This is a genomic window from Paenibacillus agaridevorans (assembly GCF_018604145.1).
In the GTDB taxonomy this organism is placed as follows: Bacteria; Bacillota; Bacilli; order Paenibacillales; family Paenibacillaceae; genus Pristimantibacillus; species Pristimantibacillus agaridevorans.
On the sequence record NZ_CP075889.1, the window covers coordinates 899727 to 1822472 of the forward strand.

At 51.8% G+C, this 922746-nt stretch carries 738 protein-coding genes, 7 tRNA genes, 11 pseudogenes, 1 riboswitch and 1 other annotated feature (2 of these 758 running past the window's edge); of the genes and pseudogenes, 623 read left to right on the plus strand and 133 right to left on the minus strand.

Features of this window, described 5'->3' with window-relative positions:
- The 31 genes from KJW29_RS03565 to yajC all read left to right on the plus strand — a co-directional run.
- Nucleotides 1–100: the end of a DUF4321 domain-containing protein gene (locus KJW29_RS03565; protein ID WP_087566522.1), read on the plus strand. 143 nt of this gene lie to the left of the window's left edge; only the last 100 of its 243 coding nucleotides appear in the window; its start codon lies beyond the left edge, outside the window; the stop codon is at nt 98–100.
- Nucleotides 101–143: 43 nt separating this feature from the next.
- The gene (locus tag KJW29_RS03570; RefSeq protein WP_214628784.1) at nt 144–776 is read left to right on the plus strand and encodes a Maf family protein; all 633 of its coding nucleotides are present in this window, start codon (nt 144–146) and stop codon (nt 774–776) included.
- Between the two features lie 26 nt (nt 777–802).
- Entirely contained in the window at nt 803–1492 is a 690-nt protein-coding gene (radC, locus tag KJW29_RS03575; RefSeq protein ID WP_214628785.1) for a RadC family protein, read from the plus strand.
- A 66-nt stretch (nt 1493–1558) separates the two neighbouring features.
- Entirely contained in the window at nt 1559–2590 is a 1032-nt protein-coding gene (locus KJW29_RS03580; protein ID WP_087566519.1) for a rod shape-determining protein, read from the plus strand.
- Between the two features lie 58 nt (nt 2591–2648).
- Complete coding sequence (mreC, locus tag KJW29_RS03585; RefSeq protein ID WP_187104829.1) at nt 2649–3512, plus strand: rod shape-determining protein MreC; 864 nt, start codon at nt 2649–2651, stop codon at nt 3510–3512.
- Complete coding sequence (gene mreD, locus KJW29_RS03590) at nt 3509–4033, plus strand: rod shape-determining protein MreD (RefSeq protein WP_187104830.1); 525 nt, start codon at nt 3509–3511, stop codon at nt 4031–4033. The genes mreC and mreD overlap by 4 nt, the downstream gene beginning before the upstream one ends.
- Before the next feature lie 88 nt (nt 4034–4121).
- On the plus strand, nt 4122–4766 hold the full coding sequence (locus KJW29_RS03595; protein WP_087566903.1) for a septum site-determining protein MinC: 645 nt from the start codon (nt 4122–4124) through the stop codon (nt 4764–4766).
- A 3-nt stretch (nt 4767–4769) separates the two neighbouring features.
- Nucleotides 4770–5561, plus strand: coding sequence for a septum site-determining protein MinD (gene minD, locus KJW29_RS03600; protein WP_087566517.1), 792 nt, complete (start codon nt 4770–4772; stop codon nt 5559–5561).
- 7 nt (nt 5562–5568) lie between these two features.
- Nucleotides 5569–6717, plus strand: coding sequence for an FtsW/RodA/SpoVE family cell cycle protein (locus KJW29_RS03605; RefSeq protein ID WP_087566516.1), 1149 nt, complete (start codon nt 5569–5571; stop codon nt 6715–6717).
- Between the two features lie 678 nt (nt 6718–7395).
- A complete protein-coding gene (locus KJW29_RS03610; protein ID WP_214628786.1) occupies nt 7396–8619 on the plus strand; it encodes a M23 family metallopeptidase in 1224 nt (407 codons plus the stop codon).
- Complete coding sequence (locus tag KJW29_RS03615) at nt 8612–9496, plus strand: M50 family metallopeptidase (protein ID WP_214628787.1); 885 nt, start codon at nt 8612–8614, stop codon at nt 9494–9496. The genes KJW29_RS03610 and KJW29_RS03615 overlap by 8 nt, the downstream gene beginning before the upstream one ends.
- 35 nt (nt 9497–9531) lie before the next feature.
- A complete protein-coding gene (locus KJW29_RS03620; protein ID WP_246608560.1) occupies nt 9532–10737 on the plus strand; it encodes an Rne/Rng family ribonuclease in 1206 nt (401 codons plus the stop codon).
- A 218-nt stretch (nt 10738–10955) separates the two neighbouring features.
- Nucleotides 10956–11267, plus strand: coding sequence for a 50S ribosomal protein L21 (rplU, locus tag KJW29_RS03625; protein ID WP_087566513.1), 312 nt, complete (start codon nt 10956–10958; stop codon nt 11265–11267).
- Nucleotides 11268–11284: 17 nt separating this feature from the next.
- Nucleotides 11285–11620, plus strand: a complete 336-nt coding sequence (locus KJW29_RS03630; RefSeq protein WP_087566512.1) for a ribosomal-processing cysteine protease Prp — start codon at nt 11285–11287, stop codon at nt 11618–11620.
- A gap of 45 nt (nt 11621–11665) precedes the next feature.
- The gene (rpmA, locus tag KJW29_RS03635; RefSeq protein WP_087566511.1) at nt 11666–11977 is read left to right on the plus strand and encodes a 50S ribosomal protein L27; all 312 of its coding nucleotides are present in this window, start codon (nt 11666–11668) and stop codon (nt 11975–11977) included.
- A 277-nt stretch (nt 11978–12254) separates the two neighbouring features.
- Nucleotides 12255–13001 carry a Spo0B domain-containing protein gene (locus KJW29_RS03640; protein WP_214628788.1) on the plus strand — a complete coding sequence of 249 codons (747 nt, stop codon included), beginning with the start codon at nt 12255–12257 and terminating at the stop codon, nt 12999–13001.
- A gap of 13 nt (nt 13002–13014) precedes the next feature.
- Nucleotides 13015–14340 (plus strand): GTPase ObgE, encoded by a 1326-nt coding sequence (gene obgE, locus KJW29_RS03645; RefSeq protein ID WP_108993616.1) that lies wholly within the window; start codon nt 13015–13017, stop codon nt 14338–14340.
- 164 nt (nt 14341–14504) lie between these two features.
- A complete protein-coding gene (locus KJW29_RS03650; RefSeq protein WP_087566508.1) occupies nt 14505–14942 on the plus strand; it encodes an ACT domain-containing protein in 438 nt (145 codons plus the stop codon).
- 22 nt (nt 14943–14964) lie between these two features.
- Nucleotides 14965–16254 (plus strand): homoserine dehydrogenase, encoded by a 1290-nt coding sequence (locus KJW29_RS03655; RefSeq protein WP_214628789.1) that lies wholly within the window; start codon nt 14965–14967, stop codon nt 16252–16254.
- Between the two features lie 34 nt (nt 16255–16288).
- Nucleotides 16289–17305: a homoserine kinase gene (thrB, locus tag KJW29_RS03660; protein ID WP_214630974.1), complete on the plus strand. Its 1017-nt coding sequence runs from the start codon at nt 16289–16291 to the stop codon at nt 17303–17305.
- A complete protein-coding gene (gene pheA, locus KJW29_RS03665) occupies nt 17305–18177 on the plus strand; it encodes a prephenate dehydratase (protein ID WP_214630975.1) in 873 nt (290 codons plus the stop codon). The genes thrB and pheA overlap by 1 nt, the downstream gene beginning before the upstream one ends.
- A gap of 98 nt (nt 18178–18275) precedes the next feature.
- On the plus strand, nt 18276–19157 hold the full coding sequence (ilvE, locus tag KJW29_RS03670; RefSeq protein ID WP_087566505.1) for a branched-chain-amino-acid transaminase: 882 nt from the start codon (nt 18276–18278) through the stop codon (nt 19155–19157).
- A 170-nt stretch (nt 19158–19327) separates the two neighbouring features.
- Complete coding sequence (locus KJW29_RS03675) at nt 19328–21490, plus strand: LysM peptidoglycan-binding domain-containing protein (protein ID WP_214628790.1); 2163 nt, start codon at nt 19328–19330, stop codon at nt 21488–21490.
- 156 nt (nt 21491–21646) lie between these two features.
- Nucleotides 21647–22273: a BofC C-terminal domain-containing protein gene (locus tag KJW29_RS03680; RefSeq protein ID WP_087566503.1), complete on the plus strand. Its 627-nt coding sequence runs from the start codon at nt 21647–21649 to the stop codon at nt 22271–22273.
- 348 nt (nt 22274–22621) lie between these two features.
- A complete protein-coding gene (ruvC, locus tag KJW29_RS03685; RefSeq protein ID WP_087566900.1) occupies nt 22622–23125 on the plus strand; it encodes a crossover junction endodeoxyribonuclease RuvC in 504 nt (167 codons plus the stop codon).
- Nucleotides 23122–23757, plus strand: coding sequence for a Holliday junction branch migration protein RuvA (gene ruvA / locus KJW29_RS03690; RefSeq protein ID WP_108993613.1), 636 nt, complete (start codon nt 23122–23124; stop codon nt 23755–23757). Before ruvC ends, ruvA begins: the two co-directional genes overlap by 4 nt.
- Before the next feature lie 21 nt (nt 23758–23778).
- On the plus strand, nt 23779–24783 hold the full coding sequence (gene ruvB, locus KJW29_RS03695; protein ID WP_087566501.1) for a Holliday junction branch migration DNA helicase RuvB: 1005 nt from the start codon (nt 23779–23781) through the stop codon (nt 24781–24783).
- 91 nt (nt 24784–24874) lie between these two features.
- Nucleotides 24875–27049, plus strand: a complete 2175-nt coding sequence (locus tag KJW29_RS03700) for a SpoIID/LytB domain-containing protein (RefSeq protein WP_246608561.1) — start codon at nt 24875–24877, stop codon at nt 27047–27049.
- Between the two features lie 10 nt (nt 27050–27059).
- The gene (gene queA / locus KJW29_RS03705; RefSeq protein WP_214628791.1) at nt 27060–28106 is read left to right on the plus strand and encodes a tRNA preQ1(34) S-adenosylmethionine ribosyltransferase-isomerase QueA; all 1047 of its coding nucleotides are present in this window, start codon (nt 27060–27062) and stop codon (nt 28104–28106) included.
- Nucleotides 28107–28346: 240 nt separating this feature from the next.
- Nucleotides 28347–29480: a tRNA guanosine(34) transglycosylase Tgt gene (gene tgt, locus KJW29_RS03710; protein ID WP_108993610.1), complete on the plus strand. Its 1134-nt coding sequence runs from the start codon at nt 28347–28349 to the stop codon at nt 29478–29480.
- 14 nt (nt 29481–29494) lie between these two features.
- A complete protein-coding gene (gene yajC, locus KJW29_RS03715) occupies nt 29495–29812 on the plus strand; it encodes a preprotein translocase subunit YajC (RefSeq protein ID WP_214628792.1) in 318 nt (105 codons plus the stop codon).
- A 98-nt stretch (nt 29813–29910) separates the two neighbouring features.
- Here yajC and KJW29_RS03720 read toward each other — a convergent pair whose 3' ends face one another.
- On the minus strand, nt 29911–30303 hold the full coding sequence (locus tag KJW29_RS03720) for a TIGR04086 family membrane protein (protein WP_087566497.1): 393 nt from the start codon (nt 30301–30303) through the stop codon (nt 29911–29913).
- A gap of 248 nt (nt 30304–30551) precedes the next feature.
- Here KJW29_RS03720 and KJW29_RS03725 point away from each other — a divergent pair, with 248 nt between their 5' ends.
- Complete coding sequence (locus KJW29_RS03725) at nt 30552–31334, plus strand: YetF domain-containing protein (RefSeq protein ID WP_214628793.1); 783 nt, start codon at nt 30552–30554, stop codon at nt 31332–31334.
- Here the strand turns inward: KJW29_RS03725 and spoVB are convergent.
- On the minus strand, nt 31327–32883 hold the full coding sequence (gene spoVB / locus KJW29_RS03730) for a stage V sporulation protein B (protein ID WP_214628794.1): 1557 nt from the start codon (nt 32881–32883) through the stop codon (nt 31327–31329). The two genes, KJW29_RS03725 and spoVB, sit on opposite strands and share 8 nt — an antisense overlap.
- Before the next feature lie 222 nt (nt 32884–33105).
- On the opposite strand from spoVB, the gene KJW29_RS03735 reads away from it, so the two are divergent.
- From KJW29_RS03735 to KJW29_RS03890, 33 genes are all read left to right on the plus strand, one after another.
- A complete protein-coding gene (locus KJW29_RS03735; protein WP_087566494.1) occupies nt 33106–33345 on the plus strand; it encodes a post-transcriptional regulator in 240 nt (79 codons plus the stop codon).
- An 81-nt stretch (nt 33346–33426) separates the two neighbouring features.
- Entirely contained in the window at nt 33427–34662 is a 1236-nt protein-coding gene (gene secD / locus KJW29_RS35930; RefSeq protein WP_087566493.1) for a protein translocase subunit SecD, read from the plus strand.
- Nucleotides 34652–35572 carry a protein translocase subunit SecF gene (secF, locus tag KJW29_RS35935; RefSeq protein ID WP_246608562.1) on the plus strand — a complete coding sequence of 307 codons (921 nt, stop codon included), beginning with the start codon at nt 34652–34654 and terminating at the stop codon, nt 35570–35572. Before secD ends, secF begins: the two co-directional genes overlap by 11 nt.
- 51 nt (nt 35573–35623) lie before the next feature.
- On the plus strand, nt 35624–36040 hold the full coding sequence (locus tag KJW29_RS03745; protein ID WP_087566491.1) for a cation transporter dimerization domain-containing protein: 417 nt from the start codon (nt 35624–35626) through the stop codon (nt 36038–36040).
- A gap of 33 nt (nt 36041–36073) precedes the next feature.
- Entirely contained in the window at nt 36074–38098 is a 2025-nt protein-coding gene (gene recJ, locus KJW29_RS03750; RefSeq protein WP_214628795.1) for a single-stranded-DNA-specific exonuclease RecJ, read from the plus strand.
- 41 nt (nt 38099–38139) lie between these two features.
- Entirely contained in the window at nt 38140–38670 is a 531-nt protein-coding gene (locus KJW29_RS03755; protein WP_108993605.1) for an adenine phosphoribosyltransferase, read from the plus strand.
- Nucleotides 38671–38941: 271 nt separating this feature from the next.
- Nucleotides 38942–41125 (plus strand): RelA/SpoT family protein, encoded by a 2184-nt coding sequence (locus tag KJW29_RS03760; protein WP_087566488.1) that lies wholly within the window; start codon nt 38942–38944, stop codon nt 41123–41125.
- 20 nt (nt 41126–41145) lie between these two features.
- Nucleotides 41146–41589 (plus strand): D-aminoacyl-tRNA deacylase, encoded by a 444-nt coding sequence (gene dtd / locus KJW29_RS03765; protein WP_214628796.1) that lies wholly within the window; start codon nt 41146–41148, stop codon nt 41587–41589.
- 98 nt (nt 41590–41687) lie between these two features.
- Nucleotides 41688–41858 (plus strand): hypothetical protein, encoded by a 171-nt coding sequence (locus KJW29_RS03770; protein WP_179215355.1) that lies wholly within the window; start codon nt 41688–41690, stop codon nt 41856–41858.
- 277 nt (nt 41859–42135) lie between these two features.
- Nucleotides 42136–43773, plus strand: a complete 1638-nt coding sequence (locus KJW29_RS03775; RefSeq protein ID WP_214628797.1) for a response regulator transcription factor — start codon at nt 42136–42138, stop codon at nt 43771–43773.
- The gene (locus KJW29_RS03780) at nt 43773–44399 is read left to right on the plus strand and encodes an SGNH/GDSL hydrolase family protein (RefSeq protein ID WP_214628798.1); all 627 of its coding nucleotides are present in this window, start codon (nt 43773–43775) and stop codon (nt 44397–44399) included. The genes KJW29_RS03775 and KJW29_RS03780 overlap by 1 nt, the downstream gene beginning before the upstream one ends.
- Nucleotides 44400–44428: 29 nt before the next feature.
- On the plus strand, nt 44429–46237 hold the full coding sequence (locus tag KJW29_RS03785; RefSeq protein WP_214628799.1) for a cache domain-containing sensor histidine kinase: 1809 nt from the start codon (nt 44429–44431) through the stop codon (nt 46235–46237).
- 189 nt (nt 46238–46426) lie between these two features.
- Nucleotides 46427–47341: an ABC transporter permease gene (locus KJW29_RS03790; protein WP_214628800.1), complete on the plus strand. Its 915-nt coding sequence runs from the start codon at nt 46427–46429 to the stop codon at nt 47339–47341.
- 16 nt (nt 47342–47357) lie between these two features.
- Nucleotides 47358–48248: a carbohydrate ABC transporter permease gene (locus KJW29_RS03795; protein ID WP_214628801.1), complete on the plus strand. Its 891-nt coding sequence runs from the start codon at nt 47358–47360 to the stop codon at nt 48246–48248.
- A 104-nt stretch (nt 48249–48352) separates the two neighbouring features.
- Nucleotides 48353–49879 (plus strand): extracellular solute-binding protein, encoded by a 1527-nt coding sequence (locus KJW29_RS03800; RefSeq protein WP_214628802.1) that lies wholly within the window; start codon nt 48353–48355, stop codon nt 49877–49879.
- 76 nt (nt 49880–49955) lie between these two features.
- Nucleotides 49956–50978, plus strand: coding sequence for a glycoside hydrolase family 130 protein (locus KJW29_RS03805; RefSeq protein WP_214628803.1), 1023 nt, complete (start codon nt 49956–49958; stop codon nt 50976–50978).
- 20 nt (nt 50979–50998) lie between these two features.
- The gene (locus tag KJW29_RS03810) at nt 50999–52486 is read left to right on the plus strand and encodes an FAD-dependent oxidoreductase (RefSeq protein WP_214628804.1); all 1488 of its coding nucleotides are present in this window, start codon (nt 50999–51001) and stop codon (nt 52484–52486) included.
- Nucleotides 52487–52913: 427 nt separating this feature from the next.
- Nucleotides 52914–54161 carry a histidine--tRNA ligase gene (gene hisS, locus KJW29_RS03815; RefSeq protein WP_087566478.1) on the plus strand — a complete coding sequence of 416 codons (1248 nt, stop codon included), beginning with the start codon at nt 52914–52916 and terminating at the stop codon, nt 54159–54161.
- A gap of 65 nt (nt 54162–54226) precedes the next feature.
- Nucleotides 54227–56044, plus strand: a complete 1818-nt coding sequence (gene aspS / locus KJW29_RS03820) for an aspartate--tRNA ligase (RefSeq protein ID WP_087566898.1) — start codon at nt 54227–54229, stop codon at nt 56042–56044.
- A gap of 34 nt (nt 56045–56078) precedes the next feature.
- Entirely contained in the window at nt 56079–56828 is a 750-nt protein-coding gene (locus KJW29_RS03825) for a tRNA threonylcarbamoyladenosine dehydratase (RefSeq protein ID WP_087566477.1), read from the plus strand.
- Between the two features lie 2 nt (nt 56829–56830).
- On the plus strand, nt 56831–57544 hold the full coding sequence (locus tag KJW29_RS03830; RefSeq protein WP_214628805.1) for a YdeI/OmpD-associated family protein: 714 nt from the start codon (nt 56831–56833) through the stop codon (nt 57542–57544).
- 1322 nt (nt 57545–58866) lie between these two features.
- Nucleotides 58867–59295, plus strand: a complete 429-nt coding sequence (locus KJW29_RS03835) for a VOC family protein (RefSeq protein ID WP_214628806.1) — start codon at nt 58867–58869, stop codon at nt 59293–59295.
- Nucleotides 59279–60043 carry a class I SAM-dependent methyltransferase gene (locus tag KJW29_RS03840; protein ID WP_214628807.1) on the plus strand — a complete coding sequence of 255 codons (765 nt, stop codon included), beginning with the start codon at nt 59279–59281 and terminating at the stop codon, nt 60041–60043. The genes KJW29_RS03835 and KJW29_RS03840 overlap by 17 nt, the downstream gene beginning before the upstream one ends.
- A 76-nt stretch (nt 60044–60119) precedes the next feature.
- The gene (locus KJW29_RS03845) at nt 60120–61424 is read left to right on the plus strand and encodes a replication-associated recombination protein A (RefSeq protein ID WP_214628808.1); all 1305 of its coding nucleotides are present in this window, start codon (nt 60120–60122) and stop codon (nt 61422–61424) included.
- 74 nt (nt 61425–61498) lie between these two features.
- On the plus strand, nt 61499–61990 hold the full coding sequence (locus tag KJW29_RS03850) for an NUDIX hydrolase (protein ID WP_214628809.1): 492 nt from the start codon (nt 61499–61501) through the stop codon (nt 61988–61990).
- 208 nt (nt 61991–62198) lie between these two features.
- Nucleotides 62199–65258 (plus strand): ATP-binding protein, encoded by a 3060-nt coding sequence (locus tag KJW29_RS03855; protein WP_214628810.1) that lies wholly within the window; start codon nt 62199–62201, stop codon nt 65256–65258.
- An 18-nt stretch (nt 65259–65276) separates the two neighbouring features.
- Nucleotides 65277–67097 (plus strand): cache domain-containing sensor histidine kinase, encoded by a 1821-nt coding sequence (locus tag KJW29_RS03860; protein ID WP_214628811.1) that lies wholly within the window; start codon nt 65277–65279, stop codon nt 67095–67097.
- Nucleotides 67072–68670, plus strand: coding sequence for a response regulator (locus tag KJW29_RS03865; protein WP_214628812.1), 1599 nt, complete (start codon nt 67072–67074; stop codon nt 68668–68670). The genes KJW29_RS03860 and KJW29_RS03865 overlap by 26 nt, the downstream gene beginning before the upstream one ends.
- Before the next feature lie 82 nt (nt 68671–68752).
- On the plus strand, nt 68753–69667 hold the full coding sequence (locus KJW29_RS03870) for a carbohydrate ABC transporter permease (RefSeq protein WP_087566468.1): 915 nt from the start codon (nt 68753–68755) through the stop codon (nt 69665–69667).
- Nucleotides 69668–69674: 7 nt separating this feature from the next.
- Entirely contained in the window at nt 69675–70526 is an 852-nt protein-coding gene (locus tag KJW29_RS03875) for a carbohydrate ABC transporter permease (protein ID WP_246608563.1), read from the plus strand.
- A gap of 132 nt (nt 70527–70658) precedes the next feature.
- Nucleotides 70659–72002 (plus strand): ABC transporter substrate-binding protein, encoded by a 1344-nt coding sequence (locus KJW29_RS03880; protein WP_214628813.1) that lies wholly within the window; start codon nt 70659–70661, stop codon nt 72000–72002.
- Between the two features lie 19 nt (nt 72003–72021).
- Nucleotides 72022–73680, plus strand: coding sequence for an MGH1-like glycoside hydrolase domain-containing protein (locus KJW29_RS03885; RefSeq protein WP_214628814.1), 1659 nt, complete (start codon nt 72022–72024; stop codon nt 73678–73680).
- Nucleotides 73681–73695: 15 nt separating this feature from the next.
- Nucleotides 73696–74598, plus strand: coding sequence for a glycoside hydrolase family 43 protein (locus KJW29_RS03890; protein ID WP_214628815.1), 903 nt, complete (start codon nt 73696–73698; stop codon nt 74596–74598).
- 545 nt (nt 74599–75143) lie between these two features.
- Here KJW29_RS03890 and KJW29_RS03895 read toward each other — a convergent pair.
- Nucleotides 75144–76229, minus strand: a complete 1086-nt coding sequence (locus KJW29_RS03895; RefSeq protein WP_214628816.1) for a copper resistance D family protein — start codon at nt 76227–76229, stop codon at nt 75144–75146.
- Nucleotides 76226–76837, minus strand: a complete 612-nt coding sequence (locus KJW29_RS03900; RefSeq protein ID WP_214628817.1) for a copper resistance CopC family protein — start codon at nt 76835–76837, stop codon at nt 76226–76228. The genes KJW29_RS03895 and KJW29_RS03900 overlap by 4 nt, the downstream gene beginning before the upstream one ends.
- Nucleotides 76838–77110: 273 nt before the next feature.
- Between KJW29_RS03900 and KJW29_RS03905 the strand changes: the two genes are divergently transcribed.
- Nucleotides 77111–78463, plus strand: a complete 1353-nt coding sequence (locus KJW29_RS03905; RefSeq protein WP_214628818.1) for a hemolysin family protein — start codon at nt 77111–77113, stop codon at nt 78461–78463.
- Nucleotides 78464–78597: 134 nt separating this feature from the next.
- Here the strand turns inward: KJW29_RS03905 and mnmA are convergent, their stop codons facing one another.
- The gene (gene mnmA, locus KJW29_RS03910) at nt 78598–79734 is read right to left on the minus strand and encodes a tRNA 2-thiouridine(34) synthase MnmA (RefSeq protein WP_214628819.1); all 1137 of its coding nucleotides are present in this window, start codon (nt 79732–79734) and stop codon (nt 78598–78600) included.
- Between the two features lie 157 nt (nt 79735–79891).
- Between mnmA and cymR the strand changes: the two genes are divergently transcribed.
- The 16 genes from cymR (at nt 79892) to KJW29_RS03990 (ending at nt 98456) form a co-directional block, all read left to right on the plus strand.
- Nucleotides 79892–80311, plus strand: coding sequence for a cysteine metabolism transcriptional regulator CymR (gene cymR / locus KJW29_RS03915; RefSeq protein ID WP_087566460.1), 420 nt, complete (start codon nt 79892–79894; stop codon nt 80309–80311).
- A 10-nt stretch (nt 80312–80321) separates the two neighbouring features.
- Nucleotides 80322–81485, plus strand: a complete 1164-nt coding sequence (locus KJW29_RS03920) for a cysteine desulfurase family protein (RefSeq protein ID WP_214628820.1) — start codon at nt 80322–80324, stop codon at nt 81483–81485.
- A 16-nt stretch (nt 81486–81501) separates the two neighbouring features.
- Nucleotides 81502–82038: a PRC-barrel domain-containing protein gene (locus KJW29_RS03925; RefSeq protein WP_214628821.1), complete on the plus strand. Its 537-nt coding sequence runs from the start codon at nt 81502–81504 to the stop codon at nt 82036–82038.
- Between the two features lie 12 nt (nt 82039–82050).
- Complete coding sequence (locus KJW29_RS03930; RefSeq protein WP_087566457.1) at nt 82051–82263, plus strand: hypothetical protein; 213 nt, start codon at nt 82051–82053, stop codon at nt 82261–82263.
- Between the two features lie 251 nt (nt 82264–82514).
- The gene (locus tag KJW29_RS03935; RefSeq protein ID WP_214628822.1) at nt 82515–83585 is read left to right on the plus strand and encodes an AI-2E family transporter; all 1071 of its coding nucleotides are present in this window, start codon (nt 82515–82517) and stop codon (nt 83583–83585) included.
- Between the two features lie 439 nt (nt 83586–84024).
- Nucleotides 84025–86658 carry an alanine--tRNA ligase gene (gene alaS, locus KJW29_RS03940; RefSeq protein ID WP_214628823.1) on the plus strand — a complete coding sequence of 878 codons (2634 nt, stop codon included), beginning with the start codon at nt 84025–84027 and terminating at the stop codon, nt 86656–86658.
- A gap of 55 nt (nt 86659–86713) precedes the next feature.
- Nucleotides 86714–86977, plus strand: a complete 264-nt coding sequence (locus KJW29_RS03945) for an IreB family regulatory phosphoprotein (RefSeq protein WP_087566452.1) — start codon at nt 86714–86716, stop codon at nt 86975–86977.
- On the plus strand, nt 86974–87390 hold the full coding sequence (ruvX, locus tag KJW29_RS03950; protein WP_087566451.1) for a Holliday junction resolvase RuvX: 417 nt from the start codon (nt 86974–86976) through the stop codon (nt 87388–87390). Before KJW29_RS03945 ends, ruvX begins: the two co-directional genes overlap by 4 nt.
- A gap of 8 nt (nt 87391–87398) precedes the next feature.
- The gene (locus KJW29_RS03955; protein ID WP_087566450.1) at nt 87399–87695 is read left to right on the plus strand and encodes a DUF1292 domain-containing protein; all 297 of its coding nucleotides are present in this window, start codon (nt 87399–87401) and stop codon (nt 87693–87695) included.
- Entirely contained in the window at nt 87695–88003 is a 309-nt protein-coding gene (locus KJW29_RS03960; RefSeq protein ID WP_214628824.1) for a DUF1292 domain-containing protein, read from the plus strand. The genes KJW29_RS03955 and KJW29_RS03960 overlap by 1 nt, the downstream gene beginning before the upstream one ends.
- A 79-nt stretch (nt 88004–88082) precedes the next feature.
- Nucleotides 88083–89243: an endolytic transglycosylase MltG gene (gene mltG / locus KJW29_RS03965; protein WP_214628825.1), complete on the plus strand. Its 1161-nt coding sequence runs from the start codon at nt 88083–88085 to the stop codon at nt 89241–89243.
- A gap of 34 nt (nt 89244–89277) precedes the next feature.
- The gene (locus tag KJW29_RS03970; RefSeq protein WP_214628826.1) at nt 89278–90210 is read left to right on the plus strand and encodes a peptidase U32 family protein; all 933 of its coding nucleotides are present in this window, start codon (nt 89278–89280) and stop codon (nt 90208–90210) included.
- A 47-nt stretch (nt 90211–90257) separates the two neighbouring features.
- Nucleotides 90258–91517, plus strand: coding sequence for a peptidase U32 family protein (locus KJW29_RS03975; RefSeq protein ID WP_214630977.1), 1260 nt, complete (start codon nt 90258–90260; stop codon nt 91515–91517).
- Nucleotides 91518–91700: 183 nt separating this feature from the next.
- Nucleotides 91701–93911 carry a methyl-accepting chemotaxis protein gene (locus KJW29_RS03980; protein WP_246608564.1) on the plus strand — a complete coding sequence of 737 codons (2211 nt, stop codon included), beginning with the start codon at nt 91701–91703 and terminating at the stop codon, nt 93909–93911.
- 413 nt (nt 93912–94324) lie between these two features.
- Nucleotides 94325–96502: a methyl-accepting chemotaxis protein gene (locus KJW29_RS03985; RefSeq protein ID WP_246608565.1), complete on the plus strand. Its 2178-nt coding sequence runs from the start codon at nt 94325–94327 to the stop codon at nt 96500–96502.
- Nucleotides 96503–96617: 115 nt separating this feature from the next.
- Nucleotides 96618–98456 carry a peptidoglycan D,D-transpeptidase FtsI family protein gene (locus tag KJW29_RS03990; protein ID WP_246608566.1) on the plus strand — a complete coding sequence of 613 codons (1839 nt, stop codon included), beginning with the start codon at nt 96618–96620 and terminating at the stop codon, nt 98454–98456.
- A gap of 32 nt (nt 98457–98488) precedes the next feature.
- Here the strand turns inward: KJW29_RS03990 and ytvI are convergent, their stop codons facing one another.
- Nucleotides 98489–99670: a sporulation integral membrane protein YtvI gene (gene ytvI / locus KJW29_RS03995; RefSeq protein WP_087566446.1), complete on the minus strand. Its 1182-nt coding sequence runs from the start codon at nt 99668–99670 to the stop codon at nt 98489–98491.
- A gap of 181 nt (nt 99671–99851) precedes the next feature.
- Between ytvI and KJW29_RS04000 the strand changes: the two genes are divergently transcribed.
- Nucleotides 99852–101249, plus strand: a complete 1398-nt coding sequence (locus KJW29_RS04000) for a polysaccharide deacetylase family protein (protein ID WP_214628827.1) — start codon at nt 99852–99854, stop codon at nt 101247–101249.
- Nucleotides 101250–101408: 159 nt separating this feature from the next.
- Here the strand turns inward: KJW29_RS04000 and ilvD are convergent, their stop codons facing one another.
- The gene (ilvD, locus tag KJW29_RS04005; protein ID WP_087566444.1) at nt 101409–103094 is read right to left on the minus strand and encodes a dihydroxy-acid dehydratase; all 1686 of its coding nucleotides are present in this window, start codon (nt 103092–103094) and stop codon (nt 101409–101411) included.
- A gap of 260 nt (nt 103095–103354) precedes the next feature.
- On the opposite strand from ilvD, the gene KJW29_RS04010 reads away from it, so the two are divergent.
- The 14 genes from KJW29_RS04010 (at nt 103355) to melA (KJW29_RS04075) (ending at nt 116531) form a co-directional block, all read left to right on the plus strand.
- A complete protein-coding gene (locus KJW29_RS04010) occupies nt 103355–104068 on the plus strand; it encodes a response regulator transcription factor (RefSeq protein WP_485020614.1) in 714 nt (237 codons plus the stop codon).
- The gene (locus KJW29_RS04015; protein ID WP_246608567.1) at nt 104058–105158 is read left to right on the plus strand and encodes a sensor histidine kinase; all 1101 of its coding nucleotides are present in this window, start codon (nt 104058–104060) and stop codon (nt 105156–105158) included. The genes KJW29_RS04010 and KJW29_RS04015 overlap by 11 nt, the downstream gene beginning before the upstream one ends.
- Before the next feature lie 101 nt (nt 105159–105259).
- Nucleotides 105260–106204, plus strand: a complete 945-nt coding sequence (locus KJW29_RS04020) for a D-alanyl-D-alanine carboxypeptidase family protein (protein WP_214628829.1) — start codon at nt 105260–105262, stop codon at nt 106202–106204.
- 164 nt (nt 106205–106368) lie between these two features.
- Nucleotides 106369–106674, plus strand: a complete 306-nt coding sequence (locus tag KJW29_RS04025; protein ID WP_087566441.1) for an urease subunit gamma — start codon at nt 106369–106371, stop codon at nt 106672–106674.
- Between the two features lie 57 nt (nt 106675–106731).
- Nucleotides 106732–107100: an urease subunit beta gene (locus tag KJW29_RS04030; protein ID WP_214628830.1), complete on the plus strand. Its 369-nt coding sequence runs from the start codon at nt 106732–106734 to the stop codon at nt 107098–107100.
- 5 nt (nt 107101–107105) lie between these two features.
- On the plus strand, nt 107106–108812 hold the full coding sequence (gene ureC, locus KJW29_RS04035) for an urease subunit alpha (RefSeq protein WP_425517550.1): 1707 nt from the start codon (nt 107106–107108) through the stop codon (nt 108810–108812).
- A 28-nt stretch (nt 108813–108840) separates the two neighbouring features.
- Nucleotides 108841–109533, plus strand: coding sequence for an urease accessory protein UreF (locus KJW29_RS04040; protein WP_246608568.1), 693 nt, complete (start codon nt 108841–108843; stop codon nt 109531–109533).
- 61 nt (nt 109534–109594) lie between these two features.
- Complete coding sequence (gene ureG / locus KJW29_RS04045) at nt 109595–110323, plus strand: urease accessory protein UreG (RefSeq protein WP_214628832.1); 729 nt, start codon at nt 109595–109597, stop codon at nt 110321–110323.
- On the plus strand, nt 110253–111173 hold the full coding sequence (locus KJW29_RS04050; RefSeq protein WP_246608569.1) for an urease accessory protein UreD: 921 nt from the start codon (nt 110253–110255) through the stop codon (nt 111171–111173). The genes ureG and KJW29_RS04050 overlap by 71 nt, the downstream gene beginning before the upstream one ends.
- Before the next feature lie 199 nt (nt 111174–111372).
- On the plus strand, nt 111373–112281 hold the full coding sequence (locus tag KJW29_RS04055) for an NAD(P)/FAD-dependent oxidoreductase (protein WP_214628833.1): 909 nt from the start codon (nt 111373–111375) through the stop codon (nt 112279–112281).
- Nucleotides 112282–112452: 171 nt separating this feature from the next.
- The gene (locus KJW29_RS04060) at nt 112453–112905 is read left to right on the plus strand and encodes a MarR family winged helix-turn-helix transcriptional regulator (RefSeq protein WP_087566436.1); all 453 of its coding nucleotides are present in this window, start codon (nt 112453–112455) and stop codon (nt 112903–112905) included.
- 352 nt (nt 112906–113257) lie between these two features.
- Nucleotides 113258–113929, plus strand: coding sequence for a sulfite oxidase-like oxidoreductase (locus tag KJW29_RS04065; RefSeq protein WP_214628834.1), 672 nt, complete (start codon nt 113258–113260; stop codon nt 113927–113929).
- A gap of 36 nt (nt 113930–113965) precedes the next feature.
- The gene (locus KJW29_RS04070) at nt 113966–114883 is read left to right on the plus strand and encodes an AraC family transcriptional regulator (protein ID WP_343222739.1); all 918 of its coding nucleotides are present in this window, start codon (nt 113966–113968) and stop codon (nt 114881–114883) included.
- 127 nt (nt 114884–115010) lie between these two features.
- Nucleotides 115011–116531, plus strand: coding sequence for an alpha-glucosidase/alpha-galactosidase (gene melA, locus KJW29_RS04075; protein ID WP_214628835.1), 1521 nt, complete (start codon nt 115011–115013; stop codon nt 116529–116531).
- A 130-nt stretch (nt 116532–116661) separates the two neighbouring features.
- Here melA (KJW29_RS04075) and KJW29_RS04080 read toward each other — a convergent pair whose 3' ends face one another.
- Complete coding sequence (locus tag KJW29_RS04080) at nt 116662–117300, minus strand: 3'-5' exonuclease (RefSeq protein WP_246608570.1); 639 nt, start codon at nt 117298–117300, stop codon at nt 116662–116664.
- Nucleotides 117301–117545: 245 nt separating this feature from the next.
- Here KJW29_RS04080 and KJW29_RS04085 point away from each other — a divergent pair, with 245 nt between their 5' ends.
- On the plus strand, nt 117546–118811 hold the full coding sequence (locus tag KJW29_RS04085) for an MFS transporter (RefSeq protein ID WP_214628836.1): 1266 nt from the start codon (nt 117546–117548) through the stop codon (nt 118809–118811).
- Between the two features lie 6 nt (nt 118812–118817).
- Here KJW29_RS04085 and KJW29_RS04090 read toward each other — a convergent pair whose 3' ends face one another.
- On the minus strand, nt 118818–119681 hold the full coding sequence (locus tag KJW29_RS04090; RefSeq protein ID WP_214628837.1) for a helix-turn-helix domain-containing protein: 864 nt from the start codon (nt 119679–119681) through the stop codon (nt 118818–118820).
- A 148-nt stretch (nt 119682–119829) separates the two neighbouring features.
- Here KJW29_RS04090 and KJW29_RS04095 point away from each other — a divergent pair, with 148 nt between their 5' ends.
- From KJW29_RS04095 to KJW29_RS04120, 6 genes are all read left to right on the plus strand, one after another.
- The gene (locus KJW29_RS04095; RefSeq protein WP_214628838.1) at nt 119830–122523 is read left to right on the plus strand and encodes a glycoside hydrolase family 78 protein; all 2694 of its coding nucleotides are present in this window, start codon (nt 119830–119832) and stop codon (nt 122521–122523) included.
- Between the two features lie 571 nt (nt 122524–123094).
- Nucleotides 123095–124225 (plus strand): peptidoglycan-binding domain-containing protein, encoded by a 1131-nt coding sequence (locus KJW29_RS04100; protein WP_246608571.1) that lies wholly within the window; start codon nt 123095–123097, stop codon nt 124223–124225.
- 185 nt (nt 124226–124410) lie between these two features.
- Nucleotides 124411–125709, plus strand: coding sequence for a DUF445 domain-containing protein (locus tag KJW29_RS04105; protein ID WP_214628839.1), 1299 nt, complete (start codon nt 124411–124413; stop codon nt 125707–125709).
- On the plus strand, nt 125706–127046 hold the full coding sequence (locus KJW29_RS04110; protein ID WP_214628840.1) for a DUF445 domain-containing protein: 1341 nt from the start codon (nt 125706–125708) through the stop codon (nt 127044–127046). The genes KJW29_RS04105 and KJW29_RS04110 overlap by 4 nt, the downstream gene beginning before the upstream one ends.
- Before the next feature lie 159 nt (nt 127047–127205).
- Nucleotides 127206–129440, plus strand: a complete 2235-nt coding sequence (locus KJW29_RS04115) for a right-handed parallel beta-helix repeat-containing protein (RefSeq protein ID WP_214628841.1) — start codon at nt 127206–127208, stop codon at nt 129438–129440.
- Nucleotides 129441–129521: 81 nt separating this feature from the next.
- A complete protein-coding gene (locus KJW29_RS04120) occupies nt 129522–130460 on the plus strand; it encodes a VanW family protein (RefSeq protein WP_214628842.1) in 939 nt (312 codons plus the stop codon).
- Here the strand turns inward: KJW29_RS04120 and KJW29_RS04125 are convergent.
- A complete protein-coding gene (locus KJW29_RS04125; RefSeq protein WP_214628843.1) occupies nt 130457–131587 on the minus strand; it encodes a stalk domain-containing protein in 1131 nt (376 codons plus the stop codon). The genes KJW29_RS04120 and KJW29_RS04125 overlap by 4 nt on opposite strands.
- A 259-nt stretch (nt 131588–131846) precedes the next feature.
- Here KJW29_RS04125 and rbsK point away from each other — a divergent pair, with 259 nt between their 5' ends.
- On the plus strand, nt 131847–132809 hold the full coding sequence (gene rbsK, locus KJW29_RS04130; RefSeq protein WP_214628844.1) for a ribokinase: 963 nt from the start codon (nt 131847–131849) through the stop codon (nt 132807–132809).
- A 117-nt stretch (nt 132810–132926) separates the two neighbouring features.
- The gene (locus KJW29_RS04135; RefSeq protein ID WP_214628845.1) at nt 132927–134030 is read left to right on the plus strand and encodes a Gfo/Idh/MocA family protein; all 1104 of its coding nucleotides are present in this window, start codon (nt 132927–132929) and stop codon (nt 134028–134030) included.
- A gap of 278 nt (nt 134031–134308) precedes the next feature.
- Here KJW29_RS04135 and KJW29_RS04140 read toward each other — a convergent pair whose 3' ends face one another.
- Together KJW29_RS04140 and ppdK are read right to left on the minus strand one after the other, a co-directional pair.
- Nucleotides 134309–135979 (minus strand): transposase, encoded by a 1671-nt coding sequence (locus KJW29_RS04140; RefSeq protein ID WP_246608572.1) that lies wholly within the window; start codon nt 135977–135979, stop codon nt 134309–134311.
- Between the two features lie 326 nt (nt 135980–136305).
- Nucleotides 136306–138954, minus strand: a complete 2649-nt coding sequence (gene ppdK, locus KJW29_RS04145) for a pyruvate, phosphate dikinase (RefSeq protein ID WP_214630987.1) — start codon at nt 138952–138954, stop codon at nt 136306–136308.
- Between the two features lie 505 nt (nt 138955–139459).
- Between ppdK and KJW29_RS04150 the strand changes: the two genes are divergently transcribed.
- The 16 genes from KJW29_RS04150 to KJW29_RS04225 all read left to right on the plus strand — a co-directional run bounded on the left by KJW29_RS04150 (nt 139460) and on the right by KJW29_RS04225 (nt 158041).
- Nucleotides 139460–140149: a GntR family transcriptional regulator gene (locus tag KJW29_RS04150; RefSeq protein WP_246608801.1), complete on the plus strand. Its 690-nt coding sequence runs from the start codon at nt 139460–139462 to the stop codon at nt 140147–140149.
- 22 nt (nt 140150–140171) lie between these two features.
- Nucleotides 140172–142406 (plus strand): hypothetical protein, encoded by a 2235-nt coding sequence (locus tag KJW29_RS04155; protein WP_214628847.1) that lies wholly within the window; start codon nt 140172–140174, stop codon nt 142404–142406.
- Nucleotides 142407–142732: 326 nt separating this feature from the next.
- A complete protein-coding gene (locus tag KJW29_RS04160) occupies nt 142733–144382 on the plus strand; it encodes an extracellular solute-binding protein (RefSeq protein ID WP_214628848.1) in 1650 nt (549 codons plus the stop codon).
- A gap of 107 nt (nt 144383–144489) precedes the next feature.
- The gene (locus KJW29_RS04165) at nt 144490–145386 is read left to right on the plus strand and encodes an ABC transporter permease (protein WP_214628849.1); all 897 of its coding nucleotides are present in this window, start codon (nt 144490–144492) and stop codon (nt 145384–145386) included.
- A gap of 12 nt (nt 145387–145398) precedes the next feature.
- Nucleotides 145399–146280, plus strand: a complete 882-nt coding sequence (locus KJW29_RS04170; protein ID WP_087566394.1) for a carbohydrate ABC transporter permease — start codon at nt 145399–145401, stop codon at nt 146278–146280.
- Nucleotides 146277–147485 (plus strand): M20 family metallopeptidase, encoded by a 1209-nt coding sequence (locus KJW29_RS04175; protein WP_214628850.1) that lies wholly within the window; start codon nt 146277–146279, stop codon nt 147483–147485. The genes KJW29_RS04170 and KJW29_RS04175 overlap by 4 nt, the downstream gene beginning before the upstream one ends.
- Nucleotides 147486–147507: 22 nt before the next feature.
- The gene (locus tag KJW29_RS04180; RefSeq protein ID WP_087566392.1) at nt 147508–147912 is read left to right on the plus strand and encodes a RidA family protein; all 405 of its coding nucleotides are present in this window, start codon (nt 147508–147510) and stop codon (nt 147910–147912) included.
- A complete protein-coding gene (locus tag KJW29_RS04185; protein WP_214628851.1) occupies nt 147909–148646 on the plus strand; it encodes an MBL fold metallo-hydrolase in 738 nt (245 codons plus the stop codon). Before KJW29_RS04180 ends, KJW29_RS04185 begins: the two co-directional genes overlap by 4 nt.
- A 30-nt stretch (nt 148647–148676) precedes the next feature.
- Nucleotides 148677–149816: an aminotransferase class V-fold PLP-dependent enzyme gene (locus KJW29_RS04190; RefSeq protein WP_214628852.1), complete on the plus strand. Its 1140-nt coding sequence runs from the start codon at nt 148677–148679 to the stop codon at nt 149814–149816.
- Complete coding sequence (locus KJW29_RS04195) at nt 149813–150856, plus strand: zinc-dependent alcohol dehydrogenase (protein WP_246608573.1); 1044 nt, start codon at nt 149813–149815, stop codon at nt 150854–150856. Before KJW29_RS04190 ends, KJW29_RS04195 begins: the two co-directional genes overlap by 4 nt.
- A complete protein-coding gene (locus KJW29_RS04200; protein ID WP_214628853.1) occupies nt 150853–151887 on the plus strand; it encodes a Gfo/Idh/MocA family protein in 1035 nt (344 codons plus the stop codon). The genes KJW29_RS04195 and KJW29_RS04200 overlap by 4 nt, the downstream gene beginning before the upstream one ends.
- A 3-nt stretch (nt 151888–151890) precedes the next feature.
- Entirely contained in the window at nt 151891–152994 is a 1104-nt protein-coding gene (locus KJW29_RS04205) for a Gfo/Idh/MocA family protein (protein ID WP_246608574.1), read from the plus strand.
- Nucleotides 152991–155099, plus strand: a complete 2109-nt coding sequence (locus KJW29_RS04210) for an alpha-amylase family protein (RefSeq protein WP_214628854.1) — start codon at nt 152991–152993, stop codon at nt 155097–155099. The genes KJW29_RS04205 and KJW29_RS04210 overlap by 4 nt, the downstream gene beginning before the upstream one ends.
- On the plus strand, nt 155096–155923 hold the full coding sequence (locus tag KJW29_RS04215) for a sugar phosphate isomerase/epimerase family protein (RefSeq protein ID WP_214628855.1): 828 nt from the start codon (nt 155096–155098) through the stop codon (nt 155921–155923). Before KJW29_RS04210 ends, KJW29_RS04215 begins: the two co-directional genes overlap by 4 nt.
- Nucleotides 155924–155977: 54 nt before the next feature.
- On the plus strand, nt 155978–156877 hold the full coding sequence (locus tag KJW29_RS04220; RefSeq protein WP_214628856.1) for a fumarylacetoacetate hydrolase family protein: 900 nt from the start codon (nt 155978–155980) through the stop codon (nt 156875–156877).
- Between the two features lie 213 nt (nt 156878–157090).
- The gene (locus tag KJW29_RS04225; protein WP_214628857.1) at nt 157091–158041 is read left to right on the plus strand and encodes a sugar phosphate isomerase family; all 951 of its coding nucleotides are present in this window, start codon (nt 157091–157093) and stop codon (nt 158039–158041) included.
- A gap of 98 nt (nt 158042–158139) precedes the next feature.
- Here KJW29_RS04225 and KJW29_RS04230 read toward each other — a convergent pair whose 3' ends face one another.
- A complete protein-coding gene (locus KJW29_RS04230; RefSeq protein ID WP_087566383.1) occupies nt 158140–159039 on the minus strand; it encodes an AraC family transcriptional regulator in 900 nt (299 codons plus the stop codon).
- A 174-nt stretch (nt 159040–159213) separates the two neighbouring features.
- Here KJW29_RS04230 and KJW29_RS04235 point away from each other — a divergent pair, with 174 nt between their 5' ends.
- Nucleotides 159214–159924 carry a PIG-L deacetylase family protein gene (locus KJW29_RS04235; protein ID WP_214628858.1) on the plus strand — a complete coding sequence of 237 codons (711 nt, stop codon included), beginning with the start codon at nt 159214–159216 and terminating at the stop codon, nt 159922–159924.
- Nucleotides 159925–160428: 504 nt separating this feature from the next.
- Here KJW29_RS04235 and KJW29_RS04240 read toward each other — a convergent pair.
- Entirely contained in the window at nt 160429–161175 is a 747-nt protein-coding gene (locus tag KJW29_RS04240; RefSeq protein ID WP_214628859.1) for a glycoside hydrolase family 16 protein, read from the minus strand.
- Between the two features lie 147 nt (nt 161176–161322).
- Between KJW29_RS04240 and KJW29_RS04245 the strand changes: the two genes are divergently transcribed.
- From KJW29_RS04245 to KJW29_RS04265, 5 genes are all read left to right on the plus strand, one after another.
- Nucleotides 161323–162243, plus strand: a complete 921-nt coding sequence (locus KJW29_RS04245; RefSeq protein WP_214628860.1) for an ABC transporter permease — start codon at nt 161323–161325, stop codon at nt 162241–162243.
- Nucleotides 162244–162458: 215 nt separating this feature from the next.
- On the plus strand, nt 162459–163340 hold the full coding sequence (locus KJW29_RS04250) for a carbohydrate ABC transporter permease (RefSeq protein WP_214628861.1): 882 nt from the start codon (nt 162459–162461) through the stop codon (nt 163338–163340).
- Nucleotides 163341–163426: 86 nt separating this feature from the next.
- The gene (locus tag KJW29_RS04255; protein WP_214628862.1) at nt 163427–165091 is read left to right on the plus strand and encodes an extracellular solute-binding protein; all 1665 of its coding nucleotides are present in this window, start codon (nt 163427–163429) and stop codon (nt 165089–165091) included.
- Nucleotides 165092–165182: 91 nt separating this feature from the next.
- Complete coding sequence (locus KJW29_RS04260) at nt 165183–167021, plus strand: sensor histidine kinase (protein WP_214628863.1); 1839 nt, start codon at nt 165183–165185, stop codon at nt 167019–167021.
- Nucleotides 167022–167024: 3 nt separating this feature from the next.
- Complete coding sequence (locus KJW29_RS04265) at nt 167025–168599, plus strand: response regulator (RefSeq protein ID WP_214628864.1); 1575 nt, start codon at nt 167025–167027, stop codon at nt 168597–168599.
- An 87-nt stretch (nt 168600–168686) separates the two neighbouring features.
- Here KJW29_RS04265 and KJW29_RS04270 read toward each other — a convergent pair whose 3' ends face one another.
- The gene (locus tag KJW29_RS04270) at nt 168687–169277 is read right to left on the minus strand and encodes a Uma2 family endonuclease (RefSeq protein WP_108993534.1); all 591 of its coding nucleotides are present in this window, start codon (nt 169275–169277) and stop codon (nt 168687–168689) included.
- Nucleotides 169278–169705: 428 nt separating this feature from the next.
- On the opposite strand from KJW29_RS04270, the gene KJW29_RS04275 reads away from it, so the two are divergent.
- The 8 genes from KJW29_RS04275 to KJW29_RS04310 all read left to right on the plus strand — a co-directional run bounded on the left by KJW29_RS04275 (nt 169706) and on the right by KJW29_RS04310 (nt 182781).
- Nucleotides 169706–172327 (plus strand): family 16 glycosylhydrolase, encoded by a 2622-nt coding sequence (locus KJW29_RS04275; protein ID WP_214628865.1) that lies wholly within the window; start codon nt 169706–169708, stop codon nt 172325–172327.
- 274 nt (nt 172328–172601) lie between these two features.
- Nucleotides 172602–173621, plus strand: a complete 1020-nt coding sequence (locus KJW29_RS04280; RefSeq protein ID WP_214628866.1) for a glycoside hydrolase family 130 protein — start codon at nt 172602–172604, stop codon at nt 173619–173621.
- Nucleotides 173622–173766: 145 nt separating this feature from the next.
- On the plus strand, nt 173767–175080 hold the full coding sequence (locus tag KJW29_RS04285) for an ABC transporter substrate-binding protein (RefSeq protein WP_246608575.1): 1314 nt from the start codon (nt 173767–173769) through the stop codon (nt 175078–175080).
- Nucleotides 175081–175253: 173 nt separating this feature from the next.
- Nucleotides 175254–176126, plus strand: coding sequence for a carbohydrate ABC transporter permease (locus KJW29_RS04290; RefSeq protein WP_087566371.1), 873 nt, complete (start codon nt 175254–175256; stop codon nt 176124–176126).
- Nucleotides 176127–176141: 15 nt separating this feature from the next.
- Entirely contained in the window at nt 176142–176972 is an 831-nt protein-coding gene (locus KJW29_RS04295; protein WP_087566370.1) for a carbohydrate ABC transporter permease, read from the plus strand.
- Between the two features lie 104 nt (nt 176973–177076).
- Nucleotides 177077–178858: a cache domain-containing sensor histidine kinase gene (locus KJW29_RS04300; RefSeq protein ID WP_246608576.1), complete on the plus strand. Its 1782-nt coding sequence runs from the start codon at nt 177077–177079 to the stop codon at nt 178856–178858.
- 13 nt (nt 178859–178871) lie between these two features.
- The gene (locus tag KJW29_RS04305; protein WP_214628869.1) at nt 178872–180467 is read left to right on the plus strand and encodes a response regulator transcription factor; all 1596 of its coding nucleotides are present in this window, start codon (nt 178872–178874) and stop codon (nt 180465–180467) included.
- A gap of 7 nt (nt 180468–180474) precedes the next feature.
- Nucleotides 180475–182781 (plus strand): glycoside hydrolase family 3 N-terminal domain-containing protein, encoded by a 2307-nt coding sequence (locus KJW29_RS04310; RefSeq protein ID WP_214628870.1) that lies wholly within the window; start codon nt 180475–180477, stop codon nt 182779–182781.
- A 693-nt stretch (nt 182782–183474) separates the two neighbouring features.
- Here the strand turns inward: KJW29_RS04310 and KJW29_RS04315 are convergent.
- The 3 genes from KJW29_RS04315 to KJW29_RS04325 all read right to left on the minus strand — a co-directional run bounded on the left by KJW29_RS04315 (nt 183475) and on the right by KJW29_RS04325 (nt 186539).
- Entirely contained in the window at nt 183475–184707 is a 1233-nt protein-coding gene (locus tag KJW29_RS04315; protein WP_214628871.1) for a CynX/NimT family MFS transporter, read from the minus strand.
- Between the two features lie 219 nt (nt 184708–184926).
- The gene (locus KJW29_RS04320) at nt 184927–185487 is read right to left on the minus strand and encodes a helix-turn-helix domain-containing protein (protein ID WP_214628872.1); all 561 of its coding nucleotides are present in this window, start codon (nt 185485–185487) and stop codon (nt 184927–184929) included.
- A gap of 146 nt (nt 185488–185633) precedes the next feature.
- On the minus strand, nt 185634–186539 hold the full coding sequence (locus tag KJW29_RS04325) for a helix-turn-helix domain-containing protein (RefSeq protein WP_214628873.1): 906 nt from the start codon (nt 186537–186539) through the stop codon (nt 185634–185636).
- Between the two features lie 207 nt (nt 186540–186746).
- On the opposite strand from KJW29_RS04325, the gene KJW29_RS04330 reads away from it, so the two are divergent.
- The 8 genes from KJW29_RS04330 to KJW29_RS04365 all read left to right on the plus strand — a co-directional run bounded on the left by KJW29_RS04330 (nt 186747) and on the right by KJW29_RS04365 (nt 197757).
- Nucleotides 186747–188513 (plus strand): cache domain-containing sensor histidine kinase, encoded by a 1767-nt coding sequence (locus tag KJW29_RS04330; protein WP_214628874.1) that lies wholly within the window; start codon nt 186747–186749, stop codon nt 188511–188513.
- Nucleotides 188488–190071, plus strand: a complete 1584-nt coding sequence (locus KJW29_RS04335) for a response regulator transcription factor (RefSeq protein ID WP_214628875.1) — start codon at nt 188488–188490, stop codon at nt 190069–190071. Before KJW29_RS04330 ends, KJW29_RS04335 begins: the two co-directional genes overlap by 26 nt.
- A gap of 162 nt (nt 190072–190233) precedes the next feature.
- Nucleotides 190234–191835 (plus strand): extracellular solute-binding protein, encoded by a 1602-nt coding sequence (locus KJW29_RS04340; protein WP_214628876.1) that lies wholly within the window; start codon nt 190234–190236, stop codon nt 191833–191835.
- A gap of 72 nt (nt 191836–191907) precedes the next feature.
- Nucleotides 191908–192870, plus strand: a complete 963-nt coding sequence (locus KJW29_RS04345; protein WP_214628877.1) for an ABC transporter permease — start codon at nt 191908–191910, stop codon at nt 192868–192870.
- Between the two features lie 15 nt (nt 192871–192885).
- On the plus strand, nt 192886–193782 hold the full coding sequence (locus tag KJW29_RS04350) for a carbohydrate ABC transporter permease (protein ID WP_087566359.1): 897 nt from the start codon (nt 192886–192888) through the stop codon (nt 193780–193782).
- A gap of 28 nt (nt 193783–193810) precedes the next feature.
- Entirely contained in the window at nt 193811–195334 is a 1524-nt protein-coding gene (locus tag KJW29_RS04355; RefSeq protein ID WP_214628878.1) for a sulfatase family protein, read from the plus strand.
- An 81-nt stretch (nt 195335–195415) separates the two neighbouring features.
- Nucleotides 195416–196297: an AraC family transcriptional regulator gene (locus KJW29_RS04360; RefSeq protein WP_214628879.1), complete on the plus strand. Its 882-nt coding sequence runs from the start codon at nt 195416–195418 to the stop codon at nt 196295–196297.
- A gap of 68 nt (nt 196298–196365) precedes the next feature.
- Nucleotides 196366–197757 (plus strand): ADP-ribosylglycohydrolase family protein, encoded by a 1392-nt coding sequence (locus KJW29_RS04365; RefSeq protein ID WP_214628880.1) that lies wholly within the window; start codon nt 196366–196368, stop codon nt 197755–197757.
- A 136-nt stretch (nt 197758–197893) separates the two neighbouring features.
- Here KJW29_RS04365 and KJW29_RS04370 read toward each other — a convergent pair whose 3' ends face one another.
- Nucleotides 197894–198307: a helix-turn-helix domain-containing protein gene (locus KJW29_RS04370; RefSeq protein ID WP_214628881.1), complete on the minus strand. Its 414-nt coding sequence runs from the start codon at nt 198305–198307 to the stop codon at nt 197894–197896.
- Between KJW29_RS04370 and KJW29_RS04375 the strand changes: the two genes are divergently transcribed.
- The 6 genes from KJW29_RS04375 (at nt 198306) to KJW29_RS04400 (ending at nt 203380) form a co-directional block, all read left to right on the plus strand.
- Entirely contained in the window at nt 198306–198461 is a 156-nt protein-coding gene (locus KJW29_RS04375) for a hypothetical protein (protein ID WP_214628882.1), read from the plus strand. The two genes, KJW29_RS04370 and KJW29_RS04375, sit on opposite strands and share 2 nt — an antisense overlap.
- A 607-nt stretch (nt 198462–199068) precedes the next feature.
- A complete protein-coding gene (locus KJW29_RS04380) occupies nt 199069–200166 on the plus strand; it encodes a fatty acid desaturase family protein (protein ID WP_214628883.1) in 1098 nt (365 codons plus the stop codon).
- Nucleotides 200163–200480 carry a MocE family 2Fe-2S type ferredoxin gene (locus tag KJW29_RS04385; RefSeq protein WP_246608577.1) on the plus strand — a complete coding sequence of 106 codons (318 nt, stop codon included), beginning with the start codon at nt 200163–200165 and terminating at the stop codon, nt 200478–200480. Before KJW29_RS04380 ends, KJW29_RS04385 begins: the two co-directional genes overlap by 4 nt.
- 16 nt (nt 200481–200496) lie before the next feature.
- Nucleotides 200497–201732 carry an NAD(P)/FAD-dependent oxidoreductase gene (locus KJW29_RS04390; RefSeq protein WP_214628884.1) on the plus strand — a complete coding sequence of 412 codons (1236 nt, stop codon included), beginning with the start codon at nt 200497–200499 and terminating at the stop codon, nt 201730–201732.
- A gap of 77 nt (nt 201733–201809) precedes the next feature.
- Nucleotides 201810–202829, plus strand: coding sequence for a LacI family DNA-binding transcriptional regulator (locus KJW29_RS04395; RefSeq protein ID WP_214628885.1), 1020 nt, complete (start codon nt 201810–201812; stop codon nt 202827–202829).
- Nucleotides 202830–202855: 26 nt separating this feature from the next.
- A complete protein-coding gene (locus KJW29_RS04400) occupies nt 202856–203380 on the plus strand; it encodes an aldose epimerase family protein (RefSeq protein WP_281426328.1) in 525 nt (174 codons plus the stop codon).
- Nucleotides 203381–203590: 210 nt separating this feature from the next.
- Here the strand turns inward: KJW29_RS04400 and KJW29_RS04405 are convergent, their stop codons facing one another.
- Complete coding sequence (locus KJW29_RS04405) at nt 203591–204499, minus strand: helix-turn-helix domain-containing protein (protein ID WP_214628886.1); 909 nt, start codon at nt 204497–204499, stop codon at nt 203591–203593.
- A 125-nt stretch (nt 204500–204624) separates the two neighbouring features.
- Here KJW29_RS04405 and KJW29_RS04410 point away from each other — a divergent pair, with 125 nt between their 5' ends.
- Nucleotides 204625–205461 (plus strand): phytanoyl-CoA dioxygenase family protein, encoded by an 837-nt coding sequence (locus tag KJW29_RS04410; protein ID WP_214628887.1) that lies wholly within the window; start codon nt 204625–204627, stop codon nt 205459–205461.
- A 389-nt stretch (nt 205462–205850) separates the two neighbouring features.
- Here the strand turns inward: KJW29_RS04410 and KJW29_RS04415 are convergent, their stop codons facing one another.
- Nucleotides 205851–206684, minus strand: coding sequence for an AraC family transcriptional regulator (locus KJW29_RS04415; protein ID WP_214628888.1), 834 nt, complete (start codon nt 206682–206684; stop codon nt 205851–205853).
- Between the two features lie 164 nt (nt 206685–206848).
- On the opposite strand from KJW29_RS04415, the gene KJW29_RS04420 reads away from it, so the two are divergent.
- The 4 genes and pseudogenes from KJW29_RS04420 to KJW29_RS04435 all read left to right on the plus strand — a co-directional run.
- Entirely contained in the window at nt 206849–207592 is a 744-nt protein-coding gene (locus KJW29_RS04420) for a phytanoyl-CoA dioxygenase family protein (protein WP_214628889.1), read from the plus strand.
- A gap of 192 nt (nt 207593–207784) precedes the next feature.
- Nucleotides 207785–208483 carry an RNA polymerase sporulation sigma factor SigK gene (gene sigK / locus KJW29_RS04425; RefSeq protein WP_087566344.1) on the plus strand — a complete coding sequence of 233 codons (699 nt, stop codon included), beginning with the start codon at nt 207785–207787 and terminating at the stop codon, nt 208481–208483.
- Nucleotides 208484–208728: 245 nt separating this feature from the next.
- Nucleotides 208729–209706, plus strand: coding sequence for a tRNA dihydrouridine synthase (locus KJW29_RS04430; RefSeq protein ID WP_214630992.1), 978 nt, complete (start codon nt 208729–208731; stop codon nt 209704–209706).
- 63 nt (nt 209707–209769) lie between these two features.
- A pseudogene (locus KJW29_RS04435) lies at nt 209770–210108 on the plus strand (sigma factor-like helix-turn-helix DNA-binding protein); the annotation flags it as partial.
- Nucleotides 210109–210144: 36 nt separating this feature from the next.
- On the opposite strand, the gene KJW29_RS04440 reads toward KJW29_RS04435, so the two are convergent.
- Together KJW29_RS04440 and KJW29_RS04445 are read right to left on the minus strand one after the other, a co-directional pair.
- Nucleotides 210145–210798, minus strand: a complete 654-nt coding sequence (locus tag KJW29_RS04440) for a DUF6036 family nucleotidyltransferase (protein WP_214628890.1) — start codon at nt 210796–210798, stop codon at nt 210145–210147.
- Nucleotides 210780–210998, minus strand: coding sequence for a hypothetical protein (locus KJW29_RS04445; protein ID WP_214628891.1), 219 nt, complete (start codon nt 210996–210998; stop codon nt 210780–210782). The genes KJW29_RS04440 and KJW29_RS04445 overlap by 19 nt, the downstream gene beginning before the upstream one ends.
- Nucleotides 210999–211156: 158 nt before the next feature.
- Between KJW29_RS04445 and KJW29_RS04450 the strand changes: the two are divergent.
- Nucleotides 211157–211585, plus strand: a pseudogene (locus tag KJW29_RS04450) (sigma-70 family RNA polymerase sigma factor); the annotation flags it as partial.
- Here KJW29_RS04450 and KJW29_RS36700 read toward each other — a convergent pair.
- The gene (locus KJW29_RS36700) at nt 211542–212003 is read right to left on the minus strand and encodes a helix-turn-helix domain-containing protein (protein WP_425517551.1); all 462 of its coding nucleotides are present in this window, start codon (nt 212001–212003) and stop codon (nt 211542–211544) included. The pseudogene KJW29_RS04450 and the gene KJW29_RS36700 overlap by 44 nt on opposite strands.
- A 72-nt stretch (nt 212004–212075) precedes the next feature.
- Here KJW29_RS36700 and KJW29_RS04460 point away from each other — a divergent pair, with 72 nt between their 5' ends.
- From KJW29_RS04460 to KJW29_RS04560, 26 genes and pseudogenes are all read left to right on the plus strand, one after another.
- Nucleotides 212076–213740 carry a glycoside hydrolase family 31 protein gene (locus KJW29_RS04460; protein WP_281426329.1) on the plus strand — a complete coding sequence of 555 codons (1665 nt, stop codon included), beginning with the start codon at nt 212076–212078 and terminating at the stop codon, nt 213738–213740.
- Nucleotides 213629–213862 (plus strand): hypothetical protein, encoded by a 234-nt coding sequence (locus KJW29_RS36420; RefSeq protein ID WP_281426330.1) that lies wholly within the window; start codon nt 213629–213631, stop codon nt 213860–213862. The genes KJW29_RS04460 and KJW29_RS36420 overlap by 112 nt, the downstream gene beginning before the upstream one ends.
- Nucleotides 213817–214161, plus strand: coding sequence for a DUF5110 domain-containing protein (locus tag KJW29_RS35945; RefSeq protein WP_246608579.1), 345 nt, complete (start codon nt 213817–213819; stop codon nt 214159–214161). Before KJW29_RS36420 ends, KJW29_RS35945 begins: the two co-directional genes overlap by 46 nt.
- Nucleotides 214162–214506: 345 nt before the next feature.
- Nucleotides 214507–215946, plus strand: coding sequence for a glycosyl hydrolase family 28 protein (locus tag KJW29_RS04465; protein WP_214628893.1), 1440 nt, complete (start codon nt 214507–214509; stop codon nt 215944–215946).
- Nucleotides 215947–216038: 92 nt separating this feature from the next.
- Nucleotides 216039–218342, plus strand: coding sequence for a helix-turn-helix domain-containing protein (locus KJW29_RS04470; protein WP_214628894.1), 2304 nt, complete (start codon nt 216039–216041; stop codon nt 218340–218342).
- Nucleotides 218343–218617: 275 nt separating this feature from the next.
- On the plus strand, nt 218618–219598 hold the full coding sequence (locus tag KJW29_RS04475; protein WP_214628895.1) for an ABC transporter permease: 981 nt from the start codon (nt 218618–218620) through the stop codon (nt 219596–219598).
- A gap of 16 nt (nt 219599–219614) precedes the next feature.
- Nucleotides 219615–220496, plus strand: coding sequence for a carbohydrate ABC transporter permease (locus KJW29_RS04480; RefSeq protein WP_214628896.1), 882 nt, complete (start codon nt 219615–219617; stop codon nt 220494–220496).
- Nucleotides 220497–220551: 55 nt separating this feature from the next.
- Nucleotides 220552–222174, plus strand: a complete 1623-nt coding sequence (locus KJW29_RS04485; protein WP_214628897.1) for an ABC transporter substrate-binding protein — start codon at nt 220552–220554, stop codon at nt 222172–222174.
- Between the two features lie 4365 nt (nt 222175–226539).
- Nucleotides 226540–228165: pseudogene (locus KJW29_RS37005) on the plus strand (putative Ig domain-containing protein); the annotation flags it as partial.
- A 999-nt stretch (nt 228166–229164) separates the two neighbouring features.
- Nucleotides 229165–229761: pseudogene (locus KJW29_RS37010) on the plus strand (chitinase N-terminal domain-containing protein); the annotation flags it as partial.
- Nucleotides 229762–229920: 159 nt separating this feature from the next.
- A complete protein-coding gene (locus KJW29_RS04495; protein ID WP_214628899.1) occupies nt 229921–234072 on the plus strand; it encodes a LamG-like jellyroll fold domain-containing protein in 4152 nt (1383 codons plus the stop codon).
- 202 nt (nt 234073–234274) lie between these two features.
- Nucleotides 234275–235831, plus strand: coding sequence for a glycoside hydrolase family 43 protein (locus KJW29_RS04500; protein WP_214628900.1), 1557 nt, complete (start codon nt 234275–234277; stop codon nt 235829–235831).
- A gap of 46 nt (nt 235832–235877) precedes the next feature.
- Nucleotides 235878–236795 carry a glycoside hydrolase family protein gene (locus tag KJW29_RS04505; RefSeq protein ID WP_214628901.1) on the plus strand — a complete coding sequence of 306 codons (918 nt, stop codon included), beginning with the start codon at nt 235878–235880 and terminating at the stop codon, nt 236793–236795.
- A 41-nt stretch (nt 236796–236836) separates the two neighbouring features.
- Entirely contained in the window at nt 236837–237283 is a 447-nt protein-coding gene (locus tag KJW29_RS35950; RefSeq protein WP_246608580.1) for a glycoside hydrolase N-terminal domain-containing protein, read from the plus strand.
- Nucleotides 237280–237459, plus strand: a complete 180-nt coding sequence (locus KJW29_RS35955; protein ID WP_246608581.1) for a hypothetical protein — start codon at nt 237280–237282, stop codon at nt 237457–237459. The genes KJW29_RS35950 and KJW29_RS35955 overlap by 4 nt, the downstream gene beginning before the upstream one ends.
- A gap of 60 nt (nt 237460–237519) precedes the next feature.
- Nucleotides 237520–237723, plus strand: coding sequence for a hypothetical protein (locus KJW29_RS35960; RefSeq protein ID WP_246608582.1), 204 nt, complete (start codon nt 237520–237522; stop codon nt 237721–237723).
- Nucleotides 237707–240484 carry a glycosyl hydrolase family 95 catalytic domain-containing protein gene (locus tag KJW29_RS04515; protein WP_246608583.1) on the plus strand — a complete coding sequence of 926 codons (2778 nt, stop codon included), beginning with the start codon at nt 237707–237709 and terminating at the stop codon, nt 240482–240484. Before KJW29_RS35960 ends, KJW29_RS04515 begins: the two co-directional genes overlap by 17 nt.
- 106 nt (nt 240485–240590) lie before the next feature.
- Nucleotides 240591–241616 carry a dienelactone hydrolase family protein gene (locus KJW29_RS04520; RefSeq protein WP_214628902.1) on the plus strand — a complete coding sequence of 342 codons (1026 nt, stop codon included), beginning with the start codon at nt 240591–240593 and terminating at the stop codon, nt 241614–241616.
- Between the two features lie 205 nt (nt 241617–241821).
- Nucleotides 241822–245010 (plus strand): heparinase II/III domain-containing protein, encoded by a 3189-nt coding sequence (locus KJW29_RS04525; protein WP_214628903.1) that lies wholly within the window; start codon nt 241822–241824, stop codon nt 245008–245010.
- A complete protein-coding gene (locus KJW29_RS04530) occupies nt 245007–248417 on the plus strand; it encodes a COG1470 family protein (RefSeq protein WP_214628904.1) in 3411 nt (1136 codons plus the stop codon). Before KJW29_RS04525 ends, KJW29_RS04530 begins: the two co-directional genes overlap by 4 nt.
- Before the next feature lie 191 nt (nt 248418–248608).
- A complete protein-coding gene (locus tag KJW29_RS04535; RefSeq protein ID WP_214628905.1) occupies nt 248609–250933 on the plus strand; it encodes an AraC family transcriptional regulator in 2325 nt (774 codons plus the stop codon).
- Between the two features lie 247 nt (nt 250934–251180).
- The gene (locus KJW29_RS04540; RefSeq protein WP_214628906.1) at nt 251181–252158 is read left to right on the plus strand and encodes an ABC transporter permease; all 978 of its coding nucleotides are present in this window, start codon (nt 251181–251183) and stop codon (nt 252156–252158) included.
- A 21-nt stretch (nt 252159–252179) separates the two neighbouring features.
- On the plus strand, nt 252180–253061 hold the full coding sequence (locus tag KJW29_RS04545) for a carbohydrate ABC transporter permease (protein WP_087568881.1): 882 nt from the start codon (nt 252180–252182) through the stop codon (nt 253059–253061).
- A gap of 66 nt (nt 253062–253127) precedes the next feature.
- Nucleotides 253128–254741, plus strand: coding sequence for an ABC transporter substrate-binding protein (locus KJW29_RS04550; RefSeq protein WP_214628907.1), 1614 nt, complete (start codon nt 253128–253130; stop codon nt 254739–254741).
- Between the two features lie 386 nt (nt 254742–255127).
- Nucleotides 255128–255337 (plus strand): annotated as a pseudogene (locus KJW29_RS04555) (sigma factor); the annotation flags it as partial.
- Nucleotides 255338–255599: 262 nt separating this feature from the next.
- A complete protein-coding gene (locus tag KJW29_RS04560; RefSeq protein WP_214628909.1) occupies nt 255600–258179 on the plus strand; it encodes a Spaf_1101 family AAA-like ATPase in 2580 nt (859 codons plus the stop codon).
- A 116-nt stretch (nt 258180–258295) separates the two neighbouring features.
- Here the strand turns inward: KJW29_RS04560 and KJW29_RS04565 are convergent, their stop codons facing one another.
- The 3 genes from KJW29_RS04565 to cls all read right to left on the minus strand — a co-directional run bounded on the left by KJW29_RS04565 (nt 258296) and on the right by cls (nt 260651).
- Nucleotides 258296–258478, minus strand: coding sequence for a hypothetical protein (locus KJW29_RS04565; protein WP_214628910.1), 183 nt, complete (start codon nt 258476–258478; stop codon nt 258296–258298).
- Nucleotides 258479–258492: 14 nt separating this feature from the next.
- Nucleotides 258493–258981, minus strand: coding sequence for a hypothetical protein (locus KJW29_RS04570; RefSeq protein WP_214628911.1), 489 nt, complete (start codon nt 258979–258981; stop codon nt 258493–258495).
- Between the two features lie 224 nt (nt 258982–259205).
- Nucleotides 259206–260651 carry a cardiolipin synthase gene (gene cls / locus KJW29_RS04575; protein ID WP_214630994.1) on the minus strand — a complete coding sequence of 482 codons (1446 nt, stop codon included), beginning with the start codon at nt 260649–260651 and terminating at the stop codon, nt 259206–259208.
- A gap of 455 nt (nt 260652–261106) precedes the next feature.
- Between cls and KJW29_RS04580 the strand changes: the two genes are divergently transcribed.
- From KJW29_RS04580 to KJW29_RS04640, 14 genes are all read left to right on the plus strand, one after another.
- Entirely contained in the window at nt 261107–262213 is a 1107-nt protein-coding gene (locus KJW29_RS04580; protein ID WP_214628912.1) for an aminotransferase class V-fold PLP-dependent enzyme, read from the plus strand.
- Nucleotides 262214–262554: 341 nt separating this feature from the next.
- The gene (locus KJW29_RS04585) at nt 262555–263406 is read left to right on the plus strand and encodes a M14 family zinc carboxypeptidase (RefSeq protein WP_214628913.1); all 852 of its coding nucleotides are present in this window, start codon (nt 262555–262557) and stop codon (nt 263404–263406) included.
- 218 nt (nt 263407–263624) lie between these two features.
- Complete coding sequence (locus KJW29_RS04590) at nt 263625–264659, plus strand: efflux RND transporter periplasmic adaptor subunit (protein WP_214628914.1); 1035 nt, start codon at nt 263625–263627, stop codon at nt 264657–264659.
- A 32-nt stretch (nt 264660–264691) separates the two neighbouring features.
- Nucleotides 264692–267544: an ABC transporter permease gene (locus KJW29_RS04595; protein ID WP_246608584.1), complete on the plus strand. Its 2853-nt coding sequence runs from the start codon at nt 264692–264694 to the stop codon at nt 267542–267544.
- Between the two features lie 4 nt (nt 267545–267548).
- Complete coding sequence (locus KJW29_RS04600) at nt 267549–268592, plus strand: efflux RND transporter periplasmic adaptor subunit (protein ID WP_214628915.1); 1044 nt, start codon at nt 267549–267551, stop codon at nt 268590–268592.
- A 125-nt stretch (nt 268593–268717) separates the two neighbouring features.
- The gene (locus KJW29_RS36425; protein WP_281426331.1) at nt 268718–268849 is read left to right on the plus strand and encodes a hypothetical protein; all 132 of its coding nucleotides are present in this window, start codon (nt 268718–268720) and stop codon (nt 268847–268849) included.
- 148 nt (nt 268850–268997) lie between these two features.
- Entirely contained in the window at nt 268998–271100 is a 2103-nt protein-coding gene (locus KJW29_RS04605) for a hypothetical protein (protein ID WP_214628916.1), read from the plus strand.
- A 15-nt stretch (nt 271101–271115) separates the two neighbouring features.
- Nucleotides 271116–272729, plus strand: a complete 1614-nt coding sequence (locus KJW29_RS04610; RefSeq protein WP_214628917.1) for an Ig-like domain-containing protein — start codon at nt 271116–271118, stop codon at nt 272727–272729.
- Between the two features lie 229 nt (nt 272730–272958).
- The gene (locus KJW29_RS04615) at nt 272959–274071 is read left to right on the plus strand and encodes a hypothetical protein (RefSeq protein ID WP_246608585.1); all 1113 of its coding nucleotides are present in this window, start codon (nt 272959–272961) and stop codon (nt 274069–274071) included.
- 36 nt (nt 274072–274107) lie between these two features.
- Nucleotides 274108–276357, plus strand: coding sequence for a hypothetical protein (locus tag KJW29_RS04620; RefSeq protein WP_214628919.1), 2250 nt, complete (start codon nt 274108–274110; stop codon nt 276355–276357).
- A complete protein-coding gene (locus tag KJW29_RS04625; RefSeq protein WP_281426332.1) occupies nt 276357–277112 on the plus strand; it encodes a glycerophosphodiester phosphodiesterase in 756 nt (251 codons plus the stop codon). The genes KJW29_RS04620 and KJW29_RS04625 overlap by 1 nt, the downstream gene beginning before the upstream one ends.
- Before the next feature lie 5 nt (nt 277113–277117).
- Nucleotides 277118–279421: an FAD-dependent oxidoreductase gene (locus KJW29_RS04630; protein ID WP_214628921.1), complete on the plus strand. Its 2304-nt coding sequence runs from the start codon at nt 277118–277120 to the stop codon at nt 279419–279421.
- Nucleotides 279418–280191: an SDR family NAD(P)-dependent oxidoreductase gene (locus KJW29_RS04635; protein ID WP_214628922.1), complete on the plus strand. Its 774-nt coding sequence runs from the start codon at nt 279418–279420 to the stop codon at nt 280189–280191. The genes KJW29_RS04630 and KJW29_RS04635 overlap by 4 nt, the downstream gene beginning before the upstream one ends.
- The gene (locus KJW29_RS04640) at nt 280188–280952 is read left to right on the plus strand and encodes a creatininase family protein (protein ID WP_214628923.1); all 765 of its coding nucleotides are present in this window, start codon (nt 280188–280190) and stop codon (nt 280950–280952) included. Before KJW29_RS04635 ends, KJW29_RS04640 begins: the two co-directional genes overlap by 4 nt.
- A gap of 84 nt (nt 280953–281036) precedes the next feature.
- Here KJW29_RS04640 and KJW29_RS04645 read toward each other — a convergent pair whose 3' ends face one another.
- Together KJW29_RS04645 and KJW29_RS04650 are read right to left on the minus strand one after the other, a co-directional pair.
- The gene (locus KJW29_RS04645; RefSeq protein ID WP_214628924.1) at nt 281037–281414 is read right to left on the minus strand and encodes a RidA family protein; all 378 of its coding nucleotides are present in this window, start codon (nt 281412–281414) and stop codon (nt 281037–281039) included.
- A 94-nt stretch (nt 281415–281508) separates the two neighbouring features.
- Nucleotides 281509–282879, minus strand: a complete 1371-nt coding sequence (locus tag KJW29_RS04650; protein WP_214628925.1) for an ABC transporter substrate-binding protein — start codon at nt 282877–282879, stop codon at nt 281509–281511.
- 414 nt (nt 282880–283293) lie between these two features.
- Between KJW29_RS04650 and KJW29_RS04655 the strand changes: the two genes are divergently transcribed.
- Genes KJW29_RS04655 through KJW29_RS04690 form a run of 8 tightly spaced genes read left to right on the plus strand, consistent with a single transcriptional unit; the run spans nt 283294 to nt 295480 of the window.
- Nucleotides 283294–284424: an ABC transporter ATP-binding protein gene (locus KJW29_RS04655; protein ID WP_214628926.1), complete on the plus strand. Its 1131-nt coding sequence runs from the start codon at nt 283294–283296 to the stop codon at nt 284422–284424.
- Nucleotides 284421–287414, plus strand: coding sequence for an extracellular solute-binding protein (locus KJW29_RS04660; protein WP_214628927.1), 2994 nt, complete (start codon nt 284421–284423; stop codon nt 287412–287414). The genes KJW29_RS04655 and KJW29_RS04660 overlap by 4 nt, the downstream gene beginning before the upstream one ends.
- A gap of 3 nt (nt 287415–287417) precedes the next feature.
- The gene (locus KJW29_RS04665) at nt 287418–288407 is read left to right on the plus strand and encodes a carbohydrate ABC transporter permease (RefSeq protein WP_214628928.1); all 990 of its coding nucleotides are present in this window, start codon (nt 287418–287420) and stop codon (nt 288405–288407) included.
- Nucleotides 288408–289274 carry a carbohydrate ABC transporter permease gene (locus tag KJW29_RS04670; RefSeq protein WP_246608586.1) on the plus strand — a complete coding sequence of 289 codons (867 nt, stop codon included), beginning with the start codon at nt 288408–288410 and terminating at the stop codon, nt 289272–289274.
- A 30-nt stretch (nt 289275–289304) separates the two neighbouring features.
- Nucleotides 289305–291362, plus strand: coding sequence for a YIP1 family protein (locus tag KJW29_RS04675; RefSeq protein WP_214628929.1), 2058 nt, complete (start codon nt 289305–289307; stop codon nt 291360–291362).
- Complete coding sequence (locus KJW29_RS04680; protein WP_214628930.1) at nt 291355–293604, plus strand: DUF5696 domain-containing protein; 2250 nt, start codon at nt 291355–291357, stop codon at nt 293602–293604. Before KJW29_RS04675 ends, KJW29_RS04680 begins: the two co-directional genes overlap by 8 nt.
- Nucleotide 293605: 1 nt before the next feature.
- Complete coding sequence (locus tag KJW29_RS04685; RefSeq protein ID WP_187105015.1) at nt 293606–294490, plus strand: carbohydrate ABC transporter permease; 885 nt, start codon at nt 293606–293608, stop codon at nt 294488–294490.
- 9 nt (nt 294491–294499) lie between these two features.
- Nucleotides 294500–295480 (plus strand): carbohydrate ABC transporter permease, encoded by a 981-nt coding sequence (locus KJW29_RS04690; protein ID WP_214628931.1) that lies wholly within the window; start codon nt 294500–294502, stop codon nt 295478–295480.
- A gap of 185 nt (nt 295481–295665) precedes the next feature.
- Here KJW29_RS04690 and KJW29_RS04695 read toward each other — a convergent pair whose 3' ends face one another.
- The gene (locus KJW29_RS04695) at nt 295666–296436 is read right to left on the minus strand and encodes an IclR family transcriptional regulator (RefSeq protein ID WP_246608587.1); all 771 of its coding nucleotides are present in this window, start codon (nt 296434–296436) and stop codon (nt 295666–295668) included.
- Between the two features lie 865 nt (nt 296437–297301).
- On the opposite strand from KJW29_RS04695, the gene KJW29_RS04700 reads away from it, so the two are divergent.
- From KJW29_RS04700 to KJW29_RS04775, 16 genes are all read left to right on the plus strand, one after another.
- A complete protein-coding gene (locus KJW29_RS04700; RefSeq protein WP_214628933.1) occupies nt 297302–297886 on the plus strand; it encodes an SGNH/GDSL hydrolase family protein in 585 nt (194 codons plus the stop codon).
- A 143-nt stretch (nt 297887–298029) separates the two neighbouring features.
- Nucleotides 298030–299784 carry a sensor histidine kinase gene (locus KJW29_RS04705; protein WP_214628934.1) on the plus strand — a complete coding sequence of 585 codons (1755 nt, stop codon included), beginning with the start codon at nt 298030–298032 and terminating at the stop codon, nt 299782–299784.
- Between the two features lies 1 nt (nt 299785).
- Nucleotides 299786–301174, plus strand: coding sequence for a response regulator transcription factor (locus KJW29_RS04710; RefSeq protein ID WP_214628935.1), 1389 nt, complete (start codon nt 299786–299788; stop codon nt 301172–301174).
- A gap of 62 nt (nt 301175–301236) precedes the next feature.
- Nucleotides 301237–302913 (plus strand): extracellular solute-binding protein, encoded by a 1677-nt coding sequence (locus KJW29_RS04715; RefSeq protein WP_214628936.1) that lies wholly within the window; start codon nt 301237–301239, stop codon nt 302911–302913.
- 95 nt (nt 302914–303008) lie between these two features.
- Entirely contained in the window at nt 303009–304046 is a 1038-nt protein-coding gene (locus tag KJW29_RS04720) for a phosphotriesterase family protein (protein ID WP_246608802.1), read from the plus strand.
- 56 nt (nt 304047–304102) lie between these two features.
- A complete protein-coding gene (locus tag KJW29_RS04725) occupies nt 304103–305320 on the plus strand; it encodes a M24 family metallopeptidase (protein ID WP_214628938.1) in 1218 nt (405 codons plus the stop codon).
- Nucleotides 305317–306216 carry an ABC transporter permease gene (locus KJW29_RS04730; protein ID WP_214628939.1) on the plus strand — a complete coding sequence of 300 codons (900 nt, stop codon included), beginning with the start codon at nt 305317–305319 and terminating at the stop codon, nt 306214–306216. Before KJW29_RS04725 ends, KJW29_RS04730 begins: the two co-directional genes overlap by 4 nt.
- A gap of 17 nt (nt 306217–306233) precedes the next feature.
- Nucleotides 306234–307118, plus strand: a complete 885-nt coding sequence (locus KJW29_RS04735; protein ID WP_214630997.1) for a carbohydrate ABC transporter permease — start codon at nt 306234–306236, stop codon at nt 307116–307118.
- Entirely contained in the window at nt 307115–309202 is a 2088-nt protein-coding gene (locus KJW29_RS04740; protein WP_214628940.1) for a hypothetical protein, read from the plus strand. Before KJW29_RS04735 ends, KJW29_RS04740 begins: the two co-directional genes overlap by 4 nt.
- Before the next feature lie 101 nt (nt 309203–309303).
- Nucleotides 309304–314583: a DUF4838 domain-containing protein gene (locus KJW29_RS04745; protein WP_214628941.1), complete on the plus strand. Its 5280-nt coding sequence runs from the start codon at nt 309304–309306 to the stop codon at nt 314581–314583.
- A 722-nt stretch (nt 314584–315305) separates the two neighbouring features.
- Entirely contained in the window at nt 315306–316187 is an 882-nt protein-coding gene (locus tag KJW29_RS04750) for a carbohydrate ABC transporter permease (protein ID WP_246608803.1), read from the plus strand.
- A gap of 1 nt (nt 316188) precedes the next feature.
- Complete coding sequence (locus tag KJW29_RS04755; RefSeq protein ID WP_108993450.1) at nt 316189–317019, plus strand: carbohydrate ABC transporter permease; 831 nt, start codon at nt 316189–316191, stop codon at nt 317017–317019.
- 21 nt (nt 317020–317040) lie between these two features.
- The gene (locus KJW29_RS04760; RefSeq protein WP_214628943.1) at nt 317041–318813 is read left to right on the plus strand and encodes a cache domain-containing sensor histidine kinase; all 1773 of its coding nucleotides are present in this window, start codon (nt 317041–317043) and stop codon (nt 318811–318813) included.
- Between the two features lie 13 nt (nt 318814–318826).
- Nucleotides 318827–320353, plus strand: coding sequence for a response regulator (locus tag KJW29_RS04765; RefSeq protein WP_214628944.1), 1527 nt, complete (start codon nt 318827–318829; stop codon nt 320351–320353).
- Nucleotides 320354–320537: 184 nt separating this feature from the next.
- Nucleotides 320538–321878: an ABC transporter substrate-binding protein gene (locus KJW29_RS04770; RefSeq protein ID WP_214628945.1), complete on the plus strand. Its 1341-nt coding sequence runs from the start codon at nt 320538–320540 to the stop codon at nt 321876–321878.
- Nucleotides 321879–321922: 44 nt separating this feature from the next.
- On the plus strand, nt 321923–329890 hold the full coding sequence (locus KJW29_RS04775; protein ID WP_214628946.1) for an immunoglobulin-like domain-containing protein: 7968 nt from the start codon (nt 321923–321925) through the stop codon (nt 329888–329890).
- Nucleotides 329891–330212: 322 nt separating this feature from the next.
- Here the strand turns inward: KJW29_RS04775 and KJW29_RS04780 are convergent, their stop codons facing one another.
- Nucleotides 330213–331883, minus strand: coding sequence for a transposase (locus tag KJW29_RS04780; protein ID WP_246608572.1), 1671 nt, complete (start codon nt 331881–331883; stop codon nt 330213–330215).
- A gap of 692 nt (nt 331884–332575) precedes the next feature.
- Between KJW29_RS04780 and ltrA the strand changes: the two genes are divergently transcribed.
- The 14 genes from ltrA to KJW29_RS04850 all read left to right on the plus strand — a co-directional run bounded on the left by ltrA (nt 332576) and on the right by KJW29_RS04850 (nt 356046).
- Nucleotides 332576–333904 (plus strand): group II intron reverse transcriptase/maturase, encoded by a 1329-nt coding sequence (gene ltrA / locus KJW29_RS04785; protein ID WP_214625909.1) that lies wholly within the window; start codon nt 332576–332578, stop codon nt 333902–333904.
- A 219-nt stretch (nt 333905–334123) separates the two neighbouring features.
- Nucleotides 334124–334792, plus strand: coding sequence for a response regulator transcription factor (locus KJW29_RS04790; protein WP_214628947.1), 669 nt, complete (start codon nt 334124–334126; stop codon nt 334790–334792).
- The gene (locus tag KJW29_RS04795; protein ID WP_214628948.1) at nt 334789–336201 is read left to right on the plus strand and encodes a sensor histidine kinase; all 1413 of its coding nucleotides are present in this window, start codon (nt 334789–334791) and stop codon (nt 336199–336201) included. Before KJW29_RS04790 ends, KJW29_RS04795 begins: the two co-directional genes overlap by 4 nt.
- A gap of 50 nt (nt 336202–336251) precedes the next feature.
- Entirely contained in the window at nt 336252–336644 is a 393-nt protein-coding gene (locus KJW29_RS04800) for a hypothetical protein (RefSeq protein WP_087568823.1), read from the plus strand.
- A 3-nt stretch (nt 336645–336647) separates the two neighbouring features.
- Complete coding sequence (locus tag KJW29_RS04805) at nt 336648–338738, plus strand: MMPL family transporter (protein WP_214628949.1); 2091 nt, start codon at nt 336648–336650, stop codon at nt 338736–338738.
- Nucleotides 338739–338985: 247 nt separating this feature from the next.
- Nucleotides 338986–340758, plus strand: coding sequence for a sensor histidine kinase (locus KJW29_RS04810; RefSeq protein WP_214628950.1), 1773 nt, complete (start codon nt 338986–338988; stop codon nt 340756–340758).
- The gene (locus KJW29_RS04815) at nt 340733–342370 is read left to right on the plus strand and encodes a response regulator (protein ID WP_087568820.1); all 1638 of its coding nucleotides are present in this window, start codon (nt 340733–340735) and stop codon (nt 342368–342370) included. Before KJW29_RS04810 ends, KJW29_RS04815 begins: the two co-directional genes overlap by 26 nt.
- A 136-nt stretch (nt 342371–342506) precedes the next feature.
- Nucleotides 342507–344204: an extracellular solute-binding protein gene (locus KJW29_RS04820; protein WP_214628951.1), complete on the plus strand. Its 1698-nt coding sequence runs from the start codon at nt 342507–342509 to the stop codon at nt 344202–344204.
- 118 nt (nt 344205–344322) lie between these two features.
- Complete coding sequence (locus KJW29_RS04825; RefSeq protein WP_214630998.1) at nt 344323–345177, plus strand: ABC transporter permease; 855 nt, start codon at nt 344323–344325, stop codon at nt 345175–345177.
- Nucleotides 345178–345193: 16 nt separating this feature from the next.
- The gene (locus KJW29_RS04830; RefSeq protein ID WP_214628952.1) at nt 345194–346081 is read left to right on the plus strand and encodes a carbohydrate ABC transporter permease; all 888 of its coding nucleotides are present in this window, start codon (nt 345194–345196) and stop codon (nt 346079–346081) included.
- 29 nt (nt 346082–346110) lie between these two features.
- Nucleotides 346111–349680 carry a DUF5722 domain-containing protein gene (locus KJW29_RS04835; protein WP_214628953.1) on the plus strand — a complete coding sequence of 1190 codons (3570 nt, stop codon included), beginning with the start codon at nt 346111–346113 and terminating at the stop codon, nt 349678–349680.
- 28 nt (nt 349681–349708) lie between these two features.
- A complete protein-coding gene (locus KJW29_RS04840) occupies nt 349709–350704 on the plus strand; it encodes a sugar phosphate isomerase/epimerase family protein (protein ID WP_214628954.1) in 996 nt (331 codons plus the stop codon).
- A 16-nt stretch (nt 350705–350720) separates the two neighbouring features.
- Nucleotides 350721–353936, plus strand: a complete 3216-nt coding sequence (locus KJW29_RS04845; RefSeq protein WP_214628955.1) for an alpha-L-rhamnosidase — start codon at nt 350721–350723, stop codon at nt 353934–353936.
- A 31-nt stretch (nt 353937–353967) separates the two neighbouring features.
- Nucleotides 353968–356046, plus strand: a complete 2079-nt coding sequence (locus tag KJW29_RS04850) for a family 78 glycoside hydrolase catalytic domain (RefSeq protein WP_214628956.1) — start codon at nt 353968–353970, stop codon at nt 356044–356046.
- Between the two features lie 116 nt (nt 356047–356162).
- Here KJW29_RS04850 and KJW29_RS04855 read toward each other — a convergent pair whose 3' ends face one another.
- Nucleotides 356163–357020 carry an AraC family transcriptional regulator gene (locus tag KJW29_RS04855; RefSeq protein ID WP_246608589.1) on the minus strand — a complete coding sequence of 286 codons (858 nt, stop codon included), beginning with the start codon at nt 357018–357020 and terminating at the stop codon, nt 356163–356165.
- A gap of 177 nt (nt 357021–357197) precedes the next feature.
- Here KJW29_RS04855 and KJW29_RS04860 point away from each other — a divergent pair, with 177 nt between their 5' ends.
- On the plus strand, nt 357198–358949 hold the full coding sequence (locus KJW29_RS04860; RefSeq protein WP_214628958.1) for a glycoside hydrolase family 35 protein: 1752 nt from the start codon (nt 357198–357200) through the stop codon (nt 358947–358949).
- A 95-nt stretch (nt 358950–359044) separates the two neighbouring features.
- Here the strand turns inward: KJW29_RS04860 and KJW29_RS04865 are convergent, their stop codons facing one another.
- Together KJW29_RS04865 and KJW29_RS04870 are read right to left on the minus strand one after the other, a co-directional pair.
- A complete protein-coding gene (locus KJW29_RS04865) occupies nt 359045–360811 on the minus strand; it encodes a sensor histidine kinase (RefSeq protein ID WP_214628959.1) in 1767 nt (588 codons plus the stop codon).
- Nucleotides 360808–362235 carry a response regulator transcription factor gene (locus KJW29_RS04870; RefSeq protein WP_214628960.1) on the minus strand — a complete coding sequence of 476 codons (1428 nt, stop codon included), beginning with the start codon at nt 362233–362235 and terminating at the stop codon, nt 360808–360810. Before KJW29_RS04870 ends, KJW29_RS04865 begins: the two co-directional genes overlap by 4 nt.
- Before the next feature lie 278 nt (nt 362236–362513).
- Here KJW29_RS04870 and KJW29_RS04875 point away from each other — a divergent pair, with 278 nt between their 5' ends.
- The 4 genes from KJW29_RS04875 (at nt 362514) to KJW29_RS04890 (ending at nt 367728) form a co-directional block, all read left to right on the plus strand.
- Nucleotides 362514–363905 (plus strand): sulfatase family protein, encoded by a 1392-nt coding sequence (locus KJW29_RS04875; RefSeq protein ID WP_214628961.1) that lies wholly within the window; start codon nt 362514–362516, stop codon nt 363903–363905.
- Between the two features lie 230 nt (nt 363906–364135).
- Nucleotides 364136–365077: an ABC transporter permease gene (locus KJW29_RS04880; protein WP_187105050.1), complete on the plus strand. Its 942-nt coding sequence runs from the start codon at nt 364136–364138 to the stop codon at nt 365075–365077.
- 44 nt (nt 365078–365121) lie between these two features.
- The gene (locus KJW29_RS04885) at nt 365122–366024 is read left to right on the plus strand and encodes a carbohydrate ABC transporter permease (RefSeq protein ID WP_214628962.1); all 903 of its coding nucleotides are present in this window, start codon (nt 365122–365124) and stop codon (nt 366022–366024) included.
- Nucleotides 366025–366093: 69 nt separating this feature from the next.
- Nucleotides 366094–367728, plus strand: coding sequence for an extracellular solute-binding protein (locus KJW29_RS04890; RefSeq protein WP_214628963.1), 1635 nt, complete (start codon nt 366094–366096; stop codon nt 367726–367728).
- A gap of 154 nt (nt 367729–367882) precedes the next feature.
- On the opposite strand, the gene KJW29_RS04895 is transcribed toward KJW29_RS04890, so the two are convergent.
- The 7 genes from KJW29_RS04895 to KJW29_RS04925 all read right to left on the minus strand — a co-directional run bounded on the left by KJW29_RS04895 (nt 367883) and on the right by KJW29_RS04925 (nt 376038).
- Nucleotides 367883–369301, minus strand: a complete 1419-nt coding sequence (locus KJW29_RS04895) for a sulfatase family protein (protein ID WP_214628964.1) — start codon at nt 369299–369301, stop codon at nt 367883–367885.
- A 13-nt stretch (nt 369302–369314) separates the two neighbouring features.
- Nucleotides 369315–370037, minus strand: a complete 723-nt coding sequence (locus tag KJW29_RS04900; protein WP_187105053.1) for a response regulator — start codon at nt 370035–370037, stop codon at nt 369315–369317.
- The gene (locus KJW29_RS04905; protein WP_214628965.1) at nt 370003–371535 is read right to left on the minus strand and encodes a sensor histidine kinase; all 1533 of its coding nucleotides are present in this window, start codon (nt 371533–371535) and stop codon (nt 370003–370005) included. Before KJW29_RS04905 ends, KJW29_RS04900 begins: the two co-directional genes overlap by 35 nt.
- 72 nt (nt 371536–371607) lie before the next feature.
- On the minus strand, nt 371608–372681 hold the full coding sequence (locus KJW29_RS04910) for an ABC transporter substrate-binding protein (RefSeq protein WP_214628966.1): 1074 nt from the start codon (nt 372679–372681) through the stop codon (nt 371608–371610).
- A gap of 21 nt (nt 372682–372702) precedes the next feature.
- A complete protein-coding gene (locus KJW29_RS04915; RefSeq protein ID WP_246608590.1) occupies nt 372703–373527 on the minus strand; it encodes an ABC transporter ATP-binding protein in 825 nt (274 codons plus the stop codon).
- Nucleotides 373503–374297 (minus strand): ABC transporter permease, encoded by a 795-nt coding sequence (locus tag KJW29_RS04920; protein WP_187105056.1) that lies wholly within the window; start codon nt 374295–374297, stop codon nt 373503–373505. Before KJW29_RS04920 ends, KJW29_RS04915 begins: the two co-directional genes overlap by 25 nt.
- A 274-nt stretch (nt 374298–374571) precedes the next feature.
- Nucleotides 374572–376038, minus strand: coding sequence for an arylsulfatase (locus tag KJW29_RS04925; RefSeq protein ID WP_214628967.1), 1467 nt, complete (start codon nt 376036–376038; stop codon nt 374572–374574).
- Nucleotides 376039–376269: 231 nt separating this feature from the next.
- Between KJW29_RS04925 and KJW29_RS04930 the strand changes: the two genes are divergently transcribed.
- From KJW29_RS04930 to KJW29_RS04985, 12 genes are all read left to right on the plus strand, one after another.
- Nucleotides 376270–376992, plus strand: coding sequence for a metallophosphoesterase (locus KJW29_RS04930; protein WP_214628968.1), 723 nt, complete (start codon nt 376270–376272; stop codon nt 376990–376992).
- A gap of 12 nt (nt 376993–377004) precedes the next feature.
- The gene (locus KJW29_RS04935; protein WP_214628969.1) at nt 377005–377586 is read left to right on the plus strand and encodes a P-loop nucleotide/nucleoside kinase family protein; all 582 of its coding nucleotides are present in this window, start codon (nt 377005–377007) and stop codon (nt 377584–377586) included.
- 630 nt (nt 377587–378216) lie between these two features.
- Nucleotides 378217–380490: an AraC family transcriptional regulator gene (locus KJW29_RS04940; protein ID WP_214628970.1), complete on the plus strand. Its 2274-nt coding sequence runs from the start codon at nt 378217–378219 to the stop codon at nt 380488–380490.
- 264 nt (nt 380491–380754) lie between these two features.
- Entirely contained in the window at nt 380755–381723 is a 969-nt protein-coding gene (locus KJW29_RS04945) for an ABC transporter permease (protein ID WP_087568807.1), read from the plus strand.
- Between the two features lie 74 nt (nt 381724–381797).
- Nucleotides 381798–382697: a carbohydrate ABC transporter permease gene (locus KJW29_RS04950; protein ID WP_087568806.1), complete on the plus strand. Its 900-nt coding sequence runs from the start codon at nt 381798–381800 to the stop codon at nt 382695–382697.
- Between the two features lie 54 nt (nt 382698–382751).
- Nucleotides 382752–384401 carry an extracellular solute-binding protein gene (locus tag KJW29_RS04955; protein ID WP_214628971.1) on the plus strand — a complete coding sequence of 550 codons (1650 nt, stop codon included), beginning with the start codon at nt 382752–382754 and terminating at the stop codon, nt 384399–384401.
- Nucleotides 384402–384597: 196 nt separating this feature from the next.
- Nucleotides 384598–390564 (plus strand): rhamnogalacturonan lyase family protein, encoded by a 5967-nt coding sequence (locus KJW29_RS04960; protein ID WP_214628972.1) that lies wholly within the window; start codon nt 384598–384600, stop codon nt 390562–390564.
- A gap of 71 nt (nt 390565–390635) precedes the next feature.
- Nucleotides 390636–391634, plus strand: coding sequence for an S-layer homology domain-containing protein (locus tag KJW29_RS04965; protein ID WP_214628973.1), 999 nt, complete (start codon nt 390636–390638; stop codon nt 391632–391634).
- 457 nt (nt 391635–392091) lie between these two features.
- The gene (locus KJW29_RS04970) at nt 392092–392412 is read left to right on the plus strand and encodes a helix-turn-helix domain-containing protein (protein WP_214626307.1); all 321 of its coding nucleotides are present in this window, start codon (nt 392092–392094) and stop codon (nt 392410–392412) included.
- Nucleotides 392413–392435: 23 nt separating this feature from the next.
- Entirely contained in the window at nt 392436–393341 is a 906-nt protein-coding gene (locus tag KJW29_RS04975) for an IS3 family transposase (RefSeq protein WP_281426281.1), read from the plus strand.
- Nucleotides 393342–393722: 381 nt separating this feature from the next.
- Nucleotides 393723–395135 carry an alpha-galactosidase gene (melA, locus tag KJW29_RS04980; protein ID WP_214628974.1) on the plus strand — a complete coding sequence of 471 codons (1413 nt, stop codon included), beginning with the start codon at nt 393723–393725 and terminating at the stop codon, nt 395133–395135.
- A 155-nt stretch (nt 395136–395290) separates the two neighbouring features.
- Nucleotides 395291–395692 (plus strand): ribbon-helix-helix protein, CopG family, encoded by a 402-nt coding sequence (locus KJW29_RS04985; RefSeq protein WP_214628975.1) that lies wholly within the window; start codon nt 395291–395293, stop codon nt 395690–395692.
- Between the two features lie 135 nt (nt 395693–395827).
- Here KJW29_RS04985 and KJW29_RS04990 read toward each other — a convergent pair whose 3' ends face one another.
- Nucleotides 395828–396766, minus strand: coding sequence for an ArsR/SmtB family transcription factor (locus tag KJW29_RS04990; protein WP_214628976.1), 939 nt, complete (start codon nt 396764–396766; stop codon nt 395828–395830).
- 187 nt (nt 396767–396953) lie between these two features.
- Here KJW29_RS04990 and KJW29_RS04995 point away from each other — a divergent pair, with 187 nt between their 5' ends.
- Entirely contained in the window at nt 396954–399740 is a 2787-nt protein-coding gene (locus KJW29_RS04995) for a glycoside hydrolase family 2 protein (RefSeq protein WP_425517488.1), read from the plus strand.
- 1113 nt (nt 399741–400853) lie between these two features.
- Here KJW29_RS04995 and KJW29_RS05000 read toward each other — a convergent pair.
- Nucleotides 400854–401477 (minus strand): hypothetical protein, encoded by a 624-nt coding sequence (locus tag KJW29_RS05000; protein WP_214628977.1) that lies wholly within the window; start codon nt 401475–401477, stop codon nt 400854–400856.
- Nucleotides 401478–401698: 221 nt separating this feature from the next.
- Nucleotides 401699–402538 carry an AraC family transcriptional regulator gene (locus KJW29_RS05005; protein ID WP_214628978.1) on the minus strand — a complete coding sequence of 280 codons (840 nt, stop codon included), beginning with the start codon at nt 402536–402538 and terminating at the stop codon, nt 401699–401701.
- Nucleotides 402539–402657: 119 nt separating this feature from the next.
- Between KJW29_RS05005 and KJW29_RS05010 the strand changes: the two genes are divergently transcribed.
- The 5 genes from KJW29_RS05010 (at nt 402658) to KJW29_RS05030 (ending at nt 408923) form a co-directional block, all read left to right on the plus strand.
- Nucleotides 402658–404709: a beta-galactosidase gene (locus KJW29_RS05010; RefSeq protein ID WP_214628979.1), complete on the plus strand. Its 2052-nt coding sequence runs from the start codon at nt 402658–402660 to the stop codon at nt 404707–404709.
- Nucleotides 404710–404753: 44 nt separating this feature from the next.
- Nucleotides 404754–405797, plus strand: coding sequence for a glycoside hydrolase family 88/105 protein (locus KJW29_RS05015; RefSeq protein WP_214628980.1), 1044 nt, complete (start codon nt 404754–404756; stop codon nt 405795–405797).
- Between the two features lie 975 nt (nt 405798–406772).
- Nucleotides 406773–407240, plus strand: a complete 468-nt coding sequence (locus tag KJW29_RS05020) for a coagulation factor 5/8 type-like protein (RefSeq protein WP_214628981.1) — start codon at nt 406773–406775, stop codon at nt 407238–407240.
- A 74-nt stretch (nt 407241–407314) separates the two neighbouring features.
- On the plus strand, nt 407315–408070 hold the full coding sequence (locus KJW29_RS35965; RefSeq protein WP_246608592.1) for a UPF0158 family protein: 756 nt from the start codon (nt 407315–407317) through the stop codon (nt 408068–408070).
- 256 nt (nt 408071–408326) lie between these two features.
- The gene (locus KJW29_RS05030; protein ID WP_214628982.1) at nt 408327–408923 is read left to right on the plus strand and encodes a hypothetical protein; all 597 of its coding nucleotides are present in this window, start codon (nt 408327–408329) and stop codon (nt 408921–408923) included.
- A 107-nt stretch (nt 408924–409030) separates the two neighbouring features.
- Here the strand turns inward: KJW29_RS05030 and KJW29_RS05035 are convergent, their stop codons facing one another.
- Nucleotides 409031–410023 (minus strand): Gfo/Idh/MocA family protein, encoded by a 993-nt coding sequence (locus KJW29_RS05035; protein WP_214628983.1) that lies wholly within the window; start codon nt 410021–410023, stop codon nt 409031–409033.
- The gene (locus KJW29_RS05040) at nt 410020–411006 is read right to left on the minus strand and encodes a Gfo/Idh/MocA family protein (RefSeq protein WP_214628984.1); all 987 of its coding nucleotides are present in this window, start codon (nt 411004–411006) and stop codon (nt 410020–410022) included. Before KJW29_RS05040 ends, KJW29_RS05035 begins: the two co-directional genes overlap by 4 nt.
- 139 nt (nt 411007–411145) lie before the next feature.
- On the opposite strand from KJW29_RS05040, the gene KJW29_RS05045 reads away from it, so the two are divergent.
- From KJW29_RS05045 to KJW29_RS05140, 21 genes are all read left to right on the plus strand, one after another.
- Complete coding sequence (locus tag KJW29_RS05045) at nt 411146–412042, plus strand: helix-turn-helix domain-containing protein (RefSeq protein ID WP_214628985.1); 897 nt, start codon at nt 411146–411148, stop codon at nt 412040–412042.
- 133 nt (nt 412043–412175) lie between these two features.
- Nucleotides 412176–414431: a helix-turn-helix domain-containing protein gene (locus tag KJW29_RS05050; protein ID WP_214628986.1), complete on the plus strand. Its 2256-nt coding sequence runs from the start codon at nt 412176–412178 to the stop codon at nt 414429–414431.
- Nucleotides 414432–414650: 219 nt separating this feature from the next.
- Nucleotides 414651–416348: an extracellular solute-binding protein gene (locus KJW29_RS05055; protein ID WP_246608593.1), complete on the plus strand. Its 1698-nt coding sequence runs from the start codon at nt 414651–414653 to the stop codon at nt 416346–416348.
- 41 nt (nt 416349–416389) lie between these two features.
- Nucleotides 416390–417298 carry an ABC transporter permease gene (locus KJW29_RS05060; protein WP_214628987.1) on the plus strand — a complete coding sequence of 303 codons (909 nt, stop codon included), beginning with the start codon at nt 416390–416392 and terminating at the stop codon, nt 417296–417298.
- A gap of 17 nt (nt 417299–417315) precedes the next feature.
- Nucleotides 417316–418194, plus strand: coding sequence for a carbohydrate ABC transporter permease (locus tag KJW29_RS05065; protein WP_214628988.1), 879 nt, complete (start codon nt 417316–417318; stop codon nt 418192–418194).
- A 265-nt stretch (nt 418195–418459) separates the two neighbouring features.
- The gene (locus KJW29_RS05070) at nt 418460–419332 is read left to right on the plus strand and encodes a nicotianamine synthase family protein (RefSeq protein ID WP_214628989.1); all 873 of its coding nucleotides are present in this window, start codon (nt 418460–418462) and stop codon (nt 419330–419332) included.
- Nucleotides 419333–419588: 256 nt separating this feature from the next.
- A complete protein-coding gene (locus KJW29_RS05075; protein ID WP_214628990.1) occupies nt 419589–420038 on the plus strand; it encodes a hypothetical protein in 450 nt (149 codons plus the stop codon).
- Between the two features lie 190 nt (nt 420039–420228).
- Nucleotides 420229–420750: a DUF6886 family protein gene (locus tag KJW29_RS05080; protein ID WP_214628991.1), complete on the plus strand. Its 522-nt coding sequence runs from the start codon at nt 420229–420231 to the stop codon at nt 420748–420750.
- Nucleotides 420751–421565: 815 nt separating this feature from the next.
- Entirely contained in the window at nt 421566–422564 is a 999-nt protein-coding gene (locus KJW29_RS05085; protein WP_214628992.1) for a site-specific integrase, read from the plus strand.
- Nucleotides 422565–422762: 198 nt separating this feature from the next.
- Nucleotides 422763–423044, plus strand: coding sequence for a hypothetical protein (locus tag KJW29_RS05090; protein ID WP_214628993.1), 282 nt, complete (start codon nt 422763–422765; stop codon nt 423042–423044).
- Between the two features lie 367 nt (nt 423045–423411).
- The gene (locus KJW29_RS05095; protein WP_214628994.1) at nt 423412–424242 is read left to right on the plus strand and encodes a hypothetical protein; all 831 of its coding nucleotides are present in this window, start codon (nt 423412–423414) and stop codon (nt 424240–424242) included.
- 160 nt (nt 424243–424402) lie between these two features.
- Nucleotides 424403–424981 carry a hypothetical protein gene (locus KJW29_RS05100; RefSeq protein ID WP_214628995.1) on the plus strand — a complete coding sequence of 193 codons (579 nt, stop codon included), beginning with the start codon at nt 424403–424405 and terminating at the stop codon, nt 424979–424981.
- A 221-nt stretch (nt 424982–425202) separates the two neighbouring features.
- On the plus strand, nt 425203–425442 hold the full coding sequence (locus KJW29_RS05105; protein ID WP_214628996.1) for a hypothetical protein: 240 nt from the start codon (nt 425203–425205) through the stop codon (nt 425440–425442).
- Nucleotides 425443–425749: 307 nt separating this feature from the next.
- The gene (locus KJW29_RS05110) at nt 425750–426286 is read left to right on the plus strand and encodes a hypothetical protein (RefSeq protein ID WP_214628997.1); all 537 of its coding nucleotides are present in this window, start codon (nt 425750–425752) and stop codon (nt 426284–426286) included.
- Nucleotides 426287–426553: 267 nt separating this feature from the next.
- The gene (comI, locus tag KJW29_RS35970; RefSeq protein ID WP_219930283.1) at nt 426554–426649 is read left to right on the plus strand and encodes a competence inhibitor ComI; all 96 of its coding nucleotides are present in this window, start codon (nt 426554–426556) and stop codon (nt 426647–426649) included.
- A gap of 224 nt (nt 426650–426873) precedes the next feature.
- Nucleotides 426874–427206, plus strand: coding sequence for a DUF3024 domain-containing protein (locus tag KJW29_RS05115; protein WP_087568774.1), 333 nt, complete (start codon nt 426874–426876; stop codon nt 427204–427206).
- Between the two features lie 93 nt (nt 427207–427299).
- Nucleotides 427300–428220 (plus strand): hypothetical protein, encoded by a 921-nt coding sequence (locus tag KJW29_RS05120; RefSeq protein WP_214628998.1) that lies wholly within the window; start codon nt 427300–427302, stop codon nt 428218–428220.
- 313 nt (nt 428221–428533) lie between these two features.
- Nucleotides 428534–432430 (plus strand): WG repeat-containing protein, encoded by a 3897-nt coding sequence (locus KJW29_RS05125; RefSeq protein WP_214628999.1) that lies wholly within the window; start codon nt 428534–428536, stop codon nt 432428–432430.
- Between the two features lie 193 nt (nt 432431–432623).
- Nucleotides 432624–436532 (plus strand): lamin tail domain-containing protein, encoded by a 3909-nt coding sequence (locus tag KJW29_RS05130; protein ID WP_214629000.1) that lies wholly within the window; start codon nt 432624–432626, stop codon nt 436530–436532.
- A 156-nt stretch (nt 436533–436688) separates the two neighbouring features.
- Nucleotides 436689–439649 carry a leucine-rich repeat protein gene (locus KJW29_RS05135; RefSeq protein ID WP_214629001.1) on the plus strand — a complete coding sequence of 987 codons (2961 nt, stop codon included), beginning with the start codon at nt 436689–436691 and terminating at the stop codon, nt 439647–439649.
- A 220-nt stretch (nt 439650–439869) separates the two neighbouring features.
- Complete coding sequence (locus tag KJW29_RS05140) at nt 439870–440790, plus strand: F510_1955 family glycosylhydrolase (RefSeq protein WP_343222826.1); 921 nt, start codon at nt 439870–439872, stop codon at nt 440788–440790.
- Nucleotides 440791–440826: 36 nt separating this feature from the next.
- Here KJW29_RS05140 and KJW29_RS05145 read toward each other — a convergent pair whose 3' ends face one another.
- Nucleotides 440827–441792 (minus strand): cation diffusion facilitator family transporter, encoded by a 966-nt coding sequence (locus KJW29_RS05145; protein WP_187105103.1) that lies wholly within the window; start codon nt 441790–441792, stop codon nt 440827–440829.
- Between the two features lie 271 nt (nt 441793–442063).
- Here KJW29_RS05145 and KJW29_RS05150 point away from each other — a divergent pair, with 271 nt between their 5' ends.
- From KJW29_RS05150 to KJW29_RS05185, 8 genes are all read left to right on the plus strand, one after another.
- Complete coding sequence (locus tag KJW29_RS05150) at nt 442064–442264, plus strand: copper ion binding protein (RefSeq protein ID WP_214629003.1); 201 nt, start codon at nt 442064–442066, stop codon at nt 442262–442264.
- Between the two features lie 25 nt (nt 442265–442289).
- Complete coding sequence (locus tag KJW29_RS05155; RefSeq protein ID WP_425517489.1) at nt 442290–444722, plus strand: heavy metal translocating P-type ATPase; 2433 nt, start codon at nt 442290–442292, stop codon at nt 444720–444722.
- Between the two features lie 30 nt (nt 444723–444752).
- A complete protein-coding gene (locus KJW29_RS05160) occupies nt 444753–445628 on the plus strand; it encodes a DUF8832 domain-containing protein (RefSeq protein ID WP_214629005.1) in 876 nt (291 codons plus the stop codon).
- 18 nt (nt 445629–445646) lie between these two features.
- Nucleotides 445647–446273, plus strand: coding sequence for an NAD(P)/FAD-dependent oxidoreductase (locus KJW29_RS05165; protein WP_214629006.1), 627 nt, complete (start codon nt 445647–445649; stop codon nt 446271–446273).
- A gap of 38 nt (nt 446274–446311) precedes the next feature.
- A complete protein-coding gene (locus KJW29_RS05170; RefSeq protein ID WP_214629007.1) occupies nt 446312–446557 on the plus strand; it encodes a glutaredoxin family protein in 246 nt (81 codons plus the stop codon).
- A 70-nt stretch (nt 446558–446627) separates the two neighbouring features.
- On the plus strand, nt 446628–446957 hold the full coding sequence (locus KJW29_RS05175; RefSeq protein WP_179215608.1) for a metal-sensitive transcriptional regulator: 330 nt from the start codon (nt 446628–446630) through the stop codon (nt 446955–446957).
- A 182-nt stretch (nt 446958–447139) separates the two neighbouring features.
- Complete coding sequence (locus tag KJW29_RS05180; RefSeq protein ID WP_214629008.1) at nt 447140–447283, plus strand: hypothetical protein; 144 nt, start codon at nt 447140–447142, stop codon at nt 447281–447283.
- Nucleotides 447280–447420, plus strand: a complete 141-nt coding sequence (locus tag KJW29_RS05185) for a hypothetical protein (protein WP_187105109.1) — start codon at nt 447280–447282, stop codon at nt 447418–447420. The genes KJW29_RS05180 and KJW29_RS05185 overlap by 4 nt, the downstream gene beginning before the upstream one ends.
- 32 nt (nt 447421–447452) lie before the next feature.
- On the opposite strand, the gene pdxR (KJW29_RS05190) is transcribed toward KJW29_RS05185, so the two are convergent.
- Nucleotides 447453–448886 carry a MocR-like pyridoxine biosynthesis transcription factor PdxR gene (gene pdxR, locus KJW29_RS05190; protein WP_214629009.1) on the minus strand — a complete coding sequence of 478 codons (1434 nt, stop codon included), beginning with the start codon at nt 448884–448886 and terminating at the stop codon, nt 447453–447455.
- A gap of 144 nt (nt 448887–449030) precedes the next feature.
- On the opposite strand from pdxR (KJW29_RS05190), the gene KJW29_RS05195 reads away from it, so the two are divergent.
- Complete coding sequence (locus KJW29_RS05195; RefSeq protein ID WP_214629010.1) at nt 449031–450224, plus strand: benzoate/H(+) symporter BenE family transporter; 1194 nt, start codon at nt 449031–449033, stop codon at nt 450222–450224.
- Between the two features lie 18 nt (nt 450225–450242).
- Here the strand turns inward: KJW29_RS05195 and KJW29_RS05200 are convergent, their stop codons facing one another.
- From KJW29_RS05200 to KJW29_RS05225, 6 genes are all read right to left on the minus strand, one after another.
- Nucleotides 450243–450863 carry a hypothetical protein gene (locus tag KJW29_RS05200; protein WP_214629011.1) on the minus strand — a complete coding sequence of 207 codons (621 nt, stop codon included), beginning with the start codon at nt 450861–450863 and terminating at the stop codon, nt 450243–450245.
- Nucleotides 450856–451710 carry an alpha/beta fold hydrolase gene (locus KJW29_RS05205; protein WP_214629012.1) on the minus strand — a complete coding sequence of 285 codons (855 nt, stop codon included), beginning with the start codon at nt 451708–451710 and terminating at the stop codon, nt 450856–450858. Before KJW29_RS05205 ends, KJW29_RS05200 begins: the two co-directional genes overlap by 8 nt.
- A 324-nt stretch (nt 451711–452034) precedes the next feature.
- Nucleotides 452035–452997 (minus strand): alginate lyase family protein, encoded by a 963-nt coding sequence (locus KJW29_RS05210; protein WP_214629013.1) that lies wholly within the window; start codon nt 452995–452997, stop codon nt 452035–452037.
- Between the two features lie 138 nt (nt 452998–453135).
- Nucleotides 453136–454044: an aldo/keto reductase gene (locus KJW29_RS05215; protein ID WP_214629014.1), complete on the minus strand. Its 909-nt coding sequence runs from the start codon at nt 454042–454044 to the stop codon at nt 453136–453138.
- Nucleotides 454045–454334: 290 nt separating this feature from the next.
- Complete coding sequence (locus KJW29_RS05220; RefSeq protein ID WP_087568749.1) at nt 454335–454634, minus strand: hypothetical protein; 300 nt, start codon at nt 454632–454634, stop codon at nt 454335–454337.
- A gap of 106 nt (nt 454635–454740) precedes the next feature.
- Nucleotides 454741–457077, minus strand: a complete 2337-nt coding sequence (locus KJW29_RS05225) for a helix-turn-helix domain-containing protein (RefSeq protein ID WP_214629015.1) — start codon at nt 457075–457077, stop codon at nt 454741–454743.
- A 493-nt stretch (nt 457078–457570) separates the two neighbouring features.
- Here KJW29_RS05225 and KJW29_RS05230 point away from each other — a divergent pair, with 493 nt between their 5' ends.
- From KJW29_RS05230 to KJW29_RS05245, 4 genes are all read left to right on the plus strand, one after another.
- Nucleotides 457571–459154: an extracellular solute-binding protein gene (locus KJW29_RS05230; protein WP_214629016.1), complete on the plus strand. Its 1584-nt coding sequence runs from the start codon at nt 457571–457573 to the stop codon at nt 459152–459154.
- 95 nt (nt 459155–459249) lie between these two features.
- Nucleotides 459250–460149, plus strand: a complete 900-nt coding sequence (locus KJW29_RS05235; RefSeq protein ID WP_087568746.1) for an ABC transporter permease — start codon at nt 459250–459252, stop codon at nt 460147–460149.
- Between the two features lie 19 nt (nt 460150–460168).
- Entirely contained in the window at nt 460169–461038 is an 870-nt protein-coding gene (locus KJW29_RS05240; protein ID WP_214629017.1) for a carbohydrate ABC transporter permease, read from the plus strand.
- 65 nt (nt 461039–461103) lie between these two features.
- On the plus strand, nt 461104–465630 hold the full coding sequence (locus tag KJW29_RS05245; RefSeq protein WP_214629018.1) for an Ig-like domain-containing protein: 4527 nt from the start codon (nt 461104–461106) through the stop codon (nt 465628–465630).
- A 679-nt stretch (nt 465631–466309) separates the two neighbouring features.
- Here the strand turns inward: KJW29_RS05245 and KJW29_RS05250 are convergent.
- The 4 genes from KJW29_RS05250 to KJW29_RS05265 all read right to left on the minus strand — a co-directional run bounded on the left by KJW29_RS05250 (nt 466310) and on the right by KJW29_RS05265 (nt 471797).
- Entirely contained in the window at nt 466310–468730 is a 2421-nt protein-coding gene (locus KJW29_RS05250) for an FtsX-like permease family protein (protein ID WP_246608594.1), read from the minus strand.
- Nucleotides 468727–469494: an ABC transporter ATP-binding protein gene (locus KJW29_RS05255; RefSeq protein ID WP_214629019.1), complete on the minus strand. Its 768-nt coding sequence runs from the start codon at nt 469492–469494 to the stop codon at nt 468727–468729. Before KJW29_RS05255 ends, KJW29_RS05250 begins: the two co-directional genes overlap by 4 nt.
- 122 nt (nt 469495–469616) lie before the next feature.
- The gene (locus tag KJW29_RS05260; protein ID WP_214629020.1) at nt 469617–471059 is read right to left on the minus strand and encodes a sensor histidine kinase; all 1443 of its coding nucleotides are present in this window, start codon (nt 471057–471059) and stop codon (nt 469617–469619) included.
- Nucleotides 471060–471086: 27 nt separating this feature from the next.
- A complete protein-coding gene (locus KJW29_RS05265) occupies nt 471087–471797 on the minus strand; it encodes a response regulator transcription factor (protein ID WP_214629021.1) in 711 nt (236 codons plus the stop codon).
- Between the two features lie 186 nt (nt 471798–471983).
- On the opposite strand from KJW29_RS05265, the gene KJW29_RS05270 reads away from it, so the two are divergent.
- The 5 genes from KJW29_RS05270 (at nt 471984) to KJW29_RS05290 (ending at nt 476479) form a co-directional block, all read left to right on the plus strand.
- Nucleotides 471984–472328, plus strand: coding sequence for a hypothetical protein (locus KJW29_RS05270; RefSeq protein ID WP_214629022.1), 345 nt, complete (start codon nt 471984–471986; stop codon nt 472326–472328).
- Nucleotides 472329–472426: 98 nt separating this feature from the next.
- Nucleotides 472427–473149, plus strand: coding sequence for an HIT family protein (locus KJW29_RS05275; RefSeq protein ID WP_246608595.1), 723 nt, complete (start codon nt 472427–472429; stop codon nt 473147–473149).
- Between the two features lie 200 nt (nt 473150–473349).
- Complete coding sequence (locus KJW29_RS05280; RefSeq protein WP_246608596.1) at nt 473350–473961, plus strand: FHA domain-containing protein; 612 nt, start codon at nt 473350–473352, stop codon at nt 473959–473961.
- A 19-nt stretch (nt 473962–473980) separates the two neighbouring features.
- Nucleotides 473981–475273, plus strand: coding sequence for a UDP-N-acetylglucosamine 1-carboxyvinyltransferase (murA, locus tag KJW29_RS05285; protein ID WP_214629023.1), 1293 nt, complete (start codon nt 473981–473983; stop codon nt 475271–475273).
- Nucleotides 475274–475459: 186 nt separating this feature from the next.
- Nucleotides 475460–476479, plus strand: a complete 1020-nt coding sequence (locus KJW29_RS05290) for a leucine-rich repeat domain-containing protein (RefSeq protein ID WP_214629024.1) — start codon at nt 475460–475462, stop codon at nt 476477–476479.
- 101 nt (nt 476480–476580) lie between these two features.
- Here the strand turns inward: KJW29_RS05290 and KJW29_RS05295 are convergent, their stop codons facing one another.
- The 3 genes from KJW29_RS05295 to KJW29_RS05305 all read right to left on the minus strand — a co-directional run bounded on the left by KJW29_RS05295 (nt 476581) and on the right by KJW29_RS05305 (nt 479146).
- Nucleotides 476581–477012, minus strand: coding sequence for an NUDIX hydrolase (locus tag KJW29_RS05295; protein WP_087570995.1), 432 nt, complete (start codon nt 477010–477012; stop codon nt 476581–476583).
- 145 nt (nt 477013–477157) lie between these two features.
- On the minus strand, nt 477158–478039 hold the full coding sequence (locus KJW29_RS05300) for a putative RNA methyltransferase (protein ID WP_246608597.1): 882 nt from the start codon (nt 478037–478039) through the stop codon (nt 477158–477160).
- Nucleotides 478040–478276: 237 nt separating this feature from the next.
- Nucleotides 478277–479146 carry an AraC family transcriptional regulator gene (locus KJW29_RS05305; protein ID WP_214629025.1) on the minus strand — a complete coding sequence of 290 codons (870 nt, stop codon included), beginning with the start codon at nt 479144–479146 and terminating at the stop codon, nt 478277–478279.
- 163 nt (nt 479147–479309) lie between these two features.
- Between KJW29_RS05305 and KJW29_RS05310 the strand changes: the two genes are divergently transcribed.
- Both KJW29_RS05310 and KJW29_RS05315 read left to right on the plus strand, forming a co-directional pair.
- The gene (locus tag KJW29_RS05310) at nt 479310–481286 is read left to right on the plus strand and encodes an alpha-amylase family protein (RefSeq protein ID WP_214629026.1); all 1977 of its coding nucleotides are present in this window, start codon (nt 479310–479312) and stop codon (nt 481284–481286) included.
- A gap of 44 nt (nt 481287–481330) precedes the next feature.
- A complete protein-coding gene (locus KJW29_RS05315; RefSeq protein ID WP_214629027.1) occupies nt 481331–482464 on the plus strand; it encodes a serine hydrolase domain-containing protein in 1134 nt (377 codons plus the stop codon).
- A 95-nt stretch (nt 482465–482559) separates the two neighbouring features.
- On the opposite strand, the gene KJW29_RS05320 is transcribed toward KJW29_RS05315, so the two are convergent.
- Genes KJW29_RS05320 through KJW29_RS05330 form a run of 3 tightly spaced genes read right to left on the minus strand, consistent with a single transcriptional unit; the run spans nt 482560 to nt 485323 of the window.
- Nucleotides 482560–484149, minus strand: coding sequence for a methyl-accepting chemotaxis protein (locus KJW29_RS05320; protein WP_214629028.1), 1590 nt, complete (start codon nt 484147–484149; stop codon nt 482560–482562).
- A gap of 56 nt (nt 484150–484205) precedes the next feature.
- The gene (locus tag KJW29_RS05325) at nt 484206–484631 is read right to left on the minus strand and encodes a chemotaxis protein CheW (RefSeq protein WP_214629029.1); all 426 of its coding nucleotides are present in this window, start codon (nt 484629–484631) and stop codon (nt 484206–484208) included.
- A 56-nt stretch (nt 484632–484687) separates the two neighbouring features.
- Entirely contained in the window at nt 484688–485323 is a 636-nt protein-coding gene (locus KJW29_RS05330; RefSeq protein WP_087571001.1) for an HD-GYP domain-containing protein, read from the minus strand.
- Nucleotides 485324–485802: 479 nt separating this feature from the next.
- On the opposite strand from KJW29_RS05330, the gene KJW29_RS05335 reads away from it, so the two are divergent.
- The 10 genes from KJW29_RS05335 to KJW29_RS05380 all read left to right on the plus strand — a co-directional run bounded on the left by KJW29_RS05335 (nt 485803) and on the right by KJW29_RS05380 (nt 494880).
- On the plus strand, nt 485803–486285 hold the full coding sequence (locus KJW29_RS05335) for a helix-turn-helix domain-containing protein (RefSeq protein ID WP_214629030.1): 483 nt from the start codon (nt 485803–485805) through the stop codon (nt 486283–486285).
- 220 nt (nt 486286–486505) lie between these two features.
- Complete coding sequence (locus KJW29_RS05340; protein ID WP_214629031.1) at nt 486506–487123, plus strand: uracil-DNA glycosylase family protein; 618 nt, start codon at nt 486506–486508, stop codon at nt 487121–487123.
- A gap of 56 nt (nt 487124–487179) precedes the next feature.
- Nucleotides 487180–487671, plus strand: coding sequence for an SRPBCC domain-containing protein (locus tag KJW29_RS05345; protein WP_214629032.1), 492 nt, complete (start codon nt 487180–487182; stop codon nt 487669–487671).
- Nucleotides 487672–487872: 201 nt separating this feature from the next.
- Nucleotides 487873–488220, plus strand: a complete 348-nt coding sequence (locus KJW29_RS36705) for a DUF2569 domain-containing protein (RefSeq protein WP_214629033.1) — start codon at nt 487873–487875, stop codon at nt 488218–488220.
- A gap of 229 nt (nt 488221–488449) precedes the next feature.
- Nucleotides 488450–488728 carry a hypothetical protein gene (locus tag KJW29_RS05355; RefSeq protein ID WP_214629034.1) on the plus strand — a complete coding sequence of 93 codons (279 nt, stop codon included), beginning with the start codon at nt 488450–488452 and terminating at the stop codon, nt 488726–488728.
- A 144-nt stretch (nt 488729–488872) separates the two neighbouring features.
- Complete coding sequence (locus tag KJW29_RS05360; protein ID WP_214629035.1) at nt 488873–490678, plus strand: sensor histidine kinase; 1806 nt, start codon at nt 488873–488875, stop codon at nt 490676–490678.
- Nucleotides 490679–490687: 9 nt separating this feature from the next.
- Nucleotides 490688–491476 (plus strand): response regulator transcription factor, encoded by a 789-nt coding sequence (locus KJW29_RS05365; RefSeq protein ID WP_214629036.1) that lies wholly within the window; start codon nt 490688–490690, stop codon nt 491474–491476.
- A gap of 154 nt (nt 491477–491630) precedes the next feature.
- Nucleotides 491631–492971, plus strand: coding sequence for an ABC transporter substrate-binding protein (locus KJW29_RS05370; RefSeq protein ID WP_246608598.1), 1341 nt, complete (start codon nt 491631–491633; stop codon nt 492969–492971).
- Nucleotides 492972–493125: 154 nt separating this feature from the next.
- On the plus strand, nt 493126–494007 hold the full coding sequence (locus KJW29_RS05375; protein WP_087571009.1) for a carbohydrate ABC transporter permease: 882 nt from the start codon (nt 493126–493128) through the stop codon (nt 494005–494007).
- 24 nt (nt 494008–494031) lie between these two features.
- Complete coding sequence (locus KJW29_RS05380) at nt 494032–494880, plus strand: carbohydrate ABC transporter permease (RefSeq protein WP_179215844.1); 849 nt, start codon at nt 494032–494034, stop codon at nt 494878–494880.
- Between the two features lie 226 nt (nt 494881–495106).
- On the opposite strand, the gene KJW29_RS05385 is transcribed toward KJW29_RS05380, so the two are convergent.
- Entirely contained in the window at nt 495107–495985 is an 879-nt protein-coding gene (locus tag KJW29_RS05385; RefSeq protein ID WP_087571073.1) for a LysR family transcriptional regulator, read from the minus strand.
- Nucleotides 495986–496104: 119 nt separating this feature from the next.
- Here KJW29_RS05385 and uxuA point away from each other — a divergent pair, with 119 nt between their 5' ends.
- From uxuA to KJW29_RS05410, 5 genes are all read left to right on the plus strand, one after another.
- Nucleotides 496105–497190 (plus strand): mannonate dehydratase, encoded by a 1086-nt coding sequence (gene uxuA, locus KJW29_RS05390; RefSeq protein ID WP_214629037.1) that lies wholly within the window; start codon nt 496105–496107, stop codon nt 497188–497190.
- Nucleotides 497187–498047 (plus strand): SDR family oxidoreductase, encoded by an 861-nt coding sequence (locus KJW29_RS05395; RefSeq protein ID WP_425517490.1) that lies wholly within the window; start codon nt 497187–497189, stop codon nt 498045–498047. Before uxuA ends, KJW29_RS05395 begins: the two co-directional genes overlap by 4 nt.
- A 242-nt stretch (nt 498048–498289) precedes the next feature.
- Complete coding sequence (tkt, locus tag KJW29_RS05400) at nt 498290–500272, plus strand: transketolase (protein WP_214631008.1); 1983 nt, start codon at nt 498290–498292, stop codon at nt 500270–500272.
- 79 nt (nt 500273–500351) lie between these two features.
- The gene (gene fsa / locus KJW29_RS05405) at nt 500352–501020 is read left to right on the plus strand and encodes a fructose-6-phosphate aldolase (RefSeq protein WP_087571011.1); all 669 of its coding nucleotides are present in this window, start codon (nt 500352–500354) and stop codon (nt 501018–501020) included.
- 54 nt (nt 501021–501074) lie between these two features.
- Entirely contained in the window at nt 501075–502433 is a 1359-nt protein-coding gene (locus tag KJW29_RS05410) for a glucose-6-phosphate isomerase (protein ID WP_214629038.1), read from the plus strand.
- Nucleotides 502434–502801: 368 nt separating this feature from the next.
- On the opposite strand, the gene KJW29_RS05415 is transcribed toward KJW29_RS05410, so the two are convergent.
- Complete coding sequence (locus KJW29_RS05415; RefSeq protein ID WP_246608599.1) at nt 502802–504181, minus strand: MFS transporter; 1380 nt, start codon at nt 504179–504181, stop codon at nt 502802–502804.
- Nucleotides 504182–504296: 115 nt separating this feature from the next.
- Here KJW29_RS05415 and KJW29_RS05420 point away from each other — a divergent pair, with 115 nt between their 5' ends.
- The 10 genes from KJW29_RS05420 (at nt 504297) to KJW29_RS05465 (ending at nt 520412) form a co-directional block, all read left to right on the plus strand.
- A complete protein-coding gene (locus KJW29_RS05420; protein ID WP_087571013.1) occupies nt 504297–504602 on the plus strand; it encodes an ArsR/SmtB family transcription factor in 306 nt (101 codons plus the stop codon).
- A 222-nt stretch (nt 504603–504824) separates the two neighbouring features.
- Complete coding sequence (locus tag KJW29_RS05425) at nt 504825–506495, plus strand: sulfatase family protein (protein ID WP_246608600.1); 1671 nt, start codon at nt 504825–504827, stop codon at nt 506493–506495.
- A gap of 106 nt (nt 506496–506601) precedes the next feature.
- Nucleotides 506602–508383 (plus strand): sensor histidine kinase, encoded by a 1782-nt coding sequence (locus tag KJW29_RS05430; protein WP_214629040.1) that lies wholly within the window; start codon nt 506602–506604, stop codon nt 508381–508383.
- Complete coding sequence (locus KJW29_RS05435; RefSeq protein ID WP_214629041.1) at nt 508361–509953, plus strand: response regulator; 1593 nt, start codon at nt 508361–508363, stop codon at nt 509951–509953. The genes KJW29_RS05430 and KJW29_RS05435 overlap by 23 nt, the downstream gene beginning before the upstream one ends.
- Before the next feature lie 111 nt (nt 509954–510064).
- The gene (locus KJW29_RS05440) at nt 510065–511606 is read left to right on the plus strand and encodes an ABC transporter substrate-binding protein (protein ID WP_214629042.1); all 1542 of its coding nucleotides are present in this window, start codon (nt 510065–510067) and stop codon (nt 511604–511606) included.
- Between the two features lie 105 nt (nt 511607–511711).
- Complete coding sequence (locus KJW29_RS05445) at nt 511712–512635, plus strand: ABC transporter permease (protein ID WP_087571078.1); 924 nt, start codon at nt 511712–511714, stop codon at nt 512633–512635.
- A gap of 15 nt (nt 512636–512650) precedes the next feature.
- Complete coding sequence (locus KJW29_RS05450) at nt 512651–513535, plus strand: carbohydrate ABC transporter permease (RefSeq protein WP_214629043.1); 885 nt, start codon at nt 512651–512653, stop codon at nt 513533–513535.
- A 29-nt stretch (nt 513536–513564) separates the two neighbouring features.
- Entirely contained in the window at nt 513565–516099 is a 2535-nt protein-coding gene (locus tag KJW29_RS05455; RefSeq protein WP_214629044.1) for a glycoside hydrolase family 3 N-terminal domain-containing protein, read from the plus strand.
- 70 nt (nt 516100–516169) lie between these two features.
- Nucleotides 516170–518395: a beta-glucosidase family protein gene (locus KJW29_RS05460; protein ID WP_246608806.1), complete on the plus strand. Its 2226-nt coding sequence runs from the start codon at nt 516170–516172 to the stop codon at nt 518393–518395.
- A gap of 43 nt (nt 518396–518438) precedes the next feature.
- The gene (locus tag KJW29_RS05465; protein WP_214629046.1) at nt 518439–520412 is read left to right on the plus strand and encodes a beta-N-acetylhexosaminidase; all 1974 of its coding nucleotides are present in this window, start codon (nt 518439–518441) and stop codon (nt 520410–520412) included.
- On the opposite strand, the gene KJW29_RS05470 is transcribed toward KJW29_RS05465, so the two are convergent.
- Both KJW29_RS05470 and KJW29_RS05475 read right to left on the minus strand, forming a co-directional pair.
- Complete coding sequence (locus KJW29_RS05470) at nt 520366–521292, minus strand: aldo/keto reductase (RefSeq protein WP_214629047.1); 927 nt, start codon at nt 521290–521292, stop codon at nt 520366–520368. The genes KJW29_RS05465 and KJW29_RS05470 overlap by 47 nt on opposite strands.
- A 108-nt stretch (nt 521293–521400) precedes the next feature.
- Nucleotides 521401–522276 (minus strand): deoxyribonuclease IV, encoded by an 876-nt coding sequence (locus KJW29_RS05475; protein WP_214629048.1) that lies wholly within the window; start codon nt 522274–522276, stop codon nt 521401–521403.
- A gap of 463 nt (nt 522277–522739) precedes the next feature.
- Here KJW29_RS05475 and KJW29_RS05480 point away from each other — a divergent pair, with 463 nt between their 5' ends.
- Nucleotides 522740–524494 (plus strand): glycoside hydrolase family 2 protein, encoded by a 1755-nt coding sequence (locus KJW29_RS05480; protein ID WP_214629049.1) that lies wholly within the window; start codon nt 522740–522742, stop codon nt 524492–524494.
- A 91-nt stretch (nt 524495–524585) separates the two neighbouring features.
- Here KJW29_RS05480 and KJW29_RS05485 read toward each other — a convergent pair whose 3' ends face one another.
- Both KJW29_RS05485 and KJW29_RS05490 read right to left on the minus strand, forming a co-directional pair.
- On the minus strand, nt 524586–525311 hold the full coding sequence (locus KJW29_RS05485) for a bacterial transcriptional activator domain-containing protein (RefSeq protein WP_214629050.1): 726 nt from the start codon (nt 525309–525311) through the stop codon (nt 524586–524588).
- Nucleotides 525312–525351: 40 nt separating this feature from the next.
- Complete coding sequence (locus tag KJW29_RS05490; protein ID WP_087571024.1) at nt 525352–526272, minus strand: ArsR/SmtB family transcription factor; 921 nt, start codon at nt 526270–526272, stop codon at nt 525352–525354.
- A gap of 197 nt (nt 526273–526469) precedes the next feature.
- Here KJW29_RS05490 and KJW29_RS05495 point away from each other — a divergent pair, with 197 nt between their 5' ends.
- The 15 genes from KJW29_RS05495 to KJW29_RS05565 all read left to right on the plus strand — a co-directional run bounded on the left by KJW29_RS05495 (nt 526470) and on the right by KJW29_RS05565 (nt 540234).
- Entirely contained in the window at nt 526470–527402 is a 933-nt protein-coding gene (locus KJW29_RS05495) for a hypothetical protein (protein WP_214629051.1), read from the plus strand.
- Between the two features lie 124 nt (nt 527403–527526).
- A complete protein-coding gene (locus KJW29_RS05500) occupies nt 527527–527748 on the plus strand; it encodes a hypothetical protein (RefSeq protein WP_087571026.1) in 222 nt (73 codons plus the stop codon).
- Nucleotides 527749–528290: 542 nt separating this feature from the next.
- Nucleotides 528291–529271, plus strand: a complete 981-nt coding sequence (locus KJW29_RS05505; RefSeq protein WP_246608601.1) for an ABC transporter ATP-binding protein — start codon at nt 528291–528293, stop codon at nt 529269–529271.
- Nucleotides 529264–530022, plus strand: coding sequence for an ABC transporter permease (locus tag KJW29_RS05510; protein ID WP_214629052.1), 759 nt, complete (start codon nt 529264–529266; stop codon nt 530020–530022). Before KJW29_RS05505 ends, KJW29_RS05510 begins: the two co-directional genes overlap by 8 nt.
- 44 nt (nt 530023–530066) lie before the next feature.
- Complete coding sequence (locus tag KJW29_RS05515; RefSeq protein WP_087571028.1) at nt 530067–530453, plus strand: GntR family transcriptional regulator; 387 nt, start codon at nt 530067–530069, stop codon at nt 530451–530453.
- A gap of 6 nt (nt 530454–530459) precedes the next feature.
- Entirely contained in the window at nt 530460–531158 is a 699-nt protein-coding gene (locus KJW29_RS05520) for an ABC transporter ATP-binding protein (protein ID WP_108991443.1), read from the plus strand.
- Nucleotides 531155–531925 carry a hypothetical protein gene (locus KJW29_RS05525; RefSeq protein ID WP_214629053.1) on the plus strand — a complete coding sequence of 257 codons (771 nt, stop codon included), beginning with the start codon at nt 531155–531157 and terminating at the stop codon, nt 531923–531925. The genes KJW29_RS05520 and KJW29_RS05525 overlap by 4 nt, the downstream gene beginning before the upstream one ends.
- A gap of 146 nt (nt 531926–532071) precedes the next feature.
- Nucleotides 532072–532578, plus strand: coding sequence for a nickel-responsive transcriptional regulator NikR (gene nikR, locus KJW29_RS05530; RefSeq protein WP_214629054.1), 507 nt, complete (start codon nt 532072–532074; stop codon nt 532576–532578).
- A 72-nt stretch (nt 532579–532650) separates the two neighbouring features.
- Nucleotides 532651–534456, plus strand: a complete 1806-nt coding sequence (locus KJW29_RS05535; RefSeq protein WP_214629055.1) for a hypothetical protein — start codon at nt 532651–532653, stop codon at nt 534454–534456.
- 39 nt (nt 534457–534495) lie between these two features.
- Nucleotides 534496–535014 (plus strand): YbjN domain-containing protein, encoded by a 519-nt coding sequence (locus KJW29_RS05540; protein WP_187099745.1) that lies wholly within the window; start codon nt 534496–534498, stop codon nt 535012–535014.
- Nucleotides 535015–535206: 192 nt separating this feature from the next.
- On the plus strand, nt 535207–536832 hold the full coding sequence (locus KJW29_RS05545) for an ABC transporter substrate-binding protein (protein ID WP_246608602.1): 1626 nt from the start codon (nt 535207–535209) through the stop codon (nt 536830–536832).
- 58 nt (nt 536833–536890) lie between these two features.
- On the plus strand, nt 536891–537928 hold the full coding sequence (locus tag KJW29_RS05550) for an ABC transporter permease (RefSeq protein WP_214629056.1): 1038 nt from the start codon (nt 536891–536893) through the stop codon (nt 537926–537928).
- Nucleotides 537925–538782 carry an ABC transporter permease gene (locus KJW29_RS05555; RefSeq protein WP_214629057.1) on the plus strand — a complete coding sequence of 286 codons (858 nt, stop codon included), beginning with the start codon at nt 537925–537927 and terminating at the stop codon, nt 538780–538782. The genes KJW29_RS05550 and KJW29_RS05555 overlap by 4 nt, the downstream gene beginning before the upstream one ends.
- Nucleotides 538783–538799: 17 nt before the next feature.
- The gene (locus KJW29_RS05560) at nt 538800–539612 is read left to right on the plus strand and encodes an ATP-binding cassette domain-containing protein (protein ID WP_214629058.1); all 813 of its coding nucleotides are present in this window, start codon (nt 538800–538802) and stop codon (nt 539610–539612) included.
- The gene (locus tag KJW29_RS05565) at nt 539599–540234 is read left to right on the plus strand and encodes an ABC transporter ATP-binding protein (RefSeq protein WP_246608603.1); all 636 of its coding nucleotides are present in this window, start codon (nt 539599–539601) and stop codon (nt 540232–540234) included. Before KJW29_RS05560 ends, KJW29_RS05565 begins: the two co-directional genes overlap by 14 nt.
- Before the next feature lie 240 nt (nt 540235–540474).
- Here KJW29_RS05565 and KJW29_RS05570 read toward each other — a convergent pair whose 3' ends face one another.
- Nucleotides 540475–541350 (minus strand): helix-turn-helix domain-containing protein, encoded by an 876-nt coding sequence (locus KJW29_RS05570; protein WP_214629060.1) that lies wholly within the window; start codon nt 541348–541350, stop codon nt 540475–540477.
- Nucleotides 541351–541503: 153 nt separating this feature from the next.
- Between KJW29_RS05570 and KJW29_RS05575 the strand changes: the two genes are divergently transcribed.
- The 18 genes from KJW29_RS05575 to KJW29_RS05660 all read left to right on the plus strand — a co-directional run bounded on the left by KJW29_RS05575 (nt 541504) and on the right by KJW29_RS05660 (nt 558910).
- On the plus strand, nt 541504–542574 hold the full coding sequence (locus KJW29_RS05575) for a Gfo/Idh/MocA family protein (protein ID WP_214629061.1): 1071 nt from the start codon (nt 541504–541506) through the stop codon (nt 542572–542574).
- Nucleotides 542575–542602: 28 nt separating this feature from the next.
- Nucleotides 542603–543439, plus strand: coding sequence for a sugar phosphate isomerase/epimerase family protein (locus KJW29_RS05580; protein ID WP_214629062.1), 837 nt, complete (start codon nt 542603–542605; stop codon nt 543437–543439).
- Between the two features lie 1269 nt (nt 543440–544708).
- Nucleotides 544709–545749 carry a transposase gene (locus tag KJW29_RS05585; RefSeq protein WP_214629063.1) on the plus strand — a complete coding sequence of 347 codons (1041 nt, stop codon included), beginning with the start codon at nt 544709–544711 and terminating at the stop codon, nt 545747–545749.
- 276 nt (nt 545750–546025) lie between these two features.
- Nucleotides 546026–546478: a stage V sporulation protein AC gene (gene spoVAC / locus KJW29_RS05590; RefSeq protein ID WP_087571082.1), complete on the plus strand. Its 453-nt coding sequence runs from the start codon at nt 546026–546028 to the stop codon at nt 546476–546478.
- 1 nt (nt 546479) lies between these two features.
- On the plus strand, nt 546480–547505 hold the full coding sequence (spoVAD, locus tag KJW29_RS05595; protein ID WP_087571043.1) for a stage V sporulation protein AD: 1026 nt from the start codon (nt 546480–546482) through the stop codon (nt 547503–547505).
- On the plus strand, nt 547502–547852 hold the full coding sequence (gene spoVAE, locus KJW29_RS05600) for a stage V sporulation protein AE (protein WP_087571044.1): 351 nt from the start codon (nt 547502–547504) through the stop codon (nt 547850–547852). Before spoVAD ends, spoVAE begins: the two co-directional genes overlap by 4 nt.
- A 194-nt stretch (nt 547853–548046) precedes the next feature.
- Nucleotides 548047–548982: an AAA family ATPase gene (locus KJW29_RS05605; protein ID WP_397374711.1), complete on the plus strand. Its 936-nt coding sequence runs from the start codon at nt 548047–548049 to the stop codon at nt 548980–548982.
- 3 nt (nt 548983–548985) lie between these two features.
- Nucleotides 548986–550230, plus strand: coding sequence for a DUF58 domain-containing protein (locus KJW29_RS05610; protein WP_087571045.1), 1245 nt, complete (start codon nt 548986–548988; stop codon nt 550228–550230).
- Nucleotides 550227–552467, plus strand: a complete 2241-nt coding sequence (locus tag KJW29_RS05615; RefSeq protein WP_214629064.1) for a DUF4129 domain-containing transglutaminase family protein — start codon at nt 550227–550229, stop codon at nt 552465–552467. Before KJW29_RS05610 ends, KJW29_RS05615 begins: the two co-directional genes overlap by 4 nt.
- Nucleotides 552468–552600: 133 nt before the next feature.
- The gene (locus tag KJW29_RS05620; RefSeq protein ID WP_087571047.1) at nt 552601–553125 is read left to right on the plus strand and encodes a YqeG family HAD IIIA-type phosphatase; all 525 of its coding nucleotides are present in this window, start codon (nt 552601–552603) and stop codon (nt 553123–553125) included.
- Nucleotides 553122–554249, plus strand: coding sequence for a ribosome biogenesis GTPase YqeH (gene yqeH / locus KJW29_RS05625; protein WP_214629065.1), 1128 nt, complete (start codon nt 553122–553124; stop codon nt 554247–554249). The genes KJW29_RS05620 and yqeH overlap by 4 nt, the downstream gene beginning before the upstream one ends.
- A 51-nt stretch (nt 554250–554300) precedes the next feature.
- Complete coding sequence (gene aroE, locus KJW29_RS05630) at nt 554301–555179, plus strand: shikimate dehydrogenase (protein ID WP_246608604.1); 879 nt, start codon at nt 554301–554303, stop codon at nt 555177–555179.
- Nucleotides 555180–555260: 81 nt separating this feature from the next.
- Nucleotides 555261–555557 carry a ribosome assembly RNA-binding protein YhbY gene (yhbY, locus tag KJW29_RS05635; RefSeq protein WP_214629066.1) on the plus strand — a complete coding sequence of 99 codons (297 nt, stop codon included), beginning with the start codon at nt 555261–555263 and terminating at the stop codon, nt 555555–555557.
- A 48-nt stretch (nt 555558–555605) separates the two neighbouring features.
- Complete coding sequence (gene nadD, locus KJW29_RS05640; protein ID WP_214631012.1) at nt 555606–556208, plus strand: nicotinate-nucleotide adenylyltransferase; 603 nt, start codon at nt 555606–555608, stop codon at nt 556206–556208.
- Nucleotides 556183–556758 carry a bis(5'-nucleosyl)-tetraphosphatase (symmetrical) YqeK gene (gene yqeK / locus KJW29_RS05645; RefSeq protein WP_214629067.1) on the plus strand — a complete coding sequence of 192 codons (576 nt, stop codon included), beginning with the start codon at nt 556183–556185 and terminating at the stop codon, nt 556756–556758. Before nadD ends, yqeK begins: the two co-directional genes overlap by 26 nt.
- Before the next feature lie 99 nt (nt 556759–556857).
- A complete protein-coding gene (gene rsfS / locus KJW29_RS05650) occupies nt 556858–557205 on the plus strand; it encodes a ribosome silencing factor (RefSeq protein ID WP_108991458.1) in 348 nt (115 codons plus the stop codon).
- The gene (locus KJW29_RS05655; protein WP_108991459.1) at nt 557202–558140 is read left to right on the plus strand and encodes a CvfB family protein; all 939 of its coding nucleotides are present in this window, start codon (nt 557202–557204) and stop codon (nt 558138–558140) included. The genes rsfS and KJW29_RS05655 overlap by 4 nt, the downstream gene beginning before the upstream one ends.
- A 2-nt stretch (nt 558141–558142) precedes the next feature.
- Nucleotides 558143–558910, plus strand: a complete 768-nt coding sequence (locus KJW29_RS05660; RefSeq protein WP_087571053.1) for a class I SAM-dependent DNA methyltransferase — start codon at nt 558143–558145, stop codon at nt 558908–558910.
- 204 nt (nt 558911–559114) lie between these two features.
- Here the strand turns inward: KJW29_RS05660 and KJW29_RS05665 are convergent, their stop codons facing one another.
- On the minus strand, nt 559115–559333 hold the full coding sequence (locus tag KJW29_RS05665) for a hypothetical protein (protein WP_087571054.1): 219 nt from the start codon (nt 559331–559333) through the stop codon (nt 559115–559117).
- Nucleotides 559334–559614: 281 nt separating this feature from the next.
- On the opposite strand from KJW29_RS05665, the gene nrdI reads away from it, so the two are divergent.
- The 6 genes from nrdI to KJW29_RS05695 all read left to right on the plus strand — a co-directional run bounded on the left by nrdI (nt 559615) and on the right by KJW29_RS05695 (nt 566001).
- Nucleotides 559615–559974, plus strand: coding sequence for a class Ib ribonucleoside-diphosphate reductase assembly flavoprotein NrdI (gene nrdI, locus KJW29_RS05670; RefSeq protein WP_087571055.1), 360 nt, complete (start codon nt 559615–559617; stop codon nt 559972–559974).
- 91 nt (nt 559975–560065) lie between these two features.
- Nucleotides 560066–562150, plus strand: coding sequence for a class 1b ribonucleoside-diphosphate reductase subunit alpha (gene nrdE, locus KJW29_RS05675; protein ID WP_214631013.1), 2085 nt, complete (start codon nt 560066–560068; stop codon nt 562148–562150).
- 120 nt (nt 562151–562270) lie between these two features.
- Nucleotides 562271–563227 carry a class 1b ribonucleoside-diphosphate reductase subunit beta gene (gene nrdF / locus KJW29_RS05680; RefSeq protein ID WP_108991461.1) on the plus strand — a complete coding sequence of 319 codons (957 nt, stop codon included), beginning with the start codon at nt 562271–562273 and terminating at the stop codon, nt 563225–563227.
- A gap of 340 nt (nt 563228–563567) precedes the next feature.
- Nucleotides 563568–564482: an HPr(Ser) kinase/phosphatase gene (gene hprK, locus KJW29_RS05685; protein ID WP_087571057.1), complete on the plus strand. Its 915-nt coding sequence runs from the start codon at nt 563568–563570 to the stop codon at nt 564480–564482.
- 161 nt (nt 564483–564643) lie between these two features.
- Nucleotides 564644–565105 (plus strand): GyrI-like domain-containing protein, encoded by a 462-nt coding sequence (locus KJW29_RS05690; RefSeq protein WP_214629068.1) that lies wholly within the window; start codon nt 564644–564646, stop codon nt 565103–565105.
- Between the two features lie 77 nt (nt 565106–565182).
- Nucleotides 565183–566001, plus strand: coding sequence for a PhzF family phenazine biosynthesis protein (locus tag KJW29_RS05695; protein ID WP_214629069.1), 819 nt, complete (start codon nt 565183–565185; stop codon nt 565999–566001).
- A 142-nt stretch (nt 566002–566143) separates the two neighbouring features.
- On the opposite strand, the gene KJW29_RS05700 is transcribed toward KJW29_RS05695, so the two are convergent.
- A complete protein-coding gene (locus KJW29_RS05700; RefSeq protein ID WP_214629070.1) occupies nt 566144–567316 on the minus strand; it encodes a GGDEF domain-containing protein in 1173 nt (390 codons plus the stop codon).
- Between the two features lie 180 nt (nt 567317–567496).
- On the opposite strand from KJW29_RS05700, the gene KJW29_RS05705 reads away from it, so the two are divergent.
- From KJW29_RS05705 to KJW29_RS05715, 3 genes are all read left to right on the plus strand, one after another.
- Nucleotides 567497–568636: a glycosyltransferase family 4 protein gene (locus KJW29_RS05705; protein WP_214629071.1), complete on the plus strand. Its 1140-nt coding sequence runs from the start codon at nt 567497–567499 to the stop codon at nt 568634–568636.
- Between the two features lie 61 nt (nt 568637–568697).
- Nucleotides 568698–569978: a metallophosphoesterase family protein gene (locus tag KJW29_RS05710; RefSeq protein WP_214629072.1), complete on the plus strand. Its 1281-nt coding sequence runs from the start codon at nt 568698–568700 to the stop codon at nt 569976–569978.
- Entirely contained in the window at nt 569975–573352 is a 3378-nt protein-coding gene (locus KJW29_RS05715) for an AAA family ATPase (protein WP_214629073.1), read from the plus strand. The genes KJW29_RS05710 and KJW29_RS05715 overlap by 4 nt, the downstream gene beginning before the upstream one ends.
- Here the strand turns inward: KJW29_RS05715 and KJW29_RS05720 are convergent.
- Together KJW29_RS05720 and KJW29_RS05725 are read right to left on the minus strand one after the other, a co-directional pair.
- Nucleotides 573315–574361 (minus strand): YkvI family membrane protein, encoded by a 1047-nt coding sequence (locus KJW29_RS05720; protein ID WP_246608605.1) that lies wholly within the window; start codon nt 574359–574361, stop codon nt 573315–573317. The two genes, KJW29_RS05715 and KJW29_RS05720, sit on opposite strands and share 38 nt — an antisense overlap.
- Nucleotides 574362–574481: 120 nt before the next feature.
- Nucleotides 574482–575195 (minus strand): hypothetical protein, encoded by a 714-nt coding sequence (locus tag KJW29_RS05725; RefSeq protein WP_214629074.1) that lies wholly within the window; start codon nt 575193–575195, stop codon nt 574482–574484.
- A 213-nt stretch (nt 575196–575408) separates the two neighbouring features.
- Between KJW29_RS05725 and KJW29_RS05730 the strand changes: the two genes are divergently transcribed.
- From KJW29_RS05730 to KJW29_RS36710, 4 genes are all read left to right on the plus strand, one after another.
- Nucleotides 575409–575978 carry a xanthine phosphoribosyltransferase gene (locus KJW29_RS05730; RefSeq protein WP_214631015.1) on the plus strand — a complete coding sequence of 190 codons (570 nt, stop codon included), beginning with the start codon at nt 575409–575411 and terminating at the stop codon, nt 575976–575978.
- An 82-nt stretch (nt 575979–576060) separates the two neighbouring features.
- Nucleotides 576061–576381: a hypothetical protein gene (locus KJW29_RS05735; RefSeq protein ID WP_187099769.1), complete on the plus strand. Its 321-nt coding sequence runs from the start codon at nt 576061–576063 to the stop codon at nt 576379–576381.
- Between the two features lie 141 nt (nt 576382–576522).
- Complete coding sequence (locus KJW29_RS05740) at nt 576523–576738, plus strand: hypothetical protein (protein WP_187099770.1); 216 nt, start codon at nt 576523–576525, stop codon at nt 576736–576738.
- A 34-nt stretch (nt 576739–576772) separates the two neighbouring features.
- Nucleotides 576773–577342 (plus strand): TFIIB-type zinc ribbon-containing protein, encoded by a 570-nt coding sequence (locus KJW29_RS36710; protein ID WP_214629075.1) that lies wholly within the window; start codon nt 576773–576775, stop codon nt 577340–577342.
- Nucleotides 577343–578013: 671 nt separating this feature from the next.
- Here the strand turns inward: KJW29_RS36710 and KJW29_RS05750 are convergent.
- Nucleotides 578014–578100: transfer RNA gene (locus KJW29_RS05750), tRNA-Leu, on the minus strand.
- A gap of 218 nt (nt 578101–578318) precedes the next feature.
- Here KJW29_RS05750 and KJW29_RS05755 point away from each other — a divergent pair.
- The 29 genes from KJW29_RS05755 to KJW29_RS05895 all read left to right on the plus strand — a co-directional run bounded on the left by KJW29_RS05755 (nt 578319) and on the right by KJW29_RS05895 (nt 620662).
- A complete protein-coding gene (locus KJW29_RS05755) occupies nt 578319–578501 on the plus strand; it encodes a tautomerase family protein (protein ID WP_214629076.1) in 183 nt (60 codons plus the stop codon).
- Between the two features lie 6 nt (nt 578502–578507).
- Nucleotides 578508–579479: an ABC transporter permease gene (locus tag KJW29_RS05760; protein ID WP_214629077.1), complete on the plus strand. Its 972-nt coding sequence runs from the start codon at nt 578508–578510 to the stop codon at nt 579477–579479.
- 18 nt (nt 579480–579497) lie between these two features.
- A complete protein-coding gene (locus KJW29_RS05765; protein ID WP_087567607.1) occupies nt 579498–580370 on the plus strand; it encodes a carbohydrate ABC transporter permease in 873 nt (290 codons plus the stop codon).
- A 123-nt stretch (nt 580371–580493) separates the two neighbouring features.
- A complete protein-coding gene (locus KJW29_RS05770) occupies nt 580494–582089 on the plus strand; it encodes an extracellular solute-binding protein (RefSeq protein WP_214629078.1) in 1596 nt (531 codons plus the stop codon).
- Nucleotides 582090–582217: 128 nt separating this feature from the next.
- Entirely contained in the window at nt 582218–583258 is a 1041-nt protein-coding gene (locus KJW29_RS05775; protein ID WP_214629079.1) for a response regulator transcription factor, read from the plus strand.
- Nucleotides 583258–585093, plus strand: a complete 1836-nt coding sequence (locus KJW29_RS05780; protein ID WP_214629080.1) for a sensor histidine kinase — start codon at nt 583258–583260, stop codon at nt 585091–585093. The genes KJW29_RS05775 and KJW29_RS05780 overlap by 1 nt, the downstream gene beginning before the upstream one ends.
- A 17-nt stretch (nt 585094–585110) precedes the next feature.
- Complete coding sequence (locus tag KJW29_RS05785; protein WP_214629081.1) at nt 585111–585878, plus strand: SDR family NAD(P)-dependent oxidoreductase; 768 nt, start codon at nt 585111–585113, stop codon at nt 585876–585878.
- On the plus strand, nt 585875–588016 hold the full coding sequence (locus KJW29_RS05790) for a heparinase II/III domain-containing protein (RefSeq protein WP_214629082.1): 2142 nt from the start codon (nt 585875–585877) through the stop codon (nt 588014–588016). Before KJW29_RS05785 ends, KJW29_RS05790 begins: the two co-directional genes overlap by 4 nt.
- A 2-nt stretch (nt 588017–588018) precedes the next feature.
- A complete protein-coding gene (locus tag KJW29_RS05795) occupies nt 588019–590328 on the plus strand; it encodes a DUF4962 domain-containing protein (RefSeq protein WP_246608807.1) in 2310 nt (769 codons plus the stop codon).
- Between the two features lie 235 nt (nt 590329–590563).
- Nucleotides 590564–592903, plus strand: a complete 2340-nt coding sequence (locus KJW29_RS05800) for a helix-turn-helix domain-containing protein (protein WP_214629083.1) — start codon at nt 590564–590566, stop codon at nt 592901–592903.
- Between the two features lie 148 nt (nt 592904–593051).
- Nucleotides 593052–594707 (plus strand): extracellular solute-binding protein, encoded by a 1656-nt coding sequence (locus KJW29_RS05805; protein ID WP_214629084.1) that lies wholly within the window; start codon nt 593052–593054, stop codon nt 594705–594707.
- Between the two features lie 20 nt (nt 594708–594727).
- Nucleotides 594728–595660 (plus strand): ABC transporter permease, encoded by a 933-nt coding sequence (locus KJW29_RS05810; RefSeq protein WP_214629085.1) that lies wholly within the window; start codon nt 594728–594730, stop codon nt 595658–595660.
- Nucleotides 595661–595695: 35 nt separating this feature from the next.
- Entirely contained in the window at nt 595696–596568 is an 873-nt protein-coding gene (locus KJW29_RS05815; RefSeq protein WP_087567614.1) for a carbohydrate ABC transporter permease, read from the plus strand.
- Nucleotides 596569–596694: 126 nt separating this feature from the next.
- Complete coding sequence (locus KJW29_RS05820; RefSeq protein ID WP_214629086.1) at nt 596695–597336, plus strand: D-sedoheptulose-7-phosphate isomerase; 642 nt, start codon at nt 596695–596697, stop codon at nt 597334–597336.
- A gap of 26 nt (nt 597337–597362) precedes the next feature.
- The gene (locus KJW29_RS05825) at nt 597363–598373 is read left to right on the plus strand and encodes a Gfo/Idh/MocA family protein (protein WP_343222744.1); all 1011 of its coding nucleotides are present in this window, start codon (nt 597363–597365) and stop codon (nt 598371–598373) included.
- A gap of 13 nt (nt 598374–598386) precedes the next feature.
- Nucleotides 598387–600825 carry an alpha-mannosidase gene (locus KJW29_RS05830; protein ID WP_214629088.1) on the plus strand — a complete coding sequence of 813 codons (2439 nt, stop codon included), beginning with the start codon at nt 598387–598389 and terminating at the stop codon, nt 600823–600825.
- A gap of 30 nt (nt 600826–600855) precedes the next feature.
- Nucleotides 600856–601833, plus strand: coding sequence for an ROK family protein (locus KJW29_RS05835; RefSeq protein WP_214629089.1), 978 nt, complete (start codon nt 600856–600858; stop codon nt 601831–601833).
- A gap of 234 nt (nt 601834–602067) precedes the next feature.
- Entirely contained in the window at nt 602068–602988 is a 921-nt protein-coding gene (locus tag KJW29_RS05840) for an ABC transporter permease (protein ID WP_246608606.1), read from the plus strand.
- Between the two features lie 5 nt (nt 602989–602993).
- On the plus strand, nt 602994–603872 hold the full coding sequence (locus tag KJW29_RS05845) for a carbohydrate ABC transporter permease (RefSeq protein WP_214631017.1): 879 nt from the start codon (nt 602994–602996) through the stop codon (nt 603870–603872).
- Between the two features lie 76 nt (nt 603873–603948).
- Nucleotides 603949–605514: an extracellular solute-binding protein gene (locus tag KJW29_RS05850; protein WP_214629090.1), complete on the plus strand. Its 1566-nt coding sequence runs from the start codon at nt 603949–603951 to the stop codon at nt 605512–605514.
- Between the two features lie 65 nt (nt 605515–605579).
- A complete protein-coding gene (locus KJW29_RS05855) occupies nt 605580–607874 on the plus strand; it encodes a helix-turn-helix domain-containing protein (protein WP_214629091.1) in 2295 nt (764 codons plus the stop codon).
- On the plus strand, nt 607871–608923 hold the full coding sequence (locus tag KJW29_RS05860; RefSeq protein WP_214629092.1) for an oligogalacturonate lyase family protein: 1053 nt from the start codon (nt 607871–607873) through the stop codon (nt 608921–608923). The genes KJW29_RS05855 and KJW29_RS05860 overlap by 4 nt, the downstream gene beginning before the upstream one ends.
- A gap of 27 nt (nt 608924–608950) precedes the next feature.
- A complete protein-coding gene (locus KJW29_RS05865) occupies nt 608951–611434 on the plus strand; it encodes an alpha-mannosidase (RefSeq protein ID WP_246608808.1) in 2484 nt (827 codons plus the stop codon).
- 139 nt (nt 611435–611573) lie between these two features.
- Entirely contained in the window at nt 611574–612053 is a 480-nt protein-coding gene (larC2, locus tag KJW29_RS05870; protein WP_214629094.1) for a nickel pincer cofactor biosynthesis protein LarC2, read from the plus strand.
- A gap of 77 nt (nt 612054–612130) precedes the next feature.
- On the plus strand, nt 612131–612916 hold the full coding sequence (locus KJW29_RS05875; RefSeq protein WP_214629095.1) for an HAD family hydrolase: 786 nt from the start codon (nt 612131–612133) through the stop codon (nt 612914–612916).
- A gap of 57 nt (nt 612917–612973) precedes the next feature.
- The gene (locus tag KJW29_RS05880; protein WP_214629096.1) at nt 612974–614968 is read left to right on the plus strand and encodes a GSU2086 family protein; all 1995 of its coding nucleotides are present in this window, start codon (nt 612974–612976) and stop codon (nt 614966–614968) included.
- Complete coding sequence (locus tag KJW29_RS05885) at nt 614969–616060, plus strand: bifunctional heptose 7-phosphate kinase/heptose 1-phosphate adenyltransferase (protein WP_214629097.1); 1092 nt, start codon at nt 614969–614971, stop codon at nt 616058–616060. It begins immediately after the preceding gene.
- A 127-nt stretch (nt 616061–616187) separates the two neighbouring features.
- A complete protein-coding gene (locus KJW29_RS05890) occupies nt 616188–617366 on the plus strand; it encodes an ROK family transcriptional regulator (RefSeq protein WP_214629098.1) in 1179 nt (392 codons plus the stop codon).
- A gap of 95 nt (nt 617367–617461) precedes the next feature.
- A complete protein-coding gene (locus KJW29_RS05895; RefSeq protein ID WP_214629099.1) occupies nt 617462–620662 on the plus strand; it encodes an alpha-mannosidase in 3201 nt (1066 codons plus the stop codon).
- A gap of 95 nt (nt 620663–620757) precedes the next feature.
- Here the strand turns inward: KJW29_RS05895 and KJW29_RS05900 are convergent, their stop codons facing one another.
- The 4 genes from KJW29_RS05900 to larE are packed head-to-tail and all read right to left on the minus strand — an operon-like array spanning nt 620758 to nt 624237.
- The gene (locus tag KJW29_RS05900) at nt 620758–621672 is read right to left on the minus strand and encodes a dihydrodipicolinate synthase family protein (RefSeq protein ID WP_214629100.1); all 915 of its coding nucleotides are present in this window, start codon (nt 621670–621672) and stop codon (nt 620758–620760) included.
- Nucleotides 621669–622568: a nickel pincer cofactor biosynthesis protein LarC gene (gene larC / locus KJW29_RS05905; RefSeq protein WP_214629101.1), complete on the minus strand. Its 900-nt coding sequence runs from the start codon at nt 622566–622568 to the stop codon at nt 621669–621671. Before larC ends, KJW29_RS05900 begins: the two co-directional genes overlap by 4 nt.
- On the minus strand, nt 622562–623365 hold the full coding sequence (larB, locus tag KJW29_RS05910) for a nickel pincer cofactor biosynthesis protein LarB (protein WP_214629102.1): 804 nt from the start codon (nt 623363–623365) through the stop codon (nt 622562–622564). Before larB ends, larC begins: the two co-directional genes overlap by 7 nt.
- Entirely contained in the window at nt 623362–624237 is an 876-nt protein-coding gene (larE, locus tag KJW29_RS05915) for an ATP-dependent sacrificial sulfur transferase LarE (protein ID WP_214629103.1), read from the minus strand. The genes larB and larE overlap by 4 nt, the downstream gene beginning before the upstream one ends.
- 133 nt (nt 624238–624370) lie before the next feature.
- On the opposite strand from larE, the gene KJW29_RS05920 reads away from it, so the two are divergent.
- Together KJW29_RS05920 and KJW29_RS05925 are read left to right on the plus strand one after the other, a co-directional pair.
- Nucleotides 624371–625360, plus strand: coding sequence for an aldose epimerase family protein (locus tag KJW29_RS05920; RefSeq protein ID WP_214629104.1), 990 nt, complete (start codon nt 624371–624373; stop codon nt 625358–625360).
- Between the two features lie 57 nt (nt 625361–625417).
- Complete coding sequence (locus tag KJW29_RS05925) at nt 625418–626056, plus strand: GyrI-like domain-containing protein (protein WP_425517494.1); 639 nt, start codon at nt 625418–625420, stop codon at nt 626054–626056.
- Nucleotides 626057–626201: 145 nt separating this feature from the next.
- On the opposite strand, the gene KJW29_RS05930 is transcribed toward KJW29_RS05925, so the two are convergent.
- Nucleotides 626202–626285, minus strand: a tRNA-Leu gene (locus KJW29_RS05930).
- Between the two features lie 197 nt (nt 626286–626482).
- Between KJW29_RS05930 and KJW29_RS05935 the strand changes: the two genes are divergently transcribed.
- Nucleotides 626483–627370, plus strand: a complete 888-nt coding sequence (locus KJW29_RS05935) for a divergent polysaccharide deacetylase family protein (RefSeq protein ID WP_246608607.1) — start codon at nt 626483–626485, stop codon at nt 627368–627370.
- On the opposite strand, the gene KJW29_RS05940 is transcribed toward KJW29_RS05935, so the two are convergent.
- Nucleotides 627335–628024: an N-acetylmuramoyl-L-alanine amidase family protein gene (locus KJW29_RS05940; protein WP_214629105.1), complete on the minus strand. Its 690-nt coding sequence runs from the start codon at nt 628022–628024 to the stop codon at nt 627335–627337. The two genes, KJW29_RS05935 and KJW29_RS05940, sit on opposite strands and share 36 nt — an antisense overlap.
- Nucleotides 628025–628175: 151 nt before the next feature.
- Here KJW29_RS05940 and KJW29_RS05945 point away from each other — a divergent pair, with 151 nt between their 5' ends.
- Nucleotides 628176–628370 carry a YqzE family protein gene (locus KJW29_RS05945; RefSeq protein ID WP_087567634.1) on the plus strand — a complete coding sequence of 65 codons (195 nt, stop codon included), beginning with the start codon at nt 628176–628178 and terminating at the stop codon, nt 628368–628370.
- On the opposite strand, the gene KJW29_RS05950 is transcribed toward KJW29_RS05945, so the two are convergent.
- From KJW29_RS05950 to KJW29_RS05960, 3 genes are all read right to left on the minus strand, one after another.
- Nucleotides 628361–629293 carry a hypothetical protein gene (locus tag KJW29_RS05950; protein WP_214629106.1) on the minus strand — a complete coding sequence of 311 codons (933 nt, stop codon included), beginning with the start codon at nt 629291–629293 and terminating at the stop codon, nt 628361–628363. The genes KJW29_RS05945 and KJW29_RS05950 overlap by 10 nt on opposite strands.
- 125 nt (nt 629294–629418) lie before the next feature.
- Nucleotides 629419–630366, minus strand: a complete 948-nt coding sequence (locus KJW29_RS05955) for a YqhG family protein (protein ID WP_214629107.1) — start codon at nt 630364–630366, stop codon at nt 629419–629421.
- On the minus strand, nt 630363–632192 hold the full coding sequence (locus KJW29_RS05960; protein ID WP_214629108.1) for a DEAD/DEAH box helicase: 1830 nt from the start codon (nt 632190–632192) through the stop codon (nt 630363–630365). The genes KJW29_RS05955 and KJW29_RS05960 overlap by 4 nt, the downstream gene beginning before the upstream one ends.
- 204 nt (nt 632193–632396) lie before the next feature.
- Here KJW29_RS05960 and KJW29_RS05965 point away from each other — a divergent pair, with 204 nt between their 5' ends.
- The 4 genes from KJW29_RS05965 (at nt 632397) to KJW29_RS05980 (ending at nt 639015) form a co-directional block, all read left to right on the plus strand.
- A complete protein-coding gene (locus KJW29_RS05965) occupies nt 632397–635051 on the plus strand; it encodes an adenosylcobalamin-dependent ribonucleoside-diphosphate reductase (RefSeq protein WP_214629109.1) in 2655 nt (884 codons plus the stop codon).
- Between the two features lie 88 nt (nt 635052–635139).
- Nucleotides 635140–635712, plus strand: coding sequence for an NAD(P)/FAD-dependent oxidoreductase (locus KJW29_RS05970; RefSeq protein WP_214629110.1), 573 nt, complete (start codon nt 635140–635142; stop codon nt 635710–635712).
- 175 nt (nt 635713–635887) lie between these two features.
- Nucleotides 635888–637612: a hypothetical protein gene (locus KJW29_RS05975; RefSeq protein ID WP_214629111.1), complete on the plus strand. Its 1725-nt coding sequence runs from the start codon at nt 635888–635890 to the stop codon at nt 637610–637612.
- Between the two features lie 317 nt (nt 637613–637929).
- On the plus strand, nt 637930–639015 hold the full coding sequence (locus tag KJW29_RS05980; RefSeq protein WP_214629112.1) for a stage II sporulation protein P: 1086 nt from the start codon (nt 637930–637932) through the stop codon (nt 639013–639015).
- Here KJW29_RS05980 and KJW29_RS05985 read toward each other — a convergent pair.
- The 4 genes from KJW29_RS05985 to KJW29_RS06000 all read right to left on the minus strand — a co-directional run bounded on the left by KJW29_RS05985 (nt 639012) and on the right by KJW29_RS06000 (nt 643717).
- Nucleotides 639012–640088 (minus strand): Ger(x)C family spore germination protein, encoded by a 1077-nt coding sequence (locus KJW29_RS05985; RefSeq protein ID WP_214629113.1) that lies wholly within the window; start codon nt 640086–640088, stop codon nt 639012–639014. The two genes, KJW29_RS05980 and KJW29_RS05985, sit on opposite strands and share 4 nt — an antisense overlap.
- Nucleotides 640081–641166: a GerAB/ArcD/ProY family transporter gene (locus KJW29_RS05990; RefSeq protein WP_214629114.1), complete on the minus strand. Its 1086-nt coding sequence runs from the start codon at nt 641164–641166 to the stop codon at nt 640081–640083. Before KJW29_RS05990 ends, KJW29_RS05985 begins: the two co-directional genes overlap by 8 nt.
- Nucleotides 641159–642490, minus strand: coding sequence for a spore germination protein (locus KJW29_RS05995; RefSeq protein ID WP_214629115.1), 1332 nt, complete (start codon nt 642488–642490; stop codon nt 641159–641161). The genes KJW29_RS05990 and KJW29_RS05995 overlap by 8 nt, the downstream gene beginning before the upstream one ends.
- A gap of 111 nt (nt 642491–642601) precedes the next feature.
- On the minus strand, nt 642602–643717 hold the full coding sequence (locus KJW29_RS06000) for a glycoside hydrolase family 88 protein (RefSeq protein WP_214629116.1): 1116 nt from the start codon (nt 643715–643717) through the stop codon (nt 642602–642604).
- 127 nt (nt 643718–643844) lie between these two features.
- Between KJW29_RS06000 and KJW29_RS06005 the strand changes: the two genes are divergently transcribed.
- The gene (locus KJW29_RS06005; protein ID WP_214629117.1) at nt 643845–644708 is read left to right on the plus strand and encodes an AraC family transcriptional regulator; all 864 of its coding nucleotides are present in this window, start codon (nt 643845–643847) and stop codon (nt 644706–644708) included.
- 305 nt (nt 644709–645013) lie between these two features.
- On the opposite strand, the gene KJW29_RS06010 is transcribed toward KJW29_RS06005, so the two are convergent.
- Complete coding sequence (locus KJW29_RS06010; protein WP_214629118.1) at nt 645014–645223, minus strand: DUF2536 family protein; 210 nt, start codon at nt 645221–645223, stop codon at nt 645014–645016.
- 139 nt (nt 645224–645362) lie between these two features.
- Between KJW29_RS06010 and KJW29_RS36430 the strand changes: the two genes are divergently transcribed.
- The gene (locus KJW29_RS36430) at nt 645363–645485 is read left to right on the plus strand and encodes a hypothetical protein (RefSeq protein WP_256975597.1); all 123 of its coding nucleotides are present in this window, start codon (nt 645363–645365) and stop codon (nt 645483–645485) included.
- 594 nt (nt 645486–646079) lie between these two features.
- On the opposite strand, the gene KJW29_RS06015 is transcribed toward KJW29_RS36430, so the two are convergent.
- Both KJW29_RS06015 and pdxR (KJW29_RS06020) read right to left on the minus strand, forming a co-directional pair.
- Nucleotides 646080–646155, minus strand: a tRNA-Thr gene (locus KJW29_RS06015).
- Nucleotides 646156–646327: 172 nt separating this feature from the next.
- Nucleotides 646328–647785 carry a MocR-like pyridoxine biosynthesis transcription factor PdxR gene (gene pdxR, locus KJW29_RS06020; RefSeq protein WP_214629119.1) on the minus strand — a complete coding sequence of 486 codons (1458 nt, stop codon included), beginning with the start codon at nt 647783–647785 and terminating at the stop codon, nt 646328–646330.
- A gap of 111 nt (nt 647786–647896) precedes the next feature.
- On the opposite strand from pdxR (KJW29_RS06020), the gene KJW29_RS06025 reads away from it, so the two are divergent.
- Complete coding sequence (locus tag KJW29_RS06025; protein ID WP_214629120.1) at nt 647897–648403, plus strand: pyridoxamine 5'-phosphate oxidase family protein; 507 nt, start codon at nt 647897–647899, stop codon at nt 648401–648403.
- Between the two features lie 92 nt (nt 648404–648495).
- Here the strand turns inward: KJW29_RS06025 and KJW29_RS06030 are convergent, their stop codons facing one another.
- Nucleotides 648496–649785, minus strand: a complete 1290-nt coding sequence (locus KJW29_RS06030) for a hemolysin family protein (protein ID WP_246608608.1) — start codon at nt 649783–649785, stop codon at nt 648496–648498.
- Nucleotides 649786–650076: 291 nt separating this feature from the next.
- On the opposite strand from KJW29_RS06030, the gene KJW29_RS06035 reads away from it, so the two are divergent.
- The 10 genes from KJW29_RS06035 to thiI all read left to right on the plus strand — a co-directional run bounded on the left by KJW29_RS06035 (nt 650077) and on the right by thiI (nt 660878).
- On the plus strand, nt 650077–650820 hold the full coding sequence (locus KJW29_RS06035; RefSeq protein WP_179215502.1) for a DUF1836 domain-containing protein: 744 nt from the start codon (nt 650077–650079) through the stop codon (nt 650818–650820).
- A gap of 5 nt (nt 650821–650825) precedes the next feature.
- Complete coding sequence (locus KJW29_RS06040) at nt 650826–651752, plus strand: prenyltransferase (protein ID WP_214629122.1); 927 nt, start codon at nt 650826–650828, stop codon at nt 651750–651752.
- A 54-nt stretch (nt 651753–651806) separates the two neighbouring features.
- Entirely contained in the window at nt 651807–652544 is a 738-nt protein-coding gene (locus tag KJW29_RS06045; protein WP_214629123.1) for a DUF6081 family protein, read from the plus strand.
- 54 nt (nt 652545–652598) lie between these two features.
- Nucleotides 652599–653972: a sensor histidine kinase gene (locus KJW29_RS06050; protein ID WP_214629124.1), complete on the plus strand. Its 1374-nt coding sequence runs from the start codon at nt 652599–652601 to the stop codon at nt 653970–653972.
- A gap of 43 nt (nt 653973–654015) precedes the next feature.
- On the plus strand, nt 654016–654714 hold the full coding sequence (locus tag KJW29_RS06055; protein WP_108991493.1) for a LuxR C-terminal-related transcriptional regulator: 699 nt from the start codon (nt 654016–654018) through the stop codon (nt 654712–654714).
- Between the two features lie 373 nt (nt 654715–655087).
- The gene (locus KJW29_RS06060; RefSeq protein WP_246608809.1) at nt 655088–655774 is read left to right on the plus strand and encodes a YwaF family protein; all 687 of its coding nucleotides are present in this window, start codon (nt 655088–655090) and stop codon (nt 655772–655774) included.
- Nucleotides 655771–657474: a DUF2339 domain-containing protein gene (locus tag KJW29_RS06065; protein ID WP_214629125.1), complete on the plus strand. Its 1704-nt coding sequence runs from the start codon at nt 655771–655773 to the stop codon at nt 657472–657474. The genes KJW29_RS06060 and KJW29_RS06065 overlap by 4 nt, the downstream gene beginning before the upstream one ends.
- Before the next feature lie 157 nt (nt 657475–657631).
- A complete protein-coding gene (locus tag KJW29_RS36435; protein WP_281426333.1) occupies nt 657632–658351 on the plus strand; it encodes a lytic transglycosylase domain-containing protein in 720 nt (239 codons plus the stop codon).
- 144 nt (nt 658352–658495) lie between these two features.
- Nucleotides 658496–659650 carry a cysteine desulfurase family protein gene (locus KJW29_RS06075; protein ID WP_214629126.1) on the plus strand — a complete coding sequence of 385 codons (1155 nt, stop codon included), beginning with the start codon at nt 658496–658498 and terminating at the stop codon, nt 659648–659650.
- A 1-nt stretch (nt 659651) separates the two neighbouring features.
- A complete protein-coding gene (gene thiI / locus KJW29_RS06080) occupies nt 659652–660878 on the plus strand; it encodes a tRNA uracil 4-sulfurtransferase ThiI (protein WP_214629127.1) in 1227 nt (408 codons plus the stop codon).
- A 29-nt stretch (nt 660879–660907) separates the two neighbouring features.
- Here thiI and KJW29_RS06085 read toward each other — a convergent pair whose 3' ends face one another.
- A complete protein-coding gene (locus tag KJW29_RS06085) occupies nt 660908–661630 on the minus strand; it encodes a TerC family protein (protein WP_214629128.1) in 723 nt (240 codons plus the stop codon).
- 142 nt (nt 661631–661772) lie between these two features.
- Between KJW29_RS06085 and KJW29_RS06090 the strand changes: the two genes are divergently transcribed.
- The 7 genes from KJW29_RS06090 (at nt 661773) to KJW29_RS06120 (ending at nt 667259) form a co-directional block, all read left to right on the plus strand.
- Entirely contained in the window at nt 661773–662432 is a 660-nt protein-coding gene (locus KJW29_RS06090) for a TerC family protein (RefSeq protein WP_214629129.1), read from the plus strand.
- 196 nt (nt 662433–662628) lie between these two features.
- Nucleotides 662629–663111 (plus strand): hypothetical protein, encoded by a 483-nt coding sequence (locus KJW29_RS06095; RefSeq protein WP_187099830.1) that lies wholly within the window; start codon nt 662629–662631, stop codon nt 663109–663111.
- A 333-nt stretch (nt 663112–663444) separates the two neighbouring features.
- The gene (gene typA / locus KJW29_RS06100; protein ID WP_214629130.1) at nt 663445–665286 is read left to right on the plus strand and encodes a translational GTPase TypA; all 1842 of its coding nucleotides are present in this window, start codon (nt 663445–663447) and stop codon (nt 665284–665286) included.
- 87 nt (nt 665287–665373) lie between these two features.
- Entirely contained in the window at nt 665374–665685 is a 312-nt protein-coding gene (locus KJW29_RS06105; RefSeq protein ID WP_214629131.1) for a YlaH-like family protein, read from the plus strand.
- On the plus strand, nt 665682–665954 hold the full coding sequence (locus KJW29_RS06110; RefSeq protein ID WP_214629132.1) for a hypothetical protein: 273 nt from the start codon (nt 665682–665684) through the stop codon (nt 665952–665954). The genes KJW29_RS06105 and KJW29_RS06110 overlap by 4 nt, the downstream gene beginning before the upstream one ends.
- A gap of 16 nt (nt 665955–665970) precedes the next feature.
- On the plus strand, nt 665971–667035 hold the full coding sequence (locus tag KJW29_RS06115; protein WP_087567667.1) for an LCP family protein: 1065 nt from the start codon (nt 665971–665973) through the stop codon (nt 667033–667035).
- Between the two features lie 86 nt (nt 667036–667121).
- Nucleotides 667122–667259, plus strand: a complete 138-nt coding sequence (locus KJW29_RS06120) for a hypothetical protein (RefSeq protein WP_214629133.1) — start codon at nt 667122–667124, stop codon at nt 667257–667259.
- Nucleotides 667260–667313: 54 nt separating this feature from the next.
- On the opposite strand, the gene KJW29_RS06125 is transcribed toward KJW29_RS06120, so the two are convergent.
- On the minus strand, nt 667314–667871 hold the full coding sequence (locus tag KJW29_RS06125; protein ID WP_108991499.1) for a YhcN/YlaJ family sporulation lipoprotein: 558 nt from the start codon (nt 667869–667871) through the stop codon (nt 667314–667316).
- A 125-nt stretch (nt 667872–667996) separates the two neighbouring features.
- Here KJW29_RS06125 and KJW29_RS06130 point away from each other — a divergent pair, with 125 nt between their 5' ends.
- Together KJW29_RS06130 and KJW29_RS06135 are read left to right on the plus strand one after the other, a co-directional pair.
- Entirely contained in the window at nt 667997–669334 is a 1338-nt protein-coding gene (locus tag KJW29_RS06130) for a PhoH family protein (RefSeq protein WP_087567669.1), read from the plus strand.
- Between the two features lie 133 nt (nt 669335–669467).
- Nucleotides 669468–670850, plus strand: coding sequence for an extracellular solute-binding protein (locus KJW29_RS06135; protein WP_214629134.1), 1383 nt, complete (start codon nt 669468–669470; stop codon nt 670848–670850).
- Between the two features lie 52 nt (nt 670851–670902).
- On the opposite strand, the gene KJW29_RS06140 is transcribed toward KJW29_RS06135, so the two are convergent.
- Nucleotides 670903–672006 carry a coiled-coil domain-containing protein gene (locus tag KJW29_RS06140; RefSeq protein ID WP_214629135.1) on the minus strand — a complete coding sequence of 368 codons (1104 nt, stop codon included), beginning with the start codon at nt 672004–672006 and terminating at the stop codon, nt 670903–670905.
- A gap of 126 nt (nt 672007–672132) precedes the next feature.
- On the opposite strand from KJW29_RS06140, the gene KJW29_RS06145 reads away from it, so the two are divergent.
- Nucleotides 672133–673317 carry a class I SAM-dependent methyltransferase gene (locus tag KJW29_RS06145; protein ID WP_214629136.1) on the plus strand — a complete coding sequence of 395 codons (1185 nt, stop codon included), beginning with the start codon at nt 672133–672135 and terminating at the stop codon, nt 673315–673317.
- Nucleotides 673318–673380: 63 nt separating this feature from the next.
- Here the strand turns inward: KJW29_RS06145 and KJW29_RS06150 are convergent, their stop codons facing one another.
- Nucleotides 673381–673617, minus strand: coding sequence for a DUF2626 domain-containing protein (locus KJW29_RS06150; protein WP_087567673.1), 237 nt, complete (start codon nt 673615–673617; stop codon nt 673381–673383).
- Nucleotides 673618–673883: 266 nt separating this feature from the next.
- Between KJW29_RS06150 and KJW29_RS06155 the strand changes: the two genes are divergently transcribed.
- From KJW29_RS06155 to KJW29_RS06315, 33 genes are all read left to right on the plus strand, one after another.
- Nucleotides 673884–674546: an RsfA family transcriptional regulator gene (locus KJW29_RS06155; protein WP_214629137.1), complete on the plus strand. Its 663-nt coding sequence runs from the start codon at nt 673884–673886 to the stop codon at nt 674544–674546.
- Nucleotides 674547–674635: 89 nt separating this feature from the next.
- Nucleotides 674636–675622, plus strand: coding sequence for a 2-dehydropantoate 2-reductase (locus KJW29_RS06160; protein WP_214629138.1), 987 nt, complete (start codon nt 674636–674638; stop codon nt 675620–675622).
- Nucleotides 675623–675649: 27 nt separating this feature from the next.
- Nucleotides 675650–676048: a DUF3397 domain-containing protein gene (locus tag KJW29_RS06165; RefSeq protein ID WP_214629139.1), complete on the plus strand. Its 399-nt coding sequence runs from the start codon at nt 675650–675652 to the stop codon at nt 676046–676048.
- Between the two features lie 156 nt (nt 676049–676204).
- Complete coding sequence (gene bshC, locus KJW29_RS06170) at nt 676205–677845, plus strand: bacillithiol biosynthesis cysteine-adding enzyme BshC (protein ID WP_214629140.1); 1641 nt, start codon at nt 676205–676207, stop codon at nt 677843–677845.
- A 19-nt stretch (nt 677846–677864) separates the two neighbouring features.
- The gene (locus KJW29_RS06175; protein WP_214629141.1) at nt 677865–679130 is read left to right on the plus strand and encodes an adenosylhomocysteinase; all 1266 of its coding nucleotides are present in this window, start codon (nt 677865–677867) and stop codon (nt 679128–679130) included.
- A gap of 618 nt (nt 679131–679748) precedes the next feature.
- The gene (locus tag KJW29_RS06180; protein ID WP_214629142.1) at nt 679749–680804 is read left to right on the plus strand and encodes a DUF4349 domain-containing protein; all 1056 of its coding nucleotides are present in this window, start codon (nt 679749–679751) and stop codon (nt 680802–680804) included.
- Between the two features lie 136 nt (nt 680805–680940).
- On the plus strand, nt 680941–681378 hold the full coding sequence (mraZ, locus tag KJW29_RS06185) for a division/cell wall cluster transcriptional repressor MraZ (RefSeq protein ID WP_087567680.1): 438 nt from the start codon (nt 680941–680943) through the stop codon (nt 681376–681378).
- A 36-nt stretch (nt 681379–681414) separates the two neighbouring features.
- Nucleotides 681415–682365, plus strand: a complete 951-nt coding sequence (gene rsmH, locus KJW29_RS06190) for a 16S rRNA (cytosine(1402)-N(4))-methyltransferase RsmH (RefSeq protein ID WP_214629143.1) — start codon at nt 681415–681417, stop codon at nt 682363–682365.
- 43 nt (nt 682366–682408) lie between these two features.
- A complete protein-coding gene (gene ftsL / locus KJW29_RS06195; protein ID WP_087567682.1) occupies nt 682409–682810 on the plus strand; it encodes a cell division protein FtsL in 402 nt (133 codons plus the stop codon).
- A gap of 55 nt (nt 682811–682865) precedes the next feature.
- The gene (locus tag KJW29_RS06200) at nt 682866–685160 is read left to right on the plus strand and encodes a penicillin-binding transpeptidase domain-containing protein (RefSeq protein ID WP_246608610.1); all 2295 of its coding nucleotides are present in this window, start codon (nt 682866–682868) and stop codon (nt 685158–685160) included.
- 549 nt (nt 685161–685709) lie between these two features.
- Nucleotides 685710–687650 carry a stage V sporulation protein D gene (locus KJW29_RS06205; RefSeq protein WP_187099848.1) on the plus strand — a complete coding sequence of 647 codons (1941 nt, stop codon included), beginning with the start codon at nt 685710–685712 and terminating at the stop codon, nt 687648–687650.
- Between the two features lie 68 nt (nt 687651–687718).
- Entirely contained in the window at nt 687719–689206 is a 1488-nt protein-coding gene (locus tag KJW29_RS06210; protein WP_214629145.1) for a UDP-N-acetylmuramoyl-L-alanyl-D-glutamate--2,6-diaminopimelate ligase, read from the plus strand.
- A complete protein-coding gene (locus KJW29_RS06215; RefSeq protein WP_214629146.1) occupies nt 689203–690621 on the plus strand; it encodes a UDP-N-acetylmuramoyl-tripeptide--D-alanyl-D-alanine ligase in 1419 nt (472 codons plus the stop codon). Before KJW29_RS06210 ends, KJW29_RS06215 begins: the two co-directional genes overlap by 4 nt.
- Before the next feature lie 4 nt (nt 690622–690625).
- Entirely contained in the window at nt 690626–691582 is a 957-nt protein-coding gene (gene mraY / locus KJW29_RS06220; protein WP_187099851.1) for a phospho-N-acetylmuramoyl-pentapeptide-transferase, read from the plus strand.
- Between the two features lie 110 nt (nt 691583–691692).
- A complete protein-coding gene (gene murD / locus KJW29_RS06225; RefSeq protein ID WP_214629147.1) occupies nt 691693–693141 on the plus strand; it encodes a UDP-N-acetylmuramoyl-L-alanine--D-glutamate ligase in 1449 nt (482 codons plus the stop codon).
- A 46-nt stretch (nt 693142–693187) separates the two neighbouring features.
- Complete coding sequence (gene spoVE / locus KJW29_RS06230; protein ID WP_087567688.1) at nt 693188–694285, plus strand: stage V sporulation protein E; 1098 nt, start codon at nt 693188–693190, stop codon at nt 694283–694285.
- A gap of 212 nt (nt 694286–694497) precedes the next feature.
- A complete protein-coding gene (gene murB / locus KJW29_RS06235) occupies nt 694498–695409 on the plus strand; it encodes a UDP-N-acetylmuramate dehydrogenase (protein ID WP_214629148.1) in 912 nt (303 codons plus the stop codon).
- A 15-nt stretch (nt 695410–695424) separates the two neighbouring features.
- Nucleotides 695425–696705, plus strand: coding sequence for a UDP-N-acetylglucosamine 1-carboxyvinyltransferase (murA, locus tag KJW29_RS06240; protein ID WP_187099855.1), 1281 nt, complete (start codon nt 695425–695427; stop codon nt 696703–696705).
- 86 nt (nt 696706–696791) lie between these two features.
- Complete coding sequence (locus KJW29_RS06245; RefSeq protein WP_087567691.1) at nt 696792–697550, plus strand: cell division protein FtsQ/DivIB; 759 nt, start codon at nt 696792–696794, stop codon at nt 697548–697550.
- A gap of 417 nt (nt 697551–697967) precedes the next feature.
- Nucleotides 697968–699209, plus strand: coding sequence for a cell division protein FtsA (gene ftsA / locus KJW29_RS06250; RefSeq protein WP_087567692.1), 1242 nt, complete (start codon nt 697968–697970; stop codon nt 699207–699209).
- A 23-nt stretch (nt 699210–699232) separates the two neighbouring features.
- The gene (ftsZ, locus tag KJW29_RS06255; protein WP_108991514.1) at nt 699233–700348 is read left to right on the plus strand and encodes a cell division protein FtsZ; all 1116 of its coding nucleotides are present in this window, start codon (nt 699233–699235) and stop codon (nt 700346–700348) included.
- Nucleotides 700349–700545: 197 nt separating this feature from the next.
- A complete protein-coding gene (spoIIGA, locus tag KJW29_RS06260) occupies nt 700546–701481 on the plus strand; it encodes a sigma-E processing peptidase SpoIIGA (protein WP_214629149.1) in 936 nt (311 codons plus the stop codon).
- A 24-nt stretch (nt 701482–701505) separates the two neighbouring features.
- A complete protein-coding gene (sigE, locus tag KJW29_RS06265) occupies nt 701506–702228 on the plus strand; it encodes an RNA polymerase sporulation sigma factor SigE (protein ID WP_087567695.1) in 723 nt (240 codons plus the stop codon).
- A gap of 296 nt (nt 702229–702524) precedes the next feature.
- The gene (gene sigG / locus KJW29_RS06270; RefSeq protein WP_087567858.1) at nt 702525–703307 is read left to right on the plus strand and encodes an RNA polymerase sporulation sigma factor SigG; all 783 of its coding nucleotides are present in this window, start codon (nt 702525–702527) and stop codon (nt 703305–703307) included.
- Nucleotides 703308–704242: 935 nt separating this feature from the next.
- Nucleotides 704243–704524 (plus strand): YlmC/YmxH family sporulation protein, encoded by a 282-nt coding sequence (locus KJW29_RS06275; protein WP_214629150.1) that lies wholly within the window; start codon nt 704243–704245, stop codon nt 704522–704524.
- A gap of 77 nt (nt 704525–704601) precedes the next feature.
- Nucleotides 704602–705456 (plus strand): peptidoglycan editing factor PgeF, encoded by an 855-nt coding sequence (gene pgeF / locus KJW29_RS06280; protein WP_214629151.1) that lies wholly within the window; start codon nt 704602–704604, stop codon nt 705454–705456.
- Between the two features lie 9 nt (nt 705457–705465).
- Complete coding sequence (locus KJW29_RS06285; RefSeq protein ID WP_214629152.1) at nt 705466–706179, plus strand: YggS family pyridoxal phosphate-dependent enzyme; 714 nt, start codon at nt 705466–705468, stop codon at nt 706177–706179.
- Nucleotides 706176–706649, plus strand: coding sequence for a cell division protein SepF (locus KJW29_RS06290; RefSeq protein WP_214629153.1), 474 nt, complete (start codon nt 706176–706178; stop codon nt 706647–706649). Before KJW29_RS06285 ends, KJW29_RS06290 begins: the two co-directional genes overlap by 4 nt.
- A gap of 7 nt (nt 706650–706656) precedes the next feature.
- Nucleotides 706657–706938: a YggT family protein gene (locus tag KJW29_RS06295; RefSeq protein WP_187099863.1), complete on the plus strand. Its 282-nt coding sequence runs from the start codon at nt 706657–706659 to the stop codon at nt 706936–706938.
- A 10-nt stretch (nt 706939–706948) separates the two neighbouring features.
- Nucleotides 706949–707731 carry a YlmH family RNA-binding protein gene (locus tag KJW29_RS06300; protein WP_214629154.1) on the plus strand — a complete coding sequence of 261 codons (783 nt, stop codon included), beginning with the start codon at nt 706949–706951 and terminating at the stop codon, nt 707729–707731.
- Between the two features lie 162 nt (nt 707732–707893).
- The gene (locus tag KJW29_RS06305; protein ID WP_087567704.1) at nt 707894–708391 is read left to right on the plus strand and encodes a DivIVA domain-containing protein; all 498 of its coding nucleotides are present in this window, start codon (nt 707894–707896) and stop codon (nt 708389–708391) included.
- A 113-nt stretch (nt 708392–708504) separates the two neighbouring features.
- Nucleotides 708505–708808, plus strand: a binding site (T-box leader).
- A 58-nt stretch (nt 708809–708866) separates the two neighbouring features.
- Nucleotides 708867–711959, plus strand: a complete 3093-nt coding sequence (ileS, locus tag KJW29_RS06310; protein WP_214629155.1) for an isoleucine--tRNA ligase — start codon at nt 708867–708869, stop codon at nt 711957–711959.
- An 87-nt stretch (nt 711960–712046) separates the two neighbouring features.
- The gene (locus KJW29_RS06315; RefSeq protein WP_343222749.1) at nt 712047–712460 is read left to right on the plus strand and encodes a DUF5665 domain-containing protein; all 414 of its coding nucleotides are present in this window, start codon (nt 712047–712049) and stop codon (nt 712458–712460) included.
- A gap of 248 nt (nt 712461–712708) precedes the next feature.
- On the opposite strand, the gene KJW29_RS06320 is transcribed toward KJW29_RS06315, so the two are convergent.
- Nucleotides 712709–713437 carry a TraR/DksA C4-type zinc finger protein gene (locus KJW29_RS06320; RefSeq protein ID WP_214629156.1) on the minus strand — a complete coding sequence of 243 codons (729 nt, stop codon included), beginning with the start codon at nt 713435–713437 and terminating at the stop codon, nt 712709–712711.
- 229 nt (nt 713438–713666) lie between these two features.
- Between KJW29_RS06320 and lspA the strand changes: the two genes are divergently transcribed.
- The 16 genes from lspA (at nt 713667) to KJW29_RS06400 (ending at nt 734797) form a co-directional block, all read left to right on the plus strand.
- On the plus strand, nt 713667–714194 hold the full coding sequence (lspA, locus tag KJW29_RS06325; protein WP_087567706.1) for a signal peptidase II: 528 nt from the start codon (nt 713667–713669) through the stop codon (nt 714192–714194).
- Nucleotides 714172–715128, plus strand: a complete 957-nt coding sequence (locus KJW29_RS06330) for an RluA family pseudouridine synthase (protein ID WP_214629157.1) — start codon at nt 714172–714174, stop codon at nt 715126–715128. Before lspA ends, KJW29_RS06330 begins: the two co-directional genes overlap by 23 nt.
- Nucleotides 715129–715224: 96 nt before the next feature.
- A complete protein-coding gene (locus KJW29_RS06335; RefSeq protein WP_246608611.1) occupies nt 715225–716466 on the plus strand; it encodes an LL-diaminopimelate aminotransferase in 1242 nt (413 codons plus the stop codon).
- A gap of 435 nt (nt 716467–716901) precedes the next feature.
- On the plus strand, nt 716902–717474 hold the full coding sequence (gene pyrR / locus KJW29_RS06340) for a bifunctional pyr operon transcriptional regulator/uracil phosphoribosyltransferase PyrR (protein WP_087567708.1): 573 nt from the start codon (nt 716902–716904) through the stop codon (nt 717472–717474).
- A 5-nt stretch (nt 717475–717479) separates the two neighbouring features.
- On the plus strand, nt 717480–718382 hold the full coding sequence (locus tag KJW29_RS06345; RefSeq protein ID WP_214629159.1) for an aspartate carbamoyltransferase catalytic subunit: 903 nt from the start codon (nt 717480–717482) through the stop codon (nt 718380–718382).
- A gap of 95 nt (nt 718383–718477) precedes the next feature.
- Entirely contained in the window at nt 718478–719764 is a 1287-nt protein-coding gene (locus KJW29_RS06350) for a dihydroorotase (protein ID WP_214629160.1), read from the plus strand.
- Nucleotides 719765–719816: 52 nt separating this feature from the next.
- Nucleotides 719817–720962 (plus strand): carbamoyl phosphate synthase small subunit, encoded by a 1146-nt coding sequence (locus KJW29_RS06355; RefSeq protein WP_087567711.1) that lies wholly within the window; start codon nt 719817–719819, stop codon nt 720960–720962.
- Nucleotides 720949–724176, plus strand: a complete 3228-nt coding sequence (gene carB / locus KJW29_RS06360) for a carbamoyl-phosphate synthase large subunit (RefSeq protein WP_214629161.1) — start codon at nt 720949–720951, stop codon at nt 724174–724176. Before KJW29_RS06355 ends, carB begins: the two co-directional genes overlap by 14 nt.
- A 23-nt stretch (nt 724177–724199) precedes the next feature.
- A complete protein-coding gene (gene pyrF / locus KJW29_RS06365) occupies nt 724200–724934 on the plus strand; it encodes an orotidine-5'-phosphate decarboxylase (RefSeq protein ID WP_214629162.1) in 735 nt (244 codons plus the stop codon).
- Complete coding sequence (gene pyrE, locus KJW29_RS06370; protein ID WP_281426334.1) at nt 724927–725574, plus strand: orotate phosphoribosyltransferase; 648 nt, start codon at nt 724927–724929, stop codon at nt 725572–725574. Before pyrF ends, pyrE begins: the two co-directional genes overlap by 8 nt.
- Nucleotides 725575–725744: 170 nt before the next feature.
- Nucleotides 725745–727475, plus strand: a complete 1731-nt coding sequence (locus KJW29_RS06375) for a methyl-accepting chemotaxis protein (protein WP_214629163.1) — start codon at nt 725745–725747, stop codon at nt 727473–727475.
- A gap of 144 nt (nt 727476–727619) precedes the next feature.
- Nucleotides 727620–728408 (plus strand): ABC transporter ATP-binding protein, encoded by a 789-nt coding sequence (locus KJW29_RS06380; protein ID WP_246608612.1) that lies wholly within the window; start codon nt 727620–727622, stop codon nt 728406–728408.
- A complete protein-coding gene (locus KJW29_RS06385) occupies nt 728374–729441 on the plus strand; it encodes an efflux RND transporter periplasmic adaptor subunit (protein ID WP_108991530.1) in 1068 nt (355 codons plus the stop codon). The genes KJW29_RS06380 and KJW29_RS06385 overlap by 35 nt, the downstream gene beginning before the upstream one ends.
- Nucleotides 729442–729444: 3 nt before the next feature.
- A complete protein-coding gene (locus KJW29_RS06390; protein WP_214629164.1) occupies nt 729445–732351 on the plus strand; it encodes an ABC transporter permease in 2907 nt (968 codons plus the stop codon).
- A gap of 6 nt (nt 732352–732357) precedes the next feature.
- Nucleotides 732358–733263, plus strand: coding sequence for an ABC transporter ATP-binding protein (locus KJW29_RS06395; protein ID WP_087567718.1), 906 nt, complete (start codon nt 732358–732360; stop codon nt 733261–733263).
- On the plus strand, nt 733250–734797 hold the full coding sequence (locus tag KJW29_RS06400; protein ID WP_214629165.1) for an ABC transporter substrate-binding protein: 1548 nt from the start codon (nt 733250–733252) through the stop codon (nt 734795–734797). Before KJW29_RS06395 ends, KJW29_RS06400 begins: the two co-directional genes overlap by 14 nt.
- 73 nt (nt 734798–734870) lie before the next feature.
- Here KJW29_RS06400 and KJW29_RS06405 read toward each other — a convergent pair whose 3' ends face one another.
- Entirely contained in the window at nt 734871–735386 is a 516-nt protein-coding gene (locus tag KJW29_RS06405) for a 2'-5' RNA ligase family protein (RefSeq protein WP_214629166.1), read from the minus strand.
- A 163-nt stretch (nt 735387–735549) separates the two neighbouring features.
- Here KJW29_RS06405 and KJW29_RS06410 point away from each other — a divergent pair, with 163 nt between their 5' ends.
- The 4 genes from KJW29_RS06410 to KJW29_RS06425 all read left to right on the plus strand — a co-directional run bounded on the left by KJW29_RS06410 (nt 735550) and on the right by KJW29_RS06425 (nt 736115).
- Entirely contained in the window at nt 735550–735723 is a 174-nt protein-coding gene (locus tag KJW29_RS06410) for a hypothetical protein (protein ID WP_214631461.1), read from the plus strand.
- Nucleotides 735724–735817: 94 nt separating this feature from the next.
- Nucleotides 735818–735894 (plus strand) — tRNA-Met (locus KJW29_RS06415).
- A 33-nt stretch (nt 735895–735927) separates the two neighbouring features.
- Nucleotides 735928–736004 (plus strand) — tRNA-Ile (locus tag KJW29_RS06420).
- 25 nt (nt 736005–736029) lie between these two features.
- Nucleotides 736030–736115, plus strand: a tRNA-Leu gene (locus KJW29_RS06425).
- 223 nt (nt 736116–736338) lie between these two features.
- Here KJW29_RS06425 and KJW29_RS36605 read toward each other — a convergent pair.
- The 3 genes and pseudogenes from KJW29_RS36605 to KJW29_RS06435 all read right to left on the minus strand — a co-directional run bounded on the left by KJW29_RS36605 (nt 736339) and on the right by KJW29_RS06435 (nt 738083).
- On the minus strand, nt 736339–736545 hold the full coding sequence (locus KJW29_RS36605) for an excalibur calcium-binding domain-containing protein (RefSeq protein ID WP_246608811.1): 207 nt from the start codon (nt 736543–736545) through the stop codon (nt 736339–736341).
- Nucleotides 736531–736980: pseudogene (locus KJW29_RS36610) on the minus strand (NucA/NucB deoxyribonuclease domain-containing protein); the annotation flags it as partial. The pseudogene KJW29_RS36610 and the gene KJW29_RS36605, both read right to left, overlap by 15 nt.
- A 134-nt stretch (nt 736981–737114) precedes the next feature.
- Nucleotides 737115–738083 (minus strand): S-layer homology domain-containing protein, encoded by a 969-nt coding sequence (locus tag KJW29_RS06435; protein ID WP_246608613.1) that lies wholly within the window; start codon nt 738081–738083, stop codon nt 737115–737117.
- A 162-nt stretch (nt 738084–738245) separates the two neighbouring features.
- Here KJW29_RS06435 and KJW29_RS06440 point away from each other — a divergent pair.
- Nucleotides 738246–738318 (plus strand) — tRNA-Val (locus KJW29_RS06440).
- A 143-nt stretch (nt 738319–738461) separates the two neighbouring features.
- A complete protein-coding gene (locus tag KJW29_RS06445; protein ID WP_214629168.1) occupies nt 738462–738710 on the plus strand; it encodes a YolD-like family protein in 249 nt (82 codons plus the stop codon).
- Between the two features lie 104 nt (nt 738711–738814).
- On the opposite strand, the gene KJW29_RS06450 is transcribed toward KJW29_RS06445, so the two are convergent.
- Nucleotides 738815–739153 carry a L,D-transpeptidase gene (locus KJW29_RS06450; RefSeq protein ID WP_087567723.1) on the minus strand — a complete coding sequence of 113 codons (339 nt, stop codon included), beginning with the start codon at nt 739151–739153 and terminating at the stop codon, nt 738815–738817.
- 175 nt (nt 739154–739328) lie between these two features.
- On the opposite strand from KJW29_RS06450, the gene KJW29_RS06455 reads away from it, so the two are divergent.
- From KJW29_RS06455 to KJW29_RS06470, 4 genes are all read left to right on the plus strand, one after another.
- Nucleotides 739329–739676 carry a hypothetical protein gene (locus KJW29_RS06455; protein WP_214629169.1) on the plus strand — a complete coding sequence of 116 codons (348 nt, stop codon included), beginning with the start codon at nt 739329–739331 and terminating at the stop codon, nt 739674–739676.
- Nucleotides 739677–739702: 26 nt separating this feature from the next.
- On the plus strand, nt 739703–740176 hold the full coding sequence (locus KJW29_RS06460) for an RDD family protein (RefSeq protein WP_281426336.1): 474 nt from the start codon (nt 739703–739705) through the stop codon (nt 740174–740176).
- A gap of 141 nt (nt 740177–740317) precedes the next feature.
- A complete protein-coding gene (locus KJW29_RS06465) occupies nt 740318–740557 on the plus strand; it encodes a hypothetical protein (protein WP_214629171.1) in 240 nt (79 codons plus the stop codon).
- Nucleotides 740558–740661: 104 nt separating this feature from the next.
- Entirely contained in the window at nt 740662–740913 is a 252-nt protein-coding gene (locus KJW29_RS06470; protein WP_087567726.1) for a DUF3892 domain-containing protein, read from the plus strand.
- A gap of 123 nt (nt 740914–741036) precedes the next feature.
- On the opposite strand, the gene KJW29_RS06475 is transcribed toward KJW29_RS06470, so the two are convergent.
- Entirely contained in the window at nt 741037–741762 is a 726-nt protein-coding gene (locus KJW29_RS06475) for an MBL fold metallo-hydrolase (RefSeq protein WP_214629172.1), read from the minus strand.
- A 150-nt stretch (nt 741763–741912) separates the two neighbouring features.
- Here KJW29_RS06475 and KJW29_RS06480 point away from each other — a divergent pair, with 150 nt between their 5' ends.
- The 3 genes from KJW29_RS06480 (at nt 741913) to KJW29_RS06490 (ending at nt 743284) form a co-directional block, all read left to right on the plus strand.
- Nucleotides 741913–742119: a hypothetical protein gene (locus KJW29_RS06480; RefSeq protein WP_214629173.1), complete on the plus strand. Its 207-nt coding sequence runs from the start codon at nt 741913–741915 to the stop codon at nt 742117–742119.
- A gap of 165 nt (nt 742120–742284) precedes the next feature.
- Nucleotides 742285–742857: a stalk domain-containing protein gene (locus tag KJW29_RS06485; RefSeq protein WP_214629174.1), complete on the plus strand. Its 573-nt coding sequence runs from the start codon at nt 742285–742287 to the stop codon at nt 742855–742857.
- 115 nt (nt 742858–742972) lie between these two features.
- Nucleotides 742973–743284 (plus strand): DUF1292 domain-containing protein, encoded by a 312-nt coding sequence (locus KJW29_RS06490; RefSeq protein WP_087567730.1) that lies wholly within the window; start codon nt 742973–742975, stop codon nt 743282–743284.
- Nucleotides 743285–743352: 68 nt separating this feature from the next.
- Here KJW29_RS06490 and KJW29_RS06495 read toward each other — a convergent pair whose 3' ends face one another.
- Both KJW29_RS06495 and KJW29_RS06500 read right to left on the minus strand, forming a co-directional pair.
- A complete protein-coding gene (locus tag KJW29_RS06495) occupies nt 743353–743769 on the minus strand; it encodes a DUF1885 family protein (RefSeq protein WP_214629175.1) in 417 nt (138 codons plus the stop codon).
- Nucleotides 743770–743831: 62 nt separating this feature from the next.
- A complete protein-coding gene (locus tag KJW29_RS06500; RefSeq protein WP_087567865.1) occupies nt 743832–745301 on the minus strand; it encodes an aminotransferase class I/II-fold pyridoxal phosphate-dependent enzyme in 1470 nt (489 codons plus the stop codon).
- A gap of 187 nt (nt 745302–745488) precedes the next feature.
- On the opposite strand from KJW29_RS06500, the gene KJW29_RS06505 reads away from it, so the two are divergent.
- Together KJW29_RS06505 and KJW29_RS06510 are read left to right on the plus strand one after the other, a co-directional pair.
- Nucleotides 745489–746673, plus strand: a complete 1185-nt coding sequence (locus tag KJW29_RS06505; protein WP_214629176.1) for an MFS transporter — start codon at nt 745489–745491, stop codon at nt 746671–746673.
- A 334-nt stretch (nt 746674–747007) separates the two neighbouring features.
- Nucleotides 747008–750034: an efflux RND transporter permease subunit gene (locus KJW29_RS06510; RefSeq protein WP_214629177.1), complete on the plus strand. Its 3027-nt coding sequence runs from the start codon at nt 747008–747010 to the stop codon at nt 750032–750034.
- A gap of 134 nt (nt 750035–750168) precedes the next feature.
- On the opposite strand, the gene KJW29_RS06515 is transcribed toward KJW29_RS06510, so the two are convergent.
- Nucleotides 750169–750843, minus strand: a complete 675-nt coding sequence (locus KJW29_RS06515; protein WP_214629178.1) for a DUF1054 domain-containing protein — start codon at nt 750841–750843, stop codon at nt 750169–750171.
- A gap of 279 nt (nt 750844–751122) precedes the next feature.
- On the opposite strand from KJW29_RS06515, the gene KJW29_RS06520 reads away from it, so the two are divergent.
- Both KJW29_RS06520 and gndA read left to right on the plus strand, forming a co-directional pair.
- Complete coding sequence (locus KJW29_RS06520; protein WP_087567735.1) at nt 751123–751719, plus strand: hypothetical protein; 597 nt, start codon at nt 751123–751125, stop codon at nt 751717–751719.
- 229 nt (nt 751720–751948) lie between these two features.
- Nucleotides 751949–753361, plus strand: coding sequence for an NADP-dependent phosphogluconate dehydrogenase (gene gndA / locus KJW29_RS06525; RefSeq protein ID WP_087567736.1), 1413 nt, complete (start codon nt 751949–751951; stop codon nt 753359–753361).
- Between the two features lie 12 nt (nt 753362–753373).
- Here gndA and KJW29_RS06530 read toward each other — a convergent pair whose 3' ends face one another.
- Complete coding sequence (locus tag KJW29_RS06530; protein WP_425517497.1) at nt 753374–753667, minus strand: hypothetical protein; 294 nt, start codon at nt 753665–753667, stop codon at nt 753374–753376.
- Between the two features lie 141 nt (nt 753668–753808).
- Between KJW29_RS06530 and KJW29_RS06535 the strand changes: the two genes are divergently transcribed.
- The 5 genes from KJW29_RS06535 to ptsP all read left to right on the plus strand — a co-directional run bounded on the left by KJW29_RS06535 (nt 753809) and on the right by ptsP (nt 759997).
- Nucleotides 753809–754363, plus strand: coding sequence for a shikimate kinase (locus KJW29_RS06535; RefSeq protein WP_214629179.1), 555 nt, complete (start codon nt 753809–753811; stop codon nt 754361–754363).
- A gap of 25 nt (nt 754364–754388) precedes the next feature.
- Nucleotides 754389–755681: a 3-phosphoshikimate 1-carboxyvinyltransferase gene (gene aroA / locus KJW29_RS06540; RefSeq protein WP_214629180.1), complete on the plus strand. Its 1293-nt coding sequence runs from the start codon at nt 754389–754391 to the stop codon at nt 755679–755681.
- A gap of 64 nt (nt 755682–755745) precedes the next feature.
- Nucleotides 755746–756183: a CoA-binding protein gene (locus KJW29_RS06545; protein WP_087567740.1), complete on the plus strand. Its 438-nt coding sequence runs from the start codon at nt 755746–755748 to the stop codon at nt 756181–756183.
- A 188-nt stretch (nt 756184–756371) separates the two neighbouring features.
- Nucleotides 756372–758258, plus strand: coding sequence for a glucose PTS transporter subunit IIA (locus KJW29_RS06550; RefSeq protein ID WP_087567741.1), 1887 nt, complete (start codon nt 756372–756374; stop codon nt 758256–758258).
- Nucleotides 758255–759997, plus strand: coding sequence for a phosphoenolpyruvate--protein phosphotransferase (ptsP, locus tag KJW29_RS06555; RefSeq protein ID WP_214629181.1), 1743 nt, complete (start codon nt 758255–758257; stop codon nt 759995–759997). The genes KJW29_RS06550 and ptsP overlap by 4 nt, the downstream gene beginning before the upstream one ends.
- On the opposite strand, the gene KJW29_RS06560 is transcribed toward ptsP, so the two are convergent.
- The gene (locus tag KJW29_RS06560) at nt 759994–760524 is read right to left on the minus strand and encodes a type 1 glutamine amidotransferase domain-containing protein (protein WP_214629182.1); all 531 of its coding nucleotides are present in this window, start codon (nt 760522–760524) and stop codon (nt 759994–759996) included. The two genes, ptsP and KJW29_RS06560, sit on opposite strands and share 4 nt — an antisense overlap.
- A 74-nt stretch (nt 760525–760598) precedes the next feature.
- Between KJW29_RS06560 and KJW29_RS06565 the strand changes: the two genes are divergently transcribed.
- From KJW29_RS06565 to KJW29_RS06580, 4 genes are all read left to right on the plus strand, one after another.
- Nucleotides 760599–761060, plus strand: a complete 462-nt coding sequence (locus tag KJW29_RS06565) for a VanZ family protein (protein ID WP_246608614.1) — start codon at nt 760599–760601, stop codon at nt 761058–761060.
- Between the two features lie 286 nt (nt 761061–761346).
- Nucleotides 761347–761760 carry a hypothetical protein gene (locus KJW29_RS06570; RefSeq protein WP_087567745.1) on the plus strand — a complete coding sequence of 138 codons (414 nt, stop codon included), beginning with the start codon at nt 761347–761349 and terminating at the stop codon, nt 761758–761760.
- A 229-nt stretch (nt 761761–761989) separates the two neighbouring features.
- Complete coding sequence (ccpA, locus tag KJW29_RS06575) at nt 761990–762994, plus strand: catabolite control protein A (RefSeq protein ID WP_087567746.1); 1005 nt, start codon at nt 761990–761992, stop codon at nt 762992–762994.
- A gap of 5 nt (nt 762995–762999) precedes the next feature.
- Complete coding sequence (locus KJW29_RS06580; RefSeq protein ID WP_214629183.1) at nt 763000–763698, plus strand: 5'-methylthioadenosine/adenosylhomocysteine nucleosidase; 699 nt, start codon at nt 763000–763002, stop codon at nt 763696–763698.
- A gap of 97 nt (nt 763699–763795) precedes the next feature.
- Here KJW29_RS06580 and KJW29_RS06585 read toward each other — a convergent pair whose 3' ends face one another.
- Both KJW29_RS06585 and KJW29_RS06590 read right to left on the minus strand, forming a co-directional pair.
- Nucleotides 763796–764974, minus strand: coding sequence for an acetoin utilization protein AcuC (locus KJW29_RS06585; RefSeq protein ID WP_214629184.1), 1179 nt, complete (start codon nt 764972–764974; stop codon nt 763796–763798).
- A 41-nt stretch (nt 764975–765015) separates the two neighbouring features.
- A complete protein-coding gene (locus tag KJW29_RS06590; RefSeq protein ID WP_087567749.1) occupies nt 765016–765651 on the minus strand; it encodes a GNAT family N-acetyltransferase in 636 nt (211 codons plus the stop codon).
- A gap of 204 nt (nt 765652–765855) precedes the next feature.
- Between KJW29_RS06590 and acsA the strand changes: the two genes are divergently transcribed.
- Nucleotides 765856–767580: an acetate--CoA ligase gene (acsA, locus tag KJW29_RS06595; protein ID WP_087567750.1), complete on the plus strand. Its 1725-nt coding sequence runs from the start codon at nt 765856–765858 to the stop codon at nt 767578–767580.
- A gap of 86 nt (nt 767581–767666) precedes the next feature.
- Here acsA and KJW29_RS06600 read toward each other — a convergent pair whose 3' ends face one another.
- Entirely contained in the window at nt 767667–770762 is a 3096-nt protein-coding gene (locus KJW29_RS06600) for a transglycosylase domain-containing protein (RefSeq protein WP_214629185.1), read from the minus strand.
- 329 nt (nt 770763–771091) lie between these two features.
- Here KJW29_RS06600 and KJW29_RS06605 point away from each other — a divergent pair, with 329 nt between their 5' ends.
- Both KJW29_RS06605 and floT read left to right on the plus strand, forming a co-directional pair.
- Nucleotides 771092–771625: an NfeD family membrane protein gene (locus KJW29_RS06605; RefSeq protein WP_087567752.1), complete on the plus strand. Its 534-nt coding sequence runs from the start codon at nt 771092–771094 to the stop codon at nt 771623–771625.
- A 48-nt stretch (nt 771626–771673) separates the two neighbouring features.
- The gene (gene floT / locus KJW29_RS06610) at nt 771674–773233 is read left to right on the plus strand and encodes a flotillin lipid rafts scaffold protein FloT (protein WP_246608615.1); all 1560 of its coding nucleotides are present in this window, start codon (nt 771674–771676) and stop codon (nt 773231–773233) included.
- Between the two features lie 199 nt (nt 773234–773432).
- Here floT and rpsD read toward each other — a convergent pair whose 3' ends face one another.
- On the minus strand, nt 773433–774032 hold the full coding sequence (gene rpsD / locus KJW29_RS06615; protein WP_087567753.1) for a 30S ribosomal protein S4: 600 nt from the start codon (nt 774030–774032) through the stop codon (nt 773433–773435).
- A 387-nt stretch (nt 774033–774419) separates the two neighbouring features.
- Here rpsD and KJW29_RS06620 point away from each other — a divergent pair, with 387 nt between their 5' ends.
- From KJW29_RS06620 to KJW29_RS06645, 6 genes are all read left to right on the plus strand, one after another.
- Nucleotides 774420–776327 carry a sensor domain-containing diguanylate cyclase gene (locus KJW29_RS06620; protein WP_214629186.1) on the plus strand — a complete coding sequence of 636 codons (1908 nt, stop codon included), beginning with the start codon at nt 774420–774422 and terminating at the stop codon, nt 776325–776327.
- A 142-nt stretch (nt 776328–776469) separates the two neighbouring features.
- Entirely contained in the window at nt 776470–777219 is a 750-nt protein-coding gene (locus tag KJW29_RS06625) for a hypothetical protein (RefSeq protein WP_214629187.1), read from the plus strand.
- 88 nt (nt 777220–777307) lie between these two features.
- Nucleotides 777308–778423: an aminopeptidase gene (locus KJW29_RS06630; protein WP_214629188.1), complete on the plus strand. Its 1116-nt coding sequence runs from the start codon at nt 777308–777310 to the stop codon at nt 778421–778423.
- Nucleotides 778424–778528: 105 nt separating this feature from the next.
- Complete coding sequence (locus KJW29_RS06635) at nt 778529–778771, plus strand: HPr family phosphocarrier protein (RefSeq protein WP_087567757.1); 243 nt, start codon at nt 778529–778531, stop codon at nt 778769–778771.
- A 136-nt stretch (nt 778772–778907) separates the two neighbouring features.
- Nucleotides 778908–779201, plus strand: a complete 294-nt coding sequence (locus tag KJW29_RS06640) for an Fpa/YlaN family protein (RefSeq protein ID WP_087567758.1) — start codon at nt 778908–778910, stop codon at nt 779199–779201.
- A gap of 138 nt (nt 779202–779339) precedes the next feature.
- Nucleotides 779340–779720: an Asp23/Gls24 family envelope stress response protein gene (locus tag KJW29_RS06645; RefSeq protein ID WP_087567759.1), complete on the plus strand. Its 381-nt coding sequence runs from the start codon at nt 779340–779342 to the stop codon at nt 779718–779720.
- A 75-nt stretch (nt 779721–779795) separates the two neighbouring features.
- On the opposite strand, the gene ftsW is transcribed toward KJW29_RS06645, so the two are convergent.
- Together ftsW and KJW29_RS06655 are read right to left on the minus strand one after the other, a co-directional pair.
- Nucleotides 779796–780983 carry a putative lipid II flippase FtsW gene (gene ftsW, locus KJW29_RS06650; RefSeq protein WP_087567760.1) on the minus strand — a complete coding sequence of 396 codons (1188 nt, stop codon included), beginning with the start codon at nt 780981–780983 and terminating at the stop codon, nt 779796–779798.
- An 11-nt stretch (nt 780984–780994) separates the two neighbouring features.
- Complete coding sequence (locus KJW29_RS06655) at nt 780995–781339, minus strand: YugN family protein (RefSeq protein WP_187099963.1); 345 nt, start codon at nt 781337–781339, stop codon at nt 780995–780997.
- 254 nt (nt 781340–781593) lie between these two features.
- Here KJW29_RS06655 and KJW29_RS06660 point away from each other — a divergent pair, with 254 nt between their 5' ends.
- Nucleotides 781594–782784, plus strand: coding sequence for an amidohydrolase (locus tag KJW29_RS06660; RefSeq protein ID WP_214629189.1), 1191 nt, complete (start codon nt 781594–781596; stop codon nt 782782–782784).
- Between the two features lie 27 nt (nt 782785–782811).
- Here the strand turns inward: KJW29_RS06660 and KJW29_RS06665 are convergent, their stop codons facing one another.
- Nucleotides 782812–783663: a thermonuclease family protein gene (locus tag KJW29_RS06665; RefSeq protein WP_214629190.1), complete on the minus strand. Its 852-nt coding sequence runs from the start codon at nt 783661–783663 to the stop codon at nt 782812–782814.
- Nucleotides 783664–783829: 166 nt separating this feature from the next.
- On the opposite strand from KJW29_RS06665, the gene KJW29_RS06670 reads away from it, so the two are divergent.
- The 7 genes from KJW29_RS06670 (at nt 783830) to KJW29_RS06700 (ending at nt 791107) form a co-directional block, all read left to right on the plus strand.
- Entirely contained in the window at nt 783830–785551 is a 1722-nt protein-coding gene (locus KJW29_RS06670) for a DNA repair helicase XPB (RefSeq protein WP_214629191.1), read from the plus strand.
- Nucleotides 785545–787605 (plus strand): helicase-associated domain-containing protein, encoded by a 2061-nt coding sequence (locus KJW29_RS06675; RefSeq protein ID WP_214629192.1) that lies wholly within the window; start codon nt 785545–785547, stop codon nt 787603–787605. Before KJW29_RS06670 ends, KJW29_RS06675 begins: the two co-directional genes overlap by 7 nt.
- A gap of 140 nt (nt 787606–787745) precedes the next feature.
- Nucleotides 787746–788240: a YlbF/YmcA family competence regulator gene (locus KJW29_RS06680; protein ID WP_246608616.1), complete on the plus strand. Its 495-nt coding sequence runs from the start codon at nt 787746–787748 to the stop codon at nt 788238–788240.
- 44 nt (nt 788241–788284) lie between these two features.
- Nucleotides 788285–788548, plus strand: coding sequence for a YlbG family protein (locus KJW29_RS06685; protein ID WP_087567766.1), 264 nt, complete (start codon nt 788285–788287; stop codon nt 788546–788548).
- A gap of 184 nt (nt 788549–788732) precedes the next feature.
- Nucleotides 788733–789170 (plus strand): hypothetical protein, encoded by a 438-nt coding sequence (locus KJW29_RS06690; protein ID WP_087567767.1) that lies wholly within the window; start codon nt 788733–788735, stop codon nt 789168–789170.
- A 126-nt stretch (nt 789171–789296) separates the two neighbouring features.
- Nucleotides 789297–790208 (plus strand): selenium metabolism-associated LysR family transcriptional regulator, encoded by a 912-nt coding sequence (locus tag KJW29_RS06695; RefSeq protein WP_087567768.1) that lies wholly within the window; start codon nt 789297–789299, stop codon nt 790206–790208.
- Nucleotides 790199–791107, plus strand: a complete 909-nt coding sequence (locus tag KJW29_RS06700) for a PHP domain-containing protein (RefSeq protein ID WP_214629193.1) — start codon at nt 790199–790201, stop codon at nt 791105–791107. Before KJW29_RS06695 ends, KJW29_RS06700 begins: the two co-directional genes overlap by 10 nt.
- Nucleotides 791108–791172: 65 nt before the next feature.
- Here KJW29_RS06700 and KJW29_RS06705 read toward each other — a convergent pair whose 3' ends face one another.
- Nucleotides 791173–792921, minus strand: coding sequence for an Rqc2 family fibronectin-binding protein (locus tag KJW29_RS06705; protein WP_214629194.1), 1749 nt, complete (start codon nt 792919–792921; stop codon nt 791173–791175).
- Nucleotides 792922–793159: 238 nt separating this feature from the next.
- Here KJW29_RS06705 and KJW29_RS06710 point away from each other — a divergent pair, with 238 nt between their 5' ends.
- The 20 genes from KJW29_RS06710 (at nt 793160) to spoVM (ending at nt 814685) form a co-directional block, all read left to right on the plus strand.
- Nucleotides 793160–795946: a calcium-translocating P-type ATPase, SERCA-type gene (locus KJW29_RS06710; protein ID WP_214629195.1), complete on the plus strand. Its 2787-nt coding sequence runs from the start codon at nt 793160–793162 to the stop codon at nt 795944–795946.
- Nucleotides 795947–796081: 135 nt separating this feature from the next.
- The gene (gene dapF / locus KJW29_RS06715) at nt 796082–796924 is read left to right on the plus strand and encodes a diaminopimelate epimerase (RefSeq protein WP_214629196.1); all 843 of its coding nucleotides are present in this window, start codon (nt 796082–796084) and stop codon (nt 796922–796924) included.
- The gene (locus tag KJW29_RS06720; RefSeq protein ID WP_214629197.1) at nt 796921–798801 is read left to right on the plus strand and encodes a bifunctional homocysteine S-methyltransferase/methylenetetrahydrofolate reductase; all 1881 of its coding nucleotides are present in this window, start codon (nt 796921–796923) and stop codon (nt 798799–798801) included. The genes dapF and KJW29_RS06720 overlap by 4 nt, the downstream gene beginning before the upstream one ends.
- A gap of 205 nt (nt 798802–799006) precedes the next feature.
- Nucleotides 799007–799267: an extracellular matrix/biofilm regulator RemA gene (gene remA / locus KJW29_RS06725; RefSeq protein WP_005548256.1), complete on the plus strand. Its 261-nt coding sequence runs from the start codon at nt 799007–799009 to the stop codon at nt 799265–799267.
- 21 nt (nt 799268–799288) lie between these two features.
- A complete protein-coding gene (gmk, locus tag KJW29_RS06730) occupies nt 799289–799900 on the plus strand; it encodes a guanylate kinase (RefSeq protein ID WP_087567775.1) in 612 nt (203 codons plus the stop codon).
- 16 nt (nt 799901–799916) lie between these two features.
- Entirely contained in the window at nt 799917–800126 is a 210-nt protein-coding gene (gene rpoZ / locus KJW29_RS06735; RefSeq protein WP_214629198.1) for a DNA-directed RNA polymerase subunit omega, read from the plus strand.
- 393 nt (nt 800127–800519) lie between these two features.
- Nucleotides 800520–800954: a DUF6157 family protein gene (locus KJW29_RS06740; protein ID WP_187099985.1), complete on the plus strand. Its 435-nt coding sequence runs from the start codon at nt 800520–800522 to the stop codon at nt 800952–800954.
- 176 nt (nt 800955–801130) lie between these two features.
- The gene (locus tag KJW29_RS06745; protein WP_087567777.1) at nt 801131–801655 is read left to right on the plus strand and encodes a YfiT family bacillithiol transferase; all 525 of its coding nucleotides are present in this window, start codon (nt 801131–801133) and stop codon (nt 801653–801655) included.
- 70 nt (nt 801656–801725) lie between these two features.
- On the plus strand, nt 801726–802943 hold the full coding sequence (gene coaBC / locus KJW29_RS06750) for a bifunctional phosphopantothenoylcysteine decarboxylase/phosphopantothenate--cysteine ligase CoaBC (protein WP_108991635.1): 1218 nt from the start codon (nt 801726–801728) through the stop codon (nt 802941–802943).
- Complete coding sequence (priA, locus tag KJW29_RS06755) at nt 802940–805453, plus strand: primosomal protein N' (RefSeq protein ID WP_214629199.1); 2514 nt, start codon at nt 802940–802942, stop codon at nt 805451–805453. Before coaBC ends, priA begins: the two co-directional genes overlap by 4 nt.
- 41 nt (nt 805454–805494) lie before the next feature.
- The gene (gene def / locus KJW29_RS06760; RefSeq protein ID WP_214629200.1) at nt 805495–805980 is read left to right on the plus strand and encodes a peptide deformylase; all 486 of its coding nucleotides are present in this window, start codon (nt 805495–805497) and stop codon (nt 805978–805980) included.
- Between the two features lie 3 nt (nt 805981–805983).
- Nucleotides 805984–806946, plus strand: coding sequence for a methionyl-tRNA formyltransferase (gene fmt, locus KJW29_RS06765; RefSeq protein WP_214629201.1), 963 nt, complete (start codon nt 805984–805986; stop codon nt 806944–806946).
- The gene (rsmB, locus tag KJW29_RS06770; protein WP_214629202.1) at nt 806943–808508 is read left to right on the plus strand and encodes a 16S rRNA (cytosine(967)-C(5))-methyltransferase RsmB; all 1566 of its coding nucleotides are present in this window, start codon (nt 806943–806945) and stop codon (nt 808506–808508) included. Before fmt ends, rsmB begins: the two co-directional genes overlap by 4 nt.
- Nucleotides 808509–808618: 110 nt before the next feature.
- Nucleotides 808619–809665: a dual-specificity RNA methyltransferase RlmN gene (gene rlmN / locus KJW29_RS06775; protein WP_214629203.1), complete on the plus strand. Its 1047-nt coding sequence runs from the start codon at nt 808619–808621 to the stop codon at nt 809663–809665.
- A gap of 6 nt (nt 809666–809671) precedes the next feature.
- Nucleotides 809672–810442: a Stp1/IreP family PP2C-type Ser/Thr phosphatase gene (locus KJW29_RS06780; RefSeq protein WP_087567784.1), complete on the plus strand. Its 771-nt coding sequence runs from the start codon at nt 809672–809674 to the stop codon at nt 810440–810442.
- A complete protein-coding gene (gene pknB / locus KJW29_RS06785) occupies nt 810439–812571 on the plus strand; it encodes a Stk1 family PASTA domain-containing Ser/Thr kinase (RefSeq protein ID WP_214629204.1) in 2133 nt (710 codons plus the stop codon). Before KJW29_RS06780 ends, pknB begins: the two co-directional genes overlap by 4 nt.
- Entirely contained in the window at nt 812534–813502 is a 969-nt protein-coding gene (gene rsgA / locus KJW29_RS06790) for a ribosome small subunit-dependent GTPase A (RefSeq protein ID WP_214631026.1), read from the plus strand. The genes pknB and rsgA overlap by 38 nt, the downstream gene beginning before the upstream one ends.
- 5 nt (nt 813503–813507) lie before the next feature.
- Nucleotides 813508–814152: a ribulose-phosphate 3-epimerase gene (gene rpe, locus KJW29_RS06795; protein WP_214629205.1), complete on the plus strand. Its 645-nt coding sequence runs from the start codon at nt 813508–813510 to the stop codon at nt 814150–814152.
- 12 nt (nt 814153–814164) lie between these two features.
- Nucleotides 814165–814431: a hypothetical protein gene (locus KJW29_RS06800; RefSeq protein WP_246608618.1), complete on the plus strand. Its 267-nt coding sequence runs from the start codon at nt 814165–814167 to the stop codon at nt 814429–814431.
- A gap of 173 nt (nt 814432–814604) precedes the next feature.
- Entirely contained in the window at nt 814605–814685 is an 81-nt protein-coding gene (gene spoVM / locus KJW29_RS06805; protein ID WP_040711006.1) for a stage V sporulation protein SpoVM, read from the plus strand.
- 107 nt (nt 814686–814792) lie between these two features.
- On the opposite strand, the gene rpmB is transcribed toward spoVM, so the two are convergent.
- Nucleotides 814793–814981 carry a 50S ribosomal protein L28 gene (rpmB, locus tag KJW29_RS06810; RefSeq protein ID WP_068683988.1) on the minus strand — a complete coding sequence of 63 codons (189 nt, stop codon included), beginning with the start codon at nt 814979–814981 and terminating at the stop codon, nt 814793–814795.
- A gap of 213 nt (nt 814982–815194) precedes the next feature.
- On the opposite strand from rpmB, the gene KJW29_RS06815 reads away from it, so the two are divergent.
- The 5 genes from KJW29_RS06815 (at nt 815195) to KJW29_RS06835 (ending at nt 820741) form a co-directional block, all read left to right on the plus strand.
- Nucleotides 815195–815554, plus strand: a complete 360-nt coding sequence (locus KJW29_RS06815; RefSeq protein ID WP_214629206.1) for an Asp23/Gls24 family envelope stress response protein — start codon at nt 815195–815197, stop codon at nt 815552–815554.
- A 57-nt stretch (nt 815555–815611) separates the two neighbouring features.
- A complete protein-coding gene (locus KJW29_RS06820) occupies nt 815612–817354 on the plus strand; it encodes a DAK2 domain-containing protein (protein WP_214631027.1) in 1743 nt (580 codons plus the stop codon).
- Between the two features lie 31 nt (nt 817355–817385).
- Nucleotides 817386–818240, plus strand: a complete 855-nt coding sequence (locus tag KJW29_RS06825) for a DegV family protein (RefSeq protein ID WP_214629207.1) — start codon at nt 817386–817388, stop codon at nt 818238–818240.
- An 8-nt stretch (nt 818241–818248) separates the two neighbouring features.
- Nucleotides 818249–820303: an ATP-dependent DNA helicase RecG gene (recG, locus tag KJW29_RS06830; RefSeq protein ID WP_214629208.1), complete on the plus strand. Its 2055-nt coding sequence runs from the start codon at nt 818249–818251 to the stop codon at nt 820301–820303.
- A gap of 150 nt (nt 820304–820453) precedes the next feature.
- Nucleotides 820454–820741, plus strand: coding sequence for a stage VI sporulation protein F (locus tag KJW29_RS06835; protein ID WP_087567790.1), 288 nt, complete (start codon nt 820454–820456; stop codon nt 820739–820741).
- Between the two features lie 55 nt (nt 820742–820796).
- Here KJW29_RS06835 and KJW29_RS06840 read toward each other — a convergent pair whose 3' ends face one another.
- Nucleotides 820797–821498, minus strand: coding sequence for an SOS response-associated peptidase (locus tag KJW29_RS06840; protein ID WP_214629209.1), 702 nt, complete (start codon nt 821496–821498; stop codon nt 820797–820799).
- A 185-nt stretch (nt 821499–821683) separates the two neighbouring features.
- Between KJW29_RS06840 and KJW29_RS06845 the strand changes: the two genes are divergently transcribed.
- Nucleotides 821684–822997 carry a DUF2515 domain-containing protein gene (locus KJW29_RS06845; RefSeq protein WP_246608619.1) on the plus strand — a complete coding sequence of 438 codons (1314 nt, stop codon included), beginning with the start codon at nt 821684–821686 and terminating at the stop codon, nt 822995–822997.
- Between the two features lie 55 nt (nt 822998–823052).
- On the opposite strand, the gene KJW29_RS06850 is transcribed toward KJW29_RS06845, so the two are convergent.
- Entirely contained in the window at nt 823053–824129 is a 1077-nt protein-coding gene (locus KJW29_RS06850; protein ID WP_214629210.1) for a glycosyltransferase, read from the minus strand.
- A 128-nt stretch (nt 824130–824257) separates the two neighbouring features.
- Here KJW29_RS06850 and KJW29_RS06855 point away from each other — a divergent pair, with 128 nt between their 5' ends.
- The 15 genes from KJW29_RS06855 (at nt 824258) to KJW29_RS06925 (ending at nt 838024) form a co-directional block, all read left to right on the plus strand.
- Nucleotides 824258–825805 carry a spore germination protein gene (locus KJW29_RS06855; protein ID WP_214629211.1) on the plus strand — a complete coding sequence of 516 codons (1548 nt, stop codon included), beginning with the start codon at nt 824258–824260 and terminating at the stop codon, nt 825803–825805.
- A gap of 12 nt (nt 825806–825817) precedes the next feature.
- Nucleotides 825818–827026 carry a Ger(x)C family spore germination protein gene (locus KJW29_RS06860; RefSeq protein WP_214629212.1) on the plus strand — a complete coding sequence of 403 codons (1209 nt, stop codon included), beginning with the start codon at nt 825818–825820 and terminating at the stop codon, nt 827024–827026.
- Between the two features lie 35 nt (nt 827027–827061).
- On the plus strand, nt 827062–828156 hold the full coding sequence (locus KJW29_RS06865) for a GerAB/ArcD/ProY family transporter (protein ID WP_214629213.1): 1095 nt from the start codon (nt 827062–827064) through the stop codon (nt 828154–828156).
- 75 nt (nt 828157–828231) lie between these two features.
- Nucleotides 828232–828340, plus strand: a riboswitch (TPP riboswitch).
- 169 nt (nt 828341–828509) lie between these two features.
- Nucleotides 828510–829535 (plus strand): ABC transporter substrate-binding protein, encoded by a 1026-nt coding sequence (locus tag KJW29_RS06870; RefSeq protein WP_214629214.1) that lies wholly within the window; start codon nt 828510–828512, stop codon nt 829533–829535.
- A 96-nt stretch (nt 829536–829631) separates the two neighbouring features.
- A complete protein-coding gene (locus KJW29_RS06875) occupies nt 829632–829934 on the plus strand; it encodes a thiamine-binding protein (protein ID WP_214629215.1) in 303 nt (100 codons plus the stop codon).
- Nucleotides 829924–830727, plus strand: a complete 804-nt coding sequence (locus tag KJW29_RS06880) for an ABC transporter permease (RefSeq protein ID WP_214629216.1) — start codon at nt 829924–829926, stop codon at nt 830725–830727. Before KJW29_RS06875 ends, KJW29_RS06880 begins: the two co-directional genes overlap by 11 nt.
- On the plus strand, nt 830717–831490 hold the full coding sequence (locus KJW29_RS06885; protein WP_214629217.1) for an ABC transporter ATP-binding protein: 774 nt from the start codon (nt 830717–830719) through the stop codon (nt 831488–831490). Before KJW29_RS06880 ends, KJW29_RS06885 begins: the two co-directional genes overlap by 11 nt.
- Entirely contained in the window at nt 831474–832286 is an 813-nt protein-coding gene (locus KJW29_RS06890; protein ID WP_343222755.1) for a TatD family hydrolase, read from the plus strand. Before KJW29_RS06885 ends, KJW29_RS06890 begins: the two co-directional genes overlap by 17 nt.
- 332 nt (nt 832287–832618) lie before the next feature.
- Nucleotides 832619–833389: a glucosaminidase domain-containing protein gene (locus tag KJW29_RS06895; protein WP_214629218.1), complete on the plus strand. Its 771-nt coding sequence runs from the start codon at nt 832619–832621 to the stop codon at nt 833387–833389.
- 73 nt (nt 833390–833462) lie between these two features.
- Nucleotides 833463–834119 carry a peptidoglycan recognition protein family protein gene (locus tag KJW29_RS06900; protein WP_214629219.1) on the plus strand — a complete coding sequence of 219 codons (657 nt, stop codon included), beginning with the start codon at nt 833463–833465 and terminating at the stop codon, nt 834117–834119.
- A gap of 185 nt (nt 834120–834304) precedes the next feature.
- Nucleotides 834305–834772, plus strand: coding sequence for a hypothetical protein (locus KJW29_RS06905; protein WP_214629220.1), 468 nt, complete (start codon nt 834305–834307; stop codon nt 834770–834772).
- A 76-nt stretch (nt 834773–834848) separates the two neighbouring features.
- Entirely contained in the window at nt 834849–835238 is a 390-nt protein-coding gene (locus KJW29_RS06910; RefSeq protein ID WP_246608813.1) for a zinc ribbon domain-containing protein, read from the plus strand.
- 63 nt (nt 835239–835301) lie between these two features.
- Nucleotides 835302–836177: a nucleotidyltransferase domain-containing protein gene (locus KJW29_RS06915; protein ID WP_246608620.1), complete on the plus strand. Its 876-nt coding sequence runs from the start codon at nt 835302–835304 to the stop codon at nt 836175–836177.
- Nucleotides 836174–837214: an FUSC family protein gene (locus KJW29_RS06920; protein WP_214629221.1), complete on the plus strand. Its 1041-nt coding sequence runs from the start codon at nt 836174–836176 to the stop codon at nt 837212–837214. Before KJW29_RS06915 ends, KJW29_RS06920 begins: the two co-directional genes overlap by 4 nt.
- A gap of 96 nt (nt 837215–837310) precedes the next feature.
- Nucleotides 837311–838024: a hypothetical protein gene (locus KJW29_RS06925; protein ID WP_214629222.1), complete on the plus strand. Its 714-nt coding sequence runs from the start codon at nt 837311–837313 to the stop codon at nt 838022–838024.
- 23 nt (nt 838025–838047) lie between these two features.
- On the opposite strand, the gene KJW29_RS06930 is transcribed toward KJW29_RS06925, so the two are convergent.
- Nucleotides 838048–838794: an EcsC family protein gene (locus KJW29_RS06930; RefSeq protein WP_214629223.1), complete on the minus strand. Its 747-nt coding sequence runs from the start codon at nt 838792–838794 to the stop codon at nt 838048–838050.
- Nucleotides 838795–839020: 226 nt separating this feature from the next.
- Here KJW29_RS06930 and KJW29_RS06935 point away from each other — a divergent pair, with 226 nt between their 5' ends.
- From KJW29_RS06935 to KJW29_RS06980, 10 genes are all read left to right on the plus strand, one after another.
- On the plus strand, nt 839021–839329 hold the full coding sequence (locus KJW29_RS06935; protein ID WP_281426337.1) for a PadR family transcriptional regulator: 309 nt from the start codon (nt 839021–839023) through the stop codon (nt 839327–839329).
- A complete protein-coding gene (locus KJW29_RS06940; RefSeq protein WP_214629224.1) occupies nt 839326–839673 on the plus strand; it encodes a DUF1048 domain-containing protein in 348 nt (115 codons plus the stop codon). The genes KJW29_RS06935 and KJW29_RS06940 overlap by 4 nt, the downstream gene beginning before the upstream one ends.
- 9 nt (nt 839674–839682) lie before the next feature.
- On the plus strand, nt 839683–840030 hold the full coding sequence (locus KJW29_RS06945) for a DUF1048 domain-containing protein (protein WP_214629225.1): 348 nt from the start codon (nt 839683–839685) through the stop codon (nt 840028–840030).
- A 13-nt stretch (nt 840031–840043) separates the two neighbouring features.
- Complete coding sequence (locus KJW29_RS06950) at nt 840044–840802, plus strand: ABC transporter ATP-binding protein (RefSeq protein ID WP_214629226.1); 759 nt, start codon at nt 840044–840046, stop codon at nt 840800–840802.
- Nucleotide 840803: 1 nt separating this feature from the next.
- The gene (locus KJW29_RS06955) at nt 840804–841562 is read left to right on the plus strand and encodes an ABC transporter permease (protein WP_214629227.1); all 759 of its coding nucleotides are present in this window, start codon (nt 840804–840806) and stop codon (nt 841560–841562) included.
- Nucleotides 841563–841819: 257 nt separating this feature from the next.
- Nucleotides 841820–842251, plus strand: coding sequence for a hypothetical protein (locus KJW29_RS06960; RefSeq protein ID WP_246608621.1), 432 nt, complete (start codon nt 841820–841822; stop codon nt 842249–842251).
- A 359-nt stretch (nt 842252–842610) separates the two neighbouring features.
- The gene (locus tag KJW29_RS06965; RefSeq protein WP_214629228.1) at nt 842611–843831 is read left to right on the plus strand and encodes a leucine-rich repeat domain-containing protein; all 1221 of its coding nucleotides are present in this window, start codon (nt 842611–842613) and stop codon (nt 843829–843831) included.
- Nucleotides 843832–844025: 194 nt separating this feature from the next.
- Entirely contained in the window at nt 844026–844448 is a 423-nt protein-coding gene (locus KJW29_RS06970; protein WP_214629229.1) for a VOC family protein, read from the plus strand.
- 187 nt (nt 844449–844635) lie between these two features.
- Entirely contained in the window at nt 844636–845178 is a 543-nt protein-coding gene (locus tag KJW29_RS06975) for a hypothetical protein (RefSeq protein ID WP_214629230.1), read from the plus strand.
- A gap of 55 nt (nt 845179–845233) precedes the next feature.
- A complete protein-coding gene (locus KJW29_RS06980; protein WP_425517552.1) occupies nt 845234–845383 on the plus strand; it encodes a DUF2199 domain-containing protein in 150 nt (49 codons plus the stop codon).
- Nucleotides 845384–845566: 183 nt separating this feature from the next.
- Here the strand turns inward: KJW29_RS06980 and KJW29_RS06985 are convergent, their stop codons facing one another.
- Both KJW29_RS06985 and KJW29_RS36445 read right to left on the minus strand, forming a co-directional pair.
- Nucleotides 845567–845956 (minus strand): YkvA family protein, encoded by a 390-nt coding sequence (locus KJW29_RS06985; RefSeq protein ID WP_214629231.1) that lies wholly within the window; start codon nt 845954–845956, stop codon nt 845567–845569.
- A 426-nt stretch (nt 845957–846382) separates the two neighbouring features.
- Entirely contained in the window at nt 846383–846517 is a 135-nt protein-coding gene (locus KJW29_RS36445) for a hypothetical protein (protein WP_256975607.1), read from the minus strand.
- 360 nt (nt 846518–846877) lie between these two features.
- Here KJW29_RS36445 and KJW29_RS06990 point away from each other — a divergent pair, with 360 nt between their 5' ends.
- The 31 genes and pseudogenes from KJW29_RS06990 to KJW29_RS07135 all read left to right on the plus strand — a co-directional run bounded on the left by KJW29_RS06990 (nt 846878) and on the right by KJW29_RS07135 (nt 889915).
- On the plus strand, nt 846878–847507 hold the full coding sequence (locus KJW29_RS06990) for a TetR/AcrR family transcriptional regulator (RefSeq protein WP_214629232.1): 630 nt from the start codon (nt 846878–846880) through the stop codon (nt 847505–847507).
- Nucleotides 847508–847995: 488 nt separating this feature from the next.
- Nucleotides 847996–848418, plus strand: coding sequence for a GNAT family N-acetyltransferase (locus KJW29_RS06995; protein ID WP_214629233.1), 423 nt, complete (start codon nt 847996–847998; stop codon nt 848416–848418).
- A 463-nt stretch (nt 848419–848881) separates the two neighbouring features.
- A complete protein-coding gene (locus KJW29_RS07000) occupies nt 848882–849334 on the plus strand; it encodes a GNAT family N-acetyltransferase (protein WP_214629234.1) in 453 nt (150 codons plus the stop codon).
- A 143-nt stretch (nt 849335–849477) separates the two neighbouring features.
- Complete coding sequence (locus tag KJW29_RS07005; RefSeq protein ID WP_214629235.1) at nt 849478–849939, plus strand: GNAT family N-acetyltransferase; 462 nt, start codon at nt 849478–849480, stop codon at nt 849937–849939.
- A gap of 278 nt (nt 849940–850217) precedes the next feature.
- Nucleotides 850218–851243, plus strand: coding sequence for an aminoglycoside phosphotransferase family protein (locus KJW29_RS07010; RefSeq protein ID WP_214629236.1), 1026 nt, complete (start codon nt 850218–850220; stop codon nt 851241–851243).
- Between the two features lie 484 nt (nt 851244–851727).
- On the plus strand, nt 851728–852423 hold the full coding sequence (locus KJW29_RS07015) for a hypothetical protein (protein ID WP_214629237.1): 696 nt from the start codon (nt 851728–851730) through the stop codon (nt 852421–852423).
- A gap of 319 nt (nt 852424–852742) precedes the next feature.
- A complete protein-coding gene (locus tag KJW29_RS07020; protein WP_214629238.1) occupies nt 852743–855940 on the plus strand; it encodes a fibronectin type III domain-containing protein in 3198 nt (1065 codons plus the stop codon).
- Between the two features lie 54 nt (nt 855941–855994).
- Nucleotides 855995–856138: a hypothetical protein gene (locus KJW29_RS07025; RefSeq protein WP_214629239.1), complete on the plus strand. Its 144-nt coding sequence runs from the start codon at nt 855995–855997 to the stop codon at nt 856136–856138.
- Between the two features lie 177 nt (nt 856139–856315).
- Nucleotides 856316–857905 (plus strand): class I adenylate-forming enzyme family protein, encoded by a 1590-nt coding sequence (locus tag KJW29_RS07030; protein ID WP_214629240.1) that lies wholly within the window; start codon nt 856316–856318, stop codon nt 857903–857905.
- A gap of 761 nt (nt 857906–858666) precedes the next feature.
- Nucleotides 858667–860061, plus strand: coding sequence for an ABC transporter substrate-binding protein (locus KJW29_RS07035; RefSeq protein ID WP_214629241.1), 1395 nt, complete (start codon nt 858667–858669; stop codon nt 860059–860061).
- Nucleotides 860062–860082: 21 nt separating this feature from the next.
- Nucleotides 860083–860976, plus strand: coding sequence for a carbohydrate ABC transporter permease (locus KJW29_RS07040; RefSeq protein ID WP_425517499.1), 894 nt, complete (start codon nt 860083–860085; stop codon nt 860974–860976).
- Nucleotides 860977–861001: 25 nt separating this feature from the next.
- On the plus strand, nt 861002–861832 hold the full coding sequence (locus tag KJW29_RS07045) for a carbohydrate ABC transporter permease (protein ID WP_214629242.1): 831 nt from the start codon (nt 861002–861004) through the stop codon (nt 861830–861832).
- Nucleotides 861833–862012: 180 nt separating this feature from the next.
- A complete protein-coding gene (locus KJW29_RS07050) occupies nt 862013–863740 on the plus strand; it encodes a cache domain-containing sensor histidine kinase (protein ID WP_214629243.1) in 1728 nt (575 codons plus the stop codon).
- Entirely contained in the window at nt 863721–865352 is a 1632-nt protein-coding gene (locus tag KJW29_RS07055; RefSeq protein WP_214629244.1) for a response regulator, read from the plus strand. The genes KJW29_RS07050 and KJW29_RS07055 overlap by 20 nt, the downstream gene beginning before the upstream one ends.
- A gap of 108 nt (nt 865353–865460) precedes the next feature.
- Nucleotides 865461–870251 carry a CBM96 family carbohydrate-binding protein gene (locus KJW29_RS07060; RefSeq protein ID WP_214629245.1) on the plus strand — a complete coding sequence of 1597 codons (4791 nt, stop codon included), beginning with the start codon at nt 865461–865463 and terminating at the stop codon, nt 870249–870251.
- 198 nt (nt 870252–870449) lie between these two features.
- Nucleotides 870450–870614 carry a hypothetical protein gene (locus KJW29_RS07065; protein WP_214629246.1) on the plus strand — a complete coding sequence of 55 codons (165 nt, stop codon included), beginning with the start codon at nt 870450–870452 and terminating at the stop codon, nt 870612–870614.
- A 49-nt stretch (nt 870615–870663) separates the two neighbouring features.
- Nucleotides 870664–873255: a GH116 family glycosyl-hydrolase gene (locus tag KJW29_RS07070; protein WP_214629247.1), complete on the plus strand. Its 2592-nt coding sequence runs from the start codon at nt 870664–870666 to the stop codon at nt 873253–873255.
- A gap of 542 nt (nt 873256–873797) precedes the next feature.
- Nucleotides 873798–874411: pseudogene (locus tag KJW29_RS07075) on the plus strand (group II intron maturase-specific domain-containing protein); the annotation flags it as partial.
- Nucleotides 874412–874486: 75 nt separating this feature from the next.
- Nucleotides 874487–876061, plus strand: a complete 1575-nt coding sequence (locus KJW29_RS07080; RefSeq protein WP_214629248.1) for an FAD-dependent oxidoreductase — start codon at nt 874487–874489, stop codon at nt 876059–876061.
- Between the two features lie 29 nt (nt 876062–876090).
- The gene (locus KJW29_RS07085) at nt 876091–877155 is read left to right on the plus strand and encodes a Gfo/Idh/MocA family protein (protein WP_214629249.1); all 1065 of its coding nucleotides are present in this window, start codon (nt 876091–876093) and stop codon (nt 877153–877155) included.
- Nucleotides 877156–877171: 16 nt separating this feature from the next.
- Nucleotides 877172–878053, plus strand: coding sequence for a sugar phosphate isomerase/epimerase family protein (locus KJW29_RS07090; RefSeq protein WP_214629250.1), 882 nt, complete (start codon nt 877172–877174; stop codon nt 878051–878053).
- Nucleotides 878054–878245: 192 nt separating this feature from the next.
- On the plus strand, nt 878246–878539 hold the full coding sequence (locus KJW29_RS36000) for a hypothetical protein (protein ID WP_246608622.1): 294 nt from the start codon (nt 878246–878248) through the stop codon (nt 878537–878539).
- A 21-nt stretch (nt 878540–878560) separates the two neighbouring features.
- Nucleotides 878561–878761: pseudogene (locus KJW29_RS36615) on the plus strand (SGNH/GDSL hydrolase N-terminal domain-containing protein); the annotation flags it as partial.
- A gap of 57 nt (nt 878762–878818) precedes the next feature.
- Complete coding sequence (locus KJW29_RS36620) at nt 878819–879097, plus strand: SGNH/GDSL hydrolase family protein (RefSeq protein WP_343222827.1); 279 nt, start codon at nt 878819–878821, stop codon at nt 879095–879097.
- A gap of 107 nt (nt 879098–879204) precedes the next feature.
- On the plus strand, nt 879205–880716 hold the full coding sequence (locus KJW29_RS07105; protein WP_214629253.1) for an extracellular solute-binding protein: 1512 nt from the start codon (nt 879205–879207) through the stop codon (nt 880714–880716).
- Nucleotides 880713–882587, plus strand: coding sequence for a sensor histidine kinase (locus KJW29_RS07110; RefSeq protein WP_214629254.1), 1875 nt, complete (start codon nt 880713–880715; stop codon nt 882585–882587). The genes KJW29_RS07105 and KJW29_RS07110 overlap by 4 nt, the downstream gene beginning before the upstream one ends.
- Nucleotides 882584–884191: a response regulator transcription factor gene (locus tag KJW29_RS07115; protein ID WP_214629255.1), complete on the plus strand. Its 1608-nt coding sequence runs from the start codon at nt 882584–882586 to the stop codon at nt 884189–884191. The genes KJW29_RS07110 and KJW29_RS07115 overlap by 4 nt, the downstream gene beginning before the upstream one ends.
- A gap of 225 nt (nt 884192–884416) precedes the next feature.
- The gene (locus tag KJW29_RS07120) at nt 884417–885373 is read left to right on the plus strand and encodes an ABC transporter permease (RefSeq protein ID WP_214629256.1); all 957 of its coding nucleotides are present in this window, start codon (nt 884417–884419) and stop codon (nt 885371–885373) included.
- A 19-nt stretch (nt 885374–885392) separates the two neighbouring features.
- Entirely contained in the window at nt 885393–886268 is an 876-nt protein-coding gene (locus KJW29_RS07125; RefSeq protein ID WP_214629257.1) for a carbohydrate ABC transporter permease, read from the plus strand.
- Nucleotides 886269–886377: 109 nt separating this feature from the next.
- Nucleotides 886378–887889: an extracellular solute-binding protein gene (locus tag KJW29_RS07130; protein WP_214629258.1), complete on the plus strand. Its 1512-nt coding sequence runs from the start codon at nt 886378–886380 to the stop codon at nt 887887–887889.
- Between the two features lie 103 nt (nt 887890–887992).
- The gene (locus tag KJW29_RS07135; RefSeq protein ID WP_214629259.1) at nt 887993–889915 is read left to right on the plus strand and encodes a family 10 glycosylhydrolase; all 1923 of its coding nucleotides are present in this window, start codon (nt 887993–887995) and stop codon (nt 889913–889915) included.
- Here KJW29_RS07135 and KJW29_RS07140 read toward each other — a convergent pair.
- Both KJW29_RS07140 and KJW29_RS07145 read right to left on the minus strand, forming a co-directional pair.
- Nucleotides 889890–890165: an EcsC family protein gene (locus KJW29_RS07140; RefSeq protein ID WP_246608624.1), complete on the minus strand. Its 276-nt coding sequence runs from the start codon at nt 890163–890165 to the stop codon at nt 889890–889892. The genes KJW29_RS07135 and KJW29_RS07140 overlap by 26 nt on opposite strands.
- Before the next feature lie 82 nt (nt 890166–890247).
- Nucleotides 890248–890688: pseudogene (locus KJW29_RS07145) on the minus strand (manganese catalase family protein); the annotation flags it as partial.
- 176 nt (nt 890689–890864) lie between these two features.
- Between KJW29_RS07145 and KJW29_RS07150 the strand changes: the two are divergent.
- Together KJW29_RS07150 and KJW29_RS07155 are read left to right on the plus strand one after the other, a co-directional pair.
- On the plus strand, nt 890865–891563 hold the full coding sequence (locus KJW29_RS07150; protein ID WP_214629260.1) for a hypothetical protein: 699 nt from the start codon (nt 890865–890867) through the stop codon (nt 891561–891563).
- 105 nt (nt 891564–891668) lie between these two features.
- Nucleotides 891669–892280, plus strand: coding sequence for a DUF4304 domain-containing protein (locus KJW29_RS07155; protein ID WP_214629261.1), 612 nt, complete (start codon nt 891669–891671; stop codon nt 892278–892280).
- Nucleotides 892281–892935: 655 nt separating this feature from the next.
- On the opposite strand, the pseudogene KJW29_RS07160 reads toward KJW29_RS07155, so the two are convergent.
- Nucleotides 892936–893325 (minus strand): annotated as a pseudogene (locus tag KJW29_RS07160) (manganese catalase family protein); the annotation flags it as partial.
- A 194-nt stretch (nt 893326–893519) separates the two neighbouring features.
- Here KJW29_RS07160 and KJW29_RS07165 point away from each other — a divergent pair.
- The 9 genes from KJW29_RS07165 (at nt 893520) to KJW29_RS07195 (ending at nt 905909) form a co-directional block, all read left to right on the plus strand.
- A complete protein-coding gene (locus KJW29_RS07165) occupies nt 893520–894059 on the plus strand; it encodes a chloramphenicol phosphotransferase CPT family protein (RefSeq protein ID WP_425517500.1) in 540 nt (179 codons plus the stop codon).
- A gap of 438 nt (nt 894060–894497) precedes the next feature.
- Nucleotides 894498–894629, plus strand: a complete 132-nt coding sequence (locus KJW29_RS36450; RefSeq protein WP_281426338.1) for a hypothetical protein — start codon at nt 894498–894500, stop codon at nt 894627–894629.
- Between the two features lies 1 nt (nt 894630).
- Entirely contained in the window at nt 894631–894810 is a 180-nt protein-coding gene (locus tag KJW29_RS07170; RefSeq protein WP_214631034.1) for an NlpC/P60 family protein, read from the plus strand.
- A gap of 507 nt (nt 894811–895317) precedes the next feature.
- Entirely contained in the window at nt 895318–896211 is an 894-nt protein-coding gene (locus KJW29_RS07175) for an ABC transporter permease (RefSeq protein WP_246608626.1), read from the plus strand.
- A 13-nt stretch (nt 896212–896224) separates the two neighbouring features.
- Nucleotides 896225–897103 (plus strand): carbohydrate ABC transporter permease, encoded by an 879-nt coding sequence (locus KJW29_RS07180; protein ID WP_214629262.1) that lies wholly within the window; start codon nt 896225–896227, stop codon nt 897101–897103.
- Nucleotides 897104–897218: 115 nt separating this feature from the next.
- Complete coding sequence (locus tag KJW29_RS07185; protein ID WP_214629263.1) at nt 897219–898811, plus strand: type 2 periplasmic-binding domain-containing protein; 1593 nt, start codon at nt 897219–897221, stop codon at nt 898809–898811.
- Between the two features lie 80 nt (nt 898812–898891).
- Nucleotides 898892–904351, plus strand: a complete 5460-nt coding sequence (locus KJW29_RS07190) for a fibronectin type III domain-containing protein (protein WP_214629264.1) — start codon at nt 898892–898894, stop codon at nt 904349–904351.
- Nucleotides 904352–904470: 119 nt separating this feature from the next.
- Nucleotides 904471–904605, plus strand: coding sequence for a hypothetical protein (locus KJW29_RS36455; RefSeq protein ID WP_281426339.1), 135 nt, complete (start codon nt 904471–904473; stop codon nt 904603–904605).
- A gap of 20 nt (nt 904606–904625) precedes the next feature.
- On the plus strand, nt 904626–905909 hold the full coding sequence (locus KJW29_RS07195; RefSeq protein ID WP_214629265.1) for a glycosyltransferase family 2 protein: 1284 nt from the start codon (nt 904626–904628) through the stop codon (nt 905907–905909).
- 114 nt (nt 905910–906023) lie between these two features.
- On the opposite strand, the gene KJW29_RS07200 is transcribed toward KJW29_RS07195, so the two are convergent.
- Nucleotides 906024–908357 (minus strand): AraC family transcriptional regulator, encoded by a 2334-nt coding sequence (locus KJW29_RS07200; RefSeq protein WP_214629266.1) that lies wholly within the window; start codon nt 908355–908357, stop codon nt 906024–906026.
- 269 nt (nt 908358–908626) lie between these two features.
- On the opposite strand from KJW29_RS07200, the gene KJW29_RS07205 reads away from it, so the two are divergent.
- The 7 genes from KJW29_RS07205 to KJW29_RS36625 all read left to right on the plus strand — a co-directional run bounded on the left by KJW29_RS07205 (nt 908627) and on the right by KJW29_RS36625 (nt 914923).
- Nucleotides 908627–910570 carry a DUF8769 domain-containing protein gene (locus tag KJW29_RS07205; RefSeq protein ID WP_214629267.1) on the plus strand — a complete coding sequence of 648 codons (1944 nt, stop codon included), beginning with the start codon at nt 908627–908629 and terminating at the stop codon, nt 910568–910570.
- Nucleotides 910571–910575: 5 nt separating this feature from the next.
- Nucleotides 910576–911391 (plus strand): sugar phosphate isomerase/epimerase family protein, encoded by an 816-nt coding sequence (locus KJW29_RS07210; protein WP_214629268.1) that lies wholly within the window; start codon nt 910576–910578, stop codon nt 911389–911391.
- 17 nt (nt 911392–911408) lie between these two features.
- On the plus strand, nt 911409–912419 hold the full coding sequence (locus tag KJW29_RS07215) for a Gfo/Idh/MocA family protein (RefSeq protein ID WP_214629269.1): 1011 nt from the start codon (nt 911409–911411) through the stop codon (nt 912417–912419).
- Nucleotide 912420: 1 nt separating this feature from the next.
- Nucleotides 912421–912906, plus strand: coding sequence for a hypothetical protein (locus tag KJW29_RS36005; RefSeq protein ID WP_246608627.1), 486 nt, complete (start codon nt 912421–912423; stop codon nt 912904–912906).
- Nucleotides 912891–913379 carry a DUF4091 domain-containing protein gene (locus KJW29_RS36010; protein WP_485020615.1) on the plus strand — a complete coding sequence of 163 codons (489 nt, stop codon included), beginning with the start codon at nt 912891–912893 and terminating at the stop codon, nt 913377–913379. The genes KJW29_RS36005 and KJW29_RS36010 overlap by 16 nt, the downstream gene beginning before the upstream one ends.
- A gap of 41 nt (nt 913380–913420) precedes the next feature.
- Nucleotides 913421–914440 (plus strand): glycoside hydrolase family 88/105 protein, encoded by a 1020-nt coding sequence (locus KJW29_RS07225; RefSeq protein ID WP_214629270.1) that lies wholly within the window; start codon nt 913421–913423, stop codon nt 914438–914440.
- A 360-nt stretch (nt 914441–914800) separates the two neighbouring features.
- Nucleotides 914801–914923, plus strand: a complete 123-nt coding sequence (locus KJW29_RS36625) for a conjugal transfer protein (protein ID WP_485020617.1) — start codon at nt 914801–914803, stop codon at nt 914921–914923.
- Between the two features lie 1105 nt (nt 914924–916028).
- Here KJW29_RS36625 and KJW29_RS07230 read toward each other — a convergent pair.
- The 5 genes and pseudogenes from KJW29_RS07230 to KJW29_RS07250 all read right to left on the minus strand — a co-directional run bounded on the left by KJW29_RS07230 (nt 916029) and on the right by KJW29_RS07250 (nt 920372).
- On the minus strand, nt 916029–917027 hold the full coding sequence (locus tag KJW29_RS07230) for a hypothetical protein (protein WP_214629271.1): 999 nt from the start codon (nt 917025–917027) through the stop codon (nt 916029–916031).
- 1725 nt (nt 917028–918752) lie between these two features.
- Nucleotides 918753–919322 (minus strand): manganese catalase family protein, encoded by a 570-nt coding sequence (locus tag KJW29_RS07235; RefSeq protein WP_214629272.1) that lies wholly within the window; start codon nt 919320–919322, stop codon nt 918753–918755.
- A gap of 231 nt (nt 919323–919553) precedes the next feature.
- Nucleotides 919554–919754, minus strand: a pseudogene (locus KJW29_RS07240) (manganese catalase family protein); the annotation flags it as partial.
- Nucleotides 919755–919865: 111 nt separating this feature from the next.
- Nucleotides 919866–920132 (minus strand): spore coat protein CotJB, encoded by a 267-nt coding sequence (locus KJW29_RS07245; protein ID WP_214629273.1) that lies wholly within the window; start codon nt 920130–920132, stop codon nt 919866–919868.
- Nucleotides 920133–920372 carry a spore coat associated protein CotJA gene (locus KJW29_RS07250; RefSeq protein WP_214629274.1) on the minus strand — a complete coding sequence of 80 codons (240 nt, stop codon included), beginning with the start codon at nt 920370–920372 and terminating at the stop codon, nt 920133–920135.
- Between the two features lie 196 nt (nt 920373–920568).
- Between KJW29_RS07250 and spoIIP the strand changes: the two genes are divergently transcribed.
- Complete coding sequence (gene spoIIP, locus KJW29_RS07255) at nt 920569–921783, plus strand: stage II sporulation protein P (protein ID WP_214629275.1); 1215 nt, start codon at nt 920569–920571, stop codon at nt 921781–921783.
- Between the two features lie 388 nt (nt 921784–922171).
- On the opposite strand, the gene KJW29_RS07260 is transcribed toward spoIIP, so the two are convergent.
- A protein-coding gene (locus KJW29_RS07260) for a tyrosine-type recombinase/integrase (RefSeq protein ID WP_087567836.1) crosses the window boundary here: on the minus strand, nt 922172–922746 show its 3' portion. 388 nt of this gene lie beyond the right edge of the window; the window shows 575 of its 963 coding nt (coding positions 389–963); the start codon falls outside the window, past its right edge — the gene reads right to left on this strand; its stop codon occupies nt 922172–922174.

Consider the following 922746-nt stretch of genomic DNA (forward strand, 5'->3'; position numbering starts at 1 on the left):
TCTTTATGTCCTAAGCTTCAACTTGTCGCTCTCGCTTCAGATTAGTCTGCTGAGCATCGCGGGTGCCGCCGTCGCCATCTGGCTATATCGCAAAATGTAAGCTGCGAAGCCGGGATTATGGCACGCATAAGGAGTATGAACCTATGATCGAAAACCAACTCAACCAAGCAACGATAAGCCGGATTGTGCTGGCTTCATCGTCTCCGCGCCGGAAGGAACTGGTCGCATCTTTGGCCCTTTCCTTGCCGGTTTCTATTTTGTCTACGGACACTGACGAGACTTACGAAAAGGATTGGACGCCGGCGGAAGTCGTGGAGCGATTGAGCCTTCGCAAAGGCATCGCTGCGGAAGCCATGCTGGCGAAGCAAGAAATGCCTCTCGAGGGCACGCTGATATTGGCCGCGGACACGATCGTTGTGTTGGATGGGGCAGTGCTGGGCAAGCCTGCAAACAGTGATGAGGCGGCTGCCATGTTAACCTCCCTGCAGGGCCGCTTGCACGATGTGTATAGCGGCATCGCGCTTTTGGAGGCAGGATCGGGCAATCGGATCGTGGCGAGTCGGAGAACCCGAGTGGCGATGAAATCTCTCTCCGAGGAAAGGATCCGTCGTTATGTCGCTTCCGGAGAACCGATGGACAAGGCCGGGGCATATGGCATTCAAGGTCTTGGAGCGGCTCTGGTAGAAGGGATTGAGGGATGCTACTTCAATGTTGTTGGCCTGCCGATCTCGCTGCTGACGGACAAGCTTGAGCTATTCGGAGTTCGAACGTATTAATTCGGAAATTAGAGGATGGGATATTTATGGAAATACATGGAAATGTATTGCGTGATGTCCCCCATGAAGAACGTCCAAGAGAGCGCATGATGCGATATGGGGCAGAGGCGCTCAGCCATGCTGAGCTGCTTGCAATCTTGTTAAGAACGGGTACGAAGAAACAGTCTGCGGTACATCTGGCAGGCTCCATTCTTAAGCAATGCGGCAGCTTGCGAGGGCTGCTCGACATGAGCGTGGAGGAGATGACCGCCATTAACGGCATCGGTCCCGCGAAGGCGCTTCAGCTGCGTGCCGGCATAGAGCTTGGCAGGCGGATGATTCGAACACGGCATGAAGACATCATTACGATTCGGAAGCCCAAGGATGCGGCGGATCAGGTTATGGAGGAACTTCGTTATTTGGACAAGGAGCACTTCGTTTGTCTTTTCCTGAATACGAAGAACGGCATTATTGCCCGGGAAACTTTGTCCGTCGGAACGCTTAATGCCTCGCTGGTCCATCCCCGGGAAGTATTCCGAGCCGCAATCAAGAGGAACAGCGCATCGGTCATCTGCGCCCATAATCATCCCAGCGGCGATCCTGCGCCCAGTCCCGAGGATATCTCGCTGACCAAGCGGCTTGCGGAAGCCGGGCGGCTTGTCGGTATAGAAGTACTGGATCATATCGTCGTTGGCGATGGCCGCTTCGTAAGTTTGAAGGAGCTTGGTCATCTGTAATATAATAATAAATACGTGGAAACACATCTGCGGCATCGCGTTGTAATGGAGAAGGGAGCAGTAACAATGTTTGGTAGATTGAACAAGGATTTAGGAATCGATCTTGGTACGGCGAATACGCTTGTATTCGTTAAGGGAAAAGGAATTGTCGTGAGGGAGCCTTCCGTGGTGGCCTTGCGTACCGATACAAAAACGATCGAAGCAGTCGGCGAGGCAGCCAAAAAGATGATCGGCAGAACGCCTGGCAATATTCGCGCCGTACGTCCTATGAAGGATGGAGTAATCGCCGACTTCGAGACGACGGCAACGATGATCAAATATTTTATCCGCTCCGCTCAGAAGCAGCGGTCTCTCTTTCCGCGCCATCCCAACGTTATGGTATGCGTGCCTTCCGGCATTACGGCTGTCGAGCAGCGCGCCGTCGAGGACGCAGCGAAGCAAGCCGGCGCCAGAGAGGCTTTTACGATCGAAGAGCCGTTTGCGGCCGCGATCGGCGCCGACCTGCCGGTATGGGAGCCGACGGGCTCCATGGTCGTTGATATTGGGGGCGGAACGACGGAGGTGGCCGTCATCTCTCTTGGCGGCATCGTGACGAGCCGTTCGATCCGGGTAGCCGGCGACGATATGGACGAGGCGATCATCCAATATATCAAGAGACTCTATAATCTGATGATCGGCGAGCGAACGTCGGAGCAGCTGAAGATGGAGATCGGTTCCGCCTTGCAGCTCGACAAGCCGGAGACATTGGAAATTCGCGGCCGAGACCTTGTGTCGGGACTGCCGAAGACGCTGGCGATTACATCGGACGAAATTACGGATGCGCTTATGGATACGGTCAATTCCATAGTGGAAGCCGTCAAGGTTACGCTGGAGAAGTGTCCTCCGGAGCTGTCCGCCGACATTATGGATCGCGGCATCGTATTGACGGGCGGCGGGGCGCTGCTTCGTAATATGGACAAGCTTCTGCAGCGCGAGACGGGCATGCCGGTCATCGTGGCAGACAATCCGCTTGACTGCGTAGCGATCGGAACGGGCCGTTCGTTGGATAACATCCATTTGTTCAAGAGCAGAGGCACTTCGAATCGTTCGAAGCGCTAGGCGCTCGAGATAGAATGTACGGATATGAGACAGGCAGGTGATCGGGCTGTTTAATTTCATGAGAAATAAGCGTGTTTTTATGCTTATGATCGGATTTATTTTGTTTATCGCGATCATCGGCTTCTCGCTCAGCGATCGCAAAGAGCTCACGTGGCCGGAGAAGTTCCTTAAGGACACCTCCGGTTTCGTGCAGCAGTGGTTCTACAAGCCCGCTGGTTATATAGCGGGTTTCTTTGAGGATATCCGCGATTTCCGGATGATCTACGAAGAGAACGAGCGGCTTAAGAGTACCGTTGCCGCATACGCGCGGGATAAGGTGGAATACAACTTTATTTTAAAGGACAATGAGCGCTATAAGGAACAGCTCAAATTCACGGAGCAGCAGAAGCAGATGAATGATTACAACTATCTGATTGCCCAAGTCATCTCCATCAGCAATGACGCGAACAACCGGACGATGACGATTAATTTGGGGTCGAAACATGGCATCGAAAAAAATATGGCTGTGACGACCGTCGACGGTTTGGTCGGGCTGGTGAGTTCCGTGACGCCTTTTACGGCGGCGATCACTCCGATCACGGAGCTTAATGAAACGTCGCCGACTTTTAATTCCATCTCCGCGACGATCGAAGGCCGCGAGAACGAATCCTTCGGCATTCTGAGCAGCTTCAACAAAGAGACGAACCGGATTTTGATGACGCGAATCGGAGAAAACGACAAGATGGAGATTGGCGATACCGTTATCACTTCCGGCCTTGGCGGCGTTTATCCAAGAGGGCTCCGAATCGGCACGGTAGAGACCAAGCAGGTCGGCGACTTTGGCTTGACCTACACGGCAAGCGTCAAGCTTGCGACCAACTTCGACCATCTGGCCGAGGTGTTCGTCGTTCAGGCTGCGAGCGCTGAGGAGAATGCTCCATGAGCATGAACCGAATCGTTGCGATTATGCTGCTGCTATTCGTTATCGAGGGCTCGCTCATGCCATGGATTATCCCGGAGGGATACGGGAGCCGGATTATACCGCACTTTATATTCGTATTCGTCTTATTTTCGGCCTTGTACGGCAATCGCCATATGGCGCTGCTGCTGGGAGCGGGCTTCGGCCTGCTGCAGGACGTCGTCTATTTCGGCCAGTTGCTCGGACTTAACTTTTTTGCGATGGGGATTATTGGCTATTTTACGGGCGTGCTGCTGGAGAGAAAGCGGGCGACGGTCATGATGGCGATTACGGTCATCGGCTTCGCGTGTATTTTATACGACACGGCCCTCTTTTTTATTTACCAGGTATTCCGGATTACGAGCGCATCCTATGCGTGGGCGCTGCTCAATCATATATTGCCGAGCTTGTTCCTTCAGCTGGCCTTCGCGCTGGTTTGTTATGTGCCGGTCAGACGTATGTTCGAGTCGCGCAAGGAAACGGGAGAAAACGGAGAAGAAGAATAAAGCGGGACGGAAGCAGCAGGAATTCGGGACCAGCATCCAGAATTGAATAGGTTGGGGAGGGACAAACGTGACCGAAAAACAGCATATTATGATTAAAGGCGTTAAGGAAGGTCTTCTGTTCCTTCTCGACGATCAATGCGTGTTCGATGCGCTGGTTGCCGAACTCAGGCACAAGCTGGAGAAAACGCACCAGCAGTTGCTGACGGGACCGCTCGTTCATATACATGTCAAGCTGGGCTCCAGAATCATAACGGACGAACAAAGGGAGCAGCTTGCAAGCATCATCGGCGCACAGGGTAACTTGATGATTCAGTCGATGGAATCCGATCCTCCGGCGAAGCCGGAGAGCGGCGGGGGAGCGGCGAACATGCACGTTTTGTCATCCATCGTTCGCTCCGGGCAGACGCTGCAGCACGAAGGCGACCTGCTTTTAATCGGGGACGTCAATCCGGGGGGCTCCATCCTGTGCACCGGCGATATCTATGTATTGGGAGCGCTTAGGGGGATGGCGCATGCGGGCTTCGCGGGACGCACCGATGCCATCATCGCGACTTCGCTCATGCGGCCGACGCAGCTGCGAATTGCCGATGTCGTCAGCAGGCCGCCTGAGGAATGGCTGACTTTCGATTCCGCGATGGAATTCGCGTATCTTAATGAAGGTCAGATGCAGATTGACAAGCTGTCGCAGCTATTCCGCATCAGGCAGAATCCTATCCTATTTAGAGGGGTGTAGAGTATGGGAGAAGCGATCGTAATTACATCAGGCAAAGGCGGCGTCGGCAAGACGACGACCTCTGCGAACATCGGAACAGCTCTTGCGTTGCTTGGCAAAAAAGTGTGTATGGTGGACACGGATATCGGTCTGCGCAATCTGGATGTCGTTATGGGGCTTGAAAATCGCATTATATACGATCTGGTCGATGTGGCGGAAGGACGCTGCCGCCTGAACCAGGCGTTAGTCAAGGACAAACGTTTCGACGAGCTGTACATGCTTCCGGCCGCACAGACGAAAGATAAAGACTCCGTTAAGCCGGAGCAGATTCGAGACATCGTGCTGGAGCTCAAGCAGGGTCATGATTATATCATTATCGATTGCCCGGCCGGTATCGAACACGGCTTCCGCAACGCTATTGCCGGCGCGGACCGCGCAATTGTCGTCACAACGCCGGAGAATGCGGCCGTGCGGGATGCCGATCGTGTCATCGGATTGCTGGAAGGAAACAAAATTCCGTCCAAGCTGGTGATTAACCGGATTCGGCCTTCAATGGTAAAGAGCGGAGAAATGCTGGATATCGACGAAATCTGCCAGGTTCTTGCCATAGATCTGCTGGGTATTGTTCCTGATGACGAAAAGGTCATTACGGCGGCCAACAATGGGGAGCCGACGGTTATGAACCCTGCATCCCGTGCTGCCATCGCGTACCGCAATATTAGCCGCCGAATATTGGGCGATATGGTGCCGTTAATGGTGCTCGACGAGAAGGCAGGCGCGTTCAAGCGGTTCCGCAAGTTTCTGGGAATAGGATGATTGACCTGTGCTTAATAAAATAAAGAAACTGGATTGGGGCATAATCCTTATTCTCGGATGTCTCGCGGCGATCAGCGTTATCGCCATACATAGCGCGACTGCGAATCATCCGGGATATGCCAATTACGAAATCAAACAGCTGGCGTTTTACGGTCTTGGATTTGTTGTGGCTATTGCCGCGGTGTTGTTCGATTACCGGATCATCCTGAAGTTGTGGCATGTGTTGTATGGCATCGGCGTTGTATTGCTGATATTGGTTTATTTCATTGGAGTGGAAATAAACGGTGCAAAGGGATGGTTTAAGCTTCCGGGCGATTTTTTGTTTCAGCCGGCAGAAATGGTCAAGATCATACTGATCATAGGCATTGCGTATTTGTTAGGTCGACGTCAAGGAGATCGATTGCATTTTTCCAGCGATATTTTGATGATTGGCGCATTCTCATTCCTGCCCTTCTTGTTGGTCATGATTCAGCCCGACCTCGGAAATGCGATTATTTATATCGTAATCGTGATCGGGATGCTTTGGATCGGCAATGTCAAGTATTCGCATGTAGCGATCGGACTGGCTGTCGTAGTAGCAGGCATCATCTTGTTTATGTTCCTCTTTAATGCCTTTAACGAAGAAATCAAAACCTATCTCGTCGACAATTCCAAAGGGCACTGGTATGAACGAATAAATACGTTCATCAATCCCGAGTTGGCTTCTTCCGATAATAAACATCAGTCCATGTATGCTCAGATGGCGATCGGGTCAGGCGGATTAAACGGGGAAGGATTTCTGGAAGGCAATCTCAAGAACGGCGGGTATATCCCTTATGCCTATTCGGATTCCATCTTCGTCGTCATCGGCGAGGAATTCGGATTCCAGGGCGCCGCGATTCTGCTGCTGCTTTATTTCCTGCTCATCTATCGAATGATTATGGTCGCCTTCAAGTGTTACGACAGGCGGGCCTCGTACATGGTCATCGGAATCGTCTCCATGTTCGTCTTTCAGGTGTTCCAGAACATCGGCATGATGATAGGGCTCATGCCCATTACAGGCATTACGCTGCCGTTCGTCAGTTATGGCGGCACTTCGCTGCTGCTCAACATGATCTCGATTGGTCTTGTGTTCAGCATCAAAGCCCATCAAGAGGTGTATGAGCTCGCCGAGTAACGGGAGCTGGGCGCAGGACCGTTTAAGAATCTAGAGTAATAAAATGGCTTCAAACGACAGGCAGGCCGCTGCGGACGATTCCGCGGCGGCCTGCCTGTTGTGCGCTCCGATTTGGGTGGCAAAGGGTTATGAGGTTCCGATCGGCTTATTGGCTTATTTGCTTAGGACGACTGGTGTTCATCGGACTTTGCGTCCTTTCGTTTCGCTTAATGTGGGAATTCAATAAAGGGAAAAAGTCCCTTTATTTTTTGGGTTTCGGGTAGTTCTGAGGAAGTAAAGGGAAATTGTCCAACTAAACGTCTGGGTGGCGTTAGGGAAAGTTGATTTGTTCGGAAATAGAGGGCTTTTTTCCAACTAATTCGCCCTGTGAAGGGGGAAACCGGAAAAATAAAGGGTGGATTTCCCTTTATCACTGACTTCAGACCAGTTAACTCAGCTGCCGGCCCGTTCAATTCTGCTTTCAACCTCCATTAGAGCAACATGTTTATTGTTCAAATATAGGAAAGTATATGATTTTTTCATACCTTTTCTATATTTCTCGTAATGAAACGCGCCGCTCCGCCAAAGGATGGCGTAGCCGTTTCACCTTGTCCCAACGGTTGCAGGCTTGTTCGCATACTTGTCCTTGGAGCTTCATAAATATGAAGATAGGACAAGGCAGCGGGGAGGATGGTCCATATGGGACTGAGGGATGACGTAAGGCATCGAAGGCATGAGAAAATAAAGTTACTGCTCGAGGAATATGCGGCTTCTGAACGGCAGGAGAATAAGGTGGATATGCTGCAGAGGCAGCAAGAGCAGCGACGTCAAGGAGAACGCGTGTCGCATCCGCGACTCGGCAATGAACGCGGGGAGTCCGCGCATGAGTCGCACTCGTGGCCTGGCCACGAACGCGAGGCGTCCATACATAAGTCGCCCTCGTGGCCGGGCAACGAAGACAAGAAGTTCGTGCATGGATCGCCCCCATGGCCTGAACACGAACGCGAGGCGTCTGTGCATGAGTCGCATCCATGGCAAGACAAAAAACGCAAGCAGGTTGCGGTGGAGCCTAAGACATTAGGTTCGCAGAGACAGGAAGAGATGCATTTAATGTTCCCGGAAGGGCCGTCAGCGAACAGCGAACGTGGAGGGGACCGCGAGGAAATATCGGGTGATCCTCATGATCCAGAGGTTGCCTGGAAGCGTAATCCTAACCCTTGGGTCTCCTGGGAGGAGGAAACGGTCATTCCGGGAGGCAAGCAGAGTTATGTCAGGCAGACGCGCACATACGACGATTCCTCCCCGCCCCGCAGCGGCTGGAGGCGTTTTCTGCACAGCCTGCGCTGGAAGACGATTGTTGCGCTTCTCGCGTTTGGCGTTATTTACGCCATGTTTCAAACCAGCAACGATTTGGCGCTGCGAGGTCAGCAATACGTAAAGCAGGCGCTGACGCAAGAAATCGATTTTGCGGCGGCAGCGGTGTGGTACAAGCAAGCGTTCGCGGGAGCGCCATCCTTCATACCGATGTTTCGCGGCGAGGATCAAGGCGCCGTCGGGGTAAACGGAGTTGTGAGGAAGGCGACCGTCGTGCCGATCGAAGATGCTTCTCTAATTCGTACCTTTGCGGAGACGCTTAATGGAATTGAACTGTCCGGTTCGTCAGAGGCACCCGTTGCCGCAGCGGAGACGGGCAGAGTGATTATGGTGACGGAGGAAAGCATTCTCATTCAGCATGCCAACAACCGCATAACCATCTACGGCAAGCTTGGCCGAGCGGATGTAGCGGTAAACGACTGGGTAGAGGCTGGCGATATTATCGGGAAGCTGCAGGAGGGAGATGCGAGCGGGCAAAGCTTGTTCTACTTCTCTGTGAAGCAAGGCGACCGTTATATGGACCCGCTGGATGTGATCACGCTTGATTAAGTGGCGCGGGATCGCGTGGTCTATTCATCCTCTCTTCGTAATGATCATGATGGCTTCCGCCATTACGGGATATTTTGCCGAATTAACGGTGTTATTTCTCATCGTCATCGTACACGAGCTTGGACATGTATTCGCGGCCAAAAGCTTCGGATGGCGGATCAAGGAGGTTAAACTGCTTCCATTCGGGGGAGTGGCAGAGGTCGAGGCGGGAGGCGCAGGCGCAAGGGAAGAAGCCCTCGTGGCACTTGCAGGACCTCTTCAGAACGTATGGATGGGGCTGCTGGCTTGGACCTGCGGCGTGACGGGATTGTGGAGCGAACCATGGGCGGACTATGTTGTACAGGCTAATATGATGATTGCTTTATTTAACCTGCTTCCGATTCATCCGCTCGACGGAGGCAAGCTATCCCATTCGATGATCAGCGTATTCCTGAACTATTATCAAACGTTGCTTTGGTCGGCTAGACTCAGCCTTGGCTTTAGCATGATTATGATCGTGGCCGCCGCGGCGCCTCTATGGATTCCTGGTTACGGAGACGGCGTACAGCTGAATCTTCTGGTCGTTGGCGTATTCCTGCTGCTCAGCAACTGGACATACTATCGAAATGTGCCTTATTTGTTCGTGCGATTTCTGACCCATCGGCGCCGCTCCTCCCTGACTGCACTGGATAACGGGAAAAAGGCGACGCCGATCATCGTTAACGGCTATCAATCGATATTGTCCGTTGCCAAGAGTCTTAATCGGGAACGTTATCATCTGATCTATGTGCTGGATCCGTCCGGCAAGGAGCTGCGCGTGCTGGCGGAAGACCAGATTGTGGAGAGCTGCTTGTCCGGTTTGAATCCAAACCGTGCAGTCCGAGAGCTTTTGGGCTAGAATAGAGGAAAAGCGACAGAAGGAATGGTTGTTTAATGAAGCAGATGCTTATGCACGTGGATGGCGATACGCTGCAGACGGCCGTTCTGGAGAACGGGCAGCTGACGGATTTTTTAATGGAACGTTCGAGTGGCGCGAGTCTGGTGGGCAACATTTACAAGGGGAAAATCGTGAACGTGCTGCCGGGGATGGATGCGGCCTTCGTCGATATCGGCATCGGCAAAAACGCCTTCTTGTACATTGACGATATGCTTCATCCCCATGCGGACAAGCAGCCTAAAAACAAACCTCCTATCCGGGAACTGGCGCAGCCGGGACAGGATATCATCGTGCAGGTTGTCAAAGATCCGCTTGGCGGAAAGGGAGCGCGCGTGACGACGCACTTCAATTTGCCTGGACGCTGGCTTGTCTATCTGCCGTTCGCCGATTACGTCGGCGTATCCAAGAAGGTGGCCAGCGAGACGGAGCGAGAGCGCCTTCGCATAGCCGGCGAGCGGTTGAAGCTCGACGAAGAAGGCATTATTATGCGAACCGCAGCCGAAGGCGAGGAGCTGGAGTCGCTGCAGGCCGATGTGTCCAAGCTGAGGGAGCGCTGGCGCTCGATCGGTGACAAGGCGATACACGCGGTCGCGCCGGCCATATTGCATTGCGAAGAAGGGTTGCTGCACCGAGTAATCCGCGATACGTTTTCCTCCGATATGGACGAGCTCTGGATCGACCATTCGGCCCGTTTCGGCGAAGCGACGGAGCTGCTCAAAGACATCTCGCCTGCGTTCGACGGGCGGGTCAAGCTGTACAGAGGCGGCGGCGGCCGCGGCCTATTTCAGGAGTTCCGGGTCGCGGAGCAGATCGAGACGGCGTTCTCGAGACGAATACCTATGGGGAGCGGGAGCTACCTCATCTGGGAGGAGACGGAGGCGCTGACCGTCATTGACGTGAATACGGGCAAGTTTACCGGCTCGGACAATTTGGAGGATACGGTGTTCCGTACCAACTTGGAGGCGGCTTCGCTTATTGGCAGGCTGCTGCGAGTACGCGATGTCGGCGGCATTGTCATCATCGATTTTATAGATATGGAACGCGAAGAGAGCCGGTCCAAAGTGCTTGCAAGGCTGGTGGAGGAGGCACTCCGTGACGGTACGAAGACGTCCATTGTGGGCTGGACTCGACTGGGACTGATGGAGTTGACGCGCAAAAAAGCGCGTATGGGCGCAAGCCACCATTTGGCTCAGCGCTCATAATGGAGAAGATGTGATCAAAAGCGAATTTTTTGAACAACCTTTTGTACAACCTCTTGAAACCGTATAGTGTAATGTGATAAACTGTTTTGGTGTATGTTACGTGTCATTATTGAAACTGACGTACAGGTACCGCTCCGAACAGGTTACATAAGCGCAGCGCATCAGCGATTTGCCACCTGACTCAGGCGAGTCTTCGAAAATAAGGAGGTGCACCTACTATGTTCGCAATTATCGAAACTGGCGGCAAGCAATACAAAGTTCAGGAAGGCGATGTGATCTACATCGAGAAACTGAACGGCAGCGAAGGCGAAAGCGTAACGTTCGATCGCGTTCTGGCCGTATCCGGCAAGGACGGTCTTGTAACGGGAGCTCCGGTGGTTTCCGGCGCAAGCGTTACTGGCAAAGTCGAGAAACACGGCAAAGGCCAAAAGATCATCGTTTACAAATTCAAAGCCAAAAAGAACTACCGTCGCAAGCAAGGCCATCGTCAACCTTACACGAAAGTAACGATCGAGAAAATCCAAGCGTAAGCATGAGGATTTGAGCTATGATTACAGTTACTCTCGTAAGGAATGAGAAGGATAGGCGCATCGTATCGTTTGCGGTCGAAGGACATGCCAAATATGCGAAGCCCGGCAAGGACATCGTCTGCGCCGGCGTGTCGGCGGTATCGGTCGGCACGGTTAACGCGATTGAGACTTTAGCGGGGATCGAGCTGCCTGCCACGGTTAAGAACGGCTGGCTGTCCTCGGATGTTCCGGTTCTGCCCGATGCGGAGTCGGACAGCCGCATGCAGCTGCTGCTCGAAGGCATGGTTGTCATGCTCGAGACGATCGCTACATCATACGGCAAGCACGTCGTTATCCAGGAGCAGCTCCGATAAGGCTGTCCTGCGAGACGTTATCAATTCAAGAAGGAGGGGTACTCCATGTTGAAACTGAATCTTCAGTTGTTCGCATCCAAGAAGGGCGTAGGTTCCACGAAGAACGGACGCGACTCGCAATCCAAGCGCCTTGGCGCTAAACGTGCGGACGGTCAAATCGTATCCGGCGGCAGCATCCTGTTCCGTCAACGCGGAACGAAGATCCACCCGGGAACGAACGTAGGCATCGGCAAGGACGATACGTTGTTCGCGAAAGTAGACGGCGTTGTCAAGTTCGAGCGTCTGGGTCGCGATCGTAAGAAAGTGAGCGTATACCCTGTTGATCAAGCTCCTGTTGCAGCTGCAGTAGAAGCTTAATTTGCAACCACCAGCCCCGGCCAGCATGTCTTGGTCCGGGGCTTTTGTCATTGTCGGGAAAGCCCTCTAATAGACGATGTCGTGGCCGCCTTCGCGCGCTTTTCGAAATTATGGGAAAGCATTCGGCATACGTTTTCTATACTTCTCGTTATGAAACGTATTGCGCTCCAAAAGAACGGCGCGGCAGTTTCACCTTTGCTAATGACCGCTTTGGACGAGCGTGTTATACTGGGAAAGCTAGCAGCTAGCAATTCCCTTAAGAAGGCAGGTTCTGGGCATGATAGCCATGACAACGGCAAAGTATTATGTCGCGGCGACGGCGATCGCGCCGGCAGCCGCGCTTCTGGTCTGGCCAGGCAGCCGCTTGCTTATAATCGGTTGTTTGATCTGGATTGGGGCCGCTGCGGTCTATTGGATTCGCAGCGAACGAATGGAGCATCGGGCTCGAATTACGGCTACGATTACCGCCATGCAGTCAGCCAGCGTCCGTACTTTAAATCATCATCGGCATGACTGGATGAACGATCTTCAAGTGCTTTATGGATACATTCGACTCGGCAAGCTGGATAAGACGGTGGGATGCGTGGAGAAAATAAGGGATAGAATGAATGCCGAAAGCGCAATCTCCCGGCTTGGCGTTCCTTCGCTCATCAGCTATATTCAGTCATTTCGCACGCTGACGAATTCTCTTGCGCTGGAGGTCGAGATCGATAACGGTATTAATTTGCAGGAAATGGTACAGGATGCAGACCGTGTAGCGGAGACGCTTATACATACAATCAACGTTTATCGGTTGTCCGCGAAGCCTGGCACAGGGGAACTGGCGCTGCTCCGGTTGCGGCTGGCGACGGAGAGCGGCATGCTGTACGCCTCCTTCTATTATGACGGCGAATTGATCAACGAACGGCAATGGCAGCACAAAATGAAAGAGCAGTTGAAAGGCGCATCGCTCTCTCCAATATCCGAGGAACAGTCGTACAATGAGATGGTTCTAAAGACGGAGCTGCGCGAGATAGGCGCTTGAACGGAGGCATGGCATGTTTGTCGACAAGGCAAAAATATTCGTAAAAGGCGGAAACGGCGGGGACGGCATCGTTTCCTTCCGCCGCGAAAAATATGTAGAGAATGGCGGTCCCGCAGGCGGCGACGGCGGCAACGGAGGAGATCTGATCTTTCGCGTAGACGAAGGACTTCGAACGTTGATGGACTTCCGTTACCAAAAGCACTTCAAGGCCGAGCGCGGCGAGCGCGGCAAGGTTAAGAGCATGCACGGCGCGAGTGCCGACGACACGATCGTACGCATTCCCCCGGGAACGGTCATAATTGACGACGACACAAACGAAATCATCGCGGATTTGACGCGTCACGGTCAACAGGTTGTTGTCGCAAAAGGCGGACGGGGAGGACGCGGCAATACCAGATTCGCAACGCCGACGAATCCGGCTCCTTATATTTCGGAGAATGGCGAAGAAGGCCAGGAGCGCTGGGTCGTTCTCGAGCTCAAAGTGATGGCGGATGTTGGTCTGGTCGGTTTCCCAAGCGTCGGAAAGTCTACGCTGTTATCGGTCGTATCCGGTGCCAAGCCGAAGATCGGCGCCTATCACTTTACTACCATAACGCCGAATTTGGGCGTCGTCGACGTCGGCGACGGACGGAGCTTCGTTATGGCGGATCTGCCGGGTCTGATCGAAGGCGCTCATGAAGGCGTTGGTCTTGGCCACGAGTTCCTTCGTCACGTGGAGAGAACGCGGGTTATTATTCACGTCATCGATATGGCGGCGTCGGAAGGGCGCGATCCGTTCGACGACTGGCAGAAAATCAACGCAGAGCTGACTCACTATAACGAGAAGCTGGCGGATCGTCCGCAGATCATTGCGGCCAACAAGATGGACATGCCGGAAGCGGAGGAGCAGCTGGCCCTCTTCAAGGAGCAACTGGATGAGGTCAAGGGCGATAAGGATTACGTCGTTATGCCGATCTCCTCTCTTACGAAGGAAGGCATTCAGGAGCTGCTGTACAAGGCGGCGGATGTACTGGATACCGTGGAGGCGTCGATCGAGGTCGAGGAAGTGAAGGACATCGAGGAACGCAAGGTGTACACGTACGAGAAACGCGACGAAATTACGTTCACGGTTCATCGCGAGGACGAGGTATTCGTCGTCGAGAGCGAAGGCATCGAACGGATGATGAAGCGGATGAACCTGAATTCCTACGATGCCGTCATGCGATTTGCCCGTACGATGCGTAAGCTGGGCGTCGACGAGAAGCTGCGCAAGGAAGGCGCCAAGGACGGAGATATGGTGCGGATCGGCGATTTCGCATTCGAATTTTTTGAAGGCACCGATTACGACCCTTACAACTAAATTTCGTGTTGGACTGTCCCGGCGTTTTGCGACCGGGAAGTTTAGCCTCTCATGGAGAAAGACGACGGTAGTCGTCTTTTTTTTATCGGCCTATTGCCGCGCCACCTGGATTTCGATATAATGTCCACTATAGGTGTACAATTGTCTTTATGAGGAGGACGGATGTGGCTGAACGCTATTATGTCGTCCGGGAGGAACTATTGCCCGAAGCGATTCTGAAGACGATTCAGGTGAAGGAGCTGCTTAGCAGCGGCGCGGTGGCAACTGTTCATGAAGCTGTGGAGCGGGCGGGACTCAGCCGCAGCGCCTTTTACAAGTACAAGGATGGCGTGTTCGCGCTGAACGATATTGCCCGCGAACGGATCGTGACGATCTCGATGGAGCTGGAGCATAGGGCAGGCGTTCTCTCCTGCGTGCTGGGACTGATCGCAGGTCAGGAAGGCAACGTGCTGACTATGAATCAGAGCATCCCGCTGCAAGGATTCGCAAATGTTGTGTTGTCTGTGGACATCGCGGGACTTGCAGGAGAACTGTCCGATCTATTGGAACTGCTGAAGCGGCAATCCGGCGTGAGGAAAGCAGCGGTCATCGGTCAAGGTTAAATCATGGAGCGGAGGAATATAGATGAAGCCGATTAAGGTAGGATTGCTCGGACTGGGTACGGTGGGAACGGGCGTCGTACGTATTGTGGAAGGGCATCAGGAGGATCTTCAAAGCCAGGTTGGTTTGCCGATCGTCATTGAGAAGGTGCTGGTACAGAATAAGACGAAGTCTCGTTCGATCTCCATTGATCCGGATAAGCTGACGGAGGATCCGTGGGATATTATCCGCCATCCCGATATCGATGTCGTCGTAGAAGTCATGGGCGGCATTGCGGGAACAAAGGAATACATTATCGAGGCGTTGTCGCGGGGCAAACATGTCGTGACGGCCAACAAAGACTTGATGGCGCTCCACGGACCGGAGATTGTGGCCAAAGCCAAGGAGAATGGCTGCGACATCTTGTACGAAGCCAGCGTGGCTGGCGGTATTCCCATTTTGCGTACGTTGGTCGACGGCTTTTCTTCCGATCGGATTACGAAGATCATGGGCATTGTTAACGGTACGACGAACTATATTCTGACGAAGATGAGCCAGGAAGGAGCCTCCTATAGCGACGTGCTGAAGGAAGCGCAGGAACTTGGTTACGCCGAAGCGGATCCCACCTCCGACGTGGAGGGTTTGGACGCGGCACGCAAGATGACGATTCTGGCGACGCTTGGCTTCCGGACGAACGTATCGCTCGCGAACGTATCGGCAAAGGGAATCTCGCAGGTCAGCAAGGAAGATATTCTGTATGCCAAACGTCTCGGCTATGAGCTGAAGCTGCTTGGCATTGCGGAGAGGCAGGACGATCTCGTCAGCATAAGCGTACAGCCGACCATGGTGAAGCACACGCATCCCATCGCATCCGTAAACGGCGTGTTTAACGCGGTATATGTTTACGGCGATGCGGTTGGAGAGACCATGTTCTACGGAGCGGGCGCCGGAGAGCTGCCAACGGCTACTTCCATCGTCGCGGATCTGGTTGCCGTCGTAAAGAACCTGAAACTCGGCGTGAGCGGCAAGCAGAACGGCGTCGCGGACTATAAGGAGACGAAGCTGAAGTCGGATGACCAGATTTCGTCCAAATATTTTCTCCTGCTGCATGTTGCCGACCGTGCAGGCGTTCTTGCGCGCATCACTCAGGTTTTCGCCGAATTCGAGGTCAGCCTGGAGTCGGTACTGCAACAGCCGAACCCGAACAATCCCGACGCCGAGATCATCATCATTACGCATGATGCGAGCAAGGCGGCCATCCAGAAGGTCATCGACACGTTCGGATCGCTGGATGTGGTCTACAAGGTGAAGAGCGTCTATCGCGTTGAGGGGTAATACAATGAACGGAGCGGGGAGCATGGAGAGCATAATGGCAGTAAAAGAAGCATATACAGACAACCGCCGCGTCACCGTTAAGGTGCCGGCAAGCACGGCTAATTTGGGCCCGGGCTTCGATTCTCTCGGCATGGCGCTCTCGATGTACGCATGGATCGAAATGTCGGCATCCCAGACTGGAGAGACGGTCTTCCGGCTGCACGGGGATGGCATGGATGGACTGCCCACGGACAAAAGCAATCTGCTCTACAAGGTTGCTCAGCTCGTATTCGACGAAGCGGGCGTCAGCGTGCCGGAGCTTACAATTGAAATGTACAGCGATATTCCGCTGGCACGCGGTCTTGGGAGCAGCGCGACCGCCATTATCGCCGCGCTCGTCGCGGCAAACGCGCTGATCGGCAGTCCGTTGGACGATCTCAAGCTGTTCGAGCTCGCTACAAAGCTGGAGGGGCATCCGGATAACGTCGGCGCATCGCTGTTCGGCGGCATCATCGTCGCTGCATGGGATGGCGAGACCGTGCAGCATGCACGCATTGAGCCGCCTGCAAGGCTTGAGACGCTGGTAGCCATACCGGCGTTCGAGCTGGCTACGGAGAAGGCTAGGCATGCATTGCCTTCTGGGCTGGCGATGGCCGACGCCGTCTTTAACGTCGGCTGCAGCTCGCTGCTCGTCGCGGCTCTTGCCAGCGGCGAGCTTGGGCTTATCCGTCATGCCATGAAGGATCGGCTGCACCAGCCTTATCGTGCGCCTCTTATTCCCGGCATGACGGAGATTCTGGAGCGCGCGACGGACTTCGGCGCGCTTGGAGCTGCGCTCAGCGGAGCGGGGCCGACAATGATCGCGTTCGTGGACGCGGAGTCGGAGTCCGGTTCCAAGGCTGAGCTGGAGAGTTTCCTGCAGGAGACGCTGCGCAAGGAAGGCATCCAGGCGGAGACCCTCTGGCTCGCGCCGTGCGTCTCCGGTCCAGTTGTTACGGTAGAGACTCTGAGTGCAGATGCCGACCAAGGTGGGGAGACCTTCCTGGAACGGATTAAAGGAGAACGGGCATGATGAAAACGATAGCTTTATTACCTGCTGGCTCCGTGTCCGACGAAGCGGCAAAACAACTGTTCGCGGGAGAGACGCTGAATTGGAAGCACCATCGGCTTATATCCGACGTCTTCCTGTCCACGGTGAACGGGGTTAGCGACTACAGCGTTATTCCGATGGAGAACACGATCGACGGGTCCGTCAGTCTGCATTTGGATTGGCTGGTCCATGAGGTCGATCTTCCCATGCAGGCGGAATGGGTATATCCCTCCATTCAGAATCTGATCGGAAGACGGGAGGAGTTCTCCGGACAATCCGGCGAACTTGACTTGACAACGATCAAGAAGGTGATCAGCCATCCAGTGGCAATGGCGCAATGTACGCAATTTCTTCGCGAGCATATGCCGCAGGCGGATAAGGAGCATGTGGGCAGCACGGCCGAAGCCGTGCGTATCGTACGCGATCATGCCGGCGAAGGAATTGCCGCGATTGGCACCCGCAGCGCGGCGGCGAACAACGGCCTTGACCTGCTCGCGACCGAGGTAACGGATCACGATAACAACTATACGAGATTTATGCTGGTAGGGGCGGAGCCGTATACCGCCAGGCAGTCGGACCGCGTGAAGACAAGCATCCTTATCACTTTGCCGGAGGATTATCCGGGAGCGCTGCATCAGGTGCTGTCGGCATTCGCCTGGCGCCGCATCAATCTGACGCGCATCGAGTCTAGGCCGACGAAGAAGAAGCTGGGCAGTTATTATTTTTATATCGAGATTGAGATGTCGCTGGATACGGTGCTGCTGCCGGCCGCGCTTCAAGAGATCGAAGCCATAGGATGCCAGATTCGCATATTGGGCTGTTATCCGAGCTTTACTTACGAGCAACTGCTGTAACTTCTTGCCACGAATGTGTAACAAAAGGCGATTCCCAAGGCTTCAAGGAACCAACACAAATACAAGATGAACAATTTCGCGGAGGTGCAAGGGCAGAGATGGCACAGCAATGGATTTACCTAAACGGCGATTACGTAACAAAAGAGGATGCGAAAGTATCCGTGTACGATCACGGATTTTTATACGGAGATGGCATCTTCGAAGGAATTCGCATCTATGACGGCAACATCTTTAAGTGCAAGGAACATCTGGACAGGCTGTACGACTCTGCGAAATCGATTATGCTCGATATCCCGCTCTCCCTGGAGGAGATGCAGGGCGCGCTCGTGGAGACGATTCGCCGCAACGAGCTGCGCGACGGATATATTCGTCTCATCGTATCCCGCGGTCCCGGCAATCTGGGGCTTGATCCGCGCCGCTGCCCGTCCGCATTCGTCATTATTATCGTGGAGCAGCTTTCGATTTACCCGGAGGAAGCTTACAAAAACGGCCTGGTATCCGTATCCGTGTCGCAGCGACGCAATATCCCGGATGCGCTTAACCCGAAGATCAAGTCGCTTAATTACCTGAACAACATCCTGGTCAAAATCCAGGCGAATCTTGCCGGAGTAGGCGAAGCGATTATGCTGAACTCCCAAGGCTACGTGGCGGAAGGATCCAGCGATAATATCTTTATTATCAAAAATAACGTCGTCTACACGCCTCCTTGTTACGTTGGAGCACTGGAAGGCATTACCCGCGCGGCGATTATGGAGCTTTGCGCCAAACACGGCTACAAGCTCAAGGAAGAGCCGTTCACGCTGCACGACGTATATGTAGCCGACGAAGTGTTCTTTACGGGCACGGCGGCCGAGGTTATCGCGGTGCGCGAAGTCGACGGACGCAAGATCGGCTCCGGACAAGCCGGTCCGATCACGACGCATTTGCTGGAACAATTCCGCGCGATTGTTTCGGTAGACGGCGTCAAAGTATACGAATAACGAGATTTTATTAAGCGGCAACCTGCCCGGAAGACATGGAGACATGTTCCGGGCAGGTTTTTTTGCGCGAAGATGGCGACACTTGCCTATTTGCTGCATAGGATGTAGAGATTGATAACAGGCATTAGCCGTGCCAAGTTATCCAGAACGTGACAGGAGGTCATCGGCGAGTGAAAATCCATATCGTGAAAAAAGGCGATACCCTGTATTTCATCGGCAAAAAATACAATGTATCGATCGAGGAAATTTTAAGCTTGAACCCTGGCATTACGAATCCAGATGTGCTGGAAGTCGGGATGAAGCTGAAAATTCCAAGTGCTCAAGGACAAAATGGCATCGGAGGCGTGGAAGTCATGCATCAGCACGTCGTCAAGCAAGGAGATACGCTTTGGAAGCTGTCCAAAGCTTGGGGCGTGCCGCTGGCGGCGATGGTATACGCGAATCCGCATTTGAAGAACCCCAACGTCCTGCTGACGGGCGAGATCGTCAACATTCCGAAGGCGGACACCGTGGTTCCTCCAACGGCCATGCCGGGTAAAACGAATACTGCGGTTAAGCAGACCGGAGGCGTTCATCCGCTGCATCCGACTTCGATTATGCAGGGCGTGCAGGGCATGGTCGGCAAGTTGTCAACTGCCCCGGTTATCGGCAAGAAGAATACGGCCCCCGTGCAGGAAAAAGCACCTACAGCACCGATTTCGCCGGTACCTGCCCCCGCACCTAAGCAGAAGGAGAAGGAAGCGAAGGTCGAGCCGCTGGAAAAAGGCAAGGTAGAGCCTCTGGCAACGAAGGTCGAGCCGCTGGAAAAAGGCAAAGTAGAGCCTCTGGCAACGAAGGTCGAGCCGCTGGAAACGGGCAAAGTAGAGCCTCTGGCCACAAAGGTCGAACCGCTGGAAACGGGCAAAGTAGAGCCTTTGGCAACAAAGGTTGAGCCGCTGGAAATGGGTAAAGTAGAGCCTCTGGCAACGAAGGTTGAGCCGATGGCTATGGGGAAAGTCGAACCGCTCTCGACGAAGGTTGAGCCGCTTTCGGGTCATAAAGTCGAGCCTTTGTCCTCCAATGTCGCCCCGCTCTCGACAGGCAAGACATTGCCTAACGCAGTAGCACCGCTTTCGACTGGCAAAACGCTGCCGAACGAATCAATTATGCCGCTCTCGACAGGCAAGACATTGCCGAATGCAGTAACGCCTCTTTCGACTGGCAAAACGCTGCCGAACGCGTACGTCGCTCCGATGGCGGCGAACAATTATGCGCCACTGTCGACGAATGTATCGCCCATGAGCATGAACAACGTTGCACCGATGTCAACGAACGTATCGCCGCTGAACACGAACAACGTTGCACCGATGTCGACGAACGTATCGCCGCTGAACACGAACAACGTTGCACCGATGTCGACGAACGTATCGCCGCTGAACACGAACAACGTTGCGCCACTGTCGACGAACGTATCGCCCATGAGCATGAACAATTATGCGCCACTGTCGACGAACGTATCTCCCATGAGCATGAACAACTATGCGCCGTTGTCGTCGAACGTATCTCCCATGAGCATGAACAATTATGCGCCAATGACGAACGTAGCTCAGAAGGCATTGCCGATTCAGAAGATGGCGGAGCAAAAGGTTACTCCGGCACAATCGGAATACATGCAGTATATGGACATGGACTTGTTCCAACAATACAACATGCCTGCTACGGAAGCTATGTATATGGGGAACCAGCCGAATGTTGCTCCGGTGTTGCCGAATGCGGGTATGATGCCTTACAGTGAGATGCCTTACGGTGAGAAGCCTTCCATGTATCCTTACGATTGCCCGCCAGGCGCAGGCATGATGGGATATCCCGCACCTTCCATGATGCCATACGGCGGCGCGGGGGGCTGGGGATACCCCGGTGGCGGTTATGCAGGAGTCAGCGAGAATAATATGATGATGCCATTGTCCAATATGCCGAACCATGCTGGAATGGTATCGCCATTGTCAGGCATGCCTACCAAAGGTTTGCCGCAAACGATGTCCACCATGTCGGCGCCGGTTTACGGAGGAGCCGGTTATCCCATGACTTACCCACCATATGCTCCATCGCCGTTATGGCAGCAAAATGCTAATGTCTCGTCCGGGCCGACTGTCCAATCGACGGCTAACGATGATTGCGGCTGCGGCGGCAAGCGGGAGGATGAGCTGGAGCTTCAGCAAGAAAAGAAGTCGTCGTTGTCCAAATCCGCCACTTCAAAACCGCGCAAAAAAGCCAAAAAAGCCGTTATCCGGACAGTGGCGCCGCGACCCAAAAAAAGTACGTCTAGCGGCAGCCGCCCTTGGCTGAACCGTTAAAACAAAGGCAAATGCAGTTCCCTCATAATGCTGAACGCAGGCAAGCTCCGATAAGGGGCTTGTTTTGTTGTTCATGTATTTCCGGAGTCTGAATAATTAACCATTTCTGGCGCACACTATGGGCAAATATCATCACCAGCCAAAGGGGGCTTCCTCATGATGACGTTCAGCCTGTGGAAGCAAGTCAAAAAGCGTATACGAAGAAATCGCCGTCCGATCTGGAAGTTAGGCGGACTAGTCTTGTTCGTCTCGCTGGCAGTCATGCCGCAGCATGCATCGGCGAGTTTCGCGAGCGAAGCAACCCTCGACGAACCTTCCGTCAGCCGCATGCTGCAAGACAGAAATGCTCCGGTTCAAGTTATGCTGCATCGTTTGTACGTTTGCGGCGAGGAGACAGAGCCGCTCGGGTTGATGAAACCCGAGACGATTATCAAGCTGCTTAGCCAGCATCCGGAATGGCGTACCAGTCTCGATGAGGATGGGCAGACGCTCCGCGTGATGCAGCAGATAGACGATTTGTCGGCCGAATGCAAGTCCAATGCTTACTTCGGCGTGGACCGCAATGGGAATTTCTCGTTGTTTGACGGAGAGCCCAGCAACGAAAAAGTGATGCGGACATTTTTCCAGCTTGATGTCCGGTTTATGGAGAGCAGCTTGCCGAAGGACCAACTGGATCAGCTATCGGATGGCATTCGGGTTAGCGACATCGACGAATATAACAGCGTATTGTCGACCTACAGCGATTATGCGATGGAAACAGGCGAAGCGAAGCAAGGTTATTAAACGCTCGAGTTTTATACAGATATGTTATTGGCCGCTGCCACAATGGAACGGCAAAACAACACTCATCGATATTGAACCGATGAGTGTTTTTTGTGCTTGCTTCAGCAAGAGCACCGGACTAACCGACAAGACTTGCTGCCGCAGTTCTACCAAGGCAGCGGTGAAATATACGACAATGCCCTCCCCCCGCTCAATCGGGAAACACTTGAGCGCGAATGAACAAACGTTCGTTCTCATTTCGGGTATCTTTTGTTATAATGAAGGGCGGGCAACATGGGAAGGCTGCGAGGGCAGCTTGCAACCGTAGCACTCATATTTTCGTTATTACATAAGTTAGGGGTTGGCGGCTTGCGCGTATTAGGCATTGACCCCGGCATAGCCATTGCGGGATTCGGATTCGTGGACAAGAACGGGCATAAGCTGACGCCCGTGCAATATGGCGCAATTACAACGGAGGCTCATACGCCTCAGGAGACCAGGCTTGTGCAGATTTATGAATCGGCAGGCGCCCTGATGGATCGGTACAAGCCCGATTCCGTCGCGGTGGAGAAACTGTTCTTCAACCGCAACGTGACGACGGCATTCGCCGTTGGACAGGCTCGCGGCGTTATTATTCTGGCGGCGGCCCAGCGGGGACTTCCCGTTGCGGAATATACGCCGCTGCAAGTGAAGCAGGCTGTCGTCGGCTATGGCAAGGCGGAGAAGAGGCAGGTGCAGGAGATGGTTAAGATGTTCCTTAAGCTGTCTGCGGTTCCCAAGCCGGACGACGTAGCGGACGCGCTTGCCATAGCGATCTGCCATGCCCATTCGGCCGTACTGACGAACAAAATCAACGAGGTGAATCGTTCATGATCGATTATTTGAGAGGTCCGGTCGTACATATAGAAACGGAGTACATCGTTATGGACGTCAGAGATACGGGATATCGCGTGTTTATGCCGAATCCGTATGCGTTCGCAGGCAAGAATGAGCCGGTAGTCGTCTATATCCACCATCATGTCCGGGAGGATGCGATCCATCTGTTCGGTTTCGAGTCGAGAGAGCAGCAGACGATGTTCCGCAAGCTGCTTGATGTATCCGGCATCGGCCCGCGAGTAGCGCTTGGCATTTTATCGGCCGGCCGGCCGGAAGCGATCGCGGGCGCGATTCAACAAGAAAATTTGTCTTTCCTGACGAAACTCCCTGGCATCGGAAAAAAGACGGCTCAGCGCATGGTGCTGGATCTGAAGGACAAGCTGACGGGTTACGGCGACGAAGGTCTGCTTAGCGCAGCGGGCTTCGGCGCAGAGCCAGGCTTGGCCGGTACGGGTAATGGGCAAGGAGCCGGAACGGCATGGGAAGAGGCGCGCGACGCGCTGGCAGCGCTTGGTTATACGTCTGCCGAGCTGGACCGCGCCTGGAATGGTTTGCAGAGCAGCGTGACGCCGGAGGAAACGGTCGACTCGCTAATGAAGCGGGCGCTGCAGCAACTGTTCAAGGGGTAACGGAAAGGAGCGAAGCCGGACATGGACGATAGAATTATCTCCGCGAACCTTATGATGGAAGACCAGGCGGTCGAGCTGAGTCTCAGACCCCGTTATTTGGCCGAATACATCGGACAGAATCAGGCAAAAGAAAATCTCAAAATCTATATCGAAGCGGCCAAGATGCGCAAGGAAGCGCTGGATCATGTGCTTCTCTATGGTCCGCCTGGACTGGGCAAAACGACATTGTCCAATATTATTGCTAACGAACTGGGCGTCAACTTGCGTACGACGTCAGGTCCGGCGATCGAACGGCCTGGCGATCTGGCGGCGCTGCTTACGAATCTGCAGGAAGGCGATGTCTTGTTTATCGACGAGATACACCGGCTGCATCGGACGGTGGAGGAAGTGCTCTATCCCGCGATGGAGGACTTCGCTCTGGATATTATGATCGGCAAAGGCCCAAGCGCCCGCTCGGTCAGGCTGGATCTGCCGCCGTTTACGCTGATTGGCGCCACGACGCGTGCCGGGCTGCTGTCCGCCCCGTTGCGTGACCGGTTCGGCGTCGTGAGCCGTTTGGAGTTCTACACGGTAGACGAGCTCGCCTTTATCGTTTCGCGCGCGTCGGAAATTTTAAACGTATCGATTGTCGGGGAGTCCGCGACCGAGATCGCGATGCGTTCGCGCGGAACGCCGCGTATCGCGAACAGGCTGCTCAAGCGCGTTCGCGACTTTGCACAGGTGCGGGGCGACGGCGTCATTACCCATGAAATCGCGAGATCCGCACTGGAGCTGCTGCAGGTGGATCCCATGGGACTCGATCATATCGACCACAAGATGCTGCATGCTATGATGACGACGTTCTCGGGAAGACCGGTCGGGCTGGATACGATCGCAGCGACGATCGGCGAGGAGAGCCAGACGATCGAAGACGTCTACGAGCCGTATCTGATGCAGATCGGTTTCCTTCAACGTACGCCTAGAGGCAGAATCGCGACGGATAACGCCTACCGGCATCTTGGGTTGCCGATTCCGGGCAGATCCTAAGCCGTGCTTGCACGTATGGCATAAGGCAAGGGGCAACACAGAACAGGATTCAAAAGCTGCAACATGATATGCATAAGAAGGGAGAGTAATCATGAAAAATACGGCAATTAAGGCAAGGCAGCCGCAGCAAGCGGAGAAACCTTATCGAACTGGGATGAGAGCCTGGCGTCGCACACTGCTGTTGACGCTGGCAATGGCTCTGCTGTTTTCCACCTGGACGGCATCAACCTCCAGCGCGGCAGTACCTTCCCTAGATAAGATAAGGGTGGCGCTTTTCCTGAGTCTTCCAGGCAAATACGATTCGACGACTCCCGCCGCCACCTTTTCGTCTGCAGGGGGGCTAAACGTAGGCGTAAGGGAACCGGATGGAGAACAGACCTGGTTCGGCATACCGGCCGGCGTCAGCGCCAGATTCGGAAGCGACGATTACAAGGCGAAATTGTTTGAATCCGCAACATTCGGGCAGGCGCTTGCGATTTATCAACAGGTTAAGGCAAGCGGAGGCGCAGCCTTTCTGACCTCCGTCGCAACGACTGGCGCCGCTCGTTATCAAGTGACGGAAGGCGTCTACAGAAACGAAGCGGAAGCCGCTGCCGCAGCGGCGAAGTGGAAGGCAGACGCCAAGCTGGCTGGTTTGCTCGGGGCTTACAAACCGGGGGTACAAGGTCCATTCCATCTGGAGACGGCGCCGCTGGCCAGCAAGAAGGATGCGCAGGACGCTGCAGCCGCATTCGGCAGCAAGGGACTAGATGCGTTCGTCGCCGTACGGAGCGTCGCGGGCAAGGAGACATATTCCGTCATGGTGGGAAGCGAGCCGTCCCAGGACAAGCTGGCTGCCGTACAGGCAGCTGCAGCGTCTGTACCGAACGGCTCGGCGCTTAAGGCTGTAGCGCCCCAATCGCGGCATTTGATCATTCGCAGAGACCATACCGTCAGCGCCGTCGCGAACGTCAGCCACGAGCTGTATCAATTCCCTGTTACAGGCGACATGAAAACATGGATCGCTCCGGCAGGCGAAGCATTTATTACGCTTGCGGAACGCAGCAACCGTACTTATCGGGGCAGCTTCGAGCTGAGCTCCGTCAACGGCAAGATGGCCGTTGTCAACGAATTGCCGTTCGAGCAATATTTGTATTCCGTCGTCGCGGTAGAGATGTACACTTCCTGGCCGCTTGAAGCGCTAAAGGCGCAGGCTGTAGCAGCCAGATCCTATGCGCTTAACAAGGGTTACGGCTTCCAGATCGCCCATGTTGTCGATACAACGCTGAGTCAGGTCTACAACGGAGCAAGCGTGGAGGCTCAATCTTCCACCGAAGCAGTCGAGGCGACAGCAGGCGTAGTTGCTTTGCATAACGGAAAGGTCATCGAAGCGATCTATTCCTCGAGCGCGGGCGGCATGACGGCGGACGCCACGGAGGCTTGGAGCAACTCCGTTCCTTATTTGCAGCCGGTTGAGAGCCCGGATTCCATATCCGAAACCGGACTGAAGAGCTGGTATCAAGTAGCGCTGCCAAGCGGTGCCGTAGGCTACATTCGCGAGGATCTCGTGCGCGACACGGGACGGAAGACGGAGGCGGGCAGCGTCATTCTGGAATCGACGACGGATGCAACTAATATTCGCCGGCATCCTCTCATCCAGGAAACCGTGCCTGTCGTTGCCCAAATTCAAAGCGGAACGAGTCTGATTGCAATTGACAAAGTCATCGAATCGAATCCCATGAATTGGCAGAGAGGACCGTTCACAAGCGACGAGCTGCTGACGGTCATGAACACATATGCGAACCCAAAGATTACGGGGCCGATCACATCGGTCGAAGTCACGAAGCGAGGACCTTCGGGACGAGCGACGGAAATTTCGGTCAATGGGACAAAACTTGGCGTATCATCGCCAACCGCTCTGCGTACCGCGCTGGGCTACGGAGGTTCCTTGCCAAGCACGAGTTTTGAAGTGGAGCAGACCGGAAAGGTAGTCGTACTAGGCGGGAGCGGCGCTTCGGTGACCCGGTCGGATGATTCCAAAAAGCTTTATGTTATGGGAGCAGAAGGCAAATCCGCCGCTTACGCGGGAGACTACATGTACGTAATGGACGGAGAAGGAGACTTAAGGGCAGCTACCCGAAACCCGGGTTTCGCTATCTCGGGAACGGGCTACGGACACGGTGTCGGACTCTCTCAATATGGGGCATACAGCCTCGCGGCGCAAGGGTATGACTATGAATATATTTTGCAATACTACTATAAAGGCATAACGTTAGCTAAGGAATGATGACTTCGATATGAACGCGGATTGGTTTGACTTCGAATTACCGGAGGCGCTTATCGCCCAGACGCCGCTCCAAGAGCGGACCGCTTCCAGACTGCTTATGCTGGGCAAATCTACAGGAGAGATTCGGCACGGAAGCTTTACCGATCTGGCGGAGCGGCTTGGACCCGGAGACGTTCTGGTGCTCAACAACACGAGAGTGCTTCCTGCAAGGCTTGTAGGGGCTAAGATGGACACCGGAGCTAAGGCGGAGCTGCTGTTATTGAAGCAGCTGGGAGAAGATCGTTGGGAAACGCTGGCAAAGCCGGCCAAGCGTCTGAAGGTCGGAACCGTTATCGGTTTCGGCGACAATGGCGGAGGCGAGCCTCTGCTGTTGGCGGAAGTGGTATCCGAAGGAGAGATGGGGGCTCGAGTCGTTCAATTCCGATATTCGGGCATCTTTCAGGAACTTCTCGATAAACTCGGAGACATGCCTCTGCCCCCGTACATTAAGGAACGGCTGGAGGAGAGGGAACGTTACCAGACCGTCTACTCCAAACATCAGGGATCGGCAGCCGCTCCGACGGCCGGCTTACACTTTACGGAGTCCTTCCTGGAGCAACTGCAGGCTAAAGGCGTAGAGCTCGCCTACGTAACGCTCCATGTGGGCCTCGGAACCTTCCGGCCCATGACGGCAGAGCGTGTGGAAGATCATGAGATGCACTCGGAATATTATGAGCTGGACGATGAAAATGCGGCCATAATTCGTACTGCCAAGCTTCAGGGGAGACGAATCGTAGCGGTCGGCACAACCTCCGCCCGAACGCTGGAGACGGTAGCCGACAGATTCCCCGTAGGGGAACTTGAAGCTTGCAGCGGCTGGACCTCCATCTTCATCTATCCCGGCTATGAGTTCAAGCTGGTCGACGCCCTGCTCACCAACTTCCACCTGCCGAAGTCTACGCTTGTTATGCTCGTGAGCGCTTTGGCGGGAAGAGATCACATTATGCGCGCATACGGCGAGGCAGTGGAGCGAGAATACCGATTCTTCAGCTTCGGAGACGCGATGTTTATCGAATAACATGCTTAAAGTGCGTGTTCAAAAAGTTCGGTTTTCAGCACCGAGAAGATGGAACGAAAGTAGAAACTGAGGAGCGGAGCGTAGTGGAAGCTACGTGAGCACCGGAAGTTTCGCTTGCGTTCCATATTCGATGTCGAGTACGCTTCATGGCCTACTTCGTGATCAAAAGCGGACTTTTTGAACTACCTTTTAATTAACGGACGAACCAATTAACGTCCGCAAGAATAGGAAGCGAGAAGAGTGGCGGTTAAATACGAATTTATTAAAGAATGCAAGCAATCCGGCGCCAGGCTGGGACGCGTTCATACTCCCCATGGCATTATCGATACGCCTACCTTTATGCCGGTCGGCACGCAAGCGACCGTAAAGACGATGAGCCCCGAAGAGCTCAAGGATATGGACGCCCATATTATTTTGAGCAACACGTATCATCTGTTCCTGCGTCCTGGGCATGGCATCGTTAAGCAAGCAGGAGGACTGCACAAGTTCATGAATTGGGATCGCCCCATCTTGACGGATAGCGGCGGCTTCCAAGTGTTCAGCTTAAGCGAGATGAGGAAAATTACCGAAGAGGGCGTACACTTTCGTTCCCATCTAAACGGCGACAAGCTGTTCATTTCTCCGGAGGTCGCCATGGAAATCCAGAACGCTCTGGGCTCCGATATTATGATGGCCTTCGACGAATGTCCGCCTTACCCGGCGGAATACGAATACGTGAAGCAATCCACGGAGCGGACGTCCCGTTGGGCCGAGCGTTGCCTTGCCGCGCATGCCAGACCGCAGGATCAAGCCCTGTTTGCTATCGTACAAGGCGGCATGCACAAAGATTTGCGCATTCAGAGCGCCAAAGATTTGACTTCCATGGATTTCCCGGGGTATGCTATTGGTGGACTGAGCGTAGGCGAGCCGAAGCACTTGATGTACGAGGTGCTGGATTACACCGTTCCCGAGCTGCCTGCCGACAAACCTCGTTATTTGATGGGTGTCGGATCGCCGGACGCATTATTGGAAGGCTCCATCCGCGGAATCGACATGTTTGATTGCGTCCTGCCTACACGCATTGCGCGCAACGGGACAACCATGACAAGCAGCGGAAGACTGGTCATCAAGAACGCGAAGTTCACGGAGGACTTCGGCCCGCTGGATCCGAATTGCTCCTGCTATACTTGCAGGAATTATTCGCGCGCCTACATCCGACACTTGCTTAAGGCGGACGAGACCTTCGGCATTCGACTTACGACCTATCATAATCTGCATTTCTTGCTGCAATTGATGCGCGATGTCCGTCAAGCCATCATGGAGGATCGTCTGTTGGATTTCCGCGATTCCTTCTTCGAGGCTTACGGACTGAACGATAATGACAAAGGATTCTGAAAGGGGTGAATAACATGTCTCAATTATTGGCAGAAGGCGCAGGCGGTACCCAGAACATTTGGGGGCTAATCATGCCTTTCGTACTGATGTTCGCAGTTTTCTACTTCTTGCTTATTCGACCGCAACAGAAGAAATCGAAAGCTCGCAATTCCATGTTGAGCCAGATCAAGAAGGGCGACAAGATTACGACGATCGGCGGTCTTCACGGTACAATCGTGGAACTAACCGACGATACGGTCGTCTTGCGCGTCAACGACACGACAAAGATGACTTTCGAGCGCAGCGCTATTAACGGCGTTGTCAGCGCGGCACCTGCTGTTGCATCAGAGTAGTAGAACAAAACAAAAACGGCTTGCAGAGATTATTTCTCCGCAGGCCGTTTTTTTGTGTCAAACGATTTCACTTTACGGCCGGAGGCATCCGCTCTTCGTTAACGTTTTAGGTTGACGCCAACCATGCCGCCTAGCGCTCCAGCTACAAGCACGGCGCCTAGCATTAACAAACTGCTCCAAGAGATGGACGCATTGGAGGCAAGGAAGCTGACGATGATGACGAGGATTCCGTAGATGCCGCCAAGCAGTCCGCCATTATACCAGCCTCTTCGCTCCGATCTTTTGCCCGAAGAGAATCCCCCGGCTAATGCCGAGGCGGCGTGAACGAGCAATGCGTATGTGCCAAGCTCGTTTTCCCGCATGTTGCCGAAATGAAGCATAAAGGACAGCAGCAAGGCGCCTGCTGCCAGCCAAATCAAGGAGAATACGACTCCCGCGAGTAATGGTGGTCCGATTACGGGCGTTTTGGGGGCTTGCTTGACGGAACTCATCCTATTCCTCCTCCAGTTCAAAGGTATTAGTACACCATATGGCCAAGCTGGAGGAAATAGTACAAGTTGCTGTTCAAAAAGTCCGCTTTTGATCACGAAGCATGCAAAGAAGCAATTGCCATATATTCGTGTCGGATTTGCCGTATGACGGAATGTCGTCAAGGTCAGAATAGCTGTACGAGCTTGAACGCCTTCCACTTGCACGGTGGCAGGCCGCTTGGCGAAACTATCGGAGGAGGCGCTAATCAATGGAGTTGTGGAGCCTGTTGATCCGGACGACCGTCATCTATTTCGTCGTATTCGTCATCATGAGACTGATGGGGAAGCGGGAGATCGGCAAGCTGTCGGTGTTAGACTTGATCATTTCGGTCATGATCGCGGAGATTGCGGTCATTGTTATAGAAGACGTCAACCGGTCCATGTGGGACGGCATCATACCTATGGCTGCATTGCTCGTCATCCAGGTGACGATGGCGCTGTTATCGATGAGCAATCGCAAAATCCGTCTATTCTTCGACGGCAAGCCGAGTGTGGTTATTGCAAAAGGGAAAATAAATCGCGATGTGATGAAGAAGCAGCGTTACAATCTGGATGATCTCATGCTTCAGCTGCGCGAAAATAAAATTACGTCCGTTGCAGACGTTGAATTCGCTATTCTGGAGACGAGCGGCAAGCTGTCCGTTATTCCGAGGGATGATGCAGATCACGGGGAGGAAGTCGCCAAAGAGCAAACAGCAATTTCCGTACCCCAAAGTTTGGCCAAAAACAGTCGGCAAGGCAGCGGTGAGCGAATCAGTAACGCTGGTAACGGGGTCATTCCGCCAAGTTACCGTTTTGAAATATTGCCAATTCCGCTAATTATGGATGGAAAAGTACAGGATGAGAATTTGTCGAAGATCGAAAAAACACGATTCTGGCTAAAAAACGCGCTGCAAGAGGAAAATGTCCACGACTTCAAGGAGGTTTTCCTCTGCACGATTGACCATAAGGGCAAATTATTCGTGGATGTGCATCATAAAAGATTTACCTGAACCATGCACCGATCCAGGGAATACGCGAAATATCATGCCTGTCTATAATTTTCATCCAGATCATGAGCACAATGTAAAGGATAACGCTAAAAAAACAAGCTGACACAAGCGCGATCCATTCCAGCGAGATCGGCATCCGATGCATGAGCCACTGGGCGGCTGCCCCCATAATGACCATTGCCGCACCGACTTTAATGAAGTCGGCGAATTGCATGCGGAAGCCGATATATTTAAGAACGCTGATGCCATGAAGTACGGTGACGAGAACAATGTTAACGTTGATGGCGATAAGCGCGCCGTAAATACCGAGCTCGGGCTTGGAAGCGAGCTGTACAATAAGGACCAGCTTGATCCCGGCTGCCAGAAACGTATTCGTTAAGGCGGCACCTGGTCTGTCTAGCGCTTGAAGCGCGGCTTGCAAGGGAGCCTGCAGATAAATAAAAAGTCCGACGGGTGCAATTAGCCGGAGCATGGGCGCATATTCCTCATGAGCATAGATAATGCGACATAGCGGCTCTGCAAACAAAGTCATGACAACTACAAACGGAGCGCCTGAGACGAGCGCGATCCGCATGGATTGATGCATGCGCTTCTGAATTAATGCTTTATCGCCTCGCGCTGCCGCCTCCGAAAGGGACGGGACAAGCGAAACGGCCAGCGAATACGTCAGAGCCGTCGGCAGGAGGATCAGCGGGATAATCATGCCTTGCAAAGCGCCGTATTGTGCCGTGGCAATGCCCGTCGCGATACCCGCCACAGCAAGGCTCTTCGCCGTAAAGATGGATTCGAGCAGGTAGGATAAGGAGCCGACAAGCTTGCTGCCTGTCACGGGCATGGAAAGTCCGATCAGCCGTTTCAAAATAGGCGAATTGTCGTTTGGCGCAAGCGTCCCGCGATGAGCCTTTTTCCCCCTGTCTCCCCGTTTCGTGCGATAATGCCAAAGCAAAGCCGCCAGTCCGCCGACCTCTCCGGCAACGACCCCCAGCATGGCCCCGGCCGCAGCCCATTCCAGCCCGTATGGCAACAGCAAATAGGCGAAGACAAGCGACGCAACAATGCGGATAATCGTCTCGATCGTCTGAGACAGGGCGCCGGGAATCATGTTTTGTTTGCCCTGGAAGTAGCCTCGGTATACAGACGATACGCCGATTATGACCAGCAGCGGCGACATCACCATAAAGGTCTGGTAAACGCGGGTATCGGGCAGCAGATAACGAATAATAGAAGGAGCGAACAACAGCATCCCGAGGGTAAGCACAACGGATACGGCTACAGTGAGCAGCATCGCGGTGCGGAATATATAACGCACGCGGTCGGTATCGCCGGCGGATTCCGCTTCGGCAATCCACTTGGCGATGGCAAGCGGGATGCCTCCCGTTATTAACGTTAGCATAACGATGAGGAACGGATAGGAGAGCTGATAGAGGCCGACGCCTTCCGCTCCGATGATACGAGGCAGCGTAATTCGCGGCACAAAGCCCAACAGGCGATTTACGATGCCGGCTGCAAGCAGAATCATGGCTCCTTTGATAAACGTTTGTTTCGTCATGTCGAACACGTCAACTCCTTCAGCTTAGACCTTTGCCGCAGCAGCCCGGCCCGTTCCGCTCCGCTTGTCGGCTTGTACCGTCTATCTCTTATCTGTATGCGCGGCATGTCCCCTTAGATGTCTGCCATTTTCTTCTGACCGAAGCCCGGCAGGAGAATGGCTTTCGAGGTCGAATACATAGAAGGTGCAGAGCGTGCAGGAACGCGAACGGGAGGGTTAGCCATGGCGGATAATGAGCTTAGTGTGATGATCGAAGAGCTATGTATCAGCAAAGCGGAAGAATTCCGGCTCATCGGCTACGAGCATGTGACGGGCAAGGATGTATGGGAATGCGTTAGCGCGGGTTACGCCAAAAACGGACAGCCGGAGCTGCATCGATTGGTGAACGATATTTTGTCGCTGAAGGTCACTCAGTTCATGAACCATCTGACGATCAGCGCATACAAGGGAACCTCGTTCTAAAGATGAGGTTCTTTCTTTTTGACTCGTTTTTGCGGCATCTGTATAATGGGAATATTGAGATCATAAGGAGGATTCAGACGTATGTTCGGGAAGAGAATAGTAGCCTTCCTCGCGATCGTGGTCGTGGCGTTCGCCGTCATGGCCGGTACAAGCCCTTGGCTGCTGAAAGGCGTCAAGTTAGGCCTCGATTTAAAGGGCGGCTTCGAGGTGCTTTACGAAGCGGTACCTTATGAAGGGGGAGTAGCCGTCACGCCGGAGAGCTTGAAGCAGACGGCGAACAGCTTGCAGAAGCGTGTGGACGAATCCGGATTGGTAGAGCCTGAGATTACGACAGAAGGCGCCAACCGCATTCGTGTCAAGCTGCCAGGCGTAGAGAACGAAGAGGAAGTAAGAAATTTGCTCGCCAAGCCGATCAACCTGACTTTCCGCGCGCCGGACGGCGAAATTATGCTGACGGGAACGGACTTCGTGGAAAACGCGGCTGGACTTGAGTTCAATGAGCTTAACCGTCCTGTCGTCACGATCAAGCTAAAAAACGCGAAGAAATTCGAGGAAGTGACATCCAAGCTTGTTGGACAGACGATGTCGATTTATCTGGATGAACAAGAGATTTCGAGTCCGCGAGTCAATCAGGTTATTGCCAGCGACAGCGCAGTAATCGAAATGGGCAACTCCTCGACGCAAGAAGCAAGAGAACTGCGCGACCTGATCAACATGGGCTCGCTGCCGCTTAAGCTTGAAGAGAAGTACACGAATAGCATCGGGGCAAAGCTCGGCATGGAGTCGCTTAAGGATACCGTAACGGCTGGCATCCTGGGCTCGGTGATCGTCCTTGTCTTCATGATCATTATTTTTCGTTTGCCGGGCTTCGTTGCGGCGATCACGATCATCACTTATGCATGGATGCTTATTCTGGTTCAGAATTTGATGAACGCGACGCTGACGCTTCCCGGTATCGCGGCATTCGTCCTCGGCGTCGGGATGGCCGTGGACGCCAATATAATTACGGCGGAGCGCATCAAAGAAGAAATCCGGTCGGGCAAGAGCATGCTCTCTTCCCTGAAGGCGGGCTCCAAAAGCTCGTTCCGCACCATCATGGACGCTAACATTACGGGTATTATCTCCAGCGCCGTTCTGTACTTTATCGGCGACGGAGCGATTAAAGGTTTTGCGCTCACGATGATCTTTAGCATTCTGGTCAGCATCGTTACGAATATTTATTTCGCGCGTTTCCTTCTGGATATGCTCGTACGAAGCAACCGGTTCATGAAACCCGGCTACTACGGCGTGAAGGAGAGTGAAATCCGTGAACTTTGATACGAAAATTAGATACGATTTCGTCAAAAACCGGAACAAATATTTTATATTCTCGATCGGGCTCACTCTTGTGGGCATCATCTCGCTTATTCTGTTCCAGCTCAACTTGGGGGTCGACTTCAAGGCTGGAACGAACATCGACGTCTCCATCGGACAAAGCGTGACGCAGCAAGACATTAAGACAACGCTGGATGAAGCGGGTTTCCCGGACGAAACGCCGACGATCGGCGGGGCCAACAACGACCGCGCCACGATCCGTTTCAATGATATCCTGGATCAGGAGCAGTCGGCCAAGGTGCTTGAGGCGCTGAAGGCGAAATACGGGGAAGACGTTTCCTCCGAGGTAAACGTCGTGTCACCGGATCTGGCGCGGGAGCTGGGCATCAAGACGATCTGGGCGATACTGATCGCGAGCCTGGGCATCATGCTTTACGTCATGATCCGATTCGAGTGGCGTTTCGCGCTGGCCTCGAATATTTCTATCCTGTATGACAGCTTTGTCGTTATCGCGATCTTTTCCATCTTCCGCTTCGAGGTGGATCTGCCGTTTATCGCGGCCGTGCTCACGACGCTGGGATATTCCATTAACGATAAAATCGTCATATTCGATAGAATCAGGGAAAATCTGAGGTTCTCGCAGCACAAAAACGAAGAGCAGCTGGCTCATCTCGTTAATGCTAGTATTTGGCAAACGATGGCAAGGAACCTGTATACGGTATTAACGGTCGTTATCGTCACCGTATGTATATTCTTCCTGGGCAGCCCTTCCATCAAGATGTTCTCGCTTGCTCTGCTTGTCGGACTGGTCAGCGGTGCGTATTCTACGATATTTATCGCTAGCCCGCTGTGGTTCCTGTTAAAGCGCAAGGAGAAGCAGAAACCGAAGGCGGCAGCAAAGCCGACACCTTAATCTACAAGAATAAGCGATTGACGCTTGCGATCCAGGAGGTATTTGGCACATATGTCAACCAGAGAGCGAGAGGGCGGCAGACAGCCCGTTTACAAGAGACGCTTATGGGATTACGTGGCGAACATTCTGTTTCGTGGCAAAGGAAAAGTCGGCCATGATCGGAAGCAGGAGGAATCAGCGGAGGAGCTGATGGCGGTTGTTCAACGCGTAGAGGGCGTTGTTACGGTCCAGTCGATCCGGGCAAGAGAGCAGGGCCATTACGTTGTGGCGGAGATTGTCATCAGCGTCAACCCCCGTATTACGGTGCTGGAGGGACAGGACATTGCAAAACGGGTCAAGCTCCTCCTCATGCACCGATTCCTCCATCTCTCCGAGGTCATGATTTATGTGGAGCCTTATGATCCGGGTTATCCATACAAATCCAACCACGACCCTAATCAGGAGCAGATGCCCACACTGCTGCAATAGGGCCTCAGGGGCAGCAGGAAGGAGAGTAACCTGATGATTACAAGAAAGACCCGCTGGTTATTGGCGGAATGGACCGAAAGCAGCGAAAATAAGGCACGCCGGCTCTGCGAGGAGCTAGGCGTGCCTCCTCTTGTCGGCAAGCTGCTCGTCCAGCGCGGCTACGAGGACATAACCAGCGCGAGCCGCTTCCTTAATGGAGGCATGGAGGATCTGCATGATCCTTACTTGCTTCTTGGGATGGACGCCGCGGTAAACCGGATTAGATCTGCGCTGGAGCAAGGAGAGAAGGTGCGCATCTATGGCGATTATGACGCAGACGGCGTGTCCAGTACTTCCTTGTTGTGTCATGCTTTTCAGACATTAGGTCTTGATTACGATTATTATATTCCGCATCGCGCGCTGGAAGGTTACGGACTAAACAATGCCGCAATCCAGCTTGCGGCCGATCAAGGAGTAACGCTGATCGTAACCGTCGATACGGGCATCAGCGCTTACGAAGAGGTCGAATATGCCAAAACTTGCGGCGTTGACATCGTAGTTACGGATCACCACGAGCCTCCCGAGCGCATTCCGCATGCGGCGGCCGTCGTTAATCCGAAGCAGGAGCAATGCCCATATCCATTTAAGGGACTGGCCGGCGTTGGCGTAGCCTTTAAGCTTGCAACCGCGCTGCTGGAGCGCCCTCCAATGGAGTGGACGGATATTGTCAGCCTGGGTACCGTCGCGGACCTGATGCCGCTTAAGGATGAGAACCGGATCTTCGTCCGCAGCGGGCTTGAGCGCATGCGGCTGGAGCCATCCATCGGATTCCGTGCGCTTGCAGAGGCCGCTGGCCTTGAGCTGGAGGGAATCACTTCCACCGGTATCGCGTTTGGCATGGCGCCCCGCATTAATGCCGCAGGCCGTCTGGATCATGCCAAACGTGCGGTGGAGCTGCTTACGGCTGCCGATTACGACTCCGCCATTCTGGGAGCGATCGGACTGGACAGCCTTAACAAGGAACGTCAGCGAATCGTCGACGAGATGGTAAAGGAAGCGGACATGCAATGGCTCGGCAAACGCGGGGCTGCCGAAGCTGCAGGGACCGAGGAGCCCTCCGTCATTCTGGTCGCCGGCGTCGGCTGGAACGTGGGCGTAATCGGAATCGTCGCCTCCAAGCTGCTGGAGCGTTATTACAAGCCGGTCGTCGTGCTGGGCATTGACCCGGAGAGCGGCATGAGCAAAGGCTCGGCGCGTTCCATCGAGGGCTTTGACCTCCACGCGGCATTGACGGCATGCGAGTCTCTGCTGGATCATTACGGCGGACATCAGGCCGCGGCAGGGATGAGCCTTCATCGCGACAAGTTGGACGATCTGGAGGAGCGGTTGTCCTCGCTGGCGAAGACCTGGCTGTCCGAGGAAGATTGGATTCCGAGATCGCTTATCGATCTCCGCAGCAGCTTGCAGGACGCCACGCTGGAGACGATCTCCCAGCTGGCGCTGCTGGAGCCGTTCGGAGTCGGCAATCCGTCTCCGCGCCTGCTGTTCGAAGGGACCCGCGTCGCGGAACGTCGGGCGATCGGCAAGGAGTCCAAACATCTCAAGATGTCTCTTGGCAGCGGCAGAACAGGCCTGGATGTTATCGGTTTTGGCATGGGGGCCATGTCGGGAACGCTTGAGCCCGGTTGCCTTATCGACCTGATCGGCGAGCTGTCGATTAATGAATGGAACGGCCAGCGCAAGCCGCAGCTTATGCTGCAGGATCTCCATTACGAAAGGGAGCTGCCGGACGTGTTCCCCGCCCGCGAGCAATTTGGAGCCGTGTACCAGCAGCTCCGCAAAATTTCACGCGCGCAGGAGCGCGGGCTTGCCGAGAAGCTGGCAGCTCTCTGCAGCTTGACGGTGCCTTCGGTACGGCTTATGCTTGACGTATTCGAGGAGCTGGGCTTTATCGAGATAGGGGGAGGAACCGTCAACGTAGCCGTTTCTCCCGTAAAGCGGGAGCTGTCCTCCTCCAGCCGCTATCAGGCAGCGCTGAGCCGCTATCAAGGCGCGAGCGGCGCCAACTCGCCGGCCTGATCCTGAGCCTGACCTATTCAAGTAAGAAAGGAAGTTCCACCATGACAAGTTCAACTTATAACTTCAAAGACTACATTCGGGTCATTTCCGACTTCCCTCAGCCCGGCATCCGCTTTAAGGATATTACGACGCTGCTCAAAGACGGAGACGTCTATCGCGCAGCTATCGAACAGATGCGCGCGGCTGTCGAACATCTCAAGATCGACGTAGTGGCCGGTCCGGAGGCGCGCGGCTTCGTCGTAGGCGCGCCGCTCGCGCTGGCATTAGGCGTCGGCTTCGCGCCGATCCGCAAGAGCGGCAAGCTGCCTGGCGCGACGATCACGGCTAGCTACGATCTGGAATACGGCAAGGATCAACTGGCCATGCACACGGACTCTATCTCGCCGGGACAACGTGTTCTCATCGCAGATGATCTGCTTGCGACGGGCGGAACGATCGCGACCTCCATCAACCTCATCAAGCAGCTCGGCGGCGAGGTTGCAGGCGCGGCCTTTCTGATCGAGCTTGCGTACCTTACCGGCCGTTCCAAGCTGGACGGGGTCGATATTTTCTCGTTAATGACATACGAATAAGGGCAGCAACGGTTCAATTCCGCCTTGAAGCGGGACCCGGTCAAACGGCCTGGTACCCCTTCAAGGCGCTTTTTTTGTTGCGGGATGAGAGGTATCGTCGTTTTTTCTTCCTTGGAAGTTGACGCGGCGGGACAGTTACAGGCATAATATGAGAAAACCTTTAATGAGGCTTGTCGCCGGCGATTGACCGATCGGCTACCACTTATTCGAGGAACGGCCGGGACATCCAGAAGGGATGGGTTCGCCGTTTCTATTTGGGAAGGGACGTTTCATGGGCATAGAGCAATTACTTGAGAAGGCATCCGCATATATGAAAGAGCAGGATCTCGTGCGCATCAAGGAAGCCTACGACTTTGCGGAGCAGGCCCACCATGGACAAGTGCGGAAGTCGGGAGAGCCGTATATTCTGCACCCGGTAACGGTGGCGGATATACTCGTCGATATGGGGATGGATGTACTGTCGATCATTGCGGCGCTGCTTCATGATGTAGTCGAAGATACGACAGTAGACCTGCAGACGGTCCGCGCGAAATTTGGCGAAACCTGCGCCATGCTTGTCGATGGATTAACGAAGCTGGAGAAAATCCGCTTCCAGTCCAAAGAAGAGCAGCAAAACGAGAACTATCGCAAAATGTTCGTCGCCATGGCCCAGGATATTCGAGTCATTCTGATTAAACTGGCTGACCGCCTTCATAATATGCGAACGCTGAAGTTTCAATCGGAAGAATCGCAGAGGCGAATCGCTTACGAGACGCTGGAAATTTTTTGTCCCATCGCGCACAGGCTGGGCATCTCTGCCATCAAGTGGGAGATGGAGGACATTGCGCTTAGATACCTTAATCCACAGCAGTATTACCGCATCGCGAACCTTATGAAAAAGAAGCGCGCGGAACGCGAGCAATTTATCGACGACGTGATCTCGCGCATTCGCGAAAAGCTTGAGGAGATGGGGATCGAAGGGGATATTTCCGGACGTCCCAAACATCTGTACAGCATTTACAAAAAAATGACGGCGCGAAACAAGCAGTTCAATGAAATTTACGACCTGCTGGCGATTCGTATTATCGTTGAGAATATTAAAGATTGTTACGCGACACTAGGGATTATTCATACACTCTGGAAGCCGATGCCCGGCCGGTTCAAGGATTACGTGGCCATGCCGAAGGCGAATATGTACCAGTCGCTGCATACGACCGTCATCGGTCCTAATGGGGAGCCGACCGAGGTGCAGATTCGTACATGGGAGATGCATCGTACATCAGAATATGGAATCGCGGCTCACTGGGCTTACAAGGAAGGCATGATTGTTCCGGACGGCAACTTTGAGGACAAAATGTCATGGTTCCGCGAGATTCTGGAGCTGCAGCAGGAAACCAGGGACGCGGCGGAGTTCATGGAATCGCTCAAAATGGATTTTTTCGCCGATCTCGTCTTCGTATTTACGCCAAGCGGGGAAGTCATCGAGCTGCCCGCAGGCTCCGTGCCGCTGGATTTTGCCTATCGGATTCATACGGAAGTCGGCAATCGCACCATCGGCGCGAAGGTCAACGGGCGAATCGTGCCGCTGGATCATAAGCTAAAGACCGGCGACATCGTCGAAATTTTGACGTCGAAACACTCATACGGACCGAGTCAGGACTGGGTGAAGATCGCTCAATCTTCCCATGCCCGCAGCAAGATTCGGCAATGGTTCAAGAAAGAGAAGCGGGAAGAAAACGTGGCGAAGGGCCGCGAGATGCTGGAGCGTGAGCTAAAGCGTCTAGGACTGGAGCCTTCCGCTTGGATGGTCGACGACAAGCTGCAGGAAGCGGCGGCCAAATATACGTTTAACGACATCGAGGACATGATGTCCGCGATCGGCTTCGGCGGCATTACGGCCGCGCAGATCTGCACCAAAATGACGGAGAAGATGCGCAAGGAAGCGGAAGAGGCCAATCAGATCGAACTCACCGGCGAGATGAAGGAAATCAAAGCATCGGCGCCGAGCAAAAAAAGCAGGCCGAATCACGGCGTTACCGTCAAAGGCGTCGACAACTTGCTTGTCCGATTTGCCAGATGCTGCAATCCCGTTCCCGGCGACGCCATCGTGGGCTACATTACGCGCGGGCGCGGCGTATCCGTGCATCGCATGGACTGCACGAATATTCCGTTTGGGGAGGATGGCGAGGAAGCGGACCGCGTCATCGAAGTGGAGTGGGAGGATTCCGTCGAAGCGAATTATAGCGTCGACATCGAAATTACCGGCCACGATCGCAGAGGATTGCTGAACGAAGTATTGCAAGCCGTCTCCGAGAGCAAGACGAATATTAGCGCGGTGACGGGACGTTCCGTCAAGAATAAGATGGCGCTTATTCATATGACGGTGCTGATCCGCAATATTGATCACCTGTCATCTGTCGTTGAGAAGATCAAGCGGGTGCAGGACATTTACTCCGTACAGCGAATTATGCAGTAGCATTGAGGAGATTGAAACAGATGAGGGTTGTCGTGCAACGCAGCAAGGAAGCCAGCGTGTCGGTTGAGGGCGAGACCGTCGGAGCGATTCGGCACGGTCTCGTTCTACTTGTCGGACTTACGCATGAGGACGACAAGGAAGAAGTTCGCTGGATGGCGGACAAGGTGGCGGGACTGAGGATCTTCGAGGATGAAGGCGGGAAAATGAATCATTCCGTGCTCGACGTCGGAGGAGACATTTTATCGGTGTCGCAGTTTACGCTGTACGGGGATTGCCGGAAGGGAAGAAGACCGAACTTCATGGCTGCGGCAAAGCCGGAGCAGGCCGAAGAGCTGTACGATTACTTTAACGGGCTGTTGCGGGAAATCGGGCTGAAGGTCGAGACGGGCCGATTCGGCGCGATGATGGATGTTTCCCTTGTCAATGACGGCCCCGTCACGTTAATTTTGGAGAGCGGCGCTTAAAACAAGGGCATGTGTGGCAACAATAAGGGTTAGACGGCTTGTGCAGATTGGACGCCTTCGGGCTTCCGCGCCGCAATTCTTATTCGGGGGGACCGCGCATGCATCAATCTCGTAAGGAACAAGGGCTGGAGCGAACAAGCAGAGGACTGCTGCTGCCGGAGCGGAGAGAAGCTTTCGTTATGGCGGAGCTGGAGACCGACATCGCGAACGAAGATCAGCAGCGAGGCGGCCGTTCGCCGCTTGTAAGGAGGCCAGGGCTCGGTTTCTGAGCCTTTCCAGCCTACACTAAAAACGCTTTCGAAATTGTAATATTTCTGTAACGAAATTCTAACTTTCGCTTAACATCGTTAACCTATAATAGAACTCGACCCCCTTTTTTAAAATATAAATTACTTTGGACCTGCATGGTGTATGCAGGTTTTTTTCTGTCTTCCGAGGCGTTGCGCTTGCTGTATTACATAACATTCGACCATCATTCCATAAACTTGACCTAGTCGGTTCAATATATAATAAAGACAAAAGCTTATCTGTACCGGGGAGGAAACCATGTATAAGCTGATCATTGTCGATGACGAATATTCGACCCGAAACGGGCTGAAATTGTGCATCAACTGGTTCGAATACGGGATCGAAGTTGCCGGAGAAGCCGAAAATGGGATCAAAGGCATGGAACTGGCAGGCCGGATTCAGCCGGACATCGTGCTGACCGATGTGAAGATGCCTGGCATGGACGGGATCGAGATGGTAAATCGACTGAAGGGCCAACATCCCGATACGAAATTTGTATTCATCAGCGGCTATGACGATATCGAATATTTGAAATCCGCAATGAAGATGGATGCGGTGGATTATATTCTAAAGCCTGTCAATCTGGAGGAACTGAACGCGGTTATCGAGAAAATCATGGCGATGACGAAGCGGGAAGAAAACCGCAAGGACATGCTGCAGCAAATGAACGCCCGGCTGAACCAAAGTATTCCGCTCCTGCGGGAGAAGTTCTTCATTCAACTAATCCGCGACGGGCATGCGGACCGGATATCGATGGAGAAGCGCATAGATTTCCTTGATCTCAAGCTGTCGTACGATGCTCCCTACTGCGCGCTGATCATACGCATCAACAATCCAAGAACCGTATTCGCTACGATGACCGAGCAGAATACGCAGTTGATTTCATTCGCGATCCAGAACATCTGTCAGGAAATCGTAGACGCGCGCGTCTCCGGCAACGTGTTCGAGCATCAACGGGGCGAATACGTACTTCTCGTCGCGCTGCCGGAGGCGGAAGGGGAAGATATCATATTCCCGCTGGTGAGCGAATTGATGGGGAGCCTCAACGGATTCCTGAGCCGAATGACGGAGGCGATTAGCTTAACGATCGGCGTCGGCGGTACGGTGGAGCATATGGGATTGTTGGCCGACAGTTACAAGATGGCGGCAGAAGCGATCGAGCGCAAATTGTTCCTCGGCAAAAACCAAGTGATTACGTTCGACGTAATGGCCGCGCAGAAGGATGTCGATTACCGGCTCATCAATGAGCGCATGGCCGTCTTCGCGTCAGTCCTGAAGACAGGCGACATCGGCGAGGTGTCGCTGCAGCTTGATAAGTTGTTCGCGGAATTGCGCACAAGCGCGGGCATCGGCTTTATCGATTGCCAGCGTATCTGTCTGCAGCTGCTGCTCGTTACATCCCAATTTCTGTCCGAGTTCGGCATGCGCATGGGCGATCTCGGCGAGCGGGAATCCGATGCCTGGTCTCAGCTGATGAAGCTGGAGACGATTGACGATATGTGTCTCCATCTGAAGAACTACCTGACGGCAGTGTGCGAACGGATCGGGAGCCGTCAAGAGAAACCGATCCCGGAAGTCATCACGGCCATCATGCGAATCATTCATGAAAGATATTCGGACAACCTGACGATCGCGGATATTGCCTCGCAAGTGTATTTGGCCAAAACGTACATCTGTCTCTTGTTCAAGCAGGAAACCGGGGAAACGATCAACGAATATATCACAAGGGTGCGCATGGAGAAAGCCAAAGAAAGACTCACCGACAGCGACCAGAAGCTGTCGGAAATATGCTCGTCGATCGGATATGCCGAACCGAGCTACTTTACCAAACAATTCCGCAAGTATACGGGGATGAATCCAAGCGATTACCGGGACTTGCACAGGAGGATGAATTAATGGGCAACAACAGATGGCAAGGCGCAAGCTGGGCAACGCTGGGCGACAGCATTACCGCGGCCGGCGGGTACCAGCCGCTTGTTCAAGCGGAGCTAGGGTTCGCGAAGGTCGACAATTTCGGCCGAGGAGGGTGCCCGATGACGGCCGGCAGCGATCGGGACGACGGGGCAACCGTCTATATGGGCCGTAGCCTGGAACAAGCATACGATTGTTTGACCATCTTCGCCGGGACCAACGATTACCGGCTGAATATGCCGCTCGGCGCATTGCGGCCGATCGGTTCCGCGTTCGATATTCACACGTTCTTCGGCGCATACCAGTCGCTGATCGAGGAGCTGCTGACCCGTTATCCGCTCTGCAGGATGAATCTGTGGACACCGCTGCAACGGGACAAAGACGGGTACGATAGCGAGAAGCGCAACGACAAAGGCTGCTTGTTAGCGGATTACGCGGCTGCCGTTCAATCGATCGGACAGGCATATGCATTGCCGGTGCTGGACTTATATGCGGTTAGCGGCTTCAACAAGTTAACGCTGGATAGCTTCACGAATGATCGGCTTCATCCGAATCAGGAGGGATACCGGCGAATCGCCCAGACGGCGGCTTCGTTTCTGGCAGCGATCTAAATGACGGGATATGGAGGTGCAGCCGGTTCATGAGCATGCTGCTGCGCAGATTTCAACTGATGTGGCACACCTATCGCAAAATGCTGCTGCTCTACCTGCTTGTTCTACTGCTGCCTGCAGGATGTCTTCTCTATTATTACTTCGAGAAATCGGCAGACATTCTGGAGCGTCAGGTGACCCAATCGATGCTCAAGTCCGTGCAGCAGGTGAAAATTAATCTGGATTATCGGCTCGCCAAGGTGCAGGAGATTTCCGACGCCCTTATTCTGAATACGGATTTGTATGAAATTCTGGCTCGTGATCCGCAAAGCGGTACCAGGTTCAGCCAAGTGGAGGAAGAGAAGAAGCTTGGCAATATGCTGCGCAGCTTGCAAGGCAGCGATATTTTGAAGATCAAGCTGTACGTCAATGCCGACAAGATGTATGCGGGCGAACATGTCAATTTCTTCAGCCTGGACCAGGCGGCCCGTATGCCCTGGTATGACGAGGTGGTCGGGCGCAATGGCGCTGTGCAATGGATTCCGACGCATATGGAGCGTTACATCAGTACGCCAAGCGAAGCTCGCGTATTCTCCTCCGCCCGCATTATCCGGGATCCGAATGCGTATAGCCGCATTATTGGCATTCTTATGCTGGATGTCGCGGAAGCCAATCTGGCCGCCATTCTGAACCAGGCGGAACTGGACGTCCATAGCCATAACATGTATGTAGCGGATGCGACCGGGATGATCGTGTCCCATGGTCAACCGGAGAAACTGAATCATCCGCTGCTGCCGCCCGAAACGTTCAAGCTTATCGCCGATCAACCATTCGGCATCGAGAAAATCACGATGGATACGCAAACGTACTTCGTCATATTCGATACGCTTAGCGAAGGAGGATGGAAAGTCGTTTCTCTGCTGCCAGCAGGCCAGATCAGCCGGATGAGCAATCAATTTAATGTCGGGTTCTCGCTAGTGTTGGCCCTGTCATTGGCCTTGCTGTTTATCGTCGGCGCTTTCCTCGTGTTCGCGCATTTGACGCGAGGCACGATCAACCGAGTTCGCGATATTACCGAACAGCTAAGAGTGCGCGGCGCCGCCATGATCGAGGAAGGCATACCTCACCCGAACGGCGTCGTCATCCGGCTTGAGAAGAGCGTGACGCATATGCTGTCGACGTTCCAGCATCTGATGGAAGACAATTATCGCGCCAAGGAACGGGAGAAAGAGGCGAGGCTGCGAGCGTTGCAAGCGCAAATTAACCCTCATTTCCTTTACAATGCGCTAGATACGATCAATTGGATGGCGCTTACCAAGGGAGCGCACGACATCAGCCGGATGTTGAACATGCTGGCGCAATATTTCCGCTTGACGCTGAATAAAGGCAAGGACATCGTGCCGCTGGAAGATGAGATGAACTTATCGAAGGCTTATCTGGAAATTCAGAAGCAGCGGTTTCACAATTTCGATTATTCGGTAGAATTCCCTGTAGTGCTGTCTGGCCGGTCTATTCCGAAGCTGTCGATTCAACCGATCATCGAGAACGCCATTATGCACGGCGTTCATAATAGAGAAGGTCATCATGGGAGTATCAGCGTAGAGGCTGAGGCGGAAGGCCAGGCATTCGTCATTCGCGTGACTGATGACGGCATCGGCATGACGGAGGAACAAATCGCGCAATTGTATGCCAGTCTAAACGCTTCTTCGTCTTCGTCCAGTTACGGCTTGTATAACGTATGGGAGCGAGTGCGCTTGTTCACTGGCGGCGCCGGCCGCTTGGTCATCGAATCGCAGCCGGGACGGGGCACGACTGTCAGCATATGGTTTCCGGCGGAAGAATATGAGCGAAATGAATAACAAGATGCCAAGCTGTCCCGCAAAGGTCTCAAGATGACCTGGCGGGGCAGCTTTTTCATGCCGTCCATCCCCCCACCGACCTGACGTTTGTACTATTCCCTCTTAAATCTGTACCTCACGCTCCCTGCATCCCGACATGTATCATGAATCTATGATCAAGCATGACTAACGCCGGATTGGAGGGACAGCATGAACAGAGGTAATCACTGGATATCGCAAATCAAGCGCAATTACGATTTGTACCTGCTCTTGATTCCGGGACTCGTCTTTTTGGCCATATTCAAATACACGCCGATTTACGGCCTGGTCATCGCGTTTCAGGATTTCAACATTTTCAAAGGAATTGGCGATAGCCCGTGGGTAGGGTTTAAGCAGTTCGAGAGACTGTTCGCCTCGGATGAATTCGGAAACATCATGACGAACACGCTGCTCATCAGTCTATATAAGATCGTCATCCTGTTTCCAATTCCGATTATCATTGCGATTTTGCTGAATGAAGTCGGCCGCATGTGGTTCAAACGTACGATTCAGACAATTATTTATTTGCCTCATTTTCTGTCGTGGGTCATCATCGCCGGTTTGTTCGTCAACATCATGTCTCCGCAAACCGGCATTGTCAATGGAATCATCTCCTACTTCGGCGGAGAACCGATCAATTTTTTTATGGACAACAGCTACTTCCGCAGCATAATCGTAGCCACGGCCGGATGGAAGGAAGCGGGATGGAACGCAATCATCTTTATCGCTGCGATCGCAGGGCTCGATCCGGAATTGTACGAGGCGTCCAAGCTTGATGGCGCAAGCCGCATTCAGCAGGTCTTTACGATCACGCTGCCCGGGATTGCTTCGACGATCGTGCTCATGCTCATATTGCGGATAGGCAGCGTGCTGGAAGCGGGAACCGAACAGATTCTGCTCCTGTACAACCCAACCGTTTATGAGACAGGCGATGTCATTGGAACTTACATTTACCGAATGGGCCTAACCTCAATGGAATACAGCTTCTCCACCGCTGTCGGGCTGTTCGAGTCGGTGATCGGATTTATCCTCGTCATCGGCGGCAACGCACTGGCCAAGCGGGTTACGGGCAAGAGCATATGGTAGAAAGGGGCAGACGAAATTGGGAAAGACAATGAAAATAAAGCAGTCATTATCCGAACGGGTTTACATCTGGCTCGTATACATCATCCTGATCGGCTCGGCCATTCTCTGCCTGTTTCCGTTTCTGAACGTGCTCGCCAAGTCCCTCAGCTCCAACTGGGCGATTATATCCGGCAAAGTCGGGCTGATGCCGATAGCCTTCACGATGGAAAATATGATATTCGTCATACGAGATCAATTATTCCAGAAAGCGTTCCTGGTTTCGATCTATGTTACAGTCGTCGGCACGCTCGGATCGGTCCTATTTACTGCCGTTACCGCATATCCGCTATCGAAGAAGCATTTGCCCGGCATCAAATTCATCTTGTTGCTCTATATTTTCACGATGTTGTTCAACGGCGGCTTGGTACCTTCCTACTTGCTCATTAAAAATCTAAATCTGATGGACAATCTGGGTTCGCTCATATTGCCCGCGCTTATCAACGTATTCAACATGCTCCTGATGAAAAACTATTACGAGAATCTGCCGGAGAGCCTGGAAGAATCGGCCAAGCTTGATGGAGCGAGCAATCTGAGAATCGTGTTTAGCATCATCATTCCGATTTCGGCGCCCGTGTTTGCTACGATCAGCTTATTCTATGCGGTCGCCTATTGGAGCAACTGGTTCTCTCCGATGCTGTACTTAAACGATCCGGCGCTGAAGCCGCTGCAGCTGTACTTGCGAGACATCGTGTTACAAGCCTCGGACGAGAATCTGCTCAATCAGGACATCGATTCGTTGCTCAACTTGTCTCCCGAAGGCATACGCAATGCGACGATCATCGTCTCGACGATTCCGATCCTGCTCGTCTATCCGCTGCTGCAGAAGTATTTCATCAAGGGAATTCTGATCGGATCCGTTAAAGGTTGACCACGGCGGCAGCACAGGCGCCGGTCCAAGCGGAATAACCTCTTGTGCTTTCTATAGTGAAGCGCTTAGGGATTATTTATAATGAAACTCATGGAGGGGTTCACATGTCAAGGAAACAATGGCTGGTGGCAACGATCGTATTGATGTTATCCTTCACGACTGTACTGGCAGCTTGCGGCGGAAAAAATGAAAATGCCGGAAACAAGCCAAGCGCCAGCGCACCGCCTGCCGGTTCGGAGGCGGCTCCGGAAGTGAAGCCGACGCTCAAAGGATTACGCAACTACATGCAGGAAGATTACAACACGTACCCGGTAAATCAGTACGTGGAAGAGAAGACAGGCTACAAAGTCAAGAACGACATGCTGCCGCAGGAGAAGCCTAGCGATAAGCTGAATCTGATCATGGCTTCCGGCACGGATTACGACTTCATCGACGCGATGAATAAGCAGGATTTCTTTAACTTTGCACAGAACGGCGCATTGACGGATCTCACGCCGCTGATCGAACAGTTCGGGCCTAATATTAAGCAGGCGATCTCCCCCGAGTCTCTTGCCGGCGCAACCGTGGATGGGAAAATTTACGGGATCCCGACGCTGAATGTCAGCTACGTGAGCAGCGGATTGCTTATCCGCACCGACTGGCTGGAGAAGGTCGGCAAGGAGATGCCGACAACGCTGGATGAATTTATGGATGTACTGAAAGCATTCAAGGAGAAGGATCCGGGGGGCAACGGGAAAAACAACATCCCCTTTACGATGGACAGCTCCGGCCTGATCGACAATATCATGGGCGCTTTCGGGATCTATGGACATTGGAATGAGATAGATGGAAAAATCGAGAACGTTTCCAGCCATCCCGAACTAAAAAATTATACGGTATTCATACGCTCGCTATACGAACAGGGATTGCTTGATAAAGAATTCGCGACCAATAAATCCGCGACTTCAGCCGAAAAATTCACCAGCGGACGCGCAGGCGTGCTGTGGACGCGCTGGTCTTCGATCCCGGGCTACGACGAAGCGTTGAAAAAAAATGTGCCTGATGCAGCGTATCAGTTCATTCCCCCGATGAAGGGTCCTAACGGACTTAGCGGATTCACCATAGTAGGAGGATTCAACAAAATCACCTTCGTGCCGAAGTCGTCCAAACATGCCGAAGACGTGGTGAAGATGATCAATGCGCTGCTGGAGCCGGAAGTATTCAAAGGACTCTTTATCGGTGAAGAAGGCGTGGACTACAAGGTGGAGAACGGCAATTATATTCCGATTGAGCCGTCTTTCGCCAATACGAGAGGACAAGCGAGCAACTTCGTCATCGGCATGGATGAAGCGAACTTCGTAACCTACTGGCAAGCGCGCCTGCAGAAGAACAAGCCGATGTTCGACAATTTCCAGATCGTCAACAATATTCCGAAGGAACAGGCTCACCAAGATCCGCTGGCGTTCTCGCCATTTCTGCCGAAGTACTCGGCGTCCAGCGCCAAACTGGGCACCACGGTTAACGACTCTCTGATCAAGATGATCGTTGACGGAGTAACGGATGACGGCATCGCAAGCCTGCAGAAAGCATGGAACAGCGCTGGCGGCGAAGAAGTCGTTCAAGAAATCAATGCCTGGTACGTGAACAAATAAGGTACGTGTACAAATAAGCAAGAGTTCGGGGCTCCGGCGCTGTCGGGGTCCTCGAGACAAGAAGGGAGCGTCCCCCATGAATATTCATTCTTCAAGAGAATCTCTGATCGGACAACTTAAGTCTGCTCCGGTCATCCATCGGCATGCCCATAATCCTGTGTTGTCACCCCGTCAGGTGCCTTACGGTCCGGCAATGGTGTTTAATGCCGGCGTGGCGAAATACGAAGGCAAATATGTCATGGTGTTCCGCAACGATTATGGCAACGAGGAGACAGAAGAGGTGTACCCTGGACGGACGACAAATCTGGGGCTGGCGACAAGCGACGACGGCGTTAACTGGCAGGTGCATTCCGCGCCGATCTGGCAATGGAGCGATGAGGAAGTGTATCGGGTATACGACCCGCGGTTGACCGTAATGGACGGCAAAGTCTATATGTGCTTCGCCATGGATACGAGGCATGGGCTGCGCGGCGGCATAGCCGTGACGGAAGATTTTGCGAAATTCGACGTATTGAGTTTGAGCGTGCCGGACAATCGGAACATGGTGCTGTTCCCGGAGCGGGTAGGCGGCCGTTATATGCGGCTGGAGAGGCCGATGCCCGTGTACGGCCGGGGCGGCCGCGACCGGTTCGATCTGTGGCTGTCCGAGTCGCCAGATCTTATCTATTGGGGTCGTTCGTCGCTGGTGCTGGGTGTCGAGGACGTTGAGTACGCCAACGACAAGGTTGGTCCAGGCGCGCCGCCGGTACGCACGAAGCATGGGTGGCTGACAACGTTCCATGCGGTAGACATCGATCCGTCGCGCGGCAAAAACGGCTGGGAGTCTGCTTGGAAGAAACGGTATTGCGCCGGCCTTATGCTGCTTGACCTGGACGATCCGCGCAAGGTGATCGGGCAGTATCGCGGGCCGTTGCTCGCGCCCGAGGCTTCATACGAGGTGGAGGGCGGATTCCGCAACAATGTCATTTTTCCGGGCGGCATGATTCTTGAAGAATACGGTGAAGTTAAAATTTATTATGGCGCCGCCGACACCGTCGAGTGTCTGGCTACGGCGCATGTGGACGATCTGATCGCATTGTGTCTGGAAGGCGTTAAATAAAGAGCGGAAGGCGGGAGGAAATGACGACTTACGATTTGGTCATCTATGGCGGGACATCCGCAGGGCTTGCTGCCGCCGTGCAGGCAGGCAAGATGGGGCTGCGCGCAGTCGTGCTGGAGCCGACTAATCGGCTTGGCGGGCTTAGCAGCGGCGGATTAGGCGACACCGACTTCGGCGACAAGAGCGCGATCGGCGGGCTTTCGCTCGACTTCTACAGGCGGCTCGGACGCAGGTATGGCTCCGAGCATGCGGCATGGTTGTTCGAGCCGAAGGAAGCGCTGGCCGTATTCCAGGAATGGGTCGAGGAATATGGCATCGACGTAAGGTTAGGCGAGCGGCTTGATCCGGCCGATCCGGTTGTGAAGAAAGGCAATCGTTTGATCTCGATCCGCATGGAATCCGGTCGCATCTACAATGGCCGGATGTTCATGGATACCGGGTATGAAGGCGACCTTATGAAGGCGGCGGGCGTGTCGTATGCGACTGGCCGGGAATCCAATAAGGTATATGGGGAGTTATATAACGGCATTCAATCGGGAATAGCCGTTAAGAACCAACTTCCGCGAGGGATTGACCCTTACGTCGTGAAGGGCAACCCCGCAAGCGGCTTGCTGCCAGGCGTCAACCCGGATGCCGGCGGCGATGACGGCCAAGGCGATCATCGCATCCAGGCCTATTGCTATCGGATGTGTCTGACCGATGATCCGCTCAATCGTGTCTTTGTCGAACAACCGGAAGGTTACGATGAACGGAATTACGAGCTGTTGTTCCGGGCCATCGAGCAAGGCGAGAAGATTTTCTTTAAGTTGAACAGCGTGCCTAATCGCAAGACGGACTCGAATAATGACAAAGGTTTCTCGACGGATTTCATCGGATACAATGACGAATATCCCGAAGCCTCTTATGCGGAGCGGGAGGCGATCGCCGCCGCGCACGAGCGCCATCAGCGCGGCTTGATATGGACGCTGCAGCATCATGAGCGCGTGCCGCAGGAGATTCGTTCGTTCTATGCGCCTTGGGGGCTGCCCCTCGACGAATTCGTGGAGAATGACCATTGGTCGCCACAGCTGTATATCCGGGAATCCAGGCGGATGATCGGCGAATTTGTTATGAACGAGAATCATATTTTCCTGCGGCAGGCCGTATCGGACCCCATCGGGAAAGGCTCCTACACGATGGATTCGCACAACACGCAGCGGCATGTGAGCGCGGAAGGGGACGTCGTAAACGAAGGCGATGTGCAGATCAAGCTGAGCGGTCCTTATCCGATCAGCTACCGCTCGATCGTGCCGAAGGAAGAACAATGCGCGAACCTGCTTGTGCCCGTATGCCTGTCCGCTTCCCACATCGCATACGGTTCGATTCGCATGGAGCCGGTATTCATGGTATTGGGCCAATCGGCGGCAACGGCCGCGGCGCTGGCGCTGGAAGCAGATGCGTCCGTTCAGGCAGTGGATTACGGGAAGCTGCGCGAACGATTGCAGAAAGATGGACAAGTGTTGATGTAATGCGTCTTTATTCGATCTCTTGACTTATGTCCTGCGGGAAGGTAAAATTACAACTATTATTGTCATATGGATTCGATGACGGGACAAAGTAATTCCTCTTTGGAGTACGCAGAGAGGGACGCCATGGCTGCAAGCGTCCTTATTCCGGTGGTATGAAGAACCTCCCCGAGAACATTCGGCGAACGGACACCCACGACATGCGGCATTGCCGCTAGCTCCGTACATGGTGCCTCAATAGCCGTACATGCGTTTGACGGTCGTTACCCGTCCTGGAGAGAATCATGGCAGGCGGTTACTTGCGCGAAGACATGGTTCGGAATGTGGGTGGTACCACGGGAGCTACAACTCTCGTCCCTTGCGGCAGCTTATGCCGGGAGGGGCGGGAGTTTTTTGATTTTCAGATGGACAGAGAATGGAGGAGTACGGGATGAAATTTCAGAAATCGCCGGGCACGCAGGATATCCTGCCGGGCGCGGTCGAGAGATGGCAATTCGTTGAGGGCAAAGCTCGCGAGCTGTGCCGACGTTACAATTTCCGAGAAATCCGGACGCCAATGTTCGAATCGACGGAGCTGTTCCAGCGGGGAGTCGGGGAGACGACGGATATCGTCGAAAAAGAAATGTACACCTTCATCGACCGCGGCGACCGCAGTCTGACGCTCCGGCCGGAGGGAACGGCGGGAGTCGTTCGCGGCTACGTGGAGAACAAGCTGTTCGGCGAGCCGGATTTGTCGAAGCTGTACTATATCGGTCCGATGTTTCGGTACGAGCGGGCACAGGCGGGACGTTACCGCCAGTTCCACCAGTTCGGCGTAGAGGCGATCGGAGCAGTAGACGCCGCGCTGGATGCGGAGGTTATCGCTTTGGGTTACAGCTTCTATACGGAGGTTGGCTTAAAGGGCGTTCGCGTCGAAGTGAATTCCGTGGGTACTCCGGAGATTCGCGCGGCGTTCCGCGAACGGCTGCTGGCGTTTCTGGAGCCCATGCGCGAAATTCTCTGCAAGGATTGTCAATCCCGGATGGATCGTAATCCGCTCCGGGTGCTGGACTGCAAGACGGATCAGAAACATTTTACGGATGCGCCTTCCATACTGGACAGTCTCGACGACGAATGTCGGACGCACTTCGAGAAAGTGCAGCAATGTCTAACAGATATGGACATTCCGTTCGAGATCAATCACCGTTTGGTTCGGGGACTGGACTATTACACCCACACGGCGTTCGAGTTCAAAGCGGAAGGCATCGGCGCCATCGATACGGTCGGCGGCGGCGGACGTTATAACGGTCTGGTCGCGGACATCGGCGGTCCCGATCAGCCGGGCGTAGGCTTCGGCATCGGCCTGGAGCGTACGGTGTTGCTGCTGGAACACCAGAATACGGAGCTGCCGGAGCTTAACGGCATCGACGTTTACGTTGTCGCCCTTGGGGAAGCCGCCGAACGCGAAGTATCGAAGACGGTCTACCAGCTTCGCGCGCGGGGCATTCGAGCCGAGCGGGATTACCAGGGACGCAAGATGAAGGCGCAGATGAAGTCGGCGGACCGTCTGGGCGCAAGGTTCACGGCTATTCTGGGAGACGATGAGCTTGTCCGCGGCGAGATCATGCTTAAGGAGATGGCGACGGGAGATCAGCGGCCGGTTGCCTTGTCGGCTCTGGCCGACGAGCTCTTGAGATAGTGCAAGCTATTTGGAAGACATTTGGCAAGACCCTAATTTAGTCCAATAAGAGGAGTTTGATGAACATGATGTTGAAGACGCATAGCTGCGGAACATTGACGAAAAAGGACGTAGGCCAGACGGTTACTTTGAACGGCTGGGTGCAGCGTCGCCGCGACCTTGGCGGAGTATTATTTATCGACCTTCGCGACCGCACGGGCATCGTGCAAACGGTATTCAACCCCGATTTCTCCGGAGATGCCTTGGCTATCGCCGACCGCGCCCGCAACGAATACGTGCTCGCGGTAACCGGCAAAGTAGTCGAGCGCGATCCGGAAACGTACAACGCGAACCTGGCTACCGGCGAAATCGAAATTCGCGTAACCGAAATCGAAGTGATGAACGCCGCCAAGACGCCTCCGTTCCCAATCGAGGACGGTGTGGAAGTCGACGAGTCGCTCCGATTGAAATATCGTTACCTGGATCTTCGCCGTCCGGAAATGCAGAAGACGCTTCTGCTTCGTTCCAAGTCCGCAAAGATTTTCCGCGACTTCCTGGACAACGAAGGATTTATCGAAGTCGAGACGCCGATCCTGACCAAGAGCACGCCGGAGGGCGCTCGCGATTACCTCGTGCCTAGCCGCGTGCACGAAGGCGAATTTTTTGCTCTTCCGCAATCGCCGCAAATTTTCAAGCAGCTGCTTATGGTCGGCGGCCTGGAGCGCTACTATCAAATCGCGCGCTGCTTCCGCGACGAGGATCTTCGCGCGGACCGTCAGCCCGAGTTCACGCAGGTCGACATCGAGACTTCTTTCCTCTCCCAAGACCAGCTGCTCGGCATGATGGAGCAATTGTCCGCAAGGCTGCTTCGCGAGACGGTCGGCGTAGAGCTGGAGCTTCCGTTCCAACGCATCACTTATGCGGACGCCATGAACAAATACGGCTCCGACAAGCCGGATCTGCGCTTCGGTCTGGAGATCGAAGACATAACGGACATCGTCTCCGGCAGCGACGTGAAGGTATTCGCTAGCGTGGCCGCTGGAGGCGGCGTCGTGAAGGCGCTCAACGCCAAGGGCTGCGCGAGCTGGAGCCGCAAGGAGCTTGACGACCTGCAGCCGTTTGCAGCGCGCTACGGCGGCAAAGGCCTTGCCTGGATTACGGTAAAGGACGGCGAATGGCGCGGTCCTATCGTGAAGTTCCTGAAGGAAGAGGAAATCGCGGCTTTGACGGAACGTCTTGGCGTTGAGGAAGGCGACCTACTCACGTTCTCCGCCGACAAACCGAAGGTTGTGGCGGACGTGCTGGGCAACCTGCGTCTGAAGCTCGGACGCGATCTCGGACTGATCGACGATTCCAAGTTCAAGTTTGCCTGGGTTGTAGACTTCCCGCTGCTTGGCTGGGATGAAGAAGCGAAACGTTACGTGGCGGAGCATCATCCGTTTACGCGTCCGAAGGAAGAGGATCTCCATTACTTCGACACCGATCCGGGCAAGATCCGCGCTCAGGCGTACGATCTCGTGCTGAACGGCTACGAAGTAGGCGGCGGCTCCATGCGGATCTACAAACGCGAGGTGCAGGAGCAAATGTTCAAGGCGCTTGGCTTTACCATGGAAGAAGCGCACGAGAAGTTCGGCTTCCTGCTGGACGCGTTCGACTACGGCACGCCTCCGCACGGCGGCATCGCGTTCGGCTTCGACCGTCTGGTCATGCTGCTTGCGGGCCGTACGAACCTTAGAGAGACGATCGCCTTCCCTAAGACGGCAAGCGCGACAGACCTTCTCTGCGATGCTCCGTCCGAGGTCGAGCTTTCGCAGCTCGAGCAGCTGCATATCCGCACGGTTCTGAAGCCGAAGCCCGTAGCCGCGGCGGCAGCAGGCGCGCCGGCCGGCGAATCCAACCAGTAGTCCGGACTTTAGACGGAAGAAGGAGGCGGCGAACATGCTGCATCAATTCTCGCGAACGGAGCTTGCGATCGGCCCCGAGGGGCTCGATATTATGAAAGGCAGCACGGTGGCCGTGCTCGGCATCGGCGGCGTTGGAGCTATTGCCGCCGAAGCGCTGGCACGCACCGGCGTGGGCCGGATTATTTTGATCGACAAGGACGTTGTCGACATTACGAACATCAACCGCCAGATTCACGCGCTGACGACGACGGTCGGCCAGCCCAAGGCGGATCTGATGAAGGACCGCATCAAGCTGATCAATCCGGAATGCGACGTGATTTCCCTTCGCATGTTCTATACGGAGGAGACGTACGAGAAGCTGTTCGAATACGAGCTGGATTACGTCGTCGACGCATCCGACACGATCATCTACAAAGTGCATCTGATCAAGCAGTGCCTGGAGCGGGGCATCCCCGTCATCTCCAGCATGGGCGCGGCGAACAAGATGGACCCGTCTCGCTTTAAGGTGGCGGACATCTCCAAGACGCACACGGATCCGATCGCGCGGGTCGTACGGACGAAGCTGCGCAAGGACGGCATCAAACGCGGCGTCAAGGTCGTCTTCTCGGACGAGGATCCTATCAAGCCGCGCGAGGACGTGACGCAAAAAATCGTGCCGGAGAACGCGCCTGAAATTCGGAAGGCCAAGCAGCCTCCGTCGAGCAATTCGTTCGTTCCGCCCGTGGCGGGACTCATCATGGTGAGCGTCGTGGTGAAGGATCTGCTCGAAAGCGGGGGCAACTAAACATGAACGCCGAGCTAGTCCGCAAACTTCGCCTGACGGATGGCGCCAAGGCCATCGTTTTGTTCCCTCCGGCAGGTTACGATGTGTTAGGAGAGCTTGGCCTCCCGACAACGGCGGGCTTAAGTCCGGATGCGGATGTCAAGCTGGATTCGGCAAGCTACGATTATGTGCATCTGTTCATATCGTCCATGGCCGAATTGGCGGAGAGGGCTCCGGCGGCGATCGGCGCCGTCCGGTGGGACGGGCTGCTTTGGATCAGCTATCCCAAGGGCTCTTCCGGCATCAAGACGGACGTCAACAGGGACAGCGGCTGGCAGTTTATGAAGGCGCTCGACATGGATGCCGTCTCCAATATAGCCATGAACGAGACTTGGTCGGCCCTTCGGTTCCGTCCGGCGGGAGTCGGCGATTCCGGCAAGACGCGAGCCAAGCGGGAGCGGGAGCAGAACCAGGGGCAGAAGCAGGAAACCGCAGGTAATCGTTCCAAGGTTATTCGTGATGCTGACGCGGCTTTGCCCGAAATGCCGGCCGATCTGACCGAAGCTCTGCAAGCCTCTCCCGCCGCGGCGGACTTCTTCGCAACGTTGACCGACTCCATGAAACGCGATTATTTGCGCTGGATTCTGGACGCGAAACGCGAAGACACGCGAACGAAGCGAGTCGCGGCAACGATCGAGAAGCTCGAGCAGGGGCGGAAGCGTCCGACTGACAAGTAAGTCGTGGACGGGGCTGTCGTCCGGCTGGTTGGCTGGCTGGGTCAACGACGAAATCGTTGACAGACAAGTAGGGTTTAACCTACGAAACCGTCGATAGGCCAGCAGGTTTAACTACGAAACCAGACAGGCTACTAGGGTAAATGATTATAACGTCGACAGACTGCGGGGACAACGACAACTTTGATGTCGGGTTCATGTTACAGGCAAAACGTCGACATATGTATCAGGTATATAGAAACCGCCGTCGGATGAGTGAAGCACTCGTCCGGCGGCGGTTGTTTTTGTAAGAGGCAAACTACTTCCCGAGCCAATCACGTCCCGACTTTGGTCGGAAAGTCAACTATATGGTGCCCGCACACAGCCTATGTACTCAGACGCCAAACCGCGAACCGAAGCATAAAAGAATGCTTCGATGGGGGGACTGATGTGGATGCGCTGAATATAGCTGAAAAGTCAGATATGTGCATGAAAAACCGAGCTCAACGCGACGTTGGTGGGGGGACAAGGACAAATGTGTATGAAAAACCGAGCACAATGCAACGTTGGCGGGTGGGGGACGAGTGAATGTGTATGAAAAAGCGAGTACAAAGGGGTGCTGAGGGGCAGGGACGAGCGAATGTGTATGAAAAAGCGAGTACAATGGGGCGCTGGCAGGCGGTGATGAGCGAATGTGTATGAAAAAGCGAGTACAATGAGGCACTGGCAGGCGGTGACGCACGAATGTGTATGAAAAAGCGAGTACAATGGGGTGCTGGCAGGCGGTGATGAGCGAATGTGTATGAAAAAGCGAGTATAGTGGGGCGCTGGCAGGCGGTGACGAGCGAATGTGTATGAAAAACCGAGCACCGTAACGAGCCTTCGCCTGTGTGAAGCCGCCTGATATAGCTGAGAAATCAGCTATAATGAGCCCTCGAAGGTGTGGATTCGCCGGATATAGCAGAAAAATCAGCTATAATGAGGCCTCGCTGGTGTGGATTCGCCGGATATAGCAGAAAAATCAGCTATAATGAGGCCTCGCTGGTGTGGATCCGCCGGATATAGCTGAAAAATCAGCTATAATGAGCCCTCGCCGGTGCTGAAGAATTAGTTTAAAAAATAGATCCGTTAAGCGATTGTGCGAATATCGAAAGTGGGATAAAATATGTCACATAAAGAAACAAAACACGGTTTCACCATGCGAAACTCCAACGTGCAATCTGTTGAGTATTCGTTTACTGTTGATGGATATACCTGCGTTTGTCTCGGATCAAAAGTAAACATGTATAAGGGACCGGTCGACGAAGAACCGATCGACGTTCGAACCTCAAAAGGAGGTAATGCGGATGACCATTCGTTTCACGGGCATCGACCATGTGCAACTTGCTGCCCCAGCGGGATGCGAAGCCGAAGCGAGACGTTTCTACGGCGGCGTTTTGGGATGGGAGGAGCTGCCCAAGCCGGCGAGCCTGCAGGCGCGCGGCGGAGCTTGGTTTCGATGCGGAATGCACGAGGTTCATATCGGCGTTCAGGCAGATTTTCGACCTGCGAAGAAGGCGCATCCTGGCTTCGCGATGATCGGTTTGGATGAGCTTCGTAACAGACTGGTCGAGGCAGGAGTTCCTGTCACTGACGATGCGCTGAGGGAAGATGAAGGACTGCAACGATTGTTCGCGGAGGATCCGTTCGGCAATCGGCTGGAATTTCTGCAATACGATAGCGACGGAGTAACGACCATGTCGAAGGAGGAAAAAAGAGATGAGCAGCCTGAATAGCAAGGAACGATTTACGGAACGCGTGGATTCTTATGTGAAGTATCGACCAAGTTACCCGGCCGCGGCGATGGACTTTCTGTATTCAAAGGTCGGCTTCTCCAAGGAAAGCATCATTGCCGATGTTGGAGCGGGCACTGGCATCTTCTCCGGTCTGTTGCTGGACCGCGGCAGCAGAGTCGTGGCCATCGAGCCTAATGAAGCCATGAGGGGAGCGGCGGAAAAAAGACATGCGGATAATTCGCGTTACACGTCCGTCGCGGCTTCCGCGGAAGTGACTGAACTGGAAGATGAGTCGGTAAATCATATCGTCTGCGCGCAGTCGTTTCACTGGTTCGACAGAGCTGCTGCCCGAGAAGAATTCCGCCGCATTCTGAAGCCGGATGGGCAGGTCGCGCTCATCTGGAATTCCAGGCGAACAAAAGGAACGCCATTCTTGGACCAATTCGAGCAGTTGCTCCTCGATTACGGAACGGATTACGAGAAGGTGGCGCATAAATATATAACGCCCGCTACTATCGCTTCGTTTTTCCGAGATGGAGGACCCGCTCTTGATGTATTTGCGTCGGAGCAGCGGTTGGATGCCGAAGGCGTAAAGGGAAGACTGCTCTCTTCCTCTTATTGCCCGCTGCCGGGGCATCCCAATCATGAGCCTATGATGGAGAAACTTGCTTCGATCTTCGAAGCCAACCAGGAGAAGGGATTCGTGACGATTGTTTACGATACGGAGCTGTACTGGGGCCGCGTATAGGTGGCGAACGTTTGTACGGATATGCTATGATTGATTTATCATTACATCATTTTCGTATGAAGGATTGAGCTGTGCCATGGATTTGTTTACGTACCAGGAAGAAGAGTCGCCGCGAGCCAAGCTGCTGGCGGACCGGATGAGACCCCGGACGCTGGACGAATATATCGGACAAGAACATATCGTGGGCGAGGGCAAGCTGCTCAGACGAGCCATCCAAGGCGATCAAGTATCGTCGATTCTGCTGTACGGCCCCCCCGGCTGCGGCAAAACGACGTTAGCCCATATCATCTCCCTGACAACGAAGGGAGACTTTGTTAAGCTGAACGCCGTTGACGCTTCCGTCAAGGATGTTCGCGACGTTATCGACCGCGCTCGCAGCAACAAGACGTTGTACGGCAAGAAAACGATTTTGTTCCTCGATGAGGTCCATCGTTTCAATACGTCGAGACAGGACGCGCTGCTGCCGGCTGTGGAGCAAGGCATCATCGTATTTATCGGAGCAACGACCGAAAATCCGTTCCATCATGTTAACGGAGCCTTGTTGTCGCGCTCGACATTGTTCCAGCTGCAGGCGCTGGAAGAGCGTCACGCGCTGGAAGCGATGAGGCGTGCGCTTGCAGATGCGGAGCGGGGGCTGGGCTTTATGCAGCTGCAGGCGGACGAGGATGCGCTGAGCCACATCGCGGCGATGGCCGGAGGCGATATCAGGCGTGCGCTCAACGCGCTTGAGCTGGCGGCGGTGACGACGCCCTCGCAACCGGATGGGACCGTCCAGCTGACGCTGGAGGTGGCGCAGGAGTCCATACGCAAGCCGACCATCCGGGCGGATCTGTCCACGCAATACGACGTGCTCTCTGCGTTTCACAAGAGCGTGCGCGGCTCCAGCGACGCTGCGTTGTTCTGGTTTCTCTACGCGGTGGAGAGGCTCGGCATGGATCCCATGACGTTTATTCGCAGACTTATCGTCGCATGCAGCGAGGACATCGGACTTGCGAATCCGCAAGCAATGATACAAGCCGTAACGGCGATGGACGCTTATCACAAGATCGGCTGGCCCGAGGCCAAATACAACATCGCCCAAGCGATTCTATTTGCCGTGGAGAGTCCCAAGTCCAACGCGACAGCCATTGCGATCGGCAATGTAATGAGCGCGATCGAGCGGGCGGGCAATGCCGAAGTTCCGCTGCATCTGCGCGATACCCATTATAAGGGCTCCGCGGAGCTCGGCCACGAGGGGTACAAATATCCGCATGATTATCCTGGCCATTACGTCAAGCAGCAGTACTTGCCGGATCCAATCGCGGGCAAGACGTTCTATCATGCCTCGGAGCAGGGGACGGAGGATCGAATCAAACAAAACCAGCAGCGGCGGTCCACTTAAAGCTGTTTGTTCTTTTTGACGGTTTTTATTGCCGGGTTGGCGAAGAAACGAATGGAGAAGGGGAAACGAGCAGCATGGCGGAAGTTGTTGTTAAAAGAACGCCTGTATTTTACGGAGCGGTGCATCTCCTTTTTTTCCGTGAAGATGAAGTGTTGTTGCTAAAGCGGAAAAATACGGGCTTCGAGGATGGCAAGTGGAGCGTGGTGGCGGGACGGATCGATGGCAATGAAGAAGTGAAGGCGGCCGCGATTAGAGAGGCTAAAGAAGAGGCCGGCGTCGATATTGACCCGTCCGAGCTGGAGGTGACCGGCGTAACCCATCGCAGGAATCCTAACGGATCCGGTTCGGAGTGGATCGATTTTTATCTAACCGTAAGGGCCTGGAAAGGCGAGATCATGAACATGGAGCCGCATAAATGCGAGGAACTGAGATGGTTCCCGCTGAGCGGGCTGCCTTCGAATATGATCGAATACGTCAAGGTCGCCCTGTTCGAAAATCAGGACAAGCTCTGGTTCCGCAGCATAGGCTGGGATGCCGTTGTCAGTCAGGCTGCCAGTCCCAAATAAACAAAGGGCTGTCGAAAAGCTCTGGAGCCCACGCCAGTCGTGAACAAGCAATCCGGGTATTTGTGACCCAGTACCGCCTAAGGTACTGGGTTTTGCTGTACGTATTTGCCTGAACCGGGATTGTTGTCGAACGGGAGGAGGATCGTGTCGATTCATGCAGAATGTTATGTAGAGGATGGAGCTAGAGGATTGGAGCAGGATGGCATACATGTACAGCAAACATATTGTTTTGTTCGGGATGATCGTCATATTCGGTCTTGTTAATATATTTAGCGTATACCAGTGGCTTTCTCCTTCCGATCGGAAGATCGAGGCCGTCGACGGCCTCCTGGACGCGAGGGGCTGGAGTTTTGCGGACGATGGCGTACTGGAGCTGCGAGGCGAGTGGGAGCTGTACGAGAACATGCTGCTCGGGCCGGATGACTTCCGGGCGGACGCAGCGCGGCTTGAATCATCGAGAGAGGTTGTTCAAGTGCCGGGCAGCTTGAAGAAGATGTTCACTTCCGGTTACAATAACGGTCACGGCGCCGCCACCTATCGATTGCTGTTGCATGTGAACGAGACGGGAATCTATAGTTTGCGCGCCAATAAAATCCGGTTGTCCAGCCGTATTTATATAAATGGCTTCGATATTGGAGGAAACGGGAATCCGTCCATAGCGGCTGAACAATTTGTCCCAAGCAACGCTCCCTTCTTCGGATCGGTTATGCTGGAGCAAGGCGTGGCGGAAATCATCATTCAAGTAGCCAGCTACGACTATTTGGGAGGAGGAGTCGTTCAGGCTCCGGATTTCGGGTTTACGAACGATGTAAAGGCTCAACTCGATGCCGCGCGACTGGCCGACATGACATTGATCACCATCATGCTGGCATTCGGATTATATTATGCGGGCATGTTTAGACAATGGGGCAAGGAAAGGTATTTATTGCATTTCTGCTTTTTTTGTTTGTCGATCGGTTTGTTTTTCAGCATCGACAATGAAATATTGGCGATGATTCTATTTCCGGGACTCCCTTTTTCGTTGCTGCAAAAGCTGATTTTTATTTTATCTCTGCTCGCGTTTTATTTTTTTGCCAGCTATGTACACAACTACCTCGGTCAACAAAAAAATGTCGTATTTATTTGGTTATGCAGATTCGCGTATGCGTTTTTGGCGCTTATTATCGTATTGCCCAACCGCTATTTGCCATCGACGCTTTGGCTGGCCATACCGGTTCAATTCGCCGTATTCGCGACGATCGTGTACAGCGTGTTCCGCAGTCGCAGCAGGGGCGTACATGGCAGTTATTATACGCTGCTAGGCGTCTTCTTCCTGATCGTGACCTGGCTCTTTGCGCAATTGCGTTATCAGCTCGCATTGGATAACCCTTTCTACATGATCGTTACTCCGCTGCTGCTCGTCTTGTCCCAGGCCTTGCTTATGTCGGAGCGGCTTCAGGAGAATTTTCGCAAGAGTACGCAGCTGGCCGAGCAGCTACTGATCTATGACCGCCAGAAAGACGATTTTTTGGTCAAAACATCGCATGAATTGCGAACGCCGTTGCATGGCATCATTAACTTGTCCCAGTCGTTGCTTGACAACCGGGATCGCCCTCTGCAAGACGACCATCGCGACAACATCCGCCTGCTTCATCTGATGGGGCGGCGTCTCGCCGGAATCGTACACGATATACTGGACATGAACCGGATCAAGCATGGTCAGCTATTGATTCATCCTACTTCGGTCAATCTCGGAAATTCCGTTCAATTCGTTATGGAGACGTTGTCAATTGCACCTGTCAATAAGGAAGTGAGGCTCGTCAACGGGCTGCCAAGCGAGCTGCCTCTGGTCATCGCCGATGAAAACCGGTTAAAGCAGATTTTGCACAACTTGCTGGAGAACGGATTGAATTTTACGGAAAGCGGAACGGTAAGTATAGCAGCCGAGCGGAAGGATGATCTCCTGGTCGTAACCGTGACCGATACCGGGATTGGCATTCCGGCCCAAGCGCTCGCCGAAATTTTTCAGCCTTTTGTAAAGTATGAGGACGAAGGCAAGGATCCTGTCCGCAGAAGTTTTGGCATCGGTATTGGTATGGGGCTTGGCATTACGAAGCAATTGGTAGAGCTCCACGGAGGCAAGCTCCATGTGGAGTCAACGGTAGGCCGCGGCTCTACATTTTCCTTTACGCTGCCGATCGACAAACAATCGGAAGAAGCAGCTGCAGCGATGGAGGGTGAGCCGTCTGCGATCGATATGATGTCCGGTGTTTCGCAAGGGGATCTCGAGGCGCAATTTCATGTTCTTATCGTAGATGACGAACCTTCTAATATTAAAGTGTTAATCGATGCTGTCACTTCCTTGCGTTATGGATACACGGCGGTAAACAGCGGGGAAGAGGCGCTTGAGGCATTGCGGGGATCCTCCAATCCCGACTTGATATTGCTCGACTTGATGCTGACGGGAATATCGGGTCGGGAGGTATGTCGAGCCATCCGGTCCACGCAAGGACTTGCGGAGCTGCCTGTGCTGATGCTGACAGCCTCGGGGCAGACAGGCGACATTGTAGCCTCCTTCGCGGCAGGGGCTAATGATATCGTGCAGAAGCCGTTCGAGCTAGCGGAATTGAAAGCAAGGATGCAGTCGCTGCTCGCGATGAAAAGCTCTTCGGAAAACGCGATACGCAGGGAAATGGACTTTCTCCAGGCGCAAATTACGCCGCATTTTTTGTATAACACCTTAAACAGTTTGGTAGGACTAAGCTATAAGGATACGGATAAGCTTCGCGAAACGATCAATCATCTAACGACCTACTTGCGCTCCAAATTTACGTTTGTATTCGATAGCGAAATGGTTGCTTTGAGCCGCGAGCTTGAACTGGTCAAAGCATACACGGCTATCGAGCAGCTGCGTTTCGGGCAAAGGCTGCAGATCCATTATGAAGCGGACGAAAAATTGCATTGCATGATACCGCCCCTGACGCTTCAGCCGATAGTCGAGAACGCTGTGCGGCACGGAATCGGACAAAAGCCGTCCGGGGGGACTGTACAAATTGCCGTGCGGCGAATCGGGGCGACGATCGAAATCGTGGTTGAGGACGACGGCGTCGGTATGAGCGAGGACAAGCTGCATATGCTGGAGCAGGGGAAGTCTGGAGGGATCGGCATAAGCAACGTCAACCGTCGGCTTCAGATGCTGTACGGACACAGGCTGGACATCAGCAGCAGCGAAGGCCATGGAACCCGAGTCAAGCTGGAAATTCCGTGTTCGGCGATTTCTGATGAGTAACAGGCTGGGAGGAAGGTTATGTTCTACTCGCTCAAAAGCAGGCTGATCGCAATCTTTATTTTATTGTTCGTGTTGTCCTTCGGCGCGTTGTCGGCCGTCTTGTTTAACGAATCGCGGTCGATCATCCTCTCTCAACTGGAGTCCTCCGCGCTGGAGAAGATGGAGGAGTACGGCTCCTATGTAGACATGGTTCAGATGGGAGTATACGATGTCGCTTCGCTCGTGTTCAACAATGAGACGACACGCGACTGGGACGATCGGCTCGGGGAGGAGGGCTTGCCTACGGGAGAGAAAATCCTTTCCAACCTGGAGATGAGCACCTTCCTTACCCAAGCGACCAACAGCTATACGAGCGTGCAGCGCGTAACGGTGTACCGGGATGACGGTTTGTGGGTCAGCGGCGAAAATCAATTCGGGGAAGATGCGACGTTTCTCGGAGAGAGCTGGTATCGGGATTTCAAGGGAAAGGGGGAACGCTGGGTGGCCGGGCATGTCGACCTTGTCGAGCGGCGTTTTAATAATGACAATCCCGTCGTCAGCATGATTATGCCTATCGCCGAGTTCGAGCCCAGACATGCAAACGCCTTCATGAAAATCAATGTAAGCACCGACTATTTCCTGGAGCCGCTGGACCGGATTCACCTGGGAGTTACGGGCTCCATCCATCTGCTTGGCTCCAACGGGCTGCCGATGCTCGGCCAAGAAGGCTTCGAGCCGACGGAGGAGAGGACGGAGCTGGTGCGAACGCTTAAGCTGGACTCACGCAAGCAAGGCGTCATCCATTCGGACAATTCAAGCGGTCAGAGGGAGATCATCGTCTTTAAAAAGCTGAAGCGGACGAACTGGATGCTGGTCGGCATCGTGCCGGAGAGCGATCTGTACGCGGAGCTGTTCGACCTCCGCCAAAGCATGATCGCGATCGCCACGCTGGTGCTCCTGTTATCCGTCGGGCTCGCGATATGGCTGTCCCACAGCATCTCCAAACCGCTGTCCCGCCTCGTCGCAGCCATGCGGCACGTCCAGCGCGGCGACTTCGCCCAGGCGGAGCTTCGAATGCCGCCGGAAGTGGGGCTTCGCAATGAGGTCGGTTTTGCAACATCGACGTTCCGGAAGATGGTCGTCCAGCTTCGTCAGCACATCAAGACGGAATTTGAGCTGAAGCTGCTCCGTCAGCAGGCGGAATACAAGGCGCTGCTTATGCAGATCAATCCGCACTTTCTGTTCAACACGCTGGAGCTGATGAGCAGTCTGGCCATGCAGAAGCGAACGGATGACAATGTGGACGTTATCGAATCGCTAGGAAGGATGATGCGCTTTTCCTTGCGCATGAGCGACGATATTGTGAGCCTGGGGGATGAACTCAAATACGCAGGCGATTACGCCTCTATCCTTCGCGTGCGCTTCGGCGACCGCCTCCACCTTTCCATCGACAAGACGGAAGGATTGGAACGGCACACCGTCATCAAGTTCATACTCCAGCCTCTGATCGAAAACGCCGTGAAATACGGATTCAGGCACGGCACGGAAGTCTACGTGGATGTATGGGCGGAGCGGGCAGAAGGCCATATCCGACTAGTCGTGGAAGACAATGGTCCAGGCATTCCCGAGGAGACAATCAACGAGCTGCGGGACAAAACGCTGAGTGCCCGAATGGAGGATGTGCTCGTGAGCAAGAGCAAGCAGATCGGGCTCGGCAACGTGCTTGCAAGGTGCGGTCTCTATTACGGGGACTTGTTCCGGTTCCATATCGGAACAAGCGAACTCGGCGGCGCCTCCATTGCGCTGCTCATTCCGATACAGGAGGAACTAAGCGATGTACAACGTGATGATCGTGGATGACGAGCAGGAGATCCGGCAAGGCATCCGGCTCAAGGTGGATTGGGAGGCGCTTGGACTGCGAATCGCGGGGGAAGCCTCCAACGGCAAGGAAGCGCTGGAGCTGCTGGAGCAGGAGCCCTGCGACATCGTTATAACGGATATGAATATGCCGGTCATGGACGGCTTGTCGTTTCTGGAGGCTTGCAGGAGGCTGGATCCCGGCATTTGTCTCATCGTGGTGACCGGCTACGAGGATTTCCAATACGCCCATGCGGCTGTTCGTCACCAAGCGAGACATTATTTGCTCAAGCCAGTCGCGCGCGACGAGCTGACGGATGCGCTCGTAAAAGTCAAGACGGAACTCGATAAGGAAGTAGAGGACGCGCGGCGCGCCAAAGATATGGAGTGGCAGCTCTCCCGGTACTATAAGGAGCTGAGGGACGGATTCCTCTTGCAATTGGCGAGGGGAGGCGCGGAGGAGCCCGGCGGACGTCTGGAGCGGGCGAAGCGATTCGGACTGGAAGCGTGGAACGAAGGCGCCGTGTGGTTCGTAAGCGCAGGACTGCTGGAGCGCTCCGAAGGAGAAGAGAGCCGTCCCGCGCGTCAATTTCGGCTTCCCTTCGAGCTGCTCTGCCGCGAGCTGGCCGAGCGCAGGGAGGATGCCGTGCTAATATTCAGGGACGAGCATTATCCCGGTCTCGTACATGCCATCGTCCGCGGCGACAAAGGTCAAGCCCATGCCTATATGGACGAGCTAAGGGGAGCCGTACGCAGCCATCTCGGCTTCGAGCCGACGATAGGCATCGGGGAAGCCGTAACGGGATTTGCCCAGTGGAGGGAAGGATATTCCACCGCTTTGCTGTCCTGGCATCTGTCGGAAGGCAACGGCCGCCAAACGGATCGCCCCTCGGAGGAGTCGGCATTTCTACCGGAAGAGAAGGTTCAGCTGCTTCACCGCGTGCTGAAGAAGGGAGAGCTGGAAACGTTCGGACGGCTCGTCATGGAGTCGTTGGTGGAGGCGCAGCAATATTCCAGAACGATGCTGGTGAAGACGATCTTCCGGCTTCATCTCGCGATAGAATCGTTTGCGGAGCAAGCAGGAGCTCCCTTCGACGGCAAAGACTCCTTATGGCTGCGTCCGGATATCGCTTTGCAACTTCGGACGCCGGAGCTGGCGGCCGACCATCTCCGCAAGCTGGCGGGTTCCGTCGTCGACCGGTTGGGCGAACGCGGAGAAGACGCGGAGATTTCCGCCATCGAAGCTTCCCGGGCCTACATCGACGAAAATTACATGTACGAGCTGAACCTGACCTCGCTAGCCGAGAAATTCAACTACAACCCGTCTTACTTCTCGGAATTGTTCAAGGCGAAGACGGGGAAGACGTTCATTGGGTATGTATCGGATGTGCGAATGGGACATGCGGCCAAGCTTCTGACGGAGACGTCCCTCGGGCTGTGGGACATATCCGAGCTGACGGGTTTCTCCAATCCGAGCTACTTCAGCTCCCGGTTCAAACGGATGTACGGCTTGTCTCCGTCCGAATATCGCCAGCGCCCATCTGAAAAAAACGATAGCGAACTCCCGAAGAAATAAGATGTTAACGAAAAGCCTCCTTGCTTATGATGAATGTACAGCACGTTTGATCGTGCATTCATCACTCGAAGGGGGCTTTGCCATGGGAACTTCACGCAAATCCTTGGCTCGCGATCAGAATCGGACGGCGTATCTGTTTCTGCTGCCGTGGCTGCTCGGATTTTTCCTGTTGACGGCCGGACCGATGGCCGGCTCGCTGTACTTGTCGCTTACGAAATACACGCTGCTGTCCCCGCCGACCTGGATCGGAGTCGAGAACTACGCGCGCATCTTTGCTGAGGACGACACGTTTAGAGGCTCCTTGTGGCTGACGTTTAAATATGTGTTCCTCTCCGTGCCGCTCAAACTGGCGTTCGCGCTAATGATCGCCATGGTGCTGAATAAAGGGCTGCGCGCGATCGGCTTGTATCGGACGGTGTATTACATTCCATCCCTGCTTGGAGGAAGCGTGGCGATCGCGATCGTCTGGCGCCAGATTTTCGACGGAACCGGCGCGGTCAACCGCGCTCTGGCCTGGCTTGGCATCGAAGGGCCGTCCTGGATTGCCCATCCCGACTATATTATTCACACGATCGTGACGTTATCCGTGTGGCAGTTCGGTTCGGCAATGGTTATCTTCCTTGCCGGTCTCAAGCAGATTCCCGCCGATCTATACGAAGCGGCGCAAGTGGATGGCGCCAATGGCTGGAGACGGTTCAGCCGCATTACGCTGCCCATGCTGACGCCCGTCATTTTCTTTAATCTTGTTATGGGCGTCATCAATTCGTTCCAGGCATTCACGCCTGCATTCGTCATCGGCGACGGCCGCGGCGGCCCGCTTGACGCAACAATGTTCTACACCCTGTACCTGTATCTGAAAGGGTTCTCGTTCTTCGAAATGGGGTATGCATCGGCGCTCGCCTGGATCATGCTGCTGATTATCGGATTGTTGACGGCCGTCATTTTCGTCACTTCGAAATATTGGGTATTCTATGGCGATAATAAGGAAGGGAGGTAAGGAGGGCATGACTACCGCAACTACTATGAAAACCAGACTTGCCGGGCCGCTCAAGCATCTGCCCGTCATCGCTTTGGGACTGCTGATGATTTATCCCGTGTTATGGCTGATCGCCAGCTCCTTCAAGCCGAATCAGCTCATCTTCTCCGACCCTTCCTTATGGCCCGCTACGTTTACGCTGGACAATTACAAGAACGGCTGGGCTGGTTTTCAGGGGATTTCGTTCGGCCGATTTTTCGCGAATTCGTTTGTCATCTCCATCCTTAGCGTGCTTGGCAACGTTATAACTTGCTCGCTTGCGGCGTTCGCGTTCGCCAGGCTAAAGTTTTCGTTCGGCAAGCTTTGGTTCGCCCTTATGCTTGTGACGATCATGCTGCCTTACCATGTAACGCTGGTGCCGCAATACGTCATCTTTAACGAGCTGCACTGGATCAATACGTATTACCCGCTCGTCCTGCCGAAGTGGCTGGCGACCGACTCGTTTTTTATTCTGCTTATGGTGCAGTTTATTCGGGGGATACCGAAGGACCTCGACGAAAGCGCGACGATCGACGGCTGCAACTACAAACAAATTTATTTCCGCATCATGCTGCCATTGCTGACGCCGGCGCTTATTACAACCGCGATCTTTACATTCATCTGGACCTGGGACGACTTCTTTAGCCAAATGATATATCTGAGCGATATTCGTCTGTTTACCGTGCAGCTCGGGATTCGGGCGTTGTTCGACCCAAGCGGTTCCTCGGACTGGGGAGCGCTGCTGGCCATGTCGGCCTTGTCCCTGCTTCCGATAACGGCCGTATTCCTCGTCTTCCAGCGTTACTTCCTGGAAGGCATCGCGACGACGGGATTAAAGTAAAGCGGGCGAAGGCACCCGAAAAAATGATAAGTCAAGTGCCGAAGGAATGGTATGCCGCTTCCTTCGGTCATTCGGTAAGATGACGTTGTAAGGCGAATTCAAATCACATTTACGATATTGGGGGAGATCAACATGTCCAAACGTCAATTAGCAGTAGGTGCGGTTGTCGCGATCAGCATGCTGGCTACGGCTTGCTCGGGAGGAACGGGAGCGGGAGGCGCGGCAAGCAGTTCGCCAAGCCCCGACAGTACAGGCGGCAGCAACGCCGGCGGAGGAGAGCAGGTAGAGCTGCGCGTCATGTGGTGGGGAGATCAGGCGCGTGCCGATATTACGAACCAGGTCCTGAAGCTGTTCATGGACAAAAATCCGAACATCAAGGTCATCGGGGAATTCGCTCCTTCATCCGGATACTTCGACAAGCTGAATACGCAGCTTGCATCCGGAACGGCAGCGGACGTCTTTTTCCTGGGAGGCAACGTTGTCGATTACGCGAACAAGGATGTGCTGCTGGACCTGACGCCGTACGTCGGCAATGAACTGGATCTCTCCGACATGGATCCCGCGATGATTCAATATGGCACGCTCGCCGACAAGCTGGTCCATGTATCGGCAGGCGCGAATGCAAGGGGCATCGTCGTAAATACGAAGTTGTTCGAGCAAGCGGGCATTCCCGTGCCGCAGGACGGCTGGAACTGGGACGATTACGCCAGAATCAGCAACGAGATCGCGGCCAAGCTTGGCGATGGCTACTACGGCACGTATAACTTCACGTTCGAGGGCATGGACATCGCCTACAAGCAGAACGGCGCCCAGCTCTACGACATGGCGGCCGGCAAGCTCGGTTTCGAGGAGAAAAACGCGCTGGACTGGTTCGGCTACTGGTCGAAGACGTCGGAAGGCGGCGGGGTTGTAACGCCGGAGCTTGCGGTATCGCATCCAATCGATGATCCCAGCAAATCGTTGATCACTTCCGGCAAAGCCGCGATGAACCTCATTCCTTCCAATCAGCTCGGAGCTTATCAAGGACTGACGGAAGACCCTCTGACGATGGTGCAGCTGCCGAGAGGACCGAAGGGAACCGGGGTCGTGTTCGAATCCAGCCAAGGTTTGTCGGGTTATGCGAAGACGGAGCATCCAAAGGAAGTCGGTATGCTGATCAGTTTCTTTATTAATGATCCGGAAGCGGCGAAGATTCTCGGCAACAACCGCGGCGTGCCCGTAACGTCGAAGAACCGCAGTCTGCTGGAAGCGGAAGCGAGCGACGTAGACAAAATCGTATACGATTACACAAGCCGGGTATCCGACGCTACGAAAACCGAGCCGTTCGCGGTCAGCTACAATCCTCCGGGCAACGCCGAATTCGAGAAGATGGGCAAAACAACGGTGCAGGAAATCGGTTTCGGACGCAAGACGGTAGAGCAGGCGGTCAAGGATTTCTACCAGAACGCGGTCAAAATTTTAAATAGCAACCAATAATGGCAGGTGATCTCTCATCATGAATGAACAATTGCTGGAAAAATTACGAAACCGTAATATCCGCGAAAGGTTCGGTTCGGCGAACGGTCTAAGTCCCGAGCACGAAGCGGTCGCGGCAGAATGGGTGGCAGGGGGCGTCGCGTTTGCGGCGTCCTCCGGCCAGTTGGAGGAGACGCACGGCAACGCGATGAGATCGCTGCTGAGCTGCATCGTGCCTACCGGCGCAAGCGGGACGCCTATCCTGCACGAGGGAGGCGTGTACCGGGGCTGCTGGCTGGAGAGCACGGGCACGATCAATGCGGAGCTGCTGTCGCGGTTCGTGCCTTCCGTCGCGGAAGCGACCTTCGCCTCGTTTGCCGAGCATCAGCGGAAAGACGGGTTAATGCCCTACAAGGTTACGGAGCATGGTCCGGCCTTCCGGCAAATTCAGCTGGTGACGCCGCTTGCGAGATCCGTATGGAATCATTACCGTCTTAATGGCGGCGGCGAAGCCTTTCTTAACCGCATGTACAGCGCCATGGAGCGCTACGATGACTGGCTGATGCAGTACCGCAATACTCGCGGAACCGGCTGCATCGAGGCGTTTAGCACATTTGACACGGGGCATGATCTATCGCCGAGGTTTTGGCATGTTCCGGATACGCCGCACGGAGGAGATCCTGCCTCTGTCGATCCTAATTCGCCCGTTCTCCCGTTTCTCGCGCCGGATCTGACGGCCAACGTCTATTGCCAGCGTTTGTATCTGGCCAAGATGGCGGAGACGCTCGGTCTTCCGGATTCGGGATGGGGCGTCAAAGCAGAGCAGACATTGGAGGCTCTTTTCGGTTATTGCTTCGACGAGCGGGATCGGTTCTTTTATGACCGCGACCGTCATGAGCGATTCGTGCGTATTCAGTCCGACGTATTGCTGCGGGTAATGGCTTGCGAGGTTGGAGACCGCGGCTTCTTCGACGAGATGCTTGGGCGGTATTTGCTCAATACGCGCAAGTTTTTCGCCAAATATCCTTTTACGTCTATCGCCATGGATGATCCCAGATTCGACCCGTCCTCCGCTTACAACACCTGGGGGGGCACATCGAACTTCCTAAGCATCATCAGGGCGCCTCATGCGTTCGAGCTACACGGCCGCCATGTGGAGCTGACCTGGGTTATTCAGCCGATTCTGTCCGCCGCCGCTCGGATGAAGAGATTCGGGCAGACAATAAGTCCATGGACGGGGGAAGAAGGGTACACGGAAGCTTATTCGCCTTCGATCCTATGCGTGCTGGACTTCGTCGAAAGGCTGTGCGGCATTCGTCCTACGCCGGACGGCGAGTTATGGTTTACGGCCTTAAGACCGTACCCATTGGACCACGGCGAAGAAATCGCCGAAGAGACGGCATACAGCAGAACGGTAGACGGCATTCGGTTTGAGCTGGTAAACGGCAAAGAAGGCTCCGTGCTGTATCGGGACAACGCGATATGGATGACGTTCCCGGGCGGCATTAGGGTGAGGACGAACCGCAAGGGAGAGCTGCTCGGTTTAACAGGGATGTCCGTACAGAAGGTCCGCGGGGAAGTCGAGTGGAACGGGGCTCGGACTACTTTCGAAGTCAATGGCAATGAAGTGCTGGCTTACAGGGATGGAACGTTCGTCAGTGTTCAGGATATTGGCATCGTCTATCCAACGTACGAATAAGAGGAGGCACGATGCATGAAAACGCTGGAGGACATTCAAATTCGCGACCCTTTTGTCGTTCCGCTGGAGCGGGAGGGCCGATATTATATGTACGGCAGCACGGACAGCAACATTTGGGGAAAGGGAACGGGCTTCGATGCGTACGTTAGCGAGGACCTGGCAACGTGGGATGGACCGCTGCCGGTGTTCCGCCCGGATGAGAACTTTTATTCCGACACAAACTTCTGGGCGCCGGAGGTGTACCAGGTCGGCGAACGATGGTATATGTTCGCGACGTTCCGCCGCAAGGATAATGATTTGCTTGGCACGGCCGTACTGGTCGCCGAAAGTCCGCTTGGTCCCTTCGTACCGCACAGCGACGGTCCTGTAACGCCAGTGGAATGGAGCTCGTTGGACGGCAGTCTGCATCTGGATTCGGAGGGAAATCCCTGGATGGTGTTCTGCCACGAATGGCAGCAGACTGGGGACGGAGAGGTGCGGGCGGTTCGACTGTCTGCCGACTTGAAGCGGGCCGAGGGCGAGCCTATTCTGCTGTTCAAGGCTTCGGAGGCTCCGTGGACGACGCCATTCCTTCATAAACGTTATCCCGGGCGGAACAATTATGTAACGGATGGTCCCTATCTGTTCCATGGGGAGGACGGTGTGCTGAACATGTTATGGGCGAGCTTTATCGACAATCGGTACGCGCTGGGCCTTGCCCGTTCCCGTTCCGGGGACGTGATGGGGCCCTGGGAGCAAGCGCCGGATCCTTTGTATCGCGACGATGGCGGTCACGGGATGGTGTTCCGCACCTTCGGCGGCGAACGGCTGCTGGCCGTTCATGCTCCGAACCAAACACCGGACGAGCGGCCCATTTTTCTACGTCTCGAGGAAGCGGATGGCGGCATCCGGACAAACGGAAGGTATGCGCCGGAATGATTAAGTCGAACCAAAAGCAGGATGTATACTCGTGAGCCTCTAAGCCGCTATTGGGAGATCAATGTGTATGACATTTCATACACGCGAGCCCTGATAAGGTGAGTCTGGTGCCTTTGTGTATGAAAATTCATACTCGCGGGCTCTGAAAAGACGAGTTCGGTGCTATTGTGTATGAAATTTCATACTCGCGAGCCTCGAAGCCGCCAGTCGGAGCTCATTTGGTAAGCGTCAAGCTCTTCGAATATTGCAATCGTAAAGAGGATACTCCGCCTCCTCCTTGATATCAATTTCGCGAAGGTCTTTTCATTGAACATAGATGTGATTCGAATGAAATGAGAATCTCGAGTCCAGGTACTTTGAGCAAGTGGCGAAATGACGATGTATTGGCGCAAAGGCAAACCAATAAACCGCCGTCAATTTTGCGCAGGTTGAAGAAAATGAATGAGTCATCGGTGTCCTCTCCAAAAGAAATAGCCCTCAATCTTGGAATTCAAGATGAGGGCTATTTCGTATGTACTCGGGGTCAAAACTTAGGGGCGAAAATGTCAAGCCATAGAGAACATGGCGCCAAGATAGGCGAATACAGCCGCGAAAATGCCCATCGCCAACGCGAAGGCCGGGCGTCTGGCACGATACATCGCGATGATGCCGCCAAGCATAATAAGCGCTGCGGCAAATAGCATGAGACCGCTGCCCGTCCAGTTAAACGTAAAATCCATGTCCGGACTGTAAGGGGCTTGGAAGATGCGCGTGAACAACGGAGACGGAGATTCCACCTGCAGCGTCTCCTGCACGTTGTGCGGAGGCGCTTGCTGACCGAGAACAGCAGTAGCTGCAAGGACAAGCAGGGCAACTACGCCTTCTGCCTTGAGCCAAACCCTCGGGCTGAACGACTCGTTGTTCAGAGACATTTTTCGGTAGAGAAAGCCATTGGTAAACGCAAAGACGAGCAAAGGCAAAATTAGCGCATGCTTAAGCAAAAGCGCCTGACCGTACGGCAAGATCCAGGACTTGACATAGTCCTGCGTCGTAAAGGTCATGAGCGTAAAACCGGCTGCAAGTGTTAAAATAACGGCTCCTATGGCGACAGGGGAGAACCAGCCAAGGAACGCCGGCCAATTCCGGTCATCCTTGGCGAACCAGCCCGCAACGAACAGGATGCCAATCCATACCGTGAAGCCTAAGAAATGCGCCGTATGTATAATCAAACCTTTGGTGGGGCTCAACGATGAAGCATGGCTGGCATAACCTAACCAGACGATTAACAAAAGCGTTACGAACAATGCGATTTTGGGCATATGGCGGTCCTTGCGGAACGACTTGACGCCAAGCAGTACTATAAGTCCGGCAGAGCCGACGACTGTCCATACCCATGCTTTGCCGGAATTAACGTCGATCAGAATGCTGCGCATCATCTCTCCGTACGAAATCTCGAATTGGGTGGAGAACAACATGGCAAGATTATGAAGCGGAACAAAAGAAAGCACGGGAATCGCGGCAACGCATGCCAGCAATACGCCATCCGGCACATGTATGGATGGCCGAAGCCGCTCCGGTATGAGCCGGAGCAGCAGCGAGCCCGTCAAAATGGCAAAGCAGATGTAAAGTAAACCTTCGCTAATATAGATCATGGCTTCCTTCTTTTAAGGAGTACCGCCGCAACCGCTACGATAACGATAATACCGCCAATCGCGATCAAAGGCGACATGCCGGATTTGTCCTCGTTATTGCCGGTTTCCCCCGAATCCGGCGGCGTGGATGGCGATGGGGAAGGTGCCGATTCATTATCTTCCGTCGCAGCAGGCTCCTGGGTTGCGACAGGCTCTTCCGTCGCTTCCCCTTCAGTAGGAGCTACAGTGGCCGTTGGCTCAGGTGTCGCCGTTGCTGCCGGAGCAGCTATCGAGAAACCGTATTGGCCTTCGATGGCGTGTCCGTCTGCGCCGACAATCGTCCATTTGACGGTATAATCTCCGTTGCCGAGCGGAGCGTTCGGCCGATTGGACATCGTGTCGCCCTCCACCAGCGTCTCGCCAAGCGCAACCTCCGCGCCGCTTGCATCAAACAATTTGAAATTGCTGATTTTCTCGATTTGCGTGTCGTAAGTAAGCCGGATTTCCTGAGGCGCCGCTTCCGATGTGGAATCCTTCTCCGGTACGCTTTCCGTCAGCTTGGAGTGGGCAAGCGCCGCTTGCGGAAGCAGCCAGATAAGAGCCAGACAGATCAACAATATACGTTTCATAATCATTTTCCTCCTCTTTGCTATGTGGTGGTAATTATTGGCGTTCTGCGGGCAAGGCTCCTATCATTATACCAAAACAAAATCGCCGCTGACGAAACGTCCCCCATGAATTCGTTGCAGAGTCGTGAACTTTCTATGCTTCGTTTCGTTTACGACGTTCATAAAGGAAAAGCCGCCATGAATATATATCAATTATGATATCCAGTCGTCTGCAAGGGAGGTGGGCCTGCCGTCAGCCATGCTACCGGCATGCAGCGTCGGGCGGGACAACGTTTGAGTGAACCCTTATCATTAGGCTGGTTGTTTGTCGTCGTATTGGCCATCATTGGAATGTACGCTTTTTTTGTTGCGGCTCATGCGGCAATCACCTTTGCCCGAATGAACCGGGTTGAAGAGCTCGGGAAGGAGGATGGATTCCCTCGTCATCCGCTTGCGGGCGCAATATTGGAAAGTCGCGGGCTCTACGCAGCGGCATGTCGGCTGGGCAAGGCTATTGCCGTGATCGGATTAGGTTTGTTGTCGTATTGGGCAGCAGAAGGACGCGTCTCCCCATGGCTGGAAGAGTTAGGTGCAGGCTCTCCGGATACGTCATGGGTGTTGTCTTGTATCATCGTTTATACGATCAGCGTCACCTTGTTGTTCGTATTTGGGGAGTTGATTCCGCTAAGAGCCGTCGAGCGCAATGCGGAAGCTGCATTGCTTCGCATGGCCCGCCCGATCAGACTGACGTATATCCTGCTCCTGCCCGTGTTGCGCCTGCAATTGCGAATTGCGAACGTCTTTATGCCGATGTTGGGTATCGATCCGTCGAATGGTTATGGAGACGCACATACGGAAGCGGACTTGCGGACTCTTATGAAGGAAAGCCATCAGAGAGGTTATATCGACCAGACCGAGCTTACGCTTGTCGATAATATCTTCGAGTTCACCGACACAACCGCCCGCGAAATAATGATACCCCGCATCGACATGATTTGTTTGCGAGCAGGCCTCTCTCTCTCGGCGAACAAGGCTATCGCCATTGGGCACATGCGTACCCGATATCCCGTCTGCGAACATGATAAAGACAATATAACAGGTTTCGTTCATATTAAAGACCTACTCAAGGACGATCAGCGGCAATCCAGCGATCTGTCTTCGTTGATCCGTCCTGTAACGACGGTTCCGGAGAATATCCCCATTAGCGTTCTGCTCAAGCTGATGCAGAAGAAACGAAGCCAGATCGCCATTTTGATCGACGAATACGGAGGGACCTCCGGGCTTGTCACGCTGGAGGATATTATGGAACAGATCGTAGGAGATATTCAGGACGAATTCGATACCGAAACCCCAGGGATTATAAAGCGGGAGGATGGCTCGCATTCGATCAGCGGGCTTATGTTGATCGAAGAGGTAAACAGCTACTTCGGCACGGCGATCGAGACGGATGAGTTCGACACGATTGGCGGATGGATGTACGCAAGGGTCGACTTCCCGCCAAAGATCGGGCAGCATGTCGCCGTCGACGGACACTATGAAATGCTTGTTGAGGAGACATTGCATTTGCGCGTTTCTCGTCTTACTGTTCGCAGCTTGGAGGCTGGAGCCAGGCAGGGACAGTCCGACATTGTTTCGCTTGGCGATTAGCGATAAGCCAAACAGGACGAACCGATACTGCGGCTAATAACCACAGTTGGGTTCGTCCTATTAGAGGTAGTTCAAAAAGTCCGCTTTTGATCACGAAGTATACCAAGAAGCGTACTCGACATCGAATCTTGAATTCAAGCGAACTCCGGCAAGTCGGCGGGTACTTTGTTTACGACGTCGATCGTGCCGCCGCCCAAGCATTGTTCTCCGTCGTAGAAGACGACGGCTTGTCCCGGAGTTACGGCCTTTTGGGGCGTGTCGAAGTTAACGAGTGCTGATCCGTCGTTGCGGAGAGTCACCGTAACGCCTTGATCGGGCTGGCGATAGCGGAACTTCGCGGTGCACCGTAGCGGTCCTTCGCTCCCCCCGCGCGGCACAATCCAGTTGATGTCCGTTGCGATCAGACTCTCCGAATAAAGGCTGACATGTTTCTCCCCTTGAACGACGTACAGAATGTTACGCTCCAGATCCTTCTCCGCAACGAACCAAGGCTCGCCGGAGCCTGTCCCCGAACCGCCGATGCCAAGTCCTTGGCGCTGTCCGAGCGTATAATACATGAGACCGTCATGACGGCCCTTTTTCTCGCCGGTGCGGATATCGATCATATCGCCGGACTTGGCCGGCAAGTACCCGCTAAGGAACTCCTTGAAGTTCCGCTCGCCGATAAAGCAGACGCCGGTGCTGTCCTTCTTCTTGGCCGTGTACAAGCCGGCTTCTTCCGCGATTCTGCGCACTTCGGGCTTGGGCAGATGTCCGATGGGGAACATCGCCTTCGCAAGCTGATTCTGATTCAGCGCGCTCAGGAAGTAAGTCTGGTCCTTGTTGCCGTCCACGCCCCGCAGCAGGCGAGTCGTGCCGTCCGCATCGCGTTCGACGCGGGCGTAATGGCCTGTCGCGAGGTAGTCGGCGTTAAGCTCCAGCGCTTTGTTAAGAAAGTCGCCGAATTTGATCTCCCGATTGCACATTACGTCGGGATTGGGCGTACGTCCGCGCTTGTATTCGTCGAGGAAATAAGAGAATACTTTATCGTAATACTGCCGCTCGAAATTGACTGTATAATAAGGAATGCCGATCTGATCGCATACGCGGCGTACATCTTCGGAATCTTCTTCCGCCGTGCAATGACCGAACTCGTCGGTATCGTCCCAATTTTTCATGAATATGCCGATGACGTCGTAGCCTTGCTGCTTGAGCAGAAGAGCAGTCACGGAAGAGTCGACGCCGCCCGACATGCCAACGACGACGCGCGTATTCGCATTGTTCTTGACCAAAATAATCACCGCCTAATGGATTAAAGCATGCTCCATTGTACCATATCGACAAAAGTTTTTCATGAAAGAATAAAGCTTTTTGCACACGATTGGCAATCGATATGTTAACATATAAGGATGATGGGAATACAGTGTTTTATAGAGAGAGGTGCTATCAATGAAAATATCGACAAAAGGCCGTTACGGACTCACCATAATGATGGAGCTTGCAGCCAAATTCGGCGAAGGCCCTATCTCCTTGAAAAGCATTGCAGAGCGCAATGGATTATCCGAGCATTACCTGGAGCAGCTGGTCGCCCCGCTTCGAAACGCGGGGTTAGTCAAGAGTATTCGAGGCGCATACGGCGGATACATATTGTCCAAGGACCCCGCCGACATTACTTCAGGGGATATCATCCGCATTCTCGAGGGACCGATCTCGCCGGTAGACTTTACGGAAGAGGACGACCCTGCCAAGCGCAACCTGTGGCTGCGGATCCGCGACAGCATTGCGGAGGTGCTCGATTCCACGACGCTCGAGAACTTGATTAATTATCAAGACGCCGACAAAAAAGACTCCTATATGTTCTACATTTAAGGTGACGAATATGAACAACCATTATTTCGACCATGCCTCCACAACGCCCATGCATCCAGAAGCCGTGAGAACGATGGTAGAGCTGATGCAAGGCCCTGGCGGCAACGGTTCCAGCGTTCACGCGTACGGACGGGCTGCCAAAAGCCGAATCAGCCGTGCGCGTGATTCTATTTCTGCGGCAATCGGCTGTAAGCCAGGCGAGCTGATGTTCACCTCCGGCGGTACGGAGAGCAACAATGCCGCCCTGATCGGAGCGGCAACAGCTCAGCGCAAAAAGGGCAGAAGCCATATTGTGACATCGGCTGCGGAGCATCATGCCGTGCTCCATACCTGCGAATGGCTAAGAGACGAAGAAAATTTCGAACTTACGATATTGCCCGTGGACGAGTTTGGCAGCGTCGACCCGAATCAGGTTGCAGATGCGCTTCGGCCGGATACGGCGCTTGTCAGCATCATGCATGGCAATAACGAAGTAGGCACGCTTCAACGTATTGGGGATATCGGCGAAGCGGTCCAGGCTATCGGCGCGGTCTTTCATGTGGACGCCGTCCAGACACTTGGATTGATCCGCTACGAGCTTTCCCGGATGCCTGTCGATCTGATGAGCTTTTCCGCCCACAAGATAGGCGGGCCTCAAGGCGTTGGCGCATTGTACATAGCTGCCGGAACGCCTTTCGAGCCATTAATCCACGGTGGTTCGCAGGAGCGGAAGCGCCGCGCCGGAACGGAAAATGTTGCCGGAATCGCGGGATTCGCCGCCGCGCTTGACATTTGTGTGAACGAACGAGAAAAAAAGCAACCTTATTTGGACAAGCTTCGTAAGAAATGGGTAGAGCTTTTGCAGGCAGGCATTGGCAGCGAGTTAATTGTTATTAACGGCCATCCTGACCCGGCCTTTCAATTGCCGCATATTGTCAATATCAGCTTCTTGGGCTTGCAGACAGAGAGCATGCTTATGAATCTGGATATGGCCGGCATTGCAGCCGCAAGCGGTTCGGCATGCACATCGGGATCTCTGGAGAAGTCACATGTGCTCAAAGCGATGAACTTACCTCCGGAGCGGCTGGACTCGGCCGTAAGATTTAGCTTCGGATTGGGGAATACTTTGGAGGAACTGGAGGATGCGGCCCGGGCTGTCGTGGCGATCGCGGACCGTATCCGAAACAAAGGATAGGAGGATTCCTTCCAAAGTGATCAAACTCCAAAGGCTGATCGGGCTGCCGGTCATCGTAATCCATTCCGGGAAACTCGTCGGCACCGTCAAGGATGCTTGGTTCGACGAACATTGGCGTCTCAAAGGTTTAATCCTGGAGTTCGCCAAGTGGTTCGCCGCAACGGCGCGCGCGGTTTCATGGGACGATGTATTGACGTGCGGGGAAGATGCCGTTATCATCTCCAAAGAAGATGCGGTCATTGCCATGAAACCGAAAGAAGTGGGCCGGGCGTTTCACGCCGGCATTATCAAGTTGAAGGATCTGCCCGTCGTTACGGTGCATGGCGTTCAGCTCGGACGGGTGTCGGATGTTTATTTTTTCCCGTTTCAGGGTACACAGATAGTAGGCTATGAGCTTACAGACGGTTTTGTTTCGGATCTGATGGAAGGGCGTAAATGGCTGAAAGCGCCGAGTGATCCGGATGAGGTATTGCTCGGGGAAGACGCGATTATCGTTCCTGCTGTCAGTGAAGCGGAATTGGAGCCTGTCGCAGCTTCCAATTTCAGAGAATAGGGAGAAATGTTTATGATGAGATGTCCGAATTGCAATTCGAAAGATATCGGGAAGATAGGTTCCCACCAGTTTTATTGTTGGGGCTGTTTTATTGAATTGACGGTCAACGGCGAAAAGATGTCGGTTTACCAGGTCGAAGAGGACGGCACGCTTAGCTCGCTCGACGATTTGTTTTTTGAAGACGAGGCTGCTCACAATCACGTCCATGAACAGCTAAACGGATAATGAAGTAAAGGTCTTGGACTGCCATTATTTCCATGACTATACTCGAGGCGGCCGAAAGGCCGTCATTTAGTGTTTGTTCATAAAATGAAAAAACTCCCTCCCCCGTTCGGACATCCGGCTCGGATTATAAAGAGGATGATTCCCCCAACTTGTACATATACTGAACTAGATGCACGCACGATTGATGTCCGGGGCTTAAAGCAGCCTGTCTGACCAAAGATCGCGCTGCTGCAAGTTCGGGGGGTGCAGGGGTGGAACGGTTCACTAACAACAAGCTGTTCGTGTGGCTTGTCTACTTGATTCTCGGTCTTATCGCGATTTATTTCCTGCTGCAGTTGAAGCCGTTGTTCGCCACGATCTACGTCTTCCTCAAGGCGGTGCTGGGACCGTTTATTATCGCGATGATTATCTCCTACGTGCTTAATCCTATCGTGACCATGCTTCACGAACGCAAAGTGCCAAGAACGATCGCGGTGCTGCTCATCTATGCCGTATTCTGCGCGGCCATAGCGGTGCTGCTCGTCAATCTGATTCCCATGTTTGTGGGGCAAGTGCAGGAGCTCAATCATCATATTCCGGAATTGACGATGCGCGCGCAAAGCATCGTGACGGATCTCAATAATACATCGTTCTTACCGGAGAGTTTCCGCGATGGCGTGGACAAGGCATTGCTAAGTATCGAAAAGCGGATCTCGGAGTCGCTGCTCCATCTGGTCAACAATATCGGCTCCATGCTGAGCGCGGTGTTCGTAGTGTTCATAATCCCTTTTCTTGCGTTTTACATCCTCAAGGATTTTGATGTGTTCGAGCGCACCATCATTACGTATGTGCCGAAGTCCCATCGGAAGAACACGGTTCGCCTTATGAAGGACATCGACCAGGCACTTGGAAGCTATATACGAGGACAGTTCCTTGTCTGCGTCATCGTAGGCACGCTGGCTTACGGAGGGTATCTCCTGATCGGCATGCCGTACGCGCTCCTGCTCGCCAGCGTAGTGGCGATCACCAATGTCATTCCGTATTTAGGACCGTTCTTCGGCGCGGCGCCCGCGCTTCTCATGGCGTCCACCATCTCTCTCAAAATGATGATTTACGTGGCCATCGTGAATACGCTGTGTCAAATTCTGGAGGGCAACGTCGTCTCGCCGCAAGTCGTCGGGCGCACGCTGCATTTGCATCCGCTGCTGATCATATTTGCCTTGCTTGCGGGAGGCCAGATCGCCGGCATCGCCGGCATGATACTCGCCGTCCCGATCTTTGCGGCCTGCAAAGTGATTGTTCAGCATATGTTTGCCTATTATGTTAGGCGAAAGATCATTTGACAGCGATTCGAGGGACCGCTATAATTTGTGCAAGCATATATACAAATAAAGGTTCTAAAATCCGGTTTCAATATCTTGGATTTTTGAACGTCCTTAAAGCTATGATGAAAATAAGTAGGCTATTCAGAACCCGCCTGCCAGAGAGAGCGCTTCTTCGTTTCCATTGCCGCAAGGCGGAAAACGTCGGTTGAGAGAGCGCTTCTGCGGAGAATGGCCGAAAGCTGTTTTCGGAGCGTGAACGAACTTCACCGGATGGACCCGTTATCGTCCACGAAGGCGATCGCGCTTATGCAGCGCGATAACCAGGGTGGTACCGCGATAATCATTCGTCCCTGTCATTGACAGGGGCGTTTTTTATTTGTCACAACAGAGGAAGTTTTTTGAACACGAATTTATCGCGAGCGGGCAGCCGCATCGACAAACAGGGAGGAACGAAATCATGAAAGCTAGCGAAATCAGATCCAAGTGGCTTGCATTCTTCGAAAGCAAAGGCCATAACATCGAGCCGAGCGCGTCGCTCGTGCCGCATAACGACCCGTCCCTGCTCTGGATTAATGCGGGAATGGCGCCGCTCAAGCCGTATTTTGACGGCCGCATCATTCCGGACAATCCGCGGATCGCGAACTCGCAGAAATGCATTCGCACAAACGATATCGAGAACGTAGGCAAGACGCGCCGTCACCACACGTTTTTCGAGATGCTGGGCAACTTCTCCATCGGCGACTACTTCAAGGAAGAAGTCATTACGTGGGCATGGGAATTCCTGACCGACAAGAAGTGGATCGGTTTCGACCCGAACCGTCTGTCGGTTACCGTGTACCCGGAGGACGAAGAAGCGTTCCGCTTCTGGAATGAGAAAATCGGTCTGCCTGCAGAACGCATCTACAAGCTGGAAGAGAATTTCTGGGACATCGGAGAAGGTCCTTGCGGACCGTGTACCGAAATCTTCTACGACCGCGGCGACAAATACGGCGACCTGTCCGATCCGGAATGCTGGCCCGGCGGCGAGAACGAACGGTTTCTGGAAGTGTGGAATCTCGTATTCTCGCAGTTCAACCATAACAAGGACGGCAGCTACACGCCGCTTCCGAACAAAAACATCGATACAGGCGCCGGACTGGAGCGGTTCGCTTCCATCCTGCAGGACGTGGACTCCAACTTCGACACGGACCTGTTTCGTCCCATCATCGACCGGACTTGCGACATTGCCGGCGTGAAGTATAAAGTCAACGAAGATCAGGATGTAGCGCTAAAGGTCATCGCGGATCATGTCCGCACGGTAGTCTTCTCCGTAGGCGATGGCGTTATGCCGTCGAACGAAGGACGCGGCTACATTATTCGCCGTTTGCTGCGCCGCGCGGTCCGTTATGGGAAATCGCTCGGCGTAGACCGTCCGTTCCTGTTCGAACTGACGCCGATCGTAGGCGAAGTGATGGGCGTATACTACCCGGAAGTGGTCGAGAAACGCGAGTTCATCGAGCGCGTCATCCGCACGGAGGAAGAGCGGTTCCACGAGACGCTGTCGGACGGCCTCGTCTTGCTGGAAGCGCTCGTAAAGGGTGCTAAGGAAGCGGGAGCCGGCGCGATCGGCGGCACCGACGCCTTCAAGCTGTACGACACGTACGGATTCCCGTTCGACCTGACGGAAGACTTCGCGATGGAGCACGGATTGTCCGTCGACCGCGAAGGCTTCGACGCCGCGATGGAAGCGCAGCGGGAGCGCGCTCGCGCCGCTCGCCAGGATACCGGCAGCATGAAGGTGCAGGGCGGACCGCTTGCCGACTTTACGGATAAAAGCTTGTTTGTTGGCTATAATGACTTGGTAACGAAAGCCCAAATTACGGCAATTATTCTGGATGATTCGTTAGTCGACTTGGCAGGCGAAGGCAGCCGCGTAGCGGTGCTGCTCGACCATACGCCGTTCTATGCCGAGAGCGGCGGACAAATCGGCGACAAAGGCACGATCCAGGGCGGCGGCTTCACGCTGCAAGTCGAAGACGTGACGAAAGCTCCGCATGGCCAGAACGTGCATCATGCCGTTGTCGTCTCCGGCACGGTTCGCTCCGGTGAAACCGTAACAGCGGCCGTCGCCAGATCCTCGCGCGAGGATATTATTAAGAATCATACGGCTACGCATCTGCTGCACAAGGCGCTGAAGGAAGTGCTGGGCGACCATGTCAATCAAGCGGGATCGCTTGTAGAAGAGGAGCGTCTCCGGTTCGACTTCTCCCATTTCGGCAGCATTACCGCCGAGGAGCTTGCGCTTATCGAGCGCAAAGTAAACGAGCAGATCTGGATCGGAACAAATGTTGACATCTCCAATAGATCGCTTAACGAAGCCAAGGCGATGGGCGCGATGGCGCTCTTCGGCGAGAAGTACGGCGATGTCGTCCGCGTCGTGCAGGTCGGGCAGTACAGCCTGGAGCTGTGCGGCGGCTGCCATGTGGGCAATACGTCGCAGATCGGCCTCTTCAAGCTGCTTGGCGAGAGCGGCATCGGTTCCGGCGTGCGCCGGATCGAGGCGGTAACGGGCAGACATGCTTATGCTTACTACGAGGAGCAGCTGGAGCTGCTTAAGCAATCCTCCGGGCTGCTTAAGTCGAACATTGCGGACGTTCCGAAGCGGATCGAAGGTCTGTTCGGCCAAGTAAAAGAACTCTCCCGCGAGAACGAGTCGCTTCAGGCGAAACTGAGCCGCATCGAAGCGGGGTCGTTGGAAACGCAGGCCGTCAAGGTTGGCGACATCCAGGTGTTGTGCGCGAAAGTGAGCGCGCCGTCGATGGACGCGCTGCGCGGCATCGTCGACGAACTTAAGCTCAAGCTGCCGTCGAGCGTGATCGTGCTTGGCGCCGTGCAGGAGGATAAGGTTAATCTTGCGGCGGCCGTCTCCGCCGATCTCGTGAAGCAAGGCTACCATGCCGGCAAAATCATCAAGGAAGCCGCTATCGTATGCGGCGGCAACGGCGGAGGACGCCCGGATATGGCGCAAGCAGGCGGCAAGGACGTCTCCAAGTTGGATGAAGCGCTCAAAATTGCCGAGGAACTGGTTGTCGGCAGGGCGAATGTGATATGATAGAATCAGGCAATGTCCCTAGGCGGATGCTGTTCCCGAAAGCGAGGTGCTGTTGGTGAGTTCCATGGACCAAACAATGAAGTTTAACGTGAAGGCGGAGGGGGTGGAAACTTCTTCCGGGGATATTCTTCTCAGCGTCCACGAAGCGTTGATGGAGAAGGAATACAATCCGATTAACCAGATCGTTGGGTACTTGCTGTCCGGAGATCCCGCGTATATCCCGCGGCACAACAACGCCCGAAGCTTGATCCGCAAGAAGGAGCGGGACGAGCTGATCGAAGAGCTGGTCCGGTTCTACTTGCAGCACAAGAAGCAATGAGAGTCATGGGATTGGATTATGGCGACCGCAATATCGGCGTGGCCGTCAGCGACGCGTTCCGCTGGACCGCGCAGGGATTAACGGTCGTGGAGCGCAGGAGAGACGGCGGAGAACTGGACGTTCTGGCCGGTCTTGCCAAGGAACACGAAGTGTCGGAAGTTGTAGTCGGTCTGCCCAAAAACATGAACGGCTCCGTAGGTCCGCGCGGTGAGATCAGCATCGCGTTTGCCGAACAGCTTGGGCAGAAGCTAGGTATACCTGTTCACCTTTGGGATGAAAGGCTGACGACGGTAGCTGCCGAGCGTACGCTTCTCGAAGCGGACGTCAGCCGGAGGAAACGGAAGCAAGTGATCGACAAGATGGCGGCGACGCTAATCTTGCAAAATTTTCTCGACTCTAAAACGAAAAGGTGAGGGTAACCATGACAAAAGAAGAGATGCAGTACGAAGAGCCGGAAATTATTTATATCCCGGACGAAGAAGGCAACGAGGAAGAATTCGAAGTCATCATGAAATTCGAGGTTGATGGTTCGGATCAAAAATATATGATGGTTGTTCCTTTGATCGGCAACGACGAGGAAGAGGATGAGGTGTACGCCTTCCGCTACGAAGAGGACGGCGACGATCTCAAGCTGTATACGATCGAGGACGAAGAAGAATGGAATATGGTCGAAGAGACGTTTAACACGCTTCTGGGCGAGCTGGAGGAGCAAGACTAATGTCCGATTACAATCAAACGCCTGTTCGGATTAACGGCCTTAAAGAAGTATTCGGCGATCATGTCGAGCTGATCGCCGAGGACGGTCATGCGGAAGTCTACCGGATCAAGGCCGAGTTCAAGCTGGGAGACGCCGTGTATGCGGCGCTCCAAAGCGATGAGATGGAAGCCGAAGACGAAGTCGAGTTTCTGCGCGTTCGTCAGGATGGCAAAGAACCCCAGCTCGAAAGCATCGAAGACGACGAAGAGTGGGAAGCAGCCTCCGAAGCGTACGACGATCTGCAATTCGCTAGCGACGACAGGCCCTAGCATCTCCTATATCGTTGACACGAAGGGCGGCTGACAACCGCTCTTTTTCACGGAAACTGACAGAAGAGGGTGTAGCAGGTTGGATAAGCCGGAAGAAAAGCAGGCAGCGGGAAATGAACCGAATGCTGTGAAGTCTACGAAGACGACAACAAAGAAAAAACGGAAGAAGGTTCGCAACCGTCCCAAAACCTGGGTTATTTCGTTATGGGTCGTATTAAGTTTGCTCACGATCATGTTATTAGGCGCCGGCGGCGTGTTGTATTATGTGTGGAGCAATCTGCAGCCGATGCCCGCAGGAGCTGTAAAGCAAGTTGCGATTTCGCGCGGGATGTCCGCCAATAGCGTTGCGGACACGCTTGAGGAGAACGGCATCATTAAGAACAGCTTTGTGTTCGGTTATTATTTGCAGCTCAAGGATGAAGGCTCCCGGTTCCAGGCGGGCTTGTACGAGATGTCTCCCGGCATGGACAATGCGGCGATTATCGCCAAGCTTAATGCAGGCGACACCATCGCGGAAGAGACGATCCGGTTCACCATTCCCGAAGGCTACACAGTGCTTCAGATCGCCGACAAGCTGGCGGCAGACGGCTTGATTAACAAGGAAAAATTTCTGGATGTTGCGGAGAACGGCCGCTCGTGGGCTAATGCCGAGTCGGCGCAAGCCATTCCGGATGACGATAAATTGCACAAGCGTCTTGAGGGTTACTTGTTCCCGGAGACTTACGAGCTGAAGAAGGACAGTACGGAGGAGCAGATCATTACCCGAATGCTGCAGGAGACGGACCGCAAGCTTGCGGCGTTGCCTGAAGATTGGCAAGACGCTATGGAAGCTTCGGGAAGAACGCTGCACGAGATTATGACGATCGCTTCGTTGATCGAGCGCGAGGTTGTTGTGGACGAGGAGCGCGCGCTTGTTTCCAGCGTCATCTACAACAGGCTGGCCAAGCCTATGAGACTGCAGATTGACGCGGCTGTGCAATATGCGCTCGACGAGCCCAAAGAACGGCTGCTCACGAAGGATCTGGAGATCGACAGTCCTTACAATACGTACAAAAACGACGGTTTGCCGCCCGGACCCATTGCAAGTCCAAGTCTTGCATCCATCGAAGCGGCGATCTATCCCTCGCAATCGGATTATTTGTTCTATGTCACGAAGAAAGACGGCTCGCAGAGTCACCTATTCGCGAAGACGTACAACGAACATCTCCGCAACATCGACAAGAGCGAGCGAGGCAGTTAATTGACAGCAGGCCAGGGAGAAGGGGAACAAACATATGACATACAAACCGGAGCTGCTGGCGACAGCATCGTCGATGGAGGAGCTGGAGCTGCTGATCGACGCAGGCGCCGATGCATTTGTCATCGGCGAGGGTAAATACGGCATGAGGCTGGCTGGCGAGTTCACTTTGGACATGATTGGCGAAGCCGTGAAATCGGCGAAGCCCAAGGGCGTTCGCATCTATGTATCTATGAATACTTTGATCGACAACGATACGCTGAAAACGATGCCGGACTATATTCGCGGCATCTATAGTCTGGGCATCGATGGAATCGTGTTCGGAGATCCCGCGGTGCTCGTGGCGGCGCGGGAGCTGGCTCCAGGGCTGCCCCTGCATTGGAATGCGGAGATGACCTCGACGAATATCGTTACGGCACAATATTGGGCGCGCCGCGGAGCGACCAGATACGTGCTGGCTCGCGAGCTCAATATGGAGCAGATCGAGGATACAAAAGCCAAATCCAGTCTGGAAATTCAAGTACAAGTTCACGGAATGACCAATATTTATCATTCCAAACGTTCCCTGGTGAACAGCTATCTGGACTATCACGGCGATCGGGAACGGCTGGGCAATGTTGAGCGGGAACGCGGCTTGTATTTGACGGAAGCCGAGCGTCCCGGAGAACGGTATCCCATTTACGAGGATGATGGCGGCACCCATATTATGAGCTCGGACGACATTTGCATGCTGGAGAATCTTCATGAGCTGTTGAACGCCGGTGTTGACAGCCTCAAGATCGAGGGCATGATGAAATCGATGGCCTATAACGCGGTCGTGGTCCGGGCATACCGTCAGGCGATCGACGCGTACGTCGCCGACCCGGAAGGTTACTCCTTTCAAGAGAAATGGCTGGATGCCATCCGGGAAGCGCAGGATCCCAATCGGGAATTGAGCTACGGATTCTTCTATAAGGAGCAAGTGTACTGATGACGACCGGGCTCATCGGAGCAGTGAACAACCAGGAGGTGCGGGAGATGGGGACAACAAGCGCGGCTGCGCCGAAATACAAAGGGAAGCGGAACCGGCTGGACAGACCGGAGCTTCTGGCGCCGGCAGGCAATCTGGAGAAGCTGAAGTTCGCCGTTCATTATGGCGCGGATGCAGTCTATATCGGCGGACAGAAGTACGGCCTTCGCTCTAACGCCGACAACTTCAGCTTCGAGGAGATGAAGGAAGGCGTAGAGTTCGCCAGCCGATATGGAGCCAAGGTGTTCGTCGCGACGAATATTTATGCCCATAACGAAGATATCGAAGGACTTGAGTCATATTTGCGCAGTCTGGAGGAGGCTGGTATCGCGGCCATTATCGCAGCCGATCCCGTTATTATCGAGACGGCGCAGCGCGTTGCGCCCAAGCTGGAGGTGCACCTTAGCACGCAGCAGTCGACGATGAACTGGCAGGCGGTCAAGTTCTGGAAGGACGAGGGGTTGCCGCGGGTAGTTCTTGCCAGAGAAACGAGCTTTAAGGAAATCGCGGAGATCAAGAGCCATGTCGATATCGAAATCGAAGCGTTTATCCACGGAGCCATGTGCTCTTCGTATTCGGGGCGCTGCGTGCTGTCCAACCACTTTACGGACCGCGATTCCAACCGGGGAGGCTGCTGCCAATCCTGCCGCTGGAAATACGATCTGTTCGTTGACGATGAACCGATGTACGAGGAAGGGCTAGAGCAGTTCACGATGGGATCGAAGGATCTGTGCATGATCGAATATTTGCCTGAGCTTATCGAGGTTGGCGTGGACAGCTTTAAAATCGAAGGCCGGATGAAAAGCATTCATTACGTTGCGACGGTCGTCAACGTGTATCGTCAAGCCATTAACGCGTATTTCGAGGATCCGGAAAACTTCCAGGTGAAGCAGGAATGGATCGACGAAATGAACAAGGCTGCAAACCGTCCGCTGAACACGGGCTTCTTCCTGGATACGCCGGGCGCGGAGGATCATATCTATGGTCCGGAGGAGAAGGCGGCCCCTTACGACTTTGCGGCGATCGTCCTGGATTACGATGATCGCACGGGCTTCGCTACGCTCCAGCAGCGCAATCACTTCAAGCCGGGACTGGAAGTCGAATTCGTAGGACCGGGCGGCACGTTTTTCCGGCAGACGATAACGGAGCTGACGGACGTCGAAGGACAACCCCTGGATGCGGCGAGACATCCCATGCAGCATGTAAGGGTCCGCACGTTAAAGCCGGTCAAGCCGATGGACATGATGCGTAAAAAAATTAGAAAATGAGACGTTGAGACTACCCGTTCGGGTAGTCTTTATATTATGCTTCGTTATTTTTTGTTCAGGCAATTGACAAGGCCCGGTCAATAACAAATAATAGATCTTATATACCATACATAATGTTTCAAGGTTCGCCAGATGCTTCCTTAAATCGACGAATCAACCAACTTGAAAGAGGGGTCTTCGACAATGGCCGGTAACACGAAGGAGAAGAATGCGACTTCAAGCCAGAAGGACAGTCCTAAACCTAATAAGGATGTAAACGCTTCCGGCGAAATGTCAGGCGCCAAGGCAGCTAAGGGCCTTGCCGCAGCTGCGGCCAAAACGAAATCCGTTAAGGAAATGATGAAGGAAACGAAGTTATCCAATCCCGTTAAATCCGTAGGGATGAAGCTATTCCTGATCATTTTTATCAGCATTATTGCATGCGTGCTGACGGTAGGACTCATAGCCTATAACGAAGCGCGTTCCATCGTCGAAAAGAAGGTATCCGACGCCAGCCTTCAGACGGTGAATCAGGTGGCCGAAAATCTCGACATCATCTACAAAACTTACGAGGACTTGACGCTGCAAATTTTGGTGGACAAGGACTTCCATACCATTGTAGGCACGATCGCATCGAATCAAGACGATTATTCGCGCTTCGAAGCGACGCGCAAGCTTAGCGAAAAGTTGCAGGCTTTTACCATCGGGAACAACACCATTAAGGGCATTATGCTGCTTCCGCTGAGGGACAAGCTTCAAGCCGTCACTTCCGGCGCCTCTCAGACTAGCCGTGCAGAGATCATTATGGCGCAAAGCTGGTTCCAGGAGACGATTGAGCTTAATGGCCGCGTCAACTGGATTGAGCCCAATGCCGAAGGATTATCAATGGGAACGGACCAGAGCACGTTTGGCATCGCCCGTCTGCTTAAGGACAGCACTTCCAGCGAAGCCTCTTATGTTTTGATGCTGGAGATGGATGTCAACACGATCAGCAACCGTTATAAGGACGTGTCGCTTGGCGACGGCAGCGAGATTTCCATTATCGACGTCAACGGCAAATATGTCATCGCAAATGATCTGGCTTTAATTGGACAAGATTCCAAAGTTCAGCTTCCATCCGGCGAGGCCGGGGCTAACGGAGCACGGAAGTTGACGACAACGGACGGGCTGGAAGTGCTGGCCGTGTACAAGTCATTCCAGGCAATGGACTGGAGGCTGGTAGGAAGCATTCCTGTCGAAATGCTCGTGAAGGATGCAAAAGCCATTCGTACGCTGACCTGGATTACGGTAGGCGCAGCCGCTATTATCGCTATTGCTATCGGCATTCTTGTCCTTTATTCGATCGCGACCCCGCTTGTGCGGCTCCGCAATCTGATGGTGGAGGGCGCGGGCGGCAATCTGACGGTACGCTCGACGATAAAGGGGCGGCGGGATGAGATCGGCGGCTTAAGCGACAGCTTCAACAGCATGATGGCTCAGATTACGGATCTTGCTCTCCAGACGACGGCATCCGCGGAACAAGTGCTGTCAACGGCTTCGGACTTGACCGGAGCGTCTAAAAAAACATCAATATCTGCCCGCGAGATAGCTGTCGCTACGGAAGAGATCGCAGGCGGAGCAACCAGCTTGGCCGTAGAAGCGGAGCGAGGCAACGATCTGACGAGCAACATGAACGAACAGGTGCAGAAGGTGATCGAGGCCAATCAGGAGATGTCGGCATCTGCAGCGCTGGTGGAGAAGGCCAGCGGACAAGGGACGGCCTATATGGGAATGTTGATCGAGAAGACGGGACTAACGGAAGAAATGACCCGTTCGATGGTGGAGAAGGTCGACAAGCTGAAGGAAAGCACAGGTTCCATCGTCAAGATTCTGGACGTGCTCAACAATTTAACGAAACAAACGAATATCTTATCGTTGAACGCGACAATCGAGGCAGCTCGAGCAGGAGCGGCGGGGAAAGGTTTTATGGTCGTCGCGGACGAAATCCGCAAGCTGGCGGATCAATCTCGTCAATCGATCGATGTGGTTGCCCAGATCACGGCCAAAATTTCCGGAGAAATTGAAGAGACCGTCCTGGTGTTATCGGATGCATACCCGCTTTTCCAGGAGCAAATCAGTTCCGTTAAGGAAGCCAATGAAATCTTCCTCACTGTACAATCGCAAATGGGCAACTTCGTCCATCGATTAGATGGCGTGACGTCATCCATCGAAGAACTGAACCAGTCGCAGTCGGTATTGGCCATTGCGATGACCAATGTCAGCGCCGTTGCGGAGGAAGCCTCGGCAACATCAGAAGAAGTTGCTTCTCTCAGCAGCGAACAGCTATCCATCAGCGAAGGACTTGTCCAATTGTCCGAGAAGCTGGATTCCGTGTCCAGAGGCTTAAAGGAATCGCTCAACAAATTTAAAATTTAACAGGATCGACTCACCGGTTTCCCGCAAATTGCGGGAAACTTTTTTTTAACTTCGAAAAGCAATCGTTTAACTTCGCTTTCGTTCCATCTTCGATGTCGAATAGGCTCCATGGCCTACTCATGATCAAAAGCGGACTTTTTGAACCTGCTCTATTATTTATTAGGCTGCAGTGGTCGATAAGTAATAGATAGGAATAAGATGCTGGGTACATATCACTAGGTCGTGTCTGAAAACCCGCTCAGGGGCGTCTTTCACCGCCTTTCCGCCCCTGCTTCGTCACTTTTGCTTGACGTACCCCCGGTACGCCTACACAAAAGTTCCTTGCATGGAACGAAAATTCGGCAAAATCTGCTCCCCTCGGAGTATTCAGACACGCCCTGGAATCAAAACTAACAAAGGCGGTGCAAAGCTTCATGTCAGACTTGAACAAAAATCATTCGGGCAAACAAAAAAAAGATAATGAGCGGTTAAAGGACGTATCCGGGAAAGACACTCCCGGCGGTTCTCTTGCTGGAATGGCAAAATCATGGGGGGCCGGCTTAAAGGATGTAAAGCTAAAAAATCCGGTTAAATCCGTAGGACTCAAACTTCTCTTGATTATTTCCGCAAGCATTATAGCTTGCGTAGCCATTGTCGGCATGTTGTCATATAACCAAGCGAAGAAGCTTGTAGAGCAGAACGTCTCCGAAGCGAGCCTGCAGACGATTAAGCAGGTTTCGAATAACTTGAACACGGTACTGCAGAACTACTCCGAATTGTCTATGCAAATTTTGATCGATAAGGAAATTAAGGATGACTTGCAGGCATACTCGTCTAAGGGCGACGATTTCGAATCGTTAATGGCCGGCCGCGAGGCCGCAGACCGGGTGACTGCTCTCATTATGGGCAACAATACGATTTCCGGCGCGGCTCTTGTTCCGGCCAATGCGGGCCTGAACCCGATCACGGCGGGCCTTGCGGATAGCGTGCTGCTTGGAAGCGCCCGAGATAAGGAATGGTTCCAGCAAGTCATTGAACTCGATGGGCGCGATATGTGGATTGCTCCGCAAGCAACTGGCATTGCTGCAGCTAAGGATGCATCGTCGATAGCTTTGGCGCGCCTTATTAAAAATGTTGGCCAGGCCAGCGAAATGTTCGTGCTTGTCATTGAAATTCCAATAGAAAATATTGTAAACCGATATCAAGACGTCGACCTGGGCAACGGAAGCCAGCTGTTTATTGTGAGCAATGACAACGAATATATCGCACATAGCGATAAATCGTTAATCGGTCAACCTGCAGCCGTTACGCTGCCTGCCGATTCCGAGTCCGGCCGTCCAACGCTCAAGAGCTCGGAAGGCGATCAGTTGCTGGCCGCCTACCAAACTTTCAATAACGTGAATTGGAAGCTCGTCGGTACGATTCCGGTAGAGGAGCTTGCCAAGCAAGCAGGCGGAATCCGAACCCTGACAATCTGGATGGTCGTGTTGGGCGCGTTTATCGCGGTAGCGATCGGTCTGGTAGTTATTGCGACAGTCGCCAAACCGCTCGTTCGCTTGCGCAACTTAATGGTTGAAGGCGCTAGAGGCAACCTGACCGTACGTTCGAAAACAGGCAATCGTCAAGACGAAATCGGTGAGCTGTCGAACAGCTTTAACGATATGATGACGCAGATTCAAGCCTTGGCGCTGCAAACGACGAGGTCGGCCGCAGAAGTGTTGACGACCGCTTCGGAGTTGACGGAAGCCTCGAAACAAACCTCGATCGCCGCCAAGGAGATTGCGGTTGCCACAGAAGAGATTGCAAACGGTGCGACGAGCCTGGCAGTGGAAGCGGAGAAGGGCAGCGATCTGACGATTCATATGAACGGACAGATGAAGGAAGTCATTACCGCCAATGAAGAGATGTCCAGCTCGGCGCTCGAAGTAGAGAAAGCGAGTCAACAAGGGACCACTTATATGGGCGTACTGATCGAGAAAACCGGTACAACGGAAGAGATGACGCGTTCCATGGTCGAGAAGGTGGACGCGCTTAAGGAAAGTACAGGCTCGATCGTGAAAATTTTGGATGTGCTAAACAATTTGACGAAGCAGACGAATATCTTGTCCCTTAACGCAACGATTGAAGCTGCGAGAGCCGGAGCGGCGGGCAAAGGTTTTATGGTTGTAGCGGACGAAATTCGTAAACTTGCGGATCAATCCCGTCAATCGATCGATGTCGTAGCGCAAATCACAGCCAAAATTCAAGGCGAGATTGAAGAGACGGTCTCCGTATTGTCCGAAGCATACCCACTGTTTCAAGAGCAGATTTCATCCGTTAAGGAAGCCAATGCGATTTTCCTGCAAGTAGAGGCGCAGATGGGAGAATTCTCCGGGAAGCTGGAGCAGGCCACAAATGCGGTAAGCGAGCTGGAGAAATCGCAGGACATCATGTCGGATGCGATGACAAGCGTCAGCGCCGTAGCGGAGCAGTCGTCCGCAACTTCGGAGGAAGTAGCATCGCTGAGCAGCGAGCAACTGTCGATCAGCGAAAGCCTGGTCCGTCTGTCGGACAAGCTGGATTCTGTATCGCGAGAGCTCAAGGAATCCTTGTCGAAGTTCAAGATGGATTGAGAAATCCATTCATAAAATGGATTCAGGTACCCCCGAGCAGCCGCTCGGGGGTATTGTTATCATGCGAGGTTTGAGAGGTTGGCCGGGGTGGAACACTGTCAGCTAGGAGGTGCTGATGTTGCACTTGAAGCGGCTTGTTCTTACGGGACTCTGTATGAGCGTCTTGTTTATCGTTTTGTTAGGCCGATTGGCATGGCTGCAGTTAATGCCTGGGCAGCACGGAAACGCGCCTGTTCACGGGATGATGCATCGGGACAGCTGGAAACGGATGGCTGTCGTCCAACGGCAGAGAAACTTAATTCTGGATACGGGACGAGGCGACTTTGTTGATCGGTACGGGACCCCGATTACAGGCGAAACGTATGAAACGGTTGCTTTATTTCCCGTCCAGCCGCAAGCAAGAGGAGAAGAAGCGGAGCTTTCGAAATTGGCGGAAGTTCTTGGCGTCGAGCTGAACGAATTGATCGCTCGATGGGATGCCATGACCGAACCGGATTTCTGGCGTCAGGCTAAGAACTCGGCTCCTTACCGGCTTACAGAGAAACAAAGCAAGGAGATAGGCGCGCTCCAGACGAACGGCGTAAGGGTGCTGCCCTACCGGAATCGTTATCTCGACAGCTTCGACGCCAAACATATTATCGGCTTCACGAGCCAGCATCCGGAGTGGCTGATGCGGGCGCATCCCAACGATTTGAAGGCGGGCAAAAGAACCTTGACGGAGCAAGTGGGCGGCTCCGGTCTGGAGAAATCGCTGGACTCGTTCCTCCATGGTGTCGGCGAGACGTCCGTTTCTTATTTCATCGATGGTAGAAATTCGCCGCTGCATGGACTTGATCTGCGTATGCACGGACCAAAGAACAGCTATTATCCGCTCAAAGCTGTAACAACGATCGATCTGGACCTTCAAAATGAGCTGGAGGCTTACGCCGATGCATCAGGCTTGAAGGAAGGAGCAATCGTCGTGCTGGATGCAGGCAACGCGGATATTGTGGCGATGGTATCCAGACCCAAGCTTCCCGACCGGTTCCAGAGTGCCGATGGGTCAGAATGGATCAATCACGCGTTGAAGGCTGTAGAGCCCGGTTCTATCTACAAGCTTGTAACGGCCGCAGCTGCCCTCGAGAATGGCGTTGTCCGCAAAGGGGAGATATTTCATTGCGATGGCGAATATGGTAAATATGGCTTGTCATGCTGGAAACACGGCGGTCATGGCGATATTACGCTTGAGGAAGGACTGGCGCAATCCTGCAACATCGTGTTCGCTACGCTGGCAGAACGGCTTCGAGCTGAGCAGTTGGATCGTACGGCTGCGGCGCTGGGCGTGAAGGAGCGCATAGGCTGGCATAATGAAAAGAGCCAAGGCATGTTGTCGGCTGCATTCCGCTTGCTTCAAGAGGAGGAGAAGGGGAGATTGTTTGCAGGCGAGCTGAATAGGGTGGACGGAGGCATCATGGCACAGAGCGGGATTGGACAGAGGGATGTGAGGGTGACGCCGCTCCAGGCGGCCAACTTGATCGTAACGTTGCTTCACGGGGGAGAAGTGCTGGAGCCAAGACTAGTAAGCGAAATCGATTACGCCGATGGCGGCCGAATGATCGAATTTTCTTCGCGCAGGGATCGGGATTTAGGCGGCGCACGGATTCATCCATCGACCGCAAGAAAGCTGCTGCAAGGCATGGAGTCGGTCGTGGAGCATGGCACGGCTGCGTCCATCAAGGGGGGACGATGGAAAGTAGCGGGGAAAACCGGCTCCGCGGAGACGGTGAAGAACGGCGTACAGCTTAATCATCAATGGTTCGCGGGGTATGGACCGGTAGAGTCGCCGAAGTATGCGATTGCCGTCTTGGCTTCGAATCGGGCTGTGGGCAGCCGACATCTCGCAACGCAATTATTCGGCGGAGCCATGAATATCGCAGCCCGCCATTTGGAAAAACCAAGTGGCGGGCTGCGATGAGAAAGATAAATGCCGAATGAATCGAACGAAGCCTATTTGTCGAGCTTCTTTAATCTGTCTACGAAAGGTTCCTTGCTTTTCGCGCGGCTAATGCTCGGTTCTATGTCTTGTACAGCGGTATCGTCGTCGTATTCGTCCACTGGCGTATGAATCCAGCGATGGAAGTAACCCTGGTCATACAATGACTTGACCAGTATAACAAGAATCGGGGATAAGATGACGCCTGCAAAGCCAAACAGCGAGAGCGAAATAATCATGAACGCCAGCATCGTGAACGCGGATACGCCCAGAGAGTCGCCAGTGATTTTTGGCTCCAGTATTTGCCTCGTCAGAATGACGACAAGCAGCAATACCGTCAGCCAGATGGCAAGCGATGTCTGCCCCACGATGAACAAGTAGATGATCCATGGGATAAACAAGGTGCTTACGCCAAGCAGCGGCAGCACGTCGAAGATTGCCGATACGATTGCGATGACGAACGCGTTTTTGACGCCTAAGGCGATCAAAGCAATCAGAATGACAATAAAGGTGATCGAGATCATTTTGGCCTGTGCCTTTATGTACGATGCAATTCCTTTGAACACATTGTCGCGCAAGAAAAAGAAGGCGTTTTTAAACGTCTTGGGCGTCTTGTCGGAAGCGGTTCTCTTCCATGATTTAATCTCGATGCTCAGGAAGTAGGCTAAAATGATTCCGACAACGAAATTAAAGATAAAGGACGAGAAGGAAGAAACATAGCCGATAAGGCCTCCCAGAAAAGCCGTGCCGAAGTTTTTCAGCATGTCCGACGCGCCTTGGATAAGATCCTTGGAGCTCTCCTCAATGTTGAAATCAGCAGGCAGCTTATCCAACTGGCCTTCCAATTGAGCCGACAGCTTGCCGATCTGCTCGGTCAAAATTTTCTGGTAGCGGGGGAAGTCCTCAATAAGCGCAGTGCCTTGCTTCGTAATCAGGTATGCGGCGCCCGTAAAAGCGGCCAGGATAAGCAGGGAGAACAGCATGATGGATATGCCCGATGCAATTGATTTGGGCATTCCCCACTTGTTCAGCTTGCGGGCGAGAGGTTCGATCATCAGGAAGATAATGAACGCGAAGATGATCGGGGTTGCGATCGAGTAGAAAAAACTGAACGCGTACATGGTCAGGAAGACGGTTAAGGCGATAAGACCGATGTCGAAGGCGGTTCTCCAATATTTTTTGTAAAAAGGCAGCACAGTATTCCCCACTTTCTTTTGAACGAATTAGGATTTGGCAGTCATTCCATAAAGATTGTACTATAGATTTCTTGAATTGTGCCTATTTTTTGACGAGGTATGATACAATTAGAGGTATTGTTATTGTTCTGAACCGCTACGCACTCATTGACAATTTCATCCAAACGGTGGGGATAACACAATGGAAAACTTATTCTTATGGGGATTCTACGTAATGACGTTCTATGCGTTTCTCCCTGGCCTCATTAGCCGCACATTCGGGTTCCGGGTGTTCAAACGCGGGAGGACGGAGCGAGAGATCGCTCTTACTTTTGACGACGGTCCCGACCCGCAATATACGCCCCAGTTGCTTGATCTTCTAGCGCGATTCGATGCGAAGGCCACCTTTTTCGTCGTAGGTTCGCATGCGGAGCAACACCCCGAACTTCTGCGCAGAATGGAAGCGGAAGGACATATCATCGGCATTCATAATTATGTCCATAAGTCGAATTGGGTTATGCGGCCGCGAACCGTGAAGCGTCAGATCGAACGCACCAACGATATCATCGAGCAGGCAACGGGCAAACGAGCCATCTATTACCGCCCGCCTTGGGGAATCGTGAACGTGTTCGATTATTCCAATCTCGGTTACTTGCATATCATTCTGTGGTCGGCATTGTTCGGGGATTGGCGTAAACGGCTTGGTGCCGAAAGGCTGAAGAAACGTATGATGAAAAAGCTTCGCCCCGGCGAGGTTCTGCTGCTCCACGATTGCGGAAGAACGTTGGGAGCCGACCAGGATGCGCCTCGTAATATGTTAATCGCGCTTGAATCGTATCTGGAGGAAGCCAAAGCGAGAGGTTTTCAATTCGTGGGCATCGACCGCATGATTAAGCTTACGGATGTACAACGCTCCAGGCATCGCTCCATCGTCAAACGTTTCATCATATCGTTATGGCTGATGTGGGAGCAGGCCTTTCATGCGGTGTTCCGGCTTAAGAAGGTTGGCGAAAGCGAAATTCCCGCCTTCCATTACCGAGTGACTAAATATACCGGAGAGCCGGTGACCTTCGCGAATGGCAAAGGGGTGAATAAAGGCGACGATATTGCGGAGATTCATTTTGACAACAAGCTGTTGTCCAGTATTGCCGCAACCTCCAAATCACCGCTTGCGACAGGTCTAAGGCTTATCAGGGAAGTGGAGAACGCCCTGCCTGCGCTAGCGAATCAGCTGGCCGAAGACGCGGCCGCGCAGTCGATCAAAGCCGTATATGGCGTGACGATGATCCATCGTGGCGCAGATCGGTTGGGCTTCGAGGTGTTCCAGCTTCCGGAGGGGTGGTTCAAACGATCCACACAGGTCTATTTGCGACTGCTGATGAAGGTGCTCACCAATACGAAACAATACAAGGCAGGCCGGATCAAAGCGGCGAAAACGGAGATGGTTACGCCTCGCATGTTGTTTATGCCGCTCGAGCGCGTACAGGCTTATGCAACGGTTAGCATAGGCAAGCTGCATGAGGAAGCGGGACGATTGTCAGAGGCTGTGGAGCGCTCTATCGTCAGTGCGGCGGATGATGCCGCATCGCTGGGAACATAGCGGTATCAAGGACTAAAGGCTGTTATTCGAGAAGCTTTCTTCTTGGGTAGCAGCTTTTTGTGTTGTTTGGAGTCGGGCAATAGGAACGACAAAAAAGCCTCCACGCATGTTTTAAACAATGCATGGAGGCTGTCTGCGATATTATGATTGCCAAGCAGCTTACATTTTCATTACGCCGCCCGTGCTGGCGGATGTAACGAGGTGAGCGTAACGCGCGAGGTAGCCGCGTTTGATTTTGAGCTCGAAGCCCGGCCATGCTGCACGGCGCTGCTCGAATTCTTCGTCGCTGATCAGCAGGTCCATCGTCCGGTTGTTCATGTCGATCTCGACGATATCGCCGTCTTGTACGAAAGCGATCGGTCCGCCCTCAGCTGCTTCCGGAGAAGCGTGGCCGATACTGATGCCGCGGGATGCTCCGGAGAAACGGCCGTCCGTAACCAAAGCAACTTTGGCGCCGAGTCCCATGCCGACGATCTGCGAAGTAGGAGCAAGCATCTCCGGCATGCCAGGACCGCCCTTCGGTCCTTCGTAACGGATGATAACGACATGGCCTTCTTTGATTTTGCCGCCAGCGATACCGGCAAGCGCATCGTCCTGGGAGTCGAAGCAGATGGCAGGGCCTTTGTGATAGCCGCCAACCGACTTGTCGACCGCGCCTGTTTTGATGATTGCGCCGTTCGGAGCCAGGTTGCCGAACAATACGGCCAGACCGCCGCGTTCGGTATGCGGATTATCGATGGGACGGATTACGTCGTGATTCTGAATGTCGCAGCCCTCTACGTTTTCGCGAAGCGTTTTGCCCGTCACGGTCATGCAATCGCCGTGAAGCGCGCCTTCCTTTTTGAGCAGCTCGTTCAGAACGGCGCTCACGCCGCCAGCATTGTGCACGTCCTCGATGTGCCAGTCGGAAGCTGGCGCGATCTTGGCCAGATGCGGCACACGCTCGGCAACTTCGTTAATGCGCTCGATCGGGTATTCGATGCCGGCCTCGTGCGCGATCGCCAACGTATGAAGCACGGTATTCGTAGAGCCTCCCATCGCCATGTCCACAGCGAACATGTTGTCGATCGCTTCCTTCGTGACGATGTCGCGAGGCTTAAGGTTCATCTCGATCAGCTTCATGAGCTGGCGAGCGGATTCCTTGACGAATTCTTTGCGCTCAGGCGATACGGCAAGAATCGTGCCGTTGCCCGGCATTGCAAGACCCATTGCTTCTGCAAGGCAGTTCATGGAGTTGGCCGTGAACATGCCGGAGCAGGAACCGCAAGTCGGACAGCCGTATTGCTCAAGCTCGAGCAATTGATCGTCGTTGATCTTGCCCGCTTGGTGCGCGCCTACGCCCTCGAATACGCTGGAGAGGGAGATGGAACGGCCATCGGACGTCTTGCCGGCCTTCATGGGACCGCCGCTGACCATAACCGTCGGGATATTGACGCGGAGAGCGCCCAGCATCATGCCTGGAGTAATCTTGTCGCAGTTCGGGATGCACACCATGCCGTCGAACCAGTGTGCGTTTACGACCGTCTCGACGGAATCCGCGATGATCTCGCGGCTTGCGAGGGAGTAACGCATGCCGATATGGCCCATTGCGATGCCGTCGTCGACGCCGATCGTATTAAATTCGAACGGAACGCCGCCGGCTTCGCGGATCGCTTCCTTGACCAGCTTGCCGAATTCCTGCAAGTGGACATGGCCTGGAACGATGTCGATATAGGAGTTGCACACCGCGATGAACGGTTTGCCGAAATCTTCGTCTTTAACGCCTGCAGCGCGGAGCAGGCTGCGGTGAGGTGCGCGGTCGAAGCCTTTTGTAATCATGTCAGAACGCATTCTTTTGGCCGCCATAATAATGAGTACCCCCTTTAATATTGGCGAGGACGCTGCTCGCGCCTCGAAATAAAACGATAACCTTTATAAAATATCAATAGCTACTATTTTATCATAACGGACAAGCATTGGCTACAAGCATGGCAGAATGCCCAAGGTTCATAATAAAACATTAAGAATGGCTTAAACTTGCTGAAGTTTCGCTGAGGCCGATAGTTTTCCGCCGAGGCATGCGGTATAGTGAATGGCAAAGGGACTACTCGTATGGAACAAGGAGGATGAATCTGGTGGAAAGACGCGTATTAATCGTAGACGATGAACGCGAGATCGCGGAGTTGATCGAAATTTATCTTCGTAATGAGGGCTTTCAGACTGCTATCGCATGCGATGGCGAACAGGCGCTGGAGATGTACGAGCGCGACCCGTTCGATCTCGTCGTGTTGGATATTATGATGCCTAGAATGGACGGACTCGAATTATGCCGCAAGCTGCGCAAGGATCAGAACGTACCCATCCTTATGGTGAGCGCGAAGACGCAGGATATGGACAAAATCATGGGGCTGATGACAGGGGCGGACGACTACATGGCGAAACCGTTTAACCCCATGGAACTCATTGCCCGCGTACGCTCGCTCCTGCGCCGCTCGTACCAATACAGCAAGCCCGAGGGAGCAGGATCTGGCCGCGATGTCAGCAAGGAGCTTCGCCTGGGACAGCTCAGAATCGATAAGCTAAGCCATACCGCGGATGTGGACGGCAGGTCGCTGCAGTTGACCTCGACCGAGTTCGGCATCCTTTATCTACTCGCCAGCCAACCGGGCAGAGTGTTCAGCGCGGAGGATATTTTCCAGCAAGTATGGAAGGAAAAGTATTTCGAGTCCAATAACACCGTGATGGTTCATATCAGCAAGCTGAGGGATAAGCTGGAGAAGGAGCTCGGCGAAAAGCTGATTGTGACGGTATGGGGGGTCGGCTACAAAATTGAAGGATAATTTCGCTGCGCGCCTGATGTGGCGCTCTGTGCTCAATCTCATAGCGAGCGCGGTGCTCGCATTGATCTGCTTGTCGCTTCTTTTCGCCGTCACGTTGTTCTTAACCAACACATTGCCCGGCCTGGGTTTCGTAAGGGCCGTGGGAGAAGCTTTTGTCAACGGTACGGGATCGATTGGCATGATTTTTTTGTGGGGCGTATTATTCCTGATCTGGTTCTTGACGCTGCAATGGTTCCTGTTCGCGCCGCTGGGAAAGGTGAACGATGCCATTACGAGAGTGGCGGACGGACAGCTCGATCTTAATCACCAAATTCCGGTTCGATCCGGGGTGTTCGGAATATTGGCGGGGAACGTCAATCGATTGTCGCATCGGCTGCAGCTTGCCCTGGACGAGGAACGCCGCGCGGAGCAGACGAAAAACGAGCTTATCACGAATGTATCCCATGACCTGCGCACGCCGCTCACCTCCGTGGTCGGCTATCTGGGTCTGATCGAGCAGGATGGTTACAGGGACGAAGTGGAGCTTCGGCATTATGTCAGCATCGCGTACGACAAGTCGCAGCGGCTGCACGAGCTGATTAACGATTTGTTCGAATACACGCGTATGCGGCACGACACGATCGCCCTCAAGACGTCCCCAATCAATCTTGTCGAGATGCTCGGCGAATTGCTCGTACAGTACCGCGTTCCGCTGCAGGAAGCGGGCATGGAGAGCGGGATGAAAAGCGCCGAGACGACGATCATGGTTCAGGCGGACGCGGCCAAATTGGTGCGCGTCTTTGAGAACCTGATCTCCAACGCCATGACGTACGGCAAGGAGGGGAAACGCGTGGACGTCGTCGTGCGATCCGGGCAGGGCCAGTCGGTCGTTGCCGAGGTGGTGAACTACGGAGAAGCGATTCCGGCCGTGGATCTGCCTTATCTGTTCGAACGGTTCTACCGGGGCGACAAGTCGCGTACGCAATGGTCCGGCGGCTCGGGGCTTGGACTGGCGATCTCGAAAAGCATTATAGAGAAACACGGCGGGATGATTGATGTCGTGAGCAATTCCGAATATACTTCATTCCGGGTTACTTTACCCAAAATTTAAACAGGATTTAAGAATTTTTTATGATTCGCTTTCGGTCTCTTTAAGTTTGTCGGTCTATACTTCTATCTATAGACAAGTTCGAAGGGAGAACGATGACCGACATGAGATATGAAACGAGACGCAGGCGCGGCGGCGGAATATGGCAGATTGCAGTGATGGCCGCTATCGCTGCAGCCATATATATGGGTTATCAGAAATTGCAAGGCGGGGTTAGCGCGGATCAGCTGAATGTAAACGCCGCTTCGGCGATCCTGATCGACGCTACGACAGGAGAAGTGATGTATGCCAAAAACGCCGATACGCCGATGGCGCCCGCGAGCATGTCCAAGATGATGACGGAAATCCTCGTTCTGGACGGCATTCATGGAGGAACGCTCAAATGGCAGGATCCCGTCACGGCAAGCCTTTATGCAGCGCAGGTGCCCGGGGCGAGATTGGGGCTCAATCATGGCGACGTCACAACCGTTCGGGAGCTGTTCGACGCGATGACGATCTATTCGGCAAATGACGCCGCTGTCGCCCTCGCTGAGCATGTCGGAGGTTCGGAAACGGCGTTTGCGGAGCTGATGAACGATCGGGCCGCGCGAATCGGCTTGTCCGAAGAAGCTGTATTTGGCAACGCCTCCGGCCTTAGCCTATCCGATATTTCGCATTTGGAGGGGGCTGCGGCTGAGAGGGATACGCTGCTTACGGCACACGATACCGCAAAACTTGCAGGATATTTGATCGGCAAATATCCGGAGGTGCTTGAGGTGACAAGTCGCCGGAGCGTCAAGGTGCCGACGAAGGGACAGACATTCGCCGCAACGAATTGGATGCTGGAGGATCAGCCTTACGCTTATCCCGGCAATGACGGTCTAAAGACGGGTTATACGCCTGTCGCGGGTTATTGCTTTACAGGGACTGCGAAACGGGATGGCAAGAGGCTCATTTCCGTCGTTATGGGAGCCTCGAGCAAAGAGGAACGATTTACGGAAACGATTGCGTTGTACGATTTGGGCTTCGGTTCTTCGGGTAGAGGAATCCAGGCGGCTAGTGGGAGATAATGGTTGTAAGGTATTTGTCGATCCGAGTCTATCTTTTAAGAGAGGACTCGGATTTTTGTTATTTTGCAGAAAAACATGTTATGTATTCTAACATAAAATGATTTACTTCCTTCCGATTGCACACTATAATTAAGGTAATTTTAGGGTAAGAGGTGATAGCTCGCATGCAACTGACAGACAGGGAGAAGGAGAAACTATTAATATCGATTGCAGCGGATCTGGCCAGACGCCGGCTGAACCGCGGAGTCAAGCTGAATTACCCCGAAAGCGTAGCACTCATAACATCCGAGGTACTGGAAGGAGCGCGGGACGGCATGACGGTCGCGCAGCTTATGAATTACGGCACAAAGGTGCTGCGCAAGGAACAGGTGATGAACGGTATCGCGGAAATGCTTCACGAGGTGCAGGTGGAAGCGACGTTCCCGGATGGAACGAAGCTTGTTACGATTCACCATCCTATAACGGGATAGCCGGGCAGTGGTCGTTCGTTCATAGTAGGGACGGATTGTCGATAAGGGGGTTCGCTGTTGATACCAGGAGAATATAGAACGGCGGAAGGCGACATTGAGCTCAATGCAGGGCGCCGGAAGGCGTCGCTTATTGTCGTGAATAAGGGGGATCGGCCCGTGCAGGTGGGATCCCACTATCATTTTTTTGAATGCAACCGGGCATTGTCGTTTAATCGGGAGGAAGCTTTCGGTATGCGGCTCGATATAGCGGCTGGTACGGCTGTCCGGTTCGAACCGGGCGAAGAGAATCCGGTCGCGCTGGTAGAGCTGGGCGGAGCCAGGTTGTCGTATGGGTTGAACGGACTTAGCGACGGTCCCGCGATCGCAGGCGATATGCCCCGGGAAGTGAAGGAACGGCTTGCCGCATGGGAGGGGAAAAAGCCGTGAGCAGAATGAATCGCAAGAGCTACGCGGCCATGTTCGGCCCTACGACGGGCGATGCCGTTAGATTGGCTGACACAGAACTATGGGCAGTCGTCGAGCGAGACTATACCGTATACGGCGACGAGTGCAAGTTCGGCGGCGGCAAGGTCATTCGCGACGGAATGGGCCAGTCCAGCGGGGCGCTGCGTGATGAAGGCGTGTTGGATACGATTATTACGAATGCGCTCATTATTGATCATTGGGGTATCGTCAAGGCCGATATCGGCCTCAGGGACGGCATGATTGTCGGTATCGGCAAAGGGGGCAATCCCGATATTATGGATGGCGTGGATCCCGGCATGATTGTCGGGGCCAGCACGGAAGTCATCGCAGGCGAAGGCAAAATCATTACGGCCGGCGGGATAGACGCGCATATTCATTTTATATGTCCGCAGCAGATTGAGACGGCGCTTTCGTCGGGAGTGACGACGATGATCGGAGGCGGAACGGGACCCGCGACAGGGACGAATGCCACGACGGTGACGCCGGGCGCTTGGCACATGCGCCGCATGCTGGAGGCGGCGGAGGCGTTCCCGATGAACATCGGGTTCACGGGCAAAGGCAACGCTTCGATGCCTGGGCCTCTCGTGGAACAGATCGAAGCGGGCGCGATCGGTCTCAAGCTTCACGAGGACTGGGGAACGACGCCGGCGGCCATAGAAGCTTGCCTGCAGGCCGCGGACATGTACGATATCCAGGTTGCCATTCATACCGACACGCTGAACGAAGCCGGCTTCGTGGAAGATACGCTGGCTGCGATCGGCGGCAGAACGATTCATACGTATCATACCGAAGGCGCCGGCGGGGGGCATGCGCCCGATATTATCGTTGCCGCCGGTCATCCCAACGTCTTGCCTTCCTCGACCAATCCGACGCGGCCATTTACTATCAATACGATCGAAGAGCATCTGGACATGCTGATGGTATGCCATCATCTCGACAGCAGCATTCCCGAGGATGTAGCGTTCGCGGACTCCCGGATCCGGCCGGAGACGATCGCGGCCGAAGACATTCTGCACGACATGGGCGTCTTCAGCATGATCAGCTCCGACTCGCAGGCGATGGGGCGTGTGGGCGAGGTGGTCATCCGAACGTGGCAGACGGCTCACAAGATGAAGGAACAGCGCGGACCGCTAGCTCCGGATATCGAAGGCGCGGACAACTTCCGGATCAAACGTTATATCGCCAAATACACCATCAATCCAGCCATTACGCACGGCATCTCCCATCTTGTCGGCTCCGTCGAAGTCGGCAAGCTGGCGGATCTCGTCTTCTGGCAGCCGATGTTCTTCGGAGTGAAACCGGATCTGGTGCTCAAGGGCGGCTCGATCGCCTACGCGCAGATGGGGGATCCGAACGCGTCGATCCCGACGCCGCAGCCCGTATTCGGCAGGCCGATGTTCGCGGCCTTCGGCAAAGCGGTTCACGCCAGCTGCGTAACCTTCGTGTCGCAAGCCGCTTACGATCGTGGCATTGCCGGGGAGTTGGGACTCCAGAAGCGGGTGGAGCCGGTGAAAGGCTGCCGGTCCATCGGTAAGAAGGACATGATCCATAATGACGGAACGCCGGAACTTGCCGTGGATCCGGAGACGTATCGGGTTACGGTTGACGGCGAGCATGTGACGTGCGAGCCGGCGACGGTGCTGCCGATGGCTCAGCGATACTTCTTGTTCTAGAGCCGAAGGCTGCGGGAAGGGGAGTTATATGAACGATTCAACTCGTCTGATGGCGATGCAGCAGCTGCTGGATTCAGCACTTCCGATCGGCGGCTTCTCCCATTCCTTCGGTCTGGAGACGCTGGTGCAGAATGGACGGATCCGAACATCCGCCGAGCTGTTCGACTTCGCTTCCGCGATGCTTATGCAAAGCTGGGCAACGAGCGATGTTCTTCTTGTAAAAGCCGTTTATCGAGATGTCTCTGATGGTCAGTGGGATAGGCTCTGGGCTGCGGAGCGAAGGATTCATGCGCAGAGATTGTCCTCCGAGACGCGGAGCGGCATCGAGAAGATGGGGCGCCGGCTCCTGCAGCTTGGGGGAAAGCTGTTTCCCTCCTTCGATTGGACGCCGCTCCATGCGGCTGTGGCAGACGGCCGATGCTGCGGCAGTCATCCGCTCGTCTTCGGGTACGCCTGCTGCCGGCTGGATATTCGCTGCGATGCGGCGATGAGCGGTTTCCTGTACACGAGCATCGTTCATTGCGTCAATAGCGCGCTCAGACTGATGTCGATCGGGCAGACGGAGGGGCAAGTGCTAATCGCGCGCCTGACGCCATTAATCGAAGACGCGCTCGATCTTGCACAAGGTCTCGAACCGGAGGATGCCTACAATAATATGCCTATGGCAGAGCTCGGCATGATGGGACACGAGCGTCTCTACTCCAGATTGTTTATGTCTTGACGGCGGCATTATGTCGGAACGCGAACGTATGCAAGCAACTTTAACCAAGGGGGAATCTGCAATGTGCCAGGGACAAGGACATACGCATGCGCATGGAGGGTGGGAAAGTCCGGAGATCGAACCGGGGAGGCCGATTCGGATCGGAATCGGCGGACCGGTAGGCTCCGGCAAGACGGCGCTGGTGGAAAGACTGACAAGAGAGCTTCACGAGAAATATAGCGTTGCGGTCATTACGAACGATATTTATACCAAGGAAGACGCGCGTATTCTGTTCCACAATGGCGTACTTCCCGAGGACCGGATTATCGGCGTGGAGACGGGCGGCTGTCCGCATACGGCCATTCGCGAGGACGCCTCGATGAATTTCGAAGCGATCGAAGAGCTCGCGCGCAGATTTGATCCGCTGGAGCTGATCTTTATCGAGAGCGGCGGCGACAATTTGGCGGCGGCATTTAGCCCCGAGCTTGTGGACCGGTTCATCTATATTATCGACGTAGCCCAAGGGGAGAAGATTCCGCGCAAAGGCGGTCCCGGCATTATGCGCTCCGATCTGCTGATTATTAACAAAATCGATCTTGCGCCGTATGTCGGGGCAAGCCTCAAAGTGATGGAAGAGGATTCCTTGCGCATGCGCGGCGATCGGCCGTTCGTGTTTTCCAACCTTAGGGGAGAAGACGGATTGAACGAAATCGTTGCATGGCTGGAGCACGAGATCGCCCATGCCCGCGGCCATGATCATTCGCATATCATTCGCATCGACTCCCTCTCTTCCTCCCATTCGCATGGCTGATGCGGCGAAACCTCAAGAGGCGGGGCAACGTTCCGTATTGCGAGCCACCTTCAGGCATAACGGCGCCGGTACGGAGCTGCTAGAGAAGTACCATACGGCGCCGGTCAAAATCGCAAAAGCTTTCCCCGTCCAGAACCAGCTGGCGGTGATCGTCATGGACGTGTCTCCAGGCATGCTGGAGGGAGATGTCTACGAGATGGAGTGGACCGCGGGCTCCCGGACGCACACAATGATAACGAATCAGTCCTTCATGAAGATCCATCCTTGCTACGGAGGCGGCACCGCTTCGCTTACGCAGACCTTTGACCTGGAAGCGGGAGCCGTCATGGAAAACATGCCGGAGCCCGTCATGCTGTACAAGGAGGCGTCATTGCTGAGCGATACAACGATTCGGCTATCCGCCGGCTCCGTCTGGATGGGAGCCGATGTGCTTTGTCCCGGCCGCGGGCTGCGGGGGGAACGTTTCGTCTATCGCGACTACGATAATCGATTGTCTGTCTATCTGGGCGAGGAGTTGATCTTTGCCCAGCGACAATGGATCAACCCTGCGCGGCAGCGGCTGCAAGCGAAGGGGAGCTGGGAGAATGCGACGCATTTGGCGTATTTTTACGTATTCTCGGATGAGGTTGGGGGCGAGCTTGTCAATAAGCTTCAAGCAACCATCGACGGATACGAATCCCCCGCAGCTCATAACGTGACTGCTGCAGCATCCTTGACCTACAAGCATGGCGCTGTCGTGTCCGCCTGCTCTACGGCAGCTTGGCCGCTGCAGGAGCTGATGCGCCTGCTGTGGGACACGACCCGGGACGCTCTCTTCGGGATGCCTCCGCTCAGGCTGCTGCAAGGTTAAAGGAACTCGACTTGCTTTTGTCGTCGAATCCGAAAAAATTCGCAGTTGCATAATGGGATGATAAAAGTTATTATGGAGTCATTAAGTCCGCGATACAAAAAACGGCATCAACCTTCCTTGTAATAAGGTTGATGTATCGTTTTTGGTCAATTAACGGATATTAAAGCTCTGCAATAGATCTTATGAGGAGGAGAAACGAATGTATTATGATGTTGCGATTATCGGAGGAGGACCTGCGGGGCTTAACGCCGCTCTGGTGTTGGGCAGAGCCAGAAGGAACGTCGCGCTTATCGACAACGACAAACCAAGGAACGCCGTGACTCATTCTTCCCACGGCTTTATTACCAGAGACGGCATCAAGCCTGCAGAGTTCAGGCGGATTGCTTACGAAGAGGTGCTCCGTTACCCATCGGTTCAACATTGGAAGGACGAAGCGGTCGATATTAAAAGAACGACGGATGGTTTCGACGTTCGTACGGTTACGGGCGAAACCTTGCAGGCGCGCAGAATCATACTTGCGTTGGGACTTAGAGAGGAGCTTCCCGCGATCGAAGGGGTAAAGGAGTTGTATGGAAAAAGCTTGTTCGTATGTCCGTTCTGCGACGGCTGGGAGCTGAGAGATACTCCGCTTGTCCTACTGTCGGATCTGCCCGCAGCGTTCCATGCGGCCAAGCTGCTGCTGAATTGGAGCAAGGATATCGTTGTCTGCACGAACGGGGGCGACAATCTGTCGGAGGAGCAGCGTCGCGTTCTCGTTTCTCGGGGCATCCGGATCGTGGACACGCCGGTAAGCCGTTTGGAAGGGCATGAAGGTAAGCTGGAGCGTGTTTATTTCGCCGACGGCACGTTTGTCGAGAGGAGCGGCGGCTTTATCGGTCCGGCCCAACTGCCCAATGCGCGGTTCGAGGAGGCGTTAGGCTACGAGATGAATTCGGCGGGAGCCATTCGGACAGACGAGATGGGAAGGACGGCTGCTCCAGGCGTATATGCGGCCGGCGATTCAGCCTACGTTATGCCTTCTCAATTGATTTTGGCCGCAGCTTCGGGGAGCAAGGCTGCCATGGCCGTCATGTCGGATTGGCTGGAAGAAGAATGGCGGGAAGCGTAATCGCGTCGGCTGATCTTAACACTGCGCCAATTCCGCAGAGACATGATCGTTTTTCGACATTCGACACTCCCTTGGAATAATTGCCCGCGAAAACGTTGACGCTATAGGGAGGCCAGTCTATACTGATTTCAAGATGAATACAGGTATAGATCCGGATGGGAGTGGCGTTCGTTGAACGAAAGCAATGGAAGACGTTATGCTCTGATGAAGGAGCTGGACGATATATTCCGCGAGGTGCGGAAGCTCATTATCGCGGAATGGAATCGGCACAACGTGCATGGGCTTAATATGACGCATGGCCGGATGCTCATTATTTTGTCCGAGACGGGAGCGATTCGTTCTTCCGAGCTTGCCGAGAGACTATCCATCACCAACGGAGGCGTGACGGGAATCGCGGACAGACTCATCGATCTCGGGTTCGTAAAGCGCGAACGGAGTGAGCGGGACAGGCGTGCAGTGCAGCTTATGCTGACCGAGCAAGGCAAGGCGGTCGTCGGCGAGATGATGAAAACTCGGGAGCGGGTTATGATGAAGTTGTTCCATAATTTGAGCGAAGAGTCGATGACCGCGGGCATCGAACTGTTTCGACAGATGAGCGTGAACATGGCGGAAGCGCAAGAGTAAGTGGACGCCGAATGTTATCAAATTTAAGTCGGGCAAAATCAAAGCATTTAAACGGTTAGCGCAATAGTACAGGAATGATCGTTTACGTAACCGGCTGCCACTCGCAGCTGGTTTGCTTGTTGTATAGGAAATTATGCGACTCCCAGACTTGTGAACATAAGATTAAAGAATCTAACAGACACCAGCGACGCTATTTGTCCGATTTTTACCTCAAACAAAATCTAACAGACAGGAAAGACGCTATTCGGTCGAAATGGAGCTAATTTGCGCTATGATGATGCCAATAATGTCGTCTATGTCCGTTAGCGAGCGGAAGCTCGGGGTGATTACCCTCTAGGAGTGTGAGTAGAAGATGAATAACAAAGCGGAAAGACTGAAGAAGGTATCCCCCAAGCTGCCTCAGGCGCCTGCGGAAATCGCCCATCGCGTGCCGCCGGGCCAGACGGTGACGGAACGGTTCCCAATCCTGCACGAAGGAGACGTGCCGGAATACGATCTTGCGTCCTGGAAGCTTCGCGTGTTCGGCGAAGTGAAACAGGAGAAGACGTTCTCCTTCGACGAACTCCTCGCTTTGCCGCAGACCAAAGTGCATTGCGACATCCATTGCGTCACACGTTGGTCGAAGCTGGATACGGACTGGGAAGGGATCAAGTTCTCCGAATTGCTGCCGCTGCTGGGAGCGAAGCCGGAAGCCCGCTACGTCATGATCCATGCGGACGAAGATTACGAGACGAATATTCCGCTTGCGGATCTGCTTCGCGAAGACGTTATTCTGGCGCATCGCTTCGACGGCGAGCCGCTGACGGACAAACATGGCTGGCCGATGCGGCTCGTCGTACCTCATCTCTACTTCTGGAAAAGCGCCAAGTGGATTACCGGCATCGAATTTATGAAGGAAGACCGTCCCGGCTTCTGGGAGCAGAACGGCTTCCATAATTATGCCGATCCCTTTAAGGAGGAGCGGTTCTCCAGCGAAGAATTTCACATGCCAGAGGATGAATGGCTGAAGGAGGAGTTTGATTAATATGTATTTGCCGATGTACGAGGCGGTGCAAGCTTTATGAGCAATGATCCGGCGCCAAGCTTCGGCCTGTTCAAGCGCGAATGGATGAACAGCGAGCTGCATCCGCTAGTTTATGCGTACTACTACAAGCAATGGTCGGACTACTCGATGGATTATCATACGCATGACTCCATCGAGATCATGTACGTCATTACTGGCGAGTGCCGAATCGAGACGGATTCGGCGCCCGCGTATTCTTCATCTTCCCACGCGCTTAGAAGAAGCGACTTCATCGTATTGGATGCCAACGTTCCTCACCGACTCATCGTGGACGATCGCGGGCCGTGCCGGATGCTCAACATCGAGTTTACGATGCAGGAGAAAGCTACAAGTCTGCCATCGCTTCGAGCGCTGGCTAACGAGGATCCTCTCGTGGCGGAGCTGACGGAAGAGAAGTCGCCGGTGCTCGTGCTGCGGGACAATGACGAGCTGTATCCGCTGCTCAAAAGTCTTGTGCTGGAGTTGGATGCCGGCGAGCGGAGGCGGGAGATGCGGACGGGGCTGCTGTTCGCTCAGTTGTTCGTAACCTTGGCCCACATTCGCAAGGAATCGCTTAAGGTCGAAGAAAATCCGATCCATCATTATGTGAAAGCGGCCGTTCATTTCATTCATCATAATTACGATCGCGATATACAAGTAAAAGACATCGCCGCTTCCGTCAATCTGCATCCCGGATACTTGCACCGCATTTTTCGGGAAGGCACGGGCGAGACGGTGACCGCTTACCTCAATGAAGTCCGAATGGCCAAAGCGAAAATGCTTCTGGGTCAGACGGATATTCCCGTCGCCGATATTTGCGATTATGTCGGGGTGGGGAGCCGGCCATACTTCCATGCCATGTTCAAAAAACATACCGGCATGACGCCGATCGCTTATCGGAATTCCTTGCAAACCCATAAGTATTCCATCGAATAAGTGACGATTTCTAACACCTCTTCCGCGAGCTCGTCAGGATATTGATAACGGTTTCTTCTTTGTGTTGCTACAATAGGGATGAGAAACACATACCCAGTTGTCAACCATTAGAGAAGGAGTTGATTTTATGTCTTCTTTCAAAATTACATTCATCGGTGCGGGTTCGATCGGATTTACGAGAGGGTTGTTGCGCGACCTGCTGTCGGTGCCGGAGTTCGCGAATACGGAAGTAGCGTTTACGGACATTAACGAACATAACTTGCGCATGGTGACGGAATTATGCCAGCGCGATATCGACGAAAACGGTCTGTCCATCCGAATTCAGGCGACCACGGATCGCCGGGAAGCGCTGCAAGGAGCCAAATACGTGATCTGTACGATTCGCGCCGGCGGTTTGGAGGCATTCGCGACGGATATCGATATCCCGCTAAAGTATGGCGTCGATCAATGTGTCGGAGATACGTTAAGCGCGGGAGGCATCATGTACGGTCAACGCGGCATTGCCGCGATGATGGACATCTGCCGTGATATTCGGGAATGCGCGTCAGAGGACGTACTTCTGCTCAATTACGCCAACCCTATGGCGATGCTGACTTGGGCATGCAACAAGTACGGCGGCGTTCGCACGATCGGCCTGTGCCACGGCGTGCAGGGCGGACACTGGCAAATCGCGACGGCTTTCGGGCTCCAGAAGAAGGAAGTGGATATTATCTGCGCCGGCATTAACCATCAGACCTGGTACATCTCCATCAAGCACAAGGGGGAGGACTTGACCGGCAGGCTGCTGGAAGCATTCGAGAACCACGAGGATTTCAGCCGAACGGAAAAGGTGCGTATCGACATGCTGCGCCGCTTCGGGTACTACAGTACGGAATCCAATGGACATCTAAGCGAGTACGTGCCATGGTATCGGAAACGTCCGGAGGAGATCGGAGATTGGATCGACCTCGGTTCGTGGATCAACGGGGAGACCGGCGGTTACTTGCGAGTAAGCACGGAAGGACGCAACTGGTTCGAGACGGACTTCCCGAACTGGATGAAGGAGCCCGCGTACGAGTACAAAGGCGAGAAACGCGGCGAGGAGCACGGCAGCTACATCATCGAAAGCCTGGAGACGGGGCGGGTGTATCGAGGCCACTTCAACGTCGTCAACAACGGCGTCATCTCCAATCTGCCGGATGACGCCATTATCGAGGCGCCGGGTTACGTGGATCGCAACGGCATCTCCATGCCGCATGTCGGCGAGCTGCCGCTAGGCCCTGCAGCGGTTTGCAACGTAAGCATCTCCGTGCAGCGATTAGCTGTGGAGGCGGCGGTGAGCGGCGACGATCAATTGCTGCGCCAGGCGTTTATGATGGACCCTCTGGTAGGAGCGGTATGCAACCCCAAGGAAATCTGGCAGATGGTCGACGAGATGCTGGTGGCGGGAGAACAGTGGCTGCCGCAATACGGCGATGCCATCCATGCGGCACGAGAGCGGCTGGAGAAGGGACCGCTGCTGCCTACCCGTGATTACAAGGGAGCTGCCCGTCTGAAGGTCAAGACAGTGGAGGAGATGCAGCAGGATCGGGAATCCGCCAATCGCAATGCGGGCGAGTCGGACAAAGGCAAAGATCGGGAAAAGACGGCAACGTCTTCGAATGGCTGATAGATATAATGCCGCTTACATTGCGGCTGCATGAACGCTAAGAGAAAGACCCGGATACGGCATCCGGGTCTTTGCTGCGCCGCCAAAGGACGGCGACAGCCGTTTCGCCTTGGTTGTTATGCATGGCGAATTAAGCTTCGCGAGGCGCGTATTTCAGCTCGATCGGCACAAGTTTGGCGTTTGGGGGACTCCACTTGGGAGGGCCGTATTTTCTCATATATCCGAGCACGTTCAGCGAATCCATTGCCGGCTGTTCTTCATGCATTGTCCGGAACAGCTCCCAGCAAGCGATGACGTCGTTTAAAGCGCGATGGCCGCCGATCAGCGGAATGCCGTAGCGGTCGCACATATCCTTAAGGGTATGCGGGTATACATGTCTTGCTCTGCTGATGGTCAACGTATCGATAAAATCGTTCCGGAACGACCTTCCCGCGATTCTCATCAAGGAATGATGAAGAAAGCTGAGGTCGAACTGGGCGTTATGGGCGATAAGAATATGATCGCCAAGCATCCGGTTCAGGATGCGGAACGCGGTATCCTCGTCCATGCCGCATGCCGTCATGTCGTCCGTAATGCCGGTAAGCTCCGTAATTTTGGGAGACAGCTTGCCGTCGTACTGCACCAGCGTGCTAAACTCTCCAGCGACGACTCCGTTTACGACACGGATCGCCGCCATCTCGATGACGCGGTCGTTTTTGGGGTCGAGCCCGCTCGTCTCGAAGTCGAATACCGTAAAGCTAAGTTGTTGTATTGCTTTTATTGGAATCACCGCCTTCTCGGTACTGAGAACCGAACTTTTTGAACACGTACTTTATGTATTCTACATCAGGCAGGAATTCCCTCCCTCAGGAGCGGATTCCTGCAAGGGAAGCTTTGTGGCGAGCGTAGAATCAGAGTTAGGCGGAATTCTGTTTTTGGATAGAATTGGACTTCCCATCCCGACCCGATATGATAAACTAATCGTATTGGCAACAACAACGGAGATACGTGTTGAGCGACGAGGGGGAACGTCAGATGGCATTGCGGCATTTGTGGCATACGTTGAAAGACATGGCGAAGGGAGAGGGCATACCGCCGGAGAGAAGGCTTGGCAAGGATGCCGTAACCGCTCTGCTGATTCATAGCTGCTTTCAGTTCGGGGCTTCTATGTCGGGTTTATTTTTGAACTTGTATCTGTGGCGGTTGACCCAGGATCTCAAAGTTAATGCGCTGTACAACCTCATTGTGTTCGCGATTACCCCCATTGCTTTTGCGGCGGGCGGCTTGATCGCGAAAAAACGCGATCGGATGGTGACGTATCGAGTCGGCATCGTGATGATCGCGTTGTTTTATTTGATGGTTATTCTGGCGCAGGAGCAAGTCCCGCAATATTACGTCTGGTTCGCATTGTTCAACGGGATCGCTTCGGGTTTCTATTGGACGGGTTATCTCGTTCTTCAATACGATGTGTCGACGGAGGCGAACCGGATTCGGTTTTTGGCGATGAACATGGTCATGTTCAATGGCGCGGGGCTGCTGGGACCGGCGCTTGCGGGATTCGTCATTCAGCGGAACGACGGACTGCAAGGGTATATAACGATCTTTACGATCGCATTTGTCATGTTCGTCATAGCCGCCGTTGTCAGCTTTCGAATCCCCATGGTGGAAACCCATCACAAGGTTTATTATCTAAAATTAATGGGGCTCGTCATGCACCGTAACCGACGCTGGCTGAAGGCGCTGTACAGCTTCTTTATACTGGGCCTGTTCCAGGGGCTGATGCTGTTCTTGCCCAATATTATGTTGTTCCAGGCGGTGGGACGGGAGGACTGGGTCGGATATCTCGGGGTTTTCTTCTCCTCGCTGACTGTCGCTACGGGGTATGTTATCTCGCGCAAGGCGCAGAAGGAGAACGTCAGACAATACGTATTCCTGTCCACGACAGGCGTAGTGGCAGGTTCCGGGCTGCTCCTCTTCGGCGTGGAATTGTGGTCCGTCGTCCTGTTTATGATCCTGTTCTCGATCTGCAATCCGCTTGCTATCAATACGCTAACTTCTTATTACTACAGGCTGATCGGCACGCTTCCGCTCAAAGGACAGCTGCGAATCGAATCCGTCGTTATGCGGGAGTTGTTCCTGAATGTAGGCAGGGTGCTGTCGATCGCGCTGCTGGTGCTGTGGGCCACCGATCTGGAGTCTGCGATTATGCCCGTCATCTTGTTCATCATGGCCGTCCTGCAATATATATTGGTGTTCCTAATCAGGGAAAAAGGGCAGGACATGGAGAAAACGGAGCAATAAAGGAAATTAATCGCGCTTCCGGTATTGGCTCGGAGTAAGACCGGTCAGCCGCTTGAACACCGCGTTAAAGGAATGAATGTCCTTGTAGCCGACAGCTTCGGCAATATGCTGAATCTTGTCGGACGTTCGCAGCAAAAGCTCCGAGCTTCGGCGAACCCGGACGGACTGCCAATATTTGAACCAGCTTTGGCCGGTGTGTTGGTGGAATAACCGCTGCAAGTGTCGCTCGCTGAAGCCGCTTAAGTGAGCGAGATGCGATAAAGTCAGCTCCTGCTCGCAATTATTGCGAAGATAATGCAGAAGATCCTGGAAAGCCGCTTCCTTGGGCAGCGACTGGTCCGTATTCTCGCTCTCCCTCATGGAACGGTGCAGCTCGACCATGAGCTGGAATAGCAGCGCATGCAGCATATCTTCACAGCCTGGCGCACGTGTCGAATACTGCTCGAACATAGACTGGAACAGGCGCTCGAAGCGGTCGTTCCGATCCCGGACGCTGTAATTGCTTAGGAGGCCATCTCTCATTCGCCACAGGAAATCGACTGTCGGCTTCTCCGAGGCAAATGCGATAAGCTTGGGCAACAAGTTGGGGGAGAAAAGGCAATTGATGACAACCAGCTTCTGTCCCGAGGTGGATTTTGGACGGAAGACATGGGAGATGCCGATGGGCAAGTAAAACAGCTCCCCCTTGCGGACCTTCTGCACCGATTCTCCGATATGGTGGAAGCCTTCGCCCTCCACGATATACGCGATTTCGAGAAAATCATGATCATGGAACGGACCAACAAAGTTTTCGTCGTTCCGATTTACATAAATCAGCTCGTCTTGCTTAAAGAAGTAGTTGCCCCGTAACGTTTCTGTCGTTTTTTTCATGAAAACTCCCTCCAACTTCCTGCAAAAAAATGTCCGTTTTACCCATGCATTATGTCCATTATACCTATAATCGAATGTAATTGCTCTCTTATAATAAGAACTATATTACGCGCAGCTCTTAGGAGCCGTTATTATAGGAGGGTTAACGATGATCCAAGTTACAAGTGTCCAATGCGAATACCAGCACAATCCGATCGGCATCGGGGAGAGGCAGCCTCTGCTCAGTTGGAAGCTGGAAGCGACTTCTGGCCAACGCAAAGTCAATCAATCAGCTTACGAGCTCGAAGTCGCATCGGATGCGGGCTTCCACGACATTCTGTGGCAATCCGGCATCATTTACACGGAGCAATCGACCTTCGTCGAAGCGGCAGGTCTAATCTCCGAATCGTGCAAACGTTATTATTGGCGCGTTCGCGTATGGGATGGGGACGGAGTCGTATCGGACTGGTCTCCTGCCGCATTTTGGGAGACGGGCAAGCTTAAGGGAGAGGCGTGGTCGGGCCAGTGGATATCGGCGCCTTTGGCGCAATTGCCAGCGGATGCCGAGCAAGTACCGCTGCTTCGCAAAACATTTACCCTGCGCGGTCAGGTTAAGCAAGCTCGAATCTATGCAACTGCGCTGGGCCTGTACGAACTGGAGCTGAACGGAAAGCGGGTTGGCGATACGTATTTCGCGCCGGGCTGGACGAGCTACAACAATGTGCTGCAGACGCAGACGTACGACGTAACGGATCATTTGACGGCTGGCAACAATGCCATTGGCGCTTGGCTCGGCAACGGTTGGTATAAAGGGAATCTGGCTTGGAGTCATCAGAAGGCGATTTATGGCAATCGGTTGGCGCTTCTAGCGGAGCTTCACGTCCAGTATGAGGATGGCGGCGAAGAGGTTATTGCCACGGATGGAAGCTGGACTTCGGCCCCGGGCCCGATCCGGATGTCGGAAATCTATCATGGGGAAACCTACGATGCTTCGCTGGAACACCCCGGCTGGAGCACGACTGCATTTTCCGAATCGTCCGCTTGGCAGTCTGTTGAGGCGATTTCGCAAACCTACGAAGTGCTGACGCCGCAGATTAACGTGCCGGTACGGAAAAAGGAGACGCTGAAGCCCGTAGAATGGCTGACGACGCCGAGGGGCGAGACCGTTATCGATTTCGGCCAAAACATGGTCGGATGGGTGAAATTCAGCGTACGGGGAACGGCGGGTGACGAGGTATCTTTGAAACATGCCGAAGTGCTTGATGCCGAAGGTAATTTCTATACAGACAATCTGCGATCGGCGAAGCAAAATATCCGTTATACGTTGAAGGGTGAAAGCATCGAAACGTTCGAGCCGAGATTTACGTTCCAGGGATTCCGTTTTGTCAAGCTGGAAGGGGCGGTGTCAGCGTTCGAGCGGGATGCGTTCGAAGCTGTCGTTATCCATTCGGACATGGAGGAGACAGGGAAGTTCTCTTGCTCGAATCCGCTAATTAACCAGCTTCAGAGCAATATTCGTTGGGGGCTGAAGGGGAACTTCGTCGATGTGCCGACGGATTGTCCGCAGCGCGACGAACGTCTGGGCTGGACGGGAGATGCCCAAATGTTTATAGGAACGGCCGTCTACTTGAACAATGTGGCGCCATTTTTCGCGAAGTGGTTAGGCGATCTCGCAGCGGATCAACGAAGCGACGGAGCAGTTCCGTTCGTCGTGCCGCATGTGCTGGCCGACGACTCTTACGGATCGGCGGCATGGGGCGATGCGGCCGTCATTATTCCGTGGACGTTGTATGCCAGCTATGGCGACAAACGTATTTTGGAGCGGCAATATGACAGCATGAAGGGCTGGGTATCGTACGTCGAGGCGCAGGGAGATAATCCTTACCTGTGGAATACGGGCTTCCACTTCGGCGATTGGCTGGGGCTCGACGCCAAGTCCGGCGATTATATCGGAGCGACGGATCGCGATATCATCGCATCGGCCTTCTACGCTTATTCCGTTAAGCTTGTACGGAAGTCGGCGGAGGTGCTTGGCCGGGAAGAGGATGCGGCGCACTATGCGGAGCTGGAGCGTCAAGTCGCGGATGCGTTCCGCAAGGAATTCGTGACGCCGGGCGGACGTCTCTCTTCGTCGACGCAGACGGGACATGTGCTGGCGCTTATGTTCGAGCTGCTCGACGAACCTTCCGAGCGTCGTTCGGCGCTGCGATTGAAGGAACTGCTGGAAGCCAGCAAACATCATCTGACGACGGGTTTCGTAGGCACGCCTTATATCAGCCACGTGCTAAGCAAACATGGCATGCTGGACGAGGCGTATACGCTGCTGCTGCAACAGGACTACCCGTCCTGGCTCTATCCCGTAACAAAAGGAGCAACGACGATCTGGGAGCATTGGGACGGCATCAAGGAGGATGGCAGCTTCTGGAGCGCGGATATGAACTCGTTCAATCACTATGCCTACGGCGCCGTGGGAGACTGGCTCTACCGCACGGTCGCGGGAATACAGCCCGAGGAGTCCGCGCCAGGATACAAGCGCTTCGTCGTCGCGCCGCAGCCGGGAGGCGGACTGACATTCGCCGAGGGCGAGCTGGAGACGATGTACGGCAGAATCCGCTCGGCTTGGAAGCTCGGCGATAACGGCGTCATCGAGCTGGAGGTTACCGTGCCGCCGAATACGAGCGCGGAGATCCGGCTGCCGGGAGCGGCCGGCTCCGACGTCGTCGCGGAGAGCGGACAGCCGCTGGAAAGCTCGGCAGGTTTAACGCTGCTGAAGTCTGGTGATGGCGTAATCGTGGAGGCAGGCTCCGGCACGTACAAGTTTGCGTACGACTTCAACGGCCAGCCGGCTGTTGCGATTAGCTAAGAGTTCAACTTGGCATGAATACCGTGAGCGTAGGAAAGATAGCGAAGATAGAGAAAACAACCGTATAAACCCAAACGTACAACAGCTTCTTCGGATTATGACCGGAGGAGCTGTTTCTTTATAATGCGACATACCAGACTGTGGGTAATAAGCTTCAGCTGTAATGGGAAAGCGCCCATAGGCGTTAGTAACGCTTATGGCTCCAAAAAGTAGGTGAACGAGCAGCTGTAGGCGTTAAAAACGCCGATGGAGCGTAAAGTAACTCAGATTAGTGTCTATAGGCGTTAGTAACGCTTATGGCTTCGAAAAGTAGGCGATCGAGCAACTGTAGGCGTTAAAAAAAGCGTTGCCAAGAGCAGCCGATTGTGCTTGCTGTTAGTAAAAGGGGGGTATAGACAAAGATTTTTTTGGATGGCGCGTAATGAATTCCGAAAAATGGGGATAGTAAGCAAGGAAATAAAAACCCCTATTTAGAGAGGCTGTGTGCGATCCAGTGAAAAATCAAGTCAGAGATGCTTCAGGAAAAAAAAGAAGGCAACACCCTGCAATTCGTGCAGCTAAATATGTAAGTGTGGCTGTTATTACGTTAGCGCTTATGTTCAGTCTGCCACAAACGACTCAGGCAGTTGGCAAAAAGGCGAAGGGTCCCGACGTATACGTCATTCAAGGCATGCTGAAGTCGATCGGCAGCTACGCAGGACCAATTGATGGTTATTACGGACCTCAAACCGTAAAAGGCGTAAAGTATTATCAAAAAATGCACGGATTGCAGGTAACAGGCTCAGTGGATGCAAAAACGTTACAATCGATTACCTATTCCTATTCCGCTGCTAAAGCTGGCACGAAAGCGCAAGCCAAATGGAAAGGAAAAGCAAGTGGCAAAGGTGCAGGCGGCGGAGCTGGTGGTGCAGGCGGCGGTGCAGGCGGCGGAGCAGGTGGCGCAGGCGGCGGAGCAGGTGGCGCAGGCGGCGGTGCAGGCGGTGCAGGCGGCGGAGCAGGTGGCGCAGGCGGCGGTGCAGGCGGTGCAGGCGGCGGAGCTGGTGGTGCAGGCGGCGGTGCAGGCGGCGCAGGCAGCGGTGCAGGTGGCGTAGGCGGCGGAGCTGGTGGCGCAGGCGGCGGAGCAGGTGGCGCAGGCGGCGGTGCAGGCGCAGGCGGTGGTGCAGGAACCGGTATCGAAGGAGGTGCCGGCGGCACAGGAACAGGCGGCGGCAAAGGCAACATCGGCGGCGGAACTGGCGGCACAGGAACAGGCGGCGGCAAAGGCAACATCGGCGGCGGCACTGGCGGTACAGGAACAGGCGGCGGCAAAAGCAACATCGGCGGTGGTACTGGCGGCGAGAAAGGCAACATCGGTGGCGGTAAAGGCAACATCGGCGGAGGTACTGGCGGCGAGAAAGGCAACATCGGTGGCGGCAAAGGCAACATGGGCGGCGGCACTGGCGGAGCCGGAACAGGCGGCGGCAAAGGCAACATGGGCGGCGGTACTGGCGGAGCCGGAACAGGCGGCGGCAAAGGCAACATGGGCGGCGGCACTGGCGGAGCCGGAACAGGCGGCGGCAAAGGCAACATGGGCGGCGGTACTGGCGGAGCCGGAACAGGCGGCGGCAAAGGCAACATGGGCGGCGGTACTGGCGGAGCCGGAACAGGCGGCGGCAAAGGCAACATGGGCGGCGTGGACAGCAAGTCCAAAAGCCAGCAATAACGCGGCTCCGCGCTAAGCGGAAAGGAAGGACCTGACGATTGGCGTCAGGTCCTTCTCTGGTTCCATTGGGGGATACGACTGACGCATGAGAGCTATTCGACTAAGGCAGGTGGTTGACGGAACTAAAAAAGGGTAAACTAGCAGTAGAAGATTCTAGCAATTATAACAAAGTTGGTGATGGGAGCATGCGTAAGAACAACATCAAATCCCAAGCGAATGCATTGCTTGCTCTATCGGCGGCAGGCATATTGGCCACGTTCCCGTTCCAGCATACGTTCGGCGGAGGGTTGCTGTTCGCGGCTTTCAGCGCGGCGACAATCGGCGGGTTGGCGGATTCGTTTGCGATCAGCGCCTTGTTCGGCAATCCGCTGCGAGTAGCGTGGCCGTCGTGGATGGGTACGCGTATTATCGCAAAAAATCGGGAGCGGCTTATTGGCGAATTATCGGATATGGTAGAGAAAGAACTGCTTACCGTCGACGCCATCAAAGAAACGTTGGAGGAGTTGAACTTGGCCGATGTCGTCGTTCGTTATTTGCATGAACACGGCGGGGAAGAGAATGCGAAGGAGCTTGCCGTCAAGCTGGTCGCTGACTTGCTGGGCAAGGTGGATGCCGAACAGCTTGCGCTAGGTATCGAAGCGTTTACCAAGGAACGGGCGGGTACGATCCAGATTGCCGATCTTATTGCGGATGTAGCAGAGTGGAGCGTAAAGAACGGATACGATGATCGAATCATCACGTTCGGCGCCGAGCAATTGGCCAGATTGGCGGGTACGCCGCAATTTGGCGAGCTGATCGAGAAGTTTGCTGCCGCTGCCATCAAATCCTACGAAGGAGAGAAGTTCAGAAGACGTCTGGTCGACTTTACGGCCGGCATGAACGCGCATGCCATCAGTTCCAAGGTTCAAGCCTGGATCGTTCAATTTCTCTCGGAGCTCGGTCAAGCCGATCATCCGCAAAGAGTGGTGCTGCGCGGTAAAATGATCGATCTCGTAAAAAGGCTTCGCGAAGACGAGGCATTACGGCAGAAGGTCGAGGCTGGCAAACATCAGCTGCTGCAAGCCGCCAACGGAAAGCTGAAGCTGGACGAATTTCTGGCAGTCCGCTTGGAGAGAATTCGAGAGAAGCTTACCGAAGCGCAAGGTATGTCTAACGACGATTCTGTCTCACAGCCGCTTATGTGGCTGCGCGCGCAATTGAATAAAGGGATGGACCGGTTGGCGTCGGATGGAAGCCTTCAAACCTCTCTCGACGTTATGATGAAACGTGGATTGTTGTCCTGGATTACGCAGAAGCATGCCATGATCGGCTTGCTCGTAAGAGAGAAGCTCGGCGCATTCTCGGAGAAGGATCTGATCGAGCTCGTCCAAGATAAGGCGGGCAAGGACCTCCAGTATATCCGGTTAAACGGGATGCTCGTGGGGTCGTTCGTCGGAATCGTGCTTTATTGCGCAACCTTCTGGATAGGGGGTGGCGGTTCATGACGATGAAACAAAAGGCAAATGCCAGCCTGCTGTTGCTTGCCTTGCTGTTTATCGGCGCGGCGATCGGTCATTACTATTATCCCGCTGCCTGGTGGTCACGGCTTTTGCTCTATACGGCCGAAGCCGGCCTTGTCGGAGCGCTGGCGGATTTGTTTGCGATAACGGTATTGTTCCGCCATCCGTTCGGCTGGAGCTGGATACCTCATACGGCGATTATCCCAAGGAACCGCGACAAACTGGTGGACGGCGTCGCTTATATGGTCGAAGAGCAATTGCTCAACAAGGAGCTCATCCGTGACAAAATCAAACAGTTCCGAATTGTGGAAGCGCTGATCTCGTGGGCGGACAGTCGCCCGGATGGCAAACGGATATCCGATTTGGGCTGGACGTTGGCAAGCAACCTGATTAAGAGGATGGATACGTCCGCTACATCTCAAACTTTGGATCATCATACGAGGAATGCGCTGCGGGGAGTCAATCTGTCATCGTATGCCGGCAAAGGGCTGAAATGGATTCTTCGGAGCGGAAACGTTCAGAGCTGGCTAGGGTACATTGTCGATTATGCTGCAAAGCTGACAGCAGGCGATGCAGTCAAAGAAGCTATACGCGAGATGCTGTCCCGGGAGAAAAACAAGTTCGTGAACGAAGGCGGTTCTATCGCAAGATGGTTCAAACAAAAAATCGTCGAGTTCGCGGAATCCGCGGACGCGCTTAATCTTGACGATGCGGCCCAGACACTCCATCGCGATCTGCTCACGTTTATGGAAGAGCTGAAACGTCCGGACCATGAAATGCGCGTCTTGCTGGAGACGCAGCTCCATGTATTGGCGGATAAGTTGTCCGACAGCAAGGACATTGCCGCGTCTATCGAAACGTGGAAGCTGGAGATGCTGGAGCAAATTTCTTTGCAGCCTACAATTGAGGCTCTGCTTAAGACTGTTCAAGGATTGCTGGCTGAAGGAGCAGAGGTAAAGTATGTGGTCACGGACGAAGGCGCTTTGCGCCAAGCGGATGTGAAGGCTTGGTTTGCAGGACTGTTAGAATCGTATTGGGAATGGTTCAAAAATGACGAAGAAACCAAGGCGCAATTGGAAGAGTACGCTCAGCAATTCGTCAGACAGGTAATCGAGACGGAGCATGCCGTGATCGGAAAAATTGTGCGCAAGACGCTCGGCGGTTTCACGAAAGAGCGACTCGTCTCTTTTATCGAGAGCAAGGTTGATGTCGACCTTCAGCGTATTCGACTTAATGGCGCTTTTATCGGTGCCGGTGTAGGCGTCTTGATCTATGGTTTCTTGCACGGAATTTATGCGCCGTTGCTGAATTGGATATTTTGAACAACCTCTTAGGGCTATATGCCCGAGCAGGAGCCCCGAATGGATGCCGCGTACCCGCGATCGTTCGGGGCTCCCTTCATAAATTAGGACTATCTGTTCTGTATACCGCACAATTGCGGTGGTATAGTTGGAAGGTAGTGGAATTTAAGGGGGGATATCATGAAATTAATCATAATTAGTGCACTCCTTGCATGCCAAGTGGCAATGACGATGGCGTCGTTATCAGGCTTTCAGCGAACGGTTGAGCCTGCCGCAGCGAACGTAATAGCAGGCATTTCGCATAGTGTGAGTCGAAGCGCTGCCGTAAGCTTGCAGGAGGCAGAATTGCCTGACGGGGCAGATCCCACGGCCTACCAAACAAAGCTGCATACCATCGATCTCAAACGATGGGGCATTCGCAACGATGGCAGCAAGCCGGTTGAAACGACACGGGGAATAAACAGAGCGCTTGTTTGGGCGCATAACTCGGGCATTACGGCAGTCACACTTCCAGCAGGCACGTATACGATCGACAAAAACAGCAGCATCGAGATGGTCGCCAATATGCTGTTCGAGCTTAGCGACAAGGTGACGATTCAGAAGGAGCCAAACGCGAAGGAAAGTTATTTTTTGCTTCAAGTGAGGTACGGCGACAATAATGTTACGCTCAGAGGCGGAATCTATAAAGGCGACAAGGACCAGCATGATTACTCCAAGAAGGAAAGTCCGTATACGCCCGGCACGCATGAAGGCGGATACGGCATCAGCGTCATCGGCGCGGAAAACGTGACGATCGATGGAGTGAAAGCGACACATTTTACGGGAGATGGATTAGTGCTGGGCGGGCATGGGACGATGGTGCGGGATCTGTACGAGAACAGCTTCGAGTCGGGAGGCATAGACGCCAAAGGCAAACGGGTCGCCGATCCGGCGAAAATTAGAACATCCATCCCATTGAAGTTCGACCATGAGATTTTTAAAGATCGGCGCGAATTCGAAATGGCAAATAACCTCAAGCTGCCCCGCAGCTTCGATATCTTCTTCTATTCCAGCAAAAACACGTTAATCAGCAGTCGCAAAAGCGTCAATGCCCGCGACATCATCGCATTGCCAGACGGAGCGAGCTATGCCCATCTCGTGTTCTCGCAGAAGGGCTTCAAAGGCGCCTATATCGAGCAATGGAACCGAGTAGTCAGCTCTAACGTCGTCGTTCGAAATTCGGAATTCGCCTACAACAGGAGACAGGGGATTACGGTGGGCGGCGCGGATCGCGTGCTGATCGTAGATAATGAGCTTCATCATATGAAAGGCACGATGCCGCAATCCGGGATCGATGTGGAAGGCGGCTTCGGCGAGAACGGCAATCGAAACAGCAATATTATGATCAAGGACAATAAGTTCCATAATAACGCCTCCTATGACGTTATCCTGTATGACGGAAGAGACGCCATCGTGGAAGGGAATCATTTGGCCTCCAAAGGAGCTATCGGATTAGCCGTATCGCCTCCGTTTACAGGGGCGCTTGTAAGAGGGAATCATTTTGACGGAACGCGTATTATCGCTTACCACGACGTCACGTTCCAGGACAATCGGCTTAACAACTCGTACACGACGCTGGAGGGACCTCGTATTACGATCGACGGCATGGAAGTAACGGACGGCATTTTGGGCATCAGCCCGAAGGAAGCATATGGGGTTACGGCAAAAAACGTCACGATCACTAGCAAAAACAAATCGGCTGAGGCCGGCCTGTCCTTATTCGGCAAGAAGGTAAAGCTGTCCAACATTACGATTATCGGCGAATCCAAACTTCGTACCTTTACCGGCGGCGTTGAGCCCGGAAGCATCATCGACAACTTGCAGGTGTTGAATTACAATTCCACCTATGGATTATCTCTGCCGCCGGCCACCTACACCAATTGCCGTTTCGAGGGCGCGGAAGGTGCCAAGACGGGAGCAATCGGTTTATCCTTGGGCGGGAAATATGTGTTCGACGGCTGTTCGTTCCGAATCGGCTCTACCGCGATGAACGGACTGATCGCAGACAATGCCAAGCTGGATCTGACTATAAGGAACTCAACCTTGGAGGGACTCGGCGATGCGTCCCTGATATCCGTGCAGTCGGCAGCTAACGTGCTGATAGAAAATAATACCTTAAACGCGAATCGATTGACTCGGGAAAATGTAGAGTTGATCAAGCTTAACGATTTTTGGAAGCGGAACGATAAACACGATATTTTAAAAGCGGTCATCCAAGGCAACGACATTTCATCTAACCTGTATGCCATCGGGATCTCTACCTTATACGCTGGAACGGATGCGCCTCCCTATACAATCAAAAATAACAAGCTGAAGCATGCAGCGTTGTCCATCAAGGACAATGACGTATCGGAAGGAAACGAGCTAAATAATTGAAGAAGGCCTCCAATCATGGATAAGTCTGCTTTCACTGCCGCATACTAATCCGATTACTACGGAAGCGGGGCTGAGTGACAGATGAGCTTGACTTGGATATTGGCAGCGATGATGCTGATCGGAACGCGGGAGACGGCGCAAGAGCCGATCAACATCGTTCACCAAGGCGATACGTTATCGCAAATCCAACAATCGGATTATATACACGATCTTCCTGTAGGACCGTTGATTGACGAGCGCAAGCTCGAGGCGCTGATCAAGGATGTGGCCGAGCGGGTGGAGACCGAACCTCGCAACGCGGTGCTTGACGGGGCCGGTCGAATCGTGCCGGAGAAGCCGGGCATGAAACTGCACGGCGCAGAGTTTAGACGTCGATTATATGGGAGCATGTTCGAGAAAGGCGGGGTCGAGCTTGAGGTGCCTATGCGCCCTGTCTTTCCTCGCGTAGACAGCGAAGTTCTCTCTGCGATCAAAGTCAACGCGATTGGCTCGTATTCGACGTACTTCAACAGCCGGAATCGCAATCGTTCCTCTAATATCGTGTTATCTGCACAAGCGATTAATAATACGGTTATTTTCCCGGGCGAAAAATTTTCCTTTAATGGCACAGTTGGAATGCGGACGGGGGAGAAAGGATATCTTCGGGCGCCAGTTATCGTTCGGGGAGAGCTTTACGAAGATATTGGCGGCGGCATCTGTCAGGTATCCTCTACGTTGTACAACGCGGCGGATCGGGCAGGGCTCACGATCGTCGAACGATACTCTCACAGCCGTAATGTCCACTACGTGCCCCCGGGCCGCGACGCCACGGTGAGCTGGTATGGCCCCGACTTCGTATTCGTCAATCCATACAATCATCCCGTACTTATTCGCGCATACGCGGGACCGGGTTCTGTGAGCGTCACGATCTTCTCCTCTGACATGCTCGAAACGCGGCCGCGCGAGGTGCCCGGAGCATCGCGCACGCTCCCCGAGGAAGTGGACCTCGAGGAACGCGGCGTAAACGGAACGAGCGATTAATCGGTCAGCTTTACTTCAATGCCAAGGTAATAGTCGCCTTCCGCGCTTTCCTGGAACTGCGGTGTGACAGCTCCTTCGTAGAGTTCGTCGCTGCTCGAAAGGCGCAGTTGCAGAGGAACGGGAATGGCTCCGTTCGGCATGTAATGGGCGGTCACCTCATAGTTCCCGATGGGCAGCAGGGGTACGCCGATCCCGCCTGTCAACTCGGAAGCGCGCTTTACGATGGTTTCGCTTTCCGTGCCGTCTAACAGCGGACCCTTCGACGACAAAGTGATGACGATATCGGAGGGATTCCAGAGGGACTGACCTGATGCGTCAACTTCCATTAACAAGGTTCCGGTAATGGGAGCTGCCGTCAATGTGCGGATGCCGCCTTCTAGGGAATCGACAGGCTCGGACAGATCGGCATGGAGATCACCGATGTAACTTTTGCCATGATATTGAATCTCGTACGTAGGAGATAACGTCCAGTTGTCTCCTTTTGTGCTTAATGGAAGCTCGATGGAATAATAGCCGAATTCGCTGGATAGTCCGCTGGCTTCCGTGTCAGGAGAACCTGTGTTAACAGCGATGACCGGAATGCCAGGCTCAGCCGTGCCGCTCTCGTCCGTCACGCGTCCCGCGATCTGCCGTGGCTCCGCCCGCAGGGGAATGGGATCCATATCATATTGATCATAAATGCCAATTGCAAAGGTATCCTGCGTTGACATATAAACGACGTCATATCCGCTATGTTCCGATACGAACCGCAGGGGGACTAACGTATTGCCGCCTATCATTTTTGCCGGAGCGTCAAGCGCGGTTTCCTCGCTCCCGACTCTAGCGATAAAGCTGTTTATCGTCAATTCAATTTTGAAGCCGTCCTTTTCCCCGCTGGCTATTTGTTCCTCGCCATCCCATGTTACCGTGTAACCCAGCGCCTCGAAGATCGCCCGGAAGGGGACAAATGTCCTGCCGTCCTGAATGATAGGGGATGCATCCCCAAACGTTAATGATTTTCCGTTCACGTATACCTCGACCGTTCTTTCTGCCGAAAAGGCTGCACCCGGGAACAACATGGCCGAGATCCATAACAAGGCGAAAATTAATGTAATCGTTTTCCTTCGTTTAAGCAGCGTCTCCTTCATACTTCTCGTCACTCCTTGTCGGGAAGTCGGTATGCTTGCATGAAGTCATTATAACGGAAATTGAATGTCGAATACTGTCGAATTTGTCCGTCGATCTACAAATAAGTCGCTCGATGCAGACGAAATCTGTGTGCGCCTATCTTTGTTAGCCAATTGTTGCAACAGAATAGCCAGATTATGCAAGACGGTGACGCCCCTGATCGGTTAAACTACTAGAAAACAAACATATGATCAGTAATCGAAAGGGATGAATGGAACGATGAAAGAACAACCCGCAATTGCCGTCTTGGGCAGTATAAATATGGATATCGTAGTCAGCGTAAAGCAGCATCCGCTGCCGGGAGAGACGATACACGGCTCGGAGCCGATGTACAGCCCGGGAGGAAAAGGAGCCAATCAGGCTGTAGCGGCGGCAAAATCCGGCATTAAAGTCAGGATGGCCGGAGCGGTAGGAACGGATGGGCATGGACGAGATCTGATGGCGTCACTAGATGGCTACGGGGTGGATACCGGCTCCGTTGCCGGGAAGGAAGGCTCGTCAGGGCTTGCGTTTATTACGGTAGACGAGGCTGGAGAGAACTGCATTATTTTGTCGCCAGGCGCCAACGGCAAGATGTACCCCGAGGAATTGGAGCAGGTGTGGCCGGCTATCGAAGGCTGTTCCGCCGTGCTGCTGCAGAACGAAATTCCGCTTAAGACGACTTTGGCGGCAATGCAAGAAGCAGCGAAGAGGGGGCAACGTGTCTATTTTAATCCTGCACCGGCTGTCGAGCTGCCCGAGAATACTTATGCGGCAATCCATTGTTTGATTTTGAACGAAACGGAAGCTGATACGCTGATTGGCGGGAGGTTAACGGCAGAAGAAGGAGACGAGGCCGCCGCCGAAATCCGGTCTGCGCGGGCGCTGGTTGAAGCTGGCGTAGAGAGCGTAGTGCTCACGCTGGGAGCCAAGGGAGCCATTTACGCGGACAAATTCGGGGAGACGATTCGCGTCAAAGCGTTTGCCGTAGAGGCGGTCGATACTACTGCCGCCGGCGACACATTTATTGGCGCGTTCGCTGCGATGCGGGAGAGCGGCGAGACAGTGGAGAATTCTCTGCGCTTTGCTTCGGCTGCGGCCGCACTGGCAGTAATGAAAGCCGGAGCGCAGCAATCGATCCCGTCCAGGGAGGAGATCGAATTGTTTCTGTCGCGGCAGCCAGTTGCCAGGCAGCTGAATTAAAGGCTGAGGGCGGAAGTCCCAGTAGCGGAACGTTTGGATAAGGGATATGTAACGTTGCCGATTCGTGATAAACTGATACAAGTGTATTTGTTGTCATATTGAAGGAGGCGGACAGCGTTGGATAAGTTGAAAGTCGGAATTATCGGTACGGGCAATATTAGCGGTATTTACTTTCAGAATGGCAAACGATTCGAGTCCATGGAGATTGTTGCCTGCGCGGATCTCAATGCGGAACTCGCCGCTGCCAAGGCGGCCGAATACGGCGTTCGGGCATGTACGGTTGAGGACTTGCTTGCGGACCCGGATATTGGGATGGTCATCAACCTGACGGTTCCCAAAGTGCATGCGGCCGTCTCGATTCAGGCGCTGGAGGCAGGCAAACATGTGTATTCGGAGAAACCTCTGGCGGCAACTCGCGAAGAAGGTAAACGCGTGCTTGAGGTTGCCCAAAGCAGAGGGCTGCTCGTTGGATGCGCGCCGGATACTTTTCTGGGCGGCGGGCTCCAAACCTGCATCAAATTGATCGAAGACGGTTGGATCGGCACGCCAATCGGCGTCACTGCGTTTATGCTGGGAGGAGGGCCGGAAGGATGGCACCCGAACCCGGATTTCTTCTACCAGCCCGGAGGCGGTCCGCTCTTTGATATGGGACCCTATTACTTAACGGCGCTTGTGGCAATGCTCGGCCCGATCACGCAGGTGACTGGCATGGCCCAGATTTCGTTTCCCGAACGGATTGCGACAAGCAAAGAACTGTTCGGGAAAAAAATTAAAGTCGAAACGCCAACCCATATCGCAAGTACGCTTAAATTCGCCTCCGGCCCGATCGCTACGCTGCTGACAAGCTTTGATGTCAAGGCCGGCAGCACGCTGCCCAGAATCGAGTTGTACGGCAGTGAAGGTACTCTGGAAGTGCCGGATCCCAACACATTCGGCGGCAAGATCCTTATCCGGCGCGCAGGCGCGCAGGAGTGGTCCGACATTCCTTTGGCTTACGGCAAAGCGGAGAATGCGAGGGGAGTCGGCGCGGCGGACATGGCAACAGCGATTTTGACCGGCCGCGCTCACCGCGCGAACGGAGAGATGGCGTATCATGTGCTTGAAGCGATGTTCGGCATCCTTGACTCCTCGGAGCAAGGCGTTCATTACACAATGGAGAGTACATGCCAGCGTCCTGAGCAGTTCCCGCTCGGTCTTGCGGATCACAGCTTAGGCGAGTAACGTTGGAGCTGCGGCGGAGCCGGGCAATAAATGGGACAATCTTGTACGGAGAAAGGGAAGGACGGGGGCTCAGAGGCCACCGTCCTTTCTATTTTTTCATTATACAGGAATTGATGCAACTCCAAGACTTGTGAACAACAGGTTTAAAAATCTAACAGACACCAGGAGGCTGTCTATTCACTGTAGATAAGAACGAGTTGCGTGCTGGAATGGGGAAATTTTGTGCTGGAGGGAGCCGCTGAGTGGGATGATCGGAGGGCTGGGGAGTCGGATTCTACTTAGTAACTAATGGCATTTCGACGTCGAATAAACCCAGGTCTTTGAGGAAATAGCTTCCTCAACGTGAGTTTCAAATTAACGACCATGGCAGCCAAGTAACCTTTAAGCTGCAACGCTTTTCGGCTTTTCGTTAAGGGTCTCTCTAAACCACAGTCATTCTTCAATTCTTGGTTCTTTCGTTCAACCAGCATGCGCTGTTTGCGATCTAATTTGCCGCTAATCGTAGCGTTGTAATCCTTGGCAGCCTCGTACACTTCATAATAGTCACTGTGAAATACCCGGCGCTCTGCTTTTCCTGTTGTACATGCCGAGCGTAAGGGGCAACTTTCACAGTCTGTCTTTTCAAAATAGTATTGCCAACCGCTGCTTTGAGGAATATGACGCTTTTTTACGGTATCCTTTTCGTTCGGACAAGTGTAGCAGTCCTTTTCCTTGTCATAGCTAAATCGGGTGAGGTCGTATCCCTTTGAGGGGTTACTTCCCAGGATGACAGGGGCTACTACAGGGATGCCAATAGTGGCAAGCATAGTGCGCTGCAACCCGTGGCCGTAGGCGGTGTCACCTAACATGGCGCGTGGCGAAATTTCGAAAAAGCTTTGTACTTCTTTGGCCATTGCGTACATAGCTTCTCTGTCATGTTCATTCGCAGGTACGGCGTTCACATTCAGCACAACGGAGCTGGTCCCACACAAATTTTGTAGTTTGTAGCCACATGTGACGGTGGATGTATTCTTTCTCCCGACTCGAGCGTGCGGGTCAACAGCGCTCATAAGACGATCCTTTGCTCTTTCATGGCTCGGGATTTTTTCAAACACAATCTCTTGTTCGGTTTGGTTCCGCGCAGAGTCAATCGGGTCGCCATCAGTCGGCGGTACAGGTCGGCTGTTCTGCTCTAAAATGTCCTGCAGAATGCGTTGCAAATGCTGAGAAGTCTCGCGCTCTTTTTCCGTGAGTTCTTTTTGCAACAAAGCAGACACATCCTCGAGTTGAAACCATTGAAGCAAACCATAAGCTTGTGCCACCAACTTGCTGAAAGCGAGCATGTGACCAGCAGTAGATGGTTGTACGGAGGTGCGAGCGTAGAGTCCATCGGTCTCAACCGAAGCGAGTGCGAGTTGGTATATCGCACGATGGCTACGTTTTAAATGTTGAAGGACCCGGATCATAGCATGTTGAATCAAGCGATAGGTGCGCGGCTTCGAGAGTGCGGGATTTGAGGCAAACGAGTCGATGATCCATTTCTCCGAGTGATCGCCCCAAAGGCCATGGCTGTACATTTGGGCAAGAATGTAGAAGTGGCAGGCTTTAAACATGGCGGTTCCCATACGTGAGCGGTCCAAGCCAATCGTACTGTGATCAAACCCAAAGAAGTCGACGGGCAAGCCTAAGAAACGCTTGATGAACAAGTCGCTAATTATGCGCTCTTCCACCTGGCGGTCGGAAAGACCGTAGTATATCTGAATAAGATGGACTTTAAGCTTCAGTGAAGGCGCATACGGGTGCTGTCCGCGCCCCGAGTAGAGCACGGAGCACAGTGAATCTGCAAAAGAAAAGTCTATCTTCTTCTCTAAGTGACTCCAAAAAGGATGCTCAGGAAGCTTGGAGTATACCATCATATCTGCAAAAGACATTTGATCGAACTCTTTGTAACGCACACGTCTATTCAACACAGCACAAACCCCCGGCCCAAGTATATCTTCCATTATACCTGGGTTCAGGGGAGATGGACTATGGAATTTCAGTTTTTCACAATGAATAGACAGCCTCACCAGCGACGTTATTTGTCCGATTTTTAACCTCGAACAAATTTAACAGACAGGAAAGACACTATTTGGTCGTAATGGAGTCAATTTGCGTTATGATGATGCCAATAGAGTCGTGTAAGTCCGTTAGATTTTCGAAAACCTAATAAATCGAAGAATAGCGTCATTTATGTCCGATAGGCAGTGAGTGACTGGACGTTTTGGTTTTTGAATCACCTTCAGGTGATTTTTGTTTAATCGATTGTTAAGAGAGCTTGAGCCGCCGCAATTCTAGCCATAGGAACACGGTATGGCGAGCAGCTGATATAGTCCAATCCGGCCGAATGGCAGAAACGAATGGAACGCGGATCGCCGCCGTGTTCGCCGCAGACGCCCGTCTTTAGAGCTGGATTGGCTTTACGTCCCTTATGGAGCGCGATCTCGATTAGCTGACCTACGCCTTCCGCGTCCAGAACCTGAAACGGATTGTCAGGCAAGATTTGTTGATCCACATAACAGGATAGGAACTTTCCTTCCGCATCGTCTCTGCTGTAACCGAAGGTCATTTGCGTCAAATCATTGGTTCCAAAGGAAAAAAAGTCGGCCTCCTTCGCAATTTGATCAGCTGTGAGCGCGGCTCTCGGCACTTCTATCATGGTACCGACCTTATAATCCACATGATGATCTTCGCCAAGGATATCGGCTGCGACGCGATCTGCCAATTCGCGGACCCTCTTTAGTTCGTTGACATGCCCGACCAATGGAATCATAATTTCAGGCCGGACTTTCATCCCTTTCTCCTTGCAAGCCAAGATGGCTTTAAAGATGGCTTTGAGCTGCATCTCGTATATTTCCGGAACAACAATGCCTAAACGGCAACCCCGCTGTCCCAGCATCGGATTGACTTCATGGAGCGATTGAACTTTACGAATGAGCTTGTTCGTTTCTTCGTCTTTATTTGCCGATTCCCGTTGCCGTTGTTGCAATAGTTCAAGCTTTGGCAGAAATTCGTGCAATGGCGGGTCAAGCAACCGTATATTAACGGGGAGTCCCTCCATGGCGGCGAATATTCCTTCAAAATCCTCTTGTTGCATAGGCAACAGCTGATCCAGCGAATGTTGACGTTCTGCCTGGTGTTCGGCGAGGATCATCGACTGAACGACAGGCAGCCGTGCCGATGACATAAACATATGTTCCGTCCGGCATAATCCGATTCCTTCCGCGCCGAATTGTCTGGCTTTCCGTGCATCTTCCGGATTGTCCGCATTCGCCAGCACCTTTAGACGGCGAATTCCATCCGCAAATTGCAACAATCTTGTCAGCTCTCCCGTCATCTCCGGTTCCTTAAGCGTTACCGTTCCCAGAATGACCCGTCCGGTGGAGCCGTCCAATGTGATCCAATCTCCCTCATCTACCTTCCTGCAATTCTCTTCCAGACCGCCAGGGCCGGCTACATAGAAATGACGGTTCGTCTTGTCGATCCTTATTTCCTCGCACCCGCAGACACACGGCTTGCCCATTCCTCTGGCAACGACAGCCGCGTGGCTTGTCATTCCGCCTCTGCTTGTCAGTACGCCTTCCGAAGCGATCACTCCATGAATATCGTCCGGGCTGGTCTCGGCGCATACAAGAATGACTTTATGGCCTGCGAGCTTCCAATCCACTGCCGTGTCGGCATCGAACACTGCCCGGCCGGATGCCGCTCCAGGGGAGGCGTTAAGACCCTTGGCAATGGTATCCAGCTGTTGCTCGGAATCGATAGCCCGGTGCAGCAGCTGATCCAAGTGCTCCATCTCAATGCGTATCAAGGCCTCTTCTGCGAGAATAATCCCCTCGTCGACCAAGTCAACGGCAATTTTTATCGCCGCTTGAGCCGTACGTTTGCCGTTGCGTGTCTGCAAAATAAACAATTTATTCTGTTCGACCGTAAATTCAATATCCTGAACATCCTTGTTAAGCAGCTCGAGCTGTTTGGCTATATCGGTTAATTGAGAATAGATGTGCGGCATTTCTCTATTCATTTCGTTTATAGGCAGAGGTGTTCGAATACCCGCTACTACATCTTCGCCTTGCGCGTTGATGAGATATTCCCCGTACAGCCTCTTTTCGCCCGTTGACGGATTTCGTGTAAATAGTACCCCGGTGCCGCAATCGTCGCCCTTGTTGCCAAATACCATCGATTGAATGGTTACCGCAGTTCCCTGCTCGTCGGGAATACGATAGGCATTGCGATATGTAATAGCCCTTGGATTATTCCATGAGCGAAACACCGCCTCGACGGCCAGTTGCAGTTGGATGTAAACATCTTGGGGGAATACGTTGCCGGTATGGTTTTTAATCAACATTTTGTATGATTCGATCAGTTCCGTCCAAGCCTCCGCAGCAACGTCCCGGTCGTGTTGATAGCCGTATTTCTGTTTCAATTTATGGAGGAGCAGTTCGAAGTGAATCGATTCCACGCCGAATACCACATTGCCGAACATCTGAATAAAACGGCGGTAACAGTCAAAAGCAAACCTGGCATTTTTTGTTTCGCCGGAGAGTCCAAGCACGGTTGCATCATTTAAGCCAAGATTGAGGATCGTATCCATCATGCCCGGCATCGAAGTGACTGAACCGGATCTGACCGAAAACAGCAGCGGATTTCTCTCATCGCCGAACCTTTGAGATTTAAGCTGCTCGATGCGCAATATCGCGTTTCGTATATCCGGCATTAAACCTTCCGGAAGTTGATTGCCGTTCTCGTAAAAAGCTCTGCATACATTCGTCGTGACGGTAAATCCGGGCGGGACGGGGAGGCCCGCGCGGGTCATCTCGGCAAGGCTCGCGCCTTTTCCGCCAAGCCATTGCTTCATTCCGGCATGGCCTTCGTGGAAATGTACAATTGAACTAACATTCGTCATAAACTGCTCCTTCGGGTTCGCGACTGGCCCTGCACTCCAACCGATCGCATTCCGTATAGTAGGTGATTGCGCCTCCATTAGTGGAACCTCCTGATTCTTTTTTGGCATTAAACGAAATATTGAACTCATATATCTTTTATCACATTCTTATATAATACGCAATATATAAAATAAGAACACTATAATTGAGTCATATATAAATAGCAAACCCTATATATGATGTATTATATGTGGGACGAGTATAATAGCGAGCAATACATTACAATTAGAAGCTTCATAACGTGGACCACACATCCGAGTTCATGCGAGGGAATATGACATCGTGCAAACGCTTCAAAAAAATGATCGCGCTTACCTTCAATATGAAATCGCTTTAAATTCTGATGCGTTTGTATCGTGTGAATTATTTTCACAAAAAAGAAAAAAAGATATTTACTTTTGATTAATCATTATATATTATACATTATATATAATCCTACTTTGAGAGGGGGCTAACGGCTTGAAGATGACGAAGCAAAACATTATGGAAAAACAGAATATAAGCGAAGACCTTGTGCAATTGATCAAGCAGCAAATCATTGAGGGAGAGCTTAATCCAGGAGATCGTATCGTGGAGACGAAGTTTGCCAAAGACCTCGGGATCAGCCAGACGCCCGTGCGCGAGGCGATCAGGCAGTTGTCGGGGGAAGGCGTTGTCGTCATTGTTCCCAATAAAGGGCCGATGGTGCGCGAGCTTAATATGCAGGATGTGTTCGAAATTTATTCGTTAAGGGCGGTTTACGAAGGACTGGCGATTCGCCTGGCCATCCGCAATGCTTCGGATCGGGACATCCAAGAGCTTGAAAGCGTGTACGAAGATATGAAGAGGAAGATGAACGACGATGATGTTCCTTCGTTGCTTGAGGAATCGCTGTACATCCACCAATCGATCATTCGCCTGTCCAAGCATGATCGTCTGATTCGCATGTATAAAACGATCTCGTTTCAGATTGCGCTTGTCAATCGGATTCTCGGAAGGGCCTCGACCAAACAGAAGGAAGTCGAGCAGCACTGGGAGCTGATCGATGCCATGAGAAGGCGCGATCCCGACCATGCTGAAAAGGTCATGCGCGAGCACATTCATCGGTCCTATCAAGAATTCGCGGATATGAAGGAAGTTGACGGTACTTTGTTCGACGAACATTCGTGGTTTTAACCCAGAGGGAGGATCATTTATTATGATGCACAATTCATTGCTCATTGCCGACCGGCTCCTTCGTGCGAATCAGGATGAAATCGCGATAGAGCGGCGAGCTCCTCACCGGTCGATTAGACGTTTGGCCGCAGTCGATAGCGACAGGCCGAACGTAGTCGGGCTTGGCGGCAGTTGGCTAGTTACGCGGGAGGCTTCGTTTACTGGCGCAACGGAGGCTGCCGAGGATTTATCCGATTATCTGGCACGCGCCGGCATTGAAGCGAGCGATCATGCGGAGCAGAGGTTTGTTATTCGCGAAAACGCCAGCATCGGCAAAGGATGCTTTAAAAGAGAGGTTCGGTCCGGTGAAGTTGTTATAGAGGCATCGGAAGCCAAGGGACTTTGGGCAGGCATCGTCTGGACGGAGAGAGAGTTGTCGGCCAGCGGAGTCGCTTGCCTGGAAGCAGGGATCGTCGAACGTTCTCCGCAATGGCAGGTACAGATCAGTCAGGCGCCATACCTCTCCAACTATCTCGTGCCTGATCTTGATGAAGCCTATCTCTCCGACGAAGCCTTCGGATTGCTTGCGCACTATGGAATTAACGGAATGACGTTATACGGCGATTGGCTGTTGTACGTTGAGAGTCGTATCTTTCCCGAACTCAATCATCCGAAGAGCAAAGAAAACCTGGAGAAGCTGCAAGATGCGGCCAGGCGTGCGGCGAAGTACGGCATTTCATTATACTACGTACCTGTCAGCCCGAAGCTGGACGGCAATCATCCCTTATTCCAAAGAGTACCTTCCGCGCGGGGAGCCCGCATCAATCCGGGGCTAGTCCAGAACGGCAAGGAAATATACAATTTATGCTCGTCGGATCCGGATTGTCTGGACTTCCACGGGGAGACGATGGCGAATTTGTTCCGGGAAGTACCCGAATTAGGCGGCTTGATTTTGATCATCGGCGGCGAGTCTTACTATCATTGCTTTATGAGACCCGATTTGAGAGATTTGCCGGAAGAAGCTCGAACGAATTGTCCGAATTGCAGGGACAAACAACCGGAAGATGCAGTAAACGGCCTTCTTCGGGCGACGGCGGATGCCGTGCATGCCGTGAAGCCGGATGCGCCGATAATGGCATGGCCATACAGCGCGTTCGTGTGGTCGAGCGACCCTGCGCAGTTAGCTTTGATCGACGGCATGTCGAGCGGCGTATCCCTTCTCAGCACAATCGAGAAGGACGAATGGGCGGTCAAGGAAGGGTACGACAAAAAAATCTGGGATTATTCCGTCGACTATACAGGTCCTGCCACTACTCTGCTCCAACAAGCGGAAGCCGTTAATGGCAAGCATATCCCGCTGTACATCAAGACGGAAACGGCGATTGGTCTCGAGTGCATCCATATTCCCTATATGCCCGCGCTGGGCCGACTGGAAGAGAAATGGCGGAATACGGCAGCCATGTCGCCGGCCGGAGTGCTTCAATCATGGATGTTTTTCGGAATGTGGGGATCGCGCGCAGAGGAACTGGGGTGGTGGGCATCATGGCGTCCCGAACTGCCGGCAGGAGAAGCGGCAGCCATCATGGCCAAACGGGATTTCGGACCGGCCGCCGAAGCGTTTATAAACGCTTGGAGAGAACTGGATCAGGCCGTCGCGCATTTGCCATATATCCCGATTTATTTTACGGGACCTGAATTTATCGGCCCGGCTCACCCGTTAGCATTCGGGGACTTGCCCGATGAACCCGAGTTGTATGAAGCGCTTCTCTATTACTTGCAAGAGAATGAGGAAACTTTCTCCAACGCTACAAACGAAGTAAAGCATTCGCTTGTATTGACTTCCCTGCCGCATTCGCATATGAAGTTCACCATCAGGCCCCGAAACGGCAGCGAGCCGGCAGACGTCTTGATCCGGGAATACGAAATTGCATGCAGGCATGCGTTGCAAGCTTATCAGGCAGTCGCGTCGGCTCCCGCATCCGAGGATTCGCTGCAAGTCAAGATGGCGGCCGAAGAATGCGCATTAATTGAATATGTGTACAGGACGCTCCTGACGACGCTAAATACTTACAAGTTCCTATTGGCCAAAGAGAGCGGAAACAAAAATCTGATGCTGGAGATCGCGGCAAAGGAAAAAGAAAACGCGGAAGCGGCGGTCCCGCTGCTTGCACGGGCGCCATGGCTGGAGCTGTCGCGCCGTACCGATGGAGAGTTTCCGTCCACGGCTACCATGCTGGAAGCCAAGTTGAGAAGCCTGGCTAATGTGTTGGGCCGTTAATGGAAACGGTCGAAACCGATTTAAGCTTCCCGCACGTCAGCGAGCAAAAGGCGGCGTCGAAAGAGAAGTTTAAATAGATTATATCGATGTAGAGGGGGATCGGAACAGACTTTCGGCGAGAAAGAGGGGTGAAGAAAACAAAACACGATACCAACCGAAAGCAGCAAGCGGAGCAACCTGGAAGGCTGCGCTTGATGAACGAGTTCGATAACACGCGAACAATGGGCAAGAGTTGGGCGGAGATGCCAGCACGAATGCGAATAGCTTGCAGAGCTACCCGGCAAATTGAGTGAATAGGCTGTTAATTCAAAGGAGAGTGACTTTTCTTGAAAAGAAAGTTTACAGGTATTCTCATTGGCGCCATTATCGCCACATTATCGCTAGCAGCATGTGCCAATAACTCGAATGACAAGGCATCTCCGTCCCCATCCCAAACCTCGGACGCGCCGGCTTCCCCGACAGGAAGCACGGGCGGCAAGTATGATCCGCCGATCACGCTTACTACAGTAAACCAATCGCATCCAACCGTCAAGTATGCAGATGGAGATACGGTCGACAACAATCCCTGGACGCGAGAATACGAGGACCGGTATGGCATCAAGATCAAGTCTTTGTGGAGCGTGGATGCTACGCAGTGGGAGCAGAAAACGAATCTCATGATCGCGACAGGCGATATTCCGGACTTCTTCCAGGCTACGCCAGTTCAGTTCAAGCAATTAGCCGAAGCAGATCTGCTTCACGATTTGTCCGCCGCTTATGACAGCGCGCCTGAACGAGTCAAATCCTTGCTTAATGAAGGCGGCAGCGCAGCGCTGGATTCGGCGAAAATTGACGGCAAGCTGCTGGCTATTCCTTTTACCGGAACACCCAAGGAAGGCGCCCAGATGGTATGGATTCGTACCGATTGGCTTAAAAAAGTGAACCTCTCAGAGCCAAAAACGATGGACGATTTGTTGAAGATTTCCGAAGCATTTACTACGCAGGATCCGGACGGCAACAATAAAAACGATACGTTCGGGCTCGCGGTAGACAACGCCTTCTCGACTTTGACGGGCTTCTTCAATGGCTTTCATGCGTATAACAATATCTGGATCAAGGGGCAAGACGGCAAGCTGGCATACAGCAGCATTCAACCTGAGATGAAGACGGCACTCGGCGCCTTGCAGGAAATGTTCAAAAACAAAGAAATTGATCCGGAATTCGGCTCCAAGGACTTCTCCAAAGTCATAGAATCGATCGTTAGCGGCAAGATAGGCATGTTTTTTAACAGTCCGTTCTCCGGACTGTATCCGCTGCAGCAGAACATCGACCAGGATCCGAATGCGGAATGGAAAGCGTTTCCCATCGTCTCCAACGATGCGGAGCCTGCCCAGAATCAGGCTGCGCTCGGCACGATCGGCTATTGGGTCGTCAAGAAAGGAACGAAGAATCCCGAGGCTTTATTCTCTATGCTCGATATGTGGACGGAAATCTTCTACGAGAATAAAGATCCGGAAATCAATTCGAAGTTCGTCAACGACGGCAATACCGAGATCTGGCAAATGAACAAAATTGCCGCATATCGCGCGTTTAAAAATACGGACCAGCGCATTAAAGTCATAAAAGCGCTCGATTCCGGAGATACCTCGGATTTAACGGGCGACGACCTGGGCGTTTATGACAAGATCCAAAAGTTCGAAGCGGGCGATCGTTCCCTGTGGGGGTGGAACGCCATCTTCGGCAAGGAAGGCTCGATGGGCGTTACCGATCAATACCGTCAGTCTAATGCCTACCTGTCCGACGAGTTTATTACATCGCCTTTGACCTTGATGTCCGAGAGAAGCGCAGACATGAACAAGATTCAATTGGAAACGTTTACAAAGATTATTTTTAATGCCGCGCCGATCGACGAATTCGACAAGTTCGTCACGGAATGGAAGAAACGCGGGGGCGACGCTGTAACGGAAGAAGTCAATGAATGGTACGCCAATCGGTAACAAAATGGCGCGTCATCCGGTAACAGAGGTTTCCGGCCGCAGTCGGAGAAGAGCGGCTTCGGCCGTCTCTTCCCGACAACGGGAGGAACGGAAGGAAGGTTGAACTCATGAAGCGATCCGCATTATCCAATTGGCCGCTGCATCTGCTGTTGCTCCCGGCTGTGATCCTGCTTCTTGTCTATTGTTATGGTCCAATGTTCGGAATTGTCATCGCGTTTCAGAAGTTTATACCGGCCAAAGGATTTCTTGGCTCGGACTGGATCGGTTTTGATAACTTCCGCTATATTTTGAGTCTTTCGGACATGCGAGAGATTATGTGGAATACGGTGTACATCTCCGTCATGAAAATTATCGCCGGCGTTATCGTTCCGTTGACCGTATCCCTGCTTCTGAACGAAATCCGTCACCGGTTATTCAAGCGCGGCGTGCAGACGCTTATATATTTGCCTCACTTTTTGTCATGGGTTATTTTGGGCGGCATACTGGTCGATATCCTGTCTCCCTCCACCGGGATTGTTAATGCGTTTCTGGGTTTGTTCGGTATCAATCCGGTCTATTTCCTGGGGGAAAACAGCTGGTTTCCTTATGTGCTTGTCATCTCCGACATTTGGAAGGAATTCGGATTCAGCACCATTATTTATTTGGCGGCGTTAACCGGCATTAACCCATCGCTGTATGAAGCCGCGGTGATGGATGGAGCGAGCCGAATAAAGCAAATATGGCATATCACGTTGCCCGGTATCCGTACAATCGTCGTCCTGCTAATGACGCTTAGTCTGGGCAATGTGCTTAACGCCGGTTTTGAGCAGGTATTTAATCTCTATAGTCCGCAAGTATACGACAGCGGCGATATTATCGATACGTACGTGTACCGGATGGGTTTAATCTCCGCTCAATATGGCCCGGCGACCGCAATCGGACTATTTAAGTCGGTCATCTCGCTCGTTCTTATTTCGACAACCTACTATCTGGCCTACAAATTCGCCAAGTATAGAATTTTCTAGGGAGGATTCGGCATGCATTACACTACAAGACCTATGCGGGTGTTCCAATGGTTCAACGCGTTCTTGCTTGGTCTGCTCGCATTGCTGTGCGTACTTCCCATTATTCATATTCTGGCCGTATCCTTCAGTTCAAGCGCCGCAGCCACAGCGGGCCTTGTTCGATTTTGGCCGATAGATTTCAATGTGAAGTCTTATGAATTCGTGCTCAGCTCGGGACTATTTTTGAAGTCGTTGCTTGTTACTCTGGAACGGGTGGGCATCGGCGTTGCCGTCAATATGCTTCTGACGCTTATTACGGCATATCCGCTCTCCAAAGACAGCGAACGTTTCAAGCAACGCACGATATACACCTGGTTCATGTTGGTGACCATTCTGTTTAGCGGCGGAATCGTCCCCTTGTTTATGATTGTCCGGGAAACGGGAATCATGGGTTCGATATGGGCGCTTATTTTGCCGGGAGCGGTGCCCGTATTCAATGTCATTTTGCTGCTTAATTTTTTCCGCAATCTTCCGAAGGAGCTGGAGGAAGCAGCTTTTATCGACGGAGCGGGCCATATGTCCACTTTGTTTCGGATATTCGTACCGCTATCTCTTCCGGCGTTGGCGACCATTGGTCTGCTAACGGTTGTAAACCACTGGAACGCTTGGTTCGACGGACTGATCTTTATGAACTCGCCGGATCGTTACCCGCTGCAAAGCTATCTGCAGACGATTATTATCCAGCGCGATTATTCGAACATGACGGAGCAGGATCTCAAGACGATGCAGCTTATATCCGACCGTACGATCAAGTCGGCGCAGATCTTTCTCGGCGCGTTGCCCATATTGCTTCTCTATCCTTTCCTGCAAAAGTACTTCGTGACCGGCATCACGCTGGGGAGCGTGAAGGAATGACGAACAACGACATAGAGGCGGTTGGCGGAGCGGAGGCTGTAGCTGGTTTTAGGGGAAATCATCCGGTGCTGGAAATACTGGAGGATTTGGTCCGCATTAACAGTGTCAATCCCTACTACGAAGAGGGAGCTCCCGGCGAGTCGGACGTTGCATGTTATGTGGAAGAACGCATGAGGAGAGCAGGAATACCCGTACGTCGGCAGCAGGTATTCGCGGGACGCTGGAATGTAGTCGCCGAGCTGAGCGTCGGCAAGCCGGAACGCGCCCTGCTGTTCGAATCCCATATGGATACCGTTCCGGCCGGTTCGATGGAAAATGCGTTCGAGCCGCAGATTCGGGACGGTCGCCTGTATGGTAGAGGCGCTTGCGACACAAAGGCGACGCTCGCAGGGATGATATGGGCGATGGAATATTGGGCGGCAAGACGAGATTCGTTGCCGCGCGATCTGGTGTTATGCGCGGCTGTAGACGAAGAAGCTGCATTTCGCGGCGTATTGCGATTTCTGGAGGAGGATCGGGAGCATCGATTGGCAGGCGCGGTTGTCGGCGAACCGACCGAACTTCGCGTAGTATCGGCAACAAAAGGCTGCGCACGCTTCGCGGTCGAGACCAGAGGCAAAGCCGCCCACAGCTCGATGCCCGAGGAAGGAGACAACGCCATATACCGGATGTTGGCGGTATTATCCTATATCCGTGATCGGGAGGCGCCGCGGCTTGAGGGGTTAACGCATCCTCTATGCGGTCGGGCATCGATCTCGGTCGGCACCATCGAGAGCGGCGGCCAGATCAATATCGTGCCCGAACGTTGCGAGATTCAAGTCGACCGGCGAATATTGCCCGGCGAGCAGCCGGACGTCGTGCGGGAGCAATTTAAGCAGGCGCTCGGCGCCGAGCTTCCTTCCGACACCGTATTCGAGGTTCGCGAGCTGCTGTCGGATTGGGCGCTTGATACGGACCCGCAGGCCGCGATCGTGAGGGAAGCCCTTCATGTTGCCGGGAAGCTTGGACTCGCCACGGAAGCCGTCGGCGTACCTTACGGCACGGATGCAAGCAAGCTCCAGCAGCTTGGAGGCATACCAAGCATCGTCTTCGGACCCGGTTCGATTGCGCAAGCGCATTCCAAGCACGAATGGGTCGATCTTGAAGAAGTGGTCCAGGCAGCAGCATTTTACGCCACGCTGGCAGGCGTTCAATCCGCCGAATGACAAAAAAGGAGTGAAATCGAACATGCGCAAGCAAATCATCGTCACGGATAAGGCGCCGAAGCCAAGCGGCGCGTACGCGCAAGCCGTGAAGCTGGGGAATATGGTATATGTCTCGGGAACGTGCCCGTTCGATCTGGAGACGGGTTCGGTCCTGGCACCCGGCGATGTGGCCAAGCAGACGGCCATTGTCCTTGATTATATGAAGGAAATCCTTGAGGAAGCAGGCTCTTCGCTGGAACATGTTGTCAAAGTGACGGCCTTCCTGGACGATCTGGACGGATTCAAAGCCTACAACGAAGTTTATTCCGGTTATTTCGAGCACGAACCGCCGGCCAGAAGCACCGTCGAAATCGTCAAGTTCCCGCCTGGCATGACCGTCGAGATCGAGTGCATCGCCTACATGGACGAGGAGGAGACAGGACATTGAAGCTGAGGGAAGGTCTATGGCTGGTTGGCAGCGGACAATTCGGCTTCGAGATGACGCATAGACTGGACTGCAACATCTACCTGATCGGCGACGGCGACGAATATGCGCTGATCGATGCCGGCGCCGGCGTGGATACGGAGCTGCTGTTGAGTTCCATAGCATCGACCGGCGTTCCCGCCTCCCGTATCCGCAAGCTGTTGTTGACTCACGCGCATGCCGATCATGCCGCGGGAGCGGCGGCTCTCCGGCAACGGCTCGATCTTTGGACGATCGCGGCGAAAGATGCCGGACCGTGGATCGAATCCGCCGACATCGACAGAACGAGTATCGGGGCAGCGGTGTTTGCGGGCGTCTACCCTCCGGATTATTTATACCCGCCTTGTCCGATCGACGAAACTGTAAGCGACGGGGATATCATTGAGGTTGGCGCGCTTTCGCTGAAGGTGATAGAGACGCCGGGACATGCCCGGGGACATATCAGCTTTGCTTTGAACGAAGGCGACGGCATGTCCTTGTTCGCGGGAGACGCCATATTTGCGGGCGGCAAAATCGTACTGCAGCAAATTTGGGATTGCGAGATTGACGCTTATGCCCGAACGATAGCCAGGCTTAACGATCTGCGAATCAAACGATTGTACCCGGGCCACGGTCCATTTCTGTTATCGGCGGCTGACCGGCATATCGCCAAAGCATACGACTGCTTCGAGAAGCTCGAGCTTCCCCCGAATTTATAATCCAGAATGAAATGCTAGGAGCGAGAGCAGATGGAATCATTAATAAGCAAACAAATGTTCGAAAATATCGGCGATCGTGTGTGGTTCTACAACGGGGCGGAATCGCCGCCTCTCAAAGGGAGCGTTGACGCAATCAGGCGCTATATGGAGCACCGAAGCTACGGTCCGGGCGGCAGAAGCTCGAATGCGGAGGTTGAGGATTCTTGCAAGTCGAATCTGGCGAAGATGCTTGGAGGCCAGCCCAATCAAATCGCGCTGCTGTCCAATTCGTCCGATGTCATCTCCATGATTGCAGGAGCTTTAGGTCTCAAGGCCGGCGACAACGTAGTTGTCAACAAGCTGGAGTTTCCTTCCGGCATTTTGCCTTGGCTGGTGCTTCGGGAGGCGGGCGTCGAGGTGAGGTTCGTAGATCATGTCAATTGGCGCGTGTCGCCGGAGGACATTCTGTCGCGCGTTGACGCAAGGACGCGAATTGTCGTCTCCAGCCATGTCAGCTATCTCTCGGGGGCGAAGCTGGACTATAAGGAACTGTATCGCGCGCTCAAACAGACGGATACGCTGCTGATGCTCGATGCGACCCAGTCGCTCGGCATTACGGCTGTCGATATCAATGAGACGGACTTTGTGGTCTGCAGCTCCTATAAGTGGCTGCTTGGCATACACGGTCTGGGCATTCTCGGCATTAATCCGGCACGGACGAGCGATTTTATGCCAAGAGCGGTCGGCTGGAGAGGCGTGACGGACATGTTCAGCCCCCTTCGCGACGGAAGCTATCGCTTCCAGCCGGATGCCAGACGATTCGAGACGGGATATCCGAGTTATCCTTGCGTATATGCGCTTGACTACTCGACCCGGCTGCTGCTTGACACGGGCATCCCGCTTATCGAAGATCATGTGCTCGGTCTTGGCACCGAGCTGATAAGCAAGCTGGAAGCGGCAGGCTACGAACTGATGACGCCGCGGGAACCCGAATTCCGCGCGGGCAATATATGCGTCGTCAGCGACCAGGGGGAGGAGATTTCCGCGGAGCTGGAGCGGCAAGGCATCTATCTGTGGGGCGGGGACGGCCGGTTCAGGGCGTCGGTCCATGCCTTTAACGACAGCGGCGATGTGGAGCGGCTCATAGCCGGCTTGTCGGCGATCCATTCGAAAGGGGAGGCAATCTTATGATGAAAACGGCGGTATGGACGGCCCCCGAGAGTATCGTCATCGAAGATAAACCCATTCCCGAGCCTGGAACGGGAGAAGTGCGGCTGCGGGTAGAAGCGGTAGGAATTTGCGGCTCGGAGCTGGAAGGATATTTGGGCCATAACAGCTTGCGCGTGCCCCCGCTCGTTATGGGGCATGAAGCAAGCGGCGTTGTGGAAGCGGTTGGCCCGGGAGCTGGACGGTATTCTGTCGGCCAGCGCGCGGTTATTAATCCGTTGCTGTTCTGCGGCAGCTGCCGCAGTTGCTTGAGCGGCTTGACGCAGCTTTGCGCCAAGCGGCAGATCATCGGCATTCACAGACCCGGCGCCTTCGCCGAATACGTTGTTGTGCCCGAATCGGCAATCGTGCCGATATCGGACGGATTATCCGCCGAACGCGCCAGTTTGGCCGAACCGCTTGCTTGTTCGCTGCGCGCGGCGAGACGCGCGATGGAAAGGCATCCTTTCGCGGCCGTTGCCGTGCTTGGCGCGGGAGGGATCGGTATCCTGAGCGCGATGGTTGCTCGCATTTTGGGCGCTTCCGACGTTCTTGTCGCCGATACGAACGAGGAGCGGCTCGCGATGGTGCGAGGCCTTGGCTTTAACCTGACTGCGAATCCGAAGACGGAATCGCTCGAAGATGCGGTGCGCCGCCATTTCGCCGAGAAGGGCATCGATGCGGTTATCGATGCCGCCGGATTCCAGCCGACGCGGGAAAGTGCCCTGCGATCCGTTAACCCGGGCGGGACGTTTATGAATATCGGTCTCGGCATCGATGAGACGCGACTGCCAATCAATCACTTGATCCGCAGTGAAATCGCCATTCTCGGTTCCTTCTGCTATACCGCCAGAGACTTTACGGATGCGGTCGATTTGCTTGAGCAGGGCAAGATCACGGAGGAAGGCTGGACCGAGATCTGCCGGCTCGAGGATGCGGACCGGGCGTTTAAGATGCTGGTCGGCGGCAAGGTAAGCAGCGGCAAAATTACGATGAAGCTTAACGAAAAGGGGGGGCTGGCATGAATAAGCTGCGCGTGGGCGTGATCGGTTTGGGCAGCTGGGGGATGTGCCACCTCGAAGCTTTCCGGTGTCTGCCGCAAGTCGAGATTGTCGCCGTATGCGACAATCGTCCAGAGAGACGGGAACTGGCGGAGCAGCGTTTCCCTCAGGCGGCTGTATACGCTTCGTACGAAGAGCTGCTGTCGAGAGACGACTTGGACCTCGTGAGCGTCGTTACCTATGAGAAAGAGCATCTGGCACCGACTCTGGCGGCGCTTGCATCCGGCAAACACGTCATCGTCGAGAAACCCGTCTCCACATTGCCGGAGGAGGCGCGGCGCATGTTCGATGCCGCGCGCGTCGCAGGGAGATATGTGCTGCCGGGACATCTGCTGCGCTTCGATCCAAGGTACGCGGAGATTAAGCGCCGGATAACAGATGGCGGGCTTGGCAAGCCGGTCAGCATGTTCTTTAAGCGATCGCGGGAGCATTCGCTCTTCGAAACCTATAAGCGGACGCATACGGTTTACGAGCTATCGATCCACGACCTGGATTTGGCTATCTGGTATGCGGGAAGCCGCGTCGCTTCCGTTCGTGCGCAAGGATGCTACATTGAAGGGGGCGAGGCGCCGGAGGTGTTGTGGTCGACGCTTGTCTTCGAAAACGGCGCGATAGCGGTTCTCCACAGCAATTGGATGACTCCGGATGCTGCGGGAATAGCGATTGTCGATCAGGTGGAGGTCATCGGAACAGAAGGCGTGGCGCATTTCGAGACGTCGGGATCAGGATTGCAGGTTTGGAACGACGGCGGAAGACGCACGACCGAGTTTGCCATCCATCACGAGTTCAACGGCAAAGTATATGGCGCCCTCCGCGATCAGCTCGGTTATATCGCCGACGGATTGCTCGCGGGCGGACAGGGATTGGACTACCTGTCGTTCGACGATGCGATTCATGGCTCGGAAGTTGCCGCCGCTATCGTCGAAGCTTGCGCGACCGGACGGGAAGTTAGCGTTGCGGGATCGCCATCCGACTCCCAGCATAGGAGGATATAGACCATGACCAACGGGCAAAGCTTGCCGGAGAACGGCAAGGATCATACCGCATCCGCGACGGATGCGGCCGGGACGAAGATATGGAAGGGGGCTCTGATCGGAATCGGGTTTATGGGCCGCGTTCACCTGGCGCAATACCAACGCCTGGAGCGCGAGGGCGCCCCGGTGCGTTTGCAAGCGATCTGCGATATCGATGCCCGCAAGTTCGACAATGTGTTTGTCGAAGGCAACCTGAATGAATCGTTCGAGCGCATCGACTTTTCGCCTTATCGCCTCTACACGGATATAGGCGAGCTGCTGGAGCGCGAGGAGCTTGATTTTGTGGATATCGCGCTGCCGACCGATTTGCATGCCGCAACGGCGATCCGGGCTATGGAGCGCGGTCTGCACGTGCTGTGCGAAAAACCGATGGCGCTAGGCGCGGACGAGGCGTCCGCCATGGCTCAGACGTCGGCGAGAACGGGCACGACGCTGATGGTTGCGCAGGTGCTGAGATTCTGGCCCGCTTACGAGTATTTGAAAAATTGTACGGAGCAGCGCCGTTATGGAGATACGCTGGCAGCGACGTTTTTCCGCGGCGGAGATACTCCTGTCTGGTCGCATGATAACTGGATGCTTCGCGAAGCCCGCAGCGGCGGCAGCCTGCTCGACCAGCACGTGCACGACGTAGATTTGATCAATTGGCTGTACGGACAGCCGGAGAGCGTATCCTGCGTGGGCCGCAATGTGCTGCCGGGCAGCGGGTACGACATCGTCTCGACGCATTATCGTTACGCGGACGGCAAGGTTGTGCTTGCGCAGGATGACTGGACGTTAAAGGGGGCCTTCGGTTTCGAGATGAGCTACAGAGTCAATTTCGAACGGGGCTGCCTCGTTTTCGAGCATGGCGTTCTTACCGATTATCCGGCCGAAGGAGAGGCGATCAAGCCCGAGCTGGATGAGGATGCCGGCTTTTACCGCGAGCTTCGTTATTTCGTCGAAATATTGTCTGCCGGAGACGAGCCCGAGCGCTGCATGCCTGCGGATACTCTCGGCACGATCCGCATTGCCGAGGCGGAGCTTGCCTCCGCCAGAAAACAGGGAGAATGGGTGGCCGTATCAATATGAAGGAGCCCTGGTACCGAAGCAGTTATCGTCGCAACTTGATCGATATGCACATACCGGACGACGACATTCGTTTCATGGCGGATTTTGACGCCGGGCGTTATGTCGAGCTGTTAAAGACGGCTCGCGTCGATACGGCGATGGTGTACGCCTCTTCTTGTCTCGGACTGTGCTATTGGCCGACGCCGCGCGGCAGGATGCATGCCGGCCTCGGCGAGATCGATCTTATCGGAGAGGTCACGGCAGCTTGCCGGGAAGCGGGAATCCGCACGGTGGTCTACATGAATTACTGGAATAAATGGGCCTACGACAACCATCCCGACTGGCGCTTTGTTTCGGCGGACGGCCTGAACACGGCGGAATATTTGTGGGACAGCGGACGCTTTGGCGTCTGCTGCTTCAATACGCCGTATGGCGAGCATCTCCGTTCGCAGATCGAAGCTTTATGCCGTAATTATTCGTTCGACGGGCTGTGGATCGATATGATCCACTGGCCGTATTCTCCCTGCCATTGCGGAGCGTGCAAGGCAAGATATATGGCGGAGACGCAGCGCGAGATTCCGCGCACGGTTGATTGGAGCGACCCGGATTGGGTCGCATGGCAGCGTACGCGCGAGAGCTGGCTGGCCGATTATGCGGGCAGCCTGACGGAGCTCGCCAAGCGGGTTAAACCGGGAGTGACGGTGGGCCAACAGAGCTCATCCTGGTCGGTTGGCTGGCAGAACGGGCTCACCGAAGCTTTCTTTCGACATACGGACTACTGCAGCGGCGATTTCTATGGAGACGCGCTGCTGCAAACCTTCACCTGCAAGGCGCTCGACAATCTGTCGGAGAACCGGCCTTTCGAGTTCATGACGTCTCGTTGTCCCGATCTGACCGAACATACAACGACCAAATCGAAAGCACTGCTTCGCGCCCAAACCTTCTCCGCCATTTTAAACGGAGGCGCATTTTTGTTTATAGATGCGATCGACCCGACAGGCACGCTCGACGAACGCGTATATGAGACGATGGGCGAAATATACGGCGAGCTCGAGGCTTATGAGCCGTATCTGAATCCCGATGCTGAGCCAATCGCCGACGTGGCGCTTTACTTCAATTTCGAGTCGCTGTACGATCCGGCCGACAACGGCAAGTCCGTGCTTGACGGGTCGATGGACAAACCGCTTATGAAGGCGGCGAAAAACGCGGCCCGGACCTTGATGAACGCCAACATTCCGTATACGGTCATCACGCGGCGCAACCTCGGTGAATTGGACCGTTTCGCCGTCGTCGTCTTGTGTGATCTGCCGGTTGCGGATGATGAAGAGATCGAGGCGTTTGCCGCTTATGTTCATGGCGGGGGAGGGCTTTATGCGAGCGGAGCCGGCACGCTGCGCCGCAAGGATGGAACCCTGCGCCCGGACTTCGGACTTGCCGCCGTCTTGGGAGTGTCGGATGAAGGTCAAACGGAGGAATCTATCACCTATATGGCTCCAGCGCCGGCATTCGAACACTGGATGCCCCGAAACGATGCAGCCCATCCCATGATGATTGCAGGACCGCAGCGTTTTGTACGGGTGACGACAGGGGAGATTGCGGCGACTTTGACGCTGGCGTATACGAACCCCAAGGACCCGAGCCGCTTTGCATCGGCTATCAGCAATCCGCCGGGCATCGCTACGGAACGTCCGTCGCTGGTGCTGAACGAATATGGCGCAGGCAGAGCCGCCTATTGCGCCGGAGGACTGGAGCAGATGACCTCCGATGATCATCGGCAGCTGTTTACGCAAGTACTGCGCCGTCTTGCCAACCGGGCATGGACCGCTTCTTCGGACGCCCCGCGGCCAGTCGAAGCCGTCTGGTACCGATGTGGAGACTCTAATAGCCATACACTGCGAGTGCTTAATTATCAGGAATCTCTGCCGAATATCCCGGTCCGCAATATCGAATTCCGATTAAAATGGGAAGAATCGGCGGGGGCGCGAGTCCTTCTATTGCCGGGGGGCGAACGGCTGCCGTCGTCGTATCGGGACGGCGAGCTTGTATTTACGCTGCCGGAACTGGAGACGTTCGCCATGGTGGCGATCGAAGAAGAGAACATGCTTAAGGAGGAATCGGCACCATGAATATCGGTGTAATTAATCAAATTCGCAATGGAGGCGATTGCTTCCGCCATGTAAAGGAATTCGGGCTTGACGTGTGCCAGTTGATGAGCTGGAATCCGAACGAAGCGACGCCGGAGCTGGCGAAGAGCGTCATCCGACACGCCGGCGAGGCCGGCGTACGCATCTGCGCGGTATGGGCGGGCGTATCGGGACCAAGCGAGTGGAATTTCACCGGAGGACCGACGACGCTTGGACTTGTTCCGCCGCAATATCGCGACATGCGCGTCAACGAATTGAAGCGTTGGGCCGACTTTGCCGCCATGATCGGCGCGCCTGCCATTATTACGCACTGCGGATTCATTCCGGAAAATATGACCGATCCGGAATATGAGCCGGTCGTTGGCGCGATTCGCGAGGTGGCGGAATATTGCCGGACGCTTGGACTGGAGTTCTGGTTCGAGACGGGTCAAGAGACGCCCGTCGTCCTGCTTCGAACCATTAAGCGGGTAGGGACCGACAATCTGGGCATTAATTTCGATCCGGCGAATCTGGTCTTGTACGGCAAGGGCAACCCGCTTGATGCGCTTGACGTGATCGGCCCCTATGTACGCAATGTGCATGTTAAGGACGGCTTCTATCCAACCGACGGCGAAGCGCTCGGACGCGAGGTTCGCCCGGGCCAGGGCAAAGTGCGATTTCCCGAATTCGTCGCCAAGCTGGCGAGGAGCGGATTCGCAGGCGAATGGATTATTGAACGGGAGATCGAGGGCGAAGAGCAGGAGCGGGACATTCGCCAAACGATCGGCGATCTGAGGGCATGGCATGGTTCGGCCCCATACTTATGAGCCAATCGCAAGTTAACGAAGGCCGATCAACATGAGAAAGAGGGGAAATGCGTCATGAAACTGTTGAATTACAACATCGACGGAGGTCTGAAACTCGGCATATCGACCCACGGGGGCGTGCTGGATGTCGCAGCAGCCGCAGAGGCACTGTTACCTGGAACAACGGTACCGGATACGGCGTTCGAGGTTATTGAGGGCGGTACCCAAACAAGAGCCCTATTGGAATCGCTGTTATCCAAGGCGTCTGCCGAAGATCGTCCCGAATGGTGGCTTAACGAAAAGGAACTGCTCCTTGGACCTTGCGTCGATTCGCCGGGCAAAATCATCTGCGTCGGTCTTAATTATCGGCAGCACGCAATCGAGACGAATATGGACATCCCCGCGCACCCGGTCCTGTTTAACAAATTCGCCAACGCGCTGGCAGGCTGCGGGGAAGATATCCCTATGCCCCCGGACAGCAAGATGATCGATTATGAGGCTGAATTGGCGATTGTGATCGGCAAGCGCGCCAAGAATGTATCCCGCGAGGACGCATTGGCTTACGTTTACGGATATTGTAATGCAAACGATCTTTCGGCAAGGGATTTTCAGCTTCGCACCTCCCAGTGGATGCTCGGCAAGAGCTGCGACAAGTTTGCGCCGCTTGGCCCCTATTTGGTTACGTCCGACGAAGTGGGAGATCCTCAAACATTGACTATCAAGTGCATCGTCAACGGAGAAATCCGCCAATCGTCGAATACGTCGGACATGATTTTCCGTTGCGACGAGATCGTCAGTTATATATCCCGCCACATGACACTTATGCCAGGCGATGTTATATTGACCGGAACGCCCGAGGGCGTCATGATGGGATATCCGGAGGACCGCAGAATCTATCTGCAAGACGGCGACGTGGTCCAGGTGGAGATTGCCAAGCTGGGATCGATAACCAATCGTTTGATTGCGCAAGCCTGACAAGGATTCATTTAAAACAGGCCAATCGAAGTGTTGTGCAAGTCGAAAAGGTACAGTCTCTCGTCTTTCGGAGAGCTGTACCTTTTATCCGAAATGCGGACTATTTGCAACGATTAACGGTCCTTTTGCTAAAGAATAATAGAGTTGCAGGGGGTACACTGGAGAGGCATGTTGGCAATCTAAAAATCATTTATAAACGGGAGAGTGCTGAAAATGAATTTCATGCGGACGGTCAAAGGCTCGATGCTGGACGGTTTCTACCCTGCGGGATGGGACATGGATAAAATCGACAGTTGTTGTTCGAACCCTCCAGAATCGATTGTTGAGCGGCAGCCCTTCTGGAATGAGAAATTTGTGCCGTTTTCTTGTTCCGACGTCGGCGAGCTTGATGTAAAAATGGGGCATGAGATTGCGGTTCAAATTCGCAAGAGCAAGGATCAGGGACGCAAAATCGCTTTTATTTTACCGGTTGGCCCAATGGGGATGTACAAATGGGCGGTCTACTTCCTAAAAGAATGGCAAGTAGATTGCAAGCATGTTTACGGGTTTAATATGGACGAATGGAGCGACGAAGAGGGAAGGACATTGCCGTCCGACAATCGGGGCTCTTTTCAATACGCAATGGAGCAAGCGTTCTACGGACCATTAGGCGAATACACCGTGCCTGAGGATCAGAGACATTTTGCGACTGCCGACATGCTGCCGACTTACGCGGAGAGAATTGCCGCATTAAAGGCGGAAGGCGCTGAGCTCGTCACCGTATTCGGAATTGGCCGAATGATGCATATTGCCTTCTGGGAGCCGCATTTCGGCGGAGAGTTCAGCAATGATGCGGATTGGAGCCAAGCAACGCATAGAATTGCCGCACAGCTCCATCCCCTGACGATAGAACAAAATGCGATAACGAGCTTTAAAAGCCGGACAACGCTGGTGCCATGTCGGGCCAACACGATCGGACCGGGTTTGTTCCTGCAATCCGACTATATCATTGGCGGCTGCGACGGGGCGCTGGGCCGAGGCATGCAATGGCAAGGGTTATCCTTGTGGACAACATTGCGCCATGGTCCGGACCGCTGGCTGCCATCGACATTTATGCCGACTTTACCGGGCAAGCTGTTTTTCTTAAAGGAGCTCGCCGGACCGCTTGAGGCCGATGTGAACTGAAAAAATCGAAGCAGGTCCTTGAACAACCCATAGATGACACGGATTTCAAGGGCCTGCTATACGTACACCATTCGCAATGCGTTAATGTGGTTCTTGGATCACATCTTGGCGATAACCGTTTTCGCATATTCCGATGGGGACATGCCCGTGAATAGCTTGAAATGTCTCGAAAAGGTATGGACGCTGCTGTAATGGAGGAGCTCGGATATTTCTGTGAAATTGTGGCGCTGCTCGCGAATCATTTGTTTGGCTTGATCGATCTTAAGTTTACGATAATGTTTCATGATGCTTTGTCCGGTTTGCGCTTTAAAGATCGTAAGCGCGTGACTCTTGCTTAAGTTAAACGTTTTATAAACTTGTTCAAGCCGAATTTCATCGAACACATGCCGCTCCATATAGTCGCACATTCGCTGTGCCAGCTCGGCTTCGCTTCGTTGTTTTGTCGTTCCCGACAACCGCTGCTCCTGTTTGGTCCGATCGTCATGCTCCCGCAAGCTGATCAGCAACATCTCCAAATAGAGTTTAATCAACTGCTCTGAACCGATCGGCGCATTTGGCCGTCTGTTCAGCGTATGATTTCGCGGATCGTCGAACGGGGGATAAAAAGCGGCAAAGCCGTTTTTAATAATTTGCGCCAGCATTTCCCGCTGACGGGTGTCCAGATTAAAGATTTTATTTTCAAAAAAAGCGATTTCCTTCGAGTGGCATACAAACGAAATAATAATGACGTTTGGCGCTATCTTTCTGTTGGCCCAAACGCCATGAAATTCGTTCGGTTTATGGAAGATGACATCACCCTGCTGCAGGCAGTATCCCTCCATATCGGCAAACACGTCGATCTCGCCCTTGTCTACATACACAAACTCCCAAAAGTCATGTTTCTCTCCTTCGAATTTAAAATTCTTTGAGAATTCGAAATAATGCAGAGATATAATGTCTTTCACTGTAAAAGACTCTTGAAGCCTGGTTCGCACGAAAGGGTCAGTTGCAGCTGACATGGGATTATGACCTCCGTTGACGTTCAATCTATCGTTCTATTATAACATGTCTAAGAGAGGACTTATTGCAACTTTTCATGGTCTTTTTGCTAAAGAATAATAGATTTGCGGGGAGTACACTGGAGTAGGAGTTGCTGAAGCAGCATTTAGAATCAATCTACGGGAGGGAATAAGATGAACGTTTTGGCAGTAGGTTGTCATCCGGATGATCTGGAGATCGGCTGCGGAGGGACATTGGCGAAGTTGTCGGCACTGGGCCACAAGGTGACGATGGTGCATGTGGCCAATGGGGATAAGGGACATAAGGTCATTCCCCAGGACGAGTTAATTGCCATTCGAAAATTGGAAGCGCAAGCGGCAGGTTCCTTGATCGGAGCCGAAGTGATTAGCTTGAATGTGCCGGATCTGTTGGTCAAGGCGGATCATGACGAGCTGATTTTGAAGTTGGTCAAAGTGATTCGCGAGACGAAGCCGGATTATATCATTACGCATCCGCCCGAGGACTATATGAAGGATCATATGGAGGTTTCCAAAGCGGTGTTCGATGCCAGCTTTTCGGCGACGGTTCCTCATTACAATAACGAAGAAGGACATGATATCCATCATAAAGTAGCGCCCATTTTTTATATGGACACATTGGCCGGAGTCGGCTTTCTGCCGACAGAATATGTGGATATCTCCGATCATATCGACGTTAAGATCGAGATGAACAACAAACATGAGAGCCAGATCAAATGGCTGTACGAACATGACGGGATCGATTTTTTGGATTTTGTAAGAACCGTATCCAAGTTTCGCGGACTACAATGCGGCAAGGCTTATGCGGAAGGCTTCACGAAGTGTCAGGCTTGGCCAAGATTGTCCGCTGAAAGGCTTCTGCCGTGAGGGAATCTTTAAAGGAGATGTTACAGCCGTTCCAATGTGCTGTACGGAAGTCACCGCGTTTTCACTGCGGCTCGTTAGAGCCGCATGGAAATGGTCAAAACGTTAGATGAAACAGGCAAAAACGGCTGGATGTAAAGCGGGACAACCATTTCGAGGTCCATAGACGTTGAAAACGCCTATGGACTGTTTTTGTATCCATTTTGGGGTCCATAGACGTTGAAAACGCCTATGGACTGTTTTTACATCCGTTTCGGGGTCCATAGACGTTGAAAACGCCTATGGACTGCTTTTGCATCCTTTTCGAGGTCCATAGACGTTGAAAACGCCTAAGGACTGTTTTTGCATCCATTTCGGGGTCCATAGACGTTGAAAACGCCTAAGGACTGTTTTTGCTGCCATGTCCTAAGAGGAGCTTATCAGAAGCAGCCAGGTTACATCAAAGAAAGCCTACTTTCTACAGAGATACGCAGAGCATGAACATAAATGAGCAATGCCGGCATCTCCTCATTGGTATACCCAAATCCCCGCCACCGTCATAACCGCAGGCAACGCGCCTTCGTCCACCTCAACATTGTCGTACCACCCGCCCACAGCAAGGTTCAGCACGGGATAGAAGGGTTGGTCGAACGGCATGACGCCCGCCTCCATGGCGCGTTCGGCATAACAATGGCCGTCTACGAGCCAGCGGATAGAACGTTCATCCCACTCCAAAACGTAGTCGTGGAACTCCGCGATCGAACCCTTGTCGAATGTATAAGAAAATTCGTCGAGACGCTTGTGATCCCAGTCCTTGCCGTAATGAAGTGTGCCTGACACTTGATGGGGCAGCCGGCCCCTGGCTTCCATAATGTCGATCTCGCCGGAAGCCGGCCAAGGACCGTAGGCCTGATCTTGCGGCAGAAGCCAGATGGCGGGCCATAGCCCTTGTCCGACCGGCAGCCTGGCACGCGCGACGAGTTTGCCGTAACGGAAGGAGAAGTGATCCTTCGTATCGATTCGGGCAGAAGAATAAGCAAAGCTTCGACCGTCCGAACTCTCGATCGTCTCGCGGCGCGCGCACAAATTCAGCCCCTCTTCGTCGAAGTACAGATTCCCGGCTTGCCCCGTGTAGTATTGCCCTTCCCCGTTGCCCCACCCCGGCATTACGGCGTTGCCCTCATTGTCCAGCAGGTCGTTGCCGAGGCGAATATTCCAATCGCTCAGATCCGGGCTTCCCCCCGCAAAATCCTGCTGCCATATCAGCGTGTTCATCGTAAGAAATCCTCCCCTCGAATATTCTCAGCATACTCCATTACCGCGCAAGATCAACGGAACCTAAAAAAATGGGATAGGGTCAAAAACGGTGGTCTTTTTTTTGCATGCCGAAATGCTTACGATGAAATGGAAGGGGGCAGCAATGTGATCCAATCCAAAACCGGTCAAATGAAAACGTTTTTAAAGCAGTGGCAGCTGCAAAGCATGGTTATCCCGGGCATCGTCTGGATGTTGATCTTCTGTTACATCCCCATGTTCTGGCTTATTATCGGATTTATGGACTACAGTATCGCTAAGCCCATGCTCCAGTCGCCGTTCGTAGGTCTCAAGCATTTCGAGGATTTCGTGACGGACGAGAGATTCTGGCGTTCCATCCGCAATACGCTTGGCATGAGCAGCATCAAGCTGGTGCTCGGCTTCTCGATTCCGATCGTATTTGCCTTGCTGCTCAATGAAATTCGGAGCCTTCGATTTAAACGAACGGTCCAAACGATCTCCTACTTGCCGCATTTTATCGCATGGACGATATTCGGCGGCATTATGCTGAACTGGCTGGGCGAAGGCGGCGTCGTCAATCAACTGTTTATGGGCCTCGGCATTCAGGAACGAGAGATTTTGTATAACAGCGACCCGAGGTACTTCTGGTGGATTACCTTTTTCTCCGATACGCTGAAGGAAACCGGCTGGAGCGCCATTATCTACATTGCGGCCATTGCGGGCATCGACCCTGCGCTGTACGAAGCTGCGGAGCTGGACGGAGCGAACCGATGGCAGCGAATGTGGCATATTACGATCCAGAGTATACGGCCGACCATCGCGATCCTGTTTATTCTCGCCGTTGCGGGCATTCTCGGCAGCAACTTCGATCAGATCTTTATGCTAAAAAACAATATGAACATGAAGATGGCGGAAAGTCTGGATTTGTACATCTACAACATGGGACTGGTATCAGGACGACATTCCTTTTCGACGGCCGTCTTGTTCGCCCGCTCCATCGTGGCGCTGGGGCTGCTGTTCCTGGCCAACTACTCGTCCAAAAAACTAACAGGCGACAGCATCTTTTAGAAAGGTAGTTCAAAAAGTCCGCTTCCCATTACGAAGTAATTCTAGAAGCTTACTCGACTTCGAATCTTGAATTCAAGCGAAACTTCCGGTGCTCACGTAGCTTCCACTACGCTCCGCTCCTCAGTTTCTACTTTCATTCAATCTTCTCGGTACTGAGAACCGAACTTTTTGAACTCATATTCTTTTAACACGCTTTTTAAATAGGGGGCAGAACCATGAACACTAGAAGAATACGACGCATTGGCCTGTTCGAGGTCGTTAATACCGTGCTGATGATAGCGGTATGTTTCATTACGCTGTATCCCATGTGGTTCGTGTTCGCCAACTCGCTGAATGCGCCCGAGCACGCCACGCTGGGCACGGTCAACTGGATTCCGAAAGCGATATCGTTCGACAGCTACCGCGTCGTATTCAGCAATGAAAATATGATGAACGGCTTTTATATCACGACCATGCGGACCATCATAGGGACAGCCGCCCATGTGCTCTTTACCGCTATCGTCGCGTATGGCCTAAGCAAGACCAACTTGATTGGCCGCAAGATTTATATGAAAATCGCTCTGATCACCATGCTGTTCTCGGGCGGACTGATTCCGACCTTCATTTTGATGACGAAGCTGGGCTTGTACGACAACTTCTGGGTATTTATCATTCCCGCGATGTACACGTTCTTTAACATGGTTATCTTCATGAGCTTCTTCCGCACGATTCCCGACAGTTTGGAGGAATCCGCGAAGGTGGACGGCGCTTCCGATTACGGCGTATTGTTCCGCATCGTGATGCCGAACAGCATGGCGGTTATAGCGACCATCTCGCTGTTCTCCGCAGTCTATCACTGGAACGACTATTATCAGGGCGTCATCTATATTCGAACGCAAGAGCTTCTGCCGCTGCAGACCATGTTGTTCAAAATCATCGCGGAAAACTCCATGTCCTTCATGCAGCAGCAAGCGATGGCGCAATTCGGCGCCAGGCTGCCGGGCAATTCGATCAAGTTCGCTTCGATGATGGTGGCCACTTTGCCGATTCTATTGTTTTATCCGTTCATCCAGCGCTATCTGGTCAAGGGCGTCATGATCGGAGCTATCAAAGGGTAAGTGCCGTGCGTCTGTCCAAGCTTGGATTCAGGGGGCGTATGGATCAAATAAAATATACAGATGACAGAAGAAGGGATGATCAGAAAATGAACAAAAGCACCATAAGAAAAAGCACGGCCCTGGTATTGTCCGCGCTTATGCTGGGCCTGGCAGCCTGCACGAACTCCGGGAACGATCCCGCGCCTACTTCACAGCCGGATTCCAGCACGCAGCCGGAGGCTACTCCCGCGGAGACGGCGCTGAACCCCGACGAACCCGCATGGAGGCTGGACACGAGCCCGGTCGAAATAAGTTGGTTCGTAGGCGCATCCTGGTATCCGCATAGCTGGGGAGAGAGCTTGAATTCCAAGTATATTACGGAGAAAACAGGCGTTAAAGTCAATATCGAGGTTCCGTCGGGCGATGCAAACGAACATATTACGCTCATGATGACTTCCGGCAAGCTGCCTGACCTCATCAGCATGGGATCATGGGAAACTGCCGTCAAAAAGCTGTGGGAAGGCGATCATGTTTATGCTTTAAACGAGCTGGCGGATCAGTACGACCCTTACTTCTTTAAGGTGGCCGGCGATGGCACGCTCAAGTGGTACCGTCAAGCGAACGGCAACACGTATGGCATTCCGAATGATTCCTACAGCCCTAATCTGATGCACGAGACCGGCATGACGGCTGCGAACCAAACGTTCCTAGTGCGCAAAGATCTCTATGAGGAAATGGGCAAGCCGGATCTGTCTACGCCCGATGGGTTCCTTGGCGCGCTTCAGACGATCAAGGATCAATACTCCGAGTATAAAGGCCAAACTATCAGTCCTTTCTTTGCGCAAGGCAACGTTCCTTATGGCATGACGGAATATTTGCAGAACCTGCTGGCCGTTCCGCATGAGAAGGATGGCAAAGTCTACGATCGGATTACCGATCCCGATTACGTGAACTGGCTTAAAACGTTCCGCACCGCTTACGAGCGCGGTCTCATCAACGTCGATTTCCTCGTGGACTCCGATACGCAGGTGGAGGAGAAAACGAACAACGCCCGTTATTTTATGATGGTTCGCGAATGGAACGGCATGGCGGCCGTTAACCCGATGCTGGCCGCAAGCGCCAACCCGGATTCTTATTATATTGCCGTAGACGGACCGCAGAACAGCAAAGGCGACAGCGCGAAGCTGTTCCCCGGCAATATGGACGGCTGGATGGTTACGATGATCAGCAAATCCGTCAAAAATCCGGAGCGCGCTATTCGCTTTTTGACTTACCTAGCCAGCGAAGAAGGACAATTGGACCTGTTCCTCGGCAAAGAAGGCGAAACATGGGATTCCACAAGCGGCAAGCCGCAATTAAAGCCGGAGCTGGTCGAGCTGCTTAGCTCCGATATCGAGAAGCTGGAGAAGGAATACGGCGTGATGGATACGTACTGGATGATGCGCAACCCCGTCATTATTAACCAATGGAGACCGGAGAAGTCGCCCGTCATTAAGCAAATGGAGGACTTCGCCAACGCCCAGGCCGATATTGACAGCGGTATCTACAAGGGGCTGGACCCGCTCGGCGATTCTGAAGTTGCGGTGGCTTGGTCTCGCATCGCCCAAAACTGGGAGGAGGTCCTTCCTGAGCTGATTACGGCCAAGGACAATACCGCCTTCGATAAAATATTCGAAAGCTTCCTGTCCCGCCGCGACAGCTACGGCTTCGCGCAGGTCATGGAGCATCGCCAAGCGGAGCTGGATGCGAGAAAAGCGAAGATGGCGGAATAAGGGTTCCTGTTTATTGCCGGCTGCCGGGGAGGCAGCCGGTATTCCCCGCTTTCCAACTATGATATATTACTGAAGTGGGGAGGACATCCAAATGAAGGCCGTAAGCATAAAAATAAGGAAAATCTATCGAAATTCCAGCATCTCGCAAAAGCTGTTTCTGGCGTTCAGCGTCATGATCGCGATACCGGCGATTGTCGTATCTTTTTTATTTATCCGCGTGCAGGAATCGCAGCTATACAAGGAAGCGATGTCCGCCGGGAACAGCCATGTCTCACGGATGAGCGAACAGCTGCGGTCCAGAATGGGCATACTTGAAAACGCTTCCTCTACCGCGCTTACGCAGAAGTCATTTATCGATTTTATCCATTCCAACATGCTCGGGGACGGACTGCGTCTTGTGAAATTCAGGCAGAATCAGTTCGAGCAGATGCATAATATTATCCAGAGCAACGAAATGATCAGCGAGCTCAGCTTTTATGTCGACAATCCGAACGTGCATGAAATTTGGCCGGAAATCTATCATTACGACAAGTTCTGGCCGCAGCAATATTGGACCCGGCTTCGTGATGAGGGAGGATCGTCTTACCAATTGTTTGCCTTTAAGGACGGCGAGCACACATTATCCTATTATCGCCTTGTTCGTCTGCAAGGTCAGGGCGGAAAACGTCCTACAATAATGGAAATTCGGTCGGAGCATCGTGTTTTTTTCGAAGGGATGTTAGAGGAGACGGGGGGAGACTTCTTTTCCGTAGTCATGGACGGAAGGGATCCCGGTCGCTTCGTCTACAATCCTCAGCATAAATTTTCGCTCCAAGCCGGTGATGAGCTGGACGACATCCTTGGCGGTATTCATCGGCAGCTGGATGTTCTGCAGAGTCAGGAGCCCATCAAGGTTTATGTCGGCGACCATGCCTATTACGCCTTATATCGTTATATCGCACCGCTCAATGCCTATGTCGTGGATATTGCCTCGCATCAGGATCTGATGAAAGGACCTCGCAACTGGTATTTCCTTGTGGTGGCGGTAACGCTGCTCGTCCTGCTGCTCATGCTGCTGCTCGTATCGCATACGACGCGGCGCATTTTCCGCCGGATGGACCGGGTGCTGATCTCCATGCGCAAGGTTCGCAGGGGACAGTTGGACGCGAAGATCGATCTCGGTCTCGCTGCCGGAGATACCGGCGACGAGATCGACGAGATGGCCATCAGCTATAATAATATGCTGGACGAGATCAAGCAGTTGATGACCCAGGTCGTCGACAAGCAGCTGATTGCCAAAAACGCGCAGCTTCACTCCTTGCATTCGCAGATCAACTCGCATTTTTTGTACAACGCGTTGGAGTCCATTCGGATGCTGGCAGAGGTGCGGCGGGAACCCGCGATCGCAGACGCCCTAGTATCATTGGGATCGCTCATGCGTTACAGCATGATGTGGCGCAATGATACGGTAGCCTTAAGCGAGGAGCTTGCCAATATCCAAAGCTACGTTGGGTTTATCAACTTCATGGAGGGTGGAAGCATCGCGCTGTTATCCGACATTCCAAATGAGCTGACGCGGTATGCCATTCCCAAGATGTGCATGCAGCCTATCGTCGAAAACGCCGTGCATCATGGAGCTCCGAGAGGGGGCAGCTTGACCATCGAGATCAGCGCCCGGGTGGAGAACGACAGCATGCTGGTCATTCGGATTCGTGATGAAGGAGACGGAGTCGACCCGGACATACTGGCGGGCTTGCAGGCTGTACTGGAGGGCGAATCGGATACGCCTATCGTCGCAAGCAAGAATGGTCTTGGTCTCGAGAACGTGCACAAACGGCTGCAGCTTCATTACGGCCGGGGCAGCGGCCTCCGGATCGACAGCGAGCAAGGGGCTTACACCTGCGTCACGATTACATTGCCTTGGGCAAACGCCAATCTTGGAGGGTGGTAACCGATGATCTCTATTTTGATCGTGGATGATCAAAAGCATATACGCGACGGTCTGCAAGCCATGCTGAGCCAATTCCCTCTTGGCCTGGAGCAAATTTTTACCGCTGGCAACGGATTGGAGGCGTTGCAGTTGCTGCGCGAACACAGCATTGGGCTCGTCATTACGGATATCCGGATGCCGGATATGGACGGTCTTACGCTGATGGAGCAATGCAAGGAGGAACGGATTCGGGCCGATTTCCTCATCATTAGCGGATATAGCGACTTCGCCTATGCGCAGAAAGCAATCGGGCTGGGTGCCAAAGGATATCTGCTGAAGCCCGTGAAACGGGAGGATCTGCAGAAGTCGGTAGAGCATGTGCTGCAGGAGGTTTCGACAAGGCAAGCTCTCTCCCGCAATATGAGGCAAGTATCCAGACGGGCCAGAGAGACGGATCGCAAGGAGCTGTATATGTTCATGCAAGGGGCGGTCTATGATGACAGCTGGATAGCCGAGACGGAGGAGCAGAGCTCGGAGCTCTGGCGGCAATACCGGCTGTGTCTGCTGCGAGAGGAGCTATGGATAAACCAGCCGGGAGCCGTCAGCGCCCATGGTATGGAGTCCATTGCGTACGGCGTATATGGCAAGCGAGGGTGTTTGCCTTTGCAGCATCGCCCGCATCTGATTCTCGCGGTCGACGCGGGCGTCGAACCCGGAGCGTTGGCAGCTGCGCTTAAGGGCGGAGGCATCGATGCCGTTGCCGTAATGACGGGACCGCGGCAAGGGTTGAAGGAGCTGCCGGATAGTTATTCGGCGCTTATGGAGCTGTATCGCCACAGCTATCTGTTCCCGGACAAACGTTGTCTGACGCCGGCTCATATCGAGGGATTGGAGCAGCATTGGCAGCTGCCGTACGAAGAGATTTATGCCTTGTTCCAACTTGTCGGCACAAAAAACAGCGGCCAAATCGCCGACGGCATATCCGGATTATTCCACAAGAGCGTCTTGCAGCGTTACCACATTCGTTACACGCAGCAGCTATGCCGCGCCATGGTGGAGATGCTGGACGAATACGAGCGCGTCATCCGTCCCTACCTGGGGGAGGAGGCGCTGGATATCGATTGTCTGCGCAATCTGTTCGACTATCCCGGCATCCGCGATTATATCGGGGCGCTCCAGCAGCAGTTGCTCCGGCTCAACCAGTTTTATTACGAATTCAAGTGCAGCTACCGCAATACGCAGGATCTTAACGAAGCTATTCGTTACATTCACGAGAACTACCATAAGCCGTTGGATCTCGCGATGGTATCCAATCACGTGTCCTTGAATTACGCTTATTTTTCGAATCTGTTCAAGAAAAACGTGGGCAAAGGGTTCGCGGAGTATCTCCGCGACGTTCGTCTGGATAAAGCGCGGCGGCTGCTCGCCGATACCGAACTCAAAATCGTCGAGGTGGCCGACATGGTGGGCTACGAAAGCTATAAAAGCTTTACAAGGACGTTCCGGGACGTGATGGGCATGCAGCCAACGGAATACCGGCAGCAGATCCGGCGGAAGCAGGGAAAGGAAGAAGAGGCATTCCGGGATACGGCGCTTTGACGAGCCACGAAGGAGGCGCAATCGGCTAATGAATAAATAACAGATCGGTCAAACAGCGACATGTCGGGTCATGTCGCTGTATTGGTCTTATTTCAACACGTCCGGCAAGCTATCCATAATGTCCTGCATCGAGAATGAAAGACAAGACAGAGTAGGGGAACTGACAGGATCGTCTTGGGCGAATACATTGGCGAGCGAATAAGCGCGTGTATCCCGATCCAGAAGGTATTGCTCCAGGAAGCAACTCGAGTGGTTCACGATCCAGTATTCCGGTATGCCGTGCCTTGCGTAGCTGATCATCTTGAACAGCTTGTCCCGCTTCGCCGTAGACGGCGACAAAATTTCCACGACGATATCCGGAGGACCTTCGATGCCCTTAGGCACCAGCTTATGCAGATTGCTCCGCAGCAAAATGACCAAATCAGGCTGGCGCACTTCCTGTTCGGAGAGGATAACGTCGAGCGGTGCACACAGTATAATAGCCTCATTGTCGCATGTGCGGGATATTCGCTTCTGAATCTCAAAGCTCACCAACTGATGAATACTGCCCGGCCCCGGGCTCATTAAATCCAGGCGGCCGTCGACAAGCTCATAGCGGTTGCCGTCATCGAAACCGGCGTAATCGTCATAGGTTACGTTGTCTTCGCGCAGCAAATCCCTGTTTTTATTGCGGCTCATATTGTGCCCTCCAATCTCGCGGCGAATGTTTGTTCCTATTATAACACGGATTCTCCAAGTTCTAAATATCGACTGCTCTTCTCCAGATGAAACCGCACAATGATCAAGGTTTTCCAAAATGCCAAAAAATTGGGTTATAACAAAAACAATTGTACCTTTAAGCCCAATTGGCGATTCGATAGAATGAAGATACATCGAAATTGAAAGCGGTTTCCGAACTCAACCCCCAGCTTTTTCCACCCACGTCCCAGGAGCCGCAAGCCTCAAGAGAGCGAGCTTGCTCTATCCAACAGCCGAACCGAATAGCGGTCGCACGGGAGGTGTTCCATCGATTAGACAGAGCTTGGTCCCATTAAAGATTGTTCAAAAGTCCGCAATAAGGCCAACTGGCAGAACGGAGAAATGACTAATTTATTGAGGAGGCAATTATGAAATTATTCCGCAATTCGGAGAATCGGTATATGCAAAGGGCCCTGAGCCTTATACTCGCAATCGTGATGATCGCTGGCATGAGCCTTATGCCGGTATCGAAGGTAGAAGCCGCGACGACGGTAAGCTCCATGGCTTACTTTTCGTCTGCGGATGGTCCGGTTATTACAAAATCGGGAGTCGGGCAAGCCAGCTTCGGCTTCGTCATGCCGATCTTTAACGGCGGCGCCGCAACATGGAACGATGTATCCGCGGACGTAGGCGTTAAGGTGAAGGTGGGCGGCAACTGGGTCGATATCGACAGCGTAAGCGGATTTGTTTACAACCAGAACTGGGGACATTGGAGCGACGGCGGGGCAAACGGCTATTGGTTCACGCTTTCTCAGACGACAGAGATTCAGCTGCATTCCAAAGCAAACAGCGGAGTTACGCTGGGTTATACCCTTCAATTCCAGAACGTCAACACGACGGCCATTACCTCCATGACGCCAACGCAAGGTCCGCAATTAACCGCAGGGTTCACGGGCGGAGCGGGATTTACGTACCCGGTTTTTAACAATGATCCCGGGATCATCTATCAGGCCGTAGCCGACGATCTTAAGGTATACGTCAAACCGGTTAACAGCGGCACTTGGATCGACATCGACAACAATGCGGCCAGCGGATGGATCTACGACAGCAACTTCGGACAGTTCACCGAAGGAGGGGGCGGATACTGGTTCACGGTGACGGAATCCATCAACGTGAAGCTGGAATCCGTCAGTACATCGGCCAGTCTGATCTACACGATCACCTTTAATCAGCCTGTCCGGAATTCGTACGTCATCTCCGCTTATGATGGCACAACCTATACGGCAGACAACAATGGCTCCATCGGGATCCCGCTGCCCAAAATCGACGGCGGCGCGCCTATCGGCACCGAAATTGGCAAGTTCGTTTACCAGATCAACATAGGAGGCCAGTGGGTCGATATGTCGAACTCCGGTCAAAGCGGATTCGTCTATTCCGGCAACGGCTACAATAATATGTCGGACGCCAATCAGTGGGGATATTGGGCCGACTACATCTACGGTCTGTGGTTCCAGCCGATCCAAACCGATATGCAGATTCGAATCGGCTATCCGTTAAATGGACAGACGGGCGGCAGCGTCGGCAGCAACTTCGTCTACTATACGTTAATCGGCAATCCTAACGCACCGCGTCCGGACGTCTCCGATCATGATGATGTAGCTATCGGAACGCCAACCGATCCGGCTATCAGCGGAATGAACTTGATCTGGCAGGATGAATTCAGCGGAACGGCGCTCGACACGAACAAGTGGAATTACGAAACCGGTTATTACATCACAAACGATCCGAACAGCTGGGGCTGGGGCAACGCGGAACTGCAGCATTACACGAACAGCACGCAAAACGTATTCGTGCAGGACGGAAAGCTGAATATTCGCGCTTTAAACGATGTCAGATCATTCCCGCAGGATCCGAACAGATACGCGCAATATTCCTCCGGCAAAATCAATACAAAGGATCATATGTCGCTGCAATACGGCCGGGTCGACATTCGCGCGAAACTGCCAACCGGCAACGGCCTGTGGCCGGCTCTCTGGATGCTTCCGGAGGATTCCGTCTACGGCGCATGGGCCGCGTCAGGCGAGCTTGACATTATGGAAGCGAAGGGCCGCCTGCCGGGTACGACGAGCGGTGCCGTTCACTTCGGCGGTCAATGGCCGGTGAACCGGTATATTGCCGGCGAATATCATTTCCCGCAAGGCCAGACGTTCGCCAGCGATTACCATGTCTATACGATGATCTGGGAAGAAGACAACGTAAAGTGGTATGTGAACGGCGAGTTTTTCTTTAAGGTGTCCAGGGAGCAATGGTATTCCGTGGCAGCCCCGAACAATCCGAACGCGCCGTTCGACCAGCCGTTCTATCTTATTATGAATCTGGCAGTCGGTGGTCACTTCGACGGCGGTCTGACGCCATCTCCGTCCGACATACCGGCGACGATGCAAGTGGATTACGTACGCGTTTACAAGGAAGGCAACGGCGGCGGCAATCCCGGCAACGTAGCCGCAACCGGCGTCACCGTTACTCCGTCCTCGGCGCAAGTGCAAACGGGACAGACGGTGCAGTTGAGTGCGGCCGTCGCGCCATCCAACGCAACGAATAAGGCCGTCAACTGGTCCGTTGCCAACCCAGCGGTCGCTACCGTAAACGGGAGCGGCATTGTGACGGGTGTCGCTCCGGGCACAACGACCGTAACGGCGACGACAGTCGACGGCAATAAAACGTCGGTGTCGGCCATTACGGTAGTAGCGCCGCCGCCAACGACCTACATCATCGGCGATGCCGTTCGCGGGATCAAAAAGACGGGCAACAACCTGCTGTTCTACGTCAACGGAGCCACATTCGCAGACCTGCACTACAAAGTGAACAACGGCGTTCAGCTCAACGTGGCGATGACCTCTATTGGCAACGGCAACTATACGTATGCGGTCAATAACCTGCAGCAGGGGGACGTCGTGGAATACTTCTTTACCTACAATCCCGGGCAAGGCGCGCTGGATACGCCATGGCAAACCTATGTGCACGGCGTGACGCAGGGTACGCCGGAGTAAGGGAGATGATCAAGCCCGATATCGGCGCCGAATCTGAATCGAAGCTGGCCTGCAAACATGCGGGCAATGGAACTGGTAGAAAGTTGAACATGATCAGGCCGCTCATCGCGTGCGGCTGAAGGTAAACGGCATCCTCTTGCCATGCAGGAGGGGCCGTTTATTTTTTTATTGATAGATTTCGGATGTTTTCTAAATTCGGTGGGATATAAGTGTGCAACGGGGAGGGCTATAATAACAACTATATTACGAAATCATGAAGCTGGAGGGGACATCATTGAACATTACCAGACATGCCGAAAACCCGATTGTCGTACCGGGTCTGTACGATTGGAGATTGGCAACCGTATTCAATCCTGCCGTTATTAAAGATAATGGAAAAACCTACATGATCGAAAGAACGGCAGGTTCGCTTACGCCTTGCAAAAACTATTTGGGCCTGCTTGAAAGCACGGACGGCGTCCACTTTACCCACGTCGTCGATACGCCGGTGTTAACGCCGGACGAGCTCGGATTCCCATACGGCAGCGTACAGGATCCGCGCATGGTCAAGATCGAGGATACGTTTTACATGACGATTGCGCTTCGTCCTTGCGCTATGAACTACTATCCGACGGGAACGGGCATTCCGGAGCGTTCCATCCCAACGTACCCGGACGGCTGGGGAGAAGAGGAAGGCCATTGGCTGACTCGTTCGATCCTGTTGTCCTCCAAGGATCTGATCCATTGGGATTATGTGTCCACAACGACGCCGCTTGAGATCAACGACCGAAACAACATCCTGTTCCCGGAGAAAATCAACGGCAAATACGCGCTGCTCCGCAGACCGGAAGAATATATCGGAGAAGAGTACGGCACCGAGCAGGCGGCAATCTGGATTTCGTATTCCGACGACCTGAAAACGTGGGAGGATCCGGTGTTGTTCGCGAAAGCGGAGCAAGAATGGGAAATGAAAAAGATTGGCAGCTCGACGCCGCCAATTCGCACGGAGCAGGGATGGCTTCTGTTCTATCATGGAGTCGATCAGCAAACGGTATATCGGCTTGGCGCGATGCTGCTTGATCTGGAGGATCCGACGAAAATTTTGGCTCGTACTTCGAACTTTATTATGGAGCCGGAGACGTATTACGAGAAATTCGGATACCAAATTCCGAATGTCATCTTCCCGACCGGATGTGTGCTGGATGAAGGGATTCTGCACATTTATTATGGCGTCACGGATACGGCCATTGCGCTTGCGACCGTACCTCTCGATGAGATGCTTGAACATCTGCTTGAACCATCGAATCGAAAGTAACTGACATAATACAGGATAAAATCGAAGAATTTTGGGATATTTCCGATTATTAAGATTTTTTATAATGGAAGTATAGATCAATTGGGCGCCCCGATTACTGATCTTCACAAATAAAGCGATTACAAATATGGAAAGAGGGTTAAAAATGGCTTATTCAAACTTCAAAAAAAGAACTCTTCTTGTTTCGCTGGCAGGATTAATGGCTGTGTCGACTGCGGCATGCGGCAATTCCGAAGAAAACAACGCAAGCGGCGGCTCTAAACCGGAAACGGTTACGTTAACGATGATGCATCCATGGACAACGCCTAACATCGACAACGATGTGTATAAGGCGCGAATCGAACAGTTCCAGAAAGATCATCCGGAAATCGTGATCAAAACGGATGAAGTCCCTTCCGCTCAATATAAAACCAAGCTTCGCACGCTCGCGGCAGCCAATAACCTGGCGGATATTAACGTTGTGTGGCCCGGAGCAGATTTGGCGCCGCTTGTAGAAGGCAGTTTGCTTGAGCCGATCAACGGTCTGATGGATAACTGGAAAGAAATTTTGCCGGAGAGCGCGCTCTCGCCATTTAACGTAGCCGATCAGCAATACGCAGTTCCGACGAAGCAAACATTTGTTGATATCGTTTATTACAACAAAGAGATGCTGGCAAGCGTAGGTTACGACGCATTCCCTACCACTTATGCCGATTTCATCGAGCTGGTGAAAAAGCTGAAAGCGGCTGGCTTGACGCCGATCTCGCTCGGCAACAAAGAACAATGGCCATTGCAGTCCTCGATTCTGTCTATCGTCGGCGACCGTTTTACGGGCAGCGATTTCCTGGAGAAGGTCATGAAAGGCGAAGCGAAATTCACAGATCCTGAATTTGTCAGCGCCATCTCCGTTATCGATGAGCTTAGCAAGCTGGATGCTTTTAATACGGATGCGAATAATATGGACTCGGTACAAAGCCAGGACTATCTGATCCAGGGCAAAGCGGCTTTGCATATCACGTCCTCGACTGTGGATGCGCGCGTGCGCATCAATAATGAACAAGGCGACAAATTCGGCATCGCGCTGTTCCCGAGCGTAGAGGGCGGCAAAGGCGATCCGGCCAAAAGCGCCGGCGTCGTCCAGTACGGCATCGCCATCAAAAGCAAGCTGGACGAGCGTAAAAAAGCGGCTGCCGAAGAATTTATGAAATATTTCGTAAGCGAAGATTTATACAAAGACTTGATCAGCAACGGCGTTGTAGTTCCCGCTAAGGTCGACGTTCCGGAGGATGCAAGCCCGTATCTTAAAGAAATGCTTGAATTGACGGGTAAAGGAACAGCGCCTGTATTCGACAGCATCATTCCGACTCAGGTTGTCAGCGTCATTCAGAACGGCTTGCAGGCTCTGACCGTAGGTCGCGGAACGCCGCAGGAAGTCGCGCAGGATACGCAAGCGGCAATGGATGAGTACAACAAGAAATAAGCTTCGATTTGTCAGGTTTGAGGCAATGACAGAGAAAACCCGGGTTCCGGGTTTTCTCTGTCTAGAGCCCAAGAAAATTTTAAAATGAAAGTTCAAAAAGTTCGGTTCTCAGTTTGGCATACTTCGTAATGGGAAGCGGACTTTTTGAACTACCTTAGAAGGGAGAATGATGGATGCATACGCTTAAACGGAGCAAGCTGGCCATCTTTATCGGATTGTTTCCAGCCCTCCTTATCTACCTGGGAATTGCCATCGTTCCAATCGGAATTTCCTTTTATTATTCGCTTATGGATTGGAACGGAATCGGCGCCAAAGAATTTGCCGGATTCGACAACTACGTGAGAATGTTCAATAGCGATACGTTCTGGCTTTCGGTTAAAAATAATATCGTCATTATGATTACGGGCCTGGTCGGCCAACTGCCGTTAGGCCTTCTGATGGCATTGCTGCTCAACAAAGGCCTTAAAGGTTCGGGTTTTTTCCGTACGGTTGGCTTTATGCCGGTCGTAATCTCTTCGGTTATGGTCTCGCTCATTTGGGGGATGATCTACAACACGGAGTTCGGTTTGCTTAATAATTTCTTGAAGTTCGTGGGGCTCGAGAGCTGGCAGCAGAATTGGCTTAGCGATCCCAAGTGGTCGATTCTGTCCATCAGCATCGCCTACATTTGGCAGAACGTCGGCCTATATATGGTCATGTTCCTTGCCGCTCTTCAAAATATACCCGACGAAGTCAACGAAGCGTCGGAACTGGACGGAGCGACGGGGCTTAAGCGGACCTGGTTCATTACGCTTCCCATGATTCGAGCCACCCTGATGGTCACGATCGTGTACAGCATCAGCAACTCCTTCCGCGTGTTCGACCTCATCCAGGTTTTGACCGGAGGCGGTCCGGCGCATCAAACCGAGGTTATGACGATCCATATGTATTCCAGCGCTTTCGTCAATTTGGAGTACGGGTATGGAAGCGCGGTATCGATTATGATTCTGTTGTTCAGCTTGGTCGTGATTACGATTGCAAACCGGCTCGGCAAGGAAAAGGCATAGGAGGGAGGAGCAATCGTGAAACAGAGATCTCCATTATTCAAAATATTCGCTTACGTATTTTTAGGTTTGTTCGCTATTATGAATCTGGTCCCTATCTTCTGGATGATCATCAACTCATTTAAGACGGAGCAGGAATATGCAGCGGATCCGTTTTCCTTCCCGACGGGTATCGAGCTTTCGAACTATGTGAAGGCTTGGGATATCGCCAATATGGACACTTATTTTATTAACAGCTTCCTGATTACGTTTATTTCGCTTATCGTGACCGTGTTTTTGGGCGCGCTCGCGGCGTTTTTCTTATCCCGATTCGAATTTAAGCTGCGCGGATTTACGTATGCCTTGTTCTTGCTCGGCATGTTGGTTCCGATCCATGCAACCTTGATTCCGATCTTCCTTATCATGCAAAAACTGAGCTTGATCGATACCTATTTCTCGCTCATTCTACCTTATACGGCTTTTCACTTGTCGCTCACCGTCTTTATTCTGGAAGGTTTTATGCGCGGCTTTCCGAAGGACATGGAGGAGTCCGGCATCATGGACGGCGCGGGCATCTTCCGGATCTTCTGGTCCATCATTTTGCCGCTTACGCGTCCCGCGATGGCAACCGTCGTTATCTTGAACTTCATCTATAACTGGAACGAATATCTATTCGCTTTGGTTTTGATCACGTCCAACAGCCTCAAGACGCTGCCGCTCGGCCTATCCAACTTCGTTGGCTTGGAAACAGCGAATTATACGCTTCAGATGGCTGCGTTAACGATTGCATTTATCCCGATCGTCGTTTTCTATCTCCTGTTGCAGAAGCAATTGGTTACGGGCATGACGGCCGGCGCGGTAAAAGGTTGATTCGTTATTCCACATAGATGTACAATATGTCCCACAAGGTTAAACGCTAGGGCGTGTATGCATATACGCCCTAGCACCGGCAGCTAAGGAGGCGCATCATGACAATGGGCAGAAGAAGTTGGGCAAGGCTGAGCTTGAGGAAAAAAGCGCTCATCATCTTTCTGTTGTTCGTGATTTTGCCTACTGTCGGGGTCGGCGTTATTGTCCAATACAACTACCAGCTCGTGTTGCGAGAACAATATATAAGCGCCATCCAACGTAATTTGGACAATGTCACGAGCCAACTGTCCGAACAGACGAAGATGGTGACGGATATGGCCGACTACCTGATTTTAAGTCCCGATATGCGGCAATATTTGCGGACCTCTCCGCCTCTCGGCGATCAACAGAAAGCAGATTTGAAAAACGATATCGAAAACTTCCTGACCTTCCAGTTGATGTCCAAAAGTTATATCCGATCCATTGAGATCGTCGGAAACAACGGCAATTCCATCGGGATGGGCGAGCCGTTTACCGGCGATGAAAGCGGTTGGCAGGTTCAAGCCATAGACAAGAAGGGCGGCTTGTTCTGGACGCAAGGTTATGCTTTGGAAAGCGCCTGGTACGGTCAGGTTAACGTGTTTTCCTTGATAAGAGTGCTTAACTCTTATGTCGATATTACTCAGCCGCTAGGCTTGCTGACGATCCGGCTGGACGAGCAAAGCATAGTATCCGAGCTGGAGAAGGGCATCCTGAATGATTCATCCGGCCAGGTTTATCTATTGGGTGCGGAGGGTGAGCTGCTTCTCGCTTCGAATGATCAGACGCCTCAAGATTACAAGCCTTATGCCGAACAAATTAACGAGTTAGCCCGGGGAAAGCGAAGCTTTAGCACGGTCGAAGTAAACGGCGAGCCTCACATGACGCTTTATCATCGAATGCCCATAACGGATTGGACGATCGTCGCGATGATCCCCGAGTCGCATATCTCCGAACAATTCCGAAGCGCGGAATGGATGATGACAGCGATATTGGCGGCTATTATCGTATTGGCTTTGGCCGCTTTTTACGGCTTTAATTATATGATCATACGGCCCATATTAAGGTTGAAGAAGGAAACGGTTCGCGTAGCAGGAGGCGACTTCAGCGTAAGGGTTCCGGTGGAATCGCAGGATGAGATCGCGGACTTGAATCGGAAGTTTAACGCGATGGTCGGTACGATCGAAGAGCTGATCGAGCATAAGTACAAGCTGGAGCTGAACGAAAGAGAGTCTGAGCTCAAGCTGCTCCAGAATCAGATCGATCCTCATTTTCTGTATAATACGCTGGATATGATCCGCTGGACGGCAAGATTGGAGAAAGCGGACAAGTCGAGCCGTCTGATCGAAATGTTGTCCAAATTTTTCCGGGCTCGGGTAGGGAATAATCAACATCAGACTACGCTCGCCAAAGAAATGGAGTTTGTGCAGGCCTACTTATTCTTGCAGCAGTACCGATTGGGCGACAAGCTGGCGTACAAGCTGCATTTGGAAGCCGAGATCGAGGAAGCGCCAACGCTAAGGGCCTCGATCCAACCGTTGGTCGAGAACTTTTTCAAACATGGGGTGGACAAGTCAAAGCCTGTCCATATCGTCGAAGTTATAGCCTATCGGCATGAAGAAGATATCTGGGTGGACGTCTCGGATAACGGGAAGGGAATGACCCCTGAACGCAAAAAAGAAATCATAGAGGCTATACAAGGAAGTCATTCGCTTGAACCGATGATGGGCAAGCGCGGCGCTTTGCACAATATCCATGAGCGGATGACGATTTCCTTTGGGCAGCAGTATGGCTTGCAAATCGTCGAATCATCACCCGAGGGAACCGTGATCAGGCTGCGGCTGCCTCTACCGAATGCAGAAAGCTAAGGCGGTGCACATCATGGACAACCAGGTTGAAGAGAAGCGGCAGCTTATCAAATTGATCATCGTAGACGATGAACCCGTCATATGTCAGGGACTGCGTTATACAATTGACTGGAAGGAACTGGGCGTCGAAGTGATTGGGGAGGCTTATGACGGCGAGGAAGCTCTTCGATTAATGGAGCGGGAGCAAGCGGATATCGTGCTGACGGATATTCGCATGGATGGCATGGACGGCTTGGAACTCTCCAGACAGCTCGCGCGGCGTTATCCGGATGTCCGAATCATCATCATAAGCGGTTACGAGGACTTTTATTATGCAAGGCAAGCTATGCGGATCGGCGTTCATGATTATTTGCTCAAGCCCGTCGAAATCGACGAACTAAGCAAGGCCGTTACCCGGATGGTGGAGGAGATGCGCAACCGCAGCCAACTGGACGGGATGCAGGAGATCAAGCTTTGGCTCACCAACGTTGCCAGAAATGGAATCGCGTACAGCAAAGAAGCGCCTTCGTCCTTGCAGGGCTCCCAATATCGTATTGTTGCCAGTCAGCTGGATCGCTATCAGGAGCGATACGGGGAGCTGGCGCAGGAGCAGCTCGATGATCTGCGGGAGCAGTGGTCGGACAATATTTTGCAAATGACGGACGGTCGGCCAGAGCTCCGTTCTTTCTCTATCTTTGATCACGAGAATTTGTTGGTCACCTTGATTGTGGCCGATCACAAGCTGCCAGCGATGGAGTGGGAAGCGATATGGGATCAAATGGCCCGCGCGTGCAAGCAACCGCCTGCCGTCTACTGTGGGGTGTCGCAGCTTTACGAGGATTTAAACGAAACCTCCCTGCGCTGCGCGGAAGCGGCGAACCTGTTGAATTACTATGCGTTAGAGCAGGCAACGGTGCTCGACTCCCGGACAGAGCTTGTGTGGAGCGAAAGAAGGCGGCCGGCGGCGCTCGACTTGGCCCAGTCGGTACAGCTGCTATCGACGGCCTTGTTTAAGCAGAGCCAAAATGAAATGAAAGAAGCGGTTGCGAGCCTGTTCGCCTTCTTTAGGGAGCAGCTCTACTTTCTGTGCGAAATCGAGTCCGCGTACGAGGAGCTGCTTACGTTGCTGAGACAGCGTCTGCGCAAAAGCGGCATTACGGGGCTGGATTCGGGTGTGGGCGGCAGCGCCATCGATACAAACCTCTTTAATACGTATGAGTCGCTCGAACAAGCGATACTTCGGGACATGCAAAAGCTCTTCGAGATGATCGAGCAAAGCGGCGGCGACCGCTCGTACTGGATTGTCGAGAAGTCCAAGCGGTATATCGACGAGCATTACACCCAGGAGCTTAAAGCTTCCGAGGTTGCGGCTTGGCTTAAGATTACGCCCAGTTATTTCAGCTACATTTTCAAACAAAGCACGGGCAAGGGGTTTACCGAATATTTGAACGAGTTGAGAATGGAACGGGCCAAACGTTTATTGGCCACCACGCATGACAAAGTGTTCGAAATTGCGGCTCAGGTCGGCTATAAGGAATACAAGTATTTTGTTTCCGTGTTCAAGACATACATGGGGATGACTCCCAAGAAATACAGAAGCATGCAGGCAGGAAACATGGATCCGGGGTGAAGCATCTATGGAAAAATACAAGCAGTCCGGCTTGCCGATTAATGAGCGCGTAGACGATTTGATGTCAAAAATGACGCTCAGGGAAAAAGTCGGGCAATTAAATCAACGGATGTACGGCTGGCATGCATACGAGAAGCAGGAAGGCGGAGCCTATGCGCTAACGGATGCGTTTAAGCAAGAGACAGCCGCATTCGGCGGGATGGGCGCACTGTACGGATTATTCCGTAGCGATCCATGGTCGGGCGTCGATTATTACAACGGCATTGCGGCCGGGGACAGCGCCGTCGTGGCGAATCAAATTCAACGATATATGCTGGAGCATACCCGGCTGGGCATTCCCGTTATGTTTAGCGAAGAGAGTCCGCATGGCCATCAGGCGCTGGACGGGACGATGCTGCCGGTTAATCTTAATGTGGGATCGACTTGGAATCCCGCGTTAATGGAACGTGCTTATCGCTTGACCGCGGCGGAAATCCGAAGCCGGGGCGCGCATCTTGCTTTGGTATCCGTGTTGGATATTTTGCAGGATCCAAGGTGGGGACGTTCGGAGGAATGTTACGGAGAGGATCCCTATCTGGCGTCGGCGTTTACGGAAGCCGTTGTGCGGGGCATGCAAGGGGAGCGGTCGAAGCTCGCGGAGGCGGATAAAGTCGCCGTCGTTTTAAAACATCTTAGCGCGCAGGGAGCCGGGATTGGCGGCAAAAACGCCGGACCGGCCAGCATCGGCGAGCGGGAGCTGCGGGAAATTCATCTGCCGGCCGCGATGGCCGGAGCGAAGGCGGGGGCGGCTGGATTTATGGCCGCTTATAATGAAATCGACGGCATTCCATGCCATGCCAACAGCAAGCTGCTGACGGGAATTTTGCGTGAGGAATGGGGCTTCGAAGGGATCGTGATGGCCGACGGCCAGGCGATTGACCGGTTGCTGGCGCTCACGGGCGGACATGAAGCAGCTGCTGCTCTTGCTTTATCCGCGGGAGTCGACTTAAGTCTGTGGGACAAATCGTTTACGACGCTGGAGGCGGCTGTTTTGTCCGGGCTCGTCGACGAGTCGTATATCGACAGGGCGGTTGCCCGCGTCCTTCGCTTGAAGTTCGAGCTGGGTTTGTTCGACCGTCCTTATACGGACGAAACCAAGGCGGCATCCGTCGTGGGCAGCGAGGACATACGCCGTATCAATTTGGCTATTGCTCGCGAGTCCGTCATTTTGCTCAAAAATGACAACATGAGACTGCCGTTTGATGCAAACGTTAAGCGTATCGCGGTGATCGGGCCCAATGCCGATCGAATCTACAATCAGCTGGGGGACTATACGAGCGTCCAGCGTCCTAAGACCGGATCGACCGTGCTGCAAGGGATTCGGATGGCGGCAACGGAAGGCGTCGAAGTCGTCTATGCGCACGGCTGCGGAATCCGCGACGCATCGACAGGAGGAATCGCCGAGGCGGTTGAGATCGCCAAGGCTGCGGATGTCGCCGTGCTTGTTCTGGGCGGCAGCAGTACGAGACAATTCGGCGATCTGTTCGACGGCAACGGCGAAGCGGTCATTGCGGGCGAGCGACCCGCCGAGATGGATTGCGGCGAAGGGGTAGATTTGGCGGATTTGCGGATTGGTGCAGCTCAAATTCAGCTGGCGGAGGCAGTGGCGGCAACCGGCACGCCGGTTGTCGTTGTATTGATTCAAGGTCGTCCCCATGCCATCGGCGAGGTGGACGAGCTGGCGGACGCCGTCTTGTGCGCCTGGTATCCGGGCAAGGAAGGCGGGCAGGCAATCGGAGAAATCCTGTTCGGACAAGTTAATCCGAGCGGCAAGCTCCCGGTATCCCTGCCGCGTTCGACGGCGCAGCTGCCGGTGTATTACAACCAGAAGGATCCAGGCAGGCCGCGTGTTTACGTCGATATGACGCCGGCGCCTTTGTATGCGTTCGGGCATGGGCTCAGCTATACGAGCTTCGAGTACAGGGAGCTGGGCTTGTCTGCCGCGACGATTGCCGCAGGCGATCTCGCAAACGGAGAGCGCGTCAAGGTTGCCGTCAAGGTTAAAAATACGGGCGATGTCGCAGGTTCGGAAACGGTGCAGTTGTACATTAAAGCCCGGGAGTCCATGGTGACCAGACGTATCGCCGAGCTGAAGGGTTTCGTCAAGGTTGCTCTGGAGCCGGGCGAAGAACGGGAGGTCACGCTGGAGCTGGGAGCTGAAGAGCTGGGCATCTGGGACAGCTCCATGGCCTTTGCGGTCAAGCCGTGCAAGGTGGAAGTTAAAGTAGGCGGCAATTTGCAGCATACTTTGAGTGCGGAGCTGGCGATAGTATAGGAGAATATATTACCGGATGTAGTATCTTGCCTTTAATTGAATCAGCACTGCGATCTCGACTAGGAGAAACGCAGTGCTTTTTTAATCGTTTAGGAAATAATGCGACATACCAGACTGTGGATCATGAGCCTGCGGTTGTCATGCGAAAAATAGATTGACGGTCTTTGCGACTATTAGGGCGGAAACAGGATAAATTTCAAATTGTAATGGGCTTAATAGTAACGAAAGCGCCGATAGACGGGAAAGTAACTCTGTTTAGCGTCCATAGACGATAATAACGTCTATGAAGCCAAAATGTAGGCGAACGAGCAACTATAGGCGTTAAAAACGCCGATGGCCCGAAAAGTAACTCTGTTCAGCATTCATAGGCGATAATAACGTCTATGAAGCCAAAATGTAGGCGAACGAGCAACTGTAGGCGTTAAAAACGCCGATGGCCCGGAAAGTAACTCTGTTTAGCGTCCATAGACGATAATAACGTCTATGAAGCCAAAATGTAGGCGAACGAGCAACTATAGGCGTTAAAAACGCCGATGGCCCCGAAAAGTAACTCTGATTAGCGTCCATAGTCGATAATAGTTTTTGGCTCCCCGAAGTACAAGTTTTGCAACCACTGTGCTGGCAAAGCCAGTGAAACGACAAACGAATTGTGGAGTACTCCCAATAATAATGAGTTGCTGTTCGGTATCCCCTTCATGCTTTCCGCGGCAGCTCATAACTATTTCGGCTACCTACAAAACGGTTTCTTGCTGCTCCTATACCGACTAAAAAAAGCAAGACCGAAGCGCCAAGCAGAATGAATAGTGGCAGGTTCCAACTATTTGTCGCATCATGCAGATATCCTATAAGAGCAGGACCGACTGCGGCAAAAAGATATCCGATCGATTGCGCCATGCCAGACAGTTTCGCTGCTTGATGCGCATTTTCAGTACGTAACCCGAAAAACATCATGGCCAAACTAAAGGCGAAGCCTCCACCAATTCCGAGCATGATGATCCACAACAGAATCATATTGGAGCTTCCGTAAAGAAGTCCAATCGTTCCCGTCAATAGCAAAATGGTTGTAATGACCACTAAAAACCGTTGGCTAGACATGCGCCCAGCAATAACGGGGACAATAAAGGCAAATGGAAGCATAACTAACTGCATGATCGAGAGATACCATCCTGATTGGTTTGGATCAATTCCTTGCTGCTTTAAAATTTCAGGCAACCATGCGATCAAAACGTAGAAAACCATGGACTGTATACCCATAAACAAGGTTACTTGCCAGGCAATAAGGGATTTCCAAACATTCACATCGTTGCTGGCCATTTGTTGACTCGTCGTGGTTGTTTGCTTCGTTTGATTTCTTAATTGGGGTAACCAACAGAGGATCGATACAAAGCTTAGAATCCCCCATATTCCCAATGCTCCCTGCCATTTTAGACCTGCGTTTACGGCTAGAGGCACACTGATTCCCGATGCGATTGCTCCACATAAATTCATTGAAATGGAGTAAATACCTGTCATGGAGCCAATTTTATTTGGGAAATCCCTTTTGATTATACTTGGCAATAATACATTACAGACGGCAATTGCGAATCCAAGAATTGCTGTCCCGATAAACAGATTAGCTGCGCCAGATAAAGAACGTATTACAATACCTACAGTCAGAAAGAGTAAGGCGATCATTATGATGCGTTCAACCCCATACCTTTGTCCTAATTTTGGTACTAGGGGCGATAATAAAGCAAATGCAAGCAAGGGTACCGTTGTGATCAGGCCTGCTGATGTATTTGAAATATGAAGGTCATCCCTTATCAGACTCACTAAAGGACTGACGGATGTTAAGGGCGTACGTAAATTAGCTGCAATAACAATAATGCCGAGAATGATCAGCCCAATAGAGGATGGTACGGCTTTATTATTTAGTTTGTTCGGCATTCTTAATTTCTCCTTCCTGAATTCTTGCGTATTATTTGCTTCCTGCTGATTTTCAAAAAAACGATACACGCGCGCGAATAAATAAAGTATATTATAATATATTTTAATTATCAATAAGTAATTTATAATATACTTTTCGTTCATCTGAAAACAAAAATACAACTCTGAAATTCCCGTCATGGAATTCAGAGTTGTATCTAATAAGTGGAGTTTTCGACTTTAGTAATCGTACTTTAAGGATATATGGAGCACTGTTTCGCTATCCGTATGATTGGTATAAGAATGAGGACAATCCGCACGAAAACTGATAGTATCATATTGATTCAATGTGAAAATCTCTCCATTGACTTGAATTTCAATGGAGCCAGTCATGACTGTCGCAATTTCAGTTGTATTGACATGATGACCTTCAGGCTGATACGAGCTATTTGGCTGTAAGTAAGCCCGACACATTTCAATATCGTTACTTTTAAAGATTGGTTCAATGCTCCAATTTTTTTGATCATTAGAAAACCGCAGTCCTTCGCCTGCTCGATACAAACTAGCAGAGTCTTCTGATTTGAACAAAGCCAATAGCGGTAAAGAGATACCTTTTGAAATTTTCCATATAATCGCCAGAGTTGGATTTGTCTCGCCGCGTTCGATATTCCCCAGAGTAAGTTTGCTTACGCCCGTTAGTTCCGATAAGTCGTCCAAGCTCATGTTTTTTTCTTTTCTGTACTTTTTCAAGGCAACACCGATTTGTAATACAATTTCTTTTGATTCATTGATTTCATCCATTAGATTCACCTCAACAAAAAACAGTTATAGCTAGTATATTATTTATCCAGATTCTTTTCCAGATCGCATATTTGAGCTTGCCAATCTCCCGTATTAAGGAGTGCGAAAGTCACCCGAATGGGGTAAATAGAGGCATGTGGCTCCCCCTACCCCTGAGTGATGCCATAATAACGTTTGCGGTATTCGGTGGCCGGAATGGATTCGTTCGACCTGAACATCCGGCTGAAGTGATTCAGCGTCTGAAAGCCGGAAAGCTCCGCAATTTCACTAAGCGAGTATGTTGTATTGACGAGCAGGTCCTTCGCACGCTGAAGGCGGAGCTGCCGCAAATACTCCGAAGGCGAGAAGCCCATTGTTTTGCGAAACAAAAGACGAAGATGGCTTTCGCTTATAAATAAATATTCGGCCAAATCGGGCAGCGCAAGCTTCTTTTCCAGATTCATCTGCATATAGTTGCATAGCCTGCTGATACGGGGGTCAATCTCCTGGGCCTTGTCAGGCATATAACCTCTCATTATGTCGAAGAAGCGCGCCACCCAGACGTTGAAAGAGGCGTTAACGGCGAGCAGCGCAACCGTTTCGTCGGTATTGACCTTGCTAATGATCAACTGGGGCTGATCCAGTGCATGCAGTGATTTGATCACATCCAAGGATTGCTCCAGAAGCTTGGCGGTCAATCGAGTGAGCTCTTGAAAGGCGGATGTATCCTCGATTCGAGCTATTAAGGGGAGGTTATACAGCTCCACGAAGTTTAAAGAACCGATCTTGATATCGCAGCCGACTGTATAGTAGTGAAACGGACTGGCAGATGCGTCGCTTGCCAGAACAATTCTAGGCGTTTGAGGCGGAATGACGACAATATCTCCTGCCTGTACTTCGCGAAGGTTACCGTTTACTTCGATCGTTCTCGTCCCGTCCAGGACTATCCATATAATCGTTTTTGGGTAACTCGCCCGAGGGAACTCCGTCTCGGCATCCACCACATTCTCGATCAGCCATGCCATCCGTACAAAGAGGTCCTCCACAAATCTGATTCTGCTTAGAACGGCCATCCTTGCAAGCTCCCTCCTGAATCTGTAACAACATAATCGAAAATGCATAATGGTTAATCGACAGCTCAACAATATCCTGTGCTACTATTTGATTGTAGCACATTCGCTGAGCGAAAACCTGGCAGCGTTTTCAAAGAGCCGCCTTGCCGAATGAGAATTCGGCAGGTGGCTTTTTATGGTCATTACGATAGACGAGGGGAAGATGACATGCGCACCATTCAAGGAAAAATGTTTATGGCTTTCAGCATCATGATTTGTCTGGCTATTATTCCGATTTCCTACATTACGTACCAAAATGCGTCAAGCGTCATTGAGGAAAACGCGACGACCTTTATCTCCGACAGCATCCGCAGAGCGGATGAAAAACTCCGTTCGACGATGGAGGAAGCGGATCAGGTGGCCAAGGTAATCGTCACGCGGGATATGGTTGCGCAAAGCCTGCTAAGCGACACGGCCGCTCCCTCGTACGAATGGTTCCAGGAGAAGAAACAGGTCGAGGATTATATCGCATCCATGGCGGCCTATAAAACCTATATTCAGAGAATATCCGTCATGGGCTTTAACGGAAAGCTGTTCCAGAACGGCTTTGCGCGAATCAACCAGACGAAGCTGCAAGGTCTGATCGAGAAGGGCGAGCTGCGGGAAAATCGAAGGCATGTGTTATTCGACGCTTCCACGGAGAACTCCATGCTTCTTGTTAGGCCGTTATTAACGGGCGGAAAAAGCATCGGGCTTGGCGTAATCGAATTTCATCCCGATTTCATGAAGCGGGTCTTCGAAATCCAGCCGTTAAAAGGGAGCGTCATCGGCGTGGTGGACGGTCGCGGCCAGATTATCTATCACAGCGGCTCGAATGAGAACGTGATCTCCGATCTATCCGCGGTAATGACGGACATGAACAAGGGGATAGGCTCGGAAGCAGCAGGCAGACTAAAGGAAATAAACGGCGAGACGTACTTAACCGTACAGATTGCATCCGATCTCACCGGCTGGACAACCATAGGCATGGTCCCTACAAGCGAGCTGCTGCGGGAAGTGGAGCAAATTCGGAAACAATTGATTTTGATTACCGTACTGGTGCTGTTGGCCGTGCATGTCATCTCTATCGTGCTCTCAAAGCAGATTACAAAAAATCTGAAACGGCTGCATAACACGATGAAGCGGGTCGGAGAAGGACAGCTGAAGGCACGCCCGCGCATTGACGCCCAAGACGAAGTTGGACAGCTAAGCGAGATGTTCACCACCATGATGACGAATGTGCAGGAGCTGATGGAGGAGACGGAGGAGAGGGGCAGACAAAAGCGGGAAGCCGAATATCGGGCGCTGCAATCCCAAATCAATCCCCATTTTCTCTATAATACGCTGAATACGATCAACTATTTGTCCAAAATTCAACAGGTGCCCAATATCGGCGAAATATCGGCGGCACTTGTGGAGCTTATGCGATTCGCGGTTGATCAGAAGCGGGATTTGATTCCGATTCGGGAGGAGCTGGAGCTGCTTAAGCGATATTTGAGCATTCAAAGATACCGATTTATGGACCGGATAACCGTAAGCATCGATGCGGAGGAGGCTACGCTGGATTGCCTGATTCCGAAATTCGTGCTCCAGCCGATCGTGGAGAACGCGCTTCTGCATGGGTTCGGCGCTTCATCGGAGAGGGCAGGAAGAATTACCGTCAAAAGCTATTGCAGAGAGGGCTCAGATATGACTATCGACGTAACGGATAACGGAGCGGGGATATCGGAGGAGCAGCTTGAGGCTCTCCATAAGCACGAATCCGAGCGGCATGCACGGGAAGGAACCGGTATCGGCATTAGCAATGTAAAAGACCGCATCAGGCTGGCTTTCGGCGAACAATACGGATTATCTATTGTCAGCGTGCCGGGGATATTGACTACGGTAGAGCTGCGGCTCCCGCAATGCAAAGAGAAAGGCGTGGTGACCCATGAACTGGAAAATCGCTTTCGTTGATGATGAACCGCTGGTACGCAATCACCTTCGTTCCCTGCTGGAATGGGAGAAGGAGGGGTTCGTGCTTTGCGGAGAAGCAGGGGACGGACGGCAAGCGCTGGAGCTGGTCAAATCGCAGCAGCCGGATGCGGTAATCGTCGATATGAGCATGCCCGGGATGAACGGTCTGGAGCTGACCCGTCAATTGCTTGGGGCTAATCCCCGCCTTAAGGTTATCGTGCTGAGCAGCTATGATTCCTTCGAATATGTTCGTGGATCCCTTAGTTATGGCGCAGTCGATTATTTGTTGAAGCACCGGCTTTCCGCCGACACGCTCAGCGTTGTGATCCGAAGTGTCCGCAAGCAGCTTGAAGAGCGGGCAGCCCAATTGCGTGTAAAGGAGCTGGCGGATATTGCGCTCTCCAGATCCGTCCTTCATGACCATCTTCTGGGCATGGAAGTAGACATGCAGCCCCTGGAGCAATATTTCTCGGAGAGCGGCTCAAGCAGAGACAAACCCCGCTTTGTTCTTATGCTCGTACAGCTCGCTCACTACGATGTGCTCGCAGCGCGGCTGCGGGAAGAGGAATTAATTCCTTATCTTCGGTCGGTAACGGATCTGTGCGATCAGGCAGGAGGCGGATACCCTTGGAGCTGTACCGTGGCTTTGGATCGCGGAAGGTGGGCGATGCTGATTACTTGCGGCACGGAGCGCAGCGAACTTGCGGTAGCCCAATGGATTGCCGCGAAGGGCGCCCGCTTGGAGGCTTCGCTGAAGCTGTACATGAATTTGGCGGCCACGCTATTGATCAGCCCGCTCGTTCCTTCCCTTGGCAAAAGCCGGGAGGCTTATCGAAAGCTGGTCCAGGAATTAGAAGGACAGACACGCCAGCCAGTCCATGCCGGACTTTCCGCGAATGAGCCTTATGTGACTATCGGGCAAGAGAAGCGGCTGCTCGCCGCGATGGAGGCAGCTGATGGAGAAGAAGCGGTGGCGATTATTGGGGAGATCATGGGGTCTGACAAGCAGGGGCAAGGGAAGGCGCCGATACTGGAACGAGTGTCTGCGGAGCTGGTGCAGATTGCCGCCAAAATAGCCCGGAAAGCAGACATTCCGGCGGAGTGGATGGTACAGGAGCTATCGATCTTCCAGCGCCCGGGATTGTCGAGCGACCAGGCGCAGGCAACTGTATGCGGCATCTATACAACGCTTGCCCAGGAACTTCAAAGATTGAACCTAACCTCCGGCCATTCGCGCCACGTGAGGCAAGCGCTGCAGATGATTGCGGGTCGATACCGGGAAGGACTCACGCTGGACGAGACCTCGGAGCGGCTGGGCATCACCCCTTCGTACTTAAGCAGGCTCGTCAAGGAAGAGACCGGACGCACGTTCACGGAGCTGCTAACGGAGCATCGCATCGAACGGAGCAAGCAGCTGCTGCTGGAAGGGGATACGCCGCTCAAGGAGCTTCATGCCAAGCTGGGATTCAGCAGCAACAGCTATTTCATCCGCGTGTTCAAGGACGCGACGGGAGAAACGCCGCTTGCCTATATGCAACGAATCAAGGGACGCTCCTAGACGCTCCAACAAGCGGCTGCTGCATAAATTTAATATGAAAGTACAAAAATGTGAAACGTTTTCAGATTCCCATCCGATTTATAATCAGTGCAAGTTCCTGAATGTAAGCCTTTGCATGCAGCGCTAAGGAGCCTAACAATAAGAAAAGGGGATGGACCGTAAATGTTGGTAAAAACAAGAAAGCGAATGATGTTGATGCTCGCGGCCGCCTTAACGGCGACGACGCTGACTTCGGCCTGCAGCAATTCGAAGGAGGAGCCGGTCACTAGCCCAGGGAATGCGGATGCGACGAGCAACCTTACGGAAGCAGGCTTCCCGATCGTCAATGAGCCCGTCACCCTGAAGGTTTTCGGCTGCAAGGATCCGAACCATGCGGAGTGGGGAGACGTCCTCATCTTTAAGGAATATGAGAAAATGACCAATGTCAAGCTGCAATTCGATGAGCTTCCTGCGAATGCGCAAGGCTGCGACGAGAAGCGGAATCTGTTGTTTGCCGCGAATGAGCTGCCGGATATTTTCCTGAGGGCCAATCTGACCAATACGGACATTGCCCGCTACGGTCAGCAGGAGCAAATGCTCATCCCGCTGGAGGGATTGATCGATGAGCATGCGCCGAATCTGAAGAGCATCTTCGAGCAATATCCCGAGGTCAAAAAGTCGGTGACGGCTGCGGACGGTCATATCTATTCGCTGCCCACCGTGCGTCTGCAGAGCTCCGGACGATCGGAGAAGATCTGGATCAACAAGGAATGGCTCGCCAAGCTGGATCTGAAAGCGCCTACGAATGTGGACGAGCTGTTTACGGTGCTGCGCGCGTTCCGCGACAACGATCCCAACGGCAACGGCAAGCAGGACGAGATTCCGCTCGGCTTACGGGATATCGGGATGGTCTATTCCACCTTCTCGGGGTCCTTCGGCCTGGAGCAGCAAATGGGTTATCAAATCAATATCAAGGATGATCAGGTCAACATTTGGCTGAAAGACGAACGCTTCAAGGAGCTGTTGCAATTCCTGAATCAGTTGTATAGCGAGAAGCTGCTGTGGCAGGACTTTTACGCGGGCGATATACCGAATTGGAGAAGCAATCTGTCCCAAGCTCTGATCGGCATGTTCTTTATTCAGGCTTCCGATCCTTTCTTGCAGGTGGAGAATCAATTTACGGGCATGACGCCGATCGTAGGTCCTCAAGGGGATCAGACCCATTCGGCTACCGGACCAATTGCAGCGCCGATCGGAACGTTCGCCATCTCCAAAGTAAATAAAAATCCGGAGGCCGCCATTCGCTGGGTCGATTATTTCTTTAGCGAAGAGGGTTCGAAATTTTTCCAATACGGCGTGGAAGGCGAGACGTATACGATGAAGGACGGCAAGCCGGTCATCCATGATTCCATCAAAAATGACTCCCGCGGCTTTATGGCGGCGCTTGGCCAGGTAAATCTGGTGCCGGGAGGCAGCTTCCCGCATGTGGTAACGGACACCTTCGGCAACATTGTAGAGAACGACAAGGTGTTGGAGGCTAACCAATTTATTGAAGATTATTTGCCGGAAACCGTCCTTGGCGCTCCGATCTTCGACAAGGCGACTTCGGACCAAATCATCCCGATCAAAGCGGACATTGATAAATATGTAAGAGAATCGGTCGCGAAGTTCATCATCGGAGAGCTCAGCTTCGATAAATGGGGGGAATACGCGGCTACCCTCGAGAAGATGAAGATTGACGTGTTGCAGAAGGCGTATCAAGACGCCTATGACGCGAAGAAATAAAGATGATTTGCTGCGGGCGGCGGATATGCAACGCCGCCCCTGGCTTTTCCTGACCTGCGATAGGAGTGTGAAATGATGCAAGCCGAGGCTGCGAAATCGACTACATCTACAAATAGCGAGTGGAAGCCGAAGCATGTACTGCGGAAACGGATACTCGTTCGGTATGAGCTCTACTTGATGTTATTTATCCCGATCATTTGGTATATTCTGTTCAAATATGTTCCGATGTACGGGATCACCATTGCCTTTAAGGACTTCTCCGCGACGAAGGGAATTTTGGGCAGTCCTTGGGCGGGCCTGTCTCATTTTGAACGTTTCTTTTCTTCAGTGTACTTCTGGGAGCTGCTATGGAATACGATCTGCTTAAGCTTGTTCCAGCTGCTTGTCGGCTTTCCGATTCCTATACTGCTGGCACTTTTGCTTAATGAAATCCGGCTCCGCTGGCTGCAAAAGCTGCTGCAGAATGTGTCCTATATCCCTCACTTTCTATCGATCATCGTACTGGTGGGGATGCTGAACATCTTTCTTGATCCGGAAACGGGGAAGATCAATCAAATTTTGATGATGCTGGGCATGGATCCCGTTCATTTTATGCAAAAAGCGGAGTGGTTCCAAACCATTTTCGTGTCTTCGGGGATCTGGCAGCATATGGGCTGGGGCTCGATCATCTATCTTGCAGCGCTCAGCGGCATCGACCCTACCTTGTACGAGGCGGCCAAAATCGACGGAGCCACCAGGCTCCAGCGCATCAAACACGTATCGATACCGGGCATACTGCCGACCATTATTATTTTGTTCATCCTGCAGATCGGTCAGCTGATGGATGTCGGCTTCGAGAAGGCGCTGCTGATGCAGAATCCGATTAATGCCAGCAAAAGCGATATTTTGCCGACATTCGTGTACAAAAACGGAATTATGGGCGGCCAGTTCAGCTATACGGCGGCGGCGGGTTTGTTTAATGCCGTAATCGACTTTACCCTCCTCGTGTTGGTGAACTGGTTTGCAAAGAAAAAGGCCGATTCGAGTCTATGGTAGAGAGGAGCAAAGAGCATGCAATCATCCAATGAAAACAAGCTGCGGTCCAGAGATGACAAAATTTTCGATGCCGTTCTGTATGTCATCACTGCCTTGCTCCTAATCCTCGTGGGTTATCCGCTGCTGTTCGTGGTCAGCGCCTCGTTCAGCAATCCGATTGATGTCGTTGAAGGCAGGGTCTGGTTGCTGCCGCAAGGCTTTACGCTGGAGCCTTACAAGCTGGTATTCGAGAATGAGAAAATATGGAGCGGTTACGCGAACACCGTATTTTATGCGATAGCTGGCACCTTCATCAATCTGGTTTTGACCGTGCTGGCGGCTTATCCGCTATCCCGCAGGGATTTGCCTGGTCAACAATTTCTTATGTTTTTTGTTACGTTCACGATGTTTTTCAGCGGGGGGCTGATTCCGACCTACCTTTTGGTCAAAAACCTTGGCATGAATAATACGATCTGGGCGATGCTGATTCCCGGCGCCATCGCGACCTATAATCTCATCGTGATGCGGAGCTTTTTCCAGAACAGCATTCCGAACGAGCTGCAGGAGTCGGCATGGATGGACGGCTGTAATTTCTTCCGGATGTTATGGAGCATCATCTTGCCGCTGTCCAAGCCGATATTGGCCGTTATGGTGCTGTTCTATGGCGTAGGTCATTGGAACGCGTATTTCAACGCGCTGATTTATCTCAAGGATAGGGAATTATTCCCGCTCCAGCTGATTCTGCGGGAAATCCTCATTCTGAATCAGGACGACATGGGCGGCGGCGATGTCGGCATGACGGAGCGCGTCATGCTGGCCGAGAGTATCAAGTATTCCGTCATCATCATTTCGAGCGTGCCCGTCCTGCTGCTGTATCCGTTCATTCAACGTTATTTCGTTAAAGGCGTGATGATCGGTTCGATCAAAGGTTGAGATGCGGGTGCCAGAAGGAGGAAACAAGATGGATAAACGGCCTAATTTATTGCTTATTCAGACGGACCAGCAATCGGCGGAAACGCTCGGTTTGTACGGCAACCCGGCATTAGAAACTCCAATACTCGAAAGCCTGGCCGAACGCGGCGTTGTATTTGACTTCGCCTTCTGCAATTATCCCGCCTGTTCCCCGTCAAGATCATCGATGTTTACGGGCAGGTATGCCTCCTCCATCGGAGTTCATGCGAACCACATGATGATTAATCCTGCGGAGACAACGCTGCCGCAAGTGCTCAAGGAGCATGGTTATCAGACGGCGATTATCGGGAAAAATCATGCTTTCATGGAGAATACCAAGACCTACTATCCCGCCGAAGTCGCGGATCGCGAGAAAGCCAGCGTGCTGAGACAAGTATTCGATTACGTCCGGCTGGCCGATCACGGGCATCTGGTTGACGGCTACAGAGACGATCCCGAAACCATGGCGGCGCATGAGTGGTCCCATACTTGCTGGGTAAGCCCTTTGGGCCATGGAACCAACCCTGCCCGTCCGGAGAAATGCGGAACCTACCTGCTTGGGGAAACGATGATGGATTATCTCGAAAATGAACGTGATCCCGAGAAGCCGTTTTTCGCCTGGCTGTCCTTTCCGGATCCGCATACGCCTTATCAAGCGCCGGAGCCTTACGCCAGCATGATTGATCCCGCCAAGGTGCCGCTTCCGCCAAAGGACATGATGGAAGGAAAACCGGAGCGACAGCAGGTGGCCTATCTGATGGATGCGATGGATACGGCGGACGATAAGCTGATTCGCAAGGTACGGGCGATCCATTACGGCATGATCCGATTTATCGACGATACGCTCGCCCGCGTGTTCGCGAAGATGGAGGAGCTCGGCTTGACGGACAATACCGTCGTCGTCTTTACGTCCGATCATGGCGACTCGATGGGGGCTCACGGGCTCATTCAGAAGCACAACATGTTCTACGATTCCTTTACCCATGTGCCGTTTATTGTGGCGGCTCCGGAATATCAGGGACCGCGACGAACCAAACATCCGGTCGAGCTGGTCGATATTATGCCGACGTTCCTGGACATGGCCGGCATTTCGATCCCGCCCGGCGTTCAGGGCAAGAGCCTGGCTCCTTATCTGAAGGGCGAGGACTATTCGCCGCGCGAATATGTCGTCATCGAGAGCGGCGAAGAAGGGGAGCCGATGCGCGTCTCCGATATTACCGTGCGCCCGGAGCATCCGTTCGACGATCGTTATTTCGTCTGGTGCGCCTATCGCGAGGCATGGGTGGGGAAGGGCAAAAGCATTCGCACGCTGGAGTGGAAGCTGAACATCTACGCCAGCGGTGAAGGCGAGCTCTATGACCTGGTTAACGACCGCGACGAGCTGCACAATCGCTTCGAGGACCCGGCCTTCGCGAGCATTCGTTCGGCGCTCGAGCGCAAGCTGCTGCTTTGGACGATGGAAAAGGAAGACCGTCTTCCTCTGAATACGACGGTGAAGTTGAATTATGCGGAAGTGAAGGCGAAACATGCGTAGGCGGGGGTTGATTCGTTTTGATCTTTTGGCATGTTGACAGCGCTACAGTGTCCCTCTACGATGAAGTCAGAGGTGAGAAGCATGGTCAAAAGCATGCGTCTGAACATTGAATACGAGCATGATATCGCGATCAACGCCTTTTATTGGACGCCGCGTTCGTATAGAGAACCGCTGCACTATCATGCGAGCCTGGAGATCGGCTGCTGCGTGTCGGGCGAGGGCGAGTTTTATTTCGGCTCCAAAAAATACGTTGTCGCTCCAGGAGATATATTTATTGTCAATCATACGGAAAGGCATATCGCCTGCTCGGCGGAGCATAACCCAAGCTCCTATTTGTTCCTGAATTTCGATCCTGGTCTGTTGCTGGAGGAGGACGAACGATTGCTGCTTCCCTTCTCCATTCCTTCGGAACGGTTTCAGAACCTGATTCCTTCGGACTCGGCATTGGCAACAGCGATTTGGCCATTGATGCAATCCATATGGATGGAGCTGGACCGAAAGCTGGAGGGATATCAAATGATGGCCAAAGGCTTGCTGCTGCAAATCGTTTCCCATCTGCTGCGTAGCTGCAGCACCGATATTCCGCCATCCGAATGGAGGGAAATAACCGATTCCTTTTCGAACTTCCGCATCATATCCGCTTATATGCAGGAGCACTTCAATGAGCCGCTGGATCTTGAACAGCTTGCCCGTATGCTCCATCTGAGCTCCTCCAGAGTGTCGAGAATGTTTCAGGAGGTACTCGGACGAGGTTTTAAAGATTATTTGCTATTACTTCGGCTCGCGGAGGCGCGCCGTCTTTTGGTACGGACGGATATGCCGGTGACTGAGGTTTGTTTTGCAAGCGGATTCCAGAGCGTTTCTTCCTTCTATCGTTTATTTGCCGGAGCGGAAGGCATCTCTCCTATGGCCTATCGGAATAAATATTCGGGAATTGCAATTTTTGAGAATGAGCTGCCTTGATCTGGGAAGCGCTGAGACTAGTCTTCTTATATAATCAGTCCTAAATAAGCGGAAGGGATTGAAAACTTATGGCTGGTTGGGATCCATTGAAAGCGCTCGTAAGAGAAGAGGTTGTCCAAAGAACGGAAGAGGGGTGCGACACGCGGGGCTTCGCTCAAAGAGCGGAGGAAGCGGGCGACGATGAAGGAAAGCTTATGAGTCTGTATGAGGAACTGTCCAAGCTGCAAGCGAGAACGGACTTCCCTTATGAGGAGCCGTCAGAGCTGGAGAGCATTCGCAAGCTGCGTCCGGAAGGACCGCGCAGTCTGAAGGCCGGATGGTCGGAGCCGCAATGGCGCAACAAATTTTATGGAGCGTGGCTGGGACGGAGCGTCGGTTGCGCCCTTGGCAAGCCGCTTGAGCACGGGCCGTACATGGCTGGAGCAAATGGCAATCCCGGCTGGAGAAACGTTCAGCTCTGGTTTGAAGGCGCCAACGCCTGGCCGATTCAGGGTTACACGCCGATCGAATCGCCGGGAGCAAAGGAATTGGGTCTTGCTCATTTCGGCTTGAAGAGCACGCGCGAGCGGATTGCATTTATGGAAACCGACGACGATATTCGTTATACGGTGCTTGGATTGATCATGCTCGAAGAGAAAGGACTGGATTGGGATTCATGGGATATCGGCAAGCTATGGCATAATCGCCTCACTTATGCGCAAGTTTGTACGGCCGAGACGCAAGCGTATTTGAATTTTTCTCAAGTTACCTCTCATATGAAGCCTGACAGACCGGAGAACTGGAAAGAAAAGCTGGAATGGGTTCGCACGCATTTGAATCCCTATCGAGAGTGGATAGGCGCCCAAATTCGCGCAGACGGCTTTGCGTACGGGGCAGCCGCACAGCCCGAGCTGGCTGCCGAACTGGCATGGCGCGATGCCTCCTTCTCGCATATCAAGAACGGGATTTACGGTGAAATGTTCGTAGCCGCGATGATTGCCGCCGCGTTCGCCGAGAAGGACCCGCGCCGGATCGTCGAGATCGGCCTTAGCGAAATTCCGGCGACGTCCAGGCTTGCGGCGGATATCCGTAAGGCAGTGGATATCGCATCCGCGGCCAGGGATCAAATCTCGCTGGTCGATCAAATCTGGGAATCGTTCAAACATTACCATCCGGTTCATACGAATAATAATGCGGCGCTGGTCGCGGCTTCCCTGATCTTTGGCGGCGGGGACTTTGAGAAGGCGGTCACCACTTCCGTACTGGGCGGTTGGGACACCGATTGCAACGGGGCGACGGTAGGATCCATTATGGGCGCGGCATTGGGAGCAGATGCGCTTCCTTCCCCATGGACGGCTCCACTAAACGATACGTTATATGCGGATCTGCCTGGCTTTCATCCCATTGCCATTTCGGAATGCGCGGAGCGCAGCTACAACGTTTTCCGCAAGCTGTCTGGACAATTGGCAGGTAACAGCTAGCTGCTTGGGAATCCGGTACTCGGGGCTATATGCCGACAAGCCGTTATCGAATTTGAGCGGGCAAGCGGTATCGGGCTTTCATTCCGATGCCGCTTTTGATGATGTTCAGGCTCAGAATGAGCGTTACCCGTTCAAGTTAGTCATTTGCGTGCAAAGCGCCCCGCCGTCCCGCCTTCGAAGGGCTGTAGCCTCTAACTTTCTTGAATTGCTTGCTAAAATAATAGGTGTTCTGATAGCCAAGCGCTTCCGCTACCTCTCCTACCATCATGCCGTGCTGGTTTAGCAGTAGCTCCGCGCGTTCGATCCTTTTCTCGATGATATAGCTCTCGATCGTCTGGCCCATCGTTTCCCTAAACTTCATGGAAAAGTAGCGCGGCGACAAATACGCCTGCTTCGCCAGTTCCGCGATCGAGCCGGCCTGAGCCGGATTTTCCCGAATCGTTGCGGCGATCTTCGTCATGGCTTCGAGATGCGGGCTTCGTCTTCTAGAAGCCTCATTGCTAGACAAGCTCTCCCGTTCCAATCCCATAAGAAGGAGGCGAAGCAGCATGCAGGCTTCTTCTTTATGGCGGTACTCCCTTAAGGTGGTGTTAACCGGAACGAATAAGGACTTTTTTAAAACCGAAAATGCCGAAAATCAACAAAAAACGGACGGAAAAACACTATTGGGTCGTAACGGAACCAATTTGCGTGATGAGCAGTAATGGGAAAATAGGTTGGCGGTCATTTTTGCGACTATAAGCAGGCGAACGAGCAGCTGTAGGCGTTAAAAACGCCGATGGACGGGAAAGTAACTCTGAATAGCAGCCATAGTCGTTAGTAACGCTTATGGCTCCAAAAAGTAGGTGAACGAGCAGCTGTAGGCGTTAAAAACGCCGATGGACCGTTAAAGTAACTCTGAATAGCAGCCATAGTCGTTAGTAACGCTTATGGCTCCAAAAAGTAGGTGAACGAGCAGCTGTAGGCGTTAAGAACGCCGATGGACCGTTAAAGTAACTCTGAATAGCAGCATAGACGATAATAGGTCTTTGGCTAACGCAAACGAATGGTGAGAAAAAAAGGAAGAAAGGAAGCGAGTTTGACGACAGATCGCATATTTGAGCTTGACAGTCATCCTTCAGGTGATTTTATTCTTCTCAGGAACATGAGTGCCCGATCGATAAATTGTATATTGCCGATCGGGGCAAATCGGAATATAATAATGTTGTGCCCGGGCACGGAATAGGCCGAAGCCGATTTCGTGCTTTTTCTTTCCTCATAAATGTGCCCGGGCACGGAAATTGTTTTTTTAATCATAAAGGAGGTAGGCTCATGGCAATCGTCGTGCAGAAAAGAGATTACAGCTTGACCGGTCCGGAGGGCAAACGAGCCGAGGAGCGGGGGCTGGCCGCGGCGGAATGGTATGCAACCCCAATCCCGCGCGCCAAGATGAAGGAACTGATGAAACGAAAGGACGGACCCGCGATCCGTGATACGCTCATTTGGTTTGCTACGCTTATTGTATTGGGTTATCTCGCTTATTTGTCCTGGGGCACATGGTGGTCCATTCTCGCTTTTTTTGCATACGGCACCTTTTACGCTTCGCCCGGCGATTCCCGCTGGCATGAATGCGGACACGGCACAGCCTTCAAGACGCAATGGATGAACGATGTTGTCTACCAGATCGCTTCCTTTATGGTATTGCGCTCTGCGACGCCATGGCGCTGGAGTCATGCCCGCCATCATACGGATACGATTATCGTCGGGCGCGATCCGGAAATTTTGACCGAAAGACCGCCAATTTGGAAAATTATTGTGATGCAAATTTTTCATCTGTATGGCGGACCGATTGAGATCAAACGTTTTTTCCTTCACACGGTCGGCAGGATGGAGGTACAGGAGAAGGAATATATCCCTCCAACCGAACATCATAAAGTGTTTCGCGAGGCCCGGGTATACTTGCTCATTTTTGCGGCCGTTATTGCCGCGTGTATATATACCGGCAGCATTTTACCGGCGATGTTTATTGTGCTGCCTTCGTTCTACGGCAACTTGATGGTGCTGCTGTTCGGCATGACGCAGCATCTCGGATTGTATGAGGATGTGCTGGACCATCGCTTGAATAGCCGAACGGTCTATATGAATCGCGTATTCCGGTTCTTGTACTGGAATATGAACTATCACGTCGAACATCATATGTTCCCGATGGTTCCGTATCATGCGTTGCCCAAGCTGCATCAGGAGATGAAAGGTGATTGCCCGGAGGCGCGTCCCGGACTTTGGGCGGCGCTCAAAGAAGTCATTGGCGCATTGCGCAAGCAAAAAGAGAATCCGGCTTACGTCGTCGTCAAACCGCTGCCGCCTACGGCACAGCCGTATATGCACGATTTCGACAAACAAACCGAACAAAGGAGCCAGATGCCATTATGAGCGGAGAATGGATTGAAGTATGCGCAGTCGATGAGATTGAAGAGGAGGATGTCATTCGATTCGACCATGGAGAGCGCACTTTTGCTGTATATCGTACGGTCAAGGGACATTTCTACGCCAGCGACGGCTATTGCACGCATGAAAAATTTCATCTGTCTAACGGATTGGTCATGGGAAACGTCATTGAATGCCCGAAGCATAACGGCCGATTTGACATTCCGACCGGAGCTGCCAAGCGCGCGCCCGTATGCGTCGACCTTCGAACATATCCGGTTAAGGTGGAGTCGGACAGCGTGTTTATTAAGATCGATTAGACAGGAGCGGCAGAGGATGAATGAGAGTGGAATGGTTGTCGTCGGAGCCGGCGAAGCCGGGGTCAGGGCCGCGCTGGAATTAAGAAGCTTGGGATGGGACGGCGAAATTACGTTAATCGGGAACGAAGGTTTATTGCCGTACGAGCGGCCCAAGCTGTCCAAGGAGTTGCTGATAGCGGTGGAGGAGCCGTCTCCGGCAGCGGTAGTAAGCGAGGCGCAGCTTGCAGAGGAGCGCATCGACTGGGTCAGCGGCGTTGCCGTGCGCCGCATTGACCGAGAGGGGCATCGCGTGGAACTGGCCAGCGGGAGAGAAATTCCTTACAGGCGGCTGCTGCTGGCAACAGGAGCCAAGCCGAGAAAGCTGGAGATAGCCGGGGATGGAGCGGGTGATCTGATCTATCTGCGCCGCTACGAGGACGCGGTTCGTCTCCGCGAATCGCTCCGGAATGGCTCGCGCGTCGTCGTTATCGGAGGCGGGTTTATCGGTCTTGAGGTTGCGGCAAGCGCTATACAGCGAGGCTGTTCCGTTACATTGCTGGAAGCGGGGCGCCGTCTGCTGGCCCGGGGCGTGCCCGAAGCTATAGCGAAAGTTGTGGAGCAGGAACATCGGAAACAAGGCGTTCGCATTGTTACGGGCGCTTCCCTGGAGCGAATCGACAAGGGAGCAGGCGAATTCAAGCTGCGTCTTGCCGACGGAACGGTCATTCCTTGCGATGCCGTCATTGCCGGTATCGGAGCAGTGCCGGAGACTGCGCTGGCGGAGGAATGCGGACTGGCGATGGATAATGGCATACGCGTCAACGAGAAGCTTCAGACCAGCGATCCAAATATTTTTGCCGCCGGCGATTGTTGTTCCTTCCCGCATGTCTTGTTCGGCAATCATCGGATCCGGTTGGAAGCTTGGCGCAATGCGGTGGATCAGGGGATGCATGCGGCAGGTAATATGCTAGGTTCGGAGAAGCCGTACGGGGTCGTGCCTTGGTTCTGGTCCGACCAATACGATCTGACGCTGCAGGTAGCCGGGTTGACCGATCGCGCCGTTACGATTGTGGAGCGGAATATGGGCGAGGAGGGGCAACTATATTTCCATTTAAATGAAGAAGGAACTGTTGTGGCCGTTAGCGGAATTGGCTCAGGCGGCTCGTTAGCCAAACATATCCGGATCGGCGAAATGCTGGTGGAGAAGCAGGCCAAACCGGCAGTGGAAGCTCTTGCCGACCATACGGTAAGGCTTAAGCAACTGATGAGTTGACGCTGTCTTGATAACGTTCTTCCATTCTTTCATAATAGAATCCAAAGACATACTCAGGACAGGATGGGAGAATGCGCATGAGCGTAACGATTCGGCAAATAGCGGTAAAAGCGGGCGTATCCAGAGGAACGGTTGACCGGGTCTTAAACGACAGGCCAGGCGTGAAGCCGCACGTCCGGGAAAAGGTGATGGCTATCGCCGAAGAATTGAATTATGTACCTAATGCCGCGGCCAAAGCGCTTGCATTCAGCAAAAAACCGTTGCATGTCGGCATCATTATGCCGCCTCGGGAGATCGAATTTTTTCAGGAAATACGAGACGGTATCGAGGAAGCCGCCGATGAGCTGAAGGGCTTCGGCATCCGGCTTGAATATTGTTATGTCAGCAATCAAAATCCGGAGGAGGGCGCTGCCGTCATACGCAAGCTTGTGGAAGACGGCGTAAACGGCATTATGTTTTCGGTTATGGATGATGACCTCATTCGGCTAAGCATTAATCAAGCGGTCGACAGCGGCGTGCCGGTGATCACCTTCAATTCGGATGTCGAGCAGTCCAAACGCATATGTTTTGTGGGACAGAATCTTCCCCAAAGCGGCCGCATTGCGGCGGGTCTAATGGCGCGAGTGCTTCGTTCTCCGAGCAAGGTGTTGGTGGTGGCGGGGCATTTGAGCATTTATGCGCATCGTGCCAGAGTAAAGGGATTTGGCGATCATTTATCGGACAGCGGCATTGACATCGCCCAAGTGATTGAAGGTTATGATCGTTTTGAAGTTACCTACGAGAAGCTCAAGGAGGCGTTGACCAGATACCCGGAGATCGAGGGGATCTATATGGCTACGGGCCATATAGGCGCATGTATGGATGTGGTCAAGGGGATGAACAGACCAAATCGATACCGCATTATAGCGAATGATTTGATGCCCGAGGTGGAGCAGGGGATGCGAGAAGGATTAATCGACTTTACCATTGTCCAGAATCCTGCCCAGCAAGGTTATCGTTCGCTTCGCATGCTGTATGAGCTAATCCTGAACGGGAAAATGCCGGAGCAGCAATACTATTATACGGAAACGAGTATTGTCATTCCCGAGAGCTTGTAGGAGCAGGCTTGGAAAGGACGAATTCTATGCTTCAAAGCCAATATGAAGTCAGACAGCACGAACGGGACGGCGCGATCGTGTACGAACTGAGCGATGCCAGACATACGGCGGTCGCGGAGATTATGCCCGAAGCAGGCAACAATGCCATATCATACAGCTGGCGAGACATTCAGGTACTGTCGCCTCCGCCGAATGCGGCGGCGTTTAAAGCTGATCTCGGCGCGAGGACGCTGTACGGGACGCCGATTTTGTTTCCGACCAACCGTATAAAGGGAGGAACATACATCTTTAACGGCAACAGGTACCAGTTGCCGATCAACGAACCGCCTCATCATCATTTGCATGGGGAACTGTTGCAAAGAGCCTGGAGCGTTACCGATTATAGTGCATCTAACGAACATGGGGCATACGTGACAGGCAGATTCGAGCCAGCGGCGCATGCCGACATCATGGATTATTTTCCCCATAAGCTCACATTCGACGTGACTCATCGGCTATATGAAGGGCGACTGTTGATTGGAGCCGTACACGTATGTGACCGATGCGTTTAACTTGCCATACGATGCCGGCCTGACAGGCAGCAGGGGGATCGAACCCGGCGAGGTCGTGCAGCTGCGAACCGCGATGTGGGTGGAGTTGTTGGGTAAGTGAGACTGACGACGCAACGTCAATTATAGAGTAAGGCTCCCGTTTATGACTTGAGGAATAGTTCCGCAGAAGATCATGATGGCGACAGGAACAAGACAGCATGGGATGATCAGCTAGCCGCGGCTTCTCGAAGAGTTATCCCTCGCTGAGCCGGAAATGCGCCATTGAGACGGCGTGCAGCCGATAAAACGTTTGAACACGGTCGCAAAATGCTGGCTGGACGCATAACCCAGCCGATACGCAATATCCGTTACGGAATGCTCCGTATCGGTCAGCTGCCGACAAGCTTCCTTTACGCGGAGCCGCTCGGAGAATGCCGTCGGAGCTTCTCCCGTATAGGCTTGGAAAGTGCGGTAGAAGTGGGAGCTGCTGACGCCGGCCGTCATGGCAAGTTCGTCGACGGTGGGCCGCCACTCCGGTTCACGCTCCATTCGGGCGATCAACGCGTCATAATGGTGAAGCAAATCGTGAGCGATCGTATCCGTTCTTGCGCCCGATTGTATCAAGGCGAGCAAGGTATCGAGAAGCGCGCTGCGCACAGCGACACTGCGGAGAGGGCTTTCCAAAGATATCGCATCTTTTAACTTCTGGAACGATTGCACTGCAAACAATCCAATCTGCTTCACGCGCTGCAATCGTTCAATCGCATCGCTGATGAGACGGGTTTCTTCCGGCGGGAGTCCAAGCCAGGCATGCCGATGAGGCGCTTCGATGATCAGCCACCAAAATTTGCAGGGTTCGATCGCGTTGAATCCGCCGCTGTGCTTCTCGCCTGGTCTGGAGTGGAACAAATCGCCGGCATAGGTTTCGAAGAGGCTGCCCTCAAGCTCCCAACTCGCTTTGCCTCTCTCTATAAACACAAATTCAAAACAACCGGGATGTTGATGCTCATATAACGGAGCAGCTTTGCGGAGCTCATCGCTTCCAAGCATGACAAGTTCCGGTACACGCTGCACGGGCGGGTCGATTTCAGTGTTAAACGTCCAGCGGGCTTTAGACTTATCGGCATCAGTTTTTCCCATGAGTCACCGTCCTGATTGTTTCTATAACTATTCCGTGTTTCTAATCCTACTCAATACCGGCGTGAACGTCAAACGAATCGCTCTAGTAGTATGCTTAGGACATCCAATAGTAGGAGGGTGTTTCGATGCAAATAAAAGCCGAGAGAAGCTACAAAATTACGCAAGCGGATAAGGAGATTTTCGCCCGCGACGGGTACTGGATCAGCCCCAAGCTGATTGACGACGAGCAGATCGCACGATTGCGCCAAGCGCATGAACGCATTTGGAGCGGGGATTACGACGGCGACGGTTATCCGATGAACCACTTCCGATTAAGCGACAACCCGGATGCGCTCCGCAAGCTGGACAACGGCTGGTGGGTTAACGACGAGATTCGAACTGTCGTCACGGATCCGCTGATTGGAGAGTTGTCTGCCGACTTGCTGGAGACGGACGAAATTCGATTGTGGCACGATCAAGTCATCTACAAGCCTGGAATCGGAGACAAAGCAACGAAGGCCGGCAATGTCGGCTGGCATCAGGACTATGGCTATTGGCAATGTTCGGATACCTCCGATATGATTACCGTCTGGATCGCTCTGCAGGATACGGACTTAACCAATGGAGGCATGATGACGATTGCCGGATCTCATAAGTGGGGATTGGTGCCGGAGAGCGATTCGTTCTTCAATCAAAATATGGAAGAGCTGCAACGCAAATATGCGGATGGCCGCGACTGGGTGGAGGAGCCTTGTATCCTGAAAGCAGGGCAAGCAAGCTTCCATCACGGGCTTACGTTCCATGGCTCGGGACAGAACCGGACAAACGATCCGCGCCTGTCGGTCGTCGCCCATGTGATGAAAGGCGGTACCGGTTATCGTGCGGGAATCCAGCGCCACGACAACATTCGGCTGCTAGGACCTAGACCGGTGCAGGGGCAAACGTTCTCTAATGAGTATTTTCCGGTTATTTATAAGCGGTAAGAGGCACTGGAAAGGGGCTGTCCAATAAGTCTCAAAAATAAAAAGTTGGGCGGACGCTTCCGTCCAACTTTTTTGTTTACCTGCTTTTTCAGGAAAATGCCGAGGTGGATGCCTGCCAATTAACATTCAACCAAAACGGGGCGTCCAGCATTCCGTTTTCACTGATTTATTGGATAGCCAAATGGCCAGGTGCTAGCCTATTTGGCGGATTGTGTATGAATTTTCATACACGTTTGGCCAGTTGCCGGCCTATTTGGCGGATTGTGTATGAATTTTCATACACGTTTGGCCAGTTGCCGGCCTATTTGGTGGATTGTGTATGAATTTTCATACACGTTTGGCCAGTTGCCGGCCTATCTGGTGAATTATGTATGAATTTTCATACACACTTAACTACGTATAAGATTTGTACCTAGGCCTTTCCACGAGTTCCGGCGAACTTGCGTTGCGGTAAGACCTGTCTTTTGTTTTATTTGTCTAGCCAAATGATGAGTCGTTTGATATCCGCAGCGTTCGGCTATCTCCGTAACGGTTAATCCCGTATGGACGAGCAGATCAATCGCCTTGTTTACGCGAAGCTTCCATAAATAATGGATAGGCGTATCGTTTTCATAATGCCGAAACAAACGAACGAGATGCTCCGAAGATACGCCGGCCTTGGATGCCAGGTCGGATAATGAAATATCCTCCATGAGATGTTCTTTCATCCATGATTTGGCTGTATACACAGACGCATGCTTCTCCCGTTCCGTTACGCGCTTCGACTCCAACGGTAATAATTGCAGCGCTGCCAAACCTAACGTGCGAAGCAATGGATCGCCCGGGTATGTTCGGTGTTGGATGGACAATAGAAGATCGGTCATACGGTTCAATTCTTCGGTCAACGGAAGAACGACAGGAAGCTCTGTCATAAACGTTAACGTTTCGTCCGTCAGCTCCCCGACATGCACGGCAATCCACCGATGCCACGTCTCCTCTTCCTCGGCAAATGCAAATCGTTCTTCGTAACCGGGCATCAGCTTTACGACATGACCCGGCTGCACTTGCATCATTTGACCCTCTATTGAAATGCTCATCGCGCCTGAATGCAGCAATACCAATTGTATGTCCTGCTGGATACGGGGACCGAAACGTCCGCCCGGCGGGTAAACAATCGAGCCGGCAGTGACCGATTGTACATGGTCAAGGCGAATGGGATGCGATAACGATGGATCCGGCATCATCTTGTCTTCCTTTCGTCGATGTTATTGTCATCATTGTATTTCATGATAATCAGTAATGTCAATTTCAGATACATATCCGATAATTGTATCCATTGTGGAGAAGAGGCGTTCGCTGTATTCTGACTCTATCAAGAGAAACATTATAATCATGGAGGGAATAACAAATGACTAATAAGTATACAGAGCCAATTCAACCGTTAAGCCAAGAGAATGTCGACTTTTTTATGGAGCAGGGGTATTATCTCTTCAAAAAGGGAATGAGCGAGGATCTAATCGATGCCTTTAACGGACACATCTACGATATTCGCAACCAATCCCCGATGCCGGAGTGGGCCGCCGTCGAAGAAAGCAAAAAATATTCGCTGCGCCTGTTCAATCCGCATAAACATGACAGCTTCTCCAGGCAGCTCATGAAAAAAAATATCGTACGCGGAGCATTGGCGCAGTTGATGGGCAAGGAAGCCGTATGCGTGCAGAGCATGTATTTTTACAAAGAACCCGGCTCTCCCGGCCAAGCGGCGCATCAGGATTATTATTACATTAAGAACGACCCGATGACGATGATTGTTGCTTGGACGGCAATGGAGGAATCCGTAGATGAGGAAAACGGCTGTTTGTGGGTCATGCCGGGTACGCACAAGCTGGGACTGCTGCCGCATGGCGCGGTCAAAAATATCGAAGAACACGAATCGTGGACCGAGGAGACGGAAGGCGTCGATACAAGCCGGCAAATCCCGGTTGTCATGGAGAAGGGAGATATCCTGTTCTTCAGCGAGCTTCTTATCCATTCCTCGAACAAAAACCGAAGCAAAGATCGCTGGCGCCGCTCATACGTTTGCCACTATATTCGAGAGGATTCCAATGTTCTTCACCGCGAGGACTTGCGTCAGAAATATCCTTTATACTAGTTAGCGCAAATTTGATGTTTGTCGATATTGCCGTTTACAAGATGGATTCCTTGCGTACAGGCACACATGGGCCCTTGCCTACATACAATGTACAACTGACGTTCTAGTGGGCATGGGCCGGAAACGCGAAACGAAGATTCGGCTTTCGTTTCATCCGCGGTTCTGCCAATACAGCATGGGGGTGTACGAAGGATGGGATTGTTCTCGGCAATTGCTTTGTTTATTAAACAGCTGACTCTGCTGGTCTCGTATGTCAAAAACAACGCGTTCCCTCAACCGCTCAAGGAAGAAGAAGAAGCCAAACATCTCGCGCTTATGGCAGAAGGCAACGGAGACTCGCGCAACATCCTGATCGAACATAATTTGCGTCTTGTCGCCCATATTGTTAAAAAATTCGACAACACCGGCGAAGACCTCGAAGATTTGATCTCCATCGGCACGATCGGCCTGATCAAAGCGATCGAAAGCTTCCAAACGGGCAAAGGCACGAAGCTCGCGACCTTCGCCGCTCGCTGTATCGAAAACGAAATACTTATGCATCTTCGCAGCTTGAAGAAGACGCGCAAGGACGTATCCTTGCATGATCCGATCGGCACGGACAAAGAGGGGAACGAGATTACTTTGATCGACATCCTCGGAACGGAGTCCGACGACGTGGCGGATAAAGTGCAGCTCAAGATCGAGAAGAGCAAGATTTACAAGAACCTAGACATATTGGATGACCGGGAGAAGGAAGTCGTCATTGGCCGCTTCGGGCTGGTGCATGGCGGGGATGAGAGGACGCAGCGGGAGATTGCGAAGGAATTGGGCATTAGTCGGAGTTATGTTTCGAGGATTGAGAAGAGGGCGCTTATGAAGCTGTATCATGAGTTTTATAAGGTGAAGAAGTGATATTAGCTCCAACACACAGAATACCGTTAGTAATATATGTACCAGTTGATGTAGCTTCAAAAAATGAAACCAAATGGCAGAGATGTCGTTTGGTTTTTTCATGTTACATACTAGACACATGTAGAGAGTGTTTTGGTTGGCTGATGAATAGTATAGTGCTCAGGCCATTGGCTGCCGGCAAACTTAATAGTTGCATGATCAAAATATGTTATAATGGTGTTTATTTTAGCGGTTATCGTATGCTGATGAGAGGAATGGAATTAAAGTTGATTGAAAATTTTTGGGGGGAATTACCTAAACCGTTTTTTGTACTTGCTCCTATGGAAGATGTAACTAATGTTGTGTTTCGTCATGTTGTGAGTAAAGCGGGTAGACCTGATGTTTTTTTCACTGAGTTTACAAGTACGGAAGGTTACTGTAATCCAGATGCTATATATAGTGAACGTGGGAGATTATACTTTACAGAAGATGAACAGCCTATAGTTGCACATATTTGGGGAAATAACCCTGATTATTATAGGGAAATGAGCATAGGTTTAGCTAAGCTTGCATTTAAAGGCATTGATATTAATATGGGCTGTCCTGCTCATAACGTCGCAGCTAAAGCTAAGGGTAGCGGACTTATTCTACAACCTAAGCTTGCAGCAGATATTATACAAGCTACTAAAGCAGGTGGATTACCTGTAAGTGTAAAAACTAGACTTGGCTATACACATGTTGATGAGTGGCGTGAGTGGTTATCACATATATTGCGACAAGATATTGCAAATCTTTCTATTCATCTACGAACCAAGAAAGAAATGAGCAAGGTGGCTGCTCATTGGGAGCTTATTCCTGAAATTAAACAGCTTCGTGATCAGATTGCATCCCATACATTATTAACGATTAATGGAGATATAGCTGATCGAAAAACAGGCTTAATGCTGGCAGAACAATATGGAATTGATGGAATTATGATCGGTAGAGGTATATTTAAAGATCCATTTGCTTTTGAGAAAACACCTAGAGAGCATAACAGAGACGAAAAAATTGAGTTATTAAACTACCATATTGATTTATATGATAAATATGCAACAGAACTAGAACCGAGACCATTTGTTCATTTACTTCGTTTTTTCAAGATATATATGAATGATGATAAGGCAGATGAGTTGAAAAATGAGCTCATGCAAACGAAGTCAACAGATGAAGTACGTCAAGTGCTACAAAACTTTACTAAATGATAGTGTTAAATAATCGCGAGGGCGCTCACCATGTCGGATGACGAGCCGTTGTACGTAGCGGCGATCGGTACGGACAAAGAGGGGAACGAGATCACATTGATCGACATCCTCGGGACGGAGTCCGATGACGTGGCCAAGCTTATCCTTACGAAGTAAGTTTTCTGGGAAAACCTTGTAAGTACAGCTCAAGATCGAGAAGAGCAAGATTTATAAGAATTTGGACATATTGGATGACCGCAAGAAGGAAGTTGTGATTGGTAGGTTCGGGCTGGTGCATGGCGGGGATGAGCGGACACAGCGGGGATTGCGAAGGAGCTGGGGATTAGCAGGAGTTATTATTCGAGGATTGAGAAGCGGGCTTTGATGAAGCTGTATCATGAGTTTTATAAGGCGAAGAAGTGATATAAAAAATGAAGAACCTTGCGGCAGCAAGGTTCTTCATTTTCTTCTGCGTGCCTTCAATTGCTCATTGACTTTGTTCATCATTTTTTCGTAGTCTTCTTTGTAACGTTTAACGGAATGCTGAATATCTTCAAACTCTTGATTAATTTTACGTTCTTTTGCTTGCGAATGACAGTAGGACCAGTCTATATGATCATACATAACGCCTATCATTTTTGTGGCCCACTCCAAGGAGCGTTGGTCACGAGTTGATGCGAATGCCTCTATTCGGTCTAGAATGATGTCTTCCATCCCCTGAACATGAACGACAAGTCCGGTTTCCTCCACTTCATATTCCAGAACACGATCGTACGAGCCCGAATATCTTCCGGAAGGGAATTCAACGATAGAATTCATATCAGGATTAAAGCAATCTTTTGAATCAACTTTTACGTAGCCAAGCCGTTCCATTACGCGGTAAGGGAAATCGGAATTAACGGCAATCAAATCAATATCTCGGGTCTTATAAAGTCCTTGTGTATAGGTTGCAACTACCAGCCCGCCTACGACAATAGGTACCGTTACATCGTTATCTTCAAAAACCTTGGAGATAATGCTGGCGACAGCGAGATCTTGACGCCAAGGGTCAGAAATTGTTTTGACTGTTTCAAATAATTCTAATAGCCCAGGGGCTACAAATATTTCTTCCATGCCGCCACCAACTCTTGTTTAGGTTTTGAGAACTTGCTTATATCGAACCGTTGTTCAATCATTTGCATTTCCACTGCGATGACTCGATTCCGCTGTTCGCTATCTCTGGACCGCGTTTCCGGCATTTCTGGAACGACATGCGAAAAGTATGTTACATGACCTTTCGTGCTTTCGAGTATGGAATTGAGCTTACGTTTCAAATGGAACTCCCCCCTAATCCTCATTTAGTTCAAGCATAGACGATAAGTGAAAATTTATACTTTGATGTTATTGTATCATCATTAATAAGACGATTGTACCTGGCATTTATTCTCGTATGAACTGCTTCAATTAATTTGACTCTTTAGTATATATAAAAATGTGGGTGACATCAGGTCGTGTCCACAACCCCAACAAATTCGACAACACCGGCGAAGACCTCGAAGATTTGATCTCCATCGGCACGATCGGCCTAATCAAAGCCATCGAAAGCTTCCAAACGGGCAAAGGCACGAAGCTCGCGACCTTCGCCGCTCGTTGCATCGAAAACGAAATACTTATGCATCTTCGCAGCTTGAAGAAGACGCGCAAGGACGTATCCTTGCATGATCCGATTGGCACGGACAAAGAGGGAAACGAGATCACCTTGATCGACATCCTCGGTACAGAGTCCGATGACGTGGCGGATAAAGTGCAGCTCAAGATCGAGAAGAGCAAGATTTACAAGAACCTAGACATATTGGATGACCGGGAGAAGGAAGTCGTTATCGGCCGGTTCGGGCTGGTGCATGGCGGGGATGAGCGGACGCACGAGTAGAATGTATGATTTGGTGCTGACCATCACGTTTGTACTCCGATGGCGTGCATTGCATGTATTTTTTGAATGTATTCGTGAAATGGCTCAGGTTGTCAAAACCCGTCTGCAGCGCAGCGTCAATGACCTTGCAACCGTCTGTCTGCAACAGGTCAGCTGCTTTGTTAACGCGGTAAAAGTTCAGGTAATCCATCGGCGTGACCCCCGTAAAGTCTTTGAAAACCCGACAAAAGTGGGACCGGCTGTGGGACAGCAATGATGCGAGTTCATCGATATAGATTTCGCGGGAGTAGTGTTCTTCGATATATTGCAGCACTCGGCTGTGCAAGAAGTTCAGATGAAACACAATGGCTATATATTCGCAGCCTTCCCTGGAGTAGCTGAACCCGGAATGGAGTTGGCCGGACCCCACCAATAAGCTGTCGCCGTCTTCGAGATCGAAAGTGAAGTCTGCAATCAAATTTCGCCTTATTCAGCCGCAAGCTTGCGGGTTCAGTATACGCAGGCGGAGAAGTTCAGCAGCAAGCCGAGCTTGATGATTCAGGCTGCACCTGCTTCGAGCGTTTTCTTCGAAGTGGAGGAGCAGGAAGAACGGCTCATCTTCACGACCTCTCATCTCCGATTGGAGATTAATAAGGCGACTTCCGCGTTCACTTACAAGGATAAAGATGGAAACGTTTTAACGAAAGAACCCAGACACGGCGGGAAAACGCTGGTGTCCATTGATGTGGAGAAGGCTGTAATCAACAACGCAACTTCGCGGCAAACGTCTCAAGGCGCCGACGGGGTCAGGGTTAGAATGAATGGGATAGAGCGCGTCGTGGACCGTAAGGCCTACCATACCAAGCTTGAGTTCGAATGGATGGAAGACGAAGCTCTCTATGGACTCGGGTCGCATGAAGAAGGAGTCATGAATCTGCGCGGGAGCCATCAATGCCTGTATCAACAGAATATGAAGGCTGTCGTTCCGATGTTGGTCTCGACGCGCGGCTATGGGATTTTAATGGACAGCTATTCACTTATGACGTTCCATGACGATGCTTTCGGCTCTTATTTGTGGACAGACGTAGACGACGAGATGGATTTCTATTTCATTTACGGCCCGGAATGGGATCGGATCGTAAGCGAATATAGGCATTTGACCGGTAAAGCTCCGATGCTGCCGAAGTGGGCATTCGGGTACGTGCAGTCAAAGGAACGCTATAAATCGCAAGAGGAATTGATCGACATCGTGGAAGAATACAGGAGACGTCGAATCCCGTTAGATTTGATCGTGCTCGATTGGCGTTCCTGGACCGGAGAGCTATGGGGGCAGAAGTCTTTCGATCCGGAACGGTTCCCTGATCCGGCGGCAATGATGGACCGCATTCACGAGCTCAAAGCGAAACTAATGGTATCGATATGGCCTATCATGAGCAACGATGGACCCAACCATGTGGAGATGAAGTCGAAGGGACTTCTCTTGGGCAACCAGGCAACGTACGACGCCTTCAACGAGGAAGCTCGCAAGTTGTACTGGAAGCAGGCAAACGAAGGATTGTTTTCTTACGGCATCGATGCCTGGTGGTGCGACTGCACGGAACCGTTCGAGGCAGACTGGACTGGGGAGGTGAAGCCCGAACCGGAAGAAAGAATGCAAATCAATACGAACGAAGCCAAGAAGTACTTGGACCCCGAATATATTAATGCCTTTTCTCTCCTGCATTCGAAAGGGATCTACGAAGGGCAGCGCGATGTAACGGAGAATAAACGGGTCGTCAACCTGACCCGATCCTCCTATGCCGGACAACAAAGGTATGGAACCATTACCTGGTCGGGAGATACGGCGGCGAATTGGGACACGCTGCGAAGTCAGATTCCGGCAGGTTTACACTTTAGTGTAACGGGCTGTCCGTACTGGACAACGGATATAGGGGCTTCTTTGTTGCCCGAAAAGAGGAACTTTGGTTCTGGAATGCCGACTATGATGCCGGCTGCGAGGATTTGGGGTATCGGGAACTTTATGTGCGTTGGTTTCAGGTTGGCACCTTCCTGCCCATGTTCCGGTCACATGGAACGGATACGCCAAGAGAAGTATGGCGCTTCGGCGAACCGGGCTCCATCTGGTACGATACGCTCGTACGTTTTATCCGACTGCGTTATCGTTTAGGGGAGGACAAACCATTCAAGCTCAGGCTACGCTCGATAAGATGCCGTTATTCGTTCGTGCCGGAGCTATTGTACCTATGGGGCCGGAAATTCAAAGCACGGAAGAAGAAACAGATAGCCTAATCGAACTTCTGATTTACCCAGGGAAGGATGGCAGCTTTATCTATTATGAGGACGCAGGTGACGGTTACGAATACGAAAAAGGCGCTTTCGCCACGGTTCCGATCCACTGGAATGATCAGTCTCGGCAGTTGGTGTTCGGTAAACGGGATGGCTCCTATCCGGGAATGAAAGAGAAACTTGATTTCTCCATCATCCTAGTGGGGGGAGGGCTAGGCTACGGGTTGACGGAAGCCGGGGAGCAGGCAGTCATCGTCGAATACGACGGTAACGAACAAGAAGTATCGGTGCGGGTAGATTAGGGTAACCAAAGCAAGTGCCAACTATACTCACTCTCAAATTGAGGTGTCCGATGTGATTACCAATTTTCGCCTGGATAAAGTGACGGTTACCGACCATGACTTTGCTTCTATCCGCCTGCTCGAAATTGGCGTTTGCCGATCGCGATGAACGGTTGAAGTCGAAAGCCGAAGAAGCATTTTTTGAACAAGTTTAAAAACCATCAAATCGGCATTTTGATAAAACGAGAACTTGAACACTCGTAAATATGATATTAAAGTGATAGGGAAGAGGCTTTCAGTGTTACCGTTACGACAAGGTTACGAAGACGGTATTTGGAATGATTGCTTTCAAGGAGGAGAACTTCGTTGAGCTATTTAAAGATTTGGGATGCGCCTGCAGGTGCGGTTGGCCGGGATGATTTTATCGTAAGCGTCCGTGCTGCCGGGGAAAACTGGCAGCCGCTTTTCGTATATGAAGCGAAGGTGGACATGCATAACGTGAGACGTGCCTCCATGGCCTATTTCGACATGGAAGGAAGCGTGGAGGTAAGGGTCGAGAGCCGGAAGGAAATCGTACGGCAAGTCGTTATCCGGCCTCTCTCGAAACAAATTCCTTTCAAGGTAGAAGGAGCGGCAATAACCTTCCTTTTGAATGAACCGTGCAAGCTGTCCATTGAAGTGAACGGTGACCGCTTCGGCAATCTTCATCTATTCGCGAATGCTCCGGAGGAGAATCCGCCGGAAGCGGACGCTCCGAATGTACTGTTTCTGAAACCTGCCATCCATCGGATGGAGGATGTTTATCAGTTGGCCGGCAGTCCGAAGGAGTCCGGGGGCGCGGCGCCGGAAGTGATCTATTTCGGGCCCGGGATGCACTATCTGGAGGAGACGATCTTCCGCATCCCGTCCGGGAAAACCGTCTATATCGCCGGCGGCGCCATTGTCGTCGGCTCGCTTGTCTGCGACCATGTGCAGGATGTAACGATTCGTGGCAGAGGCGTGTTGTATTTATCCGATTTCCACCGGTTCTCCGCGTTCCGGGGTGTGCGGATCACTTATTCGAACCATATTAGCGTGGAAGGAATCGTGCTGCTGGACCCGCCGCACTACAGCATCTACATCGGCAAGTCCGAGCATATCCGGATTCGCAACTTCAAGTCCTTCAGCACGCGGGGGTGGTGCGACGGCATCGACATGATGTCCAGCTCGCATATCGAGATCGAAGATGTATTCCTTCGGACGTCCGACGATTGTATAGCCGTATACGGAAGCCGTTGGGATTATAAAGGGGATTCGCGCTGCGTAAGCGTCAAGAACTCCGTCCTTTGGGCTGACGTAGCCCATGCGATGAATATCGGCGGACATGGGGACTACCGCCGGGGAGGCGACTTGATCGAGGATATCGAGTTCAGCAACATCGATATATTGGAGCATCATGAGCCCCAGCCCGGTTATTGGGGCGCCATGAACATTAACGCCGGAGATAATAACACGGTACGGAACGTCGCCTTCGACAACATCCGAGTGGAGGATTTTGAATTAGGCCAGCTGCTGGACATCCGTGTCGTGTGGAATGAGAAATACAACCCTGTGTCCGGCAAACGGATTGAGAACATTCATTTCCGGAACGTGACCTATAATGGAAGAAATGAAAACAAAAACCGAATTTACGGATTCGACCGGGAAAGGACTGTGGAGGGTGTCACCTTCACAAATCTGCATATAAATGGTGAATTGATCTTGAATGCGGAGCAAGGACATTTCGACATCAATGAGCACGCCGATGGCATTCAGTTTCGTAGATGACTAAATAACGGTTCTGAACGAACTGGGGGACTACATACAAGATCAGTCTCCCAGTTCGTTCTCCCAATAGAGATATCGAGGGGGATAGCCAGATGAAGGAAGAACGTGCAGGGGGAAGGCTAAAACGTCTCTTTAGGAAAAATCCTTTATTGATCAAAATCTTATCCTCCTATTTAGTTATTGTTATCGTTCTGTTGACCGTTTTTTCTTTTGTACTATTTCGTACTTACAGCAATAAAAGTATAGAGCAAGTCAGTCATACTTCTGAAAATTTTATATCGCAATCCTATTATATTGCGGATTTAATGCTCATAAATGTCTATTATAACTTTTATCAGTTATTTATTAACGGTGTGGATAGCGATTTTAATTATGGTTTGTATGTTGATCAATCAGACGCATTCGCCGATCAAGACGTATTGCGGAAATTAAGGCAATATGTGAAGTCAAATCCGCTTATTCGATCCATTTATCTTTATAATTCAAAGACGGACAGGGTCATTTTCAATATATCCGAGGTAGGAGAAGGGATTCAGTCCACAGCAGATTTCTTGGATCAAGACATAATTAATATTTTCAGTAACAAAGAGCAAACTGTATCGGGTAAATATTTCACAAGAAAAGTGGATTATGTAATAAACAACAAAACGATAAGCGAAAATTTCTTGACTTTGGTTCTAACCAATACTTCAAGTCAGGGTGAAGTCGAATCGTCATTAGTCATTAATTTAAATGAAAGAATTCTGCAGGAGATGGTTACCAGCGGGAGTGCCGGGGATCTCAATCAAGTATTGATCATGTATAAAGACGGTAATGTATTGTCACATGATGACACTTCAATGATCAATAAAAATCTTTCCGATGAAAGCTTTGCCAAACAAATCATGTTGTCAAACGATGAAAAAGGCAGCTTTATAACGAAGATCAATGACAGGGAATCCCTTGTCAGCTATGTGAAAGCAAAACATTTAGGCTTGATATTTATAGGCATAGGCGATTATAGCAAGCTGTTGATGTCGGCCTATTCGATGCAAAGAACTTTATTGATATTAACGATTATTTTCATCCTTGCTGGAATCGTTCTGGCTGTATTTTTTACTTCGAGTATATATAATCCGTTTCGAAAACTGCTTCATAAATATAGACTGGACTCAAATAGGCTAATGAATGATAAGAAGAAGGCATTGTTGGGCAAATTGCTTGATGGGGAAATCGACGATAAAATCCGCGACCACGATTATAGGACGGAATGCGGGGTAAGCTTCGACGATCCAAACTACGTAACCCTCGTGCTTAAGATGGATTCGCTTGAAAAAGTTCTATCGGGTAAATGGTCGAAAGATGTAAGATTGGTTAAATTTGCAATTCTTAATATTGCCAGCGAATTTTTCAGGGAAAAACGATTGAAGGTAGAGGGCATCGATAACGGATACGATTATGTAAGTATGATTATAAATGTAAAGGATAGAAGCGACGAGATTGTGAGTCATATCATCGATTCGACAATGGAAATACAAGATCAGGTAGAAAAGTATTTGAAGATTTCGGTATCTGCGGGAATAGGCGATATGGTAGAAGGGGTTGAAGGAATCGGACAATCCTTCCAGCATGCGCTGGCAGCCTCGAGTTATCGCATTATTTACGGCAGAAAAGCAGTCATAGAATATCGCGATATAGCCGAACGAAACAATAAGGGTATCCATGACTATCCTTATGAGATTGAGAAGAGAATAATCGAAGCGATAAAGGAACGCAATATGAGAAAAATGGACACAAGCCTTAACGAGTTTTTTGAAAGGCTTGTCTTATCCAGCGCGGATGAAATCCAAATCACGGTGCTTCAGTTAGCCGTCTTGCTCACAAGGACACTAAGCGGTATAGCCAAGACTAGCATAGAAAATGGAGAGTACAGCATAAAGGTGCTTATCGCCGAAATTCAGACCTGCGAAACGTTGGAGGAAATCAAGACGTATCTGTATTCCATTTGCTCCAGAGTTATAGAGACAAAAGGCAATGACGCAAAAGAAAATGTAAAATCGATCATTGCGAATAAAATAAAGGATTATGTCGGAAAGCATTATAATAGCATAAATATTTCGACGGAATCGGTAGCGAAGCATGTAGAGCTGTCCCCTAATTATGTCAGGTCTATATTCAAAGAGATAACAGGTATATCATTATCCGATTATATTACACAATGCAGGATGTCGGAGGCGCAGAGACTTCTTCTTGAAACGGATGATTCTGTCAGCAGGATCGCGGAAGCGGTTGGGTATCCGGAGAATAGCAAGCACTTCTTTACCATATTCAAAAAATACTTTGGCAAAACCCCGGAGAATTATAGAATGAGTATCCAAGACAACGGGAGTCCAAGCAAGCGAACTTCGAATGAGTAAAGGGAATGGACAAAGAACCGATAGCGGTATGGCTATGTCGATGTAGTCATCCAAGCTGTCGGTTCTTTTTTTTGTAATCCGCCGGAGTTCAAATAGCATCTGGATACGTTAAGGCGTGTTTTCGAACAGGTTCAAATACAATCAAACGTCATGATTGATAAAACGCGAACTTGAACGAGCATAAATGTACCATTAGAGTCAAAGGGGAAAGGGCTTTCAGTGTGACCACGACGCGAGCCATGAGATTTGCTTAGCATATAGGGAGGATGATCAGTATGAGTGTAGCATTGAGCAGTAACAAAGCGGACCGCGTAGTGATGAAGAAGAAAAAAAAGAGCTTCCTATCGGATGTGAAACAAAATTTCTATTTGTACTTATTGGTTTTACCAGGCGTTTTATTTTTTGTGATTTTCTCATACCTGCCGATGGTAGGAATCATCTTGGCTTTTCAAGACTTTAATGTGATGAAAGGACTTTTTGGAAGTGAATTTGTAGGTCTGAAAAATTTCGAGTATTTCTTCTCCTCAAAGGATTGGCTGGTCGTAACCTGGAACACCGTGTATTTAAACATATTGTTTCTTTTTTCCGGTTTGTTTTTTGCGATCCTGATCGCCATTGTTTTATCCGAAATCAGATCCAAACATTATAAGAAAGTGACACAATCTGTTGTCATTCTGCCGCATTTTATTTCCTGGACCTTGGTGTCGATGTTTGTTTTTGCATTATTGTCGACGGATGTAGGTTTTATTAATGCCATTTTAAAAACGTTTGGTTTTATTCAGGAAGGAGAGGAAATCAATTTTTATTCCAATCCGAATTTATGGGTTGGCATACTGGTTGTTCTAAAAATATGGAAAGATGCGGGTTTCGGCTCCGTTATCTATTTGGCAGCTATAGCAGGCATGGACCAGAGTATGTATGAAGCTGCCAAAATTGATGGAGCAAGCCGGTTGCAGTGTATGACAAAGATTACGTTGCCGCAGCTCAGATCAACAGCCGTTCTATTGACCTTATTTGGCATCGGAGGCATATTTCACGGAGATCTGGGAATGATTTATGCGATTGTAGGGGACAACCCTAGCTTGTATGAGGCGACCGATGTCATTGATACTTATGTATTCAGAATGCTCAGGCAAATGAATGAAATGAGCATGACTGCCGCGATCGGATTTTATCAATCCATTGTAGGTTTAGTCATCGTATTTGTAGCGAATTATTTGGCCAGGAAGTATGATTCGGATTCTGCCATTTTTTAAAGGAAGGAGATTGAAAATGAAAAGCAGCTTGGAGAATAAAGCAATAGATCTATTTTCTTATGTTTTCATGGCCATATTTTCAATATTCTGCATTGTGCCTTTTATCCTTATTATATCAAGCTCCCTATCAGGCGAAAAAGCTGTACAATTAACCGGTTTTTCTCTTATTCCAAAAGATTTCTCGTTATTTGCTTACGAGGTCATATTTCAGGATAACACCATATTCACCGCTTACAGGACAACGATCATTATAACAGTTGCGGGTACATTCCTTTGCCTGATCCTTACCAGCGCTATGGCATATGCTCTTTCCGTCAAAACGTTTACCCACAGAAACAAATTTGCTTTTTTCGTCTTTTTTACGATGTTGTTTAACGGAGGTTTGATACCTTCGTACCTCCTCATCTCCAAATATTTAGGTTTAAGCGATAATATCCTGGTTTATATTATTCCGGCGCTGATTAATCCGTTTAATATGTTTCTGTTAAGAAATTTCTTCAATCAAATACCGGATTCGCTGGCGGAGTCCGCCAAAATAGACGGAGCGAATGACATCTATATTTTGTTTAAAATCATCCTTCCATTGGCAAAACCCGCACTGGCAACAATCGGATTGTTTTATGGACTCGGTTTCTGGAACAAATGGTTTGAAGCTACCCTTTATATTAACGATAAAGATCTGTACTCCTTGCAATATCTGATCATGAAGGTACTGAGAGAAGTGGACTTTATGTATCAAATGGATTACATGCAAGGAGCTGTGATTAATTATGTCGCCCCAAAAAATACGGTTAAAATGGCTACAGCCGTAGTCACTACAGGCCCTATTATATTTGTTTATCCATTTGTGCAAAAGTACTTTGTTAAGGGGCTAGTAGTTGGAGCTGTTAAGGGCTAAACCCGCAAAAAGCGGTTTAGTATAGATGATTGAATAATAAAAGGGAGGAAGTAACATGAAGAAAAAGTTTTTTGTAGTGATGCTTGCGGTCACGATGCTTACTGCTTTATTCGCAGCATGCAGCAAGCAAACAAACGAGCCTTCTGGAAGCACGGCGCCAACCGGCAGTCCGACAGAAGGTACGGATCCTGCAGCAAAGAAGGATCCGGTTACGCTTAATATTCGTTTCTTCGGGAATGAGAACGGGCATTATCGCGATGTCGATCCCGCTTTCAGAGAGTTCGAGAAACGGACGCAAGACACGCTTAATACGAAATTGAATGTGGTATGGACACCGACTGCCGACTATGGAACAAAACATCAATTATGGATGACATCGGGAGAAGACGTCGACCTGTTTGTCCCGTGGGAATTGACTAAATTCGCCAAAGACGGCGTATTGGCGGATTTAAGCGAATACTTTAACAACCCCAAATATCCAGGACTTCAAAAGGCTTTCTCCGAAGAGTATATCAACGATAACATGCTCTTCGGCAAAACCTATGCCATTCCGATTACCAACTCTTTCATGGATATGGAGGGCGTATGGTACAGAAAAGATTTGTTAACGAAGTATGGAATGGACGAGATCGGCAGTTATGACGATTTGTATAACTTCCTTGAAAAAGTGAAAGAAAACGAAAAAGACATGATCCCGTTTGGGAACTATGGAAATACTGCTTTCTTTAAATTATTCACCGATATCAATGCACAACAGCTGGAGGGGAAAGTATTTCCGTTCACCGGCCAAGGAAATCCGAAGAAAAATTTTGTTTACGTTCAAATCGCCGATGACGGGAAATCCGTTGCGGGTGTGGCGGCTTATGGCGACCCGGCATCCGAATGGGCTAACTTTCATCCCGAATACGGTCTGAATTATTTGATGAACCAGTTTAATCAAGCGAAGCGGTTTAACCAATTTATTCCCGTAGACACCTTGACGAACACGACTGGAACAGGTAAGCCTGAAGCTGCAGGATACATGACTGTGGGCGGTTTCAAGGGGAAAGAAGCCGAGCAAAAGGCAAAAGATCCGAATGCGGAGATCGGTTTCTGGCCGATCATGAAGAACAATCAGGAAATGACGCCTGGAACGCAAGCCACGGACGGCAAGGCGTGGAATTTCGTGGCAGTACCTGCTAATTCCAAGAAAATTGACAGAACCATGGAATTCCTGGATTGGCTGTTCTCTAGCCAGGAGAACAACGACTTATTCACTTACGGTATCGAAGGCGAAAACTGGGAGGCTGTTGGAGAGAAACAGTGGAAAGTTCCGGACGGTGTCGATCCCGCGAAAAATTACTCGTTCCCTGGTTACCAATTGACATGGAATCCGACATTGATCAGAATTCCAGCCGGACTGCCGGAGCAGATTCAACAATATACGGAATATCAATACAAGCCGGACACGTATCAGAAACATGTATTGGCAGGATTTACATTTGACCCGGAGCCTGTGAAAAATGAAATCGCCAAATGCAACACCGTCATGGATAAGTATCTTCCTTTCTTATTGTCCGGTTTTGGCGAAGTTGAAGATAATTTGACAAAGATGAATAAGGATTTGAAGGATTCGGGCGTGGAAAAAATCAAAGAGGAATTAAAAAATCAAATCAACGCCTTCCTCGCCCAGAAGTAAAATTTAAATCAATGATTAGGAACACCTTAGATTTCAGGATATCGAATCTTTTGGTGTTCCTAATGATAGAAACAGAAGTACCAATGGGAGGTGAGAGAAAACGAGAACATACGAAACAAGCTTGGGGTTGGCGAAAGAAGCAGCAAGCAAAAAAAATGATGTAAGGAGAGGGTATCACTTATGATTTTGCAAAACATGAAAACAACCTGGGCGGCGCGCGCCCTGGCACTCTGTCTGGCGACAGCCATGCTGTTGCAATTGCTTGTCCCCGCGCCGAATAGTCGCGTATTCGCGGCCAATGAAGATTCGCAGACTGAACCCGCTCAGTCTGAACCCGCTCAATCTGAACTTGCTAACGGCATTCTGGATAAGATCGACTTCGGCGATCCCAATTCTGAAAACGCTCACAATTTCAAAGGGGAGCTCACCAGTGTGATTACCGGTTTTAAGGGGGAAAATGCCAGAGTATCCGAGCCGCGTAATCCTGCTTCAGAAACAGGAGGTTTTTTAACCTTCTCGATGAAGGTGGATCCGTATTTGCAAAATTACTTTACGGTTAAATTTGCTGGAGATGAGACGATGTCTTCTCGAGCGCAAATTGTGATCAATGGCGAACAGGTCGGGTATTTCAAAGGGGGAGATTATTCACCTTTGTTAGGCGGCGAACGAGCGCCGAATCAATTTATATACAGCACCATTGTTCTACCTCTGGAGTCAACGAGAGGGAAGGAAATTGTGGAAATTACAATTAATACAACGATTCCTTGGGGGAAGGTCGAACACCCATCAAGAGGGTACTACACCGGTTATACCCATACCCAGGCCTATATTGATGTAGATGATGAAGTGCAGGGGTATAAATTCAAAGAAAATCAGGGACCGGAGACTGTGGTGCTTCCTGAAGAAACGGCTGAACAGATTGAAGCGAAAATTGATCAGTTGGAACAAGAACCCATTAACACCTTTATGAATCATTATAACCATCTTGGTCAAAGTCCGAATAATACGTTAAATATCGCGAAATACACAAATGCTCTTCGGTTTTATGCCATGGTCTTGAAATCGGACATATCTCCCATGCAGACCCCGGAAGCGAAACGCGAAGCGTTAATGCGCATGTTCCAGGCCATTGATGTTCATACGAAAAACTATTATGGAAATACAAGACTGGTGCTTCGCGGAGGACACCAGGGGGATTGGGGCGGCTTTTATGGAGAATTAGGAGAGGCTTTATATCTTGCTGAAAACCTGATCATTGATGAAGATGTGTTAGGAGAAGAAGAATATAATGCCTTCTTGGATCAACCCTTTGATACAGGAACGGTGGAAGGCGAATTTTCCCTTGCCAGCGCAGGGTGGAATGGTGAACCATTAACCCGCCGCATGGCATGGGAACGAGTACTGAAAGCTAACTTTGATTTCGCCCGTTCCAGACAATCGTATATTACGAATCAGGTGTTCTATACGTACGAAGGCGCATGGAAAGCTCATGAAGGGCTCAGGATGGTAGGGTCCGAATTTTATGAAGGGAAAGAGCGCAGTCATAACATTCTATATGAAATATTCGGGATAAGTCCATGGTTAGGAGAAGAAGTATTGGTTGGTCCCAACGGGGAAGAATTGGACCTTTATCATTCTTTGTTTGCTCATGATGGTTCGGCCGTCTTTACGGATGATTATACACACATTGTCGGAAAAGGACTTGCCAAAAGCAAATTGGATGAAGAAGGCCATGTCGTTCGACGCAAGCCTTATGGAGAACATCATACAAATCTAACCAAAGGCGGATTGGGAAGAGAAAATCACTATGTAGGTATTTATGGGGAAGTAACCAATTATATATTGGAATACTTCTATAGAACCCTGGATCAGCCTGGGGATGAAGAACTCAATGATGAACTTCTGAAACAAGCTCTGAACAGTTTTTATGGTCGTTTATGGACCCGAATCCAAGACCTGGATGATGAGGGCAAACGACTCATAGCGATGAATGCCCCTTTAGATGAACGGAATGGAGGCATGCCTTCCAGAACTCCCGCTTATGGCGCGAGAATGCTCGGATATAGTACGTCCTATGCTTATTTGGAAAAACATATGGCGGATCATGAGGAACGTTATAGCGGTCCGGAATGGGAGCGGTATTGGGAATACGCTAAATATACGGTAGGTGCCGTACAGCAGATGAAGATGGATAATCGATTGCTGATGGATTTGTCTTCGAAGGATTTCCATCTGCGTGATACCTATGACTATATATTTAATACCAGAAAGGACTATGCCAGATTTAACGAGGTAAAAGCCGGGGTTGTCATTCCTCAGACCGATTTTGATTATTATACAGAAGAAGAGATCGCTGCATTAGGTGTCAATCCGGAGGATTATGAACAGTTTGCATGGATTGACGTAGATAATAATTTCGTCTCCATGCGAGATGGGGACTTTAGATTGTTCGGGTCTCTATCAAGGAATAATATGGCATTCCCAGGAACGGGAAATCTTCATATTGTCACACCTGAATATGTACGACTGGTACAAGTTGCTACCAATAATCAACTGCAATATGAAGATTATTACATCAGACCGCATGATGTGGATATCTATTTCCAGCGAGTAGATCCGCCAATCAAAGGTTTTGCGCCTCAATCCTTGGCAGGCGAAATATTGCCTATTGCTTATCAGCCAGGGGTTGGTACAGTGGTGCGGGACAATCTAGAAGTCGATCACCCCTATTCACCTTTGACGGATTTAATGGCTGCAAGATATGGGGAGTATTTCATCCTCGTGAATACTACTCGTGCTGAGTACGGGAATGAAAGTTCTTTTGAGGTGGAGCTGCCTTCCGATTATACAGGCAATGAGATCTTCGATTTTGTTTTAAAATCCAATATTTCGGTAACCAATGGAAAGGTGACGATTGGACCTGAAAGTGGAATGGTTCTAAAATTATCATCCGAATTTGATCCAGCGCCAAAACCAAATCACGTGGATTTTGTCAAAGCGAATGAAGGAAATGGATTCGTGGACGTGATATGGAAAACGACTGCCGGAGGACAAACGTATACCCTCAAACGTTCAGAATCCGAACAGGGTCCGTATGCCGTAATTGCAGATGGGTTAACGGGCAATCACTATAAAGACACCGCCGTGGTCGATGGGAACGTATATTACTATAAGGTGGAAGCCGTTAACGAACACGGATCAGGTTGGGAGTCGTGGCGCGCAAAAGCCGATCTGGGCGATGCCGCATCCAAAAATCTGGATGCCCCTTGGCAGCAGGATCTCATTGGCACCACCCAAGGCAGCGCAACGGTTAACGGTGACGGAATTACAATTCAGAATGTGGATGGTAACGGTCTTGGTGAAGGGGACGATTTTAATATCTATAAAAGAGATATTCAGGACTCCTTCCATTATGTCCATCAGGTCGCGGTTGGAAATAGCTCTATTAGTGCCAGAATTGATCAGAATAGCGGGGCTCTCGGCGGTATCATGTTAAGAGAAAAGCTTTCTGAAAATTCCCGTTATCTTTATTTTGGCGCGGATGACGAAGGAAACCTGGTACTGCAAGATCGTAATCGAATATCCTTTGTGCAATGGAGCGGTAAAGTTGTAAGTCCGTTCAATCATGGCATGAAAGGGTATCATGTCGACGACTATCCTTATATCAAGCTGTTGTGGCATCATAATTCGCAGATCGCCTATGCTTTCGTATCGAAAGATGGAGTCGAATGGGAATACGTCGCGAAGTCGGAAAGTTTATTTCCATATGCCTATTATACAGGACTCGTTTCGACTCAAGAGGCGGCATTCAGCGAAGTAACCGTATCGGCTATGCCGAGAGAGAGTCTAATGCCGTTTGTGGAGAAGGAAAAAGATCAAATCACTTTGCATTGGAATAAACCAAAGCAAGCCTCATGGTTCAACGTATACCGCACATACGATGAGGAGGCGAGTTTGACCGATCCGGTATTCAAGCCTGGTACGACCGAGCTGGAAGACGGCTCCCCTTGGGAGGAGGTCCTCACGAGTGCAAGAGCGATGCCATTCCGGGACAACCTGCGGTATGGAAGCGTGTACTATAAGGTGCTGCCCGTTCATGACGACGGCTCCCCGCAGCCGTTCTCGGCCACGGTTTCCGCTGATGCGGATTCCATTACGACGGTGATGGAGGATGCGAAGAGCTTGCCGGCCTACGACTATACGAAGGCGAGCTTCTATCTGTACCATAAGCAGTTGGACCGTATTGCAGCGGAGATGATGGAGAACGAATATGACGAGGCGCGGCTAATTGACGAAATCTACGAGGCGAAGGAGCTGCTCGTTTCGGTTCGGACATTGCTGTCGAACATTAAGATGGAGCCATCCATGGCCAGAGCCTCCGAGAAGTTCTGGCAGAATAATAACATCTCCGAGGAACAGAACGCATGGTATTTATTTGACGGAAATCCCGACACGATTGCCCACAACAGGTCAGCCGTGAGCTGGGTTGACGTGGACTTTGGCGCAGGGAACGAAAAAGCGGTGGATACGTTCCGCTACCTGCCGAGAAGAACGCATGTAAACCGAGTTAACGGAACCGTCTTCAAGGGCTCGAATGACGGCGTGAATTGGACCGATCTGTACAAGATTCCGAATACGTCGGTGTATCAGTGGTATTCTGCCCTTAATCCGGATAAGACGCCTTATCGTTATATCCGCATCTATGACGATCATAACGGCTTCGTGAACTTCGAGGAAATCGAGTTCCAGGAAATCGGCTTGGACAAGACGTTACTCGAGCAATTGCTGGAGGATGCGGCTGAGATCGTAGCCGAATATTACACAGCCGAAAGCTATGAGGCTTTCCAAACGGCGCATGCGGGCGCAGCTTCGGTGACAGGCAATGCCGATGCGTCTCAGGAAGAGATCGATGCGTCTGCGGCAGGCCTGCTGCAAGCGCTCGAAGAGCTGGAGTATATCGAAGGGCTGCCGGTGCTTGCTCCGGTAGGTGACAAATTCGTCATTGCGGAGCAGAAGATAACATTTACAGTTGAAGAAAGGAACGGCATGGAAGGCGTCCAATTCGACGCAGTCAATCTGCCCGCAGGAGCTTCCTTCAACACCGGGACGCGAACATTCGACTGGACGCCGGCCAAAGAACAAGGCGGCGTGTATCCGGTAACCTTTACCGTCAAATCCGGAGCATTGTCCACCTCCAGAACCATTAAGATTACGGTGAAAGGAAAGCCTGTAGTCACGGCTGAGCCGGTTGTGGAAGCGATGGCGAAGATGCCGCTCGCCTATCAGCTGCAGGCATCCGATCCTTCGGGGGCGGAACTGACTTACCGAGCTGAGAATCTGCCAGCGGGTGCATCCATCAACGCAGCGTCCGGCATGCTCTCCTGGACCCCGGGCCAGGCCGATTACGGCAGCCATCCGGTGGTCTTTACGGTCAGCAACGGAAGCTTCGAGGCCAGCCAATCCGTAGAGTTCAAGGTGAAGCTGAATGTAATTCCGTCTATTGGCTTTACGCAGGGCAGCCACTACCTGTACCTGAAGGAAGTGGCGCGGATCGAAGCGGAGATGGCGAAGCCGGAGGCCGATAAAGCGCAGTTGGCTGCGGAGCTTGAGCAGGCGGAAGGCTCGTTAGTGCCGTCCGAGCTTCTGGCGGAGAAAGTGCAAGTGACGCAAGCGATGGTCGTCGCTTCTTCTATCTCCTGGGATAACCAATATGACGCGGCAGCGAACGGATGGCGGGCTTTTGACGGCAATACGACGACGTCTCCCGATACGAAAACAGGAGCGGGCTGGGTCCGCGTCGATCTGGGTGAAGGCATGGGGCAGAAGCTCGGCTCCGTCAAATTTATTCCGAGAGTGTCTAATCTGGCCCGCATGAATAACGCGCTCATTCAGGGCTCCAACGATGGAACAAACTTCGTTACCTTGCATACCATTAGCGGCGTCACCGAGCTCAAATGGTATTCGGCGGCTATCGACAGCGATACTTCTTACCGGTATCTTCGTTATTTCACGCCGAACGGATTTGCCAATGTGGGCGAGCTCGAATTCTACAAGGTGATAACGGATGCGACACTGCTTGAGGTTCTTTTGAATGAAGCGGCTGCCATTCAAGCCGAACATTATATGGAAGATAGCGTAGCGGCGCTTCAAATGGCGATTTCGGCCGCGAATACGGTTTATGAGAATGGTGATGCAAGCCAAGGGGAAATTGATGCGGCGGCTGCAAGCCTGCTGCAAGCGCTGGAGTCACTCGTGATCAAGATTACGGCGTCGCTCGATCCCTCCGAACCAAACGGCCTGAACGGGTGGTACACGGCGCCGGTAACGGTGACGCTGTCGGCTCACGGGAATGTGCAGTACAGTATGGACGCCGGCGCCAACTGGTTCGTCTATGACGCGCCAGTTACGCTGAGCCAGGAAGGCATACACCAAATACTGTATCGTCCGGCAACGGGAACAGATGCGGTTCCTCCGAATACGGTGGATGCGAAGATCGATCTGACTGCGCCTCAAGTCACGATTGCCGGCGAAGCGTCGTATACCATTGATCAGACGATCAGCATCTCGTGCAGCGCGGTTGACGCCGTATCCGGCGTCACGTCTACGTCGTGCGAAGCGCCGCTTGTAGAGGTCAAGGCGTATACGCTTGAGCCGGGCGTTCATACCGTAACGGCGGATGCGGTGGATGCCGCCGGTCATCGCGGATCTGCTGAGCATACGTATAGCGTGGCCGCGACGTTCGAGAGCCTGTCCGCGCTGACTGTTACCTTTGCGGCAGAGACCGGAGCTTCGGGATGGCAAGGCATTGCGACATCCCTTCAGCAGAAGCTGGCGAGCGCGCAAGCGAAGGCTGCCGAAGGCAAAGGTCAAGAAGCTAGGAACCAGCTTCAGGCATTTATTCATGAAGCGAATGCTCAGAGCGGGAAGAAGCTGACGCAAGAGCAGGCGGCCGCGCTGGTCCGCTGGGCGCAGTGGCTGCACGATGAGACGCCGCTCGCGGGAGGGGTACCGGGGAAACCGGTCCTCTCCGACAACAACGGTCACGATGGACTGAAGGACGGCAGCTATACCGTCACCATGAACCTGTGGTGGGGGAACAACGGCACCGAGTTCAAGCTGTACGAGAACGGCGTGCCCATGGATACGCGGATGCTGACGGACAACTCGCCGAGTGCGCAAACCGTGAGGACCGATATTTCGGGCAAGGCGAACGGAACGTATACGTACACCTGCGAGCTGACAAATGCCTTCGGCACGACTGCATGCGACCCGCTTGTCGTCACCGTTACCGATGCCGCGCCGGGCAAACCGGAAGTGTCCCATGACAACTGGGATGGTGACGGGAATTACAAGGTTACGATGAATATGTGGTGGGGAACGAACGGTTCCGAATATCGTCTGTTCGAGAATGGGGAGTTGATCGACTCGCAGACGCTGACCGCAGCGACCCCGGGCGCCCAGAAGGCGACAACGGGCATCTCCGGCAGAGCTCCGGGCATATACGAATACCGCGCCGTATTGGTCAATGCGGCGGGAGAGACGTCCAGCGGGACGATTACGATTACCGTCAAGGAGCAAGAAGCTTAATCAATGAATTAACCTTCCTTAATCATGAAGCCTCCAATCGAATCTTCGTTCTGAATTGGGGGCTTCGCTTCTTGGAAATGAATAGAGAAAGAGTGGGGATAAACACTGACTGGCTGCAGCGGCAGTAACGAAGAACAAGAATAAGAGGGAGGGATAAGAATGAATATTAAACCATTAAGAAAGCGCTACCAACATGTTTTTGTCTATCTTCTTTGTTTTACGCTAGCGATGACCATTACAAGCCTTGGAGGGAAGGAAACGGCGAATGCGGCTGTTTCTCCGCTGATTACTTCTTACAAGCCGCAGGCGGTAAGTGCCAATGTATTTGCCTCCTATACGGATGCAAACGGAAACACGGTGTCGGCAACGATCCATCACCCGGGCATTGCCATGTCGCTCGCCGATCTGGACAATATGCGCGACCATGTAAGAGCAGGGGACGAGCCTTGGAATACGGCGTTCGAGGCGTTTGCCGCCGATCCGCAATCCAGACCGAATCCAAGGATCCTATATGAAGCCGGGAATGATCTGTTCGTTAATATCCGCGGACCGTGGGCCTTTACCGATGCGAACGGCAAATATTGGGCGGACCCAAGCGATTATGTGGGGACGCGCGCGAATACGGATGCTTTGGTCGCTTTCAAGCAAGCGATTATGTGGTATATAACCGGCGACGAGACGTACCGTTCCAGCGCGATGTATATCATTAGAGCATATTCCGGCATCCAGTCCGTTGCTCCTCATACGAGCTTTCGATTTGCGACGATGACATATTTGCTCGCGGCGGCTGCCGAGATTATGCGCTATTCCGATACCCAGACGGCCAGTCTGAAATGGACGGCAACCGATACTCAGAATTTGACAAACATGATGGAGCTTTGCTCGGTCACCTATAACCCTCATTCTTTCTTCATGAACCAGCATCAGTTTACGGTTATGGGAACGATGGCGCGGGCGATCTTTACCAATGACCTGGAGCTGTACGCGGAGGCAGTCGAAGCGACAATGGTGAACGCTGCGGGCGATGATGGGGGAAGGAACGGCTCGATCAAACATGAAATGCGCTGGATGAAGACGAATGAAATGACGGGAGAGCCGCTCGACCCGTCGGATTATCATGTGCAGTTAATGGAGATGGGCCGCGATGTGGGACATGCTTACGCCAATATCGCCGGACTGTCAACATTGGCGCAGACCATCTACGCTCAGGGGACAAGGGTTGACCCGGTAAATGGAACCATTTCCACTGCCGCCAATGCGGTGAATCCATTCAACTTCCTCGATGATCGACTGTTGGAAGGGACTTCGTATGCGCTGAAGTATCATCAGGGATATGATGTGCCATGGACGCCAGCAGTTGCCAACCAAAGCTATGCCGGTCAAATTTTTGAGGGGATCAATCCGGACCAAAGAGGCAGAATCGATGGGTTCAACAGCGTTCTATACAACTATTATAAATATATCGAAGGACAGGATATGACCCGGGAAAAATTCAAATACCTGGCCTATGCCTATGAAACCAGAATGCCGGAGGTGGCGGGAAAGGATTATCCGCTGGCGTCGCTGCTGTATACGCCCGATGCAGCCAAGACTGATGGGATGAGCAATCGGATCATTCTGGGGAATATAACAGGACTGACGGCAACGGCGGCTGGCTCGAATGCAATCAACATCAGGTGGACGGCCGTACCGGAAGCGCTCGGTTACAACATCTACAGATCCACGGAAGAAAACGGAACATATACCCAGATGAACAGCGCGCCGGTTACATCAACGTCTTATAGCGATACAAGCTTGACCCCCAATACGACTTACTTTTATAAGGTCCGCGTATCCGGGGGATCAACGTTTGCCAATGTATCGGCGACAACGGGGGGAGACGGCATTCCGGATTTCGATGTAATCCGTTATTCTCTTCCTGTCCATCATAAGCATCAATCCGTATTAAGGGTCATTCACCCGGACCGAAGCATTCAGGTTCTTAACAGCCAAGCGAGCTTTGCTTCTTCCGATCCGGCTGTGGCAACCGTCAATTCGGCAGGCTTGGTGACAGGAATAAGCGTGGGTACGGCTACGATTACCGCGACCTATAACGGTCAAGCTTATCAGGCAACCGTACAAGTCATCGCCGACGCCGCGTTAAAAGCCTGGTACAAATTGGACGCTACGAGCGGAGCTTCAGCCGCAGACGCATCTGGATATGGCAATCACGGGACGATGAATGGCGGTACGGCCTGGACGGCAGGCAAATTCGGCAACGCCGCGGATCTTGCGGGAAGCAGCGGCTATATCGCGCTTCCCGGCGGAGTCTCCGATGCCGACACGATCACTGTCGCGGCTTGGGTCAATTTGGATACGGCGAGCAACTGGTCACGCATTTTCGATTTTGGTTCGGGAACTTCCACTTACATGTATCTTTCGCCGAAAAACGGGGCCAATAGCAAAATCCGATTTGCGATCAAAAACAATAATTCGAGCGAGCAAATCATTGAAGGGCAGTCGGCTCTGCCTACGGGAGGCTGGCATCATGTGGCCGTCACGTTGAACGGCTCGACCGGCGCGCTCTATGTTGACGGCGTTCAAGCGGGAAGCCATGCGTCCATGACGATCAAACCGTCCGATCTGGGCGCTACGACGCAGAACTGGATCGGACGCTCCCAATTCGCCGACCCGTATCTCGATGGACGAGTGGATGATTTCAGAATCTATAACCGCGCGATAAGTTCATCGGAAGTGACGAGCGTGATGAACGGACAAACTTTGGGAACCGTAACGGCAGCACCGACAGATGTGACGGCTGCGGCTGCAGACCATAGATCGATTCACATAAGCTGGCCGGCCGTAACGGGAGCAACGGGTTACAACGTGTACATCTCCGACTCTTTGGCGGAGAATGCCGTCTATACCAAGGCGAATAATCAAGTGATTACTGGAACAACGTATACCAGCCAGGGATTGAAGCCGATAACTGCCTATCATTTCAAGGTAAAGGCAGTGAATGCAATAGGAGAATCGGACATGTCGGCCATTGCCTCCGCAACAACCGATGGCATGCCGGTCGCAGGCCTCCTATCATGGTATAAGCTTGACGAAACAACCGGAGCTTCAGCTGCAGATGCATCCGGAAGCGGGAAGCATGGGACGATGAATGGCGGTACAGCCTGGACGACGGGTAAAATCGGAGGCGCTGCGGATCTGGCAGGATCGAACGGCTATATTGCTCTTCCTGGCGGTATTGTCTCCGAGACCGACACGCTTACTATTGCCGCATGGGTGAATCTGGACGCGGCGAGCAACTGGACGCGCATATTCGATTTCGGTTCCGGAACTTCGACCAGCATGTTCCTCACGCCGAAAAACGGAGCCAATGGAAAAATTCGATTCGCGATCAAGAACAATGGTTCAAGCGAACAAATAATTGAAGGGCAATCGGCGCTGCCGACGGGAAGCTGGCATCATGTGGCCGTCACGTTAAACGGTTCGACCGGCATTCTCTATGTGGACGGCTCCCAGGTGGGAACCAATACGTCGATGACCCATAAACCGTCCGACCTGGGCGCTACCACTCAGAATTGGATCGGCCGCTCCCAGTACCCGGATCCCTATCTCGACGGACGGGTGGATGACTTCCGTATTTATGACCAAGCGCTTCCTGCCGATGAGATCGCTGCGCTTGCCGCACCCGGCATGATCGCCTGGTATAAATTCGATCAATCCAGCGGGAATACAGCGGCAGACGCTTCAGGAAATTTCAAACATGGAACGATGAATGGCGGCGCAGCCTGGACGACAGGCAAGGCTGGCAATGCAGCGGAGCTAAACGGAACAAACGGTTATATGGCCCTTCCTTCCGCTATTGTCTCCGGCGCAGACGCCATCACCATAGCGGCCTGGGCGAATCTGGATAGCATTAACAACTGGTCGCGCATTTTCGATTTCGGGTCCGGGACCGCGACCAATATGTTCCTCACGCCGAAGAACGGAGCAAACGGTAAAATCCGCTTTGCGATCAAGAAGAACGGTTCGAGCGAACAAATCATGGACGGACAGTCGGCGCTGCCTACGGGCGGCTGGCATCATGTGGCCGTCGCCTTAAGTGGCACAACGGGTACTCTCTACGTGGACGGCGTTCAAGTCGGGCAAAATACCGCGATGACTCTTAAACCGTCCGATCTGGGAGCCACCGCTCAAAACTGGATCGGACGCTCCCAGTACTCGACTAACCCTTACCTCGACGGGCGGGTGGATGACTTCCGGGTGTATAACCAAGCCCTTTCTGCCGGCGAGATTGCTGCCCTTGCAGGAAATTGATGCGGCCGTTCTTTCGTGTATGAAGCGAAGGTATGGAAAAACAACCTTTTCAGTGATATTTTGAACAGGTTCAAAAACCATCAATCGGCATTTAGACAAAACGAGAACTTGAACACTACAAAACTTGGTATTAAAGTCGAAAGGGGAAAGTCGGTTATCGTATCTGTGGGATTCAATTGTACCTGGGAAGGATGAAGCGGTTATGAATGATCATTACCATGTATTATCGAAGAAGGGAGCTTGGGGAGATCAAGGAGACGGCACCTATGTCAATCCTATCTTGCCGGGCGATTATAGCGATCCGGATGCCATTCGGGTCGGGGATAATTATTACGCCATCTCCTCTACCTTGCATTGCTCTCCCGGGATGGCGGTGCTGCATTCTACAGATCTGGTGAATTGGAGCATGATCGGACATGTTGTTCAGGATTTGACAAGCATCGGCCCGGAATATAATTACGATCGCATGAATCGTTACGGCAGAGGCGTTTGGGCCGGCGCCATTCGGTTCCACAACGATAAATATTGGGTGTATTTCTTCACGCCCGACGAAGGCTTGTTTATGAGCACGGCAGCCGATCCTGCTGGACCTTGGGAGCCGCTTCATCGGGTTTGGGAGGTGGCCGGATGGGATGACTGCTGTCCATTCTGGGACGATGACGGGCAAGGTTACCTGGTTGCCACCCATTTCGCCGATAACTACAATATTCATTTGATTAAGCTTAGCGAAGACGGCAAAGAGCTGCTGCATGACAGCGATAGAATTATCCATCAATACAAAGGGAGCGAAGCCAATAAGCTCTACAAAATAAACGGAACCTACTATTTCTTCCACAGCGAGGTGCGCGCTCGGGAAGGCGTTGAAGCCCGGGATGTCATGATGTTAAGGTCAGAGCATATTTATGGTCCTTATGAGGAGAAGGAAATTATTCATACGCACGGCAAGGAAATAGACCGGGAACCGAATCAGGGCGGACTTGTCCAGACGGTCTCCGGGGATTGGTACTTCATTAGCCATCAAGGTTCGGGCGCACACGAAGGCAGGCCGCTGCACTTGCTGCCCGTAACATGGGTGGACGGTTGGCCGATCATCGGAGAAGATACGGACGGCGATGGAGTCGGAGAGATGGTATGGGGGGGCAGGAAGCCGATTAACGGGCATCCCGCTACGGTGCTTTCCACATCCGACGATTTTGACAGAGACGATCTTAAACCTTATTGGGAATGGAACCATCAGCCAAGAGCCGATAAGTGGTCGTTAACGGAACGGCCCGGCTATTTGCGCCTGCATGCATGCGAACCAATCGACAAAGACAATTTTTTCGCCATATGCAACGTCCTTTCGCAAAGAACGTTCAGAACCGTTCATAACGAAGCAACGGCAAAACTAGAGATGGGCGGCATGGCGGACGGGCAAGAAGCGGGCCTTTGCCATTTTGCGAAAACCTATTGTACGATCGGCGTTCAACAACTGAACGGGATAAGGATTCTGAAGTTCAACAACTCGGGAACCGTCATGTGGGGCCCGAAATTAACAGGAACCGACCTTTGGTTAAGGTCGATATGGAACATGGAAGGAATCAGCCGGTTCGAATACAGCGTCGACGGGATGCAGTTCGAGAGCTTTGGAGACGCCTATCAGCTGAGTTGGGGCCATTACAGGGGAGACCGGGTCGGGGTATACAGCTTTAACACCGAGAGCGAGCAGGGTTATATCGATGTAGATCAGTTTTGTTATGACATTGGAGGAGCAAGATGAGGGCGCAAGACGCTCGAACAACATGATATGAAGGAGTGGGTAAGGAATGAGATCGCCATTATTCAGGGATCCCATCTATGACGGTGCGGCGGATCCTGTAGTCATATGGAATCGGCAGGCCAAGGAATGGTGGATGATCTATACGAACCGCCGCGCAACGCGGGATGGGCCGAGATTCGGATGGGTGCATGGCACCGATCTCGGCGTTGCTTCTTCATCGGATGGCGGATCGTCCTGGTTATATCGGGGAATTCTGGAAGGACTCGAAACGGAATGGGGCAGAAATACGTTCTGGGCGCCGGAGATCATCTGGCATGACGGGCTGTACCATATGTATGTTACTTACGTCCACGGCGTGCCCGTTGATTGGACAGGCAAGGCTCGTATCCGGCATTATACAAGCCCTGACCTGATTCGTTGGGAGTTCCGGTCCACACTTGGGATCAGCGAGGATAACGTGATCGATGCCTGCGTGTACCAGCTGCCGAACGGCATGTTCCGAATGTGGTTTAAGCAGCGGAATCATACCTATGCGGCCGAGAGCAAGGATCTGTATGAATGGCAGCCGATTGGTCCGGTGATCACCGAAAGAGGCCATGAAGGACCGAATGTTTTCCGCCTGGGCGGCTATTATTGGATGATCGTGGACGAGTGGAGAGGACAAGGCGTGTTCCGTTCCGATGATCTTACGACATGGGAGCGAAACGGTCTCATTCTCGATCAGCCTGGGAAACGCGAGGATGACGGGACGATTGGCCTTCACGCGGATGTGGTCGTGCAGGGAGAAGAAGGGTATATCTTTTATTTCACTCATCCCGGCCGAGTGAACGGGCATCATGAAGAGTCGAACAACTATGAATGGCGCCGCTCCTCCCTTCAGGCGGCCAGGCTGGAGGTTGTGGACGGAGTGCTGATCTGCGATCGCGACATGGAGTTTGAGTTGCATCTTGGAGCGGATGAGTAATAGAAGTACATTCCAATAATAGAGAAGAGGATGAGAGCCCTATGCATATTCAGTTTCAGTCCCCAGCCGTCCATTGGGTAAAGGCGCTTCCAGTTGGCAACGGAAGGTTAGGCGCGATGGTCTTCGGAGGTATTGAGAAGGAACGGATCGCTTTGAATGAAGATACGTTATGGTCGGGTTTCCCCGGGCATTGGAATAATCCGGGGGCGAAGGCGGCGCTGCCGAAAGTGCGAGAGCTCATCGCGCAAGCAAAGTATGAGGAAGCGGGACGGCTTTGCAAGGAAATGATGGGACCTGCGATTGTAGTACGATTAACGGCGGACAGGGAAGGATTCCTGAGCTTTCGTGCCAAGCTGGACAGTCCGCTTCGTTATACGTCGGCGATCACTACACGATTTCCGGCGTGGCTCCGGAGCATGTCGAACCCAATTACCGCGATGCGGAACATCCCTTGCGTTATGGCGATTATGGGACGTCGAAAGGCTTGAAGTTCCACGGGCGTCTGGCGGCCGTACATGAAGGCGGGACGATGAGGGTGGATGCGGACGGCCTGCATGTCACCGGCGCTACAGCCGCTACCTTGTTTTCTGCGCGGCGACAAGCTTTGACCACGGGCTCGGGGCGAGCAACCCCGATCGCGATCCGGGCCAAGCAACCGCATTAGGGAGTCAGGTTATATGCGAAATGGATTATACGGATATTCGAAACCGTCATGTGGACAATCATGGCAAGCTGTTCAACAGGGTATTTCCGGGTTGGCGGCGGGTATCAAGCCGTAGGCGCCGCGGCGACCATGGATCTTTCACTGATCGGCGAATTGTTCGATAACTGCATCATGGCGGCGGAACGGCTCCAGGTGGAAAGCGGCAAGCGATACGTCCTGTTAGCAGAGCTATCCAAGGCGTCGTTCGGTGATCGGAAAGGCTAACATCGCCCATAATGGAGGCGTCAAAGCGATTATAATGAGAGAGGAGAGCAATAGAATGGTTTTGTCGGAGAATGCTGAACGATTGTACAGGAAAGGGAATTATGCCCGAACCTACACAGAGGTACCGGCTACAGATCCAGGACAGGCGTGGCGGGAAGGGATGGTTAGCGGAAACGGCGAGAACGGTTATATTCTGTCGGGGTCGCCGTATTCGGAATGCATTATTTTTCAATATATGTGGTTCAACTTTCCAACCCCGGATCCGAGAGAGATACCGGAAGAATTAACGGGACAGCTTGATGATGCGAGACGGAATGTCTTCCAGCTGAACGATCAATGGAAGATTACCCATGCGGACGGAAGAACCAGAAAACGAACCTTCTTCTACGCCTATCATCCGGGACACCAGCTCAGACTGAACATGGCGAATAGAGGGACGGTTACCGAATATAAGCGATGGACGAATTATGAGACAGCCGAAACCGGCGTGCGTTATGCCGACGAATTCGGCGAGTGGATTCGGACATCGTTCACTTCCAGAGAAGATAATGTCTCGGTTACGAAAATTGAACGTTCCTCCGCCGGCGCAAAGATCAACATGACGATCTCTATCGATGACATTTCGGGCATGTACAAAGCCGGGAACGGGATGAATGAACTCCAATACAAAAAGCTGGCGGACCCGAATGCCGATTATATCGCACAGATTGCCCATTATCCATCTTATCCGGGCAGCGAGCTGAAGGACGGAGGATACGCGGGCCTTACGCGGGTTATTGTCGTGAATGGGAGCAAGAAGCGGGTGCAGCTGGCCAACACGAATGACCCTCTGAACGTAGGGGAAGTTCAAAATCCGGCTATTCAGGTAACCAGCGCCGACGCCGTCTATCTCATCACGCAATCGAACAGATCATTCGATATGGGGAATATCGAAGATTTTGCCGGAAGCATTCATTACCCTATTGTCGATGGATTGCTCCATCATACGAATGCCATAGCCGCGAAATATCAAGATTGTTCCGGTCATTTCGATTATGAGGCCGCCCTCGCGCCGCATGCCGCGAAACATGCCGAAGAATTTAATGCCGTACGATTTACGCTTGAGGGCGACGATGATTGCAAGGAAGCGGACAACGAGACGCTTATCAACGCGCAGAAGGAATCGAAATCCAGAATTAATCACGCCTTCATGGAGCAGGTTTACAACCAGGGGCGTTATGCCTTGATCTGCTGCAGCGGTTCAAGCGCGCCGCGGCTGTACGGGATGTGGACGGGGGAGTGGAACCCTGGCTGGCGTGCGATCTATACGCTTGATGCCAACGTGAATTTGCAGATTTCTCCCATGAACACGGGCCATTTCACATTCGCTCAGCTTGGATTTATCGCATTCTTCCTACGCAACACTTCGGATTTCGAATACAATGCGCGAATGTCTTATGGAATGCATGATGCGATTCAAGTGTCGGTCAACTCCGACGGCGACCGCGCGATGCAAGTGGAGTACGACAACGACTATCCCTTCCAATATTGGAATGCCGGCGCAAGCTGGTGCCTGCTTCCAATCTTCGAATATTGGCAATGTTATGGCAACCGGCAGATTTCGATCCAACCCGCTATGAGGATTCATGATCTGAAGAAGCTTCTCGGCGTAAGGGACGGGGGACTGACGAATGAGGAATTCACGCAGCTGGTCCGCAAAGGTTATCTGGATTTGGAGCAAGATATCTTGCTGCCGCTGCTTACGAAGCAGGCCAATTTCTGGGAACAGCTTTGTACGCCGGAGTACTATACGGATCCAAGCGGCAATGCTTGCTATGAGAGGGGCAAGACGCAGTTGAATCCAGGCGAAAAATATTTGTTGATCCCTACCTATTCGCCGGAGAATCACCCGATCGGCTACAACAGTACGATAACGGCCAATGCCACCATGGATATATCGGCGGCTCGGGATGGACTGAAGATGACCATCGCGATTGAAAAGGCGATTAAGCGCGAAGGATATGAAGCAGCCGTCGGCAAATGGGAGGCTCTGCTGGAGCTGCTGCCGGAATATAAGCTGGACAAGGACGGCGCGCTGCGCGAATGGGCGATGAATGAGTATGCGGAGAACAACAATCACCGCCATTTGAGCCATCTCTATCCGGCATGGCCTGCGTATGAAACGCAGAACAATATGGAATTGAGGAAGGCTGCCATTATCGCTGTAGAGAACAGGAATCAATACAATACGTCGGACGCGACAGCGGGTCACGGCTGGATGCATAAGGCCCTGGTCTGCGCCAGATTAAAGGACGGCGACGGCGTTGTCTCTTCCCTCCTGCCGATGATGACGGATTCCGGTTATTACACATCCTTGATGACAGACCATGACACAAACAGAAGAAATGACTGCTATTGTACGGATACCTTATTCGGTACGCTTGGAGCCGTGAACGAAGCATTGCTATATTCGAATACCGGGGAAATCGAAGTTCTTCCGGCACTGCCTTCCGAATGGAGATCGGGGGCGATAACTGGACTTATGGCAAGAGCCGGGGTAGAGGTTAAAGAGTTATCTTGGGACTTCAACGTCATCACCTTTACTTTGCAATCCGTGTCGGTTCATAACGGGATTAAAGTGAGAGCCGGCCTGTCCTGGATAAAAGGAATGGTCAACGGCAAGGAAGCAGAGGTTCACGGCGATGAACTTGGCAGCTATCTCCGTATTCCGCTAAGTGCAGGTAATGAGGTTAGAGTGGTATTGATTCTACCCAATAGATAACTTGCATCGAGTTATAATTAATACCTATCGTAAAATATCGTCATTTCGGCGAATAGAGTGAGGAGATAAACTAGACGGAGTAATAATGACATGGGGTGAGTTGAAGATGTATTCATGGAATGGAGATAGTCTGCTGGAGCAGTTGTACAATGAGGCTATCGAACAACATCAGAATCATAAAGCAACGGTGGGCTCGGACGAACGCAGCAGAATGTTGAAGGAAGCCTTGCAGGAGCTGATAGGCTCCTTTGCGCCAAATGCGACATTCAGGCCTAAGCTTCTGGAGCGTGTGGAGCTGGATGATTATATTCGGGAAAGGATTGAGCTTTCCGCGACGCCGGGCTTAAGCTTTGGCGCCTATATTCTTCTGCCAAAACATGCAGAAGGGGCTCTTCCTGGCGTATTGGCGTTGCATGGACACGGCTATGGCAGCCGCGAAATTGTAGGCCTCTTGCCAGATGGTTCGCCCGATAGCGGGGTGCCGGGCATCCACCAGCATTTTGCTTTGGAGCTTGCGCGTCGAGGGATGGCGGTCATTGCACCCGATGTGATCGGCTTCGGCGAGCGTCGGCTGCATGCGGATTTGGCGGTCAATCCCAATGCGCCGAGCTCTTGTTACAGATTATCGACTGAGCTTATGATGCTAGGCAAGACGTTGACGGGACTTCGAGTTGCAGAATCGCTTAGAGCTTATGCGTATCTAGCAGGTAGACCGGAAGTAGATAAAGAACGAATCGGCGTGATGGGTTTCTCCGGTGGAGGATTAATTGCTTTCATCACGTCTATTCTTAGACCAAGCATTCGTGCGACTGTGTTGACGGGCTTTACTAACACGTTTAAAGACAGTATTTTGGCTGTGCATCATTGTATTGATAATTATACGCCGGGCATTCTTCGTCATGCAGAGCTTCCTGAGCTCATCGGATTAATCGCCCCCCGTCCGTTGTTTTTGGAGTCCGGTGAGAGGGATCCGATCTTTCCTGTTGAGGGCTTTAGACGCGCAGCATCTGCCATTCACGAAATTTATGAGTCAAAAGGAGCCAGTGATCGCTTGGCTGCAGACGTTTTCCCGGGCGTTCATGAAATTAGCGGAAGGCAAGCCTACGATTGGTTAAAAGAGACACTTACCTAATAAATATCCAACGTAACATGGTCTCGTGCGCAGACCAAACCGCGATTTCTTAAGATTGTGAAATTTTAAGCTTTTGAGCGGGATGAACATGCAATATTGAGGTTTTCGTTACGATTTGGTGCTAGTCATTATTCGCGATATCTGTCATCCTTTGCAGGAAATCTATCATCCACTTAAACGATGAGAAACGAAGGCAGGGGAAGAGATGACGCAAATAATGGAGGACAAAAGACGGCTCCAAGCCTTGATAGAGCGGGCGGAAGCTATAGTAGATGCAAGAGGATGTTATTATACGGACGGTGCCAAGCTGGCAATCGACGATCTGATGCATGCGGCACGTGAAGCGTTGAAGGGCGAGAACGGCTTGCCGTTTAAACGCAATCGTGAGTTCTATGTTCCTCGTGAGGAAGAAGCAGTATTGTTCGCAACCAAGCGGTATACGATGGTGCCGCCTTTCGCCAAAGAGAGCAACGTATATACTTCGTATGGAATGGAGCCCGCTCTGGAGTGGTTCGAGGAGCAGGATCTGCTTCGCGGAGGCAAGGAGCGGCTAATTTATAAAGCGGACTTGGCATTATCGAAAGCGAATGAGCTGCTGCATAATGCCCGAATTGGCGAGGAGGTCGGTTGCCTGGACGATGAAGCTGTTCGTAAGCTTCGAGCATCCGCGGTAACCGTGGAACAACTCAAGCCATCATCGGATGACGCATTGAGCGATCATTCCAGCGAGGAGCTTGCGCTAGCCGTCGTGGACTGTTTTAATCGAATTCGCGAATGCCGCTACTCCCGCGTGCTTCGAACGGATGTGGATCCATACGCTGCACTCTATTTGACTGGCGAAGGACTCCAGCAGGTGAAAGCCGTGATCGAGTCGGATCCGTTAGTTCGAGAGCAGTATGAACGTATTGCAGGGATTGCGGGACATTTTAGCCTGGATGATCTCGAAAAAGCAGTTGTGAACATCAAGGACGGAGAATCGGATTATGACGAGCTGAACCAGCATTTTTACTTGTGGAGCTCGACGGACAAAATCGTCAATTTCCAGGCTCCGGAACATGCGGCGAAGGCGAGCATTTCATTTGTGCTTCCATCCGAGGAGAATGAAGAAGATGGTCTCGGACATGTATGGATCGATCAATTGGAAATTTTATCAGCAAGCGGGGGCAGTCTTAAGATCCGGAATGCCGGTTTCGACGAGGGCTCAGACAGTCCCGACTTCTGGATTCCGGAAGCGCGCAAGGGAAATCCTCGCATGCGATGGGAAAGCGAATATCCATATTGCGGCGGTGGCGATCGGAAACGGCTGGAGCCGGCTAATCCATCATCGCAGGTTGCGACGAAACGCAAAGAAGGCGTTCGTAACCATTCGCTCTATCTCTGCAATCCAACCCGTGAGGACGAGGCAGCCTGGACCTGCATCGAACCGTTTGATGTCGAAAGCGGAGTCGGGTACACGCTAACCTTCCAAGCCAAATTGGATGGCAAGCTGAAAGCGGGTTTAAAGACGGTTGTTACGTACTATAACGAATCTGGAGCGCCGATCGGAGAATATACGTATCTGTTTAATCGTAAATCGTCTATCCCGGGAGGACGCTTCCAGCTTGCGATGCAGTGCGACGCCATTCAATATGTCCTGACGGGCGAGATCGAGTATGCCATGAAAGTCAAATATGCGCTACTATACATTCTTCATGATTTCAGCCAAGGAGCAGAGCATTGGATGGTCACCAATCTGCGTCCCGAAGGCAGCGACAGCTACGGTGCGGTACAAGGCGGAAGGTTGCTCAGCAGTGCCGCTATCAGCTACTCGATGATTAAGCAGGCGCAAGTATTTTCGGGCGAGGAGAAGCGACAATTTTACGCACTGGTCGAATATTTGCTCCGATACATGCTGGATTTGAGGGATCGAACAGAGTGGACGCCGAGAGAGGCGCAGGAAGGCTGCAGCAATTGGCAAACAGACATGTGCGCGGGTACCGGCCTTATGATGATGGCGCTGACCGATTTCCCGAATCGCCATACCTGGCTGTATAATGCGGACGCTATTCTAAGGGCGCAGCTGGAGTTGAACGTGAATCCGGATTCATCTTGGCCAGAGTCGATTCGTTACCATCATGCGGCATTGGAGCGGTTCGCTGGATATGCGAAGGCGGCGCACAATGTGCTCGGAGATGATTGGTTCGAGACAACGCCGCTCGCACGTATGTTCGGATTTAGTATCGAGATGCAAACGCCGGGCTACGAATACTTCGGCGGAAGGATCGGCACGCCGCCATTCGGCGATCATGCGCTGGGGGGTGGCAGCGAATTTGGCAGCTTTGCTACTTATTTGTCGGATGTCGCCAAGGTCGATCGCAAGCTGGCGGATCGGATGTACCATACGTGGACGGCAGCCGGCAAGCCGTTTAAGAAGCTATGGGGAGAAGGCATCGTGCTGGAAAACCTGCTTGGCCAAGGCGATAATTATGTGCCTACAACGCCGCTAGAGCTGAGCTCGACAGCTAGCTTTCCGGATGCCGGCATTTATATTTTCCGCAATGAAACCGGAGATTCGAAGCAAAGCTACTTTGGGATCATGTCCAGTCCCGGTCCGATCGCGCACGGGCATCTGGATCAAGGTGCCTTTGTCATCTACAAAAACAATATCCCGCTAGTCATGGATTCGGGAATCGAAGGTTACTTCGACAGCGGCACAAGCTGGCATATTAGCTCCTACTCCCATGCCTGTCTGCAATTTGCGACCCGTCAAACCGTTATCCCAAGCCATAACTCTGGCGCGATAAATCTGTCGGCGGGAACGTACAGTTTGGAGCGAGGCTGGGTTGATGTACCGAGAACGAGTAAAGTGCTGGAAGTGCAATTAGGCGAGGATCTGGAAAGGATTACGATCGAAATAGCTAATCCCGAAGGACAGGGCCGGCATATTCGTCATGTCACGTACGTGAAGCAAGCGGATCTGTACGTCATCCGGGATACGGTCGAGGATTTCACGGGATTGGTTCAATTTACGATTCCTGTTGCATCCAAACAAACCAAAGTGGAGGGCAGCGCCTTGCTTTCGGAAGGCGTATACGGAGTTGATCTCGAAACGGTGTTTATTCGCCCGTTGCAGTCGATCAAGGTGGAGAAGGGGCGGTCAACGCCGTTCTTTGACAGCGGAGACGATGGTGTCACCATGATGGAGTATATTCGTGCCGTTGCGGATGCGGGCGAGGGATTTTTGACGGTGCTGTATCCTAAGGAACGCGGACAACAAAAGCTGCGGACGAAGACGGATCAAGACGGAACGATCATTCTGCATGCCGGGAAGTTGAGTTACGAGCTGAAAGCCGCACCAGAACAATACGGTGTCGTAGTAAGCCAAACTGAACGCGAAGGAGCGGAACAACGATGAATGCACAGATTGATTTGCTCAAGGAATGGAAGCTATCGGGAAGACCGGCGGATGAAAAATATAGCTTGACACAAAAACTCGTCATCTCTTATCCTGCCGCGGGCGATGCGGGAGGGTGGTATCCGATCGGGTTCGAACGGGGGCATCATGCGGCGCAGGATGCGATGGGCTGGCACGGCTTAATTCTGAAGCTTTATTGCGTTGACGATTCGACCGAAGTGAGTGTTCAAGCCAATTTTGCGGATCATATTCCCGTGAAAGCCGGAATCGCAGTCGCCGGAGCTGGCATACACGAGGCGAGGGTAAGATTGGAGGACTTCGAAATCGAGACCGCAAAGGCTAACATCTGGCGGTTTCTGCAAAGCTTCGAGCTGCAAGGCAATGCCGAGCTTCTTACCGCGAAGCTCGTACGGGGAGAGAGACTGTATGTACACGCCGACGTGAGGGGCAAGTCCGGCGAAGCCGGAGAGGTGGTTTCCTACACGATGTCGGTGTACAACTGCACGGACAGTCGGCAGCGCGTGTCGGTAAAGCAGCGGTTTGAAGGCTGGGAGTCGCTCTTAGCGGAGCTGTCGCCGAAGGAATTCGACCTCGCGCCGTACGCCAGTCAGGAGGTAACGGCCGTCTTTAAGATGCATGAATCCGTGGTGCCTGGAGGTCACGAAAGTACCTTGCTGCGTTTTATAGGCAACGGGGACGGTACCAGCGCTGCCGAGATCGAGCTTAAGACGCTTCGAAGACTTGCTCATCCGTATATTTACTGGTCGAAGGAGCAGTGGGCGGAGCGCAAGAGGCTGATCGATCGTCACGATTGCTTCCAGCCTGGATATGAGCGCCTCCTTCAAGATGCGGCGGCATGGGAAGTTAAGCCGCCAGTGCCAGTCGATGAGCGGGACTATTGCTATGACACGCAAGAAGAGCATTTCATCATGTCCGCTGCTTACGCTTACGCGCTGACCGGCGAGAAACATTATGCGGAGAAAGTGGCGCAATTTTTCCGTTACTTCATCAACGAAGAAAACGGATATCCGAAGAAAAAAAAGGGCTGCAGCCAAAGCTATGTCCAGGAAGGACATTTTTTTCAGCATCTCGCGATTCCGTATGACATCATCTTCGATGCTGGCGTGTTGACGCCGGGGGAGCACCAAGGGATCGAGAAATGCTTCCGGATTTATATGGATATTCTAGACCATCATATCCATAGCGGTCATATATCCAACTGGCTGCTATCCGAAATAACCGGCGCGTTTTATTGCGCATTAGCCATTCAGGACATGGAGAGAGCGCTTCGCTTTGTATTCGGGCCCGGAGGATCAATCGAGCAGCTGCGATATGGTCTGTTCAATGATGGCTGGTGGCATGAGTGCTCGGTCAGCTACAATACCTGGGTATCGTCGATGTATATCCATACGGCCCATGCGCTCCTGCCGTTTGGCATCAATATCGTCCATACGCATTTCCCTGCGCCGTTTAACGACGAGGTGAACAGCACGTACAACGGAGAGGATGCCCGTTTCCGTTTTGGGATGTACAACAAACGTTGGGGCGGCAATAGTAAAAGTTATATCCGCATTAAGGATATGTTCGATGCTACGATCCCGTTTTTGGACTACCGGGGAGTACTGTTCGGCATCAGCGATTCGGAGGAGCGGAAGCTGGAGGGCGTACATTTTGGGTCAACCTACGATTTGGCTTATTTCTATTACAAAGATCCCGAATACGTACCGGTTATCAAAATGAATAACGTAGTCGACCCCATCTTTGGCCATGCGGAATTGCCCGACGTTCGTTCTTCTTATGTGACAAGCAACGCCTATTCCGATAATGTAGGCGTCGCAATGCTGCGAAGCCAGACTGAGGGAAGGGAGCAGCAGGAGCGAATCCAAGCGGTGCTCCGATACGGCTCCCATGGCTACGCGCACGGTCATTTTGACCGGACAGGGCTGTTATCCGTCATGCGTTACGGCCGAAGCTTCTTTAATCCTGAGCATGTATGGTGGGGTTATCATCATTTCATGTACAAATTTTACGTGCAAAACTCGATGACCAAAAACATGGTCGTCGTCGACGGGAAAGTGCAGGTGCCAGCCGATTCCAGACGTACGTTGTTCTATAGCGGAAACGCTATACAAGCAGTGGGGGTGGAGACGACCGCAAAGTGGGCATATCCTCCATATGGCGGCATGATCTATCGAGACGACGAGACGCTGGAGGAGCGCTGCGCGATGAATGCCAGCATATTGCCCGAAGCGCCGGCCGGGGCGATATACGGGGAACTGTCGGATTATACGGAGCCTGTTCGTCAGAAGCGGGTGATGGGGATAACGGATGATTTTATCGTTATGTTCGATTATGTGGAAGGAGAGCGTGAGCATCAGTTCGATTGCCTGTTCCAAATCAAAGGTTTCCAAGCTCTGCGGGCCGAGAGCTTAACTAAAACGAAACATACGAGCCAGCTGACGGATAATCCCATGTCGGATGCGCAGTTTATTACGGATTGCCATTGGTATGAGGTCGATGGAGCAAGCTTTGCCAGCTTCAAGACCCTATACGGCGAAGGTGAGGATCTGCGGGGAACAAGAACGTCTTACAATCGTCCCGGCCTGCTCAAAATGGATGTTCATGCGGCATGGCCACAGCATACCGAACAATTTATTGGGCGGGCGGCGGAGTATCACGGCATTACGATACCAATGGCGTACAAGGTCGAGGCGGACGGAGAAGTCCTTTCGGAAGGCGCTTTTGGTGCATGGCTGTTAGGAGAAGGCAAGGTCGATCTGGCAATCGCCGAAGGCGTCCAAACCTTGACCTTACGTGTGAAAAATGATCCGATTTATACCGAGCAAAAATATCCGCTGCGGACAAAGCAAGGTTTGTTCTGGGGCGAGGCTTACATCGTAACAGCGGATGGAAAGAGACTGACACTGAGTGAATTGTCGCCTGTATATAACAATGTGGACAGTGGCTTCGGCATCGGCAAGGATTACGAGAATGGACGTGTAACGATCGTGGGCAACGAATATCCGGGAGCGATACCGACAAGCCCGATCGATCATGATCAAGAAGCGGTAATAAGCGTCAATTTGGAAGGTCTGCAGGCCGTTCGCTTCATAGGATTGATCGGAGCGGATGCGTTCCCGGGCGATGAAGCCCAGAGACGTATGACATACGGTATTCGGACGCAAGGCATGGTTGGACGGTTCGTTACAATCGTAGAGCCTTACGAGGGAGATCGCGTGATCCGCTCCGTGCAAGCTTTGGACGCGAATACGGTTCGAGTCGAGCTCATAGATGGCAGACTGCAAGAAATAGTTGTGAACGACATCGATTCCGATAGCGCGTCATTATGCTTACGCGAATATCGCAACGGCAGCTTCATTCGTGAGGAACGGGCTGCAAATTCATAATACAAAGGCAAGCAAAGAGGTATGAATATCCGTTTCATGCCTTTTTTGCTGTCATGTAAATGACTTCTTAAAAAAGCGTACTTAAAACTTAAAAAAGCGCATACCAAGCCGTTAGAGTCTATCCCTATAATTTAAGTTACAAACTCACATAGACAACAGTAGATTACAACTTTGAAATGAGGAAAGGTCAAATGAGCACGCTGCGTTATTTTGTGTTGAAAAAGAGTCTGCTGATCCGAATTATTTTATCTTATTTAATCGTAGGCATTTTAATCATTGCGGCGTTAACGCTTGCGATTACATCCAAAGTATCTGAAAGCTTGAAGAATGAATGGACGGAATCAACGGATCGTTCGTTGGAGCAATCCTACAATACCGCAAACATATTATTGAATTCGACTTACCAACAATTTGGAAACGCTTTCGATTCCGCGGACATTCAAGCCGGCTTTTACGCTAACGAGTTCGATACGGGATTGATGGGGCGAATCGGGAACAAATTGACTGAACTGGCTAATACCAATCCGATGGTGCATTCGGTATATGTGGTTAATACGCGGCATGAGCTGGTGTTTTCTTCTCTCACGACGGTAAGAACTTTTGACGAATTTTATGACCGGCAAATCCTGCAACTGCTTGAAAATTCCGGTGCTATGCGCGGAAGCATTTTCATCCCGCGGCATACTTCCTTTGTCTCGGATACGAAATCATTTAGCGGGAATTTAATTAGCGTCGCTTATTCAAGCGCGAGAGACGAAAAAGCGACAAATGGGGCAATGATTCTGAATTTGGATCAGCAAGTGCTGCAGCATATGATGATGAACGGCGCGGGAAGCAACTCGTTCCAATCGATGATTCTCAACAGGCAAGGAGTCGTCATCTCCCATTCGGACCTCTCGAAGATCAACTCGAATTTGTCAGAGCTGGATGTCGTTCAGCGGATTTTGCAATCCGAATCGCCGCGAGGCGTCGTCGAGACGGAGTTGGACGGCACCGAACATCGGCTGTTCTATATCAAATCCGAAAGTCTGGGCTGGGTATTCATCGGCGATATTAACTATCAGTCCTTGCTAAGCAAGGTGAATACTATGAGACAGTACATCCTTGCCGTTACGGCCGTGATCTTGATTGTCGTGGGGATAAGCGGATTTTTTTTCACTCGCATGATCTACGGTCCGATTCATCGACTCATCAAAAATGTTGCGGGAATGCGGGGCTCTGAAGCGAACAACGAGCCGATCAGCGAATTCGACATGCTTACAGGAGCTTTCCGTCACTTGGAACGAGAGATTCAAGACTTACAGAGCAGCATGACGGCTTACAGGCATACGGAGCAAAGGGAAGTTTTGCGGTTATTAACGACAGGAGGCTGGATCAGCGATTCGGATATAGAGAGGAGGCTGTCAAAGATCGGCATGTCACTTCCAGCCGAGGGCTTCCAGGTGTGTATGCTGCGTCTGGATGCTTTCGGGGAGCTTGAAGAGACATACAGTCCTAACGATTTATCCTTGTTAAAATACGCTATTTCTAACGTTGCCGATGAAATTTGCTCTGCACATTTTCCAGCTTTCAGCTTTGATGGAGAGGAAGATCGGATCGTCATTTTGATCTTGAAGCCACAAGGCTCGGAGGAGCTGGTCAAACAGATTCTTATGGATATACAAGACAATACGGAAAAATTTTTGAAGATGTCTGTTTCCGCTTTTATAGGCTCACATGGGGGCGATCTGCGAAGCATACCCCTATCCTGGCAGTCGGCTTATAATGTGTCGCGATATCGCCTGGCATTTGGTCCCGGATGTTTAATCGCCACTGAAATCGAGTATAGCCGTGAGCCGATCTCCGATACTCTGTCCGCCACGATGGAGAAGCAAGTGTCCGAAAGCATGAAGGTTGGAGACTTATCGAAAACCATCTATTCTCTCCAGGAGTATTTTGCACTGCTACGCAAGGCACCTTTTGATGAAATGATGATTTTGTTGAACCAGCTGTTGTTTACCGTGACCCGTACCGCTAAAGCGATGGCAACTGGAGACCGCAGCGGCCTTAGTACGGATATCGGCGCTTTGGGACAGCAATTGTACAAGTGCGAGACGCTCGATCAAGCGGAGGAATGGTTCGTTGGACTCAGTGAAATGGCGATCAGCATGCGAGATAAGCAGTCCTCGCAAAAAAACGTCATGATCGTGGAGAAGCTAAGAGAACACATTCATCAATCGTATATGGATCCGAATCTGACGATCGAGAAGCTAACGGAAGTGGCAGGTCTATCCGTCAACTATACAAGAAAGATTTTTAAAGATATCGCATGTGTTTCTTTAAACCAATACCTGAGCGATTATCGATTCGAGAAAGCGAAAGCGCTGTTGCTGACAACGGATTTACCGGCAAACCGAATAGGGGAGATGGTCGGGATCGACAATACAAAGTATTTTTACATCTCGTTTAAAAAGTACAGTGGAAAAACACCGGATCACTTCCGAAAAAGCAGTGATGATCGGGATGTTCTGAACTAAATAGAGAATGAACAAGCCCCCTTCTTCATCTGAAAGGGGGTTGTTTGTTCAATTATAGGAAAGTATAAAGGACGGCGACAGCCGTTTCAGCTTGTCATTCTGGCATTTTTTAAACGGATCATCGTATTTTAAACCCTATCCTTTCTTTGATTTTAGGCTTTTTCATCGATTTTTGAGGTTTAGCGAATGACTAAGACAAGATAGAGTGATGACATGACAACAGCAAAGAGATTGAAGGAGGATCTACATGAGCCACACCACTGCAAGCCTAACCGAGCAGCCTTTCCCGAAAAGCAGGAATCGAGGGAAGCTCGGAGCATTCTTTTTTGAACTATTAAAAAACAAATTTTTATATCTTCTCGCATTGCCGGCAATGATTTGGTTTTTTGTTTTTGCTTACTTGCCAATGGGCGGGATTGTCATCGCGTTCCAAGATTTTAAGGCAATGAAGGGAATCACCGGCAGTGAATTCATCGGACTCAAAAACTTTCAGTTTTTCTTCCGATCGAGCGACTGGATTCAAATTGTGACCAATACGCTGTTTTTGAACATTTTATTTATCGTTTTTAATACGCTTGCAGCCGTGGTCATTGCCATAATGGTTACGGAAATGGGTGGCAAGTGGTACAAGAAGATTACTCAATCCGTCATGATCTTTCCGCATTTTCTGTCCTGGACAGTCGTAGCGATGTTCGTGATGGCATTCGTTGCAACGGATGGCGGCTTTATCAATCAGATCTTGTCCGTGTTCGGAAGCGGCCCTATTCAATTTTTGTCGTCGCCGGGCTATTGGCCTCTTATTCTTGTATTGCTTAAGATATGGCATGGAGCTGGCTTTGGCTCAATTATTTATATGGCTACGATCTCGGGAATTAATCCGGATATTTACGAATCTGCTTCGATGGATGGAGCTAGCCGCTTCCAAAAGATTCGTTATATTACATTGCCTCTGATCAAGCCTACTGTTATTTTGCTAACGATACTGGCGGTTGGCGGCATCTTTAACGGGGACTTCGGTATGATTTATGCGATTATCGGACGCAATCCATTGCTCTATCCAACGACGGATGTCATCGATACGTATCTATTTCGTGCAATGATGGATCTTGGCGATATGAGCATGTCGGCTGCGATCGGCTTCATGCAATCGTTGATTGGATTTATCCTCGTATTGACCGTCAACTATATCGCCAAAAAAACCGCACCAGAATCTGCTATTTTCTAGATAAGGAGTCGATATGAAACCATGATAAAGGAAAGCTTCCCGGATCGACTGCTCAAAGGATTATTTTATGTCTTGATGGGACTATTCTCACTTTATTGTTTATTGCCCTTCTGGTCCGTCGTGGCCAGTTCCTTTACCTCGGAAGCATCCATCTTGAAGAACGGATATATGTTTTGGCCAACAGATTTTAGCTTGGAAGCCTACAAAATGATTTTCAGGGACAATACGATTTATCGCTCTTACGGCGTCACGACCTTCGTTACAGTGGTCGGAACGGCGATGTCCATGATTTTGACCAGTGCAATGGCGTATACGCTTTCGGTAAAATCCGTGAAATATCGTAATCATATGGCTTTTTATATTTACTTTACGATGCTTTTCCATGGCGGCCTAGTCGCCTCGTATCTACTGATTTCAAAATATCTGGACATGAAAGATACGATTTGGGTACTTATCATTCCCAGCATGCTGAGTGCATGGAATATGTTTCTGCTTCGCAATTTCTTCGCCTCTATTGACGATTCGATTGCCGAATCTGCCAAAATTGACGGAGCAAACGATGCCTACATTTTGTTCCGCATCATTTTGCCAATATCGCTGCCGGCTTTGGCGACAATCGGACTATTTTATGCCTTAGGATATTGGAACAAATGGTTTGACGCTGTCCTGTACATTAATGATAAAAATTTGTATCCGCTTCAATATTTAATTCAACGTATCATGAACAATTTGGACTATGTCAATCAAATCTCTGCGGATATCAGCATTCCGAACTTTATTCCGCCAGCTATGACAGTGCGCCTTGCTACAACGGTCGTAACCATTGGCCCCATTATTTTCCTGTATCCGTTCTTGCAGAAGTATTTTGTCAAAGGCCTTATGGTAGGCGCCGTAAAAGGCTAGATCCGCCCTTTGGCGGTTTAGTATAAAGCTATAACATGTAAGTAGAAAAAGGGAGGAATTAGCAACATGAAGAGGAAAGTTTTGACGGTTTCATTATTATCCGTTGCGCTTGTCGTTTCTGCGGCAGCTTGCAGCAGCAACAAGGTTGAACAAGGTACGCCTTCCACAGGAACAAATGCGGTGTCTACACCGCAGCCGCCTAAGGCAGTGACGCTAAAAGGCATGCTTTTTGGCGACGAGCCAAAGGACTTGCCTATAGTTTTGGAGGAGTTCGAAAGCCGGACAAAGGATACGCTGAATACAAAGCTGGTGATTCAATGGAATCCGCCATCGGATCATAAGCAGAAGGTTAAGCTGATGATGGCCGCAGGCGAAGAAGTCGATTTTGTGTTTGATGCAGACTTTCAAAATTTGAGAGAGCTTATTCCTCAAGGCGCTTACGCTCAATTGGATAAATATTTTAACAATGATGAGTACCCGGGCTTGAAAGCGGCGTTTTCTCCAGAGTTCATCGAGATGAACAAACGTTATGACGATCATTTGTATACGATTCCATTCACGCAATATTTCTTTGATATTCCGGTTGTATATATTCGCAAGGATCTGCGAGAGAAGCTTGGCTTTAGCGAGCCGATCTCCAGCTACGAAGAGCTTCAACAATATTATGAAAAAGTTCTCGAATCCGAAAAGGGTATCACTCCGTTGGCTGTTAGAGGCAATGGCGGCTTCCAGGAAATGCTTGCTCCGGAGAGAGAGGAACTTGATACGGTCCGTCCTCTGAATCTAGGCGGAGTTATCTATTATGTTCATCTGTCCGATGACTTGAAGCAAGTACAGGATGTTGTCGCATTTGGCGATGATGCCTCCGCATGGGCGAAACTGCCTGCTCCGCTTGATACGATGAAAACAGCATTCGCACAATACGACAAATGGGCGGAGTGGAGCAAATATTTGGAGAAGGACGTACTCAGCCAGAAGGATCACAAGGCTTACTTCATGTCCGGTAAAGCAGCATCTTATTATGGTACGATTTCGTCGTATGCTGCGGATAAGAAAAAACTGCAGGAAACGATTGCAGATGCAGACCTGGAGTTTTTTGTCTTGAAGGATAAGATTCGCAACATGGAGCCGCAAGCCATCTCGACCTCTTACAAATCGAATAACTCAATCGCGATTCCGGTGTCCTCCAAAAACATCGACAGAACGATGAAGTTTTTTGACTGGTTGTTCCAAAGCCGCGAAAATCATGACTTATTCGAATATGGAATTGAGGGCAAGCATTGGGAGCCTGTCGGAGAAAACCAACTGAAGCTTCTGGACGAATCTGATAATTATGTGTTCCCTGGCTACGAATTCAGCTGGAACCCCAATATGATCCGCCTGCCAGCGGATTTGGATGAAACGGCGAAAAGTTACTTCGAATATTCGGCCAAAGAGGACACGTATTATGCCCCGGTGCTCGCTAAGTTCACATTTGACACCTCTAATGTAAAAGGCGAATTTGCCAACGTTCAATCGAAGGCAGATCCGTTTGTCCAAACGCTGAAGGCCGGCCAAGTGAAGGATTGGGAAGCCGAAGCAGTGGCGCTTAACAAGGAACTGAAGGCGCTTGGTTTGGATACGATTCGTGAAGAGATCAAAACGCAAGTTCAGACCTATCTGGATGCTGGCGGCAAATAAATTCATGGAGAAGAGCCGGGCTGTGGAGTAAGTTCCGCACCCGGTTCTCTGCTGTAAGATGACGATTCGAACAGTTCCAATAGCTCGGGAGCTACATATACTTCTTCCATGCCGTCACCAACTTTTGATTGGGTTTCGAAAACTTGCTTAGATCAAGCCGTTGCTCAATCAATCGCATTTCGACCGCAATTACGCGATTTCGTTGTTCGATATCTCGTGGTTTCGTTCTGGCATTTCAGGTACGGTATGCGCGAAGTAGGTTACAGGAGCTTTCATGCTGTCGAGTAAAGAATTGAGCCTTCGTTTCAACTCTGAATTCCCTCCTTAGACTGCTCTAAATCAAGCTTAGACAAAAAACCGAATGTTATTCGTTAGTTCTATTGTACATCAATATCGGCGATTTGGAAATTATTGTTGGATTGACATCAAGTTGTGTCTACAACGTCAATAAATTCGACAACACCGGAGAAGATTTAGAGGACGTGATCTCCCTCGGCACGATTGGCCTTATCAAAGCGATCCAAAGCTTCCAAACGGGTAAAGGCACGAAGCTCGTCACATTTGCGTCTCGTTGTATCGAAAACGAGATACTAATGTCAGGAGTGGTGCTGTCCAATTTATTGGTACAATGTTTTTCGAAACCGTGATGTGAAGTTTGTTAAAAACAGCAGGGTCTCGATTTGCGATTTCACACGCTAGAGCTATCAAAAAACGTACTTCCTTAATTGATTTATTTTGTCATGAGAGGGATTCGGATAGTGTCTATCTACCCCTAAATTCTTTTGTTTTGAGAATAAACAACCATTTATGATATGCTGTAATTAACCGTTATAGTATGTAAAAAGGGGATGTCAACTCTTGGAGGTCGAAAATCTAACAATAAATAAAATTTACAAATTAGTCAAGAACACTAGAAGGAAATACGGTTCTCTCAAAAAATGTGAACTTCATATCCATACACCCGCATCTTACGATTATCGCCTCATTGAAGAGAACGAGTATCGAAACTTAACTGACAAAGAAATCCTTTCTTTCGCAGAGAAGGAAGGATTATTTCAAAAAGATTTGGCTGATCATTTACTTGAGAATTTAGCTGAATATAATGACAGGACGTATAAGATCTCACTACAGGAGAAAGACATTCCTTTCGAAAGCTTTAAAGAATACATCGCCTACATGCTTATAGCTCGTAAACTTTATCTGAGTGATATTGAAGTTGCTGTAATATCTGATCATAATACGATTAATGGATATTATAAATTAAAATATGTGCTAGAAGAATTTTTCAAGCAAAAACTTAAGGGCAAGCAGGAATTCGAACATCGAAAAGCCATCACATTGTTTCTTGGTGTCGAAATCTCGTGCTCTGAAAAGAATCATTTGATAGCAATTGTTGACCAAAATAAATACGATGATCTGAATACTCTCCTGTCTGAGATAATCATTAATGAGGAAGACGGAACATATTTAACAAGCTTGCAAGTAATGGAGGAAATAAGGGCCATAGGTGGAGTAACTTATTTAGCTCACATGAACACGTCTGATTTTATTGGTAATAAAGCGTACCTTTCGAAACTATTTAATCATCCTCATACCAATATAATTGGCTTAACTGATTTGTCCGCAAAATCTAAAGATAGAGTGCTAAATATAGCTAGCGAACATAATAAAAATGCGAAGAAGAGTGTAGGGTTTGTATATGAGGGAGACGCACACAGCGTTGAAGCTTTAGGTAAGAAAAACACATGGATTAAGTTCAATAATGTCGATTTCTCTTCATTAAAAAAGGCGATAAACAATCACAAAATAAGTATTTATACAGAGAAGCCTAATAAATTAGAAAAATACATTAAGGGAATGGTTGTAGAATCTGGGGAGCTTGGATTTTTAAAGTCAAGCCCTGCTAACATAGACAATTATTCTTCGCAATTTATGGTAGTAGACTTTTCCCGAGACTTAAATTGTATAATTGGTGGTCGTGGCACTGGTAAAAGCACCATCATTAACACATTGGAAATTGCCACATCCTTAGAAACTGATGATTTAAACAAGCTGAAATTTGTTTGCCAACATAAATTGATATATGTCGTGTTCTATTTCGAAGAGCATGATTATGTCCTTCGTTTTATTCCTCAAACAAAAGACATCACGAAGCATTATCATGATGATGGAGAGATTAATAAACAAACATACTTTGAATCGGAATCCAAATATACGTTACTAAGTAATCACTGGGTAGAGATGTATAAACAAATTAAACCGAATACATTTGAAAAAATACCAGACAAAGATGTGCTACCGATCTTGCAGGGATTGTTTAGGAAAGGATATTCAATTAATAATATAGTCAATCAAATTAATAGCGGTCATATCGGGGATTTCCTGAAGGAAACAATTCTATACGGTTTTGATTATAAGAAAAAATCAAATGTTTTGCAAACATTGAGTACCATCTCAGATAACAGTCTCAATAAATACTTGCGAGAGAATGTAGATAGAATCCTTCAAGAGTCAGAACAGTATGAAATGGAAGTTAACACCAAAATTAACCACTTTAACAGTTTTAAAGATAATTCTATACGAATCGTTCATTCTCCAAAGAACAAAAGCATAGATTACTACTTAAATGATGTTTTAATGAAATTAAACACTAAGGGAAGTGTAGCCGGAACGAAACTAAGATGGCTCGACGTAGAAAGGTATATATCCCATATCTCAAAAAAGATTGGATACATCAATTTCTTGGGTTTGATTCTCAATAAAAAGTTTACTAAAATCGAATCTACTTTAAGCATTATAAACTATGTGAACCAAGATGCAAGTTACTCTTCAGTTGAAGATGATTTGAAGCCTGTCGACCAAATTACAATTCATTCCGTATACACAGATATATATAACAGGTTAATGTACATGAAAATTGAGGTTAGGAAAAGCATACTAAAATGGTTTGAAATTGTAGATGATTTCTCTCTGGAATTTAACGTGAATTTAAAAGAAAGTGTTAAAACAGAGCCAGCCATCTTCAAAGGCATTGAACAATTGTCTCTCGGTCAGAAGGTTGTAGCCATTCTAACCTTCCTGTTTAATTTTGGCCTTCATATGAATGACACTACTCCATTAATCATTGATCAACCGGAAGACAATCTTGACAACAAGTACATCTATAAAAACTTAGTGAACAGCTTAAAGAATATCAAAAATAATCGACAAGTCATCATAGTCACTCATAGCTCTACGATTGTAACCAATGCCGATGCCGAACAAGTGATCGTTATGGATTCTGACTATAAGAACGCATGGATCGAAGCCAAAGGATATCCATCAGAAAAAACAATCATAAGGCATGTTTTGAACTATATGGAAGGCGGTTCGGAGTCATTTAAACATAAAATGGCAACGTATATGTTATACGAAGACGATTTAATGGTTAAATCGTAACTCGAGAGTAGAGTTGGTATTTCAATGTATTCCGCGATCTCTAAAACGTCATAAACCAATAATTCTATAAGCGCAAGCCCGCACTTGAAGTGCGGGCTTGCAATTTAGGTTTAAATTTATTTCGTGAATTGCGCTTTTTCTTTAGAGCGCCGTATAAATTCGCGCATTTCTTCATGAGCTTCGGCTCGTTCATCTGGAGGTATCGGAATCGCCATAATTCCATCATCTAGGGGTCTAATAACAGGGCGACGACCGATTGCGGAAACTCGACCAGCGACGACTGTTTTGACTTTACGCATAATCATCAACTCCTTTAGATTAAGTATAATTCAATAAGCCGGTTGGCTTCAACTGTAGGAATAGCTAAAAGTCTCTTTTTGCTGTTAACAACTTCCATTCCGTAATGGTCAATGTAATGCTCTAACAACCCTGTTTTTGCTTGTAGTAGTACATAACCCTCGCCACTATTATCAAAACTTGTTTGACATGCCAAGCAGAATAGCACTTCTCCAACATTGATAAATTCATTTCTCGGCTTGCGGTTAAAAGGCGCTTTTTCAATCAAATCAACTTCAACAAAGCCATCTTTGATCGCAATGGCGATTAATCCTTGTATAATAGGATTTCCAGTAATGTGCAGTTTATAAGCGGTGAACTCATGATTTGACGCTAAATATGTTGACCAATTCAAACCCCGTGACCATCCATCACTTTTCTTTAACTGGACTAAATCAGACTTCGATAATAAGCTGAAATCAGCTTGGTAAGTCTCCCCACTTTGATGGATTAGTTTCCAATTCATCTTTGTGCCTCCCTACTTGTCCACTGTCTTATTATACATTAATTTCCTTTGACCTTATAGCAACACTCCTGACATTAGAACTGAAATACTTATCTCCGATTCTTGAAGAAAACACGCAAGGACGTATCCTTGCTTGATGCCATGAGTTTTATAAGGCGAAGGGATAAAGAGCATGAAAAAGAAAGAAAGCACCTTGTCACGGTGGTACAAGGTGCTTGAAACCATCATAAAATCGGCGAGAGCAGCCTCGCAACTGCCTGTTTGAATTTCGCCACGTTCGAGCGCTCGCCGTAGCGCTCCTTCGTCAATTCCGTGCAAGATTCACTATCTTGTAGAAACAACTCATGCAATTCCTTGGCGACGTTGGCGTCATAGACAAGCGCGTTCACTTCAAAGTTCAAACGGAAGCTGCGCGGATCAATGTTCATCGTGCCGACAGAAGCGACCTCTTCATCTACGACGATCGTTTTGGCGTGCATGAAGCCTTTTTCGTATTGCAAAATCTTTACCCCGTACGGCAGCAGTTCTCCAACGTGCACCAGCGTCGCCGAATACACAAAAGGATGATCCGGTTTGTTCGGAATCATGATACGTACATCCACACCGGACAACAACGCCATTTTGCAGGCGTCCATGAAGCTTGCGTCCGGGATAAAATACGGCGATTGAATGAAAATGCTGCGCTTCGCTTTCGTAATTAGCTTCAAATACATGATCTTCAGATGCTCCGTTTGGGAATTCGGCCCGCTCGATATAATCTGGATGGCGCTGTTGCCGGGATGATGATCTGGACGGAAGGAGAAATGTTTTTCAATATTTTGGCGCTCATAATTGGTTGCTTTGCTCCAGTCCATGATGAAACGGCCTTGAATCAAGGCAACCGCCCCGCCTTTAATCCGAAAATGCGTATCCCGCCAATAACCCATCCGTTCGGATAATCCCAAGTATTCATCTCCGACATTAAAACCTCCTACATATCCCACTTCACCGTCAATAATGCACAGTTTGCGGTGATTGCGATTGTTGATTCGAAGATTGATCAGACGGGACCAGGACGGGAAAAATGCAGCGACTTCCCCCCCGTGAACGATCAAGTCGCGGAAGAACGAGCGCGACATGCGTCTCGAACCGACCTCATCGTAGAGCACGCGGACTTTAACGCCTTCTTTTGCCTTCTCGGTTAATAGATCGCGCAGCTTTTTGCCCAGGTTGTCCGGTTTGATAATGTAATATTCAATGTTGATTTCGTCGGTCGCTTTGCGAATATCTGCAAATAACGCATCAAATTTAGCCCGTCCGTCATGGTAAATCTTCACTTCGTTATCGGTCGTCACAAGCGCGTTGGACGATTTCAAATTCATTTTTACGAGATTCGAATACTTTTGAAGAAGCCCGCCGTGCTTATGTATGTCTTGAAATTGTTTGTCCGCCGTATCATGGAAAAACGCAAGCTCCTCTGCCGTAAGTTGAAAAAAGTTATTTTGTTTTAATTGGCGGCCCAAGAAAACGTAAACCAAGAATCCCAGAACCGGTATAAAAAATAAGATCATCAACCAAGCCCACGTTGAGCCGATATCCCTACGTTCGATAAAGACCACGATACAAGCAAAAATAATGTTGATAACGGTTACGAAGGATAGGATAAGTGTAGTGATGCTCCCGAGTTCCAAGACGTTCCACCTCTTCATGTATGTCTCCAACCATCTTAGCAATCCAGATGTTCATTTTCAATGAAAATGTCGCCGAACGGGACCGCGAGAAGAAAGTTGTGATAGGCCGCTTTAAACAAAAAATAATTATAAAAGGATAACTTCGGCTGAAATTAATGAACCATGACCACAAATTCCACCAACAAACGCTCAGGAGCTTATAGCGCCAAAATTGTCGGAAGAACTCAATTGTTTAGCAGCCCTTCTCAAGATGTCGCATCTATATTAAAATCAAATAACCGAGGGATGTACCATTTGTCTGGTTGGTTGAATACAAATTGGAAATCAAATAATAGCATCGAATGGACCCAAAACTCTGACACGCTGAACATCACATGGACAGGTGAATTAACATCAGCGATCTTGTTTGTTCAGGCTAAACCTTTTTAACAAGCTGATGCGTAGGTGATTATGAGATGGCGGATATCTATGATCGGATGGGAATAACTAAGATCATTAATGCTTGCGGCACGATAACGAAGATAGGCGGCTCTAAGATGGCTGCAGAGGTGCTTGCGGCAATGAACGAGGCTGCAGGTGCTTTTGTGGACATTCATAAGTTTCATGCCAAATCAGGGGAGAGAATAGCCGAATTGTTTGGAGTTGAAGCTGCATGCATTACTTCAGGTGCCTCCGCGGGAATCGCCATATCGGCCGCAGCTTGTATGACTAGGGGAAATGCTAAGAAGATTATCCAGCTGCCTGATACAACAGGCATTCCTGATGAAGCTTTGATGCTCAAAAGCCACAGGATTCTTTATGATCAGGCACTAAGGGTATCCGGTGCTAAGATAAGAGAGATCGGTGAAATATCTAAAGTTTCTATCCGACAGATTGAAGAAGCCGTCTCTGATAATACTGCTCTATTTTTTTACATAGCAGCTGCAGAACAGGTAAAAGGCTCCTTGTCTCTCGCTGATATTATTCGTGTTATGAGGATAAATCAAATCCCCATTGTAGTAGACGCAGCTGCAGAACTGCCTCCGGTTAACAATGTGTCGAAGTATCTAGAGCAGGGAGCAGACCTTGTCATTATTAGCGGTGGTAAAGAAATTCGCGGTCCGCAATCTTCGGGTCTTATTCTAGGTAGAAGAGATCTAATAGAAGCTTGCATAGCGAACAGCAGTCCCAACTTTAGTATTGGTCGTTCTATGAAAACAGATAAAGAAACCATTGCGGGCCTTGTTAAGGCAGTGGAGTTATTCATAAGGAAAGATTACGTTCAAGAAATGAGACGCTGGGAAGCCATGGTATCCAATATCGTAGAGTCACTATCTCCAATACTGGGTACACACGTGCGACGAGGGTTTTCGAAGGAGCCTGGCGTGCAGCCAGCACATATACCTAGAGTATTCCTTAAACCTACCGCATCCACTGCGCAAGAGCTTCAAAATCGATTGATGATGATGGTACCGATTATCTATACTAATATACAAGAGGATGAGCTTGTCATTAATCCGCAATGTCTGGAAGATGATGAAGTAGCTCAAGTGATCGAGGCAATTATGGCGTTATTAGAGTAACTGAAGGAAACCATATTTGGATAAGAAGTAGTTTAACTAGAGCAGGCGTTCGAATAAGAGCGTCTGTTTTTTCATTTAGCTACGTTTATCGAAGCTCGACTGATGGGCATCGGAAAACTTAAATTTGTTATATTCAAATCAAACCATTGTGATAAAGTGGGAGTGATAGACATTGACAGACTCAACAACAACTGTTGCGGCTAGGCGTATTTCTTCCCGGGATTCGCAACATTCAACTATCAATTGATGTTGGATGCGGCTGAGAAGAGCCTGAAGGAATTGGATATTATCAAATAATAGGATCTGCGTTATACGTTGGAATAGGGTATGGAGGATGATAGATGGCGAACATCCGTATTAGCAGCCGTTATGCCGGTGGAAATATTCGTCTATTGGATAATATGGGAAATGAAATCCAGCTTGAACAGGAGCTGCGAGATACGGCGCAATGGTGGTTTTATTGGAGCTTTCGCGCTGACTCCAGCCTTGCGGAGACGATCGAATTTGTTTTTCATAATGGCGAAGTCATTGGGCCGTGGGGACCGGCCGTCAGCCGAGACGGAATTTCGTGGCGCTGGTTAGGAAGCGTGGCGGTTATTGCACCCAATCGATTTCGATATACGTTCGCAGCGGATGAGACTTGCTATTTTTGTTTCAGCATTCCCTATCAAATGCATCATTTCGAGTCTTTTTATGCAACAATCGATAACCATCCGCTTGTCAAACGAGAGGTTTTAACCTTATCCGAACAGCTGAGGCCGATACCCAAGCTTCTGTTGGGAAACCCGCAAGCTTCCGAGCATCTTTATTTAACTGCCAGGCATCATGCTTGCGAATCGACGTCGTCGTATGTGCTGGAAGGTCTGTTGGAGGCATTGCTCGAACCGTCTTCCTCCCTTCTTTTTAACGATTATTGCATACACGTAATTCCAATGGTGGATATTGACGGCGTGGAAAACGGAGACCAGGGCAAAGCCAGGGCGCCCCATGATCACAATCGGGACTATATCGAATCCCCCATCTATCGGGCGAGCGATGCGATTATCCGAGAGATAACTGCTTTAGGGGCCATTAAGGCAGGAATTGATTTTCACTGTCCCTACAAATGGGGGGGAAGAAACGATGTTCCCTTTATCGTCAAGAAAGGGCCGCCTGTCAAACAAGAAATCTTGAAATCCCTTATTTCGGGTTAGAAGAATCGATGGTTTCACCTGTCAATTGCAAGAAGTTTGGGGCAGCCATTGCAAAATCGCTTGAATTATATTTGTTAAGTCACGAATAAGGAAGCGACTTTTCGCTTCCTATTTTTCATAGGTGAATTATTTTTATAAATATGTTATACATAAATAACAGGAAACTTTTGGTATAGCATTGGCCACAGAACGGCAAGCCCGGAAAGGAGCGCTGGGGAGTGAATGAATGGTCAGACCGTCGAAACGTAAATAAGGCAATGTTGCTGTGTATCGCATGCTTGCTGCTGTTTCTATCCGGCTGCACCTTGCTTCCGAAGGAGGAGGAGGTGCTGAAGCCGCCTCTCCTTGTACCAAAGCAAGAGAGCTACAATTTGCTTGAGGTTAAGCGCGGAAGCGCTGTCAAGCAAGTAAAGGGAACGGGAACTTTTGAATCGACCAACACCGTCTACCAGGCGTTCGAAGGGGCCGCGGGGAAGATTGCGATAATTTCCGCAAAGGTTGGCGATGTGGTCAGGCGGGGCGACCCGCTCATGGAACTTAACACCGAAGGGCTTGAAATCGTTTTATTGGAGAGAGAGAGGGACTTCGAATTAGCGAAGCTGGCGCTGGAGCAATCTAAGGAAACGCGCGATCCGCAGATGATGAAGATTCGGCTGCTGGAGCTTGACATCGCGCGGAAAAAATTGGACGAAGCGCGTAAACAGCAAGAAGGCAAGGCCATGGTGGCGCAAATCGATGGAATCGTTACCTTTATGGAGGAGGTGGAGATTGGCGATACGATCGAATTGGGAAAGGTATACGTTGTGATCGCCGACCCGGCTCAAATACGTCTTGCTTATTCGGGAGCGCCGTCCGCCGAGCTTGAAGAGGTGGAGGTCGGAATGGAGGCTGAAATTGCATACGGCGGGCAGACGCTCCATGGGATTGTTACCCAATGTCCATCTTCGGCTCCCGAGACGGATGATGAGCAGCTGGCCGAGAAATACGCCAGAACGATTTACTTTGAGCTGGCAGATACGGGGATTAAACCAGAGCTCCATACAACTGCGGACATCGTCATTATTCTCCTGGAAAAAGAAAATGTGATCCTGATTCCAAGAAGCGCCGTACTTACGCTGATCGGCCGCAATTATGTCAAAATATTGGATGGCGATAGCGTGAAGGAGATCGATGTCGAGCTAGGTATCAACACCTTGTCCGGCGTTGAGATCATCGAGGGTCTGGAAGAGGGTCAAATGGTTATCCTCCAATAGCATAGGGGGAATTTCGCGGGAAGGAGGATCGAATGATGGCTCTTCTCTTGATGATTATGCGCAAGATGGTCAAAAACAGATGGTTGGAGCTCAGCTTGTTGAGTGGACTTATCCTCTCTGTCGCACTCATTAGCAGCATTCCGATTTATACGGAAGCGATCCTGCAGCGGGTTCTCCTGAAGGATCTGGAGAACCTTCAGGCTTCGTCCGGCAGGTATCCGGGGACGGTATATGCCAAGGTTTTTATGGGATCGACTTCATATTGGGATTCCGGCGATTATGAGCCCGAGCAAAGGCCGCGGGTGCTAAAAGATACAAATGCGTTTATGCAAGAGGATGCGGCTGAACGCTTTGGACTTCCAGTGAAACATCTAGTGATGGAAGCCGCAACAGAGTTGTATTCCTTTATCCCGACGGATAAAACCAAAGTCGAATCAGAGACGGAGCGTTTAGCCGAAATTGCGGCAAGATCAGATCTTTATGATCATATTACCTTGATCGATGGGCGGCTTCCGGCAAGTGAGCCCGTGGACGGCATCTATGAAGCGTTGGTCGTTCAGCAATCCCTTAAAGCATTGAACATGGTGCTCGGTCATGTTTTCGAGATTGAGAACGGGGATGCAAAGACGAAAATTAAGGTGAAGCCCGTAGGTGTTATGGATAAGCTCGATTATTCCGATCCCTATTGGCACAATCATCTCGACGAATACAGAAAGACGTTTTTTATTGATTATGATCTGTTTGAGACTCATATCTCATCGAACAAGGCGCTTCCCGCCGCTAGCGCAAGCTGGCTGTTTGTGCTTGATTATTCGGGTATGGATTTGAATTCGGTACATCAATATATGCAAACGACCGAACGAATCGATACGCATCTCATGAATCGGTTTAGTACCTATACTCTTGATTCGCCTGCCGTACAAACGGTTGAGACTTACTTTCAAAGAGAAGCGGATTTGAGACTGCTGGTCTGGTCCATGTACGTGCCTTTAATCATTCTTTTGGCTTTTTATTTATACATGGTTTCAAATCTCATTACCGAGCGGCAGAAAACGGAAATTTCCGTGCTGCGCAGTCGAGGCGCAAGCCGACTCCAAGTTTTAACCGGTTATTTAATAGAAGGGATGCTTCTCGGCGTCATTGCTTATGCGGCAGGCCCCCCGATCGGCATGCTGCTGGCCAAATCGCTTGGCGCCTCAAGCGGTTTTCTGGCGTTTGTCGATCGTACGGCGCTTCCTGTAAAGGTTACCGATGATTCGTATCTGTATGGTCTGTACGCTGTTATCAGTTCCATCCTTATGATGCTTTTTCCGGTATTCCAGGCGACTCGTTTATCGATTGTGAGCCAAAAGCAGCAGATGGGACGACGTACGAACCGTTTGTTCTGGCACCGGTACTTTTTTGACATAATAGCGGTTGCCGTAGCCATATATGGGCTCTCTGCGTTTAACAGGCAGCGGGAGGATATGCTGCAGGTAGGCGTGGACGCTTCGGCTTTTTCTGTCGATCCGCTGCTATTTCTCGTGCCCGCTCTTTTTATACTTGGTTTTGGTTTGCTGGCGCTGAGGCTGTATCCATTAATCATCCGGTTCATATTCCGGGTCGGAAGAGAGTTCTGGCCGCCATATCTTTATTCTACGCTCATCCAGGTCGGGAGATCCGGCACGCAGTACCAAATGGTCATGATGTTTCTCATCCTAACGATTGCAACGGGATTATTTAGCGCTAGCGCGGCACGGACGTTGAATGACAATTTAGAACAAAAAATCAGGTATAAGAACGGAGCGGACATCGTACTGAAATCGCACTGGCTTAGTGAATCCTCTCTGGCTTCTTCTGGCGGAACACAGCGCATTCAATATGTCGAACCGCCGTATCAAGCGTTCACTGAGCTTCCTGGCGTTAAGTCGGCAGCAAAGGTATTCGTCCAGAACAATGCCTACACCTTGGTTGGCAATGAGCGCGGCTTGACTAAGGTGATGGGGATTCATACGGCGGATTTTGGCCGCACCGCATGGATTCGAGACGGTCTGCTGGGCAATCATTTTTATGAATATTTGAATTTAATCGCATTGGATCCGAAGGCGGTTTTGATCTCTCGTTCCCTTTCGGACAAAGGCATCCGTCCGGGCGATGTGATTAACGTCGGTTGGAGCGGCGTAGAGCCCAAAACTTTTACGGTGTATGGCATTATTGATTATTGGCCGACGTTCAATCCAAATACGATGAGCACGACCGAAGAACAAACGAATGCCAGCCGGCCCTCTTTGGTCGTAGGCCATCTTGAGTATATGCAGAAGGCGATGGCGCTCGAGCCTTACGAAGTGTGGATTAAGCTGGATGAGAATGCGCCCAGACAGCCCTTATACGATGCGATAGCGGAGAAAAAGCTAAGCTTGGCGTTCATGACGGATACACGGGAAGAACTGCAACGTATGGGCACCGATCCGTTTCAATTGGCGCTTAACGGAGTGATGACGTTAGGCTTTTTGATCTCGGTCATCATCAGCTTTTTTGGCTTTCTGCTGTACTGGCTGCTGTCCCTTACGGGTAGAGTGCTGCAATTCGGGATTTTTCGAGCAATGGGCATGTCCTTTGCGCAAATAATTGGCATGCTGATCACGGAGCAGATTCTGATTTCAGGGGCAGCGGTCCTGATCGGCGGGTTGGTAGGCAGCGTAACGAGCACATGGTTTGTAAGCTTGTTTCAGATTTCTTTTAACCCATCCGCACAGGTGCCGCCTTTTCAAGTCATGTTTGATTCAAGCGATACGACGCGGATGTACTTCGTTGTGATGGTCATGATCGTTATGGGCCTGCTTATTTTGGGCTGGCGTCTGTCGAGGATCAAAATTCATCAGGCGCTCAAGCTGGGGGAGGATTGACTCCATGAACAGGTGCGATAAAAATGCGTATTTTTGCATCCTTATTTTGATATTCCATCTTACGCTCCTCTCGGGCTGTACACGGGCTCTAGAACGCAAAGCGGCAGTTCCGGAGCTCATAGAGCCGGCCAGCGTCGAGCTGGATTTGTTCGAGGTCAAACGGGGTACGCTTGCTTTAGAAATGAGAGGGACCGGGATCATCGTTCCTTCCGCAACGGACTATTATTCCTTCGAGATTGATGGGGAACTGGGGCAATGGTTGGTCCGGCCCGGAGATATTGTCCATAAAGGCGATGTTCTCGTTCGACTGGATTCCGGCAATTTCGACATGCAACTCGTTCAGCAGCAGTTGGCGGTCGAAAATAGGCAAAGAGCACTAAATCAAGAGCTTGAAGCAGGATTAGACGAGGTGAATACGGACAATCTTTGGCTGCTTCGAACGAATCTGAGGATCGAGCAGATGAAGCTCGACTTGCTGCTGGACCGTCAAAGCAAGCGGGAATTAAGGGCGTTAACGGATGGGATCGTGACGTTTGCGGACAGTATCAGAGCGGGTGATCCAGTCACGTCCTATCAGCCGGTGGCAGGCATTGCCCGGACGGATAAGCTGCAGCTTCGATATATCGGCGACCTGTCGTCCCGCTTATCCCATTTGAAGCTGGGGATGTCGGCAGTGCTTACCGATCCAGATAGCTCTCAGAAGATTAAAGGGATTGTAGCTTCATTGCCGACGGGATCCGCCAATGCTTCTAACTCCTCGCGGGCCGCCATCCTTGAGAGAACGTTACTATTCGATTTCGAAAATGAACTTCCCGACTCTATCCGGCTTGGAGATAACCTCGAATTTGCTTTGGAGCTTGTGCGCAAGGAGAATGCCTTGATCATCCCGCGCGGTGCGCTGCGCAATTATCAAGGCAGAGATTTTGTGCTGGTTGTCGACGGGGAAACAAGTCGCGAATTGGACGTGGAGCGGGGGCTCGTAACGCCGACAGAGGTTGAAATCGTAGCGGGCCTTGCGGAAGGTCAACAGATCGTTGTCACTAATTGATTGATCGCAAGAGAGTTTATATTTGTGAATACATTTCAAAATAACGTCCGAAAAATCAGCTAAAATCCGATGTTATTTTATTAAATTTAAAAAACTATTTACATACATAAAATATGATTTATAATATGGATGCAGGCACAAAACAATACGGGTATTTCCTGCACTGCGGCGAACGATTGGGATGGCCGCTCAAGCTTATTGTCGCAATGAAGGAAATAAAAGAAGGAGTGATCCAGAAGGCCATCGTGAACGTCTGATAGAAAAGAAGCCCTATCAATCACAAAATGTATGCGTTTACATACTGGGGTTTCGGCAAGGAAAGGGACAAGTCCACCTCTATCATAAGACGGCCAGTTCCGGCATCAAGCCGAGCGGAAATTCGATGAAAACAGGAGGGATTATGAAATGCGAAAACGACTAATCATTGCCGCCATCACGGTCTGCATGCTTTTGCTGTTAAATACAACGCCCGGGATGGCGCCGTCGGCGATATACGCTTCCGACGAAACATGGACCGAGAACGAGTTGAACGAGCAATTAAACGAACTCAACTCCGTCATTGCTGCGACAAGCCGACCGCAGCTGGTGCCGTTTCTTGAAACCGTGAGGGATGAAGCAACCGCGGTAGTGGGATCCTCGGACATTTCGTTTAAAGAAGGCTTGAAGACGAAGAAGGCAATGAAGTATGCACTTAAGCTGGCGAAGGATGCCACGACGGGCAGCGCTTCCGAATTATGGACGAACACGCCGTTTATCGTGTATGAAGCCGCAGCGCTCAGCCCGGAAAAACGTCTGCCAAACACGCTTCCGACAGATGGAGCCATTACGGATCAGCTAAACGTTATTTCGGCGCAAGACGAATATGAAGCGGCTTCGTTCGTACTCGCTCCGCTTAGCGACGTAGACTCCGTAACGTTTGCAATATCCGATTTGCAAGGAACGGATAGCGTCATTCCTGCCAGCGCCATTGATATGCACGTCATCAAAACATGGTACCAAGGCGGAACGGCTTGGCAGAGCTATTTTTTTGACGGCTCAAAAAATGTCCTTGTGCCCGAGCTGCTGCTGCATGACGAAAACCTGGTGCGCGTGGATCATGAACTGGAGAAAAACTACATTCGCGTTGATTATCCTGAAGGCTCGCAGTATGTAGACGTCTTTACGAAGCCAAATAAAAAATTCGATCATTTGGCCGAACCGGTTGAGGACAGTCCAGTGCTGCTGCCAATCGAGCTGAAGCAAGGCGAGTCGAAGCAGATGTGGATAACAACGAAAGTGGATGCGGGAACTCCGGAGGGCTTCTACACCGGAACGATTGATATTACCGCAGACGGCGTCCCTGCCGGACAAATCACTTTAAAGATCCGAGTGCTGCCGTTTGATCTGCCTGACCCGAAGACGTACTACGATGTGGATAAGGACTTCTATGTCATGTTGTATCACGAGAGTCGCGTGCGGGAGTATATGAAGGAGTCGGGCGGAAACGCGGCACTCGTTGACGAGAAGCTGGCGAACGAATATCGGAATATGGCGGAGCACAACGCGGTAAATATTCCGGCGCCGATCTATAACGCATCAGACAGTCAATACTTCTTCCGCCAACTGGAGTTAATGGAGGGGGCCGGACTTGAACTGAATCCGTTGTTTGGCGCGAAACAAACCTTTCCCGAGTATACGATTTTTACCCACTACAGCAACTATCTCAATTGGAAAGCGAAATATGAAGCCGATCCAACGCCGGAGAATCAAGCCAAGATGGATCAATTTTACACATTATGGCGCCAAGGGGTAGAGGATTTTAAACCGGTCCTCGATGAAGCTTTTGCGACCATTAGCAACTATGTCGGGCATACGAACATTTATTTCGACGGTTGGGACGAAGCGGGCTGGTCGATGCTGCAATTCCAGCAAGAGCTTTGGAAGTATATCCAGGATGAGCTTGGCGGAAAGGTATTCGCGTCAGGACATGGCTCTCACTTGGAGCTGGAAACGAAGGAGCAATTTTTAAACTGGGCAGGAGAAATGACGAGGGAACAGGCCGCTAATTGGCATGCTTTGGGCGAAGATAAATTGATTACCAGCTACGCGTATCCGCATACTGGCCCGGAAAACCCGGATTTGATGCGTCAACGCCACGGCATGTGGCTGTACAAAGCGAATTATGACGCTACTTATAACTATATCTATTACGAGAACTTCCTTAACACCTGGAACGATGATGTGGATGCTACGTACCGCCAGCTCGCCTTGGTTTATCCGACGCAAACCGATATCATTGACACGCTCGCATGGGAAGGGTTCCGCGAAGGCATCGACGATATTCGTTATGCGACGAAGCTGCAGCAGGTTGCGCAGGATGCAATCGCCTCCGGTCAGGCGGATCGTGTCGAAGCCGCAAATAAAGCGCTGAATTGGCTGGAAGTCAGCGATGAGCGCTCGATGTCCGCCGATTTGATCAGGCTTGAAATGATCTACCATATCCTTCGCATGCTTGAGCTTGCGGAATAAGGAGGGGGGATATCCATGAGGAGAAAAACGAAAAGAAGCGTTCTGCTGATGTTCGCGCTTGTTCTGCTGCTGAGCCTGCCGCAAGGGATGGCAGCTGCCGGGGAAACCAAAAATGTTTATGAGGTTACCTATTCTTCGGAGGATCTATCAACGCCGATGGATTGGTACAACAGCGATTACTTCGACAATCCATTGTACAAGGAGAACCGATTCGTCCAGTACTGGGTGCAAACGCCAATTGCACCCGGCGGCCCGCGGGATACAGGCTTCTATATGGTTTATAACGAGGAAGGGCTAAATATCTTCTTCCAGTCAAACGAGTCGGAGAGAACCGAGGACGGTGTACTAAAGAGCAGCGCGATCGAGCTCTTTATGCAGACCGGTCAAGGAGACCTTCCTTATCATCAGATGATCATCCATATGGATGGCAGCTCTCATGAGTATTACGAATGGCAGACCGAAAATCGCGACAATCGTCCTTTTAAGGATTTCGTTTCCGTGACAAACGAAGAAATTCCTACAGGATGGGGAACCGTGTTGTTTATTCCGTGGGAAGCCGTCTACGATTATGTGCCGCTGGATGGCGAAAAGTGGGAGTTCAGCATGATCCGCTGGTCCCCCTCTAACTCACCGACATGGGGAGGCAACGTGCATCAGCCGGGCAGGTTCCATGAGCTGAAATTCGCGGTACCAACGGCGGAACAACGTACTTTGATCCAGAAAAATATGATTGTGAAGGCGTGGGAGAAGTTCGGCTCGACTGCAGCAGAAGTGACCGCTGTATGGCAAACGAACGGAGATGCGGCTGACCGGCAATTTTTTAATACGCATGTTCAACCGCTGATTGCGGCGGGCGAGGCGAACGGAAGCCCCATTCCGAATTTGGACAGCTTGAGCCCTTCGGAAATTGATGAGCTGTGGGATCATGTCGAATCGTTGACGGAGCTCCGCTACGACGTTGAGGATGAACGGAAAGTATATTTGAAGAAGCTGTTGATGAGCGAGAACGAGGCGCCAACAGTAGAGAATTCGACGCACACCACTTACGTGAATACGCCAGTAAGCGGAATCGTTGCCGCAACGGACGCGGACGGAGATGCTTTAACGTATGCGCTCGGAGCCGCTCCTGCTCAAGGTACGACAACGGTGGACACGGATGGCAATTGGACGTATACGCCGAATGAGGACTATATAGGCAGCGACAAATTCACGGTCATCGTAACGGATCCATCCGGCGATACGGCGACGTCGACGATTGATCTGGTCGTTAAGGCTGCTCCGGTAATCGGTGTTGTATTGAACAAAACGGAATTGTCGCCGCCTAATCATAAGATGGTGCCGATCGAAGCGACGATTACGCACAGTGATGGCCATTCTGCCATTGCCTCATTCGAGCTAGTATCGATTACCAGCAACGAGGAGGATAATGGTTCAGGCGATGGGAATACCTCGGATGATATACAGGATGCCGATTTTGGAACGGCCGATACTTCATTTAGCTTGCGGGCCGAGCGATCTGGAAACGGAAATGGCCGTATATATACGATCATTTATTCCGTAGTCGATCACGAGGGTTTTACGACGACGGTTACTGCTCAGGTAACGGTGCCGAAGGGGAAAGGTAAATAATTAGGAACGGAATTTACGAAATCGTCGGTTTTAAGATGAAATGAATCGAAGTTAATCATGACGGTTGTCGCAGGATCGGCCACGTTTGTGGTCAATCTTGCGACAATTTGGTTTGAGGCATCGTTTTTTATCTAAAACATGAAAAAAGATTCACAATGGTGAAAATAATGATTGACTACCCCTAGCTGCAGATATAAAATTTTGGTATATGGAAAAAGGAGGGGGAAGGATGAAAGACAACGCGAAGAAGAAGAAGGTGGCGGCTATCGTTACAGAATACCGCTACAATTCCCATGCGGAGGTCATTTTGGGGCGGCTTTTGGGCAGCTTTCAATATGAGCCGCAGATCGAGGTTGTCTCCATCTATACCGATCAAGTTCCGAAAGGGGATATGAGCAGGGAAGAGGCAAAAAAACATCGTATACCGATTTGCGCTACAATCGGCGAAGCCATTCGTGCCGCCCACTCTGAGGGGCCAGTCGATGGCGTCGTTATTATTGGGGAGCATGGAGACTATCCGTTCAACGAGAAGGGAATGCATATGTACCCGAGGCGACGCTTTCTGGAGGAAACGATTGCGGCCCTCGACGAGCTCGGGCTGGCGGTTCCTATTTTTTCCGATAAGCACTTGGCGTACGATTATAACGATGCTTTATGGATGTATAATCAGATGAAAACGCGAAACATTCCGTTTTTGGGCGGTTCCTCGATTCCGCATACCGACGCGGTACCTGCATTCGATCCGGATAACCTGAAAACATTATCCGAAATATTGATGATTAGTAATGGAGGGCTTGAAGCTTACGGCTTTCACGCCATGGATATTATGCAATCGCTTGCAGAACGAAGAACGGGCGGCGAAACAGGGGTTCGCTCTGTACAGCTGATCGATGGAGTCGGCGGAGAAGCTTGGGCGATGATGGATCGGGGGGAGTGGCCCGAAGAGCTGCTTTTGCATGCGCTGCAGGCATATCCTGATTTGCCGAATGCGATTCCAAGAGAGAGTGAGCCGGAGCCGGCCCTATTTATAATCGAATATAAGGATGGGACGAAGGGCTATATTATTCAGTTCAAGAGACTGACGGAGCTGTGGGGTTATGCCTATCGCTATGGGGAGAATCAAGTGGCGGCTGCCGTGTGCGACAGCGATCTCGATCGGCCCTTCAAGCATTTTGAACGGTTAACGCAAATCATCGAAGCATTCATCATGACAGGAGAGCCGCCGTTCCCGATGGAACGGACGCTGCTTTCGACAGGCATGATCTGTCTTGCAATGGAGTCCCTTTATAATAGAAGAAAGATGGATACGCCAGAGCTTTCTATTACATATTCACCGTCTTAAGCTTATCGATGAAGAACATTTCTGGAGGGGAATTTTATGAAGCATCATTTAAATGCGGCTATCCCGGAGCAGTATACATCATTTGTTCAACTGCCCAATAGCGAAGGGCATAATGCAGTTTGGGATTTTGTGCGATCGCCTGAAGGGCGATTTTTTGTAAGCGTATGCGGTGAAAACGAGAAGCCTTTGACGGCCTTGCTTTACGAATATTATCCGGAATCGGGAGAGCTGCGGCTCATGTTCGATGTTGCAAAAATATGGGTCGTCGACAATCAGCAAATGCCGCCAAGCAAGATCCATACGAGTATTGACTTTCTGCCTGACGGAAAGCTCATTATGGCTACGCACAACACGGCGCCGGCTCCGGGCCATAAGCAATGGATGTTCGAGCAGTTTTACGAGCATCCGTGGGAAGGTTACCCGGGCTCGATCCTGATGATCGTCGATCCCGACACGAATGAGGTTCAAGTCAAAGGCATACCGGTGCCGAGAGAAAGCATTTATGGCGGAATGCTTGGCAACAATGCTCGCTATTATTATTTTTTGGGTTATATGAGAGGACATTTCTACAGGATCGACTTGGAGACGAACGAGGTCACGGATTACGGCAAGGTGTCCGAATTTTCCTCCTGCAGGCTGGTTAAGGATGAAAGGGGGCGCTTCTATGGCAGCTCCTATACGGGAGGCATCTGGCGATATGATCCTGAACGGGATGAAATCGAAGATTTGAAAATACAATTCCAATCCCCGAACGGAACGAAACATCGCAGACAGTTTATATTTGCGCTCCATACCCCGCGCAACACGCTGCTGATGGTCGACAACGTGGACAGCGAAATTATCGAGCTCCATCCGGAGACGCTCGAGGTGACAAGGCACGGTTATATCCATCTCCCCGGCGAAGTGCCGAACAATCCTTATGGAATTGGCGGATTTGCCGCCGACGAAAATTTTGTCCTTTACTACGGATTGAAAGCAAATGACGGCTATTGTCCGATCCGATTGGTCAGATGGGATCTATTGAACGGAGGCCAGCCCGAAAATTTAGGACTTGTCGTTCCTAATGGGCTGGATTCGCAATATATTTGCGAAATGATTTTTGATGATCGCGGCATTCTTCATATGGTGGATGTATGCGGCGAGTTCTCTCCCTATATATTGGCGGTAGACGTAAAGCAGCTGCATCCGCCAGGAGAGGATTCGGCTGCGGCGGAGCTCCACCCTTATTGGGAGCCCGCTTACAACGGCGTTGGCAGCCCGGCATTTATGCATATCGTTGCAGATAGAACCGTAACCTTGCCGCTTCATCAGCATATGGATTGGAAGCATACCGTTGTGAGTCATGTGCGGACTGCGGCAGGGAACGTGTATACCGTTAGCGGCCAAGGATGCATCTATCTAACCGAGTCCGACTATACCGCTCATGCACCGCGGCGAATCGAGCGCGTATATGATGGCGGAGCCCCTGTTTCCTGTATCGATATGGATGATCGATCGGTTGCCGTACTGACTGCGAACGGCTTTATCGTCCAAATCGATCTGGAATCCGGCAGTTGCAGGGAAGCTTTAGCCGTACCGCGCGAGCTTGAACTCGTCAAGCTGCAAGGCAGGCTAGGGAAAGACAATTTGCTTGCGAGCGATCGGGAAGGCGGCGTCCATATTTGCGATTTGGGCGGCGGTATCATGCGCAGATTAAACGGTTTACGAGTCGAGACGGAGCTCGCTTGTTTCATTAAGCTGGATGACAATCATCTCTTGCTGTCCGGTCCGAATGACGAGCTGCTGATCTATGCTGTTGCAGAAGAGAGAGCCGACAAGCTGAACGTTCGAACCCCTTCGATTCGGGGCAGATCGTTTAAAGCGACCGTGACGGGTGGCGCCGTGCTTGCCGATGGTACTGTAGTGGCGGGTACGGAGGATGGCATATTATTTACATTATCGCCGGATCACGGGGCTTCGACGACCTATGGAAGACTGTATTCCAGCGGGGAGCTTCGCCAGTTCATCAAGGTAAACGATGATGAGGTCATCGGCGTTTACGGCGGCGTCAGGGATGCGGGGCATGTCTTTCATTTCTCGAAGGCCGGCGGATTTGTTGATCTGGGAAGAGCAAGGGTGATCAAGGATAATAATGAGGTCGCCGAGCAGGATACGGAATGGGCCGATATTCATTATATTTCTGACCTGGCTTATTCGTCCGAGGACGACTTGCTGTGTGTCGCTTCCGGCGAAAAGCAATACGGATGTGTTGTCCGCTATCAAGGTGTTCAATTCGGTAACGCTTAATGCGAACCTTGCAGTTGCAAGCACATAGAGGCTACTCGGACTGTTTCCCGGAAAATACGATGCTCGCATTTCGAGAAGCGATCAAGGCAGGTGCTGACGGCATCGAGATGGACGTCCACAAGTCTGCCGATGGCGAGTACGTGATGATGCATGATCCTACAGTAGATCGAACGACCAATGGAACAGGGTTTATAGAGCAATTAAGTTATGCCGGATATTTAAATACGCTTGATGCGGGATATCGGAATGAACCTGCATTCGCAGGCAGGAAAGAGACAAGAATTCCGACGCTGAGACAAGTGCTGGATGAATTTCAGCAATGCGGGGTTGTTCTAATCTTGCATGTCAAACAATTGCCGGCATCGGATTGCTTGGCACTGTTACGGCAAATCGAAAGCCGGAGCATGCTGGATCAGGTTGTGTTTTTCGGGAGGCCTGCCGTGATCAATCAAGTGAAGCAGACTCAGCCCTTGGCGTTTACGCAAAATGACGGAGCTCCGGGACCTGAAGGTTATGGTCCGATCCTGCGCAATGCGGTCGAATACGGACATCCGGCGGTTAGCGTCAGTGCCGAAGCTGTGACGCAAGAGATGGTTAACGAAATAAAAAATTGCGGCAAACTAGTCCATTGCTCTTTTTTATCAGAGGATTATGAAAGAAATATGAAGCGATTGCTGGGCCGCGGGGTTGATTTTATCTTAGGTAATGATATCGGACGAATGGCGAAGGCAGTTGATTTTGAAAAAAGAGGGTGATTCGAATGAGCGGTTACCGCGCAGTGGAGGAAAATTACGATGTCGTTGTTTGCGGAGGCGGGCTGGCAGGATTCAGCGCCGCCGTCGCTGCGGCAAGGCAAGGAGCAACCGTATGCCTCGTACAGGACCGGCCCGTGTTCGGAGGCAACAGTTCGTCGGAAATTCGCGTCCCCCCTCAAGGGGCGGCCAGTTTTCATGCCTATGCGAGAGAGACGGGCGTCATCTCGGAGCTGCTGATCGAGGAGCGGGCGCACAATCATGAGAATCCGACATTTGATAACGGCTATATCAACAGTGTCTGGGATTTAATCATGTACGATATGGCGGTTAAGACGCCGGGCCTCACGTTCCATCTAAACTCCAGCGTTACGCAGGTGCGGATGCGGGATGATCGGACAGTGGAAGCCGTCATTGTGCGCGTCAACCATGCAGAAACCGAGTTGACGCTTCGAGCGAACACGTTTATCGATTGTACAGGTGATGGCATAGTGGCATCGCTTGCCGGCTGCGAGTGGCGGTTTGGAACAGAGAGCCGCGATGAATTCGGCGAACCGCATGCTCCCGAGCAAGCGAGCGATGCGGTTATGGGCAACTCGATTCATTTCAAGGCGAAGGACATGGGCTACCCCGTGCCCTTCTCGGCGCCGGATTGGGCAGTGCGTTATGATGATCCCGATTTCTTTTACAAGCAAGGAAGATGGCCATCCGACCAGCGAAGCGGCTTCTGGTGGATCGAATTATCCGTGCCTTGGCATACGATTTATGACAATGAGACACTGCGGCACGAGCTGACCCGGCATGTTCTTGGGATTTGGGATTGGATCAAAAATCGGGATCCGCGACTAAAGGACGAAGCACAGAACTATGCTCTTGATTGGGTCGGCCAGGTGCCGGGCAAGCGCGAGAGCCGTCGAATTATCGGCGAATATTTGATGACCGAACATGATCCGCTGCAAAAAACGGTATTTCCTGACGAAGTCGCTTATGGCGGATGGTTTATCGATCTGCATGAGCCGGGAGGCCTGCTTGCGGAATTTAGCGAAAAAGCTGCCGTCGAGTCGCAGACGGGCGGAAATTACATGGCCAAAAGCTATGTTGGTCCTTACGGCATCCCTCTTCGCATTCTGATTGCCAAGGGCATGGACAATCTGATGATGGCCGGTCGCAATGTCAGTGTTACGCATGCCGCGCTTGGGACGGTTCGCGTGATGGGAACGACTGCGATCATGGGGCAAGCCGCGGGTACTGCTGCCGCTGTCGCCGTCCGCAACGGGATCGCGGTACGCGGTGTGCCGGAGCAGGCGATTCACGAGGTGCAGCAAGCGCTGCTTCGGGCAGGCTGCTTTCTTCCGAATGTCCAAACGGCGGATGAGCATGACTTGGCGCGGCAGGCGGTTATTAAGGCGAGCAGCGAAGCTATGCTCTCGGGCTGCGGTCCGGCGTCGAATGACGCAAGCGCGGGACTTGCTTCAGGAGATGTACTGGAGCGAAGACGCGGACAATGGATTGCCGTCGGATCGGATCGAATCGAACGGATATCGGTATGGCTCGACAATCTGTCGGATACGACCAGTCAATTCGTCGAGGCTCGCTTGTATGCGGTCGAGCATTTGTGGGATTATCGGGTTGATCCCGGGGCGCCGCTTGCCACCGCCGTATTGACCGTTCAACCTGGCGGGGAAGGATGGGTCGAGTGGGCGGTAGGTCTTGACTCGTCTGCTCTGCGAGGCGGATATGTGCGGCTGGATTTAATGGAGAATCCGCTCGTTCGCTGGCCTTCGGCGGCAACGATCGAGCCCGGACATGTCAGCGCATATGAGCTTGGAAACGGAATCATGAGAAGGTACGGCAGCGGGGCAATGATGAGCTTCCAGATTGAACCGCCGCAGGCATGTTATGGGGCCGATCATGTGGTGAGCGGTGTAACTCGTCCCTACCGCAGCACCAATCTATGGCGCTCTGACCCTGCTTCGCCGCTGCCGCAGCAGTTGGAGCTTGTCTGGGAGCAGCCGATCGCGCTTGGCCGCGTCGAGCTGACATTTCCCGGCCATCTCATTCGTGATTATCGGCAATATCCGGGGCTGTATCGGGATCCTCAGTGTCCGAAGGACATGATTGCGGAGGCGCTTATCGAAGGAGTGTGGACGGAGGTTGGAGCCATGCGCGGCAATTACCAGCGCCAGCAGGCGCTTGTGCTTGAGAAGTCTGTCCGGACAGAACGGCTGCGACTGAGCGTTCTGTCTACTAATGGAGATCCGTCTGCGGCAATTTACGAGGTTCGTTGTTATTCGAAAGGGGAGAAGCCATGATGGATCAAGTAAGAATCGGCAAGACATTGCAAAATAAAGTCGTGCTGATAACCGGAAGCTTGGGCGCATTGGGGCGATCGGCAATATCGATGTTTCTGGAGCGGGGAGCAGTTTTGTTTTGCTGCGATCGAACGCCAATTACCCAGTTTCCCGAGATGGAGCGGATTCGCGATGAATATGGCGTTAAACGAATCGTATTTCACCAGGCGGATGCTAGCTCGGAGGATCAGACGATCGACATGATCGCCGAGATTGAGCGATGTTTCGGCAGGCTGGATGGCATTTATCATAATGTATATACGAGCGTATGGAAGCGTGCGACCGAGTTATCGCTGCAGGAATGGGAGGACACGATTAAAGGAACCATGACAAGCACGTTTCTGGTAAGCAAGTATGGGCTGCCGTTAATGATAAGGTCCGGCGGCGGCTCGATCGTCAACACTTCTTCCATTCTGGGACAAATTCCGTCGCCGGAATGCTCCCCTTACGGAACGGCCAAGGCGGGCCTCAATCACTTCACTCGCGTGCTGGCACAAGATTATGCGCGTGACGGCATTAGGGCCAACGTGCTTGTCCCCGGCGACTTCAGTTCGGACGAAGGGCTGGCCAAACAATCGGAGAAGGAGAAGGAGGCGATTGTCCGCAATGTCTGGCTCGGCCGAAGCGCCAGAGCGGACGAGGTAAACGAGGTTGCCGCCTTCCTGCTGTCTGACGCCGCCTCTTACGTAACAGGCTCTCTGTATGCGGTAGATGGGGGGTTCCATCAATGAAACGAGTATCGTTTAGCGATTATACGCGCGAAGAAATCACAAAGATGGCGCGGCAAGGTTATGCGGTCGTCGTCCCTCTTGCCGCTACGGAGCAGCATGGTCCGCATCTCCCCGTATTTACGGACAGCATAATTGGCGAATATATCGCTGTAAAAGCGGCGGAGCAAGCATTAAACTCCGTACCGCTTCTTCTTGCTCCGCTACTTCCGATCGGCTGCTCCCAGCATCATCTGGCATTTGGCGGCACTCTGTCTTTTACATCAACGACGTATATGCATGTCCTGCGCGATATCGGGGAAAGTCTGGTAAAAGACGGCTTCAGCAAAATTATTTTTCTAAACGGGCATGGAGGAAACGAGCCGATTATGCATCAAACCGCCAATGATCTTGCCGTGCAATATCCCATCTGGACGGCTTCGGCTTCCTATTGGAGCGTGGCGCGCGAGGCGCTTCATGCCGTAAATGCAAGCGAAGTCGGCATGGTGCCCGGTCATGCCGGAGGGTTCGAGACTTCGGCTGTGATGGCAATCAGGCCGGACTTGGTGCGCACGGATTGCATCGCGTCAGAGCATACTGGCCGTCCATGGATCAATTCAGGACCCCCTGGTGCGTTTATAGGCAGACATCAGGAGCTGACAGGCGTTGATGGTTATACCGATGCAGCCATACACGCAACCGAAGACAAGGGGAGGATTTACCTCGATGCCATTATTGACAGCGTTTCGTTATGGTTGATTCGCACGATTCAATCTATGGAATGATAATGACCGTCGCGGCTCCCTTTGGAGTTTCGACGGTCATAGGACGGAAGTGATTATGAATTCGGGGAACGGGATTACATCTTCTCATACAGGTTTGAGCTTGGCTATCACATCAATCTCGACAAGCAGGTCAAAATTCAAGTCGCAATAGACGAGTGTGCGCGCAGGATAGGGTCGTGGAAATAGAAGCGAGTATATTTGATTAAATTGTTCATAATGCAGGCGATTAGTCAAGAATATATTGACCTTCACCACATCCTTCAGCGTTAAACCACGCTGCCCAAGAATGATCTCGATATTTTTTACAGTATTGATGGTCTGGCTTTCAAGGTCGCCGATTTTAATTTCGCCTGTTAACGGGTCGTTTCCGCCTTGTCCGGATACAAATAGATGAGAATCCGACTCGGAGAATGGCGAAAAGGGGATCTCTTCTGTTCCATAGCTTTGTCTCTTTATGTTCAATGTTATGTTCCTCTCTGCCGTTCGCCAGTCTTTACAGTCAGGGGGAGGCTGAAGAGTTAAGCTCTGCCAGCCTCACAGGCATCTCCGTCATCGTTTACCAGGCAAGTCTACCGCGGGTTTCAATTGCTTTTGTATTATAGGCCTCGATCTTAGGTATCATTTCACTCAAATTGCCGCCATTTAACAGCATGGTGGAGATTTCGTTATTGATTCCGGCCAGCGAGCCGAGATCTACCGTATTCGGATCGCTGGAGAAGCAGCACATATCCGCGGACAGTTTAATCGCTTCAACATTTTTTCCCTGCCAGATTGGCACTTCATCATAGTAATTATCGAGTGCAGGGTCTTTGACGAAAGCGGCGGAACCCGTTTCGATAAATTTTTTCTGGGCTTCAATATCAAACAAGAAGCTGATAAACAGGAAAGCTTCCTCGATATGCTCGGAGTTTGATGGAATCGAGATCGAACCGGATTGATGAACGGTAGCTTGCTTTACGGTGCCTTTCGGCATTGGAAGCACATCCCATTCGAAGGAAGCTTGCTTCAAGCCTTCCAGCTCCCAATCGGCGCCGACGAAAAACAGGATATTGCCGTTCAAGAACGCTTCTGCCGGATTTGCTGATATGCCAAGCGAAGCCATTTCTTCGGCATTTGGCTGGATATGCCACTTGGTTGTCAGCTCTTGAATCCATTGCAGGTCCGCCATCACGCCCGGCGTATGAGCCACGCTCTGAGTAGAATCTTCATTCATATAACGCCAGCCGGCGGCATTGCCGTTAGCCATCGCTCTGAATTCGGCCAATTGCTGAAGTCCATGCCCGCCCCAGTCGCCATTGGCGGAATTCGTAGCTTGTTTAGCCACTTCGAGGAATTCGTCATAAGTCCAGTCATTGCTTGGCATCGTAATGCCGTATTTCGTCATCAGCTCTTTGTTGACAACAATCCACATCGGAATATCGGAATAAGGCATGGCATACTGCTTGCCGCCGGTTTCGAATGATTTCAGCAAATTGTCTACCGTCTTTGCGCTTTGGATGCGTTGATCCTTATCTACAAATGGTTTCATATCGACCAGCAGATCGCCGGCCATCCATTCGGACAAACCGTTGTCGACAAGGATAAGATCAACCTTCTCGCCAGCTATAACGTTTTTGATAATATAGCCGTTGATCTTGTTTGTCGTTTCAATCGTGATCCATGGATACATTTCCTCGAACTTTTCAATGACAGGCCCGAAGGTGCCGATATTCCAGCCCATCATCGTTAAGGTTACCGGATCCTTCGGCGGCTCTGGCGCCGGCGTTTGCTCGGCTGCTTGAGTCGGCGCTTGTGTTGCCGACGTAGTTGGAGCCGGATTGTTGTTTCCGTTATTCGTGCAAGCAGATAAAATTGGAAGTATGAGGATGATTAATGATAGTCCAAGCAGGGTGTTTCTGTTGCGGAACTGCTTCCATAATTCTTTCATTGACATCGCCTCCATTTTTTTATTGCCAAACTGACACTGCTGCCGCTTCTAGAAGTAGCTTGCAGTCTCCCCCCTTTATATGATAACGCTTACGTCTTCCGATCAAGGCGAAACGGCTACGCCGTCCTTTGGCGGCGGGGCGCGTTTCGTTCCGAGAAATATAGAGAAAGTGCGTCGAAATCAAATACTTTCCTATATTTTAAGAAAAGTTTGGAAGCCGTTTATGTTTTGATTTTAACATGAACGAATTTCATGTCAAGGAATTTTATTCATAAACATAATTGTCGATTGGATCTTGTGCAACGATGATCAAGCAAAGAGCAAAATTATTGTTTACGAGATGGAAGCCATTTGTTATTATTGATTTATGTATTTGAAAAAGATTCATAAATTAGAAATTGGGGGTGACCTAGTATGGGGAGCGTAACCTTTAATCATGTTTACAAATACTACAAGGGGGAGCCGGAACCATCGGTCAACGATTTTCATTTGGAGGTGGCTGACGGAGAATTCCTGGTAATGGTCGGTCCTTCTGGCTGCGGCAAGTCTACCACTCTCAGAATGCTTGCCGGCTTGGAGGAGGTTTCCCAGGGCGATATCTATATAGATGATAAATATATGAATTATGTTTCTCCCAAAAATCGGGATATTGCCATGGTGTTTCAAAACTATGCCCTTTATCCGAACTTGTCCGTTTACGAGAATATGGCGCTTGGCTTGCAGCTTCATAAAGTGGCGAAGAGCGATATTGATCTGCGTGTAAATCGGGCAGCCAAAATGCTGGAAATTTCGCACTTTCTCACAAAGAAACCAAGCCAATTATCCGGCGGCCAGAAGCAACGTGTTGCGCTGGGACGCGCTCTTGTTCGCGAACCTCAAGTCTTTCTAATGGATGAGCCATTGTCGAATCTGGATGCCAAGTTGCGGACACAGACACGGATGGAGATAAGCAAGCTGCACAATCAATTAAAAACGACGATGGTATACGTTACGCATGACCAGACGGAAGCGATGACGATGGGAACCCGAATCGTCGTTATGAAGGATGGAAAGATCCAACAGGTTGCCGCCCCGCAGACGCTTTATGACTATCCGAATAACTTATTTGTTGCCGGGTTTATTGGAACGCCGCAGATGAATTTTATGAATGGATCGATCGTGTCCATCGATGATGAGTATTATTTCGACTCCAAGCGGGTTAGATTAAAAATTCCACCATTTTATTACCCTCATATTCGGTCGGCAAAGGCAAACCTGCGCCAGATTGTAATGGGAATTCGACCGGAATACATTTTTTGCGAAGAGTGGGCGCTAGAAAACTATTCGGATTGGAAAGCGTCCGCAGTTGTCGATATGCGCGAGCCAATGGGTTCAAATACGTTCTTATATACATCGTTCGGAAAGGATACGTTGATTGTTCGCACGGAAGCGCATACAGCCGTTCAAGTGGGAGATGCAATTACCATTGCGCTGCGTATGGACAAAGCTCATTTCTTTGATCAGGAAAGCGGAGTATCGCTCACGGCGAAGGGGGAATATGCATGAGGGTCCGTGGGTTGCCGCGCAGGATCGTCATGATCGCGGTTATCGCTCTATGTATTCTATTATTCATCGCATGGCGTGCGTTGGAGGGGAAGCCGGAAGTATATCCCGTGCTTTCGGGGGAAGAGATTCAATTGACGAATAAAGGAGCGGAGCAAGGCGATCAAGGGCTGGTACCTTATGTCCAACAATTGCTCAGCGACACCTATAAGTCGCAGCAGCCCTCTAACCATGCAAGTATAACCGTGCTGGCGACCGAATACAGCTCATCATCGGAGGAGGCAAAGCTTTCGCGGCGAAGGGACGACGAGAAGCTCGAGAACGTAATCGATTGGCGTAATGGGAAAGGCTGGATCGAATGGATCGTGGATGTTCCTCAGGACGATATATATAATCTTGTCATTGATTATGCGCCGACCGATGAAAGTTTCGCACGGATCATTCGCGGGATCCAGATAGACGGGACATATCCATTTCTTGAAGCAAAGAGTATCGGATTGTCCCGCTACTGGAAGGATGGACAGTTTCCTTATGAACGAAACTCGATCGGCAATGAAATTCGCCCGGTATCCGAGGAGCTGATGGGCTGGAACGCCGGGAAAGCAACGGACTATTCGGTATCCTCTGAACCGCTGCGTTTTGCGCTGACCAAAGGCGAACATACGATACGCATGGTCGGTGTAGCCGGAATGGTATCCTTGTATTCGCTTACATTAACAACGCCGGAAGAAATACCTTCCTATGAGTCGTATATCAGCGAAGGACCTCCCCTAACAGAATCGGTTAAGTGGTTTCAGTTGTTCGAAGCGGAGCGATTTAATCGGAAATCGGCGATAAACGTCCGAACGCTAAGTGTTTCGCAATCCTTTACTTCACCGGATCCAAAAGGAAAGCTTATTTATAACGGAGTTGGCGGAGAGACCTGGAAAACGGCCGGCGAAGAGCTGGAATGGGAAATATCGGTGCCCGAATCGGGTCATTATGTAATCGATCTGAAGTATTTTCAAGGTTATGTCGGGGACGCCGTCGTGTATCGGACGATTATGATCGACGGGAAGGTGCCTTTCCAGGAAATGCTGCACTACCCGTTCAGTCCCAATCGAGCCTACGAGATCAAATCGCTTGCGGACGAAAACGAAGAACCTTATTTGTTCTACTTAACGGAAGGAAAACATCGTTTGTCGATGATTGCGGATAACTCGCCCATCTACCCTGTCGTGGCAGCGCTTGGCGAAATTAATGCAAGTCTGACTGCGATAGAGCGAGATATACGTCTGATCTCGGGAAATTACGGATTCGGGGCGGATCAGAATCTCGATACGGCGCGGGTCTGGGAAGTAACGAGGTATGATCCGGAGATGGAATCGAAGCTGCGATCGGTGCAGCAAGATATAGGCCGTGTTCGAGACTATTTGCTAGGTTTAAACCAGGCGGCAACCGATCCGTCGTCAGCGCTTGACGCGGCGGTTAATCGGATTGAAAAGCTTGTTGAAGACATTGACAATATTCCGAATCAAATCAGTGCATTTGCAGAAATAAAAACGAGCATAAACACCTGGATCACAACGATCGAGAATCAGTCGCTTAGGTTGGATTATATCGTCGTGCGCAATCCTCGGACAGACCCGAAATTAAAGGTGCCGAATACATGGGACAATATCAAATATACTGCCTCCAATTTCATGCGGACGTTTGTTCAGCAGTATGACACAAATGAGGTCAATGATGAGGATGCGCTAACGATTTGGGTCATGCGCGGAAGGGATTACGTGGATTTGCTGGAGGTTATGATTGAGCGCGAGTTTACTCCGAATACCGGCATTGAGGTTAATGTTAATCTGATCCCGAATCAGAACGTGCTCATGATGAGCACTGCGGCAGGCGATCAGCCGGATTTGGCATTGGGCATAGCGATGGAAACGCCTGTAGAATTCGCCATGCGCGGAGCGGCAGAAGACTTGTCGAAGTATCCGGGCTTCGACGACGTCAAAAATCGATTTAATTCCGGACTTATGCGCTCGTATCAATATGATGGAGGCGTATACGGCTTGCCGGAAACGCAGATGTACAACATGCTGTTTTATCGAACCGATATTTTTGACCAGCTGAAGCTTGAGCCGCCGAATACGTGGGAAGACGTCGAGGCGATATTGCCGACGCTTCAGGAGAACGGCATGAACTTTATGTACCCCAAAATCACTTTGATGCAAGACAATGTTCTTACTTCCAAGCCGGATTTTGTCATGCCGTATTATCAGCAAGGAACCGAGTTTTTTACGGCTGACGGCATGCAGCCGCAGTTAACGAGCGAGGAAGGTCTGACAGCTTTCAAGCAATGGACGGCGTGGTTCAGCAAATATAATCTGCCGAAGGATGTACCTGTATTTTTTAATCACTTCCGTGATGGAGATATACCTGTCGGTGTAGGCGATCTTACGATGTATGTTCAGTTGATGACTGCGGCACCGGAGTTAACCGGCCGTTGGGGCATGCTGCCTTTGCCAGGAATGCTGCAGGAGGACGGAACGGTAGAGCGTTGGGCGTCCCAATTAACGACCTCGGCGTTTATGATGGAGGCCAGCGATAAAAAAGAAGAGGCCTGGAAGTTTCTGGAGTGGTGGACTTCTGACGAAGCCCAAGTCCAATATGGATTGGATATCGAGTCGTTTGCCGGCATCGCCTATCGGTGGAACACGGCTAACTCGAACGCGCTTCAAAATTTGTTATGGACGGAAGAAGAGCTAAACAGGTTGAATGAGCAAAACCGGTGGGTAAAAAATCTTCCGTACGTCCCGGGTTATTACTACTTGGCAAGAGCGATGGATTTTGCATGGAACGATACGATCGTCAGCGGCGATCCGCCAAGAGAGGCGCTGGAGAGAGCTCAGCTTTCCCTGCTGCGAGAGATGGAGAGGAAACAGAAAGAATTCGGGATGCTTGATGACTACGATTTGCACATTACGCCATATGACGAGCCATATAGGAGGGAGTAAGCGATGGAGTCCGCACAACATACCGAATTGGTTAAGTCGCCAGCAGCCGGCCCCAAAAAGACTTCCCCCCTATATACGCGCCGAGTCAAAACGTTTATGCGGGAAGTTTGGCGTGATCGGATGTCCTATTTGTTTTTGGCGCCCTTTATGCTTTGCTTTGCTTGTTTTATTATTATTCCGGTCTTTATTGCAGCCCTGCTCAGTGTAACAAATTTTAACGGGATCGAATTTCCGAGGTTTGTTGGCTTCAGTCAGTTTATTTACATGCTGACGCAAGATGTTGTGTTTATGAAATACACGCTGCCTAATACGTTGAAATTCGCGATTATTGTGGGGCCGGGAGGATATTTGCTGGCATTTGTGTTCGCTTGGCTGATTCATCAATTGCCCAAATCGATTCGCGATTATTTTACGCTTGCCTTATATGCGCCAGCCATGGTGGGCGGAGTAGCCCTATCCGTTGTATGGGCGGCCACCTTTAGCGGCGATCAGGTCGGTTACTTAAACAATTTATTGCTGCGGTTTGGCATGATCGAGTCCCCGCAATTATGGCTGCAGGATCCGAAATATTTGATGATCGTTATGATTATCGTGACCTTGTGGACCAGTATGGGGGTCGGTTTTCTGGCGATGCTCGGCGGTCTGCAAACCGTTAATACGGAGCTGTATGAAGCGGGTCGAATCGATGGAATTAAAAACAGTCTGCAGGAAGTTTATTACATTACCATCCCTTCCATGAAGCCGCAGATGCTGTTTAGCGCCGTGATGGCTATTGTCGGCACTCTTAAGGCGGGGGCCATTTCCACGCAATTGACGGGAGTCACAATTACGCCGAACTATGCCGGCCATCTCATCACGAACCATATCGATGATTATGCTTTTATCCGGTACGAATGGGGTTATGCATCCGCTTTATCCGTTGTATTGCTTCTAATGAGCTACGTATTATGGAGGATTTGTTTTGTCCTATTCGGTTCGAAGGGGGAGCAGTAGATGTTAAATGCGATGCGAAAGCTGCGGAAGCAAATATCGTTCTCTCGAATTGTACTGATCGTATTTCTCACAGCGGTAGGGATATTTATGCTAATCCCCATCATCTTTTTATTTAATCATGCATTTAAGCCGCTTAATGAATTATTTGCATATCCGCCGACGATTTTGGTAAAGCAGCCTACGTGGCGGAACTTCGAGCAGCTTCTGCTGAGTTCTACGGCGGGGTTGGTGCCATTTACGCGTTATTTGTTCAATAGCGCGGTTATTTCGGCCATCGCCACGGGGGCCGTCATCCTGGTGAGCACAATGGCCGGGTATGTGCTGTCCAAGCATCGCTTCCACTTTAAAACGATGATTATGGGGCTCATTCTAATCTCGCTTATGTTTGCTCCCGAGACGGTAGCGATTCCCCGCTATCTGGTCATTAGCGGTTTAGGGCTTAAGGACACTTATTTCGCTCATATATTGCCGTTTCTAGCTTCACCGCTTGCGGTTTTTTTAATGAGGCAATTCATCGACCAAATCCCCGCCTCTCTAACGGAAGCGGCCAAGCTCGACGGAGCGTCCGATATGTACATCTTTACCAAAATCATTATTCCGTTAACGGCTCCGGCAGTAGCTACCGTGTCCATTATTACGTTCCAGGCCGTCTATCTGGATGTGGAAACCTCCACGTTTTTTATGACAAAGGAAACGATGAAGACGCTCGCCTATTACGCTACGGCGCTCGTGGTAAACGTGCCGGGCGTTGCCGCGACAAGCCTTGCCGCCGCCATAGGTCTGATCATGTTTTTGCCTAACTTGATTATGTTTCTATTATTCCAGCGAAAAATGATTCAAACGATGCTGCACTCAGGCGTGAAATAAGATGGGGCTACAGAGGGGGGGCTGTCGACAATGAGCCTTATGCGAAATGGTTTTAGACCTTTAAAAGTAAAAGTGATTGCCTTATTGTGCCTGCTTTGTTTGCTCTTTCCGTCCCTTATTTCCGCCGGTCCGCCTTATAGAACGGTGTATATCGACCATTCCGTTGGCGGGATGCAGTATTATGTTCAACCGATCTATCTCCCGGAGAAGGTGATAGACGGCAATGATATGGCAGTGCCGCTTAGCAAGCCGAGCGACTTGTTTGTCACAGGCAATGGGGATGTTTATGTTGCAGATACAGGAAATAATCGGATCGTCCAATTTAATGAGCAGGGCCAATACATTCGGAGTATTGGCGATGAGGAAGGCCTGGTCACGCTTAATCAGCCGGAAGGGGTGTTTGTTGCCGAAGACGGCGCGATCTATGCGGCGAATACGGCTGCAGGGAACATCGTCAAATTTAATGCGGCTGGCCAGGTAGAGCAAACCTATGACAAGCCGGCGTCGAACGTTTTGGGCGGCGACTATCACTTTCTGCCTACAAAGGTGGTTGTGGATGCTCGCGGAGTGATGTATGTCGTCGTTAAAGATACGCATCAAGGCTTGCTTCGCATGAATCCGGAAGGCGAGTTTACCGGATTTTTCGGGGCGAACAAAACGAAGCTGACGTGGCTTGATCAGTTGAAAAGGTCGATCCTCTCGAAGGAAATGCTGGCTAAAGAAATAGCCAAACGGCCAAATTCGATTCAAAATGTGACTCTCACGGGGGACGGGTTCCTATTTACGACAAGCACGGGCAAAACCAACGATGGGCAAATCAAGAAACTGAATGCCGGCGGGTTTGACGCTTTTCAGAATAAACCGTTTTTCGAATATGATTTGGTTGATACCGCTTACGACTCCCAAGGCTTTTTGTATGGGATGGATCGGGTCAGCGGAAATATAGCCATCTATGATCCAACGGGCGATCTTTTATTTTATCTGGGCGGAGCGGATAAAAACGCTCGTCAGCTTGGGATGGTCAGCTTTGCTTCGAGTCTTGCCGTCAATGCCAATAATGACATATGGGTAGCGGACAGCGGCACGAATCTGATTCATATCTTTAAGCGAACGAGCTTCGGCGACACGTTTCTAACCGCAGCCCATTATTATTACGAAGGCGATTATGCCAAGAGCAAGCCCTATTGGGAAGAAGTTATTCGGCATAATGGCATGCTAAATATTTCGTTTAACGGGCTTGGCAAAATTGCGCTTCAAGATCGAGACTATGAGCTTGCGATTGATTATTTTAAGCAGTCTTATGATGCGGAAGGTTACTCGGATGCTTTCTGGAGTCTTCGATACGACTGGCTCCAGCGATATTTCTTCGTTTCTCTAGTTTCATTGCTCGTTTTGACAGCGGCGCTTGTCTTCTTGTTTAAACGAGCGAAAGCATTCGTTCGCAGTCGGACATGGCATCCTAAAGTAAAGCAATACGGAAGTGAATTAGGGGATGCATTTTATTTAATCTTTCATCCTTATAATGGATTTTACCGGCTGAAAGAAAGAAATATATCGTGGTTCGTCCTTATTTTAATCGTATTGCTTGCAATCGGGGTTCATATCTGGTCGATATTTGGCTCCGGATTTATCGCCCATCCTTTCAATTTAGCCTGGTTCAATGTAAGACTCTCTCTCCTTATGCTGATTGCGCCTTGGTTAACCTGGATCATCGCCAATTATTTGGTCAGCTCCGTTAAGGGCGGCGAGGGCCGTTTCCGGGAAGTGCTTCAAGCAAGCACCTTTGCGATCGTTCCATTTATCGTGATGACGATTCCGGCTACACTCCTTTCCAATGCGTTGGTACTTGAAGAATGGATCGTCATTGATCTCATCCATCAACTCAAGTGGCTGTGGATCGTTTTATTGCTTTTTGTGATGACGCAGGTCATCCATAACTTCGATTTTCTCGAATCCTTTAAAAATGCGGGAATTACATTGTTCACCATTGGAGTTATGTGGATCTTTATCATTATTTTTGTTGCGCTTAGCGGCAACCTGCTTGATTTCTTTAACCAAGTGTATCGGGAGGTGATTAACTATGGCTAGAAGGCTATGGCCAACCAGCAAACGATGGCAACGCATTGCAGCAGCCTCTTCCGCAGTGGTCATCCTTGCTGCCGCCATCATTATTTTGGGGTGGGATCGGCAGCCGTCCCTGCAGTCCATGGGCATTCGTCCGCATTCCATTGACTTAATGGCGGTTGTGGAGGGTGAACAGTGGCAGGCTCCCGCTGCCGGGGGGAATGGCTTTGTTGATGTGGCGGACAATGGCTCGTTTGCACTGAAGATCGACCCTGGCACAAGCCAAATTACGGTGCTCGACAAGCAGAGCGGCTACTTGTGGCGAAGCAATCCGTCCAAAGAGCAGCTTGGCAAAGAAACCGTTCAAGGAGCCCTGCTGGCCAATCTCGAATCTCCCTATATATTGGAATACGTATCTGGCAGTCAACCGAGACGCTTGGTGAAAAATTCGATAGATTCGAAAATCGAGATCAGTTATACGTTAATGGGAGACAAAGGGATTCAAGCCAGCTATACCTATCCGGAGCTGCATCTGTCCTTTGTTATCCAATATGTCTTGACCGAGCACGGGCTGGAAGCGCGCATACCAAGCGAGGGCATTGCAGAATCGGGCGACAATAAAATTTTTGCCATTAATCTGTTGCCTTTTTTTGGCGGGGTGTCAAAGGCGGAGGAGCCGGGATACTTGTTCGTGCCGGACGGGCCGGGCGGGTTGATCTATTATGATCGCAAGCGGCCAGCCAATATAAATAGCTACGAATTTCCTATCTATGGAAACGATATGGCAAGCTTGAAGGTAAGCAATGAAAATAGGGGAAGACGCGAAGAAATCGGCTATCCCGTGTTTGGCCTAAAACGGGGAGAGCATGCATTTGCCGCCATCGTAAAGGACGGACAATTCTCAGCTTCGATCAAAGCTGCGCTTCCCGGCCAAGTATCCAGCTATCATACGGCGAGCGCAAACTTCAGCTATCGCGAAGAATATGGTCGGAGAGTAAGCGGAGTTACGGATCAACTCGTCATAACCATTCAAAAGGAAAGGACGCAGCACGACCGCAGCGTGGAGTATCGATTGTTGTCCGGAGAGGCCGCGGATTACGTCGGCATGGCGCATAGCTATCGCGAATATCTGGAGGAAAACGGCATGCTGGGCAGCCCGTTGCCGCAGACAGACAATGTTCCGATCCAATTGTCTTTTTTAGGGGGAGGGACAAAGCCGAAATTCGGCGGCAGCGATTATGAGCCGGCAACCACTTTCGACCAAGCGGAACAAATCGTCGAAGAATTGATGCAGCAGGGCGTGACCAATATGAGGCTGAGTTATCAAGGCTGGCAGAACAGCGGCCGATATGATACGGATGAGCGATTTCCTGTTGTCAGCGAGCTAGGCGGCAACGAAGGCGCGAAGCGATTTATTCAGTCCATGCATGAGAAAGGTTTTACGGTTTATTTCGAAGATTACGCGGCATGGAGAAATTCGAAAGCTTCTTCCTTCGATATCAAATCAGATGGCATTCGCTCGATCGACTCGACAGTACTGCAATTTAAACAGGGAGGCATACGACCATACACTGAATTCATTGTCAATCCGATCAAAATCGTCCAAGCGCAAAAAGAAGTGATCGATCAACTGAAGGAGCTTGGGGTGGACGGCATCCATTATATCGACGGGCCAGGCGATGAATTGTTTAGCGATCACAACGAAGATGCTCCGCTTACAAGAAAGGAGACGGCCTACTATTACGAGGCGCTGCTCGATTACACCCGCAAGGAGCTGGGTGGAGCCGGCGTATATAAAGGCTTCAGCTATTCGCTCCAGCATGTCGATTTCGTCCAATCGCTGCCATACGATTGGAGTTACGATATGATCATCGATGAGATGGTTCCTTTTTATCCAATCGTCGTTCACGGAATGATTGAATATACGGCGGCGCCTGCCAATGAACGCAACGTTTATGATAAGGAGCTTCTGAGAGCGATTGAATACGGCGCTATCCCGTTTTTCGGGCTTACGTACGAGGAGAATCGGGTGCTGAAGGATACGGATTATGTATTTATTTTTAGCAGCGAATATGACATCTGGAAGGATCGGATCATAGAAGAGTATGAGAAGTTCAACCAGCTCGCCTCCGTTTATCATCAACGAATCCTCGATCATGAGAAGCTGGCGGAAGGGATATACGCAACGACTTACGAGGACGGCACAACCGTACAAGTGGATTACAACAGGAACCAATTCGAAGTGACGAAGGGGGGAGCGAAATAAGATGAACAGCGAGAAAGCACGGCGCAAAGGGCTTTTCGTTTTCCGCATGCAAGAATACGGAGTCGGATACTTGTTTATGCTTCCCTGGATGATCGGATTTGCGGCATTTGTCGCCTTTCCTGTTGGCTGGTCATTGTACAACAGCTTTAATACGCTTTATTTTCGGGCCGGGGGGTTCTCCTACACATGGGTAGGTCTTGAAAACTATAAACGGGTATGGTTTGAGAATAGCAATTATCGCATTGAGCTGATAACGTTATTGCAGGAATTGGTCATCATCATCCCTCTAATCCTGATTTTCTCTTTCTTCGTAGCTCTGTTGCTCAATCAAAGGTTTCCCGGCCGCGGAGCGATGCGCGCCATCTTTTTCCTGCCAGTCATTTTTGCCACAGGGCAAGTGGTGATGGAGCTATTTACGCAGGGAGCAGGCGAGCTGCCCTTTATCGAGCAATATAATATTGAGGCCATCATCCATAAAAATTTTGATGAACGGACAGCGGCATCGCTTGTTGGCATTCTTAGTCAAGCCGTTATTATTTTGTGGTATTCCGGCGTGCAGATCTTAATCTTTATCGCCGGATTCCAGACGATACCGAAAACGATCTATGAAGCCATTCGCGTAGACGGCGCGTCTCCCTGGGAGAGCTTTTGGAAAATCACCTTTCCCGCCATGGTCCCCTTTATAGGGTTGAACGCCGTCTACACCATTGTCGATTTGTTCACCTTTCCGTTTAACAGCATCTTGGGCATTATTACGAGCAATATGTTTTCTCCAACGACAGGCTACGGTTATGCAAGCGCAATGGCATGGTTGTATTTCGCCTTAGTCTTACTGTTGCTGTCGGTAACGTTGGGCTTGACCTACCGTGCGACAAAAGGAAGGTGAGTGTGCGCGATGAAAATGGAAGACTCCATTAAGCAGATCAGGCTGGAAGTGACAAAAACTTTATCGAGCCGCAGATCGCAGCAGGTTAAGCGGGTTTTGCTCGGTCAAAATGTAAATGATGGACTGGTCGCGAAATTGATCATTTTTGTATTGCTGACGGTCATTGCGTTCCTCTATTTACAGCCTATTCTCGAAATGATATCAACCAGCCTCAAGAGCGTTCCCGATCTTATCGACCCGCTCGTACAACTAATACCGCGAGAGCTGTATTGGCAAAATTATGTCGATGCTTGGGATGGGTTGCGATATGTCGAAGCCTTTTTGGATACGATCTTTATTTCCTCCGTGGGATCGCTGCTGCAGGTGCTGTCCTGCTCGATTACCGGATATGCGCTAGCACGGCTGCGGTTTCCGGGGAAAAATATATTTTTTATTCTCATTATTGTTACTTTTCTCGTTCCGCCGCAAATAACCGTTATCCCTCTCTATATGATTTATGATCAGCTTAACTGGCTAGACACGCCGCTTGTTGTTTTTATCCCTGCGTTGTTTGGCCAGGGTTTGCGCGGCGCTTTGTTTATTATTATTTTCAGGCAATTTTTCCTGGCTCAGCCGAAAGCGCTGGAGGAAGCGGCCAAGATGGATGGAGCATCGATCTTCCGCCTGTTCTTCCGCATTATGCTGCCGCTTGCCGGCGCGGCAAGCCTTGTTGTGTTCTTATTTTCGTTCGTCTGGTATTGGAATATGAACAGCGATGCGGCTATGTTTCTTAGCAATGACTTCACCCCGTTGTCGATGAGATTGAACTCGCTCACAGCGGAGTTGATGGGCAATGAAGTGGTTAACGTCGGCGCTTACGGCAAGGATCCCATCTCTGAAGGGCCGAAGATGGCAGCCGCGTTTCTCATCATTATGCCGCCGCTAATTGTGTACTTGATTGCCCAACGCTGGTTTACAGAAGGTATTGAACGTACGGGGCTTGTAGAATAGCAGAAATCCGTTTTCGAGAACCGAAAACGTATACTTTTCGAGCGCCGCGTTAAGTCGGATTTTTTCGAGAAAAAGGACCTCATCCCACTTTACAGTGGAAATCGAGGTCCTTTCGCGTATCGATTGGAACGTTCCCTTATCATTCGAACACTTTTGGATAGCTCTTTTTGCTAGTTCAATCGGCGTTAGTGCTGTTGATACACTTTGCTGCTAAGTTCTTCGCACGATCGTTTGATCCAATCATGCACCCTGCCCCACAACTCGCCAGTAATACGAACGACTGGTATAGAGATGCTGATGGAAGCAGCCACCTTGCCCTCTGCATCCAAGACAGCGCCTGCAATGCAATGTACGCCGTCGACCGTTTCCCCCATGTTATAGCCAAACCCCTGGGTTCTTACTTTCTCCAGCTCCTTCAAGAGGTCGGGAAAGGTGGAGATCGTCTTGTCTGTAACCTTCTCCAGTTGATCGGTCGGATACAAGTCCCGCAGCTCCTCCATGGACAGATCGGCAAGTAAAATTTTTCCGGATGCCGTAGCATGGAGAGGCAATGTTGTTCCCAAGCTATGATTAAAGCGAAGCGCATGCGAGCTTACTTTCTCGCCAATGTATTGAATTTGATTCCCCACCCGTATGGCCAAGCTGACGGTTTCGTTTACATCATCGATAATTCGTTCCGCGATCTGATAGTATTCTCCGGTTAAGCTCGTATTTCGCATGTAGCCGGATCGAATGGTAAACAGCTTGTAGCCGATGCGGAACTGTTTTTTCGACCGATCCGTCTCCAGATACCCTCTGTTTAACATGTTTTGAAGAATGAGATACGTGCTGCTTGGCGGCATATTCAAGCTTTTGGCGATTTCAGTCAGATTATAAGATTCCTGTTCACCTGTAAAAAGCTCAAGTATGTCAAGCACACGATCTGCTGATTTAACCTTTGGTGCCTGTTGACTCATATTTCCAACTCCACCCTTCATAGAAAAGATTTCATAAATATGAAACCTAATATGATTCTACCTTATTTGCCGCGAAATGTCGATATGCCTGCTTCGAATACAGGCGGTAAGGCGATTTTTCCGCAAGCGTCTCTTAAGGCGAAAAGCGTCCATAGGCGTTAATAACGCCTATGGCTCCAAAAAATAGGCGAACGAGCGATTGTAGGCGTTAATAACGCCGATGGACCGGAAAGTAACTCAGATTAGCGCCCATAAGCGTTAGTAACGCCTATGGGTCCAAAAAGTAGGCGAACGAGCTGCTGTAGGCGTTAAAAACGCCGATGGACCGTAAAGTAACTCAGATTAGCGTCCATAGGCGTTAATAACGCCTATGGCTCCAAAAAATAGGCGAACGAGCGATTGTAGGCGTTAAAAACGCCGATGGATCGTAAAGTAACTGAGATTAGCGTCCATAGGCGTTAGTAACGCCTATGGGTCCAAAAAGTAGGCGAACGAGCGATTGTAGGCGTTAAAAACGCCGATGGATCGTAAAGTAACTGAGATTAGCGTCCATAGGCGTTAGTAACGCCTATGGGTCCAAAAAGTAGGCGAACGAGCAATTGTAGGCGTTAAAAACGCCGATGGACCGGAAAGTAACTCAGATTAGCGCCCATAAGCGTTAGTAACGCCTATGGCTCCAAAAAGTAGGCGAACGAGCAGTTGTAGGCGTTAAAAACGCCGATGGAAGACATGCCAAAGAGTGGACTTTTTGACACGATTCATGGTCTTTTTGATAAATAATATTCATATGAGCGAGAGTACACTGAAGAGGAGTTAGATTAATCGCGTTGACCTTGCAGGTCAGCTAGATGCGGAGGAGAGTTCAATGAAAAAGGTTCTCTTATTAGGTGATTCCATTCGTATGGGATATGACGAATATGTCAGGGATCTTTTGAAAGATAAATGCGAGGTTTATTACGACGCTAAAGACAATGGCCGTTTTGCGGCGTATACGCTCTGGCAAGCCAATCAGCTTTTTAGAAAGCATGGCAAATTTGATGTGGTCCACTGGAATAACGGTTATTGGGATATGAACATCGAAGCGCCCATGACGGAAGCGATTCATCCAATCGATGAATATATTCATTTTTTAAAAAGAATTATTGGCGAAATTCGCCGCAATGGCGCGGCGATTATATTCGCGACAACCACCCCGGTGCTCAGTAGCGGCTATTCGCTGGATAACACTGGGACAGCCGTACATATCAAATTCAACAATGATTGGGTTGTCCGCTATAATGAAACGGCTAAACGGGTGGCGGCCGAAGAAGGTATAACGGTCAACGATTTATATTCGTTAATGCTGCAAGATAAAAACTATTACAAGTGCGAAGATGGCCTTCACCTCACAGAAGAAGGTTATAGGTTATGCGCCGAGCAAGCAGCAAAACTGATTCTGGAGAAGCTGTAGAGGGAGTGGCATCGGTCGAGCGGAATTCGAGTGTTCTTGTCTTTGTGGCCAAAGATAAGGGCACTTTTTTTAATTTTTATGAGGTGCTACTGCAGCCATTCAAGTTAAAATAGGTAGGATATATAAATCGGGGAGTTGATAAAGTGTGGTCAAAGCTTAAATTTGATAACATACCTATTTTCACCAAAATTATTGTTACCTTTATGATTATCGTCTTGCCTTTGTTTACATTAAGCCTCGTGTTAAACGAGCTTGGCAAACGAGAGGTGAAAAGCCAAATCTCGCATTCGATCTCGACAACGATTCATTATTATTTCGCCAATCTGGAGAAGGAGCTGGAACGTGTTATCCGGGCACAGCAAACTTTCGTAAATGATGAAGATCTGCTGAAGCTGAGCAGTGCCAGTTCCATTCTGTCCGCTTATCAGCGAAGCAAAGCGATTAATGATTTGACGGACAAGCTTGTTGCCCTCAAGGACTCTAGCAGCTACATCAAGGATATTACCGTATACATCGATTCGATGGGGGGCGTCGTATCCACTTCTCACCTGATGGACCAACCGGGCATCAAGGAAGAGATGGAGGCAGTAGCGCTTGCTACCTATACCAATGGCGTCCCTATAACCGCCTGGGATCATCGACTGCATCTAAATTTAACTTATCCTACCTTTTTGTTGAACAAGGATAACGATTGGAAGCCGCCGGCGTTTATTCACAATATTGAGCTATCGCAAGAAGCATTGGCAGGCGCGTTGGCGTCTTTCCCTCAAGAAGGGGGAGCCTTGCTTTTTAACTCGAATTGGAGCCTTTCTAATGATCATTATCCGGAAGCGATTGAAACGGTGAGGGCTTATGTAGAACAGCGCGAAGGGCTGTCCTTTTCGACGGAGCAAGTGAAGGTCGGCAAAGAAAATTATGTGGTTGTTATTGATTCCTCCGCTTTTCTCGATGCGACTCTGGTCTTTTATTTTCCCGAGAATCTATTAGTAGGGCAGCTTAAAACTTACGGTACCTGGTTTTGGCTGCTTGTAGGCAGTTCCTTGATTATCGTTGTCCTGTTTTCGTATGGGATCTATCTTTTGATTCAACGACCTTTGCAAATGCTGGTTCGCCGGTTTAGAAGCGTGGAGGAAGGCAATTTAAATACAATCCAGATGCCTTTGCGCGCGGATGAGTTCGGTTACTTGTTTAATCGCTTTGACCATGCCGTGAAGCGGCTGCGAACGTTGATCGATGAGCTTTATGTACAGAAGATCAGACTTCAGCAATCGGAGCTCAAGCAATTGCAGATGCAGATTACGCCGCATTTTCTGTACAATAGCTTTTATATTTTGCATCGGTTGATTAAACACAGCGACAATCAAACGGCCGAATTGGTTTCCAAAAACTTAGGCGATTATTTTCAATTCATTACGAGAAACGGCTTGGAAGAAGTCGCGCTTAAGGATGAAGTGAACCACGTTCGTTCCTATGTAGAGATTCAAAATGTGCGTTTTTCGAATCGAATCGAAGTCGCGTTCGGCGACTTGCCTCCGGATTGCGAAGACATAAAGGTCCCGCGCTTAATCCTGCAGCCGTTGGTCGAGAACGTTTACGAACATGGGCTTGGCGACACGATTGCGGGCGGGAGTTTGCAAATCTGGTTCCGGCATGAGGCCGGTCAACTTTGGTTTTTCGTTCAGGATAACGGAGCCGGCATGACAGAGACGGAATTCGAGCTGCTATCCCGCCAGTTGGAGGGCCTGGAAGAAGGAGAAACGACCGGGCTCGTTAATATCCAGCGCCGCTTGAAGCTGCGATACGGCGACCGCGGCGGGCTGGAAGTGTCGCCTGGAGAAGAGAAGGGGCTTATTGTCCGAATCTATATCCCCGCCGATCCCAATCACAAAGGAGACTAATATGTACCGTATACTGATCGTCGATGATGAGCCGTTTATTGTAAACAATATTTTTCAGTTGCTTGCCGAAGGTTCGCAAAGGGAGCTGGAGGCATACCGTGCCTTTAATGTTTATGAAGCGCTAGACTGCTTGGCCCATAATCGAATCGATGTTGTTATTTCGGATATTCGAATGCCCGGCATGAGCGGCATTGAATTGCATGAGCGGATTATTCACAGCTGGCCAATGTGCAAAGTGATTTTTCTTACGGGTTTCAACGAATTTGACTATGCCCGCAAGGCCATTCGCATGGGAGGGGTAGTCGACTATGTGCTCAAAAACGAAGATGACCATGTGTTGCTCGAGGCGGTTGAGAAAGCCTTTGCCGAATTGGACAAGCTTGAGGAACAGATGAATCAGGATTTGCATGCAAAAACAAAGCTGCAGCTGGCGATCCCTGCGTTGCAAAAAAACACCTTGCTGGAAATGATAGCGGAACCCGTTCCTGCTCCCAAAGTACGCGCGAGGAAGTTTGCCGAATCCGATATGCCTATTTTGCCGGATAAACCCGTGTTCCTTGTTGTAGGAAGCATGGACGGCTGGGAAGAAGGAATGAGCGAATCCGAGAGAACGCTGCTTCTTTACGCTTGTCAAAATATTGCCGCCGAATATTTAATGCCGACTTGCATTCAACTCTCCTTTACCCTGGAAGCTTATAAAATCGTATGGTTTATTCAACCTGGAGCATGGATGGCCGGGGCAGCGGGAGATGACGAGCAGGAGCAGCGCGCGTGGAAGCATTTGAAAACAAGAGTTTATTCGATTATGGAAACCGTCCAGCAAACCTGTACGAAGCTGTTAAAGCATCCCGTATCTTTTGTTATCGCGCGCGAGCCTTACGGCTGGGAACAAATCGGGTCCCGGATGAAAGCATTGACGGATTTGCTGGGCCGGTATGCAGGCAACGGACAGGAAATGCTGATCCAGGATTCGGACAAACCGTCTTCGTCCTACGAACCGGCCGACGGGGAACATGCCGAGCAGCTCATCCTGTTTATACAGCATTATGTCACAGACCATCTGGGCGGGGATTTAAGTTTAACCGCGCTAGCCACCTTGGTCCATCATAGCCCGACCTATCTGTCCCGATTGTACAGGCGGACGACCGGCATGATGTTATCGGACTATATTACGCAGGAACGGATGAAGAAGGCGAGGATGCTATTGGAGGAAACAGGGATGAAGATTCAGGAGATAGCCGCAACGGCAGGTTATGAAGGCGCGTCCCAGTTCAACCGTTCGTTCAAGCGGCTCAACGGAATGACACCGCAAGAGTATCGGGAGCGCTCGATCATGGAGAAGGATTTCAAGAAGGCAACAAAGGTCAAGAAAGACAAGGATCGTCGATAGAACGGGGGAGAGGCGTATTTTATAATTGGAGATGCAAGCAAATAGGAACAGGGGGCTGGGATATGAAAGGCAAGACGGCAAATTTATTACTGCGATCCACATTAGTTAGCGTGCTCGTGTTGACCGCGGCCTGTACCAATCAAGGCAATGGAAACAGTACGAAGCCTGAGAACACCGAAGTCGCGGGGAACGGCGGGGCGGGAGAAGCCGTGAGCATGGAACCGCTTGGCAAGATCGATCCTCCGATTGAAGTGACTGCCATCCGAACGGTCAATTCCAATTTGAAGTTCGAAAACGGAGAAACCATCGAGAATAATGCATGGACAAAGCTGTATGAAGAGGAGTTTGGCATTAAAATCAAATATTTGTGGGTGTCCGATCCGTCCCAGTACGACCAAAAATTCAACATCGCGATGGCTTCCAACAAACTGGCGGACATAATGCCGGTCAACGGCATTCAATTCAATCAATTGGTGGAAGCCGGGCAGTTAGAGGATTTGACGGAAGCATTGGAAAATTACGGGACGCCGAAAATGAAAGAGCTGCTTATGAAGGACGGCGGGCTCGGCATCGAATCGGCGACCTTCGACGGGAAGCTGCTGGGGCTGCCGGTCAACCCGGGCTCGTTCGATACCGCGCCGCTCCTGTGGGTACGTACGGACTGGCTGGAAAAAGTGGGTTTGCCTGAACCGAAAACGATGGACGACGTGTTCAAAATCGCGGAAGCGTTCGTCACTCAGGACCCGGATGGCAACGATAAAAACGATACGCACGGGCTGGGGGCGGCCAAAGATTTTTATGGTCTGGAGCCAGGGCTCGAAGGGTTCTTTAATGGCTATCATGCCTATCCGAAAAGCTGGGTGGAGGATGAATCCGGACAGCTTGTCTACGGCAGCATCCAGCCGGAAATGAAGCAGGCGCTTGCCAAGCTGCAAGAGATGTATGCCAATGGCTATATCGACCGCGAGTTCGGCGTGAAGGATAAAGAAAAATTTATTCAAACCGTAAATGCCGGAAAGTTAGGCATGTTCTACGGCGCCGATTGGTCGCCGCTGTTGTTCCTGGATGGCAAGACGCTTGATCCCGAGATGGAATGGAAACCGTTTCATTTGCCCTCCATCGACGCTACGGCTGCCCGGCCGCAAACGGAATACAATATCGACCAATATTATGTAGTGCGCAAAGGCATGAAAAATCCCGAAGCGGCGGTCAAGCTGCTGAACGCGGCTAGCCACGACTGGGATCGGGAGAAGTATCCGCTAACGGATATGAACATGAACGGCGATGTGGAGAAATGGCAATACGCGTTGTTGCAAGCGGCTAATCCGATTCAGAACGTGGAGACCTACGAAGATGTTTCCAAAGCTGTGAAGCAACAAGATGAGTCGCTGCTTAATTTGACAAGCAATCCGGGGCAGGCGAATTTCTACAAGGGTATTAATGAATTCAATAATGGCGATTTGAACGGTTGGGGTTTTACGAGATTTTTTGACGCGATTACCGTCTTGTACGACTACCATACGAAGGATCAATTTAAGATGACGTCCTTTATCTCTGGACCGACGCAGACCATGGTGGAGAAAGAAGCGACCTTGTTGAAAATGGAGCTGGAAACGTTCACAAAAATCGTTATGGGCGAATCCTCTATCGACGCCTTCGATGAATTCGTCGTCAATTGGAAAAATCTTGGCGGGGATACGATTACTTCGGAAGTCGCTAATTGGAAGGCAAGCAAGTAGGGAACAGATTGGATGGAGACTCGGGGGGGGGGCAGGCGCGTATCCGCCTGCTTCTCCCGAGAATCCTACGCTAGGAGATGAATCGATTGTCGATTATGACGGTAACGGGAAAGGTGGGCAAGGATGCTCTCGGATGGGTTCTGCCCCATGAGCATGCTTTCATTGATCTAAGGCGATTGGTGCCGTCGCCCGTCGGCATCGCCCAGCAGAAGCTGGCTGGGGAACAAGTGGAGCTGCGCAATTTCGGAAAGCTGATGCGCAATCCGTATGCCGTGCTGGATAATGCGGTTATTGACGAAGAAGACGTCGTCCGCGACGAGCTGTTGCAGTTTAAGAAAGCGGGAGGGAAGACGTTCGTCGACCTTACCCTTCGCGATATCGGGAGAGATCCGGTTCTATTGGCAGGATTGGCCAGAGAGTTGGATTTGCACATAATCGCAGGCTGTGGCTACTATGTGCGGGGATCGCATCTGCCGGATATGGATGACAGAACGGTCGAAAGCATAACGGAAGAGCTGCTGCGGGAAATTACCGTCGGAATAGACGGAACCGCCATTAAAGCAGGGGTCATCGGAGAAATCGGAACGAGCGAAATCATCTATCCAAATGAACGAAAAACGCTTATTGCCGCCGCTCTTGCCCAGAAGGAAACGGGACTCGGCTTGCATGTGCATACCGATCTGTATACGGAAAACGGCTACGAAATCGTGGATCTATTAACCAAACATGGAGCCGCAGCCGAAAAAATATGCATCAACCATATCGATGTCGATATCCGAATGCCCTATATCAAAGATTTGTGTAACCTCGGCGTATATGTAGAATTTGATAATTTCGGCAAGGAGTTTTATGCGGACAAACGGGACCGAAGCGTGCTTCGCGGCTTATTCGCCCGGGATATCGAGCGGGTGAAGGCGATCAAGCAATTGATCGATTGGGGATTCCTGTCGCAAATCCTTGTCTCGACCGATGTTTGCCTGAAAACTTGCTTGCATCGTTACGGCGGCTGGGGCTTCGACCATATGCTGACCAATATTATACCGATGATGGAGGATGCGGGAATAACCCCCCGGCAGATCGAAACGCTGATGTGCCATAATCCTGCGCAATTTATGGATAATGGGGAGTCTTAATATCGTTCATTTAAAGGGCGACTGAACTGAAATGCAAGAAGGAGGATATTGAAAATATGGCAGTCATACCACAAGAAGAATATGCGCAAAGAGTCGAAAGGCTGCGGGCATTAATGCGCGAGCAAGGCTTGCAGGCCTGCCTCGTTTACGGGGATGAGTACAGAAAAGAAAACTTGCGTTATGTCGGCAACTACTGGCCGCTGTTCGAGCGCGGGGCGGCGATTGTGCCGCTCGAAGGCGATCCGTTTATTATCGCGGCGCCCGAGGGAGAGATGTTCTGCCGCGAGATGAGCGCTTGGCCGGATGTGCGGCTGTTGCCTGAATTCAACTGCGTCACGGTGCCGGATCAAATTGAATATCCGCATGCGAATTATACAAGTCTGGCCGCGATCAACAAGGAGCTTCAAGCCGGTACGGCATTGCGAAGGTTGGGCATAGTCGGGCTGGATGCGATACCGGTCCCGCTTATGCAAGCGATCGAGCGCGGCTTCGACGGGATTGAAATCGTCGATGCGTCAGACTTGCTGTTCCGGCTGCGGATGGCCAAATCGCCTCATGAGGTGGCTTGCCTGCAAGAGGCGGCGCGCATTGCCGATGCCGGCTATCGGCTGATGATCGAGCAGGTTCGGCCAGGCATGACCGAGCTGGAGCTTGCCGCGCTTGCCTATGGGGAATGTACTCGCCAAGGGGCCGAGAGCATCCCGTTCTGCTTGCTGACGAGCGGAGAGCGCGTCAACACGATTATCGGACGGGCATCGCGCAAGGTGATCGAAGACGGGGATATGATTATGGCAGCCATCGCCGTTCAGGTCGAGGGTTATGTCGCCACGCTGAACTTCCCGTTTGTCGCCGGCACGATCAGCGAGGAACAGAAGGCTTTTATCGACATTCTTGTTGAAGCGGAGGATATTGCTCTGTCCAAGATCAAGGCCGGGGAGAAGCAAGGCGAAGTCGTACGGGCTGTTAAAGGCTACTTCCGGGAACAAGGGGTGACGCCATACGACCTGTACCCGCCGATGCATGGCTGCGGATTGGCGGAAGCGGAATCGCCGTATCCGGACGAACATGCCGAGGCGCTATTCGAAGCCGGGATGACCGTCAACACGGATGTCAGCCTGTTCGGGCATCCGCATGGCTCCAACCGCATCGAGGAAAGTCTTCTCGTGACGGAGGATGGCTACGAATCGATGTCGCCGCTTGTCCGGCATCTGAGCAAAACGTGGAAAGAACAACGGATCATCTCAACCGGCATGATGGGATATGCGGAAGCATGAGCATGCAGAAGCTGAAGCAGCAGGTTCCTCTCCATCTGATGCTGGTTCCGGGCATCCTTGTCTTGCTTGTGTTCTGCTACTATCCGATGGCGGGGATCGGAATCGCCTTTCAAAAATTTATTCCGATCAAAGGGCTGTTCGGATCGGATTGGATCGGTTTCGGCAATTTTCGTTATGTCTTGAAGATGCCCGATATTTGGCAGGTTCTTTATAATACGGTTTTTATCGCATCGATGAAAATCGTCCTGGGCATGATCGTCCCGATTATTATTGCCATCCTGCTCAATGAATTGAAAGTCATGTTTATCAAACGCGGTGTGCAGACATTGATTTATTTGCCGCATTTTATGTCCTGGGTCATTCTTGGCGGGATACTGGTTGATGTTCTATCTCCTTCGGAGGGGATCGTGAACCAACTGATGCAGGCATTGGGATTGGACACCGTCTTTTTCCTGGGGAGCAACAATTGGTTTCCTTCCGTTCTGATTGTTTCGGATGTATGGAAGGAGTTCGGCTTCAGCACCATCGTCTTCCTCGCGGCGATAACCGGGATTAATCCCGCCTTGTACGAAGCGGCCATTGTCGACGGAGCGAACCATATGCGTCAAATGTGGCATGTCACGCTTCCCGGCATGGTCCCGATTATCGTCCTTATGGCAACGCTAAGTCTCGGCAACGTGCTGAACGCCGGCTTCGATCAAGTGTTTAATCTGTATAGTCCGAGCGTCTATCAGAGCGGAGATATCCTCGACACGCTGATCTATCGGATCGGGCTGCTGGATGCCCAGTTCGGGGTAGCCACGGCAATCGGCCTGTTCAAGTCGGTCGTATCGTTCGTTTTAATCGCGTTGTCGTATTTTCTGGCTTACCGGCTCGTCAACTACAGAATTTTTTGATGAAGGGAAGAACCGTGATGCTGCACCAAGCTTCTTTCGCAAGAAAAGCGTTTATTGTGGGAAACTATCTCTTCCTCATCTCGCTTTCGCTGCTATGCCTGCTTCCTTTAGTGCAAGTGTTATCCATTTCGTTCAGCTCCAGCGCGGCGGCATCGGCAGGCTTGGTCCAATTGCTTCCGGTCGATTTCGCGTTATCCTCATATGCCTACATTATGCAAAAAAAGGAGTTTATCGCTTCTTTTCTAGTGACGCTGCAACGATTCGGACTTGGCTTCCTGATCAGTATGAGCTTGGCCGTAGTATCCGCTTATCCATTGTCCAAGGAACAAAAGGATTTAAAGGGACGCAGCGTGTACGCCTGGTTTTTCGTATTTACGATTTTGTTTAGCGGCGGACTGATTCCGACTTATATGGCAGTCAGTCAAACCGGGTTGATCGATACGATCTGGGCGTTGGTCATTCCTAGCGCGGTTTCCGTATTTAATGTGATCTTGCTACTGAATTTTTTTCGGGGTTTGCCCAAGGAAGTGGAAGAATCGGCGTTTATGGACGGAGCCGGTCATTGGACGGTATTGTGCAAAATGATTCTTCCGATGTCCATGCCGGTTCTGGCGACCGTCGCCCTGTTTACGATGGTTTTTCATTGGAATAGCTGGTTTGACGGTTTGATCTATATGAACTTTCCAGAGAACTATCCTCTGTCTACTTATTTGCAGTTAATGGTTATTAATAGCAACCCGATGAAGACGGATCCCAATCATTTGAGCGGCATCTTGGAAATATCCGAGCGGACGACCCGTTCCGCCCAAATTTTTCTCGGCGCGCTGCCGATTTTGATTGTGTACCCGTTTCTGCAACGATTTTTTGTCAAAGGCATTGTACTTGGCAGTGTGAAGGGATGAGCAAAATGGGCGGAGAGAGCAAGACGCATGCAAGCAACGGCGAAATTAGCGGTGCCGGTGCAGTTCCTTATGAGCGCTGGGTTTGGATCGAACTCATCGGCTTCGACAACGGGCAGCCGGATTATGCCGTTCAGGCCTATCTGGACAGGACGGGATTTATACCGGATAGCGTCTCCCTGTTGTTCTACACGCCTGATTTTGTCCATGCGCATAAGGGGATGGAGGCGGAGTGGCGGCTGCCGATGGAGATCTGCTCCTATGGCGCGCGTCCTTATAGCAGGGATAGGGCCAGGCAGGCTTGGACCAATTATGAACTGAGGGGTCTCGTGCAAGAGCTGCAGAAGCATGGGATCGAGGTATACTGCGCGTTTTTTGATATTTTTCAGTTCGACGGCGAGGACGGCAGCGTGGAGCTGGCCAAAAGCGTTTGGTGCGCCGACCATCCCGAGCTGTACGAAATGCGCAAGACGGGCGAGCCTTTCCCGGGCATTAATCCGCTGAGGCGCATGAAGGACGGCAGCTATTACGAGGATCGGTTTGTTCCTGAATTAATGCAGGTGCTGGAAGACTATGGATTCGATGGCTATCATGGCGCGGACGGTTATACCAGCCCCAGGCTGAGCCTCGCGGAAACCGACTATTCAGATGATATGGTCGGGCAGTTTCTCCAATGGAGCGGCGCGGCGCTGCCCGGCGATTTGACGGCCGTCTGCGATCGCAACCCCGGCGCCATGGAACGGCGCGCGGACTGGATCTGGAGCAACCAGCGGTTGCAATGGATCGAATTCCATGGCAGCAGGTGGGCTCAGCTTTGGCGCAAAATTATGGCAGGGATACGTCAAGCCGGGAAAAAGGCGTTCGTGAATACGGCGTGGACGAGAGAACCGTTCGAAGCTCTGTATCGTTACGGCGTCGATTACAAGATGCTCGCGGAAACGGGGATTGACGGCTTTATCGTCGAGACCGTGGGCGCATCGCTGTCGGCGGGGGCCGGCGAAACCGAATATGAACCGGGTACCGAGTTTATGTCCATGCTGCTGATGATCAAAGCGTATGTACCCCATACGAAGCTGATATGCCTGAATGCGCTGGCGGATACGCACGAGCAGTGGGATGCGATCAGCCATGCGCCAACCGTGCTGGAGCGGGATATCCATACGTTAACGAGCATGTATGTCATCGCGAACGGCGAACCGGCACGATGCGCGGCAGGATTTATGGCTTGCCTCGGGGACGGCATCAGCCGGGAAGGCTGGAAGTGGATTACCGCCCGCTGGAATTTGGGGTTCGCGGCGCGGCCGCAGCGTATCGTGGGAGCCGCTTTGGTCTGGTCGGACGCCATGCTGCAAGCTTCCTTGCAGGAGTATGCGGAGCTGCGGACATGGCCTGCGCATAAGTATGCGAATGAGCTCCTGTCTCGCGGCGCGCCGGTGCATTCAGCCATCGGCATCGCAAGTGTACCGGCCTTCGATGGTCCGATTCTCGTTACGAATTTGCATTTGCTGCCCGAAAGGGAACTGCAAACCGTACTCGCTTATCGAGGCGGGGCGGCTATTCTGATCGGTCGCCTGACGGAGCGCGTCGCCGGGGCGTTAAGGCAATTCGATATTCATGAAGGGCATGACGCTGGCAAGCAGATTTGCATCGTTCGTCCTGTCGGCATGGATACCGGCAGCATTTACTTTATGGAAGAACATCATCCGGAAGCGCAGGAATGGACGCCGGGGTTGGCGCCGGTTGTCGATGCGATCGCCTGGACCAAAAGCTTGGACTACCGTCCGGTATCGGAGTCGTTTCTTGCCCGGGCAGCGTCAGAAATAATTGCAGTCGTTAAAGCGCCCAAAGTGTGCAAGAACGAAGCTTTTATTGGCGTTGCCGCTCTTGAGGCGACGGATGGCCGCCAACGGCTTCTGCTTACCAATACGCATATTAATTATAAATCCGCGCATGTAGATATGGGAAAGCCTATTCAGCGGATTGAAGTGTTGACGGAATTTCCCGGCGTTCCCGTTAAGCCGCGAGGTTCAGCATTTAGTCTGTATGTACCGGGAAGAGGCGCGGTTATTGTAGACGTTAGCCTGTAGAATAGCCGGTCAAGGGAGGAGGTGATGAATGCGACCCTAACAGATTACGAGGAAACAAGGGGCTGAAGTGAAAAAACATGATCAATAAAGGAGCGGGTACGATGAATGGGGACAAGCGCAATCGTTGGATATCAATCGTTTTAATTGTCTGCATGATGATTATATTGTTGCCGCCGCAGCAGGCTGGAGCGGCAAGCGAAGCGGTGCAAGCTGTGCAAGCAGTGAAAGCTGAGCAAGCCTTGCAAGTCTCGCAAGCTGGGCAGCCAACCTCCGACCTCTCGCAACATTGGGCGAAGGAGGTTATGGAGTCATGGATTGAAAGCGCTTTATTAAATGGCTTTGGCGATCAAACGTATCGTCCGGACAGTCCCGTCACAAGAGCCGAATTTGCGGCGTTTATCAATCGGGTCTTTTATTTTCCCGATACAACCGGCAAGGGGCATTCCTTTTCCGATGTAGCGGAAAATGCCTGGTATGCGCGGGACGTGGCCAAATTGGACGCATTCGGAATTGTCCAAGGGACGGGCAACGGCAAATTCTCTCCCGGCAACGCGATATCCCGCCAGGACGCCGCGGTTATTATGGCCCGCGCTTTTCACGTCAGCGCAGAGGGTAAAACAGTTGCAACCTTCGAGGATCGCGAGAGCATAGCGGATTACGCCGTGGCGGCAGTGGCTGCTTTGCAAGCGCAGCAATACGTGCGGGGGAATGGAGGAAATCTGTTTCAGCCGCGGAAATCCACGACTCGCGCCGAAGTCGTGCAAATGATTCAAAATGTAATGGGTACGTTAATCCAGCAGCCGGGGACTTATTCGTCCGACGTGGCCGGAAACCTGGTCATCAATCGCTCAGGGGTGAAATTAAGCCAGCTGACAATAGCCGGGGATTTGTATATTACGCAGGGGGTCAATGACGGCGAAGTCACGCTTGAAGGCGTCACTGTATTGGGTTCGACATATATACTTGGCGGGGGCGACCCTGGCATCACGTTATTGAATTCGACTTTGGCAGGACCGGTCAGAGCCGACAAATGGAATGGGCAAATCAACATTCATGTCGGCGAAGGTTCCGAAATTCGAGAACTGCAAATGAATGCGGCCGGGAATGTACAGCTGGCAGCATCGGCCAAGATAGGCAAGCTGATCATTCATGCTCCGGCGATTGTGACCGGAGAGGGAACCATCGCATCGGCTCTCTTCCTGGTTAGTGGCGCGAAATTGGAAAAATGGCCAGTCGAAGTCGAATTTGCCGCCGATAGTACGGCTACGATCGAAGACGAGCTTGTTGCCGGCGATACACGCAAAAAACCAACGGTCGTATCCAATTCCGGCAACGGAAACGGGGGAACGACTCCCCCGGATCCCGATACGATCCCGGCAATCGTCAGTGCAGGGACAGCGAACGCGGATATTGCAATCGGCGCGGAAGCGGATGACATGATGCTTTACGCGGCGCAGGAATTGCAGGAGACGATTAAACGGGTCAGCGGTGCCGAGCTGCCGATCTTCAAACGGGATTTGTCGGCGACAGTAAGCGTCTTGTTTGCCAATCGCGAATTAACGTTGACCAAAAGCGGACACTACCCGCTTGAAGTGCACGTCGTCAATAATCAGGCCAGCCCGGCAACAATAGCCTTGACGCCAATCGGCGGCAACGCCATTCCCGTTAACTTGCCGACACAGGTAAGCGTAGGCGCAAATGAACGAAAGATCATTCGAGGTTCGTTCGAAATTACAGACGCGTTGGCCGACGGCAGTTATGACGTCGAGGTGCAAGCAAGCATGAGCGGCACGGCACTCCATACAGCCGAGCTTGCCGTTCAGTATGCATCGAATCTGTTGATCAATCCGGGGTTCGAGCAGTTAAGCGGCACGCTGCCGCAAGGCTGGCATTCGCCAGCCGGCGCCAGAGATGCCGCGGAAACAAAATCCGGCGAACATTCGATGCGGGTCGATCTGGATGGCAATCCGTATATGTTTGCCAGAAGCGAACAGGAGCTGCATTTGACGCCGGGCAAAACCTACAAGCTGACCGCTTGGGTAAAGGCGACTGGCGCCGGAACGATGAATATGGAAATCCACGAGCGGCATGCCAGCGGCGGCAGCAATCCGGTAACTGCCCGGGCCGAAAGTGCTTTAACGACGGATTGGACATTGGTGGAGCTGGACTACGCTCCTGACTCGGCTGCCGTGTACAATTTCAATAATGTCTATTTCTTCATGTCCGGTACGGACTCGATGTGGGTGGATGAAGTCAGGTTGATCGAAGTGGATGCCGAGCAAGGACCGGCTCCGGAGATTACGACGATCTCCTCGGGCAATGCCGGCGGCAAAGCGGAGATCGTGCTTGCCACGCCGGAGACCGAGCCGCAGCTTGCCAGCCAGTACGCGGACGATTACAGCTTTGTTGCCGGCTCCGACGGTTTCGCCGTTCGCGCCGCAGGCAATCGTATTTATATCCTTGGCGATGATTCGCGAGGCGTATTAAATGGCGTGTATGATTTTCTCGAAGAGAACGCGGATATTCTATGGACTCGCTCCGTTGATTTCGGCATGTTATATGAGCCCCAATCCACCATTCTGGCAAACAAAGTGAATTATGCCGAGAAATCGCCCTTCCTGCTGCGCGGTTGGCACACGACCGGTTCTGGCAAATACGGGGAGTTCCACTCGGATCTGGATACGGAGAAGATGCTCGCCCGCAACAAACTAAACGTCAAGTTGGCGGAAATGGGCAATGTGCAGTATTGGAATCGTCATAACGGCGTCGGCATTACGCCGCTCCTGCTTGGCCATAATCTGGATTCCTGGCTGCCGAATGACAAATATTTTGCCACGCATCCCGAGTACTATAACGAGATTAACGGGCAATACGTCCCAGTGTCGAATGACTCCCAAATTAATTTCTATCACCCGGATGTTCCGGGCGTAGTCGCCAGCGAGATTCGAGCGCTGCTTGCGGTCCAGCCACTGGAATATGTCGGCGTAGGCATTATGGATAATCAGGTATTTGTTCAAGGGGAGCTAAGCACCTTGCCGTTCACGACTCCCGACGGACTTGTCGTCCAGCCGGAGGACCCTGCTTATAAATCGACGGTCTTCTTCACGTTTCTCAATAAAGTAGCGGCCGACCTGAAACTGACGCATCCGGATGTGAAAGTAACGACCTTTGCGTATTTCTTTACGGATACCCCGCCCAAGGTGGAGCTGGAAGACAATATCGTTATCGTAATGGCACCTGCCGCGGAGGATGCAAGGGAGCCGTTTAACACAACGGATCAAAGCAACGCCAACTACGGCTATAAGCTGAAGCTTGAGGCTTGGGCGGACGCAACGGAAAATATTCTGATGTATAACTACTATGGCTGCTGCGCGACCCATGTTTATGAACGTCCCATCGCCGACAAGGTGCAAGCCGATATGCAATATTATCGCGATCTGGGCATTATCGGCGTGATGCCCGAGGGCCAAGTGGACAACGGGGATGTATGGGGGATTAACGCCTTGCAATACTGGCTTATCCATCAATTGTATTGGAATCCCGATGCTGATCTCGAAGCGTTGACCGACAAGTTTTTGACCAAGGCTTATGGTGCGGCTGCCGAAGCGATGGAAACTTATTATGATCTGATCAAACAAGGCTACAACTATGACCAGCAATCCGTCAACGTCTATTCGCGCGAAAGCCAATACATCGGACGTTATGTGATCCAAGCGGGTATAGCGGATGCCGCTCAAGCTGCTTTGGATGAGGCGTGGGATTTGGCGAATGCGGAAGAGAAGCAGCGGATTGCACCGATCAAATCGACGTTCGAGACGATGGTATTCACAGTAGGGCAACTGCCGAATTTGTCGGCGAAGGCCATTAAAACTTCCTCCAGCCAAGCCGAAATCATGAACGCAACCGATTTTCAATCCGGACCTTGGGCGGATGCGGTAGCGATGAGCGACTTCAGGGAAATGGGCACGAAGCAGCAGGTGCCGGAAGAAACCAGTGTCTACCTGTTATGGGACGATGAAAACCTGTACGTCGGCTATGAAAATATGGACAATGATCTCGCAAGCATGGTGGTCAGCGAAAGCGCGCCGGGCGAATGGTGGAGCAGCGGCGCGGATGACTCGGTAGAAACATATGTGACCGGCAATCGGGATGGCACCTATTACGGCTTTTTCTCCAACCCGCTTGCAGTAAAATTCGAGTACAAATCATTTCAGGACCCGACCTATAATGGCGAGTGGTACGCCGAGGCCCATGTAGGCACAGACCGCTGGAACGCGATTCAAGCAATACCGTTCGCCAGCATTGGCGTTGATCCGGCGCAAACCAGCACGTTGTACGGCTTCTTCTTCCGTAATTTCCATGGGAAGGAACGTTTTATCACTTGGGGCGGAGGCATGGTCTGGAATCCGGGGGATTTCTACCCGATCCATCTGGAGCAGCCTGGCAATCAGGCTAATTTGGTAGACAATCCAGGCTTTGAGCGCGGCGACGAAGGCAGCTTCGCGGATGGTTGGATATCAACCTCGGCAGCATGGGATCATGCGGAGTATTACAGCGGTAATTACTCGCTCAGGCTGGACCTGGACGGCGCTCCGTATGTATTTGCCCGTGCTGACCAGAATATCGGGCTGGAAGCCGGCAACCGTTACAAACTGAGCGCTCGGGTTAAAGGCGCGTCGACGGGCTCGATCAGCATGTCACTATATGGAGTCGCCGCGGACGGCGGAGTGACCATGGTGGCGAATGCGGATGCCGCCGCCAATCATCAGTGGCAGTCGATGGAAGTGGAGTATGAGCCCGCCGCCAATGCGGCATATGAACATTATTGGGTCTACATCTTTATGTCCGGAACCGATAAGCTGTGGATCGATGACGCGGCGCTTGTGGATTTGACGGCAACGCCAGGAACGCCTGAAGCCGCTAATTTGCTTAATAATCCCGGATTTGAAATAGCTACGCCGGACAGCTTCCCGGACCGATGGTTTTCGCCGACGGGAGTATGGGACCACGAGGTCGCGCACGGCGGCGGGCGTTCTCTGCGGATAGAGCGGCAAGGAGGCGAATATGCCTTGGCGAGGTCGCTGCAGGATTTCCAGCTCGAACCCGGCAAGCGCTACAAGCTGAGTGCCTGGGTCAAGAGCCTTACAGCCGGAACCGCCAGCGTTTCTATCCACGAGATGCTGGCAGGCGGTGGCAACAATCCGGTCACGGCTAACGCGGACATCACGCTGAACGGCGAATGGCAGCTGCTCGAACTGGAATATTCGCCCGACATCAATGCCGTCTATGATCATAACTGGATCTACTTCTTTATGTCCGGAACGGATGCGATGTGGCTGGATGATGTGTCGTTGACGGAGCTTCCGGATGTAGAACTCTAAGTAGAGCGGTTGATCGTGCTCGGAAAGTATAACGAGACAGCTAATGCACACAGTTAGACACGAAAATGATCGGTCAGGATACCTATCCTTGACCAACCCACTGAAACAACAACATCCCATAGGCGTTATTAACGACTATGGGGCTCGTAACAGCAACAAATCCATCTCATAGGCGTTATTAACGTCTATGGGGCTCGTAGCAGCAACAAATCCATCCCATAGGCGTTATTAACGTCTATGGGGAACGTAGCAGCAACAAATCCATCCCATAGGCGCTATTAACGTCTATGGGGCTCGTAGCAGCAACAATAACGACGTTTCTGTTCCGAGGCTGCCGAAGGTAAGCCTCGAGGTCGGGTGACTTTCGTTCGCTCACAAATTGCTCACTGAGACGGCAATAGACCAAAAGCCAGAAATGGCGGTGCAGGGGTAACGCCCTAGCACCGCCATTTCTTCGTTTTTGACGTTTCATTCAACAAGTGAGCTATTTCATCAATCGAGCGATCATACTTTTGAGACAGCTCCTTTTATTTTTGTAGAGGAAATGAAAGGTTGAAATATCTAACAGACCCCAGCGACGTTATTTGTCCGATGAAGATGCCAATAAGGTCGTGTAAACATCCGAAAAAAAGAGATTAAACATGAATTCTAGGCAATATAATCGGAGGCCCATATTCGATAGGATTAAGGTATACGGAGGGGGATGAGAGAAGTTGCTGAAGATGACGATGAGTCGCAAGGAACATTTTATATTGGCGGGTTTCCTTGCACCTGCCATTATCGTGTATACGACATTTTTATTGGGTCCCGTGTTGGGCAGTTTTTTCTACAGCTTAACGAATTGGAACGGCCTGTATCAAACGATGGATTTTGTAGGTTTGCGCAACTTTGTTCATTTGATGGAAGACGGCGTATTCGCCAAAGCGATTCGCAACACCATGATATTTACGGTGTTTGTCGTATTGATTCAAAATGCGATAGGGGTGCCGCTCGCACTCGCGATGGATTCCAGAATCCGCAGCAAGCAGGTTTTGAAAACGCTGTTTTTTGTGCCGGCTATTTTGAGCCCGCTTGTGGTTGGTTATACGTGGACGTACATCTATGAGCCGCAAAACGGCGTGTTGAATACGATCTTGCGCACTGTCGGCTTAACCGGATGGGAGCAAAGCTGGCTCGGCGATCCGCAGTTCGCGTTATACAGCATCGTGGTTATGGCGGTATGGCAGTTTTCAGGCTATTCGATGGTTATCTATTTGGCCAATCTGCAGACGATTCCGGGAGACTTATATGAAGCAGCCGATATCGACGGCGCAGGCAGATGGCAGCAGTTCAAGTCGATTACCTTTCCGCTGCTGGCGCCGTCCATCACCATTAATATCGTGCTTTCCAGCATCGGCACTCTGAAGGCGTTTGATATTATTTATGTCACGACCAAGGGCGGCCCCTACTACGCAACGGAAACGATGACAACGCTGCTGTTTTCCACCGCGTTTACGAAAAGCAGTTTCGGTTACGGAACGGCCATGGGCGTTGTCATGTTCTTTTTTGTCTTTATCATCTCGTTAGCACAAATATTGCTGTTGCGTCGAAGAGAGGTGCATTAAAATGTTATCAACGAATAAAAAAATGATATGGATTTTAGAAATAAAGATGATTATACTTGCCTTAATTGCATTATATCCTCTGTTATTTATCGTATCCATGACATTTAAATCATCGCAAGAAATGGCTTTATCGCCGCTATCCTTGCCAAGCTCCATAAATTTCTCTAACTATGCGGCTACTTGGCTGCAAATGAGATTTCCGCTTGTGCTCGGCAATACCGTGCTTATTACCGCGGGATCCGTGACGTTGCTCGTACTGCTGGGCTCCATGGCGGCATATCCGCTTGCCAGACGCGCCGAGAAGGCGTATTCCATCATCTATATGTACTTTTTGGCGGGCATCATGCTGCCGTTCCAACTCGCCATGGTTCCCTTGTATAAACTCATTAATTCGATGGGCATGGTGAACACCTACTACGGCGCGATGCTGATTTATACGGCGTTGAACCTGCCGCTTGCCATTTTTTTGTATGCGGGATTTCTGCGAACGTCGCCCAAGGAGCTGGAGGAAGCGGCCAAAATAGACGGCTGTTCCTTGTTCCGTGCCTTCTGGCTTGCCGTATTTCCGATTATTAAGCCGGTAACCGCGACTGTAGTCGTATTATGTTCGTTAAATACCTGGAACGACTTTATCGTTCCGTTGTTATTTTTGCAAGACCAAAGCTACCGTACCATTACGATTGAGCTGTATATGTTTGTCGGAGAGCATGTGACCAATTGGGCGTTGTTATTTCCCGGCATGGTGTTGTCCGTGCTTCCACTGCTGCTCGTTTATGTATTTTTGCAAAAATATATTATTAAAGGAATTGCAGCGGGATCATTAAAAGGATAACGGGATTCGGGGGCTGCGGACATGAGACACTGGAGGGACGTAATACAATTCAGAGACTGGAATCTGGACAAAAAATTGTTTTCTGTTTATGCGCTGATGATTATCATTCCGGTCATTGTGGTCACTATGTTGGGATTCCAGCGTTATCATGAAAATTTGACGGAGCGGGTAGGCGAATACGGCCTGAACCTGACGGATCAGATCGGCCTCAATCTGGACAACTATATTCGCCAAATCGATCGGCTCTCCATGACCTTTTACTTGGACGGCATAGACGGATTGACGGAAAATAAAGATCCCATGCATGTTTATACAGAAAAAATAGCGGTCGACAAGGCGCTGCGAAATATGATGCTGATTATCCCCTTTCAGGATATCGAAGGCATTTATTGGATTCGGGACAAAGAGGTGCAGTATTCGCAATACGGCTCCGGCCAACAAGTCAATCATGATGATTTTGCGGCCGACGGCTGGTTCGATCGTGTAATTGCAGCGGATGGAGGCGGGGTTATTATCCCGCCTTATCGGCCGTTAACGGGGAAAAAAGAAAAAGGAGATTACATTTTTTCCTACGCGCGCAGTATCGTCAACGTATCGACACGAAATCCGCATGGCATTTTGTTGATTGACGTGTCGATGGAATTTTTGCATGAGCTGCTGACGGAAACGCGAATGCCGTCCTCCCCGAATCTGTTTATCGTCGATCAGAACGGCGAAATTATTTATCATGAGGACGAGGACCAAATGAATCAACCGTTCGAGCCGCAGCTCACAGGACCATACGGACGATTTGTCGACTATATACATGGGGAAGAAACGATGGTGCAGTTCGTGCGTTCGGACACGACGGGCTGGTCCGTCGTCAATACGGTTCCCGTCAAACAATTGTCGGATGAGCTGCGTTTGATGCGCAATCTGCTGTGGACGTTTACGGTGGTGGCGGTGCTGCTCGCGCTGTCGTTGTCATCCGTATTAACCCGATGGATTATCGAGCCTTTGAAACGCATGAAACGTTCCATGCTGCGCGTGGAGCTTGGCGATTACGACGTGCGCGTGCAGGTCAAGGCGCAAGATGAGATCGGGCAACTGGGCAGAAGTTTTAACATGATGGTGGAGCAAATCCACACCCTGGTAAACCGGGAGCTGGCTATGCGGATCTACAAGCAGCAGGCGGAATTTAAATTGCTTCGAAGTCAGGTCAATCCGCATTTTCTGTTCAATACGCTGGAGTCCATTAACATGAAGGCCGAGCTGAATGAGGATTACGAGGTGGCCGACATGGTTACGAAGCTGGGCAAACTGTTTCGTCTTTCCTTGCAGCAAAATGAAGAATTAACATCGGTTTCCCGGGAGCTCGAATATACCCGCGTTTATATGCAGCTGCAGCAGATTCGTTTCCCGAAAATGGCGTTTGTGATCGACTTCCCCGAGGAATTATTGGATGCGTTTACATTGCCTTGGATGCTTCAGCCGTTGGTGGAGAATGCCATCATTCATGCCATTGCGCCGTTAGGCGGCGTAGGAAAGGTCACCGTGCAAGGAAGGCAAGAAGCCGGGCAGTTGGTCATTGAAGTTTTGGATACCGGGGAGGGGATCAGCGAGCGGCGTTTGGCGGAAATACGAGAATTGCTGTATGACGGCACGCAGGAAAACAGTCACGAAAGGGAGCAGCATATCGGCCTGCAAAACGTACATCGAAGAATCGAAGCGTATTGGGGCAGGGAGTATGGTCTTCATATTAGAAAGGGAGATTCCGGCGGAACGGTTGTCACTTTAAAAATGAAGGTTTGGTAACGGGGGGATCAATATGTCAGAACTGCAAATGATCATCATCGACGACGAAGAGATGATCCGGAACGGGTTGTCCCAAATGATTCGTCGCTTATTGCCGGAGTGGAAGGTGGTGGACACTTGCGAAGATGCGCAGGCCGCATTGTTCGCATCCAGACAGTATGCATTGGATTTGGCGATTATCGATATACAAATGCCCGGGATGAATGGTCTGGAGCTTGCCAAGGAGCTGGATGCCCGCTACCCGCAAATGCACAAAATTATTTTGACCGGCTACGAGAAATTCCATATGATCCAAACCGCGATGCGATACGGGGTATCGGATTATTTGCTAAAGCCGGTGCAACGCGACGAGCTTGTACAGGCCGTGCGAAGAACGGAGCTCCGCATTAAGGAAAGAGACGTGCAGACCACGATGCAGCTCGAGAAGCTGCTGTTGGAATGGTTCGTTACGCAAAATACGGACCGTTTGAAAGAGCTGCAATTCGCCTTGGGCGAAGGGGAGCGCGAAGTCGGCAAAGCGCGGCAATTTTCCGTCATTTTTCTGCTTTGGGAGGATGGATATACGAATATCGACCGCCTGCACGTCGAACTGGTAGCCGGTCATTTGCGCACCATGGCTGACGGTATCGAGCAGGTAATCGGCATCGTGGCCGCGCAATCCTGTACGTTGTTTGTCATTGTAGGCAATGATATGCCCTCCCAGGGAGAATGGAAGAGTCGTTTGACTAAACTGGGTTGGGATCGAAGAGGCAGTTACCAGCAGGGGGTAAGGCTGCAGGCGCTCGGCTGCTCTGATTCCTTTGCCCATATAGAGCAGCTGCAGGATGCCTATCAGCTTGCGCTGAATCATATGTTTGCCGATAGCGGCGGGGATTTTGCCCAGCAGGCGGAGGAAGACAGGCAGCGCATAGTCGCTTTGGCGCAGGCGCTGGAAACCAACGAAGGCGACAAAGCGTTGGCGCTCCTTAGGCAATGGAAGGAAGATATTGTTCGAATGAGCTTTACGCATCCGTCGCAAATTACCGCTCGTTGCTTCTTGTTTTTGTCCCATATGTCATCGCCGTTAATTAGCGCGATCCAGTCCCGGCTGGCCGGAACTTTGCGCACCTCCATCACGCAACTTGTGCAACGACTGCCTGTCGCGCTTACTCCATCCGTTGTTTTGCGAGCCATCTCGGAGTTTGTCGAAGGACTGAGCTTCGAGGAACATCAAGGGCAGCGGAAAATCATCGCGCGGGTGCAGGATATGATACGCGAGCAATATGCCAATGCGGACTTGAATCTGGAGCTGTTGGCCCAGCATGTCTATTTGCACCCTACCTATTTGAGCGAGCTGTTTAAGGAATCTACCGGCCAGAAGTTTATCGACTATTTGACGGAAGTCCGCATGAAAGAGGCCAAACGTATTCTGAGAGAAACCGATATGAAGGTCTATGAGGTATCGGAGGCGGTCGGCTACACCAGCCCCAAATATTTCAGCACGTTATTCCGCAAGCATTACAAGCTGACGCCGATGAGCTACAGAGAGAAAGCTCAATAATGATCCGGGGAAGCGCTTGCCGCGCTTCTTCTTTTTTTTTCGTGCGAGACGGCCGATTCGCGAACCAACATCCGAATAAAACGGACTAAATAATGATTTTACGCAATGTTCATATTTGTGACGATCTTATACGCTTAATGTGTGATAAAACACCATATTCAAAACAAATAGGGAGGCATCAACAATGAACAGAAAATCAAGAGGGTTGGCAGGGCTATTGGCCATGTTGGCTATGTTGCTCGTAATCGCGGCTTGTTCGGGCAATAACGGAGGCAACGGAAGCAACAACGGCGGCAATCAGCCGCAGACCGATGGAAACGATTCCAATAAGCCGACTCCTGCGGCGTCGGTGGTCGAACTCAAAGTGACCGGATTCAAGTCAGGCGCGGAGCTTGGCGCTCTTCCCGACCTGAACGAAAAATTCATGCAAGAAAACCAGGATATTAAAGTCGTTTACGAGGGCATGCCGGGTTCGCAATTCAAAGAGTTTCTGAAAGCGCGTTTCTCCGCCAACGACGCTTCCGACGTCATTATGATTCATCCGGGTTTGTCCGATGTTATCGCGTATGGCAAAGCGGGATATTTGATGGACTTGTCGGGCGAGTCGTGGATTAAGAACTTTACGGAAGCTTCGCTTAAGGCGACTTCCAATGATGGACAGATTTATGCGATTCCCAATGATATGAACGTGCTTGGCGTCTATTACAACAAACAAATTTTTACGGACTTGTCGATCGAGATCCCGACAAACTGGACTCAGTTCCTGGCGGCGGCCGAAAAAATCAAACAAGCCGGGATCCTGCCCATCTCCATCGGCAACAACGACGGCTGGATGACGCTTGCCGCGCTTTATACGATGGCTCCGGGTACTGTATATGCCCAAAATCCGAACTTCGACGCGCAGCTTAATGCCGGAGAAACCACTTTCCTGGAAGGCTGGAAGGATATGAACGCGCAATGGTACAGTCTCGACGAGAAGGGTTATTTGACCGAAAAAAGCACCGGCGTCAGTCTGGATCAAGCGCAGCAAGCCTTTGCTACCGGCAAAGCGGCAATGTACATTGACGGCAACTGGTCGTTGCCGGGCATTAAAGCGGCGAATCCGGAGCTGGAGGTGGGCATGATTCCTATGCCTTCCAATGCCGATGGGCAACCCGTAATCGCCTCTGCCGCTGTCGGAACCACCTTTGCCATCAACAAAAATTCCAAAGTGGTCGACGCTGCCAAACGTTATCTGGAGTTCTGGAGCAAAACGGAGACTCAAAAGGAGTGGGCGAAGAGCCAACAGGCGTTTATGACGATCAATGGCGAAACGGGAGACGTGGATCCTTCTCTGCAACATATTGCGGAAGTGGTGGCAAGCGGCAACAGCTATCCGTTCCTGGATCAAGGTTGGGAGTTCGGCGGCGCCGGAACCGCGGAATTGATGACGTCCGCGCAAGGAGTGTACCTGAAAGCGATTAATTCCGACGAGATGCTTAAAAACATGGATAAAGCCTGGGAAGCTGCAGTTAAAAATCGTTGATGCAGCCAGTCCATCAAATCATGTCAAGAGGAGGCGGTATTCGCGTGGGAATCAAGTCCAGACGTATATATTTGGCGTATCTGCTAATTGCGAGTTTAATCGTAAGCCTGTTGCCGACAGCTCAGATTGTTCAAGCCGCGGAAGGCGAACGCGTAAATGTAGCTTTAGGCAAAACGGTAACTTCCTCCAGCAGCTATGAAAATTCGGGAGAAGGCTGGACAAGGAGTAATTTAGTAGACGGGGCCAAAAGCGGCCCCCGTCTTCCAGGCGCGATGGAAAACGGTTTCACGACATTGCCGACGCAAACCCAGGCTTCCGAAAGCAATCCGGCGTGGGTTCAGATCGACCTTGGCATGGCGTATCCGATCGGCGAGATTGCTTTGTGGCCGAGGAATGACAATGGCACGGTGAACATCGGGGCCGGCTTCCCGATCGATTTTAAGCTGAAAATATCCGCGGACAATACGATATGGACTACGGTTGCCGAGGAAACCGGATTTGAGCTGCCTACGACCGTAACGCCGCATACGGCAACGGTGCCGATGCTGGAGGGGCGTTACGTCCGACTGGAAGCCACCAAGCTGCGCCCGGACGATCGGGGAGCCTTGACCCTGCAGTTCAGGGAGATAGAAGTGTTGCGGGCTTCCCTCAACATTAGCGACGAGGATGCGGTGAACAACGATTACGGCCGACTGTTTCCGGAAGGTTTGAACGAGTTGTACGCCAGCTTGCCGTTACCGGCAATGGGGCTGTATGAATCGAACATCACTTGGCAGAGCACCGAACCGTCCGTCATCTCCCCTGCCGGCAAAGTTCAGCGTCCGGCCGCGGGCGGGCCGGATGTGCCGGTGACACTGACGGCGACAGTCCACAAGGGAAGCGTGCAGCGCGAAAAGGTGTTTGACGTTATCGTCAAAGCGCATAGGGAGCGTATAGAAAGCGGCGAGGATCAATTCCAGATCGGCATCTTCTGGCCGCCGACCTGGGAGCATACCAATCTGGAGCAATACCAGGCGATCAGAGACGCGCACGTAGACGTGGTGCAGAACGTATTGGGCTCCGGCCTCGATACCGAAGAGAAAAATATGAAGATTCTGGAACTCGCCGAAAAAACGGATCTGAAGGTTAATGTAGCGGATCCCAGAATTCGGGGAACGGATGCGGATATCGCGCAGGTCGTGGCCACGTACAAGGATTATTGGGGTGCGGGCGGTTATTACATTCGGGATGAACCCGGCATGGGAGAGCTGGCTCGCGAGGCGCATATATACCGCGAAGTGCTCAAGCATGACGATCAAAAAAATCCTTATGTGAATCTGCTGCCCAATATTTATGGCGGAACGTACGAAAAGGATTATGTACGCGCCTGGATGGAAGCCGTCGGTAAAGACGACGCGGGTCAATCGAATTTGCGTTATCTCATGTACGATCATTATCCGTTCCGTACCAATTCCTTCGACAACAGCTATTACGATACGATGAACCTCTATCGTCAGGTGGGATTGGATTATGGGGTCAAAACGGGAGCATACCTGCAGTCGATTGGATTCGGCAGCAGCGCGCAAAGCTTGAACAATCGCAGGCCAAATAGCCGCGAGCTGGCGTTTAGCGCATACTCCTATCTGGCGTATGGCTTCAAATACGTCACATGGTTCACGTATTGGACGCCAAGCGAGCGTTCCGAGTTTTTTACAAATGCTATTATCGATCCTGCCGGCAACAAAACGGATCTGTACGATCCCTTCCAACGAATCAACGGCCAAATGAGCCAATTGGGCAAAACGTTGATCAAGCTGGACGCCCATGAGGTGTATCATTCCGGCGCGACGATGCCTACGGGCAGCACGAAGTCCGTACCGTCCGATTTCCTGTTGCGTCCCGTACAATCGAACGACGAATTGATCGTATCCTATATGAAGCACAAGGAAACGGGACAATCGTACGTGATGGTGGTCAACAAAGCGTTTGGCAGCACGCAGAGCCAGACGTTTACCCTGCAGGCGGATGATCGCGTGTTGTCCGTTCAGGAAATATCGCGAGAAACGGGCACGTTGGCGGCGACCAACTTTGATGCTGCCACAGGGCGCATGACAACGACTCTGCCTCCGGGCGAAGGTAGACTGTTCGCCCTGCAAGGCGATTTCCCGAGCTATACGGGACCGCAGACGCCAACCGTTTTACCGGCGCCCGCAGAGCCTCAGCATCCCGATCTCAATTTGGCGCTGAACAAAAGCGTCGACGTTTCCAGCGATATCGGCAATTGGGGCTGGGCCAAAAACTATGCAGTAGACGGCGTTCGCGGTGTAAATGACGGCAGCAACGGATGGAGCAGCTACCCGTCCAAGACCGTCCCGACTTCGCCGGCTTGGTTCAAAGTGGATCTGGGAGCGGCTTATCCCGTTAAACGTATTGTGCTCTGGCCAAGAAATGACGGAGCCTCCGCCGGCTTCGGCATTCCGGAGCAGATCGAAGTCAAAACGTCGATGGACGGCGTGGTCTGGAATAGCGCATTGATACGCAGCGGGATCGCTCGTCCAACGGTTGACCAAACGGTGGAGCTGGTGTTGCCTGTTGCCGAATTGGCGAAATACGTTCGGGTAGAAACAAGCTCGATGAGACCGGACAACAATGCAGAATATGCGTTCCAGTTTTCGGAGCTTGAGATTTACCAGGGGGAAGCGGCCTCGCTGCTGGAAGTCCGCGCAGATGCGGAAAACCTGCTGGTCGGTCAGACGACGCAAATCCAGGCAGGACTATGGCAGGAAGATGGGTCCTTGCTGCCCGTGCCGCAGCCTGACTTAACGACTAGCGATGATCAAGTTATTGAAATCGAAGGGACGACCGTGACAGCCTTGGCGCCGGGAACGGCTACGATCCATGTATCGTCAGGCGCCGAGTCCAAGGACATTGTGATTGAAGTGCGCGCCTTGCCCGAACCATGGGTATACGACTTTGCAGGGGCGGCGAGCGGAGAGATCATTCCCGATCAGCAAGGGCTGACGGCAGGCGTTGCCGCGAAAGGGATTGCTGCAGGAAGCAACGATTATGCTTTCGTTTATCAGCCAGTTAGCGGACATCAGCAGCAACTGTCCGTTGATATAACCGAGCACGCGATTCCAGCAAACGGACAGAGCGGCCGGGCGGGCTTGCTGATTCGCGCGGCGGGAGACACAGATACGGCCGCCCATGTCTCGCTCGCGATATCGCCTGAGGGCAGAATGGAATTGCAAGCGCGCGATCTGAACGGGCAAATGCTCAGCGCAGTGCAGGGCAATTATGCGCCTTTGCCGGTCTCGCTGAAATTGGTGCAGAACGGAGAGACGTTTACCGGATTTTACGGCCATAGCGGGCAGTGGTATCCGATAGCCGGCAAGGAGCAGCAATCCCGCATTGTTTTGTCGGGCGTCAGTCCGGCAGGCTGGGAAGCGGGTCTGGTCTCTTATTCCGGCGTCGCGAACCGCCGCAATCATGTGGCGTTTGCCGACCTCCAGCTTATTGCCAATAATCAAGCGCATGCGGCTGCAGCAGCTTTGGAAGTCGATGGCTTGTCCGCCATTGTCGCCAATATTACGCTGCCTACAGCAGGGCCGTTAGGCAGTACGGTGTCCTGGTCGAGCGGCAATGAGGAATATTTGCTGGGCAGCGGCGAGGTATTGAAAAGGCCTTCCGCGGGAACCGGCAACGTCCTAATTCCGCTGGTAGCGACCGTGCAAGTCGGCCAGGATGCCGCCGAGAGGACGTTTACGGCGGTATTGATGGCGGACCGGCCGGAATCGGCCGAAAGGAAAAACCTGGCTAGATCCAAGACGGTAACGGTATCGAGCGAATATGCGCAGGACGGCTGGGGCAAAGAAAAAGCCGTGGACGGGCTGACGATTGGCCAAGCGGGCGCGTTGGGATTTACGACGCTTCCAACCCCGAATGCTGCCGGAACGGGTTCCATCATGGTCGATCTGGGCTCGTTGTTTACCGTCGACCAAGTGGTGTTGTGGCCGCGCAACGATTCGGGTCTGAACAAGGGAGTTGGTTTTCCGGTCGACTTTGCTATCAGCGTATCCACGGATAAAGCGAACTGGACAACGGTTCATGACAAACAAAGCTTTACCAATCCCGCCAGCGGATCGGCGCAAAAGTTCGATGTAGGTCCGTTGCAGGATATTCGTTATGTGAGGGTCGAAGGAAACAAGCTGCATCAGGACAATAATGGAAGCTATGCGATGCAGCTTGCCGAGATCGAAGTATTCGGGCATACGCCGGCGAGTCAGGACAACGATTACGATCCCGTGTTCCGTTACCTGAATTATCGCGAGGACTTTGAAATGTCGGAGCTCGGAGATAAATGGACCGTAGAAGATGCTGCCGACAGCTCGATCGTGGACGACGATTTTCGTTTGAAGAACGGAATGGCCTACTATTCGGGCCGTACGTTCGATGATTTTAAATATACGACCGAAGTGACGATCGATAGCGGCAGCGATACAAGCTTGATTTTCCGCGCGCAAGATGCCAACAACTTCTATCAGACGAATGTGAGCACGGACGGCTGGAACAATGGCCAGATCCGATTATACAAAAACGTCAACGGCAACTACACTCCGATTGGCGAGCCCGTAGCCTTTACGGCGCAAGTCGGCGTCAAGATGAATATGACGTTGGTGGCGGAAGGGGATCAGCTGCGGTTCTCGGTCGACGATGGCGATGGGCCATTAACGATTACGGCAAAAGACGCGACGTTCTCCAGCGGCTATGTCGGCATCAAAGCCTTTAACTCCGACATTAAGGCGGAATACGTGAAAGTGTACGAGAAGGAGGCCTTGCCGGATCGAGACAAAGAAAATATTCAGATCGGCGTGTTCTGGCCGCCAACCAAAGATTTTGTCAATGAAGAGCAATACGATTACTTGCAGCAAGCGCATGTGGATTTGATCCTTAATGTCAATTCGGGCGACTTGCTGGATATCGAAACGAACAAGGAAATGCTTCGTCTTGCCGCGGCAAGAGATATGAGGGTGCAGGTATCCGACACTCGCTTCGCGCCATCGACTGCCGGATTTACGGATAAGCTCGTACAGGAAATTGTACGAGACTATGACGGCAGGCCGGGCTTGTACGGCTATTATGTCAAAGATGAGCCAACGGATGCGGAAATGACGGATTTTGCGGCCGTCTATCAGAAATTCCTGAAATACGATCCCGATGCCGTACCATATGTGAGCTTGGCCGGCGGGGCTAATGCAAACCACTGGGTAAGCACGGTTGGCGCGGATCAGCTTAAGTATTTAAATTATGCGGATTATCCTTTTTATGGGCCTTCCGGTTACAGAGCGGTATATTTCCCCGTGCTGGACAATTTCCGTAAGGTAGGCGAGGCAAACGACGTGCCGGTATCCCGGTTCCTGCAATCGATCGGGTGGAACGTCGGACAGCCGAACGAATATCGCAAGCCGACCGAAAACGACATGCGTCTGGATGCTTTCGCGACGCTAGCTTACGACTACAAGGCGATGCATTGGTTTACCTGGTGGACGCCTACGGGCCGTAGCGAAAGCTTTTTCGAAGCCATCATCGATGCGGAGGGCAAAAAAACGGAGGCTTACGGCTGGATCCAAAAGATTAATGCCGAAGTGAAGGCTATCGGCCGGACGCTGATCAATCTGAAGGCCAAAGAAATTTATCACAATGGCACCATTCCGGCAAATGCCAGCAGGGTTCCGGCGGACTTTATCTGGAAGCCGACCAAGTCGACGGATGATGTGCTGCTCACATTGTTTGCTGATGAGCGAAACGGCAGATCGTATATGATGGTCGTCAACAAGTCGCTAACGAATAGCGGCAGCTTTACCTTTGATATTAATGCGGATGTTTCGAACGTGCTGGAGGTATCCAAACAAAGCGGTCTGGAGGTAGCCGCCAATTATGATGCCGCAGCCGGACAATTGACGACTGAACTGGAGCCGGGTGAAGGAAGATTGTTTGCATTCCCGGCCGATTTCAAGATGTACTCGCCGTTTTTCGTCGAGCTGGAGGAAGCGGGAGCGAACGGTGAGCTTATCCGGGCAAGCTGGAAATCACCGGAAGACCCTGCCGGCAACGGCGTAGATTCCTACCGCGTCATCATTGCGCAGGACAAGGAGCTTCAGCATGTAGTGCACGAAGAAGTCATTACAGGCATGGATTATGTATTGCCAAAAGAGACATTTAAACATTACCACGTGCAAGTGCTGGCGCAATTGCCGAACGGACGGGAGCTGGCCAGCCAAAGCGGCATTTTGCCGGCCGTGGCGCGCGAGTCCAAAAACCGCGTCTATACGGAAGATTTTGCGGACGGCACGACAACAGGCTGGAGCAATCCGGAAGGCGCGATGAGCGTGGAAAATGGCGAGCTTAAGCTGGCTGCCCCATCCGGCAACGGCATCGCGTATTACAACGAAACTCTGACGGATTTTATCTATGAAAGTACCGCAACGATCAAAAGCGGTTCGGACACCAGCATGTTGTTCCGATTGCAAGATACAAACAATTTCTATCAAACGAATATTAGTACGCATCATACTGCGGCTAAGATCAGCCTGTACAAAAAAGTAAACGGAAATTTCGTGAGGATAGGTACTGAGCTGCCTTATCAAGTGACGATGAATCAACCTGTCAAACAAACCTTGATCGTCAAGGGCAACCAAATTACGTTTTCCCTTGATGACGGCAAACAAGTACGAACGGTTACGGCTACGGACAATACGTTCAGCCAGGGCCGCGTCGGCGTAAGGGTGTTCCACTCAACCGCCGCATTCGATAACATTACGATCGATGTCATGCCGAAGGGTGAAGCGGAAGCGCAATTGGCCGCTAATGCCTTGGTACTCACGGCGATTAATGCCGTGGAGAATGATCTGATTTTGCCGACAACGGGATTGCATGACTCCGAGATCGGTTGGGCGAGCTCTAACCCGGCTATTGTCGGACATGACGGTACGCTGATTGCCAGACCGAGCAAGGAAACCGGCGATGTTACGGTTGTGTTGACCGCGACGGTGACCAAGGAAGAGGGTAGCACGAGCAAGTCCTTTGCCGTTACGGTCAAAGCGCAAACGTCAAGCGGAGGTCCAGGCGACGGTTCGGGCCATGTATGGATTAATCCCGATATCGCGTTTGTGAAACAAGCCAAGGATGCATTGGACTTGGGTAGTACGTCATCCGTTATATCGGATCTGAAGTTGCCGACAGCCGGTCTCAACGGAACGACAATTGCCTGGAAGAGCTCCAATACCCACTATATTGGAGATAACGGACGGTTGGTTGCGAGGCCTGCAGCCGGCGAGGCGGACGTGACGGTCAGCATGACCGCAACGATCAGTAAAGGCATCGTCAAGGAGACCAAAACGTTTACCATCATCGTCAAAGCGGAAGAACCATTGCCAAGCGAAGAGGGGGAAGAGGAGCAGCCGCCACTCCCGTCCAACTTGTCGGATATTGCGGGACACTGGGCAGAGGATTTGGTAAAGAAAGCTGTCGCGAAAGGGATCGTGTTGGGCTTCGAGGATGACACGTTCAGACCCAATGCCATTGTCACGCGCGCAGAATTGGCGGTTATGTTAAGCAGAGCGTTGAAATTGAACGTAACAGAGTCAGGCGAAGAAACCCTATTCGCAGACGACGCGAAAATTCCGCAATGGGCTCGCGGATCTATTCGGGCATTAGTGGAATTGGGATTGCTTCAAGGTTATTCCGACGGAAGATTCGGGGCCGAGGACGGAGCCAGTCGCGTTCAGGTCGCGAACTTGATTGTTCGTGCCTTGCAGCTCAAAGTGGATCCGAATGCACAACCGGAATTCGCGGATGCCGATCAGATTCCGCAATGGGGCAGAGCGCATGTGGCTGTCGGCGTGCAGGCCGGATTGTTCCAGGGCAAAGGGAACCATACATTCGATCCTATGGCGCCAACCACAAGAGCGGAAGCCGTCAAATTCATAATGACGATGCTGGAGCATTCCGACAATGACACAGAGGTTGAATAAGTAAAATCAAAGGGATATCCCCTGAGCACGAGCTCGTGACAGGGGGTATCCCTTTTTCACATGCAGCCTATAAAGGTGAAAATCTAACAGACATCAGCGACGCTATTTGTCCGTTTATTGACTTCTAGCGAATCTAACGGACATGAAAAACACTAAATGGTCGTAATGGAGCCAATTGGCGTGCAGATGAGGCATATAATGTCGTATATGAGGCTGTCTATTCACTGTAGATAAGAACGAGTTGCGTGCTGGAATGGGGAAATTTTGTGCTGGAGGGAGCCGCTGAGTGGGATGATCGGAGGGCTGGGGAGTCGGATTCTACTTAGTAACTAATGGCATTTCGACGTCGAATAAACCCAGGTCTTTGAGGAAATAGCTTCCTCAACGTGAGTTTCAAATTAACGACCATGGCAGCCAAGTAACCTTTAAGCTGCAACGCTTTTCGGCTTTTCGTTAAGGGTCTCTCTAAACCACAGTCATTCTTCAATTCTTGGTTCTTTCGTTCAACCAGCATGCGCTGTTTGCGATCTAATTTGCCGCTAATCGTAGCGTTGTAATCCTTGGCAGCCTCGTACACTTCATAATAGTCACTGTGAAATACCCGGCGCTCTGCTTTTCCTGTTGTACATGCCGAGCGTAAGGGGCAACTTTCACAGTCTGTCTTTTCAAAATAGTATTGCCAACCGCTGCTTTGAGGAATATGACGCTTTTTTACGGTATCCTTTTCGTTCGGACAAGTGTAGCAGTCCTTTTCCTTGTCATAGCTAAATCGGGTGAGGTCGTATCCCTTTGAGGGGTTACTTCCCAGGATGACAGGGGCTACTACAGGGATGCCAATAGTGGCAAGCATAGTGCGCTGCAACCCGTGGCCGTAGGCGGTGTCACCTAACATGGCGCGTGGCGAAATTTCGAAAAAGCTTTGTACTTCTTTGGCCATTGCGTACATAGCTTCTCTGTCATGTTCATTCGCAGGTACGGCGTTCACATTCAGCACAACGGAGCTGGTCCCACACAAATTTTGTAGTTTGTAGCCACATGTGACGGTGGATGTATTCTTTCTCCCGACTCGAGCGTGCGGGTCAACAGCGCTCATAAGACGATCCTTTGCTCTTTCATGGCTCGGGATTTTTTCAAACACAATCTCTTGTTCGGTTTGGTTCCGCGCAGAGTCAATCGGGTCGCCATCAGTCGGCGGTACAGGTCGGCTGTTCTGCTCTAAAATGTCCTGCAAAATGCGTTGCAAATGCTGAGAAGTCTCGCGCTCTTTTTCCGTGAGTTCTTTTTGCAACAAAGCAGACACATCCTCGAGTTGAAACCATTGAAGCAAACCATAAGCTTGTGCCACCAACTTGCTGAAAGCGAGCATGTGACCAGCAGTAGATGGTTGTACGGAGGTGCGAGCGTAGAGTCCATCGGTCTCAACCGAAGCGAGTGCGAGTTGGTATATCGCACGATGGCTACGTTTTAAATGTTGAAGGACCCGGATCATAGCATGTTGAATCAAGCGATAGGTGCGCGGCTTCGAGAGTGCGGGATTTGAGGCAAACGAGTCGATGATCCATTTCTCCGAGTGATCGCCCCAAAGGCCATGGCTGTACATTTGGGCAAGAATGTAGAAGTGGCAGGCTTTAAACATGGCGGTTCCCATACGTGAGCGGTCCAAGCCAATCGTACTGTGATCAAACCCAAAGAAGTCGACGGGCAAGCCTAAGAAACGCTTGATGAACAAGTCGCTAATTATGCGCTCTTCCACCTGGCGGTCGGAAAGACCGTAGTATATCTGAATAAGATGGACTTTAAGCTTCAGTGAAGGCGCATACGGGTGCTGTCCGCGCCCCGAGTAGAGCACGGAGCACAGTGAATCTGCAAAAGAAAAGTCTATCTTCTTCTCTAAGTGACTCCAAAAAGGATGCTCAGGAAGCTTGGAGTATACCATCATATCTGCAAAAGACATTTGATCGAACTCTTTGTAACGCACACGTCTATTCAACACAGCACAAACCCCCGGCCCAAGTATATCTTCCATTATACCTGGGTTCAGGGGAGATGGACTATGGAAGATCAGTTATTCACAATGAATCGACAGCCTCTATATGTCCCTTAGATATTAGAAATTTCACAAAATTGAAGATTAGCGTCATTTGTGTCCGTTGTGCGCCTAGCCAAGCTGGGCATAACTAGCTGATGAAAGTTCAGCCGGGGTAAAGGCCAAGCTGCCCCGTAGCTAGTAGGCAGGTCATGGAGAAATTCATGGGTTGAAGCCCTACGAAAAGCATGAAAAAAAAATCATGCGAAGCAAGCCCTCAGGCCGTAACATCCGAGTGAATCCTGCCGCATCGTCAAAAGGAACCCGCAAGGGACAAGAGGGAGCCGAGCCTTGAGCGGACGGGCGAAGGCCATGGAACGTGCACAGAACTTGGAGCAGCACGGAAGAACCCTCCGGTGTATGGGGATCGGCATGTGGAGACAGTTATGTTCGGAACTAGGGAGACCCTCCCCCACACGGCAGCAAGGGGCCGTAACGAGCAAACCTATAAGCCTTGAAAGGTGAAGTGGCTAGCGGTGGGAAGGGAGTCGGAGGGGGCCGTAGTACCGAGGAAGCAAGGACAACATAACCTTGTGGAGGGAAGGGCGTCGAAAGACAATACCCCACTTCGTTCATGGGAACCAAGGAGGTAAGAGTGAGTGAATGCCGCAAAGGCTAACAACGCCAAAGAAAAAGCTCGAGAACTTCAAAGAACCCTCTACCTTGCAGCTAAGGAAAAGCCAGGACGGCGGTTCCATGCTCTGTATGACAAGATCAGTCGCGAGGACATCATGACCTATGCGTGGATGCGAGTAAAGGCCAATAAAGGGAGTGCCGGGGTCGACAAAATCACGATCCAGTCGATCAACGAAGACTATGGCGAGAAGCGGTTTATCGCGGAGACATGCGGTCAACTGAGAAACGGTACCTATCGACCAACGCCGGTACGCCGAGTAGATATTCCAAAAGATGATGGAAAGACAAGACCACTCGGCATTCCGACGGTGAGAGACCGACTGGTACAGATGGCGACAAAGCTCGTACTGGAAGGCATCTTCGAGGCCGACTTCAAAGACTTCTCCTATGGGTTTCGTCCGAAACGCAGCGCGCACGATGCGCTGCAAAAGATCCTGACAACGGCGAACGAGGGGAGAGTATATTGGGTCGTGGATGTCGACATTCGGGGCTACTTTGACAACATCTCACATGAGAAGCTGATGGCACTCGTCGAACAACGAGTCAACGACCGGAAAGTACTGAAACTTCTCCGCGGATGGCTGACGGCAGGCGTGATGAAAGAAGGCGAGTTCTATGCTTCGGACATCGGAAGCCCGCAAGGAGGCGTCATTTCTCCGCTATTGGCTAACATTTACTTGAACTACCTGGACACGATCTGGGAGAGGAACTACACGCAGCTCGGAACGCTGGTCCGTTACGCTGACGATCTGGTCATCCTATGTCATCGAAAAGCAGAAGCGCTGGAAGCGATACAGGTATTGAAAGCTGTATTCGCAAAACTGGAGCTGAGCATGAATACGGAGAAAAGCAAGCTGGTGAATGTGTGGGAGGACGATCAAGGCTTCGACTTTCTCGGCCATCATTTTCGTCGACTGCCGGTCATGCGCAAAGGGGGAAAAGTGGCACGAATTCTCCGGTGCTTCCCGTCGCAGAAAGCGATGAAGAAGATGAAGACGAAAGTAAAGGCATGCACGTCGTCGCGAACGCTACTGAAGCAAATGACCAGCGAGATCATCGCAGTACTCAACCCGAAAATAGTGGGGTGGAGAAACTATTATGCCAAAGCGGACAAAGGCCTAGCCAATGGCTTTTTGGCCAAGATCGACTGGTATATCCGTAAGAGGCTGATGATCTTCTGCCGGAAGAAGTTTAAAAGGTGGAGGCTGCGTCAATCCGGATTCTTCAAGATGCTAAAGGAAGCAGGGTTACAATCCGTCACAACCTGGAAGAGTACGTACTGCGCAAGGTGAAGAACGTCGGAAAGCCGTATGCGGGAAAACCGCACGTACGGTTTGATGAGGAGGGGCTGGTAGTCCCAGCCCTTTACTCTACAGGGGATAAGTTTCCGAGCGTGCCTTGGATCCAAATTTACTTCATTGAACTCAATCGGGCGGGCAAGAAAGAAGTTCGATTATAAATCAGCTATAATGAACAAGAAGTAGATGTTTCTTTTTGGAATGAGGGAGATCATGCGAACGATATTGGTGGCAGATGATGACCTGCACATACTTGAGCTCGTGCGGCTGCATTTAGTCTCGTGGCGCTATCAGGTTCGGACTGCGATTTCGGGAGATGCGGCCTTGGCGCTGATGGATGATAAAGTGGATTTGGCTATCGTAGATGTGATGATGCCGGGACTGGACGGCCTGGCTCTAACCGACAAGCTGAAAAAAGAATGGGACTTGCCGGTACTTATGCTGACGGCCAGGGGCGAGCTGGAGGATAAACGCGAAGGGTATATGGCTGGAGTCGACGATTATTTGGTGAAACCCTTTGAGCCCGAAGAACTTCTCTTTCGCATACAGGCTATATTAAGGAGATACGACAAGCCGACGGATACGACGATTGCATTAGGGGATTTGGAGATACGCCGGCAGACGCTCCAGGTCGTTCAAGGACAAAAAAAGCTGCTGCTTCCTCTCAAGGAGTTCGAGCTGCTGGCCATTCTCGCATCGAGGCCTGGACAAGTGTTCGAACGGGAATATTTGATGGAGCAGGTGTGGGGACTGGAATACGAAAGCGATCATACGCTCAATACCCATATGAACAGGGTTCGGGAACGGCTCGCCTCGCTGGGCTCATGCGTACGCATCCATACGGTTCGCGGCGTTGGATATCGAATAGAGGTATCGCCATGAAAGTGCAATCGTCTCTATATGTAAAATATCTCATTGTTGCGCTGTGTATCATGCTTCTCAGCACCGTGCTGGCTTTTCTCGCTACGAATATGTATTATCATCAAGTGCTTAAGGAGCAGAACGACGCCAAAAATACGATGATCGCGAGTCGTATGGCAGCGTACATATCCGAGCATGCGGAGCTTGATTTGCAGGAACACTTCGCGATGCTTGGCGAAATCGGGTACCAGTTTTATGTGGTGAACGAAAATGGAGCTTCCGGATACTATGGCGGAGAATACCGGCTTAAGGAGCTCGACAACTCGATTATTGAAGATGTCATTGCCGGGGACATCTACCATGGTATGCGCGACTTTCCGAAACAGCTGTTTGTGACCGGTTTTTTCGCCAATGACATTCGGAATTCGATCGGCGTTCCATTCGTGCACGAAGGGCAGCGCTATGCGATGTTCGTTCGTCCGGATATTCGGATGCTGTTCAGCGAGGTTCATTCCATCATGGGCGGGATGGCGCTACTGATGCTTGTTATTAGTTTGCTGGCCATCATCGTCTCGGCTTGGTACCTGGTTCATCCGATCAAAGCGCTGACGGCGGCCACGAAACAAATAGCCGCGGAAAATTTCGAGATCAGCTTGCAGGTTAACCGTTCGGACGAGCTTGGCACGCTGGCAGCCAGCTTTAACCGGATGGCCAAGCAGCTCCTTGCCAACGAAGAGGAACGGAAAAGCTTTATTCGCAACGTGTCGCATGATTTCCAGTCCCCGCTGCTCAATATTGGCGGGTATGCCGCCCTCTTGAAGCAAGCGGAGCTTGACCAAGAGCCACGTCTGCAATATGCGTCGGTGATCGAAAGCGAGGCCATGCGGCTATCGAATTTAACGAAGCAGTTATTGGTGTTGACCTCTCTGGATCAGCGAAACAAGGCCGTTGCCATGCAAACCTATCCCTTGCATGAGCAAATCGAAAGGACCGTTATGAAATATCGCTGGCTTCTCGAAAAAGAAGGGATCTCGATCAGCCTGGACGCAGCTCCTCTACTCCTGACAGGCAATGAGGCCTTGTTGGACAATGTATGGGAGAACCTGCTGACGAATGCGATCAAATACAATAAACCCGGGGGAGAGATTCGGATCCGAACAGAAACGGAGAAGGATCATGTGAGCGTGATCTTCGAGGATACCGGCATTGGAATAGCCGAGGATGATTTGCTGCATGTATTTGAGCGGTTTTACCGTGCGGATGCCTCTCGGTCGACGAAGGGGACGGGTCTCGGTCTGGCCATCGTCAAGGAAACGATCGCCCTGCATCAAGGCGACATCCGAATCTCGAGTGAAACGGGCGAAGGCACAAACATCACGGTAACGTTGCCCATTCGTTCGTGTTCCAAAAGCAGTTTAGATACAGTTTAGAATCAGCTTATATACTACCTCTGTACAAATAAAAGTATGGAGGTTTTTTTATGGAGAAAATATGGAGCTTGCGTCTTATACGTTTGGCAGCCGTTTTTGGTCTGGTCGGCGCGATCCTTGGGGCCGATATGGCGGGGAGCGGAAATTATCAGCTGCGCGCCGTTCATGCGCACATACTTGTAGTAGGCTGGCTGTCGGTGTTCGTCTGGGGGTTGTTCTATCAGGTTTTCAAGGTGAAAGCGAAGAAGCTCGTATCCCTGCATGGGTGGCTGTCCGTCATCGGATCGATCGGCTTGTCGGTCGGCATGCTTTTCTACAACGTCAACCCTTTTAATATGAACGAAACGATCACGCTTATTACGTTTATTGTCGGCGGTACAGTGTTATTGTTTAGTTTTATTCTGTTCATAGCGGTCACCTTCTCGATACAGAAGGAGGACTAAAACATGCGTTGGTGGAGTGCGAACCGGGTATGGCTGTTGATCGTAATGGCTTGGCTGCTGCTAGCCGGTCTATTGTCTGTCGTGGCGGATTCCTCCAAGGAGCAAACCTCTCCGATTACGAACCATGGATTGCCGGAGCTTAGACAATCCGTTCAGGCCCAGAAGCTGGTCGATCGGTATTTTCCGTCGGATGAGGGTATCCCCTTGTTTGTTGTATTGTCCAGGGACACAGCATTTACGGAACAAGAGATGATGGATTATTCGGTCTTCGTAGAAAAAGTTCTGGAATCGCGGGAATTCAAGGCCATACAAGTTGCCGAGTTGCCGGCAAGCGCGCGTCAATCGTTCGTAGCGGAGGACGCCAAAACGTTTTTTGTGCCCGGCTTTTTGACAGCCGAACTGGAAAACGACGCAGTGATGGAGCTTCTTGATGTCATGAAAGAGGAGACGTTGGCGGGGCTTCCCTCCGATGTGCAGCTCGATTACACGGGTCCGGCCGGAATCATGGCGGATACCACCAGGGTTTTCTCAAGCGCGGATGTCGTACTGATCTTATCGACCGTTGCGATTATTTTTTTGATCCTCATCGTTATCTATCGTTCCTTATTGCTCGCCATTCTTCCGCTGATCGGAGCAGGCATCGCGTATGCCATCGTTGATCGTCTGCTTGGCTTGGCGGGACAGTTAGACCTATTTGTAATCGAGAAACAAGCCTTGTCCATTATGATGGTTTTGTTGTTCGCGGTTATTACGGATTATTCGTTGTTATTATTCTCGCGGTTCAAAGAAAATCTGCTGGAAGGTTTTTCTGTCCAGGATGCGATGAAGCTGGCTGTCAGAAACGTGACGGAGCCGATATTGTTCAGCGGCGGCACCGTGCTTATGAGCATGTTGACGTTATTTTTGGCGAGCTTCGAATCGTATCGTAATTTCGCTCCCGTCTTTGCCGTGGCGGTTGCGGTGATGATTGCTGCGGGGCTGACCTTAATGCCGGCTTTGTTTGCGCTGGCAGGTACCAAGGCCTTCTGGCCTTTCCGAATCGACAAGCGTCGCGTGAAACCGGTGGAGCAAACCTATTGGGGCCGATTTAGCCTCTTCGTAACATCCAATCCGAAGAAATCGCTCGCGGCGGTTATGCTCGTGCTCGCGATCGGCATCGCTATGATATCGCCCATCAAATATACGTTTAATCTGCTGGACTCGTTCCCGCAAGAGATGTCTTCCGTCAAAGGCTATCAAAAATTGAGCGATGCGTTTTCGGCTGGCGATGTGTCGCCCAGCACGATCATCGTGGAGAGCTCCGAGAACCTTTCGGCGGAGCAGATTCGCCGGCTGGCGGAAGTTTTGAAAGATAGGGAAGGCGTTGCTTCCGTTCATACCGCGCAGCTATCGGATCAATCGGAAAAGGTGGCCAAGCTTACCCTTGTGCCTGTTCATAATCCATTTACCGATAAAGCGTTTTTGACGACCGATACCATTCTGGCCGATCAAAGTTCGCTGCTTCAGGATAGCGGCATCGAGGACGCGAAGTTATGGATTGCAGGAGACACGGCTGTCAACTCGGATATAAAAGCGGTTAACGCATTCGACGAACAAATCGTTATGATCATAGTCGCTTTGCTTATTCTGTTTATGCTGCTGCTGCAAACACGATCCTGGATCATGCCGATCTATATGCTGGTTACCATTCTTTTATCCTATAGCGCGGCGCTGGGAATAACCGTTTTCGTATTCCAGAATATGCTCGGATACGAGGGGCTAAGCTACCGCATTCCGTTATATACGTTTTTATTTATCGTGGCGCTCGGCGTCGATTATTCGATCATGCTGGTCGCGCGGATCCGCGAGGAGCAGAAGACGCGTTCCTATACAGAAGCGGTAAGAATGGGACTCGCGAAAACCGGCGGCGTTATTTCCTCAGCTGGATTTATTTTGGCGGCAACGTTTGCCGTATTAATGACGCAGCCGGTCGTGGAATTGCGGGCCTTCGGATTTGCTGTAGCAATAGGCGTATTGCTTGATACCTTTCTTGTTCGGCCAATCGCCTTGCCGGCGTTGATGATGTTAATACGTCAACGGGAAAAGCGCCTTTAGATAAATAGGGTTTGCTACACTCAAGAGATGATTCCTGATACGAAACAGGGGTCATCTTTTTTTCGTCTCCCGACAATTCCGTCAGCGCAGATCAAAAAAGTATAATAAAAAGTAAAATGATTACAACATTTAAAGGGGAAGCGGACTTGTTACAATGAGATCAGGGGCCGGTATGCCCATTTCGTCGCGGAACTGCTTCATTAATCGCCCGGAGGCAGCTATTTTACAATAAGGGAAGTGAATAGTTATGAGCATTCGGCGCAATCTGCTCTCGATCGGATTGTACCCTAAAATCGTTATGATTTTTATGGCGGCCATCATCCCGATTCTGTTCATCGGCTCGCTCATCGTCATCAAAGGGGAAGCGGCGATCCGCCGGGAAATAACCAATTCGTTGTCATCCAGAGTTCACTTCTATGTAAACGAACTGAATTCGGCGCTGGAGCATATCATCAGCCTGAAGCGGGAATATGTGTTCGACCCGGATATTCAGAGATTCAGCACGATGTCTCCGATCATGACCGATTACGAACGGCGGTTGGAAGTGCTCTTGATGCAGAAAAAGATGAAGACGCTGAAGTCGTCCAGCCCCTACATTCACGATGTGGGATTATTTATGGTTTCCGAGCACAAAATTATTTATCCGAATCGAATAACGTATAGCATTGATGAAGAAAAGACATCGGTCCATGAACTTCTGAACCGCAGCTCGTTGCCGCTTTTCGTTTGGCAAAACCAATTGATGTTGGCGGAACGTTTCCCTACCGGGACTTACGAAAATAGTTTGCCTGCTTATTGGATCGAGATTTCGCTGAATCGGGGGAAAATTCAGTCCATACTATCGCAAATGCTGACGGAAAGCGGCGGAAACGCCATATTATCCGATTTGGAAGGAAATTGGCTTATTTCCGGGGATGACAGCAATGATCCGCTTCAACGTCAGATGGCCCAGCTTAATCAATCGTATGCCGAGGTATCCGGACAGCAGATAATGACTGCTGCTGACAATCGCCAATATATGGCGGCATATGAACGATTGCCGGAGCTTGGTATCGCTTTGACGCTTTATATGCCCGAGGAAGTGGTTCTGAAACCGTTGGCGGGTTACCAAATGTGGTTTCGCATTCTCATTGCGACGGCCATCGTCATTATTCTGCTTTATGCCTATTGGATCTATCTATTTTTGCAACGGCCGCTGCAAAGACTTGTCAGGGCATTTCGCAAAGTGAGCGAAGGATCGTTTGATGTGCAGCTGCAATCAAAAAGCCGGGATGAGATCGATTATTTCTACGAGCAGTTCAATCAAATGGTGGGTACGATTCAATCGCTTATCCATGATGTATACGAGCAGGATATCCGTTCGCAGAGAGCCGAGCTAAAACATCTTCAGGCTCAAATCAATCCCCACTTTTTGTATAACGCTTATTATCGGCTGCACCGGATGGCTCAAGACGAGGATACGGTTAATATCAAGCCGTATACTCGACTGCTCGGCGATTATTTGAAGTACATTACGCGCAATGCCCAAGAAGAGGCGATTCTCCGGATGGAAGTCGACCATGCCAGAACATACGCCGATATTTTGAAGATGCGGTTCGGCGACAAACTTACGATCCACTGGGAGGAGCTGCCTGCCGAATGGGAAAACCGCCTCGTTCCAAGACTCATTGTGCAACCCATTGTCGAGAACGCGTTTATTCATGGAGTGGAAGAATTGGATGAAGGCGGAATACTGAAGTTTTCCGTAATGGCGTCCGCGCACATGATCTCGCTTATCATCGAGGATAACGGCGATCGGTTGACCGATGAACGACTGGAAGAGTTAAATCGGCCAGGGAATTCGTTGTCGGACGATATCGAGACGACCGGTATGCTCAACGTGCACAGACGCCTTATCCTGAAGTTCGGGCCGTCATACGGTTTGCGCATTTCCCGCAGCGAGCTTGGGGGTATGCGCGTAGAAATCAATCTGCCTGACGCAGAGGAGGAAGAACATGAATCGATTGCTGATCGTCGATAATGAGGATTATGTGGTAAACGGTTTAATCGAGGTGATCTCTCAGCTGTCCCATCTCGAATTGGAGGTCATTGGCGCCTATTCGGCGAGAGAAGCGCTGGATTGGCTTAAGAGGACCAAAATCGATATCGTCGTATCCGACATTCGAATGCCCGGCATGGACGGGATTACGCTTCAACAGGAAATCATGAGGTACTGGCCGAAATGCAAAGTGATTTTTTTATCCGGCTTCAACGACTTCGATTACGTTCAGAACGCGATTAGAGGAGGGGCGCTGGACTACGTATTAAAGACGGACGGCGACGAACGTCTGATCGAAGCGGTAGAGAAGGCTGTCGCCAAGCTTCGGGACGAAATCGAAATCGAATCCTTGATCGTCAAATCGAAAAATCAAATGAGAATGGCGTTTGAAACGCTGCAGCAGGACTTTATTCGCCAGCTACTACAAGGGGAGCGCCTGGAGGAGCGGGAGCTCTCCAAACAGTTCGCCGACTTGCACATTCCGCTGCAACCTTCGATGCCCGTGCTTGCGATAATCGGACGCGTGGACGAATGGATGGAAAATGTGTCCCATTATGACCGTTATTTGCTCCTGTATTCCATTCGAAACATTGCAGGAGAATATCTGGACACAATGGTCACGCAAATATCGCTCCCGATCGACAGGTTCAATATCGTATGGATGATTCAGCCCAAAAGTCTTCAACCCAGCAGCTCGGTCCGGGTGCAGGAAGATACGTGGAGCATGATCATCCGGTTCGTGCAAGGAACGTTCGAAATGATTCAGGCGGCATGCAAGGATCTGATCAAGCTCGACCTGTCGGTATTGATTGCCGATACGCCTGTAGGCTGGTCCGAGGTTAGCGGCAAATTCGCTTTGCTCCGAGGCAACCTGGCGCGGGGGCTCGGTTCGGGAAGAAAAGTGCTGATGATCGATCAACAGTTTGCAGGCAACGGCATAACAGAGAATCCCTTGCCCATGGATGCTGCTTCTTTTATCGGCAATCTCGCCTCGATGCTCGAAAACAATCGTCGGGAGTTGTTTTTCAATCTGTTGGACGAGCTGCTGTTGCAACGGGATTCTGAGAATCAGGAGAAATATTATTTTATGGCCGCTTCGGTTATTTTGTCTTTTCATACAAAGGAATTAAAGCTTCGCAGCTCTGATGAGCGATGGGACATCGGCCGTCTTATTTTTCCCGACTTGAAGACGGCACCTTACGAAGCCGCCGATTATTTGCGCAAATGCGCGGAATCGATATTCGACTTCAGGGAGCGTTCCCGCGGCGAGAGCGAAAACGAACTGATGATGAAAGTGAAAACGTATATTGCCGATCATCTGACGAATGACCTGTCCCTGACGATTATCGCGGAGACTGTCAGCCACAATTCGTCTTATTTGTCCCGTCTGTTCAAGCAGAACAACGGTGTGGGCATTGCCGAATATATTACGGATTGCCGGATTCGGCTAGCCAAGGAATTGTTGGAGGACCCCGGCAACCGCATCCAGGATATCCCCGCGGCGATAGGCTTTACTTCCGTCCAATACTTCTACCGCGTGTTTAAGAAAGTAACGGGGAAGACGCCGCAGGAGTGGAGAGAAGCGAGCGTTTAGCCGGATCTCGAAAAAGTGCAAACAAAAAGATGCAACGGAAAGTAAAATCATTGGAATAGAGCTGCACTCGCGGGCGTTGTTATAATCGGTTTGCGCAATGAAATCGTTTGTCAAATCCAATCGAGGGGGTAAACAAATGTTCGGTAAAAAAGGATGGATGTCATTGCTGGCCGTAGTGCTCGCGTCGAGCTTGTTAAGCGCTTGCAGCGACAACAATGGCGGCAATGAAGGCAAGAAGCCGGTTGTGACAGGCGGCAATGAAAGTCCGATCGGGGAGCAGGGAGACGGCAATCCGTTCGGCAAGTTCGATCCGCCGATTACGGTTAAGTCCGTGCTTAGCACGGAAGGATGGGCGACATTCCCGGAAGGGGAAACGTGGGACAACGATAATCGCTGGACGAAGCTGTACCGGGAAGCGCTTGGGATCAATCTGAAGTGGGATTGGATGGTGGATTCCACGCAATACGAGAACAAGATGAATGTATCGATCGCTTCGGGCGACATTCCGGATATTATGCGCGTGACCAAGAAACAGCTGACTCAGCTCGTGGAAGCGGATATGGTGGAAGATTTGACGGGAGTGTTCGATCAATATGCCATGCCTTATCTAAAGGAGCAAGTTCAGGAGGCGCTGGCGTCCGCTCAGAAGATGGCGACCTATGACGGCAAGCTGATGGCGATTCCGCATTACGGCGGCGATCCGCGCGATTCGCTGGTCACCTTGTACATCCGCGCCGATTGGCTCAAGAAGCTGAACTTGAAGGAGCCGACAACGATCGATGAGTTGATTCAGGTAGCGGAAGCGTTCGTAAAGCAGGATCCCGACGAGAACGGAAAGGCGGATACGCTTGGTCTCGGCATTTTGAGCGCTACGATGGGCGGAGGCGCGATGGGCGGTTTCCTGAACGGCTATCATGCGTATCCCGACATTTGGATCGAGAACGGAAATGAAGGTTTGATTTACGGCAGTACGACGCCGGAGATGAAGTCGGCGCTCGGCAAACTGCAGCAAATGTACAAGGACGGGTTGATCGATCGGGAATTCGGTACAAAAGATTACAATCGGTTAAAAGAAGATGTCGTATCCGGCAAGCTCGGCATGTTCTACGGCACGATATCGGAATCGGCGCTGATTGCAGCCGACTTGATCAAAAACGATCCCGACGCGTCATGGAAGGCGCTTCCGCTCCCTTCCGTTGACGGCAATCCGGCCAAACCGAACGTAGGCGTAACCGTAGGCGGCTTCTATGTCGTAAAAAAAGGTTTCTCTAATCCGGAAGCGGCCGTAAAGATGATGAACTTGTTCCTTCAAAAGGTGTATGGCGAAGACAAGGAAGGAACCAACAACGACTTGCAAGTCTATGCTTGGGCGGAAAACGCCAAATACGCGATGCATGTGCTGTCGCCCGTTCAAGGCTACATCAAGGACTACAACTATAATTTGGTGCGCGACGCTTTGGCGGCGGGAGATCCCTCCGGATTAAACGAAGCGCTTAAGAAAACGTATGACGTGGTCTCGGGAACCGATGGAAGCGATCCTGATACATGGCAGCAATGGTGGATCCATCAACCGGAAGTGAGCCCGTTCGAGATTCGCGTCAAGTACCAGGAGCAGCCGGACGGAGTCGTCATTGACAAATATTTTGGCGGCGCGACCAAAACGATGGAAGAGAAGATGTCGACACTGCTCACGATGCAGAATGAAACATTCGTCAAAATCATAATGGGCGCGGCTCCGATCGACGAGTTCGACAACTATGTGTCCAATTGGAAAAAGCTTGGCGGGGATCAAATTACGCAAGAAGTCAATGAATGGTACGAGGCGAATCGCTAAGGAAGGCTGATGCCGGAAGCGGGGAACGGACGTATACGCGTTCGATCCCTTGCGGCGGCGGGAGGTGAAGGCAACCGTGTTCAAACAAAAATGGAGACAGGAACGCTCCAACCATATCATGCTGCTTCCGGGAGTGGTGTTTCTCTTCTTGTTCAGCTATGTTCCAATGTTTGGCATTATCATTTCCTTCCAGAAGTATTATCCGACAAAAGGGTTCTTCGACTCCGAATGGGTCGGACTGGAAAACTTTCAGTACATCTTCGACTTGCCCGATTTCAGCCGGGTGCTGTGGAATACCGTTTTTATAGCGACGATGAAAATCATTTTGCATCTAATTGTTCCGATTGTAACGGCTCTGCTGTTAAACGAAATTCGCAGCGCTTTGTTTAAACGTTCGGTGCAGACGCTCATTTATTTGCCCTATTTTCTGTCGTGGGTCATTCTTGCTGGCATCTTAATGGATATTTTATCCTTAAAAGGGATTGTTAATCAAATGATCAAGGCGCTCGGCATGCAGTCCGTCTTTTTCCTCGGCGACAATAACTGGTTCCCGTGGACGTTGATTATATCCGATACGTGGAAGCAGTTCGGGTTCGATACGATCATTTATTTAGCCGCTCTCACGGGCATCAATCCGACGTTGTATGAGGCAGCAGTCATCGACGGAGCGAACCGATGGAAACAGACGCTTCATATTACGCTTCCCGGCATGGCTCCGATCATCGTGCTGATGATGACGTTAAGTCTCGGCAACGTGCTGAACGCCGGCTTCGATCAAGTGTTTAATCTGTACAGCGCTCCGGTGCTTGAGAGCGGGGATATCCTCGATACGATGATCTATCGGATCGGGCTTCAAGACTATCAATTCAGCGTGTCCGCCGCGCTGGGATTATTTAAATCACTCGTTTCCTTTGTTCTAGTGTCCGTATCGTACGGACTGGCGTATCGATTCGCCAACTACAGAATTTTCTGATTGGGGTTGCTGTCGGATGATAACGAGAACGTCCTGGAGCAGAAGAAGCTTCAATCTGGTCAATTACGCTATTTTGATCTTGTTGTCTGCGCTTTGTTTTCTGCCTATCGTGCATGTGTTGGCGCTGTCTCTTAGTTCCAAAATCCAGGTGACGGCAGGCAATGTATTATTCTGGCCGCGCGAGTTTACTTGGGCTTCTTACGAATATGTCGCCTCTCAAGGGCAATTTTTTCGGTCGATGGGCATTACGCTGCAGCGGGTCGTGCTGGGCACCGTTATTAATCTCGCCTTGACGCTGCTGTGCGCATACCCTCTATCGAAGGAACGCGGGGATTTCCGATTGCGATCGGTATACGTCTGGTATTTCGTGATCACGATCCTGTTCGGAGGAGGGCTGATTCCCTGGTATTTAACGATCAAAAATCTTGATTTGCTTAATTCGATCTGGGCGCTCGTGCTTCCTGGCGCCGTACCGGTGTTCAATATCATTTTGCTGCTTAATTTCTTTCGCCGCCTGCCGAAGGAGATGAACGAGTCGGCGCGAATCGACGGCGCGGGCGACTGGCGGATTCTGCTTGGCATTTACATCCCCTTGTCAACGCCTGCGCTAGCGACGATTACGCTGTTTACGGTCGTTGGACATTGGAACTCGTGGTTTGACGGCCTGCTGCTGATGAATAGTCCGGACCGTTATCCGTTGTCCAGCTACTTGCAGACGGTCATTACGATGCCGGACCTGTCCAAGTTCACCGATCCGGAGATGGCGCGGGTATACAATCTAATATCCGATCGGACGACACGCGCCGCGCAGGTATTCGTCGGCATGCTGCCGATTTTGCTCGTGTACCCGTTTTTGCAGCGTTACTTTATCCATGGCATCGTACTTGGCAGCGTTAAGGAATAATCCTTTACTTCTACTGGAGGTTAGATTGGATGAGAACTTGGAAGAAGCTATTGGCCTTCTGCTTGGCTCTGATTCTGCTCCTGTCGGTCAACGCGGGAACCCGTACGACTGCGGTACATGCATTGGACGCGTCTGTGTCTCCTACTTCGAATATGAGAACGGTCGGACAGTTTGCTCCATATACGGTCATTGACGATTTCGAGTCGGACGAATCGCTGGCGAGCTGGCAAACGGGGGACAACGTGTCCGAAGCCAGCCTGGCCGCTCAAGCGTGGAATGTGTTTTTTCCTTACGAGGGCAGCCGATTTCTGGCATTAAAAAGCGAACCGAACTTGCAGAACAATGTTTGGAGAACGGCTAGCCGAACGTTCGACCAACCGCTTGATCTTTCGAATTCGCGCTACCTGATGATGGCTTACAATCATTTTGGCTATTTGCCGAATGATGAACCTTATTACGCTCGCCTTGTCGCATACAGCGGCGACGCTTCGGTAGAGGGCATCGTAAGGGTCTACAACAACAATTGGAATAAGATCGGCATCGATCTTAGCGGATGGGCCGGACGAAGTGCGATCGATAAGCTGGAGGTCGGCTTTCAGCATGACTTCGATCGCGCCGAACATCCCGATGACCCTTTGCCCTATTGGCCGAATACGGAGTTTTATATCGATTACGTACATGCGGCGAACATGCTCGACTGGCAATTTTCGTATGAAGGGGACACCGAAGGATGGTCGTTCAATGATTCGATTGTGTCTCCATCGGTGTCGGACGGCAGGCTGTCGCTGGGCTTGGCGGGAGGGAATTCCGCGATGACGTCGGCTCCGCTCAAGCTGGACCCGGCCGTTTACAACTTAGTGCGGCTCAAGCTCGGCAACGGCGCCGAAATTGCTTCCGGCCGATTGTATTGGACGACGGAGACAGACCCTGAATTTGACGAAGCCAAGTCGCAGGCGCTGGAGTCCGCGGATGCGATTGACGGAGAGAACGTCTACTCGGCCAGGCTTATCGGGCATCCGAGGTGGACGGGGCAAGTGACCGGCCTGCGGCTTCAATTGGCGGGAGTCGGATCAGGGACGAATACGATTGCCATAGACGGCATTGACTTCGCCAAGCAGGATCGCCCGATCTACGATTATATCGGGGAGGTATCGGAGATTCGCGTCGATGCAAACGCCGTGACGGTGACCGGAAGGATCGGTGACGATGCGAATATCGGTAATGGCGTTGGCGTTGGCAATACGTCGACAGCCCAATTGCAGCTTTACGAGCTGGCTCCTTACCAGTACGAGCCGGATATTGATGCTCTGACTCCGATATCGACGAGCGCGGTTCCAAGCGGCAACGATACGTTTTTGCTTCATCTGGATCGGTTCGACGGGTACAGAGATCGCTATTACTCCAAATTTCTGGTCGTTGTTCGAGAGGCGGGAGAAGACGGCCCTGCTCGCTACGTCGACGCTCCGAAGTCCGTGACCGATATTGCGTTTCCGGCGAAACATTCCTTTGCGTACCCGGACGCGCTATCCAAGAAAGGCCTGAATGTGCAGATGACGGACGATGCCGAGGAGCTAGGCGTCAGCCACGCAACGTTGACCGTCGTCGTAAACGGCCTTATGTATAAGGACGATACGGATCCGAACAATGCGATCGCATTCGATTCGGAAGGCACGGCCTACCACTTTCATAAGGACGCCGTCGAAGAGCTGGATCGCGAGATAAAGGCGATGTCCGACAACGGCACAATCGTGAACCTGGTTCTTATCCTGTATGACGCGGACGACCCGGACGGATCGACGAATGTGCTGATTCACCCAGATGCCGCACGCGGCCTGGGGACCGTCTATGCATTCAACACTACGAACGCCGAAGGCGTCCGCTACTACAAGGCCGCCATGGAGTTTCTTGCCGATCGATATACGAGAGAGGATCAGCGATATGGTAGAGCGATGGGCTACATCGTGGGCAACGAGGTCGATTCCGCCTGGATCTGGCAGAACATGGGAGACAAGTCCGTCGATCAATTCATGGAGCATTATGAAAGATCCGTTCGGCTCGCCTATCAGGCCGTCCGCAAACATTCCGACAGCGCAAGGGTCTATATCTCGGTCGATAATGCTTGGAACGAACCCTACATGCCCAATCAGCCGACCCGTTTCTACGGGAGCAAAGATGTCGTCGACAAGATGAACGTTCTATCCAAGTTGGGCGGCGATTACCCTTGGCATCTCGCGCATCATCCGTATCCGGAGAACATGCTGGATCCGCGAACGTGGGAAGATCAGGAATATGTGAGCGACAGCTTCGATTCTCCCAAAATTACGTTCAAAAACCTCCAGGTTATCAACCGATACATGGGGCAGGAAACGCTGAAATATGGAAATGAGCGCAGACGGATTATTTTATCCGAACAGGGCTTCCATACGGAAAACGATACGCCGGAAGCACAGCGGCTCCAAGCCGCGGCTTACGTTTATGCCTATTACAAGTCGCGATTCCTGGACGGCATCGACGCTTTCATTATGTTTAATCAGCTCGATATTCCGGCAGCGGGTCTCAATATGGGGTTATGGACGGCGAACACGGAGCTGCCGGGATTCGTGGCGAAGGACCGCAAATTTATTTACGACGTGTTCAAATATATCGATACGGATCGTTCGCTTGAAGTCGCCGAATTCGCCAAGCCGATCATCGGTATCGAGAACTGGAGCGAGGTTGTTCCAAACTTCGACGCAGCCAAGCTTGCCCAGCGCATGCCGCCGCAGCTTGTTCCCGTATCGATTAACAAGCAAGCACCGCATATCGTCGGCGGCGATAAGTTCGAAACGGGCATAGACGGATGGGAGTTTGCGGATCATTCTTACGGGGTCAGCAGAACGACCGCAGATGCTTATGGAGGCTCCGGTTCGTTGAAAGTCGACTTCGTGGACCTGGTAAGAATGACCTTTGTAGGACTCGAACGGCTGTGGAAGGGCGCGGAGAAAAAATTTGCCGAACCGATCGACGCAACCGGCAAGCCTCACCTCAATCTGGCCGTCAAGCTGACCGAGCTGTCGGAATCCCATACCTATTACGCGAAAGTGAAAGTGTACAGCGGGGATCTTGCGGCAGAAGGCTTGGCAAGAATCGACGCTAGCAAAGGCTGGCATGCCTTGTCTCTTGATCTTAACGGCTGGGAAGGTCTTGATGCGATCGATAGAATCAAGGTTTGGACGCGCAAGACGACCAACGAAAGCTGGAGCGGGTCGCTATTGATCGACGAGGTTGGCTTTTCGAGCAAAAACACTGCGATCGGCAGGTTGCCCAATATCGATATGGTCGCGACGTCTGATCTTGACGAGCTGGCCCCGGGCTCAACCATTACGGTAAAAGTGACCAATTACGATGACAAAAAACTGTCAGGTCAGATTCGAATCGAACCGATCGGCAATCTGTCGTTCCATCCCAAGATGCTGAAACTGAACGGATTGGAAACCGGGGAAACCCAGTCGATGACGCTGCAGATATCCGATTATGATCCAAGCGCGGGCGGCGATGTCGGCATTCGATTCAAATATAGGAGCATGGTGCAGGAAACGATTCTCGTCAGCGACGAATGACACTTTAACATGTTAGGAGGTATCGGCAATGAGTCATCATTATTCCGTTATATTATCGAACGTAGGGAGCTGCTCGGACCGATATGTGACAGGGGGATACGCGGAGCCGTTCTCCATTGCCGAGCTGTTCGGGCGCGTCGCTCAAATTCCTCAAGTTACCGGCGTGGAGCTGGTCGGCACATGGCATGTCACCGATAAAAATGTCAAAGAACTGAAAGGGCATCTGGAGGAGCACGGACTTAAGCTTGTATCCATTATTCCCGATCACTTCGGACAGATGAAGTGGAAGTACGGCAGCTTCGCGGCCAAAGATCCGGCTATTCGCAACGAAGCGGTTGCCCATACAAAAGAAATGATCGACGCGGCTATCGAGCTGGGAGGCGATCTCATTTCGTTGTGGCCAGGTCAGGACGGCTACGATTATTTGTTTCAGGCGGATTACATGCAAGAGCGCGACTGGTTCGCGGAAGGATTGCGGGAGGTGTGCCGCTATCGCCCCGATGTAAGGATTAGTCTGGAATACAAGCCGAAGGAGCCCCGAACGCATAGCTACCTGAGCACGGCGGCCATGTCCGTCTTAATGGCGCAGGAGACCGGCGCGGACAATATCGGAGTGACGATCGACTTCGGACACGCGCTTAACGCTTACGAGACGCCGGCCGAATCAGTCGCCTTGCTCAAGAGATACGGCAATCGGTTGTTTCATGTGCATATGAACGATAATTTCCGCCACTGGGACGACGATATGATCGTGGGCAGCGTGCATACGATCGAAACGCTGGAATTTTTCTACTGGCTTAAGCGGACGGGATATAACGGCTGGTTGTCCATCGATCAATACCCTTATCGGGAAGATGGGCTTGAAGCGGTGAGGGAAGGGGTTAACGCGATGGAGACTTTCGCAGCCCTTGTCGATTCCATGGACCAAGCCGAAGTCGAAGCGTTGATCAGGAACGGCCGTTCGCCGGAAATTGCGGCTTATCTTCGCCGATTGCTGTTATCCGTTCCGAATACGGCTCGATAAGGAGGATTAACGGCGCATGCTTACAATTGATGGATTAACGGTAGATTACGCCGACCGGCCGCTCGGGACGGATAACTTGCGTCCCGCGTTCGGCTGGCGGCTCGCAGCCGCTCGGCTTGAGGATGGCTCGGATGCGGAACGCGGAATCGAACAATCCGCTTACAGGCTCGTCGTTGCGGAAGATTCGGAAGCGCTGGATCGCGTCGATGGTTTGATCTGGGACACGGGTACAGTGGAGAGCGGTTTGTCGCAGCATATTACGTACGGCGGTCCGCCGCTGCAAGCCCGTCGAATTTACTATTGGAAAGTCAAAGTATGGAACAAGGCGGGCGAGGACTGCGGGTGGAGCGGGGCAAGCCTGTTCGAGACGGGCTATCTGGCCCAAGAGGAATGGACGGCGGATTGGATCGCCGATCCGGAGCGGGTTGCGCCCGAGCCCGAGCCGGATCGTCTGCGCGGCGTAGCAGTGCTGTGGGATCCAGTGGACCAAATGAATCAGGCGGATCAGGCGGATCAGGCGAATCAGTCGGATCGGGCAATGCCTGAGGAGTCGGCTAGACGATACTTTCGTCTCAGCGTGACGCTGCCGGAGGAAGAGCCGTTGTCGGCGAAGCTGGAAATATTTGCGGCAGACGCGCTGCACATCTATGTGGACGGTCAAGACGAAGGGCTGTATTACCCTTACATGCAGTCGGTCACGTTGGACGTCACGGCTCTGCTAGGCCCGGGCCGCCGGATTATAGCCGGCTGCTCGGACGGGGAGCGGAAGGGATTTGTCGCCGTTCTCGCCGTCATCTATGCGGACGGACGAACCATAACGTATGGAACGGACGCAGGATGGAAAACAACGGGCATGGAAGAACCGGGCTGGATGCTGCCCGAATACAACGACGGCGCGTGGAGGCCCGCAAGTCCGATCGGCGTATTCGGCGAAGGCGACTGGGAGGTCTATAAACGAATTTTGTACCCGGTAAACGCGGGATACGGAATCTGCCCGCAATTCGGCAGAACCTTTCATGTGGCTAAGCAGGTGAAACAAGCTCGCCTCTACGCATCCGCATTGGGCGTGTACCGCGCGGCATTAAACGATCGCCCGGTATCAACGGATGCGCTGGCTCCCGGTTGGACGGATTACCGTATCCGCATACCGTATCAAACGTACGATGTCACCTCATTATTGCAAGCGGGAGACAACCGGATCGAAGCCATCGTCGGCCCGGGCTGGTATGCCGGGCATCTCGGCATTTGCGGTCCGTATCATTACGGCCATTCCGTGGCGTTCCGTGCGGAGCTTCATGTTCTATTCGCCGACGGCACGACGGAAATTGTCCGAACGGACCCGAATTGGCGAGTAACGGACAGTCCTGTCGTGTCCTCGGATTTCTATATGGGAGAAACTTGCGATGCGCGTAACGGACTGCTGGAGTCCCCGTGGAGAAAAGCCATCCGATCCGACCATGTGCCAAGCGGCCGCATGGCCGCGAGTGAAGGACCGCCCATACGTCCCATGCTTGAGATCGAGCCGCAATCGGTCAGGCGCGCGGACGAGTCGACCTTTCTCATCGACATGGGCCAAAATATAACCGGATGGATACGCCTGCGGTTAAAAGGAACGGAAGGCGCCCGCATTCGCATTCGCTACGCGGAACGGCTTGGAACGGATGGACGTTTGTACCGGGCTAACCTGAGGACGGCCAAACAAACGGATGTCTATATTGCCAGGGGGGACAGAGAAGAAAGCTATGAACCGTTGTTCACCTATCACGGATTTCAATATATCGAGATCGAAGGGTATCCGGGCGAACTGGAGCTGTCCGCGATTACTGGCATCGTTGTTCACTCCGAGCTTCGCGACGCGGGCGAACTGACGACGTCGCATCCGCTTGTAAACCGATTGATGGACAACATTCGCTGGAGTCAAAGAGGCAACTTCATTGGCATTCCGCTGGATTGTCCGCAGCGGGATGAGCGGCTTGGCTGGATGGGAGACGCTCATATGTTTGCGAGAACGGCGACATTCAACATGAACAGCGCGGCTTTTTACCGCAAGTGGCTGACGGATATTCGGGACGCGCAAGGAGCGGATGGCGCGTTCCCCGATGTCGCCCCGTTCGTAGAGCATTTCGGCAGAGGACATGTGTTTTTTGCCGACGGAGGCGTTATTCTTCCTTGGACCATGTACAAAGTATACGGCGATCGAAGATTTATCGAAGACAATTACGAGGCGATGCAGCGTTATATGGATTATCTGGTGCAAGACAGCGACGAGCGGCTCGTCAGACGGACGGAAAGCTTCGGCGACCATCTGGCTTACGGCGCGGAGACGCCGAGACCGTTAATGAATGTATTGTTGTTCGCATACAGCGTCTCCCTGATGGCCGACATGGCGCGAGTAGTCGGGGACGAGACGGGGGAAGCGCGCTATAGGGAGATGTTCGCCAGACTGCGAATCACATTCGAAACATTGCATGTGGATGAGGATGGGCGCATAGAGGGAGAATCTCAGACGGCTTATGTGCTTGCGTTGAAGATCGGCCTGTTGACAAACGAGGGCAGACAAGCCGCCATGCGCCACTTGCTCCGGGATATCGAAGAGCGGGGATGGCATTTGACAACCGGTTTCATGGGAGCCAGTTATGTATTGCCGGTACTGTCCGACAATGGCGAGCATGACGCGGCGTCCCGACTGCTGCTTCAAGAATCGTTTCCCTCTTGGTTATACCCGGTACTGCAAGGAGCGACGACGATCTGGGAGCGATGGGACGGCTGGACGGAGGAAAAGGGATTTCAGGATCCGGAGATGAATTCGTTCAATCATTTCGCGCTTGGTTCCGTCGGCGAATGGCTGTACCGCTATCTTGCCGGCATCCAGATTCCCGAAGGGGAATACGGCAGTCAAAGATTTATCATCAGCCCGCTCCCGGCTCCAGGATTCGAATGGCTGCGGTGCAAGCACGACACGTTGTACGGGATGATCGGAGTCGAATGGGAAGCGGACGAACGCGGTTTAACGTTAGCCGCAACCATCCCTGCCAATACGACGGCGGAAATTGCGGTTCCGGCATCGCCCGGCATGATGATCCAGGTGGATGGCGAACATGTCGGTGAAGACGCGTTAAAAAGGGATGGAGACGGATGGAGCTTCGTTAGTCGGAACGAACAAACTGCCCGCTTTACGGCAGGCTCGGGCCGCTACGTCTTCCGTGTAAGCGGGCAAGCGGTGACCACATGATGATTCAAGCTTTATCGAGGAGGAATTCGCAATGACCGAACATTCGCAATGGATATGGTATCCAGGCGATTATGAGATATGGCTTCATCAGAAGGCGTCCGTATTAAGGCAATATCGCGGCTATATTTGTCCGCCTTCGTGGCGATTGGATGCTGCCTATACGAGCGTAAAATTCCGCAGAAAGTACGTGTTGGCCGATCCCGCCGAGCTGATCTTGTCCGCTCAAGGGGAATTCGTGGCGTTGCTGGACAGCGATATGACGCCGATTCCGTACAAACGCAACACGGTTACGTCGATCCGGTTGCCGGCGGGCGAGCATACTTTGTCCATCAACGTTTACAACGACCGGGAAATTCCTGCATTGTACACAGCCGGTGCCGGCATCGACTCAGGTAACGGCTGGGAAGTGACGGCTCTTAACGGTTCGTGGCTGCCTGCCGCCCATTGGAATTTTGACGAAATCGAACAACCTCCGCAAGCCTTCCCGTTTTCCTATCAAGAGCGCGATCCGGTGTCCGCCGAGCAACGGGATGGGGGAGAATTGATCGACTTTGGCCGTGAAACGTTCGGCTATGTGGAATTTCATGACGTCAAGGGGAATGGCGGTATTCAACTGTATTACGGCGAATCGCGGGAAGAAGCGCTTGCCGGGCAGCTGGCGGAGACGTTCGATGTGCTCGATGTGGACGGCAGTGTTGAGCAAGTATGGCGAACGCCAGTTACCAGAGCTTTCCGATATATACACATCAAAACCAACGATGACGTTGAATGGGGCAGCGTGAAACATCGCTACGAGTTTTTGCCCATGGACCAAAGAGGCAGCTTCCACTCATCCGATGGAAGGTTAAACGACATCTGGGAGCTGTCCGCGCATACGCTGCAGCTGAATATGCGGGAGTTTTTATACGACGGGATGAAGCGCGACCGATGGGTATGGAGCGGGGATGCCAATCTCGGCTTTCTGATCAACAATTACGTTTTTTTCGAGCAGGACGTAACCAAACGAACGCTTATCGCTTTGCGGGGCAAAAATCCGGTCGACATTCATATCAATACCATCATGGATTACACGTTTTACTGGTTCCTCAGTTGTTACGATTATTATTTGTATACGGGCGACTTGACCTTTATCCGCACCAACTATGCGAACATGCTGAGCTTGATGGAGTTTTGCCTGAATCGCCGCAACGAAAAAGGGATGATGGAGGGTTATCCCGAGGATTGGGTATTCGTCGATTGGGCGGCGATGGAGCGTCGCGGAGCCCTAACCGCTGAACAACTGCTGCTTTGCAGAAGCATCGAGACGGTCGTTTATTTCGCCGGGGAGCTGGAAGACGACCGGAATGAACGGAAGTTTGCCGCCCTGGCGGGAGAGCTGCGGGAGCGTATCTTTCAAACGTTCTGGGACGAGGAGCGCGGCGCATTCCTGCATGGCGAATGGAACGAAGAGCTGCAACGGGATATTCTCAAATATCCGAGCATGTTCGGCGTACGCTTCGGTTATTTGAATGCGGCGCAGCGGGAAGCGGTCAAAACGGGTGTCCTGATGAACGAATCCGTTCAGAAGATCATCACGCCGTTTATGCGTTTCTTCGAGTTGGAAGCTTTATGCGAGCTTGGGGAAGAAGAGCATGTGTTGAGCGAAATACGCAATTATTGGGGCGGAATGATCGATCTGGGCGCAACATCCTTTTGGGAGGAGTACGACCCGAACCTGCCGCCCGAGCTTCAGTACGACATGTACGGGGATAAGTACCGCAAGAGTCTGGCCCACGCTTGGGGCGCCGCTCCGATCTATTTGATCGGAAAGTACATTCTCGGCGTGCAGCCGGTCGAGGCTGGCTACAGCCGATACAAAGTTGAGCCGAAGCAAGGCGTCCTGGAATGGATGGAAGGAAAGGTGCCTACGCCGAGAGGAGATATTGCCCTCTATATGGATAACGACCGAATTGTCATGACGACCTGTGCGTCGGGTGTCGGTACGTTAGTATTCGGCAGCGAAGGGCTGCCCGAAGCTAGCGAAGGCAAGCTGACGCCGCTGGGAGACAACCGATACGAGCTTCTGCTGGAGAAGCCGGATTATACGTACGAAATTAAGCTGAACCATTAAAGCCGAACCACTTAAGCCGAACCACTTAAGCCGAACAAATAAGCGGATCAGGCCGGCAATCCTTGGAGATAGCCGGCTTTGTCTTTAACGATGCTAAAGTTCGCTCGATGTATCCGTTAATGCTTAGGCCTGAACGCAGTTGGAGAAAGGCCGGTCCAGCGCCGGAACTGCCGGGAGAAGTGGCTGGCCGACTGAAATCCGAGCCGCTCGGCGATTTCGGAGATGGGCATATACGATGCGACAAGCAATTCTTTGGCCAACATCAGTTTGCGTCGGCTAACATATTGCCGAGGCGATAAGCCATATGTTTTAATGAACAGCTTGGTGCATTGGCTGCGGCTCATGTTGAGTTCTTTCGCAACGCTTGCGATCGAGAGGTTATCGAAAAGGCCGTGCGAAAGCTTCTCCTCGATCGCATGAGCCGCATCGACGGCGAACGGAGTCACGGAGCCCGCATCTGTCTTCTTCTCTCCCTGTTCTCGAATGAGCGACAGCATCTCACGGATAATGAGCAGGATGTTCGCTTGCAGCAGCAGCTTGTCTTCCAGTCGAGTCCGTGTATTGTCGTCTTTCTCTGAGTCGCCAAGCTCCTTCATTTCCCGAAGCTCCATGACGTATCTGCTTAGTCTGCCCGATCGTGCGGCTTCATCGGCGGATACAAGACGGTAAGGGGCTGTGCCGAGCAGGCTGCGAATGTCCAGATCATCCAGGTCGAAATGAATATTAAAAAACTCGTAATCCATGGGGGAAACATTCGTCGTTTTGTGTCTCTCCCCGGCTTTAATCAGCAGCCAATTTCCCGGTCGAAGCGTAATCGTTTTTCGATTAATCTCTTGCTTGACCTCACCGCCGAGGCAGCAAAGAAGCTCGAATGAATGATGATGATGCCGGGGGTATTCCCAACCGGAAGGAAAACTGCCGATTTGAAAGCCGGTTAACTGCAACGTAGAGGTCATGTTTGGAAATTCGATCATGTTTTGCATGGCGCCTCGCTTTTTTTGCTAGAGTGTTGCCATTATAGTATCACATGTTACTTCCGTATGGTTGTGCAGGTTGTGGCAAATGGTATAGAAAATGCACCATTTGGCGATTGAGGATGAAGCCGCTAACTCGGATAATGGAGACAACATGATCTGTTTGGAGGGGTTTTTGTGGCTAAGCTTGAAGTAAAAGACTCGCAATTTTTGTTGGATGGGGAATCGATCCGGATTTTATCCGGCGCCATTCATTATTTCCGTGTCGTTCCCGAGTATTGGGAGGATCGACTGTTAAAGCTTAAGGCCTGCGGTTTCAATACTGTGGAAACGTACATTCCGTGGAATTTGCACGAACCAAAGGAAGGTGTATTCAACTTCGACGGATTGGCTGACGTTGAACGATTTATCGCTCTCGCAGGAGAGCTCGGTCTGCACGTTATCGTAAGGCCAAGCCCGTACATTTGCGCGGAATGGGAATTCGGAGGATTGCCCGCCTGGCTGCTGAGCGATACGGATATTCGGCTGCGCTGCCTGGACGAACGTTACTTGCGGAAGGTAGACGCGTATTACGATGTCCTTATACCGAAGCTTGCGCCGCTGCTTAATACAAACGGCGGACCGATTATTGCCGTGCAGATCGAAAATGAATATGGAAGCTACGGCAATGATCAGGACTATTTGCTGTATCTGAAAAACGGACTGCAGGTAAGAGGAATCGATGTACTGCTCTTTACCTCGGATGGTCCGACGGATCAAATGCTGCAGGGCGGAACGCTGCCAGGCGTTCTGGCCACTGTGAATTTTGGTTCCCGTCCCGAGGAGGAGTTCAAGAAATTCAGGGAATATCGCCCCGAAGAGCCGCTGTTCTGCATGGAATATTGGAATGGCTGGTTTGATCATTGGCTAAAGCCGCATCATACACGGGACGGGGACGACGTTGCGGATGTGCTAGACCGCATGCTTGCCGCTGGCGCTTCCGTGAACTTCTATATGTTCCATGGCGGAACCAACTTCGGTTTCTATAATGGGGCGAACTATCAGGACAAATATGAGCCTACCGTTACTAGCTACGACTACGATGCGCCGTTATCGGAATGCGGAGATATTACAGCAAAGTATAAGGCGGTTCGCGAGGTGATGCGCAAGCACGGCGCCGAGGTTCTGGAAGAGCTTCCGGAGCCGTCTCGCAAAAAAAGTTACGGAACAGTTGTGATGAAGGAAGCGGCAAGCCTATTTGCCAATCTCGATACGCTGTCTGTCCCTGTACGTCGGCGCTGTCCCGAGCCGATGGAGAAGCTCGGTCAAAACTACGGTTTTATTGTGTACCGCACGCGGATATCGGGTCCCCGCAAGGCGCAGGAGCTCCACTTGCAGGATGTGCACGACCGTGCGCAAGTATTCCTCGATGGCCGCTGGATCGGTACGGTCGAACGTTGGGCGCCGAAGCCGCTTGTCGTGGATATTCCGGAGCAAGGCGCAACGCTTGAGATTCTCGTCGAAAACATGGGGAGGATTAACTACGGGCCGCGTCTAAAGGATGCCAAAGGCATTACCGAAGGCGTGCGCCTCGACAATCAATTTCTGTTCGATTGGGAAATTTATCCGCTGCCGCTTGCCGACTTGAGCGCCTTGTCGTACGCGCCTTTCCAAACGCAGTCGAAGACTGCCGAGAATCCGATGTTCTTTAGAGGGGAGCTGCTCGTCGACGATATTGCGGATACATTTATACGCCTCGATGGTTGGACGAAAGGAGTCGTCTGGATCAATGGCTTCAATATTGGCCGCTATTGGGAGCAGGGTCCGCAAAAGACGTTGTATGTGCCGGGTCCGCTGCTTCGCCAAGGCGCCAACGAAATCGTTGTTTTGGAGCTGCATGGTACGGACAAGCCGGATATCGCATTGGTAGATTTACCAGATCTCGGATAGAGATATACGGCGATATTACCGGCAGCCAGATAGGAGATTTGGCTATCGTGGCAGCCCATTGCGGCAGCATGGAAGAGGCCGAGGTTAACGGCGGTTCAGGCAGGCGGTAACGGCAGTCGTACTCTGACAACGGTGCCGCTTCCCAGCCAGCTGTTGATCTCGATGCCATAATTGTCCCCGTAATGGAGGCGAATCCGGTCGTTCACGTTTTTAATGCCGATATGTTCATTGGCGTTACGATCTCTGGAACGAAGAGTGCCTCGAAGTTGGGTCAGACGTTCAGGCTCCATGCCAACGCCGTTATCCGTTACGGTTATTTCCATATGATGGTCTTCATGAAGCTCCGCCAGAATCACAACTTTGCCGCCGCTGGCATGCGGCTCAAGGCCGTGAGTCATCGCATTCTCGACAAGAGGCTGGATGATCATCTTCGGGATAAGAACGCCTAGCAGCTCATCCGAGGTATGTTGCTCGAACTGGATTCTTCCCGGGAATCTTCCCTGATGAATCGTAATGTAGGAGCTGACGATCTTCAGTTCGTCCTCCAGCCTGACTTCATTCGCTCCCTTAATGCTGTAGCGCAGCATCCGGCTTAAGGCAGCGGTCATTTGGTAGATATCCTGATTGCCCTTCACGATGGCAATGCCCTTGATCGCATCGAGCGTATTGCTGAGAAAATGGGGATTGATCTGACTCTGCAGGAACGCCAGCTCCGCGCGCTGCCGCTCGATATCGGCTTGGTAGAGATCGCCTGTCGTCTCCAGCAACTGCCGCGTCAGATCATTGATCCGGTTCAGCATCGTGTTGAACTGCGTCGAGATCACCTCGATTTCGGCGTAGCCTTCCAGCTCTACCTTGGTATGCAATACCTCCAAATTGCCGCTCTTCAGCCTCTTCATGAACGCAATCAGCTTTCCTAGCGGCCTTAAAATATTCATCATAAGAACCGAATACGGAATCGTGACGAGCGCGAGCATAACGATCAGCATCAGATAGCTGGTCCTCTTTAGCCCCTCGAGTTCTTTAATAAGAATGCCGATCGGAACGGCCGATGTAATATCGCCGTTAATTTCCGGCAAGGCGAACGATTGAATCGCATAGGATTTCCCGCCGATCTTCTCGATGACGGCCCTTTCTCCATAATTGGAGTACAGGTCTAATTGTTTCTCGTCCAGATCGGGGGCAAATCCTCCTTCGTTCGTGAAAGCCAGCTCGCCGTTTGTCCTAAGATAGATGCTTGTGCCAGACAGCCTTGGGAACTTCTCGATCTCCGACTGAATGGATTCAGTGTCCAAGACGATCGTAATAAAGCCGATTTTTTCGCCATACCGGTAGGTGTCCCTCGATGCGAACAGATTCATGCCGAAGAGAAACATATTATTGATTAGCAATGGATCGTCATGGATGAATCCGCCGTAATGGACTCTGGCATCCCGTTCGCTAACCTCGTACATCATCCCTTGCGCCATTCTGATTTTGCCGGTCAGAGAGGTGTGTTTGCCCATGGCGTTCACAATAATAATGTCGATAATATCAGGATTGGTGCTTTTGATAACGCCCATTAAGCTATTTACTTTCTGGGCCAGTTCATAGGTTCGCAAATAATCGCTTTCCGCCAGAAAGTCCTGCACGGTTGTGTCGTAGCCGAGATTGATCATAATGCTCGAAATTTTGGCATAGTTGTCGGATACCCGGTGTTTCAGATTGGATACGAGCTCCATATTGTATTGCGTGTTCTGATTCACAATCACTTCGCTGGAATGCCGGAATGCCATAATGCTGACAAGCGGGATGACGGCAAGAAGAATCGCTCCGATCGCCAGCACCTGGGTCCGTATGGACAGCTTATTAAACGCTCTCATCTTGCTTCCCTGTACTGTGTGGGCGTCATGCCGTTAAGTCTTTTGAAGATGCGGGTAAAGTAAAAGTAGTCGTTGAAGCCGCATTGCTCTCCAATTTGACTCACGGTCATATCCGTCTCGGCGAGTAGCTTGCAAGCATACTGGATTCGTTGACGGGACAGGTATTCCACAAAGTTCTCCCCGACCTCTTTCTTGAACAGCTGAGACAAGTACGTTGGGCTTAGATAAAACTTCTCGGACAAGCTTCGAATCGACATTTCCTGATTAAAATGATGGTGGATATAGGTAAGCACTTCCTTGATGCGATTATGACTTACGCCTGCAAGCCGGGAGGACAACTCGTCGGATAGAGACTGAAGCGTATGCTTAACCAGATAGTCAACCATTGCATTGGCATGCCCATAGTCGTAATAAAGCTGGTCATAACCTTCCAGAAATCGGGCGCGTTCCTTCACGCCTTCTCTTGTGAAGAGATACATGACGGTATTATAGATCAAATAGGCGTCCTTGATTGTTAACGTAAAGTTGTGAAACAACGGCTTGGCCGACTCCATGACGGAGACAAACCGCATCCGGTCCTTCTGCGCGAGTGCGCCAGCCAGCTCGGACAGCAGATTGTCAATGGTCGAATCGGGGTTCTGGACCGGTCGATAGACGCCGCCATTCCCGGTTGAGAAGCTGCCGTAAGCCGCCACAGATGCCGCTTCAAGCGATGAATCCAGTTCGGCAGGACTGGTTGTCGGAAGTCCAATGCCGATACAGTACTCGATCTCGTTGCCCGACAGATCCAATGAGCCGAGGAAACGCTCGGTCAGATGACTGTGGATGAGAATAGCTACCCTCCTCTTGTTCATGCGGAATCGAATATGCGGAATGGCCTCCAGATATCGCTTGGACAGATAGCCTTGTATCACGATCGGCGTAATGGGCATGTCAGCGCTTACCGGCATGCCGACGGACAACAGCTTCTCTGCCAGCAAATGTTCGTTCCCCGAGCATATGACCTCGTACAGATCCTGGGCGTCGCGCTCCGGCTCAGGTTCCTTGCGCTGCTTTAGCGTTTCCGAAAGCTTGGCCAGCATACTCTCAATCTCTTCGATCTCGAAAGGCTTCAGACAATAGCCGAAGGTTCCGTAGTTCAGCGCCTTCTGGGCGTATGCAAATTCCGCGTGCCCGCTCAGTACGGCGAATAGGGTGTGCGGGGATATTTCCTTGCCCCGCTTGATCAGCTCAAGGCCGTTAACAAGCGGCATCTTAATATCGGTCAGCACGAAGTCTGGCCGCAGCAGCTCGATCAACTCCAGCCCTTCCTTCCCGTTCTCCGCTGTCCCTGTAACTTGAAATCCGAATTTCTCCCAGCGTACGCCGGCTTTAATGCCTTCTACTATCCAACGTTCATCATCGACGATCACCGCTTTGAACACAGCAACGCCCCCTTATCAGCAATCGTACCCGAGCATCCTGGCGAAATCGTATAGAAAAAAATAAGATAAATATGGACAAAATCAGGAATCGTTAAATCGTAAGCACTTTCATAATAAATAGCAGGTATAATAACGCTTTTATCTATACTGCACGATTCTAAATGTTCATTATAATATGGATGAATACATGATGGAAATATACAATCAGGCATTTCTGGGCTTGCGGGCATCTAACGAACATCCAGCTATTATCCATAAGCGAAGGAGAGCGAAACCATATGAGAATACTTTATCTGGATCTGGATTCACTTCGTCCCGACCATCTAGGCTGCTACGGCTATCCTCGTCAAACGTCCCCTAACATTGATCGCATAGCGGAAGAGGGCGTCGTCTTCACCAACTATTATTGCTCCGACGCGCCATGCTTGCCGTCACGAACGGCGCTCATGTCAGGTCGATTCGGCATTCATACCGGTGTCGCAGGCCATGGAGGCACGGCTGCAGACATGCGGCGGGATGGACCGAGTCGAAGCTTCGAGGACCGGCTGAAGCGGGAGAGCCTTCCCTTCGTACTACGGGAAGCGGGCTACAAGACGGCAACGATCAGCACGTTCGCCGACCGGCATTCCGCATGGACCTTCAATGCCGGCTTCCACGAGGTGCACAATATCGGGGAGAACGGCCTGGAGTCGGCGCATCAGGTGCTGCCGACCGCATTGAAGTGGCTGCAAGATAACGGACAGTCGGATCAATGGTTTCTGCATCTGAATTTCTGGGATCCTCATACGCCTTACCGGGTACCGGATCCATACGGCCATCCCTTCTCGGAGGATGCGCTGCCGGAATGGCTCACGGAGGAGGTGTTCCAGTCCCATCTGCAGAAGGAGGGACAGCATAGTATCGCGAATATGAACGCGCTGGCGAATTCGCATTACAACAAGTGGAGCAGGCATGGTCGGCAGATCGAGTCCCATGAAGACATCCGCCAGATTATCGACAATTATGACTGCGCGATTCGTTACATGGATGAGCATATAGGACAAGTATTGTCGCAGCTGGGTCAGCTCGGCGTCTTGGAGGAGACGGCGATTCTGATCAGCGCGGACCATGGAGAGAACTTGGGCGAGCTTGGCATCTATTCCGAGCACGGCACGGCCGATCAGGGAACCTGCCGCATCCCGATGATTTTCCGATGGCCCGGCGGTACGCGCGGCGTGAAGAACGAGGGATTGCATTACCATCTGGATCTGGCGCCGACGCTGGCCGATCTCGTTGGCGCGAAACTTCCGGAGCGCTGGGATGGCGTCAGCTATGCGGACGCCATATCCGGCACATCCCAATCCGGCAGAGACTATCTCGTACTGACGCAATGCGCCCATGTCTGTCAGCGAAGCGTTCGATTTCAAGATTGGCTCTACATTCGGTCCTATCACGACGGTTATCACGGATTTCCGAAGGAAATGCTGTTCCATCTGAAGGACGATCCTTATGAGCAGCGAAATCTGTCGGAGAAGCGGCGTGACGTATGCAAGGATGCCGTCTATTTGCTTAACGAATGGCATGACGACATGATGGCGTCCATGGATTGCGATACCGATCCGTTATGGACGGTCATGAAGGAAGGCGGACCGCTGCATGCCGAGGAATATCGAAGCTGGAAGGACCAATAGCGGAGCGGAAGGTCGGCGCATGAGCGCCGGCTTTTTTTGTACGAGTATGGATTTATGTATGTCCGCTATGTCGGATTATGTGATTGAAAATGCTTGAAAGCACTTTCATAGCGGAGTCCACATAGAACGTTGGTTATGTCCATACCCCGCGTTCGCCGTCCCTTCTATACTGAAAAAGCGGAAAGGGTTTACCGGGTTAATAAAACTAGAATAGTAAGGAGTGACTTCTAATGCGCAGCGGGGCGAGCGTTGGAACAACGAAGAAGCAGCTTTGGAAGACGATGCTTCAGCACAAATACTTTTATCTGATGGTTATACCTGTTCTCGCATGGTACGCGCTGTTCGCCTACGCACCGATGTACGGCGTGACGCTGGCGTTCAAGACGTTCGATTACAGCGGCGGCATATTGGGCAGTCCCTGGATCGGCTTCGAGCATTTCCAGAAAATCTGGAGCGACGCTGATTTCCAGACGGCATTCAAAAATACGATCATCATCAGCTTAATGAAGATGCTTATCAACTTCCCGATGCCCATCGTGTTAGCCATACTATTAAACGAATTTTCGAGGAATACAGCCAAACGATTTTTTCAGACGGTGCTTACGTTTCCTCATTTCATCTCCTGGGTCGTATTGGCGGGCATTATTACGAGCATTCTAAGCCGCGACGGCGTCTTCAACCAGATCATAATGGCTTTCGGATTCGATTCCATCGCTCCCTTGACCGATAAGGAGACCTTCAGGCCTCTCCTCTATATTACGCATATGTGGCGGGAAGTCGGCTGGGATTCCATTATTTATTTGGCCGCGCTGGCAGGCATTAACCCCGAGCTGTACGAAGCGGCCGAGATGGACGGAGCGAACCGGTTCAAGCGCCTGCTGCATATCGCATGGCCGGGCATTAAAAGTACGGTCGCGATCCTGCTTATTCTTCATGTAGGCCAGCTGCTCACGCAAGGCGCGAGCTTCGAGCAAATCTTCAATCTGTACAGCTCGCCGGTCTATGAGGTGGCTGATGTCGTCGATACGTATATCTACAGGACATCCTTCCAGATTGGCGGAGATTTCGGCTATATGACGGCGGCAGGACTTATCAAATCCGTTATCAGCTTGGTGCTTCTAGTCCTGGCCAATACGATTGTCAAGCGCATGGGCGAAGAAGGTCTTTATTAAAGAATTTGAACACGCAATTAAATTACAGCTTGGGGGGTTGGACAGTGAAGCTATCACATACGCATGCGCTGAAGAGAAAGAGGATGAGCCCATTTGACCTTACCGTTTACGTCCTGCTGGGACTGCTGTCTCTCATCACGTTTTTCCCATTCTACAACGTGATTATCATTTCTTTCGCGAAATTTGAGGTCATCAGCCAGCATAATCTTTATTTGCTGCCCTTGTCCTTCGATCTAACGGCATACAAGGTCATCATGTCCGATGCGAAGTTCTGGTCCTCGGTGTTCAATACGGTTCTCGTAACCGTCTTCGGCGTATTGTTCAGCATGACGATATCGGTTGCGGGCGCCTACGCGCTCTCCAAGAAAGGGATGCCGGGCAGGAACGGGATGCTGACGCTGATCCTGTTTACGATGTTTTTCAACGGAGGACTCATTCCGTTCTACCTTATTGTCAAGGATCTGGGGCTTGTCAACAATATCCTCGTTATGATCATTCCTGCAGGTCTCAATACGTTTTACTTAATCATTATGAAAAACTACTTTGGCACGATTCCGGAAAGTCTCGAAGAATCAGCGAAGCTCGACGGAGCGAACGACTTGTACATTTTGCTCAAGATCATTCTGCCTATTTCGGCCCCGTTCATCGCAACCTTCGGCTTGTTCTACGCGGTGGAGCGTTGGAACGAATGGTGGTATGCGCTTATCTTCATCAGCGATTCGTCCAAGACGCCGCTGCAGATCTACTTGCGAGAAACGCTCATTACAAGCAACCAGTTGCTGAACACGCTGGCCCAACAAGCGGCAGATAGCAACTCCAGCAAGGTGTACACGCCGGCCTTGCAGATGGCTACGATCGTCATCTCAAGTTTGCCTATTCTCATGGTATATCCTTTCTTGCAGAAACATTTTGCCAAAGGAATACTGGTGGGCTCCATTAAAGGATAAGGGAATTCACATAGATGCTTGTCCTATCCTAAAAAAAGCTTCACAATAACGAAAAGGGAGGATTCAAGAATGAAAGGATTTAAAAAGGTTGGCATCATTCTAGCTTGTATGAGCATGTTCGCAGGAGTTCTCGCGGCTTGTAGCGGCAACGGGAACGAGAAGCCTGCTGCGAGCCAGAAGCCCGCGGCGACGAATGCGGAGACGGCGGGAGAGGATAATCCATACAAGGACCCGATGGAAATTTCCGTAGCTTTCTGGGATGTAGAAGCGGAGATGGCAAAGGTCAAAAATGATCCGATCGTCCAAGAAATTTTGGCAAAGTTCAACATTACCATTAAGCCGGTCAATACGACCTGGGATGACTACGGTCAGAAGATTCAAATGTGGGCAGCGTCTGGACAACTGCCGGATGTATTCGCCATCGACGCGATCGGTACGCAATACCAACGCAAGTGGGTGGATCAAGGCGTCGTCTCTCCGCTGCCGGATCTAGCAAAGTTTCCGAATCTGGAGGCGTATTTCCAGACGTCGGACATTGCGGGACTTGCGGTTGACGGCGAGCATTACACGATTCCAAGAAGGATGTTTCCAAGCGTGGACTGGAGCGCGCTCGACCGCGTCGTCTACTATCGTTGGGATTTGGCGCAAGCCGCCGGCATTACGAAAGAGCCGGAAACCTGGGGGGAGTTCCAGGCCATGCTTGACGCGATCGTCAAGGCTGATCCGGAAGGCAAGAAAACGACTGGGCTGACAGCGGCTCAAGTGAAGATGCTCGGCGGATTCTTCTGGCTGTACGGCAACCCGGTCGCCACAAGCGACGGCAGCGGCGCGGATTTCAAATGGATCAAGGAAGACGGAAAGTTCATTCCGGCCGTATTCTCCCAAAACGCATTGCCTGCCCTTCAGAACATGAAGGATATGTATGACAATAATCTGATTGACCCCGACATCGCCCTTACAAGTCCGGATATCGCATACGACAAGTTTGCTTCGGGTAAAGCGGCGGCGATGTTGTCCGGCGGCGGATTCATTAACCTGGACTTGAACATCAATACGAAGCGTTGGGCTGCCAGCTACCCGGATAAGGATATCTCGGAAGTGGTTAAAGTGTTGAAACCGCTGGAAGGACCTGATGGAGAGCGACATCACGCCATCTTCAAAACGTATTGGTCCGAAAGCTACTTCAGCGGCAAGATTGCTCCGGAGAAGCTGGATCGTATCCTGGCTTTGTACGATTACGTGTTGTCCCCGGAAGGCAAAGCACTCATCACGTATGGCAAAGAGGGCGTAGACTACAAAGTCGAGGGCGACCAGAAGGTTATGTTGACGGATATCCCTCATGTCGAGAAATATCCGGCCACCGGCTTCCTGAGAGACTTGGTTGCATACGAAACATCGGATCGTTATGATATTAGCCATCCGGCTATTGCCGATGAAGGTCTTAGACAAGATGCGGTCGATTACATTGACTGGATTCTGGCCAACACGAAAGTGCCGGACTACGATATTCGCCTGACCTACATGTCAACTCCGACCAAGGACAGCTTTACGGTGTTCGATCATGATGATTTGTTGAATGTCATGTTGGCGAAGGAGCCGGTGGAGCAAGCGTGGCAGAAGATTGTTGACGGCTACAAGTCCAAGGGTCTTGACAAAATGATCGAAGAAGTGAATGCGAAGGCGAAAGAGGAAGGTATCGAATAATTTCAGTCAGCAGGCCATTCAAGGAGGGATACCTTCATGAATGGCCTGTATTCCATTAACTGCTGCTTGGCCAGGAAATACTTCGCAATTAGAAATGGCGGTGCTGGAGAGGCTCTCCTGCACCGCCATTGTCTGTTGGTTCCTGATTCAGTCGTTAAATTTCTTCAACGGGTTCATCCTGCACAGCGAGCTGCAGGCTGCTGAGCTCCTGCTTGAGCGCCTTAACGATATCCGCGTATTCTTCTTGACGATAAACATTATTCAGCTCGTACGGGTCCAGCTCCAGATCGAACAGCTCCCATTCCGGCGGGCGGCTCTCTTCGATCGAACCCGACGTTCCCAACGCTTCGCCGTAATAATAAATGAGCTTATAGCGATCCGTCCGGATTCCGTAATGCGAATAGACATTATGATGCTCATCCAGATGCATCCAATACCGGTAGTACATCGAAGTACGCCAATTCTCCGGCGTTCCCGCTCCTTCCCAGATGGGGCGGAGGCTGCTGCCTTGCATCTCTTCGGGAACCTCAATGCCGGCGTAATCCAGGAATGTCGCCGGGAAGTCAATGTTGAGCGTCATAGCGTCCGTTCTCGATCCAGCTCGAATCTCGCGCGGATAGCGGACGATAAACGGCATCCGAAGTGATTCCTCATACATGAACCGTTTGTCGTACCAGCCATGATCGCCTAAGAAGAAACCTTGATCGGAGGTATAAATCACGATGGTATCTTCGGCTATGCCGTCCTCTTCCAGATAATCGAGCAGACGTCCGACGCTTTCGTCGATGGAGGCGATGCAGCGCAAATAGTCCTTGATATACCGTTGGTATCTCCATTGCTTGGCCTCCAGGGAGGAAAGACCTTCCGGAAGGGAGCCTTTGAGATCAACCATGTCGTTCAAGTGGCTGTCGATCCGCATTTTGGCTTCGACTGCGGCTTGAGAGCGCGTGGAATAATCGTCGTAGAAGGTTTCCGGTTCCGGAATATCCACATCCTCGTATAACGTTGCATATTTTGCCGCAGGCACCCACGGTCGATGCGGGGCCTTATGATGGCACATGAGTAGAAAAGGGCGATCCTTGTCGCGTTTGTCCATCCAGTCGATGGAGAAGTCCGTAATCAGATCGGTAGCGTAACCTTCGAATTGTTTCAGCTCGCCCATCTCGTAGAAGTGGGGATCGTTGTACTCTCCTTGTCCAGGGACGACGCTCCAATAATCGAAGCCTGTAGGGTCGGCATTGCCGCCGTGACCGAGATGCCACTTCCCGATCATCGCAGTCTGATAGCCGCCTTCCTGAAGCAGCTTAGGGAACGTCATTTGTCTGCCATCCAGCTCGTCCTCGATGGACCGGACGCCGTTCAGATGATTGTATTTGCCCGTCAGGATGGCAGCCCGGCTGGGGGAGCAGATCGAATTCGTGCAGAAGCAATTGTCGAACAGGATGCCTTCGTTCGCGATCCGGTCGAGCTGGGGCGTCTCATTGATACGACTGCCATAACAGCTCATGGCGTGTGAAGCGTGATCGTCCGACATAATAAATAGAATGTTTGGTTGACGTTTATTTTGCGTCATAGTCGTTTCACCTCTACTCGAATATAAAAGCGACATTCAATTCATGAATTAATCCTACAATTTCTCTGGTACGTTTCATCCCGAACTTTTTGAGCAGCGTATTGATCTGGGATTTGATCGTAACGGTTTCCACCATTCGAATCCTTGCGATATGCTCTACCTTGTTCTCCGCGAGCAGAAGCTTGATGATTTCCCGTTCGGCCTGCGTAAGCTGGGACAAGATGCCCATGAAGCGGATCAGCTTGCTCTCCGTCTGCTTTAGTCTTGAGAATTCGCTCTTCAGCTTGGAGGACATGGAGGAGGAACCATGCTGCTGCTCGGTATAAGCGGATTCAATGCATCGAATGATTTCGTCGTGTTCGGCCGACTTCACCAAGTAATCCCTTGCATTGCTTAATGTGTAAGCCTTGTAGATCGTTTCCTCGTCTTCGTGCACGGTCAAGAAGATGATCCCGATGTTCGGCCTCAGCAGTGACAATCGATTCGCGGCTTCAATGCCGTCCTGATGGGTCTCCATCTCGATATCCATCAACATAATATCCGGCTCTTGCCGTTGCGCAAGCTCGACAGCCTCGTTGCCGGTAGCGGCGGCGCCTACCCATTCCAGTCCAGGCTGGTTCTCGATCATCTCCGAGAAATCCTGTCTGAGAATGTCGTGGTCTTCGGCTACGGCGACCTTAATGGGACGCAAAGGCCCGCGGTTACTCATTGGATCTGTAGATGGGTAAGTAAACATAGAATGTCGTACCCTCCCCGGGTTTGCTGTCGAACCGGACATATCCGAAGTGGGCCTTCACTGTTTGCTGAACATATGATAAGCCCAGTCCCCAGTTCGTATCCGAATTTTTGCGGGTGTAGAACGGATCGAATATTTGGTGGCGCTGACTCTTGTCTATGCCGATCCCGTTATCTGTAATCTGCATAATGACATAATTGCCGGCCGAATAACTGTTGAAGCTGACATAAGGTTCGCGTCCAACGCTATAATTGTCCTGAACCGCATCAAAGGCATTGGATAACAGATTATAGACAGCCTGCGCGAGGTAAGGGAGGTCGGCCAAAATCAGATGTTTTTTGAACGGTTTGGCATGGAGCAGGGCGCGCTGCTCGGGATCCAGCTTCGGCAGAATATGCTCATAGATCAAATGAATGCCCGTCGGACGGAGACGTAGCCGATTCGTCTTGAAAGCGCCGTATAACTCGTCCATTCGCTGCAGAATCTGGTCATTGCCGGAAGCCAGCTTCTCCAAAATATCGTTCATCTGAACCAGATGCTGGGATGGAACGTCTTCATGATGATCGGCTTCGGTCGCTTCAGCCATTCGTTTCTTCAGATTGCGAATCAGCACGCGCTGGGCAAGAATTTGATTTTTAATCCCGTGGGTAAAGACGCGTACGCCCATATCGCTCTGGCGAATTTTTTTCTCTACTAGCATCTCCGGTTTGCCGATCTTACCAATCAGCTTATTATATCTCCATAGGGAGAGGGCGCCAAAGATCGTTATGATGAAACTTATGCCGATAAGTAAGTACCACTGAAAGACAGCAAACATGCTGTTGTAATAGAGTGAGCCCATATAAAAATAAGTGGTCGAAATGGCATGGCTGACTTGCAGCGGGGAAAACACGCCGAACAGTAAAAAGATGACAGCCAGGTTGACGACAGTAACGAATACGATCATAAATTTGTTGCGAAGCCATGGCGTCCTCATTCTTCCGAGCTCGCGGACGAGCATGGCCAGCAGCAGCAGCTCGTAAATCAAATACGCGGCCCGCACAATAAATGCCGTTCGACTATGGAAAGCGTCGGTTGTAAGCTCCGTTAAACGCGCGTAAATGGCGGGTTCATAAAGCAGGTAGCTGGCAAGCGCGAACAGAAAGGCAACGACGTAAGCGATCATTGTGCTTCTTGGACGCAAGAAGGAGCTGACGTTGAGGACGAATCCCGCCAAAAAAAATAAAAAGACGGCGCGTCCGATCGAAAGAAGACGACTCATCTCGTCGATTGTAATGGTAGAGTACTGAAAAAAACGGTGAATATCCGGATGCAGAAAAAAAATAAATTCCATTCGATAGGGTAACCCGCCGCTCTTGGCAAAATAATACATAAAGCCGACGATCAGCAAGACGCTGCCGGCGAAGCAACCCGTCAACCAGGTGGAAGAGGATTTCATGTTGGTTGATACAAGGAGTATGCCGGTTACGGTCATAACGGCCAGAATAAACAAAATCATGCAATCCAGCCCCTATAGAGAATAGTAACGACGAAGAGCCGCCGTTACTATTCTATCACAAGTAAAATGGAGTTATTCGACAACCTTGGCCATCAGGTCGAAGGTGACGTAACTTTCGACGGGCGCGCCTTTCTCAAGCTTATCGGTAGACAGGAACAGCTCTTGCTGTTGCTCATACCATTTTTTAGCAGTTCCATCCGCGAACAGCTCCCGGACCTCCGTACCGGTCATCCAAACGCCGCTTTCGACTTCTTCCTGAACCGACTCGATCGGCGTTGCATTTAATTCGGCAACGTACTCGACAACCTCGTCCAGATGCTCGGCGCGATAATCCATCGCTTGGTGCAGCCCCTTCAGAAAACGTACGACCTTGTCTTCGTTTTTGCTCAGGTAATCCGGAGTGACGATCCAACTGGACGGGAAAACGAATTCGTCGCTGAAGCTGGCGCTGTTCGCGAGTACGGTAATGTTGTCTTTGCCGACTGTCTTTTTGATTTCTGTAGAGTAAGGGGCCCAGACAATAGTGGCATCCACCTTATCGGCTATAAAGGCGGAGACGGCTCCGGCCATGTCCATATTGATCAGCTTCACGTCGTCGCGGGTCATGCCTTCCTTCTCCAAAGCCAGATCCAGCACGATTTCTCCCGAGGTGCCGAGCTGCGTCGCAATCGTCTTGCCCTTCAAATCCTTAGCCGTCGCGATACCGGAATCCGTACGGACGATAAGCTCTTCCGCTTTGCTCAGCACATCCAGCGAGACGATTTTCACTTTGCCTTCCACCGCAAGGAAGTGGGCGCCGTGTCCGACATATCCCAGATCAATGTCTCCGGAGAGCATAGCGGCAACCTCTGTTGGTCCGCTCGTAAATTTAACGAGATCGATCTCCAGGTTCTGTTCTTTGAAGAAATCTTTTTTGATCCCGGTAATAATCGCAGAGGAACCGCCCATATTGGGATGATAGGCAATACGAAGCTTATCCGGCTTCGGGGCAGCGGTAGGCTTTGCGCTAGCAGTAGAGGTTCCAGCTTCGCTTGTATTCGGCGAAGCGCTTGAGCCGGCGTTTCCGTTATTGCCATTTGAATTGCCGCAAGCTGCTACTGCGAATGTAAGAACGATGGCCGTTGCAATCGTCAACCATTTTTTCATGTTCGATCCCCTCATTTTCGTTTATTTTTTGGCTTCCAGATATTCTTGGTAAACCAAGCCCCAAATCTCGTTTTTAAGATCGTTAAACTCCTTGGACATGCGAGTTTCCTGCGTTCGAGGATGTGGAAGGTCGATCGGGACAATCGATTTGATCCTCCCGGGTCTGGCGCTCATGACGACGACGCGGCTGGCGAGCAGAACGGCTTCTTCGACATCGTGAGTAATGAAGAAACAGGTTTTCTGCTCTTGCTCCCATGTGTTCAGCAATTCCACCTGCAGCTGTGTTCTCGTCTGCGCATCCAGTGCGCCGAAGGGCTCGTCAAGCAGCAGCAGCTGCGGATTGACGGCATAGGCGCGGGCAATTGCGACACGCTGCTTCATGCCGCCGGACAGTTCTTTCGGGTAAGCGTTCGCAAAATCCTTTAAGCCGACCGATTCGATATACTTTTCCGCAATAGACTTTCGTTCGACTTTCCCGATCCCCTTGAGCTTGAGACCGAATTCTACGTTTTGTCTCACAGTGAGCCATGGAAACAGCGCATACTGCTGGAAGACGACACCTCGTTCGCTGCTGGGACCATGAATAGATTTGCCGTCAATGCGGACTTCGCCGCTGGTAGGTACGTCCAGCCCGGCCAAAATATTCAATAAAGTTGTTTTGCCGCAACCGGAAGGACCGACGACGCATATGAATTCGTTGTTCGAGATCGTTAAGCTTGTGTTATTCAGCGCGACTACTTCTCCTCGCGAGGTCGGAAACACTTTCCGAATCGCATCGATCTCAACTTTGGCTGTGCCCGAGCTTGTTCGTTCCGGCATCCTTAGACGCTGCGCACTTCCTGCCATCCCGCCAGCCTCCTCTCGAGGAATAATAAAGCTTTATCAAGTAGAAATCCAATGATTCCAATCATTACAATCCCCATAATCAGAACTTCCATCCGGAAATACAAGCTTGCTTCCTGAATCATCTGGCCGAGTCCGACTTGAGCTCCGGTCAGTTCTGCGGCGATCAGCGTTGTTAGGGAAGCGCTTAATCCAAGTCGCAGCGCGACTAGAATAAACGGGAAGGAGGCCGGAATAATGACGTGGAAGAAGATATCGCGATCTCTTGCGCCAAGCACGCGCGATGCCTTGATCAATGTTACGTCTACATTCCGTACGCCTTGGTAGATCGAGACGACCATGACAAGAAAGGCGGCAACGAATATAACGGTAATTTTGGCGCCTTCACCAACTCCTTGCGCTACAACGACGAGCGGAATGTAAGCGATAGGGGGAATCGTTCTTAAGAATTGGATCCACGGCTCCACCAGCATCCTGCAAGTCCGATACCATCCCATCAGGAAGGCGACCGGTATGGCGATAACCAGCGCCAGCAAGAACCCTCCCAATACGCGGAACAAGCTTGCGTATATATGTTCCAGCAGTCTGCCGCTCGCCGCTTCCTTGATAAAGGCGTCGAACGTATCGGCTGGTCCGGCGAATACGGCGCCAGCCTTCGTCATCGATATCAGCTGCCAGACGAGAATTCCGAGCAGAAGGGAGATGACTAAAAATATTTTTCCATCCAAACGGTTAAGCATCTGTCCGAGTCTAGTTGCGGGTTTGTTGTCCATGCCACTCCACCTTTTGATATGTTGTTGGGTCTTTCTAGCTAAATTGTACGTGAGACATCAAATGTTAATAAAGTATGAACTTTTTTATAACCTAGCAATAATTCTCGTCGAGTGCCGTCGTTCACAAAAAAAACGCCAATACCGCTGGGGGTATTGGCGTTTCCCTATTATTCATAAAGAATCAGCAGCACTGTGCCGCTGCCTGGAAACCGGTAACGGGATAAAGCGACGCCCGTTAACACAGCAACGACGAATGCTTAACACATTTACGCCATTATAATGCGTGGCTTAGAACATCTCGGGGCGACTGACCGACAAGAAGCCTTTCGCCGTCGGTATAACCTTCCTCGCGACCTGTCAATTCCTCGACAACCCGGTTGCGCCAGACGGCAATTTCATCCGCATATTCGACTTCCCCAATCAAATTTTGCAGCTCGTTTGGATCTTGCTCCAAATCAAAAAATTGTTCGTCTCCCGATTGGGAGTACCAAATATACTTCCGTTTCCCATCGGTCGTGTAGTGGAAAGACATTGCCCCATGGGCATGCTCGCCGTGTATATATTCACGCCATTGCGCTTCCTGCTTATCTCCGCTTATTTTGCCCAGCGGCAGCACGCTGCTTCCATCCACGCTGTCAGGAATCGCAAGATCGGCAATATCCAGCAGAGTAGGCATAATATCGCGCATCTCGACGACTTGCGTTACTTTCTTGCCGCCTTCGAGTCCCAGCCTTCCGGTAGGATCGCACAGGATAAACGGCACTTTGGCGCTTCCTTCATAGGCTAACCGCTTCTGGTACAAATTGTGGTCGCCCATCAGATCGCCGTGATCGGACGTGAACATAATGACGGTATTATCGCTGACTCCGAATTCGAACAACGCATTTAGCAGTCTTCCGATTTGATTGTCGATATGGGTAATGAGCGCGTAATAGGCCGCAAGCGCATCCTGGCGCATACGGTCATGCACAAGGCCTCTTCCGGTCGTCGGATTAAAGCCGGCTCCGTCCGCATCCTTATCATCTGCCCAATCTCCGATCGGAGGTTTCGGCAATTCCATGTTTTTGTACAGATTCAGATAAGCCTCCGGCGGATCAAGGGGCGAATGCGGACGAACAAAGGAGGTCCACAAGAAAAACGGCTTGCCGGGATCTCTTCTTCGCAAAAAGTCGATCGACCTCGTCACGGCCCAATTGGTCGGATGGTATTTCTCTTCCAGATGCCATGGTCTGGAAACAACGGATGCGTTGCAGTCCAGTCCATGATCCATAATATCCTGATCATAGCCGGCGCGCTCTCGCAGCCAAGGCAAATAGTCGTCGGTATAGTCCCACCATTCCAGGGCGGAGGAACGCGCGCGATTGCGATTGTAGTGCATATAGCCGTCATGCAGTTCGATATGATGGAACCCGCACAGATTGCGAGTAGGGTAGACATGCATTTTCCCGATGCATTGCGTATGATATCCCGCCCGGGCCAGCTCGCCGGGAAGGGTGTGCTCGTAATTCCAGACGACCTTGTCCTGATAACCGACCCGCCCATGGCTCCGTTGGCTCATGCCCGTCAGAATAGAGGCTCTGGCGGGAACGCATGACGGTGTCGCGGAGTAAGCGCTCGTGAAGGTAACGCCCCTCTTTGCCAGATGGTCCAGATTCGGAGTCTGAATGACCGGGTGATTCAAATAATGAAGACAATCATATCTCATCTGGTCGACGGTAATCAATAAAAGATTCGGTTTCATGGCGTGCTCCTTTTTCCATGTTTTTCACATCGTAAAAATTATACCTTTTTGCACAGCCTGATTGCTGCAAATTAATCTTTTTTTTCATTCCAACGTTCATATTGTTCGAAACTTGTTCAGAATAAGCGGGCAGGATTAAACCGATATGTTGTCGAAATGGTTGCGAACGAATTGACTATTTGGGATCTAAGTTGGAACAGCACTACTGGTGAAGGGCAGGGATAAATCGGTATGAGAAGAACCATCGTCATATCTGATATACATGGCTATTATGAGACGTTCCTGGCGCTTCTGAATCAAATTCAGTATAACGCGATTCATGACCGGCTTGTGCTGCTTGGAGACTACGTGGACGGAGGGCCGTCCTCGCTCAAGGTCGTCCAGCACGTCAAAGCGTTGTCCAATCTGAACGGGGTGAAGGTCATTGGCGGAAATCACGACGATATGTTCCTGAATTGGCTGGATAACCAGGATTATATTCTTTCGCCTTATACGACAGCCCGCAACGGCGGCACCCAAACCATACGTTCCTTCTGTCCATGGTATATAGACGAAGATGACGATGAGAAAGCGCGAGTCTTCATTAAGCGGAATTATGCACCGGAGATCCATTTCCTCAGAAATTTGAAGTATTTCTTAGAAGACGAACATCATATCTTCGTACACGCGGGCATTAACCCCCAGATCAGGCATTGGCGTCAAACGTCCACGAAGGACTTTCGGTGGATAAGAGGGGTGTTCCATGCTTATGACGGAATTCTGCCTATCTCCAAAAAAATCGTGTTCGGTCATGAAGTGACGGCGAGGCTTCATGGGGAGAAGGTGTTCCATCCCTGGTTCGGGAAACAAATGATCGGCATCGACGGCGGCATTAAATTCGGCTACCAGCTTAACGCCTTGATCATTAGCGATGGATTGGACTACACGTACGCAAGCCTAAAAAGCGTGGATTAAGGAGGAGACTGGATGCGCAAGCTTGTTTTTTTCCTGGGAGGGGCGGGAGCGGGCAAGACGACGTTGGCGAAGGAGTTGGCCAAAAGAAGCCGTACCGCGCTGTTCGACATGGATACGCTGCTACGGCCGGCGGCCGAAGCCATCATGACGCAAGCGGGACTGGACCCGAACGACCGCGATTCCGAGCACTACAAATCGAGATGCAGACACCTGGGTTATCGGCTGACAATGGATGCCGCCCTCGAGAACGTGGAGCTTGGCAACGATGCGTTCGTCGTCGGTCCGTTTACCAGAGAGACGGAGGCCCCCGACTGGCTGGCTAGCGAGCTGTCGCGGATAGGCGCTTCGTTAAGCGACGTGGAAGTGAAGGTCATTTTTGTCTGCCTCCCCGACGACAGCCATTACCGAGCACGCATCCTGCAAAGAGGATCCATGCTCGATGCTTGGAAGCTGGACAATTGGGAAGCATTCAGCAAGTCGCTCGTTCCGCGAGCCATACGATGGCCGCTGCCAGAGTCGTCGATCCTCTATTTCGATAACTCCGGCGAGCTGACGGTAGAGAAGCTGGAGTTGGCGGAGCGTTTTATCGGTTAGGTCTTTTTTATGAAACTGCGCTGCCTCTAGAAGGTGGCTTCGATCGTCCCAAGTGGCAAAAGAGGCCATTTTGTTCTTACTTAAGCATTTATGAAGCTGCCCTATCATCGCCAACTTGTTAACGGAAATGAGGGCCCTTATATGGACCGTTTGGCGTGATATTAAAATCTAACGGAACTCTGCGACGTTATTCGTAAGAAATCCAGGCAAACCGCGGACTTTTGCCTAACATAAGGGCTGTCAGTTCCATTAGATTTGCGAAGGGCTGCTTTTTGCTGAAATAACGCTTTTCATTTCCGATACAACCTTTAATATGAAGATACTGTTTCTCATGTCCGTTAGGTTAGAGGCTGACGCCGGATAACGATCCAGCCTCATGAATGGGAGCGGGACGGTTTATTTTGCATGCCTGTATTCGCAAAAATCAGCGATATTATTATATGATTGGGCACTAATCTTATATTGTCCGAATCAAAGCAAAGGTTGTAAGATAATGGTAGCCATGAATCGAGGGAGACCGAAAGAGAGTGAGATAGGGAGCGTTCTTTTTTTCAAAAGAGAAAGGATTATACGGACAAATGTAAGCGTTTACCTCACAGGGCATTGACAAGATTTCATGGGGGGGTCTATATGAAACGTACACCTATGATGTTGCAGCTCATTGTCATCTTATTTTGCATTATGGCCGTGCCGACGGCGATCTTGACCTGGTACAGCGGGGAACAGATTTTGCGAAATTCCGAACAGGCCATCGCGGAGTCGACCCTGGAGGGTCTGGATGCGAGCCGCAAGCTGAACGAAAACGCGCTGAACAACCTGGCCCAGAACACGGTGCGTCTGACGGCCACCCATATCTTCGACCGCATCCGGCCGTACGAGACGTTCGAGGAGCTGAACTCCAGCTTCGATACGGTCACCAACGCGAGAGCCGTGCTGCAGCAATTGCTGAACTTGAACCGGCATGGCGAAGGCGTGCACTCTTCCTTCTTCCATCTGGGGGATGCCGACTATGTCGTCTCGACGGACAAGGGGATCAAGGAGCTGGAGTCGTTCGAATCCATCGACTGGCTGGAGGACGCGCTGAAAGGCCAAAGGGGAATCAGCGGCGTGTGGTATCCGCGGAGATTGGATTCCGGCGAGTACGTCATCTCTTACGTGCTTCCGCTTAATCGGCTATCGACGACGACGCGGGGAACGATCGTCGTTAACATGAAGGAGAACCAGATCGACAACGTATTCCGCTCCTCCGGCACCGCGCAGCGCGGTTTCATATTGCTGAACGGGGACGGTACGGTCATCTCGCACAGCGACAAGGGCATGCTGCTTTGGAATGTAGGCGAAAATCCCGTCATCTCCGGCATACTCGCGCAGAGCGAGAGGGAAGGTTATGCCTTCCGCGAAAACGCCGGCGGCGAGCGGCTTCTGTATACATGGTCCAAATCGAGCCGGTACGGCTGGACCAGCCTGAACATTCACTCCGTCGAAGAATTGATGGTCAGCTCGCATGGGATGCAGCGCAATATTATGCTGCTGACCGCCGTCATCATTTTGGCGGGTACCGTATTCAGCGTCTTGCTGGCTACCTGGGTATCCAAGCCGGCGAGAGAGCTGGTCCGTTCAATGCGGTCGCGCGACGACGTCGTGGTCAAGGGGCGGAACGAACTGGCGTTTCTGGATGCCGCTTTCAAGCGGATGAGAGAAGAAGAGGCAGGGCTTAACGAGCTGTTGCAGATGCGAGAGCAGGATGCCCGCAGCATGGCGGTGCAGCGTTTGATCCGGGGAGAGCCGACGCCGCAGGCTGCGGAGTTGTTCCCTTCCCCTTATTATCTGGCGGCCGTCGTCTCCATCGACCGGTATCGGGTGTACGTCGGCAAGACGAATCCCGAGACGAGGAGCTACCACCGCTATCTGCTGACAACGCACTGCGACAGCCTGTTCCAGGAAGGCATTCGGGCACGCAGCGTCTATCGGGGAGACGGCTGCTTCGTCATCGTGATCAACTACGGGGAATCGGAGCGAAACAGCGTCAGCGCGGACATCAATGACGCGCTCTCCGCGATCCGCGACAAGGCGGCCGAGCTGCTGGATCATTCCGTCACGATCGGCGTGAGCAGTCCGGCGGAGGAGAGCCGCGAAGTGATGGACCGCGTCGCGGAGGCGTCGGAGGCCATCAAGCAGCGCATGCTTGTCGGAAGCGGAAGCATCCAGTATTGGCAGGAGGAGAGCGGACGCGACAAAAAGTATATTTACCCTTCCAACAGCGAGAGGCGCATGCTCAATTATTTGGACCAGGGAGACCTTGACAGCATTGCGAAGGAATTAAAAGCGATCGGCGACGAAATTCGATCCGCCGAATACGTCTCCTACGATAATATTCTCTTCGTTTATCATCAATTGACGGGCGTCACGATCAAACATTTGAGAGAGAACAACGTCAGCACGGCCAAAATTTTTGCGGGCAGGGGCAACATTTACGCGGCGCTCGCCTCCATCGACACGCTTGACGAGCTCGAAGAGTACGTCTACGATTTTTGCAGGGAAATCGTGCAGTATCTGGCGCGCACGCCGGGAGAAACCAATCAGCACGGCGAGCGGATCATCAATTATCTCCAGGAACGCTATCGCGAGGATATCGTCTTCCAGGAGATGGCGAAGGAGATCGGCATCAGCTATTCCTATATGCGCAAGATCGTCTACGAGATGACGGGCCAGAGCCTGATCGACTACCTCAATCAGCTCCGTATCGAGAAGGCGAAGGAGCTGCTGCTGGATCCCGGGCTTACGATCGCGGGCATCGCCGCCGAGGTCGGTTATTATAACGTGCAGAGCTTCAACCGATTTTTCCGAAAGTTCGAGGGCATGCCGCCGAGCGGCTACAAGGCTTCGAAGTGCCGGACTTCCTAAAGCCCATCCTTAAGCCCATCCGAAGCTGCCTCCTAAGCCGTCATGGCCAGGGAAGGCAGCTTAACTTTTGCTCATGGCCTATCAGAATTGATCATAAGGCACCCCAAGAAGCTCGCAGAATCAAGGAAAAGATCAAAAGTGAAGGGCGATAATCAAACCTCATGATTTACCGCCGCGAAATGTAAGCGCTATGATTAGGGCAATCCCGAAGCGGACCACAGTCGGAATGCGAGCGGATAAGTCGGGTCAAAAGGAGGTGAAACTTTGAAAGCTGGAGGAACTGCGGAGGTGGAACCAACAACCGCTTCCATACGGTACGCAGGCACAAAACGGGGTCTTTTCTATTATCTTCGCCGGGATTGGCAGCTCTATGCGTTATTGCTGATTCCGCTGTCGTTCGTCCTTCTCTTCAAGTATGCGCCGATGTCGGGACTGATGCTGGCATTTAAAGAGTACAAAATCGCAAAAGGGTTTTGGGGAAGCGAGTGGGTCGGGCTCGAAGTGTTCCAGGAGCTGTTCGCCAAGCCCGAGTTTTTCAAGGCCGTGCGCAACACCCTGCTGCTCAACGTGCTGGATTTGCTCTTTAGCTTCACGATGCCGATCGTGCTTGCGTTATTGCTCAACGAGATCAGGGGCACGCTTTTTAAGCGCGTGAACCAGACGCTGCTCTACCTGCCGCACTTCCTGTCCTGGGTCATTATCGGCGCCATCGCCTACCAACTGCTCGGAGAAGGCAGCGGCATGATCAATAATCTGATCGAGCAGATGGGCGGGGACCGGATTCCGTTCTTGCAGAAGGATACCAACTGGCTGTTCAGTTATCTGGCGATCGGCGTGTGGTACAGCATGGGCTGGGGCACGATTATTTATCTCGCGGCCATTACCGGCGTCAATCCCGAGCTTTACGAGGCGGCGACGATGGACGGAGCGGGGCGGCTTCGCAAAATGTGGAACGTAACGATTCCATCCATCCGCATGACGATCATCACGCTTCTTATCCTGAGTCTCGGCAACGTCATGGGCGGCTCGTTCGAGAGAATCATCGGTCTGGCGAACAAAGCGACGACCGAGTTCACCACAACGATCCCGGTGTTGGTCTACCGCTGGGGCATCGAAGGCGGCGACTTCAGCCGCGCGACGGCGCTTGGCTTGTTCCAGGCGGTCATCGGACTTATCCTCGTCGTCATCGCCGACCGGATCGCCAAGAAGCTTGGCGAAGACGGACTGTTCTAGGAAAAGGATGTTCTACTGGTAACCGAACATTTAGAACTTGTATTTGTATCTTGTATACAGAAAGGAGGAAAAGCATGAAAGCAAGGGGGAAACCGGCCGCGGCATCCCGGCGCCATCGCATCGACGTCTGGGAATGGCTGATTCGCCTTTTCGTGCTGATGGCATCGCTGGCTTGCCTGCTGCCGTTCGTTCACGTTGTTGCCAAGTCGCTTAGCGACGATGCCTATGTCATCGCCCAGAAGGTATTTCTCGTTCCGCAAGGCTTTACGCTGGAGGCATACGGCAAAATTTTTGCGGATGCGAGCATTTTGCGTTCGCTATATGTAAGCGTTCTCGTGACCGTCTTGTTTACGATACTCGGCATGATCGTCACGATTTGCGCGGCTTACCCGCTGTCCCGTCCGCAGCTCAAGGGACGCGCGGTGCTGACCTTCCTTTGCGTGTTCACCCTGCTGTTCAGCGGAGGCATCATACCCGACTACATGCTGATCAACAGCTTGGGGATGCTGGACACCATCTGGTCGTTGGTGCTGCCGCTGTCGTTCAGCGCCTTTAATCTCTTGATTCTAAGGAGCTCCATCGCCAGCAACATTCCCGTCAGCCTGGAGGAATCGGCGAGAATCGACGGCGCGGGACACTTCCGTATTCTGTTCAGCGTCGTGCTGCCGCTCTCCAAGCCGATTTTGGCGACCTTGTCCCTTTTCTACGCGGTGGGACGCTGGAACGCCTATCAGGATGCCTTGTTCTACATCAAGTACAATATCGATCTGCGTCCCTTGCAGCTGAAGCTGTATTATCTCGTTATCCAAGCGAGCGAGAGCTTCCAATTGGAGGCGACGACCGTGCAGCTCAGCAATCCGGAAGTGCTTAAGGCGTCCGTCGTGGTATTCGCGACGCTGCCGATTGTATGCGTGTATCCGTTTATCCAGAAATATTTTGTGCAAGGCGTCATGCTGGGGTCCGTCAAGGGTTAAAAGGTTAATCTGCCGTCCCGAGCTTCGCGAATACGACAATATGGGGGTATTACGATGAGCAAAAAAAGATTGCTGGCCATGTCCATGGCCGTTATCATGAGCACGGGGCTGCTGGCCGCCTGCTCCAACAATAACAACGGAGGCGGCGCGGCGACGAGCAGCCCGGCTCCGACCGCGACAAGCGGCAGCACGGAGCAGCCAAGCGAAGGTTTCCCGGATTATTCGAAAGGCTTCCCGCAGAAGGTTAATCTGGAAATCCCGGTCTACGAGCGTGCCTTCGAAGGGTGGAACGTTACCGATAATTACTACACGCGCTGGGTTCAGAAGGAATTCGGGGACAAATACAACATAAACGTCAAGTTCGTGCCGATTACGCGCAACAACGAAGTAACGGATTTCGAGCAGCTTCTGGCCGCTCAAAAGGCGCCTGATATCATTTTCCATTACGATATGCCGCAGGCGCTTGCGTATTACGGAGAAGACGTCATGCAGGAGCTCGATTGGGAAGAGATCGCCAACTATGCGCCTACTTATTGGGGCAATTTGAGCGAGACCATCCAGCAATACGGCGTTGTCGACGGCAAAAATACTTTTTTCTTCGCGGCCCGTCCGGATACGGACAACTACGTCTCCCTTATCCGCAAAGACTGGGTAGAAAAGGTCGGCATGAAGGTGGAGGATCTGACATCGCTGGAGAAATACAACGACATGCTCGTGAAGTGGAAGGAAGCGGGACTCGGCGTGCTTGGCGGCTCGCTCACGCGCAACAACTACAATTATAGCTATGCTTTCCGCGACTGGCCGGTTGATCCGAAATACCGCGCGCTCTACTCCGACCTCGCCGCAGCGGACTTGACGACGAAGGATTCCGAGGAATGGCTGCGCAATCTCAACTACCAATTCAACAATGGCCTCATTGACAAGGAATTTTATCTTCGTGATGACGACAACAAGATCAAGTCCGAGTTCGTAGCAGGCAGAACAGGCACGTACGGGCTTTATCTCGCCAGCAATACTGACGTTTTCGAAGCGACGTTAAAAAACAATCCGGGCGCCGAATTCGCCGTCGTGCCGCCGTTCGCGGGCATACCGGAAGGCGGAGTGCCGCAAGCCAGGGCATACTGGCCGTTCGGTTTCATTATGGGCATCAACTACTTGTCTACGCCGGAGGAGCGGGCGGCCGTCTGGATGTACCTCGAATGGATGAGCCAGCCGGAGAACCTGTTCGTGTTCCAGAATGGCGTGGAAGGCCAGAACTACACGCTCGACGCGGACGGTCTGCCGGTGAAGACGCCGGATTTCAAGGGCGAATCCGTGCTTTCGCAGAATAACAACAAGGACTACTGGGCGCTGGTGACGGAAACGCCGGTTTACGCGACACCGGAGCTGACGCGCAAGGCGAACCTGCGGAACTGGGCGCCGGTAGGCTACGAGTATCTGGCCGAGGATTTGCTCAGATACCGCGACGAGACGGCGCAATACCGGACGCCTGATGCCTTGTTCACCGTCGTGCTGGAGAAGGTAAACGAATACAAGGCCGATCTGAACGCGCTCTTTCAAGAGCTTTACCTGAATATCGTACTCGCTCCGGAAGCCGAATTCGACGCGAAATACGAGGCGGCCAAGAAACGTTACCTCGAAGCCGGCTACCAGGAAATTCTGGACGAAAAACAGAAAGCGATCGACGCCGGTCAATTCCGGTAAGAACCGACTTGGCCGACCGAAGGGCCCTGCCTTGGGCAAGGCTCTCCGGCCGAACGCTAGGCAAGATGCGCGGAAGAACGACCGGCTCCGCTCCGGAGCCGGTATATCGACATTATGACGGATACATAATGTATCGGTTTTTCGATGATGCAGATTGAGCAAGCAGGCAACGGACAAACAATAAGGAGTTGAGTTCATGTCAAAGGGTATGAAACGCGCCTCTCTTCCGAGGTCGCTGACAGCCTTGCTGCTGTCCTGCATGATGGTTTTCTCGCTGACCTCCCTGCCGGCTCCCGCGCAGGCTTCGTCGGCCCCTGGCGCGCCGGCGCGTCAGGGCGATTATTTGGGCCGAGGGTTAGTTGCCGTGCTGGTCGACGGCGGCGTCTTCCTGAGCTGGCGTTACCTGGTTACGGATCCGGAGGACATCGCCTTTAACGTCTACAAGAACGGCAACAAGGTCAATGCGTCCCCGATTCTCGACGTAACGAACTACGTGGACGCCACGGGCGCGGATAGTTCCCGCTATCAAATTTCGACCGTCGTCGGCGGCAAAGAAGAGATGCAGGCGGGGACGGTGCCGGTATGGCACAACGAATATTTGCCGATCCAGCTCGACAAGCCGGCCGACGGGCGGACGAAGGACGGCGGCAGCTATTCCTACATCGCCAGCGATGCCTCCGTCGGCGACCTGGACGGCGACGGCGAATACGAAATCGTTCACTTATGGAATCCGACGAACCAGAAGGATAATTCCCATTCCGGCTACACGGGCAACGTCTACATGGACGCCGTCAAGCTGGACGGAAGCAGGCTGTGGCGAATCGACCTTGGCGTCAATATCCGTGCCGGCGCGCACTATTCGCCTTTCATGGTCTATGACCTAGATGGGGACGGCAAAGCGGAAGTCGTCGTAAAAACGGCGGATGGCACGAAGGACGGCCAAGGAACCATTATCGGCGACGGCTCCAAGGATTATCGCAATGATGGCGGATATATTTTGTCCGGTCCCGAATATCTCACTCTGTTCGATGGTGAGAGCGGATCAGCCGTTTCCACCGTCGATTACGACCCGCCGAGAGGCAATGTCAGCGATTGGGGCGACAACTACGGCAACCGCGTGGACCGGTTCCTCGCTGCAATCGCCTACCTGGACGGCTCGACGCCCAGCGTCGTTATGACTCGCGGCTATTACACTCGGACGGTGCTGGCGGCTTATGATTATGTCGGCGGCGAGCTGGTGAAGCGGTGGACCTTCGACTCCAAGGTAGCGGGCAGCCAGTACGAGGGGCAAGGCAATCATGGCATCAGCGTGCTGGATGTAGACTCCGACGGCAAGGACGAAATTATATATGGCGCATTGGTCATTGACGACGACGGTTCGGTATTATACAGCACGGGGCTTGGCCATGGCGACGCCATGCATGCCGGCAAGCTGGATCCCGGCCGCGACGGCTATCAAATTATGAGCGTGCATGAGCATACTTCCTCGCCTTACGGCATCGAGATGAGGGATGCCGCCACGGGAGAAATTTTGTGGGGCCAGTACACGGGCAAAGACACCGGACGCGGCATGTCTGCGGACATTGACCCGACTTATCCCGGCTACGAATCTTGGGGCTCCGGCATTACGGACGGGCAAGTAATGCCGGAGACAAGCGGCTATTCGGCATCCGGCGAGGCGATCTACGCGCCGAACGAAACGCCGAAAAGCGTCAACTTCGGGATCTGGTGGGACGGCGATCTGGGTCGCGAGCTGTTCGATCACGTATGGGACAACAGCTCAGCCAAGGGCATTCCCGTTATCTATAAGTGGGACTACGAGAACAAGAAGCTGAACGAGATCTTCCGGGCGACCGGCGCGCTCACGAACAACCATACCAAGGGCAATCCCGCGCTGCAAGCCGATATTCTGGGCGACTGGCGCGAGGAGCTGCTGCTGCCGAACGGAGACAGCACGGAATACAGACTGTACACGACGACGATTCCAACGGGTCACCGGGTCCCCGCGCTGATGCAGGATCCTGTCTACCGCTTGGGCGTGGCCTGGCAAAATGTAGGCTACAACCAGCCTCCGCATACCAGCTTCTATTTGGGGTACGGCGCGACGGACTTCCCGCAGGCGGAGCTCGCGCTCGCAGGAGGCCCCGAGGCGCTTACGCGCATTCGGCACTTTGACTTCGGCGCTTCGACCAGCCCGGATGCCATCGGCGTGGGGAATACAACCTATGCTCCGGGCACGGGATACGGATTCGCCAGCAGCGGCGGGATCGGGGTAGAAGCCGGTCACGTGGCCTTGCCGGAGAACGCCAAGTTCATCGTCGACCTGCCGAACGCGAATTACAAGGTGACGCTTAAGCTGGGCTCGGCGGACCGCGCCGGAAACGTCGGCGTGAAGTCCGAATTCGTGCAGAAGCTGGCGGCGACGAACGTGGCCGCGGGCGAATCGCTGGTCTATTCCTATGACATCGCGCTGGTAGACGGCCAGTTGGACTTCGACTTTACCGGAACGGCGATCGACCTCCAGGAGATTGCGATTGACCAGTATCCGGCCAAGACAGCCGGCGCCGCGACTACCGTCTATATGGCTGGAGACTCCACGATGCAGTCATACAGCGCGATGCAGGCTCCGCAAGAGGGCTGGGGGCAGCAATTCGGGCGCTACTTCGCAAGCGGCGTCGTAGTCGACAACCACTCCATCGGCGGCAGAAGCAGCAAATCCTTTATGGTGGACGGTCGATTGGATACGATATTGCGTGCGATCAAGCCGGGGGATTACTTTTTTATCTCCTTCGGCCACAACGATGCCAGCGCCGGCATTCCGGAGCGGTACGCTTCTCCTGCGGATTATAAAACATACTTGGGCCGATATATCGATGGCGCCAAGCAGCGCGGAGCGAATCCTGTCCTTCTTACGCCTGTAGGACGCAGAGACTTTAATACGATGACCCAGGAATTTAATGTAAGCTTCCCGGAATACGTTAATGCGGCCAAGGAAGTGGCGGCGGAGAAACAAGTTCCGCTCATTGATCTTAGCGCGTTAAGCATAGCGCGTTATAACCAGATCGGACTTGCGGCATCGGAGAAGCTGTTCCTTTACGCTTATCCGGGTCAATATCCGAAATATCCGAATGGCGTAAACGATAATACACATTTTAGTGGCTACGGAGCGACCGTCATAGCGGGGCTGGTGGCGAAAGCGGTCAAGGAGCAGGAGCTCGGCGGCCTCGCGCCGTTTGTCATCGATCCGGATGTTGTCGAGCCGGAGCCCGAACCCGAAAACCAGGTCTACAGCGAGGACTTCGAGGGCGATCCAGGGGCGATTCAATACGCGATGGTTAACGCTACCGGCATTGGAGGTACGATGACGGGCACCGTCGTGGAGCAGAACGGCAACAAGGTGCTTAACGTCGTCGGCTCCGGATCGGGACATCGCTCCAAGGTGTTCCGCTTGTTCGACGCCGTCGGCGGCGACATTGTCGACGTGAATTTTGACTGGCACACTGGCAACGTAGGGGCTTTCCCTTCGGAAGGACATCTTACTCTGCAGGACGCCAATGAGAATATGATTCTCACTCTGTATACAACGAGCAGTTCGAACTCGACGATCGGTTATTTCGCCGGCCAGTACCCGGCGGATTACGGAACCGGCACTACCGCCATTCCGGAGGGCGGCGCCTTCACGACCATTGCGAAAAACCAGTGGGTGAACGTAAACGCCAAGATCAACTTCGCAGACAAAACGATCGATCTGACGCTGACCAGCCTGGCGAACGGCAGCACACAGACGATTAGCGATATTGAGATGAGCGCCGGAACCGCCTATACGGACAACGTAAGGGCGATGCGTTTCCTGGGAACGAGGAAAGGCGGCGGCGGCACTTTAAGCTGGACGACTGGGATCGACAATGTCCGGATCGAAGGGATAAAGCTTCCTCCGGCTGCAGGAGATCAGACCGCGCTAATCGCGCTGCACGAGGAAGTTAAGGCGCTGGATCTGTCCGCCTACACGGAAGCTTCTATATCGGTCTTGAATAAAGCGCTGGCAGCAGCCGAAACCATTATCGGCGCGGAAGCGACGCAAGCGCAAGTCGACCATATCTTTAACATGCTGGCGGTGGCCAAGGCATCTCTGACGACTCAGCCTGCGTTGCCCGTGAGCGATTACCGGTTCGACTTTGGCCCGGGCGCCGCGGCGGAAGGCTACGCGCAAGTCGACGCCAAGTGGGCCTACGTGGAAGGCAACGGCTACGGTTTTGCCGATACGGCTCTGACTCAAAACGAGAACCGAAATACAGGCAATGCGTTATCGGAAGATTTCGTCCGCTTGAACGGCACTTCTTTCCTTGTAGAGATGGAGCCTGCCAACTACCGAGTGACCATGACCATGGGCGATTCGGCGGAGTCGACCCATGCAGGAATTACGGTTGAACAAATGGGCAAAGTGCCTGACGCAACGATACCGGCAGGCGAGCATCGGGAAATCGTCTATGACATCGCGCTTATCGACGGCGTATTCAACTTCGGATTCTCGGGCAACACGCCAAAGATCAACGCCTTGAAGATCGAACGACTGCCCGACAACTCTACCGGCGACAAGCCGGTCATCTATCTGGCAAGCGACTCTACCGTGGCTAATTACGCGGAAGGCTACCGTCCGCAGGCGGGATGGGGCGAGACGCTGGGAGGTTATTTCGATTCCGGCAAAGTAATCATCGACAACCGGGCCATCGGCGGGCTAAGCAGCAAGACGTTTCTGGTCGGCGGACATCTCAATGAGCTGCTGCTGGACATCCGCGAGGGAGATTATCTGTTTATGCAGTGGTCCCATAACGATTCGACGCCTTCGCGTCCGGAGCGTTATCTCACGCCGGAACAGTTCAAAGAGTATCTGAAAACCTATATCGAAGGCGCGGAGCAACGTGGCGCGATTCCGGTATTGGTCACGCCTGTAAACAGGCGCGATTACACTGGCGAAACGCTGAACAAGAGTTTCCCTGAGTACGTACAGGCAATGAAAGTGGTTGCGCAAGAAACCGGCACGTTGCTGGTTGATCTGAACCAAGCCAGCTGGGAGCACTTCCAGGAGCTTGGCCCGGAAGGGACTAAAGGCATTTTCTTGTGGGTAGACGGCAAGGAAGACAATACGCATTTGCAAATGAACGGCGCCATGGTCGTATCCAAGCTGGTGGCAGGGCTGGTGAAGGAGCTAAACATCCCGCTCTCCGCATTCGTGACATTGGAGGATACCGAGGTTCCGCCCGGCGAAGTCTGGGCCAAGGCGTATCTGACGGGACCATCCAGCGCTTATGCCGGTCAATCGGTTGATTTCAAGATCGGCGTATCCGAAGTGGAAGCAGGCTTCACCGCCATGGACGTTATCGTCCAATACGATCCGGGGAAAGTGTCGTTTGAGACGATCGCAGGAGAAGATGGCGAGCTAGCCCTGGCAGATGGCGCCATCTCGCAAAGCCGGGAGCATGTGCATATTCTTGCGACGGCCGTTCGACCGGAAGAAGGTTTGATTCGCGTCATTCTGCTGAGCGGCGGAGAATCGCATGCCGTCTCGGAAGGCGGAGAGTTGTTCAACCTTCGAGGGAAGGTAAAGCCAGGCCTCGCGGCCGGCAATGTCAGCACCTCTGTGACGAAGTTCGAGGTGTCCCGCAATGGCTCGGCCGGAGTAGCCGATATCGCCGAGGCATACCACTCGTTTAGCATCGGGCAGGAGCCTCCGATCGATTCTGACAAGTCGGTTTTGATCGCAGCAATCGCGGCTGCGCAGAATCATCTCTCGAAAGCGGTGGAAGGCACAAAAATCGGGCAATACGAAGTTGGCGCGAAAACGTTGCTTCAAGGAGCCATCGATGCGGCCTCTGCGGTTCGCGGCAATGCGTGGGCGACGCAAGGTCAAGTCGATGCGGCAACTGGCGCCCTTAACGGCGCGGTGCAGCAGTTCCAAGCGAAGTTTATCAGCCTGGTGGACGGTCAGACTCAAATTACGATTCGCGATCTGTCCATGATCGCCAAGTACTTCGGAGTGACCTCCGAAGACGACAACTGGAACGAGATCGAGAAAGCGGATCTGCTGGGCGAAGGCAAGATCAACATTCGCGTACTGGCGGCCGTTGCGCAGATGATTCTGTCGGGCTGGAGTGCGAAAGAGTAATTTATGTAAAGGAAAGTGGGGAAGGGGATGCAGGCCCCTTCCTCTTCCTACATGGGAAGGAAGAGACAGCGATGAAGCACAAATGGGCGAAAACGGGGATTATCCTCTTAACTGCGCTAATGTTGTTGTCGTTTTGGTCTCCCGGGTTGGTGGGAGCGGCTGACGATCCCGTCATAAGCATGAAGGCAAGCAGCCGGGAGTCCAAGGTGACGGTTGAAGTAACGGGAAGCAGACTGAAGGACCTGTACGCCTACCAGTTCAGTCTCGAATACGACCCCAAGCTGGTGCGTTTCGTCGGGGCTTCAAGTCCGATAACCGGCTTTACAGTAGAACCCATCGTCAAGGGCGGGAACATTCTGTTCGCGCATTCCAAGGTGGGCAAGGTAAAAGGAACAGAGGGCGAGGCTGCGCTGGCTACCTTCACGTTCGAGCGGATCGCTGGAGGAGGAGCGAGCTTTACTCTGCATGACATTAAGCTTGTTGATTCCGGGCTGGAGATGGCCGAGCTGGAAGCAAAGGTAAGGCTGGTCTCGGCTTGGGCGCAGTTCAAGGACATTGCCGGACACTGGGCGGAGAAGTCCATTCTGCAAGCAACCGAGCTGGGCTGGGTAGCCGGTTACAGCGACGGTACGTTCCGCCCGCAGAAACAAGTAACGCGCGCGGAGTTCGTTACGATGCTTGCGCGAGCCTTGGAACTCGACATTCCGGATGTGCCGGAGCTCACTTTTGCGGATATAGACGGAATTCCGGTATGGGCGCGGGGATATATATCCGCTGCTGTAGAAGCGGGAATGATCCAAGGCTATGGGGATGGCACTTTCGGGGCCGGCAAGCTTATCTCGCGCGCCGAAATGGCGGCTATCATCGTCAGATCCCAGGGCATCGTGCCCGAGGAAGATGCGCGTCCGAACTTTACCGATACAGGCGATGCTCCTGTCTGGGCACAACCTTACATCGCCGTTGCGGCAGAACGCGGATGGATCAAGGGCGTTGGCGACAATCGGTTCGCGCCGCTCAAAAATGCGACCCGCTCCGAATCGGCGCATTTGATTCTTGCTATTTTTAACTAGAGAGGATTCCGCTACAATCACGTGGAAGAGGCTGTGCTTAGGCGCAGCCTCTTTTTTTAGCGTCCTAATTGCGACGGCTTGTTTACGGCGCTCCCAGAGCAGATTTGTTTTGCGCAGTTTACGCCAATCCAACGGCTACCTGCTGGGCGCGAAATGGAGGCGAATGGTGGTGCTGGAGTGAGGGCTGATGCGTTGTTGATGTTGATGCTAATGCTGGTGCAGGTGCTGGTGTGCGACGCTTTTTACAAACTGTACAACAATTGGGCGAAAATACACAATTAAGATGAGGTAATAGCCATTCAATCGTACATTTGTACATATATACATAAATTTTGGCTCAGAGAGGTCACGAATGACGATGTGAAGCGAGAATTTGTGTATTTTCTCCTAGGCCCCCTAATTAAACTGGAGTCCTCCCACCCAATAATTTAATATTGAGATAAGGGAGTGATTCGGTGTGGGGAAAAGAATGAACAGGGACGCACAGATTAAAGTAGTTAAAGAAGCGATGGCTGGTGTTAAGGTCGGGGTTTTAGCGCGTATGTACGACCTACATCCTGAAACGATACGAAACTGGATACGGGATCTTCGGGATACCATACCCGTCGAGGAGATTCCCGTTGCCGATGAACATTTGCAAGAATTACAGAGATTGCAGGATGTTGAACAGCAGTTTGAGAAAGCCGTCAAAATGATTGGCGAAAAAGAGCTCGAAATCGAAATGCTGCGTGAGTTGCTAAAAAAGAGAGACCCCGCTTATCTGAAAAAATTGAAGTAGCAGAGCCATTTATTAAGCGGGGAGTGCCAGTGGCCACAGTTCTGCGTATTCTGGGCATTTCAGAATCTACTTATTACGACCGAAAGAGAAGAGTAACCACTCCATCTACGAGCCCCGCGGCAGGCCGACCAGGCCGTCCTGTACCTGGTTACTCCTATACGTTTGACGGCGAGTCTGTAAGCGACGAGCAAATCAAGGAATGGCTCCTCGAACTCATTGAGGGCGAAGAGACTGTCTATGGCTACAAGCTTTTAGCACAATGCATCCGTGATCAGCACAACGTGAGACTGGACAAGAAGAAGTCATACCGCCTGTGTACCGAGCTAGGTATCCTTCAAAAGCCGCGCCAGCGTGTACATACGCATCCACGGAGGCTACCCAAAAACCGCGTCGTGACGGGCGTTAACCAGCTGTGGCAAATGGATATTAAGTATGGTTACGTTACAAAGCTAAACCGTTTCTTTTTCATTCTCAGCATCATCGATGTGTTTGATCGTGTCGTCGTCAAACAATACCGAGGACCCGTGTGCGAGTCCAAGCATGCCGTTCAGACCCTTTGTTATGCCTTACAGGATCGTGTAAGACTAGGAGAGGCCATGCCTGTTATTCGTACCGACAATGGTCCGCAATTCGTCAGCCAGCTATTCGGGGACATGTGTGAGTGCCTCGAGGTTGAGCATGAGCGAATTCCACCTCGCACACCAGATATGAATGCCTACATCGAGTCATTCCATAGCATTCTGGAGCGCAATTTGTTGAGGCAAAGAGAATTTACGACCTTTCATGAAGCTTATGAAGCACTCGATACTTACATGGACTTCTATAATAACCGCAGGATGCATGGTAGCTTAAAGAGGATGCCTCCTGCCGTTTTTTCAGAGTGGGTGCAGACGTTAGAGGATACTTCTGCATTCCATAAAGCAATGTAAAGACATGAAAAAGAGAGAGACTCTACGAAAACAGCATTTTTGGTGGACAAGACTCCGGAATTAGGGGGCCTAGCCGTTTTCGTACAAATCGCTGTGCAGTGGGCCCATTTGATTAAGAAATTGGGGAGAAATGCACAAATGTGCAGAAAGAGAAAGAGAGCCGTTTTCGGCCCATGACACGAGCAAGCCCGTCAACAGGTTTCTCCACGGGAGATGGCGAACCTAATAAATTTGTTTAGATAACGTAGCTACCAACACTCTTCTCCAAATATCCTAAACGCGGAGCTTAACCGAATATGCAGGAAGAAGTAATTGCATCCCAACTCTATCATAGGCATGCTATACTGATCCAAGACATTTACAAAGGAGGCAGATAGGAAGATGAGAAGAGTTGCAATTATCGGGGCGGGAAGCGTCGTTTTCTGCAAAACGCTAATCATGGATATCATGGCAACGGATGGGCTGGAGGAAACGGAATTCGTGTTAATGGCTCCATCATCGACTAATACTTCTCGCGTGAAAAATTATCTCGATCGCGTCGTCGCGGATAACGGACTTCATTCGAAGATAACGATCACGACCGACCGCAGGGAAGCGTTGGCTGGCGCCAATTACGTGATCTGCTCCTTTCAGATCGGGGGCCTCGGAGCGTTCGAGCTCGATTATAAAATCCCGCTGAAATACGGCGTCGATCAATGTATAGGCGATACGCTCGGCCCTGGCGGCGTATTCCGCGCGCTGCGCAGCATACCCGTCATGCTGGACGTGGCAAAGGACATGGAGGAGCTATGTCCGAAAGCGATTCTCCTCAATTACGTCAATCCCATGGCGATGATCTGTTGGGCGCTCGGAGAGACAAATATCCAATACGTCGGCTTGTGCCACGGCGTGCAGACGACGCTTGACCTGATCGCGGGTTATACGGGCGTTCCGAAGGAAGAGATCGACTTCACCACAGGCGGCATCAATCATATGGGCTGGTTCTTGAAAATCGAGCATAGGGGAAAAGATCTATACCCCTTGTTGCGAGAGAAGTTCGAGCTGCCGGAGTATTACGTCAACGAGAAAGTACGCGGCGAGGTGTTTCGTCACTTCGGCTACTTTATGACGGAATCCACGGGTCACTTGTCGGAGTACGTGCCTTGGTTCCGCCATAGCGCGAAGGCGCTGGAACTGTATTGCGATGAGCCGGCGTTTGGAGGCGAGTCCGGCGCGGCTTATAAGTGGAGCGCTTACGTGGCTGATAAATTCCAGCGGACGGATACGCTCGCGGAAGAGTCGACGGATCTTCCGCCAAGAAGCATCGAATATTGCGCTTATATTATCGAAGCGCTAGAGACAGGCAAGCCGTTCAAGTTCAGCGGCAACCTTCGCAACAATGGCATGATCGCAAACCTGCCGGAGGATTGCTGCGCAGAAGGTCCGGTCTTCGCCGACCGGACCGGCATCCACCGCACGATCGTCGGCGAGCTGCCTCCGCAATGCGCGGCGCTTAACATGACGAACATTAATGTACAGCGGCTAACCGTGTTAGCAGCGAAGAGCGGAGATCCCGAGACGGTCGTGCAGGCTATCGCGATGGATCCGCTTACGTCTTCCGTGCTCACGCTAAAGGAAATCCGCGAGATGGTGACGGAGATGCTGGACGCGGAGAGCGAATGGCTGCCTCAATTCGGGAACAGGCGCCCTCGCCCGACTCCGACGATTCCTATTCCGGAGAATGTCGAAAGGGCGGAGGTGCCCATCGACCCCGCGCTGGCGATTTTCTCGCGATTCGGAGAGCTGGCGAAGTAACCGGCACAATGCCGAAACAGAGCAAGGAATTATACCATTCAAAAATAAGAGCCAATTCTGGACCTCAGGATTGGCTCTTTTGTAATTACGTTGTATTGACAATGTAATTACTTAGCTATTACAATAAACATAACAAACAAAGGAGGGAACGCACCATGGATACAAATCTGCAAATTCGCATAACAAAGGATCTCAAAGAAACGTTTCAACAAATCGCGAAGGAAAACAATAAGGATACTTCGTCTCTTGTACGCGACTGGATCTCGAACTATATTGCCGAACATCGTCGGACGGACGAGGAGCTTGCGGCTGATCTATATAGAGCGGGTTATGGGTTGCAGCAATCGCTGGGCGGGAGAGAGTACGTCGACAAAGAGTTCGCCAAACAATTGCAGGAGCTTTCCTTAACGGATCAAAAGGAATTTACGCAGCGGATTCTAGCTGTCTACATCGAACATGATCTAACGATACCGGCGTGCGTGTCCCGTACGTACAAGGGTTACGCCTACTCTCAAATGTTTTTGCTTGGGTTGATTGGAGACAAGCCGAAGGATTGAGAAGACCTCAAACGTCTGTTTTGTCTGCGAATCCTGCCAACCATCTGCCAATAGCCAGCAGGTCATAAAAAAAGTCGCCCAATTGGCGACTTTTTTGCATGGAAGCAACCCTCTTAATAGAACTGTGCCCAGGCTTTATTCTGCCGGAGCTGTATATCGGACGAACGAAAGCACGATATCCTGGGGATGATCGCCGAACGTGGAGCCGAACAGGTTCATCCCGCGCTGGTTCACCGCGCTGTCGCTGACCTCGAGCCTTACGATAATGGGCTCGTTGTATTGCAGGCCAAGCGTAGCCAGCATCGTATCCGACAGCCTTTCGCCATTAACAAATCCGCCGTTCCCGGTCACGCTCCATTCTGTCAATCGGCCGTACTCCGTTCCGCTTCTCCACCGATCAGTGGTTAATTTGCCTTTGCGATCGCCGAAGTCGCTGGGGCTAATCCATGTTCCTACTGTTTTGCCGTTAATCAACAAGGTGATATCGGAACGGCAGTCCATTGCGAAAGACGGCGCTTCCGAGCAAAGCTCCGCGCTAAGCTTCAATTCGTCAATCGCCACGCCAGGAGGCATGGGATTGGGGAAGTAGTATTCGACAAATCCGGTTCCCGAAAACCATAGCAAAGCAGCCTCTATCCGATCGGGCATGTAAAACACGCGCGGATCATCCGTCGAGCCGATAAGGGTGCCTTCCTTATTGGCCATTCCGCAAGTCGGTTGCACGGAGCAACTGGAATACATGCCGATCGGCATATGGATTTCTTCGGCCTTGTGCAAACCGTCGCCAGGCTTCTCGGGAAGCTCAAGCAGAATCGAGCGGCCGGAGACGGAGCATAACTTTTCGCGGTTGGAGCCTTGCGAGGTAACGATCAGCCCGGCTTGCTCCAGAATTTGAATATTAATGGATACGGTCGGCTGAGCGACGCCTAAAGTTTGGGCCAGTTGCGTCACGCTCATCTGATCGGATCCTATGGCTTCGAGAATGCGAACGCGCAAATCTCCGGATAATGCTTTCGCAACATCCGTAATCCTCGAGGCGGGAAACCGCAAAACCTCCTGCCTTATATCTACCATATCGATCTCCCCTCCCGACAACCGTTTAGCTCATGTGATCTCGGCTCTTCTAAAAGATTGTACAAGGATAATAAACGATTGCACATGATGTTTGCAAGTATTATGTTATTGCAATGTATATTGCGATTGTGCTATATTGATGCTTATAGGATTGACGAGAGCGCCTCCAATAAACCAATGAAAGGTTGTGTGCCGTTTGTCTACGTCACTAGCAACTACGAAAAATGCAGCTATGCCTCGTCCGGAGTATCCCCGTCCCGACTGGCAGCGCCAAGACTGGTTGAATTTGAACGGAGCCTGGCAGTTTCAATTCGATCGGGAAAATGCCGGCAAGACCGAGCAATGGTATGGCTGGGCTGCCGTTCCCTATGCATCGACGATCACGGTACCTTTCTCCTGGGCAAGTCCGCTCTCCGGCATTGGCAGCGAGGAGAAGGGAATTGGCTGGTATTGCCGAGACGTAAGCTGGTCGCCGGCCCATGCCAACGACCGTGTGTTTCTTCGTTTCGGCGCGGTGGATTATTCCTGCGATGTATGGGTCAACGAGTCGTTGGTCGGCTCGCACGAAGGAGGATACGGCACCTTCGAATTCGATGTAACGGATGTCTGGAAGCGGGATGCGGCAAACCGAATCGTCGTAAGGGCGGAGGATAACGACCGCGATTATCAAGCGCGGGGGAAGCAGGGCTACGGAGAAATTCGAGGAATCTGGCAGCCGGTCTGGCTGGAGGCCCGTCCGTCGGACTTTATTCATCACGCCAGGTTCGCAACGGGGATTGACGGAACCATCGATGTGTCGGCAACTATTCAGGCGCGGCAAGACGGTCCTGCGACGTTATCTTTTTCATTTGCCGAAGGCGAAGTCCGACATGTCATCCCCTTGCAATTGGTCGAAGGCGTAAACGAGATTGTGACATCCTTCAACGTCGATCAGCCAAGATTGTGGTCGCCGGAAGAACCGAATCTGTACGAGGGCGAGATTGTGTTGGAGGCTGGTTCTGGCGGTCGTGATATCGTAAGCACGTACTTCGGCATTCGGGAGATCGGTACGGCGCTTGTCGGCGAGCGGCAATATCGCTGGATCACGCTCAACGGCAAGCCCATCTATTTAAACGGGACTTTGGATCAATCATACCACCCGACGGGTTATTTTACGTATCCCACCGACGAAGAGATGGAGAACGAGATTTATATGATGAAGCGTCTCGGTCTTAATTTCGTACGCATTCATATTAAGCCGGAGGAGCCGCGCAAGCTGTACTGGGCCGACAAGCTCGGTATTCTAGTGATGGAGGATATGCCTTGCTTCTGGGGGAATCCGGATGAGAGTGCTCGCGCGTCCTATTTAAGCGAAGCAAGGGAGGTCATCGAGCGGGATTACAATCACCCATCGATCTTCTCCTGGGTTATGTTTAACGAAACATGGGGGCTCAAGACCAATAGCGATCAAGTCGGTCTGTCCAGCGATCAGTTGCATCCAAGCAACTACCTGCCGGAGACGCAGGACTGGGTTCGGGAAATCTACCATTGGGCGAAAAAGCTTGACCCAACCCGCATTATCGAGGACAATTCGGCGACGCTCTTTGACCATGTGGAGTCGGATATTAATACTTGGCACTTCTATATTAATGGTTACAAGGAATTGCGAGAACATCTTCAGGACGTTGTGGACAAGACATTCCCCGGTTCCCCATTCAATTATATTGGCGGCAATGTGCAGACCGACGCACCATTAATGAACAGCGAATGCGGTAATGTGTGGGGGATCGAAGGAGGAGCGGGTGACAGCGACCTGGCTTGGCATTATCGATATATGATGAATGAATTCCGCAGGCATGACAAACTTTGCGGCTTCGTATTTACGGAATTCCGGGATGTAACCAACGAATTCAACGGCTACTACCGGCTGGACGGAACGGACAAAAAATTCGGCTACGAATGGTTCGTGCCCGGCATGACGATCGCCGACCTGCATGCCCCGGATTTCATCGTCATCGATGCGCCGCCTTGCCAAACCGTCAATGCCGGAGCAACCGTCGCAGTTCCTTTGCTTCGCTCCAGTTACTCCGATCGGTATTTCGGACAGGAGCTGCAGTTGAATTGGGAGCTCTGGTACGACCAATTGGGAACCAGAGTCGTTGCGGATCAAGGAAAAATGTTGCTGGAATGGAACGGCTACGGCGTGTCTCCACTGCAATCGTTGCAGCTCACGCTTCCTAAGCAGGATGCGGTTGCGGTGCTTGCCTTCCGGCTTCAAACCGCGAGCGGTGAGACTGTTATGCGCAACTTTACGACGTTCGACGTTCGAAGCGGCAGCGCTGACGGGCAAACGCACGGCTTGGATGGCGGGATTGTAAACGTACCGGTTCCTGCATTTACAGAGCATGACTGGGCTTATCAATGGAACGCGATTCAAGGACAGAAGGCAAATGGCGGTCCGACAGGACGTTTCGTCTATAACGTTCAGTTGCCCGACCATAACGAGCAGTCCGTCATCGGCCACATGGAGATCCTGTTCGAAGCCAGTGCAAAGCGATTGTTGGCACGGAATATCGAAGGCGGTGAGTACAAACGCCCCGACCTGTCCTTTATGCTTGGTGCGGATGCCAATACGGAGCGCAACCCCAATACGGAGCGCAACCCCAATACGTATTACATGACGGATGCGGTAAGGCACGACTCAACGGTCAACGTTATCATAGACGGAGTGAAAGTAGACAGCATCTACTTGCCTGACGATCCTGCGGACAGCAGAGGCGTATTATCGTGGCATTATCAGTCGGAATCGAACAAGCTGGACGAAGCAGGGTCTTATGGTTATTTGTGTAAAATAGAAGTGCCGAGTGCCCTGGCCGCAAAGCTGAACCGGAGCCGCAGCTTTACTTTGGAGCTGGAGGCGAAGGAAGGCGGGCTTGCGCTGTACGGCAGGAATGCCGGTCGTTATCCAATCGATATACTGGTTACTTATCGTTAACGCAGCAGGACTGCCCCGAGGCTATTATTATGCCTCTTGGGCAGTTTTGTTTTTGTTTAGGCCGAGCGTATTTGCCGGCCAAATGCATCCCTCTGAACGGTATCCCCTCTACTCAGGTAAATCCCTTAGCCATGCTGGTACTCGAGTTGAAGCAGTCGTCCTCAATTCCCTTGAAACGGTATCCCCTTTATTCAGGGAAACTCTCAAACGTTGCTGATACCCGAGTTGAAGTAGTCATCCTGGCTTTCCTTTGAACGGTATCCCACCTACTCAGGGAAAGTCCCCTAACTTTGCAGGTGCCCGAATTAAAGCGAACGTCCGCATTTCCCTTAGAACGATATCCCATCTACTCAGGAAATTCTTCTAACTGTGCTGGTACCCGATTTAAATTGATGGTTTGCACTTCCCTCTGAACGGTATCCCCTCTATTCAGAATAGATTGCGTACTAACTTATCCTGAATAGAGGGGATATTGATTAAAGGTGGATCGCCGATAGTTAGCTCTAGAACGAATCTTCTGAGTATGGGGGATATTCATCAGAGGAGGAGCCCGATAGTTAGCTCTTGAACGAATCTTCTGAGTAATGGAGATAAGGATCCAAACATGCGATGCAATGTTTGTTGGAGGGACACGACTGAAAAAGTGGTCATGCATGCAGGTAGGTGGGCGATAAGGAATGTTTTTCGGTGCGGACATACATGACTGTACCGACATCTGCGAAACACTATACTGCATGATTTCCACTAAAATAGCTTCGCTGATGAGACTGTCGATCCAATGTGTGCAAAGCTGGAGATGGAGCTACAATTGAACATCGCCAGCCTGCAAACGGAAGTGAGAGCTCTTATTTTGATTGTTTGGCGTGATTTTAAAATCTAACGGAACCCTACGACTTTATTCGTGAGAAATCTAGGCAAAACGCGGACTTTGGCCCATCATAAGGGCCGTCAGTTCCATTAGAATCGCGAAACGGTGCTTTTTGCTGAAATAACGCCTTTTATTTCCTTTAAGTAGAAGTATCTCCAGTTCATTTCTTAACGGACATTTGCCAGCAGTTTCACCTATGCACTGTTAATCGACAGCATCCTGACGTCTGTAAGATTGTTCAACCGTTACATTTTTACATCGGAGAGAGGGGCGATATAAATAGGCTGCAAATCTTTGAATGAATAAACCTCTATTCTTGAGCTTCCATCCTCATTTTCGAAACCGGCTTGTAAATCTTTAAGATATTCGCGTTTGACATTACCCACGCCGTTTAAGCTGGATGACCAATTGCTCCCCAGTACCTCATTAACATCAATATACGATATCTTTCCATCTACAAGATCGTATATTCTTGCAGACATGAGCGGCCCCGGCATAAGAGCGACTAGCTCTGTTATGCCATCCTCATCCAAATCAATTTCATCGATATTTCTTGCGTATAGCTCAAGTAGTATTTCTTCGTCACCTGCTTCGTCTGTATACAAATAGGTAAAATGGGCCCCTTTTGGCGAACTTTCGTTAGTTTCCTTTAACACGCCCGTTTGTCCTAGAATGTTATCGCGATTTAAATCCTGACTCGGCATGTCATTAATCCCTTTTGCAACCTCAGACTTGACGATGTCTTTCTCATTCCCACTATTATCAGTCATTTCAACGGCCTGTTCTTGAACGTTATCTTGTACCGTACAGGCTGTGACACTCACAAGGACGATGATTGCAGCCATGAGCGAATAAATAGGTCTGATCAATGAAGCAGTCTCCCTCCTATAGAAAAAAATTCCACCCGCAATACTAATAACGTGTGGAAGCCGGTAATGTTGCGGTGGCGGATTTTATTTCTGGCCAACAAAGGGGGCAGCTTCGTTGGCTGCTTTAAAGCAGCGTTGGAGACTAATCTTACTCACGTCACCGTTCAAATTTCGCTGAGCCTACATTGCTCACGTCACGAGCCAATTAGAGTCTGCTTTGCTCACGTCACCGGCCAAGTGCCATACAGCCTGCGGTAAGTTTCCGGCGTCATGCCTTCCTTCCTGCGAAACGTCGCCACGAAGTGGCTTGCGTCTCGGAAGCCGACAGCTTCCCCGATTCTGCGAATGGTCCAGTCCGTTCGGGAGGGCAGCCATTCCTTCGCTTTACGAATCCGCAATTGAATCAGATAAGCATACGCCGTCTGGCCGAACAGCTCCCGGAACTTCTCGTTCAGCTGCCGCTCGCCGATATCCAGCATGGCTGCCATCTCCGTCAATCCGATGCCGGGATCCGGGAATTCCGTCTCGAGCCAGTCCAGCAGCAGCTGGATTCGCTCCAGCCGCTTTGTGATGGATGGACGGTTATCGGTACGCGCATCCGTCTTGAGCAGCGTGAGAAATCGGTACAAATCCGAAGACAGCTGCAAGCCGGAGGGATCGCCCCCTGTTTCGGCTAGGGCCAGCATATCCGCCAAAAACTGCGAGATCCGGTCGTCGCCGTCATCCCATTGAAAACGTTCCGCGCTGCTCCATCCGAACGATTGAATGAAGCTTGCCGCCATGCTTCCATGAAAGGTGACGAAGCTCGAATGCCAGGCCCCGTTTTTCGCTTCGTACCGATGTGGCGTTCCGGGAGTCATCAGCACGCCGGTGCGCCGCGTCATTTTCCACGTGTGACCGTTCACCGAAAGCTCTCCTTCTCCCTCAATCGTCAGCAGCCAGTGGAAATAGGGATAGCCGTTCGGCCTGTCAATGGCCTCTTGCTCGGGGCTAGCTCCAATGGATTCAATCTGCAGAGGCAGCAATTCCGCCGGAGATGCGGGAACGATGCGTCGTTTCATGATCAAACCTCCATATTCTTATATGAATATTCGATTTTTTTATATGGGATCATAAATATGAAAGTTTTACAATGGAGATGTATACTGCGGTTTTATCATATATTTCGAGGAGTGACAAGATGATCAGCGCGAAAAAACCGAAAATTTGGTATGGCGGCGATTATAATCCCGATCAATGGGAAAAAGAAGTTTGGGACGAGGACTTGCGTCTGTTCAAACTTGCAGGCATAGATGTTGCGACTCTTAACGTATTCGCTTGGGCGAAAAATCAGCCCGATGAAGATACTTACGATTTCGGCTGGCTAGACGAAATGATGGACAAACTCCATGCGGATGGAGTAGGCGTCTGCCTCGCAACGAGCACAGCCGCGCATCCCGCGTGGATGGCGCGCAAATATCCGGATGTGCTGCAAGTCGACTTCAACGGCAACAAGCGGAAGTTCGGCGGCCGCCATAACTCTTGCCCGAACAGTCCGACCTTCCGCAAATATTCGGCTCGCATGGCGGAGAAGCTGGCGGAGCGCTACAAGGATCATCCCGCACTTCTGATTTGGCATATAAACAACGAATACGGCGGCGCCGGCAATTGTTATTGCGATAACTGCGAAGCGGCCTTCCGCGAATGGGCGAAGGCGCGCTACGGCACGCTTGAAGCATTAAATGGCGCTTGGAATACAGGCTTCTGGGGCCATACTTTCCACGATTGGGAAGATATCGTCCTGCCTAGCGGACGCAGCGAGGAATGGCAAGGGGCGAACGGACGGACGGAAACGAATTTCCAAGGCATCTCGCTGGATTATATCCGCTTCCATTCCGACAGCCTGCTGGATTGCTACAAGCTGGAGTACGAAGCCGTCAAGAAACATACGCCGGATATCCCCGTCACGACCAACCTGATGGGCGCGTTCAAAAAGCTCGATTATCACAAATGGGCGAAGCATATGGACGTGGTGTCATGGGACAACTATCCAAGGTTTGATACGCCGCACAGCTACACGGGCATGATGCATGATCTCATGCGCGGTCTTAAGGACGGCCAGCCGTTTATGCTGATGGAGCAGACGCCAAGCCAGCAGAACTGGCAGCCTTACAACTCGCTCAAGCGTCCGGGCGTCATGCGTCTGTGGAGCTATCAAGCGGTAGCGAGAGGCGCGGATACGATTTTGTTCTTCCAGCTTCGCCGTTCCATCGGCGCCTGCGAGAAGTATCACGGTGCCGTCATCGAACATGTCGGCCATGAGCATACACGCGTATTCCGCGAATGCGCGCAGCTTGGCGCGGAGCTTGGGGAGCTCGGCGAAACTTTGCTGGATGCCCGCGTGGAAGCAAAAGTCGCCATTCTGTTCGATTGGGAGAACTGGTGGGCAATTGAGATGTCCAGCGGTCCGACGATCGCGCTGCGTTATGTAGATGAAGCGCATAAATTCTACGATGCGTTGTACCGCGCCGGAATCGCAGTGGATGTTGTCAGCGTGGAAGCCGATTTGAGCGGATACGATCTGGTCATTGCCCCTGTCATGTACATGGTGAAGCAAGGCGTAGCCGCCAAGCTGGAGCAATATACGCATAATGGCGGCGCGTTAATCACGACCTTTTTCAGCGGCATTGTCGATGAAAACGACCGGGTGAAGACGGGAGGTTACCCGGGCGAATTGAGAAAGCTGATGGGCATCTGGGCCGAAGAGATAGACGCGTTGCTGCCAAGTCAGAGCAACCGGATAATACCAGCGGACGGCGCTGCTGGCTTGAAGCAGGAATACGAATGCGCTATGATCTGCGACCTCATTCACTCCGAAGGTGCGGAGGTGAAGGCTGTCTATGGCGATGACTTCTATGCAGGCATGCCTGCGCTTACGGTCAACAAGTTCGGAGCGGGCGAAGCCTGGTATATGGCAACAAGCCCGGAGGCTTTGTTCCTGCAGGATTGGTTGACCCAGTTGTGCGCAGACCGCGGTATCGCGCCGCTTATCCCATCCGTACCGGATGGGGTGGAGACGACGGTACGTTCCAAAGAAGGGCAGTCCTATCTGTTTGTGCTGAACCATAACGCTGATGCGGCTCAAGTGAATCTGGGCAATCGTTCCGGCGTCGAGCTGTTGTCTGGTCGCGAGCTGAGCGGCTCGGCCGAGCTTGGAGGAAGAGATGTCTGGATCATAAAGCTTCAAGGATAACGGACGTCATGTGGCAATGTTATTATTTGAGGGGGATGACGGAGATGAGAATTAACGCCAAAGAAAGCGAATTAAAGCCAATCGCCGCAAAGGTTGCGGAGTATACGTTTAATATGGACCTCACTTGGGATTGGCCGGGCGGCGTCGCCTACTATGGCGTCAGCCGTCTCTACGAGGTGACGGGCGACCAGGCTTATCTGGACCGGATGATCGCTTGGGTGGACGAATACATCGAAGCGGGTCTTCCCGTCTGGACGGTCAATTCTTGCGCGATCGGACATATGCTGCTCACGCTATACGAGCAGACGAAGGACGAACGATACTTGGAGCTTATTAACAGCAAGCTGGATTACCTGGAGAACAAGGCGCTTCGTTTCGGCGACCGGGTCTTACAGCACACCGTATCGGCCAACAACGATTTTCCAGAGCAATGTTGGGCAGACACGTTGTTTATGGCGGCGTACTTTATGCTGCGCGCGGGAATCATGTTCGACAAAAAACATCTGGTAGACGACGCGCTGCACCAGTTCTATTGGCACATCAACTACTTGCAAGACGAGAACGACGCCCTCTGGTATCACGGGTACAACAATATCAAGCAGGACCATATGTCCGGCATCTATTGGGCGCGGGCGAATGCATGGGCGGCCTACACGATGTCCAGAGCGGCGAAAATATTGCCGGAGGCCTATCTCTATCCTCCGATGATGCATATCTGGAGCGCGCTCCGCGATCAGCTGGCGGCAATCAAGAAGCTGCAGAAGGATGACGGTCTCTGGGGCACCGTTTTAGACTATCCGGAAGCCTACGGCGAAGTATCGGCTACGGCGGGAATTGCGGCGGCAATGATTACGCAGGGCAATACGCTGCATGGCAAATACGTTCAGAAGGCGCTGGAAGGCGTTCTAGACAACATCTCTGACAACGGCCGCGTTCGCAACGTATCCGGCGGCACTGCCGTCATGAACGACATTGCCGGCTACCTCGGCATCGACCGTAAGTGGGCCCAGGGCTGGGGGCAAGGCCTCGCTCTCGCGTTTCTGGCTTCGGCGATTGAGAAGATTAAGCGGGAGCCAGCGGATAACTGACGATCGATTGTTACGGAAGAAGATTTGATCGACTGTAACTCTGTTGCTTGAAGCGGGGACGCTTGATGGATAATTTGTGTGAAACTAGAAATGGCGGTGCGGGAGATTATCCCTGCGCCGCCATTGTCGTTAATCATAGACGTTAAAAACGTCTATGGGGAGTTTTTGTTGCCTTTCCGAGCGCCATAGACGTTAAGAACGTCTATGAGGAGATTTTGTTGCCCTTTTGAGGGCCATAGACGTAAAATACGTCTATGAGATGATTTTGTTGCTCTTTCGGGTGGCATAGACGTTAAAAACGTCTATGGGGAGTTTTTGCTGCCCTTTCGAGCGCCATAGACGTTAAAAACGTCTATGAGGAGATATTGTTGCCCTTTTGAAGGCCATAGACGTTAAAAACGTCCATGAGGAGATTTTGTCTGCCTTTCGAGCGCCATAGACGTTAAAAACGTCTATGGGGAGTTTTAGCTGTCTTTTTAGGCAGGGTTACCTGCAATTAAGCTGCGTTAAGCTGTGCAATCTCCCTTGAGACAGCCCCTATTTCTTCAATTCGCCCGGTTTCTTAGCTTCTTCGATTCGATCTCGATGCTCGTTAATGACAATCTTGGTTGCAACCGGAGCAGCAGCTCAATCAAACGCCTTCACCCGTCGCAGACCGAATCAAATTGCCTGCAATACATGCAACAGATGATCGATATGGTCCGAATCGGGGGATATTCAATGACCGTAACTAGGTCCAAACGTACCTCCAAAAGTTTCTCCAACATAAAAGCGCATTCACTTTATCAGAAACCAGAAAAGCAACGTTTGAACGAATATCGGTTCAAGATCGAATGAAAGTTTCGGGAAATGAAACAATCGATCGGTGGTAGACTGGATGCAAGAATTAAGCTAACGAGCAGGGTAGTTGAAATGTGTGGTAATATAATTTCTGTAAGACCAGTAAATTAACACGGGCTAACCCAGGTGATTTGTATGAGTTTGACACACGAGTTTTTCCTTCTTAGCGGCGTTTTTGATATGAATGACAGATATGAATGGTACCGAGCTAATCGTTATACATGGGCCGAGAAGTCTGTAGTGTCAGATGAGATTATTCAATACTTATCGGACTTTTTGAATTGGTTGCCTTCATATAACCCCGAAACAAAAGAAAACCACAAAGGGTTAAATTACTATGGATTAACCGTTATTAACAAGCCCGGAGCAGAGAAGCTTATAAGGATATTAGATAAATGGCTTAAACTAATCGAAGAGGCACCTGACACATTCAGTTTAAGAGGAGATACCGTTTGGAAAGAAAAAGAGAATGAAAATGGACACTGGGAACAATCGAAAAATTGGTTGAAGCGAGAAACTTTGCAGATTGAAATAAAATCCTTAATTGATTCAGCAGTCAAAGCTTTAGACAATAACCAATTGATTGTTCATTTCGGCATATAAGTACACCTATCAGGTGGAAAACTATGAGCTCATAGCCGAAACAAATTTACCCATAACAAAGGGAGGCAGGGAACTTGTCGAACAGTGACAATGAGAAACAGGCTCTTGAAAAATCGAAAACGGTTTATGAAACTGGCGAGATCATAACGACGAAAGTTTACAAGGTTAGCCCGGAGCAGAAAGTTGAACTCGATCGCTTGTCAACTGAGAGGCTCGAACAGTTACGCCAAGAGGCAATACCGAATATCCGCGAGCGATATGAGCAAAAGGTCAAGCTTCGGCAGCAACAGCCGAAGGCAGGCGATGATGGCAAGTCTATAGAAGTGATTTCAATGAATGGGCAGGTGTGTGAAATGAAGAAGAAATTAGCGGTGAAACTTGAGGATCTAATTAATGAGATTGAATTTCAGATGGTTGAAACTGTTACATATATAAACACCCAGACAGGCGAAGTTATAACATTATCTAAAGAAGATATGAGAGCTGCAGAAGATGAAGAGCCACTTGAAAAATATCCAGATTGGCAAAAAGAGAACATTGAACAGGCAATAAAAATTATCGAAGATGAAGAAGAGGTTTACCTCTTTTTCACATTAAGAAACGAGTACCATGAGTATGAAATAATAGAGGAATTTATCGGAACATTAAGCGAAGATGAGGTTCGAGAAGATTTATTTGGAGCTATTCAAGGAAGAGGGGCATTTAGAAGATTTAAAGACGGAATCAGCGAACATGACATAGAAAAACAATGGTATGAATTCAAAGAAAAAAAGATAAGGAAATTAGTTATTGAATGGTGTAAAGTGATGGATCTTGAAATAAAGGAATGAAGTATTATTGCTAGCGAGAAAGAGTGTTTTCTTATGGGAATTGGGATCTAGGAGTAGTTTGCCATCGCGGCAACTGTAAAGAAAAAATATTGAGTGAACTGAAGAACAACAGCTCAACAAGTCATTACGGCAGCCAGCCTTCATGAGCGGATGGGGTTGTGCGTGGAAGAACTGGCAGAATTACGCAACAATCCTAGGCTTGACTTCGTCTATTTGCATGTGTAAATTCCACCATTCATTCCAATGAGGTGATCACATGTGGAAAAGAACCGTAATAGCCCTGCTGAGTTTTTTGATCTTATTCGGTATGTGGTTCGTGATCGAACCTGTAGCTGTCAACGCATGCTCTTGTGCCGAACTCCCAAGCATAGAAGAGCAGTTGGAACGGAAAACCGCAATTTTTACGGGTAAAATATTGAGTGTGACTAAACCTGTTAAAGGGAAGATCTGGTCTTCCGCTGATCCTGTAAAAGTTCTTTTTGAAGTTAAAACGGTATGGAAAGGAGAACTGGGTTCTCAAACGACTGTTCAAACAGCATTGAGATCTGAAAGTTGTGGATATGAGGGTTTCGAAGTGAATAAAGAATACATCGTTTTTGCTTACGGTGACCCAGATCGCCTTGAAACCGGACGTTGTGAAGGAAACAAGACTCTTGCATCGGCACAAGAAGAACTGAAAGCATTGGGAGCAGGATATGAACCTTCCAAGATAATACCCCAAGAGATTCCGTTGGAAATATCTTCAATCAATAAGGAAGCAGATAATGGGTACATTACAATTGTTTTTGTTTCTGTAATTATTCTAACAACTTTTATCTTGCTGATCCTATTTTTAAGAAGACGTCGCCGATGATTCAAAGCGTCAGCGAACGAGATGAGCGGTCAGGGAGAATGCCGTTTCCTAACAACATGGAGCCATGCAACTTGTGCATGGCTCCATGTTGTTAGTCCGTAAGTCGATTAGACTCGAAGCTTAACAGGCTGGCCCGTTTCGATCGATTGATAACCGGCCAAAGCGACTGCTGCCGAACGCATTCCGTCTTCGCCGCTTATCGGGACTTGATCTCCTTGCTTAATGGCTTGAACAAACGCCTTCACCAGATAAAGATCCATGTTGTCGCCCCAATAGTTCCATTGGCCGGTGCCGGCTTCCTGGCTATATAGCTCGTTTACTTGTCCGAGGGAGTCAACGGATAACACGCCGTTGGTGCCGATAATTTCCATTGTGACATCACCCCATGTAGGGAACGGAGCCCTCCTGGACCAGCTGGTATCCACGACGCCGAACGTCCCGTTCTCGAATTTAACGTGAATCATGCCGGCATCGTCGACGTCTAACTTTTCATCGAACAGGGTGGCCGCATAGGCGTAAACTTCCTCGGGTTCGGAGCCTGTGATCCAGCACATCAAGTCCATGACATGAACCGTATGATCGAGGAGAGCGCCTCCGCCGGATAACGTCCGATCGACGAACCAGCCGCTAGGTGCCGTGCCGCGGTTGGTTCCCTTAATGGCAACGATATCCCCGATTTCGCCGCGTTCCACCGCTTGTTTAGCTTGTATTACGGCTGGCAGGTATCGACATGGAAAGGCGGTCATTAATTGGACGTTATTATTGTTGCAGGCTTCGATCATGGCGTTCATCTCGTCGGCGCCCACACCAAGGGGCTTCTCGCATAATACGTGAATGCCCTTATTTGCCGCGGCAATCGTTAATTCCGCATGGAAAACATTCTCCGAGCAGATGACGACGGCGTCCATCGATTGCTCCAGGAGGCTGCGATAGTCGTCGTAATAAGCGATGCCGTGCTTGCTTATAACGTCAGCAACCCTTCCGCGTTCAGGGTCGGCGATGCCGATGATCTCCACCTCCGGAATGGAGAGCAGGGAGTTTAGATAGGAGAAGGCATGTCCGTGCGCAAAACTAATCATGCCGATTTTTAATGGATTCATTGGTTGCGTCCTCCTTGCATGTAAACGACTTTGCCAGACCGAATGCTCTCCTTGGCGGCGAGCGCCACTTCAAGCGCTTTGAGAGCGTCATCGGCCGTTACGATCGGGTTGCCGCCGTCACTGATACAGGACAGGAAGTGCTCCAGCTGCAACTCGTAAGGACTGCGGAATCCCGGACTGCCCGGAATGACGACGGAAGCGCTTGGATCGTTGGACGATCCTTGCTTCGTGATCTGCAAAGAGCTGCTTTTTAAACTATTGGCTCTAATGATGCCCTTGCTTCCCGCAATCTCCGCTTTCGTATGGAATGGTCCCGGATATCCCCAATTCGACTCTACGTTCGCAATAGTCCCGTTATCGAAATGCAGCGTTACGAGCGCGTAATCCAAAGTATCCTTCTTGGCGTTCAGCGCATATACGCTGCTGACTTCGCCGAAGCAAGACCGGAGGAAATCAAGATCATGAATCATAAGATCCAATATTACGCCGCCGCTGAGGGAGTCATCCGCGAACCAGCCGCCGGGATGCCCTCCGATCCGGCTGGCATGCGCGACGCCGGGTCTACCCAGCTTCCCGCTGTCCAGCGCCGCTTTCATATTGGCATAGTCCGGGAAGAATCGGACCACATGGCCGACAAACAAACGGACTCCGTTCTCTTCGCACACGGCGATCATCTCTTTGGCGTCTTCGGCAGTCAGCGCGATCGGCTTCTCGCAAATAATATGCTTTTTTGCTTTTGCCGCTTTAATCGCAAATTCTTTGTGCAAATAGGTAGGGAGCGCAATACTGATTACATCAAAATCGGCTTCCTCCAGCATCCGGTCAAAGGAGCTGTAAGCTGTTGCTCCGGTAAGAGCAGCCAACTTTTCGGCCTGCTCAATTCGCACGTCGCAAACGCCGGTCAGGCGGACATTTTCGAGCTTTGCGTAAACATCGGCATGAACGCCTCCCATGCCCCCGCTGCCCAATACTGCTACTTTCATCCCATATCGTCCCTTCTGTTCTGAATTGATGAATTGTCCTAATCATACATGGATTAAAGTGGGGCGTATATGCGATAATTTAGTTGAAATGTATCCAAATTCAACATCGACATCTATTTTTACATTGCGAGGCGACGACATGGAGATCTTTAAGGAACCGATTCACTATCAAAATCCGCAGCTTTGTTTGAAGGTGTGGACATTTACGCAACAGAAAAGCGAGCGGAAGCAGGCAGAATCGGTCAATCCACTCTGGCATTACCATAAGGAAGTAGAGTTTATATTGGTTCTTGAAGGCGTTCACGAGATGCATACGGTTGACGAATCGTTTAGTCTAGAGCCAGGCGAGGTTATGGTTGTGGGCTCCAATCAGCTTCATCGCGGCTATTCGCATGTGGGCATGAATGTCTCCTATATCGTGCTTCATGTTGATTTCGAGCCTTATTTCGATCCCGCGACCATGCATTTTTCCAGCTCCTTTATCGAAGTGCTGCACCCGCTCGACGCGCTGAACGGGATGTTCCGCCGCAACTCGACCGCTAGCAACGAAGTTGGGAATGCCATCAGGCAAATCCATGATGAGGTGATGCAACGAAGGCATGGTTACGAAATAGCGGTTAGCATGCAAATCAAAGCGTTAATGCTGGTGCTGATTCGGCATGACGAAGAAGGCATTTTATCTTCGCACGACAAGACGGACGCCCAGGTGCTTAGACCCGTCATCGCCCACGTTGAAGAGAATCTGGGCGAACAGATCAGCATGACGGAGGCCAGCCGTATAGCAGGGATGAGCTACGTTTATTTCTCCAAATATTTTAAGAGCAGAATGGGACTTTCCTTTACGGAATACGTGAACCGAAAACGAATCGCCAAAGCGTCCCGCATGCTCGCGATGAGCGACCGAAAAGCAACGGATATTGCCGCAGCGGTCGGTCTTGAAAATATGGCGCATTTCTACGAGATGTTCCGGCGCTTTAACGGCTGTACCCCCAAACAATTTAAAAGCAGAATGCGAGGGAATGGCCATGTCGATTAATGGACATCAATGGGAGCGGGTGGCCTGGCCATGAATCAACCGAAGCGTACGCTGACCGTGGAGCGATTCATTCCGTCCATGTTATAATACTTAATCATATGGAAGCGTTATAGGCCAAAGGGGAGCTTCGAGGGTGAAGAAGTCTTGGTTTTATCGGTTGCTGTTTTCTTATTTTCCGATCTTTTTTGTGTTTTCTTCCGTGTTGATTCTATTAGCCTATTTGATGCTGAGCGAAATGTCGAGAAGGGAAACGATACATGCCAATGGGACCTTCGTCCAGCATGTGATCCAACTGATCGATCACAAGCTTAGGGAAATCGACGGCATGCTCATCGAAGAGATGGAAACGGATGAACGCATCAGGCAATATTTCCACCCTCGTCCGACCAATGAGGACGGCTCTCATTATACCGTATACGAAATTTCGAAGAAGATTAACCAAATGGTTTCTTTTAATACGTTTATCGATTCGGTCTATCTCTATCGTTATAGCGACGATATGGTCATGAGCGCCAATACGCTTATCAAGCTGGATCAGTTTGGCGACCGCGCCTTCATCGAAGAGAGCAGCGAGTCAATCCAGCTCTTCGAGCTGTCCGACAAACGAACCTACCGGGAATTCCGCCATCAAGAGCTGTTTCCTTCTTCGGTCGTCTCGCTCGTTCGGGAGTATCCGATGCTGGAGGGCGGGCAAGGGCTTGTCGTTGTCAATATTAGCCTCGCCGCGGTGGAGAGGCTGTTAACCGAGCTGTCCGGCGGCAATATCAGCTTCGTGGACATCAAGGATCGGCAGGGCAATGCGATTACGGCTGGGGGCCAGGAAAGCGAACTGCCCGGTACGGTGCTGTCGGAGTTTACGTCGGATTACACCGGTTGGAGCTACAAGGGAGGCGTTCGCGATATTCAGTTGTTCCGGTTCGCCTCGCTGCTTTCCTATATCTGGGTAGCAGGCGGGATATTAACCGCGATTGCGGGCGGCATCTGGCTGACCTACGTCACGCGGCGCAATTATAGGCCGATCGAAGCGCTCATGAGCCGCATGAACATGTACATGAATCAGAGGAACAACGAGCCCGGTCCGGGCGGCTCCGATGAATTCGGCTTTATCGAGCAGGCGCTGGACAAGCTGGTGAAGGAGTCGGATACCTACCAGAAGATGCAGCAGGAGGATGCGCTGTTTCGCAGGCGGCACTTCTTCATGGATCTGCTGGAGGGCAGCCGGCCGATCACCGCCGAAGAATGGGAGAGCGAGCTGGAACGGTTCGGCATGGCTCGCGACTTTCATCAGCTTGGAGTCGTCGTGTACGAGATCGATCAATATACCCAGTTGACGGGGCAATTCTCGTATCGCGACTTTAACCTGCTCAAATTCGTGCTGGGCAGCGTGATTCAGGAAGTAGCCGAAGCTTATCCGGTTCATATATGGACGGAGTGGACCGAACAGCACCGGCTTGTTGCGTTGTACAGGACATTGGATGACGACGGGGGATGGGATGATCGGTTGACCGAGCAAGCAGAGCAAATCAGAGCCTGGGTGGAAAATAACGTGGCATATACGGTTACGGTCGGCGTAGGGGAAGTGCAAGAACAGCTGGGGGATATATCCATCTCATACGCGCAAGCGCTCCATGCGCTGGCTTATAAGTCCAGCCTGGGCCTGAATCGCGTCTTGCGCCACGATGAGCATAACGGCGAGCTGGCCGGCAGCGGCAAGACGGGGGGCGTTTCCTCCGATCCGCTGCGCGTCATACGCGAGCTGGCTGCCGCATTCCGTACGGGCGAGAGCAATTGGGAAATCATGTACGCGTCTCTTTTCGAAGAGCTGGGCCACAACCGCTTGACGCGAGAGGAATATGCGCAGCTGTTTAATATGATCGCGCAGCAAATCCAACGCGAACTGGCGGCTCTGCCGGAGAAGGCGCTAGAGTTATGGCAGGCGGACGCATTGCCGAAGCTGAGCCGGGTGCGGGATACGTTCGATCTGGCCGGAGACGCCCAGGCGGAATATAAGGCGGTTCTCGCCGAATTCCAGAACCGTCTGGAGGAGATTCGCAGCAGCAACAGCCATCATGCGCTCATCGTCCAAGTGAAGAACTATATCGGCAAGGAATTCGCCAATCCGGATATTTCGCTGAACCATCTGTGCGACGAGTTTGGCCTCAACGGCAAATATCTTAGCCGGCTGTTCAAAGAAACGTTCGGCGAAAAGCTCGTCGATCATTTGGTCCGGGTCCGCATCGAGGAAAGCCAGAGACTGCTTCGAACGACCGGTCTGTCGCTTCAGGAAATCGCGAATACGGTCGGATACGTGCATGATATTTCCTTCATCCGCGCTTTCAAGAAGCTGGTCGGAACGACGCCCGGCGAATATCGGAAACATCCATCATAAGTGCCGCGAAGCCTTGCCACGCAAGGCTTTTTTCCTTTTGGCTAGTCGCCGGATTCTGGCTAGTCGGCCTGTTTTTCCTTTTGGCTAACGTTAAGAAACATGTAAATTGCGCAGTATCCGGCGTGGCGGTTATCGTTTAATTGTGCCCGGCAGCCCGTACCGTTCGGAAGCGGATGACCAAGGCACATCCATACATCTAACAAGGGGGAGTTAACGTTCATGGCAACGCAACAGAGGAAACAAAGGATTGGCAAGGGGATGTTGCTGACCGTCGCCGCGGCAATGCTGCTTGCAGGCTGCAGCGACGGAGGCAATGGCGCAACTACTAATAAGGGCTCGCAATCTGGAGGAGAACCGTCGCAGAAGACGCAAACCTCCGATCCTACCGCAACGCCGGAGACGCGGGGCGATATTACGGTAACCGTTTATGACCGCAACAATATTCCGCCGGAGGAAGGAAACTGGGACAAAAACCGGTGGACGGAATGGATTAACGAAGAGGGGCCGGCGAATGTCAAATTCGTGCCTGTTCCACGATGGGAATCGCTGCAGAAGCTCAACGTGCTGTTCGCAAGCAAGTCTGCGCCGGATCTGATCCTGGAATACGATACCGGCTACCGCAATCAATGGTACGCCCAGAAGCTGCTGCAGCCGATCGACGAGATGGTGGAGCAGCACAGCACCACCTACAAGGCTCTGATGGAGCAGTTCCCGCAATTGCGCAAGCTCGGCACGAAGGATGACGGCAAACTGTACGAGGTTGGCCGCGTCTCGCCTCTTGGCGCCGGACATCAGCTGTTTATCCGTCAGGATTGGCTGGATGAATTGAAGCTGGAGACGCCGGGAACGGCTGATGAGCTGCGCGAGGTGGCGAAAGCCTTTGCTTCGCAGGATCCGGACCGCAACGGAGCTGCCGATACGTTCGGTTTGAATTTGAGCGGCAACGGCTTCTCGATTCTGTCGCATATGTTCGGTTATGGAGAGGTAATGTGGCGATTCGAAGGCGAAGAATTTATTCACGAGTGGGATCGCCTGCGCGCATCCGTTGCCTTCCAGAAGGAGCTGTTCGACGCCGGCGTTGTAGACAAGGATTTCCTGGCGGACAAAAACGGCGAGAAGGCCAAACAAGATTTCCTGACCGGCAAACTCGGCATTTACCTCCACCAGTCGCTTAACGCGAACGACTACGATACGTTCAAGCAGAACAATCCGGATGGCAAACTCGCGATTCTGCAGCTGCCGTCGTCGACTTTCGGGCAATTCAGCCCGGTCATCGGCAGCCCGATCCAGATGGTGGGCGCGGTCAACGCCGCGGCGAAGGATACGAAGGCGGTTATGGAGTACATCGATTTCATGATCGAGCCGAGCAACGCCCGTACGATCATTAGCGGCCAGGAGGGCGTTCACTGGCAGAAAAACGCGCAGGGCTGCCCGGCGCCGATCGACGCGGAGAAAAACAAGATCGAAGCTTCTTATACGGGCGACCTAAGCATGTTGGCTTCCCAGCTGCTGTTCGGCAAGTGCGCGTTCAATGAGCAGATGCCTCAAGACACGGACACGCAGAAGGCGCTGCGCGAGCTGCAATTGGCGGCTAATGCGGCTTATGTCTCCAGAGACCGCCAGATCCCGACCCTCAAGCCGGAATATTTGCCCGTCTTGCCTCAGGAGCTGTCGACCATCGTCAAAAACGTGGAAACGCAGATCAAGGATCTGTGGCTGAAAGCGATCGCGAGCGGCAAGTCCTATAATGCCGACCAGGCGTTGGCCGACGCCAAGAACATTTGGGATAGCGCAGGCGGCTTGCTGGTGGATGCGTATTACTCCGATTGGTACAAGGAAAATAAAAACAACGCTTTTTTGCTTGAGGATCTGTACAAGTTCGGCGAAGACGCCGTCAAGCTGTACGGGGACAAATAAGGGAGAGAGAATGCAAGCTTGGGAAGGGAGGGGGGGGAGCCATGCGCAACGTTAAACTAAGACTGCGATTCAGGCGCACTCTGCCGCTGATGTTGATGTTTGCTCCGGTAGTGGCTTTTTTTATCATCTTTCGCTACGTCCCGATGCTGGGCAACGTCATCGCTTTTAAACAATACAATTTGCTGGAGGGCGTATGGGGCAGCCCGTGGGTGGGGCTGGACAATTTCCGTATGATGTTCCAGAATCCCCAGACGCTTCAAATAATTCGCAATACTTTCGTGCTTAGTCTGCTAAGCATCCTGCTGGGATTTCCGTTTCCGATTCTGCTGGCTGTCATGCTGAACGAGATGAGGAAGATGTGGCTGAAAAAAACGGTGCAGACGCTGCTTTATTTGCCCCATTTTTTCTCCTGGGTCATCGTTGGCGGTCTTGTCATTACGTTATTCGGCACGCAAGCAGGTATGATCAACAATTGGATTGCCTCCATGGGCGGAGAACCGATCTCCTTTCTGTACAAAGTGGAGACGTGGCTGCCGATCTTCTTCGGCTCGGCGATCTGGAAGGAGGCCGGCTTCTCGGCCATTATTTACCTGGCTGCCGTCAGCTCCATCGACCCGCATCTGTACGAATCCGCAAGCATAGACGGGGCGGGCAAGTTCAAGCAAATTCGGCATGTGACGCTGCCGGGCATCTTCCCGGTGATCAGCATCATGTTTATTCTGGCGATGGGCAGGGTGATGGAGGTCGGCTTCGACCAGGTCTACAATCTGCAGAATGCCGTCGTGTCCAGCGTATCGAGCGTCATTAGCACGTACATCTTCACGGTCGGCATTCAAGGCGGACTGTACAGCATAACGACGGCAATGGGATTGTTCGAAGCGATGATCGGGCTCGTGCTCGTTGTCCTGGCGAATCGGATTGCCAAAACATTCAATCAGTCTTTGTGGTGAGAGGAGAAATACGGAAGGTGCGATTATCCCGGGGAGAAAAAACATTCTATCTGTTCAATAATCTGCTGCTGATCATCGCGGGATTAAGCTGCTTGCTTCCGCTGATCAATATCGCGGCGATATCCTTCAGCGACGACGGCGCGATCGCGTCGGGCTTCGTCGGACTGTGGCCGGTCGGCTTTAATTTCGATTCTTACCGCGCATTGATTGAAGGAACGCCGATATTGCGAAGCTTCGGGAACAGTCTGGTCATCACGGGCTTCGGCATTCTGTTCAGCATGGTGTTTACCATTCTGGCGGCCTATCCGCTGTCCAAAAAAATATTCGGCGGGCGCAAGTTTTTTACGCTGGCCATCGTGTTCACCATGCTTTTCGGCGTACCGACGATTCCTGCTTTCCTGGTCAACCGCGAGCTCAATATTCTGGATACGTATTGGGCGCTATGGCTGCCGGGATTGATCAGCGCGTATAACATGCTTGTGCTGAAATCCTTTTTCGAGAATATTCCGGCGGAGATGGAAGAGGCGGCCCAGCTTGACGGATGCGGCGAATGGAAGCTGCTGCGGAGCATCGTGCTCCCGCTGTCGCTGCCCGTACTGGCCACGTTGTCCCTGTTCTACGGGGTAGGCTACTGGAACGGATTCCAGAGCTTGTTGATCAATATCATCAGCACGGATAAATACAATCTGGCCGTGCTGGTGCAAGGCATGATCGCGAACCAGTCCCTGCTGCAAAACATGAACAATCTGCAGCCCCACGAGCTGGAGCAGCTCATTACGCCGGAGTCGATCCGCTCGGCCGGAGTCGTCGTGATGCTTGTGCCGCTTCTAATCGTCTACCCGTTCGTGCAGAAGTTTTTTGTAAAGGGCGTCATGATCGGCGCTGTGAAAGGTTAACGCAAGAGGACGGCGGCTTTGGCTGCCCTCCATCTATTAAAAGTTGAACAACGCTGAACGAGTCTGCAGGAATATCGAACGCTCGGACTTTACCCGCATTGGAAGACGGGGATACGGATCTGGTATTGTTCGGTACTTCTTCGGACAATGTGCTCCTGCTCGAACAAGCGCCCAGCATAACCTGAAAAGCTCGTCTAGATTGCTGCCCGGACGAATATACTTCATAAGGCGAACTTGTCGAGGAGTTGAAGGAGGGGCAGCGTGAATGGATGCTTATGCAACGGAAACGATAATGAACGCAGACTTGAACCCGAGGGAGAGTGCGATTGAAGACTTTATTCGTCTCTTCAAGGACACGAATGAACAGCTCCAGCTCGAACAAGATCTGTCTCCCGACAATGCGAGAGTGACCGAGGTCATCGACCGCCTCATGAACCGCTTGCGCTCACGCTACTTGCCGGAGGAAATTCAGACAGTGCTTGGCGACGAATATATTAAAAGCAACCAACGAAAGTTGCAAGATAAACTATCCGAAGCCGAGTTCCTGGCGGAATTAAACGATGCCCGGCAACTTGCACATGGCGTTTCTCCACTGGACAAGCTTGCCGCGATGCCGATATGGAGGATCTACAACGCCTTGGTAGGCGAGGAGTTATCCGTCTTGCGTTCGCTGCTGCACAATCGTGGCAAGACGGAGCAAGCACCGATCGTATTCGTCGGTAGCGGCCCGCTGCCTCTAAGTCCCGTCATGCTTCATTTGTTCGGGAATACGGGAGTTGTCGCTCTGGAGAAAGATCCCAAAGCCTGCGAGGCATCCCGCACCTTGTTGGAGCGAATGGGTTTGGAGTCGGAGGTAATCATCAAGCTGATGGAAGGAGCGGACTTCGATTATAGTGCCTATGATGTAATCTTCGTGGCAAGTCTTGTGCGCAACAAGAGGGAGGTGCTGGAGCAAATAAGCCGCACCTCCCCTCAGGCGCTAATGGCAGTTCGCACCGCAGAGGGCATTCGTCAAATCATGTACGAAGCCATCGACGAGTCGCTGCTCTATCATTTAGGCTGGGATATTATAGGCAGAACTTCCCCGGACGGGAGGCAGGTGATTAATTCGACTTTGTTTTTGGGTCGGAGGAACTAGATTTGTGAGATGGACAGAGGGGAATTGCTTGAACCGTGATGTATTGCGGTTCTTTTTGTGTTTGTTAGTGTGGTTTTCTTTGGCTGTTTAACAAGACATCTAAGTGCTTTTGACCGCGTACAGTACACGGTGGAAGGCGCTGATCTTGTATACTTAGGTCAAATGACATGGTATAGTCAATTAGAAGGTATTGGAATTTTATCCAATGGGATTTGCGTAATACGTAAATAAGAAGTTATACGAAAGGACGAAGTGAATGATATTTAATAAGCCAATTGGCCAATTTGATTTTGTTCTTCAATCAAAAGATAGAAAATCAAATATTGTATTTACATTAATAGATTTCGAGTTGAATCGTCTCCCATCTATAAATTATCTGGTTAGCATAAAGGATCGTGAGTTTTCAGGAGAAGTAAATATCTGGATCGATAACGAAGTGTTTATTGATTTTTATGAAAGACTGAAAGAAGCTAATTTGAAGAGAACTGGAAATTTTAACATAAGATCAATGACTCCAGAAGAATTAGAAATGAATTTGATTAGTCAAAGAAAAGGGAGTTATGAAATAGAATACTCAATCAAGAAGAATAGTTATTTAGATAATAGATTAATTGAAACAGTATTAAAGGGAGCATTTGAATATGATACAGAATTTTTAAATCAGTTAGAAGAGAAATTAAAAGATATTAAAAAATTTATGATATAAGAATTTGTAAGTAGCTCAAGGGCCCCTTCGTATAACACCATATTCACGCATCGGGCTGAAGCCCTCGGTCCGGTAAGAAGATACTGGCAGGGAAGCGGAATCAGCCGGACACACCCGGCATTCGCCAGGCGTCGTGAATATACGAAACGTTATACGCAATTGCTAAGATCAATATGAATGGGGGAACTCTATGAAGCTATATCATTTTAGCGAAGAAGATGACATATCAATCTTCAAGCCGAGAATTAAAGATAATAGAAGAAATATGCCTCCCGTTGTTTGGGCTATAGATGAAGAACATCAATTTACTTTTTTCTTTCCGCGAGGCTGTCCACGAATCGTGTATTCCAAACATGACAATATCAATGAACAAGATTTTATTAGATTCTTTGGTACGACGAAGGCTGATATTGTCATAACCGTAGAAACTAACTGGTACAAGTCAATAATGAATACAACACTATTTAGATATGAGTTGCCGAACGACTCATTTTCATTATTCGATGAAACAGCAGGCTACTATATTTCTTACGAAGAAGTTAAACCTAAATGCATGACAACGATTAATAATGGAATTGAAAGACTAATGGAAATGAATATTGAAGTGCGTTTCACACCTGAACTAAACACTTTAAAAAATGAACTATTGAAATCTACAATAAAGGACTTTGGAATACATAAATTTGATAATGCAATAAGAACGATTAGGTAATTCGAAGAAGAAGCAACGGCGTATAACACCATATTCCCGCATCGGGCTACGCCCTCGGTCCCAGAAGCGGCTTCAAAGAAGCGGTTGCTGTGGACACACTCGACTTCGTCGAGCGTCGTGAATATACGAAACGTTATATGACATACTCGAAGACCAATTTTTGAATTCGGTTCATTCACCGGAATTGCATTTTCTAACTTTAGCAACCGGATTGATGAGGCTGTAATAAAATAGTGTGTTTGAATGCCGGTTCGATGAAGTAGGGTTAGAAGAGCATATTTTGCAAGCCGATTCGAAGAGGTTGGTTAGAAGAGCATATTTTGCAAGCCGATTCGAAGAGGTTGGTTAGAAGAGCATATTTGCAAGCCGATTCGAAGAGGTTGGTTAGAAGAGCATATTTGCAAGCCGATTCGAAGAGGTTGGTTAGAAGAGCATATTTGCAAGCCGATTCGAAGAGGTTGGTTTAGAAAAGCATATTTTGTAAGCCGACTCGATGATGTTGGTTAGAAGAGCATAATTTGCAAGTGTTCTCAAAGAAGCCGTTGTGAAAGTAGCTCAAGGAGACAAGTACGTCATATAACACCGTATTCACACTGCGTCGCTATCGCTCCTTGGTCCGGACCGAAGTTGAAAGATGAGGTTTCGAAGTAGTTGATTCAGTAGCAGAGAAGCATAGTCAGCCGGACAACCTTGCACTGCCTAACCGCGTCGCGGCCGTTCCCTCCGGTCACTTAAGGCAGTGAAGGTTCGTGAATACACAAACGTTAGGCGAAATAATCAAAACTGAAAACAAAAATTTAAAGGAGATATCGCAGATGTCTGAAAAACTTTTGATTACTTGGAAACAAGAATACCTTGATCGTGATGATACTTATTCGAATCATGTTACTAAATTTGTAGATTACCTGGATATTGTTGTAGATAAAGCAAATGAACCCAAGAACATTTCTCGCCAAGATATCGAGGGTAGTATCGAGCATTATAATAGTAAAGGTTTAATTAAGACGAGATCAAGTATGGAAAATCACTTAGAGGCTATTAAGGATTTTTATAAATACTTAGTATCTAAACATTATACGGATGATATTTTTAATAATCTTGCTTCATATCAAGATTATAAGGATATGATTGCGCTTAAATACAATTTACCTGAGTACCAGTCGCGAGGATTCAGGGAAGTTGGAGATATGATACGGTTAGTTGAACAACTTGATTTATATTTTGAGTCAATTACTTATGGCAACCATAAGGGTATTAATGAAAAGAAACGTTATATTAAATTTATGATCCTCCGGATTTTCATTAAGTTGACTTTAGTGGCGCCTGCAAAGAAGTCTGTAGTTTGTGCAATAAAAAGAAGCGATTTTAATGATGATTTTAGATCAGTGCTTATTAATTCAGTTAATATACGAATTCCAAATGGTCTCCGTAGAGATATAAAGGAAGCGATTATTTTTATTTCCAAAGAAAGAAATAAAGAAATGTTAGAGGATGAAGTGCTATTTGAATTTCTTTATTCACCTAAGAAATTTAGGGTGGAATATTTAAATGAATTTTTCTCATTATTTTTAAAGCGAACTGAAGCGATTGATATTGATACAGATTCTTCTTCGTTTCAATTAGAAGTAATAATGAATTCAGCTTTATATTGTATGGTGAAGAATGGTGCAAATCCAGCATTATTATCCATTATAAGCGGGGTTAAAATCTCACGCCTTGAAGAGAAATTTTATGATAATGGAATTGTTATTGATTTTGCTGAATCATTAATAAATGATGAAATTAGTAAAACACAATATTTTAACTATATTTAAATTAAGCCTGTTCATAGAAGCTGATTACTTCGCCTAACACCATATTCACGCATCGGGGCATTCGCCCCTCGGTCCGGCAGAAGTAGTTGGCAGGGAAGCAACTGCAGCCGGACACATCCGACTACGTCGGACGTCGTGAATATACGAAACGTTATATGAAATAACCAGATTTCAAACTTAAAAGAGCGGTGATGTTGTTTGTCTTCTTTAGAATGTAAGGTCGAAGAGGTATTCAAAATTACTGGTAGAGGTTACGTTCTCACACTTATTCTCAATGATTCTGATGTCTCTTTAAAGATCGGAGATACTTTAAGATATCAATCAAATGAAAAAACGAAAATTGCTATTAAAGGCATCGAAATTCTTAATTATGGAAGCAACATAAAGAACATTAGAAAAGATATTATAGGAATACTTGTTGACCTTTCCGAAGAGCAAGCGCTTAACACAAAAGGAAAGATATTAATAAAGCATATTTAAGAACGAATATAATTGTGAAAGATGTTCGAGAAGTTGGTTACTTCATATAACACCATATTCACGCATCGGGCGTTCGCCCTCGGTCCCAGAAGCGGCTTCAAAGAAGCGGTTGCTGTTGACACACTCGACTTCGTCGAGCGTCGTGAATATACGAAACGTTATAGGAAATTACCGAAATTCAAAATAGAAGGGAAATTTAAAATGGAAATATTATTTCATGCTTCTGATAGACAAGGCTTAGAAATTATAGATCCAAGGCAAGGTAGTCATGAGCTAATCAGCCGGACAAACTCGACTTCGTCGAGCGTCGTGAATATACTAAACGTTAGACGAAATCAACTAATAATATAAAAAAGAGGTAATTAAGTTGTTCAATCCTAGGGAACAAGCTTTGATAATTTGGCTTATTGTGTTTGTTATTTTTGCCCTATCTATAAAAGGAGTGAGGGCATCAATTCCAAACATAATAAAGTCACTTTTTAGTTTAATAAAACACCCCATTTTCGTTATTACAAACTCTTATATTGTGTTTATATTTTGTATAATGTATTACTTTAGAATACTAGAACTTGGAGTGATTAAGGATTATATTTTGTGGATATTCATGGCGTTATATCCATTGATCTTCCGAATATCTTCAAAGTATGTCGATATGAACGTCAATCACCTAATTGTCGAATCATTCAAATTTAGTATTATTCCACTATTTATAATAAATGAATATACTTTATCTATTTGGGCTGAATTAGTCATCGTTCCATTAATCGCGCTCATTGGCGGGCTTATGGCCGTTGCAGAAAAGGATGAGAAGTACCTTCAAGTTAAGATGCTAATGAATTTCATGTTAATGATTTTTGGATTCATCTTTATTATAGCTGCTATTCGAGGATTCATTTCTAGCATTTACGATACAACAAAAATAGAATTTTGGGAAAAGATGTTTATCGATATTATTGGTATATTATTGCATACTCCTCTGTTATTTTTGCTACAATATATGTGTTTTTATGAGCATATTATTATAAGAACAAATATTAAGAAGCGTTCTATGAAGATAATAGCTTTGGTTGTAGTTTTTCTTGAATGCAGATTTAATAAGAAAACCCTACAAAATAATATAAAGAATTACAAGCTAAGGGATGTAGAAACGATTAAAGAATTAAGATATATGTTGAAAGCGCAATCAGAGAAGAATTGACTTCTCCTAACACCATATTCAAGCATCGGGCTGTCGCCCTCGGACCGGCAGAAGATTTTAGCAAGGTAGTTGTAGCAGCCGGACACACTCGACTTTGTCGAACGTCGTGAATATACGAAACGTTATATGAAAGAACACAAAAAAAAGGTGGGTTATGTTTATGGATTTATTATCAAAAATATTTAACTATGCCATTATCTCGACTGCTTTAATAACCTTTATAAGAGCGATTGCATTACTAAGAGTATCAAAGATTGAGAGAGCATTATCAAATGATGAGAAGAAAATACTAATTCACATTGTAAAATTTGTGGGTTTAACTCTTCTTTTTTCTGTATTTTCATTTGCAATTTTTGTGCAGATTTTCAATGAAGGAACAGATCTAGGTTATGAAAGTTTACTTGAAAACATTATGGCTGCATTAATAATAGGCTTCATGATTACAATGGTGATATATATGTATACGCCAATTATCATTTTGATAAAGGGTAGAGAAAAGTTTTACTATATTGATCATAAAGATTATGGGCAGTTATACTTACTTCGATTTAATAGTAATGAACAAATTATTTTAAGTAATAAACGAGATCTGGACATTGATGACGCAATAATTATTCTTTTAAAGAAGGAGGATATATTGTCAATACCAATTAAGTGTGAAGTTAAGAAAAACGATATTGTAAAAGAGGTGAGAGATGCTATTGAAAAGAAAAAGAATCGCAAAAATTTGAAAGGATAATCAGAGAAGGGGGTTCCTTCATATAACAGCATATTCACGCTGCGGTCTTCGCCCTCGGTCCGGTCAGAAGTTATTGGCAGGGAACCTGAATCAACCGATGACATCCGACTTTCGTCGGACGTCATGAAAATACGAAACGTTATACGCTCCCCCTCCTTAATTAACTAGTAACTTTTAAAATATAAATCAATATAAACACTATCTATAAGGAGAGTTTACTTATGACAAGACAAAAATTAATTGAAAAAGTTGTAGAAGCTATTAAGACAAATGGGAATAAAGCAAATATAGTTCAAGTAAGCAAATATATATGGGACAACTACGAACAAGATCTGAGGAAAGGCGGAGATATATTTTATACATGGCAATATGAAATAAGATGGGCGGCAAAAAAATTGAGAGATGAAGGAATTATGAAGCCCGTGGATCAGAGCCCAAGAGGACTTTGGGAGCTTATATAAAGAGAGTGCATCAGTAGGTTTCTTCGATTGATTTTGTTTAGAACGGATTAATTTAAATTGTAATGCCCGGGGCAGCGTATAGCACCATGTTCACGCATCGTCGCATCCGCTCCTTGGTCCTGCAGAAGTTGAGAAGCCAGTAAGTGGATTCAGCCGGACAACCCTGCAAGGCTAAGTGGCGGAGCCACCCAGCAAGAGTTAATCGCTGCGCATGATTGATCGGCAACTTAAGCCTTTCGGGCTCATGAACACAACACGTTATGTGAAATAATCGAAAAGCAGAGAAAAGTCGAAATGAGGTCTAAAAGTGAAGACTTATTCTTCTATACTTGATGATCAACAAATTCAAATCCTTAAAGGATGTATTGGCAAGAATATTCAAATCATTAATTCGCCTGGTGCTGAATTAAAGTATGGATCCAATTACATCAGTTCATATGATAACTTCAGTATTTTACTTAATTCAGATTCTTTTTTGATTATAAAGAATTTCTGGCTAGAGACAGAAGAGTATAATGATTATTGGAAACTAACATTTGAAACTTCGGATACACCTGAAGGATTGAATTACAACGTTGAGGATAGATGTTTTGTAGGCCCCTTTTTTTCATTTAATTTACCAAGAGCTTTAGTTATTAATAGAATTGAGGTTCATGTTAAATCTGAACAAATTGGAGAAGAGCAAATTCAATTCGACTATGGGGTCATTTTTTATTTAGAAGATGAAATTTCTTTAGCATTTTTCCCAATGGAGAGTATTGCTGATGGAATTGAAATGAATTTAGAGAAAGATCAAATAAAACAAGCAATAAGAAATTGTTCAATCAGATTAGAGATTAGTTAGTGTTTCAACGAAGTCGATTACATCACATAACACATATTCACGCATCGGGCTGACGCCCTTGGTCGCAGTAGAGGGTTCGAGGAAGTGGATGCAGAGACAACTCCCTACGGGAGTTCGTGAATCTGAGAGATATTAGACGAAATTAACGAGTTCGATATCAATAATAACGAACAAATGTTCTTCACTAAATTGGTACATGGTGGTACAATAGGGAAAGACAATTGAATCTTGGGTGGGCATGGTTTCCCTTCGAAAGGAGGTGAGGCCATGGAGGTTAAGGATGCCCTAACGATCATGTTTCTGTTTGGATCGTTTATCCTTGCACTATTAACATACATCAACTCAAACAACAAGAGAAAGTAAAAACCCACCCTAAGGTTAGCGCTCAGGTGGGTTTTTAATCCTATTCAACTAAGAAGGGATACCCCATCCAAGCCGATTGTTCGCCGAGTGTTTGCCGCACTCGGCTTCTTTATAGGTATGATAACACAATTGGAAAAAGAAGTGAACCAGGAAAAGCTATTAAAGAATATAACAAGGATATTAAAGGCGATAAAAACTGAGAATATTATCGGTGAGGTGTATGCATGTTAGACTCATTCACAAAAAAGAGACTTGAAAAGTTAATGACAGATTATATAGAACAGAAAATCCCAAAGCACATTAGAAATCAAATCAGACTTAATTACAAAATCAGAGGAAATAACATTACTCTTATCGAAGAACGACCCGCTTTTATGAGTGATGAATGGGTGGAATTAGATGTAGCACAATTTCGATTAGATCAAAATAAATGGAAAGTATACTGGAGAGATAGTAAGAATAAGTGGCATTTTGTTGATGACATCGTCCCAGATGAAGATTTTGAAAAACAATTGAAAATCGTAGATACAGATAACAGAGGATTATTTTGGGGCTAATTAGATGAAGCGTTATAGGATACAGCCCAAATCATAAATGAAATATTTATGGCCTATTATTTAAGAATATAAAATACAATGAGGGTGGTGTCCATGAGTACAATCTTAAACAGGATTTTGAACCAAATAGGCGACCCGGAAATAGTAGATAAACTCCTCTCTCTGTCAAAGGCAGACTTAAACTCGCTGCTTTTAGAGCTGTTTAAAAAACAAACGGATGGGATTACCCCGGCGGATGTCCTTAAGACGTATCAATCCAACCGTTTCCCTATCCCAAGCGATGCTGACCCAGCTAAATTTCACGCTTTAGAAACACAGCTATTAACCGCTGCGCAGAACATGGAGATCAAAACTGTTCTGCTTTCACCGTCTGCGCCTCTTGGCAGTTGCAGCGCTTTTGGATGCGTAGACCAATACAATGTAGTAAGCGCATTGCGTGGGACGGAAACCCTGTCTGACCCCTCTAATATGCTAGCTATTATTATCGCTGACAAATTAAAGAGAAGAATCGAGAGCAATATTATCCCCTTGCATTACGCTGCAACTGCAAGAGTTGTCCGGGCGCAGGCGTTTTCCGGAAAAGGCTTTTTCGCTCATTTCGGTCTTTATTGTATGGTATCTTCGGGCAAAGATAGTGGTTCGTATACCTGTGAAAAAGATCTGTTGGAAAAGCATTTGATTTTTTATAAAGAGTTATTCCAAGAACAATACAACGCAAGACTATCTATCGTTCTGCGAAAAAGAGGCGGCTATACAGACGGTGACGGTTTTTTTGACAGAATGACCGAAGTTATAAAAACTACGCTTCCCAATACGCCGCTTTCATTTGACTATGACGATGTGGATAACAAGTATTACCAAGGAGTTAATTTCAAGATATATATGGAAAGAGATGGCGAAAAGATAGAGTTTGGTGATGGCGGTTTTGTTGACTGGATTTATCAAATGCTCGGAAACAAAAAGGAACGATGTTTGATAAGCGGCATCGGACTAGATCGGTTTCTTCTACTGTAGCCTTGCTAAGCAGGGCTTTTTTCTTTTTATATTTACAAGTGGAAAACGGGTACGATTGTTCGTCTGACAACGGAAACGGACTTCTGACGCAATCTATTAGTACTACTTTTCTCAAAAATGGTACAGAAAATTCATGAAATAGTGATTCTATCACTGGGATTTGATAGAATAGAATTCAGAAAATAGTTCCACAGCAGGATAAAAAATCAATATGCGATTGGAGCGACCCTTAACGAGCCATCATGCTTTACGGGCATTTTGTTTTTGGGTAGCTTTGCAGTAGCGAAAAAAATGAAAAGCAGGTGGCTTTGTGTTGATTCGGAAATGGATAATGGCATTAACAATGGCAGCGATGATTGGCGGTCTTATGCCCGGCATCGTTCAGGCAGAGGCGATCTCGTATCAAATCTCCCCCCAATATGACTCCGGTTCGCCTTTTATGGAAGGACTGGCATCAGTCAAAAAGGATGGCAAATCAGGTTATATTGATAGCGAAGGGAATCCGATTACGGCATTCAAATATGATTTTGCCCATAACTTCAAGGATGGGCTGGCTGTCGTAGGCGTGAAAAGCGGTTCGGCCGCCAAATTCGGCATTATTAATCGCCAGGGCAAGGAATTAACCGAATTGATCTACGATGATGCGATTGCGGTCGGCAACGGGTACGGCGTCGTTCGGGTGCTGGGCAAGTCCGATAATGTGTGGGTGGATGGCAAGGCCGGGCTGGTCGGTCCGCAAGGGATTATTGCTCCGCCCATCTATGATGAAATCAATCCCCCCAGTGACGGTGCCATCCTGGTCAAAAAGGACGGCAAATACGGATATCTCGATGCCGCAGGCAAGAAGCTGACCGATCTGATTTTCAATCATGCCTACGTATTTTCGGACGGTTACGGCCTGGTTTATACGGACAAGGAAATTGGATTTGTCGACACACAGGGTAAACTGGTGTATGCTCGCCCATCGGGCACTTCCTCGTATAGCGATTTTTCGGAAGGGCTGGCCAAAGTATCAGTCGATGGAAAATACGGTTATATAGATACATATGGGACGATGGTCATTGCCCCCAAATACGATGAAGCCTGGTTTTTCAATCAAGGCTTGTCCTATGTCACGCTTAACGGCAAATCCGGCTATATTGACCGTGCAGGGAAAGAGGTCGTGCCGCTGAAGTATGATGAAGTGAGTACCAGCTTCAGAAACGGACTTGCTCTTGTGGCAAACGGCGAAGATTATATCCCCCAATCCTCGGAAGGCGAATATTTCGGGAATGAAGGGAATAAGGATTATGTCGTGCTTTCGAATAAAAAGTTCGGCTTTGTCAATGGAGCGGGCAAAGAGGTAGTTTCCTTGCAGTACGATTATGCAGAGGAATTCATCCGCGGCTACGCACGCGTGTCCAAAGGGGGCACCGGTGCGGGAAGCTATTATCATGGAGGGAAATTTGGCTACATTGATACTGCCGGCCGAGAGGTTGTTCCGTTACGGTATGATTATGTCGGTGGCGACATGTTCGATAGCTTCAGAGGCTTTACGGAAGGACTCTCGCCTGTGTCGAACGGCGGGACGGGGACCGTATTTGATTATAGTGGCGGCCTCTGGGGATATGTAAATGCGCAAGGCGTGGAAGTTACACCGCTGAAATATACGTACGTCTGGTCGTTCAACGAAGGCATGGGGCGCGTGGAGCAGAACGGGAAGTATGGTTTTGTAAACGCAAGCGGCCAAGAAGTAATACCGCCGATTTATGATGATGCCGGCGATTTCTATAATGGGTTTGCCGAAGTATCCAAAGGTGGGAAGCGGGGATATGTTGACGTGCAGGGGAACGAAGTGACGGGGATGATTTATTTAGATAGCAGGCGTTTCCTCGAAGGGACGGCGCTTGTACAGGAAAGCTCATCCCGAAAACTGGGTTTTCTGCATAATCCCTTGCCTCAGGTTGAGCCCGTTGTCATCCGGGTTGCATCCCAGGGAGCCGGAAAGCCTTCCACTGTAACCTTGTCGAGCGGCACAGCGAATGCAGTTATCTATTATACGCTAAATGGCGGCGACCCGCTGTCCAACTTGTCCAATTCGGATACCCAACAATACACAGCGCCGTTTGCCGTAGGCAAATCCGTTAAGATACAAGCGATTGCTGTCGCCAAGGGCATGCAGATGAGCCCGCTCGCGGCGATGGACTATAAGCAAACCTATGTCAAGGGCAACGCTGCTGTTACACCGGCCCCGGGTTCAGGTGGCGATGGCGAATCACAATCGGGCGGAAACGGCAGCACGCCTCCGAATACGGGTACCGGATTTACCGATACTCAGACACATTGGGCGAAGCTGACGATTCAATGGGCAGTGGATCAAAAGATAGTCAGCGGCTACCCGGATGCAACCTTCCGCCCCAACAAGAGCGTAAGCGAGCCGGAATTTCTTAAAATGCTGCTCGGCGCATTCCCGGATATTAAAATGGAAGCAGCTCAGAACGGATCCGCTTGGCATACACCGTATTTTAAGGCAGCAGCGCAATACAACTGGCCTCTGCTGCAAAAAGCGGACGCAAAGGGCTTTAATCGAGGACAGGTTGCCCGCCTGCTTGCCGGGACACAAGGTTTCAGCTTTGAGCAGACGAAAGATGCCGTACAGTATGTACTGGACTTAAGCATTGCGGGCGGAAAAACGTCCCGAACAGTCGAGGGTTTCGCCGTCAACGACCCGCTTACCCGCGCGGAGGCGATCACGCTGATCCAGAATATGAAGGAACGCGCCTTCAAGCTGTCCAAGGCTGATATTGCCGTCAAGACGGCTGCGGCCGAATTCCAGGTGCGGGGACTCATTATTGGCGATACTGAACAGACGCTGTTGGCGAAGCTAGGGCAACCTACGCGGAAGGACGTCAGCGAATATGGATTCCAGTGGTATATTTACAATCAGGATTACGCCAATTATGTGCAGGTCGGCATCAAGTCCGGCAGAATTGTCGGCTTCTACACCACGTCGGACAACTGGTCGTCGGCAAGAGGAATCAAGCTCGGCTCCGGACCGGAGGATGTGGCGAAGCGGTATGGCACAGGTACTAGCAGCATTTATAAGGAAGAGTATGGTTTGAGCGTGAATTTTGCCAAAATTTTCGAGCAAGACGAAAGCTACGTGACGCTGTTTATGGACAAGTTTAACAACAATAGGGTGACCTCGCTCCAAATTATCGCCAAGCCTGTAGAGGACGGAATGAAAGAATTGTATGCCCCTGAGACGGCGGCGCTCAAAAAGGCTTTTGCGCTGCAATCGCTCGATCTCGTCAATGCGACGCGTACCCGGTACGGCCTGCCGGTCTTGCAATGGGACGAAGCAGCCGCCCGGGTGGCGGAGAAACATAGTGAGGATATGAGGGAGCAGAAGTATTTTGCACATACCAGTCCGCAGGGCCAGGAGCCGGATGGTCGATTTGATGACGCTGGTATAGCCTATGGTACCGTGGGTGAAAATATTGCCGCCGATCAACGCAGCATCATCTATGCCCATGAGGGCTGGATGAATTCCGAAGGACACCGCAGAGCGATTCTCGGCCCTTGGGAGCGATTAGGCGTCGGAATTGCCTTTAATGCCGGAAATGCCATGCATCCTATGGATAAGGCGATGAATATGTATTATACGCAAAACTTCTACAGCCGGGAGGGCGTTGTCATTACCGATCGATATGAGGAGCTTCTGCAGAAGGATAAAGCCAGCCAAGCGGCAAAGGAGCTGGAAAAGCAGTATCCTTTTCATGATCAAATGTTCGAGTTGTACGTCCTTCGCAAAAGTCAGGATTCAAACGGGCAAAACGTAAACTATTACGGCGTAAGGAATAGCGAGGCGATTACTTTGCCTCCATACAGTGCCATCTATATAACAGCAGGCACATCTATGGTCCGTTTCGAGGACGACTACTATAATTATCAGTTTGGCGGAAAGCTGGTCGTTGCGAACCATTCCAGCCAGCCCCGAAAGATACAGGCGGGAGAGCTCGACTATACGAATTTGGACCAAATCTACAGAAGCAGCATGGGAACCGTTACAGGAGCGGATGGCACCAGTACAACGCTGACGCCGACAGGTCCGTATGTTCGGTTGATCCAGTTCAGCGGCGACTTCGATGAAACAATCGAATACAAAACCTATGTGGAGCAAAAAGAAATCGTTTCGATCCGTCCGTGGGTAACCGTAAAGGAAAAATAAGTAGGTGAATAGAGCAACCAAAAGAAAAACAAGATGCAGGCGATTAGCTTCCGGCATCTTGTTTTTTCGTCTGCGCGCATATGAGATGGAATAAAGCGATGGTTTGCAAAATTAATAAACTTATTACATAAAGAACATTTGAATTTTACAATGATGTCTCATTATTAAAGAAAACGAGTAGGGAGCAGTGATAATGAAAAACAGGAAAAAAGTAATGAGTATGCTAAACATGTTTATTATTGGATTCATGGTAGTATCTCCAATGCGGTATGTAGAAGCATCAGAAGTAGAAAATACAGTTTTTATTAATGAAATCGAATCTAATGATACAGTGACAGATATAGATTGGATTGAAATAATGAATACTGGCAATGAAGATATAGATATCAGCGGATGGTTTGTTACAGATGATAAAGATTTAGAGCGAGTAGAAGAAAATAAGGAATGGCGTATAGCAGATGGTACTGTATTAAAAGCTGGCGAAATTTTTGTCGTTGGACATGATGTTGTGTTAAATAATCTGTCTTTGGGAAAAGATGATACCGTTTCTTTGTATGATAGTAGCAATACTTTATTGGATTCGTATACTTACTCAGGCCATGCAATTGGCACATATTCAAGGGTGCCAGACGGTACAGGAGAAATTGTCGATCTGAAACCAACCAAAGGCGAGTTAAATATTGTAGAAGAAGAAGAGTTGCCTAAACATAGATTACTAATAAATGAGATTAATTCTGCGCCGGATGATTGGGTAGAGTTTATTCATATAGGAACAGAAGAGATGGATCTTTCCGGCTATGAAATTCGTGACAATTCGAATGACCATCGTTGGAAATTTCCGGAAGGAACAACTCTGCAAGCAGGTGAATTGTTTGTAGTTGATGCAAATACGGATGGTCAAGTATATGATGATCAGACAGGTGTTTATGGTGCAGGCGAATTCCAAGCAGCAATTGGTATTGGTTCAGGAGATTCTATCCGATTATATGACGAAGAAGGGAATTTACTGGACGAATACTCATGGACCGTGCATGCTAGTTATGAAAATAACGATGCATTGGCGTCTTACGGAAGATATCCGGATGGGACTGGTTCGTTTGGATTAATGAAAGAAACTAAGGGACTAAACAACGAATGGTATAAACCTCAGATAGTAATCAATGAAGTAGAGTCCGACGGTGATGCTACTGATTGGGTTGAAATTTATAATGTAGGAACAACAGCCGTAGATCTATCCGGTTGGCATTTATATGATGATGATCCGGTAGGACATGCTGCAGATATAACACCCGTAGTAGAGGGAACAGTTCTTAATCCAGGCGGATTTTATGTTTTTGATCAAAATAAGGATTTTACATTTGGTTTAGGAAAGGCTGATAAAGTTACTATTTTTAATAAAGATGGTGTGTCCATTGCAGAATATTCGTGGGAAGCACATGCAAATGGTGTATACGCACGTATTCCGGATGGAACAGGAGAATTAAAAGAGTTTCCCACTTCGACTAAAGGAAGAGCAAATGTTGTAACAAATCCTGTTGCATTAAATGAAGTGCAGTCAAATGACTCGAATGGGGGACCTGATTGGATAGAACTTGCTAATCCAACAGGAGAAGTTTTAGATATTTCGGGAATCGTCATTAAAGACAATGATGATACGCATCAATATGTTATCCCTGAAGGCACAACCATTCCGGCATCTGGATTTTTGGTATTGTCAGAAGAAACATTTGGTTTTGGACTAGGAAAAAATGGTTCTGTACGTTTGTTTGAAAATGATAGGTTAATAGCCGGCACAACATGGGCAGATCATACAAATCCTACTTGGGGATTATATCCGGATGTTACTGGACGCGAGTATAGAAGTACAAAAGAAGCAACGCCTGGTGAAGCAAATAAATTTGAAGGTATCCCTGAAATGATTGCATGGCCAGGTAATGATGAAGTTGTCATTTTTGACACTAAAGAAACATTTTTAGAAGATTCTTCAGGTTTGGATTTCTTTAATGGCCAATTATATGCTGTTGATAACGGTACAGGTAAGTTCTGGATTTTAGACGTTTCAAAAGATGGAAAGTTGAGTTTTGCAAAAGGTTTTGAAAACGGCAAACGTGTTCGATTCCAAAAGGATGCAGACAATGCAAGCGCAGCTGGTCCGGATGCAGAAGGAATTACAGTAGATAAAGATGGTTTTGTTTATATTGCTTCTGAACGTGATAATAGTGTTAAAGGCGTTAACTTTAATATGATTTTGAAAGTTGATCCACGTAAAGAAGACAACGATTTGGTTGCATTACAGCAGTGGGATTTAACGGCTTCATTGCCACAGGTTTCTGCCAATATGGGTATTGAAGCTGTAGAATGGGTATCAAACGCAAATGTTGATGGTAAGCTTTATGACCAAAATACGAATACAGTTTTTGATGCAACGAAGTATCCAGATGCCATTTCAAACGGTGTGTTCTTTGTGGCATTAGAAGATAACGGTCATGTATACGCATATGTTTTGAATGAAAATGGAAGCTCTGTTCAAATTGCTGATATGGACGGAAAGATTGGCGGAGCAATGGCTCTTGACTACGATACTTATGAACATGTATTGTGGGTCGTTGCGGATGATGGATATGGTAACCGTGCAGCAAAAATAACACTCAATGGAGAGAGCGATCCAGAGGTTATTCACATCATGCCTGCAAGTGGTGTCGACATTAGTGCCAATAATGAAGGATTTGCAATTGCAGAGGCAAGTTACACCAAAGATGGTCAAAGACCGGTGTATCGATTTAAAGATGGAGATAAATTGGGCGCTTTATCTATAGGTTCCATTGCATCTGATTATAAAGAAAGTGACGGAAGTACTGGCGGCCCAGGAGGCGGCAACAATGGAGCAGTAACCCCAACACCGGACGCGCCAACAGTAGAACAGAACAGAATCAGCGTTACTTCCAAGTTAACACAAACTGCTGAAGGCAGCATAGCTACAGCAGCTCTGACAGAACAAGCATTAGCAGATGCAATTGCTTTCGCGGAAGCTGAGAACGGTACAGCATCCACTGTTGAAATCAATGTAGAAGCTGTTGCAAATGCCAAGACAGTTGAACTGTTGATTCCAAACAAATCTATTGGAGCATTAGCCGGAGCCAAAATAGAGGCACTTGTCATTTCATCGCCAATTGCAACCTTCACTATTGACGATATAGCTCTAAAAACAATTGCCGATGCGACTAAGGCCGATGTAAAGATATCAGCAACTGTTGTTGATTCGAGCACACTTTCAGTGTCCACAGTTACTAAAGAGCGGATTGCGGACAGACCGGTATTCGATTTTACAGTAACAAGCGGTGATGAGGAGATAGCTGATTTCAATGGCGGTTTAGTGAGCGTATCCGTTCCGTACTCCTTACAACAAGGCGAGAACCCAGACGCCATTGTAGTATACTATCTGGACAAGAACGGAAAGCTTGAACTTGTCCATGGAATATATGATGCTGAAGCTGGTACAGTAAAGATGACGGTTAACCACTTCTCCAGCTATGTGATTGGCTACAATAAAGTGGAGTTTGCGGATGTCTTAAGCACACAATGGTATGCAGATGCAGTAAACTTTGTAGCCGCTCGCCAGTTCTTTTATGGGGTAAGCGAGAATGAGTTTGCGCCGAATAAAGAGATGACAAGAGCTATGTTTGCTAAGGTTATTGCGAATATTGAGGGAGCAGACCTTTCTGGCTACAACACATCAGTATTTGTGGATGTAGATAAGGATGCTTGGTATGGCGCTGCAATTGCCTGGGCATCTGATAAAAAGATTGTGTCAGGTGTAGGGAATGAAAGATTTAATCCAGGTGCACCGATCACCCGCGAGCAAATGGCAGTGATGCTTCATAACTATATGGAGTTCAAGGGCATTAAATTAACAGGCACAAACAAGCCGGCCTTTGCAGATGCAAACGCAGTGAGCGATTGGGCGAAGGATGCAGTGACAACTATTCAAAGTTATGGCATTATAAGCGGAATTGGCGGAAACACCTTCGCGCCAAAGGCAACTGCAGACAGAGCGGCAGTGGCCACCGTATTCAAAAATTTAGTGACAGAGTTTATGAAGTAAATGAAATGGAAAATCTCCCTTTGGAATTAACCGAAGGGAGATTTTTTGTGATGCGCCCAGAATGGATCAGGCTCAGTGCGTCAAGCCTTTCATTATTCTTTCATAAGGGTTTGTTAAGATGGTTCTATACAATCGTAAATGGAAAGGTGGAAGAAGATGTTACAGGAAGAAGGTAACAAATGGAGAGGTTATATTCGTAAAGCCGGGATGATTGGACTCATGCTGTTGCTCATTTTGCCGCATATGCTAATGAACCCAGTATCGGAAGTTTTTGCGGATGAGGCGGATTACGATATTTTGGATGTTGGTGGAACGATAACGATCGTAAAGTATTTGGGAACGGATACGGATGTGAATATTCCGGAACAGATTCAGGGAAAAGATGTTACAGCGATTGCAGATCAGGCATTTATGGGATTAAAGTTGGATAAAGTAACGATTCCCGGGACTGTCACGACCATAGGAATGGGGGCATTTATGGGATGTGAATTGGACTCCGTTATTTTAAATGATGGATTAATGGCAATAGGTTTGATGGCATTTGCAGGAAATGAAATGGAGAATGTCGATATCCCTAGGACAGTGACTACAATTGCTGAGGGAGCGTTCAGTCAGGGAAGTCTGAAGACGGTAACATTAAAAGAAGGTTTGAAGACAATAAAAGATAAAGCATTTTGGGATAATGAAATACAAGCAGTGCATATTCCGGAAGGCGTGGAGGTAATTGGCGAGGAGGCATTTATTGATAACAAGCTGGAGGAAGCGACGCTGCCTGGTACAATTATTTCTATTGGAAAGAAGGCATTTTTAGGTGAAGATGGTAAAAATAATATTCGTACGTTAACCTTGCAAGAAGGATTAAGCTCAATAGGAGAAAGTGCCTTTAAAGATAACTTGCTGGAGTCGGTTCGCATTCCTGGCAGCGTGTCTGTAATTGAAAAAGAAGCGTTCATGGGAAATGTGCTGGAAGCGGTTATCTTAGACGAAGGCGTGGAGGAAATTGGCGAGCACGCTTTTGAACGGAATAAGCTGGAGGAAGTGGTGATCCCGGGTACTGTGAACCTTATCGCGACGAGTGCATTTTTTCAGAACGAGATTCATACATTAACGCTGCCAAATAGTGTGAGAACGATTGGCGATGCTTCATTTGCCTTTAATCCCTTAACAGAAGTAAAGGTATATAATGACGAACTGGAATTTGGGATGTTTCCTTTTTTTCAAGCTCCGCCTGCGACACCAGGGGATATAACGCTATTTGGTCATAGTGGATCGACAACAGAGCAATACGCGATAGCAATCGGCTACACCTTTCAAATGTTGGAGGAGAGCGGTTCAGCGGTTTGTGGAGAAAATACAGTTTTTGAATGCGTAGTTAATGATGATGATACTGTAACGATCACAGGGTACAAGGGAACTGATACAAGTATAGAAATCCCGAATACACTGGACGGGAGGACTGTTGCGACTATCGGGGATTACTCCTTTATTGAAAAGAATTTAGAGAGTGTGATTGTACCGGAATCTGTTAGGTCTATTGGTGAGGGTGCTTTTATGCAAAATCGGATCAAGGAATTTACAGTATTAAACAATGAGGTAATACTTAATCAAAATACTTTTCATGATTCGAACCCAACAAACCCTGAGGGAATAAAGATTTTTGGTTATTGTGGATCGACAGCAAATGAACTTGCGATTCATTGGGGGTATTCTTTCGAGCAGCTCGAAGCGGATGAATGTTTAATGATTACACTAGCCCCAAGCGAAACTGAACCGACGAATGAGGATGTAACGGTCTTGATTGATGTGGTAAGCGATATAGCGAATGTGGTGGAGTTGAAATGGGCAGAAGGAAGTAAAGACCTTGCCGATTTCCGGGCTGGAGATGGTGACGATGTGACGGACAATCGATTTATTGTTTCAGTTAATGGAACATACACCGTATATGTAAAAGATAAGACGGGGAATGAAAAAGTCGAGAGGATAGCGATCAACAATATTGATAAATCCCTACTAATCATTCATGTGCAAATAGGAGATGGGGAGACAATTACCCTTCACGCATATGGCAGCGACTCTATTCAGCAGCTGAAACAAAAAATTCAAGATGCTGCAGGGATTGCAACGGAAAAGCAAAAAATATCTTTTGGAGGCAATGCGTTAGAGGATGGTCGCACATTAGCAGACTATAATATTCTTAATCAAACTACACTGCAACTGGTCGTTTTATCAACTGATGCAAGTCCAGACCCGTTATGGGGAGTTTATATTCCTTCCAGTGACACAAGTTTGGACAGATTAGAAGCTATCGTCGATGGGGTAAATATATTGCCTTTTGATCGGGTCCAACTCGAATATGATTTGGGTAATACGGAAGCAGAAACCTTAGAAATTATCGTGGAGACGCATCATCCCAAGGCGAAGATCACTTTAGATGGCGAAGCGTTTGTAGATAAGAAAACATGGCTATTAAACGAAGGTAAAAACATGATCGATATCGTTATTTTCGCTGAAAACGGGGAAGAACAGGCCTATACCATTACAGTGAATCGATTGGAGAAGGTTCCATTCGCCGATATTGCAGGTCATTGGGCGGAAAGCTATATCAAGAAGACCTATTGGGAGAGATTGTTTTATGGTTATTCAGATCAATCATTCCGACCGGATGACCAGATAAGCCGTATGGAAGTAACAAGTCTCTTTGTACGATTATTGGAGTTGGATGAACCAAAGCAAGTGCCATTTACAGATGTCCAATCGATCGGGAAAGATGTAATGGAGGAACTTGAGAAGGCATATGCAATTGGTATGGTTAAAGGTTATCCAGACCAGACATTCAACCCCTTTGCCGATGTGTCACGTGCTCACCTTGCTTTAATTTTTTACCGTACCTATGAGGAGGTAAACGGAACACCATACGAACCGAGACAGTTGGCATATTTCTCGGATACCGCAGGATATGATCAAGAAACACAAAACGCCATTGCGATGCTTGTTGAAATAAAAATTGCAGAGGGGTCTGACGAAAACTTTAGTCCTGACGATCAAGCAACAAGGGCGCAGGCAGCCAAAATGTTTGTGAAATTTAAAGAGGTGTTAGGCCGTCTGGAAAATAAGTAGTTGCTGAATTAATCGCCAGACTCAAGTTCGAGGTTGCACTGAGTATCGTAAAAGAAAGAGCCCAAACCATTGCGGTTTAGGCTCTTTTTGGCTCTTTTTGGCTCTCCAACTGCCCAATGATTTTTTACCGCTCTACACAAGTTCTTCAAAAGTGTGGGGTATATTTATTTAACTAGGGACTAGGAGAAAGTTGAATCAAGAGGGGATTTGAAAAGTGCATATGTTTCAATCGAGTGCTAATTCTGTTAAACGCAAGTGGTCGTTCCTCGTCGTACTTATTGCCATTTTTTTAACCGGATGTTCCATGCAAGGGAAGGAGAGCGAGCCTGTTATTCTAACTCACATTCACGGTTTAGGCTATACTTCCGACGGACAAAACATTTATATTCCGGCTCATGACGGATTGAGAAAGTTTTCTCAGGGAAAATGGGGTGAAGTTTCCGGATACAAACATGATTACATGGGTTTCTCGATGGTCGATGGCGGATTTTACAGCAGCGGGCATCCGTCCTTGGATTCGGATTTAAAAAATCCGCTTGGTATCGTTAAGAGTGCAGACAGTGGGAAAAGCTTGGAGCATCTAGATTTATACGGGCAGATTGACTTCCACTTGTTAAGCGCTTCGTATACGGGCCAAACGATTTATGCATTCAACCCGGAACCGAATGCAAGGCTGAAAACGGTCGGCATCTATTATACACTGGATGAGGCGAAAAATTGGCAGCAAAGTGAAATGATTGGCATAACGGAGGAAGTGGTTGCCATGTCCGCCCATCCGTATGAGGATGCGATTGTGGCGGTGGGGACGGAGAAGGCGTTATATGTGTCCACGGATTATGGCAACCGTTTTGAAAAATTAGCGGATATCCCAGTGACAGCCGTCGCGTATAGTTTGGAAGGCCAATTGTACGTCGGAGGTTATCAAGACAAAGGCGTTATGTTCAAGATGGGGGCTGAAAATACGCTTAATGAATTAAAGCTTCCTGAATTAATCAACGATGCGCCATCCTATATTGCCATCAATCCCGTTGATGAACAGGAGCTGGTGTTTACGACAGTTAATAAAGATGTTTACTTCTCCGACGATCAAGGGGTTACATGGATAAAGATAGCCAATCAAGGTGAAGCTTTGGATCGTTAAAAAGAGCAGTTGGACAACATCCAACTGCTCTTTGCATTAATGATTATGATGAGCATGCGCATCGGGCAGACTTGCTTTAATGGTGCATAAAAGGTTGTCCTCATGCGTGTGATTTTCCGATTCCACTTGCAAGGTTACGTGGCGAATGTCTTTATGCTCCAGCATATGTTCGACTTTGTGCAATAAGGCTTCCGTTTCGTACACCGTCTTATTCCCATCCACTACAATATGGGCAGTCAGAGCATGCATATTGCTCGTAATCGACCAAATATGCAAATCATGTACACCTTTGACGCCGTCGACCTCCCGTATGGCTTGCGCGATGTCTTCTACCTTCATATTGCGCGGAGTTCCTTCCATTAATACATGCAAGGACGACTTGCTCACGATATAGCCGCTGCGGAGTACGAGTACGGCAACGATGACGCTGGCCAACGGGTCGGCCCAGCCCCAGCCAAAGAACATCATGAGCAGAGCGGCCGCAATGGCGCCTACCGAACCCAGCATGTCGCTGATCACGTGCAAGAAAGCGCCGCGCATGTTCAAATTATGCTCCGTATCGCCGCCGCGCATCATAATCCAGGCAACCAGAATGTTGATCAGCAGCCCGATGGTACTGATGATAAGCATGCCAACCGTAGCGACTTCCGGCGGATTGGCAAAACGTTCGATCGCTTCATAAAAGATGTAAAGGGAAACGCCGATCAGAGTCAGTCCATTGAGCGTGGCAGCCAGTATTTCGAAACGTCTGTATCCGTATGTTTTTCCAGTGCTGACCGCTTTTTCGCCGAATTTGAAGGCGAGTAAGGCAATCGCTAATGCCAAAGAGTCCGAAAGCATATGGCCCGCATCCGATAACAAGGCCAAGCTGTTGGTCATAAATCCGCCCACGGCTTCGATGACCATATACGCCGTAATGATAATAAATGAAATCAATAAAATCTTTTTGTTGTTGTTGGTTTGCCCATGGTCATGGCCATGATCGTGGTGATGTCCCGCCATTAAAATCCCTCCATCATTAATATATGAACACTTGCTCATATGTTGTGTTGGTATTATTATAAGTGTATCAAAAATTACATGTCAAGAAAAATGTTAACTGAAAAACGTTAAATTGCTATTGCCAAGAATAAGCTCGTCAATCAAGGGGAATGTAAAAGAGACAAAAAAAGAGTTGACGTTTATAGGGTACGGGGGTATACTAAGTTTACGAAAGCGACAGTTTCCTATTTGAAAATAACCACTATCAATACTTGAAGGGACGGATGAAAATATGAAAAACATAACATTGAATGTACAAGGTATGAGCTGCCAGCATTGCGTGAACTCCATTGAAGGCGCGCTGAAAGAAATCGGCGCAAGCGGAAAAGTGAATTTAAAGGGCGAGTCGGTCGATGTGTCGTTCGACGAACAGAAGGTTTCTCTGGATCAAATCAAGGAAGTTATTGAAGAACAGGGCTATGACGTGGCCTGAGCTAAACGAAAAAGGAGTGAACATAGTGGAAACGACAGCAACGAAGGCGAAACAGTCGTCATTTCAAATAACGGGCATGACCTGCGCCGCCTGCGCCAACAGGATTGAAAAGGGGCTTAATAAATTAGATGGCGTGGCCATTGCAAATGTCAACTTTGCACTGGAAAAAGCAAATGTCACCTACGATCCGAATAAAGTGGACGTAAAAAACCTGGAGGATACGATCAAGAAGCTCGGATACGGAACGGTGACGGAAGTGGCACAATTTAATCTGGAAGGCATGACCTGCGCCGCCTGCGCCAACAAAATTGAAAAAGGGCTTGGCAAGCTGCCAGGCGTAACCAGCGCTACCGTAAACTTTGCAATGGAAACGGCCCGCGTCGAATATTCGGCTGGTGAAATCACGATCGAAGAGATGCAGGAGAAAGTTAAGAAGCTGGGCTACAAAGCACTCGTCAAACAGGAAAACCGGAATTCGGCTGACCATCGCGTCCGCGAGATTCGCCAGCAGAAGCTGAAATTGCTCATCTCGGCCATTCTCTCTTTTCCGCTATTGTGGACGATGGTAGGTCACTTCTCCTTTACGTCATGGATTTACATGCCGGATTTCCTGATGAATCCTTGGGTTCAGCTCTTGTTGGCTACACCGGTACAGTTTTATATCGGGAAGCAGTTTTATGTCGGCGCGTATAAGGCGCTGCGAAATCGCAGCGCAAACATGGATGTTCTAATTGCACTTGGAACATCGGCCGCGTATTTTTACAGCCTGTATCTCACGATTGACTGGTTCGCCGCCGGGGATCAGATGCATCATGGTCCTGCGCTTTATTACGAAACCAGCGCGGTGCTGATTACACTGGTTATTATGGGGAAATTGTTCGAGTCGCTGGCAAAGGGACGTACTTCGGAAGCAATCAAGTCGCTCATGGGGCTGCAAGCCAAAACGGCTTTGGTCGTTCGGGATGGCCAGGAAATAACGATCCCGGTGGAAGACGTTATCGTAGGGGATGTCGTGCTGGTTCGCCCTGGCGATAAAGTGCCGGTGGACGGTCAAGTGCTGGAAGGCGTTTCATCGGTGGATGAATCCATGCTGACAGGCGAAAGCTTGCCGGTCGAAAAGAAGGCTGGCGATTCCGTTATCGGGGCTACCATCAACAAAAACGGCATCCTGCGCATCAAAGCGACCAAAGTCGGCAAAGAAACGGCTCTTGCGCAAATCATTAAAGTCGTAGAAGAAGCGCAAGGCTCCAAAGCGCAGATTCAGCGGGTAGCCGATGTCATCTCTGGCATATTCGTTCCGATTGTCGTAGGGATTGCCATTGTAATGTTCCTGGTATGGTACTTTTTCATTACGCCAGGCGATTTTGCCCACGCACTAGAAATTGCCATTGCGATTCTTGTTATTGCTTGCCCTTGTGCTCTCGGTTTGGCAACGCCGACTTCGATTATGGCCGGTTCCGGCCGCTCGGCTGAGATGGGCATTCTGTTTAAGGGCGGCGAGCATCTGGAGCAGACGCACAAGATCAATACGATCATTCTGGACAAAACCGGCACCGTTACAAAAGGCAAGCCGGAGCTGACCGATGTGATCACGAAAGACAACGAAGCGGAGTTTCTTCGACTTGTCGGCGCGGCCGAAAAAAATTCGGAGCATCCACTGGCAGAAGCGATAGTGGCCGGTATTGTGGCCAAACAAATAGAGCTGCCGGGAACCGAATCGTTCGAAGCTATTCCAGGCTACGGCATTAAAGCCGTGGTAGATGGCCGGGAGCTGCTTGTCGGCACACGCCGCTTAATGGAGAAATACGATGTGGACGCTAAGGCTGCCTATGAGCCGATGTCCCGTCTGGAGGAAGCAGGCAAAACCGCCATGCTGGTTGCCATCGATAATCGTTACGCCGGTATGGTCGCGGTAGCCGATACGATCAAGGAAACGTCGAAAGCGGCGGTGAGCCGTCTGAAGCAAATGGGCATCGAGGTCATCATGATTACAGGCGACAACGAACGGACCGCCAAAGCGATTGCAGCTCAAGTCGGCATTGACCAAGTCCGGGCTGAGGTACTTCCAGAAGGCAAGGCCGAGGAAGTTAAGAAATTGCAGGCCCAAGGCAAAAAAGTGGCGATGGTTGGCGATGGCATCAATGATGCGCCAGCGCTGGCGACAGCGGACATCGGCATGGCCATTGGCACCGGGACGGATGTGGCGATGGAAGCAGCGGATGTGACTCTGATGCGCGGCGATCTGTCGAGCATTCCCGATGCGATCTATTTGAGCCGCAAGACAATGGCCAATATCAAACAAAACCTGTTCTGGGCACTGGGCTATAACACGCTCGGCATCCCGATTGCCGCGATTGGCTTGTTGGCCCCATGGGTGGCAGGCGCAGCGATGGCGTTAAGTTCGGTATCGGTTGTCCTTAATGCGCTTCGCTTGCAGCGTGTGAAAGCACGCCACTAATCAGGAAGTCAGAATGGAGAAGAGCCTAAAATGAAAAAAAGAATGATGCTCATTTTATCCGGAGTGTTGACTATTGGATTGCTGACCGCTTGCGGTACGCCAAAGGAGAGTGCCGATGGGCACGGCGGCTCCCATCAAAACGGAGCCGCAAACCCAGCCATAAACAGTAACGGCTCTGGAGCGCACGATGGTCACGATACAGAGGAACATTCGGCAGACAACTATAAAGCTTCCTTTTCGTTTGCATCAGGAACGGCTAAAGCATCCGAGAACACAAAGCTGAACGTTCAGGTGACTGACAGCAACGACCAAACCGTCGAGGATTTTGAAATGAACCATGAAAAACTGATGCACATCATCATCGTAAATAAGGACCTTTCTTACTTCAACCACATTCATCCCGAGTGGGACGGAAAGGGGACGTTTACGGTAGACACCTCATTTCCGAACGGAGGAGAGTACAAAGTTTTTGCGGATTTTGTTCCAAAGGGCGGATCCGGCACAACGCTTAGCGAGTGGGTAACGGTAGACGGAGAAACCAAACCGCAGGAAAGCGTCACAGCGGATGCGGAGCTGGTAAAAGTTGTTGATGGCAAAGAAGTCACACTGGCCCTTGGCAGCACAAAAGCAAAAGCTGAAGCCAAGCTGTCGTTTACCGTCAAGGACGATAAAACGAAAGAAGGCATCAGCAATCTGGAGCAATACCTCGGCGCTGTCGGACACGTCGTCATTCTTTCGGAGGATGCGGAGCAATACCTCCATGTGCACCCTGTTGACGAAAAAGCATCCGGGCCGGAAGCGGAATTTATGACGGCTTTCCCGAATCCCGGTACGTATAAAATTTGGGGACAATTCCAGCATGAAGGCAAAGTATTTACGGTCCCTTATGTCGTGGAAATTCAATAAAACAAGGGGCGAATGGGAATGGGAGAGATCGTAAAAATTGCAATCAGCCCCGCTCTGCAGCTTGGCGGCAGCCTGTTTACATCCAAACAGCTCGGCATCATCGGTGATCTGCTAGGACCGGATGCCAAATTGGAAATGACGCCCTTTAAACAGTTGTATGCGGATGTGCCGGTAGAGAAGCGCGATAGGATCCAAGCCGAACTGGAGCAAAGCGGACTGGAAGTCTACCCGGCTGGTTTTGTCACCAAAAGCCTGATCGCCTGCAATTTTTGCAAGGGCGCGGAAGAAGCCGGGTTGGCGGTAGCCCAAGCCTTAAACGGAGCGATTGCCGGCATTCCGACACCGATGCCGCTTAAAATCGGATATGCCGGCTGTGCGTTAGGGACAAGCGAGCCGCTCATTAAAGACATTAGCGTGATTAAAATGCGAGATACGTTCGATCTATACGTTGGCGGCGAATCCAAAGGACTAAAAACCACGTTTGCCAAGCGGCTGCATTCCGGATTAAAAGAAGAACGATTGATTCCTGCGGTTATGGCCATCATTGACTTCTATAAGGAACATGCCAAAAGCAAAGAGAAATTCAGCAAGTTTGTGGATCGCGTGACGTTGGAGCAGCTGCAACAAATTACGGCATCCACGTAATATGGCCGTCGAAGGCCACCTAATAAGGAGGAACGCAGATGGATGAAACAGTAAAAATCTATACGATTCCGACATGCAGTGATTGCAACTTTGCCAAACGTTATTTTAAGGAAAACGATATTCCGTATGCGGATTATAACTGCGAAGAAGACACAAAATATCCAGAGGAAGTTTGGAATCTTACCGGGAAGCAGATCGTGCCGACGATTGTTATTGGCGACAAAGTGTTTGTCGGCTTTGCGGAAAACCTGAATGAAATAAGCGGCTTGCTGCAAAAATCGTAATGTGCCATGGGGTAGCTTTACTTTGGATGGGGGAGCATGATAAGGTAAGAATAATAAGGAGGGGGTACACATCGATCACCATGTACAAGAGGATGCCTCGTGCAGCCATCAATCGTCTACCGAGCGAAAAAGCCATCATTCCGATAAAACGAAACAAAATTTAATTAGCCGACTCAACCGAATCGAAGGGCAGGTCCGTGGAGTCAAAGGGATGATCGAAAGGGATGTGTATTGTGATGATATCCTTCATCAAATCTCCTCGATTCAATCCGCCCTCAATGGAGTTGGCAAGCAGTTGTTGGAAGACCATCTAAAGAGCTGCGTGGTGGAGCGCATCGAAGAAGGCGATCGTGACGTATTGGATGAGTTGTTGACCACCGTCGCCAAATTAATGAAATAAAAAAGGGGGAGGCGATCGTGGCCCTCCCCATTTCTGAGAATCATCGCACCTTGTCACTGGCAAGGTGCTTTTTACATTGGATGGTCCAATAAACCGTCAATTGGCTGGTTACATCTCAGCCAATCCCGCTTACGATAGATTCACAAGACATTTTAACTCAACCAATAAGGGGGAATCGTTCCATGTTAGTAACGAGCAGCTTTATTATTCTAAGTGCCGCATTCGTAGGGGCACCGTTGGTTCTATATTTCGCAGGTGTCCATATTATCCGAGAAGATGATCGGCAAGTTGCGGCAGCGATCGGCAAGGAGGAGATCCAGTCATGAATGTTCCTACGAGCATTTGGATTGCTTCGGCGATTATTATAATCGTGTTGTCCTGGATGACCTTTTGGATTACGAACAAAGCCTACTCCAGAAGATGGGATGAAATCGAAGTTGACAAAAAGGATGAACTGCAATAGTCGCGCCCCACGGCAGACACCCAATGTCCGGCTTAGATCAAGCTCCGTAGAGCCCGGGCGAAACCGGCAACGCCCGGAGCAATTTCTTCTTCCTTTGGCCTGGCGAACGTAAATCGCGCATAACCCTTGTCCGAACCGTAGACGCTCCCGGGGACGAACACGGTTCCGGCGGCTATGGACTCTTCCAGCAGCTTGCCTTCCGGGACCTCGGGAAGCAGCTTGCACCAGAGATGCAAGCCCCCGCTCGGAGCTTCGAATTCTACCAGGCCGCGTAGTTCTTTGTCCATGGCTTCGATGAGCAGATCTCTTTTAAATTGAAGCGATGTCCGAAGTCGGTCCAGATGGGGGGCGAAATGCTCCGAGCGCAAGAACTGTCCCGCCACCAGCTGAGGCAGAATGCTTAGGCCGAAATCCATCTGCTGTCTGGCGTCCGCCAGACGTTCGACGATGGTATGGGGGGCGACCATCCAACCGACCCGCAAGCCGGAAGCGGCGATCTTGGAAAAAGAGCCGATATAGAGGACGGTGCCCGTCTGGTCTATGGACTTAAGCGGACTCGGCGGCATATCGCCGTATGAGGTCAGGCTAAACGGATCGTCCTCGATAATGGGGAGTCCAAGTTCGCCAGCCACCTCCAGCACCCGCTTTCGTCGTTCGTCGCTCAGTACCGTGCCCGTAGGATTCTGGTAATTGGGATTGAGAAATACAGCCTTAATCCGATGTTTCCGGTATAATTCCAGTATATCTTCGGGATTGACGCCGCCCTCGTCCACCGGCAGTCGAAATAGCCGGAGCCCCGCCGATTGGAACAAAGGCAGCGAATAACAATAGGACGGATCTTCTATCGCAACGGCTTCGCCCGGAGACAAAAGACATTGCGTGATGAGATATAGGGATTGCTGCGAACCCGATGTTATCAGAATCGAAGATTCCGTTGTCCGAATGCCGCGGTGCCTCAGCAAATATTCCGCAACGGCCTGACGAAGAGGGAGCGAACCTTGCGGGTTGTCGTAGCCCAGATAGGCTGTATAATCATGCTCCTTCAATAAAGTCGCGATCTCCTCGGTCGGGGCAAGATCTCCGGCCAACTCGCCGCTAGCCATATCGATCAGCCCCGGCCGTTCGGCTAATGCTTCCCGAATGCGTCTCATGAAAGGCAGATTAGGCAAAAATTGCCCTCCCTCGGCGTACCGGCTCCAGTTAGGCGTATGCCTCGGTGCAGCGCCCCATTTCATCATGCTGACCCGCGTACCCCTCCCAACGTGGCTCTCGACGATTCCCATCGCGCGAAGCTCCCCGAATGCTGCAATGACGGTGCTTCGGTTGACCTGAAGCTGTACCGCCAACTTCCGTTCGGAAGGAAGAACGCTGCCTGGAGGGAAATCGCCATAAGCGATTCGCCGCTCCAGATAATCGGCAATTTGTACGTAGAGCGGGCGGGCGTCATCTCGATCGGGCTTCCACATATCAGAGCCTCCTTCGAATCTATTATGCCCGGATAATCCGGTAGTAGGACCTGTCTGAGTATTATCATATCATGATCGGGCACCTTTAATCGGACCCGCAATCGTAATCTTGGAATAATTTTGTGAACGCGGACGGTGTTAATTATGGCAAGGATAAAAGGAGGAGCGGCGACAAGGGCGCAATGGCTGTTGACCGGCTGCGTGTCCGCTCTGCTGGCATGTACAGGAGGCGCCATCATGATCGTGCAAGCCGCAGGGGCGGCAGGACTCGGCAAGGCCGAGCTTATATCCTGGTTCACCTCGGCCTACGTTGCAGGCGGTTTCTTGAACATTTTGTTAACCTTGCGTTACAAAATACCGTTTGCCGGAGCGCATTCCATCACGGCTACTGCCTTTCTGGGAACGGCGGCTGTTGGCATGTCTTATCCGCAGCTGGCAGGCGCGTATGTAATGTCAGGACTGCTTCTGATGCTTCTCGGTGTCACAGGCTGGTTTGGAAAGTTTTTGTCGCTGCTTCCAAAGCCATTAATTGATGCATTGTTAGCCGGGCTTTTGTTAACGTACGTCGCTGCAATGGTCCCGGCGACCGTGGAGTTGCCGATTGCCGGTTTGTTAGCGGGAGCCGGCTACTTTTTTGGACCTCGTTTGATCAAGTCGCTGCCACCCGCTTTGTGGGCCTTATTGCTTGGGGGAGCGGGAGTATGGCTGCAAAACGGTCTGCCTGATCTGCCGTCATCGACCTACATCGCTCCCTTTATCGTCGTGCCTGTTTTTTCATGGGATGGACTGTTGTCGCTTGCTTTTCCGCTTGCCTTGTTGATCTTGACCAATGATCTTGCGGTAGCCAGCACCTCGCTTCGAAGTCATGATTTTCGGCCTCCGGTCAATCGCATGATTACAGGATCGGGAGTCGCCAGCGTCGTCGCGGGCATGTTTGGCGGAAGCTCGGCGAATGTAGGGGGCTTGATGAGTGCTCTATGCAGCAGCCCGGAGTCCGGAGCGCATGGCGAGCGGTATAAGGCCGCGCTAGTCTCAAGCTTGATCGTTGTTGGATTCGGCGCCGCAGCTTGGAAGGTTGTTGATGTCATTGGGGCCTTGCCGGAAGCGTTTGTCGTTATTTTGACGGGCTTTTCTTTGCTGGGGTTGTTTATAAGAGGCGTAAAGAACGCTTTTGTGGACAAAGAGCAGCGGATTCCTGCCTTCATCACCTTCGTGATTGCCGTGCTCCATGTCCATGTTCTGGGGATTGCTACGCCGGTATGGGCATTGCTTGGCGGGTTGGCCGCGATGTGGGTGATAAAGAAAATGAGGACCAGGGCACATATCCATATGAAATGACGTAGGAGCGCGAATCCCTTATTCGCGCTCCTTAAACGTTATGGGTATCGTGATATATTCCGCGCCCATCACGTCGTATCCATTTTTGTTGTAGCCGCCAATGCTGATGCCGATAGGGAAGGAATCGGGAATCGGCATATCGGGAACCGATACCATCTCGATCAGCACGGAGCCTTTGCCGCCGCGGGTGGAGTGATGACCGCGATCTCTGCCAATTTCGATAAACGTTTTGTACTCCTGCTCGGTATCTGTGGAAATCCAGGTTGCCGGCCAACCGGCAATCTCATCAAGCGTTCCATCCTCGGGGTAGCTGCTGGTCAATTGTTTGACGGTAAGATGACCCGGCATGCTGAATGAAACGCCGCCCCAGTCCTCGGGATCGATCTCGAGCTGCGATACAATTCGGATAATGCAGCTGCCATCATCGGCAACTTCTACGAAGACCGTGCCCGAGGCAAATGAATGCAAACCGACAGATTCAGCTGCGACTGCAAAAGGATGAATTTCGATGATACCCTGATTGGCTATGGCGTGAGATGCGGTGCTTGTTCCTTTAAAAAGGTTGGAGTAGAAAAAGTAGTATGCCGCTACAGCTAGAAGAATCATCGCAACTAACATTAATCTTTTTCGTCTATTCATGCAAATACCGGTTGATCTCGTCGACAATGACGTCGGGATCGGTGAAGTTGATCATATGACCGGAATGTGGAGCCTCAACCCAGCGACCATTATCCAGCGACTGAACGGTACGCTGATGGGCTGCAATAATGGCCGGCCTCATCTTGCGCTCGGCACGGGCGATTAAGGTTCCGGAGATCACGCTGACCGGCAGCGGTCCGAGCGTCGGCGGTTCCGTTCGCATTCGTGCTAAATCGTCGATAAAGGTGAGCGATTCCGCGTTGGACGTGCGCGCGGCCTGCACCGTAAAGTCTTCGCGAAGATGATCCTCCACGACGTCGGAAGGCTGCACTTGGCCTAGCTTACCGTTGGTCAGCTTGTATAATCCTATGCGGGCCATAAAAGGCAAAATGGCCCGCATGACGGCGAACGACTTGGCCGTAGATGGAGCGAAATAAATGCCGCAATTCTCGTCGGACGGATCGACAAGAACCAGCGCCCGAATACGCGAAGGGTCGCTTGCGGCGACGGTACGAATGACGGGGCCGCCCCAGCTGTGGCCGACGAGAATGAAAGGGCCCGGTCCGAGATGATCCAGCAAACTGCCGAGATCGCCCGCCAGCCGTGCTAATGTTCTCGGCTCGCGATCTTGCTGGCTCCTTCCCGCGCCAGCACGGTCGTAGACGACCGCTTGGGTCTGTTCGCCGATTAGGGGCTGTACGAGACCCCATTGCGAGCGCGAGCATCCCATACCGGATTCGAAGACGACGGTGGGGGAGCCTGTTCCTTTGCTCATGTAATGAAGCTTGCGGCCGTCTTGTAATGTAACGTAAGAGCTGGTGCCATAAGTATGGGACTGCGACATCATGTATGGATCCTCCAGTCATGGGATGAAAACGGTTATCGCAGGGTTAGTGTAGCAGATGCGCCAAATTCGGGCAAGAGAGGCGGCGACTTTTAAAGAAAAAACGCCAAAGCCGAATGGATCGGTTTGACGTTTGGGTAAGCACTTTAACTATGAACGCATGCTGCCGTCAGGATTCGGTCATGGTGCCGCCATTGACATGCAGCACTTGTCCCGTCACGTAGGACGAATCGTCCGAGGCTACTTGTCATATAAGTGCCTGGTTGGTGAGAACAGCGGCAGAGATTCTCTTAGAGGTGATGTCTGTTAGAGACTCAACAATAAAACTTATTTATCCAACTCCGGGAAACACCAGGCGTAGGACTGAAAGTAGCCGCTGTTGGCATTGATGTGACTCGCGACGGGGCGATGCGGAGCAACGAATCTCTCGTAGGCGGGATCCCCATATAAATGTGTTAAGCCCTCGTACATGTCGAGCGGCCAAGTATGGGCTGACAGCGGCTTGGGCACATTTTGATCCTTCTCGAAAGGCCACTCATCCGCGCGGTCGTCTATGTAATAAAGCAAAGTATCGAGCGCTTTTTTTAGACTTTTGCCAGAGGGGGAAACCCAGCGGAATAAATCCTCGCCGGTCTCTTCCAGCACGATTTTGGCGGCCGCCGTCAGCGGGGCAAGAGAGAAGTAATGATACCACATGCCGTTAGTTCCACGTACCGTCTCCTCCGGGATGAAGCCCGACAAGTCCAGCGATTCGTCGATATGCGTCTTGAGGTGGATGGTTTCCGACTGTATCGCATCGCTGTCATTGATAAAACGATAAGCGCATAACTGGGCGTACAAGCTCCAGCTCCACCAATTATTGCGTCCGGGGATCCCGTCCCAGGCTGGCAGACAGACGGTTGTAATCCATTGGATGAAACGATCTCTGCGCTCTGCGCTCCAGCCCTCGTAATGATGGATTCGCTGGGCTGCCAAAATGAGGCCGGTGCCAAGATAAGCCGATACGAGCGGGCCGTCGTTGTCGGCAAAACCTACATTGACGGATGACCAGCCGTCGATTAGCTCGGCTGCCTTGTCCGCGTAGACGGATTCTCCGGTCAATCGGTAAGCCGTTGCCGTCGCAAAGGCGGATTGGGCATCCGCTTCCATGAGCCGTTTGGCGGTTTGATGGCCTTCCTTGTCGTAGTAGAAACCTGGAATATGCCAGATTGCAACGGCGTGGCTGGATACGGAAAGACTTTCGTTCGCAAGCTCGATCAGCCTTTCTGCCGCGGTAGTATTAGCCTTCATCGCAATGTCATCCTTTCGGAGAGCCCCAAGGGATCGTCTTTATGTGAATCATAACGACTTTATTATAGTTCGAAGCGCTAATCTCCGGTTGCGATAAACTATCGTTGCATTGCGGTTATGGAAGCGGATGTATTCCGATTAACGATGATCGCGATACGTATTCGGCTTCGTCGCCGAACGCAGCGCCTTTAGCTCCGCATCGTTTAATGGTCGGCAGGCTGCCGCGGAGACGTTGAGGCGAAGCTGTTGGACGCTGCTGGCGCCTGTCAGTGCGACAGCGACAGAGGGAGCGGAGAGAGCATAACGAATCGCGGTTTGCCCCAGCGTTCTTGCTTCGTTGGTCAGTCCGAGCAGCGTTTCGCGAACCCCGGCCAATTCCTCCGGCGAATAGTCCAGATAGCCGCGCTCCGCCTTCGTGCTGCCATTGTCCGTGAGAATGCCGCTTGCAAGCGGGCCGCGCGCGATCAAGCTGATTCCGCTGTCCGCGAGCAGCGGCAGCGTCGTTTCCTCCGGACGGCGATCCAGCAGGCTGTACTGGCTCATCAAGCTGACTATGCCGGAACGCGACGCATATTCTCTTATGACGTTAGGTCGTATGGATGAGATGCCATAATGGCGAATAAGGCCCGCTTGCTTCAGCTCCTCGAACGCTTCGATCGTTTCGCCGATGGGATCGTCGATGGTCCCGCCATGAAGCTGATACAGATCGATATAGTCTGTGCCAAGCCTTCTCAAACTGTCTTTGACCGCCGAGAGGATGTAGGCTTTGGATGCATCCCAGGTCCAGCCGTCCTTGCCGGGAACCCGGCGATTGCCGACTTTTGTTCCAATAATGACTTCCGAACGGCGGTTCTTGATCGCCTTTCCGACAATCTCTTCGTTTCTTCCGGAATCGTAGAGGTCGGCCGTGTCCAGGAAGTTGATGCCGAGCTCGACCGCTTCGTCTATAATAGCCGTTGCCTGCTTCTCGTCCGTTCCGAGAGACATGCAGCCAAGTCCGATCTCGCTAACCAGCAGGTCCGATGACCCAAGTCGATTCTGTTTCATTGTTATCGTCCTCCTTGAGAGTTTGTTTTCGCATGAAATACCTCGGTCGACATGGTCATCCGCTCCACGATTTGCTCCGCCATGTATAACGGAGTGAAAGGGGAGTCCTCTATAAGTATCGTAGAAGGAAGGGGGCAATGCAACATCCGGTATACAAGTTCGTCCGATTAGTACATTAACGTACAACTCGCCGGAACTGCGGTGATTGCGTTTACGTAAAACGAAAGAAGACATCGAACCCTAATATTCAAGGATCGATGTCTTCTTTATAATTCTGCGGCAACAAACCGTCAATGCTTAATAAGGTGATTCAAAATCGCGCGAAGCTCGCCGTCGTGCGCGACGTCCTCGTGCTCTTGACCTTTGAGCTCAATCTTCGTTATGTCCAGCTTATACGGCTTGTCGCCGCCCAGCGAATGGAAGATCAATTCACGTTCGTTCTCCAGTTCAACCGTATAGCCGAGCTGCTTGAACGAGTGTATAAAGTCGGAGATATCCGGCGTCTTGCCGTCGGGAACCATCGCGACGGTACGGTATTCTTTGGTTTGCCCATCCTGAATGAACTTAAAGTAAAACAAACATTCGCGCATGCGAAACCATCCTTTCCATCCTGTCCTGTTATCTAGGTATATATCTACTCTAGACCACTATAACACAAATTGCTGTGACGCATATCACAGGAGAATGAAATCCGCTTTAATTGGCCTCATCGTTGCCGCCGGCAAGCCGTTTGTCCGTCGAGTGTCGCTGGCGGTATTGCCCGGGCGTCAGTCCCGTTCGCGTTTTGAATATTTTATTGAAATAGCTGACATTGGCATATCCGATCTCTCCGCAAATCTCTTCGATGGAGTGCTGTTGGCTCTCCAATAGCTCCGTAGCTCGTTTGATTCGAAGCTGGATCAGATAATCCCCGACGGTCATCCCCGTCGCTTCCTTAAAGACGCGGCTGAGATAGGAGGAGCTTCGCTGCACGTGTTCGGCCACTGTATCCACGGATATATTATTGTTATAATTGGCATCCATATATTTGGTGGCAAGCTGAAGCGTGATATCCGTCATGCGGGAGCGCTTCTCCTTATGATAATCGATAATGCGTTGACACATTTCAAGCAGGCATGCTTCCATATCCGGGAGCGTTTCCGAACGGGCGAGCGCATCCGCATAAGCGGGCCGCTCTCCAAATACGGCCGCCATATCGCCCCGCGTCTGGATCAACGTCTTGACAAGCTCGCCGCTTAGTTGAAAATATAATTGCTGAATGTTCGACTTGCTCAGCTTCTTGTCGATCGCGGTGCGGGTAATCTGGCGAATCGCTTCGAAGCTGGCTTCCTTGTCCGTCTGAAGCAGTGACTGCTGCAGCTTTGCCTCCAACTCGTAAGGATAATAGTAGACTTCGTCCTTCGTCTTCCAATCCCCGACAATACTGTAAGGCAACACTTCGCCCTTGCCGATGTACATCTTTAGATGCAGCGCCTCCAATGTCTCCTCGTACGCGACTCTAGCCTCAGATTCGCCGGAGTATACTCGGCTGACGCCGATGGATACCGTTACGCCGAAGCTTTCTTGCAACGAGCGCTTTAGCTTGTTCGCTTGTTCCACCGGATAAGTATCTCCGTCAGACGGAACGGACAACAGAATGACCGTGCGCTTATCGTCTCTGGCGAATATTTCGCCGTCGAGACTGGATGCAAGCTCTTCCATCATGCCATAACGGAACAGGTGGAACTGGAAGTGGGCGTCAGGTCCGCTCAAATGAGGCGTTTCTTCCAGCTCCAGCGTCAATACGGCGAAACGTCGCCAGTCCAGCCGGAGCCCAAGCAGCGCGGCAGCCTCGTCCGCCCCTCCTCCTTGAAGCAAATCGTTTAAATATTTCTCCTTAATAGCGGTCCGATTGTCCGTGAGCAGCGTATCGACTTGACGCTTCTCGGTCATGAGCGTCTCCCAGCTCCGAACCATCTGGTCGAACCGATGGCGGATGAAGCCGGCCTCATCGCGAGTATTTTGTTGACCGAAGCTCGCGAGCTGCTTCGAATCGGGCTCCGCGCTTCCAATATAGGAGATGACGCTTTGCAGAGGACGGTACAGACGTCGCGACATGTAGTAGGAAAGGGCGATTGCGGCCGTCAGGTAGACGATGGAGACAAAAAAGACGATGATTTTTATTCGATTCATGCCGTGCAGCAGGGCCGACCGCTCGGTCATATCGACAAAGCGCCAGCCGGTCAGCTCCGAAGTCGTATACGAGACGATTCGGTCCGATTCTTTGTCGATATAGGAGTCGCTGCCACTTGTCAATTGGGTCAGGTCGATGCTGCGCAGCAGCGATTCTCCCTCATCGCGATCCGCATCCGAATACAAAAGCTCGGAGTTCGGTCCCAGGACGAGCGTCGTGCCTTTTTTGTTATGGTAATGGCTCAAATAGTCGTCGAATAGCAGATCCAGCTTCAGATTGACGACGATTGCCCCGTTTACAGGGCCGATTAGCGGCATCTTCTGCAGCAAGCTGGAAGCGGGACTCTCGGCGTTAAAGCCGTTTTCGCGGCCCGTCAGCCAAAGCGTTCGGTTTGCCGTAGGCTGCTTCCAATAATCAAACCAGGAACGATCCGCGAACGTGTCGATCGGCGATGTTTTGATCTCGTTACGCGAAGTAAGGACCAGGCTGATCGGATCGTAATAAAGATAAACGGAATCTACGTAAGGACTCATCGATTTCTGCTGTACGACAAAGCTGGACAGATCGATTAGCGATCCGACCGTCAGTTGATTATTCGTTTTTGTCTGATACAGATAGGACTGGGTTGCGATCATACCGGCTGCAGCGTATTTGATGGCGGTCAATTCCTTATGAATCAACTGCTGCTGCTGCGCCAGGATGGAGCTGTTGTAGGAGATGGCATTCTGCACGTTGTTGTCGGCGGATATATGGTAGGTCACCGTGGAGATAAGCACGACAGTGACGACCGCTATGGCGGTCAATGACAGCAGCAGCTTGACGAACATCGTATGATGTCTGAGAGACACGTTCTTAAGCATCTTGAATGGCCCCCTTATCTATATGTTTGCGCTTTCAAATATCTCTGGGTTTGAACACTATAATGTGTGTTCAAAAAGTTCGCTTTTCAGCACCGAGAAGATTGAATGAAAGTAGAAACTGAGGAGCGGAGCGTAGTGGAGGCTACGTGAGCACCGGAAGTTTCGCTTGCGTTCAATATTCGATGTCGAATACACTGCTTGGGATGCTTCGTGATCAAAAGCGGACTTTTTGAACAACCATTAATAGAGGGATTATATCACAGAGGCGAGACGGGGCAAGGCATATAGCGAAAAACGTATAAAAAATCGAATAACATAATCGAGCGAAAGGACGGCAAAAAGCAAAAAACATAAAAAGAATCGAAAGAGAGGATTGTGTCTTTGGCCGGAGAAGTCTATCGTAAATGTTGTAACCGCTCCCATAACCCGGCCGGGTGCCACAAGCAGGATGCGGGTCCACAACCGACATATGAAGGGGAGAATCTTCATGCTCATGAAACATAAGAAAGCAACCGCTGCCATTCTGGCGGCGACCGTGGCGGCGGGCTTGCTTGCCGGCTGCAGCGCTAATTCAAACAATACGAATACAAAAGCAAGCGAGAGCCCGAACGTTAATGCAAGCGCAACCCCCAACGAAACTGAGAAACCGGCGGAACCGATCGAGATTACATGGGGCATTCACTTCCAGGCGGCAGGCGTAGTTGAGAATACGAAGGTCGAGAAGTGGCTGGAGGAGAAATATAACGTCAAGATCAAGCCGGTCAAGGTGACCGACGCCAGCATCGCTTCCGGAGAAGTGCCTGACATCTTTATGTTGGGAGATCCCGCTAACGTGTCGGCCTACCAGAATCAAGGCGTGCTGTCGAGCATCGATCCTGCCATGCTTAAGGAGAAAATGCCGGAGTATTCGGCGGATATCGAAAAAAACGCCAAGCTGTTCCAGACGGTAACATTCGATGAGCAATTATGGGCCATTCCCATGTTCATTGATCTCAAGCCTTATGATCTGGCGATGTTATGGCGCAAAGATTGGCTGGACAAAGTCGGCATCACAAAGACGCCGGAGACGCTCGAGGAATTCGAGAAAGCCGTTTACGCTTTTGCGCAAGATGATCCGGACGGCAACAACAAGAAGGATACGTATGGTCTGACAGGTACGGCAACATCCACCTGGTCATCCGGCTTCTATTCCCTCTTTGGCGCATTCGGCGTAGAACCGACGATGTGGCATGAGAAAAATGGAGAGATTATCAACGGCTCCGTTGCTCCCGAGACAAAGGAAGCGCTCGCGAAGCTGCGTCAATGGTTCGCGGACGGCGTCATCGACCCTGAATTTATTACCGATACGCAGGACTCATATCGCAAAAAGCTTTATAACGGCCGAATCGGCGTTATCGAAGAACAGATTGCCAAAGGCGCGTTGCCGGAATCTGGCACGGTGACGGAGATGAAATCCCTGAATCCGGACTCGGAGCTTGTATTCGCCAAGAATCCCGTCGGGCCTGGCGGACACGGCTCCTGGGATTGGGGCGTAAAGAGCAACTTCATCGTCTTCGGCAACAAGGTGCAAGAGCAGCCGGAGAAGCTGGAGAAGCTGTTCGAAATTCTTCGCGCCCAAAGCAGCGACGAAGAAACGATCAATATGACGACGCTCGGAGAAAAGGGCGTTCACTGGGACTTCGCGACAGCCGGCGCGACCTCGGGAGCGACCAAATTTCTGACAGGCTTCGAGAAGCAGGAAGCGCGCGACCAAGACGGCGTCCGCCTGTTCTCGATGGGCAATATCACGACGCAGGCGTATCGCGAGAAGTATTCCAACCCGGCGCTTAACGAAGCCATCAAAACGTATTCCTCCGCGCCGAATCTGACGGATGCTCTGCTTTTCTCCGCGCTGCCGTCGGATGGTAAATATAAGGCCGATCTTACGTCACTTATGCAGAAGTATTTCGCCCAAATCATCAGCGGCGAAATTCCGCTGGAGGACTTTGACAAGTTCGTGGCGGAGTGGAAGGCGAGAGGCGGCGATGAGCTGACCAAAGAAGCAAACGAGATGTACAAGGCGCAATTCCAAAAATAAACCTGGATTTACGGCTCCGCAGCGAAAGCATGCTTAAACAACCTCTATGGGTAAGTTCTGCGGAGCCGAAGGTCCAGCCATCAAGGAAGTGGAGCATGAAAACCATACGTAAACACGGCGAGCTGTTCGCGTTGTTTCTGTTCGCCTTCGCATTTTTTTTCGTATTCAAGTATGGCCCGCTCTACGGCGTGTTGATCGCTTTCAAGGATTTCCGCGTTGTGGAAGGCATATGGGGGAGCCCATGGGTGGGGTTTCATCACTTCGCCGAGCTGTTTCAGAACAGCGACTTCTATCGTCTGCTCAAAAATACACTGCTGCTCAATTTGTATCTGCTTCTCTTTGCGTTTCCGGCGCCGATCGTGCTGGCGCTGATGTTAAACGAGGTGAGATCGCGCTACTTTCAGCGGTTCATCCAGACGACGATGTATTTGCCACACTTCGTTTCGTGGGTCATTATGTCGGGGCTCGTCATTTATTTCTTGTCGCCGACCTCGGGCGTCGTTGCCGAGATCGCAGGCTGGTTCGGTCAAGAACCCGTCTTCTATATGGGCAAGAAGGAATATTTCCGCCCTATAGTCGTCGTTTCCGCCATCCTGAAGGATCTGGGCTGGGGCTCCATTATTTATTTCGCGGCGCTCGCGGGCATCAATCCCGAGCTGCAGGAGTCGGCCGTCATCGACGGCGCGAACCGCTGGCAGCGGATATGGAAGATCAACATTCCGTCCATTATGCCAACGATCGCAATTATGTTCATTTTAAGCCTCGGCGGTTTTCTGAGCGCGAACTTCGAGCAGATCATTAACCTGCTGAACCCGGTTGTGGTCGATACGGGCGACGTCATAGACACGTATGTCTATCGGGTCGGACTTCAGCAATTCCAGTACAGCTATACGGCGGCGATCGGCTTGTTCAAGTCGCTGGTTGGGTTGCTGCTTATTCTCGGCGCAAATCTGACGATTCGAAAGTTGAGCAAGGGAGAGAACGGATTATGGTAGAAGCGGGAGGCGCAGCATCATGATTTCATCCAAATGGCAGGACCGCATCGGTCCCATTCTCATCTATGCCTCGTTGTCCGCGCTTGCGCTGGTCGTCGTATATCCCTTCATTCACGTGATCGCGGTATCCTTTAGCGGACGGGGCGAAGCGCTGCGAAGCGGCTTTCACTTCTATCCGCGCGATTTCGAATGGCAGGCGTACAAGGAATTGCTGGATTATCCCTTCATCTGGTCGGGCTACGGCAATACGTTGTTCCGGATGGCGGTTGGCACGTTACTGACGCTGCTCGTTACGATTTGCGCCGCCTACCCGCTGTCCCGTCCCGACTTTCCGATGAAGCGCGTGCTCGTGCTGCTGCTGCTCTTTACGATGATTTTTGACGGCGGCATTGTGCCTAACTATCTGTTAATGAAAGAATTGCATCTTTTGAATTCATTGTGGGTGTACGTACTGCCGTCGGCGGCCAGCGCCTTCCAGGTGCTCGTCATGCTGAGCTTCTTCCGCTCCATCCCGGATGCGCTGATCGAAGCGGCGAAGATCGACGGAGCGCGGGATATGCGTATTCTGTTCCGCATCGTGCTGCCGTTGTCCGCTCCCGTCATGGTGACGATCGGACTCTGGTCGCTCGTGCATCATATTAACGCGTTCATGGATAATTTGCTGTATGTCACCGATCAGACCAAGTTCGTGCTGCAACAGGTCGTTAGGCAAATTTTGATCGAGAACAAGCTGGATCCGTTTACTACGGCAACGAATTTGACGCCGCCAGCTCCGGAAAGTTTAAAGATGGCGTCCGTTATCGTATGCTCCTTACCGGTGCTCGTCCTTTATCCGTTCCTGTTGAAATACTTCGAAAAGGGGACGATGATCGGATCGGTAAAAGGCTAGAAACCGAGAGCGGGAGCCCCTGCGGTTCCCCTCGGATACGATTGATAGGGAGGCGTAATGAAAAAATGAGAAGAAAAACGATGCTGATTTTGCTGGCTATCTTTGTTATGGCGAGTTGTTTCCCGATGATGGCTGCCACGGCCAATAAGCTGGAAGCAACGGGAGCCGCCTTTTATGTATCGACAGATGGAAGCGATTCCAATACGGGGACGGAGGCGGAGCCGTTCCTCACGCTGGAGAAGGCGCGGGACGCGATTCGGGCATTGAAGCAAGGCTCCGGGCTGCCGGAAGGCGGCGTGACCGTGTATTTGCGCGGAGGGAGCTACAATCGGACGGGCACGTTTCTGCTTGAGCAAGCAGATTCGGGGACTGCGGACAAACCGATTACGTACAAAGCTTACCCCGGGGAGTCGGTGCGCCTGACCGGTGGCAGTTCTTTGCAAAAGAGCTGGTTCACGCCGGTAACGAACGAAGAGGTGTTGGGACGCATCATCAGTACAGAAGCGAGGAGCAAGGTGCTGCAGGTGGATCTGTCGGCGCACGGCATTACGGACTACGGCCTAATGAGCCGGCACGGCTATTATCTGGCCAATGACATGAGTTTGACGCCTCCCATGGAGCTGTACGTAGAAGGGGAGGGCATGACGCTGGCGAGATGGCCAAATGCCGGTACAGTGCAGATGGGCAATATCATCGATCCCGGACCGATGCGCCGCGACCCCGATCTCCAGACGAGAGGCGGCACGTTCCAATATACATACGAGCGGCCGGATCTGTGGACAGAGGCGGACGATATTTGGCTGGACGGCATCTTCGGCTATAGCTGGGAGTGGTCGTACAACCGAATTGCATCCATCGACACGACAAACAAAACGATTACGCTTGCTTACGGCGAGATGAGCGGTTTGTTCAAGAACTGGTACCCGGACTTCCACTTCGCGCAGAACCTGCTGGAAGAGATCGATATGCCTGGCGAATATTATATCGACCGAAGCACGGGCATTTTGTATTTTATGCCGACGGCGGCTTTCCAGGCCAAGACTTCGCCTGAGCTTACGGTAACGATGCTGAAAACGCCGATGATCAATACGGTTAACGCATCAAACATCAACTTCGAGGATCTCATTTTGGAAAACGGTCGGGATTCTGCGGCGGTCATTATGGGCGGCAGCAACGTCCGGATCATCCATTGCGAGATTCGCAACTTTACCGAAGGCGGCGTCCGCATCAATACGCAAAGCCGCTGGCTGTACAACGACTTCGCGACAGCGACAGGCAAAAACCATGCCGTCGTGAACACGCAAATCCGCCACGTCGGCGGCACGGGCGTCATACTGAACGGCGGCGACCGACTCACCCTGGAGCCAGGCAACAATGTCGTCGAGAACAGCCACATCCATGACTTCGCCTACTACCACAAAGCGTATAACCCCGCCGTCATTTTGACCGGCGCCGGAAACCGCGTCTCCCACAGCGAGATCCACGACGCTCCTCATCCGGGCATTCTCATCTTCGGCAACGACCATACCGTGGAATACAACAATATATACGACGTGTGCAAAACGTTTTCCGATCTCGGGGCGATCTATATGAACCTGGGAGCCGCGCCGCAGGAGCGGGGATCCGTCATTCGACGGAATTACTTCCACCACATCGGCGAGGGCAAAGCCGGCGTGCAAGGCGTCTACCCGGATAACTTTACGATGGGCATTACGATCGAGGAAAATATTTTTTACCGGATGGGCAACTCCGCTATTCTTAACAACGGCGGCGCCCACATCAAGACGCGCAACAATCTCTTTATCGACGCCAAAGTGCCTTATGAATATGCCGATTTGTATCTCGGCGACGCGCCGGAGAAACAAATTCCGAAGAACTACATGGGGCCGTGGCACGCGTTGTTCGACCGGTACAACAACTTCGTCGACATGCCGCATTTGGCCAAATACCCCGAGCTTGCGGATTTCTTTACGGAGAATCGCTATTATCCCGACACGAATACATTCCAGAGCAACGTCATCTACAATCCGACGAAGACGAGGAGCAGCTTAACGAACGCGAACGGCGCGCACGACAACCTGAATCTCGTCCAATACGATAACAATTGGGTGACGACGCAGGATCCGGGCTTCGTCAATCTTGCCGGAGGAGATCTGAATCTGAAGGCAGACGCGGCCGTGTTCAGCCAGCTCCCGGGATTCCCGAACATTCCATTCGGAGAGATGGGCATCGTTGGCAAAGCCGGAACGTATCTGTCGCCTGACGATATACCGGTCGAGGATGTCGTACTGTACGACGACAGCGTGACGATCGGGATCGGCAAGTCGCATTCGTTGTATGGAGCCGTGCTTCCATGGAACGCTACCAATAGCGGGCTGATCTACGAATCCAGCGATCCAACTATCGTCAAGGTGGATGCAGCCGGCAAGCTGAAGGGCGTCAATCTGGGCACCGCGACCGTGACGGCAACTTCGGCCGACAACCCGCTGCTGCTGGATACCGTTGTCGTTACGGTAGAAGTCGGCGATGGCATTATGGACTTCACGACCTTCGAGAACGGCAGGAACAGCTGGCCGAGCGATCCCAACAGGAGCATCGTGGAGACGGACGGCGGCAATCATATGTATAAACTGCTGAAAGGCGCGACGGCGTTAAATGAAAACGACTACAGCAATTACGAGCTGACCTTCAAGCTCCAGACGCCGCCGGTCATTCCCGAGCTTGCCACCTTCTACGTGTTCGACCGGCTAAACAAAAGCGGCAGCGGCGGCCGGATCGGCTACCGGAAGTTCGCCGACGGGACATCCTCGTGGATCCTATATAACGGGGCATGGGGGACAGTGAAGCAGAACGTGCTTCCGACCGCCGATCTGCAGCCGAACACCGTCTACGAGATCAAGATTATCGTCAAAGGCGGGGAAATCAGCGTCTATCGGGACGGCGCGCTAAAGCTCAAGGCAACTGATGCGACCTTCAATGCTTCCGGCCAAGTGGGCTTTTACGCGGGGGGCTTCGATTATCTGTTGTTCGATGATATCAAGTTCAAGGTTCCGACGATGGACGTGGCCGGTATCCTTTTCGATCGAAGCAGCCTTAATATGGTTGTTGACGAAGAGTTGACGCTGCCTGTTGTGTTCGATCCTTCCGATGCCGCCGAACGCGGTCTGACATGGCAATCGTCGAACCCGACCATTGCGGCAGTGGATGAAAATGGCAAGATAACTGCTTTGGCAAAGGGGGAGACGACCATTATCGCGACATCCGTCGCCAACCCGGCGGCATCGGCATCCATTCTGGTTATGGTATCGGACATTTTGCACTTCACGGATTTCGATTCCGGGGCGAACGGCTGGCCGGTTGACCCCAACCGAAGCATTGTCACGATGGATGGCAACAAAAAGTATCGTATTGTAAAAGGAGCGAACGCGCTCCATCCGAAGCCTTTTACATCCTACGATTTGACTTTCAAGCTTAAGATGCCGGCTTCGACGCCATCGAATGGAACATTTTATATTTATGATCGCTCCGCTTCCGGCACGTCCGGCAAAGTAGGATATCGCAAGCTGGCGGACGGCATGTCGCAATGGATACTGTACGATCCCGCCTGGAAGGTGCTTGGGACCAGCGATGTGCCGCATGAGGACCTGGAGCCAGGAAAAACGTATCAGGTTCGTATGATTGTTGACGGAGCCAGCATACGAGTATATGTCGACGGCGAGCTGAAGCTGAGCGGCAGCGATCCGAACCATCATCCGTCGGGAGTGGTAGGCTTCTATGTAGGCGGCTTCGACGAAATGTGGTTCGACGACGTAACGTTTACGCTGATCGACCGGATCGCTCCGGAAACATCGGCCGCATTGACGCCTGCCCAGCCTGATGGGGCGGACGGTTGGTACAAGACGCCGGTGACGCTTGCGCTACAAGCTGCCGATGCTAGCGCAGGGGTTGCGACCACGGAATACAGTCTGGACGGCGGCACGACCTGGCAGCCCTATCAAGGCATGTTGACCTTCGATCAAGACGGGGTATATTCCGTCCTCTATAGGTCTATCGATAGGATGGGAAATCTTGAAGAAGCGGGAACCGTAACGTTTAAAGTAGATACTACGGCACCGTCTATTGCGGTAACGGGAGTAACCGGGCAGTCATACGGGAATGCGGAGACGCTTACGATATCCTGGTCTGCGGAAGATGCGGCGTCCGGCGCCGCGTTAGAAAATCTGTCTGCGTCGCTGAACGGCGAGCCGCTTCAGCAGAACGTATCCATTCCGCTCTACACGCTTCCGCTTGGGAGCCATACGCTTGTCGTGTCGGGAATCGACATTGCCGGTCACGCGGCAGAGAACACGATCACCTTCTCGACGACTACGGACCTGGAGCAGTTGGGATTGCTAGTCTCCTTGTTCCGCAGCATGGGGTGGGTCGATAATCACGGCATAGCGAATGCGTTATCCAAGAAGCTGGAGCATGGGCAACTGCAAGCTTTTATCAATCAAGTCGAAGCCCAGAGCGGCAATCACATTACGCCGGAGGCAGCCGCGTATCTGCTGCGGGATGCCAATGCAATTCTGCAGGAAGGGCTGTACCATTAGATTTAAAAATGATAGCGTGACAGCTAATGCACACAGTTAGACAAGAAAATGGTCGGTCAGGATACCAATCCTTGACCGACCCACTGCAACTATAACATGCCATAGGCGTTGTTAACGACTATGGGGTACGTAACAGCAACAAATCCATCCCATAGGCGTTGTTAACGACTATGGAGCTCATAACAGCGACAAATCCATCCCATAGGCGTTAATAACGACTATGGAGCTCATAACAGCAACAAATCCATCCCATAGGCGTTGTTAACGACTATGGAGCACGTAACAGCAACAACTCCATCCCATAGGCGTTAATAACGACTATGGGACTCGAAACAGCAACAAACACATCCCATAATCGTTAAAAACGACTATGGAGCTCATAACAGCGACAAATCCATCCCATAAGCGTTAATAACGCCTATGGAGCTCGAAACAGCAACAAACACATCCCATAGACGTTGTTAACGACATTCCTGCTTCGAGGCCTGCCGAAGGTAAGCCTTGAGGTCGGATGGCTTCGCCCACAATTTGCTCAATAATGCGGCAATAGACCAAAAACGAAGAAATGGCGGTGCATTCAACCCTAGCACCGCCATTTCTTCGTTTTTGACGTTTCATTCAACAAGTGAGCTATTTCATCAAGCGAGCGATCATACTTTTGAGACAGCTCGTTTCTGCATTAATCGATGGTTAGAATGCGAGGCGAAGTATCCCGGATGACCTTGGACGAAGCCCATGAGCCGAGAAAAGCCGCCGCGATGCTGATAATAGCTGCTCCGGCAATACTTCCTCCATTAAGAATGACCGGCAAACTCACGATGCCGTAGCCGGACAGTACCATCTCCAAGAGAACAGGGAGGACGAAGATGCCGAGAATGATGCCGGGGATCGTGCCTATGAACGCCAAAGCGACGATGCCAAGCCCGATCGCTCCGCGAATCCGACCGGAAGTCATGCCAATCGATTTGTAGATGCCGTAGGTTTTGCTTGCCAACCGAATGTTGATGCGGCAGGTGCTGTATATAATGAGGAAAGTCGCTAGCAGGAACAGCAGACCCATGAGACTCATGGGATAGACCAGTATGGCGGAAGCTTGATTGTATACGGAATCCAGCAGCGTACCTTGCGTGACGATGGAAGCCGTTTCCTTAAAGCGGTCGTTCAGATCGCTGACGACAGCCTTTGCTTCCTTCGGATTAAAGACATTAATAAATGCGACGTCACGATTATTGAAGTCGGGATAAACCGCAAGCGCGCCTTCCATCGTTATACGCGCCGAGTTGGACATATTCGCAATGGCTTGATAAATGCCGGTTACGATCATCGTTACCCTTTGGCCGGCAATATACACGTCGATGGTGTCGCCCGGCTGCTTGTTCAGGTTTCTTGCCACTTGAACGCCGATGGAGATCTCGTTCCGCAGAACAGGGTGATCCCCCTCCAGATTCGCGAAGCCCAGCTCCTCGTAGCTGCCATCCAGAATACTGAGAGAGATGCCTGAAGCAGGGGCGGAAGCCGAGTTTTGCTGATCGCTCGCAAGGCTTCCGGACTGGACGGTTGCCGTCATGTTGCCTTGCCAGCCAAACCCCGAGATACGGGAGTCCGATGCGAGCGTTTGCTCGAATTCGTCGATAGGAAAAGCGGATTTGTTCACGACCATGGCGGCTGCGTTAGCCGAATCATATCCCCACTGCGCGGCCGTGCCCTGAATGCCGCCAATGCTGCTCAACACCACGGAACCTAACGTCAATACGGAGGAGGCCAGCATCGTCAGAATGAGCATAATAACGGCGCCCTTCCGGTTAATCAACAGGTTCCTAAGCCCGATGGCGGCGCTGACGGGAAGATGGCCGAACCTGATTCCGGTTGAGCCCGCCGCATTCGATCTGCTTAACAGACGTTTGCTGTCGCCCTCCGACATCCCGTAACGAATGGCTTGGGCCGGCATGACGGCACGCGCTCGCCTCGCATAGACGACGACGAAAAGCAGCACAAGCGCAAAAACCATGATGGCCACGATGACCGCAGCTCCTAAACCTTGAACGGCCGACCCGGAGCCAGGTGTACGCAACGACGACGCGCTCAGATCGATGATCATCTTGGCAAGCACGGTGCTTAGCGCGAAAGCAGGCAGGATGGCGGAGGCCGACAATAAGCCGTATTGCATGAGATAAGGCAGGATCGTCGCGCGGGAAGTCATCCCGAGTGACTTATAGACGCCAATCGTCCTGTAGTTGGCCAGAATGCCATCGGAGATCGTAAAGCCAATCGTCAATAAGGCGATGATCAGCATGACGGCGCCCAAAAAAATCATAATGAAACCAACGATCTGATTAATGATGAGATAGAAGGCGGAAATTTCTTCGAACTCCATCTTGCTTTCCAGGAAAGGCGTGCCCATGGCGCTCGAGAAGGAATGCCAATAAGCAAGATTATCTCCGTAGTTGTCGAACCGAAGTCCCAGCAAATAATTGCTGCCTCCGTCCAAGCCATCTATTCGGGTCTCATAGTCCTCATGGTTCATCCAGACGCGGGCCGTGTTCGAGAAAGGAGCGCCGTACGGAACATCGACAACGATAGCGGATACCTCAAGCTCTAGCTTGGTCCCGTCTACGGGAATAGAGATTTCGTCTCCCAAAGAAATGCCGACCGGATAAGCCATCGAGGTGGGAATCCAAATGGTGCCGGGCGCGGGCTCCACTCCCGTTTTTCCTTCGGTAACGATGAGCTGATCGACGGACGGGGAGCTCTTTGGTGTTTCCATCATGAACATATAGAGATTGGGAATATCTTTGCCTTTATGAGCGATGCCGGACAGTGTATGGTATCGCATGAGATCCGTCGTTTGAACGCCTTGTTGCGATTGCCACCAATGTTGTACGGCCTCTGGATCGTGCAGCTTCTTCTCGAAAGTCAGAATTTGATGGGAGCCGTTAGTAAGCATGTGCATTTCGTCGAAGCGGTCGCCGGTATTGGACACGATAATGGTCGCCGTACATACAAGCAAAGCGGATAACAGAACGAGCAGGGCAACGAAAGCGTTTTGTACTTTGTTCTTAACGAGATACGATTTGCCAAGCTTCCAGATGGCCGTTATCATACTTTCACCTTCTGGGACACGAATGAGAAAATCAAAGCCTCCCGATCGTGTGCATTCATGTCTCCTTGCTTGCCGAATTCGAGAATGCCTCCGATCTTGCCGTCTCGGATGTAGATAAGCCTGTCGGCTCTGCATGCCGCTTTTATGTCATGGGTGACCATTACGACGGTCTGGCCGTCCTTATTCATCCCGCTGAGCAAATCCAGCACGGCTACGCCTTGGTCGTAATTCAGGCTGCCGGTCGGTTCGTCAGCAAATATGACGTCTGGCGAGTTAATAAGAGCTCTGGCTATGGCGGCTCGCTGCTGCTGTCCGCCGGAGGTTTGCGAGGGCAGACGGCCCAGTTGGCCTTCAATGCCCATCGTATGAGCGAGCTCTCGCGCTCGGGTGGCTATGGTTTCCTTCTTTTGTCCCGCGATGTAGCCTGGCAGCGTAACATTGTCCCATATCGTCAGGTCGGGGACCAGATTTATGCTCTGATAGATATAACCGATATTTTTTGCGCGGAAGTCCGAAAGTTCTCGCTCGCCAAATTGATCGATGCGCCGATCGCGAAAGTAAACTTCGCCGGCCGTTACGTTATCCAGTCCGCTAAGCAGATAGAGCAAGCTGGACTTGCCGGAGCCCGAATTGCCCATGATGACGGTAAATTCGCCTTCGCGAATGTCCAGGTCCACGTTCCGAACGGCATGATATTGTTCGTTGCCGGCGCTGTAGGTTTTGCAGAGATTTCTTGCGGCAATAATAGCTCGTCTCTCCAACATGATCACTCCCTGTATCTATTAGGTAAGCAACAGTATAGGGGCTCGATCTTGCAATCCGCTTATCAAATTATAAATAAATCCTTACAGGGATGTTCAAAAAGTCCGCTTTCCATAACGAAGGTTCAACAGAGAGGCAGAGTAAAATAAAACTCCGTGCCCTGACCCTCCCGGCTCTTGAAGGAAATGACGCCACCATGGGCTTCGACGATGTTTTTGCAGATGGATAAACCTAAGCCGTTGCCCTCGGTCGCAATAGCTTGGCCAGGCACGCCGGATTGTCCGCGATAATAGCGCTCGAACAGGAACGGCATGTCCTGCGGCCTGATGCCTCTGCCCGTATCCGCAACGGTGAATACAAGATGGTTCTCTTCCAGATCAGCGGATATATGGATCGTATCGCCCGGCGACGTATGTTTAAGCGCGTTCGTTACGAGATTCGTCAGCACCTGCTCGACTCGCGCGGCATCGACAGGGAGCAGGACGTTCGGCATGATCAACGATTCGCGATAAACAATGCCTTGCGTTCGCGCATAATGACCTAACGTGGACAAAATCGGAGGGAACACTTCCATGCTATAACGCTCCTTTGGCTCCACCGATATTTGACCGAGCTCTTCCATGGCGTGGAGGAACAGATCTTCTACCTGTCTGGACATCTTGTCCGTATGATTGCGCATAATGCCGACATACTCCAGCATCGTCTTGCGGTCGGAGCACACGCCTTCGAGTATGGCTTCCATATAAGCTTTGACGGTTGTAATCGGCGTTCGAATCTCATGCGAAATGTTGGTGATGAGCTCCTTCTGCGCCTTCTCCTGTCTGTCCCGCCGCTTGCGCTGCTCCTTAAGCTCCAGGGTAATCTGATCCATCATGGCATAAAGGCCGCCGAGCTCTTCCATGCGAGCAAACTGTGTCCCGATGTGGGACGGAGTTTCATAGTTGCCTCTAAGAATGGCATCGGCACGACCTTGTAACGTCCGGACAGGGGAGAGAATACGGGAATGAAAGCTTATTCGCATAACCAGCAGCAGCGCGACTGATCCCAGGAAAAGAAGGAACGACACGATCAACATTGTTAGCGGAAAGGCAGAAGAGGAGTCGCTCCCGAGCCTCTCCTTGGCGATATGAAAAATCGCGTTAGCTACATGCGAGTCTGTATCAGCATCCAGAACGGGAAAGGTAATACGATAACTTTCGTCATTCTGCGTTGCTTCGTGCAAGTCATAGTGAAGAGAGGGGCGCAGATTGAGGCGATCCCCTTGCTTGTAAGGAGAGGTCGAAAACAAGATTTCCCCGCTCAGCCCGGCGTAGGTAAGCGCCACGCCCTGCTCCTCCGTCAATGCGCGAAGCGTTGCTTGCACATGCTGGTCGCGGATGTTTTCGTAATGCTGCTCCATAAAGAGCAGGAGTGGATTTACCGCAAGGCGGACTTCATTAATGACGTAATCCGACTCATGATTCCGTTCTTGGTTCGTCACGTAAAGGAACCAGCAGCCGCCTAATACCGTCATCAGGAAAAAAAGCGCCATAAAGGCGCCGATCCAGCTTTTTAGCCAAACGTTCATATGGATCCGCCAACTCCGCTTCTCTGTTTAGTCCAAGCTGAATTTATAACCCACGCCCCATACCGTTTTGAGATAGGCGGGCTTGGAGGGATCGACTTCGAGCTTCTCCCGCAATCTGCGTATGTAGACCGTGACGGTATTCTCGTCGCCATAAGCGGCGTAGCCCCATACCGCATCGAGGAGCTGGGCTTTGGAGAACACCTGGTTCTTGTTGCTGGCCAGATAGTGGAGAAGCTCGAACTCCTTGGCGGAGAGGGAGACCTCCAAGCCGTTAGCCATAACCTTGTAGCCCTTCTTGTCGATGACGAGATGTCCCAGGTTAAGCGTGCCCTCGTTCTCCGGAATCTGTTTCTTGGCTGCTTTCATGCCGTCGTATCGACGGAAGTGGGCGTTGATTCGGGCTAGCAGCTCCGTCAAGGAGAAAGGTTTTGTCATGTAGTCGTCCGCGCCGAAGCCCAGTCCGACCACTTTGTCCGTATCGCTGCCTCTGGCGCTTAGAATCAGGATGGGAACGTCGCTGCTCTCGCGAATGGCTCCGCAAAGCTGGATGCCGTCCATATCGGGCAGCGTGAGATCCAGTATGACAAAGTCGGGTTTCAGCAGTTCCATCATGCGCAAGGCGTCTTTCCCAGAGGAGGCGGCAGCGGCTTCGTATCCGTTTTTGGTCAAATAATCCCGCAGTACGCGAGCGATATCATATTCGTCGTCAATAATGAGTATTTTCTTTTGTATGCCCATCGCGCGCTCACCATTCCGTGTACCAATTTCCTTTTATTCTACTTCATCTTCCAATGGATTGATAGGTTTGGCATGTTGTGCGAGTTGGATGGAGGATTATAAATATCCCAAAAAGAGGGATGTGCGCAGCGTTTGTCGAAATGGGGGTTAATGCGGTTATTCCCGTATGTTTAGGGGGGACGAATATTGAAAAGAAAACGAAGTCGTCTGGAGTGGGTGACGATAGGAGTCGTCGTTATCGCAAGCTTAATGTTTGCGACGGTACCATCTGAGGAAAGATTCGATAGATTCATTGCGAAGAGGCATGGAATCGTATGCAAACCCGACTTTGAGTTTGGCCATAAATGTTATGCTGAAGAAAAAGTCATTCAATCGAAATCCGGCCATTTTCGGAGATCTTATTTACATGCCTCCTCCGAAAGAAACTACAAATTTGAAAATGGCGAAATTATAACGACGCGAACGCTTGGCGTGTTTGGCCTATTATTTGAGATGCGCGACGGATTCTGGTGGGAGCATGTCTTTAATTGATGCTCGAATACGGAGTTTCTGCAAAATAAGGGCTGTAGTGTCCGATAGCGTCCTTTTGACCTAGCAATGCGATCTTGAGAAAAAAAGAGGTGATGGTTTTGAAGCTGAGAGTAGGATTTTTTATTGCATGGATTATTCCTTACGTTTTTTTGGTTTGCTATAATATAGGTTTTTTTACGTACATCATAACGAACGCCAAAGGTCTCAATGAGATTAATAGAATGGGGATATTTGTATTCATGTGGTTTGTTTTCAGTCTTGTACTGGTATTCGGGGCCATACGAATTATACAGTGGTATAAACAAGGGAAGTTTCATATCGCGCCTCCATCGCCAAATCAGGATACTGAATCTGTAGAGCCGGAAGACGCGGGGAAAAGATGGAGCTCTGTGCCCGAAGTCCCGTCTTGCTTAGGCTGCCGCCTTGCCAACGGATTGGAGGAAGCGCATGTCGTATTCGAAAACGATTATGTCACTTGCCTGCTGGATATCGACCCGCTTAATGAAGGACATACCTTGATTCTGCCCAAGCTTCATTTTGTAGAATTGGCGGACACGGATATAAGCGCGAGACATGCCATTATGAACGCTTCCGTACGAATCTCCAATGCCCTTAAAACGATTTATAAACCTGACGGAATATCCATTATGCAGAATGGCGGCAGCTTTAACGATTTGGGACATTACCACATGCATGTGTTCCCAAGATACAACAACGATGGTTTCGGTTGGAAGGAGCCGGACGTTAAATCACAGCATTCTTTAGACGCGGTGAAACAACGGATAGCGGAGCAGCTAAAAGACGGTATGCCCCAATTGTGACCCTGACGTCAGGGAAATGAGCTTTCCTTCCTCTCCCGAATGGGGTACGATCAATAGCAGAATGGCTAGATTATTAAATATGGCAGCTTGCCATCGCGAACGGAGAGGTCAACTTGGAAAACTTTGCATGCCTTTACGTCATACGAGGCGAACCATTTCCCTCAGGCACCTGCGTAAATTTAAACGAGGAAGAGACGATAGTGGGACGAGCATCCCATCAAGCGACGCCGGACGTAGCGTTTACGAACGCATTTGTATCCCGCCAGCATTTCTCCATTCGCCGGGAGCGGAATCAGGCGGTGTTGTATGATCTGGGCAGTCTTCACGGAACCGAAGTTAACGGAGAGCGGGTCAAACCCAATCAGCCGTATGTTCTCAACAACTTCGATATAATCAAGCTGGCCAAAGGGATGACGGTGCTTCACTTTTCTTATTTGTCCGCGGATCAGACGCTGGATATTGAACCGCTTAGCATAACCAAACGGCTGCAGGCCGTACATCTGTCCTTAACCATTCATTGGGAGAAACGTGAATGCGTGGTAGACGGTAAAAGAATTCCGATGTCTGAGAAGGAATATTCCCTCATTCGACTGCTTCACGATAATGCGAACCGGCTGGTGCCGCTGGATGTCATTAAGACCACGGTTTGGCCGGAACGCACGGTAGAGGGAGATGGCATACCCGACGTGTCTCTGGATGAGCTCAACACGCTTGTCTACCGGCTTCGGAAAAAATTCGGCAAAGACACGTTTATGATCAGCTCCGTGCGGGGCAGCGGCTACGTATTGGAATCCGAAGTGAAATCGTATTAACGAAAGGCGGAATTTCGCCATGAAAGTTATCCAAACGGAATATTCGGGGCCGTTGTACGGCTCTGTTCATATACCGGGGGCGAAAAACAGCGCCCTCGCCATTCTTGCGGCTGCTTGCTTGGCAGACGATATTGTAACGCTGGAGGGCATTCCTCCAATCGATGATGTGCGCGTCATTGCGACGATCGGCCGGGACATAGGCCTGGACCTCAAGCGGGTAGACGGCCGCATCGTTATCGATCCGCGCTGGATCCATCAAGCAGTGATCGATCCCGGCAAAGCTTCCAGCTATCGCGCCTCCTATTATTTTGCAGGCGCGCTGCTGGCCAAATTCGGCAAAGTGACGATCGGTTATCCAGGGGGCGACGACTTTGTATCCCGGCCGATCGACCAACATATCAAGATGTTCCGGGCGCTTGGAGCAAGGGTAAACCTGCAGGACGATCATTATGTCGTGGAAGCTGCGGAATTAAAGGGATCCCCCATTTATTTTGACACGATCACATCGGGAGCTACAATAAACGCGATGCTTGCCGCCGTGCGAGCCCGTGGCCGGACATGGCTGCATAATGCGGCAAAGGATCCGGAGGTTGTGGATACGGCGGCTTTTCTTAACAGGCTCGGCGCCAGAATCTACGGAGCAGGCACGGAGCATATTCGAATCGAAGGGGTTCCTTATTTAAATGGAGGGAGCTATGCCATCATTCCGGATCGGCTGCTTGCTGGCGCGTTTCTGATGTCGGCTGGACTTCGCGGTGGACAAGTGACGGTGCAAGACGTCATTCCCGAGCATCTGGGCGCTTGCCTGGCGAAGCTGGGGGAGATTGGCTTGGAGATCGAATGCGGAGACAACGAAATCACCGCGTACGGTACGGGAGCGCTTCGGGCGACTCGTGTGCGTACCGGCATGTATCCCGGCTTCGCGACGGATCTGCAGCAGCCCATGACCGCGTTGCTGCTTCAAGCGAGGGGCAAAAGCATCGTAACGGACCGCGTTTATCCGAAACGTTTCGCGCATGTGCCGCAGCTTCGCAGACTCGGCGCGGAGATTGAGCTCCGCAAGGAGAGTGCGTACATACGCGGAGGAGTACAGTTGCAAGGCGGCTGGGTTCACGCTACGGATGTTCGCGCCGGCACAAGTCTGATTTTGGCGGGCCTTACGGCCGAAGGCAGCACCTACATTACGGGAGTCGAGCATCTGGAACGCGGTTACGAAGATGTTATCGGAAGCTTCCGATCCGTCGGAGCGAAGCTGGATATGCGTGAGATAGAGGCCGGCGAAGCCTCGGGACAATGGATGTTGCCGGGATAATGGAAGAAGGCTGCCTGGATTCGTTGAAGACGGGTGGTCGACGGATGTATTTCGCAAAGCGTTCGAAGCATCCCTTGGAGTTACGATCTTGTTGATGCTTTTGTATCCCGTTTTACTTGCTATGGAGACGAGGCGGAAGAAAACAACCAAACATGTCATTAGACATGTCAGATCGGAGAAGATTCATTGAGACTATACATGCCGCCGACAGGCGAAGCTTACAAGCGGGTTATCGATTTGGCGATCCGAAATTCGGATCGTTTTGTGCTTAAACAACCGTTGGAAATTCACCCCGTCTGGGATACAACCGGATATATGCTTGCTTTGGAGGCGCTGGAGCCATACCTGATTCATACTCGTAAGATTCCGGCTGGCAATATGGAGGATGTCATCGAGGCGCAAGAAAGCTATAGAAGCAGCGCTTTTTATACGGCTGGCATCTACCGGTTCTATCGTTGCTGCGAGGAAAGCGGCAAGGTGCTGAAGGAGCTGGCCGATGGTTTGTCCGATTGGAAGTTTCCCAACCTTCCCGAGGATTTGTGTTTCTTGATAGATGGGGGCGGCGATTACTTGTATTCCATCGTACACGAGAACATGTATGGTCTGGAGGTATCCGAAGAAGAGGCGACTATGTTGATGGATCAAAATCCGGGCCTGTTTCTGGAGCTCGAGGACCATCACAATTTGGATCGTCTGCTGGAGGATGCCCTCAAGCAAAAAGGGACCCGTCTCTCGATCAGCGGGCATGGATTGAAGACGTTGCCCGATGACATTCGTTATTGCACGGAACTGGTCGAATTGGACATTTTCGAGCAGGATCTCTATGAGCTGCCCGAAACTTTGTTCGAGCTGAGCAAGCTGGAGATTTTATCGATTATGACGGCCGATCTGGCTTGTATTTCTTCTTCCATCGGCAAACTTGAAAATTTGCGGGAGCTGCGTATCGTATGCGCCAGTTCGGACCGGCCCGCACCAGGCTGGACTCCCAAGCCCCTCCATAAGATAAGCTTGAACCGCATCCCGCCGGAAATCGGCGAGCTGCGGCGGCTAGAGGTTCTTGCGATTCAATATTCGTCTATCGAAGAACTCCCCCAAGAGATAGAGAAGTTGAAGAATCTCCGTCATTTGATGATTGCTCCTAGCATGCTTCGCGCTAAACCCGACTTTCTCTCCCGCATGAAGGATCTGAGCTTTATCTACAATTAGAAATTGGAACAGCGACAGCCAAGGACGAGAAAAGACCTGGGCCGTCGCTGTTTTTTTGCTAACGATCTCCGATTGCTAAAAGGTCTATGCATTAAAGTCGATTATTCAAACCATTGTCTCGGTCCAATCAAATGGAATAGTCGGTTACCATCCATATTCAACGCATCCTGAATACGTGCGATTGTAAAGTCACTAATAGGCTTGGGCAAATGATCTATAGCCCAATATTTACAATCAGTTACTTCTTTCTCATCCGGCTGTGGCGGTTGGTTGCCGTCCAGCTTACATGTGAAAACAAAGTGGTGCATATCATGAACAGCTTCATAATAAACGCCAGTCAAGCGCTCAACCGAAACTTCAAGCCCGGTTTCTTCCAGCACTTCTCTTTTTGCCGTATTTTCGGCAGATTCATTTTGCTCAGATAAGCCGCCAGGTAGTTCCCAATTATATTTTCCGTAGTTATGTTTTACTAAAAGAACTCGCCCTTCCGAATCCATGATAACTGCCGCCGCTCCAACTGGCTTTCGTGACATTCCTGCATTCCTCCTGGTCGATTAAATTGAAAGAGTTAATTAACATATATTAACATATGAACAGACGTTAATTAGATTAAAAAGTTGCACTGAAATTAACGCAGTAAAGCTGCCGATCATCGTCGGCAGCTTCATTCCTGTTCGGTTATTTTTTACCAATCAAAATCGTAAAGTCCATCGTGACTTGTTTCAGATTCATCTGAAGCACTTTTTCTATACGCTCGTTAGAAGCACCCCAGGATAATGGCGTCATGCCGAGCAAAGGTTCGATTAAGGATTCACCCAGGTTTACTTGATACCGAATGTTTTGAACATCCACTAACTTGATCTGCTCGTTAAAGTGGCTGGTGGTAAGGAAATTCGAATAATCCTGTTTATCTGAACCGCTGTAAAAGATTTCTCTTAATTCCGACAGATAATCCCGATTAGGCACGACTTTAATGACCAAACCATGATCGCTAAGCAATCTCTGGAATTCCGAATAATTTGCCGGAGAAAGAATATTTAAAATGAATTTGAATTGCCGATTTGCAAATGGACAGTTTGCAATGTCCGCGACACACCAGATCGCATCGGAATATTCGGATGCAGCCATACGAATGCCCTCTTTTGAAATATCGATTCCTACAGCCAATGTAGCGATATTTTTATTCTGACTTATTTCTAATCGTATGTTATTTAAGTGAGACCCTTCTCCACATCCCGCGTCCAGTATGCTTATAAGATCATTACTCGAGTGCTGATTCCTTATAATTTGACTTACCGCGACATGTAAGGGATTAAACAAACCTCCGTTGCCGATTAATCTTCTGTGCTCGAATACCTGTTTATCATATTTAGTGTGATTACCTTGAGACGACAGGTTTACATATCCATGTTTTGCTATATCAAAGCAGTGCCGATTGCTGCAAATCAAACTTTGCAAATTGACCCCTCGCATCGATTTCTTGCATAATGGGCATCTAAATAGCTCTTGATTCTTTTCGATTTTTTCTGCACTAATCCACTTTTTACTTTTTTGGAACACAAAAAAGCACCCTTTCATTCGTAGTAGGACAATGAAAAAAGGCGCAGTCAAATAAACCCTGGCATTTCTGTTCAAAATGCGGGTTAAGCGATCTGCACCTTACATTACCTTAAACGAATGAATTTGATGATCATGAATTAGCTCTCCCTTTTGTAATACAGGATTAAACACTCTTATATTAGCATGTTTCGCTTACAGGAGGAAACATTGCTCGACAGCATGCGGCCTTTACATATACTACGCCCGTCCCTGCCTGGCGGAACGATATTGTCCCGGGGTTATGCCGGTTTCCTTGCGGAACAGCCGGATAAAATAGTTCACGTTGTCGATGCCGACTCTCTCGCCGACCTCTGCAACGGAGAGGTCGGCATTCGCCAGCAGCGAACGCGCCTCCGATATTTGCAGGCCGTGTTTGAATTGCAGCGGGCTCTTGCCCGTGTACAATTTGAGGCATCTAGCGATGTAGTCGAACCGGTAATGCAAGGCCTTCTCCATATGGTCGGCGCTGAACGGATCCGTTGCATGTCGCTGCAAATAAGCAATGGCGAGATCGCACAGCTTACGCGACCGGGGAGCATAACGTCTTTGCGCGGCTTCTTGCAGCTTCACCAACAAGGAGGCCAGTTCGGCTTGAAGCAACAGCGAGCCGGAGGCCGTCGCGCGATGATGCAGCTCCAACATGCGGTTCAAAACGGGCAGGAGATCCGGACCGTTGAAGTCGGCGAATTTGGGAAGGTACATCGTCTGTCTGTGAGGAGCCAGGTCGAGATCCGTGCCTTTGGCATAAGGGAATGACCAAGGAATACTGGCGCTGTCAAGCGTCCGGACAGGCGCATCGTGGACGAAATGAACCCAGTAGATCTCCGTTGCTTCGGAGCTTGCTTGATGGCCGATATGATGTTTGCCTGGCTCCAGCACTAACATATTGCCTTCGGTAATTTCATAAGACTTATTGTCTTCGGTCATATATAGGACGCCATTGTTAACAAAGAGCATGTCATATACGTCGAAAACGCGGGAGAGATGCTTGATCCCGGGCGGCCAGACAGCATGTCCGATCGTGACCAGCTGAGGCAACGGGGGGATCGCAAGCTCGAGACAAATCATGGCGTGCCATCTCCTTTGCAAGAAGTGCTGGTTGCCATTCATTGTAGCATGCTTCGGCATCGAAAGGTAGAAATCGTGCTATTACAAGTCGTTTCCGAATCTGTCCAATCCGCTCCGTGCTTCCTATACTTAAGGCATATGAACAGGAAGGGAAGAGTGAATCATGCGATTTCGTCAGGTCCATCTAGATTTCCATACTTCCGAGGCCATTACGCCGATCGGAGAACGATTCGACAAAGGGCAATTTCAGGAGATGCTTCAATTAGGCAGCGTGGATTCCATTACGGTATTTTCCAAATGTCATCACGGCTGGGCTTACCATCCGTCCGAAGCCAACGAGATTCATCCCGGACTAAGCTTTGATCTGCTCGGCGCTCAAATCGAAGCCGCGCATGAAATCGGCGTCAAGACGCCCGTCTATTTGTCGGCGGGGCTCGACGAGAAACTGGCAATACGGCATCCCGAATGGCTGATCCGCGACAAGGAAGACGCGACAAATTGGGTCAAAGGTTTTATGGATCCGGGCTATCATGTTATCTGCTTTAACACGCCGTATCTTGACATTTTGTTGTCGCAGATCGCGGAGACGTTGTCCCGCTACGATGCGGACGGGCTGTTCCTCGACATCGTCGGCGTCAAATCCTGTTATTGCCACAGCTGCGTGGCAACGGCTAGACGGGAAGGGATCGATCTTCGGAACGCCGAAGACATGCAGCCGCTATGGGAGAGAACCTATGCGAATTATACGGCCAAGGTCAAAGAGACCGTGGAATCCGTAAAGCCGGGACTTCCGATCTTTCATAACGGCGGCCATATCAAGCGCGGGCGCCGGGACCTGGCATGGATGAACACGCATCTGGAGCTGGAATCGCTGCCTACTGGCGGCTGGGGCTACGACCACTTCCCGTTGTCGGCACGATATGCTCAGACCCTTGGCATGGAGTTTCTTGGCATGACGGGCAAGTTCCATACGACATGGGGAGAATTCGGCGGCTATAAGCATCCCAATGCGCTCCGTTACGAAGCGGCGCTCAGCATTGCGAACGGGGCCAAATGCTCCATTGGCGATCAGTTGCCTCCGAACGGCCAAATGGACAAAGCGACCTATGCCTTGATCGGGGCTGCATATCGGGAGGTTGAGAGCAAGGAAGCGTGGTGTACGGGGACGACGAATGTTGCGGATGTCGCGATTCTGTCGCTGGAGGCGACGGGCGTACATCCAAAGGTTAAAGAGGAAGGCGTAAAGTCGGAATCCGATGTCGGCGCGATCCGCATGCTGCTGGAGGGCAATATCTTGTTCGACGTCATCGATTCGGAGCAGGATTTCTCGGCGTACCGGGTCTTGATTCTGCCGGATTACGTAGCAGTGGAGGGCTCCCTGCAAAAGAAGCTGGAGGCTTATCTGGAACAAGGCGGCAAGCTGCTTGCGACGGGCTGGTCCGGACTGGACGCCGAAGCGGAGAGCTTCGTCATCGACTTTGGCGCTAGATTGATTGGGCGCAATCCGTATCGTCCTGATTATTGCCGTCCGTTGTTTAAGCCGGGAAGCCTGGAGGAAGCGGCGTTTATTTTCTACTCGCAGGGGCAGAAGATCGAGCTGCAGGGCGGAACGGAGCTAGGACGTCGCGAGGATCCTTACTTCAATCGGGATGTTTACACATTCTGCTCCCATCAGCATACGCCTAACAGCGAGACCTACGGAGGGCCGGGCATCGTTAAGAACGAGAATGGCATTTATATAGCCTGGAACGTGTTCGACGAATATGCCGAAAAGGGCAGCCTGATCCTGAAGGAAACGGTCGTGCACGCGCTGAAGCAGCTTCTTCCCGATATCACGCTCGATACCACTCTCCCGGCGCAAGGCGTCGTTACGCTGCAGGAACAGAAGGCGGAGAAACGTCTCGTTAACCATCTTTTGTACGCAACGCCGATCCGTCGCGGTAAAAACATCGAGGTTATTGAGGACATCATCCCGCTTCACAACGTTGAGGTGTCCGTTAGGACTGACGCTGACGTTAAGGGCGTATATCTGGCGCCTCAGCTCACTCCGCTTCCATATCATTTCGAGAATGGCGTCGTTTCGTATACGGTACCCGAATTGGATTGCCACCAGATGGTCGTTATCGATTATAATGAATAGGTTGATAGATTAACGACTAATTTATAATTAAAGGATGGCGAACCATGGATTTCAAACCATTAGCCCTATTCCTCGACCGTATTACCGCTTGGCGCATTCCGTGGGCGGAGGTGCTGGTCATGCATCGCAACGAGACCGTATTCCGCTACCGGAGCGGAATGCTGGATCTGGAGGCGGGAACGCCGATTGACGAAGACCGGATTATCAATATTTATTCCATGACGAAGATCATGACCTGCGTCGCGGCATTGCAGCTTGTCGAGCGGGGAGCGATGTTGCTTAATGACCCAATCTCCCTGTACTTGCCGGAATACGCGGAGATGAGCGTGAAGCAGCGGGGAGAAGACGGGGAAGTGACGCTGGCAAAGGCGGAGCGTCCTATTACGGTGCGGGATCTGTTTACGATGACGGCCGGCTTCTCGTACGATCTGTCCGTGCCGTCTATTCGCGAGGTGATCGAGACCACGGCAGGCAAAGTGCCTACCAGAGCGTTCGCAGAAGCGCTGGCGAAGGAACCGCTCCAGTTTGAACCCGGCACGCATTGGAATTACAGCCTCTGTCATGATGTGCTGGCAGCGCTGGTGGAAGTCGTAGACGGACGTCGCTTCGGCGTATACATCCAGGAGGAAATTACGGGTCCTCTGGAAATGAGAGATACCGGCTTCGACTTGTCTGCAGAGCAGCGCGGAAAAATGGCTCCGCAATATTTTTACGATGATGCTCTGGGCAAGGCAATAAGACATGACAATAACGGCTACCGGATTGGGACGGAATACGAAAGCGGCGGCGCCGGTCTCTTATCGACCGTAAGCGATTATGCATTGTTCCTTAACGCGCTAACGAACCGGGGAACGAGCCCGGCTGGCGTACGAATTTTAGCTCCCGCTACTGTAGGGCTGATGCTTGCGGATCATCTCACTCCGGCTACGCGTCCCGATTATAATTGGGAGCATATGAAGGGCTACGGCTATGGACTTGGCGTCAGAACCCATATTTCCAAGGAAGAGAGCGGTTCGTTAAGCCCCGTCGGCGAGTTCGGATGGGCAGGCGCAGCGGGCTGCATGGCCATTATCGATCCTGCAAACGAGCTTACGGTCATGTATGGCCAGCATATGCTGAACAACCAAGAGCCATACGTGCATACACGCCTGAGAAATATCGTCTACGCTTGTATCTAAGCAATCGGCGAATAACAAGAAAGAGCCGTCCCCGGCATGTACCGGGAACGGCTCTTGTTCTTGCGGCAACCATTTGCGTTATTACAAGACTGGCTTTATCTAACCCGGAACACCGCGATCGCCTGTTGCAGCTCTTGGGCGAGCACGGCCAGGGACTGCGCAGTGGCGGCGGATTCTTCGCTCGCGGCCGCGGCTTCCTGCGTCGTGGCGGAGATGCTCTCTACCGCGGTCAATACCGTCGTCGTCTGGGCTGCCTGCTCCTCGCTGGCCGCCGCGATTTCCGACACTTTCATGCCCGCGTTGTTGACGAAGGACACAATGTGCTGGAACGATTCCGACGTCTTGTTGGACATGGCGACGCTTTGATGGACGGCCGTCGAGCTTTGTCTCGTATTTTCTTGCATGCCTTTAATAATGCCCGTAATTTGTTTCGTCGCTTCGCTGCTTCGTTCAGCCAATCGGCGAACCTCGTCGGCGACGACGGCAAATCCTCTGCCTTGTTCGCCGGCACGGGCGGCCTCGATCGCGGCATTTAAAGCCAGCAGGTTCGTCTGATCGGCAATATCTTCGATGACTTCGATAATATCGCCGATTCTGGAGGAATCCTCTTCGAGTCGCGACATAGAGCTCTGCAGGGAATGCATGCTTTCCATGGAAGATTGAACGACCTCGTTGCCTTGACCCGCCATCTCCATCGTTTTGTCCGACAGCTCGGACGCGATTTCCGTGTTTTCCGCTACGGAATGAATGGCGGACGAGAGCTCCTTGAACAGCTCGCTGATCGTTTGAGCCGCTTCGGCCTGATTGGCATTGCCTCCGGCAAGCTCCTCGCTGCTGGCGGACAGCTGCTCGGCGGATGCGGCCACGTTTTGCGAATGCTCGGAGATCCGGCCAACAACAACTCTAAGCTTGTCGATCATGGCATTGATGCCGTCCCCGAGCTTGCCGATTTCATCGCGCGTGCCGATCTCGACCTTCTCGCGCAGATCGCCATCCGCTACTTTTGAAAGCAAGGCGACAACTCGATTTAATGGGCCTGAAATAATGCGAGAGATGAAATATCCGAATGCAATGCTTGCGAGTACGGCTGCGACTAATACGGCAATCGTAATGTTCCGAGACGATTCATACAATGCTGCGCCTTCGTCTCTGGCAACATCGGCTTCCTTCATGTTGATATCAATTAATTCGTTAAGAGGCTTCTGAAGCTCGCCAACAAGAAGGACATATTCTCCGTCGATAAACGCCAGCAAATCTTCAAGATTATTGCTGTCCCTAAAGGCAATGGCACGGCTCACCGCATCTTTGTATTTGGGCCATTGGGTCTGAAATTGGCTGAGCGCCGTTTCGGATTCCGTTGACAGCTTCGTTTGGCTGAAGGCTTGAACTGCGGTTTCCACCACTTTCATGTCGGTTTCCAAGGTCGTTTTCGTTTCGTTAATCATTGTGGAGGTTTGAGACATATATAATTTGCGGACGAACGTACGCATTTCGCCAAGAGCGATTTTAGCATTCTGTATTTCGGCAACTGCCCTAAGCTGGTTCGTGTACATATCGTTTAAGCTGCTATTGGTTTTGCCCAAATTGCTTAAGCCGTACAAACCAATGAAAGTCATCATGATTGAAATAAGAAGGAACGCGGCAATCAGCTTAACCATCGTTTTGAGATTATAGAACCATTTCATGTTAGGTAACTCTCCTTGTCGCGTATGTAAGATGTTCCGCAGGGCGCGGCTATTCGTTATTGCATAAGCACTTCTTTCAGCTTAAGAATACCAGTCAAATCGCCCTCCGTAATGCCTATTCCGGCAAGCAGCGAGGAGGAGATGCCGCCGAATTGATCAGGCGGAAGCTGAATATCCTTGAAGCGGAGCACCTTGTTCACTTTATCGACAATAATACCGGCCGTCGTATCCCGATTGCGAACGACAATAATGCGAGTGGATTTGGATACAGTCTCCTCCGACATGCCGAGCAGCAGTCTAAGACTGAAGACGGGGACGATTTTTCCTCTCAGATTTACGACGCCTTTTACATACATGGGCGTGTCCGGCATCCCCGTAATTTCGAGCATTTGAATAATTTCGTGTACTTCAGAAATAATGACGGCATATTTGTCCGTACCGATGTTGAATTCAACAAATTGCTCGGATAAATTGAGTTCCATGGTATTTTTCCTCCTGGGCTGGTGTAAAGCGCGGCATGGCGATAGGGCGCTCCTTGCTAACTGTCGTTGGGGGCCATGGCGTTTGGCCAACCATACATGTACAGTGCGCCAGGCTTGCGAACCATTTTAATGAACAACTCCACGAGTCCAGGATCCAGTCGGTTGCCCGCCAATCGTCTCAATTCTTTTACGCCTCCTGCTATGGTTCTGTGGGAATAATGGCCTCCAGGCATTACCCAACCATCAAAAATATCGAGAATCGCACAGATTCTTGCATATTGCGGAATATGTTCCCCTGTAAGCCCGTCTGGTGTGCCACCGCCATCCCAGCGCTCATTCTGATGACGAACCGCGGCAAGTATTCGGGAATTCATGACCGGCTCCAGTAATCGGACTCCGATAGCCGGATGCCTCTCCAGCGCGCCCGGACGTGATCCGAAATACTTCCTCTCATGATCAAGAATCGAGTTGTCGATCAACAGCTTGCCAATGTCATGCATGAGACAGCTTTGAACTAACTCTCTCGATTCACGTTTGTCCAATTCAAGTCCTGCCGCGAACTTCTCAGCTAACAATGAGGTTCGAATGCAATGATAGTACGTGTCGGGGTGCTTGCGCCGAAGCGCCTCCATGGCATCGTACAACGGATAGCCGCCGCCGTGTCCTTTTTCCGATAATGCGATCACTCTCACCGTCGCCCACCTCTTTTCGCAAGCTGCTTCTCCGGATAGTCAATTTGGTGCGGCAACTTGAGCAAAATTCGATAACGCTGTAATTCGACAACATTCCTATGACGATTTAACTAGTTGAAGCGTTGTTCGAACGTAGTATAGTATGTTTATACTGTTTTTACAACCTTCATTTAAGCCCAAAGTCCTGAATGAAATATAAGAATAAAATGGAAAGAAATTAATAATAATAAATGTGCACTAAACAAAAAGCTGTTAATATGTGAGATAATAAGTGAAATAAATAATCGTAAGACTGAATTGATGAAATATTCATTAGATTCAAACGAATTTATTGAAAAAAAATTCGAAACAATATGTTAAAATCAATTTATTTCCTTATGATAAAAAATTAATATTTTTAATAAGAATATGTCGATTTAAAATACATATTATTACTTATTTGAACTATTGTTTTTCCAAAATAGCTTAGGGGAATCTGTATGTTTTTGTCGAATGAGAGAGATAGGGCAACAGGTGAAACGGGAAGCTTGGAGTCGGTCGAACACGCCATGAAGCGAGTCAAGGATCGACGAATGTATGAACGGTACCAGGCGCTGTATTTGCACCTGAAAGGATATTCGCCGGAACACATTTCCGATATCCAGAACCGTCACGTCAAAACGATAAAATCGCATATCAAAGCCTTTGAGGAAGGTGGGCTTGATGCCTTGAAGATGGATTTTTCGCCTGGCGCGCCGCCTAGATTAACGGAAGTTCAGCTGGAAACGCTGGTGCAAATTATTAACAACAGATCTCCGAAGCGCGGCGGGTATTCCAGTGGTCGGAAGTGGACGTTGCAGGCTATTGCGACCTGTATTGAAAGGGAATTTGGATACCGATACTCTCTTAGAGGTGTATCGAAGCTCGTGGAACGGCATGCTATTCTTAAAGACTCCAGATCAAGCAGGAAAACGAAGTATTAGTCTACTTTTTGAATAACCTCTAAAGGGAAAAACATTAGTTCAAGTAAGGGTTTGTTCAGTTCGGAAGCATCAAATTAGGAAAAAGGAGGAAATCGCGATTAACATTTATCCGAAATTGGAAAATTTTTCAGCCTATATTCATTCTTTGTCCGGCGAGAGACTGACTCGGGAGCAGTTGATTGTACCTGAGCTCCTGATAGAAGAAGAGCAAAGGATAAAAATGTATTATGTGCCCTACGATTACATAAATGTTGATGCAAAGCTGATGCTCGTAGGTATTACGCCAGGTTTTACCCAAATGGAAATAGCTATTCGAACAGCGCGAGACGCACTGCACAGCAAGGTTCCGTTGCAAGACATCCACCGACGGGCAAAACTCGCCGCAAGCTTTGCCGGCACGATGAGAACGAATCTGATCGCCATGTTGGACTTAATTGGCATCCCGGCCCTTCTTGGCATAGCGGGAAGCGGAGAATTGTTTGGCGTTCGGCGCGAGTTCATCCACACGACCTCGGCTGTCCGTTATCCCGCATTCGTCGAAGGGCGCAATTATACAGGACACGCTCCTTCTATTATGCAGTCGCCTATGTTGTCCTCCTATGCCCGGTCGATCCTGCTGAAGGAGTTGGAGTTAGCTGGCAATGCTTTAGTTATTCCGCTTGGGAAAGCGGTGGCGGACGTGCTTCGTATTTTTGTTCAGGAGGGGCTGCTGCGGGCGGAACGATGCCTGTTCGACTTCCCTCATCCTTCCGGCGCGAATGGCCATCGGTGGAAGCAGCTCGAGATGCATCGGGAGAACTTGTCAGCGCAGGTTGCCGATTGGTTGAGTCGACGGTAAACTGGACTCAAAGAGGCAAGACGAAAATCTCTATAAAAAAGGAGGTTCATTATACGATGAGTCATGGGCAACGTATCGACAAAGCCTCTATTATGATCTCTGCTACTCAGCGTGAGGTATACGAGGCGTTCATTAATCCAAAGGCCTACGAGTCGTGGCTGCCGCCACAGGATATGACGGGGCAATTGCTGGAGTTCGACCCCCAACCAGGGGGAGCTTTCCGCATGAAGTTAACGTATAACGACCAGGGTTACGCTCATGCAGGCAAGACGACCGAGGAAGCCGATATCGCGAAGGGATACTTTCGGGAGTTGACGCCCTATGAGCTTATTGTGCAGGCTGTCACATTCGAATCCGACGATCAGCGATTTGCGGGCGAGATGACGATGACGTGGAAAATTTATCCCAATAACGGAGGCACTATGGTTTCCGTCGAATGCAGCGATGTTCCTGAAGGCATTGGCCAAGAGGATCATGAGATGGGTCTGAACGCCAGCCTTCGGAATTTGGAACTTTATTGCGAGATGCAAGCAGGCCGAATGGCTTAATACCGCAAAAATCGCCGATTCAATCCGGCTGCAAATGCTACTCGGACATAGTCCGCACAAGCGATATTCATACTGACCATAAAAATCGTAATCCCTTCCGCAATTGGCAGGGATTGCGATTTTTTGTTGCCGTCCGACCGTAGCACCCTCCAGGATTTATGGTCTACACGACATTGGGATAAGATGGTACAATAGGAAAAGTTGTGTTGGAGTAACTGTAGAGGACGTGCCGGCATTGGAGACGGAGAAAACGGAGCGCAATTACGAGGAGTTACCGCCGCTTGGAATTTCAGGATTTTATTTTCGTTATATGCGATTGTAAGCTTTTATCAGAAAAAAGCAATCGTACCGCGGCTTATGATTATATTCTACGGAATTAGCTTTTTGATCGGTGCAATAGATACGCTTCTCGTGTATCAGATTCCGGCAGCCAAGGAACTGGACAGCGGCGATTCTGTAATGGATATTGTCCGCTCGTTTATCACATGTTTAATATGGATCCCGTACTTCTTGAAGTCGGAACGGGTCAAAAATACGTTTATACGATAGGGCGGGAGTATTTCCGCTTATAGTGGTTAAATGGATAGGAGGTGTTTTTCATTGTCCAAATCTCGAACCGAACGTTATGGCTTAGACTCCGCAGGGGCTGGGTTTTGGACGGGTATATAGTCGATGCCGAACAACTGCCGGAGCTTGAGAACCTGCTGAAGCAAGTAGCAGAACAGCATGGCATTAAATTAAGAAGGTACTAGCTTTTTGGTGAAAAGAGGGAAGTATAATGAAGGCTAAACTGATGAGAGTGATGATTACCTTCGGTACAACGCTGCTTATTTTCGGAATCATCGTCACGTTGTCCAAAGAAACGATTATGCAGGAACACGCCACGCTCGTCCAGAAAAAACCAAACTCCATTACAATCGAAAATAACAAGGGGCGGAAGACGATACTTTCCAATACCGTTGATATTAGCCACGTAACCGAGATGGGACAGGAGTATTGGATCGAATACAAGAAAAAGAAATTGCAGCCGCTAAAGCTGGTGTCCATTAAGCAATAAAACATGTTTCGCAACCCCGCAATAGAACATTTTGATGTTTTCTTCCGCCGAAATCCCACAAAATGATGCATTTCGATACGCTCCGCTTCTCCCCAAAAAAATGATGCTATAATGATAGCACCATAGATAAAGGGGATTTTGCTCATGCGTACGCGGCTCGGAAAGCTCGTTCCCCATAAGCTCAAATACCGGCTGTTTACCGTTTTCGTGCTCGTCATATTGCTGCCGTTCGGCGTACTGAACATCTACAATTATCAGAGGATCGAGACATTGGTGCAGAATAAAATCAGCGAGCAGAGTCACGAGCAGCTCGACAATCTGCATCGTTCATTGGAGGATCAGCTCAGCATCGCGTTTAAGACGCTGATTTTCCTGGAGAAGGACTCCGACGTGCGGGATATTTTGCAGCATCCGGATAAACGCAATATACTTGAAAACGCAAAGTTAATGGAAAGCAAGTTCAAAAATTTAAACAACAGCTTTTTCCTATATAATCCATCGGTGTATTTCACCTTGCTGGACGATGATGGACACTTCTATACCTCATACTCGCCTCGCTACACGTTAAAATACGAGGATTTCGCCGCCAATTCGTCCATTGTCGAGATGAGGGAAACGGGCGCTTCGTACTTTTGGGTGTCCGATGACCAAAATTACGTGTCGCCGGACATATCCAAAAGCCCGACGCTGTTATCTCTGTACGCCAGTCTCAAGGATAATCGAAACCGCGTTTACGGCTGGGCCCGCATCAGCATCGACTTCTCCTTTTGGTTCCAATCGGTGCTGCAGAGATCGGAGAGCAATCAAGCTTATTTTATCGTCTCGCGGAAAGGGGAGATTATTTCCCGGTCGGCGCCCGAGTCTCTTCTCACTGCGAAAGCCATTACGCATGTGACGGCCGAGCCGGTTAACGGCTATTGGAAAGACGGGGACAACAGCGCGCTTGTCAATTACAGCTATTTGCCTTCGCTGGATTGGTATTTGGTTAACCAAATTCCGCTAAACATCTTGTTCCAGGAGATTGAAAGCTTGAAAAAACAGTATTTTGTTTCCTTCTTCCTTATTACGGCGGCATTTATCGCGGTAGCTTTCATGATTGCGTACACGTTTACAAGACCGTTATCCCATATGCAGGCCAAGATGAAGGATGCCGTGCGCAAGGATCTTCGTATTCGGCTGCCGGAACATAATTACAAAGGCGAAGTATTGGAGCTGACGCGCACGTTCAACGAAATGATGGTGGACATGAACGCCCTCATTCAGCGTCTAAAGGCGGAGGAGCGGCAGCGTGACGCCGTTCACTTCCAAATGCTGCTTGCCCAGGTTAATCCGCATTTCCTCCTCAATACGCTCAACACGATGAAGTGGATCGGGCTGCGAAGCCGCAATGAAGAAATTGTGGAGATATGTCTTTCGCTCGGCAAGCTGCTGGAAACCAGCCTCAACTCCGACGTCGATCTTATTCATTTGCGGGAGGAAATCGAGCTTACGAAAGCTTTTATCTATATCCAGCAGGTTCGGTACAGCAACAGCTTCGAGGTGGAGTTCAGCTACGAAGAGGAGATTCAGTACGCGCTTGTGCCCAAACTGAGTCTGCAGCCGCTCGTGGACAACGCGATCAAACACGGGATTGCTAGCCTTGCGGGAGGCGGCAAAATCTATATCCGCATGGGTTTGTTAGAGAAAGATGAAACGAAGCTCGTGCTGGAGGTGGAGGATAACGGCATCGGCATGGATGGGGCTCTGCTTAACGGAGAAGCCGGGCGGAAACGTCCGGGCATCGGTCTCGACAACGTGCGTGAACGGCTGCGCTTATTATTCAAGGAGGACGGTTCGCTCGAGCACGTGCCGATCCCGCAAGGCACGCTGTTCCGGCTTAACATGCCCTTCCTGTTGTCCGAGCCCTATGAGCTGCAACGAATCGAGCCGAACGACGGGGAAGAAAGGTAGGGATGGACCATGTGGAAGGTATTGCTTGTTGAGGACGAGACGTTCGTGCGCGAATCCGTCAAGGAGATCATTCGCTGGGAGGACATGGGCTTCACGTTGACCGGCGAAGCGAGCAATGGCGAGGAAGCGCTGGAGATGATTCGGCAGGAACCGCCGGACCTTGTTCTATGCGATATCGTGATGCCCAAGATGGACGGGCTTGCGCTGCTGAAGGAAACGAGACGAGCGGGCATACCGTCCAAATTCGTTATGTTGACCTGTATAGGCGACTTTGAATCCATGCGGCAGGCGATGGAATACGGGGCGTCCAACTATATTCTGAAGCTGTCGATGAGCGTCAAGGATCTCCGGGAGACGCTGGCGAAGATCAGCGCGGAGCTGTCTTCGTCGAGACCATCGGGAGTGCATGGGAATACGGGCGCTCCGCCGGACGCGGCGAGCAGCAGTCGGCCAAAGCCTGTTAATCCCCTGGACAAAATTACGCATCCCGAAGTCAAGAAGATCATTCAATTCATCGACAGACATTATGCGGAGGAGATTTCGCTGTCTTCGTTGTCCAAGTACGTCATGATGGGAGAGAACTACGTCAGCGCCTTGTTCAAGAAGAAGACAGGGGAGACGTTGATTCATTACCTGCATCGGATCCGCATCGAGAAGGCCATCGAACTGCTAATGTCGACGGAACTCCCCGTTAATCAGATCGGGCAGAACGTAGGTTTCATGAACGACAACTATTTCATCAAAATTTTCAAGCGAATGACCGGAACGACGCCAAGCCAATATCGGCAGTCCCAATAGAACGATTCCGTTCGCGAAGACGAGGAGAGCGCTTGCAAATTGCAAAGTTATGTTCCATCGGATTCGTGATTTTGTTACTTATAACGTTCCCATCCGTCTTGCTATCCTTGATGTGCACCACCCAATTCAAGACATTCAAGGAGGTCGAAAGCTTGTGACTAAAAAAACATGGTTGACCGGCATGGCATCGCTCGTTATCGTTTCGGGCGTTCTGGCAGGTTGCTCGGGTAATGGAAACACCGTCAATACAAATACGGATCCGGGGGGTTCTCCTTCAGCGAGTACGCCGGCTGCAAACGGCGAGAAGGTCAAGCTTAAGATGTGGGGCGGCGTGCCGCCGGAATCGGGACCGCAAGCGGTGATTGATGCCTGGAACAAAGAGAATCCGAATATTCAGGTGGAATACGTGCGGTACGTAAACGACGACGAAGGCAACCTGAAGCTGGATACGGCTATGATGACGGGCCAAGACGTGGACTTGTTCGTCAACTATACGATCTCTCATACCGCGAAACGGGTGGAGTCGGGCCTTGCGCTGGATCTAAGCGGCTTCGCCGACTACAATATCGAAGAGAAGATGGGCACGGATTCCGCAAGCTGGAAGATCGGCGGCAAGTTCTATGGCGTGCCAACAACGAAAAGCCCGTTTTTCGTCGCTTTGAACAAGGATGCGCTGGATGCGGCAGGACTTGAAGTACCGAAGGACTGGACTTGGAACGAGCTGCGCGAATATGCGACGAAGCTGAAGTCCGGCGATGGATACGGCTTCATTCAGCACACGGAGCCGTATGTTGACCCCATTGACTCCGTCCTGTCGCAAGAAGGTTACACGAAGGCGGATGGCACCTCCAACCTTGATCACCCGCTTGTGAAGACCTGGCTGGAGACGCTGAACGGCATGATGACGGCAGATAAGTCCACGCCTCCGCTCGGCGAGCAGTTGACGTCCAAGATGCCTGTAGAGCAAGAATTCCTAAGCGGCAACGTACCGATGCTGAACATCGGCGCTTGGTTGCTTCGTAGCTCCAACAACTTCACGGATTTTCCGCGCGACTTCAAAATCGCATTCGCCCCGGTTCCGCGTTTGACCGAGAACGCTGCTGATTATACGACGCGCGGCGGATTGGGAGATTACATCTCCATTAATGCCAAGTCCAAAAATCAGGCCGCAGCATGGGAATTCTTGAAGTGGTATGCGGATGGCGGAATGGCGCCCATGGCTTCCGGCGGCAGGCTGCCGGCTTCCAAGGATGCCGATCAAGCTACGGCGCTCGACAACTTGCTTGGCGACAAAGCCGACACGTACGATCTGGACTCGCTTATGTATGTCATGTTCGATAACGAGGTTCCAACCTACGTCAGAAGCTTGCCGCAAGAAGTGATGGATATGCGTGCGCAGGAATACGAGAAATATTTCCTTGGCACGCAATCGGCCGATGCCACCATCGCCAAGATGATGGAGCGTCACAACGAATATTTGAAGCAAAACAAATGATAGAACGATTTGATGAATAGCGCAAGCGAAACCGCCTTCCGAGGCGGTTTTTTTGTGTGAAATCGTGGGATCAATCCGGTAGATATGTTCATTACCGACAGGACGGACGGTTGATAAACTTGACGTATTCCATGAAGAAACGAGGATCAGACGCATGACTAATAACTGGATGAAAAAGCAACGGCTGCTCGGCTACATCTTTATCGGGCCCAGCATGCTTGGCGTACTGCTGTTTTTCCTGATTCCGGCGGTGTATTCGTTCGGTCTCATGTTCACGAACTACAAGTTCATGAATCCGAACGTCGATTTCGTGGGCTTCGATAATATCGCAAGGCTCGTGAAGGACCCCATGTTCTACTTGTCGCTCAAAAATACGGTCATCTTCCTGGCGGCCGTGCCGGTCTCCATTGCGCTCGGCTTCGTCGTTGCGGTGGCGCTCAACCAGAAGATTTACTTGAAGAAGCTTCTGCGGGGCATGTACTTCATGCCGTACATTACGAGCGGCGTCGCCGTCGCGTTCGTCTGGATGCTGTTGTTCCATCCCAAGCAAGGCCCGATCAACGGTCTTCTTCGCAGCATCGGCATCGACAATCCGCCGGGCTGGCTGTCGACGACGACCTCCTCGATGTTCGCGATCGATATCATTTGGATTTGGTTCCTGCTGGGTTACAACATGATCATCTACCTGGCCGCGCTTCAGGAAGTGTCGCAGGAGCTGCTGGAAGCCGCCAAAATCGACGGAGCGAAGCGGGGACAGATTCTATGGAAAATCATTTGGCCGCTCGTCAGCCCGACAACGTTCCTGCTGCTCATTACCGGTCTCATCATGACGATCAAGACGTTTGGCATTATCCAAGCCATCACGCAGGGCGGTCCCGGCAACAGTACGACGATCCTCTCCTTGTATGTGTATCAGAATGCCTTTCGATACTATGATATGGGGTATGCTTCGACGCTCTCCTGGGCATTGTTCGTTGTCATCTTGCTCATCACGCTCGTCCAATGGATCGGGCAGAAGAGATGGGTTCACTACTAAGCTCAATAGGGGGAGACAAATCAGATGGAAACGTCCAAAAACTACCTGTCGTCCAGCTTGGTCAAACGCTGGGGCCTGACTTTCATTCTGCTCTTCCTGGCCATCGTTATGATCGTCCCGTTCCTGTGGATGATCAGCACGTCGCTCAAGACGCCGGCTCAAGTCTTCGAGTATCCTATCAAGTGGATTCCGTCCAATCCGACCTGGGAGCATCACGTGAAGGTATGGACGGGAGCCAAGAGCTTCGGTACCTACTACTGGAACTCGCTCAAAATATCCATCATCGGCATGTTCGGCGCGACGTTCCTGTCCGCTTTCGCCGCGTATGGCTTCGCCCGGATCCAATTCAAAGGGCGCGATCCGCTGTTTATGGTGTATCTGTCCATGATGATGGTGCCGCCTCAAGTGCTGTTCGTGCCCAAGTTCATCATGTTCGAATGGGCGGGCATCTATAACACGCATTTGGCGCTTATTCTGCCGGGGTTGTTCACGATATTCGGGGTGTTCATGCTCCGCCAGTTCTTCCTCTCGATCCCGAATGAAATTACGGAGTCCGCGTTCATCGACGGGGCGGGACACTTCCGTATTTTCTTCCAGCTCATCCTGCCTCTGGCGAAGCCCGCGCTTGCGACGCTTGCGATTATCGATTTCTCCTGGCAGTGGAACGATTACGAGAACGCGCTTGTGTTCCTGATCGACGAACGTTTGTATACGGTGCCGCTTGGACTTCAGAACTTCATTTTGGAGAACACGGTCGACTACAACGGCATGATGGCCGCCGCGTCGGCAGGCATTCTGCCCATGATCGCGGTATTCGTTATCGGTCAACGCTACATTATTCAAGGGTTAACCAACTCTGCTGTCAAAGGATAATCAACCATGCGTAACAAAGAAAAAATTTATTTTGGACTCATGGTGTGTACTGGAATGGTCGTGTTTATGACATTCTACAATCTGGCGAATTAAAAAGGAATGGGAGAACGGATCAAACGTTCTTCCGTTCCTTTTTTCTCGTATGGAACCGCAATAGAACGTTATTTTTCACACAAGAGAGAAGGACATTACAGCTATTTATTCGGATAAGATGATAGGGGAAGCGTCAATGAACCATATCGATGAACTGTTGAGCGGAGCGGGACAACGGCATATTGCGCATGGTCATTAGACCGACATGGGTCGGCGGGAGCTGCACGTCGAGCTTGATCTCGAAGAGGGATCCTTCCTGCAGCTCATTGGCGACAAATTCCTTGGTGACATAAGAGATGCCAAGCCCCTTGCGAGCGAACTCGATAAGCAGGTCAACGCTGCCGACCTCGATTTCGGGTTTAATGGTATAGCCATAATGCTGGAATAACTCGTTAATCGTCATCCGGGCCCGGCTGTTGCGCGAAAACAGAATGATGGGATGCTGAAGCAGCTGCTCCAGCGACATCACTTGATCCTTCAGCTCCGAATAACCGGCGCCTGCTACGAAGCAATCCTGAAGCCTGATGCTCTCGCGCACCTCCAGCTGAGAGTCGCCGATCGGCATGCGCACGACGCCAAGATCGATGCGGCCTTCCTTCAGGAACGTGATAACCTCGGGAGTCGTGCCATGGTTGAGATGGAGCTTGATCCCGGGGTAACGGCGATGGAAGTCCTCCAGATACGGCAGTAAATAATGTTTGAACAACGAATCGCTTCCGCCTACGCGGAGCTCGCCGCTATCGAGATTTTTGAGCGCGGCCATTTTCTCTTCGGCCAAAGTGATCAGAATTTGGGATTGCTCGATGTACGAATATAGGATGGAGCCTTCCTGGGTCAGCGTTACGCCCTTGGAGGTCCGGTAGAACAAGGCCATGCCGAACCGATCCTCCAGCTGCTTTACCGCATGGCTGACGCTGGGCTGGGTCAAATATAATGCTGCTGCGGCCTTCGACAGGCTGCCGGTTTTCGCTGCCCAGTAGAATACTTTATACAACTCGTGGTTGTTCGATATAGACATGGACGATGGCTCCCGTGACTTGTATTCACCATATTTATAAAGGTTACTAGCATTATATCGAAATGGTTCATGCGATTCAATTGCAGATTAACAGGAAGCCGAGGGATTAAAATATGCGCATGACATTTCGCTGGTTCGGGGAGGGCAATGATACGGTCCCTCTTCGTTATATTAAACAAATACCAGGCACGGACGGCGTCGTCTGGTCGCTTCATGATCTGGCGGCGGGGGAAGAATGGCCGATGAACCGCATTCTGGAGATGAAGTCGCTTGCGGAGAAGGAAGGCCTGCACATCGACGTGGTCGAGAGCGTAAACGTTCATGAGGATATCAAGCGGGGACTGCCTTCGCGCGATATCTACATCGAACAGTATATCAACACGATTCGCAAGCTGGGACAGGTTGGCGTGAAGGTGATCTGCTATAACTTCATGCCGGTCTTCGACTGGCTGAGGACGGATCTTCACTGGCGAATGGAGGACGGCTCGACGGCGATGTTTTACGAGAAGTCCGTGATTGAAGGAGTTGATCCGCGGCAGCTGGCGGCCACGATCAACGCCAATCCGGCGTTTACCATGCCGGGCTGGGAACCGGAGCGTTTGCTCCATATGGAGGGATTGATTCGGTCTTATCAAGGCGTCTCGGAAGAACGGCTATGGGGAAATTTGGCTTACTTCCTGGAGGCGGTTGTTCCTGTTGCGGCGGAGAATGGCATCCGGATGGCCATTCATCCCGATGATCCGCCATGGCCCGTCTTCGGGCTGCCGAGACTGATGACCTCGCAGGCCAATTTGCGCAAACTGCTGAAGCTTTACGATCATCCCTCCAATGGCATTACGCTGTGCAGCGGATCGCTTGGCGCCAATCCGGACAACGATATCATCTCCATGATTCATGAATTCGGAGATCGAATTCCGTTCGCGCATATTCGCAACGTTCGCCGTCTCGGCAATGGCGACTTCGTCGAGAGCTCGCATCGGACCTCGGACGGATCCGTCGATATAGCGGGCATCGTCAAGGCGTATCATGATATCGGATACACGGGATACGTCCGTCCCGATCATGGGCGTCAAATCTGGGACGAATCATGCAGGCCGGGCTACGGCTTGTATGACAGAGCATTGGGCATTATGCATCTATTAGGGTTATGGGACGGCTACCAATATGCGAAGAGCACGGGGGGGAGACAGAGGACATGACGATTAAATTGCAGCCCATTCACGAATCGTTAAATGGCAAAATTGCAGTTGTTACGGGAGGCGCGGGCGTTTTATGCAGAGCGATGGCGCTCGAGCTTGCCAGGCAAGGAGCTAAAGTTGCCATCCTTGGCCGGACGGCGGAGAAAAACGAAGCTGTCGTAAACGCGATTGCCGCTAACGGCGGAATCGCAATCGGCGTCGTTTGCGACGTGACGGATATCGACAGCGTGCGGGAAGCAGGACGGGTCGTCCTGGAAAAGCTGGGTCCCTGCGACATTCTCGTTAATGGCGCGGGAGGCAATCATCCCAGCGCGAATACGACAAACGAGACTTATGCGCCGGAAGATCATACGGCCGAAGGCGTAACGAGCTTCTTCGATCTTAGCATTCCGGCCTTCCGGAACGTGCTCGATCTCAATTTCGTGGGCACGCTGATCCCGTCCCAGGTGTTCGCGGAGCAGATGCTGGACCGTCCATGTCCGGTTATTATCAATATTTCGTCCATGAGCGCGCCGTCTCCGATGACGAAGGTGCCGGCCTACAGCGCGGCCAAGGCGGCCGTCGACAACTTTACGCAATGGCTGGCCGTCCATATGGCGGAATCGGGCATTCGCGTCAATGCGATCGCGCCCGGTTTTTTCCTGACAGAGCAAAATCGCAAGCTGCTTGTGCAGGAGGACGGCTCCTTGACGCCTCGCTCCGGCAAGATCGTTGCCCATACTCCGATGCGCCGCTTCGGCAAGCCGGAGGATCTGCTTGGCGTGCTGCTATGGCTCGTCGACGATACGACATCGGGCTTCGTCACCGGAACGACCATACCGGTAGACGGGGGATTTATGGCGTATTCCGGCGTATAGCCGATTTTGTTCGAATAACCTCTGCACGCGTTCATTCGCGGCAGGGGTTATTTGGCGAGAACGGAAACCGGATATGAAGCTTTCATTTAGCTATAGATCATATGTATGGCTACTGTGAAATATATCAATTACTTGTATGGCGAAGAAACGTATTATAGTGGAATTACGAAATCGATTGGCAAGATTTATTTAAAGCGAGAGAACAACCTCTCAAGGAAAGGAAGTACGAACAAAATATGACGATAACAAAAACGATTGAACAACTGGCTATCGACACGATCCGTACGCTGTCCATCGACGCGATCAACGCGGCGAATTCCGGACACCCGGGCCTGCCGATGGGAGCGGCGCCGATGGCGTACGCTCTGTGGGCTCAGAAGCTTAAGCATAATCCGGGCCACTCGAAGTGGTTCAACCGCGACCGCTTCGTGCTGTCCGCCGGTCACGGGTCGGCGCTGTTGTACAGCCTGCTCCATCTGAGCGGATATGCAGTATCGCTCGACGACGTGAAAGGTTTCCGCAAGCTTAACAGCTTGACGCCGGGACATCCCGAATTCGGCCATACGGACGGCGTTGACGCTACGACGGGGCCTCTGGGTCAAGGCGTCGCGATGGCGGTTGGCATGGCGATGGCGGAAGCGCATCTGGCAGCCAAGTTCAACAAGGATGGTTTCCCTGTCGTTGACCACTATACGTATGCGCTCGTCGGCGACGGCTGCCTGATGGAGGGGATCTCCTACGAAGCAATGTCGATGGCGGGGCACATGAAGCTGGACAAACTAATCGTGTTGTATGATTCGAATGACATCTCCCTTGACGGCGAGCTGGCTCTTTCCTTCGGGGAAGGCATTCAGAAGCGCGCGGAATCCGCTCACTGGCATTACATCCGGGTCGAAGACGGCAATGATATCGAAGCCATCGCCGGCGCGATCGAATCGGCCCAGAGCGCGGGCAAACCATCGTTGATCGAGGTTCGCACGGTAATCGGGTACGGCAGCAAAGTCGCCGGCACGAACAAGGCGCACGGCAACCCGCTCGGCAAGGAAGAAGCGAAAGCAACCAAGAAGGTATATGGCTGGGAGCATGAGGAAGACTTCTATGTACCGGAGGAAGTGAAGGCGCATTTCGCGGCTTTGAAGGAGCAAGGCGCAGCGGCGGAAGCGGAATGGAACGAGCTTGTCTCTTCTTATGGCAGTCAATATCCGGAGCTGGGTCAAGAGCTGGCGCAAGCCATCGAAGGCAAAGCGCTGATCGATGCTTCCGACATTCTGACGTTCGATACATCCAAGTCGATCTCGACTCGCGTGGCAAGCGGCGAAGCGATCAACCACTACGTGAAGCTGGTTCCTTCCATCTTCGGAGGAAGCGCCGACTTGTCCCACTCGACGATGACGGACATTAAAGGCGAAGGCAAATTCGCGGTTGATTCTTACGCGGGACGCAATGTCTACTTCGGCGTTCGCGAGCACGCGATGGGCGCTGCCGGCAACGGCATGGCGCTGCATGGCGGCGTGAAACCGTTCGTCAGCACGTTTTTCGTTTTCAGCGATTATCTGCGTCCTTCCATTCGTCTGGCGGCGCTGCAGAAGCTGCCTGTGACGTACGTATTCACGCATGATTCCATCGCCGTAGGCGAAGACGGCCCGACTCACGAGCCTGTCGAGCATCTGGCGGCACTGCGCACCATTCCTGGTCTGACGGTCATTCGTCCATCCGATGCGAACGAAACGGCCAGCGCTTGGGCATACTCACTAGTGCAGAATGACGGTCCTGTCGCGCTTATTCTGAGCCGTCAAAACCTGCCTATCTTCGAAGAGACGAAAGGCAACATCGAAAACGTGGCGAAAGGCGGCTATGTGCTGTCTCAAACCAACGATCAGCCGGACATCATTTTGATCGCCACGGGCTCCGAAGTATCCCTTGCCGCAAGCGCGAAGGCGGCTCTCGAGCAGGAAAACGTATCCGTCCGCGTCGTAGCGATGCCGAGCCGCGAGTTGTTCGACCGCGCGCCGCAGGACTACAAAGAAAGCGTGCTCCCGAGCTCGGTGACCAAGCGCGTCGCGATCGAAGCCGGCATTTCGCTTGGCTGGGACCGATTTACGGGACCTGCAGGCAAGGTCGTCTCCATCGATACGTTCGGCGCTTCCGGCCCTGGCGGCGAGGTGCTTGCCTACTTCGGGTTCACGACAGATAACGTCGTGCGCGTGGCCAAAGAGCTTTTGTAGAAGTTGTTAAACATGAAGTTATAGTATACGCTACTATTGACATAACTAACCAAAAAAACTTTTAGGGGAGGCAACAACAATGAAATTTTTTATCGATACGGCTAATGTGGAGCAAATCAAAAAAGCGTACAAAGTCGGCGTCTTGTCCGGCGTAACGACAAATCCTTCGCTCGTGGCGAAAGAAGGCGTGAAGTTCGAGGATCGCATCGCGGAAATTTTGCGCGAGGTGCCGGGCGTAGAATCCGTATCCGCCGAAGTGACGCCGGACGCCGAGACGGCGGAAGAGATGATTGCGCAAGCGAACGAGCTGATCAAGATCAACGACAACGATCCTAACATTACGATCAAACTCCCGATGACGCTTGCCGGCCTCGAAGCATGCCGCTACCTGGCGGACAAAGGCGTTAAAACAAACGTTACGCTGATCTTTACCGTTAACCAGGCTTTGCTGGCAGCTCGCGCAGGCGCAACTTACGTGTCGCCGTTCCTGGGACGCCTCGACGATATTTCCGAAGATGGCGTGCAATTGATCGTAAAAGTTGCCGAGCTGTTCCGCATTCACAATCTGGATGCTCAAATCATCGCGGCATCCGTTCGCCATCCGGATCATGTGACGCGCGTTGCCATGGCAGGCGCTCATATCGCGACGATTCCGTTCTCCGTTATCGAACAAATCTCCAAGCATCCGCTTACGGACCAAGGACTCGCGAAGTTTGCGGCTGACTGGAAAAATACTGTACTCGCATGAGAAACACGGCTTTCATTATAGAGAAGACGGTTGGTTTAGGAGGGAATAGACAATATGGCTATACGTTTTGATTATTCCAGCGCGCTATCGTTCATTGGCCAGCATGAGGTCGATTATTTCGCGCCGTTCGTGGGCGCCGCCCATGACATGCTGCACAAGGGTCAAGGCCCCGGCTCCGATTATCTTGGCTGGGTGGATCTCCCGAACAGCTACGACCTTCAAGAATTCGCCCGGATCAAGGCATCCGCGGAGCGCATCCGCGGAAATTCCCAAGCGCTTGTCGTCATCGGCATCGGCGGCTCTTACTTGGGTGCCAGATCCGCAATCGAGTCGCTGTCCCATACGTTTCACAATCAGATGGCGGGGAATACGCAGGTTTATTTTGCCGGCCAAAATATCAGCTCCACTTACATGTCCCACTTGTTGGAGCTGCTAGAGGGCAAGGATGTCTCCGTCAATGTGATCTCCAAGTCGGGCACGACAACGGAGCCGGCAATCGCGTTCAGGATTTTGCGCGATTACCTGGAGAAGAAATACGGCAAGGAAGAGGCGCGGAGCCGCATATTCGCGACGACCGACGCTTCCAAGGGAGCGCTTAAGAAGCTGGCCGACGAAGAAGGTTACGAGACGTTCGTCATTCCGGACGATGTCGGAGGACGTTATTCCGTACTGACTGCCGTAGGACTGCTGCCGATCGCCGTCGCCGGCCTCGACATCGACAAGATGATGGAAGGCGCCGCTGCGGCCGCGAAGAAATACGGCAATCCGAACCTGGCGGAGAACGAAGCTTACCAGTATGCAGCGGTGCGCAATGCTTTATACCGCAAAGGCAAAAGCATTGAGCTGCTGGCAAACTTCGAGCCGTCGCTGCATTATGTGGCGGAGTGGTGGAAGCAGCTGTTCGGCGAAAGCGAAGGCAAGGACGGCAAGGGCTTGTATCCGGCTTCCGTCGACTTCACGACCGATCTGCACTCCATGGGTCAATACGTGCAGGAGGGCCGCCGCGACCTGATCGAGACGGTATTGTCGGTAAAGAAGCCGCGCGTGGAATGGACGATAGAAGCGGATTCCGGCAATCTCGACGGACTCAACTTCCTTGCCGGAATGACCATGGACGAGGTCAACCGGAAAGCAGCCGACGGAACCCGGCTTGCGCACGTGGACGGCGGTGTGCCGAACCTCGTCGTGGAGCTGGACGAGCTGAACGAATACACATACGGCGAGATGGTCTACTTCTTCGAGAAGGCTTGCGGCATCAGCGGCCACTTGCTGGGCGTTAATCCATTCGACCAGCCGGGCGTCGAAGCTTACAAGACAAACATGTTCGCGCTTCTTGGCAAACCAGGCTTCGAGGCGCAAAAGGCCGAGCTGGAAGCTCGACTGGCCACAGAAAAAGATCGCGTTCACGCGTAAATGCTGCTTCATGCGATAAAAAAAGCCCAACGAACCGCAAAAATGGCTCGTTGGGGCTTTTTTCGTTGAATGAAAAGCAAAAAATAACGATATTGATACGAGGCCACCGTGGTCCCGGTTACAAAATAGGCAAAGTGTTCAACGAAGACAAAATAAGTGGAAAAAGTCCATTTAATTTTATGACTTTCTTTGTTTCTTTAACTTTAGTGGGAAATGTGCCCACTAATTATCGATGAATTTACGGGAATTTCCGAAATTTCATGATTTAGTGGGTGGATATCCCTTTATTTATCTGAAACGGACCACGTTCATTGGATTAGAGGGAGGTTTTCCTCTTAGACAATTCGAAATATGATTCTGCTTGATGATTAACGTACATGCATGGCACGACCGCTGCTCTTCGTGTACAGGAACGAGCAGAGTATCGCGAGAAGAACGATCGTGGACAGCCCCCAATAGATGTTGCTGTAAGCATGAGTAAGCGAGAGCTGCTCTTGCCAGGATAATGCAGCAGCCGACATAGCTACCCCGAAGGCGCCGCTGAAAAACTGCAGCAACTGGTACAAGCCGAGACCGGACCCGATCTGTGCAGGTTCCAGAATACGCGACAGCTCGTTGGAAACGCTGCTCTGCAAGATCGTAAAGCTTATGCTTAGCAAGATGTAAATGAACAGCAGCGCCCAGAAGGAGATGCCTTCAAACAATGCGAACAGCACGACGGAAGCCAGCAGGAACAACGGAACGTATCGAATGATAGAGCTGTTGCCCTTCGTGTCGATGTATTGACCGACGCGTCTGGAGACGAGCATTGCCAGAATCGAGCCGGGGAAAATAATCAGGCCGGCTTCGATAGCGCTGAGCTCGTATTGTTTCACTAATATTTGCGGCATAAGGAATAAGGTGGAAAAGCTGCATAAGTATCCGGCTATGCCAACCGCGCCTAAGATGAGGTAGGGGCGGTTGCGGAAGAGCGAAGGAAGCACGAACGGCTCCCTCGCTATCCGGATGCGTAGGGTGAACAATACCAGCGACAACACGCCGGCAGCCAACGCGAACCACGAGCCGCCCGTCAGGAACAGCAGCAATCCGGTCGTTCCGACGCCGATCAGCAGCGCTCCTAGCCCGTCGAATGAGCCTTCCTTCATGCTTTCTTTGGGTAAGTAGAGCGAGAATAAGGGAAGGAGCAGAACGGTTAACGCCGTCAGCGCGAAGAGGAAATGCCAGCCCATAAATTCCACTACCGCGCCGCCAACAACGGGACCAAGTCCAAGTCCAAGCGACACGGAGGACATAATAAGCGCCATCGCTTTGCCGCGGCGCTCGACAGGAATGTATCTCGAGATGAATACGAGCGATAAGGAAGGGATCGCTCCCGCTCCGGAAGCTTGCACGATGCGAACGGCAAGCAGCATCAGGAAGCTGTTGCTGAACATTCCCGCGATAGCGGCGAAGCTCAGCGAGATTATGCCGATCACAAATAATCTGCGGATCGGAACGAAATCGGCCAGCCTGCTGTAAGTTATGGACGAAATCGCGAATACGATGGAATACCCCGTGACGATCCAGGATGTCGAGGAGGGGGATAACGCGTACGCTTCGGCAACGTTGGGCAAGGCCAGGTTAAACATCATCGTATTCATGATGACAAGAACGATCGTTATGCCAAGCAAGCCGATGACGAGTCCTTCTTTTACGGCGGGAGTTTCCGCAAGGGGTTTATTCGTAGTAATGGTTGATGTTTTGTTCAAGGGAATCCCCACCTTTAAGTTCGTTATTTCGATTGTTATCGAACAATAGGATAATAGCATATCATATGATATACTGCAATCATCAATCCTAGTCGAGATGAAGGAGGATACCCAAGTGAAGGTGTTATTCCACCCTGATCGTGAAGATATAGATTTGTCATCCGTTTTATATGCGTTAAGCGATCCTCTGCGACTTGCGGTCGTCTCTCAGCTTTATTGTTCAGATGAAAGAAGCTGCGGCGAATTCGATGTGCCCATCGCCAAATCGACTTTGTCGCATCATGTACGCACGTTGAGGGAAGCGGGAGTTGTCAGAGTCAGAAGCGCCGGTACTCAGAGACTTATATCGCTCAGGGCGGAGGATCTGGAAGCCCGGTTTCCCGGGCTGCTCACGTCCGTGCTTAATGCTTACGAGGTTTGAGGAACTCTGCGAACGAAACGGCGACCGTTTGACGGCGACCTTTGCAAGTTAATCCTACATTGCTCTCGCTGGCCGTCTGCCATAATCCCGACGGCCTATTTGTCGTTTGCCGACCTCTCCCGCGCGATTGGTCGGCAAAACGCAAATGCTTGGTCGGCAAATGCATAGTTCGGCGATAAGGACTTTAGTATGCTGGAGAGACTAAGCAAAGGTGGGATGACGATGAATCAAACGAAGCCGAATATCGTCTGGATTACATTGGAGGATACGAGCCCGAGATTCGGGTGTTACGGAGACGTACTCGCCCGCACGCCGAATATCGATGCATTGGCAGGCGAAGGCGCATTGTATCGGAACGCATTCGCCGTCGCCGGCGTCTGCGCGCCCAGCCGCTCCGCCGTTATAACGGGCATGTATCCGACCGCGGTTGGCGCGCATCATATGCGAACTGGCCACATCAGTCCTTTCGCGCCGGAGCTGCCAACGCCATACGAGACCGTTCTTCCGCCGCAGGTCAAGCTCATTCCGGAGCTGCTTCGCGGAAACGGTTATTATTGTTCGAACAATTGGAAGACGGACTATCAGTTCGATGCCCCGATCACGGCCTGGGATGACAACGGCAGAGAGGCGCATTGGCGAGGCCGCGAGCCCGGCCAGCCTTTTTTTGCCGTGTTCAATTACGACGATACGCATGAAAGCGGCATGTGGAGCGCAGAGACCAAGTCGCGATTCCGGCCTGGCACAGAAGAAGCGCCTCTTGTGACCGATCCGGACCATGTGAAGCTGCCGCCTTATTTGCCCGACACGCCTAAGACCCGCATCGCTCTTGCCAAACAGTATGATCACGTGGCCGACGCTGACGATTATGTGGGGAAAATTCTGAGTCAACTGAAGGAGGACGGCTTAACGGACAATACGGTAGTGATGCTCTGGAGCGATCACGGGGAAGGATTGCCGCGCGCGAAACGATGGACGTACGATGCGGGCATTCGCGTGCCGCTGATTGTAAGATGGCCCGGCCCGGTGGAAGCCGGCGCAACGAGCGAACGGCTGGTCAGCCTCATCGACTTAGGGCCGACCGTGCTTTCGCTGGCGGGTATTCCGCTGCCCAGACATTTGCACGGCGGGCCGTTTATGGGAGAGGATGCCGTGCCGAGGCGGTATGTATTCGCCACGCGAGATCGTTTCGACGAAGCCTACGATAAAGTGCGCGCTGTGCGAGATGAGCGATTTAAATATATTCGCAACGATTACCCGGAGCAACCTTACCTGCAATGGATTCCGTTCAGCCAGTTGCATCCGGCCTTCAGGGAGCTTTGGCGGCTGCAACTGGAGGAAGGACCGCTTAAAGGGGACAGGAGCGTGCTGCTGCAGAATCGCCGTCCGCCGGAAGAACTGTACGACTGCGCGAACGACCCTCACGAACTCCGGAATTTGGCGGAAGAAGAGGCCTATCGCGATATATTAAACCGCCTGCGCCAAGAGCTGGATGATTGGTGCCTCGAATACGACGTCTGGGGCGATATCCCCGAGGAGCGGATGGTCGAATCGATGTGGCCGGGACGCGTTCAGCCGCTAACGGCCAAACCGTTGTTCATACCGATCAATAGTCGGCTTCCCGGCGTGGCCGTCATGACCGAAGGCGCATTCGCGGAGCCGACGGTCGTGATGCTCCACGCGGCAACGCAGGGAGCGTCCATCGCGTTTACCTGCGAAGAAGGCGATGCTGCCAAGTGGAAGCTCTACACAGGTCCCGTCAAGCTGCCGGAAGGCCAAACGAAATTAAGGGCGAAGGCGGTACGTATCGGTTACAAGGAGAGCGAAGAAGCAACGGCATTGTTTGCATATCATCCATTTCCATTACAGGCGAGTACTGCAAAGGAATCGGAATAAGCAGTTGCGGGGGAGCCCATAATGATCGTAGGATTTAAGAGAGAGAGAGGGAGGGCAGGGCGTCGGGCTTGTCCATCCAATTCATAAGCAAGGAGGGTGTGCGACCATGAAAGGACGCCTCCGCGACATTCCTTGGCAATCGATCAGGGTCAGGCTGGTGCTTGGCCTTCTCTGCATTACGTTGCCGATGATCGCGTTATTGATCTACAACAACCGTTACAGCGTAAACGTCATTCATAATCAGGTGGCGAATTCCAATCAGAATCTGGTCTCCGTTTATATGAAACAAATCGACGACCAATTGTCCGAGGCGGAGCGGCATATGATGGGACTAATGTTGTCCGAATATAATCTGCTGGCAATGGGCGAGGCGGGTTCCAGCGACGATTACGTCATGGCCAAGAGCGGCGTATCCCGCAGGTTGACTTCCGATCTCATCGTGTATCCCTACATTGACGGTTTTTTTGTCTATTCGATTCCGCGCCGCGACATGGTAGAAGCTTCGCGGTCTTCTTTGAGCTACGACGCGCTTCGTCAACTCCGGGAAGCGATGGAAGAAGCGGTCCTGCTGCTGGAAAAGAAATCTTCCCCGATTGGCGCTGAATGGACGGCGGTGACCATTAACGGGGAAGCGCATATCGTGCGGCTGTTCAGCGACGGCAGCATTACGATAGGCGCATGGGTGAAAGCGAAGACCATGCTGGAGCCGCTTCGCAACATTCATACGGGCGACTCGGGTGCTACGCTTATCGTCGACGGCGCAGGCAAGCCGCTGCACAGCACAAGAGATCTGAAGGAGGAAGGCATCGATTTCGCGAGAGGGTTCCGCCAGTATTACTTGTCGGGCAAGGATGACGATTATCTCGTTGTGGGAGAGTCCTCCGCCAAAGGCGACTTCAGTCTGGCCGCGGTCGTCCCCGACAAACTTATTCTCGAGAATTTGCCTTATTTGGCCAAAGCGGCGGCGCTGCTCATCGCAATTGCCGTTGCCATGCTGCCGATCAGTTTATGGTTTCTGCGCAAAGTGTTGTTGCTGCCGCTCCAGAAGATGACGGTAGCGATGCGGCGGATCGGGGAAGGGAACTTCAACGCGGGAATTGAAGAATCGTCCGTGCAAGACGAGTTCCAACTCGTCAACCGTACGTTTAATCAGATGATCGGCCAGATCGCCGAGCTCAAGATCCATGTGTACGAGGAACAGCTTAACAAGCAGAGAGCGGAGCTCAAACATTTGCAGCTCCAGATCAATCCTCATTTTTTTATGAATTCGCTAAATATTCTCTACAACCTGGCGCAAGTGAAGCAATATGGACTCATTCAGGAGATGACGTTATGCCTCGTGCAATATTTCCGCTACATGCTGCAGAGCAATCGGCCGCTTGTGCTGCTGAGAGACGAACTTCAGCATGCGCGCAATTTCCTCCGCATCCAGGAGCTGAGATTCCCTGAAAGGCTGATCTGCCGAATCGATGTGCCGGCTTATTTGCAAGATACGCCCATTCCCCCGCTCATGCTGCATACGTTCGTCGAGAACACGATTAAACATGCCGTCCGGATGGACGAGCCGATCGAGATCGTCATCGAAGCGGCACTGGACGAGTTGGCGGATGAACCGATGGTCATTCTGACTATCCGAGACACCGGCCAAGGGTTCTCGGACGAAGCACTGGAGAACGTGCGGGCAGGCGTGCAAGCGGAGGACGACAAGGGCGAGCATATCGGTCTGTGGAATGTGAGAGAACGGCTTCGTCTGCAGTACGGCGACAGGGGCTGGATGGATTGTTACAACGACGATCCGCATGGAGCGGTCGTTGAGATAGGTATTCCTATGAATCCCGAAGCAGGGAGAGAGGGAGCACAGGATAATGAAGCAGTTGCTGATCGTTGACGACGAAAGAATCGCGATCGAAGGAATCAAGTCGGGCGTGCGATGGTCCGACGTCGGCATCGGCCGACTGCTCGAAGCGCAAAGCGCGGAGCAGGCAAAGGCGGTTTTCCGTCAGGAGCGGGTCGATCTGATGTTGTGCGACATCGAGATGCCGCAGGGCACCGGGCTGGAATTGCTGGAATGGGTCAGGGAACATTATCCCGCAACGGAGACGATCTTCCTGACTTGCCATGCGGACTTCGGTTATGCCAAACAAGCGATCCAGCTCGGCAGTCTCGATTATTTGCTCAAGCCGATTCCGTACCCGGAGCTGGAAGACGCGATTCGGCGCGCGATCGTCAAGCTGGACGAGCATAAGCGGCTTAACGAATTCAGTCAATACGGAAAGTATTGGGTCAGGCATCAGCCGCTGCTTGTGGAGCGGTTCTGGCTCGACATTCTCGGGCAGAACATTACCGGAACGGCGGAGGCGATCGGCAGGGCCGCGGCGGAACGCAATATCCCGTATTCGGACGAGATGACGTTCCTGCCGGTGTTTATCCATATTCGGCGCTGGCATAAAGCGATAACAACCAGGGACGAAAAGATTATGGAGTATGCGGTTCGAAAGTCGGCCGAGGAGGTGCTGCTTCTGTCGCCCGAGCATGGGGTCTTGCTCACGGTTGGCAAAGGCGAATTCCTCGTCATGTTGAACGGGGAATCGCGGCAAGCAGCTGCGGAAGCGCTGAAGGAGGCATGCGAACGGTTCGTCGAAGCTTGCCTGACGTATTTTTACGCCGGCGTCGCCTGTTACATCGGAGAACCCGCGCAAGGGCACGGCATGGCTTCGGCGTTTACCAAGCTCCGCAAGCTGGACGAAAACAATGTCGCGCATGATCACGGGGTATTCGCCATGCGGGATCCGGATGCTTTTCCGATCGGTCATCTGCCGCCCGACATGGGGGTTTGGTCCGTGCTGCTGGAGGAAGGAGACCGCGACAAGCTGCTGCGGCGCGTCGAACAATATATGGGCATGCAAGTGACGTCCAATCACCTTAATCCCGAACTGCTCAACCGATTTATTCAAGACTTCCATCAGATGGTGTATTACGTGATGCAAGTGAAAGGCGTTCAGGCGCATCAACTGTTCGGAGATAGCGAATCGACGGAGCTTCATATGTCCGCGACGCGTTCCGCCACGGATGCGCTGGCCTGGATTCGGCATATCGTGGACAAGGTGCTGCCATTTGTCGCGGAGCGCCAGCAAAGCGTTGTGGACAAGGCGAAGACCTACATCCGCGAACGTCTGGCGGAAGATATTTCCCGTGAAGACATCGCAGGCCATGTGTATTTGAATCCCGATTATTTGACGCGCGTTTTCAAAAAAGAGACGGGATTGTCGGTTTCCGATTACTTAATGCAACAGCGGCTTGGTCTCGCGGCGGAGCTGCTGTCGAGCACCGATCTGCCGGTCGGGACGATCGCCGCCAAGGTCGGCTACGCGAATTTCTCTCATTTCTCCCGCATGTTCAAGAAACATGCCGGGCTCGGTCCCGTGGAATATCGAGGCAGGGAGCACGGGAGCGGATAAGGTCGTCAAAGTGGCAATGGGAGGTCGTCATCGGGGCAGAGGAAGGCGTCGCCTCCATCGTACAATAAGATCATCAACAAACCACTACACGATAAGCGGGGGAAAACAAACATGAACAAATCGAAAACCGGAGCGGCCGGACTGCTATTGAGCGTCGCCTTGGTTCTGGGCGCATGCTCCGGCGGCAACGGCGGCAATGCCGGGAACGGTGACGTATCGCCGGAAGGCAGCGGCAACGGAGGCGCGCCAGCCGAGCGCAAGGTCGAAGAAATTACAGTCGCATTCCCGATCGTCACGACGTCCCAGCAGGATTTGCAGCTCGTCGAGGACGCGATCAACGTGATCTCGGAAGAGAAGATTCAAACGAAAGTAAAGCTCTTGCCGATCAACGCGGGCGAATGGGCGCAGCGCATGAATCTGATCTTCAGCGGCGGAGAAAAGCTCGACCTGACGTTCGTCTCCGGCACGATGTACAGCAACATGGTCGCCAAAGGGCAGCTTATTCCGCTTGACGAGCTGCTGGATTCGCAAGGCGAGGGGATCCGGACGGCGGTCGAGGAACAATATCTGAACGGCACCCGCATCGGCGGGAAAAGTTACGCCGTGCCGACCGTTCGCGATCTCGCAGGCAGCTACGGTTTGACGATGCGCAAGGATCTTGTCGACAAGCATGGAATCGACATCGCTTCGATTAACACGCTGGACGACGTGGCGAACGTGCTGAAGACGATCAAGGCCGGCGAGCCGAACGTCGTGCCGCTCATTCCGGGCGCGCCGGGGCAGTCTTTCCGCGACAACTATACGTTCTACGATCCGCTCGGCGACCATATGGGCGTGCTGCCGGACTACGACAACGGGCTGAAGATCGTCAACCTATACGAGACGACGGAGTACAAGTCGTTCCTGGATACGATCCGTCAGTGGTACCTGGACGGCTACATCCTGCCGGATGCCGCCACGAACAAAACGACGACGTTCGAGCTGCTCAAGTCGGGTAAAGCCTTTGGTTATCTGGCGATGCAGAAGCCTGGCTTTGCCGAACAGGAGACAAAAAGCTCCGGCGTCGAGATGGTGACCAAGGAACTGCTGGCGCCGGTATCGACGACGACGAACGTCACTGCCGCGATGTGGGGCATCCCGGTGCATTCCAAGCAGCAGGATAGAGCGATGGATTTCCTGAACCTGCTGTATACGGACAAGGACATCGTCAATCTGTTCGATTGGGGTATCGAAGGCACGCATTACATCAAAGCGGAAGGAGGACCGGACAACGTTATTGCGTATCCCGAAGGAAAGGATGCGGCGTCGGTCGGCTACAACATGCTCGGCTGGGTGTTCGGCAACCAGTTCCTCTCCTATGTGATGAAGAACGGCGATCCCGATATTTGGAACAAAACGGAAGCGTTCAACAAAAGCGCCAAACCGTCCAAAGCTCTAGGCTTCGTGTTCGACGCTTCGGCGGTCAAGACGGAAGTCGCCGCGGTATCCAACGTTGTGACGCAATACCGTCTGCCGCTTGAAACGGGCAGCGTCGACCCGGCCAAGATGCTGCCTGAATTTGTCGAGAAGCTGAAGTCGGCAGGTCTGGACAAAATTATCGCCGAGAAGCAGAAGCAGCTCGACGAATGGGCGAAGACGTCTTCGGCTCAATAATACGTTAACTTTTGCAAACGTAAATGTCGCCCGGCCAATAAAGCGTTGGCCGGGTTTATTATTTCGCCGTTCTTACGGAGGAGGGGAGTGAGTACGGTGACGACGATGACGCACCGCAAGAGAAAGATCAATTTCCGCCGTTACATCCCGCTGTACCTCATGATGATTCCTGGGCTCGCTTACCTCGTCATCAATAATTATTTGCCCATGTTCGGGCTGTCGATCGCGTTCAAGGACGTCAATTACGCAAAAGGCATATGGGGAAGCGATTGGATCGGACTGAAAAACTTCGAATATTTGTTCAAAACGACCGACGCCTATATCATTACTCGAAATACGCTGCTCTACAACGCGGTATTTATCGTGCTCGGTCTTGCCATCGCAATCGCGATTGCGATTCTGCTGAACGAAATCCGCAACAAAACGGCGAGAGGACTTTATCAAAGCGTCATTTTGCTGCCATTCCTGATTTCCATCATACTGGTCAGCTACCTCGTATATGCGATGCTGAGCGTCGATTCCGGTTTCCTGAATAAGACGGTGCTGCCGATGTTTGGTCTCGATCCGGTGTCCTGGTATTTGGAACCCAAGTATTGGCCTTATATATTAACCATCGTGCATATTTGGAAAGGCGCGGGTTATTCCTGCATCGTGTTCCTTGCCGCGATCATCGGCATCGACCGGGAATATTACGAAGCCGCGGAGCTCGACGGCGCCTCCAAGTGGACGCAAATCCGCACAATCACTTTGCCGATGATTTCGCCGATCATTACGATGCTGGCGCTGCTGGGCATCGGCCGTATCTTCTATTCCGACTTCGGTTTGTTCTACCAGGTACCAATGAACTCCGGCGCGTTGTACGAGACGACCAACGTCATTGACACGTACGTTTTCCGCGGCTTGATGCAGCTTGGCGATATCGGCATGTCGGCGGCGGCCGGGTTCTATCAATCGCTTGTCGGCTTCGTGCTGGTGCTGGTGTCCAATTATATCGTGCGCAAATTCGACAAGGACAACGCCTTGTTCTAGGAAAGGAGATGCCTCATGGCTAACGAATACCGCGCCTGGCGCGTGTCGGCGCATATTTTACTCGGCTTGCTGTCGCTCGCCTGCCTGCTTCCGTTCGTGCTGCTTATTATGTCGTCCATTACGGATCCGTCAGATATCGTGAATAAAGGCTACACCTTTTTCCCATCATCCTTCAGCTTGGCGGCTTACGAATATCTGTTGGACAATTCGGAGATGATCTTCCGTGCTTACGGGATCACGACGCTGACGACGGTTTTGGGAACGTCCGCGAGTCTTATGATTACGTCGATGCTCGCCTATCCGTTGTCGCGCAGAGATTTGCCGGGCGGCATGGTCATCGCGTTTACCGTCTTTTTTACGCTGCTTTTCAATGGCGGCCTCGTGCCGACTTACATGGTGTATACGCAAATGTTCGATATTAAAAATACGCTGTTCGCCCAACTCGTGCCGTGGCTTCTCATGAATGGCTTCAACGTGTTGCTGATGCGCGCGTTCTTTATGAACAGCATTCCGACGCCAGTCATCGAATCCGCAAGCATCGACGGAGCGGGCGAATTCAAAATTTACTCTACGATCGTGCTGCCGCTTTCGCTGCCGATAATGGCAACCGTAGGTTTGTTCCAGGGACTGGCCTATTGGAACGACTGGAATAACGGCCTCGTGTTCGTCACCGACGCGAATCTGTTTAATCTGCAAAACGTGCTGAACAAAATTATGAGCGACATCGAGTTTCTGTCGAGCAATTCCGGCATGGGAAGCGGCAGCGCCGCGGCGGCCCTGCCGAGCGAGACGTTCCGTATGGCCATCGCGGTCATCGGCATCGTGCCGATTCTGATTGCGTATCCGTTTTTTCAGAAATATTTTGTAAAAGGGCTGACGATCGGAGCTGTGAAAGGCTGACGAATCGCGGCAAGAAGGGAGAGGAAGACATGATCGGTTTGTGGCACTCCATCGTGAACACGCCTAAAATGAGGCTGAAATTTCAATTTAAAATATCCCGAAAAGCAGCTTATACGCTCGACATCGCTTCTGAGCCGCTAGCCATTCCGATTAAGGTGGACTCGGTTGCGGTCAATGGAAGCTCGCTTAGCGCGACGGCCGGGGCTTTCTGGATGCCGGGGCAGTCCATCGTCGTAAAGCTCGCATTTGACGGAGACGGTTTCATTGGCGAAATGACGATTCCAGGGATGGGCACGCTGCCGCTTCAAGGAGCGAAAGGCCGGGGGCCATTCTTGTCTGAGGACTTGATCGAGCAGGTAAGGCCGCTGCGCATGGATGGTATTCCTGTTCGCACGGACGAGGAAATAGATAGGGAGGTCGAATCCCTCCTGGGTCGTCTAACCCTCGAGGAGAAGGTCGGCCAGATGTTCCAGGTGCCGGCTTCGAGTTTCTCGTTCGGCGATGCGGTGGAGTCCGATCCGCCGGAGCAGCTGGTTGCGGAAGGTCGCGCCGGATCCGTGCTCGGCGCGTTCGACGTTGCACGCGTATTCGAGCTGCAGAAGCTGGCGGTGGAGAAGTCGCCGCATGGCATTCCGCTGCTGTTCAACGCGGATATTATTCACGGCGCCCAGACGATTTTCCCTGTGCCGCTAGCCTGGTCTTGCAGCTGGGAGCCTACAGCAGTAAAGGAAGCATGCGCTATTGCGGCCAAGGAAGCCAGCGCCTCGGGCACCGTGTACAATCACGGCCCGATGGTCGATATCGGCCGTGATCCGCGTTGGGGCCGCGTGGTGGAAGGCGCGGGCGAGGATCCTTATTTGGGTGCGCTGATGGCGAAGGCGCAAGTGGAAGGGTTCCAGGGCGAATCGCTGGCTGATCCGGAGACGATCGTCGCTTGCCTGAAGCATTTTATCGCATACGGGGCGGCGGAGGGCGGCCGGGATTACAACACGGTTGATATCTCCGAGATGTCGCTCCGCAATGTGTTCCTGCCGCCGTTCCAGGCGGGTCTTGAGGCGGGAGCGGCATCCGTCATGAACAGCTTCAATATTTATCAGGGCGTGCCGGTGGCGGCGAGCGAGCCGCTGCTCAAGGATCTGCTGCGAGAAGAGCTTGGTTTCGACGGCGTGTTGATCTCCGATTACGGCGCGGTCGAAGAGATTGCCGTGCACGGCCATGCGAAGGGAACTCGCGAAGCGGCTGGCATGGCTGCTCGCGCTACGATGGATATCGAGATGGCGACGCGTTCGTATGAATATCTGCCGGAACTGATCAGGGAAGGAATCGTGCCGGAGGAGACGGTAACGGATGCCGCGCGCCGCATTCTGCGATTGAAATACAAGCTCGGGCTGATGGACGATCCGTACCGATACGTCAGGCCGGAGAAGGAACGCGACTATCACTTTAACGAGGAGCATCTGGCGGCAAGCCTCGAGCTGGCGCGCAAATCCGCGGTGCTGCTCAAAAACGACGGCACGCTGCCGCTTCGGAATGGCGAAGGCGGGGAAGTCGGGCGTATCGCGCTAATCGGGCCGTTCGCCGATAGTAGGGATTTGCTCGGACCTTGGCAATTCTCGCGGTTCAGCCATGAGACGGTGACGTTGTACGAAGGGCTGCTCGGCAGGGGCATTGCGCCGGAGCGTCTGCTGTATGCGCAGGGCAGCGGCGTAAACGAGCCGCTGGAAGGCGGCATCGAAGCCGCATTGGAGCAAGCGGCGGCAGCGGACGTTGTCATGCTGGCTCTGGGCGAGAGCAGCGATATGTCTGGCGAGGCGGCTTCGCGTCTATCTATTGAGCTGCCGCAACCGCAGCTTGACCTCGCGGACGCGGTGCTTGCGCTGGGCAAGCCGGTCGTGCTGGTTTTGACGAACGGGCGTCCTCTCGTGCTCGGCGAGCTTGGCGAACGAGTCAACGCCATTCTCGAGACGTGGTTTCTGGGCTCGCAGGCGGGGAACGCCATCGCGGAGCTGCTTACGGGCGATTGCAATCCGTCCGGCAAGCTGACGATGAGTTTCCCGGCGCACGCAGGACAGGTGCCGGTCTACTACAACGGCTTCCGGACCGGCAGGCCGGTGACGAAGCACAACGAACGCAGCAAGTTTATTTCCAAATATATCGACGGTCCGAACGAACCTGCCTATGCTTTCGGCCATGGGCTGAGCTACTCCGAATTTTTATATTCGGATTTGCGGCTGGACCGCGCCTCCATCACGGGAGACGAGAAACTGACCGTAACGGTGACCGTCGAGAACAAAGGGCATGTTGCCGGCGTTGAGACGGTGCAGCTGTACATTCAGGACGTGCACGGCAGTATCGTTCGACCGGTGAAGGAGCTCAAGGGATTTCGCAGGCTGCGGATAGAACCCGGCGAAAGCAAGAAGGTTTCTTTCGAAATCGCCGAGAGGGATTTGATGTTCTGGTCGCCAAGGAACGGTTATGCGGCGGAGCCGGGCGATTTCGTTGCGTATGTCGGAGGCAGCAGCGTGGATACGCTATCGGTTGATTTTAAATGGTCCAATACGTAAAGCGGCAGAGGAGGATGACAGTATCGTGAACGTGCAGAAGCAAAGAGATATCAAGGCTTTGATCGCGGAGATGACATTGGAGGAGAAGGCCGGATTATGTTCCGGACTTGATACCTGGCACACGAAAGGAGTGGAGCGGCTCGGCATCCCGTCCGTTATGGTAACGGACGGCCCGCACGGCTTGCGCAAGCAACGCGCCTCGGCCGATCATCTGGGATTGTTCGACAGCGTGCCGGCCACCTGCTTTCCATCGGCCGCGGGCGTCGCCAGCTCCTGGAACCGCGAGCTGATCCAGCGCATGGGAGAGGCGCTATGCAAGGAATGCCAGGCTGAAAACGTCGCGGTGCTGCTTGGTCCGGGCGCCAATATTAAACGTTCGCCGCTGTGCGGTCGCAACTTCGAATATTTCTCCGAGGATCCGTATCTGTCTGCGGAGATGGCGGCCCACCATATTCTGGGCGTGCAGAGCGAGGGAGTCGGCACATCGCTGAAACATTTTGCGGCGAACAATCAGGAGCATCGCCGGATGACCTCGGATTCCGTCGTCGACGAGCGGACGCTGCGGGAAATCTATCTCGCCAGCTTCGAAGGCGCGGTCAAGAAGGCGCAGCCTTGGACGGTGATGTGTTCGTATAACAAGGTTAACGGCGAATTCGCCGCGGAGAACGAATATTTGCTGACCTCCATTTTGAAGGAGGAGTGGGGTCATGAAGGGTTTGTCGTGTCCGATTGGGGCGCGGTGAACGACCGGGTGAATAGTCTTGCCGCAGGCATGGAGCTCGAGATGCCGTCCAGCCACGGCGAAGGCGATCGAGCCATCGTGCAGGCCGTAGATGACGGCAGGCTTCCGGTAGAGAAGCTGGATAGTGCCGTCGAGCGTCTGCTGTCGGTCATCTTCAAAGCGGTGGACAATCGGCAAGAAGGCGCCGGCTTCGATCCAGAGGAGCATCATGTCCTTGCCCGCGAGGTTGCGAGGGAAAGCATGGTACTGCTCAAAAACGAGAACGGAGTGTTGCCGCTCCGCCGCGAGGGCCGCATCGCGGTGATCGGCGCGCTGGCGAAGGAGCCGCGTTACCAGGGCAGCGGCAGCTCGCAGATCAATCCAACTCGGCTTGAGGACATTAGCGAGGAGATGACGCGGGCGGCGGGCGATGCCGTGGTGCTTGGTTATGCGCAAGGGTATGCGCTGGATTCGGACGAAGCGGACGACCTGCTGACGCGCGAGGCTTTGGAGCTGGCAGCCCAGGCGGAGGTTGCGGTGTTGTTCGCCGGGTTGCCTAAGCGCTACGAATCGGAAGGTTTCGACCGCAAGCATCTTCGCATGCCGGCTAATCAAGTTGCGTTGATCGAAGCGCTCGCCGCCGTGCAGCCTAATCTGGTCGTCGTGCTGAGCAACGGGGCGCCGATCGAGATGCCGTGGCTCGGCAACGCAAAGGCGGTGCTGGAAGCGTATCTCGGCGGGCAGGCGCTGGGCGGGGCGATCGCGGATCTGCTGTTTGGCGACGCGAACCCGTCCGGCAAGCTAGCCGAGACATTTCCGGCGCAGCTGAGCGACAATCCTTCGTACCTGAGCTTCCCGGGGGAAGGCGACAAGGTCGAATACCGGGAAGGACTGTTCGTCGGGTATCGTTATTACGACAAGAAACGGTTGAGACCGCTGTTCCCTTTTGGTTTCGGTCTGAGCTACACGACGTTCGAATACGCCGATCTGATCGTAGATCGATCCGAATTAACCGATGAGGAGACGCTGCTTGTCTCCGTCAAGGTCCGAAATACGGGAAGCCGAAAGGGCAAGGAGATTGTACAGCTGTATGTATGCGACGCGGAGAGCGGCGTCATCCGTCCCGACAAGGAGCTTAAGGGCTTCGACAAGGTCGGGCTGGAGCCGGGAGAAGAGAAGACGGTTTCGTTCCGGCTGGATAAACGCAGCTTCGCTTATTACGACGTCGAGGCCCGCGACTGGGTCGTCGAGACCGGCGACTTCGAGCTTTTGGTAGGCGGGTCGTCGCAGGACATCGCCTTATCGGAGCGGGTGCGCGTCGTCTCGACGTTCGTCCGGGAGCTGCGATTCCATCGCAATTCTACCGTATCCGACTTGATGGCGACGGAAAAGGGCGCGGCGTTCGTGGAACGGATGATCGAGATGCTTCCGTTCGCGGGGAACATCGCGGAGGAGCACAGGGCGATGCTGAGAGCTTTTATGGAACATATGCCGCTTAGAGGTCTTATTTCCTTCAGCGGAGGCAAGTTTACGGAAGAGCTGCTGGCGCAGACGATTGCGCAGTTGAATGAATAAACGCATCGGCCGATGCGAGGAGCGGAGAGGGAGTGGATTGACCGTGACAGAAAGTATGGAGATTTATCCGCAGCCTAAGAAATTTGAAATGAGGAAGGGAAGGGCGGCATTGTCCGCCGATTTCGAACTCCGCGTGCAAGGCGAGCGGGCCGAGTCGATATCGGCGCAGGTGCGGTTGGAGCAGCGGCTGAGGGCTGCCGTCGAGCGATTAACAGATGCCGAATCTTCCTTCGGCATATCCGCATCGGCGGCGACGAACGTGGACGTCATTCACGACCCGGCGCTGCATCCGCAAGGATATCGACTAAGCTGGGACGGAGGCGCGCTGACCGTGGCGAGCAGCGAGGCGCAAGGACTCCATTACGCTGTCGTGACGCTGGAGCAGATGATGGCGCGGCACGGCGCGGTATGGGACGGCTATCTCATCGAGGATGAACCGGACTTTCCCGTCCGCGGTCTTATGCTCGACATCGGCCGCAATAAAATACCGAAGACGGATATCCTTCGCGGTCTAATCGATACGTTGTCGGAGCTCAAGATGAACCATCTGCAACTGTATATAGAAGGTTTCAGCTTTGATTACCCGTCTTATCGGGAATCGTTCCCGGAAGCGACGCCGATTACCGCCGAGGAGTTCCGCGAGCTGGACCTTTACGCGAAGGAACGGTTCGTCGATCTGGTGCCGAACCAGAATTGTTTTGGCCATATGGGGCCCTGGCTGGCGAAGCCGGAGTTCCGCGAGCTGGCGGAGCATCCGGACGGCATGCCGACGCCGCTGTCCTTCAAGCTGCCGCCGCTTACGCTCGATCCGACGGATGAGCGCTCGATTGCGTTAGTCCGAAAGATGTTCGACGAGTTGCTTCCGCATTTTTCCTCCGGGTACGCAAATGTCAACATGGACGAGCCGTTCGGGCTTGGCACCGGCCGGAGCAAGCCGCGCGCCGACGAGATCGGCGTGGGCCGCGTCTATTTGGAATTCGCGGAGAAGGTGTTTGAGGCCGTTCGGAAACATGGCAAACAAATTCTGATGTGGGGCGATATCGTCACGAAACATGAAGAAATTATTCCGTTGCTGCCGAAGGACGTAACCGTGCTGGATTGGAACTACGAAAGCCATACGTCCTTCGAAGCCCACTGCAAGCTGTTGTCCGAGAACGGCGTGCCTTTCTATGTTTGTCCGGGAACCAGCGCTTGGTCGGCCATAACCGGGCGTACGGACAACATGCTCGCCAACATCGAGGATGCGGCGAGAAATGGACTGTCATTCGGCGCTGGCGGGTTGATCGTGACCGACTGGGGCGATTCCGGCCACTGGCAGCCGCTCGTCGCCAGCTATCCCGCTTATGCGTACGCCGCCGGATCGAGCTGGGGCGTCCTGAATAACGCCGATCGTCACGATGCAATGGAGCAATATGTGTCGGATTGCATGTTGCGGGATCGCAAGGGCATTGCCGGCGGATTGCTGCTGGAGCTTGGACGCTACAATCGACTGGAGCAAAGCACGCTGGAGAACATGACATATGCGAGTTATTTGCTCAACCGTGGCTTGTCGACGAGAGTAAAGCTTGAAGAAGAGACCGACCAAATAATCCGGCTGTTCGCGCAGATCGGCGGGCGCGGCATCCCGTTCAAGTTGGACTATCGCTACGAAGAAATGCTGGCGTGGCTGGAGCGCCGCGAAGAAGAGCTTTCCAGACTGAAGCCGGATCTTTCGGACGGCGATATCGTGGTTGAAGAGCTTGCCAACGCTCTGCGGCTCATTCGACAAGGCGCCGGCTTGCACCGCTTCATTTTCAGGATCGATTTACCGGACGCACGCTCCGAGCTTGCCTGGCTCCGCGCGCTCAGGGGCGAGCTGTCAACTGCCATCGAGGAATTCAAGCGGCTCTGGCTGCTGCGCAACCGCGAGGGCGGACTATCGGCCAGCACGTCTAATTTGTATCGGTTGCTTGGTCAATACGAGGATGAGATCAGAGCGCTGGAGGAGCAAGTCGAGCAGTCTTCTCGGCCTGAGTGACATCAAGCCGACGTTTCGCTTCCGCGTACACGTCGGCGGGAAGCGGGCCCATCGCCGCATAACGTACGTTGTCGGCCAGATGGTCGACGTTCTTCGTGCCGACGATCGTCGTCGTCATGGAAGGATGGGACAAAGTAAATCGCAGCAGGAAGCCCGTTCGCTGTTCGCCATGTTCAAGAAGTTCGTCCAGCTTGGCTTCCTCCCAGATGCTCCAACGCTCCGAGGAACCGCGTCCGACGCCGGGTTCTCCTTGTCCTACGCCGCCGCGAACGATAATGCCGGCTCCGGTCTCCGCAGCCCGGACGATCCAGTTCTCATGCTCGCGCTCCAGCGCGGAGTAGGGGAGCTGGATCGAATCGAACGAACCCCATTCGACGAAAGCGGGGAGATGGGGCAAGTAGGACGATACGCCGATGTGCCTGACTTTGCCGCTAGCTTGTATCTCATTAAGTACTTCTACAAGCCTGCCGTCTTCCGCTTGCTTGACGGTTGGGCCATGCAATTGCAAAATATCGATGTAGTCTGTTCGTAATCTGGATAAGCTGGTGTCGATGTTTCGCATCAGATTATCTCTTGTCCACTCGTGCGAAACTTCATCGTGGTCGCCGCAATCGACGACCCTGCAGCCGCATTTGGTCGCCAATACGAATTCATGGCGGCGGTGGCCCAGGTATTTTCCGATCAGCTCCTCGCTTCGTCCATAATCAAGGGAGGTGTCGATCAGGTTGATGCCGGAATCGAGCACGGCCTCCAGCACGCGGGCCGCTTCGGAGTCTTCAATCGGCCGCCCGCTCCAGACGCGGGGACCGCGAATTTCCATTGCTCCGTAACTAAGCTTCGTCACTTCAATCCCCGCACGACCCAATATCGCCTTGTCCATGATTAGCAGCTCCTCTCCGATACCGCCGCCTGATCCATCGCAGCGGTTCGTATCTATTGTAACCGGATTCGGCCTGGGCAGGAATACTTTTACAGCGCTTAACCCGATTTATCTCGCGACGGGTTCGTCGATTTCCCCGCGCAGGAGACTAATTTCATGCTTGTACGGCGGATTGACATATTTCCGCTCGCCGATGGAAGGCGTCTCTAGCAGCTTCGGGATGTCCGTTAACTGAGGGTGGTTAACCACGTATCGCAGCGCCTCCAGTCCAATGCACCCATGACCGATATTTTCGTGACGATCCTTGCGCGAGCCCCGGACATTTTTGGAATCGTTGATATGGATAACCTTAAGCCGTTCGATTCCGATTATGCGATGAAATTGCTCCAGCACCCCGTCGAAGTCGTGCCGGACATCGTATCCCGCATCATGGATATGGCAGGTGTCCATGCAGACGGACAGACGATCGTTGCGATGCACGCCTTCCAAAATGGAGGCTAGCTCTTCGAACGAGGAGCCGCACTCGCTTCCTTTTCCCGCCATGGTCTCAAGCGACACTTGCACAGAACCGTCCTCCGACAAAACCTCGTTAAGTCCCTCGATAATGCGGCGGATCCCGGCTTTCTTGCCGGCCCCCACATGAGAACCGGGATGAAGCACGATCTGCAAAGAGCCGAGCGCTTCCGTCCTTTTGATTTCCGACCTTAGAAACTCCACGCCGTGCTCGAATACTTTAGACGTTATCGTGTTGCCGAGATTTATAATGAAAGGAGCGTGCACGACGATGTTCGAGATGCCATGCTCTCTCATATGCTCATGTCCTTCCCGTATCCGAAGCGACTCGATCGGCTTGCGTAGCGTGTTGTGCGGAGCGCCGGTGTAAATCAAGAAGGTGTTCGCGCCGTAGGAAGCGGCTTCCCTGCTGGCACGCAAGAGCATATCCTTTCCGGACATGGATACATGAGATCCGATTAACGGCTCCATCCTCGACTTACCTCCCATTCGAGCCTTGTATGCCTGCCGCAAGCAAGCTTAGCCATAGTGTTTCAAGAATTACCGGTTATAATCGCCTGCATCGGAATAAATATAGCGATAAGAACGACAATCCGAGCGGGTTCGCAGATATCAGGCCGGTATCTTGAAAAATGGAGTGCTGGACGCCCACGTTTAGGTTGAATGTTAAGTGGCAGGCATCCACCTCGCCACTTTCCTGAAAATCAATTACACGAAAAGTTGGACGGAAGCGTCTTTCCGCCCAGCTTTTTATTTTTGAGACTTATTGGACAGCCCTGTTTCTTTTTATAATTAACTACTTGGTTAACGTAATTAGGTTCAATTAACTTATGATTGACAAATAAGTTGACCTTCTTCATAATGAAACTGAATTTATTTAAATGATTTAATTAAACATTAATCATTTAGCTAATCTAAAGGAGGTCTTTTATTTATGTCAACGATATACCGATCCGAGCACCCGAGACCACAATTCATGAGGGATAGCTGGCTTAATTTGAACGGAGAATGGGAATTTGCGTTTGATGATGAAAATACGGGCACTTCGGAAGGATGGCATAAGGGAGATCGGCCTTTGCCGCTTCGCATTCAGGTGCCGTTCGCTTTCCAAAGCAAACTTAGCGGCATTGCCGATCCAGCCGTGCACGACACGGTATGGTATCGTCGTCCGCTGGACATTCCTGCCGAATTTGCAGGCAAAAAAACGATTCTCCACTTCGGAGCTGTCGATTATTTAGCTTCGGTATGGGTAAACGGCGTACTGGTAGCTACGCATGAAGGCGGACATACACCATTCCAGGCGGATATTACTGATGCGCTGCGCGAAGCCGATAACTGGCTCGTTGTAAAGGCGGTCGACTTTAGCCGGGACACAACGCTGCCGCGGGGCAAACAATTTTGGCTGGACGAGTCCGCTTCTATCTTCTATACAAGAACGACGGGGATCTGGCAGACGGTATGGATGGAAGCTGTCGCGACGGCATCTATCGACCGTGTGCGGATGATTCCGGACATTGACCGTAATGCAATTGAGCTGCATGCCTATTTCCGCGGGACAGCGGGACGCTCTCTCAAGCTGAAAGTCGAAGTGACCTTCGAAGGCGAACCGGTGGTTGAGGAGACGTACAATATTATCGACGACCGGCTTAATCGAACGATCGGACTCCGGGATCAATACGATCGCGGCGCCTCCCGACATTGGAGCCCGCAGCATCCTCGTTTGTACGACATCGTGTTCTCTCTGATAGAAGGCGATGCGGTCATAGACCAAGCGACCTCTTATTTCGGGATGAGGAAGGTATCCATCGAGGGTGGCAAGCTTTGCCTGAACAATCGCCCATTCTTTAGCAAAATGGTGCTCGATCAAGGTTATTTCCCGGACGGCAATCTTACGCCGCCGAGCGACGAGGCGATTCGCAAGGACGTCGAGCTGACCAAAGAGATGGGCTTCAACGGAGCGCGCAAACACCAGAAGCTGGAGGATCCTCGCTACTTGTATTGGTGCGACAAGCTGGGCCTTGTAGTCTGGAGCGAAGCGGCCAACGCTTATCAGTTTACAGAAGAGTACGTGCAGAAGTTTACAAAGGAATGGATGGAATCCGTCGAACGGGACGCCAATCACCCTAGTATTATCGCATGGGTTCCGCTCAACGAGAGCTGGGGCGTACCGAATATCCAGGTCGACAAGCAGCAGCAGGATCATGCCATGGCGATGTATTATTTAACCAAGTCGCTGGATCCTACGAGACCGGTCATTTCCAATGACGGATGGGAGCTGGTCAAGACAGACCTGTTCAACATCCATGATTACGAATGGAGACGCGAAGTGCTGGAAGAGCGGTACAGCACAGTAGAGAACGCCATAGAAGCGATGCCGGCGAACCGGAGATTGGCGGTAGAAGGTTACCCTTATGCAGGCCAGCCGATCCTGCTGACGGAATTCGGCGGAATCTCCTACAAGAAAAGCGATTGGGAGGGCTGGGGGTATTCCGGCGCGGACAATGACGAGGATTTCGAACAGCGCCTCCGCGCCGTCATCCAGCCGTTCCATGGCGCAGGCAGTGTCGTTCAAGGTTATTGTTATACGCAGCTGACGGACGTGGAGCAGGAGATTAACGGTCTGCTGACCTACGATCGCATCCCCAAAATTCCGCTGGAGCTGATCCGCGCGATCAACGAAGGCAAATAAGCTGGTATTGCAGCGGATAAACGGTAAAATATAGCGGGGCAGCCGCAAGTCAAAAAATAATGACTTGCGGCTGCCCCGTTTGTTGTTTGCTCTAATGGATAACATGATCTGATTGCAGATTGTTAAGGACGGCCATATATCTGATCTGAATGGTCGTTGTCGATTCATCAAGGAAAGACAGTGCCAACTTCAGGCGAAATACTTGTTCAGTAACGTCCAGGTCAGGAAGTAGAACAGCGACGACATCCGATGCGAGTGCGAGCTCCCATTCCTCGGAATATTCTTGCGGGAACTTATCGGCATCAGGCACTTCAGTCAATGAGCCAAGCCTGTTAGGAAATTCTGCGGCCAACGGGGCAGAGCCTAGACGATCACTTAGATGATCGATCAATGCCCGGCTGGTCGTTAATGCATCTTCTGGTCGATCAAAGCGGTAGAGGGCAGACATTAGAATGTTATTGTGAAAACCTAGTTGGATTTTTGTATCGAACTGATTCACTGAAATAGGTTTTTCCAACCAGTAGGTTGAGTCGTCGGAATTTCCGCCCTTTTCAATTTCTGGCGAACCATCGGGGAATAGAACTTTCCACACGTAATCATGATCTCTTCCAAAAAGAGTATAGATACGATCAAATGCATACCATTGATCCTCGTCCTGATTAACGGCAGGGTAAGGTGAAGATGTAGATGAACTCGGGTTGGCTTGACAGGAGACGAGTATGCCCCCGGCCAGAATAACGCCAACCAACAGACATGCGATCCAACTTGCAGATCGGGGGGAAGCAGGAGTGAAAAAAGCTCTGAACCTTGTTTTCATCCGATAATTGCCTCCTATAACTGATGAATATTCAAGCGCCCTAACAACTGATCGTCACGACAATGTCCTGGTCGTAATTGCCGAAGCGTTTGCCGAATAGACTTACGCCTCCGGCGTGGACGGCATCCTCGGGCGATTCGATGCGGAACAGGATCTCTTCGCCTGCGCTAAGCGGCAGATCGCCCACGGTGACGTCCGACAGCTTGACTCCGTCCATATAGGTCCCGTCTTGCGTAACATGAAGCGTCTTGAGCAAGCCGTGCTGAGTGCTGTATTCCCCCCACCAATGCGGCGTGAGCTTGCCTGCAGACTTGCCGAAGTCGCCTGGCGACGTCCAACGGCATACCGGGATGCCGCCAATCGCAAACGTGATATCGGACAGCCAATTCTCATCATAACCTGGCGCCTCCGAGCAGATTTCCAGCGAGATGCGCAGGTTGCTGACGGGCTTGCGGCCGGTCAAATAATTCGGAATGCGGTATTCGACGAAACCGCTGGCGAACCAGAGATGCTGCGCCAGCACATGATCGGGCTCGGCAAAATATCTGGGATCATCGCGCATGCCGATCAGCTTCGTATCGGAAGCCAGACCGCAGGTGGGCTTTACATGGTATGCGGAATATTGACCGATCGGGATGGAGCTTGTGTAGTGGTTATAAGGCTGTTCCGTGTTTTCCTCAGGAGCTGGACCTTCCCTGAATAGAAGCGTTGCTTTGTCGAGCTTCAGCTTGCATATTTTCTGGGTGCCGCGTTTGCCGGCGGCTACTTCGGTCTCCAAAATGCCGGCTTCCTCCAACTGGCTGACATGTTTCGTCACGATCGCGGAGGAGATGCCCAGGCGGGCTGCGATTTCCTTCATATTTAATTGCTCTTGCTTAAGCAATTCTATCATTTGTATGCGGGTTTTTGATGCCAGCGCTTCGAATAATGGCAAATTGCGTTGATTGACTTCCAGATTCATGGCGCACTCCTTCGAGCAGGCGAGCTGCTGCCTGTTAATCGATTTTATACGATTATATAACTGTTTCATTAATGTAACAAGTAATCGGTTAACTTATAGTGGGAAATCTTCTATCGAGGCCTTCGTTGTAGTAATAAATGGCAGTCCCCCTCATATCTCGTTTCGTATACGAACCGTATGATGAAGAGGTGATTGCGATGTTGACTAAAAAACATTGTGTGTTCTGTACGGAGCTTGTTGGAATGGAACGCGACGGTGAATACGAACGATATTTCGGATGCATGTGCGCCCCGCAAGGGCATTACAAGGTAAAGAGCGATGCGATTGCCGCGTTGCAGTCGTTTCCTTACGAAAAGAAGCGGCGTGTTCTGCCCCTTCTATCGGCATACATTCGGGAGCTGGACGAGCATGGCGAACGGGCATCTCTGACGCTGGAGCAAGCAGAGGCTATTGTGTCATCTCCGGAAGTAGCTACAACAATGGAGCAGAAGGGCCGCCGGCTGCTGAGATACTTATATCGGAATTCGAATTCCGCAGGGGATCCCGTCAATCTGCACCCGCTGGCTCGAGCTTATAATGTCGCTTATGCTTCTAATTTGCAAGAACTGGTCTACTTGATCGAAAAAGCACGCGACTCGGGATGGATTGATCGCGAGGGTGCCGTGCTAAAGCTGACGGAATCCGGCTGGGCTGAAGCGATGGCCGAATCCGGCGCTGGACGCCGCAAGGAGTGCTGCGTACTCGCAGGCAGCGAGCAGATCTATACGCAATGGTCCGCGATCCTTCCGAACGGTCTTGAACAATGCGGGTATGGCGTTCGTATGTTCCATCCGAATAAGATCCGGGAAATCGCCCGCGAAGCGCTGCAAGAAGCTGCCGCCGCAGGATCGGACGGACGAAGCGAAATGGTGGAGCGTCTGACATCATGCAAGCTGATCATTGTCGACGTGACGGAAGCCGATCCGGAAACGTATTTTGCCGCGGGGTTTGCCGCCCGGGCCGGCGTGCCGATTCTTTGGACCATCAAGCGGGAAGCGAGCGGCGATGCGGCCGGGCAGCCATCATGGCTGCGTCCGTTGCCATGGGATATGCCCGAACAATTAATTGAATTGCTGCAAGAAAGAGTCTAAGCAACGGTATATGAGGGTTTTCTCATGATGAATGCTGTTTCATTCTGAACCCCGGCAGGTTAAGGAAGGGTAGGCGCAACAGTCGCACACCTTAAAAATAACTGAAACCGAGAGGAAGATGATTATGAAGAGAGAGTCTAATAATCCCGTTCGCAAAACAACCCGTACCAAGCTGCTGCTGACCGCCACGATGTGCGCGGTGCTGTTGCTGGGGGCTTCGGCCTGCAACAACGGCAACAATGTCAATACAAACTCCAATGGCATTAACGATGATGCCAACAATATGCCGACCGTCACGGATGAAACGGTTGTTCCAACCGCAACGGATGCGCCGGCAGCAGAATAAGCGAGCAATTCCGGCGACTCTGCCGTATGTATAGGATGCCGATTGGCACCCTGAAACCTCCCGCCTATGGTCCTGATTTGGACTTCCAGGCGGGAGGTTTGTTTTGTAGTGCGCGAACGGCAAAGAACCCGTCTCTACGAACCGCCAGCGTTCCAGCCAACAAGGCTGCCCCTAATCTCCGATTATCGGAGATTAGGGGCAGCCTTGTTGACGTACGCTTACTTCATTTGCATTAGAACATAGGGAACACATAACGGACGAGGAAGTAAAGAAGTCCAAAGAAGATGAGGAGATAAGCCGCGTATTTAATCAAAGTAGCGAAAACGCGGCTGGAATCCGATCTGTGTTCGACATGTCTTTCTTCAATCTCGATATTTCGATTTGGCGGGTTCATGGCCATCGCCCCTTTCCCTGGTTTGTAATTATTAAGTACCCGCCTGTCCGCTATTCGAATCAAAGAGAAGAAAGGACGTCTTTACAATGTCTGAGTTGTAGTGTACTATTAAACTATAACACCTATACACAGGAGGAGCGGACGCTTAATGGTTGACATGAATAAAAGAAATTCTGCTGCCGAGGCCCGGTCAGATCGCAATGAAACGGTGCTTCAGTTGGATAATGTCTCGAAGATCATCGGAGGGAAAAAGCTGGTCAACGGACTCAGCTTCGAAGTAAAAAGCGGCGAGATCGTCGGTCTGCTTGGGCCTAACGGCGCCGGCAAGACGACGACGATCCGGATGATCGTGGGACTCATCGGGATGTCGGAGGGCGATGTCCGGATTGGCGGGAGCAGCGTTAGCAAGAGCTTTGAAGCGGCAATAAGGCATATTGGAGCCATTATCGAGAATCCGGAATTTTACCCTTATATGACGGGATTAGATAATCTGAAGCAGTTCCAGCGAATGACCGAGGGCGTGTCAGAAGAACGGATCCGCGAAGTAACAGCGCTTGTTGGCTTGCAGGATGCCATGAACAAAAAGGTAAAGGCATATTCGCTTGGAATGCGGCAGCGTCTCGGCATCGCGCAGGCATTGCTTCACAAGCCCAAGGTGCTCATTCTGGACGAACCGACGAACGGGCTTGATCCTGCAGGCATTCGGGAGATGCGCGATTATCTCAAGCTGATTGCAGACAAGGAGAGGATCGGCATTCTCGTATCCAGCCACATGCTCAGCGAGATGGAGCTGATGTGCAGCCGCGTCGTCGTTATTCAAGAGGGTAAGCTCATTGCGGTCCGCTCAATCAAGCATACCGAGAGCGAAGAGAAGAGTTCCATGTCCCTCAGCCTGGAAGTAACCGACGTCGAGCTGGCATCCAGGACCCTGGCAGCTGCAAATAAGGCGGAGCTGCTAAGCAAGGATGCAGACAGAGGCATGCTGGCCGTCAAGCTGAAGCACGAGGATATTCCGTCGCTGGTAAAGGCGCTGACGGATGCGGGAGTGGGACTCTACCGGTTAGAAGAGATTAAATCTTCGTTGGAAGATGAATTTATGAAATGGACGGGGGCGAATCGCAGTGCGTAGTTTTAGTAGGTTGGTGCTCAATGAATGGTTAAAGCTTTTTAAGCGAAGCTCGATCTTGGTCCCGTATGTTATTCTTGCGGCGTATGCCGCGATCTTCGGCTATGCGGTATTCAAGATGGGGAGCGAGTTCGGTTCCGGGGCGGAATTTGCCGCGCTGGCGATCGGCATGAGTTCTGCTGGACAGGTGCTTCCTCTGCTTGCTATCATTACGATGGCTGGCATGGTGTCCAAGGAATATCGGATGGGCACCATTAAGCTTCTGCTCATCCGTGCACACAGCCGCAACAAGATATTAGCTTCTAAATATACGGCATCGCTCCTGTTCATCATCTCTCTTATTTTGTTTACGGCCGCTGCCGTTCTCGTAACGGGCACCATCGTTTACGGATGGGGCGGAGAAGCGGCACACTGGAACGAGATCGGCCGCTCGATGCTGTACATGTTTATTTATACGACCGTCTACGTAACGCTTACCTTCATGATTGACATACTGACCAAGTCGAGCGGCGTTACCGTCGGCATTGCCTTGTTTTGCGTTATGATGGGAGGACTGGCGACGCTCCTTTTGTCGAAGTACTCTTTTGCCAAATTTATTTTGTTCGCTAACACGGATCTATCGCAATTTAACGCGGGCAACGAGCCCATGATTCCGGGCATGACGCTGCCGTTTTCCGTATCGGTGCTTATTGTGTACGTAGCGCTGTTCCTGCTTGCAAGCTTTGTCACGTTTAGAAAACGCGATGTCTCATAAGTCGGCCTGGAGCGGACTGGCATCGAGAAGGAGCATAGCCCACTGTGACGATAGAATTCGATAATAACATGCCGATTTATATCCAAATCATGACGCATGTAAAAAAGATGGTTATTACCGGCAAGCTCGGTCCCGGCGACAAAATTGATTCCGTGAGAGAGCTGGCCGCCGAGCTGCAGATTAACCCGAATACGATCCAACGTACGTTCCAGGAGCTGGAGCGCGAAGGAATCGTCGAGACGCGCCGCGGCATGGGGCGTTATGTGACTAGCGAGGAGTCGACCATTATGCGATTAAAGAAAGAGATGGCTGGAGATATGCTGGAACGGTTCGTGCTCGGCATGAAGGAGCTGGGCTTCGACGACAGCGACATATTGGCGCTGGTAAAGGATACGGTTCATCATCATTCCGAACGGGAAAGGGAGAGCTGATCGTCGATGGAGCCCATTCTTCAGTTAAAAGATGTAGTCAAACGCTACGGCACGAAGCCGGCGCTCTCCGGCGTGTCGTTCGAAGTGGGACCGGGCAAAATTATCGGTCTGCTCGGGAGCAACGGAAGCGGCAAAACGACGATCATGAAGCTGGCGGCGGGACTTATGCAGCCGACATCGGGAAGCGTCGCCGTTTGCGGACTGCCAACGGGCAAGTACTCCAAAGCCTGCACGGCATTTATGCCCGATAAGCCGCTGACGGAGAGCTGGATGAAGGTGCGCGACGCCATTGCGTTCAGCCGCGATCTCTATCCGGACTTCGATGATGCCAAGGCGCGCGACATGCTGTCGTTTATGCAGCTCAACCCCGACGACAAGACAACCTCATTGTCCAAGGGGATGAACGAGAGGTTGCAGCTTACACTCACTATATCGCGAAATGCGAAGCTGTACCTGCTGGACGAACCGATCGGCGGCGTCGATCCCGTGGCGCGCGATAAAATTTTGGATGCGATCGTTCAGTATTACAACGAAGAGAGCAGTCTGATCATATCCACGCATCTGGTCCGCGATATCGAGCGGATTTTCGACGAGGTCCTGTTTATCAAAGAAGGCAAGGTAGCGCTGCACGAGGCTGTCGACGACTTGCGAATGAAATACGGGAAAGGCGTGGATGAAATGTTCAAAGAGGTGTACGCGCAATGATCAAGCTGCTTAAATATGATTGGAAGCGCAATTCGAACAGTATCTTCGCTGCGACGGTTATTTTTATCCTTGCGCAGACTATATTGACGGTTGTAGGAGAAATCAAGGACTGGGTGCCGCTTACGACCTACATCGTTTCAATCGTCCTCTATGTGTTTGCAGGATTTTTGGCCTTCTTAATGGTGTGTCAGACGTACAACGCCAACTTGAAGGCATACAGCCGGCGATTGCTTCCGTTACCTTCGCTTTACACGGTCGCATCGCCAATTCTGTTATTGCTCGCCAGCATGGCTTTCCTGCTCGTTCTTTTTTTGCTTCATGAATTTGCGTTCGTGACATGGCTCGGATTGGATGAGACGATTCTGTCGCCTATAAGGGAGCAGTTGGAGCTGAAGCTCACATTGTCGTTTTTGATCGGATTTGTATGGCTGACGGTTTCGGCTACCGTCTTCGTTTTTTTCTGCATCACCTTCGCCAGAACCTTCGAGGGCAAGATCGGCACATGGCTTGGCATTCTTATGTTTATCGGCTTGGCGGCGGTGCTAGGTTGGCTGGATGAGCTTGTGCATTCGAACTCCTCGAGCGGCAATGTGCCGTTCGGAATTACGGGATTCAGCATGGCGGACACGCCAAGCGGCGATGGCTTGACGGTGACCGTAACGGGGATCCAAGGCATCTCGATCATCTCCTTCCTGATCGAGATTGCAACCTGCGTTACGCTGCTCTTTGGCATTCGTTATATGATGAATCGCAAAATCAAGTTGTAATCTCCTTATCCGTCCGGCCAGCGAAGCTTTCTGCTTTGCTGGCCGGACGTTTTTCTTTGCGGTTATCCTCTCCCCATTTGGTCCAAGGTAGTCTATAATAGACAAATAACGACAATCAGTCAGGACAGAATGGAGGTGTAAGCGTTATGTCGGATAAGGAAGAGTTGGTACGATTCGGCGTATCGTTCCCTTCACAGCTGATTGGGCAGTTCGACGCATTTATCGAAGAGCAGGGCTACAAAAACCGATCGGAAGCGATTCGCGATTTGGCGAGGAAGGTATTGCTGGAGCCTACGCGACTCGGAAGCGATGAGTTCGTGGCCGGAACGATAGTTGTCGTCTACGACCATCAAGTTCGGGAGCTGCCGATCGTCTTAATGGACATCCAACACGATTATCATCATGATATTGTCTCCAATATGCACGTGCATTTAAATCACGATCAATGCCTGGAGGTCATCGTCGTACGCGGCCAAATGGGTACGCTGAGGGAGCTGCATGAGCGCATTCAGATCCAGAAGGGCGTTTCGTACGCGGAGCTGTCGGTCACATTCGCCGAACCTCAAGGAACAGAAGCACATGCTCATGGCCATGGTCACAATCATGGTCACGGTCATAGACACAGTCACAGTCGTCAGGCAGATGAACGATAGGATTAACATTGACATGGAGCTGTTTCTTTAAATGACGATTCATACATAGGGCGGAAAGGAGATAGAATAGATATGGCGCAAGGCCAAATGGCGGACAAAACAACCGGCGGAGCGCAGGCAGGGAAAGCCTCCTCGTCCTCCGGACTTAAAACATCGGCTTCAAACGCCTTCCCTCAGCGCGGCCAAGAAGCGGACAAGCTCAGATGGATGCAGGCATCCGTCGGCAATCAGGCGACGATGCAGATGATGGCGAGGCGCGGGGCGATTGCTCCGATTCAGAGACAGACCGGGGCGCCCCAGCAACAAGGACAGCCGACAAATACGCCGCCACCGTCCAAGCTCGGATTAATGCGGCTTAAGGTTGGTGAAGCCAAAACGGCAGGTAGTTTCGGACAAGCAGAGGCTTTTAGTGCTGAAAGCGGTGCTGTTGACAACATAGGCGACACGACCGAAATAACAGGTACGGGAGTCGGCGGTCAAACGGATGTATATTCGGACGCTTCTGACGAGTTGAAGAAGGCGATTAAAAAAGGCGAGACAAATGAACAGGACGTCTCCTCAGAAAAGGCTGAAAAGGCTAAGATCGACCGAGAGAATCAAAAGCTCGGAGTAGCATCCGGCTTGTTGGATGTAGGTTCGGGTTTTATCGGGCTTATTAACATGAAAAAGGCCATCTCGGAGTCGACAAAAAAGTCGGAAACGGCAGGCGCCCTGTATGGCGGTTTGGAAAGCGGTCAAAAAGCGTTTGCAGGCGTCGCTAAAGTCGTGGACAACGCCGTAAAGCTGGAGGGCAACGAAAACGGCGTCGGCTCTTCTGAAGCGGTGGCAGGTTACAGCGGCAGTGTGGGAGATGCTTTATCTGCGATCAAGAGTGCATTCTTTATGGTCAAGTCGATTTATGAATTGTTCAAGGAAGGCTTCTCTGCCGAAGGCGTGACCAAAAAAGAAGTCATTAAGGGCGGTCTGGAAGCTGTACAAAATGGCTTGGAGGCGGCTCAATCGGCCGTCAAGACCGTTAAGTCGATTCTGGAAATTCTGGAACAGGGCGTTGGCAAGCTGACAGAAGCAATACCTGGCATTGGCATCGCCATCAGCGGCATCAAGATTACAATTAAAGTTTTCAATATGATGCAATGGCATAGCTCCAAACAGAAGATGACGACGATCAAGCGGGACTTCAAAACCAAGTACGCTAACAGCAGCATGGTTAAGACCAAAAATCGCACGATTTTCGGAAAGACGATCTATTCGTCAACGGGAACCGATAAGACGGCTCTCACAAATCGCCACGCAGAATTGATGAGAATTATCGATCCCGCGAATGCAACGGCGACAGCCGATGAAAAGAAGGAAGCGCAGATCGAACTCGACGATATCGAAAACTATGAGCTGGCTAAAGAGATGAAAAACATTAACAATAAGAAGTTGGTTCGCGGGGGTATCGAATCCGGGCTGGAGATGGCGAGCATCGCGGGGGACATTGCGACGCTCAGCGGAGCGGGTGCTGCGGTCGGAGTCAGTCTGAAGGCCGCGGCTAGCGGTACGAAGGTGGGCATGGGCTTATTCCGCCGGGTCAAGCAATATGGTCATAACAAAGCCGCGGAGAAAGGTCCTAACAGCGCGTGGTCGACTGTGTTCAACGCGGAGAAGTCATCCGACAAAAAACATGAAAAACGGGCTAAGGACGCCGACCTGATTCTTAATATGGTGGGCAAGCTTCCAGAAGACGAAACTTCGGCCGATGGACTCAAGCAATACCAGCGCGTACTGACTTTTATTGAAGCGACGGGCTGCAGCACGAAGGCATTGTTTAGATTAAACGGAGATATCGACAAGCAGCGTAAGCTGTTAATGGAATCTATGAAACAAAGGGACTAATAAATTCAAACATGTATGGGGACAGGAGGTTGGCCTATTATGGTATCTGAGATGGAACACGCAAAGCAACTGGCCGAACTTGGCGGCTTGCAAATCGCATTTGAGAAGGAAGGGTTCCAGACCCAGCTTCTTGAGCGATCCGAGAGTATTCCCTTGCATGTCCTTGTGATGATGCTTGGCGAGGATGACCAGGGCAGAGATCGAATGATGAATTTGAATTTCCAGCCCTTGCCGGAGTCTGACATCGCGTGGATTCGCTTGCTTCAACTCCATACAGTCTTGCCTTTCCGGGTGGCGCCGGCGCAGAGAAGCGCTGTAGAGAGTATGCTGCTTGGGGCTAACGGGATGGTCCCGCTGGGCGGGTTCGGCCTAAACGAAGATGGCGAAGTTTACGCCCGCTATGTTTACACCGTTTCGTCCTCGCAGACCGTTTCGCCCGACGAGCTGCTAGAGGTGATCTCGATCTTTCATTACATGTTAGTCCTGTTCGAGGAACGAATCGAGCAGGTAGCAGCCGGAGAGCTAACGCCTGAGGAAGCGCTGCGAGTACAGGAATAGACTAGGCGAGGCTAATAGGCGAAAGGCATAACAACATACAGAAGTCGGCCCAAATATTTGGCCGGCTTTTTCCACATTCTAAAAAATTAAAATCATAAGTTTTTCTAACGTTGTAAAAAAGGGATGTCAAATTTTCTCACTCGTGTTACAATGTACTGAGATCGTAACACGATGTAGGGGAGAGAATGAGAAATGAAGAATGGGATTGAAATGAGATTCAATACTAGATCTATAATGATGACGAGCGTGCTTCTGCTCCTTGTCATCTCATTGATAGCGGCCTGCTCGTCTCCGAAGACGACGGAGAGAGAGTCGCAGGGACGTTCGGACAAGCTGGTCGTGGCGATTGGTTCCGAGCCAGAGGATGGTTTTGATCCGACGCTAGGGTGGGGCCGCTATGGCTCGCCGCTTTTCCAAAGCACTTTGCTTAAGAGAGATGACCAACTTAATGTGACAAACGACTTGGCGGAGAGCTATGAGATCAGCAGCGATGGTCTGATTTGGACGGTCAAGCTTCGCGGAGATGTTCAATTCTCTGATGGTGAGCCGCTCACGCCAGACGACGTCAAATATACGTTCGAAACGACGGCGAACAGCGGATCCGCGATCGATTTGACCAATCTAAAGGCGGTTGAGCTGGATGGGAATGACATTCACTTTAAATTGGGCAAACCTCAATCGACGTTTCTAAACGAATTGACTACGCTTGGCATCGTTCCCAGTCACGCGCACGGCGCTGATTATGCCAGCAATCCTATTGGCTCCGGCCCATTCAAATTCGTGCAATGGGATCGCGGTCAGCAATTGCTGGTAGAGAGCAATCCGAGCTATTACGGCGACAAGCCGTCGTTCCATCATATCACGTTCCTGTTCCTTAACGAGGATGCGGCTTTAGCTGCAGCAAAAGCGGGCACGGTGGATATGGCATATATCCCTTCTTCTTTCAGCAAACAAGAAGTGCCGGGCATGCGTCTGGAGGCGCTGCAAACGGTAGATAATCGCGGCATAACATTCCCTTATGCAGAGCCAGGCGGCAAGACGGAGGAAGGTTATCCCATCGGCAATGCCGTAACTGCCGATCTTGCGATCCGACAAGCCATTAACATGGCGATGGATCGGGAAAAGCTTGTTGAAGGCATTCTGGAGGGCTACGGCACGCCGGCTTATACATCCGTTGACGGACTCCCATGGTGGAATGAAGATACGGTCATTGCGGATAGCGACATCGAAGGGGCTAAGAAACTGTTGGCCGAAGCGGGTTGGAGCGAAAGCAATGGAGACGGCGTACTCGAGAAAAATGGATTAATCGCGGAATTCCCGCTCATCTATCCATCCGGCGATACATTAAGACAATCACTGGCGCTTGCCGCATCGGAGATGATGAAGGAGATCGGAATCCGTATGACTGCTGCGGGCAAGAGCTGGGAAGAGATCGAAAGGGAGATGCATGCCAGCGCGGTGTTGTTAGGGTGGGGCAGCCATGATCCTTCGGAGCTGTATGCCCTTTATGCATCCAAGTATGCCGGCGTCGATTATTACAATACCGGCTACTACAGCAACCAACAGGTAGACGGTTATATGGAAAAAGCAATGGCGGCTCTCACGATAGAGGAGGCGATGGCCTATTGGAAGCAATCGCAGTGGGACGGGACGACGGGTTCAAGCGCCAAAGGCGACGCTCCGTGGGCGTGGCTCGTCAATATAAAGCACTTGTATCTGGTAGACGATGCCCTTGACATCGGCACGCCGCGCATTCAGCCGCATCGCCACGGCTGGCCGGTGACCGACAATATCGCAAGCTGGAAGTGGAAGGAGTAGTAGGGTTGGCGGGTTTGCTTAGTTTTCTGGAATGTCATCGAGGACGGGGGTTGGCGCGATGTCGGGTCTGCACGAGACGGTAACAGCGCAGGTCAAGGGGCAGTGGCGTGGCTGGATACGATTTGCGGGCGGACGGGTGCTGAGGCTGCTTTTGCTGCTTGCATTCGTATGTTTTGTTACGTTTCTGCTTGCCGATTTGTCGCCGATCGACCCGATCCAGGCATACATCGGAGCCGATATGATGACCGTAGGGCCGGAGCAGCGCGCCGAGATCGGAGCCTATTGGGGACTGGATCAACCTTTCGCGGAGCGCTTGCTGCGCTGGGCGGGAAACTTGCTGCAAGGCGACATGGGAACCTCGATGATCTATCGTGAGCCGGTCTCGGACGTCATTGCGGATCGGTTTGCAAGCTCTGCCGCTTTGATGGCGACGGCTTGGCTGCTCTCGGGGATTATAGGTTTTGCGCTGGGATCAATCGCGGCGATTCGTCAAGGAGGAATAACTGATCGTTTTATTCAATCGGTCTGCTACACGATAGCCTCAACGCCAGCATTCTGGATAGCGCTGCTTGCGATGACGATTTTCGCCGTCTGGCTGGGATGGTTTCCGGTTGGACTCGGTGTTCCTGCGGGAGTGCTCGCCGGCGATGTGACGCTGCTTGACCGGCTGTATCATATGGCGCTTCCCGCTCTTACGTTATCCGTTGCAGGCATCGCGCCTGTCGCACTGCATACAAGGGCGAAGTTAATTGAGGTGTACGACAGCGATTACGTCTTGTTCGCAAGAGCCAGGGGCGAGCGTGGGTGGAAGCTGTTCCTTAGGCATGGACTTCGTAATGCGGCATTGCCTGCCTTAATGCTGCAATTCGCTTCCTTTAGCGAGTTGTTCGGCGGAGCCGTTCTTGCCGAACAGGTATTCTCGTATCCCGGATTGGGACAAGCGACGGTTGAGGCTGGACTTCGCGGCGATGTTCCGCTGTTGTTGGGACTTGTTATATGCAGTTCCTTGTTCGTGTTCACGGGCAATCTCCTTGCAGATTCGATCCACTGGGCAATCGATCCGAAAAGAAGGCTCCATCCGGAGGTGAAATCATGAAAGCAGCGCGAAGCCTGACAAGGGGGAGCGGGCGACGCTTGACCGGCAGAACGAGACTCCTGATTTCCGCGGCGACGACAGGACTGCTCTTGGTTGGAATCATCCTATGCTCCTTGTTCATCGGCGAGCAGGGATTAAGCGTTAAGCTGGAGCTTCGCGACTTGCCGCCTTCCTTGCAGCATCTTTTCGGAACGGACTGGCTTGGACGGGACATGTTCTCGCGCACGGTGCAAGGTCTAACCTTAAGCGTCGCTGTTGGTCTTGCCGGAGCTGCCGGAAGCACCGTCATCGCTATGATGATGGGGCTGGCGGCTGCATTTCTGGGCCGGACGGTTGACCGGGTCGTCACTTGGTTGATCGATGCGACGCTCAGCGTTCCGCATTTGGTCATGCTCATTTTGATTGCCTTTGTTAGCGGTGGCGGGATTCAAGGGATCATGATCGGCATTGTTTTTACTCACTGGCCCAGTCTGGCCCGCGTCATTCGCGCTGAAGCACTCAGTGTGGCAACCGCCGATTATGTAGCGGTAAGCCGAGGCTTCGGAAGAACCCGCTGGTGGATAATGAGACATCATCTGGTGCCGCATCTCCTTCCGCAGCTGTTTGTCGGTTTCCTGCTCTTATTTCCCCATGCCGTGTTGCACGAAGCGGCTATTACGTTTCTGGGGCTGGGCTTTTCGCCCCATCAGCCGGCTATTGGCATTATTTTGTCCGAGTCGATGCGATACTTGTCTTCGGGCATGTGGTGGCTTGCTGTATTTCCCGGACTTGCGCTGCTCGTGACGGTTCGGGCATTCGATATGCTGGGCCATTCGCTGCAGCGTTTGATCGATCCCAAGCATTCACGGACTTGAGGGAGGCAGAAGTAGATATGAATGTCCTGGATATCGAAGCTTTGTCGGTGTCGTTCCAGAATTATGGTTGGGGTACGGATAGAACGAATGCCAAGGTAATTCATGGTTTAAATCTGTCAATCGGCCGCGGCGAGATCGTTGCAGTCGTTGGGGCCAGCGGTTCTGGCAAAAGCCTGTTAGCGCATGCGATTATGGGCATTCTGCCGCGAAACGCGGTGCGCACGGGCGAGATCAGGATGAACGGAAGGCTTCTCGATGAGAAGGAACTGCTTAAGGCGAGAGGGCGCACGTTAGCCTTGCTGCCGCAATCCGTCGGTTATCTAAACCCGCTGCTCTCCGTCGGCAGGCAATTGCAAGGACCATTTGATAATAAAAAGAGTATGGAAGCCAGGCAAGGCTTGTTGGCGCGTCTTGGTCTTGGTGAGAAAATAAATCGATTGTTCCCATTCCAGCTATCTGGAGGTATGGCGCGCAAGCTGCTGCTCGCCATGTCGGCTCAGCCGGAGACGGGCTTGATTATAGCCGATGAACCAACACCGGGAATGGGTTCGGAAGACGTGGCGGAGACGTTGCATTATTTCCGCGAGCTGGCGGCAGGGGGGACTGGCATCCTTATGATTACGCATGACCTGGAAGCTGCTGCTGGAACGGCGAACAGAGTGGTTGTGATGAGGGAAGGCGAAGTGGTGGAGATTGCTCAGGCTGGCAGTTTTGCGGGCGATGGCAGCCTCCTGCAGCACCCCTATAGCCGGGAGCTATGGCAGGCATTGCCCGGCAACGGATTTAAGCGGCCTGTTGCCAGGGAGGTTGAAACCATTGGACAGAGCTAGTTTGCAAGGATCACGATTGGGCTGGCGGTATGGCAGCAACGAATGGTTATTTCGGGAGTATTCGGTCGAGATCGCGCCGGGTGAGGTGGTTGGTTTAATGGGTCCAAGCGGAACGGGCAAGTCGACACTTGGGAAGCTCCTGGCTGGCTATATGGTGCCAACGGAAGGAAAAGTGCTAGTCGGCGACAGAAGTCTGCCCGGTTCCGGTTATTGCCCTGTTCAATTAATTCATCAGCATCCCGAGCTGGCTGTCAATCCGCGTTGGACGATCGGGAAGATGCTTGCGGAAGGCTGGCAGCCGGATACAAGCATACTGAAGGCCTTCGGTATACAGGAATCATGGCTGGAACGTTACCCGAACGAATTGTCAGGAGGGCAGCTCCAGCGATGCTGCATGGTGAGATCGTTGGGGCCTCAGACGAAGTTTATTGTCGCGGACGAGATGTCCGCCATGCTGGATGCCGTAACCCAGGCTGAAATCTGGCATGCTTTGCTCACGATCGCAAGCGAGCGATCCATAGGCATATTGGCTATCAGTCATGATGCTGAATTACTGGATGTAGTTGCAGATCGACTCATTGGTTTGACAAGCTCCGCATTTGTCATACCCTGCATAGAATGAATATATACGGGTAATGAAGATGCGGAAGGGGTGCAAAGGCATGAGCAGGCGCACGATCAGAATCGTCTCTCTCGTCTTGTATGTCATATTCGTAATCGTACTGACGTTCAGCTCAATTCAACATTGGAAGGGCTGAGCAATTCCCGGACAGGAGTGTCCACGAACAAGGGCAATTCCACGGTCGCAACAGGCGACATCGCGGAATTGCCCTGATTGTTGTGCCATCATACTCTCAAGTGCTTACTTGCGCTTTCGATATTCCTTGGGCACAACGCCCTTCGTTTCGCGGAAGACGCGCGAGAACGTATTGTAGGACCCGTACCCGACCTCCAGCGCAATTTCGGATACGCTCATCTCCGTCGATACGAGCAAGCTGCAGGCATGACGGATACGAAGATCATGCAGGAAATAAAGAAAGTTTTGTCCGGTTGTTTCTTTTATGACTTCGCTGATTCGGGACAGACTCATATTAAAACGCGCAGCAAGATCGCCAAGAGTAAGGTCGTCCTGATAATGCTGATGAATATAATGAATGATCGGCCAGACAGAAGAATGCCTTCCATATGCGCGCCGGTCCAGTTGGATTCTGTCGCCGCTCTGACTATTCTCTGTCAGCGATCGGCGATGACGATCGAAACGGATAAGCAGCTCCTTAAGCCGAATTTGAAGCATGGTCTGCCGCCAAGGCTCGTTGCTCTTATATTCTCCGTACATTCCCTCAATAAGCGATCCGATTCTTTCGCGATCCTCACCCTCCAACTGAGCGAACGGCGGTGCGCCAACAGCGTCGATTAATCCCAGAAGTCTTTCATTGGGGGAAGACTCCATGAGCAAATCCATGCTAAACATACAATTGTACAGGACAAGCCTGCTTCCCGGGTCCGTATAGATCTGATGCACTTGGTACGGAAGGACGAAGGTGAAGGTGCCTGGTTTCATGGGATGCAGCACCTCGTTGATGGATTCGGATCCGGAACCGTCCACAACATAAGAAAATTCCAAAAAGTCATGACGATGAGCGCGGAATCCCGAATGAAGCGTATTCAAGCTTATATGCAAAGGGCTGGAAGTATTCATATTTGGATAGTTTTTGAGATAATCCGGGAAGTAAGTCATGTCGGAATCGCAGCCTCCGAAGAAATGAGATATTTATCGAAATTCAGGGACGAAATTACCCTCTTGCTATCTTATCATAAAAGTCGTAGAGTTCGGTAAGCGTTTGCTGCTGGAATTACTGGAACGATGTGACGATCAGGAGGAATTATAGAGATGGCTAACGGTAAAATCAGAATCGGCATTATTGGCGCAGGCAACATTGGCGGCGTGCATGCCAGAGAATTCTCGGCTTTAACAGAGCAATGCGAAATTACAGCGATTACGGATGCTTATTTGCCGCTGGCGCAGGAGAAGGCTTCCGTTTATGGAATTCCTAATGTGGTAGAATCTCCGGAAGCCTTGATCGGTCTCAGCGATGTCGATGCTGTTATCGTCGGCGTGCCGAACCAGCATCACGCGCCGCTTGCCATTCGGGCTATCGAAGCCGGCAAACACGTTTTGCTCGAGAAGCCGATGGCGATCAACAGCGAGGAAGCCCGCCGCATTTATGATGCTAGCCGCAAGTCCAATGTTATCGTAATGATGGCCCATCAAATGCGTTTCGAAGCTGTGCCTATGCAGATCAAGGAGCAGGTGGAGCGCGGCGAGCTGGGACGTATTTACACGGCGAAGACGGGCTGGTTCAGACGCAAGGGTATTCCGGGCTGGGGCACCTGGTTTACGCGCATGGACCAATCCGGCGGTGGTCCGCTAATCGATATCGGCGTGCATATGCTGGATCTCGCCCTTTATCTGATGGGCAATCCGAAGCCAGTGTCTGTATACGGCGCAACCTATGCAGAGTTTGGTCCCAACCGCAAAGGAATCGGGACATGGGGAAAACCGAATTGGGATGGCATCTATGATGTGGAGGACCTTGCAACCGCGCTGATCAAAATGGAAGACGGCAGCACCTTGTCGCTCGAAGTCAGCTGGGCCGTTCATATGGATACGGACAATACGCCGTTCATCCATCTTATGGGGTCCGAAGGCGGCGCCAGCTACAAAGGCAGCTCCGGCAAGCTGTTGACGGAGAAGTTCGATCGTCCGATCGAAACGCCGCTTAGCAAGCCGGAGTCCGATGAAGGCGAGCGTACGCGCCTCAGCCGCCACTTCCTGGAGTGTATCCGCGAAGGCAAGCAGCCGATTACATCTGCGTTGTCCGGCTACACAAATAATCTGATTCTTGATGCGATCTACGAATCGTCCAGAACGGGCAATGAAGTGAAATTGAATTGGAATTAGGAAATTATACGAATCCGGAGGAATGGACATGTTGAGAGGATTAACCGGCGCCGGACTTGGCGCATTGGACAATCAGCGACAACTGATTGAACTGGCGGGACGTTACGGCTTCCAGGCAGTCGATACCGATGCTTTATCGCTTGTCAAAGAATATGGCGTCGATGGCGCTCGTGCGCTTCTCGCCGACAATGGCGTAGTTATTAGCTCCATTGGCTTGCCGGTGGATTGGCGCGGTTCGGAAGAATCCTTCCTAAAGGACCTGGAAGGACTGGCCTCAGTTGCAGCCGCTGCCAAGACGCTTGGCTGTACACGTTGCTGCACATACATCCTGCCGTCCACTGACGAAAAGGCAGCTCCGTTCATGGCTGCGGCGACACGCAGACTTCGACTTTGCGCGCAAGTGTTAGGCGCCTTCGGCATTTCGCTGGGCTTGGAATTTGTCGGTCCGCATCATTTGCGCACCCGTTGGGCGAATCCGTTCATCTGGACGCTCCAGGAGACGCTGGATTGGATCGACGCGATTGGCGAGCCGAACGTGGGCCTGTTATTCGACGCCTACCATTGGTATACGAACGGTTTGACGGTGGCCGACATCAAAGCTCTCCGCCCGGAGCAGATCGTTCATGTTCACATCAATGACGCGAAGGATGTGCCAGTAGAGGAAGTGCTGGACAACGACCGCGTCTACCCTGGCGAAGGCGTCATCGACCTTACTGGTTTCTTGCAAGGTTTGCAGGCAATCGGTTACACAGGAACTGTCTCGCAAGAAATACTGTCCGTCGAGCCGCCAACAGGCACGCCAGAGGAGCTCGCAGCTCGCTCCCAAGCTGCCTTCAATAAGGTTTTCGCCGCTGCAGGCTTGTAGATTCACCTATTGTAGATTCACCTATGCACCACAACAGACTTGCATAACAGACTAGCTGGCTCATGATTCAGCCTCTAGGCTCCTGCCGTTCAATACGGGGGAGCCTTTTTGTATTTGTCGACAACATCAGAGAGTGATCATGCGCTTGAGTCCAAGAAAGCAAAATCAAAGAAAGCGAAGTTAAAGAAAGCAAAGTCAAAGAAAGCAAAGCCAAAGAAAGCAACTAAAAGCAGGGACTATTTATTAATATCCCTTAAGCTCAGTGAACAACTTCAAGACTTACAATGTTAGGCAATCATTGCCTTATGCTCATTACCGAATTAATTTAGCTAGGACAGGCCCAACACATTGCTCAATATCCCCAACATTCAGTTGATTACGAGCGAAGTTTGGGGGGGATATTCGCGTTGTGTTAAGTAATTAGAAATTTATCGGTTTGAATATCCCCAACATTCAGTTAATAGCGAGCGAAGTTTAGGGGGGATTTGTGTTGTGATTTAGTAATAGGAAGTATCGATGTGAATATCACCAACGTTCAGTTAATAGCGAGCGAAGTTTAGGGGGATATTTCGTGTAGTGATTTAGTAAATGGGAATATCAAGGTGAATATCCCCAACATTCAGTTGATTACGAGCGAAGTTTGGGGGGATATTCGTGTTGTGTTGAGTAATTGGAACTATCGACGCGAATTCTAGTATGGGAATTAATGTAATTCGATGGATTAACTTGAGGGTTCATGGCAGTACCTGAAATCATCAAAGACTGTCCCTCGCATCAATATCCCTTTGGATCAGTTTAGCTATTTATTCGAGCTTTATAAAAGTGATGCACCTGTGTACATATAGGAAAGCGATTATCTCCATACATTCTCGCCATTTTTCGGGATGAAGCACGCCGAGCCCCCAAAGGATGATGATGGCCGTTCACTGTGCTGCTTTTTTTTCATGGTTTTTGCGAAAATGAGTCTTTAACTTCCGAAAGCGTGGGATGCGGAAATATAATTTGGAATTATTGGAAGCTAGTTTATGATCCGGTCATGGATGAGTTGGAAAAGCCATTGACGCTGATCCGTTCCTGAGCGGCGGGGATGGCGATGAATAACTCATGTCGCTAGAGTAATTTTTATTCGCTGCTGCAGTAGTAACAATCCTCGAAAGCACACATGCCCGTAGTATTTCGATAATAATTTTCTTTGGTGGATTGTAAATGGAATACAGAAGTGGTAAAATAAAAACAGAACAAGCGTTCCTATTTGCGAGGTGATTAATCTTGATAGACAAGGAAATTATCGATGGTTTTACAGAACAATTTCCCGATGAGGCGGATTGTATTGCGCTTGTTGAGAAACTGCGATGGCCAGGGGGCTATCGTTGTCCTTCTTGCGATCATAATCAGGCATACCGGATACAGACTCGGAAGTTGCCGCTTTTTGAATGCCGACAATGCGGTCATCAAACGTCTCTAACGGCGGGAACGTTCATGCATGGAAGCAAAACTCCGATAAGTAAATGGCTCCTTACCATATATTTAGTTGCAACACAAGCTAGAGGCATCAATGCAGTAAAACTTTCCGAAATTCTCGGAGTGACTTATAAAACAGCTTGGTTGATGCTTCATTTAATTAGACGTACTATAACCATGACGGATGGCCAGGAGCCATTGTCTGGACATGTCGAGGCTAAACATGAATTGTTTTTAGCTGATTTTTGGTTGGTTGAATCCCGTATGTCAAAGGAGAAATCGATGATTATTTCTCGCGAGGTCGGGAAGCAACAATCCCCCCGTTACAAGATTAAATTGATTACGGAATCGAAAACAGCCAGAGAGCCTTTAACGGAAAAGCAGGCTATGGAGTTTGCTGCGCAGCATTGCGATGGCGGTCTTCGGTCGTTTGCAATAAATCCAAGACATCAATTTAGCCGATACAAGACGGTGTTCGAGGATGAACGAAACGTTAATCGAACCAAGCTTATAATCTTACATTCCTCTCCAGCGATGTTCGAACAGCGGCAGCAACTCTGTTCTTTGGCGCCGCCTTCCAAATCGCTTTCGGAAGTTGCGATGAGTGCTCGCGAATGGATGAGCCGAACCTTCAACGGAATAAGTGCGAAATACGCACAGCTTTATTTCGAGGAGTTCTGCTTCAGATTAAGTCACGCAGACTGCGTGGAGGAAATTGTATTCGAGAAGTTAGTATCTTTGTCGTTTGGCATTAACATGTATCGGATGCGGAAATCTTCCTCTTACCTGCTGTCTAATTTTTCATCTATTGGCAATAAATCAATGCAAATGGCTCAACAATCAGCTTAAAGTTTGCGCGAAGCGTTTCTGAACAGTCGGGATATTGATCAAAGGTGCTTCGAGGTATTGGTAATTTAACCAAAGTTCGGTTCGGCGGGATAATTTGTGGCGGTTGATCAAATAATGAACGGGAAGGAAGGATTGGGATCGGTGTCAGGTGTCGGCGGACATGACGGCTGCTGGCGATCGATCTTGAAGGAGGAGAGAGCATTGGCGTCCAAGGGGTCCATTTCTCAGGCAAGTTCCGGGTCAGGCAAAGGGGCGGCTGCTAATCGTTATCAGAAAATGTCGATGTCACCAAAAGAGTATCAAACGTTTGCCAAAGGGAAAGAACCGCCGCGTTCCGTGTTCGGCAATTGTGTGAAGGCGTTTCTGATTGGCGGGGCGATTTGTTGCTTTGGTCAAGTCATTATGGAGCTGTTTATGCATTTGATGAACATGACGCCTGAGCAAGCGAGCAATCCGACTGTAGCGGTACTCATTCTGCTCTCCGTCATTCTGACGAGTCTTGGCGTGTACGATAAGCTTGCTCAGTTCGCAGGCGCAGGCTCGGCGGTACCGGTGACGGGGTTCGCCAATTCGATGTGCTCCGCCGCGCTGGAGCATCGGAGCGAAGGGCTCGTACTCGGCGTAGGCGGAAATATGTTCAAGCTGGCGGGAGCCGTAATCGTCTATGGCACTGTTGCAGCATTTTTTGTAGGCATCGCTCACCTTATTCTTGGCACCGGGGGGCAATAGGATGCTCAAAGGCAAACAAACCTGGTGGTTCGAGAATAAGCCTGTGATCATCGGAGCGGCTACTGTGGTTGGCCCGGACGAGGGAGACGGACCGCTGGCAGCAGACTTCGATCTGGTCCATCCTGAGTTGGATATGCAGCAGAAAAGCTGGGAGAAGGCGGAGCGCTTGCTGCTGGAGCAAGCATCCGAATTCGCGATTCAGAAGGCCGGCTTGCAGCGCAGTGACGTGCAGTTCTATATCGGCGGAGATCTGATGAACCAGATCATCAGTAACAGCTTTGCGGCAAGATCGATTGGCGCGCCGTATATTGGCGTATTCGGCGCCTGCTCGACATCGATGGAGACGCTGGCCCTCGCGTCTCAGCTTGTCAACAGCGGTTCCGCGACCCAAGTGCTAGCTGGCACGTGCAGTCATAACTGTACAGCGGAGAAGCAATTCCGCTACCCGACGGAATACGGCTCGCAGAAGCCGCCGACGGCGCAATATACTGTCACTGGCGCTGGCGCAGCGCTCGTTGCAGCCGCGGGCAACGGTCCCGTCGTTGAGTGCGCGACAATCGGCAAGGTTGTTGATCTTGGCATAACCGATCCTTTTAATATGGGTGCGGCAATGGCCCCGGCGGCGGTGGATACGATCCAAACCCATTTTGAGGATACGGGTCGTTCGCCAGGTGATTACGATCTGATCGTAACAGGAGATTTGGCCGGGGTCGGCCATCCCATCGCGAAGGAGCTGCTGATGCAGGACGGTGTTCCCATGGACCACACTGTATTCGGAGATTGCGGTCTAATGGTGTACGATGTCCAAAAACAGAAGGTGCAAGCGGGAGGGAGCGGCTGCGGCTGCTCGGCTGTAGTGACTTACGGTCATCTGTTGAAACGTATTGCCAAGGGGGAGCTTAAACGTATACTCGTCGTTGCGACGGGAGCGCTGCTGTCTCCGCTTTCCTTCCAGCAGGGCGAGAGCATTCCTGGAATCGCCCATGCGGTAGCGATTGCTGCTGCCGGAAAGGAGGCGCAGGCATGATATTTCTCTGGGCTTTTCTGGTCGGGGGGGCCATATGCGTGCTCGGACAGTTAATGTTCGATGTGCTTAAGCTGACTCCCGCCCATACGATGGCGACTTTGGTCGTTATCGGCGCCATCGTGGACGGCTTTGATTTGTACGAGCCGTTGGTCAAATTCGCCGGTGCCGGCGCGTCGGTGCCCATTACGAGCTTTGGTAACGCGCTCGTGCACGGGGCGTTGACCGAGCTGCATAATCAGGGCTGGATCGGCGTCATTTCCGGCATATTCAAGGTTACAAGCGCAGGCATTTCGGCTGCGATCATATTTTCGTTCCTCGCGGCGCTCGTCATTCGGCCGAAGGGATGAATTCACCTTGGAGAATCCTGTAGGATTCTCCAATTTTTTTTGGATGACTGCGATTTGTGCGGGTTGAGCTAGTACTGTAAAATAGTATTATTGGCGCACATTTTAAACCCACATTAGTGCGAGTTATAAAATTTTGGTTAATATAACTTTATTTTCCGGGAGGTCATTTCATCGTGGATATTCGTACCGACGACATGCAATTATGCTCATCGATTCTGGCTAATCTCAACTCTTGCATCCTGGGAAAAAAAGAAGAAATTGAAAGATTGCTAGTCGCCGTGCTGGCAGGCGGCCACGTGTTGCTGGAGGACGTGCCCGGCACCGGCAAAACTCAGCTGGTGAAGGCGCTGGCCAAATCAATCGGCGGCCAATTCCGCCGCATTCAGTGCAATCCCGACCTATTGCCTACCGATATTACGGGCGTTTCTATCTATCATCCCAAGCAGGAGACGTTTATGTTCCGTCCCGGCCCAGTGATGACCAACATATTGCTGGCCGATGAAATCAATAGAGCCACCACGAAGACACAATCCGCGCTTCTGGAGGCGATGGAGGAGGGGCATGTCACCGTAGACGGCGATACGTACGAGCTGCCGCAGCCTTTTGTTCTGCTCGCGACACAAAATCCCATAGAGTTCGAAGGAACGTACACGCTTCCGGAAGCGCAGCTGGATCGATTTATGATGAAGCTGTCGCTGGGATACCCGAGCGAAGAAGACGAGCAAGGCATGATTGCCGGCAATCGCGCGATTCAGCCTTCGAGCATGATTCAATCGGTCCTTCAAGCAAGCGACGTTGCGCATATTCAGCAGCAAGTGCTGCAGGTGCATGTAGATGATGCCGTCGGCAAATATTTGGTCGGCCTTATTCGCGGCACGCGCGAACATCCGCAAGTGGTGCTCGGGGCGAGCCCTCGCGCGACGATCGCGCTGGCTAGGGCCGCCAAGGCGGCTGCTTATCTTAACGGACGCAAATATGTAACCCCGGACGATATAAAAGCGCTTGCGCCATACGTGCTGTCGCATCGCCTGCTGCTGCGCACGGAGGCTCGCATGAACGGACTAAAGGCGGACAACGTCGTTGATCAAGTGCTTCAGTCGACCAAAGTGCCTGTCCGGCTTGAGAGATAACGTATGAACGAGAAGAAGAAGCAGCGCTTCCGCAAGTCGTTCATCGCGGCCGTCTACGTCAGCAGCTTGTTCTACTTCTTGTTCCAGGGGGGCAAGACGTCCCTCATGCTCTTCATTATTCTCAATTTGCTGCTGTTGTATTTGCTGCTGGGACGCTACAGCGGCATTGCCAAGGTAAAGGGCAGCAGAATGCATGTTCTTCAAGGCTCGGGCTCGCAGCCGGATACATTAACAGCGGGGAGCTCGCTCGACGTGAACGTAGAGGTTCGTATTCCGGGCTACTATCCGCTTCCTTATGTCATTGTCCGCGACGGATTTGTCCGGCACGACGGAAGGGTATTTCAATTCGAGACGTCGTTTGTGCCGAACTGGAAGCGGACGGGCTCCATCGGCTACCGAACGCCTCCGCTTCCACGGGGAGAATATCGCTTCGCGGAGACGGAATGTCTCGCTTACGACGTATTCGGCCTGTTCGAGCATTCCGGCAGCTTTGCGACGGAATCGGCCTTCAGCGTGCTCCCGCAGACTGTTCCGCTTCGCCAATGGAGCGGATTTCAACGGGGAATTCGCGGACCGTATTCCCACGCGGCCGCGTCTCGTTCGGCGAAGGAGACCACGCAAATTAACGGCGTTCGCGAGTATCACTACGGCGATCGGTTGTCACGCGTGCATTGGAACGCCACGGCCAAAACGGGGGAATGGAAGTCCAAAGCGTTTGAGCGAGAATCGCTTCCCCGTACGTTGCTTATTCTAGATCGGCATGCGGATTCCTATGGGGACTCTCAAGACCGCTTTGAGCTGGCCGTCTCCGTAACGGCATCGTTCATCGAGCACGGCCTAAAGGATGATACGGCGATGGGTCTTCTCTCCGCAGGCTCGAAAGTCACGATGCTTCCCCCGCGCTCCGGCGTGGAGCAGCGGAGCCTGGCCATGAAACATTTGACCAGCGTGAGCCCGGATGCACCCTATCGAATCTATGATTCCCTCACGCGTTCGGAATATATGATTGAGCCCGGCTGCTTCGTACTGCTTGTTACGGCCGATATCGGCAGCGGCATGATTCGAAGCATGGAATGGCTGTCCCGCAAGGGCGTGACGCCTTGTCTCATTCATATTGGCGATCCGGACGACAAGCTGAGCGGCAATATCGCCTGGAAAGGGCTTATTCGCAGCAGAGGTTGGCAGTTGTACGAAGTAAAGCATCTTCAGGATCTGCCTTCCGCCTTGGAAGGGAGCGTGACCGCATGAAGAAGGTATTATCCTGGGTCGGCGCTTATATGGCTGCCGGCTGGTATGAACGATTCGTTTCCTTATTCGTAGGTGTCATTCTGATGGCTTGCGTTGCGGTATTCGACGGATACTGGTGGCCCGAAAGCTACACGATCGCATATGCGACGCTTGTAGCTGCTATTATAGTGGACGCGCTTCTGCCGCAGAAGCTCAGATGGGTTCGCTGGACTTTCCAATTGATTGCCGCCATCTGGGTGACTTACCGCTTCGCGCGCAAGGAATGGTATATTGCCGCTCCGGCGGACAGCAGCGAATGGGGCTGGTGGATGGAGCAGCAGCTTGCTCAGCTCCATCCGTTTATATGGATTAGCTTGGCGTTGCTTGGCTTGCATATGCTGTTCGCGGCCTGGGCTACTACGCGGACGCGCTTGTTCGGCATCGTTGGCGCCGCTCTGCTGGTCTTGACTATAGCAGATTCCTTTACGCCAATCTGGTTGTGGGACGATGTGGCAATCGTCGTATTTACGGGCCTCTTATGGCTGGTCATCCATCATCTGAGGAAGCTCCAATTGACCCATCCCGATAGCTGGAGGACGTTGTTCGAATATCCTGTCGGCCTAATAACGCCGACTTTTATCGTACTCGCGCTCCTAGTCTTGATCGGCGTAAATGTGCCGTCTACTGCACCTTTGCTGCAGGATCCTTACACCCTCTGGAAAAATGCCAGGGGCGAGCAGGTCCGCGTGTTCCTGGGAGACAAGGCCGTGCCGGCGAACAATACGCCTCAAAGTACAGCGAATGCCAGCTCCGGCTACAGCCGGGAAGATGGCTCGCTCGGCGGCGGCTTCGACTATGACTACTCGCCGATGATGACCGTTTCCACTTCCCAGCGGAGCTATTGGCGCGGGGAGTCCAAAGCCATCTACACGGGCACCGGATGGGTAGATGCGGACAATCGGACGATCGATACTACCGCAAGGGTGAACCAGGAGCAAGCTCTGCTAGCCGCAGAGGACCGTTCGCTTGCGGAGACGGTGGAAGTGAGCCAGATAATCTCGATGATCAGGGAAGATACTTATCCCGTTCTGTTCGGAGCGGCTCCCGTATCCAGCGTGAATTGGATCAACGAAGAAAGCGGGAACTTCTCTCCTAATCTCATGAGATGGAAGCCGTATGAGTGGGAGCTGAGATGGGGCGATCCCGATTCGTATCCCAAGTCTTATTCGCTTACGTCAACCATTACGCTGCTGGATGAAGAAGGGCTTAAGGAAGCGGATGCGTCCTTCTCCGAGCAAAATCTGCAGCAGGTTTATACGAGCCTGCCGGCATCGTTGCCGCAACGGGTTCGAGACCTTGCGGTTCAAATATCCGCAGGCGGCGCAAACGACTACGAGAAAGCTCGTCTGATCGAGGATTATTTGCGCAGCAACTTTGTCTATAATAACAAACCTGACTTGTCCAAGTTATCCGGAACAAGCGAAGACTTCGTCGATCAGTTTCTTTTTGAACTGATGGAAGGGTATTGCGACTACTTCTCTTCGGCGATGGCTGTGCTTGCCCGGAGTCTCGACATGCCGGCTCGTTGGGTAAAAGGATTTGCGCCGGGCGTGTTGCCTGCCGATCTTTACGGTCCGGGAGAAATGCTGGACGGCGAAGACTTCAACCCTTCAGGCGCGGGGATGTACACCGTTCGCAACTCGGATGCCCACTCTTGGGTAGAGATTTATTTTGAGGGATATGGCTGGATCTCGTTTGAGGCTACCGCGGGCTTCTCTTTCCCTTATATGGTAGCGGAAGGCGAAGAAACGCCACTGCCTACAGTAGCTCCTTCTGTTGATGAGCCGGTCGTCAATGCCGAGCCGCCAACAGAATCGAAGGGGGCTGCTGTATGGATGATCGTTGTAGTATCCGCTCTTGTTGCCGGAGCTGCTCTGTGGCTCGTGCTGCGTCGCCGCGATATTCCGGTCTTGTGGAACAAGCTGGTAGGCCGGGACTACTCGTCGAACGAACTGATTGTCGTCGAGACGAACAGGTTGCTGCGCCAGTGTCATAAGCGAGGCATGCGCCGCGAGGAACATGAGACGCTGCGGGAAGCGATTCTCAGATGGTCGAAACAGCAGAAACGGCTTACGGATGACTTCCGTTATGTGCTTGACAGCTTCGAGCATGCCAAGTACGGTCAAGCTGCCGTCTCACGCGAAGAGGCCGAGCGGTTTGCAGGCAAAATCCGTTATTTGATCGGTGAATTGAAATAACCTTGAAATTATTCCTACTATAATAATATATACCGCTTGCCGGTACGCCGGCGGCGGCTTTTTTTTGCAACAAATTCGGATTGTATGGTATAGTTTCGTAAGATAGCAGGCAGAAAGAGAGAGGGATCACAGAATGTTCGAAAGGCTTCTTCCGAATATGAGGGTGGGTTCGGTATACGAGATCGATCTAGATGTTCTCGCCGCCCAAGGGGTCCGGGGCATCATCACGGATCTGGACAATACGCTGGTCGGCGCCAAGGAACCGCTGGCAACCCCTGAACTTGTACTTTGGCTGGACAAGGTGCGGGATGCGGGGTTCAGTGTCGTTATCGTGTCCAATAATAATGAAACAAGAGTTGGCAGCTTCGCGGCTCCGCTCCAAATTCCGTTCGTTCACGCAGCTCGAAAGCCGACCCAAGGGGCATTTCGCAAAGCTCTTGCGATGCTGGGACTTAAAGCGAATGAAACCGTCATGATCGGCGATCAAATGATGACGGATGTTCTTGGCGGCAATCGAATGGGATTATATACGATTCTGGTCGCGCCGATTTCCCCGGCGGATGAGGGCTTTATGACGCTGTTCAACCGCCGGATCGAACGAATTGCATTGGCCAGACTGCGCAAGCGCGGATTGTGGTACGAGGAGGAAACGAAGTGAAAGACCAGCAACTAAGAGAACAGACGCCATCCTGCGCGGGATGCGGCGTAACGCTGCAAACGGAAAACGCCGAGAAGCCGGGATTCCTGCCGGAGGCTTCGCTGCAGCGTGAGCCCGTCATCTGTCAACGATGTTTCCGCATCAAACATTATAACGAGGCGTCTTCGGTTGCTCTTGATCAGGACGACTTTTTGCGGCTGCTCGGCAGCATCGGGACGACGAACAGCCTTGTGGTTCACATCGTGGATTTGTACGATTTTGAGGGCAGTCTGATCTCGGGCCTGCAACGGTTCGTCGGCAATAACCCGGTGCTGCTCGTCGTCAACAAGATTGACTTGCTGCCGAAGGGGATGAACGTGAACCGGATTCGCAATTGGGTGCAGCGCGCAGCCAAGGCGCAGGGCCTTCGCACGGTGGATGTCATTATGTGCAGCGCGAAGCGGAACATGGGCTTCGAACATGTCATCGAAGCGCTTGAGCAGCATCGAGGCGACCGCGACATCTATGTGGTCGGAGCGACAAACGTCGGCAAATCGACGCTGATTAACCGTCTTATCCGCGATTACAGCAATATGGAGCGGGAATTGACTACTTCCCGTTACCCAGGCACGACGCTGGATGCGGTATACATACCGCTGGATGACGGCAAGTCGATCATCGATACGCCGGGAATCGTTTACTCCAGCCGGATGACGGAGGTCGTGCCGCGCAGCTTCCTGGGCTCGCTGCTGCCGGACAAGCCGATCAAACCGCTGGTGTACCAGCTGAACGAGCAGCAAACGCTGTTTATCGGCAGTCTTGCCAGATTCGACTTTGTCGAGGGAGAACGCCAGTCGTTCACGCTTTATATCTCGAACGCGCTGCATGTGCATCGCACGAAGCTGGAGCGGGCGGACGAGCTGTACGAGGAGCACAAGGGTGAGTTGCTGGGCGCTCCTTCGCGTGATGAGTTGGCTTCGATTCCGGAGTGGACGCGGCATTCCTTGCGCGTGAAGCCAGGCGAGAAGCAGGATGTTTTTATCGCGGGCCTGGGCTGGATTCAGGTCAATGGCCTTCGCGGGGCGTTGATTGACGTTTATGCGCCGAAAGGCGTCAAGGTTCTTCTTCGCGATTCGATGATTTGATCCGTCCTGAGTGGACTTTCGTACTAGTGGTTAGAAAGTAGGGGAGCGGTTGTGACTGAGCACATTAAACGGGGGACCATAGACAGCCATACGGTATTGTATGGCGTCATCGGCGATCCCATCCGGCATTCCAAGTCGCCGATTATGCTAAATCGGGCATTTCGCGAAAGCGGCATTAACGGCGTATATACGGCGTTCCATATTACCTCGGAGTCACTTCCGGCATTCATAGCCGGCGTGCGGGCGATGGGGATTCGCGGCGTTAACGTGACGATTCCGCACAAGCTGCAAGTGATGGAGCTGATCGACGAGATCGATCCGGGAGCTCGGGCGATTGGTGCCGTTAATACGATCGTCAATGATAACGGCAAGCTGATCGGTTACAATACCGACGGCATTGGCTATGTAAGATCTTTGAAGGAAGAAGCGGAGCCGAACCTTGCCGGCAAGCGGATCGTCGTGATCGGCGCAGGCGGTGCCTCGCGGGGCATCGTGTACGCGTTGCTTCAAGAAAAGCCGGAGTCCGTCGCAATCGCCAACCGGACGGTAGAGCGCGCGGAAGAACTCGCGGAATCGCTGGGCGGCGCTTCGGCGGGTGTTCACGCCATCTCCAATGATGAGCTGCAGCGCTGGTGCGGCGATGCGGATATCGTCATTAACACGACTTCGGTCGGCATGTATCCGAACGTAGGTCAATCGCCGATCGAAGCGGGGTGGATGAAGCCCGGCGCGGTCGCAAGCGATCTCATCTATAATCCGCTTCGGACGGAGTTCCTGCTGCAAGCGGAAGCGGGCGGCTGCAGGACGCATGGCGGGCTCGGCATGTTCATCTATCAAGGAGCATACGCGTTCGAATATTGGACGGGAAAGGTTGCGCCTGTTGCGGCTATGCGCGAGACGGTGCTGGAGGCGCTCCAAGCAGGGCAATAAGATAATAAGCAATCTAGGCGTTTAACGTGGCAAGCGGTGGCGCTGCCGCGTATTCGTATACGAAAGAAGGAACGGTATTCTATGTTAACAGGCAAACAAAAAAGACATCTGCGCTCTTTGGCGCATCATCTTCAGCCGATCTTTCAGGTCGGCAAGGGCGGCACGAACGATCATCTTGTCCGCCATATTTCCGAAGCGATCGAGACACGCGAGCTGATGAAAGTGTCCGTCCTTAACAATTGTATGGACGATCCTCGCGAGATCGGGGCGGAAGTAGCCGCGGCAGCCGGCGCCGAGCTGGTGCAGGTTATAGGCAAGACGATCGTGCTCTACAAGGAATCCAAGGATCACAAAACAATCGAGCTGCCTAAGAGGTAGTTCAATTAATAGTAAATTACTACAACGGTACAGGGGGTGATCGGCGTGATCAAAGTTGGCATAATGGGCGGCACTTTCGATCCCATCCATATTGGTCATCTCATCGCAGCCGAGTCGGCGATGGCAGAGTGCAGGCTGGATGAAGTATGGTTTATTCCTACTTCTTCTCCGCCGCTCAAATCGGGCGCGCCAGGCGCATCCGAGAATGACCGCTACGAGATGGTAGCCGCGGCCATCGCTAACCAGGATCGGTTCCGCGTGCTGGATATCGAGCTGCGCCGGGGTGGCACCAGCTATTCCATCGACACGGTGCGATCGCTCAGGGAGCAACATCCCGATCACTCCTTTGCTTATATTATCGGATCCGACCGCATCAACGACTTGGCCAAGTGGCATAGAATCGAAGAGCTTGCCGAGCTCGTGACGTTTATCGGCCTCTCCCGGCCGGAGACGACGGCAACGCCGGAGCTGCTGCCGGAGGAGCTTCGCTGCCGCATAACTTTTGCGGAAATGCCGGCGATCGGCATATCGTCGACCGTGATTCGCGAACGGCTGGCGGCAGGGAAGTCGATCCGTTATCGAGTGCCGGACGCGGTATACGCAATGATTAGGAGGCATGGTTGGTATGGATCGACAAGAGATGATCGATAGAGTGCGCGCGGAGATGCCGGAGAAGCGGTGGCTGCATACGGAGGGCGTTATGGCGACAGCCATCGTGTTGGCGGAGCGGTACGGCGAGGATCCTCAGCGGGCCGAACTGGCGGCGATCCTGCATGATGTGGCCAAGTTCTGGCCCGTCGACCGTCAAGCGGCCGTCATACGCGATAACGCTCTGTCATCCGACGTACTGGACTATGACAAGGAATTGTGGCATGCTTTGGCAGGCGCATGGGTTGCGCGGCGGGAATACGGCGTAACGGATCCGGAGGTATTGGATGCGATCAACTATCATACGTCTGGCCGCCGAGGTATGACGAAGCTGGAGAAGGTGGTCTGGCTTGCCGATTACATCGAGCCGGGAAGAAATTTTCCCGGCGTGGACGATATCCGCGCGCTCGCCGAGCAAAGTCTTGATCGGGCCGTTCTTGCGGGGCTGGACGGCACGATCGGCGTATTGATCGCCAGAGGCAAGCGGATCTATCCGCTAACGGTGGAGGCGCGTAATGGATTAATCGAGGAATTGTCGGGCAAATCATTATAGAGGAAGAACCGGACTTTTTGAACACTCGCTAATAGAACGTATTGCAATCAAACAAAACGATGACGCGTTTGCTAGGCGAACGCCAAAGGAGGCTCGTGAATGACCGTACATTCCGATGAATTGATGAAAATCGCGGTAGATGCCGCAGAAGATAAAAAAGCCGTGGACGTCATTGCGCTTAATCTTAAGGAAGTGTCGCTGGTGGCGGACTATTTCGTTATCTGCAGCGGCAACTCCGATACGCAGGTGCAGGCGATCGCGACGGAGATTCGCAAGCAAGCCGAGAAAAACGGGGCAAGGGTACGCGGTCTCGAAGGCATGGATACGGCAAGATGGGTGCTGATCGATCTCGGCGATGTGATCGTCCACGTCTTCCACCGCGAAGAACGCGAATATTACAGCCTGGAGCGGCTGTGGTCGGACGCGAAGGTCGTGGAATTCGCATGACGCTGACCGCTGGCACGAGACAGACCCTGCGCGTCGCAAGAGAAGTATCGCCTTACGGCTTCTTTCTGAGCGACGGCGAGTCGGAGGTGCTGCTGCACTATACGGAGCTGATCGGCTCCAAGCCGCATATCGATGATTCCGTCGACGTGTTCATCTATTACGATTCCGAGGATCGCATCGCCGCGACAATGAAGCAATCGCTGCTTCATCTTGGAGAGCTGGCGCGGCTTCGGGTGGTGGACGTGCATCCCCGGCTGGGCTGCTTCCTGGAGATGGGTCTTAGCCGTCACCTGCTGCTGCCGCTCTCGGAGCTGCCGGAGAGCATCCCGTATCGTCCGCTTCCCGGCGATGAAGTATACGTCACGATGCGCCATGACAAGATCGGCAGGCTTGTCGCCAAGACGGCCTTCGAGGAAGAGTTGTCGCCGCTCGTTTTCTCTGCTCCCGCTACGTGGAAAAATAGCTGGGTGGAGGGCTGGGTGACGAAATCGCTTCAGATGGGCTCTTTTGTCATCGTGGACGGCGGAGTCGTCGGCTTCGGCGTGTACGGGCTTATTCCGAGCCCGGATCGAACGAGGGCGCTTCGTCTCGGCGAACGCGTACGAGCCCGCGTCACCTTTATTCGGGAGGATGGCAGAGTCAATTTGTCGATGACGGAGCGCAAGGAAGTTGGCCGCGTCGAGGATGCTGACCGTATTTTAGCGTTCCTTAAGGAACGCCCTGGCGGGGCTATGCCTTACTCCGACGAGACCGAGGCGGAGCTCATCAAGAAACGTTTCGGGATTAGCAAGTCCGCCTTCAAGCGGGCGCTTGGCAAGCTGATGCGGGAAGGTATCGTGACGCAAAAGGGGAGCTGGACTCATCTGGCTACCGAGCAGGAGGAGTCCGGTGCAGCCGGCGGTGCAACTCGCGAAGAAGGGACTGAAGGCAAGTGATCATGGGGCAATCCTACGGACAATTCGCGCTCGTTTATGATCAACTGATGGAGGATATGCCCTACGTAGATTGGCTCGGGTTCGCCCGCGAGAGCTGGTCGCGTTACGGCATGCCCTCCTCTGTTGTGGATCTGGGCTGCGGAACGGGGAGCTTGTCCATCCCGCTTGCGCGTTCGGGCTTCCATGTCTACGGCATCGATCTGTCTTCGGACATGTTATCCGTCGCCAGGAGCAAGTGGGACGAAACGCCCGAGCAGGCTGTACGGCCTCGTGCGGGCACGATTCGTTGGCTGCAGCAGGATATGCGGGACTGGGGGATCGGAGAGCCCGTAGACTCCGTCTTGTCGTTCTGCGATTGTCTTAATTACTTGACGGAAGAAGCCGATATCGAAGCTGCATTTCGAGCGACTTACCGGGCGCTTAAGGACGGAGGATCCTTTCTGTTCGACATGCACCCTCCGTCCCAACTAATCCGATACGCAGCGGAGCAGCCGTTTGTCCTTGACGAGCGGGATATCGCCTACATATGGACATGCGACTTCGAAGAGCAGCGCTGCCAGATCGAGCATAACTTGACGATCTTCGCGCGAGAGAAGGACGCCCGGTTCTACCGCTTCGAGGAAACCCACCATCAGCGAGCTTATGACCCCCAGTGGGTCGTTGCGGCTCTGCGCCGCGCGGGGTTCCGTACGGTGGATGAATACGCGGATTTTGAGTTTAAGCCGCGCAACGCCGGCTCGGAGCGTCTATTTTTTGCCGCGATCAAGTAATCGCAAAGTTTCGCTCAGAATCAACAACGAGCCTCTATCAGCGCTTTTTTAGGCGCGGGCAGGGGCTTTGTTGCTGTTCGCGAACATCCACTTGCGACGATAGTTCGAACGTCCTGTTTTTGGGATGCTATTCATATCTATTGTCGAAATGTCGATATTGGCAAGCATGTGCCAAATTGCAGAGCGAGGTTCCTGCTTGGTCGATTATTCCCTTAATGCATCCATAAGTCGGCTGTTCATCGGCGACCCCGATGCCGGCTTGCGGGATGCGGAACGGCGTAATTTCCGCAGCTCCTCTTCCAGCCTGGATGCCTTGGATTCCAGCTCTTTTATATAGGCAAACACGTCCGTTGCGTCCATGCCGGACGCTCTCTGCATGTCCTTAAGCGCCGACAACACCTCTTCGGATGTCAGTTTTCTCATAATTTCAACCCCCATTATACCTATAAAATGTCACTATCCCATCATAGTCTTATCTGTTAAAATAGTCGAGCATGTCAAAAAAAATAGATTAATAAGATCTCCATAATTTTCATTGACTATACCTATATCTTGATGTAAAATCAGAAACATCAACTACATATTGATGGTTTAAGGGCTTATGAGATCTACCAATGGTATATCGCAACGAGGCGCAGCTGCCCGCTGTAAAGGGGTAGAAGCGCTTTTTCATTGCTAAAAATCAGTAGGGGAGCTGGCATGCGATGTTAGTCGTCTATGACTCGAAGACAGGAAACGTGAAGCGGTTCATCAACAAGCTGAATATGCGATCGGTGCAGATCGACGAAGATACGGAGATCAACGAACCGTTCGTGCTCGTCACCTATACGACGGGATTCGGTCAGGTGCCGGAGAAGGTAAACACGTTCCTGCGGAACAATCATGGACTGCTTCGCGGCGTATCGGCAAGCGGCAATCGGAATTGGGGGAGCGGCTTCGCCAAGAGCGCGGATACGATCTCCACGCTGTACGATGTGCCGGTCATACTGAAGTTTGAGTTGTCGGGAACGAATCGGGATATGCAATATTTTGTCGAAAGGGTGCGTGCCATTGAAGCTATTTGACGAACTAAGCACAGATACGAAAGCGATGGGAGCGACGGCGACCCTAGCCGAAGCCAAGGCCGAAGTGAAAAGCGATACGAAGCAAACAGACATGAAACATATCGAATTGAACAATCAGTTGATGCAACGCGGAGCTGACGGGTTCTACCAGTTAGAGAAAGACAAGGAAGCGGTCGAAGCATTTATGGCCGAAGTGGAGCAGAAGAGCATGAAGTTCGGCTCGCTGCGCGAGAAACTGGACTACCTCATAACGAACGACTATTACGATGATGTATTCGTTAAATATACATTCGAGCAAGTGGAGGCCGTCTTCAACTTAACGGCAAATAGCGGTTTCCAATTCCAGTCGTACATGGCAGCTTCTAAGTTCTACAAGGACTATGCGATGAAGACAAACAACAAGGCTCATTACCTGGAGCAATATCCGGACCGCGTCGCGATTGTAGCCTTGCATTTGGGCGAAGGAGATGCCGACCGCGCGCTTCGCATCGCGGAAGCGATGATCGAGCAGCGCCTGCAGCCGGCAACGCCGACGTTCCTGAACGCGGGCAAGAGCCGCCGCGGCGAGATGGTATCCTGCTTCCTGCTGGAGATGGACGATTCTCTCAACTCTATCAACTACGTGCTGGGCACTTGCATGCAGTTGTCCAAGATTGGCGGGGGCGTGGCGGTAAATCTCTCCAAGCTTCGCGGACGCGGCGAGCCGATCAAAGGCGTGGAAGGCGCGGCCAAAGGCATCATGCCGGTGCTCAAGCTGATGGAGGACGCATTCTCCTACGCGGACCAGATGGGCCAGCGCAAAGGCTCCGGCGCGGGTTATTATAATATTTTCGGCTGGGACATTATTGAGTTCCTGGACTGCAAAAAAATTAATGCAGACGAAAAATCGCGTATCAAGACGCTGTCGATCGGACTCATTATCCCGAACAAATTTTACGAGCTGGCTGCCCAGAACAAGCCGCTGGTCGTATTCGGACCCCACTCCGTGCATAAGGCTTACGGCCAGCATCTGGATGACATGGACATGGACGAGATGTACGATGAGCTTCTCGCCAACGACAAAGTAACGAAAAAAACCGTGATGAACGCCCGCGACATGCTGACAAAGATTGCTTCCATTCAGCTGGAATCCGGTTACCCGTACATCATGAACAAGTCCAACGCCAACCGCGTACATGCGCTTAAAGATATCGGCAGCGTGAAGATGTCCAACCTGTGTACGGAAATCTTCCAGCTGCAAGAGACATCGGAAATCAACGATTACGGCGTGGAGGACTTCATCCGCCGCGACATCAGCTGCAACCTGGCTTCCCTGAACATCGTGAACGTCATGGAACGCGGCAAAATCAAAGATTCCGTTCATGTCGGCATTGAAGCTCTTACGACGGTCAGCGACCTGTCGAAGATCGACAACGCGCCGGGCGTGCGCAAGGCAAACGACGAGCTGCATTCCGTCGGTCTCGGCGCGATGAACCTGAACGGCTACCTGGCGAAGAACAAAATCGCTTACGAAAGCGACGAAGCGAAGGAATTCGCGAACGCGTTCTTTATGATGATGAATTTCTACTCCCTGGAGAAAAGCATGGAGATCGCGAAGGAACGCGGCGTCACGTTTAAGGACTTCGACCGTTCCGAGTACGCGAAAGGCACTTACTTCACTCGTTACATGGAGACGGACTATCGTCCGCAATCCGACCAGGTGAAGGAATTGTTCCAGGACATGGAGATTCCATCTCCGCAAGATTGGGCGGAGCTCAAGGAGAAGGTGCAGCGTCACGGCTTGTACCATGCATACCGTCTGGCGATTGCGCCAACGCAAAGCATCTCCTATATCCAAAATGCGACATCGAGCGTTATGCCGATCGTCGAGCATATCGAGACTCGAACCTATGCGAACTCGACAACGTATTATCCGATGCCGTACCTGTCGCAGGATAACTTCTTCTATTACAAGTCGGCGTATAACATCAACCAATTCAAGCTGATCGACCTGATCGCGGAGATCGGCCAACATATCGACCAAGGCATCTCCACCGTTCTGCACGTTAACAGCAACGTGACGACCCGCGAACTGGCGCGTTTCTACGTCTACGCCGCTCAGAAGGGCCTGAAGTCGCTGTACTATACAAGAACGAAGCGCCTGTCTGTCGAAGAATGCACAAGCTGCGCCGTTTAAGAGGTCGTCAAAAAGTTGTGCTGAGAACCGAACTTTTTGAACAGGAACTTTAAAGCGCAGCTTCACCCTGCGGGTGGATGGAACCCGCGACTATGTAGCGAAGAAGGAGCATGCCTACTTATGAAAGCCGTTAACTGGAACCGCCCGGACGATGATTTTACACTGACCTTCTGGCAGCAGAACGTCATGCAATTCTGGACGGACGAAGAAATTCCGTTATCTGACGATAAGATGGATTGGATGGCGATGACCGACGAAGAGCGTACGCTCTACAAGAACGTGCTGGGCGGCCTGACGCTGCTCGATACGATTCAAGGCGGCGTCGGCATGCCTAAGATACTTGAACATGTGGACGGTCTGCAGCGCAAGGCGGTATTGTCCTTCATGTCGATGATGGAACAAATCCATGCCAAGTCGTACAGCAGCATCTTCACGACGCTGGCTTCCGGCGAAGAGATCGATGCGATCTTCCGTTGGGTGGAGGAGAACCCTCAGTTGCAAAAGAAAGCGAATATGATCGCTACCTGGTATTCCAACATAACGACCCCGCAAGAGCTGTACAAGGCAATGGCTGCTTCCGTATTCCTGGAGAGCTACTTGTTCTATAGCGGCTTCTTCTACCCGCTTTATCTGGCGGGACAAGGCAAGATGACGAGCAGCGGCGAGATTATCGACCTGATCCTTCGGGACGAAAGCATCCACGGCTTGTACGTCGGCGTACTGGCTCAGGAGCTGTTCGCGACGTTCACGCCAGAGGAGCAGGCTACGCTGCAAGCGCAAGTTCTTGCGCTGCTGCACGAGCTGTACGAGAACGAGGTCATCTATACGGACGACCTGTACGGTCCGATTGGCTTGGAGGACGAAGTAAAAACCTACGTTCGTTACAACGCGAACAAAGCGCTTATGAATCTTGGCATGGAGCCGTATTTCCCGGAAGAGCCGGTCAATCCGATCGTCTTTAACGGCATCAGCACACATACGAAGCAGCATGACTTCTTCTCGAAGAAGGGCAATGGCTATGTGCGGACGATTCACGTCGAACCGCTGAATGACGACGATTTTGTATTCAATTTCTAACTACATTCATATACTCATTCATGTCATCGCTCTCGAATAAGCCTTTCGGCTATGCGAGGGCGATTGTTGCTAAAAAGGCTTGCGAGCCCCCTCAAAAAGTTCGAGTGAACTACCTTGTAAAGTTCGAGTGAACTACCTTGTAAAGTTCGAGTTCAAAAAGTTCGGTTCTCAGTACCGAGAAGATTGAAGGCTGCTAGAAACTGAGGAGCGGAGCGTAGCAGAGCTACGTGAGCACCGGAAGGTTCGGCTGCGTTCAATATTCGATGTCGAGTAAGCATCAAGGAATACTTCGTAATGGGGAGCGGACTTTTTGAACTACCTCTAGAAAGGAGCTTGGAGAATGAAGTCTATTGCCGTTCTACAATTGGCACAGCGGTTCAAGCTGGAGGTGCTTGCAGGCGCCGAACGATTGGACCGCAGGATCGCGAAGTCCCGCGCTTATCGGCCGGGCCTTGAGTTCACCGGGTATTTCGACTTTTTCCCGCAGGCGCATGTTCAGGTGCTGGGGAGGAAGGAGATTACGTACCTGCACAGCCGGACGGAGGAGGAACGAAACCACCATATCGGCAATATCGTCAAATATCATCCGCCCTGTTTCGTCGTGACGGCAGGCCAGGAAGGACTCAAGTATTTGACCAAATATTGCGAGCAAGAAGGCATTCCGCTTTTGCGGACGAAGGATGCGACCGCGTCCTTCCTGGGCATGCTCGAAGCGTATCTCGTCAAGGAGCTGGCGCAGGAAATCGCGGTGCACGGCGTCTGCCTGAACGTATCGGGCATCGGCATTTTGCTGCGGGGCAAGTCGGGCGTGGGCAAGAGCGAAACGGCCCATACACTGATCCGGCGCGGCCATCGCCTTGTCGCCGACGACATCGTCGTGCTCAAGAAGCTGAGCCCGCAGACGCTGCTGGGCAGCCATAACGAGAAATCCAAGGAATTTCTCGCGCTTCGCAGCGTCGGGCTCGTCAATGTCGTCCGGCTGTACGGACGCAAGGCGTTCCAGGACGAGACTCGGATCGCGCTGGACATCGAGCTTACCAAGTGGCGCGACAACGAGCTCAACAACGATCTGGAGCTGGAGCCCAAATTCGTGGATTACATGGGCGTCAGCGTGCCGCACTTCGAGATTCAGCTTCAGCCCGGCCGGGATGTGGCAGGACTCATCGAAGCCGCGGCGAACAATTGGTATTTGAAGCAACAGGGCTACAGCGCGATGGAGGACTTCATGCAGCGGCTGCAGCAGCAGGACGATTAAGGCGTCTAAATAGGATAGTCCGACTATCTATCGGTCTTGAGACATGTTACACTAAGGGAGTCAGCCCATTTTCCATCTGTTACAAGTTCACCCGAGTCAAAGGCGTTTCATCCGCCTGGCTGGTCAAGTTTTGTTCGACAAAACGTGAAGGAGGAAACAACGTGGAAAATTGCTCAATCGTCATAAAGCCTGCCCTCAATGTGGTGGGCATCAGTTACAGCGGCCCGTATTCGTCCTTCCCGGATGATGCCATCAGGCTGCAGACGGAGATTCTGTCGCGCAAGCACGAATTAAACGAAGCCATCAAGGGGACTGTCATTTATTGCCCTTATTATGGTAACGAAGCATTCGCGACGTATTGGGCTTGTTATGAGGTGCAGCATCTGGAGGAAGTGCCTCCCGGCATGGTGCAATGGACGATTCCGCCCAGGCGGTATGCCATGGTAGCCAGCTCCAATAAGCGGGTCGGAGAAGGTTACGAGCAGCTGAATACTTGGATGGCCGAGCAGAAGCTGGAGAAAGAAGAACGCGCCGTTTCGCTGGAGCTGTTCTATATCGACGAGCAGCATTGGGAAGAGGAGCCGGTCGAGCTGCTAATTCCGCTGCGGGATGAAGATCATTAAATGATTATAAAGAGCTTGCAGAAGCAGGTTCTTTTTTTTCTGCGATTATAGTTGGTTGGAGAAGGAGTTGCGACAAAGTGAGCAGGCCGATCTATGTAGTAGACGCATTTACCCGGACTCGATACGGGGGCAATCCAGCCGCGGTTTGTATGGTAGAAGACATCATAACGGAATCCGAGATGGCCGCGATTGCAGCGGAGATGAATTTGTCCGAAACGGCGTTCGTGCAGCAGCAGGATGGCGGAGTATACAGTCTGAGATGGTTTACGCCGCAGGCGGAAGTGGAGCTGTGCGGCCATGCGACCCTTGCCGCCGCGCATGTGCTGTGGGAGAGCGGACGGTTGGAGCCGGCAAGGGAGGCGGCGTTCGACACGCTTAGCGGGAGATTAACCGCCATACGCAATGGAGAAGATGGCACCATTGCCATGGACTTCCCCGCCGAGCCGCCGCTGCCGGTGCAAGCGCCGCAGGAGCTGCTGGAAGGTCTCGGACTTATTCCCCGTTATGTCGGGCGCAACCGAATGGATTATATTGTGGAGATCGACGGAGAGGGGACCGTACGGACGCTGAGACCGGACTTTGGCATGCTGAAGCGGCTGGATGCTCGAGGGGTCGTGGTAACCAGTCGCGCAGACTCCTCGGCAGAAGCAGAAGGTGTGCGTTACGACTTCGTATCGCGGGCTTTCTACCCAATACTCGGCGTCGACGAGGATCCTGTGACGGGCTCCGCCCATTGCGGTCTTGCGCCGTATTGGGCCAAGCGGCTGCGCCGGACGGAGCTTGTCGGCTATCAAGCTTCGGCGCGCGGAGGACTGGTTGGCATGTCGATGAGGGAGGAGCGCGTGCTGCTCTCCGGACATGCCGTCACCGTGCTGAGAGGTGCGATTGAGAGTTAAAGATATCAGTAGCAAAAATGAGAAACCTCCGATTCCGCGAACAGAGCGGTGAACCGGAGGTTTTTTTAGGGTCGTCGCATACAATAATTGGCCCGCAAAGGCGCTTGCGTTTAACGTTACGGGACTTAGCGCCATACGTGCGTTATCCCAAGTTCTTCGCAGAGGCGGGAAGCGACTTGAAGCTGGAGACGCGGTTTTTTCCGTTCATCTTGGAATAATACATCGCCTCGTCCGCCTGCTTGACCATCTCCTGCACGGAACCGCTCTCCTTGGATGTGCTGAAGCCGACGCTGACGGTAACGATCGTCTCGCTCTCGATGCGCTTGCGAATGCTCTCCGCAACGACATCCGGCTTTACGCGTTCCGTGCTGATGCAAGCCAGCAGCTCTTCGCCGCCGTATCGCCCGGCGGAGCCGATGCTGCTGGCTTCCTCCTTAATAATCTCGGCTACCCGCTTAAGCACGATGTCCGCCTTGAGATGGCCCTGCGTATCGTTAAGGCGCTTGAAGTTGTCGATATCGCAGAAGATGATCGCCATGGACTTGCTGCTCTTGAGCAATGCATCCGCCTTGCTGCTGAAATGGCGGCGATTGTACAAGCCCGTAAGTCCGTCGACAATGGACGACTGGTAGGTTGACATCAGCCGTTCGATGACCCACTCGAACAGCAGCATGAACATTAAGCTGAAGTACACAATGGGGAGCAGGAGGCCCAGCAGAGGCAGCCAAGGCTGCCCGCCGTGGAAGACGTAGGCGTCGGCCATGCGTGCCAGCTCGCCGATGAAGTAGACGATCAGCCCCGTATAATATTTTGGACTGAGGTCCGCCACTCGCGTCGCCAGCAATATAATAAGAGTAACGACGATCATGTAGACGTCCAGCAGCGGGAACGATACGATCAGCTCCTCTCCGGATGCGCCCGAGCCGGAAGGAGCGACCGCGTATTGGGCTGCGGCGAGCGCGACGGTCGCGCCCGCCATGATCAGGAAGGGCAAGCTTCGCAGTTGGGCGGTGCGATAAGTATATAATTTCATGAATACAAAGTTTATAATGATAAAAGAAACGATCCCCAGCAAGCTGGATGCCAAATAAATCCAAGGCGACAGCGACTGCCTGGAGAAAGCGAGACCAATCAGGACGGCCTGCTTCGCCATCATTAACGAAATTGCGGCAATCAGCCATCTGTAGGTTACTTTGTTGCGATAGCTTGCATATAGTTTGATTGACATAAACAGCATCAGAATGAGGACGACGATGACGGACGTGGAAGAGAAGAGTACGCCGTTCGGTCCCGTGAGCCATTGCATCATTGTCATAGGTTAAACCACCGTTATGTAGGAATGTCTGGAGGAAGCCAGCGACTTTAGACTTTGTGAACAATAACTTTACAGAAACATATGTTCTAATATATCATATTCCAGTAGTTTCGTAACCATGAATCTGGCACTATTTTCGAAGCGGAGTTACGCTTTAGACTTTTTATCGGGAGTTGGCTCATGAATATTTTGCAGGCATTGTTTTTTCCGCCGGAGCAGCCGGGTGGCGTATCGTCGATGGTGCCTTATATACAGGAACGGTTCATCAAGATGGGATGGGGAATGGAGCTGTTCTCGCTCCCCAAGCGCGTTAGAAACAAAGGACAGGAGGAAGTGAGCTTCGAAACCTTTGAGCATCGCGACTTCGAAGATAATCCTCTGGTCGCCAAATATATGCAGACATACAAGGATTACGTGTGGTGGACCAAGCTGAGATTGCAAAAGTCTTACGATATTATTCATGCCCATCATCCGATCGCGGCGCTTGTCATGAAGCAGCTCTATCCCGACACGCCGCTTATTATGACGATCCACTCCAGCTATGAGCGCGAGCTGATGCTAAACGGCAGGATCCGGGAAGGCGGGACGGAGCACCGCTTCCTGACATCGATTTATCGGGAGCTGGAGGCGAAGGCGGATCTACTGACAACCGTGTCGGTGTCATTTCGCTCGTATATCGCGCCTTACGTCGATCGGCCGGAGGCCATCAAGGTCATTCCCAACGGCTACGACGAGAAGCGGTTCAAGCCGATCGCGCATGATAATGCCGTTACGCAGTTGATTACCGTCTGCCGGCTCGTACCGGCCAAGGGACTGGACATTCTGCTCCGGGCTTGCGCCGAATTGAAGGCGCGCGGCTGTCCGTTCGTGCTGCACATCATCGGAGACGGCCCTATGCGCAAGGAGCTGGAGGCGCTCGCGCAGGAGCTTGATTTGTACGACGACATTATCTTCTACGGCTATATGCTGCATCCCGAGGAATTTATGCCGTTCTTCGACGTGTTTGTCCTGCCTTCGCGCGCGGAGGCGTTCGGCTCCGTATTCGCTGAGGCGGCGCTGTGCTGGCTGGCGCTGGTGGGCACGAATGTGGGCGGCATCGGAGAGCAGATCGAGGATGGCGTTAACGGACTGCTCGTAGAGCCGGAAAATCATCTGGCACTGGCCGAGGCGCTGGAGAAAGTCGTATCGGATCCCATCTACCGTCATAACCTGGCGAGAGCGGGTTGGAACAAGGCGAAGAAGGAGTATTCGCTGCAAAGGGTCATCACGCAGTTCAAAAAGGTCTATCTCGGACTGAAGCCGGAGGGATCGGCAATGTAAGAAGGCTGCCTTCCATAAAGGAAGGCTCGTCTAACTCGGGAAGAAGGGAGCTGAGGCGAAAGTGGGTGTGCCTTTCCGATTTATTCATGCAGCGGATTTGCATCTCGACAGTCCGTTTCGCGGACTCGTCAAGGCTCCGGACGCCGTTCGGACGGCGCTCTCTGCCGCCACGTTCGCGGCGCTGAGACGATTAACGGATGCGGCGATCGAGCATGAAGTCGACTTCGTTGTCGTGGCCGGAGATCTGTTCGACGAGGCGGACCGCTCCCTGAGAGCCCAGTTCGCGCTGATGAAGGAGTGGGAGCGTCTCGCCGGGCATGGCATTGCCGTATATGCCATTCATGGCAATCACGATCATCTGGGCGGCCGGCGAGCTAATCTAAAATTGCCGGATGGCGTACATATTTTCGGAGCCAATCGGGTACAATCCGCGCCTGCTTATACGAGAAGCGGCGAGCTGGCGGCCAACGTCTACGGCGTATCCTACGGCGAGCGGGCGGTGACCGAAAACCTGGCCTTGCGTTATGCTGCGGATGCCGATGCCCCCTATCATATCGCATTGCTGCATGGCAATGTGGGAGGAGACCCTTCTCACGACAGTTATGCGCCATGTTCCTTGGAGCAATTGACCGGCGGCGGCTTTCACTATTGGGCGCTTGGCCATATCCATAAGCGCGAAGTGCTGCATCAGTATCCCCATGTCGTCTACTCCGGCAATTCGCAAGGCCGCAATCCGCGAGAAATCGGGGCCAAAGGCTGCTATCTTGTCGATGTGTCCGCCGCTGGTGCGACCGATCTGACCTTCCTACCGCTGGATGCCGTCAGATGGCAGGAGATGATCGTGCCCATCGAAGGCGCGGCGACCGAGCAGGAGCTGCTGAGCAGACTTCAGACGGCGGCAGGCAGTGCCTCTGAAGAGGGCGAAGGGCGGCCCCTTATGTTAAGGCTAAAGCTTGCGGGAAGCGGACCTCTGCATGCGCGTCTTAAGGATGGGACGTTGACAGCGGCTCTGCTGGAGCAGCTTCAGGAGGAGCTCTGGCGAGAGGGATCTGCATGGGTGTACGTCCACAGCCTGGAAGCTTCGACCTTCGGACAGATGGACTGGGCCGCGCTTGCCATGGATGATGGCTTTACAGGCGAGCTGTATCGGCTTGGAGAGAGGCTGCGCGAGAATTCCGAGGCTTGGAGAATGTTCGCAAGGGCTGCGATCGCGGACATCGACAGCCATGCCAAGTTGGGCAAGCTGGGCCGGCGGAGCTGGGACGAGCTGCCAATGGATTGGCTGGAGGAGGCGCGCCTGCTTGCCATCGAAGCCATCGCGGAGGAAGGGGAAAAAGAATGAAGCTGATCGAAGCGCGTATTGACGGATACGGCGAGTTGAATGATCGGAGCATCGGACTGGATGCTCCGGTCATTGTCGTCTACGGGCCTAACGAAGCAGGCAAAAGCACGTTGTTCGGCTTCCTGCGAACGATGTTGTATGGTTTCCCGAGACGATCTTCCCCCGGAGAACGGCATGAGCCTGCTGGAGGCGGCAGACATGGAGGGAGGCTTGTTTTCGCCGATGCGCAAGGATTCGGGTTTCTTCTGGAGCGTTACGCGGCAATTGCAGGCGGAAAGCCCAAGGTAAAGCAGTGGCAGCGCGACAACGGCGAAAAATGGCTTAATGACACGAAATTCGGAACGGAGCGGGTACTGGAGCAGGCCGCATGGGAGGGGCAGTTTCTCGGCGGCGTGCAGGAGCGGCTTTATCGGCAGCTCTTCGCGATCACGTTGTCGGAGCTGATGGAAGTCGGTACATTGTCCGGCGGCGAGCTAGGCCGCTATCTCTATCAGGCAGGCTGGGAAGAGGGGCGCGCCGTTGCGGCAGCCGAGAAGCGTATACAAGCCGAGATGGACGAGCTGTTCAAGCCTAAGGGGACGAACCAGAGATTGATCGGCTATGCGCGAACGATCGAATCTCTCGATGCGGAGCTCCGGGGTCTGGAGGACGGCATCGATCGGTTCAATGAACTTACGCGAGAAGGAGAAACGACAGAGCGGGAGCTTGCGGCGCTGGAGGGAGCGGTACCGGCTGCCGAAGAGCGTGTTCGGCTTCTGCGCAAGGCCGTGAAAGCCAGGCCGATCTGGCTGCGCGGCATTCAACTGCGCGCCGAGATGGAGCGGCTCTCCGGTGCCGGACATCTGGCTGCGGATGCTTCTTCAGTATGGGATGATTTGCAGGGTAGACGAGGGTTGCTGAAGGAGGAGGCCGTTCGACTTCGCAAGGAGCTGGAGCAGGCAAAGGGCAGAATGCGGTCGCTTACGTATGACGAGACGCTGCTCGCACGGTGCGACGAGCTCGAAGCGATGCTGCAAGGGTCGGAGCGAATCCGCGGCCTGTCTATGCAGGTTTCCGAATGGCGGGTCGAGCTGGAGTCGCTGGACGAAGCTATCGCCAAGCTGGTTACAGCTATATCGCCCGAATGGACGGAACGTCAGCTTCGTGAATTAATGGTAACGGTAGCAGATAAGGACGATGTCCGGGAAGTGCGCGAGCGGATGCTGGTCATGCAGCGCAAGGAAGAGAAGCTGGGAGCCGAATGCGAAGGTCTGCAGGCCAGGCATCTCGAAGCGCAAGCGCTGCTTGAGGAGACTGCAACCGCGCTTCGGCTGGAGCGGCTGCCCGAGAGCGCAGCAGGAGGCGATGGCATATACTCGCTGCTGGAGCTGACTCCGACCGGCCTGGCTCAAGCCTGGTCATCGGTTGATGAAGCGCTTCGCGCTTGGGAGCTGGAGCAGGCTCGTCAGCAATCCGCAAGCCCGTCCGCCGACGCCGTGACGAAGGAGGAGTTCATCGCGTCCGGCGGGGCCAGGACAAGCTGGCTGCCGTGGGGCATAAGCGGGCTTGGCGCTGCCGCCTTGCTCGCAGCAGGATCGCTGGCCGGCCTGCTGGGCGATCTATCCGACGGTGCTTTAGCCGCAGCGCTTCTGATTGGCGGAGCATCCGCCGCACTTTTGGTCGCAGGCCGACTGTCCGCGGACAGAGGTGCAGACAGGGCAAATACGAGAGGGGAATCCGATCGAGGCAGCCGTTTGGCTGGACGCTCCGGCAAAAGCGGCAACAACAGGGGCTGGAGCGCTGCAACAGGCGGCAACTCTGACTCTGCGGAGACGGCCAGTGCAGCGGAGGAGCGGTTAGAGAGGGCCCTTGGGCTGCTCGTGAAGGATCCGTCAGCGGTTTTGAGCGCGTTAATTGACCGATCCGCGGGAAGAACGCAGCCAGAAGCGAAATCAGCACTGCAAGCTATTGTCGGGGCTACCGGCGATCATCTGGCCCGCAAGGAGAGACTAGTCTCCCGTATGGACGAGCATGAGGCGAGACTGAGCCGGATTCGCGCCATGCTGGACGAGCGCGAAGCTGCTATGGCTATAGCGGTGGCCGAGACAAGTCAAGCAGCGGCGGAATGGCGCAGCTGGCTGACCGCGCGAGCCTTGCCCGAGAGCCTGTCGCCGACAGCCGCGCTGGAGACGTTTGAACTTGCTGAAGGCGCAATGGATCGTCTGCGCCAGTACGACCGGCTGTCCGCAAAAATAGCGGCAGCCGACCGCGAGCGGTCGGATTACGTCCGGCATGCGGTTGCCCTCTGCGAAGGATACGCCGAATGGCAGCGCCAAGCTGCGCAGGATCCCGTGCTCGCGTTGACGTTGCTGCAAGGAGAGTATCGCAGACAAGCTGCCTCCCGTTCGGAGGAGTTGTCGCTTGCCTCTCAAGCTGCCGAGATGACCGAACAATTGTCGCATGCGGAATCCGCTCTTTCGATTATGAGCACGGAGATTGGCGGGCTGCTCGAAGCAGCAGGCGCAGCAACCGAAGAGCAATACGAGACGGCCTTGCATAATCGGGTGCGGCTTGGAGAATGGGAGGGGGAATACAGTCTGGTGCAAATCGAGCTGACCGCCGGACAATCCCCCGAGCGCTTGGCGCAGCTGGAAGAATTATGGACGACATGCGACGAGCTGCTGCTTGATCAGTCCCTTCGCGAGGCCGAACTCGAAGCTGCCCGACTATCGGAGCTGCAGCAGTCTTGGCTGGAGCGCAGAGGACGCGTCAAGCAGGCGATGGAGCACTTGACCAGCGCGGAGAAGCGCGGCGAGCTGCTGTCGAAGCGCTCCATGGCCGTCTCTGCTTTGGAGGCGGATTCCAGCCGATACGCCGTATTGTCCGTTAGCCGAGCGCTCATCCGAGCGACGCGCAAGAAATTCGAGGAGGAACGGCAGCCTTCCGTGCTCCGCCATGCTTCGGCCTATATGCGGCTTTTGTCGGAGGGGAGGTATGTGCGCGTTCATGCCGGCGGTCCCGAGGCGGGCATAGGCATAGAGCGGTCGGACGGCATCGCCAAGGACAGCGGTCTGCTTAGCAGGGGAACGGCGGAGCAGCTGTATTTGTCGATGAGGCTTGCGCTTGCCCGGGAAGCGACGGGGCCCGTCAAGCTGCCCATGCTGCTCGACGATCTGTTCGTCAACTTCGATCGCGCCAGATTGCATGCCGCTTCCGCGCTGATGAACGAAATCGCTTCGGAACGTCAGATCATCTTGTTTACCTGCCACGAGCATGTGCGGGATGCAATGCTTGCCGGCTGCAGAGCCGCCGTGACCGTCGATATGACTCCACAGCAAGCGACGACATTCCATTCCGTCAGGAATTCCGGAACGTTACTCGACGGCGGATCATAAGAATGAGCCAGCCGAGACTAATAAGGCCGAAGAGCGGATACAGCGTGGAGAGCAGCGGCCCGAACCCGATCTGACTGGCCAAATAACAAACCAGCAGCACCGCGACCGTCAGCCATTCTCTTGACCAGCTCGTGCGCTCCTTAAGCTGCAAGGTCAGGCCGTAGATGTTGGCGATAAGCGTCGTAAAAATTTCCGCAAAAATCAGGAACATGTAGATAAACTGTACGTACTGTCCCAGCTGTCTGGCGATGCCGCCCATGGGAATGGCAAATTGCTGGATGCCCGGCATATGCAAGGAGAGAGCAATATGACCGGCGAGCAGCATAAAGCCGATGCCGATGCCGCCCAGCCACGACCCCATGACGATCGTTTTGCGATCGCGAATTTCCGCGCCTAGCGGCACAAGAACGGCTTGGGCAAGCGACAGATTGAAGGCGGTATACAGAAAAGGGGACGCCAGGGCGGCCCAAGGGGAGTAGTCGGTGGACAACGTCAGAAATTTGGCGGAGCCCGGCGTGTGGAAGGTGTGGATCATGACGAAAACGGTGAAAAGAAGCATGGTCGGAACGACGATGGCATTGACGGCAAGAATGGACTTCATTCCTTTGCGCAGCAGCAGAAAGCTGCCCGCCATCGTGATCAACAGTCCGGCCTGATACGCTATATTCCAATGCTCATAGAAGATGGTGCCTGCCCCGGCCAGCATGACCGCGGTCACGCCGAGCAAAATGACAAGCATAAAGAGGCTGATCAGCCGCCCGTATTTGTCGCCGAACAGCGCCTTGTTAAGGTCCTCGTAGGAATTGGCGCGAATTTCGCTGGCGATAATCATCATTTTGGTGCCGAGCCAGATAAACAGAATAGTTGCGAACGCGATTGTGATCGTACCCCAATAACCGAATCTTGTGAAAAACTGCAAAATTTCCTGTCCCGTCGCAAAACCCGCCCCAACGATCGTACCCATATAAGTTGACGCAATTTGCAGCACCTTGCTTGTCCTCTTCTGCACCGGCGACCCTCCGATCCAACAGCATTCTCTTAACAGGGTATGTCCAATGAAGAGGCTAAATGACTGCCTGACGGGATTTTCGTCCAAATTACGTCCCGGACAACAAAAAAAGCCGACCGCTTAACTTGCAGCGATCAGCTTCATGGATACAATTTCATTTCTGCCGGGGTCAATATCCAGCTTCAGTCTTGCTTTTTTTGCTTCGTATGTCAGGTGATATTCGGACTGCACTTCCGGCTGGCCGAGCTTTTTGATCGCTTGCTCGGGTTTGTCGCCGATCTTAAGTCCGTTCAAGCCGGTAGCAGCGTCCAGTCCGAACACCTCGACGAAATGGACGGCTCCTTTGCCGCTGAAACCGACCGAAACGCCTTCATATTCATGGACATGAATTTGACTGCTCTCTTCCTCCAGCAAGTAGCTGTCGAGCTCCTTGCCCAGCAGCGTTGTTACGGCAGAGACGCCGTCGCCAATTGCGATGCCATGCAGCGCGGGAACGCTTTTGTTCCATTTGGTCCCATCTTGCTGACCCGAGCCCGGATCAGCCGTTCCGCCGCCCTTTTTGGCAGAAGAGGTTTCGGCGGACGAACCGTCGTCCGTACCTGAGAGATTGCCGCTCGGAGCGTCGCTGCCGACCGTTCTCGGATCAGCGTCTTCCAGGTAGGACTTCTGAGGGCCATCCGATGTAACTTCCTCCGCTATCACAACGTTGTCGTCGTTGCCGTTCTGCTGGTCCGGCTTGGCGGATTGGCAGCCTGCAAGCAGCAGCATAAACGCCGTCGCGCAAATCATGAGCTCCTTGCGCCAAGGCTTGTCCATCGTATTCCTTCTCTTCATGTTTCCTACCACCGCCGTTCGTTAATGTCTCTCTATTGTAACGTATTACAGGACTGGAAGGTTGCTGTTTTCTACAAAAAAGGTTTGTAAATGATTCATGTATGACGCCGCCAATTCCAAGCCGGGCTTCTATTTGACAAGATGTTAGGTTGCGCGACGCGCCAATCCTATGGTACGTTATCGAAAAGGGAAAAAAAGCGGAGGTAATGGATGATGGAGAAGCTTAAGACACGCATATTGCAAGAATCGTCGGTAGTGTCGAGCGACGTGCTGCGGATGGACGCGATCATTAATCATATGGTAGACCCGGAGCTTACGATGGAGATGGGCCGCGAATTCGCGGCGCGGTTTGCAGAGCAGACGATTACGAAGGTCGTTACGGTGGAGTCATCCGGCATTCCGGCCGCTTTTACAACGGCGTACGTCCTTGGCGTGCCGCTCGTGTTCGCCAGGCGCAAGAAGACGCTCATCGCGGATCCGGACGCTTATTGCGAGCGGGTCCCGTCATTCACGAAGGGAATGGTTACCGATATTATGGTATCCAAGCAGTTTCTAACGAGCGACGATCGGGTATTATTTATCGACGATATTATCGCTAATGGCGATGCGGCCAGAGGTTTGATCAAAATAATCGAACGTTCCGGAGCGGCCTTGGTCGGCATGGGAGTCGTAGTCGAGAAATCCTTCCAGGCCGGCGGCCGCACGCTTCGCGAAAGCGGCATTCGCGTAGAATCGCTTGTGCGTATTGCTTCGCTGGAGGGCGGAGAGATTACTTTTGAGTAAGATGTTCCAGCATGTTCGCTCTTTCCCAGCAGAATGATATGGCTTATAATAAACGTAAGTGATCGAGGGGAGGCACACTATCATGGAAAATCTATCTGCCGAGTTTATGAACGTGAAGTTAAATGACGCCAAGATCCATTTCGAGAGAGCTCTAGATTGCAAGCATACCGAATTCGATGATCTATATCCTTATATGATTGAGCATCCGCAATTTTTCTGGTACAAACGTTACGTCGCATGGTCCGAGCTATTGACGATCGTCAAGCTGTGCGACGAGCTGTCCATCGAATGGAAGGACCAATTCACCGAGAAGCAAGCGGAGTATATCGGCAAAAGAGTCATGTCCTCCCGCGTGCTGGACGAATGGTACGAGACCAACGATTCCAAGGAGCATGTAGGCTAACAGCCAGGATAAACTCATAAATGCACCATGGATGGGGAAGGCCTCAATGATTCGCGCAAGCTGTCATTGGGGTCTTCGTCCGATTAAAGAGCGATAGATTGCCGTCAAGAGGGAACTATACATAGGAGGTGTAGAGCAGCGATGATCTCGGAGGAACAACTGGATGCGTTTCGGCATTCGGGAGAGACAGTCAGAATTGTACGGGACGATCTGGAGAGCAACGATGTGTCGGGTATTGTCGTCGCCTGGGATGACGTTTCCGTCATGATCCGCAAACCAAGCAGAAGAGTGGTCAAGCTGAGCAGAGGTTATCTCTACCAGCCTGCATCCGAGGAGCGAAGATCTCCGCTGGAATAATAGAAAATCACCACAAAATAGGAGGAGTGATTCCATGAATTGTCCAGTATGCGATGATGTGCGAATGAAGGAAGTGCAGAAGGAGGATGTGCTCATCGACGTCTGTCCGGCTTGCAAGGGCGTATGGCTGGATCGCGGCGAGCTGGAGAAGCTGCTGCAGGGCGTCCGCGAGGTGCGCGACGACTACGAGAGGATGGAGCAGGAAATCCAGAACACGGGTTTAGGTGGCGTACAGGCACCGCCAAATGTAGATCAGGGTCAAGCCGGCGCGTTCGGCAACAATCCTGGCGGACAAGCCGGTTATAGCGGCGCGCCTGCTCCAGGCGCAGGCGGGACAAGTCCGGGCTACGGGTCAGCTCCGGGTTACGATGGGACGGGGCGAGGCGGCTACCAGCCGCCGCCTTCGCAGGGCGGCAATCCCGGCTATCAGCAGCCTCCGGGCCAGTACGGCCAGCCTGGTTACGGCCAGCCGGGTTATGGCTCTGCTCCTGGACAGGGTTATGAATACGGACAAAAGAACAGCAAGTACGGCTACGATAAGTACGGTCGTCCGTACAAGAAGAAAAAAACGATGCTGGACGTTTTCGGCGATTTGTTCGACTAATTGAGCTGAAGCTGTATTGGGGTCGAATAAAGGATGAACCATCTGCCGGAATCAAAAAAACCTCTTAAATCTGTGTAATCGGATTTAAGAGGTTTTTTGGCGATTGTAGGCCAAGCAGGGCTGGCTGCAAACCACCGGACGTAGGCTCTATAGTAATTTCGCGTGCTGCAGCCTGAAAAAATCGGGTTCCAGAGAGCAGTTGGGTCACTTTGGTTGCAATAACCCGAGTAAGTCTGGTTATTGAGTCTGGCGGAGTAACTTTGGTTGCAATAACCCGAGAAAGTCTGGTTATTGAGTCTGGCGGAGTAACTTTGGTTGCAATAGCCCGAGAAAGTCGGGTTATTGAGCCAGGCGGAGCAGGTTTGGTTGCAATAACCCGAGAAAGTCGGGTTATTGAGTCTGGCGGAGTAACTTTGGTTGCAATAGCCCGAGAAAGTCGGGTTATTGAGCCAGGCGGAGCAGGCTTGGTTGCAATAACCCGAGAAAGTCGGGTTATTGAGTCTGGCGGAGTAACTTTGGTTGCAATAGCCCGAAAAAAACGGGTTCCAGGACCCGCTGGAGGGATTGTGATAACTTAAGCCTTCCATCAAAGTTCAAATTAAGATTTTGGACACAAAAAAAGTTCGAAAATTGCTCCAAGAGCCAATTCGCGAACTTGTTGATATAAAGGTTGGTGCGGTCGAGAGGACTCGAACCTCCACGGCTGTTACACCACTAGAACCTGAATCTAGCGCGTCTGCCAATTCCGCCACGACCGCATATGTTGAATGCGCCAACAGAAAATAATATATCACACGACCCGATAAAAGGTCAAGTTTTTATTTCATTATCTCCCCGAACTTTCCCCGACCTAAAAAAAACACAAGCTCCGCAAAGCCATTCCATTGTCCGATGAACGTCATCTCCGTAGGATTAAGGTATGCCGGTGAACCAATAAATCAGCTTGCAACTTTACTATCGAAACGGAGGGCTCAGCTTGCCGCATATTTCAATCCGCATGTACGAAGGGCGTACGGACGATCAAAAAGAAGAGATTGTCCAAGTGTTCACGAAGGAGCTGTCGCGTATCATCGAGAGAGAACCAGCATTTATAACGATCGAGTTTAACGAAATTTCGATCGACGACAATGCGCCTGCTAATCTGAGGAACAAGAGGTGAAGAAGGATGGCCAGTAAGCTGGAACCTAGGGGAGCGGGAGCAGCGCCATCCCCTAATATAAGATCGGGCGGAGGCCACGTGCTGCTTGGCTATATGTGGAAGTATAAGGCGTTGTATTTCATATCATTGCCGGGGTTGTTTTATTTTCTGTTATTCAAGTACGTACCGCTCATGGGCTCCGTTATAGCCTTCCAGGACTTCAATCTGTTTACCGGCATAACGGGCAGCAAGTGGGTGGGGCTCAAGCACTTCGAGCGGATGTTCTCGCATTACGACTTCCTCAACATTTTAAAGAATACGCTGTTGTTAGGCATCTACGACATTCTGTTCGCGTTCACCGCGCCGATCATCCTCGCGCTGCTGCTGAACGAGGTAAGGCTCATGCTTTACAAAAAAATCATCCAAACGATCATGTACGCGCCGCATTTCTTGTCTTGGGTAATTGTAAGCGGTATCTTCGTCGGCATTCTGTCGCCGGAATCCGGTGTTCTTAATGTAGTGCTCGGCTGGTTCGGCATCGATCCCATCTACTTCCTTGGAGACGACTCCTACATTCGGAGCGTACTCGTAGGCTCGGGATTATGGCGCGATGTCGGCTGGGGTACGATCATCTATCTGGCGGCGCTCGCGGGCATCAATCCCGATCTGTACGAAGCGGCGGAGATTGATGGCGCCGGACGCTGGAAGCAGACGCTCAGCATTACGATCCCGGCACTGCTGCCAGTCATAACGATTCTGTTCCTGCTCAAGATCGGCGACTTCCTGGATTACGGCTTCGAGCGCGTGTTCGTCTTCCAGAATCCGCTCAACATCCGCAATAGCGAAATATTGGACACGTATATTTACAAAGCCGGCCTCAAGCAGCTGCAATTCAGCTACGCAACGGCGATTGGCGTATTTAAATCCGTAGTCGGCCTGTTCCTGCTGCTCATCGCGAACACGCTCAGCAAGAAGGCGACCGGAGAATCACTGTATTAACGAAGGGGTGACCACGAGGTGAGACACGCAAGCGTAAGCAGGAAGATATTCCTGATCGCCAATTATCTGTTTCTGACGCTGCTCGGCTTGACGATGTTCCTGCCGTTTATGAACGTCATCGCGCAATCGCTCAGCAGCGGAGGAGCAATTGACCGCGGCGAGGTCATGTTCTGGCCTGTCGAATTTACGACGCATTATTACAAATATGTATTCGAGGATGTGTCCATCTGGCGCGCGTTCGCCATTTCCGTTTATATTACGGTAGTGGGTACGACCATTAACCTGGCGGCAACATCCACACTGGCATACCCGCTCTCGCGGCAGGAATACGTTGGACGCCGTCTGCTTCTCATTCTGATTCTGTTGACCATGATTTTTAGCGCGCCGCTTATTCCGCAGTTCATCTTGATGCGCGAGCTTCATTTGACGAATACGTTATGGGCGCTTATGTTGCCGACGGCAATCAGCGCGTTCAACCTGTTCGTGCTTCGTTCCTTCTTCGCGCAGCTGCCGACGGAAATTATCGATGCAGCGCGAATCGACGGCTGCGGCGAGACCAGGACGCTGTGGAGCATCGTGCTGCCGCTGTCCAAACCCGCTTTGGCGACGGTCGGCATCTTCTATTCGGTGACGAACTGGAACAAGTATATGGATGCGCTGTATTATATTAATGACCGGAGCTTGTACCCGCTTCAGGTTAAGCTGCGTGAGCTGCTCATTACGGACGATCTTGCCGATACCGGCAATCTGGCGTTCGAAGTGACGTCGCAATCCGTGCAAGGCGTGCAGATGGCCGTCATTCTGGTTGCTACGCTGCCCATTATTATGCTGTATCCGTTCCTGCAAAGGTTTTTTATCAGCGGCATGCTGATCGGTTCGATAAAGTCCTAAAAAAACGACAAGCCGATACAAAGACAGTCCATTGTGACGCCCGAAGCGAACCCAATATACTGGTAATGAGTTTGGAAGCGCTTTAGCGCAAAACCAACAACTTTAAGAAAAGAGGGGTAAACAATGACCAAATTCATGACTCGCGCCGGTATCCTGCTGACGACATTCGCCATGCTGGTCGCATGCTCCGGCAACAACGGAGGGAGCTCCAACACGGGCACAAGCACGGAAAAGCCGTCCTCCACGAACGCCGGCGTGGAAAAACCCAAGGAGCCCGTTAAATTTTCGATTTCCATGAGAACGCTAAACGTAGCCTATGTCGAAAAACATCCCAACATCAACGATGACAAGTACGTAAAAAAGCTGGAGGAGATGACGAATGCCGATTTGGACATCCGCCTCATCCCGCATAACGAATATCAAGACAAGATGGTCCAGATGTTCGCGACAAACGATATTCCGGACGTCGTGCAAGGCAGCGGCGGCATCAGCGGCCCGGAGCTGGCCGGCGCGGTAGAGAACGGCGTGTTCCTCCCGCTAAACGATCTGCTTAAAGAGCATGGCCAGGATCTGCTGAACTTTATTCCGCAAGAGGCATGGGACCGGATGACGGATTCCAAGTCAGGCAATATTTACGGCATTCCCGAAGTACTGTCGAACCCGTCCCGCCGCGCAACCTGGATCCGAACAGACCTGCTCAAAAAAGTCGGCAAAGAAATTCCGACCACGGTCGAAGAGACGCTCGATGTGCTTCGCGCCTTTAAGGCTGCCGGCGTCGAGCAGCCGTTTGCAGGACGTCAGAACTTCAAGTACGCTGATACATTTTTCGGCTCTTACGACGTGTTCGGTTATTTGAACCAATTCAAGCTGTTCCCGGACGGACAGGTAAAACCAAGCTTCTTCGATACCGAGAACATGAAAAAAGCGATCGAGACCTACAAAACGATGTACGACGAAGGACTCATCAGCAAGGAATTCGCTACGATTGAAAGCACCGACTTCCGCAGCAACGTCACAAGCGGCAAAGCCGGCATGTGGTCGATGAATGCCAACGAACTGCCGATCTGGGGCGCTCAGCTCAAGAACAACGTGCCGGATGCAGAGGTTGCCCTTATCCCGTCTCCCGTAGGAACGGATGGCAAAGGCGGATATGCCCACTACAACCCGGTCACTCGTTCGTTCTACATCAACGCGGCGGCCAAAGACAAAGCGGCGGACATCGTGAAGTTTTTCAACTGGATGGTAAGCGAGCAAGCGGAGCTGTTCTTTAGCTTCGGCATCGAAGGCGATGACTACAAAGTAGAAGGCGGAGAGGCCAAGTTCGAAGTGCCGACGGATACGGAAGGCACCGACAAGCTCCGGTATTTAAACGGTTGGCTGTGGATGATTCAGGATACAACGTATAATAAACGCGTATCCTCGCTCTCCGAATCCGGCAAACAAATGATCGACGCTTTCGACAACATGTTGTCCAAGGAAGGACGCAGCGCCATCGAGTTCGACCCGCGCCTGGAAGCGCTCGTGCAGAACCCGGATCTAAATCCGAAGTCCGACGAAATGCCGCCGCTCATCCTGGAACAAGTTCTTCGCATCGTCTACGGCAAGGACAGCATCGACTCCTACGACAAAGTGCTGGAGGAGTATCTATCCAAAGGCGGAGCGGATATTATCAAAGAAGCGACGGAGCGTTACAATAACAAAGAGAACGCGTTCGAATAGGAGGAAGGGGTAACCCGCTACCGCCAGCCAGAAGGCTCTCCAGCCCGGCATCGTGCCGAGCTGGAGGGCGTCTTGCCATCCTCCGCCCGTTCGCGAAAGCATACTAAGCAGAAAAGAGGGGATGTTCCATGTATCGTATCCTGGTTGTGGACGACGAGCCCATGATTCGCAAAGGATTGGAGAAGCTTATCTCCCAGACCGCCTCAGCAGAGGTTATCGTGGAGACGGCGGAGAACGGAGCCGACGCGCTCGATCGAATCCAGGCGAACAGACCGGATTTTGTATTTACCGATATACGGATGCCCCGAATGGACGGGTTGGAGCTGTGCAAGCATATACGCGAAAACGACAGTTCAATCGACGTTGTCGTCGTCTCGGGCTACAGCGACTTCGAATACGCGCAGAAATGCGTCTCGTATGGCGTGAAGGAATATATTTTGAAGCCGGTTACGCGCCACGGCGTGGCTGAGACGATCGGCAAGCTGATTGCCGGGATGGCCGCCAAACGTTCCATCGGCTTTATCCCGATGGCGGAGCAGGAAGCATGGATTGAACAGTTGGAGGAAGCGGTATGGCATCTGGACGAGTCGGCCCGATCGGTCGCCGCGGGGCGCATAAGGCAATATTGCGAGGAGCAGTCAATCTCGGCCGTTCAACTGCGCGACATGCTGTATGAAGTCATGCTCAAGCTGGTCAAAAACCTGAACAAACGCGATGTGTACAACTTCCCGGAGCCGGCTGGGCCGGAAGAAGCGGAGCCCGGACTGGATTCCAGCTTCCGCTGGATGGGGGCAGAGCTGGACGATGTGATGAAGCTGATTCGCGGCAAGCGACGCGGCAACGTGAAGGATCCCGTCGAGGAAGTGAAACAATACATTGAGCAGAATTTGTCCAAGGAGCTGACGCTGGAGGACGTAGCGGATCGTCTCGGCCTCAATCCATCCTATTTCAGCCAGTTGTTTAAGCAGATGACCGACGAGACATTTGTGCAATACCGGATCAAGCGCAGGATGGAGCGAGCCAAGAAGCTGCTGGCGCTGCCCCACTACAAGATTACGGACATCTCGCACGAGGTCGGATATGCGGATCACCCCCATTTTACAAAGACGTTTAAGAGGATGACGGGTTGCACGCCATCCGAATACCGCGACATGCTGGGGATCGACTGATGCGCAAAAGCTTATCGAAGCAGCTGTTTTTTTATTTTTTTGTGCTTATTCTGTTCTCGATGTCCATGGTGGGCATTTTCTCGTACGTGGAATCGTCCAGGGCGATCGACGAGCAGGTGGAGAAATATTTGACGACGGTCATTAACAGCGCGTCCATGCAGACGGACAACCAGCTGCAGACGTTCGAGCGCGTGACGGATTCCATTTTGTCGCAGCAGCAAGTGAAGAAGTTTCTGGATATGACGCCAGGGGACAGCTACGCGTATTACGAGTTCACGAACGAGATTCGGAAAGATATATTCAACAAAATTCATATTACGTACCCGACCCAAATCAATATGATTTATATTTTGGGGTATCACGGGCGTTCCATCTTTGACGGCAATCAAGGTTTTTCGTCCCATAGCGTCGATACGTCGGAGCGGTTGCGGGAGCTGAACGAGAAGACGGAGGACAACGGCCGAATCTCGATCTTAAGCACGAGTCTGCTGGAGAAGGATTCCGGAAAGGTCATTACGGTGACCCGCAAAATTAGAGGGTATTCCTCTTACAATATTAAGGGCGTGCTCGCCATCGAATTCCACGAGGAGCAGTTGACTCAATTATGGAAGCAGATGGATCTCGGCGAAAACGGGTTCTTCTTTATTCTGGACAGCCAGGGCGAGGTCGTCTACGCGCCGGATACGGAGCCGATGAAACATTTGCTGACGACGGCCACTCCCGGACGGATCGTAAACGGCGGAGAAGAGAGATTTATAGCGGACGTAGGCGGGGAGGAGAAAATGATCGTCTCCCGAAGGTCGGACTACTCCGGCTGGAGTCTGGCAATAGCTATGCCTTTAAAAGAGCTGCGCGCGCCGATCTCGGCGATTCGCACAACAACGATCGGAGTCGGCCTGCTGACACTGGCGATTGCATTATTTCTCGCGCTGCGTTTCGGTCGGTCTATCGTAAAGCCCATACGCACGCTCATGAACGGCATGCGCGAGACGGAGAAGGGCAATTGGCAGACGGTGCAGGTAAAGCGTCGGGAAGATGAAGTCGGCGGCCTCGTCCATAGCTTTAATCTGATGGTCGGCCGCCTCTCGGAGATGATCGAACGGGTGTATGACGCGGAGCTAAAGGGACAGAAGGCGCAGCTGGAGCTTCAGGATATCCAGCTGGAGCGCCAAAAGGCTGAATTCCAGGCGCTGCAGCTGCAGATTAATCCGCACTTCCTGTACAACACGCTGGAGACGATCAATTGTTACGCGATCGTACAGGATTCCGACGATATATCGGAGATCGTAGAGGCGATGGCGTTTATGCTGCGTTATTCCGTCCAGACCAATCTGGAGGAGAGCACCATTGTCAACGAGCTCAATCATGTCAGAAATTATTTGATTATACTCAAGCATCGAATCGGAAGAGAATTTGAGCTGGAGGTTGCGCTGGAGCCATCGCTGCTACTCGAGAGAATGGTGCGTCTGACGATGCAGCCTGTCGTGGAAAACGTGTTTCAGCATGCTTTCCCGAACGGAATCGAGCCGCAGCATGCCATCCGCATCGATGCGCGACTGGAGTCCGATCGATTGCTTGTAACGGTAGAGGATAACGGGGAAGGGATGACCGGGAAACGGCTGGCGAAGCTGCGGCAGCGGCTGAAGGAGAATCGGTTGGCTGACGATGACGAACCGCTGCAGACCAGAAGACGCGGCGGCATCGGCATTCTGAACGTACATCGCAGAATCCAGATGGTTTATGGAGACGATTATGGCATTGAGATCGACAGCACGTTAGGTCAAGGCACCGTCATTACGATGGTGATGCCTCGCGAGCTTAACAACGGGAGATAACGGGAGGAGAATGGAACATGAACATGGATTTGACAGGCAAAATTGCATTGGTAACCGGGGCAAGCGGCGGAATCGGCAGAGGCGTGGCCGTGGAGCTGGCCAAACACGGAGCAAAGGTAGCGGTCAATTACTTGAGCAGCGAACAGGGCGCGGCTGAGACGGTGGCCGAGATCGAGGCGCTAGGCGGGAAGGCGCGTGCATTTCAGGCCGATGTGACGGATATTGCGGCTATCGGCCGGTTGGTGTCCGAGATCGAGAACGCATTCGGAGGTTCCATTGACATTTTGGTCAACAATGCCGGCCATCTCGTGCAGCGGCTGTCAAATGCCGAGATGACGGAGGAGCTGTACGGCAAAGTGATGGACGTCAATCTTAAGAGCACCGTATTCGTCAGCAAAGCCGTTCTTCCCGGCATGAAGGCAAGCGGCGGCGGCAGAATCGTCAATATGACATCCGTTGCCGCCCATAACGGCGGCGGACCCGGCGCATCTATCTACGCGGCAAGCAAAGCGGCAGTGCTTTCCTATACGAAGGGACTTGCGAAGGAGACGGCGAGCGACGGCATTCTTGTCAACGCGATATCGCCGGGCTTTATTGGAGGAACGGCCTTCCACGCTACGTTTACGCCGGATGCCGCGAGACAAGCGACGGTGCAGGGCATACCGCTGCGCAGGGAAGGAACGCCGGGCGACGTCGCCGGCGCCGTGCTGTATCTCGTCTCCGAGCTGTCCGCCTACGTAACTGGCGAGACGATCGAGATCAACGGCGGAATGTTTATGCGATGAGCGCGCCGAAGATGTCTCTGCGAGAAGGGAAAAAGGACGACACGCTGGGTCGGCTTGTCTCCGAGCTGGATGCCATTATGGAGGCCAACCCGGAAATTCCGACAGAGCCTGGCGGCTGGTGGCATCAATACGTCTGTCCGGTGCATCATACGGAGCTGCTGTTCGATGAGCTCAAGGAAGACGATGGGCGTTATGAATGTCCCTACGGCTGCGTGCTGGAGGGCGAGCCTTACCATGGAGCGTGGCTCGTCTTTCGGCACCAGGCGATGGCAAGGTTCGCGTTGCAAGCCTCTGCCGTATTCGCGGCAACGGGCGAACGCCGGTACGGCGAGTACGGCAAGGGAATCATTGTCGCTTATGCGAGACAGTTCCCGCTATATCCCGTCCATCCGGACGCTCAGCCCTGGATGCTCAAGGGACGCGCCTTCCATCAGGCGCTGACGGAAGCGATCTGGGCAACGACGCTGCTGCGAGCCTATGTGCTGCTCAAGGACAATGGCCTGGATGTGGAGACGGCGCAAGACGATTTTAACAAATTTCTGGATATGCTCGGAAGCAGCATGGAGCAATACCATCATGTTTTGACCGTGGAGAGGAATCAGCCGGAGAATAACTATACGGCATGGTTGAATGCGGCCTTATGCTGCGTTTACGCCGCAAGCGGCGACGAGGAGAAGCTGCGTTCTTTACTGGAGAGGAAAGGCGGACTGCTCCACCATCTGGAGATTGCCATCCAGTCCGACGGGCTGGAGTTCGAAGGCAGCGTCTATTATCATGTGTTCGTGTTGCGAGCGTATATGATAGCCGCGGAGATGGCGGCCAGATTCGGCATCGATCTCTATGCGTATCGCGGGCAAGGCGCGCGGAGCATGGAAGGGATGCTGGCGGTTCTGACGAAACTTGCCGACGAACGGGGGTGGCTGCCTGCTCTGCATGACGGGCCGTACGGGAGAGCTCCATATAGCCGCGAAATCGTCGAAATTTTCGAAATCGGATATACAAAATATCGCAAGCCGGACTACAAACGAATTCTTGCCTTCTATTATAAGGAGTTAAATCCCGAGAGCGGACAGCGAGACGGGCTTGAATACATGCTTTACGGATATCCTTGGGGTCCTGATTCCGTTCTCCCAAATAAAGCTGAGGTTAATGAGTCGGGAGGACGTTCCTGTCTGCTGCCGGACAGCGGCTTCGCCGTAATGAGGCATCCCGATAACCTGCTGAGCACTCTTGTCGATTATGGACCGCATGGCGGCTCCCACGGGCATTACGACAAACTTAATCTCATGTTAAACTTGGCGGGTTTGCCGCTGTCTCCCGACCCTGGAACCGTTCCGTACGGCTCCGAGCTTAAAAAGGGTTGGTATCCATCCACGCCATGCCATAATACCGTCAGCGTGAATCGGAGATCGCAGAACGAGACTGAGGGTCGCTGTCTGAGCTACAGCGCCCATGACCGGGAAGGTGCATTCATTAGCATGGCTGCAGACGACGCCTATGAAGGCGCGGAGTTGAAGCGTCATGTAGCGGTCGTCTCGGATTATGTGATTGATTGGATGCAGGTGAGACTGCAAGAAGAGGGGGAGTTGGACTGGTGGTTTCACTTCCTTGGGGAGCCGGAGGCTGCGGGGGAAGAGAGCCATTGGAAGCGAATGGAGCAGTCTGTCTCCTTAGGCGATAGAGACGGTTACCAGTATATAAAAGGGATCGGCAAGCTTCGTTCAGAAGCGGCGAGCGGAATCGATGAATACAAATACGCTTCATTCCGCATACGACTAACCGGCAACAGCGCGGATGCAAGGATGAGCGAAGATTGTCGCACGAGGCAGCAAGTAGATCGTACGGCCTCCATCTCGCTGCTGTTTCCGTCGGGATCAACGTTGTGGCAGGTGGAGTCGCCCGGCGTTGCGACGGATCCCAGCGTGCCCATGAACGGTGTTCTGGTGCGTCATGTTGGCACAGCCATTGACTTGGTAGCCGTCTATCGCGCCGGCGCCGAACCGGCTGCGATCCGGTGGAGCAGCAACAACAACGGCTCCGACAGCGGAAATCGTGTGCTTGTCGTAACTACGGAAACCGGTTGCCGGACGTATGAGCTTTCGGAGAATGGATTAAAGGAAGGGGAGAAGGACATTTGAACCTGATCAAGCTGTTCGAGCCGCAGAGCGGCGTATTGTCGGTGCCGTATTCGCCGCAAGAAGGAACGAAGCTGCTGGAGAATCCGCCTCGTTTCACCTGGATGCCGGCTCTTGCGGAAGGCGGAACGTACGTCCTCCAGCTATCCTCTTCGCCTGAATTCGCGGACCGTGAGACGAACCAATTTCATCCTATTCCATACAATCTGTTCACGCCGGATGCGCCGCTGTCTACCGGCACTTATTATTGGCGTTATGCTCTGGCTCAAGACTCCGATGGAGGCGAGAGAGCGAGCAGTTGGAGCAAGGTCCGATCATTTACAGTGGAATCAGGCCTGCCGGAGACGCCGTTGCCTGCACGATCGGTCAGATACGCGCATACTGGAGGCGCGCATCCAAGATTATGGCTAAGTTCGGACAGGGTCGCTGCTCTTAGATCCCGAATCACAGAGGATGCCGCATACTGCGGCTGGGATACGTTCTACGAAGGTTCAGTGAAGCCTTGGCTTACGCGGGACCTTATCCCGGAGCCCTCACCCTACCCAGGCAACAAACGTGTCGCGCATCTGTGGCGCAAGATGTACATCGACTGTCAGGAAATATTTTACGCCATACGCCATCTTAGCGTTGCCGGAGTTATCTTGCAGGATGATGTTCTATTGGCCCGTGCAAAGCAGTGGCTGCTCCATGCCGCATTGTGGGATGCCGAAGGGACGACATCGCGGGATTACAACGACGAAGCGGCGTTTCGCGTGGCAGGAGCATTGGCTTGGGGGTACGATTGGCTGTACGACGAGATGACGGAGGAAGAGCTGCGGCTGGTTCGGGAGGCGCTGCTTGCGCGCACGCGTCAGGTCGCCTTTCATGTGATCGACAGGTCGAAGATTCATCGGGTGCCGTTCGACAGCCATGCGGTCCGGTCCTTGTCCTCCGTGCTTGTCCCCGCCTGCATCGCGTTGCTTCACGAAGTGCCGGAAGCGGCGGAGTGGCTGGATTACGCTCTGGACTATTTCTCTTGCCTTTACTCCCCATGGGGGGGAGAGGATGGAGGCTGGGCGGAGGGTCCGATGTATTGGACGACCGGCATGGCATTTGTGACGGATGCGCTTAATCTCATTAAAAGCTACAGCGGCATAGATCTGTACAAACGGCCTTTCTTTGCGCGGACGGGCGACTTCCCGCTTTATTGCGCCAGTCCGGATACCGTGCGGGCAAGCTTTGGCGATCAGTCTTCGCTGGGCGAACCTCCGATTTTGAAGACGGGCTACAATATCCGGCAGTTCGCCGGAGTGACGGGCAATGGTCTGTATCAATGGTTTTATGAGCAAACCAAACATAATGATCCCGATCCCGATTCAAAATTTTATAACTACGGCTGGTGGGACTTCCGATTCGACAATCTACAGTATCTGCACGACTATCCTGCGGTGGAGCCGATCCTTCCGGAAAACGGTGTTATAGAACCTGTGAAGTGGTTCCGGGATATCGGCTGGGTCGCGATGCATGATCGGATGGACGATCCCGCGGAGCATCTTATGCTGCTGACGAAGAGCAGCGGCTACGGCTCCATCAGCCATAGCCATGGCGATCAGAACGCCTTCTTGCTGCATGCGTACGGAGAGCCGCTGGTTATCGAGAGCGGTTATTATGTCGCCTTCGGCAGCACGATGCATAAGCATTGGCGGCGGCAGACCCGATCGACGAATAGTATACTAATCGATGGTCATGGCCAATACGCCGGCGACAACAAGGTGTTATGCAAAGCGGCGTCCGGCGTCGTGGAGGAGGTTCGTTCCAGCGCGGGTTACGGTTACAGCCGAAGCGACGCCACGGCAGCCTACAAGGAGAATGTCCCTTATCTGAAGCGATTCGTTCGAGAGATCTATTGGTTCGACCAATCGTATATCGTTATTGTCGATTATGTCGATCTGGAGCGGAAGGGGAGAATAGAGTGGCTGATGCATACACTCTATGAGATGGAGCTGTCGAGAGCTTCATTTCTTGTGAGGGGAAAGAAGGCGGATATGGATGTCCGATTCGTTTATTGCTCCTCGGGTCATCCGGTGCTCACGCAGCATGACGAGTTCACGGACGTGGATCCGGCCGAATACGAAGGTCAGCCGAAGCAGTGGCATCTGCATGCCGAGACCCCGGAGGCAGAGAGCCATCGGCTCGTTACGCTGCTCGTACCGAGGAAGAAAGGCGACACCAATTTCGTTTCGAGCATAATGGATGACCAAGGGCATGGCGTACATCTTTACTTCACTAATGAGACCGGCATCACTCGAATGATCGAGGTAGCCAAAGGATATTGACTATGATCTCTTCTCGTGTAAAACACAAACAAGGTTCAAGCTTTCAGGCTTGGACCTTGTTTTGCGTCTAACGCCCCTCCGCTAATGGACAAGAGATTTTTTGTTGAATTTACGGCTGAAATAAGCGAATATAAGGATATTAAACTTCAAGGCGGTCGTTTTCTTAATTAATTTAATGACTAAATTATAAGGGCGGAAAAGCGGGGAAATCCGTCTTGCGGAGGGAGCGGGAAGAGTGAATGGAATTCGGACGCACGGGCTCGCTTTCACCAATAAGTTGTTTATAAAGATTTTATTATGTTTTCTCTCTCTGTTAGTGCCGATTGTCATTATCGGCTCCTTTGTTTACAACGACGTCAAGGGACTTGCCGAAAGGGATGTGTCCCAGAAGCTGGCGAACAATCTGGTTTCGTCGATACAAACGATCGATCTGCATTTGGGCATGGCTCATTCCACAATTAACAATTTGCTGATCGGGGACATTATCCAACAGCATTTGCGGCCATACTCGGAGCTGGGCGATACCGGCAAGATGAATATGCAATTGATTGTCCGGGCGGTTGGCGCGCACCAGAATACGTACAGCTCGTTTATCGAAAGCATATTTCTGTATATTGACAAGGATAAGGTATACACTGGCGACGGAGTCATCGACTTCCCGATATTTTTCGAAAAGTTTTATCGCAGCAGCGAATACGACACTGGTTATTGGTCGGAACAATTGGAGAAAAGCGACTTCTTCAAGCTATTGCCGGCTACCGTCATGAAAAATTACGGGAACACGGGGAAGCGGGTCATTCCCAGCGTGACGACGCGTTACATTAACGGCGAATTGGCGACGATGGTGACGAGCCTGTCGCTCAGGGCGGTTGAGCAAAATTTGCGCAGTCATTCCATCTATAACTCGACGGATTATCTGGTGCTCGATCAATACAAGGATTCGATTATCAACGATCGTGTTGACGACGCTTCCATCGACCTTATCCGGCAGGAGGTCACGGAGCCCGGGCAAGCGGAATTTCTAACCGTGAACGGTAAACGTTCGCTGGTGATCCTGACAGGCTCGGAGGACCTCGGCTGGGACTATTATTCCATTACGCCCGTTGCTTCGTTCAGTCATGAATCGCAGCGAATTCTTGATTTGCTTATTTGGATATGCATCAGCCTGATGATCATCGGCATATTTTTTTCGTTCGTCTTCAGCGTGCATTTATATAATCCGATACGGAATATCCACAATATTTTGACCCGCAACGAGCTTCAAGATAAGGCTGTTTACGAACGCCGCTCCAATGACGAATTAAAGATGATCGGCAATCGAATCTATCAGCTTATGAACCAAAACAATGAAGCGGTCAATCAGTTGAATCAATATTCCAACGAGCTGCTGGATCATTTTTTCAATACGCTGATTAACGGAAATCCGGCGGCTCAACTGGGGACGACCAGACAGATGCTGGACAAAATCGGTTTTCAGGGAGGAAGATACTTGTGCTGCTGCTTTATGTTCCAATACAAAGAGCGCTTTAACAGCGAAATTAAAAAGCCGGAAAGGGCGCTTATCCAGGATAAACTTAAAAACGTGCTTTGGGGGATCATGCGTCAATATGTGACCTGTTATACGGTTAAGCACGAACAGAACTTTTACGTTTGTCTGATCCAGCTTCAATCGCAGGAAGACCGTGCGCAGCTTAACAGGGCGCTGGACAATATAAAAAACACGTTCGCCTACGACATGGTTTATTGCGAGCTGACAATCGGACTTGGCAAGGTGTACGATTCCGTGCATGATCTGGGCAAATCCTATAACGACGCGCTTACCGTCATTAACCGGATCGACGGGGATTCGTCCATTCAGATCGTGGACGCGGTAGATATCAGGATCGAAGGCACCTATTACTACTCGTTCCCCGACCAGAAAAAAATAGTCAATGTGCTGCGCGCGGGCAACCGGGAGCAACTGGAGGCGGAAGTACGGGACTTGATCGAAATGAACGTAAGCCGCAATGTCGCCTATAAGTATATGGGCATGCTGCTTGTAGAGCTGATGAACACCGGCATCCGGTATTTAAACGAAAAGCAGATGATCCGTCAGAAGCTGCTGTCGCTCAGCGAAGAAACGGCGCTCGGCGGTCCTTTGCTTAACAATGAGCTGGAGGAGCGGGTAGGCCTCCTTCTTGAGTTTTATATGCGAATTATCGACGAGTCCGAAGCAGGGAAAATAGAAAATCGTAAGACCGAAGCGGTTGTCGCCTCGATCACGCAATATATTGAACTGCACTTTGCCAAAGATATCTACCTCGAGACGATCGCGGATGAAATCGGGCTTTCGGCAAAATATATATCGCGTTTGTTCAAGGAATCGACGGGCGTCACGATTTCCGATTATATCAATGGCTTTCGGATGGACAAGGCGAAGCAACTGCTGGTCAACACCGATATGAAAATCACGGATATAGCGGAGCAAGTCGGAATCAACAGCCGAACGACATTTCTCCGCGTCTTTAAAAAACATGAAGGTCTATCGCCAACGGATTACCGAAATGCCCGTCCTGCCGGGCAAAAACACGATTAGTGGCCTTTTTGGTCACGTGGAAAAATGAATCGTCAACGACTAGGAGCCGAAATGGAGCACAATGCTCCCTTTTGGCTCTTTCGGCATAGAGACATCCCGGCTTACACTAGGCTCGTAAACCAAACCAACAAAAAACGGAGGTCGAAACATGAATTTCAATGCGACAGGATTGAAAAGGAACAAAAGCCGGGTATTGCTCGCAATGTGCGTCATTTTGACGATGGGACTCACGGCTGCCTGCTCCGGCGGAAATGCCGGTTCAGACGAGCCATCGGCAAAACCTCAGGAAACGGGCGGCGCGTCGAACGATTCCGGCAATGGGGCCGAGCCCGAGCCGTTAACGCTTACCTGGATGCGTTATGAGCACCCGAATCAGGCGCTCCCGGAAGACGCTACGATTATTAAAGAGATTGCGCGTTTAACGAATGTAACCATCTCGCTGCAAAGTGTTCCGCAAAGTAATTACGAAGACAAGAAAAAAACGTTGATCGCAACAAATAATGCTCCGGATATTATGTTGGTAAAGCAGGACGATTTGTCCAACTTTGCCGATTCGGGCATCTTCCTGGATCTTACGCCTTATTTGGATCGAATGCCTAATTTCAGCAAGGTGCTAGAAGAGAAACCGGAGATCAACAAAAATAAAATCGACGGCAAGCTGTTCGGCTTCCCGCTTGTACAAAAGCTGGCTGCTTCGCAATCCGGTCAAGTGCCGGTCATTCGGGTTGATCTTCTGGAAAAACATAATCTGGAGGTACCTGCAACCTATGAGGAGCTGTACGAAGTGTTAAAGGCGCTGAAAAGCGAATATCCGTCCTCATACCCTTTTGCCAGCCGCGCGGCAAACGGCTTGAGCGGTACGGAAAACTTGATTAACCCCATCGCCTTTGGTTTTGGCAGCGGTTATACCAATGTAAACGGCGCCAAGGTTTATTACGATCCGCATGCGGGAGAATATCGCTTCGGGCCTTTCTCGGAAGCGTTTAAAGAGGCCATTGCCTACTTGCGCAAGCTGTACGAGAACAACTTGCTTGATCCGGACTACACGACGGCAACCTCGCAAATTTGGCAGGAGAAGCTGAGCTCGGGACAATCCTTTTATTATCAAGACAACACCGGGTTTGGCGTTAATTTCAACAAGGCGCTTCAGGAGAAGGATCCCGACGCCAGATTTGATTTGCTGCCGATGCTGGAAGGCGGAGACGGCAACGGCGTCAAACGGGGCGAGCTGTACCAGTTGGATCATTTGTCCGAATCGTATGCAATCAGCGCCGACGTGAAGAATCCGGAGAGAGTCGTCGAGTTTATGGATTGGTTGTACTCCGATGAAGGCGTCAAACTGACTTCATGGGGAATCGAATCCGAGCACTATACGATGGAGAGCGGCGAATTTAAGATCAACGATTCATTTTTCAGCAAGTTCCTCGATGCTCCAAATCCTTATTTGGCAAAGGATAGCGAGCTTGGTACCGGTTATTTGGGATTGTCCCTGCATAACGACGCAACTTACGACTTGAACAGCCAGCCGGAATTGATGCAGGAATGGACACGCAAAAACATTCAAGCGGTTGAAGACGGCCTGGCGTTTAGAATGCCTTACGACCCGTCCTTTACGCAAGAAGAGCGCGAAGAACTGAAAAAGCTGAGAACGAAGCTTGATGCGTATTTGACGCAAACCATGGATAAATTCATTATGACCAAAAACGGCCTGGACGAGTGGGACAGTTTCCTGGAGCAGTGCCGCAGCAATGGCGCCGAAAGGATTGTAGAAATTTATAACACCGCGCTGGCTAGAGCGAAGTAAAAGTCTGGAGGTCGATCCGAATGTCATCAGAGCGCGCTTCGACTAGCGGTTGGCTGCAGGTCAGCAGAAAGCTGAACAAAAGCAAGTTTCTGTACGCCATGCTTGTTTTGCCGATTTCGTATTTTCTCGTTTTTCATTATGCTCCGATGCTGGGCAATCTGATGGCTTTCCAGGATTTTTCGATCAGAAAGGGGCTGCTCGGCAGCCCCTGGGCCGGCTTCGAATATTTTGAACAGTTTCTGTTTGAGCCGTATTTCTGGAAGGTCGTTAGAAACACCTTGCTGCTTAATCTGTATTCGCTTATTTTTTATTTTCCTGCTCCGATTATTTTTGCCATATTGGTTAATGAGCTCATTGGGAGCAAGTTCAAACGCGTCATCCAGACCGTTGCATATGTGCCTCACTTTTTGTCTACCGTTGTTGTCGCGGGCATGCTGGTCAACTTCTTGTCCGTATCGGGACTGATCAATGAAATCATTACCTGGTTCGGCGGCTCGGCGCAAACGTTTCTGTCCCAGGCGGATTGGTTCCGTACCATTTTTATCGGCTCCGAAATCTGGCAAGGTTTGGGCTGGAGCTCCATCGTTTATTTGGCAGCCTTGACTGCCATCGACCCCGGTCTTTATGAAGCGGCGACGATCGACGGCGCGAACCGCTGGCACAAGATCAGGCACATTACTCTTCCCGGCATCTCCGCCGTTGCTACGATAATGTTGCTATTGTCCATTGGACAAATGCTATCGGTGGGCTTCGAGAAAATATTGCTGCTTTACAGCGGTCCTACCTACGAAACGGCTGACGTGATCCAAACCTACGTATACCGCAGGGGACTGATCGACGCCGACCTTAGCTTTGCGGCGGCGGTAGGCATATTCCAGTCCGTCATCTCGTTGATTCTGATCGTTTCTGCCAATCAACTCTCCAAAAAAATAAACGGAACAAGATTATTTTAAGAGGTAGTTCAAAAAGTCCATAACGGAGGGACGACATGCTGAAACGGAAAATGGGATGGTTCGATTACTTAAACGTCCTGCTGATGCTGCTTATAATAGTTGTTATATTTTATCCGATCTATTACATGGGAATTGTTTCGGTCAGCTCCGGTCTGGCCGTTCAGCGTGGAGAGGTGTATCTGTTTCCCGTGGATTTGACCTGGAAGGCCTATGAAATCGTATTAAACGACCCTATGATTTTACGCTCTTACGCAAACACGCTGTTGTATACCTCTCTCGGCGTTCTCATTAATTTGACGCTGACGATCATGTGCGCCTATCCGCTCTCGCGGAAGCACTTGTACGGCAAGGGGATCATTGCCTTTTTTGTGATCTTTACGATGTTTTTTGACGGAGGTTTGATTCCAAGATATATGGTGGTCCATTCGCTGAACATGGTCAACACGATATGGGCGATCGTTTTGCCGACAGCCATCAGTGTTTTTAATCTGATTTTAATGAGAACCTTTTTCGAAAATATTCCGGATGAGCTTCATGAATCGGCGATTGTGGACGGCGCCGGGGAGGCGCGTACGCTCCTGCAAATTATTTTGCCTTTGTCCATGCCGGTCATAGCGACGATCTTTATTTTTTATACGGTAGCCCATTGGAACAGCTTTTTCCCGGCGCTTATCTACCTGAACGAAAAAAGTCTGTACCCGCTGCAAATTATTGTGCGGAATATCGTCATCCAGGGCGAGCTCGCCGCACAGGTTACGGAGATGGGGACCAGCGAAGGCATGTCCGTGATGGCGCTTAACGTGAAATACGCGGTCGTATTTATTGCCATATTGCCCGTATTGGCCGTATATCCGTTCGTTCAGCGCTTTTTCGTACAGGGTGCGATGCTTGGCGCCGTAAAGGGATAACCACAACCGTGCACCCCATAGACAACAAAGCGGCCCATCTGCTATAATCCAGTTAACTTAATGAATAAGTTATAATATTATTATTCATGAAAATACTGATCAAAATTAACGGGGGGGACGGGTTAAATGAGTCGTTATGCATTAATCCAATTAATAAGTAAATATCCTGAATTGGCGGAATGCGAGGCGGATATCGCCGCTGCCGCCGACACTATCGCGGCAAGCTATCGGGCAGGCGGCAAGCTTTTGCTGTGCGGCAACGGAGGCAGCGCATCCGATTGCGATCATATCGTCGGTGAGCTTATGAAGGGATTTATGTCGAAACGACCTTTGCCGGAAAAAGTACGGTCGACGTTCGCGGCGCAATTTCCGGAGGAAGGCGACTATTTGAGCGATCATTTGCAAGGCGCCTTGCCCGCCATTTCTCTAAACGGATCTTCCGCCTTGGCGAGCGCCTACGCTAATGACGTGGCAGCCGATATGGTATATGCCCAGCAGGTATACGGATACGGGCAGCCGGGGGACGTGTTGCTGGGCATCAGTACTTCGGGCAATTCCGCCAATGTCATTCGGGCGCTGCAAACGGCCAAAGTCCGTAAGCTGACGACGATCGGATTAACGGGACGAAGCGGAGGCAAGATGTCCGACCTGTGCGATATTGCCATTAAGGTGCCATGGGACATAACGCCGGACGTGCAGGAACGGCATTTGCCGATCTATCATGCGCTTTGCATAATGCTGGAAGATTATTTTTTTCTTCAGGATTGAACAATTAAAACGTCAGGGGGATGGAGATGGATAAAACAGTAAAATGGGGAATTCTCGGCCCGGGTAAAATTTCGGATACATTTGCCGGCGAACTAAGATTTGCCCCTGAAGCTCATATCGTTGCGGTCGGTTCGCGCTCGCTAAAGCGCGCGGAGGCGTTTGCGTCGAAGCACGGAATCGAACGCGCCTACGGCAGCTACGCGGAACTGGCCCGCGACCCGGAAGTAGACATTGTGTATATCGGGACGCCCCATCCGATGCACAAGGAGGATGCGTTGTCATGTCTGCGGGCGGGCAAGGCGGTTCTTTGCGAAAAAGCGATTACGATGAACGCGGCAGAGCTGCAAGAGATGATCGATGTGGCCCGGGCTAACGGAGTGTTTTTGATGGAGGCGATGTGGACGCGGTATTTGCCGGCGATTGCCAAAGTGAGAGAGTGGCTGGCGAGCGGAGTGATCGGGGATATCGGCTTGGTCGATCTCCGCTTCGGCAATATGGCGGCGTGGGATCCTTCCAGCAGACTGTTCGATCCGGCACTGGGCGGCGGTACGCTTCTTGACGTAGGCGTATATTGCGTTTCCTTTGCATCGATGGTGCTGGGACGAGAGCCCGATACTATACAAAGTCTGGTCAAGATCGGCACAACCGGGGTAGACGAAGTCTTTACGGCTTTGTTCGGCTACGACAATGGGCAAATGGCCTCCATTATGGCCGGTCACCGCTTGAAATCGAAACACGAGGCGGTCATTCTGGGCTCCGAAGGCGAAATTCGTATTCCCGACTTTTGGCGGGCCAAGTCTGCGACTTTGACCCTGCATGGACGCTGCGTGGAAAATTTCGTCGATACCTTGGAGCTGAGAGGCTCCTTGCACGAGGCGAACGAAGCAATGCGCTGCGTCAAGGCCGGCAAGCTGGAGAGCGACATTATGCCGCTTGCGGAATCGCTTGCGATTATGCGGACGATGGATCGTTTGCGGGCCGATTGGGGTTTGCAATATCCTTCCGACGCCTTGGCGGGAGGGATTAGAGCTGACTAAAGGAACGCTGCATATGATAGGCAATGCGCATATCGATCCGGTTTGGCTATGGGCCTGGCAGGAAGGCTTTCAGGAAGTGAAGGCTTCGTTCCGCTCCGCGCTGGATCGGATGAAGGAATTTGATTTTTTTGTATTTACCTGCAGTTCGGCGGCGATGTACGAATGGGTGGAACGCAATGAGCCCGTCATATTCGAGGAAATTCGGCAGCGGGTCGCCGAAGGACGATGGGTCGTCGTTGGCGGATGGTGGATACAGCCGGACTGCAATATTCCCGGCGGCGAATCGTTTGTGCGGCAGGGCTTGCTGGGCCAGCGATATTTTATGGAAAAGTTCGGCAAAACGGCCAGCGTCGGATACAATGTCGACAGCTTTGGGCACGCCGGCATGCTGCCTCAAATTTTGCGAAAAAGCGGCTTGGACGCTTATGTCTTCATGAGGCCGATGCCGCATGAGAAGTCGTTGCCTGGTCCCCTGTTCTGGTGGGAATCGGACGACGGCTCTCGCGTTATGGCATTCCGGATTATTCATAAATACGAAAGCTGGGGAAAAGAGCTTGAGCAGGGAGTTGCGCGAACGGCGGAGCAACTGATCGAGCCTCTTAGCGACCTGATGATGTTTTACGGTGTCGGCAACCATGGGGGAGGCCCTACGATCGCCAATATCGAAAGCATTGTGGAGATGAATGAACGGACGGATTTGCCTGAGCTTGCGTTCAGCTCGCCGGACCGTTTCTTCGATACGATTAGGGAAAGAGGCGATGTGTTGCCGGTTGTGCATGATGATCTGCAGCATCACGCGGTAGGTTGTTACGCGGCCCATTCCGGCATCAAAATGTGGAATCGGCGGGCGGAAAATCGGCTGTCAGCAGCAGAACTGTTCGCCGTCGTTGCCGAGAAGGAGACGGGGCTGTCGTATCCGGACGATTACAGGCGCGCTTGGAAAAACGTGCTGTTCAACCAGTTTCACGATATATTGGCCGGAACAAGCATACGCGAAGCCTACGATGACGCCCGTGACGAATTCGGAGAAGCGCTGGCGATCGCGGGCCGCGGGCTAAACGGCGCGTTGCAGTCGTTGTCGTGGAATATCGGAATTGACAAAGAAGTAGGCATGAAGCCCGTCGTCGTGTTCAACGGTCATTCGTGGTCGGGAACGATGCCCGTCAAGCTGGAGCTTGGGGCGATGGGAAGCAAGCCGCTTGTGTTGGATGAAAGCGGGCGGATCATCGAGGTGCAGGTCGGACAGGCCAGTTCGACAACCGCCGACCCGAACGGCCGTTATAGCTATGCCTTTGTCGATGACCTGCCTGCCATGGGATACCGGGTGTACAGGTTGTACGCAGATCCCGCCAACGCGAAACCGACAGCGGCAGCCCGTCCGGGAGGCATGTTGCTTGCAGAGCCGCATGCTCTGGAGAACGGGAAGTTCCGACTGGCATTCGATCCGGAGACGGGCTGGATCAGCTCTTTATACGACAAGAAGCTGCAATCGGAGCTATTCGCGGGAGCGGCAGCGCGGCCCGCGGTTCTGGAGGATTTCTCCGACACATGGAGTCACGGCGTTTTCCGATACGATAAGGAGGTCAGCCAATTTAAAGCGGCGGATATTAGAGTGCTGGAAGCCGGCCCGGTAAAAGCGACGATAAGAGTCGTCAGTTTGTACGGGCAATCCAAGCTCGTTCAGGACTTTAGCATGTATCGCGATTTGGACCAAATCGAGGTTAAAGTGAAGGTAGACTGGCGGGAGCGGTTCAAGATGCTCAAGCTGATGTTTCCCGTGGCGCTTGCAGGCGTAAAACCGACCTATGAAACGCCATACGGTCATATCGTGCGCGAGTCGAACGGCGATGAAGAGCCGATGCACAGCTGGGTCGATTATTCCGGCTATCTGCTGAAGGACGGACCGGCGTACGGCATCAGCTTGATGAACGACGGCAAACACAGCTGCAGCATGAACAACGAGACGATCGGGCTCACCGTGCTGCGAAGCCCGATCTATGCCCATCACGTTCCGGCACAACCGGATCCGGAGCAGGAATACGAATTTATGGACCAGGGCATACAGCGGTTTACTTACGCCTTGCTGCCCCACCCCGGCAGCTGGGAACGGGCAGGCACCGTTCAGCGGGCGCTTGAACTCAATCAGCCGCCGCTAACCGTCGTGGAATCGTACCATGACGGGCGGCTTCCCCAGCGAAACTCGTTTATCGACGTCGATCAGTCCAATATCGTGGTATGCGCATTAAAGAAAGCGGAGGATGGCGGCGGTTATATACTAAGATGCCGCGAAACCATTAAGAAGTCGACGGTCGCGCTAATCAAGCTGCCGCAGTGGGGACGGGAGATCCGGTCCTCTTTTGGACCTTGCGAGATCAAAACTTTTTACATCCCCGCGGACGGCGACCGACCCGTCGTGGAAACGGATTTGATCGAGAGGCCGCTTGGCGTGTAGGCAAAGCCGGAACAAAGGACGTGAGATACGATGAAACTGCTGGCCGGACTCGATATCGGCGGTACCAAATGCGCGGCAAGCATCGGAGCGGCTTCGGACGGGACGATTGAGTTGCTGGAAAAAAAACAGTTTCCGACGCCTTCGACGCCGGAGGAAACGATTATATGCCTGGGAGATACGTTAACCGAGCTGCTTGCCTTGCAGGGGTCCGATGCCGTCCCTGCAGGCATAGGCATTAGCTGCGGCGGACCGCTGGACAGCCGGACGGGACTCGTGTTGTCGCCGCCCAACTTGCCTGGCTGGGACAACATCGACGTTGTGTCCCCCATTCGGGAACGTTTTGGCGTCTCTACGCTGCTGCAAAATGACGCCAACGCATGCGCGCTGGCCGAATGGCAGTGGGGAGCCGGCAAGGGTCTGGACCAGATGATATTTTTGACTTTCGGCACGGGCATGGGAGCGGGACTTGTTCTTAATGGCAAGCTGTATGCCGGGACCAACGACATGGCGGGCGAAATCGGACATATTCGGATGGCCGACGACGGGCCGGGCGGATACGGGAAAACAGGATCGTTCGAAGGCTTCTGCAGCGGCGGGGGCATTGCGCATCTGGCTCAACTGGAGGCGCTAAAGCGGCTGCAGCGGGGAGAACGCCCCCCGCTTTGTCCGAGCCTCGAGCGGCTCCCTTATCTTGACGCCCGAACGGTGGGGAAGGCAGCTGAGGGCGGCGACGAGCTGGCGTTGGCCGTCATGCGCCAAACGGGAGAACGGCTGGGCGCAGGGCTTGCGCTGCTGGTCGACCTGCTTAATCCGCAATGCATCGTAATCGGCAGCATATACGGCAGGCAGCAATCGCTGCTGCAGCCTTATGCCATGGCCAAACTGAAAGCGGAGGCTCATCCAAGGGCCCTTGCCGCCTGCCGAATCGAGCCTGCCTTCTTCGGGGAACAGATCGGCGACTACGCAAGCCTTTCGGTAGCCTTGTATGCATCGGCTGACAATCACTGAAAAATAAAATTCGGACGAAAGGCGGGCACAAATGCCCGCCTTTCGTCCGTTTAATAGAGAGGAAAAAGTAAGGAATAAGATTACAGGCGTCGGCCAATGATTATCCCCGTTCCAACTGGCCTTTTTGCAGCCCGTACAGCGACTTGGTTGGCAGATGATTATAGACTGCACCATGGACACAGGGCTACATTGTGGAGGACAGCTGATCAAATTTAGTTTAATCATTAAGAATTTATGCGGACGGAGGTGAATGCAATGTTGCGGCGAATCTCGATACGGAACGGCTGGTTGTACGCCATGCTGGTACCCGGGCTGCTGTTTTTCCTTCTGTTCAAATACTTGCCGATGTGGTGGGTTTTGATCGCTTTCCAGAATTACCAGCCCGCGCTGGGATTTGCCGGTAGCGAATGGGTAGGTTTTAGTCATTTTGTCCGTTTTTTTAACGAGCCGACGTTTTGGATGTTGTTCCGCAATACGGTTATTTTGGCGGTTTACAACATCGGATTGTTTTTCCCGCTGCCGATCATAATCGCGCTGCTGCTAAACGAATTGAGGCGTCAATGGTTCAAAAAGCTTGTACAGACCTTTATCTATATCCCCCATTTCTTTTCCATCGTTGTCGTTGTCGCCATTTCTTATGTGCTCTTTACGACGGAAGGCGGCTTAGTCAATGAATCCATCGTGAGGATGGGCGGGGAAAAGGTCGCGTTTTTGACGGCGCCGGAATGGTTTCGGCCAATGGTTACGTTGCAGGTGATTTGGAAGGAAACCGGCTTTGGAACCATCATCTTTTTGGCTGCGCTGGCGGGAGTCGATCCACAATTGTACGAAGCCTCGAAAATCGACGGGGCCAATCGCTGGCACCAGCTCTGGCACATTACGGTACCGGCAATTAAAAGCACGATTATTATTTTGCTGATTTTGAGGCTGGGCAATTTTCTCGACACCGGCTTTGAGCAGATGCTGCTGATGATTAACGCGCTTAATCGCGACGTAGGCGAAGTGTTTGACACCTATGTCTATACAAACGGCATTATTCAGGGGCAATTCAGCTATTCCACGACGGTAGGATTGTTTAAGTCGGTTGTAGGATTGCTGCTGGTTGTCGGGGCGAACTATATGGCGCGCAAGATGGGCGAGGAAGGGGTGTATTGACAACCATGCTGCGACGAACATCCGTATCGGGTCTTTTTTTCGATATTAGCAATTATTTGTTTTTGGCGGCCATGGCGCTTGTGACGCTCCTGCCGTTCGTTCATATTGCAGCCGGATCGTTTGCGACGTCGGCGGAGGTGCTTGGCAGCAAATTTCTGCTTTTTCCGAAAACGTTTTCTTTGGAAGCATACCGTTTCATTTTCTCCGAGCCTACCTTATTGCGAAGCATTGGCGCCACCGCCTGGATTACAATCGCGGGGACTGTCATCAATATGGCGATGACGGCTTTAATGGCGTATCCCTTGTCCAGAAACATTAAAGGGAAACGGTCCATCATGGCGCTTATCGTGTTCACTCTATTATTTGGCGGAGGAATGATTCCAAGCTTTTTCGTCGTAAAAGGTCTGGGGCTGCTGAACACGTATTGGGCGCTTTGGCTGCCTGTAGCCATCAATCCGTTTTATTTGATCATCTTGATCAATTTTTTCCGACAGCTGCCGGTCGATTACGAAGAATCGGCCAAAATGGACGGAGGCAGCGATCCCTATATTTTGTGGAAAATCATTATACCGTTGTCTTTGCCTGCCATGGCCACTTTTTCCCTGTTTTACGCGGTGGCGCATTGGAATACGTTTTTTAACGCTATTATTTATATAAACGATTCGGCAAAGTGGCCTATCCAGGTACTGCTGAGACAGATCGTTATCATGTCGTCCGGGGGCATTGGCGACGTCAGCTACAGCACCGAAGCGCAATACGTGGTGCCGCCGCAAACGATCAAGATGGCTGTTATTGTAGTAGCGACCTTGCCTATTATCGCGGTATATCCGTTTCTGCAAAAGTATTTTGCGCAAGGCATGCTGCTAGGCTCCGTGAAGGGGTAAGGCCGATATCCGGCACAGAGATTTCATCGACCCGGATTTATGTATACAATAAAATGAGGGAAGGCGGGTTCTGAACATGAAAAAGAGATTAGGGTTTAATCGAGCAAACGGGTTTGTCGTCTGGCTAATGGTGTTGGCCATGATAGCGGGGTGCGCCGGCGGAAACAACGGTCAACCGGGAGGGACCGATCCGGCCAATCCAACATCCTCGGTCAAGCCGAGCGCATCCGAGGGAGAAGCGGCCCCCGGCGAGCCGCTGCGCATCAGCGTCATCGCAACCTATTACACGCCGCAGCCGCCGGATACGACGAATTCGGCCTGGGTCAAGCTGCAGGAATTGACCAATACGAAGTTGGACATGACCTGGGTGCCGCGTTCCGCTTATGATGACAAGATCAGTATATCGCTGGCTTCCAACGATTTGCCGCAGGCGATGCTGGCGCTAAATTATACGGCGGCTCCGCTGGTGAATGCCATTAAGTCAGGCGCTTTTTGGGAGATCGGTCCGTACTTGTCCGAATTCCCTAATCTGAGCCAAATGAATGAGCTGCAATTCAACTTTACGAAGGTCGAGGGCAAAACGTACGGTTTGTACCGTCCAAGATCGATTGCCCGCCATGGCATTACGTTCCGCCGCGATTGGCTGGAGCGGTTAGGCTTGCAAGAGCCTACGAATCCGGAGGAATTGTACGAGGTTCTGCGCGCGTTTACGAAAGACGATCCCGACAACAACGGGCAGGACGATACGTTGGGATTGGGCGAATACAAAGATATAGAAGCGTACTTGCTGCCGCACGTCTCGTCATGGTTCGGAGCGCCGAACAAGTGGAGCGTGGAGAACGGACAATTCCAGGCGGAATTTATGACACCGGAATATTTGGAGGCGCTTAACTATATTAAGAGGCTTTACGAAGAAGGGCTCATCAACCGCGATTTTGTCGTAACGGAGGAGCTGCAGCGGACCACGATGTTTTCGCAAGGGAAAACGGGCGTACTGCTTGGCAACAATGACGGCGCGGCCACTTTGAAAAACGAAACGCTGAAATACAATGCGGACGCCGTTGTCGATTTGATGGGCAATATTGCGGGACCGAAGGGCGAACGCGTATTTGCGCAGCAAGGTTATACCGGCGTCTATCTGTTCCCGAAATCGTCCGTGAAAACGGAAGAGAATCTGAAGCAAATTCTCGGATTTTTTGACCGGCTGCTGGAAGCGGACGCGATCAACGTGATGGCTTGGGGCGTGGAAGACGAACATTATCGCATCGTGGACGGCCAAGCCGAGCAATTGATCAAGCAAGAGGAGAAGTCGCTGCTTACCGACGGGCTGAACGAGCTGAGCATCGACGACAAATCCTTGCGTCTGGTAGCCAAAGGGGCAGACGAATTGCTGCTTAAGGGAGAGAAGCGCATACAGGACAATGCCGCCATCGCCGTTCCGAATCCGGCGCTGGGACTGGAATCCGCGACATGGACGCAGAGCAAAAGCGAATTGGACAAAATCATCAACGACGCCAAAATCAAATTCATTACAGGCCAGCTGGACGAAGCCGGATGGGAGTCGGCAATCGCGGCCTGGCTGAAGGCTGGCGGACAGAAAGTATTGGCGGAATTCGCCGATAGCTTGGCTAAATCGCAGTAGAAAACCAGTGACCGGGAGTTGGATAACTCCCGGTCCAATCCGGCAAATGCGGAGGTGAGAAAGGGATGGCAAAGTTTCGGGTCGGGTACTTTCGGAAGCTGTTTTTATTTTGTTTTTGCATCGGGGTCGTGCCGGTTGTCGCGCTCGGATGCTTTGCCTATTTCAAGACATCCGAGCAATTGCTGGAGAAGGCGGGCAGCCGCAATGCGGATATGGTGGAACAAACGTTGCTGCGCATGGAGCAGCGGCTCAAAACGGTAGACAATACGCAGACACAGTTCGTAAATTCGCCGCTTGTCGTCAAAGCGATGGGGCAGCCCCTGGACGCCAGCAATTACTTGCTCTACGAGGAATTGATCCAATCGCTGCATCGGCTGCAAACGTATGAATTCGGATTGAGCGACGTGTTTTTGATCAACTTCGGACAAGATTGGATACTGGGCAGCGGCGGGAAAAACGCGTACAAGGAAAGTGTTTTTGCGCCTGTTTTTGATTCTTATTCGGATACTGCCCGCTTTTCTTATTGGGCGAACGAGCAGATGCCGATGCTAAATAACGTCTATCATACGGTGCTTGTCAAAAAGGTGTTGTTCAGCAATTTGCAGCTGATGGGTCTGGTTGTGGCGTTGTTGCCGTCCGAGGAGCTCAGCCGTATGATCCCGGTGACGGATGAATACGGCGAAATGTTCGTGCTCGACGAGCATTATCGGATCATCGCGGCGGGCAACCGGTCCTGGATCGGCACGGATCAATCCGATAATGTCTCGCTTGCGCGGCTGCAGTCGTCGGTAGAAGAAGCGGGACAATACGAGGTTGACGCAAGCGACGACAAACCTCATATCATAACATATCGCAAATCGGGATATAACGGGTGGATCTATGTTTCCAAAGTGTATATTTCCGAAGTAACCCGGGAGTCCCAGGCGATCGGATGGGTAACGCTGGCGATTTGCTCGGGACTTATCCTGCTCGTATGCCTGCTGGCGCTGCAGGTTTCGCGAAGTTTGTACCGGCCGGTGGACCGCCTGTACGGTTTGGCGCTGCAGTCGGCAAGCACGGGCGGGGGATCGGGCAAGCGTGACGAGTTTTATTGGATCGAATCGACTCTGCACGGATTGTTGGGCAATCAGCGCCATATGAACGGGCAATTAAGAGAATATTTTACCCACAAAATGCTGCAGGGCGCAGTCGGCAAGGAGGAGATGTCCAAGCGAATTCGTCGGAAGGAACTGCCCGATTGGCGCTGGATGCGCGTCATTTGCCTGCAAATCGAAACTTTAGAGGGCTCGAGATACAATGAGCAGGACAAGGATTTGCTTTTGTTCGCCATCAACAATATCGCCGGGGAAATTATTCCGGAAGCTTCGCGCCTGTCGCCCGTTCTGACAGGCGGAATGCAAGTGACGGTTGTAGGCGGAGGCACGCTTCCGGAAGAAGAAGACAAGCGGTTGACGAGCGAGCTGGCGCATGCCTTGCAACAAGCGGTGGAAAGGTACTTGCAGCTGAAGACCAATCTGGGAATCAGCTATGCCGTCGAGGAGCCGCTGGCACTGCCCGAAGCCTACCGGGAGGCAAAAGAAGCGATGTCGTACGGCATCAGGCTGGGACGGATGTCGGTTATCTTTCTGGAGGATGTCTACCAAGAGCTTGCGATTTCGCCTGCGGCGTTTCCCCAGCATATCGCTTCGGCACTGCTGGAGCAGATCAGGCTGTTGGACGTCGGGCAGGCGGTGACGCTGCTGAACGAGTTTTTGGCTTTTGTTGCAGGAAAGCCGATCAGCCATCAGGAACTGCAGCTTTATTTGATGCGACTGCAAGGGGAGATGCTGCGCCTGCATCAGGACAGCGGCGGGACGATGCAGGAGCTGTTGACGGACGATAAAAGGATGTTGCCGGATGTGCTTGCGCTAAAAACTACGGAGGAAATCGGCCATTGGTTCGCTGATACGATGATTAAGCCGATTGTCGCGGCAATGGAGCGGCGCAGAAATAAGCAAGCAGCCTCAATCTCCGAGCAAATGCTGGACATTATCCATCAGGAGATCGAAACGCCGTTGACGCTGGAGGCATTAGGCTCCCGGTTGAACTATCATCCCGAATATATCGGACGTGTCTTCCGCAAGGAAACGGGCACGGCGTTTGGCGATTACGTAGCGAGACAGCGGCTGCAATTGGCCAAACGATACTTGAACGAAACGACGATGACCGTAACGAGCATCTCCGAAAAACTGTTGTACAACAAACCGCAAAATTTCATTCGCTATTTCCGCAAAATGGAGGGCATTACTCCCGGCCAATACCGGGATCGCCATCAATTCGGGAGCAACGTAACGAAGGGGGAGGGCGAAGAAGAGACATGAAATTCAATCGCAAGAAAATGCGGGACGTCGAGACGGGCAGAGCGTACACCGTATTCGCTCAGCGCGGCTTTGATACCGGCTTGATGTATTTTACATCCATGTCCTGGTTGTCTGACAATCGCCATCTCGTGTTATGCGCAAGGATTAACGGAAAACGGCAATGCAGTTACGTCAAGATGGACACCGCGACAGGGCAGGCCGAAACGATCGCGGACAATCGTTCGTGGGCCGGCGGCGTCGTATCGGCCGACGACAAGCTGTATGTCGTTCGCGAACGACTCGTGGAGGTTTATGATTTGGTGACCGGAGAGAGCCGGACCGTATGCGAATTGCCGCAAGGCTGCTCCTTTCATGAGCCGCCATCCATAACGGCCGACAACCGTACGCTGGGACTGTACTGGTTCGACGGAACGGATTGGGTAATCGGCATCTGCGAGCTTGAAAAGGGGCAAGTTGAAGTCGCGGCCACTCCGCGTTTTTCCGAGCCCTATCCCGTGGCTAACCATGCCATGATCAATCCGCGCAATCCGCATTTGGTGTTTTACGCGCATGAAGGCAAGACGGAGCATATTCCCGATCGCATGTGGGCGGTGGACAGGAAGACCGGACAATCGCGCAATTTGTATCGGCATCGTACTGTGGGGGACGGCGGCGAGCTTGGCGAATATATCGGCCACGAGATGTGGGCGCCTCAAGGCAACGAGCTGTATTACGTCAAATACGTGCATAGTCCGCTCAAGCCTACCGGCGTGTTTGCCGTGAATGTACGGGACGGGGAGTCGAGGCATCTAAACGGGGATTACCCGTATTGGCATGCCGCCCCCAGCCCCGACGGAAGATGGGTCGTCGCGGATACGTTTCAGCATCCCAGTCGAATTGTCTGTATTTGCACGACAACGGGGCACTCGGAATTGCTTTGCACCGTGCGGAGATGGAACGATCATCCCGGACATCCGCATCCGTCTTTCAGTCCGGACAGCCGCCGCATCGGCTTTACTTTGGCTGGGGCGAACAAACGGCTTCAAGTGGGCATTATGACTTTATTTTAGAGAGAAGGAGGAACAGGCGTGAACAGAATGGAGGAACAACGTGGCATGGCCGGACCGACGGTGCATATGATCGGCAATGCGCATCTTGATCCGGTATGGCTGTGGCAATGGCAAGAAGGGTTTGCGGAAACCAAAGCGACGTTCCGCTCGGCGCTTGACCGGATGAAGGAGTTTCCGGAGTTTATTTTCACTTGCGCTGGCGCCGCTTCCTATAAGTGGATCGAAGACAATGATCCCGCCATGTTCGCGGAAATATCCGAGCGGGTCGCGGAGGGCAGATGGGTCATCGCAGGCGGCTGGTGGGTGCAGCCGGACTGCAACCTTCCGTCCGGCGAGTCGTTCGCCAGACATTCGTTATACGGACAAAGGTATTTTCTGGAGAAATTCGGGAAGGCGGCCAAGGTCGGCTATAATGTCGATTCGTTTGGCCATCATGCGATGATGCCGCAGCTGTTGAAGTTAAGCGGCATGGAGCACTACGTTTTTATGCGGCCGGATAAGCGGGAGAAGGAGCTTCCGGCGGATTTATTTCTGTGGGAAGGCGCGGATGGAAGCCGTGTAACCGCGTATCGTATTCCTGGCGGCTACAACACCCATCAGTCGCAGCCGGCAAGACCCAAAATCGCGGAGGCACTGGAACAAGTTAACCAGACGGGAACAGATGCGATGTGCTTTTACGGCGTGGGCAATCATGGCGGAGGTCCGACGATTGCCAATATTCACGAAATCAGGGTTATGCAGCGCGAGTATGGCAAGGATGCCATTTCGTTTAGCTCGCCCGACGCGTTTTTTGACAAGGCGTTGCTTGGAGGGCGTAAGCTGCAGGTCGTGACGGGCGATATGCAGCATCACGCCAGCGGCTGTTATTCGGCGCATTCCGAAACAAAGCGGCTTAATCGCAAGGCAGAGCAGCGTCTGCTCACGGCGGAGAAGCTGTCCGTCGCGGCGCATCGTTTGCTGGGTCATGCCTACGAAAAGGTTTTCCTGCGTCAAGCCTGGGAAACGATTATGTTCAACCAGTTTCACGATATTATGGGAGGCTGTTGCATCGAGGAGGCCTATGAGGATGCCCGGGAGGGCTACGGCCATGCGTTGTATTTGGGAGGAGTCGTTCAAAACGGAGCGCTGCAGCGTATCTCCTGGGCCGTGGATACGATGCGCGAAGGCATCGGTTATTTGGACAAAAATCAGGAGAGAACCTTGTGGGAGCAACATGATCTAGGCGTGCCGGTCGTCGTGTTTAACCCGCATTCGTGGGCAGTGACCGCACCCATCGTTGTGACCCAGCAGATGAAAGGGGCAACCGACGAGTCGGGGAACGCGCTGTCCGTTCAGCATGTACGCGCGTCGCGTACCAACGGCGGCGACAAGTACGATACTTTGTTCATGGCTGAAGTGCCGGCCTACGGCTATCGTTTGTACTGGATTTACCGGAACAAAAGCCATGAGGCTGCGACGGCAGACCAGGTAGCCGCAACGGAGACTTCATTGGAGAACGAACTTGTGCATCTGGAGTTCGACAAGCGAAGCGGGGGGATTGCCAGGCTGCTCGACAAGCGGTCCGGCGTGGACTTGATAAACGGCATCGGCGGTCAGCCGATCGTGATCGACGAAAGCGAATGCGATACATGGGGACACAATATGTTGAGCTTCCGCAAGGAGACGAGCCGTTTTGGCAAAGCAAGGCTGTCAGTTGCGGAGTCCGGGCCGCTTCGCGCGACGCTTCGGACGACGAGCGTATACGGTCAGTCGACGCTGCGTCAGGATTTCACCATCTATGCGGGAAGTCCGGTCGTTCATGTGAAGGTGAAGCTGGATTGGCGCGAGAAGCATAATATGCTGAAGTTGGCTTTTCCGCTGGCGCTTAAGCAGCCTGCGGCCACGTATGAGATCCCTTACGGCTATTTGGAGCGTCCAGTCAACGGGGAAGAAGAGCCGTCGCAGCGGTGGGTCGACGTATCGGGTTTGACGGAGCAGGGAAAACGCGCGGGTTTGGCGTTGCTGAACGACGGCAAATACGCTTTCGACGTGATGGATAACGAATTGAGAATGACGGCGGCGCGAGGAGCGATATACGCCGATCATTACGGAGAGAGGGACGAATGGTGCGAGTTTATGGATCAAGGCGTGCAAGAGTTCCGCTATGCGCTTGTTCCGCATGAGGGCGACTGGCGCGCGGCCTGCGTCGTTCGCGAGGCGGCTGTACTCAATCAACCGCTGCTGCATGTAGTGGAGACGTACCATAAAGGAAGTTTGCCTCCCGTTCTCGAAGGCGTTCGGGTGTCGGTATCCAATGTGGCGTTGGAGGCTGTTAAATTGGGGGAGGACGGAGATTGCTACATTGTTCGTTGCCGGGAGACGGACGGGAGGGGAGCGGAAGCGACGATCGAATGCCATTGGCTGAACCGGTCGTGGACCGCCAAATTCGGATACGGAGAAATCAAGACGTTTAAACTGCCATTCGATCTGGAGCTGGAAGTGTCGGAAGTCAATTTGCTGGAAATGCAATAATCTTTGCGCTGCAAATTTATCTTTACAAGCGGGTTGTTTGTCTTGTATAGTTAAAATGTATTAACTTAATCATAAAGATAATGTTGTTAAAAACAATACGCAACGGAGCCGGTCAGACCGATGAAACGGGGGTATATCCATGTGCGCATCTCAAGATCGTTTTATAGACAACCGTTTGCTGCTGCAGACTAATGTGGATGACATGAATCCCGAATTTTGTCCCTATGTGATCGATAAGCTGCTGGCTGCGGGCGCGAGCGACGCTTATTGGATCCCTGTTATTATGAAGAAAGGTCGGCCCGGGCTGATGCTCAATGTCATGTGCGGACCTCAAGCGGTGGACGCCGTGGAGGAAGTGATCTTTACAGAGACCACGACGTTAGGCATTCGCCACGTGCCGGCCCGGACGCATTGCTTGGGCAAGGAGCTGAAAACAGTGCTAACGCGCTATGGGGAATTAAGGGTGAAGGCGGGCTATTATAAGGGGCGCATGGTTCAGTTTTCTCCGGAACATGCGGATTGCGAGGCGGCGGCAGTCGCTTATCAGGTGCCGTTGAAGACGGTTTTTGACGAAGCGAGGATCTGCTTTTCGTTGCAGGAAGGGCAACTGCCGGATTGAGGGGAAGGCGGATGCAAGGAATCGTTTCGTTCAATAAACTTAATCAATAAGTAATAAAGTGGAGAGGAGGAGAGGCCATGAGTACGGTTAAAGCGGTAATCTTCGATTTCGACGGTACCATTTCCACGCTGCGCGCCGGCTGGGAGGAAGTCATGATTCCATTTATGCAAGAAAGCATCGCGGGCGGCCGTGCTTTAACGGAGGCGGAGGAAGCGCGGCTGAGGGCAGAGGTGGAGAGCTACGTAGATCAATCGACCGGCATTCAGACCGTGTTTCAGATGCAGTGGCTGGCGGAGACGGTTCGGCGTTACGGCTGGAACAACGAGGTTATGGATCAGTGGCAGTACAAGGCCGAATACAATCGGCTTCTGATGGAGAAAGTGGAGCGGCGCTTGCAGCTTCTTGAGAGCGGCAAGCTGGAGAGAGAAAATTTCTTGATCAAAGGATCGGAGCAATTGCTGGATCGGCTGCACCAGGCGGATATTGCGCTATACGTGGCCAGCGGAACGGATCACCCCGATGTAGAGCGCGAAGCGAAGGCTCTTGGCGTTTATCGTTATTTTGCCGGGATACATGGCGCGCCGCTTCGCCAGGCGGAATGTCCGAAGGAGAAGATCATCTCGGATTTGCTCGGCTCCGGCGCGACGGCTGCGGAACAAATGGCGGTTATCGGAGACGGCAAAGTGGAGATTACGCTGGCCAAGGCCAGCGGTGCGGCGGCGTACGGGCTGGCAAGCGACGAGCTGCGGCGTGAAGGCATCAATCCGGTTAAAGAGGCCAGGTTGCTGGCTGCCGGGGCGGACTGGATTGCCGGGGATTTCCTGAACTTGGAGGAATGGCTTGGCAGACTTGGTTTAGGATAGGTTGTAAACGCTGCACGAAACAGAAGATGATCGATTTGAGAGAGGAGAGTGATCGTAATGGCCGATGTATTGCCGTTCCCGAGATTGTCGCTTGCCAAGGTATCAACTAATTCCGTGCATGATCGGCACAATCTTGTGACCATTCGCAATATGGCCCGTCCCTATGAAGACGAACGGCCGACTTGGAGCGGGGCGACTTCGCCCCAATGGAACGTTCTCATCGATCGGATCGTAGCGGCGCGTTGCGCAGGAAAACCGGTCATCTGGTCCATGGGCGCGCATGTCATTAAAAACGGATTGTCCAGATACGTTATCGAACTGGTTCGCAACGGCGTCATCACGCATGTGTCCGGAAACGGGGCAACAAGCATCCACGACTTCGAACTGGCCTTTCTAGGCGAAACGTCGGAGGATGTGGCCCAATCGATCGAGGACGGATCGTTCGGGATGTGGGAGGAAACAGGCAGATACATGAATGAAGCGATTAGGCAAGGCAGCGCGACTGGCCTTGGGTATGGCGAAAGCTTGCATCGTTACTTGTCGACCCATCCGGAACGTTTCCCCTATTATGATGATTGCGTCTTTGTTCAGTGCCAACAGTTCGGCGTGCCGTATACTTGCCATATCTCGATCGGAACAGACATCATTCATCAGCATCCTATCGCGGATTATGAAGCGCTTGGGCAAGCAAGCGGCCGCGATTTTCGCACCATGTGCCAGTCCATCGCAGGATTAAGCGAAGGCGGCGTCTTTCTTAATTTCGGCTCGGCCATTTCGGGTCCCGAGATCTTTCTGAAAGCGGTCAGCATGGCTCGCAATACCGGGTTGGGCATGAAGGGCATCACCGCCGCGAATTTCGACATCGTGCCGGCTGAAGCCGGCAGGAAACCGCCTGAGACGTCGTCCGACTATTATTATCGTCCGAGGCGCAATTTCGTAGATCGGTTGGGGCAGATTGACGGTACCGGCTACTTGTTTCAGGGATTGCATCAGGAGACCATCCCTGCCCTATTCCATACGGTGCTGGATCGGATAAAGGAACACTCCTTGACTTTTCGGCCTGTAGACCGCGAGGCGGCGCCGAAGCTTGAGCGGGAACGCATGCAGCTATTCCCGATCGCGGAGAGGAACAGTAAATTCAGGCTGGGGTCGGCAGTATCCGTGCATCGGCAGTTGTCGGAGGAATATGCCCCGCCTCTATTCGCTGAAATGGCGGAGCGGCTGAGAGAAAGCAAAAAAAACGGCAAGCCCCTCCTGGTTTCGTTAGGCGGCAATGTGCCGGGCAGCGGAACGACTGCTGCCATAGGCGAGTTGGTAAGGCAGGGCATGATCGATCATGTGGCGGTCAACGGCGCTTACGCTTTTCAGGATTTGGAATTGGCTGCCTTTGGTCATACGGAAGAGGATAGCAGCGGAGCGTTGAGCAACGGCAGGCTTGGCATGTGGCGGGAACCGTCGGAGATCGTTAACGAGGCGCTTGCTGCCGGTTATCCGCTCGGGCTGGGCTACGGTGAAAGTTTGATCGCTTATGTACAGCAACATACCGAAAAGTTCCCGTTTCTCGCCCATAGCCTGATCGGCAGTTGCATAGACGGAGGCATTCCTTATACGGTGCATATTACGATCGGCACGGATGCGGTGCAGCAGCATCCTGATGCTGATTTTCGACAGCAGGGAGGAGCGAGCGGCCGGGATTTTCTGATCTATTGCTCGACGGTTTCGCAGCTTGAGGGCGGGGCTTTTCTGAATTTCGGCTCCACGGTCATCGGCCCGGAGGTTTTTCTCAAGGCTTTGTCGATCGTACGCAATTTGCAGCATACGGTCAAAAATATTACAACGGCTAATTTTGATATTGTCAAGCTTGGCAACTACCATATGAAAGTTGGCTATGAGGACTGGGACTATTACTATCGACCAAGGAAAAACATAATTCATCGGCCGACGAGCCTTGGCGGCAAAGGGTATCATTTCGAAGGGATGCATCAGGAGACAATTCCGGCGCTGGCCAAGCAATTGCTGAGAGATGTCAACGGCAGAGAGGAACACATATAGATGGAGAACAAACATTTAATTGCTGCCGGGCATCTGCATGTTTATGAAGGAATGTCCAGGGAACGCGTGGAGGAAATAATCGAACGGATCGGCAATTTGCGGGCGGCGGTAATCGGGGATGGCTGTCTGGATGTCTATTGGGATGCGGATATGTCGTTGAGCACGCTATCCCGGGAAACGCCGCATTATTCGTTGCCGATCATCGGAGAGCGGGTGTCTCCAGGAGCGGGCGGCAATGTGGCTATGAACTTGCGGGCGCTTGGCTGCCGGGAAGTGTCGTTTTGCACGGCATCGGCGGATGATTGGCGAGGAAATATGCTGCATCGATGTTTGGCGGATAGCGGGATTAACGATAGCTACAGTCTGAGTCTCAAGCAGTGGGTGACGCCGGCATATTGCAAGCCTATACGCCATGGGCTTCAGGGAGTCAGACAAGAAGACCCGCGTCTGGACTTTATTAATCGGCGTGCTTTGAGTGCGGATGAGGAGAAACAATTGATAGCGGCGCTTGATGAAATGATGCAATCGGCGGATATAGTGGCAGTTACCGACCAGTTGCCGCTAGGGATCATAACGGAAGCAGTGCGAGTCAGATTGCGGTTCTGGTCGGCTCGGGGAAAACAAATCGTGGTGGACAGCCGCGACCGGATCGGCAAATTTAACGGCGTCTGCATCAAGCCTAACGAAATCGAATCGCTGCGGGCATTGGGGCTGGATCCTCGCGAAGGCGAGATTTGTTGGGAACAGCTTCTAAAAGCGGGTAAACAGCTTCAGAACAATAATGAAGCTCCGTGCTGTATGACGATCGGCTCCCGTGGAGCCTTGTGGTTCGACGGCGGAACGCCGATCTGGGTTCCGGGTCATCCGGTGCAGCCTCCCTTGGATATTGTCGGAGCCGGAGACCATTTCGCATCCGCGTTTCTTTGTGCAAGAGGAGCGGGGTGCAGCGGTCCGGAGTCCATGTTTTTTGCTCAGCTTGGCGCCGCGGTAGTCATTCGTAAGTTAGGTATGACGGGAACAGCCGACAGGCGCGAAATACTGGCGAGGTATGATGAAATCATAAATGGGAAATCGGAAAGCAAGCAGCAGTAATCGGCATTGCGACCAGGCAGGATGACAGGGATTTCGCTTGTGTTTGCCGGAGCGGAAGATTAGAATGAATAGCAAGCGAGATTGCGAGTTTGCAATTTATTATTTTTCGCATAAGGGAGCTATGGAGATGGCGGAATCAAAGGTGTTATATCTGCAAAAGGTCAAAAATCAAAATGTGTCGCATATCCTTCATAAAATATGGGAGCATGAGGCGGCATCAAGAATCGAGCTTGTACAAATGACGCACTTGACTTCTGGCACAATTACAAATTTGACGCAGGAGCTCATATCACACCGCCTGATTAAAGAATCGGAATCGATATCGGATTCGGTTGGCCGCAAGCGCGTAAATTTGAGATTTGACAACAGCTACTTTTATATTATCGGAATTGATATTGGCAGAACTTCCGTCAGTGTCGTATTAAGCGAGTTGACCGGCAATATTGTTGATACGGTGGAATACGGAACGGAAGGGATTACCAACCCGGAAGAAGTTCTGGCGCTAATCGAGCCGTACGTACATAAATTGCTGGGTCAGGCGGAATCCCGAAAACGTAAAGTGATTGGCATTGGCGTTAGCATTCCGGGGCCAATGGATCAACGCACCGGCAAATTGATCAATCCGCCGGGATTTCCCGGATGGGCAGGATATCCGATTCGCCCAACGCTGGAGGAGCGCTTTAAGACAAGAGTTTTTATCGAAGATGACGCGCGAACTTCGGCACTGGCAGAACGTTGGTACGGCCTAGGACGAGATGGACGCGATTTGGTATTCGTTACGATGGGAATGGGTATTGGCGGCGGAATCGTTCAGAATGGCCGAGTGCTGCATGGTACAAATGGCTTGTACGGCCAAATCGGACAAATGAGCCTGATGACGCATGGCGGCGCCGGAGATGCTATTAGTTATGACTGCTGGGAAAATCTCGGATCAATACCCGGCATCCTGAAACGATGGTCAGGCAATGGGGACTTTCGCGATTTTATCGTTCAGGTTCGGGCACAGGAACCTCATGCGGTTAAAGTCATGGAGGATACGCTTCGTATGCTGGAGGCCTCGCTTACTTCGTTAATCAACTTGTATGATCCTGATGTCATTGTGTTGGGCGGCAAACTTTATCCTTATCTTTCTCCACATATGGAGGCCATTGTTGAAAATGTTCGTTCTCGCGTCTTTGATTTTGTGCAGGAACGCGTCATAATCGAAAAGGCTTTTTATGGGCAAATGCAGAGCTTGATGGGTGCCGTTGCGCTTGTTTTTGGTCATGTGCAGGAAAATCCTCTGCTCGTTCTTGGAGCCGACTAATGTGCCGATAGAACCAGAGCATGCCGGAAACGGCGCTTGACCGTTAATTAACTTAATCTATAAATTATATACCTTTGATTATGGAGGTTGTTCGGATGTTGCTAACGGTTGAAAAGCTCGAGAGACGGGTAAAGGAATTATCGCCGTTTCGTTATACGAATAGGCAGGAGATTGGCCAGTTCTTATTTTGGAAAGACGAGGCTGCGGAAGTTGCGGCAATGCCGCCGCAAGATGCGGAGTGGACTGAAGTAGGTCTTGGATATCGCTGGGGTGATCGTGACGTAACGGCTTGGCTTAGAACAGAAGTTTTTTTGCCAGAACAGCGGGGTTGCAACATTGTGGGTCTGTTCAACTTCGGCAAAACAGGCCCCGGACATACTTCCGGCTTCGAGTCGCTGTTATTTATTAACGGCACGCCGTTTCAAGGAGTAGGCACATTTCATCAGGAAGTGTTTTTTCCGGAGGAATTGGCCGGTCAAAAGGTTGAGCTTCTGTTCAAGGTATGGAGCGGGCTTCCCGGGTTCGGGCCGATGTCCGAACTTCGCCATGTCCTTCAGCAAGCCGAGATAACACAGCTTCAGCAACAGACGGACGATTTGTACTTCACCTCCAGTGCGGCGATGGAGACGATTAAGGTGCTGGATTCTAATAGTTGGGAACGCCATGCGCTGGTTAAAGCCGTAGATCGGGCATTTCTGTTAGTGGATTATCGGAACCCTGGCAGTGCAGCATTTTATGATAGTGTAGCTGCCGCCGCAGTCAAGTTGCACGAAGAAATCGAAAGCATACCGAAAAATAATGAGGTTACGGTACGTGCCATCGGCCATACGCATATTGATGTCGCTTGGCTATGGCGGTTGAAACATACACGGGAGAAGTCGGCCCGTTCATTTTCTACCGTACTTCGGCTGATGGAGAGATATCCCGAGTATGCGTTTCTGCAAACACAACCTCAGCTATACGATGATTTGTCACGAGATTATCCCGTGCTGTTCGAGCAAATCAAGGAACGCGTCAAGGAAGGCCGCTGGGAAGCGGGCGGCGCCATGTGGCTGGAATCGGATTGCAATATTCCGAACGGAGAGTCGCTGGTGCGCCAGTTGATGTACGGCATGCGTTACTATGAGCAAACCTTCGGCGTAAGCTGCGACTATCTCTGGCTTCCGGACGTATTCGGATATAGCTGGGCTTTACCGCAAATTTTAAAGAAATCCGGCATTAACTACTTTATGACGACCAAAATCAGTTGGAACGTATACAATCGTTTCCCGCATGATACGTTCTACTGGCGCGGCATTGACGGCACGGAAGTGCTGACGCACTATATAACTACGCCCGAACCTGGGCAAGCTGCAGATAGCTTGACCAAGTATTATACCTACAATGGTCAGGTATTGGCCGAAACCGTGAACGGGATCTGGAAAAACTATCGCGACAAAGAGGTCAACGATGAATTGCTGCTGGCTTACGGCTGGGGAGATGGCGGAGGCGGTCCTACCCGCCATATGCTGGAGATGCGTCGAAGATTAGAGCATATGCCGGGCTTGCCTCGTGTTACTACCGGAAGGGTAGACGAGTATTTTCACCAACTGGAGCATACGGTGGATAAAAGCGATCGTTATGTGCATCGTTGGAACGGCGAGCTTTATTTGGAGCTCCATCGCGGCACGTATACGTCGCAAGGCTACGTGAAACGCATGAACCGCGAGATGGAATCGCTGCTCCATACAGCGGAAGCCGCAGGGGTACTTCATGGGATTGTAAGCGGGTTCAAAGATTATCCTAAAGACACGCTGGATGAAAGCTGGAAAATCGTATTGCGCAACCAATTTCACGATATTCTTCCGGGTTCGTCTATTGCCGAAGTTTATGAGGATTGCCATGTGGAATATGGCGAAGCAGAACGACTTGCACGAGAAGCGTTAGGAACCAGCTTGTCGGGCCTTGCAGGACGTTTGCCGTTAGCGCCTGCCGGGGAACAATGCTGGATCGTTGTAAATTCGCTAGGAATGGCAAGAGACGAATTGGTCGAACTGGCATGGCAGGATGATTTTGCGATTGGAGGCAGCTGGACGGATGCGGACGGCAACCATTTGACAGCGGAGGTGATTGCCAAAGAATCGGGAGAGCGTTCGGTACTCGTTCGGATTCCGAACATTCCCGCAGTTGGCTATAAGACCATTTCGTACAGTTCGGCCGTGGAGTCTGCTGTAAGCGTTGCGGAGCCAGCCATAATCGTCAAAGCGCAAGGTTTATCCACGCCATTTTATGAGTTGACCTGGAATTCGCATGGCCAATTGGACCGTTTGTATGACAAGCGAACGGAAAGGGAATTAATTGCCCCGGGCGAAGCGGCCAACCGTTTTGATGTTCACGAAGATAAGCCGACTGCTCACGACAACTGGGAAATCGATATTTTCTATTACGAGAAACATCGCCAGATTAATGGGCTGCAGTCAGTTGTTATCGCAGAGTACAATCCATTGAGGACGGTCGTGCGCATGGCCTGGAATGACGGCGAAACGATGATTAAGCAGGATATGATCGTTTATCCGGACAATCCGCGAATCGACTTTGTGACTTGGGTGAACTGGCAGGAGCGCGAGCAGCTGCTGAAGGTTGCATTTCCGCTGAATGTCAGCTCTACCTATGCCACGCACGAAATTCAGTTCGGCAATGTACGCAGGCCGACACACTGGAATACGAGCTGGGACTTTGCCCAATTCGAAACCTGCGCGCAACGGTGGATTGATCTATCTGAGCGCGGCTGCGGTGTCAGCTTGCTCAACAACTGCAAATATGGCCATGATGTCCGGGACAATGTGATGAGGCTGACTTTAATCAAGTCCTCCAACGATCCGGATCCGACTTGCGATTTAGGCGAACATCAATTTACCTATTCCTTGCTGCCTCATGAAGGAGATTGGTTTGAGGCCGGTACATTGGATCAGGCTGCAAGATTGAATACAAAGCCTGAAACGTTAAAGCTTTCTTATCAGGCGCATGGCTCTGCAGAAGCTATTCCTCTAACATTTGGCCTGTTAGCTATAGAAGGCGGACATGTGGTCGTGGACACGGTTAAACGTGCCGAGGATTCGGACGCTTTGATTGTGCGGTGTTACGAGTATGCAGGCATGCGCGGCAACGTATCCCTCAGGTTTAATGCTTCCGTAGCGGAAGTGGCGGAGGTGAACCTGATGGAACGCGAAGCACGGGAGATCGCTCATCAGTCGAATCAGTTTGCGGTTCACTTCACCCCTTACGAGCTTAAGACGTTCAGGGTGGTACTCAGTTAGGACATTAGGAAAAGCCGACCACGAGGTCGGCTTCTTGGCGTCGGCGGTTAGAATGGCGATGCATGATGCCTTGCTACGCTTCCCGTACTCCATGGTTAGTTTCCTTGCAGAGCCGGATCTAGCGTTTCATGCCAAATACGCAGCGCTTCGGCTGTAGACGGCTGCAAGGAAGCTCCGGTTCTGGTTTTCAGGGTGAAAGGAAGACCTTGCAAAGCGGCCAAATATTTGGCGGTAGCGGTAAAGCCGTTGGAAATCAGCGCATCCAGGCATATAAGTTCGCGATGTAGCAGTTGAACTTCATCATCCATAATTCCGCCGTTTTGCTGCAATCGGTTCCAAAGTCTGATATTGAGATTAGCCATGGCTGTGGAGGTAATGGCCATAATGCCGTTCGCTCCAGCGGTGATAGCCTGCACAAGAAAAGCCGTATTCGCTTGAAATACAAGGCTGTCCGGCGCTATGGCAAGTTTGGCCGTGATGCCTTCCAACGTCGAAGTTGTATCTTTGATCCCGCTTACTCCATGTTCGGAGACCAGTGTCCCGTACACTTCCGGCGGGATATAGTGCGGGGCTACGCCGGGAAATTCATACAGGATGAGCGGCAAGGGCGAGGCAGTCGCCAACTCGGCGAAATAATGCAACAGACGACTAGGATCATGTCCATAATCATTGGGCGGTACGGCTACCAATGCAGAAACCCCGGTTTCGGCCATCCGCAGAAGCTCGTCGCGATGGGCGGTCGGGTCGCTTCCAGCGTTGGCAGTTGCTACAACAGGGATATTTCCGGCACGTTTTACGGCGATACGCGTCAGTTGCAGCCGTTCTTCGGCGTTTAAAGTAAGCAATTCGCTGCTGCCGCAAGAAGCGAAAAGCGCTTGGGGCTGTTGCGACAATTGCCAGTCGACATAACGTTCATAGGTTGCATAATCGATTTCTCCCGATTCGTGAAAAGGGGTAAGCAGCAGAGAGTAAACACCTTTGACCGGTACAGATGCAGTTGGGTTATTCATATGATCGCGTCCTCCTGTTTGCGGGTATGATGTTCGTTCGGGCTATGATGATGATCATCATGGTGGTGATGGTGATGGTGGTCGGAATGCCGGGATTTTTCCTGGTGCGAAGAGTGGGCGTCTCTCTTATGGCGCGACTGTCCAAGCGCTGTCAATTGATGCGATGACAAACGTCCGACAACAGCGCGCAGCACATTGGGACGATTAGGCAGGTCCCTGGTACCTGCGCCATAACCGATATGCTCTACAATCATGGATGGCAGCCCGGTCAGGAAATAATCGGCCAGTCCCGCCACGATTGCAGCGCCTGTTGGCGTCGTCAATTCGGCATTGACTTCGGAATGGACGATCGGAACATCCAGCAACAGCTCGAGAGTAGCTGGCGCGGGTACGGGATATAAGCCATGATCGCACCAAATATAGCCGCTTCCAAGCGGAATCGGAGATGCGATGAGAAGGTCGGCGCCCAACGAATCGAGGGCAAGAGCGACGCCGATCATATCGATAATCGAGTCCAGCGCGCCTACTTCATGAAAATGAACATGTTCGATCGGGACATTGTGAATACGAGCTTCCGCTTCCGCCAATTTGGCAAACAGGGTTAAGCTGTCTCTGGTCACCCTCTCGTTAAAATTTGAAGCTTTTATGATTTGAACAATATCCGAATAATGACGATGATGCGATGGAGCCGTTTCGTCGTCAATCGTTATCTCCAGCTTGATAGAGGAAATACCTTCCTTCATAACGGGCCGCCAGTGCAGAGAGAAGGGCTCAGTTTGCAACTTTAACAGCTCTTCCGCGATATATTCGCGGCTCGCTCCGGCGTGGACCAAAGCGGCTAAAGTCATGTCGCCGCTAATGCCGGAGAAACAATCCAAATAAACGGTTTTTAGCATGAAGGGCTCCTTTCCGTCATAGAAAGCAATTTGATGATGCGTATGGCGGCACAAGCTGCGCCGAATCCATTATCGATATTGGTGACCGTCAGTCCAGGGGAGCAGGAGCTGAGCATAGCCAGCAGCGGGGTGATACCGCCAAGGTTTGCTCCGTATCCGACACTGGAGGGAACGGCAATGACCGGTTTGGATACAAGCGAGCTCAAAACACCAGGCAGAGCGCCCTCCATGCCGGCTATAACGATTATTACGGCCGATTGGCGAATGTCCGGCAGTTTGACGAGCAGCCGATGCAATCCGGCAACTCCGACATCATAGATACGATTGACAGGGAGTCCAGCGAATTCAATGGTCAAAGCGCTCTCTTCGGCAATCGGCAGATCGGATGTTCCGGCACATACGATAGCTATCGTTGGACGATCTTCGTCTTCCGCCACTTCGGGCTGCATGCTTCCGATAGTAAGTACTCGTGCGGCATTATGATAGATTGCGCCAGGTATATGTTGCTGGATATAAGCCGCTTTGTCCGCGGATACCCTGGTGGCTAGAACAGGGAGATGGCTTTCGGCAAGTTTTCTCGCAATGGCGCTGATCTGCTCGGCGCTTTTGCTTTCGCCATAGATGACCTCGGGAAAACCGGTGCGTCTTTCCCGGTCCAGATCGATCCGGGCGAAATCAAATTCCGCGATTTGACCTTCGGGCATGCCGCCGGCGATCATGCCGATCTGCCTGGCCGCGGTTGCGATATCCGTTTCTCCTGCTTGCACGGATTGCAGTAACTGTTCCAAATGGTTCATAACGCACCTGCCTCGTTAACGTGGCGGGCAGCTCCCAGCCGTTCATTCATGCTGCCAGTTCGATATCCTTGCAAGTCGAGCGTCACATAGTTAAAGCCGAGCTGCCGCAGGCGGCGATCAACTTCGGCGTTGTATTTAAACATTAATTCCATCTCATCGGGGTCGATTTCAATACGGGCGATTTCTCCATGGTGTCTGACTCTGACCTGATAGAAGCCGAGAGAGAGCAGATAGGTTTCGGCTTCATCCAGTTGATCGATTTTTTTCCTGTCGATTTCAGTACCGTAAGGAATACGCGACGACAGACAGGCAAAGGACGGTTTGTTCCAGGTCGGAATCCCCATCGCGTAGGATAATTGCCGAATTTCCAACTTGGATAAGCCGGCTTCCTGCAGAGGACTGCGCAGTCCTTGCTCTTGCTTGGCTTTAAGGCCAGGCCGGTAATCGCCCAAGTCATCGATATTGGATCCGTCCCAAATAAATGAACAGCTCAGCTGCTGCGCCGCCTCGTTTAGATGGGAATAAAGTCCGGTTTTGCAATGATAGCATCGATCGGGTTGGTTAGCGACGAATTGCGGGTTAGCAAACTCGGAAACCGATGTTTCGTGCACCGCGATGCCGTAACGCCGAGCAATCAAAATGGCGGCATTATATTCGCGGGTCGGGAAGGTTTCCGATGCGGCGATGGCTGCGACAACTTTTTCTCCCACAAGCCGATGCGCGCGAATAAGCAAGTAGGTACTGTCGACACCGCCGGAATAAGCCAACATTATTTTTCCTTCTCCGGCCATTTGGGTAATGATTTCGCCTAGGCGGCGGTCTTTATCTAACGTTAGCCGGTCAGGCGGCTCCGTTGCTTGCTTTATCGACATGGGAACAGTTCACCTCATTTCAACAAGGTTGTTATGGTTTACATTCAATCGACTCCATTATACAATAAACTTAATCAATAAGTAAATTACATTTCGCCAATTATGCAAAAGGATTAGAGAGGGGATTTGGCATATGCACGCAACAAATCTGTACAGAAGCTTTCGCAACCATGGCTGCAGGATTACCGATGATTTAATGTACAAAGGTTATCGTTCGCTCATTGTGGAGAATGAGCTTTTGCTCATTCATATCCTGCTGGACAAGGGCAGCGAACCTATCCGATTTTTACACAAACCGACCGATATGGATTTGATTTGGGTAACCAGAATGGGTATCCAGCCCGCTCATGCTCTGTTTCCCGATTATCAGACGACCTATACGGGAGGGTGGCAGGAAATGTTTCCGGAGGTCAGTTACACGCATGAGCTGGGCGATGCGATGATCCATCGCGGAGAATCTGCGGTAACTCCCTGGGATTACGAGATTTTGTGCGACAATGAGGCGGAAGTGAGGATAAAGCTGACTAACCGCTTGCGTTCGATGCCTTTTCTCATTGAAAAAGAAATTTGCTTGAAATCCAGAGAAGCCATTTTTAGAATCAATGAAAAAATAACGAATGAATCGCCAACGGTCGAATTGCATGCTAATTGGGGGCATCATCTGGCCTATGGCAAGCCGTTCCTTACTGGGGCAACCAAGGTCGAGTTTTCGGAAGGCGCCGTTGTTTGCAATCCGGTTAGCGGAGAACGCTGGAGCTGGCCGCACGCAAAGCAGGAGGGACAAAGCATTGATCTATCGCAAATGGCTGCGTCGGGTACAGCGCGAGATTTATTGTATATAGAGGCGCCGGATTATCGTTACACGCTGCGAAGACCGGAGGATGGGATTTGCTTAAACGTCTCGTGGGATGGTAATACCTGGCCTTATTTATGGTATTGGCAAAACTTCCAGCCTGCGAGCGGCGCTCCTTTTTATGGCTGCGAATACAATATCGGTCTGGAGATGTTTAACGTGATTCCAAAGCTGAAGCTTGCCGAAGCGGCGGAAGCCGGTCAAACTATCGTTTTTCCGCCCAGGCATACTGTTAGTTCTTGGCTGACCTTCGAAGTAACGGTGAGTTAATTTTTTGACAAAATAGGAACAAATGTTCTATAATGGAGAAAAATGATTCGGAGTTGAATGCCGGTGACCGTGAAATACGAATGGAAAAAGAACGACAAATCTTTGTATCTGCCGAAGGAGGAGCCGACCATTATCGAGGTTCCTGTCTTCAGGTATTTTATGATCAGCGGAGAGGGCAATCCCAATTACGAACCATTCCGGGAAGCCGTCGGAGTCTTGTACTCGTTGTCGTATGGGGTAAAGATGCTGCCCAAAAAGGGCGTGGCGCCGGAAGGGTATTACGAATATACGATATTCCCTTTAGAGGGAGTATGGGATCTCGCGGTAGAGGCACGAGGATTAGAGGTACTGGACAAAGATAAACTTCTGTATACGATCATGATCAGACAGCCGGATTTCGTTACGGAACCGCTGGCGATGGATGTGCTGAAAACCGTAAAAGCGAAGAAGCCTCATGTCTTGCTGGACAAGGTTATATTCGGCGAGCAGGAGGAAGGTTTGTGCCTTCAGATGATGCACCACGGCTCATATGACGATGAACCGCAAAGCTTCGCGAAAATGGAGCGGTACTGCGATGAGCACGGGTTAAAGCGAATCTCGAAGGTTCATAAGGAAATATACATATCCGACCCAAGGAAAACACAGGCGGACAAGCTTCGTACCGTGCTTCGTTTCCGAGTGGAGAAAAACGAATAAATAGCGATCGTCAGCCATGCATTGGCCAAGAAAACGTTAGGCTGGACGCCTCGGCATTCGTGGAGAGATCATCGAGGAGAACGACCTAATTAGTCCGGTAAAAATATAAAAAGTCCAAGCTCACGAGCTTGGACTTTTATGTTGATGCGGTCGAGAGGACTCGAACCTCCACGGCTGTTACACCACTAGAACCTGAATCTAGCGCGTCTGCCAATTCCGCCACGACCGCATGCCTGAAGTAACGAGATTTATAATAGCATGGCTTCCAAGTGGAAGTCAACGCCAACGCTAAAGTTTAAATTTTCAGCTTATTCCATCATTTTCCCTGCGAAATGTCATGGTACATAAATCCTGCAAAATCGTGGAAAGGTAAATGAAGGAATCGATGATGGAAAAAGAAAATTGACCCTAGGGGGTAGCGGAACAATGAATAGAAAAAAGACTAGTCAATCGCCGCAAGTGCAGTATACGAATAGGATGATGCCCAGATGGAAACGGGCTGCAACCGCGCTCACCATGACTCTAGCTATAACGGCTGCTTTGCAACCCTCAACGCTTACAGCCGCAGTCGATCAACCGTCTGAATCGCGTCAGCCATCCGATAGAACCGAAAAAACGGTCTCGATCGTTATCGACGACTTCGGCAACGGGATGGCTGGTACGGAGGAGATGCTGAAGCTGCCGGTAAAAATCACCGCTGCCGTCATGCCATTTTTGTCCACGACAAAGAAGGATGCCGAAGCAGCTTACAAGCTCGGACATGACGTGCTGATTCATATGCCTATGGAGCCGAATCATGGCAAAAAGAGTTGGCTGGGCCCTGGCGCCATTACCGCCGATCTTAGCGATGCCGAAGTGCGGGAGAGAGTAGAGGCTGCTATTGCGGATGTGCCGCATGCCGTCGGCATGAACAATCATATGGGCTCCAAAATAACGGCAGACGAACGTATCATGCGCATTGTGCTAACCGTATGCAAAGAGCGCGGACTGTTCTTTCTGGACAGCAAGACGAACTACCGCTCCGTAGTTGCCAAGCTGGCCCAGGAGATTGGTTTACCCGTACTCGAGAACAATGTGTTTCTCGATGATGTCTATACGGCTGAGCACATATCCAGGCAAGTTAACGTTATTCGCAAGCATATGGAGACCCATAATCATACCATTACGATCGGTCATGTCGGTTCCCCGGGTCTCAAGACGGCAGCTGTGCTGCAACAATCCATTCCGGGCTTGCAGGCGGAAGCAAAGATCTTAAAGCTGTCGGAGCTTATAGGTGCTTCAATTGGCGACCCATTGGTAGTGCCCAATCCCTGAAGCGATCGCCTCGGCAATCTCCAGTTGCTTGCGTGAATCGGTTAACATGCTCCGATCCTGATCATTGCTGATAAAGCCCATCTCGACAATGACCGAAGGCTGCTCCACTCTCCGCAGCAAATAAAATGGTTTACCCTCACGCGGGAGCTCGGAAGTATTTTGCTGTCGATTAAGAACTTCCTGAAGGCAGAAGGCGAGCAAGGCGCTTTCGCCTGTGTTCTGAAACAGGACAAGAGGACCTCGTTTCCTGCTGTTGCGTGCCGAGTTTACATGCAGGCTGACCATCAGCTCGCTGCCGATCTCTTCTGTTAATCCTCGGCGCTGCGAAAGGTCGCGCCTATGCCGTGAACTTGTACGGTGCCAGCGATTATCGTCGCTGAGCGCATAGTCGCCTGTCCGGTTCATGACGGCGGCAATGCCTCGGCTTCGCAATAACAAATAAAGCTTGCTCGCGATGGCTAGATTAATGTCTTTTTCCAGCAGATCGCCATGCGATGCTCCGCCGTCGATTCCGCCATGCCCAACGTCAATAATGACAGTCGTCGATGGCAATGCCCAGCGATCGCTGGATTGGGAAGGGAACGAGGCGGCCGACGCAACGGGATGAACCATAAACATAAATAATACAAGCAGTGTCAGCAAAAATCGAATCATGATCAACGTCAACCTCCTGCGACCGAATCAGAATGATTTATTTGACGTTAGCGTGGCTGTTCGGAGGTAATCTCATACATGATTATGACCGACCTAAAGCGGGAATAATGATAGTAATAACTCGCACTATAAGAAGCTGGAGGTGACGAAGATGAAGGGCGGAAGCGATCTTGTGAAGTATATGACGGAGCAATTCATTACGTATATGGAGACGCCGGCAGAAACGCGCAAGCAAGCAAAAACGTCAGCCAAAGCGGCAAAAGAGCCTTGGCTGACGCGATGGTTCGGATTCGGCGGCATGAGTCTGATGATGTGGTGGCGAGGCCGGACAGGACGTCAAAGGTAAAAGGATCCTAATGGTTGCAGCAAGGAAGCAGGAATATATCGTCGGACCGGAGCATTCTCTTCGCTGTCGAGCGAAATAAACAGCTCTCCGCCCGACCACTCCGTATATCCCGTGACGGACCACACATACGTCATCTTTCCCTGGAAGGACTTGCTGACGTACCTAAGCTCACTATTGTCTCGCAGGGCATCGGATAAGATGGATAGAGGATCGGCAGCAATCGAATAAGGACTTTGGGTGAGCCATGGCAATCGGCCATAAGGATCGAAAGAAGCCATGGCTCCAGCAGATGAGATCGAAGCATGGGCGTTCTGAACCCCATGCTTGTCTGCGTTGGCGGCTTGAGCAGCGGCAGTGGCCCACAGTCCGGCGTCAATCGGCAATTGTTCGCCCGAATAAGCATCTGTATAATGATTTTCGGTCAATGATCCAATACCGGCAATGCCGCCCGATATTTGCCAAGCAGCCAGCAAGGGATGGATATAGAGTCGGGTCGCTTTCATGGACGTCTCGCTCAGACCTAGTCTGGTTAAAGCGGATTTTAATATTGCCGAGCTAAAGGGCGGGTATTCCCCGATGCCGTATTCACCCAGTACATAACCTCCGCCATCCTTGGCATAAACAATCATATATCCGACAACGCTCTGACCTCGTCGCATCAATACGAGCCAGCTATGCGTTCCGGGTCCGAGCGCTGCGGTGCTTGCCCAAGCGCCCTTCCATTCCGCAAAAGCCCCATCCGGAGAATTCGCGAGCTGTTCGGCCCATAACCGTGCTTGTTCTTTTAATGAAAGGTCTTGTTCCTTGTCCAGCGTCGACATGGCTTGTCCGGTTGCATAGATTCTCGCGTCTGCTCCGCTCGACATGCTTAACATAACCGCGAGAACGGTCGCGGCCGTTGCGATCTTCCAGCTTGTTCGCATTGTAATCACCTCTCTGGATTCATTGTAGCGGACAAGCCTCAAGAAGACTGTTGCAACCTGTCGCCCAATAGCTGCCGGGGAACCGCTTCTTTTGCCGCAATGAAACGATTCCCGTCACAATGTCATCAATCTATGCCTTCCAGATGGAAAATGCCGCAGTTAATGGCGGAAGCCGTCACGCGCGGCTCGTATTGCCACTTGATTTCGGCTTGCCGCTGCATGTATTGTTCCTGAATGGCTGACTTGTTCTCGGGGAGGGCATGCTCCAGCAACGGCTCGTAATAAGCCTGAATGCGGGAAAGCTCCTCTTGCAGCCTCGCAGCAGCTCCTTCCGCCCAAGTGTAGTCGTATCCCTTGAGCTTACGCTCCAACGCCTGCTCAATTAACGTCAGCGCTCGGTTGTAGGATATGCCGTTGCGGGCTAGATGAATATTCGCAGGGAGTCTTGGCGTAAGCTTTTTATGCTGAAGACGGTCGTGAAAGTTTTCAATAATATGCCCGGTCACAAGCGACACGCCGAAGCTGTGGATTTCCTCCCGCTTGCGATCGCAAGTCAGCTCCACTCGCATATTAATGCCAAGCCATGCCGTATAAGGCGTCGAGCTGTACGGATTGCCGCCGCGCTTGTCCGGTTCCTGAAACAGGAACACATAGCTGCCTTTATTTCGAGTAGCACCAAACAGTTGATCCAGCCGGCGCGAGCCGAAATAGAGATCGTCGCGAGGAACGCGGGCGGGCGCGGCAAGGGTCGTGTGGACGAAGCCGAACGATCGGGCGAGGGCTGCATCCGCCGCCGGCGCAAGGCTTTCGCTGGCGGAGGGGCCGGGTGATGGAGCTGGCGCTTCCAGCATCGTCTCGTATCTAGTCTTGTCGGTGACAAACAGAAACGTCATCGTCTCCGGCTCCGCGCCTACACGGTCAACAAAGCTCCAGTAATAGGGACGATTCGTCAGCTCCCGATCGGCTTCCGGAGACAGCTTGACCATATAATGGGCATTCGACTTCTCCAGGATGGAGCAGCCCGTTGCTTCCAGAAATCGGCCAACGAATTTATGGATTTGTTTCTCGTTCACGGCTTCACCTCCACAGTTTGCCCCAGTCGGTCCAGCTTCACCAGCAAGTCGGGACTCTTAGCAAGTCCGCCTTCAGACTTCGCCCCTTCGCGCAGCTCGGATATGGAGCTGCCGAGCTCGTCGAGCTGACGTTTCAGCTCCTGTTCGTTTCCGGCTTCTAGCAGCGCCTTCGCCAGCCGCTTCTCGATCGATTCGCCTCCGTCGAGCCTCTCGAGTATATGGTCCAGCTCGCCGATCACGAGCTCGAACAGGTTGATCTTCTCGTGCAGCAAACCTACGATATGCTCTTCGATTGTGCCCAGCGTGCAAAGATTATAGATCTTCACATCTTCGGTCTGGCCGAGTCGATGCACGCGTCCGATCCGCTGCTCCACACGCATGGGGTTCCATGGCAGGTCGAAGTTGATCATGTTGTGGCAGAATTGCAGATTGATGCCTTCACCGCCGGCTTCCGTTGCGATCATAACCTGAGCTCTGCCGCGGAACAGGTCCATCATCCAATCCTTTTTGCCACGGTTCATGCCGCCGCGATAGGGGACGGCGATCATATCGTTTGCGCGGAAAAATTGCAGCAGATATTCCTGTGTAGCACGATACTCCGTAAAGATGATGACTTTTTCGTTCATCTCCTTTACTAGCTCCATCGTTTTTTCTGCTTTCGTATTGGCTTTAATGCCCTTGATCTTTTCGACGAGCCCCCAGATTTTGGCCCGGAGCGGAGAATCCTCCGACGTTTTCTTGAACAGATTGACCAGCGTCAGGAAAACGGCGTCGCGGCTGCTGCATACTTCGCGCTGCAAAGTAACGAGCGACAGCATGCTGGTCATGTCGCCCTCGCTTTCTTCGTAACGTTCCTTCACAAATCCGGTAACGGCATCATATAGCGCCTTCTCATCTTGGGACAGCGAGAGAGGGATGTTTTTAACGTACCGCTTGGTAAAGTGAATGCCTCCGTCGCCTCGCCGATTGCGAATCATGACATTCGACAGAGCCTCTTGCAGCTGATCTTCATTTTTCGGCAGCCGTTTATCCACGACGAAATTGGCGGCGAATTCGCTTTGCCCGCCTAACTGTCCAGGTTTGAGCAGCGTAATAAGGTTGTACAGCTCGTCGAGATCGTTCTGAATCGGCGTTGCCGTCAGCAGGAGGCAATATTTCTTGCGAAGCAGATTGGCGAACTGATAGTTCGTCGTTTTTTTGTTCTTCAGCTTATGGGCTTCGTCGATAATGATGAGATCATAGTCGGTGCCCAGCACGAGCTCCCGATGAGGATCTCGCTTGGCAGTGTCGATGGAGGCGACAACGACGTCGTAACCCCAAGTATGATCCCGTTTCTGGGCGACGGCCGAGATACCGAATTTTTGGTTGAGTTCCCGCACCCATTGCAATACTAAAGAAGCGGGAACGAGAATAAGCGCTCGCTTGACGAGGCCGCGGACCATATATTCCTTGAGCACAAGCCCGGCTTCGATCGTCTTGCCAAGTCCCACTTCATCTGCGAGAATGGCGCGGCCTCCCATCTCATGCAGCACCTTGCCGGCCGTGCCGATCTGGTGGGGGAGAGGCTCGAAGTCCGGCAGCGAGCGCAGGCATTGCAATTCTTCGAAACTCTCAACGCGCTTGGCATGTTCGGCTTCCATTGCGAGCTGGTATAACGTCCAGTCATCCCACGGTCCGCCTCGCGATATTCGATTCTGGAGCTCGTCGTACCAGGAACGGTCGAATTGCAGATCGACCAGAGGATGAAGTCTACGCGTAACGGCGGTATCGCTGCTTGCCGCTCCCGTGCTGGACGGCTGGTGCGGAGACGTAAGTTGATCGGTCATAGGAAGCTCCTTCCATTCTTAAAAAAGGGTGAAGTTGTCATTAGTATTGCCTTGTTGGACCATAATCATAAGACAGACTGGAAAATGAAGTGAATAACCATATATAGTGTGGTATAATATGAGGTATATACTATATGTAGATGGTGTCGGTGTCCGTAATTGTGAATTTATTCTCAGAATGCAAAAACAAAGGAGAGAATACCCATGCGGCTCGAAGGTCTAAGCGAAAAAATATTTCTGGATCGGTATGCCAAAAAACATCCTAACGGTCAGTTATGCAAACCTGGCGATACGGTGCTCGTGCTTGTAAAGGACGATCCTAAATTCCCGACGAAGGAAGTAGGAGTAGTCACCGCTCGCCAAGGAAATGAAGTTACGGTTCAACTCCGTGGAGGAGACTCGGTGAATACGACCGTAGAAAAGCTTGTGCTGCCTCTGGAGGTTACGCCTACCGGCATGTGGAACCGTCTTGCGGAGTCTATCGCCTCTGCCGAGGAACGCCCCGATAAACGCGTAGAGTGGGAAGGCCGGTTCCGCGATGCGCTGCAAGACTGGAAGCTTGTGCCGGGCGGGCGCATCATGGCGGGAGCGGGAGCCAGCGATGAGCTTACGCTTTTTAACTGTTACGTCGTACCGTCGCCGAAGGACAGCCGCGGCGGCATCATGACGACGCTGGGCGACATGACGGAGATTATGGCTCGCGGAGGCGGCGTCGGGATGAACCTCTCTTCGCTTAGACCTCGCCGCGCCGTCGTGGCAGGAGTCAACGGCTCCTCCAGCGGATCCGTCTCCTGGGGCGGCCTTTTCAGTTATGCGACGGGGCTGATTGAGCAAGGTGGAAGCCGCAGAGGCGCTTTAATGATCATGCTCAACGACTGGCATCCCGATCTGCTGGAATTTATTACGGTCAAGCAGAAGATGGGCGAGGTAACGAATGCGAATCTTTCTGTCTGCGTGAGCGACGCCTTTATGGATGCGGTGAAACGGGATTTGGAGTGGGAACTTGTATTCCCCGACACGAAGGAAACGGGTTACGACGAGCTGTGGGACGGAGATTTAGCGAAGTGGCGTGAGCTCGGCAAGCGGGTCGTTACCTATCGCAAGTTGCCCGCACGAGAAATATGGCATGTCATGATGGAGTCGGCATGGCGTTCCGCGGAGCCGGGCGTCGTCTTTATGGAGCGGTATAACAAGCAATCTAATAGTTGGTATTTTAATCCAATTGTGTCAACTAATCCCTGTGGAGAGCAAGGCTTGCCGGGCTGGGGAGTATGCAACCTGTCCGCCGTGAATTTGTCCCAGTTTTATGACGCGAAACGGGGCGACGTGGATTGGGATGAGCTCGCCCAAGTGACCCAGTCTGCCGTGCGGTTCCTGGACAATGTCATCGATAAGACGCCTTACCACTTTGAGCAAAATGAACGAAATCAGAAACTGGAGAGGCGAATCGGACTAGGCACCATGGGTCTGGCGGAGCTGATGATCAAGCTGGGAATCCGTTATGGGGGAGAGGAATCGATTGATTTCCTGGACCGTCTGTTCGGCTTTATTGCGAAGGAAGCGTACCTGGCATCCTCCCGGCTTGCGGCGGAGAAAGGTTCGTTCCCGGCGTTCGACGCGGATCTATATCTCCAAAGCGGATTTATGAAAGAGCTGGTTGCGGCCTATCCCGAGGTTGGCGAGGCGATCCGCAGGGACGGTATTCGTAACGTAACGGTGCTGACGCAGGCCCCTACAGGAAGTACGGGCACGATGGTAGGCACGTCGACGGGGATCGAGCCCTACTTCGCCTTCGAATATTACCGGCAGAGCAGGCTGGGCTACGACAAGCAGCTTGTGCCGATCGCGCAGCAATGGCTGGATGAACATCCCGGAGAGGAGCTTCCCGAATATTTCGTACCGGCGATGAGCCTCTCGGCGGAGGAGCATATTCGGGTCCAGGCGACCATCCAGCGTTGGGTCGACAGCTCCATCTCCAAGACGGCCAACTGTCCTGCCGACTTCACCGTGGAGGAGGCGAAGCATCTCTACGAGCTTGCTTATGATCTGGGCTGCAAAGGCGTCACGATCTATCGCGACGGCAGCAGGGATGTGCAAGTACTGTCGGCGGGAGAGAAGAAGTCCTCGGTCAAAGAAAAGTCTGATGCGGAACTCCAAGATAAAGCGGAATCTCCGACAGAATTTGAACAGACAGGCAATCTCACAGCTGAATTGACGGCCACGGAGACATCCAGCTTGGAGAATCCTGTATCCGTAGATAAACAATACAAGCGCCGCCCCTCGGTATTGCGCGGAGCGACCTACAAAATGAACACGCCGTTCGGCATGGCCTACATTACGATTAACGATCTGGACGGCTCGCCGGCGGAAATATTCCTCAATGTTGGCAAGGCCGGTTCCGACGTGTTCGCTATGGCCGAAGCCCTCGGCCGAGTATGCTCGTTGTTCCTGCGTTACGGCGATCACGGCAGCAAAGTAAATCTGCTGGTCAAACATTTAAAGGGGATCGGAGGCACCGGTGCAATCGGCTTTGGTCCGAATCGCGTAGAGTCTATTGCCGATGCCGTCGCGAAGGCGCTGGAAATGCATATAGAAGGGGGTCGGGAGCCGCTTGACGTTGTCTTCCAGTCGGAGATGGTACCAGATGAGCTGGCAGCAGCTCAAGCTGGCGAGAACGGAACGAGTGCCTATCCTAACTACGCAACCGACTCAGTAACCGGATCTTCGCAAGGGCATTTCATACACAAGGCCGAAATAGAGACTCATCCAGATCTATGTCCTTCTTGCGGCTCCGCTACGTTAATGAGTATCGAAGGCTGCAAACAATGTACGGTATGCGGGTTCAGTAAGTGTAATTAGGAAAGTTGGTTCCCTTTTGAAAGCTTAGGGTTTGTTCTGGTATACTCGAATAGATAGACAAACCTGAAGATCGAAGGGAGCGATTGACATGTATGATGTTGCTATTATCGGATCTGGACCTGCAGGAGCGAGTGCTGCTATCTTTACGGCTAAGGCTGGCAAAAAAACGATCGTGCTGGACGCCGATCAAAGCATTACTAAAAGGGCCTGGATCGAAAATCATTATGGCGCGCCTGAAATCAGCGGGCCGGATCTCGTAGAGACAGGCAGAAAGCAAGCGGCTAAACACGGAGCAGAGCTGGTTGCTTCCAAGGCGGTTGCACTGGAGACTGCAGGCGAGAACCTCCGTGTGCAAGCGGAGGATGGCACGGTCTACGAAGCGAAGCATGTTATTTTAGCAACCGGCATGTCGGTTGAGCTGGCTGAGGCTAGCGGCGTGGCGGTGAAGCCGGGAACGGAGCCGCGCATCAAAAGTATTGTGGATTGCGATGCGGAAGGCAAAACCAGCGTGGCCGGCGTATGGGCGGCGGGCACTGTTGCAGGCGTCAGCATGCATACGATTATTACCGCGGGAGACGGCGCGAAGGTCGCTATTAATGTGATCAGCGAGCTTAACGGTACCCGTTATGTCGATCATGACGTACTGAAAGTGAACGGTTAGTCTAAGAGATTCAAATCGATAGGGCCCAATTTATAACGTAATGATGAAAACACATATGATACCAGCTAGTCCGGGCGCTGCCCGGACTTTTTGTGTTGTCAAATTTTAGTAGGCAAATAGACCCTGATATAGTATGATGATAGTCATATTTTGAAGCATTAGGGGAGGGTACCGGATGGATAGGGATCTGCCGCCGCAGTCGGATATGGCTATGCAGTCAACTCGCTATAAGTCTTTGGCGGATAGAATTTGGCAATACAAATTTCATTATATCATCGTCATACCTGCATTTTTTCTCGTTTTTGGATTAAAGATCATGCCTTTCCTGAACGGACTGTATGCGTCATTTCTGGAATACCAACCTTATTTGGGGGTCGGAGGCAGCCCATGGGTCGGATGGGATAATTACAAGGCACTTTTTCAATCTCCCGAATTCCGGAGCGCATTGGGTAATACATTGACTTACAAGATCATCTATATCGTTGCCGGAGGCTTGCTTGCCTTTGGAGCCGCATTGGCGTTAAGCGGTATTCGATCTGGAAAGCTGAGAAGCTGGATCGCTTCGATGCTTGTGTTGCCCTACGTCATTCCTTCCGTCGTACTTGGACACTTCGCGATGCTGATGTTTTCCGCTACTTCGTCTCCTTTGGGACCGACAGACCGCTTGCTGCTTGGGGAACCGGGACCTTTCCGAATGATTCTGTTGGCGTTGGAGCTTCTGAAGTATGGCGGCATACCGATGATTATTGCTTTGGCGGCGATTTCTGCGACGCATTCCAGGTTCGGCGACGGTATTAGCGGTGCGACGTTCGGTCGTTTGAATGCGCTTCCCGCAGCGAAGGCGGTTGCGGCTGTTATGCTGCTCCAGCTCGCCATGTTTACAACGACGGATTTCGAGCTGCTGCATACTTTGTTTAATCCTCTTGTCATGGACACGGCCATGACAGTTGATCTGTTCGTTTATCAGATGGGCTTCCTTCAAATGAACACAGGCCCGGCATTTTCGGCTACGATTCTTTCGTATGGACTGCAGTTGGCGCTCGCGCTGGCAGCCTATTTTATTGTACGAGGAACCTTGCTGGAATCGTTGTTTCAGCGTGATGCCGATTCGGCTGCAAATTTAAAAGGCGGCTCTGCGGTTGCCGGAGGAGTCGTTGGGGTTGCAGGCACGGGACTCGTGTTGATTGTACTTTACTTTATCTTCATAGATCCATTTCTAAGTCAAAGCTCAACGGAAATTCCGTTAACCGAACTTCTGTGGCTGCCGAACGTGGCACTGGGCGCCGTATTGTTCTGGGGAGCGACGCTGATTAGCATGCTCGTTTCGATTACCCTTGCGTATCCTATGACGGCGCGCCGCCTGCCAGGCGGAACGTTGTATCGGATCGCGCTGATTGCCGTCATGGGCATCGGAACGGGGACGTTTTTTGAATACATGCAATTCCAATGGCTAGGCATGGTGAATACCATATTTCCGATAACCATCGTGGGTTTTATTAACATTGTTTCGGCATTTGTGCTCAAGAGCATCTTTAACGGCCAATACGGCCATTTGAAGGAGCAGGCGGAGCTCGAAGGACGCGGAGAGTTTGCCACGTTGTTCACCTTGTTTTTGCCGAAGATATGGAAACCTTTGCTGGCTTTAGGCGCGCTTCAATTTATCGTGTTATGGAACAGCTATCTTCCTTCGTTCCTTTATATTGCGGATTCTTCCAAACATCTTGGCATGATGCTATTTCGTAATGCGATGTATATGAGCGATCAGTTGGGCATCGATCGCGGCGACCCCGTCCTGTATCGGATCGGTGCGCTCTTGAGCCTGCCGCCGCTTGTTTTATTCCTGCTTTTGCGCAAATGGATCGTTGGCGGGGTGCTGTTAGGAGGATTGTTTAAAAGGTAGTTCAATTATTAGAATGATGAAAACGCCTATTCTAATACGAGTTCAAAAAGTTTGGTTTTCAGCACATGAGCTTATGCTTCCGATGCTGCGTTTTTCAAAAACGCTGTAGAAGATTGAATGAAGGTAGAAAGTGAGGAGCGGAGCGTAGTGGAGCTACGTGAGCACCGGAAGTTTCGCCTGAATTCAATATTCGATGTCGAGTAAGCAACGCGATCATACTTCGTGATCAAAAGCGGACTTTTTGAACAACCTCTTCTATGAAATTCGCGGGCTTCATATAGTAGTAACAACGCTAGATTGAATTGGGGGTTGCTACTATGATGTACAAGCTTCGCGAAAGACTCGTTTCAGGCACCTTTTTTGCATCCACTTGTTTGTTGTCCATGGTATTAAGTGTAGGGTGGGGGCTGGCTGCAGACTCTCACCCGACTACATATGCTGCCTTGCATACGGAAACAGAAGGGGCAGGCGGTCTTTCGACATTTCTGCAGCCCGCTCATGAGCCGAAGGTTTCGTTCCTCGGCGGGATCCAAATGTTTCCGGGATGGGATGCCGCTTCGTTAACCGCTCCAGTTCAAGGCGGAGCAGCTTTGATAACAGCCGCCGCACCTCCTGCATCTGCGGCTACTGCTCAACCATCCCCCTCAAATACTCCGGACAAGCTTAATGCTGCGTCAGCTCCAATTGACAAGGCGGACAAGCCAGCTGCATCGGATGCCGCATCGGCGACTGCACCGGCGTCTCCCGCCAAGGACAAGCCCGTCAGCGTCGCAAGCTCCTCGCCTCGAGTGTTGGTCTATCATACGCATAATCGCGAATCGTATTTCCCGGAACTCAAGGAAGGGACCAAAAACGCCAGCTCCAAGACGGTAAACGTCACGCTTGTCGGCAAGCGGCTGACGGCCAGTCTGCAGAAGCTGGGCATTCCCGCCTTGCAAGAGAAGATGGATTATCCGACCACGATCTCCAAGTTTAATTATGCCTACTCCTATAAGTATTCCAAACAGACGGTTGTCGACGCGTTAAGCGAGAACAAGGAGCTAACGTACCTGCTCGACATCCACCGCGATTCCTTAAAGCGCAACAAAACGACGGTCGAAATTAATGGGAAAAACTACGCTAAAATCCTGTTCGTAATCGGCGAAAAAAATCCGAACTGGAAGGACAACAAAGCGTTCGCAACACAACTTCACGAAGCGTTAAACGCCAAATTCCCGGGCATCTCGCGAGGGGTGCTCACGAAAGCTCCGGGAACGGGCAATGCAGAGTATAACCAATCGCTGTCGAAGAACAGTCTCGTCGTCGAGATGGGCGGTGTCGACAACACGCTGGAAGAAAGCTACCGTACTGCGGACGCTCTGGCCGCCGTTCTGCATGAGCTTGATCAGAAAATCAAAGTTTAGCTGCCCCGAAGCAAACCTGTATTTTGAATAACCGTCACGAATTCTACCTCGCAGTTGAGCCGGGGCAAATAGTCTTCTCTCCATTGCTCAAGCTGTTGGCGGGTCAGGTTCGACCGAAAATATTGCCCGGTAGCCAGTATATCCGCTCGGGTAGCTTTCATCTTGCCGATAATGTTGTCGTATCGGCTCTGCAGCAGTTTGTTAACCTCATGCCTGATGCTCTCCTGGGAAGGCGAACCTTTCGTCTCCAGCAATGTCACCTTAAGCCGAATCTTCGACTTTAAATAGGGGACGCCGTTTTTCATCGTATGCCGGTGGACGGTGGCGCTGCTGATGATCTCGACCGTCGCGTTCTTCATGACTTCAATCTTGCCCTGCGCGCTGCTGCCCTTAAACGAATTGACGATCAACGTCTCCCCGGGGGTTAAGTTACCGACCATCCGTCCGCTGCCGATGATGGCCGAACCTCTGCTCTCGATCACGGTCCCGGTGCCGGAGCGAATGATCGGTATGGAGACGTCGTGCGTATAGGAGTTCATGCTTCGGAACACTTCCCAGACGGAGGATTCCGCGAGCTGAGGATTCCAACCGGCATTTTTTTCGAAGAAGCTGAGCAGCACGGTTCCATTGTTTTTGTGGAAGGTATTAATGTTCTTAAAGAACGACTCCAACGGCTCGTCGCAGATCGCGACCATAACCTTGGCGGATATGTCGTGCGCGCGCATAAATGATTCGATGACGTCTCCCAATCCTTCCTTGGCGAATTCGTCCTCGAATAAGATGAGCTTCAGATGCAGCAGATCGATTTGGCTTTCCATATTGGTGCTTATTTTATCGACAATATCGTTAATGGTCGTTCCCTTTCCTTCGATCACGCGAAGAGCGGTAGTTCCTTCCGTCGGTTCCGGCACCTGCAAGACGACCTTGTATATGCCATCCCGTTTGGCGATGCCCATAACGATCGGAAGGGAGCGGTGATTAATGTCTTTGTTATCCCAGCAGCCGCCAGCGGGAAGCGTGAGCAGCATCGACAGACAGACGGCAATCCAGCGATATTTTAAGGATTTACCCATACGCTGCGCCCCCCTTCCGCTTGTGAAGAAGGCCCATGGCCAACGTAACGCCCGGAATGACGAACATGACGTAGAGTCGGAGGAATGTATTCCACCAAATCAGCTTCTCCAGTTGCTCCCAGTCGTCGATGCTTATGCAGATAATGAGCAACACGAAGGCGATAGCCAAAACGATTGGCCACGTCCGTACCGCGATTACCCTCTGCACCAGGTAGGCAGCGTTCCAGAGCATCAGCGAGATAAAAAGAAGGACGAACGCGATCATGCTCATCGTAAAGAACAACGACGTGCGCTCGAACATGAGCCAGTTCACCTCTACGATATCCGTCACGAAGATAAACGGGAACATCAACCTGGAGGCCGTGCTATGGCCGAAGGTCAAGAGCGGAACATACACGGCAATCCCGTACAACGGCAGCAACAGGAAGCTGGCATACCGAATATAACGCTGATTGAATGCCACTTCCGGTTGAACGAATCCGAGGAAGAGGAAGCTGCCGCCTACCGCCAACAATCCCATCAAAAATGAGCGGTTGTAAACGAACGACCAGCGAAATGCTCCGCCTTCGAATAGGGGGATCACGTAATGCCAGTCCACATGCTGAAAGGACGAGACCAGCACGAACAAGGTGGGAGGCATGCATAACACGAGCAGCAATAATCCCGTTCGCAAAATGGCTTCAATGCCTTGCAGCGCGAGATAGGCTGCAAGGATGGCCGTTAGCAGCATCGTTGCCCAGAGAGGCGTGCTGGAGAGGAAGATGATCGTAATCATTTCCCCGTACGACCGGATCGAGATGACGATGACCGCAAGCAAATACACAAAGACGGGGGCAAGCAGCAGTACGGCGATCCACTTGCCGGCGTCAAGGAAGATGTCCACGACATTTCGCCGATCGAACAGGCTAAGCCCTTTCATGTAGCTCCATACGACCAGGATATGAAGCAGGAAACCCGTCAGAATGCCGATCCAGTGGCTGACTTCCATCGCCTGGATCATATTGTCCGGATAGAGGAAGAAGATGACGCCGATATGCGTCAAAATATACAGATTCGCCACTTGCCAGGTTTTAACCATTCGGCTCACCTCTCGGTTTCATGAGGTGCATGTAAGGGATGCCGAACGAGGTGACGCCGGCCATATAGGAGCAAACCAGGAACAAGCCGGCGAGCAGCCCCATTACGCCGTAGATCGCCGATAAGACGACGAGCAAATATTTGAACAGCCGGATGGTGACCGAGTTCTGAAAGCCGACTACCGCCGAGTTTGCGATCGTTGTCGCCGCGAGAATAATAATGAGCAAATTGCTGACGAGTTTCGCGCTGACGACGGCTTGTCCCAAAATAATGCCTCCAACCATCGTGAGCGTGGGACCGATGCTTTTGGGCAGCCGAATGCTGGCTTCCAGGATCAGCTCCAGGATGACGAGCAGGAGCAGCGTTTCGACCAGGGACGGATAAGGCACATCGATCCGACTTTTTGCGATCGTCAGGGCGAGCTCGATCCGCAAGACATCCGGGTTAACCGAGACGAGCGCGACATACAAGCCTGGAATGAGAATGTTGATCAAGACTCCGAATACGCGCAAAAAACGAATGGCATACATAAAGATGACAGGGAAGCTGCGATCGTTCTCCACGGCGAACATATCCCACATCAGGCTGGGCAGGATGATGGCGAAGGGCATCCGGTCCATAAACAGGACAACCTTGCCTTTGCTTAAAGCCGTCTCCGCTTCCTGAGGCAGCTCGGAGGTGTTGAACTTGGTCACGAGCGACCACTTGGAGAAGCCGAGAGCCGCCGACAGCTGCTGCAAATTTTGAATGTTCATCTCTTTGTTCTTCTCGAGCATCGCGACGATTGCGTCCCGAAGCCGAACGTCCACGACGGTATCGTCGCATAACAACACAATCCGCTTCTTCTGAATCGTCCCCAGCAAATAGGAATGAACATGTAGAGAAGGGGAGGCGACATGCTTGCGAATAAGTCCTATGTTTGTATCGATATCCTCCACGAAAGCGCTGATCGAGCCGCGAAGCACATTTTCCGTCGTAGGCGGTTCGATCGAACGCGAGAGGGGACGGCCAACAGGAGCGACAAGCACGTAGGCGTCGAATCGCTCGAACCAGAGAATGAGGTGGCCGGCCAGCATGGATGTCAATAATTGATGCTCTGTCGGCTCGGCTACGATAGGTCCAAGGTTGCCGATCACAGACTCTAGCGGCAATCCCATGTTCGTATCCTGGTGAACTTGCTGCTGAATATGCAGGAGCGAGGCGTTAAAGTCGATCAGGGAGCTCAGCCCCGTCAGTTCTACTTCCAGGCCGGACAACGTCATTTTCTGAAAACGTATATCAGCATTCAGGCTTGTCCGATGCTTTAAAGCTTGCAGAATCGTCATGAGATGCTCCTAAGTGTATGCTTTTCTTAGCAGTATCTCCATGGCGGCTATCTCGTCATACCAAAAACCGGCAGACAGAAGTCTACCGGCTAATTGTGGATAGGGATCGGATCAAAAGATGCGATGCGACCAGCCATTTAACTTGGCGAACGCTTCCGCATAATAATAATCGCCATAGATTAACGATACGTTGATGTTCTGACCGGCAGGCTTGTGGCCTGTGCCTTCAACGAGAATGGCTTCGTGCCCAGGGCGATCCCATGTAGCGTAGTTTTCTGTCAGAGAATGCAGGATACGGTGCGCCGCATCGCCATAAATTCGTTTCTCCTCCACGCCTACTAGCTCGGCTAGCTCCAGCAAGCCGGAAGCGGCGATGGCGCCTGCCGATGTGTCGCGCGGTTCGCCTTCGATCGGATGCGCCCGGAAATCCCAATGCGGAACATGATCTTCGGGCAGCGAGGCGATAAAATAGTGCGATACGCGTTTCGCCGCTTTCAGGTAACGATCCTCTCCCGTACAACGATAGGCGATCGAGAGACCGTATAAAGCCCATGCATTGCCGCGGCTCCAGGCCGAAGTGCCCGACAGGCCTTGTCCGCCCAACTGCTCCAGGAACTCGCCGCTCTCCGGATCAAACGACAGAATATGGCAGACAGAGCCGTCGTCGCGGATCGCATGTTTCAAGAACGTATCGGCATGACGGATGGCGATATGCTTGTAGCGGGGATCGCCGGTCGTGCGGCTCGCCCAGAACAAAAGCGGAATATTCATCATGCAGTCCACGATGGCCCAACCGATTGCTTCATCCGTATTCCATGCGCGGATAAATTCACCTTCGACGTTAAAGCGTCCGGCCAAATAATTGGCGGCTTTCAAGCCGATGCGCAGCGCTTCCTTATCTCCCGTGAGCTCGTATTTAAATACGGCAGTAGGAAGGAACTGAAACCCTACGTCATGATGCAGTCCGATGGGGTGCTCGGAGAAGCAGCGCTCAAGACTCGCGTCCCAGTCCCACGCTCCTTCTTTAAACGATTCCTTGCCGGAGACGTCGAACATCAGCCACTGCAAGCCCGGCCAGAAGCCGGATGTCCACCAGCTATGGCGCAGATCGTCGTAGATGCCATCCTCTCGGGCCACATGGGGCGACTTGCCGCCAATTCTTTTTATCATATCTTCTACTTTGTTCGTGATAGCGGTCATCGTTTGGTTAACGTAGGTTTGATCCATCGATTGGTCAGCTCCTTGTCATGTTTCTTATGCTCCAAGTATAGCGCCTGACAAACAAACAAAGTTGCAGTACAATGAGTGAAAATGTTGTTATATTGACATTACATATTACGTGGAGATGAAGGACATGAAGGATTTATTCTATAAGTCGATCAATCCTCAGGGCAAGCCGTTCCTGTGGTCGCATCGGAGATGGACGCAGGAGCCGTTCGACGGTTATTATCATTGGCATTGGGGTTTCGAGATGCTGTTCGTGCATCAGGGGAGCGGAGTTGTGATCGTCAATCAGAGGAGGTATGAAATGCGGCCTGGATCGCTCTTCTTCTTTTTGCCGAATCAACTGCATAAGGTGCATGCGGATATAAACGAAGAACGGCCTTACGAGAGAAGCATCATCCATTTCGAGCCGGCTTTCCTGGAGCGTTTCCTGCCGCCGTTTCCTTCACTTAGAGATACGTACATGCGGATGAAGAAAGGACTGCTTCGGAAGCAGAGCTTGGAGCTTTCTGCCTGCCAGACCGAGCTGGGAGCAGCGTTCGACAGCTTTCAAGGAGTCATTTATGACAGTGGTGCTGGAGGCGGGGAGGAAGAGGGGGCAGCGATTCTTCTGCTGCAGCTGCTGACCTTCATTCAGCGCGAAATTGCGGAGCCGATAGCCGGGGAAGGTGTTAAGCCGATCCGTCATTCCGACGAAATCATGGCCTGGATAGAGCGGCATTATTCGGAGCCGTTCCAGCTGGATAAGCTTGCGGCGGAGCTGCATATGTCGGGTTCTTATCTGTCGCGGCTGTTCCGTCAGGAGACGGGCAGCAGCATTACGGGATACCTTGCTGCGCGTCGGATTCAGCAAGCATGCAGTCTGCTGCGCGGGAGCGACAAGCCGATCGAGCTGATCGGACAGCAAGTCGGCCTGCCTAACGTTTCTTATTTTATCCAGCTGTTCAAACGAACCATGGGCATCTCCCCGCATCAGTACCGTCTGAAGCTGTAAGAGGTTGTTCAAAAAGTCCGCTTTTGATCACGAAGTATGCCAAGAAGCGTGCTCGACATCGAATATTTCCTGATACCCACGAAAGTGAAGGGAAGCTTCGATGCCAATTCCGATTACTTTCGCGGGGCCCGAAGTTAGGCGAAACTAAGCGGATGCTTTCGAAGTATGTTTCCTCCGGAAACATTGCAGGTGCTCACGTAGCTACCACTACGCTCCGCTCCTCAGTTTCTACCTTCTTTCAATCTTCTCGGTGCTGAAAACCGAACTTTTTGAACTCGAATATAAGAAGCGGGCTGCCCATCACTTTACCGTTTCAGCTTGAAGTGCACGACGGCGCTATAAAGGAGCCGTTCTGTACGGGGATTGACCACCACCTGATGAGAGACGGAATGAACGTCGAGCATAAGCGCCTTATTGATATCAATCGCCCGTTCGATCTGGCCTTCCAGCGACTTCAAGTCATCCGCCTCGTATAACTCGACCTTGGAATCCAGTAGGTCCAGCTTAAAATCCATAACTTTCCCCTCCTGCTTGTCAACTGAATCGTAATATGAAGATCGAATTCTATTCTAACCGATCTTGCGGCGGTATCCAATAACGATCCAATTATGATACTATAAAGAACATTAGGCTGGTGGAAGGGAGGGGCGGCTAATGGGCAATGTGCCCGGTTCTGTATGGATATTTTCGGTGATCATTATCGTATTGGTGACCTGGATTACCCTTTGGGTGACGAGGAAAGCCTATTCGAAAAAATGGGACGAAACCGATGAATGAGATAACCTCTATCGTGGCCTTTCGGAGATGAGCGACCGAGTTTTGAGGTGAAGGCGATCATCGCCCTCAGTAAAGCCAGGCGGCGGCGCCTGGTTTTATTGGCGTGTCGCGGGAAAAAAACAAAATCAGTCACTCACCGCTTATCGGACATATATGACGCTATTCATCGATTTTTTAGGTTTTCGAAAATCTAACGGACACACACGACCTTATTGGCATATTCATCGCGTAAATTGGCTCCGTTACGACTCATAATGTTTTTCCTGTCCGTTAGATTTGTTTGAGGTTAAAAATCGGACAAATAGCGTCGCTGGTGTCTGTTAGATTTTCAACCTCAGCCGATTATTGGACAAACGGAGCATACTTTTAAACCTCATTAGGCGCTCATCCCGTCATTCAGTCAAACGAAGCATACTTTTATATCTCATTCCGCGCTCATACCAGATCTGTTCAATCCTCCAAACACCTTAATCTGCATAAGTATTTTTCCACATATCCACAAGACTTATGGTTGCATAGTTTCCTAAACAACAAAAAAACTTCCCGCGACCAGGTCGGCGAGAAGTCTTGAAATTAAAAGTTCCGAGAAAAAAATGGTGCCGTCGAGAGGACTTGAACCCCCAACCTACTGATTACAAGTCAGTTGCTCTACCAGTTGAGCTACAACGGCACATGTTGTTATCCCTGTGTTACCGGGGACAAGACATATTATTGCACAAAACCAAAAATGAATGCAAGCCATTTTTTGAAGTTCTAATTTTCAGAAAAGTGACAACTTTTCTGAAAGTGAAAAGCGCTGTTCTGCCAAAGGACGGCGACAGCCGTTTCACTTTGGGCTTCGACTACCTCGCAAACCAGGCCATGGATAATTTCCGCACTCCTTCGCGCAACATGTCTTCCTGCATGCCGCCGAAGCCTAACATAACGAATTCACGCGCTTCCGCATCCGGGTTGCTCCAATGTTTGGCGGCGGGGTACACGAGGCAGCCGGCTTGCTCCGCTAACGCAACAAGCTCCATGGCATCTCTGCCCGGCACGCGCAGCAGGATGTGCATCCCCGACGAATCGCCGACGATGCGAACACGTTCTCCCATCGTGGAAGAAACGGCATCCGTCAGTGCCCGATACCTGGCTTGATAAACACGTCTCATCCGGCGGATATGACGACCATAATGGCCTTGCTTGATGAACAGCCAGACCGCTTGTTGAATCATGGGGGAGACGGAGCAGCTGTAATTCGCCATACGTTCTGTCATAACGGGAACAAGCCTGCGCGGAACAATCACATAGCTGAGTCTGGCGCCGGGCAGGAACGACTTCGACAAGGTACCCAGATAGATGACTCGATCATCGTAATCCAGCGCCTTTAAGGATGGCACAGGTCTGCTGCCGTAACGGAACTCGCTGTCGTAGTCGTCTTCGAGAATGAGCGCATCGCTTGCGGATGCCCACTTTAGCAGGCGTTGACGTTTCTCGATGGACATGACCATTCCGAGCGGGAATTGATGCGATGGCGTCACGTATGCGACCTTGGCCGTCGATTGCTCCAGTGCCGTGACATGAATGCCGTCCGCCTCTATCGGGATGGATGTGATGCGGCAACCCATGCCGGCAAGAACGCTTCGAACGCCGTTATAACCAGGCTCCTCCATGGCGAATTCGGCCTGTCGAAGACCGAGGGTCTGAAGCAGGAGAGAGACGGTGTACTGGGTGCCCGCACCTATGAAGATCTGATCAGGGGAGCAGACCGCACCGCGAGATTGATACACATAATCGCAGAGCTCTTCCCGCAGTCCGAGATGTCCAAGCCGATCGCCGTAGCCTAATATGCCGTATGGCGCTGCAGCTGCCGCATCGTTAACCGATTGCGTAAGGCACGACTTCCATATATCGAATGGGAAGCGGTCGAAGGCAATATCGCCGTACCGAAATTCGTAAGGGAGGAAGGAGGACTCCTTCTTGTTAGTTGAGTTCATTGCCACGGTTGCCAGATCGTCACATTTTTTATGCATCTCCACATGCTGGACGGGAAGAGGACTCCATAGCTCATCCAACGGCTGTATATGGTAGCCGCCTCTTTCCTTGCTCTCGACATACCCTTCGGCAACCAACTGGCCATAGGCAGCCTCCACTGTATTTTTGCTTATGCCCAGATGCTGGGACAGTGCCCGTATCGAGGGCAGCTTGCTTCCGCTTGACAGCTTGCCGGCTTCGATCGCTTCGCGAATATATCGATACAGCTGAGTATAAAGCGGAGTTCCCTTTTCCTTGCCAATCGCAGGCGTAATGGATTCAATCATCGATGGATCTGTCCCCTTGAATTTTGATTTTTTTGTCACTTTTCTTGGTGACAATAGTTGCATATAGTGACAATATCACAAGATTAGCGCACTTGAGAAGGGGAGAAGGCCATGTTTACCGTAAGATTGAGCAGTAGATTATGCCAAGACGAAAACAAAATAGCCGCATTTCTGGAGCAGGCGCAAACGGCTTTTCTCGGTTTGGCGGACGGTGGTATTCCTTACGTCGTACCGCTGAATTTTGTATGGCTTAACGGATCATTTTATTTCCATGCGGCTGAAGAGGGGAGAAAGATGGACATTATGGGTCGAAATCCGGAGGCTTGCGTAACAATCGGGGAATCGTACGGCACGATCCCGCATCCCGTTCCCGCAAAGACGGATACGGCATATATGAGCGTGATGGCATTTGGCGCCATCGAACCCGTTCCGGGACTTGCGGAAGCAACGGCGGCTATGCAGGCGATGCTGGACAAGTATGCGCCCGGTTTCCACAGGGAACGACTGGCGAGCGTGCATGTGGAGCGGTACGTGTCGTCCATGGGCAGCAAAACCGCCGTCTTTAAGCTGACGGCAAGACAGTTGACGGCTAAGGAGAGCGAGAAACCTTCGGAATAGGCCGGAGGGCGACTGTTGGCAATTTCTTTTTGGAATAGGAAAGGGGCAGCCCCAGGTCTTTGAACCTGGCGGCTGCCCCTTTGAACTATATTTTAAGCCGTTTCTCCTTCAAGCTGGAGCTCCTCGATCTGCATCTCGATCTTGCGGATCCTGTTCTTGCTTGTCTCGCGAATGATGAATTTCATATTCTCGTGCGTATATTCCTTGCCAGGCTTCGGATCCTGCAGCTTGCTGTACAGCCAGCCGCCGATCGTATCGACGTCTTCTTCGTCAAAGTGTTTGCCGGCGATGGTTTCCAGTTCGTCGAGCAGCACCTTGCCGTCCAGCAAATAACAATTGTCGGCAAGCTGCTCGATTTCTTTGCGCTCGTCGCCGTCGAACTCGTCTCGAATCTCGCCGACGATCTCCTCCAGAATATCCTCGATCGTGATCAGTCCGGATGTGCCTCCGTATTCGTCGACCAAAATGGCAATGTGCACGCGTTCTAGCTGCATCCGCTTGAGCAGCATCTTGACGGGAGTAACCTCGGATACGCTCAGTACGGGATGAATCAGATTTTTAATGTCGAATTGCTTGTTCTCTTGGTAGGAGAGGAACAGTTGCTTCGTATTAATCATGCCGACGATATTGTCCTTGCTCTCGAGAGCAACGGGGAATCTTGTATATTGTTCCTTGCGGATAATTTCGAAATTTTCCGCAAGCGTATTGTTTGTGTATAAGCAGATCATATCGGTACGAGGAACCATTATTTCTTTGGCCAGCAGCTCATCGAATGCGAAGATCCGGCTAACGTAACCGTATTCGGTGTTGTTGATCATGCCGCTTTGGTAGCTCTCGTTCAAAATAATCTGAATCTCTTCTTCCGTATGCGCCTCTTCATGCTCCTTCATGGGTCTCAGTCCGAAGGCGCGCACTAGCGCGTTGGCCGACCCGTTAAGCAGCCATATGAATGGGAACATCAGTCGATAGAAGAAGATGATAGGTTTGGCCGTCAAAAATGTAATAAATTCCGCTTTCTGAATGGCCCATGATTTCGGCGCGAGTTCGCCGACGACGACGTGAATAAACGTGATGATAACAAACGCGATTCCGATAGACAAGGCATGGCTCAATGCTTCGCTGAGCTGAACGTTTTCGAACAGTGGTAAAAGTATTTTCTCAACCGTCGGTTCGCCAAGGAAACCAAGACCCAGCGCCGTGATCGTAATTCCCAACTGACAGGCGGACAAGTAAGCATCCAGATTGCTCGTTACCTTCTGAACGGCAAGCGCATTTTTCCGTCCCTCCAGCACGAGCTGATCGATCCGGCTTCCGCGAACTTTAACGATGGCGAACTCCGTTGCGACGAAGAACGCAGTCAAGAAGATAAGCAAAGCGATCATGAATAAATTAAGTCCTATACCACTACCCATTTTCGTGTCTCACTACCCTTTTTTTTATAATTTTTGTAGGACAGCAAACTATTGTTCTATTTACTTATGAATTAATATAACGAATCATGACTCGAACTGACAACCGGCAAAAGGGTCGTAATTCGCCTTGTACGTTCGTTTAAGTCGATTTACATGCGATTATTGCGCTTTTCCCATTGTTTTTCGCTCCTTTACAAGCTTGTTTCGCAGCCGTAAGATGAGTTCATATGAACTCCCATGCGACAGGAAGGAGGCGATGTCATGGATGGATTCTCTTTGACTCGCGCTGAAGTCGGCCATTTATTGATGGCGATGGAGTCCGGAGGTCAAGAGCAGCCGGCCGATATTATGCAGAAAGCTTGGAGCGCGCGAAGCCAGACAAGACGTTTGAACGATCATCCCGTATTGTCCGAGCCGCTCCCGGCGATCGCCATGAAATTAATGAAAAGCGGTACTCCAAAAGGATTGTCGCTGCACGAAATCGCCGAGCTGGGACAGCTCGTCGAATTTGCCAGTCCTTCTGCCACCTCCATGCAGAATTGGGTGAAACGCGATTTCAAATCTATATTCGTCTGCCCGCAAGCGGGAAAAAAATATGCGCCTGGTCAAGCGGCACTCCTATATATGATCGATGATCTGAAGTCCAGCCTGGATTTCGAATCCATCCGCAATCTGTTCGCGATTCTATTCGGCAAGCCGGATTGCAGGGAGGGCTCTTCTGCCAAACCCTTCATTGAGCCTGTTGCTCTGTACAAAAGCTACGCCGCGTTATATGAAGAGATGAAAGTTTTGGGACGATCCGGCGTCCGTATTGGAAGCCAGCTGGAGGAGCATGTTCGCATGCGTGCAGACAAAGCGGCGAATCTGCTCGCGCTTGGGACGGAGCCGGAGCGTGAAGCGCTGCGAAATTTTTTGCTGGTTGCTGTCATTTCGGTTCAGTCGGCCTACTGTCAGGCGCTGGCAAGGCGTTATAGCGAAGCCACTTTGTTTCTGGGCGGCCATTAGAGAGGATGAAGACATCGATGCTGCAATCATTTATGAAAGCCTCGCGATTCAAAGTGCTGCCGGTCATGCTTATTCCAGTCGTGCTCGGAGCAGCTGGAGCTTATGTTTGGACAGGCCGATTCCAAATCGGATTAATGTTGTTGACGCTGCTGGGAGCGGGTGCGGCACATCTGTTCTCCAATATGATTAATGATCTCTGGGATTATTACAACGGGACGGATGAAGCTGCCAAAGCAACGGAAGGCGCTATCTCGACCAACTCCGGATTTCTGACGGGGGGCGCCTGGAGCGTCGGCAAGTTCCGCGCCGTCACCTGGCTGCTCTTTTTCGTTGCGGCAGCCAGCGGCATTGCGCTTGGCGTAATCAGCGGCTGGCCGGTTATTGTGTTCGGACTCGCAGGGGCGTTTATTGCGTACTTCTACGTAGCGCCACCCGTGAAGTTCGGCTATCGCGGCAAAGGCTACAGCGAGCTTGCGATTTTGCTTGCCTTCGGCGTGCTGCCCGTAACGGGAGCCTATTATGTTCAGACGTCGCATCTCGATTATCGTGCACTGCTGTTGTCGCTGCCGATCGGACTATTGACGACGCTGATTCTGTTTAACCATCACTTCCTGCACTGGGAGGCTGATCGCCAGGCGGGCAAGCGGACGCTAGTCGTCGTTTGGGGAGAGAAGAGAGCCTTGCAATTTTCCAGGCTGTTATTGTTTCTGGCCTATGCCGCGCTCATTCTGTGCGTCGTTTTTGGAGCACTTCCCCTATATGCCTTGCTTGCCGTGTTTACGGCGGTTCCTTTATATTTGGTATACGGCAGACTTGGCGCGCATAATAAGTCGACGGCGTATTTGCCGCTGATGGGGGCATCGATGCAAGCGACCAAACGATGCGGCGCTGTCCTCATCTTGGCGCTTGTACTGCAAGGTATCCTGCAATAACAGGCAAGCTGAGCGAACGCTTTACAACCATACCAGGAAAGAAGGAATGCCGACATGGCTACTACTACGAAAATACTCGGTGATTTCCATACCATATTAAATGACGGAGAAGTATGGAAGATAGGAGGTTTTCCGTTGCAGGACGGTACCTTCTGGCCTTATCGCGAGCCGGAGGCCGTTGTCATCGTTCGAAACGGCATTCTTTATGTTCGCGCGGCAATCAGCCGATCCAACAACCAAGTGCAGATACTCGATAATGCGAAACATATGTATTATTCCGCTGAGCAGGTAGCAGTGCCGGAGAACGGGGAAATCAGCTTCGAGCTGAAGATTCGCGCCCGCTCCAAGGACACGGCGCCAGGAGACTTGTACGACGGCTACGTCTCTTTGAATTTGCTGGATTTTACGACTGGCGGGGCATTGGACTTCTTTGTAGGCAATGATCAATATGCCAGCGTGTACGCCGTGCTGCCGTTCCCGGGCGTGAAGGTGCCGGAGACGGACGGAACGAAATATTTCTGTATATTCAAGGAAGATACGGACTTCGCTCCGCGCGAATTTAATACGTACCGGATTACGTACAACCGGAACAAGGACGAGGTGGTCTTTTTCGTGAACGGCCGGGAAGTTCGCAGAGAGACGGGAACGCCAGTCAAGTTCAACAGCTTCACGGTAGCTCTCGGCATTATGACGGAGAAGGACCTGACGCCGGAAGGCAGCGTGTCGGCGCATGGACAGACCGTGATCGCGGAATGGTCGCCGATTACGATTGAAGTGAACGAAGAAGGATAACATCGCGGACGGCGGTGAATATGGCGCGGCTTGGAGCCGCGAAGGGGCGTAACGATGCTGTTTGTATTGATTGCCTTATGGAGCATAGCGGCGATTGTATGGATATCGGAGCCGGGCTCTGCGGTAAATCGCAGGCTCGGCGGACTTGCGTTTACCGGCGGAACTGGCGCGTTGGCGGCAATGATCGATTTGAAGTGGCTGCCGCAAGCTGGGGAGGCCGGAGCGGGTCAATCGACGCTGCGCCTTCTGTATGAAGTGCAAGCGCTGTCATCGATTTCGTCCTATTATGGCATTCCTTATTTTTTCCTGCTGTTCGCGATCGCTTACAGCGGCCTTCGGCTTAGCCGCGGACTGGCGCTTGCACTTCCTGTTCTCTTGCTTATTCCCATCATTCTGTGCATTTTTCTAACGCCTTATTATACAATATATTACCCTATCAGCTTTAAGGTAGTCGTCTGGTGGGCCGTTCCTTATATGTTGACGGGAGCTGTGCTGGTGCTATCGAAGAGGGTGCCGCCGTCGGTATACGCCAGAACCCATTGGATCGTTTGTTTCGCCGTACTTCCGCCCGCGCTGTTCTGCATGTTCATGAACTACATACTGCCCAGTCTGGGCATGCTTCGCATGTGGGTGTATAATACTTGGTTAGTTGGCCTTGGTGCGGCCGTATTCGTGATCGGGCTGTTCACCTATGGTTTCATGGGCATGCGCGTACTCATTCAGCGCAGAAGATACGATTCCACTTTGCGGGCCGTAACGTCAGGTACGGCCATGCTTAATCATGCCATTAAAAATGACGCGGGCAAGCTGCGGTTGTTCGGCGAAAAGATGAAGCGTCACGCCATCGCCACATCGCAGCAGGAACTGCTGGCCGATGTGGAAGCGGTTCTGTCGGCTTCTCGGCATATGGAGGAGATGGTGCGGCGCGTCCACAGACGTACGAAGGATCTGGAGCTTCGTCCGGAACGCGTCGAGCTGTCTTCCGTACTTCGAGAGGCGCTGGAGCTGGCAAAGCCATCCGCAAGCTCCGTCAGGCTTGAGACAGCCTTTGCGGAGGGTTGGCAATGCGAGGTGGATAAGACGCAGCTGGCGGAAGCGTTCGGCAACATTGTGACCAATGCGATCCAGGCGATGTCGGAGCGTGGCGATGCCATGCTGAGAGTTAAGCTGACGGCAACCAAGCGGGAGCTTGTCATCGAAGTGGCGGATAACGGCCCCGGTATGGATCGGGAGCAGCGGCTGCAAGCGTTCGAACCCTTTTATTCGACAAAGCGGGGGAGCGGAAGTTTCGGGCTGGGCTTGCCTTATGCCTATCATGTCATGAGCAAGCACAAGGGCTCTTTGACCATGCGAAGCCGGCCCGGCGAAGGAACGACCTTCTATATGACTTTGCCGAAGCGGGCGGTCAAGGCAGTAAGGATGGATTAAGGAATGACAATGAGGATTCGCGACGACTGGAGGAACGGGCCGAATGGGGAAAGAAGAATCGAAGATACGAGTGGGACTGCTGGAGGATGATCCGGACTGGCGACGCGGCTTGGCCGATTATTTGGCTGGCCAGCCTGATGTATCATTAGCATGGATTGCTTCCTGCGGCGAAGAGCTGCGCGCAGCGATCCGCGATGCGGGCGAGGACGGGGGCGCTGACGTTGTGCTGATGGATATTATGATCGACGGCAGTCCGGAAGGGATCGCGCTTGCCGAAGAAACCTCTCTATCGACGGGTGCCCGCGTCATTATGCTGACATCGATGGAAGAGAAGGAGCTTATCTTCCGATCTTTCCAGGCGGGAGCCATCGACTATCAGTTGAAGTCCGGCTTCGAAGAGCTTCCTGATGCGATACGGGCGGCTTATGCGCGACAGTCTCCTATAAGCGCCGCTGCAGCCGAACGGCTGCGTGACGAATTTCGCCGTTTGAAACAGGTAGAGAAAGAGTTCGAAACCAAGAAGATCGCCGACCTCATTACCCCGTCGGAGCGGCAACTGCTTGGTCTGATCCATCAGGGCTACTCCCAGCCGCAGATTGCGGATAAGCTGTTCATTACGCTGCGGACTGTCAAAAATCATGTAGGCAATATTCTGCGAAAGCTTGGCACGCAAGGCTCCAAAGAAGCTGCCGACAAAGCGAAGGAGCTTGGCCTGCTTGACCAATCGAATAAGGACATCTAACGGTACCAGTTATAATTGGTACTATTTTTTTTCCCCCCAAAAGGTAATATTTCCTTATAAGGATGTTCAAAAAGTCCGCTTTTGATCACGAAGTATCCCAGGTAGCTTACTCGACATCGAATATTGAACTCAAGCGAAACTAAGCGAATGCTTACGAAGTATGTTTCCTCCGGAAACATTGCAGGTGCTCACGTAGCGCTGCTACGCTCCGCTCCTCAGTTTCTACTTTCATTCAATCTTCTCGGTGCTGAAAAGCGAACTTTTTGAGCTTTTATTTGAAGCTTCAACACAAAGTCAAAACAGCAACACAAAGTCAAAACCGCAATAAACATAAAATTGTGCGTGCGAAGGGGAGGTGAAGTCATTGTTTGAAATGTTTTCGGGATCGCACCTTGCCGCGTTGACCGTCACCGTAGCCGTATTGGCTGCCATTGCGGCGGGGCGGACGAAGTTGAGGGAGGAAAAGGCCGGGCGCGCCATGCGCGTAGGACTCGCGGTTCTGCTCCTTGCCTGCGAAGTATCCTTCCAGCTGTCTTATGTGCTGGAGGACAACTGGAGTGCGGGATCGCTGCCGTTCCAGCTCTGCAGCCTCATGGTGCTGCTGTCGGCGGCAATGCTCTTGTCAAATGCAAAGAGGTTGTACCCGGTCGTCGTCTTCCTGGGAGTGGCAGGAGCCCTGCAGGCGCTGATCACGCCAAACCTGGATGCGCCATTTCCGGAATTCCGATACTTCCACTTCTTCGCCGCACATATCGGCATTATGGCAGCCGCGATGTATCTGATTGCCGTGGAACGTTATCGGCCGACGCTGCGAGCTACGTTCGGCGCGTTGCTGTGGCTCCACGTCCTCGCCATTCCGGCTGCTATCACCAATATCGCGACGGGCACAACGAACTTCATGTTTCTGGCCCGCAAGCCGGGCACCGCGTCGCTGCTTGACGCGCTGGCTCCATGGCCATGGTATTTGCTACAACTGGAGCTGATAGCCGCAGCCATGTGCCTGATGATGTACGGTATCATCCATTTCGTCCATTGGACGCTTAGGGGGAAAACGAGATGAAGGATACGATTAAGAACCATTGGACTTCACTGCTGGGCGCGTTGTTCGTCATTACCGCTTTTATTACGATGTTCCAATTCTCCATAGATAAAGGCTGGATCACGAATGCGATGAAGATCGGCATCGGAATTGCGGCAGGCATCGCCTTCGCATTAGGCGGAGGAAGAATCGCGCAGAAGCCCAAATGGGAGTTGACCGGCCAAATCTTATTAGGCATCGGCGCGTGTATCTTGTACGCGACCTTTTCGTTCGCGGGCATCTATTACGATATGTGGGAGCCTACCCTGGTGCTGCTAGGCATGACGGCCGTTACGGCGGGCATGCTCGCATACGCCCATAAGTTCAACTCGCGTATGCTGACGAATATTGCTCTGGCGGGCGGGCTGCTGGCCCCGATGCTGCTTCGTCCGGATTGGGATTCCGTGCTGACGCTTTTCCTGTACTTGCTGGTTTTGAATATCGCGCTCTTCTATCTGAGCATTACAAAAGGCTGGATGGAGCTGCGCATCATCGCATTCGGCGGAACATGGCTGCTGTATACGATCTATTTCATCCATTTCTCCCCTTCTACCGAAGGCCTCTGGAATATGCCGATCCGATACGCTATATGCGCGTACCTGTTTTACACGTTCGCTTTGCTTGCGGCCACTTGGACCAGCAAGCTGAGCTTCGATAGCGTTGATCTGTATCTCAATGCCATCAACGGACTGTTGTTCGGCGTTTGGGCGCTGTTTATCTGGCAAGGAGATGTTCCGTACGGCTATGTCATCGCGGGAATGGGCGTCATCTATGCCGCTGGCGGCTTCGTCCTCTTCCGATTGAGCCGTTCCTGGTCCGTACCGGCTGTTTCGTTCGTATTAGCCGGCTTGCTTCTGATGCTCATGTCGCTGAACAACTTAGGCGAAGGTACATTGTTTAATGTGATGATGTGGACCGGCTTTGTTGCGCTGCTGACCGGCGTGGGCCATATCAAACGCTGGTTCCCCGCCGTGCTGATCGCCGCGATCGTCTGGTTCTACCTTGGCGCCTACTGGTACGTTGTCACTTGGACGACGCCAAGGGGCGAATGGTTTGGCGTCTATATCCCGTTTCTGAACTGGGGGGCGATGGCTTGGATCGCTCTTGCCGCACTCGGCTTCTACTACTCCAGACAACTGCGGCTGCCCGGCGCAGGCGAGCTTATGAACAGGGCAACGTCAAGGCTGTTTGCTCTGCTGGCTCATCTGATTGTCGGCGGATTAATGACGAGACAGATCGAGAATATTTTCACCGAATATTTCCAAAGCGGCTATGGCGTGTATATGGATCTTACGCTGTCTGTCGTATGGGGAATCTACGCCTTGCTGCTCATTCTGTGGGGCAATTATTACAAGGAGCGCACCTTTAGGTGGTTCGGATCGATCGTACTGGTGCTGGTCGCATTCAAAGCGATTTTTGTGGATCTAAGCGGACAGGAGCCGCTGTACAAGGCGATCGCCTTGCTGGCGCTTGGCGCCATCTCGTTCGCCATTACCTGGGTTAACAGCAAGTGGAGGGGCGGAGAAGCGGAGAAGCGCGCAAGGGAAGAAGGTCCGAACGAAGAGCCGGTCTCCGGCGATCCGATATTTGTAGCGGATTACGCAGTCCAGAATATCCAAGGGGATCGGAAGCGCGAAGCAGGCGGAGGCAATGCCGGAAGCCCGTCCGATGAAAGGGATTAGAGAGCTCCTTGATGCGCCGTCCCCCGGCTTTTTAGACGAGACCTGGCAGAATGGGCTAAAAAGTTGTACAATGGATACCGATAATACTCATGTATCTGCAGTAATGCAGTTGTTCCGCAATTGTACGGATTCATGTTATCTCTAGGGGGCAACGAACGTGAGTATAGATCCGCGAACATTAAAATCAATGATACAGGCACAGCTGGCGCCATCCCTGAGCTTTGGGGCCAACGCCAAAAAAGCGTCAGGACAGGACGGCGACGATGTTTCTTTATTCAACAAAATGTTGAGCGCTCAGCTTGGCAATTCCGATATCGGCGAAGCGGTCAGCGGAGACGGAACGTCGCCCGCCGCAGAATGGTCCAATCAGCTATGGGCCCAGGTGGAGTCCTCGATGGGCTACGAGGGCAGACTGATCTGGGGGGACGCCAGCGCTCAATCGGCCACGGATGGCGGGAGCTTTTCGGAAGCAGCGGCACCGTTCGCCGGCATCATTGCTAGCGCGGCTGCGAAATTCGGCGTAGACAGCGCCTTGATCGAAGCGGTGATCGCGACGGAGTCGGGCTTCAGGCCGCTTGCCGAATCGCATGCGGGTGCCAAAGGTCTGATGCAGCTGATGGACGGAACGGCAAGAGGGCTTGGCGTAACCGATTCCTTCGACCCCGTCCAAAATATCGAAGGCGGGACGCGTTACTTGTCTCTGCTGCTGCGCAAATACGCCGGCAACGAGTCGGTAGCTCTGGCAGCTTACAATGCAGGACCAGGCCGCATCGACAGGCTGGGCATCTCGACCGATGCGGAATTGCTGTCCAGACTGAGCGAGCTGCCGCAGGAGACGCAGCGTTACGTCGCGAAAGTGCAAGAAGCCAAGTTTTAGAGGTTGTTCAATAAGTCCGCTTATGAACACGCACTTTTAGACGAGACACACGAACTAAAACGTATTCGGGGATCACGGTTGCTACCGCAGTAACAGGCGGAGCGGCGCTGGTCCCTTTTCTCATGAACGAGGAGGTTCACCAACATGCAGAACCCTATTTATTTCGATCATTGCGCTTCGACTCCCCCTTACGAGGAGGTAGCTCGCACCGCCATGGAGGTTATGCTAAAGGCTTATGCCAATCCTTCTTCCTTGCACGGTCCCGGAGCGGAGGCGGCCAAGCTGATTGAACGCGCCCGAACGCAGCTGGCAGCCAAGCTCGGAACAAGCAAAGGAACATGGCTGTTTACATCGGGCGGGACGGAATCCAATAATTTGGCAATCAAGGGGAGCGCGCGTTATTATCGGGAGAGAGGTCGCCATATCGTGACGACCGGCATCGAGCATTCCTCCGTAATTGAAGCCGTCAGGCAACTGGAGGGAGAAGGGTATAAAGTTACCTATTTGCCTGTGAGCCGTTCCGGTCATGCGAGCGTGGAAGATATTCGATCGGCATTGACTAGAGAGACAGTGCTCGTAAGCGTCATGCACGTCAATAACGAGATCGGAACGGTTCAGCCGATACGCGAAATCGGAGAACTTCTGCGCGGGTATCCCAAGGTGCTGTTCCATGTGGATGCCGTGCAGAGCCTGGGCAAGCTCCCGATCGACGTCGAAGGCTGGGGCATCGACCTGCTGTCGGGTTCCGCTCACAAATTCGGCGGAACGCGCGGAGTCGGCTTCCTGTACGTCCGCGACGGCGTCCACCTTCAGCCTCTGTCATCCGGCGGTTCCCATGAGAAGGGATTTCGCGCGGGCACGGAAAATGTCCCGGGCATCGTGGCGTCGGCGAAGGCGGTGCGGCTGGCCATCGAAGGAATGACCCTGCGTGAACATAAAATGATTGTACTCAGGGACAAGCTTAAGGCATTTATAGAAGCGGTACCCGAGCTGACGCTTAATGGAAGCGAGCCGCTGGCGCCGCATATCGTCAATTTCTCCTACGCCGGCATGAAGCCGGAGGTTATCGTGCACAGTCTGGAGCAGAGAGGGATCATCGTCTCCACGAGATCGGCCTGCTCATCCAAGGACAACAAGCCGAGCCGCGTGCTTTTGGCCATCGGGGCGAGCGGACAAGCCGCGGCAGGAGGCGTCAGAATCAGCTTTGGCGACGAACATGACGAAAAGCACGTCGATGTCCTGATTACGGCGATTAAAGAAGTCATTGAGCAATTGAAGCCGCTTGAGAGGAGCACTTAAGTTGATATTCGACCAGATCGTTTTAAGGTACGGGGACTTGACCATGAAGGGAAGAAACCGGAACCAGTTCGAAAAAAAAATGCTGCGGCAGGTCAAAAATGCGCTGTCGGATTATGAAGGGGTCACCTATTGGAAAACGTACGGAAGGCTGTACGTCAAGCTGAACGGACATCCCTGGGAGCCTGTGGCCGGACGGCTGAAGGAATTATTCGGCCTTGTTTCTCTTAGTCCCGTACGCAGTACGGAGAGCGGACTGGAGGAGATTCGATCGGCGGCTATGACCGTAATGAATGCGCTCGGCAAGCCGCCTAAGACGTTTAAGGTAAGCGTCAAAAGAGCATGGAAGGGTTTCCCGCACAGCTCGCACGAGATGAACCATCTCGTCGGCGCGCATATTCTGAGAGCCTTCCCGGAGCTGAGCGTAGATGTCAGAAATCCGGAGGTCGAGCTTAAGGTCGATATCCAGGAGGAAGCGACTTATGTGTTCTGCGAAGTTATTCCAGCGGCAGGAGGGTTTCCGTTCGGCTCCAACGGGAAGGCTTTGCTTCTTCTCTCCGGCGGTATCGACAGTCCCGTAGCGGGCTGGATGGCCATGCGCAAAGGACTTGAGGTGGAAGCTGTCCACTTCCACAGTTACCCTTATACAAGCGAACAAGCGAAGGATAAAGTCGTAGAGCTTGCCAGAAGATTGACCTACTTCAGCGGGGTATCGATGAAACTTCATTTGGTTCCGTTTACGGAGATCCAGACCACCCTTGCCCAATCCGGTCAGGAGCATCTTATCATTACCCTCATGCGAAGAGCGATGCTGCGAATAACGGAGCGTATCGCGGAGAGAAGCGGAGCTGGCGGCATCGTCACCGGCGAGAGCCTCGGCCAGGTTGCCAGTCAGACGCTTGCCAGCATGAACGTGATCGGGCGGGCGACGCAGCTGCCCCTGATCAAACCGCTGATTATGATGGACAAGCAGGAGATTATTAATATTGCCTACCGGATCGGCACTTATGAAACGTCGATATTGCCTTACGAGGACTGCTGCACGTTGTTTTTGCCCAAATCGCCGAGCACGAATCCCAATCTCCGTGTAGTCGAGAGGATAGAAGCGGGACTCGGCGGTCTGAGCGATATGATCGAGACGGCCGTGCGGGATACGGAAGTGATCAAGCTGTATCCTAATTCTCCTTCAGCGAAAAGCAACAATCCGTCACAAGAGGATGCGTGGTTCTGATCGTATTACAAAAAGAAAAGCAGCGAACCCTAGTGGGCTCCGCTGCTTTCTTGTTTCTTGGCTGTTTTGGCCAGATTGCGTTTATTCGTTAAGTAACCCGCGAGAACGGTCAGAATGACGACTACGACGATGAAGGACCAGTAAATGGCTTTGTCGTCTTCCAGGAAGCCGTTAAACTTCTTCTCGTGCGTGATCATCTTGGCAGCCGTGTATGCAAGCACGGCAGATCCGATATAGACAATCCAACTGAATTTGTTGATCAGCTTGATGAACAGCGTGCTGCCCCATACGACGACAGGGATACTGATCAGCAGTCCCAGAATAACGAGAATCAGCTCGTGCTCTCCATGCGATGTGCCTTTGGCAGCGCCCGCTACAGCGATAACGTTATCAATGCCCATCGCCGCGTCGGCGATGATAATCGTCCGGATCGATTGCCAGAGCGTGTTGCCCGCCTTGATGGTATCGTGGCTCTCCTCCTGCACGAGCAGTTTGTACGCGATCCATACGAGGAGCAGGCCGCCGGCCAGATTCAACCATGGCACGTCCAGCAAGTACACGACGAGTACCGTTGCAATGACACGAATGCCGACTGCGCCGACGGTTCCCCAGATGACGGCTTGTTTCTGTTGATGCTTGGGCAGCTTCGCAGCCGCAAGTCCTATGACAATGGCGTTATCCCCGGCCAGAATGAGGTCGATGAAAACGATGGTCATCAGAGCGGTGAAAAACTCGACCGAGAAAAAATCCATATTTTAGTTCCTCCTTTCGATAAGCTTCGCATTAAGAAGTCTACATCAAATATGTCCGTTCGTGAAGATGGTCAATCATTTTTTTTGGACATATTCTCCAAAACTTGGACATACCCCTGTTATGAGAGGGGAGTGTTCGCGTGTGGACAGCACACTTATTTTTCTACAAATCGTCTTAATTAATGTATTGCTCAGCGGAGACAATGCCATCGTCATCGCAATGGCCAGCCAGCACCTCCCTTCAGCGCAGAGGAAAAGGGCCATCTGGTGGGGAGCATTCGCCGCCGTCGCGCTTCGATGCCTGCTTACGGTCGTCGCGCTGCAGCTTTTGCAAATTCCGTTCCTTCAAGCCGTCGGCGCATTCCTGCTGTTATACATCGCAATCAAGCTGCTGCAAGATGCCGGCGCCGGCCACGGCAATGGGAGCGTCAAGAGGGCGACTACGCTCGGACATGCCATCTGGACCATCGTGACGGCCGACTTCATCATGAGTCTTGACAACGTATTGGCTATCGCTGCGGTTGCTGACGGGGACCTCGTGCTGGTGCTTCTCGGCATTGCGCTCAGCATTCCGATGATCGTGTGGGGAAGCCAGGTACTGGGCAAGCTTCTTCAGAAGGTGCCGGCGCTTGGGTATATAGGGGCTGCTCTGCTGGCATTCGCGGCGGGCGAGATGCTGATGAAGGATCCCGGCATGAACGCCGTGTTGTTTCATAACTCCAAGATGCTGTCCGAGCTGATTCCGCTATTATGCGTGCCTCTAGTCGTTGCCCTAGCCGTTTGGAAGAAAAAAACCGTTTAATTGCTATTTATGAACGACCTGTAAAAATGCAAAAATACGCTTCGGCTGCGCCTTTTGGAAGGCGCGGTCGATTTTTTTTTGCTCTGGCAACTCTTCGTACTGGTTTTTTTGCCGCAGTTCCTATAAACTAATATAGATAAAATTCGCCGTCTTTCGTCTTGTCTATACGATCGATGTTGTAAGGAGCGGAAGAGTTATGCCATCTAACAAATATTCCGCTGGAATTATTTTGCTGTTAGCCGGGGTCGTTATTCTGTTGGGCAAAGTAGGGGTGTTCAGCTTTCTGGGCGCGATCTTCTGGCCTTTGCTCGTCTTGATCCCGGGCGTGCTTTTGCATGTGCTCTATTTCGGCAGAATCGTTCCGGCTGTCGCGCTTGTACCCGGCGGTATGCTCGTTGTGTATTCGCTGCTGTTTATCGTCTGCAACATTGCCGGATGGGAGAGCCTTAAATACCTGTGGCCGCTGTTCGTATTCGGGGTTGCTGCAGGGCTCTACGAATATTACATGTTCGGCAGCAATGTGCCGCGCGTCGTATTCACCGCATCGCTCGGTATCGGTATCGCGTCTATCGTATTTCTTCTCTTGATCCTGCTATGGAGCTGGGGCATCTACCTTGTTGCGGCCGCGCTCATCGCAGCAGGGGCTTGGATGATGTTCGGCACTCGCAAACGTTGGTAAGTCAGCCTGACCGCAAGACCGCAAGATCTGAATACAAGAATATGTTCAAAAAGTTCGATTTTCAGCACATGAGCGTATGCTTCCGATGCTGCGTTTTTTTCAAAAACGCTGTAGAAGATTGGATGAAGGTAGAAACTGAGGAGCGGAGCGTAGTGGCAGCTACGTGAGCACCTGCAATGTTTCCGGAGGAAACATGCTTCGAAAGCATCCGCTTAGTTTCGCCTGAATTCAATATTCGATGTCGAGAATGCTACATGGCATACTTCGTGATCAAAAGCGTACTTTTTGAACTACCTCTAAGAAGAAATTTAAAAAGTGGAGTGGTTATTTCTTATGCAAGCAAGAGAAAACATACGCAACATCGCCATCATCGCGCACGTAGACCATGGCAAAACAACGCTGGTTGACAAGCTTCTTCAACAATCGGGCACATTTAGGGAGCATGAATCCGTACAGGAGCGTGCGATGGACTCGGGCGATCTGGAGCGCGAGCGCGGCATTACGATTTTGGCCAAGAACACGGCCATCAATTACAAGAACTTCCTGATCAACATCGTAGACACGCCTGGACACGCCGACTTCGGCGGCGAAGTAGAACGGATTATGAAGATGGTTGACGGCGTATTGCTCGTCGTTGACGCCTTCGAAGGCTGTATGCCGCAGACGAAGTTCGTACTGCGCAAGGCGCTTGAGCATCAGCTTACGCCGATCGTGGTCGTGAACAAGATCGACCGTCCTAACGCGAGACCGACAGAAGTCATCGACGAGGTGCTGGACTTGTTTATCGAGCTTGGCGCCAACGACGAGCAACTGGAGTTCCCGGTTGTGTACGCATCCGCGCTGATGGGCAAATCCAGTCTGGATCCCGAGAAACAGGACGACAACATGCAGGCGCTGTACGAGACGATCGTCAGCCATATCCCGTCCCCGACGGAAAGCACGGTAGACCCGCTTCAATTCCTGGTTACGCTGCTTGACTATAACGAATATCTTGGCCGCATTGCGATCGGCCGCGTCAACCGCGGCACAATCAATCAAGGCCAGACGGTCGCGGTTATCGACCATGACGGCAAGACGAAGCAGGCTCGCATCGAGAAGCTGTTCGGCTTCCAGGGTCTTAAACGCATTGAAATTCCTGAAGCCGGAGCAGGCGATATTGTCGCCATTGCCGGCATTCGCGAAATCAACATCGGCGAGACGATCGCAGATCCGCAGCGTCCAGAAGCGCTGCCGGTGCTCAAGATCGACGAACCGACTTTGCAGATGACATTTCTGGTCAATAACAGCCCGTTCGCTGGCCGCGAAGGCAAGTGGGTGACGTCCCGCAAGCTGCGCGAGCGTCTCTTTAAGGAGCTGGAGACGGACGTGGCGCTTCGCGTCGACGAGACAGATAGCCCGGATGCCTTCGTCGTATCCGGACGCGGCGAGCTGCATCTCGGCATCCTGATCGAGAATATGCGCCGCGAGGGCTTTGAGCTTCAGGTATCGAAGCCCGAAGTAATCGTGAAAGAAATCGATGGCCTTAAACAAGAGCCGTACGAGCGTCTGTTGATCGACGTGCCCGAAGAAAGCATGGGTTCCGTTATGGAGTCTCTGGGCACTCGCAAAGCAGAGATGGTTAACATGATCAACAATGGCAGCGGACAAGTACGTCTGGAGTTCATTATCCCGGCTCGCGGTCTCATCGGCTACCGGACCTCGTTCCTGACGCTGACTCGCGGCTATGGCATTATGAACCACGCATTCGACAGCTACGGTCCGCTTGCCGGATCCAGTGTCGGCGGTCGTCACCAAGGCGTTCTGGTTGCCAGCGAGAACGGCACATCTACCTTCTACGGCATGATGGGCGTAGAGGATCGCGGCTTGCTCTTCTTGGAGCCGGGCGCAGAAATCTATGAAGGAATGATCGTCGGCGAGCATAACCGCGACAACGACATCATCGTCAACATTTGCAAGGAGAAGCAGTTGTCCAACGTTCGTTCCGCGGGCAAGGACGACACCGTTAAGCTGAAAACGCCGGTCATCTTCTCCTTGGAGCAGGCTCTCGAGTATCTGAACGATGACGAATATTGCGAGATTACGCCGAAGTCGATTCGTCTGCGCAAAAAAATTCTGGTGAAGAGCGAGCGCGAGCGTGCGGAAAAACACCGGAAGATGTCGCAAGCTGGCGTGTAATCAACCAGCGCACCCGCGAGGGAAGGCCTATTACGGGGAGTTCGCCGCCAAGGCGGACTCCCCTTAACGTTGTAGGAGGGAATATCCATGCAGGAATGGTTAAGCGATCATAAGTTGGTTTCATATCTGATCATTTTGGCTTTTACGATCTACATATTTAATTCAGTCTTCCGTCCGCAAGCGAGGCTACCTATTCTTAAGGAGATTCTTGTTTATCTGCTGATGGCATTCGGATCCTTTATTCTTATGATTCTTCAGGTGGACAAGCTGCCCATCATCCAGTGTATGGCTGTCGCCGTCATTATGATGCTCATGCTGAGAGGCAGGCAGCTGTACGATAAGTGGAAGAAAGGCAAAGGGCCCCGAGACGGTACGGGCAAGCCGGAGTCGGGACGATGAGACTGGAGGACGCTTTGTTTTATTGGCTGCAGATCAAGCTGGTTGCCGAAGGCCGCCCGGATGACGATGCGGCGCTTCGCACGCTTGCTTTCTTCGAAGACATTTTGCGCGAGGACCATGGATTGGATCAAGTTGCAGTCTCGTCGATGGACAGTGACCGGATTAAGGTAACCTACGAGAAGGCAGGCAAGCCATACAGCCAGCACTATCCTCGCGAGCTAGGCGAAGCGCTGCTTCAAGACATTATTTCGAATCCCAAATATAACTAACGAGAAGGTGGACTCCATGAGCCAAACATCCTTGCCCCCACGCTCGGAATCGCGCGGACAGACGAAGCCAACCCCCGCAAAGGGCAAAAAACCTAAGAAGGTCAAAAAACGAAAAAGGGGATTGTCCATTTTTCTGGGCGTCTTCGCAGGTCTGCTCATTCTTGTCGCAGCTGCGCTTGGTTACGTCGTTCTCAAGACGACGGATGCGATCGACAATATAAGCAGCGTAAGCAATAATGATGAAGGTGTAAAGGTGCCCGTCGCAGAGTCGGTAAAGAAGAAGCCCGTGGCTATGGTGCTGATGGGGCTCGATTCGAGAAGCCACGGCGGCGGATTGAATACGGACGTCATGATGGTGGCGGCATTTGATCCCGAGACAAAAAAGGCAACCGTCGTCTCCATTCCGCGAGATACATATATTGCCGTTGAAGGCTACAAAGGACGTAAGGCCAACAGCATCTATGCAGCTTTCTATAGCGATGCAAAGAGCAAGGGGGCCGATACGGAAAAAGCGCAGCTAGCCGGCAAAAAGGCGGTGAGCGACGTACTGGGCAAGCTCTTCGAAATTGACATCAAATATGCGGGAATCATTAATTTCCAAGGCTTCAGCGATGTTGTAGACGCCGTGGGAGGCGTGAAGGTCAACGTCGACATGCGAATGAAATATACGGATAACGCCGACGGCACGAAAATTGATCTGCAGCCCGGCATTCAGAACCTTGACGGCGACAAGGCGCTTGACTTCGTACGATACCGGAAGTCGAATGACGGCCGCAATATGTCGAGCGACTTCGACCGTAACCGAAGACAAAGCGAGGTAATTGGCGCGATCGTCGACAAGCTGACTTCCCTTGGAGGCGCAGCCAAGATTGGTTCCGTCATCGAGGCGGTTGGCAATAACATTCGAATCGATATGCCAAGCAGGGAAATTACGCGGATGCTGGAGACGTATTATTCTGTCCGAAGCGATGACATTACGTTTCTTGCCCTTGACGGCGTCTGGCGCAGTCCCTATGTATATGCCGACGAAACAAGCCTTGCGAACGTCCGTACCGCCCTTAAGGAGAAAATGGGAGAATGAGCGTAGACTAACCTTAATATGATAACTTATAATGGAGCTAAGCTGCAGCTTATTCCCCCACATTCCAAGCCAAGGAGGTTGTGCGGATGACCGAAGAGAGAAGAAAGGGCAACCCGCTGCTTAATAGCACCTGGCGCTTGCATCAATCGGCTGAGAGCATGTTTGCAGACAACTTAATGGACAAGGAAGGCCGAGCTATGCCCGGCCTATGTAAAAAAGCCTAGTGGACCTCACTAGGCTTTTTGCAATTACAGCAAAGCAAATGTCGTCTGCGCTCCTTATTTGTCGCCGTTCATCGTATTCGGCCGGCCGGACTGCTGCCGCGATTTTGGATCATTATCGGCAGGCATAATGTCTCTCGGAACCTGCGGTATAATGCGTCCCATCATATCGGCCAGCTCCTCCGCGAATCCTGCAATGGGACGTCCATGGCGGATATCTTGACCAATTTCTGCCAGCCGGTTCGAAATATCAAGATCGGCGGTGACGAAGGCATCCACGCCGTAAGGATCGTTGCGCAATGCTTCCGCAACGGAATATTTGATGACGCCGACTCGGGATCGCTCCAGATTGCCGTCGACGTTGATGCCGACGATGGCCGTATTGCCGACAATAACGCAATGTGCGCTTTCAACGCCCTCTACGCCCGCAGCCAGCTCCTCCAGACGAACTTCAACGGCTGCCGGGTCCTCGATCAGCTTTTTGCCAGGCGCGTTCTGCTGGGTTCTGACGGACCCATTATGATATGGAGAGGGTGATGGTTCATTCCGCACGCTGGTGCCGCAGCCTGATACGACTACCGCCGCAGCGATCATGATTATTATCCATTTGTACATGTCTGCCACCTCATTCATGTGTGTACTCGCATGCGCGAACGCGCGAGCATCGTATGTCCAGTAGTTTGTCCGCTGCCAATTGAGGCTATGTATGCAAATGTATAACCGATGCCGGGAGGGGTACCATGAAAAAAATATTCGTGCTCGATACCAATGTGTTGCTGCATGATCCTCAGTCGCTCTTTGCATTCCATGATAACGAGGTCATCATCCCCGCGATCGTACTGGAAGAACTGGATTCCAAAAAAAGGCTGGCCGACGAGCTTGGCCGCAATGCCCGCTCCGTATCGCGACTGTTGGATCAAATGCGCGAGGAAGGGCATCTTCACGAAGGAATCACGCTACCGGGCGGCGGCTTGCTCAAGGTAGAGCTTAATCATAGAAGCTTCTTGCGCGTTCAGGAGATGTTCGGAGAGATGTCGAACGACAACCGGATTCTGGCTGTTGCGCTGAACTACAAGATGGAGCAAGAGGACGTTCTCGAGGAAGAAAAGCGGAGCGTCGTGCTCGTCAGCAAGGATGTGCTGGTACGCATTAAGGCGGATGTGCTCGGACTGCAAGCGCAGGACTATCTCTCCGACCGTAACGTCGTCGACTCCGACCTGTATACCGGCTATCTGACGTTGTTCGTTCATCCATCGGTTATAGACGAATTTTATACGTATCGCTTTCTGAGCATCAATCAACTCCAGCTTAAGGCCAAGCTCAATCCCAATGAATTCGTGATTTTGCGGGACGAGATGGGGACGTCCAAGTCGGCGTTGCTCAAGGTCAGTCCGGACGGCTTAAGGCTGGAACCTCTCTATCTCAGCAACGAACCCGTTTGGGGCATTACCGCCCGCAACGCCCAGCAGCGCATGGCGCTGGAATTGCTGCTTAACGACGATATTCCGCTTGTTACTTTGTCCGGCAAGGCGGGTACGGGGAAAACGCTGCTCGCCCTCGCGGCAGGACTGCTAAAGGTTGAGGATGAACACAAGTATAAGAAGCTGCTCATTGCCAGGCCCGTTGTTCCGATGGGCAAGGATATCGGCTACTTACCTGGGGAGAAGGAAGAGAAGCTGCGTCCGTGGATGCAGCCCATCTATGACAATCTGGAGTATCTGTTTGATACGAAGAAGGCAGGGGATATCGATAAAATTCTGATGGGAATGGGCAGCATACAGGTCGAAGCGCTGACCTACATTCGCGGACGCTCCATTCCGGGACAGTTTATAATCATTGACGAAGCTCAAAACTTGACGAAACATGAAGTAAAGACAATCGTCTCGCGGGTCGGCGAAGGAAGCAAAATCGTTCTCATGGGCGATCCCGGCCAAATCGATCATCCTTATCTCGACTCGCTTAGCAACGGACTGACGCATATCGTAGAGAAGTTTAAATACGAGGGCATCAGCGGCCATATGACGCTGGAGAAGGGCGAACGCTCCAAGCTTGCCCAGCATGCGGCTGATTTGCTGTAAAACGTATCTGTTGGCTTAGCTGACAGCCATGTCCTCCAAGAAACCAAGCACGGTGCACGAGAGCGGAGACTCTCGGCAACGGCTTGGTTTTTTGCTGCTGCGAGGGATGGTCAGCCCATTTTAAGGATATGGCTTGGACAAAAGGGGCAAAAGCTGGTATCCTATACGCAACTATGAACGGAAGCCGGAAAGGACGAATACGTTGACCTTGCGCAGAATTGTCCCGCTGCTGATCGGCGCGCTTCTATTGGCTGCCTTGCTGCTCATGCATTTTACCCGCGTACTGGACTGGAATTGGACAAGGGAAAGTCAGGGCGACAGCCAGTCTCCCGTTGTTTACGTCGGAGCGGAGAGGGTGGATACGCAGCCTTCGGAACTTTATGTAACCGTTTCCCTTGATGACGCTAGCTTCGCTCGCTTGACAAAGTTAAACGACAGATTTATAGCGCAATACCCGCACATCAAGGTCCATCTCCGCAACGAAGCTCCCGGAAGTCTGAGCTTCGAAGACTGGCTGACTGCTGGCAAAAGGGGCGATGCGCCGGATGTGATGTTGTTAAATAATGCCTTGGTGCTTCCATTGGCCGTACAGGGATACTTGAAGTCCGTCGACGCGCTTATGACGGGAGACATGCTGACGGATCAGCTCGCGGGCTTATTGGAGCCGCTGCGCTGGAATGGTTATCTGTGGGGCGTCCCGGCCGACATTGAACCGTATCTTCTCTTCTGGAACAAAGATATGTTGGCCGAACTCGATCAGCAATCTCCAATCCCGGATGTCGCGAGACTGGATGAAACGTTAAAGAAGATGACGGATACGAATGCGGGAGAGCCTGCATACTTTACAAACCTGAGTCCTGGCGATTTGCATCAATTGCTGATCTGGGAAGCCAAGTTTCATCAAGGAGAAGGAAAGTTCATTGTCTTAAAAAAAGCGGAAGAGACGGGAGGCGCGCCTCATCTGGAGTGGCTGAACAGCCATGCGGAATATGTCTCCGGCATTCCGCTGTCCCAGCCCTTTAAGCTTGGCGAGCTGCTGATAGAAAATCGCTTGCTTAGCGCCGTTATGACATGGGGGGATTATTCGAAGCTGAATAAAGGGGTGCAGGAGAAGCTGGTCCTTGATTCGGAAGGTTTGTCGTATCCGTGGCTTAATGGCAGCAGCTTCGTGATCTCTGCGGGCAGCAAACACGATGATGACGCCATGATTTGGATCGAGGAGATGACGGGGGCCGCCAATTCTGATGCCGCCTTTGGTGACGCCGGGAAGCTGCCTGTTCGAGCTTCGTTATACGGCGAGCAAGACCAGCTCGCATTCCGCAACAGTCCAATGCCGCCGGTATGGTGGTACGAAGCGCTTAACGCCAAGCAGCCGGAAGGAGAGAATGCCTTGGCCGATCCCTTGTGGCCGCTGCGCTGGCAGCAGTGGGAAGCGGAGTGGCGTCTCCATTCCGGCGACGGCGAACTTCGTATTGCGGAATTTCTAGCGGCTGTTACGAGCAATCCTCATGAATAAGAGCAGCTTCTTCCAAATCGAGCATATTCTTTTTGCGGTATTGGTTCCCGTTTTAGAGTGACACGCTGAGCTTGATAATCAGCTCGCCATCTTTTAATTCCACTTCCTTCGCCTTCAGGAAGGACAATACGAGCCCGGGGTAGAAGCCCAAGTCGAATTCTTCCTCCAACGATTGACGCGTCGTGTCAGGCAAGGCGAAGCCGTTAAACAATAATTCATCCACGTGGAAAATAATGCCGTTCTTCGGCTTGTCTTGAATGCTGTAACGTCCGGATACGCTAATTTCCATTCCATCGCGCTTGCCGTGCGCCGTTATCTCGTTCTCCTCGAACGTAAAGGAAAACTGGTTAAAGCGTTCATCCTGCTCCCGAAGAAATTCGTTCAGCTTCTCCTCTGTCACGCGGATCGTGTAATTGAAGCCTTTGATCTCCAGCATATCCTTATTGTCTTGCACCCAGCCCGGGAGCTTGCCCATGGCCGAAGACAGCGCCTTAAAATATTCGCGAACCTCGGCAAGTCCTGCCGTCTCCCAGAAGCTGGTCAGTTCCTTCATGAGAAGTCTGATTCGCTCGCTGTCGGATCGTCCCTTTAATTGTCCTTCGAGGTCCTTTTCCAGAGCCTGTACGCGCTCGCGCTGTTCATTTAGCCTGCGCTCCACCTCGGCAAGCTCGGTCTGCCTGCCTTCCAGCTTCCGATAGTCATCCTGCATGCTACGGTATTCGCCGATATAGTCGTTCATCCTGGATTGGTCATGCGAGACGATGATATCTATATAATCGAGTACCTGGAAAAATGAAGTCCAGGACTTCATCGTCAGCAGGGCTGTAAACATGGAATCCCGTTCTCCAGTGTAATAAGCATGAATCACATCGCCGGCTTGTTCGCGCTTGTCCGCGATACGAAGCTCTTGCTCATGCAGCGCTGCCTCGGCTTCGGTCATCGTGGAGAGCAGCTCCTTGCGCTTTTCTTGAATGCGAAGGATTTCTTTGTCGATCTCAACGACGGACAGACTTTGCTCCAGCAGATCGCGAATGCCGTCCTCAGGCGGATTCACTTGCTTCTCGGCCATTACAGGAAGCTGAAGGGCGAACGTAATGCCGACGAGAATCGCTGCGAGCATACCGATGATCCTTCGTCGATAATAGATAGCGGCCAACGTCATCCTCCCTTCTTACCCCTCTATTGTATGCGACAGCCATTTCTATTACCACATAAGATTGCAGGAATCTGAAATTCTTATTGGCGATAAAATATCTTAGTTTAAGAAAAGGATGAATAACCCATGACGATCATAAAAGGACCGGCTTCTGCGGCAATCGAGAAACGAATATCCGAGTCCGGCTTGCGCGGAGCGGAGCTGTCGGCTGGCGGCGTGGCAGCCTGCATCACGTTCGCAGACTATATGGAGGCTTGCTTGTACGATCCCGAGTCCGGCTATTATCGTGTCGGAGGCGCCAGAGTAGGGAAGTCAGGCGACTTTTATACCGTATCCGGAGTTGGAGATCTTATGGCCAGAGCGATCGCCGGAGCCGCTCTCCAATGGCGCTCGGAGACTGCAAGAGATGATCTTGCGTCACTGCTGCTTGCAGAATGGGGAGCGGGCACAGGCAGGCTGTCCGCTCAGCTGGCAGCCGTCTTGTCGGAAGGCGGAGACGGATCGGGGATTCCCTTCAGGCAGCTCCTCATCGAGGATCATAAGGGCCATCAGAATGAGATTGCCGAGACGTACAAGATGCTGCATGGGGGACCGCTCCCCGTGGTAAGAAGCTCGGACGAGGTTTGGGAGCAGGCTGAACGTTTGCTTGCCGGACCATTGTTGTTGATAGCAAATGAACTGCTGGACGCCTTTCCCGTCCACCGGGTAACTCGCAAGGATGGAGTAATAGTGGAGCTCGGAGTGGCGGGAGATGCGGAGAACGGGTTCCGTTATGTCCGGCTGCCTCTTACAGACAAACGCATCCGGATGGAAATTGATCGGGGCGAGCTCACCTTGGAGGAAGGGGATATTAGGGAAGTTTGCCTGGCGGCAGGGGATTGGATCAGACGATTGGCGAGGGCGATGGGGAGCGGAAGGGTGCTGATCATCGATTACGGAGATTGCGGCGAGGAGTTGTCGGCTCCGTATCGAAGCGAGGGTACCTTTATGACCTACAGCAATCATCTTGCTTCCGATGAGCCTTTTCATAGGCCGGGCGGACGGGATTTGACGGCGCATGTTAATTTTACGGCTGTTAGAAGCTGTGCCGAGGAAGCGGGCTTAATTACCCTTTATTATGGCACTCAGAAGGAGTTTCTGGTGGAGCAAGGGATGCTACAGCTGCTTGTCGAGCATGACGGTGCCAATCCGTTCTCGTACGAGTCACGGCGCAACCGTGCCATTCGTCAGTTGCTGCTTGGAGATAATATGAGCGAATCTTTTAAGGTGTTGTTGCTGGAGAAACGCGAAAAATCCGTATCGTACACTTAAAAAGAGCTGTCCGTACGCAGAACGTATTCTGCATTCGGACAGCTCTTTGTGCTTCAGGATGGACTAGAACGGCAAACTCATCTTGAAGACGGACCAATAAGTGAATCCAATAAATGAGATCGCCATATATCCCCAGAACATCGTTATGTAAGTGCGTTCGGAGAAATTCAAGTAGCCTAGAAATACGAACGCTACAGCTTGCGCGAAGAACAGAAGCGCAAATTCGGTCATATGGCCTGCAAAAGCCATGAGCCCGATTACTAAGCACCAGAAACCAAGTACCCGATACATGCGTGCCATGTTACATCCCCCTTCCGCCTTGGCCCATTTTTTCTAAACTTCATTATAACGCCTGTCATCTGGAGTGTAAACCTGAAAGCGTGACTAATTCGCAATTTTTTGTGACGAGATGATATCCGCTTTTGACAGTTTGCTCAACCTTCTCCGAATTCATGTATGAGGAGTTCAAAATTTGGTTATACAATTTAGTATCCAATAGATTCTATGAACTCTACCAAGGGCATAGAGATAAAGTAAGCGCCTTTACGTTAGGAGGTTTCGATGGCATGACAGCAGTAAGACAAGATGCGTGGAGTCCGGACGACGATCTTATTCTCGCCGAAGTGACGCTGCGCCATATTAGAGAAGGCAGTACCCAGCTTGCCGCGTTCGAAGAAGTAGGGGAGAGGATTGGACGTACGTCGGCTGCTTGCGGCTTCCGTTGGAATAGTTGTGTCCGTAAGCGTTACGAGGATGCCATTCAGATTGCGAAGCAGCAACGCCAGAAACGCAACTATTTGAAGAAACAAACCGTAACGGCAGCCTCGGCTGCTACCTCTCAGGTATCTTCGATCTCGGTATTCGAGACGGAGGAGCGTATCTTCAAAGGGGATACAAACTCGTTGGACGAAGGATTGTCCGTCGATGCGGTGATCCGATTCTTGCGTACATGGAAGTCGACTTATCAGGATTTGTCCCGTCAAATCAAGCTGTTCGAAAAGGAAATGAAAGACAAGGAAGAGGAGTTGTTCCGGCTCCGCAATGAGAATGAGAGATTGAACCACGAAGTCAACAACGCCCAAACCGATTACCGAACGGTCAACGATGACTACAAGACGCTGATCCAGATCATGGATCGTGCTCGCAGACTAACCGTTCTCTCGGGTGAAGAGGAAGCGAAGCCGAGGTTCAAAATGGATGCGAACGGAAATTTGGAACGAATCGAATAGTGATGCGCCATGAAAGCCCGCCGTTCTTGGAACGGCGGGTTTCTCTATTGTATAATGGCAGAATATGAGCAATTACGGGAGGAACCAGCTTGCGGATCGGAATTATTGGAGGGGGCTCCATTGGGCTGCTATTTGCATCGAAGCTGGCAGCAGTCGGCGCGGAAGTCACGGTCTGGACCCGAACGGAGGAGCAAGCTCTCGCTATTGCGGCAGAAGGCATTCGGCTTTGGGATGCGGAAGGCGGGGAACATACGATTGTCGCGGGTGGAGAATGGCTGTCCAGGGAACGATTGGCGAAAATGGAGGCTGGTCGGCTGGAACGGGCTGACTGGTATCTGCTTGCGCTTAAGCAGACGGACTTGTCGAAGGAAACTGCCGAACTCATCGCGGAGCTGATCAGACGGACGACGGATCGTCCGCCTCTCCTTTGCATACAGAATGGCACAGGACATCTCGGGAAGTTGGCGGCCGCATCGGCAGGAGACTTCTCCATCTATAATGCGGTGACAAGCTCAGGCGCAAAGCGCGAAGACATGCGCTCGGTACGACATACCGGCCAAGGCTCCTTATTCCTTGCAGGGACGCCGGAATGGAGTCTAAGGGATCGTAGAAATGCGGGGGCAGAAGATGATATTCGTCAAAAAATGTTGCTTACATTCCTTAATCGGGCAGGATTTGACGCTTCGTTGTCGAATGACATCCATAATCGAGTTTGCCAAAAATTGCTCATAAATGCCGTTATCAATCCATTGACGGCGCTGTACGATATGCGAAACGGCGAATTGCCTGCCCATCCGGCGAGGCGTTCGCTCATGAAGGCGCTTCACGACGAGACCAAACCCGTTTTGCTTGCTGCAGGCATGAAGGAGTGGCCGGACAGCTGGGAGTCCGTGCTCGGCGTGTGCGAACGGACAAGCAGCAACGTGTCCTCCATGTTAGCCGACGTTAGGGCCGGCAAGGGAACGGAGATTGATTCCATTAACGGAGAGATCGCGCGGATGGCAGCCGCAAGGGGATTGTCTGCGCCGCTTAACGAGTCGATGCTGCGGCTGGTAGAGGCTCTCGGCAAGAGATAGATCGGAAGCGGGGGGAGAGTAAGCGACATGTTTGCAATTATAGATAGTCTGTGGAAGGCGACGACTGCGCTGGCTTTATTTCCAATCGTGCCTTTCGTTATTGTGCTGTTCGGTTATGGCGCATATGTGAGAGACCGAAAGAAGGCGCTCCGCATGGCGATGGATGTTTCGACGATCTTTTTGATCTTATGCGTATCCGGACAGTACAGTCTGATGTTCGACAGCACCTTTGGCTTCTACGGCATTTTGCTGGTTATGATTCTGGCGGCGGGATTGCTTGGCAATGCGCAGTTCCGCAAGCGAGGAAACGTGGATGTGAAACGGATATTCCGCGCCATATGGCGGCTAAGCTTTTTCGCCATGAGCTTTCTCTACGTCATCTTCATGATCGTGCTGCTAGGAAAAGTGATCTTTTCCGTGGCGTAGTCGCGATCAAGGCAGTATCGTAACGTCTCCGCCAGCGCGGAGACGTTTTTTCTTTTTGACGTCCGTGCGGATGTTCCTGTACAATTGGGAATGGTCTCACTATATTTTTCTCAGTGCATAAGAGCTGGCAGGATGACATGGAGGTGCAAGACCGGGATGAGTCAAGAACGTTATCAGCTTCCTGTCGCGCAGGCGCTGACGCAAGCATACATAGAAGGCAATCGCGAGGTAGTGGAAGGCTTGTATGGCTATCACGCCGGATCTCTCCAAGATTGGGAGAAGCGATTCGCTTGGCTGCAAGGCAGTACGAATACACGAGCAGCATCGGCGGAGGTCGCTTCCGTGCTGCGGGAATATAATGAACGACATGGGGCGGCGCAAGCTGCCATGCGCAATATAGCGGCTCTGGCGGAAGGGGCGCCGGTGGTTGTCGGCGGTCAGCAGGCCGGACTGTGGACGGGGCCTCTGCTCGTCATTCACAAGGCCGTATCCGTCATCGGGGCGGCGAAGTCGGCAAGCGAACAGCTTGGCGTCCATGTCGTGCCTGTCTTTTGGATCGCCGGCGAGGATCACGACTGGGATGAGGCTAATCATGCCTATGTCGTAACCGCCGAACAAGAGCTGCGCAAGCTGACGGCTTCCAAGCCGGAGGGCAGCAGAACCTCGGTGAGCCGGACTCGAATTGCCGAAGAGCAATGGGAGAAGCTTGTCGGCGAGTTGGAGCAGAGTCTGCCATCCTCGGAATTCAAAGCTTCCTTTATGGAGAAGCTTCGTCAATTGACGCAATCCAGCGGGACATTATCGGATATGTTTGCGTCCATCATGGCGATGATGTTCGGCGAAGAAGGACTCGTCCTGCTGGATGCCGACGATGCCGCGCTTCGCGCGCTGGAGGCGCCAATGTTCCGCAGAATGCTGGAAGAGAATGATGTGCTCAGCTCCGCTTATTCGTCGGCCGCCGAGAAGGTGCAAAGCTTTGGCTTCCCGCTGCAGGCCGAAGTGGCGGAAGATGCCGCCAATCTGTTCCTGTTTCAGGGGGACAAGAATGATGAGCGCACGTTGCTGTACAAGCGGGAGGGCGGCTTCCGAGACAGGAGAGATACGGTCTTCTGGTCGAAGGATGAGCTTCTGCGGCTTGCCGGGGAACGGCCTCAGCAATTCAGCAACAACGTCATGACCCGCCCCATCATGCAGGATTATCTGCTGCCGGTGCTTGGCGTCGTGCTGGGACCCGGCGAGATTGCCTACTGGGCAATGACGGGAGAAGCATTCCGGACGTTTGGCATGGAGATGCCGATTATTGTGCCCCGGATGTCCTTTACGCTTGTCGAAGGCGGCGTCGTCAAGAACATGGCCAAATATGAGCTTTCCTTCCATGACGTCATGGAGTCGTTCGAGGAGAAGAGAGCGGCATGGCTGAAGGGGCAGGACAACTTGCATATCGAAGCCCGTTTCGGCGAGGCGAGGTCTGCCTTCGAGACGATGTACACGCCGTTGCTGGAGCTTGCAGGCTCCGTTCAGGCTGGTCTGATCAAGCTGGGCGAGACAAATATGGCGAAGATCATGGAGCAGATCAGCTATATGGAATCCAAGACGATCGAGGCGTATAACAAACAATTCGAAGCTTCGACCCGACAGCTGGATCGCATCCGAATCTCGCTGCTGCCTTTGGGCAAGCCGCAGGAACGTGTCGTCAATATGGCGGTGTATTGGAATCGCTACGGCGACGACTGGCTGAAGAAGTTGCTGGAGACGCCTTACAGCCGAACCGGCGGTCACGAAATCGTATACTTGTAAATAACAGGAGGCAATCAGAATGAGCGCAAAAGACAATAGCATTATCGCAGATCTGGCGTTGGCGCCGGAAGGACATCTAAAGATTGATTGGGCAAGCTCGCATATGCCCGTGCTGAACCGGATTCGCGAACAGTTTGAGAAGGAGAAGCCTTTTCAAGGGCTGAAAGTATCCATCTCGCTCCACCTCGAGGCAAAGACGGCTTACCTGGCCAAAGTTGTTCAAGCAGGCGGCGCGGAAGTGACGATTACAGGCAGCAATCCGCTTTCCACGCAGGATGATGTGTGCGCGGCGCTTGTGGAAGACGGCATTACCGTATTTGCGAAATACAACCCGACATCGGCGGAATTCAAAGCATTGAATATGAAGGCGCTGGAAAACAATCCGGATCTCATCATCGACGACGGCGGCGATCTCGTAACGTTGCTGCATACGGAGAGCAAACAACATGCCGTTAATCTTCGCGGCGGAGCGGAAGAAACGACAACAGGCATCATCCGACTCCGTGCATTGGAGAAGGAAGGCGAACTCCAATTCCCGATGATCGCCGTTAACGACGCGTATTGCAAATATTTGTTCGATAATCGCTATGGCACGGGACAATCCGTGTTCGACGGCATTAACCGGACAACCAATCTTGTCGTAGCCGGCAAGACGGTTGTCGTTGTCGGTTATGGCTGGTGCGGCAAAGGCGTTGCCATGCGCGCCAAAGGCCTTGGCGCCAATGTCATCGTCACCGAGATCGACGCGATTAAGGCGGTAGAAGCCTATATGGATGGCTTTGCTGTCATGCCGATGCTGGAAGCGGCCAAGCTTGGCGACATGTTCGTCACTGTAACCGGCAACCGAGACGTCATTCGCGGCGAGCACTTCGAAGTGATGAAGGACGGCGCGATTTTGTCCAACGCCGGGCACTTCGACGTAGAAGTAAACAAGGTAGAGCTGGAAGTGATGTCCGTCAGCAAACGTACGGTACGCCGCAACATCGAGGAGTACAAGTTGAACGATGGCCGCAAGTTCTATCTGCTTGCAGAGGGCCGTCTTGTTAACTTGGCGGCCGGCGACGGCCATCCGGCGGAAATCATGGATATGACTTTCGCCCTTCAGGCGATGTCGCTCAAATACGTAAACGATCAATACAAGTCGATCGGCAGCAAAGTGGTCAACGTGCCTTATGAGCTTGACGAGCAAGTAGCGCGCTACAAGCTGGAGTCTTTAGGCTTTGGCATCGACAAGCTGAGCGCCGAGCAAATCGCCTATCTGGACAGTTGGGCGGAAGGCGAATAAAACTGCCAGCCTGGGGAAGTCGGTTACAGAATAACGCCAAGAATCATAAAACCTTTCGCGTTGAGTTTTGCGCGGAAGGTTTTTTGACTTACCAAGAAAAGATTTTTATATGGCTTGCTGGATTGCCAGATGAAGCATAAAAGTAACTCTGATTAGCAGCCATAGGAAAAATAACGTCTCTGAAGCCAAAAGTAGGCGAACGAGCAGCAGTAGGCGTTAAAAACGCCGATGGACCACAAAGTAACTCTAACTAGCATCCATAGGCGAAAATAGCGTCTATAAAGCCAAAAAGTAGGTGAACGAGCATCAGTAGGCGTTAAAAACGCCGATGGAGCATAAAGTAACTCTGATAAGCATCCATAGGCGGAAATAGCGTCTATGGAGCCAAAAAGTAGCCGAACGAGCAGCTATAGGCGTTAAAAACGCCGATGGACCGCAAAGTAATTCTGTACGCCTCTAACCTCGCTCATTCGCTAAAGATTGCCTACTATAGGTCTTATCCATGACAGCGCCTCCTTTCCCTGGAACCTTTTTCTTCCAATAATCGTCTGATAAGTTGAAGCCAACGGTCAATGGCTTGGTTTGAAGACTGCCATAACGAAAAAGGGGGAATTTACGATGGGGTTAATGTCTGAAACAAAAAGAAGACGAACCAAATGGCTGCTCGCAATGATGCTTGTTCTGGTGGCGGCCATGCTGATGACGGGATGTCAGGCATCCGATTCGGATTCGGCTAAAAACGCCGGAGGAAGCGGAGGCATGGCGGATTCTCTTGAAGTCCCGGCAAACGTTGAAAGCGAAGAGAGCGGCTCGATTGCGAATACAAACACATCCAACCAAGCCGCTTCGGGCGAAAAGTCAATCGTAAGCTCGGGAGGGACTGTTACAGGGGGAGGCGCCGGCGCTTCCGGCATGGGATCGGCTGCGAACGGCGAACCATTCAGCGGTAAAATTATTTATACGGCCAAAATGACGTTGAGGGTAGAAGATATTGCGAAGGCGGGAACGGAGCTGCGCGATATCATTCATGCAAGCGGAGCTTATATTCTGCAATTTAATGACTCCAGATACGACGGGGAGATCGCTTCTCTCTATACGATTAAAGTGCCTGCGGGGGGCTTCATGTCGTTCGTGGACAAGATGGCGGAAATACCGAACGTCAAATTCCAGCAGGACATTTCCGGTAAGGATGTATCGGAGGAATATGTCGACCTGGAGTCGCGTTTGAAGGCTAGAAGGTTAGTTGAGGAACGACTGCTAGGCATGATGGAAAAAGCAGACAAGGCCGATGACTTATTAAAGTTCTCCAACCAGCTGGCGGAGGTACAGGAGCAAATCGAGCAGCTATTGGGCCGAATCAGGTATCTTGACGCGAATGTTGCCTATTCTACCGTCGAGTTAAGAATTTACCAGGTCGATCAGAAGATGGCCACCGGCTTGGAATCGGATTCCCAATCTTTCGGTGCCAGACTGTCAGGAGCTTTAACCGGCAGCTCCAAGGCGGTCTGGGCCGGAATTCAGGGATTTATGGTCATACTTGCGGGGGCGCTGCCCGTTCTGGCTATCCTTGCCGTCATTGGAATTCCGGTATTCTGGTTCGCGAAGCATAGACGAAAAGGAATAAATTCGCGCTCGGGGATGCCGCAAGAAAAGAACGCGCCGCCGGAAAGTTAATCTTTAACAACCTAAAATATTTAAAGAAAATCCTGCTGACCAAGCAGGATTTTTATTTTAGGTGGCGAACTACTGTATTCAGGTGGGGAAAAGTGGGGCAAAGTGGAGCGTTAGGGGGAAGGAGTGGAGCGGAATTATGTTTATGGGTGAATATCAACATAGCATTGACGAGAAGGGGCGTATTATCATTCCTTCGAAATTCCGCGAATCGCTCGGTACGACCTTTATCGCTACGCGAGGCCTTGATAACTGTTTGTTTGTGTACCCCATGAGCGAGTGGAGCGTACTGGAGCAAAAGCTCAAGTCGTTGCCGCTGATGAAGTCCGACGCGCGGGCGTTCACGAGGTTTTTTTTCTCGGGAGCTACAGAATGCGAGCTGGACAAACAGGGCAGGGTAAACATACCCGGCCATCTGCGAGATTATGCCAAGCTGGATAAAGATTGTATGGTGCTCGGCGTTTCAAGCCGGGTGGAAATTTGGAGCAAGCAGACATGGGAAGGCTACTACGAGCAATCGGAGCAAACTTTCAACGAAATTGCGGAGAAACTGGTTGATTTCGATTTTAACTTCTAGAGTATATCGGACATCGAGAACGGGAGGAAAGACGGCGTGTTTCAGCATACGACAGTATTATTGGAGGAAGCAGTTGACGGATTGGCCATCAAGCCTGGCGGCGTCTACGTAGATTGTACGCTCGGCGGAGCCGGGCACAGCGAACTGATCGCATCCAGACTAAGTGAAGGCGGAAGGTTGATTGCGTTCGACCAGGATGACTGGGCGCTAAGCAACGCGCGAGAACGGCTGGCTCCCTATATGGATAAAGTAACGCTGGTCAGAAGCAATTTCCGCTATCTGGAGCAGGAATTAAGAGGCTGCGACGTGCGCATCGAGAACGGCGTGCCTCAGGTAGACGGCATTCTGTTCGATCTTGGGGTATCCAGTCCTCAATTGGACGAGGCGGAAAGAGGTTTCAGCTATAACCACGACGCGCCGCTGGACATGCGGATGGATCGCGAAGAGTCGCTTACGGCGCATGAGATCGTCAACGAGTGGGAGGAGCGGGAAATATCCCGCATCCTTGATCGCTACGGCGAGGAGAAGTTCGCCCGCAATATAGCCCGCAACATCGTGAAGGCAAGGGCGACCGCGGCGATAGCCACCACGGGAGAGCTGGCGGAGCTGATCAAGGTTTCGATACCCGCGGCGACTAGAAGAACGGGTCCGCATCCCGCGAAACGTTCTTTCCAGGCGCTGCGCATTGCAGTCAACGACGAATTGGGAGCGGAAGAAGAAGCGCTGGAGAGCGCGGTTCGCTGCCTGGCGCCTGGCGGCAGAGCTTCCGTGATTACATTTCACTCGCTTGAGGATCGTATTTGCAAGTCGATTTTCGCCAAATATGTGGAGAAATGCACGTGTCCGCCGGACTTCCCGCTATGCGTATGCGGGAACAAAGGGACGCTCAAGCTGATTAACCGGAAGCCAATCCTGCCGAGCGAGAGAGAGCTGGGGGATAACCCGAGAGCCCGTTCGGCCAAATTGCGAATAGCGGAAAAATTATAGAGTGGCGAAATAGGAACATTTTATTCATAAGGGGGATTACATTGTGGCGTATGTGAATGGAAATCTGGCACTTCAACCGAAGAAGAAACCGCAGCAGGAGCCACTTATCCGGGAAACCAAAAAACTTGTCGTTAAACGGAAGTCGTTGCCGGTTCAGGAGAAGCTGCTATATTTGTTCACCGTACTGATTTGCGTAGTGGTTGCAGGAGTCATCATTTTCCGATATGCGCAAATCTACGATATGAATATTCAAATCACGAAGCTTAACTCAGAATACCAAGGTTTGAATGTAGAGATCGAGGAACTGAAGAGGCAAGTGGAGACGCTCAACGATCCCGAGCGGATTAGGCAGCTGGCGGAGACGCAAGGCATGGTGAGCAGCGAGGATGCTGGCATTACGGTGAAGACGGGCGGCGAGCAATTGACGACAGTCATGCAAGAATAGGGTGATCGCAATGGGGAAACGAATTAAACTGCGGACATTGTTTTTTGGAGGGATAATGACCCTCCTTTTCTTTGTCCTGATAGGTCGAATCTATATGGTGCAGGTCGTAGACGGCGCGATGTGGTATGAAGAAGCGAAAAAAAGATGGTCGGCCGCCGACACGATGAAGGCGAAGAGGGGAGAGATTACGGACAGGGACGGCAACGTTCTTGCGATGGACACGATAGCATATAACGTATCGGTAGACCCGCAGATCATTAATGATGCGGACATAGCGGAGGAGGTCATTGACGGACTGCATGAAACCCTCGGGATCGACAAGGACGAGCTGACGAAGCAGGTGACGGCCCAGAAGGAAGACGGCACCTTTTATCGATCGCGGGAGCTGCGCAAGGGCGGTTGGCTGATCGACAAGCCGGTGGCGGATGGCGTAGCGGCGTTCCGCGACGAGCTGAAAGAAAAACTGAGGGAAGATGGCAAGAAGCTGGATACGGGCATCTATATGGTAGGGACGCATAAACGTTTCTATCCAAGGAGTTTCCTGGCTTCTCAACTCGTAGGTTATGTCAGTCTTGATGGAGAGAACAAAACGGGGGTCGAGGCGTACTTCGACGATCAGTTGCAGGGCGCTGACGGTTTTATCCGGTATGAGAAAGACGGCAAACGCGTCCAATTGTCCAAGGGAGAGGTCGATTTCCAGGCGCCGAAGGACGGCAACAATATTAAGTTGACGATCGATAGCGACATTCAACAGTATGTAGTGGAGGCGCTGCGCGATATCGTGAAAAAATATTCGCCGAAAAGCGCAACGGCAATCGCGGCGGATCCCGACACAATGGAAATATTGGCCATGGCCAATATGCCGGAATTTGATCCTAACGAATATGCGAAGTACGATTACGCCAACTTCTACAACCATGCTGTAGGATCGTTATATGAGCCAGGTTCTACGTTCAAGATCGCTACTCTGGCAGCCGCGGTGGAGGAAGGCGTGTTCAACCCGGATGAAATCTACCAATCAGGGAGCATTGTCGTGCCAGGGGATCCCAGACCGATACGCGAACATAACCGTAGAGGTTGGGGCAAAATCAGCTTTCTGGACGGCTTGAAATATTCCAGTAACGTTGCGTTCGTTAAACTGGGCTTCGAGAAGCTCGGCGGAGAAAAGCTTCGCGATTATTTTACGAGATTCGGGTTCGGTCAGAAGACCGGCATTGAGTTGACAAACGAACTGGCGGGAAAAATAGATTTGCTGGGCAACAGGGATATCGCTTCGGCTTCGTTCGGACAAGGCAGGGTACAAGTAACCGCTATCCAACAAGTAGCGGCTGTCGCAGCTGTAGCCAACGGCGGCAAGCTGATGGAGCCGCATATCGTTAAGAGCATTACAGATCCTTCGACCAATACGACGACGGTGACGGATCCGAAGTTCGTTCGCCAGGTCATTTCCGAACAAACATCCAAACAAGTCGGCGAATATCTGGAGCAAGTCGTCTCCGACCAGGACAAGGGAACGGGAAAAAACGCGTATATCGAAGGCTACCGAGTCGCAGGCAAGACGGGTACTGCGCAGAAGGTTATCAACGGCAAATATTCCGATAATAAATTTATGGTTTCTTTTATTGGTTACGCACCTGTGGAAAATCCCAAGATCGTGCTTTATATCATGGTCGACGAGCCGAACAATCCGCTTGCCGGGGGAGGTTCGGTCGCGGCCCCTGCTTTTCGGGAGATCGTTTTAAAAAGTCTGAAAAAGATGGGGATCGCGCCAGACTATAACATTGAAAGCGATGAGGAATCTGCCAATAAGGAAGCGAAGATTGCAGTTCCGAAGGTGCAAGACTTAAGCGTTGCGCAGGCGAAGGCCGAGCTGCAAGGCAAGGGATTATCGTTTGAAGTCGTAGGCGGCGGCGACAAAGTGCTGAAGCAAATTCCGGCAGCAAGCTCGCTCATCTATCCCGCGCAGAAGGTGTATATTGTGACGGAGAAAAAGGATCAGCTGGCCGTGCCGGATCTGACGGGCGTCTCGCTTCGGGATGCGCTGGAGCTGACCTCCTTGATTGGCGCGCGCCTCGTAACGGAGGGGACTGGTTACGTCGTCAGCCAGCAGGTTGTAGAAGAGAACGGCGGGCGGCTGGTCAAGGTGCAGCTGGTCCCTCCAGAGGGCGCTGAAGGCTACGACGAAGCGCTGAGCGCCTCCGGCGGCGGTGACGAAGAGTCCGATACTGGCGAAGAGGGCGGCGAATCCCAATCGGATAACGAATCAGATGCCGGAGAATCCGGCGGTTCCGAGGATTCGACGGACGCCGACATCGAACCGCCGGTTGGCATGCAGGGCGGCGAGAACTGACCGATTTCGAGCATGGCTGGCAGCGTGCAAGATTCGACGTCGAATAAGCTTCTGGGTGATGTTTTGAACTTCGATTCCAATAAAGGTTCAAAATGTTAGCTTTTCAGCACCAAGAAGGTTGTACGAAACTAGAATCTGAGGAACGGAGCATAGCTGTAAGCTACGTGAGCACCGGAATGACTGGCAGCGTGCAAGATTCGACGTCGAATAAGCTCCTTCGAGCAGCATCGTGATCAAGGGGTGGATGTTTTTGAACTGCGATTCCAATAAAGGTTCAAAATGTTCGCTTTTCAGCACCAAGAAGGTTGTACGAAGTCGGGAAATGAGGAGCGGAGCGTAGCTGTAAGCTACGTGAGCACCGGAATGACTGGCAGCGTGCAAGATTCGACGTCGAATAAGCTCCTTCGAGCAGCATCGTGATCAAAAGCGGACATTTTGAACTACCATATCAGGGGCTTGTTCTATCCCTCTCTTGTGTTTCATAGTCTGGGAATGAGCGTCAGTGCACGCTTATTCGCAAGGCTGGAGGCGAAGAGGGGGATTTCTACGATGAAGGTATCTAACGTAACGGTTAGGCGACGGTTGTTCGTCGTGCTCATTCTCGCAGGCGTGGCGTTTATCGCCCTATGTTTAAGGCTCGGCTACGTACAGCTGTACAAAGGCGCTGAGCTTGCAGAGAAAGCGGAAAATTCGTGGAGGCGCGACATTCCGTATGTCGCGAAGCGAGGCGAAATCTGGGATCGCAACGGCGTGCAGCTAGCCTATAATATAAGCACGCCCACTGTATGGGCGATACCCGTGCAGGTCAAAGAGAAGGAAGCGGCGGCAGCTACGCTTGCGCCATTGCTCGACATGTCCCAGGAAACTCTGCTCAAAAAAATTTCAACGAAAGAAATGATCGTCCGGTTGGGGCCGGGCGGCAGAAAGATGACGCCGGAGAAGGCCGATGAGATCCGTGCGCTCAACCTCCCAGGCATCGTCGTCGCAGAGGACAGCAAGCGGCATTATCCGTTCGGCAGTCTCGCTGCCCACATGCTGGGCTTCACGGGCATCGACAATCAAGGTCTCACCGGCATCGAGTCGAAATACAACGAAGCGCTGACCGGCATTCAGGGCAACGTATCCTTCTTGTCCGATGCGGCTGGCCGGCAGATGCCGAATTCGTCCGATACATACGTTGAGCCGCAAGAAGGCTTGACGCTGCAGCTCACGATCGACAAGGAAATACAGGCTGTCATGGAGCGAGAGCTGGATCAGGCCATGACTGGCCTGCAAGCGGATAGCGTCATCGCGATCGCCATGAACCCGAAGAACGGAGAAATTCTCGGCATGGCGAGCAGGCCAACCTACGAGCCGGACAAATACCAAGAAGTGCCGAGCGAGGTGTACAATCGGAATCTTCCCATCTGGATGACGTACGAGCCGGGCTCCACATTCAAGATCATTACGCTGGCCGCCGCGCTAGAGGAGAAAAAGGTCAATCTCAAGAACGAGCATTTTTTCGATCCGGGCGCGATAGAGGTCGGCGGAGCGAGGCTTCGCTGCTGGAAAAAAGGCGGTCATGGCAGCCAAACGTTCCTTGAAGTCGTCGAAAACTCCTGCAACCCTGGTTTCGTTACGTTAGGCAACCGGTTAGGCAAGGAAACGCTGTTCCAATACATCAGGGACTTTGGCTTCGGCACGAAGACGGGGATCGACATTAACGGAGAAGAGAACGGGATCCTGTTCAAGCTGAGTCAGGTAGGGCCAGTAGAACTTGCGACGACGGCGTTCGGTCAAGGCGTCTCTGTGACCCCGATTCAACAGATCGCGGCGGTATCGGCTGCGATTAACGGCGGAACGTTGTATAAGCCCCATGTAACGAAGGCGCTCATCCATCCGGATACGGGAGAGGTCGTCAAAGAAGTGGAGCCTGAGGCGGTGCGTACCGTGATTTCGGAAGAGACGTCGAAGCAGGTGAGAGAAGCGTTGGAGAGCGTCGTAGCAAAGGGTACAGGACGCAACGCGTTCATCGACGGTTACCGGGTCGGAGGCAAGACGGGAACGGCGCAGAAGGTCGTTAACGGGCGTTATTCGCCCAATGAGCATATCGTGTCGTTTATCGGCTTCGCGCCGGCGGACGATCCCCAGATCGTCATCTACGTGGCGGTCGATAATCCGCAAGGCATCCAGTTCGGAGGTTTGGTCGCGGCCCCTATCGTTCGCAATATGATGGAGGATGCGCTAACGATTTTGGAGGTTCCTCGCAGGGAGTCGCAGATTGACAGGCTGTATAAGTACGGAGAAACGCCGATCGTTACCGTGCCGAATCTGATCGGCAAGAGCGTCTCCGATCTTTATGAGGATTTGAATATGAACTTCAATCTGACCACCGCAGGCTCCGGCAAGGTTGTCATCCGGCAGGCGCCGGCGGAAGGGGCGAGAGTCGACCGGGGCTCGACTATCCGCATCTATCTCGGCGATGAAGAAGACATTCCGCATTCCCACTAGCCATTAACGCGTTTACTCTGGGCGGCATATAGTATTCCGTCAGAGTATTCGAGGGAGGCATGGAAGGGATGCGTCTAAGAGAACTTACGGAGCTGCTCGTTACAGCGAGGTTAATAGGGGACGGAGATACGGAATTTACGGGGATAACACGAGACTCCCGGCTTGTTGCGGAAGGAGATCTGTTTATCTGCATTCCCGGGCATAAGGCGGACGGTCATAGCTATGCCGAAGCGGCGGTTCATTGCGGAGCGGCGGCGCTTGTCGCAGAGCTGCCCCTTCCGCTGGATATTCCGCAGCTGATCGTAAAGGATGCGAGAGGGGCGGCAGCCGTCATTGCGAGCCATATCAATGGTTATCCCAGCAACAGCGTGCGTCTGATCGGCGTAACGGGCACGAACGGCAAAACGACGACAACTTATCTGGTGGAAACGATTTTGAACGACAGCGGAAGATCCGCCGGCGTGATCGGGACGATCGAGCGGCGTTTCGGAGGCCGTGCTTATCCCATGGAAGGCACTACGCCGGATTCGCATGAGCTCCAGCGTTATTTGGGAGAGATGAGAGAAAGCGGCGTTAAGTACTGCGCGATGGAGGTGTCCTCGCATGCGCTGGACCAAGGGCGGGTCAAGGGCTGCCGGTTTCGGACCGCGATCTTTACCAACCTGACGCAGGACCATCTGGATTATCACGGCACGATGGATAAGTATGCGGATGCCAAAGGGATGTTCTTCTCGCGGCTCGGCAACGTCTATGAAGCAAGGCAGGAGGAACGTTCCTTCGCCGTGCTCAACGCGGACGACGAGGCCTCCGAGCGCTTCCGGAAAATGACGGCGGCCGAAGTCGTGACTTACGGCATCGAAAATCCGGCGGATGTCCGGGCAAGCGATGTTCGGATTACGTCGAGGGGGACATCGTTCCGGGTATCGACGTTTCGGGGCGATGCCAAGATCGAGCTCCGCCTGCGAGGCAAGTTCAATGTCTACAACGCGCTTGCCGCAATAGCGGCGACGCTGCTGGAAGGCGTGCCTCTTGCTGCTATAGCGGAGTCTCTGTCTGCTATTCCCGGCGTGCCTGGCCGCGTGGAGAGCGTGGAGGAGGGCCAGCACTTTGCCGTAATCGTCGATTATGCCCATACGCCGGACGGCCTGCAGAACGTGCTGCAGGCGACGCGAGAATTCGCGGAGGGCCGTATTATTTGCGTATTCGGCTGCGGCGGCGACCGTGATCGGGCGAAGCGCCCAATTATGGGCCGAATCGCGTCGGAGCTTGCGAATTATATGATCGTGACGTCCGACAACCCCCGGACGGAAGACCCGCTTGCCATCATCGACGATATAATGGAAGGGGTGAATGCGGCTGGTTCGGATGGAGATCGCTACGCCGTCATTCCCGATCGGAAGCGCGCGATTGAAAAAGCGGTTGAAATGGCAAGCCAAGGCGATGTAGTATTGATTGCGGGGAAAGGTCATGAAACCTACCAGCTGATCGGCGGAGAGGTGCATGACTTCGACGATCGATTAACGGCAAAAGACGCGATAAGGAGATTTTTACATTGATTAAACGTACTGTAGGACAAATAACGGCCATGTGCGGCGCCAAGCGCCAGGGCGGCTACGAGGATATGCTGCTTCGCGGAGTGACGACGGATTCGCGAGCGGTTGGAGGCGGAGGCGACCTGTTCGTCCCGCTTGTCGGAGAACGCTTTGATGGACACGACTTCGCGGCGCAGGCGGCCGACAACGGCGCCAAAGCGATGCTGTGGCAGAAAGGACGCGACATCCCCGCTGATCTTCCCGATGTGGCGTTCCTAGTTGTCAGAGACACCCTGGCTGCACTGCAACGGCTTGCTTCCGCTTACCGGAACGAGCTGATGGTGCGAGTAGTAGGCATTACAGGCAGCAACGGCAAGACGACAACCAAGGATATGACGGCTGCTTTGTTGTCCACACAGTATTCGGTCCTTAAGACGGAAGGCAATCTGAACAACCACATCGGCTTGCCCCTGACGCTTTTGAAGCTGGACGAGGAGACGGAGGTTGCCGTGCTGGAGATGGGCATGAGCGGCTTCGGCGAGATCGAGCTGTTAACGAAGCTTGCGTCTCCCGATCTAGCCATTATTACGAATGTCGGCGACGCGCATTTGCTTCATCTTGGCTCGCGGGCCGGCATCGCGAAGGCAAAGCTGGAGATCGTGCTTGGCCTTGGCGAGGACGGCGTCCTGCTCTACAACGGCGACGAGCCGCTGTTGAAGGATGGACTTGCAGAGTCGGCGCTACCTGAAGGCGTTACTCTCCGGACATTCGGTCTTGGAGCGGATAACGAATGGTCCGCGGACGACATTAGGCTCCATCCGGATCAGAGCGTATTCGCGGCGCTGCACCGGGGACAAGTAAGCGGACTCGGAACCGTTCATATTCCGGTGCCTGGTCGTCATAATATTAGCAATGCCCTTGCCGCGATTGCCGCCGCCAGATTTATGGGCGTGCCTGCGGAAGCCATCCATCGCGGCTTTAAAGAGCTCAAGCTGACAGGCATGCGCATCGAGCCGGTAAAGGCGTTTAACGGCGCCGTCATTTTAAACGACGCGTACAATGCCAATCCCACTGCCGTACGCGCGGCAATCGATTTGGTTGGCGGACTCGAGAGCTTCGGCCGCCGCTGGATCGTGCTGGGCGATATGCTGGAGCTCGGCCCGGAAGAAGCGGAGCTTCACCGCGGCATCGGCGCTTATCTGACGCCGGATGCGGCAGAGGGCGTACTTACCTGCGGACCGTTATCGGCCAATACGCACGAAGGCGCGAAAGCAAGCCTTCGCGAGGCTGACGAGGCGGGCCGCGTGATCCATTTTAATGACAAGGATACACTCGCCGACTGGCTTAAGAACCGGCTGCAGCCCGATGATCTGGTGCTTGTAAAGGGCTCCCGAGGAATGCGGATGGAACAAGTTGTCCAAGCTTTGGAGAAGGGGTGAAGAAATGGACATGATGGTCAACTTATTCGCAATCGGCGTATCCTTCCTTATAACGGTTCTGCTGGGACCATTGTTCATTCCTTTGCTCCGGCGCCTCAAGTTCGGTCAGCAGATTCGTACGGAAGGTCCCGAGAGCCATCTAAAGAAAAGCGGCACGCCGACAATGGGCGGCATTATTATAATGATTGCGCTGGTGATCGCGTTCGTGAGATTCGCCGACAAATCCAGCGAGTTCTGGGTGCTCCTGACGGCGTCGCTCGGCTTTGGTCTCGTCGGCTTCCTGGATGACTATATCAAGATCGTTTTCAAACGTTCGCTTGGCTTAACGGCCTGGCAGAAGCTGTTCGGACAGCTCCTTTTTTCGGCCATCGTCTGCGTGCTGCTGTACAATATGGGGCATAGCACCGAGATTACGATTCCCGGCACAAGCGCGGGGCTGGATCTCGGCTGGTTCTATTATCTGTTCGTCGTCATCATCATGTTCGCGGCCAGCAATTCCGTCAATTTCACGGACGGACTCGACGGACTGCTGGCAGGGACGAGCGCAATCGCGTTCGGCGCGTTCATGATTGTGGCGCTGCAGACGTCCGAACATGAATCCGCGATTTTCTCGGCGGCCATGATCGGAGCGGTGCTCGGCTTTCTGGTCTACAACGCTCACCCGGCCAAAGTATTCATGGGCGATATGGGCTCGCTCGGCATCGGCGGCGGTATCGCGGCTGTCGCGATTCTGACGAAGACGGAGCTGCTTCTGATCGTGATCGGCGGCGTGTTCGTCCTCGAGATGCTGTCCGTCATTTTGCAGGTCGCCTCCTTCAAGCTGCGGGGCAAGCGGATCTTTAAAATGAGTCCGATCCATCATCATTTCGAGCTCATCGGCTGGTCCGAATGGAAGGTCGTTACCGTGTTCTGGACGGTGGGCTTGTTGTTTGCGGCCGCGGGCATCCTGTTCGTCATTTAAGAGGTAACATGTATTTAATATTCACACTCCATAAAACAGGCGCAAAGGCGGTTCTCGCTTACGAGAGCCGCTTCCTGCGTACTTATGCACATAGAAGGGATTGTCGCTGCATGAATCACCCTGCGGACTACCGCGGCCGGCGCGTTGTCGTTCTCGGCCTTGCGAAGAGCGGCGTCAGCGTAGCCAAGCTGTTCTACAAGCTGGGCGCCGACGTCGTCGTCAATGACAAGAAGGATAGGGAGAGCAGCCCCGAGGCGGGCGAGCTTGAAGAACTGGGCATTACCGTTATTTGCGGACATCATCCGGAGGATCTGATTGACGCCGAAACGGCGCTTATGGTCAAAAATCCAGGCATTCCGTATAGCGCGCCTCCCGTACGGGAAGCGTTGGAGCGCGGCGTAGACGTCGTGACCGAGGTGGAGGCGGCTTATCTGATCTCGCCTGCTCCGATCATCGGCATTACCGGCTCTAACGGCAAAACAACGACAACTACGCTGATCGGCATGCTGCTGGAAGCGGCGGGCAAAAAGCCTATCGTCGCCGGCAATATCGGCTTGCCGTTATGCGATGCCGTCCAGGATGCAACGCCGGACAATTGGATCGTCGCCGAGCTCAGCAGCTTCCAGTTGAAGGGGACAGAGACGTTTCGGCCGCGTATCGCGATGCTGCTGAATCTGGCGGAGACGCATCTCGACTATCACGGCGGCATGGAAGATTACGTGGCATCGAAACGAAAGCTGTTCGCCAATCAGCAGGCATCCGATACGGCGGTGCTTGGTTGGGACGATCCCGTATGCAGGGAGACCGCACGGAGCCTGCAAGCGAAGCTGCTGCCTTTCTCGCTCTATGAGAAGCTGGAGGAAGGCGTCTACATAGATCCTCCTTACGCGCGCGAAGGGGAGGCCGATAAGGCAGCCGAAGCTCAGCGTCATATCGTATACCGCACTGCTGGCGGAGGAGCGGCGTCCGAGAGCCGTGAGGTCGTCATCATGCCTGTCGCCGAGCTAGGGCTTCTCGGACGCCATAACGCGGCGAATGCGATCGCGGCGATCGCGGCCTGCGTCGCTGCCGGAGCCGCGCCTGAGGCATTGGCCGCGCCGCTGCGCGAATTCAAAGGCGTAGAGCATCGCCTCGAATATGTATGCGAGAAAAACGGCGTGAAATTCTACAACAGCTCCAAGGATACAAATTCGACGGCAACGAAGATGGCGGCAAGGTCTCTGACGGAGCCGATCGTTCTTGTGGCGGGAGGGCTCGACCGGGGCTCCGATTATATGGAGCTGCTGCCGCTCTTTAAGGAAATCAAAGGACTTGTGGCGCTTGGCGAGACTCGCGACAAGCTTGCGCATGTCGCGAATCTTGCAGGTTTAACGAGGATAGAAACGGTGAACGCTGAGAAGGACGCCGAATCCACGCTTCGCGAGGCGGTCGTCCGGGCCTTCGCGATGACGGAGCCGGGCGATGCCGTGCTGCTGTCGCCTGCTTGCGCGAGCTGGGACATGTTTCAATCCTACGAACAAAGAGGGAGCATGTTTAAACAATCGGCGCATACCTTGTAAGTAGGGGGCCTGTCCCTACTTTCCCATGCTAAGAGGTGTGTTCGCTATGGCAAAAGCGCGTTCTGCCCCCGATATTTGGCTGCTCGCCGCCATTGGGCTTATTCTTGCAATCGGTCTCGTTATGGTATACAGCGCGAGCGCGGTGCTCGCGCTCCATGAATTCGGCGACCGATTCTATTATGTGAAGCGCCAGTTGCTATTTGCCGGACTAGGCGTAGGTGCGTTACTATTTACTATGAACACCCATTATTCCAACTGGAAAAAATGGGCGCCTGCCGCGCTGATCGTTTGCTTCGGCCTGCTTGTTATCGTGCTTGTTCCCGGTATCGGGGTTGTGAGGGGCGGGGCGAGAAGCTGGCTCGGCATCAGCTCCTTCGGCATCCAGCCCTCCGAATTCATGAAGCTCGCCATGATCCTGTTTCTGTCCCGTTGGCTGTCGGAGAAGCAGCAAAATATTACGCTGTTTACGAAAGGGCTTATGCCGCCGCTCGGGCTTGTGGGTTTGGCGTTCGGCCTTATTATGCTGCAGCCGGATTTGGGCACGGGCTCCGTCATGGTCGGCGCTTCGCTTATTCTCATCTACACGGCTGGTGCTCGCATGGCTCACCTTGGCGGACTGGCGATGATCGGCGTAGCCGGCTTCGTCGGGTTGATTCTGGCCGCTCCGTACCGCCTGCAGCGCATTACTTCGTTTCTTGATCCGTGGGCCGACCCGCTCGGCGGAGGTTATCAAATTATCCAGTCCCTCTTTGCCATCGGCCCCGGCGGTCTTGTCGGCCTTGGGCTCGGCATGAGCAGGCAGAAGTTCAGCTACCTGCCCGAGCCGCAGACGGACTTCATTTTCTCCATTCTCGCCGAGGAGCTTGGCTTTATCGGCGGAGCCACTATCATCTTGTTATTTCTGGTCGTCGTCTGGCGAGGGATCCGGACCGCTATCGCGGCCCCGGACACGTTCGGCAGCTTCCTGGCTGTCGGCATTACCGGCATCATCGGCGTTCAGGTGCTGATCAATATCGGCGTCGTTATCGGCATGATGCCTGTCACTGGCATTACACTGCCGCTCGTGAGCTACGGAGGCTCTTCGCTGACGCTGTTGCTTACGGCGCTCGGCATTTTGCTTAACATTTCGCGTTATTCCAGATAAGCATGCAATATTCGACGCCGACCATGCCGCCAGGCATGCTCCGTGATGGAAAGCGGACTTTTTGAACTACCTTAAAATAGGCGTCTGTCACACAACATCGGCGCAAGGCATAATATACCCTATATTCGCGACCGTCACCTGCGGAAGCGGAGGATCACACAATGAAGTTGCGGCGAATGCCTGCATCCGCAGCAATGAAGGAGGAAGTCACAATGGAAGCATGCATAGCGGAACTTAGGGAAGCGGCGGCAGGGGAACTGCAGCTGCTGCTGAACGAACCGCTTTCGAAGCACACAACATGGAAGATCGGCGGACCGGCCGATCTGGTTATCCTTCCACGCACCAAAGAACAACTCATCACCGCAGTCCAGCTGCTGCATAAGCATGAGGTGCCATGGATCAATCTGGGCCGCGGCTCCAATATGCTGGTTGGCGACAATGGCATTCGCGGGGCTGTGATCAAACCGTCCGGAGGATTGGATTACGTTACCTTCGAAGGGACAACGGCTATAGCCGGCGGGGCCTATTCATTCATCAAGCTGTCCGTTATGGCGGGCAAGGCGGGGCTGACCGGCCTGGAATTCGCAGGGGGGATTCCGGGAACGGTCGGAGGTGCCGTCTACATGAATGCGGGGGCTCTCGGATCGGATGTGTCGCGTATTTTCAAGTATGCTGACATTGTACTGGAGACAGGAGAATTGGTTCGTTACGGGCTTGAGGACATGGGCTTTGCCTACCGCCATTCCATCTTGCAGGAACAACGGGGCATCGTCGTCGAAGCCGGCTTCGAGCTGGCGGCGGGAGACCGCATGGAGATCGCTTCGGCGATGGCTACCTACAAGGAACGGAGGCTGCGAACGCAGCCGATTCAGTTGGCTAGCGCCGGCAGCGTATTCCGTAATCCTCCGGGCGATTTCGCCGCGAGGTTGATTCAAGAGGCGGGACTAAAGGGCTTCTCCATCGGGGGGGCGCAGGTATCCGAACAACATGCCAATTTTATTGTAAACACCGGGCAAGCGACAGCTAGAGATGTACTCGCCCTCATGTCTCACATCCAGGGCACTGTGGAAGAACGCGCAGGCGTGAAGCTGGTGCCGGAGGTTCGGGTGGTGGGCGAGCGGTAATTCGGAGGTGATACATTGGACAAATTGGTGATTGAAGGCGGGAAACCTCTCTCAGGATCCATAGTTATCCAAGGAGCGAAAAATGCCGCTTTGCCGATATTGGCTGCCAGTCTGCTGGCTGAAGGCACGATTACACTGGATTCGGTGCCAAGGCTGCTCGATATCGAAGTTATGCTGAACATTTTGCGCGAATTAGGATGCCGCGCCGAGCACGTCGGCGAGACGGTCGTACTGGATACGACCGCGCTTCATACATCCCATGTTCCGGAGACGCTGATGAACAAGATGCGCTCCTCGATCTTTCTCATGGGACCGCTTCTTGCAAGATTCGGCGAAGCTCAGGTCTACCAGCCGGGCGGTTGCGCGATCGGCGAAAGAAAGATTGATCTTCATCTGCAAGGTTTAGAGGCGCTGGGGGCCGAGATCGAAGAAATCGGCAATCGCATCGTGTGCAGGTCTGGCAAGCTGACGGGCACCGATATCCATCTTAGCTTCCCAAGCGTCGGAGCGACCGAAAACCTGATGATGGCCGCCGTCCTGGCGGAAGGACGCACGACGCTGACGAATGCGGCCAGAGAGCCTGAAATTCAGGATCTTCAGCGCTTCTTGAACGCTATGGGCGCGAAGATAATGGGGGCAGGCACCGACACGATTACGATCGACGGCGTTGCCGAACTTACTCCATGCCGCTACAAGATCATTCCCGACCGAATCGTAGCCGGTACGATCATGGTCGCGGCCGCCGCCACGCGCGGCGCGGTCACGCTGCAAAACACCCAGCCCGCCCACCTCTCCTCCCTTATACATGTTCTGCGCCGCGCAGGTGTTCAAATCGTAGTCGACGGTGATATAATAAAGGTTGATAGTGCCGCAAGGCCGAAGTCGATCGAGCGAATCGTCACCTCTCCTTATCCCGCTTTTCCGACGGATTTGCAATCCCAGGTGATGGTGCTTCTTACGCTTGCCGACGGGGTAAGCATCATGAAGGAAACGATTTTCGAAGGCCGTCTCAAGCATGTCGGCGAATTGTCGCGCATGGGAGCCGATATCCGCGTCGACATGAATGCAGCATTTATACGCGGCGTTACCCGTCTGTACGGGGCTACAGTGGAAGCGACGGATCTTAGGGCCGGAGCCGCCCTGGTCATCGCGGGACTCGCCGCGCAGGGACGCACGATCGTTGAGCAAGTGCATCACATCGATCGTGGCTACGACCGGATCGAGCATATGCTTGCGAAGCTCGGCGCCCGGATATCCCGATTCTCGCCCGTGCCTAATAACGAACCAGCCAGATGACATCATGCAGTTAGATCGAAGCGTTCGGCTTTTCTGGAGAAATCGTGCCAGGGAAGCCGGCGTTTTGCAGGAAAGAGGGACAAGATATGAGCAGCGGTAACATGCCGGTGCTTAAAGAACCCGCCCGCAAACGCAAAGGCAACAAGAAGCTGCTTGCCATTCTGTTGCTATTGTTCGCCGCCTTGCTGGCCGTGCTGTTCTTTAATTCATCGATTAGCAAAATATCCGACATTCAAGCAACAGGCATGGAGCATACCTCCAAGGAGCAAGTACAGGAAGCGGCCGCCGTAAGTATCGGCGATGCCTTCTTCCAGACCTCGTCCGGAGAGATCGCCTCTCGCGTACAGCAGCTGCCGCAGGTCGAATCAGCCAAGGTCGTCAAGGTGTTCCCCGGCGTAATCAAGATTGAGGTGAAAGAGCATCCTGTCGTCGCGTTCGAGCTGATGCCTGACGGCACTGTGCAGGCGCTGCTCTCGAGCGGTGCCAGCGTGGAGGCGAGAACGGACGGCTATCTTTTGGACAAGCCGATCCTGACGGGCTGGAACGGGGAAGACTCCGTCAAACGCGAGCTGACAAAGCAGCTTGCGTTAATCCCTCAGAAGCAGCTGTCGGATTTGTCGGAGATTGCTCCCATTCCATCCAAGGCTTATCCCGACCGGATCAGGATGTATACGCGAACGAAGTTTGAGGTCATTACCGCCGTTTCGGTACTGCCGGACAAGATTGAAGCGTTGAACGCGGTAATCGAGACGCAGGAGCCCGGCAAGATTACGATGCTGCTGGCAGACACGTATGTTCCGTTCCATACCGACGATTCGGAAAATGATGGCGATAATGAAAAATAGACTACTCATTCGTTTAAAAGAATGATAGAATTTGTTTTACTAGCTTGGAGTAAGTTTGCCGTAACGGCGCGCCTTCCCGGCGACAAACTCCCTCTTTTTAAGACAAGGAAATCGCCCTTTCGACAGTGAAAATAATAATTCTGAAAAATTTGTTGAAAAAAGAGGGAAACTAAAAAGTCTGTTGAATATGTAGAGAGACTTGTTCATTTTTTGATCAGAAATGACGGGCGCTGCGTACTTGCATCGCCAGCTAGCGAGAAAGCCTATGCTCCCGGACGTTCCGAGAAGGGCGGCTGAGTGTGCAGGTCGTTTTTATCTCTAATAAGAATCTATTGACGGCAAGGTTTGGAACTTCTACATTCTTATTGGGTAAACATAACTTGAGATACTAATTATTGGAAACGGAGGTGCCGCGAGTTGAGCAACAACGACATCATCGTCAGTTTGGACATCGGTACATCCAAGGTTCGAGCTATTATCGGCGAGATGAACAATGGAGCCATTAATATTATTGGAGTTGGTTCTGCCGACTCCGAAGGTATTCGCAAGGGAGCTATCGTCGATATTGACCAAACCGTGCATTCGATCCGCGCCGCGGTCGAGCATGCAGAACGCATGGTAGGCATTCAGATATCCGACGTTTATGTCGGGATTCAAGGCAATCATATTGCATTGCAGACCAATCATGGCGTAGTTGCGGTATCTAATGAGGACAGGGAAATCGGAGAAGAAGATATCGAGCGCGTGCTGCAGGCGGCTAAAGTTGTCGCTCTGCCTCCCGAACGCGAAATCATCAATCTCGTTCCCAAGCAATACCTGGTAGACGGATTGGAAGGCATATCCGATCCCAGAGGTATGATCGGCGTCCGCCTGGAAGTGGAAGCTACGATCGTGACCGGCACGAAGACAGCGATACATAATCTTATGCGCTGCGTCGAGAAGGCGGGTTTGCGAATTTCCGGCGTTATTCTGCTGTCGCTTGCTTCCGGCATGATGTCGCTGACGAAGGACGAACGTTCTATCGGCACGGTTCTGACGGACATCGGCGCAGGCTCCTGCACGATCGCCATCTACGATCAAGGCGGGTTGGCAGCGATATCGACGCTGCCGATCGGCGGAGAGTTCGTCACGAACGATATCGCCTACGGATTACGGACCCAAAGCGATCAGGCGGAGAAGTTCAAGCTCAAGTATGGCTGTGCCAATGTAGGCGATGCGGCGGACGATGTCCGCTTTAAAGTTACGCGAATGGGCAGCAACATGGAGAAGGAATTCTCGCAGAAGGATCTGGCCAGCATTATCGAACCGAGGATGCAGGAAATCTTCCATCTCATCCGTCAAGAGGTTCGCAGGCTGGGTTACGGCGACAAGGTTAATGGCTACGTGTTGACCGGCGGCGCCGTCGCCATGCCAGGAACGCTTGCGCTTGCGCAGGTGGAACTAGAGTCCTCGGTTCGCATCGCTTTGCCTGACTACATCGGCGTAAAGGATTCCGCATATAGCAGCGGTGTTGGCATGATACAATACGTGTCCAAATATATGGGAGTACGAGGCTCAGGCGTCACGAAGAAAGCGGCAAGCCGCAAAGCCAGTCCCGCAGCTCCATCCAAACCCGGTATGTTCGAACGGATCAAAAATATGTTTAACGAATTTATTTGACTTTGACTGGGGGACAATGAGAGATGTTGGAATTCGACATGGAGCTTGAAACGCTCGCTCAAATAAAAGTAATCGGCGTTGGCGGCGGTGGCAGCAATGCCGTTAACCGAATGATCGAGAATGGAGTCAAGGGCGTTGAGTTCATTACAGTGAACACGGACGCCCAGGCTCTGCACCTTGCCAAATCGGAGCATAAGCTGCAAATCGGCGACAAGCTGACGCGCGGCCTTGGCGCCGGCGCCAATCCCGATGTAGGCAACAAGGCTGCGGAAGAATCCCGCGAAGCCATCTCGAATCAGCTCAAGGGCTCCGACATGGTATTCGTAACGGCGGGTATGGGCGGCGGCACGGGCACAGGCGCTGCGCCTGTCATTGCGGAAATCGCCCGCGAGTGCGGCGCGCTGACGGTAGGCGTCGTAACACGCCCGTTCACGTTCGAGGGACGCAAACGTTCCGGCCAAGCCGAGCAAGGCATCGAGGCGCTCAAGGAGAAGGTGGATACGCTCATCGTTATCCCTAACGACCGCCTTTTGGAAATCGTCGACAAAAAAACGCCGATGCTGGAAGCTTTCCGCGAAGCGGACAACGTGCTTCGACAAGCAGTACAAGGCATCTCCGATCTGATCGCCGTACCAGGTCTCATCAACCTTGACTTCGCGGACGTAAAGACAATTATGACGGAACGCGGTTCTGCGCTGATGGGCATCGGTATCGCAGCCGGCGAAAATCGCGCTGCCGAAGCCGCTCGCAAAGCGATCATGAGCCCGCTCCTGGAGACGTCGATCGACGGCGCGCGCGGTGTCATCATGAACATTACAGGCGGCAGCAACTTGTCCCTGTACGAAGTAAACGAAGCGGCTGAGATTGTCATCTCCGCATCCGATCCCGATGTAAACATGATCTTCGGCGCAATTATCGACGAAGATTTAAAGGACGAAATCAAAGTAACGGTCATCGCGACTGGTTTCGAGGCAAAGGCATCTGCCGCTCCTCAGCGCAAGCCGGGTTCCATGCCGGTAGAGCAGGTAGACACGAGACCTTCCCAAGCATCGTCCAGCGTGAAGCCTTTCGGATCCGGCACATCCAGCGACCAGCTGGAAATTCCGGCATTCCTTCGCAAGCAGCCTCGTGATAGATAATCCCTTACTAGACTATTAACGCCTCTCGGCTTGTCCGAGAGGCGTTTTTTCTTTTGGATCTCGACAAAAAAAGATACCCGATACCGTCATGAATAGACAGACTTTGAAATAGGATTACCATATACTAATCTCAATCGTTGAAGCGGGCATCCACTTACGATAGCGGCCACTGCCGGGCAGGATGGAAGGGGTTGGGCATGGCGATTTATATCGATATTTTATTCCTGCGAGAGCTGCTCGTTGACGGCGCCGTTCTTTTGACGACCGCCTGGGCTTGCCATATAAGGCCCAAGCCTTGGCGCGTGCTTGCTGCTTCCGTCTTTGGAGCTTGTTATGTGGTGCTCATGTTATTCCCGCAATTGTCATTTTTGTTCACGTTAGGCGTAAAAATCGGCTTCTCCCTCATCATGATATGGATCACGTTCGGTTTTCATTCCTTGCAGCGTTTCATCCGAACGACGTTAGCGTTTTATGCCGTTAATTTCGTAGCCGCAGGCGCCGTTCTGGGACTCTATTATCTGTTTATGCAGGGTTCCGGCGAAGTATGGAGGACGGTAACGTTCTCGGGCGGCAGCGTCCATGCGGAGCTCAAACTCGGCATCTTTTATTTCGCCGCCGCATTTGTTATCGGAATCTACGTGTATCGGTCCGTGTTATCGCAGAAACGAGAGAAAGTCTTAATCGGCACGCATCTGGCTGATGTGACGATAAGGATCGGAGAAGCGGAATATGGCTGCACAGGGCTGATCGACACAGGCAACCAGCTGTACGATCCGCTTACGAGAACGCCGGTCATGGTTATGGAGGCGTCACGATGGGAAGCAGAAATTCCGGCAGTGTGGATGAAAGGCATCCGCGATGCCCAGGTCGACCGGCTTATTGCCGGGCAAGATACGGAGCCGTTCCCGTGGCAGGACCGGATGCGGCTGGTGCCGTTCCGCGGCGTGAACAGGGGCTCGCAATTCATGTTGGCGGTCAAGCCCGATTCCGTCCAGATCATGAGGGAAGGGCAAATATTCGAAACAAGCAGAGTGTTAATCGGGTTGGACGGCGGCAAGCTGACAGCAGATGGGACCTATCAAGCGATAATCCATCCGTCAATGGTACAACAACCGTCACAAGGTTCCGCATAATTCATCAGGGGAGGGATGGGCCAGATGCTCGTCAAGTACAAACTCATTATGCAGTTATATTATTATCGAATTTTATTTTTATTCGGACTAAAAAGCGAAGAAATTTACTACATCGGCGGGAGTGAGGCGCTTCCGCCTCCATTGTCCCGCGAAGAAGAGGAGTACTTGCTCGAGAAGCTGCCATCCGGAGACTCGGCCATACGCGCGATGTTAATTGAACGCAATCTGCGTCTGGTCGTGTATATCGCCCGCAAGTTCGAAAATACCGGCATTCATATCGAGGATCTTGTCTCCATTGGCGCGATCGGTCTCATCAAGGCGGTCAACACGTTTGATCCGGAGAAAAAAATCAAGCTTGCCACTTACGCCTCGCGCTGTATCGAAAACGAAATATTGATGTATTTGCGCCGCAATAGCAAGACGAGAACGGAAGTATCATTCGATGAACCGCTTAACATTGATTGGGACGGCAACGAGCTGCTTTTGTCGGACGTGCTGGGGACGGAGAATGATACGATCTATCGCAATATCGAGGAACAAGTAGATCGCAAGCTTCTTCATAAGGCGCTCGATAAGCTGTCGGAGAGGGAGCGCATTATTATGGAGCTGCGATTCGGATTGGCCGATGGCGAGGAAAAGACGCAAAAGGATGTAGCCGACATGCTCGGCATTTCGCAGTCCTATATTTCCCGGCTGGAGAAACGTATCATCAAACGTCTCCGCAAAGAATTCAACAAAATGGTTTAAGGATGAAAAAAAGTCCACTTTTGATCACGATGTTATTTCAAGGAGCGTATTCGACGTCGAATATTGAATTCAGCCGAAACTTCCGTTCCTCACGTAGCTCTGCTACGCTCCGGTACTCAGTTTCTAGCTTCTTCCAATCTTCTCGGTGCTGAAAACTGAACTTTTTTATTCTTATTGCAAATTTAAAAAATGACTTTATAAAAAAATACGCTTGTCGAAGGTTGTCGGGAGCAGGAATAAAATGAGGACCCAGGGAGATAATGAACATTAATGTTGCTCCTTGGGAGGTAATCACGTTGACCCGAAACAAAGTCGAGATCTGTGGAGTGGATACCGCTAAATTGCCTGTTCTGACCAATGTCGAGATGCGCGAGTTGTTCACGGCCTTGCAGACCAGGAACGAGTGGGCAGCAAGAGAGAAGCTGGTTAACGGCAATTTGCGGCTCGTGCTTAGCGTTATCCAACGATTTAACAACAGGGGAGAGTTTGTGGATGACCTGTTCCAGGTTGGCTGCATCGGACTCATGAAGGCGATTGATAATTTCGACCTTAGCCAAAACGTCAAGTTCTCGACGTATGCCGTGCCGATGATTATCGGCGAGATTCGGCGATACTTGCGCGACAACAACCCGATCCGGGTGTCCCGGAGTCTGAGGGATATAGCGTACAAAGCGCTTCAAGTGCGCGACAGCCTGACGAATAAAAATTCGCGGGAACCAACGATCTTCGAAATATCCGAGGCGCTGAACGTGCCCAAAGAAGATGTCGTTTTCGCCCTGGATGCCATCCAGGATCCTGTTTCGCTGTTCGAGCCGATCTACCACGACGGGGGAGATCCCATCTACGTGATGGATCAAATCAGCGATGATCGCAACAAGGACGTATCCTGGATCGAGGAGATTGCCTTGCGCGAGGCGATGCATAAGCTCAACGACAGGGAGAAAATGATTCTGTCGATGCGATTTTTCGAAGGAAAGACGCAGATGGAGGTGGCCGACGAGATCGGTATCTCCCAGGCGCAGGTGTCCAGACTGGAGAAATCGGCCATTCAGCAAATGCAGAAGCACGTCAAAACTTGAAGTGTAACTCAAAAGCTATGAATGCGTAAGACCATACACGTCCTAGATGTCCGACAGAAATCCTTTTCTCCGCTTCCGGCGGGGAAAAGGATTTTTTTATTAAGGAAATTATGCGACATTCCAGACAAGTAGGCGAACGAGCAGCCGTAGGCGTTAAAAACGCCGATGGATCGTAAAGTAACTCTGATTAGCGTGCATAGGCGTTAGTAACGCCTATGGGTCCAAAAAGTAGGCGAACGAGCAGCTGTAGGCGTTAAAAACGCCGATGGACCGGAAAGTAACTCTGATTAGCGTGCGTAGGCGTTAGTAACGCCTATGGGTCCAAAAAGTAGGCGAACGAGCAGCTGTAGGCGTTAAAAACGCCGATGGACCGGAAAGTAACTCTGATTAGCGTGCATAGGCGGTAGTAACGCCTATGGGTCCAAAAAGTAGGCGAACGAGCGGCGTTAGACTGCCCATATGGTGTCAGCGATGAGTGGTGAAGTAAACTTCGGAATACAATTGATCAAATATGCACAATTATTGCCTCGCATGATCCCGAAATCCGAAAAATTGTGCTAATATGTCTAATTTTGAGCCTGGAGTGCCTTAAATCGCCGCCAGGGAAGAAAATTTATGTATAATTGAACAAAGCGCTGATCAGAGACGGGTATATTGAAAAAATGAGCATAAATGCACAATTACAGAGACAGAGACAGAGACAGAGACAGAGACAGAGACAGAGACAGAGACAGAGACAGAGACAGAGACAGAGACAGAGACAGAGACAGAGATCTAAGCGGCGGTTTGGTTGGGCTAAGTAGGCCAAACGTAAACGTTGTCGTTATTTTCACTTAAGGCCGGACATATTAGGCGAATGGCTCATATACTATACAAAGGACGAAAATGTCAGCACGGTCAGTGCAACAATTCCGCCGGAAGAGTGGTGAGCATAAATGAAAATATCGGATTTCCAAGCCAAAGATGTTATTAATATAGTGGACGGCAAAAAGCTGGGACATATAAGCGACCTGGAGCTTGATCTGCGACAAGGACGAATCGATTTCATCGTCGTGCCTCAGATTACGAAGGTATTCGGCTTCTTCGGCAATGGCGGCACGGAGGTCGTCATCCCTTGGCGCAACATTGTCAAGATAGGTGCGGACGTGGTGCTCGTCCGAATGGATGAAGCCAAGTCTATTCGGGATGAAGAGGATGAGTTGCATGTGCGGACCTGAGCGTATACACTTGTAGAATACAAGTCGCTGCCCGAAGATGCGCAGCGCTTAACGACAGTTTGCAAGAGGTGATCCGCATGGAACCGTTTCGACGCAAAGATGGAACAGCGAAGGAACCTTCGCTTTTTTTGTTGTCTCAATGGATGGATGGCGCACCCGGACTTACGGCAGGATTTTCCGGAAGGGCGGGAGGCTTCAGCTCCGCACCCTGGAATAGCTTGAATATCGGGCTGCATGTAGGGGATAAGCAAGGCGATGTCATCGAAAATCGAAAATTACTGACGGAAGATATCGGTTGGCCGTTTGAAGCATGGACCTGTGCGGAGCAGATCCATGGAGCCGCCGTCCATCAGGTGCGCGAAGGAGATAAAGGCCGCGGACGATCGTCGATGAAAGATACCATCCAAGGCTGCGATGGAATCATGACGGATGTAGAGGGTATTCTGCTAACGTCTTTCTACGCCGATTGCGTCCCGTTGTACTTCTTTGATCCGGAGCATCGGGCGGTAGCGCTTGCTCATGCGGGTTGGAGAGGGACGGTAGGAGGCATTGCCGCAGAGACCGTTCGTCGAATGTCTGAGGCATACGGCACTCGTCCTGAGCGATTGATTGCCGCAATCGGTCCATCCATTGGCGAATGCTGTTATGAAGTAGACGGTCAAGTCATTGCCGAAGTCGAAGCTTTGATGAACCGGCTTGGATTAAGCGAGACTTTGGCCTTGACCTGCATGATTCCCGAGGCAAGCGGCAAAGCGAGACTGAACTTGAAAGAATTAAACCGACAGATTATGATAAAAGCAGGAATTTTGCCGACTCGTATCGAATTAAGCAAGTGGTGCACGGGATGCAGGGCTGATCTTTTCTTCTCCCACCGCATGGAAGGCGGCAAGACAGGCCGTATGGCCAGCTGGATCGGAATGGCAGAAAGGTGATTGTTCAAGATGACTATACAGGATCGCATACAACAGGTTGAGCGCAGAATAGAAGATGCTTGCCTCCGTTCAGGGCGTAAACGCGACGAAATCGGCGTTGTTGCAGTAACCAAATATGTATCGCTGGAGCGGACCAAAGAAGCTTACGAGAGCGGCCTTCGACATCTCGGGGAGAATCGATGGCAGGACGCGGAAGCCAAGTGGCGCACGCTTAATGAAGAATCGCCAGTAGAAGATAGCCCAATCTGGCATTTCATCGGATCCTTGCAGAGCCGCAAGGCAAAGGATGTAGTTGGCAAATTTCATTTCATCCATTCCTTGGACAGGCTGTCCCTGGCTGAGGCGATACATAAGCAAGCCGTAAAGTTGAATGTTATCGTATCTTGTTTCATTCAAGTGAACGTATCCGGTGAAGAGAGAAAACACGGAATCGAGCCGGCAGAACTGCAAGGTTTCTTAGGCGCTCTTAAGGAATATCCAACCATTAAACCCATTGGATTGATGACCATGGCCCCTTACGAGCTGGAAGCGGAAGCTGCCAGACCCGTATTCCGAAGCTTGCGGGAGCTAAGGGACGAGATGCTGGCAACAGGCGCGGCAGACGAGTCCTTTACGCAATTGTCCATGGGGATGTCCGGGGACTTCGAGGTAGCGATCGAGGAGGGTGCAACCTGGATCAGATTGGGTAGTATTCTAGTAGGAAAAGAGGAGGATGAGCTATGAGCGTGATGAACCGATTCATGAATTTTCTCGGTCTGCAAGAGGAAGAAGAAGTCGTGGAGAGAGAACGCGTCGCTCAGCAAGACGAGCAGGAACATGAAACCACAGCTTTCGAACAACGTAGAAACAACAGGAACAACTCTGCTGGCAGCGGTTCCGCCAACAATGTCGTCAGCATTCACTCGCAGAAGAACGTGCGCGTCGTGCTTAGCGAGCCGCGCTCGTACGACGAAGCGCAAGAGATCGCCGATCATCTGCGCTCCCGCCGGGCGGTTATTGTGAATCTTCAGCGCGTTCGCAGCGATCTTGCGCTTCGCATTGTTGATTTCTTGAGCGGTACGGTATACGCTTTAAACGGTAGCATCTCGAAGCTTGGACCGAACATCTTCCTGTGTACGCCTGATTCGGTTGAAATTCAAGGGGCCATTACAGAAATGCTTGCTGAAGAGAACGATTACACTAAAATGAGGTGACCTTGAATTGTTTGAATTACAAGTTATTAATTTTATTGGTCTCGCATTAAACATCTACAGCTATCTCATCATCGGATATGTCTTGTTGTCTTGGTTCCCGAATGCTCGGGAAAGCTTCATTGGACAATTTTTAGGGAAAATCGTGGAGCCTTACATCGGCATATTCCGCAGATTTATCCCGCCAATCGGCGGCGTGCTGGATCTGTCGCCGATCATCGCGCTTCTCGCTTTGAATTTCGTGCGGATGGGTCTGATTGCCGTTGTCGGATTCCTGTTCGGTATGGGCTAAGGCGATGAGTATGAAAGCAAGCATATATGAACATTTCCACCCGGAAGAGAAAACGTTCGTCGACCGGGCTGTGGAATGGGTCGAGCGGTCCGCACAGCTTCATGAGCTGAAGCGGACCGATTTTTTAGACCCGAGACAAGCGCAAATACTGTCCATGCTGGCAGGACGCAATGCCGATGTCACGATACGTCTGGAAGGCGGTTATCCCGAGGCAGAGCGCCGGCGAGCCCTCATAGCGCCCGACTACCGCAGCCTGGATGACGAGTCTGCGGCTATTGCCGTACTTGCCGTCCATGCGAGCGGGAACGGCCACCTGGAGCTGGATCATGGCGACTTCCTGGGGGCGTTGCTCGGGCTAGGCATTAAACGCGATCGAATAGGCGATATCCATGTCCATGAGAGCTTCGCTCACATTATCGTCACCGATGAAATCGCCGATTATTTGAATATCCATCTGCGCCAAGTTCACCGTTTAGCCGTTTTGACAGAGCTGCTTCCCATTGAGAAGCTGCAGGCGCTGCTCCCCAAGCTGGAGGAGATGAGCTTGACGGTCGCTTCCATGCGTCTGGACGGCATCGCAAGCGACGTCTACCGGATTAGCCGCTCGAAGATTGTGGATCCCATCAAAGCCGGGCGCTGCAGAGTGAACTGGAAAACGGAAGAGGATCCCTCCGAGCCTCTGAAGGAAGGCGACGTCGTGTCGATTAAGGGGCTTGGCCGATTTAAGGTGCTCGAGGTAGAAGGAGTTACTAAAAAGGGACGAATACGGGTCACTATCGGCAAATTTGTGTAAGGAAACTATTGTCGAAATCATGGCTTTCGTACACAAATAGTTTTATGCGGCAGCAGGAAAAAGGGATAACGTTGTCGAATCCTACTCTTCAACAGGCTGGCGTATTGCGAACGGAGAATCCGTCGTCCGCCACGTAATAACTTCATACGAGGGGGTGCTCCAATGCCGTTATCGCCATTGGACATACATAATAAGGAATTTTCCCGCAGATTACGCGGATACGATGAAGACGAAGTGAATGAATTCCTTGATCAGGTCATTAAGGATTATGAATCCCTGATTCGCGAGAACAAGGAAATTCAGAACCAAATGCTTTCGCTGCAAGAGAGGCTGAACCACTTCTCCAATATCGAAGAAACCCTCAGCAAAACGATTATCGTCGCGCAGGAAGCGGCCGACGAGGTACGCAACAATGCAAAGAAGGAAGCTCAGCTGATCATTAAGGAAGCCGAGAAGAATGCCGATCGCATCGTCAACGATTCGCTCAACAAGTCCCGCAAGGTCGCCCTGGAAGTGGAAGAACTGAAGAAGCAGGCGTCGATCTACCGCGCGCGGTTCCGCACGCTTGTGGAAGCGCAGCTAGAGCTGCTGTCGCAGGACGGCTGGGAGACGCTGGATTCGTCCAGCCGCGATTCGGAGCGCGAATTGTTGAGGGGTTAGGGGCTGGCTGGAGACAGCTTCGATGTTTGCATGAGTAATCTTGCGACAATATCGTTTGACATTCGTTCAAGAATTCGTTATAACTTAACTATTAAAGACAACATAAGATGAATGTAACTTCAATGACGAGAACAAGTACGTATCGGAATCATTCCACAGAGAGCCGGCGATTGCTGCAAGCCCGGCGTATGAGCCGTTACCGAATATCCTCTCCGAGAAGCGCCGCCTAACCTGCGAGAAGTGCAGCATTAAGCGTCGACGGACAGTCCTCCGTTACAGGGACCGCGAATCGAAGTCGGGTTCGCAGACAAGGTGTCGCAGCCGCTGATCGTCGTCGGGATGATCGGAGAGTTCCTATGGTGGAGCTGTACAGGCTGCGGAACAAGGGTGGTATCGCGAGCAAACCTCGTCCCTTTACAGGGGCGGGGTTTATTTTATTTTTTGCCGACATATCAAGTGAAGGAGCTGTTGAGTAATGCAACGCGTAGACGTTAAGGAACGCGCGCGCAGCCGCGAGCTGCGGGTACTGGCGCAATGGAAAGAAGAGGACACGTTCAGGAAATCGATCGAGAACCGGGCCGGCAAGCCGAATTTCGTCTTTTACGAGGGACCGCCGACAGCCAATGGAGCGCCGCATATCGGCCACGTGCTCGGACGGGTAATCAAGGACTTTATTTGCCGATACAAGACGATGTCCGGATACCGTGTCGTGCGCAAAGCGGGTTGGGATACGCATGGCTTGCCTGTTGAACTTGGCGTCGAGAAGCAGCTGGGCATCTCCGGCAAGCAGGAAATCGAAAATTACGGCGTAGAAGCTTTTGTGAAAAAGTGCAAGGACAGCGTGTTCGAGTACGAGAAGCAATGGCGAGAATTGACGGAAGGCATCGCCTACTGGACGGATCTGGATAATCCATATATTACGCTGAAGAACGAATATATCGAGAGCGTGTGGCATATCTTGTCCACGATTCACAAAAAAGGGCTGCTGTACCGCGGCCATCGGGTAAGCCCGTATTGCCCTTGCTGTCAGACGACGCTGAGCTCGCATGAAGTCGCGCAAGGCTACGAGGACGTAAAGGATCTTAGCGCGACCGCGAAATTCAAGCTGCAGGATTCCGGCGAATTCATCCTGGCTTGGACGACGACGCCTTGGACTCTCCCGGCGAACGTAGCGCTTGCCGTAAACGCCGAACTTGATTATGTTCGCGCGTCGAAGGACGGCGAGGTTTACATTGTGGCAGCCGCATTGGCGGAGTCCGTCCTGAAGGAGAATTTCGAAATCCTGTCCACCGTGAAAGGCGCGGAACTGGTAGGCCGTTCTTACGAGCCGCCGTTCCGATACGTGCCAATCGAGAAAGGCCATATCGTTATTGCCGGCGACTTCGTCAGCGACAGCAGCGGTACGGGCATTGTCCATATCGCGCCTGCGCACGGCGAAGACGACTACAAAGTCGCCCGCGCGAACGGCATCAGCATGCTGAGCGTCGTAAACAATGCCGGACGCTATGTAGACGAGGTAACGGAGCTTGCGGGACGTTTCGTCAAGGATTGCGATGTCGACATCGTGAAGATGCTTAGCGAGAAGGGGCTGCTCTACTCCAAGGAGCGTTATGAGCACAGCTATCCGTTCTGCTGGCGCTGCAAATCGCCGCTTCTGTATTATGCAACGGAAAGCTGGTTCATCGAGACGACGGCGGTCAAGGATCAGCTCATCGCGAACAACAGCAAGGTGGACTGGTACCCGGGCCATATCCGCGAAGGCCGTTTCGGCAAGTTTCTGGAGGATCTGGTCGATTGGAACATCAGCCGCAACCGTTACTGGGGCACGCCGCTTAACGTTTGGGTTTGCGAGGCGACAGGACAGCAGTATGCACCGGACAGCATCGCGGATTTACGTGCCCGTGCGGTTGGTGAAGTGCCTGAGGATATTGAGCTTCATAAGCCGTATGTAGACGACATTCTGCTGAAGTCGCCGTTCTCGGAAGGCGCCGTTATGAGACGTACGCCGGAGGTAATCGACGTTTGGTTCGACAGCGGCTCCATGCCGTTCGCCCAGCAGCATCATCCGTTCGGAGATGAAGCGACGTTCGAGGAGCAATATCCCGCGGACATCATTTGCGAAGGCATCGACCAGACGCGCGGCTGGTTCTTCAGCCTGTTGGCCGTATCCACGCTCTATAATGGCAAGGCGCCGTACAAGGCGGTTATCTCGACGGGACATATCCTGGACGAGAACGGACAGAAGATGTCCAAATCAAAGGGTAACGTTATCGATCCATGGGAGATCATCAACGAGTACGGAACGGACGCATTCCGTTGGGCGCTTCTTGCAGACAGCGCACCTTGGAACAGCAAACGATTCTCGCGCGGCATTGTAGGCGAAGCAAAGTCCAAAGTTATAGACACAATCGTCAATACGCACGCGTTCTACGCCTTGTACGCAACAATTGACGGCTTTGATCCTGCGCAGCACAAATCAAGTAGATCGGACAACAAGCTCGACCGCTGGATTACGTCGAGGATGAACAGCCTGATTGCTCAAGTTTCCAAAGGTTTGGATAGCAACGACTTCCTGAATCCGGCCAAAGCGATCGAGAACTTCGTGGATGAGCTCAGCAACTGGTACATCCGCCGTTCGCGCGATCGGTTCTGGGGAAGCGGCCTCTCGGCCGATAAGATAGCTGCATATACGACGCTGCGCGACGTGCTGATGACGTTATCTCGTCTGATCGCCCCATACGCTCCGCTTCTCGCGGACGACGTGTACCGCAATCTCGGCGGCGAAGACAGCGTCCATCTGGCCGAGTTCCCGGCTGTGGATGAATCGCTGATCGATGCCGCGCTGGAACGGGATATGGACAGCGCGAAACAAATTGTCGAGCTTGCGCGGAATGTGCGGAACGAAACATCCATCAAGACGCGCCAGCCGTTATCGGAGTTGATCGTATCGCTGGATCGCGACTTCGCGATTGCCGAATACGAGGAAATCATCAAGGACGAAATCAACGTCAAGGCCATCACCGTTCAAACCTCGGACAGCGGTTTTGTTGATTTCACTTTGAAGCTTAATCTCAAGGTTGCCGGCAAGAAATACGGCAAATACGTAGGCCCTATCCAGGCATCCCTGAAAGCCATGACGCCAGAGGATACACGCGCCGTTGTTAACGGAGGAGGCTACTCCTTCTCGACCAACGACGGGGAGTCGCTGGAAATCTCCATCGATGAGCTGCTTGTGGAGAAACAAGCGAAGTCGGGCTTCGCATCGGCATCGGACAGCGGCGTGACCGTCGCGCTAAATACCGACATTACTCCGGAGCTGGAGCAAGAGGGATGGGTTCGCGAGGTGATTCGCGCCGTTCAGGACACGCGCAAGAAGCTGGATCTGCCCATCGAGAAACGCATCGACCTTGTACTGGACGCCGAGCAGACGCTTCAAGAGGCGCTACGGACATTCGAGAGCGTGTTGAACGAAAACGTATTGCTTCAATCCCTATCCTTCGGGGTAGAGGAAGGCATGGACCGAGTTTCCCTTGGCGATAAGGAAATTGGCATTTTCATCAAGGGTTAAGGTTATAGTATAAGAGTGAGAAGCCCGCTTGCCGCCATGCCGGCGGAGCGGGCTTTCCTTGTTCTGTAACGGAGGTGTAATGTTGCGATGCGAATGAAACGGGATAACTCGAAGTGGACGGACGACAAAGAAGCGAGGAAAGAGCCGAAGCAAGCCAAACACGAAACCCAGTCTGCCGTGCACGAGCCTAAGGACCTCACCGTGCTTCAAAGATCGCTGGAAGCCGTTGACAAGAGGCTGGAGAACGTAGCCACCAATATGGAACGTACCCATATTGCGGAGTACGTCGATCTGCTCAACAAGCCCTTAAAGCTAATCTGGCGCAACCTGCTTGCCGGAACGGCAAGAGGCATCGGTATCGCAATTGGATTTACTTTTTTTGCTGCCACGATTTTGTATGTGCTTCGAATTCTCGGTGCGCTCAACCTGCCCATCATCGGCGATTACATTGCGGATATCGTGAAGATCGTACAGATTCAGCTGGAGGGCAAACAATATTAGAGGTTGTTCAAAAAGTCCGCTTCCCATTACGAAGTATTTCTAGAAGCTTACTCGACGTCGAATATTGAATTCAGCCGAACCTTCCGGTGCTCACGTAGCTTCCACTACGCTCCGCTCCTCAGGTTCTAGCTTCATCCAATCTTCTACAGCGTTTTTGAAAAAAACGCAGCATCGGAAGCATACGCTATTGTACTGAGAACCGAACTTTTTGAACTCGCACTATTAATGAAGCGTTCTTGCGATAAGCGTTAATTCTCATCGTATTGATCATCGTATTGCAGGTCGAAATCGCCTTCGTTGCTATGCATGTACCGTTCGTATTCCCGATTGCGCACGATCGTGACGTGACGGCCGGTAATGTCTGTTGCCACAAAGCTTTCGAGCGGCTCCACGAAGCCGTCGTTTTCGTCCGCTTCTATGCCAATGTGGTCGTAATCGGCGACGTCCCGGTTCTCCGACATGGCAGGCGAATCCGCATTGCCGAAGCGCTCTACGATCTGCCAGGCATCCTCGCCATCGAAGCCGTTATATTCATGTTCGTCGAGGCTGCTTCTGCCGAACGGAGGCTTTAGAAATATTTCCTCGACGGGACGATTATCGCTCACGATGTTTCGCGGTGCATGATCGATGCAATAGAGGGTGTCAGGTGCGGCATCGAGACGCTCGAACGGTATATCCTTGCCGCATGCGACGCAAGTTCCGTAGCTGCCCTTGTCCATGGCGTCGAGGGCGGTTTCGATTCGTCTAAGGTGCAACTCCTCTTGCTCCAGAAGCGCAATGTCCTTTTCGCGTTCATACAGCTCGGATGCGACATCTCCGGGATGATTGTCGATAGGCGAGAGCTCGCCTGTAGAATCGCGCAAAGCTTCGGACAGTCCATCATGTTCGTTCTGCTCTAACCGTGATTCGATATCGGCTTGGTCATCCGTTAATCTGCTTCTGAGCAGGTCGCGTTGCGATTTCGATAATGAGTTCATGGAATGGGGCACCATCCTTTGTTGATCATTCTTCGTCTTGTCCTGCGTAGTTTCTGCCGAATGGCCGGATTTCAGTATGGACATGCATGGAAGCCTGGTTATTGCACATCGTACCCGCATGATGCCCGCCTCGCCGCGTTGGCTCCGTACCCGTTCCTGTGCTACACTATGTGGAGCGGTCGTATGTGCCGGAATACATAGCCATCTCAAACTTTATAGGAGTGATCCCATGCGTGTTTTCTTGTATTATCTGCTAGCTGTATTCGTGTTCGTGCTCGACTTTATTACCAAAAAAATCGTAGCGACCCGAATGGAGCTGTACGACGAGATCAGCGTGATCGGCAATTTCTTTCTGATCACTTCGCACCGGAACAGAGGCGCCGCATTTGGCATTCTGCAGGAGCAGCGAACGTTCTTCATCATTATTACGACCGTTATTTTAATCGGGCTGATTACTTATATTCAGCTCATGCGCAAATCCGGCAAGCCGATTCTGCTGACGGGCCTCGCGCTTGTGCTGGGCGGCGCAGTCGGCAATTTCATTGATCGCGTTCGCTTCGGCGAGGTTGTCGACTTTTTCAAGTTCAACTTTGGCAGCTATACGTTCCCGATCTTCAATATTGCGGATTCCGGCATCGTGATCGGCGTCGGATTGATTTTGCTGGATACGCTGCTCGTCGCCAGGGATGAGAAAAGAAAACAAAACCAAGAGCAAAACAAGGAGCCCGAACAACATGAGCAGCAACCTGTCTCTTGATCGCGAGGACGATCTGGAATGGCGGATACGGCCTGAAACGGCTGGAGAACGCACGGACAAATTTATAGTGGATCAACTTGCCGAGCTTGGACAAGCCGGCTTGTCGCGCACGCAAGTGCAGGAATGGATCAGAGAAGGCGCAGCTACGGTAAACGGACGTTCGATCAAAGCGAATTACAAGCTGAGCGAAGGAGATACCGTCGTCCTGGTCATTCCCGAGGCGCAAGAAGCGGATATTAAGCCTGAAAATATCCCTCTCGACATTGTGTATGAAGACAGTGATCTCATCGTCATCAATAAACCGCGAGGGATGGTCGTCCATCCCGCTCCCGGACATTCCTCCGGGACGGTTGTCAACGCGTTAATGTATCATTGCAAAGACTTGAGCGGAATCAACGGTTTGCTAAGGCCGGGTATCGTGCATCGGATCGATAAGGATACGACGGGCTTGTTGATGGCCGCCAAAAATGATCTTGCGCACGTCTCTCTGGCAGAGCAGCTCAAAGAGCATAGCGTCACGCGCAAATACATCGCGCTCGTGCATGGAAAACTGCCGCATGACCAAGGAACCGTGGACGCCCCGATCGGCAGGGATGCTGCCGATCGCAAGCTGTTTACCGTCACGGATCGCAACAGCAAGACGGCCGTCACTCATTTCGTCGTGCTGGAGCGAATCGGCGAAGACTATTCGCTGTTAGAGCTCCAGCTCGAGACTGGACGCACGCATCAAATCCGCGTCCATATGAAGTATATCGGCCATCCGCTGGCCGGAGATCCAGTCTACGGACGCAATAAGACGGTTCCGCTGAACGGACAGGCCCTGCATGCGGCAGTGCTTGGTTTCACGCATCCGCGTACGGGAAAGAGGCTGCATTTTGAAGCAGCCTTGCCAAGCGATATGGAACAAATTCTGGTTAATCTGCGTCACCGCTAACAAGTGCAAACTTTTGCTCACATTCTGCATGATGCTTGTCGTCCAAGTACGATATCCTATATTCAATCGGATAAAAATCGAAACAAGGACAGGTGAATGCAAGTGACATCCATTAACCAGAACTATTTGGAGCTGCAAGGCAGCTATTTATTTTCCGAAATCGCAAAACGCCGTACGAAATTTATGCAAGAGAATCCCCAAGCCGAAATTATTAGTCTGGGTATCGGCGATGTAACGCGCGGCTTGCCGGAAGCTGTGCTTAAAGCAATGCACGGAGCGGTAGACGAGCTGGCGCAGCCGGTTTCGTTCCGAGGTTATGGCCCGGAGCAAGGCTACGACTTTTTGGTCAATGCGATCATCGAAAACGACTACAGGAGCCGTGGCGTGGAAATCGCGTCGAATGAAGTATTCGTGTCGGACGGCTCCAAGTGCGACGTAGGCAATATCCAGGAGATCTTTAGCGCGGACAGCATTGTAGCGGTTCAAGATCCTGTATACCCGGTTTATGTAGATACAAACGTTATGGCAGGACGCTCCGGAAAGTACAACGGGGAGACGAAACGCTACGATAATATCGTCTACCTGGCGTGCACGGCGGAGAACGACTTCAAGCCGCTTCTGCCGGACCGCAAAGTGGATCTGATCTACCTGTGCTATCCAAACAATCCGACTGGCATGACGCTGACGAAGGACGAGTTGAAGGTTTGGGTAGACTATGCTCGCGAAAACAATTGCCTTATTCTGTTTGACTCCGCGTACGAAGCCTTCATCCAGGAGGATGACGTTCCGCATAGCATCTACGAAGTGGAAGGCGCCAAGGAAGTCGCGATCGAATTCCGCAGCTTCTCCAAGACAGCCGGCTTTACTGGCGTACGCTGCGCTTACACGGTAGTGCCGCGCGGGCTCAAAGGCCTTGACGCTGCCGGCAACTCCGTCGTGATCAACGACCTGTGGAATCGACGCCATACAACGAAATTCAATGGCGTCTCCTACGTGACGCAACGCGGCGCCGAAGCGATCTATTCCGCGGAGGGCAAAGCACAAATCTCCGAGCTGATAGACTATTACATGACGAACGCGGGCATTATCCGCGACGGTCTCGCTTCCATCGGACTGGAAGTGTTCGGCGGCGTAAACGCTCCTTACATTTGGCTAAAGACGCCGCAAGGCATGGATTCCTGGAGCTTCTTCGACAAACTTTTGTCCGAAGCCAATATCGTCGGTACTCCGGGCGTAGGCTTCGGTCAAAGCGGTCAAGGCTACTTCCGCCTGACGGCATTCGGCAGCCGCGAGAACACGGTTAAGGCGGTCGAACGGATCCGCAAGCTGAGCTTGTAAGGCAGTTTGATCGAACATGAACGTATTGCCAACGCTACCCTTGAATAGGCTGCCGGATTGGACGAACACTAACCACGACTTCTGTAACCAACCGTTTTCATTCGACAACATCGGCTATGATGGCTTTGACTATTGACATTGCTTGTCGAACGTGGGATAATTCCAATGATACTAAGCAGAACCTTTAACTCAGTCCCGAGAGGCTGGCAAGGTAGCGTGAATATTGGTCATTAATGGACGGAATTGGACAATCCACCCGCATTCGTGTTTTCGAAATCATGATGCGACGAGTGGGCTCCGATTTTTTCCCGACTGGTCACAGACTCCTTGCGGACATCTTCGCATGGAGTCTTTTTGTATGACCGACGTCGGGACGCGCTAAATGTTGGACGACAAGGAATCATCGGATGAGGCGAGGCAGAAAGGAGCGCGGACATGGCAGAAGAAGAACATCTGGTCATTATGGACGATACGGCGATACGTCGTGCGCTTACGCGGATCGCTCATGAAATCGTCGAGAAGAACAAGGGCATTGACGATTGCGTAATCGTCGGCATTCGGACTCGCGGCGTCTACATTGCAAATCGGGTAGCCGAACGCATCGGCGAGATCGAAGGCAAGCCGGTACCGGTACGGGAACTTGATATTACGCAATATCGGGACGATCGCCAAGACGAATCGGTTGCGACGGCCAAGATGGAATCGGCTGCCGCACTCGGCGAGATTGACGGAATCCCATTCCGGACGAAGGACAAACGGATCATTCTGTTCGACGACGTATTATATACCGGACGTACGATAAGGGCTGCCATGGACGCGCTGATGGATTGCGGGAGACCGCGCAGCATTCAACTTGCCGTGCTCGTGGACCGCGGCCATCGCGAACTTCCCATCCGGCCGGACTTTGTCGGCAAAAACGTGCCAACCTCCAAACAAGAACAAATCCAAGTATCGCTTCAGGAGATCGACTTGAAGGATCAAGTGACCATCATTCATCATAGGGGGTAAGCGGCATGACGGTAACGCAACTGAAGGAGCGCAGCATGCTCGGTCTGAAAGAGCTCAACAAGGCGGAAATTGAAGGTATTTTGGATCGGGCGGCATACTGGGAGAACCATCCATCCAAAGTGCACTCGCATATGGCTGGAAAATTCGCTGCAAACATGTTCTTCGAGAACAGCACGCGGACACGCTTTTCGTTTGAAGTCGCGGAAAAAAGGCTTGGAGCGGAAGTGATCAACTTCTCCGCTGCTGCTTCCAGCGTGCAGAAGGGCGAGTCGATTTACGATACGGTGCGCACTCTTGAATCCATGGGCATAGACGTCGGCATTATCCGGCTAAAGCCGATCGGCGTTCTCGCTGAACTGGCCGAGAAGATCAAGGTGCCGCTCATTAACGCCGGCGACGGCAATAATGAACATCCGACACAGGCGCTGCTGGATATGTACACGATTCGCAAACATTTTGGCAGCAGCCTGCAAGGGCTAAACGTATCCATTATCGGGGACATACTGCATAGCCGAGTAGCGCGTTCCAACTTGTACGGACTTCGCAAGATGGGAGCGAACGTCAGCTTCTGCGCCCCGGACAATATGAGAGCGATGGAACTGGATGCACCATATATTCCGATAGAAGAAGCGATTCAATCTGATGTCGTCATGATGCTGCGCGTACAGCTGGAGCGTCATGAGAGCGGCATGCTGAACTCGGCGGAATCCTATCGCGAACAGTTCGGAATGACGGCGGAACGTGCTTCGCGAATGAATTCGCATGCCATCATCATGCATCCGGCGCCAGTAAATCGGAACGTGGAGATCGACGACGAGCTGGTGGAGCATCCGCAATCGAGAATTTTCCCGCAGATGGAAAACGGGGTTCCGGTAAGAATGGCGGTTGTGGAGCGGGCGCTAAGTTAGACAATCAGCTGGTCAGCTGTCCAGCTTCATTATAAGAGCCTCTTGTAAGGCAGGCGAGACAGAATCGGACTTTTGGGTCGAATGGAGATGTCAACATGTCATTATGGATTAAGAACGGCAATGTCTGGAACGAGGGGACAAAACGTCTCGAGAGCAAACATATCCGTATCGAGGACGGCATCATAGCCGAGCTTCTCGATAGCGGAGCGGATGTCGACACAGGCTCGGCAGATGCTGTGGACGCAGGAGGCAAGCTGGTGTCGGCAGGCTTTATCGACATGCACGTACACTTGCGGGATCCGGGCTTCGAACATAAGGAAGACATCATTACGGGCTCGCGCTCCGCAGCCAAAGGCGGATTTACAACAATCGCCTGCATGCCGAACACGCGCCCGGTCATCGATAAGCCGGAGACGGTCAAATATGTGGTCGACAAAGCGAAAAATGCCGGTATCGTAAAGGTGCTGCCTTATGCAGCCATCACCAAGAACGAACTGGGCCGAGAGCTGACCGACTTCGCCGCTCTTAAGGAAGCAGGCGCGATCGGTTTCACGGACGACGGCGTAGGCGTACAAAATGCGCAGATGATGAAAGACGCGATGGCGCTGGCTCGATCGCTCGACATGCCGGTCATCGCACACTGCGAGGATGATACGCTTGTGGAGGGCGCTTGGGCATCGGAAGGCGAATTCTCCCGCAAGCACGGCATCAAAGGAATCCCGAACGAATCGGAAGCCATCCATGTAGGCCGCGACGCTCTGCTGGCCGAAGCTACCGGCGTTCATTACCATGTCTGCCATGTCAGCACGGAGCAGTCGGTCAGACTTATCCGTCTGGCCAAGTCGGTCGGTACAAAAATTACCGCAGAAGTTTGCCCGCATCACCTGATCTTGTCGGATGAGGATATCCCGGGGCTCGATGACGCTAACTGGAAGATGAACCCGCCTCTTCGCACGCCGCGCGATGTTCAAGCCGTAATCGAGGGTCTGGAGGACGGCACGATCGACATGATCGTCACCGACCATGCGCCGCACAGCGCAGAAGAGAAGGCTCGCGGAGTTGATCTTGCGCCATTTGGGATCGTTGGCTTCGAGACGGCATTCCCGCTGCTCTACACGAAGTTCGTCGAAACCGGCCGCTGGAGTCTCGGATTCCTGCTGGAGAAAATGACGAAGGACCCTGCACGCGTGTTCCGGTTAAACACGGGAAGGCTGGAGGTTGGGGCGCCTGCCGACATCACGATCGTCGATCTGGAGAGCGAAAGAGCGGTAAATCCGGCAGATACGCTGTCCAAGAGCAGCAATACGCCTTTCGGCGGATGGCAGCTCAAGGGTTGGCCGGTAACGACAATCGTGAATGGAAACATTGTTTGGTCGAAATAACTTTGGAAATAGATGTTTGAACAACCTTACTAACAGCTGAGGAGTGAGACGGATGCAAGCAAGATTATTGTTGGAAGACGGAACGTTGTTCACCGGTCTGTCCTTCGGTGCGGAAACGCAAATGACGGGCGAGGTCGTTTTTAATACAGGTATCACAGGTTATCAAGAGGTGCTCTCCGATCCATCCTATTGCGGACAGATCGTTACGATGACCTATCCATTGATCGGCAACTACGGCATTACGCGCGATGACTTCGAAGCGCTGCGCCCTCACATTCACGGCTTCGTCGTTCGCCGCCATGAGCCTGTTCCGAGCAACTGGCGCGCGCAATATTCGCTGGGGCAACTGCTGAAGGAGTACGGCATTCCCGGCATCAGCGATATCGATACGCGCATGCTGACTCGCAAGCTACGTCATTTCGGCACGATGAGAGGATTGATCACGACTGGCAACGAAAAAGTGGAAGAACTGGCCGAACGCCTGAACGCATCTCAACTGCTGAGAGATCAGGTAGCACGCACATCCACCAAAAATGTTTTCTCCAGTCCTGGCAACCGCGAGCGCATCGTATTGGTCGACTTTGGCGCCAAAAGCGGCATCCTGCGCGAATTGACGCAACGCGGCTGCGACGTAGTCGTAGTTCCGCATGACACGACGGCAGACCAGATTCGCCGCTTGGCACCTGACGGCATACAGCTGTCCAACGGCCCTGGGGACCCGAAAGACGTACCGCATGCCGTGAAGATGATTTCCGAGTTGATCGGCGAATTCCCGATCTTCGGCATCTGCCTTGGTCATCAGCTGTTCGCGCTGGCTTGCGGAGCAGATACGGGCAAGCTGAAATTCGGTCATCGCGGCGGCAACCATCCTGTCAAGGAGCTGGCTACAAACCGCTGCTACATTACATCGCAGAACCATGGCTATACGGTGCTTGACCATACGGTTCACGGCACGCAGCTGACAGTTACGCACATCAACAACAATGACAAAACAATCGAAGGCTTGAAGCATAACGTGCACCCTGCCTTCTCCGTTCAATATCATCCGGAGGCAGCGCCTGGTCCGTTCGATTCCAGCTACCTGTTCGACGAATTCCTTGAGATGATCCGCGAGCACAAAAAAAACAACCCGCAAAAACCTCGTCAAGCCGTCTTGTCGGAGACGTTGAAAGGAGAGCTTGAGTATGCCCAGAAATAATGAATTGAAAAAAATTCTCGTGATCGGCTCCGGGCCGATCGTGATCGGACAAGCGGCGGAGTTCGACTATGCCGGTACGCAAGCTTGCCAGGCACTAAAAGAAGAAGGCTACGAGGTTGTGCTTATTAACAGCAACCCGGCTACGATCATGACCGATACGAACATGGCGGATAAGGTTTATATCGAACCGATCACGCTGGAGTTCGTCTCCCAGATCATTCGCCAGGAACGTCCTGACGGCTTGCTGCCGACGCTTGGCGGTCAAACCGGCCTTAACATGGCAGTAGAGCTGGCGCGTGCAGGCGTGTTGGAGCGCGAGAACGTTAAGCTTCTTGGCACGCAGCTAATCGCCATCGAGAAAGCGGAAGACCGCGACTTGTTCCGCGAACTGATGCGCGAGCTGGAGCAGCCGGTGCCTGAGAGCGAGATCGTTACGACGGTTGAAGCCGCCGTCGACTTCGCGAACTCCATCGGTTATCCAATCATCGTTCGGCCTGCGTACACGCTTGGCGGTACAGGCGGAGGCATCTGCGCGAACGAAGAAGAGCTTCGCGAAATCGTGGCTTCCGGCATTCGCTACAGCCCGATCAGCCAGTGTCTCATCGAGAAGTCGATAGCCGGCATGAAGGAAGTCGAATACGAAGTGATGCGCGACGCGAACGACAACTGCATCGTCGTCTGCAATATGGAGAACTTCGACCCGGTCGGCGTGCACACGGGCGACAGCATCGTAGTTGCGCCTTCGCAGACGTTGTCCGACCGCGAGTACCAGATGCTTCGTTCCGCGTCGCTTAAAATCATCCGCTCGCTCAATATCGAAGGCGGCTGCAACGTGCAATTCGCGCTGGATCCGCACAGCTATCAATACTACGTCATCGAAGTGAATCCGCGTGTAAGCCGTTCATCCGCGCTGGCTTCCAAAGCGACGGGATATCCGATCGCGAAGATGGCTGCGAAGATCGCGGTAGGCTACACGTTGGATGAGCTGGTTAACCCGGTTACGGGTCAAACTTACGCATGCTTCGAGCCGACGCTCGACTATATCGTATCGAAGATTCCGCGTTGGCCGTTCGACAAGTTCGTTAGCGCCAACCGCAAGCTCGGAACTCAGATGAAAGCTACCGGCGAAGTTATGGCCATCGGCCGCACCTTCGAAGAATCCATCCATAAAGCTGTTCGTTCACTGGAGATCGGCGCTCACCGTCTGCATCTCAAGGAAGCGGGTTCTCTGGAAGAGTCGGTACTGCGCAATCGCCTGGAGAAGCCGGATGACGAGCGCATGTTCCTCGTAGCGGAAGCATTCCGCCGCGGTTTCTCCCTGCAAGAGATTCAAGACATCACGAAAATCGACTGGTGGTTCCTTGACAAAATCGAGTCCATCGTCGCTTTCGAAGACCGTTTGCGCAAGGAAGCAACGCTGTCGGCGGGAACCCTGTACGAAGCGAAGCGCAAAGGGTTCTCCGACCGCTCCATCGCGGAAATCCGCAAGGAAGGTTTCCCGAACGGCAGCCATACAACAGAAGCGGAGGTTCGCGCATTCCGATTGCAGAATGGACTAAAGCCGGTCTACAAGATGGTTGATACGTGCGCGGCCGAGTTCGAAGCGACTACACCGTACTACTACTCCACGTACGAGGTGGAGAACGAAGTGACGGAGACGACTAAACAAAAGGTTCTCGTACTCGGCTCCGGTCCAATCCGGATCGGTCAAGGCATCGAGTTCGACTACTCGACCGTTCACGCGGTGTGGGCGATCCAGAACGCGGGGTACGAAGCTGTTATCATCAATAACAACCCGGAGACGGTGTCGACGGACTTCAGCACTTCCGACCGCCTCTACTTCGAACCGCTTTTCTTCGAGGACGTTATGAACGTCATCGAACAAGAGAATCCGATCGGCGTAATCGTGCAATTCGGCGGCCAAACCGCAATCAACCTTGCTGCGCCTCTGGTTAAAGCAGGCGTACGCATTTTGGGCTCCAGCCTGGAGAGCATCGACGCGGCGGAAGACCGCAAGAAGTTCGAAGCGCTGCTTCGCAAGCTGAACATCGCGCAGCCGGAAGGCAGCACGGTAACATCGGTCGAAGAAGCGGTTGTAACGGCACAGAAGCTCGGTTATCCGGTGCTTGTACGTCCATCGTACGTTCTGGGCGGACGGGCTATGGAGATCGTATACTCCGATGAGGAACTGCTAAACTACATGGAAGTAGCCGTGAAGATCAATCCGGAGCATCCGGTACTGATCGACCGCTACATGATGGGCAAGGAAGCGGAAGTCGACGCGATCTGCGACGGAGAGACGGTTCTGATCCCGGGCATTATGGAGCATGTCGAGCGCGCAGGCGTTCACTCCGGCGACTCCATTGCGGTCTACCCGCCGCAATCGCTCTCGGATGACATCAAGCAGCAGATCGTTGAAATTACAATCAAGATCGCGAAAGAACTCGAGGTCATCGGTCTCGTTAACATCCAATACGTAATTCACAATGAGAAAGTGTATGTGATCGAGGTTAACCCGCGTTCGTCCCGTACGGTTCCGTTCCTGAGCAAAGTGACGAACCTGCCGATGGCGAACCTGGCGACCAAAGCGATTCTCGGCACAACGCTTGCTTCTCAGGGCTATGTGGACGGTCTGTGGCCGGAAGACGAATACGTCTCCGTCAAGGTGCCGGTCTTCTCCTTCGCCAAGCTGCGCCGCGTCGACCCGACGCTGACTCCGGAGATGAAGTCGACGGGCGAAGTAATGGGACGCGACGTGCAGTATGCGAAAGCACTGTACAAAGGTCTCATCGGCGCAGGCATGAAAATTCCGACATCCGGAACTATCATCGCTACCGTGGCCGACAAGGACAAAGAAGAAGCGGTGGAGCTGCTTCGAGGCTTCAACCAAATCGGTTATAAAATTATGGCAACCGGCGGTACGGCGGATGCGCTGGAAGCTGCAGGCTTGTATGTGCAACGCGTGAACAAGCTGAGCGAAGGTTCGCCGAACATTCTAGACATGGTCCGCGAAGGCAAAGCGCAATTCGTCGTCAATACGCTGACGAAAGGCAAGGCGCCTGAGCGCGACGGCTTCCGCATACGCCGCGAAGCAGTCGAGAACGGAGTCGTTTGCATGACATCGCTTGATACGGTCCGTGCGCTTCTCCGCATGATGGAGACGATCAACTTCTCGTCCCATGCCATGCCTGTGCTGAGCAAATCCGGCAAATAACAAGTAAATAGGGGGAATTGCAGATGAAGCTGACAAGCGAACAGGCCGCGAAACGCATCATGGTGGCTCTGGATTATCCGGACGCCGCGGCGGCCGAACGACTGATCGAGGAGCTGAAGGGCATTCCCTGTTATATGAAGGTGGGTTTGCAGCTGTTTTATGCTGCAGGCCCATCCTTTGTGGAGAGCCTTAAGAAACGCGGATATTACGTCTTCCTGGATGTCAAAATGCACGATATACCGAATACCGTCAAAGGCGGAGCGAGCAGCGTAACGAAGCTGGGCATCGATATGTTTAATGTCCATGCAGGGGGCGGCACAGCCATGATGGAGGCTGCGATGGAAGGCGTTCAAGCAGCGCTCCCTAACGGCAGTACCGCGCCAGCGGTCATCGCGGTGACGCAGCTTACGAGCACGAGCGTCTCTGTTATGAACGAACAGATCGGCATACCCGGCCCAGTGGAAGAGTCGGTCATTCGTTATGCAAAGTTGGCAAGAACGGCAGGTCTGCAAGGCGTCGTCGCTTCACCGTCCGAGGTCGTCGCGATCAAGTCCGCTTGCGGCGCTAATTTCGTCACGGTAACGCCTGGCATACGTCCTGCCGGTTCTGATGTCGGAGACCAATCCCGCATCATGACACCGGGCGAGGCGTTACGCCAAGGAACGGATTACATGGTTATCGGAAGACCGATAACGGCGTCGCCGGAGCCGCGCGCCGCGATTGAATCTATCATCGAGGAGCTGATTGCAGTTGACTAAGCTGACATTATCGAATTTGCCCCAAGAGATCGCGAAGAGCCTGCTGAAGATTGGAGCCGTTGCGCTTCGTCCGAACGAACCGTTTACATGGACATCGGGTCTCAAATCGCCGATCTATTGCGATAACCGCTTGACGATGGGTTATCCCGAGATTCGCGATATGATCGCAGAGGGATTCGCGACGATCATACGCGAGCGTTATCAAGATGCAGCGATCATTGCGGGCACGTCGACAGCGGGCATTCCGCATGCCGCTTGGGTGTCGCAGAAGCTGAACCTGCCTATGGCATACATTCGCGATAAGGCGAAGGGACATGGCAAACAGAATCAGATCGAAGGCCGCATCGCCGAAGGTCAGAAGGTTATCGTCATCGAAGACCTGATCTCGACGGGCGGCAGCTCGCTGAAGGCGGCTCAAGCCGTTCGTGAAGCGGGCGGCGAAGTGCTGGCCGTACTCGCGATCTTCACGTATCAATTTGATTCCGCCGCAAAGTCCTTCGAAGATGATGGATTCCAGCTTGAGACGCTGTCGAACTACTCGGCGCTTATACAAGAAGCGGCGCAGCAAGGGCTCGTGGCAGAAGCTGATGTAGCGACGCTTCAAGCATGGCGCCAAAATCCTCAATCGTTCGGGAAGTAACGATATTCTCTGACGTACTTGAAGCACCCGAAATAAAGAACGTTCCGGTTGAGAGCCGGAACGTTTTTTTTCGACAAATAAAATTTAAAAAGTTTAGGGTTGCTGTTACATATTGCCTTCGTTTTATCCGATAAATAAGTATCGGTAATAAGACGAGGAGAGAGACGAATATGAAAATTTCAGTTGGTTTAAAATTGGTTATTTTGGCAGCTGTTCCTTTGTTTTTTTATACGATGACCGGACTTATGCTTTTGGGAGAGCAACGGAAAGTATTCGACGATATGAAGTCGTCCATACACGAAACCTCCAATCAGGTTAGCAGGCTCATGCTTAATGCAGACCGCGATCTCTATCAAGCCAACAATGCTTATCTTCTGATCGAATCGGGCGCGTTGGACGCGGCCTCGCTAAAAACGATGAATGAAGAGATGATTGCGAACAAGGATCAAGCAATCGAGAGAGTCGCTTCCGCGAAGACGTTGATGGAATCCGCTGGATTGCTCCAACTGGACAAAGGAGAATCCGCTGCGAAAGTCGGCGACATTTTGAATTCGTTTGATGACAACTATAACGCATGGTTTTCGGCGGCCTCTGCGGCAGCAAATGACGGCAAACCGCTTGCCGTAAATCCGGAAGTCGACTCCTTGTTCCAGACCGCCCGCACCGGCGTAGACGAAGTCGTGAAGAACATTGAAGCCTTTGCGGACGAGAAGATGGAGGAGATCGAATCAAACCTGGACTCCTCGCAGCTCTTTACGTTTGTCGCTGTCATCGTCGTTACTTTGCTGCTTCTCGTTATGCTGATCCTGATTACGCGCGCGATGACCTCTACGATCAGAAAAGTACTCGAAAAGACCAACCTGGTGAGCCAAGGAGATCTGACATCGCCGCGCGCCGCCAAGTATGGCAAAGACGAGCTTGGACGGATCCTCCATTCCGTGGACGACATGATCGAGAGGATGCATGGATTGATCTCGGGCGTCGTCAAGAACGCCTCCGAAGTTAAAAGTTCCTCCACGCGCTTATCGATCGCTGCATCGGAGTCCGCGGCGGCATCGGAGCATGTGGCGGGACAAATCGCGGAAGTAACGCAAAATTCCGAGATGCAGGCACGGGGCGCCGCAGAGACTTCTCGCGCCATCGAAGAGATGACGGTTGGCATCGGCCGCATCGCGGAAAATACGTCGACTATGGCGGATCACTCCGCTTCCACTTCGATAGAAGCAGACGAAGGCCGTGAAGCGCTGAATCGTTTGGAAGAACGAATGCAAGGCATGGTTGATGTCATTCATCGCCTCTCCGGCATTATTGAAACGCTCGAGAAGCGTTCCGGACAGATCGGCTCCATCGCGGAAAACATTACGACTTTCTCGAACCAAACGAACATTCTGTCGCTTAACGCATCTATCGAAGCTGCTCGCGCCGGCGAACATGGCAAAGGCTTTGCAGTCGTTGCCGGCGAGATTCGCAAGCTTGCCGCAAGCTCTCTCGCATCTGCGGAAGGCATTAACGATCTCGTAACGGAAACAAGAGGGGAGATCGCCAACGCTTCGGACGTTATGCGTCAAACGCTTGCAGAGGTGGAAGATGGCAATAATCGCGTCGCTCAGCTGAACCTCCGCTTAAATGCGATTAGTGCCGCAGTCAACAAGATGACGGAGCAGCTGCAAGAAAGCTCGGCGATAACGGAGCAGATGTCCGCGAGCTCCGAGCAGGTAAGCGCGTCTTCGGAACAATCGGCGGCTACGGCTGCCGCAAGTCTGGAGAAAACGGAAAACGTAGCGGCTGCTACGGAAGAGCAGCTGGCGCTGACGGACAATATTGCAGACGCATCCCGCACGCTGGATCATATCGTGGATCAACTGGGAGCGGCCGTTGGCCAATTTAAAGTGAAGGCATAGATGGACATCTTGCTGTTCCGTTATTCCCTGCGGAGCAGCCTTCTTTTTGCTAACGAAAAAAGTTAGGGATAAATGCCCAAGATGCGTAACTTTTTCTTGGTCTATTCCGTCTATGATGTAAGATTAGAAATATGAAGATAGAGAATGCGGGAGGGGTATGCCGGTACGGAACAGCAAACGATGAAACAAGAGATGATCGAGCAAACTCCGAACAGCAGCGTTGACTCTGCCCAAGGTAAGCAGGGCGAAGATAGCGCAACTGGCGGACCATTGCTGTTAGTTAACCAAGTGGAACGAATGTTCCAGGTTGGCAGCAGTACGCTGCATGTCCTCAAGGGCATTCAGATGTCCGTTATGCCCAATCAGCTTGTCATGCTGAAGGGTCGTTCTGGCTCGGGCAAAACGACGCTGCTCAACTGCCTTGGAGGATTGGATACGCCGAGCAAGGGAGAAATCTTATTTAATGGCCTTCCTTTCAGCCGAATGAGCGACGACGAGCGAACCCATGTAAGGCGCAGGCAGATGGGCTTTATTTTCCAGGCGTTCGCGTTAATGCCCTTGCTTTCTGCCTGGGAGAACGTTGAGCTCTCGCTTCGCATGGCGGGAACGCCAAGGTCGGAATGGAAGAGTCGAGTTGAACAGTGCCTTGAGCTGGTCGGCCTGGAGAAGCGGATGCATCATCGTCCATTCGAGCTTTCCGGCGGCGAGCAGCAACGCGTAGCTATCGCGAAGGCCATCGCTCACAAGCCGCTTTTGCTGCTCGCCGACGAGCCAACTGCAGAGCTGGATACGGGAATGTCCGCACAAATCATGTCGGTTTTCCAAAATATCATCACAACAGAAAACGTCTCAATTTGCATGACAACACATGATCCTACGATTTTGGAGGTTGCCGACCATGTCTATGAAATGGTGGACGGGAAGTTTATCTAAACAGTCCATAATAGCCGCGCTGAGCGTATCGCTGGTGTTCGCAGGGGGATGCTCGCTGCTGCCTGACGAGAAAGCGGAGGAGGTGCTGCCGGAGATCGTTCCGCCTCAAATTTCGAAAAAGCCGGAATACGAGGTAACGACGAAGACGTTGGAAACAAAGGTCCAGGTCATCGGCAAAGTGATTTCCACCCAGGAAGAAACGTTATATTTTACGCTCGAAAATAAACACTTGAAAGAGCTCTACGTCAAAACGGGCGATACCGTGCAAGCGGGAGACCTCATTGGAGAGCTTGATGTCGAGGATTTAAAGAAGACGCTCCGCAATGAGAGACTCGCGTTCAAACGCGAAGAGAATGCCATGAAGGAAACGCTCCGAATGCGCGACGAGATGGAGCCGCTTGAGTTCGAGGAGAAACAAATCGCCTTCGAGGAGAAACGTCAGAAGCTCGTTGACATGGAGGAAGAGATCGCGAAAGCGACGATCGTGGCCCCTTATTCGGGGACAATCGTATCGGTAAGCGCGCAAAAAGGCGATGTCATCAAAGCCTACGCCCCGATCGCCATCGTAGCGGATACCGCTCTTATGACGCCGGCGGCCAAGCTGACGAAAACGGAGCTCGAAAAGATTGCTCCGGGAATGGAAGCTGTCGTAACGATCAGCAGCGTTGGCAACTTCAAGGGAACGGTTAAGCAGATGCCGGTGAAAACGACGGAAGGCAATAACGGCAACAATCCGCCTCAAGGGGAAAATAAGCCGGAACGTCCCGAGGATTTCATGATTGTTGACCTCCCGGAATTGCCGAAAGACATTGCGCGCGGTACGCCGATCTCCATTAATATCATTACGAAACGGACGGAAAATGCAGTCGTTATTCCGCCTTCCACTCTCCGTAACATCGGTTCGCGCACTTATGTTCAAGTTATCGATAATGAAGGCAAACGCGAGGTGGACGTCGAGGTCGGCCAGCAGACTGCAACGGATATCGAAATCTTGCAGGGGCTGAAGCCGGGTCAGAAAGTCGTAGGTCGATAAAACATGGGTATTCCGCTGTTTCGATTCATATTCCGCAAGATGTGGAATACAAGATGGCTGACGTTAAGCACGCTTGCGGGACTTACGATGGCGGTCGCGTTCGCGACAAGCATTCCGATGTATGCGGACGGAGCGCTTAAGCGCGTCGTCGCCCAGTCGCTGCAGGAAAAGAGCACCGGCATGCCGGCTGGCTCGCTGCTCATGCGTTTTCAATCCACGCCGGGCGAGAAGACGGACCTGACGGCATTGGCCGAGCTGGAGCGGTACATTAAAGAAGAAGTTCCGCAAAGCATTGGTTTTACATATGACACGTACCAGAAAACGTATTCTATCCGCAGCTCCGATGTTGTACCGGAGGATCCCAGCAAGGTCGATGCAGGCCGCAACAGGCAATTGTCTCTGATGACAATGTCAGGCCTCGCCGAACATGGCGAGATCGCGCAGGGCAAGTGGTTCGACGAAGGAGCAGGAGACGGAGAAATCATCGAAGCCGTCATGATGGAGGAGGCGATGTACCGCAACGACATCCATATTGGCGATATATTCGAATACCCGGTATACGGCGGGCTTAACCTGACGCTACGGGTTAAGATCGTCGGCGCCTTTAATCCAGTCGATGCCGCTAACCCTTACTGGTATCAAGGTCTGGAAGGGCTGCTTGGCTCGCTGCAGGTCAGCGAAGCCGTCTTCCACAAGGTGCTGCTCGAGAAGCTTGGCATACCGCTGCATAACGGCGGCTGGTATTACGCATTCGATCTGTCCGAGGTGAAGACGAGTCAATTGTCTCCGCTTGGCAGAACGCTGGAGCGGCTTAACATCGAGCTCTACCAGCGCATGAAGGATACGCGTGTGGAAATTTCGTTCGCGTCCACATTGACGGAATTCCGCAAGCAAAGCTTGCAGCTTCAGACGTTGCTGTTCACGCTTGCCGCGCCGATGATTGCGATGGTATTCTACTTCATCGCGATGAATGCGCGCCAATCGTTGGATAAGCAGCGCAGCGACATCGCCGTGTTGCGAAGCAGAGGCGCAGGAACGCGGCAGATCATATGGATTTATCTGCTGGAGGGCCTGATGCTAGGTGCTGTTGCTTTGGCTACGGGACCTTTTATCGGCTGGTTCATGGCAAAAAGCATCGGCTCTGCTAACGGTTTCCTGTCGTTCGTCAACCGGGCATCGATTCCGGTCGGCTTTTCGACGGAAGCCATCATCGCAGGTTGCGCCGCGGTATTGCTGGCTATTCTAGCGACAGTAATCCCGGCCGTCATCTACGCGCGTTCCTCCATCGTGAGCTACAAGCAGGAGCTCGCGCGTTCGGACCGCAAGCCGGTTTGGCAGCGTTGGTTCCTTGACGTGCTGCTGCTCGGGGCGGCTGGTTATGGTTGGTATATGTTTAATGAACGTCAAATGCTGACGTTCCAGACGGGCATGACGACGGATCAGCTTAATGTGCAGCCGTTTCTGTTCTTCGTGCCGGCGTTAGCGATATTCGCGTTAGGTTTGTTCTTCCTGAGGCTGTTCCCATGGCTGCTTAAGTTGTTCAACTGGCTCGGTCGCAAGTTCCTTCCGGTGCCGTTGTACTTGACGCTGACGCAGCTGTCGAGATCGTCCAAAGGGTATTACCCGTTAATGATTTTGCTTGTGCTGACACTCGGTCTTGGCGTATACAATGCGTCTGCCGCACGTACGATTGATCTCAACTCGACCGAACGCACCCTATATAAATACGGATCGGATGTCATTATTCAGACCGTATGGGACGGAACCGCCGAAGTAACGCAGCCAAGCGGAGGCAATGGCGGCAATGGCGGTAATGGCGGCGGAGGCAACGGTGGCGGCAACGGAGGTGGCGGCGGAGGCAATGGAGGAGGTCCCGGCGGCGGAGGCAATGGAGGCGGAGTGCCTACGCGTATTCTGTACAACGAGCCGCCATTCGAGATCTTCCGGACATTGGATGGCGTGGAAGCGGCCGCCCGCGTGCTGAAGTCCAAGGGTAATGTCGTTATCTCCGGAAAGTCGATCGGCCAAGGAACCATTCTTGGCATCGACAACAAGGACTTCTCCGAAGTTGGTTGGTTCCGGGATGACCTGTACCCGGTGCATCCGTTCCACTACCTGGCGAATCTTGGCCTAGTGGAGCATGCCGCGATCATTCCTACCGGAGTTGCAGAGAAGTACCAGCTTAAGCTGGGCGACACCGTATCCGTTGGTTTCACCGATGGCATGATCGATTTCTCGGTAGTGGGCATCTTGCCTTACTGGCCGAGTCAGTATCCGGACAAATCGCCATTCATTATTACGAATCTCGATTATATCTATGACCAGCTTCCGATCATGCCTTACGAGGTATGGCTTAAGATGAAACCGGACGCGTTGGTCGCGCCGATCGTCGACAAGCTGCAGAAGGAAGGCATTGAGCTCGCTTCTGTAGATGATGTAAGGACGGAACTCATAACCGAGTCCAAACATCCGACGCGCGGCGGGGTATTCGGCATTCTGAGCTTAGGGTTTCTTGTATCCGTCGTAATCACGCTTGCCGGATACATTCTATATTGGTTCTTTAATCTATCCGGTCGTGTCGTGCAGTTTGGCGTATTGCGAGCGATGGGTTTGTCGCGTAAGCAGCTTACCGGCATGATGCTTCTGGAGCAGTTGTTCACCGCGGGTCTTGCTATCGGTCTCGGCATCGTGATCGGAAAAGTCGTCAGCTTGATCTTCCTGCCGTTCCTGCAGACTGCGGATAACGTCGCGGAGACTGTACCGCCTTTCCGGGTCGTGTTCGAGGCAAGCGATACAAATCAGTTGTTCTACGTCGTTGGTTTTATGATGTTCGTAGGCGCGTTGCTGCTCTTCCTGCACATCCGAAGATTGAAGGTACACCAAGCGGTCAAGATGGGAGAGGAGCGTTAACGGTCCATGATTCATTGCGAAGGGTTAGTCAAAATTTATAAAACGGATGATCTCGAGGTCGTTGCGCTTCAAGGCTTGAACTTGACGGTCGAGGATGGCGAGCTGATGGCGATCATCGGCAACAGCGGCAGCGGCAAGTCGACGCTCTTGAATACACTGGGCGGGCTCGACCGTCCCTCGGCAGGTCAGGTAAAGGTTGGGCCTTGGGACTTGCTCAAAATTACGGAAGAGGAACTCGTTCAATACAAGCGCGAAACTGTAGGGTTCATCTGGCAGAACAACGCCAGGAACCTGCTGCCTTACTTGACGGCGCTTGAGAATGTCGAGATGCCGATGATGCTTTCCGGCAAAGTCGATCGCGAATATGCAAAGCAATTGCTGGAGTGGGTCGGCTTGAAGGAGCGGATGTACAATAAGCTCCATCAATTGTCGGGCGGCGAGCAGCAACGCGTGGCGATCGCCATCTCCTTGTCCAATCGTCCCAAACTCCTGCTCGCGGATGAGCCGACCGGCTCCGTTGATACCGCGACGTCGGATATGATCATGGGGATTTTCCGGAAGCTTAATCGCGAGATTGGCGTCACCATCGTCATCGTTACGCATGACATGACGCTTGCAAGCAAGGTCGATCGGGTTGTTGCCATACGAGATGGACTAACGAGCACCGAATTTATTAAACGGAATCCGAATATCGGTCTAGATGGATCCGATTCCGTGCAGCCGACTGCGAAAGGTCTGACGGGCGTGCATGAAGCTTATGTAGTCGTCGACCGGGTAGGGCGGCTGCAAGTGCCCAAGGAATTTCTTACTGCACTGGGCATTAAGGATAAAGCAACAATGGAATTCGACGGAGAGCGGATTATCATCTCTTCGCCAAAATTATTGGGGGGTAATGGCAATGATAAATCCTAGTAAACAATCACGTTTCTCCAGATGGACGATGCTGGGCATGTCGCTGACGCTGACTGCGGGCATGTTGTCCGCTTGTTCGGGCGGGAACGATCCTTCCGGAGCAGAAACCAGCGTTCTGCGTATTGGCGTCTTGTACGGCGGTTCTGACAATGAGCCGTACTTCCGTCAGCAGTATACCGATATGTTCGAATTCCAATACCCGAATGTCGCATTCGAGATCGTTGGGGCGATCAATTACGACAATCAAAGATTTACGCAATCCTCGGAGCCTGGCAAGCCGGCTGATCAACCTGATCCTTATGAAGAAATGAAAAAGCTGATGGAAGGGCAGAATCCGGTAGACGTCGTCGTCATCGATTACAATCTGCTCAGAAGATTTACGCAGGATAACCTGCTTAAGCCGCTTGACCCGCTCATTGCGAAGGATAAATTCGACCTTTCCGATTATGTCCCAACGGTTATCGAAGGGATTAAAGCGGCAGGAGACAACAGCATCTATGCTCTGACTCCGACATTCACATCTTCTGCGCTCTACTACAACAAAAAGCTCTTCGCAGACAAGGGTGTTGAGCCGCCGACTGACAAAATGAGCTGGAACGACGTATTCGCCAAAGCTCGTCAGGTTGCCAACGGCGAAGGCGTCGACCGTACGTTCGGCTTCTCGTTCAACCGCTGGAATTCCGACGGCTTTAATGATGTGCAGAACTATAGCACGGCGCTTCAACTAAGAACATGGGATGACAAAGGCGAAAAAATGCTTGTGAACAGCGATCAATGGGCGGAAGTATTCGACACAGTGTCTGGCCTGTATAAAGAAAAAATTGTACCGGATCAAGAGTTTATCAATCAGATGTACGAAAAAATCGCCCAAGGGGGCGGCAATGATCCGTTCTACGGCGATCTGTTCGTGCAAGGCAAAGTGGCGATGATGATCAGCGAATCTTATTACGTCAGCGAATTAAAGAAATTCAGCGATAACGCTGCAAGCATCAAGGACTTCGAAATGGTAGACTGGGATGTCGTCACGGTACCAACGCATCCGACCAATGTCGATGCCGGCGGCAACATCAATTTGAGTCAGTTGATGGCGATTAATACGAAAGCTCAAAACCCGGACGGTGCTTGGGACTTCATCAAGTTCTCCAATAGCAGAGATTGGGCGAAGCTGAAATCCAGAAGCAACTACGAGCTTGTAGCGCGTAAGGAATTCCTGAAGCCGGTAGGCGGCATGACGTACAATATCGATGCCTTTACGCTTCTGAAGCCGCTTCCGCCTTCCTCTGTCAATGAAGAAGCGATTTACCGCGAAAAGCCAGGTATCTGGGAAGCTCGGCAAATTGGTTACGAAATGTTCCAGAAGGTGCTTGAAGGCACTATGGAGACAAAAGCGGCACTGGCCGAGTGGGAAACACGAGGCAATGCGATTCTCGCCGGACAATCCGAGATGGGAGAAGGCGGCGGTGTCGGCATTCCGAGACCTTTAGATGACGTTAAAGTCGAGGCAACGGTTGAAGAAGCTGTAGTCGCAGAGTAAACGAATCGTGATAGTTTAATCGAAAATCCCCATGCACATGTTAGTCTTGTGCATGGGGATTTTTTTTATGGATTTAACCATCGCGGAGCTGAAAGGACTGGTAAGCGGTCCAGCCTCCTTGCTCCGTCTGGTAGAGCAAATGAACGCGATCGATGACCGTTGTAAGCTTCATCTGCTTCATTCTCAGGTTGCCGTACAGGTCATGGAGCTCTCCTGGGGGCATATTCCTGCCAATCGTAATATGAGGCGTGTAGACGTAATTGTGGAGCGTCTGTGCCAGCTGTCCGGTGCAAATGGTCTCTTGGAGCGTCAAGACAGGAGCGGGGTCCTCCAAGGCGAAATAGAGCGTCGGCGTAACAGGAAAAAACGTGGATACCCGATTAAATGTGACCTTGAATGGACTTAATGACGCAGTCGACTTGGACAGATGATCGACAGCAAGCTTTAAAGTGGATTCATCCCATTCTTCGGCTTCCCGGATCGTCATATGAGGCGGAATATTGCAATAGTGGGGATCATGGCGAATTCGCCATTTATTTGCTTCGTCTTGAACGTTTTTTTCGGGAAAGACGCAAATACCGAACAGCATTCTGATCAACTCCTTATTTGCAGGTGGTTATTTCTAATAGTATACCCATTAGACTGCTTTACTAAGAACTTCTGGCAACGGACGATTGACATCAAGATGCAATGGATTTCCGGCTTTGGGGTAAACTAACTGCATATTATTCTTCGAACAGCGGGAGGGCATCATGATGAAGATACAATGGGTATATTGGCTGCGTTTATATGAGACTAAATTTCAAGCGGGCTGCTTGGTCAAGCGGATGGAAAATGATTGGTGGATCTACGGTTATGACTGCCCTCGCGAGGTAGAAGTATTCCGTTCCAAGAGAGGCAGATATGGCGTACGATTTTTACCGTGAATTTTTATAAAACTAATGCTTGACTGGAAAGGTTCACCTGTAGTATATTAATTGATGTCGCCATTAAAGATGTGGTGTTGAAAGTGGATAATTTCGCGGGGTGGAGCAGCTCGGTAGCTCGTCGGGCTCATAACCCGAAGGCCGCAGGTTCAAATCCTGCCCCCGCAACCAAACTCGACTATAACGTTATTATAACGTCTTCGAGGGCCCTTAGCTCAGTTGGTTAGAGCGGTCGGCTCATAACCGATTGGTCGGGGGTTCGAGTCCCTCAGGGCCCACCATTTTTCACACAAACATTGCTATCCTGCCGGGGTGGCGGAATTGGCAGACGCACAGGACTTAAAATCCTGCGGTAGGTGACTACCGTACCGGTTCGATCCCGGTCCTCGGCACTTCAAATGCATTTAATGGAATTACATAGCGTGACTAGCATTGAAACGAGAAATACCTTCGTCCTTATCGATGAAGGTATTTTTGTTTGTCTAGCTGTTTGTCTATCCTGCACTTCATACATTCTGACGGACATCAGAAGCACTACAACATGAAATCATGGTTATTGAAATGAATAGCGTATCTGATGTCTGTCAGTCCGTTGGAGTATGATTAGAATATGCCTTAACCTTCGCATGCAACCCCGTCGCCGTCCCGATCCAACTGAGATCGATAGCCGGGATCGCCTTTATGCAGGGGAGCAGCTCCTGCTGCCTTGACCGCCGTACAGTTCGCGTAATACGTTTCCTTCGTAGGCTGCGGTTCTTGCGATTGCTCGGCCGTCTCCGGCTCGGGAAATAGCTTAGAGGGCTTATCAACGACGAATAACACCTTCGTCCCATTCGCATATTCCGACAGTTGATTGCCTACCCAGCTTCCGGCCCCGCGATTATCGCTGGCATCGATGTAGGCGACGCTGGCTCCTTTGCCGCCCTCCTTGCACATGGCCATCGGCCATTCATCACGGTCATAACCTGATCGGGTTTCAATGCCGGCAAGCGACTCCTTACGATTAGTTTCCGCGCCTTCACGATCGATTGTACAGATATTGGAGTAACCTTGATCAATAGCACCATGAATATGGAGAGCCGTTTCCGGATATTTATCGCTTGGGAACACCAGCTCGATATCGTACTCCGTCGGTTGGGATACGTTAGTTCCCGTAGAAGTGCTGCATGCTGTCAGAAGACATAGAAGCGCAATTACAATGATGTTCTTGCTCAACAAAAAACTTAAGCTCCTCTCTTGATGACTAGATTCGTACAGGATCAACTTTGCCGATCTATATGCGCTACTTCTTTAGTGTAAAGGAATCCGGAAGTTTCTACAATATTGGCACGCACAAAAAAACTCCCGGACAGGAGTCTTTATGACTATTGTCCAGAAGTTAATTTGTTTTCTTATTTGTTGCTGCTCACGCTATCGTCTGGGAAACCCGTGGAGCCGGAAGCCGAGGTGGCCGCGTCAGAAGCCAGTTGGGGCTTCAACTTGGCATCCACGTACGTCGATACTTTGGCTTCGGTAATGACTTGCGGATACATTTTGTCTGGATCCGGTTGCACGACTTCAACGCTTATTAGCGCTTTATCGCCTTCGAAGGCGATAGAAGCAATGCGCAGGCCGTAACCTGGATGCGGCAGCTGAGCAGAAACCGTAACTTTGTTTACATCCGCATTAACGGAATCGACGCTAAGCTCGAAGTCGTAGGCTGGTTGCTCTGGCTCGGGTTCGATCGGCGTTTGCTCCTCCACGAACCGGATTCCGTCGAACAGCCAACCTGCCGCTTCGCCACGCGCAATTGCTTTAGTAGGATGGAAGTTTTGTTTGTCGTCCAGGGATACGATTTTGCTGATTAGCAGCTTCTGGATGCTGTCCATGTACTTCGAGTCGATGTCCGCCTCGTCATTAATAAGCATGAAGATTTCAATGAAGGCGTAGTCGCCTTTGGTCATCATCGCTTTAAACAGGTGATGGGCGAATTGCTCTTTCGTAATTTTATCGGTCGCTTTCACGTCTTTGGGAATGCCCAAGTCGTAGAAGTCCGCAATAACGAAAGCCTGGGAGTACCAAGCATCATCTTCCAGATTAGGGTGGTTGTCGCTTGCCAGCGGCATACGAATAAAGCGTACATGATCAAGGTTAAGATCCAGGCCTTTCACAATCATGGAAATGGCAGAAGCGTAAGACAGTGTACCATTTGGCTTGAATTCGCCATCCGCATATCCGGAGAGAATCCCTTGTTCCTTTAATGCGTTGATTTTGTCAGCATTCGGATCCTTGGATACGTCGGAGAAGGCCATGACGGATTGTCCCAACGTGAAGAGCAGGACCGCGACGATCGCCATAATAAACAACGGTTTCTTTTTCATCAATTTCACCTCTGATTTTGTTTTTTGCAGCTGCATTGTCATTGACGGGAAGTTTAACCAATAGGTTGCAGGGAGGAGGGACAAATTATTATTACAATATTTTAAAGAAACTATTGACTAGCTTATCCGGATTTGATATATTATATCTTGTCACTGCGATACGATCTGTTAGCTCAGCTGGGAGAGCACTATCTTGACAGGGTAGGGGTCAGTGGTTCGAGCCCACTACAGATCATAAAGAAAAACCCTTGTACATCAAGGGTTTTTTGCTTTTTAATCTAAAAATAAAAGGTTCTTATAGCGCTTCAGGCATCAGGACAAATTTGACTGATTACACTATTGGGCAATCAAATAAAAAATGATAAAGGGTGATCAGGCATGGCAAAAGATAAAGGACCGAAAAGGCCGACTAGAGATGAATATGTGTTAGAGGAATTAGGAGAACGCCTGGTAGAGGCACATCAAGAAAAAGAAAATGTAGAACTGGAGATCTGGAATCAGGGATCGGTTGTCGGAAGGATAGTCAAGCTGGATTCCAGAACAAAATTGATTCATGTCGAGAAAGAAAATGGCGAAACAGAAAGAGTGCCATTCATGGATATTATGAAAGTGGGCAATGCGGGATAGGCTCGATAGGTTTTTCTTTTTTATAGCTGAAATTATGGGGTTCTTACAGCGCTAAAGGCGTTGTTAAGAACCCCTTTCATTTCTCGGATTAGCCCAGAAAAAACCTATGGCCGAATGGTTACCCGAGTTCCTACAGGAACAAGAGACTGAAGTTCCATCACGTCTTGATTGTACATGCGTATACAGCCATGAGATACCAAGTGACCTATGGAGCTGGGATCGTTGGTGCCATGAATGCCGTAATGCGGCTTGGAAAGTCCCATCCAGAAGGCGCCGAACGGTCCGCCAGGATTAAGCTGTTTGTTGACGATCGTGAATTCGCCTGCAGGCGTGCTAGTGACCATTCGGCCTATGCCAACGGGGTAACCGCGAACGACAGTATTATCCTCCAATAAATATAAGTGACGATCCGACAAATCAATGATGATTCTTCGATAGGGCATAGGCAGTTTCCTCCTCGTCACATCTTACGAAGAAGCATTCCAATTGGACTGGGTGAACGCACTGAAAGAAATGGGAATAAGGTTAAATAATCAGTGTTCAATCCATCGATTTCAAGTATAATGAATTCATGGTTATTGTTGGATATGGGATGATAGATGATACAAGGGGACTGGCATGGAGAAAACAATTGAGGTTAAGCCTTCGACGGGATTTGTGCCCGTTTTTGTATTTCTATTTTTTATGTACATTCAAATCTACTTATTCATCCGGACAGAACCAGGATGGGGCAGTCTATTGCTTCTATTTATAATTAGCATCTTGATTGCCTTCAGTGCGGTTGTTGCTTATTTACTAAACGCAATCATTATGAATAAGAAGCCTGCGCAGTTACATATACATCAGTCATCGTTAGAATTATTTGGCCGCCGAATAGAAGAGGATGAGTGTATGGAGGCGCTGAAACATTGGGCGATGAAGCAGGGCATTACAGTTAAATATAAGCGTTTCCCCCGATGGTTTTAACCCATAACAATAATGAGGTGAAGAGCTTGAATGAAAACAATCCATACCCATCAACGAATTTCAATCCGGGCAACAACTGGGATCAACAGCAGCCCCTTCCGAACGAACCGGCCGGCTTCTGGGTTCGGTTCGGAGCCATTTTGCTGGATGGCCTGATTATCGGGATCCCTCTAAGCGTTCTTTCCCTCATTTTAACAGGCGGTTCTTCAGGAGAATCCGTCTTCACAAATGTATTGTCTTTCTTGTATGCGTTATTACTGCCCGTCTTCTGGAATGGCTACACAGTCGGTAAAAAAATATGCAGCATTCGAATTATTAGGGTCATTAACAATGAGCCGCCGCATATCGGTAACATGTTGATGCGCAATGTTGTATGGGCTGTTATTGTCGGAGTTACATTTGGAATCGCCTTGATTGTGGATTGGTTTATGGTGGGTCTTCGCGAAGACAAACGGGGCATCCACGATTTTATAGCAGGTACTCAAGTCGTTCGTGTTTAATAAATAATTAAAACAAGCCTAGGAGGAGCGTGCGGCGATTCATCGCTGCCGCTCCTTTTTCGTTATCCATTCGCCCATACCTTATCCGCCTATCTGAATAGACTACTATCATAACTTTACTGACGGGCGGGATAATTGGTCATGGCCAAATCTAAACGAGGAAGGGAGGCTGGAGCCTCCTCCAATACCAGCAACGGGAATAACAAATCGACCATTTCATCGGATGATTTGGCGATTATTGCAGGTGTCGTCGTTGTAATTGGCGATCTTCTTGCCTTATGGGCTCTTCTTCTGGCAAAGAAGGAGGACGATAGTCAAGCCGAAGAGGAAGGATTGCTCGCGTTGATATCCGGCAAAAGGTCTCGAAGGAAGAAGCGATGACTCTCCTCCGTTGTTCGCAGTCGGCAGTTTTGGGAATATTTCTAAGGGTGTCGAGGCAAGCTAACTCCGTACCGATTGTAAATATTCGGGAGGAGTGATCAGGTATGGATCAGAATCAAATTTCGGAAGATGCAAGAGAGACGATTGTAGCGGTTCAGAAAAATGGTGATGGTGATTTAACGGCATTTAAAACGTCCTCGGGTCGTCAATTGGACTATGCAACGGCCTTGCAGGAAGTACAAGCTGGTCGAATCTCCGGCGTTAATGCTTTCAAAGGCAGGGATGGAGAAACGTATCTGCGCGGCGATGCCGATGGCGATCCAACCAACAACCTGGATCAGTTGCCGCTATTCTAGATAACCAGGAATTCTGACGATCAAACGTTTGCGAGCGACCCCGATCTTCTATGGAATTGGTGCAAAGGAGTTCTTCTCCCGATCGCCTGCTCTATATGAAGGATCGGGGTTGTTTGGCTTGAGCTACAACTTGTGTTTCTCGCCTTGCTCCACAATACGCATTGCCCCGGTTTTTCCCCGGTAATCCTCAAGCGCGTCTCCATAATGCATGAGATAGATATGATCCTGGATTTCCCGAGGCAGCGTCAGCAGCTCGCCCAAGCAGGCATGGACAACCCCGGGCGATTCAAGCTGACAATCATGATAGACAGTCGTAACCCCCGCTTGTACCAGATTTGTTAGAAGCTCTCCATTAAACACCATGTCTGCCGTATAAAAAAATGTCTCATTAAAGAGGAAAGAGTAGCTGTCTTTACCAGGTATATGCTCCGTTTTTATTAACTTAACATGCAGTCCCGGCGCAAGCTCATAAGTTTGGCCGTGTGTCAGCGGTCGCACGTCGAAGAAATGATCAAGGGCATTAAGCTCTCCTTGCACTAATCCGCCTCTCAGCGTATGCTCCCAAAGCGGTTGGGCGAGGGACTCCTCGATATAGAGGAGGGGCTTGCGGCCGTATTTGAACATCATTTGGAACGCAAGCTCTTCGAGTCCTCCAACATGATCTGCATGAATATGGCTGATCAGCACCGCATCGATCTCTGCGAACGTGACTCCATGGTCATGCAGAGCCTTAGGCAGCGTTATACCGCAATCCACAAGCAGACGATAATTTCCCGACTCTATTAAAGCGTTGTTATTATTGTATCGTTTGGCGAAAGCGCTGCCTGTTCCAAGCATCGTTATGTACATATATTCACACTCCTATTGCTCGTATGGTTATTTTTGCCGTTACTCTCTCTACTGTAACAAAATTTGCGAGAGCTTGCCATTTCCAGGTGCAACATTCCGTCCTCATTCATACGATGTTGAAGCTGGACCTAAAGGGAGAGGATGGTCAGGATGAGCAAAGGCGGCAAAGGAAAAAGCGTGAAGAAAAAAAAGGGGGCAAGCGACCACAAACAGGTTCATTATAAGCTGGTGTTGTCGGAGAGCTGCAGAGTATGCAAGACGCCTTGCGCCAAAGGGATGAACTACTTGGCGCGTATGCAAGAGCCTGGTGCAGTGGGCAAAGGGGTGCCGTGCATCCTGACCAGAACATACGGGTAATACTCTTTGATTGTATTTCCCAGGCAAGCGCAGTATTCAACAGCATTTGACAATGGATCATATTTATGATTTTGACGAAAAAATGATAAAAAATGAGCGCAACTTTGTTGGACAGCAAGAGTATAAATTTACATCCAGAATAGGCGGATGGGGGTTTATGCAGCGATGAAGTTCAGGAAAATTGCGATAATGCTAACGTTGCTGTCCATATGGGGCGGCACAATGATATTCGCGGACGCCACTACCCAGAAGGTACGCGTTATGATCAATGGCACAGAGCAGGATGAGGGCGGCGTATTATTGGAAGGAAAGACGTATTTGCCGCTGCGCCAGATTGCGGAAGCGATGGGAGCCATCGTCCGATGGGACGAAAACAATAAGCGGGCGATTCTTTACAAGCCGAACGTCCATATGTTTCTGTACAATGGCAGTCAGCCGTTCGGCGGCGTGAACAAAGGATATCAGGGCAAAATTAAAGTATTCTCCCAAATTGACAATGTGAAGACCGATCTTGCTTCCGTAAAGGTAACGATTGAGGATCCGTCTGGCAAGGAGCGGTTTATTCAAAGCGAGAATGTGACGAACAACAACGATTCCTTCTGGTTCATCACGGATGAATTCGATTACAAGTTCGAAGCCACGGGCAAATATAAAGTACGATTCTATATGCGTCTGTCGAACTCGGAAGATTGGGTAGTCGTATCGGAGAAGCTCATCACTTCCTCATCCAAAGGTTAACTGCATTAATTATCATGAGGTCCCTCCATGGAGGGGCTTCTTTCGTTTGACCCGCGATATACGGACATGTTACGATAGGCAGGTATGATTAATTAACGGAAGCGGGGTTGCAAACATGAGCGAGCATCAGCACGGACCGGATTGCGGCTGCGGTCATGATCACGATCACGAACACGAAGAGCATGTGTTCATTGTGACCAATGACGAAGGCGAAGAACGCGAGATGGTCATGGTATATACGTTCGAATCCGAGAACAATGCGTACGCAGTTTTGCTGGATCGTCAAGATCCGGAGCTGGACGGCGTTATATTCCGCATTGAAGAAGAGAACGACGAAGCCTTTCTGGTCGGCATCGAAGACGATGCGGAGTGGGAGCGCGTAACGGCGATCTACGAAGAGATTGCGCGTACCGAGAACGAAGAATAAGCATGCAGCAATAATTAAACGGGCTGCGCAGCCGGGTATTGAACCTGACTGTGCAGCCCGTTATCGTTTTATTTGCGTGGATTGTAATAAATCGTTCTGCCGTTAAACATCGTGAGCTCTGCTTTCAGCTTCTTGGCCATATACTTGCATAGCTCGTTGCCTTTGGCCTTGTCGCCGTGTGTAGAGCCTTCCGGCAACACGACCTGAATACAGTTGACGTCTGAGCCGGCGACACTCGTCGTCACCGAAGTTCCCAAAATCATGTACTTATAAGGTCTGGCCGTTCCTTTAAGGTAGAACCATCGGTCGTCTCCGGCGGATTCTTCCGTGTACGGGAAGGCGGCGCTTGCGTAGTCCCAATCGAGTTGTTGGCCGGTTAAAGCAGTCTGACTCACATAATGCGCCAGCGTATCCCGAATGTCTTGAAGCGTAATGTCTTGAGCGGTTGAGCCTTCCACTAGCTTGATGTAAGCACTCTGACTCATCTATCATCACCTCTAAGGGCATCATAGCATGAGCTGGAAACCTTGACAATAAATATGATTTACTAAGAGATGGCGGTTTCTTCGACGATTACTTTCACGTACTGGATGCTTCGATCCTCGGGACCCTTGACGGGCAAGCCTACCTCAACATGATCGACAATATAATCGATGTTCGCTTGCGAGATAACCTCTCCCGGCAGCAGGATCGGTATACCTGGCGGATAGACATAGATAAACTCGGCAATGATACGTCCTGCAGACTCCTTGAAAGGAATGACCTCCGTTTCTGCATAAAAGGCATCGCGCGGAGTAAGAGAAAGCTGAGGAATCTCCGGAATCTTAACGACTAACTCTCGTGCTTCGGCCCCTGCATGAAACGCATCGGATAAGCCCCGAAGAGCTTGAATAAGCTTCGCTACGGATTCCGACGTATCTCCAGGCGTAACTAGGCAAAGAATGTTATACATATCGCTAAGCTCGATCTCCAGATTATAGTTGTCGCGAAGCCAATTTTCGACGTCGTAACCTGTTACGCCGAGATGGCGCACATGAATCGAGACCTTGGTCGGATCGTAGTCGTAAGTCGCCTCACCGCCAAGTATTTCCTCGCCGAAGCTGTACAGACCTGGTATTTCGTTAATCTGGCGTCGAGCGTCCTGTGCCAGCTCGATGACACGCTCAGCGATTTCGCGGCCGTTCAAGGCCAGATTGCGGCGTGATGTATCGAGCGAAGCCAGCAGAATATAGGATGTGGACGTCGTTGTCAGCATGCTGATGATCGTCTGAACACGCTGCGGATTTACGCGTCCCTTGCGAATGTTAAGCACGGAGCTTTGCGTCATGGAGCCGCCGAGCTTGTGCACGCTTGTTGCTGCCATATCCGCTCCGGCCTGCATGGCCGACATCGGCAGCTTGTCGTGGAAATGAATGAGCACGCCATGAGCTTCGTCTACTAGTACCGGAATATCGTAGCTATGAACCAGATCGACGATTTCCTTTAAGTTGGCGCAGATGCCGAAGTAAGTAGGATTGATAACGAGCACGGCCTTGGCGTCGGGATGACGCTCCAATGCACGGCGAACGGAACGGGTCGTGATGCCATGGTCGATGCCAAGCGTGCTGTCGCGTGCAGGCGAAATAAATACAGGTCTCGCGCCGGCGAAAATAATAGCAGCCATAATCGACTTGTGCACGTTGCGAGGCACGATGATTTTGTCGCCGGGGGAGCAGACGGACATAATCATCGTGATAATCGCGCCGCTAGTGCCCTGTACGGAAAAGTAAGTAAAGTCAGAGCCGAATGCATCCGCCGCAAGCTTCTGAGATTCTTCAATGACGCCTGTCGGTTGATGCAAGTCATCCAACGGAGCTATATTGATAAGATCGATCGACAACGCATTGTCGCCGATAAATTCGCGGAATTCGGAGTCGCTTCCGACGCCTTTTTTGTGACCTGGAATGTGGAATTGAACGGGATTATGCGCCGCATGTTCGCGTAGCGCAGTGAAGAGCGGGGTTTTATTATGATCCATCGCCGTATCCCTGCCTTTCATCAGATGTACAAACAAAGTTGAGTATAACAAAAACAAGCGGTTTTGCAAGTAAAGATTATCTGTAGAAGGCGCTCCAGGCGCGGGATTTATCGTATTTGTTACAAAATTGTTCATACTTGCACCGTTCCTACTTATGGTACGATAGTATGGTGGAGGGATTAACGGCATGAAGGATAAGCGTTTGCTCATTGTAATGGGAATATTGATGATTACTTTTATCGGCTTCGGCATTATCATCCCGGTTATGCCGGAAATTATACAGGATGCCGACCCGGAGAACGCGGAGCTTCACACGGGCTGGATGCTGGCGTTATATTCGGCGGTATCCTTTATATTATCGCCGCTTTGGGGCAATTGGTCGGACCGAATCGGTCGCCGGCCCATCATTTTGATCGGTCTGCTTGGATTCGCCGCGAGCTTTCTCTTGTTCGGTCTCGCTTCGGGCAATCTCGCGCTTATGTACGCTTCCCGGGCGATCGGCGGCTTGTTCTCGGGCGCAGTCGCGTCTGTCATCGTAGCTTATGTGGCGGACATTACTCCTCCGGAGCAGCGTACTAAGGGCATGGGGCTCGTCGGCATGTCGATCGGTCTCGGCTTCACGATCGGCCCAGGCTTCGGGGGCCTGCTCAGCGTCGTCTCGCACGAAACGCCGTTTTTCGCGGCTGCCGGCTTGGCGCTCTTAACTTTCGTGCTCGCGCTGCTCAAGCTAAACGAATCGTTGACACCCGAGCAGCGCAAGAAACCAGCCCAGAAGCGAACTTCGCGGTGGACGGCATTCCAGGGACCGCTCAAACATTTGTACGTGCTTGCCTTCTTCGTGACATTCACGCTTGCGGGCATGGAAGCGACACTGCAATTTTTCGGGATGAGCCGGTTCGACGTAACGCCGCTAGAGGTTGGCTTGCTCTTCTTCGTGTGCGGCATCGTCGGCGCGCTCGTACAAGGCGGCATCGTTAGAAGGCGGATTAAGAAAGGCGAGGAGCCGCGTTATATTGTGATCGGCTTAATCATCTCGGCAGCAGGATTCTTTTTGCTGCTGTTCGCGCACTCGCTGGCTTGGGCGATTCTGTCGCTCGCGGTGTTCGGCGTCGGCAACGCACTGATCCGTCCTTGCGTAACGTCGCTCATTACCCAGAAGACGAAGGTCGGACAAGGCGTCGCATCGGGGTTAAGCTCGTCGATGGACAGTCTGGGACGAATCGCGGGCCCTCTGTTAGGATCGTTTATTTTCACGATTGGCGAAGGTCTGCCTTATTTGATCGGAGGCGTTCTATGCATTGCCGCCCTTATGTTTGTATTCCGTTTCCGTCAATTGGACGAACAGGAGCGAACCGTATCGGCAGAAGGATAGACCGTTATTTTAAAACATTAGGAAATCAACACGTCATACTATCTCGATATTTCTCGGAGTGTAACGCGCTGCACCCGCCAAAAGAGGGGGCAATGCGTTTCACCTTGAGCATGACAGACTGGCTCCCCATCTCGATGGGGGGCTTTTTTTAGTTTAAGAAATTATGCAAACTTAAGACTAGAGGCGTATCCCCGACCAAAGTCCTGTTTTGCCTCCGGCTAACGGCGTGGCAATAATACCGTCTGGAGACGTTTTTGCAAGTTTTTCCTTACCCGTATGATGGTAAAGACAAAACAAACAAAACCGGTTTCGGAAAAGGAGCAGATTGGAAAGCATGAACAGTATTACAGGTTGGTCGTTCCGCAATAAGGCGGCAATCGGGTTATTGGTCGTCATGGCGCTGGCGGTAGGAGTTATCAGTTACTTAAGGCTGCCGATGGAGTTCCTGCCCGCGGCGGATAATCCGCAGGTTATGATTACGTCCATCGGGCAAGGCGTCAATGCAAAGACGATGGAAGAGCGCGTCACGGAGCCGCTGGAGCAGGCGGTTATGTTCACGAAAGGCAAGACATCGTTGTTCTCCACTTCCGGGGAAGGATACTCGCAGATCAGTCTTAACTTCGATTCTTCCACGAACATGAAGGAAGCGAAAGCGGAGGTGGAGCGCGCGGTAGCAGCCGTTCCTCTGCCAGGCAATGTGATGCCGCCGTTTGTCATCCAATTCCATACATCGATGATTCCGATCTCCTGGGTCACGGTTACGTTTGATGAGAGCGTAAGCGGCCAAGAGCGCGAAGAGCGACTGACCGCCATTAAAAACGAGCTGCAAGGCATCGAAGGAGCCGGTCAAATATCCGTATCGGGCGGAGCGAAGGCGGTTATCCACATTCAGCCGGACGCTGACAAGCTCGCAGATGCAGGCATTCCCGTACAGACATTAATGGGAGTGCTGCAGGGCAGAGGCGCACAGGCGTCGATTGGCGAGAGGAGCATTGACGGTCAAGCCGTCAGTCTTAACGTTACGGAAACGATCGGCACGCTGGAGACGCTAAAGCGTCTGACCGTTCTGCCCGGAGTCGAGCTTGGTGATGTCGCCGAGGTGACGCTGGCTAATGAGAAGGAGAATGTCAGCCGCATGAACGGCAAGGACGCCGTCTTGCTGACCATCTCGAAGGCAGCCGATGCCAATGCGGTTTCGGTCGGCAAGTCCATACAAGAGAAGGTCGAAGAGCTTGGGGCTGAGGGCGGCGGCATAAACGTTTCGGTACTGCTAAGCAGCGCGGAATCCGTGGAGCATTCCGTTAACAGCATGCTGCGCGAAGTACTGCTTGGCGCTTTGTTCGCTACTATTGTCATCTTGTTGTTTATGCGCAACTTCAGAGCGACGATCGTTACGATCGTATCTATTCCGCTTTCGCTGGGCATCACACTTTATTTGCTGCAGCTGTCCGGCGTTTCGCTGAACATTATTACGCTCGGCGGCGTAGCGGTTGCCGTCGGACGGCTCGTGGACGACAGCATCGTCGTCATCGAGAATATATACCGCAGGTTGCAGAAGGAAGCCTTCTCCGTCTCGCTTATAACAGACGCGACAAGGGAAGTCGCGTCTGCGATTACATCTTCGACGATCGTAACGGTAGCGGTGTTTCTGCCTATGGGGCTGCTGCGCGGTTCGTTGCAGGCGTTCCTGCTGCCGTTCGCTTTGACGGTGACATACTCGCTGCTCGCCTCTTTGCTTGTCGCTTTGACCGTCGTGCCACTGCTTAGTGCATGGCTGCTGAAAGGCACGAAGGAGAAGGAGCACGGAGGAGCGCCTCGCTTCGCGAAGTTCCTGGCATGGAATTTGCAGCGTAAGTGGATACCGCTAACGCTGGCGGTGGTTCTGCTGGCCGGGTCGGTTGGCGCATACGTCACCATGCCGAAAGCCGCGTTGGATTCCTCCAGCGCGGAGAATTTAAGCGTAACGTTGGAGTATCCTAACGACACGCCGGAGAATGAGGTGCTGTCGGGAGGAACGAAGCTGGAGAGCTATCTGGTTGAGCGGGCCGATGTGGAATGGACAATGATGTCCGTCGGCAACAGCTCTGATGACGCCCAGTTCGGGGCCGTGTCGTCTCCTACGTTAATCTCTTATCTGGTGGGCATGAAGAAAGGAGCCGACGCGGAGAAGACGCTTGATGCCCTTCGGGCTCAGGGCGGCGAATATCCGGATGCCGAACTGCTGGCGGGCGCGACGGATTTGATGATGGGCGGAGGCTCTACGACGGTGTTCGTCGACGTGACGGGCGAAGAGGCGAAACTAGCCGAGGCGGCGGGCATGCTGGAGGAGGCTCTGGCGAAAATTGAAGGCGTAGAGAAGGTGGAGAGCAGTCAGGAGGATCTGAAGCCGGTCTATTCGTTCCAGGTCAAGCCGGAGCTGGCTCGCGGCGAAGAGATAGCCCAGCAGCTTCAGCTCGCGTTGAATCCCGTCCCTATAGGCTCCATATCGTTGAATACGGGCGAGACGCCGGTATGGCTGCAGCCTGTCGTCGATCCGCAGTCGGAGAGCGAGCTTGGGTCTCTTACCGTTATGACGGAAGCAGGGGCGGTTCCTGTCTCTACGGTGGCTACGTTAATTCGGACGGAAGAACCCACCTTGTATTACCATAAGGAAGGCAAACCATATTTGCGAGTGACGGCTAGCGTAGATCCAGCGAAGCTGTCTGTGGTAGGGACCGAAATTTCAAAGGCGGCAGATGCCTTGCAGCTTCCAGAAGGCGTGGATTTCTCGGTAGGCGGCGCTTCCGCGGATCAGGCCGGCGACTTCGCGGACCTCGGCATGACGGCTCTTATCTCAATCGGTCTCGTCTATCTGATCATGGTTCTAACATTCAAAACGCTGCGGGCTCCACTTGCGATCATGATCTCCTTGCCGCTAGCCGCGATCGGTGCGGTCACAGGGCTTCTAGTCTCCGGCGTTACGCCGGACTTCACAGCCATGTTCGGAGCGTTGATGCTAATTGGCATCGTGGTAACGAACGCCATCGTGCTCATCGACAGAGTCAAGCAAAACGAGCAATCCATGACGATCCGCGATGCTTTGCTAGAAGCAGCCTCGACAAGAATGAGGCCGATCATCATGACGGCGCTTGCGACGATCTGCGCGATGCTGCCTCTCGTATTCGGCTCGCATGAATCCGGGAGCATCGTATCCCAAAGTCTGGCGATCGTCGTCATCGGCGGCTTGGCGGCAGCGACTCTGTTGACGTTAATCATTGTGCCTTGTGTATACGAGCTGCTGTTCTTCCGCAAATCGAGGAAGGAAAGAAAGGCAACTAACGATTCGTTAATGAAGGAAGCGGCAGCGGGAACGGAAGTTTGATGCTGCAGCCCTTGTAATTAACCTTGAGTAAAAACAAAGCAAGCCGGAGAAATCAGCACATGCGCGCTGGTTTCTCCGGCTTGCTCGTCTGCTCTGCACACGATGTGCCCCGCGAACTCAATAGGAGGTTCGTTTTATCGCGATCGGTTGCAAGCCAGCTCATACAGCGGAAGCAGTGTTTCGTAGGTGCTAACAGCGTATCGCAGCAGCTTTTCGCCCTCCTGCAGCACAGGATCGTCCGCCGAGAGATGGCGGCCGACAAGCAGCTCTGCTTTGCCAACGTCCCGAAATCTTACGAGCGCCGTCTTCCAGGCTGCTTCGTCCATTTCTCCGACTTCCTGTGCTTCCTTCTTCATATGGTCAAGCGACATCATGAAGTCAGACGGGACGGTTTCGATAACGTCGTCGAGCTGATCCAGAAAGGCGGATGCGATCGCTTTTTTGTTGGGCACCTCATAGATCAGTGCGAGCCAGATAAAGACATGGTCGTCGAACAGGCCGAGCTGGAAATGGGGATGAGACTTGTAGCCGCGCTTGTTGTCGCAGATCGACAGCCAGGTATCCTTGGGGGCGTTCACCGTCCTTCTCGCGTGTTTTGCGATATGGAGGTACATCTCGCGTCCCGTTAGCCGGGAAAGCTCGTCCACGATTTGCTCGCCAAAGGCGCGGAATTTGGGCTGAATGAGAGTCTGTATGCCATTCATGCGAGCTTCGAGACCTTCCAACTGAAAAACGTCAAAGTCGGCGGCAGCGAAGCCTTCAAGCGGAGCATGAGCGGTATTTTTATGGTCGGCAGATGTAATTGTCATTTCGCGTATTCTCCTTACTAACATTATAATGGGATGTGGATGAGAAGCTTTATTATTTTAGAATGATTATAACATAATTCATGATAAATGCCTATCTGAATAGGTACAGCTACGGTGCGAGAGAGGGGAGAACCGGCAGCATTGAAGAATGGGCAACCCAGACTTAAAAATTAGTCAATAATCCAAGTTGCCAGAACATAAGATGAAGTATAAGATAGTGGTAAGAACAAATTGTCAGAACATTTCGTCAAATAACACTTGGTTAAGGGAGGGATTGCCGTGAATAAGAGCTACGAAGTCGAATATTGTAATCTGGAGCTGCGATTCGAACGCCGGCAAATCCAAAATCTCATCCGGGATCTCATTCAGGAAGGTTATTCCTTATACTGGAGCGAGACGGAAGGGCAGTTCCTCGTTTCCATTCGGACCGGCAGGAAGCTCGTGAAGCTTCAGTTCCACCGAATGAACACCCGTTACAAAATTGTAGGCGATTATGTGATCAAAGACGAAAAACTGTCGGAGCTTCTGGAGAAATTGATTAACGATACACGGGGTCATGCAGTCGTTAAACGAATCAAGGATCGGCAAATCGTAATCGAGAACATTATGTTCGGCGAAATCATACGACTTGTGGAGGTGTCAGGCATGGAGCATCGGATTATCTATCAAAAGAAACCTTTCGTGACAATAGAGGAAATGATCAAGGCGTTCCAATCGAAGCGCGCAGAAGAGCGTGCGGCGGTGCTGAGGTTCGAGCTTGATTATGAGCTGCTGGTGCTGCACGAAGCGCTTGAGGCTCATAATGAGGAAGCGGTTGCAGAATCTAAGGAAAGGTTGGTTGCGCTTCGTTCGGAGATGCTGCAGCTAGAGTTGTGAGGGAATGGCGAGAAGAGTAAATCTTAAGCTTTAAAGAAACGATCATGCAGTCGCCCGGAACGGCGCGGCGCGCAGGGTCGTTTTTTGCTATAAGAATAACGCAACCTTGCTCTCGGTTATTCTTATGGATGAGGACGGCCAATCAGGTTTTCTTCCGGATGTAAAAAGAGTAGAATAAAGCTATTGTAAGACTTTTAAAAAAAATAATGACAAAGGATGGAAGAAACTCATGTCTAAGCAGCAAATCGGCGTTATCGGCATGGCCGTTATGGGCAGAAACCTTGCCCTCAATATCGAGAGCAGAGGATTCACCGTCTCCGTGTTCAACCGCTCGCGAGAGAAAACGGACGAGCTTATCAGCGAATCCGCAGGCAAAAACCTGGTTCCAACCTACACGATCGAAGAATTCGTCGCTTCTCTTGAAGTGCCTCGCAAAATCCTCATCATGGTGCAAGCCGGAGCGGGTACGGACGCAACAATCGACTCTCTTGTGCCGCATTTGGATCAAGGCGACATTATCATTGACGGCGGCAACGCTTATTTCCCCGACACGCAGCGCCGCAGCAAAGAGCTTGAAGCAAAAGGCTTCCGTTTTATCGGCACTGGCGTATCCGGCGGCGAAGAAGGCGCGCTGAAAGGCCCATCCATCATGCCGGGCGGCCAGAAATCCGCTTACGAGCTTGTTGAGCCGATACTGACGGCTATTGCAGCTAAAGTAGGCGAAGACGCTTGCTGTACTTACATCGGCCCGGACGGCGCAGGCCATTACGTAAAGATGGTTCACAACGGCATCGAATACGGCGACATGCAGCTTATCTGCGAAGCTTACGACCTGCTTAAAAACGTGCTTGACGTCAGCACGGAAGAACTGCACGAAATCTTCACCGAGTGGAACAAAGGCGAGCTCGACAGCTACCTGATCGAGATTACGCGCGATATCTTCTCCAAATACGATCCGGAAACGGGCAAACCGATGGTTGACGTTATTTTGGACTCCGCCGGCCAAAAGGGTACGGGCAAGTGGACAAGCCAAAGCTCCCTGGACCTTGGCGTACCGTTGTCCATCATTACGGAATCCGTATTTACCCGCTTCCTGTCGGCTATGAAAGAAGAACGCGTAGCGGCAAGCAAAGTGCTGAGCGGTCCTGCAAAAGCTCCGTTCCAGGGCGATAAAGCGGCATTTATCGAAGCTGTGCGCAAGGCGCTGTTCGCGAGCAAAATCTGTTCTTACGCGCAAGGCTTCGCGCAAATGCGCGCCGCTTCAGACGAATACGGCTGGGATCTTCGCTACGGCGACATCGCAAAGATCTTCCGCGGCGGCTGCATCATCCGTGCGCGTTTCCTGCAGAACATCACGGACGCTTACGACCGCGATCCGGGTCTTCGCAACCTGCTGCTTGATCCTTACTTCAAAGAAATCGTGGAGTCGTACCAAGGCGCATGGCGCGAAGTGATTACTTCCGCCGTAACAAACGGCGTGCCGGTACCGGCATTCTCCAGCGCGCTGGCTTATTTCGACAGCTACCGCACGGAGCGTCTGCCGGCGAACCTGCTGCAAGCGCAACGCGATTACTTTGGCGCCCATACGTTCAAGCGCGTGGACAAGGAAGGTTCGTTCCACTTCAACTGGCTTCAATCCTAATCGCTAGCGCTGTCAGGCCAGGCCATGGGACGCTTCGCGCAGCCAATCGCGCAGGCGGTCCGCCTCCTGGTCGCTGCAGTGCCTGCGCTGGATGAGCGCCATGGCCGCTTCGGCGAAGTATAAAAAGTTTTTCATGAGACGTGGCTGCGACAGATCCATGAATGCGGGATCTTCGTCAGCCACCTTTTTTTTAATGTAACCTAGCATCCATACAACATCGTCGCGGCAGAGCGGGTGTTCCGGGCTCAGGATGGTACGGATTCGCAGCTCCGTCGGGTGTATGGAACGGGTGGGACTGTTCATCATGGGATCACTCCTCGGCATAAAGTTTGCATCATTAACATACATACGGCTAATCCAACTTTTTTATACACCGAATCTGCAAAAAAATGATATGATATGGAAGAATTGCTTTCGAGAGAAACACGGCAAAGGATGATTGCTCAGATGGAAGTGAACAAGCTCGTGCTGGTCGGATTTATGGGAACGGGCAAGTCCAGCGTCAGCCGCGAGCTGTCGGCGAGACTCGGCTGGGCCAGGCTCGACAGCGACGAGGAGATTGTAAAGCGCGCAGGACAAAGCATATCGGATATATTCGCCACCGATGGAGAAGGCCGGTTCCGGGATCTGGAATCGGAAGCCATTGCCGATCTGCTGAACAAGGAACAACCGGGAATTATCGCGACAGGCGGCGGAGCCGTGCTGCGCGAATCCAATAGAAGCATCATGCTGGAGAAGAGCCTCGTCGTTGCTTTAATGGCGGATGCCGAGAGCATTATCGCCCGCGTCTCGAAGGACGAGGAGCGTCCCCTCCTGCAAGGCGATGCCCGCGAGCGGGTATACAAGCTGCTGGAACAACGCCGCGGCGCTTACGACTTCGCCCATCTTGCCATTGATACAACGGGCCTGTCCGTTCAGGATGTGGCGGAGAGAATTATTGCATGCAAGAACGAGTGGAACGCCCCTGGTCCTTCAAGCGGCTCTGGCGATGCAACCGAATAATGGAATGGCAAAGGAGACTTAACCGATGGATGTTATCGTAACACCGACTCCCCGTCTAACGGGAGAAATTCAAGCGCTTTCCTCCAAAAACTATACGACTCGCTACCTGCTGGTCGCTGCTCTTGCAGAAGGCACAAGCACGATCTACTATCCGGCTCACAGCGAAGACAGCGACGCCATGCGCCGCTGCATCCGCGATCTTGGCGCGATCGTCGAAGAAGACGACGAGAAAATCGTGATTACGGGCTTCGGCCGCAATCCCAAGCCTGTGGAACAACTGGATGTGGGGAATGCCGGCGCCGTCCTGCGTTTCTTGATGGCGATTGCTTCGTTATGCCCGGATGTCACGTTCATAAACCGTTACCCCGATTCGCTGGGCAAACGTCCGCATGACGACCTTATCGAGTCATTGACGGCAATGGGCGTAAAGATCGAGCACCGCGAGGGCAAGCTGCCGATCCGCATTCAAGGCGGACAACCGAAGGGCGGCCATATTCAAGTATCCGGCAACATCAGCTCCCAGTTCCTCAGCGCGCTGTTGTTCCTCACTCCGCTGCTGGAAGAGGACAGCGAGATCGAAGTGCTGCACGACCTGAAGTCCAAGGTCGTCGTAGGACAGACCTTGGAGGTGCTGGAGCAGGCGGGCATCGTCATTCATGCCGATGAGGATTACATGCGCTTCCGCGTTCCCGGGGGACAGAAGTATGCGGCCAAGACGTATTCCGTGCAAGGCGATTATCCGGGTTCCGCAGCCATTTTGGCGGCAGCAGCCGTTACGGAATCGGACATCGTCGTTCATCGTCTCGTGGAAAACAGCAAACAAGGCGAACGCGCCGTTGTCGACGTGCTGCGTATGATGGAAGCGCCGCTGACCCACGAGAACGATATCGTCCGAGTAAAGGGCAACGGCAAGCTGAAAGCCGTGGAATTCGACGGAGACCACGCGACGGATGCCGTGCTGGCAATGGTTGCGGCGGCGGTATTTGCCGAGGGCACTTCCCGGTTCTACAACGTCGAGAATTTGCGCTACAAAGAATGCGACCGCATTACGGATTACCTGAACGAGCTTCGCAAGGCCGGAGCCAACGTGGAAGAACGCCAAGCGGAAATTATTGTGCATGGCAGACCGGAAGGCGTGGAAGGCGGCGTAGAGATCAACGCGCATTACGACCATCGCGTCATCATGGCGCTGACTATCGTGGGCTTGCGCTCCAAGTCCCCGATTCGCATCCGCGACGCGCATCATGTAGCCAAGTCGTATCCGATTTATTTTGACCACCTGAAGGCGCTTGGCGCGAACGTGGAATGGGTACAGTAGATTGTAGGCGCAGCTGTCAGCAAACCGGCTGCCGCATTTAATCCAAGACGGAGGTGCACGATTCATGACATTCAGCAATCCAACCAGAGAACGGTTGAAGGAGATCTTGCAGGCAAGCCAGAACATCGCGGTAGTCGGCTTGTCGGACAAGCAGGACCGCGTCTCGTACATGGTATCCGAGGCGATGCAGGCAAAGGGATATACGATCATTCCCGTCAATCCGGCGGCAAAAGGTCCTATTCTTGGGCAAACAACCTATGCGGCCCTCAAGGATATCCCTGTTCCTGTCGATATCGTGAACGTATTCCGCCGCAGCGAGCATACGCCGGAGGTGGCGGAGGAAGCGGTGGCGATCGGAGCGAAGACGTTGTGGCTCCAGCTCGGCATCGCGAGTGATGAAGCGGCTGCCATCGCGGAAGCGGGAGGGCTGGAGGTTGTCATGGACCGCTGCATCAAAGTGGAGGATTCCATTTTGCTTCCGCAAGGCAAGTCAGGACAATGAAGCAATTTTAGAACATACGGAAGCGGGCCGACTCGGCCCGCTTTTTTTCGTTCAATTAATGCGGCTAGCGTTGGCTTTGACAAATAGTTAGCCAGCGCTTAACATCAAATAAGACATACTTACCGATTTTCAGTACATGAGGGTATCTCATAAACGAAGCAACCGGCCAACAGGAGGTTAAGAACGAAATGAAGTTTATAGGGAGCTTGCAGCAATTAGGCAGAGCGTTTATGCTGCCCATGATTGTGCTTCCTGCCGCAGCAGTGTTTCTTAGCTTGAGCCAATTGCCCTGGGACTGGATCGGTTTGCCCGGCATGGCGGAGCATCTGCGCGCGGCAAGCGATATTATTTTTGTGTACCTGCCCTTTATATTCGCTTTGGGCATCTCGTTGGGATTGACCGGAAACGCCTTGTCGGCTGGAATCGCTTCGCTCGTCGGTATGGCCATCTACGTGGGCATAACAGCAGAAGCAAGCGCCGAAATTGAGCCTACCGTGCTGATTGGCGCCATGATCGGCATCGTCTCCGGCGTGAGCTATGAGCGCTTTAAGGATCTGCGATTGCCCGAATACATTCAGTTTTTTGGCGGTCCGAGATTCGTGCCGATATTTGTAAGCGTGCTCTCGCTGCTCTTTTCGATCGGGATGGTAAATCTTGCTCCGACCCTTCAGCATTTGATGGTGGAGCTCGGCGACGTCGTCGCTTCGGGCGGAGGTTTCGGCATATTTTTGTACGGCTTCATTCACCGTATTCTTGTCGTATTCGGCCTGCATCACCTCGTCAGCCACGTATTTTGGTTCCAAATCGGGGGCTACGAGACGGAAGGAGGAACGATGGTATACGGCGATCTGCCGCGTTTCTTTGCCGGCGATCCCGAGGCAGGCGTTTTCATGGCGGGCTTGTATCCCACGATGATGTTCGCACTGCCGGCTATCGCTTTTGCTATCATTCACGAAGCAAGGGAAGATCTGAAGCCGAAGATTCGCAAGACGTTCCTGTATGCGGCTCTCGCCTCGTTCCTGACCGGCGTGACGGAGCCCGTGGAATTTGCGTTCCTGTTCGTCGCTCCGTATCTGTACGTTGTACACGCTATATTGTCCGGCGGTATTATGTGGCTGACATACGAGCTTGGCATCAGACATGGCTTCTCTTTCTCCGCGGGTGCCATCGACTTTTTAATTAACAAACATTTGGCGACGAGGGGATGGCTCATTCTTCCCATCGGCATTGTTGTGTTCGCGGTATATTATCTGCTCTTCCGCTGGGCGATTACCAGATTCCAGATACCTACGCCAGGCCGCGAAGAGGGCTCGCAGCTCGACGAATGGGCAGGCGACATTCCTTATCGCGCTCCGCTTATTTTGCAAGCGATCGGCGGCAAGCAGAATATCGTGCAGATGGAATCCTGCATCACAAGGCTGCGACTGAAAGTGTCGAACGATAAAATCATTGACGTCAACGCGCTGCGCAATCTTGGCGCTGCAGGCGTAATCCGGCTTGGCGGAGGACATGTTCAGGTCGTGTTCGGCACGTTTTCGGAGCTGATCCGCGAGGAGATGCTTAAGGCCATTACCCGCGATCAAGCCCAAGTGTTATTCCACTCGCCCGTTCAAGGCCGCATGATTTCGCTTGATGAAGTGCCCGACCCAATCTTCGCTGGCAAGCTCGTCGGCAACGGCGTTGCCTTTTTGCCGGACAAGGGGGAGCTGGTGTCTCCCGTAAAGGGAGAAGTCATCCATATCTACCCCACAATGCATGCGATCGGCATTCGTACGCCGGAAGGACTGGAAGTGCTGCTGCATATCGGCATCGACACCTCCAAGCTGTCAGGCAAGTCTTATTTCGAAGCGGTCGTGAAGGAAGGAGACTCCGTGCTGCCTGGCGCGCTGCTGATCAAGTTCAACCTGCAAAGGGTGCGTAAGGAGAGCAAGTCCTTGGCTACACCAATGGTCATTACCAACTCCGATATTGTCCATTCCTGGCGTTACGCGCCGTTCAAGGCGGTGAAGAAGGGACAGTCTTCGGTTATGTCAGTCGTACTTAAAGAGAGCAATGGTGGAGGGAAACGAACATGATTCAAGGGATTGGCGCTTCAATGGGCATCGCAATCGGCAAGTCTTTCGTACTCCCCAACTGGGAGTGGGAGGTACCGGACAACAAGGTCGATGTCGCGGATTTCGCCAGAGAATTCGAGCGGGTGTACGAGGGGATTCGGACTTCCAAGTTCGAGATTCAACAGATTAAGGATGAACTGAGGGAAGTCGTCGGCTCGGATGAAAGCCAGATCTTCGACGCGCATCTCGCCATTCTCGACGATCCCGTATTCATGAATGAAATTCAAGGCATCATCCAACGCCAATACAAGGCGGCCGAAGTAGCAGTCAAGGAAGCCATCGATCACTTCGTGACCATGTTCGATCTGCTCGACGACGACTATATGAAGGAGCGGGCACTCGACATCAAGGATGTAGGCAACCGGCTGCTCAAGCATCTGCTTGGCGTACCCGAAGTAACGCTGCCTTCGGATACGCAGCCGTTTATCCTTATTGCCAAGGAGCTGTCGCCGTCGCAGCTGGCCCACATTAATCCGGATCATGTGCTTGGCATTGTCACATTGGCAGGCAGCATAACTTCTCATTCCTCCATTATGGCGAGAGCGCTTGGCGTACCGCTTGTAGTAGGGGTGGAAGCCAGTTTGACAGAGCCGATCGTAACGGGGCAGACCCTCATTATCGATGGCAGCGACGGAACCGTCTATATTGATCCAAAGGAAGATATAATCAGTCTGTACAACGAGTTGCACGATCGCCAGACGGAGGCCAAGCGGAAGCTGCAGCACTTTGCGGAATGCAACGCGGAGACGCCGGATGGCAAGTATTTGCGGTTAGAGGCGAATATCAGCTCGCTTAAGGAACTGGAGATTGCCCTTGCGGGCGGAGCGACGGGCGTAGGTTTGTTCCGTACGGAGTTTCTCTATATGGACCGAAGCCGCTTCCCTAAAGAAGAGGAGCAATATGAGGTGTACCGAAGCGTAGCGGAACGGCTCGGCGGCGAACCGCTTGTCATCCGAACGCTGGATATCGGCGGCGACAAACAATTGGATTACTTCGATATTCCGGAGGAAGACAATCCATTCCTGGGTTATCGGGCAATCCGGATCTCACTGGATCGCAAGGATTTGTTCAAGACGCAGCTTCGGGCGATACTGCGGGCGAGCGTCCATGGAGCCGTCAAAGTGATGTATCCGCTCGTAACCTCAGTGGATGAAATCCGTGCGGCTAACGTCGTGCTTGCCGAAGCGATGAGAGAACTGGATGCGGAGGGCATTCCATACGAACGCAATATCCCGGTCGGCGTCATGATCGAGGTGCCGGCAGCTGTTATAATTGCCGACCTGCTCGCGCAAGAGGTGGATTTCTTTAGCATCGGTACAAACGATTTGCTTCAATTCACGCTGGCGGTTGATCGAATGAACGAAGAAATATCGCATCTTTATGATCCGTTCCACCCGGCTCTGCTGCGAATGATCAAAACGACGGTGGAGGCGGCCAAGGAACGGGGCATCAAGGTAGGCGTATGCGGAGAGCTTGCGGGAGATATGAGGGCGCTCCCGATCTGGCTCAGCCTGGATGTCGACGGGCTCAGCATGTCGGCGCATTCCATCTTGCCAATTAAAGAACGCTTGCTCTCGACAAGGCAGGATGAATGCAAGGAAGTGTGGAGGAACCTCCAGCAATGCCGGACGAGTTCGGAAATTATCGGCAAGCTGGAGGCGTTTATGGAGCTCAAGGACGAGCAGACGGCGAACGGTTAATCCATTCGCTGCTGGAGCGCGTCCACGAACGCTTTGGCGTATGGCGGCAGATCGGGCGGACGGCGCGCGGAGATCAGATTGCCGTCGACCACCACAGCTTCGTCAAACCAAACAGCTCCGGCGTTTTCCATATCATCGCGAATACCCGGAGTCGAGGTCACTTTGCGGCCTTCCAGTATTTTCGCAGAGACGAGCACCCATCCCGCATGGCAGATTTGGCCGATCGGCTTGTCCGCCGCATTTAGCTCCTGCACGAGGCTTAGCACTTTGGGGTACCGCCGGAGCTTGTCCGGCGCCCAGCCGCCCGGCACGAGCAAGCCGGCAATGTCGGCCGCGTTCACTTCGTCAAAAGACAAGTCGGCGACAGCGGGGACGCCATATTTGCCGATGTGCTTCTTGCCTTTCTCCGGACCGGCGTACAGCACTGTCGCCCCGGCTTCGCGCACGCGGTAGACGGGATACCATAATTCCAGATCCTCGAATTCGTCATCGAGTAGACAGATGACCGTTTGATTATTCAACGACATAATTACCTCTCCCTTCGATGATCAATACAAGTTGACAATAAGTTATTCATTCCTATTGTATCCAAGGAGCAGATATGAATCAAACCGTAACAAGCAGCTCTTCGCGGCGTATGCGCCAGCTGATCCGATGGCTGCCAGCCGTTGTATGGATGGCCGTCATCTTTGCATTATCGTCCAGGACCGGCGATGAGTTGAACACGATGCTGCCTTTCTTCCAACGATGGTTCCCCTGGATGACGGACTTTAATTGGGGACACTTCGTTGCTTATTTCATTCTCGCTGCGACATTCGATTACGCGCTCGGAGTCAAGGCGGAACGTCCCTTGATCAAGGCGTTCATTGTCGTTCTATGCGGTTTATACGGCGTGACGGACGAGCTCCATCAGTCGTGGGTCGGCGGTCGGATGATGGATGCGGCCGACGTTCGAAACGATTGTATAGGCGCGTTGATATGGACCGTTGTCGCGGCTATTCCTCCTGTAAAGCGCTTATGGTGCAAGTTCAAAAAGTTCGGTTCTCAGTACCGAGAAGATTGAGGGCAACTAGAAACTGAGGAGCGGAGCGTAGCAGAGCTACGTGAGCACCGGAAGGTTCGGTTGCGTTCAATATTCGATGTCGGGTAAGCTTCCGGGCATACTTCGTAATGGGAATCGGAATTTTTGAACAACCGCTTATGGAGGAAGGTTGTGAAGTAGTAAAAATTTCATGAGACGATTAAGCAGGACTTTTCGCAAAAAAGGTCGAATCCTCTATACATTCCCGAGGCTGCACTCAAGCAGTGAGGTAAGCGGCTGAGCCGCATGAATAAGGAGCTGACCCATTTTGCGTAAAACATGCCATTGCGGCGAGATCATGACGATGAAGCTGCGTACGGTGATCTATTCCGGCAAAGTCGAAATCGATAATGTCCCCATCTTCTCCTGTACTGCTTGCAGCAGAAGCGAAGTCATTCCTGAAGTGAAACCAGATCTAACGGGGCTGATCGCCAAGCTCGGAGCCGAGCCTGACAAACAAACCTTCCTGTTTAACGAATGCAACGAATGGGCGGATCTGCTCGTCGAAGCCAAAGTGAACAAGAAACCTCCGGAGCCTCAGGACGTGGAAGCCTTGATTCAACATCGAATCAATAATCTGCTGGACTTGTACCTGTTGGCCCAATCGCTGGAAGACGAGGATTGGATCGCAGACCTGAACAAGCGATTGCAGCAGCTTAGCCGACGCTCGATGCTTACATAAGCTTGAACGTTTCGTCAGAACGGCTGCCGCATGGCTTGTTCTCATCCGAAGTCCATTTGTTGCCGTTTATTCGCTCACATTGCGAAAAGTAATATTTTGTCGTATGATTACGTTAATAATCGGCGTGCGATACATATGCGTGAACCTTGCAGTCGGGTACTACCCGATGGTGTATGTAGGTTGAACCATAGTGATGTAATCCAAATCTGAACAAATGGAGAGAGAATCCGTGACGGTAACCATTTATGATGTAGCAAGAGAAGCAGGAGTGTCCATGGCTACGGTTTCCAGGGTTGTCAACAATAACCCTAACGTGAAACCGGCAACAAGAAAAAAAGTATATGAAGCAATCGAACGTTTGGGCTACCGTCCCAACGCGGTTGCGCGCGGACTGGCCAGCAAGAAGACGACCACAGTCGGCGTCGTGATTCCCGATATTTCCAATGCGATCTTCGCGGAGGTAGCGCGCGGAATCGAAGATATCGCGAATATGTATCATTACAATATTATTTTGTGTAACGCGGACAAGAAGAAGGATAAGGAAATCCGCGTTATCAACACCCTGCTGGAGAAGCAAGTCGACGGCTTGCTGTTCATGGGCGGCGCGGTGACGGACGAGCATCTGCAAGCGTTCAAGACGGCGAATGTACCGATCGTTTTGTGCGCCACCAGCGATGATAACAACCAGATCCCTTCCGTGGATATCGATCACGAGGAGGCGGCATATGATGCCGTTATGAAGCTGATAGGCAAAGGCCATAAGCGAATTGCGATGATCAGCGGCACGCTTCAGGATCCATCCAACGGATATGCCAGATTCCAAGGCTATAAGCGCGCGCTTGAAACATCGGGTCTGCCATACGATGATACATTAGTTCGTATTGGCAACTACAGATACGAATCCGGTGCAGAAGCGATGAAATATTTCATCGATCTGAGCGAGCGTCCGACAGCTATATTCTCGGCCACGGACGAGATGGCTATCGGTGCGATTCATTGCATCCAGGATGCCGGCCTGCAAGTGCCAGGCGATATTTCCGTCATCAGCGTTGACAACAGCCGAATGGCATCCATGGTTCGCCCGCAGCTTACTGCGGTAGCACAGCCTATGTATGATATCGGCGCCGTGTCGATGCGCTTGTTGACCAAATTAATGAAAAAAGAAAACGTAGAGCATGCCAGGGTCGTATTGCCGCATGAAATCATCGTTCGGCAATCGGTCGGAGCCATTTAAATAGGATGACGGCATCTAAGATTGGCATCATCGGAGCAATGGCCGAAGAGATCGAACGGCTGCATGAGCATGTCCGGGTTATGAGCACGTTCACCAAAGCCGGTATTACGTACTACGAAGGCAAGCTTCATGGCAACAATGTCATCTATTGCAAGTCGGGCGTCGGCAAGGTAAATGCAGCCGTCTGTACGCAACTGCTGCTGGATGCCGGAGCAAGTCATGTTTTGTTTACCGGAGTTGCGGGTGCGCTGGATCCAAGACTTGACATTGGCGATATCGTTGTGTCGAGTTCTTGCATCCAGCATGATATGGATTGCTCGCCGCTGGGTTACCGACTAGGCGAGATTCCGTACCACCCGAACTCGGTGTTTCGGGCTGATCCCGGACTGATCGAGTTAGCTGCAAGCGCGAGCGAGAGGCTTTTCCCGGGCCGCTGCCTGACGGGAGTCGTATTGTCCGGCGACCAGTTCATTGCAAGCAAAGAGAAGGTAGAGGAGCTGCATCAGTCTCTTAAGGGAGCATGTGCAGAGATGGAAGGCGCTTCTGTCGCGCAGGTATGCGAGATGAACGGCATTCCATTTGTCGTCATCCGCTCCATGTCGGATAAAGCTGACGGCTCGGCGCATGCCAATTTTGCTGACTTTACTGTGCAGGCTTCGAACCACTCTTATCGCATAATTGACGATATCCTGCAGCGTATATAACAATAAAAAGAGCAACCAGCGGCCCTTAAGGCTTCGCCTGGTTGCTCTTTGTTGTTAAGTATGCCGGGTTGAGGTTAAGCGGACTTTTTGAACTACCTTATAGATCCTGCGTGACGATGCCTTGCGTAATGCGATTGCTCTCCACGATCTGTGAGCGCCTCGGGACGGGGGGAATGTCGTCCGCGCCATCCAGCCAAGCCGTAGGCAGGGGAGCGGGGCTCTGGTCCTTCCAGCGGGCTATCCAGCTCTGAGGCAGCAGAGGGCTGTCGGGGCCGCGAAATTGGCTAGCCAGAGGGTGGTCGTTCATTTCCAGCCAGATCATGGACCAGGCGCGTGGGACAACTCTCCATATGTCATATCCGCCGCCGCCGAGCGCGACCCACTTGCCGCCTGTGTACGTATGCGCCAGCTCATGTATAACGGCCGGAATTTCGCGATAGATATTCATGCTGCAGTGAATATGAGAGAGAGGATCGTACGCATGCGCGTCGCAGCCATGCTGGCTCACGATGATATCCGGCTTAAAGGTTGCAATGACCTTGCGAAGCGTATTGTTGAAGCTCTCCAGCCAGGATTCGTCTTCCGTAAACGGTTCCAACGGCATATTAAAGCAAGTCCCGAAGCCGCTGTCCGCTCCTTTCTCGGCTGCATATCCCGTACCTGGGAATAGATATTTGCCTGTTTCGTGTATGGAGTAGGTGCACACATGGGGATCAGCGTAGAACACCCACTGGACGCCATCGCCGTGATGAACGTCGGTATCGATATACAAGACTCTTGCTCCATAATGCTCACGTATGTACTCTATGGCGATTGCCGCGTCGTTATAGACGCAGAAGCCCGAAGCTTTGTCCGGGAACGCGTGATGAAGACCGCCGGCCAGATGAAAGGCGTGCAGCGTCCGGCCGCTCATAACGGCGTCTGCGGCCGCTACTGAGCCGGCCACGATCGCGGAAGCCGCTTCGTGCATGCCGGAGAAAAAAGGCGTATCCTCCGTCATGAGACCATACTGCTCGGCGGTTACCGCCCGACTGCGAGGATCGGCTTCATTGTTTAGCGCTTTGACAGCGTTTACGTAGTCTGGCCGATGAACCAGCTGCAGCAATTCGTCGTTGCAGACGATGCCAGGGGCGAGCAGCTCGTCATCCGTTAAGGCGCCGGCTTCTTTAAGCAGGTCGATCGTCAACGTCTGGCGTATAGGGTCGAAGGGGTGGTCCTCATTAAATTTGTAACGGGATGAATCGGAATGATGGATGAAGATAGCGTTGGATACCATTTTCGAAAGCCATTCCTTTCTCGCGGAGAATGTCGTTACGATTAATACATATACCGATTACGGAAACGGACACGGTCGAATTGTTCGATGGATGATAACGGAACTTCCTTGCCGATCCTCACCATGAGGCAATTGGCGGGATGCGAGCAGATCTCGGGATCGTCCGTCGCGTACCAGATCATACCGGCGGACTTCATCAATCGTTCCATCATATTACGATAATCCCATACGTTGAGCTTGGTGCCTTCAAGGTCCCAGTGCCAATAATATTCCGTCGTAAATACGATCATGTTCTCCAGCTGCTCCTCGGCGAAAGCCAGGGCGATCAGGCGTTTGCCGATTCCATATGCGCGATAGTCATTCGCAACCTCGATTGCGCCAAGCTCGACGAGGTCGGTCATGCCGCCCTCCGACCATCTCTCTAATTCATCGGGATAATGGAAGGTTACATATCCAACAATCAAGTCATCCTCGCGGGCGATGATGATGCGCCCTTCCGCAAGGCCAGCAATTTCAACCAGCGCTTCATGCTGCTCCGCTGGTCGGCGGAAGGCATCCAGCTTTGCATGCATCTTGTAATCCGCGAGCCTGGAAGGAGGGACAGGACCTTCTAGGATGAGCTCCCGGCTATCGTTTATCGGGATTGTCTCGGTCTGGAGCCGTTTGCGATGTTCCAAGTGATCAACACCTTTCTTTCGGGAAAGTTACTATTGTGATCGCTTTTTTCTTTATTTTGATTGCTTTATACTACTCTTTATAACAAACAATCAAGAAAATGAAAAGCGTAGTCGAATAGAATAGACTTATGGTATAATAGGAAAAGTGTTATGTAAGCGCCTTCCTATGATGGCGATTTCCAGATTTGATGGGAGAGTGATAGTATGAGCAACCTACATCAAGAGCGCATACCCGCAACGGCAACAAACCCCAACCTCAAAAATTACGAAGAAGCGGCCGCTTCCTTCTCGTGGGATCAGATCGAACGCACGTTCAGCTGGACCGAGAACGGCAAGGTCAATATGGCATACGAAGCGATCGAGCGCCATATCGAGAACGGTAAAGGGGACAAGATTGCCCTTCATTACAGCGACAATGAAAGGGATGAAACATACACGTTCCGCCAGCTTAGCGAGCAATCGAATCGCTTCACGAACGTTCTTCGCGGTCTCGGAATCGGCAAAGGCGAACGTGTCTTCATCTTCATGCCCCGCACGCCGGAGCTGTACTTCAGCGTTCTAGGCGTCTTAAAGATCGGCGCCGTCGTCGGTCCGTTGTTCGAGGCGTTTATGGAGACGGCCGTCAAGGATCGTCTGCAAGACAGCGAAGCGGTCGCAATCGTGACCACGCCTGCCCTGCTGCATCGCATTAAGAGAGACGAATTGCCCGCGTTAAAACATATTATCGTCTTCGGCAACGATGTTCCGGAAGAGGAAGGCATCGTGAACTTCAAGAGTGAGATGGCCGCCGCTTCCGATAAAGCCGAGATCGAGTGGCTGGACCGTGAAGACGGACTTATCCTCCATTATACATCAGGTTCTACTGGTAAGCCAAAGGGTGTGTTCCATGTCCAGAACGCCATGGTTCAGCACAAGTATACCGGACAGATCGTTCTGGATCTAAAGGAAGACGACGTTTACTGGTGCACGGCCGATCCGGGCTGGGTCACAGGCACATCTTACGGCATTTTCGGACCATGGCTTAACGGAGCTACCAACGTCATTCGCGGCGGCCGCTTTAGCCCCGCAGACTGGTACAACGTCATTCAGAAGTACGGCGTCACGGTTTGGTACAGCGCGCCTACCGCGTTCCGCATGTTGATGGGAGCAGGGGACGACCTGTCCAAGCAGTATGACCTGTCGAGCCTGCGACATGTGCTGAGCGTCGGAGAGCCGCTTAATCCAGAGGTTGTACGTTGGGGGATGAAGGTTTACGGACAACGTATTCACGATACCTGGTGGATGACGGAAACTGGCGGACAGCTCATCTGCAATTATCCGAGCATGGATATTAAGCCCGGCTCCATGGGCAAGCCGCTGCCAGGCATTCGCGCTGCGATCATTGACGACAACGGCAACGAAGTGCCTCCTTACCGGATGGGCAATCTGGCTATTGGGACGCCTTGGCCTGCCATGATGCGCAAGGTATGGAACAATCCTTCCAAGTACGAAGAATATTTCCGTTTAAAGGGATGGTATGTATCCGGTGACTCTGCATATATGGATGAGGATGGTTACTTCTGGTTCCAGGGCCGTATCGATGACGTTATCAATACAGCCGGCGAACGCGTAGGACCGTTCGAGGTAGAGAGCAAGCTCGTCGAGCATCCTGCCGTAGCGGAAGCGGGCGTCATCGGCAAGCCGGACATGGTGCGCGGCGAGATTATTAAGGCGTTCATTGCGCTTCGCGAAGGCTACGAGCCGACTGAGGAGCTTAAAAAGGAGATTTCCCAATTCGTCAAGGTCGGCTTGTCGGCACATGCCGCTCCTCGCGAGATCGAATTTAAGGATAAGCTGCCAAAGACGCGCAGCGGCAAGATTATGCGGCGCGTGCTGAAGGCGTGGGAGCTTAACCTGCCGACAGGAGATCTGTCCACAATCGAAGATTAAGTTTCGGACATTAAAAAGGGTTATTCCGAGGATCACAACCTCGGAATAACCCTTCTTTCTGTTATGATTCTACAGCAGATTCGGCGTCAGCCCACGATCTTTATCTTCGAGGAAGGTGACGAATGACCTGCCGCATTTTCCGCTACGATGTAATAGGTGCCTGTCGCAAACGGCGAGACATGCTCGTAATTCGTTTGCGAGGTCGAGCCCAGCAGCATGTAATTGTCATCATTGCCGGAGCTGTAATAGATATGATAGGTAGTGACTTGATCAGACACCGGGTTCGCAGCCCAGCTCACGACTACGCTTAGAGCAGAGCTTTCGGCCTGCAAGCCGGTAGGAGCGGAAGGCGCAGCTCCCGTTTCCGAACCGCCGTTACCCTCGTTGCCGCCTTCATTGCCATCGCCAGGCAGTCCTGGGATGGAAGGGATTTCTGGTAAGCCAGGCACCACGCCGTTCGACATAATCGCGCTCGGAGCCGATTCCTTGCCGACAACGTCGACCGCCACAACATAATAGGTTGTGCTATCTGTAGCGGAAGCCGTAAAGGATGACGAATAATCATCTCCGAACAGCAGCGAGCTGCCGAACTTCTCGTAAGCCCCCGCATTCGTAGAGCGGTAGATTCGATAACCGACCACATCCGCCGACGGGCTGTCCTTGAACGTAATCGTCAACGAGCCATTGCCGCCTTGAGCCATCTTTACGTCGACCGGCGGAGCAGGGGCTGCGCCATCATCACTGCGCGGATCCGTCTTGGACGGAGCGTCGTTGCCCGCATCAGCCGGGATGTAGATTTCCATAGGACGTCTGCTGCTGGCTGGCAGCTTCGCTTGCGCTGCTTGAATTTCATCCATTAGTTCGTCCAACGGCTTTTTGCGCTTAATGACGACCTTTTCTTTGAGCATATCGTCCGGCGTAAGCTCGTTAGGCACGTAGTTGATGCCTTTGTACGTAATCAGCTTCATACTGACGAGGGCGTCGTCTTTCTTCTTAGGCAAAAACTCCTTGTTGAACCAGTCCGTGACGGACATGCCGGCCGAACTCGTTAGCGAGCTCGGCAGAAGACCGCTTGCCGATGATACGGTAGCCTTGACGATGCCATCCGGCTTCGGGAATTCTTCTGTATTAAACAGGCCGGGCTTCTGTTCCGACACCTCGTTCATAATTAGTGTCCAGATCGAACGTGCCCGTGTTCGTCCGTTGTTGGACAAGGAATTGACTTGCTCCTCATAGCCGGCCCAAACGCCTAGCGTAACATCAGGAGAGAAACCCATAAACCAGACATCGCCGTAGCTTTGCGTAGATCCTGTTTTGCCTGCGATCGGAATCTTGCCATATTGTTTGAATTGCTTCGTGATGGCGTTGCCTGAGCCCGACGGGCTGGAAATAACCGTCTTCAACATGTCGGTCATCAGGAAGGCCGTCTGCTCCGAAAATACTTGCTTAGGCTGAGCTTTATGCTCGTAGACGATCTTGCCGTTCGCGTCCGTAATTTTTTCGATCATGTATGCGTCGTTGAATACGCCTTGATTCGGGATGGCGCCGTAAGCGTTGGTCATCTCTTCTACCGAGACGCCGAGCCGCAGTCCGCCGATAACGCCGGTCTGGGAATACGCATCCTCAGGCTGCAGCGTGGTGATGCCGAGCTCCCGGACGAACTCCCAAGCCTTTTCGATCGTTACTTCTTCGTTGAAAATTTTCAGTGCCGGCAAGTTCATGGAGCGGTTGAGCGCGTCGCGCGCCGTTACGAGTCCCGTGAACTTCCGATTGACGTTCATCGGGATATGATAACCCTTCTGTCCGTCGCTGAGCACGAGCGGGGCATCGTCGATGATGCTCGCCGGCTGGATGATGCCGGAATCGATGGCGGGCAGATAGGCAGCCAGCGTCTTCATCGTGGAGCCCGGCTGGCGGATCATCTGCGTCGCGAAGTTCATCTGCTCCTCGTAGAAGTCGCGGCCTTCCAGCATGCCGATTATGGCGCCGGTCTTGTGATCCAGCATGATAGCGGCAGTCTGCTCCAGACCCTTCTTCTCGCTGTATGGCGTGAAGTTTTCTTCGTTGCTGCCGATCTTGCGCATGATGTCGTACACTTGTTTGTCGATCGTGGTGTAGACGTGATATCCGCCACGAAGCAACTGTTCCCTGGCCTGTTCGATGAGTTCCGCGTTTTCCTTGCCGCGAAGGGCTTCTTTTGTCAAGGTTGGATCCTCTTGCATAAGCAGGGCTTCAGCCGCTTGACGTTCCGCCTCCAGCATGAGATACGGGTAAGTCGTATAGGCTTTCTCGCTTGGCGGAGCAATTGAGGCTTTAATATCGAATTTAATCGCTTCATCGTGTTCCGCTTGCGTAATCCTGCCCGTTTCCAGCATTCGCGACAATACGAGCTGCTGGCGCTTTACTGCGCGTTCGAAGCCGGCTTCATTAAATTTGCCCGTCCCCGTGAAAGCATTGTATAAAGATGGGAGCTGCGGCAAACCGGCCAGATAAGCCGACTGGGCAATATTGAGCTTGCTGAGATCGTTGATTCCGAATATGCCTTTGGCAGCGGCTTGAATGCCGAATACCTGATAACCGTTGGAGCCGTTGCCGAACGGCATCTTGTTCAAGTAGGCAGCCAATATTTCTTTTTTCGTTAAGTACCGTTCCATCCTGAGCGACAAAAATATTTCTTTGATTTTGCGGCTGTCCGTTTTGTCCAGGTTGAGAAACACCCGTCTGGCGAGCTGCTGCGTCAGCGTACTGCCGCCCGTCTGCGTATCTTCATTAAACAGCTTCTGCTTAACGGCGCGGCCGAGACCGTTGACGCTCACGCCTTTATGTTCGAAGAACTCATTATCCTCCGTTGCCAGCAGAGCGTTGATGACGCTTTGCGGGATGTCGTCGTACTCCACAACGATCCGGTCTTCGTCTGTCCGAAGCTGGCCGACCAGCGAGTCGTCGTTGAAGTAGACATAACCCGTCATCGAATATTCGCCGACCTTGTCCTGAATGACGGATTGCGGCCGTACTTCCTCGTCTTTGACGAGAGCGGCGACATAACCCGTTACGGCTCCTCCTGCGAGCAGGCCGAAGAAGATGCCGAAGTAAATAATCCATTTCACCGTGATAAATGATACTAGTCCGAACATTCGCCATTTGCCGTAGGGCTTCCGCGATGGCTTTGTATCCTCTTGCATGCTTATAACTCCTCCTCCAAAATAGCATTACCATTATAGCACAAAACGATATTCGGTTCATGTATTCGGCCGTTCAGCAAAGCTGTGCCGTACAGTTCGTTGCGGATTGGCGGCAAGAAAAAAAGAATCTTATCTTATTGTTAAACGCATGACGAGGCGGAAAAGTTTTGTATAATAAGTAAAGGGGGAGAGTTTTCATGTCATTAAATGAAAAAAGCCTGAATGAAAGTGAAGTTTGTCGAATTTTTTTAGCAACTTTTGTAGCAGGTCAGCCGTATTAATTACGGTAAAGATTACAGGTTCTGGAGACCATGGGATGGAGGTGGAAGATGGAAACGTTATTTTTATCCTGTTTGGCGCTAGGCATCCTGTTCGCGATTGTCAGCGTCATATTCGGAGACTGGCTCAGCCAAGCCATGGAAGGAGCGCTTGACTTCTTGTCGCTGGAAGGTCCCGCCTTCCTGAGCCCGATGACTTTGTTCGGTGGCATTACGGCTTTCGGAGGAGCCGGACTTATGCTGACCCGCTACACGTCGCTAGGCGAATGGATCGTCGTGCTGCTCGCTGTCCTGATTGCCATCGCTCTAGGAGCGGCGGTGTTCTTCCTGTACGTAAGGCCCATGGAGAATAGCGAGAACTCCATTGCGTTCACGCTCCAATCCCTGGCCGGCACGCTCGGCGAGGTGACGATTCCGATCCCCGCGACGGGTTATGGCGAAGTGATGATACGGGCCGGAGCGGGAGTAACGAACCAAATCGCGGCCAGCTTCGATCAACAGCCCATATCCGGGTCGGCGAAAGTCGTCGTCGTGGAAGTGAAGGATAGCGTGCTGTACGTCTCCGAAGTGAATCTGAGCATCTAAACGAAACAGTCGTAAGTGTACTTTATTATGAGAGGAGTCATGCTGTACATGAATTTGCCAGAATATTTGATCATTCCCCTTATCGTTGTAGGTGTGCTTGTCGTATTGGGTCTTGCCTTCTGGGCGAGGTACAAGACGGTGAGTCCGGACGAGGCGATGCTCGTAACGGGATCGTTCCTTGGATCCCGCAACTCGCTCGTGGACGAATCGGGCCGCAAGGTAAAAATTATTCGAGGCGGGGGCGCCTTCATCCTGCCGGTATTCCAGAAGGCCGAGTACTTGTCGCTCTTGTCCCACAAGCTGGACGTATCTACGCCGGAAGTGTATACGGAGCAAGGCGTTCCCGTCATGGCCGATGGAGTGGCGATCATCAAGATCGGCGGCGCGATGGAAGACGTGGCGACTGCCGCGGAGCAGTTCCTTGGCAAGCCGACAGAAGGATTAAAGAGCGAAGCCCAAGAAGTGCTCGAAGGTCATCTGCGCGCGATTCTCGGTTCAATGACGGTAGAAGAAGTGTACCGTAACCGCGATAAGTTCGCGCAAGAGGTACAGGGCGTGGCAGCGAAGGATTTGAAGAAGATGGGTTTGCAGATCGTTTCGTTTACAATCAAGGATCTGCGCGACAAACACGGTTATCTGGATGCTCTCGGCAAGCCGCGTATCGCAGCCGTCAAGCGCGATGCCGACATCGCCGAAGCCGAAGCCATACGGGATGCGAGAATTCAGAAGGCGCATGCAGCGGAGGCAGGACAGAAGGCGGAGCTGCTGCGTGATACCAACATCGCGGAAGCCGAGAAGGATAAAGAGATGAAGGTAGCCTCCTTCAAGCGCGATCAGGATACGGCAAAGGCGGAAGCCGACCAGGCTTACTCTATTCAAGAAGCGCGCGCGAAGCAAAGCGTGGTCGAGGAGCAAATGAAGGTAGAGCTCGTCCGCAAGGAGCGCGAAATCGACCTCGAAGGCAAAGAGATTCTGCGTCGCGAGAAACAATATGACGCGGAGGTTAAGAAGAAGGCGGACGCCGACCGTTACGCCGTCGAACAAGCGGCGGAAGCAGACAAGGCCAAGCGGATTCGCGAAGCCGATGCGCTGCAATACCGGATTGAAGCGGAAGCGAAGGCGCAAGCGGCTCAGAAACGTTTGGAAGGTCTTGCGGTGGCGGAAGCGGAGAAAGCCAAAGGTACGGCGGAGGCGGAGGTTATCCGGCTGCGCGGTCTCGCTGAAGCCGAGGCGAAGGAAAAGCTGGCGGAAGCGTTCGCGAAGTTCGGAGAAGCGGCCGTCCTGGATATTATCGTCAAAATGCTGCCAGAGCTCGCTGGCAAGGTTGCCGAGCCGATCAGCTCGATCGATAAGCTGACCGTAGTCGATACGGGCAACGGAGAAGGAGCGGCACGACTAAGCAATTACGTAACCTCGTTGATGTCGACAGCGCCTGAGATGCTAAAAAGCGTATCCGGCATCGACGTGAACCAGTTGATCCAGGGGCTGACGTCGAAGGCCATTGCTCCGTCTGCGCCAGTTGCACCGAATACTGTGGAAGCCGCTATAGCGAAAATCAAGCCGGCTATCGCTCCCGCAGCAATGGAAGCACCAAAAACAGACAAATAGTAGAGGGAAAGTATCCAGCGAATGTGCCTCTGGGCAACTATCAAGGGAACGGCTGTCGCCGTCCTTTGGAGGGGCAGCGGTTTCATTCCGAGAATTATAGGCCAAGTGTGGAGAAAACATATACACTCTATAATTTAAAAAAGCCTTGAACCCGGCCGGGTTCAAGGCTTTTTCTTCGTAAATAATGTTCTTCAGGCGATTAACGGCTGTAGAACTCGACGATTTGTTTCTCGTCGATTTCTTGCGAAAGCTCGGCGCGGTCAGGAAGACGCACGTATTTGCCTTCTACGGCTTGCTCGCTGAATTCCAGGTAGTTCGGGAGGTGATGACGACCTTCCAGAGCTTCCTTGATGGATTTCAGGCCGCGGCTGCGCTCGCGAAGTCCGATAACGTCGCCAACTGCCACTGTGTAGGAAGCGATGTCGACTTTTTTGCCGTTAACGGTAACGTGGCCGTGGGCAACGAGCTGACGAGCGCCCGCACGGGAGTTCGCGAATGCCAGACGGTATACCAGGTTGTCCAGGCGGCTTTCCAGCAACGCCATGAAGTTTTCGCCGGCGATACCTTTCATCTTGGCAGCTTTGTCGAACAAGTTGCGGAATTGCTTCTCGTTCATGCCGTACATGTGGCGAAGCTTTTGTTTCTCTTGCAATTGAACGCCGTAGCCGCTAAGCTTTTTGCGTTGGTTAGGGCCGTGCTGTCCCGGAGGGAAAGGGCGTTTCAAGTCTTTGCCAGTACCGCTAAGGGAAATGCCAAGGCGGCGGCTAAGTTTAAATTTAGGTCCTGTATAACGTGCCATGTCTCGTATTAACTCCTTCAACAAAGTAAATTTTGAGAATGGGGTTGTGTTTCGCGGAATAACGTTCGGGTGGACAAGTCAATTCTCGTCCCTGATGACACTTCAGCCGCTGGCCATGCAGCGAACCTTATTCCTGAGGGTGACACAAAACCGTACGCCCATGTATTCAACAATAAATATTATATGATTTATAGCGGAAAAGTCAAGGAGGATTGTGCGGATAGCAGAATCGTCTTCGTATATCAAAACCCTATCGCTTCATAAAAGGTGGCTAAAGTCCTATAAAATATGGAAAGACTAGTGCAAAAATCATAAAAATAAAGTATGATGTTGATAGAATTAGCAATCTCATCGCCCTGTTACAACTGAGGAAGGGTAAGGTGCTGCATGGTCAATGACCGAAAGGAACGCCATTCCATCTGGTTAGCCAATGAAGATATTCATGATGCGGACGAGCCTTATCTTCCTGCCTTGTTAGAGGAAGCATTTCTCGAATGGAGCGCGGAGGCATCGGGCATGACGGCATTCCGAAGCGGTCAATACGGAATATACGGCAAAGATGCGAAGTGCCACGGCTCGGCAGGCGCGAGTGAAAGTTCAACCTTAGCGGGAATCGAAATCGAGGAAATTGTACAAACCGCCGTAAGGTCCGTTCTGGACAACCTTGCGTTCTATAGTACGGAGTATGGGGAGTGGTTCGTTGCGGGAACCCCGATCTTCCGTCGCCATTGCGATAAATTGTTCGCTATTCTTGTGTACGTCGCTCCTGCGGGTACGCAAATGGGGGAAGGGGAACTTGGCGCGCAAGCTCTGCATTACCGGGGATGCTTCTACCGCGTATTCGAGCGGGTGTATGTAAAGGATCTTCTGCTCACGCAGGAAAGGAGCAGCAGGGAATCGAACCGGAGGGACGAGCTTTTTCAGGCTGCCAAGCGGTTGTACGACCAGATCGACGTCACATCCGTCCTAAACGAGATGCTCCGCAGCCTGGAGACGTTATATCCGCAATCGGAAGTCTATCTCTATCTGTCCCAGGATTATGTGGAGGGCGACCCCCGCATACGTCCGCTTGTCTTTAAAAATACGGCTCATGATATAGTGGCCAAGGCTTTCCTGGACGGTAATCCCGCAAAGGAGAAGGATCGCGACGGCAATACCCGCGTGGCGATCCCGTTATCCGGCAAGCAAGCTGCGTATGGCGTTTTGTGTATTACTATTAGTGCGGGGAAAAGGAGCGACGAGCTCGATCTCCCCGCGTTCCTGCTTATTGCCGACACGGCAGGCTCGGCCTTCGAGAACGCGAAGTTGTACGAGCAGTCCAATCTGCTGATCAATGAGCTCCGTCTTATTAACGATATGACCAAGCGTCTCAATCAGTCGCTTAAGCTGAGGGAGATTTTCCAGTTCGCGACGACGGAGCTGCTTACGATCTTTGATGCCGATTATTGCTGCGTGCTCCAGCTTAATCCCAAGAAAGACGTGTTCGAGGTGAAATCAAGCAACATACCCTCGATGGCCAGCGAGACGTTCTCGCCGGAGTACGGTTTCTGCGGAATGATCTATCGCACGAAAGAGCCTCTTATTATATCCGATTATTGGAATACTAGAGTCGTATCCTCCAGGCTGATGGACAATACGGGCTCGCGCTCCCTGATCGCTGCGCCGATCTTTGGCGACGGAGAAGTAATTGGCGTTATTCTCGTGACCCATAAGCAGCAAAATTTTTTCTCCTATGAGAACTATAAGCTGCTGCAGGTCATGAGCACCCATATCGGATTAGCGGTGACAAACGCGTCGCTGCATGCCGAGGTGCGAAGAATGGTGATCACCGACAATTTGACGGGGCTGCATGCGAGGCACTACCTGGACGAGCAGATTCAGCGCCGTCAGCGCAAGGATCCGTTCGGTTCGCTAATCCTCGTCGATATTGATCTCTTCAAGCGTGTAAACGATACTTACGGCCATCAAGTAGGGGATCGGATTCTCATCCAGGTAAGCCGTATTATTGCGGGGGCGATTCGCCAGGACGATATCGCTGCCAGGTGGGGCGGGGAGGAACTTGCCATCTATCTGCCCGGTGTTCGCACGGAGCAGGCGCTGCGAGTCGCAGAACGTATCCGAAAGCAAGTCGCCGAAGAAACGGAGCCGTCCGTAACGGTGTCCTGCGGCGTCTCGGAGTGGACCTTTGACCAGGAGAAGGTAAGCGTAGAATCCTTGTTCTATAGAGCGGACATGGCCCTGTACGAAGCCAAGAACAAAGGCAGGAACTGTATCATAGTCGGCAGTTCGACATAATTAGATTGTAATCCGACGGGCGCCTCTTGCGAGGCGCTTTTCTTTGTACCGTAGGATTGTTCAGTTCTTCGAATTAACGCATAACATAGGGCTTATGTTGGGAGGATAGAAGCAGAAGCGCGATATTAGGGAGGGAATGGATTTGTGTAAGAAGTCGGTGCGAATGAGAGCGTTCGCCGCGTTACTGTTGACGCTGACAATGTCGGTTGCTGCTTCCGGCTGCGCAGCTGATGCGAATCATAGATCGCCGAAGGAGTGGCTGTCGATGGCCTATTCTGGTCTGGCCGCCATGGATCAATACCATTTCACGGGAGCGATCAGCATGGGGATGAACGAGGAACTGATGTTCAAGCCGCAGATGTTCGAAGGCAAAGTTACCCGCCATAAGCAGCTAACGATTCAATCCGATGAGCAGAACCCCGTAAGCTGGAATCCGGTAGATGTACTTGGCAAGCTTAATGATGCCAATGCGGGCGTAACGATTATCCATGAGGGCGCGACGGAGACGGAGTCCGGAGCAATCAAGACGTTGACGATTCGGGTCGAAGAGAAATCGGACGTTACGACGGCTCGCTGGGACAGCTTGCTTCGGCAGCAATTCGACGATATCGCGGGCGTCTCCGGAGCGGACACATTAATTACTTTAAACGTATCCGAGAAGCGGGATACCATCCTTGCGCAATCCAAGAAGGAGCTGGAGGAAATGTTGTCACGGCTTCATGCGACTTCTCGTTACGATATCGTCATCGACAAGCAGCGCCTGCTTCCCATCAAGATGGAGGAATTAACAAGCTTCGAATACGAACGGGGCGGTACGCCGATTAAGGAGTCCCGGCATACGTCTGTCCGGTTCGAGAAGTTCGAGGGCTCCGCCGAAGACTCAGTGCAATGAAGCAGGAATCATGTTAGGATGAAGATGGATGCCCGGGGAATCATAGGCAGGCCTTGGGCCGAACACCATCAGAAGGAGTGACACGCATATGAGAGATCCAAGATTGCAGAAGCTGGCCCAGAACCTGGTCCAGTATTCGGTGAACATACAGCCAGGGGAAAACGTCTTAATCGATATGATAGGCGGCGAAAAGGAACTGACCAAATGTTTGATCGAGGAGGTCGCCAAGCGCGGCGGGAGACCGTTCGTAGAATACAGCGACCGATCCATTTTGCGAACGATGCTGATTCATGCGTCGGAGGAGCAACTTCGGCTTTGGGCAGAGCTTGATCTGGAACGTATGAAAAATATGCAGGCGTACATTGGGGTTCGATCCGGCGACAATGCAAATGACTTGTCCGACGTGCCGGACGATAAAATGAAGCTGTATGATCGAATCTATCGGAATCCCGTACATATGGAGCAACGCGTAAAGAAAACCAAGTGGGTCGTTCTTCGATACCCGAACCCCTCCATGGCACAGCTTGCGAAAATGAGCACGGAGTCGTTCGAGGATTTTTACTTCGACGTATGCAATCTGGATTATTCCCGTATGGAGAAGGCGATGGACCCGTTGCAAGCGTTGATGAACCGGACGGACCGCGTGCGAATCGTATCCCCGGGCACGGATCTCCGCTTCTCCATCAAGGACATCGGTTCCAAAAAATGCTGCGGCCATCGCAACATCCCCGACGGCGAAGTGTTCTCCGCGCCGGTGCGGGATTCCGTAAATGGCACGATTGCCTACAATTCGCCTAGCGAATATTCCGGCACCTCGTTCCAGAACGTGACGCTGACGTTCGAAAATGGGCGGATTGTCAAAGCGGATAGCAACGATACGGATCGCTTGAACGAAATACTGGACAGCGACGAAGGGGCGCGTTACGTCGGCGAATTCGCGATCGGCTTCAACCCTTACATTCTGCATCCCATGAACGATATTTTGTTTGATGAGAAAATCGCAGGCAGTCTGCACTTTACGCCGGGTCAGGCGTACGAAGAGACGGACAACGGCAACCGCTCCTCCATTCACTGGGACCTCGTGCTCATCCAACGTCCGGAATATGGCGGCGGCGAAATTTATTTTGACGACGTGCTGATCCGCAAGGACGGATTGTTCGTTCTGCCGGAATTGGAAGGATTGAACCCGGATCGCTTGAAATAATTGCTAATGAAGCGTTTTTTTCACCAGCCCCCTTGATGGATACCACGATTCAGAGTATCATGGTGACAAAGGAAAGCTTTACTAATTCAACTGGAGGGAACGCCCATGTCCAATAACGCAGCAATTGTAGAAATCTCCCAAACAGCCAGCCAATTTACTTCATCGATCGTATTGCAAGCCGAGAGCAAATATATCGACGTAAAGAGTATCCTGGGTCTGTTCACGACTTTGGTCGGCGGACATTCCTACGAGCTTCATGTACACGGACCGGACGCGGAAGAGGCTAAAAAAGCAATGGCAGCCGTGTTCGCGAAACACAATCTTAACGTTAATGTCATTTCGGATTAATCATTAGCACGGGCGTGACCAGCGCTTCTTCCGTATGGGGGAGGCGCTTTTTCTGTTTTATCCTTGTTTATTCCGATGATTTCGTCTAATATAAAAGGTATATATGCTGGAGGCAAGAGTCACAGGGGGGAGAAACATGTCCGCACCGGAAGTTGCTGATAAGTTGCAGGAGAGAGCGTTGCGCCTTCTACAGGAAGATGCAAGTAAGATAGAGAAGTTGATTGAGGTGCAGATGGAGAACCTGACAACTCGTCAGTGCCCTCTGTACGAGGAAGTGCTCGATACGCAGATGTATGGATTCTCGCGCGAGGTCGACTTTGCCACGCGTGCCGGTCTCATAACGGAGCAAACGGGCAAGGAGATCGTCAGCAGGTTGGAGCGTAATCTCGCTGTGTTATATGAAGCGCTTGATCGGAAGGGCAGCCTTTAGAGGGCTGCTTTTTTCATGCCAATAAACCGATTAGCTCGGAGAGGCATATTTACCATTTGTCAGTGATACTGCTCCTTGCTTCATTACGCCCATTCCTTTACAATACATGATATATGGTAAATTTGAGGAGTGATAGACATGACCGAGGATCTTCAAACAGGCATTATCCGAATTTCTGACGACGTTGTAGCGACTATAGCAGGACTTGCAGCTCTTGAAACTCCAGGCATTGCCGCCATGTCGGGCGGGATCTCCGAAGGGCTGGCAAAGCGTCTCAGCGGCAAGAATGCGCAGAGAGGCGTATCGGTCGAGGTTGGGCAGCTCGAAGCGGCCATTGACCTGCGAATTATCGTTCATTATGGCATTCCGATTCAGGAAGTGTGCCGTCAGCTTCAATTAAATGTGCGAGAATCCGTCGAAAATATGACCGGCTTGCAAGTGGTAGAGGTAAATGTGAAAGTGGAGGGCGTTGCCTTCAAGGAAGAAGAACCGGAAGAGATTCAGCAACGGTTGAAATAAGCGATTTTATATACATGAAGAAGGCACTTTCCCTGTTATCCGGGCAAGTGCCTTTTTGGTTGTGCGCGCAGCGCCTCAGTGCGGCCTGATTAACCTCGTCGATTGTTTCTCTGTCTTCTCCGGCAAACGATTGGACTCGCGGGAGATGCTGAGCAGAACGCCCATGCTCATGAGACTGACGAGGAGCGAAGATCCGCCGGAGCTTATAAACGGCAGCGTGACGCCGGTTATCGGAATGGTTCCGGTTACGCCGCCAATATTGATAAATGCCTGGATCGCGAAGAGGCCGACGATGCCTGCGCCTACGACAGTGCCGTACAAATCCGGGCAACGAAGCGCGACGAGCAGTCCCCTCCACAAAAACACCAGGAAAAACAATAAAAATAATGCACTGCCGATAAATCCGAATTCTTCGGCAATAACGGCAAAAATAAAATCGTTATAAGCGTAATCCAAATAGTGCAGCTTCTGCACGCTTCCCCCGAATCCGGCGCCCGTCAGACCGCCATGTCCAAGTGCTTGCAAAGCGGAGATCAATTGGAACGCGCCATCCTGCGCGTTGCCCATGGGATCCATAAATGCCGTAAAACGGTTGACCCGATATTGCCATGGCGCAGGATTGATCGCCATCGACACGCTTACCATCAACGTGATGGCGACAGCGGCGACCGAGCCGGCGAGCAGCACTTGTTTGAGATTGGCGCCGCCTGTCAGTATCATAATCGTTGCGCACGCGGCCAGTACCATACTGGAGCCTAAATCCGGCTGGAGCATAATAAGACCGCAGAAGAAGCAAATGATGAGAATGACAGGCAATAAGCCGCGTTTGAATTCTCGAAACTTCTCTTCCTTCTTCGTGATCAGGGATCCGAGATAAAGGATAAGCGTCAGCTTGGCAAATTCCGTTGGCTGCAGCCCGATCGGGCCAATGTGAAACCAACTGCGGGCACCATTCACTTCCTCGCTGACGAACGGTACGAGCAGCAGCATCAGCAGGACCGGGATCAGAAGCAAAACGAACCCGCGTTTAAAAAACTGATAACGCAGGTTCATAATGAAAAACATCATAAATATGCCAAATATGGCGAAGACAAGCTGCCGCTTGGTGAAATATAGGGCATCATTGTCGAATTTCGGCGATAATACCGCGATTCCGGAGCTGGCGCTGAACACCATCACAAGTCCAAAGCCTACGAGCATCAGTGTCATGATGAGCAGCAGAAAGTCCGGTCTGCCTCTGCTACCGTTCCCTGTCGCCTTCATGCCGACACCTCTTACAGAAGTTGTTTCTTCAGTTGGTCTAGACGCTGCGCAGCTGTATCCATGATATGCTTCGGAACCGGGGACTCGTATTCCATGCCGTGCGGGAATGTAGAGCGTCCGATATAGACCGCTTCGATATTGAGAACGGCATGAGGGTTCTCCAGCTTGCCCTCGATCGCGCGCGTGTTGATGCGCAGGAAGTAGTCGGAGCCGCTGGCCCGATCCGTTAATTTCAAATCATATGTAGCGCGATAATATTCCCATTGCCAACGAACGAAACCGACCTTTTCGGCCGCATCGTCCAGATGGTGCAGCTCGCTCTGAACGCCGTTTAATCCGGAGTTTTCAATAATCATTTCTGTTCCTCCCAAATTCACAAGACATAGTTGTACATTCTTTACTCATGATAGTATGTTTCCCCAGTCAGCGCAAGCCTTACTCCAGCAGCATGGGACTAATGTTCGTGACATTTTTGAGAATTATGGCCGGCTGTCTAATTGCCGGGCAAGCACTTCCTTATTGGCGGCGATCTTGCTAAACTAGAAAATAGAGGTCAATTATGGCGAAAACCTATGCTTTCCGATATTTGTACACAGGGAGGGGTTCGAAAATGACCATACAACAGCAGCATACAGAGAGCGCGCTACAGCATCAATTCTCAAAGATGGTGGCCTGGCGCAGGCATATGCACCAGTATCCCGAGCTTTCATTCCGGGAGCGGGAAACCTCGTCGTGGATAGCCGGAAGGCTGAAGGAGCTGGGATGCGAGGCAAAGACCGGCGAGTACGGAAACGGTATTGTGGTGTCGATCGCCGGGGAGCAAGAGGGTCCGTGCATCGCGCTCCGCGCCGATATGGACGGGCTGCCCATTCAGGACGAAAAAAGCTGCGACTACAGCTCGAAGGTGCCGGGCGTCATGCATGCTTGCGGACATGACGGGCATACGTCGACGTTGCTTGCGATTGCCGACTATTACAATAGCAACAGGGACAAGTTCCGCGGCGAGCGGAGATTATTATTCCAGCATGCGGAGGAGGTAACGCCGGGCGGCGCGATCGAGATGGTCAAAGCCGGCGTACTAAACGGGGTTGATGCGGTATATGGCGTGCATCTGTGGACGCCTCTCCCTTACGGGACAGTGGCCTCCAGGCCCGGACCGTTCATGAGCGCCGCGGACGAGTTCGTCATCGACATCGAGGGTAAGGGCGGACACGGCGGAATGCCGCACGCCACCGTCGACACGATCGTCATCGGCTCCGCAATGGTGCAGGCTATTCAGTCGATCGTCAGCCGCAACGTTAATCCGATACATCCGGCGGTCGTGACGATCGGTTCTTTCCAGGCGGGCACCACGAATAACGTGATCGCGGAGAAATGCAGGCTGAAGGGTACCGTCCGCTCCTTTGACGAAGACACCAGGAGGCAGATACACGAGCGGCTGGCGGCGATTGTCCAACAGACCTGCGAGATGTACGGAGCGGCTTGTCAGTACGAGATGCGCATCGGTTATCCGCCGGTCGTAAACGACGGGCAGGAGGCTGAGCGGTTTTTCCGGGTAGGGAGCGAGCTGTTCGGAGAGGATTTCGTCATTAACGCGGACCCCATCACCGTCGCCGAAGACTTTTCCTATTACCTGGAGCGTGTTCCGGGCTGCTTCATGTTCGTGGGAGCGGGCAATCCGGAGACGGGAGCTAGCTTTGCCCATCATCACCCTCGATTCGATATCGATGAAAGAGCAATGCTCGATGCCGCCAGACTTTTGATCGGCATGGCGGAGCATCGCGCGAATATGCCAGCATAAAAATGAGCTTGCCGCGGGCAAGGGAGATTATTGATCCTCCCATACCGCGACAAGCTCATTGTTTTCGTTATACAGTTCGCCGGGATCCGGCTCGTTATTGTTCCAAACGTTGTCGACTTCCCAAATCAGCATGTTTTTTGAATCGGGAGCTGCGTTCTTTTCGCTGGAGGAAATCTGCAGCGTGCCTTGCGAGGGCAACTGGACGGAGTCGAAGGTATAGGTCTGATTGCCCCGAACGCTGATCAGCTTCCAGCCTTCCAAGTTGATGCTGTCGTATGTCGTATTTTTGATCGTGACCAGCTCGGCGCGTTTGTCCACCGTCAACTCAATGCCGATCTGGGCAGCTTTCTTAACGGGAATGTCGGTCTGGCTTTTTTCATGCCCGGAACTCCAAATTCCGATCATATCGTGTTTCGCTTGCTGCTCCAAGCCCTTATAGACGTTTTCCATCTTTACGTTGGGCTCTACGATCATGACTTTAGCCAAGCCCTCTTGCAGCAGAAGCTCGTTCAGGATGCGTCCGTCTTTAAGCTCGACTATGGCCAGCGTCCTGCCGTAATGATCCTTGCTCTCTTTGTCGAAGGTCAGACGAACCTCCCCCGACTGCTCCAGCAGCTCCTTCGTATATGAGGACGCTTCGTCGCCGTAAGGATCGGAGCCTTCATCTTCATTATGGATCTCAGGCGTGTCCACATATAGCAAGCGCACCGTCACCGAATCTTTTCCGCTCTTGACGCGGAACGTATCGCCGTCGATGTAATCAGTTACCTCCAGCCATTCGCCCGCCTTGGCTGTGCGATCGATTGCGGCAGGAGATGAGGCGCAGCCAGCCAGCAACATGGAGAGCATGATGAGCAGGAATAAATAAATACGATTCAAACATGTAGCCTCCCACGTACAGATTGTCAGGCTTTAACCGAGATTACTTCTCATTATTATAACATATATTGTGCCTATAATCGAAGTAAAGTAGAGCATTACGGATAAAATGCCTCCTTTCCATTCATACTGATGACATGAGACTGGATGGGGAGGTAAATGCTGGATGGTTGAAGCCAAAGATCGGGCATTGATCGTGCAATCCGACCTGACTGTGCTATTGGATGAAAGAGCGGCTGATGGCCAAGCTGCCAGAGAGTTGCTGCAGAGAGTCGCGGAGATGACGAAACGGACGGGGGACGTGCATACGTACCGGATTACGCCGGTAACGCTTTGGAATGCGCTAAGCGCCGGCGGAGATGCAGCCTCCGTCTTGGAAGGACTTAAGCGCCATTCGCGCTACGATCTCCCGCTCCAGGCGTCGGCCAGCATCAGGTTGTGGGCTGGAAGGTATGGCAAGCTTCAATTGTCCGAGGATGCCGGAAGGCTGCTCGTCACGGGAGACGAGGCTGTCATGGAGCAACTTGCGCTGCATTCGTCCTTGTCCGCGTGCAGGAAAGAAAAGCTGCACGGCACTATATGGGAGCTGTATCCCGAAAACCGCGGCGAATTCAAGCAGGAATTGGCGCGATTGGGTTACCCTGTGCTGGACCATGCCGGATATCGAAGCGGAGAGTCGCTGCCTGTCCGGCTTCTAACGGATCGCGGCAACGGCGCGGGCTTTGCGCTAAGAGATTACCAGCAAGAAGCGGTGGATCGGTTCCTGCAAAACGGCAGCGTGCAGGGAGGCAGCGGAGTTGTCGTGCTGCCCTGCGGTACAGGCAAGACCGTGGTAGGAATCGCCTCGCTTACTCAGCTTGGCACTGAGACGCTCGTGCTTACCTCCAGCGTCACCTCGGCACAGCAATGGAAAAATGAGCTTCTGGACAAAACGACGCTGACCGCCGAGCAGATCGGTCTTTATTGCGGCGCTTATAAACAGGTGCGCCCGGTAACGATCAGCACCTATACCCTGCTCACGCACCGCAGCTCGAAAAGCGGCGATTTCGCGCACATGAAGCTGTTCTCCGAACGGGATTGGGGGCTAATCGTCTACGATGAGGTGCATCTGCTTCCTGCGCCTGTGTTCCGAATGACGGCGAAGCTGCAAGCAACAAGAAGATTGGGACTCACAGCGACTCTTGTACGGGAGGATGGCTGCGCCGAAGACGTTTATTCGCTAATCGGACCCAAGCTGTACGACATGGAGTGGAAGAAGGCTGAAGCAGGGGCTTATATATCGATAGTCAATTGTACGGAAATTCGTGTCGGACTTCATGATTCCCATAGATCCGAATATGCGAATTCCGGGGCAAGGGGCAAGCTCAGAATAGCGGCGGAGAATAAAAACAAGCTGCCTGTCGTTCGCAAGCTGCTAGGTCGCCACGACGGGAAACCCACGCTTATTATAGGACAATATTTGGAGCAGCTTTATGCCATCGCAAAAGAATTGGATGCCCCTTTGTTGACCGGAGAAGTTCCGCAGGAGGAACGAGCCATCCTGTATGACAGCTTTCGGAATGGCGAAATCGGGGTGCTCGTCGTCTCGAAGGTCGCTAATCTGGCCGTGGATCTGCCCGATGCTGCCGTTGCGATCCAGGTATCAGGCAGCTTTGGTTCCAGACAAGAGGAGGCGCAAAGAATCGGCAGGTTGCTGAGACCTAAGCGCGGGGGGAACGAAGCCTGGTTCTATACCGTCGTGACCGAAGGGACCAAGGAAACGGAATTTGCCTGGAAGCGACAGTTGTTCATGATGGAGCAAGGCTATATGTACGAGCAGGACACGATGAAAGCACTGCCGGATGAGTCGGAGAATATGCGGCGCGAAAGGGGAGAGTGCTCTTGCTGATTCAACAAATGATGGTCCGGCTGCCCTCCGAATGGCACCGTAAAGTGATTGGAACGCCAATCGGCGAGCTGGCCTCAAACTTGTCAGATGGGCAGTCCGAAGCTGCAATTGCAGAAGCAGTAGCTAAAACCTGCGAAGGGTTGCCTCCATATGCGATGAAGGTGTTAGGCGCCATGCTGCTTATATGCGGACCATCGCCGATAGAAGAGGAGAAACTGACGGCTATGCTCCGTCAACATACTGCACGGCCAGGAGCGGAGATCAGAAGCGGACTTGCCCGTCTAGGAGAGGCGGGGATCGCATTTGCGATTCGTAAAGGATGGGGAGAGCGATGGTGGGTGATGCCGTCCGATGCGTATGTTCCCCTCATGAACCGTATCTACGAATGTCTGCCGCTATCCGAGGCTGTTCCGGCAGACGCCGAGGTACTGCCGCCTATGGACAAAAACGGCGTTTTTCAGTCCTTGCCTGTACCTTACGAACGCATTTTCTTATATGGTCTTGCTTTGCTTGACAAGCTGGATACTGGAGTGACGGCAAAAGGACTGTTGGCCAAAAAAACGATTGACCGCCTGGCGGCCCTATTCCGTCCCATCGAAGGGGCTCTGGAGCCGTTCGGTCTGCAAAGGACGCACGATATCCATTATCCGATGGGAGCAGCGCTGTTTCTGGAGGGCGCTCATGCGCTCGATCTTGTAGAGCTCCGCAACGGAGAAGAACTGCGTCTTCGCAAGCAGCAGTTGCATAAGTGGCTGCAGCTTCACTCTACAACTAGAGCCAGGCAACTGCAGGATTGGCTGATCAGCAGGCTTACGGAAGCCGCTGGAACCGATTCGGCCATCTGTGCCGCCATTGTGGGACAGCGGACTCGAGGAGGAGGGGATTGGGGCAGGGAGAGCTCGCTGCGCCAATGGGAAGCGCGTCGCAACGGTGTCCTTCAGAGAGACGTCGGACACGGGAGCGCGGATTTGACGCTGGAAAGCCGTTGGCCGGACATTTGGCTGCAGCTCTTTTACGACTTCGGCTGGCTGGAGCTTGGGCGGCTAATGATCGACGGCGACACCGGCGAGCGTTTGTTCCGCTGGCGATCGGAGCCTGCTCCGCATGAAGGAGAGTTAATCGTACAGCCGAGCGGGGAGCTGATTGCGGGACCTGGCTGCCCATATGCCTGTCGCTGGGAGTTGGAGGCTATTGCCGAGCGCAGGGGAGACGGCGAGCTGGCGGAATATGTTCTTACGGCAGCCTCCGTCGCCGCGGCATTGGAGCATGGCTGGACACACGATGCGATAAGCCGCTTCCTGCAGGAAGCCGCCGTAATGCCAAGCCTGCCTGCTGCGCTGGAATCGATGTTGGAGCAATGGGCAAGCCGCGCCTGCCAATTCGAATTCACGCAGGCTACCCTGCTTCGGTGCGGCTCGGAGGACCGCGCCGACTGGCTTGCCGCACAGGTGCAAGCTCAGCCCTTTGAGCTGCAACGAATAGGTCCTGCAGTCTTCGTCCTGGATGCGGCGCATATTAGCCCTTTACGCAAGCTGTTGCAGCAAGCCGGATTCCCGCCTCGCAAAGGCGTGTCGCCAAAATGGCGTGCTCCGGAAGAGGAGTCCCTTGCGTCAATAATCCATGCAGAGGAGGCAGAGGATGCAGAGGAGGCGGAGTGGCAGCCCGTTATTCCGGTTCCTGGCGTCGAAGGTTTGTATGTTGCCGATCACGCGTCCATTCGCCGATGCGAGCTGGCGAGCGATCCCGTTCCGGAAAGGCTTCTCGCAGCGGACTGGGCTTCGGTCCCTCAGATGTGGTCCAGGCAGCTGCGCGATTATCATCTGTCCACGCGCAAGGAGTTGCTGCAGAAAGCGATCACGCTAGAAACATCTGTCCGTATAGTGACGAACCAAGGTATGCGGACATTTGTTCCTGAGCGTCTTGAAGGACGAGGCGGCATGGAGTGGTCGGTAGCCGGTTCTTGGGGCGATAACGTATCCGATCAGCCTGTCAGACTTACTCCTGACATGTGGGGCGAAATGGGGATCGACTTGCCTGACGGGATTACGACCTGACAACACATCTATTGGCTAAAACCCTGTAATATGATAATGTAATAATGCGAGTTCAAAAAATTTGGTTCTCAGTACTTCGTAATGGGAATCGGAATTTTTGAACAACCTCTAGTAGCAAGCACGAGGAAAGAGGTGTATTCATGCCAATTGCCGAACCTTATTTGATGTCGATGGCAGATGGGCAGGGGGACGCCGCCGAAGCAACGCTTGACATGGCGTCTTTGCTGCTCAGCGCTTACGAATTGGGAGACTGGATTAATCAATCGGCAGAAGTTGCCGAGTACACATACTGGAAGACGGCAGTTAGTCAGAATGAAGAAGCGGCGCTTCGGCAGCGGGAATTCGGGAAGGCGAAGGAGCTGTTCGCCGAATGCCAGCGATTTGGCAGATTCCATCCCGACTACCATGAGGCCAAAGACAAGATGAAGGCAGCCGAGAAGCTGCTGGATGAGGTGGAATGCGTCAAGCGTTTCAAGCTGGCTGAGCAAGCGGTTGACGAGATGCTGCACGAGGTTGCGGTTATGATCGCCGAATCGGTATCGGATACGATTAAGGTGCCGAGCAATGAAAAGGGATCGGGGAGCGGCTGCGGGGGCGGCGGATCTTGCAGCTGCGGAAGCGGAGGCTGCGGCTAGCGAGCAAGGCGGCTTGGCGCGATTGTTGAGGGGGCGTATAGAGGATGTTGCCGGAACGAACGGGTTTTATTATATGGGTCAGCGACTTAAAAGCGGCAAGAGCATTGGAGCGCTTCGGCAGTGTCCACTACATGTCCAGAAAGCTGCATTATGTCGTACTGTACATGAATGCGGACAGGGCGGAGGAAGCCGTGCGGCAGATGACTCGCCTGCCCTACGTGCGCAAGGTAGAGCGCTCCTATCGCAATGAGATCAAGACGGAATATAGCAAGGACAGCGAGGACAAAACAAGGTTTTACAGTTTGTAGCCAGTCATGGGAAACGCTTGGGCCCTTCGGTATGGGCTTGAGCGTTTTTTTTTGACTAATTATACATATTATGCCATATTTGGCCTGACTTTATTTTATTGTTGAAATATTGGACAGCCGTGATAGAATGATAGTATGTACATAGGTTAAAAGCCCTGGTTCCTTGGGAGGAGTAGGTTGCGAGATGAAGGATAAAATGACGAGAAGATGGAGCACTTATGAGTCGTTTTATGTTGAGCTCGGCGACAAGAAGGTGGTTGACATCATCATTACCAACCACGCGAAGAGCCGGTGGCTTGACCGTATCGAGACGGAGAAGACCGGATACGACGATATTGCCGAATTTTTATGGGAATGTTTGAAAAAGGATCGCATTGAACCATACTATCGCAATGAGCAAGATGTATATTTGATCGATGACGATCTGGTGTTTGTCGCGGAATTTTCGGATTCGCTTACCGAACGGGATTTGCTGGGCAACCCGCTCCATAAGATGATCGTAGTGACGTTTCTGGGACGAATGTCGGAGACGATCGAGCTCCGCGATCTGAAGTCGTATTACTCCTGGTTAAGACATTCCAGACGAATGACGCTAATCAAAAATAGCCGCAAGCGCAAATAATACAATTCATGCCAAACTTAAATATTATTAATTGGATCGGAGCGCAGAGTCGACAAGACATGCGCTTTTTTGTCGTATCCCGATCCATCCTATTGTATAATAAGGGCAAAGAAAGGACGGGTTATTATGGCGCTTAATTTCCATCAGTTGCATATATTCCATACGGTTGCGGAACGGGGGAGCTTCTCGGCCGCCGCGCAATCTCTTCATATGACGCAGCCCGCGGTAACGATGCAGGTGCAGTCGCTCGAGGAATATTTCGGCACGAAACTGCTACAGCGTTCAACGAAGCGGATCGAGCTCACCGAGGCCGGCAGGGCGCTCATGCCTTATGCCAAGAGCAGCATCGAGCTAATCCGGGATACCGATCAGGCGATGTCGACATTTACGAAGCAGCTCAAGGGCAAGCTGCAGCTTGGCTCCAGCTTGACGATCGGCGAATACATTTTGCCCCGGCTGCTGGGACCGTTCGGACAGGAGTACCCTCATATCTCCATCAGCATGAAGGTTATGAACACCGCTCAAATAATGGAAGATATTCTCAATCATCAATTAAATTTCGGATTAATCGAGGCGCCCGTTAATCATCCCGACATGTATATGGAAGCGGTGATGAACGACGAGCTCGTATTAGTGGTCCATAAGGACCATCCTTTGGCGGAAGTTTCGGAAACCACTCTTGCGGATGCGCTGCAGTATACGTTCGTGTTGAGGGAGCAAGGCTCGGGGACAAGACTTGTCATGGAGGATGAGCTGCGGAACAAAGGATTCGATCCATCCGCCATGAAAATCGTGATGGAGCTCGGAAGCACCGGCGCAGTCAAGTCGGCCGTAGAGGCGGGGCTCGGCATCTCGATCTTGTCGACCTCTTCGGTCAAACATGAGATGGCTCTCGGATTGATCAAGACGGTCAAGCTGACGGATGCCCGGTTTCACCGGCAGTTCTATTCGATCTACCTCAAGTCCGCGCTGCTGCCGATATCTGCGGTGACGTTCCTGACGTTTCTGAGAGAGAGGGATTTGAAGCAATGGCTGTAACGAATAAAGGGGCAAAGAAAACCGCCGACAACGGCCGGATTGATCTTCATTGCCATACGACGGCTTCGGACGGCATGTTCGCTCCCGCCGAGGTAGTCCGCAAAGGCCATGCGGCGGGATTGTCCGCCATCGCCATTACGGACCATGATACGGTAGCGGGTGTCGCCGAAGCGGCGGAGGAAGGCGGACGTCTCGGCATAACGGTTGTGCCTGGCATAGAGATCAGCACATATGCGGAAGGCGCCGACATTCATGTACTGGGCTATTTTACAGCCAATGACAATGAGTTGTGGCAGGAGCGTCTGTCCAGTCTCAGAGGCGTAAGAGGGAACCGAAACGTTCTCATCGTGGAGAAGCTCCGGTCGCTCGGGATTGCGATCGCCTGGTCGGATATAGAAGGGATTGCCAATGAAAGAAGGCCGGCCGACGGGACAAAGGGAAAAAGCATCGGACGTCCCCATATTGCCGAAGCGTTAATTCGCAAGGGGATCGTTGCTACCATGGGCGAAGCGTTTGATCGGTATCTGGCGGCAGGGGCGGCCGCTTATGTAGAGATGCCCAAGGTTCACCCTGTAGAAGCGCTGCGCTGGATCAAAGAGGCGGGCGGCGCCGGCGTCATTGCGCATCCGGGCTTATATGGGCGGGACGCCTTGGTAAAAGAGCTGATTGCAGCTGGAGCGGATGGGATCGAGGTCTACCATCCCGATCATGGCGCGGAGAGCGAGCAGCGTTATTTGGAGCTCGCCCATCGTCATGGCATTATAGCGACCGGGGGTTCGGATTATCATGGAGAGCGGAACGGCGAAAGTTATCATGGCGCAATTGGCAGCAGGTACGCATCTCCCGATACGATTCGTGCCTTGCTGGATAAGTTGTTGCAGAGAAACGGGACGGTGTAACGTTTAACGAATAAACGGCGGAGCGCGCTTGCTCCGCCGTTTGGCGTTCAGGACATCTGTCCAGCTTAAGATTTGATTTCGCTGGCCAGCGATTTCAGCCGCGCCGTGTCCGGCGTGATAAACAGCGTCTTTTGGTTGTCGTAGATGACGAAGCCCGGCTTTGCGCCGTTCGGCTTGCGCACATGCCGGATTAGCGTATAGTCGACGGGCACCATGCTGGATTCTTTTGCTTGGCTGTAGAAGGCGGACAGCATCGCGGCTTCCTCCAGCGTGGCGTCGCCGAAGTCGCCGCCGCGAATGACGACGTGAGAACCCGGAATGTCTTTCGTGTGAAGCCAGGTATCCGACGGAGCAGCCAGGCGATTGGTCAAATATTCGTTTTGCGTATTATTTTTGCCGACATAGACGGGAATGCCTTCTGAAGATGTATAACAGAGAAGGGCCGGGCGTGTCGGCTTTTTGCGTTTAGGGCCTCTGCGATTCCGTTCCCTCATATAACCTTGCTGGACCAGCTCGTCCCGAATTTCCTCGATATCCGCAAGCGAAGCGTTGTCCAGCTGTTGCAGCAAAGCTTCGAAATAACGGATTTCTTCCTCCGTCAGACTCATCTGCTCTCCTACAATCGATAAACTGTTGCGATGTTTCGTATATCTGCGGAAGTAACGTTGAGCGTTCTCTGATGGATTAAGCTGCGGGTCCAGCTCAATCGTCACTTCCGCCGCGTTCTCGTCATAGAAGTTGACAAGCGTAATAGAGCTGTCGCCCCGATTGATCTGATGCATGTAAGCCGTCAGCAGTTCGCCCAGCACTCTGTATTTTTCCGCGTCCCGAGCCACCTCAAGCGTTTCTTGAAGCTTTTTGATCTTCGCAACGTTTTTGGCTTTTTCGTTTTGCACGAACCGGATCAGATCCGCGGCCCGCTGCTTTACCGTATCGCGCTCCGCCTTATCGCCGTAGAACGACTCCAAGCATTCGCTGACGCTGTCATAAGGGGACCATTCGCCATGAATATGGGTTAAGCGCGTAATAGAGAAGCTTGATTTGCCCGTTCCGATATCGGTCACGATACCCGGATTATAGCGGTGCTCGCGAACCTGTTCTATCATGTCCCGGAAGCTGTTCCATAACGAACCTTCGCTGCCGTCTTCCTTGGATCGGAACACGATTTCCTTGGCGAGAAGGGGGCTGAAACCGCTAAAAGCGGCAACCAAAGCTTGGGCATCGGTAAGGGCAGTCTGATCCTCGCCTGAAGCTGCCGCCATTAGCGAGCGGAATTCCGCCTCTTCGGTCACGTCGATAGGGTCACGTTTGTTCTGATCCGGCGGAGCCGTATAGGCACTGCCTGGCATGACGATCCGGAAAGCGCTGATGGCAGGCGTGACATGGTGAATGCCGTCATGGATAAGACCCGTTCCTGCATCCATCAAAATGATGTTGCTATGGCGACCCATGATTTCGATAATGACGCGTTTGCTTGACAGGTCGCCAAGCTCGTCGCGATGCCTCACGTCGATATGAATGATCCGTTCATTGCCAACCTGGCTGACTGCTTCGATGACGCCGCTCTCGCAATGCTTTCGAAGCAGCATGCAGAACATGGGAGCTTCCAGCGGGTTGACATACGTTCCGGTCGTCCAGTGGACGCGAGGATACGTTGGATTGGCGGAGAGCAGCAGCTTGCCCTGTGCTCCACCGCCCCGAATGGACAACACGAGATCGTGCTCAGTCGGTTGATGTATTTTATGAATGCGTGCGCCTACGCAGCGCTGAAGGTCTTGCACGAGTGCGCGTGTTACGATTCCGTCGAGTGCCATTGTCTTTATGTACCTTTCTTTTTGCAGGATGTCTCTATCATGCCATATTCGGGACAAAAAATTAAGTGCGGTGGGATATTTTACGGGCTGTCCGAATACATTTGTCCTAAGCGGTTGTTCACTATAATTCTCGATTGAAACGCGCTGCGCCGCCAAGGACGGCGACAGCCGTTTCACCTTGGGACATGCTCGGGGCGGCTGACTGCTGGACCGGCAACAAACGGGAGGGAGTCGTGCAATGGAACAGTTGAAATGGCATCAATACGGCGTAAACGATTTGACCGAGCGGCTGGGCAGCTCGCTGCAAGAAGGGCTTAAGCCTTCCGCAGCGGCGGAGCGGCTGGAGGAAAACGGCGCGAACGAGCTGACAGAAGGGAAGAGGGTTCCGCCGATTCTGTTGCTGCTGAACCAATTCAAGGACTTTATGGTGCTGATCCTGATGGGAGCCACGCTGATCTCCGGACTGCTCGGCGAATATCTGGACGCCATTACGATTATTGCTATTATCGTTATTAACGCAGTGCTCGGTTTCGTGCAGGAATTCCGCGCGGAGCGTTCTCTTCGCGCGCTCAAAGAGCTGTCGGCTCCCTCGGCGAAGGTGCTGCGCGGAGGCGAGTTGATTACGATAGCGGCACGCGAGCTGGTTGCCGGCGACATTGTTTATCTGGAAAGCGGGGATCGCGTTCCTGCGGATGTGCGCCTGATCGAAACGAACAGCTGTTACGCGGAGGAATCCGCATTAACCGGGGAATCGGTTCCCGTCGGCAAATACGCCGCTCCGATACCCGACGGCGATCTGCCGCTAGGCGATCAACGGAATATCGGCTTTATGGGGACGATGCTTACGCGAGGCACAGCTAAGGGCATCGTCGTTCGAACGGGCATGGAGACGGAGATGGGCAAGATCGCGGGTCTCATTCAATCGACGGAATCTATGGAGACGCCGTTGCAGCATCGTTTGGAGCAGCTGGGCAAGCTGCTTATCATGGTCGCGATCGGGCTTACGATCATGGTCGTCGTCGCCGGCATCCTGCACGGGCAACCCGCATACGGCATGTTCCTCGCGGGGGTTAGCCTGGCGGTGGCCGCCATCCCGGAAGGGCTGCCTGCAATCGTCACGATCGCTTTGGCGCTTGGCGTGCAGCGCATGATCAAGCGGAAGGCGATCGTTCGCAAACTGCCTTCCGTGGAGACGCTCGGGTGCGCGTCCGTCATTTGCTCCGACAAGACGGGCACGCTGACGCAGAACAAGATGACCGTTACCAACGTGTGGCTTAGCGACCGCAGGCTGGAAGTGAGCGGAGAAGGATATGACCCCACGGGGGCGATCTATGAGAACGGAAAGGCGATTGATCCGAAACACGATCTTCATCTGAAGCGGCTTCTGCAGGTGGGGGCGCTTTGCAACAACGCGCAGGTCGAACGGGTGGAGGAGCCCTCAGGCAAGCGGCGCAGAGGGGCGGCCCCGGAGCCTGCCTCCGAGTGGCGTCTTAAGGGCGACCCCACGGAAGGGGCTTTGGCGGTGCTCGCCGCGAAGCTGGGATCCTCCGCGAAATCGCTGGAGACGCTATATCAGCGCGTGAAGGAGTTCCCCTTCGACTCCGAGCGCAAGCGGATGTCCGTCATTGTCTCTCATCAAGGAGGCAGGCTCATTTGTACGAAAGGCGCTCCGGACGTGCTGATGGAGCATTGCTCCTACGTGTTGTGGGATGGCAAGGTCGTTCCGTTTACGTCGACGCTCAAGCGCAAGTGCGCCGAAGCAGGCGAAGCCATGGCGGGTTCCGCGCTTCGGGTGCTGGGCCTTGCGTACAAGGATGTCCGTCCGGCAGAAAAGATCGAGACGGAGGACGATGCGGAGCAAGGTCTTGTCTTTATCGGTCTTGCGGGAATGATCGACCCGCCTCGCCGGGAGGTAAAGGACGCTATCGCGACTTGCCGCAGAGCGGGCATCAAAACCGTCATGATCACGGGCGACCATCAGTTGACGGCGGAGGCGATCGCGGGCCAGCTCGGCATTATGTCTCGCGGCGCCGTATCGGTGACGGGCAAGCAGCTGGAAGAGATGACCGACGAGGAGTTGGAGAAGCGCGCAGATGACATCAGCGTCTATGCCCGCGTCTCGCCGGAGCATAAGCTGAGAATCGTGAAGGCGCTGCAGCGAAGGGGACATACGGTAGCCATGACGGGCGACGGCGTTAACGATGCCCCTGCCATCAAGGCAGCCGATATCGGCATCGCGATGGGCATTACGGGGACGGATGTTTCGAAGGAAGCATCGGCGCTCGTGCTAAGCGACGACAACTTCTCGACGATAGTCGCCGCCATAGAGGAAGGCCGAGGCATCTACGAGAATATTCGCAAGTTCATTCGATATCTCCTTGCCTCTAACGTAGGCGAAATCATGGTCATGTTCCTGGCCATGATGGCGGGTCTGCCATTGCCGCTGGTGCCGATCCAGATTTTATGGGTCAACCTCGTAACGGACGGATTGCCCGCAATGGCGCTTGGCGTCGACCAGGCAGAGAAGGATCTCATGCAGCAGAAGCCTCGCCAGGCCAAGGAAAATATTTTCGCCCGGAGGCTGGGATGGAAAATTATCAGCCGGGGCATTCTGATCGGCCTCTGCACGCTCGGCGCCTTCTGGATTACGTTAGTCGCGGAAGGGAACGATCCGAAAGGTTTGATGACGGCTCAGACAGTCGCGTTCGCCACGCTAGTTATGGCGCAGCTCATCCATGTGTTCGACTGCAGAAGCTCAAGGTCCATCTTCCACCGCAATCCGTTCCAGAACAAATACCTGGTGCTCGCGGTTCTGTCGTCTTTGCTGCTCATGGTCGGCGTGCTGTATATCGAAGCGCTGCAGCCCATCTTCAAGACGGTGCCGATCGGCTTCCGCGAATGGTGTCTCGTCTTCGTAGCGGCAGGCATTCCGACGTTCATTATGGGCATCGGCAGCGTGCTTGGCAAGACGAAACGCAAGCCGGCGGGCAAGTGGCCGCTTGGTCCCCAGACGGTATCGCGCTAATCCGCGCCGGGGGATTTGTGCAAATGTTGATATAAAAAGTGAATAGCCTTTCTCCACCTTTTGCGGTATGCTAGTAGGAATGAGTAATAGAGAAATCATCCATACTAGCAGCTGTTGCAAGGGAGAGAACGATAGATGAATTTCACGAAAATGCATGGCTTGGGCAATGACTTTATAATAGTAGACGGCGAGCGTCAGCTGCCGGACAATGCGTCCGAGCTGGCGCTTGACGTCTGCGATCGGTTCTTCGGCATCGGCGCCGACGGTCTTGTCTATATTCTTCCTTCCGAGAAAGCGGACTTCCGCATGCGCATCATCAACTCCGACGGTTCGGAAGCGGAGCAATGCGGCAACGCGATTCGCTGCGTGGCGAAGTACGTCTACGATAACGGATTGACGAACCGCGAAGAGATTACGGTCGAGACGTTGGGCGCCGGCGTGCAGAAGGTTCAGCTCGCAGTAGAGGGCGGCAAAGCGGTAAGCGTGCGCGTCGATATGGGCGAGCCGATTTTGGAAGGGCTTAAAGTGCCGACGACAATCGATGCGGAGCGTGTTATCGAACATCCCATCGAAGTGGACGGCCGGACGTTCTCGTTTACGGCGGTATCTATGGGCAATCCGCATTGCGTTATCTATGTGGACGACGCCGCAAACTTCGACCTGGATACCTGGGGACCGAAGCTGGAAAAACATCCGATGTTCCCCCGCAAGATCAACGTGGAATTCGTAACGGTTAATTCCCGTTCGCAAGCAGACATGCGCGTCTGGGAACGCGGCGCGGGTCCGACGCTTGCTTGCGGCACCGGCGCTTGCGCGACCCTCGTTGCATCCGTGCTCACGGACGCGACAGACCGTACCGCTACGATATCTCTCAAAGGCGGCGATTTGCTTATCGAGTGGAACGAAGCCGACAATCATGTCTATATGACCGGACCTGCCGCGGAAGTATTCCGCGGGTCCTTGGAGGTGTCCCGATGAGCGGCGCGTTGGCAGCGAAACTTAGCCTGAGAGAGGCGCTCGCAGAGCGCATCCTGACCGGAGACGGCGCGATAGGAACCTATTTGTACCAGATGGGGTTTCCGGTTGGCGTTTCCTATGAGGAATTCAACGTATTGAAGCCGGATGTCATTGAGAACGTACACCGGCAGTATTACGAAGCTGGCGCACGCGTTATCGAGACGAACACGTTTTCCGCGAACTCCGTCAAGCTGTCGAAGTACGGATTGGAGAGCGAGATGGAAGCGATCAACCGTGCCGGCGTCCGAATCGCGCGGGCCGCGGTTGGTCCGGATGCCTATGTCGTAGGCGCAATCGGCTCCATCCGGGACGGCAAGCTAAAGAACTTACGGACTTCTCTTGTCGCGGATGCCTACGAGCAACAGATGAAGGCGCTGCTCGAAGAGAGAGTCGACGGTTTGCTTCTGGAGACCTTCTACGACCTTGCGGAGATGAAGCTAGCCATGTCGATTGCCCGCAAGCTTACCGATATCGCGGTCATCTGCCAATTCGCGGTCGAGGACGTCGGGCGAACGCTGGATGGCGTCGCGCTGTCCGATGCATTCCGCGAGCTTAAGGAGATGGGAGCCGATGTGATCGGCTTTAACTGCCGCAGCGGCCCGAACGGGATTATGCGCGCCATCGATTCCATCGGCGAGAGACCTGAGGATGTGCCCATGTCGGTCTATCCGAATGCCGGAATACCCGACTACGTCGATGGTAAATATGCGTATTCGGCCGGACCGGAATATTTTGCGGAGAGCGCGAAGCGCTTCGCAGATCGCGGCGCCCGCATTATCGGCGGATGCTGCGGAACAACGCCCGAGCATGTAGCCGCAATGGCCGCTGCTCTTGCCGGATACGTGCCTGCAGCGCCTGGCGCGAATCTGGCGGAGTCAGCAGCAATATCCGTCACGGAAGCCCTTGCGGGAGGCACTGGCGAGGGGGATAGGGATGAGACTCCCAACATCGTGAATCTTGTTAAGCAGCGCCACACGGTCATCGTAGAGCTGGATCCGCCTCGCGATCTCGATATAAGCAAGTTCATGACGGGGGCAGCGGCTCTTAAGGAGATCAAAGCGGACGCGATTACGATGGCGGACAACTCGCTCGCCGTTACGCGAATGAGCAATCTGGCGCTGGCCGCGCTGCTTAAGGAACGCGTGGACATTCGCCCGCTCGTTCATATCGCTTGCCGGGATCGCAACCTGATCGGAACGCAGTCCCACATGATGGGTCTGGATGCGCTTGGCATCGACCATGTTCTGGCCGTGACGGGAGATCCGGCGCGATTCGGCGATTTGCCGGATTCCAGCTCCGTGTACGACCTGACCTCCTTCGAGATGATCCGTATGATCAAGCAGTTGAACGACGGCATTGCTTTCTCCGGCAAGCCGCTTAAGCAGCGTGCGAAATTCGTTGTAGGGGCGGCGTTCAACCCGAACGTCAAACATCTAGACAAGGCTGTGCAGCGCCTGGAACGCAAGATTGCTTCCGGAGCCGATTACATCATGACGCAGCCGGTTTATGATCCCGAGCTGATCGTGCGTATCGCGGAATCCACAAAACATCTGGATGTGCCGGTATTCATCGGCATTATGCCGCTTGCCAACGGAAGAAATGCCGAATATCTTCATAATGAAGTGCCGGGCATTCAGCTGTCCGACGAAGTGCGGAGCCGGATGACCGGATTGGAAGGCGAGGCAGGCCGCGCGGAAGGCGTGCGGATCGCGAAGGAGCTGCTCGATGCGGCGCTCCCTCACTTTAATGGCATTTATCTCATAACGCCGTTTATGTTCTACGATATGGCCGTGCAATTGACGGAATATGTTTGGCAGAATACGAAGCAACTTAGCTAATCCTCATGTTATTTACGCCGCGCGGCTATTTTCTGCTTGTTCGCGCGGCGAAAATCAATTAAAATAGGGCGTACAGTTGGAACAGCGCAATGGAAACGTATGCTCCATCCTTTTTTTGTCAACAATAAAGCAATGATTCTGTTCATTTTAAGATTGCAGCGCAAAGTGCGCATGGGATGATCGTAAGCGCGGAGGGGGACCTGGCTTGGCTATTAAGCTCATTAATATCGGATTCGGCAACATTGTATCCGCAAATCGCATTATTTCCATTGTTAGTCCGGAGTCGGCGCCGATCAAACGGATCATTCAAGAGGCTCGCGACAGGCATATGTTGATTGACGCCACATACGGTCGTCGGACGCGCGCGGTCATTATTACGGACAGCGATCATGTTATTTTATCAGCGGTTCAGCCGGAAACGGTTGCGCATCGCTTATCCACCAAGGATGACGATAACGACGAATAGTTACGGGGAGCTATGGAACAAATGGGATTGTTAATAGTTTTGTCCGGTCCTGCCGGAGTGGGGAAAGGCACGGTATGTACCGCGCTGCGGAGCAGAATGCCGGAGATCGTGTATTCCGTGTCGGCAACAACGAGGCAGCCCAGACAGGGCGAGGTTGACGGTATCAACTATTTCTTTAAGACGCGAGAGCAGTTCCAGGATATGATTGCGCGCGACGCGCTTTTGGAACATGCGGAATACGTAGGCAATTATTACGGCACGCCGCGCGATTTCGTAGACAAGACGCTTGCCGGCGGCAAGGACGTCATTCTCGAGATCGAGGTTCAGGGCGCGCTGAAAGTGAAAGACAAGTTCCCGGAAGCCATTTTTATTTTTTTGCTGCCTCCATCCTTGGACGAGCTGAAGCAGCGCATTACCGGACGGGGCACGGAAACGCAGGATATCATCAACACGCGGATGAACGTGGCCGTGGAGGAGATGAGTTTGCTGCAGCATTATGATTATGCCGTCATTAACGACGAGATTGACGCCGCCTGCGACCGTATTCGAAGCATTATCATTGCGGAGCATTGCCGCAGAGATCGATTTTTACCGTATGTGTCGGGTATGAAAACTGCAATCGAGAAAGCTTGAGTGAGGAGAATCAGCCATGTTATATCCATCCATTGACGAAATGGTCAAAAAGGTCGACAGCAAATATACGCTGGTCGTCGCCGCTTCCAGAAGAGCGCGCATGCTGCGCAACGGCGAGAAGTCGGAATTGTTGAATCCGCGTTCCCACAAATTCGTGGGCGTCGCCCTCGAAGAAATTTACGGAGACATCATTCAAGTGGAGAAAGTCGCGACGAAGGAAGACTAATTATGCGAGTTCAAAAAGTTCGGTTTTCAGCACATGAGCGTATGCTTCCGAAGCTGCGTTTTTCAAAACGCTGTAGAAGATTGGATGAAGGTAGAAACTGAGGAGCGGAGCGTAGTGGAAGCTACGTGAGCACCTGCAATGTTTCCGGAGGAAACATACTTCGTAAGCATATGCTTAGTTTCGCCTGAATTCAATATTCGATGTCGAGTAGGCATCTTGGTATACTTCGTGATCAAAAGCGGACTTTTTGAACAACCTCTTAATTAAATATTTATCAACGGAAGGAGAGGCCTCGAGACTGGAGCTCTCCTTTTTTTGTACATTGTTACAGATGTTCAAGTTCAAAAAGCGGACTTTTTGAACAACCTTTTTGAAGAAGGGCGGTTGCAAACGATGGAACGACATTGGACCAACATGCTTGTGCGCGTCTCGGACGACTGTCCTGCCGAGACAGGCGTGATCCCGCCTCAAAGGCGGGCCGAGAAGTCGGCGCATCTCATTCAATATGAGCTGTTATCGGAAAATCCCTACTGTTATACGTTTGAAGAACAGCTATTCGAGGTACATATTCGTCATAAAGCGCTGCTCGGGACATTATCCGAGGTCGAGCTCGAAGAAGAACGTGCGGCGCTGCTGGCGAAAAGCCATCCTTGCATGAGAGCGTCGATGCTGCCCAAGAAATTCGGCTGGGGCGTGCATTACAACGACGAGGGTAAAATTGCGTTGTATGGCAAGGAAACGGAAAAATATCAGAACCTGCTCAAAGCGGGGGAAGCCGGCGAACTGGAACTTCAAGCTGGCATGCGAAGCAGCAGGGCGAAGGGTTAAAGCAACCGTAGGTTTGTTCGTGTGCAACTTCATCTTGCCCGATATTTTTTGCATTACGATATGTTATGATAGGAGAATGACTCGCCGCTTGCGGCCGCACGCAATTGTCGGGCCGAGACTTCGGCTGATGCCGTCAGAGGACGGCGCTTGAAAGCATATACTTGGGAGGGATTTGCATGGAGCAATTGCGTTATCCAATCGGACGTTATCTATTCGAAGGCATGAATAATGCACAGCGAGACAAGTGGATTGCCGAGGTCGAAGCTTTGCCGGGGCAACTGCGGGCCGCTCTGGACGGACTGGACGACGGGCAGCTTGACACCCCCTACCGAACGGGAGGGTGGACGGTTCGCCAAGTGACCCATCATCTCGCGGACGCAGGCATGAATTGCTTTACACGCTTCAAGCTGGCGCTGACAGAGAACAATCCAACCATTAAACCATTCGAAGAAGCTCCCTGGTCCCAGCTGCCGGATGTGTTGAAAGCGCCGCCTGAAGTCAGCTTGACTATTATCGACGGCCTATACGCCCGTTGGTCGCTGCTATTGCGCTCGATGGAAAGGGAGCATTTTGAGAAGGAATTTTACCATCCCGAGCGGGGCATGCAAATGAAGCTGTCGTACTTCCTGGGATTCGTTGCCTGGCATGGTCGTCATCATTTGGCTCATATTACGAATTTGCGCGAACGGTTGGAATGGTAATAGACGATATATAGCAACGCATCAGCCGCGCCAAAGAAGCGCGGCTGACGCTTGGAATAGGAGTGGCATCATGTTGCAAGGTAAAAGAATAGTGCTCGGCATTACGGGCGGCATCGCCGCTTACAAGGGAGCGGCATTATGCAGCAAGCTGGTGCAGGCGGGCGCGGAGGTGCACGTCATTATGACGGAATCCGCGACGAAATTTATTACGCCGCTGACGCTGCAGACTCTCTCGCGCCATGTCGTACATATCGATACATTTGACGAACGCGATCCATCCGTTGTTTCCCATATCCATCTGGCTGATCACGCCGATCTGATCATTGTCGCACCGGCGACGGCGAATGTCATCGCGAAGCTGGCAGGCGGCCATGCGGACGACATGCTCAGCACGACGCTGCTAGCCGCGACCTGTCCGATTGTGATAGCGCCGGCCATGAATGTACATATGTACGAGCATCCCGCCGTCGTGATCAATATGGAATTGCTTGCCGAAAGAGGCGCGATGTTCGTAGAACCTGGAACGGGGCAGCTTGCCTGCGGATACGTAGCGAAGGGAAGACTCGCGGAGCCGGAGGATATCGTCGCGGCCGTTCAGGCTTGGTTCGCCCGAGGCAAGACGCTCAGCGGCAAAAAGGTGCTGGTGACGGCTGGCGGCACGATCGAACGTCTGGATCCCGTACGATATCTGACCAATGATTCTTCGGGCAAAATGGGCTTTGCGCTTGCCGAAGCGGCAGCGCTTCTTGGCGCCGAAGTGACGGTCGTTGCTGGCAGGACGACGGCGTCTCCGCCGGGTGGCGTCCGGATCGTCCGCGCGGAATCCGCGGGGGAGATGCTGGAGACGGTGCTTAACTTGTACGATGAGATGGATATCGTCATCAAGGCGGCCGCAGTAGCGGATTACCGCCCTGTGCATACCTATGAGCATAAGCTTAAGAAGACGGGAGAGCGTCTCGTGCTTGAGCTGGAACGGACGACCGATATTCTGCAGACGCTGGGCGAGCGGAAGCGCCATCAGCTGCTGGTAGGATTCGCGGCAGAGACGGGGAATCTTGAAACTTATGCGCTGGATAAGCTCAATCGCAAGAAATGCGATCTGATCGTCGCCAATGATGTCAGCTCCGAAGACGCGGGCTTCAACGTGGATACGAACGCCGTGCGAATCTACGGTCCGGAAGGACTTGTGGAGGATGTTCCTTTATTATCCAAAAGAGAGACCGCAGCTCGCATAATGGATGTCGTCGTACGCCGCATGAAAACGTCAGGCGGAGGTTCCGCCTCATGATCGCCAGAGTCATTGTCGATGTGCCGAGCCGCCAGACGGATCGGCCTTTTGATTATTCCGTGCCGGACGGGATGGCGGATTGGATTGAAGTCGGCAGCCGGGTCGGCGTACCGTTTGGCGGAAGAGTGCTCCAAGGTTTCGTTATCGCGATTGCGGCCGAGGCCGAGGTCGACCGTTCCCGTCTTAAGCCCGTCGCCGAGCTGCTAGATGCGCTCCCTCCGCTGCTGCCGGACATGATTGAGCTGTCGCGTTGGCTTAGCGAGAAGTATTGCTGCTCCTGGACGCAAGCTCTCCAGGCGATGATCCCCGCCGCGCTAAAAGGCAAGGAGGAGCGGTTTGTCGGCTGGTCTCAGGATGAGGATGCCGGAGACGGCCTTCCTTCCGAGCTTGCGGATTGGCTGGATGCCGCGTCGGGCAAAGTGAAGCTGGAGACGCTGCTGACGAAGTTCCCTCAGCACACCCGAGTCGTAAAGGAGGCGCTGAGGAGCGGCGCTCTTGTCCAGCAATCGGTTATCAAGGACCGTCTGTCCGTGCGCAAAGTGCTGACGGTATTTCTGGAGGCTACGCCCGAAGACGCCGCTGCGGCCCTTTCGGACATTCCGAAGCGGGCGGCGAAGCAGCGCGACGCTTTGGCATTTATGCTGGAGCACGGCGGTCCGATCGCTCTGCAGGCGCTTGTTGCTCAAGCAGGTGTAACGCCGGCGAGCGTGAAGGCATTGGCGGACAAGGGAGTGCTTGCGCTGCGAGAGGTCGAACGGGAGCGGGATCCTTACGCTCATCGGTCATTCGCGAGAACATCGCCGCTGCCGCTGACGGAGGGACAACAGGAGGTTTTTGGCGCTATCTCCGCCGCATTGGAAGCGGGGGAGGCTCGCACCATGCTGCTGCACGGCGTGACGGGCAGCGGCAAGACGGAGGTTTACCTGCAGAGCATTCAGCTTTGTCTCTCGCAAGAGCGCCAGGCGATCGTGCTCGTACCGGAAATTTCGTTGACGCCCCAGATGGTAGAGCGATTCAAGAGCCGGTTCGGCGACGCCGTCGCCGTGCTGCACAGCCGTCTGTCGAGCGGCGAGCGGTTCGACGAATGGCGCAAAATCCGCAGCGGCCGCGCGGAAGTGGCTATCGGCGCCCGTTCCGCGATATTCGCGCCGTTCGAGCGAATCGGATTGATCATTATCGACGAGGAGCACGAGTCTTCCTATAAGCAAGAGGAGAGCCCGAAATATCATGCGAGAGATGTCGCCGTGCGAAGAGCCCGGCAGCATGGGGCCGCCGTCGTGCTGGGCTCGGCCACGCCTTCGCTGGAATCGTACGCGGCCGCCAGCCGTGGAGCGGGCCGCTCCGGGGAAACGGCTGCAGGCGGGGGAACCGGCGGGCCGCCTTCGCTGCTTCCCATGCCCGACCGCGTCGGGGGCAGGCCGATGCCCGAGGTTTCGGTCGTCGATATGCGCGAGGAACTCAGGGACGGCAATCGGTCGATGTTCAGCCGGTCGCTCCACGCGGCGCTGCTCGAGCGGCTGGAGCGGGGAGAGCAGTCGGTGCTGCTCCTTAACCGGAGAGGATATTCGACGTTCGTGATGTGCCGCTCCTGCGGCTTTACTTCGACCTGTCCGCATTGCGACATCTCTCTAACGTATCATCAAAAGTCGAGGGTATTGCGCTGCCACTATTGCGGTCACGCAGAGGGAGCGCCATCGAAATGTCCTTCCTGCGAGAGCGAGCATATTCGTTATTTCGGCACGGGAACACAGCGCGTGGAGGAAGAGCTGGCCAAGCTGTTTCCCGGCATCAGGGTCATCAGGATGGACGTGGATACGACATCGGAGAAGCACGCACACGAAAAATTGCTGGGCCAGTTCGGCGAACGCAAGGCGGATGTGCTGCTTGGGACGCAGATGGTGGCCAAAGGGCTGGATTTCCCGTACGTAACGTTAGTAGGCGTTATCGCGGCCGACACTTCGCTGCATCTGCCCGATTTCCGCGCCGCGGAACGCACGTTCCAACTGTTGACGCAGGTGGCGGGCCGGGCCGGGCGGCATGAGCTGAAGGGCGAGGTCATCGTCCAGAGCTACGCGCCTGAGCATTATGCCATCACAACGGCGCAGAAGCATGACTATGACGCCTTCCTGCGGGAGGAGCTCCGCCACCGGGCGGTCATGGCTTACCCGCCGTATTGCCGGCTCGTGCTGGTTACAATGTCGCACGAGCAGCTCGCGCTGCTCTCATCGACGAGCGAAGCTTTCGCGGCCGAATTGCGCGGTCTTGCCGAGCATGAGGGGCTACTCGTGCCGCTCGCGTCGGGTTTGCCCAGAGCGCTTGAGGTGCTGGGTCCGGTCGCCTCTTCCATTCCGAGAATGAAAGATCGCTACCGTTTTCAATGTGTGGTAAAATATCGGGGAAGCATCGACGTCTCCGCCCTTATACGAAGAGCGTTAGCTTCCTTCGAGGAGGCGCCGCCGCAGCGGAGAGTCCTGTTCAGCGTCGATGTAGACCCGCAAGTCATTATATAGGCAATGATAGAGACTATAGGATTAGAAAAGGATGATATGAAATGGGCATCAGATTAATCGTAAAGGACCCGGACCCGGTATTGCGCGAGGTCGCGAAGGAAGTGACGAAGTTCAACCCAAACCTAAAGAAACTGCTCAAGGACATGGCCGAGACGATGTACGACGCCGAAGGCGTCGGTCTTGCCGCGCCGCAGATCGGCATCTCCAAGCGGGTCATCGTCGTGGATGTGGGAGACGAGAACGGACTTGTCGAGATGGTGAATCCCGTCATCGTCGAGCAGGAGGGGGAGCAGCTTGGTCCCGAGGGCTGCCTCAGCATTCCGAACCTGAACGGGGAAGTCCGCCGCGCCGAATCGATTGTCGTACAAGGGCAGAACAGCGACGGGGAGTCCGTCACGGTTCATGCTTCCGGTTACTTCGCGCGCGCGTTCCAGCATGAGATCGACCACCTGAACGGCGTACTGTTTACGGATCTCGCCGAAAGCGTCTATGATATTTCCGACAGACCGAGAAAAGGCGGCGAATAATTGATGCGTATCGTATTTATGGGGACGCCGGATTTCGCCGTCCCTTCTCTGCGTTTGCTCGTAGACGGCGGTTACGACATCGCGGCTGTCGTTACCCAGCCGGATCGTCCCAAGGGTCGCAAAAAAACGTTGACGCCGCCCCCCGTGAAGGAAGCGGCGCTGGAGCTTGGGCTGCCGGTGCTGCAGCCGGAGCGGATGCGCAGCCCGGAAGCCGTAGAAGTCATCCGGGAGCTGGCTCCGGAGCTCATCGTGACGGCCGCTTACGGTCAAATTTTGCCCAAGGGGGTACTGGACATTCCGCGTCTTGGCTGCATCAATGTGCATGGCTCGCTGCTGCCCAAGTATCGCGGCGGCGCGCCGATTCAGCGTTCTATCATCAATGGAGAGAGTTCGACCGGCGTAACGATTATGTACATGGCCGAAGGTCTGGATACCGGAGACATGATCAGCGTGGTGGAGCTGCCGATAACGGATGAAGATACGTCGGGCACGATGTTCGAGAAGCTGAGCCTGGCCGGCGCGGAGCTGCTTGGCGAGACGCTGCCGTCGATCATCGACGGGACGGCGAAAGCCGTGCCTCAGAACGACGCGGAAGCGACCTACGCCCCCAATCTGACAAGAGAAGACGAACGTATGAATTGGAGCCGTTCCGCCCGAGAGCTGTTCAATCAAGTGAGAGGGCTATCGCCGATGGCCGGCGCGTTCACCTTCCTCGGAGGAGAAGTGTTTAAGGTACGGGCTTGCGAGGTTGCCTCCGGCAAACATGCCGGTTCCGGCGTCTCCGCTCAGCCTGGAACGGTCGTTGAAGCAGGACCGAACGGAATTGTCGTGGCAACCGGCGAAGGCAAGCTGCTTCTCACGGAGATCCAGCCCGCCGGCAAACGCGCGATGAACGCCGCAGAGTGGCTGAAAGGCGCGCGGCTTGAGCCCGGGACGGTATTCGGCGACGAAGGAGGCTCGTTATGAGCGGCAGAGAAGGTGATCGGCGCGCGCAGCCGACCGGACCCGGCAAATCGGCCGCAAGGAGCGCAGGCAGCGCAGGCGGCCGCCCCAAAGGCGGTCAAGGCGTCAAGACGGGCAAGCCGGGCGGACAGCGCGGGGCACAAGCGCAAACGCGAAGCCATGCCGGCCGAACCGGCGCTGCTCCCTCTTCTCGCCGACAGGTCACGCCTCGCGAGCTTGCCCTGGATATACTCACCAAAGTCGCGGGAAGCGGCGCGTACAGCAATCTGCAGCTTAAACGGGCTCTGCAGGACTCCGAGCTATCGAGGCCTGACGCCGCGCTTGCGACGGAGCTGGTCTACGGCACGATAGGGCGGCAGGCGACGCTTGATCATTGGCTTGATAAGTTCGTCGCCAAAGGTGTGGCCAAGCTACAGCCCTGGGTGCATCAGCTTCTGAGACTTAGCGCCTATCAGCTGCTTTATCTGGATCGCATTCCGCCCCACGCGGCGGTTAACGAAGCCGTCTCTATCGCAAAGCGCCGAGGCCATGCAGGCATATCCGGCATGGTAAACGGCGTGCTGCGAAGCATGGATCGCGGCCGCTCCGAGCTGACGCCGTCCCGCATTAAACTGGACGATCCCATCGCGACGATCGCGCTGCGCCACTCCTATCCGGAGTGGCTCGTCCGCCGCTGGGCGGACGCGTATGGATACGAAGTTGCCGAGAACATCTGCGAGGCGGGCAATCGTTCTCCGCATGCCAGCATCCGCGTCAACCCGCTTCAAGGAAGCCGGGAAGAGCTTCTGGCAGAGCTTGGCGAAGCAGGACTGGAAGCGAAACCTTCCGCGCTTGCGCCGGCCGGCATAGTCGTGGAATCCGGGGGCCATCTGGCAGATATGGCCGGCTTCCTATCGGGACGCTGGTCGCTCCAGGACGAGAGCTCCATGTTAGTCGCCGAGGTGGTAAATCCCCGGGCGGGCATGAAGGTGCTGGATTGCTGCGCGGCGCCAGGAGGCAAGAGCGCGCATCTGGCGGAGCTGATGGAAGGCAAGGGCAAGATATGGGCCAATGATCTGCATGCGCACAAGCGCGAGCTGATCGTACAGCAGACGGAGCGGCTCAAGCTTCGCAACGTCGAAGCCATCACCGGCGACGCCTCGACGCTCGGCGAGCGTTTCGCTCCGGAATCCATGGACGCGGTGCTGCTGGACGCGCCATGTTCGGGCTTCGGCGTCATCCGGCGCAAGCCGGAGATCAAGTGGACGAAGACCGAAGGCGACATCGCGGAGATTTGCGCCGTGCAGCGCAGGCTGCTGGAGTCTGTCTGCGGTCTGGTCAAGCCGGGCGGCACGCTCGTCTACAGCACTTGCACGATGGAGCGGGCGGAGAACGAGGAGCAAATCGCCGCGTTTCTGAGAGACCACGCCGAATTCCAATTGGATCCCGAATGGCCGGAGGAGCTGCTGGCGACGTTTCGCGAAGCGGGACTCATTGAGGGCTCCTTCGAGGGGCAACTGCAGTTGCTGCCGCAGCATTACGGAAGCGACGGCTTCTTTATCGCGCGCATGTCGAGAGTCCGTTGATGGCTTGGCTTGGGCGTTTGTGGTAAAATAAATCGACGACGGCGACAGGCCGGGAATCGGAGCTCCCGAATTTTAGTGCCGTCTACTTTGCAGATACAGGTGTGATGAAGATGAAACCCATTATTTATGACTATACGCTGGAAGACTTAAAGGATTGGATGAAGGAGAACGGCGAGCCCGTTTTTCGCGGCGATCAGCTGTTCGATTGGATCTATGTAAAGCGCGTAAAGAGCTTCGAGGAGATGTCCAACCTGCCCAAGGCTCTGCGCGACAAACTGGAGGCCGAGTTCCAGTTTATTACGCTTACCGAAATTACGAAGTTCGAGTCCAAGGACGGCACGGTTAAATTTCTGTTCGGTTTGCACGACGCTCATGCGATCGAGACGGTTATTATGCGTCACAACTATGGCAACAGCATTTGCGTGACCACGCAGGTCGGCTGCCGGATCGGTTGTACGTTCTGCGCCTCTACGCTCGGCGGACTAAAGCGCAACTTAACCGCTGGCGAGATCGTGGCTCAGGTCGTCACGGCCCAGCAGATGCTGGACGCTACGGGCGAGCGCGTCTCCAGCATCGTGATTATGGGCTCCGGCGAGCCTTTCGAGAACTACGAAGCAACGATGACGTTTCTGCGCCTCATGATTCATGAGAAAGGGCTCAACATCGGTCAGCGACATATTACCGTATCGACAAGCGGGATCGTGCCAAGCATGTACAAGTTCGCGGATGAGAATACGCAGATCAATCTGGCGCTGTCCATCCATGCGCCTAACGACAAGCTCCGCTCAAAGCTGATGCCGGTCAACCGCCGTTTTCCGTTCGAAGACGTTATGGAGGCCTGCCGCTATTACATCGCGAAGACCGGTCGCCGGATTACGTTCGAATACGCTTTGATTGGAGGCGTTAACGATCAGGCGGAGCATGCGCAAGAGCTGGCCGACGTGCTTAAGGATCTGCTCTGTCACGTTAATCTTATCCCGGTTAATCACGTGCCCGAACGCAATTACGTCCGGACGCCGCGCGAGGATATTTTCGAATTCCAGCGTATTCTGGACCGCAACGGCATCAACGTGACGATCAGACGGGAGCAGGGTCATGACATTGCGGCGGCATGCGGACAGCTGCGTGCCAAACATATGGAGTCTACGACGAGGTGATGAGCGTTGTTAACGGCAACTCTTAGTAATATCGGACGAGTGCGCCAGGTGAACGAAGACCAGTGCTGGGTAGGCGCGCTCGGCGGCGGCATCGCGATTGCCATGGTGGCAGACGGGATGGGCGGTCATCAAGCCGGCGATGTGGCCAGCCAGACGGCCGTCGACACGTTCCGCGGCGCCTTCGAGCAGCATGCGGACAAGGCGTCCCTATCCGCAGCGGAGGGCAAGATGCTGATTCGCCAGGCGATTGCGGAGGCAAACGAGACGATCTATGCGATGGCATCGCGCAACGAACGATATCATAATATGGGAACTACGGTCGTTGCAGTCTTGATGTTGCCGGGAACGGCCGTCATCGGCCATGTAGGGGACAGCCGCGCTTATCGTATAGGAGGGAACGGCATGGAGCAGCTCACGATGGATCATTCGTTAGTGAATGAGCTCGTGAAGTCTGGTCAACTGAGCGCCGAGGAAGCCGTTCATCATCCGCGCCGTAATGTGCTGACAAGGGCAATCGGCACCGATCCCGAGGTGGAGATCGACGTCCAGTCGATCGAATGGTATCCGGAAGACGTGCTGCTGCTATGCAGCGACGGCTTGACGAACATGGTCAGTGAGGGGCAGATCGCCGAGGTGGTGGCGGATCCATCGCAGGAACTGGAAGCGAAGGCGGATCATCTCATTCAGCTGGCGCTTGAAGGCGGAGGAGACGACAATATTACGGTCGTGCTTCTGCAAGAGCAGCGCACTGGCGAAGCGAGAGGAGCGAGTGCATGATCGGACATGATTTGGCAGGACGTTACGAAATCATAACCCGCGTAGGCGGGGGCGGCATGGCGCTGGTATACAAAGCGCACGACGTGTTGCTCAACCGCTATGTCGCGGTTAAAGTACTGAGGCAGCAATTCGTGGGCGATGAAGAATTCATTCGCCGGTTTCGCCGCGAGGCGCAGTCGGCTGCGGCATTATCGCACCCGAATGTTGTCAGCATCTACGATGTAGGTCAGGAAGACGATATCCACTACATCGTCATGGAGTATATCGAAGGAAGCAATCTGAACGAGATTATTCAGGAGAGAGCGCCGCTCCAGACGGACGAAGCGGTGCGCATCGCCATGCAGATCTGCGACGCGCTGGATCATGCCCATCAAAATCATATTATCCATAGAGACATCAAGCCTCATAATATACTTATCGGGAACAACGGCAGAGTCAAGGTAACGGACTTCGGCATCGCCCGCGCGGTGACGTCGTCGACCATTACGCAAACGGGCTCCGTTATCGGATCGGTTCATTATTTCTCTCCCGAGCATGCCAAGGGCATTAATACCGGCGAGAAGTCCGATCTGTATTCCCTGGGGATCGTCTTGTATCAGATGCTGACGGCCAAGCTGCCGTTTTTTGGAGAAAGTCCCATCAGCGTAGCGCTCAAGCATCTTCAAGAGCCGTTCGAGGAGCCGCGCGTCGTCAACCCGCACATTCCTCAGAGCGTAGAGAATGTTATTTTGAAGTCGATGCGCAAAAACCCTGCAGAACGTTACAACTCCGCTCACGAGATGTTCCTTGATCTTGATACCTGCCTGCGGCCGGATCGTCTAAACGAGCCGCGCGCCGAGTTTACGGTCAATCATGATCTGGAGGAGACGCGGGTTATGCCTGCCATTCGCGGAAGCGTAGCTGCGGCGTCGTCGGATACGGCCGTGCGCAGCGAGTCCAAGGCGACCGTCAGCGATACGACGAGCGTGAATTGGCAGGACGAGGAGAAACGGCCGAAAGGCTGGAAGAAACCTTTGCTGGTGGTAGGCATTACCTTGCTGCTCCTCGCGTTGCTGCTCCTGGGATTCCGATGGGTGCTCGGCCAGTTGGATCCCGGCGAGGCCGAAGTGCCCTATGTTATCGGGAAGACGGAAAAGGATGCCCGTGCGATGATTGCCGAGAAGGGACTTAGGGTCAAGGAACCTCCTTTACGGGAATTCAATAAGGATGTTCCGAAGGACGTGGTAATTGAACAATCCAAGAAAAACATTTCAGTCAAAAAGAATTCATTTATCGAACTGACCATTAGCGACGGACCCGAGTTAAAGGCGCTGAAATCCTATGTCGGCCAAAAGCTGCAGGCCGCCAAGGATGACCTGATCGCCTTGGGCATTACGGAAGACCGTATCAAGGTGACGGAAGAACACAGCGAGGAAGAGGCCGGCACGATTCTGGAGCAAACGCCGGATGAGGGCGCGGAGCTCAATCCCGAAACGGCAGAGGTGTCGTTCGTCGTTAGCATGGGCCGAGAGACGGTGCTAATGGAGGATCTTGCCGATATGCGGCTCAAGGACGCCAGAAGCTGGCTAAAATCCAAGGAGCTTGTATTCGAAGAGTCCGATACCATCTACGAGGCTAGTTATTTGCATGAGAAAGATCATGTCATCAAAGTAGAAAACTACAATCCCGGCGATCAAGTTCCGAAAGGGACCAAGATCATTTTGCGCGTCAGCTCCGGGCCGCCGGCGGATTCCAAAACGTACCAATTCAACGTTCGGATATCCCCTGCGCAATCGGGCAAATCAAGCGAAGTAAAAATCATGTATTCCGACGCTACGGGCGAGAATATCGAAGGCGTCAAACGGACGATCAACAGTACCGTCGATATTCCCGTAACCGTTATTCTGTCGCCCGACACGGTAGCGCGAGTGACGGTCATGCGCGACAATCAATTCATGGATACGGTGGAAATCCACTACGACGAAATCGGAACAGGCAACGATTCGCCGAACCTGAACATACCAGGCTCGGAAGCAACGGAGCCGCCGCAAACGGAAGCTCCGGGAGACGATCAGGAAGTGCAAGCGGAGGTAGATAACAGCAATGGCGAAAATGGAACGGAAGGCGAAGAAAACGCCGGAGGACAATAGGGAGCCCGTTGTAACCGGCGACAGTCGAGAAGGCAGAATAGTCAAAGCGTTAAGCGGCTACTATTACGTGAAGGACGACGAGAACGACTCCGCAGACACCGTGCAATGCAGGGCGAGAGGCGTGTTCAAGAAACGCGGCCTCAGCCCGCTGGTCGGAGACCGCGTTGCCTACGTCTTGACGGAAAACGGCGAAGGAACGGTCACGGAGCTGCGCGAGCGTTCCTCCGAGCTCATACGTCCGCCCGTGGCCAACATCGATGTAGCCATCCTCGTCTTTTCCGTGACGGAGCCAGTGCTTAACCTTCAATTGCTGGATAAGTTTCTCGTTCATATCGAGCATGCCGGCATCCCGGCGGTCTTGTGCCTGAGCAAGCGGGATCTGGAAGCCGAGGGAGAGATGACGGAGGAGGCCGCGGAAGCGGCTTCTTCCGTTCAGCGCATCTATCGGAAGCTGGGCTACGAGGTGTTCGGGACAAGCTCCCGCAAGCATTCCGGCATCGAGGAGCTGCAAGCAAGACTCCGGGGGCATCTTGCCGTATTCGCAGGGCAATCCGGAGTTGGCAAGTCTTCGCTCCTTAACGCGATCGTGCCGGGTCTGACGCTGGAAACCAACGAAATAAGCAATCGGTTGGGGCGCGGCAAACATACAACTCGCCATGTGGAGCTTGTAGACATCGGCGGCGGTTACGTCGCGGATACGCCGGGCTTTAGCCAGCTTGACTTCGGCGAGCTTGGCATCGAGGATCTTGGCTACTGTTTCGTGGAGATGCGAGAGCTGTCCCCTTCCTGCAAGTTCCGGGGCTGCACGCATGTCCACGAACCGGGCTGCGCGGTGCTGTCGGCGCTGGAGGATGGAGACATCGAGCAGAGTCGTTACGATAACTACTTGTTGTTTCTGGAGGAAATGAAAGATATTAAACGGAGGTACTAACCAACATGACGATTATCGCTCCTTCGATTTTATCAGCTGATTTCTCGAGGCTCGGCGAGGAGATAGCGGCTGCAGAGGCGGCCGGCGGGGATTGGATTCACGTGGATGTGATGGACGGGCACTTCGTACCGAATCTGACGTTCGGACCGCCCGTCATCGCCGCAGTGCGCACCGCCACTACGCTGCCGTTCGATGTCCATCTCATGATCGAACGGCCGGAGCTGTCGCTCCACGATTATATCGCTGCCGGGGCCGATCGCATCACGGTTCATGCGGAGACCTGTACGCATCTGCACCGCACCGTTCACTCCATTAAGGAGAAAGGACTGCCCGCGGGCGTCGCCCTTAATCCCGGCACTCCTGTCTCTCTTCTGGAGCCTGTCATTCACGACCTGGATCTGGTGCTTATTATGACGGTAAATCCGGGGTTCGGCGGCCAATCGTTCATTCCGTATTCTCTCGTTAAGCTGCGCCAAGTGAAATCGATGCTCACGGAGCGAGGACTCGAAGGCGTACATGTGCAAGTTGACGGCGGCATTAACGCGGAGACGGCTCCGCTCGTGCGCGAGGCGGGCGCGAACGTGCTGGTGGCCGGCAACGCCGTATTCGCCCAGCAAGACCGCGCTGCCGCAATCGCGGCGCTGCGTTAGGGAGGGACAAGGTTGAAGGATTCTGTACGTACGAGCTTCTGGGTCATCTTGTATTCGTTTTTGGCCGGCGTTTCGCTTGCTTTGTTCGCGAATATTCCCGATCTGATCAAATACGTTTTTTCCTTGCTAGCGCTTTATATCGGCATCCGTTTTTTTCGCCGGTTCGAGACGGTCGGCTTGCGAGTCGCCTTTATTGTGCTTGCCATCGTATTTTACTTTCTTGCAGCGTTATGTTACGCCATGTATGTGTACATCAAGGACAATCCTATCCCGGCTTAATTGGCCGATACGACAAATAACCGCTCCCGTTCTATCGGGAGCGGTTGCTTGCGTTTGCGGCGATTGCCAGGCTTCGATTGGAATAGGACATGGAATATTCGCATAGGATGGTTACATGAGCGCGGGATAGGTCACGGATCAATTTCATGAGCGTGTCTGAGGAGGGATGAGGCATGAAATTCTATACAATAAAACTGCCGAAATTTCTGGGCGGATTTGTCAAAGCGATTTTGAATACGTTCCAAAAAAGTTAATGCCGATGCAGCGCGCAGCCTTGCCCATACAACAGAGATATGAGGGAAAAGCGAAAAATAAAAGCACCTGAGCGCTCAGGTGCTTTTGTCTATGGCGTGAGCCATGATTATACGCGAGTAACTTTACCGGATTTCAACGCGCGAGCGCTGACATAAACGCGCTTAGGCTTGCCGTCTACAAGAATGCGCACCTTCTGCACATTGACGCCCCAAGAACGACGTGTCTTGTTGTTCGCGTGGGAAACGTTATTGCCTTGACGCGGCGATTTGCCAGTGAGATAACATTTGCGGGACATGACTACACCTCCTTAACATTTTGCCAGAGACAAAATCAACTTCGAGAGACCACTCTTATTAAACACACTCGAATATCGTATCATAAACTTCCATTCCGTTCAAGCCAAATCTATAGGTTCATGGGGGAATTGTTGTACGGACTTCAATATCACGTTTGTTTATAGTACAATGGTTCTTAGTCCATAATAGATAACAGTAAGGAGTGAATTTCCATGTCACTGCAGCTAAGCACCGAACTAGGTTCCATTCATGTTACCGATCATTGCATTGCCGTTTTGGCCGGCTCGGCGGCTATGGATTGTTATGGACTTGTAGGAATGGCTTCGCGCAAAGGCCTCAAAGACGGGATCGCGGAGTTGCTTGGACGGGAGAATATGTCCCGCGGCGTGGAAGTGCGGCGCGAGAATGACGGACTGCATATCGACCTCCATATTATCGTAAGCTACGGAACGAAGATTTCCGAAGTGGCGCACAACATTCAATCCAAGGTGAAGTACGTCCTGAATAATGTCATTGGCTTACAGGTAAATGAAGTCCATATATTTGTACAAGACGTAAGGGTATCCAGGTAGCGGGAAGGGGAATTTTCATTGGGTAAGCGCTCTATTAACGGATCGGATCTTGCCGGCATGGCATTGCTCGGAGCGGAGCTATTGCAGCACAACGCGGAACGCGTAAACGCATTAAACGTATTTCCCGTGCCTGACGGCGACACCGGCACGAATATGAATTTGACGATGAGCTCCGGGGTCAGAGAACTGCGATCCAGACCGTCCGAAGACATCGGCAAAGCAGCGGAGGCGTTGTCGAAGGGCTTGCTGATGGGCGCGCGCGGCAATTCCGGCGTAATTCTGTCCCAGTTGTTCCGGGGCTTCGCGAAATCGCTTGCGACTTTGAAAGAAGCAACGGCTGCAGATTTAGCTGCAGCTCTTCAATACGGCGTAGATATGGCGTACAAGGCCGTTGTAAAGCCGGTAGAGGGCACGATTCTGACAGTAGCTAAGGAAGGCGCAAAACATGCGGTTCAATACGCCAGACGCAACAGCGAGGTGCCCGACTTAATCAGAGAGCTGCATCGCAGAGCGGATGAGGCATTGCAGCGGACTCCGGATCAGCTGCCTGTTCTTAAGCAGGTCGGCGTTGTGGACTCCGGCGGTCAAGGGCTCGTATACATCTACGAAGGATTCGTCCGTTATTTGACCGATCTGGAGTCGGGTCATGACACGGATTCGATGTATGTCGCGACGGAAGCCGCAATGCCGGAGGAAGTGCCGATGCCCGTCCCGAAGCCGAGCGAACGAAGAGCAGAACCAAGCTCCGCGCAAGCGCGTCTCGCAACGGAGGACATTGAATTTCTGTACGACATGGAATTTTTTATCAATCGTACCCGAAGTGGTAAATCCATGATGTTTTTTGATGAATCCGCTTACAAAAAGGCGCTCGAGAAGGATGGCGACTCCATTCTTGTCATCGAAGATGACGATGTGATCAAAGTTCATGTCCATTCCCGTCGTCCGGGCGATGTTTTTAATCTATCGCTTCCTTACGGGGAGCTTACCGATATTCATATTCTGAACATGCGGGAGCAGCATCGCGATATCGTCGAGCATGATGCCGTCATCGCGGGTTCGATCGGATCCGCGGATCTGTCCGGGGCTGAGCTGCTGTCGGGACAAGCCGCGAGCGAAGTCACGCCTGTGCAAGCGTTCGAGCGCGCACCTTACGGCATTATTGCCGTTGCAATGGGAGAGGGCATAGCCGAGATGTTTCTGGCGAGCGACGTGGATACGGTATTATCCGGCGGACAGACGATGAATCCCAGCACGGAGGACTTCCTAAAGGCGATCGAAGCGCTTGCCGCGGACCATATTTTTCTGCTTCCGAACAACGGCAATATCATTCTTGCCGCCGAACAGGCGGCGGAGCTGTCCAATAGCAACGTGACCGTCATTCCGACGCGCACAATCCCGCAAGGGCTTGCCGCCGTGCTCGCGTTCAAGGAAGACCAGCGGCCGGAGCGCAATCGCGACTGGATGAAAGGCGCGGCGGAGGCGGTCGTCTCCGGCCAGGTGACGAAGTCCGTTCGCGACACCTCCATCGATGGCGTAGATATTCGGGAAGGCGATTATATAGGCATCAAGGAGAAGGCCATCGTCGTTTCCGATGGCGACCTGCTTGCAGCGTGCCAGCAATTGCTGGGCAGCATGCTGGAAGGCGGCGGAGAGCTGCTGACCGTCATAGCCGGAGCCGAAGCCGAAGCCGAGCTTACCGCTACGCTATGCGAGTGGGCGGAAGGGGAATATCCCGATCTGGAGATCGAAGTACAGCCCGGCGGGCAGCCGCTGTATCCATACTTGTTCGCGGTAGAATAACATTGATTAAGTATACGGTGGAGGGGTTACTATGGGCAATGTAAGAATTGTAACCGACAGCACGGCGGATATACCCGTGGAGCTTAGGAAGAAGCTCGGGATTACGATGGTGCCGCTCAAGGTGCTGTTCGGCGAAGAAACTTATGTGGATGCCGTGACGATTACGGCGGATCAATTCTATACGAAGCTGAAGCTTGCGCAGACTCTTCCAACCACGTCCCAGCCTTCGCCTATGGAATTCTCCGAGGCATACGAACGGCTGCTTCAGGAGGACCCGGATTCGCCGATAATATCCATTCATCTGGCCGCGTGCCTGAGCGGCACTTATCAGTCCGCCACGATCGCGCAATCTATGCTGGAGCAGGAGGCGGACATTACGGTCGTCGATTCCAAATCCGCTTCTTACGGCATCGGAACGCTGGTTGTGCGCGCTGCGGAGATGGCTCTGGCAGGCAGCGACAAGGAGAGCATTCTGGCGGAGGTTCAGCGGCTGCGGGCCGATCTGACGATCTACTTCCTGGTTGACAGCCTGGATCACCTGCACAAGGGCGGGCGGCTCGGTCGCGCCTCGGCGCTGATCGGTTCGATTCTCAATATTAAGCCGATTCTGTCATTGGATTCGGAGGGTGGCATCCATGCGGTAGACAAGGTGCGCGGCACGAAGAAGGCGATGGCCCGGATTGCCGACATGGTCAAAGAGGGCTATGGTTCTGATCCCGTCGCGCTTACGATTTTCAAGACTGATAACGAAGCGGCCGCTCAGGAGCTGGGCGACCGGGTAAAAGCCGAGCTGAACGTGCAGCGAATCGGATACGCGACGGTAGGGCCTGTCATCGGCACGCATGCCGGTCCCGGTACGACGGCCGTACTTATTCATAGGGTGTGAGTACAACCATGTTGACATTAGATGAACGATCCGTAAGACAGCTGAAAGGCGTGAGCGCCCTCAAGGAGGGGGAGCTTCACGCCTTTGGCATACATACGATATCCGATCTGTTGAATTACTTCCCGTTCCGTTACGAGGACTACCGCGTGCGTGAACTTGCTGAAGTCAAAAGCGGCGAGAAAGCGACGATTATGGGGATCGTGCGTGGCGCGCCAATCATGCAGCGCTACGGTCGGGCGAAGTCGAGACTCACCTGCAAGATCGAATCGGGCGGGATGTTGATTACGGCCGTCTGGTTCAACCGAACGTATATGCAAGAACAACTGCGTCCGGGAAGAGAAATTATGCTGACAGGCAAGTGGGAGCAGCATCGCTTGCAGATGACGGTAGCCGATTCCGAATTTCCCGATTCGGCGAAGGCATCCAAAACCGATTCACTGCAGCCTGTCTACCACGTCGGCGGCAATATTACGCAAGCCTGGATTCGCAAGATGATTGCTGCAGCTCTTACGCAATACGGTCCCATGATCGAGGAGGTGTTGCCTTACGAGCTTATGGAGCGCTACGGCTTCATGTCACGTTCGGAGGCGGTGGAGGTCATCCATCATCCCGGCGACGCGAGTAGAGGCCAGGAAGCAAGGCGGCGCATGGTATACGAGGAGCTGTTCCTATTCCAATTGAGGCTGCAGGCCTACCGTGGGCTACATCGGGGGCGAGGGGACGGCGTGGCGCAGCCGATCGGCAGCGAGACGATTCGGGAGTTCGCGGCGACGCTTCCTTTTGCCTTAACAGATGCTCAGAAAAAGGTCATCAATGAAATTCTGACGGACATGCGCCGCAATTACGCGATGAACCGGCTGCTCCAGGGCGATGTTGGTTCGGGCAAGACGGTAGTCGCTGCGATTGCGTTGTATGGCGCTGTCCGCGTAGGCCATCAAGGAGCGCTGATGGTTCCGACCGAAATATTGGCGGAGCAGCATGCCAAGTCGCTTGCCCGTCTTTATGAGGGTACCGGCATCCAGGTAGGACTGTTGACAGGCAGCCTGACGGAGCGGAAACGTAGAGACTTGCTCGCAGGCCTGCAGATGGGACTGATCGATGTCGTCGTAGGCACGCACGCGCTCATTCAGGATGACGTGTTTTTTCGGAGTTTGTCTCTGGTCGTGACGGACGAGCAGCATCGCTTCGGAGTGAACCAGCGAAGCGTGCTTCGGCGCAAGGGGATTAATCCCGACGTGCTGACGATGACGGCAACGCCGATTCCGAGAACGCTGGCCATTACGGCATTCGGCGACATGGACGTCTCCACGATCAAGGAGATGCCGAAGGGACGCAAGCCGATCAAAACCTATTGGGTAAAACATGACGCGTTCGACCGCGTGCTGGGTTTTATACGCAAGGAAGCGGCGGCGGGACGTCAAGCTTATGTCATCTGTCCCTTGATCGAGGAGTCCGAGAAGCTGGATGTGCAGAACGCAATCGATACCTACATGCAGATCCAGCAGTCTTGTCCGGATTTGACCATCGGATTGCTGCATGGCAGGCTCTCCACCGCGGAGAAGGACGAAACGATGTCGCGGTTCGCCGCGAACGACAGCCAGGTGCTTGTCGCTACGACTGTCGTGGAGGTTGGCGTTGACGTGCCTAATGCGACACTCATTATAATTATGGATGCCGAGCGATTCGGCTTGTCCCAGCTCCATCAGCTGCGAGGACGCGTCGGACGAGGCGAGCATCAGTCGCATTGCATTTTGATCGCGGATCCCAAGTCCGAGACGGGACGAGAGCGGATGAAAGTCATGACGGAGACGAACGACGGCTTCGAGGTCGCGCGTCGCGATCTGGAGCTTCGTGGGCCAGGCGACTTCTTCGGGACGAAACAGAGCGGTCTGCCTGAGTTCCGTATCGCTGACATGGTGGCCGATTACGAGACGTTGGAGCAAGCCCGGGAGGATGCAGGAGAGCTGACCGAACGGGAAGATTTCTGGAGCAACGAGTCTTACGCCCGGCTGTGGGAAATTTTGCGGCGGGAAGGATTATTTCAAGGGGAACAGCTGGACTAGGCAACTATTCTCCTCCTTCGGCATATAGTTAAGCGACTAGGTCGTGTCTGAAAACCCGCTCTGGGGCATCTTTCATACGGCAAAATCTGCTCCCCTCGGAGTATTCAGACACGCCCTAGACTGGATTGCCGAATGGAGGTGTCTGCCGCTGTGAGTTATCAGAATTACGGCATTCGGCCGCAATTGGTTGAACGCGTAAAGCTCAAGCTGAAAAACCCCGTTGTTAAGGACAAGATACGGCAGCTGCTTGGTAATGTGACCAAATATGATTTGCAGGATCGGGCGAAGGTGCGCAAGCTAGTCAAGTCTGCCGCCGTCATCCTGCAAGAGAAGCTGACCGATGCGCAAGAGGATGGGATCGTCGCGTTTATACTGGCGCAAAAGATCGATCCCAATAACACCTTCCATCTGCTGAAGCTGTGGGGGATGTTTCGCTGACCGTGAGGTCGGCGTTTTTTTTTCTGATTGAAAATCTAACAGACACCAGCGACGCTCACCACAACTCCATCTGCCCCTCAACTTTATTAGGCGCTATAAGCGACGAATCGTCATTACGAACGTTGCCGACAGCGGCGCCGACAGGATACGCTTCAAGCTCGCGCTCCGGATACGGAACGAATAACGTTTTTAACCGTTTGCTATCCTGCATGCTTCGATCCAGCCATAATGCTTCGTTTTCGGGTCGCAGAATGACGGGCATCCGGTCATGTATGGGAGCGACGACATCGTTAGGCTCCGTCGTCAGAATCGTGCAGCTGCTGATCTTCTCTCCATCGGGAGACAGCCAGGTCTCGTAAAGTCCCGCGATGCTAAAGACGGAGCGGTCGCGTTTCAGGATGCGCATGGGCTGTTTGCGCTTGCCGCCGTCTTCCTTCTGCCACTCGTAAAAGCTGTCCGCAGGGATAATGCAGCGCTTCCGCTTAAGCGGCTCGCGAAAGGCCGGTTTGTCCGCTGCCGTCTCCGCGCGCGCATTAATCATCATGTATCCGATCTTGGGATCATCCGCCCAGGGAGGGATCAAACCCCACTTTAGTTCGCCAAGTCGGTTGCGCTTGCCGTCGTGAATAACGGCGAAGATGAATTGTCCGGGGGCGACGTTATATTTGGGCCTGTGGAAAGGAACTGAAGTCTCGTCGATCATATAACGCAACATCAGCTCTTCGAGCGAGATTGTAATCGTATATCTTCCGCACATATAAAAACCTCCTGCATAGAGGGATATGTATTCATTATACCGTTATTATCGGCATTGGAGAAAGCGCGAGAATACTGGAAAGAGGCGTGACGATCGGGTGCGTGCGGTGTATGGGGAGCCGATTCTTCGCGGATAATGGTGATAATAGGGAATGCAGTTGGCTGCGGTGATAGGAGGGAGTAGGCGTGAAAAATGGGCATGAAAGGAAAGCGGGAGGGAGCGGCGCTGTGCTGATAAGTTGGATTCGCCATATTCTGGCGCTGCCAGGAGCAGCTTGGGCTTATGCAACCGGGAAGTGGCATGCAATGCAGGCATCGCAATCGATGCTGGAATCAGCAAAGCCGCTTGTGCTGCCGTCTTCTTCTACTGCCAAGCTTATGGCGGCATGGGGCAAAGCGTCGACGTATCCCGGTGATCCTCCTAGACCGCCTGTTGTCTTGTCGAACGATGAAGAGGCGCTGATTACACGTATTCGGTTAGAAACTGAGGAGCTTAATCGGAATAATGTGACACGCACGGAGGGGTATCGTAATATATATTTTCGAATGCCGGAGCTTCATTGGGCGCTGCTCGCACATATGGTATCGCGCAACGGCGGTTGGAACATGACCGATTTGCAAGGAGAATGGCTTCCAAGGCTGCTGAACGAACGACAACGCAAGGATGTGTTCCTGTTCCTGGAGCGGGCCAACAGGCTGATCTTTGGCGATGCTTATCCACAGCTTCTGCTGTACGAATGGAGCCGCAGGCTGGGGCGCAGTCTGTTCCATCTGCTGCCGGCGTTCGGCGTATCTTCGTTTATGGAGCCCGTATGGAGGCATTTCTGGAGGGACGGCGACTCTGCCATGTTGTCGACAGCGCTCATTGTGAACGAGCAGCATTACATCGACGAGCGGGTCGCACGCCATCCCTATTTCGAGGAGCGGGTGCTGGGGACGATGTTCTTTGGCCTGCAGTCGCTGTTGCAGATGAATGCGGTGTTTTTCCCTTATCGCTGCGGGATGGATAATAGAGGGGAAGAGCTGCAGCTCGCTGGGCTTATTCTGGAACGTTTTCAGTCGCTGGATGAACGAATCGAATTCGGCAAAAGACTTTATGCCATGTTATTCGGCATTCCCCGCGTATTGGACGGCGTGCGTAACTTCGCTGCCGCCGTTAAGCATACCGGATCTCGCGCGGACTACGCGTCCGGTTTGTTCCAGCCGATTCGGCATCAGCCGCCGGAGCGATTTTATGCAGAGAAGTTGCTTGGCGGCAAGCTGAAGCCGGGCTCCACACCGCTCTACAGCCCGCCGCTGCATGCCGCATGGGGAGATCACGAGCCGGAGCCGCCGGAAACCGGCGATTGGTTCCGGGGACCGGAGCAGGTGGGCAAGTATTTTCAAAAACTGACTTTCCCGCCGAACTTCGAGATTACTAATGAATACGGTCTGTTGCTAAACAAGCTGGAGCTTGCCGTGCTGGCCGCACAACGAGGAGCCGCTTCTCCTTTGGCGTAGTAGAAATACGACATTGATGAAGCGGCTAACAACTGCCAACATAGCGGTGCCGTCGTTAGTTCTTGGTTTTGTTGAAATAATTTTCGTTAAATCGGATGCTGGGATGATCGGGATTAAACGTCATGGCTAGGCGATGATGCTCCAGCGCCTTGGCGCGGTTGCCTATACGGTCGTAGCAGACGGTTAGTTGCAAATGGGGCAGCCAGGTGGACGTTGCGTGGTCGGTGGATCCCATGTTGCCCGCTGGCCGTTCTACCGTTAACGCTTGCCCAAACCAGTAAATAGCCTGTTCGAACCGTTCTTGCCGGATGAAGACGCTCCCGAGCTCGCAGCAGATTTCCGGACGCGGAGTGTCATAGCCGAAGGAGCGGAACAGAGAAGCCAGTTGGCCTTTGCTGTTCTTGAGCCTTCCGTAGCAATCCGCCTGCTTCATGCAAGCTCCGATATTATCCTCCACCCAGCCCTTGCCGCCGTCCAGAAATCGGCCGTACCACTCAATGGCATCCTCGTTCCGGCGGTTATCCCGAAGCTCGTTCGCAAAATAATATTGGTCGCGCGGAGAGAAGGTTTCGCCGGCATCCCGACGCTTAAGATAAATGCGCAGATTGCGGTCGGTATGAAGCCGCTCCTTGCGATGGGTAACGGCGATATCGCTATGGAGGATACGGCCGAAGACGGCCAAATATTCATGTACGGGACCGATCCAGCGGAAGCCGAGACTGCGTCTGACCAGCCGATTGCGGCGCAGACTGAAGACGGGGTTGCCCTTATGATCAAAGGTAAGGTGGTAATTCATGGAGACGCTGTCGTAAGGGAAATCCTCGTCGTTCTCCTCCTTGAGGGTTTTGAGCCGCGCTCTGTCCTCCGGCTCGACTACGTCATCGGCATCCAGCCATAAAATGAACGGCTGCGTCGCTTGATCGAAGGCGTAGTTGCGAGCGGCGGCGAAGTGATCGATCCACTCAAAATCATAGATCGCCGCTCCGAAGGATGCCGCGATCTCTTTGGTGCGGTCCGTGGAGCCGGTGTCCACGATCACGATTTCATCGACGACGTCCCGCACCGAGGCCAGGCAGCGGCCGAGACTTTCTTCCTCGTTCTTGACAATCATGCACAAGCTAATGCCGAGCATTCACCCAACACCCTTTCTTCCTGACGGTTCGTTGTAACATTGTATTAGCGAGCGAGCGGGATGGTGCCATACATAATCTCAGCAAGAAAGTGCCAACATAAGGGCATTATGGAAACAGAGGGTGCGCCATGAAACAATCCGAAACATCCCATGAAAGGCCGTTCCAATCTTCGCTGAAAGCGAACGTGCGAGCGATTTACGAACGATTCGGAGGAAGCAGCGACCTCGTCGTCAGACTGTTCCGCAGCGATGCGGCTCCGGAGCGCGAGCTCGCGCTCATGTACATAAGAGGAATCGTTGACGAGTCGACGATTAATGAATCCGTGCTGAGTCCGCTCATGTCCATGCAGCTTCCGAAGCCCGTCGGCAAAGAAGAGCCCGGGTTGCTGGAGGCTCTCCGGACAAGCATCTTATCCGTCGGTCAGGTAAGAGACGTGTTGATGCTGGAAGAGGCGATCCAGCTCATGACCGGAGGCATGTGCTTGATCGCGGCGGAAGGCCATGCGGCCGTGCTTATGGCAGGCGCAGGCGGAGGCGAGCAGCGGTCGGTCGACAGCGCGCTGACGCAGACGGTCATTCGCGGTCCGCAGCGGGGATTCGTGGAGGATTTGAATACAAACGTCAGCTTAATTAGACGCATTATTCGTTCTCCTAACTTGCATGTGCAAACGCACAAAATAGGGAGCGAGACTCACACGGATGTTGCCGTGCTCTATATGAACGGCATCGCGGAAGAGGCAGTCGTCAAGGAGGTGTACCGGCGGCTAGCCAATATCGAGATCGACGGCGTGCTTGAGAGCGGTTATATCGAAGAGTTTATCCAGGACGAAACGTTTACGCTGTTCCCTACGCTTATGAACACGGAGCGCCCCGATACGGTAGCCGCATCCTTGCTGGAGGGCAAGGTTGCAATTGTCGTAGAAGGCACTCCGATCGCGCTGATTGCGCCCATTACGTTCTTCAACTTCTTCCAGTCGACGGAAGATTACTACCATAGGTTTGACATCGCTTCGTTCGTCAGGATGATTCGTTATGGGGCCTATGCGGTGTCCATGTTGCTCCCCGCGCTCTATATTGCGGTGACGACCTTTCATCAGGAGTTGCTGCCCACAACGTTGCTCATCAGCTTGGCTGCCCAGAGCGAGGGGGTTCCGTTTCCGGGGCTCGTGGAGGCGCTGCTTATGGTGCTTGCCTTCGAGGTGCTGAGCGAAGCCGGATTTCGCATGCCGAGAGCGATCGGCTCTGCCATCTCCATAATCGGAGCGCTAGTGCTTGGACAAGCGGCAGTGCAGGCGGGAATCGTCTCGGCAGGCATCGTCATTGTCGTATCCTTTACGGCGATCGCAAGCTTCGTCATGCCGGAATTCAACATTGCCGCGACGTCCCGCATCATCCGGTTCGGATTGATGCTTGTGGCTGGGTTTCTCGGTTTTTTCGGCCTTTTTATCGCCATATTGTTCATACTGGTTCACCTTGCTTCGCTGCGCTCCTTCGGAGTGCCCTACATGTCGCCCGTGGCTCCCGGAGCCAGCGTCAGAGGCTTATGGCGAGACGTATTCGTACGAATCCCATGGTGGGCCATCGTGCTTCGTCCCCAGGATCTGAAGCTGCGTAATCCCAAGCGAATGAAACGCTCGATGAGGCCGATTGCACAAAGGCAAATCAAAAAGCCGTAAGGAGGGAGTGCGTTGAAGACGATTAGGGCGGTGCTTCTGCTAGTCGTACTGGCCACTCTGCCGGGCTGTGGAAACCGGGCGGAGCTTAACGAAATTGCGATCGTATCCGCGACGGGCGTCGATTGGGAGGATGGCGAGTGGGTACTGACCTACCAGACCATCATTCCGAAGGCGATTTCCGGCCCATCAGGCGGAAGCCGGGGAGCGGCAATCAACGTTTTCTCCTCGCAAGCGGAGAACTTTCGGTCTGCGATTAGCAAGGCGAGTCAGGAGACGTCCAGGCGGCTGTATTTCTCGCATAACCAGCTTGTAATTGTGGGACAGGATGCCGCTCGCAAGGGGCTGGGGCAGCTGCTGGAAACGTACCTTCGCAATCTTGATTCCAGAGAGAACGTCAACGTATTTTTGTCCAAAAGCAACGCGCGCCAATTGCTCGAGCAGTTGATGCCGCTCGAACAGAATCCCGGTGAAGCTATCCACCGGATGATCGGCAACGAGGAGGCGAACAACTCTTCCTTCCGCCAAATGACGATCAACGATGTCCTGATGGATTTGCTCAGCAGCGTGCAGGCCACCGGTCTTCCCGTGCTCTCCCTGGCAGAAATGGAGGGCGGCACGGAACGCGGTCAGCAGCTGGGACAGTCGTCTTCGCCATCGAAGATCCGGCTGAGCGAGCTGGGGCTCATCGTGGGAGATAAGCTGGTGGGATGGGTGGATAATCGGGAAAGCAGAGGCATTAATTGGCTAAACAATACGGTCGACAGGACGACTGTCGGCTTCGCGTGCTCGGATCGAAAGTCCGCCAAAAAGGATTCCTCCATCCGCGTCGTGCGGGCGGAGTCGAAACGGACCCCAAGCTACAAGGACGGCAAATGGCGAATCGACGTGGACATCAAGGCCGAGGGCTCGCTGCTGGAGTACAATTGCAAGGGCGATATTAGCAAGCCGGATAAGATCGAAGCAATCGAGCGGAAAATCGAGGAGGAAATCCGTTCCACTGCCTTGAGCGGCTGGAGAGCGATCAGCGCGAACAAAGCGGATGTCGTCGGCTTCGGCAATCTCATCCACAAAAAATATCCGAAGTTATGGAAGCAGGAAGTCTCGAACTGGAGAGAGACTTTCCCAGCGACGACAGTATCGGTTAATGTGTCTTTCAAACTGTCCACGACCGGATCAAGCGGCAACAACTTTAAGCAAATACAGGAGGATACTGGTAAGTAGCGAGGCGCCGGAATCGAATGAAGGGAGGAAAGGCTTTGCGACAGCAAATCGGCAAGAGTCAGCTTGCGCTGCTGATTATATTGTTCTTGATCGGCAGTACGCCGCTGTTCGAGCTTGGCATCAAAGCGAAACAAGACTCATGGATCGCCATGGCAATTGCCGTTGCGACGGGACTTCTGTTGACGACCATTTATCTGTTTATTCAGCGAAGAGCGCCGGAAGCTGGCCTTGGGGAACTGTTGAAAATCCATTTCGGCAAACCGATCGGCGCCGCGCTGGGCTGCGTTTTTGCGTTGTGGTTCGCTTACGAATGCATGAGGAACGTACGGGATGTCGGCGAGCTGACTTCCGCCGCTCTGCTGCCATTTACGCCGCAATGGGCGATTATGCTGTGCATCCTGCTTGTTGCGGCTTATACGGCTAGCAAAGGCGTGGAAGTATTTGTTCGGGTCGTGCAGATGTTGTTCCCGATTGCAGCCGGTAGCTACCTCATCATTGTATTCCTGCTGTTCTTTAGCGGCCTCGTGAAACTGGACCAGATCCTTCCGATCATGGAAAATGGACCTATGCCCGTACTCCAAGCGGCTTTTCCTGATCTTATTTCCTTTCCGTTCGGGCAGCTTTTCGTCATGTTCGTTTTCTGGAGTCTGGTCAATGAAAAAAAATCGATAACCAAAATGACGATATGGTCGCAAGGCGGCGTATCCCTGTTCCTTATCTTCATGAATATGCTGATTCTTTGCGTGTTGGGGCCCGCGTTGGCCGGCGCTACCTCGCTGCCGTTGCTGCAAGCTGTGCAACTGATCCGGTTGGCCAATTTCCTGGAACGCCTCGACGTTATCGTGACCTTGCTTCTGTTTATCGGACTGTACGTGAAGATAACGGCACTGTACCTCGCTTCCGTGTTCGTCTTTCACAGCTCGACAGGCATCGAGACCCGGAATCTGCTGCTTCCCATCGGAGTCGTCGTCTATGCGATGACGTTTCTGGAGCCCAATCATACGTTTCATATTTGGCCGGGACTCGCCGTTACGCTGAAGATGATGCCCATCTACCAGGTCGCCATTCCGCTGATCATGGTTGTGATCGGAGTGCGGAAACGGTATAAAAAGTTGCCGGCGAGCGTATAGAACGTTAAGCATGGGAAAATAATGCTGGCATTACCCGCGGAGTCTGCTATAATTGGTTACGTAATTGACGAAACCGAATATGCTCCGGGGAGCTGGTTAGGCCGGCTGAGAGGGAATGACAACATTCCGACCCGTATACCTGATCCGGATAATGCCGGCGTAGGAACGTGAAGCGAGCGCTTCTTCGTGATTTGGCGTACAGTCGTTGGGACTGCGCGCGAATCGCGATGACAAGCGCGTACCAAGCCGATTGCAACTCGCCCTCCTGAACAGGAGGGCGAGTTTTTTTGGAATAAGGGGAAGAGCAGGAACGTCAATCCAGAAGACATAGAAGGCGGAGAGGGGAAATACGCATGCTGCACAAGAAGAAGGGATTATGGGGAAGAGGGCTCACGGCGACGGTGCTGGCCTTGACGTTGACAATCGCCGGTTGCGGCGGCAACGAGCCGGAAGGCGATGGCGGCGCTGGTGGCGAGAAGGAGCTTAAGAAGGTGAAGGTCGTTCTCGATTGGACGCCGAACACGAATCATACGGGATTATATGTCGCTCGGGACAACGGTTTCTTCGAGAAGCACGGCCTGGACGTCGAGATTATTCAACCGGGACAAGACGGCGCCGATGCGATGGTCGCTTCCGGCGATGCCGCGTTCGGCGTCAGCTACCAGGAGTCGGTCACGATGGCCCGCATCGCTGGCGTGCCGATCGTCTCCATCGCCGCGGTCATTCAGCATAACACCTCGGGTTTCGCCTCGCCGAAGGCGAAAGGCATCGATTCGCCCAAAAAATTCGAAGGACAGCGTTATGGCGGCTGGGGAGCTCCGGTAGAAGAATCCGTCATCGACGCCCTTATGCAGGCGGACGGAGGCGATGTCAGCAAGGTCGACATTATGAGCATCGGCGACAGCGACTTCTTTGCGGCCGTGGAGCGGGATATCGATTTCGCTTGGATCTACTATGCCTGGACTGGCGTCGAGGCGGAGCTGCGCGGCGAAGAGCTGAACATGGTTTATCTGACGGACTACAGCGACAAGCTGGACTATTATACGCCGGTCTTGGTGACGAACGAGGAGCAGATCCAGTCGGATCCCGAGACGGTGAAGGCGTTCGCGGCGGGAGCGGCCGAAGGTTATCAATTCACGATCGACAATCCGGAGGATGCGGCTGAAGTGCTGATCAAGGCGGAGCCGGATCTGAACGCGGATCTTGTGCGCGCCAGCCAGAAGTGGCTCAGCCCGAAGTATCGGGACGACGCGCCGCGCTGGGGCGAGCAGAAGCTGAGCATATGGGAGAATTACGCAAACTGGATGTTCGATCATGGACTGCTCGAGGGCAAGCTGGAAGCGGAGAAGGCGTTCACGAACGAGTTCCTGCCGAAATAACGGGAGTAGTGGTAGTCAGGCATATAAGGACGGATCGGCCAATGGAGCGGATGCTCCGGTCGGATTGAAGCTAACTTCGGAGAGGGGAACAAACAGATGGCAAACGCGCTGGTAAGCATTCAGATATTGCCGAGCACGCCGGGAGGGGCAAGCGTCCTTCCTTTCGTGGATCGCGCTATCGATATCATTAAGGAGTCGGGCGTACCTTATCGGGTGGCTCCGCTGGAGACGACGATGGAGGGGGAGCTGTCCGAGCTGCTGAACATCGTGCAGCGAATGAACGAAGCGATGACGGAGATGGGCTGCGCTTCGGTCATTTCCCAGATTAAAATCTATTACAATCCGGATAATGGTGCCTCCATGGGCCGACTGCTGGAGAAATACCCGGATGGCCAGTAGGAAAAAGTCCGGAACGGGAGCGTGGGCCAAGCTATGGCCGCCCGCGCTTGCGCTGGGCTCTCTGATCGCGCTATGGCAGGCATCCGCCTCGCTGGGAATCGTGGATGCCTGGCGCATCCCGGCTCCGTCGGCGGTTGTGCTGGAGGCGATCGAGATCTGGCCGCGCCTCATGGCGCATACGTGGGCGACGCTCAAGCTAATGATGCTGGGCTTTACGGGCGGTTCGGCGGCGGGCTTTGCGCTCGCCGCTTTGCTGCATCTGCTGCCGGGAGTGCGCAGAGGCGTCTACCCGCTGCTCATCCTGTCTCAGAACGTGCCCGTCGTCATTTTGGGACCCATCCTGACGATGTTGTTCGGCTATGGCACGCTGCCCAAGACGCTGCTCGTCATGCTCGTCTGCTTCTTTCCCGTATCGGTCGCCATGCTGTCGGGTCTTGCCAGCGCGGATGCCGGACTGCGTCATTATATGCGCATGATCGGAGCGGGCAAGGCGGAGCTGTTCTGGAAGCTGGAGCTTCCCAGCGCCGCCGTTCATCTGTTCTCCGGCCTCAAGATTGCCGCGACGTACAGCATGTTAGGGGCGGTCATCGCCGACATGCTGGCCCCGAAGCTTGGCCTCGGAGGTTTTATGGTTCTGTCCTCTCGCGGCTTTATGCCGGAGCGGGCGTTCGCCGCCGTTATTCTGATCATTATCGTAAGCATGGTCATGTTCGGACTCGTAACGTGGGCGGAACGAATAGTCATTCGCTGGCGTCCGCCGGTCAGGGAAGGGGGAGAGCGGTATGAAGCTTGACGTAAATGGCGTTGGCATAAGCTTCGGGACGAAGGAAGTGCTGCGCGACCTGACCTTGCGAGTGGAGGACGGGGAGTTCGTCTCGCTGATCGGCCCATCAGGCAGCGGCAAAACAACGCTGTTCGGCGTTATCGGCGGGCTTCGGCAACCGGATGCGGGCGAGATCCGCATCGGGGGCCGCAACACGACCGGCGAGCGCGGCCATGTTGCTTATATGCCGCAGCAAGCCGCCCTGCTTCCGTGGCGATCCGTCTCCGGCAATATCGAGATGGCGCTTAAGATCGCCGGCATCGACAAAGGGACGGCGAAGGCCATGACGAAGGAATGGCTCTCTCGCGTGGGGCTAGCGGAGTATGCGAGAGCTTACCCGCATGTGCTGTCCGGCGGAATGCAGCAGCGCGTCTCGTTTTTACGCGCGCTTTTGTCGCCGCGTACGCTGATGCTGCTCGACGAACCCTTCGGAGCGCTTGATGCTTTGACGCGGCTTCACATGCAGAAGTGGCTCCTGTCGATCTGGGAGACGCATCGCAAGTCGGTACTGCTCGTCACGCACAGCATCGAAGAGGCGCTTTACCTTTCCGACCGGATTATCGTTTTGTCAGCATCGCCTGCATCCGCGGTAGACGAGATTGTCGTGCCGTTTGAGCGGCCGCGCCGGGAGGCTCTGTGGACCGACCCCAGATTTAATGAATTGAAGGCCCGCATCTACGGACATCTGCAGGGCGACGGAAAGGCGGTGGATGATCATGATGATCATGTCTGATAGCTTTCCCGTTGTGGACGCTCACCTTCATGTCGACCTTTATCCCCCCGAAAAGCAGGAGGAGCTGCTGGCGGAAGCGTTTAGCCAAGGCGTGGAGACGGTCGTCGCCGTATCGATGGATCTGGCTTCCTCGATCCGAACGCGCGAGTTGGCGCTCCGCCATCGCGGGCGTGTCCATCCCGCTTATGGCTTCCATCCGGAGCAGGAGGCGCCTTCCGAGCTGGAGAGAGAGGAACTGCTGACCTGGATAAGGGAGCGGCATGCGGCGGGCGAGGCATTTGCGATTGGCGAAGTCGGCTTGCCGTATTACAAGCGGACGGAAGCCGAGGAGGCGAGTGAGCCTTTTGACGAGACGCCGTATTTGTTGCTGCTTGAGAGTTTCGTCGCCCTCGCCGCGGAGCTGGATCGTCCGATCGTGCTTCATGCCGTCTACGAGGACGCCGACAAAGCCTGTTCGCTGCTTGAGCAATACGGCGTGCGGAAGGCACATTTTCACTGGTTCAAGGGCAGCCCGGATACGATGAGACGGATGGCGGAGGCGGGGTATTACATTTCCGTTACGCCGGACATTGCTTACGAGGACGAAATCATCGAGGTCGTTCGTCGTTATCCCGTGGAGCTTATGATGGCGGAGACCGACGGACCATGGCCTTTCGAAGGCCCCTTTAGCGGGAGAGCAACCGTGCCCGAGATGGCTCGGGAGTCCGTGCTCGGCATTGCAAGGGTTAAAGGGATCGCGTCCGAAGAGGCTGCGCGCGGACTGTTTTTACAAAGCAAGAAATTTTATAACTTGTAAGTAGCTTTATGTGCGTGTTCAAAAAGTCTGGTTTTCAGCACCGAGAAGATTGGATGAAGGTAGAAACTGAGGAGCGGAGCGTAGTGGAAGCTACGTGAGCACCTGCAATGTTTCCGGAGGAAACATACTTCGTAAGCATTCGCTTAGTTTCGCCTGAATTCAATATTCGATGTCGAGCAAGCTTCTTGGTATACTTCGTGATGGGAAGCGGACTTTTTGAACAACCTCTTATGATGACGGCTCTTCGTCCAACAGGACGGGGAGCCGTTTCCATTTGCCAAGCCGGCGCATACACAGTTAGAGAGAGCGTAGCAGCCAAAGGAGGTAAAGCAATGGCAAAAATGACAAGAGAGCAGTTTTTTGCGGCAATTGCGCCTACGGTTCAGCTCGTATGGTCGGAAGGGTCCAGGATGTTTCCATCGGTTCGAATGGCGCAGAGTTTGCTGGAATCCGGCGGGGAGATCCATGCCTGGAACAATCTGGGCGGAATCAAGGTCGGTGGCAGTCCTATCAATCCTTATTGGCAGGGACAGGCGGTCGTCAAAGGCACTTGGGAGTATATCGATGGCAAGACGGTAAGCATGCAGGCTGCGTTCCGGGCTTACAAAAGCCTCTATCATTTTTACAAGGATCTGGATTTGTTCCTGGAAGCTCCGCGGTACGAAAGAGTGCGCTCCGCGAACACGCCGGAACGTCAGGCTTCCATGCTTTTGGCTAGCGGTTATGCGACTGACCCGGCTTACGCGACGAAGCTGATGCGAATCATTGAGCAATACGGTCTGAGAAGATATGATGTGCCGGCTGCGCCACAGACCATGGTACGAGGATTCGAAGACGCGTCGATCATTCCCGTCACTTGGCAGGGCGGAGTCATCGGCACGGGCTATTTAACAAAAGGGGTAACATGGGTGCCGGCGCGAAAAATCGCAGAAGCTTTAGGAGCAATAGTGGGCTGGACGGGCACGGCGGTGACCATCAACGGCGTGGAGCTGACTTCGAGACTGTCGATGTCGGTTGGTTACGTCAAAGCCAGGGAGCTTGCCATGCTGCTTGGCGTGCCGATCGAATGGGATCCCAGAGCGAGAGTCGTCTTGCTGGGATAACAATCGCCCTCCCCCTTAACGGCGTTCCGGCATATGCTATAGGACGTCGGACGAGAGAGAGGAGGATATCCTGTTGTATACGTATATCGTAGACCACATCCCAAGATCGACGCCGAACAATAGACGTCCCGGCTTGCCGCTGAACGCAACTACGATCACGATCCACAATACGGCCAACTCTTCCAGCACCGCAAGGAACGAAAGAAACTGGCTGACGAATCCGTCTAATTCGGCAACAGCCTCTTATCATATTGTGATCGACCAGAAGGAAGCGATCGAATGTATTCCGCTCACCGAGGTCGCCTGGCATGCGGGGGATGGCAACTCTGCAACCAGCGGCAATCGGACATCGATCTCCATCGAAATAACCGAAAGCGGCAATTATAGCGCTACGTTAGCCAATGCCGCCGCTTTAACCGCTTCCATGCTCAAAGAACGAGGCTGGGGGACGGACCGCTTGCGCCGCCACTACGACTGGAGCGGCAAAAATTGTCCGAGAAAGATGAATCAAGACGGGGGCTGGGGCGGCTGGGACAGCTTTGTTGCCCAGGTCAATACCTTATTGCAGGAGGAGGAAGAGGAGATGCTGGATCCGAAGGATGCCAATAACATCATCCGGTTTCTGAGCGCCGCCTATATGGCGACAACTGATCCTCAAGCGAGAGCGGAGTTTAACCGCCTTGCCAACGAGCTGCGCCGCGTCAGCGGCCAGAATCCGGAGCCGGGTTGACGCGAACAGTCAAGCAAATAGCAGCAATAGTAATGTGGCGGCAGGCCTGGGGCTTGCCGCTTCTTTAATCGCTGGTTTTAAATCATTCGTTTCTGCGTAATAATTGTCATGCGGTGATACTACTGTACTGCCCTTCATCCAAAATATGCTAATATGGATACATAGAATACAGGGAGCTGGTGACTATGGAATCAAACAAAATAGAAGTCGTAAAGATGACCAGCAAGTATTGCGACTTCGAGCATGAGTGTATTGTCATTGACGGCATTCCTCTCGATATCTATTTACTTCGCCTATATCCCGAAAACAACTTTGAAGGTTTAGTTCCAACAATCGTGGACTGGGTATCGCACGAGAAAGATTCGGCCTTTGTTTTAAGCAGACATCGCTCCTCAAAAGCATTCGTACGTCTGCCGCTTCTAATGTGTCCTGACGATTGCGATGTCTGGTGTACGTTGCTGATCGCAGACGTGGAAATGGATGGGACGACAGTCTATTGGCACAGAATCGGAATCGACCAAACGACGGCTGAGGAGTTAACGGCAGATTACGAGCTTATTGGTAATCGGGTGGAATGGCTGAACAAGGTAGCCGCAATGAGTTTTTCGCAAAAGAAGTACGACGCGGAGATGCAGAAGTTGTGGTGTCAGTAGAACGTATAGATAGAATAAAGGGAATACGAAAGCAGTATTGTCGTCAAACAAACCAAAGGAGGCGGGGAAGTTGGAAGTGACATGTCCATGGTGCGGAAACGAGGTTCGGCTTAGCGGTGATATTTGTCCGGAATGCAAGCATGAAGTGTTGCCCGAACATTTGGAGGAAAAAGAGAGCGGTATGTTTGGCGAAGGGGAACCACAAAAGGCGGATGAGTATGAGGATGATATAAACGAAATCCACGCCATCGAAAACAACTTTGTTTGCGCCAAATGCGGACACAATGAATGTAAAGCTGCCGAAGTGGCTATGACGGGAGCGGGTCTAAGCAAGCTGTTGGATATTCAGCATCACCATTATCTGTTCGTGTCATGTCTGCGCTGCGCTTCAGTCGAGATTTATGATCCCAGCGTGCTGAGGGGCCGTCAGGCTGGAGCATTCGGAACTTTTCTGGATGTGTTGTAATTCCTTTCGGTCGCGTTCGGAGTGATCATTGTGCCGTAATATGATACACTAAGGATCGACAAGATGGATGGAAACGGAGAGAGAGAATTGGCGGCGCAAGAAACAATAATCCGAATTACGGACCAACTTCGACAAGTCGACGGCGTAAAGGCGATCGTGCTTGGCGGATCAAGGGCAAGAGGCACAGGACACGCGCTGTCCGACATCGATATTGGCATCTATTATGAAGGCGGCGAAGGGCTCGATATTACCGGGATTCGGCGAGTTGCATCTATTCTAGACGACGAGCGGCGGGAAGATATCATTACGGAGATCGGCGAATGGGGGCCGTGGATTAACGGCGGAGGTTGGCTTAAGATTGATGGCCAGCCTGTCGATTTCCTCTATCGCGACATTGGCCAAGTATCGACTGTCTTGGAGCAATGCATCGCCGGAGATATAATGATCGAATACCAACCGGGCCATCCGCATGGTTTCGTTAATGCCGTTTATGCGGCGGAAGCGGCATTGTGCAATATTTTATGGGATCCGTATGGAGCCATCGGGGCAATGAAGGCGAAGACGGTTCCATATCCAAGCAAGATGCGGGAAGGGATCGTTCGGCGGTTTTGGTGGGAAGCGGGCTTCTCGTACGAGGGGGCCGGGAAAGGGATTTACAAAAAGGATTTATCATACGTGGCTGGACAACTTTATCGGACGATATCCTGCTTAAATCAAGTGTTGTTTGCCATTAACGAAACGTATTGGATGAACGAAAAAGGAGCGGCAGCCATCGTCGATTCCTTCCCACTCGCACCACATGCCTATGCGGAACGAGTAAATGAAGTTATTAGTCTGATTACGGAAAAACCGGCCGACTTGGACAAAGCGATGGCGACAGCGGGAGATTTGATCCGCGAAACGGATGGTTGGATTCGTCGGGCTGGAGGTGCTTCATGACTTTCGGAGCTCGTATGTTGAAAACGGGAATTGCGGTCACGCTGGCGCTGTACGTCAGTATGTGGCTCGAATTTACTCCGCATGTTATCGCGGCGGTCGCGGCTATTTTCGCGCTGCAGCCGACGATCTATCGATCTTGGCGATATTTCCTTCAGCAGGTTCAGGCGAACACGCTCGGCGCCATCATCGCGTTGCTCGCAGGCACCTATTTTTCGAACGAGCCCATAGCGATTGGCGTTGTCTGCATACTTGTGATCATGATTTGCATGAAATTAAAAATGTCGGAGTCCATCGGCTTGACGCTCGTAACGGTCGTCAGCGTGATGGAAGCATCCGGCGACTGGGAGTTCGCGCTCAATCGCTTCCTGCTCAGCCTGATCGGCATCGTAGCGGCTTTCCTGGTTAATATTATTTTCGTGCCGCCGGATCCAAGAGAACAATTTACGAAGCAGATCCATCGGGTATTCAACCAGCTCTCTTTGCTGCTCCGAACTGCTATATCCGACGAGATTAAGGAGAAAGTATTTCGGGAACAGAAACAGGAGCTGGCGGACGGACTGCAAGCGCTGACGGACAAGTACAAGCTGCTGGAAGAGGAGCTCAAAAAGCTGAAGCGGGTAAAGTATCGACAGACGCGGCAGGTAGTCGTCTATAAGCAATTGCTGCACAATTTGCAGAAGGGCTATGAGGTGCTCGAAACCGTACAGGAACACTATTTTCAATCAGAGCGAACCAAGGAGATCAATCGGAGATATGACCGGCATTTGGAGAGCTTGATCAAGTTTAACGAATACGTTCTTCTTAAGTTCGAGGAAAAAGTCAAGCCGGAAAGCTGGAAGGCCGAATCCATCGAAGAAGAGAACAATGCGTTTATGAAGGAGGCGACCTCAGACAGCGACGACAGCAGAGAAAGCGCACACCGCCTGTTCATTGTAGCCGCATCGATCTACGAATACGGTCATCAGACGATTCGATCCGATCGTCTCGTGGAGCGCAAGGGACACGATGACGAAGAGTCGTCCGCTTTGTTGGAATAAAATTCGACTGAACAACCCGAAATAAGACGGACAAGGAGGCAGCTGTAAATTTCAGTTGCCTTTTTCTTTTTTAAATCTAGAATGCCAAGAGAGGAAGTGAGTGACATACGTAAGCTGAAATTTTCGAGACGTTTATGGTTTATTGGGCCGATTGCAGCAATAGTGGCTCTATTTCTTATGGCATCGATGGTTTATATCTACGAAAAACCTGGTGGGTTGGCCGATTGGAGATATTCGCGAGCCACGGGCTTGAAGGAAACAATAAGGATCCCCGTAGGGAGGACACCGGAGGAAGCCGTACAGAAGTTTCGTGATTCTAACAAAACAGTTGTTCACAAGGAATTTTTGAACGGAGGCGCGCTGTTATTTCTCGAAGGTTTCAAAGAAAAGGGAAGAACAAGTCTACAGCTTGAATTCGTACGTGAAACATGGATAGGCGCCTGGAAATGGGAGATGGGCGGAGGTTATGGAATTTCCGTTCATCTTGATACGCATCTCTTAAATTATATGAGCATGCCCAGCAATAAAGGTATAAAAGGCCCTTTCCCAATTGTATTCGGAGAAATTGTCAACCCAAGTGTATCAGAAGTGAAGGTAATTATAGAAGGTGAAGGGGGCGGCGAGAAAGCAGCCAAGATTGTTGACTACGGAAGGGAACAGCGATTGTGGTATGCGGTGCTTCCGAAAGCAGCCTCCACACCTTATACAATTGAAGCGTTGGATGAAAAGGGCGAGATCATTGCCAGTCAGACGGTTGAAGATCAAAGTGATTCCGACAGCATTCCAAGCATAATGGCTGCCGTTAAATAAAGCACCCACAAGGAGAAGAGAGGCTACCCCTCGATAGGGGCAGCCTCTCTCAATTTTCGAATGCGATATGCGTTCGTCGCGGATTCACGCAGCTCCTCGAGGATGGTGTAATTGGCCCAAGCACCGGCTACCGCGCCAATACCCGGAACCATCTGCAGCATTTTCCGGAAGTCGATAGCATCGCGGTATTCCTTCTGGAACGTTTCCCAGTCCATGTTTTTGGAGTAATCGGCATCCGAATGCCATTGCAGCTTCTCCACGTCCCAACGTTTGATGGAGTCCAACAGTCTAGCGCGTTGTTCTGGCCCGGAGAACGTCAACTGGAAAACCTTTAGAACGAAGACGCGTTCCGAAAAATGTTTAGTATCATAGCCGTATACATGTGCTAGTTCGAACAAGTATTTCATCTTGATCGCGATTAGCGCGGGGAAATCCACAACGTTTAGAAAAATGCCGCCAGCTCCCGTGCCGGCGCCTTCGGCTACCGCGATTTTTTGGTATAACGAAAACAATTGTTGGGCGTCTTGATCGGCAAGTTCCAGATCGGATGACCGTTGTACGGGCCTTTGAGGTGTATATTCAGCGCCGAACAGCGCCGTGCGCACAATCGACCTAATGGTTGTTGTAATAATATTGTGAACTTTAGGAGGAATCAGGTTGTTGATTCGAGTTCCGATCGTTTTTGAGGTTTTTTCCAGCCAGCCTGGAGGTTTAAATAGCCGGCGCTCCCACTCGATAATTTCGTTGATCACTTTCTGTTCGTAATTCATGAACGATCGCTCCTTCAAAAGACATAACTCCATTGTAACGGAAATCGGCATAATTAGGAACGGACTGCAGCAGGTGGCGGAACCGGACGAAAGTCGTGGATGGTTGAGGCTTATAATGTTATTGACAAATCAACTACTACGTGTTACTTTATAGCAGTAGTAAGTAACACTTCATACCAGTGATACAGAATAGCAAGGAGTGATTGGTCTGGAAAATCTAACGGAAATGCTTAAAGGGGTGCTTGAGGGCTGTGTCCTTGAAATTATAAGCCGCAAAGAAACCTACGGTTATGAAATCACGCGGCGGCTGAACGCCCTCGGCTTCACGGATGTTGTGGAGGGAACGGTTTACACCATCCTGATCCGGCTTGAAAAAAACAAGCTGGTGGAGATCACCAAGAAACCTTCCGATATGGGACCGCCGCGAAAGTTTTTCGCGATCAACGATGCTGGGCGCGAGGAACTGCAGAGGATCTGGGAGAAATGGGAGTTCGTTTCATCAAAGATTAATGAGTTGAAGGAGGGGAAACAATGAATTTTTGGGAAAAAATCACCGGCAGCGACATGACGAAAGAATTGAAAAAATTTGAATCGCGCGCCAAAAAGCTGCCAGCAGATTATCAGGCAGCATGGGCTGAAATTAATGCCAATCTTTGGCGATACTCCGATTTCACCGGTCGCAACCTCATGCCAATCCTTGACGGTGTGCTTGGCCTGCTCGAAGAAACGGCGGCGGACGGACAGAGTATTCAAGAGGTTTTGGGTGATGATATCAAAGGCTTTTGTTCGGCTCTGGCCGGCGAAGAAGGGGCAAAGTCTTATCGCGACAAGTGGCGCAAGCAACTCAACAATAATATCGCTAAAAAATTAGGCAAATAGGAGGAGAACATGAGAATACAAGATATCATCCAGGGTAAAAAAGAGTGGCGAGCGCACATGGCGCGTGTCAAAGCGCTCCCGCGGGATTATCAAATTGTATATAAAGAGATTCAAAAATATCTCTTTAAGGTAGGCCCTGTCGAGCTAACGGAAGGGACGGATTTGCTCTCGGGGATAGTCGATCTTTTTAAAGAGGGCGCGGCTTTGGATAAAGGCGTGCTCGAAGTGACGGGCAGTGACGTAGCGGCTTTCTGCGACGATCTGATCAAAGATTCAAAAACTTATGCTGACATCTACCAAGAATCTGTTAATCAAGAAGTAAATAAAGCCCTAAAAAAGGTAACGGATAAAAAGTAAAAGGGGAGTCGGGATGAATAAAACAATTGAAGTGAAAGGTCTTCGAAAGTCTTTTAAGGACAAAGCAGTCCTGGAGGGTGTCGATTTTGACGTAAAGCAAGGTGAGATTTTCGCCTTGCTTGGTTCCAACGGCGCGGGCAAGACGACGATTGTCAAAATTCTCACCACGCTGCTCAAACCGGATGGAGGCACCGCCGCCATCAACGGATTTGACGTCGCGTCAAAACCGGAAAATGTGCGGAATGCGATCAGTCTGACCGGACAATTTGCCGCCGTGGACGAAATGTTGACCGGGAGGGAAAATCTGATCATGATCGCCAAGCTGCGACACTTAGAAAATCCGCGTCATGTCTCGGATGAATTATTGAATCGCTTTGACTTGATCGACGCCGCCGACCGCAAGGTATCCACCTATTCGGGCGGAATGTGCCGAAGGCTCGATATTGCCATGAGCCTGATCGGAAAACCTCAGCTCATTTTCCTCGACGAGCCGACCACAGGCCTGGACCCGGAGGCGCGCATTGAGGCTTGGAAGGTTATTAAGGAGCTGTCGGGCGGCGGTACAACGGTATTTTTGACCACTCAGTATCTCGATGAGGCCGAACAGCTTGCCGATAGAATTGCTATTTTGCATAAAGGCAGGATTATTGCATGCGGCACGCTTGAGGAGCTGAAAAAGCTGTTCCCGCCCGCAAAGACGGAGTACGTGGAAAAACAACCTACATTAGAAGAGATATTTCTCGCTATCATTGGTAAAAAGGAGGGGCATTAACATGAATGAGCATTTTTTCAGCGACATGAGCGTAATGTTTGGACGCTCTATGCGCCATATTTTGCGAAGCTTGGACACCATCTTCACGGTTTGCATCACTCCGATTGCAATGATGCTGCTGTTCGTCTATGTGTTTGGCGGTGCAATACAGAGCGGTACCGAAAACTATGTCAACTACCTGTTGCCCGGTATACTGCTAATTGCGATTGCGAGCGGTATATCCTATACGGCGTACCGCCTGTTTTTAGATAAGCAACGTGGCATAATCGAGCGGTTCCACTCCATGCCGATTTCGCGTTCCGCCGTGTTGTGGGGGCATGTGCTGACCTCGGTGGTATCCAACGCCATATCCGTTTTCGTCATCATACTCGTAGCGTTTATGATGGGATTTCGCTCGTCGGCGGGGATATTGTCTTGGCTTGCCGTAGCGGGCATACTCTTGCTCTTTACTCTGGCTTTGACATGGGTCGCGGCGATTGCAGGACTGTCCGCAACTTCGGTGGAAGGCGCAAGCGTGTTTTCCTATCCGCTTATCTTCCTGCCGTTTATCAGTTCGGCCTTTGTGCCGACCGAAACAATGCCGTCAGTCGTGCGCGCCTTTGCCGAAAACCAGCCGGTGACCTCTATCGTAGAAACCATCCGAGCTCTATTGTCTAGTCAACCGACAGGCAACGATATCTGGGTCGCTCTTGCGTGGTGCTTCGGGATATTCATCGTCGCGTATCTACTTGCGGTTCGCGCATACAAGCGGAAATCTTGAGCTGCTCTCCAAAAAAAACACAAATATACCCTGCGAATCTTTGACGCAGCCGGACTCGCAGGGGACAACATATAAAATTCTGCCGCCGTTTTGCCTTTGCCATTAGAAAAAGATCTTGATATTACACAAACGGACAGGTTACCGCAACAAACTGATTATTATGTGCGTCTATTGTTATGGAATTTCCTACTAATCCACATTCACAGAACACAAGAGATAATTGGAAGGTCTAAGGAAAATGGTGATGATAGAACAATATGGACACTAAAAAAAATATTGAAAAAATCAGACTATTAAAAGAGAAAGTGTCTGATTGGCATAAATTGAGTGATGGAGAGCTGTTTCTTGCTCTAAAAGAGTTTGAGAAAACGCCCAGGTTAGAGGTTTCCATTTATTATCAAGATTTATTTAATGATCCGAAGTTTTCTCAAACCCTTCTTGATATCTATAATAAGAATAAGGATGTTACTAAACTTGTAGTTCTACTTGTTTCAGCAATTGGGAATATGATTCAGAGATATGATCTTCCGGAAACGAAGGGAATTTACGAATTCATGCTGGAAAATTCAAATAAGAGCAACATAGGACCTTATGTCGCGTTATTTTTGCCTAGATTTAAACATTTCGAAAGTTATGATGAAAAATGGGAATATTTTATGAATATTAAAAAAATGTCACCCAAAAAATAGCCGATAGTTCTTTTGAAACGATAATGGATTTGTACTTAGAAAAAATTCCGGAAACATATAAAAATGAGGTCATCGAATATTTTAATAAAAAAGTAGAAGAGTCTAACAATGAATACGGTAAACAATATTATCGGGATATCATTATTAAAATCATGAGTTAATAGGGTTTGCTATATGCTCGGAAAATCGCTTGTTTCTGGAATCCCGAATGATGATGCAGTATCAGGCACCATGTGCAGGTAGAGAGCGGCTTGCGTGTCATCATGGACCAGCGAAACATTTGGGAGTTTTGATGGTGGTGCATATGTCTTCTGCCGGTTTAAAGTAGCTTGGACCGATTACTGGAAGGAGTAGGACAGATGAATATTACCCACGATTTTATTGATGAACAGTTCCGGACGTTCCTATTGGAAACGTATTGCGGCGGCCGGGATTCGATTCAAACAAGTGATGTGGAAGGGATTGTCGAACTGCAAATCTCGCACAAAGACATCGCAAGCCTGAACGGACTGGAGCATTTTACGTCGCTGGAGGTCCTGAATTGCGCATACAATAAGTTGACTGAGCTGGATATTAGCCGCAACACGCGTTTGGTGGACTTGGAATGCAACGGCAATGAGTTGTATGCGCTCAATACTAGCCACAATTCCGCGCTAAAGCGGCTGCACTGCAATTCTAATGCGATTTTGGCGCTAGAACTGTCGGCGAATGCAGCGCTGGAATCGTTGGATTGCGGATTCAACCGGATCCGCAATCTCGACGTGAGCCACAACCCTATGCTGACGGAGTTGATTTGTTACTGGAACATCTTGTCCAAGCTTGAATTGGAGCGCAATCCGCTGCTGCGCCATCTGCAGTGCGGCTATAACGCCTTGTTTACCTTGGAGTTGGACCATCACTCGATGCTGGAGAAGCTGGACTGCGGCAGCAACCATTTGATCCAACTGCGGGTGACGAACTGTGAAAATTTACTGGAACTGCGGTGCAACGGTAATCATTTGACCGAATTGGACATCAGCGGAAATCTGAGGCTGAAAAGCTTGCGCTGTTTTCAAAACCATCTGTCGAAGCTGGAACTGAACCACCCTGAGCTGGTCGAAGTGTATTGCTCGGATAACAAGATTGCGGTACTGGACACAAGCGAGGCTCCAAAGCTCGAACGGCTGGATTACGCCAACAACCTGATTCAGGAACCGGACCATACCGTAAAAGGATTCGGGACATTTACCTATGATGTGTCGATGTCAGACTACAGGTTGACACTGCCGTTTCACGGAACCGACATTCACGTTACAGTAGCAGTGCGCACAAAGGCGGAAATGAAACGGCTGTCACCGGTCATAAAGAAAACGTGGGACAACATGGCGACGATGCATGATCAAGCATTGACACTCATTGCAAATACTCATCCCGATGAGGATGTCAGCTCTCTAGCGTTGTCTGAGCTGGTGTTCGAGGAACTTGGTACCATTCGATTTGGTTACGATGCAGGGGAAACGCCGGCAGGACAGCTGTTCATCTACGCTGTCTTTCAGAAAACATTTCAACTCGACGACACACTTGTGTATGAAACATATTGATGGGTGATACAAATGAGTCCGTTAACTAACGGGTACTATAGTTCAATAAACAACCAGAACGAGGCTGCCGGCATGGATCGGCAGCCTCGTTGTGCGAAAGGGCAGGTTAATGGAATAAATAAGATGGATTTTTTCGGTAGAAAACAAAAGGAAAAGTGTGAATTATTATTATTCCAATCAAAGGAGAACTCCATATGTCATCAAAGCTTATGAGAGTAGGTACTATATATTTACCGGTAACAAATCCTAAATTGTCCGCGGAGTGGTTTTGTACTCATTTAGGGGCTGAATTGAGTTATATGGATGAAGGGAATAACCATGTAATTCTTAATCTGGCTCAACAAAGTTTTATTTTGATACAAAGTGAGAAAGGTACTCTTGCTAATTTTAATACAATAAATGACGGCCTCATGTTTCTGTTTACATTTGAAGTTAACGGGATTGATGCGTTAATACAACTACACGAAGATTTACAAGACAAGGGAGTAACGGTTGGAGCGATTGAAGACAGAGGGCACACTGGAAGGAACTTTATTATTACAGACCTGGATGGAAATAAATATGATGTTTGGAGCGAGTTGTCTGTAGACTTTAAAGAAAAATACAATATTACTTGACTCAAGTGACGGATACCGGGAGTTTAATGAAGACACCGCAGACAGGGGGGGAACTAATATTATACACGCAGTTAGAGTCGGAACGTTTTAAATTGGCGACAAAAGCATGGAATGATTTTCTTGTATTTTTAAACAAGAACGATTGAGTTAAAGGGAACTTTAGTTCAATGAAACAGCTGCAGCAGGCGTGCTGACGGAAATAGGCGAAATGCCCGTATTCGTTTCAATATCGATTTCCGAAGGTTTCGGAGGGAATACGGGGAGAGACTTCATCCGCCAGGAAGAAGCATGGATTGTAGCCGATACAGAAGGCTCGCGTGTTCTAAAGCTCAATGATGAGCTGGAAATCGTAGACGAGGTGGCCGTTTCGACCCCATATAAGCTAACTGCGAGCAATGGAGGCTTGTATGTAGACTCACTAGGCAGAACTCTGCGAGTGAATGAAGATTGGACCGAAGTGAGCGAAACGCCATCTTCATTTTCGTCTACGACTAATGTGGAGAAAGCGAGTTTAAGGTTGCGGTTAGGCGACTATCAGGAGGACAGTGAGACTGGACTGACATGGTACTATGTCGATGGCCGTATATTCCAACACCACATTGTTAAGCTGGGTTTGGAAGGTAGCTCTGTCCAACGTTTTTATGTCGACAAATTTTTTGACATCATGAGGCTGCAAGAAGGCACAACCGAACAACCAACATTCGTGTTGACTAGCTACAAATATCAGTAACACAATGGAAACGACAAAACGATTTTTATTGGTTTTCTAATCATCCTCCACTGCTCTGCCTTGCTATCCTGATACGCTAAACTTAAAGGCAAGGGTTCACCTCAGGGCAGATGGTCTTAGACCATATATAGAAATGGAACCGACAGACCACCGCTGGCGGTTGAACAAAGAGATGGAAATACTATCAAACGTGTTCAACAAATAGCTGAAATGCTATGTGTAAATAACATGAGCGATGATTTATACCTAACGGGAAACTTTAGCACCATAACATGACGGCAACGGCATGCGATCGGTAGACGTTGTTCGTTGAAGTAACGGAGTTTAGTTGAACAAGATGAGTGAAGGTTTTATGTCGCATTTGATCCATATTGTGCAGCAATTGATATCAAGAAAGCCAGTTATATATTAGTTTTCCTATCCAGATAGCAAATAAAATCCAAACTGTGATGAATAGAGTACCGACAAACCAATTTTTTGGCTTACCGTTCTTTTTCATTTCTTGGGCCCTAACCCTACTATCTTCTATGATTTGAGAGGGGACTAGCTTTAGTGCTAAAGCGATGCCAAGCGGAACAAGAATAAGGTCATCAAGGTACCCCAAAACGGGTATAAAATCAGGGATTAAATCTATTGGGCTGAAAGCATAGGCTACCACACAGATTGCTACTATCTTGGCAAACAAAGGAGTTCGCGGATCTTTGTAAGATAGGTAAAGTACAAAGAGATTATTTTTTAATTTCCGTGCAAAGCTTCTAAGTTTCTTTAAGGTATCCATTGTTAACCTCCATTTTTCAATATTATAAATTAGAAAAATACAGAGGTAAACAAACGAAATATTGCGCAGTACGATCCATATTGCGACAGAGAGGAATAAAAAAACCGCCACATAAGGCGGTCAAATGAACTATAGAATCATGGATCCATTGAATTTGGAGTATTCATCACCGCATTATATAACCACCAAATTAAAAGTAAGAGGATACAACAAGATATTATTATTAAAATAACGGTGACTTTACTTTTTAATTGGTTCTTCATTTATTACCTCCTCTGCGAAAGCATGGTTGCTTTCTATACGAGTTATTAGAAGGGCTTGTTGCGTTAAACAGCCCTGCACGTAAGTTTAATCTCCTTCACCAATAAGGAGTAATGTGTCGAAGTCGACGATTATGTCCATCAACATTGAGGGACTTGGAGGAAGTTACTCCTCCTTGTCCTCAACTAAATCGTCTTGATCGCTGCCCCAAATGTAATCAAAACCAGGCTTAATAAGCGGCGTATCATTTTCGACTTTTGTTTCACTCTCCAGCGATTCTTTATCTTTTTCGTTGGGCATTAACGGATCCTCCTTAAATTAATTACTCAGTCTAATATGCCCATTTATACAATAATCAGACGCTCCCGCAGCCAGCGGCGGCCGAAGGAGGGATTATAAGCATGGATGGCGATGAGTTGTGGTTTTGTGAAAGATAAACTAGTGCAAGCGCCCATAGAGATATTTCGTGGGTAGAGGAGGGGGTTAGATTAGACAATAGTTGAATAAATGACGAAAATGAAGCTGCCGGGACTGACCTGCAGCTTCATTACGTTAACGGGCAAGTTAGTTCTATAAAAAGGGTTCAATAACCATTTAGATCATATTCACCTAAATGGTTTTTTGTTTGATTTTTTAGTACGGACGTACTAAAATAAAAACATGAGTAAAAAAAATATACCAACTAACCAAAAACAAATGTCGTTCATCGAAAAAGCTCGTAGAGCTCAAATTGTGGAATGTGCGATTGAGACAATCGCAGAACTAGGTTACGCTCAAGCCTCTTTAGGAGAGATTGCAAAACGTGCGAAAATCAGTAAGGGGGTCATCTCTTATCACTTTGCAAATAAAGAGGAATTATTGGAGCAAATAGCTATCGAATACTATATTGCTTGGCAATCCTACATTGCTCCACGAATAGAAGTTCAAAAATCTCCTAAAGAAATGCTTCGAGTGTATATTGAATCCAATCTTGCATTTGTAGCTGAAAATCGGCAGCATGTTTTCGCTGTTATAGAATTGGGCTCTAAAAAGATAACTGCTGAAGGTAAACTCCAGTTTGCAGCAGACCATGATAAAGCTATTTTACTTCCAATTGAAAATATTCTCGCCCTAGGAGTGCATGAAGGGTTTTTTCGGGAATTTACCAAACCATCGGCAAGGGTGATGGCGTTAACAATTAGAAATGCCATTGACGGGTTTACTATGGAATTAATGAGAAAGCCTGATTTAGATGTTCTGGAATATACGAGAGAATTGGTTACAATCTTCGATATATCAACTAAAAAGTGATGTGTCACCAAGGGGGTTACCGATGTTTTACTACGATGTACTTTGCTATAATTGTAAGAAAACATTCAGGGTATACGAAGGTTCACTAAAATATAAACAAGCTAAGGAAAGAAAGGTTAAGATTTTTTGTTGCGAAGATTGTGCTGATAAAATACGTATTGAAGCAATTTTGAATTTTATGCGCGGGATTAATCGTTTTTAATTTTTGATTTTCTCAACGATTATCGTCAAATATTGCACTAAAACGCCGCGGCAACAATTAAACCGAGCAACTCCCGTCTTTACGAATTTTTCTTATTGGAGATTAAGCTAACGGGGAACTTTAGTTCAATTATCTAGGGAGGCGCTACCGCGGCAGCTCCTCCTTTTGTTGTTCAGCCATCGGGCAGCAGTTTAGCTTAATTATAAGTATTCTTTACGTCCCAAAGTCTGGGGTTAAATGGTAAGCTAAAGCTATTATCTATAGCTTGGCTGAGGGAGTGTTCTGCATGGAATTAAAAATATGTGATGAGACGAACAATACCGACAAATCTTATGTCGTAAACAAAATGATTGAATTTAACCTGAAGCATTTTCCTGATGATTTGAAGGGCAGATATGAGGTCGTTAACTTATATTTGAAAGATGTTGATGGAAACATTTACGGTGGGTTGGTCGGTGAAATATGCTGGAATTGGTTAGAGGTACAGTATCTTTTCATAGACGATGCTTACCGGAAATTCGGATATGGAAAGAAACTACTGTCAGAAGCCGAGAAGATTGCTAAAGAGAAGATGTGTGATTTTATAAAATTAGATACCTTGAGCTTTCAAGCGTTTGATTTCTACAAAAAACAAGGATTTGCAGTGTTTGGAACGATACATAACGCTGGCAGGCACACTCATTATTATTTGAAAAAAGAAATCACTTAGAAAAGTTATTTCATTACGCTATCGGGAAACGATAGTACAACGACATGACGGCAGTCGGCCACGCGATCGGTTGCCGTTGTTCATTGACCGAGAAGTAGATCTTCACCCACTCGAACCAACAGAAGAAGAAATACACCGTAACGACCTTAGGGGATTGAGCTAACGGTGAAAAACTTGATTGCGAGGTAGGTACAGTGAAAATTGAGTATCGGCCCACTGCTTTTCAAGATTTGAATTCTGGCAAGAGATTCGGCTTGAACGGAGTTTACATATAACAAGTGTGACGGAAGATTCTCTGGGCATTATGGCATCGTCCTCAGAAGCACTGGAGAGAGCAGCATTCCTTGCTTCGATTCGGAACTTTCAACATAATTGCTCTTCAAATCGAGTTATAATTGAGGGCCATGCGAATGAATAATTTTTGTTAAAAAAAAGAAGTGGATTCTTTCTAAAAGGAGAAAAAATGAATATCAGAAATCTGAATTCAAATGAAAATTATCCAATGGAGCTGTTGCTTTTAGCAGACCCCTCTCGAAAAATTGTTGAGGAATATGTAAAAAGAGGGGAATGTTTTATTGCTGAAACTGAGAATCAAATTATAGGAACTTATGTACTTTTATCAACAAGACCTGAAACGGTTGAATTAGTGAATATTGCAGTTGCGGAAGAAATGCATGGCAGAGGGATAGGTAAACAGTTGGTCTTGCACGCAATTCAGACAGCCAGAGGGAAAGGTTTTAAGACAATCGAAATAGGGACAGGAAATTCAAGCATAGGACAACTAGCCCTCTATCAAAAATGTGGCTTTAGAATCGTTGGGGTTGATATCGAGTTTTTCATCAGGCACTACATAGAAAAAATTTACGAGAACGGGATTCAGTGTACGGATATGATTCGACTATCTCAGGATTTATAGGGTGGGACTACGCTAAAAGGATGATATTTATGACGCTTCAGCATATTAAGTTTAGATCAACGGGTAAGGGAAAGAGGAGGAGAATTAAAGATAATACATTGTATATGTAGCGGAAGTCATAAACAATTAAAAGGGTGACATTTATGGCAGTTATTCGGCTGGCTACTCTAGAAGATGTTAATGATCTTGTCCAAATGCGTTGGGAATTCTCAGAAGATGAGCACAGCAATGGTATAGTGAGCTTTGAAGAGTTTCATAAGATTTGTAGCGAATTTTTGATAAAAACGATAAATGGTGGAGATTGGTACATTTGGGTGGCAGAGATTGGGGGAAATATAGTATCGCATATGTATTTGCAACTAATACATAAAGTACCGAGGCCAGGCAAGTCTCCGGATCCTTACTTCGGATATGTTACCAACGTCTATACTCGCCCTGATTATAGAAGTAAGGGTATCGGTACCAAGATACTTACAGTTATGGAACAGTGGTCAAAAGAGAAAAGTGTCGAATTTCTTATTCTTTGGCCGAGTAACGAAAGCGTTCAGTTTTATTCCAGAAACGGCTTTTTTCGATGTGAAGAAGCCATGGAAAAACATTGGTGATTTCGGTATATTCCATTGAAGTAACGGGGAACGATAGCACCACGACATGACGGCAGCTGATCACGCGATCGGTTGCCGTTATTCGTTGAAGTAAAGGGTAGTATAGTTATAACAAAACTCTCCCCAAAATAAGGGATTACATTTGATATAATCTTCTAAGCAGTTGGTAAAACGGCTGTTGTTTTCATAAATGGGTATCTATGCCGCTCTACATGATGACGAATATGTCCAGGATAATAAGCGCTGCCTTATCGACAAAGAAGAAGATGGAGGAATTAATGAATATTAAACTTGAAAAGCTGATTTATGCCTTAAACCAACGGTTCAAGAAGAATATCATCGCGGCCGACTGCCAAACAATGCCGCTACAGGGCGGAACCGTGGGAAATGTGTACCTGGTATCGGGGACCGCCGAAACCGCAGATGGTGAAATATTGCCGTACCGTATTGTACTGAAGATCCAAAAGAAATGGGAGCGATACGGTGATCCGGGTTCATGGCGTCGGGAATATGATCTGTATTCGTCTGACTTGGGAGCGGCTTTCTCGGAAGCCCTCCGCTGGCCGACATGTTATCATGCCGAGTTCAATGCCGAAGTTAATGAATACCAGCTGTGGCTGGAATATATCGATGGTGTAACCGGATTAGACTTGACTAGTGAAATGTATGAAAAGGCCGCGAGGGAGCTAGGGCGCTTTCAAGGCAAGCTGTATGCTCTGCAACCCGCCGTGCTGCGAAGCCTGACCAACCTGAGTCATGAGGATCTGATGAAGAATACGTATTTGCATTACCGGTCATGGCCGGTCGTCTACGATTATATACGATCAGTGGACTGCGAATTGCCTCTGCACGTACGGCAAATGCTCATCGACATCGATGAGCAAGCAAACGAGATATTTCACCGTATTGAAAAATTGCCCCTCGTTTTATGTCACAGAGACTTCTGGGTAACCAACCTTATCTATGCTGATGGGAATATCGTGCTCATCGATTGGGATACCAGCGGATGGGGCTATCTGGGCGAGGATCTTGCAAGTCTGATCGCGGATGAACCGGATATCGATCACATGGTCGAACACTATCAGCGATGCATCCCTGCATATTACAAAGGCTTTTCGGAGTATGCGGATGTATCCCGAATCGCCGACCATTGTGTGTACGAGATCATGCTTCTTGTATTCGGATATAGGCTTGTGGAGGGGTATCTCCACACAGAGGCTGATGACGAGAAGAGGAAGCATGTCCAAACTCTCCAAAAAATCTATGAAATGAAGACCATACCCTTAATCGACACATCTGGTTAAATAACCTAACTTAACGGGAGACTTTAGCTGAATTCAAGGCTAAGGAGGATATAAGTGAAAAATCGGCAGCGTAAAAAAAATGAAGCGCCATGAACAGCTTTTTATGGCAGAAATGACAACGCGATTTGGTAAGTCTCCACTTGAAAAAATTCCAATTATTGCTGAGGAACTAAAAAAGAATTATTACGCTTAACGGAGAACGTTAGCATTCAATGAAACAGCTGCAGCCTATGACTTTATTTTCTCAAGACAGCAAGGGGCTCGGGGGTGGTAGTAGTAGGAGAAACAGGAGCAACTTACTGGGGGAGCTGGAGTAACGGGAATGGGGTCATATCAACGTAGGTGGCGCTAGAGTATCGGAGTAGCTGAATTTGTAGGTGCTGTAGTAACTTGGTTTTATTTTGTATGAATAGAAACATTCCAGCAAGAAAAGTCGTTTACATATATGGATCAAGTTGGAAGGTGAGCCGAAGGGGCGTTGAGGATGATGAAAAAGATGTTCTCGAACCAAAAGAAATGGACTATACTCATCTGCAGCTTTGCGGTTGTGCTGATAGCTGCGAGCGCCTTATGGCTGCTGAATGTACAGCGCGATACGAACCAAGATGATACAGTATCGTCCACAGTGGAGCCAACGGAGGTCGCTCGACCTGAAGAAACCCCAGCTCCAGTTACATCGAAGCCAATCATTGTGCAGTTGGATACCGTGCAACCACAGACTCTATGGCAAAGCCAGGATTACAAGATTTACGTAGAACAGCTACGTCTATACAGTCAAGCCGCTCAATCAGATCCGAAGCTTTTGTTTGAGTGGGATGAAGCGCATCCTGCTCAGGCATGGGTGAATGGCGAATACGTGCTGGTAGGCGTGCAGCTCCAAGAGCGGGCCGATGAAGACAACTTTGTGGAACAAGGCAGCGTAGGTAGCTGGATTGTAGCTAAGGGCGGTGAACAGGCTGCTTTGCTGCATGACAGCGAGAGATCGTTTTGTCCGCAGCTTGGTCCAAAGGATTTGCTACGAATGGCAATAGTCGCTGAGCTCAGCTTTTTTATGACTACGTTTAAAGTTTCGGATGCCGATCGTTGGATCTCATATGTCTTTAATCCAGCAAGATCAGAGTGGAGCACTGTCGAGAGAGGGCGGGAGCAGCCGCGGCAGCTCCTTTTTGCAACTTCATAAAACAAGAAATTTTGTACGTATGTCTGAGATTTTCAGTGCGGAGATTGCCAGAAGAAGAATTCGTAGGATAATCAATCTCTCTAATCAGGCAAGGGGGGAAAGCGAAGGCGACTGAATATGGGTCTCGCGTCCGACGCACGGTCGATCCTATTGACGAATTGTTGGATGAACCTCACTGTGATGTTAATTCGTGCTTGTTCTAGATAGGCGGGGGAAATACGCTTTCATTTTTATATTCATAAAGAGAACTTTGTGATATATTATTATTCGAAATGAATAATAATATATATTTGGATAGATGATGAATGAGGAGGCATTTATGAAAAGGTTGCGATTAAAGGTTCAATATTTGCTCATTACAGGTATGCTTGCGCTGCTGTTCGTTCCCCTGTCATCCTATGCGGCGGAACAGAGTGCCGTTACCGAAAGTGGTTTAACGGAGGCGACTAATGGGATGGGAATAACGGTGACATCTCCTGCTAACGGTACTATAGTGGGAAATCAGCTATACATAGGACTTAAAGTATCTTATACAACATTCCAAATTGCAAAAGTGACGGCACAGATTGATGACGTTACTATGAATTTCGTTTCATGCGGTGTAAATTATACCTGTTGGAAGGGAACAATGGATATTTCTTCTTTACCCAAAGGGGAAAAGTCAGTATTGATTACCGCTTGGGATTCCAATGGAGGTTCAGTTAGCAAGACTATCGATATCATCTACGATGAGAAGCCGCTTCTTCAGGTACAGCAGCTTGCATCAGATTTTACCGGTCACACCCCGAAACTCCGCGTTCAGGCAACCTGTTCGGATGATGATCCTAACGGTTGTACACTAGAGATATCTTATGGCAGCGAAAAAAAAACTCGAGTAAACAGCATCGATCAGCATGTAGATTTGGGCGAGTATATCGAGCAGGGACTTGATATTTCATTAACGGCCGTAGATTCTAGAGGTCAAACCGCTAGTCAGAGCTTCACGGTTTGGCCGGAACACAGCGAGTGGCTTCGACTGGTCGATACGGTGGACGGCGATATTCTGGATGTCAGCACGGAAAAAATATTATTTGATAATCGTCAAAAAAGGCAGCTGGGTATCAAAGACCGAAAATCCGGTGAAATCATTACCGTTCCCTACGATCTCCCTGTAAACGATGTATTTAAATACGGCTTTTTGACTCCTCACGGCGCTGTTATGGCTCTTCAATTAGATAAAGGGATAATGGATGCCCCATCCGCCCTTTATGAGTGGAGAGACGGTAAGCTCAATTCCTTAGGGTATTTTCCTTCCAGTTCCGCTTGTGAAAATGAATATCTTCTTTGCAGCATACACGATGTACCCGTAAACAAAAACTATGCACTCTACGGAAAAAATGGAGATCTTATTTTGCGGAATTTGGTAACGGGAACAAACGAAATTATTCCAATTCCACCGGAAGAATTCATCGTCAACAGATTTTTTCTTATTGGAAATGAGGTCTATTTTGAAACTTACAGCAGGAATTGGGAAAATCCTGGAGGGAGCTACAAATACGACAAGGGCACTATTACTCCCTTGGATGAATTCACCTCCGAAACCCTCTTATCAACTATAACAGATGGCCATTATACCCTGTTTTGCAAAACCACTAGCTATGATTCACCGTGTTCTTTGGTGCTTCGCGGACCCGATGGCGATCAGGTCATAGGTGACGAGGTATGGTCGAGCGTAAGAGGAATGGACTACCAATTAAATCAAGGCTGGGTAGCTTATAACCGTCGAACAGTTAGCGGACACGAGCCGCTATGGCTTCGCGCTCCTGACGGTCAAGAGCAGCAGGTTGCAAATTTCAGTACAAGTTACCCTTATATAATCGCTTACTTAGCCGAAAACGGTGACGTCGCTTTTTATAACGATAATAAGCTGTTTTTTCGTAAATATAAGGCTGACGGAATAAGCGATCCTGTAGAAATCGGAACATCCGAACTGCGGCTGATACGGCTAGACGGGCAAGAATATGGCACGATTGACAATACGTTATTTGCGTTAAAAAAAGAAACGAAGGCACCGACGATCGGAAGTGTGCAGCCTTCGGATGACGAGACGGTAACCGTGAATAATCCGGTCTTATCCGCTGTCATTTTGGATCCCGATTCGGGGACGGATCCCTTTTCGTTGATTGTCAAAGTCGACGATCAAATTCTGGAATCCAGCTATGACGTGGAGTCGATGACCGTGACCGCGCCAGCCTCCGGATTGCAGGATGGCACCCATTCCCTTCTGATCCGTGCTACGGATAAAGAAGGAAATATAGCAGTGCATTCCGGCAACTTCACTGTCAAGAAATCTGTATGGCCAGAAGGAAGCAGCTTGAAGGCAGAGGATGTCGGGCGGAATTCACTTGCCTTATCCTGGTCGGCCGCCCGGGAGAGCAATGGTTACCGGATATACAGGAACGAGGAACTCATAGATACGGTGAACGAAAACGTTCATTCGTATGATGTAACGGTGCTGCAGCCGGATACCAGATACATCTTTAAGGTGGAGTCAGGGCTGCCGGACGGCAATTGGTCGAAGGATGGACCGTCTTTGTCGGTGAGGACTTCTAGTCCATTCTTAGAATGGCTTAACAAGCTTCATGCCGCCCTCGTTGCCGGCGATTCAGCGGACATACAAGACGTAAGAAATCTGCTCGAAGAAATCGCGGAGCTGGACGATTCGACCGATCAATTGCTGATCGATCCCTTATGGTACAAAATCAGCGCCAAGCTGCCGGCATCAGTTGACCAGGCCGAGCTAAAGATCAGCCTGTTCCGAATCGTCAAGGCTATCGGTTCATTACGTTACGATCCACCGTTGTCCGATTTGGAAGCCATTCGGACGAATCCGGAATTCATAGCGGCACTAGAGACGATTGCAGCGGCCGTAGGCCAACCGAATGTATCGATGGACGATTTCCTTATCCTGCTTTTTGGAGATGGAAGAAATGCAGGAGGGATAGAAGGAGCAGTCCGCAATATACTGAAGGATATGAAACCGAAGGAACTTGCGGCACTGCTCGTCAATAAGGATCGAATGAACGTGGTCTTAAGTAAAGCGCTGGTTGAAGTATTGGATGATAAAAATACGTATGCGCTCAGCGCGATGCTCTACAAACTTAATGTTAAGCCTGAAGACATAAGGTCCTCGCTGTATAATTTCCAGGTAAAGCTGAAATATGATGTGCCGGCCATTAACGCGTTAATCGTTGCTTTTATCCGTTCTGAAGCGGATGTGAAAGTCAAAATAACGGCGAACGGCAAGAAGCACGAATACAGGCTCAAGGTTCTCGATATCGAGCTTCCTTCCAGTATTGTGAGATGGACAAAAGTATCCGGGAGCGACGATGTGAACGTGAAATTGAACGGAAATGTTTCCATTTCGAATCATGCTGCAAGCAGTACAGCAGTCATACAAGCGTCGCTGTTTAATCCATACGGCGGGAAAGCGAAAGTCATCTTCCAAAAAGAAGTAACGCTGATAAATGTCGACTGAATGGCAACAGGATATTAAGGTGTATTCGAACCATATAGGAGCTGTCTCAAACCTTTGAGCAGCTTCTTTTTTATCGATTATGGATTTTTTTTGGTTGTTGGAAAGTTAGGAAAGGAGCTGGCTGATGAAGCTCCCCAATGGACACCAACATCATGGAATGAAGCAAATGTTAACTTGGAGTTTCACCCTGATATTTAACTAACGGGCAGCTCAACATCATAGGCGGTAACCGATTTCTTGGTAGAGGAGCGGACTTATCAGGAGAACTGATGGATTTGATTGGAAAACCTGATTCCAAGAAACTCCCATATTTGAGGTATAATCTTCTTATTCCTAGTTTTCATACCTGAAAAATTAAATATTGGAGGCGATATCATGCTACTATCTGAACGCTTGCCATTGGCTGCAAGGTTGTACCCAGCGGCGCCAGCTCTTTTACGCCACGGCCAGATTATGAATTATGGGGAACTTCATCGCCATGCTGAACAACTCAGTAATGCCCTGTATGCCGAGGGACTCCGTCCTGGTGACCGAATTGCTTTTCTCGGTGATCCTGATCCCCGACTTGTTGTAGCTCTCTATGCCTCGGTTGGGATCGGTGCCATCCCGCTGGCGGTGTCTCCTTTGTTAGCTGTACCTGAAATCACAGCCATTGTTGAGGATGCGGAACCACAAATCCTTATCCATGACAATCGTCACGCCGATTCAGCTAACTCCACGGTACAACTACTCTCGAATCCTCCGAGACTGTTCTCCACTGAAGTAGGTTCTACTTCCCCTATGCTGAGTTCTTTAATACAGAAGGATCTTGATTCATCTCCAGATGAGGGTTGCAAGCGAAATGTAGATGAAACAGCCGTTCTGATCTACACAGGCGGAACAACTGGCAGACCCAAGGGGGTAATGCATTCGCATCGAGGCATGACAGCCTGGAATCAGTTTACTCCCTCCGCTGGTTTTGGTTATGATATTGAACGTCGTGTGCTGGTGCTTAACCTTTCGCATCTTGTCGGACAATTCCAGTTGTGGGCGACCATGTCTGCTGGAGGATGTTTGGTCTTTTTGGATGATTATCCGGCAAATGTGTGCAGCATAATGGAAGCCGTGGAACGCGACCGGATTACGCATCTCAGTACGGTCGGCCAACTGCTACGCGACCTTATCCGCGAGGTAACCGCAACCGGTAAAGATATGCAAAGCTTGAAAGTGATCGGTTGTGGTGGGTCTATCATTCCACCAAAAACCTTGCGGGACGCGATTGCGCAATTCCCAGATGCAATAATCGTCAACAACTATTCGCAAGCGGAATGCGGAATGTCTATCAGCCGATCATTTCCCAAACATCATCTGGACGATCCGATTCGTCTTCGATCAGTAGGTCGTCCAGCTGATCTAGCTGCTCAGGGGGAACAGGCATTTCAAGTTCGGATCATCGCAGAGGATGACCGGGAGGCGGATGTAAACGAGGCCGGTGAAATAGTTGTTCGTGGTGCGCAGACTATGATAGGGTATTGGCGCCAATCAAAAGAGACTAATGAAGCAATGTTCGATGGCTGGATCCGCACAGGAGACGTCGGTTGCCTAGATGCTGATGGCTACCTTTATGTATTGGATCGCCTGAAAGATATGGTTATTGTAGGCGGTTCCAATGTGTACTGTGCTGAAGTGGAGCAGGTGATTGCATCTCATGAAATGGTTATTGATGCAGTCGTCATCGGACTCCCACTTTCCGGCGAAGGTGAGGCGCTCGTCGCTTGCGTAGTTCTTCAGGACAGAGGTAGCTTGGACTTGGCACAGCTGCAGACGTTTTGCGAACAGAGTCTCGCGCGGCACAAATGGCCAACTCATCTTTTCATTCTAGATCAATTTCCTCGGACTGCTGTAGATAAGGTAGACAAAAAGCGGCTACGCAAACAACTATCCTCATCTATATACGAAGGGTTAAGCTCCCTCGGAGAACGATAGTTCAAAACAATAAAAGCTGGAGCCGATCAGAAGATCAGCAGCCGCTTTTATTGAGTAGAGTCCAGGTTAATGCACAACCTTATCCTATATCATACGTTTTAGTAGTAGAAGGAATCTACGCAACCAACTACAGTTTTAAACGAAGGATGGTTTTGCATAATGGCAGTAAAGATATGTACCGATTGTGGGGAATCAAACGCTGAAGGCTCGTTAAAATGCTCCCGCAATATGCCAGCACTGTAATGAACGTTTGGTCCAAGGATCATTAACATGTAGATATTGTGGATCCGTTGTATATATGTTCGGCAGCAAACGCCACGCCAACATGCCCGGATTCAGGTCTCGTGTAGTATCCTTGCCCACGAGAACTCCTTATGTTTAGGATTTGGACAGGACTGCCTGCTCCCCTAATCATAAGGTTTTTTTCTTGTTATGGGCATCTTTTTTTTGCAGAATTAGCACATATTCACACACGTTACCTCCAACAATCCGGAGACTCGAATGGTGCAGCAGAGCGGAACAGTTTTACAACGGAATAAATATTATTTTCGGAATAAAAAGCGGGTTCAACTAAGTAACTCATAATTTTAAAGTGCGTGTTTGTATGTGAGACGAATTACATTATTTTATCTGACTTTTTTTGAAATCAAAGAATTGTTGCTCTTGGAACATCGTTTTGTTGCACTCCATTTTCCTTGGAAACCTTGTAAGATAAAGTGGAAATCACTTGTTACCCAAATCAAAAGGGAGGAAAAACAGAGATGAAAAAGATTAAGAAACCGGTAACCGTATTGCTCAGCTTAGCGATGGCTGCAGGGCTATCGGCTTGCGCAGTAAATGGAGACCCCGCGAAAAGCAGCCCGGAACCAGTGCCAAGTTCGAGTGCACCTTCAACGGGTGCGAAAGCTGAAAAAACAAAGCTAATTTACTGGACTTTTCAGCGCCATGATGCCGATTTCATCCAAGAGAAAATCAAACAGTTCAACGAATCGAATACCGACAATATTGAAGTGGAAATGACCATGATGGCTGAGAATTATGCCCAATCCATGGATCTGGCTTTTACCAGCGATCAGGCGCCAGACGTGTTTGGCACTTTTACTCCCGTTGATTTCAACGCAAAAGGTTATTATGAGCCGTTGAACAGTTATATGACGGACGAATTTAAGAAAAAGTTCGACGGACTATTCAACGAAAACGACAATATGTTTGACGGAAACATCATTTCGTTCCCGAACACCGGCGCAACTTTGCGGCTGATTTATAATGTCGACATCTTCGAAAAGGCTGGGGTTACGCCTCCGAAATCGTTGGCCGAGATGGTAGAGACGGCTAAAAAAATTACCGAAGTCGGCAAAAATGACGGCATATATGGCTGGTCGCTTCCCTATAAGAGTTCGTCAAGCGCACTTAACCGTTCCATGACGCCATTGGCAGCTTTGAACGGAATGTCAGACGGTTACGATTACAAGTCGGGCAAATATGATTTTTCCGGCTGGAAACCTCTAATTGAGGCATTCCGTCAGATGAAAGCGGATGGAAGCACGCTGCCGGGTTCCGAATCGCTTGATATGGACCCGATGCGTGCGCAGTTCGCCGAAGGCAAAATTGGGATGTACATCTCCTATTCGGTCGAAGCGGGTGTCTACAAAAATCAATTCCCGCCAAAAATCAAGTGGGATGCAGCTCCTATGCCGACGATAGATGGCGGGGAACCAAAAGGAACTGCCGGCCCGGGCGGCGGAGTCTGGCTTTCGATGAGCAGTAAATCGAAGAATAAGGACGCGGCGTGGAAATTCATTGAGTATATGTATAGCGACGATATGCAAACCGCTTACCATGAACAGGGGTACGGGCTGTCCGTTGTGCCGAGTATCTCCGAGACGGCCAAAGTTCCCGATATCGCGGGGATTACAAACTTTTTGCTGACGAAGTACGATGCAAATTGGCCGTTAAGTCCTCAAGCTTTTAAACTTGAAGGGAAAACTTGGCAGGATGAATTCGGAGCTTATATACTGGTTGGCGGAGATCTGGACAAAATTATTCAAACCGTAAACGACCGTTATAATTCCGCACTGGAAAAGGGCGTAGCTGACGGCACGACCAAAAAAGTCGTGATCCCTGATTTTGATCCAAAATCGCTGCAAGGCAAATAACGCCATTGGGAGGCAGTTACAGTGAGCAGAAGATGGAAAAGTTATATCGAAGCTCACATGTTCGTTGCACCGAGCGTCATCTTAACGATGGCGCTCGGCATTTATCCGATCCTGTGGGCATTGCGATACATGTTTTTCGATTATAGGGGCTACGGCGAGCCTCAATATATCGGGTTCGACAATTTTACAAGGCTTTGGCATGATCATGACCTGTGGATGTCTATCTGGAACACACTTTTTTACGCCGCAGGCAAATTGGTGTTGACAATTCCAGTTGCCCTTGTTCTGGCCGTCATTTTAAACGGAAAGCTGCGCGGACGCCACGTCTTAAGAGGTATCATTTTTATGCCGACGATATTCAGTACAGCTGTTATGGCTGTTGTGTTCTACATTATTTTCAATTCGTACAATGGATTATTGAATCAGCTTCTGAGAACGATCGGTTTGTCCGGAGTGGAATGGCTCGGAGCCGAATATGCGATGCTTACCTCTATCCTCATTGCGGCTTGGGGCGGAATCGGCAATTATATGTTGTTGTTTCTGGCCGGACTCCAAGGCATTCCAAAAGAAGTATACGAGAGTGCAGAATTGGATGGAGCCATCGGATGGAGAAAATTCAGCTATATTACGATCCCGATGCTCGGACCGATACTCAACATTATCATGATGATTGCAATTATGAACGCTCTGGACAGCTATGAAGCGATCATGGTCTTGACAGGTGGAGGGCCCGTCGGTAAAACGCAGGTGATGTTCTTGTACTTGTTCAAGTTACTTTTCCCAGTGGCTACGGGGGAATCGGTGACGCAGGATATCGGATACGGTTCGGCAGTCGCTTTTTTCCTGTCACTTCTGGTAGGGGTACTAACAGGCATTTACTTATATTTGACAAGAAAACTGAACAATATTTATTGAACAAGAGCACCGGGGTGATCCTTTAATGAAACGAGTATACGGACAAATCGCTGTCTGGGTGTTTCTACTCGGAGTGGCGGCACTGATCCTATTTCCGCTTGTCATGGCCATGTTGGGGTCGTTTAAAACCAACCAGGAACTGACAGCAGGAACTTCGGTCTTGCCGCAAACCTGGCAGTTTAAAAACTACATGCACACTTGGGTTGATGCTGAATTTTCTCGTTATATCTGGAATAGCCTTATCTACAGCATTAGTTCAACAATGACGACGGTCCTGGTTTGCTCTCTTGCTGCCTATGCTGTCGCCCGCCGGCAATTTCCTGGCCGTAAGCCACTGCTTGCCGTTTATTCTTTCTTGATGTTCATCCACTTAGGCGCCATCACATTGAAACCAGCGTATCAACTTATGGTTTCACTGAATCTTCAGAAGTCACTGATCGGTTTGATTATCATGATGACGGCAGCAGGAGGAACTACTTTCTTTATCTTGTTTGCTTTTATCAAGGGGATTTCCAAAGATCTGGATGAAGCCGCTATGATGGATGGAGCAAGTTTTTTCTATATATATACCCGTATCATATTACCCCTATCCCTACCTGCAATCGGCGTCGTTTCTTTGTTCGCATTCCGAAGCGGCTGGAATAATTATTTGTTGCCGCTTGTTTTTACGATGTCGCAGCCTAAACTGCAGCCGCTTACGGTCGGTCTTGCGAACCTTCGGTACGGGTTCGGCGGGGCGATGAATAGTCATTATATGCTGGCTGGGGCTTGTATTTCGATGATACCGATGTTGATTGTCTATCTCCTTGCAAACAAAACGTTTATGCAAATGAATGTGGGTGCGGTTAAAGGGTAGCGAACCAGGTGAGTTATCACTAAATTGTGTCGAAAGAAGTAGGAATATGGTAGCATAGGCATATATAAACTTCACAAGACAGGAGCAGCGCGATTGAAAACGAGAGTCTATCATCGGCTATCGTTCCGCATGCGGGTTTATTTATGCGTTTCGCTGGTCGTTACTTTGGGGATTACCGTCGTGGGAATTCTGACTTATCGGATCGCCGTTGGCACAACCGAACAAAATGCTTATCGCTTCAGCCAAGAAACGCTTAACAAAACTTCTCAAGCGCTTGATGAAAAGCTGAACAAGATAAAAACTTCGGTCTTCTCCATGATGCTCAACACGGATTATCGATTTGCGCTAGGGTTAGACAACAATTCGGAGTACAGCGATTATTATACGCATCAGTCCAGATTGCAGTCGACATTTGTTCAACTGAAGCTGATTGAGCCGCTGATCGACACCGTCTTGTTGAGTACCCCGCAAGGCGAATATTATCAAATTTCACAATTCAGAATGCAAGGACAGAGTTTTGTCAATTCGGATCTGCACAAGCGCTTCCTGCAAAGTAACGGGGGACATCGTGAAATATGGGTAGAAGGACATGAAGACCCCTTTTTTAGCAACGAGCGGGCAGTTGTGTCATTCATGACAGAAGGCGTTATGAATGACATGACTAGAGAAAGTTACCTCGTTGTCAATATCAAGGAAGAAGCCTTGATGCATTATCTTCTTCAGAATTTGAACGGGGTAGAAGGAAGAATCTTTCTTGTTTCCCAGGATCGAAAAGAAGTGCTGCGCGGCGACCCCGAATTGTTTCAGGAACTTATCGGAAATGCTGATTTTCTGGATGCGCTTGATGGCAATAACAGTGAGTTTGAAACCGCTCTCGCAGGACAAGCCGTATATGTGAACTATAAAAGATTAAGTACAGTAAGCGATTGGGTTTTATTCAGCGTTATTCCCAGAGCGGAGTTGTTGAAACAAACCGACGATCTGAAGTACTCTATTCTCTTGATTATTGCGGCTTGCTTAATTGCCTGTTATTCGATAACGCAATGGATTGTAAGGCTTCTGCTGAACCCGCTTAAAGATTTGCAGCGAGTCATGATTAAGGTTGAGCTTAACGATTTAAGCGTCCGATACCAAAGTCCATGGCAGGATGAAATTGCGCAGTTAGGCTACCGATTCAACCGCATGCTTGAGGAAGTTGAGCGTTCGTTTGACAAAGTGATGGATGCCGAAAAACAGAAGCGTAAATCGGAAATCAAAGCGCTGCAGGCACAGATTGATCCCCATTTTCTTTACAATACTTTGAATACCATCTACTGGAAGAGCCAGATGAAGCAATTGGACGACGTACAGGAAATGGTTCTCTCGCTATCCCAGCTGTTCCAGCTTGGCCTCAATAAAGGTCGGGAAATGACGACGCTCGAAAATGAACTAAACCATGTCGAACAATATTTGATTATTCAACAACGATGCTATGAAAACTTGTTCGAATATCGGATCGATGTGGCGGAGGAAATCGATATAAAGCACCAGATTTTAAAGATTTTATTGCAACCCCTCGTCGAAAATGCCATTTTACACGGCTTCAAAGATCGAAATGAAGGCGGAATCATTTCGATTAAAGTTATAAGCGAGGGAACGCATATTCAGTTGGTTGTAGAGGATAACGGCAGCGGCATGAGTCCGGAACCTGAAGAGGTTCAGCCGATTCCCGACAGTTCTTCTTTAAAGGGATATGCACTTGATAATATAAAACAGCGTCTGCTTCTTGAATACGGTCTAGAAGCGGAAATGATCATGAGTAGTACGGCAGGCATAGGTACGACAATAACGATTGTCGTTCCTCTTCATGCAGATTTGGCAGGTAGACCATTTACAAAGGGTGATCGGGATGGAAGAGCTTCGGGGTAGCGTAAAAATGATCCTAATAGATGATATTCGAAGCGTGACAGAAGGAATCGCCACCCAAATAGACTGGGAGAGTCATGACATTACGATCTGTGGGAAGGCCCAGAATGGAGAAGACGGCTTGCGTCTGATTGAATCCTGCAGACCGGATATTATTTTGACCGATATCCGCATGCCGAGGCTGGACGGGATCACACTTACGCAACAAGTCAAACAGCTGCTTCCGGAAAGCAAAGTTCTTCTTATTACCGGTTTTACCGATTTCGAATATGCCCAGCAGGCACTTCGGCTTGGAGCGCTTGATATCATAACAAAGCCCTTCTCGCTCAGGCAAATCGAGAATGCAGTGTTGGAAGCGAAGCGAATATTGCAGGATGAGCGCCAAAAAGCCAACAACTTGGTACAAATGGAACAAAAAATTAAAGAAAGCATGCCAGTGCTGCGGCAAGAATATTTCCAGTTGCTCATTCGACATCAATCGGATCGGGACAACTCCCGCAAACGATTGGAATTTTTGGGGGTCAATTTGGAGCCAGAACATCTTGCGGTAATGGTGCTTGAAATCGACCGATTCGGTGACGAGTGCAAATCATTCTCGATTCGTGAAATTGAACTAACTCGATATGCTTTGCAAAGCATTGTGGAGGAGACAATACTCGCACACGCGAACGGGGTAGTGTTTCGGGAATCCTGGAATCGTTTCGTGGCCGTATTTAATGTCCCCGAGCTCATCGATATATCATCATTGGCAGAATTGTGCAGAGATCATATTAACCGGTATACCCGATATACCGTATCGATCGGAATAGGTAGAGAAGTGGGGCAAATCCATGAGTTATCGGACTCGTACGATGGGGCACTTGCGGCGCTCTCCTTTCATTTCTACACGGGTGGTAATGGGGTTTTTCTATTTAACGATGCAATCAGCACGGAGCGGCACTTGACGTTATACTCGCACGATGAAGAGCAAGAACTATCTCTGGCAATTCGTTCGGGTAACAAGCTGCGGGCTATATCTCTGCTTGAGAGCTTATTTGTTCGTCTCTCGATCCTTGAACCTCTACCTGAGCCGGCTAAGTTGGTGACAATCTGTTGCGAGCTTGGATTTATGATGCTTAGAACGCTGCAAGAGAAGTTGCCTCTCAATGAGACAACTGTTTTTGAAAAAAAGTTGCAGGACATTCGTTCGAGTTCGACATCGTTTTTAGGTTTAAAATCGGAGATCATCGAAATATGCGTCAAAGGTTGCGAGCGAATTGAAGCGTTATACCGAAATGAGGCAAATCGGATTATTGATCAAACCGTTAATTATATTCGCAATAACTTGCATGAAGATTTGATCGTGTCGCATTGCGCCAAACGGGTCCACCTGAGCGAAAGTTATTTCGCCAACCTGTTTAAAAAAATAACAGGTTCGACCTTTAATCAGTTTGTCACCCAGGAGCGGATAGAACAAGCCAAAAGACTTCTTATTGATGGCGTCCCCGTTCAAGAAGTTTCAGAGATGTTAGGGTACCTTGGACGAAGGTATTTTAGCGATTTGTTCAGAAAACATACGGGACTCACACCATCTGAGTTCCGTCAGCAGTATTCAGGACGGGAGCAAGTAGATTGAATACTGGCAAATACGTAGTCGAATTTTAGAATACATTGCAAGGAGAACTAACGCCACAATAGTTTTGTAACCGCTTTTAATTGTAGTTATTTCGATTAAGGAGGCATTATGTTGAAAAATTTACGAAAAATGTACATTTATGTGTTGACGTTTGTTTTGCTGTTTTCATTTCTTTCCCCAGTCAATCCTCAACAGACATTTGCTGCGGATGAGGTTATGGATGAATTTGATTTATTAAGACAAAAGTGGAGTGATATGCTCACGGGCGGCGTTGCTGATGCCGACGATCCGGATATCGCCGCGCAGATTGGCAATGTTGTAAGTGAAGTGCAGAATACTTCTTTCACCGGCTATTGGGATACGTTACAAACAGGTGCAAACCGGGATTCATGTGCTTGTTTGTGGACGGATTTGAGAGGAACAACGGTATCGGCGAATATCGTGAATAATTTTCGCCGCATCCGGGCGATGGCACTTGCCTATCAAACACCGGGCGCATCCAATGTAAACTCACCAGGATACAATCCCCTCTATCACAATGCAACTTTAAAAACAGATATCATCGAAGCGCTCGATTGGATGTACACCAACCGATATAATGAAAGAACATCTGCTTATAATAACTGGTATCATTGGGAAATGTCCGGGCCGATCAACCTGGAGGATGCAGTCGTACTAATGTACGACGAACTGCTGCCTACACAGATCACCAATTATATGAATGCGGTGAATCGTTTTGCACCCGACCCGAACCGTACGAACGGCAATACGGCGAACGGCGCGAATCGCGTGGAGAAGAGCTGGATTGTTGCCCTCAGAGGCATTATTATCAAGGATGCCGCCAAAGTGGCACAAGGGCGTGATGGTCTTAGCGATGCGACTACCTTGTCGACAAGGACTAATGGAGCCAGCAACGTCTTCAAGTATGTGAACGGAGGGGCCGGTATGCATCCGGACGGTTCATTTATTATGCATACCAATCACCCGTATAACGGTAATTATGGGACAACCTTTTTATCGCTGATCGTCCAAATGATGTATTTATTGAGCGGCTCCACGTGGGAGATTATGGATGAAAATGCATCCAACGTATATAAATGGGTTTATGATGCTTATGAACCGATTATTTATAACGGTGCTCTTATGGACATGGCACGTGGACGCACAATTTCATATAGCGGCGCAGATGATCATGCCTATGGTCATGTTGCGCTTAGGACCATTTTGCTCCTGAGCACATTTGCTCCATCTTCGGACGCCAATGCTTACAAAAGCATGGTCAAATATTGGATCAACGCTGATACGCATCTCAACTTTATGCAGATGAGCCCAATTTTCTATATCGTAATGGCCAGAACACTATTAATGAATGATTCAAGTGTAGTATCGAGAGGTGAACTGATCAAAAACAAGATATACACGCAAGCGGACCGTGCCGTCCATCTAAGTTCTGGCTATGGTTTCGGAATCGCGATGTCGTCCAGCCGAATTTCCCGCTATGAATCTTTAAACGGCGATAACCTGCATGGATGGCATATGGGTGACGGAGCTACTTATGTTTATACTGCGGATTCAAGCCAGTACAATGACAATTATTGGCCGACCGTGAATCCATACCGTCTGCCGGGAACTACCGTGGATGTTGGAACACTGGCAAATGCAGCTGGTCAAAGCACGACGACAAGCCATGATTGGGTAGGAGGCGTCTCCGACGGAACTTACGGCGCTGTAGGGATGCAGTGGAATGCGTACAATAGCAGCCTGACTGGGAAAAAATCTTGGTTCCTGTTCGATGACGAGGTTGTGGCTCTCGGGGCGGGCATTTCAAGTACATCCGGGCGGAGAATTGAAACGATTGTCGACAATCGGAAACTGAATGCGACCGGCAACAATGCATTCATCGTAGATGGTACAGCGCAATCGACCTCTTTAACCGAAGGAACGCAGACGTATTCCGGCGTAAATTGGTTGAACCTGGAGGGCAACGTCCCAGGGGCAAATATTGGCTATTATTTCCCGGGCGGGACGTCCCTTAAAGGAGTTAGGGAAACCCGAACAGGTTCCTGGAGGAGTATTCAAAGCAGCTCCAGTTCGGCATTGACTTCTAACAACTACGAGACGTTCTGGTTTGATCATGGTATTGATCCGGCGGACACAACTTATGCCTATGCGATTCTTCCGAATTTCTTGGCTACCGAAACGGCTTCGTTTGCGAGCGATCCGGATTTTACGATCGTCGAAAATTCGCCTGAAGCGCAGGCCGTACAAGAAAATTCGCTGAATCTTCTTGCCGTGAACTTCTGGAATACGATGACGAAAACGGTTGGATCCATTACCAGTGATAACAAAGCTTCCGTCTTGCTTAACGAAACAACGGATGCGGTAGATATTTACGTGTCGGACCCGACACAATCAAATCCAGAGAGTGTCAACTTTGAAATCAATAACAGCTCGTCTGGCATTCTCTACGCCGATCCTAACATTACGGTTACGCAACTCAGTCCTACCATTAAGTTTTCCGTAAATGTGAATGGAAGTAAAGGAAAGACGTTCCATGCCCGCTTCAATCTGGGGGCGGCTACCACTCCTGTAGCGCCAACTTTAAACAACGCCGAACCCGTAGCGAGCGGACAAATCGCTTTGGCGTGGTCACATGCCGAAGGCGCGGCAGGGTATAAAGTCAAGTACGGGACTGCACCGGGCAGCTATACGAACGTTGTGGACATGGGCTTGGCGACAAATGGAACGGTTTCCGGACTGACGAATGGATTGACCTACTATTTTGTTGTATTCGCTTACAGTTCAGCAGGAGAAAGCGGAAATTCAAATGAGGAAAGCGCAGACCCGATCATTATGTTTGTGCTTCAGCCAGATGCGGATGCATTTGTTCGCGACGGTACCCCAGGGACAAATTACGGAACAGATCCAACGCTTGTTACGAAAAAGAATACGTCCGGCGTTAACCGGGAAACGTTTCTTCGCTTCGACTTGTCCTCGTTGACGGGGACGGTGCAGAGCGCCAAAATCAGATTGATTCCCGTAAGCGTCGGGTCGTCAAGCACAACAAACCGAGCCCATTTTATCACTAATAACGCGTGGGGAGAGACGACCCTCACATGGAGCAATCGACCTGCTGCAGGAACTCTTCTTTCCAGTTGGTCGTCGATGTCCGTCGGAAAGCCAATTGAGATCGACGTAACGACCCAGGTTAACGATGCATTGTTCACCGATCAAAAAATCAGTATCGGCGTTTATTCGCCGATTGACGTCGGTCATGCTGGAGATATTATATACGGCTCCAAAGAGCAAACAATGGCTGCCAACCGTCCACAATTGATCATAACGCAGGCGGAGCCTATCGTGCCTGCAGCGCCAACCCTGGTCAGCGCTGAACCCGTAGCAAGCGGACAAATCTCATTGGCATGGTCACAGGCCGAAGGAGCTACAGGGTATAAAGTCAAGTACGGGACCGCGCCGGGCAGCTATACGAACGTTGTCGACATGGGCATGGCGACAAATGGAACGGTTACCGGACTGACGAATGGATTGACCTACTATTTTGCCGTATCCGCCTACAGCACAGCTGGCGAAAGTGGAAATTCGAATGAGGAAAGCGCCTACATGATTATAATGATCCAGCCGGAGGCGGATGCTTTTGTACGCGACGGAACTCCAAGCACGAATTATGGATCGGATCCGGGGCTTGTAACCAAGAAAAGTACGTCTGGCGTTAATCGGGAGTCGTTTCTACGCTTCGACTTGTCCTCGTTGACGGGGACGGTGCAGAGCGCTAAAATCAAGCTGATTCCCGTAAGCGTCGGATCGTCAAGCACAACAAACCGAGCCTATTTTATTACTGATAACACATGGGGAGAGACGACCCTCACATGGAGCAATCGACCCGCTGCAGGCATTCTTCTGTCCAGCTGGTCATCGATGTCCGTCGGAACGCCAATTGAAATCGACGTAACGACCCAGGTTAACGATGCATTGTTCACCGATCAAAAAATCAGTATCGGCGTTTATTCGCCGACCAACGTCGGTTCCGCCGGAGACATCATTTACGGCTCCAAAGAGCAAACGACGGCTGCCAACCGTCCGCAATTGATCATAACGCAGGCGGAGCCTATCGTGCCTGCAGCGCCAATCCTGGTCAGCGCTGAACCCGTAGCAAGCGGACAAATCTCATTGGCATGGTCGCAGGCCGAAGGAGCTACAGGGTATAAAGTCAAGTACGGGACCACGCCGGGCAGCTATACGAACGTTGTCGACATGGGCATGGCGACAAATGGAACGGTTACCGGACTGACAAACGGCATGACCTACTATTTTGCCGTATCCGCCTACAGCACAGCTGGCGAAAGTGGAAATTCGAATGAGGAAATCGCAGACCCGATCAATATGATTACGCTCCAGCCGGAGGCGGATACTTTTGTTCGGGACGGAACTCCAAGCACGAATTATGGATCGGATCCGGGGCTTGTAACCAAGAAAAGTACGTCTGGCGTTAATCGGGAATCGTTTCTACGCTTCGACTTGTCCTCGTTGACGGGGACGGTGCAGAGCGCCAAAATCAGGTTGATTCCCGTAAGCGTCGGATCGTCAAGCACAACAAACCGAGCCCATTATATCGCCAATAATACATGGGGAGAGACGACCCTCACATGGAGCAATCGACCCGCTGCAGGCACTCTTCTGTCCAGCTGGTCATCGATGTCCGTCGGAACGCCAATTGAAATCGACGTAACGACCCTGGTTAACAATGCTTTGCTCAACGATCAAAAAATCAGTATCGGCGTTTATTCGCCGACCAACGTCGGTTCCGCCGGAGACATCATTTACGGCTCCAAAGAGCAAGCGACGGCTGCCAACCGTCCGCTTATGATCATTACGCAATAAAGGTTATTCTTAAGATTTGAAATAAAAAAAGACCTGGTTCGAGATATGCGCGCCAGGTCTTTTTTTATTCTGATTTAATATACCGTTGGACTGTTGAATAAAGTCGATTTCTCTCACTAGCTTGCTTGATTTCCCTCATTCCTTGATGACCGACTACTAGGTAAAATAACCAATATGACTGATTTCAAGGAGGGTGTAATGCATAAGCATAAGCATAAGCTTGAGCTTCTAAAGCAAAGTGCTCGAAGTCCCTTTTTTCGTGAGGCGATGGAGGCACTTGGCTGCAAAGCGCTTGAGCCGGGTGCACTGCTAGATACGTTTTCTCCGCTACGTGAAGATTTATTGGATAGAGATTTAAAGTAAAAACAAGCAACACGATTTTTCCAAACTGAACTATTATGGGGGTACGGATATGACAAACAGATATTTTAATTATGAAGGCTACCGTACGAAAGAAATTTCTTTCCCGCTTGGTGGGATTGGCAGTGGCTGCATTGGCTTAGCAGGGAATGGAAGACTTATCGACTGGGAAATATTTAACCGTCCCAATAAAATGAGTCATAACGGTTTTTCGTTCTTTGCCATCAAAGCGGAATCTGAAGGTTCAGTAAAATTGGCCAAGGTGCTCCACGGAGACCAACTGCCTTCCTATACAGGGGAAGGTAGGGGCGTCTATGAAGGCTACGGTTACGGTCCGCGAAGAGAAAACATGTCAGGGTTTCCTCACTTCAGTAACACGTCATTCAAAGGAGAATTTCCTTTCGCTGAAATTACTTATGATGACGAAGGAGATCCTGTCACTGTTAAATTAACAGCGTTCAACCCATTGATTCCATTAAATGATAAAGATTCATCATTACCCGCAGCGGTCTTTACTTTTGAAGTGTGCAACCGAACGCTTGAACCTCTCGATATCAGTTTAGTTGGAAATGTATCAAATCCGTTTAAAAAAGGGGCAATAAACACTTATTTTGATCAAAACTCGTTCAAAGGATTTAAACTTCATTCCAATTCCTACAAGGAAGACGATCCGGAATACGGAGATATAACGCTTAGTACAGACGGAGAAGACATCAGCTACCAGAGTTATTGGTATCGGGGAGGCTGGTTCGATAATCTAACTGTTTTCTGGAAGGACTTCACGACACCTGGGAAGTTTCAAGAACGATTCTATCCATATGATCGAAATTTGGATGATGAAAGGGCACATCAGAAACGGCGCGACGTTTGTTTACTTAGTAACCACAAATCTCTTGCACCGGGTGAAAAAGGAATGTTCACATTTATTCTTTCGTGGAATATTCCAAATTATATAAATTATTGGAATCCCGGAGAAGGGTGCCGCGAGCCTAGTTGTACAATGCCAAGCTGGAAAAATTATTATAGTTTGTTGTTTGCCGACTCTACTGAAACGTCAAAATATATTTTTGCCAATTATGATCGCTTGTATAAAAAGACCAGTTTGTTTAAACAATTGCTGTTCCAGTCTAGTTTTCCACAGTATGTACTTGATGCAATATCCGCAAACATTTCGATTCTGAAATCGCCAACGGTGCTTCGATTGCCGGACGGTACGTTATACGGGTTCGAAGGATGTCATTCGGATGAAGGTTCATGCGAAGGATCTTGTACTCATGTATGGAATTATGAACAGGTTACGCCATTTTTATTTCCCGGATTGGCCCGTTCGATGCGAAACATCGATTACTCGGCCGCTCAGTTTCCTAATGGGAAAATGGCGTTCCGCTTATTGCTGCCTCCTGAGCGGACAACGACGGAAATATCACATAACACGGGTACCAAGCAGCGAGCTGCGGCAGACGGTCAAATGGGGGGAATCATGAAAGTATACCGGGAATGGAAAATTTCCGGGAATACGGAGTGGTTAAAGAGTATTTGGCCTGAAGTAAAGAAAGCGTTGGAATATGCCTGGGATACGACAAATGAAGATTGGTGGGATCGCGACAAAGACGGTGTGATGGAAGGCGAGCAGCACCATACACTTGACGTAGAAATTTATGGTCCAAACTCTTATATTACAGGACTTTATCATGGAGCATTACTTGCGGCTTCGCTAATGGCGGATGCTCTTGGCGACAAATCCGGTTTAATATACCGGGAGATGTATGAAATTGGCCGAAAATGGATGGATGATAACTTGTTCAATGGTGAGTATTTCTACCAAAAGATCGATCTGCAGGACTCGCGATTCCCAGTCGATCCTGAACTCGGTGAAATTAAATATCAAATTGGTGAAGGATGTCACATCGATCAGGTATTGGGGCAATGGCATGCCCATATTATCGGACTCGGTTATATTATTGACCAGCAAAAAGTGAGAAAATCGGTAGAGTCGATCTACAAATATAATTTTATCAATTGTTTGCGAGATTATCCTAACGCTTGCCGCATTTACGGATTAAACGACGAACAGGGACTGTTAATTAGCACTTGGCCCAAAGGAAATAGTCCAAAGGTGCCCGTACCCTATGCAGATGAATGTATGAACGGCTTCGAATATCAGGCGGCATGCCACATGATTTATGAAGGCATGATCGATGAAGGCTTAGAATGTGTGAAAGCGATTCGACATCGGTACGACGGGGAGCGCAGAAATCCATGGAATGAATTCGAATGTGGGAGTAATTACGTCAGATCTATGGCCTCCTATTCCCTGTTGCTTGCATTAAGTGGCTTCGAATATGATATGACGGAAGGGTATATCGGATTTAATCCAGTTATCAATTGCAGTGATTTTTCCACTTTCTGGTCTTTGAATGAAGGGTGGGGACAATTTACTCATCATGAGGGTAAATTGGAGTTCTCGGTTAAGTACGGTCGAATCGGTTTGAACAAGTTCCGCTCCGAAATACTCGAAGGCAAAGAGATAAGGGGCATCACAGTAGCAGGAAGGACGATATCCTATGTTCGGGATGGAATTGTTATTTGTTTTAATGAAGTTGCGATTCTAAAGGAAGATGAATCGATAACAATCACCATTTGACCGAATCTCTTTTTACTATTTCCATTTAAGCAGAGGATTTAAGTATTCTAACTCATGTAGATTCACCAGTATGCATTCTCTGCAAAATCTCTAAAAAACAAAAATCCCCGTGAACCCAGTAATAGCAAGGGATCGCGGGGATTTCTCTATTCATCTAATTCATTCTTATGCAACGTAGCCGAGAAGCCTTTATCAGAAAAATTAACCACATACCAGGCTGTTACATATGCACTATGGATGAAGATTACCTTCGGAACAGTCACATGGCAGCTTTTGTTCAACTAACGGGCACGTCCGAAAAGTTCTGCTATAAGCGCCAGAGCGTGAAAGCAGGAGATTATTAATTATCCGCAAGCCCCAAAAATCAAGCTGGTCATGGACAATTTTAACACGCATTCCATAGCGTCTCTTTACCAAGCACGTATCAAACTAATACGACTTTACCCACGGGTACTATGATAATGGGAGCCGGATGAGCTGAGAGGTTCACGTCCGGTTCTGAGAGGGCCTGAGGGTGCAATTCCCTCGGGCTACTTACCGCAAATATCTTCGTTGCCAGTAAACGTGCGGGTGAACGCGTCATGGATTCGGTAACACGCTTCGTAGAAGGAAAGCTGAAACTGAAAGTGAATCGTTAGAAAAGCGCTGTAGACCGCCCATGGAATCGTAAGTTCCTCGGATTCAGTTTTCTGAGGGACAAGAACGCGACGATTCGATTAGCCCCTCAAACGATTTCGCGATTCAAAGAGAAGGTGCGAGAACTGACGAACCGGACGCGATCGATGTCTATGGAGAACAGGATTATGCAATTAAACCGCTATCTCATCGGCTGGATTGGCTATTTCCGGTTAGCCTCGGCGAAAGGTCACTGCGAGAAATTCGACCAGTGGATTCGCCGCAGACTACGCATGTGTCTTTGGAAGCAATGGAAACGGGTGCGCACCCGAATCCGTGAGCTCCGAGCACTTGGGGTCCCAGAATGGGCATGCCGCGTTATGGCTAGGCTAATTCCAGGCGAGGAACGTGGGAAATGTCTCGAAACACTAATAACGCCCTTCCGACATGCTATTGTCCGCATCAAGTTACCAAAAATGGTCATCGGACTACCCTATCTATACGCGGGCCCGGATTTTACAATAAAATGGAGCATCAATAGAGTATTGCAAGTCAATCAACGGCTGGCCCATTAAGATTATTTTGCATCCATTACTTGACGGCAAAGGAGAATCCCATGAAACATGAAGCATCGGCCGATATCGTAATTATTGGAGGAGGAACTGGCGGCGTCGCCGCGGCGCTCGCTGCCGCCAAATCCGGCAAACGCGTCATCATGACGGAGGAAACGGAATGGATCGGCGGCCAGTTGACCAGCCAAGCCGTGCCGCCGGACGAACATCCATGGATTGAAAGCTTTGGCTGCACGAGCAGCTACCGGGCGTTCCGCGAAGGCGTTCGTCAATATTATCGCGATGCCTTCCCGATGAAGGGGGAGGCACGGGCGAATGCGCGGCTGAACCCGGGGGGAGGAACCGTCAGTCGGCTGTGTCATGAGCCCCGCGCGGCGCTTGCCGTGCTGGAACGACAGCTGGCTCCGTACGTCCATGGCGGTCAATTGACCATATGGCGCAGGCATGTGCCTGTGGCTGCGGAAACATCGGGAGACGATATCGTCTCCGTGACGGTACGAAGCTTGGACAGCGGGAGAACGCTCCGCCTGACGGCGCCGTACTTCATCGATGCGACGGAATGCGGCGATCTGCTTCCGCTCGCGGGAGTGGAATACGTGACGGGAGCCGAATCGCGCAAGGAAACGGGTGAGCCTCACGCGGTTGAAGGAGAGGCCCGGCCCCAGAACATGCAGGGCTTCACCTATTGTTTCGCAATGGATTATATAGAAGGAGAAGACCACACGATCGACCGCCCGGAGCAATATGAGTTCTGGAAGCAGTACAAAGCCGATTTCTGGCCGGATCGTCTGCTCAGTTGGACCGGAGTCAAGCCTTCAACCAATCAGCCGGTGCAATACGAGCTGTTCCCGGGGCATGAACGATTCTCGCTGTTCCGTTATCGTCAGATCGCGGACAAAGACCATTTTGCGGTAGGTGTCTACCCAGGTTCCATCTCGCTCGTTAACTGGCCGCAGAACGATTATTGGCTCGGATCCATCATCGACGTGGAGCCGGAGGAGCGGCAGCGTCACCTGGAATCGGCCAAGCAGCTCAGTTTGTCCTGGCTCTACTGGCTGCAGACCGAGGCGCCGCGGCCGGATGGCGGAACGGGTTATCCGGGGCTTAGGCTGCGGCCGGACGTCGTCGGAACGGAGGATGGTCTTGCCATGTATCCGTATATCCGGGAGTCCCGGCGCATTAAAGCGGAATTTACCATATTAGAGCAGCATGTGGCAACGGATTGCCGTCCCGACGGGAAAGCGGAGCCATTCCACGACACGGTTGGCATAGGCTGTTACCGAATCGACTTGCATCCCAGCACGGAGAACAAACCATATATCGACATTTCTTCGCTGCCGTTCCAGATCCCGCTGGGAAGTCTTATACCCGTTCGCGTCCGCAATTTGTTGGCCGGGGCCAAGAACATCGGCGTTACCCATATAACGAACGGCTGCTATCGCCTTCATCCGATCGAATGGAATATCGGCGAAGCGGCAGGTTACTGCGCCAGCTTCTGCCTGGACCGCGGCTTGAAGCCGCATGACGTAAGGGCTGGCGCGGCTGCCTTGTCCGATTATCAACAACTGTTGGTTGCCGAGGGGATCGAGCTGGAATGGCCGGCTCTGCGCCACGTGTAACCGTCAATTCTACGAAGAGGTGAACCCTGATGAGCAAACCTGTCAGAATCGGCGTAATCGGAGCCGGCTCCATATCGGAAATGCATCTTGGCTCTTATAACAAAAACAAAGACGCGGCGATCGTTGCCGTCTGCGATCTGAAGGAAGAACGCGCGAAAGCAAAAGCGGAAAAATACGGCATACCCCATATCTATACCGACTATCGCGAGCTGCTCGCCAATCCGGAGATTGATGCGGTCAGCATCTGCACATGGAACAACTCCCATGCGGAGATCAGCATCGCGGCGCTGCAAGCGGGCAAGCATGTGCTTTGCGAGAAGCCGCTGAGCAAAACGGTAGAGGAAGCGCTTGCGGTCGAGCAAGCCGTCAAGACATCCGGCAAGACGCTGCAGGTGGGTTTCGTGCGACGCTATGCTTCCAATACCCGCATCGTCAAGTCTTTCATGGAGAGCGGGGATATCGGCCAGGTCTATTACGCCAAGGCTTCCTGCATTCGCAAGCTGGGTAATCCAGGCGGTTGGTTCGCCGATGCGGAGCGCTCCGGCGGCGGCCCTCTGATCGACATCGGCGTGCACGTCATCGACTTGTGCTGGTACTTGATGGGACGGCCGAAGGTCAAGTCGATCAGCGGCAATACGTACAACAAGCTCGGCAATCGCTCCAACGTCAAAAACCTGAAATTCTATAAAGCGGCCGACTACGACGCCAATCTAAATACGGTCGAGGATATGGCCAATGCGCTGATCCGCTTCGAGAACGGCGCGTCGCTCCTTGTGGAGGTCAGCTTTACGCTGCACGCCAAGACGGACGAGCTGACCGTCAAGCTTTACGGAGAGAAGGGCGGCGTGGAGCTGGAGCCGGAGCTGACTCTCATTATGGAGAAACACGACACGATTCTGAATGCCACGCCTCAGATCGACAACTTGTCCTTCGAGTTCGTGCAGGGCTTCCAGGACGAAATCGACTACTTCCTGGGCGTATGTCAGGGCAGCCATGCGACGCTGAGCCCGGTCGAGGACGGCGTGGAAATGATGAAAATATTATGCGGCGTTTACGAATCCGCTTCTCAAGGCAAAGAGATCCATTTCGAATAGGGGAGAATAGGCAGTCATGGGCGTAACCATAGAGAATCCGATTGGCGTCATCGTGGACAGCTTCGGCGTCGGTTTGAGAGAAGGTCTTGTGAAAGCGAAGGATGCGGGCGCCGATGGCGTGCAAATCTATGCGGTGTCGGGAGAGATGGATCCTTCCAATCTTAGTCCCGCCGCCCGCAAGGAATTAAAGGCCTACATCTCGTCGCTGGGACTGGAAATCAGCGCCTTATGCGGCGATTTGGGTGGCCATGGCTTCCAGGACAAGTGCGTTAATCCGGAGAAGATAGAGAAGTCCAAGCGTATATTGGATTTGGCGCTTGACCTGGGTACTCGGGTCGTGACAACCCATATCGGCATCGTGCCGGATGATTCGGGCAGCGAAATCTATGCTGTTATGCAAGGAGCTTGCCGCGAGCTAAGCGAATACGCGAGAAGCATGGACGCTTATTTTGCCATCGAGACGGGTCCCGAGACCGCTCATCATCTTAAGAGCTTCCTGGATACGCTTGGCGGCAAAGGCGTATCGGTCAACTTCGATCCGGCGAACATGGTGATGGTGACCGGAGACGATCCTGCGGAGGGCGTCAGGCTGCTGAAGGACTACATCGTCCATACGCATGTCAAGGACGGCATCCGCATCAAGGAAGTAGATTCCCGCATGGTATACGGTGCGTTAGGCTACGAGCCGATGGATCATGCCAAAATCGCGGAAATGGTCAGCTCCGGCGAATTTTTCCGCGAGCTACCTTTAGGCGAAGGAGACGTCGGCTTCGACCGATACTTTACGGCTTTGAAGGAAAGTGGTTATAATGGTTACCTGACGATCGAACGAGAAGTCGGCACCCAGCCGGAATCCGATATTCGGAAAGCGGTCGAATTTATTAAACGTTATCAATAAAGGAATATAGGAATACATTCCGAATCCCGTGAAAAGGCTGTTGCTTTTCACGGTTTTTCGATATTGGATTGGAACCGCTTTTTTTCATGTCGTATAATATTACATTAAATATGAATTATCTGTATATTTATTAAAATACATCTAATATATCAATATTCATGTTAATATAGTTTACAAAATGCGGGTTGGAGAATGATGGGCGAAGACCAAGTGCCGATGATAGAGCGTCTGGATGAACGAATGGCCGTGGGAAATTCGGTTGGCTCCGGCGCCGGACAGGATGGAATCGTCTGGCATAATCCGCGAGAGAGGCCATTCCGTATATCCGGGTTTCCGTGGTTCGAACGGGAACGCTTGTACCGGCGCATGCCGCGCCATCCCGCCGAGAAGCATCCGGAAGCGGTGACTGGCTTGCCGATTGCACGGCCGGCGGGGCCATTGCCTTCTCGACGGATTCCGAGGAGATCCATATCCGGGCCGTCTTGAGCGGCGCGGCGGACATGTACCCATATGGCGCCGACGGGGCAGTGCGGATTCGACTGTTACATCGGGCAGCCCGGCGAGCAGAAATTCGCGGGGACGGCGTCCTTCCGTCCGGGTCAAACGGAATTCGTTTCACTGATGCATCGGAATAAGGACCGGCGTCATCTTCAAGTCACCTTGTTTTTCCCGTTGTATCAAAGCGTTGCCGATGTCAGGGTCGGATTAAAGAGCGAGGCTTGCCCGGCAGAGCCCAGTCCAAACGACGGTGAAGGCAGGATCATTATCTACGGATCCTCCATCACGCAAGGCGGCTGCGCATCGCGTCCGGGCATGGCCTACCCCGCGCAGCTCGGCAGGTCCGTCAATCTTAAGATTCTGAATCTCGGATTCTCGGGCAATGGCAAGGGAGAACCGGAAGTGGCGCGCGTTATAGCGGGCATAGAACGGCCGGCCGCATTGCTGCTGGATTACGAGGCAAATTGCGGCGGTCTGACTGGATTCGCCATGATGGCCGAGGTGTTGCTGCCCGAGCTGTGGAGAATCTTGGGCACGGAGAAGTAGCCGCCGAATCGGAGTCGTTAAGGAGCAGGAGCGGATGGCGGATGGCGGATGGCGGATGGTGGATGGGCACTTAGGCGCGCATGAATCAAGAGATATGGAGGGGAACTATGGGACGTAACAAGAAGGTGCTGTTGTTTGCCGCGGCGGCGATGACCATTCTGGCATCGGGCTGCCATCCTTCGGAACAGCCGGCGTCGATTCAGCAAAGCCGCATTCCGATATCCATGGTCATCAACAAACTCGGCATGACGTTTCCCGACGGCATGGACGAGAACGAGAACCCCTATATTCACTATATCAGGGAACAAACGAATCTTGATTTGCGGGTCAACATTCCGCCCGAGGAAGTCTATGAGGAGAAACTCAACGTCATCATGGCTTCCGGCAGCCGGCCCGACCTCATTCACAGCTTCAACCCGGTTTGGTTCGACGAATACGTGAAAAAAGGAGCTTTCCTGCCGTTGGACGATTATATCGAGCAATACGGGCAGGATCTCAAACAATTGATTCCGGAGGAAGCCTGGGAGCGCATGCGTTATAACGGGAAGATCTACAGCATTCCAAGCCTTACTGAGGTGCAGGGCATAGAGCTGATGTACGCGAGGAAAGACTGGCTGGACAACCTGGGACTGGAGCCGCCCGAGACGTTGGATGAATATTACGAGGTCATTCGGGCCTTCGCCCAGGATGATCCTGACCAGAACGGATTGAACGACACGATCGGTCTGATTCTAATGGAGGATATGGGGCGCGCAGCGCCTTTCTTCGGCGCATTCGGCGTGCAGCCGGGATTATGGCTGGAGAGGGACGGCAAGCTGGCGAACGGCAGCACTTTGCCCGAGACGAAGGAAGCGCTTGCGTTCCTCGCCAAGCTCTATCGCGAGGGGCTGATGGATCCGGTATTCCCGCTGAACCGCAATAATATGTTCATCGAGAAGATTGCGAACGGGCAGGTCGGCATGTTCTCGGCCACTTGGTACGATACGCGTGGCCCGATCGCCCAGAACAAAAAGAAGGATCCCAACGCGGAGTGGATTCCGCTGGCTTACCCCGTCGGCCCCCGCGGAGACAGCGGCGTATACGACAAGGATCTTATCCGCGGCTACAACGTGGTGCCCGCAGGCACCGCGCATCCCGAAGAAGTGGTGAAGCTCCTCAATTTTATCGCGGGTGCAGGAAGAGAAGTGTTGAGACTTGGCTTCGAAGGAGAAATATGGAATATCGTAGAGGGCAAAATGGTCACCAATTTCGAAGAACACGACAAACATTTGTACCGAGGCATCTATCAATCGCTGGTCGACGTCATCGATCCGGTCATGGCCAAAACGCGCCTGGATTCCTTGGGAGACTTCCATCTGTACGAAAATTTGCAGATTATTGAACAAAATCTGATCCGAAACGAGTTCTACGGCAACCCAACGCCGGCGATGAGCAAGTACAGCGGCCAACTGGAGGAATTGCAAAACATCTTCACGAGCATCGTACTAGGAATTGTTCCTCTGGATCGGTTCGATTCGTTCGTCGAGGAGTGGAAACGGGAGGGCGGCGACAAGGTAACGGACGAGGTTAACCGCTGGAGGGACGCGCGCCCGCAAAGTGAAGAGGAGGGCGGGTCATGAGGAATCCCTTCGTCTGGTTTCAGGAACGCTTCTCCCGCAAAATCCAGTTCCGGCTTACAAGCGCGTTCCTGCTTATCCTGCTTCCGCTGGTCGTGGTGAGCTTGTTCGCCATAGACCGCTCCCGCGTCATCCTGCACGACCAGGCGGTGGAGCGTTCGGAGAGCGCCTTGAATTCGGCGATGGATTACATCGACCTGACGTTGCAGAACGTGGAGGAGATTTCCACGCTGATCGCGACGGACCCGGCATTCATCAACCTGCTTGGGGAGAACGGCGCGGAGCTCTCTCCGGCGTCGATCGTCGATTTTTCTCAGCTGCTTAAGCAGCTGTCGAACGTCAACTCCATTAATCATATCGTGTCGCAGATCTCCTTGTACCACCAACCGTCCCATATGATGATATCCACCCATTATGGCGGCAGGAGGCTGAACGAAGCCGGACAGCAGCAATGGCTGGAGAATACCGCGATCACGAGCGGAACGGAAATCGCGTATTTGCTGGCGGATGAGCCGATCGGTAGCGGCGCGACCTTCGGCAGCCTCGTGAATACGGACAGCGTCTCGCTGCTCCGCACGATGGACTTGTACAACAACAATCGGCGCGCGGATGTCGTCATTATTACGCTGGACAAGAGCAAGCTGACCAAGCTGATGAAGTCGCTGCTTCCGTCGACCGCCGCGTCCATCTACTTGCATAGCGATTCGGGCAAGCTCGTCGTCGGAACGGGCAATTTGGACGGCGGAGGGAACGGCATGCAGGATGCGGGAGAGATGCCCGGACTTCCCCGGATCACGGATTCGGAGATGACGGTATCCATCGATTCGCAATACTCCAAGTGGAAACTCACGCTGATCCAGCCCAAGAAGGAGCTCTACGCCAAGACGGATCAGCTCCGGTTATATACGATCGCCATTATTATCGTCAGCGTACTGCTCGCGCTCGGCATCTCCTGGGTGGTGTATATCGGCATCGCATCGCCCGTGGACAAGCTGTTCAAGGGGATGAAGCGGCTCGGAACGGGCAATATGAACGTGCAACTGGAGAATAAGCGCAAGGACGAGCTGGGTTATTTGACGGAGGCGTTCAACCGGATGGTGGTGGATCAGAGAAGAATGATCGAGGAGCACTACGAACAGCAGCTTCGGCTGGCGAAGACGGAACTTCAATTTCTGCAGACGCAGATTAATCCGCATTTCCTATACAATACGCTGGATTCCATCAACTGGACCGCCAAAAATTACGAAGCGGAGGAAATCAGCGAGATGGTGCTGAACCTGTCGCGCTTCTTCAGGCTCAGCTTGAACAAGGGCAAGGACGTGTTCACCTTGGACGAAAGCTTGTCGCATCTGCATTATTACATTCGCATTCAGCAAATCCGATTCATGGACAGCTTCGACGTGGAGTACGACATTGCGGAGGAGAGCAGGTCCGTACCGCTTCTGAAGCTGCTGCTGCAGCCGTTGATCGAAAATGCGATTCTGCATGGCATGGAAGGGAAGGCAGAGGACGGGAAATTGCTTGTATCCAGCCGGATCGAGGACGGGGAAACGTTATGCGTGAGCGTTCGGGACAACGGGCAAGGCATCGAGCCAGAGCGGGTGCTGTATATCCGGGAGGAGCTCGAGCGGATGGGGCGTCGGGCGAACAAACTCTTCGCTCCCGAAGACGAGGGAACGGCCGATCTGTTCGGCCTGCGCAATGTGATGACTCGCCTCCTGCTGTACTACGGTCATGAAGCCAAGCTTGACATCGAGAGCGTCAAGGGGAGCGGAACGGTGGTCACCTTGTCGCTGCCGCTTGCGCAATGCAAGGAGACGTTCCGAATGCCGCCGCATCCTATGATGGCGGTGAAAGGAGAGAAATCGGCATGAACCTGATGATCGTGGAGGATGAGCTGAGACTCAGATTAGGACTCGCCAACAATATTCCTTGGGAGGAGCACGGGATCGAGGTCGTCGGTCTGGCCGCCAACGGCGTAGAAGCGCTTGCCTTGGCCCAGCGCAAGCGGCCCGACATTATGTTGATCGACGTGCAGATGCCGGAGATGGACGGCCTGACGCTGGTCCGCAAGCTGAGGGAGCGGCAGGAGGGCGGTTCGCTCCTGAAGCTGATCATATTAAGCGGCCATGACAATTTTAGCTTTGCGCAAGACGCGATGGCTTCCGGCGTTTCGCAATATTTGCTGAAGCCCGCCGCCGAGGAGGAAATATTGGGAGCCGTGCTGGAAGCGGCGAGACAGCTCCGCGAGGAGATGGAGCAGTGGAGGGAGCAGGCCGAGCTGAAAGTAAAGTGGCTGGCTCATTTGCCGCATCTTCAAAGCGGCTTTATCCGGCAATGGGCGAGCGGCTCGTATCATGAAGACGAAGTGCTGCGCAGAAGCAGGGAATTCCAAATCGGGCTTGCCGCGGAGGATCGGATCGCGGTCGCCGTGCTGGATATCGACCCGCTCTCGCGGGAAGACGGCCGTTATCGGCCGGAGGATGCGCCGATGTGGCATTTCTCGCTGCAATGTCTGGCGAAGGAGCTGCTGCCGCCTCCGTCTTGCTGGGTCTGTCCCGATCATCAGGGATATACGCTCCTCGTATTCGTGCTGCCGGAGGACGAGAGTCCTGGCGAATCCGCCATGCGCGTGCAGTCATCCGTCGTGCAGCTGCTCTCCCGAACGCGCGAGACGTTAGGTTTGACGGCAAGCGCGGGGATTTGCTCGGCCGCAGGCGCAATCGGCGAGATGAGCGTATTGTACGCCGAGGCATGCCGGGCGCTGAGGGAGAGAATCGTGTACGGCTGCGATATCGCCATTCCTTACCGGGAGCCGAGTCTGAAGGAGCAGGGCGTTCAAGTGCAGCAGAGCTTGGAGAAGGCGCTGGAGATTGCGCTGGACACGGCCGATGAATCCAATGCGGTAGAGGCGCTGCGAGAGCTGTGGGACAAGTGCATGGAACAGGCGGAGAACGCCGACGAGGTGCATGAAGCCGTTCTTTATTTGAGCAGTCTGTACGTCCGGATGATTCAGAAGCAAGGCTGGCGGATCGGGAGCGTAGCGGGAGAGGATATGACATACTTCCAGAATATACGGCTGCTGACGACGAAGGAACAAATTCTGTCCTGGCTGATTCGCCTGACGGGAAGGATCTGCGCCTATTTGCAGCAGCAGCGCAAGACGACGAGCAACGGCGTGGTGCGCTCCATTTTGTCCATCGTCAACGAAGAAATCGATCAGGATATTACCCTTCATACCGTAGCGGACCGGCTGTTCGTTAATTCGTCTTATCTAAGCCGGTTGTTCAAGCAGGAGACGGGAGTGCCGTTCTCGACCTACGTGCTGGAACGCAAGATGGAACGCGCGAAGAGCATTCTTCAGGACGGGGGGAAAGTGTACGATGCGGCGCGCTTGGTCGGCTACCGGGACGTCAGTTATTTTACAAAGGTGTTCCGTAAGTATTGGGGCGTCAATCCGGGAGGCGTCAAGGTTTAACGTTTGATTTTATTTTGGCGTGGCATGTAACGTGACATCATTTTTCTCTGAAAATATAAACCTAATAACCTGAAACGCTTCCATGAGATGAAAGCGTTTCAGGTTATTTTTAATTGTCAGTAAATCAAACATCAAAGTACCACAAAAAGTAATGAGAGTCACCTACTCCGACCATTCGCCGGCGTTTACAATTTGGATATCAAGCAACAAACAAGGGGGAATACGATGAAAAGCACGATTGCGCCACTGGACACGCCCCGGGCTAAAGGCAATTATTTCGCTCGGCTTGCCGCCGATGTCAGACGGGATTGGGATTTGTACGCTTTGCTTGTGCCGGGCATTTTGTTTCTGCTGTTATTCAAATATGCGCCTATGTACGGCATAACGATCGCCTTCAAGGATTTTAATATTTTCGAAGGATACGGGGCCAGTCCCTGGGTCGGCTGGAAGCACTTCGCCAAGCTGTTTAGCTCGCCGGACTTCCTTCACGTCTTCCAAAACACGCTGATTTTAAGTTTTCTGAAGATCGGGATCTTGTTCCCGCTGCCGATTATTATCGCGCTGCTGCTGAATGAATTAAGATTGATGCTCTTCAAGCGCGCGGTGCAGACGGTCATATATTTGCCCCACTTCCTATCCTGGGTTATCGTCAGCGGCTTGTTCATCGACCTGTTGTCCAGCAACGGCGGCTTGGTGAACAAAATGCTCGTGACTCTTGGCATGGAGCCAATCGCGTTCTTTCTCGACAACAGCGTGTTCCGCAGCGTGCTGATCACTTCGGCGGGCTGGAAGGAAACGGGCTGGAGCACGATCGTGTACCTAGCGGCTTTCGCTACGATCGACCCCGGCCTGTACGAAGCGGCGAAGATCGACGGCGCGGGACGGTTCAAGCAGCTGTGGCATATTACGCTGCCGGGAATCGCGCCGATTATTCTGCTGATGTTCATCTTGCGGCTTGGCAGCATCCTGGAGGCGGGAACCGAACAGATTCTCGTCATGTACAACCCGACCGTATACAAAGTGTCCGACGTCATAGGCACTTACGTCTATCGGATGGGACTCGGCAATCAGGATTACAGCTTTACGACCGCGGTCGGAGTGTTCGAATCGGTCATATCGTTCACGCTCGTCATTGTAGGCAACACGCTCAGCCGCAAATATTTGCAGCGGGGCATCTGGTAGCGGAAGGGGAGAACATGACATGCCATTAAAAACGACATTTTCGGAGAAGCTGTTCAACGCTTGCAACTATCTGTTTTTTGTGCTGGTGGGTTTAACCACACTGTTGCCGTTCGTCAACCTGATCGCCAAATCCTTTAGCAGCGAGGCCGCCGTCATCTCCGGCAAGGTGAATTTGCTGCCGGTCGGGTTCCAAACCGGAACCTATATGTACGTGCTCCAGGACAACATGTTCCTGAACTCGCTCAAAAATTCCATCATTCTAGCCGTCGTCGGAACGGCGCTGGGATTGTTCTTGACCACCATTACGGCGTATCCGTTATCCCGGATCCAGCTTCGGGGAAGGAAGTGGCTGCTCCTGATGTTTATCTTCACGATGCTGTTCAGCGGCGGCCTCATTCCGACCTACCTGCTGATGCATACGCTTGGGCTGGTCAACCAGATGCCGGTGCTCTTCCTTCCGGCGGCCATCAACGTGTTTAATATGCTGATCATCAAAAACTATTTCGAAGGTCTTCCCGAAGGGTTGGAGGAATCGGCGAAGCTTGACGGCGCCAGCAACGTGCGAATCTTGTTCTCCATCGTTCTGCCGCTTTCGCTTCCCGTGATGGCCACGATCGCTCTGTTTTTCGCGGTGGCGTTTTGGAACGACTACTTCTCGGCCATGATCTATATCACGGATCAGAGCTTGAAGCCGATGCAGCTGTTCCTCAAGGAGCTGCTGGTCTCGTCGAGCAGCGATTTCTTGAAGGACAACGTGGACGCGGCGCTTAATACGACGCCTCAATCGATTCAAGCGGCTTCGATCCTGCTGGCAACGCTGCCTATCCTGCTGGTCTATCCTTTCCTGCAGAAATATTTTGTGAAAGGCGTGCTGGTAGGTTCCGTGAAGGGGTAGAGGGAGAAACCATGAAGGGAGGTGATGCGGTCGGCTTGTCGGAAAGGAAGATAGAACTTGTTAAACGCAATACGGCTTTTCAACACAAACATATTCGGGAGGGTACTCTATGAAAAAAGGTTCGATGCTTGCTCTTGTCCTTGCTTTCGCTGTTTTTCTCGCCGCTTGCGGCAGCAATAACGCTCCGTCGTCTTCGCCGACCGGGCAACCGAGTCCATCGGATGCTGGCGGCAGCGGCTCGGGCAGCGAAACCAAGCCTGAATTGACGATGCTGATGCAATACAGCCTATTCGATCCCAATGCTGACCCGGTCGCCAAAAACATAGAAGAGGCAACGGGCTACAAAGTGAAATACGAGATGCTGCCGGCCGAGAATGCCGACGAGAAGCTCAATCTGATGGTTGCGAACCAACAAAACTTCGACGTCATGAAGCTGGGTTCGGCTCAATTCTATAAGCTTGCTACCGCGGGCGCGCTGGAGCCGCTGGACGAGTTGATCGAAAGTCTTGGTCCTAACATCAAAGCGGCTATCAAGGAAGATTCCTGGAAAAGCGTAACGATCGACGGAAAAATCTACGCCATTCCGGAAACGGGCTCCGGCGTTAGCGTCGGCGAAGAGCTGGTCGTACGCCAAGATTGGATGGATGAGCTCGGCCTTGAGCATCCGACTACTCCGGATGAACTATATGAGGTGCTCAAAGCTATCAAAGCGGCGAAAAACGTCGTTCCGTTGACAGGAACGAAGGATTCCATCTATGGCGATATTGCCGCAGCCTTCGGCGTGCTGAACGATTGGAACGACGTCGACGGCAAGCTGGTTCACAAGGCAGAGCTGCCGCAAATGCAAGACTTCCTGACTTTCATGAACAAGCTGTACAAAGAAGGGCTTCTGGATTCGGAGATGCCGATCAATACGAGCGCGAAAGCGATCGAGAAGTTCTCCAGCGGCAACGCCGCGATGTTCAAGCTGGCCTGGTGGAGCGCTTCGAGTGCGGAAGCCGCGCTCAAAAAGAATTTCCCTGATGCGGAGATCGGTATCATTCCATATCTAGTCGGCAAGGACGGCAAGTCCTCGATCGGCGTCAATCTGGCAACGACTTGGTTTATCGCCGTTCCGAAAATTTCCAAACTGAAGGAAGACGCCGTGAAGCTGCTTGACGCCAAGCTGGAGAAGGATAACTTCATCAAGCTGGCAATCGGCGAGGAAGGCGTTCACCATGAAGTGAAGGACGGCAAATATTATCCGATTCTTCCGAAATTCAATGACGATCTGACGAATGCAAGCTCTTACATGACTGGCGTCAATGAATACGATTATCCGACATACTGGCAAGCCCGCGTACGCAAGGATCCGGTCCTGCAAGGCTATTACGAGGCTTTCCAAGCCAATGCGGCCAAAGGCAACATCGTCGTCGACCCGATGTCGATCGCGCCTCCGATCGACGCCGTGTCCAAAAACAAACAAAAGCTGACCAAGCTGCTTGACGACGTCGTGCTTATGTTTATTGCGGGATCCCAAGACATCGCGACTTACGATTCGTTCCTCAAGCAATGGATGGCGGAAGGCGGAGCGGAATCGGTTAAGCAAGCCAATGAGTGGTATGCATCCTTGTCCAAATAATTGTACGAAGACGAGTTAGACCATGGTTTCGACAGTCAGCTGCCATTGGCAGCTGACTGTTTACGATTGGAGCGATAATTCGGAATGAATCGAGGAGGGACACATGAATAATCGAGGGTTGGTTTCCGCTGAAGTAGAGTCGGCTCCTATAGATATTACGATCGCGCTGGAAGGGCGGCGCCGGATGATCTCGGTCATAAACGCCATTCCGGCTAACGAGGCGGAGGATTGGCTTGGATTGTTTACGCGGTCATGGGGCGATTCGATTTCGGTACCTCCGGATGGGGCGGCCGTGGTTGTCGGAGCCGATCATCATGTAAGGCAAATGGTTCAAGGCAGCGGACGCAGGAACGATGCGAGCGGTCCCGATCAGTTGGATATTCCAGAAGACGGTTATGTGCTGGCGTCAGGCGGTCGTTTGGTTGACCCAGGCAGCAGCGCCTTATTTCTGGCAGCCAACTTCATCAAGGGAGACCGCATTAAGCTGCGCTTGAACGGGGAGGTCGCTGATCATTGCGAAATATCGGGTGATGCCAAGAGCGGCCTGAGTCTCGATCTGGATCAACCCGCCATGTTTACGACAGCTGAGCCGTTCACGGTTATATCCGGCGGGCTGATGGGATTCGAAAGCGACGGTAGCGCCGTATTAAAGATCGATGGCAACGCCGTGAGCGTGGACAGGGACGGACGCTTTGCCTGCAAGCTGGAACGATCGGAGGGATTGCATATCATTGATGTGGAGCTCTGCGGCAGGGACGGCAAAGGAGAGAATCGAAACGTAGCGGTCTATTTTCGTGCGTGTACCCAGGACGAACGTCGCAAAGTACTACTATGGGTGGATCAGAGATCGAATACCTCGAGCTGGCAATCGGAGGATGATGTCAGCCACATGCTGGAGCGGGCCAAGAGGGCGGGCGTAACGGACATCGCTCTGGATGTCAAGGGCGTCGAGGGTTATGTCTCTTATATGCGGACACCGCTGTCCGGTCGTCCTCATCTAAGCGAATTAAGAACGGATGCCTCGACGAAAGCTGTACCGAGGCTTGACGTTCTGCAAATGTTTGTTGATCATGGGCATCGCCTCGGCCTGCGGATACACGCGTCTTTGAACGTTTTCGCGGAGGGGTCGATATTGAGGAGTCAGTATGCAGTTCTCGATGATCATCCGGATTGGGAGGAGGTCGTGTTTAAGCCTCAGGATGGAGGCCTGCTTATGCGGCAGCGCGCGAGCGAGGCCCCGGGTCTGGTGGCGTTCGCGAATCCCGCGAACGACGAAGTGCGGCAACATCAAATGGCGATTATTCGCGAAATCATGACGGGTTACGACGTGGATGGGCTTATATTGGACCGTTGCCGATATGATCATGAAGCAGCGGATTTCAGCGAGCTGACCCGAAGCCGTTTCACGGAATATTTGGAGAGGAAAGGGAGGAGACTGGAGAGCTGGCCCGATGACATCTTCCGGTATGAAGGAGAAGTGCGCGTGGATGGAAAATTTATCCTCGACTGGTGGGCGTTCCGCGCGGAGGTTATTACCGGCTTTATTGCGGATGTCAGCAGGATGGTAAAGGGACATAACCGACGGGAGGGAGGACGCAAGGTGGAGCTCTCCGCTTACGTCGGTTCTTGGTACGATGCCTATTATCGGAACGGAGCCAATTGGGCAAGCCCCGACCTCCTTTACGACAGCCGCCTCTTGTTCCAGGACGGCGAAGTCTACACTGAAGACTACCTCGAGACCGGTTATATTCGGTATCTGGATTATCTGATGATCGGCACATATCAGGATACGCTGCCCGAGACGGAGAAATATATGACGATCGGCAATATCGCGACGAAGGGGGAGATTCCCGTATATGCCGGCATCGCGATTAACCAGATGAACACCTGCGAACGGCAGCGCGCCGCGTTCGCTTCGGCGATGCGTTACACCGACGGCTTGATGCTGTTCGACGCTTCCCATGCCGACTGGGATTTGCTTGATGCAACACTCCCGAAGATTAGTCGTCATTCTCCGAATTCGTAGAACTTTGAGGCAAGGAAGACTCATTCAATCTTCGAATCCGGTAAGCGTTCATTGCCGATTCGCGTAGCTCCTCGAAAATGGTGTAGTTGGCCCAGGGGCCGGCAACGGCTCCGATACCCGGCACCATCTGCAGCATCTTCCGGGAGTCGATCGCGTCGAGGTATTCCTTCTGGACGTCCCCCAATCCATGTTTTTGGAGTAGTCGGCAGTCGCATGCCAGTCGGGAAGCTTGAAGAGCCGGTGCTCTCACTCGAGGATATCGTTGTTCACCTTCTGTTCGTAAATCATGTGCGGTCGCTCCTCCTAAACACATGGTTATAGTGTAAAGGATATCATCCCGATAAGAAACATTCTACAGCTGGTGGCGAACCCGGACGAAGGTCGGGGCATTCATAACAAGAGGTGAAAACAAAAATATATATTTCGACAGCCTCCCGGAAGCGCAAGGAGTGCACAATCTCGCGTTCCCTTAAAAATTTGAGGCTGTCCTGCAAGTCTACGTCATCCGTCAAGTCGATCAGCCACTGATAGGTGGCCCTGGCTTTTTCCCCGGCAGCAATGTCCTCATAGAGGTCAGCAATGGGATCGCCTTTAGCCTGAATATAGGATGCCGTCCATGGTACGCCCGCAGCGTTGGTGTAGAACAGTGCGCTGTCGTGCGCCGCGTAGTGAGCGCCGAGCCCAGCCGCCTTCAGTTGCTCCGGAGTCGCATCCTTTGTCAGCTTATAGATCATCGTCGCAATCATTTCCAAGTGGGAGAATTCCTCGGTACCTCTAAGATATCAGTGATAGTATACCGTGGAGTTTCACCCCGATATCCTAACGGGCAGAATAGCGCAATAAACGAGCTAGAATTTGAAACATTGTCTATCTCCAAAACGTTAACTTTTTGAAAGTGCTACTTTTTGAGTTCGGTTGTGTAATGAAAAGTTAGACAGGAGGAATTACAATGCTGCTGAAAGATACAGATCAACTGGATGATCTGAAGGGTTTTCTAATCAGCTGGTACGGAAGGTATGACAGTTCCTGCGGTGTGCCAGTGGACGAGATTCCAGCGTATCTGCCAAATGCGTTGTATGAATTATATGCGTTTGCAGGACGCTGGAAAGATGGTTCGGACGACCACCTCGAGAACTCTCCAGAGATATTTCAACAGCAGGATTGTCTTTATTCGGTGGAGCGACTGAAGAAGGATCAGGAGAAGGTCACGTTTCTTGAAGAAAATCAAGCAAACTGGACTTGCCAAGTGGAGGCAGGCAACAACGATTCTCCTGTCTACTGTGACGAGCACTTGCTTTGGGATGACAATGAAGAGGGATATACCATTGTAAATGACTCTTTATATCATTTTCTGAAAAGTTTTTGTTTACAGGAGGTTGTTTTTGGCTGCAAACATCTTTATCTGATAGAAGGAAAAGTAGACCATATACAGATGTTGTTTGATAAGTCGATTGAAGCAGTGTGGTTAAATGGGTACTATATTAGTCCCAAAGAAGAAGGGCCTACTCATACCTTTTACCGGTGCGGGGACGTGCTGATCATGGAGCGCTATGGTGACTTTTGGTTAGGTTCTAACTCTGATTTGCCTGCAGCATTGAACGATGATGTCCTGTCTTCAATCAAACTGAGAAAGATTAAACCCGATTGAGTCGGTCGCGAAAGTCGTAGGTCTGGAAAAAATCTGATTTTCGAGTCGTCCGCATTTGTGTGATTATTCAAACGACATAAGGATAGCAATTTTCTAGGAGGGATCATGTTGCAGCAGCTCTTTAACGACTTGATTAAGCAGGACGTAAAGCCGTTCCTTTCCAAGCATGGCTTCACAAAGAAGAGTTTATATTTCAGTAAGGTAACAGAAAGCCTCATCTACATGTTCAATTTCCAAAAATCCTCTGGCAATTCAGCGGATAATGTCATGTTTTATGTGAACTGCGGTATTTATGCAGCGGAGTTGGCACAGATACAATCGAGAGCGATTCTGACAGCACCTCAAGAAGCGGAGTGTCACTTCAGAGCAAGAATTGGGGAAATTGCCGAGTCTGCTCCAGATCGATTTGCAATCACACCCGATACGAATATGGATGATTTAAGAAAAACGCTGCTAAGTGGATTAGAAGAGGTTATTCATTTCTATAATACTATGACCAGTGCCAGATCGATTGTTGATTATTACACTTCAGGTCCATTTTTACATCTGGGCGAAGAGAGCTTTCATTTGCTATTGCGATCCAATGATTTAGCAGCGGCTAAACATTATTTGAAGGCTTTGCAGGAAAAGTACGGAACAGAAAAGAGATGGGCTATATTCGAAAATAAATACGAGGCCATCTTCAATAAGTACGGTGTGGAATTCGTTAAACTATAAGTCAGCATAGTGAACGGAAGCGAGAAAAATAATGAAATTAAAGAGATGAAGCAATGAGAGCACATAAATTACGTCCTTTTGTGCCATCGGGTGCAGAATATGGAATGATGTGTGTGCTACATGCCATCGACCCATTTCGCTTCCTGGAATGATTGAGCCGCCAGGAATACGGCGTTTTATGCTATATGCTCCGGATAGATCGATCGACGGTCAACACTGTCGTTTTGTGCATCACATAAACAGGCGTTGTCAACGTGATAACTACGCTCTGTCGACATTGATCGGTTGAACTAACGGGACACGATAGTTCAAATTATGCAAAGGGCTGCCTGCATTTATGTCAGCCTCTTTTCAGTCTTAATCTTACTCAAATCACCGATAACAACGATGTGCGCATAATCCTCGGTAACTCTAAGATATCAGTGATAGTATACCGTGTAGTTTCACCTTGATATTAAACTAACGGGAGACTTTAGTTTAAAGGTTCTTAAACGAAATATAAAAAAAACGCGAACCCAGTAATATCAAGGGCTCGCGGGGATTCTCGAATTTTTCAAAAAACATTCTTATAAAACGTAATGGCGTCCCAGGAGGACACCATACTTTCCTTACTGTTTGTTATTTATTAGTCGTGGAACGCAAACAGTAGGTTGCCTTAGAAAAAGATTTTCCGATCCCGCTCCTCCTTCAAAATTTCCACAGCTTCTCTAAAGCGTAACGAATGGACAATTTCGCGTTCCCGTAAAAATTTGAGGCTGTCCTGCAAGTCTACGTCATCCGTCAAGTCGATCAGCCACTGATAGGTGGCCCTGGCTTTTTCCTCGGCAGCAATGTCCTCATAGAGGTCCGCTATGGGATCGCCCTTGGCCTGAATATAGGATGCCGTCCAAGGTACGCCCGCAGCGTTGTTGTAGAACAGTGCGCTGTCGTGCGCCGCGTAGTGAGCGCCAAGCCCAGCCGCCTTTAGCTGCTCCGGAGTCGCATCTTTTGTCAGCTTATAGATCATCGTCGCAATCATTTCCAAGTGGGCGAATTCCTCGGTACCTCTAAGATATCAGTGATAGTGTACCGTGGAGTTTCACCCCGATATTAAACTAACGGGCAGGATAGTTTAATTGTTTCTCGAATAATTTCTGGGATGGATAATTTTATAAACTTTTTGAATATACCGTTCATCTGAAAGATACGCCAATATTTTATGTGAGGGTGGTTCGTTTGGAATAAGGAATCGTTGTGTTGTTGAACGGGACTTCAAGTGCAGGAAAGACTAGTATTTCTAATGAACTGATAAATCAGAAAGAGATTTTGTTTCATCATTTATCAATAGATGATTTCTTTAATAATTTCAATGAATTTATTGATAAAAAATTCCCGAATTTTAAACCTACAAGAGAAGTAGATGATGAAGTTATCGCACAAATCATTTTTGATCCAATAGCCTCATATTACTATTCGACAATTAAATTAATTTCAGTAATGGGTTTGAATGTAATCGCAGATACGGTAATCGACAATGACAAGAGGTTTAATGAGTGTTTAGATGTATTTTTTGATCAGCCTACATTGTTTATAGGTGTAATATGCTCGAAAGAAGAACTCATAAGAAGAGAGCAAATAAGAGGAGATCGACAGATTGGACTAGCTAGTTCCCAGTTCGACAAAGTATATTGCTTTGATGAATATGACCTTGAGGTAAATACAGAAGAATTGAATTCAGTAGAATGTGCCGAAAAGATATTAGGCTTTATTAAGTCCAATAAGGAATACTCGGTATTTTAAATTAAGTATAAGCTAAAAACATATCAGGCAATTAACTGTAATTAGGTTAAATGATTCTGAAAACTTATTCAGGTGGTGTAGAGCAGGCTGGAGGTTTCGATCATCCATCATTTGCATCCTGGCTAGCGCCAGGACAACTTGAGACAAGCATCCCGGCGGTGCTGCCTTGTGCAGGCAGAAGCTGATAGATACGCGATGTCTTCGAATGCACGATAGTGTGATGGCTTTCCCGTGTTTTTCTGCCGGTAGTGGGCAGTTTGCCTACCCCGTGACAAAGAGTCATGCAAAAGGCGAAATCTGTTGTAGTCAGGACCTCTCCAGCGGGAGGTTCTTTTTGTCTGCCAGAGAATCGAAGGAGATGATGGATAGGCTGCAGGGGTTGCCGTTCCCCGCCATCCGGTTTGGTTTTGCCCAAAAACCAAATTGGAGGCGAACAAAATGAAGATAAAAATCAACCTGCGCAAAATCTATCCCTTCTACCAAACCGATATTTGGATGGAGGCAGAGGAAGCAACGGCTCGCGAGCTTCGACAGTTTGAATTAAATGAAAACACATACATCTTAAGGTGATATTGCTGATGAACTAACGGTCGGTGACTTGATATTCTGTAGCTACGAGCAAAACGGACGATTTATGAATATTACGCATGTCGGCATTTATGCCGGTAACGGTAAGGTCATTGATGCCTCCTCCAGTCGGGGGCAGGTGGTGTATCGGAATGTATTCGACGTCGAGTTTCAAGTGATGTAAGGTAGGGTGTATGTTCAATTTTAGTTTTTGTGTTAACAATTTTTCTTCGGGGTTCTGAGAAATGTAGTCTTTAACTTTGACCCATATAGTTCCAAGTGAAACGCAGTCGGGAAGTAGGGAGAAACTGAACTGAAGACTCATCAACCTGTATTAACGCTGACCACCATGGAATTTTTAAAAAATATTTTTGTCGTGAAGTGCAACTTGAGATGGATAAGCGCCGCTGAAATGGGGACATTCCATTAAGGGTGGCATTTTTTTAACGTTTGGGCGAGAAAAAATTTGCTTTGATTCACAGTCTGTTATTAATCTGCCTGACAAAGTTGGGGATTGGTAGAGTTAAATTATTGAATATTGAGATGGTATTCCCCTTCCCCCTATGATGTAATTGCAATCGGCGATAATGAACACGCGATTTGAAAGGAGAGAATCAACATGAGCTCGCGGGATGCTGAACCTGCGTTAGATGCGGGAAATCGCGTACGTCCTCAAATGAAGGGGCCATCCATGATTCGGATAATCCAGAAAAACCGATCACTGCTTCTTATGTTTTTGCCCGGCTTTATTTTGTTTTTTTTATTTCAGTATGTGCCCTTGTACGGAATTCTAATCGCCTTCAAGGACTACAAGCTTTTGCAGGGTGTCTGGGCAAGCGCATGGGTAGGACTGGAGCATTTCGAACGACTGTTTGGCGGGAAAGATTTTTTGTCTGCGCTGCGCAATACGGTTACGATTGCCGTGTTGAAGCTCGTATTTGTATTTCCTGCTCCCATCCTCCTGGCTATATTTCTTAATGAGATCAGGAACAATATTTTTCGGAGAGCCATCCAGACAGCTACCTACTTGCCCTATTTCTTCTCATGGGTCATATTGGCGGGCATTACGTTTTCCTTGCTGGGATCAGAAGGCGGCGTAAACCAAATATTGGCCTGGTTTGGCATAAACCCGGTCGGCTGGTTCTCGCAATCGGTATATTTTAATCCGATTATTGTGGTGACTGCGATTTGGCAAGGAGTAGGGTGGGGCTCGATCGTCTATTTTGCTGCTATAGCATCCATTGATCCTACGTTGTATGAGGCTGCTATCGTGGACGGCGCCAGTCGCTTCCGGAGAATATGGCATGTTACGCTGCCGTCTCTGATGCCGACAGTCATCACGATGTTCCTGCTCTACATCGGACATTTCTTGTCCGTAGGCTTCGATCAGGTGTACAACTTGACCACGCCGATCAATTCCAACGTTGCCGATATTTTGGATACCTATGTATTGCGAAGAATGCTGACCATGGATTATGAATTGGGGGCGGCTGCTGGTATTTTCCTATCACTGGTAGGTTTGCTGCTGGTTATAGGTTCGAATCGATTGGTCAAGCTGTATGACAAAGATCAAGGTTTGTGGTGAGGAGGGAACGCCCATGTGGAGAAAGCGGGGAATCGGAGAGTTCATATTCGAGTGGAGCAATGGGATACTGTTGCTCCTGCTAGGGTTCGCGACGTTGTATCCGTTCTTGTATGTGCTTACAATTTCGCTCAGCGAGCCGGCGGCGATTAGCAGGCCGGGGTTGCATTTGTTCCCGGAAAGCATTAATTTCTCAGCGTATCAAAAAGTACTGAACAACGCTCAACTGTATGTCGCTTATTCCAATACGATTATACGAACGGCGTTAGGCATCGCATGTATCGTGCTATTTACAGCTTTGACTGCTTATCCGCTATCAAGAAGCACGTTTCCCATGCGCGGCGGGTTTATGAAGCTGATGGTGTTCAGCATGATGTTTAATGGCGGACTGATACCAATGTATCTATGGGTGAAGCAACTTGGCCTGCTTGACAGTATTTGGTCCCTCGTACTGCCGGGTGCTGTGAGCGCGTTTAATGTCATTGTCATGCGTAATTTCTTCCTGGCGATTCCCAATGAAATTATAGAATCGGCGAGAATAGACGGCGCTAGTGAGATGTATACATTCCGCAAAATCATTATGCCACTGTCCATGCCGGTGCTGGCGGTCATCACCCTGTGGGCTGCCGTCAGTCATTGGAACGCCTGGTTCGACGCTATGATCTATATGTCCTCTCCGGACAAGGAAGTGCTGCAATTATTTCTGCGTCACAGCGTTATTGATCCCGATACGAATCTGGGTCAGGAATATCAGATTATCGATTCGCTTCAAATAACGCCTGAGAATCTGAAAAGCGCAATTATCATGATCGTGTCCTTCCCGATCCTACTTGCGTATCCCTTCCTGCAGCGATTTTTTGTTAAAGGGATCATGCTAGGCTCCGTGAAGGGTTAACCGCGCATCGGCGATTGCCGAGCGCTGAATGCCGCTACAAGGCTGGAATCAGGATATGCGGTCCTCCATTGGACTTCATATAGAGTGTACAATAAACATAGGAGGCGAAAGACAAGTGAACAGAAAAAAAGGGTGTGCAATGATCGCGCTGGTAATGGCTGTGCTTCTGGCAGGCTGTTCAGGCGGCAACAACACAAACACGTCGACGGGAGGTGCGGCTTCAAGCAGCCCGTCAGCAAGCCAGCAGCCGGCAAGCGAGAAGCCGGCGGAGCAGAAGACGATTGAGCTGGATTGGATGAATAATCCGGGGCTGATCGGCGAGAATTCGTATGGTCAGAAAAAGCTGGAAGAGATGTTCAACATCAAGCTGAAGAAAACGTATCCAATCGCCCATGGCGACTATTTGCAAAAGCAGCAGCTGCAGTTTGCAGCTGGCGATATTCCCGATGTGTTTTTTGTATTCGATCCTGCGACACTTAGCAAATACGCTTCCCAGGGCTTCCTTGCTGAAGTGCCGATGGAGATGATCGAGCAGTATGCGCCTCGCACCAAAGCGAAAATAGACGAGCAGGCGCCGCAAGGCTGGTTCTATACAAATGTCGACAGCCGCAATTATGGTCTTCCTACCTTCTATTTCACCGGGCAGTTCACTACGAAGCAGCTCTGGAGAACAGACTTGCTCGAACAAGCTGGCATAACCGCCATCCCGTCGACAATCGACGAGATGACAGAAGCGTTCGCTGCGCTCAAGAAGATTGGAGTAACCGGCATGAGCAGCAACGGTCAGTCGTTCTACAACGCCTTCCATTCCGTCTTTGGCGCATACGGTGTACTTCCGCCGCAATGGATGCTGAAGGATGGAGCCGTCGTGAACTCCGCTGTGCAACAAGAGTCGAAGGACGCGTTAGCAAAGCTTGCAGAGTGGTATGCAGCCGGCTATATCGATCCTGACTTTATTACCGGCAAGGATATTGATACAAAATTTACGACGGGCAAGCTGGCCTTCATGGATGCCGCCCATGTTTCGTCGCTTGACGCGGACAACCCTAACTCGGCTGCTAGTGTGGTAAAGGCCAACAGTTCGACTGGCACCATTGATTTCGGACCGATGCCTGTGGGACCAGGCGGGCAATCCGGCGGCTGGGCATGGGGAACATCAGGGAATATTTGGGCTTTCGGAAAGCAACTGGAGAAAGAGCCGGAGAAAATGCAGCGGGCATTGGAAATTATGGACGCGTTGCAAAATGATGAAGAGTATTGGTTGCCGCTCGCATGGGGCGAGGAAGGTGTACACTGGACATACAAGGACGCTGGCGCCGGTGTGGCGGGCGGATTAATCCACCCGGATCCTTACAACGATAATGTCAAGCTGCAAGAGAACGGCATTGTAGATATCTCGACGGGTACTACCTTCTGGGGAGCCCAGGCGAACCTGGACATCGTAGGCAAATATTATGGCAAGGAAATGCTGGACAAGTATAACCTGTACAACAAGCCGGTGTGGGATATTTTCGGGAAATCGGATATTCTCCCTTCGTCAGGGAAATATTGGGGAGATCTGATCAAGCTGAAGACGGAAACATTCGCACGTATTATTATCGGCGATTTACCGCTTACCGCCTTCGACGACTTTGTGAAGGAATGGAACGACAAAGGCGGCGCCGAGCTGGAAAAGGAAGCAAACGCGCTGTATCAGAGCATTCAATAACCGGATATACAAATGAATTGGTACGGAATGAGAGGCTGGCTTCCGCCAGCCTTATCTCTTCATAATAAAGGAGCTAAGCCATGTATAAAGCCGTGTATGGTTTCATCCTCTTTTGTTTCATTGTTGGGGGGTTCGTCATTACGCCTCAGCAAGCAGAAGCCCAGAATGTGACAACCAGTCTGCTTGAGCTTGATTTCGAAGGGAGCAATGATCCTGCGGCTGTACTTAACAATCCCAATGCGAGCTTGCTTGCGATCAGCGGCGGGAGCTTCGCGGCAGATGGCAAGACGAATGTCGCCGGGGCCTCGGCCAGCGGTGTGTATGCAACGGTATCCGCTTTTGAAAGCGCTACCGTATCGGGGGTGAACGTAACGCCTAAGGTAGCTCAGAGCAATGCGGCGAGAACGACGCTGAACAGTCTGCCGCCTGGCGAATATGAGATCCGGCTTTCCTTCGATTACGATATCAGGAGCCGGAATGTGACGACGTCGCCGCATATTTTTCTCCGGCTGTTCGGTCAAAGCGCGATTACCGGGACGAATCGAACCCAATATATAGCAGTGTCACAGTATGTCGATAACCGTACAATCGCTCCCATTGGAGACGGGCGGTTCGAGCATTATTCGGTTGCTGTTCCGATCCGAGTTCTGGCGTCTTCCGATGCCGCGAACGAAGATGGCAATGGAAAAGCCGATGAGTTCGTCGCGGGCCGATTCGAGGAGTTGGATTTGCGCATAGGCAATTTCTCTAATCCCGGTACGGGCAATCCCAGCGTGATCGATTTCGATAACATCACAGTTGAAGCGATTCTCACTTCCGAGCCGCCGCTGTCGGCGGAAGCAACATTTATTTCGGATAATGCCTCCACACAGGGCAACTGGATCGGGGTATACGGATCGAGCGGCTATGTACTTCCCTTCTATACGACGATGTTATCCTATGGACGTGACAATCCGTTGGCCCCGGATGTAGCGCTTCTGCCATCCTATGTGTCCAGTTATTCCGCCTACGGCTCCAATTATTGGAATGAAGGCAATCCTACGACGGACATTCGGGCGCTTCGCGATCCTGCATTCCCGCTGGATAACAGCAAACGCAAAAAAATCAATGTCTACAGCGGCACCACTTTCGAGCAAGCCTTCCAGTTAACAGATAACGAGAAACATCTCTTCACAATCTACACAACGGATTTCGGCAGTGTGGACAGTGTAGTTGCCAAGTTCGAGCTGTTGGATATGCAGAACAACCTGCTGGCAGAACAAACGGCGTCAAGTATTCAGAACGGCGTTTACCTGACCTTCGAGGTGCGTGGCAGCTTCAAGCTCAAGGCGACGAAGCTTGCGGGTGCAAACGTCAGTGTACAAGGCTACTTCTTCGATGAAATGCTGGAGCAATCCGTATCCAATATCGCCGCCGTATATACGGCGCCAAGAAATGTGCAGCTAACCTGGGACAATGATGATACCGATCAAGACGTCGTGATCGAACGGAAGCAATTCGGCGACGCCGTATTCACGACGGTAGGGGTGGCAGAGGGCGATGAAGTCGGTTACCTCGATGTCGAGCTTGAAGCGGGAACCGACTACGTCTATAGGCTGCGCTCCGTCAGGGAGATGAAGTATTCGGAAGCAAGCGGCGAGGTCATGATATCGGTTCCGGCTTATCACAACATTGATTTTCAGTTTACCCCAGATGCCTATACGGTTGAAGAACCGGGTGAGGCGGTTGAATTAAGCGTTGTATTGCTTGATGCGTTCGGCAGCCCGCTTGCGGGCAAGGAGATCGGCTTCGAGCTGCGCGGCCCTTATGTCGGCGTTCAAATTCCACGAGTTGTAGGAGCGGCAACAACGGATGGTAATGGATTGGCCAATCTGACTTATCTTCCACCGTATGCCGGGCAATTCGTGATCGCAGCCCATGTTCCATACGATGATATGGAACTTTTGAGCGGAGGAGAGGCGCTTGCTTCGCTGACCGTGCATGACGCGGCCTGGGACAAGCCGCCCGTCATTTTGAATATGTCGGATGCGGTGAAGCCGGACGGATTGTTATCCATACGAGGGTACGGGATGAAGCTCGGCGAACCTGCCGACATACAAGTGCTGGTTAAGGCTGCAACCGGAGCTGCGCCATCTCCCGTGCCGCCTGTCGACGCAATTGCGCTGGAGAAGGTACAACTCGATACGCAGAGCGGATATTTTGTCACCGCACGCCTGGACGAACAACTTGCGCCAGGCCTCTACGATGTATGGGTAAGCAATGCGTTCGGCTGGAGCGAGCCAGCGAGGTTGAATGCGCCGCGTCCCTTGTTTCAATCTGGAACGGAAGCCTATGCGGGTATTCCGATCGAGCTGTCGGGACGTAATTTCGCCAGCAGCGAATTCGGGGCGTCCACCGAGACGCTTATCAGATTAACAGACGACGCTTCGACAACCTATATACAGACGATATCCAAGCTGACCCCGTATTCGTTGCGCTTCGAGCTTGGCGGCAATGTGCCGACGGGCGATTATGATGTGGAGGTCAGCAATGACAACGGCGAAAGCTGGTCGCGGGTCGGAAGCGGGCAGCGGCTGACGGTTGTTCCCGCAGGAGACGATCCGTTAGGACTGCAGATGGCATGGGCAAGCAACTTCGCTTGGGACAGCATCTTCGATGTGTCCGATTATGGCGCGGTTGCCAACGACGGGCAAGAGGATACATTGGCAATTCAGGCTGCCATAGCAGCTGCCAAATCTGCGGGCGGCGGTGTTGTTTATTTATCGGCTGGCGCCTATCATGCGTCATCCATCGACTTGCCGGCAGGCGTCGTCTTGATGGGAGAGGACGAGAATACGACCGAGCTTTATCATACCGGTGGGAGCGGCAATTTTATTCGTTCGGCAGGAGACGGAAAAAGTGAAGGACGGCACGGTGTCGCGCGTTTGACTTTGAAGCTGGCAGACCCGAACAAACGTCCCGACTCGTTTATCTGGATTGGTCATGATTGGGGAACGGCGGTTACGGATTACACGCAGCGGACGGCGAGCGCTCTTTTCATTCAGAACGTGAACATCGAATATCCGATCGAGAAGGCGCCGCCAGGCACTGGCAGGGGGATCGCGTTTACCATTATTGCGGACAGAGATGTCCTCGTGGCGAACAATCAATTCACCGGCTATTATGCCGCATCGCCATCGACCTATGTGACCCGTTATGCGACTTACAGCAACAATCGCTTTGAATTTGCTGTCGGTTATGTATCGATTTTTTCGTTGTATTCCTTTGTAACAGGCAATCATCTCATCAATCATCCTCAGTTCGGCGAGGACGCGCACGGGTTGTTCGGCAGAAGCCATATTCATATGGAAGCCAACATTGTGGAGAATATGGGGGCCTCGAGTACAAACTATAACGACGGCGAGTCGTTGGCAGTAGAAATGCCGGGAGGGTATTTCGACGAAGGAAGCGTAGTGGGAGCGAGTGACATGTCCATTACATTTGCGTCGCATGCGCCGCTTCAACAGGACTATCCGATTCGAAGCAGTTATCTGGCCATCCTGATTACGGACGGCGCAGGAATGGGACAGCTCAGACGCGTTACGTCAATAGAAGGCTACAGTCTTGAGATCGATAGGGCATGGGATGTCTTGCCCGATAGCACAAGCAAGCTGACGCTCATTACGCCTAATGATAATGTGACATTTTATCGCAATACGTCCATTAACAATGTCAAGGGCATCTGGTTCTACGGCAATGCGGTGGATGGTGTCGCAGCTGACAATATTAGTATCGACTCGGAGGGTGTTCTGATCTATACCTCGCAGGTCAGTTCACAATCAAGAATGACGCCAAGCTATAATATCCGCGTTACTGGTAATATCGTCACCGGCGTGTCGCGTCGCAGCCAACATGCTGGTATTGCTGTACATGCTCAGCGTAATGGCGTATCGGGTCAATATTATGCGGTTCATGCATTCGGCATCGAAATTACGGATAATCGAATTGAAGGCGTTCCCACTGCTATCCCGCTGCAAAATACGGAAACGCCGGCGGAATCCGGCATTGTGTCGTGGGCGGGGCTCATTAGCAGCGATTCCAATCCATCGTCGGCTGCGGGCGATATTACGAACATCACAATTATGAACAATCGTTTGTTGGATCTTAATAAGGGGATTTCCATTAGCATCGGCAACTACGGTCCGCTCCTGAAAGGCAACACCTATAGCAATGTTGCATTGGCTGTTGAACGCAGAGGAAATCCCGTAAATGAAGTTCAGTTGGCGGATGCCTTTGTTGACAATCGGGCTCCGTTCTGGGGGGCCGGCAGTCAGGTGACAGCGACTGGCAGCGGTACGACACGCGAGTTGTCATGGGATGCCGCCTTCGACAACGTCAGCGTGCACGGCTACGATATTTATCGGAACGGTGTATGGGTCGATGAGGTGTTGAGTCCGGCGCGTTCATGGGAGTCAGACGAATTGTCAGCCGGACAAAGCTATGAATATGTTATTGTTGCGTTCGATGAAGCGGGCCATCGTTCGAACTACAGCGAGGCTCTTCGTATCCGGTTTACTGTAGAAGACGACGAAGGACATGGGGAGCAGCCTAATGAAGATCCGCTGGTTCAAATGGCGCAGTTTTATGCCAATCATGGCAATGCGTACAACGCTCTCTATTATTATCAGATGGCGATCAACGGGGGAAATGGCAATCTTGCGGTCGAGATAGGCGCTACTGCGGGAGAGCTGCAGAGGCAAGCGATTGATTCTATGAAAGAAGGGAATTTCCCGCGAGCTTATTCGGCGTACCTGCTGCTCTCTGAAAGCCAGGATGTTCCGGCGCTTATAGCCGCCGACGCTGCGAGCAGTATCGCTGCTGGCGGGGATGCGGGATTGGCCTGGTATTACTATGAACAGAACAATCTCTATAATGCAGTACATTACTTAAGCAATGAGATTGGGAGCGGCAACAATAGCTCAGGCATGGCGGCATTCATCGGTTATGTGGCAGCAAGGCTGCAGGACCAGGCGCGAAGCTTGACGGAGCAAGGACAATTCGGAACCGCCTACGCCCACTATCAATTGTTGGCAAGCGGCAACGGCATTCCAGCGGAGTTTGCGCAGGATGCCGCGAGCAGCCTTGAGACTGGAGGCAGTATGGGCGATGTCTGGTTCTATATGAACGAACATGATTGGTACAACGCGGTGTACTGGCTGGGAGAGGTTTCGCAGAGCCATACAAGCACTGGCGTAGCTGCGATGATGGCTTATGCGACCGCACAATTGCAGCAGCAGGCGCAATTGCAGATGGAGCAAGGCGATCTGGATGAAGGGTATGCGGCATATACTTTGCTGGCAGCAGCGGCGAACGTTCCAGAGGCAATTGCGGAGGACGCAGCACACAGTCGGGATCTAAGCGACAGCCGATACGGCGATGCGCTCTGGTACTTGAATCAAGGCCAATATGGCAATGCCGCATATTATTTGCATTTGGTTGTGGAGGGCGGCAATGACAGTTCGGGAGTTCAAGGATTGCTGACGTATGTGAACAATCGATAACAAGCGATCGACATCGACCGGATCCATCAAGCCGAAGGGAAAGCCGCTGTCATTGGGCGACTTTCTCCCGGCTTGAGAGCGCTTAGCGATAGGAGTCGCATGGAAGGAGGGGAGACGACATGCCAGAGGAGGAAGCAGCGGCGCCTAGAACGCTGAAGCAGGGAAAAACATTTCTCACCGTGATGTCCGTCGTTTTGATCCTATTTGTATATATTCTGTTTGCCGTCCATGGAATGGATGCTGTGACGCAATAGTAAGGAAAGGCGGAATCGGCATGTCCCTGAATGCAGATCTGTTTATCGTTTTTTTCGGCATGCTGTTCGTCTACTATCTTATGATGTATATATGGTCGTTCAGAGCGTTCAAGACGCCCGAGCCCGATCTGGACAAATTAGGTTTCGTGTTGCTAGTGCCGGCATTAAATGAGGCGTTGGTAATCGGCGAAACCTGCGCCAAGATGTCCTTGCTGAAGGCTCGCCTGCATGTTGTCATTATTGACGATGGCTCGGACGACGGCACGGGAGATGTTGTTCGGCCATACGTAGGTGACCGCATTCATTTGTTGCAGCGCAAAGTGCCTGATGCCCGTCAGGGCAAAGGTATGGCGCTGAATATGGCGTATGTGTGGGTACAATCGCAATTGGGGGAATGGTTTCCGGATTTGGGAGACGACAGGATCATTATTGGAGTGACGGATTCGGACGTTTATTTGAGGCAAAGTGTACTCCGCGAGGTTGCCGCGACGTTTCAGTCATCCGCCGATATCGGAGCGGTTCAAGCTCCGGTATCGATCAAGGGGGCCGACGAGAATCTGTGGCTGCTGATGCAAGATATAGAGTTTCAAGCCTTCTTCCACCTCATTCAAAAAGCGCGCAATTGGATTTCCTCGGTGGCTATGGGCGGCAACGGGCAGTTCACGCGGTATCAATCGATGAAATTGCTAGGCGATCGTCCATGGAGCCGCGCGTTAACGGAAGACATTGATCTGGGGATAGCGCTGCTTGGCCAAGGGCAGCGGATATGCTTTACCGGGAGAACGCCTGTTGTTCAGCATGGCTTAACCAGCTTCGCCCGACTATTGAAGCAGCGTTCTCGCTGGGTTCAAGGCCACTATCAAGTGTGGGGGCGGATCGGAGCGCTTTGGCGCAGCGATAGCCGGCTGATCACCAAGCTGGATACGTCATTATATTTGTTGATGATTATAACTCCGATTATACTGGCCGCAGACTACGCATTAGGCGCAGCCGCCTTATTGGGATGGGTGAACGTACACAGTATGTGGATGGGATCATTGGCCCGATACGGGTCAGGGGTTCCGATGGCCATTCAACTGGTGATGGCGTTTTCGATACAGCTAATATTTTTGCCGACATACAGTCGAATTTCCAGAATGAAGCTGCCCTGGTACGTCACGCCAGGGTTAATGGTTACGTTCGCCGTATACGCGTCATCCATCTGGATATTGGCATCCATGATCGCTTTCTACAGAATGGCGACAGGGAAGTGGGGATGGATCAAGACAGAGCGCGAACAAGTGTCTACAGATGTTGTCAGCTAAGAAGAGGGCGGCGACTTCCCCCGGTGGGACGTCGCCGCCTGTTTGATATGCAGAAGCCGTAAAGGCTGCGCCGTCAAAGGAAGACGTAGCTGTTAAACCTTGTCTATCTGCGTTCTATTGCGTCTGGCCCACCTCCTGTTGCTTCCGATAGTCCCCTGGCGTTATGCCTTCGATCTTCTTGAAGACGCGTATAAGCTGCTGAGCGTTGTTGTAGCCAACTTCCTCGGCAATCTGCCCGATAACCAGGTTGGTGTCGCGGAGCATCGCCTTAACCTTCTCGACACGGAAACGTGTGATGTAATCAATAAAGTTTTCCCCTTGTATCTCCTTGAATACGAGACTGAGCGTCGGCGTGCTAATCTGGAGTTGATCCGCTACCTGCTTCAGGCTCAGGTCGGTACGATAGGTTTGTTCAATGATTCGTAATGCCGAAGCGACCATATCTTGTTTACGTCGATTTTTTCGATTTCCAATATATTGGGCTGCAATAGCGATCACTTCGTTCTTGAGCCAGCCTCGGACTGTTTGTTGATTATCCAGCGCCATAAATTCAGCAAACGGATTTCGCGCAGCGAATATCGGCTGCAGGTCTTCTTCGAAGTCTTGCAGCACTCGAACAATCGAAACCAGCAATTGTAGATAAAAGGTTTTGGTTATATGCGGCGACACTTGGCGCTGAGCGAGATAGCTCGCAAAATGCTCAAAGCTGTGCTCCGCCAACTTGGCATCGCCTGACCGTATAGCGTCGATCATTCGTTCTTCCTCTTCAGCGGGGTAGTTGAACGCTCGGTTCGACAATGCATCCCCATTCTGATGACTGGAAAGAGTGGCATCCCCTGATTTCATCCAGTTGTGCTGTAACAAGCTCATCGCGTCATAATAGGAGGACGATATGTCGCTGAATTGCCTTACGGCAGCGCCAATGCCTATCGTCATCGTTTGCTTCAGATAGATCCGGATCTGCTCGCGCAAATGATCGGCAATGGACACGATATCGTTAGTCTCCCACTGATCGGGCAAATTCAGGATGGCAAGCACGTTTTTGCGTGTAACCATAACTTCAGCGCGCACCTTCTCCTTCAACAGCTCATCCATCATCTGTCCGGCTGCGAACAGAAACAGCGGCTCGTCGGCGACTGCGAAGCGTGCTTCGGGTGGCGGCTCGTCCATCTCGCATATGAATACGATGAAATTGGGATGCTCGAAGAAGGGTTCGACGCTTGAATATTGCGGAGCAAGCTTCTTCGCTGTTGCCGTATGATCCAGCAGCACCGAAAACAGGAAGTAGGTTTTCAACAGAGGCAAATGCTCTTGCCAACGGATATTTGCTTCCTGTACCTCTTCAATGAGATTCGATACGCCTCGCTCAATGCCATCGATATTATGTTGCATAAGCGATGGCACTGATGTATTAATGTGCGGGGTATTCCTGAACAGCGCGTTTGCGATTCGTCGCAGATTGCCCTGCAGCTGCTTGATGCCGAGCAGCGACAGCATAAAGGCGAGTGCTGCAAGGACGCCAGTAATGAGCAGAATCATTACTTTAATGTCATTGACCGGTGCGAACAAGCGGTCCATAGGCGATACCGCGGCGAAGATCCAGCCATTGCCCGCTTTCGAAAAGGCTAACCGATAGTTATTGCCGTCATATCGCATCTCGCTTGCTTGGGTATTGTCGCTCAAGCGGAGATAAGAATCGAAAACAAGCTGGCTTGCATCGTCTTTCAGCGCAGGTATATGTCCGCTCTGGAGGATGATGTTTCCATCGGGCGCGAACAAAATCACGTTGCCATTTTCCGTAATCGGCAGCTTCTGAATCACCTGAGCCAGTTTGGCCGTGCTAGTGTTGGCAATCAGCGCTGCCCGATGCTCGGAAGAGAATAGCGGGGTAAAGCGGATATACGTAATCCACTTGTGATTGCCGGATTCGGAGTTGTTCTGCAGTCGCCCCGGTATCCAGAAGTTGTTCCTGGACTGCTGCGCGCCTTGCTCGACGAAGGGCAACCAGCCCAGATCGGTAATGGATCCGCTTCCGACATCCGTGACAAGCGCGGAGCTGATAACGGTCTTCTGCGCAAAGTGATAATAATAGATGGATTCCAGCACGTCATGGGACGAGGTCATGGCTGCAAGATCATTACGCATGATATTGGATGACTGTTTTGCTCCAAGCGATGTCTGCGTGCCGATATTGCTTAATTCCACAACATTGGATTGAATCGCGAACTGGTTGATGTTTTGTTCAATTTGGGTAATGGTCAGATTCAGATGCTCCTGAGCTTGCTGCAGAGAGAAACGGGACAACTGGTCGATGTTTGATTTAATGAGATTGGCTCCCATGATGTAAGCAATGGTGCCGAACCCCACTACGGGAATAATGGTCAGGACGAGCAGCAGCAGCAGCAACTTCTGATTGATATATTGTTGAATTCGAAATAAAACCCGCAACAATGCTCCCCCTTATCTCTGTGATTCTTGTAATCGTAGGGTCTTATTATTCCATCGTAAGAGAAACGGCGTTCCATTTCAATTCTCATTAATTTGTCTCGCGAGTCAGCGAAGCCGCGCAATGGCCCGCTTCCCCTGCAAAACAACGATTCTCCTGTACTTCTGCGCGCCAAATAAATGAACATTGAGTTGGTTTTTCCTTTCGATTTATGCTGTAAGGGGAAATGTTCGAAGAACGGAATGGCAGTGTCAAATCGGGAGGGAATGTTATGTCAGCCACATACTACGATCAGGAAGGCCAACGCCTGCGCAGTCGACATTTTAATGCACTTGTAACCGAATATACGATTCATCGTTTCAATGACCATGGCGAATGGCTGACGCAGGAGGAGGACAGTCAGTGGAAGGTCGCGTATTCGCCTTCGCTGTATCACCGACTTTGTTATGCCGCTGCATATCTGGATTCTAAGCTCCCGGAACAGATCGCCAAGGCAAATGTGATTATTCGAACATCCGCGTATGAGCGATGCCAATTCTCGCCTCTGAACGCTCTTCAATTGCTTGTCAGGAATCGAACGCGATTAGAACCAGCAACGATACATCATCTTTACGGATATTTGGATACCGTCTGGGATCACTTTCTGGATGATGGGATGGACTTCGTTGGTGTGAATGACAATTTCCCTTGTATAGGCACCGCCATCCTGCTTGTGGGCGGGGAACTGCTGCAAAGGCCGGACTTGTACGAGAAGGGCAAGGTGCGACTGGGACAGTTGAAACGGCTGTTGCAGCGTAGAGGGGTGACCAGCGAATTTTCCAGTCCTACCTATACGCCGCTACAGGTGCTGGCCATGGCCGAAATTGCGGAATTGATCCAAGACGAAGAGATGCGGCAGCTAGCGCTTTCATGCGAGGAACGTATGTGGGTTGAGGTGCTGGGAAGGTACCACAAGGAAACTTCTCAGATGGCGGGGCCGTATTCGCGCGCATATACAGTGAACTCTGACGGCCACTCGCATCATGCCAGAGATATTTTGTATGCGGTGCTTGGCGACGCGTTGCCTGTTAATCCTCTGAATACGCTGTTTAGTTCCCCTAATGGACAAGAAGGGGAAGTGATTCACGGCTGGCCGTTTTATATGCAGGCTCTGTCGGCATGGCAGATAGATACACAATATCATTGTCCGGCTTACCTGGTGGAATGGGCACTGAACCGCACTTATCCGTTCAGCTTCATCGCCACGACGGAGTTCAGCTCATCGACGGGGGCGCCGCCTTCCGGCATGGAGCGCTCGGGAGAGCGGAAGGATTATATCGATGAATACGCAGCGGGATCAGGCGTTGTCTCGACGTATATGACCGAGGATTACGCCCTTGGTGTATCCTCGCATGAATTTCATAATGGCGTGCAGACCGATTCCTTCCACCTGCTGTATCGGAAGAGTCGGCCCGCCCTGCATCAGAGCGCTATTCGCACGGTATATTGCAGATACATTGTCAATGACAGGAAGCCGGATGCAAGAGAGGTGCTGCTGGAGGATGAAGGCCGGAAGATTGGCGTGCAGCATAAGAGCAGCGCGATGCTCCTGTACCGGCCAAAGCTGGAGAAGGCGGAGCAGATAAGCTCGCTTAAACTAACGCTTTGTTACTCCGGGAGTGTCGACGAAATATGGGTGGGAAGTTGCAGAGTCGAAGGCGAGGGACAGCGAGTCGAGTATGCCGACTCGCTTACAGTATTCGTTCGAGATGCCGATGTGTTTATGGCGTATCTGCCGCTGCTTGGCGCCCATGATGACCAGAGCTTCGGCCAAGCGGCGATTGAGGTAGATATGTCGGGCGCATACAAGCTGGTCTCCTTCTGTAATTACACGGGTCCTGAGCGGGACTTCGGGAGGCAGGAACTGCTGACAATGGCTAACGGGTTTGTTGTGGAAGTCGGGAGTGTGTCCGAGCACGGCAGCTTTGAGGCATTTCGCAAGCTGATGAAGGGAGCTTTGCTTGAAGACCGGTTCTATTCCAATGTGCATACGAGAGGAACGCGAATTCGGCACACGAGCTACAGTCGGCCGGGCCTCAGTCTGGCTTGCGAATACAGTCCATCAACGGAAGGCATCAAATATATGGAGATTAATGGAAGGGTTCCTGTAGTTAAACCGCTCGCAACGAGCGGTTTGTCTTACAGCAGTCTTCCATTCATGAGCGAAACGGAGTGAAGGATATGAACATTGGCATCATCACGGAATTGCATGCAACCGACAATTGCTTCCGCCGAGTCAGTGAGCTAGGGCTGGACGTATGTCAGTTATGCGGCTGGGACATGAGTCTTGCCACACGGGAAATGGCGGAGCGGGTGCTGAGAGAGGCGGAGGAGCAGAATGTCCGTATATGCGCGTTCTGGGCAGGTGTCCCAGGAAGGCTGGTATGGGACTTCGCCGAGGGACCAACCACGCTAGGTATTGTTCCAGAAGCCGTAAGGGCGGAACGGGTGGCGGCGTTGAAGCGGTGGGCAGACTTCGCCAACTGGATTGGCGTGCCGGCGATTATTACGCATTGCGGCTTCATACCGGAGAATATGACCGATCCTCAATATGAGGAAGTAGTGGCAGCCATTCGAGAAGTGGCTCAGTATTGTGCGCAACTGGGGCTGGAATTCTGGTTCGAGACCGGACAGGAAACGCCTGTTGTTCTGTTAAGGACGATCGATCGAGTGGGAACGGGGAATTTGGGTGTCAATCTGGACCCGGCCAATCTTATTATGTACGGCAAGGGGAACCCTGTGGACGCGCTGGGTGTCATTGGCAAGTACGTTCGGAATATTCATGTGAAGGATGGCATGTATCCGACAAGCGGCGACGCTCTCGGGGCTGAAGTGGCCCCAGGCCAGGGGCAGGTCGATTTTCCACAGTTTCTCTCCGGGTTGAAGCAACTCGGATTCAAAGGCGAATTTATTATTGAACGAGAAATAACGGGAGAGCAGCAGAAAGCGGATATTCGTCAAACAATTACCGATTTGCAGCAATGGTGGGCGATGTAACGCCTGGAAGGGGTTCCATGATGGAGAAGATCAAGGTTGGGCTGCTGGGCTTCGGGGGGATCGGCCAGGCGCATTATCAACATTATCAGTTGTTGGAGAAGGAAGGTTCCCCCATACAATTACAGGCGATTTGCGATGCGAATCTGGAGCAAGTGAAACGTGTTATAGGCGGGGAGCATCGTGAATACGATCTTTATACGAAGCTAACGGACATGCTGCGGGATGATACTCTGGATTATATCGATATTTGCTTGCCTACGTATCTGCACGCTGAAGCTTCCATTGAAGCCCTGCGGCACAACAAACATGTATTCTGCGAAAAACCGATGGCCTTGAACAGTACGGAATGCCAGGCAATGATCAAAGCGGCTGAAGACAACAATCGATTATTAATGATTGCGCAATGCTTGCGATTTATGACGTATTATCGCTACTTGAAGGACTGTGTCGCAAGCGGACGATTGGGGAAGGTCATATCCGCCGATTTCTTCCGAGGCGCTAACCCGCCGCTTTATTCGGCGAATAGATGGATGCTTGACGAACGTCTCAGCGGAGGCGGATTGCTGGATCTGCACATTCATGATGTCGATATGATCTACTGGCTGTTCGGTCGGCCGGAGTGGGTGTCTGCTGTAGGACAAAATGTCTATGAGGGCAGCGGATACGATGTGGTGTCGGCTCATTTCGGCTATGGGGATCAGAAGGTCATACATGCTGCTTCAGACTGGTCGCTTGAAGGCGATTACGAGTTCCAAATGACGTTCAGAGTAAATTTCGAACGGGGCAACCTCGTATTAACGAATGAGGGCTTGAAGGAAAACTTGCGCGATGGCGGCAGTTTTATCCCGGATCTGGATGATAGAAGCGGCATATACGGCGAAATCAAATATTTTGCGGATGTCATTAGACGTAGTGCATTGATTGAAACGGTGCCGCTTGCCGACTCGCTGTCGGTTATTCAACTCATCGAAAGCGAACGGGCATCGATCGAACAGAACGGCGCCAAGATCAAGCCGGGCTGGAACTGATATGGAGCTCATCCCGATCAGTTCGCTTGCCAAACTATTTCCTGACGAGGAGCATTCTGAACGGCCATATACGCGCGCATCCGCGCTTATTAATGAAACCTTTGCGTTCCAGGTCGCTTATCGCTCCGACTTCCTTCTCCAATCGGTCTTCGTGCGAATAGAATCGCCTCTTGAGAACAGCATCACAGTTCGAAGAGTCGGATTGGCGCCATCCGAATTGCCGCTCCGACTTCATGAGAATAGGGAGGGGAGAACGCTTCGAACAACTCCTGGCTTGTATCCCGATCCGTTGCTGCCGCTAAAAAACGGCGTATTTGACATCCCTCCTCGACAATGGAGAGCGTTGTGGGTAACGGTGGATCCTGTTGTCGGAGTCAGTCCAGGCCTATATCCTATTCGTATCGTACTGGAAACCGCTGCAGAGGTAGAAGCAGGCGAGGTATCCTTTGAACTGATCATATCCAGTCTTTTATGGACGGAGAAGTGAAGCCGCTCTGGACTTATTATTGCATGGCGCAGGAGGGAGAGGTGTCCAATCGCTTCTTCTGTTTCCCGTCCGCACGCAATCGGATTATCGGTGTGCAATTGTACAAGCATAATATCGATGGTTTCCTGCATTGGGGTTACAACTTCTGGTACACGCAATATTCGGGCAAGCCTATTGATCCATTCCTCGTCACAGACGCAGGCCTTGCCTTTCCTTCCGGAGATGCGTTCCTCGTCTATCTCGGCGCGGAAGGGGCGATTGAATCGATCCGCATGGAAGTTCTCTATGAAGGGTTACAGGATCTGCGGGCGCTGAGACTGCTTGAACGTTTGAGCGGCAGTGAAGCGACGCTTCAGTTGCTGGAAGAAGGGACGGCGTCGCCCATTACGTTCTCGGATTATCCGCGAGAGGCCGAATGGCTGCTGCAAGTGCGGGAGCGCGTCAATAGGGCGATTGCAAGAGCAACGGAGTAACAGCAAGACTTCATAAATATTGAATTACAGAGGCGAAGAATATGTCCAGAACTATAGAACATATAAAGGAAAAAGTTATCGATGCTACATTAAGAATGCCGCTCCGTGAATGGAACTGGAGTGAGGGAGTAGCGCTGTATGGTTTGACTGCGTTATGGGAGAGGGATCGTCAGGACCGTATTGACGTGTATCTTCAAGCTTGGTACGAGGATCAATTGAAGGGCGAGATCCCTAACACGATTAATGCTACGGCGCCGTGGGCTGCTTTGTTGAAGCTCAAGGGAGCGCGCGACGAGGCTAATGAGTACGATCCAAGACTTCGGGAGCGTGTCGAATATTTGCTGCGCCACTCGCGTCGACTGAAGAATGGCGCTTATGAACATACGTTGATGGAGACAACCTTCAATAATCAAATGTGGGTAGATACTTTATTCATGGCAGGATTATTCCTTACTGAAGCCGGTCTGCGGCTTCGGAATGAAGAGGCGATAAAGGAAGGACTTAGACAGTTCAAGGTACATGTTGAAGCATTGCAGCAAGATAATGGACTCTTCTATCACGGCTGGGATGAAGGCAGGGGAACTGTCATCGGTTGCATGTGGGCGCGCGGCAACGCCTGGGCTGCTGTTGTAGCCATAGAATTATTGCGAATTGTTCCGCATACGTATGTTGCTGAACGGCAGGCGATCATTGAGGTGTTGAACAAGCAACTGAAGAGTCTGCAAGCTTATCAGGATGTATCCGGCTTGTGGACGAAGGTAATAACGGAACCAGATACCTATACGGAAAGCTCGGCGGCGGCAGGGATTGCCTATGCTGTGCTAAGGGGAATTCGAGATGGGGTGATCGATCCTTCATTCGTCGATATGGGGCTTAGGGCGTTCCGCTCCGTATGTGCGCTAGTGGATTATGACGGTGTGCTGCGCTGCGTATCCAGCGGCACGGCGGTGCAGAGCCATCCTGACGAATATCATGTCATTGCGCGAGATCGTATGGAAGGTTACGGGCAAGGACTGTTGCTGCTGATGTTATCCGAGGCAGGAGAAGATATGAAGAGCTAAGAGAGGTCGCCGCGAGGCGATCTTTCTTGTCTTAGGGACAGGGGTGGTCCGCCTAAAAGAGTCTCATATTTCTGTCCAATCGACGTATTACTCAGTATAGAAGGGATTGTGTCGCGCTAAAACGCAATTTTATGCTGGGAATACGACGATAAGTCATGATTGTTTTAGGGGATCGTCCCGCATGAGGGAGGCGGTTCATCTCATAAATCAGTAAAATATAAGGTCAGAGCGTTATCTCCAGGTACCCGATTTGAGCCTCGAAATGAACAGGTCAGTAGAAGGCTTTTTTAGGTCATTTATGCTATCCGATGACGTTTTGAGGAGGATGAACGCTTGAAGGCAGATTTGTTGAGATACAGTATGCAGATTGCGATGCTCAGACAGTTACTGAACTTATCTTTGATAAGTGAACAGGAGTTTAATTCGATAAAGAACCTTATAATGCGAGAATATGGAGTCTGTTCAGACCTTACTTCTAAATAGATATTCGTCAAGTCTTAATGACTGTCAGAAAAAAGTATAGAAGTCCAGATCCGCACCTTTGTCGAAATCGCCTGAATTGATTACGCTAATGGCGTAGATTATAAATCAGGGGAGGAAGTGGTCCTGTGCCTGTAGTTAGGATTACGAAAATGAAGATTGAAATCTCTTTTCTAATGATACCCTAGCATTGGGATTTTGAAAAAAAACAATAACATCATGTCATTGAAAATAACAAAAAAATAACGAAAATTCCAGTTGAATCTGAAAGAAACTGAAACAAACGGCAAGTCAAGAAGTTAAATAACCAGTTTTTAAAGGCAAAATGAAAGAGGATGAAAGAAATTGAAAGTGGATGAGGTATGGGCGGCATAATGTAAATAGGGGAAAGGTAAGGGAAACTTTAGTTAATGATCTAGGAGCAGACTGTCTGAGTGGCAGCTGCTATTTTTCATAAGCAAAGGGAAGGAGGATTAGAAGATCCTCATATAAACGTCGGGAACTAAGCTTACAGCTTTTATAGAGCTTTGATTATTATTGACCGAGACCCAGATATCTTCGTTAAAAGTATATGCATGTACCGCTTGCAGTCGAAGGTATATTCTTAAAGAAGGAGCTTAAGTTGACCAAGACTCATATATAGCTGCTCCTTGTCCTTTATAAGGTGCTTATTAAATGAGTACTCGTGTGTATAAAATGTGTATAAAAAATCTAAAACCTATGATATTCTTATGCATTCTCACTAGCATCTCGAAATAACAAAAATCCCCGCGATCCCAGTAATATCAAGGGATCGCGGGGATTTCTCTATTTATCAAATTCATTCTTATGCAACGTAATAGCGTCCCAGGAGGGATTCGAGCCAGTCAGATACTATTAATGTCAAAAAAATGAATTAATAAACTGAGGTTGATTCATTAAGCAATTGATCAGGATAGCACTCTGACAAAGAAGGCAGTCGGGTTCCCTGAGTACACACGTTGCGTTCTTCAGGGAATTCGATATTCATTTTACTTGCTCAGGAATCAAATATAAGTTGCAGTGTGGGATTTTATCTTAATACTTTGCAGCTTATGACAAAAGGGCGGGAGCCAGACCCACAGAGAAGTTACTCTGCAGCTCTTTTATTACTTTGAACAGGTTGTGTTGGGAAAAATCTATTCCTTAGATATTCGATTAAAGTAGCTAGAACAATGAGGTCATATGCTTTAGAAACTATAATTTGACCCCATTGAATGAACTTTAACTCGTAATCATTACTTAAGAGTTTTAACGTAGTACTTACAGTTGTTGTTCCATCAAGAATTGGCATTGCATAGTGTATAGAAAAAGTGAAACTAAATATTTTAGTCATATATGATAGGGCGTCTATACCCGTAAAACTGATGATGTTTTTAAAGTCTAAAGTCAAATAATAAAATAACGTATAAACAAGATCCGGTAAAGATAAAAAAACAAAGAGTGAGAAAGCAAAGTTTAAAGTGGAATATTTACTATTATCCTTTTTGAGTTTACCGAAAAAGATACGAAAGTAGTCAAACAAAAAATAAGTAATAATACCATGACAGGAGAGTATCACGAAGAATGATTGCACCGATGTAGCGGATGTAATTATTGCGAGGGCACTGTTTGGAAGTTGTACATTTGACCAAGCCGATAAACTAAACATAAATATGAAGATTGGTAAAGTAATAATTAGTAAGAGTATTAGAGATCTCCAAACTAAGAAAATCACTTGAGAGAAACTATGTTTGTAATTTCTGACGATCTCTAAATTTGTCCACTTAATAAAACGCATTGTTAAGATGTGTATAATAACGAGTGCTGAGGTAATAATCGCAACCAAACTGAGTGCTGCAAAAAAATAAAACTCAAATAATATTCCTAGTATCCATCCGTAGATGATCAAATTAATCAGATGATAAATTTGTTTCTGGGCAAAAGCATGGATTAAGAATGAAAGCAAGAATATTAAGGAGACAGCTTGTATGTCTAGCTTACTTGCGCCAAAAAATGTAGAGGCAACAAGAAAAACCAAACTTATGATTAGCATCCAGTGAGGTTTCTTATATTTCTCCAAAAAACGTGAATACCATTTGTTTTGCATAATGTCTCTCCAGTTTAGTGATTAAATGGCATACTACTCTGAACTCTTGATCTTCCAATGTATCTCCAACCGATAACTATCCATTCCATTTTTCAACTTATGTCCGGAATAATTTTGATCCCATTCCATAAGAAATACCTTCAATTTCGTGATTTGGTAGCTACTATTTTATCGTTTAGTAGGGAATGTAAGTAGTACCTAGATAAAAAGATAGCGTAGTGAAGAGGCATGAAGCTAATATCTTTACATCTGTTGAATATCTAGAAAATGTTTTAAAAAAACCGCCGCTCAATTCTGTATAGTATTTGTACCCTTACAAACTTTATGGAAGGTAATACGGTCTCATGAACAATCGTACAATGTAAACACCTATTCTGCAATCATTCATCTCTCAAGAAGAGCCCCCTGTAAGATGTTAATACAGCGAGAATTTATCGGGAAACGTTTGTATAATGTGATCTAGGAGAAGTTTGCCGCCACAGTAGCAATGGCTCCTTTATTGGGAGTAAGGTTTGTTTTGACATTCTGTATATAATATGAGGCAATCCCCCTCGAGCCCCTGTCCCAATCTAATTATTATTAAGCTTTTAACTTTTGAATAAATTGGGTTGCTTTATCAATGGCCAAAACTATTGGGTTACTGATTCTTAACCTTTAATACAACTTGACAGTATTTAAGATTGCATTGTGTACCTTTTGTGTAGTGGATTTATAAAGCCTATGATTTTCTTATGCATTCTAAAGCCAAATCACTAAACATTAGAAATCCCCGCGAACCCATTAAGATAAAGGGTTCGCAGGGATTTCTCTATTCATCAAATTCATTCATATGGAACGTAATGGCATCCCAGGAGGGGGTTGAATCATTCCCAACCTGGCCAACACCTCTAAAATCCAATGTTACAGATAGATTCTTTATAGTAACTGAAAGGCCAGCCATAAAACTAAAGAAAGGCATTAAAGCTGGTGGTGCCTTTACCGTCCGATACGACAAGAGGGGGAGACATTGGGAGACTGATAGGAAGAAAGGCCACTAGTTAAAATCGACATCTTCCCTGATCAATCACGCACGAGCTCTCAGAAGCAGTTCTAAGGCTGTTTAATAAGTATTGCCGACCTAAAACCCCAACCCTTATTTAAGATTGCTCTAAATCAACTTTCCAGCGACCAGTATTGCAGTAAGAACTGTTCAATAACCTCCACATAAATTCCCAGGTAGAAAAGACAACGAATGTTATAAAGGACAAGATGACAACTTTGCAACTTTATAAACACTTCATCCCGGAGTAATACAAAACGAGTTGCTCCAAAAGTAGTAGGTCGTTTAATAATTAGTCAACTCGATTAGTAAAAGCTGTGGAAGAGTTTTATTGAATTACATTCAAGGTGAAGGTGAAGTTCTGAGCTTATTAAAAAGTGAGTGTCGAATAGGTTTTAAATAGGTGTTTATTTTTTTGATTTTTTCTATGCATTAACTGCGTCTACCCACGAATTTTATTAGCCCTACTTAGCCCCAATATTAGCCCCAAATCAATGCTTTTATATGCATTATCCTGCGTAGTTCGAAAATGCAAGAAACCCCAGAATTCCCTTGTAACAAGGGAGTTCTGGGGTTTATGCGATACTTCGTTGCAAAGTCCGTCTATTAACGGCTGTAACACTTGACGAAGAGAAAGGTCTCAAGTTTGTTAGTTATTAGTCGTGGAACGCGAACAGTAGGTTACCTTAGAAAAAGATCTTCCGATCCTGTTCCTCTTTCAAAATTTCCACAGCTTCCCTAAAGCGTAGCGAATGAACAATTTCGCGTTCACGTAAAAATTTGAGACTGTCCTGCAAGTCTACGTCATCCGTCAAGTCGATCAGCCACTGATAGGTGGCCCTAGCTTTCTCTTCGGCTGCTATATCCTCGTACAGATCTGCAATGGGATCTCCTTTGGCTTGAATATATGATGCCGTCCATGGTACACCAGCGGCGTTTGTGTAGAAAAGTGCGCTGTCGTGTGCAGCGTAATGGGCGCCAAGTCCAGCCGCCTTTAACTGATCCGGAGTCGCATCCTTTGTCAGCTTATAAATCATCGTTGCTATCATTTCTAAATGAGAAAATTCCTCCGTCGCGATATCCGTCAGTAGTCCAATGACTTTATCTGGTATGGTGTATCGTTGATTTAAATATCGAAGCGCTGCTGCAAGCTCGCCATCAGCTCCTCCGTATTGTTCCATCAAAAATTTTGCCATAAGCGGATCGCACTTGCTTACCCTGACCGGATATTGAAGCTTCTTCTCATAGACAAACATGCCCGAAATTCCCCGCTTTCGACATTAGAATCTCAACGCAGCTCCGCATATTGGGTTTACTGCGTTAAGGTGTCATTATCCGCAATACTTACCCAGGTATAAAGTAAGTTCTTTCAACATGAGGGCCCAGGACTGAAAATCATCTAGCGGTGTAATTTCAACTCGAAAACTCTCCCGAGAATCCTTGATTTAACTAATTGCAGAGAGTCGTTTTTTTAACATCTAACTATGATGTACCAATTCTTCTGTCCCAATATCCGTTAGAAGTCCAATCACTTTGTCCGGTATCGTGTAACGCTGGTTCAAGTAACGCAACGCTGCAGCAAGCTCGCCATCGGCACCGCCATATTGCTCCATCAGAAATTTGGCCATAAGCGGATCGCATTTGCTCACTCTTACGGGATATTGAAGTTTCTTCTCATAGGCCCACATCGGTTGACTTCTCCTCGCTTTCCCATTGGACTTCTAACTCGTTTGCAGCCGGCATGCGAGTTCTGGCATTTCCCTGCTATCAGACTATCATCGTCCATGCTCCGCGCGGCTCTACACTTGCCAAGGCCAAGGAGCTTCTTTCCATTGCCACGGGGTTTTGGACATGCTGTGACCGAAGTTCATGAGCGGTCCGTATGCCGCTTCGTATTGTGCGGCTATTCTTTTGCGAAGCTCCGCATATTGGTTGAATTGGGCGATTGCAGCTTCGTCCCCGGGATGCGTATCAAGGTACAGATTTAATTCGACCAATACGAAGTCGACAGCCTGCAGATCGTGCAACAGCTTGTGATAGGCTTCATCAAGCATTGTCTCAGCCATTTACATATCGCCTCCCGTTACCCGCGTAGGAGAAGAAGGATCTGGATATGGGGCAAATAAGGCCGGCCATAACGTCCCGTACTTCAAAGCATCGTAGGCGGAGAATTGGGGCAGATTGGGGGGCTGAAAGGTAATAAATAATTGCGGCGGCACATTGTAGCTTTTTTCTCTTATTGGAGGACAGGGATCATGTGGTCCGACAAATGGGCGATAGGTTCGGAATTGATCGCTCGCATTCATAGCTATGCTCCTTTCCAAATCGTTCCTTGCCCAACTATATGACGAACGGCTTGGGCGTTATGCAAAGTTAAGCAAGTTTTTATTTCTGACTAGAAAACTAGCATTTCGAATAGAAAAAAACGAGATTAGCAGGATTTTCCTCGCTTACCGTCGAAACTTGCAGAGACATATTTGCGAAAACGGGGGAGATTGAGCGTTGAAACTGAGAAATGCATTATTGGGTGGCGCTGCAGCCATTCTGTTGTTGTCGGGTGCGGAAAATGTCGCATTTGCCTCTACTGTCAAGACTGGTTCAACACTCAATGCAAGTCAGGTTGGCGGGAAACAGGCTAAGGTTGCACATATCATCGCTGTAACAAACCTGCGCAAGGGGCCGGGAATGGATTACAAAATCGTGGCTAAGGCGCAGCCTGGAGACAGCTTTGCCATAGAAGGCAGCGATGGCGACTGGTATAAGGTGGGACTTCCCGGAGGAGGCAAAGCCTACATCGCGAATTGGGTCGTGGAGACGGATGCGGAGGAGCAAGTCGCAATCGAGGGACCCGGTGAAGGGCAACAAACCGACAACGGTCCGAAGGCGACTGTGATTCAAATCCTGGGAGTCACCAATTTGCGAAGCGGGCCCGGGATGGATTACAGCGTCGTCGCCAAAGCGCAAAGCGGCGAAACGTTCCGAATCGATGGCTCGGAAGGGGAATGGTATCGCATCGTTTTGACGAACGGCGGACAAGCGTATGTTGCCAAGTGGGTAGTTCAAACGGAGGAAGTGCCGGATAGCGACAGCAGGGTATATATCTACCATACTCATAATCGCGAATCATGGAAAAACGTTGCACGCAGCACCGCCGGCGGCGCGTACGATGACAAAGAAGTAAATATTACGCTGGTCGGCAAACATATGGCTTCCGCCCTGAAGCAGAGAGGCATTCCAACCATCTCGGAGAATGCGGATATTGCCGCAAGGTTAACGGAGCAAAAGCTGAACTATTCGCAATCATACGCGGAATCAGGCAAAGCTGTAGCTAATGCGATCAGCTCCCATGCTTCCTTGTCGTATTTTCTGGATATCCATCGGGATGCGGATTTGCCTCGCAGCACAACAGCCGTAACGATCGGTAAGAAGACATACGCTCGCGTTATGTTTGTGATTGGCATGGCCAATCCCAACTACAAGGAAAACAAAAAGCTTGCGGATGCTTTACACACATTGCTGAATAAAAAATATCCCGGCCTATCCAGGGGAGTGTTGCTCAAAGGCTCGAGCAACGGCAATGGCGAATACAACCAGTCGGTATCGAGCGGCAGCCTGCTTCTTGAATTCGGAGGCGTCAATAATACGCTTCAGGAAAATTTGAGCACGGCCGAAGCGTTTGCAGAGGTGTTTGCGGACTATTTAAAGCAGAAGAAATAAGTTGATTTGAAGTTCGGACAAGTGGGGAATACTGGGCTGCTGGATGAGCAAGCGAAAAACGTTTACAAGAAGGCGCTGGTACGCTTCGTCAAAAAATAAATACATGCAAAAGGACTCTCCGAGGAGAGTCCTTTTGCATGTATTTAATTATGGATAGCCTAACAATATGGCTGGCTACTCCGTTTAACAACTCAGCTGTCTGTAAGCTCGAATTTGATATAGCGTTGTTCATAAAATGTTCAGTTTCATGCTATAGAATTACGTCATATCAAGGAATTATGAAATAGCGGCAATCCGGCAACAATATAAATGTCGAACAATAATGATTGTTCGACTTTAAATGAGTCGATATACCTATTATTTTATCCATTATAAACCAACTCTTCGGTCATAACAATACATTTTTCATCATATTTTGCATGCTTTCTGCCACAAAATCTGTTGCGCTTTTTTTCATTAGGTCCACAGTATGCAAATATCGTTGCGTCGTGTTGATTTGTGCATGGCCAAGCGTTTGCTGAACTTGTTGGAGCGAGGCGCCGTTCAGGAGCGCCAAAGTTGCGTTCGTATGTCTAAACCAATGCGGCGTCACTTTTTTTGCAATACCACATTCTCGGCAGGTTTGATGGACAATCCGTTCTACTTGGCGGCTTGTTATAGCAAATACCCGGTTGTTGCGCTCCCTGCTTACGTTACTGGTCCGCAGGCATAGTCGAATGGCAGGGTCGTTATGCAATTTCCATAGTGCCTCCGGTATCTTCACTTGCCTCGTTTTTCCGCCCTTTCCATTAACTATCGTCAACCATGCGTTGCTTTCCGTAATATCAGTATGAAAATCGCTCCATTTCATCTGCACCAGCTCCGAAACGCGCAATCCCAATATGACCATATACAAAACCATCATCCATTCCCTCGTGTTCTTGCGGCTTAAATACGACAACAAATTCATAAGTTCTCGCTGGG

What these genes read in the sequence shown, in the direction of transcription:
- KJW29_RS05830 (WP_214629088.1), top strand. Translation starts at nt 598,387, where the DNA reads ATGATAGGCAATGCGCATATCGATCCGGTTTGGCTATGGGCCTGGCAG.
- KJW29_RS05055 (WP_246608593.1), top strand. Translation starts at nt 414,651, where the DNA reads ATGGCAACGCAACAGAGGAAACAAAGGATTGGCAAGGGGATGTTGCTG.
- KJW29_RS06465 (WP_214629171.1), top strand. Translation starts at nt 740,318, where the DNA reads ATGGCCAAATCTAAACGAGGAAGGGAGGCTGGAGCCTCCTCCAATACC.
- KJW29_RS06145 (WP_214629136.1), top strand. Translation starts at nt 672,133, where the DNA reads ATGACGATCATAAAAGGACCGGCTTCTGCGGCAATCGAGAAACGAATA.
- KJW29_RS04765 (WP_214628944.1), top strand. Translation starts at nt 318,827, where the DNA reads ATGTCAGAACTGCAAATGATCATCATCGACGACGAAGAGATGATCCGG.
- rlmN (WP_214629203.1), top strand. Translation starts at nt 808,619, where the DNA reads ATGAAACCCATTATTTATGACTATACGCTGGAAGACTTAAAGGATTGG.
- KJW29_RS05900 (WP_214629100.1), bottom strand. Translation starts at nt 621,672, where the DNA reads ATGAATAACCCAACTGCATCTGTACCGGTCAAAGGTGTTTACTCTCTG.
- KJW29_RS05775 (WP_214629079.1), top strand. Translation starts at nt 582,218, where the DNA reads ATGTATCGTATCCTGGTTGTGGACGACGAGCCCATGATTCGCAAAGGA.
- KJW29_RS03855 (WP_214628810.1), top strand. Translation starts at nt 62,199, where the DNA reads ATGTACAGCAAACATATTGTTTTGTTCGGGATGATCGTCATATTCGGT.
- yqeK (WP_214629067.1), top strand. Translation starts at nt 556,183, where the DNA reads ATGGATCGACAAGAGATGATCGATAGAGTGCGCGCGGAGATGCCGGAG.
- KJW29_RS04205 (WP_246608574.1), top strand. Translation starts at nt 151,891, where the DNA reads ATGACCAACGGGCAAAGCTTGCCGGAGAACGGCAAGGATCATACCGCA.
- KJW29_RS04380 (WP_214628883.1), top strand. Translation starts at nt 199,069, where the DNA reads ATGGCAATCGTCGTGCAGAAAAGAGATTACAGCTTGACCGGTCCGGAG.
- KJW29_RS07245 (WP_214629273.1), bottom strand. Translation starts at nt 920,132, where the DNA reads ATGGCTGAGACAATGCTTGATGAAGCCTATCACAAGCTGTTGCACGAT.
- KJW29_RS04525 (WP_214628903.1), top strand. Translation starts at nt 241,822, where the DNA reads ATGACGCAAATAATGGAGGACAAAAGACGGCTCCAAGCCTTGATAGAG.
- KJW29_RS06075 (WP_214629126.1), top strand. Translation starts at nt 658,496, where the DNA reads ATGCAGAACCCTATTTATTTCGATCATTGCGCTTCGACTCCCCCTTAC.
- KJW29_RS05180 (WP_214629008.1), top strand. Translation starts at nt 447,140, where the DNA reads ATGTTAGTAACGAGCAGCTTTATTATTCTAAGTGCCGCATTCGTAGGG.
- KJW29_RS04735 (WP_214630997.1), top strand. Translation starts at nt 306,234, where the DNA reads ATGCTGCACCAAGCTTCTTTCGCAAGAAAAGCGTTTATTGTGGGAAAC.
- KJW29_RS05365 (WP_214629036.1), top strand. Translation starts at nt 490,688, where the DNA reads ATGTGGAAGGTATTGCTTGTTGAGGACGAGACGTTCGTGCGCGAATCC.
- KJW29_RS04150 (WP_246608801.1), top strand. Translation starts at nt 139,460, where the DNA reads ATGACGAAGCAAAACATTATGGAAAAACAGAATATAAGCGAAGACCTT.
- KJW29_RS07085 (WP_214629249.1), top strand. Translation starts at nt 876,091, where the DNA reads ATGAGCAAACCTGTCAGAATCGGCGTAATCGGAGCCGGCTCCATATCG.
- minD (WP_087566517.1), top strand. Translation starts at nt 4,770, where the DNA reads ATGGGAGAAGCGATCGTAATTACATCAGGCAAAGGCGGCGTCGGCAAG.
- KJW29_RS05145 (WP_187105103.1), bottom strand. Translation starts at nt 441,792, where the DNA reads ATGGCGGGACATCACCACGATCATGGCCATGACCATGGGCAAACCAAC.
- KJW29_RS03955 (WP_087566450.1), top strand. Translation starts at nt 87,399, where the DNA reads ATGACAAAAGAAGAGATGCAGTACGAAGAGCCGGAAATTATTTATATC.
- KJW29_RS06405 (WP_214629166.1), bottom strand. Translation starts at nt 735,386, where the DNA reads ATGCTGTTCGGTATTTGCGTCTTTCCCGAAAAAAACGTTCAAGACGAA.
- KJW29_RS05605 (WP_397374711.1), top strand. Translation starts at nt 548,047, where the DNA reads ATGCAATTATGCTCATCGATTCTGGCTAATCTCAACTCTTGCATCCTG.
- hisS (WP_087566478.1), top strand. Translation starts at nt 52,914, where the DNA reads ATGAAATTTCAGAAATCGCCGGGCACGCAGGATATCCTGCCGGGCGCG.
- KJW29_RS06660 (WP_214629189.1), top strand. Translation starts at nt 781,594, where the DNA reads ATGACCATACAACAGCAGCATACAGAGAGCGCGCTACAGCATCAATTC.
- KJW29_RS07175 (WP_246608626.1), top strand. Translation starts at nt 895,318, where the DNA reads ATGATTCGGATAATCCAGAAAAACCGATCACTGCTTCTTATGTTTTTG.
- KJW29_RS05860 (WP_214629092.1), top strand. Translation starts at nt 607,871, where the DNA reads ATGAAATTCAATCGCAAGAAAATGCGGGACGTCGAGACGGGCAGAGCG.
- KJW29_RS05200 (WP_214629011.1), bottom strand. Translation starts at nt 450,863, where the DNA reads ATGAATAGACGAAAAAGATTAATGTTAGTTGCGATGATTCTTCTAGCT.
- KJW29_RS03990 (WP_246608566.1), top strand. Translation starts at nt 96,618, where the DNA reads ATGTTGCACTTGAAGCGGCTTGTTCTTACGGGACTCTGTATGAGCGTC.
- KJW29_RS07045 (WP_214629242.1), top strand. Translation starts at nt 861,002, where the DNA reads ATGAAACGAGTATACGGACAAATCGCTGTCTGGGTGTTTCTACTCGGA.
- KJW29_RS06180 (WP_214629142.1), top strand. Translation starts at nt 679,749, where the DNA reads ATGGGGTTAATGTCTGAAACAAAAAGAAGACGAACCAAATGGCTGCTC.
- KJW29_RS05085 (WP_214628992.1), top strand. Translation starts at nt 421,566, where the DNA reads ATGTCTGAAAAACTTTTGATTACTTGGAAACAAGAATACCTTGATCGT.
- KJW29_RS04675 (WP_214628929.1), top strand. Translation starts at nt 289,305, where the DNA reads ATGAGCCTTATGCGAAATGGTTTTAGACCTTTAAAAGTAAAAGTGATT.
- KJW29_RS06985 (WP_214629231.1), bottom strand. Translation starts at nt 845,956, where the DNA reads ATGGATACCTTAAAGAAACTTAGAAGCTTTGCACGGAAATTAAAAAAT.
- KJW29_RS36010 (WP_485020615.1), top strand. Translation starts at nt 912,891, where the DNA reads ATGGACGGAGAAGTGAAGCCGCTCTGGACTTATTATTGCATGGCGCAG.
- KJW29_RS05770 (WP_214629078.1), top strand. Translation starts at nt 580,494, where the DNA reads ATGACCAAATTCATGACTCGCGCCGGTATCCTGCTGACGACATTCGCC.
- KJW29_RS04595 (WP_246608584.1), top strand. Translation starts at nt 264,692, where the DNA reads ATGATGGCTCTTCTCTTGATGATTATGCGCAAGATGGTCAAAAACAGA.
- KJW29_RS06855 (WP_214629211.1), top strand. Translation starts at nt 824,258, where the DNA reads ATGAAACAATCCGAAACATCCCATGAAAGGCCGTTCCAATCTTCGCTG.
- KJW29_RS04640 (WP_214628923.1), top strand. Translation starts at nt 280,188, where the DNA reads ATGAAACGAGTATCGTTTAGCGATTATACGCGCGAAGAAATCACAAAG.
- KJW29_RS05740 (WP_187099770.1), top strand. Translation starts at nt 576,523, where the DNA reads ATGATCTCGGAGGAACAACTGGATGCGTTTCGGCATTCGGGAGAGACA.
- KJW29_RS04255 (WP_214628862.1), top strand. Translation starts at nt 163,427, where the DNA reads ATGAACAAAAGCACCATAAGAAAAAGCACGGCCCTGGTATTGTCCGCG.
- KJW29_RS05120 (WP_214628998.1), top strand. Translation starts at nt 427,300, where the DNA reads ATGAGTACAATCTTAAACAGGATTTTGAACCAAATAGGCGACCCGGAA.
- KJW29_RS05535 (WP_214629055.1), top strand. Translation starts at nt 532,651, where the DNA reads ATGGCGCAAGGCCAAATGGCGGACAAAACAACCGGCGGAGCGCAGGCA.
- KJW29_RS04950 (WP_087568806.1), top strand. Translation starts at nt 381,798, where the DNA reads ATGAAAGCAAGGGGGAAACCGGCCGCGGCATCCCGGCGCCATCGCATC.
- KJW29_RS04800 (WP_087568823.1), top strand. Translation starts at nt 336,252, where the DNA reads ATGGAGAAAATATGGAGCTTGCGTCTTATACGTTTGGCAGCCGTTTTT.
- KJW29_RS07205 (WP_214629267.1), top strand. Translation starts at nt 908,627, where the DNA reads ATGTCAGCCACATACTACGATCAGGAAGGCCAACGCCTGCGCAGTCGA.
- KJW29_RS05940 (WP_214629105.1), bottom strand. Translation starts at nt 628,024, where the DNA reads ATGATTCGATTTTTGCTGACACTGCTTGTATTATTTATGTTTATGGTT.
- KJW29_RS04095 (WP_214628838.1), top strand. Translation starts at nt 119,830, where the DNA reads ATGATCCAAGTTACAAGTGTCCAATGCGAATACCAGCACAATCCGATC.
- KJW29_RS04415 (WP_214628888.1), bottom strand. Translation starts at nt 206,684, where the DNA reads ATGATGCCGGATCCATCGTTATCGCATCCCATTCGCCTTGACCATGTA.
- KJW29_RS05705 (WP_214629071.1), top strand. Translation starts at nt 567,497, where the DNA reads ATGAATATTTTGCAGGCATTGTTTTTTCCGCCGGAGCAGCCGGGTGGC.
- KJW29_RS05445 (WP_087571078.1), top strand. Translation starts at nt 511,712, where the DNA reads ATGACGCACCGCAAGAGAAAGATCAATTTCCGCCGTTACATCCCGCTG.
- KJW29_RS05335 (WP_214629030.1), top strand. Translation starts at nt 485,803, where the DNA reads ATGTTTTTGTCGAATGAGAGAGATAGGGCAACAGGTGAAACGGGAAGC.
- KJW29_RS04070 (WP_343222739.1), top strand. Translation starts at nt 113,966, where the DNA reads ATGAGCAATGATCCGGCGCCAAGCTTCGGCCTGTTCAAGCGCGAATGG.
- KJW29_RS05950 (WP_214629106.1), bottom strand. Translation starts at nt 629,293, where the DNA reads ATGCGAACAAGCTGGAAGATCGCAACGGCCGCGACCGTTCTCGCGGTT.
- KJW29_RS06990 (WP_214629232.1), top strand. Translation starts at nt 846,878, where the DNA reads ATGAGTAAAAAAAATATACCAACTAACCAAAAACAAATGTCGTTCATC.
- KJW29_RS06375 (WP_214629163.1), top strand. Translation starts at nt 725,745, where the DNA reads ATGAAAATTTCAGTTGGTTTAAAATTGGTTATTTTGGCAGCTGTTCCT.
- KJW29_RS05455 (WP_214629044.1), top strand. Translation starts at nt 513,565, where the DNA reads ATGATCGGTTTGTGGCACTCCATCGTGAACACGCCTAAAATGAGGCTG.
- KJW29_RS07150 (WP_214629260.1), top strand. Translation starts at nt 890,865, where the DNA reads ATGCTGCTGAAAGATACAGATCAACTGGATGATCTGAAGGGTTTTCTA.
- KJW29_RS03805 (WP_214628803.1), top strand. Translation starts at nt 49,956, where the DNA reads ATGAATATTCATTCTTCAAGAGAATCTCTGATCGGACAACTTAAGTCT.
- KJW29_RS04660 (WP_214628927.1), top strand. Translation starts at nt 284,421, where the DNA reads ATGAGGGTCCGTGGGTTGCCGCGCAGGATCGTCATGATCGCGGTTATC.
- KJW29_RS05520 (WP_108991443.1), top strand. Translation starts at nt 530,460, where the DNA reads ATGGAGCCCATTCTTCAGTTAAAAGATGTAGTCAAACGCTACGGCACG.
- recJ (WP_214628795.1), top strand. Translation starts at nt 36,074, where the DNA reads ATGATTACAAGAAAGACCCGCTGGTTATTGGCGGAATGGACCGAAAGC.
- KJW29_RS03775 (WP_214628797.1), top strand. Translation starts at nt 42,136, where the DNA reads ATGTATAAGCTGATCATTGTCGATGACGAATATTCGACCCGAAACGGG.
- pgeF (WP_214629151.1), top strand. Translation starts at nt 704,602, where the DNA reads ATGGAACCGTTTCGACGCAAAGATGGAACAGCGAAGGAACCTTCGCTT.
- KJW29_RS07090 (WP_214629250.1), top strand. Translation starts at nt 877,172, where the DNA reads ATGGGCGTAACCATAGAGAATCCGATTGGCGTCATCGTGGACAGCTTC.
- KJW29_RS04530 (WP_214628904.1), top strand. Translation starts at nt 245,007, where the DNA reads ATGAATGCACAGATTGATTTGCTCAAGGAATGGAAGCTATCGGGAAGA.
- KJW29_RS04000 (WP_214628827.1), top strand. Translation starts at nt 99,852, where the DNA reads ATGGAAAACTTATTCTTATGGGGATTCTACGTAATGACGTTCTATGCG.
- KJW29_RS04955 (WP_214628971.1), top strand. Translation starts at nt 382,752, where the DNA reads ATGAGCAAAAAAAGATTGCTGGCCATGTCCATGGCCGTTATCATGAGC.
- KJW29_RS04580 (WP_214628912.1), top strand. Translation starts at nt 261,107, where the DNA reads ATGGCGGATATCTATGATCGGATGGGAATAACTAAGATCATTAATGCT.
- dtd (WP_214628796.1), top strand. Translation starts at nt 41,146, where the DNA reads ATGAGGGTTGTCGTGCAACGCAGCAAGGAAGCCAGCGTGTCGGTTGAG.
- KJW29_RS04285 (WP_246608575.1), top strand. Translation starts at nt 173,767, where the DNA reads ATGGCTTATTCAAACTTCAAAAAAAGAACTCTTCTTGTTTCGCTGGCA.
- KJW29_RS07005 (WP_214629235.1), top strand. Translation starts at nt 849,478, where the DNA reads ATGGCAGTTATTCGGCTGGCTACTCTAGAAGATGTTAATGATCTTGTC.
- KJW29_RS06155 (WP_214629137.1), top strand. Translation starts at nt 673,884, where the DNA reads ATGACAGCAGTAAGACAAGATGCGTGGAGTCCGGACGACGATCTTATT.
- KJW29_RS06840 (WP_214629209.1), bottom strand. Translation starts at nt 821,498, where the DNA reads ATGTGCGGAAGATATACGATTACAATCTCGCTCGAAGAGCTGATGTTG.
- KJW29_RS04725 (WP_214628938.1), top strand. Translation starts at nt 304,103, where the DNA reads ATGGCAGTCATACCACAAGAAGAATATGCGCAAAGAGTCGAAAGGCTG.
- KJW29_RS04710 (WP_214628935.1), top strand. Translation starts at nt 299,786, where the DNA reads ATGTACCGTATACTGATCGTCGATGATGAGCCGTTTATTGTAAACAAT.
- KJW29_RS04865 (WP_214628959.1), bottom strand. Translation starts at nt 360,811, where the DNA reads ATGAGAGCGTTTAATAAGCTGTCCATACGGACCCAGGTGCTGGCGATC.
- KJW29_RS04835 (WP_214628953.1), top strand. Translation starts at nt 346,111, where the DNA reads ATGAGAACTTGGAAGAAGCTATTGGCCTTCTGCTTGGCTCTGATTCTG.
- aspS (WP_087566898.1), top strand. Translation starts at nt 54,227, where the DNA reads ATGATGTTGAAGACGCATAGCTGCGGAACATTGACGAAAAAGGACGTA.
- KJW29_RS06030 (WP_246608608.1), bottom strand. Translation starts at nt 649,785, where the DNA reads ATGATCGCTTTGCTTATCTTCTTGACTGCGTTCTTCGTCGCAACGGAG.
- rpe (WP_214629205.1), top strand. Translation starts at nt 813,508, where the DNA reads ATGACGATTATCGCTCCTTCGATTTTATCAGCTGATTTCTCGAGGCTC.
- KJW29_RS03725 (WP_214628793.1), top strand. Translation starts at nt 30,552, where the DNA reads ATGGAGTTGTGGAGCCTGTTGATCCGGACGACCGTCATCTATTTCGTC.
- KJW29_RS06515 (WP_214629178.1), bottom strand. Translation starts at nt 750,843, where the DNA reads ATGACAATTACATCTGCCGACCATAAAAATACCGCTCATGCTCCGCTT.
- KJW29_RS06935 (WP_281426337.1), top strand. Translation starts at nt 839,021, where the DNA reads ATGCTTAAAGGGGTGCTTGAGGGCTGTGTCCTTGAAATTATAAGCCGC.
- KJW29_RS36710 (WP_214629075.1), top strand. Translation starts at nt 576,773, where the DNA reads ATGAATTGTCCAGTATGCGATGATGTGCGAATGAAGGAAGTGCAGAAG.
- KJW29_RS07235 (WP_214629272.1), bottom strand. Translation starts at nt 919,322, where the DNA reads ATGTTTGTCTATGAGAAGAAGCTTCAATATCCGGTCAGGGTAAGCAAG.
- KJW29_RS04540 (WP_214628906.1), top strand. Translation starts at nt 251,181, where the DNA reads ATGAGCCACACCACTGCAAGCCTAACCGAGCAGCCTTTCCCGAAAAGC.
- KJW29_RS05210 (WP_214629013.1), bottom strand. Translation starts at nt 452,997, where the DNA reads ATGAAGGCTAATACTACCGCGGCAGAAAGGCTGATCGAGCTTGCGAAC.
- KJW29_RS05610 (WP_087571045.1), top strand. Translation starts at nt 548,986, where the DNA reads ATGAACGAGAAGAAGAAGCAGCGCTTCCGCAAGTCGTTCATCGCGGCC.
- KJW29_RS06690 (WP_087567767.1), top strand. Translation starts at nt 788,733, where the DNA reads ATGAAGGATAAAATGACGAGAAGATGGAGCACTTATGAGTCGTTTTAT.
- KJW29_RS05700 (WP_214629070.1), bottom strand. Translation starts at nt 567,316, where the DNA reads ATGACAATGATGCAATGGCTCACGGGACCGAACGGCGTACTCTTCTCT.
- KJW29_RS06000 (WP_214629116.1), bottom strand. Translation starts at nt 643,717, where the DNA reads ATGGATCAAACCTACGTTAACCAAACGATGACCGCTATCACGAACAAA.
- mreC (WP_187104829.1), top strand. Translation starts at nt 2,649, where the DNA reads ATGAGAAATAAGCGTGTTTTTATGCTTATGATCGGATTTATTTTGTTT.
- KJW29_RS04335 (WP_214628875.1), top strand. Translation starts at nt 188,488, where the DNA reads ATGAACTGGAAAATCGCTTTCGTTGATGATGAACCGCTGGTACGCAAT.
- KJW29_RS03620 (WP_246608560.1), top strand. Translation starts at nt 9,532, where the DNA reads ATGAAGCAGATGCTTATGCACGTGGATGGCGATACGCTGCAGACGGCC.
- KJW29_RS05505 (WP_246608601.1), top strand. Translation starts at nt 528,291, where the DNA reads ATGGTTGACATGAATAAAAGAAATTCTGCTGCCGAGGCCCGGTCAGAT.
- KJW29_RS05885 (WP_214629097.1), top strand. Translation starts at nt 614,969, where the DNA reads ATGGAGAACAAACATTTAATTGCTGCCGGGCATCTGCATGTTTATGAA.
- priA (WP_214629199.1), top strand. Translation starts at nt 802,940, where the DNA reads ATGATCGCCAGAGTCATTGTCGATGTGCCGAGCCGCCAGACGGATCGG.
- KJW29_RS06125 (WP_108991499.1), bottom strand. Translation starts at nt 667,871, where the DNA reads ATGTACAAATGGATAATAATCATGATCGCTGCGGCGGTAGTCGTATCA.
- KJW29_RS03790 (WP_214628800.1), top strand. Translation starts at nt 46,427, where the DNA reads ATGAACAGAGGTAATCACTGGATATCGCAAATCAAGCGCAATTACGAT.
- KJW29_RS36425 (WP_281426331.1), top strand. Translation starts at nt 268,718, where the DNA reads ATGGATGCAGGCACAAAACAATACGGGTATTTCCTGCACTGCGGCGAA.
- KJW29_RS06110 (WP_214629132.1), top strand. Translation starts at nt 665,682, where the DNA reads ATGAGACTGGAGGACGCTTTGTTTTATTGGCTGCAGATCAAGCTGGTT.
- KJW29_RS04890 (WP_214628963.1), top strand. Translation starts at nt 366,094, where the DNA reads ATGAAAGGATTTAAAAAGGTTGGCATCATTCTAGCTTGTATGAGCATG.
- ptsP (WP_214629181.1), top strand. Translation starts at nt 758,255, where the DNA reads ATGATTCAAGGGATTGGCGCTTCAATGGGCATCGCAATCGGCAAGTCT.
- KJW29_RS04630 (WP_214628921.1), top strand. Translation starts at nt 277,118, where the DNA reads ATGAGCGGTTACCGCGCAGTGGAGGAAAATTACGATGTCGTTGTTTGC.
- rbsK (WP_214628844.1), top strand. Translation starts at nt 131,847, where the DNA reads ATGAAAGAACAACCCGCAATTGCCGTCTTGGGCAGTATAAATATGGAT.
- KJW29_RS05045 (WP_214628985.1), top strand. Translation starts at nt 411,146, where the DNA reads ATGGAGATCTTTAAGGAACCGATTCACTATCAAAATCCGCAGCTTTGT.
- KJW29_RS05665 (WP_087571054.1), bottom strand. Translation starts at nt 559,333, where the DNA reads ATGAGAAAACTGACATCCGAAGAGGTGTTGTCGGCGCTTAAGGACATG.
- KJW29_RS04485 (WP_214628897.1), top strand. Translation starts at nt 220,552, where the DNA reads ATGAAGAAAAAGTTTTTTGTAGTGATGCTTGCGGTCACGATGCTTACT.
- KJW29_RS04050 (WP_246608569.1), top strand. Translation starts at nt 110,253, where the DNA reads ATGCCCGCGGCCATGATCATTCGCATATCATTCGCATCGACTCCCTCT.
- KJW29_RS05265 (WP_214629021.1), bottom strand. Translation starts at nt 471,797, where the DNA reads ATGGGCATACAAAAGAAAATACTCATTATTGACGACGAATATGATATC.
- KJW29_RS03680 (WP_087566503.1), top strand. Translation starts at nt 21,647, where the DNA reads ATGATGACGTTCAGCCTGTGGAAGCAAGTCAAAAAGCGTATACGAAGA.
- KJW29_RS06825 (WP_214629207.1), top strand. Translation starts at nt 817,386, where the DNA reads ATGGGCAATGTAAGAATTGTAACCGACAGCACGGCGGATATACCCGTG.
- KJW29_RS06565 (WP_246608614.1), top strand. Translation starts at nt 760,599, where the DNA reads ATGAATCAAACCGTAACAAGCAGCTCTTCGCGGCGTATGCGCCAGCTG.
- KJW29_RS05825 (WP_343222744.1), top strand. Translation starts at nt 597,363, where the DNA reads ATGGATAAAACAGTAAAATGGGGAATTCTCGGCCCGGGTAAAATTTCG.
- pyrR (WP_087567708.1), top strand. Translation starts at nt 716,902, where the DNA reads ATGGCAGAAGAAGAACATCTGGTCATTATGGACGATACGGCGATACGT.
- KJW29_RS04325 (WP_214628873.1), bottom strand. Translation starts at nt 186,539, where the DNA reads ATGGCCGTTCTAAGCAGAATCAGATTTGTGGAGGACCTCTTTGTACGG.
- KJW29_RS04310 (WP_214628870.1), top strand. Translation starts at nt 180,475, where the DNA reads ATGGAAAAATACAAGCAGTCCGGCTTGCCGATTAATGAGCGCGTAGAC.
- KJW29_RS05195 (WP_214629010.1), top strand. Translation starts at nt 449,031, where the DNA reads ATGGCAAGGATAAAAGGAGGAGCGGCGACAAGGGCGCAATGGCTGTTG.
- KJW29_RS06995 (WP_214629233.1), top strand. Translation starts at nt 847,996, where the DNA reads ATGGAATTAAAAATATGTGATGAGACGAACAATACCGACAAATCTTAT.
- KJW29_RS03850 (WP_214628809.1), top strand. Translation starts at nt 61,499, where the DNA reads ATGGCGGAAGTTGTTGTTAAAAGAACGCCTGTATTTTACGGAGCGGTG.
- KJW29_RS05100 (WP_214628995.1), top strand. Translation starts at nt 424,403, where the DNA reads ATGGATTTATTATCAAAAATATTTAACTATGCCATTATCTCGACTGCT.
- KJW29_RS07155 (WP_214629261.1), top strand. Translation starts at nt 891,669, where the DNA reads ATGTTGCAGCAGCTCTTTAACGACTTGATTAAGCAGGACGTAAAGCCG.
- KJW29_RS04545 (WP_087568881.1), top strand. Translation starts at nt 252,180, where the DNA reads ATGATAAAGGAAAGCTTCCCGGATCGACTGCTCAAAGGATTATTTTAT.
- KJW29_RS06500 (WP_087567865.1), bottom strand. Translation starts at nt 745,301, where the DNA reads ATGGATCATAATAAAACCCCGCTCTTCACTGCGCTACGCGAACATGCG.
- KJW29_RS06530 (WP_425517497.1), bottom strand. Translation starts at nt 753,667, where the DNA reads ATGATGAACAGTCCCACCCGTTCCATACACCCGACGGAGCTGCGAATC.
- KJW29_RS05435 (WP_214629041.1), top strand. Translation starts at nt 508,361, where the DNA reads ATGAAGCAGTTGCTGATCGTTGACGACGAAAGAATCGCGATCGAAGGA.
- KJW29_RS04620 (WP_214628919.1), top strand. Translation starts at nt 274,108, where the DNA reads ATGAAGCATCATTTAAATGCGGCTATCCCGGAGCAGTATACATCATTT.
- KJW29_RS07070 (WP_214629247.1), top strand. Translation starts at nt 870,664, where the DNA reads ATGACAAACAGATATTTTAATTATGAAGGCTACCGTACGAAAGAAATT.
- KJW29_RS05970 (WP_214629110.1), top strand. Translation starts at nt 635,140, where the DNA reads ATGTATGATGTTGCTATTATCGGATCTGGACCTGCAGGAGCGAGTGCT.
- KJW29_RS05960 (WP_214629108.1), bottom strand. Translation starts at nt 632,192, where the DNA reads ATGACCGATCAACTTACGTCTCCGCACCAGCCGTCCAGCACGGGAGCG.
- KJW29_RS03865 (WP_214628812.1), top strand. Translation starts at nt 67,072, where the DNA reads ATGTACAACGTGATGATCGTGGATGACGAGCAGGAGATCCGGCAAGGC.
- spoVAD (WP_087571043.1), top strand. Translation starts at nt 546,480, where the DNA reads ATGCTCAAAGGCAAACAAACCTGGTGGTTCGAGAATAAGCCTGTGATC.
- KJW29_RS05850 (WP_214629090.1), top strand. Translation starts at nt 603,949, where the DNA reads ATGAAAAAGAGATTAGGGTTTAATCGAGCAAACGGGTTTGTCGTCTGG.
- KJW29_RS06315 (WP_343222749.1), top strand. Translation starts at nt 712,047, where the DNA reads ATGCGAATGAAACGGGATAACTCGAAGTGGACGGACGACAAAGAAGCG.
- KJW29_RS05305 (WP_214629025.1), bottom strand. Translation starts at nt 479,146, where the DNA reads ATGATTTGTCTCGAGCTTGCGATCCCCCCGTTGCCTCAGCTGGTCACG.
- mreD (WP_187104830.1), top strand. Translation starts at nt 3,509, where the DNA reads ATGAGCATGAACCGAATCGTTGCGATTATGCTGCTGCTATTCGTTATC.
- KJW29_RS05920 (WP_214629104.1), top strand. Translation starts at nt 624,371, where the DNA reads ATGCACGCAACAAATCTGTACAGAAGCTTTCGCAACCATGGCTGCAGG.
- KJW29_RS06380 (WP_246608612.1), top strand. Translation starts at nt 727,620, where the DNA reads ATGCGGGAGGGGTATGCCGGTACGGAACAGCAAACGATGAAACAAGAG.
- KJW29_RS06655 (WP_187099963.1), bottom strand. Translation starts at nt 781,339, where the DNA reads ATGATTATTGAAAACTCCGGATTAAACGGCGTTCAGAGCGAGCTGCAC.
- larE (WP_214629103.1), bottom strand. Translation starts at nt 624,237, where the DNA reads ATGTCGATAAAGCAAGCAACGGAGCCGCCTGACCGGCTAACGTTAGAT.
- KJW29_RS04370 (WP_214628881.1), bottom strand. Translation starts at nt 198,307, where the DNA reads ATGCTGCTTCGCCTCCTTCTTATGGGATTGGAACGGGAGAGCTTGTCT.
- KJW29_RS03760 (WP_087566488.1), top strand. Translation starts at nt 38,942, where the DNA reads ATGGGCATAGAGCAATTACTTGAGAAGGCATCCGCATATATGAAAGAG.
- KJW29_RS06050 (WP_214629124.1), top strand. Translation starts at nt 652,599, where the DNA reads ATGCTGTTTGTATTGATTGCCTTATGGAGCATAGCGGCGATTGTATGG.
- melA (WP_214628835.1), top strand. Translation starts at nt 115,011, where the DNA reads ATGTCTTCTTTCAAAATTACATTCATCGGTGCGGGTTCGATCGGATTT.
- KJW29_RS35960 (WP_246608582.1), top strand. Translation starts at nt 237,520, where the DNA reads ATGGCAAGCTGTTCAACAGGGTATTTCCGGGTTGGCGGCGGGTATCAA.
- KJW29_RS03610 (WP_214628786.1), top strand. Translation starts at nt 7,396, where the DNA reads ATGGGACTGAGGGATGACGTAAGGCATCGAAGGCATGAGAAAATAAAG.
- KJW29_RS06035 (WP_179215502.1), top strand. Translation starts at nt 650,077, where the DNA reads ATGGATGGATTCTCTTTGACTCGCGCTGAAGTCGGCCATTTATTGATG.
- KJW29_RS03570 (WP_214628784.1), top strand. Translation starts at nt 144, where the DNA reads ATGATCGAAAACCAACTCAACCAAGCAACGATAAGCCGGATTGTGCTG.
- KJW29_RS04115 (WP_214628841.1), top strand. Translation starts at nt 127,206, where the DNA reads ATGAAATTAATCATAATTAGTGCACTCCTTGCATGCCAAGTGGCAATG.
- KJW29_RS05490 (WP_087571024.1), bottom strand. Translation starts at nt 526,272, where the DNA reads ATGAATCTGGAAGTCAATCAACGCAATTTGCCATTATTCGAAGCGCTG.
- KJW29_RS05115 (WP_087568774.1), top strand. Translation starts at nt 426,874, where the DNA reads ATGTTAGACTCATTCACAAAAAAGAGACTTGAAAAGTTAATGACAGAT.
- sigK (WP_087566344.1), top strand. Translation starts at nt 207,785, where the DNA reads ATGGGATTGTTCTCGGCAATTGCTTTGTTTATTAAACAGCTGACTCTG.
- KJW29_RS06510 (WP_214629177.1), top strand. Translation starts at nt 747,008, where the DNA reads ATGAACAGTATTACAGGTTGGTCGTTCCGCAATAAGGCGGCAATCGGG.
- KJW29_RS05295 (WP_087570995.1), bottom strand. Translation starts at nt 477,012, where the DNA reads ATGTCACGAAAGCCAGTTGGAGCGGCGGCAGTTATCATGGATTCGGAA.
- KJW29_RS04395 (WP_214628885.1), top strand. Translation starts at nt 201,810, where the DNA reads ATGAGCGTAACGATTCGGCAAATAGCGGTAAAAGCGGGCGTATCCAGA.
- KJW29_RS05215 (WP_214629014.1), bottom strand. Translation starts at nt 454,044, where the DNA reads ATGAAACAGAATCGACTTGGGTCATCGGACCTGCTGGTTAGCGAGATC.
- KJW29_RS04315 (WP_214628871.1), bottom strand. Translation starts at nt 184,707, where the DNA reads ATGCCGAACAAACTAAATAATAAAGCCGTACCATCCTCTATTGGGCTG.
- KJW29_RS05165 (WP_214629006.1), top strand. Translation starts at nt 445,647, where the DNA reads ATGGGAGAGATCGTAAAAATTGCAATCAGCCCCGCTCTGCAGCTTGGC.
- KJW29_RS05105 (WP_214628996.1), top strand. Translation starts at nt 425,203, where the DNA reads ATGACAAGACAAAAATTAATTGAAAAAGTTGTAGAAGCTATTAAGACA.
- KJW29_RS04125 (WP_214628843.1), bottom strand. Translation starts at nt 131,587, where the DNA reads ATGAAGGAGACGCTGCTTAAACGAAGGAAAACGATTACATTAATTTTC.
- KJW29_RS05220 (WP_087568749.1), bottom strand. Translation starts at nt 454,634, where the DNA reads ATGCGCGAATGTTTGTTTTACTTTAAGTTCATTCAGGATGGGCAAACC.
- KJW29_RS06965 (WP_214629228.1), top strand. Translation starts at nt 842,611, where the DNA reads ATGAATATTACCCACGATTTTATTGATGAACAGTTCCGGACGTTCCTA.
- KJW29_RS04270 (WP_108993534.1), bottom strand. Translation starts at nt 169,277, where the DNA reads ATGAGCCGCAATAAAAACAGGGATTTGCTGCGCGAAGACAACGTAACC.
- KJW29_RS06115 (WP_087567667.1), top strand. Translation starts at nt 665,971, where the DNA reads ATGAGCCAAACATCCTTGCCCCCACGCTCGGAATCGCGCGGACAGACG.
- KJW29_RS07230 (WP_214629271.1), bottom strand. Translation starts at nt 917,027, where the DNA reads ATGCAAAACAAATGGTATTCACGTTTTTTGGAGAAATATAAGAAACCT.
- KJW29_RS04915 (WP_246608590.1), bottom strand. Translation starts at nt 373,527, where the DNA reads ATGGCAGGAAGTGCGCAGCGTCTAAGGATGCCGGAACGAACAAGCTCG.
- KJW29_RS05540 (WP_187099745.1), top strand. Translation starts at nt 534,496, where the DNA reads ATGGTATCTGAGATGGAACACGCAAAGCAACTGGCCGAACTTGGCGGC.
- KJW29_RS07215 (WP_214629269.1), top strand. Translation starts at nt 911,409, where the DNA reads ATGATGGAGAAGATCAAGGTTGGGCTGCTGGGCTTCGGGGGGATCGGC.
- KJW29_RS05480 (WP_214629049.1), top strand. Translation starts at nt 522,740, where the DNA reads ATGTCAACGATATACCGATCCGAGCACCCGAGACCACAATTCATGAGG.
- KJW29_RS03630 (WP_087566512.1), top strand. Translation starts at nt 11,285, where the DNA reads ATGATTACAGTTACTCTCGTAAGGAATGAGAAGGATAGGCGCATCGTA.
- KJW29_RS05485 (WP_214629050.1), bottom strand. Translation starts at nt 525,311, where the DNA reads ATGAAAACAAGGTTCAGAGCTTTTTTCACTCCTGCTTCCCCCCGATCT.
- KJW29_RS05135 (WP_214629001.1), top strand. Translation starts at nt 436,689, where the DNA reads ATGTTACAGGAAGAAGGTAACAAATGGAGAGGTTATATTCGTAAAGCC.
- KJW29_RS05030 (WP_214628982.1), top strand. Translation starts at nt 408,327, where the DNA reads ATGTGGAAAAGAACCGTAATAGCCCTGCTGAGTTTTTTGATCTTATTC.
- KJW29_RS05440 (WP_214629042.1), top strand. Translation starts at nt 510,065, where the DNA reads ATGAACAAATCGAAAACCGGAGCGGCCGGACTGCTATTGAGCGTCGCC.
- KJW29_RS05715 (WP_214629073.1), top strand. Translation starts at nt 569,975, where the DNA reads ATGAAGCTGATCGAAGCGCGTATTGACGGATACGGCGAGTTGAATGAT.
- rsgA (WP_214631026.1), top strand. Translation starts at nt 812,534, where the DNA reads ATGGAACGGAAGGCGAAGAAAACGCCGGAGGACAATAGGGAGCCCGTT.
- KJW29_RS05545 (WP_246608602.1), top strand. Translation starts at nt 535,207, where the DNA reads ATGAAGAATGGGATTGAAATGAGATTCAATACTAGATCTATAATGATG.
- KJW29_RS06870 (WP_214629214.1), top strand. Translation starts at nt 828,510, where the DNA reads ATGCTGCACAAGAAGAAGGGATTATGGGGAAGAGGGCTCACGGCGACG.
- KJW29_RS04830 (WP_214628952.1), top strand. Translation starts at nt 345,194, where the DNA reads ATGATAACGAGAACGTCCTGGAGCAGAAGAAGCTTCAATCTGGTCAAT.
- KJW29_RS06285 (WP_214629152.1), top strand. Translation starts at nt 705,466, where the DNA reads ATGACTATACAGGATCGCATACAACAGGTTGAGCGCAGAATAGAAGAT.
- KJW29_RS05070 (WP_214628989.1), top strand. Translation starts at nt 418,460, where the DNA reads ATGGATGCTTATGCAACGGAAACGATAATGAACGCAGACTTGAACCCG.
- KJW29_RS04700 (WP_214628933.1), top strand. Translation starts at nt 297,302, where the DNA reads ATGAAAAAGGTTCTCTTATTAGGTGATTCCATTCGTATGGGATATGAC.
- KJW29_RS04535 (WP_214628905.1), top strand. Translation starts at nt 248,609, where the DNA reads ATGAGCACGCTGCGTTATTTTGTGTTGAAAAAGAGTCTGCTGATCCGA.
- KJW29_RS04405 (WP_214628886.1), bottom strand. Translation starts at nt 204,499, where the DNA reads ATGGGAAAAACTGATGCCGATAAGTCTAAAGCCCGCTGGACGTTTAAC.
- KJW29_RS04390 (WP_214628884.1), top strand. Translation starts at nt 200,497, where the DNA reads ATGAATGAGAGTGGAATGGTTGTCGTCGGAGCCGGCGAAGCCGGGGTC.
- ruvX (WP_087566451.1), top strand. Translation starts at nt 86,974, where the DNA reads ATGAGAGTCATGGGATTGGATTATGGCGACCGCAATATCGGCGTGGCC.
- KJW29_RS07105 (WP_214629253.1), top strand. Translation starts at nt 879,205, where the DNA reads ATGGGACGTAACAAGAAGGTGCTGTTGTTTGCCGCGGCGGCGATGACC.
- KJW29_RS06025 (WP_214629120.1), top strand. Translation starts at nt 647,897, where the DNA reads ATGTTTACCGTAAGATTGAGCAGTAGATTATGCCAAGACGAAAACAAA.
- KJW29_RS07060 (WP_214629245.1), top strand. Translation starts at nt 865,461, where the DNA reads ATGTTGAAAAATTTACGAAAAATGTACATTTATGTGTTGACGTTTGTT.
- KJW29_RS04570 (WP_214628911.1), bottom strand. Translation starts at nt 258,981, where the DNA reads ATGAATTGGAAACTAATCCATCAAAGTGGGGAGACTTACCAAGCTGAT.
- KJW29_RS06960 (WP_246608621.1), top strand. Translation starts at nt 841,820, where the DNA reads ATGGACACTAAAAAAAATATTGAAAAAATCAGACTATTAAAAGAGAAA.
- KJW29_RS03720 (WP_087566497.1), bottom strand. Translation starts at nt 30,303, where the DNA reads ATGAGTTCCGTCAAGCAAGCCCCCAAAACGCCCGTAATCGGACCACCA.
- rsmB (WP_214629202.1), top strand. Translation starts at nt 806,943, where the DNA reads ATGAGCGGCAGAGAAGGTGATCGGCGCGCGCAGCCGACCGGACCCGGC.
- KJW29_RS05735 (WP_187099769.1), top strand. Translation starts at nt 576,061, where the DNA reads ATGGAAAATCTATCTGCCGAGTTTATGAACGTGAAGTTAAATGACGCC.
- KJW29_RS06130 (WP_087567669.1), top strand. Translation starts at nt 667,997, where the DNA reads ATGAAAAAAATATTCGTGCTCGATACCAATGTGTTGCTGCATGATCCT.
- KJW29_RS06895 (WP_214629218.1), top strand. Translation starts at nt 832,619, where the DNA reads ATGGCAAAAATGACAAGAGAGCAGTTTTTTGCGGCAATTGCGCCTACG.
- KJW29_RS05575 (WP_214629061.1), top strand. Translation starts at nt 541,504, where the DNA reads ATGGCTAACGGTAAAATCAGAATCGGCATTATTGGCGCAGGCAACATT.
- KJW29_RS04940 (WP_214628970.1), top strand. Translation starts at nt 378,217, where the DNA reads ATGAAACGTACACCTATGATGTTGCAGCTCATTGTCATCTTATTTTGC.
- KJW29_RS04155 (WP_214628847.1), top strand. Translation starts at nt 140,172, where the DNA reads ATGATGCACAATTCATTGCTCATTGCCGACCGGCTCCTTCGTGCGAAT.
- spoIIGA (WP_214629149.1), top strand. Translation starts at nt 700,546, where the DNA reads ATGGCGATTTATATCGATATTTTATTCCTGCGAGAGCTGCTCGTTGAC.
- KJW29_RS05450 (WP_214629043.1), top strand. Translation starts at nt 512,651, where the DNA reads ATGGCTAACGAATACCGCGCCTGGCGCGTGTCGGCGCATATTTTACTC.
- KJW29_RS06245 (WP_087567691.1), top strand. Translation starts at nt 696,792, where the DNA reads ATGAGCAGCGGTAACATGCCGGTGCTTAAAGAACCCGCCCGCAAACGC.
- KJW29_RS04375 (WP_214628882.1), top strand. Translation starts at nt 198,306, where the DNA reads ATGCAGGCTTCTTCTTTATGGCGGTACTCCCTTAAGGTGGTGTTAACC.
- KJW29_RS03895 (WP_214628816.1), bottom strand. Translation starts at nt 76,229, where the DNA reads ATGATCTATATTAGCGAAGGTTTACTTTACATCTGCTTTGCCATTTTG.
- KJW29_RS04720 (WP_246608802.1), top strand. Translation starts at nt 303,009, where the DNA reads ATGACGGTAACGGGAAAGGTGGGCAAGGATGCTCTCGGATGGGTTCTG.
- KJW29_RS04670 (WP_246608586.1), top strand. Translation starts at nt 288,408, where the DNA reads ATGTTAAATGCGATGCGAAAGCTGCGGAAGCAAATATCGTTCTCTCGA.
- ruvA (WP_108993613.1), top strand. Translation starts at nt 23,122, where the DNA reads ATGATCGATTATTTGAGAGGTCCGGTCGTACATATAGAAACGGAGTAC.
- KJW29_RS04680 (WP_214628930.1), top strand. Translation starts at nt 291,355, where the DNA reads ATGGCTAGAAGGCTATGGCCAACCAGCAAACGATGGCAACGCATTGCA.
- KJW29_RS04990 (WP_214628976.1), bottom strand. Translation starts at nt 396,766, where the DNA reads ATGGTAGATATAAGGCAGGAGGTTTTGCGGTTTCCCGCCTCGAGGATT.
- KJW29_RS07190 (WP_214629264.1), top strand. Translation starts at nt 898,892, where the DNA reads ATGTATAAAGCCGTGTATGGTTTCATCCTCTTTTGTTTCATTGTTGGG.
- thrB (WP_214630974.1), top strand. Translation starts at nt 16,289, where the DNA reads ATGGCAGTAAAAGAAGCATATACAGACAACCGCCGCGTCACCGTTAAG.
- KJW29_RS03800 (WP_214628802.1), top strand. Translation starts at nt 48,353, where the DNA reads ATGTCAAGGAAACAATGGCTGGTGGCAACGATCGTATTGATGTTATCC.
- KJW29_RS05035 (WP_214628983.1), bottom strand. Translation starts at nt 410,023, where the DNA reads ATGAATCCATTAAAAATCGGCATGATTAGTTTTGCGCACGGACATGCC.
- KJW29_RS05375 (WP_087571009.1), top strand. Translation starts at nt 493,126, where the DNA reads ATGACTAATAACTGGATGAAAAAGCAACGGCTGCTCGGCTACATCTTT.
- bshC (WP_214629140.1), top strand. Translation starts at nt 676,205, where the DNA reads ATGAGTCAAGAACGTTATCAGCTTCCTGTCGCGCAGGCGCTGACGCAA.
- KJW29_RS06320 (WP_214629156.1), bottom strand. Translation starts at nt 713,437, where the DNA reads ATGAACTCATTATCGAAATCGCAACGCGACCTGCTCAGAAGCAGATTA.
- KJW29_RS06355 (WP_087567711.1), top strand. Translation starts at nt 719,817, where the DNA reads ATGCAAGCAAGATTATTGTTGGAAGACGGAACGTTGTTCACCGGTCTG.
- KJW29_RS05880 (WP_214629096.1), top strand. Translation starts at nt 612,974, where the DNA reads ATGGCCGATGTATTGCCGTTCCCGAGATTGTCGCTTGCCAAGGTATCA.
- KJW29_RS06940 (WP_214629224.1), top strand. Translation starts at nt 839,326, where the DNA reads ATGAATTTTTGGGAAAAAATCACCGGCAGCGACATGACGAAAGAATTG.
- KJW29_RS04790 (WP_214628947.1), top strand. Translation starts at nt 334,124, where the DNA reads ATGCGAACGATATTGGTGGCAGATGATGACCTGCACATACTTGAGCTC.
- KJW29_RS04600 (WP_214628915.1), top strand. Translation starts at nt 267,549, where the DNA reads ATGAACAGGTGCGATAAAAATGCGTATTTTTGCATCCTTATTTTGATA.
- typA (WP_214629130.1), top strand. Translation starts at nt 663,445, where the DNA reads ATGCAAGCAAGAGAAAACATACGCAACATCGCCATCATCGCGCACGTA.
- KJW29_RS05995 (WP_214629115.1), bottom strand. Translation starts at nt 642,490, where the DNA reads ATGACGATTCTGCAAGCTTTAAAGCATCGGACAAGCCTGAATGCTGAT.
- KJW29_RS04305 (WP_214628869.1), top strand. Translation starts at nt 178,872, where the DNA reads ATGGACAACCAGGTTGAAGAGAAGCGGCAGCTTATCAAATTGATCATC.
- KJW29_RS05780 (WP_214629080.1), top strand. Translation starts at nt 583,258, where the DNA reads ATGCGCAAAAGCTTATCGAAGCAGCTGTTTTTTTATTTTTTTGTGCTT.
- pheA (WP_214630975.1), top strand. Translation starts at nt 17,305, where the DNA reads ATGAAAACGATAGCTTTATTACCTGCTGGCTCCGTGTCCGACGAAGCG.
- KJW29_RS05555 (WP_214629057.1), top strand. Translation starts at nt 537,925, where the DNA reads ATGAAAGCAGCGCGAAGCCTGACAAGGGGGAGCGGGCGACGCTTGACC.
- KJW29_RS04495 (WP_214628899.1), top strand. Translation starts at nt 229,921, where the DNA reads ATGAATATTAAACCATTAAGAAAGCGCTACCAACATGTTTTTGTCTAT.
- acsA (WP_087567750.1), top strand. Translation starts at nt 765,856, where the DNA reads ATGAGCAACCTACATCAAGAGCGCATACCCGCAACGGCAACAAACCCC.
- KJW29_RS05430 (WP_214629040.1), top strand. Translation starts at nt 506,602, where the DNA reads ATGAAAGGACGCCTCCGCGACATTCCTTGGCAATCGATCAGGGTCAGG.
- KJW29_RS03810 (WP_214628804.1), top strand. Translation starts at nt 50,999, where the DNA reads ATGACGACTTACGATTTGGTCATCTATGGCGGGACATCCGCAGGGCTT.
- KJW29_RS06390 (WP_214629164.1), top strand. Translation starts at nt 729,445, where the DNA reads ATGGGTATTCCGCTGTTTCGATTCATATTCCGCAAGATGTGGAATACA.
- KJW29_RS06930 (WP_214629223.1), bottom strand. Translation starts at nt 838,794, where the DNA reads ATGAATTACGAACAGAAAGTGATCAACGAAATTATCGAGTGGGAGCGC.
- KJW29_RS06485 (WP_214629174.1), top strand. Translation starts at nt 742,285, where the DNA reads ATGAAGTTCAGGAAAATTGCGATAATGCTAACGTTGCTGTCCATATGG.
- nrdE (WP_214631013.1), top strand. Translation starts at nt 560,066, where the DNA reads ATGAAACATATCGAATTGAACAATCAGTTGATGCAACGCGGAGCTGAC.
- KJW29_RS05790 (WP_214629082.1), top strand. Translation starts at nt 585,875, where the DNA reads ATGAGCGCGCCGAAGATGTCTCTGCGAGAAGGGAAAAAGGACGACACG.
- KJW29_RS06435 (WP_246608613.1), bottom strand. Translation starts at nt 738,083, where the DNA reads ATGAAAAAGAAACCGTTGTTTATTATGGCGATCGTCGCGGTCCTGCTC.
- KJW29_RS06165 (WP_214629139.1), top strand. Translation starts at nt 675,650, where the DNA reads ATGTTTGCAATTATAGATAGTCTGTGGAAGGCGACGACTGCGCTGGCT.
- KJW29_RS04615 (WP_246608585.1), top strand. Translation starts at nt 272,959, where the DNA reads ATGAAAGACAACGCGAAGAAGAAGAAGGTGGCGGCTATCGTTACAGAA.
- pdxR (WP_214629009.1), bottom strand. Translation starts at nt 448,886, where the DNA reads ATGTGGAAGCCCGATCGAGATGACGCCCGCCCGCTCTACGTACAAATT.
- KJW29_RS06950 (WP_214629226.1), top strand. Translation starts at nt 840,044, where the DNA reads ATGAATAAAACAATTGAAGTGAAAGGTCTTCGAAAGTCTTTTAAGGAC.
- KJW29_RS04930 (WP_214628968.1), top strand. Translation starts at nt 376,270, where the DNA reads ATGAGAAGAACCATCGTCATATCTGATATACATGGCTATTATGAGACG.
- queA (WP_214628791.1), top strand. Translation starts at nt 27,060, where the DNA reads ATGAACGCGGATTGGTTTGACTTCGAATTACCGGAGGCGCTTATCGCC.
- KJW29_RS06545 (WP_087567740.1), top strand. Translation starts at nt 755,746, where the DNA reads ATGACATTCAGCAATCCAACCAGAGAACGGTTGAAGGAGATCTTGCAG.
- KJW29_RS05725 (WP_214629074.1), bottom strand. Translation starts at nt 575,195, where the DNA reads ATGAAGAGAAGGAATACGATGGACAAGCCTTGGCGCAAGGAGCTCATG.
- KJW29_RS06560 (WP_214629182.1), bottom strand. Translation starts at nt 760,524, where the DNA reads ATGTCGTTGAATAATCAAACGGTCATCTGTCTACTCGATGACGAATTC.
- KJW29_RS03920 (WP_214628820.1), top strand. Translation starts at nt 80,322, where the DNA reads ATGAACAACCATTATTTCGACCATGCCTCCACAACGCCCATGCATCCA.
- larC2 (WP_214629094.1), top strand. Translation starts at nt 611,574, where the DNA reads ATGTGCGCATCTCAAGATCGTTTTATAGACAACCGTTTGCTGCTGCAG.
- KJW29_RS04690 (WP_214628931.1), top strand. Translation starts at nt 294,500, where the DNA reads ATGAAAATGGAAGACTCCATTAAGCAGATCAGGCTGGAAGTGACAAAA.
- KJW29_RS04220 (WP_214628856.1), top strand. Translation starts at nt 155,978, where the DNA reads ATGAAACTGTTGAATTACAACATCGACGGAGGTCTGAAACTCGGCATA.
- KJW29_RS03870 (WP_087566468.1), top strand. Translation starts at nt 68,753, where the DNA reads ATGGGAACTTCACGCAAATCCTTGGCTCGCGATCAGAATCGGACGGCG.
- def (WP_214629200.1), top strand. Translation starts at nt 805,495, where the DNA reads ATGGGCATCAGATTAATCGTAAAGGACCCGGACCCGGTATTGCGCGAG.
- KJW29_RS07035 (WP_214629241.1), top strand. Translation starts at nt 858,667, where the DNA reads ATGAAAAAGATTAAGAAACCGGTAACCGTATTGCTCAGCTTAGCGATG.
- nikR (WP_214629054.1), top strand. Translation starts at nt 532,072, where the DNA reads ATGTCGGATAAGGAAGAGTTGGTACGATTCGGCGTATCGTTCCCTTCA.
- KJW29_RS06335 (WP_246608611.1), top strand. Translation starts at nt 715,225, where the DNA reads ATGCAAGTGACATCCATTAACCAGAACTATTTGGAGCTGCAAGGCAGC.
- aroA (WP_214629180.1), top strand. Translation starts at nt 754,389, where the DNA reads ATGGATGTTATCGTAACACCGACTCCCCGTCTAACGGGAGAAATTCAA.
- KJW29_RS04625 (WP_281426332.1), top strand. Translation starts at nt 276,357, where the DNA reads ATGCGAACCTTGCAGTTGCAAGCACATAGAGGCTACTCGGACTGTTTC.
- KJW29_RS04715 (WP_214628936.1), top strand. Translation starts at nt 301,237, where the DNA reads ATGAAAGGCAAGACGGCAAATTTATTACTGCGATCCACATTAGTTAGC.
- KJW29_RS07180 (WP_214629262.1), top strand. Translation starts at nt 896,225, where the DNA reads ATGTGGAGAAAGCGGGGAATCGGAGAGTTCATATTCGAGTGGAGCAAT.
- KJW29_RS05240 (WP_214629017.1), top strand. Translation starts at nt 460,169, where the DNA reads ATGATTTCATCCAAATGGCAGGACCGCATCGGTCCCATTCTCATCTAT.
- KJW29_RS05310 (WP_214629026.1), top strand. Translation starts at nt 479,310, where the DNA reads ATGCGATTTCGTCAGGTCCATCTAGATTTCCATACTTCCGAGGCCATT.
- KJW29_RS06475 (WP_214629172.1), bottom strand. Translation starts at nt 741,762, where the DNA reads ATGTACATAACGATGCTTGGAACAGGCAGCGCTTTCGCCAAACGATAC.
- KJW29_RS06700 (WP_214629193.1), top strand. Translation starts at nt 790,199, where the DNA reads ATGGCTGTAACGAATAAAGGGGCAAAGAAAACCGCCGACAACGGCCGG.
- KJW29_RS05360 (WP_214629035.1), top strand. Translation starts at nt 488,873, where the DNA reads ATGCGTACGCGGCTCGGAAAGCTCGTTCCCCATAAGCTCAAATACCGG.
- KJW29_RS06820 (WP_214631027.1), top strand. Translation starts at nt 815,612, where the DNA reads ATGGCATTGCTCGGAGCGGAGCTATTGCAGCACAACGCGGAACGCGTA.
- KJW29_RS06095 (WP_187099830.1), top strand. Translation starts at nt 662,629, where the DNA reads ATGCCATCTAACAAATATTCCGCTGGAATTATTTTGCTGTTAGCCGGG.
- KJW29_RS06710 (WP_214629195.1), top strand. Translation starts at nt 793,160, where the DNA reads ATGGAACAGTTGAAATGGCATCAATACGGCGTAAACGATTTGACCGAG.
- KJW29_RS06290 (WP_214629153.1), top strand. Translation starts at nt 706,176, where the DNA reads ATGAGCGTGATGAACCGATTCATGAATTTTCTCGGTCTGCAAGAGGAA.
- KJW29_RS07195 (WP_214629265.1), top strand. Translation starts at nt 904,626, where the DNA reads ATGTCCCTGAATGCAGATCTGTTTATCGTTTTTTTCGGCATGCTGTTC.
- KJW29_RS06745 (WP_087567777.1), top strand. Translation starts at nt 801,131, where the DNA reads ATGGAGCAATTGCGTTATCCAATCGGACGTTATCTATTCGAAGGCATG.
- KJW29_RS06920 (WP_214629221.1), top strand. Translation starts at nt 836,174, where the DNA reads ATGACTTTCGGAGCTCGTATGTTGAAAACGGGAATTGCGGTCACGCTG.
- ftsZ (WP_108991514.1), top strand. Translation starts at nt 699,233, where the DNA reads ATGTTGGAATTCGACATGGAGCTTGAAACGCTCGCTCAAATAAAAGTA.
- KJW29_RS03830 (WP_214628805.1), top strand. Translation starts at nt 56,831, where the DNA reads ATGAACGCCGAGCTAGTCCGCAAACTTCGCCTGACGGATGGCGCCAAG.
- KJW29_RS05815 (WP_087567614.1), top strand. Translation starts at nt 595,696, where the DNA reads ATGCTGAAACGGAAAATGGGATGGTTCGATTACTTAAACGTCCTGCTG.
- KJW29_RS03980 (WP_246608564.1), top strand. Translation starts at nt 91,701, where the DNA reads ATGGCCGGTAACACGAAGGAGAAGAATGCGACTTCAAGCCAGAAGGAC.
- KJW29_RS07055 (WP_214629244.1), top strand. Translation starts at nt 863,721, where the DNA reads ATGGAAGAGCTTCGGGGTAGCGTAAAAATGATCCTAATAGATGATATT.
- KJW29_RS05230 (WP_214629016.1), top strand. Translation starts at nt 457,571, where the DNA reads ATGAAACATAAGAAAGCAACCGCTGCCATTCTGGCGGCGACCGTGGCG.
- ureC (WP_425517550.1), top strand. Translation starts at nt 107,106, where the DNA reads ATGAATCGCAAGAGCTACGCGGCCATGTTCGGCCCTACGACGGGCGAT.
- KJW29_RS06640 (WP_087567758.1), top strand. Translation starts at nt 778,908, where the DNA reads ATGTCCGCACCGGAAGTTGCTGATAAGTTGCAGGAGAGAGCGTTGCGC.
- recG (WP_214629208.1), top strand. Translation starts at nt 818,249, where the DNA reads ATGTTGACATTAGATGAACGATCCGTAAGACAGCTGAAAGGCGTGAGC.
- KJW29_RS04825 (WP_214630998.1), top strand. Translation starts at nt 344,323, where the DNA reads ATGCTGCTTCCGGGAGTGGTGTTTCTCTTCTTGTTCAGCTATGTTCCA.
- KJW29_RS05315 (WP_214629027.1), top strand. Translation starts at nt 481,331, where the DNA reads ATGGATTTCAAACCATTAGCCCTATTCCTCGACCGTATTACCGCTTGG.
- KJW29_RS04235 (WP_214628858.1), top strand. Translation starts at nt 159,214, where the DNA reads ATGAACGTTTTGGCAGTAGGTTGTCATCCGGATGATCTGGAGATCGGC.
- KJW29_RS04665 (WP_214628928.1), top strand. Translation starts at nt 287,418, where the DNA reads ATGGAGTCCGCACAACATACCGAATTGGTTAAGTCGCCAGCAGCCGGC.
- KJW29_RS36005 (WP_246608627.1), top strand. Translation starts at nt 912,421, where the DNA reads ATGGAGCTCATCCCGATCAGTTCGCTTGCCAAACTATTTCCTGACGAG.
- KJW29_RS06945 (WP_214629225.1), top strand. Translation starts at nt 839,683, where the DNA reads ATGAGAATACAAGATATCATCCAGGGTAAAAAAGAGTGGCGAGCGCAC.
- KJW29_RS05570 (WP_214629060.1), bottom strand. Translation starts at nt 541,350, where the DNA reads ATGACTTACTTCCCGGATTATCTCAAAAACTATCCAAATATGAATACT.
- KJW29_RS05655 (WP_108991459.1), top strand. Translation starts at nt 557,202, where the DNA reads ATGACGCTGACCGCTGGCACGAGACAGACCCTGCGCGTCGCAAGAGAA.
- yhbY (WP_214629066.1), top strand. Translation starts at nt 555,261, where the DNA reads ATGTTAACAGGCAAACAAAAAAGACATCTGCGCTCTTTGGCGCATCAT.
- KJW29_RS04855 (WP_246608589.1), bottom strand. Translation starts at nt 357,020, where the DNA reads ATGATCGAATTTCCAAACATGACCTCTACGTTGCAGTTAACCGGCTTT.
- KJW29_RS04795 (WP_214628948.1), top strand. Translation starts at nt 334,789, where the DNA reads ATGAAAGTGCAATCGTCTCTATATGTAAAATATCTCATTGTTGCGCTG.
- KJW29_RS07250 (WP_214629274.1), bottom strand. Translation starts at nt 920,372, where the DNA reads ATGAATGCGAGCGATCAATTCCGAACCTATCGCCCATTTGTCGGACCA.
- KJW29_RS06345 (WP_214629159.1), top strand. Translation starts at nt 717,480, where the DNA reads ATGACGGTAACGCAACTGAAGGAGCGCAGCATGCTCGGTCTGAAAGAG.
- KJW29_RS06670 (WP_214629191.1), top strand. Translation starts at nt 783,830, where the DNA reads ATGGTTGAAGCCAAAGATCGGGCATTGATCGTGCAATCCGACCTGACT.
- KJW29_RS06585 (WP_214629184.1), bottom strand. Translation starts at nt 764,974, where the DNA reads ATGGTATCCAACGCTATCTTCATCCATCATTCCGATTCATCCCGTTAC.
- spoVAC (WP_087571082.1), top strand. Translation starts at nt 546,026, where the DNA reads ATGTCGATGTCACCAAAAGAGTATCAAACGTTTGCCAAAGGGAAAGAA.
- KJW29_RS06955 (WP_214629227.1), top strand. Translation starts at nt 840,804, where the DNA reads ATGAATGAGCATTTTTTCAGCGACATGAGCGTAATGTTTGGACGCTCT.
- gndA (WP_087567736.1), top strand. Translation starts at nt 751,949, where the DNA reads ATGTCTAAGCAGCAAATCGGCGTTATCGGCATGGCCGTTATGGGCAGA.
- KJW29_RS03880 (WP_214628813.1), top strand. Translation starts at nt 70,659, where the DNA reads ATGTCCAAACGTCAATTAGCAGTAGGTGCGGTTGTCGCGATCAGCATG.
- KJW29_RS05855 (WP_214629091.1), top strand. Translation starts at nt 605,580, where the DNA reads ATGGCAAAGTTTCGGGTCGGGTACTTTCGGAAGCTGTTTTTATTTTGT.
- KJW29_RS05580 (WP_214629062.1), top strand. Translation starts at nt 542,603, where the DNA reads ATGTTGAGAGGATTAACCGGCGCCGGACTTGGCGCATTGGACAATCAG.
- KJW29_RS04320 (WP_214628872.1), bottom strand. Translation starts at nt 185,487, where the DNA reads ATGGATGAAATCAATGAATCAAAAGAAATTGTATTACAAATCGGTGTT.
- KJW29_RS36430 (WP_256975597.1), top strand. Translation starts at nt 645,363, where the DNA reads ATGGGCAATGTGCCCGGTTCTGTATGGATATTTTCGGTGATCATTATC.
- KJW29_RS03890 (WP_214628815.1), top strand. Translation starts at nt 73,696, where the DNA reads ATGAAAACGCTGGAGGACATTCAAATTCGCGACCCTTTTGTCGTTCCG.
- KJW29_RS05395 (WP_425517490.1), top strand. Translation starts at nt 497,187, where the DNA reads ATGACGATTAAATTGCAGCCCATTCACGAATCGTTAAATGGCAAAATT.
- KJW29_RS06505 (WP_214629176.1), top strand. Translation starts at nt 745,489, where the DNA reads ATGAAGGATAAGCGTTTGCTCATTGTAATGGGAATATTGATGATTACT.
- KJW29_RS06890 (WP_343222755.1), top strand. Translation starts at nt 831,474, where the DNA reads ATGATGATCATGTCTGATAGCTTTCCCGTTGTGGACGCTCACCTTCAT.
- KJW29_RS03655 (WP_214628789.1), top strand. Translation starts at nt 14,965, where the DNA reads ATGAAGCCGATTAAGGTAGGATTGCTCGGACTGGGTACGGTGGGAACG.
- KJW29_RS03875 (WP_246608563.1), top strand. Translation starts at nt 69,675, where the DNA reads ATGACTACCGCAACTACTATGAAAACCAGACTTGCCGGGCCGCTCAAG.
- KJW29_RS03640 (WP_214628788.1), top strand. Translation starts at nt 12,255, where the DNA reads ATGATAGCCATGACAACGGCAAAGTATTATGTCGCGGCGACGGCGATC.
- KJW29_RS36420 (WP_281426330.1), top strand. Translation starts at nt 213,629, where the DNA reads ATGTTCCGGTCACATGGAACGGATACGCCAAGAGAAGTATGGCGCTTC.
- KJW29_RS06620 (WP_214629186.1), top strand. Translation starts at nt 774,420, where the DNA reads ATGGTCAATGACCGAAAGGAACGCCATTCCATCTGGTTAGCCAATGAA.
- KJW29_RS04810 (WP_214628950.1), top strand. Translation starts at nt 338,986, where the DNA reads ATGAGCATTCGGCGCAATCTGCTCTCGATCGGATTGTACCCTAAAATC.
- ppdK (WP_214630987.1), bottom strand. Translation starts at nt 138,954, where the DNA reads ATGACGAATGTTAGTTCAATTGTACATTTCCACGAAGGCCATGCCGGA.
- KJW29_RS06005 (WP_214629117.1), top strand. Translation starts at nt 643,845, where the DNA reads ATGAAGGATTTATTCTATAAGTCGATCAATCCTCAGGGCAAGCCGTTC.
- KJW29_RS06635 (WP_087567757.1), top strand. Translation starts at nt 778,529, where the DNA reads ATGTCCAATAACGCAGCAATTGTAGAAATCTCCCAAACAGCCAGCCAA.
- KJW29_RS06055 (WP_108991493.1), top strand. Translation starts at nt 654,016, where the DNA reads ATGGGGAAAGAAGAATCGAAGATACGAGTGGGACTGCTGGAGGATGAT.
- KJW29_RS04500 (WP_214628900.1), top strand. Translation starts at nt 234,275, where the DNA reads ATGAATGATCATTACCATGTATTATCGAAGAAGGGAGCTTGGGGAGAT.
- KJW29_RS06305 (WP_087567704.1), top strand. Translation starts at nt 707,894, where the DNA reads ATGCCGTTATCGCCATTGGACATACATAATAAGGAATTTTCCCGCAGA.
- KJW29_RS07135 (WP_214629259.1), top strand. Translation starts at nt 887,993, where the DNA reads ATGAATAATCGAGGGTTGGTTTCCGCTGAAGTAGAGTCGGCTCCTATA.
- KJW29_RS04815 (WP_087568820.1), top strand. Translation starts at nt 340,733, where the DNA reads ATGAATCGATTGCTGATCGTCGATAATGAGGATTATGTGGTAAACGGT.
- KJW29_RS05225 (WP_214629015.1), bottom strand. Translation starts at nt 457,077, where the DNA reads ATGCTTAAGAACGTGTCTCTCAGACATCATACGATGTTCGTCAAGCTG.
- KJW29_RS04105 (WP_214628839.1), top strand. Translation starts at nt 124,411, where the DNA reads ATGCGTAAGAACAACATCAAATCCCAAGCGAATGCATTGCTTGCTCTA.
- cymR (WP_087566460.1), top strand. Translation starts at nt 79,892, where the DNA reads ATGAAAATATCGACAAAAGGCCGTTACGGACTCACCATAATGATGGAG.
- KJW29_RS05345 (WP_214629032.1), top strand. Translation starts at nt 487,180, where the DNA reads ATGAGTCATGGGCAACGTATCGACAAAGCCTCTATTATGATCTCTGCT.
- murB (WP_214629148.1), top strand. Translation starts at nt 694,498, where the DNA reads ATGGAAGCATGCATAGCGGAACTTAGGGAAGCGGCGGCAGGGGAACTG.
- KJW29_RS07110 (WP_214629254.1), top strand. Translation starts at nt 880,713, where the DNA reads ATGAGGAATCCCTTCGTCTGGTTTCAGGAACGCTTCTCCCGCAAAATC.
- KJW29_RS05865 (WP_246608808.1), top strand. Translation starts at nt 608,951, where the DNA reads ATGGAGGAACAACGTGGCATGGCCGGACCGACGGTGCATATGATCGGC.
- KJW29_RS07030 (WP_214629240.1), top strand. Translation starts at nt 856,316, where the DNA reads ATGCTACTATCTGAACGCTTGCCATTGGCTGCAAGGTTGTACCCAGCG.
- KJW29_RS04020 (WP_214628829.1), top strand. Translation starts at nt 105,260, where the DNA reads ATGAGATATGAAACGAGACGCAGGCGCGGCGGCGGAATATGGCAGATT.
- coaBC (WP_108991635.1), top strand. Translation starts at nt 801,726, where the DNA reads ATGTTGCAAGGTAAAAGAATAGTGCTCGGCATTACGGGCGGCATCGCC.
- KJW29_RS05980 (WP_214629112.1), top strand. Translation starts at nt 637,930, where the DNA reads ATGATGTACAAGCTTCGCGAAAGACTCGTTTCAGGCACCTTTTTTGCA.
- KJW29_RS05660 (WP_087571053.1), top strand. Translation starts at nt 558,143, where the DNA reads ATGGGGCAATCCTACGGACAATTCGCGCTCGTTTATGATCAACTGATG.
- KJW29_RS04740 (WP_214628940.1), top strand. Translation starts at nt 307,115, where the DNA reads ATGAGCAAAATGGGCGGAGAGAGCAAGACGCATGCAAGCAACGGCGAA.
- KJW29_RS04550 (WP_214628907.1), top strand. Translation starts at nt 253,128, where the DNA reads ATGAAGAGGAAAGTTTTGACGGTTTCATTATTATCCGTTGCGCTTGTC.
- KJW29_RS04340 (WP_214628876.1), top strand. Translation starts at nt 190,234, where the DNA reads ATGTTGGTAAAAACAAGAAAGCGAATGATGTTGATGCTCGCGGCCGCC.
- carB (WP_214629161.1), top strand. Translation starts at nt 720,949, where the DNA reads ATGCCCAGAAATAATGAATTGAAAAAAATTCTCGTGATCGGCTCCGGG.
- KJW29_RS06970 (WP_214629229.1), top strand. Translation starts at nt 844,026, where the DNA reads ATGTCATCAAAGCTTATGAGAGTAGGTACTATATATTTACCGGTAACA.
- KJW29_RS05410 (WP_214629038.1), top strand. Translation starts at nt 501,075, where the DNA reads ATGGCTATACGTTTTGATTATTCCAGCGCGCTATCGTTCATTGGCCAG.
- KJW29_RS05130 (WP_214629000.1), top strand. Translation starts at nt 432,624, where the DNA reads ATGAAAAACAGGAAAAAAGTAATGAGTATGCTAAACATGTTTATTATT.
- KJW29_RS05010 (WP_214628979.1), top strand. Translation starts at nt 402,658, where the DNA reads ATGATCAGCGCGAAAAAACCGAAAATTTGGTATGGCGGCGATTATAAT.
- KJW29_RS04230 (WP_087566383.1), bottom strand. Translation starts at nt 159,039, where the DNA reads ATGTCAGCTGCAACTGACCCTTTCGTGCGAACCAGGCTTCAAGAGTCT.
- ureG (WP_214628832.1), top strand. Translation starts at nt 109,595, where the DNA reads ATGTGCCAGGGACAAGGACATACGCATGCGCATGGAGGGTGGGAAAGT.
- KJW29_RS04400 (WP_281426328.1), top strand. Translation starts at nt 202,856, where the DNA reads ATGCTTCAAAGCCAATATGAAGTCAGACAGCACGAACGGGACGGCGCG.
- KJW29_RS06200 (WP_246608610.1), top strand. Translation starts at nt 682,866, where the DNA reads ATGACCCTCCTTTTCTTTGTCCTGATAGGTCGAATCTATATGGTGCAG.
- KJW29_RS04805 (WP_214628949.1), top strand. Translation starts at nt 336,648, where the DNA reads ATGCGTTGGTGGAGTGCGAACCGGGTATGGCTGTTGATCGTAATGGCT.
- KJW29_RS04175 (WP_214628850.1), top strand. Translation starts at nt 146,277, where the DNA reads ATGACGAACAACGACATAGAGGCGGTTGGCGGAGCGGAGGCTGTAGCT.
- KJW29_RS06450 (WP_087567723.1), bottom strand. Translation starts at nt 739,153, where the DNA reads ATGCCCTATCGAAGAATCATCATTGATTTGTCGGATCGTCACTTATAT.
- KJW29_RS04905 (WP_214628965.1), bottom strand. Translation starts at nt 371,535, where the DNA reads ATGATTTTGTTTATTCTGGCCGTTATGACCGTAACCGGCATACTCCTT.
- KJW29_RS07225 (WP_214629270.1), top strand. Translation starts at nt 913,421, where the DNA reads ATGTCCAGAACTATAGAACATATAAAGGAAAAAGTTATCGATGCTACA.
- melA (WP_214628974.1), top strand. Translation starts at nt 393,723, where the DNA reads ATGAGAAGAGTTGCAATTATCGGGGCGGGAAGCGTCGTTTTCTGCAAA.
- KJW29_RS06275 (WP_214629150.1), top strand. Translation starts at nt 704,243, where the DNA reads ATGAAAATATCGGATTTCCAAGCCAAAGATGTTATTAATATAGTGGAC.
- KJW29_RS06550 (WP_087567741.1), top strand. Translation starts at nt 756,372, where the DNA reads ATGAAGTTTATAGGGAGCTTGCAGCAATTAGGCAGAGCGTTTATGCTG.
- KJW29_RS05475 (WP_214629048.1), bottom strand. Translation starts at nt 522,276, where the DNA reads ATGGAGCCGTTAATCGGATCTCATGTATCCATGTCCGGAAAGGATATG.
- KJW29_RS04655 (WP_214628926.1), top strand. Translation starts at nt 283,294, where the DNA reads ATGGGGAGCGTAACCTTTAATCATGTTTACAAATACTACAAGGGGGAG.
- KJW29_RS06490 (WP_087567730.1), top strand. Translation starts at nt 742,973, where the DNA reads ATGAGCGAGCATCAGCACGGACCGGATTGCGGCTGCGGTCATGATCAC.
- KJW29_RS07210 (WP_214629268.1), top strand. Translation starts at nt 910,576, where the DNA reads ATGAACATTGGCATCATCACGGAATTGCATGCAACCGACAATTGCTTC.
- KJW29_RS06010 (WP_214629118.1), bottom strand. Translation starts at nt 645,223, where the DNA reads ATGGATTTTAAGCTGGACCTACTGGATTCCAAGGTCGAGTTATACGAG.
- secD (WP_087566493.1), top strand. Translation starts at nt 33,427, where the DNA reads ATGTTCGGGAAGAGAATAGTAGCCTTCCTCGCGATCGTGGTCGTGGCG.
- KJW29_RS04250 (WP_214628861.1), top strand. Translation starts at nt 162,459, where the DNA reads ATGAACACTAGAAGAATACGACGCATTGGCCTGTTCGAGGTCGTTAAT.
- KJW29_RS04385 (WP_246608577.1), top strand. Translation starts at nt 200,163, where the DNA reads ATGAGCGGAGAATGGATTGAAGTATGCGCAGTCGATGAGATTGAAGAG.
- KJW29_RS06330 (WP_214629157.1), top strand. Translation starts at nt 714,172, where the DNA reads ATGAGCAGCAACCTGTCTCTTGATCGCGAGGACGATCTGGAATGGCGG.
- KJW29_RS36625 (WP_485020617.1), top strand. Translation starts at nt 914,801, where the DNA reads ATGCAGATTGCGATGCTCAGACAGTTACTGAACTTATCTTTGATAAGT.
- lspA (WP_087567706.1), top strand. Translation starts at nt 713,667, where the DNA reads ATGCGTGTTTTCTTGTATTATCTGCTAGCTGTATTCGTGTTCGTGCTC.
- KJW29_RS05985 (WP_214629113.1), bottom strand. Translation starts at nt 640,088, where the DNA reads ATGGGTAAATCCTTAAAATATCGCTGGATTGCCGTCTGTCTGTCGATG.
- hprK (WP_087571057.1), top strand. Translation starts at nt 563,568, where the DNA reads ATGAAGTCTATTGCCGTTCTACAATTGGCACAGCGGTTCAAGCTGGAG.
- KJW29_RS06120 (WP_214629133.1), top strand. Translation starts at nt 667,122, where the DNA reads ATGACCGAAGAGAGAAGAAAGGGCAACCCGCTGCTTAATAGCACCTGG.
- KJW29_RS06875 (WP_214629215.1), top strand. Translation starts at nt 829,632, where the DNA reads ATGGCAAACGCGCTGGTAAGCATTCAGATATTGCCGAGCACGCCGGGA.
- KJW29_RS05500 (WP_087571026.1), top strand. Translation starts at nt 527,527, where the DNA reads ATGAAGAGAGAGTCTAATAATCCCGTTCGCAAAACAACCCGTACCAAG.
- KJW29_RS04880 (WP_187105050.1), top strand. Translation starts at nt 364,136, where the DNA reads ATGCGCAGCGGGGCGAGCGTTGGAACAACGAAGAAGCAGCTTTGGAAG.
- KJW29_RS04820 (WP_214628951.1), top strand. Translation starts at nt 342,507, where the DNA reads ATGTTCGGTAAAAAAGGATGGATGTCATTGCTGGCCGTAGTGCTCGCG.
- KJW29_RS05925 (WP_425517494.1), top strand. Translation starts at nt 625,418, where the DNA reads ATGCCGGTGACCGTGAAATACGAATGGAAAAAGAACGACAAATCTTTG.
- KJW29_RS06470 (WP_087567726.1), top strand. Translation starts at nt 740,662, where the DNA reads ATGGATCAGAATCAAATTTCGGAAGATGCAAGAGAGACGATTGTAGCG.
- KJW29_RS06410 (WP_214631461.1), top strand. Translation starts at nt 735,550, where the DNA reads ATGATGAAGATACAATGGGTATATTGGCTGCGTTTATATGAGACTAAA.
- KJW29_RS06915 (WP_246608620.1), top strand. Translation starts at nt 835,302, where the DNA reads ATGGATGGAAACGGAGAGAGAGAATTGGCGGCGCAAGAAACAATAATC.
- KJW29_RS06445 (WP_214629168.1), top strand. Translation starts at nt 738,462, where the DNA reads ATGGCAAAAGATAAAGGACCGAAAAGGCCGACTAGAGATGAATATGTG.
- KJW29_RS05760 (WP_214629077.1), top strand. Translation starts at nt 578,508, where the DNA reads ATGGCCAGTAAGCTGGAACCTAGGGGAGCGGGAGCAGCGCCATCCCCT.
- KJW29_RS03745 (WP_087566491.1), top strand. Translation starts at nt 35,624, where the DNA reads ATGTCAACCAGAGAGCGAGAGGGCGGCAGACAGCCCGTTTACAAGAGA.
- KJW29_RS04420 (WP_214628889.1), top strand. Translation starts at nt 206,849, where the DNA reads ATGACTAATAAGTATACAGAGCCAATTCAACCGTTAAGCCAAGAGAAT.
- KJW29_RS04750 (WP_246608803.1), top strand. Translation starts at nt 315,306, where the DNA reads ATGACGATGAGTCGCAAGGAACATTTTATATTGGCGGGTTTCCTTGCA.
- KJW29_RS04330 (WP_214628874.1), top strand. Translation starts at nt 186,747, where the DNA reads ATGCGCACCATTCAAGGAAAAATGTTTATGGCTTTCAGCATCATGATT.
- KJW29_RS06880 (WP_214629216.1), top strand. Translation starts at nt 829,924, where the DNA reads ATGGCCAGTAGGAAAAAGTCCGGAACGGGAGCGTGGGCCAAGCTATGG.
- KJW29_RS06060 (WP_246608809.1), top strand. Translation starts at nt 655,088, where the DNA reads ATGTTTTCGGGATCGCACCTTGCCGCGTTGACCGTCACCGTAGCCGTA.
- KJW29_RS06535 (WP_214629179.1), top strand. Translation starts at nt 753,809, where the DNA reads ATGGAAGTGAACAAGCTCGTGCTGGTCGGATTTATGGGAACGGGCAAG.
- KJW29_RS06740 (WP_187099985.1), top strand. Translation starts at nt 800,520, where the DNA reads ATGGAACGACATTGGACCAACATGCTTGTGCGCGTCTCGGACGACTGT.
- KJW29_RS05820 (WP_214629086.1), top strand. Translation starts at nt 596,695, where the DNA reads ATGAGTCGTTATGCATTAATCCAATTAATAAGTAAATATCCTGAATTG.
- KJW29_RS06605 (WP_087567752.1), top strand. Translation starts at nt 771,092, where the DNA reads ATGGAAACGTTATTTTTATCCTGTTTGGCGCTAGGCATCCTGTTCGCG.
- spoVB (WP_214628794.1), bottom strand. Translation starts at nt 32,883, where the DNA reads ATGACGAAACAAACGTTTATCAAAGGAGCCATGATTCTGCTTGCAGCC.
- KJW29_RS04120 (WP_214628842.1), top strand. Translation starts at nt 129,522, where the DNA reads ATGAGCTTGACTTGGATATTGGCAGCGATGATGCTGATCGGAACGCGG.
- larC (WP_214629101.1), bottom strand. Translation starts at nt 622,568, where the DNA reads ATGCTAAAAACCGTTTATTTGGATTGTTTCTCCGGCATTAGCGGCGAC.
- sigE (WP_087567695.1), top strand. Translation starts at nt 701,506, where the DNA reads ATGCTCGTCAAGTACAAACTCATTATGCAGTTATATTATTATCGAATT.
- KJW29_RS04210 (WP_214628854.1), top strand. Translation starts at nt 152,991, where the DNA reads ATGAAGGAGCCCTGGTACCGAAGCAGTTATCGTCGCAACTTGATCGAT.
- KJW29_RS03985 (WP_246608565.1), top strand. Translation starts at nt 94,325, where the DNA reads ATGTCAGACTTGAACAAAAATCATTCGGGCAAACAAAAAAAAGATAAT.
- KJW29_RS04040 (WP_246608568.1), top strand. Translation starts at nt 108,841, where the DNA reads ATGAACGATTCAACTCGTCTGATGGCGATGCAGCAGCTGCTGGATTCA.
- KJW29_RS04430 (WP_214630992.1), top strand. Translation starts at nt 208,729, where the DNA reads ATGAGAGGAATGGAATTAAAGTTGATTGAAAATTTTTGGGGGGAATTA.
- KJW29_RS04910 (WP_214628966.1), bottom strand. Translation starts at nt 372,681, where the DNA reads ATGAAAAAATGGTTGACGATTGCAACGGCCATCGTTCTTACATTCGCA.
- KJW29_RS05355 (WP_214629034.1), top strand. Translation starts at nt 488,450, where the DNA reads ATGAAGGCTAAACTGATGAGAGTGATGATTACCTTCGGTACAACGCTG.
- KJW29_RS06885 (WP_214629217.1), top strand. Translation starts at nt 830,717, where the DNA reads ATGAAGCTTGACGTAAATGGCGTTGGCATAAGCTTCGGGACGAAGGAA.
- rpmA (WP_087566511.1), top strand. Translation starts at nt 11,666, where the DNA reads ATGTTGAAACTGAATCTTCAGTTGTTCGCATCCAAGAAGGGCGTAGGT.
- KJW29_RS03580 (WP_087566519.1), top strand. Translation starts at nt 1,559, where the DNA reads ATGTTTGGTAGATTGAACAAGGATTTAGGAATCGATCTTGGTACGGCG.
- KJW29_RS04110 (WP_214628840.1), top strand. Translation starts at nt 125,706, where the DNA reads ATGACGATGAAACAAAAGGCAAATGCCAGCCTGCTGTTGCTTGCCTTG.
- KJW29_RS07015 (WP_214629237.1), top strand. Translation starts at nt 851,728, where the DNA reads ATGATGAAAAAGATGTTCTCGAACCAAAAGAAATGGACTATACTCATC.
- KJW29_RS06850 (WP_214629210.1), bottom strand. Translation starts at nt 824,129, where the DNA reads ATGCTCGGCATTAGCTTGTGCATGATTGTCAAGAACGAGGAAGAAAGT.
- KJW29_RS04360 (WP_214628879.1), top strand. Translation starts at nt 195,416, where the DNA reads ATGGTCAAAAGCATGCGTCTGAACATTGAATACGAGCATGATATCGCG.
- ftsW (WP_087567760.1), bottom strand. Translation starts at nt 780,983, where the DNA reads ATGAAGGCGACAGGGAACGGTAGCAGAGGCAGACCGGACTTTCTGCTG.
- KJW29_RS05560 (WP_214629058.1), top strand. Translation starts at nt 538,800, where the DNA reads ATGAATGTCCTGGATATCGAAGCTTTGTCGGTGTCGTTCCAGAATTAT.
- KJW29_RS03840 (WP_214628807.1), top strand. Translation starts at nt 59,279, where the DNA reads ATGAGCAGCCTGAATAGCAAGGAACGATTTACGGAACGCGTGGATTCT.
- KJW29_RS06455 (WP_214629169.1), top strand. Translation starts at nt 739,329, where the DNA reads ATGGAGAAAACAATTGAGGTTAAGCCTTCGACGGGATTTGTGCCCGTT.
- KJW29_RS07065 (WP_214629246.1), top strand. Translation starts at nt 870,450, where the DNA reads ATGCATAAGCATAAGCATAAGCTTGAGCTTCTAAAGCAAAGTGCTCGA.
- rsfS (WP_108991458.1), top strand. Translation starts at nt 556,858, where the DNA reads ATGACCGTACATTCCGATGAATTGATGAAAATCGCGGTAGATGCCGCA.
- KJW29_RS05015 (WP_214628980.1), top strand. Translation starts at nt 404,754, where the DNA reads ATGAGAATTAACGCCAAAGAAAGCGAATTAAAGCCAATCGCCGCAAAG.
- KJW29_RS05975 (WP_214629111.1), top strand. Translation starts at nt 635,888, where the DNA reads ATGGATAGGGATCTGCCGCCGCAGTCGGATATGGCTATGCAGTCAACT.
- KJW29_RS07125 (WP_214629257.1), top strand. Translation starts at nt 885,393, where the DNA reads ATGCCATTAAAAACGACATTTTCGGAGAAGCTGTTCAACGCTTGCAAC.
- KJW29_RS04025 (WP_087566441.1), top strand. Translation starts at nt 106,369, where the DNA reads ATGCAACTGACAGACAGGGAGAAGGAGAAACTATTAATATCGATTGCA.
- spoVM (WP_040711006.1), top strand. Translation starts at nt 814,605, where the DNA reads ATGAAATTCTATACAATAAAACTGCCGAAATTTCTGGGCGGATTTGTC.
- KJW29_RS07000 (WP_214629234.1), top strand. Translation starts at nt 848,882, where the DNA reads ATGAATATCAGAAATCTGAATTCAAATGAAAATTATCCAATGGAGCTG.
- KJW29_RS06480 (WP_214629173.1), top strand. Translation starts at nt 741,913, where the DNA reads ATGAGCAAAGGCGGCAAAGGAAAAAGCGTGAAGAAAAAAAAGGGGGCA.
- nrdI (WP_087571055.1), top strand. Translation starts at nt 559,615, where the DNA reads ATGTTAGTCGTCTATGACTCGAAGACAGGAAACGTGAAGCGGTTCATC.
- KJW29_RS03700 (WP_246608561.1), top strand. Translation starts at nt 24,875, where the DNA reads ATGAAAAATACGGCAATTAAGGCAAGGCAGCCGCAGCAAGCGGAGAAA.
- KJW29_RS05460 (WP_246608806.1), top strand. Translation starts at nt 516,170, where the DNA reads ATGACATTGGAGGAGAAGGCCGGATTATGTTCCGGACTTGATACCTGG.
- KJW29_RS05140 (WP_343222826.1), top strand. Translation starts at nt 439,870, where the DNA reads ATGTTTCAATCGAGTGCTAATTCTGTTAAACGCAAGTGGTCGTTCCTC.
- KJW29_RS06645 (WP_087567759.1), top strand. Translation starts at nt 779,340, where the DNA reads ATGACCGAGGATCTTCAAACAGGCATTATCCGAATTTCTGACGACGTT.
- KJW29_RS04345 (WP_214628877.1), top strand. Translation starts at nt 191,908, where the DNA reads ATGATGCAAGCCGAGGCTGCGAAATCGACTACATCTACAAATAGCGAG.
- KJW29_RS06705 (WP_214629194.1), bottom strand. Translation starts at nt 792,921, where the DNA reads ATGGCACTCGACGGAATCGTAACACGCGCACTCGTGCAAGACCTTCAG.
- KJW29_RS04965 (WP_214628973.1), top strand. Translation starts at nt 390,636, where the DNA reads ATGAAGCACAAATGGGCGAAAACGGGGATTATCCTCTTAACTGCGCTA.
- KJW29_RS04055 (WP_214628833.1), top strand. Translation starts at nt 111,373, where the DNA reads ATGTATTATGATGTTGCGATTATCGGAGGAGGACCTGCGGGGCTTAAC.
- KJW29_RS06680 (WP_246608616.1), top strand. Translation starts at nt 787,746, where the DNA reads ATGCCAATTGCCGAACCTTATTTGATGTCGATGGCAGATGGGCAGGGG.
- KJW29_RS03825 (WP_087566477.1), top strand. Translation starts at nt 56,079, where the DNA reads ATGCTGCATCAATTCTCGCGAACGGAGCTTGCGATCGGCCCCGAGGGG.
- rpsD (WP_087567753.1), bottom strand. Translation starts at nt 774,032, where the DNA reads ATGGCACGTTATACAGGACCTAAATTTAAACTTAGCCGCCGCCTTGGC.
- yajC (WP_214628792.1), top strand. Translation starts at nt 29,495, where the DNA reads ATGTCTCAATTATTGGCAGAAGGCGCAGGCGGTACCCAGAACATTTGG.
- KJW29_RS06400 (WP_214629165.1), top strand. Translation starts at nt 733,250, where the DNA reads ATGATAAATCCTAGTAAACAATCACGTTTCTCCAGATGGACGATGCTG.
- KJW29_RS07010 (WP_214629236.1), top strand. Translation starts at nt 850,218, where the DNA reads ATGAATATTAAACTTGAAAAGCTGATTTATGCCTTAAACCAACGGTTC.
- KJW29_RS03975 (WP_214630977.1), top strand. Translation starts at nt 90,258, where the DNA reads ATGGGGACAACAAGCGCGGCTGCGCCGAAATACAAAGGGAAGCGGAAC.
- rpmB (WP_068683988.1), bottom strand. Translation starts at nt 814,981, where the DNA reads ATGTCCCGCAAATGTTATCTCACTGGCAAATCGCCGCGTCAAGGCAAT.
- murA (WP_214629023.1), top strand. Translation starts at nt 473,981, where the DNA reads ATGAAAGTTATCCAAACGGAATATTCGGGGCCGTTGTACGGCTCTGTT.
- KJW29_RS05890 (WP_214629098.1), top strand. Translation starts at nt 616,188, where the DNA reads ATGGCGGAATCAAAGGTGTTATATCTGCAAAAGGTCAAAAATCAAAAT.
- KJW29_RS04845 (WP_214628955.1), top strand. Translation starts at nt 350,721, where the DNA reads ATGCTTACAATTGATGGATTAACGGTAGATTACGCCGACCGGCCGCTC.
- KJW29_RS04770 (WP_214628945.1), top strand. Translation starts at nt 320,538, where the DNA reads ATGAACAGAAAATCAAGAGGGTTGGCAGGGCTATTGGCCATGTTGGCT.
- KJW29_RS36000 (WP_246608622.1), top strand. Translation starts at nt 878,246, where the DNA reads ATGATGGGCGAAGACCAAGTGCCGATGATAGAGCGTCTGGATGAACGA.
- fmt (WP_214629201.1), top strand. Translation starts at nt 805,984, where the DNA reads ATGCGTATCGTATTTATGGGGACGCCGGATTTCGCCGTCCCTTCTCTG.
- KJW29_RS05150 (WP_214629003.1), top strand. Translation starts at nt 442,064, where the DNA reads ATGAAAAACATAACATTGAATGTACAAGGTATGAGCTGCCAGCATTGC.
- KJW29_RS06150 (WP_087567673.1), bottom strand. Translation starts at nt 673,617, where the DNA reads ATGGCACGCATGTATCGGGTACTTGGTTTCTGGTGCTTAGTAATCGGG.
- pyrF (WP_214629162.1), top strand. Translation starts at nt 724,200, where the DNA reads ATGAAGCTGACAAGCGAACAGGCCGCGAAACGCATCATGGTGGCTCTG.
- KJW29_RS04475 (WP_214628895.1), top strand. Translation starts at nt 218,618, where the DNA reads ATGAGTGTAGCATTGAGCAGTAACAAAGCGGACCGCGTAGTGATGAAG.
- KJW29_RS05235 (WP_087568746.1), top strand. Translation starts at nt 459,250, where the DNA reads ATGAAAACCATACGTAAACACGGCGAGCTGTTCGCGTTGTTTCTGTTC.
- KJW29_RS05875 (WP_214629095.1), top strand. Translation starts at nt 612,131, where the DNA reads ATGAGTACGGTTAAAGCGGTAATCTTCGATTTCGACGGTACCATTTCC.
- KJW29_RS05935 (WP_246608607.1), top strand. Translation starts at nt 626,483, where the DNA reads ATGAATAGAAAAAAGACTAGTCAATCGCCGCAAGTGCAGTATACGAAT.
- KJW29_RS06205 (WP_187099848.1), top strand. Translation starts at nt 685,710, where the DNA reads ATGAAGGTATCTAACGTAACGGTTAGGCGACGGTTGTTCGTCGTGCTC.
- KJW29_RS06815 (WP_214629206.1), top strand. Translation starts at nt 815,195, where the DNA reads ATGTCACTGCAGCTAAGCACCGAACTAGGTTCCATTCATGTTACCGAT.
- KJW29_RS04350 (WP_087566359.1), top strand. Translation starts at nt 192,886, where the DNA reads ATGCAATCATCCAATGAAAACAAGCTGCGGTCCAGAGATGACAAAATT.
- KJW29_RS05170 (WP_214629007.1), top strand. Translation starts at nt 446,312, where the DNA reads ATGGATGAAACAGTAAAAATCTATACGATTCCGACATGCAGTGATTGC.
- KJW29_RS04240 (WP_214628859.1), bottom strand. Translation starts at nt 161,175, where the DNA reads ATGAACACGCTGATATGGCAGCAGGATTTTGCGGGGGGAAGCCCGGAT.
- KJW29_RS05425 (WP_246608600.1), top strand. Translation starts at nt 504,825, where the DNA reads ATGAATCAAACGAAGCCGAATATCGTCTGGATTACATTGGAGGATACG.
- KJW29_RS03900 (WP_214628817.1), bottom strand. Translation starts at nt 76,837, where the DNA reads ATGAAACGTATATTGTTGATCTGTCTGGCTCTTATCTGGCTGCTTCCG.
- KJW29_RS04275 (WP_214628865.1), top strand. Translation starts at nt 169,706, where the DNA reads ATGAAATTATTCCGCAATTCGGAGAATCGGTATATGCAAAGGGCCCTG.
- KJW29_RS06085 (WP_214629128.1), bottom strand. Translation starts at nt 661,630, where the DNA reads ATGGATTTTTTCTCGGTCGAGTTTTTCACCGCTCTGATGACCATCGTT.
- alaS (WP_214628823.1), top strand. Translation starts at nt 84,025, where the DNA reads ATGAAAGCTAGCGAAATCAGATCCAAGTGGCTTGCATTCTTCGAAAGC.
- KJW29_RS05845 (WP_214631017.1), top strand. Translation starts at nt 602,994, where the DNA reads ATGCTGCGACGAACATCCGTATCGGGTCTTTTTTTCGATATTAGCAAT.
- uxuA (WP_214629037.1), top strand. Translation starts at nt 496,105, where the DNA reads ATGCGCATGACATTTCGCTGGTTCGGGGAGGGCAATGATACGGTCCCT.
- gmk (WP_087567775.1), top strand. Translation starts at nt 799,289, where the DNA reads ATGGGATTGTTAATAGTTTTGTCCGGTCCTGCCGGAGTGGGGAAAGGC.
- KJW29_RS04480 (WP_214628896.1), top strand. Translation starts at nt 219,615, where the DNA reads ATGAAAAGCAGCTTGGAGAATAAAGCAATAGATCTATTTTCTTATGTT.
- KJW29_RS04225 (WP_214628857.1), top strand. Translation starts at nt 157,091, where the DNA reads ATGAATTTCATGCGGACGGTCAAAGGCTCGATGCTGGACGGTTTCTAC.
- KJW29_RS03860 (WP_214628811.1), top strand. Translation starts at nt 65,277, where the DNA reads ATGTTCTACTCGCTCAAAAGCAGGCTGATCGCAATCTTTATTTTATTG.
- KJW29_RS04410 (WP_214628887.1), top strand. Translation starts at nt 204,625, where the DNA reads ATGCAAATAAAAGCCGAGAGAAGCTACAAAATTACGCAAGCGGATAAG.
- fsa (WP_087571011.1), top strand. Translation starts at nt 500,352, where the DNA reads ATGAAATTTTTTATCGATACGGCTAATGTGGAGCAAATCAAAAAAGCG.
- KJW29_RS05255 (WP_214629019.1), bottom strand. Translation starts at nt 469,494, where the DNA reads ATGTTGGAGAGACGAGCTATTATTGCCGCAAGAAATCTCTGCAAAACC.
- KJW29_RS04190 (WP_214628852.1), top strand. Translation starts at nt 148,677, where the DNA reads ATGGAATCATTAATAAGCAAACAAATGTTCGAAAATATCGGCGATCGT.
- KJW29_RS04085 (WP_214628836.1), top strand. Translation starts at nt 117,546, where the DNA reads ATGGCATTGCGGCATTTGTGGCATACGTTGAAAGACATGGCGAAGGGA.
- comI (WP_219930283.1), top strand. Translation starts at nt 426,554, where the DNA reads ATGGAGGTTAAGGATGCCCTAACGATCATGTTTCTGTTTGGATCGTTT.
- KJW29_RS04195 (WP_246608573.1), top strand. Translation starts at nt 149,813, where the DNA reads ATGATGAAAACGGCGGTATGGACGGCCCCCGAGAGTATCGTCATCGAA.
- KJW29_RS03770 (WP_179215355.1), top strand. Translation starts at nt 41,688, where the DNA reads ATGCATCAATCTCGTAAGGAACAAGGGCTGGAGCGAACAAGCAGAGGA.
- KJW29_RS06350 (WP_214629160.1), top strand. Translation starts at nt 718,478, where the DNA reads ATGTCATTATGGATTAAGAACGGCAATGTCTGGAACGAGGGGACAAAA.
- KJW29_RS07130 (WP_214629258.1), top strand. Translation starts at nt 886,378, where the DNA reads ATGAAAAAAGGTTCGATGCTTGCTCTTGTCCTTGCTTTCGCTGTTTTT.
- KJW29_RS06385 (WP_108991530.1), top strand. Translation starts at nt 728,374, where the DNA reads ATGTCTATGAAATGGTGGACGGGAAGTTTATCTAAACAGTCCATAATA.
- KJW29_RS05810 (WP_214629085.1), top strand. Translation starts at nt 594,728, where the DNA reads ATGTCATCAGAGCGCGCTTCGACTAGCGGTTGGCTGCAGGTCAGCAGA.
- KJW29_RS03755 (WP_108993605.1), top strand. Translation starts at nt 38,140, where the DNA reads ATGACAAGTTCAACTTATAACTTCAAAGACTACATTCGGGTCATTTCC.
- KJW29_RS36445 (WP_256975607.1), bottom strand. Translation starts at nt 846,517, where the DNA reads ATGCCCAACGAAAAAGATAAAGAATCGCTGGAGAGTGAAACAAAAGTC.
- radC (WP_214628785.1), top strand. Translation starts at nt 803, where the DNA reads ATGGAAATACATGGAAATGTATTGCGTGATGTCCCCCATGAAGAACGT.
- KJW29_RS06210 (WP_214629145.1), top strand. Translation starts at nt 687,719, where the DNA reads ATGCGTCTAAGAGAACTTACGGAGCTGCTCGTTACAGCGAGGTTAATA.
- spoVE (WP_087567688.1), top strand. Translation starts at nt 693,188, where the DNA reads ATGGCAAAAGCGCGTTCTGCCCCCGATATTTGGCTGCTCGCCGCCATT.
- KJW29_RS04365 (WP_214628880.1), top strand. Translation starts at nt 196,366, where the DNA reads ATGGCTGGTTGGGATCCATTGAAAGCGCTCGTAAGAGAAGAGGTTGTC.
- KJW29_RS03960 (WP_214628824.1), top strand. Translation starts at nt 87,695, where the DNA reads ATGTCCGATTACAATCAAACGCCTGTTCGGATTAACGGCCTTAAAGAA.
- KJW29_RS04960 (WP_214628972.1), top strand. Translation starts at nt 384,598, where the DNA reads ATGTCAAAGGGTATGAAACGCGCCTCTCTTCCGAGGTCGCTGACAGCC.
- KJW29_RS06695 (WP_087567768.1), top strand. Translation starts at nt 789,297, where the DNA reads ATGGCGCTTAATTTCCATCAGTTGCATATATTCCATACGGTTGCGGAA.
- KJW29_RS05785 (WP_214629081.1), top strand. Translation starts at nt 585,111, where the DNA reads ATGAACATGGATTTGACAGGCAAAATTGCATTGGTAACCGGGGCAAGC.
- KJW29_RS04585 (WP_214628913.1), top strand. Translation starts at nt 262,555, where the DNA reads ATGGCGAACATCCGTATTAGCAGCCGTTATGCCGGTGGAAATATTCGT.
- KJW29_RS05495 (WP_214629051.1), top strand. Translation starts at nt 526,470, where the DNA reads ATGTTGACTAAAAAACATTGTGTGTTCTGTACGGAGCTTGTTGGAATG.
- KJW29_RS04215 (WP_214628855.1), top strand. Translation starts at nt 155,096, where the DNA reads ATGAATATCGGTGTAATTAATCAAATTCGCAATGGAGGCGATTGCTTC.
- KJW29_RS05340 (WP_214629031.1), top strand. Translation starts at nt 486,506, where the DNA reads ATGTATTATGTGCCCTACGATTACATAAATGTTGATGCAAAGCTGATG.
- KJW29_RS05945 (WP_087567634.1), top strand. Translation starts at nt 628,176, where the DNA reads ATGAAGGGCGGAAGCGATCTTGTGAAGTATATGACGGAGCAATTCATT.
- KJW29_RS05075 (WP_214628990.1), top strand. Translation starts at nt 419,589, where the DNA reads ATGATATTTAATAAGCCAATTGGCCAATTTGATTTTGTTCTTCAATCA.
- KJW29_RS06630 (WP_214629188.1), top strand. Translation starts at nt 777,308, where the DNA reads ATGAGAGATCCAAGATTGCAGAAGCTGGCCCAGAACCTGGTCCAGTAT.
- KJW29_RS04520 (WP_214628902.1), top strand. Translation starts at nt 240,591, where the DNA reads ATGTATTCATGGAATGGAGATAGTCTGCTGGAGCAGTTGTACAATGAG.
- KJW29_RS03780 (WP_214628798.1), top strand. Translation starts at nt 43,773, where the DNA reads ATGGGCAACAACAGATGGCAAGGCGCAAGCTGGGCAACGCTGGGCGAC.
- KJW29_RS04260 (WP_214628863.1), top strand. Translation starts at nt 165,183, where the DNA reads ATGAAGGCCGTAAGCATAAAAATAAGGAAAATCTATCGAAATTCCAGC.
- rplU (WP_087566513.1), top strand. Translation starts at nt 10,956, where the DNA reads ATGTTCGCAATTATCGAAACTGGCGGCAAGCAATACAAAGTTCAGGAA.
- KJW29_RS05325 (WP_214629029.1), bottom strand. Translation starts at nt 484,631, where the DNA reads ATGGAACTCAATTTATCCGAGCAATTTGTTGAATTCAACATCGGTACG.
- KJW29_RS04610 (WP_214628917.1), top strand. Translation starts at nt 271,116, where the DNA reads ATGAGGAGAAAAACGAAAAGAAGCGTTCTGCTGATGTTCGCGCTTGTT.
- KJW29_RS35945 (WP_246608579.1), top strand. Translation starts at nt 213,817, where the DNA reads ATGGGGCCGGAAATTCAAAGCACGGAAGAAGAAACAGATAGCCTAATC.
- KJW29_RS05080 (WP_214628991.1), top strand. Translation starts at nt 420,229, where the DNA reads ATGAAGCTATATCATTTTAGCGAAGAAGATGACATATCAATCTTCAAG.
- murD (WP_214629147.1), top strand. Translation starts at nt 691,693, where the DNA reads ATGAATCACCCTGCGGACTACCGCGGCCGGCGCGTTGTCGTTCTCGGC.
- KJW29_RS05020 (WP_214628981.1), top strand. Translation starts at nt 406,773, where the DNA reads ATGAGTTTGACACACGAGTTTTTCCTTCTTAGCGGCGTTTTTGATATG.
- KJW29_RS04895 (WP_214628964.1), bottom strand. Translation starts at nt 369,301, where the DNA reads ATGACGCAAAATAAACGTCAACCAAACATTCTATTTATTATGTCGGAC.
- KJW29_RS06105 (WP_214629131.1), top strand. Translation starts at nt 665,374, where the DNA reads ATGCAGGAATGGTTAAGCGATCATAAGTTGGTTTCATATCTGATCATT.
- KJW29_RS05470 (WP_214629047.1), bottom strand. Translation starts at nt 521,292, where the DNA reads ATGGACAAGGCGATATTGGGTCGTGCGGGGATTGAAGTGACGAAGCTT.
- ilvD (WP_087566444.1), bottom strand. Translation starts at nt 103,094, where the DNA reads ATGGCGGCCAAAAGAATGCGTTCTGACATGATTACAAAAGGCTTCGAC.
- larB (WP_214629102.1), bottom strand. Translation starts at nt 623,365, where the DNA reads ATGAACCATTTGGAACAGTTACTGCAATCCGTGCAAGCAGGAGAAACG.
- KJW29_RS06580 (WP_214629183.1), top strand. Translation starts at nt 763,000, where the DNA reads ATGACGGCATCTAAGATTGGCATCATCGGAGCAATGGCCGAAGAGATC.
- rpoZ (WP_214629198.1), top strand. Translation starts at nt 799,917, where the DNA reads ATGTTATATCCATCCATTGACGAAATGGTCAAAAAGGTCGACAGCAAA.
- KJW29_RS06040 (WP_214629122.1), top strand. Translation starts at nt 650,826, where the DNA reads ATGAAGACATCGATGCTGCAATCATTTATGAAAGCCTCGCGATTCAAA.
- KJW29_RS03970 (WP_214628826.1), top strand. Translation starts at nt 89,278, where the DNA reads ATGACATACAAACCGGAGCTGCTGGCGACAGCATCGTCGATGGAGGAG.
- KJW29_RS05245 (WP_214629018.1), top strand. Translation starts at nt 461,104, where the DNA reads ATGAGAAGAAAAACGATGCTGATTTTGCTGGCTATCTTTGTTATGGCG.
- KJW29_RS04355 (WP_214628878.1), top strand. Translation starts at nt 193,811, where the DNA reads ATGGATAAACGGCCTAATTTATTGCTTATTCAGACGGACCAGCAATCG.
- KJW29_RS03885 (WP_214628814.1), top strand. Translation starts at nt 72,022, where the DNA reads ATGAATGAACAATTGCTGGAAAAATTACGAAACCGTAATATCCGCGAA.
- mraY (WP_187099851.1), top strand. Translation starts at nt 690,626, where the DNA reads ATGGACATGATGGTCAACTTATTCGCAATCGGCGTATCCTTCCTTATA.
- KJW29_RS03845 (WP_214628808.1), top strand. Translation starts at nt 60,120, where the DNA reads ATGGATTTGTTTACGTACCAGGAAGAAGAGTCGCCGCGAGCCAAGCTG.
- KJW29_RS03930 (WP_087566457.1), top strand. Translation starts at nt 82,051, where the DNA reads ATGATGAGATGTCCGAATTGCAATTCGAAAGATATCGGGAAGATAGGT.
- KJW29_RS04010 (WP_485020614.1), top strand. Translation starts at nt 103,355, where the DNA reads ATGAATCTGGTGGAAAGACGCGTATTAATCGTAGACGATGAACGCGAG.
- KJW29_RS35950 (WP_246608580.1), top strand. Translation starts at nt 236,837, where the DNA reads ATGCATATTCAGTTTCAGTCCCCAGCCGTCCATTGGGTAAAGGCGCTT.
- KJW29_RS04565 (WP_214628910.1), bottom strand. Translation starts at nt 258,478, where the DNA reads ATGCGTAAAGTCAAAACAGTCGTCGCTGGTCGAGTTTCCGCAATCGGT.
- mraZ (WP_087567680.1), top strand. Translation starts at nt 680,941, where the DNA reads ATGTTTATGGGTGAATATCAACATAGCATTGACGAGAAGGGGCGTATT.
- KJW29_RS04165 (WP_214628849.1), top strand. Translation starts at nt 144,490, where the DNA reads ATGAAGCGATCCGCATTATCCAATTGGCCGCTGCATCTGCTGTTGCTC.
- dapF (WP_214629196.1), top strand. Translation starts at nt 796,082, where the DNA reads ATGAATTTCACGAAAATGCATGGCTTGGGCAATGACTTTATAATAGTA.
- KJW29_RS04170 (WP_087566394.1), top strand. Translation starts at nt 145,399, where the DNA reads ATGCATTACACTACAAGACCTATGCGGGTGTTCCAATGGTTCAACGCG.
- KJW29_RS04685 (WP_187105015.1), top strand. Translation starts at nt 293,606, where the DNA reads ATGAACAGCGAGAAAGCACGGCGCAAAGGGCTTTTCGTTTTCCGCATG.
- KJW29_RS07120 (WP_214629256.1), top strand. Translation starts at nt 884,417, where the DNA reads ATGAAAAGCACGATTGCGCCACTGGACACGCCCCGGGCTAAAGGCAAT.
- KJW29_RS05060 (WP_214628987.1), top strand. Translation starts at nt 416,390, where the DNA reads ATGCGCAACGTTAAACTAAGACTGCGATTCAGGCGCACTCTGCCGCTG.
- KJW29_RS04695 (WP_246608587.1), bottom strand. Translation starts at nt 296,436, where the DNA reads ATGAGTCAACAGGCACCAAAGGTTAAATCAGCAGATCGTGTGCTTGAC.
- KJW29_RS05005 (WP_214628978.1), bottom strand. Translation starts at nt 402,538, where the DNA reads ATGAAACGACGCATCGTTCCCGCATCTCCGGCGGAATTGCTGCCTCTG.
- KJW29_RS04065 (WP_214628834.1), top strand. Translation starts at nt 113,258, where the DNA reads ATGAATAACAAAGCGGAAAGACTGAAGAAGGTATCCCCCAAGCTGCCT.
- pdxR (WP_214629119.1), bottom strand. Translation starts at nt 647,785, where the DNA reads ATGATTGAATCCATTACGCCTGCGATTGGCAAGGAAAAGGGAACTCCG.
- KJW29_RS04265 (WP_214628864.1), top strand. Translation starts at nt 167,025, where the DNA reads ATGATCTCTATTTTGATCGTGGATGATCAAAAGCATATACGCGACGGT.
- KJW29_RS06720 (WP_214629197.1), top strand. Translation starts at nt 796,921, where the DNA reads ATGAGCGGCGCGTTGGCAGCGAAACTTAGCCTGAGAGAGGCGCTCGCA.
- KJW29_RS07080 (WP_214629248.1), top strand. Translation starts at nt 874,487, where the DNA reads ATGAAACATGAAGCATCGGCCGATATCGTAATTATTGGAGGAGGAACT.
- ilvE (WP_087566505.1), top strand. Translation starts at nt 18,276, where the DNA reads ATGGCACAGCAATGGATTTACCTAAACGGCGATTACGTAACAAAAGAG.
- KJW29_RS05620 (WP_087571047.1), top strand. Translation starts at nt 552,601, where the DNA reads ATGTTCGAAAGGCTTCTTCCGAATATGAGGGTGGGTTCGGTATACGAG.
- KJW29_RS07020 (WP_214629238.1), top strand. Translation starts at nt 852,743, where the DNA reads ATGAAAAGGTTGCGATTAAAGGTTCAATATTTGCTCATTACAGGTATG.
- KJW29_RS04760 (WP_214628943.1), top strand. Translation starts at nt 317,041, where the DNA reads ATGAGACACTGGAGGGACGTAATACAATTCAGAGACTGGAATCTGGAC.
- KJW29_RS06175 (WP_214629141.1), top strand. Translation starts at nt 677,865, where the DNA reads ATGAGCGCAAAAGACAATAGCATTATCGCAGATCTGGCGTTGGCGCCG.
- KJW29_RS05185 (WP_187105109.1), top strand. Translation starts at nt 447,280, where the DNA reads ATGAATGTTCCTACGAGCATTTGGATTGCTTCGGCGATTATTATAATC.
- KJW29_RS04935 (WP_214628969.1), top strand. Translation starts at nt 377,005, where the DNA reads ATGCGCAAGCTTGTTTTTTTCCTGGGAGGGGCGGGAGCGGGCAAGACG.
- KJW29_RS04920 (WP_187105056.1), bottom strand. Translation starts at nt 374,297, where the DNA reads ATGGACAACAAACCCGCAACTAGACTCGGACAGATGCTTAACCGTTTG.
- KJW29_RS04300 (WP_246608576.1), top strand. Translation starts at nt 177,077, where the DNA reads ATGGGCAGAAGAAGTTGGGCAAGGCTGAGCTTGAGGAAAAAAGCGCTC.
- KJW29_RS04650 (WP_214628925.1), bottom strand. Translation starts at nt 282,879, where the DNA reads ATGAAAGAATTATGGAAGCAGTTCCGCAACAGAAACACCCTGCTTGGA.
- KJW29_RS04200 (WP_214628853.1), top strand. Translation starts at nt 150,853, where the DNA reads ATGAATAAGCTGCGCGTGGGCGTGATCGGTTTGGGCAGCTGGGGGATG.
- KJW29_RS03785 (WP_214628799.1), top strand. Translation starts at nt 44,429, where the DNA reads ATGAGCATGCTGCTGCGCAGATTTCAACTGATGTGGCACACCTATCGC.
- KJW29_RS04745 (WP_214628941.1), top strand. Translation starts at nt 309,304, where the DNA reads ATGAATGGGGACAAGCGCAATCGTTGGATATCAATCGTTTTAATTGTC.
- pknB (WP_214629204.1), top strand. Translation starts at nt 810,439, where the DNA reads ATGATCGGACATGATTTGGCAGGACGTTACGAAATCATAACCCGCGTA.
- KJW29_RS05260 (WP_214629020.1), bottom strand. Translation starts at nt 471,059, where the DNA reads ATGAACGTTTGGCTAAAAAGCTGGATCGGCGCCTTTATGGCGCTTTTT.
- KJW29_RS04470 (WP_214628894.1), top strand. Translation starts at nt 216,039, where the DNA reads ATGAAGGAAGAACGTGCAGGGGGAAGGCTAAAACGTCTCTTTAGGAAA.
- nrdF (WP_108991461.1), top strand. Translation starts at nt 562,271, where the DNA reads ATGAAAGCCGTTAACTGGAACCGCCCGGACGATGATTTTACACTGACC.
- KJW29_RS06685 (WP_087567766.1), top strand. Translation starts at nt 788,285, where the DNA reads ATGTTGCCGGAACGAACGGGTTTTATTATATGGGTCAGCGACTTAAAA.
- KJW29_RS04090 (WP_214628837.1), bottom strand. Translation starts at nt 119,681, where the DNA reads ATGAAAAAAACGACAGAAACGTTACGGGGCAACTACTTCTTTAAGCAA.
- KJW29_RS04505 (WP_214628901.1), top strand. Translation starts at nt 235,878, where the DNA reads ATGAGATCGCCATTATTCAGGGATCCCATCTATGACGGTGCGGCGGAT.
- KJW29_RS03595 (WP_087566903.1), top strand. Translation starts at nt 4,122, where the DNA reads ATGATTAAAGGCGTTAAGGAAGGTCTTCTGTTCCTTCTCGACGATCAA.
- KJW29_RS04440 (WP_214628890.1), bottom strand. Translation starts at nt 210,798, where the DNA reads ATGGAAGAAATATTTGTAGCCCCTGGGCTATTAGAATTATTTGAAACA.
- spoVAE (WP_087571044.1), top strand. Translation starts at nt 547,502, where the DNA reads ATGATATTTCTCTGGGCTTTTCTGGTCGGGGGGGCCATATGCGTGCTC.
- ruvB (WP_087566501.1), top strand. Translation starts at nt 23,779, where the DNA reads ATGGACGATAGAATTATCTCCGCGAACCTTATGATGGAAGACCAGGCG.
- KJW29_RS05525 (WP_214629053.1), top strand. Translation starts at nt 531,155, where the DNA reads ATGATCAAGCTGCTTAAATATGATTGGAAGCGCAATTCGAACAGTATC.
- KJW29_RS07115 (WP_214629255.1), top strand. Translation starts at nt 882,584, where the DNA reads ATGAACCTGATGATCGTGGAGGATGAGCTGAGACTCAGATTAGGACTC.
- KJW29_RS05895 (WP_214629099.1), top strand. Translation starts at nt 617,462, where the DNA reads ATGTTGCTAACGGTTGAAAAGCTCGAGAGACGGGTAAAGGAATTATCG.
- KJW29_RS04840 (WP_214628954.1), top strand. Translation starts at nt 349,709, where the DNA reads ATGAGTCATCATTATTCCGTTATATTATCGAACGTAGGGAGCTGCTCG.
- KJW29_RS06600 (WP_214629185.1), bottom strand. Translation starts at nt 770,762, where the DNA reads ATGCAAGAGGATACAAAGCCATCGCGGAAGCCCTACGGCAAATGGCGA.
- KJW29_RS04875 (WP_214628961.1), top strand. Translation starts at nt 362,514, where the DNA reads ATGAGAATACTTTATCTGGATCTGGATTCACTTCGTCCCGACCATCTA.
- KJW29_RS05805 (WP_214629084.1), top strand. Translation starts at nt 593,052, where the DNA reads ATGAATTTCAATGCGACAGGATTGAAAAGGAACAAAAGCCGGGTATTG.
- obgE (WP_108993616.1), top strand. Translation starts at nt 13,015, where the DNA reads ATGTTTGTCGACAAGGCAAAAATATTCGTAAAAGGCGGAAACGGCGGG.
- KJW29_RS05990 (WP_214629114.1), bottom strand. Translation starts at nt 641,166, where the DNA reads ATGGTTAAAACCTGGCAAGTGGCGAATCTGTATATTTTGACGCATATC.
- KJW29_RS04290 (WP_087566371.1), top strand. Translation starts at nt 175,254, where the DNA reads ATGCATACGCTTAAACGGAGCAAGCTGGCCATCTTTATCGGATTGTTT.
- floT (WP_246608615.1), top strand. Translation starts at nt 771,674, where the DNA reads ATGAATTTGCCAGAATATTTGATCATTCCCCTTATCGTTGTAGGTGTG.
- KJW29_RS05040 (WP_214628984.1), bottom strand. Translation starts at nt 411,006, where the DNA reads ATGAAAGTAGCAGTATTGGGCAGCGGGGGCATGGGAGGCGTTCATGCC.
- KJW29_RS05730 (WP_214631015.1), top strand. Translation starts at nt 575,409, where the DNA reads ATGGAGAAGCTTAAGACACGCATATTGCAAGAATCGTCGGTAGTGTCG.
- KJW29_RS05550 (WP_214629056.1), top strand. Translation starts at nt 536,891, where the DNA reads ATGTCGGGTCTGCACGAGACGGTAACAGCGCAGGTCAAGGGGCAGTGG.
- KJW29_RS05835 (WP_214629089.1), top strand. Translation starts at nt 600,856, where the DNA reads ATGAAACTGCTGGCCGGACTCGATATCGGCGGTACCAAATGCGCGGCA.
- KJW29_RS04850 (WP_214628956.1), top strand. Translation starts at nt 353,968, where the DNA reads ATGACCGAACATTCGCAATGGATATGGTATCCAGGCGATTATGAGATA.
- KJW29_RS04635 (WP_214628922.1), top strand. Translation starts at nt 279,418, where the DNA reads ATGATGGATCAAGTAAGAATCGGCAAGACATTGCAAAATAAAGTCGTG.
- KJW29_RS04755 (WP_108993450.1), top strand. Translation starts at nt 316,189, where the DNA reads ATGTTATCAACGAATAAAAAAATGATATGGATTTTAGAAATAAAGATG.
- ileS (WP_214629155.1), top strand. Translation starts at nt 708,867, where the DNA reads ATGCAACGCGTAGACGTTAAGGAACGCGCGCGCAGCCGCGAGCTGCGG.
- KJW29_RS06395 (WP_087567718.1), top strand. Translation starts at nt 732,358, where the DNA reads ATGATTCATTGCGAAGGGTTAGTCAAAATTTATAAAACGGATGATCTC.
- KJW29_RS04730 (WP_214628939.1), top strand. Translation starts at nt 305,317, where the DNA reads ATGAGCATGCAGAAGCTGAAGCAGCAGGTTCCTCTCCATCTGATGCTG.
- KJW29_RS05320 (WP_214629028.1), bottom strand. Translation starts at nt 484,149, where the DNA reads ATGAAATGGTTCTATAATCTCAAAACGATGGTTAAGCTGATTGCCGCG.
- KJW29_RS04180 (WP_087566392.1), top strand. Translation starts at nt 147,508, where the DNA reads ATGCGCAAGCAAATCATCGTCACGGATAAGGCGCCGAAGCCAAGCGGC.
- KJW29_RS36450 (WP_281426338.1), top strand. Translation starts at nt 894,498, where the DNA reads ATGAAGATAAAAATCAACCTGCGCAAAATCTATCCCTTCTACCAAACC.
- KJW29_RS04605 (WP_214628916.1), top strand. Translation starts at nt 268,998, where the DNA reads ATGCGAAAACGACTAATCATTGCCGCCATCACGGTCTGCATGCTTTTG.
- KJW29_RS05205 (WP_214629012.1), bottom strand. Translation starts at nt 451,710, where the DNA reads ATGATGTCGCAGTCCCATACTTATGGCACCAGCTCTTACGTTACATTA.
- KJW29_RS05965 (WP_214629109.1), top strand. Translation starts at nt 632,397, where the DNA reads ATGCGGCTCGAAGGTCTAAGCGAAAAAATATTTCTGGATCGGTATGCC.
- KJW29_RS05250 (WP_246608594.1), bottom strand. Translation starts at nt 468,730, where the DNA reads ATGATAACGGCCATCTGGAAGCTTGGCAAATCGTATCTCGTTAAGAAC.
- KJW29_RS05380 (WP_179215844.1), top strand. Translation starts at nt 494,032, where the DNA reads ATGGAAACGTCCAAAAACTACCTGTCGTCCAGCTTGGTCAAACGCTGG.
- KJW29_RS06065 (WP_214629125.1), top strand. Translation starts at nt 655,771, where the DNA reads ATGAAGGATACGATTAAGAACCATTGGACTTCACTGCTGGGCGCGTTG.
- KJW29_RS04985 (WP_214628975.1), top strand. Translation starts at nt 395,291, where the DNA reads ATGGATACAAATCTGCAAATTCGCATAACAAAGGATCTCAAAGAAACG.
- KJW29_RS36455 (WP_281426339.1), top strand. Translation starts at nt 904,471, where the DNA reads ATGCCAGAGGAGGAAGCAGCGGCGCCTAGAACGCTGAAGCAGGGAAAA.
- KJW29_RS03835 (WP_214628806.1), top strand. Translation starts at nt 58,867, where the DNA reads ATGACCATTCGTTTCACGGGCATCGACCATGTGCAACTTGCTGCCCCA.
- KJW29_RS04900 (WP_187105053.1), bottom strand. Translation starts at nt 370,037, where the DNA reads ATGTTTACTTACCCATCTACAGATCCAATGAGTAACCGCGGGCCTTTG.
- KJW29_RS05840 (WP_246608606.1), top strand. Translation starts at nt 602,068, where the DNA reads ATGCGGACGGAGGTGAATGCAATGTTGCGGCGAATCTCGATACGGAAC.
- KJW29_RS04925 (WP_214628967.1), bottom strand. Translation starts at nt 376,038, where the DNA reads ATGAAACCGAATCTTTTATTGATTACCGTCGACCAGATGAGATATGAT.
- KJW29_RS03735 (WP_087566494.1), top strand. Translation starts at nt 33,106, where the DNA reads ATGGCGGATAATGAGCTTAGTGTGATGATCGAAGAGCTATGTATCAGC.
- KJW29_RS06045 (WP_214629123.1), top strand. Translation starts at nt 651,807, where the DNA reads ATGGCTACTACTACGAAAATACTCGGTGATTTCCATACCATATTAAAT.
- KJW29_RS06905 (WP_214629220.1), top strand. Translation starts at nt 834,305, where the DNA reads ATGGAATCAAACAAAATAGAAGTCGTAAAGATGACCAGCAAGTATTGC.
- KJW29_RS06495 (WP_214629175.1), bottom strand. Translation starts at nt 743,769, where the DNA reads ATGAGTCAGAGTGCTTACATCAAGCTAGTGGAAGGCTCAACCGCTCAA.
- KJW29_RS06300 (WP_214629154.1), top strand. Translation starts at nt 706,949, where the DNA reads ATGAAAGCAAGCATATATGAACATTTCCACCCGGAAGAGAAAACGTTC.
- KJW29_RS05160 (WP_214629005.1), top strand. Translation starts at nt 444,753, where the DNA reads ATGAAAAAAAGAATGATGCTCATTTTATCCGGAGTGTTGACTATTGGA.
- KJW29_RS05615 (WP_214629064.1), top strand. Translation starts at nt 550,227, where the DNA reads ATGAAGAAGGTATTATCCTGGGTCGGCGCTTATATGGCTGCCGGCTGG.